This is a genomic window from Polyangiaceae bacterium, from assembly GCA_015075635.1.
In the GTDB taxonomy this organism is placed as follows: Bacteria; Myxococcota_A; Polyangia; order Polyangiales; family Polyangiaceae; genus JADJKB01.
Map to the genome: position 1 here is coordinate 1,483,270 of JABTUA010000003.1, position 905,105 is coordinate 2,388,374.

A 905,105-nucleotide genomic window follows, 5' to 3' on the forward strand; every position below is an offset into this window, starting at 1 on the left:
GACCGTGGACTTCGAGAATCCGAGCCACGACACCTTCTTCTACGCGTACTTCCCCGAGATGAAGTGCGACCCGGGTTCGAGTTGCGCGAACTACGCCAACCCGCAGCAGATCTGCGACGGATGTGCCCAGAAGGGAATGCCTTGCAGCAACGGCCTCGAGTGCTGCTGGGGCAACGAGTTCCACCCGAGCCCGGAGGTCGGGCTTCCCCTGGACAAGTGGGTCTGTCTGGAGATGACCATGAAGGCCAACGACGTCGGCCAGAAGAACGGCGAGATGGCCTACTTCATCGACGGCAAGCCGGTGCACCAGGTCACGGGGCTTCGCTTCCGGGACGTCGCCACGCTGAAGCTCAACGGCGTGCGCTTGCAGCACTACGTCACCACGGAGGACGCCGGCGGCCACAGCAACCGCATCTGGTTCGACGACGTGGTGGTCAGCACGCAGCCGATCGGCTGCATGTGAGTCACTGGGATGTACACGTGGTGCCAGTCCTTGAAGGGGTTGTCGTCCCGGCTGTGGTCGTAGATGCCGACGGCCTTGGACTCGTCGGCGACCCACGGCTCGGCGGTCGCCGTCTCTTCGAACAGCCTGGCGTCGGGGAAGCAAGTCACGGCGTTCCAGCATGCGCCACCGCCGCGGAACTCGACCACGACCCGGTTGACCTTCCCGGGGCGCACCCAGAACTTGTAGGCGTCGCCACGCGCGCAGGTCGTCTGACCGCCGGGGGCGATCTCGTTCCAGCCGGCAGGCAGCTCCGTGATGGGCCCCTCGGCGGGCGGCCCGCCCGAGGTGCCGCCACTGCCCGCCGCCGCGCCGAGAACCAAGAACGATGCGAGACCGAGCTTCATGGCGGACAGACTGGCTCGATGCCGAGCCCCGTGACAGCGGCCGGCGGAGCGTGTACTCGGTCGGTCATGCGCCGATACGCCCTTGCGGCCCTCGCCCTCTTCGCGCTGCTCGCCTGCAAGATGTTCAAGAAGGAGGAGCCGGCGCCGAGCGCCTTGCCTCCGCCAGAGCCTCCGCCGGCCGAGACGGCGGCCGCGACGCCAACGGAGCCGAGCGCCGCGGAGCCCACGCCGGACACGCCGACGCCGACCGGGACCGTTGCCCCCAAGAAGACGGACGCTGGCGCGAAAGACGCCGGCGCGAAGGACGCAAGTGCGTCCGCGGATGCCGCCACGCCGAGCGACGCGGGCGGAGGCAAGAGCGCGGCCTGCGCCTCCAAGTGTCAGGGCGTCCTGCAGGCCTGTCTGACGCCCGGCAAGACGGAGGCCGGGATGCCGACCTTCGCTGACCCGGCCAAATGTCAGGCCGCCTTCGACGAGTGCGCGAAGGCCTGCAAGTAGCAACCGCGGGTTGGCGGGCAGCGTTGGCGATCCGCGCCGTGGCCGAGCGCCCGGGCGTGAAATGCTGCGGAACATCTGCGCTCGGCCGCTGGCACGTCCACTGCATGTAGGCGAGCTTGCGCGCGGAGAGAGCGCACACGAAGGAGACCGGAGATGCGGCAGGCAGCGCCAACGGTGGCAGGGGCGACGTGGGAGGTGGACGATGCGGCGCCGACCTGGGTGAAGTCCGATCCGCTGCCCAGCGACATGGAGGCGACGCGCGTCTGGCGCGAAGAGCCGAGCGGCATGCGCGCCACCGAGATCCGAGACTTCTCCCAACCGGAGCTCGAGCCGACGCTGGTGTTCCCGCTGGAGCGGCGCGTGCGGCCGACCGGGCAAGGGGATCTCGGCATCGCATTCGCCTCGTTCGCGGTCACCGTCGCGCTCTTCGCGCTGGCGCTGCCCTGGGTTCTCTCTCACTTGCCGTGAGCGACGCCGCGCTCACAGGCCGACGAAGCCGGCGATGAAGTGGAAGTACAGGCCGCCGAGCGCCCAGAGCGGGAAGGTCACGAAGCTCGTGTGGCCGTGGTCGATCTTCCAGTGGTTGTAGGTCCAGAGCCCGCGCTCGAAGAACAGGCTCATTCCCCGCCCGTAGGTGTACTCGGTGAGGAAGCCGACCAGCGCGAACGCGGCCATCAGGAGCAAGTAGTGCGGGCTCACCAGCGCGGCGAGCCCCGCTCCCGTGAACGCGATGGGGATGCAGAACACCGCAAACGCGCGCTTGGTGAAGCGACGCTCCCTGGCGCTGGTCAGCCTGCTGAGCGGCCACGCTACGAGGACTCCCGCCGCGAGCGCGGCGGCGCACACCCAGAGCGGGCGGTCGAGCGCGAGCCCGGCCGGCGGTGCGCCGCCGAGCACGCGCCGCGTCTCGCAGAACAAGAGCGCGCCGACGGCCCAGGGTAGGAAGTTCAGCGTGCTGGTGTAGCCGGCCAGCACCGAGCGGTAGCTGTAGGTCCAGATCGGCTCGGCGAAGAAGCGCCGCCAGACCACCGAGACGATCAGCTCGCCCACGATGCCCAGGAGGCCTGCCGCCACGAACAGCGCCAGGTAGCGTGGGCTGATCAGGAGCGCCAACGACACGAAGGCCAGCGGGACCCAGCCCATGAGCACGTAGAACTTGGTGAGCGAGAAGCGCTGGTCGGTGAGCCAGTCCCCGTGGCGGAGCGCGAGCACCACCAGCACGAAGCTGTAGACGTTCGACGCGGTGCCGAAGAGCAGGAGCGGGCGGTAGGCCGGGTCGAAGATCAGCGCCGCCATCTCCGTCACCTCTACCACTGCTCGGGCTTGGCGTGGCGACCGCCCAGGGCGTACTCTCGGGCATGCGCGCGCCAATATCCCTGCTGCTGTTCGCCTTTACGCCTACCTGACGAGCAGCGGCTTCTACTCGATCAGCGTGGGCGGCACCAAGCTCTCGGCTTGGATGGCGGCGCACCTCGCGGGCAGCCCCAGCCACGTCGCGCCCTGAGCGCTCGGCCCGCGCTCGAGTCACCTCTCGTCGTCGTCTCGGCCGAGCTCCGCTTCGGCGGCGGCGAGCGCGCGGTCTCGCCAGGCGTACAGCTCACGCTCGTCGACGCCGTGGCGCCGCGCCAGCACCCCGGGCGGAACCCCGCGCAGCATCTCCAGCACGATTCGGCGTCGCAGGGCTCCCGGTCCCTCGGGCAGCGCCAGGCCGAGCCGCCGGCGCGCGCTCGCCGGGAGCTCGGCGAGCTCGGGTGCCCGGAGGGCGAGCGCCTGCTCGCAGAGCTCGCGGAGGTGCGCCGGGCAGGGCAGCGGCGCCCGGAGCCAGAGCAGGAGGCGCGTGAACCTTCGCTCGGGATCGTCGAATGCGCTGCGACCGTGGAGCATGCGACGGTTGTCCACCACGAGGAGCTCGCCGCTCTCGGGGCGTACGCGCTCGAGGGCGGCGCGCTCGAGGTGCGCCCGGAGCCGCTCGGCGATCGGATCGCCGGCGGTAGGCATCGGCGAGTGCGTGAACGCCAGGGCTCCCCGTCGCAGCGAGACGGTCGGCCCGACCACGTCGCCGAACACGAAGGGAATACGGCGGTTCGCGTGAAACAGCAGGCGAAAGAGCTCCGGCTCGGCGCGCTCGATGGCATCGAGCAACGACCAGGTGTCGAGCAGCGTGGTCTCGCCGCCGCGGCTGGCCGCGCGCTCGCAGAACATGAGCTGGAGGTCTGGCGGAGCCCCCGCGTAGAGCTGACTGTCCGAGTGCAGCGGCGTGTCGCCGGAGGTCGAGGCGAAGGAGCGACCCCAGGGCACCGGCGCGATGGGCTGACGTTCCACCAACTCCGGCGGCTCCCCCCAGAACAGCGTCGCTGTCTCCCACGGGTCGCGGGCGGCGAGCTCCGAGGGCAACCGCGCCGGATCCGGCCGGAGCAGCGCGAAGCCACGCTGCTCGAGCAGGGCGCGCACGCGCGCGCGGCTCGCAGCGTCGCCAGACCACGCCACGACCTGGGTCACGCAAAGCTCCAGTCCACCCGCTCGAAGCCGGCATCGAGCAATTGGCGTGGGACCGGGATGAAGCGCGCGAGCGGAGCTCCGGCCTTCACCACCACGCGCCGCCCGGGGAAGCCCAGGCGAAACACCGCGGGCAAGGCGTGGAACCGATCCGTGGCGACTACCCCGCGCAGGACCTCGTAGCCCGGGCCGGGCAGCCCTTCCACCAGCGTGGACCAGCCCGGCGAGGTGCGGAGCAGAGCCGGCGGCTTCACGAAGAACAGGGGCTCACCCGCCTGGTGCGGCGTGACGTATTTGGTGAAATACCAGAGCGCGCCGCGGTGTCGCTCGAGCGTCTCCGCGTCGAAGACCTTGGCCCAGGCGGCGCGCGTGCTCCGAGCGAGCTCTTCGAGCGCGCGCCGCTCGGGCTCGACCTGGGTGTCGTGGCCGTCGAAGCGGGCCTCGAACGCCACGGCGTTCTCGAAGACCAGGTGCGGTACCGGCGCTCGCACCGCGGCGACCGAGCTCGGTCCTGCCGTCACCGTCAAGAGCTCGCCGTCGGCGGCGGGCCGCTGGTCCGTCTCCCGCGAGAGCAGGCGCTTGTACTTCTTGGTGGCGCCGCGCTTCTTCTGCTCGAAGTACTTCTGGTCGTAGAAGGCGAAGTGCGCGCGCCCGAGCTCCTCGGCGTCGCCGAGCTCTGCCCGCCCGAGGCGCACGCGGGGCGAGAGCGGCATCAACGAAGCAAGCTCGCCGTGCAAGCTCAACGGGAAGCGTGCCTCTCCGCCCAGCTCGAGGCAGAGCACGACGGGCTCGAAGCGCGTGACGTCGGTCAGCCAGCGCTCTTCGACGTCGAACAGCACGTTCTTCCTGTTCCCGGCGTGCCCCAGCCTGAGCACGATGCCCGGCCGCGGGCGCACGAACAACCCAGTGAAGAGCGACACGCGGGAGCTCTGGCCCTCGCGCCAAACCAGGCCTCGCCCGAGGCGCTTCGCCAGCGCCCCCTGTGGCGGCAGGAGCCCCTCGACCGTGAGCCTGGGCACGCTGCCCCGCAGCAATCGAACCAAGCGCTCGGGCGGCTCGCGGAGCGTGACCCTGCCGAGGGTCTTGGCGAGCTCCAGGCGCTGGCCGAGCTCGAGCTGGAAGCCCGCGCGGTTGCCTTCCAGGAACGGAGTGCAGGCCTGCGCCGCGCGCAGCGGGATGGAGCCGTCGAGCGTGGGGCTCGCCCGGGTGAGCGTGAACAACCCGCCCAGCGTGTCGAGCACCTCGAAGCAGGGGCTAGCTGCAGCCACCGCCGCCGCCGCAGCCACCGCCGCCGCCGCAACCGCCGCCGCCGCCGCAGCTGGACGACGAGCAGCTGGACGACGAGCAGCTCGACGAGCTGCCCGACGAAGAGAACGACGAGGCCACCCACTTGCCTGCGCCGGTCGTCCCAGTCGCGATGTCGCCCGGCGAGAGCAGGCGCTCGCCCAGGATGGCGGGCTGGAGCGCGGCGAAGACCGGCACCGCAGCCAGCGCGGCCGCGCCGCCGACCGCAACCGCGAGGCCGACGTCGGCTGCCCCGTAGCGCCGGCCGCCGCTCACGTCCGCGCGCAGCGAGAGCGTCGCGTCATCGAGCCAGGACAGGTAAGGCGCCGCCAGCGTGCTCTTCTTGCGGCCGATCAGCGACAGGACGAAGCCGACCGCGAAGACCACCACCATGGCGACGAACAGGTTGCCGAAGGGGCGATCGATCTCCATCAGCCAGCCGATGCGCAGAGCCGCCACCAGCACCAGGAAAGCGACCGGCACCAGCATCAGCAGCACGTACGCGCCGATGCGACCTGCCGTGCGGATCAGGCCCGCGCGAGCCAGCACGTCCTGGAGCGCGCGTTCCTGCGAGGCGGCGACGGCCTCGGAGGTCTGACTCAGCGTGGAGGACGTGAGCTGGCTGCCGGGCGCGCCGAGCGCCCGCAAGAAGGCCTGCCCGAGCGGCGTGCTGGGCGCCGCAGCGGCGTTGACGACGTACACGGTCTGCGGCGTCCCGGTCGCGTCGGGGATCGGAGTACCGGTCGCGAGCCAGCCTTCACCCAGAGCCTGCGTCACCAAGAGGTTCGCAACACCCGGCACGCCGCGCCGGAGGTAAGCCACCGCGGCCAGCTCGTCGCCTTGCGGTACGAAGCCCTTGGCCAGGCCCCGCACCGCCGCCATCGGCTCGGCCGGCAGCGGCGCCTGCATGCGATACGGTGAGCCGGCGGCCTGCGCCCACATCACGGGCGACGTCCGCGGCGTGGCCAGCGGCGGCGCCGCGTCGAGCAACACGCGGGCGGCGATGGCGCGCACGATCAGCGCGCCCGCGAAGGTCAGGAAGGCCAGGACCAGGTAGAAGTCCAGGAACGGTCCGCCCGGTGGCAAGTTGAACGGGAAGAAGTCGAGGAGATCTTGCATCGCCTAGCTCTCCATCCGATCGACCTCTTGGATCGCTCGGTCCAAGAGCTGTTGCAGGGCGTCGTGCGCCGCTTCGGGGTCCTTGCGCACGTTCGAGAGCGCCGAGGTGTCCACGCCGTAGACCTCGGCGGCCTTCTCGAGCAGCACCGGCAACGTGTCGCTCGCTGCCGGAGTCCGGCGCAGCCCGAGCAGGGCGTGGAGCGGACCACGGAGCTGTTTGACCTTGCGCTCGACGGCGCCCGCCAGCTGTGCGGGAGCGCCCAGGCCGTCCACCACGGCGCGGCGCAGTCGGATCTGCTCTTCTCGCATCTCCTGCTCGATGCGCAGGCGGCGGAACTGGTCCGAGATGGAGAGCCCTGCGAAGGGATCCTTGCCGGCGAGCACGACGTGGCAGCTCTGGATGTCGTCGTAGAACAGCGGGAAGACGTCCGCTGCCCGCGGGATCTCTTCTGCCCCCAAGATCACCGCTTCGAAGCGGAACGCCGTGCGCGCGACGGTCAGCGTGTTGGCGATGGAGAGCAGCGCCTCGCGCTTCGGGTCCTTCAGCACCAGCACGAGATCGACGTCGCTCGTGCCTTCGCGCCAGCCGCCGCGCACCGCGCTGCCGAACACGAGGAGCGCCGCCAGGTTGTCGCCGAGCTGGGCGCCGAGCGTGGTCGCCAGCTCGCTCAGGCGCGCCCGCACCGGCTCCGGGAGCGCTTCGAGGTTCTTCGCAGGGGTCTCACTCATGGTTGGGCTCGGGTCCTTTCGAGGGTTCGCACGCGGGCGCGGGAGCCGGGGCCTTTGAAGGCCCAGACTCGGCTGCCGTCGCCCAGCGTCTCGCGTCCCACGAACGGGGCGCGGCGGGGCTCGAGCAGCGAGGTCCTGTCGTCGCGGGTGAAGCGCGAGCGGAAGAGCAGGCAGTCGCGCCGCGCGTCGTCCGCGAGCGCCGGCACCGCGAGCGCGCGCTCCGCGATCTGCCAGGCGTCCGAGATCGCAGAGAGCCGCGGCAAACGAGGCGTACTCTCGACCACGGTGCGGGCGAGCGCCTCGAGCTCGGGCTTGCGCCGCGAGAGCGAGCTCAACAGGGGCAGCGCCTCGTCCACGCGCTTGCGCTTCAGGATGGAGCGCGAGCGCGCGAGCGGCTCGGCGCCGAAAAGCGCCAACCCCTCGGCCGGCGGCTCGTCGAGGTCGGTCAGATATCGCGCGACGGCTGCTTCCATTTGCGCCAGCTGTGAGCGCGTCGCTTCGTCGACCGAGCCCGTGGGCTCCGGCTCGCCCGGCTCGCAGCGAGCATGCCCGACCGCGCGCTGCGCGCTCCGGCAGCGGGCGAGCTCGCGCTCGAGCTCGCCGAACTCCGGGAACAGCGCGTCGCGCTCGATCAGGATGGGCACCTGCCCGATCTCCGAGAGCACCTGGTCGAGCAGCTCGAAGACCGGCTCCGGAACCGCGTGCGCGTGGTCGTCGAAGTAGAAGCCGTGCTCGAGGACGCCTCCGGCGAGGTGGAGCATCCCGACCCGGTCCAGCGGGTAACGGCGGGCGAATGCCCAGGGATCCTCGCCGGAGTTGACGGCGTTGGCGTAGACGTTCCCGACGTCGAAGAGCAGAGGGCAGCCCGTGCGCCGGGCGATCTCCGTGTAGAAATCGCCTTCGTGCATCTCCTGATCGGGCCACTCGAACGACCACGCCACGTTCTCGAGCAGCAAGGGCAAGTCGGGGAGCAGCCTCCTGGCACGAGCCACGTTCCCGACCACGACGTCTAGCGCGGCCCGCGTGTGGGGCAGGGCGGTCAGGTGCCCGATCTCGCGGTCGGCGCTGCGCACGAAGGCGACGTGCTCGCTGACGAGCGGCGCGCCGAGCTCGCGCGCGAGGGCACCCAAGGCCCGGGCGCGCTCCGGGTCGATGCCCTCCGCGGAGCCGAGCGAGAGCTTCACGCCGTGCGGCACCACGGGCCAGAGCGCGGTCAGCGCCAGGGCCTCGCGCCGGGCGGCGGGCTGCACGAAGCAGGTTTCGGCGACCACCTCGACGAAGTCCACGACTCCGGGCGCGCGCAGCAAGTCCGCTGCGAGCTCGGGACGAAAGCCGAGCCCGACGCCACCTGACCCCAACATCGGCCGCGAACGCTAGCCGTTCGCAGACGACGCTGCAACGAGCCTGTCCCGCGTGGGAACATTCCTCCTCCGTCGCGGGTTCTCGCGCTCGTGCGGCGGCTCTTGCTCGAGGCCCCGCTGCCCCATGCTCCCTTCACGGCGATGCGACTGACGCAGAAGATCACCCTCTCCATCACCGGCGCCATCGTGCTGCTGATGGCGGCGCACGCCTGGCTTCGCATCGAGCGCGAGGCGAGCTTGTTCGAGCGGGACATCCGCCACGACACGCGCATCTTGGCGGCGTCGGTCGCCCGCGTCGCCGCCAAGACCTGGCGGGTGGACGGAGAGGCCGAAGCCGTGCAGCTCGTGCAGGACGCCAACGAACGGGAGGCGCACGTCGGGATCCGCTGGGTGTGGCTGGACGCCCCGGCGGTCAGCCGGGACCAGGCCGCGCTCGGTCGCGACGAGCAAGCGGCCCTCGACGCCGGGCGCACGGTGACGATTCGAGGGCGACCGCTCGGTCACGCGGTGGATGCCATCTACAGCTATTCTCGGATCCCGGGGCCGCGCCCAGCGGCCGTCGAGGTTCGTGAGTCGCTGGACGAGGAGGTCGCTTACGTGCGGCAGACCGCCTGGCGTGCCTCGATCGAGGCCGCGAGCCTGGTCCTCCTTTGCGGCGCGCTGGTGTTGGGGTTCGGCGCGGTCTTCGTGGGGCGGCCGGCGCAGAAGCTCGCCGCGCAGGCGCGTCGCATCGCGGACGGCGAGCTCTCCGCTCGCTCCGAGCTCGATCAGCGCGACGAGATGGGGGAGCTCGGCCGAGAGCTCGACCGGATGGCGGAGCGCCTCGCCGCCGCGCGCGACTTCGCGGACGAGCAGGTCCGCGCGCGAATCGCGGCGGTGGAGCAGCTGCAGCACGCCGAGCGGTTGACCACGGTGGGCAAGCTGGCGGCCGGCGTCGCGCACGAGATAGGCACTCCGCTCAACGTGATCACCGGTCACGCCCAGCTCATCACCGGCGATTTTCCGCCCGAGAGCGCCGCGCACAAGAGCGCGGGCATCATCGCGGCGCAGGCCCAGCGGGTCGCCGCCATCGTCCGACAGCTCCTCGACTTCGCGCGCCGCAGGGCCCCCAGCCGGGCGCAGCACGACCTGGTCGCGCTGGTGCGGCAGACCGCAGGTGTGCTCACCGCGCTGGCCAAGAAGCAGAGCGTCGAGATCGAGCTCGCGCTGCCCGACGCGCTGCCGGCCCAGGTGGACGCCGTGCAGATCCAGCAGGTCTTGACCAACCTCGCCGTGAACGCCATCCACGCCATGCCGAACGGCGGGAAGCTCACGATCGGCGCGGAGCGCTGCGAGGCGGAACCCCCGCCGGGCCAGGACGGGGCCCGGGGAGAGCTCGCGCGGATCTCGGTGCGCGACCAAGGGACCGGGATCCCTGCGGAGGCACTCGAGCACATCTTCGAGCCCTTCTTCACGACCAAGGACGTCGGCGCGGGCACCGGCCTCGGGCTCTCGGTGGCCCACGGCATCGTGAAGGAGCACCAGGGCTGGATCAGCGTGGAGACCCGGCCCGGTGAGGGCAGCTGTTTCCAGGTATACCTGCCGCTGGAGGCAGCATGACGACCGCGCGCATCCTGATCGCCGACGACGACGCCAGCATGTGCTCCATGTTGAGCGCTCACCTGACCAAGCGAGGATTCGAAGTGGAGACGTTCACTTCCGCGCAGGCCGCCTTCGACGCTCATCGCAGCCGAGACTTCGACGTCGTCGTCACGGATCTGAACATGGCCGGCATGGACGGGCTCGAGCTCTGCGAGCGCGTGGTCCAGAACTCTCCGCAGACGCCGGTGGTGTTGATCACGGCCTTCGGGAGCCTGGAGACCGCCATCGGGGCCATCCGGGCGGGGGCCTACGACTTCGTCCCGAAGCCCTTCGAGATCGAGACCTTCCTGCTGGCCATCGAGCGCGCCGCGCGCCACAGAGAGCTCCAAGCCGAGGTCACCCGGCTACGCAGCGTCGTCGCCGGGGCGTCGCGCTTCGACGACATGCTCGGCGAGAGCGCGGCCATGCGCCGCGTCTTCGAGCTGATCGAGCGCGTCGCGGACTCCGACACCTCGGTGCTGGTGACGGGTGAGAGCGGCACCGGCAAGGAGCTGGTCGCTCGGGCGCTGCACCGCCGGAGCGCGCGCCGGGACGGTCCCTTCGTCCCCGTCAACTGCGCGGCCGTGCCCGAAGCGTTGCTCGAGAGCGAGCTCTTCGGTCACACCCGCGGCGCCTTCACGGACGCCCGCACGGCCCGATCCGGGTTGTTCGTCGAGGCGTCGGGGGGAACGCTGTTCCTGGACGAGCTCGGCGAGATGCCGCTGGGGCTCCAGCCAAAGCTCCTGAGGGCGCTCGAGGAGCGTGTCGTGCGGCCGATCGGCGCGAGCGCCGAGGTCCCCTTCGACGTTAGGCTCGTGGCAGCGACCAACACCGACCTGGAGTCCGCCGTCGAGGAAGGACGCTTTCGCGCGGACCTCTTCTATCGGATCAACGTGCTCCAGATCGATCTCCCGCCGCTCCGCCGCCGCGACAACGACACGCTGCTCTTGGCGCAACGTTTCGTGGAGCAGTGCGCGGAGCGCAGCGGGAAGCGCGTCACGGGGCTCTCGGCGCCGGCCGCGCAGAAGCTCCTGGCGTACGCCTGGCCCGGGAACGTCCGGGAGCTGAAGAACGCCATCGAGCGCGCGGTGACGCTGGCTAGGTACGCCGAGGTCGTGGTCGAGGACCTGCCGGAGAAGATTCAGGACTACCGGCGTTCCCGTAGCGATGGCGACGAGCCCCTGCTTCCCATGGCGGAGGTGGAGCGCCGCCATGTCGGGCGCGTGCTCGAGGCGACGGGGGGTAACAAGGCCGAGGCGGCGCGGATCCTGGGCTTCGACCGCACCACGCTCTACCGCAAGCTCCAGCGCTACGACCTGTAGCGCGGCCCAACGCGGCGTTGCAGATCGCGACACGCGAGCGCATCGCTCCTGCGATATCGGCGCCTTCGAGCACCCGGCACGCGGATTGCAGCACCGGCGCGCGATGACCAAGAAACCCACCCCTGGCCGCGGCACACCCTTGTTCGAGCTGCACGTGGCGGAGTCCCGGCCGCGCGTCCTCTTGGCCGAGGACGACGACGAGATGAGAGCGCTGCTCGTCGCCGGTCTCCGGAGCGACGGCTTCGATGTAATCGAAGCCAAGGACGGCGCCGAGCTCCTCGAGCGTCTCGGAGACCTGTTCAGCGAGGCCGGCGGGGACGAGGGCGTGGACCTCGTGATCTCGGACATCAAGATGCCGTTCTTCGACGGGCTCAGCGTGCTGGCGGGGCTCCGTAGGAACAGCGTCAAGACTCCAGTGATCCTGATCACCGCGTTTGGTGACCAAGAAACGCACGACAAGGCTCGCTCGCTCGGGGCCAGCGCCGTGTTCGACAAGCCCTTCGACCTGAACGACCTCCGGACCTCGGCCTTGCACTTCGCTCGGGTGCGCGCCGCGTGAAGCGTTCGGTCATCCGCGCGTCGGCAGCAGCGGGCCGCGAACTAGGAGCTCCCACGCGAGCGGCGCGAGCAAGGCGACCGCGACCAACCTGGCCTCCGTGCGCAGGACCGAGCTGAGCCCGCAGGTCACGAGGGCTGCGACGAGGATCGAAAGAGCTGCTTCGTGCCGGCCCGAAGTGGTATGCGGTGAAACCCCAGGAGGAGCGGGATGAAGGAAGGGGCAGAAATCAGGAGCGTCCTGCCGGCCCGGCCGATCGAGAAGCTCGTCGGACCCATCGAGCGCTTCCTGCACGTGCAATCGGCGAGCGGGCTGGTGCTGATGGCGTGCACCGTCGTGGCACTCGTGCTGGCAAACTCGCGCTTCGCCCCAGCGGTCCAGGCGTTCTGGGACCAGCGACTGGTCGTCTCCGTCGGCAGCATCGGGCTCGATTACCCGCTCTGGTACTGGGTCAACGACGGCCTGATGACGCTGTTCTTCTTCGTCATCGGGCTGGAGATCAAGCGAGAGATGGTGGCGGGAGAGCTCAGCGAGGCGAAGAACCTCGTGCTCCCGGTCGCCGCCGCCATCGGCGGGGCGCTCGTGCCGGTGCTGGTCTTCCTCTTGTTCCTCCGCGGCGGTCCGGGTGCCCGGGCCTGGGCCGTACCCATGGCCACCGACATCGCCTTCGTCGTGGGGTGCCTGTCGCTCCTCGGTGATCGCGTGCCGCGCGGCCTCAAGGTCTTCGTGCTCTCGCTGGCCATCGTGGACGACATCCTGGCGGTCCTCGTCATCGCGGCGTTCTACTCGTCCGGCCTGAAGCTCCTCGCGCTCGTCGGCGCGGGAGTCGGGCTCGGCGTGGTCGTCGCGCTGAACCGCCTGGGTGTCCGCGCGATCTCGGTCTACGTGTTCGTCGGCGCCATCTCCTGGCTGTTCATGTTGAAGTCCGGCATCCACCCGACGGTCGCCGGCGTGGCGCTCGGCCTCCTCACTCCGGCCTCCGCGTGGACCCCGGATGGCTCGCTTCAGCGAGTGCTGTCGGCGGCGGCGGACGCCGTCGAGGCCGAGAGCGACGCGGCCCGCAAGCAGACGCTCCAGACCGCGCGCTTCGCGGTGCGCGAGGCGGTGTCGCCCCTCGACCGCCTCGAGGCGGGGCTCCACGGGTGGGTGGCCTTCTTGATCATGCCCGTGTTCGCCCTCGCCAACGCCGGCGTCGCCTTCCGGGCCGAGACCTTGGCCTCGCCGCTCGCGCTGGCGGTGGCAGCGGGGCTCGTGCTGGGGAAGCCGATCGGGATCGTGGCCGGCACGCTCCTGGTCGTGAAGGCCGGCTGGTCCAGTCTCCCCGAGGGCACCAGCGCTCGCGCGCTGGTCGCTGCCGGCGCGCTCGCCGGGATCGGCTTCACCATGTCGTTGTTCGTCGCGTCGCTCGGCCTCGAAGGGCAGCTGCTCCAGGAGGTGAAGGGCGGCGTGTTGGTCGGCTCCGCGGTGAGCATGGCCGTCGGCCTGGGTTTGCTCTACCTGTTCCTGCCCAAGGCTCCGGCGAGCTCGGCCTGAGGTCACGCCAGCCGCGCGTCGCGCCTGCGCACGACGAGCTTCCGGAGCTCCTCGACCCAGAGCACCAGGCTCGCCACGGCGCCGATCGCGAACGCTTGCCAGATGCTGATTGTCACTGTGTGGAAGACGTCGCCGAGCGGACGGAAATAGATCACGCTCGCGTGCAGCAGGTTTCCGAGCACGAGGCCGCCGATCAACCAGGGGTTCTTCAGCAGACTGGACCCGAGCGCCGAGCGCTTCTCCGAGCGGCAGCTCAGCACGTTGAACCACTGGCAAACGGCGAGGACCGTGAACGTCTCGGTCTGGGCCACCGCAAAAGGCACGCCGTTCGACAGGCGGTAGGCGAACCAGCCCAGGGTCGAGATGGCGATTGCGGGCACCATGAACGCCATCCGGGAGAGCAGCGCTCGGGTGAGCAGCGGCTCGGTCGGGCTGATGGGCGGCTGATTCATCTCGTCGCCCTCGGCAGGATCCATGATCAGCGTGGCAGTGAGCACGCCGTCGGTGACCAGGTTGATCCACAAGATCTGCACCGCGGCGAGCGGCGGTGGGTACCCGAGCACGAGCGCTGCGAGCAGGAGCAGCACCTCCGCCATGGACGTCGAGAAGAGATAGAGGATCAGCTTCTTGATGTTGCGGTAGACGACGCGCCCTTCCTCCACCGCCGAGACGATGGTGGCGAAGTTGTCGTCGCCGATCACCACCTTGGCCGCCTCCTTGGCCACCTCGGTGCCGGAGAGCCCCATGGCCACGCCCGCGTCTGCTTTGACCAGCGCCGGGGCGTCGTTCACGCCGTCGCCGGTCATCGCGACGACGGCGCCGCGGCTCTGGTAGGCCGAGACGATGCGGAGCTTCTGCGCGGGGTGCACTCGGGCGAAGACCGAGACGCTGTCGATCCGACGCCCGAGCTCGGCATCCGACATCGCCTCGAGCTCGCGTCCGTCGACGGCGATGTCCCCTTCCCGTGCGATGCCGAGCTCCAGCGCGATGGCGTGGCCCGTGACCTTGTGGTCTCCGGTCACCATGACCGGGCGGATGCCCGCCGCTCGACACTGCGCCACCGCCTGCTTGACCTCGAGGCGTGGCGGGTCGATTTGCCCGACCAGTCCCAAGAGCGTGCAGCGGCCCCGGAACCCGGCGAACCCGAGGCGCCCGTCCACCGTGCCCTCGGCGACGGCGACCGCGAGCACGCGCAGCGCGCGGGCGGCCATGTCGTCCACCGCGCGGTGGAACGCCAGGCGTTCCTCGTCGCCGAGCTCGCCCCCGCCCTCTGCGGAGCGGCACAGCTCCAGCACTGCCTCGGGGGCTCCCTTGATGAAGACCCGCGGCCCCTCGGGGGTGTCGTGTTGGGTGGCCATCAACTTGGCGGCGGAGTCGAACGGGATCTCCGCGCGCCGAGGGAGCCGCTCTCGGAGCTGGCTCGGGATGACCCCGGCCTTGAGCGCCAGCACGATCAGCGCGACCTCCGTGGGATCACCGAGCGGCTTCCAGCGTGGCTCGGAGTCCTCGGGACCGATGAGCTCCGCGTCGTTGCACAGGGCCACTGCCTCGACGAGGGCCCGGAGCTCGGGCTCGGCCGCGAGCTCGAGCTCACGCTCGCCGTCCAAGAGCTGGCCTTCGGGCTCGTAGCCGACGCCCGTGACCGCGACCTCCCGCCCGTCCGGGAAGCAGAGGCGGGTGACGGTCATCTCGTTGCGGGTCAGCGTGCCGGTCTTGTCGCTACAGATGACCGTCGTCGAGCCCAGCGTCTCGATGGCGGCCAGGCGTCTGACTACGGCGCGGCGGCGCGCCATGCGCTGGACGCCCACCGCGAGCGCGACGGTGACGGCCACCGGCAAGCCCTCGGGGATCATCGACACGACTTGACTGATGCCCACCATCACGATCTGAGCGAAGGACAAGCCGCGCAGGAGGCCGACGGCGAGGATCAACACGAAGATCCCGGCAGCCGCCAACATGATGTAGCGCCCGAACTGCGCGATGCGGCGCTCGAGCGGCGTCTCGAGCTCCTCGGCGCCCTCGGCCAGCGTCGCGATGTGTCCGATCTCGGTGGCCAGGCCCGTAGCGACGACCACTGCCCGCGCACGGCCGGCGGTGACGTGAGTCCCGGCGTAGGCCATGTTTCGCCGATCGGCGAGCGGCGTGTCGGGAGCCAGCGGCTGGAGCGCCTTGGTCACCGGCACCGACTCGCCGGTCAGCGCGGCCTCGGCGATCTGCAGGGCCGTCCCGTCGAGCAGCCTGGCGTCGGCCGGGACGGCGTCGCCCGCCTCGAGCACCACGATGTCGCCCGGGACCACGCTCCGGACGTCGGTCTTGGTCTCTCGGCCGTCGCGCACGACCCGCGCCTCGTGCGTCGCGAGCTTCCGCAGGGCCTGGAGGGAGCGCTCCGCCCGACCTTCCTGAAACGAGCCGACGAGCGCGTTGAGCAGGACCACGGCCAGGATGACGGCCGAATCGCTGGTGTGGCCCAGCAGGAACGCGACGCCGGCCGCCACGAAGAGCAGGTAGATGAGCGGGCTCTTGAACTGATCGACGAACACGGCGAGCACGGAGCGCTGCTTCGGCTCCGGCAAGGCGTTCGGGCCGAAGTGAGCGAGCCGGCGACGGGCCTCCGCTTCGCTCAGGCCGACGACGGCGTCCGCGTCCGCGGCTGCCAGGGCTTCTTCATCGTGCAGCGCGTGCCAATGGCGGTGCTCGGTCTCGCCTCTGGGCTCTGCGCTCACGGCATTGATCCCTGGCATGACACCGCTCGCTTTCGTTCGCGCATGGTCCTCAGCAGGTTCCGTGCCACTCGTCACTGCGCGTGTGCGTGCACACCGCGCCGGCGCGGACGCAGGCTTTGCGTTCGGGTGCGTGGGTTCGGCAGGCACTGCGGTGCGCGCCCTGGCACGCCGGATGCTAGGTGACGGGCATGCGAGAGACGAAGGCCGCCCGTCCTTTGAGCAGGGTGCTCGTGCCCGTGGACTTCTCCAAGAACGCGGAGCACGCGCTCCGCCGAGCGCTGCTCATGCCGCTCGCCCCGCGCGCAACGCTGTCCGTCTTGCACGTGATCCCGCCAGGCCTGCCGGCGAAGCTCCGCGCGCGAGCCTGGAGCGACGCCGATCGCGCGCTCACCGAGCTCGTGGCGCGGGTGAGCGCGAGACATGCGGAGCAGCACGTCACTTTGACCCCGGAGCTCTTGACCGGCGAGCCCTTCGTCGAAATCATCCGCCGCGCTCGGCAGTTGCGCGCGGAGCTCATCGTGCTGGGGCGACGTGGTGCCCGATCGATACGCGGCATGGTCCTCGGGACGACGGCCGAACGCATCGTCCGCAAGGGGGATGTCCCGGTGCTCGTGGTGAGCTCGAAGCCCATCCAGCGCTATCGAAGGCCGCTGATCGCGACGGATCTCGAGGACGCCGCGCCGCGGACCTTCGACCTCGCGCTCCGGGTGTTGGGGTCAGAGGTGCCGACTGTCCACGTCGTGCACGCCTACCACGTGCCCTTCGAGGGGCTAGTGACGCCGACCTTGACGATCCGGGAGGTGAGCGGGTACCGGCGGTCGTTCCACGCCAAGGCCAAGGCCGGGCTCGAGTCGATGCTGGCAGAGCGCCAGGGCACCGGACAGCGCTGGAGCGGTGAGGTCGCCGCGGGCGACGCCCGCGGCGTCATCCTCGCTGCGGCCGCGCGCCGGCGCGCGGATCTGATCGCGCTGGGCACGCACGGCCGGAGCGGGCTGGCGCGTGCGCTGGTAGGCAGCGTCGCAGAGTATGTGATCCACGCTGCGCGCTGCGACGTGCTGGTCTCGCGCCCGGTACGCTTCTCCTTCGCGCTGCCTTGAGGTGCCGCCCACCGACCGGCGTGGTGTAGCAACTTGCATCGCAGGTGGGACAATGCCTCGCAACCCTGGTCGTTGCGCGTGCTCCGGCCGACGACGCGGAAGGTCGGGCCTTGGCACGGCGAGTGCAATTCGTCGGCTCGAAAGGAGTCGCCATGGCCCATCCTCATCACGACGACATCCGTCGTCCGCCCCCGCTGTGGCCGACGTGGACCACTTGGGTCTACATGGCCTTCGCACTCGCCGTGGCCGTCGGCACCGTCGTCGGCTTCTGGTACTGGTCGCAGCTGCATTGACTCGCGCTCACGTCATGTCGTGGCTCTCCTCGGTTCGCCGCCCGCGGGACTCCGGCGCGGGCGGCGGCGCGGCAGGCACTTCGTGGTCCATCACGTCGAGGTGGTGGCTCGTGCGCCAGAAGTGATACGCGAGGCGATCGACCCAGCGCAGCGCCTCGAGCAGGTTCTCTGCCGCCGCCGGGGAGAGCGCGCCTTCCGCGGTGCGGGTCAGGAGCAGTGGACGGGCGTCGCGCCGCAGCTGGGCGATCTCCCTCGAGGCCGCCTCGAGATCGGGCTCTTCGGCCCCCGGCGCTCGGAGCCACGCCGTCAGGTCGTCCAGGCAGCCGCGCAGCCGCTCGGTGGCGTCACCGCACTCCTCGGACTCGAGCGCGCGGCGGGCGTTGCGAGTCTCGGCGAACGCCTCCACCAGCCGGTGCAGGTGATCGACGGCGTGCAGCACCGCGACGTGTTGGCGGCGCTCGTGGGCTGCGACGGGATCGGATTGGAGCGATGTGAGGCGCTCCCGAACTGCTCCGAGCGCCATCCCGACCGCCTCCGTTCGTGCGGTCACGTCGCGAGTCGCGCCGACGGAGACCAGCTCCCGCGCGGCCGTCGCTGCCTCCAGCGTGATGTCCCGCAGCGTGAGCCGGGCCGCCTCCAGCAGCACGGTCGGTTGAGACGTCTGCCCCACCGCCAGGTGTCGGGTCAGCGCCTCGCCTCGCTCGGGCACGCGGCGCTCGATGAAACGTCCCAGCGGGTCGGCCAGGGGAGCGAAGATCAGCACGCCCAGCAGGTTGAATGCCGTGTGAAATGCCGCGAGCTGCATGGCAGCGTCCAGCTCCTCGGTCGCGGACCTCACCAGCCAGACGAACAACGGCAGCATCAGCAGCGCCACGACCGCGGTCAGCAGGTTGAAGGCGACGTGCGCGAGCGCGGTGCGCTTCGCCGCCGCCGAGCCGCCGAGGGAGCCCACCACGGCGGTGACCGTCGTCCCGACGTTCTGGCCGATCACCAGCGCCGCCGCGTGATCGAGCGTGATGCTGCCTGACGCGATCGCCGCCAGGGTGGTGGCGACGGCGGCGCTCGACGACTGCATGATCACGGTCATCACGATGCCGATCAGTACGAGCAGCGCGTAGCCGAGCACGCCGACGTTGGCGAAGCGCGCCGGGTCGAAGCGGGTGGTCAGGCCCTGCATGCCGAGTTGGAGCACGTCGATGCCGACGAACACGAGACCGAAGCCCGCGAGCGCGGTCCCGATGGGAACGAGCTTGCCCCTGCCGAACAGCCTGCTCAGCGCGCCGAGTCCCACCATCGGCAGCGCGAAGACGTTCATCTGCACCTTCAGCCCGATGCCTGCGACGATCCACGCCGTGGTCGTCGTCCCCAGGTTGGCGCCGAACACGATCCCCAGGGACTGGCGAAAGGTGAGGAGCCCCGCGCCGACGAAGCCGATGACGGCGAGCGTGGTGGCGCTCGACGACTGCACCAGTCCGGTCACGGCCGCTCCTGTTCCGATGGCCGACAAGCGCGTCCGCGTGTAGCGGCGGAGCGCGGATCGCAAGCCGTCGCCGGCCAGGGCCTGAAGCCCCTCGGTGAGCAGGAGCATTCCCAGGAGGAAGAGCCCCACCCCGCCCAGCAGCGTTCCGAGCATCTGGGGGGACTCTAAGACACTGCCGCAGCGGAGGCTCTCACTCGTTTCCCGCCGTTCGCTCCAGAGCCGAGCAGGAAGCGCCGGGCGAGAGGTCCAACCTGACGCGGGAGTGCGCCGGCCGCGCCGGTATTCGCGTGGGCCTTGCCCTCCGTGGCGGCTCGCGATCCGCTTGCGTGAGGCCGCGAACGTCGAGTCAGAAGCTGAACGCGAAGGACTTCGTCTCTGGCGGGCCCTTGCCCCACGGATGCTCGGAGCTGCGGACCACCGCGCACCCGGCGAAACAGGGGTATGGCCTGGGGCTCACGCTGACGCTCGACGCCTGACCAATCTCGTTCAGCTTGACGGTGATGGTCGCCGAGTAGCTACCGGCGTCCGGCTTCGCGCCTTCGTTGCCCTTCCAGCACTGGTTGATCTTGTCCTTGTACCAGGACAGCTTGTAGTCGCGGGTCGGGTAGTCGGAGACGTCCTTCATCGCGATCGCCGTGGAGGAAGGCGCCGGAGTCGCGCTCGGCGCAGCGGTGGCGGTGGCGGTGGCGGTGGCGCTAGCCGCGCCCGGGGCAGCCGGCGCCGTCGGGCTCTGCGCGGTCACCTTCTTCGCGCCGGTCGTGCTGCCTTGCTCGGCCGCTGCGGTCGCCGCGACGCCGGGCGCCTCGTCAGGGGCCGCTGCGGTCGGGCCGGCGTTGCCAGACGGCGCGATCGCCGCGGGTTTTGCATCGCCCTCCATCGTGTAGAAGTAGCCGAACGCGACGGCGGCGACGGCCACGACCGCGACGCCGCCGACGAGCAGGAGCCCGAGCCCCGCGAGCACCCAGCGCAGCGCCTTGCCGCCCTGGGCCGGCCGAGCGACCGCTCCGGTGTGCAGCGTGGAAGCGGGGGCGGTGGCGCTGAACGCAGCCGGCACCGACGGCGTCGCGCTCGGAAGAGTCGCTGCGGCGGCGCCTGCACCCGCAGAGGGCAGGGTCAGCGTGGGCGAGAGGGGGTTCAGCACCGGGTGCAGCGCGGCCAGGACGGCAGTCGCGTCCGCGAAACGATGCGCGGGCTCGCGCACGACCGTCCGCCCGAACCAATCGTCGAAGCCCGGAGGGAGCAGCCCGGCTGCGCCCAGCTCCGATGCGCGCGCCGAGGCCGGCGCCAGCGGGTCGAACATGACCTCCTTGAGCAGGCCTTGCAGCGTCGCGTCCGGGGCGCTCGCGCTCCGCCAGTAGTGGCGGGCGGTGAGGCAATGGAACACCACGAGGCCCAGCGCCCAGACGTCGGCGGGCGGACCCACGCCGGCCGCAGACGCCTGCTCGGGCGCCATCCACAGCGGCGAGCCGATGGCGCCAGTGGCGCCGCCCTGGCCGCGCACGTCCTCGGTCAGCTTGGCGATGCCAAAGTCGAGGATCTTGAGCGTGAAGGGGATTCCTTCGCGCCGCGGTGCCGCCAGGTAGATGTTCTCCGGCTTGATGTCTCGGTGGACCAGGCCCGTGGCGTGCGCGGCGCCGAGCGCGTGACAGAGCTGGCGCAGGACCTCGAGCACCTCGGCTGGGCGCATGGGTCCGGTGCGCGCCAGGCGATCGGCCAGCGTCTCGCCTTCGAGCAGCTCCATCGCAAGCCACGGGGCGCCGGAGGCGGCGTCCACGCCGGCCGCCACCACCTCGACCACGTGATCGCTCTGGATGCGCGAGGCCACACGGGCTTCCTGCTCGAAGCGCTCGCGAGACTTCTCGTTCTGGAGCAGGGACGGCAGGAGCAGCTTCAGCGCGCGCTTGCGGCCAGTGCTGAGCTGCTCCACCACGTACACCGCGCCCATGCCGCCCATGGCGAGGGCGCGCTCGATGCGAAAGTCGCCACCGAAGACGTCGCCCGGCTGGAGGCCATGGGGGTGAAACACGACCGGCTCAGTCTAGCCCCAGCGGCGGGCGCTGACGAGGCTCAGAGCCGCGTCGCGACTCCCGCCCCCCACCAGGAGTTGCTGGTGGTCTTGAGCAGCGTGGTCGCGCCCGTCTTGATGTCGATCTCGAGCACCGCGCCGGAGGCGTCGAAGCCGAACACTTTTCCCTGCCAGCCCGCCAGGCCGTAGAGGCTGCTGTAGCCGGTGACCGTGCCGACCTCTCCAGTGACCTTGCCGGTCATGGGATCGACCGACACGATCACGTCCGACGCCGAGCCGGTCTTGTCCACCGAACCGTAGGTGCCGACGCCTTCGATCGAGAAGGCGTCTCCGCTCGAAGAGTAGCCTGCGCCGTAGCTGCCGAGCGAGGTGAGCTGCGCGGTGCCGCTGCCCGAGAGCGTGACCTTGTACCAGGCGCCGCTGTTGGCGATGGCCACCAACGTGTCGAGATACGGGTGGTGCGTGCCGGGCGGCAACATGGTCAGCCCGTTGAAGCTCTGCGGAAGTGTCGCGAGCGGGTAGCAGGTCGCGGTGTCGGCGTCGCAGGTGTAGAGGTCCGTGAAGGTGACGCCGTAGAGCACGCCCCATTGATCGACCGCCAGGTCGGTCATCGAGCCCGAGTAGCCCGAGCCCTTGAAATTCCCGATCTCCGTGATGGCGTAGCTCGTGACGTCCATCGTGAAGAGCTTGCTCGAGGTGTGCGGGTAGACCACGTTCGCCATCGCGATCTTCGGCTTGGTGGCGTCGTTGGGGAAGGGGTCGGCCACGTCCGGCACGCCGTCTTTGTCCGAGTCCACGAGCTCGCAGCTCACGGCGACGTTGGTCACGTCGGCGGTACCCACGGTCCCGCTTCCGTTCTGCACCGTGCAGCTCTGCGCGGGGTTGGTCGGTTGCGCGGAGACGCTGACCGCGTAGGGATTGCCGGTGTTGACCTGCGTCGGAAAAGTGAACGGGCCGCTCTTGGCCACGGCGATCTCGTCGGTGCCGTTGTTCTGGAGCTTGAGCCCGGTCCCGAACAGGCCGACCACCGCGCCGCCGATGGTGTGCGGTCCGCTGGTGCCGCCTCCCGAGCCGCCGGTACCCGAGCCGCCGGTACCCGCGCCGCCGGTGCCCGAGCCGCCGGTGCCCGCCGCGCCGCCGCTGCCGGCCGCGCCGCCGCTCCCGCTGGCGCCGCCAGCGCCCGCCGCGCCACCCACGCTCGAGCCGCCGCTGCCTGATGCCCCACCGCTGCCGCTCGTGGCGCCGGTGCCCGAGCCACCGCCGCCGCCAGTCCCCGGCTTCGAGCCGCCGTCGTCGCTGGTGCTCCCGCACGCGAAGACTCCGAGAGAAAGCAGCGTTCCGCAGAGTGCAAAGCCCAGTCGCGCCATGCCCGTGCACCTACTCGGGACCGCCAGGGCGGGCAAGGCGCAGCGCGGCAATTTCAGGAGCTTTCAGCCCCCAAGGTGCATCAGCCCGCGCAGGCCCACGAAGTACACCTGCGTCGCCCGCGCGTCGTAGCCAAAAAACTTCTGCACGTAGCCCGCTTCCACCGAGAGGTGTTCGCTGACGAGGAAGTACGGCAGGAGCGCCACGGCGAAACGGGCAGCCCGGATGCGGTCCCGAGACTGCTCCGGTGTGCCACCTGGCTGAGGCAGCACGGCCGGGCTGTAGGCCCGGTCGTAGCGTTCGTCGAAGCGCTCGTGGATGTCACCTTCGACGTACGGGCCGAGCTTCACCCCAGCCTTCCACGGCAACAGCCAGCGTCGGGTCTTGAAGTCGAACAGGCTCGAGAGCGCAGCGGCGCCGTTCTGCTCCTTGCCGAAGGGCCGCGTTCCGGAGCCCAAGTAGAACGTGGTCTCGAAGCCGAGCCACGTCTGGAGCTCGACGCCGACGTTGAAGCCTCCCGCGATGTAGTCGATGCGGGGGTTCTCGAACTTCTCCAGGTCCATGCCGAAGGGCACGCTGCCCTTCAGGAAGAAGCCCAGGGCGAACTTGGGATCGTGGATCACGGCGAACGAGATCGTCGCGCTGGCGATGGTGCCGCGGTCCTCCGGGTAGAATTCGCACACGCCGCCGCCCAGGTACCTCGCGCCTGCGGCGCACTCGGAGCCAATCGTTCCCGGTGGGGACGAGCCCGGCGGGCCGACCTGCCACTCGTCCGGATCGTTCCTCTCCGCAGGGGTCTGAAAGTGGGTCGCCTCCAGGCGCGCCGAGAAGAACTCGAGCGGCCCCACGTCGCCGAAGGTGTAGCCCACGCCGAGCTTGTACTCGTACCAGCCCCGGGTCTTCATGAACGACGCCTGGTTCTCGTTCGGCTCGGTCTTGCCGCGCTCGGCGGTGACCACCGCGTTCAGGTCGAGCTCACCTGGATGCCCGCCGACGGGTGTGCCGACGAAGGCGGAGGCGTTCGACGGGCTTTGTGCCCAGGCGACGATCCCGAGTGCCAGCAGCTTTCGCATCCCGCCCTTTACGCCGCGGAGCACTCGCGGGTTACGGCACCGGGACGACGCGACGCAGCAAGCCTTGACTCCCGCGCCGGCATGGGTGACCGAAGGGACCCTTTACGCATGCCCAAGCACCCGCCGATCGTTCCGAGAGCTCCCGCCAGCCCGAGTCCGCTCGACCTGGGGCGCGTGCTCTCGGGCCGCCGGCTGGTGGTGGTCGGCGGCACGGGCTTTCTGGGCAAGGTCTGGTGGACGTTCCTGCTCTACCACTACCCGGCGCTCGAGCGGATCCACCTGGTGGTGCGGCCGCGCGGCAACCAGACGGCGGAGCAGCGCTTCTGGAAGGACGTCGTCGGCAGCGAGCTGATGGCCCCGCTCCGGGAGCGCCACGGCCCGGGCTTCGACGCCTTCATCCGCGAGAAGGTCGTGCCCGTCGGCGGCGACGTGGTGCAGCCGTTCTGCGGCCTCGACGCCTCGCTGCGCGACGAGCTGCGTGGCTCCGTGGACGCCGTGGTGAACGCCAGCGGTGTCGTGGACTTCGACCCGCCGCTGGACGAGGCGCTCGAGGTCAACGCCTTCGGCGTGCAGAACCTGGTGGCGCTGGCTCGGGACCTCGGCTCCGTGCCGTTCCTGCACACCAGCACCTGCTTCGTCGCCGGCGCGCGCACAGGCTTCATCGAGGAGCTCGATCCGCGCGAGCACCCGTTCCCCCGGGCCGGCGAGCTGGAGCGAGCGCACTGGGAGCCGGACCGGGAGATCGCCGAGTGCCTCGACGTGATCGAGCAGGCGCGGCATCGCTCGAGCGACGCCTTCCGGCAGAGCCGCTTCCTGGACGAGGCCAAGAAGAACTTGGCGAGCCGCGGAGAGCCCGCGCGCGGCAGCTCGCTGGAGGCCGAGATCGAGCGCGTAAAGCGCAAGTTCGTCGAGGCGCGGCTGGCCGAGATGGGCATGGAGCGCGCGAACTTCTGGGGCTTCCCCAACACGTACACGTACACCAAGGCCATCGGCGAGCAGATCGTCGCGTCCTCCGCGCTGCCCCACACCATCGTGCGTCCCGCCATCGTCGAGAGCACGGTGAAGTTCCCGTTTCCCGGCTGGAACGAGGGCATCAACACCAGCGCGCCGCTGATCTATGCGCTGCGCGAGGGGCAGACCCAGATCCCGGGCGGCGACAACTACCTGGACATCATCCCCTGCGACATGGTCGCCGGCGGCATGACGCTCGCGCTCGGCGAGCTGCTCGAAGGCACGCAACCCCCCGTCTACCAGCTTGCCTCGAGCGACACGAACCCGATGACCATGCGCCGGGCCTTCGAGCTGTCGGGCCTCTACAAGCGCAAGTACTACCAGCGCACGGGGCGTGGCGGGCCCATCCTGAGCGCGCTCCAGGCGCACTTCGAGGGCGCCTTGCTCGACGACAAGCAGTTCGACGCCTACGGCCCGAAGAAGATCGCGGAGGGCGTGAGCCTCGCCGCGCGCTTGTTGAAGAAGGCGGCCATCGGACCGGCGGCGCCGCTGCTGACTCCCACGGCAAAGGCGCTCGAGAGCTTCGCCGACGGGCAGCGCAAGGTCGGCGACGTGCTCGGTGCCTTCGTGCCGTTCACCGCCGTCTACGACTACGTGTTCCGCTGCGACAATACGCGGGCGGCCTACGCGCGCCTCTCGGACGGCGACCGCGCGAAGATCTTCTGGGAGCCCGAGAGCATCGACTGGCGCAGCTGGTTCCTGGACGTCCACATCCCCGCCCTCGAAAGATGGGTGTTCCCGCAGATCGACGACCGACTCAAGCGCCCGCGCCGGGCGCCCGAGCCGCACGCCACGCTGACCGCCCTGCTCGACGAGATGGCCGATCGCTTCGAGCTGGCGGTGGCCCTGCAACGCACGGAGTCCGCGGGCCTGTCGCGCATCAGCTTCCGCGACTGGCAGGAGCGCGCCCTCGCCTGCGCCGCCCGTCTGCGCGAGGAGGGCGTGGCGCCGGGCGATCGCGTGCTGCTCGCCGGGTCGAACCACCCGGCGTGGCCGATCGCGTTCTTCGGCGTCCTGTACGCCGGCGCGACCGTGGTGCCGCTCGAGGCCGGCGTCGAGGCGGACGTCGTCGAGAACCTGCGCCAGGCCTCCGGCGCCAAGCTGTTTCTGGCCGATCACGCCGTGACCGAGCGCGTGCGCCCGCTCGCGTCGCGGGACCTCGCCTGGATGGACCTTTGGCAGGCATCGAGGCCGGGTGAGCCGCTCGCCGAGCCCGCGGAGCCCCGCTCGGATCAGGTCGCGGCGTTGATCTACACCAGCGGCACCACCGGCGTGCCCAAGGGCGTGATGCTGTCGCACGCGAACCTCACGGCGTTGGTCGCGTCGCTGGCGCCGCTCTTCCCGCTCGGCAAGGGCGATCGTGTGCTCTCGGTGCTGCCGCTGCACCACACCTTCGAGCTGACCTGCGGCATGCTGCTGCCGCTCTCGCGCGGCGCGCGCATCGTCTACCTCGACGAGCTCACCGCAGAGCGCCTGGAGCTGGGCCTGAAGAGCGGGCGCATCACCGCCATGATCGGCGTGCCTGCGCTGTGGGACATGCTGGAGCGACGCGTGAGCGCCAAGGTCGCCGAGCGCGGGCGCTTCGCGTCGCAGGTCTTCGACGTCGCGGTGGAGCTGAACCGCTCGCTCGGCAAGTCCCTGGGCATCGACGCCGGCAAGCTGCTGTTCGGCCCGGTGCACGAGGGCCTGGGCGGTCACCTGCGCTACCTGGTCAGCGGCGGCGCCGCGCTGCCCGAGAAGACGCACCACCTGTTCGCGGGCCTCGGCCTACACCTGGCCGAGGGCTACGGGCTCACCGAGGCTTCCCCGGTGCTGACGGTGGCGTCCGGCGGTCCCAAGGCGCGCGCCGGCCACGTCGGCAAGCCGATCCCCGGCGTCGAGATCCGCATCCACGAGCCCAACAACCAGGGCGTGGGCGAGGTGCTCGCCCGCGGCCCGAACGTGATGCTCGGTTACTCCGACGACGAAGAGAGCACGCGCCGCGTGATCGACGCGGACGGTTGGCTCCACACCGGCGACCTGGGCAAGCTCGACAAACACGGGCAGCTGGTCATCGTCGGCCGCGCCAAGGACGTGATCGTCGCGTCGAACGGCGAGAACGTGTACCCGGACGACGTCGAGGCGCGTCTCGGCAGCGTCGAGCACGTGGCGGAGCTCGCCATCCTGGGCATCGACGACCCGCGGGGCGGCGAGCGCGTGGCCTGCGTGGCGGTGCCGGCGGAGGACGACGGCGTCCCCCGGGCGGAGCGGCACCAGCTCGCCAAGAGGTCGCTGGACAAGGCCCTGGCGAAGCTCCCGGCCTCACAGCGACCCGCCCTGGTCACTCTGCTCGACGCCAAGCTGCCGCGCACCACCACACGCAAGGTGAAGCGCAACGAGGTGCGGCGACTGATCGAGCGTGTGGCGCCGCTGTCGGAGCGACCGCCACGGCTGCGCGACGCGAGCCACCTGGACGGCCCCGCTCAGAGCGTGCGCGCGGCCGTGGCGGCCATCACCCGGCGCGAGCCGGGCACGCTCGACCCCGGCATGGGCCTCCGCGCCGATCTCGGCTTCGACTCGCTCATGCTGCTCGAGCTCCTGGTGGCGCTCGAGGCGCAGCTGGGGGGCTCGGTGGACGCCGAGCGCCTGAACGCCTGCGTCACCATCGGCGACGCCGAGGCGCTGGTGCGCGAGACTCGGGCGGGCCGTCGCGCCTCGCGCACCGCGAGCATCGAGTCGCTGGACGAAGAGCCGCTCACGCTGCCGCCGCCGATGCGCGAGGCCGCCATGCACTGGCTCGGCCGCGCGCAGATGGGCTTCTACGACCGCGTGCTGCACACCGAGGTCACCGGCCGCGCCTTCATCCCCCACAACCGCAACGTGCTAGTGGCGGCGAACCACGCGAGCCACCTGGACATGGGCCTGGCAAAATACGCGCTGGGCAGCTACGGCGACGGGCTGGTCTCGCTCGCGGCACAGGACTACTTCTTCGAGGGCAACCGCTGGCGCAAGGCCTACTTCGAGAACCTGACGAACCTGGTGCCGATGTCGCGCAGCGGCTCGTTGCGCCAGAGCTTGCGCCAGGCCGCGGAGCTGCTCGAGCAAGGCAAGACGCTGCTGATCTTCCCGGAGGGGACGCGCAGCCCCGACGGCGAGGTGAAGGAGTTCAAGAGCGCGGTTGGCTACCTCGCGCTTCAGAACCGCGTGGACATCTTGCCGCTCTACCTGGGTGGGACCTTTGCTGCGCTGCCCAAGGGCGTCACGCTCCTGCGCCGACGTGACGTCTCGGCCCGCATCGGCCCGCCGCTCGAGAGCCACGACCTCGAACGACTGACCCGCGGCAAGGGCGCGAGCGAAGCCTCCCGCGTGGTCGCCGACCTCGCGAGGCGAGCCGTGACCGCGCTGTCGCGCGGGGAGATCTTCGACATCTCGAAGGTCGATTCGCTCGACGCGCTGCCCGAGTCGGAGCACGACGACTCGCTGGCTCCGGTGTTCGGCGAGCTCGAGCGGCGCTTCGTGCCGAACGCCGTGGAGGAGCCGGTGAGCTTCTATTTCTCGCTGGGCGAGAGCGAGCGCTGGACGCTGCGCATCGAGCCCGAGCGCTGCCAGGTGACCCCGGGCAAGGCCGTCGAGAGCGCCGACTGCGTGCTCAAGACCACGCCGGGGATGTTCCGGCGCATCGTGCGCGAGGCCTACACGCCGAGCCCCCAGGAGTTCATCTCGGGCGCCGTGAAGAGCAACAACATCGAGCTCCTGATGGTGTTCCAGCGCGCCTTCCGGCTCGACAGCCCCAGCGACGAGCTCCGAGGTGAGGCGTGAGCCGGAGCAACGGCAACGGCCGGCGCTCGACGCCGCCGAGCGCGCGCGCCGTGGAGCAAGCGGGGCGCCGCTTCTGGGTGGGCGGCGCCACCGGCTTTCTGGGCTCGCACCTCGCGCACTTGCTCCGCGCCCGCGGCCACGAGGTCGTCGCGATCTCGCGCCGGGGCGGAGAAGGCGTGACGGCCCTGGACGTCGGCGACGCGAGCGCAGTCGCCGCGAGCGCTCGCGGGTGCGACGGCGCGTTCCTCTGCACCGGCAAGGTCTCACGGGACCCGGCGGATGCCGAGGAGCTCTTCCGGCAAAACGTCGTCGCCACGCGGGCGGCGCTCGCCGGGCTCGAGCAGGCTGGCGTGCGGCGCGTGGTCTACGCCAGCACCAGCGGCACCATCGCCGTCGGCGAAGACTCGACGCGCATCGCCGACGAGGAAGACTCGGCTCCGATGGATCTCATCGCGCGCTGGCCGTATTACCGATCGAAGTACTACGCCGAGCGTGAAGCGCTCGCTGCGAATTCCCCGCCCGGCTTCGAGGTCGTGGTGGTGAACCCGAGCCTGCTCCTCGGCCCCGGCGATCTCCACGAGTCCTCCACCGGGGACGTGGTGCGCTTCCTGGAGCGCGCCGTCCCAGCCGTTCCCGCGGGAGGCCTGGCCTTCGTGGACGCGCGCGACGCGGCGCTCGGCATGCTGCTCGCTTTCGAGCACGGGCGCGCCGGCGAGCGTTACCTGCTCAACGCGCAGAACCTCACGCTCGCGGCGTTCTTCCAGCGCCTGTCGCGCCTCACCGGCGTGAGCGCGCCGCGCTTGCGCTTGCCCAGCTCGCGCCCGCTGGCCCTGGGCCTGAACGGCCTGTTCTCGCGCGCGGTCAGGGCCATCGGCGGCGAGCCGCCCGTGGACGAGACCAGCGTCGAGATGGCGCAGTACTTCTGGTACTGCTCCAGCGAGAAGGCGGAGCGAGAGCTCGGCTGGGTCGCCCGCGACCCCGGCGAGACCTTGCGAGACACGGTGGCCGACCTCGTCGAACGCGGCGTGGCGTCGCCGAAGACCTCGCTTTCATTGTGATACTTCGCGTTGCAGGCGGTGCTGAAGTACTGTAGTTTTGTTCAGTGCCGCCATGCCTGCGCGGATCTGCTGCCTCGACCTGGACACCTTCTTCGTGTCCGTGGAGCGCCTGTTCGATCCCAGCCTCGAGGGCAAGCCCGTCGTGGTCGGCGGCGCACGCGGCTCCCGCGGGGTGGTGACGGCCGCGAGCTACGAAGTGAGGAGCTTCGGCGTGCGCTCGGGCATGTCGATGCGCGACGCCAGCCGGCTCGCGCCGCCGGACGCGGTGTTCCTGCCGACGCGCCACGGCGTGTACGGCGAATACCAGAAGCGTGTGCGCGCGGTGATCGAGCGCTTCTGTCCCGAGGTGCGCACCGCCAGCATCGACGAGTTCTACCTGGACTTCACCGGTTGCGATCGGCTCTACCAGCGCGCGCCCGACGAGGACGGCGACCACGCCATCGAGCGCACCGTGCGCCAGATGTGCCGGTCCATCCGCGACGAGATCGGCCTGCCTGCCAGCGCCGGCATCGGCGGCACCCGCGTCATCGCCAAGGTCGCGAGCGGGCGCGCGAAGCCCGCCGGCGTGCTGCTGGTTCCGGTCGGCACCGAGCGCGAGTTCTTGCTGCCGCTGCCCGTGCGCAAGCTGCCCGGCATCGGACCCAAGGCCGAGGTGCGCCTGGCCGCCGACGGCATCCTCACATTGGGCGATCTGGCAAGCCTGCCCGCCGGTCCGACTCGGGAGCGCTACGCGCGCGTGCGCGGCTCGCTCCTCCGCGAGATCGAGGGCGCAGGGAGCCGCGCGCCGCTCGCCCGCGAGCGCCCGGCGTTCACCGAGCACGATCCAGTAGGCCTTCGCGTCGGCAGCATCTCCAACGAGCGCACCTTCTTCGACACGCTGCGCGACGACACGAAGGTGCTGGCGCAGCTCCTCTGGCTCTCGGAGCGGGTGTGCTGGCGCGCGCGGAAACGCGAAATCCGCGCCCGCACCATCACGCTGAAGCTGCGTTATTCGGACTTTCACACCATCACGCGCTCGCGCAGCGTCGAACCGACCGCCGACGAAGCGCTCGTGCTGCGGACCGTGACCGAGCTCTTCCGTGAGGGCAGGACGCGCAAGCTGCCGATCCGCCTGCTCGGCGTCGCCCTGTCCGGCCTGGTGGGTCCCGAAGACCCGGAGCAGCTGCGCCTGCCGTTCGAGCGGCCGCGACCGGTCGGCGAGCTGATGGACCAGGTCCGCACCAAGTTCGGCTACGACTCGGTGCACCTGGCGGGAGCGGTGCGACGCTCGCGCGTCAAGCGACCACCCGTGGCAGACTGAGCCCGCATGGCGAGCAAGGGCCGTCCCTACCGCAGCGTCGAGATCGACGGCTATCAGGTGCTGATCGGGCGCGGCGAGGAAGAGAACGACGAGCTCACCTTCCGCATCGCCGAGCCGCACGATCTGTGGCTGCACGTCGGCGGTGGAACGCCCGGCAGCCACGTCGTGATCAAGAACCCGGCGCGCCGCGAGGTGCCCCGCGAGGTGATCGAGAAGGCTGCGGCCGTGGCGGCTTGGTACTCCAAGGCCCGGAACGCCAGCCGAGTGGAGGTTCACGTGTGCCGCGCGTCCGACGTGTCCAAGCCGCGAGGTGCTCCCGCTGGTTTGGTGCAGATCCAGCGCGAGAAGCGCCTGAAGGTGTGTCCCGAGAAGCTCTAGCGCTTGCGCCGCACCACGCCGTCGGGATCGGGTCGGCGCTCCGACGGCGGGCTTGCCACCGGCGCCGCGGTCGGTGCTGCCGCGGCGACCGCAGGCGCCGCGCTCCCGCTCTCGGCGGGAGGTTCGGGTGGCGCCTCCGGCAACCCGAGCTTCTTGCGCAACACGTCGCCCAGGCTGCCGAGGGAAGCTCCGCCTCCACCGGCGAAGTCGCGGTAGTTCTTGCGCTCCTCGACGCGAGCCACGCCGACCGCGGAGAAGCGCAGCCGACCCCGCGCGGCGTCGCGCTGCACGACCACGACCTTGAGCGCACGCCCGGCGGGGAAAGCGCGGCGATGATCCGAGCCCGGCGGCAGCCCCAGCTCGCTCATCGGTACCATGCCTTCGCCCTTGGCCGTGCTGACGATGACGCCGCCGCCGGTGGTCTTGACGACCACCGCGTCGAGCACCTCGTCCACCTGAATCACCGGGGCCTCCGGGGCGTCCGCCCGCGCCTTCATGCTCAACCGCACGCGCAGGCCCTTGTCGCCTTGCTCCACCGCGAGCACGCGCACGGCCACGCGATCGCCGACGTTGACCACGTCCTCGGCGCGATCCACCCGTCGGTGAGCCAGCTCCGAGAGGTGGACGAAGCCGTCGATGCCGCCGATGTCCACGATGGCGCCGTGGCGGGAGGTCGAGCTGACCGTCCCCTCCATGTCCATGCCGACCACCAAGGTCTCGCGCAGCGCGTCTTCGCGCTGGCGCCGCTCGACCTCGAGCAGTGCCCTGCGGGAGAGCACGACGGAGCGCCCGCCGTCCTTGAGCTCGAGCACCTTGAACTCGAAGGTCTGACCTTCGTAGGGCGCGAGATCCGCCGTGTAGCCCAGCTCGACCTGCGACGCCGGGCAGAACGCGCGCACGCCGCCCACGTCCACCTCGAGCCCGCCCTTGACCGCCTTCGTGACCTTGCCGGCGACGGGCGTCCCGGTTTCGAGGGCGGTCTGGAGCTGGCCGAGGTCGATGCCCGTGCGCCCGAGGGCAGTGGCCAAGAGCGGTGTGTCGGCGCTCAGATCGATCACGGTGGCGCGCAGCTTGTCGCCGACCTTCACGCGCACGTTGCCCTCTCGGTCCTCGAGTTCGCTGCGTGGGACTCGCGCTTCCTTGGTGGCGCCGACGTCCACGAAGACACTGTCGCCGCTGATCTGGACGACGGTGCCTTCCACGACCTCCCCGGTCTTCAGCCGGCGGCCGGTGCCGCGCCCGGCCTTGACCGAAGCCTCCATCAAGGAAGCGAAGTCCTCTTTGCTCATGGGGCGCGGAGCATGCCACCCCGGCCAGGGCCTGCAAAGCCGTGGGTTTCCCCGGCGAGCACCCCGCCCGAACGCCGCGAACTTGCGCGGATCGGGGCGCGCGGCGCATGGTTTCTCCGATGCAGCTCTCGGTCTTCGGTGTCCTCGCAGCGGTCGCGCTGCCGCTCTACTTCGGTTCGGGGCCGACCGCACCGGAGCGTGAGCCGGCGCCGCTCGCGGACGCCGGTCCGGACGCCGCCAAGCCGCCGCCGCCGGTGCCCCCCTGCGTCAAGGTCCAGAGCCAGGCGATCTTCTCCGGCAGCGGCTACGACCACGTCGTCAGCATCGAGAACGGCTGCGAACGAGAAGCCGACTGTACGGTCAGCACCGACGTCAGCGAGGAGACGCTCGAGGTGAGCGTCCCCGCCGGCGAGAGCCGCGACGTCGTGACCTACCGCGGCTCGCCGGCCTCAGAGTTCAAGGCCACGGTGAAGTGCACGTTGAAGAAGTAGCCCTCTCGTGAGAAGACTCCGCGGTGGACTCGAACGCCGAGCTGCCCCGCATGTCCGCCGAGCTCGAGCGCCTGGCGCTCCGGGCCGTGCGTGACGCTTGGGAGGACCTGAACGCGACGTTCTTCCGGCGCCAGCTGCGCCGCCCGGTGCTGTCGTTCTTGGACGGCCTCGGCCAGCTCGGGCGCTGGTCCTCGCCGGAGCGCACGCTGTGGCTCTCGCGAGACCTGCTCGCGCGCCACGGCTGGGGGGTGGTCGTCGAGGTGCTCAAGCACGAGATGGCGCACCAGTTCGTGGACGAGGTCCTGGGCTCGAGCCTCGAAGCGGCGCACGGCCCGGCTTTCCGCCAGGTCTGCGCCGAGCGCGGGATCGACGCGAGCGCGGCGGGCGTGCCAAGCGCCGCGCCTTCCCGAGCCGCCGACCACCGTATGCTCGAGCGCGTCGCGAAGCTCCTGGCCCTGGCGGAGAGCCCGAACGAGCACGAGGCGCAGGCCGCCATGGCGGCTGCGCAGCGCTTGATGCTCAAGCACAACATCGAGAACGTCACGCGGCGGAACGGGGTGGTCTACTCGTACCGCCACCTCGGCAAGCCCAGCGGGCGCGTGGCAGAGCACGAGCGCATCCTGGCGGCGATCATCGGCGACCACTTCTTCGTCGAGGTCATCTGGGTGCCGGTGTGGCGGGCGCTGGAGGGCAAGCGCGGCAGCGTGCTCGAGATCTGCGGCACGCTGGAGAACCTGGAGCTCGCGGAGTACGTGCACGGCTTCCTGCTCCAGACCTCGGAGCGCATGTGGCGAGACTACCGGCGGGCGCGCCGCCTGGGCGCGAACGCAGAGCGCCGCACCTTCATCGCCGGGGTGATGGCCGGGTTCCGCGACAAGCTCGCCCGCGAGAGCAAGAAGCACCGAGCAGAGGGCCTCGTCTGGGTCGGCGACGGGGATCTGGAGCGCTTCTTCCGGCACCGTCACCCGCGAATCCGTTGGACCCGCTACTCGTGTGGGCAGCGCTCCGACGCCTACTCACACGGCCGCGAGGCCGGCGGGCAGATCGTGTTGCACCGCGGGGTCAAGAGCGGTCCAGGTAGCAGCACGAAATTGCTGCCTTCCGCCCGGCGGAGCTAGCCCGGATCTGACCGCTCGACGCGCGCCTCTGGGCTCGCCACAATGCCTCGGGACCCGCGTGGAAGACTTCTCGGAGGCAGCGTTTGGGCAGCACCCTGCGTGAAGGCGCGGCGCCGGACGTCGTGAAGGGTGGAGCCGCCGCCGGCAGCACGTCGGAGGAGCGTTCGCTCGTCGGCGAGCTGCTCGCCGGGCGCTACCGCATCGACAAGGAGCTGGGTCAGGGCGGCATGGGCGCGGTGTACCTCGCCGAGCACGTGCACATGCGCAAGGTGGTGGCGGTCAAGGTGCTGCACCGCGAGATGACCTACCTGCCGGAGGTGGTCGCCCGCTTCGAGCGGGAGGCGGTCGCGGCGGCGCGCATCGAGCATCCCCACGTCGCTGCCGCCACCGATTTTGGCCGACTCGAGGACGGCGCGTTCTACCTGGTGCTCGAGTACGTCGAAGGCAAGAGCCTGCGCCAGCTGCTCGACGAGGGCGGCCCGCTCCGTCCCGACATCGCCGTGCACGTAGCAGGGCAGATCGCCGACGCGCTCTCGGCAGCGCACGCGGCGGGCATCGTTCACCGCGATCTGAAGCCCGACAACGTGATGTTGATCCAGCGCGACAGCGACGCCTACTTCGTGAAGGTCCTGGATTTCGGCATCGCGAAGGTGGAGCTCGGCGACGCACAGAGCCAGCTCACTCAGATGGGCAGCGTCTTCGGCACACCGGAGTACATGGCGCCGGAGCAGGCCGCGGGGACGCCGGTGGATGCGCGCGCCGATCTCTACACGCTCGGCGTCATTCTCTACGAGATGCTCACCGGCCGGACGCCGTTCGCCGACGACGACATGGTGGTGGTGCTCACCCGTCAGATGACCGCGGACCCGCCGCTCCTGCCTCCGGAGATCGACCCCAATGTCGCGTCGCTGGTGATGCAGCTCCTGGCGAAGGATCCCGACCAGCGCCCGCAGACCGCTGCGGAAGTCCTGGCGCGGGTCGAGGCGTGCGTCGCCGTGGCCATCGGCTCGTCTCCGCTCAGCGCCATGGCGCCGGTCACGCCGTCGCCGACCAGCGCGAGCGTGGCGACCTCGGCTCAGAGCGGCGACGTTGCGTACGGCGAGACGGTGCTGAGCCTGAGCGGGGAAGACATGGCGCGGCTCTCCGCGGCGAAGGCGGAAGCCGTCGCGAAGCGCCCGAGCCCGATCAGCCAGCTCTTGGGCCCGCTGTTCGCGAAGGCGCCAGTGCTGAAGAAGCCGGTGAACCTTGGCGGCCAGCCGGTCCCGCTCTGGGCGCTCGCCGGCGTCGGCGTGGCGCTCACGGGGTTCCTGTTCTTCGTGGTGTTCGGGCTCTTGGTCGCGAGCGGGGTCTCCGCGTCGGGGTCGAGCCCGGCGGCGTCGGGCAGCGCGCGCACGGCGGCGGTGCCGCGGGACGACACGGACGTGCTGATCCAGCGCGCCTCGGCGGGGGACCGCGAGGCCATCAGCAAGCTCCAGGAGCGCCCGGACTCCGGTCGTTCGGCAGCGGAGTGGAAGGCCCTGGCGCGAGGCCACTCCGTCGTCGGCAACGTCAAGCCCAGCCTTGGCGCGTACAAGAAGGCGCTGGCCTTGGAGCCCGCGCTGGCCAAAGAGCCAGAGCTGCTCCGCGACGTGCGCCGCGCAGCCCTGAGCTCGGCGACGACCGGGGAGGCGCTCGAGCTGGCGCTCGCGCACCTGGGCTCACGCGGTGCGGATCTGGCGTACGACGTCTGGAGCTCCACGCGCGGCAACAAGGACCAGGCGGAGGTGACGCGCATCGCCAAGGGCGTGCTGGACGGGCCGGCGATTCGGGCCAAAGCGTCGCCGGCGCTGCTCGTCGCGCTCGACCTCTCGAAGGCCAAGACCTGCCCCAACCTGAAGGAGCTCTTGCCGCGAGCGAAGCAGTCCGCCGACGCGCGCTCGCTCGGCAAGTTGAAGAGCCTCTCGGGGAGGAGCGGCTGCGGCTTCCTGGGCCTCGGCGATTGCTTCGCCTGCCTGCGCACCGGCACTGGCCTCGCGGAGGCGACCAAGGCCGCCGAGAGCCGACCGGCGCCGAGCTTCGAATGACCGAGGTCCGGCTCGATCTGCACTCTGCGTTCTCGACCGCGGCGGTTACCGGCACCAACGGCAAGACCACCACGACCAGCATGATCGAGGCCATCGTGGCCACGAGCGGGGAGCCGCACGCCCGAGTGACGACGCTCGGCGCCTGGGTCTCGGGCGAGCCGGTGGTGGAGGGGCCGACGCTGGAGGCCTTCGCGCGCGCGATCGAGCTCGGCGCCGCGGCAGGCATCCGCACGCTGGCGCTCGAGACCACGTCGCGGGCGCTGGCGGAGGGCTTCGCGCACCGCTGGCCCGCGAGGGTCGCGGTGTTCACCAACTTGTCGCGGGATCACCTCGACTACCACGGCGATCCGGAGCACTACCTCGCCGCCAAGGCGCAGCTCTTCATGCTCCTGCCCCCGGACGGCTGCGCCGTGCTCAACGCCTGCGATCCGGCGAGCGCGCTGCTCGACGAGGTCACGCCGAAAGGCGTCCGGCGGCTCGCCTACGCCGGGCAGCGCTCGCGAATCGTCCCGGAGTGTTCAGCGCTTCCGCTCGCGCTCGCGGCGGCGCGGGTCGAGGTGACACGTGCCGGCACCCGCGCCGTGCTCGAGCCCGGTGAGCTGGCGGGCGCGCTGGGCGGGGAGCTGTCGCTCGCGGTGGTCGGCGAGCACAACGTCGACAACGCGCTGGCGGCGGCGCTGGCGGCCCACGCCCTCGGCTACGAGGCGCCAGTCATCGCCCGGGGCTTGGCGAGCTTCGCCGGCGTGCGCGGGCGCTTCGAACGGGTGTTCGGCGATCCGGCAGTGGTGGTCGACTACGCACACACCCCCGACGCCCTTGACCGCACGCTCGAGCTGGCGCGGCGGCTGGCCGGAGCAGGGCGTGTGGTCTGCGTGTTCGGCTGCGGCGGGGGCAGCGACCCGGGAAAACGCGCGGAGATGGGCCGGGTGGCAGCGCACTGGTGCGACGACGTCATCGTCACCAGCGACAATCCCCGGGACGAGGACCCGGCGGAGATCGCCCGAGCCATCGTCGCCGGGGCGGCCGGGGAAGGAGGCGCGGCCCGAGGCCGTAGACAGGTAGATAGAGAGGTTTGCTTGACGACCGAGCTCGACCGAGGCCTGGCGATCCGCCGGGCGATCGAGATTGCCGAGCTGGGTCGGGGTGATATCGTCGTGATCGCGGGAAAGGGTCACGAGACGACGCAGTGGATCGGGCAGAGCACTTTCCCGTTCGATGACGCGGAAGTCGCGCGTGTCGCGTGTCGTGACCGCTTCGAAAGGCAGGATGGGTGATGAAGATCGATCGTGAGAGGTTCTTGGCCGCCGCGATGCTGACCGGCCTGGTCGGCGCTGCGGGCTGCTATGTCGAGAGCGGACCGCCGCGCAACCAGCAACCACCGCCGGGGCAGCCGCCGCCGGGCGCGCCGCCACCGGCAGCGCAGCCCGCGCCGCAACCCGGGGCGCCGCAGGCCGGTCCCCCTGCGCAGCCTGGCGCGCAGCCCGGCGCGCCCGCTGCGCAGCCGAGTGCCGGAGCGCCGTTCCCGTTCCCGCCCGGGTTCCAGCCGCCTCCGGGCTGGCAGCCTCCCCCCGGCTGGACCCCGCCTGCCGGAGGGTGGACGCCGCCGGCCGGCGAGGGCGGGACGCCGCCGCCGCCCCCTGCGGGCGAGAAGTAGCCGGGAAAGCCCGCCAGAAGGCAGCCCGGAGGCCGCAAGCCTCCGGGCTTTTCTGCGCCCGCGGCTTGACCCGAGGCCCAATATCCGGTCATCCTGATAGACGGATATGCCATCCGTCGACTCGACCGTCGAGCTCCTGCACCTGTTCGGGGACGTTACCCGGGTGCGGCTGCTCGCGCTCTTGAGCGACGAGGAGCTGAGCGTGGCGGAGCTGACCCAGATCACCGAGCTGCCGCAGTCCCGGGTCTCCACCCACCTCGGGCGCCTGCGCGAGGCCGGCTTGCTCCGCGATCGCAGGGTCGGCGCGTCCACGAAGTACGTGCTGAACGACGCCTCCATGCCGGGCGAGGCCCGCCGGGTATGGGAGCTCGTGCGCTCGGATCTCGACGACACGCTGCTCGAGACGGACCGCGCGCGTCGCGAGCGCCTGCGCGCGTCGGGCGCGTCGTCCTGGCCGGACTCCATCGCCGGCGAGATGGAGCGACACTACTCACCCGGACGAACCTGGGAAGCGACCGCGCGCAGCTTGCTCGGCTTCGTGCGCCTTGGCGACGTGCTCGACGTCGGGTCGGGAGATGGCGCCATCGCGGAGGTCCTGGCTCCCCGGGCCAAGAGCGTGACCTGCGTCGATCGTAGCGAGCGGGTGGTGGAGGCCGCGCGCGCGCGACTGCGCCGTCACCAGAACGTGCGCGTCGTCGCCGGCGACATGCACGCGCTCGGCCTGACTGACCAGAGCTTCGACCAAGTGCTGCTGTTCAACACGCTCACCTACGCCGAGCACCCGGCGCGGGTGCTGGCGGAGGCGGCGCGCGTGCTCCGCTCCGGCGGCACCCTCGCGCTGGTCACCCTGGCCGCCCACTCCCATCGCGACGTCACCGCCGCCTACGGCCACGTCCAGGCCGGGTTCGACGTGGTCGAGCTCCGGCGCTGGCTCCGCCAGGCAGGGCTCTTCGTCAGTGAGTGCGGCGTCACCTCCCGGGAGCGCACGCGACCGTATTTCGAAGTCATCACCGCGTTTGCGGAGAAGAGACCCGTTCAATGACCGACACGTCCAGTCTGATTCGGAAGCTCGCGAGCGAGCGCATCTTGGTCCTCGACGGCGCCATGGGCACCGCCATCCAGGGCTACCAGCTCACCGAGGCCGACTTTCGCGGCCGGCGCTTCGAGCGCCACGGAAAAGAGCTCAAGGGCAACAACGACCTGGTGGTGCTGACGCGGCCGGACGTGGTTGCCGCCATCCACGATCGCTACCTGGAGGCCGGCGCCGACATCATCGAGACCAACACCTTCAGCGCGCAGGCCATCTCGCAAGCGGACTACGACCTGGAGAGCGTCGTGTACGACCTGAACGTCGAGGCGGCGATGCTGGCCAAGCGCGCCGCGCAGAAGTTCAGCGACAAGACCCCGGATCGGCCGCGCTTCGTCGCGGGCGCCCTTGGTCCCACGACGCGCTCGCTCAGCCTCTCTCCGCGGGTCAACGAGCCGGCGTTTCGTGCCGTCAGCTTCGATCAGGTCAAGGCCGCGTACGCCGAGCAGGTGCGAGCTCTGCTCGACGGCGGCGTGGACCTGCTCTTGATCGAGACCATCTTCGACACGCTGAACGCGAAGGCGGCGATCTTCGCCATCGAGGACGTGTTCGAGGAGCGGGGGCTACGCGTCCCGATCATGCTCAGCGTGACCATCACCGACAAGAGCGGGCGCACCCTCAGCGGCCAGACGGTGGAGGCCTTCTGGACCAGCGTCGCGCACGCCGATCCCATCTCCGTGGGCGTGAACTGCGCGCTCGGTGCCCGCGAGATGCGCCCCTACATGGCGGAGCTCGCGCGCTCGGCGCCGGTGCTCGCCAGCTGCTACCCGAACGCCGGGCTGCCGAACGCCTTCGGCGAGTACGACGAGAAGCCGGCGGACACCGGCGGGCTGCTCGGCGAGTTCGCCAGGGACGGCCTCCTCAACATCGTCGGCGGCTGCTGCGGCACCACCCCCGAGCACATCCGCGCCATCGCGGAGCAGGTGAAGGGCGTTGCCCCGCGGGTCGTGCCGAGCGTGACGCAGGCGACCCGCTATGCCGGGCTCGAGGTCCTGACCATCGACGCCTCGTCGAACTTCATCATGGTGGGGGAGCGCACGAACGTCACCGGCAGCAAGAAGTTCGCGAACCTGATCAAGGCGGGGGACTACCAGAAGGCGCTCGAGGTGGCGGTGGAACAGGTGCGGAACGGCGCCAACGTCATCGACATCAACATGGACGAGGGCATGCTCGACTCCGAAGCGGCCATGACCACGTTCCTGAACCTGGTGGCCAGCGAGCCCGAGATCTGTCGCGTCCCGATCATGGTGGACAGCTCCAAGTGGAGCGTGATCGAGGCCGGCCTCAAGTGCATCCAGGGAAAGTCCATCGTGAACTCCATCAGCATGAAGGAGGGCGAGACCGACTTCCTGGAGAAGGCCAAGCTGGTCCGACGCTACGGCGCCGGCGTGGTGGTCATGGCCTTCGACGAGGAGGGGCAAGCCGAGACCACGGAGCGCAAGTTCTCGATTTGCAGGCGCGCCTACCAGCTCCTGACGGAGAAGGCCGGCTTCGACCCCCACGACATCGTGTTCGACCCGAACATCTTCGCGGTGGCGACCGGCATCGAGGGCCACAACCAGTTCGCCATGGCCTTCATCGAGGCCACGCGCCGGATCAAGCGCGAGCTGCCCGGCGCGAAGGTGAGCGGCGGTGTCTCGAACCTCAGCTTCTCGTTCCGCGGCAACGACCCGGTGCGCGAGGCGTTCCACGCCGCGTTCCTCTACCACGCCATCGCCGCCGGCATGGACATGGGCATCGTCAACGCCGGCCAGCTCTCGGTGTACGCGGACATCGAGAAGAACCTGCTCGAGCGCGTCGAGGACGTGCTGTTCGACCGCCGGCCCGACGCGACCGAGCGCATGGTCGAGATCGCCGAGACCGTGAAGGGCACGGTCAAGAAGAAGGAGCAGGACCAGGCCTGGCGCGCGCTCTCCGTCGAGGAGCGCATCAGCCACGCGCTGGTCCACGGCATCGTCGATCACATCGAGGCGGACGTGGAGGAGGCCCGCCAGAAGCTCGCGCGCCCGCTCGACGTGATCGAGGGTCCGATGATGGCGGGCATGGCCACCGTCGGGGACCTGTTCGGTGCCGGCAAGATGTTCCTGCCCCAGGTGGTGAAGAGCGCGCGCGTGATGAAGCGCGGCGTCGCTCACCTGGAGCCCTACATGGAGGCCGAAAAGCTCGCGAGCGGCGTCGCCAGCACGCCCCACGCCAAGGTGGTGATGGCGACGGTGAAGGGCGACGTCCACGACATCGGCAAGAACATCGTGGGGGTGGTACTCGGCTGCAACAACTACCAGGTCGTCGACCTGGGCGTGATGGTCCCCGCCGACAAGATCCTGGACGCCGCCGTGAGCGAGAAGGCCGATCTGATCGGTCTATCGGGCCTGATCACGCCCAGCCTGGACGAGATGGTCAACGTAGCGCGCGAGATGGAGCGGCGCGGCATGAAGCTACCGCTCCTGATCGGCGGCGCGACCACCAGTCGCCAGCACACGGCGGTGAAGATCGCGCCGGCCTACTCCGGCGAGGTGGTCCACGTGCTCGACGCCTCCCGGGCGGTGAACGTGGTGGCGTCGGTGATGGAGCCGAACGCGCGCGAGGCTTTTGCCGTCAAGAACCGCGCCGACCAGGAGCAGCTCCGGCGCATCCACCAGAGCAAGCTCCAGCGCCCGCTACTCTCGCTCTCGGACGCGCGGGCGCGGCGGCCGAAGATCGAGCACGAGAAGGCGGGCGTGCCGCGACCGGCTTTCACCGGAACGCGCGTACTGATGGACCAACCGCTGCTCGACATCGCCCAGTACATCGACTGGACGTTCTTCTTCACCGCCTGGGAGCTGCCCGGCAAGTTCCCCTCGGTGCTCAGCGATCCCCAATACGGCGCCGCGGCGCGCGATCTCTACGAGAACGCCCAGAGCCTGCTCAAGCGCATCACGGCCGGGAAGCTCTTGCGCGCCAACGCCGTGTACGGGTTCTGGCCCGCGGCCAGCGACGGTGACGACATCGTGCTGTTCCGCGACGACGCGCGGCGCCAGGAGCTGTGCCGGTTCTCGATGCTGCGCCAGCAGCTCAAGCACGACGCCGGGCCGTGTCGCTCGCTGGCGGACTTCGTCGCACCGATGGGCAGCGGCGTGGAGGACTGGGTCGGCGCCTTCGCCGTGACCGCCGGCATCGGCGAGCCGGAGCTCGCCGCGCACTTCGCGAAGTTGCTCGACGACTACGACGCCATCATGGTCAAGGCCCTGGCCGACCGCCTGGCGGAGGCCTTCGCCGAGTACCTGCACGAGCGCGTGCGGCGCGAGTGGGGCTACGGCAAGGGCGAGCATTTCACGGCCAAGGACCTGATCGACGAGCGCTACCGCGGCATTCGCCCCGCCTTCGGCTACCCGGCGTGCCCGGACCACAGCGAGAAGGTCAAGCTGTTCTCCCTGCTCGAGCCCGGCCGCGCCGGCATTACGCTCACCGAGGGCTTCGCGATGTTGCCCGCGGCCAGCGTCAGCGGTCTGTACCTGGCGCACCCGGAGGCCCGCTACTTCAACGTCGGGCGCATCGGTCGCGATCAGGTCGAGGACTACGCTCGGCGCAAGGGTGTGAGCGTGGCGCAGATCGAGGAGTGGCTGCACCCGGCTCTGTCCTACGAGCCGAGCGAGCTGGCCTCGAGCGCCCCGATGCCGGCGCTCAGCTCTCCAGGAACTGCTCAGGGTCCTGCTTGAAGCGCGTGACGCACCCTTCGCAACAGAAGTGATACGTCTTGCCCGCGTGCTCGGTCTTCGGCGAGTCGGTCTTCACCACGAACACCGAGTTGGTGACCGGGCAACGCGTGCGGTCGCCGAGCTTCGCCTCGGTGATGGGCACCACGGGCTTGTCGGCGCTGCCCGTGTCGTGACCCGCGCAGCCGCAGCCGCCCGGCGCGGCCGCCTTGGCCATGGAGCCACAGCCGCCGCCTTGCTCCTTCTGCGCCTCCTCCGGCGAGCCGCAAGCGCCGGCTTGGGGGTTCGCGGCGGCGGCCACGGGAGCCGCCGCTGCGGGCGCCTGCTTTGCGGCCGGCGCCGGCTTCACCGGCTCGGCCTTGGGTGCGTCGTTCTCGCAGGCGAGCACGGCGCAAGCGGACAGCATGATGGCGACGAGGGCCGGAAAGCGCGACGAACGGGCCATGGGAAGCGGTTTCCTAGCACCGCTCCCCGGGGCTTTCGAGCCCCGCTGCCCTGGGCTCAGGGAACTGTCGGGGATTGCGGCAGTTTTGCCTTGGGGTGGTTGAACCCCCAGCCCAGCTCGAAGGCCGCGAGGAAGGCCGGCGCCGAGGGCCGATCGAAGTCCTTCTCCTCGCCGGTGGTGCAGGTTCCAGCGTTGCAGATCCCGGTGACGCGCCCGCCGAACGCGCGCCCGATGTCGATCTCGAAGCCGAAGCGCGCGCCGTCGTCGGTGACCCACTCGAAGGGCATCGCCAGGGTCAGCCGGGGCGAGGACGGGGACGACCAGGGCCAAGGCCAGCGCGGATCGGGCCAGAGCGAACATGCGCCGAGGATACCCTCTCGGGACGGGCGGCCGGGCAGCGGTGATCCGCCGGAAAAACCCCTCCCCCGACTGTCAGGATGAAATGACAGAGATGTGGCCGCACCCTGACGGCGCATTTCCTATCAAGGTCGGATGGCAGTTGCTGGAGATGGGTACACCCGCGGTCCCGACGAGCAGATCAGCTGGGTCAAGTCGCTCCCCTTCATTCTGATGCACGTGATGCCCCTCGGCATCATCTGGACCGGCTTCGGCTGGAAGGAGGCGACGCTGGCCGTCGCCCTGTACCTGGTGCGGATGTTCTTCATCACCGCCGGCTACCACCGCTACTTCGCGCACCGCGCCTTCAAGACCGGCCGCGTGATGCAGTTCATCTTCGCCTTCGGCGGCGGCACCGCCGCGCAGAAGGGCATGCTCTGGTGGTCCGGCCACCACCGCCACCACCACAAGCACTCCGACACCCCCGTGGACATCCACTCGCCCAAGCGCGGCTTCTGGTGGAGCCACATGGGCTGGATCGTCTGCGAGAAGTACGAAGAGACGCCCACCCAGAGCATCAAGGACTTCGCGAAGTACCCGGAGCTGGTCTGGCTCGACAAGCACCACCTGGTGCCGCCCGTGGCGCTCGGCCTCGCCTGCTACCTGCTCGGCGGCTGGAGCGCGCTCTTCGGCGGCTTCTTCCTCTCCACCGCGGTGCTCTACCACGGCACCTTCGTGATCAACTCGGTGACGCACGTGTTCGGTCGTCGCCGCTACGCCACCAGCGACACCAGCAAGAACTCGCTCTTGCTCGCCCTGATCACCCTGGGCGAGGGCTGGCACAACAACCACCACTACTACCAGTCCACGGCCAACCAGGGCTTCTTCTGGTGGGAGATCGACGTCAGCTACTACGTGCTGAAGGTCATGTCGTGGTTCGGTCTGGTCTGGGACCTGCGCACGCCTTCCAAGAAGATCTTGCAGTCGAACCTGGAGAAGCCTGCCGCTCCCGCGAGCGAGCCGGTGCCGGTGGCAGCGCGCGTCTCCGAGCGTCCGGCCACGGCGTAGGGCTGCCTCGAGCCGAAGGCCGCGCGCCAACGGGCCCGGAGCGAAGTGTGAGTGCGAGGCCCCCGCTCGGAGGCAGGCGCCTACCACCCCGCGCTCGCGAAGACTGCCATTCCGTAGGTTGACTTCGGAAGGAGCTCGATTTCGGGGTGCGTCACGCGGCTGCGGCCGGGCTCAGTCCGGGAGCAACGTCCGGCTCTCGACGCTCGCGGCCTTTACCTCCTCCGCCCGGAAGCGGAGCGGGTGGAACGCCCCTTCCACCCAGTCCTCGGTCTTCCCTGCATTCGCGGCGGGCACGGCGAAGGTGGCTCGAGGAGTGCCGTCGTCGTCGAAGCCGTAGACCACGCGATACACTGCGCCCGCGGTGGAGCGACAGTGCTCGCCGATTCCGCCCTTGTCCCAGCACCGACTCTGCGCGACGTTGAGCGTGCTGTCGTCGCCATCGGTGGCGATCAGCGTCTCGCCGACGTCCGGCTTCTTGAACACGGCGCGGTGCAGGTCGCCCCAGGTGAAGCTCGCGTCGGTGCCCTTCTTCTTGGTGGTCTCGGCGAGGGCGTCGGAGAGCGCGGTCACCAGGATCAGGTCGCCCCGGCCCTGGAGGATGGGTTGGAGGTCGAGCGTGTGGACCAAGAGGGCCATCTTCTGGATGGTCACCGGCTGCGCCTCGTCGACGCCGTCGAAGAGGAACGCGAGGCTCGGCTCCAGCGTCGCTTTGCTGGCGAAGGCGAGCAGTACGCGAAACAGCGCGGCTTCACTGGAGCTCCGCGTCATGCGGCCGTCCCACGCGGAGAGCTCGGCCGCGGCGGCGGCGAGCTCGGGGCGGCCGACGAAGGGCGCGAGCAGCGGATCCTTGCCGATGGCCGCGACGGCTGCCGCGATGCGCGGCACCCAGTCCGCAGCCAGCGTGCTCGCGACGTCCATCTGCAGCTCGTGCATGCGCGCGCGACCGAGCGCGCCCTGCGCCGTCTCGTCGGCGAGCACATCCATCAGGCGCCGCGCGCGGAACCCCGGAGCGAAGAAGCTCCCGTAGTAGAACTCGTCGTTCAACGGATCGTTGTCCGCCGTGTGTCCCCATGGGTCGTTGTTGGCGGTCACGATGAACGAACGCGCGCCGTCGAGCCGAGGCAATCGCTCTGCCGGCAGGAACGCTCCGCCCCAGAGGTTCTCGGGAGCGGCGCCGTCCATGATGCGGTTCGCCTTCGGACGACCCTCCGCGGCGCCGCGATCCGGCACCAGTCCGTGGACCTGGAGGCGAATGTCGTCGCGGCTGGCCGAGAGCCAGTTCTGCATCCCGGTGCGACCGAGGCCGACGGCCGCCTCGAGCTCGTCGAGGTTCTTCGCTCGGTTCATGCCGAAGAACATCGCGAGCTCGTCGGTGCCCTCGAAGCCGGGCCATCCGAGCAGGAGATCGCGGCTCGAGATCAGCGCCTTCGGCACCGGCAGGACCTCGGCGGGCAAGAGCACGCCGTGTCCGGGAACCTCCCGCACGTCGAAGGGCAGCTCCGACATGCTGCCGTCCGCGTTCCTCAGCCGGATCACCTCCGAGCGCGTCGCGAGCGTCACGCTCGCTCCGCCGAGCGAGACGCTCTCCCCGTCCACGTCCACCTCCCAGAGGTCGGTGGCGTCTGCGAAGCTGGTGGTCGCGCCCCAGGCCACGAAGGAGTTGTGACCGACGTGGACGCCGGGCAGGCCCAGGAACGAGAACCCGACCGCGTCGATGGTCCCTTGCTCCGCCGAGACGTGGCAGACGTGCATGCGGTTCGGATCGGTGAAGCCCGCATGCGAGTCGTTGGCCAGGTACGGGCGCCCGTTGTCCGTGTGCGCACCGGCGACGGCCCAGCTGTTGCTGCCCTCGCCCATTCCGTGGCGCAGGTAGAGCAGCGTCATCGCGTCGAACAGCTGCCGGGCCTGGGTCTCCGAAACGACGCCCGCCAGGGGCGCGGGGGTAGCGCCCGGCAGGACCCACTTCGCCTGCTTCGGCGGCCCCATGATGAAAGCGTCCCCGTAGGTCTTGAAAACTGGCAGCGTCGCCGCGTTCTTCACCAGGCGTTCCACCAGCGTGTAGAGCAGGTCGAAGGAGAGCGTGCTCGAGAACCCGAGCTGGATCCGGATGCCGATCGCTAGGGCGTCGGCGGGTGTCCACGGCTCGAGCTCGAGCGCGTAGCTCGCGAGCTCGGCAGGCGCCGGCTGCTCCCCGGCTTCGACTTCGGCGATGCGGCGGTTGATACCTGCCACATAGGCCACGAGCAGGTTGTGGTCCGCCGGGTGCTTCTCGCGCATCAGCTTGCGCGACGCTTCGCCGAGTCGCGAGAAGCCGAAGGTGCGAGCTTGCCGGTCGCCCTGCAGCGCCGACTCGCCCAGCACCTCCGCCAACGTCCCGCGCGCGCTCCGGCGCGTGACCTCCAGCATGAAGAGCGCGTCGGTCGCCTGCTGGTAGCCCTGCGCGTAGATGGCATCGAGATCGGTCTGGGCGAGCAGATGGGGCACTCGTTGCTCGTCGAGGCGCACCTCGACGGGTGCCGCGAGGGCGTAGTCGTCGATGGGAGCCACTGTTCCCCCTGCTCGAAGCTCTTCGTCGTCTCCGCAGCCCGCACACGCGAGCGCGAGCAGCATCACCATACGTCGACCGGTCATCGCCCACTCCTTCCTCGTCGCCGCCCCGCCCGCGCCGGACCAGCCTCGAGCAGCGCGAAGGCGCGCTCGCCGAGGCCCACCAGCTCGACCCGCCCGTTGGCCTCGAACCAGGCGCCGAGGGCGGCGCGGATCACGCCGAGGACCGCGCCGGCAAGGATGCGTGCGTCGAGCTTCGGCAAGTCCTTGGCCAGGACCTGCTCGATGGCAGCGAGCCAGCCGCGATCGAGGTCCAGCTCGTAGGCCGTGAGCGCCGGCGAGCGCCGAACGATGCGCTGCTGCCGGAGCAACGCCGACGCCTCGCGGTCGTAGCCCTTGGCCACCTCGAGACAGGCCCGCCGCACCGCCCTGAACGCGCTGCCGTCCTCCGGAAGAGGCCTCGCCAGCTCGCGGAAGCGCGCCAGGCGCTCCGCGTAGCCTTCGAAGACGACGGCCTCTTTGGTGGCGAAGTAGCGGAAGAAGGTGCGGCGCGATATCCCCGCTTCGGCTGCGATGGCATCCACCGTCGTGGCTTCGAAGCCGTGCCGTTCGAAGCGCGCGAGCGCCACCGTGTTGAGCTCACCCCGGAGCTCGCGCTTCTTGCGCTCGCGTAGGGACAGCGCGGCGGGCTCCGTCCGTAGTCGGGGCATGCGGCGAAGATGAGTCCATTTGGCACCGAGTGTCAATATGGCACTTAATGCCAATCCTGGAGTGGGCGGGTGCTGACTCGGCTGCTTCGCGGCGCGAACGTCGCGGTCGAGCGCCAGCTGGTCGTCGGGGACTCGTGCTTCGCGGTACCCTCGGCGAGCGTCATCGAAGTCGATGAGGCGTGGCACGTCGCCCGAGGCGGGGCCGATGCGCCAGCCGTCGCGCTGGCGATCGTGCGGGAGGCGCTCGGGCGAGCGCGCCTCAATCCAGCTTCGCGCCCGCCTTGGCCAGGAGCTCCTTGAACGACTGCTTGTCGTTCGACTTCATGTAGGCCTCCTTCGGCTCCACGAGCCCGTTCTTCACGTGCTGGAGCAGGTGGTCGTTCATGGTCTGCATGCCCAGGGCGCGGCCGGTCTGGAGCAGGCTGGCGATCTGGTAGGTCTTGCCCTCGCGGATCAGGTTCGACACCGCGGGCGTGGTGATCAGGATCTCGTAGGCGGCGACGCGGCCGCCGCCCTTCTTCTTGCACAGGACCTGCGCGATGACGCCGCGCAGCGACTCGCTCAGCATGGTGCGGATCTGAGCCTGCTGCTCCGGCGGGAACTGGTCGATGATGCGGTCGATGGTGCTGGTGGCGCTGGTGGTGTGCAGCGTGCCGAAGACCAGGTGGCCCGTCTCCGCAGTCTCGACCGCGATGGAGATCGTCTCCAGGTCGCGCATCTCGCCCACCAGCACGATGTCCGGGTCCTCGCGCAGCGCCGCGCGCAAGGCGGCCTTGAAGGTCTTGGTGTGCACCCCGACCTCGCGCTGGTTCACCAGACAGCGTTTGTTCGGGTGCACGAACTCGATGGGATCTTCGATGGTGATGATGTGGTCGGCGCGGTTCTGGTTGATGTAGTCCACCAGCGTGGCGAGCGTGGTGCTCTTGCCGCTGCCGGTGGGGCCGGTGACCAGCACCAGGCCCTTGGTCAGCCAGCACAGGTCGAGGACCTTGGGCGGCAGGCCGAGCTTCTCGACCGGGACGATGTCGAAGGGGATCTGGCGGAAGACGGCGCCGGGGCCGTTCTGGTCCATGAAGTAGTTGGCGCGGAAGCGCGCCACCCCCTGGATGGCGTGCGCGAAGTCGGAGTCCCAGTCCTGCTCGAACTCGGGCCGGTTGCGCGCGGGCAGGATCTCGTAGAGCAGCGCGCGGAGCTCCTCGGCGCCGAGCTTGCCGTGGCGCTCGAGCGTGGTCATGGCGCCGCTCAGCCGCACCATGGGCTCGACGCCGGTGGTCAGGTGCAGGTCGCTGGCCCCGAGCCGCACCATCTCGCGAAGCAGCAGGTTGATGCGCGGCTCGCCGGGGGTCGCCTGGACCTGGGGCGGGGCGATGGACGCGCGGATCTGCGGCACGCGCGGCATGGGCGGCTCGAGCAGAGGCGGGCGGGGGGCGGCGGCGAGCGCGGCCTCGTCGCCGCGCTTGGGGATCAGGCGGATGCGCCACTTGTCCGCGCGCTCCGTCTCGATCTCCACGTCCACCTGCACGCCCTCCGAGTCGTGGGTGAAGCGGACCTTGCCTTGCTGCTTGAGCGCCTGCACCTGGTCGGTGCTCATGCACTCCTGGAGCATCGCGAGCAGCTGCTTGTGATCGACCCGGTTCGTGGTCAGGCGCTCGCCGGTCTCGAACAGGAAACGCGCGACCTGGTCGCTCTGGAGCTCCAGCGCCTGAGCGCCGTGGCGCAGGAGGTGGCGGACGTAGACGTCGATCTGCATGTCAGCGGGTGACTATCGCGGTCTTCGTCCCGGCCGGCAACTTGATCCAGAGCGTCCCGCCCTCGAACGCCCAGCCGCTCGGCGCGGCGTCGAGCGCGGCGGCGCTGCCCGCGTCGGCGAGCGGCGAGCCGCCTTCGGTCACGCTCTTTGGCGCGTCACCTAGGCCGAGGATCTCGAACACCACGCCGTATTTCAGCTCGCTGCCGTCCTGCTTCGAGAGCTCGAAGCTCGCGCCCAGGTCCTTCTGCGCGAGCTCCGCGCCGTCGAAGAGCTTGAACGTGCTCGCCGGCCCAGGGGCGACGCGCGCCCAGAGCACGCCGGGGGTGGTGGCGTAGGAGTCCACCGAGGGATCGGTGGTGGGGCTCATCGTGTCGATGGTCGGGCGCAGCATCGGCACGATGCCGCCCACCCGGAGGAACAGCGGCAACGTGTCGAGGGGCGCGCTCACGCTGACGGTCTTGCCGCCGGTGTGGAGCTTCCCCGTCCACCAGTCGAGCCAGTCGCCCTCCGGGAGCAGCACGTCGCGCGAGGTCTTCCCGCGCTCGACCACCGGTGCGGCCAGGAGGTGGTCGCCGAGCAGGAAGGTGTCGTCCGGGTGCTCTCCGAGCTCCGGATGGGCGAGTCCGAGCGCGCGCTGAATGGGGCGACCGTCCGTCTTCAGGCGCTTGGCGTAGGTCCAGATGTAGGGGAAGAGCCGGAGGTGGAGCCGAGTGTACGTCCGGTACCAACTCAGCATCTCCTGGTCGAAGCCGTTCTCGGCGGTCGGCTCCCAGGCCACGTCGTTCGTGCTGGTGCCGATCTGCATCACCGGCGAGAGCGCGGTGATCTGGAACCAGCGCGTGAACAGCTCCTTGTCCGGTGGCGAGTGCCGGTAGCCGCCGGTGTCGGAGCCGAAGAAGGGGAAGCCCGAGGGCCCGAGGGAGAGGCCGGCGATCAGGGCAGCCGGCAGGCCGCCGACGGCGGAGTAGGTCTCGCCCTTCTCGGTGACCTTCTCGCCGTGCCGGGCGAAGCTCGCGTCCAGGTCGCCCGGCCAGATCACCGAGACGTTGACCTGATCGCCGTAGGTGCCGCGGCGGCAGAGCAGGAAGTTGCCCTCGTCCTCCAGGAGCTCGGCGTAGACGGAGTGATAGAAGAGCGTGTAGCGCGCGTGCATGGTGCGCTCGTCGCTGCCGTCGGCGAACTTCCAGACGTTTCGCGCCCCGAGCAGGCCCGGCACCACGTCCTCGCCGTAGTCGAGCTTGAAGCCCTCGATGCCCATGTCCACGTACTTCTGGATCAGGGCCTGCCACCAGGCGTAGGCGTCGGGGTTCGTCAGGTCGATGAGCGGCCCCCACTTGTTGAGCATCAGCCCGCGCTCCTTCGGGTAATAGCCCTTGGCCGTGGCCTCGTCGCGCAGGCTCTCGGTGCTCGGATCCTTCTCGTCCAGGTAGGGGGTGTGCCAGAGCGACATGCGGAAGCCCAGGGCGTGGGCCTTGTCGATCATCGCCTTCGGATCGGGGAATTTCTTCGGGTCGAAGTCGAAGGTGTTGACCCCGGTGGCGTAAGGGCGGTCGATCCAGACGGCGCTGGTCGCGAGATCCAGGCTGCGCATGGCGTCGAGATCCGCCTCGACCTGCGCCTGGTCGTCGTTCTCGTCGCGCCAGACCAGAGGGCCCAGGCCCCAGCGCCCCGGCAGCCGCGGGTAGCCCGTGACGTCGTAATAGTGGCGGGTCACGTCGAGCGGGTGCGCCGCCGCGAACAGGTGGAAGTCGAGCCCTTGCTCGCTGGCGAGCCCCGTGCCGAAGGTCGCGGCGATGCGCTCCGGATCGGCCTTCGCCACGTCGAACGCCGCAGGGTAGGGGTTCTCGACGAAGAAGCCGAAGCCCCGCGTGCCGGTCACGAACGGAATGGGGACGTGCGCCTCGTTGTTGCTGCTCTCGATGGCGCTCGAGACCTCGAGCTGCATCGCGCGCAGCTTGCCCCGGTGGTTGACGCTGTCGAAGTACTCGCCGAGCCCGTAGAACGCCTCGTCGGCGCCGACCTTGGGCGCGAGGCCCAGGTACGCGAGCCGGGTGGCGTCGGCCGGCGTGAGCTTGCCAGTGAGGCGATCGTCCGCCGCGACGCCGAGCTCGACGGTCGAGACGAAGCCGCCGTCGTGGCTCACGCGGAGCGTGACGGCGGTGTCCGTGCTCTTCACGATCGAGAAGCTCTTGCCGGCGTTCCAGGCCAGGCCCTCCGGCTCCTTCGCGATGGGCTCGCCGGCGAGCAGCGGCGCCGGGTCGTAGTTCGCCTCGTCGGTCACCTCCGCCACGCTGCCGAGCACGAAGGCGTCCGCGGGCAGCGTCAGGACCAGGCTGTCGCCGCGCCGGAGCTCGAGGACACCCTGCTTCGCGTCCGCGACCAGGCTAGTCTCACCCGCGATCAGCGTCGCGCTCTCGGGACCAGGGCTGCCGCTGCCCTCTTCTCCGTCCGAGCAGCCGAGGAACGCCAGAGGGACGAGGGGGTAGAGGAGCCGGGCGCGCATCGAGAGCGAGCTTATCCGAACTCAGGCGATGCGGTGGAACGCGCGGGCGTTTCCGCCCAGGATCGCGGCGAGCTGGGCGTCACCCAGCCCGCGCGCCGCGATGCGCCGGAGCTCGCGGTCCCAGGCGAAGGGCAGGCTGGGGAAGTCGGTGCCGTAGAGCACGCGATCCGGCCGGCGCTCGACCAGCTCCCAGGGATCCGCGACCGGGAAGTAGCCAGCCAGCGACATGGTGGTGTCCAGCCAGAGGTTGTCGTGCTCTTCGAGCAAGCGCGCGTGGGCCTCGAACTCGTCGGCGCCCAGGTGCGGCACGCACACGCGCAGCTTCGGGTAGGAGCGGAGCAGCGCGCGGGTGTGATCGGCCGAGCAGAGCCGGTGCGGGTCACAGCGGTAGGCGGGGCTCTTGGGCTCGCGGCCGGCATGGATCACTAGGGGCAGGTCCCGCGCCTCGAGCGCTCGATAGACCTCCTCGAGCTCCGGCGCGTCCGCGGAGAAGCACTGCACGTGGCAGTGGAGCTTCACCCCCCGGAGCCCCAGCGCGAACGCCTCTTCGACGATCTCCCGGGCGCCGGGCTCGCCCGGGAACACCGTCGCGAGGCCGGTGAGCCGCGGCTCGCCGGCGCACAGCTCCGCCATGAAGGCGTTCATCGCCCGCGCGATGCCGGGTTTGTGCGCGTAATGCAGCGCGACCAGGTGCTCCACGCCGCGCGAGAGCTGGAAATCGATCACCTGTCGGGCGTGCAACCGATAGCGCACCGGCCAAGCGTGCGCTTCGAACCAGCGCCAGATGGCCTCGAACATGCGGTCCGGAAACAGGTGCACGTGGGCGTCGATCACCGGCGGCAGCGACGCCGGCACGCGCGCGCCTTCGGCGTCACCGAGCGCCGGCAGCGTTTCGGAGAGGAAGCCTCCGTGCTGGCAAGGCGCGAGCATGGCTCAGGCTCGACCTTCGCAGTCTCGGCACGAGCAGATGCAGCGAACGCGGGGCATGAGGTGAAACCCGAGTCAGATCGCGCCGAGGAACGCCGTGAGCGCCCGGGTGAAGGCCTCCGGGCTCTCGATGCAGGAGATGTGGCCGGCGCCCGGGATGGTCACGAGCCTCGCGTTCGGCACGCCAGCGGCGAGCTTGTCGGCCTCGGCGGTTGGGGTCAGCGTGTCCTCCTCGCCTACCAGCACCAGCGTGGGGCAACTGATGCTGGCGAGGGTGGGGAACGAGTCCGGCCGGCGCGCCATGCCCCGCTGCGCGGCGGCGACACCCTCCACCGTGCCCTCCCCGATCAGCGAGCGCAGCTCTGCCACCGCTGCGGGATCGGGCACGGGCTTGAGCAGCTTCGGCACGAGCTGGTCCGCTACCCAAGAGAGGCCCCGCTCCAGGGCGTCTCTCGCGAACTGCTCGCGACCTGTCTTGCCTTCCTCCGTGTCTGCACCCGCCCTCGTATCGGCCAGCACGAGACCGCGGAACAGCGCCGGCGCTTGCCGGTAGAGCTCGAGGGCCAGGTACCCACCCATGGACAAACCGACCACCGCCGCGCGTTCCACGCCCAGGTGTGCGAGCAGCGCGAGCATGTCCCGAGCGAGCAGGTCCATGCTGGACGCGTCGGTCACGCCGCGACTCTTGCCGAGCCCGCGGTAGTCCGGCGCGATCACCCGCTGGTCCTTGGCGAGCTCCGGGAGCTGCCGCGACCACATGCCGGAGTGCAGCGGAAATGCGTGCAGGAGCAGCACGACGCGCTCGCCGCGCCCCGTGTCCAGGTAGTGCAGATCTGCGCCGTTCAGGCTCACGCTGGGCATGGCCGGAGGCTTCAACGTCGCCCCGCCGGGGTCAATCGTCGGCGACGCGCGGCGGCAGGCGCCCGCGGAAGCGATCGACGCCCCGCGCCACGACCCACAGCAAGACGAACAGCTCGAGCAAGGCCGCGACACCGAACAAGCCCGCCACCACCAGCGGCGGCCACGCGCGTTCGACGCGGAACTTCGGCGCGAACTCGGCCGCGTAGTCCGGGTCGATGCGCAGCGGGACGTTCTGCGGCGGGGTAGCGGCGTCGTAGAAGGCCTCGTTCACGTCGAAATCGTCCTCGAAGCCCTTGAACTGCACGGCCACCTTGAAGCTCGTGCTGTCGTCGCCCTCGACCAGCCACTTCCTGGCCAGGACGCCGGTGGCGTCGGTGCCGACGGTGTCGAGGTAGTGGACCCGAAGGTCCTGGGCGCTGATGATCAGCGCAGCGGCCGCGATGCCCGCGCCGACGGCCACCGCCCAGTCCTTCAGATCCCAGCCGCCGCGACCGAGCTTCAACAGCGCGAGCACCCCGAGCGCGAGCGCGAGCGGCGCGACCTGGCCCATGGCCAGGAGGACGAACCAAGAGATCGGGCCCGCGCCGTCCACGGATCTAAGCGCGCTCCGGGGCCAGCTCTCTCAGCACCGCCCGCATCTGCCGCGCGACCAGCTCGCGGATCTCCTTGGACACCTCGGGCGCCGGTGAGGCCTGACACAGCGAGAGCGCGCGCCTGAGCGAGTCGCACCGGGCGCCGCAGCGCGGACAACCGGCGACGTGTTGCTCCATCTCCCGGCACACCTCCGGGCTCACGTCGTCCTCCAGGTGGCGAGACAAGAGCTCGACCACGTCGGGACAGCCAGCGTGGGGCGCCGGCGGCTCCGGCGCCAAGAGCGGCGAGATGCGCTCGCGCACCTGGGCGCGGGCGCGGTGGAGGCGGCTCTTCACCGCCTCGACGCTGAGCTCGAGGACCTTGCCCACCTCCGGGGCGGTCAGGCCCTCCACGTCGCGCAGGATCAGCACCTCGCGGTACATCGGCTCGAGCTCGTCGATGGCGCGCTCGAGCGCGGCCTCGATCTCGCGCGAGGCCGCCTGCTCGTCGGGGGCGCGCGCGTCCACCAGCTCCGGAACCCCCTCGGCGCGGAGCTCGTGGAGCGGCTCGTGGACGCTGGGCTCGCCGACGTTCCGGCGCCGGCGCTTGATGCAGTAGCTGCGCGCGATGGTGTAGAGCCAGGTGGAGAGCGAGCTCTGGCCGCGGAAGTCCCGCAGGTTCCGCGCCGCTGCCAGGAGCGTGTCTTGCACGATCTCCTGGGCGTCCTGCTCGTGGCGGCACATCTTCATGCCGAAGCGGTAGATGCTGGGCGAGTAGCGGTTGATCAGCTCCGTGAGGGCGTCGTCGTCTCCGCGCTGCGCCGCCTCGAGCAGCGCTCGCTCGTCCATCTGGGCAGCCATGGGCGGGAAGCGTGCCAGCTTGACAGCCTCCGCGGAAGGGCGACGATGGGGCACCCGAGCCCGAGCCCGTCATGCGCCTGGTCAAAGTCGCCGCCGCCACGCTGAATCAGACGCCGCTCGACTGGGAGGGGAACCGGCGCAACATCGTCTCGGCCGTCGACGCGGCCCGCGCTTCGGGCGTCGGCATCCTGTGCCTGCCGGAGCTCTGCATCTCGGGCTACGGGTGCGAGGACATGTTCCTGTCGCCGAGCGTGCTCGCGACCTGCCAGGACGTGCTGGCGGAGGTCATGCCGCACACGCGCGGCCTGGTGGTGAGCCTGGGCCTGCCGATCCGGCACAACAAGGCCGTCTTCAACTGCTGTGCGTTGGTCGCCGACGGGCACCTGCTCGGCTTCGTCGCCAAGCGCGCGCTGGCCGGAGACGGCATCCACTACGAGCCTCGCTGGTTCAAGCCCTGGCCGCGCGGCAAGCGCGGAGTCACGGGGGTGGCGGGCGCCAGCGTCCCCATTGGCGACATCCACTTCGACTGCGGAGGCATCAAGATCGGCTTCGAGATCTGCGAGGACGCCTGGATCGCCCACCGACCGGGAGCGGAGCTGTCGCTCGACGCGGTGGACGTGATCTTGAACCCTTCGGCGAGCCACTTCGCGTTCGGAAAGAAGGAGGTGCGGCGCCGGCTGGTGCTGGAGGGCTCCCGGGCGTTCGGCGTCACCTACGTCTACTCGAACCTGGTGGGCAACGAGGCCGGGCGGGCCATCTACGATGGCGACGCGCTGATCGGCTCCGGCGGCCAGCTCCTCGCGTCGTCGCCGCGCTTCTCGTTTGCCGACTTCTCGCTGGTCACCGCAACGGTGGACGTGGACCTCACCCGCAGCCGACACGGTTGGCTGTCGAGCTTCCAGCCGCAGGTGGACGCCGAAACGGGGGAGTGCGTGAGCGTGGCGCACCAGTACCCGGAGGCCCACATCGAACCAGTCGGTCTGTCCGAGGCGGCATGGGAGTCGAGCCCGGAGCTCAAGGAGGAGGAGTTCGCGCGCAGCGTGTCCTTGGCGCTGTTCGACTACCTGCGCAAGAGCCGCTCTCAGGGCTTCGTCATCTCGCTCTCCGGCGGCGCGGACTCGAGCGCGGTCGCGTGTCTGGTCGCCATGGCGGTGCGCTTCGCGGTCCGCGAGCTCGGGCTGCCGCGGGTGGCGGAGAAGCTCGCGCACGTGAAGGGCGCGGCAGACTGCAAGGACGAGCGCGCGCTGGTGGGGCTCCTGCTCACCACGGCCTACCAGCCCACCAAGAACAGCGGCAGCGTGACCCGAGACGCCGCCCAGGCGGTGGCCGACGCGCTCGGCGCGCGGCACCTCACGCTCGACGTGGACGCCCTGGTCGAGGGCTACGTGAAGCTGGGCGAACGCGCGGTGAGCCGGCCGCTCTCGTGGGAGCGCGACGACATCGCGCTCCAGAACATCCAGGCCCGGGTGCGGGCACCGAGCGTCTGGCTCTTGGCCAACATCCTGAACGCGCTCTTGCTCTCGACCAGCAACCGCTCCGAGGCCGCGGTCGGCTACGCCACCATGGACGGCGACACGGCGGGCGGCCTCAGCCCCATCGCCGGCATCGACAAGGCCTACCTCCGGCGCTGGCTGGTCTGGCTCGAGAAGGAAGGCCCTGCTGGGCTCGGGCCCATCCCTGCGCTCGAGGCGGTCAACGTGCAACAGCCCACGGCCGAGCTCCGCCCGGCGGCATCGCACCAGACGGACGAGGGCGATCTCATGCCCTACGTATTGCTCGACGCCATCGAGCGCGCGGCGATCCGCGACAAGCGCTCACCGCTCGAGGTCTGGCAGCTGATGCGGGCCGAGTTCCCGGACTACGGCGACGAGCAGCTCGTCACCTGGATCGAGCGCTTCTTCCGCCTCTTCAGCCGCAACCAGTGGAAGCGCGAGCGCTACGCGCCGAGCTTCCACGTCGACGACGAGAGCCTGGACCCGAAGACCTGGTGCCGCTTCCCGATCCTGAGCGGGGGCTTCGAGCGCGAGCTCGCCGAGCTCAGAGCGCGGGTCGGGAAGGGGTCGTGAGCGAGTACCCCAGGCCGATGTTCGCGGCCGACGTCGTGGCGCTGGGCTTCGACGGGGCAGAGCTCCGGGTGCTGCTCATCCAGCGCGGACACGAGCCGTTCGCCGGCCGCTGGGCGCTGCCGGGCGGCTTCGTCGAGCCGACGGAGAGCGCGGAGCAGGCCGCCGTGCGCGAGCTCCGGGAGGAGACCGGGCTCGAGGGCGTCGCGGTCGAGCAGCTCCACACCTTCAGCCAGCCCGGGCGAGATCCGCGCGGCTGGGTGGTGAGCGTCGCGCACCTGGCGCTCCTGCGCCTGCCGGAGCACACACCGGCCGCGGGGGACGACGCGCGACGCGCGGAGTGGCTGCCGGTGAGGAAGGCCAAGGACTTGGCCTTCGATCACGACGAGGCGCTGCGGCTGGCGTTGGCGCGCGTGCGCGCGCGCGCGGAGCGCTACCCGTTCGGCGCGGAGCTCCTGCCTCCACGCTTCACGCTGCGGGAGCTCCTGGCGCTCCACAGCGCCGTCGTCGGCGAGGGGCTCGACAAGCGCAACTTCCAGCGCAAGGTCCTCGCCTGGCCGGCGCTGGTGCCGCTCGACGAGCGCGAGAGCGGCGTCCGCCACCGCCGCGCGCGCTACTACCGCTTCGACGGCCGGCGCATGCGCCCCTTCGCGCGGGCGGAGACCGGGGAGAGCTCGTGAGCGCCGAGGCGCTCGCCGAGCGCGAGCTGCCGGGACTCTTGGCCGAAGCTCGCGCCGCCCTCGGCGACGATCCCGGGCACGACCTGCAGCATGCCTTGCGCGTGGCGAGCTGGACCTTGCGCTTGGGCGAGGGCGCCATTCCGCCGCGCCTGGCGTTGGCGGCGGCGCTCCTGCACGACGTGGTCAACCTGCCCAAGGACTCACCGGAGCGCGCGTTGGCCAGCACGCGCTCCGCGGACGTCGCCCGCGAGACGCTGCCGCGGCACGGGTTCTCGGCCGAGGAGGTCGAGCTCGTGGCGGAGGCCATTCGCGACCACAGCTTCAGCCGCGGCGTGACGCCGAAGAGCCTGCTCGGCCAGGCGTTGCAGGACGCCGATCGCCTGGAAGCGCTCGGAGCGCTGGGCCTCATGCGCTGCATCTCCACCGGCGCGCGAATGGGAGCGCGCTACTTCCACCCCCAAGACGTGTGGGCAGAAACGCGCCCGCTCGACGACAAGCGCTACTCCGTCGACCACTTCTTCACCAAGCTCCTCGCACTGCCGGCCAGCATGACCACCGAAGCGGGGAGGCGCGAGGCGGAACGGCGCGCGGAGTTTCTGCGGGCTTTCCTGCGAGCGCTGGCCAGCGAGCTCGACGAGCCGCTGCCGGACGGGCGGCGGTAGAACGGGGAGCGCATCGACCGCGCTCAGTGCAGACGCAGCGACCAATGGCACTGGCGGCTGAGCAACGGCTCGAGCTCGCGCCCCTCCTTCGCGTCCACGGTCCGCGCCGTGCTCGGCCAGTTGAACGTGCGGCCGAGCGTTGCGTTCCGCATGCACGCGCACATCCAGTCACCGCCCGGGCCGTCGCGCGTGCACGCGACCTCGCGCCGGTGACCATCCGAGCACGCGTCCAGCGAGAGAGTGCCGGGGATCTGGCCCGTCAGCGTGGCACAGCGCGGGTCCGGGTCGCTGCAGGCAAGCAAGGCCGCGATGACCGCGAGCCCAGCCAGCACGACGGAAGCGCGACGCGAGGACACGCGCGTACAATAGACGAGCTCGGGCGCGATGCGCTGCGGGTTCGGAGGTCGAGCCCGCCGCCTGGTATGCTCCGGGCGTGTTCACCTGCCCGGTCTGCGCGCGGGTCTACGCCAAGCCAGGCAGGGAGTCCCCCGACGACTGCTGAGGGTCAGAGCGCGTCCACCTCGAAGCAATCGAGGCCGAGCTCGACCGCTTCGAACGTGTCTTCGTCCTCGTCGTCTGGGACCGGCAGCACCAGCCCGGGCTCGTCGTCGGCTTCGAAGCGGAGGGCCTGGGTGGGAGGTCGTCGGGTCACACTGCACCTCGCCTCACCGGCATGCCTCGACTCGGCGCGATGGGCCAAGAAATCGACGTTCCGGCGCCGGCGCCGGCCCCGGTGTATCATTGCGGAGTGGTGCGGGCGCTGCTCGGATTCGTTCTCTTCGCGCTGTTCTGCGCCTGCTCGGCCACCGAGGAGCAGGCCGAGCCGGGAGAGCCCACGGACGGCGGCAAGTCGGACGCGGGGGATGGCGGCTCGACGTGTACACCGAGCTGCAAGGACAAGGCGTGCGGGCCGGACGGCTGCGGCAACCTGTGCGGCACCTGCTGGGGCGACGCGTTCTGCGCGGCGGACGGCACCGTGTGTCAGCCCACCTGCGCCGGGTCGTGCGCGGGCAAGCAGTGCGGCGACAACGGCTGCGGGAGCTCCTGCGGTACCTGCCCGAAGTTCTGCGCGCTGGGCGCTTGCGTGGACGTCTGTTTGCCGAGCTGTACCGGCAAGCAGTGTGGCGACGACGGCTGCGGCGGAAGCTGCGGCAGCTGTCCCAGCGGGCAGGCGTGCGTCAACGGCCAGTGCAACTCCACCTGCGCCCCCAAGTGCAGCGGCAAGACCTGCGGGCCGGACGGCTGCGGGGGCAGCTGCGGGACCTGTTCCAGCGGCCAGGTCTGCAACACCAGCACGGGCGTGTGCGGCGCGAGCTGCACGCCGTCGTGCTCGGGGAAGGTCTGCGGGTCCGACGGCTGCGGCGGCCTGTGCGGCACCTGTCCCTCCGGGCAGGGGTGTAGCGGCGGGGCCTGCCTCTGCGATCCGCAGTGCGGCACCAAGAAGTGCGGGCCCGATGCCTGCGGCGGCTCGTGTGGCTCGTGCGCGTCGGGACAGACGTGCACCAGCGGCACCTGCACCTGCGTACCCCAGTGCAGCGGCAAGCAGTGTGGGTCGGATGGCTGCGGAGGCTCCTGCGGCAGTTGCTCGGCGACCCAGGCCTGTTCGAACGGCACCTGCGTCTGCGCGCCGCAGTGCAGCGGCAAGGAGTGCGGCTCGGACGGCTGCGGCGGGTCGTGCGGCAGCTGCCCCAGCGGCAAGACCTGTAGCGGCAGCAGCTGTGTGTGCAGCGCAACGCTCCAGGCGGGCCAGTCGCTCGGGGCGGGCCAAACGCTGACGAACTGCAAGGGCAACGTGACCCTGGCGATGCAGGGCGACGGGAACCTGGTCGTCTACGGTCCGCCCGGCGCGCTCTGGTCGTCGAACACCGCGGGCACGCCCGCCAACGTCGCCGTCATGCAGGGGGACGGCAACTTCGTGCTGTACTCCGGGAGCACGCCGTATTGGTCGTCCAACACCGCCGGCTATTCGGGTGCGTACCTGGTCGTGCAGGACGACGGCAACGTGGTCATCTACGCCGGCAGCACCGCGGTCTGGTCCACCGGCACCTGCTGTTACTGAATCGGCGCCCGCGGAACCGATTGCCCGGTACGAGCCGCTCGGCGGTCAGCCGAGCCCCAGGACTAGTGAGCAGTCTTGCCATGATCAGATCGCGATCCGCCGCTGAGACCGGAGTGTGAGAACCGGCCGGGACCGGCGCCGGCCGTTCTGACAGAGTGGAAGTGTCGCGTGGCGGTTGCTGTCGTCAACGGAGTGAGAACTAGTTGTGCACCACGAACGTGGTCGCGGGCTCCACGTTCGGCCGCCAGCGCACCCCGTGCCAGCCCTCCGGGATCGGGGGCTCGGTGAACTCGAACAGCCATTTGCCGTCGATGGGCGAGACGTTCACGCAGCCACCGCTCTTGCGGTCGCCCCAGTCGTCGTGCCAGTAGGCGCCGTGCAGCGCGTGGGGGCCGCTGAAGTTCTGCGCCCAGGGCACGTCGGAGTGGACGAACTCGCCGGGCGCCACCATGGTGGCGGTGGCGAACTTGCCGGTGATGGGGAAGGTGCCGACCGGCGTCGCGGCCGTGTCGATGGGATCGACGCCCTTCTGCGGCGTGCCGCCGCGGCCCGGCGCGATCAGCGTCGCGAAGACCGGGCGCGTGCCCTCGTAGGCGATCATCCAGCCTTCCCACACGCTCGACTCGATCCAGGTCCGGCGCCCGGCCGGGCCTTCCTTCGTGTCCTCGCCGTTCACCGGCGCGCCCCAGGGCGTCTTCTCCTGGGGGGTCGGCACCACGGCGTCGGACTTCTTCACCCAGATCCCCGGCTGGCGGGTCTCGAGGAAGACGGCGCCGTCTTGGCTGCGCTCGGCGGCCGTGAGCTCGACGAAGCTCAGGCGCTCGAAGCGCTCGGCCGTCTCGACCAAACGACCGCCCTCTTCCTTGAACTTGCCGCGGTCCTTGCTCCTGAAGAACGCTAGCGGCAGCTTCGCGTCCCTTCCCAGCTGCACGCCGCGGAAGGTGACCTGCTTGTAAGGGACGACGCGATCCTTCGGCACCCACAGGAGATCTGCGCTGAGCAGCCAAGTGCGATCTTCGCCGGCGACCTCGGCGCTGTACGCGACGGTGGAGAGCGGCGTCAGGCGCTTGCGCGGCTCGTGCACGGTGGACGGCAGCTTGCCCAGCGTGAAGGCGGGGCTGGTCGCGGGGGTCAGATCGACGCCGACCAGCGACTCGTGGCGCGCTTCGCCGCGCTTGGCCGCTTCGACCCGCGACAAGTGGTCGGCCAGATCCCACTCGCGCAGGCGCTGCTCGGCGTGCTTCGGGATCTCGGCGTAGCGAAACACGCCCCGCGATTCGGCGTAGCGGTGGGGCCAGGGGCTCGACACGTCCGGGGCATAGGGGCGCATGGCCCGGAGCTCCGGGTCGTTCGGGTCGAGCGTTGCGCGCACGCCGTCGGCGCACACGTAGCCGCGGGGCTCGATGGCGTACCACTTGGTGCAGCCCGAGCCGGCCTTGGGCTCCGGGTCCTTGAGCTTCGCGGAGCCGCCGAACCAGAGGAACCCGGTCCAGCCGACCCCGTTGGGCTCCGGGTGGATCCAGACGAAGCGGGTCTTGGCGTAGACCCGCGGCTCGTCGGCGACGGCTGGCGGCGACGGCGCCGGGGACGCGCTCGGGTCGGGCGCTGCGCTCGCGGGAGCCGGCGGGGGCTCGACGGGCTTCGCCGGGGCTTGCCCTTCCGGTTCGCGGCTGGCGCAGGCGAGCGCGGCGGCGAAGAGGAGCGGCGACAAACCCGGGCGCATGGCGGTTCCACGGGATATCGTCGAAGCGCGCGCAGCGCAACCAAGCGGCAGCCCGTGGTGATTTCGCGTCCCGTCCCCCGCACCGAGGCGGACCTCCTGACCCGGGCCCGCGCCCTTGCGGGCCGTTCGGTCGGAGAGCTCGCCGCTGAGCTCGGGGCCGCCTGTCCGCCCGACCTCCGGCGGGCGAAGGGCTTCGTCGGGGGCCTGGTCGAGCGCGCCCTGGGGGCCGATGCAGGCTCCCGCGCCCTGCCGGACTTCTCGGGGCTCGGGGTCGAGCTCAAGACCCTGCCGGTGGATGCTCGAGGTCGCCCCGTCGAGTCCACCTTCGTCTGCACCATTCCACTCACCGAGGTCGCGAGCCTCGAATGGGAGGACTCACCCGTGTTTCGCAAGCTGCGCCGGGTGCTCTGGGTCCCCGTACAGGGCGAGCGCTCGCTGGCACCGGCGCTGCGTCGCTTCGGTGAGCCGCTGCTCTGGAGCCCCAGCCCCGCCGAGGAGGCGGAGCTCCGTTTCGATTGGGAGGAGCTCGCTGGGCTGATCGGGCGGGGTGACGTCGAGAGCATCACCGGGCACCTGGGCCAGAGCCTTCAGATCCGGCCGAAGGCGGCGGATTCCCACGCCCGGCGCCGAGGCACCGATCGCGACGGCGCGGTCTTCGCCGCGATGCCCAAGGGGTTCTACTTGCGGGCGAGCTTCACCGCGCGCCTCTTGAGCGAGCACTTCGTGCTGCCCGCGGCGTCAGCCCCGTGACACGTGCACGGGCCGGGATTTCTGGGGGAATCGCCCCTCCAGAGCCTGCGCATACAGCCGGCACACGTCCGTGAGCGTGAGGATGCCGGCGAGCTGGCCGCGGTGATCCACCACCACCGCTGAGGAGAGCTGGCGGTCTGCCATCTCGAGGAGCACGACGTCCAGCGGGTCCGCCGCGTCGGCCACGTAGGCCGGCATGTGGCAGACCTCCCTCACGAGCAGCGCCCCGTCGCGCTCCGGAGGAGCCAGCGATCCGGCCACTTGGATGTCGCGGACCGTGATGACTCCTGCGATCTTTCCGCTGCTCGTCACCGGCAGGTGGTGCACCCCGTGCTCTTCCATCAACACCCGGGCGGTGACCACGTCCTCGCCTATGTCGATGGAGTGCGGCAGCGGCGTCATGACGGTCCCGATCGTCGGCATGGCGCTCATGGGGAATCGCCCCGTGCACAGGCCGTACCAGGTGAGATCTTGGCGATCGTTGCAGAGCGCGGCAGGACCTGAACGCACGCCCTGCGCCAGTCCGCCGAATTCGCGAAAGAGTTGCGACCGCGCGTCTATGACGCAGCCGGACGTGCGCGCTTGGCCGCCGGTCTGTGCCCAGCGGGCCGCGTCGGCGCGTGCTTCGGTTTGGCCTTGGCCCTGGCCGGTTTCGTCTCGGGCTTGGCCGGCGGTGGGGCCTCCTCCGGCCAGGGCTCCACCGTGGGCTCGCCGTCGTCGGGCGCGGGCGCTGGCTCGGGCGCGAGCGCTGGCTCGGGCGCGGGTGCTGGCTTGGGCGCCGGCTTGGGCGCGCTCTTCGGCTTGGGCCTGGCCGGCTTCGGAGGCTTGGCAGGCTCGGCCTTCGGCGCGTCCACCGGCGCGATGGCCAGGTGGAAGTGGTTGTGGTGGTCCGCGTCGTAGTCCGGAGTGAGCAGCTCCTTGAACAGGTGCGTCGCGCGCAGGCGGCAGCCGAGCTGGTTCAGGAGCGGGCTCTGGGCGGCGCAGCCGTCCGGCAGCCCGCGAGCAAAGTCGCGCTCGACGGACTGCCAGCTCGTGCCGAACTGGACCTCGTGGACGTCCAGCGCGAGCCCGTGGGCGTGCAGGCTCAGGCGCCCCACCCGGCTCATGCGATACGAGTAGGCGCCGGAGAAGCGCACCGTGGTCACGCCCAAATCCGAGAGCACCGGCGCCACGCGGTGGAGCGCGAGCACCAGCCGGCAATCCGCCAGCATGTACGTCGAGGTGCCGGACTGGTAGCGGATGCCGTTGATCTTGCCGACGACCTCCACCGGCGTCGCGATCCCGCGCTTCTCGTCGAGGCGGCTGAACCCGACGCCGAGGCGAGTGAGCTCGGCGACGCAGGCATCTCCGCTGGGGAGCTCCGAGCTCTGGAACGTGGGCACGTCGGGGCGAGAGGCGGCAGGCGCGGGAGCCGAGGCCGGGGTGAACGCGGCGGGTGGTGGCGGTGCGAGCGACGCGTAGTGTGGCCCGCTGGGCATCGCTGGCGCGACCCAGCCGTAGGCCGTGACCGGGTGCGCGTACGCCGGCGCGTGCTCCGGTCGAGTCTCGCGCACGCAGCCGGGCGCCCCAGAGAGGGCCAGCACGGTGAGGCAGAGCGCGCGCTTCACGCGCCCATGTGTTCCATGAGCCGCGGGATTCGCCCAAGCAATCGTCGAAATTTCCTGGCTGACCACTGCACGTCTGGCTCTTCGGGCTGGGCGCACCGTGGATCCAGCACTACTCTTGTTCAGCATGCTCGCCCGACCGAGCTTCACGAGCGTGATGGTGCTCGGGGCGATCGCTGGCACCGCTCTCGTGGGCTTCGTCGCCGAGCGCGCCTACGACGCGCGGGAGGCGCGCGCCGAGATGCTCGCGGACGCGGATCGGAGCGCTCGCGACGAGCTCTTGGCGCTGGGGTTCACCCCGGCGGGTTCGGCGCGCGCGCGACGCCTGAACGTCGAGCGGGGTGTGGAGCTGATGACCGCCGCTCGAGGCTTCGAGCTGCCCCTCGGGAACGACCCGGTTGCGGGGCGCCCGCCCGCCGCCGCGCCGCGCGCGCGGGCCGAGGTGATCGTGAGCGAAGAGCTCGACCGCTACCCGCGCGAGCTCCTTTCTCGCGCGCGCCTCTACCGGGTGCTCCTCTGCGAAGGGCTCAGCGAGGCCGGAAGGCCCATCCCGTCGCTGCCGAACTTCCAGCGCACGCTGCTCCTCGACGTGGACGCGGAGCCCGGGTTCCTGCGCCGGCTGGTGCACCACGAGCTGTTCCACTTCGCCGACTACGCCGACGACGAGCAGGTGCTCAGGGATCCGGAGTGGGCGGCGCTCTCCGGCAGCGACTTCGTCTACGGCTCCGGCGGACGCTTCTTGCGCGACCCCAAGAGCTCGCTGCCCGGCTCGGCCCCGCCGGGGTTCGTCACGCGCTACGCCACCTCGGCGCTCGAGGAGGACAAGGCGGAGACCTTCGCTTTCATGATGACGGCGCCTGGCACCCTGTCCGAGCGAGCCCGGACGGACCCGGTGCTGGCGGCCAAGATCGCGCGCATCGAGCGGCAGCTCTTCAGCCTGTTCCCCGAGCTCGACCGCGAGCTCCTGCGCCCCGATGGAGCGCGCTGACCCGATGGCCAACCTCGGCTACATCCAGGTCGTCCGCCACTGCAACCACTTCTGCGGCTTCTGCTCGAACCCCAGCACGCCCTTCGTGCACACCTTCGAGACCATGCGGGTCCTGGTGGACGATCTCGCGCGGCGCAATTACTTCGGCGTGATCCTCACCGGCGGCGAGCCCACGCTGCACCCGGAGCTGCCGCGCATCGCGGCCTACGCCCGAGAAAAGGGCCTGCACGTCCGCATGATCACCAATGGGTCGCGGCTCGCCGAGCCCGACTTCGCCCGAGCGCTGGCCGAGGCCGGCGTCGAGCTGGTGCACGTCTCGGTCTACAGCGTGCGTCCCGAGGTCGAGGAGGGACTGCGTGGCGTGCCCGGCACCCTGGGGCGGGCGTTCTCGGCCCTCGAGGCGGCGCACGCCGCCGGCATCGAGCTGAACGTCAACTGCGTGATCAACCGCGACAACGCCGATCACCTCGACGAGAACGTGCGCTACTTCGTCGAGCACCACCCGTACGTGCGCCACTTCGTCTGGAACAACCTCGATCCATCCATGGGCAGGGCCGAGCACGACAAGGCGCGGTTCACGCCGCGCCTCGCCGACTTCGAGCTGTCGCTCCACCGCGCGCTCACGTTCTTGCAGCGCTCCGGGCGCACGTTTCGCGTCGAGAAGGTCCCGCTCTGCTACATGGCGGATTTCGCCTGGGCCAGCACCGAGACCCGCAAGATCGTCAAGGCGGAGGAGCGCATCGTTCACTTCTTGGACGAAAAGCAGACGGTGCGGCAGACCGAGTGGGAGCACGTCTACAGCTCGGCCTGCGAGCCCTGCGCGCTGCGCTCCATCTGCGGTGGCCTCTTCGACCGCGGCAACGGCTACGACCCGGCGGAGCTCCACCCCGTGTTCCTGTCGAAGCAGGCCATCGTGCGCAGGATCCTGGAGGACCCGGACGATCCGAGCGTCTCGGGCAGCGTGGAGCCGGACGAGGCGCCGCTGATTCCGGTCGGGCGGGTCACCGCCGAGAGCGCGAAGAAGCACGCCGCGCTCGAGCGGGCGGAGGCCCGCCGCAAAGCGGCTCGGGAGCGCGGCTGATCAAGCGGGCGACAGCTTGCGCACCAGATCGGCCGCCTCGTCGCGATCGATCTCGAGGGCTTCGGCCGTGTCCAGGATCAGCTCGCGCTCGCTGGTGCGGATGATGCCGTCCGCCGCCGCCACCTGGATGGCCAGCGACAGGGCGACCTTGCGCGCGCCGGCCTCCGGGAGCCGCTCCTTGACCGCGGCCAGGCGCGCCTCGCGGCCGTGGGTGTCGAGGTCGGTCTTTGCCCGCTCGAGCAGCGCGTCGAGCTCCGCCGGGTCCAGGCGCGTGCTGGTCAAGGACTCCAGGCTCTTCTTGAAGTGAGTCTGCTCTTCGTCGCTGAACTCGCCGTCGGCGGACGCGGCCAGGAACATCATCTCGACCAACGCCTCCAGCTTGGGCTGCGGCAGGTCGTGGGCGGCGGTCATGTCGAAGCGGCTCATGGGGAGGGGGAGCTTATCCCGGGCCCGGCGCCATGCCAACGGAGGGAGGCGCCTCCCTCGGCGCGAAGAAGGGCGTGCGAGTCAGCTCGCGGCAGAGCTCCGTCGCGTAGGAGCCGGCCGGCAGGAAGAACGACAGCTCGAGCTCCCCGGGCGCGGGCGCCGAGACGCTCAGGTCGCTCGGGAACACCACGAGATCGCGGCGAGCCCCGTCCACGAAGCGGCCTAGTTTCTCCAACAGCCCCGCGTCGATGCCAGCCTCGCGCGCCGCGCGCTCTTCGAGCTCGAGCGCGTGCCCGCTCGGGCGGCGCATCTTCGGTCCGGGCATCGGCCCCGTCAGGTGGATGTCGTGCTGGTCGAGCCGCGGCTGCTCGCGCGCGGGGTCTTCCACCACGAAGACCGAGCCGGTGCCGTCGAGCCGCACCACCTCGCCGGCGATCAGCCGCCCGAGGCCCTCCGCGCCGCGGAGCTCGAGGTAGTGGTTGAAGATCTCCGACTGGATCACGCTCGGGTAGAGCTTGGTGTAGAAGCGCCCGCGCTTCCGGTCGCCTCGAGCGCCGGACTCGAGCCACGAGATGGCGCGCCCCAGGTTGGCGCCGCCGATGCCGAAGCGCTGCGCGCCGAAGTGATTGGGCAGCCCTCGCTCGCGGATCTGGGCGACGATGGCAGACGCGCGCTCGGCGCCGCCGTCCGGCACCGACACCAAGCGGATCGTGAAGCGGTTGCCAGCGAGCTGCCCGGTGCGGAGCTTCTTCTGGTGCCGCGTGGCCTCGAGCACGACCAGGCCCTCGGGGAGCTGCCAGGTCTCCGGCGCGCTGGCGTTCCCCGGCAAGGAGAGCCACTGCGAGGTGATCGCGTGCTTGTCCTTCATGCCGGCGCTGCCGATGTCGCGACCCCGCACCCCGGCGGCCCTCGCGATGATCTCGATGGCGTCCTGGGTGTTGAGCAGGCGCTTCTGCACCCGCACCCAAAGGTGCTCGCCCGTGCCCGTGAGCGGCCAGTCGAGCACCTCCTCGACCCGGAAGTGTTCCGGCTCACGCCCGATGGCGCCGCCGGCTCCGGGCAGATCGGCGGTGCAGAACCCGGGCTCGTGCACCCGATGGCCTTCCGGTTCCATGCTCACTTTCGGATCAGGCGGGCCAGCACCTCGCCGAGCTCGTCCACGTCCACGTTCACGATCTCGTCCAGCGGGATCTCCTCGATGCCCAGGAGCAAGAGCTCCGGCTCCGACGAGCGGTGCTCGGGTGAGATGTCGATGCTCGAGCGATCGTAGACCGGCACCGCGGCCCGACGCGGGCCGTGGCAGTCGATGACCACGACGGAGACGTTGTCCGGCGCGCCCTCGGCCTTGGCCAGGTCGATCAGCGCCACCACGGTCTCCGCCGGGGGATCGCGGCGGGCGAGCGTTTCGGCGATGGTCTCCGGCGTCACCTCGCCGGTGAGGCCGTCGCTGCACAGGAGGAAGCGATCCCCGTCCACCACCTGGTGTGACGTCATCGGGATCCGCAGCTTGTCTTCCATGCCCAGCGCTCGGGTCACCGCGTGCTGCGGCAGGCTAGACAAGACGTCGTCGTCCAGATCCGGACGCTGCTCGATGACGTCGTTGATCATCGAGTGGTCCACCGTGAGCTGCTCCAGGTTGCCGGCGCGAAGGCGATAGCAGCGGCTGTCGCCGGCGTGCGCCACGTGTACCAGCGACGAGCGGTGCGAGAACAACAGCGCGACGGCGGTGGTGCCCATGCCGCGCTTGCTCCGCGCCGCCTTGGCGATGTCCACCACGCTCTTGTTGGCGCGGTGCAGCGCCGCCGCCAGCCGGCGCCCGTCCACCGCGATGCCGAACGGGTCGAGATCGGGCTTGGCCCGAGCCTCCGCCTCGGTCTCGGCCACGTGCTTCTGCACCATGCGGGCCGCCGCCAGCGCCGCCACGTCTCCCGCCTCGTGGCCCCCCGCGCCGTCGAACACTCCGTAGAGCCCCAGGTCGTCGCGCAGCACGATGACGTCCTCGTTCGCCTTGCGCACGAAGCCGACGTCCGTGAGCCCGAACGCCGTGAGCGTGAGCGTCGCTTGGGTCGAGGGCCCGAGGGTCATGACCCGATCATAGATCAGGCGGCTCCGCGTCAGGGGAGTCGAGGAAAGGCGGCGCGTCCGCGGGCATACGGACCGCCAGCTCCACCGCGGCGGCCAGGCGCGGGCCGTGGCTCGCGGAGTAGCCGACCTGGTAGTCCACGAGGTAGCCGTTTCGGCCGATCACCGCCACGACCGGCACGGTCTGGAGCGGATCGTAGGCGAGCGCGAAGCGCGGGAAGCTCGTGCCGCGCACCACCGGCTTGGGCAGCCGATGGCGGCGCAAGAAATCCGGCACCGCGTCCCAGGTGTCGGCGTCGTCCAGCGAGACCAGGAGCACGGGCAGCTCCGCGTGCGGACCGATCGCTTGGGCCACGAGCGGCAGCTTCATGTCGCACACGCGGCACCAGGTGGCGAAGAACACGACCACGAACGGCTGCTTCCCGATCCACTCCTTCGACGGGAAGCTCCGGCCGTCCGTGGAGGAGACGCGGAAGTCGGGGACGCGCTCCTTCGGTGCCAGCACCCGGAACGGCACCGACTCTGGCTCGGGCTCCGGCGCCGGGGCTTCGCTCGGCGCGGGCGCGGCGCGCGGCTCCGCCGGCTGCGCGGCGCAGCCCGACAGCAGTGCGAGCCAGAGGGCGGCGGGCCGCAGCATCTGCTACAGGTTAGGACGTCCGCCCGCGATCACCATGACGAACTGGCTTCGACGCTCGCTCGTGCTGCTCCTCGGCCTTGGCGCCGGCGCGCTGCTGCTGCCGGTGGAGGCGGGCTGCGGCGGTTGCCACGAAGGCGCCTGCGAGTGCGCGGACGGCACGAAGATCCGCGTGAAGGCGGCGCCCTGCGAGTGTAGGAGCGCCTGCGCCTCCCACGGCGGCGAGTGCAGCGACGACTACGCGGGCTGCCCAATCGACGGTGGCGACGCCGGGGACGACTGACGCCCACCGCGGGCGCCTCGATCGCGGATATCTTGCTCGCCTCGGGCGATTCCGCGAGATTGGGCGGGCATGCCTGCCCGCAAGAGGACCCCCGGGATCGTGCTCTCCGGTGGCGGCATGCGCGGGGCGTACGAGGCGGGGGTCGTGGCGGGCGTGATGCAGGTGCTCGGGCGCAAGGCCGACGACGCGCCGCTGTTTCGGGTCATGGCGGGCACCTCGGTCGGCGCCATCAACGCGGCGTTCCTGGCCTCGAGGTCCGAGCGGGGCGACCACGGCGCGGAGGAGCTCCTGGAGTTCTGGCGCAGCCTGCGCCTGGAGACCCACGCCAAGCTGCGCTTGCTCGGGCTCATGCGCCTGCCGAAGGTCGTCACTGGGCTCTTCCGCTCGGGGACGCCCAGCGTCCCGCCGGGGGTGAGCCTGCTCGACACCCGCGAGCTCGAGAAGCTGGTGGCGAAGGCGGTGGACTTCGAGCGGATCCGCGACAACGTGCGCGAAGGCCGGGTGAACGCGCTCTTGATCGCCGCGCTCCACGTGGTGTCCGGTCAGACCACCGTGTTCGCGGAGATCGCGCCGGGCGCGCGCTACGTGCCCTCGACCTCCGGCATGCGCGTGGCGCGGGTCGAGCCCATCAGCATCGATCACGTGCTGGCGTCCGCGGCGATCCCGCTCCTGTTCCCCACCCGCAGGGTGGGGGAGCGCTTCTACTGCGACGGCGGCCTGCGCTTCAACACGCCCATCGCGCCGGCGATCCGCGCGGGGGCCGATCCGCTGCTGGTGATCTCGGTCAGCCATCGCGCCAGCGCCGACGAGCTTCAGGTGCTCGAGCGCGAGCATGACGAGGCGGAGGGCATGGAGCTCGGCCCGATGTTCCTGGTGGGCAAGCTCCTGAACGCGCTCCTGCTCGATCCGGTGAAGCACGACTTGCAGGTCCTGGCGCGGCTGAACGACCTGGTCGAGGTGCTGGAGAACACGCTGACCGAGGAGGAGTACGAGCGAGTTCAGGAGGTCCTGGTCCGCACCCGCGGCACCGGCTACCGTCGCCTCCAGACGCTGGTGTTCTCGCCCTCCGAGGACATCGGTCGCCTGGCGGGGGAGCACCTCCGGACGGTGCAGCGCGCCGACGAGCTGAACCCGGTGCTGGAGCGCTTCCTCGCCCGGGCCTCGGTCGAGGGCATGAGCCAGGAGGCGGACTGGGCCTCGTACCTGCTGTTCGACGGGGGCTTCGCCGAGCGGCTGATCGATCTCGGCCGGCGCGACGCGCTCCGGCGGGCCGACGAAATTACTGCGGTGTTCGCCGAACGGTGAGGGCTCCCGAGCCTCACGGATGCGTCGGCGCCGGCGATCTCGAGTGCCTCTGCCCGGTCGGAGCTCAAAGAGCTTCGCGCCTGATGCCTTGGATGGTGTCGAAGCCCTGATCGAAGGTCGCGATGCGCTCGATGCCTGCGTTCAGCATCACCGCGGCGTGCAGAGCGTCGCGGGCCGACACAGCGGTCGCGCCGCACAGGATGTCTCTCGCGCGGTCAGTGTCGGCGAGCGTGACCGGAAGCACGACGGGGCAGATGTGGACGAACAACTCGTAGACCTGGCGAGCCATGTCCAGGCGGCGGAGGCTCGCGTAGCGATAGAGGATTTCTTGCAGCACCTCGACGCTGGTGCACGCCTCCACCTCACCCGTGCGAACGCGCTCGAGGAAGCGCCGGGAAGGTGCGCGATTGGGATGCTCGCGCCCCGCGACGTACATCGGAATGTTCGAGTCCACGAAGACGGTCACGTCCGCCCTGCCTCGATCTCCGAGAGCATTTCGTCGATGTTGGCGGTCGGGGCCCCGAGCGCCGCGAGTTGCTCGACCGGATCGCTGGGCTGCCGGGGTTCGGCGAGCGCCCGTTCGAGAGCGCGGCGTACCCACTCACCCTTGGACATCCGGCTGCGCTGAGCTGCCTTCGTGATGCGGGCGTCGAGCTTCTCCGGTACCAGGACCTGGAGTCGATGACTCATATGAGCATGCTAACATGAGCTGAACCCTGGGGCCGGCGGGCGGACGAAATTGCTGCGGTGTTCGCCGAGGCCTGACCGCTTCAAAACGGCTGCTACCGGTGGTAACCCGGGCGCATGCGGATCAGCGCCACCCTCCTCACGCTCGCTCTCCTCAGCGCCGCTCGCGTCGCGACGGCGCAGCCCGATCCTCCCCCACCGCCCCCGCCCCCAGCGGGCGAGCCCGCTCCGGCTCCCGCCCCGCCCCCGCCGCCGCCGCCCGAGGCGGCGCCGCAACCGGCACCGCCGCCGCAGGGCGCGCCGCCGCCGCAGGGCGCGCCGCCCCCGCAAGGTGCCTACGGCTACGGCGGGCCGCCACCCGCAGGGCAGGCCCCTCCGCCCGCGGCGCCTCCGCCTGATCCGGGCGTCCACACTCACGACGGCTTCTACTTGCGCATGGGCCTCGGCGTCGGCTCCCTGAGCGGCACCGTGGAGCAGGACGCCGGGATCGGCACCGTCGACATCGACGCCAGCGGCATCGGGCCGGCGGTCGAGCTCGCGCTCGGCGGCACCGTGGCGCCCGGCATCGTGATCGGCGGCGGCATCTACGGCACCAGCATCGCGAAGGTGAAGTACGAGTACCAGAACCAGTCGTCGGACGGCGGTCAGGGCGTGGCCAGCATGATCGGTCCGTTCATCGACTACTACTTCGACCCGAACGGCGGCTTCCACGCGCAGGCGGCCATCGGCATCACCGCGATCACCTCGCAGAAGTCCGACGACCTGGCCTCGGATCCCTATCCGTCGGAGGACTCGTCGGGCACCGGCTCCGGCCTGATGCTCGGCGTCGGCTACGAGGCCTGGGTCGGGGAGCAGTGGGGCATCGGCGGGCTGGCCCGCCTGCAGTACTTCTCCGGCGAGGTCGAGGGCGACGACTCCGGCGACAAGGCCGACGTGAGCGGCACGGTCATCGCGGTGTTGTTCACCGCGACGCTGCACTGAGGCTCACTGCGGCAAGATCAGCGTGCAGATGTCGTTGATGCACTTGAGCTTCGGATCGCAGCAATCCGCGCTCGTCGTGCACTTGTCGAACTCTTTGCTGCACTGGTTCTGCTTCTGGCCGCAGGTCAGGGCGCCGGTCTGGGGATCCTGCTGGCAGTAGCCGCCGCAGCACTCGTCACCGCTCGAGCAGGTGCTGCCGTCGGGCTTGCACGGGTCCATCACCCAGTAGCCGCGGGCGTTGCCGGCCAGGAGCTCCTGCCCCGGTAGGTAGAACGCCGGGTAGCTGGGATCCGTACCCGGCTGCGCCGACAGGTTGATGGCGGCGACCCAGAGCTTCTTGGTCGTGACGTTCTGGAACAGGTCGTGCTCGCGCGGATCGCTCCACCACGGATCGATGGTCGCGACGTTGCCGTACATGCGCCGGCTCAGGAACACGACCCAGGCGTAGCCGCCGGACGCCACGGGGCCGACAGTGGGCTCGTAGTTGAGCAGCGTGTCGTCGGCGTGGTTGCCCGGGCCCACCGGCAGGTAGGAGACGCCGTTCTCCTTGCCGTTCGCGCGGTCGAGCTTGACCGCGGTGCCGGTGGCGACGTCCGTCCACCAGAGCTCGCCCTGCGCGCCGTAGCGGGTCGCGAAGAACTCCCCGGACGAGTTGGCCTTGACCTCGGTCTGGAACACCAGCGCGTCGCCGCTCGGCAAGAACCAGGGCCAGCCGGGCCGGTGCGCCCCGCTGTAGACGAGCTTCGGGTTACTGAAGGTCTTGGTCGTGGCGTCGAAGTCCATGGTCACGAGCTTCTTGCCGTCGCCGGGGCCCACCGTCGCGTCGCCGGCGCCGGTCTGGAACAGGAACGCCACGCGCTTGGTGTCGTGGGAGAACGCGGGCATGCCCGCGTGCGTCACGAAGCTCGACAGGCCCGTGGTCGCGATGGGGCTGCCGTTCGTCATGTCGTAGAGCGCGGTCGTGGCGCCGGTGTTCGCGGCGCCCGGCAGCGGCACGGCGTTGCCCAGACCCAGGCTGCCGTCCGGTGACAGGCCAATCCAGCCGAGCTTGGTGTTGGTGCTCGCGGCGTAGGCGGTTTCGGCGTAGCCGGCGTTCAGCGCGTAGCTCGAGCTCGCCTGGTAGTTGTTGCCGTGCTGCGCGATCATGCGCGCGCCGTCGCTGGCCACGGTGTGGCAGACGCGGCACGCGGTGCTGTTGCCGTTGCCGCCGGCGACCAGCGTCGGATCGGTGGCGCCGGGCTTGATGGCGAGCGTGGCGCCACCGAACATGCCGTCGCCGCCGATGGCGCCGGGGTAGTTCTTGGCGAGCTTCGTGCCGTAGGACTGGTAATAGACGGTGCCCTTGAGCTGGCCCTTGGCGACGGTCCAGGTCTCGGTCATCGGGCCGTAGGCCACGCCGCCTTTGGCGACCACGATGTTCAGGCTGAGCTGCCCGCCCGCCGCCGACAGCGTCGCCGCGTCCCATGCCGCCTGCGGAATCGGATGGCGCACGAAGGGCGCGCCGGGCGCCAGCGGCTTCGGCCGCGCGAAGAAGCCCTTGTAGTCGTAGTTCGGCGCGGTCAGGTGGATGTACACCCCGTCCGCCACGGCCATGGATCCCGCGGCCCACTGCATCAGCGGCGCCAGCAGGCCGAGCGGCCACACGGTCTTGTCGTAGGGGTAGAGCATCTTCAGGCTCGCGTCGGCCGTCGGCGTGCCGAGCAAGATGGCCTTCAGCGCCGCGTCCACCACGCCGCCCTCGCCCTCGCCGCCCACTCCCCCGACGCCGCCGCCGGTGGTGCCGCCGTCGCTCTCGGTGCCGCCGTTCTGCTCGCACTCGAGCTTCACGGTGACGGTGGTGGTGGCCTTCTGCAGGCCGACCGTGGCCTCCACCGTGGCGACGCCGCCTGCCTTGCCGGAGGCGGTGAAGAGCCCGCTCTTGTCGATGGTGCCGATCTCCGCCTTGTCCACCAGCCAGAGCGCGTTCGCTTTCGTGCCTCCGTCGAAGGCATCGAGCTGCACCGTGGGCGCCGCCTCGCCGCACTTCGCGGTCAAGACCGGGTTCTGCGGAGAGATCGACACCGAGGAGCTCGTGTCCGTGTTCACGTCGAGGTAGAGCCCGCCGCTGCCGCTCGAGGCGCCGGTGCCACTCGACGCGCCGGTGCCGCTGGAGGCGCCGGTGCTCGAGCCGCCGTTGTCAGCGGTCCCACCATCGCTGCCGCCGCAGGCGCCGGCGACGGCGCTGGCTACGGCCACGATCCCCAAGCCCAGAGCCCAACGTCGTGTCGCCCGCATGGCCGACATTCTAGTCGATTGGCGAGGCCGCCGCACGGGCGGGGTACGCTTCGCGCGTGGTTCGAGCCTGTCCGCTCCTGCTCGCTGCCGGAGCGCTCTCGTGCGGCTCCCGTGACCAGGCGGGTGCACCTGATTCGTCCAGCTCCGGCGTCGAGGTGCAGGCCGGCTGGTATTCGTCTTTCGACGAGCCCATCCGCCTGCTCGAGAACGGCGGCTCGTTGCCCCTGCCAGACTTCGTCGATGTCGACGTCTGGTGGGGCCGGCTCGAAAAGCGAAGCTGGTGTTCCGAGCGCAGCTTGGCTATGCCGCGCGCTCCATGAAAGCTCCCCTCCCCATCGGTCTTGGTCTGGCGATGCTCGGCTGCAACGCGAGCTCCGCGCCGCCTCCCGCCGGGGCGGGGCCGGGGAAGGTCTGCACGGAGATGGGCTGCCAGAGCGGGCTCGACATCGAGCTCGTGCGCCCCACCGGCTGGCCGCCGGGCAGCTACCGCATCACGCTCAGGGTCGACGGCAAGTCGGCGAGCTGCGAGGGCAAGCTCCCGCTCGAGCCTTGCGAGCGCGGGCCGACGTTTCACTGCAACGACGCCTCACTCAGCATCGCCGAGAGCGGCTGCGCGCTGGCGGCGGACCAGCACGCCATCGGCGGCCTGACCTCGACCGTCACCGAAGCGTCGAAAGCCTCCCTCGTCATCGAGCACCAGGGCGCGCTCCAAGCCACGGCGCAGCTCACGCCAGCGTTCCAGACCGTGCAGCCCAACGGGCCGGGCTGCGAGCCGGTGTGCCAGAGCGCGTCGATGCGGCTCACGCTGCGCTGAGGCCGCTCACGTGATATCGGGTCAGCGTCATGCCGCTGCCCTTCTCCGTGACCGCGACCGACCCCGGCTCGCGCGCGCGGCGCGGCTTCCTCGACACCGCCCACGGACGCGTGGAGACCCCGGTGTTCATGACGGTGGGCACTCGGGCCACCGTGACCGGCCTCGACCCGGCCGACCTGGCGGCGGTCGGGGCGCAGGTGCTGCTGGGCAACACCTACCATTTGATGCTGCGTCCGGGGCCCGAGCTGTTCCGACGGGTCGGCGGCATCCACCGCTTCATGGGCTGGTCGGGCCCGGTGCTCACCGACTCCGGCGGTTACCAGATCTTCTCGCTGCCTGCCGAGCGTACGATCAGCGAGCGCGGCGCGCGCTTTCGCAGCTACGTCGACCGGCGCGAGCACTTGCTGTCGCCGGAGCGCTCGATCGAGGTCCAGACCGCCATCGGCGCCGACATCATGATGGTGCTCGACGAGTGCGTGGACGGGCGGTCCGACGCCAGCGTCACGCGGGCAGCGATGGAGCGGACCCATCGTTGGGCGTTGCGCAGCCTGGCGGCGCGAACCAACCCCGCGCAGGCCCTGTTCGCCATCGTGCAGGGCGGTGTGGTCCCCGCGCTGCGCCGGGAGTCGGCCGCCTTCCTCACGGAGCAGCCCTTCGACGGCTTCGCGATAGGCGGGCTCGCGGTCGGCGACCGCCGCTCCGAGCGTGAAGACATGACGGCGCTGTCGGCGGAGCTCTTGCCAGCGAATCGGCCGCGTTACCTGATGGGCGTGGGGACTCCGCCCGATCTCCTCCAAGCCATGCTGGCGGGCGTGGACATGTTCGACTGCGTCTTGCCCACGCACCTCGGCTGGCAGGGCACCGCGTTCACCTCCACCGGGCGGGTGAAGCTGACCCGTGCGGCCCACGCGCACGCGGATCGCTCGCTCGACGAAGCCTGCGGATGTGCCACCTGCCGGGGCTTCTCCCGGGCCTATTTGCACCACCTCTTCAAGTGCGGCGAGCCGCTCGGCCCGCGCCTGATCTCGAGGCACAACCTGCACCACTACCTGACGCTGATGGGCGAGGCCCGCGCCGCCATCGAGCGCGGGGAGTACGCCGCCTACGCGAAGGACAAGCTCGACGCCATCGACCGCCACGAGCACAGCGAGCGCCGAATCGGCGAGGAGGCGCCGGCGTGAGCGAGAAGGCCTCCGGCTGCGAGGTGGTGGTCACCCGGAGCGGCGCCCGGGCGATGCGCGACCGCGCCACGGGTGAGCTGATGCACCCGGTGGTGGGTCCGCTGGTCGAGGCCGAGCGGCTCTACGTGACTCCGTCGCGGCTCGAGGCGCGGCTCGGCGAGCCCCGAGCGGATCCGTTGGTGCTCCTCGACGTGGGCCTCGGCGCGGGCTCGAACGCCATCGCAGCCTGGCAGCTATCCGAGGCGCTACCGGCCACGGCGCGGCGTCTCGAGCTCGTCAGCTTCGACCGCGAGCTCTCCGCGCTCGAGCTGGCGCTTCACCGGTCGCACGCAGCGGCGTTCGGGCTCGAAGGAGGCGCGGGCGCGGCGGCCCGACGGCTTCTCGCCGAGGGGCGCCACGAGAGCGTGCGCGGCGTCTGGCGGCTATGTCTGGGAGACCTGCCGGGTTCGTTCGCTCAGGTCAGAGAGGGCGCTGCCGACATCGTGTTCTGGGACCCCTTCTCGCCTCGTGCCAACCCCGCGCTCTGGACGCTGGCCGCGTTCGCCGCGGTCCATCGGCTCTGCCGCCGTGGGGCGACGCTCCACACCTACAGCGCCGCGACCGCGACGCGCTCGGCGCTTCTGCTGGCGGGATTCGCAGTGGGTGTCGGCGCGGCGGCGGGCACCGACAGGCAGACCACCCAGGCGGCGCTCGCGGCCGAAGACCTCGCGCAGCCGCTCGAGCGAAGCTTCCTCGAGCGCCTCGCACGCTCGTCGGCGCCTTTCCCGGCGGACGCACCTGCGGACGCGCTCGACCGCCTCGCCGCGTTTCCGCAGTTCGTCTGACCCGCGAGGGAGAGCCGCCGCCGTGTCGTCGCTGTTCGCCCCTGCCTGCTCGATCACCCGGACCAAGCGCGGTCGCTTCTTCTGGGCCGCGTGGTGGAGCGCTCCGCCGAAACAGGTGCCGTTCCGCAAGCCGGATGCGGAGGGCGGGGCCGCGGCCACCCGCGAGGAGGCGCTCGCCGCGGCGGAGAAGAAGGCGGGCATGCGACTCGCCGAAATCGACGCGCTCTGGGCCAGGGCGTGGATGCGCATCCTGCGTGGCCAAGAGCCTTGGCCGAGCCGAGCGAGCCGTGAGCCGCGCTCCCCGCGCGCCGAAAAGCCGCAGGCGGAGGGCTCGATCTGGTCGGTGCTGGGCGTCTCCCCGAGCGTCACTGAGGCGGAGCTCCGGACCGCGTATCGAAAGCAAGCGCTAGAGACCCATCCCGATCGCGGCGGCGACGCCGCGGCGTTCCGCCGTGTGGTCGCCGCCTACGCGGAGGCGCGCAGGCGGCTCCGCCGGCCGAAGCGGCGAAAGCCGAGCTAGCTGGTCCGCCCTCAGCGCACCCGCGCTATCCGCAGGCGCGGCTTCGCCCCGGTCGCCGCGCTCACGCCGAGCGCGATCTCCGCCTGCCCGGACGTCGCCTCGAGCAGCAGGAGCTCGACCCCGCCGGAGCGCAGCTGGCCGTCCGCCGAAGCCACCGGCTGGAGCTTGGGCCCGAGCATCTGCTGGCCGTGGAACTTGGCGAACAGGTTCGCGCCGCGCTGGCGCGTCGTGACCGGATCCGCTGCCGTGGGCAGGTACGAGAAGCACGGGTTCTTGGCCGCCGCGCCGCCGTCGTCCTCGCGGTTGCTCATCGCCAGCGTGGTCCAGAAGTCCATCGCCAGCGCCTCGAGCGAGGTCCCGGCCTCGCTGGGCAGCACGGCGGAGATCGGCTCGGGGGCGTCCAGCACCGTGCGCAGGAGCGAGGGGCCGCCCAGGTTCTCGATGCTGCCGTCCGGCTTCGCGACGTCGCCGCCCGCGCGGTCGTAGAACCAGCGAACGAACAGGTACGAGCCGCCTCGCAGCGCTCCGTCGCGGCTCAGATCGTACTGCACGCCATCGGCCACGGTGTCGGCCAAGCTGTAGTCGTCGATCTCGTCGAGCCCCGCCTTGGTCACGTACAGGTTGCCGGACTGGTAGCCGAGGACGTCCTGCGCGATGGCGCCGATGCCCTCGTGCATGTAAGCGCTCTCGTTCGAGCCGCCGATGCCGTTCTTCAGCACCTTCCGGTTGTAGTGGATCATGTGCGACAGCTCGTGCGCCAGGATCTCCTTGATGGCGTTCGGCGTGTTGTACGGCGGCGGAATGGCGTTGGGCGGGGTCAGGTACAGGTACTCACCCTGATTGCCCGCCGGGCAGCCGAAGCCCGGGTTCAGGTCGCAGCTGGTGAAGAACGCGACCGCGGTGTCGTAGACCAGCGGGCTGAAGATCAGCGCGATGTGGCCGTCGTTGTCCAGATCCGACTCGACGCCGAAGATGCTGCGCGCCCGCGGCAGGATGGTCTTCTCGAAGTCGGTGAGGAACTCCTGCACCACCGCGGGGTCGATCAGCGCCGGGTGCGCGGCGGTAGTGTCGGCCCAGACCACTGCCTTTTCGCCGACCGCCAACGCCTTCACGGTGATGGTCTCCTTGCCGGTCTTGGTGGAGACGTCGACGCTGCGCTCCGCGCCGACGGCCGGACCGCTTCCGCTGGGCGGCGTCTCGGCGGGCAGGGACAGCGCCTTCCATTTGTCCGGCGTGAGCGAGCAGGTGGTCAGGACGTTCGCTGCGCTGTCCGTGAACGTCCCGCCCAAGGACACCGAGTAGTCGTGGAGCCCGCTCGAGTCGTCGAGCTGGTTCGAGGCGAGCACGAGCACGAATTGCTCGTCGCCGGCCGGTGTCGAGAGGTGCAGGTTGCCGTTGCCGTCGGCGAGCGTGACCTCGGCGGCCTCACCCGCCGCGAGGAGGAGCGCGCCGCCGGCGCCGGCCGCGCCAGCCGCGCCGCCCGTGCCGCCCGCTCCGCCACCACCGGTACCAGCGGCGCCGCCCGTGGCCGCTACCTTGGAGTCGTCGGAGCCGCAGCCGCTCGACAAGGCGAGGCAGAGCGCGAGAGCAGCCGTATGCAGTCGTTGGGTCATTTGCAGAGCTCCTGGCCTCAGGGCGTGAACGTCGCCGTGTACGTGAACTTCGTCATCGGCGCGCTCTTCGAGTCGGCGAGCGTCGCGCCCGGATCGACCGCGACGACCAGGTCGGCGACCTGCCCCGCCGCGAGCGTGAGCGCGATGGCCCCGCTGCTCGGGTCGTGCGCGCTAACCTTGGCGCTCGCAGGCAGAGCGGGATCGAGCACGACGCTGTGGACGACGAGCTTCGCCAGCTCCGTCGAGGTCAAGGTCACGCTCAGCGACCCGGCGCCGGGCGAGAAGCGCAGCATGCGGGCGCCGAACGCCACCGCGTCGAGCTCGTGGGGATTGCCGTCGCTCATGGCGGCGGTCTCCGAGCCGAGCGCGCCCAGGTCGACGGACTCGAAGCCGTAGCGACCGTCGCCGATGCCGGGTTGGTCCAGGAGCGTGGCGACCATCAGCTCGCCGAACAGGCTCCTGAACGTGACGCCGCTCGGCAGGTGCGCCTCGATGGCCTGCCGGCCGTCCTTCGGATCCTGGAGCACGTCCCGGAGGAAGCTCGAGCCGAAGCGGTCCAGGACGTAGGTGCCGAAGGCGAAGGTCGCGCCGTAGTCCGAGTAGCTCTTCACGCAGAGCGGGGTCGACGCGGTCTTCTTGGCATACGCCTTGGCGGCGGGGAGATCCGTCATGTAGCCAGCGACGACCATGGCGGCCTCGGCCATCGCCTCCTCCAGCCAGCCCTCTTCTTGCGGGTCGTACTTCCAGGCGATGAGGTGGACGAGCTCGTGCGCCGCGACGCCGAGCATGTACTCCGATGCCGGTGCCTGGCCGCCCTTGGCGTTCATGTGCAGCATCTCGGCCAGGTTCGACTTGTCGCCCGCGGTCTGGTCGTCGGCGCGGAAGAAGCCGTCGAAGCTGTAGCCCTGATAGCCCTTCATCGGCGCGTAGAACAAGACGACGTGTGGGTCGCCGTCCACGTCGGGCGGTGCGCCGAAGGTCTCCACGTTCGTCTGGTAGATGCCGCGGGCCGGATCGGCCGGGGTGCTGGACGCGAACGCTGCGGCGATGGTGTCCACCGCCGTCTGGTCCATGTCCACGTTCCACGACTCGTCCGCCACGTAGATGTAGCCGTTCGCGGTCTCGCCACGACAGGTCGACGGCACCTGGATGTCCGCCGGTGGCATCACGCCGAGATCCCAGGTCCAGAACGAACGCGGCGGGGCGGAGCACGCGCTCGCGCCGCCGCTGCCCGCCGCGCCGCCCGTGCCGGCCGCGCCGCCGAGCCCCCCGCTGCCCCCGCTCCCACCGACGGCGCCACTGCCGCCGCTGCCGCCGTTGCCGTCGTCGGACGAGCTGCAGCCGACGACCATCGGCAGGAGCGCGGCCAGGCCCGCCGCCCAGAGCTTGCCCATCGCTTTGCTTCGCTCTCTCATCCGCGCCTCACCTGGCGCGGCCCGTACCGCAACCCGGCACGGCGCGCAAACGGGCCTCCGCCGCCGATCTCAGCCCGCGAAGTACAGCCAGTTCGTCTCGCCTTCGCCCAGCATCTCGTTGAGGAAGCTCACCGGCTCGACCTCGACGCGAGCGAACACGGCGCGGAGCGCCGCCTCGAGCTCGGGGCTCGCGGCGAAGGACCAGACACCGAGCCAGCCCCGCGGCGCGAGATGCCGAGCTGCGGCCCGAAGCCCCGCCTCGGTGTAGAACGGCGCGCTGGTCTCGCTGAGCCGCCGGTCGGGCGAGGTGTCCACGTCCAGCAGGATGGCGTCGTAGCGGGTCGTCGGCTCTTCGAGCAACCGGCGGTACACGTCACCTAACACGACGTTCAGGCGACGATCGGCGGACAGCTCGGTGGCGAGCGGGATCAGCCCGCGCTCGAGCCAGCCGATCACTTGTGGCAGGAGCTCGACCACCTCGACGCGAGCGACGCTCGGCGCTGCGAGCGCCGCGTGCGCCGTGTAGCCCAGGCCCAGACCACCTATCAGTACGCTCAGCGCTCGGCCGCCGTGGCGCGCGACGGCGCGCTCGGCGAGGGCGCGCTCCGAGGCGGTGACCAGGCTGCTCATCAAGAACTGGTGATCGACCGTGATCTCGAAGGCGCTCTGGCCGCGGCTGTCCCGGCGCCGCAGGCAGATCATGCCGATGGGGCTGTCTTCGGCGGCGAGCACCTCGAAGTCCATGGGCGCGAAGCTATCACGCGCCGGCGCTTGCTCGCGCGACCGTCCGCCGACATCCTTGGGACACCCAAGCTCCGTCGAGCGGGGGACGTCGGAGGGTCGATGAGCAAGTCGTGGTTGTTTCGTGTGGGCTCGCTGAGCTTGGCGCTCGGGTTCCTGGGGTTCTCCATGCTGCGGGCCGGTACCGGCTGCACCAAGTCGGACGCGCCCATCACGCCGGAGGCGCCGCCGCAGAACCCCGCCGCCGCGCCAGCTGCGCCGGCTGAGCCAGCCGCGGCTCCCGCGGCGTCCGAGGCGCCAACGGCAGCGCCGAGCGCCGAGCCCTCGGCGGCGCCGGCCGCCAAGCCCGCCGGTCCTCCCCCTGGCTACTTCCCAGGCACCAAGGCGGCGCCCATGCACTTCGATCCGCCCCCGCAGCAGCAAGCGGCGCCGAAGCAATGACGCGGCTCCTGTTCGACGCAGCCGCAGGCTTCTTGTCCTTGGCCGTGGTGTTCGGCGCGCTCGAGCGCGCCTTCCCCGCGCGCCGAGGCCAGCGCTTTTTGCGCCCGGCCTTCGGCACCGACGTGCTGTTCTTCGCTGGGCAGTACCTGGCCTTCGCCGGCCTCACCACCAGCGCGCTCGCGCTGCTCGAGCGCGCGCTCGCCTCGGGAGGGCTCTCGCTCTCCGCGTGGTCGCTGGGGGAGCCGCTCTGGCTCCGGGTGCTCGTGGCGCTGATGCTGGGCGACGTGCTGGTCTACTGGTTCCACCGCGCCTGCCACCACTTCGAGTTGCTCTGGCGCTTTCACGCCGTACACCACAGCGTGGAGCACCTGGACTGGCTGGCCGCCCACCGCGAGCACCCGCTCGACGGTTTGGCGACCCAGCTCTGCCTCAACCTGCCGGGCATCCTCCTCGGCCTGCCGTTCGAGGCGCTCGGCGCGCTGATCGTGCTGCGCGGCACCTGGGCCATCTTCATCCACTCCAACGTGCGCCTGCCGCTCGGCCCGTTGCGCTACCTGCTCGGCGCGCCGGAGCTTCATCACTGGCATCACGCGCGCGTCGAGCGCACCGCCCACAACTTCGCCAACGTGGCGCCCTGGGTGGACCTGCTGTTCGGGACCTACCACTGCCCCGAGGGTGAGGAGACCTACCCGCTCGGTCTCGTCGAGCGCTGGCCGCAGGGATACTTCGCGCAGCTCGTCAGGCCCTTCGGCATCGTTGCGCCATGCGCAACGAAGGCTTCGGATCCTTCTAATGGCGCTAACGTGAGCCAGGCCCCAGAATCTCTCTCGTGGCGCCCGTAGCGGCCCGAGGAGGAGCAGATGGTTCGAGAGCTTTCAGTCGTGGTGGTTGCAGCGGTCCTGGCGGCGTGCGGTGGCAAGGCGAGCCACGACGCGGAGGAGCCGGGCACCGGCGGCACCGCGAGCGGCGGCAGCTCGGCGATCGGTGGAGCGAGCGCCGGCGGCAGCGCAGGCGTGGGCGGCGGCGTGGCCAGCGGTGGCAGCGTGGCGGTCGGGGGCTCCGGCGGCAGCGGCGGCGAGTGCATCCCGGAGGGTGACGGCTGGAACAGCGACACCGACCCGACCTGCGAGGACCTCTCGGTGCTGGCGGTGCACGATCCCGTGGTCGCGGACGGCGGCGGCGACGGAGCCGTCTCACCCGGCGAGGCGTTCGAGCTGAAGGTCGCGCTCAGCGAGGTCGCCGGTCTCGGCTTCGGCTGGTACCCCGGCGTGAAGTTCGAGAGCGACCACCCCGGCGTGACGATCCAGGAGAACGACTGGTTCTACGGCATCTTCGCCTGCACCAGCTACGACGTGGGCGCGGCCGGTAAGGTCGACTCGAGCGTGGCACCGGGCACCGTGGTCACGCTCACGGCGCGCGCCGCCATGTTGAACACCGAGTGTCCGAGCGCGCCCGCGCTGAAGGTCCAGCTGACGGTGAAGTGAGCTACATGCAGTCCATGCCGTCGACGCGGTCTTGCGCCGTGGCACACAGGCCCGTCATCTCGGCGCCGTAGCTCGCGCACTCAGCGTGCGCGGCGCTCACGCTGCCGGCTTCGAGCAGGCGGTCGTGGTGGATCGCCATGGCCGCCCTCATGTTCGCGACGTCTTGCTTCATGCCCCCGCTCGAGTGCTTGGCCGGCATGTCACCCATCGCGCCGTCCATGCGTGCGAACAGGTCGTCCATCACGTCTTCGTGGCGAGCCAGCTCGTTGCTCAGGGATTCCGGGGCCGTCGCAGCTCGGCAGAGCTGGTCGTGCTTCTGGGCCTCGGCGCGGGCTTCTTGCACGGCAGAGGACATCTCCTCGTGATCTCCCTGCATGTAGCAGCTGGTGAGCAGCAAGATCGCAAACGATGGCAGTAGGGCTCGGCGCATGCTGGGAACCTCCAGGGCGCTGTCGCTTGCAGGAACGGTGCCTGGGCTAGTTGGGCGTCCGCGCCTCGAATTGCGCAGCCCGTGCGCAGGCCGCCGGCGCATCGCGCAGCCCCTGCGGCAGGCCCGAGCCCCCGCCCTGGCGAGCCCGCCGACCGGCGACTTGGATTCGAAGTATCCTCGGCCCGCCATGACCGACTGGAACGCCGTCCGCTTCGACCCCAAGAAGAGCGAAGACCACGTCGAGAGCTATTTCCTCAAGCTGAACGAGCCCGGCGGCAAGCGCGCGCTCTGGCTCAAGGGCACCATCCTGTCCGGGGCCGGGAAGGGCGCAGTGGCCGAGGCCTGGAGCATCGCCTTCGACCGCGAAGCCGGCCACGTCGGCGTCAAGCGGGTGGTTCCCTTCGCGGACGCGAGCTTCTCCCGCGAGGGCCTCGACGTGCGCGTCGCCGACATCGAGATTGCTCGCGGCAAGACCCGCGGGAGCATCGTCCAGGGCAGCGACCGCATCGAGTGGGAGCTCGACTTCGACGCGAGCGGCGAGCCGCTCGTGCCGTACCCGCTGCCGAAGATGTACGAGGGCCCGTTCCCGAGCCAGAAGATGGTCACGCCGTTTCCCGACACGCGCTACTCGGGGAGCTACCGCGTGAACGGCCGCGAGGTGCGCGTGGAAGGCTGGAAGGGCATGCAGGGCCACAACTGGGGCAAGCGCCACACCGAGCTCTACGCCTGGGGTCACGTGAACCAGTGGAACGACGTCGACGACCTCCTGCTCGAGGGCGCGTCCGGTCGCATCAAGCTCGGCCCGATCTTGGCGCCCCCGCTCACGCTGCTCTGCGTGTGGCACGCGGGGCGGAAGTACCAATTCAACGACGTGCGCACGCTGCTCCGCAACAAAGGCGTGATCACGCTGCGCTCCTGGCGCTTCGAAGCCGAGAGCGCCGAGGCGCGGATCCACGGCGAGCTCGCGGCGGACACGGACGAGATGGTCGGCCTGCACTACGAGAACCCGAACGGCGAGATGACCTACTGCCTGAACTCGAAGATCTCGTGGGGGCTGCTCGTGCTCGAGCCCAAGGGTGGGCCCCGGGTGCACGCCACCACCAGCTCGGCAGCCCTCGAAATTGGCACAAAAGACCCGAGTCACGGCGTGCGCATGCTGGCGTGATATCCATTGAGGCATGCGCAGGCTCGCCCTCCTCTGGTCCTTGGCGCTCGGGCTCTCGGCTTGTGGAGGGGAAGAGGCGCAGAGCTCCGGCACCGAGCCGGGCTGCTCCAGCGCGCCTCAGTGCGGCAGCTGCGAGACCTGCTACGAGACCTGCGTCTGCAACGGCAACTCGACCGCGACCTGCGTGAGCGAGTGCTCCACGGCGAGCGGCGGGGCCGGCGGCAGCGGAGGCAGCCCGAGCGGCGGAGCCGGCGGAGCGCCGCCGGCGACCCAGACGGTGACCATCGAGACCTCCCCGCGCAGCATCGGTCCCGGCGAGGAGGCGTTCTTCTGCCAGACCTTCGCGAACCCCTTCGGCGGATCCGTGGACGTGCTCCAGAGCGAGTCGTTCATGACGCCGGGCTCCCACCACATGTTCGTGTTCTACGAGGAGGGGGCCACGGACGGTTCGGTCCACGACTGCAGCGGGCTCGAGTACAAGCGTACGCTGCACACCGCGCAGACTCCGCAACTCCTCACCAAGTACCCGCCCGGGGTGGGGCGGCACGTCGAGCCGAGCTTCGGTCTCAAGGTCATGGCGCACTACCTGAACACCGGCAAGGCAGCCATCGACGCAAAGATCACCGTGGTGTTCCAGGTGGCGCCGGCGGGCAGCGTGGGGCAGCAGGCCGCGGCGCTCTTCTACAACAACATGAACATCGCGCTGCCGCCCATGGCCCCGGGCACGGCTCAGGCGACCTGCACCTTGCCCTACGACGTGAAGATCATCGACGTCGTCAGCCACATGCACAAGTGGGGCGTGAAGTTCGAAGCCAAGACCGAAACCGGCGTCGTCGTTTACCAGGGCGCGGACTGGAACGAGCCGAAGCCGACGCTCTACGATCCCCCGCTCGAGCTGCCGAAGGGCACGCAGATCACCTACACGTGCAGCTACCAGAACACGACGACGAGCACGCTGACCTTCGGCGAGTCGGCGGGCGCAAACGAGATGTGCATCCTGAGCGGCACCTATTTCCCGGCGCCGAACGGCAAGAGCATCATCTGCATGTGAGGCGGCGTCAGCCGCGGGCCAGGTGCTCCACGGTCCTGTCCACAGCGCCCAAGAAGGCGCGGATCGACTTGTCCAGGTGGGGCAGGGGCGTGTCCTCGATGCGCGTGTGCGAGATACCCGGCGAGGACTGCGCGAAGACCATGGCCGTCGGCACGACGCCGGCCATCTCCGAGGCGTCGTGGAGCGGGCCAGACGGGAGCTCGGGCGCGCTGCCGGCGACGGCCTTCACCGACTGCCGGACGAACCCGAGCAGCGTTTCGTCGAAGAGGCGTGGCGTGATGGTGAGCAGCGGGCGCGAGCTCACGCTCACGCGGTGCTTCTTGGCGGCGGCCTTGGCGGCCTTCTGGGCGCCGGCCAGCATCTTCCCGAGCACCTTGGCGTCGAGCGCTCGCATGTCGATGCTCACCTCCGCCGCGCCGGGGACGGCGGTGACGAAGTTCGGCTCGACCTTGACCACGCCGCAGGTGGCGACGACGCGCGTGCGCGGCGTCTTGCCCGAGAGCGACACGGCCAGCGCCTGAGCCGCCAGCGCGAACTCGGCCGCGGCCAGGAAGGCGTCCTTGCGCAGGTGCAGCGGCGCCGCGCCGGAGTGCGCGGCCTGACCCACGAAGCGCAGGTGGTGTCGCTCCACACCCATACTGCCGAGCACCACGCCCACCGGCTTCTTCAGCGACTCGAGCACTGGGCCCTGCTCGATGTGCAGCTCCAGGTAGGCCGCGGGGCGGAGCGCCTGGAACTCCCGCTTCGCCTTCAGCATGGCGTCCAGGCTGACGCCGTTCTCCTTCAAGGCGTCCGGCAGCGCCACGCCCGCGCGGTCGGTCAGGTGCGCGAGCTCCTTCCGCGGGTTCAGCGTCCCGGCGGACGCCGCCGAGCCGGTCAGGCTGCGGCCGAAGCGCGCGCCCTCCTCGTCGGCCCAGTCCACCAGGTGCAGCGTCACCGGAGGAGGCTCGCCCAGGGCTCGGTAGCGCCGCATCACCTCGAGGCCGCCCAGCACGCCCAGGCAGCCGTCGAGCCAGCCGCCGCCCGGCACCGAGTCGAGGTGGCTGCCTACCACGACGCTCTGCTTGGAGCGCCCCGGGAGCGTGGCCCAGAGGTTGGCGGCGCCGTCGCGCCGGACCTCGACCCCGAGCTCCTGCTCCACCTTCTTCACGTACCAGCTGCGCGCCTTGCGCCAGACCGGCCCCCAGGCGACGCGCTGCGCGCCGCGCTCGTCCTCGGTCAGGGTGCGCAGCTGTTTCAGATCGGCGATGACACGCTTCGACGAAGCGGGCGGGAGTCGGGACATGTTCCGTCTCAGCTGCCGCAGACGCTGGCCTTGTTGGAGCAGCAGTCACCGAAGGTGGCGCACTCGGAGTCGCAGTAGCAGGTCTTGCCGGTGCCGACGTCCTTGCTGCTGGTGGTGGTGCCGCAGAGCGCCGCCGTGCAGCCCGGGAAGGCGCCGCCGGACGAGCCTCCCGTGCCCGAGGCGCCGCCCGTGCCCGACGCACCGCCGCTGCCGGCGTCAGCCTCGCCGCCGCAGGCCGCCTGGAGGTCGGCGCAGCAGTCGCCGTACTTGGCGCAGTCCTTGTCGCACCAGCAGCCCCCGGAGGCTTGCTTGCCGCAGTTGTCCACGCAGCTGTTCGGCCCGCCGGCGGTGCCACCGTCGGTGGAGGTGCCGCCGCCCGTGCCGCCGCTGCCGCCGCTGCCCGCGTCCGGCTGCGGCTTCGCGCAGGTCGCCTTGTCGTTGGCGCACTTGGCCAGCATCTTGACCTTCGAGTAGCTGACGAACGGGTTGTCGTCGTCACCGCCCAGGTCATCGGCGCTCTCGCCGTAGCCGTCGTTGCGCACCGCCATCCAGAAGAAGTCCGGATGGAGCTTCTTGCTGTCCTCGCCCCAGGTGGTGGAAGGATCCTGGCTCCACTCGCCACCGAGGATGGTGCCGGCGTCGTTCAGCTCCAGCACGTAGTTGAGGGTCGTCTCGTGGGGCGCGGTGCCGCGCAGGTAGGCGTTCTTCAGCATCTCGCCGTCCGGCACGCCGTCCGACACCATCCAGTACCTGAGCTTGACGCGCACGAACTTGGTCGCGTCCTGGTTCCAGACGTATTCGCGTGCCGCGGCCGCCACCAGCTTGGCGGCGTCTTCCTTGCTCAGCTCCTGCTGCTCGGTGACCTCGAACTTCACCAGCGGGAAGTTCCAGACCTCCCAGTCCCAGTTGTGGTCGATGACGAAGGCCGGCTTGCCCGGGCGGTTGTCGTTCAGGTAGTAGGCGCCTCGCGAGAGCAGCCCGGTCACGCCGATGTGGAACGAGCCCGGGTTCAGGTCCCGGCACTCGCTCTGCTTGGGCCGGCCGTACTCGTCACGCTCGATCTTGTCCGGGTCCACGTTGCAGCGGCGTCCGGCGAAGGTCGCCTTGTCGCTGAAGTAGAGCTCGGTGAACAGGGCCTCGATGTCGCCCATGCGGAACAGCGTGCAGCCGGTCTCGCCGGGGTCGCACTCGTAGATCTTCCCGCTCGGATCGAGCTTCACGACGATGTCTCGGGCCGGCGCCGGCTCCGGCTCGAGCGTCGCGTAGGACGCCCAGCCGTTGCAGTGGCCCCACCACGAGTCGGGGTGCGCGAAGGTCTGGTACAGGCCGTGGTTCTCGAGCTCCCACTTGGTGGCGGGGCCGGCCACGGTGACCGCTTCGTGCTTGTGCTTCGCGCCGCGCTCGGCCTCGGGCTTGTTCAGCTCGCGGGCCTCCCAGTGCTCGACCGCGGCGACCTGCTTCTGCTGGCCGGGGTGGAAGAGCACGTCGTACTTCTCCACCGGAGAGAGGTTCTCGGTGTCGTTGATCTTGTTGCGGTCCTGCTCGCCGCCGGTCCAGCGCTTGGCGATGCCGTCCTTCGACTGCGCCCACCAGCTCGAGGGGAAGACCTTGAAGTCCGTCTCGCCCTGCGTGATGGCTGGGTCGTACTTCTGGTACTCCGCCTCGCCGAGCTTCGGGTGCAGGCGGCTCGGCTTGTTCGCGTCGTCGATCTTGTCGGCCTTGTCGCGATCGACGAGCACCATGACCTCGTGGGCACCGCCGGTGAGGCTGCGGCTCGCGACTTTGTCCACGCCGAGCACGTAGCGGTACACGCCGAGCTCCTGGGGCAGCGTGCCCTGGGGTCCGGTCCCACCGACTTTCCCGGAGTCATCCGTGGCGCTGCAGGCGACCGCCGCGAGGAGGCAGACGGACAGGGGCGAGAAGGAGAGCCAGCTGCGGAGCTTCATGGTGGGGTCCATATATCACATTGTGAACTACTTCAATACATGAACGCACAATGTAGGTTTTTGTGCTCTAACCGGGGGCTGCTCGGAAATTCCGAGTAATTCCGCACAAAAAGCCAAAGCCCGGGGGGCCCGGGCTTTAGGGGCTGGGGCTCGGGCTCAGGGCTCGAAGTCGGCCATCGCCGTCTTGGGAGCCGCCGCGCGCGCGCGCTGGGGCTGGGGCTTGGCCTTGGCCTTCTTGGCCGGCTCCTCGCTCTTGGCCTTCTTCTCGGGCGCCGCCGCCTTCGGCGCTTCCGCCTTCGCCGGGGCGGCCTTCACCTCGGCCTGCGCCACGGCGCTCGCCTCTGGCTGCGCGGGCTCGGCGAGCTCCGCGGCCGCCGCCTGCTCGAGCTTCGCGACCATCAGCTCGGCCTTCTTGCTGACGTCATTGGCGCGGGTCTCCATCAGCTCGATCAGCGCCTTGGCGTCGGCGAGGTTCTTCTTCACCTCGCTCTGCTTGGCGCGCGACTTCCGGAAGGTCACGTCGGCGTTGGACTCGAGCGCAGCGCCCAGGGTGGCGAGCTTCTCGAGCTTCTTCTTGGCGGTCTGCATCTTGGCGACCAGCTCGAGCTCACCCTGCGCCGTCTCCTCCACCAACTTGGCGAGCTTCACCCCATCGGCGCTCTCGCCGCTGGTCAGCATCTTGGTCTTGGCTTCCTTCGCGTCCACGATGGTCAGCTTCATTTCGAAGTCGAGCTTCTTGGCGCGCGTCTTGACCGCCTTGGCCACCAAGCTGGCGCTCGGCGCCTTGGGCGCCTTCTTCACCGGCGTGGCTGTGGGCTTCGCCGGCGCGGGCTCCGGCGACTGCGTGGAGGCGCCGCCGAACAGGGCCTTGAACTGACCCACGGTCTGCTTGGCCTGGTCCACCTGCGCGGAGACTGCGTTGACCGTGGAGGCACCCGGGATGGCGTTGATGGCGCTCTGCTTGAGCTGCGCCTCGTAGGCGTCGGTCGGCGACGGTGCTGCCGGCGTGCCATCCATGTTCGTGGGAGCGGGTGTGCTCGCCGCGACCGGCGCTGCCGGCTCGTCGTCCTCTTCTGGCTCCACGCCGAGCTCCTTGGCCAGGGCCAGACGCAGCTGGCTCTCGGCCTTGGGCGCCGCCGACAGCTGGACCGACAGCTCGTGGACCTGACGGAAGAACTCGTCGTAGGTGGGGTCCCCGGACTCGTAGCGCTGCCCTTGGGCGACGCTGGAGACGCCGGCGCCTCCGCACCCGCCGAGGGCCGGCGCGAGCGAGAGGAGCAGGGGCAAGGCCGTGATCGTGATGGCTTTCTTCAGCAGTTTCGTGGTGTTCATGGTTTCCCCGTACACGGGCGAGCGGGCCGCGGGGGCCGCCCATGCGTCCGTGTGCGGCCTTGTACGCCTCGCTCTCCGCTATCTTCCTCGGCCGCGATGGGACGAGGCCGGCGCGCGCGCCAGCGGAGAAACCGCAAGCAGCGACGGGCCGCGCTGAAGGGTCACGCCCGGCGGCTCGAGGTCTCGATCGACGAGCTCGAGCTGGCTCGCGCGCACGACGGCCCGTTCCGCGGGCGCGTGGAGCCCCGGCTCCTGATCGGGGCCTACCACGTCCGCGGCGGGCGCGCGGCGCTGGTCGGCAGGGCGCTCTGCCCGATCGAAGTGACCGGCGCTGCTCCGCTCCGGGTGAAAGTCGAACGGGACTTGTTGCGCGCCACCGTGATCGCGTCGAGCAGCGCGCCTGCGGACGGGATGTTCGTGGTGCTGGTGCTCGCGCTGGAGGAAGACTCCGGGCGCGACGTGCAAGTGCTGTATGCCGCCCTCGAGCAGCCCGCGCTCTGGGCAGTCTGGGAGGCCGAACGACCGGTGCCGGAGCCGCGCTTGCTGCACGAGCTGGCTCAGCTCGAGCCCAGCGCGGCGCCCGTCGCCGAGCGCGTGCAGGTCTTGTTCGGCGAGAGCCACCTCCCGGCGAGCAGCGACGAGCTGATCGGGACGCTGATGGTCCGCGTCGCCGAAGGTCCGGTGGGGCGGCCGAGCGAGTGGCGCTTCCACTTCCAGTCTCCCGACGGGAAGAACGACTGGACGGCCGTGTTGAGGATCCGGGTTACGGGACGCTGAGCGTGCGCCGCTACATGCACATCGCTCCGCCGCGCGGGGCGCACCTGCGGCCGACTCGCGCACCGATTGCGAGCGCGCAGCGCGGGGCTCGTGCTGCAGAGGATTTCTGCGCGAAAATCTGAGGCGTTGCGCGAGCTGCGCCGCCGCTGGTTTGCGCCGCCGAGGGTAGGGGCTAGGCTTGCGCTCTTACTTGTTGTGATGGTCGCGCCCAGCCTTGCTCGGCGGAGGCGAGGAGGGGACGCGGCAACTCGCTGGCGCCATGGGTGACCCCCGCTCCATCGTTCGCGGCAGCTCGGGCCTGGGATGGCTCGTGTCGCCGGAGCGCGACCGCTGGATGATCTGGCTCCGCGATGGCGAGCACGCGCTGCTCAGCGTCGAGCGCGGCGCCGACGGCACGCGCTTCTGCGTCGATCTGGTGCGGCCCGGCCTGGGGCCCTTCGTGCAGGTCAGCCTGCCGGCTGACTCGCCGGACGCCGAAGCCGCGCTGCTGGAGGAAGTGGTGGAAGCGGCGGTCGGCGGCGACCTGCCGTTCCGCGCGGCCTACCGCTCCGCTTGGGCCATCGCGGTGCGCTCGACCGCGCAGGAGCTTCGCTCGCGCCGACGCTAGCGCGCGGTGGCCCCAGAGAGGCCTCGGCTACTTCTTCTTGTCCTTCAGGAAGGCCGCGCCCTGGGCCGCTTGCTTCTGGGCCTGCGCGCTCTTGTTCTGCGCCTTCTGCGCGGTCTTCTGGCTGCTGTGTTTCTGCTTCGCCTTGGGGGACTTGTCGCCCATGAGGGCCTCCGTTCGACGGCGGTCGCCGCACCGCAGAGCAGGCGCCGCCTCTGGCCGGAAAGCAAGCAACCCCGGCTCAGTGCGGGTTCGGCGGTGGCGGCATGCCCGGGCCGCCCGGGCCGCCGGGGCCACCGGGCGGCATGGGACGACCGCCCATGGGGCGACCGGCGCCCATGGCTCCGCCCTGCTCCTGCATCATCTTCAGCTGCGCGATGACCGCAGGGTAGTTGTCCAACATGGAGCGGCAATTCTCCGGGGCCAGACGCTCGGTCTTCTCCGTGACCATCTTGCAGGTGTCCGTCTCTTTGCCGAGCTCGGTGCAGAGCTTGGTGACCAGCTCAGTGCAGGACTCCCGCGCGGCCTTCAGGCGCGCCAGCGTGCTCGGCACCTCTTCGAGCGCCATCCCGCACGCCGAGTTCGGGATCAGCTCCGCGGCCGAGCGGGCCTGAGCGCATCCCGCCGACGTTTCGCCGGATTCGCCACAGATCTTGTCCTGCCAGGTCTTGCACTCGCCGCTGACCCCGCTCGACGCCGGCGCTGCCGCGCGCTTGAAGGGCGCACGCCCCTTGGCCTGAGCGTCGCGCAGGAACCAGCCGCCGGCGGCGCCGATCGCGATCCCGATGACCGCCAGGAGGATGCCGCGGGACATCGGCGAGCTCGCCGGTGCCGGGGCTGCGACTCGCGCGGGCGCGCCGGCCGGCCTGCGTGCCTTCGGCTTCGCCGCGCTCGTTCGAGCCGCGGCGGGCGCAGCCTTCTTCGGCTTTGCCTCGACGGCTCGCTGCTTGACCTCCGTCGCAGGCTTCTCGTCGTCGTCGTCGTCGTCGTCGTCGTCGTCGTCGTCGTCGTCGTCGTCGTCGTCGTCGCTCCCCTTGGCGCGAGCATCATCGTCGTCGTCGTCGTCGTCGTCGTCGTCGCGGGCTGGCTTGGACTTCACGTCCTTCTCCGGCTGCTCGCCGCTCTCGTCGTCGTCCTCGGAGTCGTCCCGCTTGTCGTCGTCTTCGGTCTTCACGGGCGGCACCCTACGAGCAGAGGTGCTTCCCCGCCAGCGATTTGGTGGGCGGGGGCGGGGACGCGGGCGAAGGCGGCGACGGCGAGCACGGACTCCACCGGGAAAATGCGCCTTCCCCCCGAGACGTCGAGCGCCTCGGGGGGAATTCACCGCGTCTCGCGACGCCGTCAGCGCCGGCTTCCGCTCACTGGCAGTTTCCCGCCCAGCCCACCGACGCCATGTACCGAGCCAGGATGTAGTTGCGGAGGTCGATCGTGTCGTTGGTGGTTCCGGCGTCCGGTCCGTCGCCGATGTCCGCGTTGAAGACGATCACGATGCCCGCATCTCGGCTGGGGTTGCCGCACATGTAGGTACGGGCGCGACCACCGTGGCTGCCGCTGTGGACGAAGGCGTTGTCGTTGGCCTCCGTGATGTTCGCGTTGAAGTCCGCGAACACGCCGAAGCCGACGTTGCCGTTCTGGACCTGCAACATGCGGTTCACGGCGGAGGCCGGCAGACGCTGCACGCCGCTCGAGTCCCGGCCCTGGTTGAGCGCCAGGATCATCATCTCCGCGTAGTCCATCGGCGCCGAGTAGACGCCACCGGCGAAGGTCAACGGGTAGACCGTGCGCGTGGCCCTGGGACCGTTCGAGTCGTGCTGCCAGGCCGCGCGGCTCGACAGCGTGGACGAGGTGTATCCGCTGATGTTCGAGAGCCCCATGGGAGTGAAGAAGTAGTCTTTCATCAGCTGCCACGCCGGCTTCCCCGTGACGTCTTCGGCCACCGCCTGCGGCACCAGGAAGTTGACGCTGTCGTAGTTGGAAGCGACCGGGCCGGCTCCGCCTGCGGTCCAGGCGAAGTTCACTCCGTTGTAGCCGCAGCCGTTGGTGCAGTCGTAGCCGAGGAGGAGCTTCAGCGTGGTCGCGCCGAACAGACCCTGAGAGCCCAGGTTGAAGCTGGGGGAGCCTCCGGACGGGACGAAGTCACTCTGGTGGCGCATGAAGTGCGCCACGCTCAGCTGCGACGAGATGTCCACGTTCGCGAAGCCGTACGTGCCGGGGTCGTCCTCGCCTTCGGTCTTCCACGCCTCGATGATGCCGCCAGGCTTCGCGCTGTTCATCACGGAGTTGTCGATGTCGAAGTTGTACGCACCATCGCTGTCGAGCTTCATCATGGTGAGCGCGCCGATGAATTTCGAGAGCGAGGCCATGTCGAACGGAGTGGTCGCGAGCACGTGGGCGTCCTCGCCCTGCTTGAGCACGCCGTAGCCGCGCGCGTAGGCGACCTGGTTGTTCTCGATGATCGCGATGCTCACGCCGGGTACGCCGATGGCGCTCATGCGCTCCCACAGGTTCTGTCCGCCGGGCGCGCCGTATTCGATGGACTCCATCGCATTCCCGGGGGTGGCTGACACGGTGCCGTGGCTGTAGAGGACGAAGCCGTCGCCTGGGCCCAGCATCAGCTTCGACATGTGGGCTTGGGCCCGCGCCGCTGCCGCCAGGGAGCCCCGGATGATCGGCGCCACGTCGGCGACCGCCGCCTCCTGGTCCGCGATCACGACCCAGCCGCCGTCGAGCCCGATCTCGACCTGCTCGATGCGACGCCTGGACTTGATGCGATCCGCCAGGAAAGCGCTGAGCTGCGCGCCGGTGTTCGCGTACGAGACCAGCGTTCCCTGCCCGAGGATCACATAACCGTTCGTGCTGACCTCGACGTCCCGAATCGCCCAGCCGTTGGCGAAGTACTGCGCGATCTTGTCCTTCGCGAGCTGGTTCACCTCGCCTCCGGTCTTGTACATCGTGTCGCCGATGATCACCCAGCCGCCCTGGGTGTTGATGTCGACCGCGCGAATGGTCTGGCCCTTGCTCTTCAGGAAGCTGAGCCAGAAGGCCATGTTCCCGGGCAGTGTGCCGCCCGTGTAGTACGTGCTCGCCGTGGTGATCACCCAGGCGCCGTCGGCGCTCGACGTCATGTCCAAGATCGGAGTGTTGGCGGCGTCCAGGGCCGCCAGTCGCTCCTGCAGCTTGGCGGAGTCCTGGAACGGCGCGGTGCGCTGCCAGCGTGTCTTGCTCGAGGTGTTCACGCTCAGCTCCTCGGCGGCGCTGGCGACGCTCTCCGACTCGCACCCGGAGGACGACGCGTCCTCGCGGCAGGCCCCGACCTCGCGTTCGGCCGGGTCATCCGGGGCGCCCACACAGCCGGTGCCGAGGGCGGTCAAGGCCAGCAGCGAAAGGGTCTTCAGGCCGAGCTTGGTGCGAAAAACACGCTGATTCATTCATCCTCCAGGAAGTGGGATCGGGGCCGAAGCCCACCGAGGCTCGCTCCCGCCCACGAAGGTCAAGTGACGACCGCCCCGGTTCGGTTCACGTCTTTCTTCTTCCCGGCAGGGCTCGTGCAGATTGCGTGCAGCTCTCGGGGAGAATCGCGGCTCCGCCCAAGACCGGGAATTCTCCGGGGTCTCCGCCTCGTTCGCCGGAGCGACAGCGGGAGGTACAGAGACGTGCGACGACTACTTGCCATCGGTCTGATTTGGCTCGGCTGCTCCTTGGCCTGGTTGGTCCTGGGCTCGACGCTCTTGGTCCGCTCCGACGAGACGTTCTCTCGGCTGGGCGACGGGGTGTTCGCGCTCTGGGGTCCTCCCATGCGGCAGCTGCCGCCGCGCGCCGTCGCGCTCGAGCCGCGCGACCCGGCGGCGGCTCCGGCGACCGCCGCCGCCGCGCGCGACGTGCCGCTCGCCGGCTCCGACATCGAGGTGACGCTCGATCTCGAGCACCGCAAGAAGGGACTGGTCTGGTTTCCGACCTACGGCGTGGACTTCCGCGCGCGCTACAGCTTCGAGAACCCCGACGCGGCGAGCCGCGACGTGACCCTCGAGCTGCCGCTCGAGAGCGAGCACGCGCTCTACGACGGGTTCGACGTGACCGAGGACGACAAGAGCGTCGGCGCGGAGGTGAAGCAGGGCGTCGCGCGCTGGACGACCCGGCTCGCGCCGCACCAGAAGAAGAGCTACGAGGTGCGCTATCGCTCCCGCGGCACCAGCCGCTGGCAATACGACCTGACCTCCGGCACCGGCAACGTGCGGGACTTTCGCCTCGCGCTCAGCACGGACTTCGAGGAGGTCAACTTCCTGCCCGGGACGCTCTCCCCCTCGAAGCACGAGACCGGGGCAGGGGGCTGGCGCGGCAGCTGGGAGTTCAAGACCCTGGTCGCCAGCTCACCCATCGGTCTCGCGCTGCCGGAGCGCATCAACCCGGGGCCGCTGGCCTCGAAGATCACCTTCTTCGCGCCGGTGAGCCTGCTGTTCTTCTTCTTCGTGGTGGCGATCCTGGCGCACGCGCAGAAGAAGCTGCTCCACCCTCTCCACTATCTGTTCCTGGGCTGCGCGTTCTTCGCCTTCCACCTGCTCTTCGCCTACCTGGTGGACCACGTCTCGATCGCGCCGTCGTTCGCCATCGCGGCGGCCGTCTCGACCGCGCTGGTGGTGAGCTACGCGCGCCTGTTCGTGGGTTGGCGCTTCGCGCTCCGGGAGATCGGCGTCTCTCAGCTCTTGTACCTGGTGCTGTTCTCGTTCACGTTCTTCTGGACCGGGTTCACCGGGCTCGCGATCACGGTCGGCGCCATCCTCACGCTGTTCGTGTTGATGCAGATCACCGGGCGCCGGGACCTGTCCGAGGGGGAGTCGAGCCTCGAGCCCCACGCAGCCTGCGCCACGCCCTATCGTTGTGCCGTGGCGCGGGACGCGCGCGAGAGCGGCGTCACTTGACGCCGAGCGCGGTGCCCCAGAGCTCGTAGCCCTTGTCGCCCTTGACCAGCTGGAACGAGGCGGCCTTGTCTCCGGCCACGGCGATGACGCCTTGCCCGGCTTCCTTGCCGGCCGCCGAGACCCGCAGCGCGTCGCCCAGCGGAGCCAGATCGGCGCCCAGGATCTGCACGCGCACGACCCGCTCCCCGGCGCCGCCTTCGGTCCACTGCAGCAGCCAGCGGCCATCGGGCAGGCCCGCCGCCACCGGGGCGATGGCGTCGCCGCCGGGGCCGCCGGACGGGAGCGTGAAGCTCTTCGACGCCGTCGGCAGCTCGCCGTGCTTGGCGCTCGCGAGCTGCACGTTCCACGGCGAGTCGTCGCCGCTCTTCGCCGCGAACGCGACCAAGATCCCCTGGTCGCCCGCGGCGACGGTCGGTGTGCCCGCCCGGCCTTCGGTCTCCACGCTGCCGAGCTCGCTCTTCTTGCTGCCGTTCGGCTTGAGCCAGCCCACGCGGACCTTGCCGGCGTTGCGGAAGGTCACCGCGTGGCCGACACCGTCGACGGAAGCCACGCGCGCTTCCGTGGCCTTGTCGTTGGTAACGTCGGACCAGAGCTCCTCGGCCGCGCCTCCCTTGGGTTGGCGCGCGTAGCCCTTGCCGGAGAAGCCGAGGGTGAACGCCGGATCTGCGTCCACGCTGTGCGGCAGTCCGAGCGCACCCCCCTCGCGATCGACCAGGAAGCGCTCCTTCTCGGAGGCCACCGGCACCACGCCGATCACCTTCTTGCCGGCGGGCGCGCTGAAGGCCTGCTCGACCTCGAGGCTGCCGAGATCGACCGCGAGGCCGAGTGCTGCGACCTCGCTCGCGGCGAAGCCCACCAGGACCTTGCCTCCGCTGACCGACAGGTACGGCGGCACGCTGAGCTGGATGGCCGGCGAGAGCCGCGTGGCTTCCTTCGTGATCGTGACGACCGGGGCCGCCGCGACGGGCGCCGGGGCTGCGGAGGTCGCCTGGGTCGCCGAGGGCTTCGCCGTCGGTGCCGCGACGCTCTCCCAGGGCTTGAAGTAGATGAGCGCGCCGGCACCCAGGGCGCCGACCAGGCCGAGCAGACCGAGCCCGCCGATGATCAGCGGCAGCGCGCCCTTCTTCTTGGGCGGGGCGTAGGAGGGGTACTGCGCCGCTTGCGGAGCGTAGCCGGGTGCCACCGCCGCCGGCGCGGGCGTCTGCCACGCCGCGGGCTCGGGCGGCGCCGGCAGCGGCACGGCCTCTTCGATGGCGTAGGCCGGCAGCGGCGGCGCGTCCGGGCGCAGGGCAGCCGGGTGGATCTGCGTGGGCGCTTCGTTGTCGGGGTCCGACACCGGGATGATGGCGTCGGCGAGCTGGGTCGGACCCTCGCTCACCGGCTCCTCGAGCGGGACGATCACCGGGGCCAGCGGCGTTGCAGCCGGGACTGGCGCCGCCGGCTTGGAGATGGCGATCATGGGCGCGGGCCTGGGCTTCTTGGCCTCGACCATCGCTGCCAGACCGTCGAGGGATGGCAGCGACGCCGGCGGCTTCTCCACCTTCGCCTTCGTCGCGGCCCCAGCCGCGGCATCGACGATCTGGATCTCGTCGTCGGCCAGCATTCCGGTCACCGGCTCGTGGTGTGGGCTCGAGTCGACGGGCACGATCGGCTCCAGACCCTTGGGCTTGGAGAGATCGGTGATGGTCGGCTCGGCCGCGGTCACCTGGGTGGGCGAAGCTACCTCGACCCAGCTCGCCTGGGGTGGAGAGGCCTTGTCCGGGCTCGAGGCCTTGGGCGCGGAGGACGCAGGCCGCGGCGGCAGCGCCGCGCCGCGACGCGAAGGAGCCGGCGGCGCGCTCGCCCGCGACGGGGGAGGCGGCTTGACCGGCTCGAGGTCGGAGCCGGTGAGCTCGACCTCCTGCATCACCAGCGTGCCGGGCCGGTCGTTCACCGGGCTCGACGCTACCGGGACGATGGGCTCCAGCGCCCCGACCCGCACGGGCACCGGCGGGGGATAGGTGCGATCGGGATCGGCCTTGGGGGTGATGATCGTTCCCCGAGCGAAGGCCGGCACCGCGCTCGACAGCTCGGCGACCTGCCCGGCAGCCAGCCACTCCGCCCAGCCCTGCCGCCAGACCAAGCTCTGGCCCGTGAGCGCACCCTGCTGCAGGTTCGCCAAGAGCTCCTGCCGCTCCACGGTCTTGAGCGACCCGTCGGCGTTCGCGCAAAACCAGAAATCGGATCCGTCGTCTGACAAGTCAGCGTCTCCCGTCGGCTCTCGGTCGGGCGCTCTACCATCGTTTGTGCCGGTCTGCGACGGCCAGCGGAGGGTGCGCGCGGGTTCCAGGGAAGAGGTAGGGCTCGAGTGCATGGTCGTGTTCCGTCCCGGCCCTGTTACGCCGCTCCGCTCACGAGTCTTCCCGGCGCGCCCAGAGGCCGGCTCGGCCCCCGCTCTCCACGCTGGCGAGCGTCCGGAGGCCCGGCACGCCCGCGGAAAGCTCGCCCTTCTTCAGGCGGAATCGCGGGCTCGGGTGCGCCTCCGGCCAGTCCTCGGTGAAGGTGGAGACCACCAGGCTGCCGCCTGGACCGACCCGGCTCGGGAGCTCGGCGAACACGCCGCGGTCCAGGAAATCCACCACGACCAGCAGGTCCGGCGCGTCGAGCTCGGGCCAGCGGTCGCAGAGATCGACGGCGCGCGTCTCGACGCCGAGCCCGCTTGCTCGAGCCCGCTCCGCGAGCACCTCGAGAGCGACCGGGCTCACGTCCCACGCCTCGGTTGCCCAGCCCAGCTGCGCCAAGAGCAGCGCGTGGCGGCCGGTGCCACACGCGAGGTCGAGCGCTCGCCGGCCGGCTCCGGGGCCGAGAGCGTGGAGCACCTCCACCACGAATCCGTCCGGGGCTCGGGCCGGCCGAGCGCGCTCGACACGATGTCGCTCGTCCCAGCGCTCGCGATCGGTCTTCACCCGGCAGGCTTGCCCGAAGTGACGAGCTGGCGCAACTCCTGCTGCTTCTGCTGGCGTTGCGCCGCCGTCGCGCCGGTTGAGGCGGACCGCCAGACCGAGTACGCCCCTCTCCGACACGCGGAGGAAATCGCATGCAACAGATGGAGCCGGTATCGGCCGGTCCGCCGATGGGACAAGCGCCACCCGGCGTCGGAGCCGGCGTCGCCCACGAGATCACGCACGGGCCGTCGTTCGCGATGCTGCGCGTCGATCTGGCTCCCGGTCAGACCTTGGTCGCGGAGGCCGGCGCCATGGTGGCGAGGAACCAGCACGTGCAGATGGCGGTCAAGCTGAACGCCTCCCCGTCGGCGGGCTTCCTCGCCACGCTGAAGGCGCTGCTGATCGCCCTCATCCGCAAGTTCATCGGCGGCGAGACCTTCATCGTGAACCACTTCAGCGCGGCGCAGGCCGGCCGCGTCTGGCTCGCGCCCGCCATGTCGGGGCACGTCGCCCACCGGCGCATGAACGGCGAGAAGCTGATCCTCTCGACCGGGGCGTACCTGGCGCACGTCGGTGACATCGACATCAAGATGAAGTTCGGCGGGCTGAAGGGCATCCTGGCCAAGGAAGGCGCGTTCTGGCTCGAGGTGAGCGGCGTGGGCGATCTCTGGTTCACCAGCTACGGCGGAATCGAGGCCATCGACATCCGGGAGCCGTTCATGATCGATAACGGCCACATCGTCGGCTACGAGGGCAACCTGAACATGACCGTCAAGCGGCCCGGCGGCGGCATGATGGGCCTGTTCGCCTCCGGCGAGGGGCTGGTGTGCGAGTTCACCGGCCAGGGGCGCGTGTACTTGCAGAGTCGCAACCTGGGCTCGCTGGTCAGCTGGCTCTCCCCCTTGCTGCCCTGAAAGGATCGGTCCCGATGCACTTCGACATCCAGTATCGGCCGGCTCACTCCCTGGCCAAGGTCAGCCTCGACCCGAACGAGTCGGTCGTCGCCGAGAGCGGCGCCATGGTGGGCAAAAGCACCAATGTGCAAATGCAGACCCAGAGCGGCGGCCTGATGAGCGGGCTCAAGCGCATGTTCGGCGGGGAGAGCTTCTTCCGTAACACGTTCACCGCCGCGAACGGCCCCGGCGAGGTGCTGCTGGCGCACTCGCTGTGCGGAGACATGGTCGTGCTCGACATGACCGCGCCGGGCTACTTCATCCAGAGCTCGAGCTTCATCGCTTCGACGCCCAACGTGAGCATCGAGACCAAGGTCGGCGGCTTCAAGAGCTTCTTCGCCGGCGAAGGGGTGTTCGTGCTCCAGGCCACCTGTCAGGGCCCTGGCCAGGTGCTGGTCGGCGCCTTCGGCGGCATCCAGGAGATGCAGTGCGACGGCAGCCTGGTCATCGACACCGGTCACCTGGTCGCTTGGGACTCGACGCTCAGCTACAGCGTGGGCAAGAGCGGCAGCGGCTGGATCGCGTCGTACCTGTCGGGCGAGGGTTTGGTGTGTCACTTCCAGGGGCAAGGACGCATCTGGATCCAGACGCGCAACCCCGCCAGCTATGGGCAGGCCATCGGCTCGCTGTTGCCGCCGCGGTCGGGCTGAGAGGACGGAGCCATGCAGTACGAGATCTTGGAGAAGCCGGACTTCAGCCTGGTGCGCGTGAATTTCCACCAGGCCGGCGAGCAGCTGTTGGTCGAGAGCGCCGCCATGGTCGCCAAGTCGAGCGCGATGGAGATGCGGACGCAGATGCAGGGTGGCCTCCTCGGAGCTGCCAAGCGCAAGCTGCTCGGTGGCGAGAGCGTGTTCCAGAACACCTTCACCGCGACCGCGCCGGGTCAGGAGCTGTGGTTCGCGCCGGGGCCCGAAGGCGATCTGGAAGTGGTCGAGATGGACGGTCGCACGCCGATCTTCCTGTCTTCGGGCGCGTTCCTGGCGAGCGCGCCCACCGTGCAGCTCGACACCAAGTGGGGCGGCGCGAAGGGCTTCTTCAGCGGCACCGGCATGTTCTTGTTGGTCGCCCAGGGCACGGGACCGCTGTTCTTCTGCGCCTACGGCGGCATTCACGCCGTGGACGTCGGACCCGCGGGCTACGTCTGTGACACGTCGCACATCGTCGGCTTCACCGGTGGGCTTCAGTACACCGTGAACAAGGTCGGCGGCATGAAGAGCTTGTTCTTCAGCGGCGAGGGCCTGGTGTGCAACTTCCAAGGACAGGGGCGGCTCTGGATCAGCACGCGCAACCCTTCCGGACTGGTCAGCTTCATTCACCCGTTCCGCAGGGTGCAGAGCGGTTAGTACCCGAAGCATTCTTGGGAGACGATGTGCGCGGCTTGCGTACACACGAGTGTGTGATCTCCGTACAGACGAAATTATGACTTGCCCGAGCCGCGTTCGCAGCTAGCTTTCTCGGCGCCGGGCGCGTTGCGCGAGTCTCTCGTGTCGATGCGTCGCGGTGGGATACCGATGAAATCGACTCATGAGCTTGGCTTGAACGGCGACGGCGCCGACCACTCACGAAGCATCGAACACCTGGCGGTCTCAGCGCACCACACGCTCGGCTGACACGACCTTTCCATCCGCGTCGCTTCTTGCCGACGCCAACGGTCGTGGGGCTTTTCACGGACGCGGCAGCTGCCGCGGCCCCGAGCGCGAAGGACCGTGCCCAGCTCTCGGAAACCCAAGAGGAGAAGCATCGAAATGAAGCAACGCTCACCCAGAAAACTCGACAAATTCGCCTTCCTTGCCGCGCTCTCGGCCGTCGCTTGCGGCGGCGGCGCGGGCCAGCCGAAGAAGGCTTGTCGGGACGGGGTGGCGAGTCAGGCCTCCGCGCTGGCGACGTCGTCACGCCTGTTCCTGACGGCAAGTGTGGTCACGCGCTTGCAGGCCCGCGCTGCGGCGAGCGACCCTGCTTGGGTCGCGCTGAAGAAGGTCTGCGACGGCTACACCACGGGCAGCGTGTACCCGCCGAACGGCAACGCCTACCCCGGCTCGACGAGCGTGGGTTCGGGCTACCAGGGCGACGGATACCTGGATGCAATTCAGACCATCGCGCTCTGCTACCGAACGGTGAAGGGCGTGGACGAAGCGCTCGCCACCAAGTACGGAACGACCGGCGCCAAGGTGCTGGAGGCGATGTCCACGCCGGTAGCGTCCGGCGGCGCGAAGCCCTCCACCGACAGCGGCTACGGCATCCGCAATTACGGCGTGGGCATGGCGCTGGGCTACGACTGGCTCCTGCCCGCCCTCGACGCCACGCTGAAGACACGCGTCGTCACCGCGCTGAACACCTGGGTGGACTGGTACGACCAGAGCGGCTTCACGAAGAACGATCCGATCGCGAACTACTTCGTCGGCTACCTGCTCGCGAAGACCTACACCGCGATCGCGACCGAGCAGGACAACCCCAAAGCGGGTGCGTACTGGAGCGATGTCGAGAACCACCTCTGGGGTCAGCTGGTCAAGCCGACCTACTCCGCGTGGATGAAGGGCGGCGGCTGGCCCGAGGGCTGGGGCTACGGGCCGCGCGCGGTGCGCGGGGTGGCCGAGTTCCTCTGGGGCGTGAAGACCGCGAAGAACCTGGACTGGAACGCGCAGCTGCCGCAGGCGCGGGAGCAGGCGGCCTACCTCCGCTACTTCGCCTGGCCTTCGCTCACTCGCATGGACGACCAGGGCACCGTTCGCTCCGGCATCGACCTCGAGCCGTCGCCCTCGCTGTACACGTCGCTCGCGACGATCTTGGCGGAGCTCGGTGACCCGCAGGCGCCCGCTGCCGCGAGCTTCGCGGCGGACGTCGTGGCCAAGGGGGCGGACGACCGCGCGCCCTGGCAGAAGTTCCTGTACTGGGACCCCGCGCTGAAGAAGGCGAGCTACCAGACCGACGGCCTGTCGTACCTGGCAGAGGGTCCCGGACACGTGGCGATGCGTTCGAGCTGGGACGCGACCGCCAGCTGGGCGGCGCTCAGCGCGGGGCGCTACACCAACGCGCAGGACTCCGGAGAGCAGATGTTCAACGCCGGCGGCGTCAGCGTGGTCGCCGGTGGTGCACCCGTGCTGGTCAACGCCACCGGTTGGATCCCGTCGACGGCCGGCACGGCCGGTGAGGACTTCGTATACACCGACAGCTGGAGCGGCGGCGGGCGTCGGCTCTACAACACGTTCTTCGTGGTGGACCCCGGCAGCCCCTACTCGCCGGGACAGAACTCCGCGAGCCCGTCGAAGTCCAAGGCGCACCTCGAGCTCTACGACGACGGCGGGGGCTACGTCCGCGCTCGCGCCCACGGCCTCGAGGACCAGTACGGCGTCAGCGCGAAGCCCGTGCTCACCTACACCCGTGACCTGGTCTACCTGCGTGCGGGGACGGTGGTCTTGTTCGACAAGACCACGGTGGCGCAGCCGAGCACCGACCGCTGGATGGCCTTCCACACGCCCAGCGCGCCCACACTGGTGGCGACCAGCGACGCCACGCAGCACCGCTACGACGTGAAATCGGGCGGCGCCACCACGGGCAGCCTGCGCCTGCTCTTGCCCAAGAGCTCGCAGACCAAGACCGTCGCGCTGCCGGGTGGGACCACGCGCATCGAGGCGCACTCGATCGGAGCGGCCAGCCAGGAGTGGCTGAGCGTGGTGACCGCATCGGGCAGCGTGCCGGAGCAGACTCGTCTGTCGGCGAGCGACGGCAACGTGACGAGCGGTGCCGCGGTCGGCGTGGAGATCCACTCGGCCCGAGAGCAGATCGTGCTCTTCCCGTCGCTCACCGCGATGAGCCTGTCGAGCGTGAGCTACGTCGTGGACGCCGGGTTCGACGCGGACCACGTCCTGGTGGACGTGGCGCCGTCCGCGACCGGCTACTCCATCTCGACCCAGGCCGGCTCGGGCGGGCTCGTCGTCAGCGTCAAGCCGGGCGGCACGTTCAAGCCGTCGGCGGCGGGTGTGCTCGCCTTCAGTGTGACGAAGTCCGGCACGGTCGGCGCTCCGACGGGCGGCGGCAGCGGCGGGACCGGCGGGACTGGCGGGACCGGCGGCAGCGGCGGCGCGACCGGCGGCAGCGGCGGCGCGACCGGCGGCAGCGGTGGAACCAGCGGCAGCGGCGGCGCAACCGGCGGCTCCGGCGGGACTGCCGCGGGCGGCGCCGGTGGAACCGCCAGCGGCGGTGCGGGTAGCGGCGGTGCGGCCGGCTCGGCGAGCACCGGCGGCGCGGCCGGCGCGGCGAACACCGGTGGCGCGGCCGGCACGGCGAGCGCCGGCGGTGCGGCGAGCACTGGCGGGGGCGGCGCCGGCGGCGTGGGCTCCGGCGGGGCTGGCTCCGAGCCGGGCACGGCTGGCAGCGGCGGCACGGGCGTTGGCATCCCGGCCTGCACCGATCCGGCGACGTGCGCCGAGCTTCCGCCGTGTGAGTGAGGCGCCGGGCCCCGCGGGCTCCGCTCGTCTGCTACTCTCGTGCCTTCTTTGGCACGCTGGGTGGTGACGGATGAGCGGAGCTCTGGCTTGGATTGGACTCGGACTCTTGGCGCTCGGTGTGGGTGTGGCCTGCAGCTCGGGGAGCGACGACGGTAAGCTGTGCGAGCTCGGGGCGACCCGGAGTTGCCTCGGTCCCGGCGACTGCAAGGGCACACAGTCCTGCGTCAAGAACGGGCTCGCCTTCGGCCCCTGCAACTGCAACGCGAACACCGGCGGTGCGGCGGGCTCGGGCGGCGCCTCTGGGGGCGCGGGCGTCGGCGGCATCGGCGGCAGCTCCACCGGAGGAACCGGCGCGGTCCCCGCCTGCGCGCCGACCGGCACCGACGCCGACGGTGACTGTTTCGGCGAGGGCGACGGCGACTGCGACGACAACAACCCCGGGGTGAACCCCGGCGCCATCGACTACGCCGGCAACGGGGTCGATGAGGACTGCTCCGGCACCGCCGACGACCTGACCGCCTGCGATTCCACCATCACCAGCAGCGGCGACGCCGATCCGCTGAACGGCGCCCGGGCCCTGGGCCTGTGCCAGATGACGACCAAGGACGAGAAGAAGTGGGGCGTGATCCAGGCCAAGTGGGTGATGGCGGACGGCAAGACCGGCATGAACGACAAGTCCCACGGCCTCTTGCCGAGCTTCGGCGCGAACACGCTGCCGCGCGAGGGCTCGCGCATCCTGGCGCTCTCGAGCGGCACGGCGCGCGAGCCGGGCGACGCCGATTATCAATCGGTGACCGGCGCGGACATGGGCACCGACGGCCTGGCGCCGGCGGGGTTCCCCATCGACTCGCCGTCGTGCAAGGTCATCACGGAGAAGGACAAGGCCACGCACGATCCGGCCGCGCTCGAGATCGCGGTGCGCGTGCCGAGCAACGCCAAGAGCTTCCTCGTCGACTTCAACTACTTCACGTTCGAGTTCCCGCAGTACGTGTGCACGAAGTACAACGACTTCTTCGTGATGCTCCAGTTCCCGGCGCCGAAGAACGCGCAGTCCGGCAACATCGCCTTCGACGGCGAGGGTAACCCGGTCAGCGTGAACAACGCCTATCTGCGCGCCTGCTCGCCGCAGACCGCCGGCGGCAAGCAGTTCGACTGCCCGCTCGGGACTGGGCTGCTCGACAAGACCGGGTTCGAGGACCGCGCGGCTACGGGCTGGCTGGTCACGCAATCGCCGGTCACGCCGCGGGGCGTGATCACCCTGCGCTTCGCGATCTGGGACATGGGGGACTCGGTGCTCGACTCCACTGTGCTCCTGGACAACCTGCGCTTCGTGCCGGACGAGGTCCCACAGGCCGTGACCAACCCCGCCCCCTGAGGCCAGAGCCCCGGTATTACACGGAATTTCCTGTGTACTTGCATCTATGTGAATGAAGGAATACATATCCCGGGCGCATGCAGTCCTTGCCCGGCAGCGAAACCCGCTGGCAGCTCTACCGGCTGCTCAGCGACCCCGTGCGGCTGAAGCTCTTGGCGCTCGCCGCCGAGGAGGAGCTCTCGGTCGGGGAGCTGGCCGAGCTGCTCGGCGAGGCGCAGCCGAACGTGTCCCGGCACGCCGCCCCGCTCCGGCAAGCCGGGCTGCTCTCCGATCGGCGCCAGGGCACACGCACGCTGATGCGCCTGTCGGACGAAGCCGAGCGAGATCCGGTCGTCGGCGATGCGCTCGGCGCCGGGCGCCGCCTGTGCGAGGCGGAGGGCAGCCTGGCCAAGGTCGCCGAGGTGGTCGCCTCACGTGACCAGAAGACGCGGGAGTTCTTCGCCCAGCCCGTCGTCTCGGAGGTCCAGGTCTCGGCGGAGCTTCCCGTCTATCTGTCGGCCTTCGCCGGCCTGATCGAGCAACGTGGTCTGGCCGTGGACGCGGGGACGGGAGACGGCGTGCTGCTCGACCTGCTCGCTCCCGTCTACGACCGCGTCGTCGGCATCGACCGCAGCACGGCGCAGCTCGAGCGAGCTCGGCAGCGCGTGCGGGCTCACGGCTACCAGAACGTCACGCTGATCGAGGACCAGATCGGCGGTGAGAAGGTCCGAGCCGCCGTGGGTCGAGGCGCCGATCTGGTGCTGGCGGTGCGCGTGCTCCACCACGCGCCGCGGCCCAAGGCAGCGCTCAGGGACCTGGGCGAGCTGGCGCGTCCCGGCGGCAAGATCCTGGTCATCGACTACGCTCGGCACGACGACGAGCGCATGAGCGAGCAGCAAGCCGACGTCTGGCTGGGCTTCTCGGAGGAAGAGCTCCGGGTCTTCGCCGACGCGGCGGGGCTCGAGCATGCCCAGGTCAGCCGCGTGCCGGCGAGCTTCGCGCGCGTGGGCGTGGACGCTCACCTGCCTTGCCTGACGCTGCTCTGCAGCCGCCCAAAGTCCGTGGCGAGCGCGGGATCGCGCCGCCAGTCGCAACCGATCACCGATTGAAAGAAGCAGGAGACACCATGACTCAGAGCGTATCGGTCACCACCACCGGCAAGACCACCGGCAAGGACTACGTCGTCAAGGACATTGGGCTGGCCGACTGGGGCCGCAAAGAGATCACCGTCGCCGAGCACGAGATGCCCGGCCTGATGGCGACCCGCGAGAAGTACGGGCCACAGAAGCCGTTGAAGGGCGCCCGCGTCTCCGGCTCGCTCCACATGACCATCCAGACCGCGGTCTTGATCGAGACGCTGAAGGACCTCGGCGCCGACGTGCGCTGGGCTTCCTGCAACATCTTCTCGACCCAGGATCACGCCGCCGCCGCCATCGCTGCGGTGGGAACTCCGGTCTTCGCCTTCAAGGGCGAGAGCTTGGAGGAGTACTGGGACTTCACCTATCGGGCGCTGACCTGGCCGGACGGCAAGGGACCGCAGCTCATCGTGGACGACGGCGGCGACGCCACCCTGCTCATCCACCGCGGCTACGCCGCCGAGAAGAACCCGGCGCTGCTCGACGAGCCGACCGACAACCACGAGCTCCAGATCATCAACAAGCTCTTGAAGCGCGTGGCCAAGGAGGACCCCAAGCACTGGCACAAGGTGGTCGCCGACTGGATCGGCGTCTCCGAGGAGACGACGACGGGCGTGCATCGCCTCTATCAGATGCAGGAGAAGGGTGAGCTGCTCGTCCCGGCCATCAACGTCAACGACTCCGTCACGAAGAGCAAGTTCGACAACGTGTACGGCTGCCGCGAGTCACTCGTGGACGGCATCAAGCGCGCGACGGACGTGATGGTGGCCGGGAAGGTCGCGATGGTGTGCGGGTTCGGTGACGTGGGCAAAGGCTGCGCCGAGGCGCTGCGCGGTCACCGCGCTCAGGTCTGGGTCAGCGAGATCGACCCGATCTGCGCCCTCCAGGCCTGCATGGCCGGTTACAAGGTCGCGCCGGTGGAGGACTCCCTCGCCCACGTGGACATCTTCGTCACCGCGACCGGCTGCTGCGACATCATCACCGCCGAGCACATGGCGAAGATGAAGGACCAGGCCATCGTCTGCAACATCGGCCACTTCGACGACGAGATCCAGGTCGCGAAGCTGCTCGAGTACCCCGGCGTGAAGCGCACCACGATCAAGCCGCAGGTGGACATGTTCACTTTCCCGGACGGTCACTCGATCTACCTCCTGGCGGAGGGCCGCCTGGTCAACCTCGGCTGCGCCACCGGTCACCCGAGCTTCGTGATGAGCAACTCGTTCACGAACCAGACGCTGGCGCAGATCGACCTCTGGACGAACAAGCGCAAGGTGGGCGTCTACACGTTGCCCAAGAAGCTCGACGAAGAGGTGGCGCGCCTGCACCTCGACAAGCTCGGCGCGAAGCTGACCACCCTGAGCGCGAAGCAGTCCGAGTACCTCGGGATCCCGGCGGAAGGGCCGTTCAAGTCCGACCTGTATCGGTACTGAAGAGCCGCACCCGCACCCCCACCCGCACCCGAATCTGAATCCGAACGCTCACGGCCAAGGTCCGGAGTGCGGGTGCGTGTGCGGGTGCGCCCGCGCGACCCCCGTTCCCAGGAGCGGGGGTCGCGGGTTCTCCTGGGGCCGTTACTGGCGCGCGAAGCGCAGGGTGTGGCCCGCCAGGATGATCACGTCGCCGTCGTAGATCACCTTGCGCTCGACGCGGCGCCCCTGGAACTGGATGCCGTTCGTCGAGCCCATGTCGACGATGTGGTAGTGGCCGCGGAGCCACTCCACGGCGGCGTGCTGGCGCGACACGTTCGAGTCGTTGATCGCGAAATCCGAGGCGTTGCGGCTGCGACCGATGATGAAGCGCGGCTGCATGATCTGAGCGCGCTCGCCCTCGCAGTAGAGGTAGATGGGGTAGGAGGGCGGACCGTCGCTCATTGGCTGCGGTCCGCCTTGGGTCGGGGGCGGCGCCGGTGATGCTGGAAACGGAGGCGGTGCTGGCTGCGCGCCGTAGGGACGGCCGTAACCACCCGGCGCGGGCGGCGTGACGGTCGAAGGTTGCATCGGTGGCATCGGCGGCGGCGCGCCGTAGCCCGGCGGCGGCAGCGGCGTCCCGCCGTACTGCGGCATCGGCGGTGGCGGTGGCGGTGGCGGTGGCGCGTGGATGGCTGGTGGCGGCGGCGCGTGGTGCGCCGGCGGGGGAGCCACGGAGGGCGGTCGCATCGGCGGCGGCGGCGGTCCCGGGAAGTGGCCCGGCGCCTGACCCGCGACCAGCGTCGGGGGGAACGGTGGCGGGTGCGGCGGCGGCGGCGGCGCGGCGGTCTGCGCGCCTTGCATGAAGCGTCGCAGCGCCTCGTTCACCACGTCGTCGACGGGACGCCCGCTCTGCCAAGCCATGCGCTCGCAGGCGGCCCACAGGTCGTCGGGGCAGACGAAAGATCGAGGGCGTCCACCGGCCATCGCGCGCCGGCATCATACCGCCGGAAGCGAGGGTCTGGGCAATCTCGGGACACAATGGACGCAGATGCCGCCACGGCGAGCCCTCAGTGGCAGGTCTGCACGGTCCGCTGCTCCTGGCTGGGCTCGCAGGAGAGCGTGGAGATTTCGCACTCCGCGAGCCAGCGACCCTGCTCGCCGCAGCCGGGGCTCGCGCCCTTCCAGCCGGCGTCGGCCCAGCACTTGGTGGGGATCCCCAGGATCGTGCTCGAGCGGCAGCCTCCGGAGCTGAGCTCCTCCTTCTTGCTGGCCTTGCCGTCGCAGTCGAAGTCGAAGCTGCCGTCCCCGCGGTGTTGCTCGTAGTAGCGGGTCTGTCCCGGATGGGCTTCGGGGTTCTGGTCGTAGCAGTCGAGCGCGTTGGCGACGTAACCGGGCGGCTGCTTGCTCGCGCGCGCGCTGACACCACGGTCGCCGTAGCCGTCGCGGTCGAGATCTCGATACCAGACCGGGTCGGCGCAGGGCAGCGCGTTGTCGTTGGCCAGCTCGGTCAGACGTTCATGGACCGGCGAGAGCACGTCCACCAACGCGCTCCGAAAGCTGTTGTCCGGGCTCGAGCCGGTGAGCACCGTCGCGGCGAGGCTCCGGTTGGCGCACAGGCTGTTGTTCGGCTTGGCGAGCGCGAGCTGCCGCGCCGCGCCCTCGATTGCCTCGATGCTCTGCACCAGGGTGCTGCGTTCGTTCTCGCTGAAGGCGCCGTTGGTGCGCTCGGCGGTCGAGCGCAGCGGCGCGGCGAGCTTGGGAATGTCTTCGAGGGCCCGTCCCGAGAGCGTGCGCAGGCCGATGTCCCGGAGCCCAGACAGCACCTCGCGCCGCGCGAGCGTGGCTCGAGCCCTGAGGCAGGTGCCTGCGCTCTCGAACGCCGCGCCCGCCGGCTCGACCAGGGCCGCGATGTTGAGCTTCTCCTTCGCGCGCAGCGTGAGCGTCGACCTCGTGGACTTCTTCTCGTCGAGCTCGAAGCCCGTGGCCGCCTGGCTGATCGAGAGGCTCCGCGCTCGCTCGCTCTTGCTGGTCAGCGTGATGACGGGAACCGCGGCCAGGACCTTCGCCGTGTAGACCAGCTTCTCGCGCCCCGAACACACGCTGCCGATGCAGGCCTCGAGGCTCTGACCGCGAGGCGAGCCCTCGGGAGCGGCGGCGAGCTCCTGCCCCAGGATCTCGGCGACGCTGGGCAAGACGCGCATTTCTGCGTCTTCGAGCACCACCTCCACGTCGAGCTCGGTCGCGTCGCTCGCGCCCACCCGGAGCTTTGGCGCCCAGGGCCCCAAGAACCCCAGGTCGAGCCCGCCGCTCCTCGCGAGCTTCTGCCGGGAGGCGTGACGGAAGCCGAGGTCGCCCACCGGACGCACGTTCATCCGCAGCCGCGTCGCCGCGTCGCCCTCGCCGGCGAAGCAGGCGTTCACGAAGTCGCTGCGCTCCGGGTTCTCCTCTGGACCGAAGAAGCCGGTGACCAGGAAGTTCGGCACCGAAAGGCAGCGAAGGCCGCGCGTCTCCTTGCCGGTCAAGACGGCGTCCACGGCGGAGCACCAACCCGGCGCGGGCTCGGGTGGTGGCGCACCGGGGCGCGGAGCCGGACCGTTCGCGCCGGTCGCGCACGCGCTGACCGCGATCAAGATCCCGAGAATGCGGCGAGGCATCGGCACCACCGAAGGCTCGTCACGATGAGCCGCGGCGCGCGCCTCGTCAAGCCGGCGCTTGCTGCCGCCCGCGCCCTCTTCTAGGTTTGGCGCACCATGGCAGAGCAAGTTCGCGCTTCACACATCCTCCTCATGTACGCGGGCTCCGCCCGCTCGACCGCGACGCGCACGCAGGACGAGGCGCAGACGCAGATCCAAGCCATCAAGACCCAACTCGACGGCGGCGCGGACTTCGCCGAGCTGGCGCGGCAGCATTCGGACTGCCCCTCCGGCAAGTCCGGCGGCGATCTGGGCAGCTTCGGCCGCGGCCAGATGGTCGCCCCGTTCGAGCAGGCGGCGTTCGGTCTGTCGGTCGGCGGGACCAGCGGCGTGGTCGAGACCCAGTTCGGCTACCACGTCATCCGTCGCACCGGCTGAAGCACCGTCAGGTGGCGCGCCGCTGGTGCGCGTCGCGGAGGGCCTTCACCAGCTCGGCGCGGGCGCCGGGCGCCGACGCGCGCGCGGAGTCCAGCGGGATGAGCGTGGCGTTCACCGTGCGCGCGAGCGCGACGAACTCCGCGGGGTCGAAGTCGAGGATCTCGCTCGGCACGACCAACGCGAACGGGCGCAGCTCGGCGGCGCGCGTGGTCACCGATGCCATGTCGCAGGTCTCGAGCCGCGCTCCAGCCGCGAGCGCGGCGCTCTGACGGCAGAGCGGCTCCAGGCTCGAATCGATGCCGACGAGCAGCACACACGGCAGCACGCGGTGCGGGGTGGTGGGTCCGAGGGGAGGCTTGCGCACGGGGCGCCGGAGCTTACAACGTCGAGGTGTGCAGGCGAAACGATTGCCGGACGCCGATCCGGCGTGGGTGTAGAGTGGGGAGGATGCGGCTTCGCCTCTTCGCCCTGGTGGGTCTGCTCCTCGCGGCGCTCGGCACGTCCGCGTGCGGCGGTGCGCGCGGCACGCCGCGGGACGCCACCGAGCTCGCGCGTCAGGAAGTCGAGCGGCGCATCGCGGGCAGCTGGGTCCTCGTCTCTTATCAGCCCGAGACGCCGCTCGAGCCCATGTTCGCCGGCCTCTTGGCCGCGCAGATGGGCACGCTGGTCGCCCACTTCGACGGACAACAGATGGTCATCGCCGGTACCGGCGTGAACACGACCCGGCGCTACCGCGTCACCCAGGGCAGCGGCGACCGCCTGGCTGTGGTGACCTACGACGAGAGCGGGATCCCCTACGACGCGGTGGGCGAGTTCAAGGGCGACGAGCTCTGGTTCGCGTCGCTGACCATCCCGTGGCGTGGCCGCGGCGTGCTGCGGCGCGTGCGCTGACGCGAGAGCGCCCTCCGAGTCGTGGCGCCTCTCACCGCTGCAGATTCGCGATGCCGGCCTCCGCCAGGCCGGCCAGCGCCTTCTCCAGCTCGGCGACGGGCTCGTCGAAGTCGATGGCCACGCGGTGCGGCCAGATCCCGTCCGGATCCTCGCGGTTCTGCTCGACGCGCACCACGCGGCCGGTGACCCTCTTCTCCGCCGTCCCTTCGGGGGGAAGCTGGACGACGATGTGGACCTGCGCGCCCACCTCCAGCGTGGTCGCCGTCACCAGCAACATGCCGCGGCCGCTCGCGTTGTGGCTGACCGCCACGCCTTCCTCCAGCTCCTCGATCCGGACGGGCAGCCAGACCGTATACCGCGGGGCTCGACGCTCCACAGGCCGAGCGTACCCCATCTCCGGGTCCGGGCCCAGGACGCTCAGACCTCGCTGTCGTGCGGCAGGCTGACCCGCGGCGCGCGCAGGTACACGTACGGTGTGTACGCCAGGAAGTTCGAGACGCGGGAGGTGTAGGCGTCCGCGTAGCGCTCGAGCTGCCGAGCCAGGTAGCTCTTGTCGAGCCCGGCTCGCATCAACAGGCCCCAGCGCTCGTTGAACAGGCTTCCGGCTTCCTCGGCGAGCGGCGCGATCCGCGCGTCCAGCGTGCCCAATCGGGACTTGGCCTCGTGCAACCGCTCGCGCAGGCGTGCCGGATCGGCCCCCGAGTCCTGGTGTTCGAGTCGTTCCAGCGCGAGCCGTAGCGTCGAGTACAGGTGCTCGACGCGCTCCTTCTCCGCCATCAGACGGCTCAGCTCGCTCTGCTTCGGGCGGAAGGCCTCCACCGCCAGGATCTCCTGCTCGATGTCCCGCACCACCAGCGTGGTGCGCCAGCGTAGGAGGTCCTTGGTCACGTGGACGTCCGAGTACAGGTGATCGCCCACGTACAGGATCTCCTCCGGAGACAAGCCGAGGTGCGCCTCGAGCATCCGCGCGTTGCCGCCCAGGTAGGCGCGGCCCTGCTGCATGCCTTCGCTCACCGGGCGCAGCAGGCCGGTCTCGTCCACGACCTCGAACATCGGGCTCTGCGCGGTGAAGAAGTCCGGCTTTCGCGCCATGACCACCGTGACGTCGAACAACTCGCGCCAGCTCGTGCCCTTGGGCAGGAAGGGGTCGAGCGCGTAGCGCATCATCGAAGTGGTGTAGCTCCACTCGGAGTTGGTCACGAGCAACAGCTTCTTGCCGGACTGCTTCAGGTCCAGCAGGCAACGCCCGAGCTCGGGGTCGAGCTCCACGAAGCCGTCCGGCGCTCTGGCGATCTCCGCCTTCAGATCACCCTCGGCGTGGATGCGATCGACCGCGGCGCGCACGACCTTGTAGAGCTCGGCGTAACCCATGCCCGGCTCGAGCGCGCCCTGATCCAAGAGATCCACGCACTGCGCGTAGAGCAAGGCCTCCGAGAGCGAGAACAGCGTGTTCAGGAACACCCAGCGCGGCTCTCTGAGCTCGACCGAGACGCGCGAATACAGCTCGCGCTGCCGCTCGAAATCGATGGGAGTGGTGCCGTGTTGCGCGCGCATCACGTAGCCAAACCGGCTCGCCTTCACCAGGTTGCCGAGCTCGAGGTCCAAGATCAGTCCCAGGATCACGAAGCTCGGGTCGAACTGGAGGTTGCCCACGGGCCAGCCCCGTTCGAGCAGGCGCGCTCGGGCCCGTTCCCAGGCACGCCGCTCCCACACCTCGGTCTTGTAGTGCACCAAGGTGTAGTCCATGTCGAACCCGACCGCGCGAATCGAGCGCAGGTTCAGCGTGCGGTTGCAGAAGATCCGGCGCTCCGGAGCCGGGGCGGCGACGTCGTCGGGAACGCTCATCCCGCCGAGCGTACTACGAAGACGAATTCACGAGCGCACGCGCTCGGCGGCTCGCGCCAGGAAGGTGCCAAAGACGGTGCGGGCGTGATGGGTCGGGCGCTGCAGGTAGTTGTAGGGCCGTGGGATGCCGTTCTTGAACAAGCACAGCACGGCCTCCTCGTAGGCGCTCGCCCGCTCGTCCGCGGAGGTCTTGGTCAGGGGCGGCGCAGTGAGCTCGCCCAGGGCTTCGGTCAACTGCGCGCACTCGCCGGGAGTCGACGGCAGGTTCGGCGCGGGCGTGCCGCTCGGGCAGCAGGCAGCGCGGATCAGCGCAGACGCCGCCAGCTCGAACCATCCGAACGCGGACCACTCGCGCATGCCGGGCGTGACCTTGCCTCGACCGGAAACCACCAGACGCCGGTGGACTTGCGAGTTGATGCCGCGGAAGTCCTTGTCCTCGCACAAGAACCCGAAGTCTTCGGTGCCTGCCAGCGTCCCGGCTTCGAAGTGCGATGCCACGCAGCGCGCGCGCTCTTCGGGTGTGACGGCGGGGGCAGGTGGTGGGGCAGAGGCCGCTGCGGCAACAGGGCTCGGGCTGCGCGCTGCGACCGTGGGCGCCGGCGCCGCGCTCGCAGGCGGCGCCGAGGCGACGCGGGCCGGCGCGCTCGCGGGGGGCGCGGGCGGAGCCTCCGTGATCACGCCCCGGTAGTTCAAGAACAGGAGCACTCCGACGCCGATGGCGACCAACACCACGATGCCGATCAACACGAGGATGGGTCGCCGGCTGGCGCGGCGGATCTGCTCTTCGTCGTCGAGCGTGCCGGGAGGCAGCGCGATGCCGGTCGGTGGCGGACCGGGAATCGAGGGCGGGAACGCCGAGATGGGCGGCGGGAACGCCGACCCTGGGGCCGGGAAGCCGGCAGCGGGACCGCCGTACATCGGCTGGGGAGGGGCCGCGGCAGGCGGCGCTGCGGGAAGCGGGGCCGACGGCGGCGGCGGAGTCGCGTCGAAGGGGCTCGCCGGGATCTGGGGTGCCGCGCGCGGTGGCGGGGCCTTGGGCGGGACCACGGGCAGGTCGAGCGCTGGAGGCTCGCTCGGCGCCGCCAGGGCGCTGCGGATGTCGTCGATGGGAGGGCGTCCCATCACGGTGGTCTGATCGTTCTCGTCGTCGAAAGGACTGCCGGCGTCGGCCACGGGGAACGCCAGCGGGGCCGCTGGTGCAGGCGCGGGCTCGGGCTCGGGCTCGGGCTCCGCTTCCACGGGTACCGGCGGGATGCTGAGCATTGGCGCCGGCGCAGGCGCGGGCTCGTAGCGCATCGCCGCCGCCATGTCCTCGGTGCTGGAGGCGACCACGGTTGCGACGTCCTCCCACTCGGACGCCGCTTCGCTCCGGGGCTCCCAGCGCTCCAGAGCTTCGACGAGCTGGTCCGCGGCGGTGCGTCGCCGCGCGGTGTTCGCGACCAACCCGGACGCGAGCAGCTCTTGCAGTCCCTCGTCGTTCAGACCGAAGTCCTTGAGCCGCTGGAGCTGTCCGCTCGCGATGCTCTTCAGCAGCTGGTCCTTGGTGTCGCCGCGGAACGGCGGACTTCCGGTCAACGCGGAGAACAGCACCGCGTGCAACGCCCAGGTGTCGTCGGCCGAGCTCGGCCCTCGGCCCTGCAAGCGCTCAGGTGCGCAATAGGCACCGCTCGTCGGCGACAGCAGCTGCGTGAGGATCGGTCCCTGGCGATCGACGCTCGGCTCGACCACGATGCAGCGGGGCGAGATGGCGCCGTGCGCGCCGCCGCTGGCGTGGAGCGCCGCCACGCCCTGACAGAGGCGGATCCAGAGCGTGACGGCCTCCGCTGGCGTGAGCCGCGCGGCTTTCAGCGCCTGGTGCAGCGTCTTGCCCGGGACGTACTCTGCGACGACCACGGCGCCCCCCGCCGGCGCTCCTTCGGGAAGGGCGTCGGGCTCCGGGCTGTCCACCACCGCAACGATCCCCGCCAGGTGCGCGTGCTTCAGCCCGACGACGCCCATCAACGCGGCGACGCGCGCGGTGGGCAGCGCCGAGGCGACCACCTCGTTGCCGCTCTGCTCGTCCGTCGCGAGCCAGGTCGGGGCCTTCGTCCCGGCGTCGAGCTTGGCCTTGAAGCGGTAGCGTCCGCTGAGGAGTGCGGTCGGAGCCGACATGCTTTCGCGCTCACTCTATATCAGGCCCGGAAGGTTGCCCCAATTTGCCCCTGGTCCGGGCGCGCTGGTGCACTTAGCGAAGCGACACGAAGCTCACAAGGGCACCCCTCGCGATTCTCGACCCGGTATCCGGGCACGCGCCTCTACCAGCGACTCCTCGCTGAGGGCCGACTCACGGCTGAGCGCTCACGAAACCACGATCGGGGTCGCCCGACTTCCTCCCTCGATCGATCGCCCGAAGCGCTGCGGGTGTCGCTTCTGCGAGGCGCGTTCGATCTCGAAGACGCCCTACGCCGAGCTGTCGTTCCAGACCTGCCGCTCGACGTGGTACAGCACCGCCTGGTGGCGAAGAAGGTCGTCGCCGGGGTGCCGCGTTTCCGCACATTGCCCGACGTAGGCGCCTCGTTTCCGACTCCCGAGACACGGCCCCGGCATTTGCCTTGGATCGCCCGAACCTTCGGCTGCGGCCTCCAGGCCGGCACTGAGCGGAAATACACCGGGGTCTTGCCCTGTGCTGGAACTGAGAGGAAAATCACGAGTTGCGGTCGAAAGAATGAGCTCCCAAGGTGTACAGCGCGGGTCGGGCGCCGGCAGCGACGACCCGCCGTCCGGGGTCACGACCGTCGCAGGTCCGTACCGTCCCGGTGAAATCATCGACGAGAAATACATCCTGATCCGCAAGATCGGCGAGGGCGGCATGGGGGCCGTCTGGATAGCGCACAACAGCGTGCTGGACGTGCACTGCGCCGTGAAGTTGATCGAAGCGGGCTCGAAGCAGGTCGCCGAGCGCTTGCTGGACGAGGCTCGTGCCGCCGCGCGCCTGGGCCACTCGGCCATCGTCCGCGTGCTCGACTACGGCGAGACCGGCCGGGGCGACCCCTTCATCGCGATGGAGCTCCTGGATGGTGAGGATCTGGCCCAGCTGATGGAGCGGCAGGGCCGCCTGCCCGCCGTCGAGGCGGTGCAGATGCTCCTGCCCATCGGCCACGCGCTGGCCGCGGCCCACGCCAAGGGCATCGTGCACCGGGACGTCAAGCCCGAGAACATCTTCCTGGCGCGGGACGAGGTGGCGTCCACCCAACCGAAGCTCCTCGACTTCGGCATCGTGCGCGTGGAGCACAGCAACCGCCGCTTGACCATCGACGGCTCCGTGCTCGGTACCCCGGACTACATGTCGCCGGAGCAGGCTCGTGGCGAGGAAATCAACGGGCAGACCGACCTCTGGAGCTTCGGCGTGGTGCTCTACGAGCTGATCTGCGGGCGCCGGCCCTTCGACGGGGACAACTACAACGCGCTGATGTACGCCATCATCAACGCCGAGCCGCAGAGTCTGACCGAGCGCGGCGTCGCCGACGAGGAGCTGTCGGCGATCGTTCAGCGCGCCCTGCGCAAGAGTCAGGAGGAGCGCTGGCCGAGCATGCGCGATCTGGGCGAAGAGCTCGCGCTGTGGCTCGAGAGCAAGGGCGTGACGGAGGACATCACCGGCACCTCGCTGCGCCGCAGTTGGTTGGCGGACACGGAGAGCAAGCGTATCGAGCTGCCGCCCTACGTGCGCGACTCGCTGCGCTCGGCGGCTGGTGAACGCGTCACGCAGTCCGCACCGCGTTCTTCCCGAGATTTCTCCACGGAAGAGGCGCACACGCTGAGCGGTGGCAAACACGTCAGCGAGCAGAGCCTGGCGGCCATCGCCGAGCTTCACGCCGAGGGTGACCCTGAGGAGCTCTTGCGTCGTGCCGCCCGGCGGCGCAGCGTCGCCGTGGTGCTCGGACTGGTCGTGGTGGTGGTCGGCGGCGTGCTCGGCGTGCTGATCGGCACGGGGATCCTCGTGCCGTAGCTCGGAGTCAGCCTCGGGTTTCGATGCGCCCCCGGGCTTGCCGCCGCGCGCTGCGTTCGTCGAGGTTGTCGTCGAGGCGCACTCGGAAAGCGCCGGGCGGAGACAGCGAAGGTCGACTCAGACCGCCTGCTCCTTGGTCTTCGCGAAGTGCACGTCGGGCCAGTCCTTTTGAGTGGTCTCGAGGTGCCAGCTGTTGCGCGCCAGGAACACCGGGTGGCCGGTGTGGTCCTCGGCCATGGCCGCGCGGTTAGTCTCCGTGAAGCGCTTCATGAGCTGAGGATCTGCCGCATCCACCCAGCGCGCGGTGAAGAGCTGCGTGCCCTCGAAGTGCACCGGAATGTCGTACTCGGTGCGGATTCGATCGGAGAGCACGTCGAACTGCAGCGAGCCCACCACGCCGACGATGAAATTCGAGCCGAAGTGAGGCTTGAACACGCGAGCGGCGCCCTCTTCGGCCAGCTGCTCGAGGGCACGATTCAAGTGCTTGGCCCGCATCGGGTCGGCGGGGCGCACCGACTGGAGCAGCTCCGGCGCGAAGCTCGGGATGCCCGTGAACTGCAGCGGCTCGCCTTCGGTCAGCGCGTCGCCGATGCGCAGGGTCCCGTGGTTCGGGATGCCGATGATGTCGCCGGCGAAGGCCTCCTCGGCGAGCTCGCGATCGCGGGCCAGGAACAGCACCGGGTTGTGCAAGGTCATCTGCTTGCCGCTGCGAACGTGCTGGAGCTTCATGCCACGCTGGAAGTGGCCCGAGCAGAGCCTGAGGAACGCGATGCGATCGCGGTGCTTCGGGTCCATGTTCGCCTGGATCTTGAAGACGAAGCCGGAGACCTGGTCCTCCGTCGGTTCGACCAACCGGGTGGTCGTCTTCTGCGGGCGCGGAGCGGGGGCGAGGCGGAGCAGCCCCTCGATCAGCTCGCGCACGCCGAAGTTGTTCAGCGCGCTGCCGAAGAAGACCGGCGTCATGTGCCCGCCCCGATAGGCCTCGAGGTCGAAGCGCGGGCAGAGCCCGCGGGCCATCTCGACCTCCTCGCGCAGCGCCTTCACGGCGTGCTCCGGTAGCTCGCGATCGAGCAGCGGGTCGTCGAGGCCGCGGCACTCGCGCACGTCGCCGCCGGCGCGCTCCGAGCCCTTCTCGACCAGGAGCAGGCGCTCCTGGAAGAGGTCGTAACAGCCCAAGAAGTCCCGCCCCATGCCGATGGGCCAGCTGGCCGGGGTGACGTCGAGGGCCAGCCGCTCCTCGATCTCGCTCATCAGCTCGAATGGATCGCGGGCGTCGCGGTCGAGCTTGTTGATGAAGGTGATGATGGGGACGTCGCGCAGGCGGCACACCTCGAACAGCTTCAGCGTCTGCGCTTCGATGCCCTTGGCGGCGTCGATGACCATCACAGCCGAGTCGACCGCGGTCAGGGTGCGGTAGGTGTCCTCGCTGAAATCCTGGTGGCCCGGGGTGTCCAGCAGGTTGAAGGTGCCCGTCCGGTACTCGAACGTCATGGCGGACACGGTCACCGAGATTCCGCGTTCCTGCTCGACCTTCATCCAGTCCGAGTGTGCGCGGCGCTGTTCGCCGCGGGCCTTCACCGCGCCCGCCAGCTGAATCGCTCCGCCGAAGAGCAGGAGCTTCTCCGTCAACGTGGTCTTGCCGGCGTCCGGATGAGAGATGATGGCGAAGGTGCGTCGCCGGGAGACTTCGGTCTTGAGGTCGGCCATTTTCGCGGTTTCGGGCCGCGCACTATGACGGAGAACGGCCGCTCCTGCCAGCCGGGCGACTTCACACTACTTCACGCTTCGGATCGAACGCCCGCAACAGTCTGGCTCCAAGCTGACCTCTCGAAGGAGGTTTCGATGTTCGGATTTCTGCTGGGAACGGCCTGTCTGGTCGGGCTGATCTGGGTCCTCCGGGGGCCCGCGCGCTTCGGCGGCTGCCGCCGCTGGGACTCTCATCGCCACCGCGACCCGGGCGAACGGCGGGGCTTCGGCGGGCGTGCCTTCCAGCGCTGGCTGTTCGAGCGGCTGGACACCACGCCGGGGCAGGAGCGGGTGATTCGAGCGGCGGTCGACGATCTGATCGACAGCGCCCACGCCGCGCGCCGGGACCTGGACGCCTCCCGCAAGGACGTGGCGCGCGCCTTCCGTGGCGACTCGTTCGACGCCGAGGCGATGGGTGAAGCGTTCGCCAAGCACGACTCCGCCATGGCGGCTCTGCGCCGGACCGCAATCGAGAGCCTGGCCCGGGCTCACGAGGCCCTCGACGAGGGCCAGCGCCAGCGGCTCGCCGAGCTGATCGAGTCGGGCATGGGCCGGCGCTGGCAGGGGCCGTATCGCAGCTACGCCTGAGAGGAGACGTGCCATGAAACGCAAAGTCCTGATCGTGCTTCTGAGCCTGGGAACGCTGCTCGGCTACGCCGGCTGCGCCGCCCGGGTCGCCCACCACCGCGCCGAGCGCGGGCCATGGGTCCAGCGTCGCGCCAAGTTCGAGCAGCACGTCGCGCAGATCTGCGCGGATGCGGCGCTCCGAGCCCGGGCCGACGACCCCCCGCGCGGGATCCGCTGATATGCTGGAGGCCAGACTCGACTCGAGCAGTCTTGCCATGATCAGACCGCGATCGTCATGAGCGGCGAAAACCCACGAAAACTACCGGCGTGGCCGGCAGATGCCTCCTGGTCCCATGGGATGGGTCGCGACGCTCTTGCAGGTCGCGCTTCGCGGGTAACCTCGAAGCAGCGCTTCCGCATCGGGTTCTTCGCGGCGCGAAAGTGCGCAAGTCGAGACTAGAAATGTCGCTCCGAGTCCTGCTCATCGACGACGACGCGCGTCTCTCGGACCTACTGGCCGGCTACCTGGCTCAGCACGGCGTGTCGCTGAGCCACGCGCGTGACGGCGCCTTGGGGCTCTCCAAGCTCGAGGCTGACAGCTTCGACGCCGTGCTCCTGGACGTGATGATGCCTGGCATCGACGGCCTGGAGGTGCTGAAGAGGCTCCGGCAGAAGACCAAGCTGCCGGTGATCATGCTGACCGCTCGCGGCGACGAGTCGGATCGTGTGGTCGGCCTCGAGCTCGGGGCCGACGACTACATTCCGAAGCCCTTCAGTCCGCGCGAGCTGCTCGCGCGGCTGCGCGCGGTGCTGAGGCGCGCGCAGCCCGACGCCATCGGCGAGCGGGTCGGCGCGCAGGGCATCGTCGCCGAGGTCGAGGCGCGACGCGCCACGGTGGATGGCCGTGAGGTGGAGCTCACCGGGATCGAGTTCGACATCTTGGTCGCGCTCTTGCGGCGTGCCGGTCGCGTCGTGCCGCGTGGCGCGCTGCTCGGGGAAGCAGGTCGGGGTGACGTGGCGGTGGGGGAGCGCACGGTAGACGTGCACATCTCCCGCTTGCGCAAGAAGATCGGGGACGACCCCAAGAGCCCCCAGCGCATCAAGACGGTTCGGGGCATCGGCTACGTGTTGCCGCGCGAGGTGCCGTGAGAGGCGTCCGGCACTACGTCCGGTCCCGCCTGCACCGGCGACTGTTCCTTTGGTTCGGCGCTTCCATCTTCGTGACCGGGCTGGTGGTCGCGGCGGCGGCGCACCTCTTGCTCGGCGGGGCGGACGGCGGTTGGCGCCGCACCGTCGAGCGCGGTCGGAGCTTCATCGGCAATCAGCTGGCCGAGAGCTGGGACGATCCGGCGCGCCGCGACGCTCTGGCCCGCTCGGTCGTGCGCGACCTGGGCATGAGCATCGTGCTCTTGGACGCCCGCGGCGAGCTGATCGGGGCGTATGGCGAGCCTTGCCCGCGGCCCGACGTCGAGGCGCCTGTGCGCCGGCAAGAGCGCCTGCTCGGCAACGCCAAGCTGTGCTTCGCCAAGCGCGAACGGCGCGCCGGGCTGCCGTTCTTCTTGCTCCTCGGCCTGGCGGCGCTCTCGCTCTGGGGCGCATCCGGCATGATCGCGCGCCGCCTCGTGCGCCCGCTCGGGGAGCTGGTGCGGGTGGCGGACGAGATCGGCCGCGGCAACCTGGGAGCCCGCGTCGTCCTGCGCCGGAACAAGGTCGGCGAGATCGGCGATCTGGCGGATGCCATCAACGAGATGGCGAGCCGCATCGAGCGGCAGATGGCCGATCAGCGCGAGCTGCTTGCGGGGGTGAGCCACGAGATCCGCTCGCCCCTCGCGCGCCTCAGGGTTCTGTCGGAGCTCGCCCGGGAGCAGCAGGGCAAGGTCGGCGAGGACATCGAGCGCGAGGTGCTGGAGATCGACTCGCTGGTCGGTCAGCTCCTCGCGAGCTCCCGCCTCGACTTCGGCGCGCTGGAGCGACGCGACCTCGACGCGCGCGAGCTCGCGGAGAGGTGCCTCGAGCGAGCGGGCCTCTCCGCGGGCGTGCTGGACTTCCGGTCCGAGGAGACAGCCCTCTCCGGCGACCCCACGCTGCTGGCGCGCGCGTTGACCAACCTGCTCGAGAACGCCAAGGAGCACGCTGGGGGCGTCGCCACCCTGGTCGTCTCGCGGCAGGCGGATGCTTGGGTGTTCTCCGTCGAAGACGGCGGTCCCGGCTTCGCGGAGCAGGATCTGGTCCGCGCCTTCGACAAGTTCGTCCGAGGCGAGAAGAGCGCGGGCTCGTCGCTCGGGCTCGGGCTGTCGCTGGTGCGGCGCATCGCCGAGGCACACGGGGGGCGCGCCTGGGCCGAGAACCGCCGCGGGGGCGGTGCACGGGTGGCCTTCAGCGTGCCGCTCCGCGCGCCCGCCTCACTCGGGTAGAGGCATCGCGGCGTCGAAGGCCTGCACCCAGTCGAGGAGCTTCTTGCGGGTCGCACCCAGATCGTCGGTAGCGCCCAGCTTCGTCCCACCGATCTCGCCGGCCAGGCGTTCCAGCGCTGCGTCGCCCTTGGCTCGACCGAGCAGCGCGCTCGCTTTGGCCAGGTGCCCCTCGGCCAGGCCGAAGTTGCGCTCTTCGAGGGCCAAGAGCGCCAGGTGCAGCCGGCGGCGGGCTTCCAAGCGGATGGCCCGATCGCGCTGAGCGTCGAACTCCGCGGTAGCGCGCTTCTTCTCGGCCTCCCTCTCGCTGGCCTGCTTCTCGGCGGCGTCCGTGGTCAGCTTGCCCTGGTAGCGTCCGGTTCCGTAGGCCGCTCCGAGCGCGACCACGGCCGCGCCGACTGCGATCAGCACGCGCCGGCCGGTCGAGCTCTCGGCCTCCTCGGGTTTCGCGGGTGGCTCCGGCTTCGGCTCGTCGGGCGAGGTCATGGCCCGCCTGATTGTCTCTGCGGCGCGTCGGGCGCAAGCCGGCGTGGATCGGGTAGGGTCTTTCCGCTTCGCTCTTACTTCGCCAACATGCGTCGGACACGCGAGGCTCCTCGCGCTCGCCGCGAGCGGGGCTGGGGCCCCGCGAGCCATGTGAATGGTCACCGAGATCCAGGCGTCCGTCGCGCTTCTGGTGCCATTTCAGGCAGGACGGGTGCGCTCGGTGGGGCGCCCTGGGTCAGAGTGCCCCACAGGTCCTTGGGTTGCGGGCAAAGCCCGCGCTAAGCTCCTCGGGCGCTGGCGCAGCATGAAGCCGAAGGACGATTCGGATACCGAGATCACGCACGTCAAGGAGACGCGCGACGCTCCGGCTCAGCCAGGCGTCGCGGCTCCTCCGCGCCCAGCCAGCATCCCACCGCGTCCGGTCGCGCTGCCGCCGCGCCCGGCGGTTGCGCCGAGCATCCCGCGGCCGCCCCCGGTTCCGGGTGCGACGCCACCGCCACCTAGCGTGAGGCCCCCGCCGCCGGCGAGCTCCCCCATGGCTGCGCCGTCGAGCCCCCGGCCACAGCCGCTGCCCGCGAGCTCCCCGCACGCCGCGCCGTCGAGCGTGCGACCTCCGCCGCCGAGCCTCCGGCCTCCGCCGCCGAGCTTCCGGCCCCCGTCGCCCGCGAGCTCACCCCGGGCAGTGCCCCCCAGCATGCGACCGCCGCCACCGCCGGTCAGGACGTCGGCTCCGCCGGCCGCGGACGCGGCCGCGCTGGCCGCCGAGCTCGAGCAGACCAAGCGCGTGCTCGCGACCAAGCTGGCCGACCTGCGCGGCTTTCAGACCGAGCGCGAGACGCTGCTCGCCCGCATCGCCGAGCGCGACGCGCGCATCCAGCGGCTGGAGGCCGGGAGCACCGCCGACGTTCCGCGCCTCCGGACTCAGATCGGCGACCTCGAGGCCGAGCTCAGCGTGGCCAAAGCGGAGGCGTCGCGTGCCGCTCAGCTGGATGCGGAGCTGTCTGCGCTCCGCGCCCACTCCCGTCGGCTCGACGCGTCGCTCTCCGAGCTCGAGGCCCGCGTCCGCGAGCTCGACGCGGCGCTCGAGCTCGAGCGCGGCAAGCTGGCAGAGCGCGACGCGCGCGTCCGCGCGCTGGAAGCAGAGGCCGAGAGCCTCGCTTGGGCGCCGGCGCTCGCCGATGACCTCACCCGCATCAAGGGCATCGGCCCGAAGTTTCGCGATGCGCTCGCAGCGGCGGGAGTGAAGAGCTACTCGCAGATCGCCGGCTGGGGTGAGGCGGAAATCGCCGAAATCGCGGCGAAGCTGCGGATCCAGCCGAATCGCATCCAGCGCGAGGGCTGGGTCGAGGCCGCGAAGGCGCTCGCCTCTCAAGGGCAGCGCGTCGGCTGACCCCCGGCGTCATCCAGGTAGAGCACGACCTGCCCGAGCTGCACGTCTGGCTCGGTGACGAAGTCCTCGACGAGCAAGCCCTTGCACAAGAGCTCGCGCCGCCCACCGTCGGCCGGCTTCACTCCGGTCTTGTGGGCGAGCCGGGCTGCGCCCTGGCCGGGCACCGAGTGCTGCACGGTCACGTCGAGGCCGTCTTTGACGAGGGCGACGTAATCGACGCGCAGGCTCTTGGCCGTCACGCCGGCGTCGAGCGTCTCCGCGAGCGGCATGCACACGGGTGCTCCGGACCTGCCGCTGATCGAGACGCAGACCTCCGCCGTCCGATAGGTGGCGAAGAACGAGTCGCCATCGACGCGGCCGAGCCGGAGCGCGTACACCTCCGACGCTTCGAGGGGGGCGTCGCAGCCCTCTTCGCCGCAGCTCCGACCCGACGGGCACGCTGGGCAGGGATCCAGCGCCGCCGCCGACTCGGGCGCGGCTTCGCTGGTCGCGCCCTCGGGCGCGGCGTCCTCGGGCACCGGTCCGGCGTCCGCGGGCTGCTTCGCCGCGCGGGCGCTCGGGACCGAGGCGCTCGCGCTCCGAGCCGGGGCTGGCGCCTCGACGCTCGCCTTCATCGCGATGGCCACGCCGATGGCGACGGCGACCAAGAGCGTGAAGACGACGAGCACCTTGGAGCCCTGAGGCGCTGGCGGAGCGGCCTTCGCTGGCGCGATGGCGACCGTTGGGGCCTGGGCGGGCGCTGCTTGCTCCGCCAATGCGGTCGGCTCGAGCATCGCCTGGGGTGTGGCCACCGCCGTCGCCTCCGGTGCTCCGTCCCGAGACGGCCGCACGACGACGCTGTCCGGTGGCCGGCTGGCGATGGTGTCGAGCACGGCCCCTGCGTTCGGCAGACGCTCGGCCGGGTTCGGCGCCAGGCAGCGGGTGAGCACGCCGCGCCAGGGTTCGTCGAGCGTGCCGACCGGGAAGTCACGACCGGGCAAGAGCGTCGCGCGGTAGGTCCGCGTGTACTCGACGGCGTTGGAATTCGCCGGCAAGCCGCTCGGGTGTTGCCCCGAGAGCAGGAGCCAGCCCATCACGCCGAAGGCGAATACGTCCACTCGCGGCGAGCTCTGCTCGCCCTCGAAGGTCGCGGGATCGAGGAGCTCCGGCGCCAGATACGCCAGCGTGCCCACGACCGTGCCCTCCTGCGTGAGCTCGCGGTCCGAGCCGGAGACGGCGGCGATGCCGAGATCGACCACCTTCACGCCGTCGGATCGGCTCGGGTCGTCCCAGAAGCTCTCCCGCACCAGCACGTTGTCGAGCTTCACGTCTCGGTGCACGACGCCGCTCTTGTGCAGGTAGTCCAGCGCCCGAGCCACGTGCTCGAGCACCAGGCTCTTCTCTTCGGCGCCCAGCCGCCCTTCGCGCGCGAGCTGCTTGAGCGAGGTGCCTTTCACCAGCTCCATCGCGATGCCCAGCACGCCGAGCTTGAGATCCTCGAACAGGCCGCTGGAGCGGACCAGCGAGGGGTGCTCCAGCTGGGCCAACGCCCGCGCTTCGCGCCGAGCGCGCTCCAGGTCGTTCGGGCGACCGAGCACCACCGGCACCAACTTGAGCGCGCACGGCGCATCGGGCGCCAGGGGATCCTGCGCCTTCCAGACCGCGCCCTGGCCGCCCTCTCCGAGCGGCTCGATCAGGACGTAGCGGTCGATGCGTTGTCCGGCGCGGAGCTCCACGCGGTCAGCGCCTGCCCTTGAAGCCCATCATCTGCTGGACGACGGCCTCGCTCTGCTCTGCGACCTCTTCGGACTCCCGCACCTCGTCGGCGCAGCTCTCGCAGAGCTTCTTGGTCTTGCCCGCGACCTTCAAGGTCACGAGCTCGTCGGCGTCGTCGCCACATCCCTTGCAGGTCGGCATCTGGCAGCTCCTTCTCGGAAATCGCCCTTCTCGCTACTCCAACGCCCGGGCCTACTCAACGATTTCGAGGCGGCGGTCTACGCCCGGCCGGCACGGAGGTTGCCGGCGCTGCTCGAGGAAACTAACCTTCCGGGCCTCATGGTGGCGCGCCAGTGGGCGGCCGGTGACGTGCTCGCCGAAAAGTACCGACTCGTCCGGGAGCTGGGTCGCGGTGGCATGGGCGCGGTGTGGAGCGCCGAGCACCTGGTGCTGCGCTCCCCCGTCGCGGTGAAGCTGGTGCTGTCCAAGGTGGCCGACTCGGAGCCGCTGCGCGCTCGCTTCTTGCGGGAGGCGCAGGCGGCCGCCGCGCTGCGCAGCCCCCACGTGGTGCAAATCCTCGACTACGGTGTGCACGAGGACACGCCGTTCATGGTGATGGAGCTGCTCGAAGGCGAGAGCCTCAGGCAGCGCCTCGCGCGGACAGGCGTGCTCGGCGCCCAGGAGACGGCGCGTCTCCTGATCCACGTGGCCCGGGCCCTGCAAAAGGCGCAGGAAGCCGGCATCGTGCACCGCGACCTCAAGCCCGACAACGTCTTCCTGGTGCACAACGCCGACGAGGACATCGCCAAGGTGCTCGACTTCGGGATCGCCAAGGCGCTGAACGAGACCGAGGCGGGCGCCGGCGCAGCCACGCACACCGGGACGGTGCTGGGCACGCCCCACTACATGAGCCCGGAGCAGGCGCGCGGCACCCGCGCCGTCGATCATCGCTCGGATCTCTGGGCGCTCGGCGTCATCACCTTCGAGTGCCTGACCGGGCGGCGTCCGTTCGACAGCGCCGTGCTCGGAGATCTCCTGGTCAAGATCTGCACCGAGCCGCTGCCGGTGCCCTCGGCCGTTGCGCCGGTGCCCCCTGGCTTCGACGCCTGGTTCTCCCGCGCGCTCGAGCGCGATCCCGAGCGCCGCTTCGGCTCGGCGCTGGAGATGGCCGAGGCCTTCCGTGCGCTGGTCGGCGCCGGGCAACCTTCGCTCGCTCCGCCGCCCGCGCAGACCACCAGCGCCATCGGCCCGGCCCAGACGGCGCCGCTCTCGGGGCCGTTCTCGGTGCCCGCGCCCGCCGTCACCCAAGGGCCGCACAGCTTCACGCCCGCGCCGAGCAAGAAGGGCTCGCCCCTGGTGGTGCCGCTGGTTGCGCTCTTGGGACTCGGCGCCGTCGCGACGCTGGGCACGGCCGGCTACCTCTACTCTCAGCGCTCGGGCGCGAGCACGCAGCCGAGCGCCTCCACTCTCGACGCACCCATCGCCGCCCGCGGCGCCGAGCTGCTCGACGTCGTCGATGCGGGCGACGCTGCAGCGGGGCCGGCGCGGCCCGGCGTGCGCGCGGCCGCCTCCCCGTCGTCGGCGCCACCCGCCGGGGACGCGGGCTCGGACTGGCTGAACGACGTCAAGAAGGCTCAGTCCGACGCGCAGAAGGCCCAGTCCGACGCGCAGAAGGCCAGGGAAGACGCCGAGAAGGCCCGGCAGGCCGCGGAAGCCCTCAAGCAGAAGTACGGGGGCGCGAAGTGAGCGACTCGGGCCCGGACGGTCCGTCGCGAGACGTCACCGTCGCTTTGCTCGGCCGCAGCCGTCTCGTCTCCGAGCACCGCCCGGAGGTCAGCTATGCGGTCGAGCGCACCATCGGCCGAGGCGGCTTCGCCCACGCCGTGCTCGCCGTGCGTCACGCGCCGGAGGGGAGCATCCCCGTCGTGCTCAAGATCATGCGACCGGAGACCGTGATGCACAACGGCGACATGGTCACGCGCTTGTTCAAGAAGGAGGTCGTCGCGCTCGGCCGTCTGAACGAGCGCGTGCCACCGACACCGTTCGTGGTGCGGCTCCTCGACACGGGCGTGGCATCGGTGATCGTCGACGGTCGGCAGCTCGAGCTACCCTGGCTGGCCATCGAGCACGTGCACGGGGGAGTGGAGGGCGAGACGCTCTCCAAGCGCGTGCGCTACGCGCTCAAGAACACGGGCTTTGCCTTCGACCCGGAGCGGGCGCAGAGCCTCTTGCGCCAGCTCACGGCGGCGCTCTCGGAGATCCACGCCGCCGAGGTGATCCACCGCGATCTGAAGCCCAGCAACGTGTTGTGCTGCGGCTTCGGTCCGTCGGAGGTGGTGAAGGTGTCGGACTTCGGCATCGCGCGGCCGACCGGCATGGTCTCGACCTTCGGCGAGCTCGCGCTGGGGTCGCCGGGCTACGTCGCGCCGGAGCAGGTCCACCTGCGCAACGAGATCGGTCCCGCCACCGACGTGTTCAGCTTCGCGGCCGTGATCTTCTTCATGCTGACCGGCGAGAAGTACTTCGAGGTGAAGTCCGCGCTCGACGGCGTGATGGCCGCGACCCGACCCGAGCGGCGCAGCATCCGCTCCGCCAAGGCGCTCTCACCCGAGCTCGCAGCGCGGCGCGATGCATGCCAGGCCATCGACGCCGCGCTCGCCCACGCCACCGCGGCCGATCCTCGGCAGCGGCCCCAGAGCGCGGCCGAGCTCGCCGCCTGGATCTCGCCGTGGCTCGCTGCGGGCCCGGGCAGCGGACAGCCGAGCAAGCGTCTGGTGACCAGCGTGCTCTCGGCGCGGACCGAGCGAGCGGCGCAGCGCGACCCCGGGCGCTGGACGTGGGTGGCACGTCAGAACCCGGGCGCGGCCCGGGTGATCGTGGACGTGGCGTGGGAGAGTGATGGCCACTGTCTGGCCGCGACACCCGCGGGGCTGAGCTTCTGGGACGGCGGGGAGTGGACGGAGCTCTCACCGCCTCCGGTCTGGCCCATCCACATGGTGCGCCGCCTCGGCGCCGGACGTTTCCTCCTCTCCACGGAGGCGGGCCGGCTGCACGCCTTCGCAGCGGACGAGACCGCGGAGATCTTGGCGTGCCCCGAGCCGGAGCGGACGATCAGCGCGTTCTCCGGCGACCTGGACGATCTCGCCGTGATGGTCGGCGTACGGACCGGCATGGCGCCGGCGCTCTTCGGTTACTGCGGCCGCCACTGGCTGCGGCCGCTCCTGGTCGAAGAGGCTGCCAGCATCCCGGGGCTCGCGCGCCTCGATCGCGAGTGCTGGCTGGTCAGCGGGCGCACTCGCGCGGGTGGAGCGTTCGCTGCCAAGTACCGCCCGCTCGAGTGGCGCATCGAGCCGGTGGCGAGCCCGAGCGCGCCCGCGCTGGTGTGCTGCGCCAGCCAGCCCGAGCGCGGAGTGGCAATCGCGGCCGGCGGCCATCACGTGGTGCGCGTCGCGCCGAGCGGCAAGAGCGAGGTCGTGCTGGGCAGCGCTTCCCACGGGTCCGCCTGCGCCGTGGACGTGCTCGGTGGCGAGTGGGTCGCCGGTGCCGGGAGCATCTGGTTTTCGGCCGGCGAAGGCGCGAGCTGGAAGGAGGTCTGGAAGGACGGCTCCTGGACCGCGCCGTTCGTCAGCATTCACGCCGACGCCGATCACGTGGTCTTGGTCACGGCGGACGGCGGGGTGCTAGAAGGTCGGGTGAGCTAGCGCCATGGCCTCCGACCGAACCGTCCCCATCGAGCAGACCGGGCGTCTCGTGCGCACGCTGCGCGTCGAGGTCGTGACCGGACCCGATGCCGGGAGGAAGCTCGTATCGGGGTCCGACTCGATCAGCGTGGGCGGAGCCGACGGCAACGACCTGGTGGTGACGGACAAGACCGTCAGCCGCTTTCACCTCGAGCTCCGCCGCCGCGCCGGCCGCATCCTGGCGGTAGACCTGGGCTCGACCAACGGCACCCGCATCGGCGGCGTCGTGCTGCAAGCCGGGAGCGCGGTCGTCGACCCGACGACCGTGCTGTCCCTGGGCGCGACCAGCCTGCGCGTGGACGACGGCGACATCGTGGACGTGGGCGAGACGCCGGCGCGCTTCGGCGAGCTGTTCGGCGACAGCGCGCCGATGCGCCGGCTGATGGCCCAGGCGAGCCGGGTCGCCGCGAGCGACGTGTCCGTGCTGCTGCTCGGCGAGTCGGGTACCGGCAAGGAGCTCATCGCACGCGCGCTCCACGACACCAGCCAGCGAGCCGCCGAGCCGTTCGTGACCGTGGACTGCGGCGCGATCACGCCGACGCTGTTCTCGAGCGAGCTGTTCGGGCACGAGCGGGGCGCGTTCACCGGCGCCGAACGCCAGCACATCGGTGCGTTCGAGCGCGCCCACGGGGGCACCTTGTTTCTGGACGAGATCGGCGAGCTGCCGCCGGAGCTCCAGTCGGCGCTGCTCGGCGCGCTGGAACGCAGGCGCATTCGCCGGGTCGGCGGCAAGGACGACGTCGCCGTCGACGTGCGCTTGGTCTCGGCCACGCACCGGGACCTCAGGGCCCAGGTCAACTCGGCGACGTTCCGGCTCGATCTGTTCTATCGGGTCGCCGTCGTCACGCTCTCGGTGCCGCCGCTCCGCGAGCGTACGGAGGACATCCCCGGTCTGGTCGAGCACTTCCTGCGCGAAGCGGGTCATCGCGGCCCGCTGAGGGAGGTGTTCCCGACCGACGAGCTACGGAGGCTCGGGGCGCACCCGTGGCCGGGCAACGTCCGCGAGCTGCGGAACTTCGTGCTCGGCACGCTGGCCTTGGGCGAGCCCGCCCAGCTCCAGGCGCCGGCGCTCGGAGCCGGCGAGGAGGCGCGCGATCCCTTCGCTGGCGTGATGGGGCTACCGTACCGCGACGCGAAGCGCGTGGTGATGGACGACTTCGAGCGGCGCTACGTCGAGCAGCTCTTGCAGAAGAGCGGGGGCAACGTGCGCCAGGCAGCCCGGGACGGGCAGATGGACCGCTCGTACCTGATGGAGCTCGTCAAGCGGCACCGCTTGCGCTGACCCGCGCGCTTCACCACATGGAGAAGCGCGCGGAGAGCTGCGCGCGAGGCCCTCGCATCTCGTCGACGGCGTCGAACGGGAAGTGGTAGCCGCCCTCCGCGTTGAGCACCAGGTGATGGTGCCAGAAGAGGTGCAGGCCGCCGAACGGGTAGGCGAAGGCCGTGTTCGGCAGCTCTTCGTGGATGGTCCCGCCGAGAGTTGCGCCGAAGTAGGGGATGAGGAAGCGGCGGCTCGAGTTCCTCTCCAGCGAGAGCGAGAAGCCGACGTCGTAGAGCGCCAGCGACGAGCCCGAGCTCTTCGAGTCCAGGATCGACGCCTGCATGAACACCGCGCCCTGACTGGGGCCGAAGCGATCGTTGTTGTGCGACCAGTGCAGCGGCGCGAGCTGTGCGCCCCCGCCGATGAAGGGATCGCCGGCGCCACGAGGCGCGAAGAACACCCCCTGCACCCCCGGCATGAGGAAGATCTCGCGCTCCACGCACTCCTCTCGTCGCTCGTCGACGCCTCCGCAGGGTGAGGCGAGCGCGAGCGAGGAGCAGCCGAAGGTGAACGCTGCCATGAGACCGGCGAGCGGACTCTTGCGCTTCATGCCGCGGCAACCACAGCAACTGCCGTTCCAGCCCCCTCGGCACCAGCCGTCGCCGAGTTGCGACACCTCTCGCGAACCCGGCTTCGCGGCAGACCAGGGCGCACGCTTCGCTGCCGCGTCGCGCCCTTCGTAGGAGAGTCTTTCAGTCCTCGATGCGGGAGCCGCCGCGCAGCTCGTAACGTTGCAGCAGGCGGTAGAGGTACATGCGGTCCATCTTGGCCTTGCGTGCCGCCTTGCTCACGTTGCCGCCCGACCAGTCGAGGAGCGCCTTGAGGTAGGCCCGCTCGAACTCGGTGATCACGGCCTCCTTCGCGCTCTTGAACGGCACCGTGATGTCCGTGTTGGCGGGCGGGCCGCCCAGTCCCGGCGCGGTCGCCGCCTCCTCCGGTGCGAAGCTCTGGCCGCTCCGCCGCTCGCTGGCCGGGGGAGCGTGGTCGAGCACCACGGCGCGTTCGACGTAGTTGCGGAGCTCGCGCACGTTGCCGGGCCAGTCGTAGCGCGACATGTCGTCGATGACCTCGGGCGTGAACAGGTGGAGCGCGTCCTCGGCGTTCAGCGAGCGCAGGATCACCTGCACCAGCATCGGGATGTCCTGCAGGCGCTTCCGGAGCGGCGGCATGCGCACCGTGACCACCCCCAGCCGGAAGTACAGGTCCTCGCGGAACCTACCGGCATTGATCTCGCGCTCGAGCCGGCGGTTGGTCGCGGCGATGACTCGCACGTCGATCTTGCGGGCCTCGTTCTCCCCGGTTCGGCGGATCTCCCGCGCCTCCAGCGCTCGCAGCAGCTTTGGCTGCATCTCCAGCGGCATCTCGCCGATCTCGTCCAAGAAGATGGTGCCGCCGTTGGCGGCCTCGAACGCCCCGACGCGGTTCTTGTCCGCGCCGGTGAAGGCGCCGCGGGCGTGACCGAACAGCTCGCTCTCGATCAGGTTGGGAGAGATGGAGCTGCAGTCCACGATGATGAACGGGCCGCTCGAGCGGGGGCCACGCCGGGCGATTTCCATCGCGGCCAGCTCCTTGCCCGTCCCGCTCTCACCCTCGATCAGCACCGTGGACTCGCTCTTCGCGACCCGATCGAGCACGGCGAACAGCTGGCGCATCGCCATCGACTCGCCGTACAGGTCGCCGAACGAGGACCAGGTCGGGATCTCCTCGATGGCCTCCGGGCCGAGCTCTTGCAGGCGGAGCACCGAGTCTCCCAGCTCGATGCGGCAGCCGGGGCGCGGCAGGTCGGCGTCCCGGACGCGCACTCCGTTGACCGTGGTGCCATTCAGCGACCCGCTGTCGGACACGAGCCAGCCCTGGTCGCTGCGCGTGAGCTGGAAGTGAAAGCGCGAGACCGCACGGTCGTCGAGCACGACGTCGTTGCTGGGGTGCGAGCCGACGCGCAGGACGTCGCCCTCGAGCACCGACGTGCGCGCGACGTCGCGGCCGGCCTCGCGCTCGACCCAGAGCTCGAGCCTTGGAATGGCCACCGCCGCGGCGAGCTGCTGAACGGTGGGCAAATGCATCCCGGCGAGCGTCGGGCGGTCGTCGATCTCCGTCACGGGACCGAGAGCCTAGCCTGGATCGGGCGCTTTCCGACTGAGGGCTGTGGGCAGCAGGTTGCGGTCCGCGCGCTGCGCGCGGGCGACCTCAGGCGCTGGCGGAGTTTTCGTGAATCCGCGCGGTTACGTGCTGGAACGGGTCTTGTATGGGCGCGGGAGAGATGCAGCGCTTCCTGGTCGGTCTGGTCACCGCGATGTTCTTCCTGAGCGCGCTCCCGGCGGGCGCCGCCGAAGCTCCGGTCTTGCGCACCGCAGCATCGTCGGTGGCGCAGCTGGTGGCCGAGGTCGCCCAGAGCCACTCGCGGCGCGCCGAGCCAGCGCCGAGCACGCGCATCGATAAACCGGTCCGCGTGGTGCGGGGTCGCAAAATCGTGAACGTGCCCCAGCTCTGCCGTGACGCTCGGGGTCGCTACGACGTGGTCGTCCACTTCCACGGGGCGCCGGAGATGATCGAGCCGGTCTTCCAGCGCGCCGCTCTCGACGCGGTCTTCGTCGTCGTGAACTTGGGCATCGGTTCGGGCCCTTACGAGGACGCCTTCCTCCAGGATGGCTCGCTCGGGCGCCTACTCGACGAGATCGACCAGGTGGTGGACAAGACCTGTCCGCACCCGACCGGCTCCCGCGGTCGCGTCGCGCTGAGCGCGTGGAGCGCGGGCTACGGGGCCACCTATCGCGTGCTCGCCAGCAAGAACGATCGCGAGCTGGTCGATGCCATCTTGCTCGCCGACGGGCTGCACGCGGGGTTCCTCGACAAGTTTCGCCAGAAGATCAACGAGCAGCAGATGGCGCCGTTCGCCGACTTCGCCGAGCGCGCCGCTCGCGGCGAGAAGCTCTTCGGCATCACGCACACCTCCATCGTCACGCCGAGCTACGCCAGCACCAGCGAGACGGCGCGCTACCTGACCGGCAAGTTGGGCATCGAGACCCAGCAGGTCAGCGAGGATGGTCCGCGTGCGTCCATGACGCTCGGCGTCCGCGCCGACCGCGGGGACTTCCACGTTCGCGGCTACGGGGGCAAGGACACGGACGCCCACTGCGATCACCTGTACGCCATGGGCGACACGCTCTATCCGATGCTGCGAGAGCGCTGGGCCCGCTGAATTTTCGCCACGGCGTCGCCGGAATGATTCGAGTATGATGCGGCGCCGATGACCGAGCTCGCATTCCCGGCGCCTGAAACCGGCGATCCGGAAGACGTCGCGTGGAACCTGCAGACCGGTGGGACGATGTGGGGTCGCGGCGACCACCACGAGGCCGTGCGCTGGCTCCGGCGCGCGGCAGAGGCTGCCAGCGACGCGGGCAGTGACATGCGGGCCGTGGCGCTGGCGCGCGCTGCCGCGGATCTGACCGTGGCGCTCGAGCTGCCGCCGTCGATCTTGCCGCCTCCCGCGTCCTCGGGACCAGCCACTGAGACGACGCCGGTTCCGGTCACGCCGCGGCCGATGCCGCCGCCGGTGAGCCCGCTGCCGCCGGACGAGGCCACCACGCCGCGCCCGATGCCGGTGAGCCGCCCGAAGGCTCCGCCGCTCTCGCCACCGGACGAGGCCACGGTGCACGACTACTCCATTCCCGCGGGCGTCGAGGCCATGGAGCGCCGGCAGCCCCCACCCTCGCGGCGGCCGCCGCCGCCGTCGCGCTCTTCGCCCAGCGCTGCGCCGCCGCCGCCGCTCCGGTCGTCACCGAGCGCCGCGCCCGCTTCGTCGCGCTCTTCGCCCAGCGCCGCGCCGCCGCACTCGTCTCCGAGCTCTGCCCCGCACTCCTCGCCGCACACGTCGCGTTCGTCGCCCGTCTCGTCCAGCGGCGGGGTCACCTACCGCCCGCGGCAAGCGCTGCGCGTAGCGGTGACTCCGTCGGCCGACGACAAGACCCTGATGCTGGTGCGGGCGCTCGCCGACGACGAGCCCCTGCCGCCCGGGGCGCACGAGGCGCTGCTCACGGCACTCGAGTCCGGCGTGCACCTGACGAGCAAGAAGCGCTGAATTGGGGATGTCCCCTAGGCTCGCCCGCCCATGCTGCGAGCGATCACCGCCTCGCGCTCCGAGATGATGGCGCCGGCCCTGGCGCGCACGAACTCGGCCAGGGCCCTGTCGTCCACCGGCGGTCCGGAGTAGGCGACCCACTCCTCGAGCGCGGCTTTCAGGCGCAGCGCCGAGGGGTAGCGGTGGGCCGGCTCCATGGCCATTGCGCGGCGCAAGATGCGCTCGAGCTGCTGCGGGTAGTCCGGGACGAGCTCGCTGGGCAACGGGAAGTCGCCCTTGAGCAAGCGCTCGATGGTCGCCTCGCGGTTTCCGGTGGCGAAGGGCCGGGCGGCGGTCGAGATCTCGTACAGACACACGCCCAGCGTGAACACGTCCGAGAGCCGGCTCAGGCGCTTCCCGGCGGCGTGCTCCGGCGCCATGTAGGCCGCCTTGCCGTCGAGCTGCGGAAATTCGGCGAGCTTGCCGTTCGCCACCGAGCGCGCGACGCCGAAGTCGACGAGCTTCGCGCGGCCCGTGGTGGTCAGCATCAGGTTCTGCGGCGACACGTCGGCGTGGACGATGCGCACCAAGCTGCCGTCCTCGGCTCGCACCTCGTGGGCGGCGTGCAGCGCGTCGGCGCACTCGGCGATGATCTTCGCGGCGAAGCGCGGCTCGACCGGCTGCGGCGTGTCGCCACGGTTCGGCTTGAGCACGCGCGCCAGGCTCTCGCCAATCACCCACTCCATGGCGATGTAGAGCACGCCGCGCTCCTCGCCGGAGGCGAGCACCTGGCACACGTTCGGGTGCTTCACTGCCGCCGCGAAGCGCGCTTCGTCGGTGAACAGCTTCTGGTAGACGCGATTGCCCGCCAGCTCCGGGCGGATCGTCTTGACCGCGACCACGCGGTTCGTCGGCACGTGCCGCGCAGCCCAGACTCGGGCCATGCCGCCCTGGGCCACGGCCACCAGGAGCTGGTACGGCCCGAGCTTGCTGCCTTCCTGGAGCTCTTCGTAGGCGGACGTGGCGCTCATGCGACTCGGGCGGGGCGCATGGTCGCCCCGCCGTCCGCCGTCGTCAAATCGGCTTTTCAGTCGTGCCGCACGTACTCGAACTCGACCGGCTTGCCCTTGATGCCCTTCTTGGGCGCCGCGATCCAGTGCGCCATCTTGCCGGGCTCGAACACGGGCCGCGTCATGATGCTGGCCAGGTATTCGCGGTCCTTGTCGCTGGGGAGCCAGGCGGCCTTCTGCTCCTGCCACTCCGCCTCGCTGAGCGGACGCCCGTCCGGCGCGAAGTGCAGGCCCGCGTAGATGCCGACCTGCCGATTGAAGCGCGAGCTCGGGAGCGTGAGCTCGAACGGGACACCGCTCTCGGCGATGGTCTTGTTCCACTTGTCGACACCGCGCTGGCAGTCCTCGATGTACGACGCGCGCAGTACCTCGTTCATCGCCGTCCGCATCGGCACCGACTCGCGGACCAACGCGCCGTCCTTGGGCACGTCCATCTCGACGCTCGTGGTGAGCGCCACGTGATCCTCGTAGCGCTCCTCGTGCGCCCGGCCCTTGAGCCCGGAGGCGAAGTACTGCGCGGCGTTGCTGGAGATCTCGCCGCCGAACAGGTCGAGCGAGATCGAGAACCAGTAGTTCACGAAGCGCTGGACGGTCGGCAGGTCGATCAGGCCCTGCGAGCGCGGGTCCACGTCCTTGTTGTCGCGCATGAACTCGGCCGTGCGCTCCACGACGCGCTGGACGCCAGTCTCTCCCACGAACATGTGGTGAGCCTCCTCGGTGAGCATGAAGCGCGTGGTGCGCGAGAGCGGATCGAAGGCGCTCTCCGCCAGGGCCAGGAGCTGGTACTTGCCGTCGCGGTCGGTGAAGTAGGTGAACATGAAGAACGACAGCCAATCCAACATCGGGGCGTTGAAGGCGCCCAAGATCCGGGGATTGTCCGCGTTGCCGCTGCGGCGCTCGAGCAAGGCCTCCGCCTCCTCGCGACCGTCGCGGCCGAAGTACGAGTGGAGCAGGTAGACCATCGCCCAGAGGTGGCGGCCTTCCTCCACGTTGACCTGGAACAGGTTGCGCAGGTCGTACAGGCTGGGGCAGGTCTCGCCCAGGTGGCGCTGCTGCTCCACGCTGGCCGGCTCGGTGTCGCCCTGGGTGACGATCAGCCGGCGCAGAGCGTTGCGGTGCTCACCTGGGACCTCCTGCCAGGCCGGCTTGCCCATGTCGTCGCCGAAGCCGATGGTGCGGTCCTTGACCGGATCCGCCAGGAAGATACCCCAGCGGTAGTCCGGCATCTTGACGTAGTCGAAGTGTGCCCAGCCGTCGCTGTCAGCGCTGATGGCGGTGCGCAGCCACACGTCGTGCTGCTGGAAGCCCGCGGGCCCCATCTCGACCCACCACTTGATGAAGTTGGGCTGCCACTCCTCGAGCGCGCGCTGCAGGCGCCGGTCGGAGGCGAGGTTGACGTTGTTGGGGATCTTCTCGTTGGTCGCGATGGACGTCATGCTGGTCTGTTTCTCCGAGGCGCCGCTCATGTGCGCCGGTAGTCGAAAACTGCTCGCTCGGGCGAGCCGTAGACGGTGAGCGCGCCCTTCTGGCCCACGGCGTTCGGGCGCTGGAAGATCCAGTTCTGCCAGGCGCTCAGCCGGCCGAAGATCTTGGTCTCCATCGTCTCCGGCCCGGCGAAGCGCAGGCTGGCCTCCATGCCGGTGAGCGCGTCAGGTGAGAACGCAGCGCGCTCCTCGATGGCGATGCGCACCTCGTCGTCCCAGTCGATGTCGTCGGGAGCGAAGGTCACCAGGCCGAGCTCTGCGGCGTCCTCCGTAGAGATCGAGCCTTCGCGCGCCCTGAGCTCGTTCACCCGCTCTGGCGTGGCCAGAAAGCGCGTCTCGAGCCGGGTGAGGCCGTTGGACATGGGCAGACCGGCGAAGTTCAGCGGCGAGAGCTGAACGGTCGGCCCGCCGTCCGCGTCAAGCATGTAGGAGCGGTCCGCGGAGAGCGCCAGCTCGAACAGCGAGCCGGCGAAGCACGAGCCCGGTCGGATGATGGCGAAGGAGCTCTTCGCGGAGAGATCCAGGCGCTTGAGCACGCGCTTCTGGTGCAACAGCACCTCTTTGGCGAACCAGTCGCTCTTGGCCAGCTCGGCGATGACGCGGTCGCTCTCGACCACCGCTGCCGGGTCACCCTCGGTCTCGAGGACGATCAGCCCGACCTCCAGCTGGTTGAAGCGCAGCTCGAGCAGGGCGTCGTCGAGCTCCCGGAAGGCGCGGAGCGCCCACAGGTCCGCGCCTGCACGGCGCAGCTCGTCCGCGCTCTTCGGCATGGGACCCGAGGGTCCGCGGACGGTCAAGGTCGCGACGCGTTTCTCGGAGTCGAGCGACAAAGTGACGTGCCGGTACTTGGTCAGGTTGCCGGCGCGCTCCGGCGCGAGCTTCGGCAGCGTCACTCCAGCACCCTTGCGCTCGGCGGACTTGGCGGCAAAGCGCTCGGCGGCAGCCTTCACCGCAGCCTCGAACTTGCTTCGCGGCGCGCTCTCGTCGATCAGGCGCCACTCGACGGCACGCTTGCCGCGCACGCCCTCCGCCACGGTGCTGAACGCGTCCGCCAGATCTCGACGCACCTTGCGCTTGTCGACGAGCCGGGTCAGGCCTCCGGTTCCCGGCAGCACGCCGAGGAGCGGCACCTCCGGTAGGCTGACGGCGCTGTTCCCGTCGTCTTGCAGGATGATGTAGTCGCAGGCCATGGCCAGCTCGTAGCCGCCGCCGCTGGCGGTCCCGTTGAGCGCCGCGATGGTGGGGATGCCGCTCTCGCTCGCCATGTCCTCCAGGTACAGGCGGGTCTCGTTGGTGAACTTGCAGAAGTTCACCTTGAAGGCGTGCGTCGAGCTGCCGAGCATGTAGATGTTGGCGCCCGAGCAGAAGATGCGGTCCTTCAGGCTGGTGACCACCAAGCTGCGCACTTCCGGGTGCTCGAAGCGAATGCGCTGGATGGCGTCCGCCAGCTCGATGTCGACCCCGAGGTCGTAGCTGTTCAGCTTCAGCACGTAGTCGCCGGCGACGGCGGCGTCTTCGGGCACGTCCATGGCCAGGGTCGCGATGGGGCCGTCGATGCTCAGGCGGAAGCGACGGTACTCGTTGGGGTGGGTCTCGAAGCGGATCGGGTCCATGGGCTGCCCAGGGTGTAGCGAAATGATTTCCGTCAATCAAGCAATATCTTGCATCTTCGGTGCAAGCTGATATGAACTTTATCGCATAGGCCCATGACAACCTCCCGAAAAGACGTGCTCCACGCCCTGGGCCGAAGCGTCCGCGCGCGTCGCCACGAGCGCGGCCTGACCCTGGCCGGCCTGAGCGAAATGGCTGGGGTGAGCCCCCGTTTCCTGGCCGCGCTCGAGGCCGGGGACGGCAACATCTCGGTCGCCCGCCTGTGCGACGTGGCGCACGCCCTGGGAGTGACCGCCGCCGATCTGCTCGCAGGGGTCGAGTCCGCCGAGCACCGCGGCCGCACGGTCGCGCTCTTGGGCCTGCGCGGCGCCGGCAAGAGCACCATCGGTCCCAAGCTCGCGGAGCGCCTCTGCTTGCCGTTCTTGGAGATCGATCGACTGGTCGAGCGCGCCGCCGGCATGTCACTCGGCGAGGTGTTCGAGCTCCATGGCGAGGCCTTCTACCGCAAGCTCGAGCGCGAGACGCTGCGCGGGCTCTTGACCGAGACGACCGGCGCGGTCATCGCCACCGGCGGCAGCGTGGTCAGCGACAGCGAGTCCTTCGACCTCTTGCGCAAGAGCGCGACCACGGTGTGGCTGAAGGCTCGGCCGGAGGACCACATGTCGCGGGTCATCGCCCAAGGTGACGAGCGCCCGATGAAGAACCGGACGGACGCCATGGCCGAGCTGCGAGCGCTGTTCGTGACCCGCGCTGCGCTCTACGCCCAGGCCGACCACGTCGTGGACACCAGCCTGCTCGGCGTCGAAGGCAGCGTCACCGCCCTGGCCCAAGCACTCTCCAGCTGAGCCATCCCGTGGCGGGGCGGCGTCACCACTTCACGGTGACCGTCGGCGGTTGCACTTCCGCCTCGGCCTCTGCAACCTCCACCACGACCTTCACGCTGATCGAGCCGTGCGTCTTCAGGTCGATGCCCTCGATCTTGGTGAGGTCGATGCGCGGGACCACCTGCTCGGCGCGCAGGGCGCGCACGACCTCTGGCGGGCCGATCACGCTGACGTCCACCTGGCGCGGTGTGACCACGGCGTTCGGAACCCCGACCACCTCGATGGAACGCTTGGGGAAGCGCGCCTCGGAGACGCGCCGGGCGATGGTGGCGGTGACCGTGGCGGAGCGCGGCCCGATGTAGCTGACCCGGTTGGGCGGGGCGTCGATGGCGATGGGTCGGCGGTAGGTGCCCTCGGTCAACCCCGAGACGTCGAAGGCCGCGAGGCGCACGTACTGGATCACCTCCACCAGGCCGACCGGTCCGCGCACGGTCATCTCCTTGGGATCGACCTCGGGCTCGCCCTTCAGGATGTAGCCGTCGGCGGGCTTGCCGGTGATGGACGCCTGAAGCGGGATCTGGCGCGTGACCACGTCTTGCCACTCGAGATCGATGCTGGGCGGATCGATGATGGTGATCTCGATGTCCGGCGGCAGCGTGAACATCCGCGTCTCGAAGACGACGCTCCCGCGCTGTCCGTCGCGGAGGTCGATCTCCACCGGCGCTACTCCCGCCTGCAAGAGCTGGTCGATGGCGCGCGTAGACCCCTTCAAGGTGACGTGGATACTGGCGGGGATGGGCGTCATCAGCTCGCGCTTGGCGTTCTCCGTGGGCAGCCGCATGACCACCCCCACCGGCACGGTGCGCTGCTGTTGGTCTTGCTGACCCTTCTGGTAGACGAACAACCCGAGCGCGAAGGCGAGCGACAGCGCCTTCAGCCCCAGGTTCTGGGTGAGAGCAGCCCTCAGCCACGCGCTGATGGCGCCCAAGAGGTCGCCGGTCACGAGCCGCCCCCTTTCGGCTCCGAGGCGTCTTCGTCACTCGGAGGGCCGTCGTCCTCGGTCGGCGTCGGGCGGGGTTCACCCGTTCGGGGCATGCCGACGCGCGGCAGCGGAGTGTGCAGGGGCGTCGCCCTCGGCATCTTCACCGACTGCGCGCCGGAGTCCTCGACGGGCAGCGCTCGCGGGCGCAGCGGCGGCGGCGGCTCGCTGTCGCGCTCGCGGACCGGCTCCTCCGCGCGCAGGCTCCTCGACGGGCGCTCCACCTCGGCTGCGGGCTCGGCCTCGGCGATCCGCACCGCGGGCGGCGGGCGGGTGCGCTCGCTCGGCGCCGCGGCGCTCGACGCGGGCGGTTCTGCCTCGCTGCGTCGAGCCTTTTTCTTCTTGGCGCGGACCTTCGGGCTGAAGATCGCCTCGAGCATGGTACGCAGCTTGGGCCCGTCCAGGTTCGACGCGATGTTGCCGTTGAAGCAGAAGCTGATGGTGCCGCGCTCCTCGCTCACCACGACCACGACGGCGTCCGTCTCCTCCGTGATGCCGAGCGCCGCGCGGTGGCGAGAGCCGAAGCTCTCGTCGAGCACGCGCCCCTCCGGCATGGGGAAGAACACGCCCGCCTTCGCGATGCGGTAGTTGCGGATCACGACCGAGCCGTCGTGGAGCTTGTTCACTCCTTCGGGCACGAACAACGACACCAACAGCTCGCGCGACACCGCCGCGTCGACGACGTGTCCTTTGTGGACGCCGACGAACTCGTCCAGGTTGGCGTCTTGCTCGAAGGTGATGATGGCGCCGATGCGATGCCGGGCCAGCTCGGTGGCTGCCTCGACGACCTCGTCGATGACCTTGCTCTCCTGCGCCCGACCGATGGCTCCGAACAGCGCTCGGCTACCGACGCGCTGAAGGCCACGACGGATGTCGTTCTGGAACACGACCACGATCACCAGGATGATGCTCGAGATGAGCGCGCCCAGCACCGACACCACGGTGGCGAGCTGGAGCAGCTTCGCCGCGATGTAGAGCAGGAACACCATGCCGAGGCCCATGCCCACCTGCATGGCCCGGGTCCCGCGCAAGACCAGGAGCGCGCGGTAGAACACGTAGTAGACGATGACGACGTCCAGGACGTCGCGGGCCAACTGCGCGCCGCTGCGCTCGGCGAAGTAGCGCACCACGCTATCCAGCATGGGCCACCTCGCTGGCATCTCGAGCGGCGCGCGCCACCGAGAGCGCCTGGCGCACCGCGCGCACGTCATGCACCCTGAGCACCCGGGCACCGCGGTCGGCGGCGTGGAGACATGCGGCGATGGTGCCGCCGAGCCGTTCCGCGGCCGGGACGTCGTCAACGGCTCGGATGAACGACTTGCGGCTCGGGCCCACGACCACCGGCACGCCCTCGCTCGTCAGCTCGATCAGGCGCCCGAGCAGCTCGAAAGACTGACGCGCGTTCTTCGCGAAACCGATCCCTGGGTCGAGCCAGACGTCCTCGGCGCGCATGCCCGCGGCCACCGCGCGGTCGCGGGCGCGACGCCACTCGGCGAGCACGTCCGAGACGACGTCGGAGTAGGCCGAGTCCGGATACTCGGAAAAGCCGCTGAGCTCGCTCATCGGCTCGCGGCTGTGCATCAGGATCAGCACGCCGCCGTGGCGCGCGGTGACGCGGGCGAGCGCGTCGTCCGCGAGGCACGAGACGTCGTTCACGATCCGCGCGCCGAGCGCCAGCGCGCGCTCGGCGACCTCCGGGCTCGTCGTGTCCACGGAGACCACCGCGCCGCGCTCCACCGCGTGCGCGAGCGCCGGCTCGATGCGGGCGAGCTGCTCGCGCGCGGCGACCGGTACGCAGCCGGGGCGCGACGACTCGCCGCCCACGTCGATCAGGTCGGCGCCTTCCTCGAGCAGGGCGTCGACGTGCGCGCGGGCCTGGGCTGGACCGGCGTGGCGCCCGCCGTCGTAGAAGGAGTCCGGCGTGACGTTCAGCACGCCCATGAGCCACGCACCGCGCGCCGGCGGGAGTGTCGACAGCAGGTTCTCCGACGGCCCCACATATATCGGGTAGCAAGAGCCGGGCCCACGCGCAAGATATTGTTTTTGGTGCAGAATCCGACAAACCTGCGGCGGCGTCCCGGGACGCGTCGGGTGCACCCAGGCGCCGCGGGCCCGGGGGGAGGTCGAGCGCTCGGACTTCGCGATTGTCGCCGGTTTGAACTAGCTTTGTGCCTCGGGCTCCCCCGGGCCCCCAATCACGATGCTCCGCACGCGCGTCAGAGCCGGGCCGATCGCGGGCCTCGTGATGAGCGTCCTCTTCGCGCTCGTCCTGACCTCCGTGCAGGTCGCGGACCACTACGTCCGGAGCTGGGCTCCCCAAATGGGCCGGGCCGCGGCGGTCTCCGTCCGCGTCCCCTACGGCCCGAGGGTCGTCCGCGACCGCGACACCGGCCGCTCCGAGCTCCACTATGAGCACCAACGCATCGTGGTGCCTCGGGGCACCGTGCTCCAGCCGGGCAGCGACAGTCACTGGACCGCCTTCAGCTACGACAAGCGTCACCGGCCACCGGAGACGCCCCGGCTCGTGGCGGTGTTCGCGATCTTCTTCACGCTCACCATGGGGCTCACGGCGTACCTGCGCCGCTTCGGCCACCAGCGCTTGCGCCTGCTCCGCGTGCAGGCAGGGTTGCTCGCGGCGATGGGGCTCCTGGCTGCGCTGTCCAAGGCGCTGCTTCTGTTCACGGCGCTCTCCGAGTTCTGGCTGCCGATCGCGGCGGTACCGCTCTGGATCGCGACCAGCTTCGACCGCCGCACGGCCTTCGTCGTCACCGTGGTGTTGGCGTTCGCCGTCGCCTCGTTCCTGGACTTCGACCTGATCTTCCTGTGCGTCTTGCTCGCTCGCGGCATGGCCGCGACGCTCCTGTACCTCGACCGCAAACGCTCGCGGCAGATGATCCTGGCCGGCGCGCTGGCAGGGATCAGCGCCGTGGCGCTGTACGTCGCCATCATGGTGACGTTCGAGGGGACGTTCGACTGGCGGGCGGACTTGTCTCAGCAGATGGGCTCTCAGCTCATCGCTTGCTTCGGCGGGGGGCTCTCCGCGGGGCTGCTCTCCGCGCTGCTCCGCGCGCCGGCCTCGCGTTTGCTCGGCCACGTGCCGCGGGAGCGGCTGCTGGATCTGTCCGACCTCGAGCAGCCGCTGCTCATGCAGCTGGCGCACGAGGCACCGGGGACCTTCGAGCACTCGCGGGCCATGGCGAATCTGGCGGAGCAGGCTGCCAGCGCCATCGGCGCGGACGCCCTGCTCACGCGCGTCGGCGCCTACTATCACGACATAGGCAAGTCGACGCAGCCCAAGTACTTCGTCGAGAACCTGAGCCCCGACGAGCGCTCGCCCCACGACGAGCTCGACCCCGACGTGAGCGCAGACGCCATCATGGCCCACGTGGTGCTCGGCACGAAGATCCTGCGTGAGGGTGGCGTTCCGGAGCCCGTGACGGAGTTCGCCTACACCCATCACGGCACGCAGTTGGTCGAGTACTTCTGGACGAAGTGCCAGCAAGCGGGCAACCCCAAAGGGCTGGACGCGAGCGCGTTCCGCTACCCGGGCATGCGCCCGCAGACGCGAGAGACGGCCATCGTGATGCTGGTCGACTCGATCGAGGCGGCGTCGCGGACCATCGATCCGCCCGAACGCGAGGCGTTCGAGACGATGATCCAGCGCATCGTGTTCACCAAGCTCAAGGACGGGCAGCTCGACGACTGCGGGCTCGGTATGAACGAGCTGAACGTGATCGTGAATCGCATGGCGGACGCGCTGGTGAACATGCACCACCACCGCATCAAGTATCAGTGGCAGGCCAAGCGCGCGCAGGAGTTCGGTGTGCCCTCCACGGCGGTGAGCGACGACCCGAGGCACACGGCAGAGCGCGAGCGCCCGGGCAGCCAGAGCACGGAGCCGCCCGCTGCCGAGCTGCCGCCCGTGGAGCCCGTCCCCGCGTCGGCGCCGGCCTTGGAGGTCGGTGTCGCCTCGGTGGCGCCGGGCGACGTCTCGGCTTCGCTCTTGCAGCCGCCACCGGCGACCACGCGCTCCGTCTCGGGCCCGCCGGGCCCCGCGCGCGCCGACGAGAGCCCGCCGCCTCGTGCGGAGAGCGGCGCCAGGCCGGCGCTCTCCCTCGGCGAGAAGAAGACGAGTAGCGCGTCGTGAGCGTCCGCGAGCAGAGCTTCTGCAGGGCACTGTTTTTCGGCGTGGTCGCCGAGGACCTGATCTTTCCGTTCCCGCAGCTGGGCGACGAGGCGCTGGGGACGACCCACGAGCTCTGCGCGCAGGTGCGGCGCTTCGCCGACGGCGAGGTGGACTCGGCGGCCATCGATCGCGACGGGAGCCTCGAGCCTCGTTACCTCGGGCGCCTGCGCGAGCTCGGTCTGTTCGGCCTCTCGGCGCCGAAGGAGCTCGGCGGCAGCGGCTTACCGCGCCTGGCGGCCGCGCGAGTCCAGAGCGAGCTCTCGGCCGCCGACGCGTCGCTGGGCCTGGTGGCGTTGACGCAGGAGGCCATCGGCCTGCGCGCGATCCTGTCCTTCGGGAGCGAGGCGCAGAAGCAGGCCTACGTCCCCGCGCTGGCCAAGGGCGAGAAGCTGGTGGCGTTCGCGCTCGCGGAGGAGTCGTCGGGCACGGACGCCGGGACCACGCGCACGAACGCGCAGCGCACGCCGGAGGGCTGGGTGCTCTCCGGCGAGAAACCCTGGGTGACCAACGGCGAGCTGGCGGACGTCTTCGTGGTGTTCGCGCGCACCAGCCGCCTCGACGAAGGCCAGAAGCCACGGCTCACGCCCTTCATCGTGGAGCGTGGCCCGGGCGTCACGGTGGGCGCACGTAGGGAGATGCTCGGTCTCCGGGGCGCTCTGGTGGCCCAGGTCTCGTTCCGCGACGTGAAGCTCCCGCCCGACGCGGTGTTGGGCGAGGTGGGTCGGGGCTTCCGCGTCGCGATGGAGGTGATGACGGACGCCCGCGTCGCGCTCTCGGCCTGGCTGTTCGGGCAGCTGCGCTCGCTGGTCAGCTGGACCGTGGCGCGCGTGCAGAAGCGCCGCAGCTTCGGCCGTGCCATCGGCGAGTTCCCGATCCTGAAGAACAAGATCGCCAAGATGCTGGCGGACGCGTACGCCGTGGAGTCGATGACCTTTCTGACTGCCGGGTTGGTCGACCGTCGGGTGGACGACACCTCGCTGGAGAGCGCGCTCACGCGCGTCGCCGCCTCCGAAGCGCTCTGGCGCACGGCGAACGAAGCCATGCAGATCGCCGGCGGCAGCGGCTACGTCACCACGCTGCCGCTGGAGCGGCGCCTGCGCGACGCGCGCGGCGGGCTGGTGGTGGACGGCACCAACGAGACGCTGCGCTGTTTCATCGCGCTCTCAGGGCTGCGGGGTCCCGGCGAGCATCTGGGCGGGGTGGAGCGCGCGATGTACGAGCCCGTCAAGGGGTTCGGTTTGCTCCGGGACTTCGCGCTGCGCAAGGTGAGGGAAGCCATGCGGCGCGAGCGCCTGGCCCGCGCCCATCCGCTGCTCAGCCGCGAGGCGGTGCTGTTCGAGGAGGGTACCGACGCCCTGCACCGCGCCGCTCAGCGTGCCCTCGCGGACCACGGGCGCGAGATCGCCGAGATGCAGCAGACCCAGGTGCGGATCGCCAACGTCGTCATCGATCTGTACGCGCTGGCGGCCTGCATCTCGCGGGCGACGCTGGCCATCGAGCAGCGCGGCGAGAGCGGGGCTCGGCGCGAGATCGACCTCACCAGCATGTTCGCGTCCGCGGCCCGCGGCCGCATGCACGCGAACCTCGGGCGGCTCGAGCACGCCGACGACGCCCTGCGCAAGGCGATCGCGTCGCGGACCTACACCGACGGCGGCTACCCGTTCGACGTGATTTGACGCCGAGGACGAGATGGACCCCAAGGACCCCAACTGGCGCGAGCGGGCCGATCAGATCTTCTCCCGGGCCAACTTCGTTCGCGAGCTCGGGATCCGGCTCTGCGACCTGGGCCCAGGTTGGGTCGAGACCGAGCTCGCGGTCGAGCCTCGCCACATGCAGCAAGACGGAGTCGTCCACGCGGGCGTGTTGGCCACGCTGGCGGACCACAGCGCCGGCGCCGCCGCCGGGACCTTGGCGCCGGACGGGCACGCCACGCTGAGCGTCGAGTTCAAGATCCAGCTCTTGCGTCCCGCTCTGAGCGAGCGCCTGCGCTGTCGGGCCGAGGTGATCCGCCCGGGTCGCAGCATCGTCGCGACCGAAGCTCGGGTCTGGGCGGTCGCCGCCGGCGGCGAGGAGAAGCTGGTCTCGCTGCTCACGGCGACGATGACGTACGTGCGGCTGTGACTGGTCTCGAGAGAGCAGGGTGCGACCATCGGGGCGAAGATGGGGGCGCTCGGCCTGGACTCGTCTCGCTCCGCGGACCATCCACCGCGCCTCGCGACTCTTCCTACGTGACAAACGGCAAGCGCCCGGCCTCGCCGGGCCTTCTCACTCTCCTCTCTTTGGCGGATCGTGATCTGATCGTGCCAAGACCGATCGACGACTTCAGGGAACGATCTCTGCCCGGGTGATCGAGTCGAGCCCGGGGAACTCACGGTCCAGGTAGGCGTTTCCTTCGCGCTGGATCTTGGCCTGGTCCGGCTTCTGCCCGTGCGCGGAGCTCAGCGCCAGGACCACGTCGAGGCCCTCGACCACCTCGGCGAAGGGCGCGAAGCCCATGGCGTCGAGGCGCGCGTTGTCGCCCAGGTTCACGAACACCTGCGTGGTGCGGGAGGCCGGGCCGGCCATGGCGAAGGAGAGCCGGCCGCGAGCGTTGGACTCCTTGACCGGATCGTCCGGAAACTTCGCGTTGCGCCAGCGACCCATCACCGGCTCGCCGTCGGCGTGGATCCCCCACTGCGCGACGAAACCGGGCACGACGCGGAAGAAGCGCGAGCCGTCGTAGAAGCCCAGCTTGACCAGGTTGTAGAAGCGGGCCGCGCCGTTCGGTGACCAGTCGCGCACCACGCGCACCACGAACGCGCCGCGGCTGGTGGTGAAGCGGACCTTGTACTCGGCCGGCGCCTCGAGCGTGGCCTGCTCGGGTCCGGGGAACGGCTTCTTGGTGGAGCTGCCCTGCGACTGGCAGGCGAGCGCGAGCGCGACGAGGCTGGCGGACAAGAACGACCGACGCATGCCGGCACGCGTACACCGGGACGCCGCTCGGGGGGAAGCGCTCAGCGCGGCTCGACGGGGCCGAGCCGCGCCGCCGCCTCCGCTGCGCGCTTCGCCGTCGCGTCCGAGCCCGTCGCCAGAGCGAGCAGCACGCCGCGTTCTGCTGAAACCTCCAGCGTGTCCAGCGCCGCTTCGCGGTCGGGACCCGAGCGGGCCAGGTCGAAGAGCCGCTTGCGCAGCACCACGCGGGTGAGTGAGCGCGGGCCGGCGTCGTACTGGACATTGCCAAAGTGCGCAGCCAGGCTGCGGAGCGCGAAGTCGACGGGCGCCTGGCCGCGCACGAGGGAGGTCAGCGCGCGGGCGTTGCGGACGAAGCGGAACAGGCGTCCACTCTCGAGATCGCCTTCGCGCGTGACGTCGAGGCTCTGGGAGTAGTCCTCCCGGAGCTGAGCGAGCTCGGTGTCGCTGCTGAAGGGCTCTGCCGCGCGCCGAGCGGCCTCGACGCTTCCGCCCAGGAGCAACGCGACGGCGGCCGCCGGTCGAGTCTCGGCGCTCCCGAGCCTGCCGAGCAGCGCCTGCTCCGCGGCGCCGTCGAGGCCCGCGTACCCGAGCGCTCGAGCCGCGGCCATGCGGAAGGACGGCTCGCTTCCGGCGTCCGTCAGCTCCAGGAGCGCCGGCGTCGCCTTTGCCACCGAACGGAGTCGCAGCGCCTCCAGCAGGCACGCGACGCGCCTCTGGGCGCCCTTGCTCTTGCTCGCCCTCCACTTGGCGAGCCGCTTGGTGAGCTCGGGCTCGTGCTTGGCGTCCAGGGTGGCCCCGAGCGCCCGACACGCCTCGTCTTGGCTCCCCTCGTTCTGCTTGTCGTCGTCGATGTGGCGGAGCAGAAGCGGGACGGCGCGTGCATCCCCCCACTCCGCGAAGCCGCTCGCCGCCCCGATGCCGAGCGCTCGGACCGTCATCCCCACCAGCGCGAGGCCGCCGTTCATGATGCTGTCCATCGTCAGGTCGAGGGCCGCCGGTCGGCGCGCGAGCTGCTTGTCCAAGATCGACCAGGCCTTCGGATCCCTGAGCGCGCCGGTGTAGCGGAGCGCGGACTGCGCGATCAGCCATTTGTCTTCGAAGGGCGGCATGGCTCCGGGTTTGGGCAGCGCCCCCGGGGGGTCGGCCCAAGCCAGCAGCTGCTGGCGAGTCGCCCCGTCCTGGACTTGCATCCGCGCGAGGGCCCTGAGGCCGTTGGCGTGCGGCTGAGGGCCGTCCTCCAGCCACTTTCGCACGGCCTGCTGGGCCTCTCTGCGGATCCGCTCGTGCTCTGCCGGGTGGAGCACGGCGAGGTCGGCGATCAGGCGCGCAGCGATCACGCGCTCTTCGTCGCTCCGCCGGAGCCCCGCCTGGTTCGGATCGTCGTCGCGGTAGACGGTCAGTGGGTCGAGGCCGAGGCGCGCCGCCAGGACCGGCAGCGCGCGCAGATCGCCGAGCTCCGCCAGCGCGAACGCGGCCTGGGTGCGCCGGTGCACCCGCTCCGGATCGGTGGGCCAACCTCTCGGCTCCGCGACGTAGGTCGCGAGCGTGTCGGCTCCGCGCGGGTCGGAGAGCGCGCGGATGGCGGCGAGGATGCGTCGGGTCTCGTGCCAGCGCTGCGTGGGCTCGGCGGTGCGCTCGGCCTGCTCGAGCTCCCGGACCAGCTCCCGCGTTCCCGGCGCGGTCGCCTCGCTCGGCGCGAGCGGAGCTGGGCTCGCGGTGGTCGGCTGGGGTGGCAGGGCAACGCTACGCGGGCGAGACTCCGGCGCGGGCTGCGCGCCGGCGCAGGCGCCGAGCCACAGCGCCAGCCCAGCAGCGATCCCAGCGATTCGACCCATGGGTGGTCAGCCTAGCAGAGATGATCTACACGTCGCCGATGCGTCGCCTCGCCGTGCTGGCGTGTCTGGTCCAGACCGCGGCGTGTGCCTCGGGCCCGAGCCCGGCGCCTGCGACGCCCGCGGAGCCCGCTCCAGCAACGCTCGCGCCGGCAGCGGCTCAGCCGGCCGAGCCCGCCCCGGAAGAGCGTCGCTGTGAGAGCAGCCCGCGTGAGCCTTCGGACAACCTGAACGTCGTCATCGACGACGCGGACGGTGAGCTCGGCAGCGCGCTCGCGCGAGCACCCGCGGACGCCGCCGGGCAGTGGGCCGAGGTACTGCGGAGGCTCTCGAAGGACTGCGCCGGCAGCGTCATCGAGCACGCGTTGCCCTCGGCGCGGGTGGTGCTGAGAGCCCCGGCGGACTGCCGTGCCGGCGGCCCCCAGAACGAGCTCACGTTCGACTTCGTGCCTCGCGGCGAGGGCAGCTCGGTCCGAGCTCGGGGTAATCTCGTGGCTCAGGGTCGCGCGCTCGGGGTGGAGGCCCGGCTCACCCCCGGCGCAGACGGCAGGGCGCTCTGCGCGGCGGGAAGGGTCGTCGCGGGCGCGACCAACGAGACGACCGCTGGCCCCAGACCCGCCGAGCCCGGCGCTCGCGAGGCGGCGGTGGCCCGGCAGCGCTGGCTGGTCGTGCCGTTCCAGCTGGTGGGTGGAGTGCTCGGTCTCTTGCCGGTCAAGCGCTGAGCTCGATCCCGACCACCCAGGCGCGAGCCGCCCAGTCACTGAACCAGCTCGTGAGCTCGGCTTCGATGGCGGCGGCTTCTGCGGGAACCTCGTCCATGGCGCTCTGGCACGCCGGGACCAGGGCGACGCCTCGACTCAGCGCCGAGAGCAGCGCGAACGCCCCGCGGCTCACCGACTGGTGACGCAGGTTGCGGGACGTGTCGCGGTAGATCACCAGCTGCTGCGGCTCGGGCTCGGGCAGTCGGACCTGCTCCTTCTCGCGAATGGCGCGCCGGAGCGCCGCTACCGGGTAGCCCACCGCGACCAGGCGCAACGCCGGGTTCAAGAGCAAGCGCGCGCTCTCCCACGCGCTCTCCGGGACGGCGGCGAGCTTCGCTGGCTCGAGGGGCGCCGCGTCGGCGGCGTCGAAGACCTCGATGTAGGCCCACTCGACCCGGGCCATGTCCACGCACAAAGTGTGGTTCGGCAACCACGACGACTGCTCGACGAACGCCGGCAACCGCTCGCCCAGATCGCGCAGATTGTACGAGCGCGGCGGGTGCGCCGCGAGGTAGTCCTCGATCAGGCGCTCCCAGTCGGCCTGGCCCAGGACTCCGCCCAGCCCCTCGAAGTCCTCGACCAGGGAGCTGGTGTGGCGGAGCCAGAACTGCTCTCGGTAGATCTCGAGCTGTTCCGCGGGCGACAGTCGGTCGTTGCCGGTGGCGATCCGAGCCGACTGCTCGCGCACCGTCGGATCAGTGTCGATGGCGCGGCGCCGTTGGAGCAGCTCCGCGAGCTCGGCCTGAAGCTCGGCGACTCCGCTCACGATGCGTCTCCTTCGCTCGCTTCGTGCTCCCGCGGTCCGCCCTGTGCCCAGCCGCGGCGCTCGGCGAGCGCCGATGGTGCGATCCTGGGCGGCCCCTCGGGATGCACGCGCCCGGGCACGGACTGGCCGGCGAGGCGCGCGGCGCGGGTCGCGAGCGCAGCGTCCCGCACGCCCCGGGCCTTGTCAGCCTCCGCCTGCAACACGGAGAACTCCGGGATCTGGTCGTCCCACTCGATCAACGTCGAGACCGAGCCGGCCAGCTCGATGGTCTCCCGGTAGAGATCCCAGACCGGGTCGATGACGTGACCCGAGTGGGTGTCGATCACGTATTTCCCGAGGTTCGTGTGCCCCGCCAGGTGGATCTGCACGATGCGCTCGTGCGGCACGTTCCCGACGAACTCGTAGGGATCGAAGCCGTGGTTGTACGCGGAGACGTACACGTTGTTCACGTCGAACATCAGCCCGATGTCGGCGGCCTCGACGATGCGCGAGACGAACTCCCACTCCGGCATCGTGCTCGAGGTGTAGCTCATGTAGCTCGAGGTGTTCTCGAGGGCGAGGCGCACGCCCAGGTAGTCCTGCACGCGCTTCGCCCGCTCGCTGACCAGACGCACGACCTCCTCGGTGTACGGCAGCGGCAACAGGTCGTGCAGGTTCGCTCCGGGGACGCCGCACCAGCAGAAGTGATCGCTCAGCCAGGGTGTCTGCGTCTCGTCCACCAGCCCCTTGAGCGAGCGCAGGTAGTCTTGGTCGGGCGCGGTGGGGCCGCCGATGCTCATCGAGACACCGTGCTGCACGACCCGGTAGCTCTCGCGCACGGCGGACAGGTGGTAGCGAGGCTTGCCGCCCGCGACCATGAAGTTCTCGCTGATGACCTCGAAGAAGTCCATGCGCGGGCGCTGCGCGAGGATGTGCCGGTAGTGCGGCACGCGCAGTCCCACTCCGACACCGAGGTCCGGCAGGCCGAGGCGGGCAGGCATGGCTGACACTATACGGCCCGCGCGAGGTCTCCCTCACGCGGGCCGATTGTTTCGCTCGAAGAGGAGGGAACGCTCACTTCGGGCAGTGAGCGTTGCAGCCGCCCTGACCCTTGCACTCGTTCTTGCCGGCGCAGTCGTTCTTGCCCTCGACCTTGCAGCCGCCCTTCCCCGCGCACTCGTGCTGACCCTTGCAGCAGGCCTTGGCGCCCGCTGCCGCTCCCGCGGGATCTCCGGCACCACCCGGCGCCTTCGCGTCCGGCTGGTTGCCGCCACAGGCCACGGCCCCGAGCATGAGCCCCGCCGATGCCGCTGATGCAATGGTCTTCGAAAGGTTGAACGCCATCCCTTGTCTCCTGTTCGCTATTTGCTGCCCGTCACGCCGGGCGAATCCTCCCACTACGAAGGTCGCAGTGTTCCGGTTTCGCTCAGAGCAGACCGGCGAGTCTATACGGAGAGACTGCCCGATGTCCCTTTTCGGCTCAGCCGTTCGGGGGTACGACCGTCAAGCTCGCCAGGATCGTAGGGTTTTGTCATGTGGCCCCGCCCAAGCTCCCCCGCCGCCTTTGCCGCTCGCCGCCAGCGCCTCCAAGCCCGGCTGAAATCCCCCGCGCTCGTGGTCTCCGGCTACGCCCGCTCTAGGAATTTCCCAGCCAACCGCTACCCCTACCGGGCAGAGAGCCACTTCTTGTACCTGGTGGGCGCGCCCCTAGAAGGCGCCGCGCTCCTCGTCACGCCGGAGCGCGCGGTCCTCTTCGCCGAGCCCCCCGATCCGGAGGAGGCGCTCTGGAGCGGCGCGCAGCCCAGTCTGGAGCAGCTCGGGAGCGATCTCGGCATCGAGGTCCGCCCCATCGACGAGCTCCGGCTCACCGAGCCCGTCGCGCTCTTGCCGCCGCAGGATCGGGAGACGGCAAACTGGGTCGAGTCGATCGCACATCGGCCCGTCGACTCCGGCGGGGGCAACGAGCTCGAAGGCGCCGACGCAGCCCTGGCCGACGCGTTCATCGAGCTCCGACTGCGCCATGACGCCGCAGCCGTCGATCAGCTCAGGGAAGCGGCGCGCGTCACCGCGCTGGCGCACCGCGAGGGGATGCGTGCGACGCGTGCAGGTGTGCGCGAGTGCGTGGTCCGTGCGGCGATGGAGGCGGCCATCATCGCCAGCGGGATGACCACGAGCTACGGCTCGATCGTCACCGTCCACGGGGAGGTGCTGCACAACGAGCGCCACGACGGGCTGCTCGCCGCGGGAGATCTGCTGCTGGCCGACGTCGGCGCGGAGACGCCGGAGGGTTGGGCGGGGGACGTGACGCGCACCTGGCCGGTGTCGGGCAAGCTCAGCCCGTCGCAGCGCGACGTGTACGAGGTCGTGCTCGCGGCTCAGGCCGCCGCCATCGCGGCGGTGCGTCCCGGCGAGAGCTACCGCGAGATCCACCGGATCGCCGGGCGCACGCTGGTGCGCGGCCTGACGGACCTCGGGCTGCTGCGCGGAGATCCCCACGACCTCTACGAGCGCGGCGCGGCGGCGCTGTTCTTCCCCCACGGCATCGGGCACCTGCTCGGCCTCGACGTGCACGACATGGAGGATCTGGGAGACCGCGCGGGCTATGCCCCGGGCCGCACGCGCTCGGCTTCCAGGGGCGATCGCTACCTGCGGCTCGATCGCGAGCTCGAGCCGGGCATGTGCGTGACCATCGAGCCGGGCTTCTACCGGATCCCGTTCATCCTGGACGACCCGAAGGAAGTCGGCGACCTCGCGGACGCGCTCGATCGCGACGTGCTCGCGCGCCTGGCGGACGTGCGGGGCATCCGCATCGAAGACGACGTGCTGGTGACCGAGACCGGCGCCGAGGTCCTGACCGCCGAGATCCCCAAGGCCGCGAGCGACGTCGAGGCGCTGGTGGGAGCCGGCGGAAGAGCAGGCTGACGCTCCCCGCTCACGCGCGCGCGCGCTGCACGCGGGCCTCGGCCTCGAGCACGGCGGCCTTCCAGCTCGCGTCCACCGGCGAGATCAGCTGCGCCACGTCGCTCGGATTGGCGCCGCCGGTGATGGCCTCGCGGGCCTCTCCGGAGCCGGTCAGCAGATCGAAGGCCGGCACGTCCGCCTCGAACTCGTAGGTCTTGGTGCGGAAAGCGAAGGCCTCCGGGGCCTGCAGGCGGCAGAGCGTGATGATGGCGAGGTAGGCCGCCACCGGCCGGAACAGCGCCGGATCGGTCACCTGGAGCAGCACGCCGCTGCACACCTCGCCGGCGTGCTTCTCGAACGAGGGGCGGAAGCGCGCCGCGCGCACCTGCGCGCCGGGGATGCGCTGCTCGTCGAGGGCGCGAGCCAGTCGCGGGCCGTCCAGGTACGGCGCGCCGACCAGCTGGAAGGGCAGCGTGGTGCCGCGCCCCTCCGAGAGGTTCGTGCCCTCGACCAGGCAGCCACCCGGGTAGACCAGCGCCGTCTCCAGCGTCGGCATGTTGGGCGAAGGCGGCGAGAACGGGCGGCCCCAAGCCGCTGCCGTGTGAAAGCGCTCCCAGCCCAGCGTGGGCACGATCGACAGCGCGCCGTCCGGGCCGAGGCTCAGCCCGTCGCGCTCGGCGAACAGCGCGACGATCTCACCCAGCGTGAGCGCGTGACGGATGGGCAGCGGCTCGAGGCCGACGAAGGACAGGAAGCCCTCCATCTGCGGCGCGCCCTCCAGGGTCGCCGGATCGCCGGAGATGGGGTTCGGGCGATCCAGGATCACGACGTGTACGCCGGCCTGAGCCGCGGCGCGCGCGCTGAGCAGCGCCGACCAGACGTAGGTGTAGTAGCGGCTGCCCACGTCCACGAGGTCGATGACCAAGAGGTCGAGCTGGGCGAGCTGCTCCGGGGTCGGCGCCAGACTCTCCTTGGTCGTGCCATACAGGCTGATCACCCCGGGCCCTTCGGCGGCCTCGCTGCTCGCGACCGCTTCCTCCGCCTGGGCGACGCCGTCGAGCCCGTGCTCCGGAGAGAAGACCAGGGACGGGCTCGCCCCGAGCTCTTCGAGCACCATCAGGAGGTTGCGTCCCCGGCGATCGACGGCGGCGGCGTGGGTCAGGGCGCCGACGCGGGCGTCCCGCAGGCGGCGGCGGAGGTTGGAGAGCTGGCCACTGAAGAGCTGATCGGCGCCGGTGAGCATGGCGACAGGTCTACGCCCGAAACCGCGTGAAATCAGCAGGGAACTTCCAGGGTACGCAACCAGTTGCTAGATGGTCCGGGCTTAGCTAGCATTTTTTGCACAGTGCGCAGAGTTCTAGTGGTCGACGACGAGGAGAACCTCCGGCTGGTCCTCCGCACCTTGCTCCGGCGCAACGGCTACGAGGTCGAGACCGCCGGCAGCGGCGAGGACGCGCTCGGGCTCGTGGACTCCTTCGGCCCCGACTTCGTCATCACCGACGTGCGCATGCCCAAGATGGGCGGCCTGGACCTGCTCGCGACGCTCAAGGCGAAGGGCAACGACGCGACCGTGATCGTGATGAGCGCCTATGGCAACACCGATCTCGCCCTGGAGGCGATGAAGGGCGGCGCCTACGACTACATCCAGAAGCCGTTCAAGCCCGACGAGGTCGTGCTCACGCTGCGCAAGGCCGAAGAGCGCGAGCTCTTGCGGCGCGAGAACCGCGCGCTGCGCGAGGAGATCAGGAAAGAGCACAAGTACGAAGACATCCTGGCGAAGAGCCCGAACATGCAGGCCATCTTCCGCACCATCTCGAAGATCGCCGAGTACAAGACCACCGTGCTCATCACCGGTGAGAGCGGGTCGGGCAAGGAGCTCGTCGCGCGAGCCATTCACCGGCGCAGCAGCCGTCGCGGAGGTCCGTTCGTTCCGGTCAACTGCGGCGCCATTCCGGAGAATTTGCTGGAGAGCGAGCTCTTCGGGCACAAGAAGGGCGCGTTCACCGACGCCATTGCCGACCGGCGGGGCCTGTTCGAAGAGGCGGACGGCGGCACCTTGTTCCTGGACGAGATCGGCGAGCTGCCGCTGGGGCTGCAGGTCAAGCTGCTCAGAGTGCTCGAGGACGAGAAGATCCGGCGCCTGGGCGAGGCGCGCGACATCAAGGTCAACGTGCGCATCATCACGGCGACGCACCGCGACTTGAACGCCGAGACCCGTGCCGGGCGCTTCCGCGAAGACCTGTACTACCGCTTGAACGTGCTGCCCATCCACGTGCCTCCGCTGCGCGAGCGGCGCGAGGACATCCCGCTCTTGATCGAGCACTTCATCACCCGCAACAACGCGCGACTCGGGACCAACATCCGTGGCATGGACAGCGAGGCGCGCCGCTTGCTCTACGAGTACGCCTGGCCGGGGAACGTGCGCGAGCTCGAGAACACCATCGAGCGGGCCATGGTGCTGGCGGAGGGCGACCAGCTGGTCGCCGCCGACCTGCCCGAGCGCGTCCGCGAGGCCCGGGACCCGGTCCAGATGCAGCTCGCGAGCGGCGAGCTCAGCGTGAAGAAGACCATGCGGGTGATCGAGGAGCTCCTGATCCGACGGGCGCTCCAGAAGACCAAGGGCAACCGGACCCGTGCCGCGGAAGTCCTGGAAATCAGCCACCGCGCCCTGCTCTACAAGATCAAGGACTACCAGATCACGGACCTCTGACCGCCAAGGGCCAACCGGCCCGGGTGTCGAACGGGGCGAAAGTCCGCTCCGTGCGCGACCGATGTTGGCTCGACCCGGGGTCTGGATCTAGGATCCCCGCCATGAAACGCGCCTTTCTCGTGGTCCTCTCCGTGACGTACTTCGCTTGCGGCGGTCCCAGCAGCGAAGGGCAGGGTGTCAAGACACCGGACGATCTCCTGGCCGAGCAGGAGAGGCTGGCGGAGGAACAGGAACGGGAACGGGAGAAACACGGCTCCTCGGGCAGCTCCGAGGAGAGCGACCTGGAGAAGAAGGCGAAGTTCGACAAGCGCCAGGCCGACCTGGAGATGAAGCGTGCCGCCCGCTCCGCCGAGACGTGCCCCGGATCGGTGCCGGAGGACAGCCCGGCGGGCAGCGCGAAGGTCACCGTGACCTTCGGCAACGACGGGCACGCCAAGAGCGCCACCATCACTTCCCCGTACGACGAGAACGCCGTGGGCAAGTGCGCGATCAACGCCTTCAACAGCGTCATCGTTCCACCCTTCGAGGGCGCCGAGGAGACGATGGAGTGGGAGGTGAACTTCCCCGAGAAGGAGAAGAAGGAAGAGAAGAAGGACCCCAAGAAGAAGGGGAAGTGACGACGGGACCGCTCCTCATCCCCTCGATCCCGCCGCGTGCGAGCGCGTTAATCCGCCGAAATCTCCTTCAAATCGAACCCGGCGCGCGTCCGTCTTACAATGGGTAACGGCCCTGGTGCCGCCCCCCCTGTCCGATGAACTGCGCGGTCTGCAACCAAGACAACCCCGACGGCGCGCGCTTCTGCCAGTCCTGCGGCGCGCCGATGGCCCGCCCGTCCGAGGACCCGTCGAGCCTGGTGGGGCAGATCGTGGGCGGCCGCTACCTGGTCACCCGCATCATCGGCGAGGGCGGGATGGGGGTCGTCTACGAGGCCGAGCAGAAGATGGGCGCCCACACCAGGAAGGTCGCCATCAAGACGCTCCTGCCCTCGCTGAGCTCCGACCACACCGTGGTCTCGCGCTTCTACCGCGAGTGCGGGGTCGTCGCGCAGCTCGAGCACCCGAACACCATCCGCTTCTACGACTTCGGCGAGACGCCCGACAAGCGGCTGTACATCGCCATGGAATACGTCAAGGGCGAGCCGCTCACGGCGCTGATCGCCCGAGGCCCGATCGCGCTCGAGCGGACGCAGCGCATCCTGAAGCAGGTGTGCGGGGCGCTGGCCGAGGCCCACAGCTTGGGCATCGTCCACCGGGACCTGAAGCCCGACAACATCATCCTGACCCGGCGCGCCGGCGAGGAAGACTTCGTCAAGGTGCTGGACTTCGGCATCGCGAAGACCTCCGGGCCCGCCGACAAGCAGACCAAGCTGACCCAGCAGGGCATCGTGCTCGGGACCCCGCCGTACATGAGCCCCGAGCAGCTCGCAGGCAAGGAGCTCGATCTGCGCAGCGACATCTACTCGCTCGGGATCATCGCCTACGAGATGATCACCGGGGGCTTGCCGTTCGAGGGCGAGACGCCCTGGCAGTGGGCCACGCAGCACATGACCGTTCCGCCGCCGCCCATGCAGACGCGGACCAGCGCGCCGATCCCGGCGGGCTTCGAGCGCGCCGTGATGCACGCTCTGGCGAAGACTCCCGCCGAACGACCGACCACGATGCTCGACTGGGTGACCGAGCTCGGCGGCGAGCAGCCCGCGCGGGCCGTCACAGCTCCAGACTTCGCGCCGGTGGTGCACACCTCGCCGATGGAGCCCGGGCGGGGCCAAACTCAACCCGGAGGCGCGCAGCCGCCGCTCGTGCCCGCCTACCGCACGGACATCGCGGTCGCGGCGCCGATCCCGCCGCCGCCGCCGCCCCGGCCACGCTCCGGCGGGCCTTGGGGTTGGGTGCTCGGCGGGGCTGCGCTGCTGCTCGGGAGCGCCTTCGCCGCGGTCTTCGCCTGGCAGTACTACGGGACCTCGGAGCCCGGGACCGAGCCGCTCCCCATCGCCCCGCCGGTCACGGCGAGCGGCCCGGTGGTGGTCGAGCCGGAGACCCCGCCGGTCACCCCGCCCGTCGCGCCTCCGACCACGCCCGAGCCGCCCCGGACCACCGTGAAGCCTCCCGTCAAGCCCCCCCCGAGCTCGACCGGCCCGCTGCCACCGCCGCCGCCGGCGTCCACGCAGCCCCCGCCGCCGCCGCCGCCGCCGCCGGCGTCTACGCAACCGCCGCCGCCGCCGAGCGGACCTCAAGGGGACGCGGCTTGCGCGGCATCCCAGCAGCAAGCTGCGAGCTGGAACATCGAGGGCGCCGTGGCGCTGTTCCGCAAGTGCGAGCAGACCGGCGGCACGGCGGCCGGCCTCACCAACGCGCGAGTGCGCATTCGTCTGTCCTCGCCCAAGGCGGTGCGAGACCGCGCGTTCCTCGGCAACTGCAAGGGCGCCAAGTCCGCCCGGGACGCGGCGGCCTCCATCGGCGAAGGCGCGGGTGCGGCCGCCGCCTACGCGCAGTCGAGCTGCGCGGGGCAGTGAGCTCGGCTCACCAGAACCACAGGCCGACGACGATCAAGAGCGAGGCGAAGGCGACGGCGCCCATCGCCGCGATCTCCCAGGGCCCGGTGCGCCGGTCGGCGAAGCGCAGCTCGATGGACGCGAAGCGACTGGCCTCGCGCCGCTGCTGACCACCGAGCGCCAAGTTGGCCGCCCGAAGCGCCGAGTCCAGCTGCTGCTCTGCCTCGTACATCGGTCAGAGCTTTTGCCATCCATCCCCGCCGCCTGTCGAGACGTGCTCAGGAAAAGCGAGCCTTTCCGGTAGCTTCCCACCACTCACGGTAGGCGCGCTGGGCGCGCTCGCGCTCCTTCGGGGGCAGGTCCTCGTAGTAGCCGAAGTACTCCTTGGTCAGGCTCTTCAGCTCCTCGCCGGCGGCGCGCCGGACCTCCAGGCTCTGACCCAAGAGCGCGTCGATCAGCCACTCGACGCGGTGTCGCGTGGAGTTCGCCTGCCACCACGCCGTCCACAGCTTGCCCTCCCGGCCGAAGTCCTGACGCGCCAGCGTGACGAGCGCCCAGTGTACCGAGCGCACCACGGCGGAGTTGTCGGTGCCGAGCAGCGGGATCAGGCGCGGGACGGCCCGCGGATCCCGGAGGTCGGCCAGCGCCTCGATGCTGCTGTGGCGGATCTCCGGGGGCTGCGAGGGCTCCGCCGCCAAGGTCGCGAGGCCGTCTCGAAGGGCGGTGCGGGCCTCGGCGCTCTGCTGCATCATCCGCCCCGACGCCAGCGCGGCGCGCCGGACCTCGGCGTCGGCGTCGCTGAAGCGCCGCACGATGGCGCGAGCCGACTCCGATGCCGGCAGCTCGCCCAGGAGCCAGGTCGCCCAGCGCCGCACCACGGGATCGCCATCGGCGGTCCGGACCACCAGAAAGGGAATCGCCACCGGCCCCACCCGGGCGATGGTGCGCAGCACCGGCCCGCACTCGGAGGCCTTTGCTCCGGGGTCGGCGAAGCGGCGTGCCCGATCCGGGTGAATGGGGCCGGGGAACTCCGCGACGAGCATGCTCACCGCGGGATCGCCGATCTCGAGCAGCCGATCGCCGGCGGACTCGTCGCCCTCGAGCAGCCGCTGGAGGAGCGCTCGGCAGTCGGAGTCCACGTCCACGATCACCGAGGGCAAGAGCCGGTCTTTGGCGTCCTGGCGTGGAAACGGCGCGCGCGGTCCGAGCGCGAGCTGCCGCGAGGCCGGCGCGAGCGGGGCCTCGTGGCCGACATCGCTCCTGGCCTCGAGCTCCAGCTCGCTGAAGGGACCCGGGGAGAGCCGGGCGTCGGCCTCCAAGTCCCAGGCCGCGTCGATGGCCGCTGCGTTCTCGCTGGAGGGAGGCTCGGCGTCGCCAACCAAGGGACGGCCGCTCGGCGTGCGGCGGGTCAGCGGGAAGGGTTGGTCCTGCGACGCCTCGTGGGATCCGGGCGTGCCCTGCGGTGGAGTATCGCGGCGTCCCGGTGCGCCGACCGCCATGACCGGCACCGGAACGGAGGCGGTGCTGGGCCGCCCCTTCGCTTGCGGCGACTCGGCGGGGGTGGGGGGAACGGCGCTCACTGCCGGCTGCTTCTCGAAGCCTCGAGCCTGCGGCGACTCGTCCGCCGTGGTCGGGCCCGAGAGCGCGTTCGGGGAGGCGGCGACCGTCTCCGGTCCAGAAGGACCGATGCCTTTCGCCGCCGGCGTCGCGTGCACCGTGGTCGGCGGGCTGCTCGGGGAGGCCGTCGAGTCGAGGGCCCGCGCGAGCGCTTCGACGCGTTGCTCGACGCCGGGCAAGCGGTGGCGGCGGCGCTTGCGCACCTCCGCGACCGGCAGCGGCGTCGCGCTCATCTCGCCGGAGCCGGCGCGCGCGCCGCGCTTCTTCTTCATGATCACGCGCTCGAGGGCGGCGGCGACCAGCGGCGCGAAGGCGATGACGTCGCCGACCTCGGAGAGCGTCACGTCTGCGTCGCCGTGGTCGCCGTACAGGAGGAGGACCGAGCGGCCCCGCACCACCAAGGGCAAGAGCAGCACCACCCGCGAGCTAGGTCGCTGCAGATCCTTGGCCAGGCTGGCGTCGAGCCCGTCTTGCTCCAGCGTGAGCAAGCGGAAGGTCTTCGCGTTCTTCGCGCTCGACAGCGAGCTCGGCAGATCCAGCGGCACGCCGATGCCACGGATGCGCGCTCGGTCGGCGCCGGGGCCGTGGGCGTCGCGGCCTTCGGCGACGTCGCCCTGCACCGCGAACAGCGCCGAATACTCGAAGTACTGTGACGCGAAGTCGAAGAAGGCGCCGACCACGTCGTCGCGCGACTCGGCCTCCATCAAGTCCTGCTCGGCGTGCGCCGCAGTGTAGGGACCGCGGTGGCGCTTGCGCCCGCGCTCGCGGCCCGGCGTCCCCACCAGCCAGCGCGGCGGCTCGGCGGTCTCGGGCGGGACCTTCTCCGACGGATGGCGGGGGGTGATCAGCGTCGCCACCTGCGCCGGCGGCGGAGTCGCGGAGCGCGGCGCCGCCGGGGGAGCGGCCGGCGCGAGCGCGGGCGCCGAGGCTCCCGGGTAGCCGATGGGCGGGACGCTGGCGGGCCGCGGCAGCGTCGGAAAGCCGACGTAGCCGTCGCGGAGCGGAGCGGGCATCGAGCTCGGGCTGGGGTCGGCGCGCCCCTCGAGCTTGGCGACCAGCCGCAGCATGCGTCGATCGAGCGGTAGGCCATAGTCGCGGCAGAGCGCCTGGCGGATCCGCACCAGCGGCGCCACCCGCTGGTCGATGCGCACGCCGAGCGAGAACGAGAGATCTCCTTCCACCTCGGCCGGGAGTGGCTCGCTCACGGCGACGGTCAGGATCCCGGCTTCTTCCGCCAGCGGGTAGAACGAGTGGCGCTGGGCGAGCTCGCCCGGCACCAGCGCCATCAGCGCCGCCGGCGCCTGCCCGAGCTCGCCGATGGGGGCCGCCGGCAGGTCGTAGCTCTCCGCGAGCAAGGGCGTGAGCAGGTGCTCGCTGACCAGCGCCAGCTCGAGCAGGTTGGTGACGAGATCACCGCCGTAGATGACTTGGCGCGCGAGGGCCTCCTCGACTTCGCGCATCGACGCGACGTGGGCCTTGACGATCGCCGAGCTCAGGGTGGCCATGGTCTCGCCGGGGCCCGCCCCCCGGTGGCCGGAATTTCTGCGTTAGGTCACGCAAAGTCAATGTTTTCCGGGCGTTTCTTCAGTGCACGGCGATCTGAGCCACCCCCGCCAGCATCAGCTGGGCCAGGCTCAGGTAGATGACGATGCCCAGGACGTCGACCAGCGTCGCGATGAAAGGGGTCGAGCTGGTCGCCGGGTCCACGCCCATGCGGTGCAGGAACAAGGGCATCATGCCCCCCACCACGCAGCCCATCACCACGATGGAGACCAGGGTCGCCGCCACCAGGGCGATCATGCCCGGCGGATCCCCGGCCAGCATCACGCGCAGCATGCCGAAGGTCGCGAGCATGCCGCCGAGCACGAGGCCTTGGGCCAGCTCCCGCCACAGTACCCGGAGCCAATCCCGGGCGGTGATGTCTCCGACCGCCAGGCCGCGGATCACCAGCGTGGACGACTGCGAGCCGGAGTTGCCGCCCGCGGCGATCAGGAGGGGCACGTAGAAGGCCAGCTGGGCCACGCTCCCGAGCACGTGGTTGAACGTGCGCATCGCCGTGGTGGTGAAGAAGCCACCCACGAACAGGATGGCCAGCCAGGGCGCGCGCTTGCGGATGTACTCGAGGAACGAGGCGTCGAAGTATCCCTCACGGATCGGCTCGACGGCGCCCATCTTGTGGACGTCTTCGGCCTGCTCCTCGTTCATGACGTCGAGGATGTCGTCGGAGGTGATCAGGCCCAGGAGCTCGCCCTTGCCGCTGACCACGGGCATCGCGTGCAGATCGTACTTGGCGAGGACCTTCGCGACGTCTTCCTGATCCATCTCCGGCGGCACGGAGATGACGTTCTCGCGCATCACGTCGCCGACCCGCTCGGCAGGCTCTGCCAGCAAGAGATCGCGCAGGCGCAGGAAACCCAGCAACCGGTCGCGCGCTCCGGTCACGTAGACCGTGTCGAGGGTCTCCGCTTCACGGGCCCGCTTGCGCAGCTCGTCGATGGCGCCGGAGATCACGACGTCGGGGCCCACGGCGATGAGCTCGGTGGTCATCAGCGCGCCGGCCGTGCGCTCGGGCCACTGGCGCAGCTCCTCGACCTCCTCGGCGGCCTCGGGGTCGACCCGCTCCAGGCTCTCGAGCACCGGGTCGGCGACGGCCGGTGGCATCACGCTGAAGAAGTCGGCGCGCTCGTCGGCGCCCATCTCGGCGGCGATGAGCGCGGTGGAGTCGGCGCCCATCGACTGCGTGATCGCCTCCTGGTCTTCCTCGTCCAGGCGCTCGAAGACCTCGGCGGCGTATTCGGCGGGCAGGCCCTTGAGCAGGTCGCCGGCGTGCTTGGCCTCGAGCTCGGCGACGATGTCGGCGAGATCCTCGGGGTGGATCTCGTCGAGCAGCTCGCGGACCTCCTCCGGGTTCTCGCGCAGCAGCGCTTCGAGCTCCGGTCCGATCAGCCGCGCCAGCCGCATGGCGGGGCCTTATCACAAACCGTGCGCTCGAGCGCAGAGACTGGCTCTAGCATGGGGCGGCCATGACCGTCCGGACCGAGCTCAGCGCGCCCATCCTGACCCTCACGCTCGACCGCCCGAAGGCGAACGCCTTCGACCAAGCGCAGCTCGACGCGCTGTCCAGCGCCATCGCGGAGGCCGAGGCCGTCGAGGGCGCGCGCGTCCTGATCATCGGGGGCGCCGGCGAGCGCGCGTTCTCGGCCGGAGCGGACCTCACCGGCATTGGTCCCTTCGGCGAGCCGGACGGCTTCGCGCGCTGGACGCGGCAGGCGCACGCCGTGCTCGATCGCATCGCGGCCTTCCCCGTGCCGGTGATCGCGGCCTTGCAGCGGCCCGCGGTGGGCGGGGGCTTCGAGCTCGCGCTGGCCTGTCACCTCCGTGTCCTGGGACGCAGCGCGCACGTCGGCTTGCCGGAGATCCGCCGCGGCTACCTGCCGAGCTGGGCCGGTCTCGAGCGCCTCGTCCCGCTGGTCGGGCTGGGCTTTGCCACCGAGCTGGTGCTCACCGGTCGAACCGTCTCCGCCGAGGAGGCCTTGGCTCGGGGCCTCGTGCACCAGATCGCCGACGACGCCGACCTGGCGGCCCGGGAGCTCGGTGAGACCCTGGCTGCTCTGCCCCCGCTGGCCCTGCGGGCCGCCCTGGGTCAGCTCGCAGGGCTCACCCGGGGCGACGACCGGGCGGCGGTCCGCGCCCGAGAGATCTCCGACCTCGAGCGGCTGGTCCGCACCGAGGACACCGTCGAAGGCGTGCTGGCGTTCCTGGAGAAGCGCGCGCCGGTCTTCAAGGGGCGCTGAGCGCCCGTCTTCGAAGGGCGCCCAGCGTCCGGGCGCTCAGGGGCAGTCCCCGTTGATCTTGAACGCGGCTGCGGCGAAGTCGCCCTCGAGCTTGTAGGCGTCCTTGCAGGTCGCGTCCGCTGCGGCGTTGGTCTTGGAGCACCAGTCGCCCTCCGGCGTGGCACCGCCCGTCCACTTGGTGGAGCTCTTGCAGTCCTTGTTCGGGCCCTTCCAGTCCTGCCCGGCCAGGAGCACGCAGAGCGTGGCGCCGAGCTCGTCGATCATCACCTGGTCCGCCTCTTCGATGGTGATGTAGCCCTTGAGCGAGCCGCCGGGAGTCCAGGAACGCTGCGGCGGGATGGCCTTGGTGTCCGGCGCGCAGCTGTTGACTGGATCGAGCTCGTCGCCGTTGAACTTGCCGGAGCAATTGTGGGAGTCGTCGTTGAACGTCGCCTGGATCTCCACCTTGTGGAGCGGCAGGATGATCGGATTGCTGGTGTCCGTCGGGCTCAGGAAGATGGGCACGGTTGACGTCCAGATCCTTGGCGCTGAAGGTGTTGGCGGTCAGCGTCACGTCCACCTCGATGGGCGCTATGGGCAACGAGGCCCCGGGCATCTTCACGAAGCAGCCGCCCGCGACGGGATCGGTCACCGGCAGGCTACCGCCCGTCTTCATCTTGTTGGTCGTCGAGTCGATCTCGAACAGCCACGAGAAGGTGCCGTCGCCGTTCTCGAAGCAGCTCGGCTGCTTGAGCGAGATGCCCTTGTCGATGACCTGCTCCTGCACGAAGGCGCCGGCCAAGGCGGGCGGCGCCTTGACCAGAATGCTGGTCAGCCGGCCCTGGTACTTGGTCTGCCCGGTGTTGTCGGCCTTGGCCAGGCACTCGGCGCCCGGACCCGTGGGTCCCGCCGCGTAGCACTCCGCCGCTTGCGGGACGCAGCCCGCGTTGCCGCCGCCCCCGCTGCCGCCGTCGCCTTCGTCCCCGCCGCACGCCGCGACCAGACACACCGCCGAGCCAGCCATCACCGAAAGCAAGAATCCACGCATTCGCCGTCCTCCGAGGGGCGAAACCATAGCATCGAATCGCGCGCGCCGCGTGCCGATCGGGTAGAACGAGGACGGCATGACCGCGCGGGCCGAGGTGTCGATCTGGTGGTACGCCTTCGGCTACTTCGCCTGCTACGTACCCTACAGCGCGTTGGCCAAGGCGCTGAGCGGCGGTCTGTTGCCCGGGATGACGCGGGGCTTCTCCGGGTTCTCGCTCTTGCCCATCACGAACATCGCCTCGCTCCTGGGCATGTTCGCGTTCATCAGCGCCATGCGCTGGTGGCGCTACGCCGGACGCCGCCAGCTCCTCGGGGTCAGTGTGCCGCTCCCGGGCATCTGGACCTTTTTGTCCGGGCTCTGCACCGCCGCCATCATCGCCACCACCACGCTCGCGTACACCTTCGACGGCGTCTCCATCGTGTTCATGATGCTCCTGATGCGCGGCGGGGTGCTGGTCATCGCGCCCATCACCGACTTCGCCAGCGGGCGCAAGGTGCGCTGGTTCTCGTGGCTGGCGCTCGGGCTCTCCATGGGGGCGCTCCTGGTGGCTTTCTTCGGCGGCAGCAAGAGCAGCTTGGCCATGACCTGGATCGCAGGCGTGGACGTCGCGTTCTACCTGCTCGGCTACTTCGTGCGCCTGCGCTTCATGAGCCGATTGGCCAAGAGCAGCGACCCCGACCTGACCAAGCGCTACTTCGTGGAGGAGCAGATGACCGCGACGCCGCTGGTGGTGCTGGTACTGGTGGTGTGCGCGCTGATCGGCCACGGCCAGATGATGCTGGAGATCCGCAAGGGCTTCACCGAGCTCTGGTCGAGCGGGTACGCCGCGACCATCCTCTTCGTCGGCGTGCTGTCGCAAGGCACCGGCGTGTTCGGCGGGCTCATCTTGCTCGACCGGCGCGAGAACAGCTTCTGCGTGCCGGTCAACCGCGCCTCCAGCGTGCTGGCAGGCCTGCTCGCGAGCCTCTTGCTCTCGGTGCTGCTCGGGCTGAAGATGCCGGGCGCCGCCGAGCTCGTGGGGGCGGCGCTGGTGGTGGGCGCCATCGTGGCCTTGTCGCTGCCGACGCTCTTGCCGAAGCGGGCGGGGGGCTGACAGCGGCCCGAAGATCCGAAGCGAGCCCACGCGAGCATGCACCCCGCGTGGGCCCGCGCCGGAGCGGGTGGGTCAGAAGCCCACCGCGCCGTCGAGCGCCTGCACCGGCTCGGTGTCCGAGAGCCACGAGCCGTCGCCGGGCTCGCTGGACGAGCGCCGGCTGCCCAGCAGGTGCAGATCCCGCGCCGTGATCTCGGTGTGCCAGCGCCGCACGCCGTCCTTCTCGTAGCTCGTGGTGCGCAGCGTGCCCTCTACCATCACCCGCGAGCCCTTGCTCAGGATCCGCGACAGTGGCTCGGCGCGGTTGCCCCACATCACCACGTCGTGCCACTCGGTGCGGGTCTGCCGCTCCTTGTTCTTGTCGAGGTAGCTCTCGTTGGTGGCCATGCGGAACTTCAAGAGGTTCGCGCCCGAGGGCAGCGTCCGGAGCTCCGGCTCGGAGCCGAGATTCCCCATCAAGAAGACCTGATTGATTCCATCGCTCATGATTTCGTTCCTTTCCATTTCGTTGTCGTGACCGCGGGTCGGCTCATGCCGCCCGTTTCTGTGTGCGCGCCGCCCAGCCGGGCAGGCGCTCGTAGGTGGCGAGCTGGAGCGTGCCGAAGAGCTCGGGGCTGCCGAGCAGCGCCTCCCGCGCCCGCTCGCGCCCGTTGCCGATGCTCTTGCCGCCGAGCATCAGGTGGTTGCCGTTCCGCTCCAGCGCGCCCAGGCGCAGCGCGCTGTCGAGCAGATCCGTGGCCGTGTCGATGCCGACGCCCCAGCGCACGTCGAGCTCCGCTTCGGAGAACGGCGGCGCGACCTTGTTCTTCACCACGCGCACCCGGGTGCGGTTTCCCACCACCGCGTCCGCCGCCTCGACCTTGCCGATGCGGCGCACGTCGAGGCGCACGCTGGAGTAGAACTTCAGCGCGGTGCCGCCGGGCGTCGTCTCCGGGCTGCCGAAGACCACGCCGATCTTCATGCGCAGCTGGTTGATGAAGATCAGCGTGGTGCCGCTCTTGTGGCTGATGGCCGTGAGCTTGCGCAGCGCCTGGCTCATCAGCCGCGCTTGCAGGCCCATGTGGTTCTGCCCCATGTCGCCCTCGATCTCCGCGCGCGGCGTGAGCGCGGCGACGGAATCGACCACCACCAGGTCCAGCGCGCCGGAGCGGGTGAGCGCCTCGGCGATGTCCAGAGCCTGCTCGCCGGAGTCCGGCTGCGCGACCAAGAGCTTGCCCAGGTCGATGCCGATGGCCTTGGCGTAGCGCATGTCGAAGGCGTGCTCGGCGTCGATGAACGCCGCGACCCCGCCCAGCTTCTGCACCTCCGCGATGGCGTGCAGCGTGAGCGTGGTCTTGCCGCTCGACTCCGGGCCGAAGATCTCGACGATGCGGCCCCGCGGGTAGCCGCCCACGCCCAGCGCCTGGTCGAGCGCCAAGGCGCCGCTCGGGATGACCGGTATGGGGGTGGTGCCGGCGTCGGCGCCCAGGCGCATCACCGCGCCCTTGCCGTGGGCCTTCTCGATCTGCTCGACCACCTCGCGCACGACGTGGTCACGGTTTCGGCTCTTGTCGTTCATGATGTCCTCGTTCTCCTTCTCGTTCAGCCCGACAATTCGTTGTCGACGAGGCGCCCCTGGATGGCTTCGGCCACGTGGGGAGCGCGCACGTCGCGGCTGTCTTCCAGATCGGCCACGCTCAGCGCGACGCGGCGGATGCGCGTGAAGGCGCGAGCGCTCAGGCCCAGATCGTTCACTGCCCGCGCGATGAAGCCCCGGCCCTCGGCGTCGAGCCGCACCACGCGGTCGAGCTCGGCGTCGGTGAGCGCGGCGTTCAGCGGCGAGCTCAGGCCGAGCTCCTGTGCCCGAACGCGCGCCCGCTCCCGGGCCGCGAGGACCCGCGCGCGGACGCTCGAGCTCGACTCCGAGCGCTCCGGCGAGCCGAGCGCGCTCGGATCGACCGGGGGCACCGCCACGTGCAGGTCGATGCGATCGAGCAGCGGCCCGGAGAGCCGAGCCAGGTAGCGCGCGGCCTGCGCCGGCGAGCAGCGGCAGTCGCGGCGCGCGTGCCCCTTGTAGCCGCACGGACAGGGGTTCACCGCCGCGACCAGCATGGGCCGCGCGGGAAACCAGGCGGACGCCCGCGCCCGCGAGATGCACACCACGCCGTCTTCGAGCGGCTGGCGCAGCGCCTCGAGCGCGCTGCGCCGGAACTCGGCGAGCTCGTCCAGGAAGAGCACGCCGTTGTGCGCCAGGCTGACCTCGCCGGGGCGCGGGTGGTCGCCGCCGCCGACCAAGCCCGCGTCGCTCACCGAGTGGTGTGGCGCGCGGAACGGCCGAGTCTGCACGACGCCGAGCTCCGGATCGATCAACCCGGCGACGCTGTGGATGGCCGTGGTCTGGATGGCCTCCGGGAACGAGAGCGGCGGCAGGATGCTGGGCAGGAGCCGGGCCAGGAGCGTCTTGCCACCACCCGGGGGACCGAGCATGAGCAGGTTGTGGCCGCCGGCGGCCGCGATCTCGAGGGCGCGCCGGGCGTTGGCCTGGCCGCGCACCTGGCTGAGATCGCTCGCGCCCGGCAGTGCCCGGTGCGGTGGCAGCTCCGTCGTCCCCACGCGCTCGAGCGACAGCTGCCCGGTGAAGTGGTGCACCACGCTCTCGAGCTCGCTCGCGACGAAGACCTCCAGTCCGCGCACCAGCCCGGCCTCTCGGGCGTTGCCGGACGGCACGATGGCTTGGCGCACGCCGCGCGCCCGCGCTCCTTCGAGCTGTGGCAGGACACCGCGCACGGGGCGCACTCCGCCTTCGAGCGACAGCTCGCCCAGGACCAGCACGCCGTCGAGGGAGGCGCCCGGCAGCCGCCCCAGCGCGCCGAGCAGCGCGACCGCGATGGCGACGTCGAGCCCGGTGCCGCGCTTGCGCAGGTCCGCCGGCGCGAGGTTCACCGTGACCGCGTGCTCGTCGAGCAAGACGCCGAGGCGCGCCAGCGCCGTGGCGACCCGCACGCGAGCCTCCCGCACCGCCGCCTCGGCCAGGCCCACGAGCTGGAAGAACGCGGGCCCGCGCGAGGCCGTGACCTCGACCGCGATGGGGTGAGGGTCGAGCCCGACGAGCACGCTGGTGTGCGCGATCGCGGTCGCGAGCGGACGGTCCGGGAGGGTGAGCGGATTGTCGAAGGCGAGGGCCACGTCCCGCCCCAGAGCAGCGAGCGTGCCAAGGGAGAAACGCCGGAATTCAGCGCGGAAGCAGCGGCGGCGGAGTGGCGATCGCCGCGGCGGAAGGTGGCGATCGCCAGGCTGCGCGACTAAGACGCATGCCATGACGACGCACACGGTCGTGCTCATTCCTGGTGACGGCATCGGGCCGGAGGTCAGCGCGGCGGTGAAGCGCGTGCTCACGGCGGCGAACGCTCCGGTGGCGTTCGTGGAGCGACACGCGGGCGAGGCGGCGCTCGAGCGCGGGCTCGAGGACGTCTTGCCCAGCGAGACGGTCGCGGCCATCCGCGAGCACCACGTCGCGCTCAAGGGCCCCTGCACCACACCGGTGGGGCGGGGCTTCTCCTCGGTGAACGTCGCGCTCCGTAAGAAGCTGAACCTGTACGCCGCGGTGCGCCCGTTCCGCAGCCTGGCCGGAGTGAAGACCCGCTACGACGACGTGGACCTGATCGTGATCCGCGAGAACACCGAGGGGCTCTACAGCGGCATCGAGAACCTGATCACCGACGGCGTCGTGGTCAGCATGAAGGTGGCGACCCGGGGAGCCTGCCACCGCATCGCCCACTGGGCATTCCGCTACGCCACGCACCGCCGGCGCCAGAAGATCACGGTCTTCCACAAGGCCAACATCATGAAGATGTCCGACGGCATGCTGCTCGACGAGGCCCGCAAGGTGCACGAGCGCGACTACCCGAACATCGACTACGGCGAGGTGATCGTGGACGCCGGGCACATGCGCATCGTGCAGAACCCGAAGCAGTTCGACATCATCTTGTGCGAGAACCTCTACGGCGACATCGTCTCGGATCTGTGCGCGGGCCTGGTGGGCGGCCTCGGTGTGTCGCCGGGCGCGAACATCGGCGAGGAGGACGCGGTGTTCGAGGCGGTGCACGGCTCGGCGCCGGACATCGCGGGGCAAGGCGTGGCGAACCCGCTGGCGCTCCTGATGAGCGCGGTCATGATGCTGAACCACCTCGGCGAGACGCGCCACGACGAGGCCTGCCGTAAGGCCGCGGAGCGCATCAAGCTCGCCTACGATCGCGCGCTCGAGGAGAACCAGAAGACCCGGGACCTCGGCGGGGAGCTGGGCACGCTCGGCTTCGCCGAGGCGGTGATCGCGCGGCTGCCGGGCTGACGAGGCCGCGCGTCGGCGGTGGAAAAGTATTCAGACTTGAATTATTCTTCCCTGCAGAATGCAGTTCCTGAATCGAACCGCGGAGCTCGGGCGCCTGGCAGCGCTGAGCCGCCGCCGGGAGGGCGGTCTGGCGGTCGTGTTTGGCCGCCGGCGCATCGGCAAGACCCGGCTGCTCCTGGAATGGGTCGCGCGCCACGGGGGCCTCTACACCGTGGCAGACCTGTCGGCGCCAGCGATTCAGCGGCACACGACGGCGCTGGCGGTTGCCGAGCGCCTTCCCGGCTTCGCCGAGGTCGAATACCCCGATTGGCTCTCGCTGCTGAGGCGACTCGCCAGCGAGGCAGAGCGCGCGAAGTGGCGGGGGCCCTTCGTGCTGGACGAGCTGCCGTACCTCGTGCTGGCCTCGCCCGAGCTGCCGAGCGTGTTGCAGCGTTGGCTCGATCACGAGGCCAAGCGCGCGAGGCTGGTCGTCGCCGTCGCCGGCTCGAGCCAGCGCATGATGCAAGGGCTCGTGCTGGCGCGCGAGGCTCCGCTCTACGGGCGCGCCGCGGTGGTCCTCGACCTCCGGCCCATGGCCATCGCGCACCTGCCCGAAGCGCTGGGGCCCGCGTCGCCGCGGGAGACCGCCGAGCGCTGGGCGGCGTGGGGCGGCGTGCCTCGGTACTGGGAGCTCGCGGCCGGTGAGCGTGGCTCGACGCGCTCGCGGATCGACCGACTGGTCCTCGACCCGACCGGCCCACTGCACACCGAGCCGGACCGCCTGCTGCTCGAAGAAGTGGTCCCTGCCACCGAGGTGAGGCCGCTGCTCGATGCCATCGGAGCCGGAGCCCATCGCGTGTCCGAGATCGCCGGGCGCATGGGACGCGCCGCCACCTCCCTGTCGAGGCCCCTGGACCGACTCGTCGGGATGGGGCTCGTGCGCCGAGAGCACCCGTTCGGTGAGCCCGAACGCGGCGGCAAGCGCAGCCTGTATCGCATCGACGACCCCTTCTTCAGGCTCTGGTTCCGCGTCGTGTCGGCGCAGCGGGCACTGCTCGCCGGCGCCGGGCCGAAGGCTCGCCGTGCGCTCCTCGATCGACACTGGCCGGCGCTGCTCTCTGCGGCCTGGGAGGATCTGGTGCGAGTGAACGGCCCCGGCGGGCTCGGGGCCGGTAGTTGGGGAGTCGCACGGCGCTGGTGGTCTGGCGGGGCGGCCGAGTGGGACCTGGTCGCGGAATCGACGAATGGACGGCGCCTGCTCCTGGGAGAGGCAGAGTGGAGCCAGCGCCCGCTGTCTGCCGTCGCGCTGGAGCGCGCGTGCCGCGAGCTCGAGCATCGACCCGCGCCCGCTCTGGGCGCGCGATACGAGTCTCACGAGCGAATGCGCGCCTTGTTCGTGGTCGACCTCGAGCGTGGGGTGAGGCCGAGCACGGGTGGAGTTCGCGTCGTGACAGCGGAGCAGATCGTCGCCGATTCGAGCTAATCGTCGCTGCCCCCGTCGCCTTCGTCGCCCGCCGGCTCGCCGAGCCAGGCGGCGTGGTAAGCGGCCATGCGGCGCGCCGCGGCGCCCGGGCGCTCGGCGTAGACGTGGTGGCCGCGGGCCAGGGCGCTCTGCCGGAGCTCCTCGCGGCGCTCCTGGATCAGCGCGAGCACCCGAGCCGTCGGGTCGCGGAGCTCGTCGCTGGGCGCGTGCTCCAGCAACGCCAAACGCAGGTCGTCCAGATCGTGCTCGGCGCCGAGGTCTTCCGTCAGCTCCTCCAGCGTCTTCGCGAGGGCCTTCATGGGCTGGGGCCAGAGCCGCTCGAGCAAGCGCACGTGATACCAGTAGTGCTTGGCGAACTTGCGCCACTCGTGGAAATGCTCGGTGGTCGGCTCCGCCTGCGCGCGCTGCATCGCGCGCCGGCCGCGGGCGTAGCTCTTCTGGAAGCCACGCTCGAGCATCCCCCAGCCCTCGGTGCGGAGCGGCCAGGCTTCGAGGCGCTCGAGCGAGGCGCCGAGGCTCGCGGCTACCTCGCGCGCGTGGCTCTCCCCGTGCATGGCGGCGACCAGGCGATCGCGCTCCGCGACCAGCCGACCCCGCAAGACCTCGTGAGCCGCGCCCGCGGCGGCGTCCGGAAAGCGTGCCATCAGCGCGTCGAAGGCGTCCACGGTGGCGGCGGCCCGGCGCGGGCCGGCCAGCAGCCGTCCGGCGTCGCGGTAAGCGTGGTTCTCCCGCGTGAAGACCTCGCGACCGAGCTCGCCCTGGAGGAGGCGCAAGAGTCCGCGCAGCTTCTTCAGCCGCTTGCGGACGCCGTGCACCGCTCGGTCGACGTCGTCCGTCGAGCCCAGCTCCGCGATCGCTCGTTCGAGCTGCTCGCGAGCGATGCGTCGAGCCGCCTCTGCGCTGCTCTCGTCGCGTCGGAATGAGTAGTCCATGCGTCTCGCCTTGCGGGCCGAGCGTCGAGGTGGGACAAATACAGGAGCCGCTTCGGTTTGAGAAGCGCCGGGAGCCGTCACATGGTCGTCACACGAGCTGACCTCGAGCGGCACATCGCCCAACTCCGCGAGCAAATCGGCGATCCGCGCGCGGGCATCTACGGTCCGGACAGCGTCTCGTGGCGAGTGGACAAGGAGTCCGCGCTGTTTCTGGGTGGCGGGAAGGCCGCGCTCTTGCAGCTCGCGCACCCGTACGTGGCGCACGCGGTGGATCAGCACTCGGCGACGCGGACCGATCCGCTCGGGCGCTTCCAGCGCACCTTCGACAACGTGTTCGCGATGGTCTTCGGCGACTGGGAGACGGCGCTGCGCTGCTCCCGGCGGGTGCACGCCATCCACACGCGCATCCGGGGAGAAATCACTGAAGACGTCGGCGCGTTCCGCAAGGGCGCGCGCTACGACGCCAACGACGAGGGCGCGCTGCTCTGGGTGCACGCCACGCTGCTCGACAGCGCCGTCGAAGCCTACGAGCTCGTGCTCGGGCCGCTCGCGGCGCGAGACAAGGAGCGCTACTACGACGAGAGCAAGCGCTTCGCGCGCTTGTTCGGCATCTCCGACGCGGTGTTGCCGGCGAGCTGGTCGGCGTTCTCCGAGTACTACCGCGACATGCTCGCCTCGGACGTGATCCGGGTCGGCGCGCCGGCGAAGGAGATCGCTTCGTTCTTGTTCAAGAGCCCGAGCCCGGCGTTCCGGCCGCTCTTTGCCTGGCTCCGCACGCTCACGGCAGGGCTCTTGCCGCCGCGCCAGCGCGCGGAGTTCGGCTTGCCCTGGACTCGGACCGATCGCGCGCTCTACCACGCCTCGATCGCGACGCTCCGGCGGACCTACCCGCGCTTGCCGCGGCGCCTGCGCTACGTGCCCGCCTACGTCCGCGCGCAGCGTCGCTTGCGCGGCGTCGAGGGTCCCGATCGAGTCGGCGATCTGCTCGAGCGCCTCGTCACCGTGCCGCTGGCGCGGGCGAAGTGATCAGGGTCAGAACTGCCCGTACACGCCCACGTGCTTGGGCCCGACGTAGGGCGTCACCCGACGGGCTTCCGTCTTGCCCTCGACCTTGCCCTTGCCGCCGGTCAAGAGCAGCACGGTGCCCACGCCCAGGCCCACGGCGCCCACGATGAAGCCCGCGGTGGAGATGTTCGCCTGGGTTTTTCCCTTGTCGTAGAGATCGCGCTGGTCCTCGCCGCACACGCCGTTCTGGCACTTGGCGTCGATGTCGCTCTTGGTGCTCTTGGCCTGGAGGCCCATGAACGCGCCCACACCCACGCCCACCACTCCGACGCCGAGCGCGACGTAGGCCAGCGTGTTGCTCCCTCCGCTCTTCTTCGGCTCGGCCTTCTCCGCCGGAGCCTCCGCTGGCTCTTCGCTCGGTAGCTCGGTCATCAACACGGAGAGGTGCTTCTTGTCCTTCTCCGCGAGCTCGATGCTCTCTTTGTAGGGCTTCATGCCTTCGGCCTCGGCGCGCACCTCGTGCTTGCCCGGGTTCGCGGGGACCGGCGCGCCGAGCTCGCCCGCGGAGAGCTCGCGGTCGTCGAGCTTCACCGTGCCGCCGAAGCCCTTCGGCAGATCGAAGCTGATGGTGGGGATGCGCTTCTCCAGCGACTTGAGCTGGTTCTTGGCCTTGGCGCGTTGCGCGAACGAGAGCTTCTTGCTCTCGAGCGCCTGCTTCAGCTGAGCGGCGGCCTCGACCAGGTTGCCGAGCTTCTCTTCGACACCCGCGAGCCGGATGCGCGTGCCCGGATTGTCGTCGAGCTCGAGCGCCTTCTCGTAGGCGCTCTTGGCCTCGTCCCACTTCTGTTGCTTCTCGGCCTTCTGACCGTCCTTGTCCGCCTGCTTCGCGCTCGGCGCACCCTTCGCCAGGACGAGCCCCGGTGACGTCACGACCCCCGACGCGAGCACACAACACAGGACCACTCGACGCAGCATGGTCCCCCGAGTGTCACCGTTTTCGGGTCGCTCGGGAACCGGTGAATACGGGCGTTCAGCTGCGCGGACGTTCGGGCCTCCCGGATGCACAGTGATTTTCTGTTCACTTCGGAGATCAGCGGTGGTACGGGGTGGTCCGCCGCTTTCCGTGGGGAAGCGAGAAGGAAAGACGCTGTGAGATCGAAGAAGCGCGGCTCCCGCTCGGTCGGGAAGCCGACGAGCGCCCGTCGGCGCACGCTGAACGTTTCATCCTCCCGGGCCAAGAAGAAGCCAGCGACGGCCAAGCGGCCCGCGAAGGCGAAGGCGAAGCGGCCCGCGAAGGCGCAGGCGAAGCGCGTCGGGACGACGAAGGCGAAGCAGCCCGCGAAGGCGAAGGCGAAGGCGAAGCGCGTCGCGAAGACGAAGCCGCCGGCGAGACGAGTCGCGAAGGCCAAGCAGCCGGTGAAGGTGAAGCGAGTCGCGACGGCGAAGCCGCCGGTGAAGCGAGTCGCGAAGGCGAAGCCGCCGGTGAAGCGAGTCGCGAAGGCGAAGCGGCTCGCGAAGACGACGGCGCCGGCGAGGCGAGTCGTGAAGGCGAAGCCGCCGGTGAAGCGAGTCGTGAAGGCGAAGCCGCCGGTGAAGCGAGTCGCGAAGGCGAAGCCGCCGGTGAAGCGAGTCGCGAAGGCGAAGCCGCCGGTGAAGCGAGTCGCGAAGGCGAAGGCGCCGGCGCGTGCGGCAGCGAAGACGCTGCGCGCGAAGCCCGCCTTGCGCAGGGCGCCGGTCGTCGCGCCGGCACGTGCCAAGCTCGTCGCCAGGCCCGCGTTCGCCGCGGCGGCTCCTGCGCCTGCGCCCGCGCCCGCACCCACTCCGGTGCTCCGCGTCGCGGACGTGGCCGCCCCTGCTCCGCCGCTCGCCGTGCGCGTGGGCCGCTTGCCCCCGCGCGGTGACGGCGCGCAGCCGCCCGAGCCTCCTCGCGGCGTCCCGGCGGCCGAGCCCGCGCCGCGCGTCACGCCGACGGCTCCGCGCCCGGCCTTCGAGCACGAGACTTGGCAGCGCGTCGAAGCCGTGGCCCGTGAGCTCGAGCTGCCGGAGCTCACCAGCGACCAGCGCAAGGCCATCCGGGCCGCGCTCGAGGGGCGCGACGCGCTGGTGAGCCTGCCGCCGGGCCTCGCTCGCACGGCGTGTTTCGCCGTCCCGTCGCGGCTGCTCGGCCAGCCGGTGCTGGTGGTGGGTCCGCGTCCCGCGTTGATGCGCGAGCTGCACGACCGCCTCTTGCAGCGCCGCGTGCCCGTCGTGCGCTTCGACGCGAGCCTCACCGAGGTCGGCAAGCGTCAAGCGCTGGAGCGCATCGCGAAGGGCGGCGTGCTGGTGGTGCTCACCACGGCGGCCGCGTTGCACCTCGACGAGCTGCCGCGCGCGCTCGCGGAGTGTGGCGTGTCCCTGGTGGCGGTGAGCGACGCACAAACCGCTACTGCCGCCACGGACGAGGTCAGCCCCGCCGCGCTGGAGCTCGGTCGGGCGCTCGAGCGGCTGGGCAGGCCGCCGGTCCTGGCGCTGCTCGGCGCCGCCACGCCGCTCGCGCGCCACGAGGTCGTGGACGCGCTCGGGCTGCGCTCGCCGGTCCACGTCGAGGCGCCGCTCGTCGGCAAGAACATCGCGCTCGACGTGCTAGAAGTGCGCGGCGAAGCGCGCCAGCGCGCGCTGGTGCAGCTCGTGCTCCAGCTCCGGCGGCCGGGCGTGATCTTCGCGCCCACAGCCCGCGAGGTGGACTCCATCTACGGCGCGCTCTCCGCGCTGCGGCTGCCGGTGCACCGCTACCACGCGCACATGCCCCCCGGCGATCGCGTGGGCGAGCAGCTCAACTTCATGCTGCCCGGGCGGCGCTCGATCATGGTGGCGACCAGCGCGTTCGGCTCGCCCTCGGGGGTGGTCGGCGTCGGCGAAGCCGCCCTGCTGGACAAGGCCCCAGCCGATTTCGGGCTCTGCCTGGAGAAGAAGGACCTGCGCTTCGTGCTGCACTGGTCCGCGCCGGCGAGCCTGGAGCAGTACCTGCGGGAGATCGCCCTCGCCGGGCGGGACGGCGACGAGAGCACCTGCGTGCTCTTCCACGACGGCAGCGACCGCGCGCGACACGAAGCCTCGCTCGCGCAGGCCCGCATCCCTTCGCGGCACCTGACCCACCTGGCCAAGGCGCTCGAGCCCGCTGCCATCGACGCTCGCCCGCGCACGCTGGAGTCGTTGGCGCTCGCGAGCGGGTTGAGCCGCAAGCTCACCGAGACCCTGGCGGCGATCCTGGACGACGCGGGCCTGGTCGACGTGTCGCAGGGCTGGCTGCGGGTCACGGCCAGCGCGCCGGCGCTCAGCTCGGGCGCGCAACGTCTCGCGGCGCGCCTCGATCGGCTGCGCGCGCAGGACGGCCGGCGTCTCGGTGGCGTCAGCGCCTACGCGGAGGTCAGCGGCTGTCGGCTCGCGGCCCTCGCGCGCTACTTCGGCGAGACCGGCGTCGAGGCGTGCGGGCGCTGCGGGGGCTGCCGCGGCAGCCTGCTCCCGGCGTTCGCGGATGACGCGGGCTCGTCCATCGAGCCGGCTCACGGCCGGCGCCCGGCGGTCGAGACCTTCACCCTCGGCCAGCCGGAGAGCTTCGGCATCGGTGTCGGCGCGCCCGCCCGCGTCGCGCGCCCGCTCACCGTCAAGCTGTCGGATTTCCAGCGCGGGCGCTGACCTCGCGTCGAGGAGGTGCGGGTCAGGGCAGGGCGAGACGCCGATCCTTCGTTAGGGTCCCCAGATCGGCGAGCGCCAGAGTCGAGATCCGTTCGGCCAGCGGATGACTGCTCGTGCCGGGGTGCACGACCCAGAGGTGCGTCAAGTCGAGGTCGTCCAGCGCGACGCGCATCGACTTGGTGACGGCAGGAGCATCGCCGTGCTTCAGCTCGAAGCCGAACCTGCGCCCGCGGCGCTCGACGAGCAGGTCGAGCTCGGCGCCGGCGTGCGTGCGGTAGAAGAAGACCTCGCGCTCGGCGCGCAGGCATTGCACGATCTGCTCGGCCGCGAAGCCCTCCCACGAGGCGCCCAGCTTGGGGTGGGAGAACAGCTCCAGGCGGCTCCGGATGCCGAGCAGATAGTGCAGGATCCCGGAGTCTCGCAGGTAGAGCTTGGGGGCCTTCACCAGGCGCTTGCCGACGTTCGAGAACCACGGCGGGAGCTGCCGCACCATGAAGCTCCCCGTCAGGATGTCGAGGTAGTGCCGGACGGCGTTCTCACCGGTTCCCATCGACCGGGCGAGCTCGGCGTGGTTCAGCGTCTGCCCGTGGTAGTGCGCCAGCATGGTCCAGAACCGCCGGAGCGCCGCCGCGGGAACGCGCACTCCCAGCAGCGGCACGTCGCGCTCGACGAACGTGCTGGCGAAGTCGCCACGCCACGCGAAGCTCTCGCCGTCGCTTCGCGCCAGGACCGAGCGAGGAAACCCGCCCCGCCGCCAGAGCAGCTCCTGCCGCGCGGCACCGACCTCCGTGATCCCCAGCCCGCCCATCTCGTGCATCGACACACGACCCGCGAGCGACTCGGAGATCCCCCGGACCAGCGCAGGGGACGCGCTGCCCAGGATCAGAAAGCGCGCCCGGGTTGGTCGGCGGTCTGCGAGCACGCGCAAGAGCTCGAAGAGCTCGGGCTTTCGCTGCGCCTCGTCGATCACGACCAGACCGCGGAGCGGACCGAGGACTTGCTTTGCGGTGTCCGTGCGCAGGGGTGATTCGGGATCCTCCAGGTCGAAGTAGGTGCTCGGCCGCCGAGCGGCGAGGGCGCGCGCGAGGGTGGTCTTCCCGCACTGCCGGGGGCCGACCAGCAGCGTCACCGGCGCGCGGGCGAGGCTCTTCTGCACCAAAGCCAGCAAATCGGGGCGCGGGACGGTCCGGCTCACTCCTTGAAAATACACCCACTATGAGAGGATTTTCAAGGATCCAACCCGGGTCGGATCCGCCCGTGTGGGCCTGCGCTCACCGCTCGCCCGCCTCGATCACCGCGCCGTACCCCTCACGGTAGGTCGGGTAGCGGAGCGCGTAGCCCGCGGCTCTGAGCCGTGCGTTCGAGCAGCGCTTGTGGCTGCCCCCGCGGCGCGCGCTCGCCTCCGGTCGTGGCACCGCCTTCGGCTCGGGTGCGCCGAGCCGCGCGGCGATCCACTGCATGACCTCGCGGCGGGGGGCAGGCTCGTCGTCCACTCCCAGGTACACCGACTCGGGACGTGGCAGGTCGAGCAGGAACGCGAGGGCGCCGGCGCAGTCGTCGCGGTGGAAGCGGTTCACGAAGTGGTCGTCGCCCTCCGGGTAGGTCGCCTCGCCGCGCCGGATGGCCGCCACCATGCTGGCGCGGCCGGGCCCGTAGATGCCGCCGAGCCGGAGCACCACGGCGTCGGGGCGTCGCTCGAAGAGGAGCGCCTCGGCCTCGCGCAGCGTGGCGCCCGAGAAGTGGGTGGCCGCTGCCGGCGAGGTCTCGTCCACCCAGCTCCCGTCGGTCTGGGCATACACGGCGGTGCTCGAGACGAACAGCACGCGTGCTGCGCGCCCGCCGAGCGCGTCGAGCGTGCTCGCCAGGGCGTCGACGTAGGTCTGCCGGTAGGCCTCGGCGTTGCTCTCGCTCGGGCCGGCGCAGAACACCAGGGCGTCGAAGACGCCGCTGATCCGAGCGAGCGCGCTCCGATCGGCGAGATCGAGCGCCACCCCGGTCACGCCGGGCGGGAGGCCGCTGGGCGCGCGGCGGACGCCCAGCACGTCGTCCCCCTGCGCGACCAGGAGCTCGCCCAGGCGGGCGCCGACGTAGCCCGCGCCGGCGATCAGGATCCGTCGCGTCATTGCAGCCATCCTTTCGGCTGGGCTGCGGTGTATGCTCGACGCCGCTCGCGCATGCGCCTCCCCGTCTCGCCCGAAGTCCAGGAACGCCTGAGCCGGCTCGAGCTCCCGTTCAACGAAGACGGCTTGGATCCATACGGCATCGATCGACAGCGCCTGGGGTTCATGTTCACGGCCTTCGGCCTGTTCTACAAACAATACTTCCGCTGCCGGGCCCACGGCGTCGAGAACATCCCGAAGCGCGGGCGCGCCATGCTGGTGGGCAACCACTCCGGCGGGGTGGCGCTCGACGGCATGATGGTGATCGCGTCGGCCTTCTTCGAGCTCGACCCGCCGCGCTTGGCCCAGGGCATGGCGGAGAAGTTCCTGAACAAGCTGCCGTTCGCGTCCGAGTGGTCGAGCAAGACTGGGCAGTTCACCGGCCTGCCGGAGCACGCTGTGCGGCTCTTGAACGAGGACCGCTTGCTGATGGTGTTTCCCGAAGGCGCGCGCGGCACCGCCAAGCTGTTCGTGGAGCGCTACAGCCTGGTGCGCTTCGGTACCGGCTTCATGCGCCTGGCGCTCCAGACCAAGACGCCCATCGTGCCGTTCGGCTTCCTGGGCGGCGGAGAGGCGCTGCCCACGGTGGCGAACCTCGAGAAGGTCGGGCGCCTGATCGGCGCGCCCTACCTGCCGGTCACCCCCTACCTGTTCCCGGTACCGCTGCCGGTGCGCATGGAGGTGCACTACGGCGAGCCCATGTTGCCATCCGGCACCGGCAACGAGGACGACCACGTGATCCTGGACAAGGTGAACGCTGTGAAAGCGAGCATCGCGCACCTGATCGAGCGCGGGCGAAGGAGCTACGAGGCCACATGAAGGTCCTGGTCACCGGCATCTCCGGCAAGGTCGGCCAGCTCGTGTGTCATGAGCTGTTGGCGGCGGGTCATGAGGTCGCGGGCATCGACCGCCGGCCCTGGGCGGGCGCGCCGGAGGGCGTGGTGGTCCACGAGAGCGACATTCGCAAGCGCGCCGCCGAAGACGCCTTCCGCACCGAGCGCCCCGACGCGGTGATCCACATGGCCACGGTCACCCACCTGACCGCGCAGAGCGAGGACCGCTACCGCATCAACCTGGGCGGGACCAAGTCCATCTTCGACTGCTGCCAGCGCTACGGCGTGAAGCAGGCGCTCTTCGTCGGTCGCCACACTTATTACGGTGCCGCCGCGGACTCGCCGCTCTACCACACCGAGGACGAGCCACCGCTCGGGCTCGAGACCTTCCCGGAGCTCGCCGATCTGGTGGCCGCGGATCTCTACGCGGGCACGGCGCTCTGGCGCTTCCCGGAGATCGATACCGCGGTCTTGCGCGTGGTCTACACCCTCGGCCCCTCCCGCTCCGGTACGCTGTCGTCGTTCTTGCGCGGTCCCCGCGTGCCGTTGATCCTCGGCTACGATCCGCTGTTCCACTTCATGCACGAGGAAGACGTGGCCCGGGCCATCGTCGCCGCCCTCGACAAGAAGCTGCGCGGCGTGTTCAACGTGGCGGGGCCGCAGCCGCTGCCGCTTTCGGTCATCATCGGCCAGGCCGGCCTCGAGCCACTCCTGGTGCCGGAGCCGCTGTTCCGTTCCCTGCTCGGCCGCTTCGGACTGCCCCGCCTGCCGCGCGGCGCGCTCAATCACATCAAGTACCCGGTGGTGATCGACGGCAGCTCGTTCCGCGACAAGACCGGCTTCCGGCACCAGCACGACGAGCACGCGACCATCGCGGCCTTCCGGCGCGCGGCGCGCCTCTAGGGGTGCAGCGTGCGGATCAGCCCCATCACCCGGCGCATGCGCCAGATCAGATCGCCCTCGGCCTTGGTGATGGGCGCGCTGCCCGGGAAGGGCCCGGCGGAGGCCGCCGCGACGCGTTCGGCGAACTTGACCAGGAGCTCCGAGAACTGGGTCGCCTCCGTCGGATCGCAGCGCTTCTTCAGCACCTCGCCGACGTCGCGCAGGTGGGCGTCGAGCTCCGCCTCGCTCATGGTGGTCGCGCCGTGGGCCTGGGCCACCGTGGGCTTCGCCGCGCCCTCGAACACGCTGCGCATCCAGGAGCCCGACGGGCACTGCGCGGCGCACTTCTGGAGCCAGGCCCCGAACGCCAGCTCCTCCGCGTCGAAGGAGTCGACCGCGACGTCCACGGCGAGCATCGCCAGGTAGATGTCCAGCGGCAGCTCGGTCAGGAGCTCCCACTCGTCGTTGCTGAAGCCGTGGTGCTCGGCCACGCTTCGATGATCGAAGAAGGCGGGGGGCGCGTCGAGCGAGAACTTTGCCGGCTCAGGCTGCCAGGCGTCCGAGCTCGATGCGCTCCGCCACGCGGGTGGCCAGCGCCATGATGGTGATCTGCGGGTTTACGCCGATCGCGGTCGGGAACAGGCTGGCGTCCGCCACGTAGAGGCCCGGCAGGTCCCAGACCCGCCCCGACAGATCCACGACGGAGGCCTCCGGTCGGGCACCCATGCGCGCCGTCCCCATCAGGTGCGGCGTGAAGAGCTCGAGCGTGCTCGGGTCCTGCTGAAGGTCGTCGATCTTGCGAAGGTCGTCCGGGCTCTGGGCCAGGTGCTGGTTGAAGAACGGCAGCACCACCATTTCGGCGCCCATGGCGAAGTGCATCTCGGCGAGCAGCTTCACCCCGCGCCGGAAGCGGCTGTGATCGAGCGGGGTGATGTCGTAGCGCGGGATGGGCGCCCCGAAGATGCTGCGCGACACCGAGCCAGACGACGAGTCCTCCACCAGCACGCCGGACACGACCATCTGGTTGTAGCGCTGCATGATCTCCCAGGCGCGGTCGCCCTGGAACGGCATGTAGGCGCCGAGCACGCTGGGGGTGACGAAGTTCTCCGCCATCAGGATGCCATCCTCGTGAAAATGGCGGATCTGCGAGGCCTGGCTGACGCCGCGCCAGCCGCGAACGTCGTGCGGGTAGATCGCGACGACCTTGGCGTTGGGGTGGCAGAGGAAGTTCTTGCCGAGCTGCCGGCTGGGGCGCCCGAGCTTGTGCTGCAACAGCAGGAACGGCGTCTGCACGGCGCCGCAGGCGACCACGACGGCGCGGGCGCGCACCGTGACCTCCGGCCCCGGGCGGCGGGTGCGCGGATCGACGGCGCGGGCGACCACCCCGACGGCGCGCCCGCCTTCGATCAGCAGGCGCTGCACCCGGAGCTCGGTCAGGCAGCGGGCCCCGGCGGCCATCGCGCGCGGCATGTAGCTCACCAGCGTGGACTGCTTGGCGCCGGTGGGGCAGCCGAGCCCGCAGTTGTTGGCGCCGACGCAGGCCTCCTGGTTGCGCTGGTTCACCGTGTACGACCAGCCCATCTTCTTCGCGCCCTCGCGCATGATGCGGTTGTCGTCCCCCAGGCTCTCCGGCAGCTGGGGGTTCACGCGCACGCGCCGCTCCACCCGCTCGAACAGCGGCTCGAGCGCCCGCGGCCCGAGCTCCGGGCTGATCTCGGCCCAATCGTCCAGCACGCGCTCCGGCGGGCGGTAGGCCATGCCGCCGTTGATGGTGGTGCTGCCGCCGACGCAGCGCCCCTCCACGTAGGGGATGGGTGGATTGCCGAAGATCACCGTGGCCGCGGCGTCGCGGTACAGGCGCGGGATGGTCTCGGTGCTGTAGGGGTTGAAGGCGTCCGTGGCGATCCAGCTGCCCTCCTCGACGAACAGCACGTCGCGGCCGCTCTCCGCCAGCTCGGTGCCGACCACGGCGCCGCCCGCGCCCGTGCCCACCACCAGCACGTCCGCGGAGAAGCTGCGCTGCTTTTCGTAGTCCGGGTAGGAGAGGATCATCGGACGCCTCCTGCTCGTGCCGGCTCGGGGGCGAGCAAGAGCAGGCGCCGTCGCTCGACCTGCTCCTTCAGGAACGGCAGCGGCGCGTAGCCGATGGCCTGGTGTACCTCGTCCTGGTCGAAGTACGCGCTCAGCACCAGCCCGCGCACCGCCACCACCAGCGTGCGCAAGAACGCGAAGCGCCCGCTGACCATGTCCGCCAGGAGGCGCGAGGCGCGCGCTCGGCTCAGGGCGTGGAGGCGCTTCACGCTGACGAACAGGAAGCGCGGAGCCCAGTCGAGCAAGAGCAAGCACAGGCCGAAGCCCCAGGCCGCGAGCGGGTGCATGTAGCGCAGGAAGTGGCGGACGTGCAGCTCGACCCGGTCGAAGAGCTCCGGCGAGCTGGGCGCGGGGGCGGCTGGGCAGAGCGTGACGATCAGCGCGCGCAGCGAGCGGCGCTTGGCGGCGCCGAGAGGATAGGGCTCCGCGAGCTTCCAGCCGTCGTCCGGGTGGCGAGCGAGAGGCGCTCGTGCGGGACGGACCTGGGGTCGCTTGGTGCGGACATGGCTATCCTCGAATACGCCGCGCTCTTCCGTCATCTCTCTCTCCGCTTCTTGCGAGGTTCCGGGCTGTCTTGCGAAGTGGCGCGCCCGCCCAGCGCGCTCTGCATGGCCTTGGTGAAGTTCTGGTCCACGCGCCGGTAGTAGACGCGCGTGACGTCGATGGCGCGCTCCTCGTTGCCGGCGTCGAGCGCGGCGATGAAGTCCCGGAGGTGCTGCGGGAAGCTCGGCTCGAGCACCCACAGGGCCGGGAAGCGGTCGAGGATGTCTCGGTACGCCTCGAGGAACGGGTTCGCGACCCAGCGAATGGCGATGGAGTGCCCGGCGTCGATCAGGGCGTCGAGCCAGCGCTGGAAGCCGTGCGCGATGACCACCTGATCGCCGCGCTCGAAGGCCGGGATGAGCAGCTCCGTGATGTCGCGCAGGCGCTCGATGTCGCTCTTGTTGGCGCGTCGCACGGCGAGCCGCGCCGCAAACTCGAGCACCATCAGGCGCGCCGGCAGGATGTCCTCCAGGATGTGGAAGGTCTCCGTCGGGTCCGAGGCCGCCTCGAGGAAGGCGGGCAGGAGCTCCATGGTCCCGGTGCGCCGGAAGTCCGCAACGGTCACGCCCTGGCCGTGCCGCACCGTGACCAGCCGCGCTTGCTCGAGTCGCCGGACGGCTTCGCGCAGCGTGTTGCGGTTGGTGTGGTACTTGGCCGCGAGCTCGCGTTCGCCGGGCAGTCGTTCGCCGGGGCTCAGCTCACCGTTCAAGATCTGGCGGCGCAGATCCACGTAGACGGTGCTCTCGATCTTGGAAGCGGGCTCGGACATGGGGGATCGCCTTCGGGCAGGGGTCCCGGAGAGCGACTGGTTGAACCAATAATAGCTGGTTCAACCAGTTAGTCAAGCCCTGCCGGGAGCTGTGGTTGAACCCATTTCGCCCGGCGGACACGGGTTGCCAAGCGCCCCTCGGGAACGCCGGCAAACCCCCGAGTTTTGGGGTTTCGCGCTCTCGGGCCCCACGTTGGGCGCGGCGCCGGTCTCGCTTCCGGAGCCCTTGTCGACGTGCCTCGATTAAGCGCTGACGGCGGGCGTACGCCGGCCCCGCCGGCGCGATCTGCTGCTGTCGAGACGGTCCCCTTCAGCGGGGGACCGAATACAGGTCGGAGAAGGTCTGAAGGATCTGGATGTAGTTGGCGCGCTCGTAGGCGCGCGGATCCGGGCAGCGCAGGAGGCTCATGCTGCCGTGCATCTGCGACACCGACTCGTAGTCGTGCTCTTCGAGCCAGGTCGAGAAGGTGCTGAGCATGGTGGCGAAGTGGCCGGGGCCCTGGCGCAGGATGGCGCTCACGGTCTGCACCGCGTTCGCGCCGGCCATCACCGCCTTGATGGCGTCCGCCGCGTCTTGCACGCCGCCGGTGACCGCCAGCGACCTCGCGCAGCGACCGTGCAGGATGGCGAGCCAGCGCAGGCGCAGGAGCAGCTCCGACGAGGTCGAGAGCTGGAGGCGATGCCGGATCTCGAGCTCCTCGATGTCGATGTCGGGCTGATAGAAGCGGTTGAACACCACCAGGCCCGCTGCGCCCGCTTCGGTCAGGCGCTTCGCGAAGTGCGGCAACGCGGTGTGGAACGGCGACAGCTTGACCGCCAGCGGGATGCGCATGCTCTTCACCACCTCGGCCACCATGGCCAAGGTGCGCGCCTCGACGAGCTCCGCGCTCTCGTCGGGATCGGCGGCGAGCTGGTAGACGTTGAGCTCGAGCGCGTCCGCCCCCGCCTCCTCGATCAACCGGGCGTAGCGCAGCCAGCCGCGCGCCGTGACGCCGTTCAGCGAGCCGATGACCGGCACGTCGAGCGCCCGCTTCAACTTGGCGATCTGCTCCAGGTACTCCGCCGGTCCGAGCGCGTAGCCGACCGGGTTCGGCAGCCAGCTGTCGGCCTCCGCGAACTCGCCGACCCCGGGCGCCGCGTGGCGATCGTGGGCCAGCTCCTCGGCAGTGAGCTGCTCCTCGAACAGCGAGTGCAGGATCACCGCGGCGGCGCCGGCGTCCACCGCACGGCGGAGCGCGTCGGCGTCGTGACCCAGCGGCGAGGCGCCGAGCACGAGCGGGTTCTTCAGCCGTAGACCCAGGTATTGCGTGGAGAGGTCCATGTCATTTCTCCGTGGGCAGGGCGAAGCGGGCCAGCTCTCCATACAGCACCAGCCGGCGTTTGGCGTCGTTCTCCGCCTCCTTCATCAGGTGCGCGAAGCGCTCGGGGTTGGCGCGCTCGACCATGCGGAAGCGCGCCTCGTTGCGTGCGTATTCGAGCATGTTGCCCTTGGGCGCGCCGGAGTCGAGCTGGAGCGGAGGCTCGCCTCGCGCGGTGCGCTCGGGATCGTAGCGGAACAGGTTCCAGACGCCGGACTCCACCGCCAGCTTCTGCTGCCGGGGGCCGTGGACCAGGTCGTAGCCGTGAGCGATGCAGTGGCTGTAGGCGATGATCAGCGAGGGGCCCGGGTACGCCTCCGCCTCCACGAACGCCCGCACGGTCTGCGCGTCCTTGGCGCCGAACGCCACGCGGGCCACGTAGACGTGGCCGTAGCTCATGGCAATGAGCCCGAGGTCCTTCTTGGCGGTGCCCTTGCCGCTCGAGGCGAACTTCGCCGAGGCTCCGCGCGGGGTGGCCTTGGACTGCTGGCCGCCGGTGTTGGAGTAGACCTCGGTGTCGAGCACCAGCACGTTGACGTTCCGGTCGGAGGCCAGCACGTGGTCCAGGCCGCCGAAGCCGATGTCGTAGGCCCAGCCGTCGCCGCCGACGATCCAGACGCTCTTCTTCACCAGGTAATCGGCGATCTCGCTCAGCTGGCGCGCGGCCGGCGTGGCGGAGCGCTGGAGTCGCTCTCGGAGCACGCGCACCCGGTCGCGCTGCGCGGCGATGCCGCCCTCGTTCGACTGGTCGGCGCCGAGCAGCGCGTGACCGAGCTGGTCGCCGATCTCGCTCTCGAGCTCCTTCACCAAGCCCTGGGCGCGGTCCCTGAGGTAGTCCACGGACAGCCGGAAGCCGAAGCCGAACTCCGCGTTGTCCTCGAACAGGGAGTTCGACCAGGCCGGGCCGCGGCCGTCCTTGTTGGTGGTGTACGGCGTTGTCGGCAGGTTGCCGCCGTAGATGGAGGAGCAGCCGGTGGCGTTCGCCATCAGCAAGCGATCGCCGAACAGCTGGGTCAGGAGCTTGACGTAGGGCGTCTCGCCGCAACCGGAGCAGGCTCCGGAGTACTCGAAGAGCGGCTCGAGCAGCTGCGTCTCCTTCACGTCCAGCTTGATGTGCTTGCGGTTCGGCTCCGGCAGGCTCAGGAAGAAGGCGTAGCTCTCGCGCTCCTGGTCCCGGAGCGGCGCCTGCGGCGTCATGTCGATGGCCTTGTGCCGCGGATTGCTCTTGTCCTTGGCGGGGCAGACCGCCACGCACACCGAGCAGCCGGTGCAGTCCTCCGGCGCGACCTGGATGGTGTAGCGGTGGCCCTGCAGCTCGCCGCTCTTCCACTCGGTGCTCTTGAAGGCCTTGGGGGCGCCGGCCAGGTTGGAGTCGTCGTACACCTTGGCGCGGATCGCGGCGTGCGGGCAGACCAGCGCGCACTTGTTGCACTGGATGCACAAGCCCGCGTCCCACACCGGGATCTCGTGTGCCAGATTCCGCTTCTCGAAGCGCGAGGTCCCCACGGGCCAGGTGCCGTCCACCGGGAAGGCGCTGACCGGGAGCAGGTCGCCCTTGCCGGCCAGGATCATCGCCGACACGCGCTGTACGAAGTCGGGAGCCTCCGCCGGCACCACCGCCGGGCGCGGTTTGCCGCTGGGCGCCGTCGCCGGCGGCGTGAAGGGGACCAGGCGATCGACCGCCGTGCGCGCCGCGAGCACGTTGCGGTGCACGAGCTCGTCGCCGCGGGCGCCGTAGCTCTTCTTGATCGAGGCCTCGATGCGGGTCAGCGCCTCCTCGCGCGGCAACGCGCCGGAGAGCACGAAGAACGCCGCCTGCATCACCGTGTTGATGCGCCCGCCCAGGCCGTGCTCGCGGGCCAGACCGTGGGCGTCCACCACGTAGCAGGTGAGCTTCTTGTCCTGGATGGTCGCCTGCACCTCCCGCGGCAGCGACTGCCACAGCGCCTCGCCGGTGGTCGGGGCGTTGAGCAGGAAGATCGAGCCCCCTTTCGCCGTCGCCAGCACGTCGTAGCGCTCGAGCAGCTCGAATTGATGGCAGGCCACGAGCTCTGCCTCCTCGATCAGGTACGGCGCGCGGATGGGGTTCGGGCCGAAGCGCAGGTGCGAGACGGTGACGGCGCCGGACTTCTTGGAGTCGTAGACGAAGTAGCCCTGCGCGTGCCCGTCGGTCTCCTCGGCGATGATCTTGATCGAGCTCTTGTTGGCGCCGACGGTGCCGTCCGAACCGAGGCCCCAGAACACGGCGCTGTAGGTCTTGCTCTCCGGGACGCGGAAGCTCGGGTCGACGTCCAACGAGAGCTTCGTCACGTCGTCCACGATGCCGACGCTGAAGCTCCGCTTCGGGCTCGTCGCGTCGAGCTCCGCGAACACGGCCTTCACCATCGCAGGGGTGAACTCCTTGCTCGACAGGCCGTAGCGGCCGCCGAGGATGCGCGGCACGGGTCGCTCGCCGTCCCGGCAGGCGGCGACGACGTCGAGGTAGAGCGGCTCGCCGGGCGCGCCGGGCTCCTTGGTCCGGTCGAGCACGGCGATGCTCTTCACGCTCTTGGGCAGCGCGACGAGGAAGTGCCGCAGCGAAAAGGGGCGGAATAGCCGCACTTTGAGCACGCCGACGCGCTCGCCGCGCGCGACCAGCGCGTCCACGGTGGCGTGCGCGGTCTCGGCGCCGGAGCCCATCATCACCACCACCCGCTCCGCCTCGGGGTGACCGTGGTAGTCGAAGAGCCGATAGCGGCGGCCGGTCAGCTCGGCGAAGCGGGCCATCGTCTCTTCCACCACGTCGGGACAAGCGTCGTAGAAGCCGTTGATGGCCTCTCGGGCCTGGAAGAACGTGTCGGGGTTCTGAGCCGTACCGCGCAGGACGGGCCTGTCCGGGGTCAGCGCGCGCGCGCGGTGCGCGCTGATCTGGTCCTCCGGCATCAGCTCCGCGAGCTCCGCGTCGTCCACCGGGACGATCTTCGCGATCTCGTGCGACACCCGGAAGCCGTCGAAGAAATGCAGGAACGGCAGGCGGCTTCGCAACGTGGCGACGTGGGCGATGCACGCGAGATCCTGCGCCTCCTGCACGGAGCCCGAGCAGAGCATCGCGAACCCGGTGCTGCGGCAGGCCATGACGTCGGAGTGGTCGCCGAAGATGCTCAGGGCGTGGGTAGCGATGGTGCGGGCCGCTACGTGCAGCACGAACGGCGTGAGCTCGCCGGCGATCTTGAACATGTTGGGGATCATGAGCAGGAGCCCCTGGGACGACGTGAACGTGGTGGCCAGGCTTCCGGCCTGGAGCGCGCCGTGCACCGCGCCCGCTGCGCCGCCTTCGGACTGCATCTCCATCACGCTGGGGACTCGGCCCCACAGGTTCTTGTCACCGTGCGCCGCCCAGGCGTCGGCCAGCTCGCCCATGGCCGAGGCCGGGGTGATGGGATAGATGGCGATCACCTCGCTCGCGCGATAGGCCACGGATGCGACGGCTTCGTTGCCGTCCACGGCAATGTGCTTGGCTGAGCTCATCTTGGCTCCAGAGTGTCTCGGGGATGGAGGAGGAGGCTACGCCCGCTTCGAGCGCGAGCGAAGCGCGGGTTCTGCGGGGGAACGCAGCGTGAGGACCGGACAGGGCGCCGAGTCCAGTACGCGCCGTGTCACGCTGCCCACGCGGCTCGGATTTCCGCCCGCCCCGGCGGCCCCCATCACGATCAGATCGAAGCGCTCGCTGGCGGCCAGGGTCACGATGACCTCGTGGGGCACGCCGACCTCCACGCGCGGCGCGGGGCCCGCATGCCCGCCGTCGTAGATGAAGTGGCGCAATCTTCGCGCGGCTTCGTGGCGAGCGAGGTCGCTCAGCGTCTTACCGCCGGGGTGCGACTTCGTCTTGAGCGGCATGCCGTGCGGGGGCTGCCAAACGTAGATCACCTCCAGCTGGGCGGAGGTCCCCTTGGCGATGGATCGGGCTCCCTCCAGCGCGGTTCGTGCGTCGTTCGAGAAGTCGGTGGCGACGAGGATCCTGTGGACTCGGGACATCCGCCCCGCTCAGCTCTCTCCAGCTCGTTGGTCCGGCCCTTTGCGCGACGCGCCGTATTCGTGGAGCTTGTACTGGATCTTCCGCACGCTGATGCCGAGCACGCGGGCCGCGCGTGACGTGCTGCCGCCCTGCGCCGCAAGGGTCTGAAGGATCGCGTAACGCTCGATCTCTTCGAGCCGAGCACCGGGGATCGCAGGTCGCTGCCGCTCGCTGCGCGCGGGGATGCTCAGGTGCTCCGCGCGGATCACGCTGGAGTCGCTGCGGCTCTGGGCTTGGGTGAGGATCTGGCGCAGCTCGGGCAGGTTGTTCGGCCAGTCGTGGCGCCGGAGGCGATTCACCACCTCGGCGCTGAGCCCGGGGCAGCGCGGGCCCATCAGCGAGCGAGCCAGCGGGATCAGATCTTCCGGGCGCTCCCGCAGCGACGGCACGCGGAGCTCGACCACGGAAAGCAGACGGCCCAGGTCTTCGCGGAACGCCGTGGCAGCCAGGTGACGCAGCTCGAAGACACCCGAAGAAACCACCCGAACCTGCGCCTCGCCGCTCGCGGGCGACGGTAGCGCGTCGAGCAAGGCCCCTTGGGTCTCGAACGGGAGCTCCGCGACGTCAGCGAGGTAGAGCGTGCCCCCGCGAGCCTCGGCGGCGGCGTTGCGCACCTCATCGCGGGAGAGATCCAGCGCGCCGAGCGCGCGCTCGGCGACGTCCCGGCAGCGCAACACCACGAACGGGCCGTCCGAGCGCCGGGAGAGGGAGTGCAGCGCCCGAGCCAGCCGCGTTCGGCCCGTGCCGGGCTCGCCGCGCAGAAAGACGTTCGCGCGAGTGGGCGCCAAGCGGACCAGGCGCCGCACGACCTCGCGCATCTCGTGCGACTGGGCGACGATGCCCGGGACCTCCGGCTCCACCGGCTCCGCGATCGACTCGCCGTTCTTGCGACCGTGCTCCAGAGCCTGCGCGATGACGGCCAGGAGTCGATCGGTGTCCAGCGGCTTCACCACGAAGTCGAACGCACCCTCGCGCATCGAGTCGAGGGCGATGTCCACTCCGCCGAACGCCGTCATCACCACGACCGGCGCGGTGATGTCCGCGCGGCGCAGCCGGCGGATGAGCTCGAGGCCGTCCATGCTCGGCATGCGCAGATCCGTCAGGACCAGGTCCGGACGCACCTCTTCGGCTCGGGCCACGGCCTTGAAGCCGTCTCCTGCGGTGTCGGCGAGGTAGCCCTCGTCGCGCAACAGCTCGGCGAGGGCCATGCGAGCAGGTCCTTCGTCATCGACCACCAGGATTCGCGCCGGTCGTTCCATTTCCGTCCCTTTCCGGAACAGGGCCAATGCACGCCTCGTGCCGCCGGGTTTTTCAGCGAAAGTCGGGCAGCCGGGGCCTGATGCACGCGGTCCCTGCGGCACTTTGGGTGCCCCGGCGAAAGTTCTGCGCACGAGCCTGGCGGGGTCAGGCCGGCGCGCCCAGGGCGGGGAAGCGGAGGGTGAAGCAGGTCCGGCCGGCTCGGGACTCGAACTGAATCGTCCCGCCGTGCTCGTGCACGATGCGGTGCACGATGGCCAGGCCGAGGCCGGTGCCGGCCTCCTTGGTCGTGTAAAAGGCGTCGAAGATCGGCGCGTCCTCCGCGATGCCTGGGCCGGTGTCCTCGACCAGCGCCTCGACGAACCCTTCGCTGTCGCCTCGCACGCCCACCGTCAGGACACCGCCCGTGGCCGCCATCGCCTCGACGGCGTTTCGCATCAGGTTGATCAGCACCTGCCGCAAGCGCTCCCGATCCCCCTCGATCAGGCCCCGGTCGCCGTCCAAGCGGGACTCGACGCGGACGCCCGCGGCCTGAACCTCCGGGCGGAGCTGCGCCAGGACGGACTGAGCGAGCTCGGCGAGCTCCATCGGGCTCAGGGTGAGGGGGTTGGGGCGCGCGAAGGCGAGGAAGTCCGAGACCAGGCGATCGAGCCTCCGGATCTCGTCGTGCACGATTTCGACCACGGGCAGCAGCTTCTCGGGGGTGTTCTGCCCGCGTTCCAGGCGCCGCCGGAGGACCTGGAGCTGGAGCGTGGCCGAGTTGAGGGGGTTGCGCACTTCGTGCGCCAGGCCGGCGGCCAGCGTGCCCACGGCCGCCAGGCGCTCCGCCACCGCGGTGCGTCGCTGCATGGCGCGCTCCGCGGTCACGTCGATGCCCACCGCGAACGTCATCGCGGCGCCGCGCGGCGCCGGGACCTGGGCCAGCTGCCAGCGGATCAGGCGGTGTCCCCCCGACTTCAGCGCGAGCCTGCGCTCGCCGCCGGAGCCCACCATCTCGCGTCCGGATCTGCCCAGCATCTCCTCCCGGTAGAAGCCCGTGACCTCCTCCAGGCGACGATTCCAGAGCTGGATCTCGCCACCTGGACCCAGCGCCGTCACGAACGCCGGGACCGCCTCCACTACCTCGCGGTAGCGCTGCTCCGACTCCTCCAGCCGCGAGCGCAGCGTCTCCCGCTCGCGGACCAGCGCGTAGCGGGTCAGCGCGGTCTGAACCTTGGCCAAGAGCTCTGCGGGCTCGAACGGCTTCAAGAGGTAGGCCGACACGCCCTGGCCCACCGCGGCGGCGACGCTCTCGACCTTGGCGTCGCCGGTGATGATGATGGCCTCCGCGTTCGGGCAGTGTCGCCTGAGCTTCGACACCAGGTCGAGACCATCGGCATCCGGCAACCTGCGATCCACCAGCAGCAGCTCGAGCGCGTCGCCGAGCTCTCCAGCGAGCCCCTCGGCTTCGGCGCCGCTCCGCGCGATCCGGCACGTGACCTTGGCGTCGTCGTCGCCGCTCAGGATTTCGGCGACGTTCTCCGCCAGATCGGCGTTGTCATCGACGATCAGGACTGGGCTCTTCGTGCGCATCGAGATCGGCTCAGCGAAGCCCGGCAGCGACCTGCACGCGGTGGATCAGCTCGCCGAGGTCGCAGGGCTTCTCGATGCAGGGCTCGCGCGGGTCGAGTCCCGGCACGGCCTCGGCGAGCGCTCGCACCTGCTCCAGGTGGCCTTCGGCGAAGCCGGTGATGAACAGCACGCGGACTCCGGGGTCGCGGGCGGCCAGGCGCCGGGCCACCTCGAGCCCGCTGGCGTCGGGCAGGCAGATGTCGAGCACGGCCACGCGGGGCAAGCCGTGTTGAGCCAGGGCTTCCTCCGCGGAGTGTGCGACGATGGCGTCGAGGCCCAGCTCGTGGAGCGCGGTGGCGACGTTGTCCGCCAGCTCGCGCGAGTCCTCCACCACCAGCACCTGAACGCGGGTGCGCGCGAAGGTGTCGAGCAGATCGCGGAGGCGGTCGATCCGGAGCGGCTTGGCCAGGACCTCGAGGGCGCCGGCCTCCTCGGCGGACAGCTCCGTCTGCGGGTCGACGTAGCCGCTCAGCAGCACGACCGGGGTGTGCACGCCCTGCTGGCGCATCTCGCGAATCAGCTCGACCCCCGCGCGGCCGGGCAGGCGCTGGTCGGTGATGATCCCCGCGTAGCTCCGCGCGGCCAGGCACTCGAGCGCGCGCTCGGCGCTCGCCGCAACGTCGGCCTCCGCACCGAGCTCCGCCAGCACCTCGACGAGGTTCTCGGCCATCTCGGGCTCGTCTTCGACGATGAGCAAGCGAGCGAGCGACGCCACGACCCGGGCTACGTAGTCGCGAGCGCCGGGTGGCGCAAGCAGGCCTTCAAGAGGACCCGGGTTCCTCGGCCGGGAGCGGAATGTCCGGGAACCACACCCGAAAGCAGGCTCCGCGGTCGGATGGCACCAGCTCGAGCTCCCCCCCGTGGGCGCGCACGATGCGGTTGCACAGGGCCAGGCCGAGGCCGGTGCCACGGGCCTTGGTGGTGAAGAGCGCGTCGAAGATTCGGTCGCGGATCTCGGGTGACACGCCGGGCCCGTAGTCCTGGACGAAGAGCTCCGTGCCCCCCTGACGTCTGCCCGCCCGGATGCTGACCGCGCCAGCGCCGTCCATCGCCTCGCTGGCGTTTCCGATCAGGTTGCCGAGCACGTGCCCCAAGTCGTCGGCGTCCACGTCGATCTGGAGCTCGGCGTCCACGTCGAGCTCGATCGTGGTGCCGGAAGCGTGCTCCTCCAGAGTCCTCTCGACCAGCGGGCGGAGCAGCTGCGTGCGCCGGCGTGGCGGGCGGTCGCGGGCCAAGTCCATCAGGTTCTTGATGATGGCGCTGCACTGCGTGACCTGCTTCTGCATCCGCTGCACGTGCTTCTCCAGCGGAGCGTCGTCGATGGCTAGTTTCGTCACGCGCTGGCGCGCCAAGAACAGAGACGATTCGATGATTCCGAGCGGGTTCCTGAGCTCGTGGCCCACGCTGGCGGCGAGCTGACCGATGGTCGCGAGGCGCTCGTTCGAGCGGATACTGCTCGACAGGTAGTCGTGGTACGAGTCCAGCATCACGGCGAGCTCGAGGTCGAGGAGCTGGTGCACGGCCAGCTCGGCAGCGGCGCGGCGCTCCGTATCGGCGGCGTAGACACGCTGGACGGAGCGAACGAGCCCGGTGCGGACGCGATTCATGGCCGTCAGCATGAAGCGCTGCTGGAGCCCCACCCGCACGTGAACCAGGCCGATGCGCCGGCGGGCCGCCATCCACTCGAGGTCGTGCGGGCCGCGCAGCGAGCTCGCCAGCCACTCCTCCAGGGTGCACTTGAGGCGATCGATCTGCTCGCGTCCGCCCGTGATGACGCGGTAGGCGTCCGGGTCGCGCACGATGGCCGCGTAGAAATCGTCGATCAGCGGCGGGATGTCCGCGGCCACGAGTGGTGCCAGCTCGCCGAGGAGCGCGCTCGCGCGGTCGTCGAAGCCGACGTAGCGCTTGACCCCGTCGAACTGCGCCGGGTCCATCAGCCTCGACCTTCGCCGTCTTGGCACGAGCAGATCGCGATCCGCCACCGAGACCAAGACCCAGGAGAACACTGGCGAGGCCGGCGCACTCCCTCCGTCAAGTGGGAGTTACGCCTGGCGTTTCCCGAGTGCATCTCGACGACAACCTCGACGATGGCAGGGCGTGGCGGCAAACACGGGCACGAAAGCAACCGCCGCCCTAGCGTTCGCCTTCGGCGGTCCGCACCGTGAGGACCGGGCGTGTGGAGCGGCGCACGACCTTCTCCGCGACGCTGCCGAGGAGCAGGTGAGCGAAGCCGCTGCGACCGTGGGTGCCCATGGCCACCAGGTCGTAGCCCTCGCGCTCGGCCAAGGTCACGATGGTGTGAGCGGGGTCACCCTGCTCCACCCGGGTGTTGGCGATCTCGATGCCGTCCTCGCGAGCCTGGGCGGCGAACTCGCGCATCGCAGCCTGGGCCTGGTCACTGGCGAGTTGCGCCAGCGTCTGCGTCGTGCCCGCGGCGCCGACCATGGCCTCCGGCGCGACGAACGCCGGCGCCTCCCAGACGTACAAGAGGTCGATGCTGGCGTTGAAGCTCTTCGCCAACATGGCCGCGTGCTCCAGCGCGGCCCGCGAGCACGCGGAGTAATCGACTGGAACCAGGATTCGACGCAGGTAGTTCATCTCGACGCTCCTTTGGACCCGACCGGACTCTCTTCGGCGCCCGACGCGTGCTCTGCCATCGGTACCACCAGCACGGGGCAGGGGGCGAGCCTGACCACGCGTTCCGCCACGCTGCCCAGCACGACGCGGCGCGCGCCCGTTCGGCCGTGCGTGCCCATCACCACCAGATCGGCGTGCTTCTGTCTGGCCCGCTCCACGATGGTGGTCGCGGCGTCGCCCACCTCGAGCGACACTTCGACCAGAGCGCGGTCCTCGGCCGACAGGCTGGCCAAGAAGCGTTCCACTTCCGTCTTGGCCTGCTCCTCCGCGAGCTCCCAGAGCGGACGCGGGCCGACTGCCGCCCAAACCAGCACGCTGGGCTGGACGTAGGCGGGGACGTGGTAGACGTGGAGCAGCTCGACCGTCGAGCCGAAGCGCCGCCCGAGGGAGAGCGCCGTCACGAGCGCCAGCCGAGAGCACTCGGAGGCGTCGACGGGGCAGAGGATTCGGCGGTATTCGGTCACGTTGGGCCCTCAGGGTCGCAATTGTCGTGCCGCTGTCAATGCCGGGGGGTTGGCACCGTGTACCCCTCGCGCAACGCCAACCAGCGCAGCACGTCGAGCGCGCTCAGGATCCCCACGACCTTGCCGTTCGGGGCTACGACCGGCACGCGGTGTACTCCCTCCAGGGCCATCAACGCCGAGGCGCGCGCTATCGAGGCCGACTCCGGCAACGTGAACGCGAGCGGGGTCATCACGTCCCGCACCGTGGCGTCGCGCAGCTCCTGGACGTGCATGCCGCGGTCGAGCTGGGCGCGAATGCCTCCGCTCTGGAGCTCCGGCTTTCCGACCTCGCCGGTCTCACCGCGGTCGGCGTAGTCCCGGAGGACGTCCGTCTTGGACACGATCCCGAGGGTGCGACCGCTGGAGTCGACCACCGGCGCGCCACTGATGCCGCGCTCCAGGAACAGATCGGTCAAGGCTTCGATGCCCAGGTCCGGCGGCACGCACACGACGTGCTTGGTCATCACCTCGCCGACCGGAGTGGTCTCTGCTGGGCCCGCAGGTTCACCGCCCGAGCGATGTGGCCCGATGGCGGCGTGAGTGGATTCTCTGTTGGAGCTCATGGTGACTCACCTCTCGCGCACTGCCTGCGCCGGTTGGGGTTCTTGCGCACGCATTGCGCAGGTCGGGTCCGACGTCGTCGGCGAACAACGGGTTTGCAAGTGTCGAACCAGGGGCATGCACGTTGCATCGCGTCAGGGCAGGAAGATAGCGCGAAAGCGAGGAGCTCGAGCAATGGTTGTCGAAGACGTCATGACCGAGGCCCCGATCACCGTGTCGTCCAGCACTTCCATTCGGAAGGTCATCATGACGCTCTTCGAGAGTGACTTCCGGCACCTACCCATCGTCGATGGCGGTCAGCTCGTCGGCATCGTCAGCGATCGCGACCTGCGCGCGTTCATGACACCGAGCATGATCGAGCTCGAGAAGCCCGAGGAGGTCCAGCGCCGTCTGGCCCAGCCCGTGTCGACCGTGATGAACGCCGACGTCGTCAGCGTGACTCCCGAGACCGACCTCGCCGACGTGATTGAGATGATGCTCGATCAGAAGGTCGGCGCCATTCCGGTGGTTCGTCCCGACACCCAGGAGCTGGTCGGCATCGTCAGCTACGTGGACGTGCTGCGAGCCGCACAAGAGCTCTTCGAGGATTGAGTAGCGCGCGCCTCTACTCCGCCGGCCAGGCGATGCGGTGCTTCGGCTCGTAGCCCAGGCGCTCGCGCGCGCGCCGGCCGTCGAGCACCGCGCTGAAATGGAAGCGCCGGTGGTTCAGATCGTAGCGGAAGTCCATCCCGAGCGCGCTCGCGCGCAGGCGGTAGAGCGGGGCCAGGAGCGGTCCGGGGACCGGAACGCCGACTCGACCCCAGAGCTCGATGGCCCGCGAGAGGGGGAGCACGTCGGCGCCCGGAATGTTGAACACACCGCTGTCCTGGCTGTCGATGGCGAGCACCAGCGCGCGGGTCAGGTCTTCGAGCGACAGGAGGTGCAGCATCGGATCGAAGCCGAGGGGCCGGAGGCACAGGCTCGACGAGAGGTAGTCGTGGAGCTGGCTCCCGATGTCAGCCGTCAGGATCTCCGAGCAACGCAAGACCACGATCTGGAGGCGTGACATGCCCATGCGCGTGCATACGGTCAGATCTGCCTCGACCCGGTCCCGAACTTTCTGCGGTGCATCCGGCGAGAGCTCGAGCGGGTCGTCCTCGGAGAGCAAGGTCGAGCGACCAGGATCGAGGTGGTAGACGGCGCTCGCGCTGCGGAAGACGAAGCGCCGGATGGTAGGGTGGCGTTCACACAGCGAGAGCAGCTCGCGCGTGCTCTCGACGTTCAGCGCGTGGACGCGAGGCCCCTCGTCGTGGGCGCGGCGGTGAAGCGCGTTGTGCACCACTACCTCGACGCCCAGCTCGCGGGCGTCGGCGAAGAGCAGGTCGTGCAGCTCTCGGCCTCGGGTCAGGTCCACTTGCCGGTAGCGATAACGGTCCGGCTCGTGCGCACCGAGCGGGATGGGGTCGGCCTCTGCACCGACGGCCAGCACGAGCCCCGTGCTCGGTTCGCCGAGCAGCGCCTCGACCAGCGCGCGCCCGATGGGCGTCGTCGCGCCGATGACGAGCACACGCCTCATCGAAACAGCCCCTTTCGCTCCGAGAGGCCCCGCGCGATCAGTGCCTCGACGGCCTCCTTCACCGCGTGGGCGGCGTCGCGGACCGCCGAGGGGTCGTCCGGATCGGCGAAGCGGTCGTGAAGCTGGAGCGGCTCGCCGTAGTACACGTGGAAGCGCACCGGCAGGGGCAGCGGGGTGGCGGGGATGGGCAGGAATGGAGCTCCAAAGACGTGGAACGAGTCGATGCGACCGAGCTCCGGCCAGGCCTCCTCCGCTCCCACCACGGCTACGGGGATCACGGCGACGCGGTGTCGAAGCGCGAGCTCGGCGTGCCCCACCCGCCAATCCTGGAGCTGGTAGCGCTTGTCCCAGCCCTTGCCGATGCCCGGCGCGCCCTCGGGAAAGACCAACACCAGCTCGCCCGTCTCGAGCAGGTGGCGGAAGTTGCCCTGACTGCCCGCGACGACCCCGATGCGGCTGAAAACCGTGCCCACCCAGGGCATGAGGGGGATGAACACGTCCCCGATCACCCGCGCCACCCGCGGCGGCGAGGTGTGACGCACCACGTCCGCGACGATCATGGCGCCGTCGATGGGGAGCAGCCCGCTGTGGTTGGACGCGAGGATGGCCGCGCCGGAGCGCGGCAGGTGCTCCGCGCCGTGGCTCTCGACGCGGAAGTAGCGATCGTAGGCGAAGCGACACACGCCCATCGCAACGGCGAATGCCTCCGGTTGGAACCCCAGCACGTCGAAGCCGTGGCCCGCGTCGCGAAACGCGAGCTGACGCGCCACCTCGCGCTCGGCCGGACCGAGGAGCGCGTCGGCGAGTGAGCGCACGATGCGACGCCTGAGAGACATGAGCCTCAGGTTGGCCCGGCAGGGCTGGTCAGGAGGAGGGAGCAGGTGGCCGCGCGCAACAGCCGCTCCGCGGTTCCGCCGAGGAAGACCCGGCGCAGACCACCCAGCCCTGCGCGTCCCATCACCAAGAGATCGCTCTTCTCCTGGCGCGCGATGCGGTCGAGGACCTCGTGCGGTCGTCCCCACTCGTAGCGCACGGTCGGCCCGAGCTCCGGAGTGACGAAGTCGAGCAGCGCTGCCTTGGCGCGCGCCGCGTGCTCGGACAGCTCCCCGGCGCTGGTATCGGCACCCGCCACGAAGTCCGGGTGCTCGAGCACGTGAGCGATGGTCAGGGTGCCCGCGCAGAGGTCGCACAGCGCTCTCGCGAACGACAGCGCCTCGCGCGACGCCGGCGAGCAATCCACGGCTGCGAGCACCCGCGCGAGGCCGGGCTCGCTCCGCGGGCGGCTGATCCAGACCGGCTGCCGCGCGAAGCGCGCGACGGTCTCCGCCGTTGCCCCGGTGTCGTGGGCGCGGTCGCCGGCGCCGAGCACGATCACGCTGGAGTCCAGCGCTTCGGCGGTGTGGAGCACGGCCTCGGCCGCGCTGCCCCGGGTCGAGCGCTCTTCTCCGAGGCGTGCGCCGTCTGCGAGCAGGGCCTCACGGCACTCCGCCAGGTGCTCTCGGGTGCGGGCGTCGCGCGCGGCTTCGCTGGCCCGGGTCCTGGGCTCGGACGCGTGCACGTGAACGACGTCCACGGGAACTTGGTACAGACGAGAGAGCAACGCCGCATCCGCGCGTGCCAAGGCGGCGGCCCGTCCGAAGTCGGTCGCGAGCAGGATGCGAAGTAGACCGGCCATTTCCCCGCTGTCGAAGCAAGGCGTGCGCCACGAAGGCCAAACCGGAATCCTGCCCGGGTCCGAGGCGTGCTGCGCACGGATTGCCGCAGCAGCCGGCGGTCGCCGCAAAAGTTTCCGCCGGAGCGGGCGCGAGCCCCTGCTTGGGCGGTGAGCAAGCACTCCGCGGGTGGCACGTCTCTCGCAACGGATTCGGCTGTCCCACCGGGCGATCCGGCGGACGCTGCGGAGGCTCACATGTCGAAGTGGATTCGGGTTTCTCTGGTGCTCTGGTCGGTCGCCGTCGCTGCTCTCGTGTCGGGGTGTGACAAGGGTGGAGGTGCTGCCGCGAGCAAGTGCGTGCAGAACGGCACGCAAGTCGAGCTGAGCGGCAACCACGGGCACGCCGTGGACATCCCCGCCGATCACGTGAAGCGCGGAATGGGTGGAGGCTACGCCGTGAAAGGCGGGGATCACGAGCACGCGATCGTGCTCAAGGACGAGGAGATGAAGAAGCTGCAGGCGGGGGAGAGCGTGACCACCCGGACCAGTAGCGTGAACGGTCACCTGCACGAGGCGAGCATCAGCTGCAAGTAGGCGCGCTTCAGCTCTTCCCCATGACGCTCGCGGCGACGAAGGCTTGTCCCACCGAGACGCCGCCGTCGTTCACCGGGACGAGCTCGGGCGAGAGCACGCGAAACCCACGGCCCTCGAGCAGCGCGCGGGCGCCGTCGGCGAGCAGCCGATTCTGGAAGCAGCCGCCGGCGAGCACCACGTCCTTCAGGGCCACGCGCTCCGCGACGAGCGCGGTGACCCCGACCAGCGTCGCGTGGAAGCGCGCCGCTGCCAGGTGTGGATCGCCTTCGCCGAGCACGGCGCGCACTGCGGGTTCCCAGTCGATGACTGCCGGTGACGCGTCGCCGAGCGGGATTGGATAAGGCGCCTCGGGCGCAGCGCGCTCCGCTGCCAGCTCGAGCTCGAGCGCGGCCTGCCCCTCGAAGCTCGAGCGCTCCGAGAGCCCGAGCAGGGCGGAGACCGCGTCGAACAGCCGGCCCAGGCTGCTGGTAGGGCGGGAGTGGTCGGCGCTCTCCAGCATGCCGAGCAGCACCTTGGCGTGGGCCGCCGGGTACCAGCGGTTCGCGTAGCGCTCCGCCAGCGCGGGATCGATCGCGTGCAGCACCCCGAGCGCCGCGCGCCGCGGGTCGCGCGCTGCCGCGTCGCCACCCGGCAGGCGGAACGGCCGGAGGTGAGCCACGCGCTCGGCGTGGGCGCCGTCGGCCACCAGCGCCTCGCCACCCCAGATGGTGCCGTCGGTGCCGAGGCCGCTGCCGTCCCAGGCGAAGCCGAGCACTCGGTGCCCGACGTCGTGCTCGGCCAGGGCCGAGGCGACGTGCGCGTGATGGTGTTGCACCCGCAAGAGCGGCACGCCGAGCTCCTGCGCCAGGCGCGCGGCCAGCTCGCTCGAGGCATAGTCGGGGTGAAGATCGCAGCACACCACGTCGGGCTTGGCGTCGAAGAAGCGACACAGGTCGCCGACGGTGCGCTCGAGCCCAGCGATGGCCGCGCTGCTCTCCAGATCGCCCAGGTGGTGGCTGGGGACGAGCTGGCCGCGGTGGAGCAGCGTGACCGTGCTCTTCAGGTTCGCGCCCAGCGCCAGCACGGTGAGCGCCGTGTCCAGGCTGGCCACCGGGCGTGGCGCGAAGCCTCGCGCGCGCCGCACGAGGCACAGGCCGCTCGGACCGACTCGCGCCACGGAGTCGTCGACGGGCCGCACGATCTCGCGGTTGTGCACCAGGAGCTCGTCCGCGATTTCCCCGAGCTCCTTCACCGCGTCCGCGACGGCAGTGCACATCGGCTCCTCGGCGCGGTTCCCGCTGGTGCAGACCAGCGGGCGGCCCACGGCCTTGGCCAGGATGCGGTGGAGCGGCGTGTACGGCAGCATCGCGCCGAGCCTGGAGTTGCCCGGGGCCACCGAGCCGCCGACGTTCGACTCTGCGCGCCGCTGCACGAGCAATATTGGGGCCTCAGCGCTGGTGAGCCAGCGCTCCTCCCGATCCGAGAGCTCCGCGTGCGAGCGGAGGCTCGCGAGCGACTCGAACAGCACTGCCAAGGGCTTCTCCTCGCGATGCTTGCGCGAGCGCAGGCGGCGCACCGCCTCGTCGTCCGTGGCGTCGGTCAGGAGCTGAAAGCCGCCGAGCCCGCGCAGCGCGAGGATGCCCCCTTGCCGGAGCAACGCGGCGGCACGCTGCAGCGCCTCTCTTCTCGTGTCGCGAGGCGCTTGCCGCCAGAGTCCAGGAGCTCGAGGACAGGGCCGCAGGCGGGGCAAGCCATCGCCTCGGCGTGGAAGCGGCGGTCTCCCTCCGTGCCATACTCGGCCGAGCAGTCCGCGCACAGCTCGAAGCGCTTCATGCTGGTGCGGCCGCGATCGTAGGGCAGCGCCTCGACGATGCTGAAGCGCGGGCCGCAGCGCGTGCAGTTGGTGAAAGGGTAGCGGAAGCGGCGGGCCTTCGCGTCCTCGATCTCGGCCGCGCACTCCGCGCAGGTGGCGAGGTCGGCGGGGAGCGCAGCCTCCACGGCGGCGCTGGCGTCGCTCTGGGCGATGACGAAGTCAGACTCCGCGCGCTCCGCCAGCGTCTCCTGCTCCAGCTTCTCGACCCGGATCGGGGGCGGCAGCGCGCGCAGGGCATCGGCCAACTCGAGCGCGCGCTCGCCTTGCACCTCGATGCGCACCGAGCCGCGCTCGTTCCTCACGAAGCCGCTCAGGCCGAGCGCGTGGGCGAGCCGCGCCACGCTCGGCCGAAAGCCGACGCCCTGCACGACTCCCCGCACCGTGAGCCCAATGCGCACGAGGCCTACTTTCGCACAATTACTCGACGTCCAGGCTGTCGATTCGAAGGCCCGGTGTGCCCATGACGTCGGCGTCCGTGCTGCCGCAGGCCGGGCAGAGCGTGAGGTGGTGCTCCGGACGGTAGCTGGTCGCGCAGGCCCGGCAGCGAGCCTCCAAGTGTGTCAACGCCAGCTCGAGCGCCGCGTCTTCGGCCGCGGTACCGCGGGCGTGGGCCGCGAAGTGGAAGCCGATGGCGTCCGCGTGGAGGTGCTCGGTCTCGGCCAGCTCGCCGACGACCCGGCGCACGCGCCTGGCGCCTCGCTCCTGGGCGAGCTGGAGCACGGCTTCGAGCAGGCCGCGGGCCAGGGCGGATTCGTGCATGTCTTCCTCACTTGGCGAGCAGCTCGCGGACCTTCGCCGCCGCGACGGGCACCGCCGCGGCGACCGGTCCAGACAGCTCCGTGCCATGGGCGGTCGGCGGCTCGATGGCTACGGCCAAGAGCAGAACCTCGGGCAGCGCCCCGCCCGCGAGCACCCGGGCCAGCTCCAAGGCCTGCCTGACGCTGATGCCGTGGGTCGAGACCGGTGAGAGCGGCGCCTCCGCGAGCTCGGAGAGCCCGAGCGCGAGCACGCCCCCTGCTGGCCCCGCACCGACCGCCGCATCCACAAGCACCACGCGCTCGGCGCCCTGGAGCAGCTCCACCAGCCGGGCGGGATCCGCTACCTGGTGGAGCTCCGCGCCGTTTGGAGGGTTCGCCGCCAGCGCGTCGAGCACGCAGAGGCCCACGCCGTCGTCGCCAGCTGCGCGCTGGCCGAGCCCGATCACCCGGACCGCCACTCAGTCCTCCTGCTCCAGACGGAGCCGGAGGAAGTGGGTGGAGCACGAGATGCAGGGGTCGTAGTTGCGCACGGTCTGCTCGGCGAGCCGGGTCGCCTCCTCGTGGGGCAGCTCCGCGAGCCGAGTCGCGATCGAGAACAGATCGTCCTCGATGGACTTCTGGTTCTGGGACGTAGGTGGGGTGATCTTGGCCTCCTCGATCAGGCCTTCGGCGTCGACGCGATAGCGATGGTAGAGCGTCCCTCGCGGCGCCTCGGTGGCGGCCCGGCCCACTCCGGCGCGGCTGGGCACCGGGACGCGCGAGCGCGCGGGCGGTTGGTAGGCCTCGATCAGCGCGATGGCCTCGTCCAGCGCTTGCAGCGTCTCGACGCCGCGCACCAGCAGCGTCTTGAACGGATTGAGCAGCGGTGGCCGGAGGCCCAACGACTCCGCGACTTCCCGGGCGAAGGGCCGTAGCTCGGTGAAGCACAGGTTGAAGCGTGCCAGCGGGCCAACCACGTACGGGCCGTGTCCGACGCGCACCGAGTGCAAGGCCGTCGAGTGGGCGACGTGCTGCTCCTCGAAGTGCGCCTCGTAGTCGTGGACGTCGATGTCCAGCCCCCGGCTCGAGACGATGCGGCCCTCGCAGAACGGGTACTCGTCGGGGTGCTTCAGGCTGACCAACTCGACCGGGCGCTCGAAGTCCGGGAACGGCAGCCCGGCGAGGGTGGGCATCGCCGCCGCCAGCGCCTGCTTCGACCAACTGAGCTCGGGATGGAGCGCGCGGAGCTCGGCCACGGTCGGTGCGCGGTAGAAGCCGCCCACGCAGACGTTGATGGGGTGGATCTCGCGCCCACCCAGCACGTTCACGATGGCGTTGCCGGCCTTCTTCATGCGCAGCGACGCCTTGACCAGCTCGCCGTGGTCCTTGGCCATGTGGATGGCGTCGGGGTAGCCGAGGAAGTCCGGGGCGTGCAGCATGAACATGTGGAGGACGTGGCTCTCGATCCACTCCCCGCAGTAGAGCAGGCGCCGGAGCGCGCGGAGCTCTGGCCCGAGCTCCACACCGGCCGCATCCTCGATGGCGTGGCAGGCGCTCATCTGGTAGGCGACGGGGCAAATGCCGCAGATGCGCGCGGTGACGTCCGGCGCCTCGAGCTGAGAACGGCCGCGCAGAAACCCTTCGAAGAAGCGCGGCGGCTCGAAGATGCGGAGCTCGACACTCTTGGGCTCCTTGCCCTTGAAGCGGATGGTCAGGGCGCCTTCGCCCTCGACGCGGGTCAAGAAGTCGACCTTGATGGTGCGGGTGTTCGTGCTCACGGCCCGCGCTCCTTCTCGCCTGCGAGCTGAAGGTGCTCTGCCGCGAACTTCGGTGCGGCGGCGTTGAAAGTCGCGTACAGCCGCGCGACCTCCGGGCCCGTGAGGCCGAGCTTCGCGAGCGCCGGTCTCAGCCCTTCGGGGTTGGCGCTCTCCGCCGGGCCGAAGCAGGCGAAGCAGCCCCGCGTGTAGCTCGGGCAGAGGGCGTTGCAGCCGCTGTGGGTCACCGGCCCGAGACAGGGTGTGCCCTGCGCCACCATGACGCACACGGTGCCGCGTCGCTTGCAGTCGAGGCACACCGAGTGGTTGCCGATGCGGGGCGGACGGGCGTTGAGGAAGGCGTTCAGCACCTCGAGCAGCTGCCGCTTGTCGATCGGGCAGCCCCTGAGCTCGAAGTCCACCGGTACGTGCTCCGCCACGGCCGTCGACCTGGCCAGCGTCCGGATGTACTCGGGCCTCGCGTACACGACCCGGAGGTAGTCGTTCACGTCGGCGTAGTTCCTCAGCGCCTGGATGCCGCCGGCGGTCGCGCAGGCGCCGATGGTCACGAGCTTCTTGCTGAGTTTGCGGATTTCGCGCAGACGCTCCGCGTCGTGTTCGGTGGTGACGGAGCCCTCGACCAGCGTCAGGTCGTAGGGGCCCTTCACGATGCGGCTGGATGCCTCCAGGAAGTAGGCGATCTCCACGGCGCCGGCCACCGCCAGGAGCTCGTCTTCGCAGTCCAGCAAGCTGAGCTGGCAGCCGTCGCAGGAGGCCAGCTTGAACACCGCGAGCTTGGGCTTCTTGGGCGCTTTCACGGCTAGAGCTCCTTGACGCTCATGAGCGGCGCCATCTTCGTCAGCGGGTAGACCGGGCCGTCCTTGCAGATGAAGGTCGGGCCCAGCTGGCAGTGCCCGCAGGAGCCGACCGCGCACTTCATGTTCCGCTCCATGGACAGGTAGACGCGGCTCGCCGGCACGCCCAGGCCCTCGAGCTCGCGCGACGCGAAGCGCATCATCACCTCCGGTCCGCACAGCATGGCCACGGTGCTCTCGGGCGCGAGGTCGAAGCGCCGAAGCAGCTTGGTGACCACGCCGGTATGCCCGCGCCAGTCGGGGTCGCCACGGTCCACGGTGACCTCCAGATCCACGTCGATGCGGCCCCGCCACTTCTCGAGCTCCTTCACGAACAGGAGCTCGGCGGGCGTGCGCGCGCCGTAGGCGATGTGGACCTTGCCGAACACCTTGCGACGCGAGAGCACGCTGTAGATGGTGGGTCGCAGCGGGGCCAGGCCGATGCCGCCGGCCACGAGCATCACGTCCTTGCCCTGCGCCTCGTCCACCGGCCAGGGCGTGCCGAACGGACCGCGCACCCCGACGCTGTCTCCTTTGCGGAGCTTCTCCAGCGCCCGCGTGGTGGGACCCACGGCGCGGATGGTGTGGGTCAAGACGGCAGGCCTCAGCGGGTCACCGCTGATCGAGATGGGCACCTCGCCGAGACCGAAGGCGTAGAGCATGTTGAACTGTCCCGGAGCGAAGCGAAAGCCGCCGCGCGGGCGGGCGTCCAGATCGAAGCTGAACGTGTCGTCCGTCTCGCGCCGGACGCGCAGCACCTCCATCGGCTCGGGGAACAGCGGATCGCTCATCGAAGCTCCGCTTTGTAGACGTCCAGCTGCTGCAAACGCGCCTGCATCAGGCGCTGGGAGGCTGCCGCCAAGAGGCGCAGCGTGAAGGCGTAGCCGAAGCCGTGGTCGGCCTGCACCTTGCCGCGGACGCAGTTGGCATCGAGGGCGAACGCCAACGTCGGCTCGAGAGCGCGCGCGTCCAGGTGCCAGCGGAACGGCGGCAAGAGCACGGACCAGCCCAGAATGTCCCCTGGGTTCAGCGTGTCCACCTTGACCGAGCCCTTGCCGGGGACGTAGCTCTCGACCGCGATGCGCCCGCTGCGGATCAAGAACAGGGCGTCCGCGAGGGAGCCCTCGCGGACCACGTAGTCTCCGGCCTCGAAGCGCGCGTTCCGGGCGCAGCCCGCCAGGAACTCGACCTGGGCCTGGGTGAGCTCCTTGCAGAAGGGCTGATCAGCGAGCGAACGTGCGAGCGATTCGACTTCCATGGGGCTCACTCCGATTTGCGGGCGCCTTTGCCCGTGCTGCCGACGGCAGCGGCTTCTTCGGTGATGTCGATGCCTACCGGGCACCAGGTGATGCAGCGGCCGCAGCCGACGCAGCCGGACGAGCCGAACTGTTCGTGCCAGGTCGAGAGCTTGTGGGTGATCCACTGCCGGTAGCGCGCGGCCGTGCTCGGCCGCACCGCGCCGCCGTGGATGTAGGAGAAGTCGCTGGTGAAGCACGAGTCCCAGCGCCGGCGGCGCTCGGCACTGCTCCCGTCGAGCTCGGTGAAGTCCTCGATGGTGGTGCAGAAGCAGGTCGGACACACCAACGTGCAGTTGGCACAGGCGAGGCAGCGCTCGGCGACCTGGGCGAAGCGCGGGTGGTCGGGGTTGTCGGCCAGGCGCTCGCGCAGGCCCACCGTCTCCAGGCGGCGGGTGATGCGCTCCGCCGAGCTCACCGGCACCTTCGCGGCGCGCACCCGGTCGAGCACGCTCGCCGGCCGGAGCCCGAGCTCGCGCACGAGCGTCACGCCGATGGCGCTACCCGTCTCGACGATGAAGCGGTGATCGCCCTCCAGGAGCTCGGTCAGCGCCAGATCCCACGGGCCTGCTGCGCGCGGCCCCGTGCCCATGGACGTGCAGAAGCAGCTCGCCGAAGGCGCGCCACAGTGCACGGCGACCACGATCACGTCGGAGCGCCGGGCGGCGTAGCGCTCGTCGTGGTACCGGTCGTGCTTCAGCACCCGATCCTGGATCGCGAGCGCGGCCAGGTCACAGCCGCGCGCGCCGAGCAGCGCCAGCTTCTTCTTCTCGACCGGCTCGGGGGTGAAGCGCAGCGACTTGCCCTCGCGGTGGACTCGATACAGGCGCTCCTCCGGCACGTGGAACTGCTGCTTGAAGGAGCCCGCGCCCACCGCGAAGCCGAACACGGCCTGGTCCTGTCTCTGCTCGACGCGGTAGCGCCCGGGCTCCTGGGCGTCGGTGAGGCCGATGGGCAGCTCGGCGTCGCTCTGGATGGAGTCGTAGACGATGGCGCCTTCCCGGAGCGTGGGCCCGATCACGTCGTAGCCCTGGGCGCCGAGCGCGCTCAGCAGCTCACCGAGCCGTTGCCGGGGCAGGAGCCAGGCGTCCATCAGGTGTCCCCCATCGCCCCCGCAAGATAGCTCACCGCGCCGTCGAGACTGAAGAGCTTCGGGTAATCAGCCTCCGGGATGTCGACGCCCAGGTCCTTGTGTAGGGCGGTGACGAAGCTCAAGAAGTCCATCGAGTCGATGTCGAGCTCCTCGCGCAGGTCGGCGTCGGGCGCGAGGCCAGCGGTGTCGGCCTCCGGGGCGACGCGATGGAGCGCGCGGAGCACGCTGTCACGGAGCTGACTTCGGTCCGGCATGCGCCAGGGGATTGCAGAACACGTGCCAGCGCGTTCCGCGCATGCGAAGCCCGATCCATTCCGCCTGGGTTGCGCTTCGAAGCGAGACGCGCGCAACACCTGCGCGAAGCGTGCGCCCGTCCCGAGCGCTCGCGCGGGCACCGCTCTTGCTTCGGCGCTAGGGCACGAAAGGCAGGTGCCCATGCTTCGCCAGGTCGTCTCGACGGTCGCGGTGCTCTCGTTCTTCTTCGCGGCGTGCAGCAGCAGCGGTGGCGACGGCGGAGGGAGCGGCAGCTGCGACTCCATCGCCGGGCAGTACAGCATCAGCGGCAACTGTTCGGACTCGAGCTGCTACATCTCGCAGCAAGGATGCCAGATCGCGCTGAGCTGCGACGTGACCGGCTCGCTCTCCGGGAGCATCAGCGGCAACAAGCTGAGCTTCGGCGACTCCGAGACGCACTGCAGCGGCACCTTCAGCGGGAAGACCGGCAGCGGCAGCTGTTCGTACTCCGGCGGTTCGTGCACCTTCAGCGCGGCCTGCGTGAGTGGCGCGTGCCTCGAGGCGGGCTTCGGCGGCTCGGGCGGCGGATCGGGAGGCTCCGGGGGATACGGCGCGACCGGCGGCGGCGGCTCCGGCGGTAGCGGCGGCGCGAGCTGCGGCGTGGAGCTCTCGGGAATGAGCGCTGCCTGCAACAGCTGCGCCGCGCAGAACTGCTGCAGCCTGCTCGAGTCGTGCTGGCTCGGGAGCAACGACTGCGTCGCTTTCGACACCTGCTTGGCGGAGAACGACGCCGCGTCCTCGGCCTGCTTCCAGGGTGGCTCGAGCGAGCTGAAGGCCTGCCTGAAGGCCATCTGTCCGGTCAACGACGTGGCCTATTCGCTCTGGTACTCCGCGCTCATGTGCGTCGTCGACAAGTGCCCGAACCAGTGCAGCTGAGCGCGGTCCCGTGTAGGCTCCCGGGGATGAGCGTAGCGGAGGCGCTTTCCCTGGAGCCCTGGGTGGTCGCGACACCGGGCCTGCGCGCGCGGCTCGCGGAGCGGCCGCTCGGGTTCGCGCGCGAGTCGTTGCGTTGGTACGACCCGACGCGACTGTCCAGCAAGGACCTGCTCGACCGGCTCGAGCGGCTGGACGAGCTCACCTTCGGTCCCCACGGCCTGCGCATGCCGCGCTGGGCGTTCTACGACTGCGCGGAGCTGCCCGGAGCCCTGTTCGGCTTCGGCGGGTCGCCGCGGCGTTTCCCGGCGAGCGTGCGCGCCGCGCTGCCGGACGACGACGAGTTCACGCCGCTCAGCATGTGCATGGCAACCCCGATGGTGCAGCCGGGAGAGTGGCTCGTGTTCTCGATCTCGTCCCTGCTCGCCCTCGAGCCCGGGCCCGACGACCTGCACCTCTGCGTCGAGACACTGGCGTTCAGCCTAGCGGCGCTCGCGCCCCGCCGGGTGCACGGCACCATGCAGTGGTCCTCTCCGAGCCTGGCGGTCCACGCCTGCTTCGCGCCGCTCGAGGTGCGGGCTGCCTGGGTTCCGGCGCACACCCACGCAGCCACCTGCGTGTTCGCCCTCGACGCGGCGCCGGAGCGGCTCGAGCGCGCGCTCCGCCAGCCGCTCGCGACGAAAGGGCCTGGCGTCGTGGTCGCGCCTGAGGACGAACCCGCGTTGCGTGCCATGCAGCAACGCATCGAGGCGGGTGAGAAGTTGCGGTTGGTGGGCGCGACCGACACCACGCACGACGCCCGCGCCCGCGTCCGATGGGGGGCGGAATGAGGCAGCTCGAGCCGAAGAACCGGGCGCTGCTCGCGCGCCTGCGCCCGTTCGTGGTCGCCATCACCGAGCACCAGTCCGCCTTCGACTGCGCGGCCTTCGGTCTCGAGATCCAGGAGCGCGACCGCATGGATCCGCTGCGGGTCGCCTCGGCGCCATTTCTGGAGCTGCTCCGGCGCCTGGACGCGGCGACGTTCGGGCCGGAGGGCATGCCCATGCCGCGCTGGGTGTTCTTCGACGGCGCCGAGTTGCCGGGTGGCATCGTCGGCTTCGGCGCCGACGTCGCCGAGCTCCAGCCGAACACGCGCGAGCTGCTGCGCGTGGAAGCGGGCTACCACGGCCTGGTCCCGCTCTCGATGTTCATCGCCATTCCGACGCACGAGCGCGGCGTCTGGATGGCGCACAACCTGGCCAGCATGGCGCCGCAGGTCCCGAGCGAAGGGCTCGACGGTTTGGGCGGCTTGACCAAGGCCTACGGTCTGGGCGTCTACCGCGCCGCACGTCAGATCGGCGCGACGCAGTGGAACTCGAGCGCGCTGAGCATCCACACGCGTCTCGGTCCGCTCGAGCTCCTGAGCGCCTGGACTCCGGCGCACAGCGAACCCTGGACCTTGACCTACGGCGTGGACGTCGCCGAAGCGCGGCTCTTGAACCTCGCCCGCGACCCCGCGGGTGCGGTGGAGACGCCACCGCCCGACCTGTGGGTGGACTCGGAGGACCACGCGCTCCAGCGCGAGCTTCAGGCGCGCATCGAGGCTGGCGAGCGCTTCCAGATCGTGGGCAAGCCGGAGGTGGCCGGGCACGAGCGCCTGCGCGTGCCGGTCGCGAAGCTCCGCGCCGACGCTTGACTCACTGCCAGAGCTTCGCGACGTAGAGATCGCGCCCGTCCTGCTCCGTCATCGACGATCCCGGACCGGTGCCGAGGTCGTACTCGATGCTCGGGCCAGAGATGTGAAGAGGGTCTCGGCCACCAAGGCGTCGAGCTCACGGGGCGGCGGCTTCCCCGCCTGGAGGTATGGCTTCACTCCGCCGAGCGGCGCGTCGAGGAGGGCATAACGCACGCGCACCATCGCGTTGGCGTCTGCGCGCCCGAGCGCGCGCCGCGCGAAGGCCCGCAACGCCTCGCCGAGGGCGGGCTCGAGCGCCGCCGCGCGCGCCACCAGGCTCGGCGGCCAGGCTCCGGGCACGAAGTCTTGCCGGCGGTGGAGCAGGAGGAGCCTCGCTTCGCGCACGTGGCGGCGGGTCCAGTCCAGTGTTCTCCGCACGGCCGCGATCGCACCCTGCGCGTCGTCTGCCCGGGCGAGCGCCGCGATGAAGTCGCTCTGGAAGCCCTCGACGGTCTGCATCCACAGCTCCGCCAGGATCTGCTCTCGGCCGTCGAAGCGGTGGTAAATGCTCCCGGTGGGGGCTCCCAGCTCTGCGGCCAACGACGCAATCGTCAGCGCGTGGGGCCCGGCGTCCGCCGCCAGCTCGAGCGCCGCGCGCAGCATGTCGTGACGGCTGAACTTCGGGCTCCGCCCCATGCTTCAGCCCCGCGCCGTTGCGCGCCGCCGGAGCCGCCGGAAGCCGAGGGCCCAGATGGCGCGAAAGCGCTTCTCCAGATACAGGCGCTCGGCCAAGGGAGCGAGCAGGCCGAGCCCTCGGGGCCGGATGCGCTCGTAACCGTCGACGACCACGCCGTCGCCTTTCGGCTCCAGCTCGACCTCCCCTTCACCCTCCCAGAAGCCACGGAAGCTCCAGCGCACGCGCTGGTTCGGTTGGTCGAGGGTGATCTTGGCGACGAGGGGGAAGGGGAAGCCTCTCAGGCGCACGACGCGCCACCCATCGTCGAGCGCTTCGACATCTCCGAACGCGCCGTAGAGCCGCACCCAATCCTCCGGTGTGCGGAAGTAGGCGTACACGTCCGCCGCGGACAGCGGGAGCTCCTCGTGGAATCGCAGCAGCATGGCGGCGTCAGATATTGGAATAGTAGTTCTAATATCGGAGGCGGTCAAGCTGATAGGCTCCGTCGCGGCATGCGCCTCGCCCTCGGGCTCGTCGTCATCGCGCTCGGCTGCGGGCCGAAGCAGCGCGCTGGCTCACCCGGCCAGGCCGACGATCTGCCGGTGCGCGCGGTGTCCGTCCCCATGCCCGCGCCGGAGGAGGACTCCGGCGGCCCGGCCGGCGAGACCGTTCCGGATGCCGCCGCGGAGGACACCGGCGACGCGGGGCCGCTTGGTCTGGGCGCCGCGCCGGAACCGAAGCTCTCGCCGCCGCTGCCGGTGAAGTTCGGCGCGGTGTTTCGGGATCCGGGGGACCCGGTGTTCGGGGCGGAGATCGTCTTGTTCAGCCGCCGCGTCAGCTGCACCGACGCGGCTCGACCGGACCATCCCGACCGCGTGTTCAAGCTGACCGCCGACTGGGCCGTGCCTTTCAACAGCGTCAACATGGTCGTCTCCCTCACGAACGGCCAGATGACCAGCTACCGCGCGAAGGTCGAGGTGCTCTCCGCGCCACCGCGCGTCGGTGCGCTGGGCAAGATCGAGCTGGCGCAGGGCGCGGAGTACAACGTCGGCGGAGGCGTCGTCGACGTTGTCGTTTGCAGGTAGGCATCAGAGCTTTCCAGGCTCGGAGAGGAGCTTCTCCAGCTTCGCCAGGAACAGCGCGCCGCGGTGCCCGTCGCTCGCGCGGTGATCGCCGGCGAGCGTCATGTGCAAGACCGGGCGCGGGACGACCTGACCGTCCACGACCCAGGGTCGGGGCGCCGGCGTGCCGAAGCCCAAGATGGCGGTCTGGGGCGGGTAGATCACGCCGGCCACGCTCTCGACCCCGCGCTCGCCCAGGCTGGTCACGGTGATGGTCCCGAGCGACAGCTCGCTCGAGCGCAGCTGCCCGCGGCGCGCGCGCTCGACCAGATCTCGGAGGCGCTGCATCAGTGCGTCGAGCGAGAGCTGGTCGGCGTCCACGATCGCCGGGATCACCAGCCCGCCTTCCCGGAGCGAGATGGCCATGCCGATGTGGATCGCGGGGCTCACGACCAGCGCGTCGTTCTCCCACCTGGCGTTCAGCTCGGGGAAATCGTGCAGGCAGAGCGCGATCGCGCGCAGCAAGAGGACGCCGTAGACGAGCCGCTCCGGCGGGGGGCGCTCGGCGTTCACGCGCTCCAAGAACCCCAGCGCCGCCCCGAAGCTCATGCTGTGGCTGACGTAGTAGTGGGGGATCTCACGGTTCGAGCGCGCCATGGCCCGGGCGATGGCCTGACGCATGCGCGCGCGGGCGTCGTCGGCCGGCGCGGCGGGCGCGGCCCCCGGGGGCTCCGTCGCTGCCCGCTTCACGTCTTCGCGGTTGATGGCGCCGCCGGGGCCGGTGCCGGTGAGCCGGCTAGGGTCCACGCCGAGCTCGCGCGCCAGCCGGCGCGCGGAGGGCGAGATGCGCAGGCGCGGCGGCGCGACGGCGAGCGGCGTGTGCAGCGAGCGCGGAGCGGCGACCGGTGGCGCGGCGACCGGCGGAGCGGCGACCGGCGGTGGCGCGGGCGGCGCTGCTGGCGCGCCGTCCTCCGCGATCAGCGCCAGCGGCGTCCCCACCGGGACCTTGGCGCCTTCGCTCACCAGGAGCTTCTCGACCCGGCCGCTCGTGAACACCTCGACCTCGATCACGCCCTTGTCCGTGTCCACCTCCGCGACGATGTCGCCACGCTGCACGAGCTGCCCGGGTTCGACGCGCCAGAGCACCAGCGTGCCCGCCGTCATGTCGGAGCCCAGGGAGGGCATCACGAACTCAGCCATGACCCAGGAGCTCCTTGGCGGCGGCGGCGATGGTCTCCGCTCGCGGCAGCGCCGCGTCTTCCAGGTGCTTGGCGTAGGGCATGGGAACCTCGGCGCTGCACACGCGAGCGATGGGCGCGTCGAGCTCGTAGAAGATGCGCTCCGCGCACACCGCCGCGAGCTCGGCGGCGAAGCTGCCGGTCTTCCAGCCTTCGTCCACGAAGACGACGCGATGGGTCTTCGCCACGCTCGCGCACACGGCGTCCACGTCGAGGGGGCGCAGGGTCCGGAGGTCCAGCACCTCCGCGTTGACGCCCGCGGATTCCAGCTCCTTGGCGGCGTCCAGGGCCTTGAACAGCGAGCCTCCGTAGGTGACGAGGCTCACGTCCGTGCCGGGCCTCCGCACCTCCGCGACGCCGATCTTCGCGGGCGGGGCGCCGAGGTCCACTTCGCCCTCGCTCGCGTACAGGAGCTGGTGCTCGAAGATGAACACCGGATCGGGGTCGGCCAGGGCTGCGGGCAGCATGTCGTGGGCGTCCTGCGCCGTCGCTGGGGTCAGCACCTTGATGCCGGGGACGTGGGCGTACCAGCCCTCCAGGCTGTGGGAGTGCTGGGCGGCGAGCTGGCGCCCGCCACCGGTGGCCATGCGCACCACCAGCGGCACGCTGAGCTGACCGCCCGACATGTGGCGCAGCGTGGCCGCGTTGTTCACCACCTGATCCAGCGCCAGCAGGCTGAAGTTGACCGTCATGATCTCGACGATGGGGCGCATGCCGCCGAGCGCCGCGCCGATGCCCATGCCCAGAAACCCGCTCTCCGACAGCGGCGTGTCTCGGATGCGCTCGGGGCCGAACTCCTCGAGCAGACCCTTGCTGACGGCGTAGGCGCCGCCGTAGCGGCCCACGTCCTCGCCCATCAGGAACACTCGTGGATCGGCCCGCAGCGCGTCGCGCAGGGCAGCGCGGATCGCCTCGCGGTAGCTCAGCGTGGTCATCGCGCCTCCGGCGTGTACACGTCGCGCGTCAGATCGGCGACGGGCTCGAGCGGTCCGGCTTCGGCGGCTTCGCAGGCCAGAGCCACCTCGGCAGCGACGCGCGCTTCGATGTCCGCGTGCGCCGCATCGTCGAGCCAGCTCCGTCCTCGAAGCTCTGCCCCCGCCAGCTCGATCGGATCGTGCTTTCCCGCCCACTCGTTCACCTCGTCGCGGGTCCGGTAGGCCTCCGCGTCGTACATCGAGTGCGCGCGGAAGCGGTAGGTCCTGGCCTCGAGGAAGAACGGGCTCCGGTGCCGGCGGACCTCGCTCACGGCGTGGCGCATCGCCGCCTCCACCGCGAACAGATCCATGCCGTCGACGTTCTCGGCGGGGATGCCGTAGGCGCGGGGCTTGACGCACAAATCGGTGACCGATTCGTGCCGCTCGAGCGCAGTGCCCATGGCGTACAGGTTGTTCTCGCACACGAACAGCACCGGCACGCGCCAGAGCGCCGCCAGGTTCATCGACTCGTGGAACTCGCCCTCGTCCACCGCGCCGTCGCCGAAGAAGCACGCGGTGACGCGCTCTTCGCCCAGCATCGAAGCGGCCAGGGCGAGTCCCACGGCCACCGGCAGCCCTGCGCCGACGATGGCGTGGCCACCGTAGAAGCGGTGAGGGAGAGAGAACAGGTGCATGGAGCCGCCGCGCCCCCGGCTGCAGCCGTTCGTCTTGCCGAACATCTCCGCCATGACCGAGCTCGCCGAGAGCCCTCGGCAGAGCGCGTGCCCGTGCTCGCGGTAGGTGGCGACGACGTTGTCGTCGGGCGAGAGCGCGGCCATCCCCCCGACCGCCACGGCCTCTTCGCCGATGTACAGGTGCAAGAAGCCGCGGATCTTCCCGGCGCTGTAGACCTCCGCGCACTTCTCCTCGAAGCGCCGGATCAGGAGCATCTGCTCGAACAGCTCGAGCGCTCGCTCGCGCGTCTCGATCACGACTCGCTCCTCTCCAACGTGGACAAATCGCCTTCGGGCAGGCCGAGCTCGCGCGCCTTGAGCAAGCGCCGCATGATCTTGCCGCTCTTCGTCTTGGGCAGATCGGCCGTGCAGGCGAGCTCCTTGGGCGCCACCGCCGGACCCAAGCGCTTGCGGGCGTGACCCAGGATCCCGAGCGACAGCTCTTCGCTCCAGGTGAAGCCCGGCCGCAGCGAGACGAACGCCTTGATGATCTCCCCAGCGACCGGATCGGGCTTGCCGATCACCCCAGCCTCCGCCACCGCCGGGTGCTCTACCAGCACGCTCTCGACCTCGAACGGGCCGATTAGGTGCCCCGCCGTCTTGATCACGTCGTCCGCCCGCCCCACGAACCAGAAGTAGCCGTCGGGGTCCTGCTTCGCCAGATCACCGGTCAGGTACCAACCGCCCGCGAAGCACTTCTCGTAGCGCTCCGGCGCGTTCAGGTAGGCGCGGAACATGCTGGGCCAGCCGGGCCGGAGCGCGAGCTCGCCCTGCTCACCTGGGGTCTCCACGACCTCCACGCCGTTGGCGGTTCTGCGCACGATGGCAGCCTCCACGCCCGGCAGCGGCCGCCCCATCGAGCCCGGGCGGATGTCCATCGAGGCGAAGTTCGAGATCATGATCCCGCCCGTCTCGGTCTGCCACCAGTTGTCGTGGAACGGCAGGCCGAGCGTGTCGGCGCCCCAGAGCACGGCCTCGGGATTCAGCGGCTCGCCCACGCTCGCCGCCAGGCGCACGCGGGACAAATCGTACTTCTTCGGCAGCTCGCTGCCGGCCTTCATCAACATGCGGATCGCGGTGGGCGCCGTGTACCAGACGGTCACCCGCTGCTCCTCCAGCGTGCGGTACCAGCGCTCGGCTTCGAACTCCGCCTCGTCCACCAGCATCGTCACGCCGTTGGTGAGCGGCGCGATGATGCCGTAGGACGTCCCGGTGACCCAGCCGGGATCTGCGGTACACCAGAACACGTCGTCGTCGTGCAGGTCGAGCGCGAGGCGCCCGGTCACGTGGTGCATGAGCACAGCCTTGTGCACGTGCAGCGCGCCCTTCGGCGTCCCGGTGGTTCCGCTGGTGAAGTGCAGGAGCGCCGGCGCCTCGGCGCTGGTCGGCTCGATCTCGTAGCGGGCGCTGGAGCTGTCCACCAGCTCGTGGAAGCCGAGCGTTCCTTCCGGCGGCAGGCCCTCGTCGGTCACGATGATCACGTGCTCGAGGGACGGCAACGCCGCGCGGATGCTCGCGACCTTCTTCTTGTAGAGCGACGTGGTCGTCACCAGCACTCGGGCGCCTCCCAGCTCGAGACGCTGCCGGATCGGCTCGGGGCCGAAGGCCGAGAACATCGGGCAGAAGACCGCGCGGTGCTTGAGCGTGCCGAGCGCCGTCACGTACAGCTCCGGAATGCGGCCGAGCAGCGCGAAGACGCGATCTCCCGGCGCGACGCCGAGCTTGGCGAGGGCATTCGCGAAGCGGTTCGTGCGCCGATGGAGGTCTTCGTAGCTGAGCTCGACGGGCTCGCCGTGCTTGGGCAACCACCGCAGCGCGACGTGGCCGCCGCGGCCGCGGACGACGTGACGGTCGATCGCCTCGTACGCCATGTTGAGCCCGCGCCCGCCGGGCAATCCGTCCAAGAGCGAGCGCGCCTTGTCCCAACGGAAGACCGATCGGGCTCGCTCGTAATCATCGAGGTTGGGCCGCGCCCCGCGCGCGGGCCTCGGTTTGACGATCACCCGTGGGCTCATGCGTCGGATCCGAGGCAATTGGCGTACCGGTCGCCGACACCGCGGGTCGGCCGCGCTCCCCCTCCGACCTCACGCACGGGTTGCCGCGGGCGCATGCCTGCCCGCAGTCCTTGCGTACTCGAGCTCCAGCTGGCCACCGGAATCAGCGGGCTATCTTGCTGGAACGGAGCTTGCCCGTTTCATCGAAATCGCCATGACCACTACAGAAAACCTCAAGCGGAATCTCAACCAGGATCTCACCGAGCTCCTGCGCTTGCGCGACGAGATTCGGGTCAAAGTCCACCTGGCGGGGCTCGACGCGAAGAGCGCGTGGAAGGCGCTCGAGCCGCGCCTCGACCAGCTCGAGCGCGAGGCGCGTGAGGACGGCGTGCTCGTCAAAGATGCCAGCGTCGCGCTGGCGAAGGATCTCAAGAAGGCCCTCGAGCAGTTCCGCGCTCGCCTGGTGTGAGGCGAGAAGGGAGCGCGTCATGCCAAGAACGGTCAAGGAGATCATGAACGGCGAGCTCTTCAGCTTGCGCACTCACGACGGAACCGACGACGCGCTCGGGTACATCCTCGGGCTCGGCATCACGGCTGCGCCCGTCTTGGACGAGGCGAAGAAGCCCATCGGGCTGGCGTCCTTCCGTGACCTCTTGCGCGCGCCATCGCCCGCCACGGTGGCGGAGCGGATGACGGTGCCGGCCGTCACCGTGCGCTCCGACGCCAGCGTCGAGGAGGCCGCCCGGGTGATCGCGGACAAGGGCGTTCACCGCGCCGTGGTGGTGGACGCCGAGGGACGCGCGGTGGGCGTGGCCTCGTCGATCGACGTGATCCGGGGGCTCCTCGGCCTACCGGCGGCGCATCCGTCGGCGTTCCCGCACTGGGACAGGGCCCGCGGAGTCTCCTGGACCGACGACACGCTGCTCGACCTCGAGCGGCTGGACGTGGCGCCGGACGAGGCGGGCGTGCTCGCGCTCATCCGGGGCGGCAAGGATCTGGAGGAGCGGGTGGTGTGGGCGGAGTCCGCTCACAACGTGCGCACGCGCCTCTACGACATCTTGTCCCGCCCGCAGGACGAGCAGCCGATGCTGAAGCGCATCCTCGCCAGCTACTCCGGGCTGCGCTTCAGGGCGGCGGCCATCCACATGGCCGACCAGCGCGAGGCCGTGTCCGAGTCCCTGATGGCCGAAGCACTCTCGGCGCTCGCCCCCGCCAGCGCCGAGTGATGGAGGAGGAGACGCATGGCGACAGGACTGACCCCCGTTCGCGAGATCATGAGCAAGGCAGTGCTGGGCGTGGAGCCGGGCATGCGCGTCGCGGACGCGCTGGACTTCGCCCGCGAGCACGCCATCACCCACCTGCCCGTCGTGGTAGCTGGGCGCGCGGTGGGGGTCGTCTGCACCTGCGACCTGGAGGATGCGAAGCTCGACAGCGACGTGTCGTCCATCATGCACGCGCCGCCGGTCAGCATCGGCAGCGAGTGTCTGATGGCCGAGGCGGCGGCGACGATGGCCGAGAAGGGCGTGGGCTCGGTGCTGGTCCTGACCGGTGGGCGACTGACCGGCATCGTGACCCGCTCGGACTTCGAGCGGGTCGGTATGGCGGAGGCTGCGTTCGGCGACCAACGCTGCTCGGTGTGCAAGAGCTACCAGCACGTGCACATCGATCCGCGCTGCGGCTACCTCCTGTGCGCCGCTTGCCGCGCCGGCGCGCGCTGCGCCAAGGAGGGCTCCGAGCTGGGGGGCGGCGACTGAGGGGTGTCCCTAGTCGAAGCCATTCAGGTGCACCAGGTACCACTCGCCGCGCCAGGAGATCAGGCTGGTGAGCTCCAGTGACGCCGGCTTGCCCTGGGCGGTCTCGTAGCGCAGGCGATTGCGCGTGACTCGGTAGTAGCCGAGCTTGTTGCCCTCGCTCCTCGGCTTCATCCACTTCAAGCGCTCCTTGGCCAGCTCGACGCCGACGAAGCGGGCGCTCTTGGCGTCCGGGCCCAGGCGCTCGTGGTAGTCGTGGACGTCTCGGCGGAAGTTCGCCATCAGGCGCCGCTCCCAGTCGCGCTTCGGGTCCTTCACGTCCTTGACTTGCTCGTAGGCGACGAGGGGGAAGAAGAAGCCCTCCGCCATCGACGGGTCGTCGGCCTGGATGGCCCGGAACAGCGCGCGCGCGCCGGCCTCGAACCAGGGCGAGCTGGAGCTGGGCTCGGCCTCGGTCTGCGGCAGGGGCGTGCCGTCCGCGTCGCGCAGCTCGGGCGGCGTGAGAGCAGTCGGACCGGCGTCCCTCGCTGGCGCCGCCTCACCAGCGTCGCTCGGTGCCGGGCTGGCATCCGGCGGCGCCGCGGCGTCCGCGCGCGCCAGCTCCCGATTGGGCTTCGATGAGCGGCGCTCTCGCTGCGGCGAGCTCTGGGCCGAGTTGACGGACGACGGCGACGTGGGCGGCTCGGCTCGGTCGCAAGCCGCCCCGCACAAGGCGAGGGCGACCAAGGCACGGTACGACATGGCGCGACGAGGTTAGTACGCCTGCTATCATCCGGCGCGATGAAGATCGCGCTGGGAGCGGACGAAGACACGCACTTGGTGGGGAGCATCCGTGGCTGGCTGGAGCAGCAGGGACACGAGGTGGTGCCTCACGGTGCCGCCGTGGGCGTGAGCGAGCCCTGGGCCAAGACCGCCCTCGACGTGGCCGAGGGGGTGGCCGCCAGGCGCTTCGACCTTGGCGTGGTTTGTTGCTGGACCGGCACCGGCGTCTCCATCGCGGCCAACAAGGTGCCCGGTGTCCGCGCCGCCCTCTGCGCCGACGCCGAGACGGCGCGCGGGGCCCGCAAGTGGAACGACGCCAACGTGCTCGCGCTCAGCCTGCGCAGCACGAGCGAGCAGGTGGCGAGGGAGATCCTCGCAGCCTTCGTCGCGGAACCCTATGCAGGGACCGAAGACGCGAGCCTCGGCGCCATCCGCGAGCGCGAAGCCTGACCTTCACTTGGCGTCGCGGCCCAGCGCGTGGTCGAGCTTGACGCGCGCGATGCGCACGCCCACTCGCGCGTTGATCACCTCGAGCCGAGCACGGAGCAGGTCGGCCTCCGCGTCGGTCAGCTCGACGCTGCTGGCGCGGCCGAGCCGGTACTGCTCCGCGCGGGCGCGGTAGGCCTCTTCGGCCGCCGTGGCGCCCCGCTCCGCAGTCTTGACCCCAACGCTCGCTTCGCGCAGCGCCTGCGAGGCGTCGAAGACCTCGGTGCGCAGCGCGTCGCGGAGCTGCTCGCGTTGGGCCTCCAGCTTCGCCCGCTGCGCCTCCAGGCCGGCGGAGGTGGCGTTCGACGTGAGCACGTCGTTGGGCGTCCAGCTCACCTGGAGCCCGACGTCCCAGGTCGCCTTCCACTCCTTGGTCTGGGGTACGTAGCGCTGGTTCGGGTTCGCGTAGTAGGCGTTGCCGAAGGCGTCCAGGCGCGGGTAGCTCACGCTCTTCACGGCGCGCCGCTGCTCGGAGAGGGAGAGCCCGGCCTTCTCCAGCGCGCGGAGCTCGAGGCGCTGGCGCTGCGCCTCGGCGTACAGGGGCGCGAAGTCGAGGCGCTCGCCTTGGCCGGGCGCTGGGCCCAGCAGATCCTCACCAATTTCGTAGCGCGTCCCCGGCGGATCCCTGAGCACGGTGCGCAGGCGGTCCTGCGCCAGCTCGGTCAGGTTCGAGGAGCGCTCGACCAGCAGCTCGGCGCCGGCAACGGCCGACTCGGCGCGGAGCACGTCGGCCTTGGCCGCGCGGTCCACCTCGAACAGGATCTTCGCCGCCTCGTGGTGCGACTTGGCCTGGACGAGGCTCTGCTTGGCGACCTCGTGGGAGAGCTTCGCTCGCGCCCAGCCGTAGTAGACGAGCTTGGCGTCAGCGGCCGCGCTCAGCTTGGCGGCGCGATGGGTGAGATCGGCGGCGCCCTTGCCGTGCTGCGCGGCGGTGTGTGACTGGCTGATGCGCAGGAAATAGTCGCTCACGGGCAACAGCAGCCCCGCCTGGAGCGCGTACTGGTCGAGCACGACCGGGAACGACAGCGCCGAGCCGGGAATGGCGACGAGCGGCGGGTTCGGCGGCAGCGGACCGGCGGGGGCTGGGGTCGCGACCAGGTTGGCGTTCCCGGGCCCGAAGCTCGGGGTGTCGATGGGGGAGAGGCGCGTGTAGCGCGCCGTCAGCGTCAGCTTGGGGAACCAGCCGGCGAAGGCCTTGTCCACCTCGGCGCTGGCGGCCGCGATCTCCGCCTGCTTCGCGCGCACGTCCTGGCTGTTCTTCACGGCGCGCCGGCCGACGTCGGCGGAGGTGAGCCCGGCCGGTCGCGCCATCATCGAACGCAGCCGCGCCGACAGATCGTCGGCGGCCGTGGGTGCGGCCTTCTCCTCGATGGGCGGAGGCGGGGCGGGCTCCTGGGCCGAGCCGAGGCTGGCGGAGAAGACACAGGCGCTGAAGGCGGCGAACGAGAGCTTGCGAAGGGACTTCATCGGTTTTTCTCCGGGAGCTTGGCGATGCCGTGGAGCAGCACGTCCACGAGCTGATTGGCGAAGGCCGGGCCGGCCGGCAGATCCAGCCAGCTCATGCGCTCGGCGGCGATGCGGCGGATCATCTGCGGAGCGATCCCCAGCGCGAACGTGGACATAACCATCACCGCCGGGTGGAAGCGGAGATCGAGCTCTCCGGCGCCGAGCCCGTCGGCGGCTGCCTTGAGCATCAGGCCGATGTGGCCGCGCTTGAAGCGCTCGATCAGGCGCTCGAGGCGATCGGAAGACACCATCGCTTCGCGCACGACCAGACGCAGCACGTCCACCTCGTCGTGACCCAGGTCACCGATGCGCGCGTAGATGGCCCGGACCCGTGCTTCGAACGTGCTCTCTTGCGCGATGGCTTCCTCCATCTGCGCCAGCAGCTTGGCGTAGATCTCCTCGACCACCGCCAGGAACAGATCGTCCTTGCTGGGGAAGTAGTAGTAGATCATGCCGATGCTGGTGCCGGCGTCGCGGGCTATGTTGCGCAGAGAGGCGCCGTCCACGCCGTCCTCCAGGAAGCGCTGGCGCGCGGCGTGCACGATGCGGGGTTCGATGTCGCTCTTGGGACGTGCCATGTTCAGGCCAGTTTCTTGGTGAAGCGCAGCGAAGCCACGGTGACCAGCGCCGCCAGGATGACGGTCATCGCCAGGAGCTCCGCCGCGAGGTCGGAGAAGCTCGCGCCGCGCAGTGTGATCCCCCGGACGATGCGCAAGAAGTGGGTGAGGGGCAGCGCCTGCGACAGCCACTGAGCCGGCTCCGGCATGGCCTCGAACGGGAACATGAAGCCCGAGAGCAGGATGTTCGGCAGCATGAAGAAGAAGGACATCTGCATGGCCTGCTGCTGCGTCTTGGCCAGGGTCGAGAAGAACAGGCCGAGCGCCAGGTTCGCGGCGATGAACACGAACGCCAGCGCGTAGAGCATGCCCAACGAGCCGACCAGCGGGACGTCGAACACCACGCGTCCGGCGCCCAGGATCAGCGTCATCTGCACGTAGCCGATGGCGATGTACGGCACGATCTTGCCGACCACCAGCTCGAGCTTCTTCACGGGCGAGACGATCAGCTGCTCGAGCGTGCCGCGCTCGCGCTCGCGCGCGATGGCCATCGCCGTGAGCATCACCATGGTCATGGTCAGAATCACCCCGACCAGGCCAGGCACGATGTACACCGCCGTGCGAAGATCGGGGTTGTACCAGGTGTTGGGCTCGAGCTCGATGGGCATCACGGCAGCGGTGCCACCCTGGCGGGTCACGCGCTTCACCATCAGCTGACTCGAGCGCGCCGCCACCAGCGAGGCCGCGGTGTTGGTGGCGCTGGCCACGGTCTGCGGATCCGAGCCGTCGATGATCAGCTGCACCGACGTCGGCTGCCCCCGGGTGAGGTCGCTCGAGTAGCGCGTCGGGATGACCAGCGCCACGCGGGCGCGGCCGGCCCGCAGGGCGTGCTCGATCTCGGCATAGTCGCGGGCTTCGCCCACCAGATCGTAGAAACCCGTGGCGCGCAAGCTCTGGGCGAGATCCCGGGACGCCGCGCTCTTGTCCTGGTCGTAGACGACCGTGGGGATGTGCCGCACGTCGGTGTTGATGGCGTACCCGAACAACAAGAGCTGCATCACGGGCAGGATCAGCATCATCGCCATGGTCAGGCGGTCTCGCCGCAGCTGGAGCAGCTCCTTCTTGGCGATGACCCAGGGTCGGAGGTTCACGCCGCGCTCCTCTGGTCGGCGCGCTCGGCCTCGTCCCGGACCATGCTGACGAAGGCGTCCTCGACCGTGACGCGCGCCGGTCGCGCCTTGGCGATGACCAGATCGATGGCGCCGAGCACTTGCTCGGCGAGGGCGACCGGGTCGGCGCCGTTCTTGGTCGCGAGCCGGAGCAGGTGACCGTAGTGCGCCACCTCGTCCACGTCTTCGTGCTCGCGCAGCGCCGCTGCCGCCGTGCGCGCGTGCTGCTCGACCTCGAGCTCGGCGACGCGAAGCTGGCGGCGGTCCACCACCTCGTCCGGAGTGCCCGTGTCGAGCACCTCACCGCCGAAGATGAAGGCCAAGCGGTGGCAGCGCTCCGCCTCGTCCATGTAGTGCGTGGTCAGGAGCACCGTGGTGCCTTCGTGGGCGATACGGTGGATCTGCTCCCAAAACTCGCGCCGGCTCACCGGGTCCACGCCGGCGGTTGGCTCGTCCAGGAAGAGCAGCGGCGGCTGGTGGATGGTGGCGCTGGCCAACGCCACGCGCTGCTTCCAGCCGCCCGACAGCGTGCCAGCCAGTTGCTTCCTGCGGCCCAGGAGCCCGGAGGTCTCGAGCACCTCGTGGATGCGCTCCCGGCGGCGCCGCAGCCCCACGCCGTAGATGCCGGCGTAGAAGGCCAGGTTCTCCTCGACGCTCAGGTCTTCGTACAGGCTGAAGCGCTGAGTCATGTAGCCGATGCGTTCTTTGATGCGCTCGGCTTCCTTGCGGATGTCGAGGCCGACGACGCTGCCTTCACCACCGCTCGGGTCCAGGATGCCGCACAACATGCGGATGGTGGTGCTCTTGCCGGCGCCGTTCGGCCCGAGCACGCCGAAGATCTCGCCGCTCTCGACCTCCAGGTTCAGGTCCTTGACCGCGACCAGCGAGCCGAAGTGACGGGAGAGGTGCCGAGTCTGGATGATGGGCATGGGCGTTCCTTTCTCTAGCCTCGACTTGCGGCGCGCTCTTGTGCCGCCAAGAGCGCGCTACGGAGGCGGTTCTTGCAGGTCACCTTCCGAGGGTGACCTGCAAGAAAGTCGCGACTCATCCCGAGGCACGAGGATGCATCCGCCGGCCTCGCCGGCAGTTTCCGTGGGTTTTCGTCGCTCATGATGATCGTGGTCTGATCATGGCAAGACAGCTCGAGTCGGGCCTAGCGGGCGAACTTGGCGAAGGCCGGTACCCCGGCATGCAGGCGCTGCTCCGGGTCCTCGATGCGCAGGCGCACGCGGATCACCAGGTTGGGTCGCTCGCGCTCGCTGAACAGGTAGCGCGGTGTGAACTCGGTAGCGCGGGCGATGTGCTCCACCTTCGCGGGGAACGCAGCGCTGGTCGAGTCGACGCGCACCGCCGCCGCAGTGCCGAGCTTGATGCCGTCGAGCTTGCCGATGGGCACGAACACGTCCGCGTAAGGGTGGCTCGTGTCACCCAGCGTCACGACCGGTGCCCCGGGGGCTACGACCTCCCCCGGCTCGACGTGGACGTCGAGCACCACCGCCTCCTTGGGAGCCTTGAGCACGTGACGATCCACGCGCTCGGCCTGGACGCTGAGGGTCTTGTCAGCCGCTTGCGCGCGCGAGGTGGCCCCGGCGATCTCCTGGGAGCGGGCGCCGCGCTTCAGCGCCTTGAGCTGCTGCTCGAGGGCCTGGCGGTCCGCGATGGTCGCGCCGAGCTTCGTCTCGATCTCGTCGATCGCCGCGCGTGAGCTGACGCCGCGCTTTTCGAGCTCGCGCTCGCGAGCGAGGTTCTTCGTGAGCAGCGCCTCCGTGGTCTTGACGGCGCGGATCCGGGCGTCCATCGCGCGGATCTCCTCCGGGCGCGCGCCGGCCTTGAGCAGCGCCACCTGCGCCTTGGCGGCGTCCACCTCCGCTGCGCGGGCCTCTGCCGCCGTCTTCTCCAAGCTCGAGTCGAGGGCTGCGAGCTGCGCGGAACCCTTCACCGCGTCACCGCGCCGGACCTCGACGCGCTCCACGCGCCCGCCCACTTCGAAGCCGAGCACCCGCTCGTCGAGCTCGATCACCCCCTGATAGGCCTCGTCGGGCTCGGCGGTCGCGTGATTGCAGCCGCCCCCGAAGAGCGGCGCGACGAGCAGCGCCAGTCGCAGGCAATTCTTTATCATACGACCAGTAATAATCCCATGTGGTCGGAGCGCAAGCGATTTTTTTGCCGGCGGCCCGCTCCCGAGGAAAAGGCCTGGGGTCGCGCGAGACTTCGCAGGGGTAGGCTGGGGAGGTGACGGCACTCCTGCGCCTGCTCGAGCTGGTCCGCCGCGATCTCGGCGCGGAGGACGCCCGCGCCGAGATCGGTGGCGCCGAGCCCGCCGACCCGCGCCTGGTGTCTGCCCCGCACCGCGGCGGCTTCCGCGTCGTCGCGGTGTTCGCGGAGGCGCCGGCCGAGCCGGAGCGTGTGCGTGCACGGCTCTGCGAGCTCCTCGACTCGTTCGCCGGCGTGACTGCCGATGTCGAGCTCGGGGAGGTACGCGTCGATGTGTCCATCGCACGGCGCCTGGATTCGGAGCTCGAGCTCTTGGCCGAGCGCATCCCCGCTGCCCGAGCGTTCGTGGTGGACAAGGACTCGCCCGTGATCTGGGGCAGCTCGGGCAAGCGTCAGCTGGACGAAGGTGTCGATGTGATCGTGCGCCTGACGGACGTGCTCTTTCGCGCCCGGAGGGCCGGCCTCGACGCCGAGGCACTGAGCGCGCTCGAAGCCGAGTCGGCGGAGCGTTCGCTCGCCGCGCGCGGCCTCGACCCGTGGAGCGCGCGCTTCCTGGCCAAGGAGCTCGCGCGCTGCCGCGACACCGGGGAATTTCGCCGCGAGCTCGCTGCCAGCATGGCGCTCGCTCGGCTGCGAGCGGATTGGCCGTCGCGAGCAGTGTTCCGCGAAGGCAGCTTCGGCGCGCTCACCCGGGGCTTCGCCGGGATCTACGCGCTCGTGCTGGCCTTCGACGGCACGTTCTCGGAGCTCCACGCCGAAGGCCTGATGCTCCGCGCGCTGCCGCTCATCGAGCGCTTGGTGCTGTCGCTGCCGCCCGTCGAGCCGCCGGACAAACCCGGCAAGGTCGTGCGCCTGCGCGCTCCGCGCTGAGGTTCACGGCTTCGTCGGGTAGGCGTCGAGCAGGTTCCACATTTCGTCAAAGGCGTTGTCAGGCTGCCTCAGCGGGTTGAGCAGCTCGAAGGCGTCGGCGAAGCGCGCCTTGGTCGGCGCTCGGAGCGCGGCGACGTAGGCCTGTGCGGCCAGGTACTCTTCCAGCGCAGTGCTCTGCATGTTCAAGAAGTCGGCGGCCTTCGAGACCTCGGTGACGCTGCCGATCGACTGATCCGAGGGCTTGACCCAGCTGGTCGTGACCGAGAGCGGGTAGGAGGTGCCGTACTTGGTCATGGCTTGGTCGGCGCAGCTCTGCACCTGGAACAGGAAACTCAGCGTCGCCCCTGGCGCCATCGCTCGGGGGTCCGCGTCCCCCTGCGGCGGGCCCGCGGTGCTGCCGTCGTCCAAGAGCTTCAAGAACCAGGGCAAATCCAGCGTGACCTGCACCGCGTCGTAGAGCACGCCGAAGACCTCGTCGAAGCGCGCCTTCAGCATCGCTTCGGCCTCGCTCGGGGAGTCGATGTACACGTAGCTGCCCCGGCCAGCCTGAGCAGCTCGATACAGAAGGGCGTCGCCGATCACGTAGCTCCCGCCCACGCCCACGCTCCCGAGCCGGATCCCCGCGGACGTCGCGGCGGCGATGTCGTCCAACGGCAGCATGTCGGGATCCCCCTGCCCGTCGCTGATCAGGACGACGCGATTCCACTGCTCGGTGCCCAGCAGGCTGGACGCCTTCTCCAGCGCGGTCTGGACGGGAACGCGGAGCGTCGTGTCGGCCCCGATGGCGAGCTGGAGCTCGAGATCCTTGGTGTTCGCGAGGGGATCCACCAGCGCCTGATCGAACAGCAGCTCGTGCTGGGTCGTCATCACCACCAGGTGGTCGTTCGGGGCGAGGGCGTCGGCCAGCGCGCGCAGCGACTTCTTCGCGCGCTCGAGCGGCTCGCCGGCCATCGACGGCGTAGTGTCCACCAGCACGGTGAGGGCGACGGGAGGACGCGCCGAGATCGGGCCGGCTTCCAGGCCCACGAAGAGCTGGTAGCGCAAGGGGACGACGGTCCCGCCGATCTGCAGCGGCCTGAGGATCACGGTCGGCACCAGCGCGTCCGCCGGCGCCACCCCGGCGCCGATGCGGTAGTAGCTCAGGTGGTCCTCGGTGCGCAGGCTGACCGAGATCGGCGCCTGCTTGCGCATGAGCATCTCTCTGGAGCGGGTGGCGGAGGCGCGGCTCTGAGCCGGGATCGGGAAGACCTCCACCTTCTCGATGGAGGTGGTGTCCAGCGACCCGCAGATCGTGTTGACGGGTGCGGCGGCCGCCGAGGCTTGCGTTCCGAGCCCAGCCTCGCTCTCGGAGGCGTAGCCGAACTCGTTCAGCGACTCCACCGGGACTCCGCCGCTGCCGCCACCTCCCCCGCTGCCGGGGATCCCTCCGCCCGGGCCGCGGTCCTCCGCATCGGACGACGACGAACCGCAGGCGACCGCGGCCAGCGCGGAGAGCGTGACGGCCAGGAGCGCGGCGTGCCTCATCGCGTTCAGTCCTTGGGGAAGCCCGGGTGCTTCGCCAGCAGGGCGAGCAGCTCGGGGCCGGGGCTGGCGTTGGCCGAGAGCTGGGCCTTGGCCTCGGCGAAGCGGGTCGCCTCGGGGTACTTCAGCGCGTCGACGAACGAGCGAATGGCCGCCAGCTTGTCGAGACCGGGGTGGGCGGTCAGCGCGAGGTACTTCTTCACGGGCAGCGCTCCGAGCTTCAGCTCCGGCGCCGCCGTCGTCCCGTCTGCGAGCGTCGAGGTCACCGTCGCGGTGAGCGGCTCCGGCCCGGTGGTGCCGTCGTGGATGGCCTCCCCGCTGCAGACGGTGACGTGGAACACGAAGTGAGCCCACTCCCCTGGGGCCAGATACTTGTCGCGCGGCGCGCCGTTGCCGCCGACCGGCTCGGGATCGATCGCGTGCATGTAGCTCGGGAGATCGACGCGGATGCGCACCTTGTCCCGCGCGAGGCCGAACACCTCGTCGAAGCGGGCTGCGAACACCGCCGCCGGCTCGCTGACGCTGTCCATGTACAGGTAGCGTCCGCGTCCCTGACGAGCCAAGCGGTGGAGGCCGGCGTCGCCGTAGCCGCCCTGACCGCTCACGCCCAGGACGGTGAGGAAGATGCTGGCGTTTGCAGCCTCCGACTCGATCCGCGAGTAGTCCACCTCGTCCACGCTCTCTTCGCCGTCGCCGATCACGACGACCCGGTTCCAGCTCCCGGGCGGGTAGGACTTGGCTCTGTCGTAGGCCGCCGGCAGCCGAGCGCCGACCGTGCCGCCGGAGCCGAGCGTGAGCTGACTCGCCAGCTGGGCGAGCTCGGCGGCGGGCTCCTTGGTCTCGAGCAAGGGGACGCTCGGATCGGCGGACATCAGCGTGACGTGGTCGCCGGACTTCAGCGCGCTGGCCAGCGCCTCGAGCGTCGCCTTGGTGCGCGCGAGTGCTTCCGTCGATTGGCTCGAGTCGATGACCACCGTCAGCGCGACGGGCGGCCGACTCACCTTGCCCGCGACGACACCGACGTACAGCTCGAACTGGTTCGGGATCTCCACGCCGGCGACCTTGCGCGGCCGGAGCTCGAGCGAGCCGCCCAGCTGGCCGTCGGCCACGTTCGCAGGCGGAGCCCAGCCGAAGTAGTTGACGAAGTCGGCGGGCCGCACGAAGCCGGGCACCGGCGTCTCGCCTCGCAACAGCACCTCGCGAGCGCGGGTCGCGGCCGCGAGGTTGCCCGGATCGACCGCGCTCGCGGTCAGCGTGTGGGAGTACGCACCGGTGGAGTAGCCAGGGCAGAGCGTTCCCAGCGGGTCGGCCGCTTGCGCGCCGCCGGCGCCACCGAAGCTGCCAGGACCGCTTCCTGCAGCGCCGCCGCTGCCGAGGGACTTGGCGGAGCCCTCCTCGGTCGTCGCGAAGACGTTGTCGGGATCGCCGTGGAGCCAGGGTGGCTCGGTGTCTGGCTTGTTGCCGGGGCCTCCTGAATCGGACGCCGCCGACGACCCGCAGCCCGCCGTCCAACCGAGCGCTGCCAACACGACCCAGGGGAGACCGATCCACGTCCGCATCTCGTCGCCTCCGACACCCGCGCCCAGACAAACCTCCGGGAGCGTGCCCTCAGGCTAGCACGCTTCGTGCCGGACCCCCGCTCCACGAATCGGCGGGAATTCGCCGCCCCGGTGTGCTGCCCCTGGCACAGCTGTGCCAGGGGGACCGCATCAATTGCAGGCCGCGACCCCGCAGCTCGGGTGCTGGATGACCTGCTTCACGCAGGTCGCGTCCCACTCCACGCAGCAGCAGAAGGGGTCCGCCGCGCAGATCTGGGACAGACAGTTCGGATCGACCTGCTTGCAGCTCGATATGTCCTGCTCGAGCAGCGCGGGGCCCGGGACGCATTCGTCGTGGCAGACCGTGCTGCTCGCGCAGGCCGCCGTGCACACCCCGCCGACGCAGATCCCCGAGCAGCAGTCGCCGCTGCCCTCGACCTCGCAATAGATCTGCGCACACGCGCACTTGGGGCCCTCGGGGCCGAGCTCGCACTTTCCACTACAGCAGTCACCATTGTCGGCGCAGACCGTGCCTACCGGCTCGCACGGCGGCTTGCACTCGCCGTTGCGACAGGTGAGCGGCACGCCGGTGTCCTGGCAGCACGGGGTCTTGGTGCAGTCGTACCCCTTGGGCATGCAGACCTCGTTCGGCTGGCACAGTCCGTCCCAGAGCTCCGAGGTCGGGTGCTTGTTGATCGCGGGCAGGCAGGTCAGGCCCTGGCAACACTGCGTCTGTGTGATGTCGCAGGGCGCGCGGACGGTGCGGCACTCCTCCGGGAAACCGCACACGCCCGTGGTGGCCAGACATTGGGCCCCGTCGCAGCACTTGTCGCTCGGCGAGCAAGGCGTGGCGAGCGGCAGGCACTGCTCTTCGGAGCACTTGCCCCCGTCGCAGCGCTGCGAGCAGCACTGAAGATCGTCGGTACAGTCCGAGCTCTCAGGGCGGCACACGTTCTGGCCGCAGGCCTTGATCTTCGGGTTGTAGACGCCCGAGCAGCAGCTCGACGGATCCGAAGTCTGAACGCCGTCGGGGCGGCAGCAACGCTTCGCCGCGATCGGACCGGCGTCGGGATCGGAGGCCGCGCCGACCGGCGCCTGACAGCGCGCCCTGCCGGACAGGAAGTCGCAGCACTGCTCCTCGCGGTCGCAGGGCTCATGGGGCGCGTTGCAGACCGGGGCCATGGTCAGGCACTTGCGGCTCTTGGCGCAGTTCGCCAGGCAGTCCTTGGTCGGGATGGCGGCGAGCCACTCGGAGCGCGCGTCCGCGGAGGCGCCGTCGAGCTTCGGGCCGATGTGGCTCTCGCAGGCCGAGAAGTCGTAGCACTTCTGCGCCAGATCGCAGAGGTCGTCGGTCGAGTCGGTGTAGTCGTCCAGGCCGAAGAGCGAGCTGCAGCTGGGCAGCAGCGCCAAGCCGGCGCCGAGCGCGAGCAGCGTGCCCCGGCGAGCGATGCGGAGGAGGAGCGCCGTCATGGCGCCCCCGCGCAAACGGTGTTCCCCGCGGTGGTTTGGCAGCACTCCGAGCAATCGCCGTCCTCGCACTCTTCGTCGGCGTCCTTGCACACCGGGCGCGCAGCGAACATCGTATTCCAGCAGGTGTTGTCGTTGCAGCTCTCGCGGCAGGCCTGGTCGAACGTCTTCATCCAGGCGGCCCGCGTCGCGGGGGGAGCGATATCGAGCCGGTGCGTCACGTACTCTTTGCAGGACACCTCGTCGATCGTCGGCCGGGCGCCGTTACAGCCGCAGACCGTCTGCACGACGTCCTCCTGCTCGTCGTCGATGCCCAAGAGACCCGAGCAGCCGAGCGCGGCGAAGGCGCCGAGGGTCGCAGCAGCCCGCGGGGCCAGCATCACATGGCCCCCGACAGCACGAGCCCGCCGCCGCCAGGTCCGACGTAGGGCGCGAGCGCCGCGCGCGGGCGCGCCGGGCGGGCGCGCGCCGCGGGCCTGCCCGCCGTCTCGGGAGCGGATGGGGCCGTCAGGATCAGCGTCGCGCCGACGGCCGTGAACAGCACTCCGCCGATGCCCACCCACTGGCCGATGGTGGCGTAGCTCTTGGCGCTGTCGATGGTCTCGAACCCGTTCGGGCTGCAGTAGCCGTTCAGGCACTGATCGGGCTCGTCGGCCTGCGACTTCTTGTTCAGCGCCACGTACTCGAGCACGCCCGCCGTCAGCAACGCGGCCACGCCCACGCCGCCGACGACGTAGCCGATGGTCTTCTGGCTGCTCGAAGGAGGAGGCGGCGGTGGCGGCGGTGCGGCGGTCGGAGGCGGGGCCGCCGTTGCCGTGGGTACTGGAGGTGGCTTCTCCTCCGGGAACTCCTGATCGATGGCGGCGAGATCCAGGCTCACGCTGGAGGTCTCGGCCTCCTTCGCCGTCACCGTCTCGGTCTTCAGCACCTGCTCGCCGCGGCGTACCGTGACCGTCACCTCGCCGGGATCGACCGGCAACCCGACGCCGAAGCTGCCCGGCTCGAGCTTCACGTCGCCGCGGTACACACCCAGCGTCGCCACCGGGTTCGACACCTCGACCTTCACCTTCGGCAGCTTGGGCTCGAGCTTGTCGCGGCGGCCGGCGGCGAACTTCTCGCGCTCGTCCTTGTCCCGGCGCGCGAGATCCGCCGCCTCGTTCCACTGCGCCCAGGCCGTCGCGATCTTGCCAATGCGCTCGTTGCAGTCCGCCAGGTTGACCAGCGTGCCGAGGCCCTTGTCGAGCTTGTAGCTGGCGTCGAACTTCGGGCAGGCCTCGGTGTACTTGCCCTTCTTCGCCAGGGCCTTGCCTTCCTTGTAGAGCTGCTCGGCAGCCGCCGCGTCGCCCTGGGCGAGCGCCGAGCTCGCCGCGAGGGAGACGAGCAGGAGGGCGATCGTTGCGCCCCGACGGGGCCCGGTCACTCGGTTCGATCGGGTCATTTACGTCCCATGTCCAAGGGGTCTTTGGCGCCGCCGGTGGAGGTCGTCGTGGGGGGGGGCTTCGGTCCGCTCCCAACGACTGGCTTCACGGGTGGCTTCGAGCTCTGCGTGGGCGCGACGCTGGCGGTGGGGAGCACCTCGGGGCTCGTGGTGGGCTCGACCTGGGGCTTCGTCGCGCTCGGCTCCGCCGGCGCCGAGACGGTCGGCTCCCGGGTGGCCGCCGGCGCCGGGCCCGCCGCTTCGCCCTTGGCTCCCGTGCCTTGGACGAGCATCCAGATCCCACCGAGGACCAAGCCCGCGAGCAGCGCGCCGCCCGCGACGACCAGCTTGTTCGGGCCCTTCTTGGTGGTGACCTGCGCCGAGAGTGTGTCGGAGCCGATGGCGGAGTGCGCGCCCGCGACCGCGGTGGCGGCGAAGGCGTCCTTCGTGGAGCCGCGCCGGGAGCTGATGCGCGGCGCGGAGGTGCCGAGGTCCGCCCCGGAGCTCACCATTGGCGCCTCTTCTCCCAGCGCCAGAGCTAGCGCGCTGACTGCCTCGGACGCGGTCGCGAAGCGGTCCTCGGGTCGCCGTGCGCAGCAGCGCGCGAACCAGCGATCGAACTCGCCGCCGAGGCGGGAGCCGCGCTCGCTCGGTACCGGCAGCGGCTCGTAGGCGATCTGCGCGACCAAGTGCGGCAGCGTCTCCGCCGTCCAGGGCTCGATCCCGACGAGCATGCGGTGCGCCATGATGCCCAGCGCCCAGATGTCGGTCTGCGCGCAGATCTTCTCGGGCTGACCGAGGATCTGCTCCGGCGCCATGTACAGCGGCGTGCCGAAGATGGCGCCGGTCGCCGTCTTGGAGGCGACGCTCTCGGAGCCTTGAGTCAGCTTGGCGATGCCGAAGTCGAGGAGCTTCACGCAGGGCGTGCCGTCTTCGCGCCGCGTCAGGATCAGGTTCTCCGGCTTGATGTCGCGATGGACGATGCCGAGGCTCGCCGCCTTGTCGAGAGCGCGCGCCATCTGCTGGAGGTAGAGCAGCGCCTCGACCTGGGGCATGCGGTGCTCGAGGAGCTGATCGAAGCTCTGCCCGCGCAGGAGCTCCATGACCAGGAACGGCACGCCGCCCAGCTCCGGCGCGACGTCCGCGTCGGTCACCTGCACCACGTGGTCGCTCTGGATGCGGGCAGGCGCCCGGGCCTCGCGCCGGAAGCGCTCGAGGGCGATCTGGTCACGGACCATCTTCGGGTTCAGGACCTTCAGCGCCAGCTCTTGGCCCGTGTGGACGTGCTCGACCGCGTAGACGGAGCCCATTCCGCCCTCGCCCAGGCGGTGTTGGACGCGGTAGCGCCCCGCCACCACCGTGCCCAGGGGGATGCCATCCGTCTCTTTCATCGCGAAGCCAAGACGAGCCAGAGCTTGGCAAAGGCTAACACGCCGCTCCGAGACCGGGCCAGGCAGCGGCCTCGAACGTCAGCCCGCAATTATTACTCGGCGGGTGCTACTCGGCCGAAGGGGTTCGTTCCGCGGCGGCGGCCGGCGGCTCGTCGCTCGGGGCAGAGGCGTCCGGTGGAGCCTTCGCCGCCGGTTCGGCCTTGGGCGGTGCGTCCGCCGGCTCGGGCTCCGCCGTTTCGGCGGCGCTCGGCTCGGCTGGCTCGGCGGCGATGGGCTCCTCGGCGGGAGGCGTTCGTCCTCCCGGGTCCGGCTCCGCCGTCCCACTCGCGGGGGCGACGCCACCGCCGGCGAGCGCACCGGCGGGCACCAGCTGGCGCACCAGGTCGAAGTCCTTCGCGATCGTCACCAGGAGCAGCGCCGCCGTGCCCAGGATGATCAGCGCGCTCGAGTAATAGAAGTGCAGACCCAGATCCTTCTCGATGGCGACGAAGTACTGCGCGGCGCAAAGACCGAGCAGCGTGATCCAGAGGCCCGCGTCGGCGGGCTTCATCGGCCAGAGCTCGCCGCCCTTCTTGGTGTCCTGGAGCTCCGCCGCCAGCATCGGCAACACGAAGATGAAGTGGATGTAGTAGTTCGCCGGGTGGAACGCGATGGGGATCATCAGCGTGCCCAAGGTGGCGGCGAACGCCAGGTTCTTGCGCCGGGCGCCGAGCGCGACCATCACCGAGAACATGGCGATGCCCGCGGCGTACAGGTTGGTGCGCGCGACCAGCACTCGGGTGTGGATGCCGTCCGGACCGCCGATCAACGCGCGCAAGCTCACGTGGTTCACGTGGGGGTCGCGCTGAAGCATCGAGACCTTGTGCAACCACTCCGACCAGGAGTGGAAGCCGAACAAGAGCGAAGACGCCAGGAAGAGCACCAGGCCGGTGACGGTGGCGCCCAGCGCCACTTTCAGGATCGGCATCTGCTCCTGCTTGATCAGCGCCAGGGACGGCAGGCGGCGGTTCTCGCGTACGTGGTCGATCAGCCACCAGATGGCGGGCAGCGCGGCGCCGACCAGCGCGAAGAACGGGAAGGCGCGGATCAGCCCGGACAGCATCAGGAGCGCGCCCGCCCAGGTCCAGCGCTCGAGCTTGAGCAGCGCGATGCCCATCGCGAGGTAGGCGAGCCAGTCGTGTCTGAGCGTCGCGCCCGCCCAGCAGGTGCCGAACATGTAGAAATCGTTGGCGCCGAAGACGATGGCCGACACCAGCGCCGTGCGCACGCCGAAGGCGCGCCATATCATGGCCAGCGCGATGACCAGCAGGATGGGGTCGAGCATCGCGGTGATGGTCAGCGTCTGGTTCGACGCCCACGCGTTCTTGAACATCGCGTGCCCGAACAGGAACCACACCGGCGTGGCGTTGCCCCCGTGGTCGCTCATGCTCCCCAGGTAGTCGCGCACCCCCATGTTCTCGCGGAAGTAGCGCATGTCGCGCTTGAAGTCCTCCCAGCGTTGGGGCGAGAAACGGCTCTGCACTTCCTTGATGTCGGCCATGGAGTCGCCGACGCTCTGCATGCGGTGGGTCCTGAGGCTCCGCAGCTGTTGGCTGCGTAGCGACTCGAGCGTGACGCTCTTGTCGTCATCGACATACGCCGCCACGCTGCCCAGGTACAAACCGTCGAAGCGCAGCTCCTTGAAGTACTTCGCGATGGGGAAGTACACCCGCATGTCGAAGTTGTGCACGAAGCCGGGGCGGCCGTTCTTGTAGTCGTGGAACTGCGGGTGCCCCAGGTTGTAGAAGGCCGCGATGGCCAGGCCCGCGCACACGCCGAACACGCCGACGGTCACGCGCCGGTTCGCCAAGAGCTTCGCGGGAGCGAACACCTCGCGCACGACGATCAGGGCGCCGACGGCGGCCACCACCCCGCGAACCAGGGCCACCTCCCGCGTGCTGGGGGGCCAGGCCACGGACAGCGCGCGCCAGGCGTCGAAGGCGGCAGCGCAGGGCACCAGCAGCACCAGCAGCGTCCACCAGAAGGGAGCGCCCTTCCAGGTGAAGATGACCAGGATCGACAAGGCCAGGCCGAACGCCAGGATCTTGTTGCGGAACACCTCGTCCGGCGGGATGGCGTCCTTCACCACGGGCTTGGGCGGCCAGGTCCCGGGCTTCTGCGAGAAGACCTGGATCTCCGAGAGCGCGAAGGAGCCGTCGCCCCCCGACGCGGTCACCCGCACGTAGCGAGCATTTCCGCCGAGCCCGTCGGCGGAGCGGGGTTGCAGCCCTCCGCCGCCCACCGGTCGTCCCTCCCAGAGCGGACGAAAATCCTTCCCGTCATCGGAGACGGTCACCGTGTAGGTGTCGTTGTCGTCCCCCTGCAAGTAGATCGCGGTGATCGGGGTCGGTGCGCCGAGATCCCACTCCGCGAACGACTCCGCGGACGAGAAGATGGTGGTCAGCTCGCTCTTCCAGAAGTCGCCCCGCGGCGCGATCACGTTGTCGGTGAGGCGCACCTCACGCCGCAGCCCGGAGTGCTTCGACGGGAGCTTGCCGTGGATCAGACTCTCGCTCGCGCCGCCGAACCCGAACGTGCTGGCCGCGCGCGAGCACGCCGGGAGCACCGCCGCGGCGAGGACCAGCAGCAGGCCCAAGAGCAAGATCGCCTTCTTCTTCACGTCGAGATTCCCGTCCGTTGGCTGCCTCGGGGGCGCCCCGCCCGCGTCGAGGACGCGGGAGGATAGCAGCGACCCCGGTCCCGCCAAGCTTTACCGGCAGGCCAGACCACGTGGGCCCAAGCCCGGCGGTTTGTCGCGGATTTGCCTCAGTCCGCGTAGCTGCCGCCGGGGATCTTCGCGCCCTTGTGGACCAGGACGCCGTTGACCAACGGGAAGCTCGCGATGCTGCCGCCGCCGAGCCACACGCCGCCCTTCGGGTCGATCCACACCGAGTGGAAGTCCGCGAACACGTCGAAGCCGAGCGGCTCGTCCACCCAGACGCCGTCCTTGCGCCGCATCACGCTGCCGCCGGTGCCGGCGGCGTAGCCGTCGTCGCCGGCGGTACGAATGCCGATCATGGCGTGCGTCGGCGGAGCGGGGCTGACGTCCTTCCAAGTGCCGCCGACGTCCTCGAGGATCACCGCCTGGCTCATGCCGCCGACGGCGGTGTAGCGACCGCCGGGCTCGGCGAACAGGGTGAGCAAGCGGCGATCGGTGGGCGACGCGATCTGCTCGAAGCCCTTACCGTCGAAGTGGACGATGGCGCCGTCCATTCCGACGAAGCGCACGTCGTCCGCCGCGCGCCCCCAGACCTTGAACCAGGCGGCGACGGGCACGCTCGGGAAGCCCTGAGCCGCGCTCCAGGTGCTGCCGTCGAAGCGCCACACGAACGCCGTGCCCGACTTGGCCGGGTCGCCGCCGACTGCCCAGAGCTGGTCCGGCGTCGCGCCCCAGATGCCGAACACCGTGGCGCTGCCGGGCGTCGGCAGCTTCTCGAAGCTCTGGTTCTGGTAACGCAGGATGGTGCCGCCGCTGCCGCCGAAGAAGACGGGGCCGCCGGCGAAGGCGTGAACCCACCACAGATCCACCTGGTGGCCGGTGAGCTTGCGCGTCCACTGCCCGTCGAAGTGCAGCACGAACGCGCCGCTGCCGTCGCCCGGGTTGCCCCCGACCGCCCACACGTCCTCCTCGCTCGTTCCCGAAACCCCGATCAGCGCGCCCGGCAGGCCGTCGAAGGTCTGCACGTAGGCGTTCGGATCGTGGGGGTCGTCGCTGTAGTCGTCGCCGCCGCAGGCGGGGAGCGCGAGCGCGGCAAACACCAGGATCGACCAAACGTGCGATGAATCGCGCTTCACGCCCGACCTCGAAGCGAAAGCGCGGCCTCGAGACCCAGGGGTGGCTCACGCATGGCCGTGACGTTAGCTCCGGCGATCGCCCGAGTCGACCCGCGCACACTCGGCCTCCCTGCCGCGCACCACGCGCTTCCCCGCGAGTGGACCGCGGTGCTCGGTGACCACCGTGCACTGCCCTTCGTGGCCGTCCTGCTCGAAGTACAGGATCACCCAATCGCGCGTCGTCCCGAGCTCGTGGGCGCGGGCGGTGTTGGAGTAGAGCGCGGTGAAGTGCCAGCCGTCGCGGTCGGTGTGGAGGATGGGCAGCCAGGCCGCGCCTTCGGGGTTGAAGCGCCGCGGCGCGATCTTCGGCAGCTCGTCCGCGGCCGCACGCGCTCGATACTCGGCGTCAACCCCGAGGAGCACGTCCACGCTGGGCGCGGCGGCTGGTTGGTCGGTCGCGGGCACGAGCCGAGCTCGGCGGCGGGTCGAGCGCGAGAGCCGGACGTCGAGCAGATCCCGCAGCGCCTGCGCTCTGCGCCGGCCGAAGCCCGGCAGGCCCTCGAGCCGGCCGTCGTGGGCCGCGAGCTCGAGCTCCTCCAGCGTCTCGACCCCGAGCTCCCGGTGCAGGCGCGTGGCCAAGGCCTCTCCGATGCCCGGCAACGTGGTGAACAGATCCTCCGGCGAGACCTGGCCCCGCAGGCGCTCGAGCAGCGGGACGCGCCCGCTGTGACAGAGCTCGGAGATCAGCGCGGCGATGCTCTTGCCGATCGCGGGTAGCTCGGCGAGCGCGGCGACGCCTCCCTCTCGGTCGAGCTCCGCGAGCGCGCGCGGGCACTTGCGGACGGAGTCGCCTGCCGCGCGATAGGCGCGCACTCGAAACGCGTCGCCATCCTGCGCCGCGAGCAGATCGGCGATCTGCTCCAGCGCGTCGGCGATGTCGCGGTTGTCCGGCGCCGTCACTTGCCGCGACGGGCGCGGGCCTTGGGCGAGGTGGCCTTGCGCGTCTGGCGCTGCTTCAGGTTCGAGTCGGGCTTGGCGCGATTCGAGCTGCCTCGAGTGGACTTGCGCGAGGGCCGACCGGAGGCCGAGTCCTCGAGCTTGAAAGCTGCCTTCTTGTCTGCCCGCGCCGCCGCGTTACGGGGCTCGGTGTGCCCTTGCCCCTTCTTCTTGTCGGAGGCGCTCACACCGGGGAGCGCAGTGTCGACGCTGGCGAGCTTTGGCTTTTCGGTCTTGCCCGTCTTGGCTTTGGGGCGAACGGCGTCACGGTGGAACTTGGCGGCCTTCCTCAGCATGCGGCCAGCGTAGACCGGCCGGCGCGAGCCCGGAAGTGTGGACGCAGGTTTTTCGCTGGGCGGGCGGGGTCAGTTCGGACGAGCGTCGTCGTGTGCGGCGAGCCGTAGCGTGAACTCCGCGCCTCCGCTGTCGAGGGCGCGCGCCAGAAGGCGCCCGCCGTGCTGGCGCGCGATCTGCTGGGAGATGGCCAGGCCCATGCCGGTGCCGCTGGTCTTGGTGGTGTAGCCTGGTGCAAAGATGGCGACCGGGTCGGCGATACCCGGGCCCGTGTCGCGCACCGACAGCTCGTAGTCACCGTCGCGCCGCCGGATCGACAGCGTCGCAACCCTGATTTCCGCGCTCGCCATGGCCTCGATGGCGTTGCCGATCAGGTTGTGGACGAGCTGCTTGAGCTTGTCGGGGTGGCCGAGCACGATGGCCGGCTCCGGGCCGAGCTCGTCCACCAGGTGAATGCCTCGGTCCGCCATGCTCGCCGCGTGCGTGCGAGCGACGCTGGCGACCACCTCGTTCAGGTCCAAAGGCCTCACCTCGAGCGCGCCCGACTTCGGGCTCATCGACAGGTACTCGTTGGCCAGGCTCGTCAGCCGAGCGAGCTCGCTCTTGACCACCTGCACCGAAGACGCGACGCGCTCCAGGTCGGACGGCGCCAAGGGCAGCTTCGCGACGCGACGCTCGAGCAGCTGGAGCTCGAGGCCCAGGCTGTTCAGGGGGTTCTTGATCTCATGGGCCAACAGGCGGCCGAAGGCGCCGAGCGTGCTCCACTGCTCGGCGAAGCGCAGGCGCGCTTCGAGCTGCACGCGAGCGAGGGCGCTGGCCGCCACCGGCGCGAGCGCTTCGGCCGCCTGGACGTCCTGGGTCGAGAACTCGCCGCTCGCCCGAGCCAGGTGCAAGGCGCCGATCAGGGTCTCGTCCACCTTGAGCGGCACGGCGAGCTGCGCGCCGGCGCAGCGCTGGGCGAGCGCCGGGCAGCCCGCGGCGGAGTCCTTCGGGATGGCCGTGACCTCGGCGGGGGTCACCCCGTCGCAGAGCGCCGGCAGGCGCTCCAGACGGCTCTCGTGCACCGCCCACATGTCCTCCACGCGCAGCGTGGAGTCGAACAGCTCGAGCACCGCGGCGTCGTGAGGGACGAGCTGGCGGAGGCTCTCGCCGAGCTCGGCGGCGTCCGGGCGGCTGGACAAGCCGCCCAGCGCGATGGCCAATCGTCCCTGGGTGGTCTTCTCGGCCAGCAGGCGATCGGCCAGGCAGGCGATGGCGAAGACCTGGGACAAGGTGTCGAGCAAGACCTCGTCGGAGGCGGGCCGCTCCTTGGCCGATCCGCCCAGCCGCAGCGTGCCGAGCTGTTTGCCGCCCCACTCGAGCTGCTTGTTGCGCCAAGCGTCCGGGGCGCCGTGCTCCAGCGCGAGCTCGGCGCGCTCGTGGCCGGTGGCCCGGGCGACCTCGGCCAGGGCCCTGTCCAGCGACCCGTCCCCCGCGATCCACGCGCTGAGCGAGTCGGCGACGCTGTGGGTGGCGAGTTGCTGCAGTTGCAGCTCTTCGGCTCGGCGCGCCTCCGCATCGCGGCGCTTGCGCTCCGCGGCGATGCCGCGGCCGAGGGCGCCGGCCAGGGCGTCGAGCTCGTCCGTCCCGCGGATCTCGGCGCTCAGGCCGCGTTCGTCCGCTGCTCCGACCAGCGCGCTGAGCTTGCGGATGCGCCCGAAGACCTGCCAGACGCCGATGGCTACCAGCCCGACCAAGAGCATCGACGCGGCGCTGGCCCAGAATCCGAGGTTGGCGTTCTTCTCCGTGCGGGATTGGATCGCGCGCGCCGCGGCTCGGACCGTGATGTCGAGCTCGTTCACCTCGAGCAGGACGTCGCTCGTCAAGGCATCGGTGCGCCCGTCGCTCCTGGCCAAGGCGGAACGGAATCGCGGCTCGAGCTCCGAGTCCCAACGCGTGAGGTGAGTGCGCAACCGCGAGCAGACCTCGTCGGTGGGGCAGGGCGCCAGGCGCGCGGCTGGATCTCCGGACACGGCGGCGCGGAGCACGTCCCGCTGCTCGTGCATCAGCACCTCGACCCGCTGGCGCGTGCCTTCGTCGCGCTGCGCGCGCGGCAGCTCGAGGTGGATCTGGAGCAAGCGAAAGCGCAACGAGCCCGCCTCTTGGAGCGCCACCGCGAAGCCGTCGGTGCTCCGGCGCAGCTCCTCGGTCACGATCCAGGGCGCGAGCATCAGCGCGGTGAGGCCGGCCAGGAGCAGGTAGAAGCGGGCGCGCAGTGACGGCAGGGCACGCTCCGCCCAGGCCGCGGGCCTCCTCCTCGACTCTGCCTGGGCCATCTCGGCACAGCGTTGCGCGCCCGCGGCGCCAAGGGCATGACGGGTGTCAAATGGGAGCGCCGCTCGGACCGCAGCTCGGCCGGCTGGCGGACGCCCTGGGCGCCCGCGCGCCGAGGCAGTTCTCCCGCCGGAGTTGGCTGGCGCGGGCCGCAGTCGCGGTGGTTCTCCGAGAGCAGGCCGACGGGGTGGAGTTGCTGCTCGGGCGGCGGGCCCACGCAGCGGGCGACCGCTGGTCCGGGCACCTGGCGTTCCCCGGTGGGTTGGAGCAACCCGGCGACGCGGATGCCCGGGCGACCGCGGTCCGGGAGACGTTGGAGGAGGCCGGACTCGACCTCGGCCGGCATGCCCAGCACCTCGGCGCGCTGTCGCAGCTGATCACGGCCCGGCACGGCTCGGTCGCGCCGCTGGTGGTCGCGCCGCAGGTGTTCGCGTTGGTCGACCCGGTCGAGCCGACTTTGGGCCCGGAGCTGGTTTCCGCCAGCTGGATCCCGCTGGACGCCCTGCGCCGGTGTCGCGCCGCGCGGTCGCGGCTCGGCCGAGCCCTCGGCTGGTTCTCCCGGGCACATGGGGAGCGCCTCGGCGAGACCTCCCTCTGGGGGCTGACCCTGGCGTTCGTGGACGAGCTGGTGGAGGTGTGACTCGGGCTCGGGACCGCGCGGCTCGAGAGCAATAAGTCGGACTTTTCCCTTGACCCAGCAATAAGTAAGACTTAATGGGATCGCGTGAGCCCGCCCAGCGCGCGCAAGGCCGACGAGGTCGCCGACGATCTGCTCCGACGCATCGTCTCCGGCGACATCGCCGTCGGCTCGCTCTTGCCCCGGGAGAGTGACCTGGCGGAGAGCTACGGCGTCGGTCGCAGCGTGGTGCGCGAGGCCAACAAGCTGCTCGAGGTGCACCGGCTGGTGCGCCCGACCCGCCGCCGCGGCACTGAGGTGCTCGACCCGCTGTGCTCGGTGACGCCTGCGGTGCTGCGCGCGATGCTCCTCGACGCCGAAGGCCGGGTGGACCGCGCCATGCTCGCCGAGTTCCTGGAGATCCGCGCGGAGCTCGACGAGAAGATGACGCGGCTCGCGGCCGAGCGGCGCACCCGCAGCGACCTGGTGGCCATCGAGCACGCCATCTTGCGCATCGAGCAGAGCCCGCCGGGCTCCGCAGAGCGTTCCGCCGCCTCGAGCGACCTGGGCACCGCGCTGGCGCGGGCCACGAAGAACCGCATCTACGTGATGCTGGCTCACTGGCACGCCGAGATCGCCGAGGACCTCGAGCCCTTGCTCGTCAAGGTGCGCGAGCCGGTGGCCGAGGCGCGCGGGCAGCGCTTGTTGCTAGACGCCATCACGGCGCGCGACTCGGATCTTGCCGGCCGCCTGGTGGCCGAGTTCCACCGCTGGGCGAACCAGCGCCTGTTGGACGCTGCGCGAAACCAGCACCGCCACAGCCAGAGACACCGAACCGAGAGCTGACCCATGCAGACCGACACCCTGACCTCGACCCGAGCCCAGAGCCGCGCCGCTTCGCGTCCGGCCTACGAGACCCACGCCGGCCTCCACGTCTTGCGCCTGTCCGGCGACGACTACGAGATGGGTTACCAGCACGGGCGCCTGCTCGGCGAGGCCGTGCACCGCGGGCCCATTCCCTACTTCGAGCGCTACGTGGAGAGCATGCTCGGCGCTGGCCTGGGCCCCCGCGCGGGTCGCCTGATCGGCGCGGCGCTGCGTCACACCGTGGGGCGCAAGATCGCCCGCGGCTTTCCGGCGCACGTCCGCGCCGCGCTCGACGGTCTCGCGGACGGCTCGGGCATCGACCGCCGGCGCCTGCTCGGCGCGGTCACCATGCCCGAGACGTACCTGTGGGTGCTCGGCCGCGTGCTGGCGGTCCGGCGACCGCGCCTCGCGCCCCGCTCCGGCGTGCCGCTGCTCGGCTGCACCAGCGCGCTGGCTTGGGGTGACGCGACGCGGGACGGCCGCCTGCTGCACGGGCGCAACTTCGACTACCAGGGCGTGGGCGCCTGGGACACGGAGCAAGCCGTGGTCTTCCACCGTCCCAAGGACGGCCAGCCGTACGTCTCGGTGTCGAGCGCCGGTGTGCTCTTCGGCGGCTTCACCGCCATGAACGCCTCGGGGCTGTCGCTGGTCGTCCACCAGCACATGGCCAGTGACGCGCTCGAGATCGGCGGGGTCCCCATCGGCGTGGCGGGCGACGAGATCATGCGCCACGCCAAGACGCTGGACGACGCGCGCCGCATCCTGGATCGGGACGTGCCGAACGGCTGCTGGACGTACCTGATCGCGTCGGGCCGCGAGCAGGCGGTGCTCTGCTACGAGACGACGCCCAAGGCCCGCGCGCACCGAATCGCCAGTGACGGCGGCATCTTCGCCTACGCCAACGTGTTCCTGGACCGCGAGCTCGGCCGCACCGAGCGCCACCTGTACCCCTCTCACTGGCGCAACAACCTGTCGCGGCTGTCGCGGGCGGACGCGCTGCTCTCCGCGCAGAAGGGGCGCATCGACGGCGACGTCATCGCCGGCATCCTGGGCGATCCGGGCGCTGACGGCTGCCGCTTCGAGAGCGCGATCTCGATGCTGCTCACGGTCGGCTCGGTGGTGTTCCGCCCCGAGGACGGCCTGGTCTGGGTCGCCACCGAGCGCGCGCCGGTGTCGAACCGCGACTACGTCGCCTTCGAGCTCGCGTCCGAGGGCCCGCGCGAGGATCTGCCGCCGCTCACCGGCGGCCGCCAGCGCGACGCGGCGGCGGTGCTGGCGTTCGACGCCTACCGCGAGGCGTATTCGGCGTACTTCGACCGCGGGGACGTGAGCGAGGCGCGCCGGCAGCTCGTCCGGGCCATCGAGGCCAAGCCGAACGAGGCGCTCTATCACTTCGTCGCGGCGCTCCTGGCGCTGCTCGCAGGGGACGCGGCGCTGGCCGAGTCCGAGCTCGACCGGGCTCTGGCCATCGGTCACGCCTCGGGCGCCCGCCGAGCCAGCTTCCACCTCTGGCGCGGCCGGGCGCGGGACGTGAGCGGCAAGCGCAGCCAAGCCGTGGCCGACTATCGCGCCGCGCGCGACGGTGACGAATACGTCCGCGCCGCCGCCGACAAGGGCGTGAGCCGCGCTTGGAAGCAGCGTCGCTTCGGCGTGGAGTTCGCCCTGGCCGACGCGCCCCTCCCGTGACGAGAAGGCCGAGAGCCGCGCTCCAGTGCCCGGATCAGTCGCCGAAAGTGGCCACGCCCACGTAGTGCAGCGTGCGCGTGCAGTAGCCCGAGCCCAGCGTGCCGCGGCAGGAGTCTTCGCCCTCGAAGCGGGTCTCCCCGCCCCGGAGCGCGCGCATCACCGGCTCGGTGATGTCGTGCCCGCCGTCTCGACAGCTGGAGTCGCCGCAGGAGAGGAGGAACATGGCCGGAGCGCTCTCGACGGGGATCCTGCGGATGTGGGACGAGGCGGCGACGCCGGACGCCGAGGTGCGCTCGTCGATCTCCAGGCGCAGGCTCGTCAGCTTGGGCAAGACCGCTTGAATGCGAGGGGCAGAGTCCTCTCGGACGCGTCGCTCGGCGGCGCGTTGCGCGGCCTCGCTCATCGGACGGTTCATTCTTCGGGCGGCCAATCGGACTCCTATGTCATCGCGCTCAGAGCACGAAATCGAGCATTTGCAGCCGCGTGAGGTGGTCTTCGACGGCGCGGTTGTAGTCGTCTATTAGCATGTCCAGGCGGATGTGCATGCCGTCGTCGTCGCTCCCGTCGACGGTGCCGCTCACGGCGATCTCGCGCTCCGGCAAGAGCAACACGCCGCTCCAGAACGCGCCGTGCTTGGGCGTCCCCGCGTTCGAGGGCAGGTGCAGCCAGTCTTTGCTCATCGCGTGCACCGGCACGACGCTGCCGTCGTCGAGGCGCACCGAGGTGGGCAGCGCCTCCGCCGGCTCCACCAGGTAGTGCCCCTTCTTGTTCTGCTCGATCAAGACCTCGAGCTCTTCGTACAGCTGCTTGTTGAGCGGAGTGTCCTCGCCCTCGAGCAGGGCGTCGCGCATGCGTTTCATGGCCTTCTGAGTGGTCATGAGGTTCTTGCGCATCTCCTCGGTGCGCCGCGTGTCGCGCCGGATCTTGTCGGCGACGACGCGGATCAGGTTGTAGTGGAAGGGGAAGGCCACATCGCCGTGGTCTTCGAAGAACTGCATCAGGTCCTTCACGGAGATCTCGAGCACCTCGGCCGCTGTGGCGGACACCGCCGTGGTGCGGCGCTCGAGCTTGGCGAGCGCGCCGAGCTCGCCCACGGGCGCGATCGGCTTCAGTCGAAAGCTCTCCTCTGCGCCTTCGCGCAGCGAGATCTCGCCCTCCGTCAAGATCAAGAAGTGATCGGAGACGGACCCCGCCTCGAACAGCACCGTGCCGCTCGGGACCTTTCGCAGCTTGCAGGCCGCGACGAGCTGGCCCAGGTGCTCGTCCGTGATGTTGGCGAACAGGGGGATCTTGCGCAGCGCGGACGGGGCGACGGACATGCTGACCTCTCGGAGCCGACGGGAAACGGGGCCGGAGTCTACATGAGATCCTCGGTCCTGCGAGATAAGGAGCTGGCGCCCGAACGCTGCTCGGATATTCTAGCTGCGAGGTGCGCACATGACTGGGCGATGGATTGCTTTGTCTTTGGCCGTGGCTTGCCTGAGCGGCTGCGGTGGGTCGGACGACGACGCCAACATGCCGCAGAGCGGCGGCTCGGGCGGCGGTGGTGGCTCGAGCGGCAGCGGCGGCTCGAGCAGCGGCGGCTCGAGCAGCGGCGGAGCGAGCTCCGGCGGAGCGAGCTCCGGCGGCAGCTCCTCCGGCGGTTCCGCGGGCATGGCGAGCGGCGGGTCCGCGGGCACGGCGAGCGGCGGGTCCGCGGGCATGGCGAGCGGCGGTGGCGGCGGCAGCGGCGGCTCCGGGACTGGTGGCGCGGGGACCGGCGGCGCGGGGACCGGCGGCTCCGGGACCGGCGGCGCGGGAACCGGCGGGTCCGGAACCGGTGGCACGAGCTCCGGCGCTTGCTCCAACATCACGACCGGCCTGCCGCCGGCCTGCGACACCTGCATGAAGGGGGCGTGCTGCTCGCAGATGCAGGCCTGTCAGGCCAGCACGGCGTGCACGAACCTGGTCACGTGCTTGCAGCAGAAGTGCGCCAACGCGCCGAACCTCACGACCTGCGCGTTGCAGAACTGCGGCTCGTTCCTGAGCGGCGCCAGCCTGGCCACGCCGATCCAGACCTGCCAGCAGCAGAACTGCGCGACCCAGTGCCAGTGAGCTGGGGTGTTCACGAGCTCAGCGAGAGCTGATTGAGACTCGGTAGCGAGCCCGACTATCCTGGCGGGATGTCCGTTTCGAGGATGCACATCCTGGGGCTCGCTGCGCTCGTCATCGTGGCACTGCTGGCGTGTCGTCAGAGCTCGAACAAGAGTGGCGCGAGCGCGAGCGCGAGCGCTCCGCCGGCAGCTGCCGACCCCGTGGACGCTGCTGCCACGCCTCCCACCGATCTCGGCGAAGCGAACGCTGAAGGCCGCGCCCCCGAAGCCGACGCTGGACGGCTTCGTGAACTCGCCCAATGCCGCCCTGGCGAGCCTAGAACAGCTCGCCGAGCTGCGTGTAGACAAGCAACTGCCGTCGTTCGTCACCACCTCGCTCAGCTGGTGCGGCGCGTGGATTAGCGGCAAGAAGGCGAGCATCGACGAGCGGTACATTCGAGAGTGCGACGGATTCAGGTACGTGGTGGTGCTGCGCTTTTCGCGCCTGATCAAGCCGAAGATGACCGGCGCCTCGACGTATCGACCGGGCAACTGCGCCGGTGATGCGACCGTGTTCGACATCGAGACAGGCGAGCGGCTCGGTTCGGTCCCGTTTTCGGCGGCGAACGCCGGCGAGCTCGAGGCGATGCAGGGCGTGGAGCAGGGGCGCGTCGAGAGCGATCTCAATCGACGCTGCGCGTGGGCCGCACAGGTCGAAATCGACGAGATCTTCGGCGATCCGACGCCCAAGTGACGCTTCACATGCCGCGCGCTCGCGCGCTCACGGGTCGATCAGCTCGCCGTACACCATGTCCTTCGTGAAGGCGTCGTCCAGGCCGCACTCGTCCTTGATTTGGTCCGCAGACACCGTCGCGAGGGTCTCACCGAAGCCGCTGGCAAATCCATACGACGTGAGCTTGGTCGCGACGGGCAGCACGCACGGCGTGCCGGTCAGGTCCTTGGTTTGGAAGAATGTGGCGTCGTGGAGCAACACCATGCTGCCCCAGCCGCTGAGCTTGTCGCCGGTGGCGCACGAAGCGGAGAAGTGCTGGTCCCGCACGAGGCCGGTGTCATGGTCCGAAGAGAGCTTCCAGGGTGTGCCGTCCTCGCCGACCACGTAGCCCTCCCACTTGTTCCAGTCGGAAGCGACCAGGAAGGCCGTTCCGGCGGACACCTCGGGAAACGTGCTGCTGAAGTGCCAGGCACCCGGCCCCATCGACTCCCCGACGCGGATGTCCTGCTTCAGCGTACCGACGCAGTAGCTGCTGAACGCCTCGAGGCCCCCGGTCCGAAAGGACTCGCCCGAGTCGGAGCCGGAACACCCCGAGATGATGGTCGATAGTGCAAGCGCGCCGAGACACGCCGAGGGACGCATGCTCCTGATACGCGGGGAAAGCACAGCTCCTCCCCGAGCGGCCGCGCGCAACGGACGAGCTCGGTCAGCGTGCGCCCGGCCCGAGAGCGTGCGGATGTGCGGCAGTCCGACCGCCGCTACCGGGTAAGGCGCGCCCTCGGCGGGCTCGGCATCGCACGCAACTCGATCGCGGTGGCGGCGGCTTGCCGAACAGTTTTCGCGAGTTGCTGCCGGGAAGGGGCCAGGACGGTGGCACAGCGGATGCAGCACTCGGGCGTCCCCAAGAGGAGGCCTCTAGTGCCATCACGCATCGCCCTCGCATCGTCCTTCGCGCTCGTGTTCGTCGTCGCCTGCAAGGAGGAGCGGCCTGCGCCCGCAACGACCGCCCCACCGGCGCCGAGCGCCGCGCCCGCCGCGGCCGAGGTCACGCTCGAGCCCGCGCAGCTCGGTATGTTCGCGCCGCTGCCAAAGGAGATGCCCTCTCCCCTCAACGCCATCACCGAGGCCAAGGTCACACTCGGACGCATGCTGTACTTCGAGAAGCGGATCTCGAAGAACCAGGACATCTCGTGCAACAGCTGCCACGACCTGGCGAATTTCGGCGTCGACGGGCACGCGTTCTCGGACGGGCACAAGAAGCAGAAGGGCGGCCGCAACTCACCGTCCGTCTACAACGCAGCCGGTCACGTGGCGCAGTTCTGGGACGGGCGCGCGGCGGACGTGGAGAAGCAGGCCCAAGGCCCGGTGCTCAATCCGGTCGAGATGGCCATGCCGAACGAGAAGCAAGTGCTCGCGGTGCTCGAGTCTATGCCGGAGTACGTCGATGCCTTCGAGAAGGCGTTCCCGGGCGAGAAGCAGCCGATCACCTACGACAACTTCGGCAAGGCGATCGGGGCGTTCGAGCGCAAGCTCGTGACACTGGCCCGCTGGGACAAATTCCTGGGCGGCGACAAGTCGGCGCTGACGCCCGCCGAGAAGAAGGGTGTCTCGCTGTTCGTCAGCACGGGCTGCACCGCCTGTCACAGCGGAGCGTACGTGGGCGGCGCCTCGTTCCAGAAGGTGGGTGCGGTGAAGCCCTGGCCGAACCAGAAAGACCTGGGGCGCTTCGACGTCACCAAGCAGGAGGCCGACAAGCTCAGCTTCAAGGTCGCCTCCTTGCGCAACGTCGCGAAGACGGCGCCCTATTTCCACGATGCCTCGGCCAATACGCTGCCGGAGGCGGTGAGCTCGATGGCCGAGCATCAGCTCGGCAAGAAGCTGTCGGCCGAGGACGTGGCGTCGATCGTGACGTTCCTGGAGGCGCTCACCGGAGAGGTCCCGGAGGACTACATCAGGCCGCCGGAGCTGCCCAAGAGCACCGCGCGCACGCCCAAGCCCGACCCGAGCTGAACCCGCACGGGCGAGCGGATTCGAACCGCTCCTCGTTCCGGACGTCAGGGGGTGGCGCCGCAACCGCTCGCCCGTCACTGATACTGGAACGTCGCGTCGTACGAGGGTGCGGTCCAGGCTCCGTTCACCAGCGCTCGAACGCGCCAGCGATAGGTGGTCTGGTGAAGCTGGGGGTAGAACGTGCGCGAGGGGCCGGTGGTCGTGTACTTCACGTAGGGTGCCCAGCTGCCGGACTTCGAGGTCTCGATCGTGAACTCGTAGCTCGAGGCGCTCGTCACGGCAGCGCAGCTCAGGGTCACCGACGGGCTCGAGTGCGTCGTGCCGTTGGGTGACAGGGTGCCGAAGTCGCCGCCGCCGGTGGGCGGCGGTGGAGGCGGCGGCTGCTCCGGCGTCCCGGACGGGGGCGCCGTGATCGACTTGCCGAATTCGAACACGGAGTAACCCGACCAGGCGCCCCAGCCGTGGACATTCTGGGCGCGGGCGCGGAAGCGATAGAAGCGGTTCTCGAGCTGCGGCGTCACCTTCTGGAAGCCGTCCACTCGGGTCCACGTGTAGTACGGCTTGAACGCCGCTCCGTCCCAGCTCTCGAGCGCGAGCTGATACTGCGTCGCATGTGGGACGAGCCCCGTCATCAGCTTGACGTAGTCGAGCGAGACCCGTGAGCCGTCAGCGGGGTAGAGCCCGGTCGGAGCTGGCGGCGGCTGCGACGGCGCAGGCGGCAGGCTGCGATCGACCACGGTGGGCTCGGTCACCACCTGCATCGTGTCCTTGTCGACGCCCACGCTGCAGAGCACCTCTTCGGCCCACTGCTTGGCGACGGGCTCGGTCCAGCCCCCGAAGCTCTCCGTCGACCAGTGCGAGAGCTCCTTCTTGAGGTTGTAGTGGGCGTACCAGAGCGGGAGCGTCGCGAACTGGGTCGTGTCCGCCATCTCACCGGTCCAGAAGCCGCGTCCGGTGTAGATGCCGCACTCGGCGCCTGCCTCGGCCAGACACGCGTCCGCCGCAGCCTTCACCCGGATCGCGAGCTCCGTCGCGCCGAGCCCACCCGGATCCTGCTCCACGTCGAGCCACATGCGGCCGATGGGGAAGCCCGCCGTGCGCTTGAACGCCTCCTTCACCTGCCCGGCGATGTCGTCGGTCCAGTAGAGGTAGACGTAGGCGTCTACGGTCATGCCACGGCTGACGGCCATCGCGAGCTGCTGGCGCGTGACCTCCTCGACCTGGGTCCCGGAGACGACGTGACGCACCCCCGAGTCCCAGAAGCAGTCCATCTCGGCCTGCGCCATCGGACCTTCCCAGTGCGAGATGTCCACGCCGAAGACGGCATCGTGGGCGGGATCCCCGTAGAAGGGCGGCGATGCCTTGATGGGCTCGACGACCTCGCCGCCCTCGAGTGGGGGATCGAGGGCGCCGCTCGCGGGCGCACCACAGGACGAGAGGGCGAGCAGACCGGCGCAGGAGAGCGCCTCGACGACGCGGAGCTTCATCTGAGAGGGCTCCCTCGAGTCAGCGGGTCAACCGGCGGCGAGCGACCAGCGCGGCCGCGGCGGCGAGAGCGACGGCTCCCATGCCGAGAGACACGTCGGCCGGCAGGCTGCTCACGCTGCAGCCGCCGCCCTGGTTGCAGGCGGGGTTGTCCACGCACTCGGGCCAGGGGGTTTCCGCGAAAGCGCTCGCGCTGCCGAGTCCGAGGGTCACCAGGGTCGCCGCGAAGACCAGAGATTTCTGCGTCATTTGCCGAACCTCCACGGTCTTCATCCTGCCTTTCGGGGGCCCCTCCGATCAGTGACCGCTCCGGCCAATCCGATGGACGAATCGGCCAATCGGGCGCGAGGTCGCCAGGCGCTCGGCGTCGGGCTCATGCGATCTCTTCGCCGAAGCTCAGCGCCGATGTTTGGCGAAGAAATCGAAGAGCTCTCTGGTGGCGTCGAAATCACGGCAGACGCCGCCGATGACGCCGCGGGGTAGATACTGAGCTCCCCCGGGCCAGGTGTGGCCCCCACCCTCGACTCGATAGAGCACCACCGCACTGCCCTCGCTGCAGCCTTCGTGAGCCTCGACGTGGACGCGAGCCCCGTCGTCCGGATCGGCGTCGGGGAGCGTGCGGACCACCGCCGGGAGGGTGCAGCCGTTGACCTTTCGCCACCACTTCACGGTGTCGTCGGTGGACAGCACCTCTCCACGATCGCGCCCCAAGACCCTGACCTGACCGCCGCCGTAGGGCACCAGCGGATCGTCCGTGCCGTTGACGATCATCACGGACACCGGGCGCTCCGGCTTCTCGCGCTCGTGCGCCTTCTGCAGGCTCGCCGTCACCGGGCCCACCGCAGCGATGCGGTCGGCCAGATCGATGGCGAGCCGATACGACATGAACCCGCCGTTGGAGATGCCCATCGCGTACACGCGGGCTCGGTCGACGCCTTGCTCGGCGTCCACGCGTTCTATGAGCTTGGAGAGAAAGTCCACGTCGTCCACGCCGGCGCGAAGCCGGTCGGCACGCGCTAGCGGAGGGCGCCCATCGTTCCATCCCTTCTCGACGCCCTCGGGAAAGACCACGAGCCACCCCCGCGCGTCGGCCTCTCGCACGACCTGGCCATTGGTGGACCAGTCGAACTTCTCGCCCGTGCCGCCCCCACCATGCAGCGCGATCACGAGAGGCGCAGGCCTGTTGCGAGCGTGGCCCTTGGGCACGTGCAGGTGATAGACGCGATTCAACCCGTTGTGCTCGAACGCATGGGTCGAGAGCGCCGGCGCGGCGCGCCGGCAGCCCGTGCCCGAAGCACAGCCGAGTGCCAGCAAGAGTGCCAGCCATCGCAGGGAGCGCGAGCCCGGGCTTGCCAGCGATGTCACGAGCTCAGGTTAGCCGGGCCCGCGCCAGCAGGCACTCGACTCCCCAACAGGGTGCGCGGTCTCGCAGGCAGGCCAGCCCCCGCGTGGTTCTCTGCGCCCCGCAGGGCCAGTGAGCTACCCGCGCTTCTTCGCCTTGGCCCCTGTGCGCTTCGCCGGCGCCTTGGCGGGCTTGCGTGGCTCCGCCGCGGGCGCTTTGCCCTTGCCCAGGAACGCGAACGCCTCGCGTACCTGCCCGTCCGTCATCGAGTGGCCGACCTTGGCCCGGCCCACCACCAGGCTCTTCCAGCCCATGGCCTTGAGCGCGCGGCCGAGCCGTGCGGGATCTTTGCGCGCGCGGTCCTTGTGGCCGTAGCCGACGTAGATGGGCGGCTTGGGCTGGGTGCCCTTCGCCCAGCGCTCGACGCCCTTTGGCGCGCCTCCGCCGGCGAAGATGCCGTAGCCCGCGACGGACAGACGACCACGCAGTGCCAGCGACGCCGCGTAGTAGGCGCCTGCCGAGAAGCCCCACACGTAGACTCGCGCGAACGGGCGCCCGTTGCGCTTCTCGAGTTCCTGCTGCGCGGCCTTCCACTCCGCCAGGACCTCCGCTTCGAGCTCCTTCTGACCCTCGGCGGACGACGGCCAGTTCCAGTGGTCCGCGTACTTCTTCGAGCCGGCCCCGAGCCGGCCCCGCGGAGTGATCACCTCGAAGCCGTGCGCCTTCGCCGCCCGCGCCAGGCCGCGCTGCCCGTTCCACTGCCAGGTGGTGCCGAGCTTGGTCAGCCCGTGCAGGAAGATCACCAGCGTGTCCGGCGCGCGTTCGGGCGGCGCTGGCGAGTAGTGGCAGACCGTCGGCGTGAGCGCCTCGATGCCCTCGCCCTGGAAGCACCACGGTTGGTCCGGCGCGCTCGCGTCGGCCGGGCCCTGCTCGGGGTCGATGAGCTCGTCGGGCGAGGGGTCGCTCTCCTCCGAGTCCGCCCGCGGAGCGGCGGCCTGACCCTGCGCCGAGGCTGCCAGGCCCAGCGCGCAGAGCAGGAGCGGGGCCGTTAGCCAAGGGCGCATCGAGACCGTGCGGTCTCTAACATGTGCCGGCGGAAGGCGCTCATTTCGGGCGGATTTCCTGGTGAAGAGGCGAGCTCACCGGCCGAGCCGATACCCGAGCGCCAGCGTGCCGCCGTAGGGCACCGCCCCCGACAGGCGGTGCGTCGCGCCGACGTTGGCGAACACCTGAAGCGACACCGAGAGTCGGCCCGGAGTGAAGCTCGCCCAGGCGAAGGGTGTCGTCACGAACCCGAAGACCGTCGGCTCCTCCGCGTCTGCCGTGCAATTCGGGTCGCAGGCGGCGAGCTCCGTCGCGCTCTGAAATACCGGGTACCCTTGGAGCAGCGCTCCTGCCGCCACCGAGAGCATGGGACCCACCCGGACGCCGGGGGATAGTCCGCCTCGGAGCTGGAAGTAGTCGAGGCGCTTCGACCCCTCGCCCTCGAGCGCGAAAGGATCGCCGTTGACCGATTCGCTGGCGCGCTCGTGGTAGGGCAGCATCCAGAGCGACAGCTCGGTGATGCCGACCAGGAAGAACACCTCGTCTTCCGTGAACACGCCGCGCACGCTCAAGGCCGTCCCCCAGTAGAGGGAGTCGTCCAAGCGATCCGACGGCGTGTCGCTGGCGAGGCGCTTCCCCGAGCCGGTGTGCGCGAACATCAATGCCCCGCCGAGCTCCAGCCCCGGCGTCACCCCGTGGTGGTAGCCCGCGTGGAACATCGCGCGAGAGACGACGTTGGCGGGCGCGTCATCGTCGATGCTCTGGTCGAGGGCCTCGACGCGCGCCGTGGTGGCGCCGAGCTGAAGGGTCCCCGAGCCCTTGCTCGCGATGGGACCCACCGCTCGGGGCCCGTCGGGTGGTGGGGACGCGCCGACGCGTTCGTAGCGGCGCCGGATCTGGTCGCCCTGCCCGCCGCAGGCCAGGAGCGCTGCCAGGAGCAACGCGAGCGTGGTGAGTCCGCGTCCTGCCAATCGCCGTTCCTCAGTCTGGAGCGATGCCAGGACCGAGCGAGTCCAGGCGAACCCGGATGATCGTCACCGCGTCGTCGAGGAACTGCGCGTGCGCGAAGACCTCGTCGCAGTTGACGCCCAGCACGCCCGAGAGCCGGAAGCCGGTCGAGAGGGGCGGCGCGTCGTAGATCCACGAGACGCCGTCGCTGAGGCGAACGACCATCAGATCCTGCGAGGCGGCCGCCCCGGCGCCGGCGTTCTCCCAGTAGACCCGGGCAGCGTAGCCGCACCCGACCACGAACCAGTCGAGGCCGATCTGACCCGGATCCGAGCGCAGGCGCTTGGCGGTCTGCTTCACCGCCTCCGGATCGGTGGTGAACGGAGCGGTCATCACCGAGCGGGTGGGATACTCCGAGTCGTCCGGCGCCTTGGCCTCGCCGTGGGTCCACACCATGTGGGCGCCGTCCGTCCCGAAGTTGCCCGCGCCTTGCGTGTAGTCGCCCAGGTAGCGCACGAGCGAGCGCCCGCCCGCCGATTGGGTCCACGACATGATCCCGTGATACTTCAGGTTGCCGACCTCCCAGAACAGCGAGTCACCGGCGCCGCGCGGGCCGTAGGCCGAATAGCCCTCGGGATCCATGCTCGGCGTTTGCACCGTGAGCTCGGCGGCGGAGCCCCACGGGCGCCCAAAGAGGCCGGCTCGCCATCGTACGAGCCAGCCAGCGGTTACTCGCCAGGTTGTGTGGAGCGAACCAACGGGCAATGTGAGAACTGTATCCACTGGACTCCCAACCTTACCTGCGATGACGCCTTCGGTCTGATTGGGACCTGGATCGACATACGGACCGACCCAGTAGGCATAGCGCCCATCGGTGAAGGCTTCGGTCATTAGTCCACAAGCCAGAGAGTCCTCATAGAACGCACTGAGGACAGGACCATCCGCTTCGGCGATCAGGCGGTAGCGAGTCTTACTCGTCGGGTCGTCGTTGAGACCGTTACGGCCAAACATCAGGTACGACTTGCCCGCGTCGGAGTCGAACCAGAACCGGTTGCCCACCGGCATCGCGCCCATGAGCTTGCTCCAGGGCGTGCGCATGCGCCGACAGGACGGGTTGCTCGGCGCAGGAGCAGGGCAGGGCTCCCACTCCACCGGCTCGGGCATCTTGCCCTTCGCTCCGGGGTAGTAGACCGCGCACTCGCAGTAGCCGGGGAACCGTTCCCAGTCCGGTGGTGCCTCCGGCGGCGCCGGTCCCGGGCACCCGCCGGAGCCAGCGTCGCCACCGGCTCCACCGCCGCCAGAGCCCGAGCCGCCCCCCGCGGTCGAGCCCCCGCCGCCCCACACCAGTCCGCCCGAGCCACCTGCCGGCGAGCCGCTGTCGCCGCCGGTCGCGCCGGTGCTCTCTCCCGGGTCGTCCTCGCCGCCGCACCCGTGAGCGGAGGCAGCGGCAAGTCCGACCAGCACCGCCAAGGCGCAGACAGAGCGCTTGCGACTCACCAGCACTGCGCGACCTTGTCGAGCCAGCCGGTCTTCAGCAGGGGCAGCGACTCGAGCCGCTCGACGTCGAGCTTCTTGCTCCCCTTGCGCGTGATCAGCCAGTAGCCGTCCATGTCCACCACCGGCGGGTGGGCGAGCGCCTGCGCGCGCTGGACGAAGCCGGTGGCGCTCAGGCCGCCCGCCGTCTCGAAACGGAGGATGGCGTGGTGGTTCTGCTTGGTGCCCGACGCGAAGACCAGGAGCGTCCCGTCCCGGTCGGCGCGCAGATAGTGTGCCTCGTAAGCCCCGGTCCGCGGCCACTGTCCCCGCACGACCACCTTTCCGCTCTCCGGCTCGATCGACGTCAACCTCGCGGCCGTTCCCTTCGCCGCGCCCACCTCGTCCAGCACCCAGAGCAGCTTGTCGTGGTGGTTGTACGTGGCCGCCAAGACCTTGCCGAGCAGATGGATGCCAGTCGGAACCGGTTGCCAGACTGCTCCCGTGCCGAGCGGTCGCCACACGATCTCAGCTGCTGGACCCCCGCTCGATGGCGTACCGCCCACCAGGAAGAGCCGAGCGAGCGAGCGGCTGTAGACTGGTACGAACCCGGTTCGGATCGCTGCGGAGCTCAGCGACTGGGCCGCCGCCGGAGCGACGTCGCTCGGGCCCGGCGATCGCGCGAGGTCGGCGCGACCCAGCAGCTTCCCGCCCGACGAGAAGACCTCCTCGATGAGCTCGCCATCGGGGGCGACGCCGACCGCCAGCGGCGACACGAGCCCCTTGCCGAAATAGGCCGAGGCCTCTGCCTCATCGACCCAGATCAAGTCCTGCGACACGCTCTGCTCGAGCGCGGTCCCGAGGCTGGTCCTCAGCGGCGCGAGCGCCCCGGTGCGGGACGCCACGCCGAGCCGGCCGTCCCCGTTCTTCACGACGACCCGCGAGACTGGTGACGGCAGCTCCGCCATCGCTTCGACCGTGCAGTGCGGGCAGTCCTCCTGAACGGCCTCGAGCGCGCTGCCGCACCAGTAGCACTCGCGGTCGATGAAGATCTCTTGGACGCCGATGGCCTGGTAGAAGACGTACTTGGTGAACGGCGCGAGCGGCTCGTAGTGGTTCGAGAGGCTGTCCGCGGGGCCCGTCGCCGGCGGCGCCAGGTTGTGGACGCCGGTGTTCGCCGAGAGGTCGGTCGTGCCGACTGGCGTGGCCGCGTGGACCCAGAATCGACCGGAGAACCCGAAGAACAGGTCCGCGCTCTGCTGCGCCCCGAAGACGTCGGGGACCCACCCGCCCCAGCTGGTGCTGCGCCAGTACGCGAAGTCGAAGGGGTACAGCCATTTGCGCGAGAACTCGTTGGTGTCGGCGTACGTCCGCGGCGCGTCGGCAACGCCGATGCCCACGTTCTGAATCGCGACGCGATGCCACCAAGACGAGGTGTCCTCGGCTTCCCGCGTCGCCGCGATAGTCAACCAAGCGTCGTCGATTGCCGGGTCCTTGAGACAGTCGATTCCGTGGGCAGCACTGCTGACGCAGTACCGATACTCCGTCCCCAAGACCAAGATCGGAACCTCCGTCTCCTGCTCAGCGTTGCGATCGTGCGCGCCGATGGGGTCGATGCTGAGCGAGTCCAGCGACTGCTGCACCTTCACGTCGGTGTAGAGCGGCCCCTTGAGCTCGCCGGCGAGCTTGGCGCTCATGATCGGCGTGAAGAGCGGACACGGAACCGGGTCGCAAGCATCCCCGAGGATCTCGGCCTCGCGCGCCACCTCGGCCTCGAGGTTGCAGTTCTTCTGGTCCGGGTTCGCGATCGTCGGGCAGTTGTCTCCGGACCCGTAGCAGGTGTGCGTGCAGATCCCGTCCTCGTCCGGATCCGGATCGGCACCAGGGTCGCAGTCGCAGAAGTCGCAGGCGTCGCCGAGCCCGTCGCCGTCGCTGTCTACCTGCCCGGGGTTGGCCACGGTGGGACAGTTGTCGTCCAGCTGGCCGACGCCGTCGCCGTCCGTGTCGATGGCGAAGTCGAAGGCAATCTGGTGTACCCGGGGAGAGAAGGTCGTCGGGCAGAACAGGGAACTTGGTGAACGGCATTCGTCGAGCGCGGGGTGGTAAGTGCACGGGAGGGGGTCTCCTCCCAGGCAGGTCACGCAGCGGTCCAATCCACCCGGCCCTTGGCTGGACGCTGGCACGGATCCGGCCGGACACGCGTTGGGTTTGACCGCCGTTACCGGATAGCTCCGCGGCATCGCCGGGGGCACCGACGTGAAATCCGCGATGCGGGTCAACGAGGCTGGGACGTCGTGGAAGCGAACGCGCTGGAGGCATGCCGCGTTGGCGAGGGGATTGCACCCGGGGCCGGGCGCCGGAGCGTTGAACGGCGAGTTCGCCCCACCAGGGTAGGTGAAATACGGCAGGACCGCGTCGCCCAGGGCGTTCTCGGCATTCGCGCGGAGAATCGCGTTCAGCTGTTTCACCGCGTTCTTGTTCGCGATGTCGTCGCAGTCGACGACTCCCGACTTGCAGGCCTTCTTGATGATGCCGGAGCACTTGTCGTAGTTGACGTATGCCTCGATCCCGACGTCGCCGTTGAAGTTGAACACCGGGTTGAAGTGCTCCACCAGCGCGTGAACCGCGACGGATGGCCGCACGGTCAGGCAGCCCTGCCAGTAGCGCCTGCCGTTGGGGAGGTTCTGCATCCAATCCAGGTCATCCCGAAACGCGAGTGGCGCGCAGCCTGGGGTCGTCGAGGGGATCAGCCCGAGCCACAGGTGCAGACGATTGAGCTGGACTATCACGTCGACGCGGTTGCAGTAGAAGTCCGAGCCGAAGGTCCAGTCCTTGACCCACCCGACCTTCTCCGAAATCCCCGAGTTGACGCTCGACAGGATCTTCGTGCACTGCGAAATCCCGAGCGAGCCGTCCGCGCTGAGCCCTTTGGCTTCGCACCAAGCGGTCAGCCAGCCACCGTCGGCGCTGACGGTGCTGACGGTGATCGGCATCCAAATGCCGGCGTCCCCGTTTCGGGACTCGATCTTCGTTTGTTCGGGGTGGAACCTCACCTCGAGTCGGTAGTTCTGTTTCTGGACGAGGTGGCCGATCTGGTCGAATGCGCTGTCCGGGACCACAGAGCCGCTTTGGGTGAGCTCGCTCAGATCGATGCCAGCGAGCTGGATGAATCCTGCCGTGAACTGGCTTCCGCCGCCGGGTAGGTCCACGCGGTTCGGATCGAACGGGAAGACGACGTTGTTGACGAAGATCGGCCCGACCATGCAGGCGTGCCCGAGGCCCGCAGTGCAGCTCGCAGGGACCGCATCGGCCGTTGGGTTGACGATGATGACCGTGTTCGGCGCGCCGCCGCCGAGGTCCAGCATGTCGATGAGGTTCGCTCGAAGCGACGCCAAGCCAGCGTCGTCGAACACCGCCACCGACTTCTTCCCGCCGGGGACCGTTGGATCCAGCTGCACCAACGTCGCGCTCACGACACCCGGGCCATGATGAGCGTCAGTGACCGCCAGCTGGTTCTCGGTGCAGCCGCTCACCGCAGCGACGAGAAGTGCGATCGTTGGCCCGATTGTTGCGCGTGCGTGCGTGCGTGCGTCCCATCATCGCCTCCGGAGTGAAGCCCCGCATCATCCTAACATGCGGGCGCAACGCGGTTGCACGGAGCACCTGCGCGGTCGTCACTTCGGTGGGTGCGTGTCGGACAACAAGTGTGTCGCAGCGTCAGCTTCAGTCGCAGCTCCACGTCACTTCTCGAGACCGGCCAACTTGGCGTTCAGAACCTGAGCGAAGACCTCGTAGATGATGCTGCGGCGCTCGGCGAAGATGCACTGAATGGTCCGGCGCCCGGCATAGCTGAAGACGACCCGATAGCCGCCCACACGGAGGCGGCAGTAGCCCTCGAGCGGGCCCTCGAGCGCCTTGATGTCCCCCTTGCCCAGCCCGAGCGCCCGCAGCGCCTGACGGAGCTGGCGTCGGCCCTCGGGAGGCTGGGAGCGCACGAATTCGGCAACTTGGAGCGAAACCTCGACCTTCATGCGTCGCGGTCGAGCTTCGACAAGGGCACGAACTTCGTCTTCTTTGCGCGGTGCTCGCGGATGGCGCGCATGGCGGCCGGGTTGGCCAAGATCTCCATGGTCTCCACGATGGCCTCCATTCGCTCTTGCGACAGAATGTAGGCGACCGGCTGGTTGTGCCGCCGGATGCAGACTGCGTCGCCCTGCTCGGCGCTCTTGAGAAGGCGGGGTAGCGCGCTCTGCGCCTCGCTCACGCTGTACGTAGACTTCATTGAAGGTCTATGTAGATTAGACCAGGCGCTGCGTCAAAGCCGAGTCGCCGGGTCGGGTGTTCCACCCAGCCCCGTGCGCCCCGTGCGGTCCGGACGTGTGGGGCCCGTCCGAACCCCGGCTCGCCGGCACGCGGCTTGCTGATGCCTCCCCGTGGATCCGCGAGGATCCGGAAAGCTGCCACGAAAATGCGACCCTCCCTCGAAATCGACCCTGGCCTCTTCGCCCCGTCGTCCTCGCGCTCTGGCACAGGTCGGCACACGCTGCCGGACGCGCCGGCGCCGCTGCTCGAGGCCGGCGACCGCATCTCGCTCGGGGGCATGGCCGACGAGTTCTTCAGCGCCGGCGACGCCGTCGAATATCCGGCGGAACCGGAGCCCGAGCTCGAGCTCGCCGAGCCCGTGAAGGTCGTCCTCCGCACGCCGGAGATGGACGCGCGGCGGGCGCGGCTGGTGCGCGTGGTCGCGACCGTGGTGGGCTGCTTCGCCGGCGTGCTGGCGCTGGGCGTGGTGCGCGCCAGCGCATCGGAGAAGGCCGAGAGTGCCGTGAGCGCTCCCGCGCCCGCGCGTCCGGTGGCCACCGCGCCCGCGGCCCAGGTGATGGCGCCGAAGCCCGCGCCCGAGCCGGTGGCCGCGCCTGAGCCGGTGGCCGCGCCCGAGCCGGTGGCTCAGCCCGCGCCCGAGCCGGTGGCAACGCCGGCACCGACCCCGGCGCCTGCGCCGGCCCTTGCCGCGCGTCGCCGCGCGTCCCGCCGCTCCGCCCGCGCCCGCCCTCGCGCCGCCGCCGCGCGTCGTCGCGCCCAGCCCCGCGACCACGCTGCCCAGCGTGGTGAACTTCGCGGCGCGCGCCGGCGATCCGACCCAGACGGCGACCAAGGTGCCCACCGCGTCGTTCGCGCCTGCGCGCTGAGCGAAGATTTGGCATGCTGCCCCGCGTGGGCCGGATCCTCCTCGCGTTAATCGCCACGACCTTCCTCGGCTGTGGCTCCTCGTCGAGCGAAGAGCCCCAGGGCTCCGGCGGCGCGGCCGGCGCGAGCTCGCTGCCGCCGGTGTCGAGCTACGACTGCACCGTCGCGGGCAAGCCGCCCGAACGCAAGAGCGCCGTCCCGATCGGCTGCGCCACGGATCGGAGCTGCAAGGAGCGCCTGGTCTCGGGCCACCGCAGCGCCGGCGGCGAGCTCGGCGTGCTCGCGCCGGAGAACACGCTCTCCGCGATCCGCGCGGCCGTCTTGATCGGCGCCGACTACATCGAGACCGATCCGCGCCCGACCAAGGACGGAGTCCTGGTCAACCTGCACGACCCAGAGGTCGATCGCACCACCAGCGGCACGGGCAACGCCGCGGACCTGACCCTGGCGGAGATCCAGGCACTCGAGCTCGACACCACCAAGTTCGCGGGGGACTACGCCTGCGAGCGGGTGCCGACCATCGAGGAGGTGCTGGCGCTCGCCAAGGGCAGGATCCACGTGCTGCTCGACGCCAACAAGACGAATCGCGTGGACCTGTTGGTCAAGGCCGTGCACGACACCGACACGCTGGACTGGGCCATCTTCGACACCGACGACACCGCCAAGATCCAGGAGGCGCTGGCGCTCGAGCCCAAGCTCCACACCATGATCCGGGTGAGCGACGCCGCCGAGATCGACGCCGAGCTCGCGCTGTTCGCGGCGCACCCGCCGGTGATCGTCGAGCTCCACGACGGCGCCGATCCGAAGCTGCTGGCGCCGAAGCTGCACGCCGCCGGGCACCGGGTGCTGCTCGACACCTTCGGCGTGGACCTCGCCGCCAAGTTCTCCAACGACCCGAACGCCTACGCCGACGTGTTCGCGAACGGCGTGGACATCGCGCAGACCGACCGGCCCGAGCTGGTGGCGCAATTTCTGGGGCGCTGAGGCCCCCCTTGATGGCGGGATTTTTGCGCTGGGGCAGGGCGCAACACGAGGTTAGGGTTCGCGCTCACGGAGGAAAGCCATGAAGAAGCTCGCCAAAGAGATCTGGATCGTCGCCGCGAAACGCACGCCCTTCGGCGCCCTGTCCGGCGGGCTCAAGGACGTGAGCGCGATCGATCTCGCGGTCCACGCCGGCAAGGCGGCCATCGCTCAGAGCGGCGCCCAGGCCAAGGACTTCGACCACGTGATCCTGGGCAACGTCCAGCAGACGAGCGCCGACGCCATTTACGGCGCGCGCCACGTCGGGCTCAAGGCCGGCCTGCCCATCGAGACTCCCGGGCTCACGGTGAACCGCCTCTGCGGCTCCGGCTTCCAGGCGGTGGTGAACGCCGCCGAGCAGATCCTGCTCGGCGAGGCCAAGTGCGTGCTGGCGGGTGGCAGCGAGAACATGAGCCAGGCGCCCCACGTGATGTGGGGGCTCCGCGACGGCGCCAAGTTCGGCAAGCCGCCCAAGCTGGTGGACTCGCTCTGGGAGGCGCTGACGGACAGCTACTGCCAGACGCCCATGGCGGTGACCGCGGAGAACCTGGCGGTGAAATACGGCATCACCCGCGAGATGGCCGATGCGTGCGCGCTCCGCTCGCAGAAGAACTGGGCCGCGGCCCAGGAGTCGGGAGCCTTCGCGGACGAGCTCGTCACGTTGGAGATCGCGCAGGGGCGAAAGACCGTCACGGTGGACAAGGACGAGCACGCGCGCCCGCAGACGACGCTGGAGACGCTGGCCAAGCTGCCGGCGGTGTTCAAGAAGGACGGCGTGGTGACGGCCGGCAACGCCAGCGGCATCTGCGACGGCGCGGCCATGCTCGTGGTGGCCGACGCGGAGTGGGCCAAGACCCAAGGCATGAAGCCCCTCGCCAAGCTCCTTCAGTGGGGCGTGGCCGGCGTCGAGCCCACGCTCATGGGCATCGGCCCGGCGCCTGCGATCCGGGGCGCGCTCGAGCGAGCCGGGCTCGGCATCGGCGACGTGGATCTGTTCGACGTGAACGAGGCCTTCGCGCCGCAATTCTTGGCGGTGCAGAAGGAGCTCGGCCTGCCGGAAGAGAAGACCAACGTGAACGGCGGCGCCATCGCCCTCGGTCACCCGCTCGGGGCGTCCGGCGCGCGCATCACCACCAACCTGATCTACACGCTGAAGAAGCGGGGCAAGCGCCTGGGCGTCGGCTCCGCCTGCATCGGCGGCGGCCAGGGCATCGCCGTGGTGCTCGAGTCGGCGTGACCGCTCACGCCGCGCCGGGATCCGCGTGGTGGGTCACGGCGCGGCGGATGCGCGGGCTCGCCCAGAGCGCGCCCAACGCCAGCACGAGCAAGAGCGCGCTGGCGTAATACGGCAGGTCGTCCCGCAGCGTGTAGAGGCTGGTGCCGACCACCGGCCCGAGCACGCGTCCCAAGCCGTGGGCGGAGTGGTTGAGCCCGGCCGCGGCGCCCTGCTCGTGCTCGCCGACCGTGAGGGACGACGCGGCGGTCACGCCTGGCAGCGCCAGACCCTGCCCCAGTCCCTGGACCGCGAGCGCCGCGGTGAGCGGGCCGAAGCGATGCGCGAAGATCAGGCCCACGAAGCCCGCGAGCGCGATGGGCACGCCGGCGTTGAGCAGCACGTGAGGCGGCCACTTGAAGCGCCGCACCAGGAAGCCCTGCACGAACACGGCGACGATCCCGTAGAAGACCAGCGCGAGCCCCACGGTGCGCGCCGTCTGGTGCTCCGACAGGTGAAGCCGGTCCTGGAAGTAGAAGGCCACCGTCTGCTCCATCGCCACGCTGGACAGGCTGATCACGAAGCCCAGCGCGAGCACCGGCCACATGCGCACGATCAGGGCGGTGGGGTGCCCCTCCGACGGCACGGCGACGTGTTTCTTCGGCTCCGGCAGCTTGAGCCACACGAACAGCGCGTTCAGGAGCGCGAAGCCGGCCGAGAAATACACCGGTGCCAGCAGGCTCAGCGTGGAGAGCGCCGCGCCGATGGCCGGCCCGATGACGACGCCCAGGCCGAAGGCCGCGCCGATCATCGCCATGCCCGCGGTGCGATCGGCGCGATCGGTGGTGTCGGCGATGTAGGCCTGCGCGGTCGGCAAGGTGGCGGACGAGAACGCTCCGCCGGCCAGGCGTGACGCGAGCAGGAGCCCGAAGGTCGTCCAGTGACCGAACACGCCGTTCTTCCCCAGCTGCGCGATCACGGCGAAGGCGAAGAACGACAGCGCAAAGCCCAGGATGCCGGTCAGGAGCACCGGCCTGCGCCCGACCCGCTCGCTCCGCCGCCCCCAGTACGGGCTCATCAGGAACTGCATCAGCGCGTAGCTGGTCGAGAGCGAACCGACCTGGAGCTCCGTGAAGCCGAGCCAACGCCCCAGCGGCGCGAGGATGGGGAACAGCACCGAGAGCCCGAGGATGCTGTTGAACAGCGTGATGAACAGCAGCCCGCGCGGGTTCACGGGGGGTACTGTACTCGAAGGGACCACGGCGCCTAGGCCGGATGCACCAGGGACATCCGCGCGCTCTCCGGGCCGCCCTCGTCGGTGTGCCGCTTCATTTCCTCGACCAGCTCGTCCACCCGCGCTTTCGGCACGCCCGCCGCCTCCGCGATGCCGTCGATGACGGCGCGCTCCTCGGCCGAGAGCCCTTCGCTCGCGAACGCGATGGCGAGCGCGACCCGGAGGCCCGGCTCGACGGCGTCGCAGTCCTGGAGGATGGCCGCCACCAGGCGCGAGCGCGGGCCGGCGCCCGCGGCGATCGTCACCTCCACGCTGGCGGTGATCAGCACGTCCACGACCTCGGGCGTGAGCTGGGTCTCGAGCAGCGCCTGGAATACCTCGCTCAAGAGCTCCCGCTCGCGCTCGCTGACGTGGCCGTCCGCGTTCGCGACCAGCACGCCCAGATCGACGAGCGGCGTCGGGTTGTAGCCGCCGCGTTCGAACGCGGCGCACAGGTCCTCGATGGCCGGGGCGATGATCGCGTGCATGCTGCCTCCTTCAAGCCACCGGGTGGATAGAGGCCCGGCGCTTCTCGAGCCCCAGCACCATCTGAGCGCGCAAGGCGCGCAGCCCCGCGACGACCTCGCTCGAAGCTCCGGTCGCCTCGGCGCGGCGCAAGGTGGCGTCGAGGGTGGCGATGCGCGCGTTCTGCATGGCCCGAAGCGAGAACGTCATCTGCAGGAAGGTCTCGAACAGATCCTCCAGCTCGTCGCCACGACGCAGGCGCTCGTCCACCACCAGCCGTCCGGTGCTGACCCGCCGGAGCAGGCGCTTCAGCTTGTGCACGGGGCCGACCACGCGGTGGGTGATCACGATGCCCATCAGGCTGAGCAGCAACAGCAGCGCGACCCCGGCCCCCACCAGCAGGAGCTGGAGGCTCTGCTTGTCCCTGCCGATGTCCTGCTGGAGCCGGCGCACCTCCGCCAGGTTCTTCTCCTGCTCCGCGTCGACCTCGCGCAGCTGCTCGTTCATCACGCCGGCCAGGGTCGCGTTGTCCGGCGCCGCCAGCTCCACCGCGCCTCGGGCCAGCTGGTTGTTGACCTTGGATTCCTTGAAGGCCTTCTCGGCCTGGGTCACCGCGATGTTCGCGGTCTCCGAGGTGCGGCTCGCCATCCGGGCGATGAGCACGCCCAGCGAGGCCATCACGGCGAGCACCACGACGACCAGGTAGCCGGTCCACTTGAGCTGGAAGCGCGGGTCGAGGAGGTAGTGCTTGGTTCGACGCGAGCGGGCCATTTCGGGAACTTACATCACAGTCCATCCGTTCCGGCTAGTCTCGGGGCGTGCGCGTCTCCGGTCTCGTCGTCTACCCGATCAAGTCCTGCGGCGGCGTGGAGCTCGGCCGCGCTCGGGTCGAGCGGCGTGGGCTCGAGCGCGACCGGCGCTTCATGCTGGTGGACGAGCAAGGGAGCTTCGTCACGCAGCGCGAGGAAGGACGCCTGGCGCTGTCCCGGCTCGGCGTGGCGGAGGGTGTCGTCCGGGTGACTGCGGAAGGGCAGCCGCCGCTCGCGCTGTCGGCAGAGCCGACGGCGGGAGAGCGCATCCGCGTGCGGGTCTGGGACGACGACACCGAGGGCCTGGTGCAGCCCGAAGCGAGCGCTTGGTTCAGCCGGTTCCTCGGCCGGCCGGTGCGGCTGGTCTACATGCCGCCCGACGTGCGACGGCCGGTCGATCCGCGCTACGGCCAGGCCGAGGACGAGGTGGGGTTCGCCGATGGCTTCCCGCTGCTCCTGATCTCGGAAGGCTCGCTCGAGGAGCTCGCGCGGCGCCTCGGGCGACCCGTCGAGATGCGGCGCTTCCGTCCGAACCTGGTGGTGACCGGGGCCTCGCCGCACGCGGAGGACGGCTGGCGGCGCCTTCGTGTGGGGGCGATGACGTTCCGCGCCGTGAAGCCCTGCTCGCGCTGTCTGATCACCACGCGCGATCCGGATACCGGCGAGCTCGGCAAGGAGCCGCTCGCCACGCTCGCGAGCTACCGCAAGCAGGACGGCAAGGTGATGTTCGGGGTGAACGTGATCCCGGACGGCCCGGGGCAGCTCGCGGTCGGCGATGCGGTCGAGCCGCTCAGCGAGATCTGAGGCTCTGCTCGAGGGCCCGCGCGCAGGGCGAGCTCGCGTCGCGCTCGCGTTCGAGCGCGAGCTGACGCGCGACCACGTCGCGCTGGCCGCGCAACATGCCGAGGGCGCCCAGCCGCTCGCAGGCCCGGCCCGCGAGCTTCTGCTCGGCCACCACCCTCGGCAGCTCCACGGCCTTCTGGTAGTGGCCGAGCGCGGCAGCGGGATCGCCGCGGGCTTCTTCGAGCAGACCCAGGTTGACCCGGGCCGCGAGCAGGTTCGGATCGAGCTCGACCGCCTTCTGTAGGGCCAGCCGCGCGTCGGCAATGCGCTCCTTGCGCAAGAGCGCGCTGCCCAGGTTCTGCTGGGCGCGCGCAGAGCGCGGCGCGCTCTCGGTCGCGGCGCTGAAGAGGGCCACGTCGTCCCGGAAGCGCAACATGTTTGCAGAGGTGAGCGCGAAGAACGCGAGGCCGGTGCCCAGCATCGCCGGGCGCGACAGCGCGTCCGGCACGCGCTCGGCGATGAGCCACGCGAGGGTGAGCGCGGCGCCGACCGCCGGCAGGTACAGGTAGCGGTCGGCGAGCGGGTTCAAGAGCAGCGTTGGCACGGCGATCGGCACGCTGGCGGCGAAGAACCAGGCGATGCCGAGGGCGACGCGGCCGCGCGCGCGCAGGTCGCGCCAGAGCGCAGCCGCGAGCAGGGCGAGCGCGAGCGTGCCGAGCAGGCGGGCCCACGGAGTACGGAAGGGCGCGAGGTCGTACTCCGGCGCCGTGGGCCAGGGCACCACCAGCTGCCAGGCGCGGAACGCCTGGAGCGCCGGCGCATCGGCGAGCGCGATCTCGCCCTGCGGGCGGCGCCGCGCGCCGGGCTCGGGCGCTCGGGGTTCGCTCGCCGGGGGCGCTTGCCAAGCCACCAGCGTCCGGAGCGGCAGCACGACCGCGGCGCGCTCGAGCCCGGTCCCGCCCGCGGCGGGCAGGAGCGACGGATAGCCGAGCCGCAGCTGGAACGCGGCCCAACCCGCCGTGACCAGGCCGAAGGCCAAGCCCAGCGCGAGCCAAGCTCGGCGCGGCCGCTCGCGGGGCCGGAACCGCGGCGAGCACAGCGCCAGCGTGAGACACAAGAGCGGGATCGCGAGCGCGCTCTCCTTCGACAGCAGCGCCGCGGCGAACAGAACGGCCACGAGCCCGAGCGCGCCGAGCTTGCCGGCGAAGACTTGGCGCGTTGCCAGAAGGGCGGACAGTCCGAAGAACGCGGCCAGCACGTCTTCGCGGTTGCTGATGCCGGCGACCGCCTCGACCAGCGCCGGGTGCAGCCCGAACAGCACGCCGGCGAGCCCCGCCGTGCGCAACGCGAAGCCGAGCGAGCGGCCGAGCGCGAACACCAACCCCGCCGTGGCTGCGTGCCAGAGCGCGCTCTGCAAGTGGCACACCGCCGAGCTGCCGCCGAGCCATCGATCGAGGAAGTGCGTGAGCACCAGCACCGGTCGCGCTTGGTCGGGGAATTCCTGGTCGAAGAAGCGCCAGGGCAAGAGCCGGGAGAGGTTCCCGAGATCCTGGACGAAGGGGTTTCGGACGAAGTGGTGGTGATCGTCGTAGGTGAACTCGAAGTCGAGGGAACGCAGGTACACCGCCAGCGAGATGCCGACCACGATCGCCGCGACCGTCGAGGTGCGGGCCTTCTGTTCGCGGGGACGTTTCATCGCGGTCGGAGCAGACCTTCGTCACGGTACCAGGCCACCGTGCGCGACACGCCGTCGGAGAAGCGGACGCGGGGGGCGAAGCCCAGGCGCCGGGTCTCCGAGGTGTCGAGGGCCGAGTCCGCGGTCAGGGTCCGGAGGCGCGCGCGGCTGAGCGGCGGGTCCTTGCCGGCGAGCCCGAACGCGCCCTCGGCGACGAGCCCGAGCGCCTGCGCCACGGGCAGCGGGAAGGGCAGCGGCGAGAGCGAGCGCCCGAGGGCCCAGGCCAGCGTCTCGACCAGCTGCCGGAACGACAGCACCGGATCGTCGGCGACGTGCACGACGCCGCGGACGGGCTTGGTCTCGAGGGCCCAGGCACAGGCGTCCGCCAGGTTCCCGACCCAGCAAGTGCTCATGCGGTTGTCGCCGCGCCCGGGCACCGCGAATACCCCGCTGTCCACGGCGCGCGTCAGCGCCAGGAAGTTCCGGCGTTCGCCGGGGCCGTACACCGTCGGCGGGCGCAGGATCACGCTGCGCAGCGCGCCGAGCGACGCGGCGGCGAGCGCGCGCTCGGCGGCGAGCTTGCTCTTGCCGTAAACGGTGGTCGGCGCGCAGGGCGAGTCGGGCCCGAGCAAGCCGGCGCCGGGATGGTAGCCGATGGCGGCTTGCGTCGAGACGTACACGAAGGCGCGGGCGCCGGCCGCCGCAGCGGCCTGGGCCAGCTCGAGCGTGGCCAGGTGGTTCACGCGCTCGGCGGCCTCCGGATCCGTGATGGGGTCGAGCAGCGCGGCGGCGTGCACGATCCCGGCGCAGCCGGCGACGACCTCCCCGAGGTCGCTCGGGCGAGCGAGGTCCCGAGCCACGCTCTCGACCCCCGGCGGCAGCTCCCGGCTCTGGTGCACGAGCGCCCGCACGGAGTAGCCGCGGGCTTGCAGCACGCCGACCACGTGGCGTCCGACGAAGCCGGTCGCGCCGGTCACGAGCACGCGGTCCGTGGCCATTCTCGCGCTCAGTGGAGGGCGCTGCCCACGAAGTGGTAGAGCACTTCGGGCAGCGCGCGGGGGTTCATCAGCGTGTTGCTGTAGGCGACGTTCGAGGTCTCGCAGTGGCAGCGCTCGGCGCGGATCTTCGCCCGGGCCTGCTCGGCCTGCCGCGAGCGCCAGAGCGCGCGGAAGTCGAGGTCGAAGTCGCGCAGATCGCCCATGGGATCGGCGCGCTGGGTGTTGGACCAGACCTGCCCGTGCGCCGTCACCGAGCAAGTGGCGAAGGCGGAGTAACACTCGTGCCCGACGGGGCTTCGAAGCTCGCGTTTCACGTCGGCGTAGTACTTCTGCCGGAACGCCTCGACCAGGCGCGAGACGCCGCGCCGGGCGTGCTTCTCCGACTTGGCGAGGAACGAGTCGATGGCGCGCGAGGCCAGGACCGGATCTGGGGCGATGACGTCGTCCTGGTTGTGATACTCGGGACGGATCTGCGCGAGCTCGACCACGTACGAGTCGGGGCGCACCACGCCCAGCACGTAGTCGAAGAGCTCGTCGGCGTGCTCGATGTTGAAGCGAGAGAGCACTGTGTTGACCCCGAGGGTCAGGCGCGGGTCGTCGAGGGCACGGAGCTCGGCCAAGGTGCGCTCGGCCAGGGCGAAGTTGCCGTCGAAGCCCCGCACTCGGTCGTGCTCCTCGCCGACCCCGTCCAGCGAGACGTTCACCACCAGGCGGGTCTCCCCGAGGCGGCCGAGGATCTTCTCCACCCCGCGGGTAGTTCCGCGCACCAGCGTGGCGTTGGTCGGGATGTTGATCACGGCCGGGCGCACCAGCTCGGCGAGCCGCGCGACGATCTCGGGGAAGTCGGCGCGCATGAAGGGCTCGCCGCCGCTGAAGGTGACCCACATCGGGCGAGCCAGGCTGGAGAACACGCGCGTGTACTCCTCCAGCGTCAGCTCGCCCTCGGCGACGCTGGGGTCCTCGATGAAGCGCCGGCCGATGTTGCAGGTCTTGCACAGCGAGTTGCAGCGATCGGTGACCACGAAGCTCATGGCCAGAGGCGGCAGCCGCGGCTCGCCGTAGCGGCGGAACGCGCGGTAAAGCGGGATCTTCGCGGCGACGAGCGCGCCCCTGGCGGACAGCGGCAACTTCACGCCCGGAGGCTAGCGCGAATCCCGGTGCCCGTGCGAAAGTCGGAGCACATGGCGGGAGGAACATGAGCTCGAGTCCGGCGCACTGTCCTCGTTGCGGAGGGATCCTCTGGGGCCGCGCGTTGCCCGCCGGTGCGGGGCACGCCTGCGGGAGTTGCGGGGGCGTCTGGCTCGATCACGCCGCGGCCACGCGCATGACGCAAGTGCTCTGCTCGGACACCCTCGGTCACGCCGAGGTCGGGGCACGCACCGCGAGCGCCGTGGACACGCGCGGTGGCCTGGTTTGCCCGACCTGCAAGAGCGCGCTCGCGCGCACGGTCGTCGGCCAGACCGGGGTCGAGATCGACTACTGCTCGGCCCACGGCACCTGGTTCGACAAGGACGAGCTCCGCCGCGTCGCGGAGGCCTACGCGACGGCCCGCGCGTACGGACGCCACGGCAGCGGAGTCGGCGGCGCCGCCGTCGCGGGGGCAGCCGTCGCCGGCACCGCGGTCGCCGGCGCAGCCATGATGGCTTCGCAAGAGAGCCAGGTCGAACGCTACGCGCAGAACCTCGACGCCGAAGACGTCGCGGACATCGCCATCGAAGGCGGCAGCGCGGCGTTCGAGGCGGGCGCCGCCATCGGTGACGCCGCGGACGCGGCCGATCTCGCGGGCGGAGCCGCCGAGGTCGCCGGCGGCGTGTTCGAGATCCTGGGCGGGATATTCGAGGGACTGGGCTGACCTGAGCTCAGTTGCCCTGGCAGGTGTCCGACGAAGAGCTGCAGTACTGCCCGCCGGAGCAGTGCGAGCTGCTCAGGCACTGCACGCACATGCTGATGCCGGTCTCGCAGTGCGGGGTCGAGGGCGTACCGGTGCAGTCGGCGCTCGACGTGCACTTGGGCAGGCACTTGCGCTGAACCGAGTGGCACGAATGCGTCGTGGGGCACTGTGAGCTCGAGGTGCACTGCACACAGGTGCTGTTGCTGCAGTAGGGCGTCGATCCACCGCAGTGGGAGCTCTGGGTGCACTGCACGCAGTTGTTGTTGCTGTTGCAGTGAGGCGCCGAGGTGGAGGTGCAGTTCGAGCTGGTCAGGCACTGTACGCAGTTGTGGTCCGAGCTGCGGCAATAAGGCGCCGACGAGCTCTTGCAATCCGAGTTGGTGACGCAGTCCTCGCAGCTGGTCTGGTTGTAGCAAACCGGGTTGTTGCTGGGGCAGTCCGCGTTGCTCAGACACTCGACGCAGGTCAGCGTGCTGGGCTTGCAGATGTCGTTCGTGCCCGAGCAGGGCGGATTGCAGGTCGCGCCGCCGCCGCCGCTGGGTGCACCGCCGCCGCTGGGTGCACCGCCGCCGCCGGGTGCACCGCCGCCGCTGGGTGCACCGCCGCCGCTGGGTGCACCGCCGCCGCTGGGTGAGCCGCCGCCGCCGGGTGAGCCGCCGCCGCCGGGTGAGCCGCCGCCGCCGGGTGAGCCGCCGTTCCCCGCGGCGCCTCCTCCTCCGGACACGCCTCCCGCGGCTGATGCTCCAGCTCCAGAGGCGCCGCCGGTCGCGCCGCTGGCACCGCCAGCGCTGCTGCCTGCCGCCGCCCCTGTGCCCGACTCGTACTGATCGAGATCGCGGACGGCGGTGCACGCCGCGAGCGCGACCAGCGTCGCTTGGACTACCAAGAGTGAATGGGAGCGAGGCTTTGCCAACCCCTGCAAGACTAACGGGGCGCCGGCGCCACGGCAACGATCTCTCTGGCTCGACGCGCCGCGTTCAGTGGGTGACCATCCGGGCCATGCGACGTGGGCTTCTACTCGGGGCCGTGATCTCGGCCTGTGCTGCGTCACCGGCTCGGGCGCCCGCGGGCGTCGCCTCCGTCCTGGACGAGCTCCACGCAAATGCCGCGGCGGCCGACGAAGAGCGTTACTTCGCGTTGTTCGCCGAGGACGCCGTGTTCCTAGGCACCGATGCCAGAGAGCGCTGGACCAAGGCAGCGTTTCGTCGCTACGCGAAGCCGCACTTCGCCAAGGGCAAGGCCTGGACCTTCCGTGCCGTGAAGCGCGCCGTGGCGTTCGCACCCGACGGTGTCACGGCTTGGTTCGACGAGGAGCTCTGGACCGAGAGGCTCGGGCCTGCCCGCGGCAGCGGCGTGCTGGCGCTGCGCGACGGATGCTGGTTGATCGTGCAATACAACCTGTCCCTCACCATTCCCAACGAGCGATTCCCGCTCGTCCGAAGCGTGCTCGGCTCCGAGCGCGCGGACGCCCCCGTGACGGATGCCCTGGCAGGGCTCGGCTGGTTGGCGGGCGCCTGGCAAACGAAGCGCGCGGATGGCACGCGTGTGGAGGAGGTGTGGAGTGCCCCCGACGGTGCGAGCTTGATCGGCTCGGGTCGCAGCGTGCGTGACGGCAAGACCACGTTCTTCGAGCTGTTGCGCATCGAGGCGAGGCCGGACGGGGTCTTCTACGTGGCGCAGCCGATGGGCGGGGTGGCGACGGAGTTTCGCCGCGTGCCTGGCCCCGACGACGCGTTCGTGTTCGAGAACCCGGACCACGACTTTCCCAAGCGCGTGAGCTATCGCAAGGTGCCGGGGGGCGTGCAGGTGCGGATCGAAGGCGCCGCGGGCCAGCGCGTCGAGGAGTGGACGTACACGCGGGCGCTGCTCGGATTGGACCGCGAGTGACTCCCGCCGACGCGATCTGGATCGCGCTGGGGATCGCCGCTGCCAGCGCCGCTTTCAACCTGTATTCGGCCGTGCGCGGCCTCGGCGCCATGGTGAAGCTGCCCGAGAGCGTTCCGCCGCGCGAGAGTTGGCCGCGGGTGAGCCTGATCGTCGCCGCCTGCAACGAGGCCGAGAGCATCGAAGAGGCCACGCTCGCCAAGCTCACCAGCGACTATCCGAACCTGGAGGTCGTGCTGGTGGACGACCGCTCGAGCGACGGCACCTCCGAGATCGCCGATCGACTGGCCGCGAGCGACGCTCGGCTCCGGGTCGTCCACGTGAAGGAGCTGCCTGCCGGTTGGCTCGGCAAGGTGCACGCGCTCGAGATGGGCCGCCGTCACGCCACGGGTGAGTGGCTCCTGTTCAGCGACGCGGACGTGCATTTCGACGCCGACCTCTTGCGCAAGGTCTTGTCCGAGGTGCTGCGCCGAGAGCTCGAGTTCGTGACCATCGCGCCGAAGCTCCTGTCCTCGTCCTTCGCGCTCGACGCGATCCTGGCGTGCTTCATGCGGATGCTGGTGGTGGGGGGACGCCTGTACAAGATCTCGGATCCGAAGTCGCGCGTGGCAGTCGGCGGTGGCGTGTTCAACCTGGCCAAGCTGAGCGCGTTCGATCGCTCACCGGGCTTCGAGTGGCTGCGCATGGAGATCGCCGACGACGTCGCCTTGGGCCAGATGATGAAACGCTCCGGCGCGCGCTCGGCGATCTTCGACGGAGCGCACGGTGTGAGGTTGCACTTCTACCGCTCCGTGGGCGAGATGATGCGGGGCCTGGAGAAGAACGGCTACGCCGTGTTCGGCGGTCTGAATCCGCTGCGGCTGCTCCTGACCGTCGGCCTGCTCCTCGGCCTGGAGGTCGGACCGCTCCTGATGCTGTGCTGGCCCTCGCTCCCGGTGAGGCTCGGCGCTCTCGCCGTGCTCGCCGCCACGACGCTGAGCCAGGTCCTGGTCGCGCGCGCCGGTAAGCGCGATGTCCCGAGCGCGCTGCTTCCGTGGGTCGGCGCGCTGGCGCTGGTGGCCTTCTCGGTCCGCTCGGCGATCCTGACCCACTGGCGGGGTGGCGTGGTCTGGCGCGGGACCCTGTACCCACTGGCGGAGCTGCGCGCGGGCCGGCGCCTGGAGCTGTTCTAGGGGGTGTCCCTAGTTCGGCGGGCGAAATAGCAGCTCGATACGAGCCGCTCGGCGGTCAGCCGAGCCCCGGGATCACTCGAGCGGTCTGGCCATGATCAGATCACGGTCCGCCACTGAGAGGCGAGTGCGAATGCCGGCCGGACGCGCTGCGCGATACCCGACGGGCCGACGGGGTGGACCGGCGCCCGCCGTTTCGACCGAACGGAAGCGTCGCGTGGCGTTAGCGACCGCCAGCGGAGCGCGAATCAGGGACACCTCCCTAGGCCTTGCGCGCGGCGTTGCGCGTCTCCGCGGAGCGCCGCGTCGAGCGCGCCGCCGGCTTGTCGCCGCCGCTGTCGTTGTGCAGGCAGAACGCCGTGTGCGGCGTGTAGCGGACGCCCTGGCCGCGCTCGGTCCAGGCTCGTGCGCGCGACTCGAGCACGTCCCGGAGCGCGCTCGGCTCGAACGGGAGCTCGACGTCGGCCAAGGCGGCGCGGGTCGCGGCGAAGCACGAGGCGTGTGGCGCGGCGATGCGTCGCGCCACGTCCCAGTAGTAGTCGTCGGCAGCGGTGCCCGAGCCATCCCCCGCATACAGCGAGGCTCCACTCTCGTTCACCAGCCTGGGCGAGACGGCGACGGTGCCCGGATAGGCGAGCTCCCCGAGGAGACACTCGAGCCAGTCGTCGTGCAGGGCCTCGAGCGTGGGCTCGACCCAGACCAGCCAGCGCGCCTCAGGCTCGAGCGAGCGGAGGTCTGCCGGGCTCCGGAGCGAGACGATCTCGACTCCCGGCCTCTTGGTGTGACGGCGGAGCGAGCGCAGCGCCCGCTCCAGCGAGCGGCGAGAGGCAGACTCCGGAACCACGACCAGCGTGTTGCCCTCTGGTACCGGGCAGCGGACGCGGAGGGAGCCTGGCGAGACACCCGGCTCCACGCTGGCGTCGACGCGCCGCCGGAACAGCGCGTCGCGAGCGGCGGCGAGCTCCGCGGCGTGCCGGCGGCGGGTCCTTTCCACCAGCTCCGCTTCGGAGAGGGGGCGCTCCCAAACCTGACAAACCACGTGCGGAACGTGCACCACCTTGCTCGCGCGTTCGCTCGCGCGAAGCGCACAGTCGTAGAGCAGCGCGTCGACGGGCCAGTCCCGCGCGTGCTCTGGCGACAGCGCGAAGACCTGCCCGGAGTACAACACCGCCGGGCCCAGGTAAGGGCGGCAGAGCAAGAGGTCCGGAGAGAAACCCGGCTTCTCGCGCGCGGGTGCCGGGACGCCGCTCGCTCCGACGATGCGCTCCCGTCCGTACACCACGTCGGCGCTCTCCGCCCGTGCCGTGCTGACCAGCTCCGCCAGGGCATCGGGGCGCAGCAGCGTGCCGGCTCCGAGCAGCAGCACGTGGTCGGCGTTGCGCAGCCTGCGGTGCTCGCCGAGGTCCACCCGGTCCGCTCGCACCAGCTCGGCTCGCCGCGTGCCCAGTCGCACCGTCGCGGCCTCGAGCAGCGCCTCGAGCGGCTGGTCGAGCGCACCCAGGCTGGCGACGACGAGCTTCCAGCCCTCCAGGTACTGGAGCTCCAGCTGTTTGAGCGTCCAGTCGAGCACGTGCAGCTCGGTGGAGGCGTCCACCAAGAGCGCGATCGCGACCTCCGGGCGTGGAGCCAGCGCGGCGAGGCGCTCGCGCCACTGGAACGCCGCCAGGCGCGGCGCTTCGAGCGGCGGCGCCTCGAGCGCGTCCGCCTCGGCGCCGAGCTCGCTGGTCTCGACCAGGCCCAGCCGATTGGCGACGCGCTCCGCCCCATGGCGCAGCTTGCGCAGGCCCAGGCGGCCCGCCTTGCCCAGCGTGGCACCTGCGCCGTGCTGCCGGAGCTCGCTGCGCACCAGCGTCGCTTGTTTTCTGGCCGCCACCGCGAGACCCGGGCGCCAGTCGAGCGCCACCCGGTGCTCGAGATCCGGTGGGCGCGTCGGGGCGCTGGCCCAGGCGGTGAGCGGCTCGAGCTGGCGCTCGGCCCGGCATACCTCATGGGCGAATTCCCGCCCTCGCTCGCCGCGGGTGCGCGCCGCGGCGGGATCTCGGCAGAGCTCGAGCAAGCCCTCGGCCAGGCCGCGGGCGTCGCCGCACTCCGCCAGGATGGCCGCGCCGGCGCGCTCGACGTCCAGGCTGATCTCCGACAGACGCGTGCTCACGATGGGCAGCCCGGCAGCGAGCCAGTCGAGCATTCGCGTGCGGGCGCCCAAGGTGCCCTCGTACGAGAAGCGGTCCACCAGGATCGCCGCGTGTGCTCCCGCGTAATACGCGGGCAGCTCGGCGGTCTGGACCCAGCCCGCGAGCTCGTAGCGCTTCTTGTGACGCGAGCGGGCCACACGCGTCTCGAAGCGCTGGTAGGCGTCGATGTGGTGCCCGGCGATGCCACCGCCGGTCGAGACGAAACGAAGCTCCGGGGCGTCGTCCATCGCGAGCTCCAGGGCCTCGAACAAGACGTCCGGCTCCGTCCAGGTATTGTAGCCGCCGCTCCAGAGCACGGTGAAGGGCTCGCCGGGACTTCGCGGGACGCGCGGCAGCCGACCCAGGAGCTCCAGCTCCTCGTCGTCGATCGAGTTCGGGATGGCGCTCACGAAGTCGTAGCCGTCGTTCTTGGCGGTGAGCCGGCCCAGCATGCCGAGCTGCGCGATCAGCGCGTGGCGCTGGGCGCGCGAGCAGGTGGAGAAGCGATCCGCGCGCGCCAGCACCGGCACCAGCGTCCGGTACCACTCGTTGATGTTCCAGTCGGCGCCGAGGCTCGCGGCCTTGACCTGTGCCTCCGCCATCGGGTCGCCGTTGATGTCCGCCCAAAACGGCCTCTGCTCGGCGAAGTTGACGGCGATGGCGGCGGGGTCGCGGTTCACGCCGACCAGGCAGTCCGGGGCGAAGGCGTCGATGCGCTCCCGAATGAAGTCGCCGCGCTCGTGACACAGGTGCTCGGACACCGACCAGACGCAGACCCGCCCGCGCTGCACGCGCGCGACCTTGTCGTGCGGCCAGCCCTCGAAGGCGTGCCCGCGAATGGCGAAGAGCAACACGTCGTGCCCGCCGCGGGCCAGGATGCTGGCGAAGTGCCAGGTCCGGAGCGCGAGCGCGAACAGGCGATTGCTGGTCTCCCAGCGCATCGGGCCGTGCCCGAAGACGACGACGCGACTCACGCTCGGTCCTTTCGGAAGCTGTCCGACACGACGTCGCCAGCCATTGGAGTGCCGCGGCGCCCGTCCCAGGCCGTGCGCCAGGCCCCGACGTAGGCTCGCGCGCAGATGCGCCGCTCGGCGGGCGGGCAGTGGCGGTAGAGCCAGCCGAGCTCGGCGGGAACGAAGCGCCGGACGAGCTCGGCCCTCGAGTAGTTCCTGAGCACGAAGCGCACGCGGCTCTCGTGGAAGCGCTCCAGGTACTTGCGCGTCGCTGCGGAGCCGCTCGCCACGCCTTCGTGGTGGTAGGCGACTGCGCTCGGGGCGTACACGACCCGAAAGCCCGCCTTGCGCGCCCGCACGCAGAGCTCGGTCTCCTCGTAATAGGCGGGGAAGTAGGCCGGTGACAGGAACCCGACGCGCTCGATCACGGCGCGGCTGAGCGCGATGGCGGCGCCGCACACGTACTCCACGTCGCGCTGCCGATCCCACTGGCCCAGATCGGTCTCGCCGCGCCCGAAGTGGCTGCTCAGGGCATTCGGGTGGAGCACGCCGCCCGCGTGCTGAAGGACCTCGGTGCCCGGGTGCAGGAGCTTCGAGCCCACGATCCCCACGCTCGGCTCGGCGAGCGGAGCCAGCACGGCGCCGAGCCAGCCGGGGGTGGGGACGGCGTCGGGGTTCAGCAGGGCGACGTGCTGGCCGCGGGCGTGCTCGAGACCGAGAGCGTTGCCCCCGGCGAAGCCCAGGTTCCGGCGCGAGGTCAGGAAGCGCACGTTGGGGAACCCGGCGGCCAGGTCGGCGACCGGAGTGGGCGACGCGTTGTCCACCACGAGCACCTCGAACGCGTCGCGCGGAAGTCGGCTGTGCTCCAGGGCGGTCAGGCAAGCGGGCAGAAACCGCCTGGTCGCGTACTCGACGATGATGACCGAGGCCAGCAAGAGAGCTTCTCGCCATCGTCGTTCCACGGGGCCGAGAGGTCAAGCCAGGCTCCCGCCAGATTGGGGTTTTCCCGCGCCGCTCGCGGGAGTATGGGAACCGCGCCGTGACCTGCGGAGCCAAAGCAGTCCTGATCGTGACGCGCAGCGTGACGGGGACGACCACCAACGTGGCGCAGAGTCGCACCGAGCTCCGCTGCGACAAGCCCGAACGTCACGACGGGGCGCACGCCGACTCGGCGCACGGCGAGGAGTGGACCGCCGAGCCCGGCAAAGTTGCCACGCTGCTGCGTCACGAAGGCTGAGCGCCCAGCTCGTCTCTGAGCCGCGCCAGCGTCTGTTCGTCGGTGCGCAGGCGCACGCTGACGCCGTCTTCGCCGTAGCGCTCCTCGAGCACGCGCCCCGAGTCGTGCATCTCGGACACCAGCCGCTGTTTGCCCCACGGCACGAACAGCTCGGCCTCCAGGTAGCTCGCCTCGAAGAAGGCGATGATCTGGTCGCGCAGCTGGGCGACGTCGGCCGGAGCGTGGGCCGACACGAACCAAGCGTCCGGCAGGCGCGCCCGGAGCTCGGCCAGCTCCTCGGTCGCGAGCTTGTCGATCTTGTTCATGACCAGGCGCGCGGGCAGACCCTCCGCGCCGATCTCCGCCAGCACGCTCCGCGTCACCTCGAGCTGGCTCTCCCAGCTCGGATCCGCGGCGTCCACGACGTGGAGCAGGAGCGACGCCTCCAGGGCTTCGTCGAGCGTGGACTTGAAGCTGGCAACCAGGTCGTGGGGCAGCTTCTTGATGAAGCCGACGGTGTCGCTGACCAAGATGCGCGGCTTCGCCTCCGGCTGGAGGGCCCGCACCGTCGTGTCGAGCGTCGCGAAGAGCTTGTCCTCGACGTAGACTTGGCTCGCGGTGAGCGCGCGCATCAGCGAGCTCTTGCCGGCGTTGGTGTAGCCGACGAGGGCAACGCGCCGCGCTTCACGGCGGTGAGCGCGTCGCACGCCCTGCTCCCGCTGGATCGAGGCGAGCTCCGTCCTGAGCTCGGCGATGCGGTCGCGGATCTTGCGCCGGTCCAGCTCCAGGGCGGCCTCGCCGGCGCCGCGCCCGGCCTGGCGCTCCTTGCCACCCGGTGACTCGCGCAGGCGCGGCGCCGTGTACGTCAGGCGCGCGATCTCCACCTGCAGGCGCGCCTCCCGGCTCTTGGCGTGGCGATGGAAGATCTCGATGATCACCCCGGTGCGATCGAGCACGGTCGTGCCGGTCGCGCGCTCCAGATTGCGGGCTTGGCTGGGCGAGATGTCGTGATCGACCGCGACCAGGTCGATCGCGGCCTCCGAGGGCTCTTCCTCGCCCTCTGGCTCGGCCGCCTCGTCTCCCTGCTCCCAGCCCCGTCGCGCCTTGCTCTTCTTCTTGATCGGCAGGGGTAGGCTGCTCTTGCCGCTGCCGCCCGTGAGCTCGGCCAGCTCGGCGAGCTTGCCCTCGCCGAGCACGGCGGCGGGAGCGAGATTGTCGCGCGTCTGCGTCACGCGATCGATGACGTCGTAGCCCAGCGTCTTGACCAGCCGTCTGAGCTCGGAGAGGCTCGCGTCGAGCTCCGCCTCGCTCACGTCGGGGAGCTTGACCGCAATCAGGACCGCGGTGGGACGCTTGCCCGACGCCATCTGGCTAGCGGTTTTCGCGCAACACGTCGCGCAGCGCCCGCACCAGGTCGAGCGCGGTGACGATGCCCACGACGGCGCCGTGCTCGGTGACCACGATGCGGTGGATGCGGCCGCGCACCATGGTGTCCGCCGCCTCGTCCACCGGCGTGTCGGCCGCGGCCTGGAAGACCACCGGGGTCATCACGTCACCCACCACCTGGGTCGGTCCGCCTTCGACCATCAGCGTGCGCAGCTCCTCTTCGCCCAGGGGTCGGTCGAGCGAGGTGGCGAAGTATCCGCCCTCGGTGGTCTCGCTCGTGTCCTCGGAGCGCAAGACGTCGGTGGCAGAGACCACGCCCACCAGCTTGCCGGTCTGATCGACCACGGGGGCCCCGCTGATGCCGTGCTCGAGCAGGAACGTCTTCAGCTCCGCCAGCGTCCAGTCGGCTCCCGCCGTCAACACCTTGCGCGTCATCACTTCTCGGACCAGCACCGCGTACCTCGTTCTCTTCGGGCCCGGTGGCCCGTTCAGGGGGCGGGAGCATACTCATCGGCAGGCGATGTGCGAGGGGAATGCTCGGCTGGCCGTCAGAACGGGCGTTCGCCGACAAAAGGGCTGCCGCCGTGCTATTTTCCGGAGCGTGACGCGCGCGCGGGGCCTCGCTCTTCTCTGTCTGTGGCTCGCACCCACGGCGTGCAGCTCGGAGGACGCCGCCTCGAGCGCGATCCCGGACGCCGGCAGTGACGCCTCGCCGGACGTCGCCACCGAGGCGACGACCGACGCGGCCGACGCGGGCGAAGAGGCAGCGAGCGAAGCCAGCACGCCCAAGGTGATGCTGCCGAAGACCGGGCTCTCCGCGGCAGAGCTCGGCGTGCTCGTCAACGACGCCGACCCTCAGTCCAAGGAGGTCGCCGACTACTACGTCGCCGCCCGCAAGATCCCGGCGGCAAACGTGGTGAAGCTGACGTTCCCGGTGAACGACGTGATGAGCGAGGCCGATTTCGCCACGGCGAGGGCCTCGGTGGACGCGGCGCTGGGACCCAAGATCCAGGGGTTGGTCGTGACCTGGACCAAGCCGTACCGAGTCGCCTGTATGAGCACGACCAGTGCGTTCGCGCTCGGCTTTCGACAACAAGTACTGCAACACCACCGGCGGCGCCTGCGGACCCACGGCCAGCGTGGCCAGCCACGACTCCGACACCACGGCCCCCTTCACCGACCACGGCATTCGGCCGACGATGATGCTGGTCGGCAAGGACGCCGCGACGGCCAAGGCGCTGGTCGACCGCGGAGTCGCCGCGGACGATACCTTCCCGACCGGCGAGGGCTGGCTGATCAGGACCACCGACACGGCGCGCAGCGTACGCTGGCCGGCCTTCGTGACGCTCACCTCGGAGTGGACCGATCCGAGCGTGATGAAGCTCACGTACGTGGACAACTCGAAGGGCACCGGCTCCAACGAGATCGAGAGCCAGAAGGACGTGCTCTTCTACTTCACCGGCCTGGCCAGCGTGCCGAAGATCGAGACCAACGGTTATCGCCCGGGCGCCATCGCCGATCACCTGACGAGCTACGGCGGGCAGGTGCCGACCAGCGGGCAGATGAGCATCGCGAAGTGGATCGAGGTCGGAGTCACCGGCAGCTTCGGCACCGTGGTCGAGCCCTGCAACTACCAGAGCAAGTTCCCGGATCCCCGCGTCGTCGTGCCGCGCTACTACCGCGGGGAGACGCTGCTCGAGGCCTACTGGAAGAGCGTCGCCGCGCCCGGCGAGGGCCTGTTCGTCGGCGAGCCCTTGGCGCGACCTTGGGGGGCGGAGATCGTCAGCTACGCCGGCGGCACCCTGAGCATCCAGACCACGCACCTCGATCCGGCGAAGAGCTACCAGATCGAGCGCGCGGACGCCGAGAGCGGCCCGTTCACGCTGGTGCAAGGCGGCATCACGGTGCCGAACCACCAGCGCGTCACGCTCACCGTCGCGCCGGCGGACGCGCCCGTCTATCGACTGTCCGTCGAGTGATCACCATCGCCCGGCGTGTACGACGGCGTACTCGATGTCGAGCTCGGGAGCGGGAGGCGCCGGCGTCGTGTCGGCCTCGGCGCGTGCCGGTAGGACTTGGGACGAGCGGCGCTCCTCGGCCTCCAAGGTGAGCGCCCACTCGGCGGCGAGCCGCTCGAGCAGCTGCGCCGCACGCCGCACGCCGCAGGGCAGGGAGACCGCCGCCACGCCGACCAGGCCCGCGGGGGATTGGATCGGCACGACCAGGAGCTCGTGGCAGCCGAACGCCAGGGCCAGCTTGGGTGGAGTGGGGCGCACCACCATGGCGTCCACTTCCTGGAGCCAGGCCATCAGCACGGCTTCCTTCACGTCGCCGAGCTCGACCGGAGAGCCCGCGACGGCCAGCTTGGCGACCTTGCCGGTCAGGTCGAGGACTGCGCCGACCTCGCTGCCGACCGTGTACCGGGCCCGCTCGGCGAGGGCGAGCAGGCCGGACTCGGCCGCGCTCGGGTAAACGCCGCTGTCGAGCTCCGGCTCGAAGTAGAAGTTCTGTTCGTCCATGGGACGCCCCGCGCGACAAAAAGCCGAGATCGCCGGGCCGGGCCAAGGTTCGGACGAAAAAGACTGGGTGGGTGTGGGAGGCCATCCCACAGCGCGGCTAGGACAGACCGCGCAGCGCCTCGCCGATGCGCGGCAGCGCGTCCTGGATGTCGCGCAGCGACGCGGCGCCCACGCTGAGCCGGAACCAGCCGTCGTCGTCCGGGTAGCCGAATGCCTGGAACGGCACCACGCCGACGCCCGCACGGTCGAGCAGGAGCTTGCGCACGTCCTCGTTGCTGCCGACGAGCTTGCCGTCCGTCGTCTTCTTGCCGAACGGGGCCACGCGCACCGTGAGGTAGATGGCTCCTTCCGGCGACAAGCTGTCCACCGGCAGGCCCTGGGCCTTCAGGGCTTGGAAGCCTTCGTGCAGCGCCGAGAGTCGGCTGACGATGCCGCGCTTGAGCTCGCCCACGTAGGCGTGGATGCCGGCCGAGTCATCCAGGAGCTTGGCCGTCGCGACCTGCTCGGCGCGCGGCGCCCAGGCCCCGACGTGCCCCAGGATGGAGCTCATGCGGTCGATGACGTCCACCGGGCCCACCGCCCAGCCCACGCGCACGCCGGTAGCGGCGAAGGCCTTGCTGATGCCGTCCACGAAGATGGTGTAGCGGGCCATCTCCGGCAGGATGCCCGGCGGCGAGACGTGGCTCGTGCCGTCCGCGGTGAGCATCCAGTAAATCTGGTCGTACATCAGGAAGACGGGACGCTTCCCGCTCCGCTCGCGCGCGTGGTTCTCGGTCAAAATCGCCTCGGAGATGCCGGCGAGCATCTCGTGGCTCATCGCGGTGCCGGTGGGGTTCAGCGGCGAGTTGAGGCACAGCAAGCGCGCCTCGCCCAGGCTCGCCAGGATGCTCTCGCGGGTCGGCAGGAAGCGCGTCTCCGGACCGCACTTCACCGGCACGCCACGGGCGCCGGCCATGTGGATGTAGTGGTTGTTGTTCCAGCTCGGCAGCGGGAACACGACCACGTCCCCGGGATCGACCAGCGTGCGGTACACGCCGTAGATGACGGGGCGCGCTCCGCCGCAGATCAGGATCGACTCGACGGGCACCTTCAGCCCGAGCTCGCGCTCGTAGAAGCGCTGCACGGCGGCGCGCAGCTCGGGCATGCCGTTCGACGGCGGGTAGTTGGTCTCGTGCGCGTCGTAGGCGGCGACGATGCCCTTCTGGAGCGCCTCTGGGATCTGGAACTGCTTCGGATCGAAGTCGCCGACGGTCAGGTTGCAGATCTTCTGCCCCTTGGCCACGAGGGCGCGGATGTCGGCCGCGATCTTCAGGATCTCCGACCCGACGATGCCCGCGGCCATGCTGGAGACACGCGGCGCGCCTTCGACGGGACGGACGAACTGAGTGAGGTCGGTCGTCATTTTCGGGAGACTGCCACGGGTCCGGTCCGACGCACGTGACAAAGCGCATCTCGCGGTGCGTCAGGGACGACGCGCGCGCAGCGCGTGCGCGGTCCGGATTGCGGCGCTCGGTGGGCTGACGGATGATGGTCGCCGATGCGGCTCCGTGCGGCGTTCCTGTGTGTGGTCCTGGCGAGCGCCTGCGGTCAGAGCTCGGACCCCGACAGCACGCCAGGCGGTGGCGGTGGAGGAGGAGCGGCTGCGGTGGGCGGCGGCGCAGGGGGTAGCGCGGGCGCAGGTGGCGGCGCTGGCGCAAGTGGCAGCGCCGGGGCGGGGGGCAGCGCTGGCGCAAGTGGCAGCGGCGGGGCGGGTGGCAGCGCGGGCGCCGGTGGCAGCGCGGGCGCGGGTGGCAGCGCGGGCGCGGGCGCCACGGACGCCGGTGACGCGGGCACGCTGCCGCTGCCCGGCTTCGGCAGCATCCTCGGCGACTGCGGCCCGGTCGACGCCACGGAGATCCTCTCCGCAAGCGCGTTCAGCTTCGACAATTCGCTCGACTTCGGCACCGCCACCTTCGACGACACCGCGCTCTCACCCGGAGGGAAGAAGATCTTCGACGCCGGCAACCTCGGCGGCAGCTCGCTCCACTCCGAGATCTTCAGTTACGAGGTGCTGTACCGCTGCGAGCTCGCCACCTTGCTCAAGACCGAGGCGGAGGTCGAGTACGTGGACACGGGTGGCAAGAAGACGGACCTCTTGGTCGAGATCGACGGCTACAAGCTCGGCGTCAGCGTCACCCGTGCGTTCATCTATCCGCCCGGCACGCCGTACACGGTGAGCGTTGCCCAGGACCTGCTCGACAAGAAGCTCGGCGACATCCTGCTCAGCAACCAGAACGTGAAGCCGATCGACGCCTGGAAGAAGCAGATCCTGCACATTCTGGCCTGGGACAAGCAGCACCGGGACGCCCTGGCGCAGGCCTACCCGCTCGTTCCGGCGTCCACCCGGGCCGACACCATCGTGATGGTCACGGTCACCGAGGGCAACGACGCCTTCGTGTATTAGGCTGACAAAAGGGCGCGCCGCCTGCCGATGCCCGAGCACTCTTCGCAGATCCTGCGCGCTCGGCCGCTGCAAACTCCCGGCTTTCGCGGCGTGGCACGCGCGATGCGTCAGCACCCGTCATGGCCCGCATCACCCTCGCCGCGCTCCTGGTCGCCGCGGGCGCCGTGGCGACGCTGCCCGGCGCGGCAGCTCCGCCCTGCGGCTCGTGGGAGATCGAGTACGCCCTGCGCGCGAACCTGAAGCTGACCGACACCCCGCTCGGTCAGGGTGACGGGGTCGTACGGATAGGCCCCGGACGTACGGTCCTGCGCTTCGGGGACCGCGGCGGGAGCCCCGGCGGCGCGGTCCAGATGCGACGCTACGAGATGCGCGATCACTTCACGGTCAAGACGCGCACGCTGTTCTGGAACACCGTGGTCGAGAACGACACCAAGACTCGCGCCACACCGGACGACAAAGGTGTCGCTGCCTCCGGGGTGATGAACAACCAGGAGCTCGTCTGGAGCACACCCGTGCGCGGCTACCGTGTGGACGGCAAGATCACCTGCACCGGCTCCCTGTGCGGCAAGTTCGGCGCGCCTCCGGCCGGCACCACGGAGATCCACATCGGTCCGAACCCGGTGCAGTTCAGCTCCTTCGGCTTCAGCCCGGACCTGAAGCGGCTGACCATGCCCTTCACCTTCGTCACCAAGACCAAGATGCCCAAGCAGACCTCGTACGTGGAGCTCAAGGGCAACGAGGTGCGTCGGACCTGTCTGCCTCCGTAGCCCTCAACGTGCTCGCGCCGAAACCAGCCAGCTGCTCGAGCGTCCGAACACGCCGTCCGGGCGCGCGAGCGGTGCCAGCACTTCTCTCAGGGCCTGCTCCACCTCCGGCCGGCGACGCTCGCCTTCCGCGCCTGCGAGCCGCAGGATCTCGCCGGCGGGACCCAGGGCCATGGCGAACTCGAGGGCGTGGTCCAGGTCCTTGCCGATCGAGATCTCGGAGTCGAAGCGCTCGAACGTCATGCGATCGAAGCCCGCCGCCTCGAGCTCGGCGCTGACGACGTTCGGCTCCGCCATCGAGAACGGACCCGGACCGCAGGTGACCTGATCGCCCTTGTCGGGGTGCGGGATGAGCTCGAGCAAACGCTGCTCGACGTCGTAGAAGAAGGGGTTGTCCACCTTGCGCCGCCAGACCACCATGCTGAGCAGCCCGCCGGGGGCGAGCGAACGCCGGATGTTGCGGAACGCCGCCACGGGGCTGGCGAAGAACATCGTGCCGAAGCGCGCGAACGCCTGATCGTAGGGGCCGCCCAGATCGGATGCCTGCACGTCCGCCACCAGGAAGCGCGCGTTCTTCACGCCCGCGCCCTCCGCCTCTTTCCGCGCGCCCTCGATGAAGCGCTCGGCGGCGTCCACACCCACGGCTTCGCCGCTCGGGCCGACTTGCCGCGCGATGACCTGCGTCGTGTCGCCGAAGCCGCAGCCGACGTCCAGCACCCGCGAGCCGACCCGCGGCGGATGGCGCTCGAGCACGGCGTCTCCGTGGGACCCGAGCCCCCGGGTCAAGAGCTCGCGGAAGCGCACGAACTTGTCGAACAGCACGGTATTCCATGCCTCGACGGCCTCCAGGTTCTCCTGATCCACGTTGACGGCCATGCTGCCCCTCTGGGCGGAGCATAACGAAGGAGAGCCGCCAAGCGAAGCGGCTAGCGCGCGATCTGCGCACGCCGGGGCGCGAAGCTCACCCGCCGGGTCTCCTTGATGCGGCTGCCGTCGAGCTCGCCTTCGACGATCTCGTAGCCGAGCAGGGCGAACAGGCGACCCTTGAAGAACAGCGGGCGCGCGTTGCCGTACCAGTCCACGCAGGAGGCGCGGCAGCCGTCGTCGGCGCTGCCTTCGGGCCGAGCGCCCAGCGTGCCGAGCTCGGTGAACCGCAAGAGGTCGTTGCGTAGGAACAGCACCGACGCCGAATTCTGGAACAGGTGCTCGTAGCCGGGGCGGCCGGCCTCGGCCACGGGCAGGCCGATCAGCCCCGATTTTTCGTCGAGCGGCTTGTAGAAGAAGCCGTGGCTCCGGAGCTCGCCCTGTGAGGCGTTCTTGCGCGTGTAGCGCTGGGCCACGCTCGGGCGCTGGCCGAGGGCGATGGGTGAGAAGTGCAGGTCCTTGCCGTCGGTGCCGACGACCAGCGCGTCGGCGCCCAGCGCCTCGATGCGATCGACGCCGTGGGTGAGCGGGAGCTTCGCGGGCTCGGCGCCGCCGGAGTAGCGGTAGGCGACCAGACCGCCGCGCTCCTTCTCCTCGGGCGCGCCCCAGCCGCTGCCCGTGCCGTAGAGCACGTATTTGCCGACGAAGCGGTTCTGGAAGGTGTAGCCGGCGGGCTTGGGCAGCTGGCGGTAGTGCGAGGCGGGGACTTTGTCCGCGCCGTCGGAGAAGCTCGTGAGGCGCACGCGCATCAAGGCGATGTCGCCGCCGCTGACCTCCGCGTTCCACATGCCGTCGCCCGCAGCCTCGGCGCGTACCAGCACGTTCAGAAAACCCTCGGTGTCTTCCAAGAACGAGAACTGATCGACCGGGCTACCCGCGGTCTGGAGCGCCGACGGGCTCGAGCCGTCGAGCGGCATTCGGTACACGAACGAGCGCGGCAGTGAGCGGTCGTCGAGCTGTTCGTAGTCGGTGACCCAGACGAACACCGAGCCGGGGGACACGTAGAACACGCGCCCCGCCGGGCCGAGCACCGCCGTGGCGTCGCACGAGAGCTCGCGTTTGCCGAGATCGCAGACCGTGACGGTGTGCAGCGTGAGCGACGAAGCCTTCTGGATCGGCCGGTAGATGCGCGTCGCCGAGGCGATGCGCTGGAAGTCGGTGTCCTTCACCCCCTTCTTCCACTTGCGCAGGGCAGGGAAGGAGCGGAACGGATCCTCGTCGCCGACGGACAAGTAGAGCGGGGTGTAGAAGATCAGCTTGTCGCCGATCAGGCGGCTCGCGTAGTTGCGCGAGGAGTAATAGTCGTTCGAGCGCAGGTGATAGGTTGCGCGATACTTCAGCCGCCCGGAGTCGCTGATGTCGAACAGACCGAGCTCCGTTCCGCCGCGGTCGTAGCTGTAGCCGACCACCACGACGGTGTTCGCGCCGATCAGCATCTCGTCGTACCAGGTGCCGCCTGGGTCGATGTCCGGCGCGAAGGCGTCCACCGCCGAGACCGGCGTCAGGTCCGAAGTGCGGACCGTGAACAGCCGGCCGCGCCGCAGCACCACCAGGTGATCGCCGTGCAGCTTCACGATGCCGCCCTCGTCCACCCCGGCGTGCTGGGTGTTCGTGACCGACTCGTCGCTCTTGGCAGACGACGCGGTGTCTGCCGCGGCGCTGGGCTCGGGTGCGGGGGCCGCTTGCGCGGCGGGGGCCTCGGCTTCGGCGCCGGCGTAGGCGGAGCCCGGCTGCGCGGTGTGGGCCTGCGCCTTTCGCGCCTTGGCCATGTCCTTCAAGAACTTGGACAGCTCCGCCTCGGAGCCGAAGGCCGTCAGGGTCTTCCTCGAGTGGTGCTGGATGACCTTCGCGAGCGGGTCGCCATCGGTGGACTTGCGGCAGGCCGGCCCGAGGGCGGCGCCGAGGCCGAGGGTGGCGACGGCCAGGATTTTCGGGAGCTTGGCGGAGAAGCGGGCGAACGGCATGGGAGGTCCTCGCCGGGTCGAACGGCCGGCGAGGGAGGCCCCTTACACGGCGTTTCTCTTTGACCAGCCCAGTAGGTCGGGGGGACGCTCGATTGGCAAGGATGAACCGCGCTTTCGTGCTCGTGCTCGCCCTCCTGACGCTGTGCTCCGCGTGCACGCCGGAGATGCGGGGCAAGCGTTTGCTCGGCAAGTACGAGAAGGTCTTCGCCACCTGCCGCAAGCTCACCGAGGAGGCCAAGCTCCTGCCCGGCCAGCACTCGTGCACGAAGGTGGCGAGCCTGGCAGTCGAGAGCTCGCTGCGCGACACCGGCCTGGAAGAGGCCAAGTGGCGAACCATGCTCACGGCCTGGCTCAGCGAAACGGGCTTCACCCCCTACTACGTGAGCTCGTCCGAGGCAGCTGCCGACTCCGCGCTCGCCGTGCTGCCGGCCGCGGCCGCTGCGCCCGCCGAGTCTGCCGCGCCGACCAGCACGCCGCGGACGCAGCGCGCGCCCGAGAAGCTCGACGCGGGTCTCCTGGCCAAGCCAGCGGACGCCGGCGGAGGGAAGCCGATGGAGGCAGCGAGCGGCGACTCGGCCGACGCCGGCGCGAGCCCGAAGAAGAAGCCCGCCTACGGGGTCGGCAGCAAGGTGCAGGTGCTCTGGGGCGCCAAGTGGTGGCCCGCCACCGTGCTTCAGGTGAAGGACGACAAGTACCTGATCCACTACGACGGCTGGGCCAGCTCTTGGGACGAGTGGGTGACCACGGCCAGGATGAGACGTTGACGCCGAACCGCCGCGCGACCACTGGCGTGACGGATTCCTGACACGAGTGCGAAGCAACGTTCGCGCGCTCGGCCTGGCGCGGGAGTTGCTCCCGCCGGAGCGAGCCTAGACGAACTCGCCGCCGTCGCGTTTTTGCGCTAGGGGGTGAGCTTCGTCGATGAACTCCGCCACCCTGACCCAGACCGGAGACCTGGCGAGCGAGCTCTTAGCGCTCTTGCGCGAGACGGATCCCGCGCTGCTCACGGACACGGTGACCGAGCGCGCGAGGGAACGCTGGTCGCGCATCCGTGCCAGCGTCGAGGAGCTGGCGGACGAACCCGCCGCTCCGCCGCCCATCACCGAGTCCTTGGCGACGCTGCGCGAGCTGATGCAGGAGGCGGAGGCGCCGAGCAGCGAGTCGGCCAGCTACTGGCTGTCGTTGCGCCCGCACTTGATGGCGACCTACGAGCGCCTGGCGGGTGAGCTCCGGCGCCGCTCGGTGCGCGCGCCCACGCTGCGTCCGACCAACTGGGCCCGCATCGGCTTCCACGTCAGCTCGGCGCTCGGCGCGCTGCTCCTGCTCGAGGTGTTCCTGAGTCGTACCGGTACGCTCTGGGCGACAGGGGCCTTCGCCGCCTACTGCTGGGTGATGGAGACCGGGCGCGCCTTCAGCAAGCGCTGGAACGACCGGCTGATGCGCGTGCGCTTCTTCCAGCTCATCATCCATCCGCACGAGCACCACCACGTCAATTCGGCGACCTGGTACGGGACCGCGCTGGTCATCCTGGCGGTGGTGAGCCCACCGTTCGCTTCGGCCGCGGCCCTGGCGGTGCTCGGCATCGGCGATCCTGCCGCGGGCCTGGTCGGCCGGCGCTGGGGCCGCCGGCCGCTGGCGGGGGGGCGCACCGTGGAGGGCACCTTGGCCTTCGCCGCGTTCGGCACGCTGGCGTCCTTCGCCGTGCTCTCGCTCTGGCACGGCGCGGCGGCGTGGCCGCTGCTCTTGCTGATTTCGGCAGCCGCGGGCGCCGCCGGCGCCGTCGCGGAGGCCGTCAGCGTCCGCATCGACGACAACCTGTCCGTGCCGCTCGCGGCCGCCCTCGCGGCTGGCCTCGCCGGGCTGGCGCTGGGTGTTCAGATCTGATCTGGGCGAGCATCACTGCTCGAAGCAGTACAGATGGCGGAATACGGCACAGTCCTGCGCGCCGGGCAGCGCCGACCACTTGAAGCCGTAGGCCGTGATCTCGCCGACGGTGGCCTGGCCGTCGCCGGACCAGTCGTTGCAGTCGTCGCCCGTCGCGGTGCCGTCGGCCGCCGTGCCGGTCCAGGCAGTGAGGCCGATCGTCGTCTGCTCCGAGTACTCGTCGTAGTCCAGGTTCGCCTTCAGTGAGCCCGAGGTCAGCCCGGTCCAGCCCGCGGCGATCACCGTGCCACTCACCGAGACGTAGTTGCCTTCGGCCCGCGTGAAGCGCGTGCTCGGTGAGGACGTGGAGTCGCTGAGCCACGCCATGTAGCTGCCCGAGAGGCCCGCCTCCGCCGCGCGCGTCGCGCACTGGGCGTCGGCCTTGGCGACGGAGCCGAAGTCCGAGGTGTATTCGGTGGAGGTCACGAAGGCGATCTTGGGCTTGGGCGCCGCTGCGTCGCCGCCGCTGCCGCCGATGCCTCCGTCGCCCACCACCGTTGCCGGAGGGCCGCTGCCGTCGCCGCCGCCGCAGCCCTGCAAGAGCCAGGCGAAGCAGAGCCAACCGAGGCGCATCGGTCTCAGTTTCCCGCCCGAGCCGGCTCGGTGCAAGCCTTCACCACGGAAAAGGCTGGCCGTCGTAGTTCAGGAAGCTGCCGCTCTCGGACACGCTGAGCTCGTCGAGGATGCGCAGCAAGCGCGCCGCGGACTCCTCCACGGGCATGGTCGCGCCGGACCCGCCCATGTCAGTCTTCACCCAGCCGGGGTTGACGGCCACGCAGGCGAAGCCCTCCGACCCGAGCGCGATCGCCAGGTTGCGCGTCGCCATGTTGAGGGCGGCCTTGGCCATGCGGTAGCCCCAGGCTCCGCCGCTGCCGTTGTCCGCGAGCGACGCCATCCCGGTCGAGACGTTCATGATCCGCTTGACCGAGCTCTGGCGAAGGCGTGGCAACAGCGCCCGTGTCACCCTCAGCGGGCCTAGAGCGTCAGTGGCGTAGGCGCTCTGCATGTCGTCGAAATCGAGTTCTTCGAGGGGTCGCAGCTTGCCGACCACGCCGGCGTTGTTGATCAAGGCGTCGATGGCGCCTGGGGCGACGCGTCGCTCCAGCCCGGCGACACTCTCGGCGCTGGCGACGTCGAGCTCGACGACCTCGACTCGGTCGGGGTGAGCGCTCCGTAGCGCTCCGAGCTTGGTCGATGTGTCGGGCGCGCGCGCCGACGCGACGACCTGGTCGCCGCGCTCGGCGAGCTGGCGTGCCAGCTCGAGGCCGATGCCTCGGCTCGTTCCGGTGACGAAGACCCGCATGGGCGGAGTCTCGCCGCGGGGCGCCGCCCGCGCAATTGCGTGCGCACCCGGGTCGGTCTGACCTTCGTGACACGGTGGGTGTGACCGGACACCCACGCGCGCGCCGGTCTCGCCCCCGAGAAACGCGGGGAAATCCCTGGGGCACGCTCCGGCACGGGCCGTGCTTCTACCACTCGGTGAGGCCATCCCCATGACCCCGCGTCGTACCCCGTCGAAGACCCCCTGGCTGGCTGCGCTCTCGGCCGCCGAGCTCAGAGCCGTGTTCGCCAGGGCCCGCGAGCGCGCCGGCAAGGCACGTCCGCGCCGCGCGAGCTCGGCAGAGCTCGCCCTCAAGTCGAACCGAGCGTGAGCAGTCGCGCGCGCGACGCACGCTTGGCGGAGCGCTCGACTCCGATGGCGTCGAGACCGTGCGCGTTGGCGACTGCCAGCATTGTGCCGATGCCGCAGAAGGGATCGACGACGGTGGTGCAGCTGGTGCTCGCGCGCAGGAAGCGGCACACCGCCGCGCAGGCCTCGACGCCCATGGCGCGCGGCCAGGGCATCTCGCCCAGGCGCGGCAGCACGTCGGCGCTGGAGCTCTTGGGGTCGAGGCGGAGGGTCTTCGAGAAGCAGGAAAGGTGCGCGTAGGCCGGGCGCCCGAAGGTGGTGGTGCCGGCGGGCGCGCGGCACACGATCTTGTGCCAGAGCAGCTCCACCTCCGCCAGCTCCGCGCCGCGCGCCACCAGGTAGCCTTTGTCCACCCAGACGCCCTCGCGCTTCACGTCGGTCTGGAAGAACACCGCCACCGAGTCGTCGGCGACCTGCCGCATCACCAGCGCCGCGGTCTCCACGAACCAGGCTCGCCAGCCCGCAAACCCCAGGCTCGGCAGCTCCGAGCTGTCGGGCATCGAGGTGACCACGGCGTGCGTCGCTGGGAGCCGCTCGCGGCGGAGCCACTCCACCCCGTCGCCATGAATCACGCCGCGCGCGGGCATCTCTCACCTCGACACGGGAAGGCGCGCGCGGAGTCGCATCGGGATGCCGTGCTTGGGCCTGAGGGTGATCGACGGCAGGAGCTCGAGCGGCGCGCCGGACGCGAGCTCCAGGTGGAAGCGCTGTGCGAACACCGCCAGAGTGAGCACGGCCTCCAGCATGGCGAAGTGATTGCCGATGCAGATGCGCGGACCGCCGCCGAAGGGGAAGTAGGCGAAGCGCGGCAGGCTCTTGGCACCGGCCTCGAGCCAACGCTCCGGATCGAACGCCTCCGGATCCGGGAACCAGCGAGCGTCGTGGTGTACCAGCCACTGGCAGAGCGCGAGCTGCGAGCCCTTCGGCAGGAGAAAACCTCGAAGCTCCAGATCCTCGAGCAGTTGGCGGCCGATGGCCCAGACCGGCGGCAGGAGCCGCATCGTCTCCTTCACGATGCGCGCGGTGAGCTCCAGCGCTTCGACGTCCGCGTAGGTGGGCGAGCGCCCGCCGAGCACGCGCTCGAGCTCGGCGTGCAGGCGTGCCTCGACCTCCGGGTGCTTCGAGAGCAAGTAGAAGGCGAACGAGAGCGCGATGGCGGTGGTCTCGTGCCCTGCCAGGAACAGCGTCACGCACTCGTCGCGGAGCTCGCGGTCGCTCATGCCGCCGCCCTGCTCGTCGCGCGCGCGGAGCAGCGTCGCCAGCACGTCGTCCCCGCCGCCGCTCGAGCCGCGGCGCGCGGCGATGATGCGGTATAGCACCTCGTCGATGCGCGCGATGGCCCGTCCCGCGCGCCGAGAGCCCGGCGTCGGCAACCAAGTCGGCAAGAGCAGCCCGGCCTCGAGGCTGGCGCCGAAGTCGCTCAGCACCTGCATCGCTTCGCCCACCACGCGGGCGTCGGCGCGCACGTCGGCGTCGAACAGGGTCTTGGCCACGACGTCCAGGGTGAGCCGCGTCATCTCCTCGTGGATGTCGAGCACCTGACCGTCGGACAGGGCGCGCGCCGCCTCGCCGGCGACCTCCGCCATGGTGTCGGCGTAGCCGCGGATCTTGGCCGGGGTGAAGGCGTGCGAGACCAGCTTGCGCTGCTTCTTCCAGTGCTCGCCCTCGCTGGTCACCAGGCCGTTGCCCAGGATCTTGCTCAGGTCCTGGGTGAACAGGTCCTTGTGCATGACCGCGTGATCGCGGACCAACACGCGCTCGATGTCGTCGGGGTGCACCACGATGTGGAGGTCGCGGCCGAGGATCTTCACTCTGAACAGGTCGCCGTGAAGCGCCGCCTGACGTTGCAGAAAGCCGAGCGTGTCCCGCGAGAATTCGATGGCGGAGCCGACGAACGGCAGGCCTCTGGCTCGGGGGACTCGGCGCACGGCCAGGAGGCTGCTCGAACGATTCGCAGGCAACAACACCGCGCAGCTGCTCGGCCGAAATCCTGCTGGATGCAGGCCGAAGTGCGGAACGCGGCGGCGCGGCGCGGCGCGCGATCGGCTATCCTCTGACCGCCCCCCGATGCTCGTCGTCTCTTGCTCGCGCTGCGGCGCACCGACGCCCGTGCGCCTGGCGGAGCCAACGGCCCTCGCTTGTCTACACTGCGGATACTCCGGCGCGCCAGCCGGTGTCGCGCGCGACGCGATCGACGCGGCAGCGGAGATCTTCCGTCATCGAGACGCCACCGAGCGGCAGCTCTCCGCGCGACAGCAGAGAGCGCTGTCCCGCTCTCGCCCGGTGCAGCTTTCTCTGGTCGCCGTCCTAATGGGCACGCTCTGCCTCGGCGGGGCCTCGGTCGTCGTCTACGCCGTCGATGCCGCGACCCGCTGGCGGTTGGGGTCCGAAGTCCGAAACACGGCCTGGGTCGTCTCGTTGCTGCTCCTGGTCGCGCCGACCTTGATCGCCATCGTCGTCGCCTGGCGTGCCCACCTGCGCCTGGAGGCCCGCTGCGCGGCCATTGCCCCCGCCGCGCCAGGCGAGCCGGCGGAGTGCCGGGTGTGCGGCGCCCCGTTGCCGGCGTCGCCTGGTCGGCTCGTAGTGCGCTGTACCTACTGCCGCGCGGACAACGTCGTCTCGTCCGCTGCCATGTCGAAGCTCGTCGAACACCTGCACCGAGCGGCTTCCAGCCTGGACGAGCACATTCGGCGAGAGACCCGCGCCGCTCGCTCCCCGACACGCTGGATACTCCTGAGCCTCTTGCCCCTCGGCTTCGGCGCGCCTGCAATCTCGTTGACAGTCGTCTGGTTGCTCGTCGACCACGCCAAGTCGATCCCCGCCGAGTATGTGTCCCTCACCACTCAGAAGGGACAGTGCTTCTTCCGCGTGCACCACTCGATGCTCGGCGCCGAGTACTTCGGCAAGGACGGGGCCCGGATCTGGCGGGAAATGACGCCAGCTCGCCCAGGCGTCGAGCGCTTCCTCGCAAGCGCGTTGGTGGGGCGCGAGGTCTACGGCGAAGGCGGCAGTGTAGGCAAGGTGGAGCGAGCGAAGCCGAGCCCGTACCCGGACATGGGGTTCTACTTGGACGTACGCCACGGCGATCGCGTCGTCCCCATCGCCGCGACCGAAACCTGCCTGGTTCGATCTCCGGGGCCGAAGCTTCTCGCGCTGTTGGTCGATGACGACTCGGCGGTGGACGCGGCGGTCATGATCCTGGCTACGTCTCACGTCATCGTGGGGTTGGGGCGTTCGCTCGTCGTCGCTCCGAAGCACGGCGGCGCTTGGGTGCGGCTGCAGCTGTCGGGCGGCAGCGTCCAGGGTTTGGCGCTGCAAGGCCCCGATCTCTGGGTGGAGAGCCGCTCGCACCGGACGAAGATCCCGGGCTGGCTCGACGTGGTCTCCCGTGCGCAGCCGGGCACGACCGTTCCCGCGCCGACGACGTCCATCGAGTCGGTCGCGAGCGGAGAGCGCCGCTCGTTCGTCGAAGCCAGAGAGCGGGCCAGCTGGAGCGCGCGTCTGCCCCCGATCCCCATGCACGACAGCCTTCAGGGAGTCGCCGCGGACGAGAACGCGGCGTACTGGGTCGTGCGCACGCCTCGGAACAGCATCGGGTTTCCGCCGAGCGCGCTGCTGATCATGCGACGGGAGGACTAGATAACGGTGCCGCTAGCCCAGCCTCCGGCCGGTGCGGACGTCGAACTCGACGCGGTGGTTGGAGAAGTTCTCGAGGGCTCGGAGCCTGCTGCTGTCTTCTGCGAAGCTCACCGCCCGGAGAGCGTTGAGCCCGGCGTGCTCCTCGAGCGGCACCATCCGCCCCGTTCGGAGCTCGAACAAGCGCAGCAGCCCCGAGCCGCCGTAGTCTTCGAGGTCGTTGTCGGCGAACGCGACGAAACGCCCGCACGGGCTGACGACCGGTTCCATCGCGCGGTTCTTCTCGTAGCTGCTCCCAACGAACGGGCCGTAATCCTGCCGGCTCGACAGGTCCGTGACCATCACTGAGTGCAGGCTCGCGACGGCGCGGTACGGCGCGTCGCAGATCACGTCGGACGCCAGCCGAAACGCCGCATCCAGCCCCAGCCGCAGGCGGCGGAGGTCCGCCGCGAGCTCGCTCGGGAGGAAGCTCTCGTCACTCGGTCGCGCCCACGCCAAGGCACCGCCGCGCTCGAGCTCCAGGGGGTGTTTTGCCTCCAGCACGGCCGAGTGACGCTCCGGCGCTGCCGGCAGCGCGGCATCGCCCCTGAGCCAAGCGACGAGCTCCGTCGAGTAGGCGTCGAGGTAGGAGAGCTCCGTCAACACTCGCAAGCCCTTCGTCGCTTCGGGCCGCGGCGGTGGACGCGTCGTGACCAGATCGCCCTTCGTCAACCAGCGCCAGCGCTGCGCCAGCGCCCGCTGGTGGGCGATCGCGTCCAACCGTTGCGCGACCTCCACGACGCCGAGCTGCCCCAGCCATGGCGAGAGCCGAGCCAGCGCCTGCTCGGCGGAGGCCGTACCCGGGCGGGCGGACTCTCGGGCCTCGGCCAGGAGGGTCCTGAGCTCGTCCAAGCTCAATCCCTCCGCAGCATCGAACACCCTCCGCGCGCCAGCGAGCTCGAGCTCGTCTCCGCGCGCGATGCGCTCGAAGCGGAGGGCGTAGTCTCGGGGAACGCCCTCGGCTTGCACGAGCACTGCGAGCCGAGCCCGGAGCGCGGCCAAAGCCAACCACTCGTAGCGCTCGACGACCGAGAACAGGTCGCCGCCCGCCGACCAGCTCCGTGTGCTCTCGCTCTGGAGCGCCTCCAAGAGCTCGCGAGCGCCCAGGACCTCCGCTTCCTTTCCGGCGGACAACGTCTCGTGCCGAGCTCGGAGCTCCGCCGCGTCTGTCTCGTCGCGAACCGGGCGCAGGCCGATGGCCCCCAGCTTCGTTCCCGACGGATCGAAGTACAGGGCGGCGGGGGCCGAGCAGGCGTTGGGATCACCGCGATACGTGAACCCGGCGACTTCTCCGGCCGCGTCTCGACGAACCGTGACCATGGCGAAGGGTCCCTGGCACTCGGCGTCCGTCGCGACGGACGCCAGTGCGGCTCGAAGCTCGGGAGTCATCCCTTCGGTACTCTCTGCTCGAACGCCGCGCCTGCGCAAGCGTCGCATTTGCCGGAGCGGCCCCTCAGTCCGGCTCGAAGCACTCTGGGTAGGTGGACGGGAGCAGCGTGAAGCCGTCGTCGTCCTCCGGGGGCTCCAGATGGACGAGAGCCAGACCTGCGAGTCGCTCCTCCACGCGCTGCGCCCGCACGAAAGCGTCTTCGTCGACGCCGTACCCGCTGGACACCTCCAGACGAACTCGGTCCTCGAGGCGCTCCAGCCGAGGCGGGCCACCGGGGACGTCGCGGAGCTCCTGCATCAGGGAGCGGCGGAGCGCTTCCCATTGCGCCTCGTCACGACACTCGAGCGCGAGCACGAAATACTCGCGCTCGTCCGAGCGAGGGTGGGGCGGCTCTCGCCGCAGACGGAACCATCGCAGGCCCCGGGCCCAGCGCCGGTAGGTCGGACCCGCGAACGGGTGTGTTTGCCCGGCGCGCAGCAGCCGCAGGCGAACGCGGACCGCGGCCGCATGACGCTCTCCGACGGGAGCGCCGAGCACGGTCTCGGGAGCCGTGCCAGGCGCACTGGGGCCACCCGACGTGGCTTCGGCGGGAGCGCCGTCCAGCGCGCGCCGGCCTGCGTCGATCTCCGCGGCGAGCGCTCCGAGCAGGCGGGAGAGCTCGGCCGAGTAGGCCGCACGCGCCGCGTGATCGACGCGGGCCACGCGCTCGGGCTCCTCCTGCGCCTCGGTCCGCAGCTGGACCGCGAGCTCTTGCGCGGTCCGTTCGGCGTCGAGCATGCCGGACGCGAGCTCGTCGAGCAGGTCACGCGCGACGTCCGGGTCGCCAGATCCTCGCAGCTGCCGCGCGGTTCCGATCCAGGACTCGATGGCGCGATACCAGCCGTAGGCTCGGGGCGCCTCGCGAATGCGCTCCCGCGTGGACTCGCGCTCGGAAGACATCGTCGTTGGCGCATCGAACGCGCGAGGACGAGCCTACTCCGGTCCGTGCTAGCGTCCACTCCGTGCGCGTGAGTCTGCTCTTGTGCTCGCTGCTGCTCGTGTCCTGCGAGCCTGCGAGTCGCTCGAGGCCCCCAGCGCCGTCACCCTGGGCCGGCGGACCCGGCCCCGCGGGATGGCCCGCGGCGGCGCCGGTGCCGGCGCCGTCCAGCGGCGGAGCCAGCCCATGCGCCCCCGGGCGCGCAACGCTCGATCGCCCGGATGACAGCGCCGAGTTTCAGATCAAGGTCTTCTACGTGTTGCCCCGCGACGGCAGCGACCGTGGGCTCGACACGAACGGTACCATCGCGCGCTCGGTCTCCGCCTTCGATCGCTGGCTGCGCAGCCAGACGGGCGGAGCGGGTCTTCGCTTCGATCGCTGCGCCGGTCGGCTGGACGTCGGCTTCGCGGTCCTTGCCAAGAGCGACTCCGAAATCGCGGCCCGCGGCGCGTTCGTTCGAGAAGAGATCCAGGCAGGCCTGTCCGCGCTGGGCTTCCACCATCCGCGCAAGCTGTACCTGGCGTACTACGATGGCAGCAGTCGGCTCAGCTGTGGCGGAGGAGCGTGGCCACCCACGCTGGTCGGGCACACGGCAGCCCTCTACCTCCGGGGAGCTCCGCCGAACGCGAGGCCCTGCGCGGACAACCCGCTGGGCGCGTCGGAGTCTCAGCCCGGGTACCTGGACTTCTCCGCACTCCACGAGGCGCTGCACACCCTAGGCTACGTCGGCAGCTGTGCACCGCACCACACCCAGGCAGGCCACGTCTCCGACGACCCGCGCGACTTGATGTACGCCGGGGCCGCCGCCTGGACGCCCGAGCTCCTCGACGTGGGGCGTGACGACTACTTCGCGCATGGTCGCCCCAACTGTCCAGACCTGGCGCGCAGCGCGTTTCTGGAACCGCTGCCGGCTTCCCCGCTGGTCCCGAGTGGGTGGTAGCTCACTGCTCTGCCATCTCGAAGCGAAGCTCGCGGGCCCCGGCGAGCTCGGCGTGGGTCACGGTCCGGGTCTCGAGCGCGACGCCATCGATCGTGACGCGCTTCGGCGCGAGCCCGCGCCGAGGCGCCGGCGACGCGAGCAGGGTGAGGTCGCCGCCCGGTCGCCTCAGCACCACCTTCGGGTAGCGCGGCGCGGACACGATGTAGCGATCGGTGCCCGGGAGCGGGTAGAGCCCCGTCGCCGCGAACAGCAGCCAGGCGCTCATCGTGCCGCCGTCGTCGTTGCCCGGGATGCCGTCCACGCCGACGCCGTAGAGCTCGGTGACCGCCCAGTCCACGAACTCCCAGCTCTCGCCCGGTGAGCCCCAGGCCGCGAACAGCCACGGCGCGCCGATGTCGGGCTCGTTCGACGGCCAGTAGTGCGAGCGCACGCCCAGGATCGGCACGTCCTCGAGGCTCGCCGCGTAGAACTCTCGCAGGCGCTCGAGCGCGGCCTGCTCGCCGCCCATGACCTCTGCCAGGCCCTCCGGATCGTGCGGCACCATCCACAGGTAGTGCCAGGCGTTACCCTCGACGTAGTGGTCGTCCATCGCCGTCGGATCGCCGAACGGCACCCAGCTGCCGTCGCTCTTCTTGGCGCGGAAGAAGCCCACGCCAGGGTCGTATACGTTCGCGTAGTTCTTGCCGTGTTTGCCCAGCACGCTCTGGTCGCTCGTGCGGCCGAGCTTCTCGGCCCAGAGCGCGAGGGCGCCGTCCGCCACGGCGTACTCCTGCGTCTTGGAGACGGAGCCGCTCGACACGTCCGAGGGAACGTAGCCCTTCGCCAGGTAGTCGGGCAGATCGGCGTCGCGCCCGCCGACCGGACCGGGCGAGGGCCCGAACGCCGACACCCGGGCCAGATCGTAGGCGGCGGCCTCGTCGTCGAACGGCACGCCCTTCAGCGCGGACTCTGCCAGCACGATCTCTCCAGGTGAGCCCACCATGGTGCGCGAGTCGCCGTGAGCGATGCCCCAGACCGGCACCGCGCCCCCCTCCTTGGCCATGGCGACCAGGGACGCCGCGAAGTCGGCGTTGCGCTCGTCCTCGCTCAGGAGCAGCCAAGGGTGCGTGGTGCGATAGGTGTCCCAGAGCGAGAAGTCGTTGTAGCGGGGCCGCGAGCCCTGGGCGATCTGGCCTTGTACGTTCACGTGGCGACCATCCACGTCGCTCATCAGCGTGGGCATCAGCATCGCGTGGTAGAGCGCGGTGCCCATCACGGTGGTGTCGTAGCTCGACGCACCCCAGAGCTCGAGGCGCTCCGTCGCGGCTCGCCAGGTCTCCTCTGCGTGCCCGCGCATCGCCTCGAAGTCGAAGCTCGGAGCCTCGGCCTCCAGGTTCTTCTTCGCACCTGCTGCGTCCACGAAGCTCACCGCCAGGCGCAGCGTGGCCGTGGCGGTCCCCTCCGGAAGCTCGAGCCAGGCGCCGAGCGGGACCCCGCTCGCCGAGGTCTGCCCGGCCTTCAGGCCCGTGCCGTCGAAGGTGCCGACTGCGCTCGGCGTGACGTCCAACACGCCGCGCGCGTAGAGGTCGTACCCGCCCGCGCCCCCCGACATGTTGCCGAAGTGGCGCACGTGGGCGTCGAATCCCGCTCCGTCGAGCGTGACGTCGGCCGCCTTGATCTCGCCCTCCAGCCGGTGGTCGAGATCCAGGAGCAACACGGGCTTGCCCTGGGCGGGGAAGCTGAAGCGGAAGATCGCCGCGCGCAGGCTGGAGGTGATCTCGACGCGGATGCCGTCGGCGAGCGTGACCGCGTAGTAGCCGGGCTTGGTCAGCTCGGTGGCCTTGTCGAAGCCGATCATGTGTCCGGTCTGAGCGCGCTTCGCGTCGCTCATGCCCAGGGTCGGCAAGAGGCCGATGGCGCCGTAGTCGGGCACGCCGGTGCCTTCGAAGTGGACCAGTGAAAAAGCGCTGATCAGCGGATCGTGCGCGTAGTACCCCGCGCAGTGGTAGAAGCTCGCCGCCCCCTTCTCGCCGCGCGTGTCGGGGCTCGGGTGGATCATCGCGAAGGGCAGCGCGGGGCCCGGGTAGGTCGAGCCCACGCCGAAGCCCACGCCAGCGGTGCCGATCCGCGGGTCGATGGCGGCGAAGAGGTCGGCCCGCTCGAGCGCCGGCTCGACGCCTTCTTCGCCGTCGTAGCATCCCGCCAGAGCCGGCAGCGAGCAAAGGGCCAGGAAGTGGAAGGCTCGGCGCACGCAGCTCCGAGCGTACCACGCCGGCCTGGCATTCGGACCGCGGGGCGTGGGATGATGACCGCTCGACCAACGAGGCCGACCGTGAGTGAGAGCCAGCAGCGTTATCACGTGATCGAGCGCATCGCCGCCGGCGGCATGGCCGAGGTGTTCCGGGGCGAGAGCGCGGGAATCGAGGGCTTCCGCAAGAAAGTCGCGATCAAGCGCGTGCTGCCCAAGCTCAGCGCCAACCGCGAGTTCATCCAGATGTTCCTCGACGAAGCGCGGCTGTGCGCCTACCTGAGCCACAGCAAGTGCGTGCAGGTCTTCGACATCGGCCAGGGCAGCGGCGCGCACTTCATCGTGATGGAGTACGTGGACGGGGCGGATCTGAAGGAGGTCCTCGACTACCTCAGCGCCCACCAGATGCAGATGCGGGTGGAGGTGGCCTGTCGGGTCGCGATGGACGTGTGCGAGGGCCTCGCCTACGCGCACGCCGCCTGCGATCACCAGGGACGCTCTCTGGAGATCGTGCACCGCGACATCTCGCCGCACAACGTGCTCATCACGCGCTTCGGCGAGGTCAAGCTGGTGGATTTCGGCCTGGCCAAGGCCAGCTCCCACCTGACCGCCGAGGACGAGGACATCGTCAAAGGCAAGTTCGGCTACCTCGCGCCGGAGGTGACGATGGGGCAGAGGGCCGACCGGCGCGTGGACATCTTCGCCGCCGGCATCCTGCTCTGGGAGATGCTGGCCGGTCGCCGCCTGTTCCTGGGCGAGAGCGACGTCGAGACCTTCAAGCTGGTGCGCGCCGCCGAGATCCCCGACCCGCGCCAGTTCCGCCCGGACATTCCGGAGGCGGTGCTGCGCGTCCTCGGCAAGGCGCTCGCCAAGGACCCGGCCCAGCGCTACCAGACCGGCGACGAATACGCCCGGGACCTGGGCCTGGTGCTCAGGGGGCTCGCGAGCCCGGTCACCTACCTGGACATCGCGGAGATCGTGCGCCTGGCCGCGGACGAGCGCGCGCGTCGCCGCAAGGCGGAGGGCAAGAGTCAGGCAGGCGCCATCGGTGACGTCATCATCGACGCGCTGCACGAGTTCTCGGGATCGCCGGGCAGCCTGGCCGCGGAGGCCATGCAGGCCACGCTCGGGACGCCGGGCATCGAGGCCGGCGGAGGCAGCTTCGAGGATCCGAGCTCCTGGGGACTGGATGCGGTGTTCGAGGAGGCCGCCAAGTCGGCGCGTCAGCCAGCGCCCGCGCCCGCCGCACCGGCCGCGCCGGCTGCGCCCGCCGCACCGACTGCCGCGCCGCGTCCGCCGCCGCCCCGCGCCGCTGCGCCGCCGCCCGCCGCTGCGGGAGCGGCCCAGGCTCCTCCGCCACCGCCCCGCGAGCGCGTGAAGGAAGAGCCCAAGAAGGACGGTCCGTTCTGGCGGCGCTGGTTCGGCAGCTGACGCGTTCCGCCGGGCTGGCGCTCTGCTTCGCCGTCGCGTGCGGCGAGCGCGGGCCCCGGCAGTACCGCTACCCGCCGCCGCAGCCGCTCGCACCCACGCCGGTGGCGCAGCCCGCGCCGCCGCCGAGCGCCAGCGCTCCGCTCCCGGAGGCGCCGCGCCCGACCCCGAGCAGCGTGACCTTCAGCGTCGGGCAGCCCATCCAGTTTCGCGGCGGGCCAGCGTTGAAGCTCGCGCCCATCGCCAAGCAGACGGCGATTCACGCGCTCTCGCCGGACGCCAAGAGTTGGGTCATCGACGGGCCGGACAACACGGTGAAGCTGGTGACCCCGGCTTTCCCCCAGGGCGTGTCCCATCCCGTATGGGTGCCGAGCGCGCTGTTCTCCGACGACGGGAGCAAGGTCCTGATCTGGAGCACCAGCGATCTGGCCGTGATGGACGTGCAGAGCGGCCGGCTCCTGGGCAAGCGCGAAGGCTCCATCTGCGCTGCGCGCTTCTCGGGCGACAACGAGGTCGTCTTCCACGAGTCGAGCAAAGAGCCCAGCGCGCGCTTCTGGCGCTGGACGCTGGGAACGCCTGCCGCGCTGCCCCTGGGGCCGGGGCGCGAGGCCGACTACTGCTACGCCTCGCGCGACGGCACGAGCTGGCTCGTCGAGAGCTACGACAAGCGCTGGTACCTGGACGGCAAGAGCGGCGGCGCGCGCCCGATCAGCCCACCCGCGCAGGGTGGCGCGCTGTCCCTCGCGGGCAACCGGGCCTGCGTCGGCGACGACAACGGGTTTTCGTGCGTCCGCTACCCGGACGAGCGCACCGAGCGGGTCTGGTCCAAGCCGAGCAGCGACTACGTCGTCTTCGACAGCGCCGGCGCGCACGCGATGATCGTGTACGCCGAGGGCGCCGACGGCGTGCGCCAGAGCTACGCGCTGGTGGACTTCGGCGCGCTCACGGTGCGGCCGCTCCGAGGGGTGAAGGCCACGAGCGGCAGCATGTTCACGCTCTCACCTGGGGCGACGCTCTTGACCATCGGCAGCGGCCGCGGGCTCTTCGTCTACGACGTCGAGCGCGCCCAGACGCGCTTCGCCGCCCACCGCCCGCTCTACGGCAACCACGTGTTTCCGCACCACCCGCGCCGCGTCGTCGCCGGCACCGACGAGCCGATGGACCTGTTCCTAGTCGAGGTGCCGTAGCCGCAGCCGTCGGTCGGTGGGGCGTCGGCCAACACAGGGACTTGCCGGGGCAGGGAAGCTCCAATCAAGTCGCGCCGTAAGGTCTACCCGACACGGTGCGACCTTCGGCCTTTGGGCTTGGGGGGCGCGGCTTGCAGCTGATCCGCTGGCTACTCAGCCTGCCGCCGAGCCGTCATGATCTTTGGTGTCAGCGCCATGACCGTTCGCGAGCTCGAGCGTCCCCGGTCCGGTCGTTCGTGGGCCATCAGCCTGGCGTTCGCCCTCGCAGCGGGAGCTCTGCTGGCGGGTGCCCGCCGGTGGGGGTGGTCCCCAGCGCTGGTACGATGGTACGTGGCGGCCCCTTTCGCTATCGCTGCCGCGTCGGCCCTACTTTGGAGCCATCCGGCGAGGCGGTGGGGACCGCTGGCAGCGCTGGTAGTGACCTTTGCGGCGAGTCTGATCATCGCGATCGAGTGGTCTCTGCCGAGCCCGACTCGGGAAGCCTGGTGTCAGGGTCCTCACGCCCGTTGCCCAGACCGCCTCGTGACGCTGGCGCTGCTCGTGAGCGCGCTTGCCGCCGCGGGCCTGGGCGCTCTCTTGACCTGGCTCGTGGCCAAGCTCCGCCGGCGCCTCTCCTCGCCTCGGGACTAGGGGTGGTGTCCCCATGCACACGCCGGGCACGAAGCGCCCGACCGTGACCCAGCCCCGCTCGGTAACCGGACAGAGGGTGAGAAGCGACGCGTTCTCGGAGAGTTGAGGACGGTCACGGGCAGGGCTCTCGAGCAGGCGCAGATTCGCAATTGAGGTCAGGACGGGCCGGCGCTGGAGCGGAGGGTGTGGCTATTCGGGGGCGCTGGTGAAGCATCCGCTTGGAAGAGCGCGATCTCGGCCGCGACCACGCGGCGAGAGGTGACCAAGAGCCAAACCGCGTCGGAGTAGTGCTATGATGCGTGCTCCAGCGAGAGGGAGAAGCAATGCGGGGCTTTGGCGTAGTTGTGCTCTTGGGCGCCGGTGTACTCTCAGCAAGCGCGGGTGCACCCCGTGTGATGGCCCAGACGGTCCCAGCGGCTCCGCCGCTTGCTCCCGACCTAGCCGTGACCGGTCTGAAGCTGAACGGCGAGTTCAATCCCGGGGGCCGCGTCCAGCTCGAGGCGACCGTCACTGCCCTGGGGCACTTTCCCGGCAAGTCGCATCAGCTCGAGTACGCTTTCCAGTTCTGTCGCGAGAAAGTCTGCACCGGGGTCGTGAAGGGTTTGGCCACGTTCACGCCGGGCGCGACGACGCTGATTCAGACGGACTGGATCTCCGTCGACCCTTGGGTCGGGAAGAGCTTCGCTGGGGAAGTCGTGAAATACACTCAGTTGATGGTCTTCGTGAAGGACCCGAAGGTGCAGGAGAACTTCGCCAACAACGAGCAGTCCGTCCCCGTGAGCGCGGGAGAGCTCCCCAAAGCGCCTTACGCATACGTGAAGTTCAGCGATCGAGAGATCGACAAGCAGAACGCCGCAAAGCTGAAGGGTGTCAGCCGTGACGCGTGTTTGCTGGCCTGCTCGGCGGATCGACTGTGCAAGAGCGTGGACTACGCCCCGAAGACCGATACCTGCTACACGCAACACGTGCACCGCCAACAGGTGGGCAAGGCTTACAAGAAGTCCGCGAAGTACGATCACTACGCGCGGCCATGTCAGCTCGACGACAGCCCGAAGAAGTGCAGCACCTGAGCGTCCCGAACAGAGTGTCTTTTCGCCCCGTGCGGACGATCCGGCGAGCCGACGAGCCCGGCCGAGCACCGTGGTCTTCGACAGCGCCGCTCAATCGGTAGATGCGTCGCCGGTCGAACCGCCGCTGCCACCGGTCGAACCGCCGCTGCCGCCGGTCGCGCCGCCGCTGCCGCCGGTCGCGCCGCCGCTGCCGCCGGTCGAGCCGCCGCTGCCGCCGGTCGAGCTGCCGCTGCCGCCGGTCGAGCCGCCGCTGCCGCCGGTCGAGCCGCCGCTGCCGCCGGTCGAGCCGCCGCTGCCGCCGGTCGAGCCGCCGCTGCCGCCGGCCCCGCCGCTCGAGGCGTCGCTGCCGCCGTCTGGCTTTGAGCCGCCAGTGCCGCTCGAGCCGCCGGTGCTCGCGCCGCCGCCGCTCGTGGTGCCTCCGGCGCCGCCGCTCGGGTAGCCGCCGGAGCCGCCGAGCTGCGTGTAGCCGTCGGGGCAGACCTTCCCGGTCTCGCACACGCCGGAGACGATCTCGCCCTGGGCGTTCTCGCACAGGATGTTCGGGCAGGGGCCCATGCCGGCCACGCCGCCTCCAGCGCCGCCGCCGGCGCTCGACCCACCGCCGCCGCCGTCGCCACCCTTGGGGTTGGCGTCGCCGATCTCACCCGGGCCGCACGACGACGCCACCAGCGCGAGAGCGACCCAGAGCGATCTGTCCATCCAGCTCTCGAGTCTATCAGCCAAAGAGCGGAAGGTCCTCCCCGGGCAACGGGAACGCCTTCTCGGCCTGGCTCCCGGCGACCTGGGCCTTGATGCGCAGCGCGCGGTGGATGTGCTCGGGGCGCAGGCGCACACCGGCGTCGCCGTCCACCACGTTCAAGCTGGTCGGGTCGATGTTCTTCGGCTTCTGCGAGGCCTCCAGCGTGCCGCCGATCACGCGGTTGCCGGCGATGCCGGGGCCCATGGCCAGGAAGCTGGTGATCGACCAGTGGTCCTTGCCGCTCGCGGCGTTGGTGCCGTTGTAGTGGGGCCCGCGACCGAAGTCGCTGGCCGAGAGCACCACGACCTTGTTGGCGAGGCCGTTGGCCGAGATCTCGTCCATGATGAACGACAGCCCGAACAAGAGCTTTGCCAGCTGGCGTCGCTGGTTCGTGTCGTGGTTGCCGTGGGTGTCGAAGCCACCGATGCTGACGTTGGCGGCGACGGCGAGGCCGGACTTGAACGCGGCGATGGCGAGCTGCGCCTGCTGGAGCATGCGCTCGAGATCGCTCAGCGCGTTGCCCGGCAGGTCCACCAGCGTCGCGGGGATTTGCAGGTCCGCGAGCTCGTTCTCGGCGACCCGCGCCAGGAACAGTCCGTCCATCGAGCGCTGGATGGTGGGCAGGCGCTGGCCGCCCTGGAGGCGCGCGATGCGCTCGGCCTGCGCCTTGGCGATGCGGCTGAAGGTGTCGGTGGTGTGGTACTTGTCGCCGGCCAGATTGTTCGGGTCCACGTTGTTGGGGAACGCGATCTTCTTCAGCGTGGCCACGCTGTTCACGCGGGTGAGCGGCACGATGTTCTGCGTCGCGTCGTAGCCGCCGCTCGAGATGAAAGCCATCGGCTTCTCCGGCGCGCGGACTCCGGCGATGAGCGCGCCGAGCGCCGGGTATCCCTCGGAGATGCGACCGCACCACATGGTTCGATTGCCGGCGTCGTGATTGTTGGTGGAGGTGTCCACGCCGTTCAGCACGCAGAGCTGGGCGCCGTGCTTGTTCAGGAACGCCTCGTTGTCCATCAGGTAGCTCTCGTACCCGGTGGTGGTGTCGAGCCCCATCGCGGCGAGATCCAGCGGGATCGGCGCGTAGGGGATGTTCCCGACCTTCTTGATCTCGGTGTAGAGCCGGTTGTGGTCTTTGTTCAGCGTCGGGTTGAACATGAAGTTCGGATCCCAACCGCCGCCGGCGTTGACCATGATGTAGAAGGGGCCGCCGTAGGGGGTCGCGGCGCCTGCGTCTCGGGTGAAGACGGGAGCCGTGACGGCGAGACCAGCGAGCGCTGCGGCTTTCAGGAAGCTTCGTCGTTCCATGGCGGTCTCCTCACTCGTACAGGAAGTGGAAATCGGACATGAGGTAGGTGACCACGGCCATCCACGCGCGCACGGTGTAGTCCGGGTCCTTCTCGAGGCGCTCGGCGGTGGGTAGATCCTGGTCGGTGTAGGGGTTCTTGCGAGCCCGGCACGAGTAGACGATGTCCGCCGTCAGGGTCTTCGCGGCGATGGCCGCCTTGCCCTCGTTCCAGGTGTCCACGAAGAGCTGGTAGGTCTTGTCGAGCTCCGGGTCGCCGAGCGGCAGCGCCTCGCCCAGCACGTGGGCGTGCAGATACTGGATGTTCTTCTTGATGGCTGCCGCGCTGGTGTCCGGCGTGTCCGCGACCTCCACGTAGGGGAACAAGAAGCGCGCGGCCGGATCGTCCACGGAGAGGTCCCAGGCCGTGGTCTGGCAGGCGACCTCGTTGGCCATGCGCCAGCCCACGTTGGCCATCACGCCGTTCGGCGCGGACAGGCGCTTGGTCACGTCGTCCGAGTCGATGCCGCCGTAGAGGATGCGGTAGTCCGAGCTCAGGTAGTCGGTCTTGTAGTAGCCGACGCCCTTGCCCCAGGGGAGCCCAGTGACCGCGCGGATCTTGCGGCCCAGCACCTCGGGGATGATCAGCCGTCCGGTGCCGACGCCGGCGAGCTCGGCCGCGCGTCCTTCGCTGAGGGCCGCCTTGGTGTTCTTCCCGCGGAAGTAGGGCGAGAGCACGATGTCGCGCACGACCAGCTTCAGGTTCTGGCCTTCCTTCACGAAGGTGTCGGCGATGCGCCGGAACATCGCGTCCTGCGCCGTCCAGGCGGCGAGCTCCTCTTTGAGCGTGGGCGAGTCGGCGCTCCGCGGGTACTCGAGGGGCTCCTGCCCCGTCAGCGCCGTGTACATCGTGTACACGACCGAGAGCGAGAAGCGCGGATCCGCGACGATGCGCGCGCCCAGCCAGGGCAGCGCGGCGTCGTAGTCCTTGTTCTCCATGACCTCGCCGCCGAAGCCGGAGAGCACCATGTCGTTGTGCCAGGTGTTCTTCGGCTCGAACTTCTCCTGGTCGTTGTCGTCGTACTTCTGGAACGCGCCGGCGATGGGGTCGATCATGCGGTGGCAGACGCTACAGCTCTGATCGTTCATGGTCGGGTTCTGCACCGCCGTCGCCGCCGTCGGATCCAGCGGCCGCTCCGCGACCTTCAGGATGTCGGTGGCCAGGAAGAACTTGAAGATCATGCGCGACCGGTGCCGGTTCCGGTTGGTCGGCGTGGTCGGGAAGCGGTTCAGCCAGACCGGGCTGGACAAGACGCCGGCGTGCGGGATGGTGCCCTCGCCCAGCGCCACGATCTTCCGCTCCTGGAAGTCGGTCTCGTCCGTCTGGGAGAGGCCGTTCAGATCCGCGTTGTAGATCTTGGCGGAGAAGTAGTTCATCACCGTGTAGTCGGCGGTGACCACCTCCGAGAAGGGCTTGTCGTTCTTCACGATGTGCGCGACGAGCTCGAGCGGCTCGCGAGCGAGCGCCCGATTGACCTTGGTCTGATCCGCGGTCGGCAGCGTCTCGAACCAGGCATCCCCCGCGTTGGGGAACTGCGTCTTGTTGAGCAGATTCGCGGCGTAGCTCGAGTAGCCCAGGTAGCGGTCGGTCAGGTAGACGTCGTTGAAGATCTCCTTGATTCGGTCGAAGAAGGCGTCTTCCTTCATCATCTCGAGCAGCACGGCGGAGAGGGCGGCCTCGCCTTCGGTGACGACCTTCTCGATCTCTGCCGGCTTGGGCAGCCGGCCCAAGAGGGTGATGCTGGCCTTGCGCAGGGTGCTCAGGGCGTCGAGCTGCACCACGTCGTCGAAGGACATCGCCGAGCTGCCGCCGGCGCAGGCCTCCGTGGCCGGCAGGTTCTTCACGAACGACTCGAGCGCTTGGTGCTCGGGGCTGCCCGCCTCGAACACCACGCCGCCGCCGTGATCGATGTCGCCCAGGGGCTTGAACAGCAGGTAGCTCTTGCCGTCGTACTGCGTCTTCGCGAACTTCTTCGCCATCTCCAGGTTCGCGTCGAGGAAGCCCGGGTACGACGCGGGCAGGAGCTGAAACTTGGCGCCCTCCATCACGGCCTCGCCGTCCGGCGCGTGGCACTTGAGGCAGTGCTCGGCCATCACCGGCGCCCAAACCTTTTCCGCGAAGTACTCGCGGGTGCTCAGGCACTGGCCGGTCTGGCCGGTGCCGCCGGAGCCACCGCTCTTGCCCGGATCCGAGTCGCTGCTGCAGCCGAAGCCCGTGAGCCCCGCGGCCGCGGCCGCGCCCAAGAGGCCCGCCAGCCAGCCGGGGTTCCGCCGAAGAGGTTCTCGCATCTGATTCCTCCGGTTGGGCGGGCTCTCGGCAACAAGAGCCCGCCAGACTAGATAACGCTACGGAACCAGAGAGATGACGTCAATCAAGTCCGACAACGTCGGCTGATGTGCGCGTGATCTCTAGCGACGCGGCGCATTACGCCGGCGAACGCGCGCGCCGAGCGCGAGCGCGACGCCGAGCGCGAGCAGGAGGGCGTGTCCGTCGAGGGCGCCGCTTGGCTCGACGCGCGCGCCGCAGCCGTACTCCGGGCCGCACAGATCGCCGGCGCCGGCGACGTTCGGATCGCGGCCCGCCGCGAGCTCGGCGATGTCGTCCATGCCGTCGCCGTCGCTGTCTTTCGGCGCCGCCTTCAGCTTGGCTGCCGCGGACTTCACCAGCGACTCGTCTTCGCCGTCGAGCCCTTCTTCGATCATCGCGTCCGCGAAGGGTTTCACCGCCGTCCCGGCGCCGCCGTTCATGGTCAGGTGGCAGACCGTACAGGGCGGGGGGCAAGGCGCGCCCGTCGCGGTGCGAAGCGCCGCCGGGTATTCGTCGGAGGCCACCGCGGGCGCGGCCCAAGCGAAGAGGGCGAAGGTGCCGACGCAGAGACCGAGGATTCGCTTCGAGGTCATGGCGATCACAGGAACACATGGAGCTGACTGAGCAGCGTGAACGCGCTCTCTTGCCGCACGATGGCGTCCACGCGGAGCTCGCAGTGCGGCAGGAAGAACCAGTCGACGGTGAGCCAGCCGCCGAAGCGCGGCTTGCCGGCGCCGACCTGGCGCGGCAGGTCGATGCCCAGGTTGCCGCTCGGCTGTTGCTGGTAGCCGATGTCCAGCGCCTCGCCCGTGGCTCCGAGGTGCAGCCCCTGCGTGAGCTCGTAGTCGAGCTGCGCGAAGCCCACGTAGCCGAGATCCCGGCGCGACATGTGCAGGGCGTCCGCTTCGACCAGGACCGCCAGGGCCCCGGCGGGCGCGAACCGCGCGAAGGCTCCGTGCGCCCCGCGCGCGGTGCTCTCCTGCTCCAGCGTCATGCGGTCGGCCTTGGCGAAGGTGAGCAGGCTGCTGGCGCCCGCCGCGACGGACTTCGAGGCCAGCGCCTCGACGTACAGGCTGTAGCCGCGCTCGCGGTATTTGTCCGGGCCGAGCTGGTAGTTGCCGGCGATGGCCATGACCTCCGCGCGCAGGTTCATGCCGCTGTAGGCCAGGGCGGCGCCGTGCTGCTGGTCCGACTCGCGATCGGTGCGCGTGGCCTCGCGCACCCACATCACGTGCTCGCTCATGCGGATGCCGAACGGCAGGTTGAGGCGTCCGGCGCGGAGCAAGAGATCGCCTCGGCTGCCCAGGTCGAGGCCCAACCAGTGCGTGCGCGAGATCAGGTTCAGCTCGTCGCCCTGATTGGTGGTCACCTGCGCGGCGCGCGCGTGCGGCGAGCCCTCCTTGACCTTCGCGGCGCCGATGCTGCCGCCCAGCTTGACCGGCCCGAACGCGAGCTGGCCGTAGAGGTCCGCCTGCATCGGGAAGTAGCGGAAGTCACCGCCCGAGAGCAGGCCCACCGTGCGCAGGCTGCCGCCGAGCAGCATGAAGTCCGGCGGCTCGAACAGGCCCCACAAGAAGCCCGAGGAGCTGCTCGGGCCGGTCTCCTCGGCGGCCTCCGGCTCGGGCTTCGGCGCGGGCTTCTTCGGCTTGGGCGCGTCGCCCGCGAGGTCCTCGTCGAAGGAGTCGAAGGAGTCGTCCTTGGGCGCGCTGGTCTCGCTCGCCCCCGCGGAGACGCTGTCCTCTCCGTAGCGCATGCGGAGCAGCAGATCGCTCTGCGCGCGCCCGTAGCGGGTGAGTGTCTCGCCTCCGGACGGGTCGGCGTGGCACGTCGTGCAGCCGCCGTAGCCGTGCCGGATCATCCACGCGTACGCGGAAGCGGGACGGCTCCACGAAAAGAGCGCCGCGAAGGTCAGCGCGGCCAGCGCCACGCGCAAGAGAAGTCGCATGAGCTCCGGTGTCTTCGCAGAGGCCACGGGTCGCGTCAAATCTCACTCGCCCGAGCCGTCCAGCCGGTACGAGACGCCGCCCCAGCCGCCGTAATACTGGTCGAGCGCGCCGCCGGCGACGTTCGCGTCCCCGGGCTTCGGGTTCATGTCGAACGCGTAGCGGCGGAAGTCGAAGCCGGCCATCACCTCGAGCCCGCTCACGAGCTCGAAGCCCGCGCGGACTCCGGCGTCGAAGCCGCTGGCGGTGGCGTGCGGGAACCAGGTGCGGGACGCGACCTCCCCGGCGTCGAGCACGAAGCGGTGGCCCAGCTCGGCGCTGATCGACACCCGGGACACGCGCACTCGTCCGTCGATGCCGACGCGCAGGTATTCGTAGCCGGTATTGGGCACCAGGGGGTTCGTCGGGTCGTCGTCCACGCGGAAGCTGTGCTTGCCGTAGGTGACCTGGACGCCGGCTTCGTGCACGTCGAAGGGCACGCGCCCGCGCAAGCCGGCGTACCACTCGGTCATGCTGGTGTCGTAGCTCTCGCCGCTCGAGTCCTCGCTCTTCAGGCCGAAGCCTTGCTCGTAGCCGGCGGCGAGCCCGACGTGCGCGGGGATGCCGCTGGTGAAGTGAGCGCCCGGGTACCAGCGCAGCCAGAGCATGGCCGCCGGCGCGGCGCCCAGCTTGTACGCGCGCAGGGTGCCGAACAGGTCGTCGGTGTAGCGGTAGTTGCGCGCGAAGGCGCGCATGCCGAGCCCGACCTCCAACGCCGAGGGCAGCGCCCCCGGGCGGCTCCGGGGCTCGGCGGGCGACTCCGCCTCTGCTTCGCCGTCTTCTGCCGGCTCGGCGTCGCCTTCGCCGCTGCCCTCCGCGGGAGCTGCGCCGCCGAGCTGTTCCTCCGGCAGGGGAGGTAGCTGAGCCTCCCCGAGCGGGCCCGCGAGCTTCTTGCCGAGCTCGTTCTGGATGGTGCGATTCAAGCCCTGAAGCCCCGCTCCCTTGAGCGTGGCCTCGGTCATCAGCTCTCCGTCGCCGCCGTTGTAGAGCTTCACGTCGAGGCTGGCGGCCTGCCCGGTGATCTTCACCTCGCCGCCGACGAACGCAGACGCGCGCAGCACCTCGGCGGCCGCCGCGAGGTCCTTCGCGCCGGCGTCCTTGGGCGGGAGCTGTCCTTTGGTGTCGCGCTCGGACATCACCTTGACGCCCTTCTGGCGGTTCACGGCTTTGACCACGTAGCCGCGCACCACGGCGGCCTTCGGACCCGTGAGCCCGAGGACCACCACACGCTTGCTCGAGCCCCCGGGGACCTTGGCGTCCGCCAGGGAGCCGCCGATCTGTTTCCAGGCTTTCTCGCCGACCCTCTGGGCAAGCTCCGCGGCGCTGGTGGCCCGGAACTGGTGGCTCTCGGCGATGTCGCCGTCGCTCGTCGCGCGCACGCGCAGCGCCACCGACCAGTCCTTGCCCTGGCCCTTCACCTCCGCGTCCACGATGGCGGCGAGACCCAGGCTGGTGCCGAGCGCGACGGCGCCGCGCGGGTCGCCCAGGTTCGCGCCGAGCTTGTCCGCGCTCTTCTTCACGTGCGCGAGGCTCACCACGCGGACCTCCGCGTGGCTCATCAGCGCCTTGACGATGGCTTCGCGGATCAGCTCGCCGCTCGGGCCCCGAGCGTCGTTCACCACCACGAGCCGTGGGTCCGCTGCCTGCGCGCGCTTCGCGAAGGCGAAGCACGCGAGCAGCAGCAACAGGAGCGACGCGCGCCGACCGAGGAGCGTCACCCGCCGCCTCCAGAGTCGGTCGCTCCGCCGCTGCCCGCGGCGCCGGCGGAGCCCGCGGCGCCGGAGTCGGTGCCGCTCCCGACCAGGCTGTAGACCCACTGCCTCACGCACTCGATCTCGGAGGCCGTCGCCTTGGTCAGGGTGTCGGGCATCTGATCGCCGCACTGCGGGCTCTTGCTGGTCAGCTTCTCGATCAAGAAGCTCTGCTCCGGGGTCGCCGGGTCGATGAGCAAGCGCGTCGCGCAGTCGCCGTCGCTCGAAGCCACGCCGATCAGCCGCGAGGCGGGATTCGCCGACTTCAGGTCGAGCGCTCCGTCCGGGTCGCTGTCGTCGTGGCACAAGTCGACGCACTTCTTGGCGAACAGATCCGAGGGCACGTCGTAGCCGGTCGGGCAGGTGGCGCTGCCTCCGCCCATGCCGCCGTCGAGAAATCGCTCGGGATCCTCCAGCGAGCCCGGCGGGCAGCCTGCGACCCCGGCGCCGAGGACGAGGGAAATTCCAAATGCCAGCCGATAGCTCGCTCGAAACGACACCGAACGGGCATAGTAATGGCGGAAGGGCACCGAGTGCGCGAAATTGGCACAACCAACCCGAGCTCGAGCGCGCTCGTCCTGCTCGTCGGGCTCGTCGCCTGCGAATCGAGCGCCCCCGCGCGCCGGCCGCCTCCTTATTACTATCCGCCCCCGGGACCCGGACCAACGGCAGCACCTGGGCCGCCCGCAGGCAACCTGCCGGATCGTCGCCCCGAGGACATCTCCCGAGGGGTCGAGGCGAGCACGCCGCGCTTCACCGACTGCTACCAAAGGAGCGAGTCGTTCATGCTGGGCAAGAGCGGCACGGTCACCATCTTCTTCGACATCGCTCCGGCGGGGCAGGTGACGCGGGCCACCGACGTCGCGCCTCCCGGCATTGCGCTGCCCGGCGCGCCGCTCGCGGATCCGAAGCTGGCCGAGTGCCTGTCGCAGGGGCTGCTGGCGGTCCGGTTCGATCCGGCGCGGGACTCGACCGCGGCCAGCTGGACCTTCCAGTTCAGCCGCTGATCACGCTCTTGAGCTTGCTGACCAGGAGCTCGATGGCGACGCTGTTCTTTCCCCCCTCGGGGACGATCACGTCGGCCCAGCGCTTGCTCGGCTCGACGAACTGAAGGTGCATGGGGCGCACGGTTCGGTAGTACTGATCGCGCACCGACTGGAAGGTGCGCCCGCGCTGCTCGAGGTCGCGACGGATGCGGCGGAACACGCGGATGTCGGCGTCGGTGTCCACGAACACCTTGAGATCGAAGCGCTGCCGCAGGCGCTCGTCGGCGAAGACCAGGATGCCCTCCACGGCGATGACGGGAGCGGGCGCGACCCTGTGCCGCTCTTCCCGGCGGCGGTGCGTGGAGAAGTCGTAGCTCGGAACGTCCACGCTCTCGCCCCGCCGAAGCGCGTCCAGGTGCTCGACCAAGAGCTCCGTCTCCAGCGAGTCCGGGTGGTCGAAGTTCAGCTCCGAGCGCTCCTCGTAGCTGATGTCGGGACGATCCCTGTAGTAGCTGTCGTGCTCCAGTAGGGTCGCGGTGCCCTGGGGCAAAGCGGATGCGATGGAGCGGGCGACGGTGGTCTTGCCCGAGCCAGTGCCGCCGGCGACTCCGACGATGTACGGTCGCGTCACGGCGCTGTTTCTAGACGCGGACGCGGCGCCTGTCTCGTCAAAGCGCTGAGGCTTGCGGTCGGGGGTGTTTCGGCCGTAAAAGCTCCGGCTCGCCCCGGAGGGGGGCGCACCGATGCGAGCTTTCGTCTCCTCTTTGCTCTGCGCTTGCGGGTCCGTCGCCTGCGCCGCCCCACCACCGGCGGTGGAGGCTCCCCCACCCGAGCCAGCCTCGAGCTCGACCGAGCCCCAGAGCGCGGAGTGGCTGTACGCGACGGACGGTGTGCCCGGCGGGCGCAAGGCCGAGTGCCGCGCGCTGGTGACGAGCCTGGAGAGCGAGGCGAAGTGCACGGGGGCGCTGTGCTCCCACGCCGCGTCCCTCGCCGAGGACTGGCTGCGCGTCTGCAAGAAGCTGACGCCGGAGCTCTCCGGTGACGTCGAGCGCCGGGTCGAAGAGCTTCGGAAGAAGGCGCGCACGGCGCCGGTGGCCTGCGAGCAAGAGGTCGAGCGCCTACTGAAGAACGGGTGCGGCAAGCGGGAGGACTGCGCGGGGGACGCGCAGAGCTGGGCCACCCGCTGCGCGGACTTCAGCACGCCGCTGGTGCTGCGCATGCTCGAGGTCGCGATCGAGCGCGGCGGCGGGGGGCGCTCGCAGCTGGACGCGCGGGCTTGCCCGGCGCTCCTGACGGACGTGCAGAAGGCGGGCGCCTGCACGCAGCAGTTCGCGTGTCAGGACGGCTTCGCCGCCATCGACACGTACCGCGCGCGCTGCGTCTCGTCCGTGCGCCCCATCTCGCAGACCGCGGCGGTGCTGGAGCTGGCGGTGCGCTCGGGGGCCTCTGCAAAGGTCGAGCCGCTCGCGTTCGCCGGCGGCTCCAAGCTGGATCCGGCGCTGCTGCCGCTGATCTTCGAGGACGGCAGCGGAGCAGTGCTCATGACCTGCGGCAAGCGCGCGACCAGCGTGGACGCCTACCTCGAGCTCCGCAAGCCGTGTACCGACGGCGAGCTCGTGCTGGCGCGGCGCTTCGACGGGCCAGAGGGTCCGCTCCTGCGCGTCGGGCGCCTGCCTCATCTGGGCGACGTGGCGTTTCTCGCCGCCTTCCCCACGCTGCGCGTGGAAGGTGAGCCCAAGGCGCGTTATCGGGCTGCGCTGCCGGCGTTCCTGTCGTCGGTGGATCTGGCGGCGAAGACCGCTGCCGACTCCAAGCAGAGCACGGAGGCGCTGCGCATCCTGATCGCGGCGATCGAGGGCAACATCGACGCGGTCCGCAACTCGGCAGATCTGGAGACGGCGCTCCGGGCCAAGGACGACGCCTTGACGCCGCTGTTCGCCGCGCTGGGGGAGGCCAAGAAGAAGGCGCTCCACGCCGATCTCTCGTCGACGAAGTTGGTCCCCGCGATGCTTCGCGGAAAGTCGCATGAGCTTGCGGACGTCGACGTCGAAGGGCGCGTTCGCCTCGGCGCGGTGACCCAGGCCGCGTCCGTCGAGATGGTTGACTTCCTGCCCAAGGCCGTCGCGGCGTACCAGGCGGCGCTCGCCGGCCGCTGGAAGCTCGTGGAGAAGAAGAAGCTCGGCAAGCGAGACACCGAGAAGCTCGGCCTCGCGGCGGACGGTGAAGCCGCGCGCTGCGGACAGGCCATGAAGGGCGTGGACGCCGCCGAGAAGATCCTGATTGCCTGCGCCTTCGGCCTCGAGACCTGCGACGAAGCCAAGGTCGTCGCGGCGGTGCAGAAGGCCGGCGAGTCGCGGCGCGCGGCCGAGTCGAGCTGGCCCAGGTCGGTGCTCGCCCTGGCCAGCTTGCCGCGCGAACAGCGCGCCGGAGCGGAGAAGGCCGCCGAGCTCGCCGGCTGTCGCGAGCCTTGGTGGTGAGCGGCTACCAGGGCTTGGCCGGGCGGCACAGGCCGCCGTCGCACTTCATGGTCCCGGTCGGGGCGCAGTCGCCGTCGCCGGTGCAGGTGGCGTGGCAGATCTTCTCGCCCGCGGACGCGCCGTCGGCGCAGGTGAGCCCCGCCTCACACTCCGGCTCGCCGCCGCTTCCGGCGCACATGTCGCTGCCCGTCCGGCAGGGCATGTAGGCCTTGCCGCAGGTCCCGAGGGACGACGCCTGCCAGCCGAGCGCGCCGTGGTCGGCGTAGCGGCAGAGCTCGCCCTCCGCCGCCGACCCGAGCGGGACGGTCGCGGCGAGAGTCTCCGGCGTCTGCTCGCCGGGGCAGGGATCGGTCACGATGTTCACCGGCAGGTCGGCGCCGCCCTTGGCCTTCACCTCGAAGGACCAGTCGTAGATGCAGACGCCGCAGGCCGCGAGCAGACAGCCCGGGTTTGCCAGCCGGAGCTCGAGGCCGCCGTCGACCTCCTTCGCTTGACCCTTCCACTCGGCACCGCACGCGCCCTCGAAGTTCAAGAGGTCGATCTTCACGGTGTCGGCGTCCACGCTCTTCCAGCGCACGCACTGGAGCCCCGCGTAGGCCTCTTCTGCGGTGAGCGCGCTGGAATTGCCCTCCTTCTTGCACGCGCTGCCCTTGAAGCTCACCAAGCTGCCGCCGCTCGACGACGACGAGGAGTCGTCGGAGCCACAAGCAGCGACCAAGCAGAAGCTGAGAGTCAGGGTCAACGCCGACAGGGTCTTCATGCGGGACATCAGGGCACCTCGTCTTTCTTCTAGCACTCGGCTCCGGAACGCTCTCGTGCAAGCATTGCGGGTCATTGGGGGAAACAATCGAAGCGCGCCAGCTGCGCGTGGGCCTGGCCGCCGGCGTTCGCTTGCGCCGTCCATGCCACGAGCAGCGCGCGCGGCTCGGCCAGGGTGATCGCGGCGTAGGCGGTGCCGGTGGTCAGGCTGGTGGTCGGTAGCTCGAGCTCTTGAAGCTGGTGCCCCGCCTTCGAGAGCTGGCGCAAGCGCAAGCGCGAGTGCCCCACCTGGTTGGGTGGGAGCGTCTGGTCCACGCGCTCGCCCCAGACGAGCAGCAGACCTTGATCGGAAGCCAGGAGCTCGGCGCCGGCGTCGGGGTGGGCGTCGGTCTGCCAGCTGCTCGTGAGCACGAGGCCGTCGGGGCTGAAGCCGGCGAGCCTCAGCGTGCTCGGCGGGTCGTCGCCCGGCTTCGCATCCGCCGGCTGCTCTCGCCAGGCCACCCAGGTCGCGCCGGTGTGCGAGCGCACGAGCGGCGTGCGGGCGCGTTTACCCACCATCCCGCCCACGATCGATGCGGGGACGAGCTTCGCCGCGGGACCGACGCCGGGCTCGAGGCGCGCGATCTCCACGCGGTTCGCGCACTCCGGTCCGCTGCCCTCGCAGGGCTTTGGGTTAGCGGCCACCAGGTAGTGTTGACCGTTCCAGGCGATGGTCGCGCCGACGCCGGGATAGGCGCTCGGCGGCGCTACCTCCACGGGCCCTGCCACGACGTTGCCCGCGGTGTCCGTCACCGCCGCTCGCGCCGAGACCACGTAGTTGCCGGCGTCGCCGCTGGTGGCGGAGCGCCAGGTGACGCCGTAGCCGAGTCCGCCCCAGCCCATGCCCTTGCCGAGCGCCGGACCCGCGGCGATGGAGTAGGCGTAGCCGCCGAGCTGCTCGATGAACACCTCGTCGAAGGGCTTCCACGCGCTGGTGTCGAAGCGCCGGAACTTCACCCCGGGGATCACGTTCGGGCTGGCTTCGTCCGCGTGGTAGTAGAGCAACGCCAGCTCCGAGCCGCCGCCCGCCGCCGTGATCAGCTGCCCGGGCGCGTGCGCGTCGATGCCGTAGAGCAGCATGCCGTGCGTCACGCTCACGCCCTCCGGCCACGCAGGTCCGACGCTGAGCTCGGCGACGCGGAGCTCCGGGTGCCAGAAGTGCTCGTGGATGAGGCCCACGGCGATGCGTCCCGGCACGCCGGGCGCTGCGGCGGCGATGGTCGCCAGCGAGGGCGTGTGCACGCCCTCGCCGTAGGTGAAGATCACGACGGGCTCGCCGTGCTGCACGTAGACACAGTCCGGCAGGGGCGGGGGCGAGTCGGGACCGGCATCCCCGACCCCGGCGCCGCCGCCAGCGCTCGAGCCGCCGCTCGAGACAGCCCCGCTGCCTCCGCTGGCCGTGGGGGCTCCACCGGCGGCCTGCTCGCTGCCCAGCATGAGCCCGCTCTTCGAGCCGCACGCGGCCGCCACGGCAGCCGCCGAGAGCAAGAGCCAGGCACGTCCGGACGTCACACGGCGCCACGTTTGCACTGGCCATGCCAGCGAGCAACGAGCACGCTTGGAAGGCAGGCGCCGGAGCCCGGACCGACTCTGTTGCCCGGGCTTGTGCCAAGCCAGAGGTTGGCACAGTGTCACCGCACGGCGCTCCACGGCATGACCCAGGAACCCTACAAGCCGAACGTCGAGCTGGCGCAGGGGCCGCTCGGCACCCTCGCGGTGGCCCAGGGAGCCGAGCGCGCGGTCTTGCTCCGGACCGTCCGTCAATCCACCGGTTGGAAGGCGGCGACCCTCGACGCTTGGGCCGCGTCGAGCACCCGAGCCCAGGCGTTGCACCACCCGAGCCTGCTCGCGGTCATCGACGTGAGTCGCACGGCAGACGCGCTCGTCATCGCCACCGAATACGTCCAAGGCGTCCCTCTCTCCGTGCTGATCGCGCGCGCCCGAGCGAAACACCGCGCCATTCCCCCTGAGCTGGCCGAACGCGTGGTGCTGGACCTGGCGAGGTCGGTCGCGAGCACGCAAGAGCTCCTGGCCAAGCAGGGTGACCCGCGCCCGCTCGGATGGGTGCACCCCGAGAGCGTGCTGGTCACGAGCGGGGATGACGCGTTGATCGCCGACGTCGGTCTGCTCGGGCTCGACGTCGTGGCGGAGCACGCCGACCTCCTGACCTTCCGCGCTCCGGAGCTGCTCGACGGACGCGGGGTGACGCCCAACTCTGCGGTTTACTCGCTCGGCCTCTTGCTCTGGGAGCTGCTCGCCGGCCGCAACGCCCTGGGCGAAGGGACCACGGCGTCGAGCGCCGCGGAGGTGCGGCGCCGCGCGCTGGCCGGTGCCATTCCGCGCCTCGATCTGGTCGCTCCCAGCGCTCCGGCGCTCCTGGTGGGCATCGCGAGCCAGGCCATCCACCGCGATCCCGCCGAGCGCTTCCCCGACATCGCAGCGTTCGTCGAGACGCTCTCCGTGCGGAAGCGCCCAGGGCCCGGCGCGCTCGTCCGCTTCATGAACGAGCTGTGCGGCGATCTGGTCGAGGCCCAGCGTGGCGCTGTGGTGCGACCGCAGGCGGCCGCCGCGTCCTGGCGTCCCACGTTTCACCCCGGCGACGAAGCGCCCGAAGTCTCGATCCCGCGCGCTCCGAGGGCCATCGGGCTCGCCGCGTTCCGCGAGCCGGTCGCGGCACCCGCCGTGGTGATCGCCGACAAGCCGGAGCCTGAGCCGAAGCCCACGCCCGCAGCGGAAGCCCCGCCGATCGAGCTGCCGCCCGCGCCCCCGGCGCACGCCCCGCAAGCCACGCTGCCGCTCATCTTGGTGAAGAAGGTCTCGACTCCGCCGCCCGCGATCACCGCGCCGATCGCCGCAGTCGAAGACGACGACGAAGCGCTCCCGCCGGTGCGCTCGAGCCGCCGCGGCGCGTTCATGGTCCTCGTCGCGCTGATCGTGGCAGGAGCTGGCGCGCTGGCCTACGTCGCCTACCAGAAACAGCAGCAGGGCGAGGTCGCGGAGCCCGCTCTGACGCCGCCGGCGCCGAGCCCGGCGAGCGCCAGCCCTTCGGTGGCCGCACCCGCCGAGAGCGCCAGCGCGGCACCCAGCGCGAGCAGCGCTCCGCCGGAGCGCGAGTCGAAGGCAGAGCGTCGCGCGCGCGAAGCCCGCGAGGAGCGCGAAGCCCGCGACGAGAGGCGGAAGCGGCGTGACGCCGGGGCTGCCCCGTCCAGAGACTGGGGCAAGGTGGACGAAGAGGAGCCGGCCAACCCCAAGAGCGACAACCCTTACGCGGACCCTCCCGCACCGGCGCCAGCGCCGGCACCCGCGGCGAGCTCGAAGTTCGGGTACTGAGATTCAGCCGTGGGTGGCTGGGACGTCATCGTGGTCGGAGTCGGCGGGATGGGCTCCGTCGCCTGTCTCGAGCTCGCTCGCCGGGGCGCGCGGGTGCTCGGCATCGAGCAGCACGCGCTCGGTCACGCGCTGGGCAGCTCCCACGGCGAGACGCGCCTGTACCGCCGCGCTTACTTCGAAGCTCCGGACTACGTGCCGCTGATGGATCGCGCGCTCGCGCTCTGGCGCGAGCTCGAGCGAGAGTCCGGCGAGGAGCTGGCCGTCCAGACCGGGCTCGCGCTGTTCGGCCCGCCCCGCGGCGGGCTGCTCGAGCGGGCCGAGGCCCACGGCGCGGCGCACGGCATCCGCTTCGAGCGGCTCGCTCTCACCGAGGCCGAGCGCCGCTTCCCGGACTTGTCCGCCATGCCGGACGCCGAAGCGATGTTCGAGCCGGAGGCGGGCTTCTTGCGCGTCGAGCGTTGCGTGGAGGTAGCGGCGCGTCTGGCGCTCGCGCGCGGCGCGCGCATCGAGTCGAACCTGCGGGTGACGTCGCTCACGAGCGACGGAGGGGGCGTACGCGTCGAGACGGAGCGCGGCAGCTTCGCGGCGGCGAGCGTGGTGCTCGCTGCCGGCCCCTGGTCGGCCCCGCTGCTCGGCGGTCTCGGCGCTCGACTGGCGGTGCAGCGCCAAGTGCTGCTCTGGCTCGCGTGCGAGCCCGACGCCTACCGCCTCGACTCGGGGACGCCAGCCTTCGGGTTCGACACGCCGGCGGGTTTCTTCTACGGCTTCCCGTCGCTGGAGCCCGGCGCGCTCAAAGTCGCCCGGCACATGCTGGGAGAGCGTGTCCCGAGCCCGGCGGAGCTCGATCGCGAGCTTCGCCCCGAGGACGCGCGCCCAGTGCAGGAATTCGCCGCCCGACACCTGCCGAAAGCGCACTCCCGCGTGCTCCGCCATCACGTCTGCATGTACACGATGACGCCCGACGAGCATTTCATCGTCGATCGCCACCCGGAGGAGCCGCGCCTGGTCGTCGCGGCGGGCTTCAGCGGGCACGGCTTCAAGTTCGCGTCGGCCATCGGGCGCGCCGTCGCGGATCTCGCGCTCGACGGGATGACCCGCGAGCCGATCGGGTTCTTGAGCGCGCGGCGCTTCGCTCACTTCGGCGCGGTCTGATCGAACTCGTAAGTCGGCGCCGGCGCGCCGTGCGGCCACTTCACCGTCAGCACCCGCTTGCCCCACTGGGTCCACTCGAAGGTCCAGTCGGCGTCGATGCCGGGCCTCACCCGCGTGACGATGCTGGCCACGCCCTTCTTCATGAAGGGCGGGATGCCACCGGAGTCGTTGCCGCGAGTGAGCTTCACGGTCTGGATCTGATTCGCCGAATTGTCGCTGGTCCGACAGGACACGCGCAGCCACTCGCGGACGAGCTTGGTCTCGCAGTTCAGGGGTGTGCTGTGGCGCACGGTGATTTCTCCGACGGCGCCCCACTCCGCGACCGTCGGCGGCTTGGAGGTACCGCTGGTCGGGATGCCGGTCTTGGACTCGCTGCCGCCCGAGGGCGGGGCGGACTCCGCCGGCGCTGGCGTCGGGGTCGCCTCCGGGGTCGGAGCAGCGGCCGCGGTGACCGTCGGCGGCGGAGGCGCGATCTCCTCTTTCTTCGCTTCCTGCTTGCACGCCAGGAGCACCACCGTGATCAGCATGCCCGCTCCGATCGTCGTTCGCTTCATGGCCATCCTCCAGAGAAGCCCGAGCATGCTCGCGCCGTGCGCTGGGATGCAAGGCGGCTGTCGAACTGGCAATCGCCGGCTGCCGCGCCCGCCAGGCTGGCAGCGTCGCCGCGATTGTTCGGGCGATTCTCGCTGGAACGGCGCGTGCAAAGTCGCTTGGCCATGACCCAAGCCTTCGCTGGAGCTCTGCTCGGAACCGCCGCCGGTGACGCCCTCGGCCTGCCGTTCGAGGGGATGACTCGCGCACGCGTGCGGCGCTTCCTGAGACACCGGCCGCTCACTCACCGCATCGGCCTCGTCTCCGACGACACCGAGCACGCCTGTCTCGTCGGTCAGGCGTTGCTCGAGGCCGGCGACGACCCGGACCGCTTCGCGCGCGCGCTCGCCTGGCGCCTGCGCTGGTGGCTGGCGGCGCTGCCCGCCGCAGTCGGCTTCGCCACGCTGCGCGGCATCGCGAAGCTCTGGCTGGGGTTTCATCCCGGGAACAGCGGCGTGCGCTCGGCGGGCAACGGCGCGGCGATGCGCGCGCCGCTGATCGGCGTGTGGGCCGCGGGCGACGCCGAGCTCAGGCGTGCCTTGGTGCGCGCCTCGACCCGGATCACGCACGTGGATCCGCGCGCCGAAGAGGGCGCCCAAGTGGTGGCCGCGGGCGCGGCGCTCGCTCTCGGTCCGCCGCGCCCGGCAGAGGAGGTCGTCGAGCTGCTGCTCCATGAGGTGCGCGACGACGCCCTCGGGCGCGCGCTCGAGGCGGCGGCGACGGATGAGCCCCTCGAGGACTACGCCGAGCGCCTGGGGCAAGGGTGCGGCGTCACCGGCTTCGTCGGTCACACCGTCCCGATCGCCGTGGCCGCGTGGCTCCGGCATCCGCTCTCGTTTCGCGACGCGATCGAGGACACCGTGCGGCTCGGCGGCGATACCGACACCACCGCGGCCATCGTCGGAGCGCTCGTGGGTGCCAACACCGGACCGAGCGGGATCCCCGAGGAGTGGCTCGGCGGGCTCCGCGAGCGGCCGCGCTCCGTCGAGTGGATGCGCGCGCTCGCCGAGCGCCTGGCTACGCGCGGCCCGCCGCTGCGGCTCTCCTGGCCGCTGATCCCGCTCCGAAACCTGGCGTTCCTCGTCGTGGTGCTCGGAATGGCGGGGCGGCGGGCGTTGCCGCCGTATTGAGTGGTACCCTCCTCCCGCCATGAAGCAACTGCTCTCCTGGTTGGTCCTGCTGATCGCGGTGGTGGGCTGCGGAGCGGCGAAGAGCGGCGACGCCGCCAGCAGCGGAGGGGCCGCCTATCCCGGGGCGCCGATGGCGGACTCCGTCCAGACCGTCAGCGAAGGCGAGATGATGGAGGCGGACGAAGCGCCACCAGCGCCTCCCGAGCCGGGTCCGGCGCCCGAAGGCGCGATGGTGGCGGGGCGTGCCTCCGCGGGCAGCACCGGCGGTGCACCGCCGCCGGCGCAGGCGCCGATGCCCGCGGCGAAGGCGGCGCCAGCCAGGCAGCCCGATCTCGCAGCGAGGGACAACCGCGACAAGGCCGAGAGCCCGAGCGGAGCGCCGGTGGCGAGTGGTGCCCAGAAGGCGGCGGTCGCCTCCCAGATGCTGGTCTACACCGCGGACATCCGGCTGCGCGTGCAGGAGGTGCCGAAGGCCATCGACGCGGTGGAGAAGCTCGCGAAGGAGATGGGCGGCTACCTGGTCGTGCGCCAGGACAACCGCATCACCGTGCGCGTGCCCAGCGCCAAGTTCGACGCCTCCCTCGACGAGCTGGTGAAGCTCGGCGAGCTCACGCACCGCAACGTGAGCATCGAGGACGTCACCGATCTCTACTTCGACATGCAGACCCGCATGAAGAACCTGGAGGTGGTGAAGAAGCGACTGGAAGAGCTGCTGGAGAAGGCCAAGACCGTCGAGGAGTCGCTGGCGGTGCAGCGCCAGCTCGAGCGCGTGACCATCGAGCTCGAGCGCCTGCGCGGCAAGCTGAAGCTCCTGGCGGAGCTGGTGATGTTCTCGACCATCACCGTGATGCTCGAGCCGAAGAGCACCGAGCACATCGACTCGAAGGTGCGGCTGCCGTTCCCGTGGATGGACCGGCTCGGGTTGGGCGAGCTACTCCGGCTGTGACGCGAAGCGCCGGACGTACTCTATCCGGTCGTGACCCCAGAACAGCTCGTCGCCGGCGGCGAAGGTCGGCACCCCGAACACGCCCCGGGCGGCGGCGGCCTCGGTGCGGGTCTTGAGCTCGGTCTTGGCCCAAGGGTCGTCGAGCGCCTCGGCCACCTGGGCGAGGCCGACCTCCCGAGCCAGCTCGGCGACGACCGCCTTGTTGGAGACGTCTCGCGCCTCCGCCCAGGCGGCGCGGAACAGCGCGGAGTGGAGCCGGGCGAGGACGCCGTCGCGTTCGGCCAGGAGCGCCGCGCGTAGCGCGTAGAGGCCGTTGATGGGGAAGACCGGCGGCGGGGTGAAGCGCACGCCCTCGTGCTCCGTGCAGCGCACCAGATCGCGGGCGATGTACTGGAGCTTCGCCGCCGTGTAGGGCATGCCCTGGGCGAAGGTCTCGAGCCCGCGCAGGTAGACCGGGCAAAACGCGACGTCGATCCCCGAGAGCCTCGCCGGCAGGAGCTCGTTCGCGAGGTAGGCCCAGGGGCTCGCGTAGTCGAAGTAGAAGAGCACGCGCTGCATGAGCCCTGCTCTAGCGCGGGACGGGCGCCCGCGGCCAACGCTTTGGCCGCTCGGGTCAGTGCGGTCGGCGGCGGCGCGGGGTACACTGGCCCCATGGTGCGCGGGTCGTTGCTGCTGCTGTTCTGCGTGGTTTGCTCGGTCGGGTGCGGGGGCACCTCCGACGCGGGCGTGCCCGACGAGGGCAGCGGCGGCACCGCGGCGGGCGGCGTGGCGGGCGTGGCCGGCACGACCTGGGGCAGCGGGGGCGCGGCTCAGGGTGGCAGCTCGTCCGGCGGCGCCTCCTCCGGCGGTGGCACGACCGGCGTGGGCGGAGGCACCACGAAGCCGTACTACCTGCACTCCGGGCGCACCTACGATCACGAGAAGGACTACGTGGAATGGGACGGTCAGGTCTCGTTCGTGATGCTGAAGCACAAGGACCAGACCGCGCTGCCGGCGGACGAGGGCGGCGCGAGCTGCTCCGGTGGCTGCGACGAGCAGGTCACTCGCATCGAGGCGGGGAGCTCGGTTTGGGGGCGCTTCAAGGGTATCACCGGCATCAACGTTCAGTTGGCCTCGACCAGCGAAGCGGGCGTGGGGCAGGGCGTCTTCAGCGTGTGCAAGACGGATCTGCCGGCGTTCGACCTCGGCGCGGCCTCTACCGGGCTGCCGGGCTTCAACAACCTGCCGTCGCCAGCGCACGGCGTCGCGGCCAGCGACGACTGCGAGTGGCGGGTGAAGGCCGTGGGCGGCTTCGTGTATTTCCGCGCCGTCACGGTCACCTCGCCGGCGGGGAGCGGCGGCAGCGGCGGCACCGGCGGCGCTTCGAGCGGCGGCACGGGCGGCGGCCCGTCGTGAGCGGTCCGTGCGCCGGCCCGTCGTGAGCGGCCCGCACGCCGGCTGAATCTGTGGCATCATCCCGCTCCCGTGCGGCTCCTCTATATCGCGCCAGAAGTGGCGCCGTTCGCCAAGACGGGGGGGCTCGCAGACGTGCTTGGCGCGTTGCCGCGGCAGATGCAGCGGCTCGGGCACGACGTGCGCGTCTTCCTGCCGGCCTACGCGCAGATCGATCGGAAGAAGTACCGGCTGCGCCCGGTGCTCGGGCCGGTGCAGATCCAGCTCGGCGGCCGGCGCTTCGGCGTCGGCATCGCCAGCGCGCTCCTACCGGGCAGCGACCTGGAGATCCACTTCGTCCACTCGCCGGAGCTCTTCGCGCGTTCCTCCATCTACACCGCGGACGCCGACGAGCACCTGCGCTTCCTGGTGCTCTCCTACGGCGCCCTCGAGGCCTGCCGTCGCTTGGGCTTTTCGCCGGACGTCGTTCACTGCCACGACTGGCAGACGGCGCTCGTGCCTTTGGCGCTGAAGACGTTGTACGCCCGTGATCCCGTGCTCCGGCGCGCGCGCTCGCTGCTCACCATCCACAACCTGCACTACCAGGGCTATTTCCCGGCCAGCGTGCTGCCGGAGACCGGCCTCGCCCGTGCGGCGCACCTCTTCCACCAGGACTACTTGAAGGAAGGCCGCCTCAACTTCCTCCTGCACGGCGTGCTCTACGCCGACGGCATCACGACCGTGAGCCCGAGCTATTCGCGCGAGATCCAGGGCCCCGACCACGGCGCTGGCCTCGACCCGTTCTTGCGCACGCGTGCCTCCACCGTGGTCGGGATCTTGAACGGCGTGGACTACGAGGAGTGGAGCCCGGAGCACGATCCGTTCATTCCGCACCCTTACGGCGCCACGGATCTCTCCGGCAAGGAGAAGAACAAAGCCGTGCTGCTCGGCAAGCTCGGGCTCGAGTACCTGCCCGGAACGCCGGTGGTCGGCGCCGTCAGCCGCATGGTGGGGCAGAAGGGCCTCGACCTGCTCGCCGGCGTGCTCGGTCGCGCGCTCCGCCGCCACCGCTTCCAGTTCGTGCTGCTCGGCAGCGGCGAGCACCAGCTGGAGGAGATGTACGCCGCGCTCCAGCGGACGTTCCCGCGCCAGGTCTGCTTCTACCGCGGCTACAGCAACGAGCTGGCGCACCTGATCGAGGCCGGCGCCGACATGTTCGTGATGCCGTCGCGCTACGAGCCCTGCGGCCTGAACCAGCTCTACAGCCTGCGCTACGGCACCGTGCCCATCGTGCACAAGACCGGAGGGCTCGCCGACACCGTGCAGCTCTTCAACCCGAAGACGGGTCGCGGCACCGGCTTCCCGTTCGAACAGCACGACGCGCAGGGGCTGACCTGGGCCCTCGAGACGGCGCTGAAGCTCTATCGCGACCCCTCGGTCTGGCGGAAGATCATGCTAAATGGCATGGCTCAGAACTTCTCCTGGGCCGTGCAGGCCAAGCAGTACGAGCTGCTCTACGAGCGCCTGCTGCGGAACTGAGACAGGAACCCTCATGCACGTCGTCTTCATCGAGCCGCGCTTCCCCGCCAACCAGAAGCTCTTCGTCCGCGCGCTCGCCGAAGTGGGCGCGAAGGTCACCGCCATCGGCGAAGGCAGCAAAGACTCCCTCGACGACGAGCTCAAGCGCTGGCTCCTGCACTACGAGGAGGTCAAGAACGTCTGCGACGAGGGCGCCGTGCTCCGCGCCCTGCGCTTCATCCAGGGCCGCGCCCACGTCGATCGGCTGGAGGCCGTGGTGGAGGCCCACATCATGCCGACCGCCAAAGTGAGGGAGGCCGCCGGGATCCCCGGCACCAGCGTGCGCACGGCCTTCTTGTGCCGCGACAAGCCGGCCATGAAGGAGGTGCTGCGGGAGGGCGGGATCCCCTGCGCCCAGTCCACCGGCGCGTCCACCGCGGAGGAGGTGCGGGCGTTCGTGGAGCGCGTCGGCTTCCCGGTCATCTTGAAGCCGCGGGACGGCGCCGGCGCCTCCGGCGCGGTGCGCGCCGACAGCCTGGCCGATCTCGGCAAGGTGCTCGGCTCGTTCGGGCTGGGCCACCCCGGCCGCTCCATCGCGGTGGAGGAGTTCATCGAGGGCCACGAGGGCTTCTACGACACCATCAGCATCAAGGGCGAGGTGGTGCACGAGTTCGCCACGCACTACTACCCGAACGTGCTCGAGGCCATGCGCAAGCGCTGGATCTCGCCGCAGTTCGTCGCCACCAACCGCATCGACAGCGCACCCGGCTACGACGAGGTGAAGCTGCTCGGGCGCAAGGTGGTGAAGCTGCTCGGCATCGAGACCTCGGCGACCCACATGGAGTGGTTCGCCGGCCCCAAGGGCCTGAAGTTCTCCGAGATCGGCTGCCGCCCGCCGGGCGTGCGCGCCTGGGATCTCTACAACGTCGGCAACGACATGGACCTGTATCGCGAGTGGGCCATGGCCGTCTGCGCCGGCCGGCCCAGCCAGCGCGCGTCGCGACGGCTCTCCGCCGGCATCATCGCCCTGCGTCCCAGCCAGGACGGACGCATCAGCGGCTACGACGGGCTCGAGGCCGTCGGCAAGTCGTTCGGGCAGTACATCATCGACGCACACACGCCGCCCATCGGTACACCCACCCAGCCGGTCGAGGCGGGCTACATGGCCAACGCCTGGATCCGGATGAAACACGAGAACTACGACGAGCTCCGGCGCATGCTGGACGTGGTCGGTCAGACCGTGAAAGTGTGGGCCCACTGACGGTACCTGCCGTCGTCCTCCTCGGCCCGCAGCAGCCGCAGCCGGACGTCGGCGCGGCGCTCTCCGACTTGGGCGTCAAGGGCCAGGTGGCGCTGATCACCGCGGGCTGGCAGGAGCGCGAGCGCGAGGACGCGACGCTGATCGCGACGCTCGGCGTGAAGGCCGTGAACCTGAAGCTCCACGCGCGCTCGGAGAAGGTCTTCGCGGCGGACAAGGAGCTGTCCCAGGCCGCCAAGGCGCGACAGGCGCGGCTCAAGGCGGTCAACGACTTCTACCGCATCCGGCTGGACCACGCCTTCGAGGCCGCTCACGCCATCTCGGTGCGCCACGTCGATCCCGAGCTCCTGGCGGAGGAGCAGCACGAGTCGGTCGAGGCGCTGAAGCAGCTCGACGGCGATCACCTGGAGCGCTGCCAGGCCTCCCACGACCAGTTCGTGCAGAAGTGGGCCCCGAACGAGCGACCGGCGGTGGCCAAGCACCGCCACGAGCTCCACGCCATCATCGACGACTCCGAGGCGATCGTGGTGATGGGTGGTCACGTCGTCTCGCTCCTGAACCGCATGAAGCTGTTCGACGTGGTTGGCCTGACCAAGACCCAGCGCTGGTTCGCCGCGGCCGCCGGCGCCATGGTGCTCACCGAGCGCATCTACCTGTTCCACGACTTCCCGCCCCACGGCACCGGCATCGCGGAGGTGCTCGACTGGGGCTTCGGCTTGGTGCGCGACCTGGTCGTGCTGCCCGATCCCAGCCACCGCATCCGCCTGGACGACCGGGCGGGCATCGCGCGCTTCGTGCAGCGCATCGCTCCGGCCAGCTGTCTGGCCATGGATCGCGGCGCCCGCGTCTACGCCGAGCACGGGCACGTGCGCGGAGGGTTCTGCCATCGCCTGTGCGCCGACGGGCAGGTCGAGGAAGGCTGGACCGGATGAGCCGCAAGAAGGCCATCGAGGAGCTTCAGGCGGGCCCGCGCACCCCGGAGGACGTCGCCGCCTTCTTCGAAGGACGCAGCTTCCCAATCGTCGAGGGCTCGACCATCACCTTCGTGTACCGCGGAGACGCGGAGGCCATTCACCTCAAGCACTGGGTGTTCGGCCTGCCGTCGTCGCAGCAGCTCACGCGCATCGAGGGCACCGACGTCTGGTTCCTCACGCTGGAGCTGCCGCCGGGCTCCCGCGTCGAATACAAGCTCGAGGTCGTGCGCGGTGGGCGCGGCGAGTGGATGGAGGATCGCCTCAACCCGAACCGCGCGCGGGATCCCTTCGGCGCGAACTCGGTGGCGCACGGCGAGGGTTACTCCATCCCGAGCTGGATCCACCCCGACAAGGAGTCGAAGCCCGGCAAGATCGACGAGCTGGTCCTGGACAGCAAGGTGTTCGGCGGCCGACGCAGCGTCGAGATCTACCTGCCGGCCCGCTTCCGTCGCACGCGCCGCTATCCGCTGCTCGTGGTCCACGACGGCCACGACTACCTGCGCTACGCGGCCCTGGGCACCATCCTCGACAACCTGACCCACCGCCTCGAGATCCCGGACATGATCGTGGCCATGACCAGCTCGCCGGATCGCCTGGTCGAATACGCGAACGACGAGCGTCACGCGCGCTTCCTCACCGACGAGCTGGTGCCGCAGCTCGAGCGCGCGCTGCCGGTGGACGCCCGGCCCCAGGCACGCTGCCTGATGGGCGCGAGCTTCGGTGCCGTGGCGGCGCTCTCGACCGCCTGGCGGCGCCCCGGCTACTTCGGACGCTTGCTGCTCCAGTCCGGCTCCTTCGCCTTCACCGACATCGGCGACCGCAACCACCGCGGCCCCCTCTTCGATCCGGTGGTCGCCTTCATGAACAAGCTGCGCGCCCGTCCCGTCGCCATGTCCGAGCGCGTGTTCGTCAGCTGCGGCATGTACGAGTCCTTGATCTACGAGAACCGCTCGCTGGTGCCCATGCTCCAGGGCACCGGCATGGACGTGCGCTTCGTCGAGGCCCGCGACGGCCACAACTGGGAGAACTGGCGCGACCGCCTGCGCGAGGGCCTCTCCTGGCTGTTCCCGGGGCCGTTGCTCTTCGTGTACGAGTAGTCGAATCGCCTCACGGGCTGGCAGCCCCGAAGGCCTCGTGCGACGCTAGGCCTCGTGACTCGGCCCGAAGCAGAGACCCCCCCGAGCTTCGAGGTCGCGCTCGCCGAGCTCCCGCTCTTTCCGTTGCAGCAGGTGGTGCTCTTCCCCGGCGCCAAGCTCCCGCTCCACGTCTTCGAGCCCCGCTATCGGAAAATGCTCGCGGACTGCCTCGGGTCGCACCGGACGATGGCCGTGGTCCTGGTGCCCAGCCCGCACCCGGTCGATCGCCACGGGCACCCGCCCATCGCGCCCGTCGCGGGCGCCGGGTTCGTCGTCGAGCACCAGGCGCTGCCGGACGGCCGCTCGAACATCTTGCTCGTGGGCAAGGCGCGGGTGTCGCTCGAGGAGCTGCCCTTCGAGGCGCCCTACCGTCGCGCCCGGGCGAAGCTGCTCCACGACGTGCCGACCGAGGTCTCTTCGGCCGACTTCTCGGCCCTGGCGCAGACGGCCACGGCGTTCGCCCACGAGGTCAGGAAGCGCGAGCAGCGTTTCTCGTTCCACCTGCCGCCGGCGGCCACGCCCGCAGAGCTCGCCGACGCCTGCGCGCAGCACTTGGTGATCGACGCCGACGCGCGCCAGCGAGCGCTGGAGACCCTCGACGTGCGCGAGCGCGTTCAACTCGTCACACACGAGCTGGTGTCGCAGACCGCCGCTTTGTCCGAGGCGCGCTCGGAGATCTTGAACTGAGCGAAGGGGCGACCGCGGTGCAGGCCTCCGCGATCGAGGATAGAGTCCCCTCATGACGACACCGTCCGCCGAGCTCGACCGGGTCGTGCGCCTCGTTCGCGCGAAGCCCGGCACGCCCGCCGCCGAGCACCTCGACCCGCTCACGGGTGGCGATCCCGCCGCCGTCCTCGACGCGCTCGTGGCGCTGAACGACGTCGCCGCCGCCGCGGGGGACGGCGAGCTGTATCACGCGGTGCTCTTCGCGTTCTTCGCGTTCGACGACGATCGCGCGTGGGCCTCCCCGAGGGCCTGGCTCGACGCCTGGCGCGCCGCGGGCGCGCCGGACAACCCCGGGAGCCCGCTTCGTCAAGGCGTCGAGGCGATGTTTCGGACGGGGCCCGCTGCGCGAGCTCTCGCGACGCTCGGACCGCACGTCGCCGACTTCCGAGACGGGAAGGGCCCGCGTCCGATCGCGGCCCGCGCGCTCGAGGAGGCGTATCTCTTCGCGCGACGCGGCGGGGCGCTCGATCCCGGATGGTTCGAGCTCGCGAGCTCCATGCTCGATGCTCACCCGGACCTCGCGCTGTCGCTCCGGCACATCGTCGCGCTCACCGATCACCCGCGGCGGCTCGACTTCCTGCTCGAGCGCGTCGAGCGAGGCGATGCGTGGCCTGGCGCCTACGAGGGCCTCGGTCGCATCGCGGACGAGCGCGCCGAGGAGGTCGTCCTGAGGGTGCTCGCCGAGGGTGCGGACGCCGACGCGCTCGAGGCGGCGCGTGGGCTCGCCCAGCGCGGCGCGAAGTCGCGCGCGCCGCTGGTGGTCGAGGCGGTGTGCCGGGTCATTCCGAACGCCGGTAAGGTCCGCGTCAACCTGAACCAGCTCCGCGACGCGCTCTTGCCCCTCGCCACGCCCGAGGACGCGCCGAAGCTCCGCGCGGCGGCGAAGCTCGCGCGCAAGGCCGAGGGCTTCGTCAGCGCGAAGGAGCGAACGGAATTCGCGCGCGACGTCGACGGGCTCGCGAAGCTGATCGCGGAGCGCGGGTGACCGGCGCGTGGCGGTGGTCGACCACGCCGCAGCGGCCCGCAGGTTGGCGGAGGCCCTCGACACGGCCTTTGGAGGGGCGCGCACCTGGCACGTCACGCGAGGCGCGCTCGACACCGTGATCGCGCTCGAGCAGGGCGCGCACCGTCGCCCGTTGGCCTACGTGCGCGACGCCGGAGGTCAGCTCGAAGTGTTGACCCCCGGCAGCTCCGACGGGCCCCGACGCTTCGTGCTCGACGACGACGTCGCCGAAGTCGTCGTCGCCGTCGTCGCAGCAGCGGCGACGCTCACGCTGTGGGATCTCGTGCCCGGGCGACGCTTCCGCCTGCTCACGCCGTTTCGCGGCCTCTCCGCCGGCGAGGAGCTCGCGCTGGTGTCGATCGAGGAGGTGAAGCCTTCGGGGCGCGACCTGTACCGCTTCGTCCGCAGCGCGGGCTCCCTCGATCTGTATTGCGATCGTCCGGAAGACGCCGCAGTGCTCGACTGCATCGACGAGCTCCTCGTGCCGATCGACTGATGGCCGCGCCGGGCCCGGAGGGCGAAGACTTGGAGCGCGAGGCGTGGAGCCTGTTCGAGAACCGAGCCGAGCTCGAGGAGCAGATGACAGCCGAGGTGAGGGCACGCCTGTATGAGGCGCACGGCGTCTTGGTCAAGCCGGCCTGACGCCGCCTCACTCCACCGTGACGCTCCGCTGCGCCACGCTCTGGTTCCCCGCCTGATCCGTGGCCGTGACGACCAGCGGGTGCGCTCCGGGCAGGAGCTCGGCGGTGTTCACGCTCAGCACCTGCTTGCCGCCGCCGAGGCTGCCGAGCGGGGTGCCACCGAGCGAGACGTCGACCCACACCGGGCCGCCGCCCGCGTCGCTCGACTCGATGATGATCGTCGCCACTCCAGCGAGCGCCGCGCCTTCGGCGGGTGAGACGATGGACACCAGGGGCGCGGTGGCGTCGATGTCCAGCGTGAACGACTCGGTCTTGGTGTTGCCGGCGGCGTCCGTCGCGACGAGCTTGGCCGCTCCCTTCTGCGCCGGTAGGCCCGCCATCGGGAACTTCACCAGGGAGTAGTCCCAGGTCTTGCCCAGCGTCTCGGGCCAGCCGGGCTCGAATACGTGGCTGAGCACCTGGCCACCGACCTCGAGGCGCACCTGCCCGAGGATCCAGGCGTCGCCGACCCAGAGCTCGAGCTCACCTTGGCTCGACACGACGGTCTGGCCCAGGACGATCTTCGGCGGCGTGAGGTCCACGAGCACGTTCGAGACGGTACGCGTCGACGACTTCCCGGTGGCGTCCCAGAGCATCACCGTGAGCACGCCGTAGCCCTCGCCCAGCTCTGGGCCGCCGATCTCCAGCGTGGCGAGCGAGCCCGACACGCTGCGCATCACCGGCTTCTGGAAGCTCACGTGAACCGAGGAGAGGTCGCCGTCGATGTCGGAGACCTTCACCGTCACCACGCCGCTCGGGCCGACGGGCGGGAATTTCGGGACCTGGATGTCGCCGATTACCGGTACGTGCTGCGGGTTCGCGGGAGGTGTCTGGGCGGGCTGCCAGGGCTCCCCTCGGTAGCTGACGTCCATCTCGAAGCAGCTCGCGGAACCCAGCGACAGCGCGGCGAGCACGGCGACGGTGGCCGGGCGGCTCATGGCGCGGCCCCCAGGGCGTGGACGCCGAGCAGCTTCGGCGGCAGCTCCGCCGTGGAGTAGATCAGGATCCCGCGGTCGGCGTCGCCCACGTAGAGGCGCGTGCCGTCGGCGGCGACGGAGGTCGCGACTCCGGTGAACGACTCGGTGTGGAGCAAGACCGCCGACGTCTTGGTGAGCGAGACCGTCAAAAGCGCGCTCTGGTAGACGCCGCGATCGGCCGTGACCACGAAGAGCGCGTCGCCGTGCGCCACCGCGTCCACGTAGGTGCCCGCCGGCAGCGCGAGCTTGGGCTCGTCGGCGGTGCCGGTGTGCAGAGTCAGCCCCGCGCGGGCACCGAGCGAGGCGATCTCCACCACGCCGTGCGCGGAGTCCGCGAGCAAGCGTCGCGGTAGGCCTTCGCGCCACAGGTTGGCGTCGAAGATCTCCGCGGCACCGAACACGCCGTTCGGCGGCAGATCCTCGGCCTTGCCGGCGGGGCCGATGCGCAGCGCGCGCTCCCACTCGGGCGCTGCCAGGAACACGCCGTCGCCCTTGGCGACGACCGCCGGCGGCAGCTCCGCGGGCCGGGGCGCCGGCAGAGTTGTCTCGACGCCCGCGGGATCGACGAAGCGCACTCCCTGCGGCAGAGCGATCACGACGTCGGAGTCGCGGGCGGACAGGCCGTGGGCGAAGAGCTTCGCGGCCACGAATTTCGGGGCGGCGAGCTCGACCCGGAGCTCCGTCTCGGTGGAGAAGGCCCAGCGCCCGTCCGCGAGCATGACGGCGGAGATGCCGTCCTTCACCTTCTCGGGCTCGCTCTCCAGCGCGAGCTGCCCGCTCGGGCTCGCGCTGAACACGCCGCCGCCTTCGCCGACCGCGATCACCCGCCCGCCGCCCGCGGCCAGATCGACGACCAGCCGCGGCTCGTCGTAGCGCCCGAGCTGGAGCAGATCGCTGCTCGCGCGCACGTCCACGGCGCGGGTGCCGATGCGCCGCGCGTCGCCGAACGCGTACACGACGTCGCCCGCCGGGAGCGTCTGCACGGGATCCTTCGAGGGCGGAGGCGGCGTCCAGAGATCGTGCCAGGGCAGAAGCTGCCACGGCGGCTTGGTGCTGCACGCATCGTCTCCGCTCGGCGTCGCCGGCATCACTGGCCAGAGCCACTTCGCGCAGGTGGGCGCGGTCGCGACGTCGAGGGCGCGCACGCCCCACTCGCCGGCTGCGGCGAACAGCCGATTGCCCTGCACTCGCACGCCGCTGACGTAGAAGGAGAGATCGAACGGCTCGGTGCACTCGCCCCGGAGCTCGGGGGCCGCCGGCTTCGAGACGTCCAGCTCGACCACGCCGTGGCGGCCCGCCGCGACGAACGCCGTGTCGCCCAGGAGCGCGACGTCGCGAGCCGGTGCGGTCAGGATCTCGGCCTCGTCGTAGGCGTCGAGCCAGCTCTGGCCGACGAGCTCGCCGGTTTGGAGGTGAACCACGGCGAAGGTGTCGCAGGCCGCCACGAACGCCTGCGAGGTCCGGGTCGCTACGCCCACCGCGAAGCCCGGCGTCGGCACCACGGTTAGCAGTTTCGGCGCCCCCGCGGGGACCGCCAACGTCGGCGCGAGATCGATCACGGCCAGGCCGGCCTTGCCCATTGCCACGACCGCGCGGTCACCTTCGATGAACACGTCGAGCGCCGGCCCCGGCAAGGGCAAGGCGGCGAACGGCGCCGGCACGCCGGGGAGCTTGGGCTCGAGCATCACCAGGCCCGCCTCGCCGCTCGCGATGACCAGCCTCCCGCCGTGGTTCGCGATGGCGACCGGGTGGCCGAGCCCCGCCACGACACCCAGCCGCTTGGGCTCGACTTGCTTCACGTCGAGCACCCAGAGCCGGGTCGCGTCCACCACGTAGAGCGTGTCGTCGATCAGGGTGCCGTCGCGGAACATCGGCGAGCGGAGCGCGTCGAGGTAGCCCGGGTCGTCGGTGTCCGCGCACATCTCGTCCACCAGCACCCACGCGAGCGTGCTGCGCCCGCAGTCGCCGGTCACCTCGATGCCCTTCCACTTGCTGCCCGTCGGTGCGGGCGTCGTCGGCGGCGAGGTCGGCACCCCCGGATCGGGCGGGCCACTTCCTCCGCCCATGTCGGCGCTCCCGCAGCCGCCCATCACCACGAAACCCACAGCCGCGCACACCTTCGCGCGCGCGCCCCAAGCGTGAGATCGAGCCATGATCCCTCCGTGCGCTCCCGCTGGCGCAGATGAAGAAAGCCCGAAGCGTCGCCAGCAATTCGCGTGCCTCGATCTCGCGCACGAGGCAGGTCACCGAGATCTGAAGCGATTGCGATCCCGGCACGTCGAACCATGTCCCCCGCGGCGTGACATCGCTGTCAGGGGCGGTAGAGTCCGACTGCGTGCGCGACACCAACCCGAAGGCTGAGGCCCGCTACTACGAGCTGCTCCGGCAGAGGTCCGCGGCCGAGCGGCTCGAGATGGCCTCGGCGCTCACGAACGCGGCCCGCGAGCTCGCGCTTGCCGGGATCCGCGAGCGCTCCCCGAACCTGACGGAACGGCAGCTTCGGGCCAAGCTCGCCGAGCGTCTGTACGGCCGAGAGGTGGCCACTCGGCTGTTCGGTGGCGAGAGCGGACGGTGAGCGCGACGCCTCACGATGATGCCATCTCGGTGGCGCTCCGCGTCGCTGCCGCGGTGGAGGCGGCGGGCGGCACCTACTTCGTCGGCGGAAGTTTGGCGAGCTCGCTGGACGGTGAACCGCGCTCCACGAACGAGATCGACTTCGTCATCGACCTTCCCGTCGGGAGAGTGGCGGCGCTGGCCGCCGCACTTGGACCTGACTTCGAGGTCGACGAAGCGATGCTGCGAGATGCCCTGCTGCACGGCACATGCGCCAGTGTCTTCTATCTGCCGTGGGTGCTGAAGGTGGATTTCTTCGGGAACGCTCATGGGGACTTCGACGAGTCGGAGTTTTCGCGTCGCCGGCGGGTCGAAGTACGCAGCGGCGCGAGCCTCTACGTGAAGAGCCCCGAAGACACGGTGCTGCGCAAGCTCGCCTGGTACCAGGCCGGTGGCGAGGTCTCCGAGCGCCAGTGGCGGGACGTTCAGGGCGTCCTCCGCGCGCACGCCGACGACCTCGACCAGAGCTACCTGGACGCGTGGTCGCGACGCCTGGGGGTCGAAGACCTGCTCGCGAAAGCCCGGCGCGAGGCTCTGGGCTGAATCCGCCGCGTTTTCCCGTGGCGCCGCGCCGGTTTTGGGCATAGGGAGGGGCCCGCCCATGGCCCAAGTCACCCGCAACATCGGCCTCTCTCTCGGCGCCGACATCTGCTGGCCCATCTGTTACGAGGAGATCGTCAAGAAGCTCGACTTGGCCATCGACTGGCAGGGCGACACGGTGGGGGTCGCGGTCGATCGCGTGACCATCGAGCCCTACGACCTCCGCCAGCCGTGCCGCTACGACGTCGTGCTCGATCGGCTGACGCACTGGTATTACACGAGCCGCGAGTGGATCAAGAAGGCCATCCTCATGGACGGCCTGTACGTGCTCAACAACCCCTGGGCCGTGCAGTCCATGGAGAAGCAGACGACGTACTGCGCCATGATGCACCTGGGCATGCCCATCCCCGACACGTGGATGGTCCCGCCGAAGAGCTACGAGCCGCTGCCCGACCTGAAGCCGACCTTGCAGAGCTACGCCAAGCTCTTCGACTTGGGCAAGGTCGGCCAAGCGCTCGGCTACCCCATGTTCATGAAGCCGTACGACGGCGGCGGCTGGAAGAGCGTGAGCCGCATCCCGGACGAGGCCACGCTGCGCGCCCGCTACGAGGAGAGCGGCAAGCTGGTGATGCACCTCCAGAAGGCCGTCGAGCCCTTCGACCGCTTCGTGCGCTGCGTGGGGCTCGGACCTCAGACCCGCATCGTGCGTTACGACCCGAGCGTGCCGCTGCACGATCGCTACACGATGGACCCGGAGTCGAAGTTCCTGTCGGCGGAGGACGCGAGCATCCTCCGGGACATCACCCTGACCATCAACGCGTTCTTCGGCTGGGACTTCAACTCGTGCGAGTCGCTCAGCAAAGAGGGCGTCTGGTACCCCATCGACTTCGCGAACCCGTGCCCGGACTCGCAGGTGACCAGCCTGCACTACCACTTCCCCTGGCTGGTCAAATCGAAGATCCGCTGGAGCGTGTTCTGCGCGGTGACCAAGCGGCCGTTCCGCATGAACCTCGACTGGGCGCCGTTCTACGCCATCGCCGCCGAAGCGGACATGCCCTACCGGGACAAGCTCCGCGCCTACGCGCGCATCGCCTCCGAGCGCTTCGAGACCGCGCGCTTCGAGGAGTTCTGCGCCAAGCACCTGTCGCACCTGGACGCCGTGGCCTGGGAGTTCTTCGGCACGCCCGCCGCCAAGGAGGCGTTCCGCAAGAAGACCGCGGCGCTCTACCCCGCCCACGAGGTCGAGCAGTTCACGGAGCTGTTCTGGCAGCGCGTGCAGAAGTGGCGCCAGGACGAGGAGGCGGCGAAGTGAAGGCCGTCGAACGCTGGCGCTCGCCCTGTGTGGAGCGCGAGGTCACCCTGGCGCGCTGGGGCACCTTCGGTCAGCCCGTGCTGCTCTTCCCGACCGCCGGCGGCGACGCCGAAGAGATCGAGCGCTTCCACATGATCGACGTGCTCCGGCCGTTGATCGACGCGGGCAAGATCAAGATCTACTCCTGCGACAGCGTGGCGGGTCAGGCGCTGCTCGGTCGCGAGGGCTCGGCCCGCCACCAGATGTGGCTCCAGAACCAGTTCCACTACTACATCAAGACGGAGGTCGTGCCGGCCATCCGCAAGGACTGCAAGAGCCCGGAGATCGAGGTCTGGGCCGCCGGCGCCTCCATCGGCGCGCTGCACTCGGTGGCGATGGTGTGCCGCTTCCCGCACCTGTTCACCCGCGCCATCGCCATGAGCGGCACCTACGACATCCGCCGCTTCTACGACGCCCGCCCCGACGAGTTCACGGACGAGTTCTGGGTCTCGTCGCCCATCCACTTCGTGCCCACGCTGGCCGGCCGGCACCTGGACGTGCTCCGGACCCGCTTCATCCTGATGCCGTCGGGCGAGGGCAAGGCGGAGGACATCGGCGAGTCCTGGGCCATGGCCAGCACTCTGGGCCGCATGGGCATCCCGAACCGCGTGGATCCCTGGGGCAGGGACTGGCACCACGACTGGGTGACTTGGCGCAAGATGATGCCGCAGTATCTTGGCGAGTGGACGAAGTGAGGCGGGGCAGGGGATGAGCAGCACGACGCGACCCCACAAAGACGTGGCCGAGAGCGACGCGCAGAAGCGCCGCGAGTTCATGCACGCCATCCTGGCGGATCTGCGCGCGCTCGAGCGCATGCTGAAGGAGGGCCTGTTCGAGTCCGGCGTGCGCCGCATCGGCGCCGAGCAGGAGATGTTCCTGATCGACCAGACCTGGGCACCGGCGCCCGGCGCGCTGGAGATCCTGAAGCGCCTGAACGACGAGCACTTCACCACCGAGCTCGGCATGTTCCAGCTCGAGGCCAACTGCGATCCGCAGCCACTGGGAGGCGACGGCCTGTCGCGCATGGAGAAGCAGCTCGACGAGCTGATGGAGAAGGCGCGCAAGGCCGCCGACGAGGTCGCGATGCAGCCGGTCTTGATGGGCATCTTGCCGACCATGCGCAAGAGCGACCTCGGCATGCACAACATGGTGCCGAGCCCGCGTTACCTGGCCCTCAGCAAGGTGATGCACGACCTGCGCGACGGAAAGTTCGAGTTCTCCATCAAGGGGCTCGACGAGCTGATCATCGAGCACGACTCGGTGATGGTCGAGGCGTGCAACTCGAGCTTCCAGGTCCACTTCCAGGTGGACGCGGACGAGTTCGCGCGGGTCTACAACGTGGCGCAGCTGCTGGCGGGGCCGATGATGGCCGTGTCCGCCAACTCGCCGCTCTTCCTCGGGCGCCGGCTCTGGGCCGAGACGCGCATCGCGCTCTTCCGCCAGGCGGTGGACACCCGCAGCCACACCTCCCACTTGCGCGAGAGCGAGGCCCGCGTCAGCTTCGGCACGCGCTGGGTCAAACAGAGCATCGTCGAGATCTTCCAGGAGGACATCGCCCGCTTCCGCGCGCTGGTCGGCACGGATCTGGACGAAGATCCGATGGCCGTCCTCGACCGCGGTGAGGTGCCGCTGCTCAAGGCGCTGCGCTTGCACAACGGCACCATCTACCGCTGGACCCGGCCTTGCTACGGCATCGCGGGCGGCAAGGCGCACTTGCGCATCGAGAATCGCATCATGCCGGCGGGCCCCAGCGTGGTGGACGAGGTCGCGAACGGCGCGCTCTGGTTCGGCCTGATGGCGGAGCTCGCCGCGCGGGGGCTCGAGGTGCACAAGCGCCTGGAGTTCGACCTGGCCGGCGCGAACTTCTACACCGCCGCTCGCGAGGGCCTCGGCGCCAGCTTCAACTGGCTGGGTGGCAAGGACGTCGCGGCCGTCCCGCTCATCCTCGACAAGCTCCTGCCCGTGGCGGAGGCCGGGCTCCGGCGCCACCACGTGGACGAGAAGGACATCAAGCGCTACCTGGGCGTCATCGACGCCCGCGTCCGCACCACCCGCACCGGCGCGCGCTGGCAGCTCTCGTCCTGGAACGCCCTGAAAGACAAGGGAACTCCCGGAGAAAAGGCCAACGCCCTGGTCGCGGCGACGGTCAAGCGGCAGCTCACGCGCCGGCCGGTGGCGGAGTGGGAGCGCGCCCGGCTCGACGAAGCCGCCGCTTCGCTTCACAACTACCTCAAGGTGGACCAGTACATGACCACCGATCTGTTCACGGTGCACGCGGACGATCCGGTGGAGATGGTGGTCATCTTGATGGACTGGGAGCGGCTCCGGCACATTCCGGTCGAGGACAAGGATCACAGGCTGCTCGGCCTGGTGAGCTATCGTTCGCTGATGAAGTTCCTGGCCGGCGGCGGCTCGACCAAGGACACCCCGGTCTCGAAGATCATGCGCCGCGACGTGAAGACGGTGACGCCGGAGACGGACACACTGGAGGCGCTTCGGGTGATGCAGCGCTTCCGCATCGGCTGCGTGCCGGTGGTGCAGGGCGATCGCCTGGTCGGTATCGTCAACACCGAGGATTTCATGCCCATCGCCCACAAGCTCATCGAGCAGAAGTTGGGCATCGGACCCGTACGCGAGCCGGAGCTCAAGAGCTTCGTGGACGTCAGCAGCCTGCTCGCCCCCACCCAGGAGGACGACCTGTGACCCCGCGACAGATCAACCGCATCGCCGGCAGCGAGCCCGGTCCCACGCTGATCATCATCGGTGGCCTGCACGGCAACGAGCCCGCGGGCATGGAAGCCGCGCGCATCGTGCTCTCGCGCCTGCGCCACGACAAGACGCCGCTCCGGGGCGAAGTCGTCGCGCTGGCCGGGAACCTGCGTGCGCTGGTGGCGCGGCGCCGCTATCTGGATCGCGATCTCAACCGCCAGTGGACCGAGGAGCGCGTGGCCGAGGCCCGTCGCGCCGTGGCAGGCGCCGGCGTGGACGGCGTCGAGGCGGAGCTGCACGAGACGGTGGAGCTCGCGGACGCCATCGACGCCATCATCGCCCGCGCCCGCGGGCCGGTGTTCGTGCTCGATCTGCACACCACCTCTTCGGAGGGCACGCCCTTCGGGGTGGTGGGTCCGACGCCGGAGCACCGGGCGTTCGCGGCGCACTTCGCGCTGCCCTGCATGGTCGGCCTCGAGGGCCAGCTCCCTGGAGTCTTGACCAGCTACATGGGTCGTCGCGGCTGCGTGACCTTCGCGGTGGAGGGCGGCCAGCACGACAGCGCCAAGGCGCGCGATCACCTGGTCTCGGCGGTCATCGTCGCGCTGGTGGCGAGCGGCGTGTTCGCCCGCGCGGACATGCCCGACTACGACGCCTCGAACGCAGTGCTGGAGAACGCCCGCGGCCAGCTGCCGAAGCTGATCGAGGTGCTCTCCCGCCATGCGGTGGCGCCGGATCACGACTTCCGGATGGAGCCGGGGTTTTCCACCATCCACCCGACCCTGGCGGGCACGCTGATCGCGCGGGACCGCCAGGGCGAGATCCGCGCGCCGAACGACTGCATCGTGCTCCTGCCGCTCTATCAGGCGCAGGGAGCGGACGGCTTCTTCGTGGGCCGCGCGCTGGACTAGCAGCATGCGGGGGTGGCTCCTGGTCGCTGCGCTCGGCGCGGGCTGCGCGGGCACTGAGCCGCCGCCCGAGCCCAAGGCGGCGCCGGCCAAGGTCGAGATCCCAGCGGCAACCGACAAGAGCGAGCCGTCGCCGCCGCTCGTCGACGAGGTGCCGGTGCTCCCGGAGGTGCGCGAGCCGGCGGACGTCGCTTGTCGCATCGTCGAGCCGGGCTGGAGCTACCCCACGCTGCGCCTGAAGGACGGCGGCGCGGTGTTCGCCAAGATAACGAGCGCCCCGACGAGCCTCGCCTTCGCTTCGGGAGAGCCCCGGGCAGCGATCGCGGTGTTCGACGACAAGAACGTGCTCTTGCGGGGTGTGGTCGCGCACAAGGACATCCGCATCTACACGCGAGCGGCGACCGCGCTGCGCGGGTTTCTGATCCCGAAGCGGCACACGGTGCTCGACTGGATCGGGGGCGGCGGCGGCAAGCTCCGGGTGGGCGTGGACGCGAAGGACGATCTGGTGCCGCCCACGCTGGTGGACGAAGAGCTCGGCTGCGACAAGCTCGGCCTGAACGTGCAGGATTTCGAGGCGAGAGATCAGGTGACCAAGCAGGCAAAGCTCCCGGAGCGGGAGATCGCCCGCGAGGGCGCCGAGCTCGCCCAAACTCGCGGCGGTGACGCGGTGGCTCGGCTCCGAGACGGGGTCCGAGTCGAGCTCGTGCAAGCTCAAGGCAAGCACTCTAAGATCCTCCGCGACGACTCCCGGTACGTCTGGTTCGGCTGGGTCGCGTCCGCCGACCTCCGCCCGCCACAGCTCGGCGCGGGGTACGGCACCGGTCACGGTCGCCTCGGCGGCCGGTACGTCAGCAAGCGCGGCGGTCGCAAGTGCGCGCGCGACCTCACGCTGATCGCGGAGGTGGGCAGCGAGCGCGCGGTAGTCGGCGTGTTGCGTCAGGGCGCGCCGTTCCTGGCCGAGAGCCTGCCCAAGGAGCAGCCCGAGAGCGCCGGTCCGCCCCCGCGCTCGAAGCGCCGGGAGCTCAGCTTCGTGCCCATTTCGCTGCCCCTGACCCGCTGGCTCGAGCCGGTGGAGGGGGCGCGCGTGCTGGTCCTCGAGGAGGAATTCAAGCAGTGCGATCCCCCGCCCGCGCCGCCGGCTCCCTGAGTAGACTGGGGGTGCATGTCGCGGCGCATCGGGGCGGTGGTGGCCATCGTGGTCGTGCTGGTGGCGATCGGCATCGGCGCCTTCGTCTTCATGGGCAAGCGCGCAGCGCGCGCCGCCAGCGTCGCCGCCGCGTCGCTTTCCCACTGCCTGCTCGGCGGCCCGCTCGCTGCCGGCGAAGATCCGGAGCTCCGCTTGCACCGCATCGCGCTCGGTGGTCCGCCCGCGGACTGGCCCAAGCGCTGCGAGCGCTACGCGACGGAGCTCGCCGACGCGCTCGACCGCGCCGGCAGGAAGAGCGACGCCGCCGACGTTCGCTCGCGCTGGAGCAACGGCTTCGAGCTCACGCGCATCGAGCTCGAGCCGGAGTCGTTCGTCATCCCCGCGCTCGACCCGAGCGTGGAGCCCGCGCCCGACGTGCCTGCCGCGCCGCCGCCCGCGAGCGCGCCCGACGATGGCGCGGCGCTCCTCGCGGAGAAGACCGCGCTCGCGGGCTCGACTAGCGATCCGGTGCCGGGAGCCGGGCTCAACGTGGTCTTGGGCAAGAGCCGCCTCTGCCGCTTCGCCAAGGACCTGGACACCGCCAGCTGCGCGCCGCTCGGGAAGAACGCGCCGACCGGAGCGCAGGGCTTCTTGCTCTGGCCGCCGGGGGAGGTCGGCGGCTCGGTCTGGGTCACCGACCACCTGCTCCCGGACAACCGCGTGCAGCGCTTCTTCCGCGCCGACACCGGCACGCTGTTCGACGCGCGTAAGCCCGATCGCGCCGTGTACGCCCACGCCTACGGCGAAGATCGCTTCGTCACCCTCGGCCCGTCGGACGAGCCCGCGGGAGGCTGGAAGCTCATGTCGTGGACCGGTGCCAAGCACGGCGAGCCGAAGGAGCTCGATCTCTCGTTCAAGCGCCTCGGCCTGTTCTCCGACCGTTTGCTCTGGATCGCGCGCGCCGACGACGATCTCGATCACCTGATGTCGGCGACGCTGACTCCGGAGCCCCTCGCGCTGGGCAAGCCGGTCGATCACGGCGCGCTCGAGGTCACGCCGGACGCCATCGAGGGCTGCCGCACCAAGGACTCGCTGGCGGTGGTGCTCTCTCGCGGCTCGGATGCGCGGGTCATGTTCTTCGCGGCCGAGGGCGTCTCCCCCCAGCACCGAGCCAAGCTCCGCGCGGACGCCCAGGCCGGCGCCCGGGTGCTCGCCTGCGGCAGCGACGACGTCACGCTGACCCGCGTCGTGTCCGTGGCGCGACGGCGCACGGACCGCGACGCGACTGGCTACTTGGTGCAGCACGCGCGCTGCACCAAGGCGGGTTGCGATGCCACGGAGGTCGAGCTGGACGCGATGCTCGGCAGCGCAACCGACGTGCTGCGCCCGACGGGCACGCGCACCGGCGACGTGGTGGCCGCGGGTCTGGGCGGCAAGCTGCTGGTGGTCTGGCGCTCCGCCACCCGCGGCGTGCGCGCGCGCCTGGCCGAGCCTCAGGCGCTCACGAGCGCGCCCGACATCCTTCTCTTCGACGACGGGGTCACCGCTGGTCGCCGGGTGGTCGCCGGCAGCGTCTTCGCCATGAGCCTATTTCCCCGGTACGAGGCCGCCGCGCTGCTCTTGGAGCTGACGGCCGAGCGCGGCGTCGTCGGCCTGCGCGTCGGCGCCGACGGAAAAGTGCAGGTCATCGCGCCGAAGGGCTGATATTTTCCGAGCTTGACCAGGTGACCGGGTCGAACACATTCGAGTGGCTGTGCGCCGAGCTGGAGGTGCGCACCGCTCTGTCGAAGCTCGAGGCTCGCGGTACGGTGCGCCTGGTGCTCAAGGACGTCGGTCTCGACCCGGCCACCGTCAGCCCGCACCAGATGCACGTCGTGCTCTTGCGCCTGCTGGCCCCCGCGCTCGCGAAGCGAAAGGTGGAGGACGCAGACGCCCTCTGCAAGGCGCTGGCCGAGGAGGTCGAGGCCATCGGCCAGCACCACACCGAGCCCGACGAGGACACGGCCTACGCCGTGTTCGATCGGCTCGAGTCCGACACCACGCGGAGGGGGCGCAAGTGAGCCTGCTCAGCGTCGGTGGCGTCGTGCTCTTCATGCTCACCTCTCTGGTGATCGGCAGCCGCGTCCTCGCGCTCTGGTGGCGGCGCAAGAACCTGCCGGAGCTGCTCCTGGCCATCGCCCTCCTGTGCGTCGGCTTCATCGCCTACGCCGTGGGCACCGCGGGCAAGCTCCTGGTCGAGGGCACGCAGGAACAGCGGCAGGTCTTCACCTTGGTCGGCCTGAGCATCGAGTGCGTCGGTCACGGCGCCTTGGTCGCCTTCTCGTGGCGGGTGTTTCATCCGCGCGACACCTGGGCCGGCGCCCTGGCGGGCACCCTCGCGGCGCTCATCGGCGTGGCGCTCTCGGGCGAGGTGCTCTCCGGCGAATACCTGCGCTACTCCGACATGCGCCCCATTTCCGGGCCCTGGTTGCTCTTCGGCCTGGCCGCGCGGGGCGCGGCGCCCACCTGGATGGCCTTCGAGTGCTTCCGCTTTCACCACAAGCTCAGGCTGCGGGCGAAGATCGGCCTGGCGGAGCCGCTGGTGGTGAACCGCGTGCTGCTCTGGGGCATCGCCATCGGCTGCTCGGCGCTCGGTTTCGGCATGAGCATCGTGCACCGCCTGGTCTACGGCACGGGCTTGCGTGCACACGTTTGGGCGCTGACTACGGTGTCGGCGCTGGCCACGGTGTCGGCCCTCTGCCTGGGCCTGGCCTTCTTCCCGCCCAAGGCGTACCGTCGCTGGTTGGAGGAGCGCCCGGGCCCCGCGCCGCGGGCGTGAGGAGAACATGCCGCGCTCGCTCGTCGCTGCCCTGTTCGTCGCCGCCGCGTGCTCGCCCGCGCCCGAGCCAAAGGCTTCGTCGGCAGAGCCGGCGCCGAAAGCGAAGCCCGAGCCGGCGGCGAGCAGCACGCCCAGCGAGCCGGACGACCCCGAGACGGCCGACGCGTCCGCTCCCGACGCCGAGGCAGCCGCGGAGCCCGTCTACAAAGAGCCCCCGCCGGTGGTCGTGCGGCGTCACCACGTCTTCACGAAGCTCGAGGCGCGCGCCGGCAAGCGCGTCACGCTGACCTCGCTCTTGACCACCGCCAGCGACGACCACCCGGATCTCGAGGTCGGCACCGAGGCGACGTTGCAGCACAAGCCCAAGGGCAAGACGGAGTGGGCGGATCTCGGTCAGGTGAGGGTCGTCTCGCTGAAGACCAAGACCGGGCGCTTCGGCACCGGCGAGCAGGCCATCGCGGTCGAGCTCCAGAGCGAGGTGGCAGGCAGTCCGAAGGGCGCCTACGTCCGCGGCGCTCAGCTCCGGCTCCAGGTGGATCGTCCCGAGCAGCCAGCAAAGTAGCCGGATCTCCTGGACTTGCGCCGACGGGTCGTATTTGGTTGACGATGTAGGATAACAGGAGCAAAGGTGCGCTGGTGTCGTGCTGAGTACCACTCAGACCTACCCAGGGAGCTCCCCATGCTGAAGCGTACCGCCTTCGCTCTGATCCTGCCGTCGATCGTGCTTGGGGGCTGCGCGAGCCACGATCCCGGTGACGGCTCCGAGCCCGGGACGGCGAACGAAGATCGCAAGCCGCTCGGCAAGGCCGACTCGAGCGGGTCCTGCGAGGCGGACGGGCAGAGCTACTGCGGCGGGAAGTCCGCCGGGAGCTGCTGGTGTGACGAGGGCTGCGCGAAGTACGGCGACTGCTGCGCCGACGTCGGGAGCGCCTGCGCGCTGTCGAGCGGACCGAGCATCAGCTTCGCCTCGGACTGGTCCGAGACGGTGAACGGCGAGCTGACCAAAGGCGCCGAGGTGACCATCGCGTACGATCCGGAGCGGCTGACCAAGTGTCGCGGCACCCAGGGCGGCTACCAGCAGTGGGCCATCACCGCGCAGTATCGCGTGGACGGCGGACCCATCGAGAACGTGGTGGTGGCGGGCAACGGCGCTTCAGCCGAGCCGCGCATCACGCTGTCTCACCGCGGCGACCTGGAGCTCTGGTTCCAGAACACGAACCGCTGGGGCTGCGTCGCCTACGACTCGAATTTGGGCGCAAACTACCACTTCGACGTCAACTGATCACTCTGCCCAGAGCGTGACCTCCGTGGCCGCGGCCGCGGCCATCCGGTAGGTCGTGTCCCAGTCTGGGTGGCGCAGCATGATGTGCCCGTCCGAGATCAGCGTGTGCTTCCAGTTCCGGCGCGGCGTGCCGGGCCGGAGCAGGCGCTCCTCGACCACGTGCTCGCCGTACTTGCGCATGAACTCCACCAGGCCCTCGATTCGGGTGATCCGGCCGCGCCCCTTGGCTCGCTTGAAGATGATCGCGGCGTTGTACTTGCGCTGCGTGGGCGCCTCGAACTTGCCCCAGCACACCGCCCGGGCCCACTCCCGGAACAGATCGATGTCGCAGGTGTAGTTCATTTGATCGACCAGGCAGGCTCCGCCCGGGCGGCAGCCGATCTCGCCGAAGACCACCTCGCCGTCGGGCTTACGGAACCACTCCATGTGCGTGAAACCGTCGCCCATGCCCAGCGCGCCCAGCACCTGCTTCCCCAGCGCCACGCCGGCGGCGAGCTTCGGCTGATCCATTTCGCGCACCGTGATGATGACCGGGCTCACCCACTCCTCGCTGCGCGCGATGAGCGGCGGCGGCAGGTATTGCGCCACGTTCATGAACACTGGCTTGCCGCCGATGCACACCGTGTCGAAAGTGAACTCCTCGCCGGTGATGAACTCCTCGCAGCTCGCGACTTGGACGTGCTGCATCAGGCCCAGCGCGCTCTCGAGCTCGGCGTCGCTCGTGACCTTGTAGGTGTCCGCGCTGCCGGCGCCGGAGATCGGCTTCAAGATCAGCGGGTAGCCGATGCGCTCCGCGGCGGCGCGCACCTCGCTCACGGTGCGCACGCGCTCGGAGTGTGGGGTCCGGAGCCCGGCGCGCCGCACGCGCTCCTTCATCAGCTGCTTGTCGCGAAACCCCTCGACCGTGTCCACGCTCATTCCCGGCAGGCCGAAGCGCTCGCGCAGCTTCGCCGCCGTGAGCACCATGACCTCCCAGTTGGCCAGCACGCGATCGACCTCTCGGCCGCGCATCCAAGACGTCACCCGCGCCACCACGTCGTCGTCGTCCAGGATGCGCGGCACCTCCAGGTAGTCCGTCAGGTGACGCTTCAACGAGGCGGGCAGGGCCGAGCGCGGCGTGTCGCCGACGCCGTAGACCTCCGCGCCGACCTCGGCGAGCCCCCGCGTGTACTGCTGCATCTCGGGCGGGTACGCGGGAGCGAGGAAGACGACCTTCATGGGGGGATGGTACAAGGCAATCCATGCGAAATGTGGCGTTCGTCGCGCCGTTTCCCCTGGAGACCACCCTGCGCTTCGCCCGCGCCGCGGCGCGCCTCGAAGGCGTGCGGCTGCTCGGCATCGGCCAGGAGCTGCCGTCCGGCAAGGACGGCGCATTGTTTGCGGACAAGGTCCAGGTCGCCGATGGGCTCGACACGCGCCAGCTCGTCGAGGCCGCGCGCCTGCTCGAGCGCCGCCACGGCAAGCTGCACCGCGTGCTCGGCATCCTGGAGCCGCTCCAGGTGCAGCTCGGCGAGGTGCGCCGCGCCCTGGGTATCCCCGGCACCGATCCGGAGACCGCCGACCTGTTCCGCGACAAGGCGCGCATGAAGGACGAGCTCCGCCGTCACGGCCTGCCCTGCGCGCGTCACGCGCTGATCCAGAGCTGGGCCGACGCCGAGGCGTTCGTCGCCGAGGTCGGCTTGCCCGTCGTGCTCAAGCCCCCGGCGGGTATGGGCTGCAAGGCCACCTGGCGCGTGCGCACGGCCGACGAGCTGCGCGCCGCGCTCGCTGCCATCCACGCTTCGCCCGAGCGCCCCGCGCTGGCGGAGGAGCTGCTCAGCGGTCGCGAGCACAGCTACGAGACCATCACCGTCGGCGGGCGGGTGCGCTTCGAGTCGATCTCCCGCTACTACCCAACGCCCCTCGAGGTGATGGAGACGCCCTGGATCCAGTGGGTGGTGGTGCTGCCGCGGGTGATCGACGGCCCCGAGCTCGCCGACGCCCGCGCGCTCGGCGTGCGCGCCATCGAGGCGCTGGGCCTCGACACCGGTTTCACGCACATGGAGTGGTTCCGCAAGGCCGACGGCTCGCTGGCCATCGGCGAGATCGCCGCGCGCCCCCCCGGCGCGCACATCGTGCTGGCCAACAGCTACGCCCACGACGCGGACATGTACCGCGCCTGGGCCCGGGCGGTGGTGGACGACGCCTTCGACGGCCCCTACGACCGCCGCTACGCCGTCGGCATCGCCTACCTGCGCGGCGTCGGCCGCGGCCGAGTGGTGCGGGTCACCGGCGTCGATCGCGCCAACGCCGCCGTCGGCAAGCTGGTGGTCGAGAGCCGCCTGCCGAGCCCGGGCACCCCACGCTCCGACAGCTACGAGGGCGACGGCTACGTCATCGTCCGCGACCCCGACACGGAGGTGGTGAAGGCAGCGATGAAGACGGTGATCGAGACCATCCAGGTGCAGTACGCCTGATGCCGTGCGCGCGCCCGCGCGCGCCGAGCGTCCGGGTACAGCGTGCGGTTGCCGGGGTTGCGGCTGAACCTCGGCGTGCGGTTGGGCCCGCAGCCCGGGCGTGCGGGGGGCCCGGCGCGAGCGAAGTGTGCGGTTGAGCGTGCGGTTCGGCGTGCGGTTGAGCGTGCGGTTGAGCGTGCGGTTGAGCGTGCGGTTGAGCGTGCGGTTGGGCGTGCGGTTGAGCGTGCGGTTGAGCGTGCGGTTGGGCGTGCGGTTGAGCGTGCGGTTGAGCGTGCGGTTGAGCGTGCGGTTGAGCGTGCGGTTCGGCGCGCGGGGGACCCCTCTCATGGGTCTAGGAGAGGACCTCGCTGGTGCCGCGTCGAAGACGGCCGGGCCGTGGGCGCCGCGGCCCAGCTCACGCGCATCACTCACACAGATCGAACTCGTCGATGCTGGTCTCGAGCCGGAAGCTCGACCCCGACGTGTGTCGCTCCGCGAAGAACAGGTGGAACGAGTACACCTGCCCGACCACGATGCCGAGCTCGGCGGCCTTCGCGTCCAGTGACACGGTCTGGCTCGTGGTGCCGTGCACGCCGCCCAGGTCGATGGCGAGCCGGCGGTTGATGAACACCCAGAGGTCGTCGTCGCCGGTGAAGGTGAACAGCTCGCCGCCCAGGTAGCGGAACTGACTCTTCACCTCGAAGGTGAAGTGGAAATTGTGCGGGTTGCCCTCGTTGCCGAAGAGCTGCCCGTCGATGGGGAAGAACGTGCCGTCGGCGTAGGAGAGCTCTTTGCCCGACTGAGTCAGGGCCAGGGTGAGGCTCGTCGAGAGGTTCACCCCCGGCACGTCGCGGTACCATTGATCGAACGCAGCCTTCCCGTGGGTCGTTTGTGTGAGCCCGGCGTACACCGGCTTGTCGTCGGCTCCGAGCAGCGGCTCCACGATGCCCGGATCGTCACCGAGGGCACTCTCCATGTCCGGGTGCGTCGAGCGGAAGTCGCGCACCACTCCCGTGAGCACGGGCGCCTTCGGTCGCGGCGCGGTGCAGCCCTGCCAGTAGCCGTTCACGCACACCTCGACGCCCTGCCCGCACACCGAGAAGCACGCGCGCTCCGCCCCGGCGTCGCCACACGGGTCGAGGCTCGTGGCGGTGAGCCCGGTCCTGGAGCCACACCCGAGCCCCGGGATCAGTAGCAGCAGAGCAACACCTCGGTGGTGTATCGACGACACTCGCGGGCCTCGGACCATCATGCGCGTGGCCCTTGCAGGAGTCGAGCCAGGCGGCGTCGCGACGGCCCTCGCGCGCCCGCAGCGTTCGTGGGAGGTTCGGTCCGTGCCCTCCCGTCAGATCCACTCCGCCTTCCTGCTGGTGGCTGCGCTCGCCCTCGCGGGCTGCGGCGATGGGGAGGAGGCGCCGCCGGAGCAGGCCTTCGGTTGCAGGACGCTGGGTGCCAAGACGGTGGCTTGCGGCAGCCAGGGCTACGCCTGGCGGGGTCTCGCGCCGGGTCCCGCGGAGCCGCTCTTCGACGCCGAGCTCGAGGCGCACGCCACGCGGCTCGAGCGGCAGTTCCACGGCCTGAACGCCCACGGCACGCAGGTGACGGCAGATTTGACGATAGCGACCACACGAACCGAGGAGCGAGAGCTGATCGCGGACTTCGTGGCGAGCGACTCCTGGGACTTCGAGGCCTTCGCCGGCCGCTCGGTGCCCAGCGTGATCGACGGCTTCGGCAAGACCGCTGGGATGTACGCGGGCGCGGGCATCGCGGCGGACGCCTTCCGCTACGCCACGCTGCGGGACCAAGGAGCGGACTGTGCCGAGGTCGAGCAGGCGCGGAAGTTCCTGGAAGCGGATCTGGACGTGCTGCACCTGGTAACCGCCATCACGGGCATCCCCGGCGGCGTGGCCCGGGGCTTCGCGCAGAAGGACCTGCCGGGGGCGGGTCAGGAGCCGACCACGCCGCTCTTCGACGCGAGCGGCGCGCCGCTGCCCGCCGAGAAGAACAACGGCACCTGGCGCGACGACAACTCCGGCGGCTCGTACCCGAACGTCATCTGGGAGGACTCCTGTAGTCGGGACATGTTCTCCGGTTGGGTGCTCGGCTACGCGTCGGCCTGGGAGGCCATCGCGAACGATCCGGCTTTCGCGGAGGAGAAGAAGCAGCGCCTCCAGGCCGACGCGCGGGCCATCGGGCACTCGCTGATGCAGGTGGGCGCCGAAGGCTACGACTTGGAGATCAAGGATCCCGACGGGCGCCGCACCTACCACGGGATCCTGAACGAGAGCTCCATCGACCGCGCCTACCTGGATGGCGTCCAGAATGGCTTCAACGGCATGCTGGCGCTCGGCATCGTGGCGGCGCTCGCCTACGTCTCCGAAGACCCGGCGCTGAACGCCTACCTGAAGAAGTCCCTGATCGCCGAGCGCGGGCTGCACCTCATGGCCCGGGACAGCATGATCGGCGTCGATCTCGGGGTGAAGTCGAACTACTCGTCCTACAACATGGCGTTCCTCGGCGGCTGGCTCGCCGTCCGCTACCTGTGCGACGAAGCGGCGCGCTCCGTGGCCCGCGAGGCCGTACAGGTCGCCCTGTACGACCGCCCCGGCCAGACGCGCCAGCCGCTCGAGCAGAAGCAGAGCTACTTCGACCTCACCTACGTGGCGGCCCGCTCGGGCAGCAGCGCCTTCGCGCCGCCGAGCGCAGACGTCGACGAGCCCGCCCTCGCCCGCGCGCTCGAGACCCTCTCGGAGTTCGAGCCACCGCCCTACTACGCTCCGGTGCGCCTCAACTGCGACGCCGCCGAGATCGCGTCGGGACAGTGCGTGGCCGAAGACGGCACGGCGCTCGAGCTCCTGGGCTACGTGGGTCGCGGGGACGAGCTGGTCGCCGCCGCGCCGCTGCCCATGCGGACCCGCCCGTCGAGCAACTACCACTGGCGCAGCAACCCCTACGCCGTGGACTCACCCTCGGACGGCTCGGCGCTGCTCTCCGGAGCGGACTTCCGAGTGGCGTACTGGATGGCGCGCTTCATGCGGCGTTGAGGCTTCACGGCCCGAGGCGCCGGCCTCGAGAGTGGCAGCCGTGTGCGAGAGAACATGTCGGTCGCGCCGACGCCCGTCCGCTCAGGCGAGGGCCTCCGGCAAGGCCGCCAGGGCGGAGCTCAGCTGCCCGCGATCGAGCAGCACGAACTGCTTTTCGAGGTGCCAGAGGCGCACGTCGTCGGGCAGGCGACGGTAGACGCCGCGCACCACGCTGGCCGTGCGCTGCGGGTCGTGGGGCCAGCGGGCGAGGGCAGCGATCTCGGCCAGCCCGCCTGCGTGGCGCCCAGCGCGCTCGACCCAAGCCGCCACGTGGCCCGCGTCCGCCAAAAAGTCGCTCTTGTGGCGGTTGCAAGCGTCGTGCGCCACGACCAGGTTCGCGATGCCGTCGTCGGGATGTCGCGCCCAGGGCAGGAAGTGATCGACCTGGGGTTGGGCTCGGATCGTGCCGGCGCAATAGAAGCACCTCCCGTCTTGCAGCTCGAGCAGCGGCGAGCAGACGGGACGGAGCGCGGTCCGGTCGACGCCGAACAGAAACTTCTCGAGCGCTGACTCCGGCAAGTGATTGAGGTGAGTGACGTGTGTGATCCAGTGACGGTGAACCAGCGGGCGAAGCACGCCCGCCAGATCGACGAGACTCCGCGACGCGCCCGGGCGGAACAAGATGCGGTTGTCGAACTCGCTCGAGTTGAAGGCCCGCCGCTTGATCTGGTCGTCCCACGCGAGCTCGTAGATGAACGGGTCGAGCTCACGCCCCACGCGCTGGAGCTTCGGCAGCGGCATCTCGACCAGCTTCCACTCCACGTCCCGCACCAGCTCCTCGAACCGGTCCGGGTCGTGGAGCCGGGCCCGGAAGAGCGTGGCGCTCGGATCGGGAGCGTGCCGCTCGCGGAAGCGGGTGATGAGCGTCAGGATCTCCGCCTGGCCACCGCGATTCTGGAGCGGGATGCGGTCCCCCAGCGGCTCGAACTTCTGGGTCTGGTGCCAGTACAGCTCGACGACCTTCTGCGCCAGCTGCGCCGTGGTCAGCATGGACGGCGGCGACCCGTCGCGTTCGCTCTTCTCGAAGCACAGGTCCATCAGCCCGAGCAGCACGGCGTATTTGTAGGTGGCGGTGAACCCGCCCTGGTCGAGCAGGACGATGACCTTCTCCGCGAAGCGAATGACGTCCGGCGTCGCCACCCTCAGTACCTTTGCTTGTCGGGGATGACGCCTCGCACGCCGCCCCGAGGATCCGCCATGTCCCCGCGGAACCGCGGGATCACGTGGACGTGCAGGTGCATCACGGTCTGTCCGGCTGCCTCGCCGGCGTTGAAGCCGACGTTGTACCCGTCGGGTCGAAGCTCGCGGTCCAGGTCGCGCTTGACCACCTCGACCGCTCGCCAGATTTCGGCCTGCTCCTCCGCGGAAGCATCGAAGTACGTGACCGCGTGCCGGCGCGGGATGATCAGCGTGTGCCCGTTGCTGACCGGGAAGCGATCGCGGAAGGCGACGACCCGCTCCGACTCGTAGACGAGCGGAGTACCGGCGAGGGAGCAGAAGGGGCAGGGCACCGCGGGCGAGTCTCGCAAAGCGCTCACCCCGACGCCAGCGTCGCGAAGCGCTCGAAGAGGCCCGCGGGCAGGGGATGCTCGAGACGCCAGGTGATCGCGATGGGACGGTCACCCGCGTGCTCCACGTAGGACACGGGGCCGACGAAGGCGTAGGGCGCCTTCGGATCCGTGCGCACGAAGAGGTAGAAAGACCAGCCGTTGTCGGGGCTCTCCAAGTAGCGGCGCCCGGACTCCGCCGAGACGCTGGCGATGCCCTGAGTTTCCCAGTGGAAGAGCTCGCGGCTGATGGCGTAGTCGCGGTAGCGCGTGGTCGGGCTGAAGTCGCGACCGGACTTGTCGAGCGTCACGAAGAGCAGCTCGCGGCGCTCTTCGGGCAGCTTCAAGATGCCACCCTGTGGCGTGCGGCCTTTCTCCCCCGGGCTCACGTACCCGACGGCGGCGAGGATTTCGCGCCGGCGGTAGTGACGGTGGAGCGCCAAGGTCCAAGCGGGAACGGGGAAGACGTCGTTCGCGGTGGGGACGCGATCGGAGAGCACCTCGGCGAGCTGGACGAGCTCGTCGCGCACCGCCGCGCTCCGCGTGATGTACTCCGTCAGCGCTTCCGCGGTGCGCAACACGCCGCGGTGGTGGAGCTGGAACTCGGTCATGAGCAGGCGGCGCCGGTCCGCGGACGTCAGCGGGTCGTTCGCGCCGTGGGTCAACGCCTGGGTCAGCGAGCGAAGTCGCGTGGGCTCGTCGATGTGGACGAGCCAGCCTAGTCGACGGCTCAGGTCTTCCACTTGGTCGTCGCGCTCGGCGCTGAGCCCCGCGAGGCGACACAGCGTCGCGAAGCCGCCGGCCTCGTACACCTCTTCGATCTCGCGCCCCGTCGCTTCGAGCAGCTCGCCGAGGGTCGGCTTCCGCTTCCACTCCGCGGCGAGCTCGGCCAGGTCGCGGGCCAGGTGCTTCGCGCCACTCGCGGCGGCGACCAGGTCCAGCACCTGTTCGCGCGCCACGCGATCGAGCTGGAGCACGCATCCGCTTGGCAGGTACGGAAACCCTTCGGCCACGGCTCGCCGAATCGCCGCGCGGGGCAAGCCCGCCAAGCTCGCCAAGAGCGCGTCGTAACGGAACTCGGCGCGATGGCGCCCGACGAAGTCGAGCACCAGACAGCTCTCCTTGCCGCTGTGATGGCGGAGGCCGCGGCCGAGCTGCTGGAGGAAAAGCGGCACGCTGGCGGTCGGGCGCAAGAGCAGCAGCGTGTCCGCGAAGGGCAGATCCACGCCCTCGTTGTAGAGATCGCACGTGCAGAGCACGTTGACCTCCCGCTCCCGGAGCCGTCGTGGCGCGTCGTCGCGCACTTCGTCGGAGCTCTTTCCGTGCACGGCCAGGGCCGGGAGCCCGCGCGCTGTCAGGCGCTGGGCCACGAACTCGGCGTGCTCGATCGAGACGCAGAACGCGAGCGCGCGAACGCGGCGGACGTCGGACACTCGCTTGTCGAGCTGCGACAAGATTAGGTCGAGACGCGCCTCGTTGCCGGTGTAGAGCTTTGACAGCGCCGCCAAGTCGTAGCCCGACCGGCTCCAGCGCAGGTGGCGCAAGTCGGTGTTGTCGGACACGCCGTAGTACTCGAACGGCACGAGCAGCTGGCGGTCGAGCGCTTGGCGCAGTCGGAGCTCCGCCGCGACGTGCCCGTCGAAGTCCGGCAAGAGGCTCTTGCCGTCCATGCGCTCGGGCGTGGCTGTCAGCCCGAGCAAGATCTCCGGCCTGAGCGCCGGCACGAGCGCCTGGTACGAGTCGGCGGGCGTGTGATGGCACTCGTCCACCACGACGTAGCGGAAGTGGTCGGCACCGAAGCGCCCGAGCAGGTCTCGCGACACCGCGCTCTGCACCGAAGCGAACACGTGCTCCCAGCGCGACGGCTCGTGGCCGTCAACGAACAGCTCGCCGAACGCCCCGTCTTTGAGCGCGTTCCGGAACGTCGCGCGCGCCTGCTCGAGCAGCTCGCGCCGGTGGGCCAGCACCAAGAGGCGGGGCGCGACGCCCAGCCGCTCCGCCTGCCGGCGGTAGTCGAAGGCGGCGATCACGGTCTTGCCCGTGCCAGTCGCCGCGACGAGCAAGTTGCGCCAGCGCGAGTGGAGGCGCCGCTCGGCCTCGAGCCGGTCCAAGATCTCCTCCTGGAACGGCAGCGCGCGCAGGTCGAAGAGCACGCGCGTGGCCTCGTCGTCGCTGACGCGCTCCCGCCCGAGCGCCTCGCGCAACCGCCGCCGGTGCCCCTCGTCCGCCGGGTCGAAGTTCTCGAGCTCGGAGTCGTTCCAGAGGCTCTCGAACGTGCCCGCGAACTTGTCCACGACGTGGCCGAGATCGGCGGCGCAGACCTTCACCATCCACTCTTGTCCGCTGCCGAGCGCGGTGGCGGTCAGGTTCGCCGAGCCGATGTACGCGGTATGGAGCCCCGTCGCTCGTCGGAACAGCCAGGCCTTCGCGTGCAGCCGCGTCCGCCGCGTGTCGAACGAGATCTTCACTTTGGCGCCCGGCAGCCGAGCGAGCCACTCCACGGCTTCGACCTCGGTCGTGCCGCTGAACACGCTGGTCAGGAGCCGGAGCCGCCCACCTCGGCGCGCGAGCTCCTCGAGCGGATCCCGCACCGCCCTGACGCCGCCGACCGTCACGAAGGCGATGAGCGCGTCGACCTCGTCCGACGACGCGATCTCGCGCGCCAACTCTCGCCCCAAGCTCGGCTCCGCCGGCCCGCGCGTGAGCAGCGTGCTCGAGGCCAGCGGCGTGCTCGGCCGAGCCGGCCGGGCGGTCCGGTACAACCCGATCAGCTGTCGGCCCGGCGGCTGCACCGTGTCCTCGGCGCTCGAACGCGCGAGCGCAGGCACGAGCTCGAGCAGCCGGCTCAGCACCGCATTCGCAACCTCGACCTGCCGCGCCGGGCGCTCGTCCGCCGGGATGGCACCGAGCGCGCGCTCCACCTCTCGCCCCACGTGCCGGGCCAGCGCCACGTGAGCGTCGGCCCGGTCGAGCTCACGGAGGTCGCGCGAGATCGCCGGCTCGAGCCCGTCCAGGCTCTCCTCCAGCGCCCGAGTCACCACGTGCTCGTAGAGACCCTCCGGAAGCGCGCGCGGCACGAGAACACGATACTCGGCGACGATTGCCGAGTCAGCTGCCCATCCAGCGCTGGCGGTCGCGCGGCGAGTCGCCCAGCGAGCCGAGCCGCGCTAGCCGCGCGGATGACGCCCGCTCCGGGCTTGCTGAGCTCGCTCGAGAGTGACCTCGCCGACCTTCGAGCCGTGGTCGAGGATGACCCGCAGCGACGCATCGACTTGCTGGAGCCCGCCGGTCTCTAGGCGCACGCCGCGGCGAGGAACGAGGCAGCGCGGGACAGAGAATGTCACACGTCACAGGTTGGCAGCGCGGGCCCTGCGACCGTTCGTGACGCACGAGCGGCTCGGACCCGATGCCGTCGGTGCCAACGAGGAGGGCGTTCGACAGCTCCCGACACGCGGCGCTCGGGGAGCGCGGTGGTCCGAGGGGGGACCAATGCGGCAGCCATGGTTCGTGCTGGACTAGGCCCTCTCGACGATCACGCCGTGGGAGTGAGCTGCGAGCGCACGAAGGTCTCTGACGTCGGACGTCAGGACGACCCCGTCTGGCTCGGCCGACGCGACGACGAGCGCGTCGACCGCCGAGCCTCGGCGCGCGGCGAAGCGCAACGCAGCCGCCCGACGCGCGAGGACCTCGGAGACGCGCTCCTCGACGTTGCACGTCCGGAGCAGGCGGTTCACGTTGGCGTCGCGACCGGAGTGGCCGGTCAGGCATTCGATGAGCACTGGGCCTGGCACGAGCGGAGGCCAAAGCTCCTCGCGACGGAGAGCCGCCAGCAGGGCGCTCGTCCGTTGTGAGCGCTCGGCCAGGCGGCTCAGGCCGCCCGAATCCAAGACGAAGATCGGCATGGCAGGCGTCAGCTCGCGCGCCGCGCCGTGCGACGAGGACGGGTCATCCGGTGGACGATCGCGTCGGCGCGCGCCTTGTCTGCGCGGGCCGGCTTGCCGACCTCCTGCTCCAGCTCTCCGAGGTACTCGTCGAGCAGAGCGATCTGCTGCCGCCGACGTAGCTCGGAGCGCACGGCCTCCTGGAGGAGCTCGGACGGCGAGAGGCCGGTGCGTTTGACCTCGCGATGAAGGTCGTCGGGCAGGTAGACCTGAATGCGCGGCATACGCCTATTGTACACACACGCGTCACGCCTCGCCATGGCCTGTTCTCACTGTCGAAGAGGTCGCCGACCTCATGCGCGTAGACCGCGAGACCGCCTACGCCGCGATCGCCGACGGGGGCGTCCCGGGCGTTCGGCGACTGGGGCGATGCATTCGCGTTTCGCCCGACGTGTTCGTTCGCTGGCTCGAGGAAGGCGACACGAAGGCGCGGGCCCGATGAGCGTCCGGCGTAGGAAGTGGGTCGATCGTCAAGGCGTCTCGCACGAGGCATGGGCGATTGACGTTCAGGTCGTTCGTCGCCCAGCCCCTCGCGTCGTTCGTCGTACCAGGCTGCCGCGTCGTCGAGCTCGTCCTCGGCTTCAGCGAGGAGAACGAGCTTCACGGCGGGCTTTCAGGCGAGCGGTGATGCGTTCTCGCGCATCTTCCCAGTCCACGAGCCTCGCGCTTCCGTCGGCGACGGCCTGAGCGCGACGATCGAGCTCGGCGACCCAAGCCGCGGCGGCGTCGGGGTCGGCCTCCTCGTGTAGGCTCTCGAGCAGAACCCGAGCCAGATCGGCCCGAGCATCCGCCGGCAGGGCCAGGGCTTCAGCGCGCAGTTTGTCCGCGTTCACGGGAGTCATCATAGCGCCAAACATGGTCTTGGCACGACGTCTGGGTCCGCCCAGACCCGGATCCCCGGCACGGCGGTTGGCCAAGGGGGCAGCGCAACATGGAGCCGGTCGATGCGCTGATCACGCATCAACCAAGCTCCCTGTCCGGTGGAGGCGCCGGGAATCGAACCCGGGTCCGGGGGATCATGGGGAGGCGGTCGTGATGCTAGTTCAGCATCAACTCGGCTCGATTCGCGTTTGGCTGGACCCGTTTGGTTCCACGGAGATCCCGGAAATGGCGCGAGGTCGCGGGACATGGGCGTGACATGACTTCGGCGTTCGTTGTCGGCGCAATTCAGGTCTTGCCCGCCTGGGGGAACTCGCTGGACGCCGCGATGTCTGCCTGCCCATGACTGATGTTCCAGCGCAGCCCCGATTTGTACTTCGCAGAGTGGTGAGGGGAGAAACCGTCCCTGCAGTCGGCGAGGAGGTCAACCTGAACCACCTGCCTGCCGTGGGCGATGAATTCGAGGAGCTGCGTCTTGCCCGGGACCAAGCTGCCCTCGTTCAGGACGACGAGCCGGACGGGAACACCATCGTTGTTTGCGACGCGACGACGGGGCGCCGAGTCGGGTAGTGCGCGGTCGAGCTTTCCCCCCCCAGGCAGGACGGCTTCCTGGCTGCGGCCAGCCCTCCAGGCAAGCCGTACGGGAGCGCGGCCTTGGAGTGGTGTCGACCAGTCATGTTCCGGGGCTGAGCTTTTCGCCTCGGCAGGAACTGCGCGGGGCAGGGTGCCCGGCCCGCGTGCCCACGGCCTGACCAAGGTCAACGCACAGTAGGGCGACCCGCGGTAGGATGCCGAGCTCAGGGAGGAGTCATGGCGAGACAGATTCTCACGGCCGCAGCGGTTGCCGTGGGCGGCGCGCGCGCGGCGGCTCTTGCCTTCGCCACCCTGGCGCTTGCGTGTGGGGGTGTGGCACCCGCGTCGGACTTGGCCAAGCCGCCGGAGTACAAGCCTGCTGGGGAGGCGAAGTGCAAGGTCACGAAGAGCCAGGGCAAGCCACTCGTCGTGGAGTGGCCGTCCGGCGACCGGGCTGAGCTCGAGGCGCGCACACGGGATGGCGTTGTGGTGGTTCGATATTCAGGCTGCGAGTTGCGGATCCTCCCGGAGTGTTCGGCAAAGGGCGCGTACGCGTACATGCCGGTCACGCCCAAGTCGGACCTCGTGACCATTCGCGACGAAGACGAGCTGTACGCGAACATCCCGGTTGGCGCGGCGGGCTTGGAGGGCACGCTCAAGAAGACCGGCCAGCTCAACGTGTCCACCACGACCGTTGGGCGTTACGTGGCGTATCCTTCTGCTGCCTACCGCGACGAACTCCGGGGTGCTTGCGCTGGGGCCACCCACATCATCTCCGGATTCACCGTGGGTGCATTCGAGTTCTTCGCTGGCGCCGACGCTTCGGTGGCTGGCGGCGCCTCGGTTCTCGGTGCCGGTGTGGGTGCGTCGAGCAAGGCTCAGAGGAGCACCCTCTCGTCAGATGGCGACGCCCGGGCGTGTCGCGGTGCTCCCTCGGGTCCCAACGCTCCACCCACGGACTGTGGGGCACTCATCCGACTGGAAACCGCTGAAATCCTCACGCCCGGCCAGACGCGGGCGACTCACAGCAGCAAGTCGCGCATCGGGACCTGGGTGGCTGCGGGGAAGATGTGCAATGGGATTGGAGTGCAGACCCAGGGGCTGCGGCAAACCCTGGTCGTGAGCGAAACCGAGATCACCGCGACCATGAGCACCAAAGACTGCACTGTGACCAACGCGCACGTCCCCATCCGGGGCGACGACGCGCTGGTGGGGGCTGGGAAGATCAGCTGTGCGCCGCACCCGTGCACGATCTCGTACAAGGTCAGCGCTAACGACGGGTCGTCCTTCGATTTCAGCAAGGTCTGCCCGGACGAGTTGCCGATCGTGATGCCGGTCATGCTCGGTGGTGGGGGAGACCTGCTCTTCCTAACCACGGGAGACGCGAAGATCGCCTGCCTCGAGACTTTCGTTCGGCAGGGCGCGGCCCCCGAGATCCCTGCCACGGCTGGTTCGGAAGACGACGCCCCCGCCAGACGAGAACCGAAGGCGGCGCCCCGGGAACGGCGGGCGCCCGCGATTCCGCGGAGCGCAGGCCAATCGCATGCGGCGAGCTACGTGCTTGGTGGCATCGGAGTCACAGGATTGACGGTGGGTCTCTTGACGGGCGGGATGGCGCTCGGCAAGAAGAATACAGTGGACAGCGAATGCGACGCGGCCAGCCGTACCTGCACGCCGGAGGGCCTCGACGCAGCGAAGTCGGGGCGAACCTTGAGCACCGTTAGCAACGTGAGTTTCGGGGTTGGGATCATCGCGTTGGGCGCCGCGATCTACTTGATGCTCGATTCTGATGAGGCTCCCAACGCGGCGGTCCTGCGCGGTCCTGGACCGCAGGGGCCCGCTGCCGTGTTCAACGGGGTCCGGTGGTGACCAGGGTCCGAAGCGAACTTTTCGGTGTCGCGTCCGCGGCTCTTTGGATCGCAGCGTGTGCCGATATCCTCGGCGCCGACTTTGGAGATTATGGGCCTGCGACCTCCGGTGGCGGCATTGGCGGGGCTGACGCATCCAGTGGCGGTGGCGTGGGCGGCATCGGAGGCGCGGGCGGCGCATCCGGCGCGAGTGGCGGGACCAATCCTGGCGGCGGCAGCGGCGGGGCAGGAGGGAGTGGGGGTGGCGGCGGGACGAGCCTCGGCGGCAGTGGTGGCGCGATCGGCGGCACCGGCGGCGCGATCGGCGGCAGTGGTGGCGCGACCGGCGGCACCGGCGGCGCGACCGGCGGCACCGGCGGCGCGACCGGCGGCAGTGGTGGCGCGACCGGCGGCACCGGCGGTGCTGATGCCAGCGACGGCGCCGGCGACGTGAACACTGACAGTGGAACGGACGTGAGCACGGACGCACCTGACGCGACGGTCGGTTGCCCCACGCTGCCCGGGCCAGTGCTGCGGCAGGTTCCCGCTCCCGGTGGGGGTTCCTATTGTATCGACAGCACCGAGGTCTCGAAGACGCATTATGCCGCCTTTCTCGCGACGAACCCGACCACGGCAAACCAACCGGCGCACTGCGCGTGGAACGTGTCGTTGCTTCCGACGAAGGAATGGCCGGCTGCGACGGGCACCGGCGACCGCCCTGCGGTTTGGCTGGACTGGTGCGATGCGCGTGCTTACTGCGCGGCCGTCGGGAAACGATTGTGCGGCAAGATCGGTGGGGGGAGCACGGACTTCGGCTCGTGGAACGTTGCCGCGCATAGCCAGTGGTTCAATGCGTGTTCGTCAGCTGCGACAGTCGGCTCCCCGCTCGCGTATCCGTACGGGAATAGCTACCTTCCGACTGCGTGCAACGGCAACGACAACGGCGCATCGTTCGACATGCTCGATGTGGGCAGCCAACCGGGTTGCCAGTCGGCCCAGAGCGGGTTCTCCGGCGTGTTCGATCTCAGTGGCAACGCATTCGAATGGGAGGACGCTTGCAGTGGTGCCAACGGGCCGGCAGACAAGTGTCGACTCCGGGGCGGCGGCACGAACGAGAGCGCCTTGGGGTTGCGCTGCGACTACGACCTCGGGATCTTTGCTCGAGACTTCACAAACGACTTGGTTGGGTTTCGATGCTGCTACCCGTGAAGGGAGCCGCCAGGGTCAGGAATTCAGCAGCCTCCGGAACGCCGGGACGTAGGACGGAAGAACCAGCGGAACGCGATCGTAGAGTGTCTGCACCACGCTTGAGAATCCAGGAAAGAGCGTCGATGCCGTAACGCCATGCTCGTCGAGAAGCTGGAGTAGCTCCGGTGCTCGTCCTATCGGCAGGCAGATCTTCACGAGCCCTGGGCTGTAGTCGCGCACATCACGGAGGAGCGGGTCGCTCGCAGTCTGATGCGCTTGCGCGATGGCTTCATCCAGTGCTGGTGGCGTATATCGCATCGCGGACGATGGCCCGGTATAACGGTCGATCGTGAAGACCCCCGACTGCGCATGCACGCGCGGATTTGATGCGCTTGGCGTCTGGATCAGAGCGAAGCGCTTGGAGAAGCCGAAGAGGCGCGCATAGAACGGTTTGTTGAGGCACCAGACGGCGAGGTGAGTCGGCGGCGCAGACGGGCGAGCGCGAGTCGTCGTCGTAGAGGCACGGCCGTCGCGAGGACCGGTATTCGCTGCCTCGGTGATGGCGTCGTGCGCCGCGAAGTACGCTGCCGAGAGGGGGTTGCGGCTCCAGTCGAGCAGGCGTGTGGGAAGGCCGAAATGTTGGGCCAGTGCGAACGCTTCGAGGAGGTGATCCGGGGGCCACCACTCGCCGTCTTCGACGCTCCGGTCCATGGGTTTCCAGAGCGCCTCGTCCGCGCCGTCCAGGTCGCGGATGGCGTTTGACGTCCCCGGCACATGCAGGCCGACACGGTTCGCTTCGGAGACGAAGTCCCGTATCGCAAGTACCTCGAGACGCAGGGTGTCGCTGCGCGTGCGCGTTCGCCAAGCGTCGAATTCATCGTGGTGCGGCAGTGCTTTTCGGAAAATACTTGGAAGCAGCTCCCACCGCGCGTCGCCGTGGCCGCGGAAGTACCACGATCGTGGAGAGCTTTTCCCTTTCTTGTACCACCGCGCAGTGCCCGGCATGAGCGTGCGCAAGAACTCGACGGGGCGCTCGAAGTGATATTCCCCGATCGGCTGCGGCTTGGCCATGCGCACACGGTAGTCCACCTGCTGCTCAACGCCATTCGCTGCGGCTCCGGAGCTGTGCCCGTGGCATGCTGCCCGCGGCTCAAGGCGAACCGGAGTTCGGGAAACGCTTGATGGATACCTGCGCGGCGACCGAAACAAGCCGCGTCAGATCGAGTTCATACGGGCGCCCCACGGGTGCGGGTAGGCGGCTCGGCATCGGGCTCTACGCCTGCCTCCGATCCTGGCATGATGCCCAGGTGTCGGACCCGCTCAGCATCGGATTGGCGTCGCGCGCGTGGTACCATGACACACTCGACCGCTTCCGTGCGACGCTCCCCGATGCGATCCTCGGTCGCCTCGTTGCGAACAGCGCATTTGCTGTGCTGGAGAACCAGCGCGACGCGTGGCGCGCTGAGATCGCGTTTCTCCAAGACAGCCTGGCCGGTCTGAGCGGATCGCTCTTCCTCGAATTCAGCATCCCTCGCATGGGTAGGAGGATCGACGCCGTCCTGCTGATCGGCCCCGTCGTCTTCGTCGTCGAGTTCAAAGTAGGCGCGACGAACTTCGACGCTGCGGCGATTGATCAAGTGTGGGACTACGCGCTCGATCTCAAGAACTTCCATGGTGCGAGCCACCCACTTCCGATCGTACCGATCCTGGTCGCGACCGAGGCGTCAACCGTCTCGGTTCCGCCGCCGCGAACCGACGCCGACGGCGTCTACCGGCCAATCGCCGTCGACCGCTCCGCATTCCGCGCCGCGATCGATCTCGTGTTCGAGGGTTCGAGCGGTGAGCCCGTCGACGCGCAGCAGTGGCTCGCCGCTCCCTACCTCCCGACTCCGACGATCGTCGAGGCTGCGCGCGCACTATACGCGCAGCATTCAGTCGAAGCGATCGCCCGGCACGACGCCGGTGCGGAGAACCTGCGAGTCACCTCGCAGCACATTGAGGAACTGATTGCCGAAGCCAAAAGAGCGAAGCGCAAGGTCGTTTGCTTCGTCACCGGCGTCCCCGGCGCGGGGAAGACCCTGGTCGGCCTCAACGTCGCTACACGTCGCCGCGACGCAGACGCGGCCGCGCCAGCCGTCTATCTATCAGGCAATGGCCCCCTCGTTGCCGTCCTCCGCGCGGCGCTTACCCGTGACGAGATCGCGCGCCAGAAGGCCCTCGGCAACCAGGTGCGGAGAGGCAAAGTCGGGGAAAGCGTGAAGGCATTCATCCAGAACGTGCACCATTTCCGCGACGAAGCGATCATCGATAGCGGCCCACCCGCCGAACACGTCGCCATCTTCGACGAGGCCCAGCGCGCTTGGACGCTCAAGCAAACGGCTTACTTCATGCGCCGCAAGAAGAACCTGCCGGACTTCTCGCAGTCCGAGCCCGAGTTTCTGGTTTCGTACATGGACCGCCATGCCGACTGGTCGGTTGTCGTCTGCCTCGTCGGCGGTGGGCAGGAGATCAACATCGGTGAGGCGGGCATAGATTCGTGGCTTCAGGCTATTCAGTCCAAGTTTCCCGGCTGGCGAATGCACATTTCCTCGCGACTGACGGACGCCGAGTACGCCGCCGGTCATGCTCTCGACACCGTGCGGAGTCGGCCGGACACGTTCTTCGACGATTGCCTACACCTTTCGGTCTCGATGCGCTCCTTTCGCGCCGAAAACGTCTCTGCGTTTGTGAAGGCGCTGCTCGACCGCGACGTGCGGACCGCGGCAGCGACGTATGAACAGTTCGCCGACCGCTACCCGATCGCCATCACCCGCGACATCGAGGCTGCGAAGGCGTGGGTTCGGCGCCGTGCGCGCGGCTCTGAGCGATACGGCCTGGTCGCATCGTCAAAAGCGATGAGGCTGAAGCCGCACGCGATTGACGTGCGCGTGGATGTTGACCCGGTGCACTGGTTTCTGAACGACAAGGACGACACGCGCTCAAGCTACTATCTCGAGGATGCGGCCACGGAATTCCAGGTGCAAGGACTGGAACTGGACTGGAGTTGCGTGACGTGGGACGCAGACCTCCGATTTCATGATGACCGCTGGGGCTTCCATGACTTTCGCGGAAGCAAGTGGACGAACGTGAAGCATGCCGACAACCAGCGCTACTTGCTGAACGCTTACCGTGTCCTCCTCACCCGCGCACGCCAGGGCATGGTGATCTTTGTTCCTCCCGGCAACACCGCCGACCATACCCGCCCGCGCGAGTACTATGATGCGACGTTCGGGTATCTCGCCAAGGTAGGGTTGCCGACCGTGGCGTGACGGGATTTTAGCTCCGGGCCGCGACACGCTCGCCCACGTGGCGCCGGCCGAGTAGGAGCGCACCAAACGCACCATGTGCACTCGTTGCAGACGTGGCTCGCTCGGCATCCAGCGGATTCACTTCTGCTCGTATTCTTTGGCGCTCGCGCCGTCGCTGCCCGCGGGCGCAGGGTTCGCGCCGACTCCGCCGACCGACCCACCCGCGCTCTTCACGCCCGCGGTGCCTGCCGTGAGTGTGACCGTGCCGACCTTCGTCGGAGCGGTTCCATTCCAGACGAGCGCGTAGCTCGCGCCACCGGTTCCACCAGAGCCGGACCCGCCGTCGCCGCCAGTGCCCCCAGATGCGCCATCTCCTCCCTTGCCGACGCCGGTGGTGTTTGGCCCGCCAGTTGCTCCAGCCCCTCCGTTGCCACCGCCACCACCATTTCCCCCCTTGCCGCCGTCGCCGGCCTTCTGCGAAACCAACTCGACGTTGTCGAGCGTGGCGGAGCTCTGCCACACGAGGATCGCCACGCTCGCCCCGCCTCCTCCGCCACCGGTCGCCTTCTTGCCCCCGCAACCGCCCATGCCGCCTGCTCCGCCCGAGGCGCCGATACATGTGGGAAGACCAGTAGCCGCGCTCGCTCCGCCTCCACCGCCGCCCTGGCCCGGGAAGCCGTCGCCGGTGCCGTCGCCGCCGCTTGCTGGCGTGAAGCCGGCAGCGACAAAAGTACCGGCCGCGGGGGCCGCGGCGCCGGGCGATGCGGAATTCCCATTCGAACCCGGCTGGCCGGGGCTGCCGTTGGCCGGCGGGATACCTGACCCAGCGCCCTTGTTGTCCACGCCGGCGGGCGTGACGTTGTTGAGCGGCGTGCCCGGCGTCCCGTTGCCGCCCGCGGCAGTCTTCTTCGCATCGCCGCCGGCGCCTCCAAGAGACCCGCAAGCGCTCGCTGCTGGCCATGCGCCGCCCACCTGCGTTGCCGGTGCACTCGTGCATGTCGCCGCCGTGCCTTGCTGCGCAGAGCCAGGCGCGGCACCCGGAGCGCCGTTCGCCCCGTCTGTGCCTGGAGCGCCGTTCGCGCCTTTTCCAGCTGTGGCCTTCACGCGGCGCAGGGCGACGTTCGTGCTCGAGGCCACGAAGACCCCGAAGCTCGAGGCACCTGCTCCGCTCGCGTCTGCGGCGGTGATCTCGAGATCCTCCACTGTGAGGCTAGTCGCCACCGAGTTGATGCGCACTGCGGTGCTCGCGCCTACGAGCTTGGCCTTCGCCGTGGTCGAATAGGTCCACGCAGTACAGTCGAATCCCCCGTACAGCCCGGAGCCGTTCAGGGCGGAGAGATCGAGTGTCGTGGTGTCGGAGTACCCGGTGCCGTCGTCGCACGCATACACGCGCTTCTTTGCGCCGGCGGCGGCGCCGATGGCCTTGCTCAGGGTCTTGTAGGGCTTCGTCTTGGTGCCATCTCCCGTTGTGTCGTCGCCCTTGGGCGAGACGAAGACTCCGTACTGATCGTCGATGACGCAGGCCTCTTCGCTCGGGCTCTTCGTGGTGTCGCAGGTTCCCGAGTCGCCACCGGTGCCACCGGTGCCGCCCGTTCCACCTGTTCCCGAAGTCCCGCTGGTCCCGCCCGTTCCACCACCGCCACCGACTCCGCCCGTCGCCCCGCTTCCGCCAGTTCCGCCCCCGCCGCCGGTGCCCGCGCTGCCGCCGGTGTACGCGCCGCACGAGTCCGTGTCCTCGCACGAGCTCGACCCACATCCGGTGACGAGCGACCCGATGGCGACAGAGCTGCTCAACGCAGCGAGGCCCACGACGAAGAAGCTACGCATCTCGAATTCCCCTTAGAATCTTCCCTGAAGATGAAGCGACGTGCCGCGCGCGGTGACGCTCGGGACGATCATGGTGCCGCTGGACGAATCGGAAGAGCGCGGCCAGAGCAAAAACGTGAGCACTCCCCCCGCGGCCGCGACGCCGAAGCCCACGTAGCCGAAGGTCCGAAACTGCTTCGCGTCGTCGGAGAGCGAGGTGACTTCGGCGCACTTTTCCGCGGCGATGGTTCCGGGCCCGCACTTGTTCGTTCCCGGGATCTCGTCGAGGAGAGCGTCCTTGTCGCTCTCCTTGCCGGAGGCAGCGACGAGGAACCCAATTCCGGCGCCGAGGCCGACGATGCCCGCACCCAGCGCGATGTACGCGGGGACGGCGCTCTGCGGCTTTCCGCCGGTATCCGCCGCGGCACCCGTTGGGCCGGACTTCGAGCCGTTGCCGCCCGGCGGGGGAGTACTCGCAGGGCGAGCTGTGCCCGCCGGTCCCGCTGCAGCGTTCGCCTCGAGAGCGACGCGCACTGTCTTGCTTTCGCCTTTGGCCACCGTGAACGATCCGACATAGGTTTCGTGGCCGGCCTTCGTAACCCGGATCTTGCGCTCACCGGCCTCGACGAACGTGTCGTCGGCGATCGGCGACGTTCCGATCGTGGTTCCGTCGATCACCACCGACGCGCCGGCGGGCTGCACGTCCAGGCGCACCGTGGCGATCTCCTTCTTCGCCTTCTCGAAGCCTTCCGTCAGCCGCGCCTTCTGGTCCTGGGTCGTTCCCGCGAGCAAGTGCCGAAGCGCGAAGTCGAAGTGCTCGGCGGCGTCGCGATACTTGTTCAACGCGAGCTCGCAGGCGGCGAGGTTCGCGGCGATGTCGGGGCTCCGGTGGAGGGTCCACGCTTGCGTGTACAGGTCTCGCGCCTGGTCGAGCTTGCCACTCCCGTGCAGAGCCTTGGCCTTCTTGAAGAGCTCCGCCGCGCGGTCGAGCTCGACCGCGGTCGGCTTCGCCGGCTCCGCGTGCGTTACCGACGGTGCGGCGAGGGTCAGCGCCACGACGAGCGCGAGTCTAGTAGATCGGGCCATGCGCGCTGCTCGGTGGGGCTGAAGTGGAGGGCGCCGTAGCCGAGCTCGGCGGGCCTGCGGTGATCGGCTTCTTGATGGGGCGCGTGAGCTCCGCCGATGCCGGAGGTGAGGGGGCGCTCGACGGTGCGGCGAGCGCGGGCTGCGATTCGGTGACCGCTGGCGTCGCAGTTGCCGGCGGCACTTCGGGTGGTTGTGACGTTGCCGTCGCGGGTGGGTTGACAGCCGCCGCGATCGGCGCGGGCGTACGAAGCAGGCGCCAGCCGGCGAACAACGCGAGCGCAACGAGGGCAATGAGCGCGAGGGGCAACCAGCGCGTCGAGCTCGATGTTGGATGTGCTGCCTCGTGTTCCGCGGGGCCTTCGAGCGTTGCGCCGCCTTCGGTGGCCTTCGGCTCGGGCGGACTGGGCGCTGCCGGGGTCCCGGGAGCTCGACCGAATTGCCGGAACCACCCCGACGGTGGGCGGCGCCAGAGCTGGGGCGGAACCGTGAACTCCTCTTGCCGGAGTCTGCGTTCCTCCTCCGGCGTCGGCGGGGAAGCGGAGTCCGGATCCATCGGATCACCGACGCCACGAAGCGTGTCGCGGCGCTCGGCCGGGGCGACGTCGATGGGCACGCCGGGCGGGAGCCGCGGCTCTTTCGAGTCCGCGCTCATGAGGCCACCGCCAGAGGAACGCACCACGACCCGCACGGGCGGTGATTCGTACCGTCCATGGAGCATTCGGCCAAGTCCTGGGAGGGCTCCGAGCTCGGCGCCGGCAGGCAGCATTGACCGGCCATATCGGCAATGCGGTGAACGAGTTGCGGGGATTTTTCGAGCAACATCGGTCAGAGTCCCGATCCAGGGAGTTTTTGGGCGCCGGGGTCGCTGCGTCGGGCGGGCTTCGGTGCTGCGGGCGACGGGCCGGATGTCGTGGGCTCGGTGCGGGGCGGCGGGGACGCGGGGACCGCCGGGACCGCGGGCGGCACGGATGGGGAGGCGACCGGAGCGGGCGGAGCCGGTTCCTCGGGTGCGGCGCTGGCGGACGGCGCCGCGGGTTGCGGAGGGGAGGGGGCCGCGGTGGCCGGTGCGGTCGCTGTCGATGCTTGCGCTGGCGTCCGCGCTCGTAGAGCAACGCCGATGGCCAAGACCAGGCTGGCGGAGACAGCGGCGATCGCGATCACCAAACCCATTCGCACCGGCGGCGCGGGAGGCGCGGCGGCGACGGGCGGCGACGGTCGCGGCGTGGTGATCCCAGATGGCGTCGGCGTTTGCGCCATCCGCGGCGATGCAGGGATTGCCAGCGGCGGTGCGGGCACTGGAGGAGCGGGTGGCGGCTCCGAGTCCTGGAGTGACGCAGCGCTCAGCACGAATGCTGCGAGCTCCGAACGCGCGAGCTCCGAGTCTTCGGGTGCACCGAGCAAAAGAGCGAGGAGCGCTCCGCGCGGTGCGGGGTGCATGGCGACGGGCGTGCGCCCGAACGCCACCAAGATCGACAGGGCGAAGCTCTGCACGTCGGCATCGGCCGCGCCGAGCTTGAACAGCGCGGTCTCCGCCGCATCCGAACGATTGCGCGGGTCGAGCAGGAGCGCTGCGCCGAGCGCGACGTCGGTGTGCGAAGGGGCGGATTTGGCGCGTGCTCGCTGCGCGAGCAATGACCGCAGGCGCTCGATGAGGCGGACGCGGGACTCGGCTTGCTCGGTGCCGATGCGAGCGACTGCGGCGCGGAGCGGCGCTCGGGAGCGATCGTCGCACTCGGCCGAGGCTAGCGAAAGGTCGCGACAAATCGTCGGATCACCTGGCGCGGCTGCGACGGCGCGAAGTCCCTGCTCCACGTCGGTGGCCTCCGGAGACGCGCCGGCGAAGCGGACTGCTCCGCACATCAAGGCCGCATCGATGCCCGCGGGTTTGCGCGCGGGCGCAGGCCTGGGTTGGGCTGGAGCGCTGAACGGGACGGCGGTCTCTTCGGTGGTGGTCGCGGACGATTCCGGCTCGAGCGCGGGTGCACGCTTGGGCCGCTCGATCTTCCCTGCCGCGCGACATCGAGCGAGCGCGGACTGGAGCTCCGCGGCGAGCTCACGCATCGTTTGTTGCCGGTGCCGCGGGTCCTTGGCCAGGGCGCGTATCACCAGGCGGTCGATGTTGGCTGGCAGACCTGGCACGTGCTCCGAGAGCGGTGTTGGCGGCGCGTAGATTTGGCGCATCCCGAGCTCGATCGCGTCGGGCAGGTCGAGCGGACCGGGCCCTTCGCTCCAGCAATGCCGTCCCGCGATCATCTCGTAGAGGATGTGCCCGAGGGCATAGATGTCGGCGCGGGCGTCGGTGCGCTCGGCCTTCAGCCGCTCGGGCGGCATGTAGGCCTGAGTCCCGATCAGGCGGAAGCGGTCCGTGGTTTTGAGCGCGCCCGAGCGGCGCAGCTTGTTCGTGATCTTGCTCGTACCGAAGTCGAGCACCTTGATGGTGTCGTCTTTCAGCACGAACACGTTCTCGGGCTTGAGGTCGCGGTGGATGACCTCTTGTTCGTGCGCGGACGCGACGCCTTCGGCGACCTGAATGCCGAAGCGCAGGGCGCGTTCGACGTCGATGACCACTCCCTTGTTCAGGAGCTCTCGCAGAGACGAACCCTGGAGGAGCTCCATCGTGAACCAGACCACGCCGTCGGCGACGCCGCCGTCGGTGATCTGCACGATGTTGGGATGGCGCATCTCCGCGAGCGTTCGCGCCTCGGCTTGCATGCGCTCGGGGTGGTCGCCGGCGCGATTGTGCAGCGCCTTGAGCGCGACCTTGAGGCCCGTGAAGCTGTGCTCCGCCTCGTAGACGACGCCGACCCCGCCCGCGCTGAGCCGCCGGATGATGCGGTATCGCCCCTCGACGGTCTGGCCCGCCACGAACGGGTCGTCGCCGCTGTCGATTTCCCTCCGGGTCCCCATGGCTCGCTCGGGCTCCTGAGAATACTCCCCGCGTGGGCGCGGACAATCACCGCGTCAGCGAGGGGAGTATTCTTGCGGTGAGCGCAGCGCCCGCGATGCTCGCGGCGAGCACTGCCGCGAGCGCGGCGAACGAGCGGACGTCTACGACCCACATGCCGAGCGCCGAAACCGCGACGGCGACCAGCGCCGCGCCGACGTAAGCGACGGTGGGGTTGTCGCGCCTGGCCGCGATCGGCGTGGCGGGTGCGGGCGGTGCCTGCGCGGGGGCCTGTGCGGTACGAGTGGGCAGGCCGGCACCGTCGTGCGGGGCGGACTCCTTGTGCTCGATGACCTCGGTGCGTGTGGGCACGCGACGCGTTGGAGCCGTCGTGCTCTCGGCGTGGAGGCGCTGTTCGAGGTTCGCGTCTGGCGAAGTGTGGTCGGGATCGACTGAGGTCTGTTTGGGTGGGTTGCTGGGAGTGGTCTCGAGCCAACCGATGGGCGCAGTGAGCCGGCCGGCGATCCTCTCGAGCGCGGCGGAGAACTCGGCGGCAGTCTGGAAGCGGTCGGCTGGGTTCTTGCGGATCGCCTGGAGAATGGCCGCGTCCAGATCGTGAGGGAGCGACTGGCGCGACACGTCGGAGGGCGCTGGCGGATCGTCGCCCAGATGCGCGATGAAGAAGTCCTCTTGCTTTCGCACGTCGTCGAACGGGCCCCGCCCGCACACGAGCGTGAAGAGCACGAGGCCGGCGGCATAGATGTCGGCCCGGTGATCGATGCCCTTGCCCATCACCTGCTCGGGGCTCACGTAGCGCGGCGTGCCCACGATGGCGCCGTCGGCCGTCGGTAGCGACGGCGGCGCGGGAGCGCGGGCGTTGCGGCCGGACAGGACTTTCGCGATGCCGAAGTCGAGGAGCTTCGCCACTCGCTGGCCGGACGCGGTCTGGTGCAGGAAGACGTTGTCGAGCTTGATGTCCCGGTGGACCAGGCCGAGCTCGTGGGCGGCGGCGAGCCCGGCCAGGATCTGCCGGACTACGTCGATGGCCTCGTTCACCGGGAAGGCGCCGCGGCTCCGGAACTCCTCCCCGAGCGTCCGTCCGTCGAGCTGTTCCATCACGTAGAACGGGCGGCCGTCCGCCGTCCGCGCGAAGTCGGTGACGCTCACGATGTTCGGGTGGGAGAGCGCCGCGAGCGCCTGCGCTTCGACGCGCATTCGATCGGCGATGGCCGTGTCGTGGGCGAGCTCGGCGCGCAGCACCTTCGCGACCATGAGCCGGCCGACGATCTCGTGCTCGACCTCGTAGACCTCCCCCATCCCGCCGGCCCCGAGCTGGCGCAGCGCGCGATACTGGGTCCCTCGAAAAGGGTCCGCGGTACTCGGACCGTGAGCTTGCGCCATTCGCCTCACAGCCTATCCGACCTCGGCCAGGGTGTTCACCTTAGCCGGGTGCATCGCAGTGAGCCGCGGATGCGGCTCCGGAAGTGCACGCATGAGCACCCATCGGCTCGCCGCCGCGCTGGTTGATGAAATTCTTGCGAGCCTGCGCAACTCCTTCAGTCTTGTGCCCGATGCCTGGAGTGCCATGACGAGCGAGATCACGGGGGGCCGGGCGAAGCGCTACGCCCTTTTCTGGTGCACCACACCCGATGGTGACGAGGACTGGTTCGTGGTGGCACCCTCCGCTCGCGCCGCGCGTGCCTTCCACGAGAGAGCGGAGGGATACGACCGGGGAAGCGCAGCGGCGGAGCGAGTCGTCGCGCTGCCGCCGGCGTTGGTCGAGGCTGGCGGGTGGTCCGATCCAGAAACGGGCGAGCGGTCGTCCGGCGCGGGCTGGCCCAGCGACGCCGTGCTCAGGGCTTGCGGAGGGGAAGTAGCGCCGCTGGAAGATGACGAGCTACGCGGCGCCCTCGGCGTCGTCTGCAAGCTTGTGCGGTTCGGCGCTCGGGTCTTTCGGCCCGGAGACATCGTCTCGAACCGCGAGCGCCGGAGTGCCGGGGCACGGCGTCCGCGTCTCGGCGTGTTTCGAGGCGGTGGTTGATCCAAGGCGGGACCGAGAAGGCAGATGCCTGTGGATGTGCCGCGGCTGGGGACGAGCCGTCGCTGGGCGGCGCGGTGCGGCTCGCTCGCCCCCAGCCGCTTGGACAAGCCTTCGGCTTGCCCACACACCCACAGGCCCGACGACGACGACGGATGAACTCGATCAATCCCCTTCGGACTGGCGCTTCACCCATTCGCCTGCGGGAATGGCGCCGCGCGTGATGCGCTCGATCTCTACCGCGAGATCTAGGCTGGGTTTGCGAGCGCCGCGGCACAGCATGTCGAGGTAGTTGCGGTTGACGCCGAGCTTCGTGGCGAAGGCTTCGCGTGTCGTGCCGGCCGCGTCGATCCAGCGTGAGAGCTTCGTCTCACGTTTCCGCGGCCTGCCGCGGGAGCGCTTTGCGGGTGCAGGCACGCGCTCAGTTTTCGTGGTCGAAGACGAGCAGTCAACGCTTGCGTTTAAAGTCTAACAGATTTATATTACCGGCTATGGATGTCGGTCCCGCTTTTGATGCTCTGCCCCCCGTTCTCACCGTCGAAGAAGTCGCCGACCTCATGCGGGTCGACCGGAAGACGGCGTACGCCGCGATCGCCGATGGCGGAGTCCCCGGTGTCCGGCGGCTCGGCCGCTGCATTCGGGTTTCCCGCGACGTCTTCCTGCGCTGGCTCGCCGAGGGTGAGGGCCGATGAGCATTCGGCGCCGGAAGTGGGTCGACCGGCAGGGCGTCGCGCACGAGGCATGGTCGATCGACGTGCAGGCGGTCGGAAAGGACGGCAGGCTCCGCCGCGTCCAGCGCGTGGCTCCGGTGCAGAATCGCCGGGCGGCGGAGCGGCTCGAGCACGACGTGCGGAACGAGCTCCTGGAGGCGGACGACCGCGTAGCCAGCGAGTCGGTGGAGTCGCCGACTCTCAGGGAGTTCGCCGAGCGGTTCTTGGGGACGTATGCGGTCACCAACAACAAGCCCAGCGAGGTCGAGTCGAAGAGGATGATCCTGCGTGTCCACCTGGTTCCCGAGCTCGGGGAGCTGCGGCTCGACCGCATCGGACCGCCGGAGATCGAGGTGTACAAGGCCAAGAAGGTGAACGCGAAGCTCTCGCGCAAGACGATCAACAACCACCTGACCGTGCTGCGGAAGCTGCTCGCGACCGCCGTGGAGTGGCGCGAGCTGGCCGTCTTGCCCGCGATCAAATGGATGAAGCCACCGCCGCCGGATTTCGACTTCCTGACCTTCGAGGACGCCGACCGGCTGATTGCCGCGGCGGACCCGGGCTGGCGGACCATGATCCTGGTCGCGTGCCGGACGGGGCTTCGTCTCGGCGAGCTTCTGGCGTTGCGCTGGGTGGACGTCGATGTGGACAGCGGGCGGCTGGTTGTCCGGCGAGCGGTCTCACGGGGCGTCGTCGGCACGCCGAAGAACGGTCGGACTCGTGAGGTGGGGCTGAGCAAGCAGGCGGCAGGCGCACTGCGCGAGCATCCACGCCGAGGTCCGCTGGTGTTCTCGGCGACCGGCGGGTCGATGCTGACGAAGGGCGCAACGAAGTGGCCGCTCTGGAGCGCCGCGAAGGCGGCGGGGATTCGGCGGATCGGATGGCATGTGCTGAGGCACACGTTCGCGAGCCACCTGGTGATGCGCGGTGCGCCGATCAAGACCGTGCAGGAGCTGATGGGTCACAGCACGATCGAGATGACGATGCGCTACGCGCACCTGAGCCCGGATGCGCGGAGGGAGGCGGTCGAGTTGTTGGACGTCCGGGAAGCGGTCCGGCTGTGCTGGATCACCGCCACGGGAAGGGTGGTTCGGTGGGCCGAGAGGCGGCCCGATGCGGCGCAGGCCGCCTAGCGCCCGCGGCCTCCTCGACGACGGATTCGCTGAAGGCGCTCATGACTTCTTGCGTTCCCTGCTAGTGCGAGGTTTTTCGGGCTTCTTCTTCTCTTCGAGTTGCCTGGTTTCGGCGACGACGCGGTCGAAGTCGCTCTCGAACAGTCGGTCCTGCACGATGCGGTACTTCTCGAACTCGCTCTCCGCGTGGGCTCTGGCGATCTCTGCGGTCACCTTGCCAGCGTCCGAGAGCACCTCGCGATCGGTCACGGCGAGGAAGCGGTTCAGCCGCGTCTCCCAGTCTTGCATGGTCATGGGAATTCTGCGGAGCGCCATATCCTCGGCGACGTCCAGGTAGGCGTTCACCAATCGCGAGAGCTGCAAGAGCTCGTGCTCGGTCAGGTAGTTCTTGGCCACGACCACATCGAACTTCTGGATCTTCCCCAAGGGCGCGTCGGCCCAAGAGTTGAGGCCCATGTGCTCCTTGGCCGCATCGGCGCGATCGTAGATGACCTCTGCGGCGGTCTGCCCGTGGATGGCCCAGTGCAGCTTGTTCTGCACCGTGGCGAAGAAGCGCTTGGTAGCCTGCGCCGTCACGTCGTAGTCGACGGCCGTGGCGTAGATGTCGGTGATCTTCTGGTAGAACTTGCGCTCCGACAGCCGAATCTCACGGACCCGTTGGAGCTGTTCTTCAAAGTACCGCTCGCTCAGGATGGAGCCGCCGCGCTCGAGGCGCTCGTCGTCCATCGCGAAGCCCTTGATGGTGAACTCCTCGACGACGCGCGTCGCCCACTTGCGGAACTGCACAGCGCGCTCGGAGTTGACCTTGTACCCGACGGCGATGATGGCCGAGAGGTTGTAGTGCTTGGTGTCGTAAGTCTTGCCGTCGGCGGCAGTTATTCGAAAAGTTCGAATAACTGAGTCCTCTTCCAACTCGCTGTCCTCGAACACCTTTTTCAGGTGGTAGTTGATGGTCGGGATCTCCACGTCGTAGAGCTGCGCCATCATCTTCTGGCTGAGCCACACGTTCTCGTCGGCGTACGCCGCTTCGACACCGCCCCCGCCGCTGGCCGCCACGAAGGTCAGGTACTCAGCCGCCGAGGAACGAACGATGGAGGCGGAGGGCGGGGACTTCTTGCGCGTCACGCGGCGCCCTCGTCTGCTTCCTCGTGCACGGCGTCATCTTACCGCACGCGGTCTTGGCACGACGCCTTGGGTCCGCCATGACCCGGGTCCCCGGCACGGCGGTTGGCCAAGGGGGACTTTCAAACAGTCCCCCTGCTGCAAGCGCCGTGCGGGGGGCCCGAGGAACGGACTTCACCGGACGGCGGGCTCACGCAACACCAGCGCAACACGACGCTTGGCGATGCGCCGATCGCGCATCAACCAAGCTCGTTCTGTTGTGGAGGCGCCGGGAATCGAACCCGGGTCCGCGAGGCGTCCAGCTGACCTTCGTTCACGTGCGTAGTCCCAATTGACCCCGGGACCGGGCTTCGTGGATTCGGCCACGACCTATCCTTCACTTTTTCTCGGTCACCCTATCGAAGGCACCCTCGGGTGACCCAGCCCTAGTACTGACGCCCTTCCGCTAGCAGGACTATCTCACGGTTGGACGGCTTCACGGTTTTTCAGGCCGCGAGAGCGATTGCGTTGTCGTTCGCAATTAGCACGGCTCGGTTTTGAACTGGGCCGAGTGCCAGCACACGCAGATCAACCTTCTGTCCCCACGTCGAAACCGATCGCCCCCGAATGGTGGTGGGGGTGTGGGTTGCCCGGCAAGCTAGCCGCCCGGCCGGAAAGGTCAAGGGAGGCCGCTTCACGGCGCCGCGCGGGTCCGCTAGTTCAAGGGCCATGCGCCTGGGATTCCTCTTCGCTCTCGGTTGCCTCGCAGCTTGCGGCGGGGCGTCGCCGTCGCCGTCGCCGTCGCCGGTGACTGGGGCTCGGTCGTCCAATGCGGACTCGGAGCCGGGTGTCGCGGTAGCCGGGGAGCCTCAGGGCAATCTCGTGGCTGCGGGCGGCGAGAGCTCGAGCGGCGGCGGCGGGGGAGGCGGGAGCGGCGGCTGCGCGAACCCGCAGGAGGACTACGACGGTTTCATGGACGACGACGGCTGCGCCGATCCCGACAACGACCAGGATGGCGTGCTGGACGTGAACGACATGTGCCCGAACGTGCCGGAGGACCGGGACGGCGATCAGGACGAGGACGGGTGTCCCGAGGGTGGGGGTGGGGATCGCGATGGGGATGGCATCCTCGACACGACCGACAAGTGCCCGGACGATCCGGAGGACCGGGACGGGTTCGAGGACGCGGATGGGTGCCCCGATCCCGACAACGACCGAGACGGGGTGCTCGACGCGAGCGACATGTGCCCGAACGACCCCGAAGACAAAGACGGGTTCGAGGACGCGGATGGCTGTCCGGATCCGGACAACGACAAGGATCGGATCCTGGACGTGTCGGACAAGTGCCCGAACCAGCCCGAGACGTACAACGGCAAGCAGGACGACGACGGCTGCCCGGACAAGTGAGATGACCTCGACCAAACGTAGTGGGCCGCTCGCGACCGTCGCGAAGATCGCCTTCGCGGCGCCGTTCCTGGTGGGCGGGGCGGTGGCGTTCGTGGCGGGGCTGCGCGACGTTCTGGGCGGAAACCTTCGTTCCTGGTTCGCGTTCCCGTTCGGGGCGCTGTTCTTCGGCGCGGGGGCGTTCGTGGTGCGACAGGCGCTTCAGGGCACGCGCTCCGCGGAGGCCGTGGCCGCGGAGAAGAGCGCGGCGCCGGCGGCCGCGGCGGCGGCGGCGGCGGCGTCCGACGTCATGCCCGTCGTGAAGGTGGCGGCCGACTACCGCAGCCCCGCGGGAACCGCGCGAAGCGCGCGCGAGGTGTACGGGGCCGCGTTGGGCGCGCTGCCCGTGCAGAAGCTCGAGCTGCGCCCGGGGCAGGTGCTCGCGGCCGAAGTCTCGTTCCACGCCCCGCAGGGCAGCTTCGTGGAGATCTTCGTGGCGCTGCTCTGGAACGGGTTCGTGTGGCCGTTCCTCTTCGTGGCGGTGGGTGCGCGCAGCATCCTGGGGTCGCTGGTCTCTGTCTTGTTCTGCGGCGTGGGCCTGTTCATCCTCGTGGCGACGGTACGGAAGATCTTGGGGCGGCAGCGGCTGCCGCGGGTGGAGGTGAGCGCGGAGCCGGCGTACCTGGGCGACGAGCTCCGGCTGCACGTGGATCAGATGGGACCGGCGCGCATCACGCGCTACGTGGTGGGCGTTCGCTGCGAGGAGATCGTGAAGTACACCGTCGGGACGAACACCCGCACCGAACGGCACGAGGTCTGGGACACCACGCTCTTCGACGAGCCAGGCACCCACGTGCGGCTCGGAGAGCACTGGACCCACGATCTTCGGGTGCAGTTGCCGGCGGAGGCGCCGGCGTCGTTCGAGTCGGCGAACAACCAGGTGCTCTGGACGGTGCGGGTTCACGCCGAGATCGCCGGTTGGCCCGACTACGACGAGGGGTTCGCCTTCCGAGCCCTGCCGAGGCCTGCGGCATGAGCATCGAGATCCAGCTCGAGCGGAGCGAGCACGAGCCCGGCGGCGTGGTGCGCGGCAAGGTGGTGTCGACCCCGCCGGTCGGCCAGGAGGACCGCAAGGTCGAGCTGAGCGTGTTGTGGCAGACGGAGGGCAAAGGCGACACCGACCTGGGCGTACCCCTCCACCGCGAGCTCGAGCGGCCCGGCACCCACGACTTCGAGGTCAGGCTGCCGCTCCTGCCGGTCAGCTACTCCGGCACCCTGCTGAAGATCCGCTGGCTGGTGCGCGTGCGTCGCCATGCCCCGTTCGCCGACGACGAGGTCGAGGAGAAGGAGTTCGTCGTCAGGTGGCCGGGGTGAGCCTCACGGGTGCGGCGCACAATCCGTTCGCGGCGGCGCGCTTCGCGCCGGGCGCGCTGCCGTGGCTCGGCGACGACGTGGACGGGATGCTTGCGCGCGTCTGCGTGTCCGGCTCGCGCCATCAGATCCTGGGTCCCCGCGGCAGCGGCAAGAGCACGCTCCTCTGCGAGCTCGAGCGTCGCGCGCGGCGGGCGGGCTGGCGCGTGGCGCGCGTGCGTGGCTCGCGCGGGCTCGCAGGGCTGGAAGGTGGCGAGCTCTGGCTGGTGGACGAGTACGAGGAGCTGTCGCGCTGGGAACGGTGGTGGGTGGCGCAGCGGCCTCGGCTGCCGGCGAGCGGCGGGCGGGCGGCGCTGGTGGTGACGGCGCATCGCGACGCGGGCTTTCCGACGCTGTGCGAGCGAGCAGTCAGCGCGGAGGTCGCTCGGGGGGTGGTGGAGCGGCTCCTGGCGGGGCAGGGGGACTTTGCCGCTCCGTCGGAGGCCGACCTCGCTCTGGCGCTATGGCGCCACTCGGGCAACTTGCGCGAGGTCTTGTTCGAGCTCTACGACCAGGTGGAGCGGATTGCCGCGGGCAGAAGGCCCGCCGTTGATGCTGGGGGGTAGCCGTGGCATTGAGGAGGGCGATGAGCCTTCCGACAGTGGACTTGAGTCAGTTCGGCGCCGACCGCGTGCGTGCTGCGGTTCAAGCGGCGGTCGAGCACGCCTCCGCGGGAGCCTTGCCCAGCAAGGCCTTGCTCCACCACGGCGCCGAGGCGACGCTGCGGAGCGAGGACCCGGAAGCGAGCACGTACTTCGTCTCCATCCTGGAGCTGGCGTACCTGGTGGCGTCGGCGGACGGGCTCGCGGACGAGGAGCGCCACACGCTCGCCGACTTGCTGGAGCGCCTCACCGGCAAGGCCGTCGAGCACGAAGCGCTCGACCTGCACTTCCGGGATCTGGCCGAGGCCGTCGAGATGCTGGGCCGTCGCGAGCGACTGCGACGCGCCGCGGAGGACTTCGGCGACTCGACTCGCCAGCACGAGGCGCTGGGCTTCGCGGCCGTGGTGGCGCTGGCGGACGGCAGGCTGGCCGAGCCGGAGAACGCCGCCCTGTCGGAGCTCGGCGGGCACTTCGGGTTCTCACCCGACGAGACCGCGAACGTGGTGGGAGCCATCGTGGAGCGCGTGCGCGCCGAGCTCGGAGCCAAGTCATGAGCTTCATCAACCACATGACCAAGGAGATCAACTGCAAGGTCGTGTATTACGGCCCGGGTCTCTGCGGGAAGACGGCGAACCTCCAGTACATCTTCGAGAAGACGAATCCTGCCAGCAAGGGCAAGATGATCTCGCTCGCCACCGAGACCGAGCGCACGCTCTTCTTCGACTTCATGCCCATCGATCTGGGCACGGTGCGCGGCTTCAAGATTCGGTTCCACCTCTACACGGTGCCGGGCCAGGTGTTCTACGACGCCAGCCGGAAGCTCATCCTGAAGGGCGCGGACGGCGTGATCTTCGTGGCCGATTCCCAGGCCGAGCGGCTCGAGGCGAACCAGGAGAGCCTGGACAACCTGCACCACAACCTGGCCGAGTACGGCCTGCGCACGGACACGGTTCCCTACATCGTGCAGTACAACAAGCGCGACCTGCCCAACGCGGTCGAGCTCGAGGAGCTGCGGCGCCTCTTGAACCCGACCAGCGTCCCGGACTTCGAGGCCTGCGCCCGAACGGGCATGGGAGTTTTCGAGACGCTCAAGGGCGTGTCGCGCGGCATCTTGGGCAAGCTGGCCGGGCAGACCGGCGCCAGCTGAGTCCCTCCCTCCCTCCCTCCCGCTCGGCGGGCCGCTCGTGTTAGGCTCGCTGGCCGGGCGGTGCTGACATGAAAAGGAACAAGGCAGTTCTCGCGTTGGCGGTCGTGACTTTGAGCGCCTGGCTGTCGCCGGCCTGCGGCGGCGAGTCCGAGAGCGAAGAGAAGAAGACGGTGACCGGTGGCGCGGGCGGCGCGGGCGGCGCGGGCGGCGGCATCATCGGCGGCGCGGGTGGCAGCGACGGCGGTGGCACCGGTGGCAGCGGCGGTAGCGCCGAGGGCGGCAAGTGTGTGGCCGCGGACTGCCCCGGCTTCGGCAACTTCGTGCAAGGCTGCTGCCTGCCGAACGACGAGTGCGGCTACGACGGCAGTGCGCTCGGGATGGGCTGCGTCTCGCAGGACGACATCGGCAAGCTGCTCGAGGGCGGGCTCGACGTGAACGTCCCGCCGGACGCCTCCGATCCCAACTGCGACGACTACCAGGTCGGCGGCTTCAAGCTCGAGGGTTGCTGTCCGTCCACGGGCTTCTGCGGCGTGTACGCGCCGATCATCAACCAGTGCTACGACTGGAACGCCTTGCCGAGCCAGGTGCCGAAGCCCGACAACATCGTGCCGAAGCCCTGCGGCCCAGGCGCCGGCGACGCGGCCACCGACGTCTCCGCTGAAGCGGCGACGGATGCCGGCGCGGGTTGAGCGGGCCCCCCGCTGACTGCGCCGCTCGGCGGCAGAATTTCCGGAGTCGGACCGCGGCGCGGCGGGGCGGGGTGCGTGGCGCGGCGAGCGGGGCGGGGCACGCGGCGCGCGGCGCCCGGAGCGGCGAGCGGGGCTGGGCGCGAGGGGGCCGCGTCAGCGCGGGACTTGGCCGCAGGCGACGCCCTTGTACAGGGCGGCGTTGTTCTGCTCCCAGCACTCCTTGCTCTGGGACTTCGGGTCGACCTTGACGAACACGTCGATGGTCTTGCCGCCGAGCTCGGCCTGGCACGAAACGACCAGACACTCGCCCACGCCGAGCGCGATGGGGATGGGCGCAGTGCAGAGCTCCTTGCCGGTCTCCGAGCCTTCGAAGAACGCGACCTCGGTGCCGCTGACCATGGGCAGCGTGCCGCGGTTGCAGACCTTGGCCTCGATGGTGGCGAGGGTGCCGTTGCACTTGACCGCGCCGACATCGCCGCCGGCGGTGAGATCCGGCTCGCCCAGCGCGTCGAGGCCGCCCTGCACGTTCTGGCGGAAGTTGTTCAGCTTGGCGTCCTTCCAGTTGATGGCCACGGAGCTGGTCTTGGGAGTCTCGCCGTGGTCACCGACGTGGGTGACCGCGTAGGCGTGCTGGTTCCAGACTGGGCGGGAGGCGGCCCAGCGATCCTGCTCGTCGCGCAGGATGACGATGCCGTGGTTCACCGAGAACTGCGCGGAGGGGAAGAGCGGATCGGTGGCGGGGCAGCCGAGGCTTCCGGCGTAGTCGTTCACGGCGGAGACGATCTCCGTGCGGTAGTCGCCGTCCACGTCGGCGATGACGGGGTTCTCGTAGGTGGTGCCGCTGGAGCGGGCGGCGCTGTAGAGGACCTTGCCGGTGGCGCCTTCGTACACGCGCACGAAGCACTCGTCCGCGTAGACCGCCTCCGCGGAGCCGTTGGCGTCGAAGTCGAAGACGCTGGAGCCGGTGACGTTGGAGCTCTGGTCCTGCGAGGGCTGCTGCCAGAGCACGCCGCTGGTCTTGGCCTGGCCCCCGCAGCCCGCCGCGCTGCCGCCGGCGAGGCAGTCGAAGTCGAAGACCACGTACTGCGCGCCGCCCGCGCTGGCGAACTCGCGCCGGCCGTCGCCGTCGAAGTCGGCGATGGTGGGGGGGCCGCCGGTGCCGCCGCCGGGGATGGCGACGGGGCCGAAGATGACGGTGCCCTCGAGGGTTTGGACGCGCACGCTGCCCGCGGCGACCACGACGATCTCGGCGCGGTCTTGGTTGCCGAACGCGGCGAGGGGGAAGTTGCCGAGATCGGCCACCGCGACCTGGCCCGCGGTCTTGCCGGTGGCGTTGAAGTAGGTCTCGGCCTTCCAGGCATTGGCGGTGGCGTCCCACTCGTGGATGGCGTTGCCCTGAACGAGCTCCATCTTCCCGTCTTCGTCCACGTCGGCGATGACGGGCACGTAGCCCTGGCTGTAGGCGGGGAAGCCGAGGGCGCTGGTCACGATGCAGCCTTCGTTGTCGTAGACCGTGGCGCCGTAGACGATCTCGGGTTTACCGTCGTCGTTCAGGTCGTGGATGCTGGGGCCGCTCCACTTCGCGGGGCCCGTCACGTCGGGCGCGGTGGGCGGGCCCTTGCCGCCGGTGCAGGTGCCGGAGCGCCACAGGCGCTTGAACGTCTTGGTCGCGGTGTCGAACTTGAACGCGAGCATGCCGCCGCCGTGGGCGGGGGCGATGATCTCGGCGCGGGCGTCGCCGTCGAGGTCGGCGACCGCGACGGACGAGGGCGCCATCACCTCGTCGCCGGGGCTGTTCATGCTGTGCTGCTGCGAGCAGTCCGAGCCGCTGACCACGCGCAGGATGCCGGGCTGCCCGTAGCTGCCGGAGGTGGGGAAGGTCGGGAAGACGATGGACGGGGAGAGCGTCTTCGGATCGCTGTCGAGATCGAAGTCGACCACCACCGGCGTGGCCATGACGTGGAAGTGGTTGGGGAAGGCATCGCCGGCGGGAGGCGCGGTCCAGCGGCACTGCACCGAGGGCACGATCTTGTCGATGCTGATGGCGACCTTGCACGTCTCGTCCTTGGTCTTCTCCTTGGGGACGCCGTAGGGGATGCACTGCCCGTTCAGGCAGTAGCTGTCGAACCAGCAGTCGTCGTTGCCGCTGCACGGGTCCTGTTCGACGGCGCAGTCGGTGCCGAGCGCGCAGAACTGGCCGGTGCCGCAGCACACTGCGCCGCACTGCTTGGCCGCCGGGCAGGCGTTGCCGTCGGTGAGCAGGCCGCCCGTGCCGCCGGCGGCGCCCCCGCCGCCGCTGCCGCCCTGGCCCGAGTCGCCGAGGGTGGTGCACTTGCCGTTGAGGCAGGTCTGTCCGGTGGGACAACCTCCGCCGCAGTCGCCGGCGACCGCTCCGCCGTCGCTGTCACCACCGCACGCGAACGCGATGGCGCTCGCCACCGCCGCCAAGACCAGCCCGGGGAGAACCTTGCGCCGCATGCCCCGAGGCTAGCTCGGAAGGCTCATCCCGTCAGCCCTGGCACTTGTGCTCTTGCACGTCGCAGGTCTGCCCCTGGTCGCAGTGCGTGTCGTTCGTGCACTCGACGCAGCGTCCGTTCTGCGGGTTGCAGGCTGGATCCCCGCCGCCGCCGCAATTTTCGTCGGTCAGGCACTCGACGCACTCCTTTGCTTCGACGTTGCAGTACGGGCGGTCGCCGCCGCACTGCGCGTTGCTGGAGCAGGAGGTCGAGATGCAGTGATGGTCGCTGCAGGTCGGGGTGGCGCTGGGGCAGTCGGAGTTTTGCATACACTGCCGGCACTCGCCGTCGAGGATGTCGCAGATGGGCGAAGCCGCGCCGCAGTCGTTGTCGGACTTGCACTCGACGCAGCGATCGATGGCGGCGTTACAGAACGGATCGCCCCCGCTGCAGTCGGCGTCGCCTTGGCAGCGCACGCATACGCCGCGCTTGTCCGAGCAGATGGGGTTGTCGCCGCTGCACTGCGCGGCCGAGGTGCAGGTCGCCTTGCACTGCCCGGTGACGCCGTCACACACGGTGCCGGCATCGGTGCAGTCCGTGTTGCTGGAGCACTCGACGCAGCGCCCTTCCAGACAATACGGTTCGTTGTTGCCCTTGCAGTCGGCGCTCACCTTGCACTCGGCCTGGTTGCCGAGCCCGAGGCCGCCGTCGTCGTCGTCACTGCCACACGCGAAAGCGAACGTGAGCGCCAGGAAGGTGGCGCCGACGCCGCGCAAGCCAGACCAAGTCTTCAGGGAATGCATGGGTCTCCTTGGAGCGCCGCATGGGCTCCTTGGGGGGGTAGTAACCGGAGCGGAGGAGCGGCAGGCAGGAGCGAATCGGCGGCAAGCGCCCGCGTTCGCGCTATGCTTCGGGCCAGATGCGCTGGCTCGTCCTCGCGACCTTCCTCGCGGCCTGCGGCAGCGACCAGGAGCTGGCGCTCCTGCCGGCGAGCGGGGACGCGGGGGCCACGGGGGGCAGCGGTGGAGCCACGGGAAGTGGCGGCGCGACGGGCGGGTGCACGAGCTCCGCCCAGTGCTCGGGGGACAAGCTGTTCTGCAACGTGGCGCTCGGCCGCTGCGTGGCCTGCCTGGTTCCGGAGAACTGCAAGGAGGCCGGCAAGGCCTGTGATCCCGGCGGCGAGTGCCGCGAGGCCTGCACGGGCGAGGCCGAGTGCACGCCGCTCGGCAAACACTGCGATCTGCCCACGGGGACCTGCGTCGAGTGCGGCAACGACGCGCACTGCTCGAGCGGTGACGAGCCACTCTGTGTGCTCGGCAAGTGCAGGCAGTGCAAGGGCGACCCGGACTGCGCTTCGAGAGCCGACAAGCAGTTCTGCTCGCAGGAGAGCGAGTGCGTCGAGTGCCTCAGCGACGGGCACTGCGAGTCGGGCCAGACGTGCGATCTGGCCGAGCACCACTGCGAGTGAAGCGTCGCACTTGCGGTTGACGTGAGGCATCCTGCACGAAGCGAGTGGGCCGCGAGCGTCACTGCGAGTGAAGGGTCTCACTTGCCGGAGGGCTCGATCGCCACACCGCGGGCTTCGTCACGGGCCGCGCCGCTCTGGTTGTCCAGCAAGTAGCGGCGAGCCTCGCGCGCGGCTTCGGCGTGCTGGCCCAGGCGCTTGAGCGTGCGGAAGCGCTCGACGCGGGCCTCGGGCGCGAGCGGGCTCTGGGGGTACTGCGCGAGCAGCTGGTTCAGGTGAGCGAGCGCCGTGCGGTCGTCGCCGCTGCGGCGCGCGGCGGCGGCGGCGGCAAACAGGCGGTTCTGCTCCGCGAGCGCCGAGGCGTCGTTCGCGGCGTGCTTGACCGACGGCTTGGCTGCTGCGTGCTTGTCCGGTGCAGTCGGAGCGGAGGCAGGTGCAGGCGCAGGTGTGGGCTCGGGGGCGGCGGCCTTCTCCTCCTTCGGCTGCGAGCTCCAACTCTGGCCCGGAGCCAGGAAGACCTCGGAGCCGCCCTGCTCCACGGAGACCCGGCCTTCGCTCACGCTCACCTCGGTGAAGGTGCCGGCGCCGTCGTGGCGCTTCGTGACGCGCACGACGAAGGCCGTGCCGTGCACGGTCACCCGCGCGTCGGGCGTCAGTACACGGAAGCTGCCGCGCTCGCCCAGCGGCGGGACGCGCAGCGCGACCTCGCCGATGCCGAGCTCGAGCTGCTCGCTGCCCGCCGCTACGCTCGACAGGGTGACGCGCGTGCTCGGCGCGACGCTCGCCTCAGCGCCGCTGCCCAGGCGGAGCGTCGCGCGGGCGTCGGCCACGGTGCTGACGACGTCGCCGGCGCCCAGCGCCCGATCGGCGTTCACCGCCGGAACGTGGGACTCCGCGCCGCGACTGACCAGCACGCCCGGCGTGCTCGGTCGCAGGCTGGCGCTCGGGGTGGCGCTCCGCGCGCCAACGCCGCGCCAGAGACCACCGACCAGGAGCGCGACGACCGCTGCCATGGCCACGACCGCCGCGATGCGGCCGCTCCGCTGCTTGCGCTCGCGCTCGAGCTTCGACTCGCGGATGGTGCGCGCGAGCTGGCTCACCACACGCGCCCGCCGCTCTTCGCCGTCCTGGCTCTCTTCCACCGGGATCGGCGCGCGAGCCCAGCTGCGGAGCAGGTCCGGCGTGGAGGGACGATCGGTCACGAGCGACCTGCCTTCCCGGTCCCCATGCGATCCATCAGCTCGTGACGCCCGCGCACGAGGCGCGACTGCGCGGCAGCGATGCTGACACCGGTGAGGGCGGCGATCTCGGCCAGGTCGTGGCCGAGGACGTCGTGCAAGAGCAGCGCCTCTGCGCGGGCGGGGCTCATCTCGGCGAGCTGGGCCCGGACCCGATCGAGCTCGCGGCGCAGCGTGGCCTCGCGCTCGGGGTTGTCGATGCCCGCCGTCGACTCCGGCGCGTCCACCTCCGAGCGGTCGAACACACCCCGCTCGCGACGCCGAGAGCGCAGGGCGTTCAAGCCGACGTGGGTCGCCACGCTCGAGGCCCAGGTGCGCAAGCTGCAAGCGCCGGCGAAGCGCCGGTTGGCCAGCGTCTTGACGATCTGCTCGAACGCCGACTGCACTAGATCTTCGTGATCCGACTCACGGCGCCCGAGCACGCGGTAGAGCGTCTGATCCACCGTGGTCACCAGCCGGTCGTAGAGCTCCCCGGACACCGCTCCATCGCCGCAGACCACCGCCTCGATGATCTCTGCGTCGCCCAGGGGCGCCCGCGCGGGGGCGCTCGCCGGCGCGTCGGGCACCGGGCGAAGCCACGGCTTGTTGCGCCGAGCGGGGCTCATCGTGGATAGGGTAACCGGCGCGGCGGCCGGCAGGCAGGGTCAGAACAGCCGCAGCCGGGCGCCGAGCGATAGCGCCCATGTGAGCGGAGGTGCGCGGCCGACCGCCTGGTTCTCCAGCGTGATCAGCGTTCCTTGGCTGATCGCGCTGATTTCGGCCGCGGCGACGAGCACGCCCCAGTCGCCCAGGGTCGGGCCGGCGCCGAGCACCAGGCGCATCCCGGGGTACCAACGACCCGCGTCGTCGCGCCGCGCCCCGCCGACCGAGGCCTCGATCCGCTCGAGCACGGCTTCGCCCCGACCTTCCAGCCTGAGCCACGGGATCGGCCGATAGTGCAGGCCGAGCCCCAGCGACACGCCGAGCCAGCGAGCCTCGACGTCGCGGTCGTCGGCGGCGCGGGCGACATAGCGCGCGGCGATCGAGCCCAGCACCGGGAAATCGGGGACGTCGTAGATCGCGAGGGCCCCGGCTCCCAATCGCCAGATCCCGTCGTCGAGGGCCGGACCCGCGATGGCATCGACGCCGAGCCACAGGCGGGTAGCGTCGCGGGTCGGCTCCGGTGCGGGTGGCCTCGTTGGCGGCGAGGGCGCTGGCGCCGGTGTCGGGTTGGGCGCCGGCTTCGCTGGCGGCGGCGTCGAGGGCTTCTCTTGCTCCGCTTCGCGCTCGGCCTCACCCACCAGCGCGCCGACCACCAAGCCCACCGCGCGCCAGCGCTCGGGCTCCGGATCCGATGCTTTGAACTCGAGGCGCCGGCTGACCCAGCGGTCTCTTCCCGCCCGGGTCGTGCCGATCTCGACGCGGGCCTGACGCCGCTCCGGGTCCCATGACACGATCACGACCGCGCGGGCGCCCGCCTCGGTGGTGACTCCGGCGCGGCACTCGCCGTCGGCCACCGCTTCGGTGCAGGCACGCACGAGAGCGGCTGCGTGGGGTGAGGCCGAGTCGGCCGGGCCGAGCTCGATGACGACGGGAGGGAGCGGCATGCCTGCGAAAGTCTGGCTCGGTTACCACCCCAGGGCGCCGAACTCTAACCAAAGGGGCACCAATGATCGCTCGCGGCTTCGCCTTCGCATCGCTTCTGGGGGTTTTCGCTTTCGCCGCGTGCGGCGGCGACGACGGATCGACGTCCACCGGCTCCGGGGGATCCGGAGGCTCCGGTACCGGCGGCGCGGGCAGCGGTGGAACGGCGGGCGACGCGTCGGCGACCGGAGGCACCGGCACCGGAGGCACTGGCACCGGAGGCACCGCCGGCACGGGTACCGGCGGCACCGGCACGGGCGGGGCGGGCACGGGTGGCACGGGCACCGGCAACTGCGGGCTCTGTCCTGGCGGGTTGCCCTTCTGCGACCCGGCCACGAACCTCTGCGTCGAGTGCGCGAACGACGGCCACTGCGCAGGCAACGGCGTGTGCGATCAAGCGACCAAGCAGTGCGTCGAGTGCAGCGCCGACAAGGACTGTCCGACGGGGCAGAAGTGCGCGCCTTCGAAGCCGTGCAACAACGCCTGTGGAGACGGCGGCGCCACCTGCGGCGGCGGCAACCCGGTGTGTGACAACGGTGTTTGCGTCGAGTGCAGCAGTGACACCCAGTGCGCCAACACCGGCAACCCGTTCTGCAACACCACCACCAAGTCGTGTGTGGACTGCAAGACGAACACCGACTGCACGCAGGCCGGGCAGTCGCAGTGCACCTCGACCGGCCAGTGCGTGCAGTGCGTGAGCGACGCCAACTGCCAGAACGGGCAGAAGTGCAACACGGTCACCAACGACTGCGTGGAGTGTCTGACCAACGCCAACTGCCCGACCGGGCAGTCTTGTTCGCCCGGCGGTGAGTGTCAGCCCACCTGCACCTCCAACGCCAACTGCACCCAAGGCGGGCAGCCGGTGTGCAACACCCAGGCGGGGATCTGCGTGGAGTGCGTCTCCAACACCGACTGCACGGACCAGGGTACTCCGGCGTGCGTCGCCGCGACGGGTCGCTGCGAGGAGTGCACCGCCGACACCGACTGCAAGGACACGCAGAAGCCGCACTGCCTGACGGGCGAGTACAAGTGCTCGGAGTGCAACGCGAGCTCGCAGTGCCCGACCGGCGAGGTCTGCATCGACGGAGAGTGTCAGGGCAACTAGGCCGACCAGATCTAGAGCTGCTTCTTCCTCACGTAGAAGAAGTCTCGCTCGGCGACGTCGGCCACGTAGCTCCTCTTGGTGTGGACGAGCTTCGGGACCAGCGTGCTCTTGACCTCGAGCTTGCCGTCGTCGTTCTTCGCGTAGAAGTTGAAGCGCGTGTAGCTCCAGTTGATGTCGAGCTGCGCAGCCGTGGTGGCGCCGGCGGCGCGCATCGCCAGCTCGAGATCCTTGGGCTCGACCCACTCGCCCAGCCCGAAGAACATCACGCGGCCGCTCGGGTCGATGCCCAGCGCGGTGCGCCGGATCTCGAACTTGCCCTCGGCGGACAGTCCCCACTTCTTGTGATCGCTGCGCACGGCCGCGTGCGGCTCGCCTTTGTGGAGCAGGCAGGGCGGCGTCTGGCGGTAGGCGGAGAGCTCGGCGACGCTCGGCGCGAGCTCCTCCCAGGGCGCGACCTTCACCGCCCCGCTCTTGGTGATGGCGATGGTGCAGGCGCCCTCCCGCGGAGGCAGGAACTCGGCCCCGTCGAGCATGGCGCCGAACTTGCCGTGCTTGGTCATGAAGCCGCCGTTGAACGCGGCCAGCAGCCGCGCATGATCCGCGGAGGGCACCAGGCCGTGGCGCTTGTCCGCGGGCGCGGTCTTGCTCTCCGGTTCCCGAGCGCCGGCGACCCAGACCAGCTCGCTGCGCGCGAGGTCGAAGGCGATCACCACGACCTCGACGTCCTTGCGGATGGGATGCGGGTGAAGCGTGGTCTTGAGCGCGAGGGCCTCGCCTTCGGACTCGCCGACCTCGGGCACGGGCTTCCACTCGCCGTCGCCGGGCCGTGCGGAGCGCTTGTGGGGCGGGGCCACGCTGGCGAGGGTGAACGGCTTCCTCGCAGGCGCTGGGTCGGCGGGTCGTGCCGTCGCCTCGGAGGGCGCGGGCTCGGCCGCGGCGCTCGCGGGGCTCGGAGCCGGTGCGGGGGCGCTCGGCGCCGGGGTCATCGGCTCGGGCTGGGCAGCGGGGCCGCAGGAGCTCGCGGCGAAGAGGGCCAGGGCGGGGAGCAGGGCACGCATGCGCTCCGCGAACGGTACGGCGAGTCGCGCTTTTCGGCCAATTTGGTCGGAGCGAGGCTGCCGAATAGACTCGGCCCGTGACGAACCGCGACGTTTACCTGATGTCCCCGCCCGACGGTCGCTGGGCGCTGCGCGGGCGCGCGAACTTCCGCAGCCAGGCCGCCGCGCCCGTGGCGCCGCTGCGGGCGCGCAAGGAGTGGCTCGCTCTGGCCGAGGCCATCGAGGCGGCGGGCGCGACGGTGGTGGTCCTACCCCCCGGCGACGAGACCCTGACCGGGTTGCCCTACGCGGCGGAGGCCGGCCACGTGCTGCCGCCCAAGGCCCCGGGCGAGAGGCCGCGCTTCCTCCTGCCGCGCATGTTCGCGCCGCACCGCGCGCGCGAGCGCGAGCACTGGGAGCCCTTCGCGCGCTCGCTCGGCTTCGAGGTCATCGATCCGGGCGCTGGGACCTGGGAGGGGCAGGGGGACGTCGCGTCGTTCGACGGCGCCACGCTGCTCTTCTACGGTGGCCGCACCGATCGCGCCGGGCTCACCGCCGCCCTCCAGCACTTCGACGGCGAGGTGCTGGTGCTCGAGCTCCGCCAGCCGGCCTTCCACGGCAACATGGCGGTCTTGCCGCTGCCCGCGGCCGACAAGATGTTGGTCTGCCAGGAGGTGCTGGTGGGCGACGGGCTCGAGCGCCTGGTCGAGCGCTTCGGGGGCGCGCGCCTCGAGCCGGTGAGCGAGGACGAGATCCGTTGCTACGCCACCAACGGCCTGCCCATCGGAAAGCGCTGGCTCGCGCCCAGCGTGGTCCCGAAGCGGGTGAAGGACCGCGTCGCGGCCCTGGGCATGCAGGTGATCGAGCTCGGCATGGGCGAGCTGTGCGAGAAGGCCGGCGGGGCCTCGCGCTGCCTCGTCTGCCACGCGCCCGGAGTGCGGGATCTGCTGCGCATCCCCGAGGACAGCAGGCTCGCGGCCGTCCGCGCCGACATCCTCGGAGAGCCCGACGATGGATGAGCTGGCCCGAGACTTCTTCGCGCGCCACACCGAGGTGAAGCTGGCCGCGCTGGGCTCGCAGGCGAACCGAGACTCCCTCGACCTCACGCCCGCTGGCTGTCCTGCGACCTTCTACGCCGCCGAGCAGCACCCCACCTTGGTCGAGCGCTACCGCGACGCGAACGCGCTGGCGTTTCCCGGTGATCTCACCCTGCCGGGCTGGGTGCTCTCCGACCTCTACCTCCTGCCCGGCGCCATCGGGCTCCTGGTCTGCCCCGGTCGCTTCCTGGACGTGCCGACGCGCAAGCGCCTGAACCTTCAGCCCGACGACGTGGCGATCGCCGCTGCCTACTACGCCGCCCCGACCGTGGAGCCCGGCACCTTCATCGGGGTCTCCCTGCTCAGCCTGGTACCGAAGATCCTGGCCGGCGCCTGGGTCAAGGCGCTCACGCTGAAGATCATGCGCGCAGAGCGGCTACGCGGCGTCGCGCAGTGGGCGAGCCCGGCCGTGCGCGTCCACACGCGCATGGGACCGCTACGCGTCGTCTCGTCCGTGCCGGGCACCCACGAGTTTCGCGCCAAGAGCTTCGTGTACGAGAGCGATCTCACCGACGCCGCGGCCTGGACTGGCGCGATGGCCCGCCGTCCCGCGGGACCCTTCTCCGAGAAGATCCCGGCCACCGACGCCGAGCGCCTCGCCACCTTGTGCGCGCGCGCCGAGGCCGGCGAGCGCATCTTCGTGGTCCCGCCGGGGCTCGACGCCTCGGGGAACGTGCTGATCCGGTACGAGAGCTGAGCCGCGGCCCGGCGGACGCGAGCCACCGCTGTGCCGTTTCCGTGCGCTCGGTCCCTACGATCGCCGCCCGCACAATCTGCGATTGCGCCGCGAAGCCCCTGCGGCGGATTGTCGCGACGCTGGGTGTGAAGGAGGAGGCGATGCGTGTATTCGTGACGGGGGCGAACGGGCACATCGGTAGCCACGTGGTGCGGGCGGTGCACGAGGCTGGCGCTTCCGCCATTGCGTTCGTGCGCCCGGGCTCGGACCGCCGCGCGCTCGACGGAGTCCCGTGCGAGGTACGGGAGGGGGACTTGCTCGACGCCGCGTCCGTCGAGCGCGCCATGCAGGGCGCCGAAGCCGTGATCCACGTCGGCGCCGTGCATCGCAACATGACCCCGGATCCCGAGGACATCGTGCGCCCTGCCGTCGAGGGCACGCGCGCGGTGCTCGACGCCGCCGACAAGCACGGCGTCCGGCGTGTGGTGCTCACCAGCAGCGGCGCCACCGTCGGCTTTGCCAAGGACCCCGTGAAGCCACTGGACGAGAGCGCTCGTCAGGAGCGCACCGAGAGCCCCTACATTCGCGGCAAGGTGGAGCAGGAGCGGCTGGCGCTCGAGCGCGCCGCCCGCGGCGGCCCGGAGGTCGTCGTGCTCAACCCGAGCGGCGTGTTTGGCCCGCGCGACTACCGTCTCACCCCTGCCACGCGCGCGCTGGTGGGGCTGCTCTCGGGGGACCCGGCGTTCCTCGGCGTGTGTTTCACGGACGTCCGCGACGTGGCGCGCGCCCACGTGATCGCCCTCGAGAAGGGCCGTCCAGGCGAGCGCTACCTGATCACGGGCGAGCTCGCGACGCCCCAACAGGTGGCCGCGCTCTTCGACGAGGTCGGCGGCGTGCGCCCCTCGGTGTTCCGCCCGCCGGGGTTCCTGCTGCGGTTCATCGCAGGAAGGGCCGAAAAGAAAGCCGCGCGCGAGGGCTCCGACCCGCCGGTCACTCGCGCAGCCCTCGCCGACCTGGACGGAGGTCACCTGCTCTACGACTCCGCGCGCTCCAAGTCGGAGCTCGGCATGACCTACCGCGGCGCCAAGGACGTGCTCACTGACTCGTTCCGCTGGCTGCTCTTCGTGGACGCGCTGAAGCCGAAGGTCGCCGCGAAGGTGCGCGCGAAGCTGGGTCCCGCCGCGGCGCCGGATCCCGACTGGAGGCAGTAGAGGATCCGGGCGGCGCCCGAGCGCGCCAGGGAGCTGCTTCCTGGGTTGCAGCTTGGCCGCTGGGCGCTGCTGGCGTAGTTTTCTTGGCGTGAAGACCCTCGCGCTCCTCGTGGCGGCGTCCCTGTCGCTCTCGTTCGGTGTGGCCTGCGGCAGCGGCGGCTCCAGCGAGAGCTCGACCGACGCCGGGCAGGGCGGCGCCGGAGCGGGCGGCACGTCCGGGACCGGCGGCTCGAGCGCCAGCGGCGGCAGCGGCGGCAGCGGCGGCAGCGGCGGCAGCGGCGGCAGCGGCGGCAGCGTCGCATGCCCGAACTGCCAACAAGCTGGCGCCGAGTGCGGGTTCTTCACCAACGCCTGCGACGAGACGCGAAACTGCGGGGACTGCCCCAACGGCGAGACCTGCGGTGGCGACGGCGTCCCCAACAAGTGCTCGTGTACGCCCAAGACTTGCGCGGCGCTGGGCGCCGAGTGCGGGAATCCCAGCGACGGCTGCTCGGGGACCGCGACCTGCGGTGGGTGTCAGGCGCCCGAGACCTGCGGCGGCGCGGGCACACCGTTCAAGTGCGGTTGCACGCCGAAGAGCTGCTCCCAGCTCGGCAAGGACTGCGGCACCACCGACGACGGCTGCGGCGGCAGCATCTCCTGCGGCACCTGCGTGGCGCCCGCGAGCTGCGGCGGCGGCGGGACCCCCAACGTCTGCGGTTGCACGCCGACGACGTGCGCGGCCGTGGGGGTGCAGTGTGGCAGCTACCCGGACGGCTGCGGCGGAACGCTGACCTGCGCCGGCTGCACCGGCACCAACTGGTGCGGCGGGAGCGGGACCCCCAACCAGTGCGGCTGCACCAGCAGCGCGACCGCAGGCCCGAGCAGCCCGAAGCTCGGCGCGGCCAACGCCAGCATCGGCACGCGCCAATGGAGCAACCCGGGCAACATCGTCGCCGCCGACAGCAGCGTCGCGCAGATCTCCGCCATGGTCGGCGGCGAGATCAGCCAGTACCTGGTCGCCAGCAACTTCGGGTTTCAGATCCCGTCCTTCGCGACCATCACCGGCATCCAGGTGGAGTGGCGGCGCGGAGCGTTGAGCGGAGTCGGACTGAAGGACCACGCCATCCGCATCGTCAAGGGATCGACCATCTTGGCGACCGACAAGAGCGCCGCCGGTACCTGGGGCACCGCGCTGAGCTACGCGAGCTACGGCGGCCCCGGCGATCTCTGGGGCTCCACCTGGACGGCGGCGGACGTCAACAGCGCGGACTTCGGTGCCGCGCTCAGCGTACGCTACGACACCGCGGGCAACGACTGGCCCCGGGTCGACCACGCGCGTGTCACCGTCTACTTCACGGTGGCGTGCCAGTAGGCTCCGACCTCCGTTCCTCGCGCCGCCGCCCCCGGTCCGCGACGTGGTGAGGGGTGCGTCGCCGCAAAAGTGTGCGGTCGGGCGTTCGGGAGGGCACGCGACCCGATGCAGCTCGAAGCTCGAAGGAGGGGTGTCCCACGCGAGCGAAGTGTGCGGTTGGGCGTGCGGTTGGGCGTGCGGGGAAGGACGCGAGTCGATGAGGCTCGACAGAGGGAGGGGGTCCCACGCGAGCGAAGTGTGCGGTTGGGCGTGCGGTTGGGCGTGCGGTTGGGCGTGCGGGGAAGGACGCGCGACTCGATGAGGCTCCGACAGAGGGAGGGGGTCGTCCCGCGCGCGCGAAGTGTGCGGTTGGGCGTGCGGTTGGGGGTGCGGTTGGGCGTGCGGGGAAGGACGCGAGTCGATGAGGCTCGACGGGCTCGGTGGGCGCGCACGGGCTCGACGGTCGCGACGGAGGCGACAGGCTCGATGGGCGCGACGGGCGCGACGGGCGCGACTGGCGCGCACGGGCGCGACGGGCTCGGTGGGCGCGCACGGGCTCGACGGTCGCGACGGAGGCGACAGGCTCGATGGGCGCGACCGGCTCGGTGGGCGCGCACGGGCGCGACGGGCAGAGTGGGCACTTTGCTGGGCCGCGACGCGCTACGCGCCCGTGATCAGTGGTGCGAGATCAGCGATAAGCCTGGCCGAGCTCGTCGAGCTTCCAGGATTCGCGCAAGAAGTCGAGCAGGGTCTGCTCGCGTCCCTGGATGCAGTCGGCCTGCGCGACGCCGAGCACGAGCCCGTAGATGCGTTCGCGCGCGTCGGGGCTCCGGATGGTGGCGGCGGCATCGCGGATGGCCGCCTCGTCCGGGAGCTGCCGGCCCGCTTCGTCCACGAGCTGCCAGAAGGTCTTCTCGCCGAAGTCCGAGGCGAGCTCTTCCAGGGCCTCCTGCTCTTCGTCGGAGAACTTGCCGTCCAGGCGCACGAGCATGCGCAGGAGCCCGGCCAAGACGAGCTGCTCGTTCGCGGCGAGGCTGCGCGCGCCGCTCGTGTCGTTCACGCCGCTCACGCGGTCACCGCCCAGATCGCCGGCACCGCCGTCACGCGCCCGGCGGCCAGAGGTTCTGCACGACGTCGGCGAGCTTCTGCACCGTCTTCGGCTTCATGCCGGCGGCCGGGTGCGGCCAGGCGAAGGTCTTCGCCGCCACCTGGTTGCACGAGAACGAGATCAAGACGTCGTTCGACGGGCCACCCGAGGAGAACGCCAGGCCCATCTCCGCGTACATGCAGGCCGCGTGGTTGTTGTCGAAGTTGCTGTCGTTGCCCAGGATCTTGCCGAGCTCTTCCTTCAGATCCTCGTCGATGACCTGGGTCTGGCTCAGGATGCGGAAGCCGTGGAAGCGCGGCGTGGTGTCCTGAACCGGGGCCGGCGCGACGGCGCCCTGCTGGGGGTTCAGCATGCCCGGCGGGAGCAGGCCCGGCGGGATGAGCGCTTGCAGACCCTGCGCGCCTTGCTGCACCCAGGTGCTGATCTCGGGCGGCAGGCCCGGCAGCATGCCCGGCGCCGCCGGCGCCGCCGCGGCGGCGGCCGGAGGCTCGTAGTTCTGGAGCCGGAAGGCGGTCAGGTTGGCGGTCTTGAGGGTGTCGAAGGGAGGTGCCGGCTTGCCCGCGCAGCCCATGGTGGCGGACGCGGCGAGCACTGCGACACCCAGCAACGAAGCCTTGGTCATGGCCGTTTTCGTAGACTCGATTTGAAGCCCCGTCCAGCTACGCGGGCAAAACCCCGGCCAAAAGAAGTGGTACACCGGGACTCGTGGCGAAAAAACGCATCCTCGTCACGGGGGCGACCGGGTTCATCGGTTCGGCGCTGGTGCGCTTCCTCTCCGCGGAGGGGGCGCAGGTCACCGTGGTGGTGCGCAAGCCGGAGCAGCTCGCGGGCTTCGAGAGCGCCGTCCGCCCCGTGCTCTGGGACGCGCTCGGGTCGGTCATTTCCGAGGCGGACGCGGTGGTGCACCTGACCGGCGAGCAAGCCGTGGGCGTGCGTTGGACCGAGAGCACCAAGCAGCGCATCTTGCAGAGCCGAGTCGAGACCACGGCACGCGTGGTCTCGGCGCTGAAGGCCGCAGAGCCGCGGCCGCGCGTGCTCGTGTCGGCGTCGGCGGTCGGTTACTACGGCGCGCGAGCGGGCGACGAGCGCGTGGACGAGACTGCCGGTGCGGGGACGGACTTCTTGGCCGAGGTCTGCGCGCGTTGGGAGGCCGCGGCGCGGGAGGCGGAGGCGCTGGGCGTGCGGGTGGTCTTGGCGCGGCTCGGCATCGTCCTCGACGCCGGGGGTGGCGCGCTCGCGGAGATGGCCAAGCCGTTTCGCTTGTTCGCCGGCGGCCCCATCGGCAGCGGCGAGCAGGTCGTGTCCTGGGTCCACCGCGCCGACGCGGTCACCATGCTCGCGCGCGCGGTCGACGACGAGGGCCTGTCCGGTCCGGTGAACGTCGTGGCGCCCGAGGCGCTGACGCAGGCGGAGCTGGCGCGGGAGCTCGGCCGCGCCTTGGGCCGGCCGTCTTGGCTGCGGGTGCCGGCCGCCGCGCTGCGCGCGCGCTTCGGCGAGGGGGCGGACCCGCTCCTGACCGGGCAGCGCGTGGTCCCGGCGAAGATGAAGGCGGCCGGGTACGTGTGGCAACATCCGGACATCCAGGGCGCGCTTCGCGCTGCGCTCGGCTGACATGGCGCCCGTCGTCGATCCCTCCGTCAAGCGGGTGCTGTCGGCGATCCTGCTCTTGAACCTGGTGATCGTCGCTGGCGGAACGGTCGTCTGGTCGCTCGGCGGCGGGACCTGGAGCTTCTGGGACACCGTCTACTACGCGGTCTACACCGTATCCACCGTCGGCTTCTCGGAGCTGCCCGGCACCGAGTCCCACACCGGCGTGCGCCTCGCGACCGGCGTGCTGATCATGTGCGGCCTCGGCGCCATCGCCTTCTTTCAGTCCACGCTCACGGCGCTGCTCATCGAAGGCGTCATTGGGCGAGCGTTTCGGAGACGACGCATGCAGAAGAAGATCCAGGCATTGCGCGATCATTTCGTGGTGGCGGGCTGCGGCCGCACCGGAAAATACGTGGTCGAGGAGCTGGCGAGCACCAAGCGCCCTTTCGTCGCCGCCGATCGCGACGAGACGGCGCTGGCGCGCCTGAACGGCGAGCTCGGCGGCGGGCTGCTCTACATCGTGGGGGACGCCACCGAGGACCACACGCTGGTGGACGCGGGCGTGAAGCGCGCGGCGGGTGTCTGCTCGACGCTGGCGGACGACCGCGACAACTTGTTCATCACGCTGTCGGTGCGGACGCTGAACCCCGACGCGCGCATCATCTCCAAAGCGGTCGAGATCGAGAACGAGGTGAAGCTGGTGCGCGCGGGGGCGGACTCGACGGTGAGCCCGAACCGGGTCGGCGCCCACCGGCTCGTGAGCGAGCTGGTGCGACCGGAGGCTACGGCCTTCCTGGATCACCTGCGGGTGGACAAGGACTTGAACTTCGAGTTCGTGGAGATGCCCGAGGAGTCCCGCTGGGCCGGCAAGACCCTGCGCACCATCCCGATCCGGCAGCGCACGAACCTCTTGGTCCTGGCGCTGCACGAGGAGGACGGCACTTACGTCTACAACCCCGAGCCCGATCAAGTGGTGAAGGCCGGTTCGCGCTTCATCGTGATCGGCGAGCACAAGAACGTGGACAAGCTGCGGGAGCTGCTCGAGCAGAAGTAGCGGGCGACTCGAGCTTCGCTCCTTCGCGCCAAGCGCTTGCGGCCGCGCCCTGCCTGCTTCGCGGTACTCGTCGAGACCCGCCCAGGAAGCGCTCGGCGAATACCTCCACCTGACGACGGAGTGCGCCGGCCCACCCCTCCGGGTATCCCCCTCCGGGGACTTCCAAGGGTCGTCGCGAAGCGCGTTCGCCGGCATTCTCGTGGGTCTCGATCTCAGTGGTAGATCGCGACACCCGAGGGTGCTTCCTTCGGTCGTCTGCTCATGTCGAGACGGCGAGAGTCGAGTCAGAGCGAGAGCCCCCGCGCGCGGAGCACGTCCGATAACGTCGCCTTGAGCTCGCGGGAGGCGTCCGGGAAGGCGGCGCGCGCCACCTCGACGAAGCGGTTGCCACGTCCGGCCTTGAGCGCGTCGGCCACGACCTGCCGCTCCTCCGGCCCGCCGTGCTCGAGCACGCCGAGGACCAGCTCCGCTGCCTCGAGCGCGTCGATGCGCGCGATGGAGCGCAGCGCCGCCAGCCGCGCGTCCAGCCGAGTAGAGCTGCGGTAGATGCGGGAGAGCGGATCGAAGGCGTGGTCGAAGCGCAGGCGCTCCAGGGCCGCGACCGCTTCTTTCACCACCCCGGGATCCGGATCGACGAGCGCGCGCTCCAGCGTGATGAAGGTGCGCTTGTAGTAATAGCGGGAGAGCGCGCGCACCGCGGCGAGCCGGACGCCGGGCAGGTCGCTGCCGTAGAGCGTCTCGAGGGGCGAGAGCACGCCGTAGAGGCCGATGGGCGCCAGCTGCTCGGCGACGATGCTCTGGGCCTTGGCGGCCTGGCCGGGGGGCGCGTTCTCGGCGCCGAGGGCCGCGAGGCGGGCGACCAGGGCGGTGCGCCGGGTGATGCGGTCGCTGTCCTCGGAGGGGTCGAGCAGCACGTCGGCGCAGGCCTCGCTGGCGCTGCCGCGGGCCTCCCACTCGAGCAGGTCCACGTGCCAGACGTCGGGCGGGCCCACGTGCTCGCCCAGGCGCTCGTCGCGCAGGCTGGCGTCGATGGGCGTGTCGCGCGCGTCGGTGTAGCGCTTCGCGGCCCGGGCGTAGTGCTCGCGGCGCGAGGACTCGACGTCCAACGCGGCGAGCTGGGAGTAGATCTGCCCGACCTTGGTGTACTGCCCGGCCTCGGCCTGGGCGAGCAGGCCGGCCACCAGCGCGTTCTCCACCAGGTTCGTCGGGCCCTGGCGCTTCGCGGTCTGCTCCGCGACGCTCGCCCACAGCTCGGCCTGCGTCAGCGTGCCCCGCGACGCCACCCGGTGCAGGCCCTGGCGGCGCGCGTAGTCGGTCATCTCGCGGCACAACGTCGCTGCCGCGGAGTGCTCGCCGGCGAAGCTCGCGAGCTTGATCGCGTGCTCGTAGAGCCGGAGCGCGTGGTAGCGCAGGTTGTCCTCGGTCAGGACGCGGATGGCGTTCACGCAGCCTTCCAGCACGTGCTCGAAGGTGTCCGTGGCGGAGCCGATCTCGATCAGCACGTGGTAGCAGTCGAACGCGCGCTCCCGCTGCCCCATCGACTCGAAGCGGTCGGCGGCCTCCTCCAGCCGGTGTACCGCCGCCATGGTCGCCTCGCGTGCGCCGCGGGCGTCGTTCGCCAGCCGGCACATGCGCGCCAGGTTGAAGCGGCAGAGGCCGGCGGCGTAGCGGTCGGAGCGCGCGCTGTCGACGAGCTGCGCGAGCCGCGACCAGAGCGCGCGGGCGGCGTTCACGTCGTTCGCCCGCTCGTTGCACACCGCGGCGCGCGCCAGCTGGCCCGCCTGCTCCAGCTCGCCCGCCGCGCGCTTGAAGTGTTTGGCCCGCTGAGAGGCGTCGGCTTCGGCCCAGGACATGAACGTGCGTGCGCGGTCCACGGCCGGCACGCGCTCGAGCAGCTTGGTCTGGTGCGAGACGTCGCCGGTGTACCAGGCCGCGCTGAGCGCGGCGCGGTGCTCTCCCGCCCGCTCCAAGGCGTCCGTCAGCAGCATCACCGCGGCGGAGTAGCTCTGCTCGCGCGCGTGGCTGACCAGGAGCGAGGCCAGCAGCGTCTCGAGGGCGTCGCCCCAGCGGCCGCGCTCGGCCTGCTGGCGCGCCTTCGAATAGGCGTCCTCGATGGAGCCCGGCGCCGAGAGCTTCTCGAACAGCCGGATCACGCCGTCGCCTCGCGCTTCGGGCCGTCGCTGCCCAGGATGCGCCGCGCCTCCTTGGCGCGGGCCGAGCGGCTGGCGAGCGCCGAGTGATCCACCACCCAGTGCGCGTCGAGCAGGTCGAGGTAGTCGAGGTCGAGCTCACCCGCCGAGGGCAGCATGAACAGCCCGCTCACCTTGGCGCGCCGGCCGATGGCGGCCATGACGTCTCGCGGCACGTAGAGCGCGCCGTGCGTGAAGATGTGTACCACCGGCTCACGGGGATCGCGCGTGGAGGCCAGGGCCAGCGTGCGCTCCACCTCCGCGAACACCCGCGACGGATTGCGGCCCCGCTCCCCGCGAAACGAGAGCAGGTAGGCCACCGGCAGCTGACCGGCGCGGGCGGCGTGGGGCTCGTACAGCCGCGAGTCGAAGAAGCGGAAGGTCACGTCTTCGCCCGAGAGGAGCAGCTTCTTCGCCGAGGCGATGGCCATGCCCCGCGCGAAGGTGGCGCGCTCGCCGCGCATGCTCGCGGAGGCGTCGATCAAGAAGTGGTGGATGCGGCGCGCCTCGTCGTGGGCCTGCTCGCGGGCGTAGTAGAGCACCTCGTCGTCGGCCATGCGGCGCATCAGCTCGTCTTGGTCCCAGGCCAGCTCCGTGAGCACGAGCCCGTCGATGCTGCCCTTGCGTGCCAGGCCCGAGTAACCGAAGGCTGCGTGGGTGCTGGCGCCGGGCCGCGCCTTCGACTCCAGCACGCTGGGCAGGATCTCGAGGGAGAAGTCCACCACGTCGTTGGCCTCCGGCGCGCCGAGCACGCCGAGCAGATCCACCTGCGCGAGCGCGCCCTGGCCTGCGTCCCCGCCCAACATGCCGAAGAGCTGGAGCGTGTCCAGGTCCAGGGCGTCCACCAGCGTCAGCACGTAGAGCCGCGCCTCGGTGAGCCGCGTCAAAGCGTCCACGTCGAAGCCGCGGCTCACCGCCCGGAGCAGCGCCGGCAGCTGCGGGTCGATGCCGTCGAGCAGCGAGGCCTCGAGGGGCACCGAGACGGGATACGGCGGCGCGATGCGGATGCGCTGGGCCACGGTGCCGAGGATCCGGGCCAGGAGCACCGCCATGATGTCGTCGGTCATGCGCAGCGAGCGCGCGCGCCGCGCCGTCTCGCTCCCGGCGATCTCCTCGATCATCTGCCGGTAGCCGACGAAGAGCGCGGGCGGGGCGCCGGTCACCTCGACCGCGACCTCCGGCTGGGCCCGGGGTCCGAGCTCGAGCTGCTCGTTGGGGCAGGCGAGCACGAGGCCCACGTCGTGCACCACTGCCAGGGGGACGCGCACACCGAGCCGCTCGAGGTCCCGCTGCCAGCGCAGCGCGCGCAGCGCCAGAGTCGGCGTGTGCGGGCGCACCACCGAGAAGCCGAGGGAGCCCAGGGGACCCGCCACCGCGGGGTCGTTCGCCAGCTCGCGCGGGACGGCCATGTGGCGCCACTCTAATACAGCTCAGCCACCCGAGCGCGGGGGCTCGTCGCTGGCGAGCGCCTTGGGCTCGGCGTGCCCGGCGATCACCGGCAAGAGATCCCACGACCGCTCGCCGGTGATGAGCCGCGCGCCGCGCTTGTAGGTCACGTAGTTCCAGAGCCAGTTGGCCAGCACGCTGACGCGGTTGCGGAAGCCGATCAAGAACCAGATGTGGATGAAGAGCCAGGCGCACCAGGCGAGAAAACCGCTCATCCGGAGCGAGCCGTTCATGGCCTGGGCCACCGCGCGGGAGCGCCCGATGGTGGCCATCACGCCCTTGTCCACGTAGCGGAAGGGTTTGCCGCGCTTGCCGCCGCCGGCGATCAGCTTGCCGACGTAGCGGCCTTGTTGCAGCGCCACCGGGGCCAGGCCCGGCAATGGCGCTGCGTCCCCCTCCTGCACCAGGTGAGCGATGTCGCCGATGGCGAACACGTTCGGGTGCTCGGGCACCGAGCAGTCGGTCCCCACGATGACGCGGCCAGCCCGGTCGAGCTCGGTGCCCAGGGTGCGCGCGACGCCGCGGGCCTTGACGCCCGCGGTCCAGAGCACCGTCGCGGCGTCGATGCGCTCGCCGCCCGCCACGCTCACGCCGCGCCCGTCGATGGCCTCGACGGAGGTGCCGACGCGCACCTCCACCCCGAGCTCCACCAGCTGGCGCAGCGCCCGCTTGCTGAGCTTCGGATCGAAGCCGCCGGAGAGCAGCCGGTCGCTGCGCTCCACCAGCACGATGCGCGCGATGCTCGGGTCGATGGTGCGGAAATCGTCGGCCAGGACGGTGCGCGACAGATCGCTGAGGGCGCCCGCCACCTCGACCCCGGTGGGCCCGCCGCCGATCACCACGAAGGTGAGCAGGCGCTGGCGGGCCACCGGCTCCGCTTCGCGCTCCGCGGCCTCGAAGGCGAGCAGCACGCGACGCCGGATCTCCAGCGCCTCGTCCAGATCCTTCAGTCCGAGGGCGTGGGGCTTCCACTCGCGCTCCTTGTCGAAGTAGTTGGTGCGGGCGCCGGCCGCGATCACCAGGTAGTCGAAGGGGAGTGCGCTGCCGTCGTCGAGCACGCAGCGCTTCCCCGCGAGGTCGATGCGCGTGACCTCGCCAAGCAGCACCCGGGCGTTGTCCTGGTGCCGGAGCACCGTGCGGATGGGGTAGGCGATGTCCGCTGGCGACAGGCCCGCCGTGGCCACCTGGTAGAGCAGCGGCTGGAACAGGTGGTGGTTCGAGCGATCGACCAGCGTCACCTCCGCGCTCGCGCCGGCGAGGGCGCGGGCCGCAGCGAGCCCGCCGAAGCCGCCGCCGACGATCACCACCTTGTCAGGGCTTTTGTCCGCCATCCGCCGCCTTGGCCTCGTACCCCAGGCAGCGGAGCACGGGAAGCGGCGGGTATTTGGGGTACTTCGGCTCCGAGCGGGAGCGCTCGCACAGCCAGAAGGCGCTCTTTCTCGAGCTTTGCACGAGGCGCGCGTGGCGGCAGCTCGCGCACAGCCCCGGCTCCGCCATCAGCCCTGCTTCCAGAAGAAGCCGCGCTCGATGCGGTCCTGGCGGAAGCGACCGAGGCGCTCGAAGTCGAGCTCGAAGGCGCTGGCTCCGGCCGCCGCGATGGGCTGGAAGAAGCGCTCCGGATCGAGCTCGGTCGGATCGGCGAGGCCGCCGACCCCGCTTGTGAAGAGCATCGGCAGCTCCGAGGGGTGACCCCAGTCGCTGACCCCGACGAAGGTGCCCATCTCGTAGGCCCGGGCGATGGCCAGGTGACGCCACAGCGCTCGGGAGTAGTCCGGAGTCGGCTTGCGACTGACCGAGAGGGCCGGCACCAGGACCACGTCGGGCAGGTGCTCGGCCTGGTGGAACAGATCCGAGAACCAGAAGTCGGCGCAGATCAGCACCATGAAGCGCCGGCCCGCGATGCAGAATTCGCCCGGGCGGGCGCCGCCGCGGACCGTGGCGCGCTCGCTCGCGTACGGGCGGACCTTCTCGTATTCGCCGAGCAATGCCCCGTCCGGCCCGACTGCGATGCCGGTGTTCACCTGCTCCCCGTTCCGCTCCTCGTGGTGGGAGCCGCCCACCACCGAGCAGCCGAGCTCGGCCGCGATCCGGCGGACCGCGTCGGTGTACTCGCGTCGAGAGTGCGTGAGCGTGACGCGCTCCGGCAAGAGCAGCACGTCGCTGGGCCCGGGCGTGAGCCCCGCGGCGCCGAGCGCCGCCCGAACCGCGCCGAGGTTGTCTGCGCCCTCGACGTGTCGCAGCTGAGGCTGCACCAGAATGAGTCGCATCGGGAGGACTCTAACTCCCCTCGCGTTGCGCGCTCTCGACGCCTCGAAGAAGCCGCTGCGGCAGCGTTCCTTCGAGGGTACCCGCGAAGCGTGACCTGCGAGAAGGTCGCGACTCGTCCCACGGACGAGGAGGCATCCGCCGGCCTACCCCTCCGGGTATCGCGAGGCGCGTTCGCCGGCTATCTCCACGGGTCTTGGCCACTCCTGAGGATCGTGATCTGATCATGGCAAGACTGCCCAAGTCGAGCCTGGCACGCCGCCCTCTCATCGTTTACCCTTCCGCTCATCACCGCGGGAGGGAGCCAGCATGGTTCCATTGGAAAAGCTCGTCTTCAATCGCTTGGGCTTGGGCATCGCGTGCGCCGGACTCTTTGTCGCCGTGGCCTGCGGCGGCAGCAGCTCGGAGGACAAACCTTCGTCGGGCGGCTCGGGCGGCGCCGCCGGCGGCGGCGGCGCGAGCGGCTCCGGTGCCGTGAGCAGCGGCGGCTCGGGTGGCACCACCTCGAGCGGCGGAAGCGCCGGAAGCGCGAGCGGCGGCGCCGCGGGCACGAGCGGCGTCTGCTACCCGGGCGTGTACGACGGCCTGGTCTACGTGAACTACGAGCAGTTCAGCCCCAAGCTGAACGGCTCCTGCGCCGGCACGAACCATCAGGACATCCAGAACCCCGAGAAGCTGGTGTTCCTCGGCGACTCGATCACCGTCGGCACCTTCCCCACGCCCGCGAACCAGGTCTACCGCACGCTCTTGACCAACCTGGCGAAGGCGCAGTGGCCGAGCATCGAGGTCGCGAGCTGCGCGGTCAACGGCGCCCAGACCGACGACTTCTTCGCGGGCGACAACCAGATCCCCAAGTGCTTCCCCGCCGCCGAGCAGAAGAAGACGCTGGTGGTCATCACCATGGGCGGCAACGACATCGCCGCCATGGCCAAGGACAAGCTCTCCGCCAGCGCGGCTTCCGTCGAGGCGGACAAGGTGCTCGCGAACATGAAGCAGGCCGTGGAGTGGCTGAAGGATCCGACGAACTTCCCCAACGGCTCCTGGGTGGTGTTCGCCAACATCTACGAATACACGGATCTGACGGCGGATCTGGGCTCTTGCCCCACCGGCAACCTGATCGGCCTGACCGGCGAGTGGATCGCCGGCACCGCGATGCTGGTCAAGCTGCGCGAGGGCTACATGAAGATCGCCGTCGACGCTCAGGCCGACATGATCTTCCTGGGCGAGCACTTCTGCGGCCACGGCTACAAGTTCGCCGACACCAAACAGCAGTGTTACATCCCGAACTCCAGCAACTGGTTCGACTTGACCTGCATTCACCCGACCCCCGAGGGTCACAAGCAGGTGGCGGACCTGTTCTGGAAGACTATCGCGGAGTGAGCGGCTTCCTGAAGTAGTACTCGACGGTGCCGCTCTTGTCGTTCAGATCGCGGGTGGTCGGCCCGCGCACCCAGCCGCGCCGCGCGTAGAAGGCGTGGGCGGTCACGAAGCGCGTGTCGCTCCAGAGGTCGATGAAGGCTGCGCCGCGCTCGCGCGCCCGGGCCTCGACGAGCTCGACCAGGCGCGCGCCGAGGCCATGCTCGCGTGCGCTCGCGTGCACGTAGAGCTTCTTCAGCTCGACACCGCTGGGATCGGTCGCGGGTGAGTAGCCGATGCAGCCGACGACGGTGCCGCCGAGCTCCGCCACCCAGAACTCGCCGGCGTGCTCGCGGAAGTAGCTGGCGATGCGCCGGAGCTCCGGCAGCTCGCCGTCCACGTCCATCACGCAGCCGGGGTACTCGGCGAAGACACCGCCGATCAGCGCGATGAGCCCGTCGGCATCGTCGTCACGGGCTTCGCGGAGCAAAGGGAGCGAGGTCAAGGAAGCTGGGAAGGAAGGTCGCTCTCGATAAGCAGCGCACCCGGGGGTGCGCGAAAAATCGCGAATCAGCCCAGCGCCGGCATCGGCAGGCGGAGGCGGGCGAGGAGCTCGAGGAGGCGTCGCATGGCTTTGGATCCCGTCCGGCTCGTTCAGGTGAGCCAATGTGCGCGGCCCTCGTACAAGAGCCCCCCGGGATTTGCAAGTTTCTCGCGACCCTGCCGGCTAAGTGCTTGGAACTTGGTGGGCGTGGCGCTACGCCCCGGGGTATGGCGGAAGCGACCGGACCGCGCCTCTTGGTGGTGGGCTGCGGCGCCATCGGCGGGGTGGTGGCGGGGCACCTGCTCGAGGTCGGGCACGACGTCTCCCTGCTCACCAAGAACCCCGAGATCGCCCGGGCGCTCCGGGAGCGGGGGGTGCGCGTGACCGGCGACGAGCCCCCGGCGCCCTGCCGAGCGAGCGCCGTCTTCGAGACCATCCCGGCGGACACGGCGCGCTTCGACTACGTGCTGCTCGCGACCCAACCGCCTCAGGTCGAGGCCGCGGCCCAGAGCGCCGCCGCCTTCCTGGCGGACGACGGCCGCATGGTGTGCTTTCAGAACGGCCTGTGCGAAGAGCGCGTCGCCAAGCTGGTGGGGCCCGACCGCGTCGTCGGGGCCGTGGTGGCCTGGGGAGCGTCGATGGTCGAGCCGGGGCTCTACGATCGCACCAGCGCCGGCGGCTTCAGCATCGGGCGGCTCGACGGCTCGAGTGACGCGCGCCTCGAGGAGCTGGCTCGGGTGCTCGAGGCGGTGGGGCCGGTCAGCATCACGACGAACCTGCTCGGCGCGCGCTGGAGCAAGCTCGCCATCAACTGCAACATCTCGACCCTGGGCACCATCGGCGGCGACCGCCTGGGCGTGCTGATGCGGCAGCGCCACGTGCGCCGGCTGGCGCTGGAGGTGATGACGGAGGTCGTGGCCGTGGCGCGAGCCGAACGCGTGAAGCTCGAGAAGGTGAGCGGGACCCTCGATCTCGACTGGATCGCGCTGACCGAGGCCGAGCGCACGGCCGCCGGCTCGACCGGGCTCCTGGCCAAGCACACGCTGCTCCTGGCGGTGGGAGCGCGCTACCGGCGCCTGCGCTCCAGCATGCTGGCAGCCATCGAGCGCGGGCGCCCGCCGGCGGTCGAGTTCCTGAACGGCGAGGTGATCACCCGGGCCGAGAAGCACGGCATCGAAGTGCCAGTGAACCGCGCGGCCCGGGACTGGGTCTGGGACATCGCGCACGGGAAGCGGAAAGCCTCGCACGCCACGCTGCGTGAGCTATACGAGCGGACGCGGTGAGACTCCTGAGCGCGATTCTACTGGCCCTCGCCCTCTTCGCCTGCGATCGCGGCGAGGAGCCGAAGGTGCTCTACCCGGCCGGGCAGTTCTCGCTGACCGATCAGAGCGGAGCGCGCTTCGGCACCGAAGAGCTCCGCGGCAAGACCTGGATCGCCGCGTTCTTCTTCACGCGCTGCCCCACGGTGTGTCCGAAGATCACCAAGCGCATGAAAGAGCTCCAGGCCACCGCCAAGGCCAAGCGCGTCCCCGTGCACTTCGTCAGCATCAGCGTGGATCCGGAGAACGACACGCCGCCGGTCTTGACCGAGTACGCGCAGAAGAACCAGCTCGACACCGGCTCCTGGACCCTGCTCACCGGCGACTACGACACGGTGAAGAAGACGGTGCTCGAGGGCTTCAAGGTGGCGCTGGAGGGCAAGGCCGACTCGAGCGCCGAGGACTACGGCATCATGCACGGCTCGCACCTGCTCTTGGTGGACAAGAACGGGCAGATCCGCGGCTACTACAAGACCAGCGAGGACCACGACATGAAGATGATCCTCGTGCACGCCCGGGCCATCGGGAAGTAACGCTCCGCGACTCTCCCGTTCTGTCGAAATAGCCGGCGCCGGCCCACCTCGTCGGCCCGTCGGGTATCCCTCCGGAGCCGCTGCGGAACACCCGGAGGGCCCGTCAGGTGTCGCGAAGCGGTCCGGCCGGGGTTCACACTCGTCTCACTCTCGCGGACCGAGATCTGCCGCGGCAAGACCCGAGAGCTCGTCGCACGGCTCGGCTGACCGCCGAGCGGCAGCCGGACGGGTCTTGGCAAGCACCCGAAACGCCGAAACGCCGCGGCTCTCGCGAAGAGAGCGCGCGGCGTTCGGTCGCGTGGGCGCGAGGTTCAGTAGTAGCCGAGGATGCCCACGGCGAGGCCGTAGGAGGTGACCTTGACGTCGGTCTCGCTGCTGGTGCCGCCGGCCGGCTCGTCCTTCGCCGTGCCGGAGAGGCCGAAGTCCACGTAGGGACCGACCAGGATGGCGAAGTTCTCGATGGGCGAGATGCCGACCGGCACCTCGAGCGTCAGGTCCAGGCCGCTGATGGTCAAGGTGTCGGTGCCGGCGGTGCTCTGTTGCTCGGTCTTGGAGCTGAAGTACGTGATGCCCGCCCGCGGCCAGATCGAGAAGGTCTCGTCGAAGGCCATGGCGTAGCCGACTCGCGGCGCGATGGCGAACGTGGTCGTGGTCGGTCCGTCGTTCGACCCCGCGCTCGTCTCCTGCTCGGTGGACTGCGAGAAGTAGAGCAGCGACCCGCCGACGCTGATGCTCTCGACCGGGAAGAAGTCGAGGCTGAGGCGCGGGATCATCAGGCTCGGAGCCTCGCTGCCGCCGCCGGGATTGCCGAACAGCGCGACGTTGGTGGCCTTCAGGGTGACGTCGCCGCCGGTGTCCGGCGAGACCACCGCGCGGTCGAACGAGATGCCCATGATGCGATCGACGCCGAAGGTGATCTGCTGCTCCTCCCCGATGTTGTCGAGGCCGCTGGAGCGGGGCATGGGAGCCGGCGAGTAGCTGCCCTGGTAGCCGCCGCCGTACTGCTGCTGAGCCGCGGCCAGGCCGCTGACCAGGAAGATGCCCAAGCCACACAATGAAGTGATCGCCGTCTTCATGATTTCCTCCGTGAAGCGGGCAAGGTCTTATCCCAGCCCGCCGGCGCTGTCCCGACAAAAGCGGAGGCGCGACCCGGGCCCAGCGGCCGTTTTTTCGGCAAATCCCGCGCGTCAGTCGCAGACCAGCAGCTCGCGCGCCCGCGCGATCTTCACCTCGAGCTCTTCGGGGGAGCCGGCGCGCAAGGTCAGGTGCCCCACCTTGCGGCGCGCGCGCGGCGCCTTGCCGTAGTCGTGCAAGTGCGCGTCGGGGATCTCGAGCAGCATCGCGGCGGGTGGCACGTGCCCGATGAAGTTCAGCATCGCCGTCGGGCCGAGGGCCGAGGCGTCGCCGAGCGGCAGCCCGCAGATCGCGCGCAGGTGGTTCTCGAACTGGCTGGTGCGCGCGCCCTCGATGGTCCAGTGGCCGGAGTTGTGGACCCGCGGCGCGATCTCGTTGGCGAAGAGCGTGCCCTTCACGTCGAACAGCTCCAGCGCCATCACGCCCACGTAGTCGAGCCGGTCGAGCAGGCGCTGGGCGTGAGACTCCGCCCGCGCCTGAAGCTCCGGCTCCAGGTCGCGCGCCGGCGCGCGGCTCAGGCGCAGGATGCCCTCGGCGTGCTCGTTCTCGACCAGCGGGTAGAAGCGCGTGTCCCCCGAGCGGTTGCGCACCGCCAGCAGGCTGAGCTCGCGGCTGAAGGGCACGAAGTCCTCCAGGATGAGCGGCTCGCCGCCCAGCGCGCGCCAGGCGTCGGGCGCCTCAGCCGCGCTTCGGATGACGTACTGGCCCTTGCCGTCGTAGCCGAAGCGGCGGGTCTTGAGCACCGCCGGCGCGCCGATCTCGGCCAGGGCCTCGCCGAGCCCCGCCTCGTCGTGCACCGCCGCGAACTTCGACGTCGGGATGCCCAGCTCCTGAAAGGCCGTCTTCTCGTGGAGCCGATCTTGCGCCACGCCGAGCGCCGTGGGGCCGGGACACACCCGCGTCCGCGTCGTCAGCACCTCGACCGTCTCGACCGGCACGTTCTCGAACTCGAAGGTGACGACGTTGCACTCGGACAGCTGGGTCAAGGCGTGGGCGTCGTGCCAGTCCGCCACCAGCTGCTCGGCCAGCGCGGCCGCCGGCGAGTCCGGCGTGGGATCCAGGAAGCAGAAGCGCAGGCCGAGCGGGTAGCCGGCGAGCGCGAGCATGCGACCGAGCTGCCCTGCGCCGAGCACGCCGACCCGCACGCTCAGCTTCCTTCGCGCGGGTCGGGGTTGTCGAGCACCTTGGCGGTCTGCTTCTCGCGGTACGCGCGGTAAGCGTCGCGGATGACCGGGTGCTTGGCGCCGAGCATCGCCGCTGCGAGCAGCGCCGCGTTCACCGCGCCGGCCCGACCGATGGCCAGCGTGCCCACCGGGATCCCCGCCGGCATCTGCACGATGGAGAGCAGCGAGTCCACGCCCTTGAGCGCCTTGCTCTCGACCGGCACGCCGAGCACCGGCAGGACCGTCTTGCTGGCGGCCATGCCCGGCAGGTGCGCGGCCCCACCGGCGCCGGCGATCAGGAGCTCGAGCCCCCGGCTCTCTGCGCTGCCTGCGTACTCGAACAGCAGGTCCGGGGTGCGGTGGGCGCTCACCACCCGCACCTCGTTGGGCACGCCCAGCTCGTCCAGGGTCTCCACCGCGTGCCGCATCGTCTCCCAGTCGCTCTGGGAGCCCATGATCACGCCGACGAGGGGAGCGGGTCTCTTCGCCAAAGGGTCGCCAATCTACCTCAGCGTCCGAAATGGTAGAAGTCCTCGATGCGAGCTCCCGCCGTGCTGGGTTTGTGGCTCTCGGTGGCCTGTGCGGCGCCGACCCCGGCGCCGAAGCCCGCGCCCAACACACCGGCGCCGGCGGACGACGCCCCGAGCTCGGCGCTCGCGCCGCTGACCGAGCGAGAGCGCGCCATCGCCGCCGAGCTCCGGAGTGACGTGGCGGAGCTCGCCGGCAAGATCGGCGAGCGCAACGCCGACAAGAAGTGGGAGCTTGCGAGCGCCGCAGACTGGCTGGTCGAAGCGCTGGAGAAGAGCGGCTACGCGGTGGTGCGGGACGGCCACGAGATCGACGGCGTCGCCGTCCAGAACCTGGCCGTCGAGGTGCGCGGCGGACGCGCGGCGCACGAGCTGGTGCTGGTGGGCGCGCACTACGACAGCGCCGCGGGCAGCCCCGGCGCCAACGACAACGCCAGCGGGGTGGCCGCGGTGCTGGCGCTGGCCCGGCGCTACAAGGGCGCCTCCCCGGAGCGCACGCTGCGCTTCGTGCTGTTCGCCAACGAAGAGCCGCCCTACTTCCAGACCGAGCAGATGGGCAGCGTGCTCTACGCCAAGGGCGTCGCGGCCCGAGGCGAGAAGGTCGTGGCCATGCTCAGCGTGGAGAGCATCGGCTGCTACAGCGACGCCGCCGGCAGCCAGCGCACCCCGAAGGGGCTCGAGGGCCGCTACCCCAAGAGCGGGAACTTCGCCGCGGTGGTCGGCAACCTGGCGTCGAAGCCCCTGGTGGATCTGGTCGCCGAGGGGCTCGCCGCGCGCAGCAGCCTGCCGGCCGTCGGCGCGGCCCTGCCCGACTCCGTGCCCGAGGCCGGCTGGTCCGATCACTGGTCGTTCTGGAAGCTCGGCGTGCCGGCGGTGATGGTCACGGACACGGCGGCGTTCCGCGACGTGCACTACCACAAGGCGAGCGACACTCCGGGGCGGCTCGACTACGAGCGCGCCGCGCGCCTGGTGGTGGGGCTGGAGAGCGTGATCGCCGAGCTCACCGGCGACACTTTTGCGCTCGCCCCGGACAGATAGACCGTCCGGCCGAGCCGGAGGAGCTCCGTCGGCGGGTGCCCACGGTCGCGAGTGCCCAGCTGGACGGAGGACGCTGAGCGTGAGTGAAGTCGAAGGACATGCTCTTGCCCTGAGCGCGGTCTGGGTGCGACCCTGCCAGCCGTGCGCGCTGATCGCCGGAGCTTCCTCGGCTGGTTCTCGCTGGCCAGCGTCGCCATCGGCGGCGGCATAGCGCTGGTGCGCGGCGGCAACTATCAGGTGCCACGGGACCTCGAGCTCGGCAGTCTCGCGCCCTGGCAGTGGGCGGTGTTCGAGGCGGTGGGCTCGAGAATCCTGGCGCCGGAGAGCGCGGCGGTCGGGCTATTCGCCGACGGCTACGTGGCGGGTCTGGCGGAGCGCGATCGCGACGATCTGATGGGCCTCCTGGCCTACGTCGAGCACCTCGCCCCCATCGCCGCCGGCTTCGGCCCGCGCTTCACCCAGCTCGCGCCGGCCGAGCAAGATCGCGTGCTCACGCTGCTCGAAGCGAGCTCCATCGGCCTGCTCCGCGGCGGCTTCCAGGCGCTGAAGGCGCTCTGCCTGATGGCCCACTACCGGAGCGACGCGGCCTTCGCCGCCCTCGGCTACGGCGGCCCCGCCGTGCGCTGGAGCGGGCGATGATCGAGCTCGGGCGCAGGCTCGGCAAGGCCGCCCGCTGGAGCGCCGACGTGGTGATCGTCGGCACCGGCGCCGGCGGCGGCATGGCGGCGAGCGAGCTCGCGCGGCGCGGCGCGCGGGTCATCGCCCTGGAAGAGGGCCCCGCGCTCTCCGCCCGCGACATGAGCCAGCGGGAGGACGAGATGATGCCGCTGCTCTACCAGGAGCGCGGCGGGCGCAGCACGGCAGATCTCTCCATCCGTGTCATCGGCGGGCGCACCGTCGGCGGCAGCACCGTGCACAACATCAACCTGTGCAAGCGGCTGCCGCCCGAGGTGCTGGAGCTCTGGGCGCGCGAGCACCAGGTGAGCGGGCTCTCGGAGGCGGAGCTGCGTCCGGTGTTCGAGAGCGTGGAGCGCGATCTCTCCGTGAGCGAGATCGAGCCCGAGCGCCGCAACGCCAACAACCGCGTGCTCGAGCGCGCCGTGGCCGCCCTGGGCTGGAAGGGCGGACCGCTCCAGCACAACCGCCTGGGCTGTCAGGGCTCGGGCTTCTGCGAGATCGGCTGCCCCTACGACGCCAAGCAGAACGCCGCGAAGGTGCTGCTCCCAGACGCCGTCGATCGCGGCGCGCGCGTGGTGGCCGACGTGCGCGTCACCCGCATCCTGCACGACGGCCGGCGCGCCCGCGGCGTGGTCGGCGTGGCGCTGGGCGAAGACGGGCGTCCGGTCGCCGACGTCCGCGTGGACGCGAGCGCGGTGGTGCTGGCCGGCAGCGCCATCGGCAGCGCGGCGCTCGGCGTGGCGAGCAGCCTGCCGGATCCCCACGCGCGGCTCGGCCGCGGCCTGCGCATGCACCCCGGCGTGGCGGTGGCGGGCCTGTTCGACGAACGCATCGAGGGCTGGAAGGGGATCCCGCAGAGCTACGAGTGCACGGAGCTCCTCGACCTCTCGCCCGGCAGCGACAAACGCGTCTGGATCACCACGGCCTTCGCCCACCCCATCGGCGCCGCCATCATGCTGCCCGGATTCGGCGCGAAGCACCGCGCCTGGATGCTGCGCTACCCGCACATCGCCGTGCTGACGGCCATGCTCCACGACGAGAGCGAGGGCCGGGTCTCCGTCGCGCGGGACGGACGGGCGCGCATCGACTACGTGCTCTCACCGGCGGACTCCGAGCAGCTCGCGCGGGGCGTGCGCGCTTGCGCGCGGCTCCTGTTCGCCGGCGGCGCCCGCAAGGTGCTGGTGCCGAGCGTGCCGCCCCTCGAGCTCGATCGCCCCGACCAGATCGAGTCCATCCCCGGCTCCGTCGCGCGCCCGCACGGCATGGCCATGGCCGCGGTCCACCCCATGGGCACGCTCTGCCTGGGCGACGATCCGCGGCGCGCGGTGGTGAAAAGCAGCGGCGAGCACCACCAGGTCGAGGCGCTCTTCGTGCTGGACGGGTCGCTCTTCCCCACCAGCATCGGCGGGCCGCCGCAGATCGGGATCTACACGCTGTCGCGCCACCTGAGCCGGCACGTGGCGGCGCGGCTGGGGTGAGCGCGAGGCGCGCGCGCCTTGCTGCAGGCGCGTGAAACAGCTAGCCTGGCTAGATGAAAAAGACCTGGGCGCTCCAAGACGCCAAGAACCGCCTCAGCGAGCTCGTGGCGGAGGCCGAGCGAAGCGGCCCGCAGGTGATCACTCGTCGCGGGCAAGAGACGGCCGTCGTCCTCTCGTTCGACGAGTGGAAGCGCCTGTCCCGTCGCCGCGGCAGGCTGATCGAGGTGCTCCGACGCGCGCCTCGGTTCGAGGGCGGTCTCGACACTCGCCGGTCGAAGGACCCGGGCCGCGAAGTCGAGCTGTGAGACGCGCATGGCCTACTTGATCGACACCTGCGCGCTGTCCGAATTCACCAAGCCGAAACCCTCGGCGAGCGTGGACGAGTGGTTCGCCTCGATGCCGGATGGCGCCGACTTCGTCAGCGTACTCTCCCTGGGTGAGCTCGAGAAGGGGATCAAGAAGCTGGCGGCCGGCCGCCGGCGCGGCCAGCTCGAGCGCTGGTTTGGCGAGCTTCGCGATCGCCTCGAAGGGCGAATCCTCGGCATCGACGAGCCCGTGGCGCTCGAGTGGGGTCGCATCGCGGCGCGCGCGGAGCGGTCGGGTGCGCCCATCCCGGTGGTCGACGCGCTGCTGGGCGCCACTGCCATCGTCCACGGGCTGTCGGTCGTCACTCGAAATGCGTCCGACATCGCGCGGACGGGTGCGTCCATCATCGATCCTTGGTCGTAGCGAGTGCAGAGCGCAGTAGGCAGCGGGAGCGGGTCGGGGAGAGCTGGAAGAGCAGGCGCGTGGAACGCCCCGTCCTTCCCCGCACGCCCAAGCGCCCGCCCAAGCGCCCGCCCAAGCGCCCGCCCAAGCGCCCGCCCAACCGCACGCCCAAGCGCCCGCCCAAGCGCACGCCCAAGCGCACGCCCAAGCGCCCGCCCAAGCGCACGCCCAACCGCACGCCCAAGCGCACGCCCAAGCGCACGCCCAAGCGCCCGCCCAAGCGCCCGCCCAAGCGCACGCCCAACCGCACGCCCAAGCGCACGCCCAAGCGCCCGCCCGAGCGCACGCCCAAGCGCACGCCCAAGCGCCCGCCCAAGCGCCCGCCCAAGCGCCCGCCCAACCGCACACTTCGCTCGCGTGGGCCCCCCCTCCCTCTGTCGAGCCTCATCTCCCCGCTCTCCGCCCCCGCTCCCTGCTCGAGCCCCCGCCCCGCGCTGCCCCTGCCCCTGCTCCTGCCCACTGCCCGCCGCGCCCGCGCCCGCGCATCCGCACGGTTCCGCGCGCGCATGCGCGGCCGAGCGCCGCCCCTCGCCGCACCGCGTGGGCGCTCCGCCGCCCCTCGCCGCGCTGCGCGCCCGGTTCAGTGGTGCGAAAATTCAACCGCCGGCCATCATCACACAGGCCCCGCACCAGCTGAACGTCCACATCACGATCAAGAGCGCGATCACCCCGAGCACGATCCACACCCAGGAGTAGCTGCGCGTGGCCGGGTGGGGCGCGGGCGCGGCCATCACGCCGGGCATGTACGGCGACGGCATCGTCGGTTGCGGCGTGGCGAGCGGCGCTCCGACGTGCGCGGGGCCGAAGGGACCCGCCGGCGTCGCGCTGTACGGATTCGGCGAGTACGGCGTGGCGTAGCTCGGGTGCGCCACGCTGGGCAAGGCGGCGGGGCGCGCTCCGCTCGCGTCGCCGAGCGGCGCGAAGCTCTCCGGCGGCAGGTAGGGCAGGCACTGCTCGATGGCCGCCTTGAAGTCGTAGGCGGACTGGTAGCGATACGCCGGGTCCTTCTGAAGCGCGTGGAGCAGCACCGTCTCGAGCGCCGGCGGGATGTCGGGCCGGAGCAGGCTGGGCGCCGGCGGCATCTGCTCCACGTGGGCCTTGAGCAGCTCGTACAACGTCTGCGCGGGGAAGGGGCGCTGGCCGGTGGCGCCCTCGAACAGGATCACCCCGGCGGCGTAGAGATCCGCGCGCTGATCGACGTGCTGGCCCATGGCCTGCTCCGGCGACATGTACTGCGGAGTGCCGAGCAGCGAGCCGGTGCGCGTGGCGTCGCTGACGCCGCCCTGATCGGGCCGGAGCTTGGCGATGCCGAAGTCGAGGATCTTGACGCGCCCGCTCTCGAGCACGAACACGTTGTCCGGCTTCAGATCGCGGTGCACGATCTGCTGTTGGTGCGCGGCGCCCAGGCCGTCGAGGACCTCCATGACCACGCGGCAGAGCGAGCCCAGCGGCAGCCCGCCGAAGCGCTTCATGTAGGCCGAGAGCGGCAGCCCGTCGAGCAGCTCCATCACGATGTACGGGCGCCTGTCGGCTGTCTCCGCCAGATCGGAGACGCTCACGATGTTGTCGTGTCGGATCAGGTTGACGGCCTTCGCTTCGGCGAAGAAGCGCTCGACCAGGGCCGGGTGCTGGCTGCACTCCTGCGACAGGAACTTGATGGCCACCCGGCTGCCGATGCCGGGGTGGACGCCCTTGTACACCGAGCCCATGCCGCCCTTGCCGAGCAGCCGGGTGATGCGATAGCTGCCCACCATCTGCCCGAGCAGCGGGTCGGCGGCGGCGTCGGCGAGCGTGCCGCCGTCCTCGGTGCAGAACCCCGCAGCGGGGAACGAGCGGCCGCACTCGGAGCACACGAACATGGGCGGCTCGGAGCATCGCAGAGCCCCGAGGCTTCGTCCACCTCACTCGCCGTACAAACCGAGCTCGCGGCAGATGATCTGCTGCTGGATCTCGTTCGTGCCTTCCCAGATCGGGCCGACGCGCGCGTCGCGGAAGTAGCGCTCCACCGGCAGGTCTTCGACGTAGCCGTACGCGCCGTGGATCTGCACCGCGTCGGAGGTGATGGCCACCGCCGCTTCGGTGCAGAAGAGCTTGGCTTCGCTGACCTGTCGCGCCGCGCGCGCGCCCTGGTCCACGAGCTCCGAGGTGCGCTGCAAGAGCGCGCGGGCCGCGTCGAGGGTGGTGGCCATGCGCGCCAGCTTGAAGCCCGTCGCCTGGTGCTGCGCGATGGGCTTGCCGAAGGCGGTGCGCTCCTTGGCGTAGGAGAGCGAGGCCTCGAAGGCGGCCTGCGCCACGCCCAGGGAGAGCGCGGAGATGAACAAGCGGTTCACGTCCAGGAGCTCCATCATCTGGCGGAAGCCGCGCCCCGCGCCGCTGCCGCCGCCCAGGCCCCCGGCGGGCGCGAAGGCGTCGTCGAAGAAGACCTCGCTGGTCTCGCTCGAGCGCATGCCGAGCTTCTTCATCGGAGCGCCGACGCTGAGGCCGGGCGTGCCCTTGAGGATCACGTGCACCCCGATGCCTTGGACGCGTTCCTCGCGGGGTTTGTCGGCGTGGTCTGCGCGCACCGCAGCCACCAGGAAGGCGTCGGCGGTGGGGCCGTTGGAGATGAAGGTCTTCTGACCAGAGAGGAGCACGCCGCCTTCGGTCTTGGTCGCGGTGGTGAGCATGCCCGCGAGATCCGAGCCGCCGCGGGGCTCGGTGAAGGCGAGGGCCGGCAGGATCTGTCCTGCCATCAGCGGCTCGAGCAGCGCGCGGTTCGGCGACTCGCCTTGCAGCCGAACCAGGATGGCCGGCGCCAGGACGCTGGCCATGGCGCCGATGGCGAAGCCGCCGGAGACGCGCGCGATCTCCTCGCCCACGACGCACAGGAGCAGCGCGCCGCCGCCGCTGCCGCCAAGGCTCTCCGGCACGCCGATGGAGAGCAGGCCGAGCTCGGCGAGGCGCGGCAGGATGGCCTCTCGCGGGAAACGTCCGCTGGCCTCGGCCGCGGCGACCAGCGGCGCGAGCTCGCGCTGGGCGAAGTCGCGGACGGTGCGCTGAACGGCAGCTTCCTCGTCGCTCAGGCGGTAGCTCATGGCGGAAGCCTCGCTCCGCCCCGAGGTCGCGTAAAGCGCTGCCCATTGACGCGCGCCGCGCGCCGAGCGACCGAGCCCGGGATGCGCGCCTGGGTGCTGTGCCTCGCTCTGCTCACGGGATGCGGGAGCTCGGACGACTCGAGCCCGGGAGGAGGTGGCAGCGGCGCGGTCGGCGGCGCTGGTGGCGCGGGCGGCATCGCTGGCAGCGGTGGCAGTGCTGGCAGCGGTGGCAGCGCAGGCGCGGGCGGCTCCTCGGCCTGCGCGCTGCTCGCCCAGAAGCTCCAGGCCGCCCTCGACGGGGCGCGGACCAAGACCGGTAGCCGCGACGCTGCCCTCGCCGTGACGACGCCGGAGTGCGGCACGAATAGCTACGTCAGCGGCGACTCCGGTCTGACCGGCGCCGAGCTGTTCCGCATCGGCAGCGTGACCAAGACCTACGTGGCGGCGGTGATTCTGCGCCTGGCCGGCGCCGGGAAGCTGTCGCTCGACGATCACCTCGACAAGTGGGTGAGCGGCGTGCCGAACGGCGACACGATCAGCGTTCGCATGCTCTTGAACCACACCAGCGGCATCTTCAACTACACCGAGGACGCGGGCTTCCTCGGCGACCTCCAGAAGAAGTGGACGCCGGACGAACTCGTGGCGCTGGCCGCGGCGCACGGCGCGGTGAACCCTCCGGGCACGACCTGGAAATACTCGAACACCAACTACGTGACCTTGGCGGCGCTCCAGACGTTGTTCCCGTGATCACCGCGCGAGCCAGCGCGCGCTGAGCCCCGCCAGGGCCCCGGCGAGCACGTCGTCGGCCATGATGCCGACGCCCTTGGGCTCGAGGTGCTGCACGCCGTCCACCGGTCCCGGCTTCCAGATGTCGAAGACGCGGAACAGCGCCACCGCCAGGAGCTCGCCCTTCCAGCCCGTGCCGCGGGCGATGAGCAGCGCCAGGAGCACGCCCGCCACCTCGTCCACCACCACGCTCTGCGGATCGTCCTCTCCCAGACGTTCGGCCTCGCGCTCCGCCGCCCAGGTCCCGGCGGCGGTGATGGCGATCACGGCAGCGGCGTAGGGGAGCGGGCCGAGCGCGCGCAGCGCCAGGTGCAGCGGCAGCGCGCCGAGCGTGCCCACCGTCCCGGGCGCCACCGGCGAGCGACCGCAGCCGAACCAGGTGGCGAGCAGGCGCGCGACGAGGGCCGAGTCCATGCGCTCGCCACCATAGGCCGCAATCCCCGTAGGATCGACCACTTCCCGCCCGTGCAGGCTTTCCCGTTGTGGCGCCGCCGCGGCTGCTCTTACGCTCCCTGACACTGAACATGGCTCGACTCGACCTCCGCTTCATCGCCCCCGTTCTCCCGCTCGTCGCCCTGGGCGCGCTTGCCTGCAACAAGCTCAAGCCCACGGGTGGTGAGACCTCCGCCAGCGCGGTGCCCGTCGCCTCCGCGACGCCCGCACCCGCCGCCAGCGAGGACTTGCGGCCGCAGGATCCCGGGGCCACCTGCACCGCTGGCGAGCGCAAGGTGCTCGCGAAGTGGGCGAACCGGCGCACGGGCATCACCCCGGTGCAGATGGGGGACAAGCTCGCGCTCGGCGTCGCCGTCGGGAACAAGCCGCGGGTCGTCGTCCTGGACAAGCAGGGTAAAGGCGAGGTGGTCAACGTCGCGCTCGCCGACGGCTCGGAGCTCGCCAACGACATCCCCAAGAAGGAGGGCAAGCGCGACATGCAGCGGGTCACGCCGTTCAAGGCCGCGGACGGCAAGATCACGGCCTACGCCGACTACCGCGACAAGTGGGAGAGCAAGCGCCGCCGCATCGCCTGCGAGCTCGTCGCGAACAAGCAGGTCGTGCTCGCCTTCGACGGCAAGCCGCTCTTGGATCCGGAGGCCAAGAAGGACGAGAAGAAGGAGCCCGCCAAGGAGGCGGCCAAGGCGCCCGAGGCGGCCGCGCCCGCCGCGACGGCGCCTGCCCTGGCCGGCAGCGCGGCGGTGGCTTCGGCCGCCAAGGCGCTCGGCGCGATGCGCCGGCTGCGCGCCCCTGGCGCGAAGGCCGACGCGCCGAAGGCCGACGCCCCGCAGCCCGAGGCGGCGAAGCCCGAGGCGGCGCCGGCAGCGCCGGAGGCAAAGGCGGAGGGCGACAAGAAGGAAGAGAAGAAGAAGGCGCTGCGCGAGATCCGCGACTGCCGCACCTTCGTGGACAACGACGGCGACGTGTGGGGGCTCGGCACCGAGCTTCACGGCGAGCCGCAGACGGACGACAGCGTGAAGTGGAGCATGCGCCTGTTCGTGCAGCCGAACGCCAGCGGTGGCTACTACCTGCTCGACTCGGTGCCGTTGCCGAAGGAGCCCAAGGAGCTCCACACCTGGGAGGCGCCCTCCGCCGCCGAGCGCGACGACGGCTCCATCGCGCTCACCGCGCGCTACCGCGGCACGCTGGTCAGCTTCCTGCTCAACAAAGATCACAAGCCCACCGGCAAGGTGAAGAGCTACCGCGGCGGTTGGCCCGGCATGGTCGAGCTCACTCCGGACGGCTCGAACCTGCTCCTGCTCACCTCGTTCAAGGTCTCGGGTGACACCCATGAGCTGCGCATCGGCAAGCTGGGCGCGGGCCTGCCCGCGACCATCGACAAGCCGGTCATCGACGGCGTGGACGCCTCGCTCTCCGAGCCGAGCCTGGCCATCGCCGGCGGTCAGCGCTGGCTGATGATGCACGCGGGCAAACGCCGCGAGGCGCGCCTGGTGGTGCTGCCGGTGGACGAGAGCATGAAGGCCACGGGCAAGCCCTACGACGTGGTGGGCACGGCCGGCGGCGTCGCCGAGTCGCGCCTGTTCCCGCTCGACGGCGGCAAGATCCTGGCGGTCTTCATCCAGGGCACCAAAGAAGGCGACGAGCTGGTGAGCCAGGAGCTGACCTGCGCCGCCAAGAGCTGATCGGGAGCGCCGTGCCGCACCGCCGCATCCCGCTGGTGAAGGACGTGATGACGCCCTTCCCGCACTTCATCGACGTCGGGCAGAGCATGTCCGCGGCACGCGAGCTCATGCTCGAGCACCGGGTGCGCCATCTGCCCGTGAAGGAGGGCGGCGAGCTCACGGGCGTGGTCTCCGAGCGGGATCTGGAGGTCGTCGCGGTCGTCAGCAAGGCGGCCGGCGCCGAGCGCGACGTCCCGCTCCGCGAGCTGTGCGAGAAGCAGCTCTACGTCGTCGATCTGCACGCCCCCATGGACGAGGTCGTGCGCCAGATGGGCGAGCGCCGCGTGGGCACCGCGCTGGTGGTCCGCGACGGGCGCCTGGCGGGCATCATCACCGTGAGCGACGTGTGCCGGCTGTACGGCGAGCTGCTCACGAAGCTCGCGCCGCCGGACGACGAGCCGGCGTAGGGTCGCACCGCGGATACGGGCGCGCAGCGCGGCGAGGTGCGGCGGGCGGCGACCGAGGGGCGGCGAGGGGCGGCGAGAGTAACGCGCATGCGCGCGCGGAACAGAGCTCGAGCGCCGGAGCGGGAGCGGGAGCGGGAGCGGGAGCGGGAGCGGGAGCGGGAGCGGGAGCAGGAGCGGGAGCGGGAGCAGGAGCGGGAGCGGGAGCAGGAGCGGGAGCGGGAGCGGGAGCGGGAGCGGGAGCAGGAGCGGGAGCGGGAGCAGCGGCGGGACCTACATGGTGAGCGGTGCATGGCGCCCACGCTTGTGCGGGAGATCACGACCGGGACCGAGGCCCTACAAGGGGTGTCCCACGCGAGCGAAGTGTGCGGTTGGGCGTGCGGTTGGGCGTGCGGTTGGGCGTGCGGGACACCAGGCGACTCGATGCAGCTCGAAGCCTGACGGACGGAGAGGTGTCCCACGCGAGCGAAGTGTGCGGTTGGGCGTGCGGTTGGGCGTGCGGTTGGACAGTGCCCGCTGACGCTGGCACTGGCGCGTGCAGCGCTCTGGAGTTCTTCCTCGGCCCATGGAGGACCACGCAGCTCGGGTGGGTCGTCCGGGCCCCAACCTTCTCTCCCACACCACCGCTTGCTCGCCTGGCACCTCGCCGCGGAGCTCGTGCGGCTCGTGAACGACATCCGCATCAGCGACGCCGAGGACCGGCGCGAGGCGCGGCGGGCCGCCAAGAGCTGCGCGCGCAACGTCGCCGAGGGCGCTGGCCGCACGTCGCGCGCCGACAAGGCTCGGGTCTACGCCATCGCCCGCGGCGAGTGCGGCGAGTGCGTCGCAAGCGTCGAGCTCGCGGGCGCGACATCCTCGCCGCCTCCCGTACCTCCACCCCCGCAGCTCTGCTCGCACCCAGCGTCGCTCTTGGGTGAGGCCGCGGTTTCATCGCCGCCGCAGCCCGGAGTCAGGCCCACGGAAATGCAAATGAGCGCCGCTCGCTTCACAGCTCGATCCCTCGTGCATCGGCGAATGCGGCGAGCGCGATCTCGAGCTCGAGCGCCTGCCGGAGCGCTTCGACGCCCGCAGCTTCGGTCTGCGGTTTGAGGAGCGCCCTGGCGACCTGCTTGAACGCGAGGATCTGCGCAAGATCGCCCGCCTCGATCCGGTCCTCGGCGAGCTCTTCGAGAGCGATCGCTCGATCGAGCGCCGTCACCAGGGGACGGGTGATGATGATGCCGGCCGGCAACAAGGTTAGCGCCTTCCCGCAAGTCGCGGTCCCCGTCGCGAACGTCGGGCGGCAGTAGGAGAGCTGAGCGGACACTCGAGCACTGGCTGGCCCTGCCACCAGCAGAAGCGCAAAGGCCGCCGGCACCGCGCATGCGCCGAAGCTTGCACGCGCAACCAGACCCGGGGCCCCAACCCGCCAGCCCGCCATGAGTCGCATGATGAACGCGACCACGCCGGTTGCGCAATCCCCGCCTCACGCGCGGAGCATTCGTGTCCGCGCGTGTGCGAGTCGGTCCAAGATCACGCAACGTCAGCTTCGCGTTTTCTGCGCCAGATTCGGCGGCCGAGCTCGGAAGCCGGCTCTCCGCGATGCTGTACCGGTTGAGCTAGACCCGGTCAGGCAGGCGGGTGCAGCTCGGGTGTTGGGCGGAGCCGGAGCGGGAGCGGGAGCGGGAGCGGGAGCAGGAGCAGGAGCGGGAGCGGGAGCGGGAGCGGGAGCGGGAGCGGGAGCGGGAGCACCGAGCTGACGCTGGCACTGGCGCGTGCAGCGCTCTCGGGATTTGTCCTCGGCTCGTGGAGGACCACGCAGCTCGGGTGGGTCGTCCGGGCTGCGTGGTTTTCGAGCCCTTCACCGGATGAAAGGACTCGAAAACGACACGCGAGCGGGGACGCGTGTTTTCGGCGGCCAAAAAGGGAAGCCATCAGAGCTTCGGTGTGGTCTCTCGTCGGCCGTCCCAAACGTGGAGCACGCGGATCATCTGCTTGCGCTCGTCGATTTCGAAATGGATGTGGCACCGGGACTTCGGCATCAGCAACCGCTTCAAGCCTGGGCGCTTCTCCGTCGGAAATGGCGTTCCAGGCGTGTCGACAGAGCCAAGGAAATCGATCGCCTCGAGCAGCTCCTGCGCAAAAGTGCTGGGGAAGTCAGCGTGCTTGCTCCAGCGCGCGTTGATGCGCGCGGCAGCCCGCCCGGCTCGCGTGGAGATGAAAACGTTCACGGCCTGGCCGCAAGGCGCAGGGCAAACTCGCGTGCATCTTCGAAGTCACCGCGCTCGAAATCCTCCGCGCCTTCTTCGACGGCGCGCTCGAGCTCAGCTCGCTCCTCGGCAGTCATCCGATCTGTCACCGGAAAAACGAGCAGCTCCGCTCCCTCGACAAAGTCCGCCGGCTCGTCGAGCACGATCTGCCCGTTCTTCACGTGCGCCTTCAGGGCGTTCATACGGCCAAAGATAGCACCGCCCCGCGCAGACACCGAGGCCCGCGTGGGGGGTCCGGGGTCCCACGCGGGCGGAGTCCGGTGTTTCGCACCGCCTGCGGGCTCGGTAACGCTGCGTTGGCCTGCGGCGGTGCGCTTCAGCGCCGCACTTCGGGCGCGCGCGCTCAGAGGCGCGCTCGCCGCCGTCTGCCCCAACGGCTGGGTGACCGAGCCGAGTGACGCAAGAGCGCCGCCCTTCACTCGGCGTCGCCGGAGGACTTCGGCAGTTCGCCGCCGGGTGCGTCGCCGAGTGGATCGCCTTCAGCTTTCGGATCGACCATCGCGTGCCGGAAGGGTGTGGCACGCCCCGCACATTCCGAGCTCCGCCGCCCGCACGGTGCGGTTCAGGCGCGAGCCCCCTTCGACTCAGAGCGCCTTCGTCTCCAGCTCCTCCCAACGCGCCATCAGTGCGCTCGCTTCGACCTTCGCCGCATCCAGCTCGCCGAGCGTGCGCTTGACCTGGTCGGGCTCGGAGCGGAAGAACGCCGGATCCGCGATGCGCTCCTCGAGGCTGCGCACCAGGGCGTCGGCGGTCTCGATGCGCTCCGGCAGCTTCTCGAGCTCCAGGCGCTCGGCGTAGGTCAGCCCCTTGGGTTTGTCCGGCTTCTGGCTCGGGCGCGCGGCGGCCTTTTTCTCGGGCTCGGCGGGAGGCGGGGCGGACTGCGCGGCGCCCTTCAGGCGCCGGTAGGTCTCGTAGTTGCCGGGGTAGCGCACGACGCGGCCGTCGCCTTCGAACACCAGCAGCGAGGTCGCGACCCGATCGAGGAACCAGCGGTCGTGGGTGACCACCAGGGCCGCGCCGCCGAAGCCGAGCAGCATCTCCTCGAGCGCGCCGAGCGTCGCCACGTCCAGGTCGTTCGTGGGCTCGTCGAGCAGCACCAGGTTGGTCGCCGCGCGCAGCACCTTGGCCAGCGCGACGCGGGCGCGCTCGCCGCCGGAGAGCGCCGCCACGCGCTTGCGCTGCTCGTGGCTGTCGAACAAGAAGCGCTCGAGGTAGCTCCGCGTGTCGAGCACCTGCCCGTCGAGCTCGAAGCGGCCCTGGTCGCCGATGTTGTCGAAGATGCTCTTGTCGAGGTCGAGGCCCGAGCGCTCCTGATCGAAGTACGCGAGCTTGGTGTTCTGCCCGAGCGTCAGCCGGCCGGAGCTGGGGGCGAGCTCGCCGGCGATGGCCCGGAGCAAGGTGGTCTTGCCGGTGCCGTTCGCGCCGACGATGCCCACGCGCTCGCCCTGCGGCAGGTACAGCGTCAGGTCTCGGACCAGCGTGCGCCCGGCGATTTCCAGGGACAGGTGCTCGAGCTCGAGCACGGTCTTGCCGCTGCGGGCCTCCTCCAAGGAGAGAGCCACGCGCTCCTCGGCCACCGGCGCTTGAATGGCGCGGGCAGCCTCGGCGCGCTCGATACGCGCCTTCTGCTTGGTGGTGCGCGCCTTCGGCTGCCGCGACAGCCACTCCAGCTCCCGGCGCAGGAAGTTCTGCCGGTTCGCCTCGGTGCGCTCTTCGTGGGCGAGCCGCGTGGCCTTCGCTTCCAGGTACTCCTCGTAGCCGCCGTCGTAGCTCTGGAGCGTGCCGCGCTCGAGCTCGAGCGTGCGCGTGCAGACGCGATCGAGCAGGTAGCGGTCGTGAGTCACGAGCAAGACCGCGCCCGGGTGCTCCTCGAGCAGGTAGCGCTCGAGCCAGTCGATGGTCTCGACGTCCAGGTGGTTCGTGGGCTCGTCGAGGATGGCGAGCGCCGGGCGGGCGATCAGGATCTGGGCCAGCGCGACGCGGCGCTTCTCGCCGCCGCTCATGCTGCCGATGGGCTGGTCGCGCCGCGCGATGCCGAGGTGCATGAGCATGGCGTCCACCTCGTGGTCGCGCTGCCAGCCGCCGTGGTGCTCGATCTCGTGCCCGAGCTCGGCGTGCTCGGCGAGCAGCTCGGGACTCGCGTCCTTCGCCAGGAGCTCCCCGAGCTCGTCGTAGCGCGCCTTGGCCCGCGCCCACGTCGCCAGGCCCTCGGTCACGATCTCGCGCGGCGTGAGCGCGGGGTCGAAGCTGGGCGCCTGCGCCAGGTAGCGAACCTCCGCGCCGCGGCGCAGCATGAGCTCGCCGGCGTCGGGCGGCTCGAGCCCGGCGAGCACGCGGGCGAGCGTGCTCTTTCCGGTCCCGTTGCGCCCGACCAAGCCAACCCGCTCGCCGGAGACGAGGGTGAGGGTGGCGTCCCGGAACAGCGGGCGTTCGCCGAAGGACTTCTCTAGACGCTGTGCGTTGAGGACCGGCAAGGAGGCGCCAAGGCTAGCAGCGCAACGGTTTCGCTGCGTGCTGGAAGCGGAAATCAGCGAATGGGTTGCTCACGTCCCGGTCCCGAGGCAGGCTCCCCCGACGCGTCGCTGTCCGACGCGGGGAGCGAGCGCATGGTTCGATATCGTTGGCTTACCTCCGGAGTGCTGAGCTTGGGTGTCGTCGCGTGCGGCAGCGACGACTCGGGCGGTGGCGGTAATCAGGGTCCCCCGGACATCATCGACATCGTCGCAGACACCAGCCGTGACGGCCTCGTCGTCGCCGAAGATCCCAAGGATCAAGAGCGCGAGGACGAGTGGGACGCGACCGTCGGCGCGTCGTTCATCGCCAACCTCGACGACGACGACAACGACGGCAAGCGCGACTGCGAGGACGAGATCGTCAACGGTCCGAACGACCTCCTCGATCTCGCCCCGTTCAAGGTCACCGCCTGGCCCACGGCGCCGAAGGACGGCGAGGGCGTCGTACGCATCGATCCGGAGGCGGCGGAGAACGTGCGCATCTTCCGCGAGAACCCCGACGGCTCGACCCAGCTCGTGATGGGCAGCATGGGTCCCTGCACGTCCGCCACGGATTGCAGCTACACCCTCGAGTACCGCTTCCCGAACGCCGACGTGGTCGCCGGCGTCAGCTTCCGGGTCGAGGGCCGGCGCTTCAAGGGTCTGCCCATGGCCAGCCTGGAGCCGCAGGACGACGTCAAAAAGTTACTATGGAGCGGCCTGCTCGATCTGTCCTACGCCGTGGAGAAGGTCGGGACCGGGGAGCGCTACGCCACCAAGGAAGTCCCCGACGGCTTCGACAAGGTCCGGATGCGCGTCGCGCCCTGGATGATGTTCGGCAGCCTGGGGCTCCACGACACGCTCTACTCGTCGGAGTACTACTCGCCGTTGGTGGAGGGCAACACGGCGGCGGCGCAGGCCGCGAACGTCGGCTACACGCCCTACCCGGACACGGCGAGCCAGCCCGGTGGCTGGACGGACATCTGGACGGAGGACTTCTTCCAGACCGGCTGGACCGGTTTCCCCGGCCCGAACGGCACCGTCCAGGGCATGCGCATCTACAACCCGCGCCCCTGGGGCCGCCCGCCGCAGAACGCGACGCCAGAGGTGGTCAAGGACTACCACCCGACGCGCTGGATCTGGGGCAACCCGGAGAAGGACCGCCCGGCCTCAGGCCTCGGTCCGGACAAGGGCGCTGCCGAGTTCTACAACCCCAAGCAGTTCCAGACCGGCAACACGCAGGACTCGCACGGCAACCACGACCTGGTCCCGCCCCACAAGGACTACAAGATGGGGCGCATCTACGTGGGCAACAAGGCCCTGGCGAGCACCATGGACTTCTACACGGCGCAGGGAGTCCAGGGACCGCCCATCGTCGCGGACACCACCTGGCTCGCCGTCGAGCACGTGGACGAGTACTTCCACTTCGTGCCGGCCAAGAACGCGCTCGGCTGGAAGCTCCTGGTCGCGTCGCCGGCGCTGATGACCAAGATGCTCGAAGATCTGAAGGCCAAGGGCCACGGCGCGGCGGTCCTGCACCAGGGCCTGCCGTCCGGCGGCGGTGACTTCGAGAAGTCGGTGGACGAGACGCTGGCCGACACGCAGCTCTCGCAGTGGAGCCAGGTGGCAGACACCAAGATCCAGGGTCACATCGACCAGATGAAGGCGGAGACGGGACTAACCGACGCCGACATCATCGAGCTCCCGACCTGGTTCGAGGATCTCGCGGTGAACGAGAAGGTGGCGTGGAACGTCGGCACCGTGAACATGCGCATGCTGGGCAACGTCGCGGACATCGCCAAGCCCTTTGGGCCCGACATCGGCGGCAGCGATCCCTTCGAGGACTACATTCGCCAGCAGCTCGAGGGGCCGACGAACCAACTCGGCTCCGATGGCCAGGGGCTGAAAGTCTTCTTCACCGACAACTGGGTCTATCACGTGTCCTTGGGTGAGGTTCACTGCGCCACGAACGCGAGCGCCCCCGCTCCGTTCGTGGATGGTTTCTGGTGGGAGAGTGGCAAATGAGCGCGCTGCGTAAACTGTTGGTTTCTTCGATCCTCGGGAGCGCGCTCTTGGTCGCCCCGACGGCCCTCGCCGACGGCATCAGCCTCGCCACCTCGGCCCTGCCGAACGAGGCGCGGGCGAAGCTCGAGAACGAGATCGCCGCGGCCAAGGCGGCGCAGCCGAAGGTCTTCCAGGCCGTGAAGAACGTGAAGGGGCACCGCCCCGAGGTCTACGGCAAGTTCCGCAACCCGTACCCCACGGTGTCGCGCGAGCTCCGCGGTCTCGGCAAGCCGGCCCTGCTGCCCATGCTGGAGGCGTTGGCCTTCCAGGCGCCGGAGCGCGGCAGCCTCACGGACACGGAGTGGGACGCGCTGGCCATCGGTTTGCTCGAGGCGGTGGGCGTGATCCGCGACGCGCGCGCGAGCGCGGTCGTGGGTGCCATCTTCGAGTCGAGCGCCATCCGACCGGCGGTGCGTCTGGCGGCGGCTCGCGCTGCCGGTCGTATGGGCGGGGACGCGGAGCTCAAGCTCCTCACCGGCCACGCCAAGAGCGGCGATCCGCTGGAGCTGGCGGCCATCCACGGCCTGGGCCAGATGATGCGCCTCGAGGCCGCGAAGCACGTGGCGCAGATCCTCTCGACCACCAAGGACGCCGCCGTGGCGGAAGCCGCGGCGACCGCCCTGGGCACCATCGGCTCGAGCTGGGCCTGGAAGTCCCTCGGTCCGAAGGCCGCCGCGACGGGCCTCGAGGTGCGCAAGGTGTGTGCGGACGCTCTGGTGCCGCGCTACACGCGCGCCAAGGGGAACCTGCGCAACGCCGCCGCCGAGTCCGTGATGCTGGTCGATCACCCCGAGACGACGACTCTGCTCGAGGCCCAGCGCTCGGTGTCGGGCGCCGACGTCAAGGCGGTGAACGACCTCATCGCCAAGGTCGAGCGGCAGCGCAAGCGCTTCGCGAGGTGAACGGCGGTTTGAAGGGGTGCGGGACCACTGCGCCCCCTCAATGTTCTGCGCCGCACTTCCCGAGGTAGTTGCACGCGCCGGTCCCCGCGGCTTTTTTGACAGCCTCTGCCTCGCCGCCTTATGCGTTCGAGGTTGGACGCTCGGGCTTCGAGGCGTGGGGGACCGTAGATGGTCCCGTTCCTGGGTGCGATCCCCCTCGCGGCCGTGCTCCTGTGCCTGAGCTACGCGGCGCTGGTCGCTGTGGGGTCGGCCTTGGCGTTCGGGCTGTCGAGCGCCTTCGGGGGAGGGCCCTGGGCCGGCGCGCTCGGCAGCGTGCTGCTCTCGGCGCTCGGAGTCGCGGTCGTGGAGCTGGGCCTCCGGGCCCGCGCGGCCCGCCGGGATCCGCGCTGGCTCAGCGACATCCAGACCCTGGCCGCGAGCCGCCGCGTCGAGCTCGAGCGGATCGGCGGCGAGGCCCAGGCGCTGGCGCGCGCGATGGCTCTGGGAGTTCCGATCCCGGACACGCTGGTCTTGACCGCGGAGCTCACCGAGGCGTGGCTGCGCGAGAGCCGCGGGGCGCGACGCGGGGTGGAGCCCACGAGCCTCTTGCCGAAGGGCGCGCTCGCGCCCCTCGCTCGGTTCCTCCACGGCTGCGAAGGCGGCAAGCTCGTCGTCCGGCCGTCGTTCCGCGGTCCCGATCCCGCGGCGACCTACCCGGGCGTCTTCACCAGCGTCGGCGACGTCGACCCTGCGAACCTCCACGGGCTCTTGACCGCCATCGGGCGCGTGGTCGAGTCCGGCGACGCGCCCGCGGTGCTCGACTACCGGCGGCGCATGCGTCAGGTCACGACGCTGCACCGCTCGGTGGTGCTCCAGCGGCAGATCGACGCCGACGTCTCCGGCGTCGCGCAGTCTCGGGGTCTCGACGGGAGAGCCGACTCCATCCTGATCGACTTCGCCAAGCGTCGCGCGCCGACAATGACCGTGAGCTACGATCTGATCGACGGGACCGTGCTCGCGGTGGCTCCGGACACGCCCCTCGACGCCACCCCGACTTGGATGAACCGCCTCGCGGCGCTGGTGGTCGCGCTCGACAGCGAGCTCGGTGGGACGGTCTTGGTTCAGTTCGCCGTGGAGGCGGGGCAGCTCTGGGTGCAGTCGGTGCGACGCGTGAAGACCGAGGAGCGCACCACCTGGGTCAGCGCCGGCGGCCCCCTGGAGGCGCTGTTCCCGCGCCTGCCGCGCTTCGTGTGCGAGAGCTTCGGCGACGAGAGCGTGCTGGTCGAGGGCGCCAACGACGCCCTCGGGAAGCTGGCGGTCACCACCCGCGCCGACGTGCGCTTCGAGGAGGGCGTGCGTTACCTGAACGTCGAGGTGCTCCGGCGCGCGCTCGGGCGCCTGGGCGTGGAGCTCTTGCTGTCCGAGCCGATCTGGCGGCTGTTTTCCCTGTCGCGCCGGGTGCCGCGCCGCCCCTTCGCGAAGCTGCCCGAGGTCGGGCAGGACGTGCGCGCCAGCCTGGCCAAGGCGCGGGCCTGGCGGGCGCGGGTGCTCCTGCCGCTCGCGCGGGAGCACGTCGCCCTGGGGCTCTGGCGCTGGCTCATCGAGTCCGCGATCGGGATGCTCTCCGACGGCGCGACGGGTGAGCCCGTGCCGCGGGTGCACGCGCAGCTGAAGAAGGTCCTCGGGCGGGGCGCCGCGGCTTGCTCCGCGGAGTCCGAGCGCGCCAAGCGCCACCTGGAGGAGAGCGAGAAGGCTTTGCGCGACTTCGCCGCGCAGGTCGTCGCCCGCGGCGCCACCGACTGGAGCGGCGTGTTCGTCGGCGAGCGCCACCTGTACGCCGGGCTCGAAGAGATGCAGCGCTGGGTGAGCGCGCCGGCCGAGCGAGAAGCGCTCGGCGCGGCCTGGGACGAGGAGCGCCTCGGCTTCGAGGCGCGGCACTTGATGGAGACCCCGGAGCGCATCGTCGAGCCGGCGCCGCCGGACACGATGCTGTCGCTCGCCGACTCGGCGCGCGCCGTAGTGGGGCTCGTGACGGGCAGCGCCGAGGGCAAGGCCGCGGCGCCCACCGAGTCCCGCGGCGAGATCCCCGCGGGCTCCGTCGTGGTGCTCCCGGACGGTCGCCCCGATTTCGCGTGGTTCGTCCTGAGCGCGAAGGCGCTGGTCCTGACCGGAGGCGGCGCCCTCTCGCCCATGGCGCAGCTCGCCCGCGAGCTCGGGATCCCGACCGTGGTCACCGTGCAGCGCTTGCCGGTGACGAACCTGCCGCTCGGCCAGGCCGTCAAGGTGGACGGCGCCCTGGGCGCGCTGGAGGTGCGCTGATGGCGGGCTGGCTCGTCGCCGGGAGCGTGCTCGGATCCGCGCTCGCGCTCGGCCTGCTCTTGCTCGTGGCGCGCCGCCTATCGGACCGCTTCGGCTCCGACGAGCCCCCGCTCTGGCGTTTGCTGGTCTGGCTCGCGGTGGCGCTCGCCGGGCTCGTCGGCCTCGCCTTCGTCCGGAACGAGTGGCTGCTCGGTGCGGGCGCGGTGGGCATCACGGCCTGGGCGCTGGTCGGCGCGGGGCTCGAGGCGCGCGCCGGCTCGGCGCGCCGTCGCTTGGTGGTGCTGGAGCTCTACGTCGTGCTGTTCGCCGCGACGTACCTCTACGCCCGCGCCCGGGGCATGGTCGACGGGCTCCGCGCTTCGACCGCGGCGAGCGCCGCGCTGCACGAACAGCTCACCGCGTTCGCGCTGCCGCTCAGCGAGCTCGCGCTGTCGTTCTCCAATGCGGCGCAGCCGGCGTGGTCGATCGGCGTCCTGGCGAGCGCGCTCTCTCGGAACCTGGCGCTCTGGCTCGCCCTGTCGAGCTTCGCTTGCGCCGTGTACGCGGCGGCGTACCTGTCGCGGCGCCCGCTGCCGCTGCCGGGCGCCGCTCTCTTCCCGTATCCGAGGGCCGCGGACCTCGCCTTCGTCGCGCTCGCGCTCGCGTCGGAGCTCTTGCCGGTCAACCATCCCGCGAACCTCGCAACCCTCGCGCTCTGCCCGCTCTTCGTCGCGGACGGCGGCGCGCTGCTCTTCCGCTGGCTCTCGCGCTTTCGCGCTCGCGGCTTCTTGCTCGCGCTCCTGGGCGCCGTCGCGCTCTTCTCACCCGTGCCACTGGTGCTGCTCGCGGCGCTCGGGGTCGTCGCGCAGCTCTCGGGGCTCCGCGAGCTCCTCCCGTTCGTCGCGCTCGACGAGACCCCGCTCCGGCGGCCGCGCCTTTGGTCGATGCTGCTCGTCCTGGGGCTGGGTGCGCTCTGCATGGCGGCCACGACGGCGGTGGCAGCGCGCTCGCTGCGCAGGGCGTCGCCTCGACTGGGCGTGGCGACGGAGGCCTGCGGCGCCACCGAGCCGAGCGTGGACTGGGCCGGGCGCACCGCGACGTTCGAGATGCCCGGCGCGCGCTTCAGCATGGACCTGGACGAGACGCCGCTCGCGGCGGCCGCGCCTGCCGAGCAGTGCGAGAGTGCTGGCAAGCGGCTGTGCACGTCCGACGAGTGGTACCTGGCGTGTGCGTGCACCTATCCGCTGGAGGTCGAGGCCGGCACCAAGAGCTCGACGCTGTACGCCTTCGTGGCCCGCGCGGAGCGCGAGCGGCAGGCGGGCGCGCCGGGGCCCGCCGAGCCCACGGCGGCCGCGGACAAGCGCAGCGAGCTCCGGGGCCTGCTCACGGGTCGCAGCGAGATCGTCGCGCCGGCCAGCGGCAAGGGCCTGCTCCTGGCAGGCCCGAACGACACGCTGCGCGATCCCTGGACGGTGGACTGCCGGCATCGCGCGTTCCTGACGCCGGCCGGGCTCGGCGCGATGTCGGGGCTGGCGGCGGTGCGGTGCTGCCGCTGAAGCAGACCTCCGCGCTAAGGCAGAAGGACGCGTAGACCCAGGCCGCGTGCCGCGGCCGCCTGTTGTCGGTCAGTGGTGAGCAGGACCGCGATCTCCAAGACCTGCATCGCCGCCAAGTGGAGGCGATCGAGGGTGCGGCAGTGGACGGTCCCTCGCTCCCGAACCTGGGCTATGGCAGCGTCGAATACGTCGCCCCCGAGGGGGACCGGCTCGAACGGGGCCTGGCCCATCAGGACGTCGAGTCGCTCGGTCGAAGCTCGATACTGCGAAGGTCGCATGGCGCCGCCCCGGCGCAGGGCGGAGAGCTGCGAGCGCGCTTCCAGCTCGGCGAGGGACGACACGATGAGCCTCTTTTGCTCGGTGACCAGCTCGGCCACCGCGCCACTCTCCGGCTCTGGCAGGAGCAACTTCAGGAGGCAGCTCGTGTCGATGTAGCCGGAGTCAGTCATCAGCACGTTCGCGGTCGAGCGAAGCGTCCACCACGCTTCTGCGGCGAGGGCCAAAGGTACTGCGGAGCCACGCGAGGTGCTTCTCGACTGAGAAGCGCTCGCGACGATCCGTCGTCGCCTCGATGCGGACGAGGCGCGCCACTTTGACCCCGTCCCGCGTGATGAAGAGCTCTCCCTCGCGGCGCAGCGCCGCCTCGACTTCGGGCCAGCTCTGGCGCAGCTGCCGCACGGGCACCGTCTTCATGTGCGTAGCATGAAACATGTTTCACACGACGTCAAACGTGTCAGCGCTTGCCGCGCCTGCCGGCTCCTCGCGCGAGTTCCGCGGCTCGGGTGCCGGCCCAGCGCTTCTGCCATCGGGCATGTGCTCTGCTCGCGCCAAGCCTGGTAGTGTCCCGCCCATGCCCATCTACGAAGACAACTCCCGATCCATCGGGCGCACGCCGCTCGTGCGCGTGAGCCGCATCACCGCCGGCGCGCCGGCCACGGTGCTCGCCAAGATCGAAGGGCGGAACCCCGCGTATTCGGTGAAGTGCCGCATCGGCGCCGCCATGATCTGGGACGCCGAGAAGCAGGGGCTGCTCGGTCCCGGCAAGGCCATCGTCGAGGCGACCAGCGGCAACACCGGCATCGCGCTGGCGTTCGCCGCGGCGTCGCGGGGCATCGAGTGCGTGCTGACCATGCCGGAGACGATGAGCCTCGAGCGTCGCAAGGTGCTGGTGGCGTTCGGCGCCAAGCTGGTGCTCACCCCGGGCGCGCAGGGCATGAAGGGCGCCATCGCCCGGGCCGAGGAGCTGGCGAGCAGCGAGCCGAATCGATACGTGCTCATGCGCCAGTTCGAGAACCCCGCCAACCCCGGCATCCACGAGACCACGACGGGTCCCGAGATCTGGGAGGACACCGGCGGCAACACCGATGTGCTCGTGGCCGGCGTCGGCACCGGCGGCACCCTCACCGGCGTGAGCCGCTTCTTCGAGAAGGTGAAGGGCAAAGCGCTCCACTCCGTCGCCGTCGAGCCGGTGGCCTCGCCGGTCATCTCACAGACGCTGGCGGGACAGGCCCCCGCGCCGTCGCCGCACAAGATCCAGGGCATCGGCGCCGGCTTCGTGCCGAAGAACCTGGACCTGTCGTTCGTCGATCAGGTCGAGCAGGTCACGAACGAGGAGGCCATCGAGATGGCGCGCCGGCTGGCGAAGGACGAGGGCATTCTGGCCGGGATCTCCTGCGGTGCCGCCATGACGGTCGCGCTGCGCCTGGCCAACGATCCGCGCTTCGCCGGCAAGACCATCGTGGTCGTGCTGCCCGACTCCGGCGAGCGCTACCTCACGGGGGCCCTGTACGAAGGCCTGTTCGACGAGGTGGTCGCGGCCAAGGGGAGCTGACGCAGCTGCCTCAGTTTCGGATTTCGCTCGCCGTGTTTGTCGCCGCGCCCTGCCTTCGTCGAGGTTGTTGTCGAGATGCTCTCGGGAAACGCCAGGCGAAACTTCCCACCTGACGGGGGGAGTGCGCCGGCCCACCCCTCCGGGTATCCCCCTCCGGGGACTTCCAAGGGTCGTCGCGAAGCGCGTTCGCCGGTGTTCTCGTGGGTCTTGGCCCGAGTGGCGGGTCGCGACACCCAAGGGTGCTTCCTTCGGTCGTCTGCTCATGCCAAGACAGCGGAAGTCGAGTCAGTGCAGGAGCGCCGTGAACAGCACCTGATAGCTCATCGCCGCGTTGTCGAACGAGGCGTCGTTGCGCGTGTGCTCGGTGCTGGCGGCGACGACGCGTCCCTCCAGGCCCAGCGACCACTGGTCGCCGATCCAGAAGTCGTAACCCCCGAAGAGCGAGCCGCCGAGGCCGGTGGAGGACTGCCCGTCGTCGTCCTGCAAGCCGACCTCCGCGGGACCGATCATCACGCCGACGTGAGCGCCCCCCTTCGGATCCGGATACCAGTCGATGAAGGGACCGATGGTCAGGATGCCGAGGGACTGATCCTCGACCGTGCCGCTCACGTTGACGCTGCGGCTCTCGACCTCCAGATCGGGCTCGCTCACGTCTTGACCCACGAAGCCGCCGCCGAGCACGAAGCCGCTGCCCAGGGTGCCGCCGAGGAGCAGCTCGAAGGCGGGACCCCAGCCCTTGTAGGTGGCCTTCACGTCGTTCGAGCCCGCACCTTCGGCGACGACGCGGCCGTAGCCCGGCCCCATGCCCATGCGCAGGTAGAAGCCGTCGTGGTTCCGCTTCGAGGTGTCCGGCTTCTTCGGCGCCGGCGGCTGCTCGCCGGGCGGCGGGTAGGCTGATCCCGGCGGGTACGCGTAGCCCGGCTGTGGGTAGTAATAGCCGGGCGGGGGAGGGTACTGGCCCGGGGGATGGCTGCCCGGCGGATACGCGCCGGGGGGATAGCTGCCCGGCGGATAGCTGCCCGGCGGATAGCTGCCTGGCGGATACGCGCCGGGTGGGTAGCTGCCCGGCGGATACGCGCCGGGTGGGTAGCTGCCCGGCGGATACGGCTGCCCGGGCGGCGGCTGCGCGCCCGGTGGCGGCGGAGGCGGCCCGGGTGGAGGCGGCGGGGGCTGCTCGCTCGGCGGAGGTGGAGGCGGTGGCGTTGGCTCGGGGGGCGGCGCTGGCGCGTCCGGCGCGACGGGCGCGACGGGCGCGATGGGCGTGCCCGGCGGCGCGGCCGTCTGAGCGAGGGCGTTGGTTGCCGAGAGACCGATCAGCGACGCCAGAGCGATCCCGCGCATGGCATCACTCCGGGCTGAGCGAGCAGCTGACCGGACGCGCGACCATGGCGGCGCCTTCCTGGACCCATGCCTGCCCCGGGGACCAGCGCACCTTCACGTTCTCGACGCGGCCCACGAACTTGAGCTCGCAGTCGGTGACGAAGCGCGAGAGCTTCTTCTGATCCACGCCGGCGGAGGGCTCGCGGTGCAGGCGCAGCGCCATGTTCGGCTCCGCCCACAGGCCCGCGATCAAGATGAGCTTGTTGTCCGGCCAGGTGCGGTACGGCTGGACCAGGTTGGTACCGTTGTCATCCAACGGGGCGCTCGGATCTTTCGCGTGGGCCTCGGTGTCGCTCTTGTGCGAGCAGCGCGCGCCGTCGAAGGTGTCCGGGTGGTTGCAGCCGAGCAGCTCGTAGTCCGCGGTGATCAGCGTGACCTTGGCCTTGCCCGTGCTCCCGACCTGCCAGCCGGCGGTGTCCGTGACGTCCTTCTCCGGCGGGCTGATCCAGTTCGCGATGGGCGAGAACGGCAGCACGATCATCGCGCCCAGCATCGCGGCCGCGATCAGGAAGTGGCCGCTGGCCACCGGGATGGGCTCCTTCGGGCGTCGGCGGCGGACCGTCGTGGTGGCCATGGGGGGCGTTTTCTAGCTGCAATTTCCCGCACCGTCCATCCGTCTTCGCTTCCGCGCTAATCTCCCCGCGTGTCCGCGTCCAAGCCGGGCTTTTGGCAGTGGCTGCGCGCCGGCTGGGATCGCCGGAGCCTGGTCGCGCTCGGCCTCCTGATCGGAGTCGGGGCCCTGGTCGGCTATCGCTGGAGCGATCTCATCGACCCGAGCGGCGGCATGGATTGGCTGTTGCTCGGCACCTGGCTCTGGATGGCGGCGATGCTCACCTGGAGCGTCTCCGCGCGCCGCGACCTGGTGTTCCTCGCCGTGGGCCTGGTGGGCGGCGGCGTGATCGAGTGGTGGGGCACCTACAGCCGGATCTGGTCGTATTTCACCCTGGAGCGCCCGCCGCTCTGGATCCTGCCGGCCTGGCCCATCGCCACGCTGGCCATCGATCGCATGGCGCGCATGCTCGACCGCGGTCTTCCGCGCAACGTGCCGGTCTCGTGGTTCTGGATCGCCTACTGGGTGTTCGTCCCCTCCTTCGTCGTCAGCATGATCGCCTTCGCGCGCCACACCGTCGGGATCACCGCGACGCAGGTGGTGATCGCCCTCATGGTCGGAGTGACGCTCGCGTGCCGGGAGCCGCGCCGCGACTTCACGCTCTTCGCCGCCGGCTCGCTGCTCGGGATCTTCCTCGAGTACTGGGGCACCAGCCGCCAGTGCTGGACGTATTACACCGGGCAGATCCCGCCGCCGGTGGCCGCCGTCGCCCACGGTTTCGCCGCCATCGCCTTCGCGCGCGGGGCCGACGCGCTGAACCGCGTGCTCGACTCCGCGCTCGTGGGCCGCGATCAGCGCTTCGCGTAGCGCTCGCGCCCGTCCACCCAGGTCGCCAAGGTCTCGGTGCGCCAGAGGTCGCTCGGGGCGGTCTCGAGCGGATCTCGGTCCACGACGCAGAGGTCCGCGCGGGCGCCGGGCCGGAGCCGCGGGTCGTCCTGGAGCACGGCGCTCGCCGCGCCGCACACGAACGCCTCCAGCGCCTCCGGCACGCTCAGGCACTGCTCGGCGAGCCAGCCGCGCTCCGGCGCGCCCTGCCGGTCCTGTCGGGTCACCGCGGCGTGCAGGCCGAACCAGGGGTTTTCGTGCTCGATGGGCGCGTCCGAGCCGAACGCCAGCCGCGCCCCGCTCCGCGCCAGGCTGCGCCAGGCGTAGGCGCCGAGCAGGCGCTCGCGGCCCAGGCGCGCTTCGGCCCAGGGCATGTCGCTGGTCGCGTGGGTCGGCTGCATGCTCGCGGTCACGCCGAGCTCGCGGAAGCGCGGCAGGTCTTCCGGCGCGAGGATCTGCGCGTGCTCGACGCGGTGCCGGCGCGAGCGATCGCTGCCTTGCGCCGCAGCGATGGCGTCGAGGGCGCGTCGATTGGCGAGATCGCCGATGGCGTGGATGGCGATCTGAAGGCCCGCTTCGTGGATGCGGCGGGCCGCTTCGGTGAGCTCGTGGGGCTCCATCAGCGCGAGCCCGCGCTCTGACGGGCGGTCGCAGTACGGACACGAGAGGAGCGCGCCATGAGAGCCGAGGGCGCCGTCGGCGAACAGCTTCACGCCGACCTCGCGGTACAGGCCCACCCGGGTCGGGCTGGCCATCCGCTCGGCGATGGCCTCCGGTTTGCCGTACAGGTGCGCGAACACGCGCACGCCGAGCGCCCCGTCGGCGGCGAGCTCGGCCAGCACCTCCGCCATCTCGGGCGTCGTGCCCATGTCGTGAACGCTGCCGAGGCCCGCGCGCGCCAGCGCCTCGACCCCCGCGAGCAGCTCGGCCCGGAGCTCCGCCCGAGAAGGCGCCGGGATCTTTTCCTCCACCAGCTCCATGGCCGTGTCCACCAGGAGCCCCGTCGGCTCCCCGCGCGCGTCGCGCACGATGCTGCCGCCGGCCGGATCCGCCGTGTCGCGGCGGATCCCCGCGAGCTCGAGCGCGCGAGAGCTGGCCCAGAGCGCGTGCCCGTCGATGCGCGTGAGCGCAACGGGACGTCCGGGCGCCGCCCGGTCGAGGGCGTCCCGGGTCGGGTATTCGGCGCCTGGCCAGCGGTTCTGGTCCCAGCCGCGGCCGAGCAGCCAGGCGCCGGCGTGAAGCTCGGCGTGCCGCGCCCCGACCGCAACCGCCGCGTCCTCGGAGCTCTGACAGCCCCGGAGGTCGAGCTGTCGCGCGCGGGCGCCGATGCCCTGGATGTGCAGGTGCGCGTCCGAGAGCCCCGGGAGCACGACCGCGCCGCCGAGATCCCGCACCTCGCCGTCGAGCCCGCGGGCGTCGTCTGCGACGTGCGTGACGCGCCCGCCCTCGAAGCGCAGCACGCGCGCTCGGGGGCGCTCGGGGTCGAGCGTGAGCACGCGCGCGTTCACGAGCAGGGTGGCCATCAGCGACAGCTCGCGAACACCTGCTCGTACAGCGCGGCGCCGAGCTTCTCGTGACCGGGCGGGCCGAAGTGCAGACCGTCGCGCAGGCTCCCGGCGTAGTCGGGGCAGATCTTTTCGGGGTCCCCGCAGGAGAGCAGCGCGAAGGCGTCCACCACGTGATGGACCTTGCCCTCCTTTGCCTGGCTCTGGATCCAAGCGTTCAGCTCGCGGGTCGAGGCGGCGCGCTTTTCGTTGTAGTACTTCGTGAAGCCGCCCCAGGGCGCGACGGTGAGCGCGACGACCTTCCAGCCGCGCGCGCGGGCCGCGTCGTAGATGGCGGTCAGATCCGTCGCGACCTTCTTCGGCGTGCGCCCGGCGGTCAGATCGCTGTAGAGATCGTTCACGCCGCCGAACACCACCAGGTGGGTGTAGTCGGTGCCGCTCGAGAGCACGTCGCGCTCGAAGCGCCGGCGGATCTGGTTGACCATGTCGCCGCCCTTGCCGAAGTTGTCGAAGCGGCTCTCCGGGCAGCGCTTGGCCAGATAGTCGAGGTACTTGCCGCCGCCCGACTTGGCGTCGGTGAGCGAGTCGCCGAGGGCGGCCACCACGACCTTCTGCTTTGGAGCGGGCGCGGTGGGTTCGGCGCTCGGCGGCGGTGACGGCGGCTCCACTGGCGGCGCGCTCTGGGCCGGGACGACCGGCGACGGAGCCGGCGCGGCGGGCGGCGGCGCGGGGGCGGCCCCGCAGCGCACGAACCCCACCGCCAGCGCGGCGACGCCCGCGGCGCACAGGGTGGTGAACGACGGCCTCTCGAAGCGCATGTCTCGCAATCTTCGCCCACGTTGGCGATTTTCGCTATGAACCTCGGCGTGGGTGCCATCGAGGTCTACAAGAAGACGCGGAAGCGTCCAGACCTGTTCTGGAACACCTACGTGGCGCGCCCGCCCGCGGCCGCGGTGGTCGCCCTGCTCGCCGGGACCCGGGTCACCCCCGACCAGGTGACCCTGTTCGCCTTCGTGGTGGCCATGGCGGCGGCGGCGTGCGTCATCGCGCTGCCGGGGTACTGGGGGTTCCTGATCGCCATCGTGGTGTTCGAGCTGTCCTACGTGCTCGACTGCGTGGACGGCATGCTGGCGCGCTGGCGCGGCACGGCGTCTGCCACCGGGCACCTGCTCGACTTCCTGATGGACGAGATCAAGGCGTTCGTGCTCCTGGGCGCGATCTCGGTCCGCCTGTTCCGCGAGCATCACGACACGCTCTACCTCCTGATCGGCGTCGGCGGGCTGGTGGCGCTGGCCACCGGCATCGCCATCACCACCTTCCAGCGCCGGCCGGAGGTCTCCGGCAGGCCAGCCGACGCGAAGGACACTCCTGGCAGTGGGAAGCGCTCGCTCGTCTCGCTGATCGCTTCAGCGCCGCTCGGCGTGGCCAAGTGGCTGGTGCACTACCCGTCGTACATCCTGTACGTCGCCATCGCCGGTCGCCCGGAGCTCTACTTGTATCCCTACGTCGCGGTGAACGCGCTGTACGCGCTGAAGAGCTTGGCGTGGCTGGCGTTGCGGTTCGGGCGGGGGGCGCGGGCGTAGCTGACCGAGCGCGGGGATTGTGCACACCGGTTGCGCCGCCGCGTAACGAACGCGAGTTCTCCCGAGTCCCGGGCCTCGCGGTCGAGAACTGGGCGAAGTGAACGTCTTTGCAGCCCAGCCGTTCGTGACGTAGCCGGGTGTCGGCAACGCGGGGAGGAGCGGAGGATGCTAGGAAGCGTGGAGAGCACGACTGGCGGACCGCCGCCGGACTTGGCCACGCGCTTCAGCGTCTGGGCGTCGAAGTAGTAGAGGTACTGCGCGTCCATTGCGAGCACACTGACTTGGCTCTCTGTGGTCAGGAGGTCGGATGCCGTGCTGGAGGCCAAGTCGACGCGGCGAAGCCCCCCGTGCCAATAACGCATGAGACACCTTCTTCCGGTCGCGTGACAAGGCGGTCCGACATCACGCAACGTCAGGTTCTGCTGCCGAGCCTAGTGCGGCATCTCCCGCCCGAGCTCCTCGACCACGCTCTGGTCGTCGAGCGTCGCGGGCCGTCCGGGTCGCTTCGCCCGGAGGTCCTTGGGCATGTAGGAGAGCTCGGCCACCGTGGTGCCGGAGAGCCAGGCGCGCGCGGCCGCGAAGTCGAGCTCGCCGGGCGCGCGGACGAAGCCCAGCACGAAGCCCCAGTCGCCGAGGGAAGGCACCGCCGCGTGGTAGGGATGCGGCTCGAGCTCCGCGGCCCGGAGCGTCGCCACGATGGAGTCGAAGCTGGTCGGCGCCGTGAATGGCGACAGGGCCTGCACCACGCACACGCCGTCCGGCGTCAGCCGCTCGCGCAGCTTGCGGTAGAAGTAGCGCGTGAAGTTCTTGCCCTCGACGTGGCCGTCGGGATCCGGCAGATCCACCACGGCCACGTCGAAGCGTTCGCTGCCCTCCGCGAGCCAAAGGATGGGCTCCCGCTCGATCACGCGCAGGCGCGGTGACGTGAGCGCGCCCTCGGCGCGGCGGGCGAGCCAGCGCTGCGTCCGCGCGATGTCCACGAGCGCGCGATCCACCACCACCACGGTCACCGACTCGACGTCCGGGTGACGCAGGATCTCGCGCTCCGCCGGGCCCGCGCCGCCGCCGAGCAGGAGCACTCGCCCGCGGGCCTTCGCCACGCCGAGCGCCGGGTGGACCAGCGCCTCGAAGTAGCGGCGCTCGTCCAGGGTCGAGACCTTCAGGTGGCCGTCCACCCAGAGCTCGTAGCCCTCCTGCCCGGAGGTCACCTCGTAGCGGCCGCGCTCCGACTCGCGGTGGAACACCACCGGGTTGGGGTGGGAGCCGAGGATCGCCGTGGGCACGACGAGCTCGCACGCGAAGAAGAGCCCGAGCCAGAGCAGCACCGCCGAGAACGAGGCGAGACGCGCGAGCGCTGCGCCGGGGCTCGGGCGGCGCTCCAGGAACCAGCGCAAGGTCGGCGCCCAGGCGCCGAGGGCTGCCAGCAGCATGGCCAGGGAGAGGGACGCGCGAAGCGGACCCACCACCGAGGCGATGCCGGCGCCGGTGCCGCACAGCACCGCGAGCGCGAGCAGCCGGAACGGGTTGGCGAGCCGCCAGGGCGCGTCGAGCCGGACGAGCGTGCGGCCGAGCGCGCCGAGCCCGAGGGCGGTGCTCGCGCCGAGCGCGGCGCCGGTCACCAGGGCGGTGCAGAGGCTCGTGGCGACGAGGGGCGCTCCCGTGGCGAAGGCGAAGTAGGCGACGCCCGCGGAGGTCCCGACCGAGAGCGAGGCGAACGCGAGCATCCACGGCAGCGCGCCGAAGGCGTCGGCCCAGCGCTGGCGCGCGGCGAAGATCCCGAACGCGGCGGCGCCTAGGCCGGTGACGCCGATCAGCGGGCGAAAGGCCGCGTTTTCCGCGTCCACGTAGAGCGCGGGCTGGACCACGAAGACCTCGTGGGCCGCGCCGACGAGCGCCGCCGCGCCCAGCACGGCGAAGTAGAACGGCGGCCCGCCGATGTCCGTGGCCGCCGGCTCACTTGCCGCCGCTGTAGACGCCGGACCCGCTTCGGACGCCACTGCTCCCGCTGCTGCTGCTACCGCTGCTCCCGCTGCCGTCGCCGATGCACGCGCCGCACGAGCCGAGCGCGCAGATCAGCAGGATCAGCAGGATCACGATGATGATCACCGTGGTCGAGGCGCAGCCGCCGCTGCCTCCGGAGGAGCCGCCGCCTGCCGCGATGCCCTGCGCCCCCGCGCCGTCCACTGGCAGCCCGAAGGCGTTGGCGATCACCGCCCAGGGCATGGGCGCGGAGTAGCTCCAGTTGGCCTCCCCGCCGCCCGCCTCGCGGGAGAGCACGTCGTTGCCGCTGATGAAGTCGGTGACCTGCGTCTCCTCGCCGATCTCTGCCTTCCAGTAGATCTCGCCGAGCACGTAGTCCACGCGGGCCACGTTCTGGTTGCGGCGCGAGAAGCTGCGGCCGCCCCAGCCGACCTGGTTGGGCATGCCGTAGAGCTCGAGCTCGGCCAGGTTCACCGACGTGACCCAGCTCCACCCCGTCTCCGGGTCCTTGACCAGCCAGCGGTAGCCGACGGGCTGCGACCAGAGCAGGAACTCCTCCCAGGTGTAGCGCTCGCCTTCGAAGTCGCTGGAGCGCTTCATGTAGGCGATGCAGATGTACTCGACGCCGTCCAGCGTGCCGCGGCCCCCGATGGGGATGTCCGGCAGCTGCATGGCGCGCTCCTGCTGCGCCACCACCTGCTGGAGGGCCACGTCGCTGACCGCGCCGCAATACGGGCAGCCCACGCGCTCGGCGCGATCCCCGGCGAGCTTCGGGATGTCGCCGCCGCACTGCGGGCACTTGATCATCGCCGACTTGATCTTCTGAGCGCTGCGCGGACCGAGCTGGGTCACCTGCATCTGCGGCTCGTCGAACACCCAGCCGGTGAAGACCTCGTAGGAGCCGCGATTGTCGTGGTAATCGAGGGTCGCGAAGGCGTTGTTGACGCCGTAGCAGTCGGCGTAGTGGCGGACGAATCCGCGCGGGAAGGCGGCGGGCAGCTCGCCCTCCGCGCTGACGATGGTGCCGGTCTTGATCTCGGCGACGCGGAAGTTCCCGGCCGCGCCGAGCGGCACGTCCATCTCGACGTAGAGCGCGGTGTAGGGCGGGATCGCCAGCCCCGGCGTCTGGCTGGTGACGTACCACTTGCCCTGCGCGTACGCGAGCCAGCCCCAGGCCTGTCCGTAGTCGAAGGCGACGTAGTACTCGTCCCAGGGTCCCTTGCCGTGGTCGAGCTGGACGCGGCCGAGCACCTCGAAGGGCCGCCCCGAGAGCGTGCCCTGGTCACCGACGGCGATCAGCGACGGTGTGTTCGCGATGTCGGCGACCTTGCCCAGGTTCTCCAGGCCGCGGTCCGAGCGCACCACCGTGGCGCGGCAGTACTCGCAAACCTTGGCGATGGACGAGCCCACTCCGAACTCGATCGACGCCCCACAGCTCGGGCAGCTCCCCTGCGCGACGGCCATTCAGTAACTCGGGACGGACTCTAGCATCATCGCCGGACTCTTTGACACGATCCGAACGCGAGGCCCGCGCCCGACGAAAACTGGCCAAAAACACCTGAGAAGGCCGGGCTTCTCGATTCACCTTGCCCGCACCGAAGTAACGAGCGCGCTGTCCTTCGGAGCACGGCGCGGCGCCCGCGCGGGGCGGCACGGGGCGGCGCTCAGCCGCGCATGCGCGCGCGGAACAGAGCTCGGGAGCCGGAGCGGGTGCGGGAGCAGGAGCAGAAGCCGGAGCAGGAGCCGGAGCAGGAGCAGAAGCAGGAGCAGGAGCCGGAGCAGGAGCCGGAGCAGGAGCAGAAGCCGGAGCAGAAGCCGGAGCAGGAGCAGGAGCAGGAGCAGGAGCAGGAGCAGGAGCAGGAGCAGGAGCAGGAGCAGGAGCAGGAGCAGGAGCAGGAGCAGGAGCGGGAGCAGGAGCGGGAGCAGGAGCGGGAGCCGGAGCGGGTGCGGGTGGTACTGGTGGTACCGGGTGGTACCGGAGGTACCGGACAGGACATCGCTGACAGCTGGGGTCCTTCCGGGCCGCGTGGCTTGCACGCGCGTGCCAGCTGACGCTGGCACTGGCGCGTGCAGCGCTCTCGGGATTTGTCCTCGGCCCGTGGAGGACCACGCAGCTCAGGTGGGTCGATCCGGCTGCCTGGTTTTCGAGTCCTTCACCGGGGGTGAAAGGACTCGAAAACCATGCCCCAGCCTTCTCTCCCACACCATCGACTGCTCGCCTGGCATCTCGCCGCGGAGCTCGTGCGGCTCGTGAACGACATCCGCATCAGCGACGCCGAGGACCGGCGCGAGGCGCGGCGGGCCGCCAAGAGCTGCGCGCGCAACGTCGCCGAAGGCGCGGGCCGCACCTCGCGCGCCGACAAGGCCCGCGTCTACGCCATCGCCCGCGGCGAGTGCGGCGAGTGCGTCGCCAGCGTCGAGCTCGCAGGCGCGACGGGCGCCTGCGCAGCCGGTGACGTCGCTCGGGTGACCGAGCTCGGGAGCCGGCTGTCCGCGATGCTGTACCGGTTGAGCTAGCCTTCGGCCTGAGATTCGACTCGGGCTCGTCGAGCGCGGTCTCGCCGGCGCGGATGGTCGTGCGATCCCGGTCGAAGATGCGGCCCAGCTCGGAGAAGCTGAAGCTGCGAGCGGGGTCATGTCGCAAGAGGTACCAGACCTCCTGGCAAGCGGCCACGGCGGCCTGCGAGCGTCCGCGACCGCAGACTTCGTCGAGCAGGACGCCGCGGCGCTCGCAGACGCTCAGGACGAGCGGCAAGAGGCTGCGTGCGGGAGAGCACGCGACTCGATGCAGCTCTAAGCCTGCCGGAGGGGTGTCCCACGCGAGCGAAGTGTGCGGTTGGGGGTGCGGTTGGGCGTGCGGTTGGGCGTGCGGTTGGGCGTGCGGTTGAGCGTGAGGGAGAGCACGCGACTCGATGCAGCTCGAAGCCTCATGGAGGGGTGTCCCACGCGAGCGAAGTGTGCGGTTGGGGGTGCGGTTGGGCGTGCGGTTGGGCGTGCGGTTGGGCGTGCGGTTGAGCGTGAGGAGAGCACGCGACTCGATGCAGCTCGAAGCCTCATGGAGGGGTGTCCCACGCGAGCGAAGTGTGCGGTTGGGGTGCGGTTGGGCGTGCGGTTGGGCGTGCGGTTGGGCGTGCGGTTGGGCGTGCGGGAGAGCACGCGACTGGATGCAGCTCGAAGCCTCATGGAGGGGTGTCCCACGCGAGCGAAGTGTGCGGTTGGGCGTGCGGTTGGGCGTGCGGTTGGGCGTGCGGCAGAGCACGCGACTCGATGCGGCTCGAAGCCTGACGGACGGAGGGGTGTCCCACGCGAGCGAAGTGTGCGGTTGGGCGTGCGGTTGGGCGTGCGGTTGGGCGTGCGGCAGAGCACGCGACTCGATGCGGCTCGAAGCCTGACGGACGGAGGGGTGTCCCACGCGAGCGAAGTGTGCGGTTGGGCGTGCGGTTGGGCGTGCGGTTGGGCGTGCGGTTGGGCGTGCGGTTGGGCGTGCGGTTGGGCGTGCGGTTGGGCGTGCGGTTGGGCGTGCGGTTGGGCGTGCGGTTGGGCGTGCGGTTGGGCGTGCGGTTGGGCGTGCGGTTGAGCGTGCGGGAGAGCACGCGGCTTCGGCCCGTGTGTGGAGGACCACGCAGCTCGGGTGGGTCGTCCGGGCTGCATGGTCTTCGAGTCGTTCAACGGGGGTGAAAGGTCGCCACGCGTGTGGGGAGTCCGCGGAGCGAGAGGAAATCCCCGCTCACTTCGCTTCGGCCCGCGTCTCCCGCAGGGCCTCGTCTACCAGTGAGGCCAGCTCGTCCGTGGCGCGATCCTTCTTCGCCGCCTTCTTCGGCTGCGGCGCCGTCTGAAGCATCGCCTCGAGCTCGGCCAGGGACAGGTCGTCGTCGTGCTTCTTCATGCCGAACAGGCCGCCGAACAAGGGCTTGTCCTTGGCCAGGTCGAAGTCGCCTTCGGCCAGGCGCTCGGGCGATTCCTTCAGGGCGCGCAGGAGGGCGCTGTTCCTCTCGAGGAGGGCCCGCGCGTCGTCGAACGCCTCGCGCTGCGTGGGCGGCAGCTCCTTGGCCAGGGCGCGCGCGGAGTGCTCGCCGCGGGCCGTGAACAGCACGCAAGCGATGGACAGCTCCGCCGGTCCGAGGGCGGTCAGCTTGGCCACGCTGGGGCCGCCGCAGCTCTTGGAGTAGATGTGCGAGCCCTCCAGCATCAGCTCGCCGAACCCCAGCGCCACCGCCGTGAGGTCCACGCTGAGCTCCAGCGGCTCGTCGATGGAGTCGCCCTCGTTCTTGGTCTCCATCAGGAAGACGTAGGCGAGCGCGCGCGCCACCGTGGCGGTCAGCGCGACCGGGTGCCGGAGCTCGGCCTCCTGGAGCTGGAGCCGCCAGCCGTCGCCGTCGTCCACCAACCGAGTGGGCGACTCGGTGTTCGCACCCTTGGGCACGGCGCAGCCCCCGGTGCCGCAGCCCCCGCCACCGTGCGCGTGCTCTTCGCCCTCGGCGTCGATCAGCACGGGCTTGACCGGGATGTCCGCCATGCCGGCGTGCTCCTGCATCCGCTTGACCAGACGCCGCAGCGACTTCGCGTCGGCCTTGAACGTGTCTGGAAAGAACTTCTCGGTGGGCAGGACGAGCGGGCGCTCACCCAGCTCGGGGCCCAGGCGCTGGATGAGGCGGGCGTAGCGCTGCACGACGGCCCGCACGACGGGCTCGGGAAGCTGTTCCATGGGCCAATGGTGACAGACCCCGGGGCGTCAGTCCACGGAGCGCGGCGCGCGGAGCCCGGGGCGTCAGTCCACGGAGCGCGGCGCGCGGAGCCCGGGGCGTCAGTCCACGGCACGCGGCGCGCGGAGCCCGGGGCGTCAGTCCACGGCACGCGGCGCGCGGAGCCCGGGGCGTCAGTCCACGGCACGCGGCGCGCGGACCCCGGAGCGAGAGAGGTCGCCGCGGCGGATGCGCTCGAGCTCGGCGAGCCGGATCACCACGCCCCGAGCCACGATGTCGAGCACGTGCTCGATGACCTGGCGCCGCTTGCGCGGATCACCGGAGAAGGTCAGGTGGCTCTTGGCGGCCTGGCCCCGCGGCAGCCTGCCCACGGCGGTGCAGCGCACGCGCAGCACGTCCCCGTCGTCCTGGATCGAGAGCTCCGAGATGGTGAAGCGATACTGGATCACGTTGTTGCGGCCCGCGCCCCACTTGGCGCGCCGGGACTCGCGGAGCAGGCGCTTCTTCAGGTACTTGGTGTAGCCCTTGGCGTTGGCGACGTCGGGCGGAAGCTCGACCTTGACGATCTTGATGGTCGGCCGCCCGTTGGGCGTGATCAGCGCGAGGCGCGCGTCCTTCTTCTCGCTCGGCTTGCCCTTGGCCGAGGCCGGGACCGCCGCGAGGAGAAGCGCACCGCACAGGGCCAGCCGGGAAAGGCCTCTCATATCGTCCCGGACGCTACGCCGCGGCGGTTGGCCGGCCAAAATTTCCGGGGTCTCGGCCCGCGAACCTGCTAATTCCGTGCCCGCCATGCCCGTTCAGGCTGCCTCCGACCGACCCGACGTGGACGTCGTCGTCATCGGCGGTGGAGTCAATGGTAGCGGCGTGGCGCGCGACGCCGCGCTCAGGGGGCTCTCGGTCGCGCTGTTCGAGCGCAACGACATCGCCTTCGGCGCCAGCGGCAACTCCAGCGGCATGATCCACGGCGGGCCGCGCTACCTCACCTACGACCCCGACGTGACGTACACGTCGTGCCTGGACTCGGGGCACATCCAGCGCATCGCGCCGCACCTGCTGTTCCGCATCCCGTTCCTGGTTCCCATCCAGGCCGGCCGCTACCCGGCCAGCGTCGCGCTCACGGGCTACGACGCGTTCTTCGACCTCTACGACAAGTACCAGGAGCTGAAGAGCGGCAAACCCCACGTCCGGCTGAGCGTGGACGAGATGCGCCAGCTGGAGCCGGGCCTGAAGGGCGATGCCGTCGGCGGCGTGACGTTCGACGAATGGGGCATCGACGGCGCGAGGCTCTGCATCGGCAACGTGGTGGACGCCATCGAGCACGGCGCGGAGGTGTACGTCCACACCACCGTCACCGAGGTGACCCGCCGCGAGGACGGCAGCGTGAGCGGCGTGCGTTATCGCAACCGAGTGACCGGAGAGAGCGGCGCGCGCACGGCGCGCGTGGTGGTCAACGCGACCGGAGCTTGGGCGCCGCTCACCGGCACCTTGGCCGGCCTCGAGCCCAAGGCCGCGCGCATCCGTCCTGGCAAGGGCATCCACGTCTTCCTGGATCGCCGGCTCACGAACTACGCGGTCGTCGCCACGGCCATCGACGGCCGGCAGGTGTTCCTCTTGCCCTGGCAGAACATGTCGGTGCTGGGCACGACCGACGACGACTACTACGGCGATCTGGACGAGGTCGTCGCCAACGGAGACGAGGTCCGCTACCTGACGCAGGCGGTGGAGCGGGTGTTCCCCGCCGTGAAGAGCGCCCGCGCCATCGGCACCTGGGGCGGTGTGCGCCCCACGCTCTACGCTTGGGGCCCGAACGAAGACAAGCTGAGCCGCGAGCACGAGATCGTCGATCACGCCGCGCACGGCGCCGACGGCTTGTATTCGATGATCGGCGGCAAGCTGGCCAGCTACCGGATCTTCGCCGAGGAGATGACGGACGTCGTCGCCAAGCGTCTCGGCAATGAGACGCCGGTCAAGACCCACGTCTCGCCGCTGCCGGGCGGGGACGAGGTCATCGATCCCTTCGTGCTCAGCGACGACGGCCTGATGGACCCGGTGGCCGCGCTCCGGTTGGAGTACCGCCACGGCAGCCGCGCGCTCAGGGTGATGGAGCGTATCGCCAGAGAGCCACGCGAGGCGCGCGTGACCTGCGAGTGCGAGCCCGTGCTCGAGGCCGAGGTGCGCTACGTCGTCGAGCACGAGCTGGCGACCAGCGTGGAGGACGTGTCGCGCCGGACCCGGCTCGGGCTCGGCTCCTGCGGGGGCATGCGCTGCGCCGCGCGCTGCGGCGCCATCGTCGCACAGATGAAGGAGCGCTCGCCGGAGTCGGGGCGCCGGGACGCGCTGCGCTTCCTCGAGCGGGCGCGGCGGCGCAGGCTCGCGGCGGTGGGGCCCGCGCAGGCGCAGCAGGAGGCGCTGGCGCTGGCCCACCTGCGCGCTCAAGTCGGCCGGGAGCCGGGCGAGGACGAGGCATGAAGGTGCTGGTGATCGGCGCCGGTGTGGCGGGGACCGCCGCCGCGTGGGCCGCGGCGCGCGCGAGCGCGGAGGTGGTCGTCGTCCACGATCGCGCTGGGGCCTCGGCGCTCGGCAGCGGCGCGGCCGACTTCGATCCCTGGGAGCGAGCGAGGGCGCCCCACGAGCTCGGCGCCGAAGAGGCCGAGCACCTCCGGGCCCTGGGCTACGTCGCTGGATCGGAGCCGTGCCTGCTCGCGACCTCGGCGGGACTGCTGCGCCCCGCGCGCGCGCGGGACGGCGCCCTCTTGGATCTGGCGGAGCTCGGCGGGCGGCGGATTGCCGTCGCCGAGCTGGTTCGCGACGACTGGGACGCGCCGCTCTTGGCGCACGCGCTCAGCGAGACGGCCTGGGCGAAGCGGACGGGCACGCGCTTCGAACCTCGCGCGCTCGAGCTCGACGCGGAGCGCGCTCTGCCGGCGTACGACTTCGCCGCGCGCTTCGAGGACGAGGCCGAGCTCGAGAAGCTCGGTGCAGAGCTCGCGAAGGCGGGCGGCGGGGCGGACGCCTGGCTGCTCGGACCGTGGCTCGGCACGAAGCCCGGCGTGGCGGAGGCGCTGCGCAAGCGCGTCGAGCTGCCGCTCGGCGAGGCGCTCTCGCTCCCCGGCGGCGCGGCGGGGGCGCGCTTCGAGGCGGCGCGCGACGCGCTTTTGTCCGAGCGCTCGATTCAGGTTCGCCGCGCACGCGTCGAGCGCGTCTCGGCTTCGACGGCGGTGTTGGAGGGGGGCGAGGAGCTCGCCGTGGACCGAGTCGTGCTCGCCCTCGGCGGCGTGCTCGCCGGGGGCATCGTGCTCGACCCCGCGCGTCCCGATCACCCGGGAGGCGCGGGGCTTCGGCCTTCGCTGGACGCTCCCGTGGTCTTGGAGCTGGACGGCTTGCCCGTGGATGCCGTCTCCACGCTCCACGGCGTGGATCTCGCGAGCCACGGCGTCGAGCTGCTCGAGCGCGTTGGCATCGCGGTGAGCGGCGCAGCGGCCCGGGGAGCGCCGGGGATCTTCGTGGCGGGCGACGCCGTCGCCGATCGGCCGCGCACCTGGCTTCGCGCCTTGGCGTCGGGGCTCGCGGCGGGTCGGGCGGCGGCGACCTGAGCGCGGGTCTCGAGACCCGGCCCGCGCGCTCCGTGATAACGTCTCGGTGTGGTGCGTCGGCGGGTGAGCACGGCCGCAGCGATGGCGTTGGCGGTGACGACGGGGACCTGCGTCAACCCCACCGACATCTGCACGCCCCAGGAGGCTGATCTCGGCTTCTTCTCCAAGGGCGACTGCGTCATGACCCGGTCGTCCTTCTTTCAAGGTCACGAGTGGCTCACGTCCTTCGCCAACGACGCGCTTCCGCCCGACGACCGCTTCACCCGCGAGGAGGTTCACGCCATCGCGGAGGGGAATCGGCGCGTGGACTGGCCGAAGGAGCTCTTGGTGCACCTCAACGCGGGAGTCTACTCGTACGTGCGCGCGCTCACCGAGTACACCGATCGGAACGAGGTGCAGCGAATGCACTTCCTGTTGACCGACACCAACCAAAGCGCCGAGGCGGCGCGGGACGCCAACGAGACGGTGCGCGCGCTCACCCGGGCGGCGGCTCGGGACTGGATCCCAGCGCGCGCGCGCGCGCTGTCGGAGCTGGGCAAAGCCAGTCACGTTATCCAGGACTCGTTCTCCGATGCCCACACGTTCCGCGATCGTGACCACGCGAGCCGGCCTTGGTGCATTCAGCGGGTGAAGGCGTTCCGCCCCCGCAAGGCCGGGTACGAACGTTACACCGACGGTGCGGAGGTGCTGTTCCACGGCGGCAGCACCGACGCGCACGGCAACAGCCTCTCCGAAGACAGCATCGGCCACACCACCACCAAAGACTCGATCTATCGCCCGGGGCGCGACTGCAACGATCCCACCACGCCGGGCGCCGTCGAGGCGTGCCTGAACGACTTCGCGAAGCGCGCCCGCGACGCGACGCGCGACTACCTCTCCCTGGCGCGACGCGTGGTCCGAACACCCGCCAGCGGTGCCGATCTCGACGCCGTCGTCGATCAGGAGATCGACGCCTTCATCACGGAGCACCTGTCGCTGTGTCCCGACGCGCCGCAGTGATCGCCCTCGCGGGCTGGCTGGTCGGATGCGCAGACTCCGACGCGCCGGCTGCATGCCATCGCGTCGCCGGCGGTGCGCTCTCGGCGGACGGGCTCTCGCTTCGACTCGGGAGCCGCGTCGCCGGGGCGTCGCTCCACCCGGGTCCGGTCGGTCGCTGCGACGCGGGACCCGCGCCCGCCGCCGCGTTTCTCGATGCTCACGCGGCCTTGCTGGCGCTGCCCCCCGAGCTCCGCCCGCGCCAGGTCGACGTGCACTGGATGATCGCCAGGGGCGCGGCGCGGCGCATCGAGGTCCACGCGGAGTCCCGGTCGGTGCTGCTCGCCGGCGGCAATGAGCCGCTCTCGCGTACCGTGTGGCTCCACGAGCTCGGCCACGTGTGGGCGGCGGGGGCCCGTCCCCCGGGTCGCCTCGGGCGAAGCGTGCTGGCGGCCGTCGACGAAGGGTTCGCCGACTACTATGCCGCGCTCGTGAATCGCTCCCCGCGCGTCGGTGGACGCGACGAGCTTCGCGACCTCGAACGGCCCCCGCCACCTGCTGCCGCGGCTTGGGCCGAGCTGGCCCTGGCGCCGGAGGGGTTCGACCCGCACCGGCTCGGCCACGGCCTCGCGGCGAGCCTCTGGGCGCTCGAGCCCGCGAACACCGGGCTGCTCCTCGACCTGCACACGGGCCTCGCCTCCGACGCCACGTACACCGGCGTGCCCGACACTCCGGGTGCGGTGATCGAAGAGCTCGCGCGGCGCATCCCGAACCGCAGCCGCGCACGCTTCGAGCAGGCCGTGGCCGCCTGGGCTCCGGCCGAGGTGCTCGGCGGGCTCGCCAGCGTCGACTCCGCGCGGGCAGCGCCTGGTAAGATGCGTGGCGCTCATGGCCCGTGATCTCTCAGGCCTTTGCCTCGCGGGCCTCGCCGTCGTCGTGCTCTCGGCCTGCACGGTGCACCACAGCCGCCAGGCGGTGTGGACGCCGCACCACGAACCGCCGGGGCCCGAGTCCACCTTCGTGACGGAAGAGGACAGCGGGCTGATGCTGCTCGGCCTGCTCCAGCTCAGTGAGCCGGACCACTACGCGGTGCTGCTCGAACGCGCGCGCCGACGGCACGCGTGCGACGAGATGCACCACGCGCAGCTCGACTTCTACACCGACCACTGGCTGCTGGTGGCCTTTCCCATCGCGCGCATGACGCTCGTCTGCGAGAAGCGTGCGCCTCGCGCAGCGCCGCCGGCACCCCACTCACCGGCGGCGCCAGCGTCGCCGACGAGCACGCCCGAGCCTCCGATCGCGCTGCCGGCCCTTCCCCCCGCAGTCGACGACGCCGGTGCGGGGGGGAAGTCCGAGGCGCCGTGATGCCTTGGGCGCGCGTGACCGGCCGGGCCCTCGCCGCCAGCCTGGTGCTCCGCGCCGCCGCCGTCGCGGCCGCGCCCGCGACGGAGGTCCCGCGCGATCACGGCGTCGTCGGCCCCGTGCTCCCGGAGCGCTGGGAGGTGGAGCCGCGGCGGCACTGGGTGGTGGGCATCACCACCGAATCCGCGGCCCAGCGCGTCGCGTCCGACGAGGTCATCAGCGCGCTCTTCGTCGGCCTGTCGGCGGGGCTGCGCTGGGAGTGGGCGAACCCGCACCTGCGCCTGATGGCCGGCGATCGCGGCGTGAACGCGCGCTACTTCGCCGGGCTCGGGTTCCGGACGTTCTTCGGAACGCTCTGGGGAACGGAGTGGTCCTGCGGTGTCGGCACCCACTTCGACGCGCGGCTCGCTCGGCACTACTGGCTCGTCGGCGTGACGCCGCTCGAGCTGGGCGTGACCCTGTTCGACCAGCGCTCGTGGAGCATCCAGATGTTCTGGGGCGCGCGCGCGGCAGTCGCGGGACGGCTCCTGAACTCCTACCTGATCGACCCGAACGGGTTCCACAACGCGGCGGCGCAGGACGAGCTGGAGGATGCCCGGGATCACCGCCCCTGGGAGGGGTTCGTCTCAGTGGTCTTCGGGAGGAAGGTCGAGTGAGAGCACTCGCGGCGCGCGCCGCCGTGGCGCTCGCGTTGGTCGCGCCCGCGGCGCGGGCGAAGGACGTCGGCTTCCGTTCACCCGGCGGCCGGGCCTTGTGCGGTCCGCACGAGCGGTTCGGGACCGTCGTCGATCAGAACCGGCGATTTTTGGTGGTGGAGGTCGCCACCGGCCTGGCACCAGAGGGCAACTTGGCGATGTTGCTCGGCGTGCTCAACCTGCCGGTCCACGGCCTCGAGTGGTATCTCGGCTACGGCGTCGAGCTGAACCCTGCCGTTCATTACTCGGCGAGCGTGCGCTTCTTCCCCGAGCTGGGTGAGTTCCGCCCGTACCTGGGCGCCGGCTATCTGTACAAGGACACGTACGCCATCGGCGTCTCCTCGCACAACGTGTTCGTCGAGATCGGTCACAAGTGGATCATGCACCGCACCTACCACTTCAGCGTGGGCGTGGGCGTGCGCCGGCTGCTGGCGCTGAGCATCGACCGCGACTCGATCCTGAATGACCCCGACGTCGATCGTGCGCTGCTCGACGAGCAGATCGACGAGGAGCTACCGCGCTGGCTGCCCACCGTGGCCCTGCGCTTCAGCCGGGCGTTCTGAGCCCTTTGCCCCCGCACACCCGGCCGCGCTCGGGGGCTTTGGCGTCGGGCGGAGCCGCCGCGAGCTCGAGCAGGTCGCCCTGCTTGCAGCCCGCGTCGCGCAGCACCAGCGCGACCAAGCCCGGCGTGTCCTCGACCAGCCAGTAGCTCTTCGGTAGCCGGCGCGAGCATGCCCTCGGCGTCGGCGGGCGAGTGAGCGACCTCGACCACCAGGTTGCGTCCGAGCTCCGGCAGCTGGAGCAGCGCGATCTTCCTCCACAAGCCGTCCACGAAGGCCAGCGCCTGCACGAACTGCCCGTTCTCTCGGAACACGCCGTGGTAGGTCTCGCGCCCTTTCTCGCTCACGGTGGCGATGCGGAGCTTCTCCGGGAAGAGCGCCTCTGCGACTGCGAAGGGGATGATGATGAGGCAGACGGGGCTGTGACCGCAGCCTCCGCCGCCCCCCTTGGGCGCGGCGCGCTTCTCGACCTTCACCACGACGTCGGGCGGGTCGTCGAGCTCCCCGACGGCCGCGAGCTCCGTGGGGACGCTCACGAAGGACTCGAACTCGACCTTGGAAGCGCAGCGAGCGCAGCCGCCGAGCCACAGCGCGAGCAGGCCGAGGAGGACCCGGCGGATCATGTCGCGCAGGGTACCAGCCCAGCACCCCGGCTCACTCGACTTCTGCTAGCGTCCGCGAGGCTCATGGGGTCGTTCGCAGCATCTTCGGCCGTGCCGCGCCGCGGGGTGACTCGCGTGCTCGCCGCGGGCGTGCGCTTCGGCAACTCCTGGGTGCGGCGGCGCGCGGAGCTGGGAATGGCCCCTGCCGCGTTCGCGCGCGCGCTGCTCTCCGCCGCCCGGCCCCACTTCTTCGTGCTGCCCGCTGCGGCCTGCCTCGCCGGCGCGGCCGCTTCGCCCGGTGTGGCGCGCGGTCCGGGCGTGGCTGTCGCGGCCGTCGCCGTGGGCGTGGCCTGGAGCGTCGGGCAGCTGCTCAACGACCTGGTGGATCTGGAGGCCGACGCCGTGGACGCGCCGGAGCGGCCGGCCGTGAGGGGACTCCTGCCCGAAGGGCCGACCGCGCTGGCGGCCTCGCTGCTCGGCCTGCTGGTCGCGCTCGCGCTCGCGCTCACGCACCGGCTGGGCTGGCTGATGGCTCTGGCGAGCGCGCTCTTGATGCTGGCGTATTCCCCCGCCAAGGCGCTGCCGTTCCTGGGCAACCTGGCCCACGCCGCGCTGATGGCCTGGCTCGCGTTCATCGGCGCGGCAGCGGCCGCCCCGGACGCGCCGCTGCTCGAGGTGGCGGCCCACACCTGGCGCATGCTGCTCGCCGTCGGCGCGCTCGCCGCGCTCTACCTGCAGGGCAACTACGAGAAGGATCGCGCCGGGGACACGCGGGCGGGCTACCGCACGTTGGCGCACTGGCTCGGCGTGCGCGGGAGCGCGCTCCTGCGCGCGGGCTCGGGTGGGCTGCTCTATTGGGCGGGTCATCGCGCCGGCTTGGTCTCCGCGGGCGCGCGCTGGCTCTGGCTGCTCTCCGCCGCGCTGCTGGCGCTGTCCGTGGCTCGCTCGCTGCTCGAGGGCGGGCGGCGGGGTGCGCTCGCGGGCTACCGCTTCACGGTCCACTCGACCGTGACGGCGCTCACTGCGCTCGCGTGGCCGCTGATCGGCTCGGCGGGCGCGCTCGGCCTGTTGGCGGCAGCCACGCTGTTGGTGGAGCTCGCCTTCGCGCGCAGCGAAAACCCCTGAGGCGCGGGCCTCACGGCTCGAGCGTCGAGTTGTTGATCTCGATCTTGGTGTCGTCGTGCATCGAGATGCCGGGCTGGGCGTACCACGAGCCGCCGCTGTTCTTGCGGATGGTGGAGTCGTTGATCACGATGTTGCCCGAGTGGTCGTTGGTCACGAAGAAGATGGCGCTGCCGTGGGCGTTGACCTGGTTCTGCTCGATCAAGGTGCCGCACAGGGAGAGCGTCATGGTGTTGCCGTCGTTGTAGATGCCGCCGCCGCTGCCGCCGCCGGGGGTGCCGGCCTTCGCGGGGTTGGCGCCGTTGCCCACCGCCTTGTTGTAGCTGAACAGGCTGTTCACGATGGTCCACGAGACGCCGATGCTGCTGACCCCGCCGCCGTTCGAGCAGGCGTTGCCGAAGCCGCTCGGATCCCCGCCGAAGGTGCTGTTGACGACGTAGACGGGTTTGTCCTCGGACTGGTCGAACACCCGCACCGCGGCGCCGCCGACGTCGGGCCCGGTGTCGTCGCACACGTTGTTGAAGAACCGGCTGTTGACGATCTTGATGCGCCCGCCGCGGGCGAAGATGGCGCCGCCGCCTTCCTCCACGCTCTTGGCGTTCCCGTCGGAGAAGGTCAGGTTCTGGATGCTGAGCCGCGGGTGGTCCTGGTCGTTGCAGTGCGACGTGGTCCACTTCTGGTCTTGGTCGCAGGTGTTCATGTAGAGGATGCGGTTCTTGCCGTCACCGCTCAGGACGACCTTGCCGCCGCCGTCGATCACGATGCTCGGGCCCGTGTCGTTGACGATTTTGGCCGTCTCGGTGAGCTTGATCACGACTGGGTCGGGGCCACAGTCGAAGGTGATGACGCCGCCCTTGGCGATGGTCTGCACCACGAGATCGGAGGTACAGCTCGCCGGCGTGCCGTCGCCGATGACGTGATCGGGATTCGTGACGTCCTCGGGCAAGGCCTCTGCCGGCAGGCCCAGGCTGCACTTGCCCTCCGACCAACCCGCCGGCGGACCCGACTCGGGATTGGCGAGCGGGTTGTGGATGGTTCCCGGGTTGGTGCCGCCGGCGGAGCCGCCGCTGCCGCTCGAGCCGCCGCCGGAGCCACCGCCGCCGCCGGAGCTGCTGCCGCCGGTGCTCGCGCTGCCGCCGCCGTCGTCACCACCGCAGCCTTGCGTGCCCAAGACCAGAGCCAACAGAAGCAAGCTCGAACGCATCACCGACCTCCGCCGCCCAGTATACGCCAACTGTGCCGGCTGGGCCCTCGGAGCACGCTTCGCGAAACGCGTGCGCGTCACGCGAGGGCCTCGCGAAGCATCTGCGAGATTTGCGAGCGAAACCCGCTCCGTCGTCGGTTGACCCTGCTCGGCCGGGGGCTACTCTCCAATTGAGACACGAGCAACATTTGATCGGAAGGAGTCACCGATGGCACACCTGGCAACGCACATGACTCTGGACGTCTTGGTCGCCACCGTCGCCGATCTGGAGGCGCGGGTGATCGAGCTGAAGCGAGCGGCCAACACCCTGGCCGACATGTACTCGCTCCAGCTGCCCTACATGGATGTGGGGGTGATCGCCTCCACCCCCATGCGCCGCACCGACGAGTCCGAGTCCGCGGACTCTCAGGACTGAGCGTCGCCTTCTTCGGCGTCGCGGGAGCAGCGGCCGCCGCTGCACGCGCCGCAGCGCCCTCGGTTGGGGCAGCCGGAGGCGCGGTCTACGAGCACCCATACGGCGCACGCTGCGGCGAGACCGAGGATGGCGAAGAGCTCGTACATCGATTTGTCCTCAAGCGTTGGAGAACAGGCCCGCGAAGCCCATGAAGGCCAGGGAGAGGATCCCCGCGATGAGGAAGCTCATGGCGGTGCCCTTCACGACGTCGGGGGCGCCGTTGACCTGGGTCTCCTCGCGGATCCCCGCCATGATCACCAGCGCCAGGGTCAGGCCCAGGCCGCTGCCGAGCGCGAAGACCAGGCCCTGGACCAGGCCGTACCCGCGGCTGGTCTGGAACAGAGCCAGCGCGAGGATGGCGCAGTTGGTGGTGATCAGCGGCAGGTAGATGCCGAGCGCTCGGAACAGCGCCGGGCTCAGCTTCTTGATCACCATCTCGACGAACTGAACGGTGCTGGCGATGACCACGATGTAGCTGATCAGCGCGAGGTACGGCGTCTTGACGACCACATAGGTGTTGAGCACCCAGGTCGCGAGCGAGGTGATCAACATCACGAAGACGTTGGCGACGCCCAGGCGGACCGCGGTCTCCACCTTGTTGGTCACCCCCATGAAGGGACACAGGCCCAGGAAGTAGCTGAACGTGAAGTTGTTGATCACGCAGGCCGACGCGAAGATGAACACCAGGTTGCCGATGTCGCCCATCACACAGCCTCCCGTTCGGCCACGCCGGTGGGCGCGGCACGCTCGGCGCGCCGCTTCCTGACGTACCCGAACAGCGTGAGCAGCGCGCCCAGCGTGAGGAACCCACCGGGCGGAAGCACCATGATGGCCCAGGGCTCGAAGCTCGAGCCGAGAACCTGGGCTCCGAGCAACGTACCGCTCCCGAGCAGTTCGCGGATGGCGCCGATCATGGCCACCACCAGCGTGAAACCGATGGACATGCCGGTGGCGTCCGCGAGCGAGAGCCACACCCGGTTCCTGGCGGCGAACGCCTCGGCGCGTCCTAAGATGATGCAGTTCACGACGATCAGGGCGATGAATGCGCCGAGCTGCTTGTGCGCCGCCGGGAGCAGCGCCGCCAGCGTGAAATCGATGACGGTGACGAAAGTCGCGATGATGATGATGTAGGCCGAAATGCGCACCTGGCTCGGGATGATCTTGCGCATCGCGGAGACCATCGCGCTCGAGCCGATCAGGACGAAGGTCGTGGCCGCGCCCATCACCAGCGCGTTCTCGAGCGAGTTGGTGACGGCCATGGTGGGGCACAGCCCAAGCACCGCGACGAGCACCGGATTCTCCTTCCAGATCCCCCGGGTGAGCTCCGGCCAGGCGGGTCGAGAGTCCTTGTCCGCCATGCTCACTTCACCTCCGAGCTCGCCGTCTTGGGCCCGTCGGCCCCGAGCTTGGGCAGCCAGGTGGCGTTGCTCTTGTTCATGATGGTGACCACGGCCCGCGACGAGATGGTCGCCCCGGTGATCGCGTCCACCTGGTTCGGCGCCGTCTTCTCGCCTTTCTTCACCAGCTCGATCGTCGGGTCGACCTTCAGCTCGACGAAGTTCGCCTTGAAGTGGGGATCGAAGATGATCTTGTCGCCGAGCCCTGGCGTCTCCCGGCTCTCCAGCACCTCCATGCCGATCACCGCGCGGCGCTTGGGATCGTAGCCGTACAGGATCTTGACCGCGTCCTGGAAGCCCGGGCCCTCGGCTGGCACGGCGTAGCCGATCAGCCCGCCGGACTCGTCGAGCCCGCGGTAGACGAGCGGTTTCTGGCTGGGCGCGCCCACCTTGCCCTTGAACGGCACGAGCGTTCCACCCTCGAGGGCGAAGGGCTCGATCTTCTTGGTGCCGGGCAGCACTTTGTAGACGGCCTCTTGCAGGGCAGCGGCGCGGTTGTCCTGAATGCGCTCGAGCGTGCCCAGGTAGACGAGGACGATCGTCAGTCCGGACAAGAGCCCGGCGACCGCGAGCGTGCCCGCCAGCCGGATCGAGGAGGGCTCGGCCGCTTCGCTCATCGCTTGCCTCCGAAGGTGCGGGGCTGGGTCTTCTTGTCGAGCAGCGGTGTGACCGCGTTCATCAGCAGGATGCCGTACATCACGCCCTCCGGCAGCCCACCGAAGAGGCGGATCAACACCACCAGGACGCCCACCCCGAGCCCGAAGATCCAGGCGCCGCGGGGGGTCAGCGGCGTGGTGACGGGATCGGTGACCATGAAAACCGCGCCGAAGAGCAGGCCGCCAGAGAGCAGCATGAAGATCGGCGTCGGGTAGGACGCCGGCTTCCACAGGTGCAGCACGCCGCTCAGCGCCGCCACCGAGAGCAGCGTCGAGACCGGCAGGCGCCAGTCGAACACGCGGCGCAGGCCGAGCCACAGCCCGACGACGATCAGCACGATCGCGGCGGTTTCGCCCAACGAGCCCGCGGTGTTCCCGGAGAGCAGCAGACCGAGCTCCGTCGGCTTGTGCTGGAACTTGGACAGACCGAGCGGCGACGCGGAGCTGATCACGTCCACCTTGGCCTTCATCAGCGGCAGCGCGAAGCTGCTCGGGTCCAGGTGCAGCAAACCCCGGCCTGGTGCGACCCAGGTCGTCAGCGTGATGGGGAACGCGGCCTGAAGGAACGCGCGCCCGACCAACGCCGGGTTGAAGATGTTCTTGCCCAAGCCTCCCCACATCAGCTTGCCGAGCGCGATGGAGACGATGCCGCCGAGGGTGGCCATCCAGAGCGGGATCGCCGGCGGCAAGGTCAGGGCGAGCAAGATCCCGGTGAGCAAGCCGGAGCCGTCGCGGAGGGTGGACCATCCCTTGCGCTCGGACAGCAGCCACTCGGTGCCGACGGCGCCCGTCACGGCCGCCGTCACCAGGAGCAGCGCGGTGATACCGAAGTAGTAGGTGGCGGCGGCGATCACCGGCACCGTCGCGCCCACCACCTCGAGCATCACGCTCCGGGTGGTCTGCCCTCGGTGCACGAACGGCGAGGTGCTGATCTGGAGCAGCTCCAGGCTCTGGCTCATGAGGCGTCCTTCTGCCGGACCAGGCCCTTGCCGACGCGGATCAGCTGCACCAGCGGGATGTGCGACGGGCACGAGAACGAGCAGCTCGCGCACTCGAAGCAGTCGAGCACGTGCTGCTCCTTCAGCTCGTCGGTGAGCTCGGCGCGGGAGAGCTGCGCCAGCCGCGACGGGTTCAGGAACATCGGGCAGGCCTCCAGGCAGCGCCCGCAGCGGATGCAGGGCTCCTCCGGGGCCGTCTTCGCCAGGCGGGTCAGGACCAGGATGCCGGAGGTGCCCTTGGTCACCGGCACGTCCAGGCTCTTCTGGGCGTTGCCCATCATGGGACCGCCGAGGATCACCTGCTTGGCCTCGGGCAGGAGCCCGCCGCAGTGCTCGATGACCTCCTTCACCGGCGTGCCGATGGGGACCATCACGTTCGCGGGCCGGCGCACGCCAGGGCCGGTCACCGTCACCGCGCGCTCGATCAGCGGCTGCCCGCGGTCGAACAGATCGGCCAGCGCCGCCGCGGTGCCCACGTTCTGCACCACGATCTCGAGATCCAGCGGCAAGCCGCCGGCGGGCACCTCCTTCTTCAGGATGGCCTCGATCATCATCTTCTCGGCGCCCTGCGGGTACTTCACCTGGAGGCCCACCACGGCGACGCGCTCGCGATCGACCTCCTTCTCGAGCGCGGCGATCGCGTCTGGCTTGTTGCGCTCGATGCCGATGTAGGCGCGCTCCGCGCCCGTGACCTGCATGATCAGATCGAGCCCGCGCTTCACGTCGGCGGCCCGCTCGGACATCACCCGGTGGTCGCAGGTGAGGTAGGGCTCGCACTCGCAGCCGTTCAGCATCACGAACTGCACGCGCTTGCCCTTCGGGACCTTCAGCTTGACGTGGGTCGGGAACGCCGCGCCGCCCAAGCCGACCAGGCCGCCGCGCTGGATGGCCGAGATCAGGGCTTCGGCGTCGGCCTTGGCCGGATCCGGGACGTCGAGCGGGGTGACCTTCTGGGTCGCGTAGGCGTCGGCCGCGATGACGACGGTCTCGACGCGCTTGCCGCTGGGCGCCAGCCGGAGCTCGATGGCCTTCACCGTGCCGGTGACCGGCGCGTGCAGGTGCGTCGAGACGAAGCCCGCGCTCTCGGCGATGACCTGGCCCCGCTCGACCTTCTGGCCCGCGCGGACCAGCGGCTTGCTGGGCGCCCCGATGTGCTGAGACAGGGGCAGGAGGTACTCGTCCACGAACGGCATGCGCTCGATGGCCGAGGCACACGTCGCCTCCTTGTTCTCGTCCGGGTGCACGCCGTGGCGAAAGGTGCGCCCCTGGAGAAAGAAGGCGAGCCCCGTCATGAGCTCTCGTCTCCCGACTTGGCCGCGCCGCCGCGGTAGCCCGCCAGCGTGAGGAGGCGCGCGCCGAGCCGCTCTGTGGCCTCCTGGAGCTTCTGCTGGGACAGCGCTGCGAGCCGCTGCTCGTAGTCGGCGGCGAGACGCGCGAGCTCGGCCTGATGTGCCGCCGCGAGCTCGTCCCGAGCCGCGGCGCGCACCTGCTCGGTGAACGGCGTGGAGACGCCCGCGAGCTCCTGCAAGGTACGCCAAGTGTCGAGGCGCTCGACCACGACGCGTGCGAGCTCGGCGTCGAGCGCGCGGGGGCCGTCCGCGCCGTCGAGCTCCGGTGTGGCCTGCGCGCGCGCCGCGGGGTCGCCGAGCGCCCACTGGGCCACCGCTTGGGTCGAGCCGGTCGGCTCGACGAAGTGCGCGGCGAAGCGGGTCTCGCCCGCGGCGAAATGCGCGGGGGTCAGCGGCTGCCCGCTCGCATCGCTGGCCCAGGGCTCGCCGGGCGCGGGGTTGCCGGCCAGAGACAGGCGCGCGCCGAAGACGCCGCCTGCCGCGGGGTCCCAGCGCAGCAGCGGGTGGACTCGGCACTCCACGGCGAGCCGCGCCCGCTCGACGGTGAAGGCCTGGTCGAACCCGTGGCGCACCGGGCTCGGCGCGTAGAGGTGGATCAACGCGGGCCCGGTCGCCTCGAGCGCGGCGTACAGGCCGTCGAACAGGTGTTCCTGGTGAGCCAGCGTCGAGGAGAGCACGAAGGCGCGGCGCTCCGCCACGAACGGCAAGAGCGTCTCGCCGGAGCGGAGCAGTCGCTCGCGGCCGTCGAGCACGAGCACCTTGATGGGCAAGCGCGAAGCGAGCGCGCGCGCGAGGCCGGCGCGGGTCTCGGCGCCGAGCGCCTCCGGGCCGCACAGCACCAGGAGCGGTGGGCAGTCCGCGCGCTCCGCGGGGCCGAGCCCCGCGAAGTCGAGGCTCTCGAGGGCACGCTCCTTCAGCACCAAGTCCGAGGGCGCGGCCAGCAGGAGCTCGCCCAGGCGCACCAAGCGCGCCTCGGCGACGTGGCTCGCCGCCAGGCTCTCGGCGAGCCCGAGCGCCAGGTCCAGCGCTCCCGGCGACAGATCGACGACCACGGGTGCGGCGAACGGGTTGCGCGGGAACTCGGCTGCCCACTCCGCCAGGGACGGGCTGGCGACGACCAGACCGAAGCGCGCGCGCCCGAGGCCGTCGGCGCCTTCGGCGATGCGCTGGCGCAGCTCGTCGAGCTGCTTCGCCGTCCGCACCAGGCGGCGCGCGCGGTCGCCGTCCACGCTGGCGCGTTCGCCCAGCGCCTCCAGCCGGGTGATCAGCGCGGCGGTGCTGGCGCCGCGATCCGGCAGGTCGTCGAGCGCGCGATCGAGCGCCGTCAGGTCGTCGCTTGGAATCGACGCGGCCAGCGTGCGCCTGACCGCGTCGTGCAGCTCGCCGATCAGCTTGTCCAGACGGCCGAGCTGCTGAGCGAGGGCGCGCTGCTGCCGGTACTCCGCCACGGCCACGCCGAGCCGCGCGCCGAGCCGCGAGCCGGAGCCGGGCTCGTGGCCGCCGCCGCCGGTCACGCTGAGCAGCGTGTGCCGGCTGGCGAGGATCGCCGCGAGCATCCCGGTTCGACCGGCTGCACGCGCCAGGCTCTCGCCGCTCGGATCGGGCAGGCGTTCCCAGACCTCGAAGCCCGCCGCGGCCGCCGCGACCGTTGCCTCGGTGCGGCCTCCGACCTGCACCGCCTGCTCCGCGCACACCGCCGAGCAGCCGCCACAGCCCTGACAGGCAGCGGGGTTCACCGCCAGCCCGAGCAGCTCTCCGCTGCCCTTCTGCTGCGCGTGCGCCTCGTGGAACAGCACCTCCGTGGCCGCGAAGGGCAACGCCGCGATCGGGCCGAGGGTGGCCTCGAACGCCCGCTCGAAGGCCGGCCGGTCGGCGTCGGCGATCTTCATCTGCTCGACGAGCCAGGCGAAGCTCTCCCGGAGCAGCTCCGGCGTGAGCCGCCGGCCCTTCTGCTTCGCCAGCGTGCCGTCGATGCGGGCCGCTAGCTGCTTGTGAGCTCGCTTGAGCTTGTCGGCGGCGGGATCTCGCTCCGCGCTCGGCTCGGCGGCGAGCTCCGCGGCCCGATCGAGCAAGGCCTCGGTCCGGATCAGGGCAGGGGCGAACGCGGAGTCGGGGCAGGCGCTCCAGCACGCCCCGCAGCCGACGCAGCGCTCGGCGTCCACCAGCGGCAAGCGGTTCTGATGAGTGGCCACGTGGAAGAGGCCGCTCGTGGAGGGGGGCAGCGCGGCGAGCGAGAGGTAAGGATCCGGCGCCGGCTCGGCGGCGCCCTTCTCGATGCGCGGCGCCGCGAGCTCCCCCCAGAAGCGCGGCAGGTTGTCGTACTCCGCGCGGCTCTTGGCGAAGCGCCGGACCGCGAGCGGCGGTGTCTCGTCCGCTGCTCTGCCAGTCGGCTCTCCATAGCTCTGCCAGTCGAGCTTCTCCGGAGTCCCGCTCGTAGTGGTGATGGCGGCCTCCTTGGCGAGCAACCACGGCGCGTGCTCGACGAGCTCTCGGGCCCGAGCGTTCAGCACCCAGACCGTGAGCTCGCGCTCGCGGATCTCCGCGCGCCATGACGCGGGAAGATCTCGCCACAACGCCTCCGGCGGCAGCGGGCTCGAGAGCAGCGCGACCCCGCCGCGCACCACCTGGCGGAGCGGATTGACGTCGTGGGGCAGCTCCGGCGCCGCGACGATGGCCGCGTCGTGCCAGACCACGGCGCCCGGCTCGACGAGGGGCTCGGGGCAGGCCGTGACCTGGGCCGCGAAGGTTCCTTGTTCGGCGCTCGAGCGGCGGCTCCGCACGTGCGCTCCGACCGCGGCGGCCGCGCGCTCGGCCAGGCGCTCCAGCACTTCTTCCGGGGACTCGCTCTTGCGCGCCCACAGGCCCACGGTGCGCGCGGTCTTGGGCCGGAGGTCGAGCGGGGCGTCGACGCCGAGGCTCGATCGCAGGAGCTCCGGGTACGCTGCGCGCACCTTCTGATTCAGGACCTCGCGGCGCGGGTGCTCCGACCGCGCCTCCGGGAAGGAGACGCCGAGGGTCAGGTAGGGGCGCGCGGCCTCGCCGATCTTCATGTTCTCGAACGCGCCGAGCAGATCGGCGTTGGACAGCGGCTGCCCGCCGAGCCCGTAGCTGGCGGAGAGAACGCGTGGCGAGCGCTCGCCCAGGGCCGCTTCGATCTCGCGCCTGAGCGGGCCCGGGGCACCCGTGGCGTCACCCGTGCGCTCGAGCACGGTGACGACCTCGACGTCCGCGAGCGCCTTCCGAATCTGTTCCACGGCGAGCGGCCTGAGCCACTCGATCCCGAGCACGCCGACCTTCTCTCCGCGCTCCCGGCGCAAGTAGGTCGCCACCGCTTCGGCCGACTCGATGGCCACGCCCTGGGCGACGAAAGCGTACCGCGCGTCCTCGATGCGGTGAGTGGAGACGAGCGAGAGCTTGCGCCCCGTGAGCCGCGCCAGCCGCTCACACGATTCCGTCAAGACCTGCTCCAGGTCGCGCGCGAAGAACTCCTGCCGGCCGGCGAGCGAGACGGAGAGATCTTGCCCCGAGAGCTCTGCGCCATGCGCCGCGGGCCGATCGAGATCGAACCAGCGCGGCACGCGCCGGCGCTCCGCGCCCAGGAGCATCGTCTGCGCGGCACCCGTCGCGGGAACGCCGGCCTCCGGGGGACCGAGCAGCTCGCGCACGCTGGCGGCCTTGGGGAGCTCCACGCTGGCGGGTGCCCAGGCCGTCTCCGGCCCGTCCTGCACGACCACGGCCGGGACGAGCGCGAGCTCGGCGGCGCGCCGGACTATCAGGGTCATGTCCACGGCGTGCTGGGCGTTCCGGGCGAGCCCCAGGATCAGGCCCGTATCCGCCAGCGCGTGATACGGCCCGTGGCCTTCGGCGCCCAGCGTCGGCGCCGAGGCCGTGTCCGCCGAGACGACGGCGTGGATCACGAGCGGCGCACGTCGCGAAGCGACCGCGTGCAGCGCGCCGTGGCACTCCACGATACGGCCTTCCGGGATCAGCACGGCGGCGCGCGCGCCGCCCAGCGCGCGGCCTTCCGCGAGGGCGATGGCGCCCTTCGGGTCCTCGCTCACGGTCTCGGACACGAGCTGTCCGAACGCGTTCGGACCCGCGGTGAGCTCCTCCGAGCCCAGGGTCTCGCTCTCGGATGCCACGCGACAGACGCGCTGGCTCGCCAGCACCTCCGTCGCCAGCACCGCGGCGGCGCCGGTGGAGACGCTGCGCTCTCCTTCGGCCGGCTTCACGCCCTCCGCCTCCGGGCGCACCAAGCGCGTGAACCAACGGGCCGTTGCCTTCGCCCAGCTCATGATGCCACCTCGAGCCTTCTTCGCTGAAATTGGTTGCCGACTACTTCCTTGATGGCGCCGGTCGGGCAGCGCAGCGTGCACTTGATGTCGAGCCGTGCCGAGTCCTGGAGCACGGGCAGGCCCCGCTTCATGACGATGGCGTCTCGCGGCGCGTCCAGCGCGCAGCGACCACAGCCGTCACACGCAACCGCGCAAGCGTTGGTGGCCTGCGCCCCGGTCAGCGGGCTGTTGCACTGGAGGACGATGGGGTGGTCGAGCGGCTCGATGCTGAACAGGTTGACCGGGCAGGCCGTCACGCAGTCGCCGCAGGCCGTACACTTGTCAACGTCCACCACCGGCAGCGCCTCGGCGTTCATCTGAATCGCCGCGAACGTGCAGGCACGGTCGCAGTCGCCCAAGCCCAAGCAGCCCCAGGAGCAAGCCCGTCCACCCCCGTTGACCACGAAGGCGGCGCGACAGGAGGGAATGCCCTGGTAGTCCGCCAGTTGCCGCACGCTGGACTTGCCACCGGCGCAGTGCAGCCGCGCGACGCGCTTCTGTCGCTCGCCCGCCGCCACGCCCAGGTAGGCGGCGATGGCCGCGATGCCTTCGGCGTTGCTGACGGTGCAGCCGCTGGGCTGAGACTGTCCGTTCACGACGGTCTCGGCGAACGCGCGGCAACCGGGCTTGCCACAGGCGCCGCAGTTGCTGCCCGGCAAGAGCTTCTCGACGTCGTCGATCCGCGGGTCCTCCCAGACCTTCAGCTTCCGGTTCGCAATGGCCAAGATCACGCCGAACGTGAGAGCCACGCCGAACATGATCCCTCCTGCCGTTGCGATCTCGTTCAGGGGCACTGCCGCTAGCCTCCGTCAGTTGAAGCGCGCGGCTCTCGCCACCAGATCTTCGGTGACGGTTTTGTCGTCCGCGCGCGGCGCGCCGGGATGGATGCAGGCCGCGGGGCACTTCTCCGCGGCCGTCACCAGCTGCAGGTACGTCCCGGCCTTGGCGTCGGCCAGGATCGCCTGCTTGTCGCCGTTGTACTTGAACATCAGTCCGTTCAGGTTCACGCACTCGTTGCACGAGGTGCAGAGCGGCGTGTCGATGTACGGGTCGGTGAACGAGACCGCTTCTTCCTCGGCGGCGGGAGCGGCAGCGGCCGGCGTCGGTGCGACGGGCTCCGGAGCAGGCGCGCTCGCGGGGCTCGGGGCGGCGCGGGCGGTAGCGGGCGCCGTCGGTGTGGCGAGCAGAGCGCCCGGGTCGAGCAGCGCCTGGGCCAGCCGGCTCAGCGCCTCAGCGGCCTCTTCGGTGCGGACTCGCTCGAGCTCCCTGGAGTGAGCGGCCTCGAGCTCGCCGAGCCGAGCCGCGGCTTCGGCCTCGGCTTCGCGGCGCGCCCGCTCGGCGGCGCGCCGGGCGTGCTCGTTGGCCGAGCCGCCGAGCTCCTGGACGACGTGCCAGATGCGCAGGCGCTCGCGGCACGCGAAGGCGAGCTCCCGCGAGACGACGGCGCGCGCCAGCCGCCCGTCGTCGCCGAGGACCCAGATGAACGGCAGGCGCTGTAGCGCCTCCGCGGGCGGGATCGACACGTAGCGCCCGAGCTCCACCTGATCGTCGCTCCAGGCCTCGGCAGGGATGGGCCAGAAGTGCGCGCGGAGGTTCACGTCGAGCGCAGCGGCATCGGCGAAGGTGAAGGCCAGCTCGAGGCTCTCGGGCTTGCCGTCTGCGCCGTCCACCTCCAGCTTCCGCGTCGGCCAGGGCTCCTCGGGCGCGGGGTTGTCGCGGATGTCGAAGCACTCCGCCCAGGACGCGCCCGCGTCGGGATCGTAGGAGAACGCCGGCAGCGCGCGGCCTTCGAGCGCGGCGCCTTGCGCGAGCCACGCGGGGATCGGGCCCGAGGCAGGTCTCGGCGCGACGACGACCACCGCCGGCCGGAGCGACCGGGCGGTGCGCGAGAAGCCCTCGGCCAGGTGCAGCGGGCGGGCGAGGCTGCCCTGCACCACCAGCGCCTCGCGGTGAGCGACCAGCACGTAGCCCAAGCCGGGCTGACCGGACAGCGACGCGCTCTCCTCGATCAACGCGTGGATCGGGCGCCCCGAGCGCAAGAGGCGCGAGAGCGCGTCGAGGGACGAGCGCCAGACGCGCTCGGCGCTCTCGACCACCACCACGGGGGGCACCAAGAGGAGCTCCTCCTGGCTGAAGCCGCGCCACTCGAGGGATTCGAGGCCCTCGTCGTGGACGGCCGGGTCGTAGGCTCCGTCGAGCTCGAGGCGCCCGACGCGCATCGCCCGGAAGACCTCCGCCAAACGCTTCGCCAGGCCGTCGAACAGCCCGGCGGCGACCTCGAAGCAGTCGGTATGGCGTACGCGCTCGACTCGGCCGAGATCGAGCTCGTCGGGGACGCTGCCCGAGTGAACGATGGTCAGCTTCGCGGACTTGGGGGCGTCGTTCAAGAAGCGCTGGAGCAGGCCGAGTGCGGCTTGCATGCGCCGCCTGCGCGCCTCGGCCAGCGGCTGCGGCCCGCGGGCTTTCGGCAAGGCTTTGGCCAGGGCCGCAGGGTCCACGAAGCTCACCCCTTCACCGAGCACCGCGCTCAGGCCCTCCGCGGAGCGCGCGGCCGGGGAGCGTGACGCCTCCAGGCGCAGGCGCTCGGCCAGGCCCGACGCCACCGATTCGACCTCGCGCAGGAAGCCCGCCGCGCGTCGCTCGCGCTCGGCCAAGACCACGCTGGCGTAGAGCCGGAGGTGCGTGTGCGACGACAGGCCGAGCAGCGTCCCCGACTTGGGCAGCGCCTGACGGAACGCCGCGAGCTCCGCGTCGAAGCTCTTCTTGGCGGCGGCGCTCAGCTCGAACTCGGCGGCGAAGCGCGCGAGCCCGCGCTCGAGCGCGGCGCTCACGGGTGCCGCGCCGCCGGCCTCAGCCAGCTCCGCTGCCACGTCACTCACGAGGCGGGCGAGGTGCTCGGCGACGACGCCGCGCTCGCCGCCCAGCGCCGCCTCCAGACGCGCGTCGAGCGGGGTCACCAGCTGCTCCGCGCCTTCGTCCACGAGCAGCAGCGTCTCGCGGGCCGGGGCCCCTGCGAGCCAGGCCGAGACCGCGGCGGGCGCCAGCGGCAAGAGCGCCGTCGGACCCGCAGCGCCTTGGCCGGTCACGTGGAAGCGCCGGAGCCCGGCGCGCCAGCGCGCGTCCGGTTTGTCGGCCTTCGCGGGGAGCACGGGCCGCTCGGGGAGTTGCCTCGGCGCGTGCGCAGCGACCGACGGAGTCGGCTCGACGCGCTGCAAGACGGGCTCGCCCGCGAGGGCGGAGATGCGCCGCTCGTCCAGACCCAGTCGCTCGGACAGGCCCGGCGCGGCGCTCTCGAGCAGCGCCCGCTCCAGCGTGAGCCACGCGGCTCGCGGCAAGTCGGCCTCGGAAGCGCGACTCTTGGCCGAGTCGAGCCAGAGCACGCGGACGCCGAGCCCCCGAAGAGCTTCGCGCTGCACGGCGCTGAGCTCGCCCCACACGGCATCCGGCGTCGCCGCCGTCGAGGCGATGACCAAGCTGCCGCCGCGCGCCAGGCGCTCGGCCAGCTTCGAGGCGGAGAGCAGCACCGGATCGGCGACGAACAGCAGGTCCGCGGCGATTGCCGGACGCGAGCTCACTCGGCTCCCGCCGATGGCGAGCAGCGAGACCGCCTCGCCCGAGCCCTCCGGCTCGGCGATCGAGATCTGCCCGACCTCCGCGAGGCGGGCCGCCAGATCCCCGAGCAGCGCCTCGGAGCGCGGCCCGGCCGGCGCCACACCGATCACGAAGCGCGGCGGCTCCGGCCTGAGCGAGTCGGCCGGCGCGTGCCCGAGCCCCAGCGTCGCGCGGAGCGTCGCCCGGAGGTTCGGCGCGAACGGGTCGATGACCGGCAGCGGCGCGCCGTCGCTGGCGAGCGCGCTCCGGACGGCGTTCTCCAAGCGGCCGCGGGCCCAGCTCGGCTCGAGCACGACCACGCGCTTGCCACGTGCTGCCTCCGCGACGGCAGCGGCGGGGAACGGTCGAAGCTGCGCGATCGCGATGGCCGCGCACTTGCCCAGCGCGTGCGCGGCCTCCGCGGCCAGGTCGCGGGCGTCCGCCGTGGTGATCAGCACCATTTCGGCGTCACCGCTCTGCTCCACCGAGAGCGAGGCGACGGCGCGGCCGAGCCCCTCGGATGCCTTCGCGAACGCTGCCCCGAGCTCGCGCGCGACCCCCTCGTCGTCCACGACCAAGTGCTCGCCGTCCGCCGCTTCTTCCAAGAGCGGCGCGGTGACGGCGGCATCCAGCGGCTCGAAGAGCTGGAGCCGCTGAGAAAACCCGGGATCCACCAGGAGATCGCCGCAGAGACCGGTCAGGTGCGCGACCAAGCACTGATCGACGGCCTCGCGGGCGCTGCCGGCCACCAGCTCGAACGCGCCGAAGGCGCCACCGCGCCCGCGCTGCGAGGTGGTGCGGTGAAGCACCCAGGGCACCGCGGCGCCGGCCTGGTTGCCCGGCCGCGCGTCCTCGTCGGCGAGCAGCCGAGCGGCCCGCACTCCGGAGAGCGCCAGGCCCTCGGCCGCCGCGGCCGTGAGCACCGCGCCCGGGCCGCACAGCGTCTTCTCCGTCAGTTCCAAGGCCACGCCCCCGCGGCACGCGCGCTGGCTCTTTTTCCTGTCACCCACCGGAGCTGCTCCTTCCCGACGTCCCCCCCTCTCGAGTCGAGTTTGTTCCAACATGACTTCCCTTACCTAGACGAGGAAGCGATCGATCTCGTGTTGCACGGCGCCGAGCTTCTTCTCGACGCTGGTGCCGATGCCCTGCTGGGCGATCTTGTCGTAACGCTCCGCGTTCTCGTTGCGGTAGAGGAGCCCGATCGGGATGGGCATGTCCGAGGCCGCGTAGTCGCGGGCGGCCTTGAGATCGCTCGGGTCGTGCTCGACGCGATTGGTGAAGATGCGCGTCAGGCTCTGGTCGACGGGGATGCCCTTGTCGTGGGTGAGCAGGAGCAGCTTGCTCGGATCCTGCTGCACGTCGTCCCAGACGTGGTCCATGTAGTGCGGGCAGCGCTGAAGGATGCGCACGAAGGAGAGCCCCTCGTGCTCGTAGGCCTGCTTGAGAGTCGCCGTGACGTGCACCGGGTTCCAGTCCACGGTCTGGGCCAGGAACGAGGCGTTGCGGATGCCCAGGATCACCGACAGCGGGTTGATCGGGCTGAGCGTCGCCCCGCCCGGGTGGGTGTTCGACTGCTGGGCGAGCCGGCTGGTCGGCGAGGTCTGCTTCTTGGTCAGGCCGTAGATGTTGTTGTCGAGCAACATCACGGTCATCTTCATGTTGTAGCGGATGGCGTGGATCCAGTGCGCCGTGCCGATGGCGCAGCAGTCGCCGTCACCCGTGGCCACGAACACGTGCAGATCCGGCCGGCGGCTGCGCACGCCGCAGGCCACCGGCAGCGCGCGGCCGTGCAGGCCGTGGAAGCCGTAGGTCTTCATGTAGTGCGGGAAGCGGCTCGAGCAGCCGATGCCCGAGACCACTGCGATCTTCTCCGGCGGCAGCTGGTAGTCGCGCACCAGCTTCTGCACCGCGGTCAGGACCGAGTGGTCGCCGCAGCCCGGGCACCAGCGTGGGGTCGCACCTTCGTAGTCTTCGAGCACGAAGTGGCGCGGGGGGATCTCGCAAACCCAGTCGAGCTTGAGTCCGTACATGCGCTGTTCCTTCCTTGTCCTTCCTCGATCCACTTCACTGAACGTTGAGCCTGCGGCGGAGCTCCCGCTCGATCTCGCCGGGCGGCAGGGGGATGCCGGGGACGCGCGACCAGCAGTCGATGTCCACCAGGGTGCTCGCCCGGAGGTGCCAGGCGAGCTGCGAGTAGCGGCGGTTCTCCGCGGTGATGCCGGGAGCGTCCACCGGATCGCTGTAGTTGATCTCGACCGTCATCACGCGCTTGAAGCGCTTGAAGATCTCCGCGAGCCCCGGCTCGAGCGGCGACAGGAAGCGCAGCGTCAGCGAGCTCACCTTGCCGCCGTCGCCCCGGATGCGGTCCACGGCCTCTTCGATGGCGCCGCGGGTGGAGCCCCAGCCCACCACCAAGAGGTCACCCGACTGGTCGCCGTAGACCTGCGGGGGCTTCAGGCTCTTCTGGAGCGTGGCCAGCTTCGCGCTGCGGCGCTGCATCGCCCGCTCGTTGATCGCCGACTCGTACGCGACCTTGCTGCGCTCGTCGTGGGCCAGGCCCGTGAGCACGTATTCGCCGCCCTTCTGTCCGGGGACGGGCCGCGTGGAGAGGCCCGTCTGATCGTCCCAGGCATAGGCGGGAACGCCCGCCTCCCAGTCGCTCTGGTCGATGGGAGGCGCGAGCCACTCCTCCTGCGCCACCGGCCGCTTGAACGGCTGCTGCCCGGTCGCCAGGTTCGCGTCGGTCAGGACGATCACCGGCCCGCGGAAGGCCTCCGCCAGCTTGCGAGCCGTGACCATGAAGTGGAAGCACTCGGGGATCGTGGACGGCGCCAGGACGATCTTGGGCGCGTCACCCGGCGCCGCGAAGAGGGCCGCCAAGAGGTCGCCCTGCTCGACCCGCGTGGGCAGGCCGGTGGACGGCCCTCCGCGCTGGACGTTGACGATGACCAGCGGGAGCTCCGCCATCACCGCGAGCCCGATGAACTCGGTCTTGAGCGCCAGCCCCGGGCCCGACGTGACCGTGACCGGGGTCTTGCCCGCGTACGAGGCGCCGAGCGCGAAGCCGATGGCGGCGATCTCGTCCTCCGCCTGGTGAATGAAGCCGCCGATCTTGTGGATCGCGCCCGCCAGGTAGTGCGTCACCGAGGTCGCAGGAGTGATCGGGTACATCGAGCAGAGCTCGATGCCCGCTGCCAGGATGCCGAGCGCGGCGGCCTGGTTGCCGTTCATCACCACCAGCTCCTCGGTGGTCTCGCGCTCCGGGATCCGGAAGCGAATCTCCAGGTTCCGCTCGGCCCAGGCGTAGCCCGTCTCGACCAGCGCGGCGTTGGTCGCCTGGAGCTTCTCGCCCTTCTTGGCGAACTTGGAGCGGACCTCCGCCAGCACCCGCGCCTTGTCGTGGCCGTAGAGCGCGCACATCAGGCCGAGCGCGAACATGTTCTTGCCGCGCCGCGCGTCCGGCACGATCTTCAGGCACTCCTCCTCCATCTCGATCTCTCGGACGACGTAGCCGCGAGCCAAGAAGTCGGCCTTGGCCTCGGCGTAGGCCGCGCGAATGCTGGGCTGCGGGTCCTTCGCCCACTTGCTCTCCAGGAAGACGATGGTGCCGGGTCGGAGCGCGCCGACGTCGATGCGGCTGTAGAGCACCTGCTCGTTGAAAGAGATCACTACGTCGGCGGCGTCGCCCATGTTCGTGACCTCGCCAGAGCCGACGCGGATGCGATTGCCGCTGGCGCCGGAGCGGGAGCGAACCGGCGGCTCGATCTCGGCCGGGATGATCTCGACCGTCCAGACCCCGTTGCCCATCTTCGCGCAAATCGTGCCGAAGAGCTGGCCTGCGGTCTGCGCTCCCTCACCGGAGTCGCAGACCACCTCCACCACGTGCTGGCTGACCGTCTCGACGCTGACGTTGGGGGTCGCCGCGTCGCCCTGGGAGCCGTTCGTCTTCTGGATGGTCGCTGAGCTGGTCATCGGGCCTCTGGGTCCTCTCTTCGAGCGGGTTGGAACAGCCGCAATGGTTGCGTCGAGTCCGCCTTGCCCGCGCCGTGAACGCAAGGAGTGCGGAAGGATCGTGAGCAAGTGCCCCGTCGGGGTACGTTGCGGGGCTCGGATGCGAAATCTGCGCCAGCGGGATGGTCGGAACCGGAGCAGCCAAGAAGGTGGTGCGCGCGAGCGGTGCTGGTCGATCCGCTCGCGCTCGGCGCGGGCTCAGTCTCCGCCGCCGAGGTCATCCCAGAATGCATTGAAGATCAGCTCGTTCTCCTCGGCCTCGTGGCGCCGCAGGGTGGCAACGGCGCGGCGCGTCCGAGTGGCCAGGCGTGAAGCCGCGGCCATGTCGCTGCCGTCGAGCGCCGCCGCCTGCTCCGCCACCTGGCGGAACTCGTTCAGGATCTCGGCGTGCTCGGAGGTCAGTCCCGTGAGCTTGCCGATCAGGTGGGGCGCCTGTCTCGCCACGTCCGCGAAGAAGGTGCCCTCGGCGTCGCCGCTGAAGTGCTGCTTCAGGTGCTCCGTCACGGTCGCTGCTTTGCGTCCGAGCTCGGGTCCCCAACCGGCTCCAGCGGCCCCGGCTGCGATGTCGTCCAGCTCGCTGACGTGCCGCACCAGCTCCCGGTGCTCTTCCAGCACCAGACCGCGCTGATCCTCGGAAACCTCGCGTTTTGCCATGGGCGCCTCCCTGCTCGAGCGACTCGGATCGCTTAACACGTTTGGAAGCGGTCGGAGTGCGCGTTTCCTGCGGGGTCGGCTCGTCGTTCACGCGCGGGCGCCGCCCGCGCGTGCGCTACGCTGAGCCGACCGCCATGACGCGCTTCAACGCCAACGAAGTCCTCGAGCTCGCCCTCTCCATCGAGCGCACCGGCGAAGCCTTCTACCGCCGCGCTGAGCAGAGCGTCAGCGACCAAAAGGTGCGCGACACGTTCCGCACCCTGGCCCTCGAAGAGGTGGACCACGAGCGGGTTTTCCGGCGCATGCTCGAGCGCATCGGTCGCTTCGATCCGGGAGACGGCGCCTCCGAGGACTACTACGCGTACCTCCGAGCCTACGTCGATAACGTGGTTTTCTCCCAGGAACGGGCCTCGGAGCTGCTCGACACCGCTCGCGACACCGAGGCCGCGCTGCGCTTCGCCATGCAGCGCGAGCAAGACGCGATCCTGTTCTACCTGGAGCTGAAGAACCTGGTGCCGGTCGAAGAGCACGAGGTCATCGATCGCATCTTGACCGAGGAGCGCGGGCACTTCACGAAGCTAGCCGGGCTGCTCGGCGAAGGGGCGCGTGAGCCGGCCTGACTACCGGCAATTCTTACGACCCCCGCTGCCGGAAAAGTCGATTAAGATATCGGCGTTGGGGGCGTGGAGTGTCACTGAATGCATGCCGACTTGATCCGCCACACGCGGGTACTGGGAATCGTCGGGGACATCCTCAAAGTTCGCGCCACTGACGTCGGCTTCGGCGATCTGGCGGTGGTCGACAACGGCGAGGGCGCGAAGAGCCTGGCCCAGGTCATCCGCCTCGACAAGGACGAGGTCAGCCTTCAGGTCTTCGCCGGCAGCAAGGGCCTCTCCACCGACGCCAGCGTGCAGTTCCTCGGGCATCCGATGCGGGTGCCCTACTCCCCGAACATCTTGGGGCGCATCTTCGACGGCTCCGGCCAGCCCATCGACGACGGGCCGTCCCTAGCCGTGGACCCGCTCATCGACATCGGCGGACCGAGCGTGAACCCGACCACGCGCCTCGTGCCCGACAAGATGATCATGACGAACGTCCCCATGATCGACGTCTTCAACTGCCTGGTGGAGAGCCAGAAGATCCCGATCTTCTCCATCGCGGGCGAGCCGTACAACCAGCTCCTGGCGCGCATCGGCATCCAGGCCGACGCCGACATCGTCATCTTCGCCGGGCTCGGGCTGATCTTCGACGACTTCCACTTCTTCCGCAGCATGTTCGAGGACCAGGGTGTGTTCCAGCGCACCATCATGTTCGTGAACCTGGCCTCCGATCCCATCGTGGAGCGCCTGCTCGTGCCCGACATGGCGCTGAAGGTGGCGGAGCGCTTCGCCGTGGAGGAGTCCAAGCGCGTCCTCGTGCTGATGACCGACATGACGGCGTTCGCCGACGCGCTGAAGGAGATCGGCATCGCGATGGAGAAGATCCCCTCCAACCGCGGCTACACCGGCGACCTCTACACGCAGCTGGCCCAGCGCTACGAGCGCGCCTGCGACTACAAGGGGGCCGGTTCGGTCACCATCTTGACCGTGACGACGATGCCCGGCGACGACGTGACGCACCCGGTGCCCGACAACACCGGCTACATCACCGAGGGCCAGTTCTACCTGCACGACGGCGTGCTCGATCCCTTCGGCTCGCTCAGCCGCCTCAAGCAGCAGGTGATCGGGAAGGTCACTCGCGAGGATCACTCGCAGATCATGAACACCATGATCCGCTTCTATTCGGCGGGGAAGGACGCGGAGAAGAAGAAGGCGATGGCCTTCGAGCTCTCCCCCGTGGACGTGAAGTGCCTGAAGTTCTCCGAGGCGTTCGAGAAACGCTTCATGGACATCGAGGTGTCCCTGCCCCTGAACGACGCTCTCGATTTGTGTTGGCAAACCCTGGCGGAGTGCTTCGAGCCGGAGGAGCTCCTGATGAAGGAGGCCCTGGTCGAGCGCTTCTTCCCCAAGAAGTCGGAGGTCGCCGCTGCCGAGCCAGCGGTGACCCCTGCGGAGTGAATGGCTGCATCGCATGGCCCGGCTCGCGCTCAACAAGAGCTCGCTCAAGCGGCAGCGAGACCAGCTGAAGACGTACCGGCGATTTCTCCCGTCCCTCGACCTCAAGCGGCAGCAGCTGATGCTGGAGCTGCGCGACGCACAGCGCGAGCGCGATGCCCTGGCGTCGGAGGCTCTACAGGCCGAGACCGGGCTCCGGCCCCTGTGCGAGCTGGTCGGGGCCTATCGCGTCGATCTCACCGGGCTGTTCCGGGTCGGCCGGATCCGCATGGCGGAGGAGAACGCCGTCGGTGTCCGGTTGCCGGTGCTCCAGAGCATCGACTTCGAAGTCGCGTTGTATTCGATGCTGGCCAAGCCGTTCTGGGTCGACTTCCTGGTGGACGCGGGCAAGCGCTTGGTGGAGCTCCGGCTTCGCTCGCAGGTGGCGGAGGAGCGGGCGCGGCTGCTCGCCGAGGCGGTGCGCACGGTCACCCAGCGCGTGAACCTGTTCGAGAAGGTGCTGATTCCGACGGCGGAGGAGAACATCCGGAAGATCAACATCTTCTTGGCGGATGCTCAGCGCGTCAGCGTGGTCCGCTCCAAGATCGCCAAGGCCAAGACCGTGGCGAGGGCGAGCAAAGGGTGAGGTGAAGGCGAGGTCACATGGCCATCGTTCCAATGCTGAAAGCCACGGTCCTCGGGCTCTTGCCCGAGAAGCAGGAGGTCATCGAGAAGCTCCAGGAGCTCGGCTTCATGCACGTGGTCAGCCTGCGGGACCAGCCGGCCGCCCGCGCCGAGCTCCCGGAGGTCGCGGTCGAGGCGCACGAGGCGCTGAAGTACCTGAAGAGCTGTCCCATCCAGCGGCCCGCGGCGAAGCGCAGCGCGGACTTCGACCTTCAGAAGTTGGCGCGCGAGGTGATGCAACTCGAGCGACGCCAGCGCGAGCTGTCCGACGAGCGCGACCACCTGGCGAAGTCGGTACAGAGCGTGCGCCCTTGGGGCGAGTTCCGCGTTCCAGCGCCCGAGCGCCTCGCCGGCCTACGGCTCTGGTTCTACCTGGTCCCCAGGGAAGAGGCAGAGCGCCTCTCCAGTGTGGAAGACCCTTGGCAGGTCGTCGGGCAGAGCGAGGGCAAGGACCACGTCGTGGTCGTGAGCGCGGAGGAGCCGCGCGGCGTACCCGGGCAGCTGGTCGAGCTCGACCCGAGGCCGCTGTCGGAGCTCGAAGAGCGCATCGGGAAGGTCGACCTGGAGCTCGAGGAGATCCAGCTCGCGCGCGCCCGCGCCACCCGCTTCATCCCGCGCATCGAGCAACGGCTGGACGAGGCCGACGACCAGGCCAGCCTGCGCCACGCGATGCAGCAGACCCTCGACGAGCAGGCCGTGTTCGCCGTGCAAGGCTGGGTGCCGAGCGCCAAAGTCGATGAGCTCCGGTCCTTCGCGAAGAAGCGCGGCCTGGGGCTCCAGGTCGAGGAGCCCGCGGAGACCGACTCGCCACCGACGCTGCTCGAGAACCCCGAGCTGCTCTCCGGCGGCGAGTCCACGGTCACCTTCTACATGACACCGGGGTATCGGAGCTGGGATCCGTCGCTCCTGGTGATGTTCGCGTTCGCCACATTCTTCGCGATGATCTTCGCCGACGCGGGCTACTCGCTCGTGCTCGCGCTCCTGCTCGGCAGCGTCTGGCGGCGGATGAGCCGGACGCGCTCGGGCGTGCGCCTGCGCAACCTGTTCGTGCTGATCGTGCTGTTCTCGCTGCTGTACGGCGTCAGCATCGGCAGCTACTTCGGCGTGCCGGCCGCGCGGGTCCCGGGTGTGGGCGGGGCGCTCGACGCGCTCAGGGTGCGTTGGCTCGACACCAACAACAACGACCAGATGATGCTGATTAGCATCCTGATCGGCGTGTTCCACTTGGTCTTGGCCAACCTGGTGGTCGCCTGGAGGACCCGCAGGTCGCTCGCCGGTCTGGTCAACCTCGCCTGGGCGAACAACTTCGTCGGCGGGCTGCTCATGGGCCTCTCGTCGTACGAGGTGATCGGCGCGCGGCACTTCCAGCTCGGCATGTGGATGCTGATCGGCGGCGCCGCCACCGTGCTGTTCTTCTCGAGCAGCCGGCCGCTGCCGCCGCGCTCCCTGGGCGACGCGCTCTTGCGCTTCGTGGACGGCCTCCTGGCGCTGACCAAGGCCTCCGCGGCCTTCGCCGACGTGCTGAGCTACCTCCGGCTCTTCGCGCTGGGCCTCGCTTCGGCCCAGCTGGCCGGCACCTTCAACCAGTTGGCGAGCGACGCGGGGGCGAGCCTGGGCAGCATCGGCATTCTGGCCACGGCGCTGGTGTTCCTGCTGGGCCACACCCTCAATTTCGCGCTGGGAATCATGAGCGGAGTCGTGCACGGGCTCCGCCTGAACTGCATCGAGTTCTTCAACTGGAGCGGCCTGGAAGAGGGCCATCCGTTTCGAGCTTTCTCGAAGAAGGCAAGGACCTAATGGACGATGGGCTGTTGCGACTGTTGGGATGGGTCGGGATCTTCGCCCCACCGGCGCTGGGTGCCGTGGGCAGCACGATCGGCTGCACGCGCGGCGGTCAGGCGGCCTGCGGGGCGATGCTCGACCAGGAAGGCGGTTACGGCCGCTTCGTCGGCGTCTCCGCGATGCCGGCGTCGCAGACCATCTACGGCATCGTCGTCATGTTCACCCTCAACCGCCCGGTCACGGCCGAGACCGCGCCGGCGCTGTTCGGGATCGGGCTCTTGTGCGGTCTGGCGCTGATGGCCAGCGCCATCGGGCAGGGCGCTTGTTGTGCTGCCGCGATCAGCTCCTTCAAAGCCAAGCCAGAGATCTTCGGCCTGTCGATCGCGCCCGCCGCGGTGGTGGAAGGCTTCGCGATCCTGGCGTTCGTGTTCGCCATCGTTCTGTCGGGCCGGATCCCGGCCCCAGCGGCGCCTGCTGCGGGCGCGCCGCCCGCCGTGTTGGCTCACTGACCGGAGTCGAGCGAGATGGCAGCCAAGGACTCCTCCAGCGGTGTGAAGAAGCTCATCGAGCGCCTGCGCGAGCAGGGCGTCGAGGAGGGTGAGAAGCAGAAGGAGCGGCTGCTCCAAGAAGCCAGCGCCAAGGCCGCCGAGATGTTGGCGGACGCCGAGCGAGAAGCCGCCGAGCTACGCCAGAAGGCCCAAGCCGACGCGGACCGAGTCCGCGCCGCCAGCGAAGCTGCGCTCCAGCTCGCCGTGCGAGACGCTGCGATGAAGCTGCGCGAGGAGATCGCCGAGCGGGTGGCGGGCGAGCTCCGGCAGCTGGTAGCGCGCCAGATGTCGGACGGGGAGCTGCTCCGGCAGGTGTTGCTCGAGGTCGCGCGCCAGGCCGCCCCCGACCCGGCCCAAGGGAAGTTCCGCGTGCTCTTGCCCAAGGTGCCGCTCGGAGTCGACGAGCTGCGCGACCAGGCCAAGGAGACCGAGCAGTCGGCGCTGACCGCCCTGGCGGCGGGTCTCGGTCGCGAGGCGCTCGCGCGTGGCATCGAGGTGGTGCCCGGACCGGACGACCGCCCGGGCATCCGCATCCACCTCGTGGACCAGGACGTGCTCATCGACCTGACCGACGAAGCCGTGACGCAGCTCTTGCTCAAGCACCTGATGCCGCGCTTCCGCGCGCTCCTGGCCGGGCTCGTCTCGTGACCCTCCTCGACCCGCCCAGCCGCAAGTACTACCAGTTGATGGCGAGCCTGCCGCCGATGCCGGCACACTTCGAGGTGAGCCGCCTGCCCATCAGCGGCCCGCGGCTCGAGCAGCGGTTGCGGCTGCTGGACGAGCGCGATCTCGCCACCCTCGAGCGCATGCGGGGTCGGGTCTTCTGGGAGCGGCTCCGGCTGGAGCTCCCGGAACAGCAGCTGGTCCGGGAGCTCGAGGCGCTCCTGGCGGAGGAGACGAACGCCATCGTTCGCGAGGTGGCGTCGTCGCGGATGGATACCCGCACCATCGTGGCCGCCCTGCGGCGCAAGCGCCTGGGCCTCGGGCCGCCGCCGGCGATGGGCAGGTGGGTGGATCACATCGCGCGCCACTGGTCCGAGCCCCACTTCGGCCTCGACCACCGCTATCCCTGGATCCCGCCGCTCGAGCGGGCGATGGCGGCCGGCGACGTCGCCGAGGCCGACCACATCATGATCGGCATTCCCTGGCGTCACTTCACCCGACTCGCGCAGCAGCACCTCTTCGACTTCGAGGCCGTCGTGCTCTACGTGGCGCGGTGGGCCGTACTCAACCGCTGGGTCAGCCGCGACGAAGCGGCGGGTCGACAGCGCGTCGAACAACTGTTCTCGGAGGCCATCGGTGAGCAAGCACGACTTTTCTGAGGCCAAGGTCACGGGCGTCAACGGCAACATCGTCTCGGTCGAGATCTCCAGCGGCAAGGTGACCAAGAACGAGATCGGCTACGTCTGCGTCGGCGACGAGCGGCTGAAGGCCGAGGTCCTGCGCATCGAGGGCAAGTCGGCCGACCTTCAGGTGTTCGAAGAGACGAACGGCGTCCGGGTCGGAGACGAGGTCGAGCTGACCGGGCGGCTCCTGTCCGTGCGGCTGGGCCCGGGGCTGCTCGGCACCGTCTACGACGGCCTGCAGAACCCGCTGCACCTCCTGGCGGCCCGCGACGGCTTCTTCCTCAAGCGCGGGCGCTACGTGGACCCCCTCGACCGAGAGACCCGCTGGCAGTTCACGCCCAAGTGCAAGCTGGGCGATCGCTTGCGCGCGGGCGACGTGCTCGGCAGCGTGCAGGAGCACCGCTTCACCCACAAGATCGTGGTGCCGTTCGACACCGCCGGCGTCGTCGAGATCGTCGCCGTGCAGGAGGGAAACCTCACCGTGGACGAGCCGGTGGCGCGGGTCCGTGACCAGAGCGGCCGCGAGCGGACCCTGAGCATGACCCAGGAGTGGCCGGTCCGCCGCGCCCTGCCGGCGAACATGCTGAAGGAGCGACGGGTGGAGCGCCGCTATCCGAACGAGCCGGTGACCACCACCATCCGGCTCATCGACACCTTCTTCCCCATCGCTCTCGGCGGCACGGCCTGCATCCCGGGGCCCTTCGGCGCCGGGAAGACCGTGCTCCAGAGCCTGATCTCGCGCTACTCGTCCGTGGACGTCGTGATCGTGGTCGCCTGCGGCGAGCGCGCCGGCGAGGTGGTCGAGACGCTCGACGAGTTCGGTCGCATGCAGGATCCGAAGGGCGGCGGGCCGCTGATGAACCGGTCGATCATCATCTGCAACACCTCCAGCATGCCCGTGGCCGCGCGCGAGGCGAGCATCTACACCGGGATCGCGCTCGGCGAGTATTACCGTCACATGGGGCTCAACGTGCTGCTCCTGGCGGACTCCACCTCGCGCTGGGCGCAGGCCATGCGCGAGACCTCGGGGCGGCTGGAGGAGATCCCGGGCGAGGAGGCGTTCCCGGCGTACCTCGACTCCGCGATCAAGAGCGCCTACGAGCGCGCGGGCGTGTACGCCGCGGCGGACGGGTCGGTGGGAAGTCTGACCATGATCGGCACCGTCTCTCCGGCGGGAGGCAATTTCGACGAGCCGGTCACGCAGTCGACGCTCGGCACGGTCAAGACGTTCCTCGCGCTCTCGTACGACCGCGCGTACAAGCGCTTCTACCCGGCGGTGGATCCGCTGATCTCCTGGTCGCGATACCTGGGGCAGCTCGCGCCCTACTACGAGAAGCACGCTCACCCGGGCTGGGCGGCGGCCGTCGCGCGCACGCAGGACCTCTTGCGACGGGGCGACGGCATCGGTCAGATGATGCAGGTCACCGGCGAAGAAGGCATCTCCGTGGACGACTTCGTGGTCTACGAGAAGGCACGCCTGGTGGACATGGTCTACCTACAGCAGGACGCCTTCGACAAGGTGGACGTGTCCATGTCCCTCGAGCGCCAGAAGGAGACCTTCCTCCTCCTCTTGGACCTGGTGGAGCGGGAGTATCGCTTCGCGGACAAGGAGCGCGCTCGGGGCTACTTCACGCGCTTGACCGGCCTGTTCAAGAACCTGAACTACTCCGAGCACCGCTCGCGCGAGTACGAGCGCTTCCTCGGCGAGATCCGCGCGCTCACCCAGGAGCACGCCCTCGACGTGCTCGGCGAGCAGGCGAGGGCGGGGGCGGGGGCGGAGGCCTAGGCGGCGCGAGCGGGAGTCCGCGGAGGGCCTGATAGCGGCCGCTGACACCAGGAGTCAGCGCAACGGGTTCTTCCACCTGAGCCCGGGGAATCGCGCGAAGTCGGCGTCGTTCGAGTGGAGCTCGGCCTGATGCTCGATGGCGAGCGCAGCGAGATGCGTATCTGTCGTCAGCCCCGCGGCGACACCGGTCGCGGCGAACAGCCCTTCCACGATCGTCAGGTGGCGATACCCCGGCTCGATGACGGCGACCGAGCTCTGCTCAGCCCACCCGCGCACGTACGCAAGCGCCTCCAACGCGGAGAGCGGCTCCGCGAGCACAGAGGGGTGGGTGACGAGCCGGATGAAGCCAAACGCGACGGCCCAAGGCAAGCCGATCGGCTGCTCAGCGTTGACCAGATCTTCCCACCATTGCCGGGCGGGGGCGTGCAGAGGTGCAGCGGCGTTGTGTGCGTACACGAGCAGGTTCACATCGGGGATGATCATCGCCCGCCGAGACCCTCCCGGATCTCGAGCTCGTCCACGAGTTGGTTCAGCTTCACCGGGTCCACGCCCGCGCGAAACGCGCTGTGGAACGGCTCGATCCGGAAGGCCTTACGTCGGCGATGTGGGGGCTCTTGCGCCGAGAGTCCGCGTCGGATCGCCTGGTTGACCACGGCCTTGAGGCTGGTGCCCTGTTTTTCCGCGAGCCGGCGCAGCTTCTCGGTCAAATCGTGGTCGAGGTCGATGGTCGTCCGCACATCCGCATACTGATGCGTCGCACAGATGATGTCAATGTGCGGTCCACAGTCGAGCTCAGGGCGCCGGCTCGATCTCCAGGTAGGCGAAGAAGGTGTAGGCAAAGTCCCCGGTGGACGCCGACTTCCCGCCGACGACGATGGACAAGCTGCCGTCGCTGACGTCCACGGTGGTCGTCTTCTCGAGCGTCGGCGCGGCGTCGGTCGTCACCGCGTCGTCCACGACCTTGACGCCCTCGATGCTCACGTTGTGGGGATCGCCCGGGTAGCCCTTGGCGGGGCGGCCGACTCCCACGGTCACGTTGTATTTGCCGGGATCCAGCGCGAACTCGAACAGGTTCGGACGCCCGTAGTCGTCGTAGACGTACGACTTCTGGACCTCGGAGTAGGCGCCGGCGTCGTCGTAGCCAAAGAGTGCGATGGCGGGGTTGTCGATGTTCTCGCCGCTCCAGCCGTAGCCCTTCTTGGCGTCGTAAGCGTCCCAGCCGACCTTGATGTAGGTCTTTCCTGCGACCACCAGCGGTTCCACGCTGGGCGAGCCCTGCGGATCCTGGAAGTTCACGTAGTACTTCCCCTTCGGGTGCACGCTGCCCGAGACCTCGAGCACCGGCAGGGTGCTTCGCGAGCCCTCGATGTAGCGGCCGAGCTCGTAGCGCAGGGCCATCAGCGCATCGGGATCCTTGAGCCAGCTGGTCATGCTCGCGGCCACGCTCTTGACCGTCGGGTCCGCGATCTCGGCGCTGTCCACCTTGGGGTGGGCACCGGCGTTGGCGAGCCAGAGGTATTCGTAGTCCTCGAAGCCCTCGCGCAAGAGCTCGGCGCGCACGTTGGGCGCGCCGCCGGGGAAGAAGCGCGCGCCGTCGTAGTAGGCCCAACCGCGGATCCGGTGCGTCCACGCCGCCCAGGGGATGATCCGCTCGTGCATGCCCTGAGTCTCGACCTTGGTCGGGTTGAAGTAGGGGTCCGGATCCTGATCCAGGCTGTAGAACCAGACCTGCTCGGAGTGGTCCTTCTGGCGCTTCCAGGCGTAGGCCTCTTGGTAGGCCTGGATGTGAGCGATCCAGATGTCGTAGCCACACGCGCCTTTCGCGTCCTCGGCGACCTCGGGCTTCGGCTCTTCACTCACCGCGATGCGCAAGTTGGGCGCCGCCTTCTTGGTCAGGCGGCACAGGTGTGCGGCCAGCGCCGCGTCGGCCGCGTCTTGGGGCTCGTTCTGCACGTAGTAGTAGGTCCGACCGGCCAAGCCGTTCTTGACCAGGTAGGCGTCGAGCGCCGACAGCCACTCGCTCCACTCGGCGTTGTAGGCGCTGGTGCCGTAGTGATCGCCGCCGCGGTCGATGCCGCAGAAGGTCTGGGGGCGCGGCGTCGAGTTGTCGACGAACTGGAAGATCTCCGCGTCGGGATAGCCGGCGCCGTTCCAGCCCTGTCCTAGCAGGTACTTCTTGCTCAGGTGCTGGATCGAGTAGTCCGCTCCTTCGTCGGGCTCGTCGAAGAAGGCGCTGCACTTGGTGGGAGAGGCGTCGTTGTCCCAGGTGATGTTCCACTTGAAGCCGCTCGGCCAGGTCGGGCTCGCCGGTGTCAGGCGATGGTCGTAGAGCACCGTGTGTGCCGCCTGGGCCGTCGCGCCTAGGCCTTGCACGCCGATGTTCAGCTGCGAAGAAAAATGGATCTCCTTGGGCAGCGCGAAGTCGAACACGTGCAGCTCGACCGGCACCGAGACCGCGGTGCCGCCGGAGGGAGTGAGCGTCAGCGTGGTCGTGTGATCGCCTGCTGGAGCGTTCTCCGGCACGTACACGGTCAGCCAGATGGGCGTGGGCGCGCTGCCGCTCAGCGTGACAGTGCCTCCGGACGCCAGCTTCGTCAGCGTCTCGCTCCACTCACCGGCGAAGCCGACCTGAGCCAGCTCGACGCTGGCCCCCGGCAGGGTGCTGAACGGCGCCACCGCCACGGTCACGGCTCCGCTCGTGGGGCTCACCACGAGCTGCGCGGGCTCCCACTCGTTCTTGGCCGCCGCCAGCTTCAGCCCAGACCGCTTCACCGTGGGGGCGGCGTCGCTGGTCTTCACCTTGCGCGTGGCGGGGGTGGTCCAGAGAGAGAGAGCCGCGGTGCTCTCTTCGAGCGCGTATGTGAAGTCGCTCGGGTCGAGCGGAACTGGCTCGACCGGCTTGCCGCCGGTGCCACCGGTGCCGCCGCCGGTGCCGCCGGCCCCTCCCGAGCCGCCGTCGCCGCCATCGTCCCCGCAGCCGCCAGCCAAGAAGAGCGCCGCCGCGAGCACGACACCCAATTTTCGAGTGGGCATGGCCGACATTCTAGGGCCTTTCGCCGTCGAGGGGACGGTCAGCCTCCATCAGCGGTGCTCACCGCCGAGCCGCTGCCCGAGCCAGCCGAGCGCGTCGGAGGAGTCGAGCTCCGTGGCGAGCTCCGCGGACTGCTTCAGGTGGCTCGCCCACTCGGGGTAGCGCTCTTCGTAGCTCGAGGTGGCGAGCGCGAGCAGGAGCGGGCGCCCTGCGGCGAGCGACGCGACGTGGGGAACGTCCGCGACGTTCAGGATGTGGCTCACGTGGAAGCTGAGGCGCATGCCGATGCCGAAGCGGTCGAGGAAGGTGCTGGTGAGCGGCCCGACCGCCACCGCGTCGAAGGGCTGCCAGACCGCCTGGGCGAACAGCCCGGGCAGGGCCGCCTCGTCCACGGCCAAGAGGCCGATCGGCACGCCGCTGCCGACCAGGCTGCGGGCGACGCGCGCCGCCTGCAAGAGCTCGTGGGCGCGCTGTCCCGCGATGGGATCCCCGAGCAGCACTCCGTCCGTGAAGGTCGGCCAGCCGTACCACCAGGTCTCGCCGGTGCCGCGGGGAGAGACGTAGAGCGCGTTGAGCCCCGCGGCGTCGGCTGCTCGCAACAGCTCGAGGCCCGCGAGGACCGCGGCCGAGCCGTCGCTCAGCACCACGATGGGTGCGCCGGGGTGCGAGAGCCGTGCGTGAGCCGGCACGGAGACTCCGGGCTCGACCTCGATCTCGATCCGGGTCGCGCCGAGGCCGTCCACGACGACCTCGCCGAGCACATGGTGTGCGACCGGCACGTCGGGCTGCCAGCGCAAGAGCGCCCCGAGCTCGCTCCGCGTCTTCTCGGGCTCGAGCTCGGTGGGGCTCGGCAGCGCCGACGCCGCGGCCTCTGCCCACTGCTTCGCGAGCTCCTTCACGGTCGGGCTCGTCGCCGGCACCTGACCGCCCTCGAAGCACTGGAACACCGAGGCAGGCAGCTCGTCGAGCTCCGGCTCGGGCAGCGGCTCGTCTGCGCCCGCCAGCAGGTGGTGGTCGAGGAAGCCGTAGATCGCCTCCCGCATGGGCTTCGGCAAGCCGTGATCGCCCGGGAAGCTCTGGAGCCTGAGCGCGTCGCCTGCGCCGAACAGCTCGTAGACGGTGCGCGCCTGCCCTTCGGCCTTCAGCGCGCCCTGGGTCGGGAACATCGGATCGTCGAGCGCATCGAGGAGCAGCTGCGGGCGCGGCGCGAACAGCGCGGCGATCTCACCCATGTCCGTGAACGAGGCGACCGCCGGGACGTGCGAGCAAGAGCAGTGGGTGGCTCCCGTCGCCAGGAAGTCCTCGTACTGAGTGACGTAGACCGCCGGCGCCGAGACGTGGACGCGGGGATCGGCGACCGAGGTGAACAAGGAGTTCAGCCCGCCGCCGGACGCCCCCGTCAGCGCGATCCGAGCGCCGTCGGCGTCGCTGCGCGTGAGCACGTAGTCCAACGCGCGCATGCTGTCCCAGACCATGAGGCTGAGGTTCGAGTGGCCGCTGAGGTTCAGGCCCGGCGACTCGTCGTGGGAGTTGCCGGGAACCTTGCGCTCGCCCTGCCCGAACGGATCGTAAGTGAGGGTGAGGAAGCCCAGGCTCGCCAGCGCGCGGCCTCGCGCCGTGACGACGGGGTGGCTCTTGCCCGCCGTCCAGTGGCCCACCGGCGAGATCACCACCGGGAACGGGCCTGCGCCGTCGGGCACGTAGACGTTCGCCGTGACGACGAACCCCGGGCGGCTCTCGAAGGTGACGCGCTCGATGCGGTAGCCTTCGAGTTGGGTGTGTCCGAGCACGTTCGCCTGGAGCGGGGTCTTCTGAGGCAGAGGGTCGAGCCTCAGCGCTTGCAGCACGTCCTGGCGCAGCCCCTTGGCGCGCTCCGTCCACTGTGCCTCCGAGCTCGGCGTCGGGATGGCGGCGGCGTAGCTCTGAGCGCGCGCTACGATGTCGTCCAGCACCATGCCGGCGGCGAAGCCCTGATCCAGGACCAGCCAGCGGGACTCGTCCAGCGCCGGGTCGTACTCCGGATCGGTCGCCAACACGATCGCATCGGCCACCTCGTAGTAGCTGCCGGCATCCGCCAGGGTGAGCTCGACCGGTCCCGCCGGCAGCGTGACCTCGCCGGCTCGCTGCCAGCTGAAGTCGTTCAGGTTCGATGAAGCGTGCGTCGGCGCGAGGAACGTACCGCCGACGCCGATCTGCCAGCGCCGATCCTCCCCGCTGCCCTCCCAGCCACGGGCCCAGACCGAGTACTTTCCTGCCACCGGGATGTCGGCGACGGCCGTCATGACGTCGCTCGACGCCTTTCCGAGCAGCCCCGAGACGCCGAAGCCGGTGCCCGAGTGCCGGGGCAGATGAGCCTGCCGGGTCCACGTGCCTTCGAAGTCCTCGCACTCGAGTCGCAGCACGTGGTGGGTCACCTCGGGCTTCGCAGGCGGGCGCTCCTCCTCGGGAGTCGTGAGCGCGGGGCCGTCCGACTCGCCCCACTGCCCGCAGCCGGACGCGAGCAAGATCGACAACCGGGCCGCGACTTCGGCGAGCCGCCGGTCCAATGGTCGCCCTCGCACCAACATCGCGAAGAGCATAGCGGATCGGGCGGGCAGCGGCCGCTCGGCTGCCTCACCCGGCGCGTCCACGCGAGCTCAGGGTCCCCAGTCCACGCAACCGAGCATGTCCATGACCGCTGGCTTGGGGGGCGCTAGGCCGGAGTCCGGCGGCAGCGGGCACGGACCATCGAACACGTTGAGCTTCAGGGTGGCGGCGCTACCGCTGACGACGATCTTGGACGAGTCGTCGATGCACCAGTCCTTGGCGGAGCCGCCTGCCGGTGCTGGGGCGCGGAACGAACCGGACAGCGAGTCCCCTTGCGCGGCGCTCGTCCAGGAGAAGTCGATGGCGCCGTCGGGGCTCAGGGCCGCCGAGAGGGAGCTCGCCGAAGCCGTGACGGCTGCGAGCGGATAGAGGGTCGTGTGGATCTTCGGGTCGTTCGGAAAGTAGAGCCGGCCGGAAACCCCGAACGTCCCCGGCGTGCAGCTGGGTTGCTCCAGCACCCCGCTGACTCCGCCAAGACCCCCGCCGCCGCCGCTGCCGGAGCCCCCGCCTCCGCCGTCACCCGAGCAGCCCGCTACGATCACCGCCCAGACGAGGGCGAACGACATGCGCAACGGCATGGCAACCAAGCTACACGAAAACCGCGCTCCACGCGCGCTGCCAGTGTCGGGGAGATTCCGAGGGGTTCGCCGTATGCTGTGGCACATGACCCGAGCCCTGGCCTTCCCCGCCCGCGCCACCGCCGCCCTGATGCTCGCTCTCGGCGTGCTCGGCGCGGGGTGCAGCGAGGACGAGCCGAGCGCGGAGGAGAAGTTCTGGAAACGGTACGGCGAGATCTACTGCTCCAAGGTCGTCTCGTGCTGTCAAGCGGAGGGGCGAGCGCACGACGTCGGTGCGTGCGAGCAGGCGACCTCGGTGTTGGGCGTGCTGTTCGGCAAGGGTGAGTTCAGCCAGGCCCGGGCGGACCTCTGTTTGTCCGAGCTCCAGGCCTGGGACTGCAGCGAGGGTGACGGGCCCGACTCCTGCGACCGGGTCTTCCAGGGCAAGGTGGGCCCGGGCGGCGCCTGCGACACCTCGATGGACTGCGCGCGCCCCGCGGAGGGCGACGTGACCTGCTACTACACGTTCGCGGAGGGGAGCGAGAACGGCGCGGGGGTGTGCAAGACGACGCCGAAGCCCGCCGCCGGTCAACCCTGCGGCTCGAGCTACTCGACGGCCACGGAGTACTTCACTTGCGAAGACGACCCGAGCCTGTACTGCGACTGGCAGACCGAGGTCTGCAAGACGCGCCTCCCCATCGGGTCGCCCTGCGAGCTCGACGAGTGCGCGGTCGCCGCGACTTGCTCCTTCGACGACGCTGGCGGCAAGAGCTGCGTCGCGAGCACCCCCATCGGTGGCGATTGCTCGAACGTGTCCTGCGTCGAGGACGCCTACTGCGACCAAACGAGCCAGAAGTGCGTGAAGCTCAAGGGAGCCGGTGAGCCTTGCTCGTCGTTCTTCGAGTGCGACGGCTTCTGCGACAGCGACACCGGCAAGTGCGAGGGTAGCTCGTCCTTCGGCGTGTCCTGCGTGACGCGAGGCTGACCCGAGCGCCGTCGAGCCCTCACGGCTCGAACAGGTCCAGCGCCCGCCGATCGGCGGACGCGCGCCGCGCGCGGGTCTCGGCCCAGCGCCGCAGGGCCTGCACGCGCTCCTCGTAGAGCACGGCCAGCGGGATGATCTCCGCCGCGGCGGCGTCGAGGTCGGCCTGGGTGAGCTCCCGCGAGCCGGCGAAGGCACGGAACAGCGCGCTGGACACCACCTGCTCGATCTCGGCGCCGGAGAAGCGGTCGAGCCGGCGTGCGAGCTCGGTGACGCTGAACTGGCTCGGGTCGCGCCCGCGGCGCCGGAGGTGAACGGTCAGGATCTCTTCACGGTCCTTGGACGACGGGAGATCGACGAAGAAGATCTCGTCGAAGCGCCCGCGCCGCGCGAGCTCGGGCGGGAGGCGGTCGACCTCGTTGGCCGTCGCTGCCACGAAGACGGGCGCGCGTCGTTCTTGCAGCCAGGTCAAGAAGGAGCCGAAGGTGCGGCCGAGGCGCGCGTCGCCCGGATCGCCGGCCAGGCCTTTCTCGATCTCGTCCACCCAGAGCACGACCGGCGCCACCGCCTCGACGGCCGACAGACCGTCGCGCAGCGCCAGCTCCGGGGACCCCGAAGAGAACACCGACGCGAAGTCCAGCCGTACCAGCGGCAGACCGAGGACCGCCGCCGCGGCCTTGCTCACCAGCGACTTGCCGCAGCCCTGTACACCGCACACCAGCATGCCGCGCGGCTCGTCGAGCCCGTAGCTGCGGGCTCGGTCGGAGAACGCCAGCACGCGCTCGCCGAGCCACACCTTCAGTACGCCGAGCCCGCCCACGTCGTTCAAGCTCACCTCGGCTTCGACGAGCTCGAGCGTGGCGCGGCTGCGGAGCACGCGGCGCTTCTCGTGCCCGATGCGCGCGGCGGCCTCCGCGGGGGATCCTGCCGTGGCCGCGTCGCGGAACGCCCGCTCCGCCTCGAGCAGCGTCATGCCTCGCGCGGCCTGGAGCAGCGGGCCCCGCTCGCCGAGCACGGGCGTCGGCTGCTCCTGCACCACGTCGTCGAGCGCGGCGGACAGCTCGCTCACGCTCGGCAGCGGCAGAGGCAGCACCGCGACGTCGCGCTCGAGCTCGGTGGGCAGGTCGAGCGCCGGCGCCAGGAGCACCAGAGGTGGCGCCGGCGGCGCGAAGCCGGCGACGAAGTCGCGGAGCGCTCGGGCGACGCGCGCGTCGCCGATCCAGCGGTGCACGTCGAGCAACACTCGCACGCGCGTCGGGTCGTCCAGCGCCTCGAGGATCACGCGCACCAGATCGCCCGCGGCGTCCGCGGAGCGCGTGGCCGTCCAGCGCTCGAGCTCTCGGCCCCCGAAGGCACGTCCGAGCAGCTCGAGGGCACGCGCCTCCTCGCGCGTCTCGAGGGCGACGAGCGGGAAGCCCGCGGCCAGGCGGCGGGACAGCTCGACTTCGACGTCGTTCGACACGCTCATGCCTCCGTCGTCACCCGCAGCACCTCGGCGAAGGTCGTGACGCCGCGGGCGAGCTTCTTGATCGCGGCCTCGCGCAGCGTCATCAGGCCGTCGTCCCGCGCCTGCCGCATCATCTCCTTGGCCCCAGCGCGCCCGACGATCATGCGCCGGAGCTTGTCGTCGATCTCCATGACCTCGAACACCCCCGTGCGCCCGTAGAGCCCGGTGTTGCGGCAGCGCACGCAGCCCTCGCCCTCGGGGACCATGACCTCGCGGAACTCCCCGCCCGCGTCCAGCGCGTCCACGTCCACGCCGAGCATCGCCATCTGGTCGCGCAACAGGAACGTCTCCACGCGGCAGTTCGAGCACACCAACCGCACCAGGCGCTGCGCGGCCACGCAGACCAGCGTGGAGGCGAGCACGAACGGATCCACGCCGAGCTCGAGCAGCCGCGTCACGCCGGTCGGCGCGTCGTTGGTGTGCAGCGTGGCCACGACCAGGTGCCCGGTGAGCGCCGCCTGCGCGGCGATGGTGGCGGTCTCCGGGTCGCGGATCTCGCCCACCATGATCACGTCCGGGTCCTGGCGCAGCACGGTGCGCAGACCCTCCGGGAAGGTCAGCCCGATCTTCGGCTGGACCGCGATCTGGTTCAGCTCCTCGAGCACGATCTCGATGGGGTCCTCCAGGGTCACCACGTTGATCTCCGGGCTCGCGACCGCGCGGAGCGTGGCGTAGAGCGTGGACGTCTTGCCGCTGCCGGTCGGGCCCGTGACCAGGATCAGGCCGTTCTGCCGCGCGATGGCGCGCTCGACCACCGCGAGCTGCTCGGGGAAGAGCCCGATGTCCGGGAGGTCGCGGACCATCACCTCGGGGTCGAACACGCGCAGCACCAGCTTCTCGCCGAAGGCGACGCTCACGGTCGAGACGCGCAGCTCCACCTCGCGCTCGCCGCGCGCCATCTTGATGCGTCCGTCCTGGGCCCTGCGCTTCTCGGCGATGTCCAGGCGTGCCAGGGTCTTGATGCGGCTGACCACCGCGGAGTGCACCACCTTGGGCAGGCTGTGCACGCGGTGCAGCACGCCGTCGATGCGCATGCGGACCACGCTCTGTTCGCGGTGCGGCTCGAAGTGTACGTCACTGGCGCGCTGGTCCAGGGCGTAGTTGAGCAGGTACTCCACCGCCGCGACGACGTGGCTGTCGGCGGCGTCGATCTCGTCGACCCGCTTGAGCTGCACGTAGCGCTCGAGGTTGCCGATGTCCACGCCCGGAGACGCGATCTCCTTGGCTGCCGCGGTGACTGCGCCGCGGAAGCCGTAGAACTCGGTGATGAGCCGGTAGATCTCGCTGGGCGTGGACAGCACCATGCGCGGCTCGCGCTTGACGTAGGTGCGGATGTCGTCCGCGAGCTGAGCGTCCAGCGGGTCGGTCACCGCCACCGTCACCGTCGTCGGATCGGCCGCGATGACCAGCGCGCCGTGCTTGCGGGCGAAGGGCCGCGACAGGTACTGGGGCGCGAGCTTCGCGTCGAGCTTGAGCGGATCGAGATCGACGAAGGGCAAGCCCACCTCCGTCGCGAGCGCCTGCATGATGACGCGCTCCGTGAGGGCGTAGCGCTCGTCGCCGCCCACGCCGAAGCCCATGGCCACCAGCACCTCCGCCGGGTGCACGGGCTCGTCGCCGCCCGGCCGGCGGCCGCGGGTCACACCCGTCTTTGCGCGCAGCACGCGGGCGCGCTCCTTGTCCTGGCGCACCACCGCGTCGCGGTGCTGCTCCGGCGTGATGATGCGCGCGGCCTCGAGCACGCGGCACAACATCTCGACGGTGAGCGCGCGGGGGCGGGCGGGAGCGCGGGGGTTCGTCACCAGGGGGCCCAGCGTACGCGCGCGCGCGGCGGCGGTCCATGTCGCCTGTCCGTGCGGGGCCGGAACGCGTGGTGTCCTCGAAGGTACGAAGAGCTCACAGTCCGCGCAGCAGCCAGGCCAAGGCGGAGAGCAGCCGCTCGCCGTTCTCGTAGCTGAATACGTCCTCGGCGATGGCGGAGCCGAGACCTTGGTCCGACACGCTGCGGGCGAGGTACTCCCGGTCCGCGGAAGACAGCCTGCCCGAGGGGGTAGGAGGTGCGGCAGCTGCCACCCTGCGCGCTCGCGGCAGTGCTTACTCGTCGCGACGAGTACGTGCTCGACGGTCAGAATCGTGCTCGTCAGCTGCGTCCGCGCGTAGTGCTCCGCGAGCGTGCGCTCCACGTCGCCTCGCCCCAGCGCCTTCGCGGCGTAGGCGAACGCGCGCGGGTCCGACCCATCGCGTCGCCCGATCCGCCCGCGCGCCCTCGCGGTGGTGACTAGATGAAGCGCTTGAGCTCGGCCCAGACGACCCGAGCGGGACGCTTCCAGCCGCGGCACGAGTAGATACGCAGCCCCCGCTCGTACGGCATCGCGTATTCGGCGTCGTGCTCACCGACGAGCTCGACCCGCTCGAACAGCGCGTTCGGATCGAGACGTGCGTCCTTGGCCAAGACCAGGAGCACCGGTCCGTCCTCCCGAGGTGTTCCCCAGCCGTGATAGGAATTGTGTGGGCTGAGCGCGCGTGGCAGCCCGAGCGCGGGACCGAATCGATCGACGGCCCCGGCTTCGCCGTAGTTGGTCACGATGACCTGCACGCTGGCGCGGTCGCCCTCCGGGAGCGCGTCGCGGGCGCGTGCGACAGCTCTCACGAGCTCGGGCCAGCCGAACATGTCGGCGAAGTGTTGCGGCAGGGCTCCCAGCTCGGCGCGTTCGGCCTTGGGCGGCGCCAGGCCGAGTCGCCGACCCCAGGCGACGGTGCGCTGGACCTCTAGGATCGGCAGCGCGAGCGGCGTGGTGGCCGCGCCCAGGCCCACAGCGACGACCCCCGCCATCTGGGGCAAGCGCCGGAGCGCGCGCCGCGCCGCCCAGCGCTCGAGGCTCGCGCCGCCGCCGGCGAAGAGCACCGGGTAGAACGGCAGGAGGTAATACGCCTTGGCGCCCAGCACGACCAAGAGCCCCAGCAGCACCAGATAGGAGAGCCCCAGCGCCCGCGCCGCAGGATCGTCTCGGACCAGCGTGAGGCCCACCAGGCCGGACAGCCAAAGCGGGAGGTTTCCTGGACCGGCAAGCGTGATCTGCGCGACGACGAACCCGAGTGGGGACATCCGCACCATCTTCTGAGACTGCGCGTTCGCGTAGAACTCCAGCGCCGGCAGCCCATGGTGGAGCTGCCAGACCAGGTGCGGTAGGACCAGCACGAACCCCAAACCCAGCGTCAGCGCGAAGCCCCGGGTGAAGAGCGAGCGACCTCGCCCCGCCAGGACCCAAGCGACGACCGACGCGAACGCCAAGAACGCCATGCTGTGCTTGGTCAAGAGCCCGAGGCCGAGCGCGAGCCCCAGGAGCGCGTGCCGACCGAAGGTGGGCGCGCGCCCCACCTCCAGGAGCAGGCAGCAAAACGCCGTCCACAACAGCGGCTCGAGGGAATTCATGGAAAGCGTGTGGAAGACGAAGAGGAAGGTGGGCGAGAGGGACACGCCGGCGGCCGTCAAGACCAAGCCGACCGAGCGGGCGCCGAGGCGATGGGCCAAGAGCACCGAGCAGAGCGTGGTGACCGCTCCGAGCAGCACCGCCGGCGCGCGCAGCGCGGACAGCGAGTCGCCGAGCCAGCGAGAGGCGAAAGCCGCCAACGCAGCCACAGCCGGCGGATGATCGACGTAGCCCCAGGCCAGATGCTTCCCGCAGGCGAAGTAGTAGAGCTCGTCACGAAACCAGCCGAATTGGTCGATGCACGCGACGTGCAAGCCGGCGACCCCGAGGCAAACGCCAGCGACAATGCTCCACGCCAGGCGGGGGCTCACAACACATGCTCCACGTCCACGTACACACCGGGGACGGCACCCGTCTCGCGCGCCAGCGGCGCGTAGGCGAAGTCTGCCCGAACGAGCAGCGAGTCCCCCCAGCGAAATCGCGGACCACCGCCGAACCCCGGATGGAAGGTCCAGCCCGATCCATCGAGCGGGCTCACCGACCGGAAGCTGCCGGCGTAGACCCTGCCGGCGTCGGCGAACGCCGCGGCCCCCAGCGTGAAGCGCTCCTGCGCGCTCTGAAAGTGCCAGAACATCGAGCGAGCTTCGAGGTTGCCGATGAGCTTGGTACGGCCGATGAGCCGCCCATCCGGCAGCCCGCGGACACCCATGCCACCGCCGGGGCCGCGCCCGGTCTCGAAGCCGCCATGACGTCCGAGCTCCAAGAGTGGAGCCCGACGGCTCAGCACGTCCCCGATCAGGCGCGCGCCGATCACGAGCCGCTCGCCCGTGACGGGAAACCAGCTGCGCAGGTGGAGCGTCGCGCCCAGATACGGCTCCGAGGCAAACACCCCCGGACTCTGACGGAACGCCAACTGCAGGTGCTGGCCCGAAGTCGGAACGGTCTCGTGATCTCGCGTGTCGACCGCCAGCCCGACCCCGAAGACGATGCCGGTGTAGTCCCCGACGCCGTGGAGGCGGTGGGCCTCCTGCTCGAGCAGGCTCCCCGGATACACCTCGATGCTCGTTCTCTCGAGGCGCACGCTGGAGAGCGTGCGCAAGAAGGGCAGTGGCGCGCCGACGACCGCGGCGCCGGTGCGCAGCGTGGTGCCGTCGAACTGATAGAATCGCCGCGCCGCGACGTAGGCGTCGCTGCCTTCGGGCAGACCGGCCCACTTCTGCTCGGCGTGGCTGGCGTTTCCCACTCCGTAGTAGCCGCGGTTCGTCGTGCGCAGGTAGGCGACGTCGAAGGACGGCCGGAGCAGCGGCGCGGCGGCGGCGGGCCAGTCCAGGCGGGCCGCAGCCTCGCGATAGGGAAACTCCGTGCCCGTGGCCTCCTTCTTGATGCTGGTGACTGCCAGGACCTGGGCACGCCACGCATACGGACGCACGCCGTCGCGGAACCGGGCCAGTTGCCCGAAGGCGCCGAGCTTGAACCCTACGTCCGTGTCGCCCGCCATCACCGGGAGCACCCCAGGCTCGAAGCGGTCGCGCGCAGGGGCGGGATCGGCAGCCGCGGCCCGGGTCGAGATCGACATCGCGATCAGTACGGCTGGAAGGGGAAGCCGCATCGGTCCGTGGCGGCGTATCACATGCAGGGAACGACGTCCGGAGCCCGCTCGACGCGGCGGCGCAACGGCTGCGCGCGACGACCCGCTGGGGTCACTGGACCGGGTGACGACTTCGACGGCCGCACGGTGGGCGTGGACGGGTAGCGTTCAGAGCGTGAGCACGTGGATGCCGCGCTCGCGGCAGTGCTCGTCGAGCTGGCGAATTGCTCGGGAAATGTCCGGGCGCATGACCCCGTCGCGGGCGCTCTTCGACTCGGAGCCCTCGAACTCGAGCTTCTTCAGCGCGCTGCGAGCCACTCTCCTCTCCTTCACCCTACACGCGGCACGGTCGATCTTCGCCCAGGCGGCGATGCCTGCTCCGGATCGCGCGCGGCCACCGGCGCGGCTGGAGCCGTGGCCTCGACCTTCCGCTTCCGCGCCGCTCGCGCCGGCGGCCAGCCGCTGCCGCGCCGCCTCGACCTCGGCTCGGCTCACGGCAGCGCGCCTTCCGGCAGAAGTCCTCGACCTGCTTCAGGCGGTCGGCGCCGAGCGTGGCGAGCGCGCTGGATTTCGCTCGCTCGGCGTGCGGCATGTGGCGTGGGCGACGATCCACCAGGCGTCCGCCGTGCAGGTGCACGTGCGAGAAGAAGAGCCGCTGCCCTTCGAACGCCGCGCGGACGCTCGTGTGCTGGATGCGCCGGTGCCGCGGCGTGCTCGCGGGGGGACCTGACGCCGCTCCCGTCATTCACCGCGCCGACGTTTGCGACCATTCGTCGCCTCGGCCGCGCTCGGCAGGAGCGGTAGCTTTTTGGTCGACATTCGGCGCGCGTCCGCGGGCGTCACGCCGAGGCTGCGCAACACGAGCTGGGCTGCCTCCGAGCCGGCGTCCTGCCAGTTCTTGTACCCGCTCAGCATCGAGAACATCGCCGCGAGCGTGGTGCCCGTGATGAGAGCCACGACCGAGGCGATGTGCTCGGGCGCGAAATCGTAGCGGTGCTTCGATAATCCGAGCACGAGATCGGCCATCGGCGCCGCGTTCCACATCGTTTGCAGAAAGTGGTTGCTGAACGAGAAGCGAACCAGGAAACGACCCCAGTTCGGCTCCTCGTGCGCGCGACGGACGAAGCACCGAATCCCCGTCGCCAGGCGCTCGGCCGGATCGTCGAGGGTCGGCAGGATCGTTGCCAACCGCTCGTGCATCTCGGTTGCGAGACTGGCGGCGATCTCGTCGAACAAAGCGTCCGGTGCCTCGACGTTGTTGTAGACGGTGCCTCGCGCGATCCCGGCTTCCTCCGCCAACTCGCTCACCGTGATCGCGGCGCTGCCCTTCTGGGCGAAGAGGCGGAGCGCCGCTTCGCGAATTCGCTCCTCATTCGTGCTCATCGACCTCGCTCCCGAAGCGAAACTGAACATGGGTGTTTAATATGTGAATTCTGCTGGCCAAATGCAATATAAAATATGGCTGTGTACCCGACTTGACAGATTGAACACGCGTGTTCAACTTGGAGTCATGAAGCTCGCAGTGCCGGCAAAGCCTCTTTCCTCCGAAGCCACCGTGGAGGTGCGCCCATGAACACCGCACTCTGGGTCGCGCAAGCGCTTCTCGCGGCCATCATGATCGCCGCGGGCGCGCCCAAACTGTTGCTGCCACGCGCCTTACTCGTCCAAAAGATGACCTGGACGAAAGACGCGCGCGCAGCGCTGGTCCGGCTGCTGGGACTCGCGGAGGTGTTGGGCGGTCTAGGTTTGATCCTTCCGCCCCTCCTCGGAATTGCTCCAATTCTCACACCGATCGCAGCCGCGTGTCTGTCGTTGATCTTGGTTGGTGCACTCGTGACGAAGCTGCGCAGTCGCGAATCGCCCGTGCTGCCTGCCGTCGCCATGCTGCTCGCGGGCTTCATCGTCGTCGGGCGGGTGCTCCCGCCGAATCGCAGCGCGCCGATGGTGGAGCGCGGAAAGGACGCCAATGGACAACTATCAGAATGAAATCGTCGGTGCGCTGAGGGCTCGCTGGTGGGCACTGCTCGTGCGAGGGATTGCCGCCATCCTGCTCGGGATCCTCGCGCTCGTCCTGCCCGGTCCGGGCTTGCTCGCGCTGGTGTTCGTCTGGGGCTCGTATGCGGTGATCGATGGCGTGTTCGAGCTCGCCGTCGCGGCGAAGCGAGGACGCCGAGGCGCGCGCTGGGGCTGGTACTTCTTCGAAGGGCTCGTCAGCATCGGCGCGGGAGTCCTCGCGTTCGTCTGGCCCGGCATCACGGCGCTCGTCCTGGCCATGATGGTGGGCGCGTGGGCCCTCTTGACCGGTGTCGCCGAGATCGCCGCGGCAATCGGCCTGCGCAAGGTCATGAGCGGGGGAGGGTTGCTGGTCGCGAGTGGGATCTTGTCCATAGTGTTCGGGCTCGTCGTATTCGCGTTTCCGATCGCCGGCGCGCTCTCGATGGTCTGGCTGTTCGGCATCTGCGCCATCGCATTTGGAGCGCTGCTCGTCGCGCTTTCGTATCGCGTGAAGCATTGGAGCCAGCAGCCGCAAAAGCCGGCGACGCAACCTTCGCATCGAGTCTTGCGGGTTTCACTCGAGGGGAGGCTGTGATGGGCAACCCAGGTGCCGCCCCAGCTCGCGCAGGGTCGGATCGCGGAACAGCTCGGGGACCCGCACGATCTTGCTGGCGCCGATGCCGTCCAGGGCGGTCTGGGCGAAGAGCGCGTCGACGCCCAGCTCGGCGTCCTCCGTGAGGGCGTGCGCCAGGGGACTCGGAAGGGCAACTTGGCGACGGGACGACCACGAACAGTGACGTCGCCACTCCGGTGCTGAACGCGGCCAACGTCACCTCGGTGCGCGCAGGCGCTCTACACTCAACGTGGAAGCGATCTCCGAAATGCGCGGCGCTTCGACCCGAACCACATGTGGTCGGCGAGGCCACGAAACACGCGCGACTCGCACGCTTGGCAACGCGATCGAAAGGCTGCGGATCGCCGTGATCGCTTCCATCCACACCACTGGGCCGACGTGCCCGAGCCGCTGGAGGCGCTCACGGCTGGGTTGATGGCGCGCGACGCCTCCCGACGGCCGGACATCGCCGAAGCAGTCGTTGCGCTCGCGGCGGTCCGCGCGGCAGCAGGCTACGAATAGCGCGGGCCCCCGCGCTTCGGGTCGGTGGCGCACGAGTTCACGCAACTCGGAGATCAGGACACCGAAGCAATCCAGATCCGCTACAACGGACGGAGCCATGACCCTGGAAACCCGTGCCTGGATCCTGAAGCAGCGACCGAGCCCCGAGATCACCGATCAGACGCTCGTGCTCGAGCGCCGGCCGCTCGCGGAGCCCGGTGACGGCGAGGTGCTGGTCCGAAACCTGTACCTCTCTCTCGACCCGACCAACCGCGGCTGGATGAACGAAGAACCCACGTACCTTCCCCCGCTGCCCCTGGGCGCAACCATGCGCGGGCTCACGGTCGGTCGCGTCGAGCGCTCGCGCTCCGAGTCGCTGGCGGTGGGGGAGCTCGTGCAAGGGATGGGCGGCTTTGCCGACTACGCCGTGGCACCGGCGCGTGCCTGGACGAAGCTCCCTCCTGGGCTCGATCCCACCCAGGCCCTGGGCGTCCTCGGCCACATCGGGCTCACCGCGTACTTCGGGCTGATCGACGTCGGCAAGGCGAAGACTGGTGAAACCGTCCTCGTCTCTGCGGCGGCCGGCGCCACCGGCTCGCTAGTGTGCCAGATCGCCAAGCAGCTCGGCTGCCGCGTGGTGGGCATCGCGGGAGGCAGCCAGAAGTGCCAGTGGCTGGTCGATGCGCTCGGAGTCGACGCGGCGATCGACTACAAGAACACCCAGAACCTGGCGCGCGCGGTTGCGGCCGAGTGTCCGAACGGTGCCGACGTGTTCTTCGACAACGTGGGCGGCACGATCCTGGACGCGGCGCTGGCCAACCTCGCCATGCGAGGACGCGTCGTCTTGTGCGGAGCGATCTCTCAGTACAATCGCGCCGAGGTCGTCGGCCCCAAGAACTACCTGGCGCTCCTGGTTCGCCGCGGGAGGATGGAGGGGTTCATCGTGCTCGACTACCTACCACGTGCGCTCGAGGCGATCGGAGTGCTCTTGCCGTGGGTGCAGCAGGGCAAGCTCCGGCTGCGCCTCGACGTGGTCGATGGGCTCGAGCATGCGTCCACTTCCCTGCGCAGGCTTTTCAGCGGCGAGAACCAGGGCAAGCTCCTGATCAAGATCGCGGACTGACGGCTCACGTCGCCAGTCCAAGCGTCATCCGATCCACCTCGCGGGAACACCCGGTCACGACCAAGAACCCCGTGGCCCACTCACCAAGGGAACCACTCGCGGGGGATCTTCTGCCATCTTCCTGCCCCAACTCCTGGAGGGGGAGATGTCAAGAATGGTTCTTCGCGTGGCCAGGGCCCACGACGCAATTTGCGCGTCGGGCGGTTGGCTAGCAGTCACGGAGTAGCGCTCGGGGCTAGCGCCTTTCCAGGTACGCGAGTCTGGCGGCGCTGATCGAGACGGCGTGTCGCGGTGCGGAGACGATGAGCTGCTGATGGCGTTCTGAAAGTAGATGTCCGTGCCTGTCCGATTAGGGCGGCACGATCCTCCTGGAAGGGCCTCTTGGGTCCATGGCTTCAGTAGATGCTCCGAGGACGCACAACCTCGCATGGGGACCTCCGCTGCGCGTACAGGGGGCCAGTTGGGGCATGGGTGCTTGTCCTCGAAGTTTTTGGGAGCCGCCGGCGAGCATTCGCTCCATCTGCACCGAGAGCGCGAGTGGCGAGCAGCTACTTCGCGTCTGTCGTGCAGTGCTTGGCCGGGTCGTACTCCTCCTTTTTCTTCCAGATCGCCAGGGTGGCCGAAGCGATGCGACGTGCAATCGTCAGGCGGGCGAGCGGTGGCTTGGAGTTCTGCAGCAGCCGGTCGTAGTCGCGGCGCAGCGGGTGATCGGTCTGGGCGATGACGCTGAGCGCCGCGCCTTTGAATATGGCCTTCAGCAGGGGATTGCGGTTGCGGTTGAGGCCGCGGGTGTGGGCGACCTGACGGCGCACCCAGCGCTGGCTCCGCTCGTCGCGCTCGTAGTCCGACGAGCTGCGCGTGACGATGCCGAGGCCGCAGTACCCGAAGAAGTCGCGCTTCGTGGAAAAGCGGAACGGCGTGACGACGATCGCGACGATGTACGCTGCGCGCACCGGGCCGATACCTGGCAGCGTCGTCAGCCGGCGCACCTCCGCATGCTCCCGTGCTTGCTCGAGCAGCCATATCTCCGCCTGTTCGCGGACTTCGCACAGACCGTCGAGCTCGGTCGACAGCAGCTGAGCCATGCGCGCTCGGGCCGGCGGCAGCTTCGGCAGCCACTGATCTCGGGTATCCGGGTCGTAGATCTCGTTGCCCATGCCGTGGATGCCCCGAGAGCGATACAGCGCATTGAGCCTGAGCTTCGTGCGGACCACGTCGGCAGTAGTGACCCGATGAGCTCGCACCGCCTCGCGCAGCTGCGTGAAGCGGCCGCGCGCCTTGAAAACGACGTTCTCGAGGTCGCCCTTGCGGAGCTTCGAGGCGAGATTCCAGGCATCGATGGAGTCGTTCTTCGCTCCGGCATGCTTGTCGGGCTGGACCACCACGAGCTCCGCCACGTGCGGCTCCAGGACCTCGCAGAGCCATTCGCTGAGGGTGCCCTCCTCCATGCACAGGCGACGCTGTCCGGGAATGGTGCGAACGAAGTCGATCAGCACTTTCGCGTTCGTCTCGAGCGTTTGCTCGCGTAGCTGACGGCCTGCCGAGCCCATCACCGCGAACGTGCAGGTTTGCGAATGCGCGTCGAGTCCTATATAGCGATCCATCGGTGTCCTCCTTGGTGGCTGTTTCGGTTTGCACTTGAGGCAGTACCACCACCGGAGGACGCCGGTCGCAGAGCACGCGTTCCAGGCGATGGGCGCTCAGCCACACAGTCAGCGCGAGCACTCTGAGAACAGCTGAACCGAGCGTTCCAACCGCCACCCCCGTCTTATGCCTCGCCGCCGCTTCGCGGCGTCGGTCTTCCCCAAATTCGGGCTTACGCCCGAATGGGGAAGACGGGTCGTCCCGCGCCCGTCGCTGCGCGCGGTGTTTCGTAGCTGGCACGTCGTCGCTCGCTGCTGCGAGCGGCCCGGTGTCCTCGGCCCGGCGCGGCGGTCGGGCTCCGCTCGTCGGCCCACGCTCTGCGCCACGCCGCGCGGTGGACTGTCGCGCCACGCCGCTCTCGCATGCGCGTGCGCGACCGAGAGCGCCTGGGGCGGCGTGTCACAGATCGTGCGCCCTGGGTCGCGAAGCCTGCCCACCACGCCGGGCCTCGGAGGAACCATGTCCGCTCACCCCATCGCTCAGCTTCGTCGCCAGCAAGTCCTCGCGGACCGCGCCGCCGCCATGCGGGCGCAGCCCACTCGCTCGGAAGCCGCCCTGTGGCAGCACCTTCGCGCGTCGCGGCTGGGCGTTTCGGTGCGCCGTCAGGTGGTCATCGATCGGTACGTGGTCGAGTTCCTGCTGCCTGCGTGCAGGCTCGTCATCGAGGTCGACGGTGGCTGGCATCGTGAGCGCCGCGGCGCCGACGCGCGGCGAGACCGCCGGCTTAGCAGGCTCGGCTATCGGGTGCTGCGGCTCGAAGACGAGCTCGTGCTCGGCGATCTCGCCGAGGCCTTGCGCCGGATCCGAGCGGCGCTCGACGAGCCCGGCTGACTACCCGCGCACCAGCGCCGACCCCGCGAGCTCCCCCGCGAGCGCCACCAAGATCTCGCGTGGGTCGCTGGTCTTCAGCGCTGGCAACAGAGCGAGAAATCCATGTACGCTCGGCGGTCGAGGCGGAACCCATGGGAGGCGAGGCACCGAGCGAGCTCGAGTCAGAGATCCGCCGTCGTTTCGACCTCGGAGATCTGGCGGGTGCGGCAACGGCGGGGTTGCGCGGATACGGGCCCGAGCTGTTCGGGTTCTTGATGGCGTTCCATCGCGACGAGACCATGGCATCGGAGGTCTTCTCGGAGGCCAGCGAGCGCCTCTGGCGGGGGCTGCCGGGCTTCGCGTGGCAGTCGTCCTTCAGAACCTGGGCCTACGCCGTGGTGCGGCGGGCCGCGATGGCATACCAGCGCGATACCAGGCGGCGCGCGCGGAGACAGGAGGCGCTCCCCGAGGGGTCGGCGCTCACCGCGGTCGCGGAGCAAGTGCGCAGCGCGACGCTCGAGCACCTGAAGACCGAGACGAAGACGCGGGCGGCGGCCCTGCGCGAGTCGCTGCCGCGTGAGGACCAGGAGCTGCTCATTCTGCGCCTCGACAAGGGCCTTTCGTGGAACGAGCTCGCACAGGTGCTGAACGAGGGCGAGAGCGAGCTCGGGGCCGACGCTCTGAAGCGCGAAGCAGCGCGGCTGCGCAAGCGTTTCCAGCTCGCGAAAGAGAAGCTGCTCGCGCTGGCGCGCCGAGAAGGTCTGGTGCGGGAGAAGGAGCCAGAGTCGTGACGAAGAGCTCGGTTGGGGCGCAGGCCACCGCCGACTCCGGGCTCGGATCTGACGAGCCGGACTCGGACAGCGACGACGCCTTCCTGCGCGCGGCCGTGCGGGTCGAAGAGGTCGCTCCGCCGACGGAAGAGCCGGATCGCGTAGGCACGGAGCTCGGTCGCTTCCAAATCGACGCCGAGCTCGGTCGCGGGGGAATGGGCATCGTGTACGCCGCGACGGACAGCCGCCTCGGCCGGCGCGTGGCGCTCAAGGTCCTGCCGCTGCGGGTCGCAGAGGACTCGGAAAGGAGGAGTCGTCTGCTGCGCGAGGCGCGTGCGGCGTCCGCCGTCAGCCACCCGAACATCGCCGCCGTGTACGAAGCGGGTGAGGCAGGGGGCAGTGTCTTCATCGCCATGGAATACGTGGACGGGCAGACCGTCAGGCACGTGCTGGAAGGCGGTCCGCTGCGAAGTGGGGAGGCCGTGCGCATCGCTCGCGAGATCGCGCGGGCGCTCGTCAAGGCCCACGCAGCCGGCATCGTCCACCGCGATCTGAAGCCCGACAACGTGATGGTGGGCGCGGATGGCGCCGTGAAGATCCTCGACTTCGGTCTGGCCAAACCCATCGGTTCGCGCGGCCCGGCCATCGAGTCTGCGACGGTCCTCTCCACCGTGGAAGGCCGGATCCTCGGCACGCCCAGCTACATGTCGCCGGAGCAGGCGAAGGGCGGGCAAGTCGACGCGCGGAGCGACCTGTTCTCGCTCGGGGTGTTGCTCTACGAGATGCTGACCGGACGGCGTCCCTTCAACGGCGAGGGCGCGATGGAAATCCTGATCGCGGTGGATCGCGACGAGCCCGCCAGATTGGACGGCGTCGCGCGACCGCTCGAACAAGTCGTGCTCCGATGCTTGGCCAAAGATCCCGCCTCCCGATTCCCGAGCGCGGAGGAGGTCATCGCCGCGCTGGACGCGGCAGGCCAGCCGGAGCGCCGTCGCTGGCCGCTCGTGGCCATTGCTGCCGGTGGCGCGGCGGCGTTTGGGTTCGTCCTCTGGCGTTCGAGCGGCTCGACGCCTGCGGCAGCGCCGAGCGCGCAGGTCGCGCCGGAACCGCCTCGTTCCGGGCCGACGGCGGTCCCTACGCTTCCGCCGAGCACGCCAGAAACGGTGCTGCCGCCCGCTTCGGCCGCTGCCACGGCGCCGAAAGCCGTTCGCAGGCAGATGCCGGCTCCAGTCAAGAGCGCAAGCCCGGCGAGCAAGCGGGATCCGTGGAGCGAGCAGAAGTAGTCAGTGCTCCGCGCGTTCGACGCACACGGGCGTTCCGTGCGGCCCGAATTCGCACTCGCCCACACAGTAGGTGTCACCGCACGGGGTGAGTGAAGGCGCCGTGCACTGCGAAGCTCTCGACGGCGGGACGAGTAGGTAGCTGCCAGCGAAGACCGCGCACGCTTCAGCGTCCTCTTGCGCCGCCAGCAGCCAGTGTCCGTCGCGGGCCGGCCTGAGTCCCATGGTGCAGCCCCCGCAGCGCGCACGCTCGCCGCCCTGCTCGTCATCCGGAAGTGCCTCGCAGAAGAACTCATCCATCGCGGCGATCCGGCCGTCGGCTTCGGTCGTGACGCACACGGTTTCGCGCGCAGACTGTGAGAAAGAGGTTCGCAGCACTCCGGTGTTCACGCCTGCCGATCCGGTCCGGTCCCGAGCGGCTGGGGTAGCGGCGTCGGCGTTCGAGTCTTCGCCGTCGACGGTCCAGGGCTGCCGCTCCTCGCGCTCGGCGACGCCTCCGCAAGCGGCGCAGGCAAGGACGGAGATCGCGATGAACAGATGGGTACTGGCCATTTTCTGTACTCCTCGAGGAGACAGAAGCCGACGCGACGGAGTGTGAAAGCCGACCTCCCGCGCAGCCCTCCTCAGTGTGCGGCGCAGGTCCCTGCCGACGGCGCCGTTTCTGGAGAGGTGCAAGTCGCCACGCACAGTCCCACCTCAGGCGCCCACGGAAAGCCGCCCAGCATGCACTTGCCGCTGCAGTCGGTGTCCGAGCAGCAGTAGCGGCGGCAGGTCCCCGTCGACTTCGTCGGCTGGCCGCTCGCATCCACACAGGTGAGTCCTGGTGCGCAGAATTTCGGATAGTCACCTTTGTAGCCGCTGCCGTAGTACTTGCACGGTTCACACTCGCCTTGGGGATTCGGACCGCCCCAACAGACGAAGGCCTGGTCGGGCCACGCCACGTCACAGGCGGCGCCGGCCCAGGTGGCACAAGGTTTTCCAGTCACCGGATTGCACGCCACGCGCTGGTCCGCGGTGCAGTTCGCCACCTCTTGCGTGCAGCTCAACTCGAGGCACTTCGCACACTCGGACGATGCCTGGAGCCCTTGGAACGGACAACCCAAGCACGGGCTTGCGCACTTGCTCGAGCAGCAGGTTTGAAGCTCCTGCGCTACGTCGGCGGTCGCCGCCGAAATGTCCAAGCAGGGTGGGACAGTGCACGTTCCCGAGTGCACGGATTGGAGCAAGCTACCGCAGTTCACGAAGCAGACGCCGGGCGGCGGCGTGCAGGCGACACTCGACAGAGTCCCGTCCGGTCCGCCGTCGTCCCCACCCTCGGACGTAGCGTCTTGGCCTTCGCCGCCGCTGTCGGAGACGCCGGCCTCGGCATCGGTTCCGCCAGCGTCCGCGTCGGCGCCGTCGGCACCCCCGTCGGGCTTCGCTCCGGCCTCGCCGGACTCTCCGTTCCCGCACGCCACGAGACACGACGCCAAGGCGATCCAACTGATTCGCGTGAAAACGATCATCCTGAGGGCTCCTTTTGCGGAGAGAAGCCGCAGCGCCAGGTTGTGAAGGCCGCCAGGTGCCTTTCACAAGCGTCCGTCACGGATTCCACCCAACAGGAGCACCGCGAGCACCGCTCATGTCCGAAACAGGAGGGACTGGCTCAACGCACGCCACGCAGTCTATCGTTCGCGGGAGGATGGCTCGCGCGGGGGTGGTCTGCACGTTCGCGTTCGCGCTTGCGGTGCACGCGAATGCGGCTCCGACCCCCGAGGACAGCGCGCTCGCGACCGAGCTCTTCAAGCAAGGACGCGAGCTGATGGCCGCCGGCAAACCGCAGGAGGCGTGCCCGAAGCTCGCGGAGAGCCACCGCCTCGACCCCGGCGGCGGAACGGTCATGAACTTGGGCCTCTGTTACGAGGCGATCGGCAAGCTTGCCAGCGCGTACAGCGCTTTCAACGACGCGCTGGCGATGGGCCGGCGTGACGATCGGGAAGACCGTGTGACGATCGCCACCGAGCACATCGCTCACATCGAGCCGCGGCTCTCGCGCGTGGTGATCCTGGTTCCGCCGGCCGCGGACATCCCGGGCCTGGCGATCACTCGCGAGGGCTCCGAGGTGGCACGCGCGGCGTGGGGCTCGGCCATGCCCGTCGACGGAGGCTCGCACGAAGTGGTCGTGATGGCCGCCGGACACCAAACCTGGCGCAGGACGATCACGGTGCAGAACGAGGGCGACAAGCAGACGGTCGTCGTCCCTCGGCTCGAGCGCCTGCCGGAGCCAGACCCGGTTGCACCACCGCCAAAGCCGACTCCCGTAGTGCGTGCGGTGCACCGTCGCCCTCCTGTGGAGGACGGCAACGGTCGGGTTCAACGCACCTGGGGCTTCATCGTCGGCGGCGCAGGAGTGCTGGGCGTCGGCGCCGGCAGTTACTTCGGTCTTCGCGCACTGTCGAAGCGTGATGACAGCGAAGCGTCGTGCCGGAACGGCTGCACGGTGCGGGGCTCGGAGCTGTCCAACGAGGCGACGACCAACGCCGATGTTTCCACGGCGAGCTTCGTCATCGGAGCTGCCGCGCTCGGGCTTGGGGCCTACCTGGTGCTCAGCGCCGAGACCGACGGGGCGAGCGTAGGGCTCGTGGTCGCGCCGAGCAGCGCCGCGGTTCGAGGGAGGTTCTGACGTGGTGCGCTGGGCCATGCTCGCCGCTCTGGCGGTGTCGGCGTGTGCGGACGGCGGTTCGCCTGCGAGCGCTGCTTGTCCCGGGATCACCGCGCGCTGCGGCGGAATCTGCGTCGATCTCTCCACGGATCGCGATCACTGTGGCGAATGCGGCCACGCCTGCACCGAGCTCGGCAAGGGGTGCTTCGCTGGGCAGTGCACGAGCCCGGCGCCGATGGGTCGTCCCCGTGCGCTGCACGCCGTGGCAGTCGCCTCCGACGGGAGGATGTACGCCATCGGCGGGCACGACGACACGTTCGCGCCCACGACCAGGGTGGAGGCCTACGATCCGGCAACCAACCGTTGGAGCGAGGTCAAACCGATGACCGTCCCGCGCACGGTGCTGTCGGCGGTGGCGCAGGGTGACCGCGTGCTGGCCATCGGAGGGACCCAGTTCGGCGATCTGGCCGTCGATCGCGTCGACGCATACGACCCGAACGACAACGGATGGTCCTCCCCGCCGAAGCTCCAGGTGGCCCGAGCCGACGCGGCGGCGGTGACGGATCTGGCAGGCGTCACGCATGTGCTCTGGGGCTGGAACGTATGGGTCGCCAAGAACTCGGACGAGGACGACGGCGGGCCGGCGTGGTCGCTCGCGAGCATGGAATCGCTCGAGCAAGGTGGCGACTGGATGCTGGAGGGGACCGTCGACGGTCCACCCCCGCGCTGGGGGGCTCGGCCCGTGCTCGGGCCGAACGGTAAGATCCATCTGCTCGGCGGCTACCGCAGCCATTGGGTCCCGCTGGGATCGACCACGGACGACGTGAGCATCTACGACGGCGCCACGTGGACTCACGGAGCTTCGATGCCGTTGCGTCGGGCGCTCGGCGCGGCGGTGGCTGGACCAGACGGCCTCATCTACTACTTCGGAGGCATCGGCGATCGCGGCGGAATACCCCCTTCCAGCGATGTGCAGGTGTACGACCCGGTTGGGGACCGCTGGGCGCTCGCGCCAGCGCCGCTGCCACTCCCGCAGCGGGACATGGCCGCCGCGACCCTCTCCGACGGCCGCATCTACGTCGTCGGCGGCCTGGTCTACCTCCCGGACGGCATCACCAGCGGCGTCGTGGTCTACGACCCCAAGCGAGGCGAATGGTACTGGTGAGGTCGCTTTTCGCTGCGCTCCTGCTCGCGCTGGCGTGCGAAAACACGCAGCAGGAGCGATCGGCACCGAACCGCCTCGCGGAGATCCGCACCGCATGCACCGAGCTCGCGGCCGCTTGGTGCGAGGCCGGTGGGCGCTGCCTCTCAGAGACATTCCGAGCGTCCTACGGCGACGTGGCGACTTGCGTCGCGCGCCGAGCCGAGCTCTGCGAGCGCACGCGTTTCGGCGCGGGCTCGTCGGACTCGCCAAGAGGTGTCCGCGAATGCGCCCAGGCTTGGGGTGACTCGAGCAAGGACTGCAGCGGTTGGCTCAGAGCTGAGGTCGGTCGCAATCCGCCGAAAGCGTGCACCACGAAAGGGAAGCTACTTGCCGATGAGCCGTGCCTCGAAGACAGCCAATGCCAGAGCGGCTCATGTGCGCGCGCGCGCGGCGCTTGTGGCACTTGCTCCACGCCAAGGGAGTTTGGCGCGAGCTGCTTCGACGACGAGGACTGCGCGGCGACGCTGGTGTGCCGCCAGGGAATGTGCACCACGTTCAGCGAGCTGAACCAGGAGTGCGGGCCGGGCGTCGCCTGCTCGCCCGAGCTCGCCTGCGTGGGCGGCAAGTGCTCGAAGCGGCTGGGCGAGAGTGCGCCGTGCACCAGCGGAGAGGAGGACCCCTGCGAGCTGTGGCCCAGGCAGCTGGTGTGTCGTGAAGGCACGCAGAAGGGGGTAGGCGTTTGTGTTCCGTACGAGTGGCGCTCGCTGCACGACGCCTGCGGTCCTTCGCCGATTGGCGCGCAGTGCCTCCCCGGCCTCGTCTGTCAGACGCGCTCGGACGGTCTCCCCGACTCGCCGGTTACGCAAACCTGCGTGCCAGTCGTCGAGGATCGCCTCGCCTGCGGCGTGAGAGAGGTGCGCCACCCGAGCGGGGGACCGTGCCGTGCGCCAGCCGTGTGCTTCCAGAATCGATGTCAGATCCCGGACACGGCCGCGTGCTCGGAGGCAGTGCCATGAATGTCAGGCTGGTCCTCGGGCTCTTCGCCGCCGGGTTTCTCGGGGCGAGCTGCCGCCAGCTCGCGGACATCGAGGAGCGTGCGCCGTGCGAGGGCGGGGCGACCAGCGCCTGTGCCGCCTGCCAGCGGGCCCATTGCTGCGATGCTCTCGCCGCGTGTCGCGGCGATGCCGGCTGCGCGAGCGCAGCGGCGTGCCTGGCCGCGGCCGACAGCGATGAAGATCGTTCGGACTGCAGACAGAGCTACTTGACCGGGTTCCGTGACTCCCTCGCGGACCTGGCTGCGTGCAGCGCCAGCGCCTGCGCGGAGGCGTGTACCCCCGAGTGGGGGCTCCCAATGCCGAGCGCAGGCTGCGGGGGGTGCGCGGAGAAGTGTGCCGACGCGCAAGTGGCCTGCGCCCGCAGCTCGGAGTGTATCGCGCTCGCGTACTGCTCTTGGCCCTGTGGCGATGCCCACTGCCGGGGGGATTGCGAGCGGCTGCATCCGGAAGGCATCGACGCGGCGAGAGCGTTGGGCGGCTGCCTCGCGGACGAGTGCAAGCAAGAGTGCGCCTACCCGGAGCGTCCGGACTGGTCGTGTCTCGACGAGCCCCCGCAGGAGGTCGGGGAAGGACCACCTGTCGTGGTCACTCTCGAGCTCAAGCTCTTCGGAATGAGCGCGAAGCCGGCCGGCAAGAAAATTCGCGCTTGCGAGCCCAACATGGGGATCGACGAGTGCAAGGCGAGCGTCCCGGACCCGGGCGCCAGCAGCGGTGGGAAGCTCGACCTCCAAGTCCCGTACGGGTTCGAGGGCTATTTCTTCACCGAGGACTCCCCCGACGCTTACGGCAGCATCCGTTACGTCGAGCGGCCCATCACCAAGACCGGCATGTACCCGGTGACGTTGATCCCGAAGAATACGACGAAGGAGCTCCCGCTCGTGGGAACCATAGACTTGGACTTCGGCATGATGTGGTTCATGGCATACGACTGCTCACGCGCCCAACCCGCCGGGGTGTCACTAGCGTTGAAGCCGTGGGGCCCGGAAACCAAAGCCTTCTACGGCAACGTGGGTCAAGTCGACGGTACCACGACCACAGCAGCGACGTCCGTGGACGAAACGGGTGGAGGCTTCATGAACGTCCCAGCGGGCTTCGTCGAGGTCGAGGCGGTCCGCCGCGATACGATGGGTTGCATCGCGAGGAAGAAGGTTCTCTCGCACCCTGGTGTGCTCACCGGCGTTCAGCTGCGAGCTGCAGGCAAGTGCCCGTAGCTCACTCGCAACGCCCGAGGTTGCCGAGCTGGGGATCGAACGCATGGCACTCACCGGCGGTGCAGTCCGCGTTCGAGCAACACAGCTTCTTGCAGGTCCCGGTGAGCTCGTCCCCGGCTTCCGTGGCTTGGCAGTGCAGGCCCTTTCCGCACCGCGCTTCCGTGTACCCTTGAACGGGGTTACAGGAGTCGCCCTCCGCCAGCGCGTGCAAACCCCCCATGCAGAGCAGGCCCCCGGGATGCAGCTTGCACTTCTCTTCGGGCGCGCATCCCTCGTTGGTCACCGGATTGCAGAGCGCAAGGACCCACGGGCTGGTCACGCATCCGGCTGGCAGCAGCACCCTGGAAGCGCAGAAGGTCTCGAAGTCCTCGCAGCAGTCGCGGCGATGCTCGCACTGCCCGTCGCACCAGCAGCCGCCCTTCGCCTGACCCAGGCACGCACCGGCACAGCTCCCGGTCAGCGCCGGCTTCGTCGCCGTCCCTCCGCTGCCGAATAGACTCGCGTCACTCCCGGCTACGCCACCGCTGTTCACTGGGCGCGAGCGGAGCTCGCCTTCGCAGCCCCCGAGCATCAGCGAGGCCAGGGCGATCACCGACCAATTGTCCTCGCGGCGCAAGATTCGCGTCCCCAGCATCGGCACCCTATCACGGGTGCCGCAGGATCTTGTGAAGAGAAGCCGCGGTCCCGCGATGTGAAGCCAGCAACCCGCAATGAAACAGCGCGGGCAAGGTCACGCCGGCGATCGACTTCGCCTCCGATGAACCCGCTGGCGCTGCCCTCGGCACGTACGTCTTCTGCTACGCACGCCGCGAAACGTCGAGTGCGTGGACGAGACCGTCGTGCGCAACGAGGCCCACTCGATCACTGCGGCAAGGCGGGGCGGGAAGCGCGTCGAAGTGGAAACGATCCTGGATTTGCGCCGCGTTCTGATCACAGTCGCAGGACCGATAACTCCACGGAACTAGCCGCGTTCCGTCGAGCCTCGTCGCGTCCGAGAGGCCGCGCTTTCGCGCGATCGTCTCCACTCGAAGCTGCCCGGCTGCCTACCCGCGCACGAGCGCCGACCCCCCGAGCTCACCCGCCAGCGCGATCAGGATCTCGCGCGGGTCGCTGGTCTCGAGGGTGGGCAGCGCGGCGAGCGGGGTCTTGGCCGGCAGCACGCCGCGGAGCGCGGCGACGGCGGCGCGGGTCTGGGCCTCGCGGGCCGCGTATTCGTCGCGGTAGGCCGTGATCGCCTCGCCGAGCTCGGGCACGTCGCGGCCTTCGAGCGCGCCGACCCACGCCGGCGCGGCGCCGACGGCGCGGTTCAGGAGCACCGCGGAGGCCGAGAGCGAGCGCTCGCGGAGCTCGCCCACCAGGTACTCGGCGTCGTCCAGGGAGCTGCCGCTCGGGCCGGTCACGATCACGTAGCGCGTGCTGGGCAGGGCGATGCGCCGTTCGACGTTCTTCACCAGGTGGAGCCACTTCTCGCGGACGGGGAGGAACTCGGCGAAGAGCGCGGCGATGTCGCGGACGGCGACGACGCCGACCAGGTTCGAGACCAGGTGGCCGACGCGCTTCTTGCCCCAGGCGAGCAGGCCGCGATCGTCGGGGCGCTCGTCCAGGGTCGAGCCGGCGAGCCTGGCCAGGCCCACCATCCACTCGAGCGTCTTGGCCTCCAGCATGCGGCCGAGGCGCCCGGGGTAGTCCAGGAACTCGAGGGCGTGGCGCGAGGGGGCGGTGTCCAGCACGACCTCGTCGTAGCGGCCGGACTCGAGCTCGTGCAGGGTTGCCTCCCCTCGCGTCGCTTCGCTCCGCGGTCCCCTCCTTAGCCGGTGAGCGCGAGCGGCAGCGTCTCACCAAGACCCTTGGCGTCGTGCCGATGCTCGCGCTCACGCGGCTGGAGGGGACGCGTCGTTTCGAGTCTGCGCTGCCTCGACCGTTTGGTGGCAGGTTGTGCCGACAGGAGGCATACTGCGGGCATGCCGATGGAGATTGTACCGGGCATCACGGCTGAGTCGACGGTCATGTTCGGCAAGCCCGTGATTGCCGGCACGCGCATTCCCGCGGCGGTGATTCTCGCCCAGCTCGGTGCGGGTGTGTCCGAGAGCGAGATCGTTCTCGAGTACGACCTGACGCCGGATCAGATCAGAGCTGCAGTCCGATACGGGGCGTGGCTCGCCGAACAGGACGAGGCTAGGGCTGTCGGTTGACCGATGGCGACCTTCCTGGTGGACGAGTCGCTGCCTCGGGCGATCACCCGTGCGTTGTCCGCATCTGGACGACGTAGCGGATGTTCGCGACGCGGGCTTGCGGGGCGCCGCAGACAGCGCGGTGGCCGCGCGAGCGGCTTCGGAGTCGCGGGTGCTCGTCGCGGGTGACACGGATTTCGCGAACTCGCTGCGCTTCCCGCCCGGCCGGCACCCGGGGATTCTCGTGTTGCGCCTGCCCAACGCGTGGTCGCCGGAACAACGGGCAACGCGCCTCATCGAGGCACTCGACCGTGCTCTGCTGGATCGCCTCGCCGGCTGCATCGTCATCGTCGAGCCCGCTCGCGTGCGCATCCTGACGCCGCGCTGAGCTCACTCTGCCTACCCGCGCACGAGCGCCGACCCCCCGAGCTCACCCGCCAGCGCGATCAGGATCTCGCGCGGGTCGCTGGTCTTCAGGGTGGGCAGCGCGGCGAGCGGGGTCTTGGCCGGCAGCATGCCGCGGAGCGCGGCGACGGCGGCGCGGGTCTGGGCCTCGCGGGCCGCGTATTCGTCGCGGTAGGCCGTGATCGCCTCGCCGAGCTCGGGCACGTCGCGGCCTTCGAGCGCGCCGACCCACGCCGGCGCGGCGCCGACGGCGCGGTTCAGGAGCACCGCGGAGGCCGAGAGCGAGCGCTCGCGGAGCTCGCCCACCAGGTACTCGGCGTCGTCCAGGGAGCTGCCGCTCGGGCCGGTCACGATCACGTAGCGCGTGCTGGGCAGGGCGATGCGCCGCTCGACGTTCTTCACCAGGTGGAGCCACTTCTCGCGGACGGGGAGGAACTCGGCGAAGAGCGCGGCGATGTCGCGGACGGCGACGACGCCGACCAGGTTCGAGACCAGGTGGCCGACGCGCTTCTTGCCCCAGGCGAGCAGGCCGCGATCGTCGGGGCGCTCGTCCAGGGTCGAGCCGGCGAGCCTGGCCAGGCCCACCATCCACTCGAGCGTCTTGGCCTCCAGCATGCGGCCGAGGCGCCCGGGGTAGTCCAGGAACTCGAGGGCGTGGCGCGAGGGGGCGGTGTCCAGCACGACCTCGTCGTAGCGGCCGGACTCGAGCTCGTGATCGATGAAGGCGACGCTGATCAGCTCGTGGACCCCGGCGAGGGCGTTGGACAGCTCCTTGTACATCCCGTTCTCGAACACGCGGGCGCGGGCGGCCGGGTCATCGAACAGCCAGCTCACGAACAGATCGACCGACTTGTGCGCGTCGGGCATGCGCGCGCAGAGCTCGGTGCCGTCGATGCGGATGGGGCAGCTCTCGATGCCGATCTGCACGCCGAGCGCGTCCGCGAGGCGGCGCGCGGGATCGACGGTGACCACGAGGGTGCGGCGGCCCTGGCGGGCGAGGGCGAGGGCGAGCGCGGCCGAGGTCGTCGTCTTGCCGACGCCGCCGCCACCCACCACCACCGTCAGCGCCGCGCTCATACCTCAGTCCTCGGGCTCGAGCTCCTCGAGCAGAGATACGTCGACCAGATCCTTCTTGCGCCCGGCAGCACGCTTGTTCGCCAGGAGCTCGGCGCGCCCGATCACGTACAGGGTGATGCCGTGGAAGTCGACCTGTTCGCGGCCTTGCCAGGCCTGGTCGAAGCTGACCCCGTCGATCCCCGTGAGGATGTCGATCCGCCACGGCTTGACGCCGAGCATGAAGACGCGGTCGGGAACGGCCAGCTCGCCCTCGTCCGCGATGCTGCCGCCGAAGCCGAAGCGCTCGAGCGCGCGGAGCACGCGCTCGGCGTTCTCGGGAGTCGGCTCGACGAAGACGTCGAGGTCCTCAGTGAGCCTCGCCTCGACGTGGTAGGCGAGGGCGTGCGCGCCAATCAGAAGAAATTTTGTGTTCTCCGAGAGAAGCGCGGACAAGAACTCTTTCCAGTCGCGGGGGATCGTCGTCATAGCCGAAATAGAGCCGCCTCAGCTCCTCCATCGCTTCGAACCGGGCCTGGCAGCTGCTCCGCTGGGCATCTTCGAGATCCGCGCGATCGGCATCTGCCAGGCGGGCGATGCGCACTACCTTGTCCACGGACGGGAGCCTAACACGAGCCCGCGGTCACGAGACTGCGCCCAGTGCCGGTCACGAGACTGCGCCCAGGTGCCGCCCCAGCTCCCGCGGGGTCGGATCGCGGAACAGCTCGGGGACCTGCACGATCTTGCCGGCGCCGATGCCGTCCAGGGCGGTCAGGGCCAGGAGCGCGTCGGCGCCCAGCTCGGCGTCCTCCGTGAGGGCGTGCGCCAGGGGCGCGAAGGCCGGATCGCGGGTGGCCGCGTGCTTCGCGTGCTCGAGCTCCGCCGGCGTGGGCCTGCGGGGCACGCGGTTCAGGACCAGGAGATCCGGCGCGCGCCCGAGCTCGTGGCTCAGGCGGAACACCAGCTCGCGGGTCTCCGACGCCACGACCGGCTCCGCCGTCGAGACCACGACCAGCGCGCTCTGCTCCGCGGCGAGCACCTCTTGCTGGATGGTCCGGCACATCTTGGCGGCGGGCCCGACCTTGAGGAAGCGCTCGGCGGCGGCGGGCACGCGCAGCCAGTCCACCGCGTGGCCCGTGGCCGGCAGATCGACGAACAGGCGAGCGCTCGGCTGCTCCGCGTGGAGCTGGCGCACGCGGTCGAGCGCCACCAGCTCGCGCACGGCGGGCACGGCCTGCACGACCTTCTTCAGCGTGCGCTGCTTGACCATCAGCTTGCCGAGCAGCCGGCTGCCCAGCATGGACGCGATGGCGCCGGCGAGCGCGTCCATGTACTCGACCACTTCGGTCGTCACGCCGTCGGTCTCGGGGCGGAGCGCCCGCGTGGCGCCGGCTGCGCCCTCGAACTCGACCAGGATGGCGCGTCCGCCGCGATCGGCCTCGGCGCGCGCCAGTGCCGCGGCCACGCTGCTCTTGCCCACGCCGCCCTTGCCGGTGACGAAGACGACGGGTTGTCGAGGGAGCCGCACGGCGCTCCCTTAACACGAAGGCCGGTGCCGGCGTGCGCGGGCCAACAGGAGCGCGAGCGCGAGGGCGCCGAACCCGGAGCTCTCGCTCCGCGGCAGCGTGCAGCCGCAGCCGCCGTCGTCGTCCGACTCGCCTTTGGTCGCGCCACCCGAGCCCGCCGCGCCGGCCGTGCCGGCGGCGCCGCCGCCCGCCGCGCCGGCGCCGCCGCTGCCGCCGCTGCCGCCGCTCCCCGCGCTGCCGCCGGTCCCGCCGCTCGACCCGCCCTGGAGCGGGTGCGGATACGGCGGCTCCGTGTAGTGCTTCTGCCACTTGCCCGCGGCGTCGCAGGCGTAGAGCACCCTCTCCGCCGTGTGGAAGAAGCCGTCGTGGGGCTTGCAGCTCGCCGGCAGCGCCGTGCCGACGGGGACGTCGTCGAAGTAGTCGCGGCCCGGCTCGAGCTGCGACACGTCTTCCCCGAAGTCCACGTCACAGCCGTTGCAGCCGCTCGAGCCCTCGCCGCCCTTGCGCGTGTTGCCCCACTCGTACCAGGGCGCGCGCTGCATCTGGGTGCCGAAGCCGGGCTGCATGTAGCAGGGGTAGCCGTCCGCAGCCGGGCCGTCCAAGTAGCCGTTGCACGTCTCACTGCTCGGGCAGTCGCCGTCGGCCGCGCAGAGCTCGAGCTTCGAGACCGAGCAGGTCTTCCACTTGCAGGTCGTGCCGGCGCCGATCTCGTCCACGCAGTCCTGATCGCTCTTGCAGTTGTAGGGGAAGTTGCCGCTTTGCAGGCTCCAGTCCTTGCCGATGTTGGAGCACATTCGGTACTGAGAGCCGTCGCAGGGCTGCCAGTGCTCGTTGCCTCCGGCGTCGGTCGGCGTGCGGTAAATGGCCAGATCGATGTGTGCGGCGCCGATCCAGATGTCGCCGCCGATGGTCCAGTCGTTGTCGTACAGGATGCCGGTGCCGCCGCGGAAATGCGCCAGGCGGCCCCAGGTCTTCGAGCTCCAGGCGGGGGCGTCGTCGTCCAACACGAACGAGTTCGAGTAGGCGATGACGCTGAAGATGCTCGCGCCGAAGCCCGAGTCGAGGCCGTGGCTGCCGAGCATCTGATTTCTGATCTTGTTCTTGCGCACGACCATGCGGCCGCCGTTCTCTCCGTCGAACGGGCGCCCCTCCCACGAGCCCGTGAAGGCGATGTCCGAGTCCTCGACGTAGACCGCCGCGAGGCCGCCGAGATCGAGCGGGCGCTTCCAGGCGGGGAATCCTTCGTCGTCCACGGTGACGAACTCGCTGGGGGTCGAGCCGGTGACGGTGACGTGATCGATGAGCCCGAAGGTCTGGCCGTAGGTGCGGAACAGCCGCGTGAACACGCCGGTCGTCTCGAAGCGCAGGTGGTGGAAGCGCCACTGGTCGCCGCCGCCCACGCCGATGATCGAGTCGCAAGTTCCCGTGCAGGTGGCGTCCGAGAGCTGGAGTTGGGAGATGGTGAGCCTCGTGCCGGGCTTGCCCGCGACGTCGAAGGCCTGCTCGCTCACGCGGATGCGCGTCGTGTCCTGGCTCTGGCCGACGATGTCGAGGGGAGCCAGGGTGCCGTCGACCTGCACCGCCTTCGACCACTGGCACGGAGCACCCGCCGGGTCCGGGATCTTCACCGTGCCGCCGTTCTGCGCGAGCGCCGCGTCCACCGCGGCTTGCACGGCGGCCTGCTCGCAGCTGTCGGCCTGGTAGCAGTCCTGCCCGCAGCTCACCGTGGCCGCGGCGGGCCGGCAGACCAGCAGGGCAGCGATGGCCGGGGCGAGCGCTCGACTCGGGTTCATGGCCAGCCATGCTAACCGAGTCGAGCCCGCGCCGGGAGCGCTCACGCCCCGGTGATGCCCCAGCGCACGCGCACCTCGACCGCGACGCTGCCGGTGCCGCGCTCGATGGGCATCCGCGCCACGTCGGCGCTCTCCAGTGGCATGGTAGGGACGGACTGGCTCACCGCGACCTCCTCGACCGTGATGGGCCTGCCCAGGCGGATCCCGGACAGGCGCGCCAGCTCGTCCGCGCGGCGCCGTGCGTCGGCCACCGCGCGCTCGCGGGCGTCGTCGCGGAGCTTCGCCGGATCGTCGAAGCCGAAGCGAATCCCCTGGACGCGCGTCGCGTTGCCGCCCGCGCTGGTGGCCGCGTCGATCAGCTGACCCACCGAGTCCAGATTGCGCGCCTTGACCGTGACGCTGGTCGTCACCGTGTAGCCGGCGATCCGCTCGCGGCCCGCGACGTGGTCGTAGCGCGGCGAAATGCTGAGGCTCGAGGTCTGTAGATCCTTCGCGTCCACGCCGTTCTGCTTCAGCGCGCCGAGCACCCGCTCAGCCGCTTTGGCCGCGCCGCTCCGCGCGGCGGCCACGTTCGCGGCGTCCACCTCGACGCCGACGTCGAAGTACGCGACGTCCGGCGCGGCGCTGGCCTCGCCGCGACCGGTCACGCTGACCCCCGCCTGATCGGGTGCGGCGAGCACCACCTGCGGAGACTGCGCGGGGGCCTGGGGGGCGGCGGTCTGCGTGCAGCCGGAGAGCGCGGCCAGGGAGACGACGAGCGAGCAAGCGAGCAAGCATTTGTTCATCACGAGTTCCTCCAGTTGGAAAGCTGCTCGGTGAGACGCCCCTCGAGCGTGGAAGATCTGCGGCGCGAACGCGGGCGGAGCCGGCTCTCCCGAGTGCGCAGAGCTCCGCGAGGGCTGAACGCGCGGCGGCTCCGCGCGCTTACGCCGGGCTCTCAAAAAACTCCGCGGAGCGACCGGTGCTTCGACTATGCTGTCGCCCTTCGGAGGGAAACATCGAATGGTACGTTCGTCTCGAATGACTGTTGGGCTCGGAATGGCTGTGGTCGTGGTCGCGCTCCTCGCGTGCAAGAAGAAGGAGGAGTCGTCGACCTCCGGGTCCACCAGCTCGGCGGCGAGCGGGGATTCCATCGGTGTGCCCGAGTGCGACGAGTACCTGACCAAGTACGAGGCGTGCTTGAAGGAGAAGGTGCCCGCCGTCGCGCGCCCGGCCCTGGAGGACGCGATGAAGAAGACGCGGGAGACCTACAAGAACCTCGCCGCGAACCCCACCACCAAGGCCGGCCTGCCCGCCTCGTGCAAGCAGGCGCTGGATGCCACCAAGACCGCGATGAGCAGCTACGGCTGCACCTGGTGAGTCAAGAGCTGTCGAAGAAACGACAGCTCTTTCACTTTGTCAGTCGGGGAGGCACGCGCCTCCCCGCCCCAACGAAGTGAATTCGTTGGGGCCCCACCCCACGCGAGCCGGCTTCGCCGGCTTTCGCGCAGACCTTCAACGCTCCTGCGGGAGCCAGCGGTAGTTGCGCTCCGAGCCGGTCACCTTTCCGATCGGCTCGAAGCGCAGCGACGCGTCGCCGCCGAGGGCGGCGTGCAGGCCGGCGGTGACCAGGATCTCGCCGGCCTTGGCGGTGTCCTCGCCGAGCTTGGCCGCCGCGTTGACCTCCTGGCCCCACACGTCTTCGTCGCCGATGCGCAGCACGCGCCCGAAGCCGATGCCGACGCAGAGCAGGATCTGATCCTCGGGCTTGCGGCGCTGGTTCACCTGCGCGCAGGCGCGTTGCATCGCGAGCGCGCAGTCCAGGGCGCGGTGCGGGCTGCGGAACAGCAGCATCAGGCTGTCGCCCTCGGTCTTGAGCAAGAGACCGTCGTGGTCGGCGATGACCGGCGCGAGCAGCTCTTGGTGCTCCCAGATCACCTGGAGGAAGTGGAGGATGCCGAACTCCTCCACGTTGCGGGAGAAGCCGGCGAGATCCGTGAACATCACCGCCCACTCCTCGCCGAACAGATCCCAGATCCGCTCGTCGATGCGCTCGACGTCGGCGCCCGTTCGTGCGCGTTCGGCGATCAGCTTCCAGAGGCGGGTGGCGCTCCGGCCGAGGTCCTTCTGGTCCATCGACCCGAGGGTAATCCCGACACGGCGCGCCCGTCGACGCCGCCGGCGATCCGCGCTTACCTTGCGGTCATGTCGTTCTCGCGCATCGGGTCTCTCGGCCTCGTCCTCGCCGTGCTCGTGTCCTGCCTGCTGCCGCTCCGCGACGCGAGCGCTTGCGGGATGTTCGTGCCGAACCTCAAGGTCAAGGCGCCGCCGAGCATGGAAGAGGAGCGCACGCTCATCCTGTGGGACGCCTCGACGCGCCGGCAGCACTTCGTGCGCGAGGTGCGCTTCACCAACACCGGCGAGCTGCCCTTCGGCTTCATCGTCCCGACGCCTGCGCGCCCCGAGGTGAACGACGTGAAGAACCCGCCGTTCGACGCGCTCGAGGCGCGCTTTCCGCATACGCTGCTCGACACGCCTGCCGACGGCCTGGGCGCTCCGGGGAGCAAGGGCGGGGGTGAGGGTTTCGGGCGCGGCATCGCGGCGGGCGGGGCGCCGCCGGTTCAGGTGCTGGAGAAGAAGCGCATCGGCGACTTCCAGAGCTTCGTGCTCTCGGCGACGGACGCGAAGGCGCTGGGGGACTGGCTGAAGAAGAACCAGTTCAAGGCCAGCGCCGCCGGTCAGAAGTGGATCGAGCGCTACGTGAAGCTCGGCTTCTTCTTCGTGGCGCTGCGCTACGAGGGCAAGAAGCAGAAGGTGGACGAAGGTCGAGCGCTGGTCAGTCGGGCCGTGCGCTTCTCCTTCGACAGCCCCTTGCCGTATTACCCCTACGAAGAGCCCGAAGACGCGCCCGAGCAGCGCGGGCGCGAGCTCCAGGTCTGGCTGGTGACGCAGGGTTTCCACGTGCCGCTCGCGCCGGTGGCCGGGAACATCCGGCGGCCCTGGAGCGAGGGGGTGCGCTACGAAGGCGAGATCGCGAGCGCGCTGGGGGAGGAGCTCGGCGCGCTCGTGCCGGCGGGCGCTCGTCTCTCGACCTTCGGTGACTGGAAAGAGCACCGGCGCGGCTTCGGCGATCTGGTGCTGGTGCCCGCCGAGGCCGAAGGCTGCGACGCGGCGTGCGTCAGCGCCCGGCGTCCGTTGATGGCGCTCCTCGACCCGACGCTCGGCAGCGCCCCGAGCATGGACGCGGCGGCGCTGTTGGTGCCGCCCCCCGCGCCACGCGCGCCGCGGAAGAGCGCGCCTCGAAGCCAGACCCCCGCCATCGCCACGGGCTCGCCGTTCGGGAACAGCCTGACGCTCGGCTCCGGCATCGGCTGCGGTCTCGGCCGGGGCGGCGCGGATCCGGCGTTTCTGCTCGTCGCGCTCGCCGCCCTCGGCGTGGCGCGCCGTACGCGCCGGCGCTCGGTCACTCTGCTCGCCCTCGGCTCGAGCGTCGCCTTCGGCTTCGCCTGCGCGTCGCCGCCGCCCCCGCCGCCGCCCCCGCCGCCGCCCGCGACGGCCAGCGCGGTGGCCACCGGCAGCCCGAGCGTCGTCGCCGAGCCGGCGCCGGAGCTGGTGCTCCCGGGCAAGCTCGAAGAGTACGCGCTGCCGGCGGACGCGGCCGAGCGCCAGAAAGCGGTGATGCGCCTGCTCGCGGGTCACCACGACGACAAGCTGATCCCGGTCTGGTCCACTCCCGGCGAGCGCGGAATCGGCCACGCCCGGCACACGGCGTCGAACGCGCTCGGTGACCCCGGCGAGATCGAGCAACGCTGCGCCGCCGACCCGCGCGTGGAGGGTACGCTGAGCTACGTCGTGGACAGCGACGAGACCGGCGCGACGCGGGCCTTGGTCAAGGGCCCGCTGCCCGCGCCCGTCTTGGCCTGCGTGGAGTCGATGCTCGTGAGCGCGGGACCCCGCATCGGGCGCGGCGTCGATCGAGGTTTCCTGTCGCTCGGCGCGCTCGGCCCCGACGTCGTGTCGCTGCGCCACCGCATCAAGGATGCGAGGCTGGTCTCGGTCCGACCCCAGTCAGGTTTCAGCGTGAAGCGCGTGGCCTCGACGGTGACCGCGGGGTTGCCGCCTGCGGTGGTGGAGCGAGTCCTGCGCGCGAACTTCGGGCGCTTCCGCTTCTGCTACGAGCGCGACCAGCACCCCGCGCCGAAGGGCTCCGTGACCTTGAAGTTCGGCATCGGCGCGGGCGGCAACGTGACCAGCATGGCCGCCACCACCGCCGACGTCGCCAGCACCACCGGGATCTGCATCGGCAACGCGGTCCGCGGGATCGGGTTCCCGGCGCCGGAGGGCGGCAGGAGCGTCAGCGTCAGCTACACCATGGGCTTCGAGCGAGTGAAGTGAAGAGAGGCGAGGGGCGACCCCGGCCGTGATACTGTTCCAGTGTGGACGCGCTGGACGACGCGCTGCGCGTGATCGCGAGCCTGAACTCTGCGGGCGTCGACTACGTCGTCGTCGACGGCGTCGCCATGAACGTGCACGGACTGGTGCGCGCCACCGAAGATCTGGACGTCTTCATCCGACCCGACGGCGAGAACGTCGAGCGGCTCAAGCAGGCGCTGAGAGCGCTGTGGACCGACCCCAGCATCGACGAGATCACCGCCGCCGACCTGTGCGGTGAGTACCCCGTGGTCCGTTACGGTCCGCCCGAAGGGTCGCTGTACCTCGACATCATCGCGCGCCTCGGGGAGGTCACGAGCTTCGCGGATCTCGAGGCCGAGGAGCATCGGATCGAGACCGTGAGCGTCCGTGTCGCGACGCCACGCACGCTCTACCGGATGAAGAGAGGAACCGTCCGTCCCATCGACCACGCGGATGCCGCCGCGCTCCGCGCCGCGTTCGACCTCGAGGACGAGGAGAAGGAGCCATGCCGGTCTTCAAGTACCGCTCCGCCGAAGAAGTACCCCGCCCCGGGGTTGTCGACCGCGAGAACCTCGCGGCGCGGATCCGAGCTTTGTGGACGCGCTCGTTCCTCTTCGCGCGACCGACCTTTTCCCGCGGCGTGGAGCGCTTCCGCAGCATCGAAGACGCGAACGCCGCACGCACGCGGGCAACTGTGACGCGGGTGCGTCGCTTGCGCGCGGATGGATCCTGAGTCCGGGTCCGACCGCGCGCCTCGGCGGCGTCACAAGAGGCCCAAGACGTCCAGGTGTGCGCCCACGCTGGCCCGCGTCACCGCGGTCATGAAGCCAAAGTCGAGCAGGCTCGGCACGTCGTCGCCGGCGGAGCAGTGATACTGCGCGTAGCGGAAGTTGCTGGTGTCCGTGACCATCAGCGCCGGATAGCCCTGCTGCCAGAAGGCGGCGTGATCCGAGCGGCTCAGATCCGAGAGCAGCGGGCTCGCGGCCTGCGCCTGGGTCAGCATCAGGGTCACGGCAGGCGGCCCGGCGGCGGCGGCGCGCGCACCGAACGCCTTGGCCAGCGGCGCCGCGCTGTCGATGCTGACGATGGCGACGAAGTCGGCTCTGAGATCGTTGGCCTCGATCTTGGCGTATTCGTCGGCGAAGAGCAGGTCGAAGCCGGCGGGGACGGACTGCGTGTTGGGCGCGTCGCTCTTGTAGCCGATCATCTCGAGCGAGGTCATGCCGACGATGGTGTCGCCCTGGGACTTGGCGCGGGCGGCGTAGGCCTTGGCGCCGATCAGGCCGTCCTCCTCCTCGTCCCAGCAGGCGAGCACCAGCGTGCGGGCGAGCTTGGCCTTCTCGAGCACGCGTGCGGTCTCGAGCACGGCGGCCACTCCTGTCGCGTTGTCGTCGGCCCCCGGGCAGTCCGCGATGTGGTCGTAGTGCGCCGAGACGATGACCTGCTCGGCAGGCTGGCTCAGGCCGGCGCGTTTGCCGATCACGTTGACGCCGGTCGCGTACTTCTGGCGCTCGACCTCGAAGCCGTATTGCTCGAAACGACTCGCGCAGAGATCTTGCACCGCCTGCCAGTGACCGCTCTTCGGGGGACGCGGGGCGGCGATGAAGGTCACGTCCGCCTGCAGCCGGGATTGGTCCACGCAGGCCATCGCCGCGTCGGCGCTCGCGCCGCACGAAGAGCCGCCGGAGCCGCCGGAGCCGCCGGTGCCGGTCGCGCCCCCGCTGGCGGTGCTCTTGGCGCTCTCTTCGGAGCCGCAGGCCGCAGCGTTCGCGACGACGAGGCAGAAGAGCCAGCAGGTCAGGAGGCGCACGCGCATGAGGAAGAAGGTACCACGCCGCGCTCAGACCGCGTCGAGCGCTTGCGACAGATCCGCGATCAAGTCCTCCGGGTGCTCCACCCCGATGCTCAAGCGCACCATGTTCTCGCCGATGCCCATGCGAGCGCGCTCGTCGGGGGGGATGTCGGAGTGGGTCATGCTGGCGGGGTGCTCGGCCAGGGACTCGGTGCCGCCGAGGCTGACCGCCAGGCTGAAGAGCTGGAGCGCGTTCAAGAAGCGGAACGCCTCGGCCTCCCCACCGTACACGGAGAAGCTCACCATTCCGCCCGGCGCGACGCACTGGCGCTTGTAGATGGCGTGGTCCGGATCGTTTTCGCCCAGGTGGCCGAGGAAGTGGACCTTCTCGACCTTGGGGTGGTCGGCGAGGAAGTCCGCGACGTAGCGCGCGTTCTTCATCTGGCTGGTCATGCGGAGCTTCAGGGTCTCCAGGCTTCGCAGCAAGAGCCAGCCGGTCCAGGGCCCGCTCATCGTGCCGAGGAACGTGCGCATCGCGCGGACCTCTTGCATCAGCGTCTTTTCGCCCAGGCACACCCCGGCGATCACGTCGCTGTGACCGCCGATGTACTTGGTGGCCGAGTACAGCACCAGATCCGCGCCGTGCTTGAGCGGGTGCTGCCAGAGCGGTCCCAGGAACGTGTTGTCCACCGCGACCAAGACCCGCCGCGACTCGTTCGAGTGCGCCCGGGCGATGGCCGCGCAGGCGGCGATGTCCACCAGCGCGTTGGTGGGGTTCGCCGGCGTCTCGACGTAGATCATGCGCAACTTCTCGGCGCGGCCGCTGGCCGCGAGCTGGCTCTCGATCTCCTGCGTGGTGCAGCCGGCTCGGAAGCCCAGCGCCTGGATGCCGAACTTCGAGAGCACGTGCTTGAACAGGTAGTCCGTGCCCCCGTAGAGCGGCTCGCTGTGCAAGATCACGTCACCCGGGGCGAGGAGCGCGAACAGCGAGGTGCTGATGGCGGCCATCCCCGACTCGAAGACCGCCGCGCTCTCCGCGTCGTCCCAGAGCGTCAGGCGATCCTCCAGGATCTCCAGGTCCGGGTTGTTCAGCCGCGAGTAGATCAGGCCCAGGCTCTCGTTGCCCCGCGGCGCGCGCAGCCCGTACGCCAGCTCGAAGAAGCTCTTGCCCTCCTCCGCGCTCTTGAACACGAAAGTGCTGGTCTGGAAGATGGGACACTTGAGCGAGCCCTCGCTGAGCTTCGGATCGTAGCCGTAGCTCGACATCAGGCTCTCGGGGCGCAGCGCCTTGCCTTGGATGAACGCCTCGGGCTTCTTCGCGGAGGTCATGCCTCGACGCGTGCCACGGCGTCCGAGCGGGCGCCATGACGAGGGCGCGACGCTCCGCGCAGGACCTGCGGGCGGTCACTTCTTGCCGAGCTGGCGGGTGAGCGCGGCGACGTCGGTCAAGGACCAGACCTCCGCGATCTTGCCGCCCTCCAGCCGGTACACCGCGAAGTTGGCCGCCTTCACCGTGCGCCCCGTGGGCTTGATGCCGGCGAACTCCCCCTTGTGCGTCCCTTCGATGGTCACGCGGGCGGCGAGGCGGTCTTTGTCCTGCACGACCTCGTCCACCGTCAGCTTCACGTCGGGGAACGCGGCGATCAGGTTCTTCGCCAGATCTTTCAGGTAAGCGGTCCCTTCACCGCCCTCGGCGTCCGGCGCCACGCTGTGGATCTTCACGCTGGGCGAGAAGAACTGGTCGATCGCCTCCGGGTCGTGCTTGTTGTAGACGGCCTCGATGTACGCTCGGTAGTCGAAGCTCTGCGCCGATTTCTCTTCGGACGCCGACTGCCCGTCCGACACCTGCGGCAGCGGCTTGCACCCCCCGAGCAACGAGAGCGATAGGCCCACGAGCAGTCCGGCACGCGTCATCGTGGCCTCGACGCTCGCACGAACGCTGGGGCCACGGCAAGGTCGCGCCCTAGCGTGGGGTTGTCGAGCGCCCCCGCTCTCGGGCACCATGCGGCTCGATGCGCCGCGGACCGCTCCTGGCTCTCCTCTTCGGGCTCACCTCGGCGGCTTGCGACAAGCCCACGACCAGCGCGCCGGAGGCCGGGCCGAGCGCCACCGCGTCGCTCGGCCTGCCTAGCCCTGCGGCCGCCACTGGACGCTTGGTGTTCGAGGCGAACTGCGTGGCCTGTCACACCGTCGGGGAGGGAGACCGCACGGGCCCCGATCTCAAGGACGTAGGCAAGCGACGGCAGCGCGATTGGCTGGTGCGCTGGATCAAGAACCCGGCGCAGATGGGCGAGGCCGATCACATCGGCCGCGCGCTCTCGAAGAAGTATGGCGACGTGATCATGCCGACGATCGAGCTCACCGACGAGCAGATCGACCAGGTGCTCGCGTTCTTCGACGACGCCAGCGTGCGCGGCTACCGCATCCCCGAGCGTCCCGCGAAGCAGCTCGAGGGTCCCGAGCTCGAGAAGGCGCAGAGCATCTTCTTCGACCGTTGCGCCGGCTGCCACGGCTCGCTGCGCCAAGGCGGCTCGGCGCCGGCCATCACCCCGGAGCGCGCGAAGCAGATCGGTGGAGCGGGTCTGGCTGCGACGCTGAACCACGGACGCCCCGGCGGCATGCCGGCGTGGGGCGAGCTCGGCATCTTGTCCACGCAGGACGTCGAGCTGCTCGCGAACTACCTCCAGCTGCCGCCGGCGACGCGTCCGGAGCTCCCGCTCGACGCAGCGAAGAAGGCCTGGAACCTGGTCACCAAGCCAGCGGAGCGCCCGAAGAAGGCGGCCCACACCCGCAAGAGCCAGAACTTCTTCGCCGTCGTGCTCCGGAACCAGGGCTACGTCGCCATCCTGGACGGGGACACCCGCGAGCGGCTGGTTCAGGTGGACGTGGGCTTCGCCGTGGAGCTGGTGCGGGCCTCGGCCTCGGGCCGCTACCTGTACGCCATGGGGCGAGACGGGCGCATCACGCTGATCGACCTCTTCACCAACCCGCCCAGCATCGCGGCGCAGGCGCGCGGCTGCTTCGACGCGCGGACGCTGGAGGTGAGCCGAGCCAAGCCCGACAAGCTCTTGATCCAGGGCTGCTATTGGCCGCCGCAATACGTGGTCTTCGACGGCGAGTCGCTCGAGCCGCTCCACGTCGAGAGCCTCGCGGGCGGTGAAGACGCCGGCACCACCGTCGCGGAGGCGCGCGTCGGCACCATCGTCTCGCCCCGGGGCAAGCCGTTCTGGGCGCTCGGGCTGATGGACTCGGGTGACGTCGCGCTGGTGGACTACGGCAAGCCCGGCTACGCCATCTCCTCGCGCGTCCCCGCGGAGCGCGACCTGATCGGCGGCGGGCTCGACCCGAGCGGACGCTTCTTCTCCGTGCCCGCGCCGACCAAGAGTCAGCTCCTGGTCATCGACCTCGAGGAGAAGAAGCAGGCCGCGAAGATCGCGACGGGCAAGGGGCCGCGGCCCGATCCGGGCGCGCGTTGGGAGGATCCGGAGCACGGCCTGGTCGCGGCCATCCCCCACCTCTCCGAGGAGAAGCTCCTGGTCTACGGCGTCGATCCCAAGAAGGAGGACAAGCTCTGGAAGGTGGTGCGCGAGATCGGCGGCATCCCCGCCGGTGCGCTGAACGTGCGGACCCACCCGAAGTCGCCTTGGGTGTGGATCGACTCGCCGGCGAACCCCAAGGCCGAGCTGTCGCGACAGATTTGCGTCATCTCGAAGAAGGAGGCCAAGGTCCACAAGTGCTGGTCGCCGCGCCCCACCGGGCGAGCGATGCACTTCGAGTACAACCAGGCCGGCACCGAGGTCTGGGTCTCCGGTTGGGACAAAAAGGGCGCGCTGATCATCTACGAGGACGCCACGCTCCAGGAAGTGCAGCGCATCGAGGCGGACTGGGTCGTGAACCCGATGAACAAGTACAACGTGTTCAACACGGCGAACGACGTGTATTGAGCTGGGTCGCGGGAGGTCTTGCAGCGCCTGGTCCGTCGCGGTACTCGGCCCGCCATGTCCCGATCGCGCGACTCCTTCTCCACCAGGACCGACCTCGAAATCAGCGGCAAGAAGCTGGCCTATTTCTCCTTGCCCAAGCTCGGGCAGAAGACGGGCAAAGACGTCGCGAGGCTGCCGTTCTCGCTGCGCATCCTGCTCGAGAACCTGCTCCGGCACGAGGACGGCAAGGTCGTCAGCGAGAAGGACGTCGAGGGGCTGCTCGCCTGGGATGCCAAGGCCGAGCCCGACAAGGAGATCGCCTTCCACCCGGCCCGTGTCGTGTTGCAGGACTTCACCGGCGTGCCCGCCGTGGTGGACCTGGCGGCCATGCGCGACGCCATCGCCGAGCTCGGCGGCGATCCGAACAAGATCAACCCGCTCTTCCCCAGCGAGCTGGTCATCGACCACTCCGTGCAGGTGGACAACTACGGCTCCGCCGACGCACTGGTGCGCAACACGGAGCTCGAGTACGGGCGCAACCAGGAGCGCTACGCGCTGTTGCGCTGGGCGCAGAAGGCCTTCGAGAACTTCAAGGTGGTGCCGCCCTCCACCGGCATCGTGCACCAGGTGAACGTGGAGTACCTGGCGCGCGTGGTGTTCGACAGCGAGGGTCTCGCCTACCCGGACACCCTGGTCGGCACCGACAGCCACACCACCATGGTCAACGGCATGGGCGTGCTCGGCTGGGGCGTGGGTGGCATCGAGGCAGAGGCCGCCATGCTCGGGCAGCCCATCAACCTGCTCGTGCCCCAGGTGATCGGCTTCAAGCTCCACGGCACGCTGCCTGAGGGCGCCACCGCCACCGATCTGGTGCTGACCATCACGCGGATGCTGCGCGACAAGGGCGTGGTCGGGAAGTTCGTCGAGTTCTACGGCTCGGGACTCGACAACTTGCCGCTCGCGAACCGCGCCACCATTGGCAACATGAGCCCGGAGTTCGGCTCGACCTGCGGCATCTTCCCCATCGACGACGAGACGCTGCGCTACCTCAGGCTCACCGGGCGCAGCGAAGCGCAAGTGAAGCTGGTCGAGGCCTATGCGAAGGCGCAGGGCATGTTCCGCACCAAGGACACGCCCGACCCCGTCTACACCGACAGTCTGGCGCTCGATCTGGGCAGCGTGGAGCCGACGCTGGCGGGACCGCGCCGCCCCCACGACAAGGTGCTGATGAAGGACATGAAGCCGGCGTTCCAGAAGGTGCTCGGCGAGATGATCGCCCAGGGCAAGGCCAAGAAGGGCGGCGGCGTCGCCACGCCGGAGGAAGTGGCCAAGAGGGTGAAGACCTCGCTGGGCGGCAGTGACTTCGAGCTCGCGCACGGCTCGGTGGTGATCGCCGCCATCACCAGCTGCACGAACACGTCGAACCCGTACGTGATGCTGGGCGCGGGCCTCCTGGCTCGGAACGCCGTCAGGCGCGGGCTCAGCGTGAAGCCCTGGGTCAAGACCAGCCTGGCGCCGGGCTCGAAGGTCGTGACGCAATACCTGAAGAGCGCCGGCGTGCTCAGCGACCTCGAGGCGCTGCACTTCAACGTGGTCGGTTACGGCTGCACCACCTGCATCGGCAACAGCGGTCCCTTGCCGGAGAGCATCAGCAAGGGAGTGAAGGACGGCGATCTGGTCGCCGCCGCGGTGCTCAGCGGAAACCGCAACTTCGAGGGACGCATCCACGCCGACGTGCGCGCCAACTACCTGGCCAGCCCGCCCCTGGTGGTGGCGTATGCCCTGGCCGGTCGCGTGGACATCGACTTCGCCGCCGAGCCCATCGGCAAGGACCAGGGCGGTAAGGACGTGTTCCTGAAGGACATCTGGCCGTCACCCAAGGAGGTGGCCGAGGTTGTCGAGAAGCACGTCACGAGTGAGGCCTACAGCCGGGAGTACGCCGAGGTGTTCGCCGGCGACGAGCGCTGGCGCGCCTTGCCGGTGCCCGAGGGCAGCCGCTTCGACTGGGATCCGAAGAGCACCTACGTGCGCAAGCCGAGCTTCTTCGAGAACCTGCCGAAGCAGCCGAAGCCCCTCACGGACATCGCCGCTGCGCGCGTCCTCGCCGTGCTCGGCGACTCGATCACCACCGACCACATCTCCCCGGCCGGGAACATCGCCAAGGACTCCGCCGCGGCGAAGTACCTGACCGACAACGGCGTCAAACCGGCGGACTTCAACCAATACGGCGCGCGCCGCGGCAACCACGAGGTGATGATGCGCGGCACCTTCGCCAACGTGCGCCTCCGCAACGCGCTGGTGCCCGGCGTCGAAGGCGGAGTCACGCGCCACCTGCCGACGAACCAGCAGATGAGCATCTACGACGCCTCGATGAAGTACCAGGCGGACGGCGTGCCGCTGATGATCCTCGCCGGCAAGGAGTACGGCTCCGGCTCGTCCCGCGACTGGGCGGGCAAGGGCACCTTCATGCTGGGCATCAAGGCCGTCGTCGCCGAGAGCTACGAGCGCATCCACCGCTCCAATCTGATCGGCATGGGCGTGCTGCCGCTCCAGTTCCTCGATGGCCAGAGCCGCGAGAGCCTGGGCCTCAGTGGCGAGGAGACCTTCTCCATCTCCGGCGTCGCCAAGGATCTCGCCCCCGGCAAGCTGCTCACGCTGGAGGCCGTGGCCGCGGACGGGAGCATGAAGAGCTTCCAGGCCAAGACCCGCATCGATACCGTGGTCGAGCTCGAGTACTACCGGCACGGCGGCATCCTGCAGTACGTGCTCCGGCAGCTGCTCGGGAGCTGACCCCGGCCCTCAGGTCGCCAGCTCGACCCCCAGCATCTCGAAGTCCCGGTCGAAGGCCAAGGCCACGCGGATCTTCTTCGCGCGCATGGCCGCCGCGGACGCGCAGTCGCAGAGCGACAGCTCGTGATCCGCGTACTTCTCGAAGCTGCGCGTGGCATCGGTCATGGCTGTCGCGCTCGTAGAGCCCGCGCCGGAAACGTGAGAGACTCGTTCACGGGCGGAGGGCAGGCGAGATGAGCTTCCCGCGGAAGGCAGCGAACCGGCGGTCCACTTCGGGGGGCGTGGCGCCGCTTCGGGCGCGCTTCGGCTTGGGAATGACTCTGGCCGCGGTCGTCGGGTGCGGGGATGCCGGTTCACCCACGCCAGCCTTGGGCGATCACCGGCACGAGCTGACGTCCGGCAAGGGCTTTCAGAGCTCCTCGACCAAGTTCACCGGCCCACACAGCTACGCACAGCTCGGTGTGTCTCTCGCTGGACTAGGCGACGTGAACGGCGACGGTTTCGAGGACCTCGCTGTCGGGGCGCCCTTCTACGATCCGTTCAACCAGGCGCTCAACTACGGGCGTTTCTACCTCTACTTCGGCTCCGCGGCTGGCCTGAGCGCCACCAAAGCTCAGATCGTCGACGGAGATCAGCAGGACCAGTATCGCGGGAACGTCGTCCGCGCTGGAGACGTCAACGGGGATGGGTACGCCGACGCCTTCGTTCAAGGGGAGCTCAACACCAGCACCTTGAGTCCTCCCAAAGGGGAGAAGGGCGTCGAGTTGCTCCTCGGGGGGCCGTCCGGCCTCACGCTCTCGAGCTGGAAGATCCCTTTGTACCCAACGATGCCCCGAGCGCTGGGTGGCGTGGGGGACGTCAACGGCGACGGTCGGGGCGACGTGCTGATCCACACGCGCGAGTTCGTGACCAGCTGGACACAATACTTCTCCGTGTACGCGGGCACCGCGACGGGCCTCAGCGCGACGCCGCTCTGGGTGTATTCCGACACCACGTCGATCACTGGTGCGGGCGTCGGCGACGTGACCGGAGACGGATTCAACGACCTGGTGATCGGAGCGGCGTCCTGCGGTTCACCTAACCTGAAGGGGTTCTGGGGGAGTGCCGCGGGCTTCCCCTCGAGCCCGAGCTGGATCTATTCGGATCCGGACTGCGGCCCCTTCGTCGGTGTCGGTGCCGAGATCGAGCGCTTGGGCGACATCGACGGAGACGGGTACGCCGACTGGGCCGCCTCTTCGAATTGGTACGCGAAATTCGACTTCAACGGTCTGCTCAAGGTGTTCAGAGGGGGAGCGACGCCATCCACCACACCCGCCTGGGCCAAGCAATTCCCCGACAACGTCTCCGGCCAGCTCGATGTGGCGGGTGTGGGAGACGCCTACGGAGACGGCTACGCGGATCTCCTGGTGGGTCTGAGCTACTTCTTCAACCCCCACAACGGGAGCTGGGACCCAATGCCACCGCTGGGCCGCGCTCGCGTGTACTTCGGCAGCGCCAGCGGGCTCGGAGCCACGGAGTCTTGGTGGGCGTACGACGAGTCGCTCAACGCCAACATGTTCGCCAGCCGAGCCGTCGGTGCGGGCGACCTGACGGGGGACGGATTCCCGGAGATCGCCATCGGTGACCGTTTCGCGGAGTTGGACGAGACGAAGAAGTCGCAGGGCTTCGCCTACGTCTACTACGGCGCCGGCGGCCCCGAACCCGTGGGGAAGGTGCTCTGGAACCTCACGGCGCACGAACCTGGAGCGACGAAGCCGCTCGCTGCCGGCGAGCGGCTCGAGAACCCCAGCAGCTTCGACGTTCGCGCCGTCGGCCTCGGAACCGAGGGGCGCTCTCGCATCGCGCTCGAGGTCGAGGTCAAGCCCGATGCCGCCGCTTTCGACGGGACCAACCTGGCGAAGAGCGCCGCTTGGTCCGACAGCGGCATCGCGGGGACGCCGCTCGAGTGCAAACTGACCGGGCTGAAGAGCAACACGACCTACAAGTTTCGAGCCCGAGTCGTGCACCGCCCTGACACAGCCGTGATCGCGCGCCACTCTCGCTGGTTTTCTGGGATCACACTGGTCACGGACTGCTCCGCGGCGGATCCCGACATCGACGGCGACGGAGAGTGCGACGACAAAGACGCGGACGACGACGACGATTCGTACCTCGACGCTGCAGACTGCCTGCCCAAGGACCCCAGCGCTCATCCGGGCGCAACGGAGGTTCTGGACGACGGCATCGACCAGGACTGCAGCGGCAAGGACTCGGTGACCTGTCTCAGCGACGTGGATGGAGACGGGTTCGGCTCCGCAGTCCCCGCCGTCGGACACGGCGGCTGCTCGGCACCCGGCGTGACGGCGGTACCGGGTGACTGCGACGACGCTGTCGCGCAGGTTCACCCCGGAGCGGCGGACGGCCCGGGTGATGGAGTCGACCAGGACTGTGACGGTGAGGACACGACCGACTGCTACACGGACGCCGACGGCGACGGATTCGGGGTGAAGGGCAAGATCGTCCCGGCCAGCGCGTGCGCGGGAGCTGGCCAGAGCAAGGTCGGAGGCGACTGCAGCGACGGCGACGAGAACATCTTTCCAGGAGCTGTCGAAATCCCGGGCGACGGCGTCGATCAAGACTGTACCGGGTTCGACGGCATCGTCTGTTACTTCGATGCCGACGCTGACGGATTCGGTGCGACCGAAGCTGGCGCATTCGACGGCGATTGCCCGTTCGTGGGCATGAGCTCCAGCGCGGGAGACTGCAACGACGACGATCCCCAGATCTTCCCAGGCTCGACGGAATTGGCAGGCGACGGCATCGATCAAGACTGCGACGGCGAAGATGCCCCTGGGCAAGGCGACGCGGCGCCCGAGGCCGGCGCCCCGTTCGTGGACGGCGGGAGCGACGCGGGCGACATGCCCGGTCGTCCCGAGGGCGCCGGCGGGTGCGGGTGCGACCTGGCGCAGACACGGAGCCCTGGCTGGAAGTTCCTGGTGCTCGCGCTCGCGCTGCTCATCGCTCGTCGACGGTCGCGACGCTCCAGCACGAGGCAGGATGGCCGGCCGCGCTATCGTCCACCCGCGCTCGCTCTTGCGCTGCCATTCGTCGGGGCGCTCTCTCTCCAGCTCCTCGGCTGCACGCCGCGCCCGAGCGCGGGCGAGGCGGCACCCAAGGTCGAGCTCACGCGGGCGGGCAAGACACAGAGCCTGGACGCCGCCGCCACCCGGGCGCTGATCGTCCGCGTCGAGAAGGCGCTCGCCGTCTGCAACTTCAGATCGGACCAGCACGCGAACGTGTTCGGGGCGGCGGATCCGACCGCGCTCTGGAAAGAGCGTGAGGGTCGCGCGCACCTCCGGCTGAGCTACGCCACCGACAGGAGCGTGGAGGCCGTGGCGGGCAGGCTCGTCTTCCGCGAGGTGCTCCTCTCCGTGGACGAGCCGAACGGCCCGGAGCCCGCGCTGGTCAGGGGGGACGCGACGGGGATCCTGGGTTTGAAGAAGTGCGGCTACGACGATCGGCTGCTCGGCTGCGCGCCGGAGCTCGCCGCGCACTTCCCGCGTCCCGCCGCGTGTCCGCCGGGGTACTGAGGCGGCCGTGCACCTAGCCTTCATCGGAGGGACGCGCTTCATCGGCCAGGCCGCCGCTCGGCGCGCGCTCGAGGTCGGGCACGCGGTGAGCGTGCTGCACCGGGGCGAGCACGCCTCCGACGTCGCCGGCGCCCGCGACGTGCTGGTCGAGCGCCGCGACCCCTCGGCGCTGTGTCGCGAGCTCGCCCGGCTCGCGCCGGACGCCATCGTGGACACCCGCGCGATGACCCGCGCCGACGCGCAGGTGACGGCGCTCGGCGCGCGCATCCTGGGCGTGCCGGCCGTCGTGCTCTCGAGCATGGACGTGTACGCGCAGTTCGGGCGGCTGAACGGGTTGCCCGCCCCGGAGCCGGAGGCCGTGGTCACCGAGAGCTCACCCCTCACCGTGCCGTATCCGTTCCGCGGCGTCGCGACCGATCTGCCGCCGGAGTACGACAAGAAGGACGTCGAAGAGGAGCTCGAGCGTGCCGTGGGCGAGGGCGTCCCGGGCGTGCTGGTGCTGCGGCTGCCGGGCGTGTACGGCCAGGGCGACTACCGGCGGCGCTTCGGCCCGCTCGTCGATCGCCTGGACGCCGGTGAGCGCGTGCTCCCGTGCTCCGGCGGCGCCGCGTGGCGTTTGGCCCACGCCCACGTGCGTGACGTCGCCCACGCCATCGTGAGCGGTGCGGAGCAGTGGAAGGCGGGCTTCCGGGTGCTCAACGTCGCCGAGCGCGAGACGCCCAGCATGCGCGAGCGCGCCGAGGCGCTGGCGGCCGAGATGGGCGTGGCCCTCGAATGGACGGAAGCCGAAACGGTCCCCGAAGACCTCGCCTTCCTCGGGCGTATGCCGAACGACCTGGTGGTGAGCTCCGCGGCGCTGCGCGAGCGGCTGGGCTTCGCCGAGCTGACGACGCCCGAGGAGCGCGTGCGCGATCTGGTGGCCTGGCTCCGGGTCAGCCGTCGAACCTGAGCTTCAGCACGTAGGCCTCCCAGCGCTTCTGGAAGCCCTTCATGTCGCGCTCTCCCAGGGTCTTCGCCAGCGTGTGGTAGCCGCTCGGATCGCTCGCGTGGGCGGCCACGAAGTCGCGGTAGTAGCGGCGCAGGAGCTCGCGCTCCTGCAAGTAGTGGAGCAGGTAGCGCGAGGCGGCGTAGTGGACGCCGCTCTCGTCCGCGTAGAACTCGGAGCTGCTGGTGCCCAAGAGGGCCTCGAGCGCAGGCACGCGTCCGGCGCGAATGGCGCGCTGCAGCCCACCGAGCCGCCAGTTCGTGAGCCCGACGATGTGTCCGTCGCGCTCGGCGCTCTGCTCGTACAGGGACCCGAGCCCCTCGTTGAACCAGGCGGGGCACGCCGGGAAATTCGCCTCGATGTACGGGTGGACGATCTCGTGGACGAGCGTGCCGCCGCCCGTCGCGATGTTCATGACCAGCGCGCCGTGCTGGCGAGTGTAGAAGCCGTAGGGTGTGCCGGGGGCATCCCCGGTGATGGCGCGCGCGGTCTTCTCGTAGCTCTCGGCGTCGCCGAGCAGCCACACGTTCAGGATCCGCGCCGGGGGCCTGTCGAAATAGTCCTGCGAGAGCAGCTTCACCGCCCAGCGCACGGTCTGCTCCGCGCTCCGACGCACGTTCCCGAGGCCGCCGTTGCCCACCACCACGAAGGGCGGCTCGACCACCACGGCCATCTCGCGCGAGAGCCGCTCCCTGAGCTTCATCACGTGCTGAGCGAACTCGGCGGCGCGAAAGCCCGGGCCGCGCTCCGGCAGCTCGACCTTGCCGGGCTCGAGCCGGAGCCGGATCAGGGTCCAGCGCTCGGCCTCGTAGCGCAGCGGCCAGAGCGACAAGAACCGCGCTCGGGGCATGCGCCGGTAGGCGCCCGCGTCCTCCGCCGGCTCGTGATAGACGATCTCGTCCTTGTCGGCGTCGTAGCCCAGCACCAGCCGGAAGTGCTCGGTGGTGTCGGGCCGCTCGTCGTAGCGCGTGCAGACGATGCTCGGCACGCCGCGGCCGAGGTCGGCGTGGAGCGCCGCGAGCTCGGCGGCGAGCTCCCGCGCGGCAGCGGCGGCGTCGATCTGGTGCCAGACTCGCCCCGGGCGGAAGCCGAGGCGGAGGAGCGCGGCCTCGAGCTCCCGCGTCGTCACCCCCATGCCGCGTGCCGGGTCCATGCCGGAGGCGTCGAACACGGCGTCCTGGTCGGCGCGCTTCCCCAGCGCCCCGAGCCAGCTCGCGGTGACCGCCTCGCCGCAGAAGTCCGGCTTCTGCCGCACGTGGGGCACGTTCTCGATGAGCACGCTCGGAAGCGCCGCCTTGGGCGGAACGGGCACCGGGCCAGGCTCGGGTCCGGCGCCCCGTGCCGGCGCGCGCCGGTCGCAGCCCGAGAGCGCCAGGGCGGAGAGGGCAGCTTGGACGAAGGCTCGGCGGGGGATGCTCATCGTGGGGGTTGGACGCCGGGGGCCGCGCGGCCTTGGCGAACGGCATCGCGCTCAGCCGAGCGAGTGTGACACGGGCTCAAGAATCGAGGGAAGCGCGCAAGAACCAGGCGTGCTTCTCGAACTCCGTCACGATGCCGGTCAGGAGATCCACCGTGTCCGTGTCCCCGAGCTTCTCCCCGACGCCCCGTGAGGCGCGGACGCCCTCCAGGTATTTCTCGATGCGCTCGGCCAGGAGCTTCACGTGCTCCAGGTCCCGGCTGGTCTCCTGGGGGTAGTCCGGGATGCTGGAGGCCTTCGCGACGTGGCGGGCGGTGCCGTAGGCCCTGCCGCCCAGCGTCACGGCCCGCTCGGCGAGAGAGTCGTTGTGGTTGGCCAGGCTCACCGCGAAGATCTCGAACAGGGGGTGCAGGGCGGCGAAGCCCGGCCCCTTGATGTTCCAGTGCGCGACCTTGATCTGGCTGTGCAGATCCAGGCCGTCCGCCAGGCGCTCGTTCAGCGTGGCGGCGATCTCGACGCGGGCGTTCTCCGGCAGCGGGCTCGGGCTCTTGTACATGGGGTCTTCCTCTTTCCTGAGCTCAACCTAGGCGCTCGGCGCTGACTCCTCCAATACAACTTTGCGGCGGATATGATAGTCCTGGGCTATGAAGCTCGGTCCCCACGCCTTCAGCCTGCGGCAGCTCCAGTACGCCGTTGCCGTCGCCGACGAGCTGTCGTTCCGCCGCGCCGCGGAGCGCTGCCTGGTCTCGCAGCCGTCGCTCAGCGCGCAGCTCGCCGAGCTCGAGGGTGCCCTCGGGGTGCGCCTCTTCGAGCGCGATCGCCGGCGCGTGCTGGTCACCGCGGCGGGGCGCGAGGTAGTCGAGCGCGCGCGGCGCGTGCTCGTCGGCGTGGACAACCTCGGCGAGGCGGCGAAGCGCTCGGCCGATCCGCTCTCCGGCACGTTGCGGATCGGGGTGATCCCCACCATCTCCCCCTACCTGCTGCCGCTGGCGGCGCGCGCGCTCCGGAAGAAGCTGCCGAAGCTCACGCTAGTCTGGGTCGAGGACAAGACGGACAGCCTGCTCGCGAGCCTGGACGCCGGAGAGCTCGACGCGGCGCTCTTGGCTCTCGAGGCGGAGCTAGGGGACGTCGAGCACGAGATCATCGTCGAAGATCCCTTCGTGCTCGCCGCGCCGCCGGGGCACCCGCTGGCCGCGAAGACGACGCCCATCGGCAGAGCGGAGCTCGCGGGCCACGCGGTGCTCCTGCTCACCGAGGGTCACTGTCTACGGGAGCAAGCGCTGACGTACTGCAGCAGCGCGCGGGCGGAGGAGCTGGAGTTTCGCGCCACCAGCCTCTCGACGCTGGTGCAGATGGTCGCAGCGGGCGCCGGGGTCACGTTGCTGCCCGAAATGAGCCTGCCGACCGAGGCCGCGCGCGCCAAGCTCGTGCTCCGTCGCTTCAAGGCGCCGGTCCCGCAACGCACGGTCGCGCTGGTCTGGCGCAAGCGCTCGGCGCTCGCGCCCGCGCTGTCGCAGGTCGCCACGGTCGTGAGATCTACGCACGCCTGACCGGCCGGCCCGCGGTTCGAAGCGTCGAGGTAAGGCAATTGCACACACTTCACGAGTTGCCTCGCCCGCTCGGGGTGGGGCTACTATCGAGGGCGATGAGGCACTTCCACTCCCGCATCCTGCTCCCGCTCGCCGCCTTCAGCGTGGCGCTGGCGCTCCCCGCGTTCGCCAGCGCGCAGATCAAGCAGCCCGGCGCCCACCCCAAGTACTCCGTCGAGCTCGAGCCGCACCTGGTGCTCGACTGGGGCGGTCACGACGGGCCGGGCGACGACGAGGCCATCGGGCTCGGCTTGCGCGCCACCATCCCGTTCCTCGACAACGGCCCGATCAGCAAGATCAACAACAACATGGGCATCGGCTTCGGCCTGGATTGGGCCCACAACGGCGACGCCTGCGACGGTTGGCGCTGGGGCAATCGCTACTGGGACGACGACTGCACCGTCGACATCTTCATGCTCCCCGTCGTCGTACAGTGGAATTTCTGGCTCACCCCGATCATCAGCGTCTTCGGCGAAGCTGGGCTCCAGATCGAGCGCGTGCACTGGGAGTGGGACAACTGCCCCTGGGGCAACAACTGCGACGACACGGATACGGACCTCGAGCCGGTCTTCTGGGGCGGTGGCCGCTTCCTGTTCGGCCGGGGCAGCAGCGTGGGCGGCGTGGTCCGCCTGGGCTGGCCCTACGTGTCGCTCGGTGTGGGGATCTTGCTCTAGGTCTGAATACATCCCCCCAGGTCCGCACCTAGTGTTCCCGAGCTGACGGGAACGCCGCGCGAGGTGCCGCGCGGCGCGATTCGCTCGGGGTGTTCCATGAAGAACGGGCTGTCGGGGCTCTTGGTAGCCTCATTGGTGTCGTGTGTCCTCGGCTGCTCATCCGGCGACGCCGGAGGAGCGAACGGCACCGGAGGTGCGGGCGCTGGCGGCGCGTCGGGCAGCGGCGCGTTCGCCGGCAGCGGCGCGTTCGCCGGCAGCGGCGCGTCGGCCGGCAGCGGCGCGTCGGCTGGCAGCGGCGGGGCAACCGCCGGCGGAGCAGCGGGAGCTGGCGGCGACATGGGGGGCTCCGGCGGCGCACCTGGCGGCAGCGGCGGTACGAGCGCGTGCGCCCACGACGTTTGCACCATCGGCGCGCCGCTCTCCGCGGGCTGCGACCCTTGCGTGGGCAAGGTCTGCGGCGCCGATCCGTACTGCTGCCAGGCGGCCTGGGACGACATGTGCGTCGGGGAGGCCTCGCAGTTCTGCAACGGCATCTGCGGCAGCGGCGGCTTCGGCGGCGGCGGCGGCGGCGGGTTTGGCGGCGGCGGCTTCGGCGGCAGCGGGGGCGGCTCGGGATGCGGCTACGACACCTGCCAGGACTCGAGCGGCAAGTGCGTGAAGAACACCAACACCGCGTGCGGCAAGATGGGCGCGCCCTGCGTGGACTGCACCAAGATGGGGAGCGTCTGCAGCACCGGCTACGGCTGCGCGGAGTGCAAGGCGCAGTGCAGCGGCAAGAAGTGCGGCGACTCCGACGGCTGCGGCGGCGTGTGCAAGGTGGACTGCGGTGCCGGACAGTTCTGCAGCACGAGCGGCTCGCTGAAGCCGGGCTGCTACACCTGCGGTCCCAGCACCTGTCCCGGGGGCTGCTGCACGCCGGACGGGCAATGCGTGACCGGAACCAAGCGCAACGAGTGCGGCAGCGGCGGGGTGGCGTGCTCCGACTGCGGCGCGCAGGCCTGCGTGGCGAGCAAGACGAGCTGGCCGACGAAGTTCGCCTGTGGGCCTTGCGGCTCCGGCTGCTCGCCGAGCTACCCCGGCATGCCGCCCACCTGCCAAGCGGACGGCTGCGGCAACCTCTGCCCCGGCGCCGCCTGCGATCCGCAATACGGCGGCGGCACCTGTCAGGCTACCGGTGACTCCACCGCGCAGTGCTCCTCGGGCAGCGGCTTCTGCGATCCGTACTCGTGCGCCAGCGGTTGTTGCGACTATTCCGGCGGTTGGTTCAGCTCGAAGTGCGTGACCGGCAACCTGCCGAGCCAGTGCGGCTCGGGCGCCGTCACCTGCGTGGACTGCGTCGCCCAGGGCGGCAGCTGCGACACCAAGACCAAGTCTTGTACCAATTGCACGCCCAAGTGCGACGCCGCCTACTCCTGCGGGCAGGCCGACGGCTGCGGTGGCAAGTGCACCGGGAAGAACGGCGGCAAATGCCAGGGCACCGGCGCCGTCTGCGGCGGCGACGGCGTGTGCGGCTGCGGCATGAGCGGCAAGGCCCTGTGCTTCGACTCGACCAACACCACGCAAGCGTGCATCGACGTGCTCGCCGACGCGAACAACTGCGGGGGCTGCGGGGTCAAGTGCCCGAGCGGGGTGGCGTGTAACGGCGGGATCTGCGACTGCGGACCGGGCTCGCTGTTCTGCAAGTCGAACGACCCCAAGCTGCCGGGGGTGTGCACGAACCTGGCGACCGACGCCAAGCACTGCGGCAGCTGCTCCATCGCCTGCCCCGGCACCGCCTGCACCGACGGCAAGTGCGGCGCCTGCGCCGCCGGCACCACCCAGTGCGGCTACCCGACTCCGGTGTGCGCCGATCTCCAGACCGACGGCAAGCACTGTGGCCAGTGCTACAACGCCTGCCCGAGCGGAGTGGCGTGCGTCGGCGGCAAGTGCCAGTGCCCCTCCGGCCAGACCTCCTGCTCTGCCAAGTGCACGGACGTCACCAGCGACGCGAACAACTGCGGGGGCTGCGGGGTCAAGTGCCCGACCGGGGTCGCGTGCAGCGCGGGGCAGTGTCAGTGTCCGAGCGGGACGACCTTCTGCTCGAGCACGAGCACCTGCACCAACCTGACCGTCGATCCCAAGAACTGCGGCAAGTGCGGCACCACGTGCCCCAGCAACGTCTGCTCGAGTGGAAAGTGCCTGTGAGCTAAGGCGGCGGGCCCCTGGGCCATTTCCTCGCGAAATCCTTTCGCCCCGCTTGCGAGCACGGTGTTTTGCACAACAAAACCCGTGCTCGCGGCACATTTCGCGCTCGCGTCCGGGCCCGTCCATGGAGTAACTATTCGGCCGCGAACCGCCGAGGTCGCCTCCCTTCCGGGTGCGGCTCCGGTGCTTGCCAGTGAGCGAAGCTCGAAGGGTCGAGCCTCGAAGAATCATGCCCATGGCCAAAGCGATCACGCTCCACGACACGACGATCGGCAAGAAGGTCGTCATGGCGGTGACGGGCCTCATGCTCTACGGCTTCGTCATCGCCCACATGGTGGGCAACCTCCAGGTCTTCATGGGCCCGGAGCAGCTCAACGGGTACGCGAAGAAGCTGCACGATCTCGGCCCGCTGCTCTGGGCCATGCGCGGCGGCCTACTCGTCGCGTTCGTGCTGCACGTGGTGATGGTGCTTCAGCTCTACGCGCGCACCACGGCCGCGCGCCCCATCGGCTACCGGCAGAAGAAGAACCTGACCACTTCGTATGCCGCGCTGACCATGAAGTTCGGCGGCGTTGCGCTGCTCCTGTTCGTGCTCTACCACCTGGCGCACTTCACCTTCCCGGGCGTGTCGATGACCGCGGGCTACCAGCACAGCCCGACCGACGTCTACGCCAACGTCGTGGCCGGCTTCAAGGTGCCCTGGGTCACCGCCATCTACGTGGTCGCGCAGGTGTTCCTGGGCATGCACCTCTACCACGGGGCCTTCAGCCTGTTCCAGACGCTGGGCCTGAACCACCCGCGGTACAACGAGAAGATCAAGTTCGTCGCGCAGACCATCGGAGTCGCGGTGGCCGCAGCCAACATCGCCATGCCCGTCGCCGTCGTGGCGGGCGTCGTGAAATGACGGAGAGAGCGATGGCCATCAAGCTCGAGAGCAAAGCACCCACCGGTCCCATCGAGACGCGCTGGGATCGTCACCGCTTCGAGATGAAGCTGGTGAACCCAGCCAATCGCCGGAAGTACAAGGTCATCGTGGTCGGCACCGGCCTCGCCGGTGGCGCCGGCGCCGCCTCGCTCGGCGAGATGGGCTACAACGTGCTGTCGTTCTGCTACCAGGACAGCCCGCGCCGCGCCCACAGCATCGCCGCTCAGGGCGGGATCAACGCTGCCAAGAACTACAAAAACGACGGCGACAGCATCTACCGTCTGTTCTACGACACGGTAAAGGGCGGAGACTTCCGCGCGCGCGAGAGCAACGTGCACCGGCTGGCGCAGCTGTCGGTGAACATCATCGACCAGTGCGTCGCCCAGGGCGTGCCCTTCGCCCGGGAATACGGCGGCCTGCTCGACAACCGCTCCTTCGGCGGCGCGCAGGTGTCGCGCACCTTCTACGCCCGCGGTCAGACCGGGCAGCAGCTCCTGCTCGGCGCCTACCAGGCGCTGGCGCGGCAGATCGAGGCGGGCACGGTCAAGAGCTTCCCGCGCACCGAGATGCTCGACCTGATCGTGGTGGACGGCGTGGCCCGCGGCATCGTCACCCGCGACATGGTCACGGGCAAGGTCGAGGCGCACGTGGCCGACGCCGTGGTGCTCGCCACCGGCGGCTACGGCAACGTCTTCTACCTCTCGACCAATGCCCGGGGCTGCAACACCACCGCCACCTGGCGCGCCCACAAGAAAGGCGCGTTCTTCGCCAACCCCTGCTTCACGCAGATCCACCCGACGTGCATCCCGGCGGGGGGCGACTACCAGTCGAAGCTCACGCTGATGAGCGAGAGCCTGCGCAACGACGGCCGGGTCTGGGTGCCGAAGAGCGCCGACGACTGCGCCAAGGATCCTGCGGAGATCGCCGAGAAGGACCGCGACTACTACCTGGAGCGCCTGTACCCGAGCTTCGGCAACCTGGTGCCTCGCGACATCGCCAGCCGGCGCGCCAAGATGGTGTGCGACGAGGGACGCGGCGTCGGCACGGAGCTCGAGGGCGTGCGCCGCGGCGTCTACCTTGACTTCCGCGACGCCATCAAGCGTCTGGGGGAGGCGAAGATCCGCGAGCGCTACGGCAACCTGTTCGACATGTACGAGCGCATCACCGGCGAGAACCCGTACAAGGTGCCGATGCGCATCTACCCGGCGTCCCACTACGCGATGGGCGGCCTCTGGGTGGACTACAACCTGATGACCACCATCCCGGGCTGCTTCGCCGCCGGCGAGGCGAACTTCAGCGACCACGGCGCGAACCGGCTGGGCGCCAGCGCGCTGATGCAGGGTCTTGCGGACGGCTACTTCGTGCTGCCCTACGTGGTGGGCAACTACCTGGCCAGCACCAAGGCCGAGAAGATCGACGAGAGCCACATCGAGGTGAAGAAGGCCGTGGCCGACGTCGAGGAGCGCATCGAGAAGCTGCTCGGCATCGGCGGCGAGCGCACGCCGGACTCCTTCCACCGCGAGCTCGGCACGCTGATCTGGAACAACGCCGGGATGGCCCGCAACGCCAAGGGCCTCGAGGCCGCCCTGGCGCGCATCCCCGCCCTGCGCGAGGAGTTCTGGCAGAACCTGAAGGTCACCGGCAGCGGCGACAGCCTGAACCAGACCCTGGAGCAGGCCGGCCGGGTGGCGGACTTCATGGAGTTCGGGGAGCTCCTGTGCCGCGACGCGCTCGCGCGGGACGAGAGCTGCGGCTGCCACTTCCGCGAGGAGCACGTGACCGAGGAGGGCGAGGCAGCGCGCAACGACGCGGAGTATCAGTACGTCGCGGCCTGGGAGTACACCGGGGACCTGTCCAAGCCGAACCTGCACAAGGAAGCGCTAGAGTTCGAGTACGTGAAGCCGGTGGCGCGCAGCTACAAGTGAGGAAAGCGAAGAAGCTCACATGTCGAAGACGATGAATCTCACGCTGCACGTCTGGCGCCAGAAGGGTCAGACCGACCGAGGGGACTTCGAGACCTACAAGGCCCCGGACATCGACGAGCACATGTCCTTCCTGGAGATGCTCGACGTGGTGAACGAGCGCCTGCTGGCGGACGGCAAGGAGCCCATCGCGTTCGACAGCGATTGTCGCGAGGGGATCTGCGGCATGTGTGGCCTCGTGATCAACGGCGTGCCCCACGGCCCCAACGCCGCCACCACCACCTGCCAGCTGCACATGCGGCACTTCAACGACGGCGACGAGATCACCATCGAGCCCTGGCGCGCTCACGCCTTCCCGGTCCTGCGCGACCTGATCGTGGATCGCGGCGCCTTCGACCGCATCATCCAGGCCGGCGGCTACATCAGCGTGAACTCGGGGGCCGCCCCGGAGGCCAACGGCCTGCCGGTGCCCAAGCCAGACGCCGAAAAGTCGATGGACGCCGCAGCGTGCATCGGTTGCGGCGCCTGCGTGGCGGCCTGCCCGAACGCCAGCGCCATGCTGTTCGTAGCGGCCAAGGCGGCGCACCTGGGTCTCCTGCCGCAGGGCCAGGCGGAGCGCTACGAGCGCGTGAAGAAGATGGTGGCGCAGATGGACGCCGAGGGTTTCGGCCACTGCAGCAACCACTACGAGTGCATGGCGGCCTGCCCCAAGGAGATCAACGTCGAGTTCATCGCGCGCTTGAACCGCGACCTGATGCGGGCCACCGTGGTCGAGAAGGAGCACGAAGAGAAGACGGGCGGGGCGGGCTAGAAAGCCCAGCTCGCGCTCCAGACGAACGCGCGCTCGCCGAGAAGCGCGCCCTCGAAGCGCAAGTCGAGGCCGCCGCCCGCGTCGGTGCCGGCGCCGACGCCGAGGGCGTAGTGGTGTCGGTCTCCGCCAGTGCGCGCCTCGCCGGCGCGGCGGAACTGCACCGGCCCGCCGAACACCCGGGCCAGAGCGAACGGCCGCAGGCGCTCGAACAGCGTCACGCCGAGCTCCGTCCCGAGCCGGAGGTCCGACGCCGACAAGGCTTCGTCTTCCTTCGAAGCGGCGTGCTCGACGTGAGTACGCGAGAAGCCCATCGTGAGCGTCACGACGCCGAAGAGCTCGCCGTCGCCGCCGCCGAGCAGACGATAGCCACCGGTCGCCGCAGCGAGCCAACCGGTGCCCACGGAGTAGCGCCGGCCCTCGCCATCGAAGTCACCGCCGCCGATCATCCCGCCGGAGAGCACCACGCTGGTGCGGTCGCCCAGTCGCCGCCCGACGCTCAGGACGTACGAGCTCTGGCGCAGGGTGTAGTCGGTGTCGTCGTCGAAGCGGAGCTCGGAGGTGAAGCTCGCCGCCGCGGCGCCGACGATCCACAGGCGCTCTCTGCTGTCCGCCGTCGCGTTGCAGCCCGTCGGACCGACGGGCGCCGCCAGGCCTCAGGCCTCGGCGCGAGTCGGGAAGAGCGCCACGGACAAGGCGACGGCAGGGAAGACTGGCCAGAGGCGCGGCATTCGGCCGAGCGTGGGGGTCGCGCGTTCAATCGTCAACTGGAACCCTCCCTCGGTCTTGCTGTCGGAGCTTCGTGCCGCGCGCATCGCTCTTGCTCGCCTGCCTTCCTCTAGCAGGCTGTGCCGGCCCGGCCGAAGGTACCCCCAGCGGAGGCAGCCTGGACGACGTGCCCAGCTTCGCCGAGCCGCGGCCGGAGGCTCCTGACTGGGTGCGGAACCACGCTCCCGCTTTCTGGAACGACTTCGGCACCGTCGATGCCGCTCGGGGCGCGCCCTTCGCGCGCGCGGCCCTCGAGCTGGAGCTACCGGCCACCCACTGCGACGAGCCGCCGTGCCGACTCCGGGCGCGCTCGTACGTGCGATTCGAGCCTGCCGGCGACGCGATCTCCCTGATGCCCCACTGCTCAGTCGTAGCGGAGGACTCGGAGTTGCTCCATAGCGCGAGCAGCTTCGGGCCTTGGCGGCTCGCGAGCGGCGCGCCCGCCCGCATCCTGCGCGTCCTGCACGATGCCGCTCCGCCGGTCTCGGGGGATCGCGGCGCGAGTCCGGTGTCGCCCGCATGGCGCACGTCCCCAAACCAAATTTCGATACCCGCCGGAACGCCCCGATTTGGCCGCGGAGCGACCCAATCGTGGAGCTCGGTTGCTCCAGCGCCTGGTTCTGTCCGCGGAAAGGCCAAACCTGGCCCACCCGGCTCTGCCGAGAGCAGGGAAGCCCGCTTCTGGCCGCCCAGCGGACAAAGCGCGACCGCCGGGGCGCGCGAGCCCGCGTTCCAGACCAGAAGCGGCCAGTTCGAGCCATTGCGGCGACCCTCGATTTTCGAAGCCAGAGACCCCATCGCCGTTGGCGAGGATGAGGGTGGCGAGCGGGCCCTGGGTCAGGGCGACGAGCGGGCTTCGGGCGAAGGCGACGAGCGAGGCTTGGGCCGTGGCGACGAGCGAGGCTCCGGCCAAACCGACGCGGACGCGCGGGGTCCCGGCGAAGGCGACGCGCGGGGTTTCGGCGAAGGCGGCGAGCGAGGTCCCGGCGACCTCGACTCCTTCGCCGGGGAGCCTGTCGAGCTGATCGGTGAAGGTGGCGCGCGGCTCCGGATCCGCGTCGAGCGCTGGTGGGAGCCGAGCGCACCGCCGCTGGCCGCGTGGTCGGCGTGGCTCTACACGCGCTCGCTCGTGCGCGAGCGCGCTCGTTCCTTCGGCATCGAGCTTGGCCTGTTCGGGGGCGAGGATTGCGAAGAGCACGCCTCTCTGCCCCAGGTCCACGACGTCTGCTGGTCGTCGAGCGGTGGCCCGCTCTCGGTGCTGATGGATCCGACCGTGCCGCGCTACCTCGACGAGAGCGTGCCGTTCTACCTGCCGTCGGAAGCGGAGTGGGTGCGGCGCCGGGTGGTCTCGCCGGCCTCGGCCGGCCACTGGCAGCTCTTCTGCGGTCGCCTCGACTGGGACCAGCTGCGCCTCTCCTGCGACGTGGTCGAGCGGCGCGTGCGACCCTTCGCCGACGAGCTCGCCGCGAACGGCGTGAACCTGACGCGATTCTTCGCCGGTGCCGCGCTGGTCTTCGGAGGGCGCTACTACCCACAGCTGTCGCTCGACGCGCTCGCTACGGTGGCTGACTGCCTCGGGGAGGGTGACGAGCTGGGGCGCGAGCTCGGGCGCATCGCCGCCGAGCCGGGGCTCGACTTCCCGAACCGCTTCCGGGTCGAGTACGTGCGAGCACGCCTGACGGGTCGCGAGCTCGGGGTCGCCGAGCTCCGAGCCTGGGTGCCGGGCCCCGCCACCGACGCCGACGACGAGACGCGCCTGGAGATCGACGCTGCCGATGCCGCCTGCGTCCAGGGTCTGACCGGACCGATGTCGCTCCGCTCGGCGGGCTGAGCCTCCGCACAGGCGCCCGCTCAGAGCGGCTCGACCTCGGCTTCCGCGGCGATGTAGGGGATGTAACGGAAGTCGCGGATCGAACTGACGCGCCCGTTCTCCCATTCGAGCAAGATGAAGTAGGCGGGGGCTTCGGAGCCGGCGACGTGAGCCGAGAGCGCCAGCTCGCCGTCAAGGCGAACGACCCCGAGCGACACGTCCGCCTTCGCGTACTGGCTGAAGTACACCCCGACTTCCCTCCCGCGTCGCTGGGACTTCGAGACCAGGTCGAGGCGGCAGTCCTCGCCGACGAGCGCTCGAACCCCGTCCCAGTCCCGGGCGTTGAACAGGCTCGCGTAGCGCTCGAGGGCGGTACGTGCGGTCGCGTCGCCCGCCGCGCTGGACGGTTCGGCTTCGCGGAGCTTCGCGCGCCCGCGGACGAGTGCTGCTTTCACTGCCAAAACGCTCGTTCCCATGGTCTCGGCGGTCTCGTCGAGCGAGTGGCCGAGCACGTCCTTCAGGATGACCGCGCTCCGCTGCCCGACCGGCAAGGCGACGAACCGCCGGAGCGCAGCGCGGATGGCGGCGGGGTCCGGCGCTTCGTCGAAGCCGGCGATGTCGGTCAGGTCGGCGCGCGGCTCGGTGTACTTGCGCCCGTGGCTCTTCAGGAAGTCGAGCGCCGCGTTGTGAGCGATCTTGAACAGCCACGGTCGGAGCGGCGGCGTCTCGGGGCTCATGCTCAAGGTGTAAAACGCGCGCGCCAGGCACTCCTGCACGATGTCCTCGCCTTCGATGACCGAACCCGTGAGCCTGGAACAGTAGCGGTGCAACTCGGGCCGGATCCCCTCCACCACCAGCAGGAACTCGTCCCGCGCCTTGGCCACGCTGTCTTGCAGCGAGTGCGTCATGGAGCTGGAGCGTAGACCCGTCAGGGTGAGAAGCGGTAGGAGCCGATCGGCTCGACCGCGGTGGCCACGGGCGGCGATTCGCAGCGCTCCTTGACCGCGGACGTGAAGGCCCGGAACGCCTCCAGCGCCGAGAGTGGGTTGGAGCCGTCGGCCGATTCGATCTGCGCCAGGTGCAGGAAGCTGACACCGTCGGCGAGTCGGAAGGCCGCGTAGCGAACTCCGTCGGGCCGTTCCCGCTCGAGCGCGGCGAAGACCGCGCGGATCGCCGCCACGTTCTCCTCGTCACGCCCCGGCTTCACCTCGTAGCGAACCAAGATCGTCTGCATCACGCCTTCACTTTCCTTTCTGACGAGCGCGAATCCGATTGTTCTTCGGGTTGTGCTCCAGCTCGGCGAGGCCCAGCGCCTCGACCACCGGGGGCACGTACACGCCGAAGCGTCCGCGCAGCCCCTTCTTCAGCCCATACCAGCCCTTCACCGGGTTGTCGCTGGCGCGGGCCCAGGCCTCGACCGTGCCCTCCGCCGCCGGCTTCTGCTCGTCCGCGGCACCGAGGGGCATCCAGTCCCCGTGCCGCTTCAACATCGCGGCCAGGTCTTCGATGGCCCGCAAGTGATACCGGAGCTGGGTCTTCCCCACCTGGACGACCAAGGCGGGCGGGTCGGCTGCTTCGTCACGGTAAGCCTCGTACTCGGCGGTGCCGGGCGGCGTCTTCAGCTTCCAAGGGCTCGCCTTCGTTCCTTGGCCACGGCTGCTCACGACGTGCGCTCCGAGTGCGCGTTTCTACGGTTCATTGGAGTCCTCCGTCTCGACGACGAGCCACGCGGGCAAAAGGATGCGGGCGACCATAAGAAAGGGACCGAGCCGGCAAATGGTTGCGCAGGTGGTCCGCGCCGTGGAACGACTGCCGGAGGAGTCCGCGCGTGGGAAGGAAGGACCAATGACACGACTACTTCGGGTAGGGCTCATCCTCCTGCCGATCGCCGCCTGCGAGGCCCCGCCGCCTCCCAGCCCGCCGAGCGGGGAGCCGGCGCCGGCTCCGGCCTCGGCGGTCCCCACGACCTCACCGGCCAGTGTCCTCGACCAGATGGACAAGCGGACCCCGGTGCCGCTCCTGCCGATGATGGCGAACCACCAGAAGGCCAATATGCGCGACCATCTCCTGGCGGTTCAAGAGATCGTCGTCGCGCTCGCGACCGACGACTTCGCCGCGGTGGAGAAGGCAGCCGGGCGCATCGGCTACTCCGAGCAGATGGGCCAGATGTGCAACCACATGGGCATGGGCGCTCCGGGCTTCAGCGACAAGGCCGTCGGGTTTCACCGGGCCGCAGACAAGATCACGGCCGCGGCGCGGGACCGGGACAAGGGCCGGGTGCTCACCGAGCTCGGGACGACGCTCGGCACCTGCACCTCTTGCCACGCCACCTGGAAGCAGCAGGTGGTGGACGAGGCCAGCTGGACGAAGGCCACCTCGGCGCCCGTGCCCTCGCCGGCGATGCATCACTGAACCGGGGCGTTGCGTCGGCGCCCCCGCCGTGCGGAAGTCCGGCGCATGCCGAAGCCGCCCCCCGCGAAAGTCGTCGAGCTCGCCGAGAAGGCCCGCAATGGGCTCCGCGCCCTGGAGCGCAAGCTCGCGCCTCCCGAGCTCGGCCTCTTGGGCTTCATCAGCGACCTGTGGGGGTTTCAGATCGTGTACACGCTGGCGGAGCTCCGCGTGGTGGACGCGCTGAAGGACGGCCCGCGCGCGGCGGACGCGGTGGCGAAGGAGCTCGGCGTGGACGCCGACCACCTGTACCGCCTGCTCCGGGCGGCCACGCACTTCGACATCGTGCGGGAGGAGCCGGAGCGCCGCTTCTCGCTCCTGCCGCTGGGCTCGGCGCTGTGTCAGGCCGAAAACGAGAGCTTTCGCGACTTCATCATCCTTCAGGGCAAGGTGGGGTGGCGCTTCTGGGGGCACCTCGCGGACTCGGTGCGTCAGGGGCGGTCGGCCATCGAGATCGAGACCGGCAAGAAACCCTTCGAGTACTTCGTGGGCGACGAGAACGCGCGGCACGTCTTCAACCGCGCCATGACGGCGGTGAGCGCCGTCTCGGCCGAGGCCTTCGTCGCTGCCTACGACCTGTCCGGCTTCGCTCACATCGTCGACGTGGGAGGTGGCCACGGTCGCCTGCTCTCGGCCGTCCTGCACCAGGCCAAGTCGGCCAAAGGCGTGCTGTTCGACCTGCCCGAGGTGGTGGCGGACGCGCCCGCCGTGCTCGAGGCGCTCGGCGTGCGTTCGCGCGTCGAGGTGGTGGGTGGCAGCTTCTTCGAGTCCGTGCCCGCCGGCGGCGACCTGTACATGATGAAGTCGATCATCCACGACTGGCAGGACGCCGAAGCGCTCGCCATCCTGGAGAGCATCCGCAAGGCCGCCAAGCCCAGCTCCAAGCTCGTGCTCTACGAGACGGTGGTGACGCCCCCCGGCGAGAAGCACTTCGCCAAGCTGCTCGACATCGAGATGATCGTGCACGCCGGCGGGCGCGAGCGGACCCGGGACGAATACGCCGATCTGTTCCGGCGCGCAGGCTTCCGCCTGACGAGGGTCTTGCCCAGCGCCGGCCCGGCCAGCGTGATCGAGGCCGTGCCGGGCTAGCGCGTCCGCCCGCCGGCCTTGATGGCGGCGACCGGGTAGGTGCCGACCACGTTGCGGAGCTGCTGGAGCTGCGTCGCAGGGATCTCGCCCTTTGTCACCACCAGGCGAGCGCGCCGATCCTCCACCACGACCTTGAAGCGAGCCGAGCGAAGGCGCGGCCGGCGCACCACGTCGGCCAAGTCGTCCAGCAGCCGCTGCGGGAGCCGGCCCCGCACCGCGCGCGGCACACCGTCCTCGACCGCGATCACGAACAGCTCGTTGGAGCGGGAAATCGCGATCCAGAGGGGCGTGGCGAGGACCACGAGGATCAACAGGCCGAGCCAGGCGCTCACGCGCGGATCCGTAACACGGTTGTCGCACGACCGGCGGTCGGGCGATACTCCGCGGCATGAGCGACGACGCGCGGAAGGCCATCCTGGCGCGACGCGCGCGCTTCGTCGCGGCGGCGCTGGCCGGCGCGAGCCTGGGCGCGGCGTGCGCGAAGGACCGGGGTCCGGAGCCGGTGATGTGCCTATCGCCGCCGATCGAGCACCAGGAGGACGGCGGTCCGCCGCCGATGCCCTGCCTGGAGCCACCGCCACCCCAGGTGTGCCTGGACCCGCCTCCTCCCGAGGTGTGCCTGTCGCCGCCGCCGCCGCCGGACGAGACCGATCCGTCGGGCGACTACGCCAAACCGCCGCCGGGCAAGTCGTAGCTCACCACTCGGCCAGGAAACGGATCAGCGCGCGCGTGCGAGCGAGCAGCGTCGGCGCCTCGATGAGCTCGTCGTGGGTGTGGAAGCCGCGCCCGCGCGGACCCAGGCCGTCGATGACCGGGACGTCGAGTGCGGCCACGTCGTTGGCGTCCGAGCCGCCGCCGAGCAGCGGGCTCTCCGCGTGGCCGAGCCCCTCGGCCGCGGCGCAGGCGGCGTAGCGCTGGCAGAGCGCCGCCGAGCCCTCGCTCCGCTCGAGCGGCGGCCGGCGGACGCCGCCGTCGAGCTCGAAGCTGGCGCGCGTCTCCTCGGCGATGCGCCGCGCAGCGGCTCGAAGCTCGGTCATGACGCGCTCGCCGTCGGCGCGCTTCAGCAGGCGGAAGTCCAGCAGACACTCGGCGCTCTCCGGCACCGTGTTCTTGCTGCTGCCGCCGGCGATGGTGCCCACGTTCACCGTCACGCCGCGCTCGTAGTCGGTTAGGGACTGCGCGGCGTCCACGAAGCGCGCGAGTGCCCAGATGGCGTTGACGCCGTCGGCGTGGGCGTTGCCGGCGTGGGCGGCCTTGCCGCGCACGCGCACGCTGACGCTGCCGGTGCCCTTGCGCTGGGTGATGATCGCGTCCGTGGGGCGTCCGGCCTCGAACACCAGCGCGGCGCTCGCGCCCCGGGCCCACTCGGCCAAGAACGGACGTGAGTCGGGCGATCCCACCTCCTCGTCGGCGACGGACACGAACGCCAAGGGCAGGGCCTCCAGCAGTCCCGTCGCCGAGAGCGCGGCCAGGGCCGAGTGAACGGTCGCGATGCCGCCCTTCATGTCGAGCACGCCAGGGCCGCGCACGCGCTCGCCGTCCTCGTGCCAGCCGGAGAACGTGCCGGGCGGGAACACCGTGTCGTGGTGGCCGACCAGGAGCACGCGGCGGGCAGGCTCCCGGTCCCAGGCTGCGGTGCGAAAGCACAGGTGGTCCCCGAAGCCTTGCCCCTTACGGGTCTCGAGCGCGAGCTCGGGCAGCGCGAAGGCGTCGGTGACCAGCGCCCCCATCGCGTTCACGTCGGCGACGGCGCCCGTGTAGGAATCCTGCTCGACCCAGCGCCGCAGGAGCGAGAGCGCGCTCGCGCTGCGGCCGTCGGCGAAGGCCAGGGCGGACTCCAGAGAGGACACGCGCCCGGGATGATACACGGGATCTTGAGAGCGGCGAGGGACGGTGCGAGAGTCGCGTCCATGGCGAAGTCGAGACTCGGTCGGGAGGTTCCGCTGTTCGTGGCCACGCTCGGGCTGGCGCTCTTGGCCTGCAAAAAGGACAAGTCCGACGGCCCCAAGATCGAGATCAACGCCACGCCGGACGGCGGCTCGGTCACCATCGGCGGCGACAAGGGGCAGATCGAGGTTCAGGGCGGCGGCGACGGTGGCAGCGTCACCCTGGGCAACGACAAGACCAAGATCGAGGTCGGCAACACCGGCGGCGACTGCAAGGCCGGCGACACCTGCGCCTGCGGCGGCATGGGCAACTGCACGAAGACCTGCGCCGGACCGGGCTGCGAGTTCTCCGCGAACGGCATGGGCAACGCGACCTTCAAATGCCCCGACGGCAAGTGCACGCTGAAGAGCCAGGCCATCGGCAACGTTACCCTGGACTGCAAGGGCGGCGGCTGCACGCTCGAGTGCTCCGGCACCGGCAACTGCTCGCTCACGGGCTGCAGCTCGGGCTGCTCGGTGAAGTGCAAGGGCGTCGGGACCTGTAACTGCCAGAGCGGCTGCTGATCACTTCACGCGGTGCAGGCGCTCGAAGGGGGCGGGCCGCGTACTCTTGACCCCGCTCTTCTCGAGCGGATCCGCCGCAGGGGCCGAGAAGCGCACGGCCACGTCGATGTGCGTCCCCGCCAGGAGATCGCTCAGCGAGCCGACCAGCGAGAGGAGCTTGTCCTGGGCCTCCGGCGTCGCGCACGCGGCGATCAGGAGCTCGGAGCCGGAGTCCGGGGCCATGTGCGAGACCACGTCGCGAGAGAGCATGCGCCGGGAGTCGAAGTAGGGATTGTCCGCGCCGGTTCCGATCAGCACTACCGCCCGCCGCACGCGCTTGCCCTCGCGCGTGAGCCGAGCGAGCACCCGGCGCACGCGGAAGGAAAGATCCGACTCGGGCCCGTCGTCCGCCGCATCTTCCCCCGAGATCACCACTCGGTCACCTTCTGGCGAGTGGTTCAGCCACTCCGGCCAGACACTGCCTGATTCGCGGACAACGAGCTCGATCGATTGCGGCATGACACCTCCCCAGGGGGCAGACCAACGCTGCATCGTTCGTGCCTTCCGCCGCGCAAAAGGATTCGCGCACCAGAACGAATCATCAGCCCCGAGGCCGCCCTCGCGGCGCGCAAGAATTCCCAGCGACGACCGCGCGGCGCAGCTCCTGCGCGATTTTCCGCGGCGGCCCCGCTGTACCCAGCTCAGACGGCTGCGACGAGACCTGGCGGACGCGTCGCAGAAAACGACGCCCGCTCGGCGATGGTCGCGTGCCACTCGGCCAGGGTTGGGCGCTGCTCGCGCCAGGCGTGCGGGTTGCGGAAATCCACGTAGTCCAGCGCCGAGCCGAGCGCGATGTCCGCAACGCTGAAGCGCTCGCCGACCAGATAGTCGCCGCGGATGCGCGCGTTCGCATAGTCCATCGCGCGCGCGACCTTGCCGGCCTGGTGGCTGAGCGCGGTCTTGGACTGGTGCTCCGGCGCGCGGCGCGTCTCGGTCATCAAGAGCACGCTCGCGTCCATCATGCCATCCGCCAGGGCTTGCCAGAGCAGCACCTGCCAGCGCTCCTCTCCGTCGGCGGGGATCAAGCCCGGGCTCTTCGAGCGGTCGAGCCACTCCAAGATGAGCGGCGAGTCGAACAGCACCGAGCCGTCGTCTCGGACCAGCACCGGGACCTTCCCCAGCGGGTTCAGCGCCGGGATCGGGCTGTCCTTCGCGTTGGGGACGGCCTCCTCGAAGTCACAGGCGATGCCCTTCTCGGCCAGCAGGATGCGGATCTTGCGGGCGTAGGGTGAGGTCAGGGAGGCGAGGAGCTTCATCGCCCGGAGGATAGACCCGAGGGCGGCGCCGCGCGTAGATCCCCTCCAATGACCCTCCGATCGGCCCGCGCCGTGCTGCTGCTCTCCGCCCTGCTCCTCGTGGCCGCCTGCCGCAAGACCCAGCCTGCCGGCGCCGACGCCGGCGGGGCGCCGGATGCGGAGGCGCCGAAGGTGGTCGAGGCGGCCACCCGCGACAAGATCCAGGCGTTCGCCTCCGGCGCCGAGCTCGACGGCTTCCTGAAGGAGCTGCTCGAAGCGCAGAAGCGCGATCGCAGCAACGTCGAGCGACGCGCCAAGGGCGAGGCTTCTCCGCCGCCCGCCGCTGCGCCGGCGGAGGCGGCCAAGGCCGACTCGAAAGAAGCGGAGTCGGTCACCAACGTGCAGCACGCGGGCGTGGACGAGGGCGGCATCGTCAAGCTGCACGGCGACTACCTGATCGTCCTGCGCCGCGGTCGGCTCTTCAGCGTGAAGGTCAGCGCAGACGCGCTGACGCCGGTGTCGGTGAGCGACGCCTTCGGGCCCGACGTCGATCCGCGGGGCGCCTGGTACGACGAGATGCTGCTCTCCGGCAACACCATCGTGGTGATCGGCTACAGCTACCAGCGCGGTGGCACCGAGATCGCGCTGTTCGAGCTCGGCACCGACGGGCGCATCAGCTACCGCTCGACGCACCACCTACGCTCGAACGACTACTACTCGTCCCGCAACTACGCCAGCCGCCTGATCGGCAAGAAGCTGGTGTTCTACACCCCGCTCCACCTGCGCCTGAGCGACGCCGACCTGTACGGCTCGTTCCCGGCGGTGCGACGCTGGAGCAAGGGCGCGACCGCGGCCGATTTCAAGCGCATCGTCGAGCCGACGCGGGTGTACCGCCCGCTGGTCAGCTCGACCTCGCTCACCCTACACACGGTGACGAGCTGCGATCTGTCGCAGGCCGACCTCGCGTGCAGCTCCACGGCCGTGATGGGGCCGAGCGGCCGGGTGTTCTACGTCTCGCCGGGCGCCGTGTACGTCTGGATGACCGACTACCAGCGGCGCGGGGCGACAGGCGTGCCGCGGTCCATCGTCTACCGCATGCCGCTCGACGGCAGCGCCCCGACCGCGGTCCGCACCGTCGGCGGACCGATCGATCAGTTCTCGTTCCTGGAGGGCAGCGACGGTCAGCTCAACGTCGTGGTCCGCGCCGACGGGGCAGGGGACGGCATGTGGCGCGCCGAGGTCACGCAGGGCGACGTCGCGCTCCTGCGCCTGCCGCTCGCGATGTTCACCAGCGACGCGCAAGAGGCCGACCGCTCGCGCTACGCGGGCCTGCCGCGGCCGAGCGGCTACACCTTCCAGAACCGCTTCGTCGGCGACCACCTGCTCTACGGCAGCGGGTCGGGTTGGGGGCGGGCGCAGCCCGGCACGGGCAAGCTCTACGCCTATCGCTACGCCGGCGGCAGCGAGCCCGTCACGCTCGAGCTGGGCCACGGCGTGGATCGCATCGAGGCGCTCGGTCGCGACGCGCTGGTGGTGGGCACCGACGGACGCGACCTGCACTTCTCGCCGGTCGCGCTCTCGCAGAAGCCCACGCTGGCGCCGCGCTACACGCGAACCGGCGCCTCCCAGGGCGAGCTCCGGAGTCATGGCTTCTTCTACAAGCCCGACTCCCCGACCGGCGGCCTCTTGGGCCTGCCGGTGCGTTCGCCGGGTCGTCCCGGCGCCGTTCACCTGCGCGAGGGCTCCGCGTCGATCTTGTTCCTGCGGAACGAGGCGCTGCGCCTGAGCGAGCTGGGCGATCTGGCGGCGCGCGCCGAGGGCGTCGTCCTGGACAACTGCCGCGCATCTTGCGTGGACTGGTACGGCAACGCACGCCCGCTGTTCTTCCAGGGACGGGTGATCGCGCTGCTCGGCTACGAGCTGGTGGAAGGCGAGGTCGGTGCAGGGGGCATCCGCGAGAAGCGGCGGGTGAGCTTTGCGCCGAGCGGCGCGGCCCTGCAGATCGCGCAGTGACAGAATTGCCGGAAGCGCAAGATATGCAGGCGTGACGCGAACCCCCGTGGCCCGGCCGCGGCTCTCCATCAACGGAGAGCCAGCGCATGGCCACTAGCTTGAACCGGCGGACCTTTCTCGCGATTTCTGCGACGACCGTGATGGGCGGGGTGGCGGGCACGGCAGGGCTGGCCGCGCTCGCGCCGAAGGCCCAGGCGAACGACCGGAGCGTGAAGCCGGATCGGGTGGTCCCGACCTTCTGCGAGCTCTGCTTCTGGAAATGCGGAGTGCTCGCCTACGTGAAGGACGAGAAGGTCGTGAAGCTCGAGGGCAACCCCAAGCACCCGCTCTCGAACGGCAAGCTGTGCCCGCGCGGGACGGGCGGCATCGGCGCCCTGTACGACAGCGACCGACTGAAGCGGCCGCTGATCCGCACCCGGCTGAACGGCGAGGAGAAGTGGCGCGAGGTCAGCTGGGAGGAGGCCCTCGCCTTCACCGCCCAGCGCCTCTCCGAGGTGAAGGCGAAATACGGCGCGAAGAGCATCGCGCTCTACTCCCACGGCCACGGCGGCGCCTTCTTCAAGACGCTGCTCAAGGGCCTGGGCAGCACGAACATCGTCGCGCCCTCCAACGATCAGTGCCGGGGTCCCCGCGAGTCGGGCTTCGAGCTCACCTACGGAGTGGGGGTCGGCTCGGTCGAGACCATCGACACGCCCCACGCGCGCTGCATCGCGTTCATCGGCTCGCACCTGGGCGAGAACATGCACAACACGGCGGTGCAGGACATGTCCGCCGCGAGCGCCCGCGGCGCCAGCTTCATCACCGTCGACCCGCGCTTCTCCATCATGGCCGGCAAGAGCAAATACTGGCTGCCGATCAAGCCGGGCACCGACACCGCGCTGCTCCTCGCCTGGGCCAACGTTCTGATCGAGGAGGGCCTCTACCAGAAGGACTTCGTCGCGAACAACGTGGAGGGCTTCGAGCAGTTCAAGGCGCACGTGAAGGACAAGACGCCGGAGTGGGCGTACATCGAGACCGGAATCGAGCCCACGGTCATCCGCGAGACGGCGCGCGAGCTCGCGCGGAACGCGCCGGCCGCGTTCGTGCACCCGGGCCGCCACGTGGTCTGGTACGGCAACGACACGCAGCGCTCTCGCGCCATCGCCATCGTCAACGCGCTGCTCGGGAACTGGGGCAAGAAGGGCGGCTTCTACCTGCCGCAGACGCTGAACGTCCCGGGTTACCCCACGCCGCCCCTGCCCAAGGGTGAGGGCTATCAGCCCCGGCAGACCTTCCCGCTCGCCGCTGCGCCGTGCGCCTACGACGTCTGCGATGCCTCGGCGAAGCAGGGGGACGACGCTCCGCGGGTCCACGCCTGGATCGTCTACGGCTGCAACGTGCCGCTCACCTTGCCGAACACCGCGCGGACCATCGAGGCGATGAACGCCCTCGATTTCGTCGTGGTCGTGGACACCATGCCGGCTGAGGTCACCGGCTACGCCGACGTCGTCTTGCCCGAGAACACCTACCTCGAGCGCTACGACGACCTGGACACCACGCCGTACCGGGTCCCCTTCGTCGCGCTCCGGCAGCCGGTGGTGCAGTCGCTGCACGACACCAAGCCCGGCTGGTGGATCGCCAAGCAGCTGGGAGAGAAGCTCGGGCTAGGCGCCTTCTTCCCCTGGCAAGACGCGGAGGACTACCTGTCCACCCGCCTCGCGAAGGCGAACCTCTCGTTTTCGGATCTCCGCCGCGACGGCGTCATCGTCGGAAAGGCCGAGCCCATCTACGACGACTCGCCCACGCAGACCTTCAAGACGCCGAGCAAGAAGATCGAGCTCTTCAGCAAGACCATGGCGGACGCCGGCCTGCCCCCGATGCCGGAGTACGAGGCGCCGGAGGAGCCGCCGCCCGGCTACTTCCGCCTGCTCTTCGGCCGCTCGCCAGTGCACACGTTCTCGCGCACCACGAACAATCCGGCGCTGCTCGAGGTCGTCCCGGAGAACGAGCTCTGGCTCAACGCCGAGATGGCCCGCGTGCTGGGGCTCGAAGCCGGCACCAAGGTCATGCTCGAGAACCAGGACTCGGTGAAGACCGGGCCCATCACGCTGAAGGTCACCGAGCGTATCCGGCAGGACTGCGTGTACATGGTCCACGGCTTCGGTCGCGAGGACCGGCGGCTGACCCGCGGCTACAAGCGCGGCGCGTCGGACGCGCGCCTCACGACCCGCGTCAAGCGCGACCCGGTCATGGGCGGGACGGGCATGAACGTCAACTTCGTCACCCTCTACCGCTGGAAGGAGGCGTGACGTGACCCGCTACGCCATGACGGTGGACGAGAAGCTGTGCGTGACCTGCAACGCCTGCGTCATCGCCTGCAAGAACGAGAACGACGTGCCGGAGGGCGCCGCCCGCTGCTGGACCGTCCAGGTCGAGCGCGGAACCTTTCCGCTCCTGTCCATCGAGACGCGCAGCGAGCGCTGCAACCACTGCGAGAACGCACCCTGCGTCACCGCCTGCCCGACCGGCGCCAGCCACTACGAGGAGGGCGGCATCGTCGTGGTCAACCCCGACAAGTGCGTCGGCTGCAAGGCCTGCATCGTCGCCTGCCCCTACGAGGTTCGCTACATGCACCCCGAGGGTTACGTGGACAAATGCACGTTCTGCATCCACCGCGTGCGCGAGGGCCTGCAGCCGGCCTGCGTGACCGTGTGTCCGACCAAGGCGCTGACCTTCGGCGATCTGGACGACCCGCGCTCCGAGGTGCACCAGCAACTTCAAACCCGGCAGCACAAGGTGCTGAAGCCGGAAGAGGACACGCGCCCGCGCCTGTTCTTCTTGACCTGACGGGAGCACGGAAATGACCGTCTCTACCCTCTCATTCATCGACAAGGACGGGCTCCGGAGCCTCACGGACGTGCTCTTGGTGCGTGAAGGCGACGCGCCGCACCAGGCCCGTGGCAAGCGTCTGCTGCAGTTTCTGCTCGCCGTCGCGCTGGCGGGCGCGTTCGCGGCGCTGATCGCCCTCGCCAAGGGGCACCACGTCATGGGCACGACCTCGGAGATCTCCTGGGGGGTCTTGATCGCGACCTACGTGTTCTTCGTGGTGTCGAGCACGGGCCTGTGCCTGGTCAGCTCGCTCGGTCACGTGTTCGGATTCAAGGTGTTCGAGCCCATCGCGAAGAAGGCCATCTTCCTGGCGCTGGTGACGCTGCTCGTGGGTTTCACCGTCATCGCCACAGAGCTGGAGCGCCCGTTCCTGTTGATGAAGCTCGCGCTCCTGTCGCCGAATCCGACGGCGCCGATCTGGTGGATGGGCACGCTCTACGGCGTCTACATGCTGCTCATCGGCACCGAGCTCTGGTTCCTCTTCGCCGAAGACCACAAAAAGGCGCGCATCGCCGGGCTCGCCAGCGTCATCGCGGCCGTCGCCGCGCACTCCAACCTGGGCGCAGTGTTCGGCCTCGCGCACAGCCGCCCCTACTGGTACGGCCCGCTCCTGCCGGTCTACTTCATCGCCTCGGCGCTGGTCTGCGGCGCCGCGCTCTTGATCCTGATCGTGACCCTCGGCGACTACTTCGGCAACGCGCGGAAGCTCCGCCCCGAGAACGCGCCGCTTCTGGACGCGCTCCGTCAGCTGCTCGCGTTGTTCATCGCAGTCATCGCCTTCTTCACCGTCTGGAAGACGATCACCGGCGTGGCCGGCCAGCACTACCACAAGCTGGAGGTGACCCTGGCTTCGCTCACCGGGCCGCTGTTCGTCAGCTTCTGGGTGTTCGAGATCCTGCTCGGCATGCTGGTGCCGCTGGTGCTCCTGCTCGGACCGTGGCGCCGCTCCTGGCAGGCCGTCGCGCTCGGCGCGTTCCTGCCGATGCTGAGCGTGTTCGTGATGCGCTACAACTTCGTGGTCTCCGGGCAGATGTTCTCGCTCAAGCCCGTGGTCGGCCACGCCGGCGAGCGGCTGACGTATTCGCCGCCCTTCAAGGGCAACGTCGCCGGTTTCCTGCCGTACACGCCGTCGTGGGTGGAGGTGCTGGTGGTCGCGGGCGCCGTCGCAGCGGCCACGTTGCTCTTCGTCGCAGGCCTCCGGGCCCTGCGTCTCGAAAAGGAGGCCTGACGTGGACAACACGCCTCAGCCCTACTGGAACTCGTACAAGGCCGGCGTGGTGCTCGGCCTGGTCCTACTCGCCGCGTTCCTGCTCACCGGTCGCGGGCTGGGCGCCTCCGGCGCGGTGACGCGCATGGCGGCGTATTCGACGCAGAAGATCGAGGCCTCCATCCAGGGCGGCACCGCCGCCGAGGCGAGCACCTTCGCCAAGCACAACGCCTACACCGGGCAGTACCTGAAGGGCCCGGAGGATCCCCTCGACGACTTCCTGGTCTACATGTTCGTGGGCGTGGTCGTGGGCGGCTTCGCGAGCGGCGTGCTCGCGCGCCGAGCGAAGCTCGACGTGACCTTCGGCCCGCACACCACGGTGGCGCGCCGGCTGACGCTGGCCGCGGCCGGCGGCTTCATCTCGGCGTTCGGCACGCGCCTGGCGCGGGGCTGCACCTCCGGGCAAGCGCTGACCGGAGGTGCCACGCTCGCCCTCGGCTCCTGGGTGTTCATGCTCGCGGTGTTCGCGGGCGGCTACGCCCTGGCCTACTTCCTCCGAAAGGAGTGGCTGTGATGGACCCCGTCGCCCCTGTCTCGAAGCTCGCGGAGTGGGGCCCGAACACGCTGGTCGCGACCTCGGCGCTGCTCGGCGTCGGGTTCGGCTTCGTGCTGGAGCGTGCCGGCTTCGGCAACGCCAAGACGCTGGCCGGGCAGTGGTACGGCTACAACTTCGCGGTGCTGCGCGTGATGTTCACCGCCATCGTGACGGCGATGGTCGGGCTCTTCGGCCTCTATTACCTGGGCGTCGTCGATCTGTCGCAGGTCTACGTCAACGAGACGTTCATCTGGCCGCAGCTCGTGGGCGGGCTGATCTTCGGCATGGGTTTCGTGATCGGCCAGTACTGCCCGGGCACCGCCGTGGTGGCGTGCGCGACCGGGAAGATCGACGCCATGGTCTACATGCTGGGCTTCGCGCTCGGCCTGATGGCCTTCTTCGTGGCGTACCCGAAGCTCGAGGCCTTCTACCTGTCGTCGGAGAAGGGCCGAGTGCTCCTGCCCGAGACGCTGCACGTCTCGACTGGAGTCGTCGTGCTGGGCGTGGTGGTGATGGCGCTCGGCGCGTTCGCGCTGACGCACGTTCTGGACAAGCGGTTCGCCAAGGACCCAGCGGAGTAGGTGTCGCCATGTGGAGCAAACGCGCCATCGCCTTTTCAGCGGTCCTCCTGATCTCCGGCGCCGCCGTGGCCGGGCTCTCCGCCCGCGGCGAGCCCAAACGCCGCCTGCACTACGAGGTGACGAAGAGCGCCCAGGTGGTCACCGCGCCGGAGCTGGCGAAGTGGATCATCGAGGGGCGGCGGGACTTCGCCGTGGTGGATCTGCGCGCCGCGCCCGCGTTCCAGGCCGGGCACGTGAAGGACGCGGTGCACTGCGGCAAGTGCCACGAAAACGCCGCCGAAGGGCGCAAGGCCCTGGCCGAGAGCGTGTTCGTCGATCTGTCGAAGAAGCTGGTGCTCTACACCGAGACGGGCAGCGAGCCCGTCGAGCTGCCGAAGCTCCTGGCGAAGAACCCGCGGCTCTACCTGCTCCGGGGCGGCTACCAGGCCTGGAAGGCCGAGGTGCTCGCGCCGGTGGTCTTCGGCGGCGAGACCGACGCGGAGCAGCTCCGGGCGAAGCAGCAGAAGGAGGCCGTGCGGGCCTACTTCGCCGGCGAGCGCCCGCAGAGCGGAAAGGCTGCGGTGCTCCCGGTGACGCCCATCCGGCGCGACAACGCGCACAAGCCGGCGGGCGCGCACGAGGGGTGTTAGGGCGGCAGACCCCGAGCTGGGGGAGCTCTTTCCTTCCGGGTCGCAGAAGTAAAGATTCCTTTACTTACTGGCACCCCTTAGGCAAGATTCCTTTCCGGGGACGCCGCAATGCCAAGGATCACAGGCAGGTACTAGCGAACACGGGTAGGCGGCGAGGAGGTCGCCGCTTTCATCCCCGAGCCGCTGCCGCCGCACGACCCAGCGCTGAGCCTGGACGGCGAAGTCGCCTCGCTACTCGTGCGCGCCGACGCCGCGCTCGGCCGGCTCGACCTTGCAAGCGCCATGGTGCCGTCGGTCGGATGGTTGCTCTACTCCTTCGTGCGCAAAGAGGCCGTCATCTCGTCGCAGATCGAGGGGACCCAAGCCACTCTCATGGACCTGTTCGCCTTCGAGGCCACAGGCAACGCCGAGTCGTCCCGAACCGATGACGTGCAGAAGGTGTGCAACTACCTGAACGCTGTCGCCCACGCGCAGAAGCGGCTCAGATCGCCCGTGGGGCTGCCGCTCTCCGTGCGACTGCTCTGCGAGACTCACCGCCAGCTCATGAAGGGGTTGCGCGGTGCCGAGAAGAGCCCGGGCGAGATCCGCCACAGCCAGAACTGGATCGGCGGGACCCGTCCCGGCAACGCGGCCTACGTCCCAGCACCGCCGCACGCGGTGGGTGAGGTTCTAGCCGAGCTCGAGCGCTTCATCCACGCCGAAAGCGACCTGCCCGCGCTGATCAGGGTCGGGCTTTGCCACGCGCAGTTCGAGACCATCCACCCATTCCTGGACGGCAACGGGCGCATCGGCCGCCTGCTCATCGCGCTCCTGCTCGAGCACTGGAAGCTGCTCCGCGAACCGCTCCTATACCTGAGCCTCTTCTTCAAGCAGCACCGCGCCGAGTACTACCGGCGTCTCGATGGCGTCCGCGCCCAGGGCGACTTCGAGGGATGGCTCGCCTTCTTCCTCGAAGGCACGGCCGTAGTCGCCGAGGAGGCAGTCGCCACGATTCAAGACCTGTTCGGCCTGGTCAGCGCGGATCGAGCCAAGGTGCTCGCCGCGAAAACTACGTCCGTCACGGCCGCGCGTCTCTTCGAGCTCCTGCCGGAGCACCCGATCGTGACCATCGGTCGAGTGGTCGATCTTCTCTCGACCACCAAGCCCACGGCGAACAAGGCCGTGAGCGCGCTCGTCGATGCCGGGGTGCTCGTCGAGACCACGGGCCGCCGGCGCGACCGCACCTTCGGCTACGCCGCCTACCTGGACCGGCTGCAGGCCGGTACAGAGGTCTAGGGCCAGCCATCGCGCCGTGACGTTCAGGGGTGGGGACTGGCCTCGCGCGGGATCTTGCACGTGGCCGCGAGCCGCGCCCGACTCTGCTTCCAGTCGCGGTAGAGCGCGGGCTGCTGTTCGGGATCGTGGCAGCCGAAGCAGGCGCCGACGTCGAGCACGCGCTCTTGCTCGGCGCGACCGAGCGAGCGCTGTCCGAGGCGCGTGGTCTTGCCGGACGCGTCGGACAGAAAGCCGATCCAGGCGTCGAGCGGCAGTCCGTCGAAGGGGGACGCCGGCCACTTGGGCTCGAAGCGCCAGCCGTTCGCCTCGGCGCGCAGCGTGCCTTCACCGTAGCCGAGCGCGATCGAGTCCAGGTGACACGAGCGACACGAGCGGCCACCCCGCGTGATCGTGTGCGGCACGGCGAAGGCGTAGGCCCGCACGAAGCGAGTGGACGGTCCGTAGAGCTCCGGGGCCGTCTTGGGCAGCGGGCTCGGGCCGGGAGCGCTGTTCAGCGTGAGCACCATGCCCGGGGTGAAGGGCTCGATGCGCTCGGCGCCGTCGCGGGAGACCACGCCCAGCGTCGGCGGCGCGACTTGCGGCTCGGCGTCGTATTCGACCCAGGTGCCCTGGTCGTTCTGGGTGTGACAGCTCACGCAGCGGTGGGCCCAGCTCGCGTGGCAGCTCTGGCACGCCAGGCGCTCGTGCCCCATGCCGGAGCACGCCGTCGCCGGCGGTTTGGCCAGGTGGCGGGTGCCGCTGAGCTTGCCGATGAGCTCGACGCTGCCGTCGGCGAGCGGGCGCGCGTTGGTCAAGGCTTCGCCGCTCCGGTCCTCGAGCAGGTACTCGGGAAGTGGGTTGCCGCGCAGTCGCACCGCCGTCGCCGCCCGGGCGTCCAGCGCCCCGAGCGGCAGCGAGCGCGGGGGCGCGGTGCGGTGACAGGTCGTGCAGCGCACGCGGGTGGCCTGCTCTTCGTGCGCGTGATCCTGCCCGTCGCCCATCGTCTCGCCGGCGGTGTGGCAGTCGATGCACGCCAGGCCCTTCTCGTGGTGGACGTCGGGCGTCTCGCGCACGGCCGCGCGTCCGTCGAGGAGCTGGCGCCGCTTCTCCGGCGGCGCGGTCGACGCGTCGAAGGTCTCGCGCCAGCCGGCGTAGGTGAGCGAGATGCGCGCGGAGCGGCTGTGGCAGCCGAAGCAGCTCGCGTCGCTCACGCGGAGCGAGACCCCGGGGTGGACGAACGCCCGCGGGTCGGCCGCAGCCGGGGTCCGGGGCGGGTCGTCGCCGAGGTGACAGGCGGTGCAGCCGCCTCCTCGGCTGAGCTCGTTCGTCGCGGCGGGTTTGTCCTTGGGCTTGCCGAGGTGACAGCTGGCGCAGAGCTGCCGCAAGTGGGTGTCCGCCGGCGAGTGGCCGATGGCGGTGATGGGGGTGTCGCCGTCGGGAGTCGGCCGCTCGCCGAACACGAAGCGGTTCACGGCGACGATGCCGTTGGCGCGGGCCATCAGCGAGCCGCGCACCCGCACGCCGATCTCGGCGTGGCAGCGCCCGCAAGTGCGATCGACGCCGTCCAGGTTGCCGGGGACGAGCAGCAGACCGTCGTGCGCGCCGGCGGCATCGGGACGGAAGGGATTGCCCAGGTGACAGGGCGAGCAGCCGACGGCGCGCGGGTCGTGGGAAGGGCCGAGCCCGCGCACCTCGGCGTGGCAGCCGAGGCAGCCCTCGCGCCGGCCGAGGATCCGCGGCACGTCTGGCGACACCGCGCCGAGCGACAGGGGCAGGAGGCGACTTCGGACGCGTTGGCTGGCAAACGGAGCGTCGAGCGCGAGCGCGCGGCGCACCAGCCTTCCTTGGGGCTCGACGGGATCTTCGAGGCCCGGTGGCGCGAGCCAGCCCAGCACCGAGGCCGCGCCGAGCACGAGAGCCAGGCTCCGCCACGACGGGCGCGCGCGGCGGAACGCCTGCCAGCCGAGCACGGCGAGCGGCAACGCCATTACGACGTGGAGGACGAGCAGGAGGACGAGGCTTTGGGCGGCGCTCTGCGCCGCGGGCCAGTGTCGCCCGAGCGCGAGCGTCCAGGCGTCGCCACGCAGGAGCACGCCCGTCAGCGCGGCCGCTGCGACCAGCGGAAGTGCGAGCGCGCCGCGCCGGCTGCGTCCCGCGTGCAGGCCGCCGAACACCACGAGGCACAGCGTGCTCGCGGCGTGGAGCGCTCGGAGCGCGCGCCCGCTCGGGCTGCCGAGCTCGAGGCGCCCGAGCGAGTCGAGCCCCGCGCCCGGCTCGTACCAGAGCGCGAGCAAGAGCCCGCTCGCCAGCGCGAGCCCGAGCGACGCGAGCGCGAGCCCCCGAACGTTCCACGCTGCGCGGGGCGGGTCCGGCGGGGTCATGGGGCCGGAGTCTAGGCGGGATCTGCGCGGCGTCTCAGCGAAGCGCGCAAGGCCTGCGCGGAACGCAAACTTTGAACCTCCGGCGCAGGTCTTCGCTCTCACCCAGCGTCATGGACGCATCCCGCCTGCGGCAGCTGGCCATCAGCGACTCCGGCTTCGTGTTCGACCCGACGACCGGGCACACCTTCACCGTCAACCCCACCGGTGCGCTGGTCATCGCGGCGCTGAAGGACGGCCACGGCCCCGACGAGATCGCTCGCCGCTTGCGGGACGCGTTCGAGCTCGACGGCACGGAGGACCTCTCCCGCGAGGTGGAGGACTTCATGGCGCGCCTGGCCGAGAACGGACTCGTGGGGTGAGCCATGGACGCCTCGGCGCCAGCAGTCGGCATCACGGGCATGAACGCCACCGACAACCCTGCGCCGGGCGTGGCGGTGGCGCGCTCGCTCCGCGACGCCGACGAGTTCGGCGGACGACTGATCGGGCTCGGCTACGACGCGCTCGATCCCGGTTTCTACGCCCGCGGTCTGCTCGACGCGGCGGCCATCTTGCCGTTCCCTTCGGCCGGCCGTGAGGCCGTGCTGGCCAAGCTCGCGGAGGTGAAGGCCCGCCTCGGGCTCGACGTGTTGATCCCGACGCTCGACTCGGAGCTGCGCGCGCTGGCCGCGCTCGCCCCCGAGCTCGAGCGCATCGGCATCGCGACCTTCTCTCCCCGCGCGGACTCGCTGGAGGCCGCGTCGAAGGCCGAGCTGCCGGAGCTGGCGCGCCGCGCCGGCTTCCGTGTGCCGGAGTCGGAGGCGCTGAACAGCGTGGACGCGCTGCCACGAGTCGTCCGGCGCCTGGGGCTGCCCATCGTGATCAAGGGCGTGTTCTACGGCGCCAGCATCGCCCACACCGAGGCCGACGCCGTCAGCGCGTTCCACCACTTCGTGGCGACCTGGGGCCTGCCGGTGATCGCGCAGAAATACGTGCGCGGGGAGGAGTACAACGTCGCCGCGCTCGGCGACGGCAAGGGCGGCACGGTCGGCGCCGTGGCCATGCGCAAGATGGCGCTCACCGACAAGGGCAAGGGTTGGGCGGGCGTCACCATCGACGACCCGGAGCTGCTCAGCGTCAGCGAGTCGTTGATCGACGCCCTCGGCTGGCGCGGCGGGCTCGAGGTCGAGTTCTTGAAGGACTCGGACTCCGGGATCCCCTACGTCGCCGAGGTCAACCCGCGCTTCCCCGCCTGGGTGTACCTGGCCACGGGGGCGGGGCAGAACCTGCCCTGGGCCAACGTGCGTCTGGCCCTCGGGCTGCCAGCTCCGCGCCTCGCGGGCTACCGCGTGGGCACGCTCTTCGTCCGCATCTCGCTCGATCAAATCGCCGAGCTCTCGCGCTTTGGCGAGCTGGCCTCGCTCGGCCTGGCCGACCTCCGGGAGAAGCAGTCATGAAGCCCCGCTACGAGCGACCCGTCATCGTGCGCCACGCGCTGGGCGGGCGCAGCAAGTTCGGCGCCGTCACCGCGCCGCGCGTCGTGGACGCGATCGAAGGCGTGCGCGTGTCGGAGCTGGTCGAGACCCACGACTCGCCGCTGTTCGTGTTTTCCGAGCGCATTCTGCGGGAACGCATCCGCGAGCTGTCCGAGCAGATGGCCCGGCGCTTCTCCAGCTTCACGCTCGCCTGGTCCTACAAGACCAACTACCTGGACGCGGTGTGCAAGGTGTTTCACTCCGAGGGCGCCTGGGCGGAGGTGGTGTCGGGCATGGAGCTCGAGAAGGCGCTGCACGCAGGGATCCCGGGGCACCAGATCGCGTTCAACGGTCCGGGCAAGAGCGAGAAGGACCTGGAGCGCGCGTTCCGCGAGGGCGTGCGCGTACACCTCGACCACCTGGACGAGCTGGTGCTGGCCGAGCGCGTCGCCGAGCGCCTGGGGATCCAGCCCAGCGTGGGCATGCGCGTGAACATCTCGGAGCTGCCGGTCCCGAGCTGGGATCGCTTCGGCTTCAACATCGAGAACGGCGCGGCGCTCTCCGCCGCGCGCCGGCTGGAACGCGGCGGCCAGCTGCGCCTGGACGCGCTTCACTGCCACATCGGTACCTTCATCCTGGATCCGGACGCCTATCGCCTGGAAGCGCGCGCGCTGGCCCGCTTTGCGCGGCAGCTCGAGGCCGAGCTCGGTACGCGCATCGAGACCCTGGACCTGGGGGGCGGCTTCGCCTCGCACAACACCCTCCATCAGCAGTACCTGCCCGGCGAGGAGATCACGCCGTCGTTCGGGCAATACGTGGAGAAGATCGCTGCCGGGCTCGACGAGGGGCTGGACGGCGCTCGCGTGCCGCGCATCGTGCTGGAGACGGGCCGCGCCCTGGTGGACGACGCAGCCGTGCTGATCTCGACCGTGCTCGGCACGAAGCGTCTGGTGGACGGCCGCCGCGCGGTGATCTTGGACGCCGGCGTGAACATCCTGCCGACCGCGTGGTGGTACCGCCACGACGTGTACCCCGCGCAGGCGTCCCGCGGCGCCCCGGAGCCAGCGGTCTTCTTCGGGCCCTTGTGCATGAACATCGACGTGGTGCGGGACGGCATCTCGTTCCCGCCGCTGGTGGCCGGAGACCGCGTCGTGATCGGTCACGTCGGCGCCTACAACGTCACGCAGTGGATGCAGTTCATCACTGCGCGTCCGAACGTCGTCTTGATCTCGACGCGGGCCGAGCACGCGGTGATCCGGCGTGCGGAGACGGTACAGACCCTGCTGGATCAGGAGGCGGTGCCGGCGTGGCTCCAGCACTGAGCGAGCGGGACGGCCTGCGCGCGGCGCTCGAGGCCCTGCTCCGGCCTTACGGGCAGATCGTGTTCTCACGGGATCTGCGCTCCGGGGCGCTGGTGCTCCTCGGGCTCGGCGCGTTCCCGCGGCTGGCCGCCGTCACGCTGCTCGCGGTGGTCACCGCGCAGGCGACCTCGCTCTTGTTCGGGCTGGGTGTGGCCTCCGTCCGCAACGCTGGCGCCGCGACGAGCGCGGTGCTGGCCACGCTGGCCCTCGCGGCCTTCGCGCCCGGGGGCGGGCATCCGCTCGTGGTCGTGGTCATCGCGTCGGTCCTGGCGGTGCTGCTCTCGGCCTCGTTCGAGGCGGTGTTCGCGCCGGTCGCGCTGCCGACGCACTCGCTGCCGTTCGTCGCCGCCGCGTGGATCGCCGCGCTGGCGGCGCGGGTGCTGCCGGCCGCGCCCGTGGAGATCGACTGGCTGGCTCCGGCGAGCTTCCTCCCGCAGAGCTGGTTCGCTCCGTCCTGGCTCGACGTGCCCGCTGCCATCGTGTTCACCCACGGCAGCGTCACGGGCGTGCTGTTGCTGGCCGCGATTGGCCTGCACAGCCGGATCAGCTTGCTGCTGACGCTGATCGGCGGCGCCGTCGCCATCGGGATGCGCCACGCGCTTCGGGCCGAGGTGCCCTGGTCCGGAGTAGACACCATCGCTTCGTTCAACGCCGTCTTGACGGCGATGGCGCTGGGCGGCGTCTGGTTCGTGCCCCAGCCGTCGTCGCTGCTCCTGGCCGCTCTGGGCTCCGCCGTCTCGGTGGTGATCGCTCACGCGGCCGGCCCCATCCTCGGCCTGGCCTTCCTGCCGGTGCTCTCGCTGCCCTTCGTGATCACCACCCACCTGGTGCTGACGGCGGCGCGCCGGCGGGAGGCGGACCGGCGGCCGCGCTCGACCATCCCCGCGGACCGTCCGGAGGAAGCGCTGGCTCGGCACCTGGCGCGGGTCCGGCGCTTCGGTGACATGGCCTGGCTGCCGTTCCGGCTGCCGTTCCGAGGCCAGTGGTGGGTGAGCCAGGGCTACGACGGCCCGCACACGCACAAGGGACTGTGGCGACACGGCCTCGACTTCGAGGTGCAGGACAAGGACGGCAAGGTCTTTCGTCGCGAGGGCCAGGCGCTCTCCGACTACCACGCCTACGGCTTGCCGGTGCTCGCCGCGGGCCTCGGCACGGTCGCGTCGGTGGTGGACGGCGTGCCCGACAACCCTCCGGGCGAGGTGAACACCCTCGACAACTGGGGGAACGCGGTGGTCATCGCCCACGGCGCGGGCCTGTGCTCCGTGTACGCCCACCTGCAACCCAACAGCGTGCGTGTGCGCGCCGGCGAGGTGGTGGCGGCGGGAGCGGAGATTGCCCGCTGCGGCAACTCCGGACGCTCTCCCGTGCCACACCTGCACTTCCAGGTGCAGCGCCTGCCGCTGCTCGGCAGTCCCACGCTGGGGGTGGACTTCGGTGACGTGGTCACCCAGGACGGCGAGCGCTCCCGCGTGAGCGGTCGGGTCGTGCCCGCGGAGGGCGAGCTGGTGCGGCCAGTGCTGAGGGACGACTCGCTCGCCCGCGCGCTCGCCTTCGTGCCCGGCTCGAGCTGGGAGCTCTCCGCGGACGACGGCCGGCGCGAGCCGGGACGCGTGGAGCTCGACCTCCTGGGGCGCCGCATCTTGAAGACGCGCTTGGGACAGCTGGTGCTCGACCCCTACGAGTCGGGCCTGGTGATCGTGGACTTCGCCGGGAGCCCGCGCTCGCTCCTCGGCTGGGTGCTCCTGGCGCTCGGGCGGGTGCCCTTCGACCAGGCCGGGAGCCTCGTCTGGGAAGAGCGTCTGCCCAAGCGCCTGCTCTTGACCGGGATCCCGCGGGCGGTGGCCGACTTCTTCGCGGTCTTCGCGCCCGACGCCGGAAACCTCGAGGTGCGCTTCTCGAGTCGTCGCGACGGCGGCGCCGTGGTGGTCGAGAGCGAGCACGAGCGGGGAACCGCGAGCGCGCGCTTGTCTCTGGGCAACGAGCCCCACCGCATCGCGATCGCCCACGACGGTCGAAAGCTCCAGATCGAGCTCAGGCCGACGAACGGCCGCGACGAGAAGGAGCAAGGACGATGATCGAGATCCTGGCCGCCGTCGCCATCGCAGTCGCGCAGCTGCCTTCGGACGCGCAGGCGGAGCAGCGCGTCGGGGCGTGGGACCGCTCGGTGGAGCTCGAGCGTGCCGGCGACCTGCGCGGCGCGCGCGCGCTCCTGCTCGCAGCCTGGGGCTCCGCTCCGGAGAGCTACGAGGTCAGCGTGCGGCTGGCCTGGCTCACGCTCGAGCTGGGCCGGCCCAGCGAGGCCATCCCGCTCTATCGCCGCGCGCGCGCGCTTCCGGGGGCCGGGCCCGAGGCGACGCGGGGGCTCGCCTCGGCGCTGGTCCGCGACGGCTTCGCCGCCGTCGAGGCGGGCGACCGGGCACTCGCGCGGCGGCGCTTCGAGGAGGCGCTCCGGCTCTTCCCGGATGACGCCGATGCGGCGCGGGGTCTCGAGCTCGCGAAGGACCGGCCCTTTTCCGCGGAGCTCTGGCTGGGCGGTCTCGGGCTGACGAGCTCGGCCCCCGCGCTCTACGGCGGGTTCGCTTTCGCGCAGGCGCGCGTGTCGCCGACCGAGTCGCTGCGCCTGCGCGCGGCGTATCGCTTCACGCTCAGCTGGCAGGAGCGGAGCTCGGCCGGCATGGGGCCAGGGAGTCGGCGGAACGCCGGACGCAGCGTCACCCGGACGCGGCACGAGGGCTGGGCGGGGGTGGGCCTCGAGCAGCGGACCTGGCGTGCCGAAGCGCTCGGCTTCGGGGTGTTCGCCAGCGGGGCGCCGGCCGTTCCGGGCCAAGCCGCGCGCCTCTCGGTCGGCACCCGCGTGGGCGCGCTGCTCGACGAGAGTGCGCTCTTCTACCGGACCGGAACCGAGCTCCAGCTCCGGCCCCTGCTGTTCGCGTGGCCCACGACCTCGCTCGGAGCGGCGGCGGGTGCGCGCGTGACTCGGGGCGCCGACAGCACGTTGGTCGCAGGCGAGCTCGGTCTGAGCTGGGTCGGGCCGAGCGTCGAGCTCCACGCGAGCGGCCTCTGGGGCAAGGCCAGAAGGCCGGTGTTCCTCGACGTCCCGATGCTCGTGGACGTCGAGGGAGAGCTCTGGGCCGGCGGCACGCTCAGCGTCTTGATCCCGGTCAGCCCAGCGCTCGCGCTCGGCCTCGCCGGCGAGCTGCACGCTCTCGACGACGACGGCGATTCGATCACCTACGGCAGCCTGGCCGCGGGGCTCAGGTGGTCACCCAGGTACTGAAAGGAGAATCCAGATGTCTTCCCACCTCCGCAATTGGCTCGCGTTGAGCTTGGCGCTCGGCGCTCTGCTCTTGCCGGCGTCGGGCCGCTCCGACGCGGCGAGCGACGTGGCGGATCTGTATCGCGCCTCTTACGCGGCAGAAGCGAAGGGCCAGCCCGCGGTGGCGCTGGAGAGCATGCAGAAGGTCGGGGCCAAGGCCGGCCGCAGCTACTTCGTCGAGGTGCGGAGCGGCTGGCTCGCGTACCTGGCCGGGCGTCATGCGGACTCGGAGAAGGCGTACCGGGAGGCCATCGCCAAGAATGCCGACTCCGTCGAGGCCCGGCTCGGGCTCACGCTGCCGCTCCTGGCTCAGAAGAAATGGCGCGAGCTGGAGAAGGCCTGTCGCGAGGTGCTGAAGAAGGACGCCGGCAACGCCGTGGCGCGGGCGCGCTTGGCCCACGCCTACTACTCGCTCGGCAACTACCCGGATGCTGCCACGCAGTATCGCAGCTTGGTCAAGGAGTATCCCGGCGAGCTCGACCATCAAACCGGCCTCGGGTGGGCGCTCGCACGCATGGGGCGCGTCGCAGAAGGGAAGAAACTCTTCAAGCAGGTGCTCGACGTGTCGCCGGACAACGCCAACGCGCAGGCGGGCATGGCGCTCAAAGACGCGCCCTGACGGCCGATGAGCTATCGTCGCGCTGGTCATGACGAGCGTCCGCCGCATCTCGCTGTCCCTCGGTCTCTTGGCGCTCGGTTGCGGTAGCGACGAAGACGCCGGCGCGGGAGCAAAGGTCTGCGCCGGCAAGCTCGAGCTCGACGTCGCCGGGGTCGTGCTCAGCGACGACTGCAAGAGCCGATTCACCCTCGGGCCGCGAGTGAAGAGCGCGGGCGCCTGGCAAGGGCCGAGCGGCGACTGCGCGCTCGAGGGCGGCGCGCTGACCTGCCCGATGGGCGCGCTCGGGAGCGCGCGCGTCACGCTCGACGGCTCGGTCGTGAAGCTCGGATTCACGGCCAGCGCGGCCGGCGTCTTCCAGGGCCTCGAGCTCGGCGGCACCGGCGAGCTGCCGGGCGCCAATGCCTGGCTCTCCAACGGCTTCCAGTCCTGGTCGCAGAGCGGCGTGATCGCGCTCGGTCCGTCCCCCGCCGACGCGGAGCTCGAACAGGCGCTCGGCGCCCGCGGAGACGGCGAAGTGGCGCGGGAGGGCTCGGAGCTCTCGTGGACGTTCACCTTCGCCGGCGGTGGGGACTCGAGCCTGTTCGCAGGCGCGCTCGCCGAGAAGCGCTTTCGTGCCTGGGCGGCGCTGCACCAGGCCGGCGACGGCTTGCACCTCAGGTTGGTCAGCGGCGCCTCCGGCGAGGCGGTCCCGCTCGGGGCGAACGAGAGCCTCGAGGCCGAGCCCTGGCAGCTCGAGCTCGGCAGCGACCTGACCGGCGCGGCGACGCGCTGGGCGGACGCGATCCCGTCCCGCGCTCGGAGCACGCCGCGCCCGGCGTCGGCGGGCTGGAACTCCTGGTACGAGCTCTGGGACGACGTCGACGAGACGGCAGTGCGGGACAATGCCCCGCTCGCGCGCGACGTCTTGACCCCGCATCTGCCCTCCGGGACGCCGCTGCGCATCGTGGTGGACGACGGTTGGCAGAAGGCCTGGGGTGACTGGGAGCCGAACGCGAAGTTCCCCTCGGGTCTGTCCGGGCTGGCGAAGGACCTGAAGGCGCAGGGCTTCCAGACCGGGGTCTGGCTCGCTCCGCTGCTCGTGGACGAGGACAGCGCGACGGCGACGGCGCACCCGGAGTGGATGGTGGGCGGCGCCAGCTTCAAGCACAGCAAGAACGGCAACATGCGCGTGCTCGACGTCACGCATCCGGAGGCCGCGAAACATCTGGGGCAGGTGATCACGCAGATCGTCGGCTGGGGCTACGATCTCCTGAAGATCGACTTCTTGTTCGCCGGCACCTTCGAGGGCCAGCGCGCCGAGCCGGTGCAGCCGATGGAAGCGTACGCGCGCGCGCTCCAGATCATCCGTGACGCGGCCGGTGAGGACACCCTGCTCCTCGCCGTAGGGTCGCCGGGCCTCGCCAGCCTGCCCTTCGTGGACGGCTGGCGGGTGGGTGGCGACATCGCCTTCCAGGTCTCCGACGTGGCCTGGGCGTTCCTGCCCAGCCAGGCCCGCAGCGTCGCCGCGCGCTGGCCGCTGTGTCGCGCCACGGCCTGCGATGCCGACCCCGTCATGCTGCGCAAGCTCGAGCCTCACGAGGTGGACGCCGGCGGCTACATCGCCGCGTTCGCCGGCGGGGCGTTGTTCCTCTCGGACGACCTCCGAGCGCTACCGGTCGAGCGTCGGGCTCTCGGCCTGGACGCAGAGCGCGCCGCCTGGGCGCTGTCGAAGCGGCCGGCGGTCCCGCAGGATCCGTTCCCCGAGACGCCGCCGGAGACGCTCGCCAACGTGATCGTGGACCTGATCTCGAAGCAGACCTCCCACGTGGTGCCCAGCGTCTGGAAGAGCGAGGACGGCACGGAGATCTTGCTCAACGTCTCGGACGAGGCCCGGAGCATCCGCGGCGTCGAGGTCGGCGCGCACTCTGCACGGGTGCGCTAGCGCGCTCCCGATGCCCCATACATCACCAGCCCCAGCACCGCGACCACGTCCACCTCGAGCAGCAGCGACGTGGCGCTCACGCCTTCGTCGTCGAAGGTTCCGTCGAAGCGCAGGCCGACGCGGAAATCGTAGAGGTAGGCCGGCACCGTGAGCTCGGTGAGAGCTCCGAGCAGCAGCCGGCGCGCGTCGTCGTTGCCTTCGGCGCTGCCCCGCTGGGCCACCAGGCCGCCGACCCGGAGATCGAAGATGTCGAAGCTCGCAACGGGCACGCTGCCGATCCCGCCGAGCGACCACATGGCGTGGGTCTTGGCGTCGATCAGGTACTCGCCGAAGAAGCCGAGGCCCGGGCCGTGCCCCGCGTGAGACGGATACGCGATGAGCGCGGGCCTGAAGCCCCAGGTGAACCCGTGCATCTCCTCGCGGCCGAAGGTGCTGCCGAACGGCATTGAGACGTTGAGGCGCACGGGCCAGGCCGGCGGTGCCTGCTCTGCCTGCGCCGAGTGCGTGACGAGGCCGAGCGCCAAGAGCGAGAGGACGAACGCGGCTCTTCTCATGAACAGGCGGAGCCTCCAGCTCCCGCCCCTCGTATCAGCTCTTCCACGGTGCTTTTCAGCACCCCGAAGGAGAAGTTCCCGTACAGCATCGCGCGCCCGCCATCGAACACGAAGGTGGGTGAGCCCTGGAGCTTGAGCCGCTCCTTCTCGCTGAAGTCGTCCCAGACCAGCGCGAGCGCCCGTCCGTCGTCGAGGAGCTCTTCCACCGGGGCTCGGGCGATGCGCAGCTCTTCGAGCAGGTCGAGCTGCACGGAGCGGCGCGAGACGTTCTGTTCCTGGACGAAGAAGCGCTCGCGCAAGCGCAGCTGGAAGAGCGCGCCGCTGCCCGGCTCGGCGAGCCCCGCGCGCTCGACGGCGAAGACCGACCGGATGGCTGCGCCCGCCGACCACGACGACGCCGGGCAGTCTCGCTCCCAGCAGCGACCGCTCACCTCGCCGCGCCCGTGATCGGCGGCGATGCGCCGGGTCGCGGCCACCCGCCCTGCGACGCCGTCCGCCCGCCAAGGCCCGCTGGCGAAGCGCGAGGGAACGCTGCCGAACACCGGGATCACGCGGTAGTCCACCGTCAGGTGCTCGCCGAACTCCGCCAGCACACGCTCGAGCTTCTCCTGCGCGACGAAGGCCCAGATGCACAGGGGGTCCGACCAGTAGCCGAACTCGACGTGCGCGGTCATTCCGCGGCAAAGTTAGCACGAAACGCCGGCGGCGCTTGCCAAGCACGGGGCGTTTCGGCAGCCTGCCCCGCAGAGGTCACGGATGCTGGGTTCTCCTGCGATGCAGCTGTACGCGCTCTTCTCGACGGTGGTGGCGATTCACCTGCTCGTGCTCGCGTCCTGGACAGGCACGGTCCGCTTCATGCGCAAGGCCTACGTGAATCCAGAGGACGCGAAGCTCAACAAGGGCGAGCAGGTCGAGCAGGACCATCCGGACGTCATGCGTGTGAAGCGCGCACACCAGAACGCGATCGAAAACGCCATCCCGTTCTTCGCCGTCGGGTTCCTGTACGCGGCGGTCGCACCCAGCAAGAACGCGGCGTTGATCTACTTCGCTACCTTCACCGGAGCGCGCGTGTTGCACTCGCTGTTCTACCTGTGGGGCCGCCAGCCCTTCCGCTCGATGATGTTCGCGGTCGGCGCCCTCGCCACCCTGGGCATGGCCGTACACGTGATCCGTACGGCGATTTGACCCCGACTTGATCTGGATCAACGCGCGGCGAGCGCTCATCCGGCACCTAGAAACGAGGTGCCATGAGCGGAGCCGAGCACGACGTGATCATCATCGGCGGGGGGCACCACGGCCTGACCTGCGCGGCCTACCTGGCCCGGGCCGGCGTGGACGTGTGCGTGCTCGAAGGGCGGCACGAGTGGGGCGGAGCCGTCTACACGGCGGAGGTCACCGCTCCGGGCTTCTGCCACAACATCCACGCGAACTTCATGGAGTTCCTGCACATCATGCCGTTCTTCGAGGACTTCGATCTGCCGAGCCTCGGCGCGCGCACGATCTACCCCGAGGTTCAGGCAGGCATCGCGTTTCGGGACGGCCGCCCTCCGGTGCTGATCTACAAGAACGACATGGTCGAGGAGACGGCGAAGAGCTTCGCCGCCTACTCGAAGCGCGACGCCGAGACCTGGCGCGAGCTCAAGACCAAGGCGAACATGTTCGAGCTCGTGATGGCGGCGGCTCTCTACACGCCGCCGGCCAAATGGAACCCGAGCGAGAACCTGCCGAACCCGCTCCTGGCGGCCTCGAGCTCCTTCAGCATGTTCGGGCTCGACGAGGAGATGGCCTTCAAGACGGTGCGCGACTGCATCGACGAGTACTTCGAGGCCGACGAGGTGCGCGCGCTCCTCTACCGCGTGGCCATCGAGTTCGCGGCGCCGAGCCTGGAGTGGCCGGGGTCGGGGTACTTCTTCCTGTTCGCGTGCCTGTTCATGCCCGGCTGCTGGCGCATGATGGTCGGCGGCACGCACCGCCTGAACGGCGCCATGGTCACCGCCTGCATCAAGGAGGGCGTGACGATGCGCGAGTCGAGCCGCGTCCGGCGCATCTTGCTCGACGGCGGCCGGGCCTCGGGCGTGGAGCTCGTGGACGGCAAGCGCCTGTTCGCACGCAAGGCCGTGGTCAGCGCCGTGGGGCTCAAGGACACGTTCCTGGACATGGTCGGTGAGGAGAACCTGACGCCCTACACGCGCCGGCGCGTGAAGCACTTCAAGGAGGGGCCGGACCAGGTGCTCGGCTCGGTGGCGATGGCCCTGCACGAGCCGCCCCGCTACAAGAGCGCGCGCTGGGACCCCGGGATCGATCGCGCCTGGTATCAGGTCGTCGGCTACGACAGCGCCAAGGACGTCCTGGACTACTGCCGCGCCGGACACTGCGACCGGGTGCCGGAGCTGCCGGCCGCCGGCGTTTGGGTCAACTCGCTCTGGGACGCGACGCAGGCGCCACCCGGCAAACACAACTTGACCGGCTGGTACTTCTTTCCCAAGGCCAGCGCGCTCAGCGAGGCGGAGTGGGAGTCGGTGCGCGCCGGCTACAACGCGGAGTTCTTGCGCCTGTACGCCGAGTTCGCGCCGAACATGACCCGCGACAACGTGATCGCCGACTACCTGCACACGCCCCTCGACCAGGAGCGGGGCATGCGCATGCGCGAGGGGGATTTCGGTCACGGCGCCATGAGCCTGGACCAGTTGATGGGGCTCCGGCCGTTCGCGGGAGCAGCGCACCACGGCACCGAGATCCCCGGCCTGTACCTGGCGGGCAGCTGCATGCACCCCGGCGGCGGCGTCACCGCCGCCTGCGGCTACAACGCCTTCAAGGTGCTGTGTCAGGACCTCGACTTGCCACCGGTGTGGCAGAAGCCCACGCGGTTCTACTGAGGCGCGCCATGGGGATGTTCGACCAAGGCTTCGACGCGATCATCATCGGTGCCGGGCACAACGGAATGGCGCTGGGCGCGTACCTGGCCAAGTCCGGCTGGTCCGTGGGCGTGCTCGAGCGTCGCAGCGAGGAGGGCGGGGGCCTGTGCACCGAAGAGGTGACCGAGCCCAACTTCCTGCACAACCTCCACTCGAACTACCACTCGCTGGTGGGCATCTGTCCCGTCTACGACGACCTCGAGCTCACGGACAACGGCGTCGAATACGCGCACCCCGACGTGCAGATGGGCAGCATCTTCGCCGACGGCACCGCGCTCACCATCCACACCGACATGGCAAAGACGGCCGCGAGCTTCGCGCGCTTCTCACGGAAGGACGCCGACACCTGGCTTCGCCTGTGGAACGAGGTGAGCGGTTACATGGACCTGATGGTGCGCACGCTGATGTACGCACCGCCCATCGCCTTGAACGACATCACCCGTGCTCTTGCCTCATGGGGGGTGGAGGACAAGAGCGAGTTCCTGAGCGCGCGCCTGCGCTCGATGACGGTGGCGGAGTTTCTGGACAAACACTTCGAGAACGAGCGCATCAAGGCGATGCTGGCGTTTCACGCGGCGATCTGCGCCTACCAGCCCCACGTGAAGGGGCTCGCCGTGAGCTACCCGGTGCTGCTCGGCAAGATCGCCAACTGGCACGTGTGCAAGGGCGGCAGTCATCGACTGGCCCACGCGCTCCTCAGGGTGATCGTCAAGGCCGGCGGGCGCGTGTTCCCGCAGGTCCCGGTGCACAAGATCGTGGTCGAGGACGGCCGCGCCATCGGCGTCGAGACGCCCGACGGCTTCGTGCGGGCACACAAGCTGGTGGCCTCCAGCATCGACGTGAACCAGACCTTCGAGAGCCTGCTCGACGCCGAATGGGTGCCGGAGCGCACGCGGAAGGACGTCGCCGAGGTGAAGTACCAGGACGCGACGCTCTTCAACGTGCACGCGGCTCTGAACGGCACGCCCAGGTACAAGGCGGCCAGCTTCGATCCCGACATCGATCGCGCCTGGATCCTGAACATCGGCTTCGAGACGCTGGCCGACTTCGAAGAGGAGTTCTCCCGCGTGCGCGCCGGCCGCCTGCCCGAGCGGCCGCGGCTGAACGTCGCCGTCAACTCGCTCTACGATCCGACCGACGCTCCGGAGGGCAAGGCCACGGGACTCTTGCGGGTGTTCGCGCCGTTCTCGCTCGAAGACGGCGGACCCGAGGCCTGGAGCCGCGTCGGCCCGGGCTACGGAGCGGCCTGCCTCAAGCGCTGGCGCGAGGCGATGATCGAAGAAGACGCTCGTGCGCTCGTGCGCCGCTTCGCCACCGAGTCGCCGCTCCAGATCAGCCAGAAGATGCTCAACTACCGCTTCGGTGACTGGATGGTCGGGCGCATCCACCCGAAGAGCCTGCTGGAGCACCGCCCCACCGACGAGCTGGCGCAGTACCGGACTCCCATCGCCGGCCTCTACATGTGCGGCGCGTCTCAGCACCCGCACGGCTACATCACCTTCGCTCCTGGCTACAACGCGCTCGGCGTCATCGCCGAAGACATGGGGATCGAGAAGTGGTGGGACCGGGTGTGAGCGAGCGACCGCGGGTCGAGCTCTTGGGCGCCGACAGCGCGAGCGGCCTGGCCGACCTGCTCTTCCAGTTCCTGGAGCAGACGCTGGACGCTTCGGTGGAGAAGGCGGCGGAGGCCCGCGCGTTGCGCGGCGACCTGGTGGTGCGCGCCGCCGAGGACGAGGGCATCGCCGTCCGCATCGCCTTCCTGGGCGACCGTATCGAGCTCAGCGACCTGGGCGCGGCAATCGCCGACGACGCCCCGAGCATCCAGGGTGATTTCCTGTCGGTCGCCCACGTCACCAGCGGCCAGGCGAGCCCGCTGGCCCTCTTGTTGCGGCGCCAGCTGCGGGTCCGATTCGACCTCGCTCAGCTGCCGTTCCTGTGGCGGGTGCTCGGCTTCATGCGCATCGAGGACCGAGCGCCCGCTCGGCAACGCCTCGTCGTGCTGGCGCTGACGTTCCTGCTGATTCTCGCGCTGGTGCTCTTTTTCTGGCTTCGCACGCCAGGCTAGGAGGTCTCCCGATGTCCACCATCTACTCGGACGCCTGGTACGAAGACATGAAGCTCCTGATCAACGGCTCGACCGAGTTCAGGCGGCTCGCTCCGACCGAGCGCATGGTCATGACGCTCGAGGTGATCGGCGACGACACCAGCCCTTACGTTCCGAGCGGCAGCGCCGTTCACTACCTGGTGGTCTTGGACCACGGCGAGGTCACCGAGTACCGGCGTCTGGCCGAGAAGCACGACGGCAAGGGCCTCGGCTTCCGCTTCACCGCGCCGGCCACGGTGTGGGAGACCATCGCCGCCGGGCAGATCGACCCCATCACCAGCGGCTTGCGCGGCCAGATCAAGATCCGCGGCGACATGCGCTTCCTGATGCAGAACGCCGACGCGGTGAAGATCCTGGTCGATCTCTACGGCCGGCAGGTCACGACCGAGTGGCCACTCGGCAAACCGCCCTACGCTGGCGCGCGCTGAGCGTCCGGGGCACCCCGCCAAAGCTCCGAGATCGCGTGCTTCGGCTTGTCGCGTACCGTGCTCCGGAGCATGAACGCCAGCGATGACGGACCCGGCACCCGCCCAGGCCCTCGGGGGGTCTGCGATCGGGGGCATCTCCGAGCGCAAGCTGCTGGTCGTCCTGGCGCTAGTGCAGTTCGTGAACGTCCTCGACTTCATGATGGTCATGCCGCTCGGCCCGGACTTCGTCGAGGCGCTGGGCATTTCCAGCTCGCGCCTGGGGCTCATCGCCGGCAGCTACACCGGCGCGGCGGCGGTCTCGGGCCTGGTGGGCATGTTGTTCCTCGATCGCTTCGACCGGCGCGTGGCGCTCCTGGTCGCGCTCGCGGGGCTCGTCCTCGGCACCGCCGGCGGCGGGCTCGCGACGGGACTCGGCTCGCTGATGCTCGCCCGCGTCGTGGCGGGGCTGTTCGGCGGACCGGCCGCGGCGCTGGCGCTGGCCATCATCGCCGACGTGGTCCCGCCGGAGCGACGCGGTCAGGCGCTCGGCGCCGTGATGGGAGCGTTCTCCATCGCCTCCGTGCTTGGAGTCCCGGCGGGGCTGGAGCTCGCGCACCTGGGAGGGTGGCGCTTGCCGTTCTTCGCGGTGGCAGTGCTGGGCGCCGTGGTAGCGCTCGGCGCGGCCTGGCTCTTGCCCGCGCTGACGCTCCACTTGCGCGCTGCCGAGGCCGCGCCGCCGGTCGGGACGCTGGACGTGGTGCGCCGTCCGGTGGTGCTGATCGCCATGGCGATGAACCTGACGACGATGCTCAGCGTCTTCGTGATCGTCCCCAACATCGCCACCTACCTCCAGTTCAACCTGGACTACCCCCGGGCGAAGCTCGGGCTGCTCTACCTGGTCGGGGGTGTGTTCAGCTTCTTCAGCATGCGCGTGGCCGGACGCCTCGCCGATCGATTCGGCGTCAGCGTCGTCGCGGGGCTCGGGACCTTGTTGTTCATCGTGGCGGTGGTGACCGGCTTCTTCTTCGAGCGCTCGCTCTTGCCCGTGATGGCCGTCTTCGTCGCCTTCATGGTCGCCGGCGCCTTCCGCATGGTGCCGATGAACGCCTTGGCCACGCGCGTCCCGCGCTCGGTGGAGCGCGCGCGCTACATGAGCGTGCAGTCCACGGTGCAGCACGTGGGAGCCGCGCTCGGAGCCGCCGGCGCCACCGCGATCCTGGTCGAGCAGCCCGGCGGGCGACTCCTGCACATGCGGGAGGTAGCCCTGCTCTCGGTCGCGCTGGCCGTCCTGCTGCCCTTCCTGCTCTGGGCGGTGGAATCCCGCGTGCGGGCCGCCGAACGGGGGCCGTAGACGGGGATCATTTCCAGCTCGGTCCGGCACGGGTACGGGGATCGGAGCTGGGGGTGTGCATCGCACCGTCCCCCGAGGAGGCAGCGGTGAACGACCACGTGAAGTACACGCTCGACGAGTCCGAAATCCCGAAGGCTTGGTACAACATTGCGGCGGACTTGCCGGTGCCGCTCTCGCCACCGTTGCATCCGGGCACCGGTCAACCCATCGGCCCCGACGATCTGGCGCCGCTCTTCCCGATGTCGCTGATCCAGCAAGAGGTCAGCGCCGAACGCTGGATCGAGATCCCGGAGCCCGTCCGCGACGTGTATCGCCAGTGGCGGGTGACGCCGCTGTATCGCGCGCGTCGTCTGGAGAAGGCGCTGGGGACCCCGGCGAAGATCTACTACAAGTACGAAGGCACGAGCCCGAGCGGCAGCCACAAGCCGAACACCGCCGTGCCGCAGGCCTTCTACAACCGCGAGGCGGGCATCCGGCGCATCAGCACCGAGACGGGCGCCGGGCAGTGGGGGTCGTCGCTGGCGTTCGCCGGCGCGCTCTTCGGCATCGCAGTGAAGGTCTACATGGTCAAGGTGAGCTTCGACCAGAAGCCGTACCGCAAGGCCTTGATGCAGGCCTACGGCGCCGAGTGCGTCGCGAGCCCCAGCAACGAGACGGAGTCTGGCCGCGCCATCCTGGCGGCGCACCCGAACAGCCCCGGCAGCTTGGGGATCGCCATCAGCGAGGCCGTGGAGGTCGCGGCCAAGAACGACGACACCAAGTACGCGCTCGGCAGCGTGCTGAACCACGTGCTCCTGCACCAGACCGTCATCGGCCTGGAGGCGCTGAAGCAGCTGGAAATGGCCGGCGACTTCCCGGATTTCGTCATCGGCTGCGCGGGGGGTGGCTCCAACTTCGCAGGCATCGCCTTCCCGTTCCTGGGCGAGCAGCTGCGCGGGGGCAAGAAGGTGCGCGTCGTCGCCTGCGAGCCCGCGGCCTGCCCCACGCTGACCCGGGGCAAATACGCCTACGACTTCGGCGACACCGGGAAGCTCACGCCGCTGGTGAAGATGCACACCCTGGGCTCGAGCTTCATTCCCCCGGCCTTCCACGCCGGCGGTCTGCGCTACCACGGCATGGCCCCGCTGGTGAGCCACGTCCAGGAGCTCGGGCTGATCGAGTCCCGCGCCTTCCACCAGAAGCCGTGCTTCGAGGCCGCCCTGCAGTTTGCCCGCGCGGAGGGCATCATCCCGGCGCCGGAGTCGAGCCACGCGGTCCGTGCGGCCCTGGACGAGGCGCTGCGCTGTCGCGAAGAGGGCGTCTCTCGCGTCATCCTCTTCAACCTGTCGGGCCACGGGCACTTCGACATGGGCGCCTACACGGACTTCCTGAGCGGCAAGCTCGAGGATCGCGACTACGACGAGAAGGAGCTGTCGGCCGCGCTGGGACAGCTTCCGCAGGTCGCGCTCAGCTGAGCGTCGGCCGGATTGGCCGGGAGTGGGGGAGCTGTCGAGTTCTTCCGACGGCTCTCCACTCAGAAGTCGTAGCGCACGGGCGGATTCGGCACAGCCCCGCCGCGGGCGGGACGCTGTTCGCCGCCACCGCGGCGGCGCCGACTACTTCGCCAGCACGACCTGGCAGCGCCCCGCGTTGCACAGGGCCGTCGCGTTCGGCGGGTACTGGATCATGCACTTGGAGCACGCGGAGTTGGGCTCGCACATGGCCTGCTTCAGCGCGGCCTCGCTGTCGGTGCGCACGGCGACCAGCTGCTCCGCGATGGGGCCGCAACCTTCGCAGCAGCCCAGCCCGTCGCGCAGGCGGCAGTCCGAGTCCAGCTTGCACCCGGCGTAGTCCTCGCGCAGTCGCACGTCCCATGCCGCGCACTGCCCGCTCTCGCAGCTCGCGGCGAGGTTCGGGTTCATCATCATGGCGCAGTCGCAGATGGGTCCCTGGCAATTGCACTGGCCGGCGGACGCCTGGTTCATCGCCACGTAGTCCGTGAGCTCGGGCACTCCGCACAGGCAGCAGTCCGAGGTCGCCAGCACGCACTGACCCGGGCCATTGCAGGTCTTGAGCGTCGGATCGTGACAAGCGTCGCCGCCGCCGCTGCCACCGAGGGCGCCACCCGAACCGCTCACGGCGCCCGTGCCCGAGCTGCCGCCCACTCCACCGCTCGAACCGCCGCCGCCGCCGGAGCCACCGGGTCCCGTGCCCGCGCTGCCCCCCGATCCGTCGTTCGACGATTGTCCGCCACAGGCTCCGAGGACGAGAGCCAAGCCCACCGCGATCAGGTGCTTCATGCACACCTGCACTGCAGGGCTCGTGCCAGGCGAAAGCCGCGGATTTCTTCGCAACTGGCGCGGCGTGCCACGACCGACGGTTGGCACAAACCCGGGCGCCGCCGCCATCAAGCGCCGTCGGGTCGAGGGACGACGTCTTCGGCTCGGAGCGGGCCCTCGCGCACGAGCGCCCAGAAGTCGTTCAGCGGCACGAGCAGGCCGCCGAGGTTGAACACCTCCCAGCCCAGGAGCAGGTCGCTCCGGCCCGGGTTCACGCTCACGAGTGGGCAGTAGCCGGTGCGCGCTGGGAAGTCTCCGAAGCGGTTGCCCGCATCCCGGTAGTCCAGGTAGTGCTCGCCCTTCCAGCCGCGCGGGAAGCGGAGCCCGGTGGCGGAGCGCACCTCGTAGTGTCCGAAGGTGAGGGGCTTGCCGGCGCGGTCGCGCTTGGGTGCCGGCGCGCTGCCCCAGCCGGTCTGCTCGACCTTGACGTTCCAACCGCGCAGGCGGCCGCTGACCGGGTCACGATGGAAGGTCTTGCGAAAGGACTTCCAGAACAGGCGGTGGAACAGCGCCGGCATCGACAGGTCCACGCCCGGGTAGGTCGTGTCGGCGAGCGCCTCGAGATCGAGTGGCAGGGCGCGTTCGACGATCGCGAAGCGCTCGGCGTTCGACATCGACAAGAGATCTTCGAGCGTCGTGAGCATGGCGGCGCGGGAGTGTACCTCGAGCGTTCCTCGCTCGCGCGCCCCGCACTGAGGGCCTGCACCGTTCTCGTGGCCCCCAGCACCCGACGCAAGCGTTGCGCAGGATGCTCGCCGCCCGCACTGCGAGCGCCGGGCACGCGCCTTGCTCCGCTTCTCGGTACAGGAAGGAAGCGCCATGGCAGAGTTGATTGGAGTCGAGAGCCCGGAACCGCTCCCGCCAAGGGCCCAGCGGCAGCGCACGAACTGGCGCCACAGGCTCGGGGTCGCCGTGCTCGTGCTCGTGGCAGGCTCCGTGCTCCTGTTCGTCATGCGCTCACCACCGGCGCCGAACCTCGATCGCTTGCCTGCGTCCACGCGGGGCGCGCTCTACCAGCGCGTGCTCGCCGACCTGGAGCTGTGCGCGACGCCGGCGGGTGGAGACTTCGGCGACCACTGTCGCCACCAGGCGGAGCTCGCGCAGCATTTCCCCGAGTGCGACGCCGTCTGCCGGGAGCTCGCTTCCCGCTGGGTCGGGCAGCCGACCCGCTGAGCCCTTACGCAATCCTTGCTCCGGCGCCGAGCAAGTTGTCGCCGGGCTTGCTTGGCCGAAGCTAGCTTTCACTCGCTCGTCTTCTCCAAGGGTCACTCCCATGCCGGACCTCGTCTACCTCGGACTCACCGCGATCCTGTTCGCGCTCACGCTCGGGCTCATCCGAGTGTGCGAGCGGGTGAAGGAGTAGCTCGCATGTCCACTCTCTACTGGATCGGTGCGGTCGTGTCGGCGCTCCTGTTCGTCTACCTGGTGGTCGCAATGCTGAAGCCGGAGTCCCTGCAATGAGCTGGCAGTCCTGGGCGCAGATCCTGCTGTTCTTCGCGGTGCTGCTCGCCGCCGTGAAGCCCCTGGGCAGCTACATGGCGCGCGTCTACGAGGGCGAGCCGGTGCTGCTCGAGAAGGTTTTCGGGTCCATCGAACGGTTGATCTACCGCCTCGCCGGAGTCGAACGCGACGCGGACGATCACTGGAAGAGCTACGCGGTAGGCATGCTGGTCTTCAACATCTCCGGGCTGGTCGTGGTCTACCTGCTCCAGCGCCTGCAGGGCTCCCTGCCGCTGAACCCGCAGGCCCTCCCGGCGGTGACCCCGGACAGCTCCTGGAACACGGCCACGAGCTTCGCCACCAACACGAACTGGCAAGGCTACGCCGGGGAAGCGACGCTGTCGTACCTGACGCAGATGCTCGGCCTGACGGTGCAGAACTTCGTGTCCGCAGCGACTGGAATGGCGGTGCTCGTCGCCCTCATCCGAGGGCTCGCGCGGAGGAGCGCCACCGGCATCGGCAGCTTCTGGGTCGATGTCACTCGCGGCACGCTCTACGTGCTCTTGCCGCTCTCGTTCGTGGTCGCGCTGGGCCTGGTCTCCCAAGGCGTGGTGCAGACGTTCTCGAGCTACCAGACCGTCCCGCTGGTGGAAGGGCTGAAGGACGCCGACGGCAAGGCGGTCGTCGGTCAGGTGCTGGCGCTCGGCCCGGCCGCCTCGCAGATCGCCATCAAGCAGCTCGGCACGAACGGTGGCGGCTTCTTCAGTGTCAACTCCGCTCATCCGTTCGAGAACCCGACGGGCCTCGCGAACATGATCGAGCTGCTCTCGATCCTGATCATCGCCGCCGCGCTCTGTCACACCTTCGGCAAGATGGTGAAGGACACCCGGCAGGGCTGGGCCGTCTTGGCCGCCATGTTGGCGATCTTCGTCCCGCTCTTCCTGCTCTGCCTGTGGCAGGAGCAGGCGGGAAACCCGGCGCTCGCGGCGCTGGGCGCCGACCAGGCTCCGAACGCGCTCCACGCGGGCGGCAACATGGAAGGCAAGGAGGCGCGCTTCGGCATCGGTGCCTCCACGCTCTGGGCGACGGCGACCACCGCGGCTTCGAACGGCTCCGTCAACTCCATGCACGACTCGTTCACGCCGCTCGGCGGGCTGGCCCCACTCTGGCTGATGCAGCTCGGCGAGATCATCTTCGGCGGCGTCGGCTCGGGCCTCTACGGCATGCTGATGTTCGCCATCGTCGCGGTGTTCGTGGCGGGGCTCATGGTCGGCCGCACGCCAGAGTATCTGGGCAAGAAGATCGAGGCCTACGAGATGAAGATGGCCTCGATCACCATCCTGGTACCCCCGGCAATCGTGCTCTCTGGAACCGCGGTCGCGGTCGTCTCGGCCGGCGGCCTGGAGACCGTGTACAACCCCGGCGCCCACGGCTTCAGCGAAGTTCTGTACGCGTTCTCGTCGGCGGGGAACAACAACGGCAGCGCGTTCGCCGGCCTCGGCGCCAACACGCCGTTTTACAACACGGCCCTCGGCCTCGCGATGTTCTTCGCCCGCTACTGGCTGGCGATCCCCGTGCTCGCCGTCGCCGGCTCGCTGGCGCAGAAGAAGACCGTCCCGCAGGGCGCGGGCACCCTCCCCACCCATACCCCGCTGTTCGTCGTGATGCTCGTGGCCACCATCGTCGTAGTCGGTGCGCTCACGTTCATCCCTTCACTCGCGCTCGGCCCGATCGTCGAGCAGCTGATGCTGCACTCCGCAGTCTGAGGACGCGAGCATGGCCACCCCGGACACCCACCACCGCCCGCGCGGAGCTGCTCGCCCGCTGTTCGATCCTCCGATCGTGCGGCGAGCCGTTCTCGACGCCTTCAAGAAGCTCGACCCCCGTCACCAGGTTCGGAACCCGGTGATGCTGGTGGTGGAGGTGTGCAGCGTGCTCACCACGGCACTCTTCGTACAGGCCTTGGTCGGAGTGGGGGAGGCGCCGGCGAGCTTCATCGGCGGCATCTCGGCCTGGCTCTGGTTCACCGTGCTGTTCGCGAACTTCGCCGAGGCGATGGCCGAAGGGCGCGGCAAGGCGCAGGCCGACACGCTGCGGAAGGCGCGGCAGGACATCCAGGCCAAACAGCTCCACAAGCCGAGGCGCGACGCCACGCAGACGCTGGTGTCGGCGGCGACGCTCAGGAAGGGCGATCACGTGCTGGTCGAAGCTGGGGACTTCGTGCCGGGTGACGGCGAGATCGTCGACGGTATCGCGTCGGTGGACGAGAGCGCGATCACCGGCGAGAGCGCGCCTGTGATCCGCGAGAGCGGCGGCGACCGCAGCGCCGTCACCGGCGGCACACGCGTCCTGTCGGATTGGATCGTGGTGAGGATCACCAGCAACCCTGGCGAGACCTTCCTCGATCGCATGATCAGCCTGGTCGAGGGAGCGAAGCGCCAGAAGACGCCGAACGAGATCGCGCTCGACATCCTCCTGGCGGCGCTCACCATCATCTTCCTGCTGGCGACGGTGACGCTCTTGCCGTACTCGCTCTACAGCGTCCAGGCCGCAGGCAAGGGGAGCGTGGTCACGGTCACGGTGCTGGTGGCGCTGCTCGTGTGCCTGATCCCGACCACCATCGGCGGCCTGCTCTCGGCCATCGGCATCGCGGGCATGGATCGCATGATCCAGGCGAACATCATCGCCACCAGCGGGCGCGCCGTGGAGGCCGCCGGTGACGTGGACGTGCTCCTGCTCGACAAGACCGGGACCATCACCCTCGGCAATCGCCAGGCCACCGCGTTCTTGCCGGCTCAGGGTGTGCGGGAGTCGGAGCTGGCGGACGCTGCTCAGCTCTCCTCGCTCGCGGACGAGACCCCGGAGGGCCGCAGCATCGTCGTCTTGGCCAAGGAGAAACACGGCTTCCGCGAGCGCGACGTGCACGAGCTCGGTGCGCGCTTCGTGCCATTCTCGGCCCACACGCGCATGAGCGGCGTCGATCTCGACGGCCGCGAGATCCGCAAGGGAGCGACGGACGCCATCGAGGCTTACGTGCGCGAGAAGGGCGGCAGCATGCCGGCCGACGTCAAACGCAGCGTGGAGGAGATCTCCCACCAAGGCGGGACGCCGCTCGTGGTCGCCGAGGGAAGCAGGGTGCTCGGCGTGATCCAGCTCAAGGACATCGTGAAGGGTGGGATCAAGGAGCGTTTCGCCGAGCTCCGCAAGATGGGCATCAAGACCGTGATGATCACCGGCGACAACCCCCTGACCGCCGCTGCCATCGCCGCCGAGGCTGGCGTGGACGACTTCCTGGCGGAGGCGACGCCGCAGGCCAAGCTCGATCTGATCCGCGACCATCAGAAGGGCGGACGCCTGGTCGCCATGACCGGAGACGGCACCAACGACGCGCCCGCGCTCGCTCAGGCCGACGTCGCGGTCGCGATGAACACCGGCACGCAGGCCGCCAAGGAGGCCGGCAACATGGTGGACCTGGACTCGAACCCGACCAAGCTGATCGAGGTCGTCGAGATCGGTAAGCAGCTACTGATGACCCGCGGCGCGCTGACCACCTTCAGCATCGCCAACGACGTCGCCAAGTACTTCGCCATCATCCCCGCCGCGTTCGCCACGACCTATCCTGCTCTCGGCGCCCTCAACGTCATGCGCCTGGCGACTCCGGAGAGCGCCATCCTGTCGGCGGTGATCTTCAACGCCATCGTGATCATCTTCTTGATCCCGCTGGCGCTGCGCGGCATCGGCTACAAGCCGATCAGCGCCTCCGAGCTGCTCTCCAGGCACCTGTTCGTGTACGGGCTCGGCGGGCTGGTCGTACCGTTCGTCGGAATCAAGCTGATCGACCTCTTGCTCGTGGTGCTCGGTCTTGCGTGAAGGAGCCAAGGATCATGTGGAAAGAACTGAGACCCGCCCTGGTCGTTCTGGGCGCCATGACTCTGCTGACCGGTGTCGCCTATCCCCTGCTGGTCACCGGCGTGGCGCAGGCCGCTTTTCCCCGTCAGGCGAACGGCAGTGTGATCGTGAAAGACGGGAAACCCGTCGGCTCCGAGCTCATCGGCCAGCAGTTCAGCGAGCCGAAGTACTTCTGGGGGCGCCTGTCGGCCACGGGCCCGGTGCCCTACAACGCCGGCGTCTCGTCGGGCTCGAACTACGGTCCACTGAACCCCGCCCTCCACGAAGCCGCCAAGGCGCGCGTCGCGGCGCTGCGCGCAGCCGATCCGCAGGCGACCGGCGCGATCCCGGTGGATCTGGTCACCGCCTCCGGCAGCGGCCTCGACCCTCACATCTCGCCGGCCGCCGCCGAGTTTCAGCTGCGGCGTGTGGCCAAGGCGCGCGGGTTGGACGAGGCGCGGGTGCGGGCGCTGGTGACCCAGCACACGTCGCCGCGCCAGCTGGGCGTCCTGGGCGAGCCAGTGGTGAACGTGCTCGGCTTGAACCTGGCCCTCGACGGGCACGGGAGGTGAGTGAAGCGAGATGAACGACGGGCGCCCCGATCCTGAGCGGCTCTTGCTCCGAGCGGAAGCGGAGGAGGCGGAGGAGCGCAAGAAGCTGCGCGGGCGCCTGACCATCTTCTTCGGCGCGGCGCCGGGAGTCGGCAAGACCTACGCGATGCTCCAGGAGGCCAGCTTCGAGCGCGACGTCGAGGACCGCGACGTGGTCGTGGGCGTGGTGGAGACCCACGGCCGGTTCGAGACCACGACCCTGCTCGCCGGGTTCGAGCGGCTCCCGCGGCGCGAGGTCGAATACCGCGGGACGACCCTGGACGAGTTCGACCTCGACGCGGCGCTGGCGCGCAAGCCCAGTCTCTTGCTCGTGGACGAGCTGGCGCACACCAACGCCGAAGGCTCGCGGCACCCGAAGCGTTGGCAGGACGTGGAGGAGCTGCTCGAGGCGGGCATCGACGTGATGACCACGCTCAACGTGCAGCACGTCGAGAGCCTGAACGACCTGGTGGCGCGCGTCACCGGCGTGGTCGTGCGCGAGACCGTGCCGGATTCGGTGATCGACAGCGCCGACGAGATCAAGCTGATCGACTTGCCGCCGGAGGAGCTGCTCGAGCGTTTGCGCGAGGGCAAGGTGTACGTGCCGGCACAGGCCGAGCGCGCGATGGAGAACTTCTTTCGGAAGGGAAACCTGATCGCGCTGCGCGAGCTGGCGCTGCGCACCACGGCCGAGCGCGTGGACGCCGACATGCAGGCCTGGCGCCGCGCACAGGGCATCGAGAAGACCTGGGGCATCAGCGAGCGCATTTTGGTCTGCATCAGCCCGAGCCCGCACTCGGCCCCGCTGTTGCGCGCCGGCCGGCGCATCGCCGCCAGGCTCCACGCCGACTGGTTCGCGGTGAACGTGGAGACGCCGGCGACCCAGTCCCTGCCGGCGACCGAGCGCGCGCGCTTGTCGGCGCACCTGCGGCTGGCCGAGAGCCTCGGCGCAGCGACAGTCACTCTCAGCGGCCAGCGCGCCGCCGAAGAGTTGCTGAAGTTCGCGCGAGAGCACGGCGTCACCAAGATCGTCGTCGGCAAGCAGCGCGTCTTGCGCTGGCGCGACCGTCTTCGGACCTCGTTCGTGGACGAGTTGATCCTGGGCAGCGGGGACATCGACGTCTACGTGACCGCCGGCGAGCAGGAGGACGCGGAGCCCAAGGAGCGGCCTGCGGCGCGCCTCGCGCCGGCGCCGGGAAGCGGCGCGCTGCGAGAGTACGCGATGGGTGCTGCGGTGGTGGCGGCGACGACCCTGGTTGCCTATGCCGTCTTCGGTCGAGACCCGCTGGCCGACGTGGTCATGACCTACCTGCTCGGCATCGTGCTGGTGTCGATGCGGTTTCGCTTTCGAGTGGCGCTCGCCAGCGCGGTGCTGAGCGTGCTGGCGTTCGACGTCTTCTTCATTCCCCCGTACCTCACCTTCTCCGTGGCGGACCTGCGCCACGTCGTCACCTTCGCCGTCATGTTGCTGGTCGCGGTGGTGATCGCCGGGCTCACCCAGCGCGTGAAGGACCAGGCCCAGTTCGCCAAGACCAGCGAGCGCCGCACGGCCGTGCTCTACGCCCTGAGTCGCGACCTGGGCGAGTCGATCGACGAGGGCAACCAGGCGCGGATCGCCTGCCGCCACCTCGAGGACGTGTTCGACGCGACGGTCGCGGTGTTCACCCGGAGCGCGACCGGTGACACCGAGCTCTTGCAGGCGAGCGCTGGGCTGAGCGCGCCGCTCGACAAGGAAGTAGGCGTCGTGCGCTGGGTGGCGAACCAAGCCAAGGACGCGGGGATCGGCACCGACAACGTGCCGGGAGCGCAGGGGCTCTACGTGCCACTCGCGGCGGCGAGCGGCGAGGTGCTCGGCGTGCTCGGCCTGTATCCGAAGAACCCGGAGCGCTTGTCGGATCCGGAGCAGCGCCGGCTCGTCCAGAGCCTCGCGCTCCAGATAGCCTCTGCGATGGAACGCGCGCGCCTCGCCGGCGAAGCGCAACGCGCGCGCGTGCGCATGGAGACCGAGCAGCTCAGGAGCAGCCTGCTCTCGTCCGTTTCTCACGACCTCCGGACACCGCTCGCCGTGATGAAGGGAGCCGCCAGCTCCATCGTGGACGACGACGCGGCGCTACCCCCGGAGACGCGCAGGGACCTGGCCCAGACCCTGCTCGAGGAGACGGAGCGACTGGAGCGCCTGGTGGCCAACTTGCTCGACATGACGCGGCTCGAGTCGGGCGCCGTGCGCGTGGAGAAGGAGTGGCAGTCGGTCGAGGAGATCGTCGGAGGCGCTCTGGCTCGTACGGAGCGCCAACTCGCGCGCCACCCCGTCGAGGTGAGCGTTCCCCCGGACCTGCTCTTGCCGTGCGACGGCGTTCTGGTCGAGCAAGCGCTGGTGAACCTGCTCGAGAACGCTGCGAAGCACACGCCCGAAGGCACCGCGGTGGAGATCTCCGCCGCGCGAGCCGAGCACGACGTGACGCTCTGCGTGGCTGACCGCGGCCCGGGTCTCGCCCCTGGAGAGGAGCGACAGGTATTCGAGAAGTTCCATCGCGGCCCCTCCGAGCAGGCGACGCCGGGCTTCGGTCTGGGGCTGGCCATCTGCCGCGCCATCGCCCTCGCTCACGGCGGTCGCATCCACGCTCGGAACCGCAGCGAGGGCGGTGCGGCGTTCGAGCTCACCCTGCCGGTGGAGGGCGAGCCGCCGAGCGCCCCGCCGCCCGAGATCCCGGACAAGTCCGGCAGCGTCGAGGCCGGATGAACCCGACGAGCCCCCTGATCCTGGTCGTCGAGGACGAGCCGCAGATGCGCCGGTTCTTGCGCGGCTCACTCGGCACGCACGGCTATCGCATCCTGGAGGCGGTCAACGGCGAGGAGGGACTGGCTCGGGCCGCCGCGCACAGCCCCGACGTGGTCCTGCTGGACCTCGGCTTGCCGGACCTCGATGGTCTGGAGGTGACGAGGCGGCTCAGGCAGTGGACATCGCTGCCGGTGATCGTGATCTCGGCGCGCGGCCGGGACGAGGACAAGGTGCGCGCGCTCGACGCAGGAGCCGACGACTACCTCACCAAGCCATTCAGCGTCGCCGAGCTGCTCGCGCGCATTCGCGTCGCGCTTCGTCATGCCGGTCGCGGCAAGCGCGATCAAGAGGAGTCGACCTTCCGCGTCGGCGACCTACGCATCGAGTTCGCCAGACGCCAGGTGTTCGCCGGTGAGGCCGAGGTGCACCTGACGCCCACCGAATACAAGCTGCTCAGCGTTCTGGCGCGTCACGCGGGGCGCGTGCTGACCCACCGCCAGCTCCTCAGAGAAGTGTGGGGGCCGGAGCACGTGGGGCACACGGAGTACCTGCGCGTGTTCGTCGGACAGCTCCGCCACAAGCTCGAGGCCACGCCGGCGCGGCCTCGCTACCTGGTGAACGAGCCGGCCGTGGGGTATCTCTTGAAGGTGGACTGAGCATCGCGCGAGCCGCGCGTCCGCGCCCCTTGTCGCCGCTACGCGGTGGGGGCGCCGCGCAAAGACCCCGGGGCCGGGAATTTGCGCCGAATCGGGTCGTATCAGAGGGCATGCGACTGCGCCTCCTTGCCCTGCCGCTCCTCGCCCTCTGGGGCGGCATCGCCTGCTCGTCCGGGGGAGACGACTCCGGCAGCTCGAGCAGCGAGTTTGCCGCTCGATACTGCGCGCTGTTCAAGCCGTGCTGCGCGAAGGCCGGGATGCCGACCACGCAGAACCTCTGCCACCTGATGTTCGGGGCAGCGGTCGCGAAGGATCAGCAGGCCGCCGAGGAGTGCATCTCCCAATACGAGGCCTGGGCTCAGGAAGCCGACTGGTGCGAGACCTTCGGGTCCAAGCCGCGCCCCGCCAGCTGCGTCAAGGCCTACCCGGAGGATCCGTCCAAACCCAGCGGCTCCAAGAAGCCCGGCGAGTCGTGCAACGTGTCGAGCGATTGCGCGCTGAGCGCCAAGGGCGAGGTGGACTGCTACCACGACTTCGACGCCGACTCCGACTACTGTCGTGTTCGCGTCCTGGCCCCCGTTGGAGCGGCCTGCACGGGCACGAAGCTCGGCAACGTGACGGTCTTCGAGGGGCAGTCGCAGTCCGGCGCGACGGAGGTCAGCGTGTGCCACGTCGACGCGGGCGCCTATTGCGACAACGGCACGTGCGCGGCCCGGGTCGCGGTGGGCGGAGCTTGCGGCGGCTACGCGAGCTGCGCCGGCACCGACACCTACTGCGCGGGGACGTGCAAGACGAAGGTACCGGCCGGCTCGAGCTGCGCCGACAGCTCGGAGGCCTGCCAGGACGACGCCTACTGCCCGTTCCCGGAGGACGTCTGCAAGCCGAGGGCGACCGACGGCGCGGCCTGCTCGAGCAACGAGGAGTGCCTGAGCTCGTATTGTGACGGGACCTGCAAGGCCCACCCGGGCTTTGGCGGGCTGGCGCTGGGCATGTTCTGCGCCTGAGCCCGTTGCTTTGCCTTCTGGCGGATTTGCGCTATTTCGCCAAGCTCCTCGTGCCGACCATCAGCTTCACTCGACCCCACTGCCTGAGCCCGCGGGACGCGCGGGAGACGGCCGAGTCCATCGCGCGCCGCTTCGAGGAGCGCCTGGAGGTGTCGTGGCGCTGGGAGGGTGACGCGCTCCACCTCACCGCAGACCGCGGCAAGGCGCGGGGCGCGTCCGGGAGCGTGCTCGTCGGAGAACGCTTCATCGACGTGAGCCTGCACCTGCCGCTGCACCTCAGGCCGATGCGGGCTTTCTTGAAGGCCGAGTTGGCGCGCCGGCTCGAGCTGTTGCTGGGTCCCGCGCCGGGGTACTGACGCCGCGAGCCAACGGGGTGCCGCCCGGCGACACCGTGCTACGGTCGCCTCCTCATGACCCATGCCGAGGCCGACGTGCTCCGCGCGGAGGTGGAGCGGCTACATGCCCGCGTCGCCGAGCTGGAGCGCTCCTCGGCGCGTCAGCCGGCAGTGTTCCTCGAAGCGCTGCTCAGCGCCCTGCCCGCAGTCGTCATCCTGTTCGACCACGACATCAGAATTCGCTTCATCAGTCGCATGGTGCCGGGTCTCGCCGAAGAGCGCGTGATCGGCGCACCGGCCCTCGACTTCATCCCGCCGGAAGACCACGAGCGCGCCCGCGCCGCCATCGACACCGCGCTGCGTTCCGGACGGCCCGGCGGCTACGAGACCGTCGGGCCGGGTCCACACGGCGAGCACCGCCACTATCAGGTATTCGTCGCGCCGGTGCTGGAACCCGATGGCACGCTGGGGGGCTGCTTCGTGGCAATCGACACCTCGCACCTGCGCGAGCGGGAACGCGCGCTGGCGGAGAGCGAGCAGAAGCTGCGAATCGCGCTCGCGTCGACCAAGCTCGGGCTGTGGAGCTGGGACTTGCGGAGCGGCGAGCTGCTCTGGGACGACCGCATGAGGCAACTCTTGGGCCTGACCGAGTCACTCGCGCTGCCCGACTACGTCGAGCAGGCCGTGCATCCCGACGACCGCGACGCCGTCCGGCGGTCGGGCGAGCGGGCCCTGGCGACCGGCCGCTTCGAAAGCGTCACTCATCGTGTCGTGCGCCCGGACGGGGAGGTTCGCTGGATGCTCACCGTCGGGGAGGTCGAATGCGACGCGAACGGCCGCCCTTTGCGCCTGACGGGAGGCAATCTCGACATCACGGAGCAGCGCGCGCTGGAGGAGCAGCTGCGTCGCGCGCAGAAGATGGAGGCCGTGGGGCGCCTGACGGCAGGCGTCGCCCACAACTTCAACAACATGCTCATGGCCATCCTGCCCAGCCTGGAGCTGCTGCGGCGCGTGGCCCCGGTCTCTCATGTCGCGCTCCTCGACGATGCCGCCGCGGCATCCGAGCGCGCCGCGGACATGGTGCGCAAGCTGATGACGTTCGCCGGTCAGCGCCGCCCGGTCGACCCGCGACCCTGCGACGCAGTCGCCCTCACACGCCACATCGCGGACATGTGCGAGCGTACCTTCGACCGGCGCATCGAGCTCCGCTGTGACATTCCTGCCCAGCCGCTTCACGTCAGGGCGGACGCTGCGGACCTGGAGCAGGTCCTGATGAACTTGCTCTTGAACGCCCGCGACGCCGTCACCGACGCGGGTCGCGACCGACCGCGCATCGAGGTCATCGCGTCGCTGGAAGCGCCGGATCCGAGGCTGCCGAGCGCGGGCGCGCTCGTCGCGCTCCGCGTGCGGGACAACGGTTCCGGGATGAGCGAGGACGCCAAGCAGCATGCCTTCGAGCCGTTCTTCACCAGCAAAGAAGTCGGGCGTGGAACCGGGCTCGGGCTGGCGACCAGCTACGCGTTGGTCCGCGACCTCGGCGGGCTCATCGAGATCGACTCTCGAGAAGGGATCGGAACGACGGTGTCCGTGCTCCTGCCCGCGACCGCTCCAGTGGCGGCAGAGACTGCGGTCCCCGGCCGTGCCCCGGGCCTGACCGACGCGAGAGTCCTCGTGGTCGACGACGAACCGCTGATCCGAAGACTGGTCCAGCAGGTGCTCGAGTCCGCGGGTTGCCGCGTGCGGACCGCGCATGATGGCGATGCGGCGCTGGCGGAGGTCGCGCGCGAGCCTGCCGACGTGATCTTGCTGGATCGGTCCATGCCGGGTACGGCCGGAGTATCGCTGCTCGGCGCGCTACGCGCGCGCGCCCCGAACGCGAAGATCGTCTACTTCACCGGTCAAGAGGTCGCGCCGGAGGAGTACGCGAACGTCGATGCGGTGATCCAGAAGCCGGTGCGAATCGACGCGCTCGAGCGCGTGGTGGCCGAGCTGGTCGGGCTCGCTCGGGGTGACTCCCTCGGCAGCGAATAGGCGCCGGGCGGGCGCAGGGGGAGGGGGCCCGGCGGGACGAAACTTGCCCGCCGTGCGAGAGCGGTGAGATGTGGGACGACGAGCGTGCAATTCGTCCCCACCGATAGCGAGTTCTGGGTGGCGCAAGGGATCGCCCTGGTGTGCGGCGGGTTGGTCGGGCTGGAACGCCAGCTTCGAGGCAAACCCGCTGGCATGCGCACGAGCATGCTGATCTGCGCGGGGACCTGCCTGTTCGTGCGCATCGGCGCCCAGCTCGGCGCCGGCATCGGCTCGAACACCGACGCTGCGCGCGTCGTCGGCCAGGTCGTCACCGGCGTGGGCTTCCTGGGCGCAGGGGTGATCCTGACCCGCGACGGCCTGGTCAAAGGCATGACCAGCGCGGCGGTGGTCTGGATCCTCGCGGCCATCGGCAGCTTGATCGGCGTGGGCCGCGGCGGCGAGGCGCTGGCCGCGACCGGCGTGACGCTCGCCGTCCTGGTCGGCGTGAACCGACTCGAGCGTGCCTATCGCGGCCTGCGCACCGGGGTCCACGCGGACGACTCGATGGAAGAGCCGATGAGCGGGCTGCCGCCGCCGGTGCAACCGCGCAAGTAGCCAGGGCATGGAGGCGGCACGCTCGAAAGCGCAGGGCCTACTCGCAGTGAGCGATCAGCCAGCCGCCGGCGACGTCTTTGTGGTCGAGTGACCCGATCAGCCAGGCGAAGGCCACCCGGCCGCGCGCCGCGGCGACACCGTAGCCGTATCCGTCGAAGCCAAAGTCGGTCCCTTCGATCACGGTCTCGAAGACGGCCGACGTCGCCTGATCGAAGCGCGGAGCAGCGCTCGCCCCCGGGATGCGGACGAAGCCCAGGGCACTGTCCCGACCATGGGCGACATACAGGTCGTCGCCGTCCACCGCCAGGCTCAGCGAGTAGGCCTCGGCGTCCGGAAGCTCCGTCGAAGCCACGTCTTCGATGCCGCCGTCGCCGAGCTCGAAGATTCGGACGAACAGCCCGGAGGGGGTCCTTGCTCCCACCGCCACGCGGGTTCCCCAGGCGATCAGGTCCCCATCGTACGCAAGGGGCAACGCGGGCAACGGCGCAACGGCGAGGTCGAGGTTGTCTCCGAGCAGCGGACCCATGAGCAGGACCAGATGGCCCGGCGCGCTGGTCTGCGTGTCTTCCGCCGAGAGCATGCCGATGACCTCGTTGCTGGTGGCGACGCCGGCGCCTCGCCACTGGCTCTCTCCGAACGGGTGCTCGACCGGCACACTCCCCTTGAGCGCGGAGCCGGCCAGCACTGCACGTTCCGGGACCGCCGCCTGCGTGTAGACGAGCTCCCACTCACCGATCGCCTTGCCAGGAGCGAGCGATCGGCGCGAGGTGCCGAAGCCGAAAGAGGTGGCGTCGTTGGCCACGCCCGCGGGACCGGGCTTCGCGTCGCTGTCGAACGGAAGGAAGGTCATGCCCGCGCCGCTGGCGCAGATCGGCAGCCCTGTCACCGCCATGCCCTGGCCCGCCCGGTACGCGAGGCCCAGACCGTTGGACTGCGCGTACGCACAACCCCCGAGGTCGAGCTCCTCCGGAGCGCCCGTCAGGCCGTCATCGCTCAGCGCGAGCAGGTGGACGCGGTGGGGCTCGCCGCCGAGGTCACCTTGGCTCCGGTAGCCGATGACGAAGCCGGACTCGGTTGCGATTACCGCGGGGCTGTCGGTGTGCATCGAAGCCGTTGCCTTTGGCAGTGAGCCCCGCGACTGAACCACGCACCCGACGTGTGGAGCGCCGGCGCCACCGCCCATCCCCCCGCCGCCTGCCGCGCCGCTGCCGCCGCCTCCGCCGCTCGCGGCGCCCCCAGCGTGCGGCGCCGCCCTCTCGCTCTGCCCGCCGCAGGCGCCGATCGCGAGAGTCAGCGCGAGCACAGGCAGCTGACGGCGCAGCGGCGGGACCGCGCCAGAGGTGGTCCGCTCGCGAGTCCCCATCAGCTGAGGGTAGCACCCTCGGATCGGAAGGCGCGCCTCAGCCCAGCTTCTGCAGCAGCGCCATCGCGGTGGACTCCGCGTGGCTCGGACCTTCTCTGGCCAGGCTCCGCCGGCGCGTGCAGCTAGCCTGGGGCCGTCTTGCGCGTGCTGTTCTTCTCCGACACCCACCTGGGCCTCGACGGGCCGTCGCGCCCCCGCGTCGCGCGCCGACGCCAGGGTGACGATTTCTTCGCGAACACGGAGCGCGCCGTCACGCGCGCCCTGGCGGGTGACGTCGATCTCGTGGTGCACGGCGGCGACGTATTCCACCGGAGCGACGTGCCGCTCTCGCTCGCCGAGCGCGCGTACGCGCTGCTGCGCAGGGTCGCCGATCATGGCGTGCCGTTGGTGCTCGTACCAGGGAACCACGAGCGAGCGGCGCTGCCTTTCCCGTTGCTGTTGCGCCACCCGGCCGTCTTCGTGTTCGACCGCCCGAAGACGCTGGAGCTCAGGCTCGCCGGGCTTCGCGTCGCCATCGGCGGTTTCCCGTACCTCCGTCACGCGCGGGCGAGATTCACGGCGGCGCTCGCGGCGGCGGAGCTTTCGAGCGCGCCGGCAGACCTCCGCTTGCTGTGCATGCACCACTGCTTCGAGGGAGCGCAGGTGGGCCCGCACGACTGGACCTTTCGCGACGCCGACGACGTCGTGCGCGCGGCAGACCTCCCGGAGGGGCTCTCGGCCGTGCTCTCGGGTCACATCCACCGCCATCAGGTGCTCAGGCACGATCTGCGCGGCGCGCCGCTCCGCGCGCCCGTCCTCTACCCAGGGTCGGTCGAGCGGACGAGCAGCGCCGAGCGCGGCGAGACGAAGGGGTACCTGACGCTCGACTTCGACGCCGGCGGGCTCGCCGCCTGGCAACTCCACGAGCTCCCGACGCGACCGCTCGCGGTTTGCACGCTCCGAGCGGGGGAGCTCCGAGCCGAGCTCGAGCGCCTGGCCAGCACGCTGCCCGAGGACGCGGTGCTCGTTCTGCGCGTCGAAGGCAAGGCCACGGAGGCTGAATCGATGCTCCTCAGTGCCGCGGCGCTTCGCGAGCGCTTCGGGCCTCGGGTCAACGTGCGCGTGAGCGCGCCGCGCGATCGCTAGTCGCTGGCACGGCATCGACCACGACCGCTGCGGCGGCCCGCGTGCGCAGGCAGCGGCGGTGAGGCGCGGCTCAGCCCACCTTCAGCACCAGCGCCATCGCGGTGTCACCCGCTGCGCAGCCGCTGAACAGGCCGTAACCACCGCCGCCTGCGACGAGCTCCTCGACGAGCTCGATGCCGAGGCGCATTCCGGTCGGGCCTTGGGGGTGCCCGTAGACCAGCGGCGAGCCGAAGTTGTTGATGGCCTCGAGCTCGAGACCCATCTCCTTGCAGAAGAAGAGGTCGTTCACCGCGAAGGGGTTGTGAGTCTTGATGGCCTTCACGTCGTTGATCCCGATGCCGGCCTTGGCGAGCGCGGCGCGGGCCGCGGGCACCACGGCCTTGGGCATGAAGCCCTTCTCGACGCGGGCCTCGGCGGCGGCGACCACGCGGATGCGCAGCTCGGGCCTCGCGGAGAGCTCGCGGGCGCGGCCCTCGGTCGTGAGCACGAGCCCCGCGTTGCCGTCGGCGGGGTGGGTCTGGGAGCCGAAGCTGACCGTGCCGCCTTCCTTGACCGGCGCGAGCTTCTGCAGGCCTTCCTTCGTGGTCGGGTGGATGCCTTCGTCGGCCTCGACCTTGCCGACCTCCTTCTTGCCACGGCGCAGCGTGACTGGAGCCATGTAGCGCCTCTGGAAGGCGCGGTCGTCGGCCAGAGCGGCCTGGTACTGCGCGTAGCGGAGCAGGGCGACGTCGTCCTGCTGCTCCTTGCTGAAGCCGGCTTCCTTCGCGACGTTCTCGGCCGTCTCGATCATGGCGTTTTTCGCCCAGGGATCGCGGTTGAAGGCGTCGAGCACCGCGTTTTCGCTGGCGCCCGTGCCGCCGGGAGCGGTCGGGTCGGGGTAGTACAGGTGAGGCCCGTTGCTGGTGCGATCGCAGGTCACGGCGAGCACCGCAGCGCTCTGACCGAGCTCGACCTCGGCCGCGGCCGAGGCGATCACGCGCGCGCTGGTGGCGCAGGCCTGGCCGAAGGTCGGGCCGGTGGCGCCCGTCGCGCCGACGAGCGCAGCGAGCCAGGGCGCTCCGTAGAACGAGGAGCGCTGGATCACCGTCATGCCCAGCATCACCGAGTCGAACACCTTGGGGTCGACCTTCTTCGCGGCGAGCACTTCGCTCGCGACTTGCGCGGCGAGCTCCAGCGAGTGCGCGTTCGCGAGCGTGCCCTGCCAGCGGCAGAACGGACTGGACCAGTAGAGACCGTAGGGGACGAAAACCTTCTCGAATGCCATGATCTCAACCCTTCTTCTTGTTCTTCAGCGCCATCACGATCTTCTCTGGAGTGATGGGCAGGTCGTGGATGCGGACGCCCACGGCATCCCAGATGGCGTTGGCCAGGGCTGGCGCCGTCGGCACGAGGCCGGGCTCGCCCACGCCCTTGGCGCCGAAGGGGCCGGCGGGATCGTCGGTCTCGGCGAAGAAGACGTCCACCGGGAAGGCCATCTCGTGCGCGGTGGGGATCTTGTAGTCGGTGAAGCTCGGGTTCAGCACACGGCCCTCGTGGGTCTTCACTTCCTCGTACAAGGCGTAGCCGATGCCCTGCGCCAGACCGCCCTGCACCTGACCGCGCAGCGTCTGCTGGTTCAAGACGCGCCCGACGTCGTGGGCGGAGACCGCCTTCAGGATCTTCACGTCGCCGGTTTCGGTGTCCACCTCGACCTCGAACGCCTGCACGCCGTAGGCGTAGCTCGCGCTCATGTTGCCGACACCCTTCGACCAATCCGGCAGCGTGCTGGGCGGCTCGTAGAACGCCTCCTCGACGATCATCTGGCCATCCCGGCCGCGGAAGTGCAGCGCACGCAGGAGCTTGCCGATCTCGAGCCGGAGCCAGGGCTCGTTCGGCGCGTCCTTGGCGAACAAGAAGCCGTCCACCAGCTCCAGGTTGTCCGCGCGGGAAGCGGCGGCGAAGTCGTAGGCGGGGGGCTGGTAGGCCGGGTTCTTCTTCTGGTACGCCGAGAGGTTCTTCTTCACCTCAGCGGCGTAGACCTCGGAGGCGAGCGCGAAGAGCTTCTTCCGAGCCTTGTCGGCGGCGCGGATGGCCGCGTTCAGCGCGATGAAGGCGCCGCGGCTGGCGTGGGTGCCGACGTCCCAGGGGCAGGTCGCGGTGTCGGTCTGGTTGATGCTGACCTTCTCCGGCAAGACCCCGAGCGCCTCGGCCACGCCCAAGGTCAGCGCCGCGTGCAGGCCCTGGCCCATCTCCACGCCGCCGTAGGAGACGTTGACGTTGCCGAAGTCGTCGAGCTTCAGGATCACGCCGCCGCCGTCGGAGCGGTAGATGCGACCGGAGCCGCCGACGTGGACCAGCGAGGCGACGCCGACGCCGCGGGCCTTGTCCCGCTGCTTGCCGCGCTTCTTGTCCCAGTCGAGGCTCTGCTTGGCGAACGTGAGGCACTCCCCCAGGCCGCAGGTGGTGATGTCGAGGCCCATCGGCGTCTTCTCGCCGGGCGTGTTCTTGTTGATCAGGCGCAGCTCCAGCGGGTCGATGCCGACCTTCTCGGCGAGCTCGTCGAGCAGGCACTCGATGGGCCAGGTCACCTCCGGGTTGCCATAGCCGCGCATGGCCTGGGCGTAGGTGTTGTTGGTGTAGACGAGCTTCGCGTCGAACCAGACGTTCGCCACCTTGTAGAGCGAGGTCGCCGGGATCAGCATCACCGTCGGGTAGGTCGCGCCCCAGGAGGTGTAGGCGCCGTTGTCCTGCAGCACCTCGACCCGGCGGAAGGTGAGGCGACCGCTGGCGTCGCAGCCCTGCACCACCTTCGTGCGCGCGCTCTGGCGCGGCGAGAGGTTCGCGAACTCCTCGCGCCGGTCGTACACGATCTTCACCGGCCTCCCGGTCCTGTGCGCGAGCAAGATGGCGATGTACTCGTAGGCGTGGGTGTCGAGCCCGGTGCCGAAGGCGCCGCCCAGGGTCGGCACGATGACGCGGGCGTTGCGGCCGCCGAGGCCCATGGCCTCGAGGGCGCGCACGAAGTCCTTCTGGGCCAGGAACGGGATCTGGGTCTTGGCCCACATCGTCAGGTTGCCGCGCGTGTCCATCTCCGCGATGCAGCCGGCGGTGCCCAGGCACGCTTGCTGGATCAGCGGCGTGGAGAACTCGCCTTCCACGATGTACTTCGAGGCGCGCTCGCCGGCGGCGAGATCCCCGGACTCGTGGTGCACCTGCACCGGCAAGAGGTTGGAGGTCACCGGGCGCCCGTCGGCGTCCCGGTCGTGCACCAGGGGTGCGCCTTCGGCCAGCGCCTCTTCCGGCGTGAACACCGCGGGCAGCGGCTCGTATTCCACGCGGATCAGCTCGATGGCCTCCGCGGCGATGTCCGGATCGATGGCGGCCACCGCCGCGACCTCGTCGCGGAACTGGCGCACGCGGTCCTTCTTGAGCGCGAAGTTGTCGCGCAGAAACCCGATGCGGAGCTCCGGCGTGTCGTAAGCCGTGATCACCGCGCGCACGCCCGGCAGGGCCAGGGCCCGCGAGGTGTCGATGTGCGCGATGCGCGCGCTCGCGTGCTCGGCGAACTTGATCTTGCCGTAGAGCATGCCCGGGCGGCTGAGGTCGTGGATGTAGTAGGCGCGTCCGGCGGCCTTGTCGGCGGCGTCGGGGCGCGCCGTGTCGGTGCCCACGTGGCGGAGCTCACGCATGTTCGGCTCCCTTCTTCCCACGCTTCGCCGAGGCAGCGAGCTGCACCGACTCGACGATCTGAGCGTAGCCGGTGCAGCGGCAGAGGTTTCCGGTCAGGGCGTCACGGACCTCTGCGTCGCTGGGGCTCTGGTTCCTCTCGAGCAGGGCGTGGGCGCTCAAGATCATGCCCGGCGAGCAGAAGCCGCACTGGATGCCGCCTTTGTCCACGAAGGCCTGCTGCACCTCGGAGAGCTGGCCGCCGGGGCCGACCAGGCCCTCGATGGTCGTGACTCGCTTGCCCTCGACCTCGAGGGCCGGCAAGAGACAGGAGCAAACAGGGCGCCCGTCCACCAGCACGGTGCAGGCGCCGCACTCGCCGTTGCTGCAGCCTTCCTTGGTGCCGACCAGCCCGAGCGGGCCGCGCAGCACGTCCACCAGCCGCGCGTGGGGCTCGACCGAGAGGCGCGCGGGCTCGCCGTTGACCTCGAAGCTGAGAGTGACGCTCATGGCATTGCTCCGTTCATCAAGCGGCGGATCCCGCGCTCGAGCAGCGCCCCTGCCAGGTGGCGCCGGTAGTCGGCGCCGGCTCGCACGTCGCTGATCGGGCGGACCTCGTTCTCGGCGGCCTCACGCGCGCGGCGGATCGTCGCGTCGTCGAGCGGGTGGCCGCTGAGGATGCTCTCGGTCTCGCCCAGGCGCAGCGGGCAGGGCCCGAGGGAGCCCGCGGCGACGCGCGCCCTCACGCACTGCCGTCCTTCCGTCTCGAGGAGCACCGCGACGCTGGCGAGCGCGATGTCCATGCGCACGCGACCCTTCTTCAGGAACACCGCCCGGGCGTTGGGCGCCGGCGCGTCCACGACCACGGCCGAGAGAATCTCGCCGGGTCCCAGCACGCTGGCGCGCGGGCCGACGAAGAAGCTCGCGAGCGGCAGCTCGCGCGTTCCCATGGCCGAGGCGATGCGCACGCGGGCCTCGTGTACCAGAAGTGGCGGTGCCAGATCCGCGCAGGGCGAGGCGTTGCACAGGTTGCCACCCAGCGTCGCGACGTTGCGGATCTGCACGCTGCCGAGCAGCGCCGCGGCTTGGCCCAGGACCGGGAGCGCCCGCGCGAGCCCGGCGTGGCTCTCGAGCTCCGCCACGCGCAGGCCGGCGCCGAGCACGAGGGGCGGGCCGAGCTCGACCTGCGCGAGCTCGGCGATGCCAGAGAGCGAGACCAGCGAGCTCGGCGCGAGCTTGCCCTCGCGGATCCGCACCATCACGTCGGTGCCACCGGCGACGAAGCGGGCTTCCGCGTCGGCGTCGGACAGGCGCCAGGCTTCTTGGAGGGTTTTCGGGCGGTGGTAGTCGAAGGTCATGAGCGATCACCAGTGAGCAGTTCGGGGACTGACTCGTGAATCCCGCCCGAGGCGGTGCGGGACCGGGGTCGGGGTCGGGGTCGGGGTCGGGGTCGGGCAGAGGAAGAAAAGAGGCAACTTGCCGCGTCTCGCTGCCGATGAGATTGCGTGTCCTTCGACCACGAGAAGCTGGACGTCTATCAGGCTGCGATTGCGTTCCTGACCCTGGCAACTGGAATCACGGCTCGGTGGGCGCGCGGGCGCGGGTACCTTCGGGACCAGTTGAACCGAGCCGCGCTGTCCATCGTCACCAACATCGCCGAAGGCGCGGGCGAGGTGATGCCGGCCGAAAAGGCGCGCTTCTATCGGATGGCCTGTCGCTCCGCGACGGAGTGCGCAGCGATCTGCGATGCCTGCCGCGCGCTTGGTGTCAGCGATCCGTCGCTCCTCGAAGAAGGCCGTCGCATCCTGCTCCGCATCGTACCGATGCTCACAGTACTGGCGAAGCGCAACCAGCGCCTGACCTGAGCGGATTCTGCGTCTGCTTCTGCTTCCTACCGACCCCGACCCCGACCCCGACCCCGACCCCGTGTCCGTGGTCCGGTCACCGGAGGACCGGCGACTCGGGCTTGGGCCGAGCTTTCGGGCGGACCTCACGCGACCACCCCGCGCTCTCTCAACGCAGCGACCTCGTCCGCAGGAACGCCCACTTCGCCGAGGACGCCGTCCGTGTGCTCCCCGTAGGCCGGCGCGAAGCGAAGCTCACGATCCCGTGACTCCAAGAACTCCGTGCTCACCGCGGGCGGGGGCAGCCGGATGCTCTTGCCGTCGGGCGCCTGGGTCCGGAGCAGCGCGTCCTTCAGGAACTCCTGGTCCATCACGCGCTCGATGGGCGTGATGGGCGCATGCGGGATCTGAGCCGCGCGCAGGCTCAGGGCGACCTCGGCTGCGGTGAGCTTGGAAGTGAGCGCGCCGATGGCGGCGTGCAGCGCCGTCTTGTCTCGGCGCCGCCCCTCGTTCGTCGCCAGATCCGGGCGATCGAGGGAGCGGAAGGGCGCTTCGGCGACCAGGCGCTGCCACTGCACGTCGCTGCCCACCGCCAGGTAGATGAAGCCGTCGGCGGTGGGGTAGGCGTTGGTCGGGATGAACTGCCGGTGCTCGTTGCCCGAACGCTTGAGCTCCTCCGGCGGGCTGCCCATGTCGAGCATGGGCAGGAAGGTGAGCAGCCAGCTCGTGGCGACCTGCGCCATGGACACGTCGATGGCGCGCCCGGCGCCGGTGCGATGGCGTTCGAGCATGGCCCACAGCACCTGCGCGAAGGCCTCGTCGCCGGCCTTCAGATCGATCAGCGGCGGGCCGTTCTGCATCGGCGGCCCGTCGGGGTAGCCGGTGACGTCCATGTAGCCGCACTGCGCTTGCAGCACCGGGTCGTAGCCGGGCACGTTCGGGTAGGCGAGGCCCATGGCCGAGATGCAGCACCAGACCAGCTCGGGACGCAGCTTCGAGAGCGAGGCGTAGTCGATGCCCAGGCTCGCGTGCCGCGCCGGCATGGTGTTGGTGCAGAACACGTCCGCCCGGAGCTCGCGGATCAGCCTCGCGAGCAGCGCCTGGCCGTCGGGCTCCTTCAGGTTCAGCGTGATGGCTTCCTTGCCGCAGTTCGGGCCGACGAAGTAGCTGTGGCGGTCGCCCTCGGCGACCTTGCGGCCGATGTGGCGATTGGGATCGCCCCGGGTCCTCTGGCCCGGCGACGGCGTCGGCTCGATGCGGATCACCCGCCACCCGAGGTGCGCGAAGCGCAAGGTAGCGTACGACATGCTGAGCGCTTGCTCGACGCTCAGGACCACGGGGCGCCGTTCGGTCATCGGAGCGTTTCCAATGCGGCTGAACCCTTGCGCGTCGCGAAACCAAGCGAGCAAGGCGAGCGCCGCGGTGAGCGAAGCGAGTCGCGTTGGGGGTCCGGGGGTTTACCCCCGGGGAGGACTACGGTGGGGGTGGGTGGGTGGGAATTCATCAGAACCTCACCGGCTCCTGGTAGGTGCCGAACACCTGCTTCAGCGCCCCGCAGATTTCCCCGACGGTGGCGTACGCCTTCACGGCCGCGATCACCGGCGGCATCACGTTTCTACCGTCGCGGGCGGCGGAGCGCACGCCATCGAGCAGCCGCTCGACCTGGGCGCCGTCGCGCTCGGCGCGTACCTTGTTCAGGCGCGCCACCTGCTTGTCGGCCTCCTCGCGCCGGTAGGGATGGAACTCGACGTCGGGTCCGGGCTCCTCGTCCACGAAGCAGTTCACGCCGACCTTCTTGAGCTCGCCGCTCTCGACCCGCTTCTTGTGCTCGTAGGCCTGGCGGCTCACGTCGGCCTGCACGCGGCCCTCGGCGATGGCCTTCACGACACCGCCCTCGGCGTCCAGGCGGTCCATCAGCTGGACGATGCGCCGCTCCATCTCGTCGGTGGTGGACTCGACGAAATACGAGCCGGCCAGCGGATCGACGGTGTCGCAGGCGCCGATCTCGGTCATCAGGATCTGCATGGTGCGGAGCGAGAGCTTCGCCGCCTGCTCGCTCGGGATGGTGTAGGCCTCGTCGTAGGAGCAGAGCGCCATGGTCTGCGTGCCGCTGAGCGCGCTGGCCAGGGCGTAGTAGGCGCTGCGCACCAGGTTGTTCAGCGGCTGCTCCACGGTCAGGCCGGCGCCGCCGCCCCCGGCGATCATGCGGAGCTGCATCGCGCGGGGGTTCGTCGCGCCGTAGCGCTCTTTCATGATCTTGGCCCAGAGCCGGCGCCCCGCGCGGAACTTGGCGACCTGCTCCCAGAGGTTTCCGTAGATGTCGAAGTTGAAGCTGATGCCCTGTGCGAACTCGTCCACATCCAGGCCGCGCGCGCGCACGTGGTCGACGTAGGCGCGGGCGATGGCGAGCCCGTAGGCCATCTCCTGGGCCGGCGTCGCGCCGCTCTCGCGGATGTGATACCCGCACACGCTGACCGGGCTGTAGTGCGGGACCTCGCGCGCGCAGAACTCGATGGTGTCGCCGACCAGGCGCACGCTGGGCTCCACGGGGAAGATCCAGGTGCCGCGCCCGACGAACTCCTTGAGGATGTCGTTCTGAGCGGTGCCACGCAGCTCGTTCAGCAAGAAACCGCGTTTGTCCGCCATCGCGAAGTACATGCCCATGATGGCCACGGCCGAGCCGTTGATGGTCAAGGACACGCTGATCTGGTTCAAATCGATGTCGGCGAAGGCCTCTTCCATGTCGGCCAGGGTGTCGACGGCCATGCCCACGCGCCCGACCTCGCCCTCGGCCATCGGGTCGTCGGAGTCGAGGCCACACTGGGTCGGCAGATCGAAGGCCACGTTCAGGCCGGTGTTGCCGTTCTTGATCAGGAACAGGAAGCGTTCGTGGGTCTCGGCGGCGGTGCCGAAGCCGGAGTACTGGCGCATGGTCCAGGGTCGCTGCCGGTACATCAGCGGGTGGATGCCGCGGGTGTAGGGATACTCGCCGGGCCTCTCGGCGCCCTCGGGGGCGTAGACCGGGTCGATCTCGATGCCGCTGTCCCAGCGCACGGGCTTCGGTCCTTTGTCGCTCCGGTTCATGACTGCCTCCGCGCGTTGTCGCGCACCCAGCCGACGATCTGGTCGAGCGCCGCGTCCACGCCGAACACCGCCGCGACACCGAGCTGCTCGAGCTTTTCGCGATCGCGATTCGGGATCACGCCGCCGACCACCAGCTTCGCGCGTCCGGCACCGGCTTCCTTCAAGCTCGCCGCCACCTTCTCGCTGAGCGGCAGGTGCGCGCCGGACATGATCGAGAGGCCCACCACGTCGGCGTCGAGCTCGCGGGCAGCCTGGGCGATGGCCTCCGGCGACTGCCGGAGCCCGGTGTAGACGACCTGCATGCCGGCCTCCATCAAGGCGCGGCACACGACCTTCGCCCCGACGTCGTGTCCGTCGACGCCGGGCTTGGCCACCAGAACGCGGATGGGTGTGTCCGTCATGAATCCCTCGCGATGTTGACGCGCAAGATCTCCGAGGTTCCGCCGCCGATCAGCACGAAGCGAGCGTCCCGCAGGTAGCGCTGGATCGGGCTCTCGGCGGCGAAGCCGTAGCTCGCGGTGACGCGCGCGGCGCGATCGCAGATGCGGTGCGCCGCCTCCGAGGCGAAGAGCTTGGCCATGCTGGCCTCGCGGGCGTTGGGCAGCTTCTGATCGCTGCGCCAGGCGGCCCACTGGGTCAGGCGCCGCGCGGCTTCTAGGTCCGTGGCCATCTCGGCCAGGTGCTCCTGCACCAGCTCGAAGCGCTCGATGGGTCTTCCGAACTGCTGGCGCTCGGAGGCGTAGCGCTTCGCCTCCTCGTAGGCCGCGCGCCCGACGCCCAGCGCCAGGGCCGCGGTCACCACGCGGATCTCCGCCAGGATCTCCCTGAGGTACTTGGTGCCGCTCTCCGGATCGCCGAGCACCGCGCTCGCGGGCACGTCCGAGAGGTGGACCTCGGAGGTGAGGGAAGAGCGCACGCCGAGCTTCTCGATGGGCCGCCCGAGCTCCAGGCCGGGAGCCCCGCGCTCGACCAGGAACACGCCCAGGCTCTCCTTGCCCGTGCGCGCGAACACCGTGAAGAAGTCCGCCACCGGCGCCGAGGTGACCCAGGTCTTGTTGCCGCTGAGCAGCCAGCGCTCGCCGCTCTGCTTCGCGCTGGTGGTCATGGAGAACAGATCGCTGCCCGCGTTCGGCTCGGTCATGCAGATGGCGCCGATCTTCTTGCCGGCGAAGGCAGGGCGGAGCAGGCGCTCGTGGTGATCGGCGCTGCCGAAGCGAAACACGAACCAGGTACCCATCAAGGACTGCATCGTGCAGGCCGCAGCGACCGAGAGGCTGCCCCAGGCGAGCTCCTCGACGGCGAGCGCGCAGGAAACGATGTCCGCGCCGCTGCCGTGCGGCTCCGGGTAGCGCATGCCGAAGAAGCCGAGCTCGCCCACGCGCTCGAACAACGCCCGCGGGAACTCTGGCTGCTCGTCCAGAGCCCGAGCGCGCGGGCGGATCTCTTTGTCCGCGAAGTCGTGGAAAGTCTTCTGGATCGCGGCCTGCTCGCTCGACAGGGAGAAGTCCATCAGCTCCTCCCGCGCAAGCGCGCCGTCTCGGCCTGGTCCACTTGCCAGGTCTTGGGATCCACCGCGACGCCGTAGCGCTCGCTCGCCGCCGCGAGGCTCACGATGCCGTCCCGCACCTCGCGCGCGACTTGGTCGGCCGGGCGCTCGTGCGGCGAGCCGTGGCCGCCGCCGCCGCCGGCCTGCTGCACGTAGAGCGTGCCGGCGGGCACGCCGCGCACGTGGTCTTTGGTGGTGGCGCGGTAGCGCGTGCCGTCCGGGTACTCGAGGTCGATGAAGTTCAGCGTCCCGCTCTCGCCGCCGTCGAGGCCGAACGCCGGCTCCACGTCGCCGTCGCCGAAGGTCACGATCTGCGTGTCGGCGCCACCCACCAGGTAGCGCGTCTCGACACCGAGACCGCCACGCTGCCGGCCTGGGCCCGCCGAGTCGCACAGGTACTCGTGGGAGATGAGCCGGTGCGGAGTGATCTGCTCGAACATCTCGTAGTCCTGGTCCAGTACGCCACCGGAGGCGTCGATCATGCCGATGTGGTCGTAGCCGTCGGCGTCCGGCAGCGCACCGGAGCCGCCCTTCAGGCCCATGAACAGGATGTCGACGTAGGTCTCCTTGGTGTCCTGACCCTTTCGCGTGTCGCGCCCCGTGGAGAGCGAGCACAAGAGCTGGTTCCAGCCCGCCGTGACGCGCTCCGGGATCACCGGCGCGAGCGCCCGCATGATGGCGTCCGCGTTGTTCGGGCACAGGTGGTTGCCGAAGGTGGTCGCGGCCGGGTACGCGGCGTTGAGCAGCGTGCCCTCCGGGATGACGATCTCGATGGGCTCGATCATGCCTTGGTTGTGCGGGATGCGCGGGTCCACCATCTGAAGGAACGTGAGCACCGTGGCCGAGGCGCTGGAGGTGAACGTGCCGTTGACGAAGCCCGTGGTCTGCGGATCCGTCTCCGAGTAGTCGAAGCGGATGTGCCCGCCCTGAACCGTGATGGTGACCCGCACCTGGTGCTTGGAGCCGGGGTGGTGGCCGTCGAAGTGGGAGGTAGCCTCGCCCTTGTAGACGCCGTCGGGGATCTTCTGGATCTCCGCCTCCATCAGCTTGCGGGTGGACTCGAACAACGCCTGCTTGTGCGCCGCGAAGCTCTCGAGCCCGTATTTCTCCACCAGCGCCTTGAGCCGGCGCTCGCCCACGGTGCAGCTGCCGATCTCGGCGCGCATGTCCTCCTGCACGATGGGCAGGCGGATGTTGGCGAAGATGAGATCCCAGACGTCGCGGCGGAGCTTGCCCCGCTCGTAGACCTTCACCGCGGGGATGCGCAGCGCCTCCTGCCAGACCTCGGTGGCGGCCGGGTTGTAGCCGCCGCGCACCGCGCCGCCGATGTCCGCCTGGTGCCCCTTGCAGGCGGCCCAGCCGATCAGCTCGTCACCCAGGAAGATGGGCTTGAAGGCCGCGACGTCGTTGTTCTGGTTGCCGAACGAGAACACGTCGTTGTGGAAGAAGACGTCGCCCGGGTAGACGTTGCCGGCGAACTTCTCGGCGATGTGGCGGCACACGGGCGAGAGCGAGAAGCTCAGGATGGGCAGGTTCTCGGTCTGCTCCAGCATGTTGCCTTCGGCGTCGTAGAGCCCGGTCACGAAGTCTCGTGCCTCGCACAGGATGGGCGAGCGGCTGCTCCGCTCCATGCTGATGCTCATCTCGTCGGTGATGGCGCGCAGGGCTCGGCCAAGGATGCTCACCAGGACCTTGTCGACGGCGACCTTGCTCATGATGCCCTCCGCTCTACGACGGCGGTGCCGTAGTCGTCGAAACGCGCGTCGTAGGCGGCGCTGACGAAGATGGTGGTGTCGGTGCGCTCGATCAGAGCGGGGCCGGAGATGCGGTTCCCGGCCCGCAGGGCGTGCCCGTCGAACACCGAGAGCTCCTCGAACTGGTCGCGCTCCGGCACGTAGGCGCGGCGGGATTTCTTCCTCGCGTGGCTCGCGTCGGCGGTCCCCGCCGGCAGGCGTGGCAGCGCGGGTTTGTCCACTCGGCCGACGCTCTTCACGCGCACGTTGATCAGCTCCACGGGCGTACCCTCCGCGCTGAGCTCGTAGCCGTAGAGCCGGTCGTGCTCGCGGTGGAAGGCGGCGATCATGCTGGACCAGTCACCCCGCTCGATCGCGTCCAGAGACACGGGCACCGTGACCTCGTGGTACTGCTTCAGGTAGCGCAGATCGAGGGCCACGCGCTGCTCGATGCGGTCCGCCGGGACGTCGGCGCGCCGGAGCTGCGCCTCGCCGTGACGGGTGAGCTCCCCGACCACGCCTTGCAGGCGCTCCTTGGGCAGCTTCTCGAGCTCGGAGATGCAGGAGCGCACGAAGTCGTGCTGCTGGTCGGTGAGCAGCATGCCCGCCGCGCAGAGCACCGAGGCCACCGGTGGCACCAGCACCACCGGGATGTCGAGCTCGCTGGCGATGGCCGTGCCGTGGAGGGAGCCGGCGCCACCCGCGACGACCATCGGGAACTCGCGCGGGTCGAGCCCACGCTTCACCGTGATCTCGCGCACGCCGTGGGCCATGTTCGAGTTGATCACGCGGTACATACCGACGGCCGCGCGCTCCACGTCGAGGCCCAGGGGCTCGGCCACGTGCCGGGCGATGGCGGTGCGGGAGGCGTCGGCGTCGAGTCTCAGCTCGCCGCCGGCGAAGTAGCTCGGGTCGAGGTATCCGAGCACCACGTTGGCGTCGGTGCAAGTCGGCAGCTGCCCGCCGCGGCCGTAGCAGGCGGGGCCGGGATCGGCGCCCGCCGACTCGGGGCCCATGCGCAAGAGGCCGCCGGCGTCCACGCGCCCGATGCTGCCGCCGCCGGCGCCGATGGTGACGATGTCGAGCATCGGCAGCGCGATGCGAAGGCGCGCGATCTCGCCCTCCGCCTTGAGCTCCACCGAGCCGCCGCGCACCAGCGAGGCGTCGAAGCTGGTGCCCCCCATGTCCACCACCAGGCAGTCCTCGAAGCCCGACGGGCCCGCCCAGGCCGCCGCGGCGCGCGGGGCGGCGGCGGGACCCGAGAGCAGCGTCGCGGCCGGCTTCTTCGCGGTCGCGTCTGGCAGGGCCACGCCGCCGCTCGACTGCATGATCAAGAGCGAGCCGCGGAAGCCGGCCTCTGCCAGGCGTCCCGTCAGCGCGCGCAGGTAGTCGCGCAGCACCGGGCCCACGAAGGCGTCCAGGGTGGTGGTCGAGACGCGGTTGTAGAAGCGCACCGCGGGCAGGACCTCGCTCGACACGCTGACGAACGCCTCGGGCAGCTCGCGGCGCAGCGCCTCGGCGGCGGCCTGCTCGTGCTCCGGGCTGACGAAGGCGTTCATGAAGCACACGGCCACGCTGGTCACGCCCTCCTGGCGGAACAGCTCTGCGGCCTCCTTCACGTCGTCGAGGCAGAGCGGCTCGAGCTCTCGGCCGGCGTAGTCCAGGCGGCCTCGCACCGGGCGCCGCAGGTAGCGCGGCACCAGCGGCAGGACGTTGCCGAGGCGGTTGTCGTACTGGTCCTCGCGGATGCCGCGGCGCATCTCCAGGGCGTCGCGCACGCCCAGGGTGGTGACGAGGCCGGTCTTCGCGCCCCGACGCGTGAGCGTGGCGTTCGTGGTGACCGTGGTCCCGTGCACGATCGCGGTCAGTCGCTCCGCGAAGTCCCGCTGCGAGAGCCCCATCGCCTTGGCGACGCTGCTCACGCCGTCGAGCACGCCGATGCTCGGGTCCTTCGGGGTGGAGAGCACTTTGAAGCTCCGGGTCTCGCCGGCGCTCGTCCACAAGAACAGATCCGTGAACGTCCCGCCGACGTCGATGCCGAGCTTGTAGGTCTGGTCGTTCGCCATCACACCCTAGCCTCCCTGGCAGAGCCTCGCTCGGCGCGCACCGCGTCGCGTCCGAGCAAAAATGCCTTCGCGTTGGCCTCCGCGAATTTCTTCCCGCAGCGCGTCGCGATGGCGTCGAGCAGCGACGCCTCGCCGACCGGCAGGAGCCCGAGGCCCGCGGCGGCGCCCAGCATCAGCACGTTGAGCGTGCGAGTCTCGCCCGCGGCGCCGACCAACGCCGGCGCGTCGATCACGTGGGTCTCCCCGGCGACGTCGCGGAGCGCGGCGACGATCTGCTCGGCGTCGGGCACGAGCGCGTCGTCGAGCACCGCCTGGAACGGCAAGACGACGTGGCGATTCGTCACCACGCGCGTGCGCGGGCCCATGGAAGGCACGGCCCTGAGCGCCTCGAGCGGCTCGAAGGCGACCACCACGTCCATCTCGTCGCCGGCGGCGTGGGAGCTCTCGGCCTCGCCGAAGATGGCCGTGCAACTCACGCTGCCGCCGCGCTGGCTCATGCCGTGGAGCTGGCCCACGACGACCGGCTTTCCTTCCGCGTGGGCCGCCATGCCGAGGATCTGAGCGGCGGCGAGCACGCCCTGACCGCCCATGCCGACCAACAGGACCTGGTGGCGCTTCACGGACATGGAGCCCCCGCGGGTGAGAGCGCGCGGTTCGAGCAGACGTCCGCACAAACGCCGCAGCCGATGCACCAGACCGGGTCCACGACCACGTGCTCGCGGCTCGGGTCCATGCCGATGGCGGGGCAGCCGAGCGCCTCGATGCAGGCGCGGCAGTTGCCGCACAGGCCGCACTGCAAGCAGCGCCGGGCTTCCTCGCGGGCGTCCGCCGCCGAGAGCCCTCGCACCACCTCGCCCATGCCGCGGAGGCGAGCGTCCAGCTCCAGCTCCGCTGGGAAGCGGCGCGGGCGTACGGGCGCGCGCGCGCTGACCAACGCGCGCTTCTTCGGCAGCTCAGGCGGGGGCCGCCGATCCGCCACCTCCGCTCCCGACAGCTCGCGGTCGATGGCCCAGGCTGCGCGCAGGCCCCAGCCGATGGCGTTGGTGACGGTGCGCTCCCCGAACACCACGTCGCCGCCGGCGAACACGCCGGGCAGCGAGGTGTGGCCCGTGAGCGCATCCACCCGAACGAGGCCGTTCGGATCGCGCTCCAGCTGGCTCGTCTCGAGCGCCGCCGGATCGGGCTCCTGCCCGATGGCGACGATCACCAGATCGCAGGCCAGTCGCTGCTCGGCGCCGTCCGCGAGCCGCGCGACCACCAGCGCGCTCGGCTCCACGCGCACGGGCCGCACGGTGGTGAAGAGGACCACCCCTTCGTGCTCTGCCGCGGTGATCTCGTCGCAGAGGGCCGGCATGGCGCTCGGCTTCTCCAGGCAGGCGATGCTGACCGAGCTCGCCCCCTTGCGCAGGGCGCTCCGCGCCGCGTCGATGGCCGCGTTACCGCCGCCGATGACCACCACGCACGAGCCGGCGGGCACGTTCAGGCCGAGCCGCACTGCGCGCAAGTAGCGCAGGGCTTCGATGGTCTCCGGGGCCGCGGGGTCGCTCGCGCCCGGAAGCTCGAGCGTCTTGCCGCGGTGAGCGCCGATGGCCAGGAACACCGCGCGGTAGCGCGCGCGAAGCTCGTCGAGCCGGAGCTCCACACCCAAGCGCTGCCCGCCGACGAAGCTCACCCCGAGGCCGAGCACTCGCTCGATGTCGCGCGACACACTGTGCTCCGGCAGGCGGTACTCGGGGATGCCGTGGGTCAAGAGCCCGCCCGGGCGCGCTTCGGCGTCGAACAGCGTCACCGCGTAGCCGCGCACCGCCAGGTCGTGCGCCGCGGCGAGCCCCGCGGCCCCCGCGCCCACCACCGCGACCTCGAGGCCGTTCGAGGGCTGCCTTTCCACGTCGAGGAGCTCCGGTCGCTCCGCCTCGGCCCAGTCCACCAGGTAGCGCTTCAGATCATTGATGGCGACCGGCTCGTCGAGGCCGTGCCGAACGCAGCCGTCTTCGCACGGGCGATCGCACACCCGGCACACCGAGTGAGGCAGCGGCGTTCGGGCCATCACGTGCCGCAGCGCTTCGACGTGCTCGCCCGCGGCGAGGTGGCCGGCGTAGCCTTGGATGCACAGCGAGAGCGGGCAGCGCTCGGCGCAAGGAGCCACGTCGGACTCGAGCCGGAGGTGGCCCTTCTGCGAAGCCACGCGCGCCAAGTTCCGCTCGAAGCCCTCGGTGATGGGGACGTCGCAACGGAGCTTCAGCTCGGCCCGACCGCAGGTCCGGCAGCGCTCGGTCTCCGCCACGTAAGCCGGCTTCTTCTGGGCGCTGCCGTTCTCGCGCGCGGCGTTGACCGGGCAGGGGCGGCGCACGACGACCACGCTCGTGCCCGGCGCGCCCCTTGCCCGGCGGAACGCGGCGCTCGAGGCCTCGAGCTCATAGGGATCGATGGTCTCGACGTGTCGCGCGCCGAGCGCTCGCGCGACGTCCTCGATGCGCTGCTCGCGGGTCGGGCTCTCCTGGAAGCCGGTCATCGCCGTGATCTCGTTGTCCAGCACCACCGCCACGACGTTCGCGTTCTCCTTGATGGAGTCGAGCAGCGCCGGCATGCCGGCGTGGAAGAACGTCGAGTCCCCCATGAAGCCGACGGTGCGCTTGCCGGTGACCTTGGCCACCCCAGCTGCCAGCGTGAAGCCGGCGCCCATGCACAAGAGGGCGTCGGCGGTGCTGAGCGGCGGCGCGTAGCCCAGCGTGTAGCAGCCGATGTCGCTCATGTAGATCTGGTCCTCGTCGAACGCGGCGCGCGCGGCGACGAAGGCCGCGCGGTGCGGGCAGCCAGGGCACAAGGACGGCGCTCGGGGCGGAACCACGGGCAGGGCTGGCTTCTTGCGGGGCGGCTGCCCCACACCGAACGCGTCGTGGAGCGCGCGCTGGACGACGTCGGCGCCGTATTCGAACTCCTCCGGCAGGTGGCCGGAGTGCTTGCCGAGCACCGTGAGCGAGAGGCCGTGGCGAGCGCTCAGCGCGAACAGCGCGTTCTCCAGGAACGGGGACAGCTCCTCCACCACCAGGAGGCGCTCGACCCCGCGAAGCGCCTCGACGATCTGGGCCTCCGGCAGCGGGTAGACCGTGCCGAGGCGCCACAGCGCCACGCGCTCGGAGGCGCCCGCGAGGGCTAGCAGATCCGCCGCGGTCGCGGCGGGCGCGCCGCTGGCGAGCACGACGTGCTTGCCCCGTCCGTGCTGCTGGAAGAAGCCGGAGCGCGCCATCCAGGCCCGGGCGACCTCCACGCGCTCCTTGAGCTCGAGGCGCATGCGCCGCGCGTTGGCTGGAACGGGTACATGTCGGGCGGGGTCTCGCACGAAGCCGGTGACGCGCTTCGGGCGGAGCTCGCCGAGGCGAACTGCTCCGCGCGAGTGAGCGACACGCGTCGTGGTTCGGAGCAGCACGGGCAGCCGGCACTCTTCCGAGAGCTCGAACGCGGCACGGGTCATCGCGTGCGCCTCCGCAGGGGTGCTCGGATCTAGGATCGGCAAGTGCAACATCGGGCCGAGGTGCCGCTGATCGGCCTCGTTCGGGCTGGTGTGGCATGAAGGATCGCCCGCGCTGACGACCACCATGCCGGCCTCGACGCCGACGTAGGGAATGGTCGAGATCGGGTCACCGGCGACCATCAGCCCGAGGTGCTTCATCGCCGTGAGCGAGCGGGCGCCGGCGAGCGCCGCGGCGAAGGCCAGCTCGAGCGCGACCTTCTCGTTGACCGAGTACTCGAACGCGATGTCTCTCGAGCGCGCGATGCGCGAGAAACCATCGGTGATCTCCGACGACGGCGTGCCGGGGTAGCCCGCGACGAACGCCACTCCCGCCTCGAGCGCGCCGCGCACGATGGCGTCGTTGCCGAGCAGGTGCGCGGTGCTGCCGACTCGGTCCTCGACGAGCGGCTCTCCGGAGCTCGGGTGAGACCGCCTCCCCTGTGTGCTCTCCCGGTCCACCTGCTTGTCGTTCCACGCCTCGCGAGACGCCTACATGACCCCGATCATGTTTCAAATGCCGCGTCGCGTCGTCGTCGCGGAATCGGCCGCACGCGGCACCTTCGGGATTGGCCTATGATCCGTCGTCGGGTGGCGAAGTGGCTTCAGTCTACCTGAGCGGCATCCTGACCGCCTGGTGCGTGACCCAGCTCGCCCTGGGGGTCTTCTTCGCGCTGGCGCACCTGGTCGCCCGCCGCGAGCGCGACCTGCTCATCTACGGCGGCATGTGCCTGGCGCTCGCGTACCACAGCGCGAGCAGCGCCCAGGCTCACGTCGCGCACACGATCGCCGAACGGCTGCAAGCGGTCACCGGCGTGATGCAGGCTGCGCTCCTCGCCGCCGCGCTGAACCTGCACTTCGTGACGGCCTTCACCGGCATGCCCAATCGGCAGCGCTGGCTCTGGGCGCTCTACCTGGCGGCTCTGGTCCTCGAGGTGGCGGCGTTCTCCGGCCATTGGTGGCAGCTCGACACGGCGGTGCTCTCGCCGGCGAGCGTGTTCGGTTGGGACCTCCGCCACTGGCGGGCCGAGCCGACGCTCGTGGCCCGCCTCGGATTCGCCTGGGTGGGCGCGCAGCTGCTCTTGGCGCAAATCGGTTTGTATCGTGCTGCGCGAAGCGGCAAGCGAGAAGCCTACTTCGCCTTTGGCGGCGGCCTCGTCCTGGTCGCCGCAGCGGCCAACGACATGCTGCTCAGCACCGGCAAGGTGACCCACACGCTCTACTTCGTGCCGCACGCCTTCATGCTCTACGCCTTCAGCGTGGCCAGCACGCTGGTGTTCCGCTATCGCCGGACCATCGCCGAGCTGACGCGCACCGAGCGCGAGCTGCGCACCACCACCGCGCAGCTGTCCGCGTCTCACGCCGAGCTCCACGAGGTACAGACGGAGCTGACCCGCAAGGAACAGCTCGCGGCGGTGGGTGAGCTCGCCGCCGCGATCGCCCACGAGGTCCGAAACCCGCTAGCCATCATCGGCAACGCAGTCGCGGGCCTCAAGCGCGCGGGCGCGCGGGACGAGGACCGCGAAATCCTGCTCGGTATCGTGACCGAGGAGGCCGACCGGCTGAACAACCTGGTGACCGATCTCCTGCGCTTCGCGCGTCCCACGTCGCTCAATCGGACGCGCATCGACCTGGTCGAGCTCATCCAGCACACCCAGGTGCCGCTCGGCGAGGGTCATGGCATCGAAGCCCGAGCCGAGGACGGCGCGCGCTTCGTCGAGGCCGACGCCAACCTGCTGCGCGCGGCGCTGGACAACGTGATTCAGAACGCGGCGCAAGCGATGCCCAGCGGAGGCACCATTTCGGCCGAGATCAGCGCTCGCGACGAAGACGGGCGCCAGGGCGTGTTGGTGGAGCTCAGCGACAGCGGCTCCGGCATGGACTCGGCGACGCTGTCCCGAGCGCTCGACCCGTTCTTCACCACGCGCCCGAGCGGGACGGGGCTCGGCTTGCCGATCGTGCAGCGTGTCGTGCAGGCGCACGGGGGACGCGTCGAGCTCCGGAGCCAGAGCGGACGAGGGACGACCGTGGAGATCTGGCTGCCGCGTGCGCCCGAGCCGGAGCCGCGGGCACCGGAGCCTCCCGAGCCGGCGGCCGATCACGCCTGACTCGAGTTGGGCAGGATCGCGGCGGGTTGACGCGCCGGAGCGGGCGGAGGACGGTCGCTCGAGCGCATGCTCGGACCCAAGCTGGCCCGCCTCTCTGCCGACGACTTCGCCCGCCGCGCGGTGTCGTGCTGGGCCAAGAGCCTAGCGATGGGCGCGGAGCTCGCGCCAGAAGAGCGGGCGCTCGCGGTCGAGATGGAGGCCGTGTTCGAGGTGATGTACCTGATGGCCGCCGCGGACGGCGAGCTCGGCAAGGACGAGCTCTTGCTCCTGTCGCAGAGCCTCGAGGCCATCATCACGGCCAGCGAGAGCGCCGGCGGGTCGCGCTTCGAGCTCGGGCTCCCGCTGCTCAAGCTGGGGGAGATCCTCGGGCGGTTCGGCAGTGCGCTCTCCGCAGACGGCCTGAAGGCGCGCGTCGCGAGCGTCGCCGAGCGGCTAGGGTCCGAGTCGTCGCGCCGCCTCGCGCTCTCCCTGGCGGCGGGGGTCGCATTCGTCGACGACTTCGTCGCCGACGGCGAGATGCGCGCGCTGGACCGACTGGCCAGCGCTCTGGGCTTCGACCACGAGGATGCGCTGCGCGTGTTGCGCGAAGCCCACGAGGCACTGAGCTAGCTCAGGCCCGCAGGATCGCTTCGTTCGTGCCCTCTTCGCCGAAGCCGATGTCGGAGGCGGAGAGGCTGCGCTGCTCGGCATCCGGCACGTCGTAGGCGGCGCGGCCGACTTGCGTGGTGCCGAGCGAGGGGAAGAACGGCGCCAGGAAGTACTGCTGGAAGAAGTACCACCACATGCTCTTGTGCATCAGGCGCGGGTCGATTTGGTCCACGTACTTGGCGTGGATCTCCGGCAGCTTCGTCCAGTGCGCCCCGGCGTTCTCGTGGTGCGCCCCGTGCAGCCCGTTGTTGAACAGGAAGAAGTTCGTCCAGAAACCGACGAAGCTGCGCGAGTGGTTGTGGTCCGACCAGGGGTCGGTGTGGATGTGCTGCACGTAGTTGAAGACCATGATGGTCCAGAGCGCGAACAGCGCCGGGATCAGGCAGACCAAGGACCAGAGCACGAGCCCCTGCCGCGCGCCATGAAGCCAGATGGCCAGGGCCAAGAGGGCCGCGTGGGAGCCCAGCCAGACGGCGTATTGGATCTGGATGCGCCGGTAGAGCTTCGGGTTCTTGACCTTGGCCTGGCGGATGAACGACGCGGTGGGCTCGGACTGGTAGTACGCCGAGATGATCGGGTAGGTCACCAGGACGAGCAGGGTGTTCTTTTTGGAGTGCCGCCAGGTGATGGTGGCGTCGCCCGCGCGGTTGACGAACTTGTGGTGGTTCAGGTTGTGGGTCGGGATCCACGCGAAGGTCGGGTAGCCGTAGAAGATCGAGATCACGTGCCCGAAGAGCTCGTTCATGCGCTTGCTCTTGAAGGTCGGGCAGTGGTTGTGGTTGTGGGCGATCACCCCGCAGGCGAGCGCGAAGTAGGCGCTCAGCCAGAACAGGTACGGGGCGTAGTCGGGGCGAGCGAACTGGAAAGCGACCAGTGCGATCGTGAGACAGACCCAGAGCAGCGTGCGGACGTCGGCGGCGAAGCGGAGACCCATCGGCGACCCTTTCGGTGGCGGAACCTCGCACAGCTTCGGCCCTCGGTCCAGCTCGGTGACGGGTTCCCGTGCTCCGTCTGGGCACAGGTGCGCTCGGCCGAGGCGCGGTCGCGCGCTCGGTGCGACCGCGCTGCGAACCAGGTTTCGCGGGGGTTTCTCGCGCCGGAACGCGGCGCGCGGTGAGCCCCGCTATTCTGAGCTGCCCCATGTCCGACGAGGACTACCCCGCGAACAACGCGCTCCTCGTGGCCGAGCTCGAGGCGGCGAAGCTCGAGGGCAAGCCCGACGACGAGGTCTACGTCCTGGTGCGGGATCTGCTGGACCTGCGCCTCGACGCGCGTGTGGCGGCCGAGGCTCGCGCGGCGCTCACGGAGCTCGAGGCCGTGGTCGACCGCGACGACCCCGGTGGCCAGATGCTGCTCGAATACTACGCGGGGCGTGTGCTGCTACTGGAGGACGACGCTGTGGGCGCCGTGGCCGCGGGAGAACGCGCAGCCGCGCTCGCCCGCGAGCACGAGTTCACGGAGGACCAGGCGCCCCTGCTCTGCCAGCTGGCCGACGCGCTCGACGCGGCAGGGCGCCCCGACGACGCCCGAAAGAACCGCGAGGAGGGGGCGATGCTGTACGAGGCGGAGGGCAACTTCGCTCAGGCGGGGCTGGCGGTACGCAAGCTGGCGCTCACGGCGCGTGCCGAAGACGCGCTCGCGCTGCACCGGCGCGCCGTGGCCTTGATCGAGAAGAGCGACGTCCCTTCGCTGATGGTCGTCGTGCTCCACTCGCTGGGAGCCTGGCACGCGGAGCGAGACGAGTACCTGCCGGCCCGCCACGCCCTGGAGCGGGGGCTCAAGCTCGCCCGCGAGGCGTCGGACTCGACGGGGGAGGCCTACTGTCTCGAGCAGCTGGCGTGGCTCGAGGCCGACGCGTTCCACCACCAGGCAGCCATCGAACTGGCGGGCGAAGCCCACGCTGCGGCGAAAGACGACTGGCAGCGCGGTCGCGCGTTGGATGCACGGGGGAACGCCCGCCACCGACTGCACGATCACCTGAGCGCCCGCGCAGACTTGCTGGAGGCGGCGCGCGCCTTCGAGGCCGCCGGGGAGCCCGAGTGGGCAAAGGACTGCCGGCGGCGCGCCGACGGAGACCGCCTGCTCCACTACCTGCACTACCTTCCGAGCTGGGTGTTCCGGCACAAGGACATGAGCACGCGCGAGTCGGCGTTCAAGCGCCAGTTTCAGCCCTTCTGGCTGTGGCTCATCGGCCTGTCCGCGACCTGGACCGCGGTCTGGACCGTGGCCGCGAAGCTCGAGCCCGACAAGCGCCTGCGGGGGATCTTGGTCACGGTCGCCGTGGTGCCGATTAGCGTCATGATCGCGCTGAGCACGCTGCTCGTGGTTCTCCTCTTGGTCCAGCGCTTCCGTGCGAAACGAGCGGAGTGACGGTCCGTCACTTGGCGACGAGGATGCGCGCGCTCCGCGCCGGCACGCTCACCGACGGGCCCGACACCTGCGTGCTCGTCAGCAGGTCGTCGTAGTTTCCGTTCGGGATGCCCCCGACCGTCTGCGGCCCGTCGCCGCGATTGATCAGCACGAAGACGCTGTCCGCGTTGTGCTGCATCCTGTAGGCGAGCGTGTCAGCGGTCGCGACCAGAGACGTGCGCGAGCCGCGGCGCAGCGCCGGGTGGGCGGCCCGGATGGCGGTGAGCTTCTTCACGTGCCCGAGCAGGGCGCTCTGCCCGGCCGAGAGCCCGCTCCACTGCATGGGGCGACGGTTGTCCGGGTCCCCGCCGCCGGCCATGCCGATCTCGTCGCCGTAGTAGAGGAGCGGCACGCCGCGCAGAGTGAAGATCAAGGTGTAGGCGTTGGCCAGCCGCTCGAACGCGCTCTGCCCCGAAGGCAAGGTGGGTAGCCCGCTCCAAGCCTTGTCCTTGCCGTCCGCCCACTCGTTGCTCCAGACCGGCGAGTCGGCGGCGAAGTGGATGGAGCGCGGCACGTCGTGGTTGCCGATGAACGTGCTCATGATCCCAGCGCCGTAGAAGCCGTCGTTCGACGCCAGGAAGCCGTCCAGGTCGGTCAGCGGCGCGCTCCTCGTGAGCAAGCCGGCCACCGCTTTGGCGCGCAGCGGGAAGTCGAACTGCCCGTCCAACATGGTGTTCGGGTCGACGTAGTACTTGATGGCGTTGCGGTCGCCGGTGAACGTCTCGCCCACCATGTAGAAGTGCTCGCCGGTCGTGACCTCGATCTCCGACTTCACGCGGGCGCGGAGCTCGGTGACCCAGGCGTCTTCGATGTGCTTCACCGCGTCCAGGCGGAAGCCGTCGATGCCGGTGTCCTTGATCCACTGAATGGCGTTGTCGATGCTGAACTTGCGCGCCGCGGGCTTGGTGAAGTCGAAGTCGGGCAGGTAGTCGCGGAACCAGCAGCGCTTGGCGTCGGGCCCTTCCCAGCCGCAGCCCTCGCCGCAGACGCACTTCTTGCCCGCGAAATCCAGCGGCCAGAACCACTCGGGGTGCTGCGCGAACACTGGCGCGGAGCTGTGTACGTGGTTCATCGCGTAGTCGAGGATGACGCGCAGGTCCTTGGCGTGAGCCTCGGAGACCAGCGCCTTCAGGTCGGCGAGCGACCCGAAGTGCTCTTCGGTCTTGTCCAGGTTCTGCGGCCAGTAGCCGTGGTACGCGCTGTACTGGTGACCGTCGGTGCCCCAGCCGGCCTGGTTCGGGTTGTCCATCGGCGCGGTGAGCCAGAGGACGTTCACTCCGAGGTCGGTGAAATAGCCTTCCTGGATCTTCTTCCGCACGCCCGCCCAGTCGCCGCCCTGGTACGCGGCCGGCGTGTCTACGCCGCCGATGGGGCTGCCGTTGTTCGCCGGGTCGCCGTCCAGGAAGCGATCGACGAACACGAAGTAGAGTACCGCGTCGCGCCAGTCGAACGTGCCGGTCACGGGCGGCACGCAGCTGAAGACCGCACACTTGGGCGCAGCCACGACCGAGTTCTCGCCCCCCATGCCGTCGGAGACCTTGGTCGGGTTCGTGGGGTCGGTCACCCACTTCGTGCCGTCGACCAAGTATTTGTACTGAACCTCGGCACCCCAGGGGACCTCGACGTCGGCCTTCCACTGGCTCCCGGACTTGGCCAGCGGCACACCGACGTCCCAGCCGTCGGCCGCGAACGTGCCGCGCAACTCGACGCTGGCCTCGCTCCCGGCCGGGTAGGTGAACTGGTGCTGGCAGCGCTTGAAGGCGTCGTCGCACGCGGCGGTGCCGCCGCCCGAGCCCGCCGCACCCGCCGCGCCGCCGACGCACGCCCCCGAGCTCGCGCCGGCGCCGCTCGACGCGCCGTTGCCCGCCGACGCGCCGTTGCCGGCGGAAGCTCCGTTGCCGACGCAGCCGCCCGCACCGCCGGCGTCGAGGTTGCTCCCGCCGCTTCCTGCGCTGCCGCCCGCTCCCGGGAACTGCTTACGGGGTTCTTCGGCGGTGGCGCACGCCACCAGACCGATTGCGAGCGAGATCCCGACCCAGAGCTTCACGCGGCGAGGCCTAGCGTCAGCCGAGTGCTGCGGCAAGTGTCGCGAGCTCGCCGAGCTGATATCCTGCCGCCGATGGGCGACCGGAGCAGGGCTTACTTCGACGAGGCCAACCGTCTCGGAGGTCTGGTCGCCAAGATGCGACTCGCCTCGATGGCGCAGCTGACTTCCACGGAGGCGGCGACGGTCGAGGACACGCCGGAGCTGATCACGCGGCTGGATCAGGCGATCGAGCGCTTGCGCCAGGAGTTCCCCGGCAGCTCGACCTCGCGCCACGAAGTCGCGCCCGGCATGATCTCTCAGCCACGAGCCAGCGTCGACGAGACGCGTGCCCTCAGGCGCCACCTCTCCACCTACGTCGAGCTGATGACCCAGCGCAGCTTGTTCGTCGGCGATGTGGACGCGACCGTGCGCCGCATCAACGAGGCGGCGTCCACCACGCTGGACATCGATCGCGTCAGCGTGTGGTTCCTCGATCCCGAGCGAACCAAGATCACCTGCGCCGATCTGTTCGAGCGCTCGACGGGACAGCACAGCGCGGGCGTCGTGCTCTTCGCCACCGACTACGCCCCCTACTTCAAGGCGCTGGAGACCGAGCGGACCATCGCCGCCAACGACGCGCACCGGGATCCGCGTACCTCGTGCTTCTCTGCTTTCTACCTCACCCCGCTCTCGATTTCGTCGATGCTCGACGTTCCGATCTGGGTCAACGGCAAGATGGTGGGTGTGGTGTGCCACGAGCACGTCGGCCCGCCGCGGGTGTGGAACAGCGACGAAGAGACCTTCGCCTACCTGATGTCGAGCTTCGTCGCGCTGGCGCTCGAGCGACGCGGCCGCACGTGACGGAGGACGCCCTCGGCTCCCTGGCCCGCCGGTACCGGCTGCTCGAGCGTCTGGGGCAAGGAGCGATGGGTACCGTCTGGCACGCGGAGCGCATCGCCGACGGTCATCGCGTCGCGCTGAAGCTGCTCAAGCGCGAGCTCGTCGGCGACCAGAAGTCGCTGCACCGCTTCAAACGCGAGGCGAGGCTCAGCTCGAAGCTCCAGCATCCCAACGTGGTCGCGACCCTCGACGCTGGCGTGGACGAGGCGACGGGTCAGCCTTGGATGGCTCTGGAGCTGGTGCCCGGTCCGACACTCGCGGCGTGGGTGCAGGAGCAGGGAGCACCGCCCATGCAAGCGGCTGGGGCGCTGCTCCGAGACGTGTTCGGCGCGGTGCGGCGCGCGCACGAGCTCGCCATCGTGCACCGGGACCTGAAGCCCGAGAACGTCTTGCTCGAGCTCGGAGACGGACCGGTGCCGAGGGCCAAGGTCTCCGATTTCGGCATCGCCAAGGGCCTCCAGGAGAAGAGCTGGGCATCGACGGAGGCCGGGCTCGGCACGCCGCTCTGGACGGCGCCCGAGCAGGGGCGGGACGGCTTCGTCCCCTCGCCGCGCGTGGACGTCTGGGCGCTGGGGTTGATCGCCTACTTCGTCTTGACCGGGAAGCCGTACTGGCGCCACGCGAGCGGGCGCTCGAGCGTCGTGGATCTGGTGCTCGAGCTGGAGCGCGCGTCGCTCGTGGCGCCCAGCGAGCGGGCGCGCGAAGCAGGCTTGGGCGAGCGCATCCCGCCGGGCTTCGATGCTTGGTTCGCGCGCGCGGTGAACCGCCGTGCCGAAGAGCGCTTCGCCGACGCCGGCGAGAGCTGGCGCGCGCTCGCCCCGATCCTGGGTGTGGCGGAGCGCGGCAGCTCGGCACGGCGCCTGGCCTGGATGGGCGTGGCGCTGGTGCTGCTCTTGCTCGGCGTTCTGGTGGTGGTCTTGCGCTAGACTGCGCCGCGATGGACGAAACGACGCTCCTGGCTCACCTCGACGACCTGTTCAAGGAGCTCGACGAGCTGCTCAAGCGCCCGGAGGCGGCGGAGGCGTTCGCGGCGCGCGGCGTGAACACCAGCATCGCGCTCGTCGCCGCGCACGGGCTGCTGGCGTACCTGCAAGGGGACAGGGAGCGAGCGGCGGAGGACCTCGGGACCGCTGCCGAGGAAGTAGAGAGCCGCCTCGAAGCATCGCGACGGCTGAAGGCAGACTCGAACTGATCAGAACGGCTTGAACACCATCAGGTAGAGGATCACGAGGATCCCCAGCGTCTCGATCCACGCCAGCCACAGGCCTCGGGTCGAGCGCAGCAAGCGCTCGAGCTCGACCTGATCCGGCGGCTCGCGCTCCGCGGCCCGGCGCATCGCTTTGAAGTACGGCACGGCCAGCGGGAACGCGGCTGCGAACAGCACGATGAGCAGCACCAGGGAGGTCCAGATCCAGCCGCTCGACCACCACTTCCCGTGGAAACCCGCGCCGATGCCGCCCAGCAGGAGCAGGGTGAAGGAGCCGTGCATCACGCCGCGGGTCGAGCGCGACAGATCCAGGTAGGCCCGCACCCGGGCCGGGTCCCTCTCCTTGCGCAGCTTGAAAGTGATGGCAGCCGTGGCGCCGTGGGCCGCGACGAAGCCGAACGCGCCGAGCAGGTGGACGAACCGTTCGATCAAATAGGCGTTCATCGCGCGCCCGGAGCCTAGGGCACGGGGTGGGCCACCGGAAGTCCACGCGGCTCTCGATCTGTGGTAGTCCGGCGCCGCCATGCACGAGACCGAATCCGACGAGCTGACCCAGTGTGAGGAGTGCGGCGCCGAGGTCGCGCCGGCCCGGGACCGCGCCTTCGTCTACAGCGACGAGAATGTGCTCTGTTACGGGTGCTCGGTGAAGCGCGGCGGCGTTTGGGAGGCGCTGCACGAGCGCTGGGAGAAAGCCCCCGACCTGACCGGGCTTCCGGACGCGCGCCGGCCCCATCCCTGACTCGGGGAAGGTAGGCTCGGGTACGGCGTATTACGGCCGTGAATCCGGGAAATGCTTGGGTCTTGGGCGGTTCGGTGCTGGTCGCTGCGCTGGTCGGCGGGCTCACGGCGAGCTGGGTGCCGGACGTGGGCGCGGGGATTTCCGCGGCGCTCCTGAGCGGCCTCACCGCTCTCATGCTGGGTGGCTGGCTGAGCACCCACCGCGCCGTCGCGCGCTGAGCAGGTCAAGGTGGGGGCGGCGGGGGCGGCGGGGGCGGCGGGGCCTCGAGGCGCTCGCGCTCCTCTTTGTCGAGGCGCTCGACCCGCACCAAGGGTGATCCGTCCAGCATCACCTGGCCGTCGGACTCATCGAGCTCGAGCTCGAGTCCCCAGATCACACCGGCCCTGTCCCGCGAGACCAAGAACACGTCGTCCACGCGATAGCCGAGGACGCGGCCATGGCGCGCGGCCAGCGCCTCCGCGCTCCGCAGCTGCTCGAGCTTGGGTCGCTCGTCCATCAAGCGCCGGTAGAGGAAGTCGTCGCCGAGCACCGGTCGCTCGGCCTCGCCGACCAACAGCTGACCGATGCCGCCGCCGCGCAGGGCGGCGAGCACCTCGTTGCCGAAGCGCTCGACGCCGGACAGCCACGGCGGCAAAGGACGGTGGCTGCGAGGGCTGCGCGCCTCGAGCTTCGCGACCTTGAGGCCGGTGCGGCTGAGGAAGGCGATCAGCTCGATGCTGCCGTCCTCGGGATCGTCCGCCGAAGTGCTCGAGGGCTCGCGGAGCACCAAGGTGATCTCCATCGCGAACGCGAACACGTCCAGCTCTCGGCTCGGCGGGGGCGGCTTGTCCGACCGCACCCTGCGACTCGGGTCGCGGCTGGGCTCGACAGGGATCGCCCCTTGGGGCAGGGGCCGCCCGTCGAGGGCAGCGAGCGCGATGTCGCGAACGCCGCCGGCGAATTCGGTCAGCGGGGACGCCGCGAAGGCGCCGCTCGGCGAGCCGGGCGGCCCGCTCAGGGTCGGCCCGGCCGCGAGGGTCGCGGCGGGCGGGGCGGCCTGGGTTCCGCTCGCCGGCGGAGCGGGCGCCGGGGCGAGGGCGGGAGCGCAGGCGAGGCAGGCGAGGAGGGCGAGGGGAGGGGTCCGGCGCATGCGCCGAGCTTACGCGAGCCCGGCGTCGTATGCTCTCGGTCCCATGCGGCGTCTGGCTTGGCTCGGTGGCGTCTCGGTGTTGGTGGTTCAGCTCGTCCTCGCCTGCGGCGGCTCGTCGGACGACGACGGCGGCTCGGGTGGCAAGTCGAGCGGCGGGGCCGCTGGCAGCGGCGGTGGCGGCACGTCCGGCAGCGGCGGGGCTTCCGGCAGCGGCGGCTCCGGCGGCGCGAGCGGCAGCGGCGGCGTAGCGGGCTCCGACGCCAGCGTAGGCGGGAGCGACGCCGGCGCCGACGCGGCGCCCGACGTCTCGGTGGACGCGCTGGTGGACGCGCCCATCGACGTGGTGCCCGACGCCGCGTCCAGCGAGATCGACTTCGACCCCACGACGATCCCCGAGAGCAAGACCTCGTTCCCCTCCGGGATCCAGTCCGGCGACGTGACCTGGGGCGGCGCGATGGTCTGGACCTACTACGGCGGGACGAGCCCGCTGCTCTTGCGCGTCTACAGGCCCAGCACGGCCGGTAAGGTGTCGCTCTACCACGAGAGCGTGGTGACGCCGTCCGCCGACGGCTACGTGCACGTGGACGTGCCAGCGCTGCCGCCTCACACCGAGCTCTTCTACGTGTTCCTCGAGGGGTCCTCACCGAGCTTCAGCGGACGCAGCGCCGTGGGACGTTTCGTCACCGCGCCCTTGCCGGGCCAGAAGCCGGCGGTGCGCTTCGGCGGAACCTCCTGCACCGACAACGGCAAGGCGCCGTTCCCCCCGCTCTCGCACGCGGGCGCCGAGAAGCTCGACTTCTTCATCCTGGCGGGCGACACCACCTACAACGACTCGGCGAACACGCTCAGCCAGTACCGCGCCAAGTGGCTTGGCCAGATGGGCCAGGCCACCTATCAGGCGCTGCTGACCAGCACCGGTCACTACGCCACCTGGGACGACCACGAGGTGGACAACGACTGGAATCCGGAGACCATCGACAAGACGCGGCTTGCCAACGCGACCCAGGCGTTCTTCGAGCACCTGCCGATTCGGCGTGACAACTCGAGCCCCAATCGCATCTGGCGCAGCTTCAAGTGGGGCGAGACGCTCGAGGTGTTCGTGCTCGACTCGCGCAGCGAACGAAAGCCGAGCACCGCATCGGGACCGAACGCGCAGTACCTGTCGCCGGCGCAGATGACCTGGCTGAAGAACGGGCTCTCGACCAGCAGCGCGACCTTCAAGGTGATCGTGACCTCGGTGCCCATCACCAACATGCCCACGCTCTGGGACCTTTACGCGGTCGACCGCTGGGAGGGTTACCCGGCGCAGCGCAAGGAGCTCCTCGACCACATCACCGGCACCGGCATCAAGGGTACGCTGTTCGTGGCCGGCGACTTCCACCTGGGCGCCTCCGCGCAGGTCGAGCCGAGCGGCGCGGGTGCCGCGCTGCGCGAGGTCTTCGTGGGTCCGGGCGGACAGAGTGGCAATCCGCTCACCGCGACGTTGGGCGCGCCGCAGTTCGAGTTCAAGACCGGCACCAACAACTACGTGACGTTCCTGGCGGATCCCAACACCACCCCGCCCACGGTGAAGGTCACGTTCATCGACGGCGCGGGGGCCAAGCTGTTCGAGAAGACGTACTCGTTCTGACTCGACTTTCGGGGTCTTGACATGAGCAGATCGCGATCTGCCACTGAGACCTAGACCTACGAGAACACCGGCGAACGCGCTTCGCGATACCCGGAGGGGTGGGCCGGCGCACTCCCCCCGTCAGGTGGGAACTTCCGCCTGGCGTTCTCCGAGTGCGTCTCGATGACGACATCGACGAAGGCAGGGCGCGTCGGCAATCACGGGGCGCAAAAGAGCGAAACCCGAGTCTGACCTGAGCTCAGCGCAACGGTCGGCCGTCGGAGTCGGTGGAGTCGGTGGCCAGGATCATGATGCCGTCGATCATCGGCCAGAGCAGCACGAACGCGCTCAGCCCGCAGGTGAACCAGGAGAACACCCACACGCCCAGGATGCAGGCGACGAGCTGCCCCACCGCCATCCCGGTGTGACCCGTGTAGAAGCGCCCCACGCCGAACTTGCCCAGGAAGATTTGCAGGATCCCGGCGATGATCTTCTGCTTGTCCGAGAACGGGCGGCCCGTCTTCGGATCGACCCCCCACGGCGCGTGGGCGTTGTAGCCCCCGTAGGCCACGGGCGGCGCCGCGAACGGGCGAAAGCCGGTGGGGCCCGGCGGCGGACCGTAGCCGCCGTAGCCCGGCGGTTGGGGAGGCGGACCGTAGCCTCCGGGGGGATAGCCTTGCACCGGTCGAGTGTAGGAGATTTTGGGCGCGATGGCTGCCGGACTTCACCTGGCCCGACTGCGCTGCACCGGTTGCGGCGAATGCTGCCGAGGTCCGCGTGTGCCGGTGACCTTCGCGGACCTCTGCCGGCTCACGCGGGCGACAGGCCTCTCCGCCGAAGAGCTCGTGGACTGGGGCGCCCCGGAGCTGCTGGCGGGGGAGCCGAGCAGCGTCGTGCTCCTACCCAGCGGCCGAGCGATCATGCTGCTCGGGTGGAATGACGGCGGCTGCCGTTTCCTAGACGGAGCAGTGTGCGGCGTGCACGCCTCGAGGCCCGCCGCTTGCCGAGCCTATCCGCTGCACGCGACCTTCGGCGAGCGAGGCGGGCTCAAGCGCCTGCGCGTGCTGCGCGAGCTCGACTGCCCCTACGAGCTGGACGGCACCGACACGCTCGCGGCAGTTCGCCGCGACCACGCGATGCTGCGCAGCGAGCTCGGCGAACATCACGCCGCGCTGCGCGAGTGGAACCGCGCACAGGAGCGTCGGAGACGCCTGGGTAAGCGCCTCGCTCCGGCGAGTGAGCTGTTTCAGCGCTACGTCCGGGCGTGAGTCAGCCGCAGTTGCACGTCCGGGAGTGTAGGTGGATGTCAGCGCTGTCGGCCCGCCCGGGTCCCGTGGCAGCCTCCCGGGATGTCGAGCGACGCGGTCCTGGCCTTCATCCAACGGGAGCGCGCCATCGCCATCCTGCGCTGCGCCGACGAGACGCGGGTGGCGCCAGCGCTGGGCGCAGCGGTGCGGGGCGGCTTCCGCTGCTTGGAGGTGACGCTCAACACCCCGGGAGCCCTCGACGCCATCGCTCGGCTGGCGGAGAGCCAGGAGCTCTGCGTCGGCGCGGGGACCGTCCTCACTTCGGATGACGCCCGGCGCGCCGTCGAACACGGCGCCCGCTTTCTGGTGTCGCCGGTCGTCGATCCGGAGGTGATCCGCGTCGGTGGCGAGCTCGGCGCCGTGGTGATCCCGGGCGCGTTCACGCCCACCGAGCTGCTGTCCGCACACCGCGCCGGCGCCCCGCTCCAGAAGCTCTTTCCCGCGCCGCCGGACGGCCCGGACTACGTGCGCGCATGCCTCGGCCCGCTGCCGTTCCTGCGCATCGTGCCGACGAGCGGAGTGCGCCTGGACAACGCCGCCGACTTCTTGTCCGCCGGCGCGTTTGCGCTGGGCTTCGTGCGCTCGCTGTTCGAGCCTGAAGATCTGGCGGGCGGCGCGTTCGACCGGATCGAAGAGCGCGCTCGGGCGATCGTCGGTCGGGTGCGCCAGCACGCCGATGTCAGGCGAAATCAGCCGGCGTAGGTGGTGCCGTGGGGCGCCCGAACGGAGACTCGGGGTCGAGAGAGGTCGGCCATGCAGATCCCCGTCGCGCTCAAGCTCGGCTTGTTGTTCTCGCTAACGGCGTGCGCGTCGCCGGTGGGGCTCGAGGAGGAGCCCTCGCTCGGCGGCTCTGGCGGCGGCGTCGGTGGCACCAAGCCGAGCGCCGGCGGAAGCTCGGCGGCAAGCGGCGGCGCCGCGGCGGGCACGGGCGGCGCGCTGGGCAGCGGCGGCGCGAGCAGCAGCGGCGGCGCGAGCAGCGGCGGCGCGAGCGGCGGCGCTGGCGGCAGCGTCAGCTGTACTCCGCCGGTTCCCGGTGGCCTGTGCGACACGTTCGCGCAGTGCGGCTGCGGGCCGAGTCAGAACTGCGACGTCGCCGGTCCGAGCGGGTTCACGTCGTGCTTCCCTGCGGGCCCCAAGCTCGCCAACCAGACCTGCTACACCCAGACCGAGTGTGGCAAGGGCACGAGCTGCGTGTCCTACGCGTGCAAGCCGTTCTGCAAGCTCGACGCCGACTGTGCGCTCCCCGCGTCGCGCTGCGTCCAGGTCTACATGGGCTCGGCCGTGCCCGGCTGGAAGTCGTGCACGTCGGGCTGCGATCTCGCCAACCCGAGCGGCGTCTGCGGCGCCGGCGCGAGCTGCCTCGTCGTGCTTCCCGACATCAGCGACTGCGTGGGCGGTGCGGGCACCGGAGTCGGACCGGGCACCTGCACGCCCGGCAACGACCTCGCGTGCGCGCCCGGCCACGGCTGTCGTCCTGACGGAGCTTGCGCCAAGTGGTGTCGCTTGGGGCAGAGCGACTGCCCGGCCGGCAGCACGTGCTCGGCCACGCCCCTCGGAACGCAGGCAAGCGGCGTCGCCTACGGCACCTGCTCCTGACGCCGAGTTGTCGATATACTCCCCCCGGTGAGCGCCGCGACGGACCGAGCCCGCTCCCGTGTGGGCAGCACGGTGCGCGGCAAGTGGACGCTGGACCGGCTCCTGGGCGTTGGCGGCATGGCTTGGGTCTACGCGGCCACGCACCGCAACCAGAGCCGCGCCGCGTTGAAGATCCTGGCGCCGGATCTGGCCGGGGACGAGGAGATCCGCCGGCGCTTTCTGCGCGAAGGCTACGCTGCCAACACCATCGGTCACCCCGGGGCCGTCTTGGTCTACGACGACGACGAGGACAGCGACGGGACCGCGTACCTGGTGATGGAGCTCCTGGAAGGCGGGACGCTCAACGATCTGCGCCGGGCCGCCGGCGGGAAGCTGCCGGTCGGCGCCGTGCTCTCGGCGGCGGACCAAGCCCTCGACGTCCTGGCCGCCGCTCACGAGCGCGGTGTGGTGCATCGCGACCTGAAACCCACGAACCTGTTCGCGCTGCGCGACGGTCGCCTGAAGGTCCTCGATTTCGGCATCGCGCGCGTCCGCGGCACCACCAGCGAGGACGAGGACGAGGGCATGCAGCTCGGCTCCTTCGCGTACATGGCGCCCGAGCAAGCCCGCTCCGAGTGGGACCGCGTCGATGGGCGTGCCGATCTGTTCAGCGTAGGGGCGACGGTGTTTCGGTTGCTCTCCGGGCAGTACGTCCACGCCGCGAAGGACGACCTCGAGCTTCAGAGCATGGCGCAGTACCAGCCAGCGCGGTCGCTGGCGAGTGTGGCCCCCGAGTTGCCCCCTGCATTGTCAGCCGAGATCGACCGCGCACTGGCGTTCGAGGCGGCCGAGCGACACCCGGACGCGCGGACCTTCCAGCGTGGGCTGGCGAAGGTGGCCCGCGAAATGGGCGATGCCAGCGGTCCGAGCCTGGGGCAGCTGGCACTCGAGCTTCCGGCGGAGCTTCCCTCCCACAGCGTGCCTCCGCCCGCCGGACCCACGGGCAGCGCCACCATCGCCGCGTCGCCGCGGGCCGCGGCCCGCCCGCCGGCGCTCACCATGTCGCGGCACGACGCGCTGGAGCGCCTCGCGCTGTTCGGCATTCGCGGTCAGGACGTGTACTTCATCGACACCATCCCGCTGCTCGAGATGATCTGGGCGGACGGCGTGGTCCAGCCGGAGGAGGTCCGGCTCCTCGAGTCGTTCCTGCGGGCTCACGTCAAGAACCTCAACGCGCTCGCCGGTCACGAGGTCGTGACCTTCGAAGAAGCGCGGGCGTTCGTGCAGCAGTTCCTCGAGCGCCGCCCGGACCCGGAGCTGCTCGGCCTGCTCCGCCGAATGCTGCCGGACACCGGCATCGCCGGCGACGAGCCCCACAGCATCCAGCGCCGCCGCGCCATCCTGAGCTTCTGCTTGGACATCGGCGCCGCCTGCGTCGCGGCCTACCCGGACGGCGACCGCGATCGCTTCTGTAGCGAAGAGCAACAGGCGTTCGAGCAGATCTTCCGCACGCTGGGCGGGGGCTAGTCTCGACTTGGGTTGTCTTGCGACGATCAGACGGCCGCAGGAAGCACGTTAGTTCGTCGATCTACTGCTTCTTCTTCAGCACCCCGCGCACGATCTGGTAGCCGATGCTCAGCGCCAGATCGGCGCCGCCCGTCGGATCGTTGGCCACGTCGCGGGTGACGCCGAGGTGCGTGCCAGGGCCGCCGTCGCCCGTGCCGGCGTCGGCGGCGGGTGGACCGGCGTCGGCGGGCGGGGCGCTGCCGGGCGCGCCTTCGGCCGGCAGGTGGTTCTCCAGATCCGACTCGCGCACGACGCCGAAGGTCTTGTCGGCGACGTAGGCGGCCTCGACAAGCACGTCGGGCCGGATGCCCTGGGCCTGGATCGCGCGTCCGCTGGGTGTGTAGTAGCGCATCGTCGTCAGGCGCAGCCCGGCTCGGCCCGGCAGGTCGATCAGGGTCTGGACCGAGCCTTTGCCGAACGTCTTGGCTCCCACCACCGTGCCGCGCCGCTGGTCCTGGAGCGCCCCGGCCACGAGCTCCGCGGCGCTCGCGCTGTACTCGTTGACCAGCACCACCAGCGGGCCTCGGCGCAGCACTCCGCCGCGCCCCGCCTTGGCCTCGTCGATCACCTTGTCCCGGTGCCGAGTCGTGTAGATCACTCCGCCGATCAGGAACTCGTCGGCGACCGACGCCGCCTCGTCCACCAGGCCGCCGGGGTTGTTGCGGAGATCGAGGATGACCCCGCCGAGCTCGCCGCCGTTTGCCTTGCGCAGCTTGGCGGCGGCCTCCAGGAGCTCGTCGTGCGTGCCGTTCTGGAACTGCTTCACGCGCACGTAGCCGATGCTGCCGTCGAGCAGCTTGTGCGCGACGCTCGCTACGACGATGACCTCACGCGTCAGGGTGAAGTGCAGGAGATCCTCCTTGCCCGCGCGCTTCACCGAGAGGATGACCTTGGTGCCCGGCGCGCCGCGCATCGAGCGGATCAGGTCGTCCGGGCTCTTGTCGCGCACGCTCTTGTTGTCGATGGCGACGATGTGATCGCCGGAGCGCACCCCGGCGCGCTCGGCGGGGGAGCCCTCGATGGGCGCGATCACCATCACGTATTCGTCGCGGAAGTCGACCTCCACGCCGACTCCGCCGAACTTGCCCTCGGTGTCCGACTGGAAGATCGCCCAGTCCTGCGGTGGCAAGTAGCCGGAGTGCGGGTCCAGCTCGGCGACCATGCCCTTGATGGCGCCCTCGACCAGGCGCCGGCGATCCACCGGCTCCACGTATTCGTTCTCGATCAGGACCAGGACCCGTCCGAGCTGCTCGAGCATCTCGTAGGGGCTCTCTCGGGCGGGAGTGGCGGTGGCCAGGTGGGCGGAGAGCGCGCCACCGGCGAAGGCGGCGGCCGTGGTCAGCGCGAGCCGGAGCGAGGAGCGGTGAAAGGGCATGGCGCCGAGGATACCCGGACCCGCTCCGAGCGCCGGGTCGGAGCTCGGGAGCGACAAAAAGACGGGGCTCTGCTCCTACTCGTTCAAGTTCGTTGATTTTATTGGGCTGTGGGTGCTACTCCCCTAATGGGGCGCTTCTGGTGACACTCCCTTACAGGGCACCCGGCTCCCCGAAACGAACTTTCCCTACGAGGTCCGAGCGTGGCTGACGAGAACAAAGGCGGCAGCGACAAGCGCAAACAAAGCCTCTATTTCCCCGAGGCGATGCTGCAGGAGATCAAGGACGAGGCGGCGCGGCTCGACCGCTCGCTCTCCTGGGTCGTTCAGCGCGCTTGGAAGATGGCTCGCCTCGAGATCAAGAAGATCCCGAGCGTCAATGACATCGGGGACGACGAAGACGGCGACGCCGGCTGAGACTCCCGTCACGGAGTCGGCCGCGCTGGGCTCCGACGGCACGCGCCTCTACGTGCGCCACCGGGCCGGCCCATCGGCGACCACCGTCCTCCTGTCGGACGGGATCTGCTGCGACGGCTTCATCTACAAGTACCTGTGGGACGACCTCGCCCGCGCGGCGTCCGTGGCCCACTGGAACTACCGAGGGCATGGGCGTAGCGGCAACCCCGTCGATCCCGAGCAGCTCGGGGTCGAAGCCCATGTCTCCGACCTCGACGCCGTGCGCCGCCACCTGGGCGACCCCCCGGTGGTGCTGGTGGGACACTCATTCGGCACGCAGGTCTCCCTCGAAGCCTACCGGCTGCGCCCCGACAACGTGCGGGGCATCGTGCTGCTCTGCGGCAGCTACGGGCGGGTGACGCACACCTTCAAGAACAGCGAGGTCCTGGCCAACGTGCTGCCGAAGCTGACGGAGCTCGCGACGAAGCACCCGCGCCTCACGCGCGCGCTGTGGTCGAGGGTGCCCTCGAAGACTGCGCTCAGGGTCGCGCTGTTCACCGGCGAGGTCGATCCACGCACCGTGAACCCCGCGGACATCGAGCCCTACTTCCAGCACGTGGCTCACGTGGATTTCCCGATGTTCGTGCGCATGCTCGCCGCCGCCGGGGAGCACTCGGCGGAGGACCTGTTGCCCAGCGTGAACGTGCCGGTGCTGATCATCGCCGGAGACCGCGACTCGTTCACGCCGCCGGATCTGTCGCGCCACATGCAGGAGACGCTGCCGAACGCGGAGCTGGTGATGCTCTCGGGCGGCACCCACGTGGCGCCGCTGGAGCAGCACGAGCTGGTGGGGATGCGCATCGAGAAGTTCCTGTCGGAGCACGGGCTCACATGAAGCGACTGGGCTGGGCGTGCTGGCTGGCCCTCGGGGCTCCGGTCGCCTGCAAGGAGCCAGCCCCGACGTCCGACGCGGCCACGAGCGTGGCGGTTCCGTCGGCGGCTCCGTCCGCCAGCGTCGCGGCAGCGCCGGCCCCGAGCACGGTGCCGGCCCCGAGCGCCGGGGCGCCTCAGCCCAAGCTCTCGGCAGTGCTCGAGGACGGCAAGCTCGGGAAGCTCTCGTTCGAGCGAGGGGCCTGGCTGGGCGAGCTCGAGCGCACGCCGCCGGCACGGGTCCTGGTGACGCTCGCCACCAAGGACCAGCCCCTCGGGCCGCGAGCCCGCACCGCCCACTTCCGCATCGCCGAGCTCGTCGCGCCAGGAGTGGTCGCGCCGACCGCGCTCCGCGCCCTCAGCGTCGCCGAGCTCAGCCATGCGGCGGACTCGCCCACGCGCAAGCGCCTGGAGAAACAAGCTCGCGTGCTGGGCAACGGCAGCGTGGAAGTCGCGCTGACCCTGGCGCCGGCGCCGACCCTCACCCGGGTGGAGCTGACCCGGCTCGGGGAAGACGCGCCGGCGCAGGGCTGGGAGACGCTGCTCGGCGCGCGGGAGCCGATCCCCGAAGCGCAACAGCTCGGGCTCGCGCAGTACCAGGCGCTCCTGGTGATCGACTACGTGTCCGGCAACGCAGCGCGGATCAGCGTCTACCGTCACGCCAAGACCGGCCGCCTGACGGCAACGGAGGGCAACGAGGCCTTCTCGCCGGTGCCGAAGGAGGGCGCGCAGAACGACGCGCTCACGCGGCTGTCGCGCCACATGACCTACTCGAAGTCCTTGGAAGAACGCCTGGGCAAGCTGGAGCGCGAGGCGCTCGAGCGCGCTCTCGGCTGGGGCGAGCCGCCGGCGCTGCTGGTGACGCCCAAGCAAGTCGAAGAGTGCCTCGAGCGCGCGCGTAGCGTGCGCCGGCTGATCGCCGAGCGGGTGAAGCAGCGTGGGGCGGACAAGGCCCTCGCCCTTCCCTAGGCGCACATCAGGTGGCAGTCGTGCCCTTGCAGCGAGCAGCCGGCTTCCGGCTGGTCCGCGCAGTAGGGCGGCGGCGGCGTGCAGGGATCCATCTCGCAGCATCCCGCTGGATCGGAGCAGCTGCCCATCTGACAGCCCTCGTGGAAGCCCGAGGGGCAACTGCCGCCTTCGGGTTTCGGTTGGCAGATGGGCGGGGCTCCCCCGCAGCACGGATGGATGCAGAACTGGTTTGCGCTGCAGGTGCTCGCCCCGCAGGCGAACGGGCCGTCCGCCGGCGGCACGCCGCCGCTGCCGCTCGTTCCGCCACTCGCGCCAGCTCCGCCGCTGCCTCCAGCGCCTCCCCCTCCCGATGAGCTGGAGCTGTCGCTGCCGCATGCCGACAGCGCGATTACGAAGAGAAACGGGAGCCCGCGAGTCATGGGGGGAGTGTAGCGCTCACGGCTGCACGATCACCACCGCGTCGGGATCGCGGTGCAGGATCTTCCCGGTCTCGCCCGGGCAGCCCCAGCAGGTGCTGAAGTGCAGGCGCGGCCGGATGTAGCCGCTGTAGGCCAGCGCCACCGGGCCCGGCTCGTTCTTCATCACGAAGCTGGACGCCAGCCGGTATTCGTCCTTGCCGGCCGCGTGGAAGGCCACCACGAACGAGGTGTTGTCCCCGGAGCGCGCCGCGACGAGCAGGTATTGGGCTCCCGCGACCGGGTTCCAGAGCAGCGGCGCAACCGTGAACGAGAAGCCCTTCTTGTCGCCGGGGCCGCGCTCGATCACGGTATTGGCGGCCTCCGGGTCGCGAAAGAACTTCACGTCCTTGGCGAGCATCGCGGTGCGCGGGTCTGCCGCCAGGATCTTCTCCAGCTCGGCGGCGTTGATCTTGGCGCGCTCGAAGGTCTGCCCCAAGGTCGGCTCCTTGACCACCGCCGCGTTCGGAGGGCCGTGGCAGCAGCGGAAGCCCAGGTCGTCGCTCTTGGTATCGGCGTCGATGCCGTTGCGGGCGGCGCAGCGGTGGTCCTGGGCAGGTGCCTTGGCCGCCGCGCCGCGGATGGCCGCGCGCCGCGGCGCGTCCTTGTCCGTCGGCACCACGTCGCTGGCGGTCCACTCGCGGAGCGCGGCTCCCATCCCGAGCACCTCGAAGCCGGAGGCGCAGCTCCGCGGCTCGTCGGCGCAGCGCGGGTCCCAGGCGTCGCCGGTCGGAAAGACTTCGTTGGAGGGGCCCTTGCAGGCGCGCTCCCACTCCAACTCCGTACACAGGCGCGCGCCTTTCTCCGCGCATCGGCGCTTGGCGTCGTCGCGGCTCACACCCGTGAGCGGGGGGCGGCCGGGGTCGTTGGGGAACGGCAGCCGATCGATGGAATAGGGGCCGAGCTCCACGCTGTGCTCCGCGGGCTCGAGCTCGGGCCTCCGCCCGGGATCGCCGGGGCGGCTGCCGACGCGCACCGCGCCCGCAGGAATTTCCGCGCGCGCGTCGGCCTTGGCCGCTTCCTTGGGCGGCCGCGCCGACGCGACGGGCGGCGAGGCGCTCGGAGAGGCGCTCGCGGTCGGCCCCGCGGCCGTGCCCTCCGCGCGCTTTCCGCAGCCGAGGCCGACCGCGATCGCCAGAGCAGAGCTGGCGGCGAGTCGCGTGGGAGGGTAGATCCACATGACCAAGTGCCGGCGACCTTGACGAAGGATGCCTGCATCTGCAACCCCTTTGCGCGGGGACACCATGACACATCCACTGGCCAGCCGTCTGGCACCGCTCATGAACCGTGACATCGACGAGCTCCACGCCATCGTGGCGGAGTGGGTGGTGGGCGAGCGCGACGATCACGAGCGGGCGCGCTACCGAGTGTTCGGCGCCGAGCTCGGCGCGGTGAAGCGTCGCATCTCGGCGCGCAGCGCGCCGCCCAGCCACGAGGAGATCGAGATCGCCCTCACCGCGGTCCTGGCGCTATCCGGACGCAAGGTTCGGGGCCGAGCTTGAGCTCGTTCGCGGAGCGCGCCCTCGGCGAGCTACCGTCGGATCTCGTCATCCAGCGCTCCCCGGCACCCGCCGCTGGCGGCGGGTCCGTCGTCGAGCTGTGCCGCGGCGCGCTGGCGGCTCCCGTGGGCAGCCCGCCGCTCGCGGAGCTCGCCCGCGAGGCGCGTCGCATCGCCGTGGTCGTCAGCGACGAGTCGCGGGACGAGCCGCGGGCTGAGATGCTGGCGGTGCTGCGCGAAGCACTGCCCTGGGAGCGCGTCACGCTGGTGGTGGCCTCCGGCACGCACCTGGCGACCGAGCGCGCGGTGCCCGCTGCGTTTCGCGATCGCCCGTTGGTCGTGCACGGCCCGCGCTCGCGACTGGTGGATCTCGGGGCCACCCCGCGCGGCACGCGGATCCGGATCGTGGCTGAGGTCGCCGAGGCGGAGCTGGTGGTCGCGACCGGGCGCATCCGCCCCCACTACTTCGCGGGCTTCTCCGCCGGCGCGAAGGCGGTATTTCCGGGCTGTGCGCTGGCCGAGGACGCCCTCGACAACCACCGCCTCAAGGCCGATCCGAGCGCCCGCCTGGGCCGCGTCGAGGACAACCTGTGCCGGCTCGACATGGAAGCGGCCGCTCGGGCGCTGCCCGGCCGAGCCTTCCTGCTCAACGTGCTGTGTGACGTCGAGGGCACGCCCGTGGCCGCCGCAGCAGGGGATCTGGTGGCAGCGCACCGAGCGCTCCTGCCGCGGGCGCGCGAGCTGTTCACGGTGCGCGCGCCGCGCGCCGCCGTGGTCGTCGTCGCCGACCGCCCGCCGGTCTCGGAGAGCCTCTACCAGGCCTCGAAGCTCGTGCCTCCAGCCGGCGCGCTGCTCGAAGACGACGGCGTGGTGATCGTCGTCGCGGATCTGGCGCTCGGGACCGGGCCGCTCGAGCGGGTCAATCGCGGCATCTACGAGCTGGGGCTCCGCCCGCAGCTGCCGCCGCGCCATCGCGTGCTCCTGGTGAGCCAGCTGCCGGAAGAGATTGCGCGCGCGACCTACGCTGAGCCCCGAGCGAGCCTCCGAGGCGCGCTCGAGGAAGCGCTCGCGAGCACCGGAGCGGCGCGGGCAGTGGCGCTCTGGCGGGCCGGCGAGCTGATCGCCGTGCCGGAATGACGCGGCGCAGAAGCGGAGCCCGGCCATTCGGCCATGACGTGACGGCGCATTCGGGCTAGGTTCCTCGTCCCCGCCCGGGAGGCGCCGTCGATGAGTGAGCAAAACGTCCGGATCAGCGGACGAATTCTGTACCTGACCGAAGACCCAGACCTACTTCGTCGGCAGCTCGCAGGGGAGAGCGTCGCCTACGATTCGAGCCGGAAGCTCATCGACAACATCTCGACCGACGAGATCACGCCCGGCTGGGTCTGCTACTACTTCGACGAGACGCTGGCGCGCTTCAGCCTGGTCGGGCTGCGGGGCGGCGTCGTCGAGAAGGACTCGATCAAGAACGGCGGCTTCGGCGTGATCGTGAGCGGCCGCAGCAAGGGTTGCGGCTCCTCCCGCGAGACGGCTCCGTACTCCGAGCTGAAGGCCGGCGTGCAGCTGGTGATCGCCGAGAACATCGAGAAGATCTACCGGCAGAACGCCCAGAACATCGGGCTCCTGACCTCCACGGACTTCTCGCTCATCGAGCGCATCGAGCGCGGCGAGGCGATCCCGATCGCCGAGTTCACCCGCGGCCTCGACCCGATCAGCGCGCAGATCGTCGAGTGCGGGGGCCTGTTCGCCTACAACCGCAAGCGCATGGCGGGGGAGATCGCGCCGCCGCCGGTGGACACGCCGCTCCGGCCGATGAACCTCTGCGAGAAGATCATCGCGGCACGCGCCATCGCCGACGCGCGCTCCGGCGCCCTCGGTACCGCCGCGGTCAAGCCCGGCGACGCGCTCTTCGTGCGCACGGACGTGCGCTTCAGCCACGAGTACGTCACGCCCATGGCCGACTCGCTGTTCCGGGCCGGCTTCGGCGACGGCGCGAAGGTGAGCGAGCCGGAGAGCGTGTTCGCCTTCCGTGACCACTTGACCTTCCTCGACCTGGTGATGCCGGAGGCCCACAAGAAGATGGGCCTGGACGCCCAGGCTGCCTCGCTGGCGACCGTGCAGGACAGCTTCAGCAAGCGCCACGGCATCCGCCTCTACGGGGAGGTGACCCGCGAGGGCCGCACCGTCGGCAGCGAGGCCATCTGCCACAACAAGGTGATCGAGGAGCTGGCCCTGCCCGGACAGGTCGTCGCCGGCACGGATTCGCACACCTGCATGGCGGGCGCCCTCGGCTGCTTCGCCTTCGGCGTCGGCAGCACCGACATGGCCAACGCCTGGTTCACGCGGGACGTGCGCGTGAAGGTGCCCGAGACGGTGCGCTTCGTGCTCCGCGGCGAGCTCCGCCCCGGCGTCGCCGCGAAGGACGTGATGCTCCACATCCTCTCGCTCGACCACTTCAAGACCGGCAAGGGCATCGGTCAGGTGCTGGAGTTCTCGGGCGACGGCGTGAAGAAGCTCTCGCTCGACGAGCGGGCGACGCTCACCAACATGGCGGTGGAAGCCGGGAGCTTCACCGGCATCATCGAGGCGGACGAGGTCGTGGTGGCCTATTTGGCCGAGATGCGCGGGCTCTCGCCCGAGCAGCTGCGCCAGATGATCGTGCGCGCCGACCCCGACGCCGAGTACGCGGCGACCTTCGAGATCGACCTGGGCAAGGTGGTGGCGATGGTGGCGACGCCCGGCGACCCGAGGAACGGAGTGCCGCTCAGCGCCGCGGGCGACGTGAAGATCGACATCGCCTACGGCGGCTCCTGCACGGGTGGCAAGAAGGCCGACATGGACATGTACGCCTCCGTGCTGCGCCGGGCCGCCGACAAGGGGCAGAAGGTCGCGGACGGCGTGAAGCTGTACATCCAGTTCGGCTCTCAGCACATCCGCGACTACGCGGAGAAGATGGGCTACATCGAGCTGTTCCAGCGCGTCGGGGCGAACCTCGTCGATCCGTCTTGCGGCGCCTGCATCCGCGCCGGCCCGGGGGTCTCGTTCGGTCCCGACGAGGTCACGGTCAGCGCCATCAACCGTAACTTCCCGGGCCGGAGCGGTCCGGGCAAGGTGTACCTCGCAAGTCCGCTCGTCGTCGCCGCCAGCGCCATCGCGGGCAAGATCGTGGCACCGGACCAGATTTGAGCTCGGACCACGCCTACCAAGTCGGACCCGAAGTCGTCGTGACCCTCACCTACGAGGTGTACGACGCCGAGGGTGAGCACGTCGGGGGCAGTGATGGTCCGCGCCAGATCGTGTTCGGCTTCGGCGAGCTGCTCGCTCCGGTCGAGCGCGCGCTCGAGGGAGCGCTGCCGGGACAGGAGCGGACGGTACGGGTCAAGGCCAAAGACGCCTTCGGTGAGCGCGACCCGAGGGCCGTGCTGGAGATCGACCCAGCGGATTTCCCTGCCGACGTCGCTCCGGGCGACAGCTTCGAGGCCGAGGGCGGCGCGGGCGAGGTGATCGTGCTTCGGGTGCTCGACGTGACGCCTGACGCCGTGGTCGTGGACCAGAACCACCCCCTTGCCGGGCAGACGCTACGGGTCGAGGTTCGCGTGCTCGAGACGCGGCCGGCCACGGCGGCGGAGCTCGAAGCCGCGGCCCAGGCGCTGAACCAGCCGGCGAGGAGGCCCGAGTCGCAGCTCATTTCCGCCGAGCGCTTGCTTCGCGGGCCCTCCCAGCGCTAGGAACCGGGGCGATGACCGACCTCGACCTCTTCAAGTACGACGTTCGCATCCGCGAGCGAATGATCCGCCGCGGGCTCCTCTCGGAGACCGACGTGACGCGCCACCTGGACGGCCTCTCCGACGCCGAGGCGAAGTGCGATCCGGTGCCACAGCACCAGCCGGCGCTCGGGCTCGGCGAGGCCCCGGACCTCGACGACGACGAGGACGACGAGGACGACGAGGAGGAACCTTCGTGAGCGCAGACGGGGTGGACGGGCCGAGCAGTGGTCAGCAGCGAGACGCCCAGGAGGCGTTCGACGCTGCGAACGAAGAGCGGGCGCGCGAGCGACTCCCGCCCGTGGACTTCGTGACCTTCGTGCTGTCGCTCTACCACTCCGCCCGCGTCCACCTCGGGGACGCCCCGAACCCGGAGGGGGGGGCCACTCAGCTGGAACTACCCCTGGCACGGCAGACCATCGACCTGATCGGCCTCTTGCAGGACAAGACGCGCGGGAATTTGACTGGGGAAGAGGAGCGCATCGTCGAACAAGCGCTATACGATCTGCGCATGCGCTACGTGGAGGTTGCTAAGTCGAAGTGAGGCCGTTTGCTGTCGTCCTGTTCGCAGCACTGGCGCTGACCGCCTGCCGGCGCTCCACCCCGAGCGGGGTCGACGCGGGCGCGCCGTCCGCGTCGGGGACCCCGGTCGTCGCGCCACCGACCGCGCCGCTCGCGCCGGCCCCGCCCGCTGACACGCCGAAGAGCTTCGCCGATCTGGCTGAGAAGGCCGATCCCGCCGTGGGCTTCGTGAAGACGCTGCAGGAGCAGCGCGGTAGGACGGGCCGGCGGCGCGTGATCGGGGAGGGGCTCGGAAGCGCCTTCGTCTACGACGCGTCCGGCCTGGTCTTGACCAACAACCACGTGATCAAGGACGCGACCGACATCACGGTCATCATCCGCAAGAAGGAGCTGAAGGCCACCGTCGTCGGGCGCGATGCGCCCACCGACGTCGCCGTGCTGCGCGTGGATTCCAAGGAGCTCGCGCACCTACCGCTCGGCGACTCCGACGCCACCCGCGTCGGCGACTGGGTGGTCGCCATCGGCAACCCCTTCGGCCTCTCCCACACCGTATCGGCCGGAATCGTCTCTGCCAAGGGTCGCACCGGAACGGACGTCAAGGGCCTGGGCGACGGCACGGGGTACTACAACTTCATCCAGACTGACGCGAGCATCAACCCCGGCAACAGCGGTGGGCCGCTGCTCGACATGGCAGGGCGGGTCGTCGGCATCAACACCGCGATTCGAGCCAACGCGAACAGCATCGGCTTCGCCATCCCCATCAACATGGTCAAGGAGCTCCTGCCGCGTCTGATCAAGGACGGCAAGGTGATCCGCAGCGCCATCGGCATTCGGGTGTCGTCGTTGCTCGACGAAGACGCCACTCGCTTGGGCCTGGGCGACGCCTCCGGCGCGCTGGTGCGCTCCGTGCTGCCCGGGGGACCCGCCGACAAGGCCGGCGTTCAGGTCGACGACGTGATCACGGCGTTCGAGGGCGACGCCATCCCGGGCCCGGAGAAGCTTCGCTGGGCGGCCAGCCTGGCCGGCGTGGGCAAGTCGGTCAGCCTGCGGATTACCCGCGGCAAGCGCAGCTTCGACCTCAAGGTCGCCCTGGGCGAGCTGCCCGACCAGCCGGAAACCCCCGAAGCCGAGCCGGACGAGCCCCCGGCGCTCCCTCCGGGCCACCCGTGAGCTCCCGTTTCAACGGGGGCACCACGCTTGCAGAGGGCGTAGAGTGAACCGTGATGGCCCAAGGCTCCCGGCCCGAAGCAGCCGCGCCCCCCGCCCGGGCCGTAAGCCCGAGTATCGGGCCGCGTTCCGCTCCCATGAAGGGCAACGGCGCCCCGGCCCTGGCGGAGGCGAGCCCCGCGGAGGGGGATGACACTGCTGTCGCGGGGGCCGTGAATAGCGCTGCGCGGGGGGCGTCCAACCGGTTGGTAAGACAGGCAGAAGCCGAGGAAGACCGTGCCCTCATCGACCGCGCCCGATCGGGCGACAAGCGAGCCTTCCGTGAGCTGGTGGAGCGGCACCAGCGACGGGCGTTCGCCATCGCCCTCGGGCTGGTCCGGGACGAGAACGACGCTCGCGAGGTCGTCCAGGAGGCCTTCCTGCGGGTCTTCCGCGGGATCGACTCGTTCCACGGGGGCTCGAGCTTCTTCACCTGGCTCTACCGGATCGTCACGAACCTGGCCATCGACCTCATGCGCAAGCCCGCGCGTCGTGACCAGGAGCTGGACGAGACCCGCGAGATCAAGGACGAGCTCGACATCCCGCTGCTCGCGCGCATCGACGGAGCGGACCCCGCGGACGTCGTGCGTCGCGGCGAGATCCGAGCACGCATCCAGAGCGCGCTGGACGCGCTCCCTCCCTACCACCGAGGCGTCATCCTCATGCGGGAGGTCGAGGGCATGAGCTACGAGGAGATGGCGCAGGCGATGGGCGTCTCGAAAGGCACGATCATGAGCCGCTTGTTCCACGCGCGGCAGAAGCTGCAGCGGGCGCTCGCCGACTGCTACGCAGAACAGATTGGTGGCCATCCGAAGGCCGCGGAGGAAGCATGAGCAGGCACCTCGACCTGATGCGCCTTCATGATGGGGAGCTCTCGCCCGAAGAGGCCGCGGAGCTCGAGCGGAGCCTGTCGGAGGAGGACCGCGCGGTGCTCGGCGGCCTCGAGCAGCTCGGCGACGTGGTCAGGGCCTCGGAGCGCGAAGAGGTCGCTCGGTTCGCGGGCGTCGCCGACGCCGTGATGGCCGCCCTCGAGCAGGAGGAGGAGCCGGCGAAGGTCGTGCCGCTTCGCCCGCGGGTCGAGGCCGACCCGGAGCTGCCGGTGTCGCGCCACCGGAAGGGCCGGAGCACCCCGGTGGTGATCGCCGGGCTGGCCCTGGCGGCCGCGGCCGCGGCCGCGCTCTGGCTCAGCACGCCCCCGCCGGAGCCGAGCGCGCCGCTACCGGTCGCCGCACCGGTCAAGCCCTCCTTGCCCGCCGAAGCGACCAGCGCGACGCCGGCACCGGTCGCGGAGCTGACCGACGAAGACGTCGATCCCGCCGCGACCATCGAGGCCGTCGATTTCGGCAACCGGGGCGGCTCGATCTTCATGGTCCCGGCTGGCGCGGAGAGCACGCCGGTCGTTTGGTTGGTGGACGAGCCGGCGGGCGCTAGAGTGGAGCCGTTATGAGGGCCCGCTCTCTCTTGTTGGTCGTGCCCGCCCTGCTGCTCGCGGTCCCGGCGGTCGCCGAGGACAAACCCGGCAAGGCACCGGCTCAGAAGCCGGACAAGCCCAAGGACCCGAAGGCGAAGGACGAGAAGAAGCCCGTGGAGGCCGAGCTCGGGACCGAGGTGATGGTCCTGCACGCGACCAACTCCGGCAAGGGCATCGACTCGCGCATCGGCAACATGCCGGAGCTCCAGAAGCCGCCGTTCTCTTCCTACGACAGCTACGCGCTGCTCTCGAAGACGCGCCTGCCGCTCTCGAAGGACGACCAGACCATGAGCCTGCCCAACGGGCGGGTGCTCAAGACCAAGCTCCTGGAGGTGATGCCCGACAAGGAGCACCTGCGCATCAGCGCCAGCATCAACCAGCCGCGGGGAAAGACCTTCCTCCCGCTGCTCGAGGTGAAGGCCAAGGTGGGGCAGGCCTTCATCGTCGCCGGACAGAGCTACAAGGGTGGGATCCTGGTGCTCGTGATCCGCGTCGTGAAGTAGGTATTCAGTCGCTGGATGGCGGACGGGTCGAGGCGCGGCGCTGGGCCGTCGGCAGCTCCAGCGTGAACGTCGTCCCTTCGTCGAGGGTGCTGGTCACCGCCACGCTGCCGCCGTGGGCCGTGACGATGTCGCGGACGATCGACAGCCCGAGGCCGGTGCCGCGTCCCTCGGTCTTGGTGGTGAAGAACGGCTCGAACACGCGGTCCAGGTGGGCCGGATCGATCCCAGCCCCGTCGTCGTCGATCGTCACGTTGATGCGCTCGGATGCCGAGCCGATCGAGGTGGTGATGGTCAGCCTGCCGCCGCGCCCGGCCATGGCATGGGAGGCGTTCGTGAACAGGTTGACGAACACCTGGGTCAGCTGGCCGCTGATGCCCAACACCAGCGGCGCCTCGAGCTGCCAGCGCCGCTCGACTTGGACGCCGGACTTTTCCAGCTCGTGCTCGCAGAACACCAGCGCCTTGTCGATGACCTCGTGCAGCGGTACCGCCCCCGGAACGTCGGCGCTGGGGCGCGCGTACGCGACCAGATCGCGGGAGAAGCGCAGGATTCGCTGGGCCGCCTCGCCGATGCGGCGTGCCCGCTCGACGTCGTCGTGCGCGTCCTCTCGACTCTCGAGCCGGCGCTTCAAATAGTCCGCGTAGGCCACGATGGACGTGAGCGGGTTGTTGAGCTCGTGGACGACACCCGCCACGATCTGCCCCAAGGAGGCGAGCTTCTCGGTCTGGATGATCTGTGCTTGCAGGCGTTTGAGCGCGGCCGTGCTCTGCGCCTTGCGCTCCAGCGTGCGCGCCCGGCGCACGCCCTGCTCCAAGAGCGGCAGCGCGCGATCGAGCACGGCCTGGGCCGCTTGGCTCGGCCCGGCCGCGTCGCCCGTGCCGACGTGGAAGGTGGAGCCGGCGAGCGGGTCGGAGAAGCGCTGGACCTGCTCGCGCCGGAGCCCCGGGAAGAGGCGGCTCGGGTCGTGGCCGGTGCCGGCTTCGACCCCCTCCGGCAAGCGCATGTCCACGAGCTGCTCGCCGAGGGAAGCGTCCACGATGCAGACGCCCAGCGCCAGCTCGGGCAGAAGCGCCGACATGCGGTCGAGGCACGTACGAACTACCGCGTGCGTCCCTTCGTCGACGGGCAGCTCCACCGCGAGATCGAGCAGGCGCTCGAGCGTCGCTGGATCGACCGGCGCGCGCACTCCCGAAGGGACGGGGCCGAGCTCCCGCGTGTCCGAGACCTCGGCGCCCGGTCGCTCGGTCGGCAGGTGGTCCTTGCGCGAGGTCATCGGCCAGCCCTGTCGCTGCTGGGTCCTTCCGTAGCCTTCTCGAGATCCAGGATCTTCGCGCCGCCCACGTAGCTCTTGGTCTCGTACTTGGTGATCTTGCCGATCTTTCGCACGATCTCCGCCATGCGCTCGGCTTCGGAGATGATGACCTCGGTCGCTTTGCCCAAGCTCGAGCCCGGCTCGAGCCCCCGCCGCAAGAGCTCGGCGTAGCCGATCACGCTGGTCAGCGGCTGGTTCAGCTCGTGCGCCGCGGCGCCGGCAAGCTCCGCGACGACCGACATCTTCTCTCTCGCTCGCAGCTCTTCCTGGGCGCGGCTCAGGCGGGCCTCCATGCGCAGGCGGTCCCGGATGTCGGTGAAGACGCCGACCGAGCCCACGGGTTTGCCGTTCTCCAGGATGAGCGCCGCCGAGAGCGTGACCGGGATCAGCTCCCCCGTGGCGCTGATCATGTCTACCCGGCAGTCCTCCAGACGCCCCGGTCCGCTCATGTTCGGGTCGCGGATCTTGCGCATGATCTCCCGCGCCACGCCCGGGGGGTAGAGCGATTCCACGCTGCGCTTGCCGACGACTTCGTCCGCGGCGTAGCCGAAGATGCGGGACGCCGCTCGGTTGAAGAGCAGCAAGTTCCCGCGCATGTCGGAGCTGACGATGCCGTCCACCGAGCTCTCGATCACCCGCTCCAGAAACTCCTTGGTCTGCTTCAGCTCGACGGCGGTGTGACGCTCCTCGGTCACGTCGCGGAACGAGAACAGCACGGAGTCGTCCTCGTGCAGGACCGAGCTGAAGCTCATGCTGGCGGTGATGGCCCGGCCGCTCGCGGTCCCGAGCCGAACGTCGATGCTCTGGGGGAATCGCCCTTCGGCGAAGCCGTCCATCAGGCGATCGGCGCGGCTCGGATCCTCGGCGAAGAGGTCGCGGAAAGCGCGCTTCATCAGCTCGGTCTCGTCGTAGCCCAAGATGGTGCGGGCCCGCGGATTCGCGAACAAGACGCGGCCTACGCGATCGATCACCACCATGCCGTCGGCCGCGCTCTCGAAGATGTCCGCGTAGCGCTGGAACAGGCGCACGCGTCGTTCGGCCTCGACGCGGGCGAACGCGCTCTGCATCGACTCGTCGCGCAACAGCTTCAGGATGCGGGCGTTGCGCAGCGCGATGGCCGTGGCGTTGGCCACGGTGTGGACCAGGTCGATCTCGTGAGGGGCGAAGGCGGCGCTGCCGCGCGAGCGGAGGAAGATCACCCCCATCGGTCGCTGCTCGTGGGAAATCGGCACCAAGGCCAGCGAGGTGAACCCGAGGCCGGTCTCGGCCTGGCGCACGGCGTCGAGCAAGGGGTGGCGCGTGGCGTCGCGAATCACCAGCGTGCTGCCCGTGCGCAGCACCTCGCGGATCTCCGGGTACTTCGCCAGGTCGATGGTCAGGTCGCGCATGTCGGCGTCGTCGCTGGAGGCCACGACGTGTCCGGTGTGCTCGTTCTCCGAAACCAGCACGATGCTGCAGCGGTCCACGTTGGCCACGTCCGCGACGCGTTGGACGACCGTGAACAGGATGTGCCTGATGTTCAGCGTCGAGGCCAGCGCCTGCGTGAGCTCGAGCACCGTCTGGGAATCGCGCTCGCGGCGGCTCAAACGCTCCACGTATTCGCGCATCCGCAGCTGCCCGCGGATGCGTGCCACCAGCTCCGCGGGTCGGAACGGCTTGTGGACGTAGTCGTCGGCGCCGGAGGCGAACACGGCTCGGATTTCGTCGTCGGAGTCCAGCGCCGTGAGCACCAGCACCGGCGTGTCGGCGATGCCCGGGTTGTCCCGGATCACCTTGAGCACCTGGAAACCGTCGGGCTCCGGCATGACCAGATCCAAGAGGACCAGTGCCGGGGCGTGGCCCTCCAGCCAGGCCAGCGCCTCTCGGCCCGAGGCCACGGCGTGGCTCGGCAAGCCCGAGGTGCTCAGTGTCTCGGTGAGGACACGGCGGCTCACCGCGTCGTCGTCCACCACCAAGATCGGACTCAGCTCCGGCACTTCGCCGAGAATGTACCATGCGCGCGCGGGCCCTTTCGGAAAAGCGGCCGTCTTTCGCTATAGTGGGATACGAGATGCCCCCCTCCGACGCCGACGACGAGCTCCTGCCGGAGATCGACGACGACGCGATCGTCGCGCAGCAAGCCGAGCCGCACGCGCCGGCTCCCCGCGTCCAGGTGATCGAGGAGGCTCGCACCATCGTCGTGGCGCCGGCGCGCGGTCGGAACGACCCCACGATGGTGGTCCGGGCGGTCCGGCACCCGCTTCCGTACCTGCCCGGACCCGTGGCGCCGCCTGCACCGAGCGGCACTCCGGGCTGGGTGCCGTGGCTCGTGTGGGGCGTCGCCGGGCTCATCGCGCTGCTGCTCGGCGGGGCCCTGGCGCTCATCGCCGACCGAAGCGCCACGCCTCGGTCGGTCGAGCCGAGCCGTGCGCCACCGCCGGCCCCGAGCGCGATCAGCGAGTGAGCTCGGCGCCGGCTTCGCTGACGCTGAAGCCCGCCGCTTCTAGCGCGGGCCTGAGGGCCGCCAGGTCGCCCGCAATCACCACCACCAACCGAGTCTCGTCGATGCGCGTGGCCTCCTTCGCGACCTCCGCGGTGGTGCGGGCGCCGAGGAGCTTCGAGAGCTCGCTGTGATAGCTGGGCGGTAGCCCCAACACGAAGCCGGTGCCGACGTCGGTCGCGACCCGATCGACCTCGAGCAGACGGGCGCCGAGCGAGCTCGCGAGATCCGCGCGGGCGCGGGCCACTTCTTCGTCCGCGATGGGCGCGCCGCGGCTCGGATCCCTGGCTCGACCCAGCTCTCCGATCAGCTCCGTGAGCGCCGGCGCGGTCACGCCCGCCTCCACTCGGGTCGAGACCACGAGCGCGCCCGAGTCGCGCGTCGCGATCGCGTCGGAGCGAGCGCCGTAGGTGAAGGCGTTCTTCTCGCGCAGGTTCTGGTTGATGCGCGAGGTGAACAGGCCGCCCAAGAGCGAGCTCAGGAGCTGGCGGGCCTCGTGCCCGGGCTCGGAGCGCTTGGGGAACGGTTGGGCCACGAAGAGCGCGCTCTGCACCGCGCCGGGGCGGTTCACCACCACCACGCGCGTCTTGTCGGGGGCCGGCGGCGCGGCGCTCTTTGGCGCGGGCGGCGCCGGCCCTGGCTTCCAAGCGCCGAAGGCCTTCTGGGCCGACGCGCGCAGCGCCCCGAAATCCAGCTCGCCGACCACCACCAACGCGCTCTCGCCCGGCACGAAGCGCTCGGAGTGGAACTTGGCCAGGTCCTTTGCCGTGAGCTTCTGCACGTCCGGAATGCTGCCGCCGACCGGAGCCCCCCGGGGCTCTCCCCAGAGCAGGCGGAGCCCCGCGAGCGACGCCAGCCGATCCGGCGCCTGGCGCTCGGCCGTGAGCCCGTCGATCCACTCGCGCTTGACCCGCTCGAGCTCCTTCGGGGAAAAGGCGGGCCTCTGCACGACCTCGGCCAGGAGCTCGAGGCCCGCCTCGACGTCGGCGCTGAGCGTGGTGATGCCCACCGTCGAGTAGTCCCGTCCGGCGTCGTGATCCAGGGTCGAGCCCAACGACTCCGCCGCCTCGGCCAGCGCCAGCGCGGAGCGAGCGGTCGTCCCCTCGGTGAGCAGACGCGCGGTCAAGGCCGCGAGCCCGCTCTTGCCCTTCGGCACCGCGCTCGCGCCGTGCCGCACGACGACCGACAGCGAGGCTACCTGTGCCGGCCGCTTCACGAACAGCAGGGTCAGCCCGTTGTCGAGCTTCGCGCTTTCGGGGACGGGATAGCTCAGGTCGACTCGGGGGCCCGCTGGCGGTACGGCGGCCCGCCAGCTCTCGGGCGCGGCGCTCGGCGAGGCGGACGGCTGGGGGGCGGTCGGCGCGGGCGTCGGGCGCACGGGACCTTGGGCTGCGCAGGCCGCGAGCGCGAGCGCGAGCACGAGCAGACAGAACCAGCGGAGCTTCACGGCTTCTTCTCCACCGGCTTCGGCAGCGTGGTCACCACGACTCGGCGCGACGGATCCAGATGCTGCTTCACGACCCGAGCCACGTCCTCTGGCGTCACACCTTCGAGGCTCGCGTGGTACTGCTTCAGGTAACCCGGGTCGCCCAGGTAGTGGTTGAAGCGCTGGAGCAGGCCGGCGCGCCCCGACTCGCCGTCGCGACCGTTCAAGAGCTGGACCTGCGCCATCAGGTCCACCAGGAGGCGGCGCCGAGCGCGAGCGAGCTCGGCGTTGCTCGGCCCCTTGTCACCGAGGTCTTTCAGCACCGCGTCGAGCGCTGCTTCGACGTCCTTCGGAGCCTTGCCCGACGCCGCCACCGCGCTCACCGAGAAGATGCCGGCGAGCGCGTTGGGATCCAGATCGGCATCGACCTCCGCGGCCAGCTTCTTCTCGACCACCAGCTTCTTGTAGAGCGACGTCGCCTTGCCGCCCGCGAGCACCGCGGCGGCCACCTCGAGCGCGGCGGCGTCCTTCGAATAGGCCGGCGGCGTGATCCAACCCATGCTCACCTTGGCGAGCTCGACGGGCTCGGTGACCTCCTTCCGGACGCTGTCGCGGAGGGGGGCCGTCGGCGCCCGGCTGACCTTCGGCTTGGGCTTCTTCGGCAGCGTGCCGAAGTAGCGCGCGATCCAGCGCTTGGCCTGCGCCGGCTCGAAGTCGCCGGCGAGGGTCAAGGTCGCGTTGGAGGGCGCGTAGTAAGCTCGGAAGAAGCTCTCCGCGTCACCGAGCTTGGCCGCGTCCAGGTCCGCCATCGAGCCGATCACCGCGCCGTGGTACGGGTGACCCTTGGGGAACAGCGTGTCGAGCAGCGTCAGGCTGCTGGGCCCGTAGGGCGCGTCTTCGTAGGACTGGCGTCGTTCGTTCTTGACCACACCGCGCTGCACCTCGAGGCGGTCGGCGGACAGGGTGTCCAGGAAGAAGCCCATGCGATCGCTCTCCAGCCAGAGGCAGAGCTCGAGCTGCTCGCGGGGCACCGTCTCGAAGTAGTTCGTTCGGTCCCAGCTGGTCGTGCCGTTGACGTTCGTGGCGCCCGCGCCCTCGAGCAACGTGTCGAAGCGGTTCCCGACGTGCTTCGAGCCGGTGAACATCAGGTGCTCGAACAGGTGCGCGAAGCCCGAGCGCCCCACGGGCTCGTTCACCGGACCCACGTGGTACCAGAGGCTCACCGCCACCAGCGGCAGCGACGAGTCGCGGTGCAGAATCACCTCGAGACCGTTGTCGAGGGCGTACTTCTCGAAGGGGATCTCGGGCACCTTGGCCGCCGGCGCGGCGCGCTCGGCGCGCGCGCCGGACGGCGCCAGCGACAGGCCGAACAGGACGAGCAGCACAGCTCTCGGGCTCATGCCGCGCACGCTACGCCGGTCCCTGCCGTTCCGGAATGGGCCATGAGCTCGCGCAGTTCGCCTGGCGCCTGGTGCGCCCAACTTGCCCTGTCCGCGCAAATCGCTACTCTCGCGCACGAAACCGCCGGCGGGCGGGCTCAGTGCTCTCGGGGAGGAGGCTCGACATGTCGACTCGGAAGGCTGTCTGGATCTTGATCCTGGCCAACGCGGCCCTGGCACCGGCGCTCGGCGTGGGCACGTTCGTCGAGGCCGCGGAGGCGGCTCCCGGCGCGCGCTATCGCGTCGGCATGCGCGTGCGCGCCAAGCGCACCTGCACCGTGCAAGGTTTCGAGGTCAAGAAGGGCGTGGTGCTGGCCGTGGCCGCCGTGCAGAGCGACGACAAGGGCAAGGTCCTGTCGGTCGATCTCGTCGTGAGCGGGATGACGATCAGCAACGTGCCCGTGCAGGTCGTGGACGCGTCGTTCTCACCGGCCTAGGGACCTGGCTTCGGCAGCGGCGAACCCGTCGGCACCGGCTCCTGCCCGCCCAGCTCGCGCCACACCGCGTCGGCCCAGCGCCAGCCTGCGCTCCAGCTCGGGTGCCGGCCGTCCTCCATGCGCGGCAAGTCGAGCTTCGCCGAGTCGAGGTAGCGACAGTGTCCGAGGTTCTGCCGGAGCACCGCGATGAAGCCGGTGTCCGGCTTCCACAGCGGCGGCCCGATCCAGAGGCAGGGCCGACCGCGCGTGTCCGCCACGATCTGCTTCACCGCCGGGCCGCGGCGCTCGGGCTTGGGGTCGAACAGCTCGTTCGAGCCCAACGAGATCAGCACCAGCTCCGGGTCGTACTTGTACATCGCGTCCTGAAGCAGGCGCTTCTGGGCCCAGTCGAGCGTGCTGGTGGAGACCGTGCTCTCGATCCAGTAGTTCCTGCCGCTCTTCGTGAAGATGGGCCGCAGGTAGTTGCCGACGAGCGGCGCCATCGAGTCGCCGACGTGCAGCACGCGCGACGCCTGCGCCGCGGGCACGACTCCGGCGTCGCTCTTCAAGCTCAGAGCTTCGAACGCCGGCGAGGCGTCGGGTCGGGGTGGTGGCTCGTGCGGGGTCGCCGACGGCGTCACGGGCGCCTCCGCGGCGCGCGCCGTCGCGCCCGGGGTGGTGTCCGGGGAGCAGGCCGGGAGTAGGCACAGCGGGAGCAGCCAGACCGAGCGCACGACCCGCCCATTGTCCCCCGAACCGCCGGCCGTGGGGCAAGCTCCCCGCCACCGATTCCGCTATGGTCGCGGCGTGGAGCTCAGCAAGCTGCCCAAGGTGGACAAGGTCGTCGATGCCCCCGAGCTCGGTCAGGTGCGGGGAGCGCTGGGCAGGAAGGCCGTGACGGTGCTCGCGCGGGGCGTGATCGCTCAGCTTCGAGCGGAGGTGCTGGGAGGGAGCGCGGCCCCGAGCTTCGAAGCGGTGGTCGCCCAGGTCCAGGCCCGCGCCGCGGCCCGGCTGCGCGCCGGGCTCAGGCCCGTGATCAACGCAACCGGCGTGATCTTGCACACGAATCTAGGCCGGGCGCCGCTGCCCCAGGCGAGCCTCCGGCGCATCACCGAGACCGCCGGCTGCTACTCGACGCTGGAGCTCGACGCCGAGACGGGGGTGCGGACCCGGCGCGGCGTGCAAGTGGAGCTGGCGCTGGCCGAGCTGATCGGGGCCGAAGACGCGCTGCTCGTGAACAACAACGCCGCCGCGGTGCTGCTCGCGCTGAGCTCGCTCGCTGCCGGGCGCGAGGTCGTCGTCTCCCGGGGCGAGCTGGTCGAGATCGGCGGCGGGTTTCGCATCCCGGAGGTGCTGGCGCGCTCCGGCGCGCGCCTCGTCGAGGTCGGCACCACGAACCGCACGCGCGCTTCGGACTACGCCCGCGCCATCGGCACCGAGACCGCTTGCTTGCTCCGCGTCCATCCCAGCAACTTCAAGATCTCGGGCTTCGCCGAGCGACCCCTGCTCTCGGAGCTCGTCGCCGTCGCCCGGGAGCGCGGCATCCCGCTGGTCAAGGATCTCGGCGGCGGGCTCGTCGTCGAGCTGCCGGCTTCGATAGCCGGGTCGGATCTCGAGCGGGAGCCGAGCGTGCAGGCGTGTCTCCGTGCCGGGGCGGATCTGGTCTGCTTCAGCCTCGACAAGCTCTTCGGCGGGCCGCAGGGCGGGGTCATCGCGGGACGCGCTGCCCTGGTGCGAGAGTTACGCGACGATCCGCTGGCGCGTGCGCTTCGGCTGGACAAGCTGGCGCTGGCGGCGCTCGACGGCGTGCTCGACGCCTACCAGCGGGGCGCGCTGGGGGAGATCCCCGTTCATGCGTTGCTCGCGACCTCCACCGCCGAGCTAGCGGCGCGCGTGGACGTCTGGATCGCGGCGCTGGGCCAGGGGATCGTCGCGGACCGGGTCGAGTGCCAGAGCGCCATCGGCGGCGGCACCCTTGCGGAAGCTCCGGTAGCTTCGGTGGCCCTGCGTCTCTCGACCCCGGACCCCGAGGCGCTCGCGCAACGCCTGCGATCCGGTGCCGTCCCGGTTCTCGGCCGTGTCGTGGAAGGTGCGCTCCTGCTCGACGCGCGCACGGTTTTCCCCGAGCAAGACGGCGAAGTCGTCGCCGCCTTGAAGAGAGCCTGCTCGACCTGACGGCCGAGGCTCGAACCGGGGGTGGACCCGTAGTAAGCTCGTGCTGTGGTGCGGCGCATACTCGTCCTTCTGGGTCTCGTCCTGATGCTCCTGCCCGCCTTCGGAGGCTGTGGCGTCACCGAAGAGGGAGGGCTGGAGCCGGACTCGGGCGTCGGGGGCACCGGCAACGACGGCGGTGGAGGTATCGGTGGGGGACAGTGCTTCCCCGGGGACAAGCTCTGCCCGGATCCGAAGGACCCGCTCGAGACCCTGTGCGTGAAGGCCGACGTACCCGCGAACGGCTGCAGCGCGTCACCGGCCTGCGCTGCCTGCGCCGTGCCGCACGCGACGGCGGCCTGCGCGGGGGGCAACTGCGCGGTCGGGCAGTGCGACCCGGGCTGGGCCGACTGCAACAACAACCCGATCGACGGCTGCGAGTCCGATCTGAACGGCGACAAGAACCACTGCGGCAACTGCGCCACGGACTGCATCACCTCCAAGGGCCCGGGCTGGATCTGCAAGGCCGGCGTGTGTGAGGTCAATCAGTGCTGCCCCAACGGGGAGCCGGCGTGTGCGACGAAGGACGACTGCGACGGCGACAAGACCAACGGCTGCGAGGTCGACAAGGCCATCGACCCCAACAACTGCAAGACCTGCGGCAACGTCTGCTCGCTCGCCAACGCGTCGTCGGGCTGCTCGCAAGAGGTGTGCGTGGTCACGAGCTGCAACGGCGGCTGGGCGAACTGCAATTCGAACGACGTGGACGGCTGCGAGACCAACATCAACTCTGGCAACAAGGCCAACTGCGGCGCGTGCGGAAAGGCGTGCAACGAGACCAACGCCAGCGCGACCTGTATCGGCGGCACCTGCGTGCTGGCGTGCGCGGCTGGCTGGGGCAATTGCGACAACAACCCGGACAATGGCTGCGAGACGAACCTGAACACCAGCCCGCTGCACTGCAATGGCTGCAACAAGCCGTGCAACCCGCAGAACGCCAACGCGGCGGTCTGCAACAACGGGGTCTGCGACTACACCACCTGCAAGAACGGGTACGCCGACTGCGACAACAACAGGGTGAACGGCTGCGAGATCAACATGCTCCAGAACGTGAACCACTGCGGCGGGTGCGGCAACGTGTGCCAAGCGCCGTCCGGCGGTACCGTGCTGTGCAGCAACGGGACCTGCGCGCAGAACTGCGGGAGCGGCCTCACCAACTGCAGCGGGGTGTGCGTGCCGCTGCAGACCGACATCAACAACTGCGGCACCTGCGGCACCAAGTGCACCGCCCCAGCGAACGGGACGGCTACTTGCAACGGCACATGTGGCTTCAATTGCTTGAACGGCTTTCACAAGTGCGGCAACGAGTGCAAGTCGAACACCGACGCCACGGCCTGCGGCACGAATTGCACGAATTGCCCGGCGCCTCCGAGCGGCAACGGCAGCCCGGTCTGCAACTCGGGGAGCTGCTCGGTCAACTGCAACACTGGCTTCCACAGGTGCGGCGCCGACTGCAAGTCGAACACCGATCCGACGGCATGCGGCACGACGTGCACGAACTGCCCGGGCCCGAGCGGGGGCAACGGCAGCCCAGTCTGTAGCACCGGGACGTGCTCGATCTCGTGCAACACGGGCTATCACCTGTGCAGCGGCCAGTGCAAGTCGAACAACGACGTCGGGAGCTGCGGGACGAGCTGCTCGCCCTGTCCGAACCCGAGCGCCGGCACGGGCACCCCAACCTGCGACGGGACTTCGTGCGGCATCAGCTGCAGCTCCCCGACGCCGGACAAGTGCGGAACGGCCTGCGTCGACCTTCAGACGAGCGAGCAGCACTGCGTGACCTGCGGCACCCCTTGTGGTGCTGGCCTGACCTGCTGCGGCAGCGGGAAAGGGTGCGTCGACACCAAGACCGACGACAACAACTGCGGCAGCTGCGGAAACAAGTGCGCGACCAACGAGACCTGCAAGAACTCGGCGTGCTGCCCGAACGGCGGTCCCGACGGCGGCGCCGACGGCGGTTGCTGAGCAAGCCGGGAGCGTGAGGACATGAGCCGCTTCGAGCGCCTCTCGGCTCTGGACTGCGCGTTCCTCTACGCGGAGAGCCCTACCGCCCACATGCACGTGGGCTCGCTGCTGTTCTTCGAGGACAACGGCCTCACCGAGGCCGACATCTTCGAGCACATCCGGAGCCGGCTGCACCACGTGCCGCGCTTCCGCAAGAAGGTGCGCTTCGTGCCGGGCGGGCTGCACCGCCCGGTGTGGATCGACGATCCGCACTTCGATCTGCGCTTCCACGTGCGCTGGACCGGCCTTCCGCGCCCCCGCGGCGAAAGCGAAGCCTTGGCCCTCATGGGCCGGCTGATGAGCCACCACCTCGATCGGCGCAAGCCCCTCTGGGAGATGTGGGTGTTCGACCTGGAGGACGGTCGCCGGGGCGTGATCCAGAAGACCCACCACTGCCTGATCGACGGGGCCAGCGGCGTCGACCTCGGCACCGTGATGCTCGACTTCTCGGCGGACGCCCCGCACGTCGCCCCGGAGCCGTGGACGCCCGAGGCGGAGCCGACGGACGCCGAGCTGACGCGGGACGCGCTCCTCGATCTGCGCGAGCGCCCGCGGCAGCTCCGCGACGTGGCGCGGCGCGTGTGGGAGGACCTCGAGTCACGCGAGCACCTGGCCGACAAGGCGCGCGAGGTGCTGGATGGGCTCAAGTCATTCGGGCGCGCCGCGACCGAGCTGATGCCCAAGACCAGCCTGAACGCGCCGATCGGCGCGCACCGGCGCTATCAGATCGTGCGCGTCCCGCTGGCGGAGGTGAAGGGCGTCAAGGCTCGTTTCGGCTGCACCGTCAACGACGTGGTGCTCGCGCTGGTGACCGGCGCCTTGCGAAAGCTCCTCGTGTCTCGCCACGAGAGCGTGGAGGGTCTGGTCATGAAGGCCATGGTCCCGGTCAGCGTCCGCGACGCCTCGCAAGCGCGAACCTGGGGCAACAAGGTCAGCATGATGGCGGCAGAGCTGCCGGTGGGGGAGGCGGAGCCGCACGCCCGTATCGTCCGCCTGCGCGATCGCATGGCCGACCTCAAGGCCTCGCGCCAGGCGGTCGGGGCGGACTTCTGGGTGCAGCTCGGTGAATACGCGCCGCCGACCCTGCTCTCGCTGGTGGGGCGCGCCGTGGCGCTCCAGCGCATGGTGAACCTGGTCGTCACCAACGTTCCGGGGCCGCAGTTCCCGCTCTATCTGCGCGGCGCGCGCATGCTCGAGGCCTTCCCCTACGTGCCCGTGTTCGCGCACAACCCGCTCAGCGTTGCCGTCTTGTCCTACGACGGCAGCCTGGGCTTCGGCCTGACGGGGGACTGGGATCGCGTGCCGGATCTCGAGGTGTTCGCGGCAGGGATCCGCGAGGCTCTCGCGGAGCTCGGCCCGCCCGCCGAAGAGAAGCCCAAGGCGAAGCGCGCGCGCAAACGCAAGCCTGGTGTCGCGCAGCGGGCGAGCTGACTCAGGCCCGGAGTGCGTCCTCGACGAAGTCCAGTCGGTCCTTGCCGAAGAACAGCTCGTCGCCGACGGCGCACACCGGTGCGCCGAAGATGCCGCGGGCTCGCGCCGCCTCCGTCGCGGCGCGAAGCGCGTCCTTCACCTCGGGCGCCCGGCTGCGCTCCAGCACCGCGCCCGCATCTTGCCCCAGGCCGCTGAGCAGCTCGGCAAGCACGGCCTCGTCGGAGATGTCACGGTCGTCGACCCAGTAGGCGCGGAACACCGCTTCGGCCCACGCGCGCGGAGACAGTCCGAGCTCGTCGCACAAAAGAGAGACGCGCAGCGCGCCCAGCGTGTTCATGGGAAAACGCGAGGGGAAGCGGAAGGGCACCTGGTGCTTCTTGCTCCAGCGCTCCAGGTCCTTCAGGCTCGCGGCGGCCTTCTCCGGGCTCGACATGCCGGGCGTCTGCGGCGCCCCGAGCAGCTTGAACAGCCCACCCAGGAAGAACGGGCGGTACTCGACGCGCGCGCCGGCGCGCTCGGCGAGCGCCGGCAACATCATCGCGGCGAAGTAGGCATTGGGGCTCGAGAAGTCGTAGTGGAATTCGACCGTCTTCTGCATCGGGATCACCTCAGGAGCTCGCGGGCTGCCGTCAGGATTTCGGTTTCGTCGACCAGTACCAGGTTCGCGGCGTCTCCGAGCGGGATGTAGCTGTCGGCGCTGGTGACCCGCGCGAATCGCACGCCGCCGCCAGCGTCGAGCAGCGCCGCCGCCAGAGCCTCCGAGAGGTTGCCCGTCTTCCGGCACTCGTCCACCACCAGGAGCTTGCCGCACTCCCGGGCGTGCTCGACCACGTCGCGCTCCGGCAGCGGCGCGAGCCAGCGCAGATCGAGCACGCGGGCCTTGGCGCCCGTCTCCTGCTCCAGGCGCCGAGCGGCGCGCAGGCTCATCCACAGGCCGTTGCCGTAGCTGGCGATGACCAGGTCCCGGGCCTCGGGGTGGTACACGCGCGCGCGACCGAAGGGCGCTGCGGCCGGCGGTGGGAGCGCCGCCCACTCGCCATCGCCCTCCGCGTGCAGATCACGCGTGTGGTATAGCGCGATGGGCTCGATCATCACGACCACGCGCCGGGCCTGCTTCGCCAGGGCGAAGGCGGTTCGGTAGAGCTCCAGGGCGTCGTCTCCGCGCGCCGGCACCGCCACCACCACGCCGGGGATGTCCCGCAGCACCGCCACGGAGTTGTCGTTGTGAAAGTGCCCGCCGAAGCCCTTCTGGTAGGCGAGCCCCGCGATGCGCAAGAGCATCGGGTTGTCGTAGGCACGATCGGAGAAGAACTGCATGCTCGCGGCCTCACCGCGCAGCTGATCCTCCGCGTTGTGCAGGTACGCCAGGTACTGGATCTCCGGCACCGGCAACAGGCCCTGCATCGCCGTCCCGAGGGCGAGGCCCAAGATGGTCTGCTCGTCGAGTAGCGTGTTGAACACCCGCAGCGGCCCGAACTTGGCGAAGAGACCCTTCGTCACGCCGTAGACGCCGCCCTTCTTGGCGACGTCCTCGCCGAACAGGATGGCCTCGGGGTAGTGGGCCAGCGCTTCCGAGAGGGCGCCGTTGATCCCCTGGGCCAGCGTGAGCGCCTGGGCGGGCAGGACGCTCGCCAGCGTCGCCGCTTCGGTCTCCACCGCCGGCCCGACGGGGCTCGTCAGCGCCGCCGTCACTTGCGTGCGAGTCTCGAGCCGCGGCCGTGTCACCGCCCGGACCGCGGCCTCGCCAACCCGGGCCGCGCAGCGCTTCTCGAGCGCGAGGACCTCGCGTGCGTCGAGCGCGCCGGCGTCGATCAAGTCGAGCGCGGCGCACAGCACTGGGTCGCGTGCCTCCGCAGCTTCGATCTCCGCGGGTGAGCGATAGGTCGTGTCCACGTCGCTCCCCGCGTGACCGAGCAGGCGGACCGCGCCCAGGTGGAGCACCGCGGCGCGCCGTGTCTTCCGGCAATACTCGACGGCCGCGCGGGCGCTCCTGTAGGTCGCCGCGAGATCCCAGCCGTCCGCGCGAAAGTAGGCGAGGTGCGGCAGGGCCCGGAGGCGCGTCTCCACCCAGCCCTCGGGCGTGCGCACGCTGATGCCGAGCCCGTTGTCTTCGCACACGAGCAACAGGGGCAGAGGCAAGTTCTGGTGCAACGTCCAGCTCGCGGCGTTGAGCGCACCGAGCGCTGTCGAGTGATTCAAGCTGGCGTCGCCGAAGCTCGCGAGCGCGAGCGCCGACTTCGCGTCGGGCAGCTCGACGCCCAGTCGCGGCGCGCGCTCCAGGGCGAAGGCCAGGCCGAGGGCGCGGGGCAGGTGAGAGGCGATGGTGCTGGTGTTGGGGATGATCCCCAGCGGCTTGCTGCCGAAGACCTTGTGACGGCCGCCGCTGATCGGCTCCTCGCTCGAGGCGACCAGCGAGAGCACGATGTCTTCCACCGCGTCGATCTCCGGCACGTGCCGGGCTCGCTCCAGCTGGAACGCGGCGCTGCGATAGTGGACGATGGCCGGGTCGGTTGGTCCGGTCAGGCGGCCGAGCACGACGTTGGCCTCGTGGCCCGTGCTGCAGATGGTGTAGTGGCCGAGGCCTTTGGCGCGGAGCTCGTGGGCGCAAAGATCGAGCTGGCGAGCGAGCAGCATCGACTCCAGCAGCTCGCGGCCGAGCGCTGCGGGCAGGTCCCAGTCGGGGCGGGGGGCCTTGGCGGCGTGGCTCGTGAGCCGGTCGGCGAAGCGCTCGACCAGGTGGCGCACTCTCTCGAGCGACATGGGGCGGCGAGCGTAGGCCCAAGCCTGGTTCGTCCGCAATTCCGCTCGGCGCGCCCGCGCCGCTTTGCACGAGGTCGTGCCTCGGCGCTAGGCTCCGGAGTTGGGACGATGCCCTCCGACCATCCCGACACTCCGGAGGATGCAGCGCCGCCGCCCCGCGTGACGGCGCCGGACGAGCCCACGCAGCTAGACGTTCGGCCCAAGCGCGAGCCGGAGGTCATCGAGCCGAGCGCCGCGGGGCAGGAGCCCGAGCCAACCGAGCCCAGCGCGACGACCGGAGGCAGCTCGGCGCGCACCGAGAGCGGCGTCACCGGCGTCACGGGCCTCGCGCTCACCCGCGGCGGAGCGGCCAGCGGCGTCACGACCGCGTCGTCGCTGATCTTGCGCAGCGAGGAGCAGGCCAGGGCCGTAGCGCTCTTCCGTCTGGTCATCATCGCGGGCCTGGCCGGCATCGTCGCGGTCTGGCTTCCCGAGCGCGTCTCGCCCGGCCGTTGGCCCGCCACCCTGTCCAGCGGCTTCACGGTGGCCGTGAGCGCATGGCTGCTGTTCGAGTTCAAGGAACCGGAGCGATTCAGCGCGCAGAAGCTCCTGTTCCAGGGGCTGTGCTGCGTGGGGACGATCCTGTTCTTCGTCTACTACGTGGGCATCTTCTCGCCGGTCATCATCGCGATGTACATCGGCATCTATTTCTTCGGGGTCGGCGACTCGCCGCGATCGGGTTGGGCCATCTACTTGACCGGAGCCACCGGGTACCTGGCGCTGAACGTGGGCGCCATGCTGGGCCTTCTGCCCACGGACCAGTCGGTGATGGCGCTCTCGACGCCGGAGCTCTCGAGCATGTTCGCGGTCACCGCGGTGTGCCAGGTGCTGTTCGTGGCGACCTTCTGGATGGCGCGGCGGAGCCGGCAGGCCACGCTGGCCGCGTTCGAGCGCCTGGAGCGCGCGGCTCGCCAGATCCGCAAGCGAGAGGCGCTGCTGAACGAGGCGCGGGCCGAGCTGGATCAGGAGCGCGCCGCGAAGGAAGGCCGCTTCACCGATCAGCAAGTGGGAAAATACCTGGTCGGCGAGGTGATCGGCCGGGGCGCGATGGGCGAGGTCTACCGCGCCTGGGAGCAAGGCGCCGAGCGGGCCGTCGCGATCAAGTTCCTGGCCGCGGCCATGATCGAGGACAGCGCGGCGCTCGAGCGCTTCTTCCGCGAGTCCGAGATCGCCACCCGCGTGCGCTCGAAGCACATCGTCGACGTCCTCGATCGCGGCGTGGCGGAGGGCGGCTCGCCGTTCCTGGTGATGGAGCTGCTCGAAGGCGCGGATCTGGCCCAGATCCTCCGCGAGCATCGCCGCCTGGGCATGGCGGAGGCGCTGGAGCTCGTGCAGCAGGTCGGCGAGGCGCTGGCCGCCGCCGACGAGAGCGGCATCGTGCACCGCGACCTGAAGCCGCAGAACCTGTTCCGCACCCAGAGCGGCGGCAAGACCCAGTGGAAGGTGCTCGACTTCGGGGTCTCGAAGGTGAAGGACGCTGCCAAGGACCTGACGCTGGGCGCCGCGGTGGGAACGCCGAGCTACATGTCGCCGGAGCAGGCGCGTGGCGCGCCGGTGGACCACCGCGCCGACGTGTTCGCCCTTGGCATCGTGGCCTACCGCGTGCTGACCGGAAAGCCGGCGTTCACGGGACCCGACAGCGCGAGCACGCTGTACAACGTCGCGCACGTTCAACCTGCGCGCCCCTCGGATCTGGCGCGCCTCGGCCAGGACGTCGATCGCGCGCTGGCGCTGGCGCTGGCCAAGGAGACGGACCGGCGCTTCTCTTCCTCGAGCATGTTCGCGACCGCGCTGGCGGAGGCCGCCAAGAACCGGCTGGACGAGCGCCTGCGGCGTGACGCCGACGCGCTGCTCGAGGCCATGCCGTGGGGCAGCGACGTGTTGCAGGTGCTCACCGCCGAGAACAAGCGCTGGCGCCGCACGGATTCGGCCAAGCCCCGCGCGAGCTTGCGGCCCCCGGGTCGCGCCGCGGGGAGCTGAGCTGGTTCAGCCCTTCTTGCCGGGCACGCGGTCGTCACCTTGGCGGCGCGTCGTGCCCTCGCGGTCGAGCTGCTCGAGCAGCGGGATCGCCTGCTTGCGCGAGACCCCGGCCAGGTCCTTGAACTCGGGCACGCTCATCACGGAGTGCTCGGTGAAGAAGGTCACGACTTTGCCGCGCAGCGCTTCCAGTGGCCGCTCGGCGAACCAGAGCCCGGTCAGGCGTCGCGCCTCGGTCTCGCTCGACAGCCGGCTGAGCGCGCTCTTCACGCGCTCGGGGCGCTCGTCGGGCAGCCGTGCCAAGAGCGCGGCGTCGCTCACCCCTTCGAGCCCCGCCGCTTCCAGCACCTCCAGCACCCGTGCCCGCGTCCGCGCGGCCTCGGGTCCGGCCGTGTCCGCGAAGGAAGCCAGACAGACGACGCCGGCGGTGAGGCGCACCCGCCCGCTCTTCGCCACGCGCTCGAGGGCGAGGTCGGACACCTCGCGTCCGGCGCGCCCGACCAACTTCGCGCGCAGCGTCTCGAGCGACATGCCAGGCTGGTCCGGGTGCTCGCGGTGGTAGCGCTCGAGCCGCGCGCAGATGTCGTCTGCCAAGGCCTCCAGGTTCGACGGGAGCGTGTAGGCCTCGCCGGGCAGGGCCAGCGCGTCCGCCGGGCCCTTGCGCTTCTTGCCCGTGAGCCAGCGGGCGAGGTCGCCGGGCTCGAGCCCGAAGCGCCGCTCGATCTCGGATCCGAAGATCGGCCGGGGCGCCGCCAGCTCCATCAGGCCACCCAGCGCCGCCGCCCAGTCTCCTTGCGCCACCAGCGCCAGCGTCGCCGCGCGGCGCTCACGGCCGGCGGAGTCGCGGCGCTTCGGCAAGGGGCCAGCCAGCGCGTCGAGCACGCGTCCTCCGGCGAGCACCGCGCCGTGCTCGCGGGTGGTGTGAAAGCCGCGCAGCACCACGCCCACGCCGCCCTGGCACGGCACCGGCTCGTCCAAGGCGAGCTGGAACAGGCTCTCGCCGATGCGTGCCACCCGAGCGCCCACCCGCGTCGTGCCGAGGTGCACGATCACCGGGCTCCCGTCGGCGAGATCGCGGTCCGTCCCGGGCAGCGCGCTCAGCAACGCGTCGAAGCGGCGGGTGACCGACAAGGACGGCTCCAGCGTGAGCACGTCCCCGCGCGCCACGTCCGAGACCTCCAGCCGCGCCAGGTTCACCGCCACGCGGCTCGGCGCGGCCACCGCGCGCACCGAGCGGCCGTGCACCTCGAGGCCGCGGCAAGCGCTCTCGACGATCCCGCGCGAGCTCGCGACCCAGATCGTCTCGCCCAGCGCGAGCGTGCCCCGGGTCAGCGTGCCGGTGACGACTGTGCCCGCGCCCTTCACGCTGAACACGCGATCGACCGGCAACCACAGGCGGCGGCTGTCCCCGCGTGGCGGCGTGGCCTGGGCCAGTGCCCCGAGCGCCGCCCGGAGCTCGGGCAGCCCTTGCCCGCTCGGGATGGCGGTCGGGACCACAGCCGCTGCCTCCAGCCCCAGCGCCTCCAAGGTCGATCGGATGTCGGCCTCGGCGAGCTCCAGCATCTCGGCGTCCACCAGATCGGCCTTCGTCAGCGCCACCACCACGCGACGGATCCCCAGCAGCTTGCAGATGTGCAGGTGCTCTCGGGTCTGCGGCATGACGCCGTCGTCGGCGGCCACCGCGCACAGCACGCCGTCCACGCCACCCACGCCGGCGATCATCGCGTGCACGAGCTTCTTGTGCCCGGGCACGTCGATGAAGCTGATGCCGGCCTCCGGCAGCTCCGCGAAGCCGAGCTCGATGCTGATGCCGCGCCGCTTCTCGTCGGGCAAGCGGTCGGTGTCCGTGCCGGTGAGCGCGCGGATCAGCGACGTCTTCCCGTGGTCCACGTGGCCCGCCGTGGCGAGCACCACGCGGCGGCGGCTTTCGGCAGGCTCCGGCACCGGGAGAAGGTAGCAACGCTCGCGCCGAGCTGGTAAGCCTTCCGGCGGAAGCGCTTGGTACGCTGGCGCGGCCCTCGGTCTTCAAAACCGATGGGGCCTCGGTGAACCCGGGGTCCGGTGGGTTCGATTCCCATGCGCTTCCGCCAGGCGCTGCCGCCTCAGGGCTTCTCGATCCAGATCTCGACGTTGCGATCCTCGGGCTGCCCGGGACCGGAGCCGCCGGTCCAGCCCGCCACGAAGTCGAGCGTGCCGAGCGTGCGCCCCTCGAGCGCGACAGGGTCACCCATGACCGAGAAGTCCACGTTGGTGGTGCGCAGCATCAGCCAGCCGTTGTCCTGATCGAACACCTCGACGATGCGGATCTGGTGGGGGAAGTCGGCCAGGGCGCTGGTCATCACCTCCCAGTAGGCGTGGCCCGAGGTCGGCGCGATCCACTTCACGCGGTTCTCGTGGGAGTGCCCCACCATGCTGAAGACCACGTTCGGGTAGGTGCCGAGCAGGTCCACCCAGGCCTGCTCCGTGACGGCGTCGGGTTGCTGCTTGCCGCCGAGGCCGGTGCCGTCGCCGAGCGAGCTCACGGCGTGGTGGGAGGCGAGCGCGACCCACTTCCCTTCGGCCTGGGCCTTGTCCAGCGCGGGCTTGATCACGCCGTCGATGTCGCCTTGCCGGAGCAGCCCTTCGGAGCCGCCGGTCTCGGCGGCGGTGTCGAGCACCAGGAAGCGCAGCGGCGTGCCCGGCACGTCGAAGGTGTAGATGGCCTTGCCGCTCTTGGTCTGTTCGCTCCCGACGCCGTGCCCGTCCGCGTCGGCGGCGATGCGCGCCATGATCTCGGTGCGCATCAGCGGCAAGCGCGCGTCGTCGGGCACGATCTCGGTCTTGATCAGCGGGCCGCCGGGTTGCGACCAGTCCCGAGTGCCGCCGGCCGACTCCGTCCCGGTCGCTTCGGCCAGCTTGAGCGCGGAGACGGGCAGGTTTCCCTGGATCAAGATGTCGTGGTTGCCGGTGACCCAGTACCAGGGCATGGCCAGCCCCGGCGCGGCGAACGGATCCTTGCCGTCGTTCTTGGCGCCCTTCTTCGGGTCGTCGTCCTTGCCGGAGTCGCACTCGATGGAGTCCTTGCCGCTCAAGAGGCCGAGCACCCAGTCGATCTCGTTCTGCTGCGCGCTGTCGGCGTTGTCGCCGCCGAGCAGGAGGAAGTCGATCGGATCGGCCTCGTGCAGCTCGTTCACGCTCTGCACCGCGGCGTTGACCATGTGGCAGATGTTCACGTCCTGCGGGCGGTAGGCGCCTGCGGTGGCACCCGGCGAGTCGAACGAGGCCAGCCGCGTCGGCGACTCGTCGTCCGCGAGCTGTAGGTCCGGCATGTGGACGAAGCGCGCCACTCGCTTCGCTCCCGCGCCGGCCGCGGGAGGCGTCTTGCCCGGGGGCGTGCGGGTGCCGTGGGCCTCGCCGCCGGCCTCGACCAGCTTGCCGAAGCCCTCCTTCAGCATCTCGGCGCGGCTGTCCGGATCGCTCGGCTTGCGCCCATCCGGGGGAGACATGGGCGCGAGCTCCGTCAGCAGCGTCACCTCGGTGGTCAAGCGCACCGGCTCCTTCGGGATGCCGCCGCCGCCGCCGCCGCCGTCGTCGTCGGAGCCGCACGCGCACAGGCCGAGGGTCAGGAGCAGCGGAAGCGTCGAACGCGGGAAGAGCATGACGACAGTGTACGCTGTCGATGACGATTCGGCGACGCTCAGTGGAGAGCAGCCATTTCGGCCAGCAGTTCCCGCGGGGGCTCCGGCATGGCCCCGCGGTGACTGGCCACGAAGCTGGCGTAGCGGTTCGCCCGCGCGACCAGGCGCTCGAGCGGCGTGCCGCGGCAGAGCTCCAGGCATAGCGCGGCCGTGAAGGCGTCCCCCGCGCCGACCGCGTCGCCACCCGGCAGAGCCGCGAAGCCCGGGTGGCTCGCCGAGGCGTTGCGGGTGTGGAGCACCGCCCCGCGCGCGCCGCGGGTCACCGCCACCACGGAGATCCCGCGCGCGAAGAGCGCGGCGACGGGGTCGTCGCAGCCGAGCGCCTCCCCGACGCGCTCGGCTTCTTGCTCGTTCAGCTTCACGACGCTGGCGCGGTCGAGGGCGAGGCCCAAGGCCTCATTGCTCACGTGGGGCGGGCGCACGTTCAGATCCGCGATCCGGAGGCAGCTCGGCGCCAGGCTCGCGAGCGCCCGGCCGAGGGCTCCCGAGCCGAGCGACGTGCGCTGCGCCAGCGTGCCGAACACGAAGGCGTCCGCGCCCGCGAGCTCGCGCTCGAGCTCCGGCGAGACCTCGATGCGATCCCACGCGGCCTGCTCGCCGATGCTGAAGCGCGGCTCGCCGTCGGTGAGCTCGACGTGCACGCTGCCCGTCGGGCGCTCGGGGTCCACCCCGACGAAGCGCACGTCCACTCCGTGCCGCTCGAGCTCCGCGCGGGCGCGCCGCCCGAGCGGGTCGTCGCCGACGCGGCTGACCAAGAGCGCGCGGGCGCCCAGCGCCGCCGCGTGAAAGGCCATGTTGGCCGCCGCGCCGCCCAGGCGCGGACCGTCCGGGAACAGGTCGAAGAGCAGCTCTCCGAAGGCCACGATGCGCGGGCTCCGCTCCACGTCCGGGAGCCTCTCACAGACCGCGGCGGTTTGCTCGACGCGCCCCGCCGTGCTTGGCTCCGGCGCCGGATGACCCGCTCCGCCGTCCTCCTGGTCGCGTTCACCGCGCTCGGCTGCGGGGCGCCCGAGCCTCCCGAATCGACAGGCGGGACGAGCGTGCCGTCCGGGCCCTGCGGGCGCGGCGTCGCCGTGGCGCACCAGGACGAAGGCTACGCCTCCTCGAACGTCTCGCTGCTGGACTGGAAGGGCAAGGTCCTCTCCTCGTCGTTCATCTCCAGCGCCACCAGCGGCGCGAAGCTCTCGGCGAAGCTGACGGGTGACGTCGTGCTGCCGACCGCGCCGACCACGGGCGAGCGCCTGGTGCTCTTGGACCGCTACCCGGCCGCGGTCATCACCTGGGTGGACGTCGAGTCGGCCGAGGTCTCGGCCCAGCTCAGCGTGCGCTCGGGGTTCGCCGCGAACCCGCACGACTACTTGGAGCTGTCCGCGACCCGCGGGTTGGTGACGCGATTCAATCGAAACCCCGATCCCGAAGCTCAGCCGCTCGATCGAGGGGACGACGTGCTGGTCCTGGATCCGAGTGCGCCCGAGCCGGTCGGGCGCATCGATCTCTCGCCGGCGCTGGCGGGTTCCGGCGGCGGCTACAAGGCCAGCCCGCACCGCATGATCGCCGCCGCTGGGCGCGTCGTGGTCTCGCTCTTGGCGCACAGCACCGACTACTCGGACGCCTTGCCGTCCCGCCTCGCCGTCATCGACCCGAGCACGGAGTCGCTCGGGCAGGTGCTCGTGCTCGACGGACTCTACGAGTGCAACGGCCTGGCGCTCTCGCCGGACGGCCAGCGGCTGGCGGTGTCTTGCACGGGGCGCTTTCAGGGCGACTCGGAGCCCGCGCCCGGCGAGTCGGCCATCGCGGTGGTGACGGTCGGCGACGCGCTGGAAGAGGTCGCTCGCTTCCCAGCGGATCCGCAGGCGCCGTTCGGCTTCAGCGTGTCGTGGGCCAGCGAGCACACGCTCGTCGCCAACACCTTCGGGCGCGAGACGGCGCCGACCCGTCCCGATACTCTGGTGGAGCTCGACATCGACACCGGCGCGCGCCGAGTCCTGCTCGAGTCGAGCGACCGGCCTTTCACCCTCGGCGACGTGCGCTGCGCCGCCGCATGCGGCACCTGCTTCGCGACCGACGCCGGGCGCGCCGTCGTACACGCCTTCGGGGTGGACGCTGGCGGCCGCCTCGGCGCCCCGAGCCCAATCCACGTCAACGACGCCATCGGGCTGCCACCCCGCTGGCTCGGTCAGTTCTGAGCCCGCCGTGCTGTTCGACGTCCTCACCCTGGTGCTCGGGATCTGGCTGACCATCCGCAAGCTGGACGTGCGGCGGCGGGAGGCGAGCGAGCACCCCGGCGTCGATGCCGCGGAGTTCGGGCGCTGGAAGGAGCTGGCGCTCGGCGCCTACGGCCTGGGCAGCCTGGGCTGCTTCGCGAAGCTCGCCCTGGACTACCTGGTGCAGCTCGGCGGCCCCCGGCTCGGCGTGCCCTGGCCGGCGATCCGGGTCGCGGGGCTCCTGCTCTTCGTCGCCTGGGTCGGCGTGCTCGTCACGGTCTGGGTGCGGGCCAACCGGGCCAGGAAACTCCAGGAAAAGCTGGGTCTGACCTTCGGCCCCCGCCCCCCTCCGGACGCGGCCTCGGACTGAGGGCGCCCTGGCTCCGCCGCCGGAGGAAGGACTGCCCCTGAGCAGGCGTAAAGAGGGGCGTCCATGACTGAACGCGAGCGCCTCTCCACCACGCTGGGCATCCTGCTGGCGGGCCTCCTCCAGGCGGAGGAGGAAGAGGCGGAGAGCCAGCGCCGCCCCCGGATCCGCTCGGAGAGCGGCGTGTTCCGGGTGGGGGAAGAGGGTCTGGGACCCCTGGACCCGCCCTTCGACCCCGGCGACGCCCGGCTCTAGGGGGTGTCCCTGATTCGCGCTCCGCTGGTGGCAGCAAACGCCACGCGACGCTTCCATTCGGTCGAAACGGCGGTCCCGGCCGGTTCTCGCCCTCGAGTCTCGATGGCGAAACGTGATCTGATCATGGCAAGACTGCTCGAGTGATCCCGGGGCTCGGCTGCGCGCCGAGCGGCGGGCATAGCGCATCGGCGCGCACCTGCGCCGAACCATGGACTCCCTCTAGCCGACCACGCCCATCGCCCGGCCGACCTTGGTGAACGCCGCGATGGCCTGGTCCACGTGCGCCGGCTCGTGCTGCGCGGAGAGCTGGACGCGGATGCGGGCCTCGCCCTTGGGGACGACCGGGTACGAGAAGCCGATCACGTAGATGCCCTCTTCCAGCAAGCGGGCCGCCATGTCCTGGGCGAGCTTCGCGTCCCCGATCATGACCGGGACGATGGGGTGGATGCCCTCCTTGATCTGGAAGCCCGCGGCCAGCATGCCCTTGCGGAAGCGAGCGGCGTTGCCCATCACTCGCTCGCGCAGCTCCGCGCTCTGGTCGAGCAGGTCGAACACCGCGAGGCTCGCCCCGGCCACCGCCGGCGCCAGCGTGTTCGAGAACAGGTACGGGCGCGAGCGCTGGCGCAACAGCTCCACGATCTCTTGCCTGCCGGTGGTGAAGCCTCCGCTGGCTCCGCCCAGCGCCTTGCCCAGCGTGCTGGTCAGCACGTCCACCCGGGACAGCACGCCGAAGTGTTCCGGGGTGCCGCGGCCGGTCGGCCCGATGAAGCCGGTGGCGTGAGAGTCGTCCACCATCACCAGCGCGTCGTAGCGCTCAGCCAGATCGCAGATCCGGTCCAGCTTCGCCAGGTAGCCGTCCATGCTGAACACGCCGTCCGTCGCGATCATGCGTAGTCGCCTACCGGCGGCTTGCTTCAGCGCCTCCTCCAGCGCGGCCATGTCGCCGTTCGGGTAGCGCAGGCGCTCGGCCTTGCAGAGTCGGATGCCGTCGATGATGCTGGCGTGGTTGAGCGCGTCGCTGATGATGGCGTCCTCGGCGCCGAGCAGCACCTCGAACAGGCCGCCGTTCGCGTCGAAGCACGAAGAGTACAGGATGGCGTCTTCGCTGCCGAAGAACCTGGCGATGCGGGCCTCGAGAGCCTTGTGCAGATCCTGGGTGCCGCAGATGAAGCGCACGCTCGACATGCCGAAGCCGTGGGTGTCGAGGGCTCGCTTCGCGCCGGCGATGACCGCCGGGTGGCTCGAGAGGCCGAGGTAGTTGTTGGCGCAGAAGTTCAGCACCTCCTTGCCGGCGGACGAGATGCGGGCGCCCTGCGGCGTGGTGATCACGCGCTCGCTCTTGAACAGCCCTGCTTCGCGGATGCCGGCGAGCTCGGCGGCGTAGATGGCCTTCGCGCGGTCGTACATCGCAGTCTGCGATCTGCCATGCCAAGACGGCGAAAGTCCAGTCAGAACTCGAGCACGACCTTGGGGAAGGTCTTGATGCGCTCCTCGAAGGAGTCCTTCTCGTATTTGTCGAATTTCACGATGGGGCCGTCGCCGCGGTTCAGGATCACGTCGTAGATCAGGTCGTGGATGTTCGGGTCCCGCGACTCGAGCAGGTGGCGCGTGATGTGCCAGGTCTCCCAGATCCGGCGCCCGATCACGCTGTGCAGCGCGATACCGTCCACGATCAGGCGATCGAAGCTCTCGATCACGGCGTCGCCGCTCTTGAGACCGAACAGGATCACGTCGCCGCCACGCCGCGCGCAGTGGATGGCGTTGTTCACGCTGGAATTCAGCCCGCTCATCTCCAGCGCCACGTCCACCCCGACGCCGTCGGTCAGCTTGCGCACCTCGGCGACCAGCGACTTGTCGTGCGCGTAGTCGTCGGGTCCCGTGTTGCCCGGCGAGAGCACGTGGTCCGCCCCCAGCTTCCGCGCCATGGCCGCATGGTTCGCCACGGGCTCGATGCCGATGATGGTCTGGGCGCCCAGGGCCCGTGCGATGGCCACCGCGAACAGGCCGATGGTGCCGCAGCCCACGATGGCCACGCGCTTGCCGCGCAGGTTGACCTTGGTGCAGGCGTGGACCGCGTTGCCGAACGGCTCCTGGATGGCGGCGACCTCCGGCCGGATCTTCTTGGTGTCGGTGCGCCAGATGACCTGCGCGGGCAGCTTCACGTAGTCCGCGAAGGCGCCGTCGTAGCTGATGCCGATGATCAGATCGTCGGCGCAGACGTGGGCGTCGCCGTTGCGGCACTGGTAGCAGACACCGCAGAAGATGTGGCTCTCGGCCGCGACCATGTCGCCGACCTCCAGGCCGTGGGTGCGCTTGGCGTCGCTGCCGACGGCGACGATCTCGCCGAACAGCTCGTGGCCGATCACACGCTGGTCCCTCGAGCGGTGCAGGGCCTTCGCCTCCTTGTCCAGCGAGCCGACGATCATGTCTTTGAAGGCGCGCCGGAACCAGATGCCGCGGTCGCTGCCGCAGAAGCCGACGAAGCGCGGCTTGATCAACACCCGGGAGCGGTCCTGATAGTCGTTCTTCTCGTCGAGCTCGGCCTTGGGCACGTCTTCCAGGCGCAGGCCCCGGCTCTCTTCCCAGGGGTCCTTCGCGCGATCGTACACCAGGGCCCGCATCGACTCGGTCATGCTCGGCTCCTCATACGACCGACGCTGTCCGCGGTCGAGAGGCTGGCGGGTGCGGGCCCGGCAAACGCACAATCGCCGCGGCGCGTCAGCACGGGCCGCGGCGACGTGCTTGCCGGCTCGGCTATTGCGTCGGCTTCAGCAACCCCGGCGGGATCTTCAGGCGTCCGGCGTCGGGCTTGGCCGGCGGCGCCGTCGCGGCGTCCGGGGTCGGGGTGGCGGCCGCGTCCGGCTTGTCGGTGGTCGTCGCGGCGTCCGGCGTCGCGGCGGCCGCGTCGGGCACGGGCACGGAGGCGTCGACGGCGACTACCACGCCGGCGTCCTGGTTCTTCACCTTCTCGAGGTCGATCTTCAGGACCTTGTCGTCCAGGTGCTTGGTGACGATCCAGCCCGGCGAGAGCTGACCCACACCGCTCGGCCAGTCCACCAGCATCCAGTTGCTGTAGCGGGCCTTGCGGTTGACCAACGTGCCCTTCGACAGCGTCGCGATGTGCGAGGTGCTGTCGTCGGCCTCCTTGTAAACCTTGGCGTTGGGGAGGAGCACCACCACGGTGCCGCTCTCGTCCTTCTCCTTGTCGCCGTAGCGCTTGACCTCGTCCTTCTTCTCTTCCTTGGGAGGCTCGGCGCTGGCCGTCGGAGTCGGGGCCGGCGGCGGGGTCGGAGCGGGCGGCGGCGGCTCTTCCTTCTTCTTGCAGGCGAGCAGCGCCCCGATGAGCAGGGCAGCTGAAGCCGTGATCGTCCACTTGTCGAGCTTGCGCATCCGTTCCTCCTCCGTGCGAGGGGCGACGGTAGCAAACAAGCTCGGACAGCGTCGAGCCCAGAAAAGCTGGGCGCTTTGCCTCACTTTTTCGGCGGCGGTGTCGTTTCCGACACGGGCGGGCGCCCCGCGAGGCACTTCTTGATGCCTTCGGTCAGGCTCTGGGGCGCCTCCTTCGGCAGTCGGGGCTGCCCCATCACGTTCACCAGGAGGCGATCCCAGGTGATGCCGCCGTCGGAGCCGAAGCTCATCCAGACGAAGAGCGCGCGACCCTTCACGTTGGCGAACGGCACGCCGGCTCCGCGCCCCCCGAACCAAGCCCGCGAGTCGCTGGAGTTGTTGCGGTTGTCGCCGAGCACCCAGACCTCGCCGGGCTGCACCTGGTAGGGCCCCTGGCGCCCGTCGAAGCGATCGTCCTCGAACAGGGTCAGGTAGCTGTACTCGCCGAGGAACTCCACGAACAGATCGCCCCGCTTGGTGCTGGAGTCCTCGCCCTCCCGGAACTCGTAGGCGCCGACGAAGCAGCTGGGTACGCGCCAACCGTTGATGATCGGGTGCCCCGCCTCGACGCTCAGCACGTCCCCCGGCAGCGCGATGACGCGCTTGATGAAGTCTTGCCGCGGGTTCGCCGGGTTCGGGTCGGGGAACTCGAACACCATCACGTCGCCGTACTTGGGCGGGAGGTCGGGCAAGACCCGGCTCTTCGTGAACGGGATGGTCGGTCCGTACGAGAACTTGTTGACGAAGATGTGGTCCTGGATCTGCAGGGTAGGGAGCATGGACCCGCTGGGGATCTTGAAGGCCTCGACCACGAACGCCCGGAGCAGGAGCGCCACGCCCACGGCGACGCCGATGGACTCGGCGTACTCTCTGAGCTCGCCCTTGCGCCAGCGCCCGAGGTGACGCTCCACGGCCTTGGCCGCCGCGTCGTGGGCCGCCGCGAAGGCGTCGGCGTCGAAGCGCTCGGTTTCCATGGTGTCGCGCAGCTCTTCCAAGCTCTCATCGAGCTTGTCGCGGGCGCTCCGGGGGACGTTGCGCTCGATGGCCTTCTCGTTCTTGTCCCGGATGCGCTCGACCTCGTCGAGCAGGTGCGCGGCCTGCTCGTAACCCCGCCGGAGCTCGGGCGGCACGTCGGGGCGCCCGCCCAAGCCCACGTGGGCGGCGAAGGGCAGGTAGTACCGGAAGTGGTAGAGCAGCATCTCGTACAGCGTGAACAGCACGATGCCGCTCGGGACGGGCTGGTCCTGGACGATGAAGCGCAGCTTGCCGAAGCCGGAGGCGGCCAGCTCTCCGGCCCCGGGCTTGAGCGCCCACACCGTGAGCGCCGCGAGCGCGAGCGGGACCAGGACGAACCAGACGGCCCAGAACAGTGTGCGCGGGAGCTTCGGTGATGACACGGGATGGGCCGACGCCCGACTTCTACTCGTAGGTCCAGAGCGGGGCAAGCAGATGGGCTCTCAGGGCCTCTCGCCCGACTGGACGACGTAGTCGATCTTCGCCGCGCGATCATCGCCGGCCTGGGCCGGCGGGGCGGTGCGACCGACCTGAGCCGAGTGGTCGATGACCAAGTAGTAGACGCCCTTCCGCGCCGGGACGAAGCGCTTCCAGACTTGCCCGGCGACGAGCGCCTCGTCCAGGAGCGGCGCCTGCGGCAAGGCGGCCGCGCCGGGGTGCTTCACGTATTGCTCGATCATCTGATCGCCCAGAAATTTCGGGATCAGGAAGGCGTCCACGCCGGGCGCGCCGTCGATGCTCGCGGTCAGGTAGAGCGCCTGATCGTCGTCGGTGAGCTCGAAGCCGCCGATGAAGTCCATCTGCCCGGTGTGGACCTCCGTGCGGTCGTTCACCAGCGTCACCTTGTCTTCGCTCGAGACCACGAACGGCTTGAAGGGTTTCCTGCCCTTCGGCACGTAGCCCAGGGCGAAGTCGGTCTCGCCCTTGTCGTTGTAGCGGATCACGGTGAAGCCGCGCTGCAGCTGGCCATCGACGATCTGGCGCCCGATCTGGTCCGGCTTCACGTTCAGGATGCTCATGCCCCCGCGGGCCAAGTTGCTCTCGACCATCAGCGTCGTGAAGTTGGTCGAGTCGACTTTGCGGGGCCGGAAGTAGATGTACATCGACCCGTCGTCGTGGAGCTGGAAGTCTGGCGCGTACTCGACCAGCCCGGCGGTGGTGAAGCCGATGCGCCCCGTCAGGTTGGTCCAGCCGTAGCCCTTGCCGGTGTACTGCACGATGATGCTCTTCCGGTGGTCGTCGTCGAGCACCGTCTGGCTACAGGTGTCGGCGAAGAAGCGGCCGGCGACGGGCTGGTCGTCGGAGAGCTTCAGGGGGGCGCCGCGACGGGTCATCTCGAAGCAGAAGCGCTCCAGGCCGAACTTCAGGATGTCGAAGCGCAGCGACTTGTTCTTGGGGTTGTTGATCACCCCCGGGCCGAGCACGGACATCGACGCGGCTCCCAGGGTCTCCTTCTTGGGACAGCCGGAGGTTCCGAACAGGACGAAGCCGAGGGCGATGGCGAGCCAGGCGCGGCGCATGGCCCGCAGCATAGCGTGATTCGTCCGCGCCCCAAGCTGGGCTATACCGGGGCTCTGCCATGGCGAATGCGAGCCACGTCGCGGTCATCGGGGCCGGAGCCTGGGGGACGGCTCTGTCGCTGCTCTTGGCCCAGAAGGGCGACCGCGTCGCGCTCTGGACTTGGCAGGCGGAGCATCGCGACGCGATGCGCGCCGAGCGGGAGAACCGCGCATTCTTCCCCGGCTTCCCGCTGCCGGACGGCGTCGTGCCCACGTCCGACCTCTCCGAAGCGCTCAGCGGCGCGGACCTCGTGGTGCTGGTCGTGCCGTCCGATGCGTTCCGGCGGACCCTCGAGCGCATGCGCCCGCACGTGCCCGAGGGCGTACCGCTGGTCAGCGCGACCAAGGGCATCGAGAACGACACCTTGATGCTGATGAGCGAGATCATCGTGGACGTGCTCGGCCCCGAGGCGAAGGCGCGCTCCACGTTCCTGTCCGGACCGAGCTTCGCCAAGGAGGTCGCGCAGGGCAGCCCGACGAACGTCGTGGTCGCGGGCTTCGAGCACGAGCTCTCCATGGCGGTACAGCACCGCTTCGCCACCGATCGCTTCCGTGTCTACTCGAGCGACGACCCGGTGGGCGTGGAGGTCGGCGGCGCCCTCAAGAACGTCATCGCCATCGCCGCCGGCGCGTGCGACGGCCTCGGCTTCGGGCACAACACCCGCGCCGCGCTGATCACCCGAGGGCTGGCCGAGATCGCGCGCATCGCCATCGCCAAGAGCGGGAACGTGCTGACGCTGGCGGGGCTGGCGGGCATGGGCGACTTGGTGCTCACCTGCACCGGCGAGCTCAGCCGCAACCGCACCGTCGGCTTCGAGATGGGGCGCGGGCGCTCGCTCACGGAGGTGCTGGCGGGCCTCGGGCACGTGGCGGAGGGCGTGAAGACCGCGAAGAGCGCCTATCAGCTGGCGCAGGCCCTCGACGTGGAGTTGCCGATCTGCAACGAGGTGTACCGCGTGCTGTACGAGGGCAAGCAGCCCCTCGAGGCGGTGCGGGACGTATTGACGCGACCGCTGAAGCGGGAGTGGGGTTGATGCCGGGCTGATTTCGCGCCCACTGCCGCCCCCAGCACCCCTCACCCGTTCTGGCGTGGCAGGCCCGTCACGTTGAACATCGCGCCCATGTCGTGGACGTGTCGGAAGCCCGCGCCCTCCAGCAGGTGTTTGGCGTTGGCACTGCGGGCGCCGGAGCGGCAGTAGATGACGATCGGACGCTCCCTCGGTCCGAGCTCGTCGAGGCGTGAGGAGAGCTCCTGAACCGGGACGTTCAGCGCGCCGATGACGTGGTCGTCCGCGAATTCCTGGGGGGTTCGCACGTCCAGCAACAGCGCGCCCTTCGCCACCAGCTCCCCGGCGTTGGGCAGAGAGGTCTTTTGGTCACCCAATAGGAATCGCAGCATCCGGCAATTCTCCTGTCTTTGCGTAGGAGCCGGGGCCCACGCAAAGGATTCGCGTGGTAGATTCCGTCCGAGGCAGGGGCGGCGATGGTCAACGATCCGGAGCAGCTCAACGTGCTCGTCATCGACGATGACGAAGACGTGCGCCGTCTGCTCGCCGACGTGGTCACCGGCCGCGGTCACCAGGCCCTACCGGCGGCCTCCGCGGAGGAGGGCATGGCCCTCCTGCCCATCTGGACCTTCCAGGTTGCCTTTCTCGACCAGGGCTTGCCCGGCATGGAGGGACTCGTGCTCGGGGAGTTCCTGCGCAAGAACAACCCCGACATGACCATCGCCCTGGTCACCGGGGAGGACGAGCCGCGGGTGGAGCGTCTGGCGAGGCACCTGGCCATCACCTTCATTGCCAAGCCCTTCGACGTGAAGCAGATCCAAGCAGTGCTCGACGAGGCCGTGGCAGACGCCCACGTCCGTAGCGTCCGGCGCCATCGTCAAGAGGACACGGACTTCTCCCCGCCCATCGCGCGCTTCGCCGGCGAGATCGAGCAGAGCTTCGAGATGCCCCACCTGCCGGAGCGCATCGCCGAGCGCCTGACCACCACCATCAAGCGCAAGCTCAGTGACTTGCGCTCGGTCGGCCGCTACACCGAACGTGACCGCGTGCTGGCGCTCTCCGGCCTCTTGGCGGCGCGCGTGCTCGGCGTGGACCTGCCCAAGACGCACGCGGGGCACACGCTGTACGAAGAGTACGACGAGATAATGCGGCAGCAGGGGCGACGCACGGAGTTCGAAGACAAGTAGCCGAGGCGTCGGCCGCACACCGAGCCGGCTGCTGGACCGTACCAGCGTGGAGCCGCCAACCCCAGACGCGCGGGTGAACCGGAGGCCGGCTTCGGGCTCGTGTCAGCCGGCGAAGCCGCTCCCAGCCACCAGCGTCGGCGCGAACCCGGGCGTCGCCGACCACGACGGACGCGGCCGAACCACCCAGACTTGACCCTGCCACCCCTATCGGCTGAGCTTTACCCCGTGAGAGCGCAATCGAAGCTTGGAGCTCTAACCGTCGCGCTCTGCGTCGGGCTGGGCGCGGAGCGCGCGGAGGCGCAGTACCCGCAGCCCGCGCCGTACGGTCAGCCACCGGGCTACGGCCAGCCGCCGCCTTACGGTGGGCAGCCGGGGTACGGCCAGCCGCCGCCATACGGAGCGCAGCCGGGCTACGGTCAGCCGCCGGGCTACGGTCAGCCGGGCTACGGTCAGCCGCCGGGCTACGGTCAGCCGCCGGGCCCCGCGCAGCGCTCGAACAAGCGCGGCGACGTCGAGATCGGGTTGCTCTACGCGACCGCCGCACTCTACGGCGTGGGCACCGGGACCTGGCTCTCGACCGAGATCGGCATCGAGGACCCGGGCATCTTCTTGATCCCGCCGGCGCTGCTCGGTGTCGCTGCGCCCGCCGGCGTGTACTTCCTCGACGATCCGGAGATGGATCGCGGCATGCCCGCGGCGATCGCGTCGGGGATGGTGATCGGTGCGGGTGAAGGCATCGGCATCTGGAGCTACCAGTTCGTCACGGCAGACGAAGACGAGGCCTGGGGCTTCAAGGGTCTCGCGCGCGCCACCACGCTCGGCGCGACGATCGGTGGCGTGGCGGGCTTCGCGACCGGGTACTACCTCGAGCCCTCGCCGAAGAGCTCGCTGCTCACCTCGAGCGCAGTGGTCTGGGGCGCGGCCATCGGCACCATGTTCGGCTACGGCGGCTCGGAGGCGGGCGTGGGCTACGGCATCGCCAACGACAGCGCCTCGCTCGGCGGCTTGATTGGCTACAATCTCATGCTCGCGGGCGGGGCAGCGGCCAGCGCCATCTACATCCCGAGCTACGAGCAGGTCGGGTGGATGTGGGCGGGCGCCGGCATCGGTGTGGCCGCCTCGCTGCCGGTGTTCCTGTTCTACGCGGGCGACGACGGCCCGCCGGCCAAGCGCGGCTTCTTGTTCATGGGCACGGCGACGACGCTGGGCATCGCCGCAGGCGCCATCTTCGCCTCGGGCGAGATCGACGAATACGAGATCGGCAAGCGCGACGACGCGCCGCTCGGAAACCGCTTCGCCAGCATCACGACCGTCGGTCCCATGGCCCTTCCGGGCGGTGCAGGGGTGGCCGTGGGCGGGCTCCTGTACTGACGTAGTAAAACCGCCGCGCCTCGACTAACCTGTCAGAAAAGTATGGCTCTGGTCCGCTACTACCCGTCCGACGGCGCGCCGGTCCTGACGCCGCTCCACAAGCCGGTCACGACCATCGGCCGGGCGCTGGACAACGACGTGCGGCTGCCGGACCCGAGCGCGGCGGAGCACCACGCACAGATCGTGTTCGACGGGCGGGACTTCCAGCTGGAGGAGATCGACCGCAACGCCGAGATCCTGATCAACGGCAAGAAGAAGCGCCGGGCACGCCTGGTCAACGGCGACCGCCTGACGCTCGGTCGCGCTCAGCTCGGCTTCAGCATGTTCAGCGAGCCCGGGGCGCCGGCGGAGGAGCGGCCGGACGCCAGCGGCGGAGCGTCGAACGAGCTGATGGGCCTCAGGCGCCTGCAGTCCTTCAGCGAGCGCCTGATGACGTCGAGCTCGGTGGACGACCTGCTCGAGACCCTGCTCGACGACGTGATCGAGCTGACCGGCGCCTCTCGCGGCGTCGTCCTCTTGGTCGAGCCGGGCGAGGGGGACGACCGCCACCCCAGCGTCCGCGCCAGCCGCAACGTGCAGCGCGAGGCGATTCAAGATCCTTCCGGCGCCATCAGCGACAGCATCGTGCGCCAGGTGATCGAGAGCAAGCGCCCGGTCATCGTCAGCGACGCGCTCACGGACACGACGTTCAGCAAGAGCGAGAGCGTGATCGCGCTGAGGCTCTCGAGCGTGATGTGCGTGCCGCTCCTGGCCCAGGGCGAGGTGATCGGCGCGCTCTACGTCGGCAACGACGAGATCAAGCACCTGTTCGACCGGCGCGAGCTGGATCTCCTGAACGTGTTCGGCGCGCAGGCCTCGCTGATCCTCCAGAACGCGATGCTGGTGAGCGCCCTCCGCGCGGACAAGGAGAAGCTCAAGACCGAGCTCCACGACAAACGCTTCGGCGAAATCATCGGCAGCTGCGCCAGCATGCTGGAGGTGTTCCGCAAGCTGCAGAAGGTGGCCGCGACCGACATCAGCGTGATGATCACCGGCGAGACGGGCACGGGCAAAGAGCTGATCGCCCGCGAGCTCCACCGCCGGAGCAACCGCGAGAAGGGGCCCTTCGTCACCGTCAACTGCGGCGCCATCCCCGAGAACCTGATGGAGAGCGAGATGTTCGGCCACGTGAAGGGCGCCTTCACCGGCGCCATCGCGAGCCGTCCCGGCAAGTTCCAGCAGGCCGACGGCGGCACGCTGTTCCTGGACGAGGTGGGCGAGCTCACCCCGCAGCTCCAGGTCAAGCTCCTGCGCGCCATCCAGGAGCGCGTGGTCTACCGCGTCGGGGACAGCCGGCCGGAGAAGTGCGACATCCGCATCATCGCCGCGACCAACCGCAACCTGGAGGAGATGATCAAGACCGGCGAGTTCCGCGAGGACCTCTACTACCGGTTGAACGTCGTCAACATCTGGCTGCCGCCGCTCCGGGAGCGGGCGGACGACATCTTCATCATCGCCAAGGCGCTGCTCAGCAAATACGCCGACGAGCTCGGGAGTCAGGTGCGGGGCTACTCGCCCCAGGCGCTGGCGGCCATCAAGCGCTACACCTGGCCGGGCAACATCCGGCAGCTCGAGAACCGCATCAAGAAGGCGCTCGTGCTGTGCGACAAGTCCCTGCTCGGTCCAGAGGACATGGACCTCGGGCCCGAGGCCATGGAGCCCATCGTTCCGCTCGAGAAGGCGAAGGAAGACTTCCAGCGGCGCTACGTGCTCGAGGTGCTCGAGCGCAACAACGGCAACCGCACGCAGACCGCGCGGGATCTCGGCGTCGATCCGCGGACCATCTTCCGCTACCTGGAGAAGGAGCAGAACCCGATGCCCAGCGGCGCGGGTGGGACGGCCGTCGAGAAGGAGTGAGCGCCATGTTCGCCAAAGCTGGTCTCACGCTGCTCTCGTCCTTTTTGGTCGCGGGCGGATGCCACGGCACGAACGCGCCGCCCCAGTCGGCGCCGCAGCCTCACTCGGCTCCGACCGCGAGCGCGCCACTCACGCCGACCGCCGAACCCCTGCCGCCCGTCGCCCCGGTCTCGCGGGAGGGAAGGATCGAGGACGAGCGCAATACCATCGACGTGTTCCACCGCGTCGCGCCGAGCACGGTCTTCGTGACCCAGAAGCAAGTCGTCGTGGACTGGCTGCAGGGCAAGGCGATGGAGGTCCCGTCCGGCGCGGGCACCGGCTTCCTCTGGGACGACAAGGGCCACGTGGTGACGAACTACCACGTGGTGCGCGACGCGCGCGTCTTGACCGTGACGCTCCAGGATCAGAAGGTCTACCCGGCCAAGCTCGTCGGCAGCGAGCCGCGCAAGGACATCGCGGTGCTGAAGATCGACGCGCCCCGGGACGCGCTCCGCCCGATCACGTTGCCGCCGGCCGCAGACAAGCTGGAGGTGGGGCAGAAGGTCATCGCCATCGGCAACCCCTTCGGGCTCGATCACACGTTGACCACCGGGGTCGTGAGCGCGCTCGGTCGCTCGATGGAAGGCGTGGGAGGCGTCAGCATCCGCGACATGATCCAGACGGACGCCGCCATCAACCCCGGCAACTCCGGGGGACCGCTGCTCGACAGCCGGGGCCACTTGATCGGCATGAACACCATGATCTTCTCCAAGAGCGGCGCCTGGGCGGGGATCGGCTTCGCGGTGCCGGTCGAGACCATCCGCCGCATCGTCCCGGAGCTGGTCAGCAAAGGGCGCGTCGATCAGGTGGGCTTCGGCATCCGCATCGATCCGATGCAGCGCCTGGAGCGGCGCTTCCGCATCGCCGGCGTGGTGGTGCTCGAGGTGCTCCCGGGTACGCCGGCCGAGAAGTCTGGGATTCGCGGGATCACTCAGAGTGAAGAGGGCGTGACCCTGGGCGACGTCATCGTCAAAGTCGCCGACGCGCGCGTCAAGAGCTACGACGACCTGTACAACGCGCTGGACGGCAAGAAACCCGGACAGAAGGTCCGGGTGCGGATCGTGCGTGGCACGGACGAGCTGGAGCTGGTGCTCGAGCTCACGCTCGTGCAGTGAGCCGAGCGCGGACGGACTTGACGCGCCGCGGGCGCGGAGGTCCCTTCCCGTCCATGCCCATCTTGGACTCGGTACTGGACGCGGTGGGCGGGACGCCGCTCGTGCGGCTCTCGCGCATCGGACGTGATCTGCCCTGCGAGCTCTGCGCCAAGCTCGAGTTCATGAACCCCGGCGGCTCGGTCAAGGACCGCATCGGGGTGCGGATGCTGCTCGAGGCCGAGCAGGCCGGACGCATCAAGCCGGGCGACACGCTGATCGAGCCCACCAGCGGCAACACCGGCATCGGGCTGGCGATGGCGGCGGCGGTGAAGGGCTACCGCATGATCATCACGATGCCGGAGAAGATGAGCCGCGAGAAGCAGGTGGTGCTCGAGGCGCTGGGCGCCGAGATCATCCGCACGCCCACCGAGGCGGCTTGGGACGCACCGGACTCCCACATCGGCGTGGCCAAGCGCCTGAAGGAGGTCATCCCGAGCTCGCACATCCTCGACCAATACGGCAACCCGGACAACCCGCTGGCCCACGAGCTCGGGACCGGTCGCGAGATCCTCGACCAGTGCGGCGGCAAGCTCGACGCGGTGGTGATGACGGCGGGAACCGGCGGCACCATCAGTGGCGTGGCCAAGGTGGTGAAGCGCGAGGTCCCGGGCTGCCAGATCATCGGCGTCGATCCGGAGGGTTCCATCTTGGCCGGCCCGGGCGAGATCAAGAGCTACAAGGTCGAGGGCATCGGCTACGACTTCATCCCGGACGTGCTCGACAGGAAGCTGGTGGATCGCTGGGTGAAGAGCAACGACCGTGACAGCTTCCGCATGGCGCGGCAGCTGATCCGCCAGGAGGGCCTCTTGGTGGGCGGTTCGAGCGGGGCGGCGGTCTGGGCGGCGATGCAGGTCGCCAAGGATTTCCCCAAGGGCTCCCGCATCGTCGTGCTCTTGCCGGACTCGATCCGCAACTACCTGTCGAAGTTCGTCGACGACTCCTGGATGCGCCAGCACGGGTTCTTCGACCTGGACTGGGAGATGGGCACCATCGGCGACATCGTGCGGGCGCTCCCGGCGAAGCAGATCATCTGCATCGAGGACGACCGCACCCTGGCCGACGCGGTGGACACGCTGAAGAACCACGGCATCTCGCAGCTGCCGTGCACGAGCCAGGGCCGGCTCTCGGGCATCATCACCGAGACGGACGTGCTCGGCCTCCTCGTCCAAGGGCGCGATCGGAACACGCCGCTGGCGGAGGTCATGGTGCGCAAGATCTCCACCGTCGCCCCCCACGAGGGCGCGGGCGCGCTGCCTCAGATCTTCGAGCGCGGCGAGGTCGCGCTGGTGGTGGACGACGAGCGCCACGTGCAGGCGCTGGTCACCAAGATGGATCTCATCGACTACCTGGCCGCGCGCTCCAAGCTCGGGCCGGCGCGGCCCGGAGCCAAGGCCTGAGGCTCAGGCGTCGTCGGCGGCTAGAGGCTGCGGGCCGGGGACGATCCCAGCCAGATCCGGGTCTTCTCCGGCGGCTTCCGCCGCGCGGGTCTGGGTCTCTTTCTCCGCCTTGCGCTCGCGGCGGCGCTCGGCCTTGTCACGCTGATGCTCTTGTCGCGAGAGCTCTTTCTGTCGCTTCTTGACGCTCGGATTGCCAGCCATTCCGTCCTCCGTGTTTCGTCACTCGTCTCCGTCGGGTGCGGTTCGCGACAGCCACCTCGCTCGGGCAACGACGTAGGCGCGTCGTGCCATGGTCTCGCGGTCGGGCTCCACGCCGCGCGTCGCGGTGCGCGTGCAGCCGCTGACGCGGGCGCGCGCTTCACTCATCGTTCCAGGCCAACCACCGGCGATGGGGCGGCCTTCTCTCTTCAGTGCATCGATGCGGGCTTCCGCCCAAGCTTGCCCGATGGCCTCGACCTCGCGGTCGAGCGCGTCGCGCTGCCGTGAGGCCGTGGCCTTCGAGCTGCTTTCGGCCGCGCCGGGCGGCGCGGCACCGGCCGCACCGCCGCGATCGCGGACGTCTGACATCAGGAGCGGCCCCAGCCGCCGCCGCCACCGCCGAAGCCGCGGCCACCGCCGCCGCCTCCGCCGCCGCCGCTACGCGGACGGCGCTCTTCCGCCTCGTTCACCTTCAGCGCGCGGCCGTCGAGGTCGGCGCCGTTCAGCTGCGCGATGGCGCGCTGGGCGTCGTCCGACGACGCCATGGTGACGAAGCCGAAGCCGCGCGAGCGGCCCGACTCGCGGTCGATGATCAGTTTGGCTTCGGTGACCGAGCCGACCTTCGCGAACACGTCCATCAGGACGTCCTCGGTGGTGTGGAATGCCAGGTTGCCTACGTACAGTCGGTTGCTCATGTGCTTGCTCTCTCGAACCTCGGTTTGATGCGGGCCGACGCATCAGGAACCGAGAACCCAACACGCCGGAGGCAGCTAGTGCTGCCACCACAGGATCGCTGTCGGGGAGTCGACTTTCCGCGATCTCGAGCGAGAGGCAGGCAGGCGGGACCGAAAACGCTGTGACGGACGGGACCCTAGCTCGCATCGCCCGGCAGCGCAACGCGAGTGGCGTTTGTCAGCCGAAACCGCCACCCTTCGGGCACGCGGCGGTCGGCCACACGAGCGTCGGAGTCCACTCCTGGACGAACGCTCTGACGACCAGAGTCAGGTCGGTCGGCTGCGGCGAATTCGAGCCGACCTGCTCCACGGGGACGGGGTCATGGACCACCAGCGAGAGGCACGGGTGACCGGGAGGCAGTCGCGGAGGCGGGAACGGCTCGGCTGTCGAGGCATGCGTGACCGGGAGGCGGTCGCGGAGGCGGGAACGGCTCGGCTGTCGAGGCACCTGTGACCGCAAGAGCAGTCCCGAGAGCAGGAGCAGGCCCAAAAGCAGGACCTGGTGCAGGCCGGCGAGGCCGCAGGCCGAGCCCGGAATCACATTCTGGGTCTTGGCAAGATCAGATCACGGTTGGCCACAGAGAGCTGAGTGTGAAGACCGGCCGGGACCGGCGCTGGCCGTTTGTCTGGTGGGAATGGTCGCGAGGCGTGAGGGCGGTCGGCGGAGCGAGATCAAATCCGCGGAGCGAGATCAAATCCGCGGAGCGTGACTCTCCCCAGATTCAGCCCTAAACGGAAATCGCGTCCTTCCTGAAATCACTCGAAGCGATCTTCACGTTCACGCAGGCCGGGACGCCGGCGGCGAAGGCTGCGTCGAGCGCGGGGCCGAGCTCTTCCGTCCGCTCGACCCAGAAGCCCTTGCCGCCCAGGGCCTCCACGACCTTCTCGTAGTGGGTGTAGTCGAGCTTGGTCGCGATCGCTCGCTCCTCGCCGTACATCATCACCTGGCCGCGGCGGATTTGCGTCCAGCCGGCGTCGTTGCCGATCACGGCGACCACCGGCAGCTTCTGCCGTGCCATCGCCTCGAACTCCATCGCATTCAGGCCGAACGAGCCGTCGCCGTACATGATCACCGTGCGTGACTCGGGCCGCGCGAGGGCAGCGGCCATGGCGTATCCAGGACCGATGCCCAGCGTGCCGAGCGGGCCCGGATCCATCCAGAGCTGCGGCCACTCCAGCGGGATCACGTAGGCCGCGGTGGCGACGAAGTCCCCGCCGTCGCCGATCACGATGTCGCTCTTGCCCAGGCGCTTGCCGACCTCGTGGCACACCCGGAGCGGGTTCGGCGGGTTGCCGTCGCTCTCGATCTCGGCCTTCATCTTGCCGCGCCGCTTGTCCTCCGCGGCGCGCAGCGTCGAAAGCCAGGTCGGCGCCTCCTTGGTCCCCACCGCGTCGAGCAGCTGTCGGAGCACCAGCCCGCTGTCGCCGTGGATGCCCACGTCGATGGCGCGGTTCCTGCCGAGCTCGCCGCCGTCGAGATCGACCTGCACGATCTTGGCGCTGGGGTTCCAGGTGCCCGGGCGGCCGTAGTCCACGCGGAAGTCGAACGGCGTGCCGAACACGAAGATCACGTCGCTCTCCGCCAGGGCCTGCTTGCGCGAGCGCGTGTACAGGCACTCGTGAGCGTAGGGCAGGGCGCCACGGGCCATGCCGTTCAGGAAGAACGGCGCGCGCACCTTCTCGGCGAAGCGGCGCACGATGTCGCGGTCCTCGGACCAGCGCAGCTGCGCGCCGATGACGAAGCTCGGCCGCTCGGCCTGCTTCAGGAGCGCCGCGGCGCGCTCGATGCTGGCCGGATCGCCGCTCGGACGCGGCGGCGGCATCGGGGCCGTGAGCGGCTCTTCGTCCTCGTGCCAGTTCATCAACAGGTCGAGCGGCATCTCCAGGTAGACCGGCCCGGGCAGGTTCGACTGCGCGATGCGGAAAGCGCTGTCGATGTACTCCTTGACCCGGCGGATCTCCGGGATCTGCACGCTCCATTTGCTGATGGGTCGCATCAGCGTGACGGAGTCCATGTCCTGAAGCGAGCCCATGTCGCAGAGCGTCTTCGGGCCAGCGCCGCCGATGCAGATCAGGGGCACGCCCGCGCGCTGCGCGTTGGCGACGGCGGTCACCACGTCGGTGATGCCCGGACCTGCCGTGACCAGGCACACACCCGGCTTGCCCGTCACGCGCGCGTAGCCGTCGGCGCAGTGGCCGGAGGTCTGCTCGTGGCGGGTGTCCACCACGCGGATGCCTTCGTCCAGGCAGCCGTCGTAGATGGCCTGGATGTGGCCGCCGCAGAGCGTGAAGACGTGATCGATGCCGTGCCGCTTGAGCGCCTGGGCGACGAGGCGCCCGCCGTGGACCATGGTCATGGGCCGATGAGCTACAACGCCGTGGCGCCGCCGTCATGCACCGGCGCGGAGCCCCTGCAAGAACGCGGAAATCTCCGTCGTCACGGCCTCGGGCTCTTCGACCGTGGACGAGTGCCCGGCGCGGGGGATGGTCACGAGCTTCGAGCCGGCGATGCCACGCTGGATGCGCTCGGACTGCTCCCGCGGCGTGGCTACGTCCTCGTCGCCGACCAAGATCAGCGTGGGGCAGCGGATGCGCCCGAGCTCTGGGGTCACGTTCTCGCGCTCGAGCACGCCGTTGACCGCGCGCCACACCGATCTCGGCAGCGCCTGGAGGTGGGCGCGCCAGCGCGCGCGCACGGCGGCCTTGTCCGGGTCGGCGAGGAAGCTCCTGCCGAACATGATCGGCATCAGACGGTCCACCAGCATGCGTGCCCCCAGGTAGCGAGCGGTCAGGTTCATCGCGGTGTACTTGGGCACGTTCGCCGCGGGCTCGGGTCCCGCGCTGGTGTCGAGCAGGGTCAAGCTCTTGACCAGCTTCCGTCGCCGCGCCGCGAGGCGCATCCCCACGAAGCCGCCCATGCTCAGGCCGACGAAGTGCACCGGCCCCAGCTCCAGCTTCTCGATCAACAGGGTGGCGTCTCCCGTCAGCGTGCCCATGTCGATTGAGCGCAGATCGCTCGGCGCGCTCTGCCCCTGGCCACGGTGGTCGTAGGCGATGCAGCGGTAGCGTTCGCGCAGCGCCTCGACCTGCGCGGCGAACATCTCGTGACTCATCAGCAGGCCGTGGCTGAAGAGCAGCGTCTCGCCGGAGCTGGCGGTGCCAGTATCGAGGTAGTGGAGCTCGGTGTCGTCGAGTGCGATGCGGGGCATGCGCCCGCGTAGCGCGAGGCTCGCCCCGCAACAATCGTCAGTGCACCGAGCCGACCAACCACGCGAAGGCGGGCACCAGCACCTCTTCTGGAGAGGCGCCGCCGGAGTGGGCGGCGCTGGTGCCGCCGCCGACCGGATCGAGGGTGAAGCCGTGATCGCCGAAGACCAGGGCCAGCGTCCGCGGCGGCAGCTTGAGCAGGTGGCCGGCCAGCGCCTCGGCGGCCTCGTCCGCCAGGTCGTCGAGGCGCTCGGCGAGCGGGCCGCCGGGTACGCTCATGGCGCTCTCGACCAGGTCGAGCTTGAGCACCTCGCGCTGCCCAGCGCGGATGCGCCGGAGCGTGGTGGCCGCCCGTCCGCGGGCGACGGGGATCTCGCTGTCGGTCTCTCCGGTGACCTCCTTCAGGCCCTGCGCTCCCCGCCCGATCAGCTCGAGCTGCATCGCCGTCGTGCTCGGCAGCGCCGACCAGAGCAGGAGCCGCTCGGTCAGCGCGGCGTGCTGGCCGAGCAACGGACGCAGCCGTTCGTTGACGCGCAGGCCGAGGTCGAAGCGCATGCCGTCGACCAGGATCAGCTGCGCCGAGCGCGCGCCGTGCAGGCGCCCGATGCGCAGCGCCAGATCCGGCACGTCGAGCACCATGGTGGGGCGCTTGCCGCGCACGCGGAGGGCGTCGAAGGCCTCGCTGTAGCTGCGCTCGAAGCTCTTGGCCCAAGCCAGGGCGACGGGAGCCGCTTCTTCGCCCGCCACGCCCCGCGCCAGGGCGTCCGAGAGCGGCACGTAGGCGGAGACGAACGTGCGCTCGATCACCGCCAGCGGCTTCGGGCCGCGCGTGCTCTCGAGCTCCTGCACCCAGCGGCGCCACTCCAGGGCCGCGTTGGGGTCGAGGGGTGGATGGCTCTTCTTCGCGGCGGGTTCCGGCTCCGGCTCCGGCTCCGGCGCAGCCGTCGAGGGTTCGACCTCGATGGCTTCCGGAGTGGGCGGCGAGCAGAAGGGCTCGACGGGAGGGGGCGCCATGGACCCGACGTCCTCGCTCGGGGCCTCGGTGGCGAACGCCTCGATCGGATCGACGCTCTCTGCCGGCTCGGCGGGCGCGGCGTCCACAGCGAAGACTCCGGGCGCCTCTTCGGTCACGCTCGGGACGCCCTCCGACGGAGTGCTCTCGTCGGCGAAGATGGCCGCCATGGCCTGCATCAGCGCCTCGGCGTCGTTGACCGGCGCGCAGGTGACGGGCGCGGGGGACGGGGTCGGCTCGCGTTCCTCGCGCACCACGATACGCGCGGCGATCTCGGCCACGGAAGGCGGCACCTCCGAGAGCTCCATGGTCGCCGTGCTGTGCCGCACCTCTGGGGCTGCATTGGGGGAGCTCTGCTCCAAGGAGACGCATCGGTCCCCACCGAGCAGTGACGCGAGCGCGACGGGCTCGCCGTACACCCCTACGGACCGATCGGCGTCCGCGAGGTACAGGTGGACGGGGCGCTCGTGAGTCGCCGCGACCCACCAGCGGAGCACCGCGCTGTCTTCGGCGTCGATGGCACCGGCCAGGTTCGCGATGCCTTCCACGGTGTGCAGCGAGATGGCCAGGCCCTGGCTCCCGACCAAACGCGCGCGGTAGAGCTGGTCGCTCAGCGAGGCGTCGAGGTCGCTCGAGGCGCCGACTCCCGGGGGCGGTGCGCCGCGCCGCTCCAGCTGCTCCTCGACCGCGGACTCGATCAACAGTGCCAGGCGCCCACGCAAGGCCGGCCGCGGCGGCTCGATGGGAACGAGCAGCAGGCCCGAGCTGGTGGCCATCGCCTCGAGCTCGGCCCGCTCGCCGCCGCCCACGAAGCGCACCTCGCCGCGCGAGACGGACGGCTGGTCATTGGTCGGAGTCGCCCACGTCATGCGGGCAGGCATGACCCATGTGCGCTCGATCGGCCCAGTTTCCGGCGGGTCCGCGCGCGGCTAGCCGTTTGTCAAGCGGCATCATCGGAGAATCTGCAGAATTTCCCGAGGAAAATGCCCCGATCCGCGGTTGACGAAGGGGGATCCGATAAATACTCTGAGAGCGGTTCCCTCTGCGGAGCACGAGAGGAGCGCAGTAACGAACTCCTGACAAGCATACGAACCCGGGACGCGATTTCGCGGGTGGAGTGCAGGCCCGGACCTTCTCACCGGGAAGCCGGAAGCCCCGACGAGCGTCCCACCTAGCGGTGCTAGGGGTTCGGGCTACGCAACCAAACTCACGGCTCACGCGGTAAGGAACCCATGAACGGGCTGGCTGAAAAGCTAGCCCGTTCGCCATTTCTAGAGCCCTTCCGTCCGGCCGGGGCCTCGACTACCGTCGGCCCCGATGATTTCCAAGGTCGGGCGGGCTGCCCTGGTCCTGGGGCTCGGTCTGGCGGTGCTCGGCTCTGCCGGGGTCGCCGAGGCCGCGAAGGTCAAAGGCAAGGTGACGGGCTTCCGCGGCCTGGTCAATCCGGTCTGGGACGAGGCGCGCGATCCCAAGAAGCGCGGTTACTCGTTCCGCGAGATCGTGCCGACGGTCAAGCCGGAGTTCCGCCACCTGTTCCCGCACATCCCGAAGGAGCTGTGCATCGTCGCGCTCGCGGAGAGCAAGCAGGCTCCGCAGAAGACGGCGATCTTGATCCGCGTCGGTGGTGGACGGACGACGCCAGTGACCATCGTGGTTCCGCCGGGGCAGCAGCTGCAGTTCCACAACACGGACCCGTTCAAGCACCGGCTGTACGGCGTCGGGGTCTCGACGTTCCAGCCCGGCGACACGATCAAAGGTGCTCGCCGTGATTGGACTGCCTCCACCGCCGGGTCCTTCGAGATCCGCGACGAAGCAGCGCCCAGCCTGCGCATGTGGGTGATCGCCGAGCCCAACGTCGCCGCCATCGCCTACCCGAACCTCAAGGGCGAGTTCGCGCTGACCCTCCCCACCGAAGGCAAGTACACCGTGCAGGCGTACTTCGCGGGCAAGAAGGTCGGACCTGCCGTCGCGGTGGAGGTCAAGGGCGGGGACATCGACATGAAGGAGCCGCTGAAGGTCGCCGAGGAGAAGAAGGCGGAGAAGAAAGCGGACGACAAGGACAAAGAAGCCAAGGACAAAGGCAAGTAATGCTGCTGTCTCGCTTTTGGTACGTGGTTCTGGGGCTTTTGCTCGGCGTCGCAGCGTTCGTGCTGTTCCTGGCCGCGGGCATGTACAACCGCGTCGGTGCCCGGGCGATGGGCGAGGCGCTGTCGTCGGACGCTCAGGTCGTGTCCTGGTACCTCGGCAACGACGCTCGCCAGCGCTCCGCGCAGCTCATCGCGTTCGCGCTGGAGCCGGATGTCGGGAAATTCCTGCAAAAATCCAGCGATTCCGACGCCAAGGTTCCGGACGAAGCTCGGGACAAGGTTGGGGCTGCCCTGCGCGCAGTGAACGCCAAGATCCCGCCGGAGTTCGCCTTCGATGCCGTGTTCGCCGTGGACACTCACGGGCGCGTGGTCGCGCACGTGGGCTACGAGCAGGCGGCGGGCATGGAGGACTTCGAGCTCGGCGGCTATCCGGTGGTCGCCGACGCGCTCCACGGCTTCATCCGTGACGACACCCTGGTGCTCGACCGCATCTACCGCGTGGTGACCCGCCCGGTGGAGGTCGAGGCCGGCTCGATGCCGGCCGGAGCCATCGTCGGAGCGCGCATCATCGACGACAAGTTCGCGCGCGAGCTGTCGAGCCGCACCGGCGCCGCCGTCGCGTTCTACACCAAGGGTCAGCGCGTCGCTGCCGGGGCGCCCGAGGACTTCGACAAGGCGCAACTCGACCAGATCGTGAGCGACCTGGCGAACATCGAGGGAGACGCGGACTACGCGGAGAAGGGGCGCAGCGGCATCCGCACCATCGGCGGGTTGGGTCTCGGCGTGCAGTACACCCGCCTGCCCGGCGAGGCGTGGGAGCTCGGCGCGGGGTACGCGGTGGGTCGGCTCCCAGCGCGCGTGGACGGACCCTTGGGCTTCTTCAAGCAGGCGGACGACAAGGACAAGAAGGGCGTCCCGGTGCCGCTCGTCGCGGGCATCGTGCTCGGGGCCATGGCGTTGGGCCTGATCTTCTCGATCTTCGAGCACAGCCGGCCGCTCGGCATCTTCCGCCGCGAGGCGGCGAAGATGGCCAAGGGCGAGGTGGATCAGCTGGCTCCGAGCAAGTTCCGCGGAATCTACCGCAAGATCGCCTCCGACCTGAACGACGGCGTCGACAAGGTGGCGGCCAAGGGCGGCGTGCCGCGGCGCGCTGCGGATCTGCAGCAGGTGCTCGGCGACCTGCCCGCGGAGCCCCAGATGAGCGCGTTCTCCTTCCCCGGTGACCCCGCGGCGGCGCCGCCGAGTGGGCCGGGCTCCGGACCGATCAGCCTCGAGCCCGAGCCGGTGCTCGCCTCACAGCCGTCGTCGCCGCGGCTGCCCAAGCCACCGCCTCGGCCGGGGGGGGCGCCGCCGCCGCCCCGGGCTGCAACGCCAGCTGCCGTACCGGCAGCGATGGAGACCACGCTGCCGTCGAACGTGGAGATCGCCGCGTCGGCAGGCGCCGGCGAGGCGGCGGAGTGGCGCGCGGTCTACCAGGACTTCGTGGCCCTGAAGCAGCAGTGTGGCGAGAACATCGAAGGCTTCACCTACGAGAAGTTCGAGCAGACGCTGAAGAAGAACCGCGATGCCCTGGTGCAACGCCACGGCGCAGCGAAGGTGAAGTTCAGCGTCTATGTGAAGGACGGCAAAGCCGCGCTCAAGGCGAGCCCGATCAAGGCATGAGGAAGCTCCGGCGAGGGTTGGCCGCTCTGGTTGCGCTCGTTGCGCTGTCGGCGGGCCGTCCGGCTCGCGCCACCGACGTCCAGGAGTTTCCGGAGATCGGCACCGAGCCCCTCGGCCGCGGCGGCGCCTGGGTGGCGCGGGCTTCGAACCCCCTCGCGACCTTCCTGAACCCCGCCGGGCTCGCGGGGCAGGAGAGCGGCGCGCTCGCCAACGTGCACCTGATCTTCAACAAGGTGTGCTTCGAGCGACAAGGTGACGGCGCGAAGATCCGCACCGGCGGCGGCCTCGACTACCCCGAGGTGTGCAACGAGAACACCGGCGCGCCGACGCCGCTGCCGGCTCTGGGAGGCGTGTTCCGCGCCACGGAGAGGCTCGGCATCGGTCTGTCGGTGGCGACGCCCAACGTCTACGGCACGCTGCGCTTCCCCGAGACGGTCGCGATCAAGAACAACGTGGGCGTCACGCAGGAGCTACCGTCACCGCAGCGGTACATGCTCCTGGAACAGGACGGCATCGCGCTCAACATCACGCTGGGCGCGGGCTACGAGGTCCTTCGGGGCCTGCGCATCGGCGCCGGCTTCGTCTGGGGCCTCGCGAAGTACAACCTGTCCAACGCCAACATGAGCATCAACCCGGATCCCGAGGCCGACGGGAGCTGGCTCGATCCGGACACAGCCGACGTGCGGGCGAAGCTCGTCGTGGCCGACTGGTTCATGCCCGGGGCCACGTTCGGCGTCCTCTACTCGCCGCTCAGCACGCTCGACGTCGGCCTGAACGTCATCGTGCAGGATGCCTTCGACGCCCACGGTGATCTGGAGACGAAGGCCAACTACTGGACGAACAACGGCGTCTCGGACAACCCGGTGGTGAGCAACTCCGCCGACGTCGAGGAGGGGCTCGGGCATTTTCGGCTGGCGAACCCGCTCGAAGCACGCATCGGCGCGCGCTTCCACCTGCCGCGGCGCGACGGCGCGGTCCCCGGGGCCGTGCGGGATCCGCTCGTCGACGACGTGTTCGACGTCGAGCTCGACGTCTCTTACACACGGAACAGCGCGTACGACCGCGCCATGCTGCGCTTCCCGGCGTCCCCCGCAGTCCCGGTGCAGGGAACGCCCGGCGCCGTGCCGCAGAACAACGACATCGACTTCAAGGTGAAGGGCGACACCATCGGCCTCCGGCTGGGCGGCGACTTCGTGGTGCTCCCGGGGCAGCTCGCTGCGCGAGCCGGCGCCTTCTTCGAGCCCGACGCCCAGAACGAGCAGTACGCCAACGTCTCGTTCCTGGCCAGCCAGCGCATCGGCTTGGCCCTCGGCGGGACCTACCGCGTCGCGATGATCGACATCGAGGCGGCGTACATGCACATCTTCGTCACCGAGATCGACAACGGAGACCGGGGCAAGCTCTTGGTCGTGAGCGGTGACGCCAAGGGCGGGGCGTTTCGTTCGCCCTACGGCATCAACAGCGGGCGCTTCCGGCAGAGCGCGAACGTGTTCTCGGTCGGGGCGACGGCCAGGTTCTAGTCTCGGAGATTTGCGCAACGACGCCACGGCGCCACGACGCCACGTAGAGAAGAGAATTGATTTTGCCCGGGCTGACGGCGCGAGCGTGAGATGACGGCCGACTTCCTTTGGACCTGCCGCGCGGGGTTCGAGAGCGACCTGGCCGAGGAGGTTTCGGGGAAGGTGCTCGCGCCGGCGCTGGCGCGGGGGAGGGCGCCAAGGGACCGATTGCCGACCTTCGGGCGGCAAGGGCTGCCGATCCAGGCGGAGGTCGCGCCGACGGCCGAGGACTGCCTTCCGATCGTGAAGCAGCGGCTGGGAGAAGGGGCCTTCGGGTTTCACGTCTGGGTGCCCGACAGCGACGCTGGGAACGCGCTCACCGGGCTCGCCGACCAGCTCGGGCGTGAGCTGCGTGCCGGGCTCGGTGACGCCGGCGCGCGCGAGCGCCGCGCGGACCAGCTGGCCGCATCGGATCCGCTCGTGCAGATCGCGGTCACGAGTCGGGAACGGGCGTTCATCGGCGCGCTGCCCGTGAGCGAAGTGGCCTCGACCTGGCCCGGCGGGCGCGCCCGCATGAAGCTGCCGGCGGGTGCGCCGTCCCGGGCCACCGCGAAGCTCTTGGAGGCGCTCTCGTGGATCGGCATCGCTCCGGGGCCGGGAGAGGTGTGCGTCGATCTCGGCGCGGCGCCCGGCGGCTGGACCTTCGTGCTGCTCGCGAAGAGGGCGCGGGTCATCGCCGTCGATCGCGCCGCCATGGCGCCAGCCATCGCCCGAGACCGGCGCCTGCGTCACGTGCGCGACAACGCCTTCGAGTTCCGGCCGGACGAGCCGGTGGATTGGCTGTTCTGCGACATGGTGCACAAGCCCACGGAGGTCGCGCGGCTGATCGCGCGCTGGGGACGCGAAGGGCTCGCGCGCCTGGTCGTCTCGAACCTGAAGCTGCCGATGAAGAAGCGCGTGCCGGTCGTCGCGGAAGCCCGTCGCATCGTCCAGGCCGGCGGCTGGAAAGACCTGCGGACGCGGCAGCTCTACCACGATCGCGACGAGATCACGCTGTTTGCCCACGCCTGACTCAGCCCTTGGGCCCGGCGCGGTGCTTTGCTAGGACTCTGAGCCCCATGCCCGAACCGCGTCTCCACAACGTCATGATCATCGGCTCCGGCCCCGCCGGCCTCACCGCGTCCATCTACGCCGCGCGCGCGAACCTGAAGCCGTATTGCGTCGAAGGCTTCAACGCCGGCGGCTTGATCCCCGGCGGGCAGCTCATGTTCACCACGGACGTCGAGAACTACCCGGGCTTCCCCCACGGCGTGACCGGGCAAGAGATGATGGCGAAGTTCCGCGAGCAGGCGGAGCGCCAGGGCACCGAGATCGAGACAGCCGACGTACAGAAGGTCGACTTCTCCGAGCGGCCCTTCAAGGTCTGGGTCGGGGAGGACGAGAACGTGCTTCACCTGGCCAAGACGGTGATCATCGCTACCGGTGCTCGCGCCAACTACGTTGGCCTCCCTAACGAAGAGAAGCTCAAGAACAAGGGCGTGAGCGCGTGCGCGGTGTGCGACGGCGCGCTCTTCCGCAACCAGGACGTGGCCGTGGTGGGCGGGGGCGACACCGCGATGGAGGAGGCGAGCTACCTTGCCGGCCTGTGCTCGCGTGTGACGCTGATCCACCGGCGCGACGAGTTCCGTGCCTCCAAGGCCATGCAGCAGCGCGTGACCGCGAATCCGAAGATCGAGATCCTCTACAGCCACGTCGTGGAAGACGTGCTCGACGTCTCGCAGGACAAGGTCACAGGAATTCGGGTCAAGAACCTGAAAGACGGCGCGAGCCGCACCGTGGACGTCGGCGCTCTGTTCGTCGCCATCGGCCACACCCCGCTCACGGACCTGTTCAAGGGACAGCTGGAGCTGCACCCGAACGGCTACCTGAAGGTCGAGCCGGGCAGCACGCGGACCAGCACGCCGGGCGTCTTCGCAGCCGGTGACGTGGCGGACTGGGTGTATCGGCAGGCCGTGACGGCGGCCGGGACGGGCTGCATGGCGGCGCTGGACGCCGAGCGGTTCCTGCAAGCGAACGACCATTGAGCGTCCCCTCCGACGACCCCCGCGAGGAGCTGCGCGCGCTGACCCAAGCGCTCCGGGCTCACGCCGAGTGGCAAGCGGTCACCGGTGCCACGGGCCTGCCGGCGGCGACCCCGGAGCTCGACGCCGAGCGACGGCCGCCGGACCCGGGCCCGGTCGTACCCTCGCTCGCACCCGAGCTCGGAGCTCCTGCGCCCGCCTCCGAGCCTCGGCGGCAGCCGTCGGCAGCCGCGGTCGCGCTGCCGGCACCGGTCACGGATCCCGCCGAGCGCAAGCGGCAGCTCGAGCTGATCGCTTCGGAGGTGCGCGAGTGCGTCGCTTGCGGCTTGCACAGCGCGCGCACGCAGACCGTGTTCGCGCGGGGTACGGGCAGTGCGGGCCTCTGCTTCGTGGGAGAGGGGCCGGGCGCCGACGAGGACGCGCAGGGTGAGCCCTTCGTCGGCGCGGCGGGGCAGCTGCTCGACAAAATGATCGAAGCGATGGGGTTGTCGCGAGACGAGGTCTACGTGGCCAACATCGTCAAGTGTCGGCCCCCGAAGAACCGCAAGCCCGAGCCGGACGAGATGGCGCAGTGTCTGCCGTACCTCGAACGCCAGCTCGCCATCTTGAGCCCGGAGGTGATCGTGGCGCTCGGCGCGACGGCCGTGCAGGGACTGCTCGGCACCAGCGAGGGCATCACGCGCCTGCGCGGCAAGTGGAAGCTCTACAAGGGCCGCATCGCGGTCATGCCCACGTTCCACCCGGCCTACCTCCTGCGCACGCCTTCGGCGAAGCGCGAGGTGTGGGCCGACCTGCAAGCGGTGCTACGCCAGATGGGGCGACAGCCTCCGCCGCCGAAGAAGGCGTGAGTTGGCGTCGCTCGTCGAGCGCCTCCCGGGCAAGACGCTGGGCCGCGTGGTCCGAGCCGTCCTCGTCGTGATCGGCCTCGCGCCCCTCGCAACGCCCTTTCTCGAACAGCTCCCGCTGCTGCGCTACCTGGCGATCCCCTTCAACGCCTGGTTCGAGTTTCAGTGCCACCGCGAGCTCGGGCGCTCCTTCGAGATTCTCGGGCACACGCTCCCGGTGTGCTCGCGCTGCTTCGGCATCTACGCCGGCCTGGGCCTGGGCGCGCTGGTCCTGCGCCCGCGCCTGGACGTGTGGCCGCTGCGCATCTGGGTCGGCGTGGCGGCCGTCGCGATGATCCTGGACGTCGTCACGGAGAACCTGGGCATGCGCCCGCCCTCCGGCTGGGTCCGCTTCGTGACCGGGACGTTGCTCGCCTACCCGGTCGGCGCGGCGCTGGTGCTCACCGCGCGCGGCGACGCCGACGCTACGTCTTGAAGGTCGATGCGTCCACCAGCACGGGACGCGCGTCCGCGGCCAGCGGGTTCGGCAGACCGATGCACCAGAAGTCGACGGCGCTGCCGTCGGCGCGCACGCGCAGCCGAAGAAAATGCTTGAAGCCCGGGTGGTCGAGGGCCGTGAAGGCCTGGGTGTGCTCGAAGCCGAGGCGAGTCAGGAGCGCCAGGTAGGCGCCGAAGACGAAAGCGCCGCCGAACACCGCCCCGAGCAAGCTGCCCGAGATCAGGAGCGTCCGCGACACGGGCAGCTCGGCCAGCGCCGCCAGCGTCCTGAGCAGCTGCGCTGCGCCCACGGGCAGGAGCGCCGTGGCGGAGCCGGCCAGCAACGCCGGCAGGAGCACTCGCGAGCCGTGACGGCGCAGCCCGCCGATCAGCGCATAGACCAGCGTCGTGACCAGCACCACGACGGCCGGCGCGACCCAGCGCGTACCGAGCCAGGTGAACGCGGCGATGCCCAGGCCGAACGCCGGCGCGAACAACGCGAGCAGGATCAGGTGCGGCAAGAACCCGGACCGTCCGACGGCGATCTTCCAGGGGACCTGCCAGAGCAGCGCCGCGCTCTGGCGTGCGTCGGGCCACTCGACATCCGGCGTGATGCGAGCCCGCTTGTCGATGGGGGCGGGGTGCAGGAACGCGCCGCCGCCCCCGGCGATGACGTGCAGAGCCTGCCCCTGCTGGAAACGCTCGTAGTGGTGAACGTCGCCGGAGAGCAAGAACGCCGGCTTGGCCTCCGTGTCGAGGCCCAGGGCGCGGATCATCGCCGTGCCGGTGCGGCTCGGCGTTCCGAAGTGGTAGACTGGGTCCGGCAGCGCGACCCAGGGCGTGACCTGCGCGTTCTGCCCGAGCCAGCCGGTGAGGAAGCGCGTCTGTCGCCCGTCGAGGTCACGCAGCTGACGATCGACCCCGAGCAGGTGAAGCGTCGGCGTGAGCGGCAGCACGAAGTAGCTCGCGCCCTGGATGGCGGTGTAGCCCTTCAGCACCAGACTCTTCGGTTTCTCCACCTTCCCGCCGCGCAGGAACTCCTTGGCCCACTCGGCGTAGTGCTCCAGCATGCGCTGCGAGATGCCGAGCATGCTCGGGCGCGTGTCGTCGTCTTCGGCGTGGCGGCGGAACAGGCGCGCGAAGCCGTCGAGCCCGTCGTACCAGTCGTGGTTGCCCGGAATGCCGAGCAGCACGCGGGACCGGTCGTCGTCCAGGTCGTCGAGCACTTGGTTGAAGGGCACCAGCACGCGATTGGCGATTTCGGTGGCGGTGGCCACCGGATAGGCGGTGTCGCCGCCGAAGATCAGCACGTCACCGCGCGGGCCCTCCAAGTGCTCGCCGGGGTGCTCGGGGTCCGGGAGCTCGTAGTCGCTGAACACCAGGCGCGCCATCGCGCGGCTCACCGAGACGTCGTCGCCAGTGTCCGCCAAGTAGTCGATCCAGACGTCCCGGCCCAGGGTCTCACACAGGGAAGCGCCGGTTGGCGTGGCACCGAGCGCGAGGGCCGCCCGGTCCGCCAGCGCAAACGGCGGGTCGGGCGTCATCCAGTCCCGCGAGTCGATGTCCTCGGTGGCGATGGCGCTGGAGACGAAGTGGCGGAGGTGCCCCCAGAACGAGCGCACCCCGAACCAGACCACGCCCCGGGGGCGCTCGTGCCCGCGCACGAAGCGGGTGATCGGCCGAGCGAGCTCGAAGCGCTCAGGGCGGAGGAGGGTCTCTGCCACGCCCCTCTTCACTCCGGCTTCGGGTGACTCACCGCCGAGGCGTCGTACATCAGGCGGATCTGGCTCGCGTAGCGCTCGCGGATGCGCTCGCGGCGCGGCTTGAGCGTCTCGGTCAGCTCGCCGTCGGCGACGCTGAGCTCGCGCTCCAAAATGGCGAATTTCCGCACCTGTTCGAAGCGCGACAGACGCCGGTTGACGTCGTCGACGTCGAGCTGGATCAGCGCTCTGAGCTCTGGGTCGCGGGAGAGCGACGCGGGATCGGTGCCGCGACGGTGATCCGCTGCCCAGCGCTTCACCGTGCTCATGTCCAGGGTCAAGAGCGCCACCAAGTAGCGCTCTCGGTCCCCGAGCACGACCGCCTGGCTGAGCCACGGAGACTGGCAGAGCAGACGCTCCAGGGCCTGCGGCGCCACGTTCGAGCCGCCAGCAGTCACGATTAGGTCCTTCTTGCGATCGACGATGCTGAGGAAGCCGTCGGCGTCGAGCCTGCCGATGTCCCCGGTGTGCAACCAGCCGTCGGCGTCGATGACCTCCGCCGTCGCCTCGGGTTGTCCGAAGAAGCCGCGCATCAAGGTCGGCCCGCGGAGCAAGACTTCGCCGTCCTTCTCGACGCGGGTCTCGACGCCGTCGAGCGGCACTCCGACCGTGCCGAAGCGATAGCGGTCGAGGCGGTTCACGTGGCTACAGCCGGAGGCTTCGGTCAGGCCGTAGCCTTCGAGCACCAGGATGCCCATGGCGTGGAACCACTCGGCCAGCTCCTTGGAGAGCGGCGCGCCCCCGCTCACCGCGAAGGCCAAGCGCCCTCCGAAGCGCTCGCGAACCTTGGAGAGCGCGATCTTGTCGGCGTAGCGCAGGCGCGCGGCCAGGAGGCCCGAAGGCGTATCGCCGCGCTGCCTGAGGCGCGAGGTCTGAAGCCCGATGCCCACGGCCCAGCGCCAGAGCCGCTCCTTCACCGCGCCCTCTGCGCCGGCATTCTCGGTCGCGACCGTGAACACCTTCTCGAACAGGCGCGGCACGGAGGCGAAGAAGGTCGGTCGCACCTCCATGAAGCTCTCGATCACCCGGTGCATGCCCTCGGCGAAGGCGGTGCGCGCACCGGCCGCGACACAGCCAAAGAGCACGATGCGCGCCAGTATGTGTGCCAACGGCAGGAACAGGAGCTGCTCGTCGCCCGGGCCCACCGCCACGGCCCGGAGCAGACCCTGCACCTCGGCCAAGAGGGCGCCGTGCGTGAGCATCGCGCCCCGCGGCACGCCGGTCGTGCCGGAGGTGTAGACGATCGTGGCCAGGTCGTCCGGGCCCAGCGCCGCACGCCGCTCGTCGAAGCGCCGGCTCGGCTCGGTCTCGCTCCCGAGCGCGGTGGCGTCGCGCAGGGCGTCGAGCCAGCGGCGCACCGGCAGCGGCGCCGCACTCTTGCGTTCGATGGGCTCGAAGGGGGCGGCCGTATCGAGCACCACCACGCCCTCGAGCGTGACGTTCGTCAGGGCCGCCCGGGAGAGCGCTTCGAGCCCGGCGGCGGTTTCGACGAATGCGCGCCGGGCTCCGCTGTTCTCGAGAATCAGCGCGATCTGCTCGGCGGTCGCCGTCGGGTACACGGGGACCGTGACGGCGCCGGCTCCCAGGACGCCGAAGTCGATGATGCCCCACTCTTCGCGCGTGCTCGACATGAGGAGCACGCGATCCCCTCTCTGGACGCCGCTCTCGATCAGGCTGATGGAGAGCGCTCGGCTCGCGTCTCGCCACTCGCGCCAGCTCTCACCGCTCCAGCGCCCGGCCTTCTTGCTCCTGAGCGCTAGGGCATCGCCGCTCTCTGCCGCGCGATGCTCGAGCAGGTCTTGCAGGTGTCTGGCGGCCATGCCCGCCGGTTCACAGCCCGAAGACGTAACCCAGGCTCGGCTCGATGACCTGACCGCTGGTCGGCAGCATCTGCATGATGTTCAGGTTGAGCTGGAATCCGCTGTTCGGGCTCAACGCGTAGACGATGCCGCCGTTCAGGCCGACGAAGCTCTGGCCGAGCTTCTTGAAAGCGTCGAGGTTGCGGGCCTGCCCCTGGGCGTTGGGCTGGTTCTGCATGCACTGGGCGTAGCTCGGGTTCGTGGACGGGTTCTTGCAGTCGCGGATCGTCACGGGGAGCTTGGCGTCCACTTGGGCCACGCCGCCGCCGGCGCCGATGTACGGCCGGAGGCCCTTCTTGGCGAAGACGTCCTTGCCGAGCCAATACTGGACGCGGAGCTCGCCGTGCCATGGCAAGAACTTCACGTTCTTGTCCTTGCCCGCAGCGGGGCCCCCGTTGAAGGCGAAGCCGGCGCGAGCGCCCAGCGTGATGTTGGTTCCGAGCACGCGGTCGAAGGAGACCAGCAAGCGCGCAGTGGCGGGCGCCATGCCGGTGCTGATCTTGTTGGCGACGCCGGGCTGCGGGTCGTCGCTGTACTGATTCTCCGTGCCCTCCTCGAAGCAGGCGAAGCCCTCGTCGGCCTGGCTGGTCTTCGAGCACACGTCGTCACCGCCCACGATGGCCAGGTCGTAGGCCGCGTGGAAGCCGAGCCAGTTCTTCTTGAACGGCCCGCTCGGCCCGCTCGAGTCGCACTTGCCGCCGGAGCACTTGGCGCCGCTCGGGCAGTCGGCATCGAGGTCGCAGGTCTGCCCCTGCTCGCAGGTGCCGTTCGTGCAGGACAGGCCCGACTGGCACTCGTCCGAGGAGGCGCAGCTCGAGCCCCAGCCCTTGGTACCGCCGCCGCCCTTCTTGCAACCGGGGAAGTCGGGGGGGCACTCTTCCTGCTCCGCGCAGCGCGCCGGCGGATCCTTGTCTGGGAAAGCGGGCGCGTCCTGATCGGTCTGCGCGACTACGGCGAGCTCGACCGGCTTGCCCTTGCTGCCGTAGGTGTCGACGGTCTCACCCGAGGCGTCCTGCGCGCGGATGTAGAAGCGGAGGGTGCCCGCGAGCTGCGTGGCGGAGCAGGGGATCTCCGCCTGGAAAGCGTCGCCCTTCTTGCTCATCTTGAGCGTCTTCCACTGGTCGCCGCCGAACTCCTTGTACTTGACCTCGGCCTTGGTGGCCTCCTCCTCGGTCGTACAAGAAATGGGGATGGCGCGCCGGGTCTGCACCTCGGTGATCTTCGGCTCGCACTCCATCTCGCCGACGGCGCCTTCGCCCTTGGGAGGCTTCTTGCCACCCTCGCCGCCTTCGCCCTTGCCAGCCTCGCCGCCGCTGCCGCCCGTCCCCGCCGCCGCGCCGCCGCCTTGCACCTCGGTGAAGGCCTTCTTCGTCTCGGGAGTGGCGAGCGCTTCGTCCAGCGTGACCTTGGCGTCTGCGGCGACCGCCTTCTGGAAAGCCTCCTTGGCGCCCTTCAGGTCGTTCTTGCCGCTGCCGCGCACGATGCCGACGTACATCCAGGCCTTGGCGATGACCGCTGGGCTGCACTTGTCGCCGCAGGCGTTGATGGTGCCCGTCAGCGTGGCCTCGGCCTTGTCGAACTCCGTTGCCAGGTAGTGGGTGTTGATCGCCTCGTCGATCTTCTTCGTCGCTGCCGCGTCCCGCGGTGCCGCGGAGGCGGTGGCTGCGGCGAACGCCACGAGGGCTGCGGTGAGGAGCTTCAGGAGCGGTCGGCGATACACGGGGCTGTTCTCTCCGTAAGGGTGGTCGTGGGTCGTTCGAAGCTTTCGGCCGTCGGGGGCCACCCCCGGAGGTTCGCCGACGCCCCGATCAGCTCAATCAATTCCCCTGGGTCTTCGGGCAGCCTTCCTTGGCTCCCTCGGTGCGTACGAACTGAACGCGGCGGTTCAGCGCCATGTTCTGCTCGGAGTTGTTCGGGACCAGGGGGCGCTCGAAGCCGTAGCCGTGCGAAGTCAGGCGGCTGGCCGGGGTGCCGTGCGACACCAGGTACTTCATGACGCTCGCCGCGCGCTTGTCGCTCAGGGTCTTGTTGTACTTCGCGCTGCCACGGTTGTCGGTGTGACCTTGGACCTCGATCTTGATGTCGGGGTTCTTGTTCAGCACGTCGACGACGGCATCGAGGACTCCGAAGCTCTCCTTGCGGATCACGGCCTTGTTGTACTCGAAGTGGATCTGCTGGGTGATCTTCACCTCGCAGTCCGTGACGACCACCAACGCCGGTTTCGCCGGGCAGCCGAGCGGCTCCTGAGTCGCCGAGCCGATCTCGTTCGGGCACTGGTCTTTCAGATCGAGGACGGTGTCCTTGTCGTTGTCCGGATCCGGGCAGCCGTCCTCGTCCTCGTAGCCGTCGGGATCCTCCGGCTCGTTGGGGCACTTGTCCTTAGCGTCGAGGATGCCGTCGAGGTCGTTGTCCACATCCGGGCAGCCGTCGTCGTCGAGGTACTGGTCCTTGTCCTCTGGCTCGAGCACGCAGGAGTCGATGGAGTCCGTCAGCCCGTCGCCGTCCGTGTCCGGATCGTCGGGGCAGCCGTCTTCGTCCTTGAATCCGTTGAAATTCTCTGGCTCGTCCGGGCAGGCATCCTCCGGATCGAGGAAGCCGTCGCCGTCGCGGTCACCCGGCGCGGGCTTGGGCTTCGCCTTCATCTCGACGAAGCCGCGTTCCGCGCAATACTGCGGCGGCGAGAGGAACACCGCCGCGTGGGCGTTCGGCTCGGCGATCCACAGGTGCCGCTTGGCGTTGGAGATGAAGCCCTGATCGAGCTCCATGGCGGCGAACTTCAGGTGGCTCTGCGCCGTCGCCAGCTCGCGCGGAGCACAGCGGACGGCGCCGTTGCGCTCCGCCTGTTCGGCGACCTTGCTCAAGCCCTCGATTTGTCCGCGGAGCTTCGGTCCGTTGGCGCAGGCCGCGAACGAGAGCGCCGGCACCAAGACGACGAGCGCCCAGGCGAGAACGCGCTTCATCGGCCACCTCCGCGGTGCGCGTCGCGCGACAGGCGGACGGCTTTGTCCGCGTACTCTTCTGCGATCTCGGCGAGGTTGGATGCGTCGCTGTAGTCCGCCGACGCCGCTTCCTCCTGCGCCTTCTCCAGGTGCTGCTGGGCGTAGAAGTACTCGTACGGCGCGAGCTTCTCCGCGCCGAGCTCGCGCGCTTCTTCGAGTCGGCTCGCCGCGGAGTTCGCCTGGAACACGTAGAGCGTGTGCCCGCAGCCGCCGAGCGCGAAGCCGAGCCCCATCACCGTGAGCGCGAATGGAACACGAAGGATCCCTCGCGCGCTGCCCCGACCGAAGCTCAGTTCCCTGGTCATCCGTTGCCCTCGGCTCGACAGCCGAAATTCGCTACGGGGACGCTACCAACCGACGGATTCCCCCGTCAATAAGCCCCTGCGTCCGAGCCTCGATCGCGCTGCCTCGCGCTGATTGCCGAAACCTTCCAGCTGCCCCTCGCGGTACGGCAATTGCCGTCTCCCGGCGGGGGAGCGGGCGTGCGCGAGCCCAGGATGCCCTCGCCGCGACGCAGGCGCTCCCGCGCGGAGAAACGGGCCAGCCGAAGTGGGCGGACGGGGCGCCGACCGAGCCGAGCCGACCCGGCTCCGGCCCGGTCTCAGATCTTACGAAACACGCCGATGACCTTGCCGAGCAGCATGGTCGGCTTGAAATCGCTGGCGCGGACCAGAATCGGAGCCATCTGGGCGTTCGCGGGCTGGAAGCGGACGTAGTCGCGCTCCGGGTAGTAGTACTTCACCGTGGCTTCGTCGCCGATGAGCGCGACCACGATCTCTCCCCGGTCGGCCGTGGCCTGCTTCTTCACGAAGATGTAGTCGCCGCTGAAGATGCCCGCGTCGATCATGCTGTCGCCGGCCACTTTCAGGCCGAAAACGTCCTTTCCGCCGCGCACCAGCATCTTGTCGATGCGCACGTTGTCGATGACGTTCTCCTCGGCCAAGAGCGGGGCGCCCGCAGCGACCCGGCCGACGACGGGGACATCCACCATGTCGTCGGAGGCAGACGGCACGCTCTTGAGCTTCGGGTCCTCGACCAGCTTGAGCGCCCGGCTCTTCATGTCCTCGCGGCGCAAGTATCCCTTGCGCTCGAGGGCACGGAGGTGATCGTTGACCCCGTTGGTCGACTTGATCCCCATGTGCTCCCCGATCTCGCGGAGGGTCGGCGGATATCCGCGCTCGTTGATCGAGTGGCGGATGAAGGCCAACGTCTGCTCTTGGCGCTTCGTGAGTCCTTGCATGATGAGCCAAGGCTACTGAACGGCCGTGCGGGCGTCAAATGTCCTACACAGTTTTCCCACATGGGCTCGAAAACCCAAGGATTTCTTGGCAGGGCAGGGGGGTCCCTCGGGTCGCGGATGAACGGTGCAGGCTGCGCGCCCGGCACCGAGCGGGCGCGCAGGGCACTCCGGATGTCGCTGCGCGTGTGCTCAGACTCGATTTTCGGCGCACTCCCGCGCCCCGCGTTCGCAGCCGTGCCCTGGCGTCGTCGTGGTCGTCATCGAGAAGCACTCCGGCGACGCCACGCGAAAGCTCCCACCTGACGGGGGGAATGCGCCGGCCTCGCCTGCCTTCTCGTGGGTCTCGGTCTCAGCGGCGGATTGCGATCTGCTCGTGCCAAGGCACGAAAGTCTCCCTAGAACTTCCCGCTCACCGACAGGAAGGTGAGCTTGTCCGTGGTCTCCCTCAGCCGACTGACCAGCATGCGGACGACGCTCCACAGGACCTCGTAGGCCAGATCCTTGTGCAAAAAGAGCAGGTCGTCGAAGCCGTCCTTGGGGATGGCCAGGAGCCGGCAGCGCTCGTGGACGCGGGCGTCCGCCGAGCGGGGCGACTCGTCGAGCAGCGCCATCTCACCGAATACCTCGCCGGGTCCGAGCACGGCGAGCGCTTCCTCGCCCATGCCTGGCACCTCGCGGCTGATGCGCACCTTGCCCTCGAGGATCAGGTACAGCTTGTCGCCGGCGTCCCCGTGCTGGAAGATCTTGGTGCCCGAGTTGTGGCGTTCTTCGGTCGCCACCTTCGCGATCAGCTCCAGCGCCTGGGGCTTCAGGCCGGAAAATAGCGCCACTTTGCGCAATTGCTCGACCCGCTCGACGCTCACGAGCCTCGCACTCTAAATCAACGCCCCGAGACCGGCCACTTCGGCGAGGGGGCCTCAGCGCGTGAACCGGACCGGGAACGGGCTGGTGGTCTTCACCACCGGCTGCCCTTCCTTGTCGACCCCGACGTTGTATTGCATGCGCATCGCGCAGCTCTTCGCGAGGCGACCGAAGCCGTGCCCGGGGTCGGACAGTACGTTGACGCTCTTGGCCCGGCCGTCGGTGCCCACCGTGACGCTGATCATCACGGTGGCGTAGTCGATTTGATCGAAGTCGGCCTCGGGAGGGAACCCGCAGTTCCAGCTGCGGCTCGTCGGGGTGGCGGCGCGTGACGCATCTTTTGCCCCGGCGCCCGTGCCCGCCGGGGCCGCGCCGGGCTTCTGACCCTTGCCGCCTTCGGTGCCGCTGGGGCGAGCCTTGGGATCCTTCACCGCAGTCTTCGAGGTACCCGCCGCTGCGGTCGTGCCCCCGGCGAAGCGGTCGCTGGTGCCGCTGATGAACCCCTCGCCGGTCAGATCGACGGGCTCGTCGGGATCGGGCTCCTGCGTCAGCACCTTGCCGGCCTCCGCGGCCGCCGGCGGCGGCTCGCCCGCCTTCGCCTCGGGCGCCGCCTCCTGCTTGACCTCCGGCGCCTTCTCGACGGGCTCCTCCTTCTCGGGCTCGGCGGTGGGCGCCGGCGGGGTCGGCGGCTCGGGCGGCTCCGGCAGCTCGATGTCGTAGGAAGCCTGACTGCGCTCGAGCACGAGCATGCGTACGTTCTCCGCGAAGGCCCCGACCTCGAACAGCGCCGTCGCCATCTGGACCACGACCAGGGCGTGCACGAGCGCCGCTCCGACCAAGCCCACCGCGATGCCCAGCGGGAGCTCGCGGTCACCCAGCTCGAGCACGCGCGAGAGCGGGTCTCGGGTCTCGCGCGCGAACACCGGGGAGCCAGGCTGGGCGATGGCGCTCATGGGGTCATTTCGGCTTCGTGGTGTCGACCGGTACCCCCTCGCCTGACGGTGACACTGCGAAAGCGATCTTGGCCACGCCTGCTCGCTTCAGCAAGTCCAGTACGTGGATGACGCGTCCGTGCTCGACCTTCTTGTCGGCGCGGATCACGGTGCGAAGGTCCTTGTTCTTGGCCTTCGCCTCCTTGGCGAGGCGCGAGATGTCCTCGTCGCTGCCCACCGCTTTGGAGTCCACCACGGTCTTGCCGTCGGCGGAGAGCTCCACGCTGAACACCATCTGGATGTCCTCGCCGCTGGCCGCTTTGGGCAAGTCCATCGGCATGCCCTGAGACACGATGATCTTCGCGGTCACCATGAAGATGATCAGCAATACCAGCGTGACGTCCACCAGAGGCGTCACGTTGATCCCGCTAATCAAGCCGTCGTCGTCGTCACCACCACCAGCAGCGCCCATCGCTCACTCCTCGTCGCTGTCGCGGCTCTGGCTCTTGTCCTTGCCCCTGGCAGGGGGATCGGAGCGCCGTGTGGCGATCGCCGGGGCGAACCCGGCCTCGACCGCCGAGAGGTGCGAGAGCAAGACCCGGGTCAGCGCGTCGGTGTTGGCCAGGATGGCCTTGGAGTGGCGCTGGAAGACGTTGAACATCACCACGGCGGGGATCGCGACGGCGAGGCCGACGGCCGTGGCGACCAGCGCCTCGGCGATGGCGTACATGACCTCCTGCGGCGCCATCGCGCCGGTGGTCTGGGCCGTCACGTTCTGGCGGCTCAGCGCTTCGAAGGCCTGCACCACGCCGATGACCGTGCCGAACAGCCCGATGAAGGGCGCGTTGTTGCCGAGCGTGCCCAAGAACGCGAGGCGCCGCTCGAGCTTGATGCGCTGAAGCGCCTGCGCTCCTTGCATCGCCTGCTCTGCCGCGGTCGCGCCGCGGTCTGCCTCGAGCAGGCCGGCGGACACCACCGCCGCTTCGGCGCTGGGCGACGACTCCATGCGCTTCTTGGCGCCGTCCAGATCGTTCGCGCGCAGGCGCTCCCGGAGGTCGTGGGCCAGCTTCGCGAGATCGTCGCGGAGCGACCAATAGAACCAGGCGCGCTCCAGCATGACGGCGACCGAGAGCACGCTCAGCACGACGAGGAGCCACATGACCCACCCCGCACCGAAGTTGGTCATCAGCCGTTGTAGCCACGAGACGAGATTCATAGCGATTGTCCTTGGACGCGCGTTCGACGCGAGAAGAAGGCGATATCTTTAGTGCCGATCCGCGGTCGGGCCATAGCCAAAGGTGAGACTGGCCGCGAATTTGGCAGTCTTGCCATGATCGGATCACGGTCATCAAGAGCGGCGAAAACCCACGGAAACCGCCGGCGGGGCCGGCGGATGCCTCTTCACGCCAGGGGATGAGTCGCGACTTTCTGGCAGGTCACCCCTTTGGAGGGAACCTCCGGGCCAGGTTCTCGCGGCGGGTTCTTCGCGGCGTGAAGGTGCTCGAGGCAAAACTAGCAGCTTTGATGCCAGTTCCGCCAGCTCGGCTCACCAGAGCTGGACCTCGGCGAGCCCGCCGCCCACGCCTTGCCAAGTCTCGACGCTGACGCGCACCCGGTCCACGACGACTCCCGACAGCGAGACGCCCGCGTTCTGCTGCGTGAAGGTCAGCTCGCGGCTCTCCACGAGCTGACCCTCACGGAAGCTCTCGACCCGCACCTGCCGCGAGCCGAAGTCGCCGTGCGGGGGGTTCGTGGCGTTGACGAGCACGACGTGGCGCACACTCAGTGGTTTCTCCGGACGAACGTCGAGCCAGCCCTTGGTTCCCGGCGGCGCGAGCCACTCCGTTTCGAGGCGACCGTCCACGGCGTTCTCGGGGCGATACCAGTCGTTCTGCCCGCGCTCCGCGTAGTCGGAGGCGCCGGCGGCGAGGGCCAGCTTGGGACGCTCCGGCGGGAGGCGAGGGCCCGGGCGCGCCGCCCGAGCGTAGCAGGCGACGGCGCAGGCGGCGCCCGCCGCGAGCGCCAGCGCGCGCCGGCGGCCGTCGCGCACGCGGAGCAGCACGGCGACACCCGCGAGCCCGCATAGCGAGCCGAGGGTGCCCCAGGGCAGCGACGCGGGGGCGTAACGCACCACCACGCGGTGCGTGCCCGGCGGCAGCTCCACGGCCAGGCGCCCCGCGTCCACGGCGACGTCCCCCAGCGACGCGCGCCAGCCGGGAGCGTAGGTCTGGTTGAACACGACCCGCCCGCCGATCGGGAGCACCACCTCCGCGAAGGCCGCGCGCGTGCTGCGACCTTCGGTGACCACGCTGCCCAGCGGGGCGACACGGGCTTGATCCACGTCGCCGGCCCAGAGCCCTGGGGCGGGCTCGTAGCCCATGCCCGTGTAGCACCAGCCGCTGCCGATCTCGTCGGTCGGCGCCTGCGCCCGCGGGGGGTAGGGGCTCGGCGTCTTCGGCGGCGCGACGTCGCGCAGGTGGTAGTGGCCGCCGGTGCCGGCGAGCAGCGGCGCGAACTCCCAGTGGCCGTCGAGCACCGCGCGGTGCTGCAAGACCACCGGCGCGCCCAGCGCGGCGGCCAGCAGCCAGGGCGCGAGGGCGGCGTGTTCGCGCAGGCGCTGGAGCCAGCCCCTCTCCGCGGCACGCGCCTCGAGCCAGTCGAGCCCGGCGCCGGCGAGCAGCGCCAGGAAGAACGTCACCGCGAACAGGAAGCGCGACGGCACCTGGAGCGAGCCGAACACGGGCAAGCGCCGGAGCAGCGGCCACGGCGCGAAGCTCGCGAAGTCGCCGAGCGCGAGGCTGGTGAAGAGCAGCAGCGGGACGAGCAGTCGAAGCCGAGTGCGCTCCGCGGTGAGCGCGCCCACGAGCGCCAGGAGAACGACCCCGGCGCCGACGTAGGCCCCGTATTCGACGCGCGCGTAGGGGTGCCCGGGCTCCTGGACCAGATCCGCCGCCCGGTCGAAGTGGGTGAGGAACCCCCAGAGCTCGCGCAGCGAGATCGCGTCGAGCTGAGGTCGGTGGCGTGGATACCAGAGCAGGTGCTCGATGATCGGCACCAGCCGGAACGCCGAGAGCAGGAGCGCGAGCAGCGCCGAGACGCCGAGCGCGGTGGCGAGCTTTCGTGGCTCGACTCGCCGGGCGAGAGCGAGCAGCGCGTCGAGGCCGAGCAAGAGACCGAAGTACGGGAAGGCGTAGACTCCGCCGGCGAACAACGCCAAGGCGAACACCAGCGCGCAGAGCGCCGTCCAGCGCGGGTCGCGGAGCGCTCGCCGGAAGCCGAGCAGGAGCCAGGGCGTCAGGTAGAACGCGACGAAGCCGCCGTGCCCGGAGCCGACGTGCCAGGCGAAGAAGCCCGAGCCCGTGAAGACCAGGGCCGCGAGGGCCGCCGCGGCGGGACCGAGCCCCTCCTCGCTTCGGGCGAAGCGATACATGCCGGCCAGCCCCGCCGCGGCGTGGAGCAGGATGAAGAGCTTCAGCGCGAGGGTCGAGCCGAAGACGAAGGTCAGAAAGTAGATGGGGTGGAAGAGCTGCGACTGCGGATCGCCCCACTCCGGGATGCCGCCGCACTGATAGGGGTTCCAGAGCGGCAGCTCCCCGTAGCGAGACAGCGCGACCTGACCGAGCTCCCAGGAGTGATGGAAGAACTGGTAGTCGCCGAAGCCGGTGGCGAACGGCCGCTCGAACAGCTCGCTGAACAGCCCGAGCAAGAGGCCGAGCGCCGCCGCGCCCTGGGCGAGCAGGCGGAGGCGACTCGGCGCGGCCATCGAGCGGCGAAGCTACACCGGGTTCGGACTCGGCGGGAGTATGCCGCGAAACCCGAATCAGAGCTCGTGCGGCATCAGATCGTGCGGCGAGCGGAAGAACTGAGCCGGCGAGTACGCGAGCAAGCTCGAGACCCGGCGCATGTAGATGTCCGCGTAGGTGGCGACCTGGAGGCCGAAGCCGCTCATCTCGTTCTCCTCCTTGAGCAGCGAGCCCCAGTAAGGGTGGAAGGTGCGATCGACGCGCTCGTGCAGGAGCGCGTGCTCCGAGTCGATGCGGCGGAGCTCCGCTCGCAGCCGGTCGATGGCGCGCTTGACCCGCGCCCGGTCGGCGACCCGATCCGCGCCGTCGCCGTTCGTCGCCTTTCCCAGCTCCTTGAACTGAGTCTGGTAGAAGCGCAGCTCGTCCTCGATCTTCTCGCGCTGCTCGTACAGCTCGCGGATGCGCGAGAGCTCGGTGGCGCAGCTCTCCAGCGCGGCGATCTCTGCGTCCAGCTCCTGGATGATCATCGCGGTGCGCCACGACGTCTCCTTCTTGGAGCGCAGGATGTCGCCGTAGATGTGATCGCCGACGTAGAGCACGCTCGAGCCGCGCACGCCCACGAGCCGCTCGAAGTCCTCCAGGTTGCCGTTCTCGTAGATGCGGCCGCGCTCCAGGCCACCCTTGACCGGGCGGGTCGTCTCGCCGTCGCGCTCGACGAACGGCCTGCCCTCCTGGAACCAAGACGGCTTCTGCGCCGCGCAGATCACCACGTCGAAGTAGTGGTGCCAGCTCGGGTACTCGGCCATGCCGCTGCCGAGCAAGTAGGTCATCACCGCTTCGGTGTAGGCGTGCGGCGAGTTGGTCAGCAAGAACAGCTTCTTCCCCGCGGAGCGGAACTTGTGCAGCGTGCGGGCCAGCTCGGGATCGCGCCAGATGTAGCGCGGGAAGTCCGCGGTCACGTGGGCGTAGACCGAGCCGTCGCGGTGCGCGTCGTCGATGGACAGGCGCACGTCGCTGAACAGCGTGGCGTAGTCCACGTGCTCGCCGCGCCGCTCGAGCACGTCCACGATGGCCGAATACGCCGTGACCTCCGAGAGCGCGAACAGCGTGTCGATCCAGTGGTAGCGCGGCGTCTGGGGGCGGATGCGCTTGTGGTGGTAGAGCTCGTCGAGCTCGTCCCGCGCGAGCAGGCGGAGGCCGTGGTAGCCCTTCAGCACGCCCTTGTGGCGGTCCATCTTCAGCACGTGGCCGAGCTTCTTGTCGACCAGCAAGCCCCGGATGGGGAAGCGGGCGTCGTAGCTCAGGTGCTTGAGGTAAGCCGGGTAGCCGCGGCGCACCAGGCGCTCTGCCGTGAGATCGATGCTGATCGCATCCATCTGCTCCTGGTTGTAGATGGCCAGCGTGTAGTCCATGTCGAAGCCCACCCACTCGATGCCCGAGAGGCGCAGGTTGCGGTTGACGAACACGCGATCGGCGCGCGGGATGCCGACGCCTCGGCCGTTCTCGGTGACCACCCCGGGCAAGGGCAGCAGCAGCTGTTTCGGGTGGGGGGGCAACTCGGTCGAACCCTAACAGTATCTCAAGTCCTGCTCACGCCGTGCCCAGCCTGGATCGCCGCCAGGGAGAGCCGGGGTCCGCGCTGCTCGTAGCCCCCGGCGAGGGGACGGCTCGCCATGAACAGCGGGGTGTCCAGATCCACGAAGGAGAAGCCGCCGAGGCCCGCGGCGAAGCAGGCGGAGGTGGTCATGCAGAGCTCGGTCTCGACCATGCCGCCGACCATCAGGCCGAGGCCCGCGGCGCGCGCGGCCGCGACCATGTCGAGGGCCTCGGCGAGGCCGCTCTTCATCAGCTTGACGTTGACCACGTCCGCCGCGCGCTCGCGGGCCAAGACGGCCACGGCCCGCGCGTTCTTCGCGCTCTCGTCCGCGGCGACCGGGATCCGTCCCTGCTCGCGCACGCGACGCAGGCCGTCCAGGTCGCCGGCGGCCGTGGGCTGCTCGAACAGCACCACGCGCGAGCTGCGCGGGCCGAGCCCTGCGACCAGCGCGAGCGCGTCATCGGCCGAGAGCGCCGCGTTCGCGTCAAGGATCAGCCGCGCGCGCGGCGCGGCGTCCAGGATGGCGTCCAGCCGCGCGAGATCGACGTCGAGCGTGGCGGCGCCGATCTTGGCCTTGAGCGTGGCAAATCCGTCGCGGTCGGCGCGCTCCGCCGCCAGCCGCGCTTCGTCGACGCTGCCGGTGACCAGCGTGAGGTCGGTGACCAGCGTCGTCTCCGCGCCGCCGAAGAAGGTCCAGAGCGAGAGCCCGCCGCGGCGGCAGAGCGCGTCGAGCAGCGCCGTCTCCACCGCGCAGCGCGCCGCCGGCGCCCCCGGCGCGAGCTCGGCGAGCTGCGCCGCGACCCGGCGCCAGCGCCGCGCGTCCTGCCCGACCACCACCGCGCGCATGCTGTCCAGGGTCGCGAGCGTCTGCTCCTGGGTCTCGCCGCTCACCGCGGGGAACGGCGCGGCTTCGCCCAGCCCCCGGGTGCCGTCCTCGAGCTCCAGGCTGACCAGCACGTTCTTCGCCGTCTCCTGCACGCCGCCGGCGATGCCGAAGGGCGTCGTGAGCCCGACGTCGAGGGCCTCGGCTCGAAGCTGGGTGATGGCGAGCATGTCTGGCTAGCGTACCGCATCACGCGGCCGAGCCGTGTCAGTTCAGCGGTTGCCCGAGGGTGTCGAGCTTCGCCAGTTCCAGCCTGACGATGCGCTTGGAGACCCACGGGTCCGTGTTGCTGGCCTCTTTCTCGGTCACGTAGAGGTGGGTCTCCGTGAGCGTCCAACCGTCCGAGTGCAGCGCGAACCCCGGCCGCGGATCGACGCGCCAGAGCTTCTGAGTGGACGGTCGCATCACGAAGAGCGAGACGTTGGTCACCACGCCCGGGGCCGAGAGCTCGCCGAGCTGGACGGCGGCGTGATCACCCCATGCCCGGATGAAGCTGCCCGTGCGGCTGAAGAAGAGGCCGGGGAAGGGCGGGCCCTCCACGGGCTTCACCCCGGAGGCCGAGTAGACTCTCGGTGCCGTCCAGAACCAGCTCTTGGGCGCGCCGGAGCTGCCCTCACATCCGCCGTTGCCCGCCATGGCGTGGCCCACGATGGTGGTCGAGGTGAGCGCGACCGTACACGTCTCGAAGGGGACGGGGTCCAGGAGCGTGCGCACGCCCTTGCCGTCGGGCGCCCAGCCGCGCAGGCGCTCGGAGGTGCTGGTCGGGTAGTCCGTCCAGGCCGCGAGGTTGCCTTCGCCGCTCCCGCGGCGGGCGTTCGAGGGCGCCTCGAGGGTCGTCCACTCGTTTTTCTTTGGGTCGAGGAGCGCCCAGACTCCGCCCTTGCCGGTGTCGAACACCGCGCCCGGCGGTTCGTCAACGTCCCACTCCACGAGGCCCGCGGGGAGCTCACTCCTGAAGCGAGCGGGAAGGGACCACGTCCACTCACCTGGGCCGAGCGGAGCCGTCGCAGTCAAGATGCGACTCGGGGTTCCCCCGAAGAAGACGTTGGACCGCGCGCTCTCTCTCCCGTTGCCGAAGCCACACGACGTCTTCTTCACGTCGCTGATACGGCGCTGGACAGCGGCGACAGAAGCGCCGCTCGTCAAGTCGAGCAGGCGGCGAACGGAGTAGGCGTGGGTGCCTTTCACGCCTTGATCGATCGCCAAGAGCGCCCGCGTCTCCCCCTGCACCCTATGCGTGCTCCCCACGCCGTACCACGCGCCCTCGCCGAGCCCCTGGACCAGGTCGGCCACGGAGCACCCGTCGCCGCAGCCCTGCCAGTCGAGAGTCGGGAAGGCGAGCTTGTCCCCGGCCGCCTCGAAGACCTTGCAGTAGGGATGGGTAAACTCCGTGCCCGGCACCGGGCTCCAGATGTTCGGATCCGCGAGCCAGGCGTGCTCCGGCGCCAGGGCGGGATCGCCGCCAGCGCCGGCAGCACCGCCGCCGGAGGTCCCGCCGGAGCCCCCGCCCCCGCCCAGCCCGCCCGAGCCACCCCAGACGAGGACGTCCGCGGCGTCCGCACCGCCGGTCGCGGCGTCCGGCCGGGTCGCCTCCGAGGGGCCATCGCCGCACGCGCCGAACGCCAGCGCGAGCGTGAGCGCTCCCGCACCGCCACTCGCGACGACGGTTCGTAGGCTCATCACAGCGAGCATGGGGAGTGGCCGTGGAACAGGTCCGGCGAGAGCGTTCGATACGAGAGCTTGCCCTTCCACTCGACGGCGACGATCGGCGCGTCGTCGCCCATGACGGGTTGACCCAGCACGCGCCCCGGCGCCGCGAGGACGCCGTCGAAGGAGGCTCCGGAGGCGGCTGGTCGGAGTCGCCAGGCCGTGAAGGCCTTGGGCTTCCGCGCGACGAGCAGCAGCGAGCCGTCTCCCGAGGCCACCAGCCACACGCGCTCGTGAAGGCCCGCGTACGGCCAGCTCGCGAGCTCGGCGGACAGACCCGAGCGCACGTCGTAGCGCACCAGCCGCGCGCGCGGCGGCTTCGAGGGATTCACGTCCAGCACGTAGAGCGCCCCGACCGCCTGGTCGTACGCGGCCGCCAGGGTCGATCCGGAGGGCTGGTGGCCCGCGTATGGCGTGACCAGATGCCACGAGCGCTCGGTGACGAGGTACCGCCAGATCGTCCCGGTGGCGTCACCGTCCTCCGCGACACCGCCGACCATGTAGACCGCGTCCTCGAGGCCCGAGTACAGCGCGGCGAAGCCCGTGCGTGCGCGCGGTGCGCTCGGCGGCTCCGTCTCCTCGTTCGCCAACGCCAGCGCCGGCCCGGTCCGGGTGCCGCCGATCAGGCCGGTGGGCGTGGTCAGGACGGGGGAGATCGGGCTGAGCGGCGTGAACGCTCTTGGAAACCCGACGGCTTGCACTCCGCGCCGACCGGCGGCGAGGCGCACCCGCCGCGCCGGCTCAACCGGCGAGAGCCAGAGCTGGCTTTCGTCCCGGATGAGCTCGGCCACGCCGCCGGCGACGTCGGCGGACAGGTCGTACGCGGTGCCGGGTCCCACGATGAGCCCGACGGAGCCCGGCTGGTCCGAGCTGAGGAGCGCGGGCGCGACGAAGCCGTCCGCGAACTCGAAGAGCTCCGGGTCGTGAAGGTAGAGCTTGGGGTTCAGCCAGCGCAGGCAGTCCGTCAGCTCGCAGACGGGAATGACGAGGGGGATGTGCGGCTTGATCGTCACCGCCGGCGTCTTCACGAGCTGGAAGACGTCGCGCAGCTTCGCGCTAGCGTCCCGGGCGCTCGCGATCGGACCGAGCGTCGTCGTGAAGAACGCGCCGTGCGTGCGGCAGGAGAGCGGGTCGAGCGTGCACGCGGCGGCGGCGCCGGACACCTTCCCAGAGATGAGGTCGGCGCGCCAGCGCCAGACGGCGTTCAGGGGGCTCCCGGTGGCCGGACTGAAGGGGAAGCTGAACGGGGTCGCTCCGCTGGCATCGAGCAAGGGGAAGCCCGCGGTGCTGGTGAGCGTGGGGATCCGCCACTCGGAGAAGGTGGGGGAAGCGGGGTCGTCCCAGCGGCAAATCCCGCCTTGAGCGACGCAATCTTGGAGCTGCAGCTCGGCCTCTCCGGCCACCGTTTGATCGATACAGCTGCAATGCCGGTACGCCACCCGCTCGCTGACCGGCGGTGGGGTCGAGCCATCTTCGTTCCGCCCGAGCCAGCGCTCGCCCGGGAGGACCACGACGTTGTCGGGACCAACGCCGTCGGTCGTGTCCAGAGGTCCGCTGATGACCTCCGGCGTCTGTGGCGGCAGCCGCACCACCGGCGTCGCGTCGCAGTCGTCGGCGCGCGACTCGAGAACCTGCAGGCCCACCTTCTCCCGGTCCTCGGCGCGGTCGTTGGAGTTCAGTGACGACTGATTCGGGAAGGCGCAGGTGTCGCAGGCGTCGGGGATCTCGTCGTCGTCCTGATCCGCCGGCTCGCTACAGCGCGCCGGCACCGCGCCGCCGTTCCCGGGGATGCAGAACCCGGCGAACCCTGCCTGGCAGTCCGCGTCCGTCGAGCAGCTCGGGTTCTCGTTCGGCAGCGGGCAGAAGTCGCAGCCGTCCCCGACGCCGTCGTGGTCCTGATCGCCGACCGACGGTCCGTTCGGGCAGAGATCGCAGGTGTCGCCGTGCCCGTCGCCGTCGGCGTCTTCTTGCCCGGGATTCCGGCAGTGGACCTTCGGCGTGCTCGGCGGCAAGGCCGCGCAGGTCGATGGCGGGCAGTTGTCGCAGACGTCCCCGACCTCGTCATGGTCGTCGTCGGTCTGGTCCGGGTTCTTCACCGTCGGGCAGTTGTCGACCGCCGAGGGCCACCCGTCCTCGTCCGGATCGCCTCCGAGCGCGTCCAGCAGGAACTGATGGTTGGCGGCCTTTGGCCCGATGTCTCCCGCGGGCGCCCATCTGTCCGGCTCGAAGCCGTGCGTGACGCCGACGAGGACACTCTGGTTGGTCCAGTCGGAGAGGTACAGCGGGCCTCCGGAGTCACCTCTGTTGACCTTGGCGAGCGCCTGAAGTGCAGGGGACACCCAAACCGGCATCTCGCCCCACCCTGGTTGCAAGTGCGGCTTCGACGCGCCAAATCGGCGCGTGCCTATCCCGGCCCCCGGGACCGTGTAGCCCCAGCCGACCACCAGGCCTTTCGACGAGAGCTTGCCGGTGTCCTGCGCCTCCTTCAGCGAGCCGAGGAACAGCCTCGGCAAGCGTTCGACGACGGACACGGGAACGTCCTGCGCAAGGGTTCCGACCGCCAGGTCGATGGAGTCACGATTGACGTCGCTGCAAGTCCACTTCGGGTGCAGAGCAACATCGATGAAATTGGTGACGAAGCCTCCGCCCTGGCCGCTCGGCAAGAAGAACTCGACCAACGTCCAAGGCACCCCAGTGTTTGGCGCGTCGCAGTAGCAGTGCGCGGCGGTCAACACCTTATTGCGCGCGATCAACGTCCCTGAGCAAAAGACCTGGCCGCCCCCCCGAAGGGCGCCGACGGGGCTGCGGTCGGTGCCCGTCGAGTTCATGTCCACCGAGGTGGGTCCACCGAGCTCTTCGCTGGACGCCGAGGTCATGCTCTCACGCGGCGTGCGCGACTCGTTGCCGCAGGCGATTGCAGACAGCGCCGCCACGAGCGTCAGGCGTGCTGCGTGCTGCGTGCTGCGTGCTGCGTGCTGCGTGCTGCGTGCTGCGTGCTGCGTGCTGCGTGCTGCGTGCTGCGTGCTGCGTGCTGCGTGCTGCGTGCTGCGTGCTGCGTGCTGCGTGCTGCGTGCTGCGTGCTGCGTGCTGCGTGCTGCGTGCTGCGTGCTGCGTGCTGCGTGCTGCGTGCGCATGGTCACACCTCCCCGAGCTTCGGATGAATGATACCGAGCATCAGCTGGGCCCGCAAGCAGCAGCTCGCCTCGAGTCCGTGCTCATGTGCCGGAACGCGGCTAGAGTACACCACACCCATGCGCCCGCTCGGCATCCTGCTCACCGGCGATCCCGTTCCGCGGGCGCGCGCGCTGCGTGGCAGCTTCGCCGACATGATCCGGACCACGGCGGGCGACGCCTGGACCGGACGGTGGCTCGAGCTCGACGCGCGGAGCGCGGTGCCCTGGCCGGAGCTCGCGGCGCTGATCGTGACCGGGTCGAGCGCCAGCGTGACCGAGCGCGCGCCCTGGATGCTGGAGGCCGAGGCGCGCCTGCGCGCGCTAGTGACCGCGGGCACGCCGGTGTTCGGCATCTGTTTCGGTCACCAGCTGCTCGGTCAGGCGCTCGGCGGTCGTGTCGCCGTGAACCCGCGCGGCCGTCAGATCGGCACCGTCGAGGCGGAGCTCCTGGGCGAGGACGCGTTGCTCGACGCCGGCCGCCGCCCGTTCCGCGTGAACACCTCGCACCGTGACGTGGTCTCGGAGCTGCCGCCCGGCGCGCGCGTGCTCGGCCGGACGCCGCGCGACCCGCACGCGTTCCTGCGCTTCGGCGAACGGGTGTTCGGCGTGCAGAGTCACCCCGAGTTCGACGCGGTCACCATGCGCGCCTACATCGAGGAACGCCGGGAGATCCTCGGCGCCGAGGGTTTCGACGTGGAAGCATTGCTCGCGGGCGTCGACGACGCTGTGCCCGGAGCGAGCATCTTGAAGCGGTTCGTAGCGAGCGTCGCGCGCGCGCCGGCGATGGGATAGAGTCGCCTCCGGCATGCTTCGACGTTGGGGGCTCGCTACACTCGCACTACCGCTGCTGGTCGCCTGCAAGGGGGAGCCGAAGGTGCTCGAGCCCCGCTCACCGCCACCGCGCTCGCCGCCGCCAGTGGCGTTGCCCGCACAGCCCACCCCGGCTGGCATGGGGCGCGTGGTCCTTCACGGTACCGACGGCCCGCTGCGCGTCAGCGCTCGCGCCGACGTGGCCTTCGTGCCGCCGGGCATGAGCGTGCCGCCGACTCGGACGGGCGAGCTGTGCGTGACGCCCTGCGTGGTGGATCTGCCGCACGGGCACTACCGCCTGTTCATGTCCAGCGCCGACGGAACCTACGAGCAGAGTGACACCGACGACATGGTCGTGCGGGACGGCGTGAACTACCACGTGCGCGCGCCGGGCAAGTTCGTGCCGCCGACCTGGATCCCCGTCTTGCCGACGGTGATGATGGTCGCCGCGACCGCTGCGGTGCTGGGTGGGGCTTCCTTGATGAGCGGGGACGACGACTCCCAGAAGACCACGGGCGGCGTGCTGATCGGCGTGGGTCTCGCGGTCGGTATCGGCGGTGGCCTGCTCTACTACGACGCCTCGAGGGGCGCGCGCCAAGACGGCGCGACGACCCAGTGGAACGTACCTGCGCAATAGAGGAGACGGAAAATGGAGATCGCGAGAGTCGTCAGGCTGGTGTTCGGGGGCTCGCTGCTCTTCCTGCTGAGCTGTGCCACCAATTTCACGGGGAGCCCGCACGTCGAGGGCGGTCGCGCCGGCTGCGAGAAGAAGTGCAAGGCGCAGGGAATGGAGGTCGCCGGCATGGTCTACATGGGCGAGTACTCCGACGCCTGCGTGTGCTCGGTGCCGGGCCAGACCGCGGGGCACCACAAGAAGCTGGTGGCAGCGGTGGCCGGGGCTGGCGCCGGCGCGGCCGGGGTGGTCTTGCAGATGCGGCGCAGCGACGACAACAACCGCGCCGTCATGCTGCACTGAGAGTAGAGGCAGCTCTCTCTACACGTTCGCGCTGAAGCTCGGCAGCTCCGCGTAGCGCGCGACGTGATACGCATCGTCGCCGAACAGCGTGGCCAGGATGTGCATGCGCTTGAAGTACAGGCCCACGTCGTGCTCGTCGGTGACGCCGATGCCGCCGTGGAGCTGAATGCCCTGGCGCGTGACGAAGGCACCGCTCTCGATCACGCTGGCCTTGGCGGCGCTGATGGCGCGGCGGCGCTCGTTCGGATCCGGGTCCTCCGCCTTGATCATTGCCAGCATGGCCACGCTCTTGGTGAGCTCGGTCTCGACGAACATGTCCACGGTGCGGTGCTGCAAGGCCTGGAAGCTGCCGATGGGCACGCCGAACTGCTTTCGCTCCATCAGGTAGTTGCGCGTCATCCAGAGCACGGTCTGTAAGATGCCGCTCGCCTCGCACACGGTGGCGGCGGCGCCGAGGTCCATCAGCGCGTCGAGCAGCGGACCGGCCTTGCCGGCCTCGCCCAGCAGGCGATCCTTGCCGACCTCGACGTCGGCGAGCTCGATGAAGGCGCCCTTCTGCCCGTCCATCATCTGCACGCGCTGGAGCTTCACGCCGGGCAGGCTCTGATCGATCACGAAGAGTGAGATGCCGTCGGCGCTGCCCGCGTCGCCGCTCGTGCGCGCGGTCACCACGATGTGGTCGGCGGCGTGGCCGTTCAGCACCCAGCGCTTCTTGCCGCGCAGCTTGAACCCGGCGCCTGCCGCGTGGGCGTGGGTGCGGATGCACGAGGCGTCATGCCGGCTCTGCTCCTCGTTCCAGGCCAAGGCCAGGCTCTCCGCGCCGCCCAGGCTCGGGGTCAGGAAGCGCTCGATCTGCTCCGGCGTACCGGCCTTGGCAATGGCGCTGCCCGCGACGAGCAGCGGGATCACCGGCTCGGGCACCAGCGTGGTGCCGAGCTCCTGCAAGATGAGCCCGGCCTCCACGAAGCTCATGCCCATGCCGCCGGCGCTCTCCGGGAACATCACGCCCAGCCAGCCGAGCTCGCCCATCTTCTGCCAGACGGCCTTTTCCCAGCCCAGGTCGCTGTCGCGCAGCTTGCGCATGCGCTCGACGGGGGATTCTTTCTTCACGAACTCGCGGACGGTGTCCACGAGCATCGACTGATCTTCGGTGAGCTGGAAATCCATGGGGTCACCAGGTTCTGGGGTTCAGGCGGCAGGCCAGGGTTCAGGGTTCAGAGACAGTGGCCCAGGCGGGGAGGGGCACAGGCCCCGGGCCTCAGGCAATCAGGATTCAGCAATCAGGACTGGGTTCAGGAATCAGGAGTCAGGAATCACGTTTCAGGTCGCAGGCCACAGGCTCGGCTGGGCTTTGCAGAGCGTCTCGGCCGCAGGCCGAGCCCGCCACGACTTCATCGGTCTTGTCAGGAGCAGATCACGGAGAGCCAGAGTGAGGAGAGTGAGAAAACCGGCCCGGACCGGCGCCGGCTGTTCGGCCGGTGGGGAGAGTGGCGAGGCGTTGAAGTGGTCATCGGAGAGAGAAGAAGCAGACTCGGATGCGGAGCCACTCGATCCGACCTAGCCAGGCATCCCGAGAATCATCTTCGCAATGATGTTCTTCTGAATCTCGTTCGACCCGGCGTAGATGGTCGCGGCGCGCAGGTAGTTGAACGCGGGCCCGACCCAGTGCTCGCGCGGCGGCACGGTCCCAGGCTCGTTGTACCAAGTCAGCGAGTTGTGCCCCATCAGGAACATGAGGAGATCCATGCAGCCTTGCTGGATCTCGGTGCCGCGGAGCTTGAGGATGCTCGACTCCGGTCCGGGCGCGTGGCCGAGCTTCGCGCCGGCCAGGGCGCGGTAGTTCGCCATGCGCAGCGCCTCGAGGCGGATCTCCAGGGTGGCGATGCGCGCGCGGATGGTCGGGTCGTCGAGCAGCGGCTTGCCGCCGCTCTGCGTGTCCCGGGCGATGCGTTTGGCGCGGAGCAGCGCGCGGGCGCTGATGCCGATGCCGGCGACCAGCGTGCGCTCGTGGCCGAGCAGCGCCTTGGCGTAGGTCCAGCCCTGGTTCAGCTCGCCGACCAGGTTCTCCTTGGGGACCTTCACGTTCTCGAACCAGGTCTCGCAGAACGCCGGCGTGCCGCCGGTGGTCAGGAAGGGCTTGGCGGTGACGCCCGGGCTCTTCATGTCGCACAGGATGAAGCTGATGCCCTCCTGCTTCTTCTTGGCCTCGGCGTTGGTGCGCGCGAGCAGGAAGATCCAGTCCGCGTACTGCGCGTAGGTGGTCCAGGTCTTCTGCCCGTTCAGGATGAAGTGGTCGCCCTTGTCCTCGGCGCGCAGGGTGAGCGACGCCAGATCGCTGCCCGCGTTCGGCTCGGAGTAGCCCTGGCACCAGACCTCCTCACCGCTCAGGATCTTGGGCAAGTAGCGCTTCTTCTGGGCGTCGTTGCCGAACTGGATCATCAGCGGGCCCACCATGGCCAGGCCGAACGGCGACAGACGCGGCGTGCCGGCGAGCTCGAGCTCCTCGCTGAACAAGAAACGGCGCGCGGCGTCCCAGCCGGTACCGCCGTGCTCCTTCGGCCAGTGGGGCGCGGCCCAGCCCTTCGCGGCGAGGATCTTGTGCCACTCCATCACGTCGGCGTGGCTGGGCTCCGCGTCCATCTCGGCCTTGGCTTTGAGGTGGGGCGGCAGGGCGCTCTGAATCCAGGCACGCACCTCATCGCGGAACGCGAGCTCTTCGGGGCTGAAGGTCAGGTCCATGGCGGGCGGGCTCATAACACAGCGCGGCAAAGCCGTCCTCGACTCGCCGGATGGCTTGAGCTAAAGCCCTCGCCCCCATGGGTTTTTCCTGCGGCATCGTCGGGCTGCCGAACGTCGGCAAGAGCACGCTCTTCAACTCGCTGTCCAGCGCCAAGGCGGACGCCGCGAACTTCCCGTTCTGCACCATCGAGCCGAACGTCGGGGTGGTCTCGGTGCCCGATCCGCGGCTCGACGCCCTGGCCAAGGTCGTGAAGCCGGAGAAGATCATCCCCACCACCATCCGCTTCGTGGACATCGCCGGGCTGGTGAAGGGCGCGTCCAAAGGTGAAGGCCTGGGCAACAAGTTCTTGGCGCACATCCGCGAGGTGGACGCCATCGCCCACGTGGTGCGCTGCTTCGTCGACACCAACGTCGTTCACGTCGACGGCAAGGTCGATCCCATCGCGGACGTCGCGACCATCGGCACCGAGCTCTGCTTGAAGGATCTGGACACGGTGCAGGCGCGCCTGGAGCGCGCGCGCAAGCAGTCGAAGGGCGGCGACCCGGTCGAGAAGCTCGCCATCGGCGTGTGCGAGAAGCTCGCCGCGCACCTCGACGCCGGAAAGCCGGCGCGCAGCGCGCGCTTCGAGGACGACAAGGAGAGCGCCATCGTGCGCGAGATGCAGCTCCTGACCGCCAAGCCCACGTTCTACGTGGCCAACGTGGACGAAGCTTCGCTCACGAACCTGGAAGGGAACGAGCACTATCGAGCGCTCGCAGCTCTGGCCAAAGAAGAGGGCGCGCCGGTGGTGCCGATCTGCGCGTCGCTCGAGGCGCAGATCGCCGAGCTCGAACCCGCCGATCGCCCGGAGTTCCTGGCCAGCGTGGGCCTCAGCGAGCCGGGCCTGAACCACGTGATCCGCGCTGGCTACGACATGCTGGGCCTGATCACCTACCTCACGGCCGGTGAGAAGGAAGTGCGCGCCTGGACCATCCAGCGCGGCTGGACCGCGCCCCAGGCAGCCGGCGTCATCCACACCGACTTCGAGCGTGGCTTCATCAAGGCCGAGGTCATGTGGTGGGAGGATCTGGTGAACCTGGGCAGCGAGGCCAAGTGCCGCGAGGCCGGCAAGCTGCGCATCGAAGGCCGCGACTACGTCGTGAAAGACGGCGACGTGATGCACTTCCGCTTCAACGTCTGAGTCGTCACCGCGGCCGGCAGCCCGACTCGTCCGGCAGTGCAGCCGCCAGCTCACCGGGCAGCGGGTGGTCGACCCAGGAGCAGAGCGCTCCAGCGGTCCACACACGCACGTCGAGCGCGGGGTACTCCGTGTCGCGGATCTCGGGCTGCCCGTCGGCGAGGAAGTGACCCGCGGCGAAGGGGCGCGTCAGGGCTCCGAGCGCTTGCGTCGCTTCGATGATGCGTGAGGTCGCAACCACGAGCGCGCAGTCCCGCACGAGGTCGTGGCGATCTCGCCGTTCGCCCTCCTCGCGCCAGAGCTGACGAGTGGTCTCGAGCAGGGCGGGGGCTGTGGCGGCGCGGAGACCGCGGAACCCCTTCCCGGCGCGGTACCAGGCGAGCAGCCAGTCCGCGTCGCGTTCGACGGCGACGAGCGCCGACTCGCAGCGGAAGCTCGGCACTACGCTGGCTCGCGCCGCGCCCGAGACGATGGAGACCTCTCGGTCCCCCAACACCGTGACGCCGTCGCCGCGCAGCACGCAGTCCTCAGGATCGCCTGCGAAGCGCAAACGCCCGCCCGAGTCGCTCACTCCGCGGACCCACACCCTGGGCAAGCGCGCCTTGTGCGTCGGGCCGGCGAGAGGGTCGAACCAGCCGCACCAGAGCGTCACCCCCGGTGCAGGGAGGTCGCCCGGCCCGACGACCGTGAGGACCGGCTCGGCCTGGGCAACTTCCGGCCTGAGCGCGGCGGCGGCGGCCACCAGTGCGATGGACAGCCCGACCCCGGCTGCGATTGGAACGTGTCGGTGCATCGAGCTCGCGTGGTCGCCTAGATCTGAAAGGCGGCGACGGCAATCTGGCCCGAACGGAGACAGTGCAGTTGCGCGAAGCCCATCGCTGAGCTAGCTGTCGGGGCATGCACCTGGGGCGGAGCAAGCTCTTTCACGCCGTGATTCTCGCGGGAATGTCCCTCGGCTCCGGCGCGTGCGGCGGTGAGAGCACGGACTCCGGCGCAGGAGGCGCCGCGGGCGCAGGCAGCGGCGGGGTGTCCGCAGGCGGTACAGCGGGCGCCGCGTCGGGAGGGGGCGGCGCGGCGGGGAACGCGGGCAGCGGTGGCGCGAGCGGCGCGGCGGGTGGCGCGGGCGCGCCCGGCGACGCCGGCGCCGACGCTCACGACCTCGACGCGGGCGCCGACGGCGACGCCGGCTGGCCCATCACGAAATGAAGATCCGCGCCGACGGCCGTTGGGGAGGGAAGCTCACGAGCCGCGAGCTCCTGAGCGGTGACCCGAGCGTGGACGCGCTGGGGGACTCCGAACGCGCCGAGCTCGCGCGCGTGTGGCTGGCCCGCTCGGCGACGGAGTACCGCGTCGCCAGCTCCTTCGAGGTGATCCGCGACGCGTTGTCCGCGCTCCGCGCCGACTCGGCCTTGGTCGCGATGGCCCACCGCGCCATCGACGACGAGCACCGCCACGCGGAGATCTGCCGCTTCACGGCGTCGTGCTTCGCGGCCCGCGAGCTGGATCTCCCCGAGGCGCTGCCGTTCGACTACCCGAAGCACGCGCGCGCCTCCGAGGAGCTGCGCCGAGCGCTGTGGGTCGTCGGGCAGTGCTGCTTCAACGAGACGCTGGCTGCGGGGTTCTTGGAGACGGCCTCCGGGGCAGCGAGCGGGCCCATGGCTCAGCGCGCGCTCAAGGAGCTGCTCAGCGACGAGGTGGACCACGCGCGCCTCGGCTGGGCGTTCTTGGCGAGCCTTCCGCCGGGCGCACGCGCGGACATCGGCCCCTGGCTGCCGGCGCTTGCCCGGGCGAACCTGAGGATGTGGCGTGAGGCGCCGCGCGACTACCCGGCCACGGCGACCTTCGTGGGGCAGGGCGCCCCGAGCGGCGAGCTGATCGAGGAGGCGCTCCAGACGGCGCTCCGCGACCTGATCTTGCCGGGTCTCGAGACGTTGAGCCTGCCGGTCGCGCCCCTCGCGGCGTGGCTGGCCGAGGGCGCACCGACCGCGAGCTCATGAGGAAGACATGCGAAACCCGAAGTTGACGATGGTGATTGGCCTGCTGCTCGCGACGGCGTGCGGCTCGGACGACGGCGAGAGCGGCTCGACGGGCGGCGCCCTCTCGGCGCCCGTGCTCGAGATGGTGATGCCGATGGCGCCCGCCGGCCTGCATGTCACCTGGAAGAACATCCAGGCGGACTGCGACAGCGTGGAGGGCGAGCGCAAGACCGCGAGCGCCGACTACGCCGTGGCGTTCAGCGTGCCTGGCTCGGTGGACAACGAGCACGACGGCACGGCGACGGACAAGGTCGAGTACAGCTACCGCCTGCGCTGCAAGAAGGGCGGCGAGTACTCGCCGTACTCGAACGAGATGTCGGCCACGCCATGAGCGGGCGCGGCGCCTTCTGCCTGGCGCTCTTGCTCGCGGGCTGCGGCGACGGCGAAGACCGCGCGGCGCCGGACGCTGTGCCGCTCCCGTCGTTGCCGGCGCTCGAGGACGCAAGCCCGGACCCGGACGTGCTCGAGGTCACGCTGCGCGCGCACCCTGCGCAGAAGACCTATCCAGGCTCGGAGCCCAGCGAGGTCTGGACCTACGCGGGGACGGTGCCCGGACCGCTGCTCGAAGCGAAGGTCGGCGATCAGCTGGTGGTTCACTTCCAGAACGACCTGCCGGAGCCGACCAGCGTGCACTGGCACGGCGTGCGTCTGCCGGCGGCGATGGACGGCAGCATGGCGATGCAGTCGCCGGTCCAGCCCGGCCAGGGCTTCGAGTACTCGTTCACGCTGAAGGACGCGGGCCTGTTCTGGTTCCACCCCCACGTCCGCTCCGACGTCCAGGTGGAGAAGGGCCTGTACGGGGTCTTGCGCGTGCGTGGCCCGGACGAGCCGACGGTCGATGCCGAAACGGTGTTGGTGCTCGACGACGTCCGCGTGAACGCGGACGGGACGTTCCCGGAGTACTTGGACGACGCGTCGAAGATGATGGGGCGCGAGGGCAACGTGGTCCTGGTCAACGGCGCCGTGCGGCCGGCTGTGGCCGTGCAGCGCGGCGCGCTCGTGCGCTTTCGAATCGTCAACGTCGCCAACGGGCGCTTCTTCAACCTGCGGCTGGAAGGCCACACCTTCCGCGTCATCGGCACGGATGGGGGTCTCGTCCCCGTGCCCTGGGACGCCGACACCCTGCTCCTCGCGCCAGGGGAGCGCTACGACGTGGTGCTGATCCCGAACGGCACCGCGGGCGCGCGGCTCACGCTGTGGAACGAGCCCTACGCCCGCGGGCACGACTCGGGGAGCGCGGAGCCCGCGCCGCTGGCCAGCGTCGTGCTCGGCGCAGGGCCGGCGCTCGAGGGCCGGCAGCTGCCGAGCGCGTTCCCGGTCATCGAGGAGCTCCCCAGCGCCCCCGCGGACATCCCCATCGCGCTCGCGGAGGCCTTCGACGATCAGGGCGAGCTCACCTTCACCGTCAACGGCAAGACCTATCCGGAAGTGCCACCGCTCATGGTAGCGAACGGCAGCGTCCATGTGCTCGGAGTGCAGAACGAGAGCGACATGGATCACCCGTTCCACTTGCACGGCTTCTTCTTCCAGGAGCTCGGCGCCGCGAGGCTCGCGAACAAGGACACCATCATCGTGAAGGCGCACGCGTCGCTGAACCTGGTGTCGCGGTTCGACGAGCCGGGGATGTGGATGTACCACTGCCACATCCTCGAGCACGCCGAGGGTGGCATGGCCGGCGAGCTGCACGTGGAGTGACGGGACGCCGGTTCGCTACCGCCAGCCCGAAAACGTCTGGACCGGCACCGGACCGCCGAACGCCCCGAAGAAGCGCGCGAGCCACACGCCGATGAGCAACACGAACGCCACCAGCGCGAACGCCGTGATGGCCTTCGTCAAGCGGCTGTTCGGGATCTTCTCGATGCCGCCACGCACGTAGCCCCACGCCACGCTGCCGATCATGCCGAAGTACAAAGGCGTGGCCAGGAACACGAGCGGGTGGAAGTGGAGCGCCGCGCGGAGCTCTCCGCGCAGCAGCGCGAGCGTCGCGCGGGTGAGCCCGCAGCCGGGGCAGGGGATGCCGAAGATGGCCGCCGTCGGGCAGCTCGGCACGTCCACCAGCACCACCGCGAAGAGCGGAGACATGACGAGCGCGACGATCAGAAGGCGCTTGGGCCACCCGGGTCGAAACCCGAGCGGCCCAGCGGGATCGGCAGTGACGGCAGCGCCATTCATCTTAGGGTCATAGTAGCAGCGAGGCCGCAGGCCGAGCCCGCCGCTACTTTTCGAGTCTTGGCTCGGTCAGATCACGGTTGGCCAGAGTGAGGAGAGTGAGAACACCGGCCGGGACCGGCGCCGGCCCTTTCGCCCGTGGGAAGTGTCGCGAGGCGTGGCGGCGAGCATCGGAGAGAGAAGATCTCTATCTCCCGCCGCCTGCCGCCTGCCAGATCTCGTTCAGGTCGGCCGTCAGGAAATACGGCCACAGGAACAAGTACAGGATCGGGTGAGGCACCTGCGCGTTCGGCACGCCGGCCATCTGCTTGGCCTCGAGCACCTTCTCCGGCAGACCCCAGAACAAGATCAAGTTCAGGATCGGCACGAAGAACATGATCGGGTTGATGTCGTCCTTGCCGCGGAAGGACTTGAGCTCGTTGATCTCCACCCACATCACGTAGAGCAGGTAGAAGCCGCAGATGCAGCCGATGACCAGCTGCATGATCGGATTGCGCGTCTGCCCGATGGGACCGAAGCCACCCGCCGGGGCGCCGCCGCCGTAGCCGCCCATCATGGGCGCCGCACCGGCAACCTGCATGGCGCCACCCGGGGAGCCGAAGCCTGCAGGCGCACCCGGCGCGGGGCCGAATCCCTGCGGCGCAGGCGGTGGGCCGTACGGAGATTGAGGAGCACCGGGAGGACCGCCCATCGGGCCGCCGGGCGGCGGACCACCCATGGGACCACCGGGAGGCGGTCCGCCCATGGGGCCACCGGGAGGCGGACCACCCATGGGGCCACCGGGAGGCGGACCACCCATGGGGCCACCGGGAGGCGGACCACCCATGGGGCCACCGGGAGGCGGTCCACCCATCGGCGGACCACCGGGAGGCGGACCACCGAAGCCGGGGGGCGGTCCACCGGGCGGGGGACCGCCGAAGCCGGGAGGCGGACCCGCGTCGGGCGGGGGAGCACCGGGCGGCGGGAAGCCCGGTGCCGGACCGCCGGGCGGCGCGACCATGGTGCCGCCGAGCGGATCCGCCGGGCCGCCGAGGCCGGCGGGAGCCGGAGCCGGCGGCGGCGCTGGGGCCGGAGCTGGCGCGGGGCCCGGAGGCTGCGGCGCCGAGCCCATGGAGGGCGGGGCCACGCCGAGCATCGTTCCCTTCAGCTGCGGCTTGGGTGCCGAAGGCACCGGCGCAGCTGGTGCGCCGGGTGCTGCTGGCGCGCCCGGGCGCGGAGCGGCCGGCGCTCCGGGCTGCGGGTTCATCATCAGCATCGTCCCCTTGAACTTAGGGGCGGCGGCGCCTTTCAAGTTGAACCCACACTTCGTACAAGTGCTGGCCGTATCCGGATTCTGCGTCCCACAGTTCGGGCAAAACACGCGTCACCTCCGCCTCGGGAGTTACCGCCGAGCGGCGCCAGCCTACATGCGGTCGAGGGCGGTTCTCAAGTCAGAAGGATTGAAATTTCGAGGGCCCACACCCGCCTTGACACCGCGCTTTGGCGCTCATTAGGGTGCGCTCGCCCGACGCCCCGGGTCGGCACGGCCCGCTCGAAATGCCCGGCGCCGCGCCCACTCGGGACCCCGGGTCGGGGCCCTCGGCCTCGCGCGGGGGGACGCCCCAACCGCCACACGGAATCCCGAACATGGCTTTTTCTCTCAGCGGGGAGCAGGAGCGCGAGCTCGAACGCATCCTCGCGCGCTACCCGAACAAGATGGCGGCGACCATTCCGGTCCTGCACCTCTGTCAGGAGGCCAACCAGAACTGGGTCAGCGAAGAGGTGATCCAGTTCGTGGCCGACAAGCTCGAGGTCGGCACCGCCCACGTGAAGGGCGTCGTCACCTTCTACACCCTGTTCAACCAGTCGCCGCCCGGCAAGCACCAGGTCTGGGTGTGCCGCACCCTGTCGTGTGCGCTCAGGGGCGCCGACCAGATCCTGCACCAGTGTGAGAAGCGCCTGAAGATCCACGCCGGTGAGACCACCGCGGACGGCAAGGTCACGCTGCGCACCGCGGAGTGCCTGGCTTCGTGCGGCACCGCGCCGATGATGCAGGTCGACAAGACCTACCACGAGAACCTGACCCCCGAGCAGGTGGACAAGCTGCTCGACCAGCTCACCTCGGAGTGATGGTCCCATGTTCAAGACGACCACCTATCTGTCTCACTCCTACGCCAAGCCGGACGGCCACACGCTCGCGGCGTACGAGGCCCAGGGCGGCTACAGGAACGCGAGGAAGGCTCTGGGGATGAGCCGCGACGCTGTCGTGGAGGAGGTCAAGAAGGCCAAGATCCGCGGGCGTGGCGGCGCCGGCTTCGACTGCGGCACGAAGTGGACCTTCATGCCGAAGGAGAGCAAGAAGCCCTGCTACCTGGTGGTGAACGCCGACGAAGGCGAGCCCGGGACCTTCAAGGACCGGACGATCATGGAGAAGAACCCGCACTCCGTGATCGAGGGCTGCATCATCGGCTGCTTCGGCATCGGCGCGCACGCAGCCTACATCTACGTGCGCGACGAGCTGCACCTGTCGAAGGAGCGCCTGTGGGGTGCGATCGAGGAGGCAAAGAAGAAGGGCTACCTCGGCGCCAAGCCGTTCGGTCTCGACTACCCCGTCGAGGTCTACGTGCAGACCGGCGCGGGCGCCTACATCTGCGGTGAGGAGACGGCGCTCCTGAACTCGCTCGAAGGTCGCCGGGGCGAGCCGCGCTTCAAGCCGCCGTTCCCTGCCCAATACGGCGCGTTCGGCTGCCCGACCACGGTCAACAACCTGGAGACCATCGCCATCGTGCCGACGGTCATCGGCATGGGGGGCGAGGCGTTCGGGAAGCTGTCCGAGCTGTACGCGTTCAACGACGGCGGCGCGCGCCTGTTCGGGGTCAGCGGCCACGTGAAGAACCCCGGCGTCTTCGAGTGCACGGTCGGGCTCACGCTGCGCGAGCTGATCTACGACCTGGGCGGCGGCATCTTGGGCGACAAGAAGCTCTTGGCGGTGATCCCCGGCGGCTCGTCGTGTCCGGTCATGCTGCCGGACGAGCTGGTGAAGGTTCCGGGGGATCCGCGCTTCGACCCCTACAACGGCAAGAGCATCCTGGACCTGCCGATGGGCGTGGAGACGTTCCGCGCGGTGGGCGGCATGCTCGGCACCTGCTGCGCCATCGTGCTGTCCGAGGACGCCGACCCGGTGCTGGCGCTGCACAATCTGATGCGCTTCTACCGGCACGAGTCGTGCGGGCAGTGCACGCCCTGCCGCGAGGGCTGCGGCTGGATCGAGCGCATCCTGGACAAGATCGTGGAGGGGCGCGCCACCATGGACGAGCTCGACCAAATCCACCGCATCGCGTCGGACATCACCGGCAACACCATCTGTGCCTTCGGCGACGGCGCGGCCCAACCCGCGCTGTCGTTCGTGCGCAAGTTCCGCAAACAGTTCGAGGACTACGTCCTGACCGGCGGCAAGTCCCAGACCAAGAAGCTCGTAGCATGAGCGTCGGATCCCTCTTCTTCAGCGTGTGCGCGCTGGTCGCGCTGGTGGGCGCGGTGAGCACGGTCGCAGCCAAGAACCCGATCCGCGGCGCGGTGGGTCTCCTGGCGACGATCGTGGGCATCGCCGCGCTGTTCTTGAAGCTGGCAGCGCAGTTCCTGGCTGCGATACAGCTGATCGTCTACGCCGGGGCGGTCGTCGTCCTGTTCGTGTTCGTGATCATGCTGCTCGGCCCGGACGCGAACCTCGGCGACAAACCGGCGAAGCTCCGGCTCTCGCGCTGGGGTGCCGCGATCTTGCTGCTCCTGCTCGGCGCCGGCGCGTTCTTCGGCCTGCGCGGCGGCTGGGGCGACCCGGTGCCGCTCGGCCCGGTGCGCGCGGACTTCGGCTCCACCGAAGCCGTGGGCGGCCTGCTCTTCCGCCAGGGCCTGGTGCCGTTCGAGATCGCCACCGCGCTCTTGATCGTGGCGGTGGTCGGCGCCATCGCCGTGGCCCGCAGCAAGCCCCACGCCAAGAAGGCGCGGCCCACCGGGCACGAGACCAAGCGCCTGTTCGCCGGACCCCTGCACCCGCGGGACGCCGAGCGCCCCTTGTCGAAGGAGGCCGGCCGATGATGGGTCAGCTCGTGCAGCACTACGTGCTCCTCGCCGGGGTCATCTTCGTGATCGGCGCGGTGGGCTTCCTGGTGCGCCGGAACGTCTTGGTTCAGCTGATGAGCATCGAGCTGATGCTGAACGCGGTGAACCTGATGCTGGTCGCCTACAACCGGCAGCACGGCGACAGCATGAACGGGCACATGTTCGCCTTCTTCATCATCGCCGTCGCGGCGGCGGAGGCCGCGGTGGGCCTCGCCATCGTGCTGTCGTTCTACCGGCTCAAGGCCTCCGTCAACAGCGACGAGGCGGACACGCTGAAGCACTGAAGGAGCGACGATGGACGGGCTTCAGAAAATCTTCCCCCCCGGCGAGTTCGCGCTGCTCGCGGTGATCCTGGCGCTGCCGCTGATCGGCGCCATCGTGAACGGCATCTTCGGCAAGCGCCTGGGCAAGCAGGCGGTCACCATGATGGCGCTCGTCGCCGTCGGGGGCTCCTTCCTGGCGAGCCTGGTCTCCTTCCTGCTGCTCCGGAACGCGCAGGCCGCGGCCCACGCCAAGGGCGCCGAGGGCGCGGTGCGCTTCATCTGGCAGGGCTGGGAGTGGGTCCGAGTCTCGGGCCGCCACGACATGGCGCAGGTGCCCCTCGAGGTCGCCTTCTCCTTCGACGCGCTGAACGGCGTGATGAGCTTGGTCGTCACCGGGGTCGGTTTCCTGATCCACCTGTACTCGACCAAGTACATGGAGCAGGACGCCGGCTATCACCGCTTCTTCGCCTATCTGAACCTGTTCGTCTTCTCGATGCTGGTGCTCATCCTGGGCAACAGCCTGCCGGTCCTGTTCGTCGGCTGGGAGGGCGTGGGCCTGTGCAGCTACCTGCTCATCGGCTTCTGGTTCGAGGGCGAGCAGAACGCGGCGGCCGGCAAGAAGGCCTTCATCACCAACCGCATCGGCGACTTCGGCCTGATCGTCGCGATGGCGCTCATCCTCTACTACGTCGGGTCGCTCGACTGGTCGGGCATCGAGGGCGGGCGCATGAACCTGCTCACCAAGGTGCAGATGTGGCCCATCGGCAACCAGGTGCCGGGCACGGGCCTGATCCAGAACAGCCTGCCGTCCGTCGCCGAGTGGCTGAACCGCCCGCGCTTCGTCACCGCTGCCACGCTGGTCGGCCTGGCGCTCTTCCTGGGCTGCGCCGGCAAGAGCGCCCAGTTCCCGCTGTACGTCTGGCTGCCGGACGCGATGGCGGGCCCGACCCCGGTCAGCGCGTTGATCCACGCCGCCACCATGGTGACCGCCGGCGTCTACCTGGTCTGCCGCATGGCGGGCGTGTTCGTGCTGTCGCCGGCCGCGATGTTCACCATCGCCCTGGTGGGCGCCTTCACCGCGCTGCTCGCGGCCAGCATCGCCTTCGTCCAGAACGACATCAAGAAGGTGCTGGCCTACTCCACGGTCAGTCAGCTCGGCTACATGTTCCTGGGCGTCGGCGTGGGCGCCTTCACCGCCGGCTTCTTCCACGTGGTCACCCACGCCTTCTTCAAGGCCTGTCTGTTCCTCGCCGCTGGCTCCGTCATCTACGCCATGCACAAGCGCATCCACGACACGGATGCGTCGCAGGACATGCGCAACATGGGCGGCATGAAGAAGTACATGCCGTTCACCTTCGCCGCCTTCGTGATGGCGTGGGTCGCCATCATCGGCGTGCCGGGTACGAGCGGCTTCTTCTCCAAGGACGAGATCCTGTTCAAGGCCTACACGTCCAGCGTCGCGTTCCCGATCCCCGACGGCAAGATGATCGACCCGCGCACCGGCAAGGTGGCGCTTCAGATGTTCGGCTGGCCCAGCTGGGGCCCCACCGTGCTCTACGCCATGGGCGTGATCGGCGCGGTGATGACCGCGTTCTACATGTCGCGGCTCGTGTTCGGCATCTTCTGGGGCGATTTCAAGGGCTGGAAGGTCGTGAAGGGCTGGAAGGAGCCCGAGCACGAGGAGCACCACGACGAGCACCACGGCCACCACGGCGAGGCGCTCGAGGGCCCGAAGCCCAAGGAGAGCCCGTGGCAGATCACGGCCCCGATCCTGATCCTGGGTGGGCTCAGCGTCGTGGCGGGCTTCTTGAACGCGCATCCGCTGCACATCGCGCCCCTCGAGCACTTCCTGGAGCCGGTCTTCTCCTTCGCCAACGGCACCAAGGAGGTGGTCGCCGCGGGCACCAAGGGACCCGGCGTCGTGCTCCACCCCAACTCACAGTCGCTGATGTGGCCGCTGATGGCGCCGGGTCTCCTGGCGCTGGTCGCCGGAGCCGGCGGCGCCTTCTACGTCTACATGCAGCAGGCGGGCGGACCGGCGAAGATGCTGGCCGAGAAGTTCCCGGGCCTGCACGCGCTGGTCTACGACAAGTGGCGCGTCGACGAGCTCTACGAAGAGACCATCATCGGCGCAGTGGACTCGCTGGCGGAGTTCGCCGTGGTGTTCGACAAGGTGGTCGTGGACGGCATCGTCGCCCGCCTCACGTCGTTCGTCGTGGCGGCGGCGGGCACGGGCCTGCGCTTCGTCCAGACCGGCCACGCGCAGGCCTACGCCGCCGTGATGGTGGTCGGGGCCGGCGGCCTCGGCTGGTTCTTCATCGCGCCTCACGCCAGCGTGACCGTGAAGCCCGACGAGGCGGGCGGCACCTACGAGGTGAGCGCGGCGCCGGGGCTCGGCTACCAGTATCGCTGGGACAGCGACGGCGACGGCAAGCCCGACTCCGAGCGGTTCTCGTCGCAGGCGACGCTGCCGGTCCCGCTCGAGCGCGGCAAGAGCAAGAAGGTCGTGCTCGAGGTGAAGAACGCCTTCGAGCGCGTGTCGAAGCGCGAGATCGTGCTCAGCCGCCCGAAGCTCGACGCCTCACGGGGACCGGGACCCGGCGTGATTCAGGTGGAGCAAGGGCCGGACGGGCAGCTCCGCGGCGTGCTCCCCGGCCAGAATCGGCCCGTGCCGCTGCGCCCGCAAGGCGGCCTGCCCCAACCGGGCGCGGAGCCCGGCCAGCCGCCGCCAGGAGGCATGCCGATGCGCATGCCGCCGCCGGGGCGCCCGAACCCCGCTGAGCCGCCCCACCAGCACCAACCTGGAGACGTGCATTGAGCCCCGGAATGAAACTGGCCTTCGAGGCCTGGCCGTACCTGGCGGCGTTCATCGCGGGCTTGCTCATCCCGCGCCGCCAAGGTCTGTTCGAGCGCATCGCCATCGGCGTCGTCGCCGCGCTGTCGGTGCTCCTGGTGATGGGCCTCTGGCCCGCCAAGGAGGTCGCGGCGGACGCGGCGACGCCCAAGGAGTGGCCGAACCTGCTGAACGTGATCGTCTTCCTGCCCATCTTCGGCTCGATCTCGATCCTGTTCTTGCCGCGACAATCGCCGAAGCTCCTGCGCCGCTTCACCATGCTGGTGCTGGGGCTGGACTTCCTGGCGTCGCTCTGGCTGCTCGGCGTGCCGATGACCGCCGGCTGGCACTTCCAGTACATCCGCGACTGGCTGCCGACCTTCGGCATCCGCTACCACGTGGCCGTCGACGGCGTCTCGACCTGGCTGGTGCTGCTCTCCACCTTCACCACGCCGATCGCCGCGTACGTGTCGTTTGGCAGCATCAAAGCCCGCACCAAGGACTTGTGCTTCTCGCTGCTCTTGTTGCACGGCGCCATGCTGGGCGCCTTCGTCTCCCTCGACCTGTTCCTGTTCTACGTGTTCTGGGAGCTGATGCTGGTGCCGATGGTCATCCTGATCGGCATCTGGGGCGGGGTCGAGAAGATCAAGGCTGCCTACAAGTTCTTCCTCTACACCATGGCCGGTAGCGTGCTGATGCTCGCGGCCATCCTCTACATGGTGTGGTCGCACAACTCGATCGCCGGCTTCGTCACCTTCGACTACCTGGCGCTGAAGAACCTGGTGTTGCCGAAGACCGCGGCGCTGCTCTGCTTCGGCGCGTTCCTCCTGGCGTTCATCATCAAGGTGCCGATGTTCCCGTTCCACACCTGGTTGCCGGACGCCCACGTCCAGGCGCCGACGGGTGGCTCGATCATCCTGGCGGCGGTGCTGCTGAAGCTCGGCACCTACGGCTACATCCGCTTCTGCATGGGCATGTTCGCCGGCCCGGCCTGGTCGGCCGCAGCGAACCTGGCGGGCCTGGCCGTCGGCGGCGGCATCCTGTACGGCGCGCTCGTCGCCTGGAAGCAGGACGACGTGAAGCGCCTGGTCGCCTACTCGTCGGTCGCCCACATGGGCTTCGTGATGCTCGGCCTGTTCGCGGCGACGCGCGCCGGCGTCGAGGGCGCGCTCCTGCAAATGGTCAACCACGGCATCTCGACCGGCGCGCTGTTCCTCTTGGTCGGCGTGATCTACGACCGGCGCCACACCCGCGAGATCCGCGAGTTCGGCGGCCTGGCCAAGGTGATGCCGATCTACACGGCGGTGTTCGTGATCGTGACCATGTCCAGCATCGGCGTGCCGGGCACCAACGGCTTCGTCGGCGAGTTCCTGGTGATCATGGGCACCTTCGTCTCGCTGCCGCTCGGCTCCCACGGCATGCTCCAGGCCACGCTGGCCACGGCGGGCGTGATCCTGGCCGCGGTCTACATGCTGTCGTTGGTTCAGAAGATGTTCTTCGGGCCGCTCTCGAACCCCAAGAACAAGGGCTTGCCCGATCTGAACGTACGCGAGACGCTGGCGCTCGCGCCGCTGATCGCGCTGATCTTCGTGATCGGCTTCTTCCCGAACGTGTTCCTGGACCGCGCGCGGGACTCGGTGGGCACGGTCATCGAGGGCTATCAGGACGGGCGCAAGGCCTACATGGACATGGAGCCCGGTGCCACGAAGGCTCGCCTCCGCCCGCGCAAAGGCGGGGTGCTCGAGACCGGCTACCCGGAGCCGCCCAAGCCCGAGGGCGCGGACGGCAAGCAGGACGAGACCAAGACCGCCGCGGTCGACGCGCCGAGTCCCCAGCCGTCGCCGGGAGGTGCGCAATGACGCTCTGGTTCGGGCTTTCGCCCATCCTCTCGGTCGGCTTCGGCACGCTCTTGCTCATGCTGGCGGAGGCCTTCGGCAAGCCGCCGGCGGACGCCGACAACCCCACCGACGCGGGCTCGGGTCGCTCCGGCGAGCTGGCGCTGGTCGCGGCCGTGGTGCTGATCGCCGGCGCTGCCTTCAGCATCGGCGTCTGGTCGGTGGGCCCGGAGAACCTACCGGGCCTCGAGGCCACGCGCCCCTACCTGGTGATGGACCGGTTCACGGTCTTCTTCTGCTTCGTGCTGTGCATCGGCGGCACCTTCGCGGCGCTCCTCGCCGGCGGTTACCTGCCGGAGCACGGCATCGATCGCGGAGAGTTCTTCCCGCTGCTCCTGCTCAGCACCGTGGGCGCCATGACGTTGGCAGCGGCTGGGGATCTGCTCAGCTTGTTCGTCGCGCTGGAGACCATGTCGCTCGGCGTCTATTGCATGGTCGGCCTCCGGCGCAGCCCGCGGGCGGCGGAGGCCGCGCTGAAGTACTTCCTGCTCGGGAGCTTTGCCGCGGCGCTGATGCTGCTGGGCGCCGCGCTGCTCTACGGCGCGACCGGCCACACCGATCTGGTCGGCATCGGCCAGGCCATCAAGAGCATCGGGCAGCAGGGGAGCGTGGTCCCGGTGGCGCCGGTGCTCCTGGCGCTGGTGCTGACGCTGGTCGGGCTCGCCTTCAAGGTGAGCGCGGTGCCGTTCCACATGTGGACGCCGGACGCCTACGAGGGCGCACCGACCCCCGCGACCAGCTTCATGGCCGTCGCGGTCAAGGCGGCGGCGTTCGCGGTGCTGCTCCGCGTCCTGGTCGTGGCCTTCGGCGACGAGCGCCTGATGAGCTGGGGCACCGGCTGGCCGCCGGCTTTGGCCACGCTCGCGGTCCTCAGCATGACGGTGGCCAACGTGGTGGCCGGCCGCCAGAGCTCGGTGAAGCGCATGCTCGCCTACTCGTCCATCGCCCACGCTGGCTACGCGCTGGTCGGCGTCGTCGCGACCATGCGCTCGGCGGACGGTCAGCCGAGCGTGCTCTTCTACCTCTTGACCTACACCGTCTCGACCGCTGGCGCGTTCGGCGCGCTGATCCTTTGCGGCAGCAAGGGCGCCGAGGCGACCAGCTACGAAGATCTCGCCGGCCTCGCCAAGCGCCACCCGGCCTCGGCGCTGGCCTTCAGCGTGTTCTTGCTCTCGCTCGCCGGGCTCCCGCCGACCGCGGGCTTCTTCGGCAAGCTCTACGTGTTCCGCGCGGCCATCGACGCGGAGCTCTACGTGCTCGCGGTGGTCGGCCTCTTGAACAGCCTGGTGGGCGCCTACTACTACCTGCGCGTGATGGTCTTCATGTACATGCGCGAGCCGGCGCCGGGCGCGCAGCTGGCCGTCCCGATGCGCTCCGCGTTCGTGTCGAGCGCGCTGGTGCTCGCTGCGGTCCTGGTCTTCGCGCTCGGTATCGCGCCGGGCTGGTCGTTGGACATGGCGAGCGCGGCGAAGCTGGTGGTGAACTAGGGGGTGTCCCAAATTCGCGCTCCGCTGGCGGCAGCAAGCGCTACGCGACCCTGGCGTTCGGTGGAAACGGCCGGCGCCGGCCCCGGCCGGTCCTCGCACTCACGCCTCATTGGCGGCTCGAGATCTGATCATGACCAGACTGTTCAAGTGATTCCGGGGCTCGGCTGACCGCCGAGCGGCGCGAATCGGGCCGCCCGGTCCCGAACCGAACTAGGGACACCCCCTAGACCCACGGGTGACCGCGAAGACGCCAAGTTCGCCAAGTCGGAGATTTCTGAAGCTCAGAAGTCCTGAATTGAATTCTTCCTGGCGAACTTGGTCTTCTTCTTGGCGTCTTGGCGGTTCTCTCCCGACCGAACCCTGGACAAAATGAAACGGGGCGCCGTCGCCAGCGCCCCGTCGGGATTCGAGCCGGTCTCTCCGTCAGCGGCCCAGGTCGAACTTCACTTCTTGCTTCACCGTGCTGATGATGAACGGGTTGTAGGTCAGCTTCAGGCTGCTGGCCTTCTGCGGCACCTCGAAGGTGATCCAGCCCTTGGCCTTCTCGCCCTTGGTGATGCGCACGCTCTTGAGCTCCGGATCGCAGCCGCCGAAGGTACTGGTGTACGAGTACCCGTCGCCGTCGGTGACCTTCGCGTAGAACGGGTTCACCGGCACGTCCTTGTCGGCGCTGCCCTCGAGCTGCACCTCGACGCCCAGCTTGATGTTCCCCTTCTTGGGCTTGAAGTAGTACGGGACCTTGCACTCCTTGACGTTTTCGATGGTCATCGAGAAGTCGGGCGCCTTGGCCGTCTCGCCGACCTTGTAGAGCTTGGTCGAGTCGAAGCTCGGCGTGGTCGTGCCCGTTCCCGTTCCGGTGCCCGTCCCGGTTCCCGTTCCCGTGCCGGTGCCCGTGCCGGTGCCCGTGCCGGTGCCCGGATCGGTGGTGGGGGGCGGAGTCTTCTTCTTGCACGCCAACAGAGCCCCCGCGATGAGCGCGGTGGCGGCAAAGACGGTGAAGGAGCGGGAGCGAGTCTGCATCGACGATTCCTTGTCTCTTGCGCCCGAATCGGGGGCGTCGGGACGTTACACAGCTTATTGCGGGTCCACAAACATCCCGGAAGGGTCGGCCCCGAGATTGCAACCGGCCGTGGTACGTGCCCCGACCGGAATTCTTCCTCGCCGCCGTTGCTCAGAAAAAAGTTTTGGAATTCGTTGGGTTATCGCGCTACCAGAGCATCTTCGGAGTCCCCTTGAGCTGCGTTCGCCCCCTCCTCGGTGCCACCTCGGTTGCCATCGCCGCCATCTCCGTCGGCGCCTGCGGGCGCTCCGGAGGGCCGTCCGCCGACGCGGGCGCCCAGCCCAGCTCGAGCGCCGCGCCCAGCGCGTCCGCGCCGTTCGTGATGAACGCGACGCCGTTCTCCGAGGACAGCGTGCGCCAGCAGGTGAACCCGAAGAACGAGCAACCCTACAGCGGACCCACCGGCACGGTGCGCGGTGTCGTGAGCATCAAGGGCGACCCGCCGCCGGTGTTGGCGGAGGTCGTCGAGAAGATCCCCGACAAGTGCAAGCCGGCGCGCGCCGTCTACGGGCGCCTGTTTCGCGAAGGCATGGTGCGAAGCCTGGCCGACGTCCTGGTCACCGTGACCGAGTACCAAGGGTTCGTCCCGGCCAAGGGGCAGACCGTGATCTTGAACACCGAAGGCTGCGCGTTTCCGGGCCGCACCATCGCGTTGACCTACGGACAGCGCATCGACGTCCTCAGCAAGGACGGCGAGCCCTACGTGCCCAAGTTGATGGGCGGGCAGATGCGCGCGGACATGATCGCCGTTCCGGGCGGCTCGGCCGTGAAGCTCTACCCGCACGTGCCCGGACGCTACACGCTGATCGACCAGATGCACCTGTTCATGACCGCGGACGTCTTCGTGCTGAAGTACGCCACGTTCGACGTGACGGGTCTGGACGGGAAGTTCGAGATCAGCGGTGTGCCCGTGGGGGAGGTGAGCGTCAACGCGCTCCTACCCTCGATCATGGCGACCACGCAGCAGAAGGTGAAGGTCGAGGAGGGCAAGACCGTCGAGCTGAACCTGGAGCTAGAGTTCGACGCGAAGAAGCTCGAGAAGCCGAAGAAGCCGCCCAAGGTGAAGATTCACTGATTCGGTGTTCCCGCGCGCTGCTCGACGGCGGCTTCCAGGCGATCCGTGGCCGCCGGCAACGCCCAGATCGAGCGCCAGATCTCCGCGGCCTCGGACCCCGCGCGGCGCCCGAGCAGCTCGCCGAGCAGGCGCACGCCGAGCGGGCTGGGCGCGAGGGGCTCCGGCCCGAGCGCGGAGAGCGCCGTCTCGTAGGCAGGCTGATCCCCGGCGAGCGTCGCGGCCACGAGCAGCGCGATCAGCGCGTCGCTGTCGTCCGGATCGGCGGCCAGCACCCGCTCGGCCTCGGTCTTGGCGAGCGCGGCGTCGCCCAGGGCCGCGGCGCGGAGCGCGAGGGCGGAGGGACCTAGTCCCATGCTCTTGGCCGCGCGTCGCGCGGCCGCGGTGTCGCCGAAACGGAGGGCACGGTCCACGTCCTCCACGCTCGCGCGGCGTTCGCCCGGGCCTCGCGCGCCGAGCGGGTCGGAGCGCCGAGCGGGGGTCGGCTCGGTGGGATGCAACCGGAGGCGAGCCGGCTTGGAGGTCGGATCCCAGAGTGCGAGCGCGAGCAGCCAGCGCCGGGCGTCCGCGGGGCGCCCGAGCTTCTCCAGCGCCCGGGCCACCAGGAGCGAAGCGGCCGGGTCGAGGGGGTCGAGCGCCACCGCGCGCTCCGCCAGCGGGAGCGCGCGCGCCGCGTCGTTGCGATCGACCGCGCAGCGCGCCCGCTCGCGCCAGAGCGGCGAAAAATCGGGATCCAGGGACTCGGCCCTCTGGAAGGCCCGGGTCGGGTCCTTGCCGAGGCGGCACTGGACGGCTGCCACGCGGGTCCAGAGGTCGGGGCTCGAGTCGTCGTCGGCGAGCGCCGCCTCGTACTCGCGCAAGGCCTTGGCGAAGTTCCCTTGGCTCTCGTCGAGCACGCCTTGCGCGTAGTGGGCGTAGGCCTCCGGCGTGATGTAGGGCCCGGGGACCTCTCGCCCCGAGTAGACGCGGATCACGTTGCCGCCGCCCAAGGTGCAACCGCTGGCGAGCGCGAAGAGCAGCGGAGCGAGCGCGCGCCTCACGTCACCTCGGCCAGAGCCCGCAAGAAAGCGTCGTTCTCCTCGCGCGTGCCGACCGTGACGCGGAGCTGCGAGCCCAGCCGCCCGCCGCGAGCATGGAAGCTGCGCACCAGGATCTTCCGCTGGCAGAGCGCGTCGAACACCTCGCCGGCGGGTCGCTCCGTCTTCACCCAGACGAAGTTGGCTTGGCTCGGCGTCAGGGTCACGCGCGGCAGGGCCTCGAGCGCGGCCGAGAGGCGAGAGCGTTCCTCCTTCACGCTCCGAGCGAGCGCCGCGACCTCGTCGCCGAGCTCGGTGAGCACGGTGGTGGCGAGGGCCTGGGAGACGCTCGGCAGGTTGTACGGACAGCGCGCCTTGTCGAGCTCGCGCACGAGCTCGGGTCGAGCGACCAGCCAGCCCACGCGCAGCGCCGCGAAGCCGACCTTGGACAAGGTGCGCAAGATCGCGACGTTGTCGTACTTTCGATACAGGTCCAGGTGGTCGCCGCTCGAGTAGTCCACGTAGGCCTCGTCCACCACGCAGAGCGCGCCCTGGGCAGCCTGAATCAGCCGCTCCAGGCGATCGCGGCTCATCAGATTGCCGGTCGGGTTGTTCGGCGTGGCGATGAACACCACGTTCGGCGGCGTCATCTCGAGCGCGCGGGCGAGGGAGGCGTCGGCCAGATCCCAGCCGGCGTCGAGGGGCACCTCCATCACGTTCATGCCGCGCACCCGAGCGCTCTGCCGGTACATCACGAAGGTCGGCGTGGTGGTCAGGATGGTGGGGACGCCGCTCTTGTCGCGGGGACGCGCCAAGACCGTGAGCAGCGTGGTGATCACCTCGTCGCTGCCGACTCCCGCCAGCACCTCGTCGGGGCTCACGCCCATCTTGGCGGCGATGGCCTGCTTGAGGTGCTCGCAGCGCGCGTCCGGGTAGCGCTCCCAGGCCGTGTCCGCGGCGACCTCCGCCAGGCGCGCTCGGGCCCGCGACGAGAGCAGCGGCGGAGCCTCGTTGGCGTCGAGGCGGACACTGAAGTCGCCCGCCAGCGGCGCGTACGCAGAGAGCTCCGCCAGCTCGGGGCGGAGCAGGTCCGAAATGGAACCTTGGGGCGGGGCCATCAGCGCACTCCTTTGATCTTCGTCAGCTGTCGTCCGGCTTCTTCGAGGGTGATGAGGCCGAGCTCGGCCATCGCGGCTGCGACGCGCTCCACCTGGTCGCCGACGGCTCCGGCGGCCGTCGCCACCGCGCGCGCGTGCAGCGACATGTGCCCGCGTTGGATGCCCTCCGTCGCCAGCGCGCGAAGCGCCGCCAGGTTCGACGCCAGGCCGGCGCAGGCCGCGACGTGCTGAAGCTCCGCGGCCGTCGTGACGTCCAGCATGCGCAGCGAGAGCCGTGCGACGGGGTGCACCCGCAGGGTGCCGCCGACGATGCCGAGGGAGAGCGGCAGCTCCAGGCTCCCGACCAAATCGGCGCCGTCGCGATGCCAAGTGGCCAGCGGGCGGTAGCGGCCCGACTGCGCCGCGTAGGCGTGGGCGCCGGCCTCCACGGCGCGGAAGTCGTTGCCCGTGGCGAGCACCACGGCGTCCACGCCGTTCATGATTCCCTTGTTGTGGGTCGCCGCCCGGTAGGGATCGAGCTCCGCGAAGCGCGAGGCCTCCACGATCAGGTCCACGATTTCCCCGCCGCTCGGCCGCGGCGGCTCCGAGCCGGAGCCCTCGGGCAGGGCGAGATCCTTCGCGTGCACGCGGCAGGTGGCGCGCACGCGCCGGCGATCGCACAGGTTCGTCAGGATGCGCAGCCCCAGCTTGCCCGCGCTGAGCTCGGCAACCCGCGGGCCGATGGCTTCGGCGATGGAGTTCACCAGGTTGGCTCCCATCGCGTCCCGGCAGTCCACGTGGACGTGGACGACCAGGCTCGCCTGACCCAGGTCGCGCACGTCGATGGAGCGGGGGCCGCCGCCGCGCTCGACCAGGTTCGGGACTGCGCGGCTGCCGACCTCCAGCAGCTCCGCCGCGTGCGCTTCCAGGCGCGCGATGGCGCGGGCAGGGTCTTTCACCCCATACACCTGCACCTGCGTGGTCATCAGCGACTCGACCATCTCCGCGGAGAAGCCGCCTGCGGCGCGCACCATCTTCGCTGCGTTGGAGGCCGCGGCGATCACGCTCGGCTCCTCGACCACCATCGGCACCAGTCGATCCCGGCCGTTGACGCGGAAGTTCAGCGCCACGCCGAAGGGCAGGGCGTAGGTGCCGAGCACGTTCTCGACCAGCTTGTCCGCGGTGCTCGGGTCGAGCCCGCCGGCGTCCACCGCCGCGCGGATCTCGGCCGCGTCGATGCCCGTGCGGGCGCTGATCTCCTGCACGCGCTCCGAGATGTCGAGCTTGTAGAAGCCGGGCAGGCGCGAGCCGGACGCTTCGGCGTCCAGCGAGGGATCATGGGTCGAGCTCATCGAGGGAGCCCGGGTCTTATCACGGGCCGTCCCACACATGCACGCCGCGCGCCTCCAAGGAGAGCTCGAGTCGCTGGTGTCCGAGCTCTTCCCTCAGCGCCACCAGAGGACCAGACGGTGGCTCGGAGCCCACGAAGAGCGCGACGTCGCCGCCACCAGCCCCGGACGGGATCACCACCGCGCCCTCGCGCTCGGCGAGCGCTCCGAGCGACTCGACCTCGCTCGTCACGATCGGGATGCCCGCGGCGAGGCCGAGCCCAGCCAGGCCCTGCCGCTGGCCCGCGAGGTGCGCGAGCAGGCGCCTTGCATCTCCTTCGCGAACAGCCTGTGCCGCGCCCTCCGCGTGCAGGCGGAGCGCGTCGAGCTCGGCGGAGAAGGTCCCGGGATCGCGCGCCGCGAGCGCGGCGACCTCGGCAACGAACGAGGCCGTCGACGTTGGCTGACCGCCGGCCCACACCTCCCAGACCAGACCGGGCGGCAAGCCGACGCGCTCGGTCCGTAGCGTCTCACCTTCGCGCCAGGCGAGCAGCGTGCCGCCATGGGCGCTGCTCGCGACGTCCACGCCGCTGCCGCCGCCTTGCGCGGCGCGGTGCGCGGCGAGCGCTCGCTCGAGCACGGCGCGCGCCAGTGAGCCGTCGTCGCTCGCGCCCCCGGCGGCGAGCTCGAGGGCCGCCAGGGAGGCGACCAAGATGGCCGCGCTCGAGCCGAGGCCGAGCTTGCCGCGAGGGCCCCTGAGCTCGGAGGCGTCGAACCAAGGCGCCGGAGCCGGACCGATGGCTGCCTGGACCTCGGGCGTGACGAGCTCGGCTGCTCGCGCCGTGTCCGCGACGGCGTAGCGACTCACTGCGCTGACGACGGCGGTCGCGCCATAGAGCACCGCGTACGCGCCCGAGATCACCAGCTTGCCCGGGGCGCGGGCCTTCACGCGAGACTCCGCGGATCTTCGTCGGTGAGCGCGGCGTCCGGGCCCGCGCCGGTCACGATGCTGCGCTCCACGCCGGGCACGGCTTCGACGGCCTGCACCACCCGCGCGGCGTGCTCGGGCAGCGTCAGCACCTTGACGTGGGGCCCGGCGTCCATCGTGTAATACGCCGGCGTTCCCGCCTGCCGCAGCTCGCGCACCGCCGTCATGACGGCCAGCGTGGTGGGCTGGAAGTAGATCACTGCCGGGCTCGCGGCGAGCATCGAAGCGTGCATCATCAGCGCGCTCTGCTCCATCGCCGCGCCGAGGCGCTCGATGTCCCGACCGAGCACGCCCTGGCGCACCTCTTCGAACAGCGCCGGCGCGTGCGCGACCCAGGGCGGGTAATAGGGGCTGGTCGCCGCGGTGTGCTGCATGCCTTCGGTGGAGCCGACGGACTTCGGTCCCTTCGCCGTGAGCGTGACCACCATCGAGAGCGGGAAGTGAGCGACCGCCGCGACGCGTTCGGCGCGCTCGGCGCCGGCGGGGAGCGCGGCGAAGCCGCCGAACAGCGAGCGCGCCGCCGAGGCGCTCGACGCGCGCGCCACGGCGCTCAGCTCCTCCAGCGAGAGCTCGAGCCCGTAGGCGCGCGATGCGGCGAGGGCGAGGGCCGCGAAGCCCGAGGCGCTCGAGGCCAGCCCCGCCGCCGTTGGGAAGTCGTTCTTGCTCACCACGCGCGCGCGGGTCGAGACGCCGGCGCGCTGGCGCAGGCGCTCGAGCAGCTCGACCACGCGGGCGAGCGGGCGCCCCGCGAGCGGCGCGTCGCCGAGGGTGCCCTCGTCCGCGCCGAGGCTCGGGTCGAGCTCGACCTCGGTGAGCGTGCGCAGGCCGGCCAGCGTGAGCGAGAGGCTGGGCGTGGCGGGCAGGTTCCGGGCGACGTCTGCCTTCCCCCAATACTTGGCGAGGGCGATGTTCGAGCACGCGACGGCGCGAACCGGCTTCATGTGCCACCAACCCTCGCCGCGACGCGGGTGCTGAAGCAGGTGAGACCCTGGCGCCGCCAGGCGTCCAGCACTGGCTCGGGATCGGCCTCGCAGAGCGCGATCACCGCGCCGCCCCCGCCCGCCCCGGTCAGCTTCGCGCCGAGCGCCCCGGCCTCTCGCGCGACGCGACAGGCGGTCTCGATCTCCTCCGTCGACACCATCAGGCCGGAGAGCAACATCTGGTTCAAGTCGAGCAAGCGACCGAGCCCCGTCACGTCACCGGCCTCGAGCGCCAGGCGAGCGTTCTTCACCAGCGACTCGATGCCCGCCAGCGACTTCCGGAACACCTCGGGGCGGCGCTCCCCGAGCCGCGCCACCGACTCGACCATGGCCTTGGTGCTCGCCGGCGGGCCCGCCACGGCGATGGCCAGCGTGAGCGTCGAGCCGAGCGCCAGCGGCTCGGTGCCGCCCTGCTTGGTGTACCAGATGCAGCCTCCGTGGGCCGCAGCTGCCGTGTCGATCCCCGACGGGTTGCCGTGGAACACGCGCTCCCAGGCCGACGCGGCGGCGAGCACGCGCGCTTCCGGTCCGCCACCCCCGAGCTCGAGCACGGCGCGAGCGATGGCGACCCCGAGCGCCGCCGAGGAGCCCAGACCCGCGCCGACCGGCAGCTCAGAGGTCGCTCGCACCACGGCGGGCGCGGCCCCGAGCTCGCGCACGAGCGCGGCGAACGCGCGACCGAGGTCGCTGTCGTCGGCTGCACTGATGCGTGCTTCGCCGAGCCAGAGCAGAGAGACCTCCGCGTGCTGGGCGCTGGCCTCGGCGCCGCGTTCGATGCCCGCTGCGATGGCCGGCACCCCGTACACCACCGCGTGCTCGCCGAGCAGGATGACCTTGCCGCAGGCCCTGGCCATCAGTTTCGCCTGAGGGTGAGCACGCGAGCGGCACCCTCGAGCAGCAGGGCCCCGCTGGGCGGCAGGCGGCCAGCTTGGAGCGCCTCGAGCGCGGAGGCGGTGAGCTCTTCGATCCGCTTCTCGACGAGCTCTCGGGCACCGCTGCGTTCGATGACGTCCACGGCCTGCTCGAGCTCCGCCTTCGTGGCCCTCGCGTTGCCGATCACCGCCTTGAGCAGGCGATGGTCCCGGCCGCGAGCGCGCTTGAGCGCCGTGAGCAGCACGACGGTGTTCTTGCCGGCGCGCAGATCGCTGCCGAAAGGCTTGCCGGTCGCCTTCGGATCGCCGAAGACTCCCAGAAGGTCGTCGCGCAGCTGATAGGCGATGCCGACGGGGAGCGCGAAGCGATCCAGCGCCGTCAAGAGGCGCGCGCTGCCCCCCGCCATCAGCGCGCCCATGCGCAACGGTCCGCGGATGGTGTAGCTGCCGGTCTTGAGCTCGTAGACCTTCTCGACGTCGGCAGCGTTGGCCAACAGATCGAGCTGCTGCCCGGTAACCGCCGCCAATTGCATCTCCGCGAAGCAGCCGAGCACGCGGCCCATGCGCTCGGGGGCGACGTCCACGCGCGCCAGCGCGTCCGCGGCCAGCGCGACCGCGTAGTCTCCGGCCAAGATCGCCGAGGCCTCGCCCTTTTCCCGCGACCGCAGCCGGCGCGCCAGCGCCGCGTGGACGCTCGGTCCGCCACGCCGGGTCTCGTCGTGATCCATCCAGTCGTCGTGCACCAGGAAGTAGGCGTGCAGGAGCTCGAGCGCGACCCCGGCATCCAGCGCGGGCTCGAGGCTGGCGCCCGTGCTCGCGGCACGGTAGCCAGCCACCAAGAGGGCCGCCCGCGCGCGCTTGCCGCCGCGCAGGGTGAGATCGCGCAGCGCGGACACCATCTCGGTGACTCCGGGCCCGAAGGCCTTGGCGGCTGCCAGGTGCTCGTCGAGGTAACCCGCCAGGCGCGAGTCCACGTCTCGCTTCACCGCGGTCAGGAGGGAGGTGAAGGGGTTCATGGCGATGGCCTTCGCCTTCGCCTTCGGCGGGCGCCGGCGAGCCCCACCCCTCGTGGAAGTCCTCGACCTCTTAGGCATTTTCCGAGGAAGCCTAGGAAGCGCGCCGGGGCCTGTCAATGCCCGGCGCCCGCCGTCTCGGACTTCTCTTTTGCCGGCATGTGTGGCCCGCTCGCGATCGATGAGCGAGATCGGCAAGCGCAAGGACGACCACCTCGACCTCGCGGCCACCGGCGACGTCGGCTTCCACCGCACCACCACCCTGTTCGAGGCCATCCGCTTCGTGCACGACGCGCTGCCCGAGCTCTCGATGGACGAGATCGACACCTCGGTCAGCGTGCTGGGCAAGACGCTCCGCGCGCCGATCTTGATCGCCGGGATGACCGGCGGCACCGAGCGCGCAGAGCGCATCAACCGCGAGCTGGGAGCGCTGGCCGAGGCTCGCGGCTACGCCTTCGGCCTGGGCAGCCAGCGCGCGATGCACAAGGACCCGTCGGTCGCGCCGACCTACGCCGTGCGGGAGGTCGCGCCGAACGTGCTGCTCCTCGGAAACGTCGGCTTGGTTCAGGCCACCCGCATGTCCACCGACGAGGTCGCCGAGCTCGTCCGAGCCGTCGGCGCCGACGCCCTGTGCTTGCACCTGAACCCCGCCCAAGAAGCCGTGCAACCCGGCGGAGATCGCGATTTTCGCGGTGGCCTCGAGACCATCGCGCGCCTGGTGGCGGAGCTGCCCGTGCCCGTGGTGGTGAAGGAGACCGGCTGCGGCATCTCGGCGGGCGTGGCGCGGAGGCTCCGTGCCGCGGGGGCGCTGCACGTGGATGTCTCCGGGGCCGGCGGAACGAGCTGGGTTGCCGTCGAGACCCAACGCTCCGACCCAACCCGCCGCGCGCTCGGCGAGACCTTCTGGGAGTGGGGCATTCCGACCGCAGCCAGTCTCGGGCTGTGCAGCGGGTTTGGCTTCCAGACCGTGTTCGCGACCGGCGGCGTCGCGACCGGGCTCGACGTCGCCAAGGCGGTGGCGCTCGGTGCCAGCGCCGCGGGTCTGGCGAGACCCGTGCTGAAGGCGCTCGAGAGCGGCGGCGCGGAGGGCGCGAGCGCGTTCTTCGAGCGCATCGAGGCGGAGCTCCGCACCGCCATGCTGCTGGTCGGGGCGAAGTCGCTCGGCTTGCTCCGTCGCGCGCCGCGCGTCGTCTCGCCGGAGCTCTCGGCTTGGCTCACCCAAGCCGGTTGACCTCACACCTCGACGTGCACCGCGATCAGGCGACCGTCGAGCGCTTCGCCGTGGAGGGTGAAGGTCAGGTAGCCGGGTACGTCGGGCACCTCCAGCGCCACGCTGAGCGAGTCCGGGCTGGCGTCGAGCAGCCGATACGTCGAGTCGCGTCCGCGGTCGAGGGAGGCCAGGACTTGCCGGCGGCCCTGGCACAACGTGCCGTCGGCCAACCGGAGCAAGATGGCCTCGTGCAAGACCGAGGCGCGCTGCTCGCGTGTGCCCGTCACCAGCACCGCCAGCAAGCGCGCGACGAACATCGCATCAGCGTAGCATGGTTCACTCGAGGAGCCCGCGCAGCCGCGGCGTGATCTCGGCCACTGCACCTTCGCCTTTGATCGAACCCTCGATGCGTCGCTCCGAGCAGCGACCCTCGGGGCTCGGTCGCGCGAACAGCGGGATCAGGCGCGAGAGACAGCCGGCCTTGCCGAGCTCGGCCTCGTCGCGGTCGCGATCGAACTCGAGCAAGCGCAGCTCGGGAAAGGTCTGGTCGAGACGACCCGCAGCCGCAGCGTCGTGGAAGCGCACGCAGGGCTCGCACCACGGCGCGCCGACATACACGACCAGCTTCTTGCCGTCGCGCTGGGCGCGGGCGGCCTCGCGCGCGATCGTCGCCAGGGCGTCGGCTCCGGCGCTTGCCTGGACGAGCTCGACCCTGCCCGGAGGCGGCTGACGCGGCTCCGGCTTCGGCGGCGGGTCGTCACAAGCCGAGGACGCGAGCAGGACCAGAATTCCCGCGAAGGTCTGCCTCTCGAGGAACACGCCGGCGGAGCCTACCACCTCCGCCGCGTGTTAGCTTCGGGCGCCATGAAGCGGGAGCTCAGGCGTTCGGTGCGCGCGATCCTGGTGCTCGCGCTGCTCGGACCCGGCTGCGACTTCATGTGCGGCAAGAAGAAGCCCGCGACGACCGCCGGCGCCGGCGCCGACGAGACGCCGGCGGGGGTCGAGGTGATGAGCGCCGGCGCCGAGCCCCGGGTCAAGCTGGAGATCGGACGCTGGGCAGGCCTTCACTACGAGCTCGAGACGGAGAGTGACGGCTCCTTCGGCAAGAGCGGCGAGGCTCCAGCGAAGGCGCCGACCTCGGTCTTGAAGCTCTCCGTGGAGGTGCAGCGCGGCACCGCCGACCCGCTGGTCGTGGAGAAGGACGGGAGGAAGCTGCGACTGGTGGAGGAGCGCGCGACCCTCGAGCGCATCGAGATACGAAACCCGGCGGCGCCCGCCGACTTCATGGCGAAGCTGAACGCGGCGTTCGGGCTGCTCCGGGGCCTGACCACCCGCTCGCTGATCGCCGAGAGTGGCGAGCTGGTCGAGGTGACCACCGAGCACGTCGGCGGCGTCGTGCCTCCGCCGGAGATCAAGCAGATCTTGGACGAAGCGCTGAGCGGCCAGCGCTTCTTCCCGTTCCGATTGCCGCCCACGCCGGTGGGGCTCGGGGCGCGCTGGCGCTTCAGCGCGCCGCTCGAGGCGCGCGGCGTCAAATCGCTTCAGGTCGCGGATCTGACGCTGGTCGAGCTCGGCGCCAAGACCGCCCGAATCGGTGTCCGCGTGCGCCACCAGGCGCCGCGCCAGGAGGTGCCGCATCCCACCGAGCCAGGCCTGACCGCGACGCTGGTCAACCTGCGGGGCGACGCGGACGGAGAGGTCACCATCGACCGGCTGACGGCCTGCATCATCGCCGCTCGCTTCAGCTCGACCTCGCACCTGACGATGACCTGGATGGACGCAGACGGGCACGACCAGACTGCGACCTTCCTTCAGGCCAACGTCCAGCGCATGCGCGGTCGGGTCGGACCGCCTGACGACGCGGGCACGGACGGCGGCGAGGCCCGGGTGGACGCGGAGCCGGAGGCCGCGGCAGTCGAGCCGGCGGACGACGACGAGGACGAGTGAAGTCAGCCGAACGGCGGGACGACGAACTCGCCGCCGACCTCTGGCATGAACGCCCGGCGCATGCGGCCGTTCTCCAGCAAGAGGAACACCCGGTTCGGGTCGTCGAGGCTGCTCTCGAAGCGATAGCGCACGCGCTTCGGTGCCCAGCCCTCCACTTCGAGCACGGTGACGTCGAGCCCCGGGAGCGTCGCGCGATCGCCCGGACGGAAAGGCAGCGTGGGCCGCCGGAACATCTGCGAGGTCGGATCTTCGAACATGTGCCCGTGCTCGACGCTCAGCTCGAGCGTGTCGTCGGAGACCCTGAGGGCGCGCTGCGGCGAATTCGCGATGCCGAGCACGCGCCAGCGCTTGGGCAGCGGGGAGCCGTGGAAGTGGCGCACCCAGGGCGGGTAGATCAGCGCGGCGATCTCGCCGGCCGCGTTGATCAGCACCAGCTCCTGGCCGGCGACCTGCTGGTCGTCGATCTCGGCGGCCAGGTGCTTGGCGCGGATTGTGCCCACGATGTTCTTCCAGAAGTAGGCGTGGTCGTGGGTGAAGCGAGCCGAGAACCCCAGGTGCACGATGGCGACGGGGATCGTGGCGAGCCCGCGGAGCCAGGCGCCCGCGCGGCGCTCGGCGCTCACGAGCAGGAGCAGCCCGGAGTCCCAGATGGCCGCGCCGAGCAGCGCGCTGCCGCCGAAGCTGGTGATGAGCAGCAGGCGCACCGAAGGGATCGTGCCGACGAGCGGCAGCATGCCGAGCAGCATGCCGAGCCCCGCGGTGGCGAGGCGTCGGCGGTTCTGGGCGTCGGCGCGCCGCCACGTTCCGGCCACCAGGGCGAGCACCAAGGCGATGGGCACGAGCGCGCCCAGCGCTTCCGGCGAGCGCGAGAGCAGCTTCCCGTAGAACTGCTCGCCCGGAGTCAAGAGCACCTCGGTGGCGATCATGGCGGGGACGCGCAGCGCGACTTCGCTCAGGAACTGCCCTGGGCTGTCGAACGGGCCGATGTACACCACCGAGCCCTTGGCGCCGTAGCCGAGCGCGAGATGGACCGCCAGGTAGAGCGCCGCCGGGATCGCCGCCAAGGAGAGCCCGCGGAGCCGCTCGCGAAGCGGCTCTCCCCGGCTGCAGAGCTCGAAGGCGAGCACGTAGGCGAGGGCGCAGATGGCGTACTCGCCCCCGGCGAGCGCCAGCCCGAAGCCCAAGAGGGCGAGCGGCGCGCCGGGGCGCCAGCGCTCCTCGCGGAAGCGCAGGTACGCCCACAGGCCGAGCGCGCCGAAGGTGGCGCTGATCAACGCGGTGCGGTTGCAGATCCAGGCGATGGGCGCGACCAACGCCGAGTCGAAGGCCAAGATCGCCGTGGCGATCAGCGCCGCGCCCTCGGGCAGCAGGCGCCGCGCCAGCAGGAAGTAGGCGAACACCAGGCCGACCAGCCAGAGCAGGGAGTGGACGTGCTGGCCCCGGGGACCGAGCGCGAGGGCGCGGTGGTCGAGCCAGAGCAGCGCGCTCGACAGGGGCCTGAGCAAGCTGAGCTTCAGATCCGGGTGGCTCCACCAGGGGGCGATGCCGCCGTCTTGGAGCGGGGCGAGCTCCCCCGGCCGCCTGAGGAACGAGTACAGATCGAGGGGCATCCGCGCCACCGGGTACTCGCCGTCGAGCATGGCCCGGTTCAGGAAATCGTCCGCGGCCAGGCCCGCGTCGAGCGACGGCCAGTGGAGCCACAAGGCGACCGCGGCGAGCAGCGCCACGACGACGAGGCTCTTCCCGGTGGTGCTCGGCATCGGCTCGCGAGCATTGCCGATTTCCAATGCGCTGTAAGCTCAATTAGCTTGGTCACTCGATGTCGGCCGCGCTGCGCATCCTGCTCGACGTCGTCGTCTTCCGGCTGCGCCGGCTCGAGATGGCGAACCTGGCGGGGGCCGTGTCGGTCATGGTCGCGCTCAGGTTGCCCATCGCCGACGTGGCGGTCCGCACGGGCTTCGCGCTCTTGCTCAACCTGCTGGCGTACCTGACCAACGACTACTGCGATCTGGAGCGCGACCTCGAGACGGGCCGCGCCGAGGCGAAGACGCGCTTCCTAGCGGAGCACCGGCGCGCCGCGCTCGGCGTGCAGATCGGGCTCGGCGCGCTGCTCTCTGTGCTCGCGCTCGCTTGGAGCCCCGGTCTGCTCCTGGCTCTGGTCCTGGGCGAGGGGCTGTGCTGGCTCTACTCGGCGAAGGTCAAGCGCGTGGCGTACGCGGACGTCTTGGTGATGGCGGTGTGCGGCGGCGCGATGGCGCTCTGCGCCGTGCCCCTCGACCGCCCGCTGGGCTGGCTCCTGGTCGCCGAGCTCGGCCTGTTCTCGGGAGCGTTCGAGCTGATCCAGGTGCTGCGGGACCGGCGCGAGGACGCCGACATCGGCGTCGTGACCACGGCGGTGAAGCTGGGGGAGCGCACGACGCTCGCGCTGCTCCGGGTCTGGATGCTCCTGACCGCTGCGTTCGCCACGCTCTTCTTGCACCGTTACGTGGGTCCCGCGCTGGCGCTCGCGGTCCTGGTTCCCTACGGGCAGAGCGGCGCGAAGACCTACTGGAATCGGGTGCGTCTGGTCTTCGGCCTGGTGTGGCTCGGCATCATCGCGACGACGACGCTCGAAGGTCGAAGCGACGGGCTCCTGACTCAGGTCGCCGTGGTAGCCTCGCGATCGCTGCCATGACCTTCCTGCCGGCTAGCGGCGAGGTATTCGCCGGTCGATACCGCATCGACGGTCGGCTGGGGCAGGGGGGCCACGGCGCGGTGTTCCGGGCCGCCGATCTCGAGGGTGGTGGTGTGGTCGCGCTGAAGCTGCTCTTGCCCGAGCAGCTCGACGGCGTCGGGCGCGATCGCTTCCGCCGCGAAGCCGAGCTGGGGGAACGTCTCGCCAATCCGCACAGCGTCCGCCTGCACGATTGGGGCGAGGACGCACATGGGCTGCCCTACATCGCGTTCGAGCTCCTGGAAGGGCGCTCGCTCGGGCGCTTCCTGGAGGAGCGGGGCCCGCAGCCGGCCGAGGTCGTTGCGCGTGTGGCCCGCGCGATGCTCGAGGCGCTCGCCGACGCGCACGAGCTCGGGATGATTCACCGCGACATCAAGCCCGCCAACGTCTTCTTGTGCGACTACGCCGGCAGTCACGACTTCGTGAAGGTCCTGGACTTCGGCATCGCGAAGCGCTCCGGGCGCGACGCGACCCAGCTCACCGCCACCGACGTCGTGGTCGGGACGGCGCGCTACATGGCCCCCGAGCAGCTTCGGGGTGAGGAGGTGACGCCGGCCACCGACCTCTACTCGGTCGGCCTGGTCATGGCGGAGATGCTCGCCGGGGCGCCGGTGTTCCGCGGCTCCACCATCGAGGTGTGCCTCGCGCAAGTGTCCTCCGACCCAGTCCCGCTCTCGGAGCGAGTGCTGAGCTCGTCCCTCGGGCCGGCCATCGTCCGCGCGACCGACAAGCACCCCGGGCGACGTTTCGCGACGGCGCGCGCCATGCTGGAGGCGTTGCCGTCGGCGACACCGCGCACGCTGATCGACGATCCGGACGGCGAGACCGCCGTGATGGGTCCGCCTCCGGCGCTGGCGGCAGTCCCGACTTCGACCCCGGCGTTCCAAGCGCCGCTCGGCTCCTCACCGGTGTTCGCCGCGGTGCCGACATCGGCGCCGGTCTACCCGTCGGTGCCCCCGGGCTCCTCGCCCGTCTTCGCCGCGGTGCCGACGTCGGCACCGGTCTACCCGTCGCTGCCGCCGGGCTCGCTGGCGCCCCAGCGCAGCAGCGCATCGGGTCCGTGGGCCTTGGGGCTGGTGGCCGCGTTCCTGCTGCTCGCCGCGCTGATCGCGGCCGGGGCCTGGCTCGTCGCGTCGCCGACCACCCCCGAAGAGCCGCCGCCGATGCCTTCCGCGCGTCAGCGCGGGCGCTGAACCGAGCGGAGCACGTCACGCTCGCCCGCGATCAGCGCGAACAGCGCCAAGTCGGCGGGCCGACCGCGGCGCTGGCCGACCGCGCGCAGCACCCCCTCGAACCGGAAACCGAGGCGCTCCGCGACGCGATTGCTGCGCTCGTTGTGGGGCTCGGTGCGGATCTCCACGCGCGGCGCGTCGAGGTCGTCGAAGGCGTGCTCTGCCAGGCGGCGGGCTGCTTCCGTTGCGTAGCCCTGCCCGAGAGCGTGGGGCCCGAGCCAGTAGCTCACGTCCACGTACAACCAGCTGCTGCCCGGCTCCAGGCTCCGTGCTCGAAGGCCTGCCGCCCCCAAGAGCTCGTTTCGGTCTTTGGTGAACACTCCCAGGCGGTTGCTCTCGCTACCGTCGTACGGGCGGGCGGCCCACGCTTCGACCGCCTCGAGCGAGCTCATGCGTCCCGGCCAGAGCAGCCAGGGGTCGAGGTGGGCGCGGCTCGCCTGGACGAGCTCGAAGAGCGCGGGAGCGTCGCCGGGCTCGAACGCGCGCAGCACGAGGCGCTCGGTCTCGAGCCGCTGGGCCAGGCGATCGAGGCGCAAGTTCATGGTTTCGCAGCCTCGCACACCAGCTGCTCGACGTCACCGTGCGTCAAGGCGGCGGCCGAGCGCGCGCGAGGCGGAGCATGAGCGCCGCGCCCGCGACGGCGCCGAGCCCGCCGCCGAACACGAGCGCGTACGGCGAGAGCGGGTCCTGCATGCGAAAGGCGCCGATCGCGAGCCCGACGCCGCCGTACAGTGCGATGCCCAAGAGGAGGCCGAGCGGGGCGCCCATCCAGATCAGCGAGAACATCCCGATGTTCGCGGCCCAGCTCGGTCGCTCCCGGATGCGCTCGAGCGCGTCTAGCTCCTTCTCGAGCGGACCAGGCTCGAGGCCGAAGCCTCGGCGCAGCGCGGCCGCCGCCCGAAGGTGCACCGTCCGCCCGGGGAAGGACTGCCGGCTGAGCTCCTGCCGCTTTCCGCTCGCGGAGACCAAGATCAGCCGGCCCACGGGGCGGGTGGCGCCCGCCTTGGATTTCCAGACGTCGCGCTCGTCACTCTGCTCGACGACGACCTCATCCACGTCGAACAGCTCGAAGGCCGTGCTGCGACCGGGGATGCCGAGCACGCGGCGCTGGACCGAGAGCCGGCGCTCCGACGGCTCGACGTCGAGGATCAGCCGGCCCGCGCCGCGGAACGCAGAACGGAGCACGGCGAGCCCGCCCGAGAGCATGGCCAGGCCGAACACCAGGAGCCAGGGTGACTGGCGTAGCTTCACCCCGATGGCGGTGCCCGATGCTCGCGCGCGCTCGACCTCGGCGGCGATCTCCCGCGCGCGCTCGGCGTCCACCTCTCGCAGGCGGTAACCACGACCTCCGACCGCGAGCACCGGGCGCCCGTACTCCGTCGTGTTGCCCTTGCCGCCCCAGCGTGACTCGACGCTGACGCCGGTGAGCTCGCGTCGCGGAAAGCGCGCTACCGGCTGTGGCTCGAACACGCCTTCGGAGACCACGCACCAGGAGTCCGGCGCTCCCCCACACGAGAGCTCTTGGCGCTGCAGCCCGAGCATCAGCAACAGCGACGCGACCAGCGTGAAGCCGGCGCCGGCCAGGATGCGGCCGAGGCGCAGCGGGAACGGCCCGTGCACGACGCGAAACGGCGGCAGCGCCGGCGGTCCCTGGCGATACGCCGACGTCACGGTGCGGCTCCGAGCTGGCGCTTCTCCCCCGCGCGCGGCGGGGCGAACGGGACGAAGCGCGCGCCGTCCCAGCCGACGAACCGGAGCTTCTCGCTGCCGAGCGGCCAGTTGAAGCGGAAGGTCACCGCCAGCGGCTCGCCGCGCTCGCTGACCTCGGTGACCAGCGCTTCGAGCGGGCCGGTGTAGACGCTCTCGCCGGCGCGGAACGGCTGGCTGCGGCCGCGGAAAAGCCGGTTGAACGGGTGCTCCAGGTAGCCCCCGGGAACGCGCAGCGCGAGCGCGTTGTCGTCCACGCGCTCGACCTCGACCTTGCCGGGGCCGGCCGCCAGGCACACCACCGGCGGCGCGGGACCGCGCTCGACGTGGCGGCGCAGCGGGCGCAGGAGCGAGCAGTAGTAGTAGTCGGGCGCGTTCAGCGCGATCACCAGCTCGTCAGCGGAGATGACGCTGGCGTAGGCGCCGGAGACGCCCGCCACGACGCGGTCGTGATAGCGGCTCATGGTGAGCGAGCGCCAGGGCAGGAGCACCGGCGCCACGACCAGGTGCAGCGCGCCGAACGGTACGGCGAGCAGCCGAATCCCGAGCGACGCCTGCTCGACGGCGCGCGACAGGAGCGTCCCGAAGCACAGCGCCGCGCCCAGGCCTGGCAGGAACAGCGTGCGATCGCTGGGTGAGGTCGCTGCCAGAGGGACGAGCGAGAGCAACATGCCCGCGAGACCGAAGCGGAGCTCCGGCGCCGACAAGCTGCCGGCCAGGCCGAGGACGAGCAGCGAAAGCAGCGCCGCGCCGCCCAGGGCGAGCCCGAGGTGCGCGCGATCGCCGAGCGCGACCCAGGCGTCCGCGCTCGGGTAGCCGAGCAGGCCCGCGAACAGCGCGCCGAGCCGGCCGGGGAGCTCAGTCAGGAACGGGAGCGGGGCGCGCAGGGGATCCAGGTAGATCCCGGAGCCGACCGCGCCGTGACCCAGCCCGAGGTAGAGCCCCGCCCAGCCGAGCGCGACCGCCCCCGCCGGCAGGAGCGCGAGCGCGCGCCCGGATCCGCGATCGAGGAACAGCGCGTAGGCGGCGAGGTACCCGAGCACGCCGAGCCCGAGCTCGCTCGAGCCCAGCGCGAGCGCCACGAACGCCGGGGCCAGCCACGCGCCGGGACGCCAGCCCTCGCGCCGGAGGCGATCGTGGGCCGACAGCGCCGCCACGGCGAACACCGACGCGAGCAGCGCGTTGCGGTTCGCGAGCCAGCCGACGGCGTGGCCATGGGCGTCGTCCACGGCGTAGAGCAGTGCGGCGAGCCCGGCAATCCAGGGTGTGGGCATCAGGCGGCGGAAGAGCCGTGCCGCCAAGGCCACCAGCGCCGCGTAGAGCGCGATGCTCTCGAGGTGCATCAGCCAAACGGCGTCGCCGAGCACTCGGTAGTCGAAGAGTGCCCACAGCGACGAGACCGGGCGAAAGAACGAGAGGCGAAGATCCGGTGACGCGAGCCAGGGCAAGACGCCCGCCGCCTGCGCCGCCTGCACGTCCGCGGCGCTCGAGAGCGCCGAGTAGAGGTTGACTCCGGCGCGCGACTCGAGGGCGTTGTCGCGGAGCACCCAGTCCTCCGTGCAGAGGCCAGCTCCCAGCGACGGAGTGACCAGCAGGCAGGCGGCGAGCGCGAGCCAGAGGAGCGCTCGCGGGCTCGCGAGCCAGCCGCGCCAGCCGCTCGACGTCATCACGCCTCGGAGCGTACCAAGACCGCGACGGCCGGCACGAGCAGGACGTAGAGCGCGGCGGCCACTGAGAGCAGCGTCGTGAGGCCGTAGGACAAGGCGAGCAAGATGGCCAGGCTCGACGACAGCACGCTGCCGACGCCGTTGATGCCCCAGAACCAGGGCGTCTCGCTCTGGTGGCTCTTCTTCACCAGGCGCATCCCCGCCGGGAAGGCGGAGCCCAGCGCGATGCCGAGGACGCCGCAGATCGCGATCGCGAAGCCGATGCGCGCGGGCGTGGACGCGGCGGCGACGCCCCCGACGAGCTGCTCCCAGCCGAGCGCGACCGCGCCGAGCAGGAGCGCCAGGACCACCGGGTACAGGTAGCACCAGGGCTTCTCGTCGAGGGGTAGGCGGTCGCTGATGAACGAGCCGACGCCCATGGCGCTGACCAAGCTGGCCAGGACCACCATCAGGCTGTAGCTCGGGTGGCCCAGCACCAGCGACAGGCGCTGGAGCAGCGCGATTTCCGCGAGCATGAAGCCGACGCCGATCAGCGCGAAGTAGCAGAGCGCCGCCACCAGGCGCCGATCGACGCGGCCCTCCGGGCGGGCGCGACTTCGGAGCGGCAGCGCGATGGCGACGACCACCAGGACCAGTGACGCGAAGAGCGCGAGACCGAGCGTGCGCGTCGCGAGCAGGTTGCCCTCGATCAGGCCCAAGAGCTCCGGCGACAGCGCCTGCGTCATCGCCGCGACCCGCACCACGTTGAAGAAGAACGGGCGATCGTCGGTGGTCGGGCGCACGTCCAGCGCTCGGGTCAGCGTGCGGCGGTCGAGATCGGCGCGGCTGACGGCGCCGAGGATGTGCTCCACCGGCTTCTGCACCGCCTCGCGATCGGGCAGCGCCGCAACGAGGAACCCCTTCTCGCCCGCCAACGCTCCGAGCTTCGTGATGTCGTCCGCGGTGAGGGGATCGCGCCCCACGAGCAGGGTCGCCACCGGGCCTGCGCCGAGCAGCGCGATGTGCTCTCGGGGGTTCGGCACGCCGCGTTCGTAGAGCGCGGCGACCGCCAGCGCGACCATGCGCGGCGTCTCGATGCTGGCCCAGCGCGAGACGGTGAGCACGCCCCCGGGCTCCAGGCGCTCGAGGAAGAGCCGGAACGCCTCGACGGTGTAGAGCCCGTTCTCCCCCAGCGCGTGCGCGCCGGCGCCGGTCGCGGCCCAGGTGTCGATGAGCGAGGCCTGGATTACGCGGTACCGCTCCGGGTGCCGCGCCAGTTGACTGCGCGCCTCGTCGTGGATCAGGCGCACCTCGGGCCGTGACGCGATGCCGGTGTCCCTGCCCAGATCGCTCTTCAGGAGATCGAGCAGCGCTCGGTTCAGCTCGATGCCCACGACCGGCGCGTGTCCCGCGAGCAGCGCAGCCTGGATGTCCCGCGAGCCCCCCACACCGATGATGGCGATGGCGCCGTCCGGTCGGATGCGGTGCACGGCGTTGGTCACGTCGCACTCGATGAAGCGCAGGGCCTCGAGGTCGTTGCCCACCAAGTAGAGCGGGGTCGCCGCGTGGGCGTCGATCTCCACACCTCGCTGGAGCACGACGCGCGGGCCGCAGCGCTCCCCCTTGCCCCAGAGCGCGGCCGGGAGCTCCACCGCCCGCGTCACCATCACCCGCGAGTGGCTGTTCCAGCGCTCGAGCACGATGTCGTCCCGGGCTTCGGCCCGCCCCTTGACCCAGAGCGGGACCAGCCCCCGGGTGGTGGCGGCGTTGCCGGCGCTGAGGGCCACGCTTCCGGCCAGCACGATCAGGGCCGTGCGGGCTGCCCGCGAGTCGTCCGCGGCCCGCGCGAAGCAGTAGCTGCCGAGCGCCGCCAGGGCGCCCACCGCGAGGATCGCGCTGCCGCCGCCCAGGCGCTCGAGCAGGAGCGGGCACAGCGGAGCGCCGAGGGCCGCTCCCAGCAGATCGACCGCGTAGACCCGCCCGACCGGCAGCGGCGAGCGGGTGAGCGCGGCGGCCACCACCTTGCCCGCGGGGTAGAACGGCAGCGCGATGGCGCCCGCGAAGAACACGAACAGCGGCACGACCGTCGCCACGCTCTCGGCGCGCAGCGGCACGATCAAGAGCAGCACGTAGCTCGCCGGCACCGCCAGCGACATCCACAAGGCGTCCTTGGCCAGCGAGCTCGCCAGCCGATCGGGGTCGTAGTCCGCGCTCCTGAGGTAGACCGACACGGCGCCCGCGGTGAGCCCGAACAGGCCCATGGCGATGACCAGGAACGCCAGCGAGTACCAGGTCAGGACCGAGAGCAGGCGCGTATCGAGGACCTCGAGCGCGAGCACCGAGGCGCTCACCACGAACAGTCCCCACAAGAACGGCCGAGCGCGCAGCCGCTCGGAGCTCACTCCTCGTCCTTTGGGTCCGTGGGCCGCACCGGCGGCGGCGGGTGCGAGTGCGAGACGCTGGACTGCCGGTGCTGGTACGCGCGGCTCGAGGCCTCTTGGTACAGAGCCTTGCCCCCGGCCACGTCCGGGTGCTGCCGCATCAGCTGGATCAGCTTCTGCATCGCCAAGGGCGGCGGCACCGACTCGTCGTACAGCGAGAGCTTGATGCGCAGGACCTCGACGGGTGGGCTCGACCCGGCCTCGTCGAGCTCGCTCCTGGCAGCGTCGTAGTCGCCCGCCTCCAGCATTTCGTCGATGGCTCGAAGGTGGTCGGGGATGTCGGACATGGGGCCGCTCGGGGCAGTCTACGGAAGCTCGGCGACGCGAGTAAAGCTCTCGACCAGAGGCCGTGGTGGAGCCGGCAGCGGCGTGATACGGTCTCCGGGCGCCGGAGCGGTCCGAGACGCGCGAATTTCGAGGCGATGGTGAACGACAAGAAAGGCCGGAGGGGCGGATCGAGCGATTCTCCGCCGCCCGATCTGAAGCGCGAGCGCGACGAGCTGCTTCACAGCATCTCCAAGGGCACGCGCATCACCGAGGAGTTCACCCGCGAGCACGAGCGCCTGGAAGCCCGGCTCCGGGAGCTGGAGAGCGAGAACGCCAGCCTGCGCGCCAAGGTCGAGGCCGACTCGGCGGTCCGCGAGCTGCTCGAGAAAATCCAACAGCTCGAGACCGACAAGCGCGAGCTTCTGTCCCGGTTCCATGCAGCCGAGGCGGCTTCGACCGAGGTCAGCGCCCGCGTCCAGGAGATCGAGGCGGAGTTCGCCAACCTGGCGAACCTGTTCGTGGCCAGCAACCAGCTCCACGGCAGCCTGTCTCCGCGTGGGGTCATGCGTCGCATCAAGGAGGTGCTGGCCCAGCTGGTCGGCGCCGAGCGCTACTGCCTGTACCTGTCGAGCGCGGACAAGAACGAGCTGGTCCCCATCGCCTTCGAGGGTGTGTCGGGCGAGAAGGTCGCTCCGGTCAGCGTCGAGCGGGGCCCGCTCGGGGAGGTGTTTCGGAGCGGGGAGGCCGCGGTGGACGAGGAGCGCGACCCGAGCCAGGGCAGCCACGAAGCCCCGGCCGCCGTCATCCCGCTCACCGTGGACGACCAGCGTGTCGGAGTGATCGCGATCTTCAGCACGCTCTCGCAGAAGAAGCGCTTCGACACCATCGACTTCGAGCTGTTCAAGCTCCTGGGCCAGCACGCGGCGGCGGCGCTCGTCAGCGCCAGCTTGTTCGCCCAGGCGGATCGCAAGTTCCCGGGCCTCGAGTCCTTCATCGACCTCAGCGTGTGAAAATGGCGGAATACTCCTGCTTGATTGTCGAAGACTCGCCGATGATGCGGCAGCTTCTGGTGTTCGCGCTCGCCCGCGTGAAGAACCTCCGTGTGACGGAGGCGGACGACGGTGTCGACGGCCTACGCAAGCTCGCGTCTGCTCGCTACGACATCATCGTGACCGACATCAACATGCCCATCATGGACGGGCTGAAGCTGGTCAAGCGGGTGCGCAGCGATCCGGTTCACAAGGACACCCCCATCGTCATCATCACGACGGAGGGCTCGCACGAGGACCGGCAGCGGGCGCTCCAGCTCGGCGCGAACGCCTACATCACCAAGCCCATCCAGGCTCCGCAGGTGATCGCGACGGTGAAAGAGCTCCTGAAGATCGAGTGAGCGTCTGGGTCAAGATCTGCGGCATCACCCGCGTCGAGGACGCCGAGCTGGCCGTCGATGCCGGCGCCGACGCCATCGGTCTGAACTTCGTGCCGGGCTCGCCGCGACGGGTCGAGCGCGCTCTGGCCGAGGCCCTCGTCGCCTGCTGCCGGGGGCGAGTCGAGATCGTCGGCGTGATCGCCGACCTGGGGCTCGAGGAAGCGCGCCGTCTGCGCGACGAGCTCGGCCTCGATGCGCTCCAGCTCCACGGCGACGAGCCCCCGGGGCTGCTGGCGGCGCTCCTGCCGGCGGCGTTCAAGGCGGTTCGGGTCGGCAGCGCGCTGGACGCCGAGGACGCGGCGCGCTTCGGGGGCGAGCGCCTGCTCCTGGACGCAAAGGTCGCGGGGCAGCTCGGCGGCACCGGGCAGCGCGTGGACCCCGGATGGGTCCGCGGGCTCGCGCGCCGCCGGCGAGTGATCCTGGCCGGGGGCCTCACTCCGGGCAACGTCGCGGCCGCCGTCCGGGCCGTGGCACCTTGGGGCGTGGACGTGGCGAGCGGGGTGGAGCGCTCGGCCGGGGTGAAGGCCGAAGCTCTGGTCCGCGCCTTCGTGGCAGAGGCGCGTCGGGCGGGGGAGAGCTAGAGTCCCCGCCCATGCGCGTCCCGTTGCTCTTCGCGCTCGCCGCCGTCGCTTGCGGCGCCCCCGCGCTCCGAGGCGGCGAGACCGCGCCACCGGGTCGCGAGCCGCCGGGGCGTTGCGTCGCGAGCTACCGCACCGCGGCGTGCATCGACAGGGACGGGGGGAAGCTCGACCACCCGGTCCGCGTTTACCTGGTGGAAGACGCCTCCAGGAAGCGCATGCTGGTGGTCGCACGACCGAGCTACGACTCCCTCGTGATCCGAGCGCCAGCCGCCGAGGGTACGGAGCGCGTCTTCCAGGTGATCGTGGAGGGCGGCGACGGGGGACGAGTGCTCCACGACTTTCGCCTGCCCGCGAGCGGCCGCGGCGACGGGCGCATGGCGGTGTCCACCGAGTTCAGCGAGGCGCCCACCGAGCCCACCAAGGTCAGCGCCAAGGTCACGCGCGTCGCCATCGCGTGTCGGCTCACTCCGGACGAGGCCGCGCAGTGAGCGGCATGCAGCCCGGCTATTTCGGCGAGTTCGGCGGGCGTTTCGTCGCAGAGACGTTGGTGCCGGCGCTGCTCGAGCTCGAGCGGGCCTTCCACGAAATCGTGCTCGGTGAGCCCTTTCAGCGCGAGTGGCGCGAGCTCCTCCGCTCCTACGTTGGGCGCCCTACGCCGCTCTGGCGCGCAGAGCGGCTGACCCGCGCCATCGACGCGAGCGGGACCGAGCTCGGCGAGCTGTGGCTCAAGCGCGAGGATCTCTGTCACACCGGCGCCCACAAGATCAACAACGCCCTCGGCCAGGTGCTCCTGGCGAAGCAGCTCGGAAAGACGCGCATCATCGCGGAGACCGGCGCGGGCCAGCACGGGGTCGCGACCGCGACGGCCGCCGCGGTGATGGGCTTGCCTTGCGACGTGTACATGGGCGCGGTGGACGTCGCCCGGCAGGCGCCCAACGTCGCGCGCATGAAGATGCTCGGCGCCCGCGTGCTCAGCGTCGAGAGCGGCTCGCGCACGCTGAAGGACGCGATGAACGAAGCGCTGCGCGACTGGGTGACCAACGTCGCCGGTACGCACTACTGCGTCGGCTCCGCGGCGGGGCCGCACCCGTACCCCACGCTGGTGGCCGAGCTGCAGCGGGTGATCGGCGACGAGGCCCGCAGTCAGTGGGCCGAAGGCCCCGGCGGGTTGCCGGACGCCGTCGTGGCCTGCGTCGGCGGCGGCTCGAACGCCATCGGCATGTTCCGCGCCTTCATCCACGACGAGGTGGCGCTCTACGGCGTGGAGGCCGCGGGTGAAGGCGTCGAGACGGGGCGGCACGCGGCGACCTTGACCCAGGGGCGGGTCGGCGTGCTGCACGGCGCACGCACGCTGGTGCTCTCGGACGAGCACGGTCAGATCCTGGAAGCCCACTCGATCAGCGCGGGCCTCGATTACCCGGGCGTGGGTCCGGAGCACGCCGCGCTGATGCGTTCGGGCCGCGCGCGTTACTCGGCCGTCACCGACTCGCAGGCCGTGGCCGCCGCGCACTTGGTGGCGCGGACGGAGGGCATCCTGATCGCGCTCGAGACGGCGCACGCCTTCGCCGCTCTGCCCGAGATCGCGCGTGCCGAGCGCAAGCGCTTGGGTCGCGCGGCGCGTTTCGCGCTCTGCCTGTCCGGGCGCGGCGACAAGGATCTGGGTACGCTCGAGGAGGCGACCCGGTGAGCGTGGCGCGCCTCGACGAGTGCTTCGCGGCGTGCCGAGGTGCGGGCCGTCCCGCGCTGGTCATCTACCTGACCGTCGGCGATCCCAGCCTGGAGGACTCGCTCGGCTGCGCGCGCGCGGCGCTCGAAGCCGGAGCGGACGTGCTCGAGCTCGGCGTGCCGTTCAGCGATCCCAGCGCAGATGGCCCAGTGATCGCCGCGGCGAGCCAGCGCGCCATCCGGGCCGGCGGCTCGCTCTCGGCGGCGCTCGAGCTGGCGACGCGCTTGCGCGAACGGAGCAGCGCGCCGCTGGTCTTGTTCACCTATCTCAACCCGCTGATCGCCTTCGGCGAAGCGCGCCTGCCGGGTGCGCTCGCTGCCGCCGGGGTGGACGCGCTCCTGGTGGTCGACTTGCCTGCGGAAGAAGGCGCGGAGCTCCGAGCGGGGCTCGGCCGCGAGGACATCGCCGTCGTGCCGCTGATCGCGCCCACCACCAGCGAGGAGCGCGAGGCGAGCGTGCTCTCCGGCGCTCGGGGCTTCGTCTATTACGTGTCGGCGACCGGCGTGACCGGGCTCGGGGACGCGCCGCTCGAGCGCGCTGCCGAGCGAGCGCGCGCCGTCTCGGCCCGGTCGGGGCTGCCGGTGGTGGTGGGCTTCGGCGTGGATTCTCCGGAGAAGGCCCGGCTCCTCGCGCGCGCGGGGGTGGACGGGGTGGTGGTGGGGAGCACGGTCGTGAAGGCGATCGCCGCTGCCTCCGACGGCGCCGCCCGCGTTCGCGTCGTGTCCGAGCTGGTGAAGAGCCTGCGGGCCGCTGTAGGTCGGGGTGCGCAGGCCTAGACCCTTTGCGGAAACCCGCAGAGTGGGCTGAAATGGTGGTGATGTGGAAGGCCCTCGGAGCGTTCGTGGCGTGCGCGACCCTCGCCGTCGCCTGCGCCGGTAGCACCGAGGACGGAGGGTCCACTCCGAGCGGTGGCAGCGGCGGCGCGAGCGGTGGCACCGGCGGAGCGACCGGCGGCAGCGGCGGGACGCAAGTGTTCCCGAGCTGCAACGACGGCGCGAAGGGTGAGACGGAGACCGACGTGGACTGCGGCGGCACTTGCCCGCCCTGCGCCGACAAGAAGGCGTGCAAGGCCATCGAGGACTGCCTGTCGAAGATCTGCACGGATGGGGTTTGCGGTGGTTGCACGGCGACCTCGCCGTGTCCGAACGCGTTGGCCTGCGTCGCGGGCATCTGCCAGCCCTGCACCGGCAACGCGGACTGCGCAGCAGGTCAGGCGTGCACCTCGGGCAAGTGCGGCGATTGTGGCGGCGCGGGCGCCTGCGCGACCGGACAGGCGTGCGTGAACGGCAAGTGCGGGCCCTGCGACAGCAGCGCGGACTGCGGCGGCGGCCAGGTCTGCGACAACGGCAGCTGCAAGCCCTGCGAGAGCGCCGGGCAGTGCGCGCCCGGGCAGATCTGCCAGGCCGGAGCCTGCGGACCGTGCGCGAAGACCAGCGATTGCCCCGCAGGCCAGGCGTGTGTCGGCGGTGCTTGTGGCAACTGCACCGCCAACTCCGACTGCGAGCCAGGCCAGGCGTGTGTCGGCGGCGTGTGCGGGCCGTGCAGCAGCGCCAGTCAGTGCACCTCGGGCCAAGCCTGCGTGGGCGGAAAGTGCGGCGCGTGCTCGACCACGGACGACTGCCCCAAGGGGCAAGCCTGCGTCGGCGGCACCTGCGGAGCCTGCACGCTCGCGAGCCAGTGCAGCGGCACGGACGCCTGCGTGAACGGGGCCTGCACGGCCTGCACGGTGAGCTCCCAGTGCGGTAGCGGCAAGGTCTGCGATTTCGGGCGCTGCCTCGCGGGCAAAGAGGTGCAGATGTACCAGTGCCCGCCGTCGCAGAGCCTTGGCGGCGGGTCTTGGGGTTTCTACGGCTGCCAAGGTCACGTGGCGAGCACACCCACTTGCACCATCATCGAGTACCCGAGCTCGCAGAGCTTCAACTGCACGCCGCTCGGCAAGCTGGCGCTGGTCACGGCGACCGCGCCGGCCGCACCGGGGACGACGCAGGTCAGCATGTACCAGTGCCCGCCGTCGCAGAGCCTCGGCGGAGGGTCGTGGGGCTTCTACGGCTGCCAGAACCAGCTCGCGAGCACGCCGACCTGCACCATCATCGAAGCGCCGACCACGCAGGCGTTCAACTGCACGGCGGCCGGCAAGATCTCCCTGGCCGCCTCGCCGCCGACCGCTCCGCCCGGGGGCAAGGTCGTGCCCATGTACCAGTGTCCGCCCCAGCAGAGCCTGGGTGGGGGGTCCTGGGGCTTCTATGGGTGCCAGGGCCAGCTGGCGAGCACGCCGACCTGCAACATCACGGAGTACCCGAGCTCGCAGAACTTCACCTGCACACCAGTCGGCTCCATGGTCCTCGGCCCGTAGTAGAGTCGGCCCATGGATCCCAGGCAGGTGGACCTCGCCGCAAAGCTGAAGTCTCTCGAGAAGCTCCTGGGCGCCGGCGCGGACGGGGCCAAGCTCTTCGAGGCCGCCGAAGCGACGGCGCTGGCGCTCGAGTTTCGCGACACGGACGCCATGATCGGCCTCGAGCCGGTCTCGGGTGAGACCTTGGAGCGAGCCCGAGCGCTGGTGCAGAAGGCGCGCGAGCAGGCGGTGAGCGCCGGCGTGCCGGAGGCTTGCCTGGCGGCAGCGGAGGCCATCTGGCTCGGGCGCGACGAGAGCCGAGCCAAGCGAGCGGTGGAGCTAGCGAGCCGTGCGGAGAAGGAACCCCGGGCGCAGCACCTGCTCGGGCTCTTCGCGTTCCATGGCTTCGGTCAGAAGAAGAACTTGGAGCACAGCCTCGAGCTCCAGCGCAAGGCTGCAGAGCGCGGACACGCCGACGCGATGTTCGAGGTCTACGCGATGGTCTCGCAGGGGCTCGGCTGCAAAGCGGATCCCGCAGCAGCGCTCGAGTGGTGCGAGCGCGCGGCGAAGGCCGGCAACGTGCGCGCGATGTCGAACCTCGGTGGCCTCTACGCCACGGGCGGCGGCGGGCAGCCCGCGGATCCCGAGCAAGCGGTGTACTGGTACAACAAAGCCGCCCGGGCGGGGCACGGCCGCGCGGCAGCGACCCTCGGCGTGATGTACGCGCTCGGGGCGGGTGCGCCGCGCTCGGTGGTGGACGCCACACGCTACTTCGCCATGGCCGACGAGATGGGCTTCGACTGGCGGGCCTTCGCCGAGGCCGCGGGCGTCGATCTGGGCGACTTGTTGCGCGTCACGCTGGCGCCAAGCGCCCGAAAGCCGGGTGGAAACGGCAAGCTGCCGCCGATCCCCAAGCTGCCCGGGGCGCCAAGGACGCCGAGCTTCGGTCCCGCCGAGCCGGCTGCGCTGGAGGTGGTGGACGACGGCTGGGACGTGCCGGCGGAGACCACGCGCAAGCCGAGGGCCCCGGCGAAGGAGAAAGCTGCGCCGAAGGAGAAGGCTCCCGCGAAGGAGAAGCCTGCCGCGAAGGAGAAGGCTCCCGCGAAGGAGAAGCCTGCCGCGAAGGAGAAGCCTGCCGCGAAGGAGAAGCCTGCCGCGAAGGAGAAGCCTGCCGCGAAGGAGAAGGCTCCCGCGAAGGAGAAGCCTCCCGCGAAGGAGAAGCCTCCCGCGAAGGAGAAGCCCCCGGCGAAGGAGAAGCCTGCCGCGAAGGAGAAGGCCCCGGCGAAGGAGAAGCCCGCCGCCAAGGAGAAGGCCCCGGCGAAGGCGAAGCCTGCCGCGAAGCAGAAGGCGCCGGTGAAGAAGAAGGCCCCGGTGAAGAAGAAGGCCCCGGTGAAGAAGAAGGCCCCGGTGAAGAAGAAGGCCCCGGTGAAGAAGAAGGCCCCGGTGAAGAAGAAGGCCCCGGCGAAGAAGAAGGCCCCGGCGAAGAAGAAGGCCCCGGCGAAGAAGAAGGCCCCGGCGAAGAAGAAGCGGAAGTAGCTCACCCATGACGGAAGACTTCGCGGCGGTCATCAACTCGTCCTTGGGGGGGTGGAATCGCGCGATGGGGCTCTCGTTCACCCGCGCCACGGCGGAGGAGGTGAGCGCAGAGCTCTCGGTCGGTCCGGAGCACTTGCAGCCCTACGGCATCATCCATGGCGGCGTGTACGCGGGCATCATCGAGACCGTGTGCTCGACGGGCGCCGCGCTGGCCGCGGCTCGGAACGGCCAGGTCGTCGTCGGCGTGGAGAATCACTCGACGTTTCTGCGCGCCACGCGCGCGGGCAAGCTCACGGTGAGCGCGAAGCCGCTCACGCGCGGGCGGCGTACGCAGGTCTGGGACGGTCGGGTGACCGACGAAACGGGGACCCTGATCGCGACGGGCCGCGTCCGCTTGATCTGCATGGACGGCGGCAGCGAGCTCGCCGGCGAGCGAGTCAGCGTCAGGGGATGAGGGCCGATGCAGGGCGCTGACGTGCTCGCGTTGCGTCGGGCCGTCTTGCCAGAATGCAAAATTAAGTTTGCATTTGAAGCTTAAAGCGATACTTTATCGCCTATGCCGAAGCGAACGCCCGCTGTGTTCCCCAGCGCCGCGCGGCAGCTGGTCGCGCTGGGCGAACGCCTGGCTGCTGCGCGCAAGCGACGGCGAATGACCCAGCAGACGCTGGCCGTCCGAGCCGGGATCTCCGTTCCTACGCTCCGGAAGCTCGAGACAGGCGATGCCGGCGTCAGCCTGGCAGCGGTGCTCCGGATCTTGCAGGTGCTCGGGTTGGCGAGCGACATCGACAACCTGGCCTTTGAAGATCATCTGGGCCGGCGCCTCCAGGACCTCCAGCAGAAGGGTGCGCCCCGTGGCCGGCGGGCGAAGTCCACATGATGACCGATGCGGTCGATGTGGTTCTGGATGACCCGCGGCTGACCGCGCCGCCCCACGTCGGCGTTCTGTCGCGGGAACGAAGTGGCAGCGCGGAGGTCGTGCGCTTCTCGTACTCGAGCGCCTGGCTCGGCGCCGCGCGCGAGGGCTTCGCGCTCGAACCTGAGCTCCCGCCCTTCTCAGGAGAGTTCTTCTCCAGCGCGTCCGGCGGGCTATTTCGCATCTTCCGGGACACGTCCCCCGATCGGTGGGGGCGCGTTCTGATGGAACGCCGGGAAGCCCTGGTCGCTCGTGCGGAAGGTCGCAAACCCCGCCGGCTTGGCGAGTGGGACTTCCTGCTTGGAGTCTCGGACGCCACGCGAGTCGGGGCTCTCCGGTTCCGTGAAGCGGGCGCGGACGAGAAGTTCTTGGACGGGCAGACGCTTGGTGTGCCGCCGTCCGCGCGCCTGCGGGAGCTTCAAGCGATTGCGCTTCTGCTGGACGAGCCGGACAGCGAGGGGCGACCCGAGTACGAGAGCTGGCTGCGACAGCTGCTCGCCCCGGGCAGTAGCCTGGGCGGCGCTCGGCCCAAGGCGACGTTCACGGCGGGTGACGACACCTGGTGGATCGCCAAGTTCCCGGCACGGCAGGACCGTCACGACGTGGGCGCTTGGGAGTTCTTGGCGCACCAGCTGGCCGTGCGGGCTGGGATTCAGGTGCCGGATGCGCAGCGCTTGAAGCTCGGGGGCGAGCATCACACCTTCGCGGTCAAGAGGTTCGATCGTGAGGGTAGAGGTCGCCGCCTCTACGCATCGGCCATGACCTTGGCCCAGCGCAATGACGGGGAAGCCGCCAGCTACCTCGACATCGCGCAAGCGATCCAGGACAGCGGCGATCCAGAAGCGCTGAATCACGATCTCGCAGAGCTGTATCGCCGGGCCGTCTTCAACGTGCTGATCGGCAACCGCGACGACCACCTGAGGAATCACGGGTTCCTGCGTGGCCCGCGGGGATGGCGATTGGCCCCTGCGTTCGACGTGAACCCCAACCCCGACAAGGACGAGCACACTTTGGCCTTGGGCGAATCCGGGGGCCATCCGTCGGTCGCCGACCTCCGTGCGACGCGCGAGCTGTACCGGCTCACCGGCTCCGATGCGGAGCGAATCGAGCGCGAGGTACGTGACGCCTTTCGGGACTGGGCGACCGTTGCAAAAGCGTGCGGAGTCAGGCGCCCAGGACTCCAGCGCTTGTCGGCCGTGATCGACCCGACGCTCGAGTAGGCGGCGGGCACAAAACGAAGACGGGGCCGACTTCAGTCGACCCCGTCTCGTAAGAGAGCTCGGGCTCACTCCGCCGGCTCGGGCTCCGGCTTCTTGGTCGGCGCGGGCTCCCCACCGGAGTGGATGCGCATGCCGTAGAAGCTCCGGTAGACGAAGAACAGCATGATGGCGAAGAACACCACGGCGAGCACCGCGCTGGTCTGACGACCGAGCATCAGGCCCATCTCGACTGCCAGGAGGCCGAAGAGGGTGGTGAACTTGATGATCGGGTTCATGGCCACGCTGGAGGTGTCCTTGAAGGGATCGCCCACCGTGTCGCCGACGACGCAGGCGTCGTGCAGGGGCGTGCCCTTCTCCTTCAGATCGACCTCGACCACCTTCTTGGCGTTGTCCCAGGCTCCGCCCGCGTTGGCGAGGAAGAGCGCCTGGTGCAGGCCGAAGAGCGCGATGCTGATCAGGTAGCCGATGAAGAAGAACGGCTCCACGCAGGCGTAGGCCAGGGTGGCGAAGAACACGACCAGGAAGATGTTGAACATGCCCTTCTGCGCGTAGGTCGTGCAGATCTCGACGACCTTCTTGCTGTCGGTGATGCTCGCCTTGGTCACGCCTTCGAGCTTGATGTTGGCCTTGATGAACTCCACCGCGCGGTACGCGCCCGTGCTCACTGCCTGGGTCGAGGCGCCGGTGAACCAGTAGATGATGCCGCCGCCCGCGATCAGGCCGAGCAGGAAGGGCGGGTGGATGAGCGAGAGCTTCTCCAGGTTCTCCTTGAGACCGTTGGTCAGCATCACCATGATCGAGAAGATCATGGTGGTGGAGCCCACGACGGCGGTGCCGATCAGCACCGGCTTGGCCGTGGCCTTGAAGGTGTTGCCGGCCCCGTCGTTCTCTTCGAGCATGTGCTTGGCCTTCTCGAAGTTGACCTTGATCTTGAAGTCCTTCTCGAGCTCTTCCTCGATGCCCTCGATGCTCTCGATGGTCGAGAGCTCGTACACGCTCTGGGCGTTGTCGGTCACCGGACCGTAGCTGTCCACGGCGATGGTCACGGGGCCCATGCCCAAGAAGCCGAAGGCCACCAGGCCGAAGGCGAACACGGCCGGCGCCATCATGATGGTCTCGAGGCCCATGGTGCTCACGTAGTAGCTGGCGCCCATCAGCCCGAGCAGCACGATGCCCATCCAGAACGAGCTGTAGTTGCCCGCGGTCATGCCGGACAGGATGTTGAGCGACGCGCCGCCTTCACGGCTGGCAGTCACGACCTCGTCCACGTGCCGGCTCTCGGTGCTGGTGAACACCTTGATCAGCTCGGGGATGATGGCGCCGGCCAGCGTGCCGCAGCTGATGATGATGCTGAGCTTCCACCACAGGCTGGGGTCGCCTCCCAGGCTCGGGATCAAGAGGTAGGAGACGAGGAAGGTCAAGCCGACGCTGACCAGAGAGGTCAGCCACACCAGCACGGTGAGCGGCATCTCGAAGTTGAACTTGTCCTTCGGGCCGAGCGTCGCCTTCTGGTAGCCCTCGTTGGCCAAGTACGAGAGCGCGCTGGCGATGACCATCATCACGCGCATGGCGAAGATCCAGACCAAGAGCTGGACCTGAAGCAGCTCCTGCGGCACCGCCAGCAGAATGAAGGTGATGAGCGCGACGCCGGTCACGCCGTAGGTCTCGAAGCCGTCCGCCGAGGGACCGACCGAGTCGCCGGCGTTGTCGCCGGTGCAGTCGGCGATCACGCCCGGGTTGCGCGCGTCGTCTTCCTTGATCTTGAAGACGATCTTCATCAGGTCGGAGCCGATGTCGGCGATCTTGGTGAAGATGCCGCCGGCGATGCGCAGCGCCGAGGCGCCCAGCGACTCGCCGATGGCGAAGCCGATGAAGCACGGGCCCGCGTACTCGCGCGGGATGAACAGCAGGATCGCGAGCATGATCAGGAGCTCGACGCTGATCAGCGCCATGCCGATGCTCATGCCGGCCTTGAGGGGGATGGCGTAGATGGGGAAGGGCTTGCCGCCGAGGGCTGCGAACGCGGTGCGGCTGTTCGCGTAGGTGTTGATGCGGATGCCGTACCAGGCGACGCCGTAGCTACCGGCGATGCCGACCAAGCTGAAGAACAGGATGATCAAGACGCGCTCGATCGGGAACTTCAGCAGGACGCCGAAGTAGACGACGATGATCGCGCCGATGAAGATCTCCAGGATCAGGATGAACTTGCCCTGGGTGATCAGGTACGTCTTGCAGGTCTCCCAGATCAGCTCGCTGATCTCCAACATCGACTTGTGGACGGGGAGCTTCTCGACCTGCTTCAGGGTGATGAAGGCGAAGACCAGGCCGAGGACGCAGACGGCCAGACCGCCGTAGAGCAGCCCCTTGCCGCTCATGCCCAGCATCTGGACCTTCTCGAGGTCGGGCAGCACCAGGTTGGCCTCGCCGCCGCCTTGGTGCGGCGTGCCTTCGGTGGCCCAGGCCGTGCCGCTCACGAAGAAGGTGGCGAGCAGCGTCATGAATGCAGTGAGAGCGAACGTGGCTTTGTGCAGTGCGCCACGGGCAGACCAAATAGACATCTCGTTCAACCTCCGCTTTCGCGGAGGCGAGCTTCCACGTCCGGGCGACGGACCGAGCACCAATCGGGCAGCTCGGGTCGTCGATCGAAGCGCTTGGCCTCGCCTCGCCCCCCCTACAGCAGGGGGAGAAACTGGGCGCGCTTTAGCAGAGTCCGGGCACGCAGCCAATGGCCACCGAGCACCCCGGCACAAGGTAGGTAAATGTACGCAATTCCACGCGGGCCGGCCCCGGGCCTCGTCTAGTGAGGCTGAACGGCCAGCGCGATCAGAAACGCCGCATAGGCGCTGACCAGGAGCGCGCCCTCGGCGCGCTGGATGCGCCGAGCGGTGCGCATGCTGACCGCGGTGAGGAGCGTCAAACCGCCCATTACCAAGAGATCGAGGCGCATCGTCGCGAGCTGGCCGTCCACCGGGTGCGCCAATGCAGTGGCACCCAGGATCAGCAGCACGTTGAAGATGTTGGAGCCGAGCACGTTGCCGACGGCGATCTCCGAGTGCCCCCGCAGGGCGGCGACGACGGAGGCGGCGAGCTCCGGCAGGCTGGTGCCGATGGCCACGACCGTCAGACCGACGAGCCGCTCGCTCATGCCGAAGGTGCGCGCGATCCCGACGGCGCCGTCCACGAAGAGCTTGCCTCCACCGAGCAGGAGCACCAGGCCGAGCAGCACGAAGGCGGCCAGGGCCAGCCGACCCTGCTTCGGGGGCGGCTCGATGTCGGTGTGCGCGGCTGCGCCCGCGGGGGTGACTGCTCGCAAGGTGATGCGCGTGAACCAGAGCGCGCCCAGCAGGAGCAGCGCGCCTTCGACGCGACCGATGCGGCCGTCCCAGAGCAACACGGGCACGGCAGCCGCGGACAGGAACACCGCCGGCAGCTCGCGGCGCATCAGGCCGTGCTGCACGTTGGGCGGGGCGATGAGGGTCGTGATCCCCAGGATCAAGCCGAAGTTCGCGATGTTCGAGCCGATCACGTTGCCGAGCGCGAGCGCGCTCTTCCCCTGGACTGCCGAGACCAAGCTCACCATGAGCTCCGGCATGCTGGTGCCGTAGGCCACCACGGTGAGCCCCACCGCCAACGGCGAGACGCCCATGGCGCGGGCCAGGCCCGACGCGCCTTTCACCAGCCACTCCGCGCCGAAATAGAGCCCGACGGAGCCGAGAGCCAAGAGCAGCAGATCCGTAGCCACGCCGGAATCAAGACTGGCGGGCCGGCGGATGCAAGCGTTTGACGGCAACCTTCGCCGGGCGCAGCCTTCGCGGCGTGTCGCCTCACTCCGTACGAGCCCTGGCCATGTTCCCGGTGCTGGTGCTCGGTGCCTGCATCTCGACGCGGCAGGCGCTGACTCCGGAGGCCTCCAAGGTTCACTACGTCGAGGGCAAGCTGGAGCCCGCCTGTGACATGATCGAAGAGATCAGCGTCGGGCGCGAGTTCTTCGTGACCGACGAACGCCAGCCCGCGGTGAGCAACGACGACGTGGTCGTGCGCATGCGGCGGCTGGCGGCGAAGCGCGGCGGCAACCTGGTCGTCATCCTCGAGAACGAGCCGCCCAACAACCAGTGCACGGGGTACAACGGCATGGGACGCGTGTATCGCTGCAGCGCGGAGGCGCTGGCTCAGCTGCCGCCGTCCGGCAGCAAGCTCGCGGCCAAGGAGTAGCTCAGCGCTTCGCGCTCTGGGTACGTGACTTCGACCCAGTCGCGGTGTCGAACGTCAGCCCCACGGTCGCCACGACGCCGACCCGCTGCCCGCCCAGCAAACGTTCACCGGTCGTGGTCGTCGGTCCGAACAGGCCACCGGTCGTCGAATACTCCACGCGCTGCCGCTCCAGGTCCCTGCCGTAGAAGCCCTCGAACCCCAGCTCGAGGTGGGTCTTGCCACGCGCCCAGAACACGTGCGAGGCGCCGGCGTGGACGGCGGCGTAGGGCAACGTGGCGGAAGCGCCGCCGCGCTGGCAGAAGAGATCGCAACCGACGCCGGAGTAACTGTCGCTGCCGACCACGCCTCGCAATGTGAAGCGCGGACCGAGCTCGCTCTGCACGACCGCGCCGAGCGACATGCCGAGCGCGGCGTAGGAGCCCCCGAACAGCTTGGTGCCGAAGTTGCCGACGATGGCGGGCTCGAAGTAGCCGTAGCGATAGCCGAGCGTCAGCGAGTGTGCGACGACGTTGCCCAGGACCTCGTCTCGCGCCCAGCCGGGACCGGCGTTGAAATGGAAGTCCTGGTTGGCCGAGCCGTGCCGCTGGTCTGGTCGTTCGGGCTGGCCCGCGTCCCTTGCAGGCTCGGCCGCGAGCGCGGACGTGGCGGCGAAGAAGGTCAGTGCGAAGGCTACCGTGCGCAACATGCTGGTGGGCCTACGCATCGCTCGTGCCAAGACGCTGCGGACCGAGCTTCGCGGCCGAAACCCCGAGCTTTTCGCTCCGTCTGACAGCGCTGTCAGGGCCGAGCGGTGTTGCGCCGCGTTCACATGGCGCCGACGCAACACTCGCCGCGAGGCGTCAGTCCAAGGGCACGGTCAGCAGCCTGGCCTGGTGCCCGATGGAGCTGGTCTCGACCAGGGCCGCGCTCGCGAACGCGCCTGCCGGGTTCTCGCCGACGCTACCCACACCCACGATGTGCACGTCGGGCAAGTACCGCTCGAACGCCACGTGGCTGCCCCCACACACGATGATGTCGGCCATGTCGTCCCCGACCAGCGCGTTCATCTCGTCGTCGCTCATCTCCGGAGAGAACGGCTCGGTGGGATCCACTGGGCAGCCGTGTATGGCCAGGAGCTCGTCGGCGTTCTCGAGGGGAATGCGCGCCATGATCGGGAGCTTCGAGACGCGGGCGAGGATCAGCTCGCCGAGCTCCTTGTGCACCTGGCGCAGGCGCGCGATGCGCTGGCGCTCGGTGTCGGTGGTGCCGAGGAGCTTGTCGGGGTCGACCCGCGTGAGCGCCCGATCGCCGATGCCCTGGACGCAGACCGCCTTGTGCTCCGTGAGCAGCTTCCAGACTTCCAGCGGCTCGGGTCCCGGAAACAAGAGGTCGCCGCAGGCGACGAGCTGATCGAAGCCCAGGCCGCCCGCGTATTCGAGCACGGCTCGGAGGGCCTTGGCGTGGCCGTGGATGTCGGAGACGCACAGGAAGCGCATGGCGCGCCTGGGGCTTTAGCAGACCCCGCTCGGGTTGGCGATTCATGCTACTTCCGCGGCGTGTCGTCCGAGAGCCTGCTCGCCCGCGCCCGGGGCATCGACCCCGACCGCGCAAAGAGCTCGGAGCGCGAGCTCGGCTCCGAGCGCGCCGTCGCGGTGCTGCTCACCACGGCCTTTCCGCCGCTCCGACCGGCGCTCGGCTGGCAGGTGGACGCGCTCGACGAGATCGCCCGAGCGGGCTGGCGCGGCCGCCGGCAGCGGGCAGACCTGTTGGCGCGCCTGCTCGCGGCAGTCGGCGACCTTCGCGACGCCGACGCGGTGCTGAGAGAGCTCAGGCGCGCGGTCTGGACGGAGAAGGCGCGCATCGCGCTGCGCGAGCTCCTGCCGGCGAGCCTCGGCGGCGCCAGCATCGACGTGACCGCGGCGGAGCTGTCCGACTTGGCCGAGGCCGCCCTGGAGGTCGCGCTGGCCGAGGCGCTGGAGCACGTCACCGCGCGCTTCGGTGAGCCGCGCCTGGAGACGGGTGAGCGCTCCGGCATCGTCTGCCTGGGCATGGGCAAGCTCGGGGGCAGGGAGCTGAACGCCGGCTCCGACGTCGATCTGATCTTCGTCTACGACAGCGACGAAGGCGCCGCCGGCGAGATTTCGCTGCACGACTTCTGGACGCGCGTGGTGCGGAGAGCGGTGGCGACCATCGAGGCGCCGACGGCGGACGGCCTGGTCTGGCGCGTGGATCTGCGCCTGCGCCCCGAAGGCTCCCAGGGCCCCATCGTGAACAGCGTGGACGCCGCCGAGCGCTACTACGAGACCTGGGGCCGGCTCTGGGAGCGCGCGGCCATGCTGCGCGCGCGTCCGGTGGCGGGGGACGCCGCGCTGGGCAAGCTGGTGGAGCGCGAGCTGATCGCGCCCTTCGTGTTCCGTCGCGAGCTCGATCCCGCCATCGCCGGCGCGCTGTCGTCGCTGGTGGAGCAGTCGCGCGCGGAGCTCTCCGAGAGCCCCGCGCGCGACGTGAAGCTCGGACCGGGGGGCATCCGCGAGGCGGAGTTCTTCGTCCAGAGCCTTCAGCTGTTCTGGGGCGGCCGCGAGCCCAGCCTGCGCGTGACCGGGACGCTGTCGGCCCTGAACCGCCTGCGCGCGCGCGGTCTGGTCACCGACCGCGAGATGCGCAGCGTCGCGGGTGCGTATCGCATGCTGCGGCGAATCGAGCACCGCATCCAGTGGATGACCGGCGTCCAGACCCATGACCTGCCCGAAGACGGCGCCGAGCTCGACGTGCTGGCTCGCACGCTGGAGCATCCCGACGGCGCTGCGCTCCTGGAGGAGCTCGATTCGGCGCGCGCACGCGTCGGCAAGCTCTTCCGGTCGCTCTCGCCGGCAGGGCCGGCCCCGCTCGCGCGACATCACGTGCTGCTTCAGAAGCTCGACCTCGGCGACGCATCGCTCCCGGAGGTCGTGGAGCAGACCCTGGGCAATCCGGACGTCGCCGAGCACCTGCGCGCCCTCGCGCGCCGCCCCGACGGCTTGCTCGGCGCGCTCACGCGCGAGCGTCATCCGGAGGCGGCCGACCAGGTCCTCGACGGCATCGCCGAGTCTCCGGATCCCGAGCAAGCGGCGCGCACGCTGCGGGCGCTGGTCGGGCGTTTCACGAGCCCCGGCCCCTACGTCACCCTCCTGCTCGAGGAGCCACGCGCGCTCGCTCGCCTGCTGTGGGTGGTCGGCGCCAGCGCCTTCGTGGGAGACGCGGTGGTCAGCCGACCCGAGCTGGCGGACGTCGTGCTCTTCGGGCGGGACGGCGTGCCCGAGCCCCGCCAGGTCGTCGCCGCTGAGCTCGGCGCCGCCGAGGTCGCCGGCGGCGAAGATCCCTTCGAGCTGCGCGATCGGTTCGTGCTGGCCACGCGGCGGGCGAAACGCCGCGTGATGGTCGAGGTCGCGGTGGCCGACCTCGCCGGAGTCCTCTCCACGCGCGACGCCACGCGGCTGCTCTCCGAGCTCGCGGACGAGACGGTGGACCGGGCCGTGCGCTTCGAGATGGGGGGCTCGCCGCAGGGGCTCGCCGTCATCGCCGTCGGCAAGCTCGGGGGGCGCGAGATCGGCTACGGCTCCGACCTCGACGTGCTGTTCGTGTACGACCCGTCGGCGGCGCCTCCGGACAAGGACGCAGGCGAGCACTTCGTGCGGGTGGCCCACCGGATCATCCGTTTGCTGAGCGAGGCCCACCCGGCGGGACCCGGCTACGAGCTCGACACGCGGCTGCGCCCGTCGGGCTCCCACGGCATGCTGGTGACCTCGCTCGCGTCCTTCGCGCGCTACCACGGCGTCGCGCTCGGCGCGGAGGACGCGGGCCCGGCCGTGCAGTCCTCCGGGGCGGCCTGGGAGCGCCAGGCGTTGATCCGGGCCCGCGGCGCGGCCGGGGATCCGCTGCTCGTGGACGCGGTGATGCGCGTCGCCACGCGCGCGGCCTACGAGGCCGGCGCACCCCCCATCGAGGAGATGCACCGGCTGCGCTCACGCATGGAGGTCGAGCTCGGTCGGGAGCGGCCTGGGCGCTACGACCTCAAGACCGGGCGCGGCGGGCTCTTGGACATCGAGTTCCTCACGCAGTGGCTGCAGATGAAGCACGGCAAGGACCCGCGCATTCGCACGCCGGACACCGGGGAGGGGCTGGAGGCGCTCGCGAGCGTCGGTTACCTGCCGCGGCCGGAGTACGAGACGCTGCGCGAGGCGTACACCTTCTTGCGCCGGCTCGAGCAGCGCATCCACGTCCTGCACGCGACCAGCGCGACCGTCATCGACGTGCGCGCTCCGGGGCTCGGGCAGCTCGCGAGGCGCATGGGCATCTACGACAGCGCTCGTCGCGGCGGTGTGGACGAGCTGCTCGAACGCTACCGGGACGTGACCGAGGCGGTGCGCGCCGCGTACCAGCGCGTGCTGTCGGTCAGCGGTTGAGCGCGAGCGCGCGCAGCATCGCGGTCGCCGTCAGCACGCCGATCAGACGACCGCCCTCGTCGATCACCACGCCCAGCGGACGCTCGTCGTTTGTCAGCATTCGGGCCGCGATCTTCAACGACGTAGTCGCCGGGATGAACGCGCCGCCGCTGGTCGCGGCGTCGAGCGCCGTCGCGCGCGCGAGCTCGGCCTTCGAGCGGCGTCGCACGCAGCGCAGCACGTGGGCGGCGGTGACGACGCCGAGCGGTCGGTCGTCGTCATCGACGACCACCACCACGGTCGCCGCGGTGTCCCCCAGCTCGCGGGCGACGAGGTCGAGCGGGGCGTCAGCTCGCGCCACGGGTGGCCGCCGCGCCAGCGCACCGGCCTCCGCCGTGCCTGCTTCGTCCGGATGTGGGCTGACGCCGGGCCAGGTGTCGCCGAGCCACCACGACGTCGCCTGCACCTCTCCTCGAAACTGATCGGGAACGGACGGCATGCTTCCGATTCGACCCACGTTGAACCTCCTAGAGCGCGGGCAACAGCCCGTCATCGTCCGGAGTCATCGGCTCCGGACCGGGTTTCTCGTCGCCGGGCGACGGCTGCGGCAGGAACGACAAGAGGAGCAGGACCGGGATGGCGGTCACGACCACCAGCAGCACCAGCGCGGAGAGTGCGAGTAGCAGCGGGCTCAGCAGCACCAGCATCGCGAACAAGAGCAGCCAGTCGCTCGGTCGCGCGGATGTCTCCGGTCGCAAGGTGTCCACGGGTCGTCTCCTCTGGGCTCGTGGCTGCAAGGCTCGGGCCAAGCCGAACCCGCGGAGAACCCAGCGACGACGCGAGGAAATCGGCCGAGGGCGCCAGCGTGGCATTCGGCGACAGCGCCTCACTTTGCCCCACGCTCAGCGCGTTTCCTCGCGCGTCGTGACTGTGAGCTTCGCCAGCGCCTGCTCCAGCTCGGCATCTTCTTCTAGAGTGGCCAGCAGGAGCTCTCGTGCTCGCGGCTCGGCGGCGACGTCAGCGGCGATCCGGATGCGCTCCGCGGCGCCTTTCGCGCTTCGGCGCAGGCGTCGCGGGCCTGCTCCAGGCGGGCGAGCGCCCGCTCGAGGTCTTCTCGTGCGCAGCCGATGGTCCACAAGAGCAGCTGCTCCGCGCCGAGCTCGAGCTTGATACCGGACCCCGGGGCGCGTCGGCGGGCGCGCCGCTCGCGGCGAGCTCTGCGCCCGCACCGTCGGCGACCGCGTGCGTCGCTCTCGAAGGGTGAGTGGACCGCCGACCCGCCAGAAGCGAGGTGAGCTCGTGCGCGCGGGCTACTTCACGCTGCAGGTCGAGACCCCGGCGCCGACCACGGTCTTGGCGATGCTGCCCACGACCGTGGTGCTGCCGTCCGCCGGGCTGTAGCGAGTGATCTTGGTGGGACCGCCGGACGGGGACGTGAACACGTAGAAATCGCCGCCCCAATGCGCGAAGGCGAAGGCGTGATCGTTCCCCGCGGCGACGGGCGTCACCGCGAGGACCTCGGCCGTGTGCTTGTCGATGTGGGCCACGTAGCCGCCGTTGCCGGCGGGGTCGAGGATGTAGCCCCAGAGCTTTCCGTCGTCGGAGCTCGTGAGCTCGATGCGGTTGCCCGGGTTCTGGGAGAATGGCCCGACCGGCGTGAGCACGAAGGAGCCGAGGTCGATGGAGGCGAGCCCGAGCGAGTCCGCCCCGGGCTTGCCGCTCTCGGCGACGTACAGCGTCTCGCCCTGACCGTCGTCGTTCAGCGCGAAGCCCATGCCGAAGAGCTTGAAGCCGTGCTGGTTGGGCTCGAAGCTGGTCTTGGCGCAGGCAGCGTTCTCCACGTTCACCATGAAGAGCTTGCCGGGCGGCGTCGCGCCGAGGCCGTTCGGTCGATACACCACGTAAGCGACGCCGAGTCGGCTCACGCCCATCGAGAACGGGTTGCCGTCGACGGGGCAGTCGAGCGCGCCCACCAGCTTGACCTCGCCGCTCGCCGGGTCGTAGCGATAGAAGTCCTTCTCGCTCGTGACCAGGTAGACGAACAGGTCCTCCGGGTCGCAGGGCGCCAGGCCGTCGACCAGGAGGTCGGGGAACGCGTCCGACGGCGAGTCGGGCGTTACGTCCTCCGAGACGTCCGCCGTTGCGTCCTGGTCGGCGCTGGCGTCTTCGGGTCCCGCGTCCGACGCCGCGTCCGGAGGCGCGGGGGCGAGGCCGCTGCGCGCGCCGCATGCCGCGGCGATGGAGAGCGGGAGCAGGATCGTGAGCCAGCGCGCGCCGAGTCGCATGCGCGGAATCTACACCGCTTTGGCGGGGCTGAAGCTCACAGAGAGCAGGCGAGCTCCATGGCGCCGGAGTCGCAGGCCTTGGCGAGCGTGAATTTCTTGCCGAGGTTCTTGCCGAAGGTGCACTCGCAGCTGGTGCCCGGAGCCGCGCAGCTCGCGGCCCAGTCGCCGCAGCCCTCCGTGCACTCGCCGCTCGGCATCCCGGAGCTGAAGCACTTCGTGTGGGGGCAGCTGTCCCGAATGGCCTCGCAGCTCGGCTCCAGGACGATGCCCGTCGTCGAGTCGCACTGAACGCCCTTGGCCAGGTAACACTCCAGCGCTTTCCAGTGGTACTCGCCGCAATCCGAGCCCCACACCCGCATGCTCTGCTCGCACTCTGCGAGGCTGAGTCCGCCGCAGCTGAGCGCCGCCTTGCAGAAGTCGCGCACGACGTCGGAGCCCGTCGCGGAGGCGTTGCACGCGGCCGGGCAGGGCGTCGCGAGGCACGCCTTGTAGGCGTCCGCCGCCTTGCCAGCGTCGGGGAACGCGCCGCCGCAGATCGTGGCGCAGTTGCTGGAGGTGCCGGAGCAAAGCTCGATGCAGTCCGCCCAGCCGGTGAAGTCCTTGGCCAACGTGATGGCCTTGGCCGCGGCGCAGCAGTTGTTCTTGCCGCAGTAGCTGCACAGGCTCTCACCGGGCGTGTGCTCGCAGACCGTGCAGGCGGCCTCCGCCTGCCGCTCCGCGTCGCAGCCGCCGAGCTGTGGGGTTTCGAACGGACAAGTGAAACAGCCGGCGTTCGCCGCGCAGTCGACCACCGCCTGCGACTCCTTGGCGCAGGCCGGGTACTTGGCGAGCTGTTTCTCGCAGCGGAGCTTGCAGACCGCGGGGTCCAAGACCTCGCAGATCCCCTGCGGCGCGGCTGCGAGGCTCTTGGCGCACGACTTCTCGCAGGGTGTCCCGCCTCCGCCCACGGGCCCGCACACGCCGCCGTCCCCGGCTACCGTGCCTCCTGCTCCGGCGGCCCCGCCGCCGGCGAACCCACCGCTGCCGCCGCTCCCCGCGGAGCCGTCGCCGGCTGCGCCCCCGGAACCTCCTGCGGCAGCATCGGAGCCCCCGGTGCCGCCGGTGCCGGCGCTCCCGCCCGCCGCGGGCCCGCCGCTGGGGTCATCCGAGCCGCATGCTGCCGTGACGAGCACGATCCCGAGTCCCAGTGCGCCCAATCCCGCCAGCGCGCTCCGCATGTCTCCTCCTGAGGCTTCCCCCTTGATACGGAGCGCGCCTTCGGCTCCTCCCTACTTCACGCACAGCGTGGCACCCGGGTGCGGGCTCTCCTTGCAGAAGCCAGCCGGACGGCTCGGGAAGAAGCAGCAGAACGCGGCGGTCGAACCGCACTCGCTGCCCGTCCAGCAGGTGCGCTGCTCGCCGCTCAGGCACTCGGCGCGACACTTGGAGGGCGTGGATCCGAAGGTGGTGTCCGCGCAGCAGAGCTGTCCCTCGCCGCAGTCCTCGCCCGCGTCGCACATGCGCTCCAGGGCGTTCAATCCGCAGGCGATCTCCAGCGGGATGCACTGGAACGCGGGCGGGTTGCCGCTGCCTTCGCCGGTGATGCAGCAGTGCTGGAGCGGCGCCTGACAGGCGGCGCCCGGACAAGTGATGCTCGGACCATTGGACCCCGGACCGACCGGGAGAGCTCCGCCATCATCGCTCGCCCCGGCAGCGCCGCTCTGGCCCCCGGCTCCGCTGACGCCGCCGGCCTGGCCGCCGCTGCCTCCGCTGATCGACGCTTCCTCCCACCCCGCAGGTGCTCCGCCCGACGCCGCCGCGCCGGCAGCGCCGCCCGGCTCGCCGAGCGCTCCGCCAGACGCCGAGCATGCCGCCAGCGTGAGGGCGACCACGGGAAGCGCGCCGCGCATCACTTCACCGGCGGGAGCGCGATGCGCTCCAGGTTCGAGCCGCCGGGGTACTGGTAGCTCGTGTAGCTGCCGTAGCCCATGACCTGGATGCCCACCGGCTCGCTCGCGTCGAGCACGTGCGCGCCGCCGTTGCCGGGTCCGAGCTTCACCCGCGCCACACCGTACTCGCCGCCGATGGCGCTCGGCGTGATGGCGAGCATCTCGCCGTCGAGCTCGAGCTTCGCGTCGAGCGGCATCACCACGTCCAGGTACGACACGTCGTAGTCGTCCGGCGCCAGGAACACGTAGGTCTTGCGGAACTGCTCGACCGGGATCATGAAGCTGAGCGAGGGGTCGCCGCGGTAGTCCTCGTCACCGGCGAATTCGGGCGGATCCTGGAGCGCACCACCCAGCATGAACGAGCCGACTCCGAAGGGAGCCGAGCCGACGATCTCGAAGTCGCTCTTCACGTTCTCGAGGTCCACCACCTGGCCCGCGCCGATCACGGTCGGCGCGCCGGGCGGCGCACCGCTCGGGTAACTGAGCTTGGTCTGGTCCACGTTGCCGTAGACGCGAACGCGGTGCCCCGGCACCTTGCCCAGCGGCGAGGTGGGTGCGGTCACGAAGTAGCGCGTGCCGAGCGTCTCGGCGGGGAGCAGGGTCTCCTCGAGGTGATCGCACGCCGGGGTGCCGGCGGGCTCCTCGGTGCAGCGCACGCCCGACAGTACCTGCACGGGGTGGTTCGAGGTCACCAGGCTCCCGGAGAAATCCGAGCCGACCTCGCCCACCAGCTGGACGACATCCCCGCCGTTCATGTCGAGGCTGACGAGCCCACCCGGTCCGGTCTCCGGAGTCGCGCTGCCGGCGATCACCTTCGCGCTGGCGGCGAGCTTCACCTCGACCTTGGTGCCGTCGGTCGCAGCGGTGATGCTGACGAAGCTCCCCGACTTGTGGTTCTTCTGCCCCATCACGCGGTAGGTGCCGGTCCAGGCGTTGCTCGGGAGGAGCAGCGAGGCGTCGTTCGTGAACGAGAAGCAGCCCACCGGCTGGTTCCCGTTGGTGACGCAAGGCTCGAGGCCGGGGCAAGCGCTCCAGTCTTTGCCCGTCGGACCTCCCTTGCTCGCGTACTCGAGCGGGTTGAACTGGTAGACGGAGACCGCCGACGTGCTGGTCAGATGGTAAGCGCCGTCCTCGACCTCGGGGGAGTCGAGCGCCGGCCCCAGTGTTCCGCACACGTTGCCCTGCCCGCCCTTGAGCTCGGGAACCCAGGGCAGGTGGAACTTCGCGAGCCCGCGGGGCTGGACGGTTCCGGTGGCCACCGGGACGCCGGCGCGGTCGATGCTGATGCTGGCCGGAGCGTCGCCCGCGTTGGCCACGACGACGGCGAAGTCGAAGACGTCCCACACTCCGTTGCTCGTCACGGTGGGCCAGAACTCGCAGCCCACGTACGAGGTGTTCGGCTGCGCCGGATCGCACGGGTCGCTGCTCGCGCCCCCGGAGCCCGCGTCGATGTTCAGACCGCCTCCCGAGCCGCCGGAGGTGCTCGGTGCTCCCCCGCTCCCGAGGCCCGCGCCGCTGCCGGCGCTGCCCGCATCGGGGTCGCCGATGGCGACCACGTCCCGGCCTCCTCCCGGCACCGCGCTGCAAGCGAGCCCCAACGCACAGCTCATCGAGACGACCCAACGGCGCATGCTCACGACCTCCGCTCTGCAGTGTGGCGGCTGGGAGCGATGCCGAACTGAAAGCTCGCTGAAAGATCGGTTTCAGCGTTCTTTCAGCCCACACCGTCCGCGCGCGTGGCCTCCTCCGGCCATGGAAACGCTGCGTATGGGGCTCGTCGTGCCACTGCTGATCTTGGGTTGCTCTGCCGCGGGCTCGGGGCCCGCGGGCGGCGCTGAGAGCGGAACAGCCGAGAGCACGGGCGGGGCCAGCGGGAGCACCTCCCCGGGCGGTAGCGCCTCGGTGGGCCAAGCTGGCCAGGCCGGGGAGGGAGGCGACACGGGCGCGGGAACGCCCCCGCTCGACGCAGGCCCGAAGACGCCGAGCCCTCCGGCGCCCGGCGAGTGGATCAGCGTCAACCAGGGCAGCTACCTCGCCGGCGCGGCGCCGGACGACACCTGCAACACCTCCGTGAACCAGGTAGAGCACCCGGTGACCCTGACCCACGACTTCGAGCTGAGCGCGACGGAGGTGACCTTCGCACAGTACGAGCTCGCGATGGGCGCGCCGCACCCGAGCGCGGGCAGCTGCCCGAGCTGTCCGGCCAACCTGCTGAGCTGGCACGCGGCCGCGGCGCTCTGCAACGCGTACTCGACGAGCGCAGGGCTCGTGCCCTGCTACGCGTGCGACGGCGCGGTGTGCGAGGAGGCGATCGCCCCCCACGCCTGTCACGGCTATCGTCTGCCCACCGAGGCCGAGTGGGAGTTCGCCCACCGCGCGGGCACCAGCGCGCCGACCTACGCCGGCGCCATCACGGTCTGCGGTGGGCTCGATCCCGGCCTGGATGGGATCGCGTGGTTCCTCTACAACTCGTCGGGCGGCGCCCATCCCGTCGGGACCAAGCAGGCAAACGCCTGGGGGTTCTTCGACATGAGCGGGAACGTCTGGGAGTGGACCCACGACGGCTACGTCTCGGACCGTTCGACGCTGCCCCAGCTGGACCCTGTCGGCCCTGCGAGCGATCTGCGCGTGATGCGCGGCGGCTCCTACAACTGCGTCCCGAGCGAGATCCGCGCGGCGCATCGCTCGGGGCTCCCGGCCACGATAGCGGGCCTGAACGTCGGGGTTCGCTGCGCGCGCACGCTGGACTGACGGCGGGGTAGACTCGCGAGTCGTTGGCTCGCGCCCCCACGAACTTGCGCCCCGATCCTTCGTCCTTCGTCGGTCGGGACGCCGATCTCGCTCGCGTGAAAGCGGCGCTCGAGAGCGCGAGCCTGGTGTCGCTGACGGGGCCGCCCGGGGTCGGAAAGTCGCGGCTGGCCAAGGAGCTCGCGCTGACCGCCGGCCACCCCGCGTGGTTCTGCGACCTGTCCGTCGCCGAGAGCGCCGAGGGCATCGCAGCCCGCGTCGCCAGCGTGCTCGATCTGCCGCTCGCCGAAGGCCGTTCGGCGAAGGACGCGGTCGCGCAGATCGCCCGGGCGCTCTCGCGCCGAGGCGCAGTGACGCTGCTCCTCGACGACTTCGACCACCTGGTCCCGCACGCCGAGGGCACGCTGGGGATCTGGCGCAGCGCGGCGCCGCGCGCCCGCTTCGTCGTGACCACGCGCCAGCGGCTCGGTCTGGCCGGGGAGAGCGTGATCGAGCTTCACCCCTTGGGCGCCGAGGCCGTCGAGCTCTTCGTCGAGCGGGCACGCGCGGTGCGCCGGAGCTTCGAGCCCACGAAGGCCGAGCTCGCCCTCATCGGTCGGCTCGTGGAGCGGCTCGACGGGCTGCCGCTGGCGATCGAGCTCGCGGCGGCCCGCGCCGGCGTGCTCGGCGTGCGCCAGCTGCTCGAGCGCCTGGAGGGCTCGCTCTCGGCGCTGGATCGGGGCGAGCGGAGCGACCGCTCGACGCTGCGCGGCGCCCTCCGGTGGTCGTGGGAGCTGTCGAGCGAGCGCGAGCGACAGGTGCTCGAGGCGGTCTCCGCCTGCGTGGGCGGCTTCGACGCGCGCGCCGCCGAGGCCCTCACCGAGCTCGAGGGGGCATCGGTGCTCGACGCGCTCGAGGCGCTCGTCGGCCGCTCGCTGCTCTTGGCGGAGAGCGACGGCGAAGAGATCCGCTTCCGCATGCTGGCGACCGTGCGCGAGTTCGCGCACGACGAGCTGGCGCAAGGCGGGCTCATCGAAACCGTGCACCGACGCCACGCCGCCCACTACCTGGAGCTCGGCACTCGGGCTGCGGAGGGGATCGACGGCCCGCGCGCCGCGGAGCTCTTCGCTCGGCTGAAGGTCGAGCGGGACAACCTGCTGGCGGTCGCGCGGCGCGAGCTGGCGCGCTCACCGCTCTCCGCCGCCGGCATCGAGCGCGCGCTGGGCGCCGTGTTGGCGCTCGAGCGGCTCTGCATCATTCGTGATCCGGTCGAGGGCTACCTGACGCTCCTGGAGCGGGCGCTGGAGCACGCGCTGGGGCTCGGGGTCGATCGCCGCCTGGTGACCGAGGCGCTGCGCATGCGAGGCGCGCTCTACTTGTTCTTGGGCCGACCGAGCGACACGGAGCGGGACAACCGCGCCGCGCTGGCGCTCGCGCGCGAGCTGGGCGACGTCGCGCTGGAGGCCCGGCTGCTCGCGGCGCTCGCGCTGACGGGGCTCAGGCGAGTCCCGGTGGCGCCCGAGGAGATGCCGAAGCGCCGCGTGGACGCGCGTCACGCCATGGAGGAGGCGCTCGAGCTCTACCCGCACCGAGACGCGCGGCGCGGCATCATCCTGAACAACCTCGGCGTGATCCTCGAGGGGCTGGGCGATTGGGAAGAGGCCGAGCGGCGCTACGATGAGGCCGTCGCCTGCTACCGCAACGTCCCGTGCCAGAGCGCGGGCGTCGCGCTCGCCAGCCGTGGCGCGCTCCACTACGCGAGCGGGCGCCTGCCCGAAGCGCAGGCCGACCTGCGACGCGCGCTCGAGATGCTGGGCGCGTTCGGCGACCGGCGTTCGGGCGCGTACGTCCACGCCGAGCTCGGCGCGCTCTACGCCGAGCAAGGGCTCGCCCGCGAGGCACGCGTCGAGCTCGAGGCGTGCCTGGTCTGCCACGCGGAGGCTGGCCTGTCGTGGTACGAGGGCCCCGCGCTGGCCACGCTCGGCGACCTGGAGCTGGGCTTGGGCGACGCATCGAGCGCGAGAGCGAGCTACGCCGCGGCGCTCGAGGCCGCCCGCTCGGGTGGTGACGGCGCGCTTCAGGTGCGCGCGCTCGCGGGTCTCGCCTGCGCGCTCGCGGCGGAGAGCTCCCGCGGCGACGCACGCGACACGCTCGGGGCGGCCGCGTCGCTCGCCGAAGAGCCGGTGCCGCGTGCGTGCGTCGACGCGGCCCGCGGCTACCTGGCGCTCGTCGAAGCCCGCGCGCTGCCGACCCCGACCGAGGCGCGAGACGCGATGGATGACACGCGCGCGGTTCTCCGGGACCTCGCCGCCGTGGCGCGAACGGAGCGCTCGGCCGTCGTGCGCGCGCGCTCTCTGTGGCTCGAACGGTCCTTGGAAGCGGAGGCCGAACGCCGCGCCGGCGCGGTCGCCGCCGCCGCGCTACGGGTGACGGCCGACGGCAAGTGGTTTCGTCTGCCCGGTGGCGAAGGAGTGTCCCTCCACCGCCGTCCGGCGCTCGCGCTCGTGCTCGCGCACCTCGTCCGCTCACGCATCGACGCGCCCGGCGAGGGTGCGGCGCTCGAGGCGTTGTTCGCCGCGGGCTGGCCCGGAGAGCGCATCGACCCGCACTCGGCGGCGATGCGCGTCCACCAGGCCGTCGCGACTCTGCGCAAGCTGGGCCTCCGAGCTGCGCTCCTGCGCAAGCAGGACGGTTACCTGCTCGACCCGAGCCTGCCGGTCACGCGCGTCGCGAAGCCGGATGCGTGACGGACTGCTACGACTCGCGTTGCTGGCCGCTCGAGGTCGCGAAGCAGCGGGGTTCGGGCAGGGCAGGTAGGTGAGGGGTCGGCTAGCCAGTGACCTCACCTTTGGCGGAGGTGCGCCCCCGCCCTTCTACAGTTCAGATGTCCTACGCGCCGACGTCGATGTTCGTGGCCGCTCGGCCCCATGGGGCTGCAAACTGGCAGGCAAGCCGCGCTCCGAGCTGCCTCATGCGGTGATGCGCCCGATACGGGTATCGCGCAACACGCTTCAGTGGGCGCGGGGGGCGACATCGAACGCCAGGGCCAGCCCGACGTGCGCTCTCGGCGAACGCGGGTCGAAGCCCAACTGAAGCCTCATCGGCTGCCCCGGACGCGTTCGGTTGTGCTCATTGACGAGGTCGAGCAGTTCCGAGCGCCCGGGCTTCAGGAGGATCCCGCCGACGATCCCGAGCGTCGCAACGCCCAAGCCTGCGCCGACGAACGCGAGCCCTTCGTCGGTCTCGCCTTCCCACTCCTCCATCTTCTGATCGTCGCAGCGGTCGCGCTCGGTGGACCCGATGGGCAACTTGTCGCACTCGCTCTGGTCGAGCCCGGTAGCCATCTTGCTGAATCCCCAGATGGCCAGACCGGTCCCGATGCCGATGCCGCTCCAGATGACGATGTTGCCGAGCGTGCGCTGGTCCTCGATCTCGCCGAGCTTCGGACTCAACGCGGCGTAGACCCGAGGTTCCGACGCGCGCAGCGTGTCGAGGTACTTGCGGAATCCGTCCCAGTCCGCCGTGTAGTACTGGTCCCCGACCGTGAGGCTGCTCGGCGGTACGGCGCGCGAGAGCATCACGTGGGAAGGGGGAGCCGGAGGCACCTGAGCGGACAGGGTGCTCGTCGCAAGTAGTACGGCCGACACCGCGCCAATCGGCCCCCGCCTTCCCCTCATGCGAGGCACCCTAGCACGGCATGCCCGTCGATGACCTCACCAGCACGGGCGGGCGCGGGAGAGCGTTCGGGCGACACGCGAGGGCGAGCCTATCGTCCGAAGGCCCGTGAGCAAGCGGTGCCGGGGGTTTCCCCGATGTGACGCCGCGCTAAGCGACCCGAGTCAGCGAGGCCCTGTGAGCCCCATCCACGGCGAGCGTCAGAGCCTCGCCCGTGGTCTGCACCGGGCTCTCGTCCAGGGCGGGCTTGTGCTCGTCCCACCAGGCCTCCGCCTGGGCCGCGTCCCACGGCTCGACGACACACGTCTGGAGGCGGCGGCGGAGCTCGGCGGAGCTCTGCGGGCGGTGCGCGGGATCCTTGCTGAGACAGGCGAGCACCAGGGCGTCGAGCTCGGGCGGGACGGCGACACCCCGCGCCTTCAGCGACTCGGGTGGCGCGTGGAGGTGCTTCCCGCAGATCTCCAGCACCGACTTGCCCTGAAACACATCGACCCCTGCGAGCAAGTAGTAGGCGACCGCGCCCAGAGCGTAGATGTCGATGCGCGCGTCGACCGAGTCGGGATCGAGGATGGACTCGGGCGCCATGTACTGCGGGGTGCCGATCAGCGCGCTCGCCGCGGTCAGCTTGACCTCGTCATCGACCTCGAACTCCTTGACCAGCCCGAAGTCGAGGAGCTTCACGACGTCGAGCTCGCCGCCCTGGGCGCACAACATGATGTTGGCCGGCTTGATGTCGCGGTGAATCAAGCCGATCGCGTGGGCCTCGTTCAGCGCCCCGCAGAGCATCGTGAGGATGCGGACCACCCGGCCCGGCGGCTGCAGGCCGCCGACGTGGACGATGTGCTCCAGCGTCGCGCCGTCCAGGAGCTCCATGGCGTAGTAGAAGACGCCGTCGTCGGTTCGCCCGTAGTCGTAGATAGTGATCGTATTGGGGTGGGTCAGGCGCGCCGTCAGCTGCACCTCGCGCTCGAACCGCTCGAGGCTGCTCGCGCCCGCCCGATCGACCCGCAAGAGCTTGATCGCCGACGGGCGCCGCATCATCCCGTGGCGTGCCCGGTAGACCTCCCCCATACCGCCTTCGCCGAGCTTCTTCTCGAGGACGTACTGGCCGAGGCGGCGTGCCTCCTGGACCTGGACGCGGAGGCCGTAGATGACCCACGAGATGACCGTGCACGTCGCGACGGCGAATCCCCACATCATGACCATGGTCGAGGGCAGCCACGGAAACACGCCCGAGTCGAGCGAGCGCCAGGCCAGCCCACCCTCGCCGGTCGGCACCACGAGCACGGTGATGGCGATCATCGGCACGCCGCCGATCGCCGTGACCAGGGCGGTGCGACGCGCCGACGAGGGGACCAGCGCCGCGCGGATGGCCGCCTGCATGGCCATGCCGGCCAACGGGACCATCGACAAGTAGCCGTCGGCCATGGTGGTGCCCTCGATGGTCACGAGCGCGCGCTCGCGGCAGAAGGCTTCGAGGACGAAGCGACCGATGAAGCCGCCGATGGTGAAGGAGGTGACGAAGCCGGCGGCCTCCACGACGCGGAGGAACCGCACGGACCGCTGCCCACGTCTGGTGAGGAGCCAGAGGCTCCCCGACAGCGTGGCGCTGCTCGCCGTGAGGATCACGTCCACGCCAGGGGCGACGACCGCCCCCATCACGCCCAGCCCTACGCTGAACGCGATGATGAAGAACATGATCTTCCAGAAGAGCGCGACCCGGGCCTGGAGGAAGGCCCGACCCTCCTCGCCGCCGTCGGCGATCGGCGATGCGTTCTCTACCGCCACGGGTGGTCCACGCCGAGCTCGATGAATGTCACGCGTCGCTGAGTATCACGATCTCGCCGCTCGCGCTCGCTGCGCGGTCGAGTGACCAGTCTCGATCGGTTCTCCTCGAGTCGAGCTGCGTCGCCACCACCGGCGGGGAAGTGGTGACCCGGGGACGGGGCGGTGGAGAGGTACTGGGCCGCACAGGAGCAAGCCAAGACCCAGCGCAAGAATCACTCGCCTGACGGGACCCACCAGCCCGCGGCCTGAAAGCTGCGCTGCGCCAGGGGCAATTCGCAGTGCTGATCGTCTTCGCGTCGCGCACAGGCTACCGTCGTGTCTCTGGAACGGGGGCGACGATGCGACTCTCTTTGAATGGCACCGAGATCTTCTTCGATGTCGATGGGGCGAAGCTCGCCATCGACGCTGGCGGAAGCGTTCGCGAGCGCCCGACCGTGGTCGTGCTCCCCGGTGGGCCGGGCTTCGACCATGTCTATCTGCGCGCCGGGCTCTCTCCGCTCGCGGCGGACGCCCAGCTCGTCTTCGTCGATCCGCGCGGCTGCGGTCGGTCGGGTCGTCCCCCGCTCGAGACGTGGACGCTCGACCAGGTCGCCGCGGACGTCGTCGGGCTGTGCGAGCGGCTCGGAATCGAGCGCCCGTTCGTGTTCGGCCACTCAGCGGGCGGGTTCGTCGCGCTGACCATGGCGTGGAAGCACCCGGACCTCGTGCGCGGGCTCCTGCTCTGCGACACCGTTCCCGCGCTCCGCCCCCACACCGACGCTCATCCGCCGCCCGCTTCGCTCGAGCAGCGCGCGCCGGCGGAGGTCGCCGCGATCAAGGATCGCTTCTTCGGTGGCGACATGTCGGACGAGTCGATGGCTCTCTTCGCGAGCGAGGTCGTTCCTTACTACGCCGGGCCGGCGCACATGGAAGCGGCACGCGCTGTCGGGGCTAGCGGCGGGATGGAGGTTTCGGTGGCGAAACACTTCTTCGGCACCCAGGCGCGTGCGTACGACATGCACCCCGTCTTGGGCGACATCCGCGTCCCGACGCTCGTGATGGTCGGTGCCCACGACTGGGTCTGCTCGCCCGCCGCGAGCCGCGCGATCGCCGCGAAGATCCCCGGCGCCGAGCTCGTCGTCTTCGAGACCGCCGGCCACTTCGGGTTCGCCGAGGTGCCGGCGGAGTTTCAGGGCGCCGTGCGCGCGTTCCTCGCGCGCGTCGCAGTCTGAATGGGAGGGAAGCGTGGGCTGCAACCTACCGGTGTGCGTGAAGTCGTGCCCGAGCCCGAGGAACTTGCTGACGGCGGGGCCGCTGGGGATGGGTGCGCGGAGTAGCTCTCGGACGCATCGTCGCACTCGCGCTCGGCGCGGCGTGCTCCGAGCAAGGCGACGCCCAGCGCCGGTAGCGCGGGCCCCCGCGCTGGGAGACCTTACGGGCGCCCCGTGCCGCCGCTCCGGCCGCGGGCAACGGCGGCCTCCAGCGCGCCGTCGGCGCGCAGTGCGGAGAGGTCGTCGTCGGCGAGCAGGGCCGGGTCTGCGAGTGCGTTTGCCGAACGGCGGGTCCGCCTTGTGACCGGGTGGCGGGAAGCCGTCCACCTCCCGGAGACGGTGTTACTGGCAGGTGTGCCCGGTGGCCCACATGAGGTTCAGACTGCAATCCGTCGCTTTGAAGGTGGTGCCTGCCTTGGGTCCCATGTCGCAGGCGCAGTCGACGGGCCCGTTCGGATCCGGCCCCTGACAGGTCGAGCTCAGTTGGGGGCACTTGATCGTGCAGGTCACGACCTCGGGCGAGCCGCTGCCGACTCCGACCGCGCACATTCCGCTCAGCTTGGTCCAGCACTCGCCGAACGCGACCCGCAGCTCGCCGCAGCTCTCATCGACCGTGGGGAACGACGGCCCATCGTAGCTCGTGCAGCCGATCGGTTTCGACACTGCGCAGCTCAGGTAAGCGTCCAGCTGAGTCCGGCAGCCTTCCTGAGTCGCTCGGGACTGGTCCTCCTGGAGCTCTTCGGCGCAGGCTTGTTCGTCTTCGACGGTGTCGCACTTCGCCGACGCCACCTTCCGACATAGGTCGGTGATCATCGCCTCGGTGCTCGGGACCGGCTCTTCGTCGGAGCTTCCGGCGCAGGCGAGCGCGACGAACAGCGGCATCGCGAGACCAAGGCGGCGAGCCATCACCCAAGCATGCCACAGCGTCAGGACCTGCGCCATCGCCGCCGTAGTTGCGTGCGCCGGTGCACGATGTCGAGATCGTTCGTGGTCATCGGTAATCCATGGATCACCGCGGCTTCGCCGCCAACGACGATGAGCTCGACCCCGGCGTCGCACAGCTTCGCGAGCTGCGCCGGGAGATCAGCTGCGCTGGGATGTCGCCGCATCGCGCGCCAAACCAAGTGTTGACGCTCTGGGGTTGGACGCTCGGGCCGCCCTGGAGCTCCGCGCGCTGGCGCGCGCTGGTCTCATTGCCGATGTCACCCGCGCTGCAGCTGGCGATGCCCCCGGCAAGCGAGGCGAGTGCGAGTGCACGTCGCAGTGTGGAGGTCGCGCGCACCACCCTTCGCCGCTCGGACGCCATCACCCACCTCCTGGTCGAAGTGTGCCCGGGATCTCTTTCGTCAAGCGCCAAACGCTGAGCGCGCACGCACGTGGTTCAGCAGATCGGCTGGAGCGCTCCACGCGGCCGTGTCACCAGGCTTCGTGGTGCGGCTACCGGCGGAGTCGGCGCCGGCGCAGCGCGAAGGCGGTCGTGCACGTGCGCGAGCCGTTGGCGCCCGCGTGCCTCCTGACCTACGCCCTCTTCAAGAGCCTCGCCGCCTCGATCGCCCCATAGGTGAATTTTCCTGCCTCCCCCGGTCGTTGCTGTGCGTCAAGAAGCTCTGTCCTGGAGGATGCCATGTAGAAGCCAATACAAAGCTGAAACCAGGTGAGTGACCCAGCGGGTTCGAATCCCGCCCAGCCAAGGGTGCGCCGCCATCTGGAAGCGAGCCTTGCGTGGCAACTCCAACCGAACAGGGAGGCTTGCTGCGAAGCGTAGGCAGCGAGGGTGCAGGCCGTGTGATTGGGCTGCGAAATTTGGGAAGTGGTGGGAGCCGACGGGACAGCACACCCCGGAAGGCAACATCGGTGAGGCAAGAGTCAGGGGCAACGCCCCGACGGCGCGTCCTCATCGGCCTGCCGCGGTCGGAGAGCACGGCATGTACAGCGAGGGTCACCAGGGAACTTGAGAGGTCCTGTTTGCTCCGGGCGACCGGAACCGCCAAGCGAGCGCAAGTGAGCAAGGTGGGGCAGCGGGAAGTCGGAGCACCGCCATAGTAGCGACGAAGCCGGGGAAGCCGCCCAAGCGACCCGGCGGAGCGAAGGGCGGTGTCGGGAAAGCGTTTCACGGAACCGAGCGAGGGCAAGATGACCGAGACACCGAGCTTGACCACCATCTCAACGAAACTCGAGCGGATAGCAAAGCAGGCGCAGCAAGCGCCCGACATGGCATTCACGACGCTGGCGCATCACATCGACCTGGAGTGGCTGCGCGAGGCATACCGACGGACTCGCAAGGATGGGGCCGTGGGCGTCGATGGGCAGAGCGCGAAAGAGTATGCGGAAAACCTGGAGGGAAACCTCCGATCGCTGCTCGACCGCGCGAAGTCCGGAGCGTACCGCGCGCCGCCAGTGCGACGCGTGCACATCCCGAAGGGGGACGGGAAGGAAACGCGTCCGCTGGGGATCCCGACTTTCGAGGACAAGGTTTTGCAACGCGCCGTCGCGATGGTGCTCGAAGCGATCTACGAGCAGGACTTCCTGAACTGCTCATTCGGGTTCCGTCCTGGGCGCTCCGCGCGCCAGGCGCTCGAAGAGCTTTGGACACCGGCGGTGAAGATGGCTGGCGGTTGGGTCGTGGAGCTCGACATACGAAAGTATTTCGACACTCTCGACCACGAACGTCTGCGGGAAGTGCTGCGCCGCAGGGTGCGAGACGGAGTCATTCTGCGTCTCATCGGAAAGTGGCTGAACGCGGGCGTGCTGGAGGACGGAGAGCTGAGCTACCCCGATGCCGGCACGCCACAAGGCGGGGTGATTTCGCCGATTTTGGCGAACATCTACCTGCACGAAGTGCTCGACGTGTGGTTTGAGCGAGAGGTCCGACCCCGACTTCGAGGGCGGGCACACCTCGTTCGATACGCGGACGATGCCGCGATGCTGTTCGAATACGAGGACGACGCGCGGCGCGTGCTCGACGTGCTTCCAAAAAGGTTTGGGAAGTACGGGCTCGCGCTCCACCCGGACAAGACGCGCCTGGTGCCGTTCAAGCGGCCCGATCGCATCCGACCTGGTTCGCGCGGCGACGGCCGGGGACCCAGCGGGCCCGGGACCTTCAGCTTCCTCGGCTTCACCTTCCACTGGGGCAAGAGCCTCGCTGGCAAGTGGGTGGTGAGGATGCGAACAGCGAAGGACCGCCATCGCAGGGCGCTGGGTGCAATCACCCAGTGGTGTCGGCTACACCGGCACGAGCCCATCCGCGAGCAGCAACGTGTGCTGGCGGCGAAGCTCGCTGGACACTACGGCTACTACGGCCGTACAGGGAACTTTGGCCGTCTCTGGTGCTTCTACTGGCACGTGACCTGCCTGTGGCGGCGGTGGCTGTCGCGCCGCTCCGACAAGGCGTATTTGGACTGGGCGGCGATGAACAGGCTTCTGGAGCGCTACCCGCTCCCGAAGCCGTCGGTCGTGCGCGCACGTCTCGTAGCGAATCCGTGACCGAGGAGCCGGATGCGGGAAATCCGCACGTCCGGATCTGTGGGAGGCCCCGGCAGGTAACTGCCGGGGCCCACCCGACCGCCGCGCTTCGCGCGGCTGCGCGCCGCCTGCCCCCTCCTTATCCGTGCTCGCGCCGGCGTTCCAGGAAGCGAGCAGCACGTCTCGTCGCACCGCGCACACCGAGCGGACGCCCGCCGCGCCGGCGCTGCGCGCGGATGGAGGGGGCGCGTCATTCCGAGCCTGGTACCGCATGCGCGGAGCGGAGGCCGGGCAAGACCAGGCGTGCGCCATCGCTGCGCATAGCGCCAGAGCTTGCGGCAAGAACCGGCCGCTCACGTAGGCATCACCGCACGACGACAGGCTGACTGCGGGCGGGTTTCGATGCCCGCTCGGCCCTGCCCGGCAGCGCGTCCGGGCTCTGCCCTGATGGCGCACGGGCCGCGCCAGGCGCGTCGGAGTCGAGCGTTCCTCGCGCGATGTCGCGGAGCGAAGGTTACGCCGCAAAGTCCTGATCCGCGCCTGTCACGCCCCCTGCGCCGTGCTCGGGCAAAGCCCGGCCGCGCTGCCGGGCCAGGAGGACCTCATGCATCGAAACCACACCCGCCGTCAGCTCCTCGAAGCTCGGGCTTCTGCGATGCGCAGCGCTCCCACCTGGAGCGAGCAGGCTTTCTTCAACCTCGTGCGCGGCGGTCGCCTGGGCGTCGCGGTCCGCAGGCAGGTGGTCATCGGGGAATTCGTGGCGGACTTCGCCGTGCCGAGCGCGAAATTGATCGTCGAAATCGATGGCAGCAGCCACGCGCACAGAGTTGCGGCCGATACCCGCCGGGACGAGAAGCTCGCGCGGCTCGGGTGGCGGGTGCTCCGGCTCGAAGCCGAGCTCGTGCTCCGGCAGCCGGAGGTCGCACTTTCCCGGGTGCGCCGGGCGCTCGGGCGCTGAGCCCGGGCGCCTGGCTCGAGGCCTCGAGCGGATACGGCGGAGAACACGCAGGGTCGCGCAACGAGCGCAACGCGAATTCGGCACAACTCGGGAACCGCGACGACGTCAGGAGCCGCGAGCGGGTTCCCCGCGGCACCGTCAACCGCAGCTTGGCGTCAGTCCGCGAATCGCGGAACGAATTGCTGACGGCGAGTCGATCAGGGCCCTGGCCCCAGCCAGTTCAAGCTCCTCCCGACTGCCGTAGCCCCAGAGTGCGCCAAGACCGACCACGTTGCTCGCGCGCGCCCCCCCTATGTCATGTCTGCGGTCGCCGATCATGCACGCGGTTAGGGGCTCGACATGCTCTTCGCGCAAAACGTGCCTCAGTAACTCTGCCTTTTTTGAGCGCTCTCCCGACAACTCCGAACCGTAGACGCCTGCGAAGAACTCCCGCAGCTGGAAATGCTCGATGATGCGGTCTGCGTAGATCTGCGGCTTCGACGTGACAACCCAGAGACGAATGCCCATCGAGCGGAGCTCGCCCAATGTCTCGCGTATTCCCGAATAGACGACATTCTCGTACAATCCCTGCGTCCCGTACCGCTCCCGATAGGCGCGAATAGCCCGCTCGTTCAGCTCCGGATCTTCCGTTTGAAGGAGGGTCTCGAAGACCTCACGAAAAGGGGGGCCGATGAACTGTTGCAGCTCGATGTCCGTCCACGAAGGGCCGCACACCGCCCGCAGCGCATGCTGGAACGAGCGAACTATCCCCACCACTGGATCCGTCAGCGTACCGTCGAGATCAAAAAGCACATTGCGCATGTGACCGCCCCGCCAACGCTATCCCACTGAACACCCGGCTGCTGCGTCTCCGATAGGTGGGACCGATCTCGAGGAACCGCCGCGATTCGATCGGCGTCGTCCCTGCTCTGCGCCGCGGAGCTCCCGCCCGAACGCGCCTACCCCTTCTTCAACAACCTCGCCGCCTCGATCGCCCCGTACGTGAAGATGATGTCCGCCCCCGCGCGGCGCAGGCACAATAGGCTCTCGAGCAAGCAGCGATCGAAGTCGAGCCAGCCGTTCGCGGCCGCGGCCTTCAGTGCCGCGTATTCGCCGCTCACGTGATAGACGGCGACCGGCAGCGCGCTGATCTCGCTGACGGCGCGCACCACGTCGGCGTAGGGCAGGCCGGGCTTGACCATCAGCCAGTCGGCGCCCTCGGCCTCGTCCAGGCGAACTTCGCGCAGGCACTCGCGCACGTTGGCGGGGTCCATCTGGTAGGTCTTCTTGTCGCCGGCGCGGGGCGCGGAGTCGAGGGCGTCGCGGAAGGGGCCGTAGAAGCCCGAGGCGTATTTGACGCAGTAGCTGCAGATGAGCACGTCGGGGTGGCCCGCTTCGTCGAGGGCCTCGCGGATGGCGCCGACGCGGCCGTCCATCATGTCGCTCGGGGCGACGACGTCGGCGCCGGCGGCGGCCTGCGCCACGGCCATCTTGGCCAGTAGCGGCACCGTCACGTCGTTGTCGATGCGGCCGTCGATCACCACGCCGTCGTGGCCGTCGGACGAATACGGGTCCAGCGCGACGTCGGTGATCACCACCAGCTCCGGGAGCGCCGACTTGAGGGCGCGCACGGCGCGCTGGAGCAAGCCGGAAGCGTTCAGGCTCTCGGTGCCGTGCTGGTTCTTCAGCTCGTCGCCGAGGGCGGGGAAGAGCGCGACCGCCGGCACGCCCAGCTCGAAGGCTTCGCGGGACTTCGCCACCAGGAGCTCGATGTCGAGGCGCGCGTGGCCCGGCATGCTCTTGATGGGAAAGGCGCCGGGTCCTTCGTGGACGAACAGCGGCAAGACCAGGTGCTCGGGCCCGAGGTGGGTCTCGCGGACGAGGCCGCGGACGCCTGCGCTGACTCGATTGCGGCGGGGACGGATGGTCGGCATGGGCGAGATCTATGCAGTTCCGCCGCGGTTCTCAACAGTCGCGAGGGAGGAGGGCCGGTGGTACCATCCAGCGCATGGCGGGGATGGCGCTACTCAGGCTCGGTTCTCGACTCTTCTTGGGTGGTGCGTTGTCGCTCGTCGCGCTGCACTGCTCCGCGGGTGGTGACGGCGGGGGCGGCAGCGCCGCGAACGGCGGTGGCGGCACCGGAGCCAACGGCGGGGGAGGGACCGGGACCGGCACCGGCGGCGACTCCGGCCTGATCATCACGACGGACGGCGAGGCGCCGGACTACTCGGTGGACGCGTTCTTCGCCGTCGACCCGCCGCCGCCCGACTGCAGCGACGCCGGCGCGCAACCCATCAAGCCCGGCGGCACGCCGGAGTGCCCCGACGACAAGAACCTCCAGGGTTGCCCGTGCACGAGCGCGGGGGCGACGGCGCCGTGCTGGCCCGGCAAGCGCAAGCACCGAAACCGTGGCGCGTGCAAGGACGGCGTCACCACCTGCCAGCAAAGCTCGGAGTTCAAGCTCGCCTGGGGAGAGTGCCAGGGCTACACCGGCATCACGCCGCCGACCTTCGAGCCGGATCCGAACGCGACGGGCAAGGCCGCCTGCACCTGCTTCAGCGGCGGCTACTGGGACGTCAAGAACACCAGCCCGTGCTTCTACACGGACGGCACGGGCAAGGTGATCGGCGGGGTCTCGACGATCTTGGAGGCGAACGGGCCGCGCTGCCCGACGCAGGCGGAGATGGACTTCGCCACGAGCAAGCCCCCGACTCAGCCCTTCAGCCCGAACACCCTGAAGGTGGACTGCAACGGCTACTTCAAGCTCTGCTTCAAGCTCCAGGCGCTGTCGGCGAAGGGCGCCGCGAAGAGCGCGGGCGACTGCCAGGTGATGGAGGTCTGCACCGAGGGGCACTACGGCCTGGCCGGCAAGGGTCCGAACGGCACCGACGGCGAGCTGCCGATGCCCGACTTGAAGTCGTGGATCACCAAGCCCGGCGCGGAGACGACCTGCGCGGGGCTCTTCTACGCCAACGGCGGCTACGGCAGCTTCAGCGTGAAGGGCATCAGCGACGAGTGTGATCAGGTGGACAAGACCTTCCTGACCTTCGACTACTGCCCCATCTACTGCAACGACCCCGCCAACAAGAGCAAGCCGGAGTGCGTCAACTGCACCACCGGCAGCGGCGGGCCATTCTGAGCTAGAATCTCGGTCGTGGGCATCCTCTACCTGGCAGCGCTGATCGTCGGCTTCGGCACCATCGCCTTGCAGCTCGTGATGGGCGGCGAGGGCGACGCCGACGCCGACACCGACGCTGGAGCCGACGCCGACGCTGGGGACGCCGGCGAAGCGGAGGCGGATCACCATGGCGATCACGGTCACGCCGACGGTGGGTTCTTGCCCATCTTCCTCTCGCTCCGCTTCTGGACGTTCACCTTCCTGGCGTTCGGCCTGAGCGGCTCGCTGATCCACTACCTCGATCTCGCCAACTCGGTGGTGGCGCTGGTCGTGGCCGTCGCTCTCGGCCTGGGAGCCGGCGTGCTCGCGTCGCTGACCTTCCGCGCGCTGGCCAAGAGCGAGGCGAACTCCGGTGCCACCGATCGCGACGCCGTGGGACAGGTCGGCAAGGTGATGATCCCGCTCGGCAAGGGCGCGCGCGGCAAGGTCCGCATCGAGCTGAAGGGGCAGACCGTCGACTACGTCGCGAGCACGGACGAAGCCGAGCTGGAGGCCGGACAGCTGGTCATGATCGAGGAAATGCGCGACACCACTGCGCACGTGTCGCGCGTGCCGGCGGAGCTGCTTCCGCCGAAACGCGAGCCGTAGCTTCCGCTCACCGGCTGGCCTATGCTCGGCCGCCATGCAACCTCAACTGCCGCCGGAGCTGGGGCTGGATCCGGAGTCGACGCTGGTGCTGCTCGTAGCAGGCGGCATCGTCCTCGCGGTCGCGTTCCTGATCTTCGTGCTGTCGCGCTTCCTGGTGATCTGCCGCCCGAACGAGATCGTCGTGATCAGCGGGCGCAAGCACCAGCTCGCCGACGGATCGACCATCGGGTACAAGGTGCTGCACGGCGGGCGGGGCTTCCGCATACCGCTGCTCGAGCAGGTCAGTCGCATGGACATGCGCCTTATCCCGGTGCAGGTCGAGGTGCACAACGCCTATTCGCGGGGCGGCATCCCGCTCAGCGTGCACGCCATCGCCAACATCAAGATCGGCAGTCACCCCGCGCTCGCGCGCAACGCCATCGAGCGCTCGCTGTCGATGACGCCCAGGCAGATCGGCGCCGTCGCCCAGCAGACGCTGGAAGGCGTGCTCCGCGAGGTGGTGGCCGAGCTGACCCCGGAGGAGGTGAACGAGGACCGGCTGAAGTTCGCCGGCACGTTGATCCGGCACGCCAAGGACGACTTCGACAAGCTGGGCATCGAGCTCGACGTGCTGAAGGTGCAGAGCGTGAGCGACGAGCAGGGTTATCTGGCGAACCTCGGGCGCGCGCGCATCGCGAGGATGATCCGCGACGCGCAGAACGCGGAGAACAGCGCGAACCAAGCCATCGCGGAGGCGCAGGCCGGGGCGCGCCAGCGCGCCGAGAGCGCGCAGAAGCAAGCCGAGGCGTCGGTGCTCACCAAGCGCAACGAGCTCCGCGCCGAGCTGGCCCAGATGGAGGCCCAGGCGAAGTCCATCGAGAACGAGGCCGAGGTCGCCGCCCAGACCGCGCGCTCCGAGGCCGAGCAGGAGCTCCAGAAGCTGCGCGCGGAGCTCGAGCGTTTGCGGCTGGAGTGCGACGTGTTCCTGCCCGCCGAGGCAGAGCGCCTCTCGTCCGAGGCCGAGGCCCGCGGCCGCGCCGCGCCAGTGATCGAGAGCGGCAAGGCTTCGGCGGAGGCCCTGCGGTTGGTCGCGGCGGAGTGGCAGGCCGCCGGCAGCGACGGTCGCGATCTCTACGTGCTCCAGCACCTGCGCTCTTTCGTCGAGTCGGCCATCGCTCGGGTGACGCGGGCCAAGATCGAGGAGCTCAGCGTGGTGGACGGCGGTGACGGGCAGAGCTTCACCGGCACCGTCGCCAGCTTCCCGGCCGCGGTCTCCCAGGTGTTGCAGGAGACGGGTCGCGCCGTGGGTGTGGACATGAAAGCCCTGCTCGAGGGCAAGAAGGGAGGTGCGCGATGACCGGCCTGTTGCTCGTCGGCGTGGTCACGGTCTTCGTCGTCGTGGTCGCGCTCTACATGATGGTCAAGCGTCTGCTCTGGGTCTCCACGCCCAACGAGGCGCTGATCTTCAGCGGCACCACGCGCCAGCTGGGCGAGGGGCGCCGCGTCGCGTACCGCTTCGTGCGCGGCGGCCGCGCGCTCCGGCGCCCGCTGGTCGAGAAGGTGGACGTGCTCGACCTCAGCATGTTCACCGTCGCCGTGAACGTGAGCGGAGCCTTCTCCAAGGGCGGTATCCCCCTGACCATCCAGGGTGTCGCGAACGTGAAGCTCCCGGGCGAAGATCCGCTGCTGTCCAACGCCGTCGAGCGCTTCCTCGGTCGCTCGCGCGAGGAGATCTACTACATCGCCAAGGAGACGCTGGAGGGCAACCTGCGTGGCGTGCTCGCGAGCCTCACGCCGGAGGAGCTCAACGAGGACAAGCAGGCCTTCGCCAGCAAGCTCCTCGACGAGGCCGAGCACGACATGAGCCGGATGGGCCTCGTCCTCGACACGCTCAAGATCCAGAACGTGACCGACGACGTGAACTACCTGGCCAGCATCGGCCGCATCCGCGGCGCCGGATTGAACCAGGTCCAGGCCATCGCCGAAGCGGAGGCCCGCGCCGACGCCTCCGTGCAGCAGGCCTCGAACTGGGCGGCGTCGGAGACGGCCAAGGTGGACGCCGACGTGCAGATCGCGCGGCAGGAGACGGCGAAGCGGATCGCGGAGGCGACCAGCCGTCGCGAGGCGCTGATCCAGGAGGCCAAGGGCCAGGTCCTGGCGCAGGTCGCGCAGGTGCGCGCCGAGATCGAGCGCCAGAAGGCGCGCGCGCTTCAGGAGAAGCGGCGGCTCGACGCGGACGTGGTGCAGCCGGCCATCGCGCGGCAACGCGCCGCCGAGGAAGCGGCGAAGGGCGACGCGGCCTCGACCATCGAGCGCGGTCGCGCCGAGGCGGGCTCGCTCAAGGTGCTGGTGGAGTCCTACCGGCAGGGTGGCGCGGCGTCGCGGGACGTCTTGGCGCTTCAGAACCTGATGCCGCTCCTGCCGCACGTCTCCGGCGCGCACCACTCGCTGACCATCAGCAAGTTCAGCGTGCTGCCCTCCCGAGAGGTGGAGGGGGGCGAAGTGGCGCGCAAGGCCATCGGCGCGGCGGAGCAGATCAAGGCCGCGACCGGCGTGGACCTGGCCGGGGTCGCCAAGAAGCTCGGGGGCTGAGGGCGGTCAGCCGGGTGCTGGCGCCGCCGGACCGGGCGGCGCATAATCGGAGCGCTTTGGCCAAGCTTGCTTCTCGGTGGATCCCGGGTTGGGCGCGCCGCGCGGCCGCGCTCGCCGCCCTCGGGCTCGCGTTCGGGCTCGCGTTCGCGGCCTGCGATCTGAACCCGCAGCCGGAGGTGCCGAGCGGCGCCGGCACGGGGGGCGCTGGCGCGACGAGCGGAGCCGGCGGTGCCTCCATGGGCGGCGGCGGCGGCTTGGGTGGCTCGGGCGGCGGCATCAACGTCGGCGGGGCCGCGGGCGGCAGCGGTGACGCCGGCAACACGAAGTGCACCAGCGGCTGCGCGTCGGGTCAGCTCTGCAACGCTGGCGAGTGCGTGGACGATCCCTGCGCCGAGAACTCGTCGTGCACCGCGGAGCAGGCCTGCAAGCCCAACGCGGACTTCACGGCGTCCAGCTGCCTGCCGTCCTGCGCGAACGTCACCTGCAACGCCGGGGAAGCGTGCAGCGACGGCACCTGCAAGCCGACCGGCTGCGGCACGGCCTGCCAGAGCGGCGAGGTCTGCGCGCCGAGCGGCGACGGCGGTTACGCCTGCGTCCCGGATCAGTGCGCCGGCGACGCGGCAGGTCCTTGTGGGCTCGGCGAGGCGTGCGAGCCGGCGAGCGGCGCCTGCCAGCCGGATCCGTGCACCGGCGTGAAGTGCCCCGCGGGCCAGGAGTGCCTGGCCGGCGAGTGCGAGTGGTCCGGCGACGCGGGGCCGATGGACGCCAGCGCGGACTAGGGGGTGTCCCTAGTTCGGTGTGCGACCGGGCGGCGAGCCCCGGAATCACTCGAGCAGTCTTGCCATGATCAGATCGCGTTCCGCCAATGAGGCGTGAGTGCGAAGACCGGCCGGGCCCGGCGCCGGCCGTTTCGACCGAACGGAAGCGTCGCGTGGCGTTTGCGGCCGCCAGCGGAGCGCGAATCGGGAACACCCCCTAGCGGAAGATCGCCATCGTCGCGTCCAGCGCCCACCACAGGTAGACGAAGCACGCGGTGGCCACGAGCGCGGGCTCGACGGCGCCGTCGTAGAACCGCGACGCGCGCCGCAAGGCCGGGCGCTTCGCGAGCCGCGCCTCGCGCCCGAGCACCACGCGGGCGCGCCCACCGATGCGGCGTGCGACGTCGCCGTCGACGTCTGCCGTGGGCAGCGAGCCGAGTCGTGACGCGAGCTCTTCTTCGGTGCTCATGATCGTATCCTCTCTGCTCGGCCGATGTGCTCGGCAAGCGTACTCCGAGCCCGCGACAAACGCTGCCGCACGGCCTCCGGTTTCAGCCCCAACACCTCCGCGGCCTCGCTCGGCTCCATCCGCTCGACGGCGCACAGGAGCAGGACCTCGCGTTGAGCCAGCGGGAGCGCAGCGAGCCCCGCCTCGAGCGCGCGCTCCGTCTCGGTCGCCGCGGCGAGCTCGAAGGGCGTCTCGCTCGCGCGGCCCGGCCAGAGGCCGAGCTCGCGCAGGCGGTCCGCGTCGAGCAGCGCCCAGCGCCGGTAGCTCACGAACGCGTTGCGCGCGACCGTGAAGAGCCAAGGCCGGAGCGCGGTGTCCGGTGGCAGCTCCACCGCGTGCTTGGCCAACCGGAGCCAGGTGTCCTGAAGCAGATCTTCGGCCAGCCAGCGCCGCCCGCTGAGGCGCACCAGGAAGGAAAAGAGCGGAGCGCGGTAGCGGGCGTAGAGCGCGTCGAACGCGGCGGTGTCCGCGGCCCGGAGGCCGGAGAGCAGCTCGCTGTCGCTCGGCTCCGCCACGCTCGGATCAACGCGCGGGGTGGGGCGGCGTGACAATTCATTTTTCCTGTCACGCCCGCCCGGGCCGAGCGTCGTAGGGCCGAGAGCACGGCGCGAGGCCGGGCCGGAAGAAGGAGAGGAAGATGCTGGATTTCATGCGTGCGGGTGGTGTCGGGATGTGGTTCGTGCTGCTCTTCGGGCTGATTTCGCTGGGCGCGGCGCTGCGCTTCGCGCTCTCGCCGGATCCCCGCCGCGTCGATGCCGTTCGGGACCTGACCCGCGCCACGCTGTTCAGCGTGGCCGCCGCGGTGGTCTCGGGCTTCGCTGCGGTGGGCTCCAAGGTCCCGGCCAACCCCGAGTGGGCCATGAGCCCCAAGATCCACCTCATCGTCATGGAGGGCATCAGTGAGTCGCTGGCCGGTGGCATCCTGGGCTTCTGCCTGCTCTCGCTCACCTGGATGGTGATGGCGGTAGGGCACCGGCGGCTCGGCCGAGAGCTCCCGGTGTCCTGAGCAGCGACCCGGCTCGGGTCTGGCCGCGGCGGGCGTCCCGTCGCGGCCGGCGCACTTTTTGTGTCCCTGGGAGACTACGTGGCCGCCGCGATGTGCCAGAATGGCTCTCCAGCATGTCGCTGAAGATTGACCAGGATCACTCGCGCTTCCGCAACATCGTGCGCGGCAAGATCCGGCAGAACCTGCGACGGTACATCTCGCAAGGCGAGATGATCGGCCGCAAAGGCAAGGACCTGGTCAGCATCCCGATCCCGCAGATCGACATCCCGCGCTTCACCTTCGGGGACAAGCAGCAAGGCGGCGTGGGCCAGGGCGACGGAGAGCCCGGCGATCCGCTCTCCGAGAGCGAGGAGGAAGGAGAAGGCGGGCAGGGCAAGGCCGGGAAAGACTCCGCCGAGCACTCCCTGGAGGTGGACGTCACCCTGGACGAGCTGGCGGAGATCCTGGGAGAAGAGCTGGAGCTGCCGGCGATCGAGAACAAGGGCAAGAGCCGCATCGTCTCCGCCAAGGACCGCTACACCGGCATCCGCAGCGTCGGCCCGGAGAGCCTGCGTCATTTCCGTCGGACCTACCGCGAGGCGCTCAAGCGGTCCATCGCCAGCGGCATCTACAACCCCGCGATGCCCGTCATCGTGCCGCAGCGCGAGGACAAGCGCTTCCGCTCCTGGAACGAGGAGACCGAGCCGGTCGCCAACGCGGTCATCATCTACATGATGGACGTGTCCGGCTCGATGGGTGACGAGCAGAAGGAGATCGTCCGCATCGAGAGCTTCTGGATCGATACCTGGCTCCAGAAGCAGTACAAGGGCATCGAGAGCCGCTACATCATCCACGACGCGGTGGCGCGCGAGGTGGACAAGGACACCTTCTTCCGCACGCGGGAGTCCGGCGGCACGATGATCTCCAGCGCGTACAAGCTGTGCGCCAATTTGATCGAGGCGCACTATCCGCCCACGGAGTGGAACATCTACCCGTTCCACTTCTCCGACGGGGACAACTGGAGCATGGACGACACGCTCACCTGCATCGAGATTCTGAAGAAGGACATCCTGCCGAAGGTGAACGTGTTCTCGTACGGGCAGGTCGAGAGCCCCTACGGCTCGGGGCAGTTCATCAAGGACCTGCGCGAGCACTACGCCAGCGACGACCGGGTCATCGTCAGCGAGATCCGCGATCGAGACGCCATCGTGGGCAGCATCAAGGACTTCCTGGGGAAGGGGAAGTAGATGACGCAGTTCGCGATCAAGACGGGCTTGCCGCGCTACCTGCGGGTCGAGCAGGAGAAGATCGAGAAGATCGCTCGGGAATACGGCCTGGACTTCTTCCCGACCGTGTTCGAGATGCTCACCTACGACCAGATGAACGAGATCGCGGCCTACGGCGGCTTCCCCAACCGCTACCCGCACTGGCGCTACGGCATGGAGTACGAGCGCCTGAGCAAGTCCTACGAGTACGGCCTCTCGAAGATCTACGAGATGGTCATCAACAACAACCCGTCGTTTGCCTACCTGCTCGAGGGCAACAGCTTCACCGACCAGAAGCTGGTGATGTGCCACGTGTTCGGTCACGTGGACTTCTTCAAGAACAACTTCGCCTTCCGCCCCACGGATCTGGACTCGAGCGGCGACAAAACCGACCCCATCCGCCGAGCGGCGGGGGAGTACAACCCGAACCGCAAGTGGATGGACAAGATGGCGAACCACGCCACGGCCGTCCGCCGGGTGGTGGATCGCTTCGGCATCGCGCGGGTCGAGGAGTTCATCGACGTCTGCCTCTCGCTCGAGAACCTGATCGACGCCTACTCCCGCTTCATGGTGCGGGAGCGCAGCATCGAGGTCCAGGACGAGCCCAGCGAGGTCGAGGTCCCGCGCTTGCGCTCCAAAGACTACATGGAGGACTTCATCAACCCCGAGGAGTTCCTCGAGGAGCAGAAGAAGAAGATCGAGGCGGATCGCGAGAAGCTGAAGAAGTACCCGCCGGAGCCGGTGCAGGACATCCTGGCTTTCCTGCTCGAGAACGCGCCGCTCGAGAAGTGGGAGCGGCTGATCCTGTCCATCATCCGCGAGGAGGCTTACTACTTCGTGCCGCAGATGCAGACGAAGGTCTTGAATGAAGGCTGGGCCTGCGTGGCACCGGACTCGCTGGTGTACACGGAGCGGGGGCTGGTACCGATGGAGCGCGTGGTGGCCGGCGACGCCAGCCTGGTCTACGACGGTGGCGAGCGCCTGCAGGAGATCTACGACCGCAACATCATCAGGAACCATCCGACGATTACGCTGCGCACCCGGCGTGGGCTGGAGCTCACCGGCTCGAACAACCACCGGGTACTGATGGCGGATGGCGAGACCTGGAAACGCCTCGACGAGCTCAGGCCGGGTGAGCGGGTCGCGATCGCCGGAGCGCATGGCTTCGGCCCGGAGCAGCAAGTACCCATCGCATGGCAACCGAAGACCCGCATCTCGCTCCACGACGTCGCGGCCGACGCCGGGGTCTCGGTGTGGACGGTGCTGCGCCACCGGGCGGGGCGATCGACCCGGAGCGCTGCCGCCGTCGCCGCCGCGCTCGAGAGCTACGAGACGACGGAGAATCTCGGCGGTCGCCACCGCAATCGACGCCCCGTGCGTTTCCCCGAAAAGCTCGACGCGAAGCTCGGGGCCTTCTTGGGCTACCTGATCGGTGACGGGCACATCAGCCGCGTCAAGCATCACCTCGGCCTGACGACCGGGGACGAGACGCAGGCCGTCGAGTTCGCGTTCCTCGCTGGCGAGCTGTTCGGGGTCTTCCCGGTGATGAAGTGGGACGACGGGCGCTGGCGGGTGCTGGTCCACTCCGAAACGGTCAGCGACTTCCTGACCGAGTTCGCCGGCCTCGCCACGGGACCGAGCGCCAGGGTGAAGCGCATTCCCGACGTGATCCTGCGCTCGCCCGAGCATGTCGTGCGCGCGTTCCTCGCGGCGTACTTCGACTGCGACGCCTACGCGGGCCCAGCTGGCGTCATCCTCTCGAGCGCCAGCCGCGCGCTCGTCGGTCAGACGCAGCTCTTGCTGCTGAACTTCGGTGTGCTCAGCCGAATCCGCGCGAACAAGGACGGGACCCACCATCTCCACATCACCGGTCAGAGCGCCGAGCGCTTCCACGAGCGCGTTGGCTTCACCCTCGACCGTAAGACTCGCGCGCTCGAGGCCTACCTGGCCGACCACAAGTGGTTCCTGAAGGAAGACTGGACTGACGAGGTCGTCGCGCTCGACCCGGGCGTGTCCGACGTCTACGACATCTCGGTCACCGAGACGCACCGCTACGTGGCGCAGGGCTTCGTGAACCACAACTCGTTCTGGCACTCCCGCCTGATGACCGAGCGCGTCGCCGACCCCAGCGACATCATCGACTACGCCGAGAACAACGCCGGCGTGATGGCCACCAGCGGCGGTCGCCTGAACCCGTACAAGCTGGGCGTCGAGCTGTTGCGACACATCGAGGAGCGCTGGAACAAGGGCCAGTTCGGCCGCGAGTGGGACGAGTGCGACGACCTCGACCAGAAGCGGAGCTGGGACCTGCGCCTGGGGCTCGGTACCAAGAAGATCTTCGAGGTGCGCCAGCTCTACACCGACGTGACCTTCATCGACGAGTTCCTGACGCCGGAGTTCGTCATCGAGCAGAAGCTCTTCAGCTTCGGCTGGTCGAACCGCAACGAGCGCTTCGAGATCGACACCCGGGAGTTCAAGGCGGTCAAGGAGAAGCTCCTCTTCCAGCTCACCAACTTCGGCAACCCCTACATCTACGTGGTGGACGCCAACTTCGAGAACAAGGGCGAGCTGCTCCTCCAGCACGATCACCGCGGCGTGGATCTGCGCTCGGACTACGCCAAGGAGACCTTGCAGGCGCTGGTGCGCATCTGGAAGCGCCCGGTGGTGCTCGCCACCGTGCTCGACAACAAGCCCGCGCTCCTGCGCTTCGACGGCAAGGAGCACAGCGTCAGGAACGACGCCACGCCGTGAGACCCTGGCTCGCCGCCGGCCTGGTTTGCCTCGCGTGCGGCAGCGAGCAGCCCCCGGCTCGGGCGCCGTCAGCCCAGCCGCCGCTGCCACCTCCGCCGGGGCTCTACTCCGAGAATCACACGCCCACGCCCCTCGGCACGGCGCCGGCCTGCGCGCCCGGTGCGCCCTGCACGCCGCCCGTCGCGCCGACGGCGAGCGCGAGCGCGAAGGCGCCGGAGCCACCTCCGCCCGAGCCGCCCAAGGCCGGCAAGATGCCCGGCGGCCTCTCCCGCGGGACCGGCGACGCGCTCGACGCCGCGCTCTTCGAGGGCGACAAGGCCTACGCGGCGGACCAGCTGAAGAGCGCGAAGCAGCACTACGAGAAGGCGAAGAAGCTCGCCCCGAAGGATCCGGCGCCGGAGATCGGGCTCGTCCGGGTGGCGCTGGCCGAGTCGGGGGTGGCGACGGACTTCTCCGCCGCGCCGAAGGACAAGAAGATCCTGGCGCTGGAGAAGCGCGTCGCTGCGGTGATCAAGACGCACGCTGGCTACGGTCCAGCGCGCGTCGAGCGCGGGCGCTTGCTCCTGATCCTGGGTGAGGCGGACAAGGCGCTGGCGGAGCTCGAGAAGGGGGTCGCGCTCGAGCCGACCGATCCGGAGTCGCACTCGGCGCTCGGGGTGGCGCTGCTCGCGACCGGCAAGGCCGAGCAGGCGCTGTCGCGCTTCCGCCGCGCCGCGGAGCTCGACCGCGACAACCCGGCGCGCCTGGCCAACCTCGGCACGGCGTACATGATGCGCGGCCAGGTCGAGGAGGCCATCAAGGCCTACGAGCGGGCAGTGGCGCTGGCGCCGAACGATCCGCGCGCGCGGGGCGATCTGGGCACCGCGTACCTGGCGGCGAACAAGGCCGACCAGGCGCTGCCGCACCTGGAGCAGGCGGTGAAGCTCGCGCCCGACCGCGCCACCTTCCTGTCGAACCTGGGCTACGCGCAGCAGCAGCGCGGCGAGCTCGACAAGGCCATCGCCACCTACCAGCTGGCCCTCAAGAAGGACGACAAGCTCGGCTCGGCCTGGATCAACCTGGGCACCGCGCTGGCGCAGAAGGGGAAGCTCGACGAGGCCGAGAGCGCCTTCAAGAAGGCGCAAGCCCTGGATCCGAGCGACCCCCGGGTGAAGGCGAACCTGGAGGAGCTCGCCGAGCTGCGCAAGAAGAAGGGCAAGCCCTGAGAACAGTGTCGGCGAACGCCTGCTCGGGCCCAAGTCGCTGACTTCATTGGCCGCTCGCCGATCCGGCTGTTCGGGCGCTGAGCCTCGTTTCGCCAAGCTTCGCGCACTTGGCTGTGGCACGCGCCTTGAAGAGCGACCGGGGATGCAGCGCGTGTTGGGTCTGGGAGTGCTGGTGTGCGTCGTCGGTTGCAGCGCCGGCGAGGCGCCCCGGGATCACGCGGCCGACGACGAGCTCCTGCGCGAGGTCGGCGAGGCCGTGACCTGTGGGGCGAGCCTCCTGCGCTACCCCGTGGCCGGTCCGCACAACGGTGGCTACGACAAGAACGCGCTGACCTACACCTGCCCGGCGCATCCGTCGCACGCGCCGGACAACTCGGACTTCATCGGCGGCGACCACTACGGCAACGACATCTTCGGCGCGAAGGGCACGCCCATCGTCGCGCCGGTGAACGGCACCGTGGTCAAGGCGGGCTGGAACAGCGTGGGGGGCAACCGGGTCACGGTGCAGGACGGCTGCGGCTGGAGCTACTACCACGCCCACCTCGACAGCATCGCGGTCAGCGTCGGGCAGAAAGTGAGCGCGGGCCAGACCATCGGCACCCTGGGCAACACCGGCAACGCCCAGGGCACGTCGCCGCACCTGCACTTCTCCGTCTATCCCGGCGTGTACGAGCAGGGCATCGACCCGTTCCCGCTGCTGGCCGCGGTGGACGGCACCTCGTGCCAGGGGCAGTGCAAGGCGCACTGCGAGGGCAGCAAGATCCACGGCGCCGACTGCGGGGTCGGCGACTGCGGCGTGTACGGCGCGACTTGCGTGGACGACGCGAAGGGCGTGCGCTGCGCGAGCGTGTTCTGCCCGGCAGTCGGGCAGAAGAAGGTCTGCGTCAACGAGAAGCTGATCGGTGACTGCAACGACGGCGCCATCTCCACGGGTGACTGCTCGGCCTACGCCGCCCACTGCGTGGACGACGCGAAGGGCGCGCGCTGCGTCAGTGTGTTCTGCGACGCCAAGCTCGGCGTGGCCCACGACGTGTGCTTGCCCAACGGGCAGCTCGCGCACTGCACGGCGCTCGGTGGGATCAGCGCCGAGGACTGCGCGGCGGGCAAGCAGTGCAAGGACTCGGGCGCTGGCGCGAAGTGTGTCGCGCCGGGCGCGGGGGGCAGCGGGGGTTCGGGCGGCAGTGGGGGCTCGGGTGGCAGTGGGGGCTCGGGTGGCAGTGGCGGCTCGGGTGCCGCGGAGGCGGGAGCGGGCGGAGCAGCGGGCGCGGCGGGAGCGGCGGGCGCGAGCGGCGAGCCGATCGCTCCGCGGGACGGGACGACGCCCCTCGACGAGGGCTGCACCCTCGGCGCCGGAAGGGCGCGCGCGTCGCGCGGGTTCTGGCTCGCGCTCTTGGCGCTGGGTTTCGCGCTGAGAAACCGGCGGCGTCGAGCCTAACGAGCCGGGGCGCGCGCGAAGGCCACGGCCTGCTCCATCGACTCGAACAACCGGCTCGTGCTCGGGGCGTAGAGGCCGGCCAGGCTGTCGTACTGAAGGCGCTGCGTCGTGGAGCGGACCAGCACCCCCACCGGTTTCTTCGCGGCCTCGGCGCCACGGAACAACGTCTCGAGGGCGTCTCGGGTCTTCGGTCCGAAGACGTCCGGCGCGTCCCTCACGTCGAGCACCAGCCCTCGGAAGCGCGCGTCGGGCGCGAACACCTCGCGGGTCACCGTCTCCACGAGGCGGCGTGCGATCTCGGCGCCTTCCTCCGCGCCCACATCGGAGCGGTTCTCCACCGTCGCGCGCGCCACGCCGTCCAGCGCCGTCACCGTGATGAGCGGTGTGTCCAAGAGAACGTCGTCGTTCATACCCGTCCCGCCTCGGGGCCGAGTCTACCCAGAACCCGCCGTCTGCGGTCGAAAAGATCCGGTGTGAACGCTCACAGACACTTGCCGGGCATGTCCATCTGATCGCAGTCGGCGCCGCAGGGGCACACGCTGGCCCCGACGCAGCTCTGCCCTGCCGGGCACTCGTCGTCCTTCCAGCAGGCCCCGAGCACGGGGACCTTGCACACGCCGTTCACGCACGGCGCGTAGGTCTCGTCGCCGCACGCCATGTCGTTCGTGCAACAGGGGGCTGGGGCGGGCGTGGGCGCCATGCAGTTGCCGAGCTGATCGGCCTGGTGGCAGTCGTAGCCGCAGGGGCAGACCGAGGCGCCCATACACATCCCGTAGGGACAGTCGGAGTCCTGCCAGCACTTGAAGCTCGGCGGCACCAGCTTGCAGACACCCTCCACGCACTCGACCGGCGCAGGCGGGCCGTCGTCGGCATCTCCGGCGCTGCCGCAGTCGGCGTCGGTGCCGCAACATACCGGTCCGCCGCCGGTGCCGCCCGTCGAGCCACCGAAGCCGCCGGAGCCGCCGCTGCCCGCGGAGGCTCCGGTCCCGGCGGAGCCGCCGCTCTGTCCGTCCTTCGACACCGAACCGCCGCACCCCAAGACCGAGAGTCCCACCAGCAGCAGGCAGACACGCAGCATGCGCGGCGAGTTTGCAGCCGCCGTGCCAGGCGCATTCGCGCTGCTTTCTGCGGATCGCCCGGGTGCTGTGCCAGGCCTGGCACAGCAGGGCCGGATCCACCGATCCCCCTTGACCCTCCCGCCGCCCGGAGCAAATACTTCGCACGCGAAATAATTCGCGAAGGACCGGATCGTGCGCGCCGCCCCGAAGACCGCCCTGGCCGAGCAGCCCGAGCTCGACTCCATCGTCGAGGCGATCCTCTACCTCTACACGGAGAGCCGGCGCATCACCAAGGACCTGGCCGCGCGCCACGGCGTGACCGGGCCGCAGCTCGCGGTGGTCAAGATGCTCGAGCCGGTGGGCAAGCTCTCGCTCTCGGAACTGTCCTGGAAGATCCGGGCGCGCAACAGCACCGTGACCGGGATCATCGACCGCATGGAGCGCGAGGGCCTGGTCGAGCGCCGGCGCTCGGAGGACGACCGGCGCGTCATCCACATCACGCTGACCCGGAAGGGGCAGCGGCTCGCCACGGAGATCCCGGTGGAGCCCGTGCAGATCTTCCGACAGATCCTCTCCGAGCTCAGCGCGCGTGACGCGGCCGAGCTCAGCCGCATCCTGACCCGTTTGGCCCGCCGCGTACGCGAGCTGGTGGAAGAGAAAGGTGAACCCGAATGAGCGCCAAGAACGAGCCCACCCGTGATCCGGACGTCTGCGTGGTGACCTGCGCGTTGACCGGAGTGCTCGCCAATCGCAGCCAGTGCCCGGGCATCCCGTATACGCCGGCGGAGATCGGCGAGGAGGCACGACGCGCCTACGAGGCCGGCGCGGCGGTGGTGCACATCCACGCCCGCAACGACGACGGCTCGCCCACCTTCAGCCCGGCGGTGTTCGCCAAGATCCGCGAGGAGGTCCGGGCGCGGAGCCCGATCATCCTGAACTACTCGACCGGGACCATGAGCGACGACGTGACCGAGCAGAGCACGTACATCCGCGAGACGCGCCCCGAGATCGCCGCGCTCAACATGGGCACGATGAACTACTCGAAGTACTCCGGGAAGCGGAAGGACTTCGTCTTCGACATGGTGTTCCCGAACACCTACAGCAAGATCATCTCCCTGCTGAAGGCCATGAACGAGGCTGGCGTGAAGCCCGAGCTCGAGTGCTTCGACAGCGGGCACACCCACGGCGTCTGGCCGTTGGTGGACATGGGCGTCTTGAAGCCGCCGCTCCAGTACTCGTTCATCGTGAACGTGCTCGGCGGCATCCCGCCGTTGGTGGAGTCGCTCCAGCTCCAGAGCAAGCTGGCCGTTCCGGGCAGCGAGTGGGAGGTCATCGGCATCAGCCACGGTCACTGGAAGATGCTGGCGACGGCGCTGGTGCTCGGCGGCAACATCCGCACCGGCCTCGAGGACCACCTGTACTTGCCGAACGGCGAGATGGCGAAGTCGAACGGCGACATGGTCGAGACCGCGGTGGGACTGGTGCGCACCGTGGGCCGCCGTCCGGCGACGGTGGAGGAGGCGCGCCAGATCCTGAGCCTGCCGCGGGTGTCGTGATGGAGACGCGGGACTACAAGGTTCTGCTGGTCACGAGCGAAAGCGGCGTCGCGAAGCTGGTCTTGAACCGGCCCGAGCGGCGCAACGCCATCGGCACCCAGATGGTGAACGAGCTCTGTTGGGCCCTGGACGACGCGCGGGACGACGCCGCCGTGCGCAGCGTCGTGATCACCGGTGCGGGCAATTCGTTCTGCGCGGGCGGCGACTTCCAGCAAATGACCGCCGGCGCCGAGGCTGGCGAGCTGCCGTTCAAGGGCGACTACAAGGATCTGCTGCTCCGGCTCTGGCGCAGCCCCAAGCCGGTGATCGCCCGGGTGAACGGTCACGCCATGGGTGGTGGGCTCGGGCTGGTCGCCGCCTGCACCTTCGCCGTCGCCGCCAGCGACGCGAAGCTCGGCACGCCGGAGGTCAAGGTGGGCCTGTTCCCGTTCATGATCCTGGCCGTGCTCGAGCGCGTCATGGGGCGGCGCGCGCTCACGGAGATGATGCTCTCGGGAAGACACCTGAGCGGCGACGAAGCGGCGCGGCTCGGGCTCGTGAACAAAGCCGTGCCGGCGGACTCGCTGGACGCCGCGGTGGCGGAGTACACCGAGATGATCGCGGCGAAGAGCCCGAGCACCGTGCGCCTGGGGCTCGCGGCGCTGGCCGACACGGAGGACCTCGGGCTGGACGAGAAGCTGCCGATCCTGGAGCAGCGCCTGCACGACTGCCTGGCCACGGACGACGCTCGGGAGGGCCTGATGGCATTTCTGGAGAAGCGGCAGCCGGTCTGGACCGGGCGCTGACGAGAGAGGGGAGATCTCGGCCGCGCTTCTGGTATGAGGCGACGCATGTCGAGATTCGGCCTGTCCCTCGTGGCTCTCATCGCCGTCGGCTGCGGCCCCGCGGCGCGCCCGACGGCTCAGGCGCCGGCCTTCGAGCCGGCGGGTCAGAGCAAGTGTCGCGTCAAGAAGAGCTCCGACCGGCCGCTGATCATCGAGTGGCCGTCGTCGGATCGTGCGGCGCTCGAGTCCACGGCGAAGCGCGGGCTGGTCGTGGTGCGCTACGAGAGCTGCGAGATGGAGGTCCTGCCGCGCTGCCAGCTCGGGGGGTCGTATCGCTACACGGCGACCACGCGCAAGCTGGAGAAGGTGTCCATCCGCGACGCGGACGAGCTCTACGCGCAGGTGCCGGTCGGCGCGGCCAAGCTGGAGGGCAAGCTGGAGAAGGCCGGCGAGCTGAACGTCGCCATGCACGTGGTCGGTCGCTTCGACGCCGTCGAGCCGGACAAACCCGAGCTCGAAGGCGCCTGCGACGGCGCGACGCACGTCGTGACGGCGATGACCTCCGGCGCGTTCGAGTTCTTCGCCGGCGCCGAGGCCGAAGCCGGCGGGGGCGCCTCGGTGCTCGGGGCAGGCGCCGGCGCCAAGAGCTCGACGCGGAACGAGCTCCTGAGCAAGGACGGCGACGCGGAGGCCTGCGCCGCGGCGACGCCGGACGCGAGCGGACCGCCGACGGGCTGCGGCGCCATCTTGCGCCTCGAGGTCTCGGAGCTCGGCAGCTTGGCCAAGCTGGCGAAGGCCGCTCCGCCGCCGGAGACCCCCAGCGTGGGTGGTCTGGGCGTGGCGACCCCGAACAGCGGCGCGCTGATCCGCTCCGGTCCGGGGGTCGTGAAGCTCCACATCGAGAGCCCGGATCCGAGCGTGCAGCTCCACGGCTTGGGCGCGCAGCGCCTGGACCAAGTCGCCGGTGGGTACGTCGGCCAGGGGGCGAGCACGCTCCTGTGCCGCGCGCCCTGCGACGCCGTGATCGACGCGCGCCTCGGCCAGCCGCTGAAGATCGCCGGCCCCGACATCCCGGACTCAGCCCCGTTCACCGTCTACGACAAGGAGGGCGAGGTCACCGCCCGCGTGCGACCAGGCAACAGCGGGAAGCTGACCTGGTCGGCGATCACCGGCTCGACCGGGATCCTGGCGGTGATCACCGGAGGCAGCCTGCTCCTGACCGGTGCGCTCATCAACTCGACCGACTCCGCCTCGACCAGCGGCGACGGTCTGGTCAAGTGGGGCGCCATCACCCTGGGGGGCGGCGTCGCGCTGACCACCGCGGGCGTGATCCTCTGGAACAGCGGCACCACCGACGTCACCCTCGAGGGCGGCGGCGGAAAGCCCTGAGCCCGCAAGCGCACGTTTCAGCGTCCGCGGGCGACATACCAGGAGTGTTCCGACCGGCCACTCTGGGGTTCATCCTCGCGACCGTCCTGGCCGGGTGCGAGCCCGAGACCGAGCCTGCCGGTGTGGGTGACCCCTGCGTTCCCGAGGAGGAGCACCAGCCCACCTTCGGCGGGTTCGACTACATGGAGGTCAGCGTCGAGACCGGGTCCGTCCAGTGCCGCACGCGCGTCTGCCTGGTGAACCAATTCCAGGGCCGGGTGAGCTGCCCCTACGGCCAGACCGAGGCCGACCTCGAGCTGCCAGCCACCGATCCGCGGCGCTGCCGTCTGCCCGGCACGAGCGATCCGGTCACCGTGCGGGTGCCGCCGCAGCTCGTGAGGCGCACCGCGGCGGCGTCGCCCCCGCGCCACCCGGAGTACGCGAAGGACGCGGTGTACTGCTCGTGTCGCTGCGACGGTCCGGATCCGAACGCCCGCTACTGCCGGTGCCCGAGCGGCTTCCACTGCGAGAAGCTCATCGAGGATCTGGGCCTCGGATCCGCCGAGCTCGCCGGGAGCTACTGCGTCAAGAACGGAACCGAGTGGTCCGGGGCGAGCGCCCTGGAGTGCAACGCCGCGCTGACGAGCTGCGGCAATGAGGGGAAGAACCCGTAGCGCTGCGAGCGGGGCTCCCCGGTGCCTCGTGTGCTACAGTGCCATTATGCGGCCCGGTCGGACGAAGACCACGAGCTTGTCTCTCGACGAAGCCACCTTGAAGAACTTGAAGGCGCTCGCGAAGAGGCGCCACAAGGGAAACGTGTCCGCCCTGATCACGGAGCTCGCGGCTCGAGAGGCGAAGCTCGCGGCGGCCGAGGCCTTCTTCGTCAAGTACGGCGCCCCACCGCTCAGCTCGAAAGACATCGAGCGCATCGAGGCCGAGTGGCGGGGCGAGGCGCCGCGCAAGAAGGCCCGACGCCCAGCGGCATGACCTTCACGTTCGACACCGGGATGCTGATCGCGCTCGAGCGGCGAAAGCTGCGCGCGGTGCAGGCGTTTCAGGCCATCGTGCGTCGCGGCATCCTGCCGGTGGTGCCTGCGGTCGTCTACGCCGAGTGGTGGCGGGGCAGGAGCGACATCCGCGAGGAAATCCTGGCGGCTGTGCTGGTCGAAGACATGCCGCCGCCCTTGTGTCGCGCCGCAGGCGAAGCGCTCGGGGCCGTGAGGGGAGCCACGCTCACCGACGCGGTGGTCATGGCCTCCGCCGCCCTCCGGGGGGGCGGCGTCGTGTACACCGGTGATGTCGCCGATCTGGAGCGCCTGAGCGCTCACTTCCCGACGGTCCGCGTGCTGCCGGCGTGAGCGGTTGCCCTCGCACGTGCGCCGAGCGCGACTACGGGACGTCGCGGCCCACGGCGTGCCGCAGCCGGACGTCCGCGATGCGGAGCTCGATGCGCGCGTTGATCTCGGAGAGGCGCGCCGCGAGCAGGTCCGTCTCCGCCTCGATGACCTCCGTCGTCGTGGCCTTGCCCACGCGGTAGAGGTCCACCGCGACGCGGTACGCTTCCTCCGAGGCCGCCACGCCGCGCCGCGCGCTGGTCAGCGCGCCTTCGGACTTCTGGCGTGACAGGTAGTGGGCGGCCACCTCCTGCCGGATGCCGTCCGACAGCGCGTTGCGCTGCGACTCCAGCGAGCGCGCCGTGGCGTCCAGCTGACTCGACTGCGAGCCCACGATGAACACGTCGGTGACGTTCCAGGTCGCGACCAGCCCTGCCGACCAGGTGGCCTTCCACTTCTCTTCCTGGGGGAAGAAGCGCTGGTTCGGGTTGGCGTAGGTCACGTCCCCGAAGGCGTCGAGCCGCGGGTAAGCGCCCACCTTGAGCGCCTTGGCGGCGAGGCGCGTCGCACGGCTCGCCTCGGTGAGCGCCCGGAGCTCGAGCCGCTTCGACAGCGCTTCGTCGGTAAGGTCGTCGAGCTCGCCGGGGATGGGCCGGCGCGGCGCGTTGACGTCCTCGCCGACCTGGAACGTTTTGGTCTTCTTGTCGCCCATCAGGATGGCCATCTGGCGCTCCGCGAGATCGCGGAAGGTCTTGGCCTCGAGCGCCACCTGCTCGGTGCTCACCGCCAGCGCCTCGAGCCGCATCAGATCCGCCTTGGTGATCACGCCGAGCTGGTAGGCGGGCTTGGCGTCCTTGACCCGAGCGCGGGTCCGCTCCAGGGACTTCTCGGCGACGGCGACCCGCGCCTTGGCGCGCAGCCAGTCGTAGTAGAGCGCCTGCGCGTCGGAGCGCACCTTGAGCTTCTCGGCCTTCACCGCCAGCTCCGCGGCCCGCCGGTTCGCCGACGCGCCGGCCGAGGCGTTGGACAGCCGGAGCACGTAGTCCGAGATCGGAACGGTGAGGGACGCGCTCAGCGCGTACATGTTCTGCAAGCTCGGAAACGAGAAGCTCGCCGCGCCGACCGGGACGCCGCCCGAGTCGAGCACGCACTGCGCCGCCGGGTTTCCCGGGCACGGGCCCACCCCGAGCGGGCCGGGGTTCTGCGCGCCGACCAGCGCGCCGCCGAGGCCGCTCTCGACCTTGGAGAGGCGGGTGTAGGAGGCCTTGCCGGTGAGGCGCGGGAAGAACTGCGCCGTGGTCTCGTTCAGCCGGGCTCGGGAGGCGTCGAGCTCGGCGAGCTTCGCGCGAACGGTGTGGCTGCTGGCCACCGTGCGCTCCGCGAACGTGTCGGCAGTTAGCCCTCCGGGAGCGGGGGCGAGCACGGCGGCCGCCTCGTCCACCTTCGGGGCCGCGTCGACCTCGGCCGACGCGGGGGGCTGCGGAGCCGCGGCGGGCGCCGGCGCCTCGGGCTGGGCGAAGGCCCAGGTCGTGAGCAGGGACGAATACGCGACGAGAGAGGCGACCGTTCGACGTTTCACTGGTTCTCGCTTTCGTTGATGTGTGCGCCGGGGCGACTGGAGGGGGCGTCGGGCGCGAGCACCAGCCTCGAGAGCCAGCGCACCGGGCGGCTGCGACCGAGCCCGTCCATGAAGGTGTAGACGACGGGTACGACCACCAGGGTCAGGGCCGTCGAGGTGATCAGGCCGCCGATGACGCACACGGCCATGGGGGCGCGGATCTCCCCGCCCTCCGACAGCGCCAGCGCCACGGGCATCATCCCGAAGATCATCGCAGCGGTGGTCATGACGATGGGCCGGAGGCGGATCACGCCGGCCTGCACCAGCGCCTCCCGGAGCTCCACGCCCTCGGCGCGCAGGTGATTGGCGAAGTCCACCAGCAAGATGGCGTTCTTCGTCACCAGACCCATCAGCATGATCACGCCGATCATCGAGAAGATGTTCAGCGTCATGCCGCTCACGAACAGCGCGCCGAACGCCCCGACCACCGAGAGCGGCAAGGACAGCATGATGGTGACGGGCTGGACGAAGCTGTCGAACTGCGCGGCGAGGATCATGTAGACCAGGAGCACCGCGAGGATCAGCGCGATGCCCATGTAGCCGAAGGACTCGCCCATGATGTCGGCCATGCCCGCGTAGTCCGTGGTCAGGTGCTCCGGGACGACGCGCTTCGCAGCTTCGTCCACCGCCTTCTTGGCCTCGCCCAGCGGCAGGCCCTGCGTCGCGGCCAGCACGGTGATCTGGCGCTGCCGCGCCTGGCGCTCGATCTGGCTCGGGCCCAGGCCTCGGTCGAGCTTGACCACGTTGGCCACCTCCACGAGCTGCCCGTTCACCGCCCGGACGCGCACGTTCGAGAGCGCCTCGATGTTCTGCCGCTGGTCCTCCGGCAACTGAACGACGATGTCGTAGGCGTCCACGCCGTCCTTGAGCTCGCTGACGGCGTCCTCGCTGACCAAGGAGCGGATCGTGGAGGCCACCGCGATCACCGGCACGCCGAAGCTGGCGGCGCGGTCGCGATCGATCTGCACCTCGAGCTCGGGCCGGCCGCCGCGGTAGGTGGTGTCCAGGTCCACGAGCCCCTTCACCTTGCCCAGCTCGGCCTTGAGCGCGTCGGTGACGCGCACCAGCTCGAGCATGTCGTTGCCGCGCACGTTGAACTGGATCGGCTGCTGGCGGAAGCCGCCGCCGCCGACCGCGTTGACGGGCTGGGCGCTGATCTTGACGTCGCGCAGGCTCCCGTAGCGCTCGCGGGCCCAGGCCATCAGGTCCTCCTGGTGGAAGTTGCGCGTGGAGCGCGGCTGCATCACCACCTGGATCGAGGCCTGGTTGGCCTGCCCCTGCGCGCCGCCGGCCACCGTGGTGAAGGTGTTCTTCACGCCGGCGGCGTGCCGGCGCAGGTCGCCGGCCACCGCCTCGGCGATCTTGCTGGTGGCGGCGAGCGACGAGCCGCTCGGCAGCTCCACGCTGAGCTCGAACTGAGCGCGGTCTTCCGGCGGAATGAACTCGGCCTTCACCCGGCTGACCAGGGCGAACGAGCCGATCAGCGTCAGGGTCGCCAGGCCCAGGGTGGCCAGCCGGTGCCCGAGCGCCCAGCGCACGATCGTGCCGTAGCTCCGGTCGGCCCAGTCCAGCACCCGCTCGATGCCGCGGAATACGAGGTTCTGCCGCTTGCCGTGGCTCGGCAAGAGGAAGCGCGACGAGAGCATGGGCGTGAGCGTGAAGCTCACCAGCATCGACACCGCCACGGCCACGCTCACCGTGATGCCGAACTGGAAGAAGAACCTGCCGATGATGCCCTTCATGAAGGCGACCGGGACGAACACGGCGAGGATCGACGAGGTGGTCGCGAGCACGGCCAGGAAGATCTCCGCCGTGGCCTTCGAGGCCGCCTGTTTCGGCTTCTCACCCAGCTCCAGGTGCCGGTGGATGTTCTCGATCACCACGATGGCGTCGTCGATCAGGATGCCGATCGAGAGCGACAGCCCCAGCATCGTCATGTTGTTGAAGGTGAAGCCCAGCCACTGCATGAAGGCGAAGGTCGCGATGACGCTGGTGGGGATGGCGACCGCGCTGATGAGGGTCGCGCGGAAATCCCTGAGAAAGAGCAGGATGATGACGACCGCGAGGAAACCGCCGAACACCAGGTCGAACTGCACGTCGGCGATGGAGTGCTCGATGTAGGTCGAGTTGTCGGTGGGGATGGTGAACGCGGCGCCGGCCTTCTCGACCCGCGGTCTGAGCGCTTCCAGCTCCTGGCGCACGCGCTCGGCGACGGCCACGGTGTTCGCGCCCGACTGCTTGCGCACGACCAGGGACACCGCCGACTTGCCGTCGAGGTACGAGGCGCTGCGAGCGTCGGCCATGCCGTCCACCACCCGGGCCACGTCCCGCACCCGGACCAGGGTCCCGGCCGGGTTGGGGATCAGGATCTGCTCCAGCTCCTTGGCGTTCTTCACCTCGCCCTTGGTCTTGACCGAGAGCTCGCGCGCGCCGCGCTCCACGCTGCCCGCCGGCAGGTCCAGGTTCTGGGCGCGGATGGCGCCGCCGACGTCGTCCACCGAGAGGCCGAGGCCCGCGAGCTTGGCGGGATCCACCAGCACCTTGATCTGACGCTCGCGCCCGCCCACCAGATCGACGCCGCCGACCCCGGGGATGCGCTGCACCCGCTCCTTGACCACGTCGTCGGCCAGCTGGGTCAGCGTGCGCGGGCTCAGCTCACCGAAGAGCGCGATGGCCATCACCGGCGTCGCGCCCACGTCGAACTTCTGCACCACCGGCGGGTCGATGCCGGCGGGGAGCTCGCGGCCCAGGGCCGAGATCTTGTCCCGGATCTCCTGCATGGCCTGATCGACCTGCACGTCGAGCTCGAACTGCACCACCACCTGCGTGACGCTCTCCAGGTTCACCGAGCGCAGCACCTTGATGCCGCTCAGCGTGTTGATGCGCTCCTCGATGGGGTCGGCGACCTTGGTCTCCATCGTCTCCGGATCGGCGCCCGGGTAGACCACCGTCACCGTGACCACGGGGAACTCGACGTTCGGGAACAGATCCACGCCCATGCGCGGATAGGCCAGCGCCCCGAACACCAGCATCGCGGCGATGAGCATCACCGCGAACACCGGGCGGCGGATCGAGACGTCGGCGAGCTTCACCGGTCGCGCTCCGGCCCGGCGTCGGAGGCGCCCGCGTCGGGCTCGCCGAACTCGACCTCCGCGAGCATCCCGGGCTTGAGCACGCCGTCTGCGTTGTCGAGCTCCGCCACCACCTCGACCGTCCGCGTCAGCACGTCGATCGCGGGGTTGATGCGCTTGATCTGGGTCGTGCGCTCCACACCGATGGCCGGCAGGCGCATGCGAATCGCGCTCCCGGGCGCGAGCGTGGCCAGGGCCCGCTCGGGCAGGCGCGCCCGGAGCTCGATCACGGTCACGTCCTGCACCACCAAGACCACGGTGGGCGGCATCATGGTGACCGTTTCGCCCACGCTCTTCAGCTTGGCCGTCACCACCCCGTCGATGGGCGAGCGCACGGCCGAGTCGCCGCTGGCCTTCTGCGCCATGCTGACCGCGACCTTCGCCTGCGCCACGCTGTTCTTCGCGGCGTCGTAGCGCGCCTGCACCTGGTCGAAGGTCGCCGGCGCGACGGAGCCGCGATCGAAGAGCTCCTTGGTGCGCTTGTAGTCCGTCTCCGCGGAGCGCAGCCCCACCTCGGCGGCCTCGAGCAGCGTCTTGGCCTGGCGCACGGACAGATCGGCCTGCGACGAGTCCAGCCGGAACAAGAGCTGCCCCTTCTTGACCTTGTCACCCTCCTTGACCGCGACCGACGCCAGTGTGCCCGAGCCCTTCGGGCCGAGCTGGGCCTCGGCGCGCGCGTAGAGCGTGCCCGTGCCCGTGAGCGCGCCGCTCGCGGGTGCTTCGCCCGCGCCGGCCTCGGACTCCGGCCCCTCGACGGGGGGGATGGCCGGCGCAGCGACGCCGCTGCCCGCAGCGGGGGGCAGATCGGCCTTTCCCGAGGCGTTCTTGCAGCCCGCCGGCGCGAGCGCTGCCAGCAACATCGGGACCAAGATTCGACGGCTCATCGCGCGCTGGCTCCTTCGAAGAAGAAACTCAAGAGGGGCTCCGCTCGAGAGCTGAGCGGATAGCTGCGTCCGGCCTTGAGCCACGTCAGCAGCGTGCCCCGCAGCGCTCCCTCGAACATGGCGGCCAGGTGCACGGGCTCGATGTCGGCGCGGATCTGGCCGCCGGCGATCGCGTCGGCGACCACGCCCTCGACGATGCGGATGATCTCGTGGGTCGTGCGGTCGTCGCCCGCGCGCATCTCCGGTGACAGCTGCACCTGCTCCAGCGGCCCGAGCTCGGAGAGCACCGCGAACACCGCGTTCTGTCGCTCGACGTGGGCAAAGAGCTCCACCACCATCGAGCGCAGGCGCTCCGTCGGGTTCGGCAGCTCGGCGGAGCGCCGCAACAGCTCGAGCGCCTCCTCGCGTCCGCGCGCCGCGAGCGCCTCGAAGAGCGCGTCCTTGCTCGGGAAGTGCTTGTACAAGGTGCCGACCGCGACGCCGGCCTCCTTGGCGACGTCGATCATGCGCGTGGCGTGGTAGCCGTCGCGCAGGAACAGCCGCTCGGACGCGGCCAGGATCGCCTCGCTGTACGCGGCCCGCGCGTGGGTCTGGATGGTGTGTCGGAGCGGGCCGACCGCGCGCGCCTTCATGACGCCCGACAGCTAGCGTTTAGATTCTAGGTTCGCAAGTGTGAATTCATGTTCACTAAGCAAAATCAGCTGTCCGAGCGTCCAGCCGGCCCACGCCGGGGCCGCGCGGAAGACGCCGCTGGATCCCCCGCTCCGGACGGGTGCAGAACAGCCGACCATGAGCATGAGGGAACGGGTCGCTGAGCTCGAGGCACGGCGCGCGAAGATCCGCGAGATGGGCGGGGCCGAGCGGGTCGCGCGGCAACACGAGCGCGGCAAGCTGACGGCGCGCGAGCGGATGGCGGCGCTGTTCGACGCCGGCGAGTGGTTCGAGGTCGGCATGCACGGCCGGCAGATGGGACCCGCGGGGGAGCGCAGCGACACCCCAGCCGACGGCGTGCTCTGCGGCTTCGGCAAGGTCGAAGGCCGCATGGTGTGCGCCGCGGCCTACGACTTCACGGTGAAGGGCGGCAGCATCGGTCAGACCGGCGAAGAGAAGGTGACGCGCCTGCGCAAAATGGCGCTCACCGGCCGCTGGCCCATGGTCTGGCTGATCGACTCCGCTGGGGCGCGCATCGACCCGTCGAGCGGGCACCACCCGGACGAGCTCAGCCTGTTCGCCGGCTCGGGGCACCTGTTCCGCGAGCAGGTGATCATGAGCGGCGTGGTGCCGCAGGTCGCGGCCATGGTCGGGCCCGGCGCCGCCGGCACCGCGTACATCCCCGGGCTCGCCGACTTCGTGCCGATGGTGAAGGACATCGGCTCCATGGCGCTTGGCGGGCCGCCGCTGGTCAAGGCGGTGACCGGACAGGACATCGACGAGCAGACCCTGGGCGGCAGCAAGGTGCACAGCGAGGTCAGCGGGGTCGGCGACGCCGAGGTCAAGGACGACCACGAGTGCATCGCGCTGGTGAAGAAGTACCTGTCGTTCATGCCGTCGAGCGCCGACGAGGCGCCGCCCGTCGTGCCCTGCCACGACCCGGTGGACCGCCGGGACGACGCCTTGCTGGATCTCCTGCCGGAGAGCACGCGCCAGGCCTGGGACATGTACGCGCTGATCAAGCTCCTGGTCGACCACGGCGAGTACCTGGACATCAAGAAGAAGTTCGGGCGCAGCATCATCACCTGCCTCGGACGCATCGGCGGCAAGAGCGTGGGCATCGTCGCCAACCAGCCCAAGCACCTGGGCGGCATCCTGGAGAACGACAGCGCCGACAAGGCCGCGCGCTTCATCCAGATCTGCGACGCCTTCAACATCCCGCTGGTGTTCTTGCAAGACGTGCCGGGCTTCATGGTGGGCTCGAAGGTCGAGCACGCCGGCATCATCCGGCACGGCGCCAAGATGCTGCACGCGATGAGCGCGGCGACGGTGCCGAAGATCACCGTCATCGTGCGCAAGGCCTACGGCGCCGGCTACTACGTGATGTGCGGTCGCGCCTACGAGCCCGACCTGATCGTGAGCTGGCCCACCGGCGAGGTGAGCGTGATGGGCGCCGAGGGCATGGTGGGCATCGCCGGCAAGAAGCTGTTCGGCGGCGGCGAGCCCGATCCGGAGGTGAAGGCGCAGCTCGTGGGCCTAATCCAGAAGAACATCGACATCTACAAGGTCGCCGGCTGGGGCCTGGTGGACGACGTCATCGACCCGCGGGACACGCGGCGCGCCATCGCCTGGGGGCTCGAGCTCGCGCAGCACAAACGCGTGGAGCGGCCGGCGAAGAAGCGCGGCGTGATGCCGGTCTAAAGGATTGTGCGCGGACCGGTAAGGGTACCGGTACGATGCAGCGCGTTCCCCAGGTCGTTGGGCTCTTCCTGTGTGTTTTCACGCTCCTTGGCGCCTGCGCCGGGGCGGACGACGGCGCTCCGGAGGCCGAGAGCGGGGGCGCGGCCGGGGTGGCCGGGGCGGCCGGTGCGGCCGGCGAGCCTGGGGCGAGCGGAGGTGAGGGCGGGGCCTGGCCGGACTCGGGTTGGGCCACGGGCGGCGCCGCCGGGGAGCCCGCGGATGACGCCGGCACGGAGCCCGACGCGGAGCCCGAGGTGGCGGACGCAGCCGTGGACGCGCCCGCCGAGGCGGACTCCGGTCCCGAGCCGCCGCCCGACCCCTGCGCGAGCAAGGCGGACGGTGCGTACTGCGGCACGGCGCTCGGGGTCGCGGCGTCGTCGCTGGTCACCTGCGCCGCCGGCGAGACGGCGTCCAAGAAGACCTGTGCGAACGGCTGCCTCGCGACCAGCATCGGCTCCGACGCCTGCAAGTCCGCCTGCTGTTTGGCCAAGCCGCCGGGCAGCTTCGTGCGCGGGTTCAACGCGTGCTCGGCGTATTCGGGTGGGAACGAGCACTACGGCATCGACTACTCGAGCCCGCTCGGCACCAAGATCCCGGCCGGCATGGACGGCACGGTGGTCAAGGTCGTGACCGGTTACGGCAACTGTTGGGGCAGCGGCTCCGGCAGCATCGCGTGCTCGAGCACCTGCATGTCCCACTACAACCTGATCCGCATCAAGAGCGCCTGCGGCGACCCCGACAACCCCAAGAAGGACTTCTACATCGAGTACGCGCACGTGCAGAAGCTGGCGACGGGCATCAAGGTCGGCAGCGTGGTCAAGAAGGGTCAGACCATCGCCTACGTCGGCAAGAGCGGCTGCGCCTCGGGTCCCCACATCCACTTCGAGACGATGAGCGTGGCCAAGGGCGCCACTCCCACCGTACACACCTGCGCCTCGGTGAACCCGACCACGCGCTATTGCCCGTGAGGGCCTCAGGGTCCGCGCTGCGTACGCCGTGGCGTCCCTGGCTCACACCTTCGAGGTCGACGCCGACCGGCGAAATCCGCGTCAGGCACGTGTCCACTTCGGCCGCGAGGTGGCCCCTGGCCGGGTGGCGAGACAAGCGCGTCCGCCGCCCCAGCCCCGCTCGGTAGTCGACGCAGGGTCATCGGCATGCTCGTCAAACGCTTCGGCGACGCGCGCCTCGACGAGGTCCGCGACCCCCGCGATCCGCGCGGACGTCGCTGGCAGCTCGGCAGGTTGCTCGCCAGCGCGCTGCTCGGGATGGTGGCCGGAAGCAGGAGCCTGCGCGAAGTCGAGCAGCTGACTGATGAGCTCACGCCGCCAATCCGGGCGAAGCTCGGCATCCCACGTCGTGTTCCGGACACCACGCTGCGGGACGCGCTCGCGGCGCTCGAGCCCGACGACGTCCGCCCGGCCCTGCACGCAGCGACGCGCGCCGCCCAGCGCCGCAAGGCGCTCGAGCCCGACGGCTTGCCCTTCGGCGTGGTCTCGCTCGACGGCAAGGCGACCAGCGTGCCTGCCGCTGACGACTTCTTCGCCCACGTCAGACGGCGACGGCCGAAGCGCGCCTGCTCGGCCTGGTCAGGACCGTCACGGCCACGCTGACCAGCTCCACCGCACGACCCGTCATCGATGTCGTCCCGATCCCAGCCAGCACCAACGAGATGGGCATGTTTCATCGCTGTCTCGGCGCCTTGATGCGGACCTACGGACGCAGCGACCTGTTTCGCCTCGTCACCTACGACGCCGGCGCGTGCTCCAGAGAGAACGCTCGGGCGGTGCGTGACCTCGGCCTTCACTACCTGTTTGCCGGCAAGAGCACCCAACCCTCCCTCCACACCGAGGCCGTGCGCTGGCTCTACCGCCCCGTCCCGGGTCACCATTGCCCAGCCGGTGGTGGCGACCCAGCTCGACTCGGGGAGAACCGATCGAGACTGTCCGCCGCCCCTGAGACGGTTCCATCCGGCGCCGCGTGTGGCATCATCGCCGGCCAAGTCCGGAGGTTCTGATGGCCGTCTCACGCAAGAAGCTCATGAAGTTGCTCGAGGAGTCCGAGGTCGAGGGCCAGGACTTCAGCGGCTCGGACTTCAGCGGCGCAGAGATCCAGGGCGGCGACTTCAGCGAGTCGGATCTGAGCGGGGTGAACCTCGCCGGCGCGAACGTGAGCCAGGCCGAGTTCATCGGCGTGAACTTCTCGGGCGCCCGGCTGGACGGCGCACGGTTCTCTCAGTGCGAGTTCACCGACGCGGTCCTAGCGGGAGTCAGCGTGCAAGGCGCCGTCTTCGAGCAGTGCGAGTTCTCAGTCGGGGTGAGGCGTACGCTCACGGGCGCCACGTTCAAGATGTGCGACTTCGGGGGCGACGACGACAGCGACGGCGGCGCGATGACCGCGGCCGATGCGGGGGCCGCCCCCGGGCAGCCGGACAGCGCCTGGAAGGTCTACTTCCGTGGCTTCCCGGACTGGGAGGCCGACGAGCGCAGGTACCAGGCCGTCGAGGCGCTCTTCGGCTCGTTCGCCCAGAGCTTGCCTGGCTCGCAGGTCTTCCGGCGCGTCAACGACCGAAAGGTCGAGATGCGCGGCACCTACGCGAGCTTCCCGTTTCGGGTGGAGCTCGATCTCGGCGGCACGTCGATGTTCTCGATGGCAGCCCAGATGCGCCCGCACGTCGTCGCGTCGTTCTGCTACGAGCCGGATTTCGTCCCGGAGCCGCAGGTGCACGCATGGCAGCACGGTGAAACGGTGCGCGTGTTCTTCGGCAAGGGGGTGTTCCTGGAGGGGCACGCGGGCACGACCTACGTCGCGGCGAAATCCCGTCGGCGGGCAACATCGACGAGATGACGGCCCTCTGCTCGCGGCTGCCTCCGGGGAGCCTGCAAGGCATCGCCCAGCTGATGACGAGCGAGAACCTCATGTGGTTGAACGTCGGCCCCGGCTCGGTCGAGGCCAGCCCGCGCTCCGAGATCCACCAGATCTACGACCCAATGGTCACGATTGGGCGGGTCATCCACGGCATGTCGCAGTGCATCCAAGCCTTTCAGGCTGCGACCGCCAACGACCCGGCTCAGGTCCTCGCGGTCGACATCGGACAGATCTCGCTCCGCTGTCGCTACTGCAACGCGCTGCACGTCCTGACCGCCACGGCGCGTTGCCCGCACTGCGGCGCGCCCAGCGGAAGCTGAGCCTCGGCGCGCGGGCTGCTGCTGCTCCGCTAGCCGCGCTCTTGCCGGGCGAAGGCCGCGCGCAGCATGTCCTCCATGAGCAGCTCGCGGATGCGGCTGTCCGTCAGCACGTTCATCTTGTCGCCGCCGAGCGCCCGCGAGTAGCGATCGAGGTAGACCAGCTGCTTGGAGATCAGCACCAGGTCGCGGGGCAAGCCCAGCTGGTGTCGGTTCGCCAGGCGCATCAGGTTCGGCACCAGATCGGCGATGCGGAAGGCCCCGCTGGGGTCGAACATCGGCGAGTAGAGCTCCTCCAGATCCCGGGTGAAGGCCGTGCGGTCCACCTGGGCGCGGGCCGCGCCGATGGCGATCATGGCGTCTCCCAGCCGGCCGAAGTCCCGCGACTGGAAGGCGAGGACGTACTCCAGCACGCCGGCCTGCCGCTCCACCGGCAGCGTGCCGACGATGCCGAAGTCGAGGAAGCCGATGCGGCCGTCGTCGAGCAGCATGAAGTTGCCGCCGTGGACGTCGCCGTGGAAGAAGTCCGCGACCAGCAGGCACTGGAACCAGGCGCGGATGCCGGTGCGCAGGCGCTCCTGGCCGTCGAAGCCGCTCCGCTTCACGGCTGCCGTGTCGGCCACGCTCACGCCGCGAAAGCGCTCCATGGTGAGCACGCGCGGCCCGGAGAGCTCGCGCACCACCTCGGGGGCCGCCACCGAGTCCGTGCCCATCAGCCGCATGACCTGGTTGAACTCCGTCATGCGCCGGGCTTCGTTCCTGAAGTCGAGCTCCTCCGCGAGGTTCTGCGCGAAGTCGTCCACGATGCCCTCGGGGTGGCTCTGGCGCGCGCGCGCCGAGACCCAGGCGGAGAGCCTGGCGATGAGACGCATCAGCACCACGTCCGTGCTGACCAGCTCGAGCAGGCGCGGGCGCTGCACCTTGATCACGACCTCGCGGCCGTCATCGAGCGTCGCGGCGTGTACCTGCGCGATGCTGGCCGCGGCCATCGGCTCGCTGTCGATGGCCCGGAAGCGATCCACGCCCTTGCCCAGCTCGTGCTCGAGCGTGGCCCGGACCTCGGTGAACGGGAAGGGCGGCACGCGGTCCAGGCACCTCTGGAACTCGCTGGAGTAACGCGGGGGAAACAGCGCCTCGCCCGAGGCGACCAGCTGACCGAGCTTCACGTAGGTCGGTCCCAGGCGCTCGAACGCGAGCCGCAGCGCGACCGGGAGCGTCACGCGCTGGTAGCTCTCGCGCTGGCCCCTCGCGAGGTGCCAGAGCCAGCGCAGGCCGACCAAGTCCAGGAGCCAGACCGCCGCGAAGAACCAGGCCACGGCCTGGACCACCAGCAAGCGCCAGAGCACCTGCGACAGGCGCGGGCGCGGCAGCGCGTGGGTCGTCGAGAGTGCGGCTGTGGCAACGGCCGCGGGGATCGCCAGGCTCTGCGCCATTGGCGCGACAGAGTGCGGCGCGGATCTCGAGTGTCAAGGGTCGATCAGTTCTGGCGCTCGAAGGGGTGGAGCCTCGGCTCGGGGGGACGCTCCGAGGTGTGGAGCGACGGCAGCGGCAGATACTCCGGCGGGTCCGCCAGCCGCACCATCGCGTCCGAAGTCACCAAGTGGGCCACGCCGTCCACGAGCACGAAGGCCTTCGCCCAGAAGGCGTCCACGCGTTTCTCCCCGGCATGCAAGGCGACGTAACCCGCTCGAGTGTGGAGCAGCGTGAGCGACGAGCCGGGCACGCGTGTGATCTGGGTCTCCCGACGCCGCTCGCCCAGGCCGTCGCTCTGGCTGTCCATGCCCTGCCAGTCGGGTGTGCGCTCGAAATCCCGAACCTCGCGGTGCGGCGGATTGGGCAGCGCAGCGTGGAGCGGAGCGCTGACACAAGCCTCGACGCGCCACGCCCCGCAGGTCGCGATCTGTTCCAGGCTCTCGCTCTTGGCGAGGAAGAGCTCCGCGCGCGCGTGGGTCGAGCTCTTGCAGACGCCCGCTTCGGCCACGAGCCAGAACGTCGCTTCGAGCTCGAGGTCCGGCAGCGCTCGAAAGCCGAGGAGGCGCCGCTCCTCGGGCGATCGGTCGAAGCAGGATGCGTCCGGAACGAGCGCCGCCTTGGCGCTGACGACGACGGGACGAACGTGCGCGCTCGGAGGCGGCACGGCTTCCGCAGCGGCTGGCCGGGCTTTGGCGACCTCGACGTGGGCGGGCTTGTTCGTGCTCGGCGGGGGAGCGCAGGCAGCGAAGAGCAACAGCGCCGGCACGACCCACCTCATCACCGCGCAGCCTATCAGCACTTCGTTCCCGCCCAGCGCTCCAGCTCGCCGAAGGGATCGAGCACGCCGGTGAGCAGACCGCGCCAGGTGCGGTCGCCGATGCCCCGCGCGAGCCGCCAGCCCTGGTAGCGGGCCTCGCCGAGCACGAGCCCCGCGGCTGGCGTGTACCAGAGATCGAGGGCGCTCGGGCGCACGCCGTTCGCTTCGAAGCCGTACTCCCAGACGGTGCTGCCGATGGCCGTGAAGGCCAGGGCGGGCAGGACGCCGTGGTGACAGGTGCGCGCGCGCAGGTAGAGCTCGCTGCCGAAGAGCGCGTGGCCGATCGAGTTGACCCACCAGGGGTCGCCGTCCCACTCGAAGGCGCGCCGCGACGAGTCCCACTTCGGCGGTTGCGTGTACGCAGCCTCGTAGCTCCGGCCCATACGCGCGAGATCGGTGTCGGCGAAGGGCTCGGGCCAGATCACCGCCTCGCCGAGGCGCATCGTGGACATGAGCCCCAGGGCGTGCAGCGAGGGGATGGTCCAGGACTGCTCGTCGGCCACGGCTGCCGGTGCCTCCACCGGGCCCGAGAGGAGCAACACCCAGAGCGCCGGGCTCACGCGGCCACCGCGATGAGCTCCGCGCGGGCGCGCTCGCCGTCGGTCTCCAGACACACGTGGTAGCGGAGCTCCTGCTCGATGCGGGGCACGCGCGCCGCGTTGACGTAGAGCACTCCGTCGGACTCGAGCAGCCACTTGCGCTCGCCGCCGCCCTTCAAGCGGTGGTGCATGTGCCCGGCGGCGACCGCGAGCACGCGTTTGCCGGCGCGCCTGGCGTGCTCGATGGCGGCGCGCAGATCGGCGTCGCCGAAGTCGCCCTCCTGGCGCCGGAAGTCGCAGCCCCAGATGTCGTGGCGCCGCGCGCCGAGGCCGCTCGGGCCGTTGTGGGCCACGAAGATCAGGCGCTCGTGCGGCGCCTCGTCCACCAGCCGGCAGAGCCGGTCCGCCGAAGCCGTGAGCGAGCGCACGCCGTACACCTCTTCGAGGTAGCTCGCGAAGGCGAAGAAGTCGCCGCCCTGCGAGTGGGGGCGCCCGGTGATGACGCTCAGCGCGAGGGTCTCGCGCCGGACCTCGTGCAGGCTGTAGCCCGCGAGCGGCACGGGCGCGAGCGCCTGACGCAGATCGCGGCAGCGGCGGCGCTGGCCGCGCCCGAGCACGGCCGCGAGTCGCCGGCGTTCGAAGGTCTCGGCGGCCAGGTGCGGCAGGCTCACGCCGTCGTGATTGCCGGGGATGACGAAGGCTGGTGTCCTGAGACGAGCGATGCTCGTGGCTACTCCGAGGGCATTTTGCCGGTAGCCCGCCAGATCACCGACGAACGCCACCAGATCGTAGTCCGCCGCGTCCAGGAGCTCCACGTCGCGGTCGTCCCAGCGCAGGTGGACGTCCCCGACGACGGCGATGCGGATGGCGGACCGTGGTACTTTCGCGCTTGCCATGGCCGCTTCGAAGAACGAGATCGTCATCTACCACAACCCGCGCTGCTCCAAGAGCCGGCAGGCCCTGGAGCTCTTGCGCGAGCGCGGCAAGGAGCCGAAGGTGGTCGAGTACCTGAAGGACGCGCCGAGCGCCGCCCGGATCAAGGAGCTCATCGATCTGCTCGGCGTTCCGCCCCACGAGCTCTTGCGCAAGGGCGAGGCCCCCTACAAGGAGCTCGGCCTGTCGAAGGAGTCCAGCCGTGCCGAGGTCGCGAAGGCCATCGCCGAGTTTCCCATCTTGCTCGAGCGACCGGTGGTGGTCGCCGGCAAGCGCGCGGTCATCGCGCGTCCGCCGGAGCGAGCGCTGGAGCTACTCTGACGGGCTCGACGACACCGGCTGCTTCAGCTTGCCGCTGCACAGCCACTCGCAGCCGCAGACCATGAACTTGTGCCCGCTCTCGGAGCAGGCGTCCTGATAGGCGGCGCTGGTCTCGGGAGGTGTGCAGTCCTTCTGCTCCGGGGCGCAGGACTTCTCGCGGTTTTGGGCGTCGTAGCCCTTCTTACCGCTGGTCACGTTGCCCGTGCACACCGTGCTGCACCCGCACTGCATCACGCGGAAACCGGCGAGCTTGCACTTGTCCTTGAACTCGATGGGGACGTCGCTCGGGGCGCAGCTCTTCTCCGGCGGCGTGCAGGTGAGCTGCTTCCCGCTCACGTCGTACACGCTCTGTCCCGCCATGCGATCCTTCGGCACCTCGAGCGGCGCAGGATTTGCCGGGGGTGTGCTGGCACCGGGACTGCCGCCGCCACCGCCGCAGGCGACGAGCGCGAAAGCGAAGAGCAGAGTCGGGCGCGGGTGGCGAGGAGACATGTCCCTTCGCTACTATCCCGTCGCCGGTGCGCCGTCATCCCCTCTCGTTCGCGCTCGTCGGTGCCTCGCTCGTGTGTAGCGCTCCCACTCGTGGCGACGAGACGCCGTCCCTCGCCCTGAGTCCCGCGCCCGCGGGCGAGCCGACGCTCTTCACCGAGCCGGCCCAGGTCCGAGGCGACGCGCACCTGCGCGCGCGGCTGCTCGGGGTCTTCGCCAGCCAGCCGCTCGTGCTCCAGAACCAGGACCAGGAATTCGACCGCGTCGTCGAGCGCCAGCTCTGGCTGCACACGCTGGTGTCGTTTGCCTTCCGGCACCGCTACCAGCTCTCCCTCGACGTGCCCTTGCTGCTCTCGCAGGCGACGGGCGCCGCGCCGCCGCACGGCAACACCGCCGCCCGCCCGCTGGAAGAGACGCTGCTCGGCGACGTCCGCTTCGGAGCGCGCGCCAAGCTCCTGGGTCCGGCCGGGGAAGGTGAGCACCTGGCGCTCGCGGCGGCGGTGGCGCTGCCCACAGGCAAGGACTACGCGGGGGACGGCGGCCTCGGCGGACGCCTGGCGCTGCTCGCGGACGGCCAGTACTCGCGCTGGCTTTGGGCCGCCGACGCCGGCTTCCGCCTCCGGCCAGGGACGCGGCTGCCGGGCATCGTGCCGACGCGGGTCGGCAGCGAGCTCACGGCCAGCGTCGCGCAGAGCACCTTCGTGGACGAGGGAAAGACCGTCGCGCTCGGCAGCGAGCTCGCCGCGTTCTTCACCGTGGGCGAGGGCGCCAAGCTCCTCGACCCACACGCCACGCGCGCGCACTTCCTGATCCAGGCGCGCTATCGACCCCTCACCGAGCTCGAGCTCGGCGCCGGCGTCGGACCTGATCTGGGCCAGGCGGCGGGCGCGGCGGACTTCCGCGCGCTCGCCTTCGTGGGCTTCTCGCCGGAGCAGGCTCCACCGCCGCCGGATCGCGACGACGATCGCGTCCCCGATCGCGTCGATGCCTGCATCGACCTGCCCGGGGTCCCCTCGCAGGATCCGCTGATGAACGGCTGCCCGGAGGTGCCGCCGGACTTCGACGCCGACGAGATCCCCGATCAGTTCGACGCCTGCCCGAAGGAGCCTGGGATCCCGACCGGCGATCGCCGAACGCACGGCTGCCCGAAGCTCGTGGACAGCGACGGCGACGGCATCGTCGATCGCGTGGACGCCTGCCCCGAGGACAAGGGCGTCCCGAGCGCGGACAAGAAGAGGCACGGCTGTCCTCCGCCGCCTCCGCCGCCCCCGCCGGTCGCACACGTCGAAGCAGAGCAGGTCGTGATCTCCGAGCAGGTGCAGTTCGAGCACGGCACGGCGGTGCTCCGACCCGAGAGCGACGGCATCCTGAGCGAGGTAGCGAAGGTCCTGGCCGAGCACCCCGAGCTCGAGCTGATCGAGGTCGCGGGCCACACCGACGACACCGGCACGCCGGCCATCAACGACAAGCTGAGCGCCGAGCGCGCCGAGAGCGTGGTGAAGTGGCTGGTGGATCACGGCACGGCCGCCGCGCGCCTCAGCGCCAAGGGCTACGGGCAGACCGCGCCCATCGCCGACAACGGGAGCGAAGAGGGCCGCGCAAAGAACCGGCGCGTCGAGTTCCGGATCCTGAAGCGCGCGCCGAAGGAGCCGGCACCTTGAGGCGCTCGGTCCTCGCGCTCATCGCGCTGCTGGTCTCCGCGGAGCTCCGCGCCGAGCCCGGCACGAGCGAGCTCGGCCCCGGGGTGCTGAAGCTCCCGGTGCTGGAGCGCAAGGCGGAGCAAGGGATCCTGACCCCGGTGCCGATCACGGTGGCGCTGCCGGCGGAGCTCGCCGCGCGGGCGGCCCGCGTCCTGGTCCACTACCGGGTCTGGGGCGATCCCGACTGGACGACGCTCGCGCTCTCGCGTCGCGGCAAGGCCTGGACCGGCGCCATCCCTTGCCTGGAGGTGAGCACCGTCACCGGCGACGTCCGCTACTACGTCCGGGTTCACGACGCGGAAGGGAGCGTCCTCGCCAGCGCCGGCTCCCGCGTGAGGCCCTTCAAGGTCACGGTGCTCCACGACACGATGCTCGGCCGCGGCGCGCAGAAGAAGGCGCGCTGCCCCGACCCCTCGGACTGTCCGCGGGGGCTCCCGGGTTGTCCCAGCGAAGCCGTCAAGGAGATCCCCTGCAAGTCGGATCGGGACTGCGAGGGCGCCTCGACCTGCAGCTGGCGCGGCTTCTGCGAGCTGGTCCCGCGCAAGCGGAGCTGGCTCTCCCTCGGCGTGGAGCAAGATCTCGGCTTGGTCTCCACCACCGGCGCGTGCTCGATCCAGGCCCAGGAGAACGAGGGCACCGCGTGCTTCCGGGAGTCGGACGGCGCCAACTACACGAGCTACCCGGTCTACACCAACGAGCCGCTGGGCCCGGCGCGAGGCCCGACCCGGCTGCTGATCGGCTACGAGCGCCTGGTCTACTACGACACGAGCTTCGGCCTGCGCGCGGGCATGGCCATCGCGGGCGAGGGGCCCACGCTGCGCGGGGCCGCGGCGTTCGTGCCCTGGTCGCTCGCGCTCCGCGCCACACGCTGGTTCGGCGAAGACCCCTTCGCCCGCGCCGGCTGGCGCCCGTATGCGTTCCTCACCGCGGGCTACGCGCAGTTCGATCTGGTCACCAGCGTCAGCGTGCGCGAGGACCCGACCCGCTTCTCGTACCAGGGTGACAACGACCTCGAGCAGGATCTCGAGCTCTGGAAGCGCGCCGGCGACGGCTTCGCCGGCATCGGCGCGGGCGTCGCCTTCGCGCCCACTGGCGACACGATGCTCGGCGCCGAGCTCGCCTTGGTGCAGGTGTTTCCCTTCAGCGCCACGGTGATCACGCCGACGCTGTCTTGTGCAGTGGGGTTCTGACGATGACGAAGCTGAAAGCCCGACCCGCGGCCCTGGCCATTCTCCTGGCGGGTGCCTGCGCGAGCCCGCGTGCGCCGGACGCGAAGCCAGCACCCGCGGAGCTGCCACCAGCTGCGGCCGCGACGCTCGACGCGCCCGCGCCGGAGCCTGCACCCCCCGCGGCCGTCGCGCCCAAACCGAAGCCCGTGCAGCTGGCGCTCGGCGAGGACCACTCCTGCCTGGTGTACGCCGACGGTGGGGTCGCCTGCTGGGGGCTGAATCGCTCGAACGCTACGGGCGCTGGCGGCGACGTCGAGCTCGTGCCGGCGCCGACGCGTGTGCCTGGGGTCGAGAGCGCGGCGCAGGTCAGCGTGGGCTTCGAGCACAGCTGCGCGGCGCTGCGGGACGGACGGCTTCAGTGCTGGGGCGCGGCGCACCACCTGGTCGGCGACGATCCCGATCCGACGGATCGACCCGTGATCGCCCAGAAGCAGAGCGGCATCGTGCAGCTGTCCGGCAGCCTGGGGGAGCTGGTGGCCCGGCTCGGGGACGGACGCGTGCGAATGTGGGAGTCGATGACCAGCAGGCTCTACTTCATGGGCCCCGGGCGCAGCCCGCCGGAGAGCTTCTGCGACGGCTGCGAGCTCGGCGGTCTCGGTGACGTGACCAGCGTCGCCTCGGGCTACAACACTCACTGCGCCGTGCGGAAGGCAGGGACCATCGGCTGTTGGGGGGGCAACGAATACGGCCAGCACGGGGTGGGCAAGGTCGAGGCGATCCCGGACGGCACGCTCCCGCCGCGCTCGCCGGTGAAGGTGAAGGGCATCTCGAACGCCACCGACGTCGCGGTCTCCTCCCACGCCTGCGCGCGCCTCGCCGACGGTCGCGTGGCGTGCTGGGGCAACAACGACCACGGCCAGGTCGGCGACGGGACGACCAAGCTCCGGAGCTCGCCGGTCACGCTCGCGGGGCTCGACCAGGTGACCCGGGTCGCGGTCGCCGCCGACTCGAGCTGCGCGCTCCGGGCGGACGGCTCGGTCTGGTGCTGGGGTGCCAACGACGAGGGTCAGCTCGGCGACGGCACGACCACCGACCGAGCGGTGCCAGTGCCCGTGTCGGGCATCTCCGGTGCGGTGTCGCTCTCCGTCGGACATTGGCGCGCCTGCGTCATCCGGAACGACGGCGACGTGTGGTGCTGGGGTTGGTGGGACTTCGCGCGCAAGACCCCGAAAGAGCGCGACGAGGCCTCGCGACGTCCGCAGCAGACGGCCTGGTGAGGGCGGGGGTCAGTGATACGTCGCGCCGATCAGCAGTGACGGCACGAACATGCGCAGCGTCGCCTTGCCGCCGCTGTCGTCGCCCTCGATGGCGTCGTTGTAGAACGCCAGGCGCAACAGCGGGCCGATGCTCCACTCGTGCCCGATCCAGACCTCGTACCCGCCGCCGATCATGGCGCCGAAGCCGAAGCCCGTCGCGGACTCCAGCTGGTCCTTCTGCTGGACGTAGATGCCGCTCAAGAGCAGCGCCGCTTGGACGTGGGCGCCCTGGCGCGGGTCGAAGTAGTAGTCGACGAACGGCCCGATGCCGGACACGTGGTGCGTGCCGACGTCCACGTCGCCGCCGCCTTCGGGCGAGTAGGTCGGAGAGGGCACCACCATCGAGAAGCTGCCGCCGCCGATCACCAGCCCAGGAGCCAGCGTGCCGCCGAAGGCGAGCTCGGTCGAGAGCGCGAGACCCGAGACGTCGGCCTTGCCGCTGCCCCGCTCGGGCTCGTTGGTGCCGAGCACGTAGCCCGGACCGACGCCCAGGCGGGCGTAGAAGCCGTCGTGGACGTAGACGGGGATGCCATTGGCCGCAGCGGGGCCGCTGGACGTGAGGCCGAAGACGACGATCGCGAGCCGCCAGAGCGAGCGCATGGCGGCGATACTGGGCGTTGCCTCGTGCCGGGTCAATTGCCGACGGCATCTGGGCTATCGTGACGCCGTGGGGACGCTCCTTCCGCCGGGACCGAAGCTGCCGACGGCGGTGCAGACGCTGATCTGGATCCGGCGGCCCATCGAGTTCATGCGCTTCTGCCGGGCGCGCTACGGCGACACCTACGCCATGCGCATCGCCGGCACGGGCACCGTGGTGCTGCTGAGCGATCCGGAGAGCATCAAGCGTGTCTTCACCGGCGACCCGAGCGACCTCTGCGCGGGTGAGGTCAACGCCGTGCTCGAGCCCATCGTGGGCCAAAACTCGGTGCTCTTGCTGGACGGGGCGCGTCACCTGCGCCACCGGCGCTTGCTCCTGCCGCCGTTCCACGGCGAGCGCATGCGGCTCTACGCGGCCCAGATGCAGGAGGCCACCCAGCGCAGCCTGGAGCGCTGGCCGCGGGGCGAGCCCTTCTCGCTCCGGCCCCACACCCAGGACATCACTCTCGACGTCATCCTGCGCACCGTCTTCGGCGTGGACCAACGCGACGAGGTCGGCGAGCTCCGCCTGCGGCTCGAGCGGCTGCTCTCGATCGCCGACTCGCCGCTCTCGGTTTTGGCCATGATCCCGAGCTTGCGCCGCGATCTGCCGCTGACGCCCTGGCGGCGCTTCGTGCGCGATCGCGAGGCAGCGGACCGGGAGATCTTCGCGGTCATCGCCCGGCGCCGGCGCGCCGGAACCGGCGGGCGGGACGACGTCCTCGGCATGCTGCTCGAAGCCGTGGACGTGGACGGCGAGCGCCTGAGCGACGTCGAGCTCCGAGACGAGCTGATGACCTTGCTGGTGGCCGGGCACGAGACCACGGCCACGGCCCTGTGCTGGGCGTTCGAGCGCCTGCTCGGGACGCCGCGCGTGCTCGAGCGCCTGCAACGCGAGATCGACGACGTGACCGGCGGCCGGCTCGAGCCCGAGCACCTGGGGCGGATGCCTTATCTCGACGCCACCATCGCCGAGGTGCTGCGCGTGCGGCCCGTGATCCCCATGGTGGGCCGGCGCCTGCACGCGCCGCTCACTCTCGAGCGCTACCAGATCCCGACGGGTTGGGTCGTGTCGCCGTCGATCTACCTGACCCACATGAACCCTGCCGTGTACGACGATCCGGAGGAGCTCCGGCCCGAGCGCTTCCTGGAAAAACGCCCCGACCCCTATGCGTGGCTGCCGTTCGGCGGCGGGATCCGGCGCTGTCTCGGCGCCGCTTTCGCTCACTACGAGATGAAGGTCGTGATGGCGACCATCCTGTCGCGCACCGAGCTCGAGCTCGCGCAGCGCCCGCCCGTGCCGACGGTGCGGCGTGCCATCACCTTCTCGCCCCGCGAGGGCACGCTGGTGCGCGCGCGGCCCAGGGGCTAACGCCCCTCAGAAGCGGTACTTCTGGTGGCAGCTCGTGCAGCCCTCGAGCACGGTGCCGAGCTGCTTCGTGGCGCCGGGGAGATCGTTCCGCTTCGAGGCCTGGAGGAGCTTCACCAGCTCGTCGTGGAACGCCTCGTCCTCTCGCTTGAAAGCTTCGAGATCGGAGCCGGCCTTCGGGGGTTTGTACTCGCCCTTCTCGAGCGCCTTCTCGGTGACCATTCGGGCGGAGTGGACCTTGGAGATGCCGGGGGGAATGCTGGCGAGCTCGTTCTGCGCAACGGCCGTGACCCAGTCGCGGGTGGCCTCGTGCAGCGCGCGCATCTCCGCTTGCACGGGGTTCGCGGGCGGGGGCAGCGCGCTCTTCGCGGCCGTAGCCGCGGGCTCGTCGTGCGCGTGCGATTCGGCGTGTTTGGTCTCGCACGACAGGCCGAGCAGGGGCAGTGCGGTGAGCAGGACGATGGCTGATTTCATGCGCGTTCCTTCGAAGATTGGGGTTGTTTGCAGGCCAAGACGGCGATCAGCGTCCAGAGCGCCGTCCTCACGGCCATCGCGACGACGGTCCTGCCTTCGAACGCGCCGCCGAGCGCGACGTGGACGCCGAAGGCGGCGTAGGTGAGGGCGGTCAGCCCGGCGAGCGTCACCGAGAGCCAAGCGCTCCAGGCGCGTCCGAGCCAGAGCCCGGCGCCCGCGGCGACGTAGGCGAAGCCAGCGACGAAGTTGAACCAGAGCACGAACGGAACGTAGGCGCCGGCCTCGGCGCGCGCGGCGCCCACGCCGAGCAAGACTCGTCCGCCGGAGACGACGCTGGCGATCCCGAACAGGATCGCCACCGCGGCCGCCACGCGGAGCGTGGAGGAACTAGCGGGGGCTCTTTCTTGGGACATGGGCTCTGGTTCCGATCGGTCTTGGTGCGGCGCCCAGCAAGCGCTCGAGCGCTTGCCACGCCTTCTGGGCCCCGATGCGAGGGGCCCGCCCGAGCGCGCTCGCGGGCCGGCTCACGCCGGCAGTGCCGTGCAGCACGCCGGTGAAGCTCCAGACCAACACCTCGACGGGCACGTCGTCGCGCACCAGCCCGTCGCGCTGGGCGCGGGTCAGCTGCTCGCGGACGAAGCCGACGGATCGCTCGACCACGCCGCGTACCCGCGCCGCTCCCTCCTGGCCCGCCACGTCCGCCAGCCGATCGCTCAGCGCCAACCGGAACAGCTCCGGACGCCGGCGCGCCAGCTCGAAGCGCCGCGCGAACAGCTGCGAAAGCGCCTCCATGGGCTCGGCGCTGGGCTCGGGGAAGGTCTCCGCCATCAGCGCCTCGAAGGCGTCGATGGCGGCGGCGGCGATGGCCTCCTTGCTGGCGAAGTGCCGGAACAGCGAGCCGTCCTGCACGCCGACCCGAGCGGCGATCTCCCGCGAGGTCAGCCCCCTGACCCCGCGCGAGGCGAGGATGTCCAGCGCGGCCTCCGCGATCTGGCGGCGGCGCTCGGGGGCGGGCAGGCGGCGGCGGGCTTTAGCTAGCAAGTGCTCACTAGCTTAGCGGGGCCGCCCGAGCCGTCAAGTCCACAGCGTGGCGACGACGCCCGAGCGGTGTCCGACCCAGCTCGCGGACGACGGTCTCCTGAGCGTGGCCGCGCTGCGCTCCGCGGACGGGAAGCGCGCGTCGCTCTTGATCGCGAACCTGGCGAGGGAACCGCGGCGGCTGAGCGTCACCCTCCGTGGCCTCGAGCGCGCAGCAGCGGAGGGAGTGGTGCTCGACGGGCGCGCAGATCTAGCGCCCCGCCGGCTCGCGGTGCCGATCCCAGCGCTGGCGCTCGAGCTCGAGGTGGCGCCGCTCAGCTCCGCGTGGGTCGTGCTGGGCTGAGCGCGCGTGGTAGATTTCGAGCGTGGACTGGTCACGCCTGGCAGGTCTGGCGTTCGCTTTTGCGCTCGGCGGTTGCGCGTCGGACGCCGCGGAGGCTCCCGAGCCCACGCTGCGGACCCCCGGGGCGTTCGTGGCCCAGGAGGTTCACGCCCAGGAGCTCCATCTGTTTCGCGTGCTCGGCGCGCTGAGCCTCGAGAACGGCCAGACCATGCTCTTGATGCGCCGCTTCGAGCCGCGCCCGACCAGCTTCGAGGCCGCTCGCGAGCTGGCGAAGGAGCCCGACCTTCCCATCGACCTGGCCCTCACCTACGCCGTCGAGTCGGAGTTCGTCGCGGTTCCTTACCAGGTGGTCTGGTTCCGCACGCTCAACGAGCAGGATCGCAATGCGCTCCACTGACCGGACCGCGATGCGCCGCCTCGTTCTCGCCGGCGTGCTCTTCGGCCTGCCGGCGCTCTTCGCCCAAGCCTGCCAGCGCCAGGCCGATCTGGTGGACGAGCCGGATGCCACCGTGCTCACGAAGCCGACGCCGGAATACGACGGCGATCTGCCCATGCTCGACGCGGACTTCGCGTCGGACGCGTTCGCCGCCTGCGAAGAGCGCCCCTTCGGGACCTGCATGGGGCCGAACGACTTCGTCTGCGGCTTCGCCGAGTGGGTGCGCGCTCTGGCCCGCGAGTGCCAGAAGCAGACCGGCTGCAAGACCAACGGCTGGCTCACGGTGAAGATGGGCGACGACGGCTGCGTCAGCGAGATCGGCATGGATCGGCCGAACCCCGAGATCGTGGCCTGCCTGCTCGAGAAGCTCGGCGCCGAGCGCTGCCCGTGCCCCGCCATCGAGACCACGTACTACTTCGGCGAAGGCAACAGCGGGAAGTGCCCCGACGCCGGGCCGAAGGGCTGACCCGGGCGCACCTGCGCCCCACGAGCGCGTTCTAACCGGCGTCGAGTTGCGCTAGAGGGCCGACCGGCCGGAGGTGCGTCCGGCGCAAGGGAGGCACTCATGTCGAAGAACCTCGTGCGGCGCTCGCTCGCCGCTCTCGCCATCCTCGGCTCCACCGCCCTCATGGGCTGCTCGGAAGAACGCGACCCCATCAACCGCGTACAGCCGAACGCCCTGGCGAAGAGCTTCTTCGTCGGCGACCTCGCGAGCCCCGACGACGACCCCGAGTTCTACATGCGGGTCACCGTGGTGGACGTGGACTCCGGCGCGGGCTCCGACGGCCTGTTCACCAACAGCGACGCCCAGCCCACGATGCGCGTGCGCTGGGAGATCACCGAGAAGCTCCTGATCGCGCGCCTGACCTACGAGCGCATCGAAGACACCGACGGCAAAGGCGTCCGGCGCACCCCGGACGGCCAGGCCGTCGCGGCCTACGAGATCGACAGCCACTTCGACATCAAGCGCTCCTACAACGAGACCACCGGCGAAGAGCTGAACGTGGTCGAAGAGAACGACGAGGATCGCCCCTGGTTCAAACGCAGCCACTTCCGGGTGAACTGGTCGAAGAACCTGATCACCAGCGCCTACGAGCTCGATACGCTGTCGCAGCTCGGGATCTACTACGGCGTCCAGGTCGAGCCCGTCGCGTATTACGTGAACGACCCGTCGCACCCCGACCTGCCGGTCTTCGACGCGAAGCGCGGCTACTTCGACGTGACCCACAAGGTCTGGGCCAAGCCCCAGATCATCAAGGACGAGGTGTGGGGCGATTTCCCGGCGTGCTGGCTCTACGGCAGCTTCCCCAGCGTCAACTGCAATCCCAGCGAGGTCACGCTCCGCCAGGCCTACCTCAAGATCGAGGACACCGACTACGAGCCGCTCGAGTACGACGGCACGAAGATGGACATGTTCGGCCTCTTCACCGTCGATCGCTTCGGCTACGACCGCAGCTACGGCGTGGTGGACGATCGCTGGCACCGCTTCGCGGCGCGCTGGAACCTGTGGCAACGCTCCCACGTCGAGCCGGTGGTGCAGTGCAACACCCCGGACACGACGCCGGTCGGCGCCGATCCGCACCGCGACGACGACGCGAGCGGCACCGAGGACGAGTGCGAGAGCGTCGGGCGCGGCAGCCGCTGCGACGCCGTCAGCGGCGAGTGCACGCTGCCGCTCCGCGATCGCCAGCTCCGCACCATCGCCTGGCACGTGAACCCGGGCTTCCCGGCGGATCTGTTCGCGTCGACTCGAGAGATGCTCTCCGCGTGGAACGACGCCCTGCGGCTCGCCGTCCTGGCCGGCAGGCTCGCGGAGTGCCGGCGGACCGGCGAGCAGGGCTGCGAGGCCACCTTCGGCTGGCCCGCGCGTTGGTCGGACGACTTCGTGCCGCCCGTCGGCAGCGCCACGGCCGCAGAGGTGCCGAACATCTTCGTGCTCTGCCACAACCCGGTGTCGAGCGAGTTGGGTGACGACCCGGCCTGCGGCGCGGACGGCACGGCGCCCCGCATCGGCGATCTGCGCTACAACATCCTGGCGGTGGTGCAGGACCCGCAGATCATGGCGCCGTGGGGCATCATGATGGACGCGGAGGATCCGCTGACCGGCGAGAAGATCGCGGGCTCGGTGGCGGAGTGGGGCTCGGTGCTGGACCGTGCGGCGTCCACGCTGGCCGATCTGGTGGGGCTGATCAACGGCCAGATCGAGCCCGACGAGTACATCAAAGGCCAGAACGTCAGCGACTGGGTAGCGGCGAATCAGCCCAAAGGCCCCGCGACGAAGCCTTCTGCGCTGCCCAAGGACGAGCTCTCCTCGCGCCGCGAGGCCTTCGACCCGAAGGTGCTCGCCAAGTACCTGGACGGCGCGCCGGCGACCAAGCCGCACCGGCACCCGATCGCCAAGCGCGCAGCCCGCGCCAAGTTCCTGCTCGACTCCGGCCGCCTCGGTCCCGGCAATGCGGCGCTGTCCGCGCGTCTCTCGGCGCTGCGCGGCAGCTCGGTGGAGGCGAGCCTGGTCTCGCCGCAGATGCTCCAAGCCTCGGGCGTGGATCCGAGTGGTCCGCTCACCGCCGACGCCATCCGGCGCGCTTCGCCCCTCGATCGGCGCATGAACCCGACCCTCAGGGCCGCCGATCGCCGGGCGCGCTCGCTCGGAAACGCCAAGCGTCACGCCTGCCGCTACGACGCGCTCGAGCCCGACAACCTGATCGGGCTGGCGCAGAGCGTGGCCAAGCGCTTCCCGGCGCCGGATCCCAAGGACAAGGCGGCGGTGAACGCGCACCGAAAGCAGGTCGTGGACTGGGCGCGCGCCGAGCTGAACCGCGGGGTGCTCGCCCACGAGCTCGGGCACTCGGTGGGCCTCCGGCACAACTTCGGCGCCTCCTTCGACTCACTCAACTACGCGCCGGAGTACTGGCAGCTCCGCACCGGCGACGGCAAGATCACCGCTGCCTGCGCCGACGGCACCACGGACGGCTCGGGCTGCATCGGGCCGCGCTGGCGCGACCCCATCAGCGACAAGGAGATCGACGGCGAGATCCAGCGCTACTCGACCTCGAGCGTGATGGACTACCCCGGCGAGCACAGCCAGGACATGCTCCTGCCCGGCAGCTACGACCGCGCCGCCGTGCGCTTCGCCTACGGCAACGTGGTGGACGTCTGGTCGAAGCCCGGTGTGAGCGTGACCGGCAGCGGCGCCGGGCAGGCCGAGGCCTACAAGCTCACGGCCTTCACCACCAGCCCGGGGCTGTTCGGCGTGCAGTACTTCCCACCGGTGAGCGTGAACGACCCCTACGAGTTCATCCACTACAGCCAGTACCAGCAAGAGTTCGGGCTGATCGCCGAGTGCGCGGCGGACTCGGGCAGCGCCCTCGGCACCAAGTGCAAGGGGCCCGAGATGGACGTGGTGGAGTACCGCGACATGCAGGACTTCGCGGCCGATCCCGACTACGCCTCGTTCGCGTGGGCGGTGCAGCCCCGCGCCGTGGACGGCGACGGGCGGGTGCGCCGCGGCTACCTGTTCTCCAGTGACGAATACGCCGACACCGGCAACGTGCCCTCGTTCAGCATGGACTCCGGGGCCGACGCCTACGAGCAGGTGCGCTTCCTGGAGCAGGGCTACGAGAACCGCTACATCCTGGACGCCTTCCGGCGCGATCGCGTCGACTTCAACTCGTTCGACGTGACGGCGCGCATCCAGTACCGCTACCTCGACAAGATCCAGCAGATCAGCAAGGCATTCGCCTTTGGCGCGGTGCTCGACGGGGATCCGACCAAGCCCTCGACGGAGCTGCTCGTGGACGGCAACTACGGCCCGCTGGCTCTGGCGGCGACGGTCGGGCTCGACCTGTTCGCGCGCATCCTGACCCGGCCGGAGCCCGGCTACTACTGCCCCGCGGACGTCTGCGGCAGTGGGCAGCCCCCGGGCGTGGCCACGGAGCTCTTCGCGGCGGACTCCGTCGCGCTGCCGAACGTGTACGTCTACGACTACCGCGTCGCGCTCGGCGACGGGCGCTACCTGCACAACGACTTCGACTACGGGCAGGGCTACTTCTGGGGCGACTACCAGACGCAAGTCGGCAGCTACTACGAGAAGATCTGGGCCACGTATTACCTGACGGAGGCCTTCGACACCTTCGTGTCCAACTCGAAGGAGGACTTCTACGACTCGCGCTACAAGAACGTGAGCTTCGCCACGGTCTACCCGGAGCAGGTGCGGCGGCTCTACTCGGCGCTCTTGACCGGCGATCTGGACACGTTCGCGCCCTGGGTACTGGTGAAGAACGACCCGAACGACACGCCCCTGGGCAAGCTCGTGTACCCGAATTGGCACGACGCGCTGGACGTGGGCACGCGCCCGGCCGCCGCGAAGCTCGCGGATCCGAACTACGGCTGGAACCCGCAGCTCTACGCCATGGTCTGGGGCAGCATCTACTTCCCGACCAACTGGTCGAGCTCGTGGGTGCACGACGCGCGCATCGCCGTCCTGCCGAGCGAGCTGCCGGACTGGCCGGCGGACGAGGTGATCAAGTTCAGCTACCCCGTCACCGGGCTCACCTACCGCGCGCACCGCACCGGCACGGAGAGCATGCTGGGGCAGACGCGCGAGAAGGGCATCGGTGCGCGAATGCTGGCCTGGGCGAACCACCTGATGTCGCTCGCCTACAAGACCCAGGTCGACGGCAGCGGCAAGCCGCTGTTCAACCCGGACGGCACCCCGGTGCTCGAGCTCGACCTGAACGGCAAGCCGCAGAAGAACGACGCCAACCCGGGCGCTGCCGCCGCGCTCCAGAAGTACGTCGACAGCATCGACCTCTTCCGGCAGCTCACCGCGAAATTCGAGCTGCCGCTCGGCGACGACAGCCTGCCGGCTCCGTGAACGGAAGGGGGCTCGTCAGCAGGTGGGGCAGCCGCAGGTCACGCCCTTCACGCCGGACAGGTCGTTGCACTGGTTGAAGATGCCGACGCACACGCTCGGGCCGAAGCAGCCGCAGCTGGCGTCGGCGCCGCAGATCTGCGGCACGTCCACGCAGTGGCGGACGGGCGCCGGCTTCGCGACGTTGGTGACGCAAGCGTATTTCGCGTCGCAGTCGGCGCAGGACGCCACGCTGGCGCACTCGCCCGCCGGCACGCAGTCGCCGGCCCAGCAGGCGCCCTTCACCCGCGGCACCTCGCCTGCCGAGCACTTCGGCGGCATGCCCAGGCACACCACCTTCGAAGAGTCGCACTCGTAGCCCTTCACGCAGCGGCCGGCGACGCAGCTGACCTCCGTGGAGGACACGCCCATCGCCGCGCACTTCTTGGTGGTGCAGGCCATCTTGCAGATGCCGGGGTTCGCGCTGTTCGGCACGCCCTCGCAGGAGCAGCAGTCTTCGAAGACCTTGCAGTCGCTGGCCTCCTTGCACTCCGGCGAGGCCACGCCGCCGGTGCCACCGGCGCCGCCGCCACCCGTGCCGCCGGTCGTGGTGCCCCCGGTGCCTCCAGTAGCGCCGCCAATGCCGCCGGCGCCCCCGGTCGTGGAGCCGCCGCTGCCAGCGGCGCCTCCGCTGGTGCCGCCGCCGCTACCGGCTGCGCCTCCGGTCATGGAGCCGCCGCTGCCCGCCGCGCCGCCGCTGCCCGCTGCGCCGCCGCTGCCGCTCGCGCCGCCGCTGTTCCCGCCGCCGCAGGCGCCCGCGCCGGACGGGCACTCGCCGCCGGTGCCGCCGCTGCTCCCGCCGCCGTCTTCGGACTCACCGCCGCACGACAGCGCCAACGTCGAAGCCAGGATCAGGGAAGCAAAGCCACGCATCGCGAACCTCCGAAATCGGAGCGTACACCATTCTCCCCCGAGCGCCCTAAGCTCCGCGTATGCCGGACCAAGTGCTCTGGGGAGCCGAGACCAAGAAGGCCATCGCGCGCACGCCCATCTCGGGTGAGCCCATTCCCGCCCCGGTCATCCACTGGCTCGGGCGCATCAAGGCCGCGGCGGCGCGCGTGCACGCCGAGCTCGGGGTGCTCGACTCCGAGCGCGCGCGGCGCATCGCCGCGGCGGCGGATCGCGTGGCGAGCGGCGAGCTGGACGACCAGTTCCCCGTGGACGTGTTCCAGACCGGCTCCGGGACCTCGTCCAACATGAACGCGAACGAGGTCATCGCCGCGCTCGCGGGCGCCGACGTGCACCCGAACGACCACGTCAACCTCGGCCAGTCGTCCAACGACGTGTTTCCGTCGGCGGTGCACCTGGCAGCGCTCGAGCGCCTTGAGCGCGGCCTGTTGCCGGCGCTCGAGCGGCTAGCGGCTTCGCTCGGCGCGCAGGCCGAGCGGCACGCGGACGTGGTGAAGGCCGGCCGCACGCACCTGATGGACGCCGTGCCGATGACCCTCGGCCAGGAGCTCGGGGGCTACGCCGCGCAGGTGCGCGAGAGCGTGCGTCGCGTCCGCGCGGTCTTGCCCGGCCTCGCGCAGATCCCGCTCGGCGGCACCGCGGTCGGCACCGGGATGAACGCCCACCCCGAGCTCGGCCAGCGCGTGCGCGCGCGCTTGAGCCACGACTCGGGTCTGGAGGTTCGCGGTCCGGCGAATGCGTTCGAGGCTCAGGGCGCCCGCGACGGGTTGGTCGAGGCGTCGGGGGCGCTGCGCTCGGTGGCCGTCTCGCTCGGCAAGGTCGCCAACGACCTCAGGCTGCTCGGGTCCGGTCCACGCACGGGGCTCGGGGAGATCCGGCTGCCCGAGCTTCAGAAGGGAAGCTCGGTGATGCCGGGCAAGGTGAACCCCGTCGTCGTCGAGATCGTGACGCAGGTCGCGGCGCAGGTCATCGGCAACGACCAGGTCGTCGCGGTCGCGGGGCTCCAGGGTCAGCTCGAGCTCAACGCCTTCGTGCCGGTGATGGCGCGAAACCTGCTCCAGTCCATCGAGCTCCTGACCCGCGCCGCCAGCACCTTCGCCGCAGACTGCGTGGACGGGCTGGAAGTGGACGTCGAGCGCTGCACGGCCAACGCCGAGCTGACGCTCGCGACGGCAGCGGCATTGAATCCGGTCGTCGGCTACGAGCGCGCGGAGGCCATCGTGCGCGAAGCCTCCCGGAGCGGGCGAACGCTCCGGGAGGTGGCGCTTCAGATGGGGGTGCCCGAAGAGGCGGTGGAGCGGGCGCTCGGACCGCGAGGTTAGAGCTTCACGCCGCGCAGGCGGAGCGCGTTGCCGATCACCGAGACGGAGCTCAGCGCCATCGCTGCGCTGGCGATCATCGGAGAGAGCAGCAGGCCGAAGAGCGGGTACGCGATGCCGGCTGCGATGGGCACTCCGAGCACGTTGTAGACGAAAGCGAAGAACAGGTTCTGCCGGATGTTCTTCATCACGGCGCGAGAGAGGTTCCGCGCCCGGACGATGCCGGACAGGTCGCCCTTCACCAGCGTGACGCTGGCGCTCTCGATCGCGACGTCCGTGCCCGTGCCCATGGCGATGCCGACGTCGGCGCGCGCCAGGGCAGGGGCGTCGTTGGCGCCGTCTCCCGCCATGGCGACGACGCGTCCTTCTCGGCGCAGGAGCGCGATGACGTCGCCCTTCTGATCGGGCAGCACGCCGGCGAAGACCTCTCGGATCCCGAGCTCGTCGGCGACGGCCTGCGCGGTCGTGTGGGTGTCCCCCGTCAGCATCACGATGCGCAGGCCCGCGTCGGACAGCGCGCGCAGCGCTCCGGGGGTCGTCGGCTTGACTGGATCGTGGATCGAGAGGATGCCGGCCAGGGCTCCGCGGATGGCGACGAAGACCACGGTGTGCCCGGTCCGGGCCAGGCGTTCGGCGTCTGCGGCCAGCGGCCGGGTGTCCACGCCGAGCTCGTCGAGCAGGCCGCGATTGCCGACGACGACCTCCACGCCGCCCACGCGGCCGGTGATCCCCTTGCCGGTGACGGCGCGGAAGGCGCCCACGGCCGGCACCACGATGCCGCGCCGGGCCGCACCGGCCAGCACCGCCGCCGCGAGCGGGTGCTCGCTGGCCTTCTCCAGCGCGGCCGCCGCCCCGAGCAGTGTGTCCTCGTCCACGCCCCGAGCAGTCACCACGTGTGCCAGCGCCGGCTTGCCCTCGGTGAGCGTGCCGGTCTTGTCCAAGACCAGCGTGTCGACCTTCTCCAGACGCTCCAGCGCCTCGGCGTTCCGGATCAACACGCCCGCCTGCGCGCCGCGTCCGGTCCCGACCATCACCGACATCGGCGTCGCGAGCCCCAGCGCGCAGGGGCACGCGATGATCAGCACGGCGACGGCGTTCACCAGCGCGTAGGCCAGGCGGGGCTCCGGACCGACCGAGCCCCAGACGATGGCGGTGAAGGCCGCGATCAGGATCACGGCCGGCACGAACCAGGAGGAGACGAGATCGGCGAGTCGCTGGATCGGCGCGCGGCTGCGCTGCGCCTCGCTCACCATGGTCACGATGCGCGACAACAGCGTCTCGGCGCCGACGCGCTCCGCAGTCATCACGAACGAGCCGTTCGTGTTCAAGGTGCCGGCGGTGGCTGGCGAGCCGTCGGTCTTCTCCACCGGGATGGGCTCCCCCGTGATCATCGACTCGTCCACGCTGCTGTGGCCGAAGAGCACGCGGCCGTCCACCGGCACCTTCTCGCCGGGGCGTACCCGTAGTTGGTCGCCGACCTGAACGGACTCGAGCGGGATGTCGAGCTCGGTGCCGTCTTCGAGGATGCGCCGCGCGGTCTTCGGAGCGAGCCCCAGGAGCGCGCGGATGGCCCCGGAGGTCGCGCTGCGGGCCCGGAGCTCGAGCACCTGGCCGAGCAGGACCAGCGTCACGATGACCGAGGCGGCCTCGAAGTACACCGGCGGGCCGCCCCCGTGGGACATGGCGTGCGGCAGCAGGCCGGGGAAGAGCAGGGCGAACACGCTGAACCCGAACGCGGCGGCGGTGCCCAGCGCGATCAGGGTGAACATGTTCAGACGTCGGTTCACCAGCGAAGCCCAGCCCCGCTGGAAGAACGGCGCACCTCCCCACAGCACGGCCGGCGCGGAGAGGACGAGCTGGATCCACGCGCTGGTGTGGGGCGAGATCAGCATCGGCACGGGCAGGAGGTCCGACATGGCCAGCAAGAAGGTCGGCAGCGTGAGGGCGAAGCTGACCCAGAACCTCCTGCTCATCTCCCGGAGCTCGGGGCTGTCGTCCGGCGCCTCCCCGGAGAGCGGCGACTCGGGCTCGAGGTCCATGCCGCAGATCGGGCAGATCCCCGGCCCATCCTGACGGATCTCGGGGTCCATCGGGCAGACGTAGAGGACACCCGGAGCCCGGACGATGGGTCCGGACTCCGGCGCGTTTTCGAGCTCTGGGTAGTGGTGGGCGGTGTGCATGGACTGCTGACGCGCGCCCCTCCCGTGCATTACGCGGTCACGTCACCTCCAGCGTTCCGCGCAGCATGTTCATGCCGCAGGTGAACGGGTAGCTGCCCGGGGCGAGCTCCGGCAGCTCGATGGAGACCTCTTCCCCCTGCGGCAGCTCGGCCGAAAGTCCCAGGCTCGGGAACACCAGCTCGCGACTGCACGGCGACGCTTCCCGGCGCACGAAGCGCAAGCTGGCGCGCTGGCCGCTCCGGAGCTGGATGCGGTTCGGGTGGTAGCCGCGAGCGACGGTCACTTCGACGTCCTGGTTGGGGGTTGGGGTCGTGCTCTTGGCGATCCATTCACGAAGCTTGATCATCTCGAACCTCCTTTGGTCCGAGAGGGCTGACGGCGTTCTGGCCGGCGCATTACGCCACGCCTTCCGCAGCCGCACGCTTGGTGCTATGTGTGGTGCGTCCCGCTCACCCGGGACCTCAATGACCGCTCCTCGCTGAACCCGCCGTCCGAACGCCGAGCCCTGCCGGCGTTCCCGTGTTCTGCCTTGGAGGTCCCGCGTGCCAAGACTGTGCTGCGATCGACTGACGTTCGGTTTTTCCGAGACGTCACCCCTGTTCGAGAACGTCTCTTTCGTGTTGCCCGCCGGCCTGACCGGGCTCGTGGGTGAGAACGGCGCGGGCAAGACCAGCTTGCTCCGCCTGATGAGCGCAGAGCTCCGCCCCACGTCCGGCACGCTCAGGCTCGAGCCGCCGGGCGCCTGCGTGCGCGTCGTGCCGCAGGAGGTCGAGGAGCTCTCGGCAGAGGTGGACGCGTTTGCCCGGGACTCGGGCCGTGTGGCGGCACGGCTCAAGCAGCTCTTGGAGCTCGAGGAGCTCGAACGCTGGCCCACCCTGAGCCCCGGCGAGCGCAAGCGCTGGCAGGTGGGCGCCGCGCTCGCCGCCGAACCCGAGCTGCTCCTGCTCGACGAGCCCACCAACCACCTGGACGCCGACGCGCGGCGCTGGCTCGTGCGCGCGCTCCGGAGCTTCCGGGGCATCGGCCTGATCGTGTCGCACGACCGCGAGCTGCTCGACGCGCTCACGACGCGGACCTTGCGCCTCGCGCGGGGCGGCCTGGTGCTCTACCGGGGCGCCTACAGCGCGGCGCGGGAGCAGTGGGAGGCCGAGGCGCGGGCCTTCGCGGCGGAGCGCGAGGCCGGCAAGCTCCGGGTGCGACAGCTCGCCCGCGAGCTCGAGTCCGCGCGCAGCGCTCAGCGGGCGGCGTCGCGCGAGCGCAACGCGGGACGGCGCATGAAGAGCCGCCACGACTCGGACGCGCGTTCGGCGCTGGCGCAGACGCGCGCGGACTGGGGGGACAAGGCCCACGGCCGCCACGTCGAGGTCGCGCGAGCGGCGCTCGAGCGCGCGGAGGCCGGCGTCGGCTCCGGCGCGGCGCTCGCGACGCTGGGCGGGAGCGTCTTCGCCCGTTACGAGCGGGCTCCGAAGCCAGTCATCGCGGTGCGCGAGGCCGGTCCGCTTCGGGCGGGCGAACGGCTCTTGTGTGAGGTGCCGGCGCTGCTCCTGCGACGCGACGATCGTATCTGGATCTCCGGCTCGAACGGCGCGGGCAAGACCACGCTCCTCCGCGAGCTGGTCGCCGGGATGGACCCAAGGCGCGTGCTCTACCTGCCCCAAGAGCTCGGCGCGGACGCGGAGAGCGCCGCCCTCGCGGAGCTGCGCGCGTTGCCGCCGGAGCAGCGCGGGCGCGTGCTCTCGGTGGTCGGCGCGCTCGGCGTCGATCCGGAGCGCTTGCTCCGCTCCGAGCGCCCCTCGCCCGGAGAGGCGCGCAAGCTCCGCATCGCCACCGGTCTGGGTCGCCATGCCTGGGCGTTGGTCCTGGACGAGCCCACGAACCACCTGGACTTGCCGTCCATCGAGCGGCTGGAGGCGGCGCTCGCCGAGTTCCCCGGCGCGCTGCTCCTGGTCAGTCACGACGCCGCGCTCGCCGAGCGCACGACTCGAAGTTGCTGGCACCTCGCCGCCTCTCGGCTCAGCGTTCGTGACAGCGTGGCGCGATGACTCGGGGGGCCTCGGTCGCGCTCGCGGCGGCCTGCCGTCAGGGCCTCTGCGTGCCCGCCCTGTCCAACGCCTGCGGAGGCTGACGGCTGTCGAAAATTGACGCCGGCGAAGCCGGCCCGCGTGGGGTGGGGCCCCAACGAATTCACTTCGTTGGGTCGGGGAGGCGCGTGCCTCCCCGACGAAAGAGTGAAAGAGCTGTCGATTTTTCGACAGCTCTTGAGAAGCTTCGAACGTGCCCGCCCCCAGCGTCCAGCCTCTGGTGGTCATCCGCGACAACGACGCCGGGTTCGTGTCGGCGTTTCCGGCCTCGGCGCCCCGCTGGGTCGCCCACGCGGACGATCGCGACGGCGCGCTCGAGGAGCTGGTGCTCTTCTTGGGGGAGAAGCTCGCGAACCTGTCGAGCGACGCGCTGCGCCGGCACCTGCTCTCCGAGCCCGCCGAGCTCGGCGCGGTCGCCGTGACGCTCCCCCGCAAGGGCCCGCTGCGCCGCGCCGAGTCGATTCGTGTCGAGCTGCCGGTCGTCTTGCTGGAAGCCGCGGCCGCCGGCGCCGAGTGGGCGCTGCTCCCGGCGCTCGACCACGTGGTGTACGTGCCGGGCAAGCGTCCGCCCGAGCTCGCCGAGGTCGTGGGCCGCGAGGTCACTCGGCTGGTCGCCGCGCGAGATCCGACGGGTGCCGAGTGGCTGGATCTCCTCCCGCAGGGCGAGCTCGAGCTCGTGCGCCCGAGCATCGAGCTCACCCCGGACGACGACGAGGCGGGCGGCACGTCGGAGCGTGCGCTGAAGAAGAAGCGGAAGCGAGCGCAGAAGCTCTTGGAGAGCATCGGCCGCAGGCTCGAGCGCCCGCGCTTCCCTCTGGTGCATCGCGAGCTCGGTCCGCTCGTGGCGGCGCTCGGTGACGAGGAGCGCCAGAGCGCCGTGCTGATCGGCGAGCCGGGCGCCGGGAAGTCCGCGCTGTTTCGCGCGGCCGTCGCGGCGAGCGCCGCCACGGCCTACGCCACCTCCGGCGCGGAGATGGTCGCCGGGCAGAGCTTCGTCGGCCAGCTCGAACAGCGCGTGGCGGAGGTGATGGCGGCGGTCGAGCTCCTCGACGCGGTGCTGTACTTCGAGGAGCTGGACGACCTCTTCGCGGGGCGCCCGGGCGGCTACGAGGACATGGCGACCACCATGCTCCGCTACGTCGAGCGCGGACGCGTGCGCCTGTTCGGCGAGCTCACGCCGAGCCGGTACGACCAGCTCTCGCACCGCCAGGTCGGGTTCTTCGCTCACCTCGGGCGTTTTCAGGTCGCGGCGCTCGATCGCAAGCAGACGCTGGCGCTGCTCGTCGCGCGCGAGAGCCGCCTCGAGCCGGCGGCGGCCGAACAGATCGTCGAGCTCACCGAGCGCTACGAGCCCTCGCGGGCGCTGCCGGGCAAGGCAGTCGCGCTGCTCGACGAGATCTTGGCGGTCGAGCTCGGCGAGGAGCCCATCAGCCGCGACCGGGTGCTGGCCCGCTACTCCGCTCGCACCGGCGTCCCGGAGCTGCTCCTGCGCGACGAGCGGAGCCTGGCCTTGGAGGACGTCGAGCGCCGCTTCAAGGCGCAGCTCATCGGGCAGGAGCGCGCCATCCGCCGCGTGGCCGAGACGCTCGCCATGGTCAAGGCCGGGCTTCAGCCCCAGGGCCGCCCACTGGCGCAGTTCCTGTTCGTCGGCCCGACCGGCGTGGGCAAGACCGAGCTGGCGAAGGTGCTGGCGCAGCTCCTGTTCGGCTCGGCGGAGCGCCTGTGTCGCTTCGACATGAGCGAATACGCCGATCCCTTCGCGGCGGAGCGCCTGATCCGCGGGACCGATCGCGACGACGGCGTGCTGACGCGAAGGATCCGCGAGCAGCCCTTCAGCGTGCTCCTGTTCGACGAGATCGAGAAGGCGGATCCGGCGGTGTTCGACCTCTTGCTCCAGGTGTTGGGTGAAGGGCGCCTGAGCGACGCGCGCGGGCGCCTGGCTCACTTTGCCAACTCCATCATCATCATGACCAGCAACCTGGGCGCGCAGCACCAGCGTCCGCGTGTGGGCTTCGGCGACGCCGAGCAAGACGACGAGGCGCACTACACGGCGCGGGCTCGGGAGCACTTCCGTCCGGAGTTTCTGAATCGCCTGGACAAGATCGTCTGCTTCGCCTCCCTCGACCGCGAGCAGATGAGCCGGGTCGCCAAGGTGGCGCTCGAGCGCATCCGGGCGCGGGAAGGCTTCGAGGAGCGCGCGGTGCGCCTCGAGGTCTCCGAGCGCGCCCTCGACCGGCTGGCGACCGAAGGCTTCTCGAGCAGCTACGGCGCGCGCGGGCTCCGGCGCCACTTGGAGCAGTACCTGGTGGCGCCGGTGGCGGCGCTCTTGTCGGCGCACGGCTCGGCCGCGGATGGACAGCTCGTCCGCGTTCGCGACGCCGCCGAGTCGATGGAGGTCGAAGCGCTGCGGGTGCAGCTGAGAGAGCCCGGCCTGGGGCGCTTGCTCGGAGCCGAGGAGCGGGCGGGTCTCGCCTTCGAGCTCTGGGCTCGGCCGGCGCGCCGGCAGAGAGACGGCGCGAGCGGCGCGCTGCGGATCGCGTCCCTCCGGCGCGAGGCGGAGCGCTGGCTCGCGCTGCCACCCATCGCCGCGCTGAGCGAGCGATTGGCCGAGATCCAGGCGGAGCTCGGCCTGCTCTCGGGCGGCAAGCGACAGCGCCGGCGCGCGCCACGGGGAGCCGCGCTCGGCGAGCTCAGCGCCGAGCACGCCCGGCTCTCGGCGCTCTACGAGCCGCTCGGGACGCACGCCGGCGAGCTCCGCGACGTCGAAGCGCTGGCGGTCAGCTCCCTCGACGACGCCGCGCCGCCGGATCTCTTGGTGCCCGACGCCGAGCAGGCCCACGCCCGGCTGAAGCAGGCGCTCGGGCACGCGCTGATTCAAGCGAGCGACCAGCATGAAGTGACGCTGGGGCTGTACGAGCTCGGCGCGGAGCACGTGCTCACGCGCTTCCTCCTGCCGCTGGGGCGCTGGCTGGAGAAGCGCGGCTTCGAAGCCAGGCTCCACCTCGATCGCGGCGAGCGCAGCGACGTGGCGGACTGGCCGAGCGAGAAGGAGCGGCGCTTCGGCCCTCCGCGCAGCCTGGGCTTCTTCACCGAGCAGGGCGCAACCGCGGCGCGCGCGCTCCTTTCGCTGCGGGGCCAGGGCGCCGGTGCGCTGCTCGGCCTGGCCCGCGGTCGCTGGCGCTGGGAGCTCGAGGGCGGACCGGCCGATCTCTGGGTCAGGGTCATCTGTCCGCGCTTCACCCTCGGCACGGACGACTGGACCGCGGTCGGGCACGCCGTCGATCTCGAGGTCGGCCGCCGCACGCCGGTCCGGGTGGCCCTCCACGTCGCCGAGCGCCGGCTGGTCTTCGATGGAACCCACGGGCACGACGACGTGGATCCCGACGACCTCTTCGCGCGCTGGCCCGACATGGTCTTCGAGGAGCTGGTGGCGGAGGCGTCATGAGCGTGCAGGCTTCACTCAGCATCTACCAGGCCAAGCACGGCAACCTGATCCGGATGACGCCGGTGTGCCCGGGACTGTTCGAGTGGACCACGCTGTCGCGAGACGCCGGCAAGGCGAAGGAGCGCTGCGTCGAGCGCGCGCGTCGCGAGGCGGAGAGGCTCGAGCCGGCGTTGTTCTCGCGGCTCTCGGTGCCAGCGGGCCGCAAGCTCGAGCGCGTGTACGGCGAGCTGAAGCTCAGCCACGAGGGCGAGAAACGCCACTTGGCCGGCTGGTTCCCGGTGGTGACCGAGCTCCGCCGGAGCGGCGCCGACGCGGAGCTCCGGATCGCGTACCACCCGCTCTCGCCGCGGCACTGGTTCGCCGTCGATCCAGACGGCGACTTCGGCGCGCAGGTGCTCGAGGCCTACGCCCGGGTGCTCGACCCGAGCGCCGAGCTGGATCTCTTCAAGTCGAACGGCAGCGACAAGCTCGTCACCGCGCGCTTCGACGTGAGCCCGCAGAGCCTGCTCTCCCTGCTCGCGCCCAAGCCCGACCCGAACGAAGCGCTGGGCGTCGGCGCGTCGGCCCGCCTCGAGGAGCTCTTGCGCGTCAGCGTCAACCACACCGCCCGCGCCGCGGAGGGGCGCCTGCACACCGGCCTTCCGCGGAGCGGGCTGCGCCAGCGCCTGGCCGAGCTGCTCTCGGGCTCGTCACCGGCGCCGGTGCTCGTGGTGGGCCCGCCTGGCTCGGGCAAGTCCACGCTGATCGCGCAGGCCGTGGCCGACCTGCTCGAGGCCGACGACTTCCCGTTCCACCGGAACCTCGACCGCTGCCACGTGGTGATGGGGATCCGGGGCCGGCACCTGATCGCGGGCATGTCCTACGTCGGGCAGTGGGAAGCCCGAGCCGTGGCGCTGCTCGAGCGGGCCAAGAAGAAGCGCTGGATCTTGAACGTGGACGACGTGTGCGCCTGGGGCAACATCGGGCGCACCGTCGGCAGCGAGCGCTCGCTGGCGGACTTCTTCCGCGGCCCGCTGGCCCGGAGGGAGCTCGGCTTCGTCGGCGAGTGCACGCCGGCAGAGCTGAGCGTCCTGGAGCACGAGGCTCCGGGCTTCGCCAGCGTGTTCACCCGCGTGACGGTGGAGCCGGTCCCGGCCTCGGCGGCGCTCTCGATGCTGCTTCACGAGAGCCGGCGCCTGGAACGCCAGCACGAGCTCGAGATCGATCCCAGGGCGTACCGGCGCATCCTCGACCTGGGGCAGGCGCTGTCGAGCGGCAGCGAGCCCGGGCGCTCGTTGTCGGCGCTCTCGGGCCTGGTCAAGAGCTTCGCCGCTCGGGCCGGCGCCGACGAGTCGGAGGCGCCGCGCCAGATCTCGCCGGACGACGTCGTCGCCTGGTTCTCGCGCCAGACTGGCCTGCCCGACCTCCTCTTGAGCTCCGATCCGCCGCTCTCGGCGGAGACGCTCCGGCGCGAGCTCGGCCAGCAGATCATGGGCCAGCCGGTCGCGCTCGACGCCGCGGTCGATCTGGTGCTGTCGCTTCGGGCGGGCATCACCGCGCGCGGGCGACCCTACGGGGTCTACCTCTTCACCGGTCCGACCGGCACTGGCAAGACGGAGCTGGCGAAGTGCATCGCCGAGTACCTGTACGGCGACACGCGGCGCCTGTGTCGCTTCGACATGGGCGAGCATGGCGGGGCGGACGCCGTGAGCCGGCTCATCGGCGATCGCTTCTCGCCGGAGGGCACCTTGACCCGAGCGGTGCGCGCGCAGCCGTTCTCGGTGCTCCTGTTCGACGAGATCGAGAAGGCGCACCCGGCCGTCCTGAACCTGATGCTCCAGGTGTTCGACGACGGGCGCTTGACCGACGCGCGCGGCACGGTCGCGGACTTCTCCCACTCCGTCATCGTCTTGACCAGCAACCTGGGCTCCGGCAAGCGCAGCGTGCGCGGCTTCCTGGACGACCCGGGCGGCACCGCGACGGACGTGGCCCGCGCGGTGCGCGAGTTCTTCCCGCCCGAGCTGTTCAACCGCATCGATCGCGTCGTGCCCTTCGAGCCCCTCGATCGGGCCGCCGCCAAGGACATCGCGCGGAAGGAGCTGGCGAAGCTCGCGGCTCGGCCCGGCCTGTCCGAGCGCAACGTGTTCGTGCGCTACACCGACGCCGTCGTCGAGAGCGTGGTGAGCCAGGGTTACAGCGTCGAATACGGCGCTCGCTCGCTCAAGCGCCACATCGACCGCCACGTCGGCGACGAGCTCGGTCGAGCGGTGACGCGGGAGCGCTCCGCCGAGATGCGCCTGTTCTGGCTGTACCGGCAGGGCGGGAGCGTGAAGGTGCACGCAGAGGCGCTGCGCGAGGCGGACGCCGTGGAGCTCGCCCCGGGGCTCGTCGAGGGCCTGTTCGGCGCCGGCCCGAGCCAGCTCTCGGCGCGCCTGGTCGACGCGCTCCCGATGCTGCGCGAGCTACGGGGCTCGTCGCAGCTTGGGGAGATCCAGGCGGACATCAGCCGCGAGCTCGGGGAGCTCCGCCTCGGCGACGGGACGCGCGCCGATCAGGTGTTCAACCTGGACGCGCTCGCGGCCCACGTCTCGCGCCTCGTCAGCCGGCTCGAGCGCCGCACCTCCGCCGACGAGCACCTGCAGGCGCACGCGCGGCTGGACAAGCGGCGCGCCGGCGAGGAGCTGACGGGGGAGGACTACACCACGCTGGCCGACGCCTTCGGCAAGCTCCGGCAAGCGAGGAATCAGCGCGAGCGCCTGGCGCCCCGGCGAACGAGCCTCTCGAACCGGCAGAGCCGCCAGCTGCTCTCCGATCTCGCGGAGCTGGGCTTCTTGGAGCGCCTGATCGCGAGCCGCGGTCGCCCGGATCGCCACGCCGTGCGCCTCGATCTCACGCGGCTCGCCGCCCACCACGAGAGCCGGCGCTTCTCCCGCGGCAACCCGGGGCTGCTCGAGTGGCTCGCGCGGGCGTACGCGGGCGCGCGTGGCGAGCTCGAGAGCGCCGCCGCGCGCTACGAGGACGGGTCCGAGCGGGCCGCCGCCAGCCGACACGAGCTCCACGCGCTGCTCGAGTCCCGGCCGCGCCAGCTCTCGCTCCGCGTCGTCGGCCCGGGCGTGAGCGACTTCTTCGAAGGGGAGCGCGGCTGCCACGTGCGTCGCGCCGAGGGTGCTGGACCGGAGATCGTGCGCGTCTCCGTCGTCCCCGGGGGCGGCGCGCCGCGCGAGCTCTTGGCGGAGCACGCCGCTCGGGCCCGAGCCTTCGAGCGCGCGCTCGAAGGCGACGGACCGCTGCCGGAGAACCCGGAGTCGATCTTGCCGGTGGTGCGCAGCGTGCGCTGGTCGCCGGTCGAGGGCCGCCCGAGCGTGGCGACCGTGCTCGACTACCGGCTGGCCCACGTGGTGAGCGCGCGCGTGCGCGAGCTCGGGGACGCGCTCTCCGAGCTCTGGCTCCTGGGCATGGCGGTGAGCGAAGCATGAGCGGCCGCCGCTCCCTCCGGATCTGGCTCTCCCTGGATCGGAGCGGGCTCGTGTCCGCGCGCCTGATCCCTCGCGGATCGACCTTTCGAGCCTTCGTCGCCGCGGCCGAGCGCGAGGAGGGCGCCCTCGCCGAGCTCGAGCTCGGGCTCTCTCGTGCATTGGAAGAGGACGGTGACGTGCTCGAGCCGTTCTGGTGGACCGAAGAGCTCCGCACCGGGCAGGTGGTGGTCGAGGTGCGACCGCAGACGCTGGCGGGCAAGCGCCCGGTGATCGGCAAAGAGCGCATCCCGATCACCTTCGGCTATGCCTGGGCCGAGCTCGCCGGGGACGGCGCCGGCTACTTCGTGAGCGTGCCGCGCTTCGGCTGGTCCTTCGTGCTCGAGGACCTCGGCATGGCCGCCGAGGTGCTGCGCCAGACGCTCAGCGCCGATCTGGCCGGTGAGAGCGCGCGCTCCGTGTTCGAGTTCCGCGAGGTGAAGGACGAGCGCGTGCTCGAGTGGGCGCCGAAGAGGCTCGGCGGGAAGGGCCCGCCCAAGGATCCGCTGGCGGGCTACTTCGACACGCTTCGGGCCGTGGCCGAGGACTGGACGGCGCTCGCACGCGCCGGCAAGCTCGGGGCTCACTTCGGATCCGTGGCGAGCGCGAGCCTGGACGCGCTGCTCGGACGCGGAACGAAGCCCTCGTTGCTCCTGATCGGACCGGCAGGGGTCGGCAAGACGGCGTGGGTCAAGGAGCTCGCGCGCCGCATGCCACGCTCCGGCGACGCCCTCTCGGAGACCCGAGTCTGGTCCACCAGCGCCGACCGCATCATGGCCGGCATGCAGTACCTGGGCATGTGGGAGCAGCGCTGCCTCGATCTGATCGCCGAGCTCGCCGGGGAGGGGCACTTCCTGCACGTCGATCACCTGGTCGGTCTGACCCGCGTGCGCAGCAACGCTTCTTCCATCGCGGATCTGTTCGCGCCGGCGCTCGAGAGCGGGGAGATCGCGCTGGTCGCGGAGTGCAGCGAGAGCGAGCTGGGGGAGCTCTCGGCGACGGCGCCGCGCCTGCTCTCGTGCTTCCAGCTCGTGCACCTCGCCCCGCCCACCCCCGAGTGGATGGCGCGCACCATCCACGAGCGCGCGACGCGCACCGGCAGCCCCTGGCGCTTCGGCGACGAGGCGACCCGGCGCCTGCTCCGGCACCTGACCTTGTTCCGTCGCGACCACGCCTTTCCGGGCAAGGCCTTCGCGTTCCTGGACTGGCTCGATCGCGAGCGCCCGAGCGCTCCGAGAGAGCTCACGCTCCGGGACACGGATCGGCAGTTCTGCCGCTGGTCGGGCCTACCGGAGCGCATCGTGAGCGACGACGAGCGTGGCGACCCCGAGGCGCTGGCGGACGTGCTGCGGGAGCGCGTGGTGGGTCAGGACGCCGCCTGCGCGGCGGCTGCGCGTGTGCTCTCGCGGTTCAAGGCCGGCATCCAGGACCCGGACAAACCCATGGGCAGTCTGCTCTTCGTCGGGCCCACCGGCGTGGGCAAGACGGAGCTGGCAAAGGAGCTCGCGCGCTTCATGTTCGGCAGCCCGACGCGGATGGTGCGCCTGGACATGAGCGAGTATCTGCTCGCCCACTCGGTCACGCGGCTGCTCTCGGACCAGCGCGGCACCGACAGCCTGGCCCAGCGCATCAGTCGCGAGCCGCTCTCGCTGGTGCTGCTCGACGAGATCGAGAAGGCCCACCCGGCGGTCTTCGACGTGCTGCTCGGCGCGCTCGGCGAAGGCCGCCTCACCACCGAGAGCGGGCGCCTGGTCGATCTCAGCATGACCTTGATCGTGATGACGAGCAACCTGGGCGCGGACGCGGTCCACCTGGGCTTCGGCGCGAAGGAGGCGGACGCGGAGGACGCCCGGGCGGCCGTGCGCGCGCACTTCCGGCCGGAGCTGATCAATCGTCTGGACGAGATCGTCGCGTTCCAGGCCCTCTCACCCCAGGCGCTGCGTCGGATCGTGTCACTGGAGCTCGGGGCCGCGGCCGCGCGCGAGGGGCTCGTGCGCCGGAACCTCACGCTGTCCGTCGCGCCGGAGGTCGAAGCACACCTGGCGGAGCTGGGTTACGACCCGAAGTACGGCGCGCGCCCCCTGAAGCGCGTGATCGAGGAGCAGGTGATCACGCCCATCGCCGTCGAGATCGCGCGGCGCCCCAAGCTCGCGAACGCCCGGCTCCGGCTGGAGCTCCGCGGGGGGGCCATTCAGCTTCAGATAGGCTGACGAAGATTCACCAGCGCGAACGAATCCTCCGCACCACCAACCCCAGGACGCCCAGGAGCGCCCCGAGGCCCGCGTGCGACTCGCTCGAGCGCGGCGCGCGACAGCCGCAGCCGCCTTCCTCCGCGGGGACCAAGGTGGTGTTCTGCCCGCTCGAGCTGCCGCCTGCGCCGCCGCTCGCCGTGCCGATGCCGCCGTCGGACCAGCCCTCTTCGTCGATGCCGTCGGAGCCCGCCACACCGGCCGCACCGGCGCTCCCCGCCGCGCCAGCGGCACCGGCGCTGCCGCCGCTGCCGGCGTTCGCCTCCGCGTCGCCGGCGTCGTTGCTGCCCGCGTCGGTACCGCCGCTGCCGCCGCTGCCGCCGCTGCCGGTGGTCGGCGGCGGGCCATACAGCTCGTCGATGGCGTCGAGATCGCCGGTGGTCAACACCCACTCGTGGTCGATGCTGCCCCCGGCCTTGGTCAGGAGCACGGCCTTGCCGCCGACGCGACAGCTCGAGAGATCGCGATACGTTCGGTAGTGCATCACGCTCTTGGTGTTGTACTTCACGAGGGGCGCGCAGTCGGAGCACAGGGCGAACTGGTATTTGCAGTTGGCGGTGTTCACGATGTTGCCCGAGAGCACCTGGATGTAGCTCCCGCGATCCTTGCGCCGGTGCTCGTGCTCGAGCCCGAGCACGTGGCCGAGCTCGTGGCGCGTGACCGTCAGGTACTCCGGATCGCGCAGGTAGAGCTTGGAGACGGTGCCCGCCTTGTAGCCCACGAACTCCACGCGGGGGCTGCCCTCGCTGACCAGCACGTACGCCGTGTCGCTGCTGGTGGCGGGCTCGAAGCGCACGCGCTGGGCGGTCTTGGTCTGCCACTCCTTCATCGCCGACAGGAGTCGGCTCTTGGTGGTGGCGCCCACACTGGAGCCGATCTTGTAGGGCACGCGCCCCTTGGGCCAGATGCGGTGCTGCCGGTGCTGGTGAGCGGGCTGCCGAGGCCCAGCGGGCTCGAGCCGGGCAGCGCGCTCTCCTCGGCCTCCTCCATCACGCACGGCTCGTCGATGCGGTCGCAGTCCGGATCGTCCGCCGGACAGACCGCGCCCTGGTCGTCGGCCGCCGGCTCGGGCGCTTCCGCTGCGCACCCCGCCGCTGCCCAAGCGAGCCAGAGCAAGCAGAGGACCGAGCGTCGCATCTCGGAAATGTTACTTGCTTCCGGGCTTCCGGTCGACCGACTTCTCCTCGATCTGCACGGCGAGCGTGCAGGGTTTGGTGAGGAAGAGCTTGTGTTGCAGCTTGTGCTTGATGACGCAGATCGGCACGGTGCCCTGATCGCTGCCGTCCGGCGCGCTGATCTCGATGCGCCCGCCCGGCCTGAGCGTGGCCTGGAACTTCGCGGTCCCGCCCGGCACGTTGTCGCAGGCGCTGACCAGGTCGTTCATGGTCTGCTCGGCCTTCTTCCTCTCCAGCTTGGCCGGGCACTCGCCCAGCATCACCGAGCCCTCGACCACCGCCACCTTCGGCCCGGCCGCTTCCGGGGCCGGGCTCGCCGTGGGCGCCGCGGCGGGCTTCGGCTCGGCGCCGCGCGCACAGGCGAGCAAGGGAAGGGAGCAGAGGAGCGAAGCAACCGGGACGCGCAGCACGGAGCGGAGCATGCCACATCTGACGAGATGCTCGCGGAACTTCCGCGAGCCGGCGCTGTCCCGAGGCCTTCGGGTCGAAGGTTCGAACGCGGGAGAGTGCTCATGCTGCCCAGATCGGGTGAAGGCATTGGTTTGTCCGGCGAGGCCGGGTGCATCACCACGGCGATGCGCGCCGCTTCGCTCCGCGGGCCGCGCTGCCTGCGGGTCGCGCTGGCTCGCGCAGGCCGCATCGAGGAGGAACGCTTGTTCCGCGAGCGCGCCGAGGTCAGCGTCGGACTCGGTGAGGGCGCGACCTTCGTCATCGACGCGCCCGGGCTCGGGGCGCAGACACCGGTGTTCGTGCGTCGCAAACGCGGCTACGCGCTCCTGGACCCGGAGGCGAGGTCCAGAACGTGGTCACGTCGGCGTCCGGTACGCTGCCGCCCAGCGTGGCGGCGTGCGTCGCGGCGCGCACGCTCGACGTCTCCTTCCGCCCGCCGGCGGGGGGCGCCGCGGTGATCGTGGTTCCGGTGACGTTCGTCCTTCAGCGCTGATAGACTGCGGCGCATGCGCGCGCGCTCGGTCTTCTCGGTCACTTTGCTCATCCTCGGGGGATTCCTCGGCTGCTCGAGCGGAACGAGCCCCGGCCCGGGCTCATCGAGCCCCATCCCGCTGGAGGACTTCCCGAACGTCTACGCCGACGCGCTGTGCGACAACCTGGCGAGCTGCTGCACCCAGAGCGGTTACACCTACGACGCGAACGAGTGCAAGGCCACGGTGAAGGGCTTCGTCGGCTTGTTCGGCGGCTTGGTCGACAAAGGCACCGTGAAGTACGACGCCAGCGCGGCCGGCGCGTGTATGAGCCAAGTTCCGGCCTACGCCAAGGGCTGCCTGCAGGGCAGCCTCGCCTCGGCCGCTTGCGACAGCGTCTTCGTCGGCACCGTGCCCGAAGGCGGCGCCTGCACCCAGAGCTCGGAGTGCGTCGAGCCTCCCGGCGGGGGCGCGGACTGCGATCAAGGCAAGTGCGTTCCGGAGAAGCGCGGTGTCGCGGGCGACGCCTGCGGCTGGACCTGCACCGAGCAAGGCAGCTCGACCTCGTGCTCCGGCACCAGCGGCGACTCGAACACGCGCTGCTTCACCAACGACGGATTGTACTGCGAGTCGACCAGCAACACCTGCAAGCAGCGCATCGCGATCGGTGGCAGCGGGTGCGACTGGGAGGAGTCCTGCGTGGACGGAGCGTTCTGTCAGAGTCAGGTCTGCACGGCGCAGAAGGCGGTGGGTGAGGCGTGCGTCAACGACGACGAGTGCACGTCGAGCGCGTACTGCGACCAGACCTGCCTGACCAAGAAGCCGCTGGGCGCGAGCTGCACGGACGACTTCGCCGACGAGGAGTGCGCCGACGGCGCCTGCGAAGGCGGCAAGTGCGCGAAGGGCTCGAACGACTCCCTGGGCTTCTTCTGCGACGGCTCGGGCCCCTGAGGTCAGGGGGCCTTCTTCGAGACTCTCACCCGGTTGAGCGAGCGCTTTTGCAGGAAAGGGTGCTCGCCGGTGCGGATGCGCACGGTGGCGGGCGCGCGCGACACGACTCGGCCGACGAAGGAGTCGATGTTCCAATCGTCGCCGGTCTCCGTGGCGTCGTAGCGCGCGTGCACCAGGTAGAGCCCCGGGCTGCCGAACGTGCCGGTGGGGCAGAGCTCGACCAGGCGGCTCACCACCGAGATCGAGCCGCCCGGCCCCAGGCGCGTGAAGGCCTGGCGGTCCGGTGAGCGCGAGTCCGGCTGCGGATCGCAGGTGACGAGCCCGTCGGGGCGCATCACCTCGAAGCTGACGAGCTCGCGGCGGAAGTAGACGGTCTGGGCGTGCTTGCTGCGATTCTGAAGCGTGAGCTGCACCGTCGCGGAGCGCTCGGCTTGCGCGTCGGAGCCCTGGGCCATCTTGATCACCAGGGGGCTCTCTTCGCTCGCCTTCTTGTCGGCCTCGATCCGCGTGCGCGACCACTCCGCGTAGTCGCTCTTCAGCGCGAAGGGCTCACCCGCGAGCTCCTTCACGCCAGCTTCGTCGTCGGGCTTGGCCTTGCCCTTGGGCGGCGCCGGGAGCGCGGCGAAGGGCGCGTCCTGCTTCGGCGTCTCCTCGACGCGTTTGCCGCCTCGCCAGACCGTCTTCTTCTTTTCGGGCCAGCCGAACCGGGGCGTCACCACGGCCCCGGGCACCAGCTGCCACTGCCCGCCGGCGGAGAAGCAGTAGAGGCGGGGGTCGAAGTGCTGCTCGACCCCTTCGCCGGGCTCGAGCACGACCAACGTGCGCTTGTCCGGCTTGCTCGGGTAGAGCTCGTCCGGCAAGCGGCAGGTCTCCTTCTTCTTCTTGCTCGGGACCAGGACGTCGAGTCGGAGCAGACGCGGATCGGCGGCGAGCACCGCCGGCTCGCTGCCGGTGTTCGCGATGCTGAGCGACCACGGGCGGCCCGGCCCCCGCTCGCTGACCCTGAGCTCGAGCTTCGGTGGCGCGCTTGCTTCGGCCTTCTCCTCGGCCGCGGCGGCACCGGCGGAGAGGAGCGCGGCGGAGCACAGCCAGAGGGAGCGGCGGGACATCCCCATGGGTTACCAAAGCCAGGCCGCCACGCCAACCCGGGGCTATGCTGGGCGCTCATGCGCGGCCTGTACGCCATCGTGGACACCCAGAGCCTCGCGCGGCTGGGCCTTGGGGTGCTCGAGCTCGCGGACGCGGTGCTGGCCGCGCGCCCCGCGCTGCTCCAGCTCCGCGCCAAGGCGCTGGGCGCCCGCGACACGCTCGAGCTCTTGCGAGCCCTCGCCGGCCGCTGCCGCGCTCGCGGCGTGCCGCTCTTCGCCAACGACCGTCCCGATCTCGCGCTGCTCGCCGGCTGCGACGGCGTCCACGTGGGTCAGAGCGATCTCCTCGTCACGGACGTGCGTGCGTTCGCGCCATCACTGAAGGTCGGCGTCTCGTGTCACGACGCTGCCGAGCTCGAGGACGCGCTCGCGCTGGGGCCCGACTACGTGGCGTTCGGTCCGGTGTTCGCCACCGCGTCGAAGGAGAATCCGGATCCGGTGGTCGGTGTGGACGGGCTCGCGCGCGCGGCGGCGCGGGTGCGCGCCGCGGGGTTGCCCCTGGTGGCCATCGGCGGCATCGGGCTCGACACCGCTCGGGCGGTGGCTGCGCACGCGGAGCTGGGCGCGGTCATCGGCGCGCTCTTGCCGGGCCCCGGCCAGTCGCTCGCGGACGTGACGCTCAGGGCTCGAGAGCTGCACGCGCGCCTCGGGGGCGAGTCATGAGCTTGATCCTCACCGCGCTGCTGGTCGGTGGCGGCGCCGTGGTCGCGGGCCTCGCCACGCGCTACGCGGTGAAGCGCGGCGAGCGAGCCCCTGCTCCGCCGGCGCCGGTGCCGCCGCCACCGTCGCCGCTCGCTCGAGCGGGCTTCGAGCTCGAGCTCGGCGACGTGGTCGAGGTGCTCGGGCGCGAGCTGTGGCTGGAGGAGGCCTGGCTCCTCAGCGAGGGCGCCGACGCGGTCGCGGCGCTGTTCGCAGCCCGCGAGGCGACGCTGGTCGTGCTGCCTCCACCCGCCAGCACGCTCTACGTGCTCGACGAGATCGAGCTCGGCCTGCCGGAGGAGCCGCCGACCTGCCTCGAGTCGCGGGGCGTGCGCTTCGAGCGCCTGCGCCGGCTGCCGGTGTCCGTCCAGCCGGTGGGCAAGTCGGTGCCGCTGCCGTGGGACGAGGGCTTGCTCTCGGAGTACCGGGGCCTCGGCGGCGACGCGCTCTGGGTGCTCGGGCGCGGCAGCCGGAGCCGCGTCTGGCAGGGCCGCTCGGTCCACGCCTCGGACATCGTGCGCTGGGGCGGAGGCATGAAGACCCTCGAGTGAGCTCAGGCTCGCCTGAGGCGCGCGACCATCGCCTCGAGCGCCAGCGTGGGCTGCACGTTGCGCTCGATCTCGGCCAGCGTGCCCAGCACCACGGCGTGGCGGTGCGCGGCGCGCTCGGCAGCGTCGGGGTCGCCCTCGATGGCGCGCCTCGCGTCCTCGGCCAGTGCTTGGGCGAAGAAGCCGAGCTGCTCGCGGACGGCGTCGCGGCTCTCGCCGCGGCTCTGCCCCAGGGCGATGGCCTCCGCCAGATCCGGCGCGTCGAGGGCGGCGCGGGCGGCGGCCAGGAACTCGTCGCGCTCGCGCATCGCCTCGGGGTCGGCGAGATCGAAGGCGAGCTCCGCGCTGCCTTGAGCCAGCAGAGCGGCGCTCGCCGGCAAGCCGCGGGCCTGGCACAGCTCGGCGACGACCTCGTCGGGGAGCGGTCCGAAACGCAGCGCGAGCGTGCGTGAGCGCACGGTGTCGAGCAGGCGGCGCGGGCGGCTGGTGAGCAGCACGAAGTGCGTCCGCTCCGCTGGCTCCTCCAGCGTCTTCAACATCGCGTTGGCGGCCTGCTGCGTCAGCTCGTCCGCGTCCCGCACGATGAACACGATCGCGCGCCCTTCGTGAGGGCGGTAGCCGGCGCGCCCGAGCACGACCTTGCGGATCTGCTCGACGCTGATGCCCGTGGCTTCGCTCACCCCGCTGCCGAGCAGCGAGCCGTAGAGGCCGCGGCCGACCAGCACGACGTCCGGGTGGAGCGGCACTCGCGGCTCTTCTTCGGCCAAGGTCACCGCGCGGTGGCACGCCGAGCACTTGCCGCAGGCGAGCGGCGACGGCGCCTCGCACACCAGCGACTGCGCCAGCGCGAACGCCGCCAGCTCCTTGCCCACGCCGGGCGGGCCCTCGAAGCGATAGGCGTGGTGCACCTTGCCGGCGGCGAGCGCGCGGGTCAGCGTCTCGACCGCCGTGGGCTGGCCCAGGATGGCGGAGAACCCGCTCACTCGCCGTTGCCCCAGCTGAGCGCGCCGCTCTCGACGACCCCCGGCCAGGCGTCGACGTAGCGCGAGGGCTGACCCGGCTCCGAGACGTCGATCCAGACGGCGTGGCCCGTCCCCGGGGGGCGCACGTCCACGTGCAAGAACTTGTTGTTCGGGTAGAAGCCGCAGCCCACGTCCTTGAGCGTGCGGCACACGCGCATCACGGCCTCGTTCGCCACCCCCATGACGAACAGGTCCAGCGCGCGGCCCTTCTTGTGGAAGCTGCCGTGTCCGTCGCGCCGATAGCCGCTGATCACGTAGATGGGGCGACCGGGGAAGGCCTCGGACAAGCGCGCCACGACCCAGAGCAGGCGCGGATCGAGCAGGCGCACGTTCGGCACCCACTCGCCGAGCGCCTCGCTCTCGGCCAACGGCTCGAGCGGCAGCGGCAGCTCGGGGCGCTCCACTCCGGGGGGACGCGCCACCACGCTCAGGCGATCGAGCGCGTCGAGTGCGACCGATCCGTCGCACTCGAGCAAGTTGAAGCTGTCGTGCTCGCCGCCGTAGCGCGCCAAGCTCACGCTGTACGGCCGCTGCCAGGGCTGACAGCGCTGCGTGCGCGCCGCACTGACGAACACCGCGTCGGCGCTGGGCGGCTTTCCGAGCTGCCACGCGGGCAGGAGCTCGGCGCCGGGCAGCTCCGGCAGCGCGAGCTCGCGCACGGAATCGAGCTCGAGCTCGAGCCCGAGCGCCGCCGGCGCCTCCGGGCTCGGCTGCCAGGCGCTCAGGCTCCAGTCGAGCCGCGGCGGCGAGGTCCAGGTCGCTGGACCGAAGCGGCCGGAGTAGAACGCCCGCCACTCGCCCTGCCGCTCCACCCAGGGCTCGACGTAGCGCCGGAGCAAGCCGAGATCTTGCTGCGCGGTCATCCGCACCTCGACCAGCCCGGCCCATGGGCTGTCGCTCAAGACCGGACGGGGCGGCTTCGCCGGCCGGGGCAACGCCGCGGCGCTCAGCGCAAAGCAGAGCGCGCCGGCGAAGCTCGCGAGGCGGAGGGCCGTCACCGCCCGAAGATGCCCTGGACGGCCCCGGTTATCAAATTCCCTCAGCTCTTCTGAGCCTGGGTCTCCATCGCCTTCATCCCCAGGCGCAGGAGGTAGAGGAAGGTCTGGAAGGCCTCGTCGGCCTTGGCGCTCTCCTCGCCTTCGAGCTCCTGGGCCACCACCAGGCCGTTGAGCACCGCCAGGATCAGCACCGACAGCGGCTCCATGGGCGCGAAGTCCTTCGGGTCGATCTTGAGGACGTCGGCGACGCCCTCGCCGATCAGCTTCCGGGCGTCGTGCTGCAGGGTCGCGGCGCGCTTCTTCAGCTCGGGGTCCCGGCGGGCCGCGGCCCAGACCTCGATGTTGAGGCCCACCATCGTGCGGTTGTCCTGGATCGAGCCCCAGAGCGAGGTGAGCGCGCTGACCATCCGCTGCTTGGACCCGTCCTCGCTCGAGCCGAGAGACTCCTTCACCTTGTCCAGGTAGCGCTTCTGCGTGAAGCTCTGAACCTCGTGGATCAGCGCGTTCTTGCTGGCGAAATAGTAGTGGACGATGCTCTTGCGCAGGCCCAGCTCCTTGCCGATCTCGGCCAGCGTGGTCGCGCTGAAGCCCTTGCGGGCGAAGCACTTGGCCGCCGCGCTCAAGATGGCCGCGACGCGGGGGTTCTCCCAATCGACGGCGCGAGCCGCCGCTCCGTTGCCGCCGCCGTTCGTGGGTTCGGTGTGAGTCAGGATTTCTGCGGAAGTCATGCTGGTCTGGTGATCCGAGACTCGGGGACGCTAGGGGCGCCCGAGTCGGGACCACACCCTCCGACCGGCTTTTTGGCCAATGCGCCGCCCGGCGTCAAGGCCCGCGGGCCGAATCACGGAACTCCCGGCGGATCGAGTCAGCGCCGAGCCCCGTAGAGCCGCCGCAGGGTGGCCTGGAACTCCCAGGCCGGGGCGATCAGCAGGTCCGGGGCGTAGCCCAGGTGGGCCAAGGCGAGGGCCTTCGCGCCGGCCACGTGCTCGAAGGCGGTCTCGACGTCGCTGCCACGCTCGCACAAAAGCGCGGCGATCACGCTGACGCTCCGGCTCATGCCGGCAGCGCAGTGCACCAGCACGTTGCCGTGCTTCATGCGCCGGCGGATGAAGGGCAGGGCGACGCCGAGGGCGCCCTCGAACTCGTCCTGGCCGTTTCCCCCGTCCATGATCGGAAGGTGCAGCCACTCGGTCTCCTCGCGCTCCGGGCCCGCGATGTCGTGTCCGGGAAACAACGGCATGGGACACAGCGACACCACCCCGGCGAAAGGTGCCGGGCCTCCCTCGGGGTCGGTGGGGTGCTCGGCCCCGCTGAGCGCGTCGTACCCGGACTCGTGGTCACCCAGGAACAGGCGGTGATCGATACGCCACACGATCAGCGATCGTGCCACAGAATCGGACGCTGTAACAGGTCAGAGGCTCGGCAAGAGCAAGAGCCGGCCCACGGTCCCGCGCGCCTCGAGCCGTTCGTGGGCGAGGGCAGCGTCCGCGAGCGGCAGCAAGTCCGCGATCACCGGCCTCAAGCGTCCACGCTGTACCAAGTCGAGGCACTCCTCCAGATCGCGCCGGGTGTAGCTGCGAGCGCCGGAGATCTGGTGGCCGAAGAGGATCAGCGGGCCGAGCGCCAGGCTGACCTTGCCGACGTCGATGTTGCCGATCACGACCAGGCGGCCGCGCGGTCGCAGGCACTTCTGCGAGTCGCGAAACGTCGCGGCGCCGGTCAGCTCGAGGGCCACGTCCACGCCCCCGCGCGCGAGCGCCCGCACGTCGTCGGCGAACCCGCGCTCCGTCACCTCGACGACCTCGTCGGCGCCCCACGCCACGAGCGCGTCGCGCTTCGCGGCGCTCGTCGTCGTCGCGATCACTCGCGCACCGGCGAGCTTCGCCAGCTGCACGGCCTGGAGCCCCACGCCGCCGCTCGCGCCGGTGATCAGCACCGTCTCGCCGATCACGAGCCGCCCGACGTCCCGGAGCGCGCGCAGCGCCACCGCCGCCGTGCAGCCGAGCGACGCCGCCTCCTCGAAGCTCACCTCGTCGGGGAGCTTCACCAGCGCACGCTCCGGCGCGGCGACCAGCTCGGCGTAGCCGCCGTCGATGGTGTGCCCGAAGCTCTGCCACGCCCGTTCGCAATCCAGGGTGCGGCCCGCGACGCAGCTCGGGCAGTCCCCGCACCACGGTCGGTGCAAGTTGGCGACGCGGTCGCCCGGGGAAACCAGCGTCACGGCGCTGCCGACGCGCACCACCTCGCCCGCGAATTCGTGGCCGAGCACCGTCGGCAGCTTCATCATCGGGAAGCCGCCGCGCCGATCGATCAGGTCGCGCCCGCATACGCCGGCGGCGTGGACGCGCACCAGCGCTTCGTCGGGCTTGGGCTCGGGGTCGGGCCAGTCCCGTAGCCGAAGCTCGCTGGGCCCGCCCGCGCGCTCGAGCACGACGGCGCGCATGCTCGCTACTTCTTGGGCGCGGCTGGCGGAGCCGGCGGCGGCGTTGCCGGCGGTTTGGCGGGCGGCGTCGCGCCGGGTTTCGCACCGGGAGGAGGTGGAGGCGGCGGCGCTGCGCCGGGCTTGGGAGGCGGCGGCGCTGCGCCGGGCTTGGGAGGCGGCGGCGCTGCGCCGGGCTTGCCGGTCGGGGCGGGCGGCTTGCCGGTTGGCGCGGCACCGGGCTTGGCAGGCGGCGGCGGCTTCGCGGGAGGCGCTGCGCCGGGCTTCGGCTCTTCTGCGATCTGCTTGTCGGCCGCGCCGTCGTCGTCGCCCCCGTCGTCGTCCTTGTCGGCGGTCGCCGCTTGCTTGGTGCTCTTCGTGTCGTCGTCTTCTTCTTGCCGCAGTCCCTCTTCGGGGATGGGCTTGAACACCGGTGCGACGGGGGGAATGCTCGCTTCCTTTCCGCCGCCGCAGGCGATGGCGAGGAAGAGGACCGGCAGGGCTGACCAGCAGGGGTGACGCATGGCCGTGCAGCCTACAGGAGGCCGGCTCGAAGCGCGAGTCACGGCGTGAGCACGCGCTCTCCCAGCACCCGGGAGTTGCCATCGGCGTCCGTCGCGACGACCCGGAACAGGTGCGGGCAGGGCGAGAGCCCAGCCACCGAGACGTTACCCGCATAGCCCACGGCGGGACAGCCGTCGTACATCGGGTAAACGGCGCACACGTCGGGTCGCGCGACGTTCACTGGCAGCGTGGCGACGTCGCTGCCGTCGATCTGCGCCTTCACGCTGGCCACCTTCACCGTGTCGAGCACCCAGCCGGACACGGCAATGGACGAGCCAGCGAGCTTCACGTCGGTAGCGGGCGCGTCGATCACGCCGAAGGGTGCGCGCTTCTTCAACAGGCCTTGGAGCTCGCTCTGCACCGTGCCGAAAGCGCCGAGCGCCAGGTACGAGAGCCCGCGTACGGTGCCGCCGGCGGCGAGACCGAAGACCATCTCCGCCCGCACGTTGTGGAAGTAGGCCGAGGTCGGTCCACCGCGCCAGCCCTGGAACTTCTTCACGCCCTGATCCATCGCCAGGCCCACGCCGTAGGTCTTGTTCGAGCTCTGCCAGCTGACCCACGGACCGGGCGAGCTGAAGTTGTCGTAGAAGAAGCCGTCGTTGCCGGGCGTCGAGAGCGGCACGATAGTCCCCGCCGCGTCGAGCAAGAGCGGCAAGTCGGGACCGCCCTGACCGTTCGCCACGTACAGCGTCGGGAACTCCTGCGCCGTCGCCGGGTGGCTGATGCTCTCCTGGCTCGTGACCTGGGTCTCGACCTCGACCACGTGCTCGCTGACGAAGCGGAACCGGCTCGTGTACAGCACCTGCACCGGCAAGCCCGCGCCGCTGCACGCGCTCTGCTTGCAGTCCTTCGCCTCCCAGTCCGGGTTCCACTGCAGCGGCTGGATCACCACCTCCAGCGCGTCCCCGGATTTCCCCTGGGAAATCAGCTTCGCCCCGCGGTTGCACTCGTCCCCGCCTTGCACCGGGTTCCAGCCCAGGAACGTGATCGAGTTGCCGCAGCTCGCGCTCGACGACTGACACGAGGCGTTCCAGGCGCACGGTTGGCGCGAGCGCGTGGGATCGTAGATGGCGATCTGAAGCTCGCGCCCGGTGTCGTTGGCGTCGATGACGTTCGAGCCCGGGTTGGCGCTCAGGCCGAAGAACACCACCGTGCCGCCCCAGTCGAGTCGAGAGCCGATGCGCACGTAGTCCGTGGGGCTCTTCAGGAACACGTCGGTGTGGCCGCCGCTCTGCTTCGTCTCGATGCCGCCGAACCCGGCGCTCGGCAGGCGCATCGACCAGGGATCGACCTTCGGCGCCGCGACGACGACCGGGCAGCCGTCGATGCTCGCGTCGCTGGCACCGCCGGCTCCCGAGCTGCCCGCGTTGCCGCCGCTCGCTGTGGAGCCGGCGTCTCCGCCGGTCGCAGCGCTGCCACCGCTGGCGGAGCTGCCACCGCTGGCGGAGCTGCCACCGCTCGCGGAGCTGCCACCGGTCGCGGAGCTGCCACCGGTCGCGGAGCCCCCGCCGCTCGCGGAGCCCCCGCCGCTCGCGGAGCTGCCGCCGGAGCCCGAGGTGTCCGAGCACGCCAAGCACACCGCCAAGGTCGTGGAGCCGATGCTGCTCGCGAGTCGCATGCTCTCCCGCGCAGACTACCACGTCGCTCGCGGGTCGAATCTCGCGGCTGTGATACCCTCGAGTCGTGGTGCAGCCCGCCGCGCGCTCGGCTCGCTTCGAGGATCTCGTGGCCCTCGGCGACGACGTGCGCGCGGAAATCGTGGACGGGCAGGTGGTGACATCGCCGGCTCCCCTGCCGCGGCATTCGCGTGCTCAGCGGGCGTTGGGCCGCTTCATCGGCGGCCCCTTCGACGACGATGACGGCCGTGGCGGACCGGGCGGCTGGTGGATCTTCGTCGAGGTCGACGTGGAGCTCGCCGCGCACGACGTGGTTCGACCGGACCTGGCCGGCTGGCGGCGCGAGCGGCTGCCCCAACCGGGCCGCGCCCGGCCGATTCGCGTGGTGCCGGATTGGATCTGCGAGGTCGCCTCCGCGAGCACAGCTGCTCACGATCGCGTGACCAAGCGCGCCCTCTACGCCCGGCACGGAGTCAGGCACTATTGGCTGGTCGATCCCGAGGCACGGACGCTCGAGGCCCTCGAGCTCGCGGGCGACCGCTGGGTCGAGCTGGGCGCCTGGGACGAGTCGGCGCGCGTGCGTGTCGCGCCGTTTCAGGATGTCGAGCTCGAGATCGGTCGGCTGTTCCTACCCCGAGACGCCGACCCCGAACCGAGCGACAGCTGAGCGTCGCTTCAGCTCACCCGCTCTCCGCGAAGTGCTGCCGGAGCGCCGCGAGCTGCCGGCGCGTCACGCCGGGCACCGCGAGGATGGCCTCGTCGCTCGCCTCGCGCACCCCCTGGACGCTGCCGAGCTCGTCGAGCAGCGCCTTCTTGGTCTTGTCACCGATGCCCTTGACCCGATCCAGCTCGCTCTCGAAGCGCCGCTTCTTGCCGAGCTTCTTGCGCCCCCGATTCGAGAAGCGGTGCGCCTCGTCGCGGGCGCGGGCGAGCAGGAACAGCTCGGTGCTCTGCGGCCGGAGCGCGATGGGGTTCTTCTGACCCGGCAGGTAGACCCGGTCCACGAGTTTGTCGCCCAGCGGGCTCTCGCGCTCCTTGGCCAGCCCGACGACCGACAGCTCGTGCAGCCCCAGATCGCCGGCGGCGGCCTGGGCCACCGCCAGCTGCCCGCGGCCGCCGTCCACGACCAGGAGGTCGGGCAGCTCCCACTCGGCCTTGTCGTCGCCGTCTTCGGCGGCGCGCCCGCGGCGAAAGCGCCGCGCGAGCACCTCGTACATCGCGCCGTAGTCGTCGCCGTCGCTGACGCCCTTCACGTGGTAGGTGCGGTAGCGCTTCTTGTCGGGCAAGCCGTCCCTCAGCGCGACCACGGCGCCGACGGTGTCCTGTCCGCCCAGGTGCGAGATGTCCACGCACTCGATGCGGCGCGGCAACGCGGGCAAGCGCAGCCGCTCCTGGAGCTGGGCCAGGCGCACGTCCATGTCCTCCGCGGCGCGTTGCTTCTCCCCGAAGGCGTGGCGCGCGTTGTCCACCGCCAGCTCGAGCAGCTGGCGCTTGGGGCCGCGCTCGGGCGCCACGATCTCCACCTTGCGGGCGCGCCCGCCTTCTTCCCGCGCCAGCGCCTGGCGCCGCTCGCTCAGCCACTCCGCCACGCCGCCGGCGACCTCGGGCAGGGTTGGCACCAGCACCTCGTCGGGGATGAGCCCCGCCGACAGGCCCTCCACGCCGTAGTGCTCCCGCAGGAACGAGCCCACCAGCTCGTCGTCCGGCAGCTCCACCTTCTTGTGGCTGAAGCTCGACGCCTCGACCATGCGGCCGCCCCGCACGCTGAGCAGCGACAGCTCGACCAGATCGCCCTCGCGGTACAGGCCCAGGACGTCCTGATCGCGATCGCTCACCGCGACCACCCGCTGCGCCTCGCGCACCAGCCGGACCGCGTGGAGCTGATCGCGGTAGAGCGCCGCCAGCTCGTACTCCATGGCCTGAGCGGCCTCCGCCATGCGCGCCTCGAGCTCCCGGCTGAGCTCGTCGTGGCGTCCGTCCAGGAACAGGCTCACGGCGCGGATCTGCTGCGCGTAGCGCTCGCGGTCCACCTCGTACACGCAAGGCGCCGGGCAGCGCTTGATCTGATACTGAAGGCAAGGGCGCGAGCGGCTCGCGAGCTCGCGATCGGAGCAGGTGCGCAGCTGGAAGTGCTTCTCGATCAGGTTCAGCGTGCGCCGGGCGGCGGTGGCCGAGTGGTACGGCCCGAAGTAGCGCGCCTTGTCCGGCTCGGGGCGCCGCACCAGCTCGAGCCTGGGCCAGGCGTGCTCGAGCGAGAGCTTGAGCGTCAGGAACTCCTTGTCGTCCCGGAGCTTGACGTTGTAGCGGGGCCGGCTCTCCTTGATCAGGTTGTTCTCGAGGATCGCGGCTTCCTTCTCGGTGCCGGTCACCACGGTGTCGAAGTCGGCCAGGTGCTTCTGCAAGAGCGGGATGAAGCCGCGGGTGTCGCTGCCTCCGTCCTGGAAGTAGCTGCGCACGCGCGCGCGCAGGCTCTTCGCCTTGCCGATGTAGAGCGCCGCGCCCGCGCGGTCGCGGAACACGTAGCAGCCCGGGCGCGCAGGCAGCGCCTCGAGCTTGTCTTGGACTTTCTCCGGCAGATCCACGGCGTGCCTGGCTTTCGCGCCCGTGATATTAGCGCCGCGGGATGCCGTTCGGGCACAAGCTCTCGCTGAATCGCTCGCGCGGCGCGCTGATGCTGGTCGTCGCCGTGGCGGCGGGCCTCGGCATCGGCTTCCTGCTCGTCCCGCGCGCGCCCACCCCGGGGGATCCCAAGGAGCCCCCGCCGAAGGTGCTCTTGCTCGGCGAGGCGCTGACCCTGGACGACGAGGCGCCGAAGCGAGCCCTGGACCGGGTGCGCCGCTTCGCGGCGGGCAAGCTCAGCCTCGATCTGGGCGAAGGGCAGAAGCGCGAGCTTCAGATCGGCCGGCTCGGCGCCGAGATCGACAAGGTCCGCGTCTCGCAGCTGGTGCGCGACTGCCGCGACGCCACCAGCCCCCTGCGCATGTCCCGGCGCGGAGCGAGCGAGCAGGAGGTGGTCCTGCCGGTCCCGATCGTGCTCGACACGGACGCGGTGGTGGGCGTGCTCCTGCGCCTGAAGGACGAGGTCGATCGGCTGCCGGTGGACGCGCGCCTCGATCTCGAGAAGCGCACGCTCACGCCCGAGATCTCCGGGCGCCTCCTGGACGTGGACGCCACGCTGCTCGAGCTCAGGCGCGCCATCGCCTCCGGCGAGACCTCCGCGAAGGCGGTGTTCGAGCTGCGCCGGCCCAAGCGCGTGGCCGCCGAGCTCGGCGACGTGAAGTTCGACGCGGTGCTCGGCTGGTTCGAGACCAAGTACAACCGCGGCGACAAGTACCTGGCGCGCACCTTCAACCTGCGCCTGGCGGCGAGCAAGCTCGACGGCACCGTGCTCCTGCCCGGCGAGACCTTCGACTTCAACGAGGTCGTGGGCGCCCGCGACGAGGCGAACGGCTACAAGGTCGCGCCGGTGATCGCCGAGGGCGAGCTGGTGGACGGCATCGGCGGCGGCACCTGCCAGATCTCCGGCACGCTGCACGGCGCCACCTTCTTCGCCGGGCTCGACATGGTCGAGCGCTACCCGCACACGCGGCCGAGCTCTTACATCAAGATGGGCCTCGACGCGACGGTGGTGTACCCGACCATCAACTTCCGGGTGAAGAACGCCTTCGACTTCCCGGTGGTCCTGCACCAGACGGTGAAGAACGGTGTGGTGCGCGCCGAGGTCCTGGGCCCGCGCCGCGTGCGCACGGTGACCTTGATCCGGCGCATCGACGGCGCCATCCCCTACGAGCAAGTCGAGCGCGACGACCCGAACCTGCCGGAGGGCGTGCGCGTGCTCTCGCAGCGGGGCGTCGCCGGTTTCAAGCTGCACCGCTACCGCATCGTGCGCGAGGGCGAGCACGCGGTGCGCGAGCGCTGGAACGACCTCTACCCGCCGACCACGCAGATCGTGAAGGTGGGGCGCGGCGCGATGCCCCAGGACAGCGTCGCCAAGAAGCACGACGAGCACCCGGAGTACCTGGCGGACGAGCTCCTGGTGATGACCCAGGGCGTGGACGTGCGCGCGAACGACGGCGAGTCCACCGGGCGCGACATGTCCGAGAGCCGCGAGCCGGGCAAATACGGCGAGGCGCGCTGGACCGAGAAGGCGGGCATGCCCTACTTCGACGAGGCCGCGAGCAAGCCGGCGGACAAAGACGCCGACGAGCCCAAGGGCGAGAAGAAGCCGAAGGCGAAGAAGAAGCTGAACGCGAAGCAGTGACCTGTCGTGGCGGGCTGCGACCGTTCTTGACGCAGGTTCAAACGCAGCGGGAAGGTCGCAAGCCAGCAGTTCGGGCGCTAACCGTTAAGAACGCGTTGCGCGATCCGCGGGACTCGCATGGGGCGCTCCGGGCCGGCTAGAGTGCCGCCTGCAATGGCTGCATCCGAACGGCGATTGGCCCGGTTTGCCGTCCTGGAGGCCGCAGATCCTGCTGGCAGCGCAGCGGCGGCCGTGAAGGCGGTTGTCCAGGCGGGATCGCTTCATTGGATCTGGAAGGAATCCAGCGCGGGGCTCCCGCAGGCAGACGTCGTCTTCCTGGTGGACGCAGGAGGAGGAGAGTGGGCCCTGCGACGAGTTCGGGAGTTGCGTCGAGCCGGCTTCACCAAGGGAATTGTCGTGTTCGCCGAGCGGCAACCCGGGGCGCCTACCCCGGCGCCTACCCCTGTCCCATCGGCGCTGGGCTGTGACGAGTGGTTCGATTTCCCGCTGCAAGGGACTTCACCGCTCCAAGTTCGGCTAGCCGCTCTGGCGTATCGTTTGCGAGCGGACGCCGACGACGACGACGACCACCTTGTCGGGCTCGACCCGGAGCTGCTCGAGCTGCGGATCGGCACAGTGACGGTCCCAGTTCGAACCCAGACGCGGTTTCGGATTCTGACGGCGCTAGTGCCATGCCGTCCGACTTGGATACGAGGGCCGGACCTGGTGCGCCTCGCGTTCTCCACTCACCACGATGCTGACTCATCAGTGGTCCGCGTGCATGTGCATGGCATCCGGCAGATCATGAAGGCGGTGAGCTTCGAAAAACTCGGTCAAACGGGTTTGGAACACCTTCTGGAGAGCGAGACTGGCCTGGGATATCGGTTCAATCTGCGCGCGCCGGCTGCCAAAAGCGCGCTCGCGCGCGTGCGCGGCAGCGGGACGCGTCTCGCGGCGGCCAAGTCCTTGCTCCTCGTTGAAGACGATCCACTCGTGGTTCAAGCGTTCGTGCGCCGGCTCGCACGCAGGCACTTCGACGTGGTGCCGGTGCTGAACTGCAAGTGCGCGCGGGAGCAAGTCAGGCGCTTTCACCACGCGCTCATCGACAAGAGCCTCCCTGACGGAGACGGCATCGATTTGGGCGCCGAGTTGCTCCGGGCTGGGAGAGTGGAGTCCGTTACGTTCATGACGGCTCATCCAACGGCGGGCGATGTCTACCGATCATACGGAGTCGGTCCAGTAATCGACAAAGCGGATGGGTTTGAAGTGATCGCGGCGGCTTTGGCAACCGGTAATCCGGCGCGACACCCTGGGTAGAGATGCTGGGCAGTGACCCATCAGCGACACCGGGATGATTTCCGCGGACGCGGCCGCCAGGCTCGGCTGCGAAGCGGAGGTGGTCAGTGGCAGGTGGACGGAAGATCGAGGACGAGGCGGAGGCGCGGCGGTGCCTGGCCGCAGCGAAGCGGAAGGGCCTGAGCGCCGGAGAGTGGGCCCGGGCGCACGACATCGACGGGCGGTCTCTGAACGCGTGGCGGGTGAATCTCGGGCGGCGGGGAGCGAGCGCTCAACCGCGACGGCGAAAGTCGAAGGCGGCAGCGACGGCGCGCGCCTTGGTCGAGCTCGTTCCGGCTTCGCCGAGCGTCGCTGTGGCTGGCAAGGGCCGCTACGTTCTCGAGGTTGCCAAGGCACGGGTGGAGTTCGGCGACGACGTTTCGGTCGAGACGCTGCACCGGGTACTCGAGGCCTTGCGCTCGTGCTGAGCCTGCCTCCGGCGGTGCGCGTGTTCGTGGCGGTGGCCCCGCTCGACATGCGCGGCTCTTTCGACGCCCTCGCCGGCGCCGTGCGCCGCCTGGGGCTCGATCCAGTCGATGGCCACCTGTATCTCTTCCTCAACAAGCGCAGGCGGATCGCGAAGGCTCTGTGGTTCGACGGGTCGGGCTGGTGTGTTCTCGCCAAGCGCCTCGAGGCTGGGAGCTTTCAGCTTCCGCGGCTGCGCCGCCGCACTCATTCGGTACTACAAGAACCATCGGGACGCGCTCTTCCGCTTCGTCGACGACCCGCTGGTCCCCATCGACAACTCTCCAACCGAGCGCGAGTTCCAGAACGTCGCCAAGCTGCGCCTCAACATGCTCTTCGCCGGCAGCACAGAAGGCGCCCACCGCGCTTGCGTGCTCCTCGGCATCATCGCCACCCGTCGCGCTCAAGGTGTCCCCGCGCAGGCCTATCTCGCCTGGGCCTTCGAGCGCCTCGGGACCCACCGCGATGTCTTCGCGCTTCCGCTCGAGGCGCTGACCCCGGCCGCGTTCAAGAAGACCCTCGCCTGAGCCCCAGGCACGATTCCGCGAGCCGCGCACCCCGGCGTCGCTGATCGGTCACGCTGGGCAACACCTTCTTAACGCGCCGGAACGAACCTCCGATGGCAAGGTCGACCTGGCGTGCTGTTGGGGGCTTCCACAGCACGGTCGACACTTGTCGAAGCGAGACCCATTCGCGCATTCCAGTGAGAGAAAGAAGGAACAAATGAAGTCTAGTGTGATTCGCAAGTTCGTGTTCGCGCTTGCAGGATGCCTGTATGCCAGCTCCGCGAGCGCAGGGGTGGTGGTTCAAGCTGGAGCGGGCCATCCGCATCTGGGTTCTGGAACGTCTGGTTGGGCCAACGAATGGAGTGGCAGCGCGTGGCTGATCACGGACGGGAGATCGATTCTTCCAAACAACGCGAGTGCCTGGTCTCCTGCCTGGGACACGCCGATTCCAATCAGTGCGACGAACGCTACCTGGACCGTAATCGCGTACGCCGGTAGCTCTGGTTCGGGCCAATGGTCCTTCAGCAACCGCATCTGCACGTTCAGCAGTTCGGGCGCGTTCTACTCCTGCGGTTCGACTGTCGGCGCTGGGAGCACGTCCCAGGCTACTGTCCCCACCGACGGGAGCGCGTACAGTCAGTCCCTATGGAGCTGCGGGGGCGAGTTCTGCGCCGGCGGGGCGACTCTCTACCACATCAAAGCGTACTGAGTGTTTGAAGCGCGTGGAAGCGCGTGCCTGTTTCGCGGGGGACCTGCCCTGCGAAACAGGTGCGACGCGACATCGCGCCATGCGGACCCGTTCTCGTCTGCGGCGGCAGTCTCGGACATGGCGCGACCTCGATGGGACTAAAATTAGTTAAGCAGGCAGCAGATCGGGGCAGACGGCGCAGGGCCTTTCCCGCTGTGAATTGGTGACCGCGGAGGTGCTAAATGGGAGTGTTTGGCAAAGGTGCCTGGGCTTTGGCTGGTGCGGTCGTCGGCGTCGGTGTCGCCCTGACGCTGCTGGGTCCGAGAAATGCCCCAGGCAAAGTGGCGGGGCTGACCGAACTGCGCTCCTCACCCGAAAGACCGCCGGTAGTCGAAAGCGCTCCAGTGGCCCCCGCAGTGCCGGAAGTGGATCTGACTCCGGCTGAAGCGGTGCGAGTCTCTCCGACCCAATCGCAGCCAGACCAAGTCGTTGAGTTGGCGACGGCGCTGGAGGCCCAGTACACGGTTGACGAGCGACCCACCCGTGAAGCCAGTCGAAGAGAAACAGTGATCGAAGAGCTTTTCGCGCAACCGGAGCTACAAGGAAAGGCCGCTCTTGGCGAGGTTGATTGCCGCGAGAACATCTGCCGCGGAATGGTCACAATGTTCGATGAGCAAGCGGATGGCGAAGTGTTCGGACGGACCTTCTTGTCGCCCAAGTTTGCGAGCGCCATTCAACATGCGGTAACAGTCACGTCACGGAAGAAGATGCCCGACGGGACAGTGGTTGCCACCTTCTTCGTTCACCCACAGTCCGTCGCCGACATGATCCCTCCTCCCTGAGCGCGCGTGCCTTGAGCGCCGGCTGACGGCGCACTCGGTGCCTGCGGGCGGCTGCGGCTCCCCCAGGGGCGGCGAGACCGAGCGGCCCGGTGTTTCGGTTGGCGCCTCCGCCAACCCGGTTGGCTGGCCTGCCGGCCCCCGGGGCCGAAATCCCCGCGCACTCCGCCCGGTACGCGGCTTGCTCTCTGTCCTCTCGCGATGATCCGGGCTCGATCGCCGATGTTGGCCTGCTTCGCTGCCTCGCAGCGGAGACCGCGATTGACAGCAATCCTCCCGCGCACTTACGCTGCGGGTGCTGGCACTCGTGGTTGGCTGGCGGTCGGGCCCATGCGGAGGGTTCGCCCACCGGGCTGCCCCCAATCGGGGCGCCCCGGTCGTGAAGGAGCAATTCGATGAGTCTCAAAGGTACGAAGAAAGCTGACTCGCTGGTCAAGCGCGCCGTTCGCGCGGGCCTGGTGGGTTTGGGCCTGATCTCGGTGGCCTGCCTCGACCGGCCGGTGTCGCCGGCCTCGCCGAACACGACGAACGTGTTCGTGCAGGACATCCGCCAGACCACCATCGACAAGATCGACCTGCTCTTCATGATCGACAACTCGATCTCGATGGCAGACAAGCAGGTGCTCCTGGCCGACGCCGTGCCGCAGCTGCTCGGCCGGCTGATCACGCCCGCCAAGGATCCCATCACCGGCAAGGAAGAGTTCAAGGCGGTCGTGGACATCCACATCGGCATCGTGTCGTCCAGCTTGGGCGGCCACGGCGGCATCCAGTGCTCGGAGGGCGGCCCCGGGTCGAACCCCACGCAGTACGACAACGCCCACCTGATCGGCACGATTCGCCCCGGTCTGACCTCGTACAACAACATGGGCTTCCTCTGGTGGGACCCCAACGGTGACAAGGGCACCGCGGGCCCCGGCGAAGCCAACGCCGGTGCCTTGCAGACGAACTTCACCGCCCACGTGACCGCCACCGGCGAAAGCGGCTGCGGCTACGAGGCCCAGCTCGAGAGCTGGTACCGCTTCCTGGTCGATCCGGCGCCGCCCTCCAAGGTGATCGTGCAGGACAACATCGCCCAGATCGAGGGCGTGGACGAGGTGGTCATCCAGCAGCGCCGCGACTTCCTGCGGCCTGACTCGCTGGTCGCCGTCATCATGCTCACAGACGAGAACGACTGCTCGATCATCGACGGCGGCTTCAACTGGATCGCCGCCCATACCGTCCACCCGAACAACACCGCGTACCACCTGCCGCGCGGCACCTCCGCCTGCGCCACGGATCCGGACAGCCCCTGCTGCCGCTCCTGCCAGGCCGCCGAGGGCTCGCCCCCGGCGGGCTGCACGGCGATCGCAAGCGACTCGGAGTGCGCGAAAGGTCTCTGGGATGACCAGGGCGACGCCCCGAACCTGCGCTGCTGGCAGCAGAAGAAGCGCTTCGGGCTCGAGTTCCTGTACCCGACCCGTCGCTACGTGGAGGCGCTCAGCCAGCCGCGCATCTGCCCGAGCTGGGACGCGAACGGCCCGGTGGGCTGCCACTTCGACAACCCGGGCGCCCCCGGCTACCGCACCTGCAACCCGCTCTACTCCAAGAACGTCGGCTGCCCGCTGATCAAGGACGAGGGCAGCTGCGCCTCGGCAGGCGCCTGCGAGTGGAACGCGCAGGCGGGGACCTGCGACATCTCCTGCGAGACCGGCACCCGCGACCCGGCGCTGGTCTACATCGCCGGCATCGTGGGCGTGCCCTGGCAGGACATCGCCACCGAAGACACGCTCAACGACCCGACCCAGCTCAAGTACCTGACCTCCGGCCAGATCGCCTCAGGGGGACGCTGGGACTGGCTGGTGCCAGCGTGCAAGACGCCGCTCAGCGCCAGCACCGGCAACCCCGGCAACAAGCTGCCGCGCGCCACCCTCGACCCCTGCGACAAGTGGGATCTGGCGGATCAGCCGGACGACGCGCTCATGATCGAGTCGAGCACGCCGCGTACGGGCACGGCCCTCGCGATCCAGCAGCCGCTGGTAGATCCCAACGGTACGGAGGTGGGTACGCCGGGGTCGAACCCCATCAACGGTCACGAGTGGCTGACCGAGGACGCTGACCTCCAGTACGCCTGCATCTTCAAGCTGCCGACGCCCAAGGACTGCGGCGCCGCCGCCGGCGGATGTGATTGCGACGACTTGACCATCGGAACGGCCGCGTACACCGCCAACAACCCACTCTGCCAAGGCGGTGGGGGCTATTCCAAGATACAGCAGTACGCGAAGGGCTTCCCCGGCACGCGCGAGCTTCAGGTGCTGAAGGACTACGGTGAGAACAGCATCGTGGCCAGCATCTGCCCGAAGATCACGGACAACAAGGCCAGCCCAAGCTACGGCTACAACCCCGCCGTGGACGCCATCATCGAGCGCCTCAAGGAGGTGCTGAGCGGCCAGTGCGTGAACCGGCCCATCGCCTTCCCGCCGGGCCCCGACGGCAAGCCCGATCCCAACGCCATTCCGCAGTGCGCCATCGTCGAGGTGCAGCCGAACGCCGGCGGGTGCGCCCCCTGCGAGGCGAATCTGGGCCGCTCGGACGTCGATCCGGATCTGGTCAAGCCGGTGATCGCGCGGCTGAAGCAGACCGGGCAGTGCACGGGCAACGCCTGCAACCCGGCCAGCTACTGCATGTGCGAGATCGACTTCGTCAAGGACAAGGACACCTGCCTGAACACCGGCGCCCAGCCGGACAATTACGGCTGGTGCTACGTCGATCCGTCGCAGGGCATCGGCAACCCCGCGCTGGTCGAGGGCTGCGATCCGCCGCGGCAGATCATCTTCAGCGGCAACAGCACCCCGACCTCCGGCTCGACGGTGTTCATCGCCTGCCTCGGCGCGCCGATCTCCAGCGCCAACTGAACGAGCGGGGCGCGCTCTGCGGGGCGGTGACCGGCGAGGTTGCCGCCCCGTGGCGCATTTTGGGACGCGCCACGCGGAGCCGCGGGGGTAGGATGCCCCCCGGATGGAGGCCCGGAAGACCATCCTCGTCATCGAAGACGAGCCCAACATCCTGCTCGGCCTGAAGGACGCGCTGTCGTTCGAGGGCTACCGGGTGGTCACGGCGTCGTGCGGCAAGGACGGCCTGACGCAGGCTCGGGCGGAGCGCCCCCACGTGGTGCTGCTCGATCTGATGCTGCCGGACATGAACGGCTACCAGATCTGCGAGGAGCTCCGGCGGCAGGACGCCTTCATGCCCATCATCATGCTGACCGCCCGGAGCCAGGAGGCGGACAAGATCCGGGGGCTGGACGCCGGCGCCGACGACTACGTGACCAAACCCTTCAGCGTGGGCGAGCTGGTGGCGCGCATCCGCGCGCTGTTCCGCCGCACCGGGCGGCCCGTGGAGAACAGCACCTTCAAGATCGGCGACGTCACCGTCAACGTGGCGGCGCACACCGTGCAGCGCGGCACCAAGCAGGAGACCGAGCAGCTGAGCTTCTACGAGGTGGAGCTCTTGCGCCTGCTCCACGAGCGCTCGGGGCAGCCGGTGAGCCGCGAGGAGATCTTGAACAAGATCTGGGGCGTGGACGCGAACCCCACCAACCGCACCATCGACAACTTCATCGTGAAGCTCCGGAAGAAGCTCGAGAAGCGCCCGGACAAGCCGGAGCACATCCTGACGGTGTACGGGTACGGGTACAAGCTGGTGCCGTAGGGCCTCAGAGGTTGCGCCACGAACGCCACGACGCAACGACGCCACGACAGAGAAGAGTTTTGATTTTGGCGCGCGTCGGATGGTGAGAGCAGCTCGGTTGTCGCCGGGTGCGTGACTGCGTTGCGGTCAACGGAGTGGGAACAGGTCGGCTGAACCCGTCAGCGTGGCCGCGTTGCGGTCACCGGGGTGGGAACAGGTCGGCTGTACCCGTCAGCGTGGCCGCGTTGCGGTCAGCGGAGTGCGAACAGCTTGGCTGTACGCGCGTGCTTGACCGTTCCCGTGACACGTCCGCACCATCGGTGCGGTTTGGGACGACATGACCGTCGGGCGGAGGAGAGAACGGAGATCGTTGCGTCGTTGCGTCGTTGCGTCGTCGCGAAATAATCCCCGCTGCTACTCGGACGCGAGCGGCATCACGTTCCTGGGATCGCAGACCACGGTGCGGGCGTTCTTGGTGAGCTCGCCGGGGGCGAGGGAGGCGACGTTCACGCCCTCCCGGACCCGGCGCACCTCGAGGTGCAGGTGGACGTCGCCCGGGCTCCCGCTGTCGCCGACGAAGCCGATGAGCGAGCCCTCGCGCAGGTTCATGCCGCGGGACAGGCCCGGCGCCGGACCTTCGAGGTGACCGTAGACGATCACGTACTCGCGCAGCCGATCGCCTTCGCGCACCGAGTGGCGGGTGACCACCGAGTTGCCGAAGACCTCGCCGACGAACAGGACCTCGGCCTCGCCGGTCTGGTGCTCCAGAGCGACCAGGCGAACCTCGGCGCCGCGGCGCTGGCCCAGGTCGAGGCCGCCGTGGCCGACGGCCTTGATGTGGGTGCCGCGGCGCTGCTGGACGTCGGGGCGGTCGAGATCGTAGCCGCTGACCACCAGGTTCTGCCCGGGCAGCGGCGGCACCGGCCAGCGGTAGCGCCGGTAGTCGTTCGGGCGCTCCGGCCGGCGCGGGATCTGGTCGTAGAAGCGCCACGCTCCGCGCTTGTCGCGGTGCACGTTCTGCTCGGCCTCGAGCGCGGCGCCGCCGAGGGCGCCTTGCGGCACCGGGATGCAGACGCCTTGGTCGGGCAGCGTGCCCTGGGGGCAAGCGCTGGCGAAGGCGCGGGGCGGCGCCGCCGCGGCGCCGGGCACCGGGGGGCGGGCTGGGGGCGAGCTGACCAGCGGGCGTCCCTGCTCCGCGGCCTGCGAGAGCGCGGCCAGGGCGGCGCAGAGGGCGGTGGCCTGGGTCAGGGGCTGCACGGGGGGAGATTAACGCACGAAAAGCCCGCCGCTATTCCGGAACGTTTGCGTACACTGGCCCGGGTTTGATAGCGGATGAGCATGACGTTTCCTTCGGGCCAGATCAGCCCGGCCGACGCAGCAGTGATGGAGACCTTCGTGGTCCCTCGCTACTTGTCGTTTTTCGGCGACCTGGTGCTCGAGCTCCTGCTCGCCGGAGAGGGCGCGCGCATCGTGCACCTCGGGTGCCGCACCGGCTACCCGGACAAGCAGCTCTGCGATCTGGCCAGCGGCGCCGAGGTGGTGGGGCTCGACGCCTCCGCGCCGGCGCTCGATCTGGCGAAGAGCAAGCTCTCGGGCGACTTGCCCCCGCCCATCGAGTACCTCCTGGCGAGCGAGCTCCCGACGGGGCTCGAGGCGGGAGCCTTCAGCCACGCGCTCTGCCTGCACCCCATGGGCGACGCCCACGAGCGCGGGTTGCTCTATTCGGAGATGTACCGGCTCTTGTGCGAGAACGGCCAGGCGCTGATCGCGCTGCCGCTGCGCGGCTCGTTCCAGGAGGTCGGCGACCTGTTCCGCGAGTACGCGCTCAAGTACGACGACGGGGATCTCGGCAAGGTCGTCGAAGAGGCGATGGCGAGCCGGCACAGCATCGAGACCCTCTCCGAAGAGATCGAGGCCTCGGGCCTCGACGACGTGGACGTCGAGATCCGCACCACCAGCCTCACCTTCGACAGCGGTCGCGCCTTCATGGAGGACCCGGTCTCGCGCCTGCTCATCCTGCCCGAGCTCACGATGTCCCTGGGCGGATTGGATCTCGACAAACCCCTGGCCTACGCCCGTGACGCCATCGACAAGTACTGGTCCGAGGGCAAGTTCGAGCTGACCCTGAACGTGGGTTGCGCCAGCGCGCGGCGCTGCTGAGCAGCGGCGCGTCAACCCGACCTGGAGAGCCGCTCCAACTCCCGCACGCGATCGAGCCCTGCATTTTCCGCCGCGGACAGCCCACAGCGGTCTGCGACGCGTGCGTTGTCCGTGAGGTGGCCAACAGGCGCGTCGGAGCGGTCTGCGACGCGTGCGTTGTCCGTGAGGTGGCCAACAGGCGCGTCGGAGCGGGCTGCGACGCGTGCGTTGTCCGTGAGGTGGCCAACAGGCGCGTCGGAGCGGTCTGCGACGCGTGCGTTGTCCGTGAGGTGGCCAACAGGCGCGTCGGAGCGGGCTGCGGCGCGTGCGTTGTCCGTGAGGTGGCCAACAGGCGCGTCGGAGGGTCTGCGACGCGTGCGTTGTCCGTGAGGTGGCCAACAGGCGCGTCGGAGCGGTCTGCGACGCGTGCGTTGTCCGTGAGGTGGCCAACAGGCGCGCCGGAGCGGTCTGCGACGCGTGCGTTGGCCGTGAGGTGGCCAGAAGCCAGAAGGTGCGCCGCAGCCGGCTGCGACGCGTGCGTTGGCCGTGAGGTGGCCAGCAGGTGCGCCGCAGCCGGCTGCGGCGCGTGCGTTGGCCGTGAGGTGGCCAACAGGCGCGTCGGAGCGGGCTGCGACGCGTGCGTTGGCCGGGACGCAATCAGGGCGCGCGTCGGAGCGGCGGCCTCACGCCAGCCTCCGCTCCAGCTCGAGCAGGCGCGCGTGCTCCGGCACGTTCTCCAGGAAGCAGCGGATGAGCCGCGGGTCAGCGAGCTTGTCGGCGCGCTCCGTGAGCTTCTGGACGGCGAGCCGAGCGGCGGTCCGCGCCTCGTCGCTGAGGCCCGAGGCGACCAGCGCCTCGACGAAGGCGGCGCGAACGCGGCCCTCGGTCTCGTCGCTGCCGCCATGCTCCTCGAGCAGCGCCATGCCGGTGCGCGCCCGCTCGAGCGCGCGTTCCGTCTTGCCCTGCGCGAGCAGCGCCGCGGACTCCGCCGCCAGGCCCTGCGCGCGCAAGATGGGCACCGCGGGCGCCGCGGTCTGGGCGACGAGGGCTTCGGCCTCGGCCAGCGCGGGCTCGCCGGCCAAGAGCAATATCAGCGCCAGGTACAGGTGCGAGCCGGCGATCAGCAGCGTCTCCTTCCGCGTCTCGGCCTCGTGGATGGCGCGACGTTCGAGGTCGAGGGCCTCTTCGATGCGCCCGCGGTAGGCCAGCACGAGCCCCAGGTTGTGCATCACGTAGTGTCCGATGCCAGCCAGGCCCAGGCGCTCGGTGTGGGACATCGCCTCGGTCAGGAGCTGTTCGGCGCGGTCGAGGTCGCCGATCGAGAGCGCCGCGTAGCCGAGGTTGGCGCGGGCATTGCCACCGGTGCGCCAGTCCCCGATGGCGTCGAAGCCCTCGAGCGCCGCCTCCACCTCTTTGACGAAGCGGCCGACGTCGCCGTCGTAGTAGGCGCGGGCGCTCTTGCCGTGGTGCACCCAGGCGTCGCCCATGGCGCGGAGCTTTTGGAGCCCGCGGGCCTGGTCCTCCGCGGCGGCGATGAGCGAGTCCGCCATCTGGTTCATGCCGAGCTTCAGGTGGTTGTGGGAGGCGCGGATCAACGCGACGATCTGCGTCGCGCGAGCCTCTTCGTCCAGCGGCTCTTGGGCGCTCGCCCGCGCCGCCCAGACGATCAGCTCCTGGTCCTTGCCCAAGGTGCCGGCGGAGCTGCAGAGCGCGCCGACCGAGACGTACCAGCGCGCGGTGCCTGGGGTGATGAGGTCGAGGGCGGCTCGTGCGTGGTGCTCCGCCTCGACGTATTCACCGCGCCAGAAGTGGGCGTCCGCCGCCAGGTAGTGCAGCTCGCCTCGGGTGACGTCGTCCGGATCCAGCTCGAGCGCGCGGCGGACTCGGCCGAGCACGGCCTCGAGATCCGCGCCTTCCAGGGCTTGCTCCGTGGCGGACAGGTAGAAGCGCGCGGCGCGCTCGGGCTGGGAGCCCCGGCGGAAGTGCTCCGCCAGCGCCAACGAGTCCGACACCCCGGCCTGCTCGAGCCACTCACCGGCCAGCCGGTGACCCAGCTCGCGGTCTTCGGGCGTGAGCGAGGCGTACACGGCCTCGCTCAGCGTGGCGTGTCGGAAGACGTGCTCCGCCTCGCCTTCGAGGCTCGACTGCGGCCGCCTGGAGATCAACTCCTTCTTCCCGAGCTCGTCGAGCTCCGCCGCGACGAAGCCGGGATCCGCGTCGCTGCCGAGCAGGGCCCGCACGCCACCGCTCCAGAAATGGACGCCGAACACCGAGGCCGCGCGCAGGATGCGTCGCGGCTCCGGGCCCAGGGCTTCGAGCCTGGCCTGCAACATGCCGAGCACCGTGTCCGGGAGCTCGCGCTGTCCCTCCGCCAGCGCGCGGAGCAGCTCCTCCAGGAAGAAGGCGTTGCCGTCCGCGAGCTCCACCGCGCGCTCGATCGCCGCCGCGTCCACCCGGTCGCCGAGCACCTCCCGCCCGAGCGCCAGGGCGGCCTGGCGCCGCAGCGGCCCGAGCCGGAGCTCTTGCGGCTCGCGCTTCTGCCAGAGCTTCGGCAGGACGTCGTGCACCTCCGGACGCCCGAGGCCCAAGACGAAGAGCGGCGCGTCCACCAGCGAGGCGAGCGCCGCGTCCACCAGCGTGACCGTGGGCAAGTCGCCCCAGTGCAGATCTTCGAGCACCAGGAGCACCGGGTGCGCGGCGCACTCGTCGGCCAGGAAGTCGAGCCACGCGCCACGCATCGCGTCGCCGAGCAGCGTCGGGTTCTGGCGCACCGCCAGGAGCGACGGAAAGGCGTCGTCGGCGAAGGCCACGTCGGCGAGCTCGCCGAGAAACACCGTGGTCTGCTCGACGGGGCTCTTGGCCCTGGCGTGCCGCCGCACCCGCGCCGCGAGCTTGGCGCGGCTCTGCTCGGCGGGCTCTCCGTCCAGTACGCCCGCGGACTCGCGGAGCGCGCCGCGCAGGAGCGCGAAGGGAGAGCCCGCGCTCACGCTCTCCGCGCGACCGAGCAAGAGCTCCGCGCCCGGATGGCGCTCCAGCGCTCGGCGCAAGAGCTCGTAGCGCAGACGCGACTTGCCCACGCCCGCCGGCGAGATGACCAGCGCCACCCGCGCTACCGGCTCCTCGAAGCACTCGTCCACCAGCGCTTCGAGCGTGGCCAGCTCGCGCTCGCGACCCACGCAGGTGGTCGGGCGCCCGAGCAGCTTGCGCGTGCCGTCGCCGTCGCTCTTCGAGCCCAGGATGGCGTTGCCGCGCGCGTCGCGCTCGAGCTGGTAGGCCCCGGCCACGAGGCGAGCCGTGGCGTCGTCGATGGCGACCCGGCCCGGCACCGCGCGAGCGAGCAGGCGCACGCCGCGATCGATGGCGTCGCCGACCGGCGCGCGACCGCCCACGACCCCGAGCCCGGACGCGAGCGCCACGGGGCGCTCCGGGAAGAGCTCGCGCATCAGCTCGGCTACGCGCACCGCGCCGAGCGCCTGGTCACGCGGCGTGCCGCTGCCGACGAAGCTGCCCACGCGCGTGCCGTTCGCCAGCGTGTCGAAGCGGCCACCGGCCGAGCTGACCCGGGCGGAGAGCTGCGACTCGGGACCGACGCTGAGCTCGGTCTCGGTGATCTGGACGGTCTCGGTGTCGTTGGTCGGCTGCCCGCCGAGCAACGCGACCCAGACCACGCGCTGCTCTCGCCCGGTGATCCCCGCCGTGGCCCGGGTCTCCGGCGTGGCCGCGCCGAGCTCCTGGCAGGCGCTCAGCACGGCGCCGGCGTCGCGCGGGCGGCTCTCCGGCGCCTTGGCGAGCATGCGGCTCACCAGCTCGTCGAACGCGTGGGGCACGTCGCTCGCGAGCTCCCCGAGGGGGCTCGGCTCGTCGAGCAGCACCTTGGCCAGGACCGCGGTGGAGTCGCCGCCACCGAAGGGTGTGTCGCCGGTCAGGCACTTGTAGACGACGCTGCCCAGCGAGAACACGTCGGACGCCGGCTCGATCTGCGCGGCGCCCCGCGCCTGCTCCGGGGACATGTACGCGAGCGTCCCGATCAAGAGGCCTCGCTCGGTGATGCGCGGGTCGAAGCGCCGGCGCGCGATGCCGAAGTCGATGAGCTTGGCCTGTGCCAGCGCGCCGTCCGGCACCAGGATGTTGGCGGGCTTCAGATCGCGGTGCACGACGCCCAGCTGGTGCGCGATCGCGAGCCCGGCGCACACCCTCCTGAGCAGCGTCAGGCACTCCGGGAAGGCCAGCCGCCGGTTGGCGATCAGGCTGGAGAGGCTGGTCGCTTCCAGCCACTCCATGGCCAGGTAGACCTGGCCCTTCGAGGTGACGCCGTGGGCCACGTAGCGCACCACCGCGGGGTGCGACAGCTCGGCGAGCACCGCGGCCTCGCGCAGGAAGCGGTCCGGACGCTGGTCTTGGTGCAGCACCTTCACCGCGACGACGTCGCCGCTCGTCCGATCTCGCGCGCGGTAGACGACGCCCATCCCGCCCGCGCCCGCGCGGTTCAGGACTTCGAAGCGATCGCCGACGAGCTCACCTGGACGCAATCTCGCCTGAGCGTACTACGAGCCTGGCACGACACTAGTACCGATACTGCCAGAGCAGATCGAGCCCGGTGCCCAGCGTTCCGACCTCGGTGCGCAAGGACCAGTTCCTCCTGAAGCGCCAGTCCACGGTGCCGCTCACGTCCACGGGCTCGGTGCCGGCGGTGCTCTGCTGTTGCTCGAGTCGATTGCGGTACGTTCCTTCGAACCAGACGCTCTCGCTCAGGCGCACCGCGGCGGTGTAGCTGGCCTTGTTCTCGTCGGTCCCGGTGCGAAGCTCGACGGTCCCGACCAAGGCGTCGGCGAACAGCGTGTTGAAAGCCGTGGCGATGCCGCCGGCGGCCGCCGTCTCGCGCGTGCGGGCGCTCGATGACTCGTCGCCGCCGCCGCTCGAAGCGCCACCGAACAGGAGCGCCATGATCTCCGGCTCGGGTCGCGCCGGATCGCTGGTCAGCTTGAGCTTCGCGTCCTTGAGGGTGCCCCGCACGTCCACGTACACCAGGGTGCCGTCGGGCGCGCGCCAGCTTGCGGTCGCGAACAGGTGCGGGTCGCTCGGCTCCGGGGTGTCGAACACCACCCGCCCCGCCTCGATCACCCAGGTCTTGCCCCAGGACTGGAAGCGGCCGCCGGGCTCGAGCTCGATGTGCCCGCCCACGACGGTCTTCTGTCCCAGGTCGATGACGGGCTGGCCGACCAGCGGCAGATCCAGATCCGAGCGCGTCAGCCGCACGCCGCGGCGCAGGTTCACCACCAGGTGCCAGGGCAAGATGCTGCCGGTGCGTTCGACGGTGGGCTCCTTCAAGGCCTGGGCGATCTGGATGGCAGGGTTGTCCGCGAGCTCGACCACCGCGCGGCCCGAGGCCTGGGGCAGCCGCGCGGTGAGGTTCGGGATCTCGACGGTCACGAGCATGCGCTCTTCTTCGCGCTCCAGCTGGAGCGTCGCGAAGCCGCTGGCCGTTGCCTGCGACACCCCCTGGAACAGCACCGGGACCTCGGTCACGCTGACCGAGGCGTTGCCGCGGGCGAGGCGCACGCCGTCGAAGTAGAGGTTGGAGAGCGCGCGGAGGTTCACCTTCTCGGAGCGAGCCTTGCCTTCCACGCCTTGGATCCGCACCAGCGTGTAGATGCCGGCTCGCTTGGCCGTGGCGCCGAAGGTGACGTCGCGGAACTCGATGCCCATCGGCGCGATGTTCACCACGCCGCTCCTCACCGTTGCGCTGCCGTCCACCTCCACGTCGAAGTCTCCGCTGGGCTTTCCGCCGGCGGCCATGCGGGGCTCGAGCGTGGCGCTGAGCTTTCCGTCCACCTTTCCGGTCAGGCGCGAGAAGACGTCGCGCAGGAACGGAGACAGCACGACCGCGTCGTAGCCCTTCGACTCCACCGAGAGCAGCACGCGCCGGGCGCGGTCGATGTCCGGCGTGACCTTCTCCCAATCGAGCCCGAATCGGGCGTCGGCGCTCAGCGTGCCCTGGCCGTCGTCGAGCTCGGCCTGCGCTCGCAGCTGCTTGCCGTCGGAGCGGACCAAGATGTTCCCGCGTCCCACGCTCACGCCGTCCACGCTGGCGCCGCCCAGGTCGATGTTCGCCGACAGCTGCGGCGGGTCCTCCGCCTTCGGCCGCTGCAAGGCCACGTTGCCCTGCAGTGCGCCCGCGACTTTTGCCTCCGCGAGGGCCGGCACCACCCCGAGCGGGACCCCCTCCAGCGCCAGGTGCGCGCCGCCCGTCCAGGTGCCTTCGAACACGTTGGCGTTGCCCTTGGCCGCCAGGTGCGCGACCCGTTGCCCGCCCACGATGAGCTCCGTGTTGCTGCCGAAGCGCCCGCTGCCGGGCTCCCATTCACCGCTCGCGCGCACGTCGACCGCCAGCGCGCGGAAGCTCGTCGCCGACTGCACGCGGCGCGCGTCGATGTTGACCGACAGCTTCGGCTCGCTGGCGGGGCCCGAGATCAGCACGCGCGCGCCGGCGGAGCCGAGCAGACCCTCCGGGCGGAAGGGCGCGGGGAACTGCGAGAACGGTCGCTCGTGGATCGTGAGCATCGCCATCACTGGCGCTTCGAGCGCGTACGTCAGCCACTCTTCCGGCGTGGCGAGGAGCTTCTTCCAGTCCAGGCGCACCGAGCCGCTGGTGGTGATCAGCGCGCCGTCCGAGTCGTAGAGCTGCGTGGTCCCGCTGGCGTCGCCCTTCTCGCCGTTCACGCCGCCCGTCGCCTGCAGCTCGATGCCCACGAAGCGGAGCGGCGCTTCGCCCTTCTTGGCGGGCGCCTGCACGACCTCGAGCTTGCGCGTGCCGGCGATCTCGACCCGGAGGTTGGGCAGCTCCTTCGGCGAGAGGCGCTCGATCCTGACGCGGGCGTAGGCGGTGCCGTCGATCTTGTCGATGCGGGCCGACTTGGGCAGGACGTGCTTCAAGAGTGCGAGCTGCACCTCGCTGAGCTGGATCTCACCGTCCCCCGTCATGCCGCGCCAAGAGGCCGCCTCGGCCGGGTTGCCGTCGAGCTCGCTCTGCCAGGCGGCGCCGAAGTTGCCGATGTCGGCAACCGCGCCGCTCGCCTTGCCCTCGATGTGCTCGCCGTCGAGCGTCGCGTCCAGCGAGAGGGAGATGCCGCCCACCGACGCGATGGAGCCGTTGCCGAGCGCCAGCCGCACGTGGCCCCCGGACTGCTCCTTGCTGGCGACGACGTCGGCGTCCACGGTGAGCTTGCCTCCCAGCACTCCGCGCGGCAGCCCGATGGCCCGGGAGATCAAGTCGAGATCGAGCTCCTGGCCCTTGGCCTTGACCTCGATGCGGCCCTTCGAGATGCGCACCTTGCCGCCCAGCTCGCCGCCCGCGCCGGTCAGCTTGAGGTTTTCCACGACGACGTCGCGGGTGTCGAGGCCGAGCTCGGAGATGCGACCGCCGAGCACGGCTGTACCGCGCTTCACCTGGATGTCCAGGTTCTTCACGCTCGGCTTGGCCTTTGCCTCCAGGACGGCGCT

General features: G+C 70.2%; 808 protein-coding genes, 1 tRNA gene, 2 other RNA genes and 17 pseudogenes (2 of these 828 only partly in view). 408 read left to right on the plus strand and 420 right to left on the minus strand.

Going from position 1 to position 905,105, the window contains the following annotated elements; all coding sequences use genetic code 11:
• Nucleotides 1–463, plus strand: partial view of a hypothetical protein gene (locus HS104_37240; GenBank protein MBE7485603.1) — the 3' portion only. 605 nt of this gene lie to the left of the window's left edge; 463 of the gene's 1,068 nt are visible here — the last part of the coding sequence; its start codon lies off the left edge, out of view; its stop codon occupies nt 461–463.
• Here the strand turns inward: HS104_37240 and HS104_37245 are convergent.
• Nucleotides 373–849 (minus strand): hypothetical protein, encoded by a 477-nt coding sequence (locus HS104_37245; GenBank protein ID MBE7485604.1) that lies wholly within the window; start codon nt 847–849, stop codon nt 373–375. The genes HS104_37240 and HS104_37245 overlap by 91 nt on opposite strands.
• A gap of 66 nt (nt 850–915) precedes the next feature.
• Between HS104_37245 and HS104_37250 the strand changes: the two genes are divergently transcribed.
• A complete protein-coding gene (locus HS104_37250; GenBank protein MBE7485605.1) occupies nt 916–1,347 on the plus strand; it encodes a hypothetical protein in 432 nt (143 codons plus the stop codon).
• Nucleotides 1,348–1,500: 153 nt separating this feature from the next.
• Entirely contained in the window at nt 1,501–1,815 is a 315-nt protein-coding gene (locus HS104_37255) for a hypothetical protein (protein ID MBE7485606.1), read from the plus strand.
• Nucleotides 1,816–1,827: 12 nt separating this feature from the next.
• Here HS104_37255 and HS104_37260 read toward each other — a convergent pair whose 3' ends face one another.
• The 6 genes from HS104_37260 to HS104_37285 form a co-directional block, all read right to left on the minus strand.
• Nucleotides 1,828–2,643, minus strand: coding sequence for a hypothetical protein (locus HS104_37260; GenBank protein MBE7485607.1), 816 nt, complete (start codon nt 2,641–2,643; stop codon nt 1,828–1,830).
• A 228-nt stretch (nt 2,644–2,871) separates the two neighbouring features.
• Nucleotides 2,872–3,846, minus strand: coding sequence for a TauD/TfdA family dioxygenase (locus tag HS104_37265; GenBank protein MBE7485608.1), 975 nt, complete (start codon nt 3,844–3,846; stop codon nt 2,872–2,874).
• A complete protein-coding gene (locus tag HS104_37270) occupies nt 3,843–5,129 on the minus strand; it encodes a hypothetical protein (GenBank protein ID MBE7485609.1) in 1,287 nt (428 codons plus the stop codon). Before HS104_37270 ends, HS104_37265 begins: the two co-directional genes overlap by 4 nt.
• Complete coding sequence (locus HS104_37275; GenBank protein MBE7485610.1) at nt 5,098–6,246, minus strand: TIGR04222 domain-containing membrane protein; 1,149 nt, start codon at nt 6,244–6,246, stop codon at nt 5,098–5,100. Before HS104_37275 ends, HS104_37270 begins: the two co-directional genes overlap by 32 nt.
• A 3-nt stretch (nt 6,247–6,249) precedes the next feature.
• Nucleotides 6,250–6,975 carry a nucleotidyltransferase domain-containing protein gene (locus HS104_37280; protein MBE7485611.1) on the minus strand — a complete coding sequence of 242 codons (726 nt, stop codon included), beginning with the start codon at nt 6,973–6,975 and terminating at the stop codon, nt 6,250–6,252.
• Nucleotides 6,972–8,336: a DUF692 domain-containing protein gene (locus HS104_37285; GenBank protein ID MBE7485612.1), complete on the minus strand. Its 1,365-nt coding sequence runs from the start codon at nt 8,334–8,336 to the stop codon at nt 6,972–6,974. The genes HS104_37280 and HS104_37285 overlap by 4 nt, the downstream gene beginning before the upstream one ends.
• Nucleotides 8,337–8,426: 90 nt before the next feature.
• Between HS104_37285 and HS104_37290 the strand changes: the two genes are divergently transcribed.
• The 4 genes from HS104_37290 to nhaA all read left to right on the plus strand — a co-directional run bounded on the left by HS104_37290 (nt 8,427) and on the right by nhaA (nt 13,367).
• A complete protein-coding gene (locus HS104_37290) occupies nt 8,427–9,935 on the plus strand; it encodes a HAMP domain-containing protein (protein MBE7485613.1) in 1,509 nt (502 codons plus the stop codon).
• A complete protein-coding gene (locus HS104_37295; protein ID MBE7485614.1) occupies nt 9,932–11,278 on the plus strand; it encodes a sigma-54-dependent Fis family transcriptional regulator in 1,347 nt (448 codons plus the stop codon). Before HS104_37290 ends, HS104_37295 begins: the two co-directional genes overlap by 4 nt.
• 103 nt (nt 11,279–11,381) lie before the next feature.
• Nucleotides 11,382–11,837, plus strand: a complete 456-nt coding sequence (locus HS104_37300) for a response regulator (GenBank protein ID MBE7485615.1) — start codon at nt 11,382–11,384, stop codon at nt 11,835–11,837.
• 207 nt (nt 11,838–12,044) lie between these two features.
• Nucleotides 12,045–13,367, plus strand: coding sequence for a Na+/H+ antiporter NhaA (gene nhaA / locus HS104_37305; GenBank protein ID MBE7485616.1), 1,323 nt, complete (start codon nt 12,045–12,047; stop codon nt 13,365–13,367).
• A 2-nt stretch (nt 13,368–13,369) separates the two neighbouring features.
• Here nhaA and HS104_37310 read toward each other — a convergent pair whose 3' ends face one another.
• On the minus strand, nt 13,370–16,108 hold the full coding sequence (locus tag HS104_37310) for an HAD-IC family P-type ATPase (GenBank protein MBE7485617.1): 2,739 nt from the start codon (nt 16,106–16,108) through the stop codon (nt 13,370–13,372).
• Between the two features lie 170 nt (nt 16,109–16,278).
• On the opposite strand from HS104_37310, the gene HS104_37315 reads away from it, so the two are divergent.
• Nucleotides 16,279–17,187, plus strand: a complete 909-nt coding sequence (locus HS104_37315; GenBank protein ID MBE7485618.1) for a universal stress protein — start codon at nt 16,279–16,281, stop codon at nt 17,185–17,187.
• A 152-nt stretch (nt 17,188–17,339) separates the two neighbouring features.
• Nucleotides 17,340–17,480, plus strand: a complete 141-nt coding sequence (locus HS104_37320; protein MBE7485619.1) for a hypothetical protein — start codon at nt 17,340–17,342, stop codon at nt 17,478–17,480.
• Nucleotides 17,481–17,487: 7 nt separating this feature from the next.
• Here the strand turns inward: HS104_37320 and HS104_37325 are convergent, their stop codons facing one another.
• The 4 genes and pseudogenes from HS104_37325 to HS104_37340 form a co-directional block, all read right to left on the minus strand.
• Nucleotides 17,488–19,113, minus strand: a complete 1,626-nt coding sequence (locus tag HS104_37325; protein MBE7485620.1) for a Na/Pi cotransporter family protein — start codon at nt 19,111–19,113, stop codon at nt 17,488–17,490.
• Between the two features lie 193 nt (nt 19,114–19,306).
• On the minus strand, nt 19,307–20,986 hold the full coding sequence (locus HS104_37330) for a serine/threonine protein kinase (protein ID MBE7485621.1): 1,680 nt from the start codon (nt 20,984–20,986) through the stop codon (nt 19,307–19,309).
• A gap of 1,070 nt (nt 20,987–22,056) precedes the next feature.
• A pseudogene (locus HS104_37335) lies at nt 22,057–22,260 on the minus strand (endoglucanase).
• A gap of 156 nt (nt 22,261–22,416) precedes the next feature.
• Entirely contained in the window at nt 22,417–23,424 is a 1,008-nt protein-coding gene (locus HS104_37340; GenBank protein ID MBE7485622.1) for a hypothetical protein, read from the minus strand.
• Between the two features lie 108 nt (nt 23,425–23,532).
• Here HS104_37340 and HS104_37345 point away from each other — a divergent pair, with 108 nt between their 5' ends.
• From HS104_37345 to HS104_37360, 4 genes are read left to right on the plus strand one after another with little or no spacing between them, the layout of a single operon-like run.
• Nucleotides 23,533–28,233, plus strand: a complete 4,701-nt coding sequence (locus tag HS104_37345) for an AMP-binding protein (GenBank protein ID MBE7485623.1) — start codon at nt 23,533–23,535, stop codon at nt 28,231–28,233.
• Nucleotides 28,234–28,283: 50 nt separating this feature from the next.
• Entirely contained in the window at nt 28,284–29,291 is a 1,008-nt protein-coding gene (locus tag HS104_37350) for an NAD-dependent epimerase/dehydratase family protein (GenBank protein MBE7485624.1), read from the plus strand.
• A gap of 52 nt (nt 29,292–29,343) precedes the next feature.
• A complete protein-coding gene (locus HS104_37355; GenBank protein MBE7485625.1) occupies nt 29,344–30,591 on the plus strand; it encodes a DNA polymerase IV in 1,248 nt (415 codons plus the stop codon).
• Between the two features lie 6 nt (nt 30,592–30,597).
• A complete protein-coding gene (locus HS104_37360) occupies nt 30,598–30,969 on the plus strand; it encodes a DUF814 domain-containing protein (protein MBE7485626.1) in 372 nt (123 codons plus the stop codon).
• On the opposite strand, the gene HS104_37365 is transcribed toward HS104_37360, so the two are convergent.
• Nucleotides 30,966–32,258: a S1 RNA-binding domain-containing protein gene (locus HS104_37365; protein ID MBE7485627.1), complete on the minus strand. Its 1,293-nt coding sequence runs from the start codon at nt 32,256–32,258 to the stop codon at nt 30,966–30,968. The two genes, HS104_37360 and HS104_37365, sit on opposite strands and share 4 nt — an antisense overlap.
• Nucleotides 32,259–32,377: 119 nt before the next feature.
• On the opposite strand from HS104_37365, the gene HS104_37370 reads away from it, so the two are divergent.
• From HS104_37370 to metH, 7 genes are all read left to right on the plus strand, one after another.
• A complete protein-coding gene (locus HS104_37370; protein ID MBE7485628.1) occupies nt 32,378–32,749 on the plus strand; it encodes a hypothetical protein in 372 nt (123 codons plus the stop codon).
• A gap of 50 nt (nt 32,750–32,799) precedes the next feature.
• Entirely contained in the window at nt 32,800–33,867 is a 1,068-nt protein-coding gene (locus HS104_37375) for a DUF2786 domain-containing protein (protein ID MBE7485629.1), read from the plus strand.
• A gap of 83 nt (nt 33,868–33,950) precedes the next feature.
• Nucleotides 33,951–35,930 carry a serine/threonine protein kinase gene (locus HS104_37380; GenBank protein MBE7485630.1) on the plus strand — a complete coding sequence of 660 codons (1,980 nt, stop codon included), beginning with the start codon at nt 33,951–33,953 and terminating at the stop codon, nt 35,928–35,930.
• Nucleotides 35,927–37,204, plus strand: a complete 1,278-nt coding sequence (gene murE, locus HS104_37385; protein ID MBE7485631.1) for a UDP-N-acetylmuramyl-tripeptide synthetase — start codon at nt 35,927–35,929, stop codon at nt 37,202–37,204. The genes HS104_37380 and murE overlap by 4 nt, the downstream gene beginning before the upstream one ends.
• Nucleotides 37,204–37,584: a hypothetical protein gene (locus tag HS104_37390; GenBank protein MBE7485632.1), complete on the plus strand. Its 381-nt coding sequence runs from the start codon at nt 37,204–37,206 to the stop codon at nt 37,582–37,584. Before murE ends, HS104_37390 begins: the two co-directional genes overlap by 1 nt.
• A 106-nt stretch (nt 37,585–37,690) precedes the next feature.
• Complete coding sequence (locus tag HS104_37395; protein MBE7485633.1) at nt 37,691–38,626, plus strand: metalloregulator ArsR/SmtB family transcription factor; 936 nt, start codon at nt 37,691–37,693, stop codon at nt 38,624–38,626.
• Entirely contained in the window at nt 38,623–42,366 is a 3,744-nt protein-coding gene (gene metH, locus HS104_37400; GenBank protein ID MBE7485634.1) for a methionine synthase, read from the plus strand. The genes HS104_37395 and metH overlap by 4 nt, the downstream gene beginning before the upstream one ends.
• Here metH and HS104_37405 read toward each other — a convergent pair.
• Both HS104_37405 and HS104_37410 read right to left on the minus strand, forming a co-directional pair.
• Complete coding sequence (locus HS104_37405; protein MBE7485635.1) at nt 42,332–42,808, minus strand: YHS domain-containing protein; 477 nt, start codon at nt 42,806–42,808, stop codon at nt 42,332–42,334. The genes metH and HS104_37405 overlap by 35 nt on opposite strands.
• Before the next feature lie 56 nt (nt 42,809–42,864).
• Nucleotides 42,865–43,095: a hypothetical protein gene (locus tag HS104_37410; protein ID MBE7485636.1), complete on the minus strand. Its 231-nt coding sequence runs from the start codon at nt 43,093–43,095 to the stop codon at nt 42,865–42,867.
• Between the two features lie 205 nt (nt 43,096–43,300).
• Here HS104_37410 and HS104_37415 point away from each other — a divergent pair, with 205 nt between their 5' ends.
• Nucleotides 43,301–44,212: an acyl-CoA desaturase gene (locus tag HS104_37415; GenBank protein ID MBE7485637.1), complete on the plus strand. Its 912-nt coding sequence runs from the start codon at nt 43,301–43,303 to the stop codon at nt 44,210–44,212.
• 171 nt (nt 44,213–44,383) lie between these two features.
• On the opposite strand, the gene HS104_37420 is transcribed toward HS104_37415, so the two are convergent.
• The 8 genes from HS104_37420 to HS104_37455 form a co-directional block, all read right to left on the minus strand.
• Nucleotides 44,384–46,843: a penicillin acylase family protein gene (locus tag HS104_37420; GenBank protein ID MBE7485638.1), complete on the minus strand. Its 2,460-nt coding sequence runs from the start codon at nt 46,841–46,843 to the stop codon at nt 44,384–44,386.
• Nucleotides 46,840–47,469: a TetR family transcriptional regulator gene (locus tag HS104_37425; protein MBE7485639.1), complete on the minus strand. Its 630-nt coding sequence runs from the start codon at nt 47,467–47,469 to the stop codon at nt 46,840–46,842. Before HS104_37425 ends, HS104_37420 begins: the two co-directional genes overlap by 4 nt.
• Nucleotides 47,470–47,728: 259 nt before the next feature.
• The gene (locus tag HS104_37430; protein ID MBE7485640.1) at nt 47,729–48,868 is read right to left on the minus strand and encodes a type IV pilus twitching motility protein PilT; all 1,140 of its coding nucleotides are present in this window, start codon (nt 48,866–48,868) and stop codon (nt 47,729–47,731) included.
• Between the two features lie 352 nt (nt 48,869–49,220).
• A complete protein-coding gene (locus tag HS104_37435; protein MBE7485641.1) occupies nt 49,221–51,722 on the minus strand; it encodes a glycoside hydrolase family 31 protein in 2,502 nt (833 codons plus the stop codon).
• Between the two features lie 21 nt (nt 51,723–51,743).
• The gene (locus HS104_37440) at nt 51,744–52,652 is read right to left on the minus strand and encodes an amidohydrolase (protein ID MBE7485642.1); all 909 of its coding nucleotides are present in this window, start codon (nt 52,650–52,652) and stop codon (nt 51,744–51,746) included.
• Between the two features lie 72 nt (nt 52,653–52,724).
• Entirely contained in the window at nt 52,725–53,510 is a 786-nt protein-coding gene (locus HS104_37445) for an alpha/beta fold hydrolase (GenBank protein ID MBE7485643.1), read from the minus strand.
• A 31-nt stretch (nt 53,511–53,541) separates the two neighbouring features.
• Nucleotides 53,542–54,102: a hypothetical protein gene (locus HS104_37450; GenBank protein ID MBE7485644.1), complete on the minus strand. Its 561-nt coding sequence runs from the start codon at nt 54,100–54,102 to the stop codon at nt 53,542–53,544.
• 4 nt (nt 54,103–54,106) lie between these two features.
• Nucleotides 54,107–54,931 (minus strand): sigma-70 family RNA polymerase sigma factor, encoded by an 825-nt coding sequence (locus HS104_37455; GenBank protein ID MBE7485645.1) that lies wholly within the window; start codon nt 54,929–54,931, stop codon nt 54,107–54,109.
• Between the two features lie 83 nt (nt 54,932–55,014).
• On the opposite strand from HS104_37455, the gene nadE reads away from it, so the two are divergent.
• Nucleotides 55,015–57,009 carry an NAD(+) synthase gene (nadE, locus tag HS104_37460; GenBank protein ID MBE7485646.1) on the plus strand — a complete coding sequence of 665 codons (1,995 nt, stop codon included), beginning with the start codon at nt 55,015–55,017 and terminating at the stop codon, nt 57,007–57,009.
• A 550-nt stretch (nt 57,010–57,559) separates the two neighbouring features.
• The gene (locus HS104_37465) at nt 57,560–58,348 is read left to right on the plus strand and encodes an HD domain-containing protein (GenBank protein ID MBE7485647.1); all 789 of its coding nucleotides are present in this window, start codon (nt 57,560–57,562) and stop codon (nt 58,346–58,348) included.
• A gap of 23 nt (nt 58,349–58,371) precedes the next feature.
• Here the strand turns inward: HS104_37465 and HS104_37470 are convergent, their stop codons facing one another.
• Both HS104_37470 and HS104_37475 read right to left on the minus strand, forming a co-directional pair.
• Nucleotides 58,372–58,704 (minus strand): hypothetical protein, encoded by a 333-nt coding sequence (locus HS104_37470; protein MBE7485648.1) that lies wholly within the window; start codon nt 58,702–58,704, stop codon nt 58,372–58,374.
• 149 nt (nt 58,705–58,853) lie between these two features.
• The gene (locus HS104_37475) at nt 58,854–59,000 is read right to left on the minus strand and encodes a hypothetical protein (protein ID MBE7485649.1); all 147 of its coding nucleotides are present in this window, start codon (nt 58,998–59,000) and stop codon (nt 58,854–58,856) included.
• A gap of 1,068 nt (nt 59,001–60,068) precedes the next feature.
• Between HS104_37475 and HS104_37480 the strand changes: the two genes are divergently transcribed.
• Nucleotides 60,069–60,407 (plus strand): lectin, encoded by a 339-nt coding sequence (locus HS104_37480; protein ID MBE7485650.1) that lies wholly within the window; start codon nt 60,069–60,071, stop codon nt 60,405–60,407.
• A gap of 199 nt (nt 60,408–60,606) precedes the next feature.
• On the opposite strand, the gene HS104_37485 is transcribed toward HS104_37480, so the two are convergent.
• Nucleotides 60,607–62,130, minus strand: coding sequence for a L,D-transpeptidase (locus tag HS104_37485; protein ID MBE7485651.1), 1,524 nt, complete (start codon nt 62,128–62,130; stop codon nt 60,607–60,609).
• A 54-nt stretch (nt 62,131–62,184) separates the two neighbouring features.
• Here HS104_37485 and mutH point away from each other — a divergent pair, with 54 nt between their 5' ends.
• Nucleotides 62,185–62,880: a DNA mismatch repair endonuclease MutH gene (gene mutH / locus HS104_37490; GenBank protein ID MBE7485652.1), complete on the plus strand. Its 696-nt coding sequence runs from the start codon at nt 62,185–62,187 to the stop codon at nt 62,878–62,880.
• On the opposite strand, the gene HS104_37495 is transcribed toward mutH, so the two are convergent.
• Together HS104_37495 and HS104_37500 are read right to left on the minus strand one after the other, a co-directional pair.
• Nucleotides 62,869–63,303, minus strand: a complete 435-nt coding sequence (locus tag HS104_37495; GenBank protein MBE7485653.1) for a CBS domain-containing protein — start codon at nt 63,301–63,303, stop codon at nt 62,869–62,871. The genes mutH and HS104_37495 overlap by 12 nt on opposite strands.
• Before the next feature lie 134 nt (nt 63,304–63,437).
• The gene (locus tag HS104_37500; GenBank protein ID MBE7485654.1) at nt 63,438–64,487 is read right to left on the minus strand and encodes an extensin family protein; all 1,050 of its coding nucleotides are present in this window, start codon (nt 64,485–64,487) and stop codon (nt 63,438–63,440) included.
• Nucleotides 64,488–64,611: 124 nt separating this feature from the next.
• On the opposite strand from HS104_37500, the gene HS104_37505 reads away from it, so the two are divergent.
• Nucleotides 64,612–65,472, plus strand: a complete 861-nt coding sequence (locus HS104_37505; GenBank protein ID MBE7485655.1) for a hypothetical protein — start codon at nt 64,612–64,614, stop codon at nt 65,470–65,472.
• Entirely contained in the window at nt 65,459–66,553 is a 1,095-nt protein-coding gene (locus HS104_37510; GenBank protein ID MBE7485656.1) for a radical SAM protein, read from the plus strand. Before HS104_37505 ends, HS104_37510 begins: the two co-directional genes overlap by 14 nt.
• On the opposite strand, the gene HS104_37515 is transcribed toward HS104_37510, so the two are convergent.
• From HS104_37515 to HS104_37530, 4 genes are read right to left on the minus strand one after another with little or no spacing between them, the layout of a single operon-like run.
• Nucleotides 66,554–66,979, minus strand: a complete 426-nt coding sequence (locus tag HS104_37515) for a tellurite resistance TerB family protein (protein ID MBE7485657.1) — start codon at nt 66,977–66,979, stop codon at nt 66,554–66,556.
• 13 nt (nt 66,980–66,992) lie between these two features.
• Nucleotides 66,993–68,093 (minus strand): tRNA pseudouridine(13) synthase TruD, encoded by a 1,101-nt coding sequence (locus tag HS104_37520; GenBank protein ID MBE7485658.1) that lies wholly within the window; start codon nt 68,091–68,093, stop codon nt 66,993–66,995.
• Between the two features lie 2 nt (nt 68,094–68,095).
• Nucleotides 68,096–69,064: a serine/threonine-protein phosphatase gene (locus tag HS104_37525; GenBank protein MBE7485659.1), complete on the minus strand. Its 969-nt coding sequence runs from the start codon at nt 69,062–69,064 to the stop codon at nt 68,096–68,098.
• 7 nt (nt 69,065–69,071) lie between these two features.
• Complete coding sequence (locus tag HS104_37530) at nt 69,072–69,698, minus strand: TlpA family protein disulfide reductase (protein MBE7485660.1); 627 nt, start codon at nt 69,696–69,698, stop codon at nt 69,072–69,074.
• Nucleotides 69,699–69,732: 34 nt separating this feature from the next.
• On the opposite strand from HS104_37530, the gene HS104_37535 reads away from it, so the two are divergent.
• Both HS104_37535 and HS104_37540 read left to right on the plus strand, forming a co-directional pair.
• Nucleotides 69,733–69,978: a hypothetical protein gene (locus tag HS104_37535; GenBank protein ID MBE7485661.1), complete on the plus strand. Its 246-nt coding sequence runs from the start codon at nt 69,733–69,735 to the stop codon at nt 69,976–69,978.
• A 69-nt stretch (nt 69,979–70,047) separates the two neighbouring features.
• Nucleotides 70,048–71,283 (plus strand): patatin-like phospholipase family protein, encoded by a 1,236-nt coding sequence (locus HS104_37540; protein ID MBE7485662.1) that lies wholly within the window; start codon nt 70,048–70,050, stop codon nt 71,281–71,283.
• A 64-nt stretch (nt 71,284–71,347) separates the two neighbouring features.
• Here the strand turns inward: HS104_37540 and HS104_37545 are convergent, their stop codons facing one another.
• Nucleotides 71,348–71,749, minus strand: coding sequence for a type II toxin-antitoxin system VapC family toxin (locus HS104_37545; GenBank protein ID MBE7485663.1), 402 nt, complete (start codon nt 71,747–71,749; stop codon nt 71,348–71,350).
• A complete protein-coding gene (locus HS104_37550; GenBank protein MBE7485664.1) occupies nt 71,746–71,973 on the minus strand; it encodes a ribbon-helix-helix protein, CopG family in 228 nt (75 codons plus the stop codon). Before HS104_37550 ends, HS104_37545 begins: the two co-directional genes overlap by 4 nt.
• A 114-nt stretch (nt 71,974–72,087) precedes the next feature.
• Between HS104_37550 and HS104_37555 the strand changes: the two genes are divergently transcribed.
• Nucleotides 72,088–72,951, plus strand: coding sequence for a hypothetical protein (locus HS104_37555; protein ID MBE7485665.1), 864 nt, complete (start codon nt 72,088–72,090; stop codon nt 72,949–72,951).
• A gap of 3 nt (nt 72,952–72,954) precedes the next feature.
• On the opposite strand, the gene HS104_37560 is transcribed toward HS104_37555, so the two are convergent.
• Entirely contained in the window at nt 72,955–75,225 is a 2,271-nt protein-coding gene (locus HS104_37560; GenBank protein MBE7485666.1) for a hypothetical protein, read from the minus strand.
• A gap of 316 nt (nt 75,226–75,541) precedes the next feature.
• Between HS104_37560 and HS104_37565 the strand changes: the two genes are divergently transcribed.
• The 3 genes and pseudogenes from HS104_37565 to HS104_37575 all read left to right on the plus strand — a co-directional run bounded on the left by HS104_37565 (nt 75,542) and on the right by HS104_37575 (nt 78,564).
• Nucleotides 75,542–76,039 (plus strand): hypothetical protein, encoded by a 498-nt coding sequence (locus tag HS104_37565; protein ID MBE7485667.1) that lies wholly within the window; start codon nt 75,542–75,544, stop codon nt 76,037–76,039.
• A 29-nt stretch (nt 76,040–76,068) separates the two neighbouring features.
• Nucleotides 76,069–78,044, plus strand: a pseudogene (gene tgt / locus HS104_37570) (tRNA guanosine(34) transglycosylase Tgt).
• Between the two features lie 241 nt (nt 78,045–78,285).
• Nucleotides 78,286–78,564 carry a J domain-containing protein gene (locus HS104_37575; GenBank protein ID MBE7485668.1) on the plus strand — a complete coding sequence of 93 codons (279 nt, stop codon included), beginning with the start codon at nt 78,286–78,288 and terminating at the stop codon, nt 78,562–78,564.
• 11 nt (nt 78,565–78,575) lie between these two features.
• Here the strand turns inward: HS104_37575 and HS104_37580 are convergent, their stop codons facing one another.
• The 3 genes from HS104_37580 to HS104_37590 form a co-directional block, all read right to left on the minus strand.
• Nucleotides 78,576–80,177 carry a hypothetical protein gene (locus HS104_37580; protein ID MBE7485669.1) on the minus strand — a complete coding sequence of 534 codons (1,602 nt, stop codon included), beginning with the start codon at nt 80,175–80,177 and terminating at the stop codon, nt 78,576–78,578.
• 17 nt (nt 80,178–80,194) lie between these two features.
• Nucleotides 80,195–81,592 carry a hypothetical protein gene (locus HS104_37585; protein ID MBE7485670.1) on the minus strand — a complete coding sequence of 466 codons (1,398 nt, stop codon included), beginning with the start codon at nt 81,590–81,592 and terminating at the stop codon, nt 80,195–80,197.
• 69 nt (nt 81,593–81,661) lie between these two features.
• Nucleotides 81,662–82,336 (minus strand): hypothetical protein, encoded by a 675-nt coding sequence (locus HS104_37590; protein ID MBE7485671.1) that lies wholly within the window; start codon nt 82,334–82,336, stop codon nt 81,662–81,664.
• A 99-nt stretch (nt 82,337–82,435) separates the two neighbouring features.
• Between HS104_37590 and HS104_37595 the strand changes: the two genes are divergently transcribed.
• From HS104_37595 to HS104_37605, 3 genes are read left to right on the plus strand one after another with little or no spacing between them, the layout of a single operon-like run.
• Entirely contained in the window at nt 82,436–82,774 is a 339-nt protein-coding gene (locus HS104_37595) for a hypothetical protein (protein ID MBE7485672.1), read from the plus strand.
• Nucleotides 82,771–83,616 (plus strand): sterol desaturase family protein, encoded by an 846-nt coding sequence (locus HS104_37600; GenBank protein ID MBE7485673.1) that lies wholly within the window; start codon nt 82,771–82,773, stop codon nt 83,614–83,616. The genes HS104_37595 and HS104_37600 overlap by 4 nt, the downstream gene beginning before the upstream one ends.
• An 18-nt stretch (nt 83,617–83,634) precedes the next feature.
• On the plus strand, nt 83,635–84,258 hold the full coding sequence (locus tag HS104_37605) for a hypothetical protein (GenBank protein MBE7485674.1): 624 nt from the start codon (nt 83,635–83,637) through the stop codon (nt 84,256–84,258).
• A gap of 1 nt (nt 84,259) precedes the next feature.
• Here the strand turns inward: HS104_37605 and HS104_37610 are convergent, their stop codons facing one another.
• Nucleotides 84,260–84,688 (minus strand): hypothetical protein, encoded by a 429-nt coding sequence (locus tag HS104_37610; GenBank protein ID MBE7485675.1) that lies wholly within the window; start codon nt 84,686–84,688, stop codon nt 84,260–84,262.
• 187 nt (nt 84,689–84,875) lie between these two features.
• Between HS104_37610 and HS104_37615 the strand changes: the two genes are divergently transcribed.
• Together HS104_37615 and HS104_37620 are read left to right on the plus strand one after the other, a co-directional pair.
• The gene (locus HS104_37615) at nt 84,876–85,853 is read left to right on the plus strand and encodes a hypothetical protein (GenBank protein ID MBE7485676.1); all 978 of its coding nucleotides are present in this window, start codon (nt 84,876–84,878) and stop codon (nt 85,851–85,853) included.
• Nucleotides 85,854–85,866: 13 nt separating this feature from the next.
• Nucleotides 85,867–86,904 (plus strand): hypothetical protein, encoded by a 1,038-nt coding sequence (locus HS104_37620; GenBank protein MBE7485677.1) that lies wholly within the window; start codon nt 85,867–85,869, stop codon nt 86,902–86,904.
• Between the two features lie 7 nt (nt 86,905–86,911).
• On the opposite strand, the gene HS104_37625 is transcribed toward HS104_37620, so the two are convergent.
• The 3 genes from HS104_37625 to HS104_37635 all read right to left on the minus strand — a co-directional run bounded on the left by HS104_37625 (nt 86,912) and on the right by HS104_37635 (nt 91,467).
• On the minus strand, nt 86,912–88,189 hold the full coding sequence (locus tag HS104_37625; protein ID MBE7485678.1) for a Zn-dependent hydrolase: 1,278 nt from the start codon (nt 88,187–88,189) through the stop codon (nt 86,912–86,914).
• Between the two features lie 8 nt (nt 88,190–88,197).
• Nucleotides 88,198–90,135, minus strand: coding sequence for a hypothetical protein (locus tag HS104_37630; GenBank protein MBE7485679.1), 1,938 nt, complete (start codon nt 90,133–90,135; stop codon nt 88,198–88,200).
• A 156-nt stretch (nt 90,136–90,291) separates the two neighbouring features.
• Entirely contained in the window at nt 90,292–91,467 is a 1,176-nt protein-coding gene (locus tag HS104_37635; GenBank protein ID MBE7485680.1) for a hypothetical protein, read from the minus strand.
• Nucleotides 91,468–91,563: 96 nt separating this feature from the next.
• On the opposite strand from HS104_37635, the gene HS104_37640 reads away from it, so the two are divergent.
• Together HS104_37640 and HS104_37645 are read left to right on the plus strand one after the other, a co-directional pair.
• Nucleotides 91,564–92,244, plus strand: a complete 681-nt coding sequence (locus tag HS104_37640) for a hypothetical protein (protein ID MBE7485681.1) — start codon at nt 91,564–91,566, stop codon at nt 92,242–92,244.
• Nucleotides 92,245–92,503: 259 nt separating this feature from the next.
• Nucleotides 92,504–92,851, plus strand: a complete 348-nt coding sequence (locus tag HS104_37645; protein ID MBE7485682.1) for a hypothetical protein — start codon at nt 92,504–92,506, stop codon at nt 92,849–92,851.
• A 238-nt stretch (nt 92,852–93,089) separates the two neighbouring features.
• Here the strand turns inward: HS104_37645 and HS104_37650 are convergent, their stop codons facing one another.
• Together HS104_37650 and HS104_37655 are read right to left on the minus strand one after the other, a co-directional pair.
• On the minus strand, nt 93,090–94,022 hold the full coding sequence (locus HS104_37650) for a hypothetical protein (protein ID MBE7485683.1): 933 nt from the start codon (nt 94,020–94,022) through the stop codon (nt 93,090–93,092).
• 184 nt (nt 94,023–94,206) lie between these two features.
• Nucleotides 94,207–96,276: a serine hydrolase gene (locus tag HS104_37655; protein ID MBE7485684.1), complete on the minus strand. Its 2,070-nt coding sequence runs from the start codon at nt 96,274–96,276 to the stop codon at nt 94,207–94,209.
• A gap of 225 nt (nt 96,277–96,501) precedes the next feature.
• On the opposite strand from HS104_37655, the gene HS104_37660 reads away from it, so the two are divergent.
• Nucleotides 96,502–97,764: an inner membrane CreD family protein gene (locus HS104_37660; protein ID MBE7485685.1), complete on the plus strand. Its 1,263-nt coding sequence runs from the start codon at nt 96,502–96,504 to the stop codon at nt 97,762–97,764.
• Here HS104_37660 and HS104_37665 read toward each other — a convergent pair.
• Together HS104_37665 and HS104_37670 are read right to left on the minus strand one after the other, a co-directional pair.
• Complete coding sequence (locus HS104_37665) at nt 97,757–100,003, minus strand: DUF4339 domain-containing protein (protein MBE7485686.1); 2,247 nt, start codon at nt 100,001–100,003, stop codon at nt 97,757–97,759. The genes HS104_37660 and HS104_37665 overlap by 8 nt on opposite strands.
• Before the next feature lie 151 nt (nt 100,004–100,154).
• Nucleotides 100,155–100,709: a methyltransferase domain-containing protein gene (locus tag HS104_37670; GenBank protein ID MBE7485687.1), complete on the minus strand. Its 555-nt coding sequence runs from the start codon at nt 100,707–100,709 to the stop codon at nt 100,155–100,157.
• A 167-nt stretch (nt 100,710–100,876) separates the two neighbouring features.
• Between HS104_37670 and HS104_37675 the strand changes: the two genes are divergently transcribed.
• The 7 genes from HS104_37675 to HS104_37705 all read left to right on the plus strand — a co-directional run bounded on the left by HS104_37675 (nt 100,877) and on the right by HS104_37705 (nt 110,006).
• A complete protein-coding gene (locus HS104_37675) occupies nt 100,877–101,602 on the plus strand; it encodes a TIGR00266 family protein (GenBank protein MBE7485688.1) in 726 nt (241 codons plus the stop codon).
• Between the two features lie 14 nt (nt 101,603–101,616).
• Nucleotides 101,617–102,291 (plus strand): TIGR00266 family protein, encoded by a 675-nt coding sequence (locus HS104_37680; GenBank protein MBE7485689.1) that lies wholly within the window; start codon nt 101,617–101,619, stop codon nt 102,289–102,291.
• A 12-nt stretch (nt 102,292–102,303) separates the two neighbouring features.
• Nucleotides 102,304–102,984, plus strand: a complete 681-nt coding sequence (locus tag HS104_37685; protein ID MBE7485690.1) for a TIGR00266 family protein — start codon at nt 102,304–102,306, stop codon at nt 102,982–102,984.
• Nucleotides 102,985–103,386: 402 nt separating this feature from the next.
• Nucleotides 103,387–106,086, plus strand: a complete 2,700-nt coding sequence (locus HS104_37690) for a hypothetical protein (protein MBE7485691.1) — start codon at nt 103,387–103,389, stop codon at nt 106,084–106,086.
• A gap of 70 nt (nt 106,087–106,156) precedes the next feature.
• Nucleotides 106,157–107,461: a hypothetical protein gene (locus HS104_37695; GenBank protein MBE7485692.1), complete on the plus strand. Its 1,305-nt coding sequence runs from the start codon at nt 106,157–106,159 to the stop codon at nt 107,459–107,461.
• A gap of 77 nt (nt 107,462–107,538) precedes the next feature.
• A complete protein-coding gene (locus tag HS104_37700) occupies nt 107,539–108,549 on the plus strand; it encodes a metalloregulator ArsR/SmtB family transcription factor (protein MBE7485693.1) in 1,011 nt (336 codons plus the stop codon).
• Nucleotides 108,550–108,566: 17 nt separating this feature from the next.
• Nucleotides 108,567–110,006, plus strand: a complete 1,440-nt coding sequence (locus HS104_37705; protein ID MBE7485694.1) for an adenosylhomocysteinase — start codon at nt 108,567–108,569, stop codon at nt 110,004–110,006.
• Nucleotides 110,007–110,147: 141 nt separating this feature from the next.
• On the opposite strand, the gene HS104_37710 is transcribed toward HS104_37705, so the two are convergent.
• A complete protein-coding gene (locus HS104_37710) occupies nt 110,148–110,969 on the minus strand; it encodes an FHA domain-containing protein (GenBank protein ID MBE7485695.1) in 822 nt (273 codons plus the stop codon).
• A gap of 83 nt (nt 110,970–111,052) precedes the next feature.
• Nucleotides 111,053–112,639 carry a hypothetical protein gene (locus HS104_37715; GenBank protein MBE7485696.1) on the minus strand — a complete coding sequence of 529 codons (1,587 nt, stop codon included), beginning with the start codon at nt 112,637–112,639 and terminating at the stop codon, nt 111,053–111,055.
• Nucleotides 112,640–112,735: 96 nt separating this feature from the next.
• Here HS104_37715 and HS104_37720 point away from each other — a divergent pair, with 96 nt between their 5' ends.
• Nucleotides 112,736–113,056 (plus strand): peptidyl-prolyl cis-trans isomerase, encoded by a 321-nt coding sequence (locus tag HS104_37720; GenBank protein MBE7485697.1) that lies wholly within the window; start codon nt 112,736–112,738, stop codon nt 113,054–113,056.
• 7 nt (nt 113,057–113,063) lie between these two features.
• Here HS104_37720 and HS104_37725 read toward each other — a convergent pair whose 3' ends face one another.
• Nucleotides 113,064–113,420 carry a hypothetical protein gene (locus HS104_37725; GenBank protein MBE7485698.1) on the minus strand — a complete coding sequence of 119 codons (357 nt, stop codon included), beginning with the start codon at nt 113,418–113,420 and terminating at the stop codon, nt 113,064–113,066.
• Nucleotides 113,421–113,503: 83 nt separating this feature from the next.
• Between HS104_37725 and HS104_37730 the strand changes: the two genes are divergently transcribed.
• The gene (locus HS104_37730; GenBank protein ID MBE7485699.1) at nt 113,504–113,947 is read left to right on the plus strand and encodes a hypothetical protein; all 444 of its coding nucleotides are present in this window, start codon (nt 113,504–113,506) and stop codon (nt 113,945–113,947) included.
• Nucleotides 113,948–113,978: 31 nt separating this feature from the next.
• Here the strand turns inward: HS104_37730 and HS104_37735 are convergent, their stop codons facing one another.
• From HS104_37735 to HS104_37745, 3 genes are read right to left on the minus strand one after another with little or no spacing between them, the layout of a single operon-like run.
• Entirely contained in the window at nt 113,979–114,323 is a 345-nt protein-coding gene (locus HS104_37735) for a PilZ domain-containing protein (GenBank protein MBE7485700.1), read from the minus strand.
• A 41-nt stretch (nt 114,324–114,364) separates the two neighbouring features.
• Nucleotides 114,365–115,792, minus strand: coding sequence for an HAD-IG family 5'-nucleotidase (locus HS104_37740; GenBank protein ID MBE7485701.1), 1,428 nt, complete (start codon nt 115,790–115,792; stop codon nt 114,365–114,367).
• A 27-nt stretch (nt 115,793–115,819) separates the two neighbouring features.
• A complete protein-coding gene (locus tag HS104_37745; GenBank protein ID MBE7485702.1) occupies nt 115,820–117,943 on the minus strand; it encodes a hypothetical protein in 2,124 nt (707 codons plus the stop codon).
• A 553-nt stretch (nt 117,944–118,496) separates the two neighbouring features.
• Here HS104_37745 and HS104_37750 point away from each other — a divergent pair.
• On the plus strand, nt 118,497–119,777 hold the full coding sequence (locus tag HS104_37750) for a serine/threonine protein kinase (protein MBE7485703.1): 1,281 nt from the start codon (nt 118,497–118,499) through the stop codon (nt 119,775–119,777).
• A 117-nt stretch (nt 119,778–119,894) separates the two neighbouring features.
• On the opposite strand, the gene HS104_37755 is transcribed toward HS104_37750, so the two are convergent.
• Nucleotides 119,895–121,484: a peptide chain release factor 3 gene (locus tag HS104_37755; GenBank protein ID MBE7485704.1), complete on the minus strand. Its 1,590-nt coding sequence runs from the start codon at nt 121,482–121,484 to the stop codon at nt 119,895–119,897.
• A gap of 135 nt (nt 121,485–121,619) precedes the next feature.
• Between HS104_37755 and HS104_37760 the strand changes: the two genes are divergently transcribed.
• The 4 genes from HS104_37760 to HS104_37775 all read left to right on the plus strand — a co-directional run bounded on the left by HS104_37760 (nt 121,620) and on the right by HS104_37775 (nt 124,504).
• Nucleotides 121,620–122,111, plus strand: coding sequence for a periplasmic heavy metal sensor (locus tag HS104_37760; protein ID MBE7485705.1), 492 nt, complete (start codon nt 121,620–121,622; stop codon nt 122,109–122,111).
• Nucleotides 122,112–122,124: 13 nt separating this feature from the next.
• Nucleotides 122,125–122,328, plus strand: coding sequence for a hypothetical protein (locus HS104_37765; protein MBE7485706.1), 204 nt, complete (start codon nt 122,125–122,127; stop codon nt 122,326–122,328).
• 224 nt (nt 122,329–122,552) lie between these two features.
• Nucleotides 122,553–123,239: a response regulator transcription factor gene (locus tag HS104_37770; GenBank protein MBE7485707.1), complete on the plus strand. Its 687-nt coding sequence runs from the start codon at nt 122,553–122,555 to the stop codon at nt 123,237–123,239.
• On the plus strand, nt 123,236–124,504 hold the full coding sequence (locus HS104_37775; protein ID MBE7485708.1) for a HAMP domain-containing histidine kinase: 1,269 nt from the start codon (nt 123,236–123,238) through the stop codon (nt 124,502–124,504). Before HS104_37770 ends, HS104_37775 begins: the two co-directional genes overlap by 4 nt.
• On the opposite strand, the gene HS104_37780 is transcribed toward HS104_37775, so the two are convergent.
• Together HS104_37780 and HS104_37785 are read right to left on the minus strand one after the other, a co-directional pair.
• Complete coding sequence (locus HS104_37780) at nt 124,493–124,987, minus strand: hypothetical protein (GenBank protein ID MBE7485709.1); 495 nt, start codon at nt 124,985–124,987, stop codon at nt 124,493–124,495. The two genes, HS104_37775 and HS104_37780, sit on opposite strands and share 12 nt — an antisense overlap.
• A 369-nt stretch (nt 124,988–125,356) precedes the next feature.
• Nucleotides 125,357–125,683, minus strand: coding sequence for a hypothetical protein (locus tag HS104_37785; GenBank protein ID MBE7485710.1), 327 nt, complete (start codon nt 125,681–125,683; stop codon nt 125,357–125,359).
• Between HS104_37785 and HS104_37790 the strand changes: the two genes are divergently transcribed.
• Entirely contained in the window at nt 125,682–126,377 is a 696-nt protein-coding gene (locus HS104_37790; protein ID MBE7485711.1) for a hypothetical protein, read from the plus strand. The genes HS104_37785 and HS104_37790 overlap by 2 nt on opposite strands.
• On the opposite strand, the gene HS104_37795 is transcribed toward HS104_37790, so the two are convergent.
• Nucleotides 126,356–128,092 carry a serine/threonine protein kinase gene (locus tag HS104_37795; GenBank protein MBE7485712.1) on the minus strand — a complete coding sequence of 579 codons (1,737 nt, stop codon included), beginning with the start codon at nt 128,090–128,092 and terminating at the stop codon, nt 126,356–126,358. The genes HS104_37790 and HS104_37795 overlap by 22 nt on opposite strands.
• A 4-nt stretch (nt 128,093–128,096) precedes the next feature.
• Nucleotides 128,097–128,273, minus strand: coding sequence for a hypothetical protein (locus HS104_37800; GenBank protein MBE7485713.1), 177 nt, complete (start codon nt 128,271–128,273; stop codon nt 128,097–128,099).
• A 138-nt stretch (nt 128,274–128,411) separates the two neighbouring features.
• On the opposite strand from HS104_37800, the gene HS104_37805 reads away from it, so the two are divergent.
• From HS104_37805 to HS104_37815, 3 genes are read left to right on the plus strand one after another with little or no spacing between them, the layout of a single operon-like run.
• Nucleotides 128,412–129,818: a serine/threonine protein kinase gene (locus HS104_37805; GenBank protein MBE7485714.1), complete on the plus strand. Its 1,407-nt coding sequence runs from the start codon at nt 128,412–128,414 to the stop codon at nt 129,816–129,818.
• Nucleotides 129,815–131,773 carry a serine/threonine protein kinase gene (locus tag HS104_37810; GenBank protein ID MBE7485715.1) on the plus strand — a complete coding sequence of 653 codons (1,959 nt, stop codon included), beginning with the start codon at nt 129,815–129,817 and terminating at the stop codon, nt 131,771–131,773. The genes HS104_37805 and HS104_37810 overlap by 4 nt, the downstream gene beginning before the upstream one ends.
• Nucleotides 131,774–131,777: 4 nt before the next feature.
• On the plus strand, nt 131,778–133,094 hold the full coding sequence (locus HS104_37815; protein ID MBE7485716.1) for a sigma 54-dependent Fis family transcriptional regulator: 1,317 nt from the start codon (nt 131,778–131,780) through the stop codon (nt 133,092–133,094).
• A gap of 10 nt (nt 133,095–133,104) precedes the next feature.
• Here the strand turns inward: HS104_37815 and HS104_37820 are convergent, their stop codons facing one another.
• Together HS104_37820 and HS104_37825 are read right to left on the minus strand one after the other, a co-directional pair.
• Nucleotides 133,105–133,683 (minus strand): hypothetical protein, encoded by a 579-nt coding sequence (locus HS104_37820; GenBank protein MBE7485717.1) that lies wholly within the window; start codon nt 133,681–133,683, stop codon nt 133,105–133,107.
• A 142-nt stretch (nt 133,684–133,825) separates the two neighbouring features.
• Nucleotides 133,826–135,196: a sigma 54-interacting transcriptional regulator gene (locus tag HS104_37825; protein ID MBE7485718.1), complete on the minus strand. Its 1,371-nt coding sequence runs from the start codon at nt 135,194–135,196 to the stop codon at nt 133,826–133,828.
• Nucleotides 135,197–135,393: 197 nt separating this feature from the next.
• Between HS104_37825 and HS104_37830 the strand changes: the two genes are divergently transcribed.
• Both HS104_37830 and HS104_37835 read left to right on the plus strand, forming a co-directional pair.
• Nucleotides 135,394–136,332: a hypothetical protein gene (locus HS104_37830; GenBank protein ID MBE7485719.1), complete on the plus strand. Its 939-nt coding sequence runs from the start codon at nt 135,394–135,396 to the stop codon at nt 136,330–136,332.
• 48 nt (nt 136,333–136,380) lie between these two features.
• Nucleotides 136,381–137,211 carry a hypothetical protein gene (locus HS104_37835; GenBank protein MBE7485720.1) on the plus strand — a complete coding sequence of 277 codons (831 nt, stop codon included), beginning with the start codon at nt 136,381–136,383 and terminating at the stop codon, nt 137,209–137,211.
• A 14-nt stretch (nt 137,212–137,225) separates the two neighbouring features.
• Here HS104_37835 and HS104_37840 read toward each other — a convergent pair whose 3' ends face one another.
• Genes HS104_37840 through HS104_37850 form a run of 3 tightly spaced genes read right to left on the minus strand, consistent with a single transcriptional unit; the run spans nt 137,226 to nt 141,357 of the window.
• On the minus strand, nt 137,226–138,221 hold the full coding sequence (locus HS104_37840) for a serine/threonine protein kinase (protein ID MBE7485721.1): 996 nt from the start codon (nt 138,219–138,221) through the stop codon (nt 137,226–137,228).
• 56 nt (nt 138,222–138,277) lie between these two features.
• Nucleotides 138,278–139,696, minus strand: coding sequence for a benzoyl-CoA 2,3-epoxidase subunit BoxB (gene boxB, locus HS104_37845; GenBank protein ID MBE7485722.1), 1,419 nt, complete (start codon nt 139,694–139,696; stop codon nt 138,278–138,280).
• Between the two features lie 26 nt (nt 139,697–139,722).
• Nucleotides 139,723–141,357 carry a benzoyl-CoA-dihydrodiol lyase gene (locus tag HS104_37850; GenBank protein ID MBE7485723.1) on the minus strand — a complete coding sequence of 545 codons (1,635 nt, stop codon included), beginning with the start codon at nt 141,355–141,357 and terminating at the stop codon, nt 139,723–139,725.
• 93 nt (nt 141,358–141,450) lie between these two features.
• On the opposite strand from HS104_37850, the gene HS104_37855 reads away from it, so the two are divergent.
• Complete coding sequence (locus HS104_37855) at nt 141,451–142,200, plus strand: helix-turn-helix domain-containing protein (protein ID MBE7485724.1); 750 nt, start codon at nt 141,451–141,453, stop codon at nt 142,198–142,200.
• 22 nt (nt 142,201–142,222) lie between these two features.
• On the opposite strand, the gene HS104_37860 is transcribed toward HS104_37855, so the two are convergent.
• From HS104_37860 to folP, 3 genes are read right to left on the minus strand one after another with little or no spacing between them, the layout of a single operon-like run.
• Complete coding sequence (locus HS104_37860) at nt 142,223–143,182, minus strand: hypothetical protein (GenBank protein MBE7485725.1); 960 nt, start codon at nt 143,180–143,182, stop codon at nt 142,223–142,225.
• Nucleotides 143,179–144,360 (minus strand): TIGR00159 family protein, encoded by a 1,182-nt coding sequence (locus tag HS104_37865; protein MBE7485726.1) that lies wholly within the window; start codon nt 144,358–144,360, stop codon nt 143,179–143,181. Before HS104_37865 ends, HS104_37860 begins: the two co-directional genes overlap by 4 nt.
• Nucleotides 144,350–145,159, minus strand: coding sequence for a dihydropteroate synthase (gene folP / locus HS104_37870; GenBank protein ID MBE7485727.1), 810 nt, complete (start codon nt 145,157–145,159; stop codon nt 144,350–144,352). The genes HS104_37865 and folP overlap by 11 nt, the downstream gene beginning before the upstream one ends.
• 259 nt (nt 145,160–145,418) lie before the next feature.
• On the opposite strand from folP, the gene HS104_37875 reads away from it, so the two are divergent.
• The 3 genes from HS104_37875 to HS104_37885 are packed head-to-tail and all read left to right on the plus strand — an operon-like array spanning nt 145,419 to nt 149,525.
• On the plus strand, nt 145,419–147,365 hold the full coding sequence (locus HS104_37875) for an HDIG domain-containing protein (protein ID MBE7485728.1): 1,947 nt from the start codon (nt 145,419–145,421) through the stop codon (nt 147,363–147,365).
• Entirely contained in the window at nt 147,362–149,080 is a 1,719-nt protein-coding gene (locus HS104_37880; GenBank protein ID MBE7485729.1) for an acyl-CoA dehydrogenase family protein, read from the plus strand. The genes HS104_37875 and HS104_37880 overlap by 4 nt, the downstream gene beginning before the upstream one ends.
• 13 nt (nt 149,081–149,093) lie before the next feature.
• Entirely contained in the window at nt 149,094–149,525 is a 432-nt protein-coding gene (locus tag HS104_37885; GenBank protein MBE7485730.1) for a PaaI family thioesterase, read from the plus strand.
• A 201-nt stretch (nt 149,526–149,726) separates the two neighbouring features.
• Here the strand turns inward: HS104_37885 and HS104_37890 are convergent, their stop codons facing one another.
• Nucleotides 149,727–150,356: a peptidylprolyl isomerase gene (locus HS104_37890; GenBank protein MBE7485731.1), complete on the minus strand. Its 630-nt coding sequence runs from the start codon at nt 150,354–150,356 to the stop codon at nt 149,727–149,729.
• 41 nt (nt 150,357–150,397) lie between these two features.
• On the minus strand, nt 150,398–152,191 hold the full coding sequence (locus tag HS104_37895; GenBank protein MBE7485732.1) for a hypothetical protein: 1,794 nt from the start codon (nt 152,189–152,191) through the stop codon (nt 150,398–150,400).
• Nucleotides 152,192–152,229: 38 nt separating this feature from the next.
• Between HS104_37895 and HS104_37900 the strand changes: the two genes are divergently transcribed.
• Nucleotides 152,230–152,910: a hypothetical protein gene (locus HS104_37900; protein MBE7485733.1), complete on the plus strand. Its 681-nt coding sequence runs from the start codon at nt 152,230–152,232 to the stop codon at nt 152,908–152,910.
• Here HS104_37900 and HS104_37905 read toward each other — a convergent pair.
• From HS104_37905 to HS104_37915, 3 genes are all read right to left on the minus strand, one after another.
• On the minus strand, nt 152,900–153,715 hold the full coding sequence (locus tag HS104_37905) for a putative DNA-binding domain-containing protein (GenBank protein MBE7485734.1): 816 nt from the start codon (nt 153,713–153,715) through the stop codon (nt 152,900–152,902). The genes HS104_37900 and HS104_37905 overlap by 11 nt on opposite strands.
• On the minus strand, nt 153,712–154,695 hold the full coding sequence (locus HS104_37910; protein ID MBE7485735.1) for a DUF692 domain-containing protein: 984 nt from the start codon (nt 154,693–154,695) through the stop codon (nt 153,712–153,714). Before HS104_37910 ends, HS104_37905 begins: the two co-directional genes overlap by 4 nt.
• 73 nt (nt 154,696–154,768) lie before the next feature.
• On the minus strand, nt 154,769–155,038 hold the full coding sequence (locus tag HS104_37915; GenBank protein ID MBE7485736.1) for a hypothetical protein: 270 nt from the start codon (nt 155,036–155,038) through the stop codon (nt 154,769–154,771).
• 189 nt (nt 155,039–155,227) lie between these two features.
• Here HS104_37915 and HS104_37920 point away from each other — a divergent pair, with 189 nt between their 5' ends.
• The gene (locus HS104_37920; protein ID MBE7485737.1) at nt 155,228–156,616 is read left to right on the plus strand and encodes an aminopeptidase P N-terminal domain-containing protein; all 1,389 of its coding nucleotides are present in this window, start codon (nt 155,228–155,230) and stop codon (nt 156,614–156,616) included.
• Nucleotides 156,617–156,626: 10 nt separating this feature from the next.
• Here HS104_37920 and HS104_37925 read toward each other — a convergent pair whose 3' ends face one another.
• Nucleotides 156,627–157,838 (minus strand): DUF1343 domain-containing protein, encoded by a 1,212-nt coding sequence (locus tag HS104_37925; protein ID MBE7485738.1) that lies wholly within the window; start codon nt 157,836–157,838, stop codon nt 156,627–156,629.
• A gap of 102 nt (nt 157,839–157,940) precedes the next feature.
• Between HS104_37925 and HS104_37930 the strand changes: the two genes are divergently transcribed.
• From HS104_37930 to HS104_37940, 3 genes are all read left to right on the plus strand, one after another.
• Entirely contained in the window at nt 157,941–159,305 is a 1,365-nt protein-coding gene (locus tag HS104_37930) for a sigma-54-dependent Fis family transcriptional regulator (protein MBE7485739.1), read from the plus strand.
• Nucleotides 159,306–159,406: 101 nt separating this feature from the next.
• Nucleotides 159,407–159,922: a hypothetical protein gene (locus tag HS104_37935; protein ID MBE7485740.1), complete on the plus strand. Its 516-nt coding sequence runs from the start codon at nt 159,407–159,409 to the stop codon at nt 159,920–159,922.
• A gap of 134 nt (nt 159,923–160,056) precedes the next feature.
• On the plus strand, nt 160,057–161,817 hold the full coding sequence (locus HS104_37940) for a protein kinase (protein MBE7485741.1): 1,761 nt from the start codon (nt 160,057–160,059) through the stop codon (nt 161,815–161,817).
• 7 nt (nt 161,818–161,824) lie between these two features.
• Here HS104_37940 and HS104_37945 read toward each other — a convergent pair whose 3' ends face one another.
• From HS104_37945 to mgtE, 3 genes are all read right to left on the minus strand, one after another.
• Nucleotides 161,825–162,028, minus strand: a complete 204-nt coding sequence (locus HS104_37945; protein MBE7485742.1) for a hypothetical protein — start codon at nt 162,026–162,028, stop codon at nt 161,825–161,827.
• Between the two features lie 46 nt (nt 162,029–162,074).
• A complete protein-coding gene (locus HS104_37950) occupies nt 162,075–164,918 on the minus strand; it encodes a HEAT repeat domain-containing protein (GenBank protein ID MBE7485743.1) in 2,844 nt (947 codons plus the stop codon).
• A 79-nt stretch (nt 164,919–164,997) separates the two neighbouring features.
• A complete protein-coding gene (mgtE, locus tag HS104_37955) occupies nt 164,998–166,374 on the minus strand; it encodes a magnesium transporter (GenBank protein MBE7485744.1) in 1,377 nt (458 codons plus the stop codon).
• Nucleotides 166,375–166,436: 62 nt separating this feature from the next.
• Here mgtE and HS104_37960 point away from each other — a divergent pair, with 62 nt between their 5' ends.
• Nucleotides 166,437–167,207 (plus strand): enoyl-CoA hydratase/isomerase family protein, encoded by a 771-nt coding sequence (locus HS104_37960; GenBank protein ID MBE7485745.1) that lies wholly within the window; start codon nt 166,437–166,439, stop codon nt 167,205–167,207.
• Between the two features lie 36 nt (nt 167,208–167,243).
• Here the strand turns inward: HS104_37960 and HS104_37965 are convergent, their stop codons facing one another.
• Nucleotides 167,244–167,711, minus strand: a complete 468-nt coding sequence (locus HS104_37965; protein MBE7485746.1) for a hypothetical protein — start codon at nt 167,709–167,711, stop codon at nt 167,244–167,246.
• 2 nt (nt 167,712–167,713) lie between these two features.
• On the opposite strand from HS104_37965, the gene HS104_37970 reads away from it, so the two are divergent.
• Nucleotides 167,714–168,103, plus strand: a complete 390-nt coding sequence (locus HS104_37970; protein MBE7485747.1) for a hypothetical protein — start codon at nt 167,714–167,716, stop codon at nt 168,101–168,103.
• 207 nt (nt 168,104–168,310) lie between these two features.
• Nucleotides 168,311–169,327 carry a hypothetical protein gene (locus HS104_37975; protein MBE7485748.1) on the plus strand — a complete coding sequence of 339 codons (1,017 nt, stop codon included), beginning with the start codon at nt 168,311–168,313 and terminating at the stop codon, nt 169,325–169,327.
• A 72-nt stretch (nt 169,328–169,399) separates the two neighbouring features.
• Here HS104_37975 and HS104_37980 read toward each other — a convergent pair whose 3' ends face one another.
• The 3 genes from HS104_37980 to HS104_37990 are packed head-to-tail and all read right to left on the minus strand — an operon-like array spanning nt 169,400 to nt 172,624.
• The gene (locus HS104_37980; GenBank protein ID MBE7485749.1) at nt 169,400–169,813 is read right to left on the minus strand and encodes a single-stranded DNA-binding protein; all 414 of its coding nucleotides are present in this window, start codon (nt 169,811–169,813) and stop codon (nt 169,400–169,402) included.
• A gap of 43 nt (nt 169,814–169,856) precedes the next feature.
• Complete coding sequence (gene recA, locus HS104_37985; protein MBE7485750.1) at nt 169,857–170,885, minus strand: recombinase RecA; 1,029 nt, start codon at nt 170,883–170,885, stop codon at nt 169,857–169,859.
• Between the two features lie 23 nt (nt 170,886–170,908).
• On the minus strand, nt 170,909–172,624 hold the full coding sequence (locus tag HS104_37990) for a YifB family Mg chelatase-like AAA ATPase (protein MBE7485751.1): 1,716 nt from the start codon (nt 172,622–172,624) through the stop codon (nt 170,909–170,911).
• Here HS104_37990 and HS104_37995 point away from each other — a divergent pair.
• Both HS104_37995 and HS104_38000 read left to right on the plus strand, forming a co-directional pair.
• Nucleotides 172,623–173,654 carry an isocitrate/isopropylmalate dehydrogenase family protein gene (locus tag HS104_37995; GenBank protein ID MBE7485752.1) on the plus strand — a complete coding sequence of 344 codons (1,032 nt, stop codon included), beginning with the start codon at nt 172,623–172,625 and terminating at the stop codon, nt 173,652–173,654. The two genes, HS104_37990 and HS104_37995, sit on opposite strands and share 2 nt — an antisense overlap.
• A gap of 58 nt (nt 173,655–173,712) precedes the next feature.
• Nucleotides 173,713–175,116, plus strand: a complete 1,404-nt coding sequence (locus HS104_38000; GenBank protein ID MBE7485753.1) for an ATP-binding protein — start codon at nt 173,713–173,715, stop codon at nt 175,114–175,116.
• Here the strand turns inward: HS104_38000 and HS104_38005 are convergent.
• Nucleotides 175,113–176,048 (minus strand): CHAD domain-containing protein, encoded by a 936-nt coding sequence (locus HS104_38005; protein ID MBE7485754.1) that lies wholly within the window; start codon nt 176,046–176,048, stop codon nt 175,113–175,115. The two genes, HS104_38000 and HS104_38005, sit on opposite strands and share 4 nt — an antisense overlap.
• An 81-nt stretch (nt 176,049–176,129) precedes the next feature.
• Between HS104_38005 and HS104_38010 the strand changes: the two genes are divergently transcribed.
• Entirely contained in the window at nt 176,130–177,074 is a 945-nt protein-coding gene (locus tag HS104_38010) for a DUF2236 domain-containing protein (protein ID MBE7485755.1), read from the plus strand.
• A gap of 6 nt (nt 177,075–177,080) precedes the next feature.
• Here the strand turns inward: HS104_38010 and HS104_38015 are convergent, their stop codons facing one another.
• Nucleotides 177,081–178,028, minus strand: a complete 948-nt coding sequence (locus tag HS104_38015; GenBank protein MBE7485756.1) for a tetratricopeptide repeat protein — start codon at nt 178,026–178,028, stop codon at nt 177,081–177,083.
• 174 nt (nt 178,029–178,202) lie between these two features.
• On the opposite strand from HS104_38015, the gene HS104_38020 reads away from it, so the two are divergent.
• Nucleotides 178,203–180,728: a RecQ family zinc-binding domain-containing protein gene (locus tag HS104_38020; protein MBE7485757.1), complete on the plus strand. Its 2,526-nt coding sequence runs from the start codon at nt 178,203–178,205 to the stop codon at nt 180,726–180,728.
• A gap of 22 nt (nt 180,729–180,750) precedes the next feature.
• Here HS104_38020 and HS104_38025 read toward each other — a convergent pair whose 3' ends face one another.
• Nucleotides 180,751–181,857 (minus strand): ATP-binding protein, encoded by a 1,107-nt coding sequence (locus tag HS104_38025; GenBank protein ID MBE7485758.1) that lies wholly within the window; start codon nt 181,855–181,857, stop codon nt 180,751–180,753.
• Nucleotides 181,858–181,999: 142 nt separating this feature from the next.
• Nucleotides 182,000–182,851, minus strand: coding sequence for an SDR family oxidoreductase (locus HS104_38030; GenBank protein ID MBE7485759.1), 852 nt, complete (start codon nt 182,849–182,851; stop codon nt 182,000–182,002).
• Nucleotides 182,852–182,902: 51 nt separating this feature from the next.
• On the opposite strand from HS104_38030, the gene HS104_38035 reads away from it, so the two are divergent.
• Both HS104_38035 and HS104_38040 read left to right on the plus strand, forming a co-directional pair.
• Complete coding sequence (locus tag HS104_38035; protein ID MBE7485760.1) at nt 182,903–183,706, plus strand: acyltransferase family protein; 804 nt, start codon at nt 182,903–182,905, stop codon at nt 183,704–183,706.
• Complete coding sequence (locus HS104_38040) at nt 183,703–184,623, plus strand: SDR family oxidoreductase (GenBank protein MBE7485761.1); 921 nt, start codon at nt 183,703–183,705, stop codon at nt 184,621–184,623. The genes HS104_38035 and HS104_38040 overlap by 4 nt, the downstream gene beginning before the upstream one ends.
• Here the strand turns inward: HS104_38040 and HS104_38045 are convergent.
• The 14 genes from HS104_38045 to HS104_38110 form a co-directional block, all read right to left on the minus strand.
• The gene (locus HS104_38045) at nt 184,620–185,093 is read right to left on the minus strand and encodes a hypothetical protein (protein ID MBE7485762.1); all 474 of its coding nucleotides are present in this window, start codon (nt 185,091–185,093) and stop codon (nt 184,620–184,622) included. The genes HS104_38040 and HS104_38045 overlap by 4 nt on opposite strands.
• Before the next feature lie 52 nt (nt 185,094–185,145).
• Nucleotides 185,146–186,654 carry a GMC family oxidoreductase gene (locus tag HS104_38050; protein ID MBE7485763.1) on the minus strand — a complete coding sequence of 503 codons (1,509 nt, stop codon included), beginning with the start codon at nt 186,652–186,654 and terminating at the stop codon, nt 185,146–185,148.
• On the minus strand, nt 186,651–187,232 hold the full coding sequence (locus HS104_38055) for a hypothetical protein (protein MBE7485764.1): 582 nt from the start codon (nt 187,230–187,232) through the stop codon (nt 186,651–186,653). The genes HS104_38050 and HS104_38055 overlap by 4 nt, the downstream gene beginning before the upstream one ends.
• Nucleotides 187,229–188,005 (minus strand): FadR family transcriptional regulator, encoded by a 777-nt coding sequence (locus HS104_38060; GenBank protein ID MBE7485765.1) that lies wholly within the window; start codon nt 188,003–188,005, stop codon nt 187,229–187,231. The genes HS104_38055 and HS104_38060 overlap by 4 nt, the downstream gene beginning before the upstream one ends.
• 310 nt (nt 188,006–188,315) lie before the next feature.
• Nucleotides 188,316–189,326: a dihydroorotate dehydrogenase-like protein gene (locus HS104_38065; GenBank protein ID MBE7485766.1), complete on the minus strand. Its 1,011-nt coding sequence runs from the start codon at nt 189,324–189,326 to the stop codon at nt 188,316–188,318.
• A 1-nt stretch (nt 189,327) separates the two neighbouring features.
• Nucleotides 189,328–192,870, minus strand: coding sequence for a pyruvate:ferredoxin (flavodoxin) oxidoreductase (gene nifJ, locus HS104_38070; protein ID MBE7485767.1), 3,543 nt, complete (start codon nt 192,868–192,870; stop codon nt 189,328–189,330).
• Nucleotides 192,871–192,906: 36 nt separating this feature from the next.
• Nucleotides 192,907–193,377 (minus strand): universal stress protein, encoded by a 471-nt coding sequence (locus HS104_38075; protein MBE7485768.1) that lies wholly within the window; start codon nt 193,375–193,377, stop codon nt 192,907–192,909.
• A gap of 9 nt (nt 193,378–193,386) precedes the next feature.
• Entirely contained in the window at nt 193,387–194,676 is a 1,290-nt protein-coding gene (locus tag HS104_38080; GenBank protein MBE7485769.1) for a sigma-54-dependent Fis family transcriptional regulator, read from the minus strand.
• A gap of 145 nt (nt 194,677–194,821) precedes the next feature.
• The gene (locus HS104_38085) at nt 194,822–196,246 is read right to left on the minus strand and encodes a response regulator (protein ID MBE7485770.1); all 1,425 of its coding nucleotides are present in this window, start codon (nt 196,244–196,246) and stop codon (nt 194,822–194,824) included.
• 10 nt (nt 196,247–196,256) lie between these two features.
• On the minus strand, nt 196,257–197,000 hold the full coding sequence (locus HS104_38090) for a response regulator (GenBank protein MBE7485771.1): 744 nt from the start codon (nt 196,998–197,000) through the stop codon (nt 196,257–196,259).
• Nucleotides 197,001–197,046: 46 nt separating this feature from the next.
• Nucleotides 197,047–198,219, minus strand: coding sequence for a histidine kinase (locus HS104_38095; GenBank protein MBE7485772.1), 1,173 nt, complete (start codon nt 198,217–198,219; stop codon nt 197,047–197,049).
• 199 nt (nt 198,220–198,418) lie between these two features.
• The gene (locus HS104_38100) at nt 198,419–198,883 is read right to left on the minus strand and encodes a universal stress protein (GenBank protein MBE7485773.1); all 465 of its coding nucleotides are present in this window, start codon (nt 198,881–198,883) and stop codon (nt 198,419–198,421) included.
• Entirely contained in the window at nt 198,880–199,386 is a 507-nt protein-coding gene (locus tag HS104_38105) for a universal stress protein (GenBank protein ID MBE7485774.1), read from the minus strand. The genes HS104_38100 and HS104_38105 overlap by 4 nt, the downstream gene beginning before the upstream one ends.
• A 35-nt stretch (nt 199,387–199,421) precedes the next feature.
• Nucleotides 199,422–199,988: a CBS domain-containing protein gene (locus tag HS104_38110; protein MBE7485775.1), complete on the minus strand. Its 567-nt coding sequence runs from the start codon at nt 199,986–199,988 to the stop codon at nt 199,422–199,424.
• A gap of 172 nt (nt 199,989–200,160) precedes the next feature.
• Between HS104_38110 and HS104_38115 the strand changes: the two genes are divergently transcribed.
• The gene (locus HS104_38115) at nt 200,161–200,577 is read left to right on the plus strand and encodes a CBS domain-containing protein (GenBank protein MBE7485776.1); all 417 of its coding nucleotides are present in this window, start codon (nt 200,161–200,163) and stop codon (nt 200,575–200,577) included.
• 13 nt (nt 200,578–200,590) lie between these two features.
• Here HS104_38115 and HS104_38120 read toward each other — a convergent pair whose 3' ends face one another.
• From HS104_38120 to HS104_38130, 3 genes are read right to left on the minus strand one after another with little or no spacing between them, the layout of a single operon-like run.
• On the minus strand, nt 200,591–201,541 hold the full coding sequence (locus HS104_38120; GenBank protein MBE7485777.1) for an NAD-dependent epimerase/dehydratase family protein: 951 nt from the start codon (nt 201,539–201,541) through the stop codon (nt 200,591–200,593).
• Complete coding sequence (locus HS104_38125) at nt 201,538–202,377, minus strand: acyltransferase family protein (protein MBE7485778.1); 840 nt, start codon at nt 202,375–202,377, stop codon at nt 201,538–201,540. Before HS104_38125 ends, HS104_38120 begins: the two co-directional genes overlap by 4 nt.
• Before the next feature lie 5 nt (nt 202,378–202,382).
• Entirely contained in the window at nt 202,383–203,216 is an 834-nt protein-coding gene (locus HS104_38130) for a universal stress protein (GenBank protein MBE7485779.1), read from the minus strand.
• Between the two features lie 234 nt (nt 203,217–203,450).
• On the opposite strand from HS104_38130, the gene HS104_38135 reads away from it, so the two are divergent.
• A complete protein-coding gene (locus HS104_38135) occupies nt 203,451–203,789 on the plus strand; it encodes a hypothetical protein (GenBank protein MBE7485780.1) in 339 nt (112 codons plus the stop codon).
• Between the two features lie 7 nt (nt 203,790–203,796).
• Here HS104_38135 and hypF read toward each other — a convergent pair whose 3' ends face one another.
• Genes hypF through HS104_38185 form a run of 10 tightly spaced genes read right to left on the minus strand, consistent with a single transcriptional unit; the run spans nt 203,797 to nt 211,628 of the window.
• Nucleotides 203,797–205,425, minus strand: coding sequence for a carbamoyltransferase HypF (hypF, locus tag HS104_38140; protein MBE7485781.1), 1,629 nt, complete (start codon nt 205,423–205,425; stop codon nt 203,797–203,799).
• The gene (locus tag HS104_38145) at nt 205,368–206,039 is read right to left on the minus strand and encodes an acylphosphatase (protein MBE7485782.1); all 672 of its coding nucleotides are present in this window, start codon (nt 206,037–206,039) and stop codon (nt 205,368–205,370) included. The genes hypF and HS104_38145 overlap by 58 nt, the downstream gene beginning before the upstream one ends.
• Before the next feature lie 19 nt (nt 206,040–206,058).
• A complete protein-coding gene (locus tag HS104_38150; protein MBE7485783.1) occupies nt 206,059–206,400 on the minus strand; it encodes a hydrogenase maturation nickel metallochaperone HypA in 342 nt (113 codons plus the stop codon).
• A gap of 7 nt (nt 206,401–206,407) precedes the next feature.
• Nucleotides 206,408–206,857, minus strand: coding sequence for a hydrogenase maturation protease (locus HS104_38155; protein ID MBE7485784.1), 450 nt, complete (start codon nt 206,855–206,857; stop codon nt 206,408–206,410).
• Nucleotides 206,858–208,156 carry a Ni/Fe hydrogenase subunit alpha gene (locus HS104_38160; protein ID MBE7485785.1) on the minus strand — a complete coding sequence of 433 codons (1,299 nt, stop codon included), beginning with the start codon at nt 208,154–208,156 and terminating at the stop codon, nt 206,858–206,860.
• A complete protein-coding gene (locus tag HS104_38165) occupies nt 208,153–208,950 on the minus strand; it encodes an oxidoreductase (GenBank protein MBE7485786.1) in 798 nt (265 codons plus the stop codon). The genes HS104_38160 and HS104_38165 overlap by 4 nt, the downstream gene beginning before the upstream one ends.
• A gap of 2 nt (nt 208,951–208,952) precedes the next feature.
• Complete coding sequence (locus HS104_38170) at nt 208,953–209,777, minus strand: FAD/NAD(P)-binding protein (GenBank protein MBE7485787.1); 825 nt, start codon at nt 209,775–209,777, stop codon at nt 208,953–208,955.
• Nucleotides 209,774–210,244 (minus strand): cyclic nucleotide-binding domain-containing protein, encoded by a 471-nt coding sequence (locus tag HS104_38175; GenBank protein MBE7485788.1) that lies wholly within the window; start codon nt 210,242–210,244, stop codon nt 209,774–209,776. The genes HS104_38170 and HS104_38175 overlap by 4 nt, the downstream gene beginning before the upstream one ends.
• A gap of 5 nt (nt 210,245–210,249) precedes the next feature.
• Nucleotides 210,250–211,374, minus strand: coding sequence for a 4Fe-4S dicluster domain-containing protein (locus tag HS104_38180; protein ID MBE7485789.1), 1,125 nt, complete (start codon nt 211,372–211,374; stop codon nt 210,250–210,252).
• Nucleotides 211,374–211,628, minus strand: a complete 255-nt coding sequence (locus HS104_38185) for an acyl carrier protein (GenBank protein MBE7485790.1) — start codon at nt 211,626–211,628, stop codon at nt 211,374–211,376. The genes HS104_38180 and HS104_38185 overlap by 1 nt, the downstream gene beginning before the upstream one ends.
• 544 nt (nt 211,629–212,172) lie before the next feature.
• Between HS104_38185 and HS104_38190 the strand changes: the two are divergent.
• From HS104_38190 to HS104_38200, 3 genes and pseudogenes are all read left to right on the plus strand, one after another.
• Nucleotides 212,173–212,259: pseudogene (locus HS104_38190) on the plus strand (TPM domain-containing protein).
• A gap of 311 nt (nt 212,260–212,570) precedes the next feature.
• The gene (locus HS104_38195; protein ID MBE7485791.1) at nt 212,571–213,371 is read left to right on the plus strand and encodes a hypothetical protein; all 801 of its coding nucleotides are present in this window, start codon (nt 212,571–212,573) and stop codon (nt 213,369–213,371) included.
• On the plus strand, nt 213,368–214,216 hold the full coding sequence (locus HS104_38200) for a hypothetical protein (protein ID MBE7485792.1): 849 nt from the start codon (nt 213,368–213,370) through the stop codon (nt 214,214–214,216). Before HS104_38195 ends, HS104_38200 begins: the two co-directional genes overlap by 4 nt.
• A 48-nt stretch (nt 214,217–214,264) precedes the next feature.
• On the opposite strand, the gene HS104_38205 is transcribed toward HS104_38200, so the two are convergent.
• Entirely contained in the window at nt 214,265–214,891 is a 627-nt protein-coding gene (locus tag HS104_38205) for a TetR/AcrR family transcriptional regulator (protein MBE7485793.1), read from the minus strand.
• 3 nt (nt 214,892–214,894) lie between these two features.
• Nucleotides 214,895–215,314: an SRPBCC family protein gene (locus tag HS104_38210; protein MBE7485794.1), complete on the minus strand. Its 420-nt coding sequence runs from the start codon at nt 215,312–215,314 to the stop codon at nt 214,895–214,897.
• A gap of 69 nt (nt 215,315–215,383) precedes the next feature.
• Between HS104_38210 and HS104_38215 the strand changes: the two genes are divergently transcribed.
• A complete protein-coding gene (locus HS104_38215; GenBank protein MBE7485795.1) occupies nt 215,384–215,956 on the plus strand; it encodes a hypothetical protein in 573 nt (190 codons plus the stop codon).
• A 3-nt stretch (nt 215,957–215,959) separates the two neighbouring features.
• Here HS104_38215 and HS104_38220 read toward each other — a convergent pair whose 3' ends face one another.
• The 4 genes from HS104_38220 to acsA are packed head-to-tail and all read right to left on the minus strand — an operon-like array spanning nt 215,960 to nt 220,833.
• Complete coding sequence (locus HS104_38220) at nt 215,960–217,132, minus strand: 2-oxo acid dehydrogenase subunit E2 (GenBank protein MBE7485796.1); 1,173 nt, start codon at nt 217,130–217,132, stop codon at nt 215,960–215,962.
• The gene (locus tag HS104_38225) at nt 217,125–218,105 is read right to left on the minus strand and encodes an alpha-ketoacid dehydrogenase subunit beta (GenBank protein ID MBE7485797.1); all 981 of its coding nucleotides are present in this window, start codon (nt 218,103–218,105) and stop codon (nt 217,125–217,127) included. Before HS104_38225 ends, HS104_38220 begins: the two co-directional genes overlap by 8 nt.
• Nucleotides 218,102–219,034, minus strand: coding sequence for a pyruvate dehydrogenase (acetyl-transferring) E1 component subunit alpha (pdhA, locus tag HS104_38230; GenBank protein ID MBE7485798.1), 933 nt, complete (start codon nt 219,032–219,034; stop codon nt 218,102–218,104). Before pdhA ends, HS104_38225 begins: the two co-directional genes overlap by 4 nt.
• A 38-nt stretch (nt 219,035–219,072) precedes the next feature.
• Nucleotides 219,073–220,833, minus strand: a complete 1,761-nt coding sequence (gene acsA, locus HS104_38235) for an acetate--CoA ligase (GenBank protein MBE7485799.1) — start codon at nt 220,831–220,833, stop codon at nt 219,073–219,075.
• A gap of 193 nt (nt 220,834–221,026) precedes the next feature.
• Between acsA and HS104_38240 the strand changes: the two genes are divergently transcribed.
• From HS104_38240 to HS104_38250, 3 genes are read left to right on the plus strand one after another with little or no spacing between them, the layout of a single operon-like run.
• The gene (locus tag HS104_38240; protein ID MBE7485800.1) at nt 221,027–221,281 is read left to right on the plus strand and encodes a hypothetical protein; all 255 of its coding nucleotides are present in this window, start codon (nt 221,027–221,029) and stop codon (nt 221,279–221,281) included.
• A 19-nt stretch (nt 221,282–221,300) separates the two neighbouring features.
• Nucleotides 221,301–222,038 carry a CBS domain-containing protein gene (locus tag HS104_38245; protein MBE7485801.1) on the plus strand — a complete coding sequence of 246 codons (738 nt, stop codon included), beginning with the start codon at nt 221,301–221,303 and terminating at the stop codon, nt 222,036–222,038.
• A gap of 15 nt (nt 222,039–222,053) precedes the next feature.
• Nucleotides 222,054–222,566, plus strand: coding sequence for a CBS domain-containing protein (locus HS104_38250; protein MBE7485802.1), 513 nt, complete (start codon nt 222,054–222,056; stop codon nt 222,564–222,566).
• 9 nt (nt 222,567–222,575) lie between these two features.
• On the opposite strand, the gene HS104_38255 is transcribed toward HS104_38250, so the two are convergent.
• Complete coding sequence (locus HS104_38255; GenBank protein ID MBE7485803.1) at nt 222,576–223,304, minus strand: hypothetical protein; 729 nt, start codon at nt 223,302–223,304, stop codon at nt 222,576–222,578.
• A gap of 39 nt (nt 223,305–223,343) precedes the next feature.
• On the opposite strand from HS104_38255, the gene HS104_38260 reads away from it, so the two are divergent.
• The gene (locus HS104_38260; protein MBE7485804.1) at nt 223,344–223,775 is read left to right on the plus strand and encodes an RpiB/LacA/LacB family sugar-phosphate isomerase; all 432 of its coding nucleotides are present in this window, start codon (nt 223,344–223,346) and stop codon (nt 223,773–223,775) included.
• Nucleotides 223,776–223,778: 3 nt separating this feature from the next.
• Here the strand turns inward: HS104_38260 and HS104_38265 are convergent, their stop codons facing one another.
• The 5 genes from HS104_38265 to HS104_38285 all read right to left on the minus strand — a co-directional run bounded on the left by HS104_38265 (nt 223,779) and on the right by HS104_38285 (nt 229,162).
• Nucleotides 223,779–225,278: a TolC family protein gene (locus HS104_38265; GenBank protein ID MBE7485805.1), complete on the minus strand. Its 1,500-nt coding sequence runs from the start codon at nt 225,276–225,278 to the stop codon at nt 223,779–223,781.
• Entirely contained in the window at nt 225,275–225,895 is a 621-nt protein-coding gene (locus tag HS104_38270; protein ID MBE7485806.1) for a TetR/AcrR family transcriptional regulator, read from the minus strand. Before HS104_38270 ends, HS104_38265 begins: the two co-directional genes overlap by 4 nt.
• A 2-nt stretch (nt 225,896–225,897) precedes the next feature.
• Complete coding sequence (locus tag HS104_38275; protein MBE7485807.1) at nt 225,898–227,004, minus strand: ABC transporter permease; 1,107 nt, start codon at nt 227,002–227,004, stop codon at nt 225,898–225,900.
• A gap of 17 nt (nt 227,005–227,021) precedes the next feature.
• On the minus strand, nt 227,022–227,972 hold the full coding sequence (locus HS104_38280) for an ABC transporter ATP-binding protein (GenBank protein ID MBE7485808.1): 951 nt from the start codon (nt 227,970–227,972) through the stop codon (nt 227,022–227,024).
• Nucleotides 227,973–228,196: 224 nt separating this feature from the next.
• Nucleotides 228,197–229,162: an HlyD family efflux transporter periplasmic adaptor subunit gene (locus HS104_38285; protein ID MBE7485809.1), complete on the minus strand. Its 966-nt coding sequence runs from the start codon at nt 229,160–229,162 to the stop codon at nt 228,197–228,199.
• Between the two features lie 113 nt (nt 229,163–229,275).
• Between HS104_38285 and HS104_38290 the strand changes: the two genes are divergently transcribed.
• The gene (locus HS104_38290) at nt 229,276–230,127 is read left to right on the plus strand and encodes a hypothetical protein (protein MBE7485810.1); all 852 of its coding nucleotides are present in this window, start codon (nt 229,276–229,278) and stop codon (nt 230,125–230,127) included.
• Nucleotides 230,128–230,130: 3 nt separating this feature from the next.
• Here the strand turns inward: HS104_38290 and HS104_38295 are convergent, their stop codons facing one another.
• The 11 genes from HS104_38295 to HS104_38345 form a co-directional block, all read right to left on the minus strand.
• The gene (locus HS104_38295) at nt 230,131–231,651 is read right to left on the minus strand and encodes a hypothetical protein (GenBank protein MBE7485811.1); all 1,521 of its coding nucleotides are present in this window, start codon (nt 231,649–231,651) and stop codon (nt 230,131–230,133) included.
• 5 nt (nt 231,652–231,656) lie between these two features.
• A complete protein-coding gene (locus tag HS104_38300; GenBank protein ID MBE7485812.1) occupies nt 231,657–233,207 on the minus strand; it encodes a hypothetical protein in 1,551 nt (516 codons plus the stop codon).
• 150 nt (nt 233,208–233,357) lie between these two features.
• Nucleotides 233,358–234,656, minus strand: a complete 1,299-nt coding sequence (locus HS104_38305) for a hypothetical protein (protein MBE7485813.1) — start codon at nt 234,654–234,656, stop codon at nt 233,358–233,360.
• Nucleotides 234,653–235,033, minus strand: coding sequence for a hypothetical protein (locus HS104_38310; GenBank protein ID MBE7485814.1), 381 nt, complete (start codon nt 235,031–235,033; stop codon nt 234,653–234,655). The genes HS104_38305 and HS104_38310 overlap by 4 nt, the downstream gene beginning before the upstream one ends.
• A complete protein-coding gene (locus HS104_38315) occupies nt 235,033–236,073 on the minus strand; it encodes a hypothetical protein (GenBank protein MBE7485815.1) in 1,041 nt (346 codons plus the stop codon). Before HS104_38315 ends, HS104_38310 begins: the two co-directional genes overlap by 1 nt.
• Before the next feature lie 14 nt (nt 236,074–236,087).
• Nucleotides 236,088–237,461 carry a serine/threonine protein kinase gene (locus tag HS104_38320; protein ID MBE7485816.1) on the minus strand — a complete coding sequence of 458 codons (1,374 nt, stop codon included), beginning with the start codon at nt 237,459–237,461 and terminating at the stop codon, nt 236,088–236,090.
• Nucleotides 237,462–237,567: 106 nt separating this feature from the next.
• On the minus strand, nt 237,568–240,120 hold the full coding sequence (locus HS104_38325; GenBank protein ID MBE7485817.1) for a hypothetical protein: 2,553 nt from the start codon (nt 240,118–240,120) through the stop codon (nt 237,568–237,570).
• Nucleotides 240,121–240,266: 146 nt separating this feature from the next.
• Nucleotides 240,267–241,295: a hypothetical protein gene (locus tag HS104_38330; GenBank protein MBE7485818.1), complete on the minus strand. Its 1,029-nt coding sequence runs from the start codon at nt 241,293–241,295 to the stop codon at nt 240,267–240,269.
• Nucleotides 241,296–241,358: 63 nt separating this feature from the next.
• Nucleotides 241,359–242,234, minus strand: a complete 876-nt coding sequence (locus HS104_38335; protein ID MBE7485819.1) for a DNA-binding protein — start codon at nt 242,232–242,234, stop codon at nt 241,359–241,361.
• The gene (locus tag HS104_38340) at nt 242,231–242,566 is read right to left on the minus strand and encodes a hypothetical protein (protein ID MBE7485820.1); all 336 of its coding nucleotides are present in this window, start codon (nt 242,564–242,566) and stop codon (nt 242,231–242,233) included. Before HS104_38340 ends, HS104_38335 begins: the two co-directional genes overlap by 4 nt.
• 69 nt (nt 242,567–242,635) lie before the next feature.
• Nucleotides 242,636–244,879 (minus strand): hypothetical protein, encoded by a 2,244-nt coding sequence (locus HS104_38345; GenBank protein MBE7485821.1) that lies wholly within the window; start codon nt 244,877–244,879, stop codon nt 242,636–242,638.
• A 50-nt stretch (nt 244,880–244,929) separates the two neighbouring features.
• Between HS104_38345 and HS104_38350 the strand changes: the two genes are divergently transcribed.
• From HS104_38350 to HS104_38360, 3 genes are all read left to right on the plus strand, one after another.
• Nucleotides 244,930–245,517 (plus strand): CoA pyrophosphatase, encoded by a 588-nt coding sequence (locus HS104_38350; GenBank protein MBE7485822.1) that lies wholly within the window; start codon nt 244,930–244,932, stop codon nt 245,515–245,517.
• An 84-nt stretch (nt 245,518–245,601) separates the two neighbouring features.
• Nucleotides 245,602–246,339 (plus strand): FadR family transcriptional regulator, encoded by a 738-nt coding sequence (locus HS104_38355; GenBank protein MBE7485823.1) that lies wholly within the window; start codon nt 245,602–245,604, stop codon nt 246,337–246,339.
• 3 nt (nt 246,340–246,342) lie between these two features.
• Nucleotides 246,343–248,046: a hypothetical protein gene (locus tag HS104_38360; protein ID MBE7485824.1), complete on the plus strand. Its 1,704-nt coding sequence runs from the start codon at nt 246,343–246,345 to the stop codon at nt 248,044–248,046.
• 34 nt (nt 248,047–248,080) lie between these two features.
• On the opposite strand, the gene HS104_38365 is transcribed toward HS104_38360, so the two are convergent.
• Both HS104_38365 and HS104_38370 read right to left on the minus strand, forming a co-directional pair.
• Nucleotides 248,081–248,449, minus strand: a complete 369-nt coding sequence (locus HS104_38365; protein MBE7485825.1) for a hypothetical protein — start codon at nt 248,447–248,449, stop codon at nt 248,081–248,083.
• Between the two features lie 49 nt (nt 248,450–248,498).
• A complete protein-coding gene (locus tag HS104_38370) occupies nt 248,499–249,365 on the minus strand; it encodes a Crp/Fnr family transcriptional regulator (GenBank protein MBE7485826.1) in 867 nt (288 codons plus the stop codon).
• Between the two features lie 151 nt (nt 249,366–249,516).
• Between HS104_38370 and HS104_38375 the strand changes: the two genes are divergently transcribed.
• Entirely contained in the window at nt 249,517–250,140 is a 624-nt protein-coding gene (locus HS104_38375; protein MBE7485827.1) for a hypothetical protein, read from the plus strand.
• Between the two features lie 285 nt (nt 250,141–250,425).
• Nucleotides 250,426–250,872 (plus strand): hypothetical protein, encoded by a 447-nt coding sequence (locus HS104_38380; protein ID MBE7485828.1) that lies wholly within the window; start codon nt 250,426–250,428, stop codon nt 250,870–250,872.
• A gap of 27 nt (nt 250,873–250,899) precedes the next feature.
• Here the strand turns inward: HS104_38380 and HS104_38385 are convergent, their stop codons facing one another.
• Nucleotides 250,900–251,493 carry a hypothetical protein gene (locus HS104_38385; protein ID MBE7485829.1) on the minus strand — a complete coding sequence of 198 codons (594 nt, stop codon included), beginning with the start codon at nt 251,491–251,493 and terminating at the stop codon, nt 250,900–250,902.
• Nucleotides 251,494–251,733: 240 nt separating this feature from the next.
• On the opposite strand from HS104_38385, the gene HS104_38390 reads away from it, so the two are divergent.
• Nucleotides 251,734–252,861, plus strand: a complete 1,128-nt coding sequence (locus HS104_38390) for a c-type cytochrome (protein MBE7485830.1) — start codon at nt 251,734–251,736, stop codon at nt 252,859–252,861.
• A 74-nt stretch (nt 252,862–252,935) separates the two neighbouring features.
• On the opposite strand, the gene HS104_38395 is transcribed toward HS104_38390, so the two are convergent.
• The 9 genes and pseudogenes from HS104_38395 to HS104_38435 form a co-directional block, all read right to left on the minus strand.
• Entirely contained in the window at nt 252,936–254,348 is a 1,413-nt protein-coding gene (locus tag HS104_38395) for a hypothetical protein (GenBank protein ID MBE7485831.1), read from the minus strand.
• Nucleotides 254,349–254,367: 19 nt separating this feature from the next.
• Nucleotides 254,368–254,595 carry a hypothetical protein gene (locus HS104_38400; protein ID MBE7485832.1) on the minus strand — a complete coding sequence of 76 codons (228 nt, stop codon included), beginning with the start codon at nt 254,593–254,595 and terminating at the stop codon, nt 254,368–254,370.
• A 147-nt stretch (nt 254,596–254,742) separates the two neighbouring features.
• Complete coding sequence (locus HS104_38405) at nt 254,743–255,711, minus strand: esterase (protein MBE7485833.1); 969 nt, start codon at nt 255,709–255,711, stop codon at nt 254,743–254,745.
• Between the two features lie 114 nt (nt 255,712–255,825).
• The gene (locus tag HS104_38410) at nt 255,826–256,752 is read right to left on the minus strand and encodes an alpha/beta fold hydrolase (GenBank protein ID MBE7485834.1); all 927 of its coding nucleotides are present in this window, start codon (nt 256,750–256,752) and stop codon (nt 255,826–255,828) included.
• A gap of 75 nt (nt 256,753–256,827) precedes the next feature.
• Nucleotides 256,828–257,703: a hypothetical protein gene (locus HS104_38415; GenBank protein MBE7485835.1), complete on the minus strand. Its 876-nt coding sequence runs from the start codon at nt 257,701–257,703 to the stop codon at nt 256,828–256,830.
• Nucleotides 257,704–257,713: 10 nt separating this feature from the next.
• Entirely contained in the window at nt 257,714–259,183 is a 1,470-nt protein-coding gene (locus HS104_38420) for a hypothetical protein (protein MBE7485836.1), read from the minus strand.
• Nucleotides 259,184–261,054: 1,871 nt separating this feature from the next.
• Nucleotides 261,055–261,159 (minus strand): annotated as a pseudogene (locus HS104_38425) (thrombospondin type 3 repeat-containing protein).
• A 1,734-nt stretch (nt 261,160–262,893) separates the two neighbouring features.
• Nucleotides 262,894–263,184 (minus strand): hypothetical protein, encoded by a 291-nt coding sequence (locus tag HS104_38430; protein MBE7485837.1) that lies wholly within the window; start codon nt 263,182–263,184, stop codon nt 262,894–262,896.
• A complete protein-coding gene (locus tag HS104_38435) occupies nt 263,181–263,435 on the minus strand; it encodes a type II toxin-antitoxin system Phd/YefM family antitoxin (GenBank protein MBE7485838.1) in 255 nt (84 codons plus the stop codon). The genes HS104_38430 and HS104_38435 overlap by 4 nt, the downstream gene beginning before the upstream one ends.
• A 186-nt stretch (nt 263,436–263,621) precedes the next feature.
• On the opposite strand from HS104_38435, the gene HS104_38440 reads away from it, so the two are divergent.
• The 3 genes from HS104_38440 to HS104_38450 all read left to right on the plus strand — a co-directional run bounded on the left by HS104_38440 (nt 263,622) and on the right by HS104_38450 (nt 266,597).
• The gene (locus HS104_38440) at nt 263,622–264,392 is read left to right on the plus strand and encodes a hypothetical protein (protein ID MBE7485839.1); all 771 of its coding nucleotides are present in this window, start codon (nt 263,622–263,624) and stop codon (nt 264,390–264,392) included.
• Complete coding sequence (locus tag HS104_38445; protein ID MBE7485840.1) at nt 264,356–265,324, plus strand: glycerophosphodiester phosphodiesterase family protein; 969 nt, start codon at nt 264,356–264,358, stop codon at nt 265,322–265,324. Before HS104_38440 ends, HS104_38445 begins: the two co-directional genes overlap by 37 nt.
• Before the next feature lie 79 nt (nt 265,325–265,403).
• Nucleotides 265,404–266,597, plus strand: a complete 1,194-nt coding sequence (locus HS104_38450) for an acetyl-CoA C-acetyltransferase (GenBank protein MBE7485841.1) — start codon at nt 265,404–265,406, stop codon at nt 266,595–266,597.
• Between the two features lie 4 nt (nt 266,598–266,601).
• Here the strand turns inward: HS104_38450 and HS104_38455 are convergent, their stop codons facing one another.
• The 3 genes from HS104_38455 to HS104_38465 are packed head-to-tail and all read right to left on the minus strand — an operon-like array spanning nt 266,602 to nt 269,082.
• The gene (locus HS104_38455) at nt 266,602–267,807 is read right to left on the minus strand and encodes an MFS transporter (protein MBE7485842.1); all 1,206 of its coding nucleotides are present in this window, start codon (nt 267,805–267,807) and stop codon (nt 266,602–266,604) included.
• A gap of 32 nt (nt 267,808–267,839) precedes the next feature.
• Entirely contained in the window at nt 267,840–268,334 is a 495-nt protein-coding gene (locus tag HS104_38460; protein ID MBE7485843.1) for a TerB family tellurite resistance protein, read from the minus strand.
• 10 nt (nt 268,335–268,344) lie between these two features.
• Nucleotides 268,345–269,082, minus strand: coding sequence for a HAMP domain-containing protein (locus HS104_38465; protein ID MBE7485844.1), 738 nt, complete (start codon nt 269,080–269,082; stop codon nt 268,345–268,347).
• 47 nt (nt 269,083–269,129) lie between these two features.
• On the opposite strand from HS104_38465, the gene HS104_38470 reads away from it, so the two are divergent.
• Nucleotides 269,130–269,924, plus strand: a complete 795-nt coding sequence (locus HS104_38470) for an MOSC domain-containing protein (GenBank protein MBE7485845.1) — start codon at nt 269,130–269,132, stop codon at nt 269,922–269,924.
• Here HS104_38470 and HS104_38475 read toward each other — a convergent pair.
• The 3 genes from HS104_38475 to HS104_38485 are packed head-to-tail and all read right to left on the minus strand — an operon-like array spanning nt 269,911 to nt 273,709.
• Nucleotides 269,911–271,599: a hypothetical protein gene (locus HS104_38475; GenBank protein MBE7485846.1), complete on the minus strand. Its 1,689-nt coding sequence runs from the start codon at nt 271,597–271,599 to the stop codon at nt 269,911–269,913. The two genes, HS104_38470 and HS104_38475, sit on opposite strands and share 14 nt — an antisense overlap.
• Nucleotides 271,596–272,576 (minus strand): NAD-dependent epimerase/dehydratase family protein, encoded by a 981-nt coding sequence (locus HS104_38480; protein MBE7485847.1) that lies wholly within the window; start codon nt 272,574–272,576, stop codon nt 271,596–271,598. Before HS104_38480 ends, HS104_38475 begins: the two co-directional genes overlap by 4 nt.
• An 8-nt stretch (nt 272,577–272,584) precedes the next feature.
• Nucleotides 272,585–273,709 carry a radical SAM protein gene (locus HS104_38485; protein ID MBE7485848.1) on the minus strand — a complete coding sequence of 375 codons (1,125 nt, stop codon included), beginning with the start codon at nt 273,707–273,709 and terminating at the stop codon, nt 272,585–272,587.
• A 62-nt stretch (nt 273,710–273,771) separates the two neighbouring features.
• Between HS104_38485 and HS104_38490 the strand changes: the two genes are divergently transcribed.
• Nucleotides 273,772–274,428, plus strand: a complete 657-nt coding sequence (locus tag HS104_38490; GenBank protein MBE7485849.1) for a zf-TFIIB domain-containing protein — start codon at nt 273,772–273,774, stop codon at nt 274,426–274,428.
• A 7-nt stretch (nt 274,429–274,435) separates the two neighbouring features.
• Here HS104_38490 and HS104_38495 read toward each other — a convergent pair whose 3' ends face one another.
• Nucleotides 274,436–275,353: a hypothetical protein gene (locus HS104_38495; GenBank protein ID MBE7485850.1), complete on the minus strand. Its 918-nt coding sequence runs from the start codon at nt 275,351–275,353 to the stop codon at nt 274,436–274,438.
• A 113-nt stretch (nt 275,354–275,466) separates the two neighbouring features.
• Here HS104_38495 and HS104_38500 point away from each other — a divergent pair, with 113 nt between their 5' ends.
• Both HS104_38500 and HS104_38505 read left to right on the plus strand, forming a co-directional pair.
• Nucleotides 275,467–276,354: a nuclear transport factor 2 family protein gene (locus tag HS104_38500; protein MBE7485851.1), complete on the plus strand. Its 888-nt coding sequence runs from the start codon at nt 275,467–275,469 to the stop codon at nt 276,352–276,354.
• A complete protein-coding gene (locus HS104_38505; protein ID MBE7485852.1) occupies nt 276,351–277,523 on the plus strand; it encodes a glycosyltransferase in 1,173 nt (390 codons plus the stop codon). Before HS104_38500 ends, HS104_38505 begins: the two co-directional genes overlap by 4 nt.
• A 259-nt stretch (nt 277,524–277,782) precedes the next feature.
• Here the strand turns inward: HS104_38505 and HS104_38510 are convergent, their stop codons facing one another.
• Together HS104_38510 and HS104_38515 are read right to left on the minus strand one after the other, a co-directional pair.
• Nucleotides 277,783–280,665, minus strand: coding sequence for a glycosyltransferase (locus tag HS104_38510; protein MBE7485853.1), 2,883 nt, complete (start codon nt 280,663–280,665; stop codon nt 277,783–277,785).
• Nucleotides 280,662–281,606: a glycosyltransferase family 2 protein gene (locus tag HS104_38515; GenBank protein MBE7485854.1), complete on the minus strand. Its 945-nt coding sequence runs from the start codon at nt 281,604–281,606 to the stop codon at nt 280,662–280,664. The genes HS104_38510 and HS104_38515 overlap by 4 nt, the downstream gene beginning before the upstream one ends.
• 77 nt (nt 281,607–281,683) lie before the next feature.
• On the opposite strand from HS104_38515, the gene HS104_38520 reads away from it, so the two are divergent.
• On the plus strand, nt 281,684–281,881 hold the full coding sequence (locus HS104_38520; protein ID MBE7485855.1) for a hypothetical protein: 198 nt from the start codon (nt 281,684–281,686) through the stop codon (nt 281,879–281,881).
• On the opposite strand, the gene hflX is transcribed toward HS104_38520, so the two are convergent.
• From hflX to HS104_38535, 3 genes are all read right to left on the minus strand, one after another.
• Nucleotides 281,869–283,227, minus strand: coding sequence for a GTPase HflX (hflX, locus tag HS104_38525; GenBank protein ID MBE7485856.1), 1,359 nt, complete (start codon nt 283,225–283,227; stop codon nt 281,869–281,871). The two genes, HS104_38520 and hflX, sit on opposite strands and share 13 nt — an antisense overlap.
• A gap of 4 nt (nt 283,228–283,231) precedes the next feature.
• Nucleotides 283,232–283,681, minus strand: a complete 450-nt coding sequence (locus HS104_38530; GenBank protein MBE7485857.1) for a CBS domain-containing protein — start codon at nt 283,679–283,681, stop codon at nt 283,232–283,234.
• Nucleotides 283,682–284,125: 444 nt separating this feature from the next.
• Entirely contained in the window at nt 284,126–284,308 is a 183-nt protein-coding gene (locus tag HS104_38535; GenBank protein MBE7485858.1) for a hypothetical protein, read from the minus strand.
• 5 nt (nt 284,309–284,313) lie between these two features.
• Between HS104_38535 and HS104_38540 the strand changes: the two genes are divergently transcribed.
• Nucleotides 284,314–285,225 carry a TIGR03790 family protein gene (locus HS104_38540; GenBank protein ID MBE7485859.1) on the plus strand — a complete coding sequence of 304 codons (912 nt, stop codon included), beginning with the start codon at nt 284,314–284,316 and terminating at the stop codon, nt 285,223–285,225.
• On the opposite strand, the gene HS104_38545 is transcribed toward HS104_38540, so the two are convergent.
• Together HS104_38545 and HS104_38550 are read right to left on the minus strand one after the other, a co-directional pair.
• Nucleotides 285,226–285,765, minus strand: a complete 540-nt coding sequence (locus HS104_38545; GenBank protein ID MBE7485860.1) for a hypothetical protein — start codon at nt 285,763–285,765, stop codon at nt 285,226–285,228.
• A gap of 97 nt (nt 285,766–285,862) precedes the next feature.
• Nucleotides 285,863–287,107: an aminotransferase class I/II-fold pyridoxal phosphate-dependent enzyme gene (locus HS104_38550; protein ID MBE7485861.1), complete on the minus strand. Its 1,245-nt coding sequence runs from the start codon at nt 287,105–287,107 to the stop codon at nt 285,863–285,865.
• 273 nt (nt 287,108–287,380) lie between these two features.
• Between HS104_38550 and HS104_38555 the strand changes: the two are divergent.
• Together HS104_38555 and HS104_38560 are read left to right on the plus strand one after the other, a co-directional pair.
• Nucleotides 287,381–287,572 (plus strand): annotated as a pseudogene (locus tag HS104_38555) (peptidoglycan-binding protein).
• A 755-nt stretch (nt 287,573–288,327) separates the two neighbouring features.
• Nucleotides 288,328–288,975, plus strand: coding sequence for a hypothetical protein (locus tag HS104_38560; GenBank protein ID MBE7485862.1), 648 nt, complete (start codon nt 288,328–288,330; stop codon nt 288,973–288,975).
• A gap of 3 nt (nt 288,976–288,978) precedes the next feature.
• Here the strand turns inward: HS104_38560 and HS104_38565 are convergent, their stop codons facing one another.
• Together HS104_38565 and HS104_38570 are read right to left on the minus strand one after the other, a co-directional pair.
• Nucleotides 288,979–289,848, minus strand: a complete 870-nt coding sequence (locus HS104_38565) for a class I SAM-dependent methyltransferase (GenBank protein MBE7485863.1) — start codon at nt 289,846–289,848, stop codon at nt 288,979–288,981.
• Between the two features lie 50 nt (nt 289,849–289,898).
• A complete protein-coding gene (locus tag HS104_38570) occupies nt 289,899–291,860 on the minus strand; it encodes a beta-propeller domain-containing protein (GenBank protein MBE7485864.1) in 1,962 nt (653 codons plus the stop codon).
• 101 nt (nt 291,861–291,961) lie between these two features.
• On the opposite strand from HS104_38570, the gene HS104_38575 reads away from it, so the two are divergent.
• Nucleotides 291,962–292,624: a hypothetical protein gene (locus HS104_38575; protein ID MBE7485865.1), complete on the plus strand. Its 663-nt coding sequence runs from the start codon at nt 291,962–291,964 to the stop codon at nt 292,622–292,624.
• A gap of 157 nt (nt 292,625–292,781) precedes the next feature.
• Entirely contained in the window at nt 292,782–293,744 is a 963-nt protein-coding gene (locus HS104_38580) for a hypothetical protein (GenBank protein MBE7485866.1), read from the plus strand.
• Between the two features lie 12 nt (nt 293,745–293,756).
• Here the strand turns inward: HS104_38580 and HS104_38585 are convergent, their stop codons facing one another.
• Both HS104_38585 and HS104_38590 read right to left on the minus strand, forming a co-directional pair.
• Nucleotides 293,757–294,356 (minus strand): hypothetical protein, encoded by a 600-nt coding sequence (locus tag HS104_38585; GenBank protein ID MBE7485867.1) that lies wholly within the window; start codon nt 294,354–294,356, stop codon nt 293,757–293,759.
• A 40-nt stretch (nt 294,357–294,396) separates the two neighbouring features.
• Nucleotides 294,397–295,086 carry an SDR family oxidoreductase gene (locus tag HS104_38590; protein MBE7485868.1) on the minus strand — a complete coding sequence of 230 codons (690 nt, stop codon included), beginning with the start codon at nt 295,084–295,086 and terminating at the stop codon, nt 294,397–294,399.
• Nucleotides 295,087–295,276: 190 nt separating this feature from the next.
• Between HS104_38590 and HS104_38595 the strand changes: the two genes are divergently transcribed.
• On the plus strand, nt 295,277–295,435 hold the full coding sequence (locus HS104_38595) for a hypothetical protein (GenBank protein ID MBE7485869.1): 159 nt from the start codon (nt 295,277–295,279) through the stop codon (nt 295,433–295,435).
• Here the strand turns inward: HS104_38595 and HS104_38600 are convergent.
• Both HS104_38600 and HS104_38605 read right to left on the minus strand, forming a co-directional pair.
• Entirely contained in the window at nt 295,416–296,060 is a 645-nt protein-coding gene (locus HS104_38600) for an SAM-dependent methyltransferase (GenBank protein ID MBE7485870.1), read from the minus strand. The two genes, HS104_38595 and HS104_38600, sit on opposite strands and share 20 nt — an antisense overlap.
• A 3-nt stretch (nt 296,061–296,063) precedes the next feature.
• Nucleotides 296,064–297,401 carry a cytochrome P450 gene (locus tag HS104_38605; GenBank protein MBE7485871.1) on the minus strand — a complete coding sequence of 446 codons (1,338 nt, stop codon included), beginning with the start codon at nt 297,399–297,401 and terminating at the stop codon, nt 296,064–296,066.
• Nucleotides 297,402–297,540: 139 nt separating this feature from the next.
• Between HS104_38605 and HS104_38610 the strand changes: the two genes are divergently transcribed.
• Nucleotides 297,541–299,112, plus strand: coding sequence for a hypothetical protein (locus tag HS104_38610; protein ID MBE7485872.1), 1,572 nt, complete (start codon nt 297,541–297,543; stop codon nt 299,110–299,112).
• A gap of 12 nt (nt 299,113–299,124) precedes the next feature.
• Here HS104_38610 and HS104_38615 read toward each other — a convergent pair whose 3' ends face one another.
• Both HS104_38615 and HS104_38620 read right to left on the minus strand, forming a co-directional pair.
• Nucleotides 299,125–300,537, minus strand: a complete 1,413-nt coding sequence (locus HS104_38615) for a hypothetical protein (protein ID MBE7485873.1) — start codon at nt 300,535–300,537, stop codon at nt 299,125–299,127.
• Between the two features lie 64 nt (nt 300,538–300,601).
• Entirely contained in the window at nt 300,602–301,477 is an 876-nt protein-coding gene (locus HS104_38620; GenBank protein MBE7485874.1) for a hypothetical protein, read from the minus strand.
• Between the two features lie 62 nt (nt 301,478–301,539).
• On the opposite strand from HS104_38620, the gene HS104_38625 reads away from it, so the two are divergent.
• Complete coding sequence (locus tag HS104_38625) at nt 301,540–302,454, plus strand: hypothetical protein (protein MBE7485875.1); 915 nt, start codon at nt 301,540–301,542, stop codon at nt 302,452–302,454.
• Nucleotide 302,455: 1 nt separating this feature from the next.
• Here HS104_38625 and HS104_38630 read toward each other — a convergent pair whose 3' ends face one another.
• Entirely contained in the window at nt 302,456–304,684 is a 2,229-nt protein-coding gene (locus HS104_38630; GenBank protein MBE7485876.1) for a glycoside hydrolase family 92 protein, read from the minus strand.
• Nucleotides 304,685–304,765: 81 nt separating this feature from the next.
• Here HS104_38630 and HS104_38635 point away from each other — a divergent pair, with 81 nt between their 5' ends.
• A complete protein-coding gene (locus tag HS104_38635; GenBank protein ID MBE7485877.1) occupies nt 304,766–306,112 on the plus strand; it encodes a serine/threonine protein kinase in 1,347 nt (448 codons plus the stop codon).
• Between the two features lie 67 nt (nt 306,113–306,179).
• Here the strand turns inward: HS104_38635 and HS104_38640 are convergent, their stop codons facing one another.
• Nucleotides 306,180–306,350, minus strand: coding sequence for a hypothetical protein (locus HS104_38640; GenBank protein ID MBE7485878.1), 171 nt, complete (start codon nt 306,348–306,350; stop codon nt 306,180–306,182).
• On the opposite strand from HS104_38640, the gene HS104_38645 reads away from it, so the two are divergent.
• Nucleotides 306,334–307,296 carry a WD40 repeat domain-containing protein gene (locus HS104_38645; GenBank protein MBE7485879.1) on the plus strand — a complete coding sequence of 321 codons (963 nt, stop codon included), beginning with the start codon at nt 306,334–306,336 and terminating at the stop codon, nt 307,294–307,296. The two genes, HS104_38640 and HS104_38645, sit on opposite strands and share 17 nt — an antisense overlap.
• Nucleotides 307,297–308,369: 1,073 nt before the next feature.
• Complete coding sequence (locus tag HS104_38650; GenBank protein ID MBE7485880.1) at nt 308,370–308,996, plus strand: hypothetical protein; 627 nt, start codon at nt 308,370–308,372, stop codon at nt 308,994–308,996.
• Between the two features lie 90 nt (nt 308,997–309,086).
• Here HS104_38650 and HS104_38655 read toward each other — a convergent pair whose 3' ends face one another.
• From HS104_38655 to HS104_38685, 7 genes are all read right to left on the minus strand, one after another.
• Nucleotides 309,087–309,695 carry a hypothetical protein gene (locus HS104_38655; protein MBE7485881.1) on the minus strand — a complete coding sequence of 203 codons (609 nt, stop codon included), beginning with the start codon at nt 309,693–309,695 and terminating at the stop codon, nt 309,087–309,089.
• Between the two features lie 16 nt (nt 309,696–309,711).
• Nucleotides 309,712–311,040 (minus strand): DUF1501 domain-containing protein, encoded by a 1,329-nt coding sequence (locus HS104_38660; GenBank protein MBE7485882.1) that lies wholly within the window; start codon nt 311,038–311,040, stop codon nt 309,712–309,714.
• A 10-nt stretch (nt 311,041–311,050) separates the two neighbouring features.
• A complete protein-coding gene (locus HS104_38665; GenBank protein ID MBE7485883.1) occupies nt 311,051–313,366 on the minus strand; it encodes a DUF1592 domain-containing protein in 2,316 nt (771 codons plus the stop codon).
• A gap of 120 nt (nt 313,367–313,486) precedes the next feature.
• A complete protein-coding gene (locus HS104_38670; protein ID MBE7485884.1) occupies nt 313,487–313,978 on the minus strand; it encodes a hypothetical protein in 492 nt (163 codons plus the stop codon).
• A 5-nt stretch (nt 313,979–313,983) separates the two neighbouring features.
• A complete protein-coding gene (locus tag HS104_38675) occupies nt 313,984–315,357 on the minus strand; it encodes a hypothetical protein (protein ID MBE7485885.1) in 1,374 nt (457 codons plus the stop codon).
• Nucleotides 315,358–315,372: 15 nt separating this feature from the next.
• Nucleotides 315,373–317,085, minus strand: a complete 1,713-nt coding sequence (locus tag HS104_38680; protein MBE7485886.1) for a hypothetical protein — start codon at nt 317,083–317,085, stop codon at nt 315,373–315,375.
• A complete protein-coding gene (locus HS104_38685) occupies nt 317,082–317,618 on the minus strand; it encodes a hypothetical protein (protein MBE7485887.1) in 537 nt (178 codons plus the stop codon). Before HS104_38685 ends, HS104_38680 begins: the two co-directional genes overlap by 4 nt.
• 33 nt (nt 317,619–317,651) lie before the next feature.
• Between HS104_38685 and HS104_38690 the strand changes: the two genes are divergently transcribed.
• Complete coding sequence (locus HS104_38690) at nt 317,652–318,125, plus strand: hypothetical protein (protein MBE7485888.1); 474 nt, start codon at nt 317,652–317,654, stop codon at nt 318,123–318,125.
• On the opposite strand, the gene udk is transcribed toward HS104_38690, so the two are convergent.
• A complete protein-coding gene (gene udk / locus HS104_38695; protein ID MBE7485889.1) occupies nt 318,115–319,323 on the minus strand; it encodes a uridine kinase in 1,209 nt (402 codons plus the stop codon). The genes HS104_38690 and udk overlap by 11 nt on opposite strands.
• On the opposite strand from udk, the gene HS104_38700 reads away from it, so the two are divergent.
• Nucleotides 319,322–320,581, plus strand: coding sequence for a hypothetical protein (locus HS104_38700; GenBank protein ID MBE7485890.1), 1,260 nt, complete (start codon nt 319,322–319,324; stop codon nt 320,579–320,581). The two genes, udk and HS104_38700, sit on opposite strands and share 2 nt — an antisense overlap.
• A 4-nt stretch (nt 320,582–320,585) precedes the next feature.
• Here the strand turns inward: HS104_38700 and HS104_38705 are convergent, their stop codons facing one another.
• Nucleotides 320,586–321,350 carry a hypothetical protein gene (locus tag HS104_38705; GenBank protein ID MBE7485891.1) on the minus strand — a complete coding sequence of 255 codons (765 nt, stop codon included), beginning with the start codon at nt 321,348–321,350 and terminating at the stop codon, nt 320,586–320,588.
• Between the two features lie 62 nt (nt 321,351–321,412).
• Nucleotides 321,413–322,891, minus strand: a complete 1,479-nt coding sequence (locus HS104_38710; GenBank protein ID MBE7485892.1) for a hypothetical protein — start codon at nt 322,889–322,891, stop codon at nt 321,413–321,415.
• A gap of 141 nt (nt 322,892–323,032) precedes the next feature.
• On the opposite strand from HS104_38710, the gene HS104_38715 reads away from it, so the two are divergent.
• Nucleotides 323,033–324,709: a protein kinase gene (locus HS104_38715; GenBank protein MBE7485893.1), complete on the plus strand. Its 1,677-nt coding sequence runs from the start codon at nt 323,033–323,035 to the stop codon at nt 324,707–324,709.
• Nucleotides 324,710–324,718: 9 nt separating this feature from the next.
• Nucleotides 324,719–325,861, plus strand: coding sequence for an N-methyl-L-tryptophan oxidase (solA, locus tag HS104_38720; GenBank protein ID MBE7485894.1), 1,143 nt, complete (start codon nt 324,719–324,721; stop codon nt 325,859–325,861).
• Here solA and HS104_38725 read toward each other — a convergent pair.
• Nucleotides 325,843–326,415 carry a hypothetical protein gene (locus tag HS104_38725; GenBank protein ID MBE7485895.1) on the minus strand — a complete coding sequence of 191 codons (573 nt, stop codon included), beginning with the start codon at nt 326,413–326,415 and terminating at the stop codon, nt 325,843–325,845. The two genes, solA and HS104_38725, sit on opposite strands and share 19 nt — an antisense overlap.
• A gap of 162 nt (nt 326,416–326,577) precedes the next feature.
• Here HS104_38725 and HS104_38730 point away from each other — a divergent pair, with 162 nt between their 5' ends.
• Together HS104_38730 and HS104_38735 are read left to right on the plus strand one after the other, a co-directional pair.
• Nucleotides 326,578–327,582, plus strand: coding sequence for an ADP-ribosylglycohydrolase family protein (locus HS104_38730; protein ID MBE7485896.1), 1,005 nt, complete (start codon nt 326,578–326,580; stop codon nt 327,580–327,582).
• Between the two features lie 19 nt (nt 327,583–327,601).
• Nucleotides 327,602–328,528 carry a DUF4349 domain-containing protein gene (locus tag HS104_38735; protein ID MBE7485897.1) on the plus strand — a complete coding sequence of 309 codons (927 nt, stop codon included), beginning with the start codon at nt 327,602–327,604 and terminating at the stop codon, nt 328,526–328,528.
• On the opposite strand, the gene HS104_38740 is transcribed toward HS104_38735, so the two are convergent.
• Nucleotides 328,514–329,086, minus strand: a complete 573-nt coding sequence (locus HS104_38740) for a 2-hydroxychromene-2-carboxylate isomerase (GenBank protein ID MBE7485898.1) — start codon at nt 329,084–329,086, stop codon at nt 328,514–328,516. The genes HS104_38735 and HS104_38740 overlap by 15 nt on opposite strands.
• Before the next feature lie 93 nt (nt 329,087–329,179).
• Here HS104_38740 and HS104_38745 point away from each other — a divergent pair, with 93 nt between their 5' ends.
• From HS104_38745 to HS104_38785, 9 genes are all read left to right on the plus strand, one after another.
• Nucleotides 329,180–329,923 carry a hypothetical protein gene (locus tag HS104_38745; protein ID MBE7485899.1) on the plus strand — a complete coding sequence of 248 codons (744 nt, stop codon included), beginning with the start codon at nt 329,180–329,182 and terminating at the stop codon, nt 329,921–329,923.
• A gap of 69 nt (nt 329,924–329,992) precedes the next feature.
• The gene (locus tag HS104_38750) at nt 329,993–331,438 is read left to right on the plus strand and encodes a glycogen synthase (protein MBE7485900.1); all 1,446 of its coding nucleotides are present in this window, start codon (nt 329,993–329,995) and stop codon (nt 331,436–331,438) included.
• 13 nt (nt 331,439–331,451) lie between these two features.
• Nucleotides 331,452–332,678: an ATPase gene (locus tag HS104_38755; GenBank protein MBE7485901.1), complete on the plus strand. Its 1,227-nt coding sequence runs from the start codon at nt 331,452–331,454 to the stop codon at nt 332,676–332,678.
• Nucleotides 332,666–333,607: a hypothetical protein gene (locus tag HS104_38760; GenBank protein MBE7485902.1), complete on the plus strand. Its 942-nt coding sequence runs from the start codon at nt 332,666–332,668 to the stop codon at nt 333,605–333,607. Before HS104_38755 ends, HS104_38760 begins: the two co-directional genes overlap by 13 nt.
• On the plus strand, nt 333,604–334,746 hold the full coding sequence (locus HS104_38765; protein ID MBE7485903.1) for an enterochelin esterase: 1,143 nt from the start codon (nt 333,604–333,606) through the stop codon (nt 334,744–334,746). The genes HS104_38760 and HS104_38765 overlap by 4 nt, the downstream gene beginning before the upstream one ends.
• Before the next feature lie 54 nt (nt 334,747–334,800).
• Nucleotides 334,801–335,472 carry an LON peptidase substrate-binding domain-containing protein gene (locus HS104_38770; GenBank protein MBE7485904.1) on the plus strand — a complete coding sequence of 224 codons (672 nt, stop codon included), beginning with the start codon at nt 334,801–334,803 and terminating at the stop codon, nt 335,470–335,472.
• A gap of 52 nt (nt 335,473–335,524) precedes the next feature.
• Nucleotides 335,525–336,496, plus strand: a complete 972-nt coding sequence (locus tag HS104_38775) for a hypothetical protein (GenBank protein MBE7485905.1) — start codon at nt 335,525–335,527, stop codon at nt 336,494–336,496.
• Between the two features lie 7 nt (nt 336,497–336,503).
• Nucleotides 336,504–337,010: a hypothetical protein gene (locus HS104_38780; protein ID MBE7485906.1), complete on the plus strand. Its 507-nt coding sequence runs from the start codon at nt 336,504–336,506 to the stop codon at nt 337,008–337,010.
• Nucleotides 337,010–337,156, plus strand: coding sequence for a hypothetical protein (locus HS104_38785; GenBank protein MBE7485907.1), 147 nt, complete (start codon nt 337,010–337,012; stop codon nt 337,154–337,156). The genes HS104_38780 and HS104_38785 overlap by 1 nt, the downstream gene beginning before the upstream one ends.
• A 7-nt stretch (nt 337,157–337,163) precedes the next feature.
• Here the strand turns inward: HS104_38785 and HS104_38790 are convergent, their stop codons facing one another.
• Nucleotides 337,164–338,132 carry a hypothetical protein gene (locus HS104_38790; GenBank protein ID MBE7485908.1) on the minus strand — a complete coding sequence of 323 codons (969 nt, stop codon included), beginning with the start codon at nt 338,130–338,132 and terminating at the stop codon, nt 337,164–337,166.
• Nucleotides 338,129–340,324, minus strand: coding sequence for a hypothetical protein (locus tag HS104_38795; GenBank protein ID MBE7485909.1), 2,196 nt, complete (start codon nt 340,322–340,324; stop codon nt 338,129–338,131). The genes HS104_38790 and HS104_38795 overlap by 4 nt, the downstream gene beginning before the upstream one ends.
• Nucleotides 340,325–340,506: 182 nt before the next feature.
• Here HS104_38795 and HS104_38800 point away from each other — a divergent pair, with 182 nt between their 5' ends.
• The 12 genes from HS104_38800 to HS104_38855 all read left to right on the plus strand — a co-directional run bounded on the left by HS104_38800 (nt 340,507) and on the right by HS104_38855 (nt 351,518).
• Entirely contained in the window at nt 340,507–340,746 is a 240-nt protein-coding gene (locus tag HS104_38800) for a hypothetical protein (GenBank protein ID MBE7485910.1), read from the plus strand.
• Nucleotides 340,743–341,327, plus strand: coding sequence for a hypothetical protein (locus tag HS104_38805; protein ID MBE7485911.1), 585 nt, complete (start codon nt 340,743–340,745; stop codon nt 341,325–341,327). The genes HS104_38800 and HS104_38805 overlap by 4 nt, the downstream gene beginning before the upstream one ends.
• Before the next feature lie 58 nt (nt 341,328–341,385).
• Entirely contained in the window at nt 341,386–342,636 is a 1,251-nt protein-coding gene (locus HS104_38810) for a hypothetical protein (protein ID MBE7485912.1), read from the plus strand.
• Nucleotides 342,633–343,370 (plus strand): hypothetical protein, encoded by a 738-nt coding sequence (locus HS104_38815; protein ID MBE7485913.1) that lies wholly within the window; start codon nt 342,633–342,635, stop codon nt 343,368–343,370. Before HS104_38810 ends, HS104_38815 begins: the two co-directional genes overlap by 4 nt.
• A gap of 13 nt (nt 343,371–343,383) precedes the next feature.
• Entirely contained in the window at nt 343,384–345,378 is a 1,995-nt protein-coding gene (locus tag HS104_38820; protein ID MBE7485914.1) for a CBS domain-containing protein, read from the plus strand.
• Nucleotides 345,375–346,295: a succinylglutamate desuccinylase/aspartoacylase family protein gene (locus tag HS104_38825; protein ID MBE7485915.1), complete on the plus strand. Its 921-nt coding sequence runs from the start codon at nt 345,375–345,377 to the stop codon at nt 346,293–346,295. The genes HS104_38820 and HS104_38825 overlap by 4 nt, the downstream gene beginning before the upstream one ends.
• A gap of 4 nt (nt 346,296–346,299) precedes the next feature.
• Nucleotides 346,300–347,439 carry a hypothetical protein gene (locus HS104_38830; GenBank protein ID MBE7485916.1) on the plus strand — a complete coding sequence of 380 codons (1,140 nt, stop codon included), beginning with the start codon at nt 346,300–346,302 and terminating at the stop codon, nt 347,437–347,439.
• Between the two features lie 15 nt (nt 347,440–347,454).
• A complete protein-coding gene (locus HS104_38835) occupies nt 347,455–349,122 on the plus strand; it encodes a hypothetical protein (protein ID MBE7485917.1) in 1,668 nt (555 codons plus the stop codon).
• Nucleotides 349,123–349,142: 20 nt separating this feature from the next.
• Complete coding sequence (locus tag HS104_38840; GenBank protein MBE7485918.1) at nt 349,143–349,478, plus strand: hypothetical protein; 336 nt, start codon at nt 349,143–349,145, stop codon at nt 349,476–349,478.
• Nucleotides 349,475–350,236 carry a hypothetical protein gene (locus HS104_38845; protein ID MBE7485919.1) on the plus strand — a complete coding sequence of 254 codons (762 nt, stop codon included), beginning with the start codon at nt 349,475–349,477 and terminating at the stop codon, nt 350,234–350,236. The genes HS104_38840 and HS104_38845 overlap by 4 nt, the downstream gene beginning before the upstream one ends.
• 7 nt (nt 350,237–350,243) lie before the next feature.
• Nucleotides 350,244–350,798, plus strand: coding sequence for a hypothetical protein (locus tag HS104_38850; protein MBE7485920.1), 555 nt, complete (start codon nt 350,244–350,246; stop codon nt 350,796–350,798).
• 117 nt (nt 350,799–350,915) lie between these two features.
• Nucleotides 350,916–351,518, plus strand: a complete 603-nt coding sequence (locus tag HS104_38855) for a hypothetical protein (protein ID MBE7485921.1) — start codon at nt 350,916–350,918, stop codon at nt 351,516–351,518.
• Here HS104_38855 and HS104_38860 read toward each other — a convergent pair whose 3' ends face one another.
• Entirely contained in the window at nt 351,519–352,736 is a 1,218-nt protein-coding gene (locus HS104_38860) for an ATP-grasp domain-containing protein (protein MBE7485922.1), read from the minus strand.
• Between the two features lie 23 nt (nt 352,737–352,759).
• Between HS104_38860 and HS104_38865 the strand changes: the two genes are divergently transcribed.
• On the plus strand, nt 352,760–353,974 hold the full coding sequence (locus HS104_38865; GenBank protein ID MBE7485923.1) for an ATP-grasp domain-containing protein: 1,215 nt from the start codon (nt 352,760–352,762) through the stop codon (nt 353,972–353,974).
• Between the two features lie 403 nt (nt 353,975–354,377).
• On the opposite strand, the gene HS104_38870 is transcribed toward HS104_38865, so the two are convergent.
• Nucleotides 354,378–355,184, minus strand: a complete 807-nt coding sequence (locus tag HS104_38870; protein ID MBE7485924.1) for a fibro-slime domain-containing protein — start codon at nt 355,182–355,184, stop codon at nt 354,378–354,380.
• 103 nt (nt 355,185–355,287) lie between these two features.
• Here HS104_38870 and HS104_38875 point away from each other — a divergent pair, with 103 nt between their 5' ends.
• On the plus strand, nt 355,288–356,997 hold the full coding sequence (locus HS104_38875) for a hypothetical protein (protein MBE7485925.1): 1,710 nt from the start codon (nt 355,288–355,290) through the stop codon (nt 356,995–356,997).
• Nucleotides 356,998–357,078: 81 nt separating this feature from the next.
• Here HS104_38875 and HS104_38880 read toward each other — a convergent pair whose 3' ends face one another.
• The 5 genes from HS104_38880 to HS104_38900 form a co-directional block, all read right to left on the minus strand.
• A complete protein-coding gene (locus HS104_38880; protein MBE7485926.1) occupies nt 357,079–358,176 on the minus strand; it encodes an HNH endonuclease in 1,098 nt (365 codons plus the stop codon).
• A gap of 2 nt (nt 358,177–358,178) precedes the next feature.
• Nucleotides 358,179–358,547 (minus strand): HIT family protein, encoded by a 369-nt coding sequence (locus HS104_38885; protein MBE7485927.1) that lies wholly within the window; start codon nt 358,545–358,547, stop codon nt 358,179–358,181.
• Nucleotides 358,548–358,570: 23 nt separating this feature from the next.
• On the minus strand, nt 358,571–361,660 hold the full coding sequence (locus tag HS104_38890; protein ID MBE7485928.1) for a DUF3427 domain-containing protein: 3,090 nt from the start codon (nt 361,658–361,660) through the stop codon (nt 358,571–358,573).
• A gap of 438 nt (nt 361,661–362,098) precedes the next feature.
• Nucleotides 362,099–362,485, minus strand: a complete 387-nt coding sequence (locus HS104_38895; GenBank protein ID MBE7485929.1) for a hypothetical protein — start codon at nt 362,483–362,485, stop codon at nt 362,099–362,101.
• 8 nt (nt 362,486–362,493) lie between these two features.
• Complete coding sequence (locus HS104_38900; protein ID MBE7485930.1) at nt 362,494–362,748, minus strand: hypothetical protein; 255 nt, start codon at nt 362,746–362,748, stop codon at nt 362,494–362,496.
• A gap of 71 nt (nt 362,749–362,819) precedes the next feature.
• Here HS104_38900 and HS104_38905 point away from each other — a divergent pair, with 71 nt between their 5' ends.
• A complete protein-coding gene (locus HS104_38905) occupies nt 362,820–362,966 on the plus strand; it encodes a helix-turn-helix domain-containing protein (protein MBE7485931.1) in 147 nt (48 codons plus the stop codon).
• A gap of 139 nt (nt 362,967–363,105) precedes the next feature.
• Here HS104_38905 and HS104_38910 read toward each other — a convergent pair whose 3' ends face one another.
• Together HS104_38910 and HS104_38915 are read right to left on the minus strand one after the other, a co-directional pair.
• Entirely contained in the window at nt 363,106–363,357 is a 252-nt protein-coding gene (locus HS104_38910; GenBank protein ID MBE7485932.1) for an addiction module protein, read from the minus strand.
• A 334-nt stretch (nt 363,358–363,691) separates the two neighbouring features.
• A complete protein-coding gene (locus HS104_38915; protein MBE7485933.1) occupies nt 363,692–363,892 on the minus strand; it encodes a hypothetical protein in 201 nt (66 codons plus the stop codon).
• A 321-nt stretch (nt 363,893–364,213) separates the two neighbouring features.
• Here HS104_38915 and HS104_38920 point away from each other — a divergent pair, with 321 nt between their 5' ends.
• Both HS104_38920 and HS104_38925 read left to right on the plus strand, forming a co-directional pair.
• Nucleotides 364,214–365,845, plus strand: a complete 1,632-nt coding sequence (locus tag HS104_38920) for a hypothetical protein (protein ID MBE7485934.1) — start codon at nt 364,214–364,216, stop codon at nt 365,843–365,845.
• 149 nt (nt 365,846–365,994) lie between these two features.
• Entirely contained in the window at nt 365,995–367,032 is a 1,038-nt protein-coding gene (locus HS104_38925) for an SUMF1/EgtB/PvdO family nonheme iron enzyme (protein MBE7485935.1), read from the plus strand.
• A 15-nt stretch (nt 367,033–367,047) separates the two neighbouring features.
• Here the strand turns inward: HS104_38925 and HS104_38930 are convergent, their stop codons facing one another.
• Nucleotides 367,048–368,082, minus strand: coding sequence for an FRG domain-containing protein (locus tag HS104_38930; GenBank protein MBE7485936.1), 1,035 nt, complete (start codon nt 368,080–368,082; stop codon nt 367,048–367,050).
• Between the two features lie 110 nt (nt 368,083–368,192).
• Here HS104_38930 and HS104_38935 point away from each other — a divergent pair, with 110 nt between their 5' ends.
• Nucleotides 368,193–370,319, plus strand: a complete 2,127-nt coding sequence (locus HS104_38935) for a DUF2075 domain-containing protein (protein MBE7485937.1) — start codon at nt 368,193–368,195, stop codon at nt 370,317–370,319.
• A gap of 117 nt (nt 370,320–370,436) precedes the next feature.
• Here the strand turns inward: HS104_38935 and HS104_38940 are convergent, their stop codons facing one another.
• From HS104_38940 to HS104_38955, 4 genes are all read right to left on the minus strand, one after another.
• Nucleotides 370,437–372,125 carry a hypothetical protein gene (locus HS104_38940; GenBank protein MBE7485938.1) on the minus strand — a complete coding sequence of 563 codons (1,689 nt, stop codon included), beginning with the start codon at nt 372,123–372,125 and terminating at the stop codon, nt 370,437–370,439.
• Between the two features lie 12 nt (nt 372,126–372,137).
• On the minus strand, nt 372,138–373,160 hold the full coding sequence (locus HS104_38945) for a PEGA domain-containing protein (protein MBE7485939.1): 1,023 nt from the start codon (nt 373,158–373,160) through the stop codon (nt 372,138–372,140).
• A gap of 855 nt (nt 373,161–374,015) precedes the next feature.
• A complete protein-coding gene (locus HS104_38950) occupies nt 374,016–376,097 on the minus strand; it encodes a serine/threonine protein kinase (GenBank protein ID MBE7485940.1) in 2,082 nt (693 codons plus the stop codon).
• Between the two features lie 46 nt (nt 376,098–376,143).
• Nucleotides 376,144–377,475, minus strand: a complete 1,332-nt coding sequence (locus HS104_38955) for a serine/threonine protein kinase (GenBank protein MBE7485941.1) — start codon at nt 377,473–377,475, stop codon at nt 376,144–376,146.
• A 91-nt stretch (nt 377,476–377,566) separates the two neighbouring features.
• Between HS104_38955 and HS104_38960 the strand changes: the two genes are divergently transcribed.
• A complete protein-coding gene (locus HS104_38960; GenBank protein MBE7485942.1) occupies nt 377,567–378,115 on the plus strand; it encodes a hypothetical protein in 549 nt (182 codons plus the stop codon).
• A gap of 162 nt (nt 378,116–378,277) precedes the next feature.
• On the opposite strand, the gene HS104_38965 is transcribed toward HS104_38960, so the two are convergent.
• Nucleotides 378,278–378,529 carry a helix-turn-helix transcriptional regulator gene (locus HS104_38965; GenBank protein MBE7485943.1) on the minus strand — a complete coding sequence of 84 codons (252 nt, stop codon included), beginning with the start codon at nt 378,527–378,529 and terminating at the stop codon, nt 378,278–378,280.
• A gap of 74 nt (nt 378,530–378,603) precedes the next feature.
• Here HS104_38965 and HS104_38970 point away from each other — a divergent pair, with 74 nt between their 5' ends.
• Together HS104_38970 and HS104_38975 are read left to right on the plus strand one after the other, a co-directional pair.
• A complete protein-coding gene (locus HS104_38970) occupies nt 378,604–378,804 on the plus strand; it encodes a helix-turn-helix domain-containing protein (GenBank protein MBE7485944.1) in 201 nt (66 codons plus the stop codon).
• Entirely contained in the window at nt 378,801–379,955 is a 1,155-nt protein-coding gene (locus tag HS104_38975; GenBank protein ID MBE7485945.1) for a site-specific integrase, read from the plus strand. The genes HS104_38970 and HS104_38975 overlap by 4 nt, the downstream gene beginning before the upstream one ends.
• A gap of 39 nt (nt 379,956–379,994) precedes the next feature.
• On the opposite strand, the gene HS104_38980 is transcribed toward HS104_38975, so the two are convergent.
• Nucleotides 379,995–381,080 carry a virulence RhuM family protein gene (locus tag HS104_38980; GenBank protein ID MBE7485946.1) on the minus strand — a complete coding sequence of 362 codons (1,086 nt, stop codon included), beginning with the start codon at nt 381,078–381,080 and terminating at the stop codon, nt 379,995–379,997.
• A 254-nt stretch (nt 381,081–381,334) separates the two neighbouring features.
• Nucleotides 381,335–381,681: a transfer-messenger RNA gene (gene ssrA, locus HS104_38985) on the minus strand.
• A gap of 359 nt (nt 381,682–382,040) precedes the next feature.
• Between ssrA and HS104_38990 the strand changes: the two are divergent.
• The 7 genes and pseudogenes from HS104_38990 (at nt 382,041) to HS104_39020 (ending at nt 386,287) form a co-directional block, all read left to right on the plus strand.
• A pseudogene (locus HS104_38990) lies at nt 382,041–382,460 on the plus strand (thrombospondin type 3 repeat-containing protein).
• A 4-nt stretch (nt 382,461–382,464) separates the two neighbouring features.
• Nucleotides 382,465–383,475, plus strand: coding sequence for a hypothetical protein (locus tag HS104_38995; GenBank protein MBE7485947.1), 1,011 nt, complete (start codon nt 382,465–382,467; stop codon nt 383,473–383,475).
• Nucleotides 383,472–383,813, plus strand: a complete 342-nt coding sequence (locus HS104_39000; protein MBE7485948.1) for a hypothetical protein — start codon at nt 383,472–383,474, stop codon at nt 383,811–383,813. Before HS104_38995 ends, HS104_39000 begins: the two co-directional genes overlap by 4 nt.
• Nucleotides 383,801–384,415: a hypothetical protein gene (locus HS104_39005; GenBank protein ID MBE7485949.1), complete on the plus strand. Its 615-nt coding sequence runs from the start codon at nt 383,801–383,803 to the stop codon at nt 384,413–384,415. Before HS104_39000 ends, HS104_39005 begins: the two co-directional genes overlap by 13 nt.
• A 20-nt stretch (nt 384,416–384,435) precedes the next feature.
• Entirely contained in the window at nt 384,436–385,005 is a 570-nt protein-coding gene (locus HS104_39010) for a TerB family tellurite resistance protein (GenBank protein MBE7485950.1), read from the plus strand.
• Complete coding sequence (locus tag HS104_39015) at nt 385,002–385,598, plus strand: GTPase domain-containing protein (GenBank protein MBE7485951.1); 597 nt, start codon at nt 385,002–385,004, stop codon at nt 385,596–385,598. Before HS104_39010 ends, HS104_39015 begins: the two co-directional genes overlap by 4 nt.
• A 68-nt stretch (nt 385,599–385,666) precedes the next feature.
• A complete protein-coding gene (locus HS104_39020) occupies nt 385,667–386,287 on the plus strand; it encodes a hypothetical protein (GenBank protein ID MBE7485952.1) in 621 nt (206 codons plus the stop codon).
• 153 nt (nt 386,288–386,440) lie between these two features.
• Here the strand turns inward: HS104_39020 and HS104_39025 are convergent, their stop codons facing one another.
• Together HS104_39025 and HS104_39030 are read right to left on the minus strand one after the other, a co-directional pair.
• Nucleotides 386,441–388,765: a VCBS repeat-containing protein gene (locus tag HS104_39025; GenBank protein ID MBE7485953.1), complete on the minus strand. Its 2,325-nt coding sequence runs from the start codon at nt 388,763–388,765 to the stop codon at nt 386,441–386,443.
• A gap of 31 nt (nt 388,766–388,796) precedes the next feature.
• Nucleotides 388,797–389,546: a hypothetical protein gene (locus HS104_39030; GenBank protein MBE7485954.1), complete on the minus strand. Its 750-nt coding sequence runs from the start codon at nt 389,544–389,546 to the stop codon at nt 388,797–388,799.
• Nucleotides 389,547–389,662: 116 nt separating this feature from the next.
• On the opposite strand from HS104_39030, the gene HS104_39035 reads away from it, so the two are divergent.
• Nucleotides 389,663–390,211, plus strand: coding sequence for a hypothetical protein (locus tag HS104_39035; GenBank protein MBE7485955.1), 549 nt, complete (start codon nt 389,663–389,665; stop codon nt 390,209–390,211).
• A gap of 77 nt (nt 390,212–390,288) precedes the next feature.
• On the opposite strand, the gene HS104_39040 is transcribed toward HS104_39035, so the two are convergent.
• Genes HS104_39040 through HS104_39050 form a run of 3 tightly spaced genes read right to left on the minus strand, consistent with a single transcriptional unit; the run spans nt 390,289 to nt 393,032 of the window.
• Complete coding sequence (locus HS104_39040) at nt 390,289–391,410, minus strand: FecR domain-containing protein (GenBank protein MBE7485956.1); 1,122 nt, start codon at nt 391,408–391,410, stop codon at nt 390,289–390,291.
• Entirely contained in the window at nt 391,407–392,051 is a 645-nt protein-coding gene (locus tag HS104_39045; GenBank protein MBE7485957.1) for an RNA polymerase sigma factor, read from the minus strand. The genes HS104_39040 and HS104_39045 overlap by 4 nt, the downstream gene beginning before the upstream one ends.
• A gap of 39 nt (nt 392,052–392,090) precedes the next feature.
• Nucleotides 392,091–393,032, minus strand: a complete 942-nt coding sequence (locus tag HS104_39050) for a hypothetical protein (GenBank protein MBE7485958.1) — start codon at nt 393,030–393,032, stop codon at nt 392,091–392,093.
• Between the two features lie 62 nt (nt 393,033–393,094).
• Between HS104_39050 and HS104_39055 the strand changes: the two genes are divergently transcribed.
• Nucleotides 393,095–394,174 (plus strand): hypothetical protein, encoded by a 1,080-nt coding sequence (locus HS104_39055; protein ID MBE7485959.1) that lies wholly within the window; start codon nt 393,095–393,097, stop codon nt 394,172–394,174.
• An 11-nt stretch (nt 394,175–394,185) separates the two neighbouring features.
• Here the strand turns inward: HS104_39055 and HS104_39060 are convergent, their stop codons facing one another.
• Nucleotides 394,186–395,232 (minus strand): hypothetical protein, encoded by a 1,047-nt coding sequence (locus HS104_39060; GenBank protein ID MBE7485960.1) that lies wholly within the window; start codon nt 395,230–395,232, stop codon nt 394,186–394,188.
• A 101-nt stretch (nt 395,233–395,333) separates the two neighbouring features.
• Between HS104_39060 and HS104_39065 the strand changes: the two genes are divergently transcribed.
• The 4 genes from HS104_39065 (at nt 395,334) to HS104_39080 (ending at nt 399,549) form a co-directional block, all read left to right on the plus strand.
• Complete coding sequence (locus HS104_39065; GenBank protein ID MBE7485961.1) at nt 395,334–396,230, plus strand: amidinotransferase; 897 nt, start codon at nt 395,334–395,336, stop codon at nt 396,228–396,230.
• Nucleotides 396,223–397,005: a hypothetical protein gene (locus tag HS104_39070; protein ID MBE7485962.1), complete on the plus strand. Its 783-nt coding sequence runs from the start codon at nt 396,223–396,225 to the stop codon at nt 397,003–397,005. The genes HS104_39065 and HS104_39070 overlap by 8 nt, the downstream gene beginning before the upstream one ends.
• Before the next feature lie 140 nt (nt 397,006–397,145).
• Nucleotides 397,146–398,195, plus strand: a complete 1,050-nt coding sequence (locus HS104_39075) for an NAD-dependent epimerase/dehydratase family protein (GenBank protein MBE7485963.1) — start codon at nt 397,146–397,148, stop codon at nt 398,193–398,195.
• Nucleotides 398,196–398,283: 88 nt separating this feature from the next.
• Nucleotides 398,284–399,549: a hypothetical protein gene (locus tag HS104_39080; GenBank protein ID MBE7485964.1), complete on the plus strand. Its 1,266-nt coding sequence runs from the start codon at nt 398,284–398,286 to the stop codon at nt 399,547–399,549.
• Between the two features lie 667 nt (nt 399,550–400,216).
• On the opposite strand, the gene HS104_39085 is transcribed toward HS104_39080, so the two are convergent.
• Nucleotides 400,217–400,588 carry a hypothetical protein gene (locus HS104_39085; protein MBE7485965.1) on the minus strand — a complete coding sequence of 124 codons (372 nt, stop codon included), beginning with the start codon at nt 400,586–400,588 and terminating at the stop codon, nt 400,217–400,219.
• 40 nt (nt 400,589–400,628) lie between these two features.
• Complete coding sequence (locus HS104_39090; GenBank protein MBE7485966.1) at nt 400,629–401,258, minus strand: hypothetical protein; 630 nt, start codon at nt 401,256–401,258, stop codon at nt 400,629–400,631.
• Nucleotides 401,259–401,341: 83 nt separating this feature from the next.
• Between HS104_39090 and HS104_39095 the strand changes: the two genes are divergently transcribed.
• Entirely contained in the window at nt 401,342–402,247 is a 906-nt protein-coding gene (locus HS104_39095; GenBank protein ID MBE7485967.1) for a TIGR01777 family protein, read from the plus strand.
• Nucleotide 402,248: 1 nt separating this feature from the next.
• Nucleotides 402,249–403,280, plus strand: coding sequence for a potassium channel protein (locus HS104_39100; protein MBE7485968.1), 1,032 nt, complete (start codon nt 402,249–402,251; stop codon nt 403,278–403,280).
• A gap of 284 nt (nt 403,281–403,564) precedes the next feature.
• On the opposite strand, the gene HS104_39105 is transcribed toward HS104_39100, so the two are convergent.
• The 4 genes from HS104_39105 to HS104_39120 all read right to left on the minus strand — a co-directional run bounded on the left by HS104_39105 (nt 403,565) and on the right by HS104_39120 (nt 409,182).
• The gene (locus HS104_39105; protein ID MBE7485969.1) at nt 403,565–405,433 is read right to left on the minus strand and encodes a HEAT repeat domain-containing protein; all 1,869 of its coding nucleotides are present in this window, start codon (nt 405,431–405,433) and stop codon (nt 403,565–403,567) included.
• Entirely contained in the window at nt 405,430–406,878 is a 1,449-nt protein-coding gene (locus HS104_39110; protein MBE7485970.1) for a hypothetical protein, read from the minus strand. The genes HS104_39105 and HS104_39110 overlap by 4 nt, the downstream gene beginning before the upstream one ends.
• Nucleotides 406,879–406,899: 21 nt before the next feature.
• Complete coding sequence (locus HS104_39115; GenBank protein MBE7485971.1) at nt 406,900–408,246, minus strand: NAD(P)/FAD-dependent oxidoreductase; 1,347 nt, start codon at nt 408,244–408,246, stop codon at nt 406,900–406,902.
• Nucleotides 408,247–408,411: 165 nt separating this feature from the next.
• Nucleotides 408,412–409,182, minus strand: a complete 771-nt coding sequence (locus HS104_39120) for a carbon-nitrogen hydrolase family protein (protein MBE7485972.1) — start codon at nt 409,180–409,182, stop codon at nt 408,412–408,414.
• A gap of 307 nt (nt 409,183–409,489) precedes the next feature.
• Here HS104_39120 and HS104_39125 point away from each other — a divergent pair, with 307 nt between their 5' ends.
• Nucleotides 409,490–410,560, plus strand: a complete 1,071-nt coding sequence (locus HS104_39125) for an SGNH/GDSL hydrolase family protein (GenBank protein MBE7485973.1) — start codon at nt 409,490–409,492, stop codon at nt 410,558–410,560.
• Here HS104_39125 and HS104_39130 read toward each other — a convergent pair.
• Nucleotides 410,547–411,041: a GNAT family N-acetyltransferase gene (locus tag HS104_39130; GenBank protein MBE7485974.1), complete on the minus strand. Its 495-nt coding sequence runs from the start codon at nt 411,039–411,041 to the stop codon at nt 410,547–410,549. The genes HS104_39125 and HS104_39130 overlap by 14 nt on opposite strands.
• 266 nt (nt 411,042–411,307) lie before the next feature.
• Between HS104_39130 and HS104_39135 the strand changes: the two genes are divergently transcribed.
• Together HS104_39135 and HS104_39140 are read left to right on the plus strand one after the other, a co-directional pair.
• Nucleotides 411,308–412,363, plus strand: a complete 1,056-nt coding sequence (locus HS104_39135; protein MBE7485975.1) for a 2-dehydropantoate 2-reductase — start codon at nt 411,308–411,310, stop codon at nt 412,361–412,363.
• Nucleotides 412,360–412,932: an SCO family protein gene (locus tag HS104_39140; GenBank protein ID MBE7485976.1), complete on the plus strand. Its 573-nt coding sequence runs from the start codon at nt 412,360–412,362 to the stop codon at nt 412,930–412,932. Before HS104_39135 ends, HS104_39140 begins: the two co-directional genes overlap by 4 nt.
• A 311-nt stretch (nt 412,933–413,243) precedes the next feature.
• Here HS104_39140 and HS104_39145 read toward each other — a convergent pair whose 3' ends face one another.
• The 3 genes from HS104_39145 to purE all read right to left on the minus strand — a co-directional run bounded on the left by HS104_39145 (nt 413,244) and on the right by purE (nt 415,684).
• A complete protein-coding gene (locus HS104_39145; protein MBE7485977.1) occupies nt 413,244–414,008 on the minus strand; it encodes a hypothetical protein in 765 nt (254 codons plus the stop codon).
• A gap of 111 nt (nt 414,009–414,119) precedes the next feature.
• On the minus strand, nt 414,120–415,211 hold the full coding sequence (locus tag HS104_39150) for a 5-(carboxyamino)imidazole ribonucleotide synthase (protein ID MBE7485978.1): 1,092 nt from the start codon (nt 415,209–415,211) through the stop codon (nt 414,120–414,122).
• Between the two features lie 2 nt (nt 415,212–415,213).
• Nucleotides 415,214–415,684 carry a 5-(carboxyamino)imidazole ribonucleotide mutase gene (purE, locus tag HS104_39155; GenBank protein ID MBE7485979.1) on the minus strand — a complete coding sequence of 157 codons (471 nt, stop codon included), beginning with the start codon at nt 415,682–415,684 and terminating at the stop codon, nt 415,214–415,216.
• Between the two features lie 81 nt (nt 415,685–415,765).
• Between purE and HS104_39160 the strand changes: the two genes are divergently transcribed.
• The 6 genes from HS104_39160 (at nt 415,766) to HS104_39185 (ending at nt 420,414) form a co-directional block, all read left to right on the plus strand.
• Nucleotides 415,766–416,794 (plus strand): M20/M25/M40 family metallo-hydrolase, encoded by a 1,029-nt coding sequence (locus HS104_39160; protein ID MBE7485980.1) that lies wholly within the window; start codon nt 415,766–415,768, stop codon nt 416,792–416,794.
• Between the two features lie 141 nt (nt 416,795–416,935).
• Nucleotides 416,936–417,433, plus strand: a complete 498-nt coding sequence (locus HS104_39165) for a hypothetical protein (protein ID MBE7485981.1) — start codon at nt 416,936–416,938, stop codon at nt 417,431–417,433.
• Nucleotides 417,430–418,950: a GMC family oxidoreductase gene (locus HS104_39170; GenBank protein MBE7485982.1), complete on the plus strand. Its 1,521-nt coding sequence runs from the start codon at nt 417,430–417,432 to the stop codon at nt 418,948–418,950. Before HS104_39165 ends, HS104_39170 begins: the two co-directional genes overlap by 4 nt.
• A gap of 53 nt (nt 418,951–419,003) precedes the next feature.
• Nucleotides 419,004–419,255: a type II toxin-antitoxin system Phd/YefM family antitoxin gene (locus HS104_39175; protein MBE7485983.1), complete on the plus strand. Its 252-nt coding sequence runs from the start codon at nt 419,004–419,006 to the stop codon at nt 419,253–419,255.
• 7 nt (nt 419,256–419,262) lie between these two features.
• Nucleotides 419,263–419,679 carry a type II toxin-antitoxin system VapC family toxin gene (locus HS104_39180; GenBank protein ID MBE7485984.1) on the plus strand — a complete coding sequence of 139 codons (417 nt, stop codon included), beginning with the start codon at nt 419,263–419,265 and terminating at the stop codon, nt 419,677–419,679.
• A 3-nt stretch (nt 419,680–419,682) separates the two neighbouring features.
• Nucleotides 419,683–420,414, plus strand: coding sequence for a PT domain-containing protein (locus HS104_39185; protein ID MBE7485985.1), 732 nt, complete (start codon nt 419,683–419,685; stop codon nt 420,412–420,414).
• Here HS104_39185 and HS104_39190 read toward each other — a convergent pair.
• Both HS104_39190 and HS104_39195 read right to left on the minus strand, forming a co-directional pair.
• Nucleotides 420,315–421,577, minus strand: a complete 1,263-nt coding sequence (locus HS104_39190) for a protein kinase (protein MBE7485986.1) — start codon at nt 421,575–421,577, stop codon at nt 420,315–420,317. The two genes, HS104_39185 and HS104_39190, sit on opposite strands and share 100 nt — an antisense overlap.
• A gap of 42 nt (nt 421,578–421,619) precedes the next feature.
• The gene (locus HS104_39195; protein MBE7485987.1) at nt 421,620–422,792 is read right to left on the minus strand and encodes an acyl-CoA dehydrogenase family protein; all 1,173 of its coding nucleotides are present in this window, start codon (nt 422,790–422,792) and stop codon (nt 421,620–421,622) included.
• A gap of 195 nt (nt 422,793–422,987) precedes the next feature.
• Between HS104_39195 and HS104_39200 the strand changes: the two genes are divergently transcribed.
• On the plus strand, nt 422,988–423,539 hold the full coding sequence (locus HS104_39200; protein MBE7485988.1) for a beta-lactamase family protein: 552 nt from the start codon (nt 422,988–422,990) through the stop codon (nt 423,537–423,539).
• Here the strand turns inward: HS104_39200 and HS104_39205 are convergent, their stop codons facing one another.
• Nucleotides 423,540–423,992 carry a phosphatidylglycerophosphatase A gene (locus HS104_39205; GenBank protein ID MBE7485989.1) on the minus strand — a complete coding sequence of 151 codons (453 nt, stop codon included), beginning with the start codon at nt 423,990–423,992 and terminating at the stop codon, nt 423,540–423,542.
• Between the two features lie 110 nt (nt 423,993–424,102).
• On the opposite strand from HS104_39205, the gene HS104_39210 reads away from it, so the two are divergent.
• Nucleotides 424,103–425,713 carry a hypothetical protein gene (locus HS104_39210; protein MBE7485990.1) on the plus strand — a complete coding sequence of 537 codons (1,611 nt, stop codon included), beginning with the start codon at nt 424,103–424,105 and terminating at the stop codon, nt 425,711–425,713.
• A gap of 11 nt (nt 425,714–425,724) precedes the next feature.
• Complete coding sequence (locus HS104_39215) at nt 425,725–426,159, plus strand: CBS domain-containing protein (protein ID MBE7485991.1); 435 nt, start codon at nt 425,725–425,727, stop codon at nt 426,157–426,159.
• 118 nt (nt 426,160–426,277) lie between these two features.
• Here HS104_39215 and HS104_39220 read toward each other — a convergent pair.
• Nucleotides 426,278–426,430 (minus strand): annotated as a pseudogene (locus HS104_39220) (lipoprotein Hlp).
• A gap of 353 nt (nt 426,431–426,783) precedes the next feature.
• On the opposite strand from HS104_39220, the gene HS104_39225 reads away from it, so the two are divergent.
• On the plus strand, nt 426,784–427,245 hold the full coding sequence (locus tag HS104_39225; GenBank protein ID MBE7485992.1) for a four helix bundle protein: 462 nt from the start codon (nt 426,784–426,786) through the stop codon (nt 427,243–427,245).
• On the opposite strand, the gene HS104_39230 is transcribed toward HS104_39225, so the two are convergent.
• The 4 genes from HS104_39230 to HS104_39245 all read right to left on the minus strand — a co-directional run bounded on the left by HS104_39230 (nt 427,142) and on the right by HS104_39245 (nt 430,879).
• On the minus strand, nt 427,142–427,600 hold the full coding sequence (locus HS104_39230) for a hypothetical protein (protein MBE7485993.1): 459 nt from the start codon (nt 427,598–427,600) through the stop codon (nt 427,142–427,144). The genes HS104_39225 and HS104_39230 overlap by 104 nt on opposite strands.
• A gap of 469 nt (nt 427,601–428,069) precedes the next feature.
• On the minus strand, nt 428,070–428,366 hold the full coding sequence (locus HS104_39235) for a hypothetical protein (GenBank protein MBE7485994.1): 297 nt from the start codon (nt 428,364–428,366) through the stop codon (nt 428,070–428,072).
• The gene (locus HS104_39240; protein ID MBE7485995.1) at nt 428,363–428,587 is read right to left on the minus strand and encodes a hypothetical protein; all 225 of its coding nucleotides are present in this window, start codon (nt 428,585–428,587) and stop codon (nt 428,363–428,365) included. Before HS104_39240 ends, HS104_39235 begins: the two co-directional genes overlap by 4 nt.
• A 402-nt stretch (nt 428,588–428,989) precedes the next feature.
• On the minus strand, nt 428,990–430,879 hold the full coding sequence (locus HS104_39245; GenBank protein ID MBE7485996.1) for an ABC-F family ATP-binding cassette domain-containing protein: 1,890 nt from the start codon (nt 430,877–430,879) through the stop codon (nt 428,990–428,992).
• A gap of 162 nt (nt 430,880–431,041) precedes the next feature.
• Here HS104_39245 and HS104_39250 point away from each other — a divergent pair, with 162 nt between their 5' ends.
• From HS104_39250 to HS104_39265, 4 genes are all read left to right on the plus strand, one after another.
• A complete protein-coding gene (locus HS104_39250; protein ID MBE7485997.1) occupies nt 431,042–432,922 on the plus strand; it encodes a hypothetical protein in 1,881 nt (626 codons plus the stop codon).
• Nucleotides 432,919–433,863, plus strand: a complete 945-nt coding sequence (locus tag HS104_39255; GenBank protein MBE7485998.1) for a hypothetical protein — start codon at nt 432,919–432,921, stop codon at nt 433,861–433,863. The genes HS104_39250 and HS104_39255 overlap by 4 nt, the downstream gene beginning before the upstream one ends.
• 168 nt (nt 433,864–434,031) lie before the next feature.
• Nucleotides 434,032–436,161: a hypothetical protein gene (locus HS104_39260; GenBank protein MBE7485999.1), complete on the plus strand. Its 2,130-nt coding sequence runs from the start codon at nt 434,032–434,034 to the stop codon at nt 436,159–436,161.
• On the plus strand, nt 436,161–437,696 hold the full coding sequence (locus HS104_39265; protein ID MBE7486000.1) for a hypothetical protein: 1,536 nt from the start codon (nt 436,161–436,163) through the stop codon (nt 437,694–437,696). The genes HS104_39260 and HS104_39265 overlap by 1 nt, the downstream gene beginning before the upstream one ends.
• 14 nt (nt 437,697–437,710) lie before the next feature.
• On the opposite strand, the gene HS104_39270 is transcribed toward HS104_39265, so the two are convergent.
• Nucleotides 437,711–438,145, minus strand: coding sequence for a type II toxin-antitoxin system VapC family toxin (locus HS104_39270; GenBank protein MBE7486001.1), 435 nt, complete (start codon nt 438,143–438,145; stop codon nt 437,711–437,713).
• Nucleotides 438,138–438,374, minus strand: coding sequence for a hypothetical protein (locus HS104_39275; GenBank protein ID MBE7486002.1), 237 nt, complete (start codon nt 438,372–438,374; stop codon nt 438,138–438,140). The genes HS104_39270 and HS104_39275 overlap by 8 nt, the downstream gene beginning before the upstream one ends.
• A gap of 172 nt (nt 438,375–438,546) precedes the next feature.
• On the opposite strand from HS104_39275, the gene cysK reads away from it, so the two are divergent.
• Nucleotides 438,547–439,527 (plus strand): cysteine synthase A, encoded by a 981-nt coding sequence (gene cysK, locus HS104_39280; protein MBE7486003.1) that lies wholly within the window; start codon nt 438,547–438,549, stop codon nt 439,525–439,527.
• A gap of 912 nt (nt 439,528–440,439) precedes the next feature.
• On the opposite strand, the pseudogene HS104_39285 reads toward cysK, so the two are convergent.
• Both HS104_39285 and HS104_39290 read right to left on the minus strand, forming a co-directional pair.
• A pseudogene (locus HS104_39285) lies at nt 440,440–440,691 on the minus strand (hypothetical protein).
• 181 nt (nt 440,692–440,872) lie between these two features.
• Complete coding sequence (locus HS104_39290; protein ID MBE7486004.1) at nt 440,873–441,481, minus strand: hypothetical protein; 609 nt, start codon at nt 441,479–441,481, stop codon at nt 440,873–440,875.
• Between the two features lie 69 nt (nt 441,482–441,550).
• Here HS104_39290 and HS104_39295 point away from each other — a divergent pair, with 69 nt between their 5' ends.
• Nucleotides 441,551–442,324 carry a hypothetical protein gene (locus HS104_39295; GenBank protein MBE7486005.1) on the plus strand — a complete coding sequence of 258 codons (774 nt, stop codon included), beginning with the start codon at nt 441,551–441,553 and terminating at the stop codon, nt 442,322–442,324.
• Here the strand turns inward: HS104_39295 and HS104_39300 are convergent.
• Together HS104_39300 and HS104_39305 are read right to left on the minus strand one after the other, a co-directional pair.
• Nucleotides 442,309–443,865, minus strand: coding sequence for an amidohydrolase (locus tag HS104_39300; protein ID MBE7486006.1), 1,557 nt, complete (start codon nt 443,863–443,865; stop codon nt 442,309–442,311). The genes HS104_39295 and HS104_39300 overlap by 16 nt on opposite strands.
• Entirely contained in the window at nt 443,865–444,665 is an 801-nt protein-coding gene (locus HS104_39305; protein ID MBE7486007.1) for an SGNH/GDSL hydrolase family protein, read from the minus strand. Before HS104_39305 ends, HS104_39300 begins: the two co-directional genes overlap by 1 nt.
• 21 nt (nt 444,666–444,686) lie before the next feature.
• On the opposite strand from HS104_39305, the gene HS104_39310 reads away from it, so the two are divergent.
• Nucleotides 444,687–445,430, plus strand: coding sequence for a CDP-alcohol phosphatidyltransferase family protein (locus HS104_39310; protein MBE7486008.1), 744 nt, complete (start codon nt 444,687–444,689; stop codon nt 445,428–445,430).
• 431 nt (nt 445,431–445,861) lie between these two features.
• On the opposite strand, the gene HS104_39315 is transcribed toward HS104_39310, so the two are convergent.
• The 3 genes and pseudogenes from HS104_39315 to HS104_39325 all read right to left on the minus strand — a co-directional run bounded on the left by HS104_39315 (nt 445,862) and on the right by HS104_39325 (nt 449,340).
• Entirely contained in the window at nt 445,862–447,427 is a 1,566-nt protein-coding gene (locus tag HS104_39315; protein MBE7486009.1) for a hypothetical protein, read from the minus strand.
• Nucleotides 447,384–448,874 carry a DUF4178 domain-containing protein gene (locus HS104_39320; GenBank protein MBE7486010.1) on the minus strand — a complete coding sequence of 497 codons (1,491 nt, stop codon included), beginning with the start codon at nt 448,872–448,874 and terminating at the stop codon, nt 447,384–447,386. The genes HS104_39315 and HS104_39320 overlap by 44 nt, the downstream gene beginning before the upstream one ends.
• 346 nt (nt 448,875–449,220) lie before the next feature.
• Nucleotides 449,221–449,340: pseudogene (locus HS104_39325) on the minus strand (SH3 domain-containing protein).
• A gap of 251 nt (nt 449,341–449,591) precedes the next feature.
• Between HS104_39325 and HS104_39330 the strand changes: the two are divergent.
• On the plus strand, nt 449,592–449,927 hold the full coding sequence (locus HS104_39330) for a four helix bundle protein (GenBank protein MBE7486011.1): 336 nt from the start codon (nt 449,592–449,594) through the stop codon (nt 449,925–449,927).
• A gap of 907 nt (nt 449,928–450,834) precedes the next feature.
• Here HS104_39330 and HS104_39335 read toward each other — a convergent pair.
• The 3 genes and pseudogenes from HS104_39335 to HS104_39345 form a co-directional block, all read right to left on the minus strand.
• A pseudogene (locus tag HS104_39335) lies at nt 450,835–451,131 on the minus strand (PT domain-containing protein).
• 6 nt (nt 451,132–451,137) lie between these two features.
• Nucleotides 451,138–452,115 carry a hypothetical protein gene (locus HS104_39340; GenBank protein MBE7486012.1) on the minus strand — a complete coding sequence of 326 codons (978 nt, stop codon included), beginning with the start codon at nt 452,113–452,115 and terminating at the stop codon, nt 451,138–451,140.
• Nucleotides 452,116–452,286: 171 nt separating this feature from the next.
• On the minus strand, nt 452,287–452,817 hold the full coding sequence (locus HS104_39345; protein ID MBE7486013.1) for a hypothetical protein: 531 nt from the start codon (nt 452,815–452,817) through the stop codon (nt 452,287–452,289).
• A gap of 85 nt (nt 452,818–452,902) precedes the next feature.
• Between HS104_39345 and HS104_39350 the strand changes: the two genes are divergently transcribed.
• The 8 genes from HS104_39350 (at nt 452,903) to HS104_39385 (ending at nt 461,025) form a co-directional block, all read left to right on the plus strand.
• Entirely contained in the window at nt 452,903–454,582 is a 1,680-nt protein-coding gene (locus HS104_39350; protein MBE7486014.1) for a glycerol-3-phosphate dehydrogenase/oxidase, read from the plus strand.
• Entirely contained in the window at nt 454,579–455,706 is a 1,128-nt protein-coding gene (locus HS104_39355; protein ID MBE7486015.1) for an FAD-dependent oxidoreductase, read from the plus strand. The genes HS104_39350 and HS104_39355 overlap by 4 nt, the downstream gene beginning before the upstream one ends.
• Nucleotides 455,707–455,757: 51 nt before the next feature.
• Nucleotides 455,758–456,705 (plus strand): hypothetical protein, encoded by a 948-nt coding sequence (locus HS104_39360; protein ID MBE7486016.1) that lies wholly within the window; start codon nt 455,758–455,760, stop codon nt 456,703–456,705.
• Nucleotides 456,684–457,580 carry a hypothetical protein gene (locus HS104_39365; protein ID MBE7486017.1) on the plus strand — a complete coding sequence of 299 codons (897 nt, stop codon included), beginning with the start codon at nt 456,684–456,686 and terminating at the stop codon, nt 457,578–457,580. The genes HS104_39360 and HS104_39365 overlap by 22 nt, the downstream gene beginning before the upstream one ends.
• Nucleotides 457,570–458,046, plus strand: a complete 477-nt coding sequence (locus HS104_39370; protein ID MBE7486018.1) for a hypothetical protein — start codon at nt 457,570–457,572, stop codon at nt 458,044–458,046. The genes HS104_39365 and HS104_39370 overlap by 11 nt, the downstream gene beginning before the upstream one ends.
• The gene (locus tag HS104_39375; GenBank protein ID MBE7486019.1) at nt 458,046–458,699 is read left to right on the plus strand and encodes a hypothetical protein; all 654 of its coding nucleotides are present in this window, start codon (nt 458,046–458,048) and stop codon (nt 458,697–458,699) included. Before HS104_39370 ends, HS104_39375 begins: the two co-directional genes overlap by 1 nt.
• On the plus strand, nt 458,696–459,301 hold the full coding sequence (locus tag HS104_39380) for a hypothetical protein (protein MBE7486020.1): 606 nt from the start codon (nt 458,696–458,698) through the stop codon (nt 459,299–459,301). Before HS104_39375 ends, HS104_39380 begins: the two co-directional genes overlap by 4 nt.
• A gap of 710 nt (nt 459,302–460,011) precedes the next feature.
• Nucleotides 460,012–461,025: a UbiA family prenyltransferase gene (locus HS104_39385; protein ID MBE7486021.1), complete on the plus strand. Its 1,014-nt coding sequence runs from the start codon at nt 460,012–460,014 to the stop codon at nt 461,023–461,025.
• Between the two features lie 10 nt (nt 461,026–461,035).
• Here HS104_39385 and HS104_39390 read toward each other — a convergent pair whose 3' ends face one another.
• The gene (locus HS104_39390; GenBank protein ID MBE7486022.1) at nt 461,036–462,226 is read right to left on the minus strand and encodes a hypothetical protein; all 1,191 of its coding nucleotides are present in this window, start codon (nt 462,224–462,226) and stop codon (nt 461,036–461,038) included.
• 208 nt (nt 462,227–462,434) lie between these two features.
• Here HS104_39390 and HS104_39395 point away from each other — a divergent pair, with 208 nt between their 5' ends.
• The gene (locus HS104_39395) at nt 462,435–462,641 is read left to right on the plus strand and encodes a hypothetical protein (GenBank protein MBE7486023.1); all 207 of its coding nucleotides are present in this window, start codon (nt 462,435–462,437) and stop codon (nt 462,639–462,641) included.
• Here the strand turns inward: HS104_39395 and HS104_39400 are convergent.
• The 12 genes from HS104_39400 to HS104_39455 form a co-directional block, all read right to left on the minus strand.
• Nucleotides 462,632–462,787: a hypothetical protein gene (locus HS104_39400; protein ID MBE7486024.1), complete on the minus strand. Its 156-nt coding sequence runs from the start codon at nt 462,785–462,787 to the stop codon at nt 462,632–462,634. The genes HS104_39395 and HS104_39400 overlap by 10 nt on opposite strands.
• 10 nt (nt 462,788–462,797) lie before the next feature.
• On the minus strand, nt 462,798–463,385 hold the full coding sequence (locus tag HS104_39405) for an electron transport complex subunit RsxA (GenBank protein ID MBE7486025.1): 588 nt from the start codon (nt 463,383–463,385) through the stop codon (nt 462,798–462,800).
• Nucleotides 463,385–464,038 (minus strand): electron transport complex subunit E, encoded by a 654-nt coding sequence (locus tag HS104_39410; protein MBE7486026.1) that lies wholly within the window; start codon nt 464,036–464,038, stop codon nt 463,385–463,387. Before HS104_39410 ends, HS104_39405 begins: the two co-directional genes overlap by 1 nt.
• A gap of 2 nt (nt 464,039–464,040) precedes the next feature.
• Nucleotides 464,041–464,694 (minus strand): FMN-binding protein, encoded by a 654-nt coding sequence (locus HS104_39415; protein ID MBE7486027.1) that lies wholly within the window; start codon nt 464,692–464,694, stop codon nt 464,041–464,043.
• On the minus strand, nt 464,691–465,692 hold the full coding sequence (locus tag HS104_39420) for an RnfABCDGE type electron transport complex subunit D (protein ID MBE7486028.1): 1,002 nt from the start codon (nt 465,690–465,692) through the stop codon (nt 464,691–464,693). Before HS104_39420 ends, HS104_39415 begins: the two co-directional genes overlap by 4 nt.
• Complete coding sequence (gene rsxC / locus HS104_39425; GenBank protein MBE7486029.1) at nt 465,689–467,023, minus strand: electron transport complex subunit RsxC; 1,335 nt, start codon at nt 467,021–467,023, stop codon at nt 465,689–465,691. The genes HS104_39420 and rsxC overlap by 4 nt, the downstream gene beginning before the upstream one ends.
• Nucleotides 467,020–471,375: a 4Fe-4S binding protein gene (locus tag HS104_39430; protein ID MBE7486030.1), complete on the minus strand. Its 4,356-nt coding sequence runs from the start codon at nt 471,373–471,375 to the stop codon at nt 467,020–467,022. Before HS104_39430 ends, rsxC begins: the two co-directional genes overlap by 4 nt.
• Entirely contained in the window at nt 471,372–472,163 is a 792-nt protein-coding gene (locus HS104_39435; protein MBE7486031.1) for a 4Fe-4S binding protein, read from the minus strand. Before HS104_39435 ends, HS104_39430 begins: the two co-directional genes overlap by 4 nt.
• Nucleotides 472,164–472,223: 60 nt before the next feature.
• A complete protein-coding gene (locus HS104_39440) occupies nt 472,224–476,015 on the minus strand; it encodes a ferredoxin (protein MBE7486032.1) in 3,792 nt (1,263 codons plus the stop codon).
• Between the two features lie 66 nt (nt 476,016–476,081).
• On the minus strand, nt 476,082–477,035 hold the full coding sequence (locus HS104_39445; GenBank protein MBE7486033.1) for a 2-oxoglutarate oxidoreductase: 954 nt from the start codon (nt 477,033–477,035) through the stop codon (nt 476,082–476,084).
• 34 nt (nt 477,036–477,069) lie between these two features.
• Entirely contained in the window at nt 477,070–478,977 is a 1,908-nt protein-coding gene (locus HS104_39450; GenBank protein MBE7486034.1) for a 2-oxoacid:acceptor oxidoreductase subunit alpha, read from the minus strand.
• Between the two features lie 237 nt (nt 478,978–479,214).
• On the minus strand, nt 479,215–479,670 hold the full coding sequence (locus tag HS104_39455; protein MBE7486035.1) for a hemerythrin domain-containing protein: 456 nt from the start codon (nt 479,668–479,670) through the stop codon (nt 479,215–479,217).
• 134 nt (nt 479,671–479,804) lie between these two features.
• On the opposite strand from HS104_39455, the gene HS104_39460 reads away from it, so the two are divergent.
• The 8 genes from HS104_39460 to HS104_39495 all read left to right on the plus strand — a co-directional run bounded on the left by HS104_39460 (nt 479,805) and on the right by HS104_39495 (nt 487,849).
• Nucleotides 479,805–480,290, plus strand: coding sequence for a ferritin family protein (locus HS104_39460; GenBank protein ID MBE7486036.1), 486 nt, complete (start codon nt 479,805–479,807; stop codon nt 480,288–480,290).
• 78 nt (nt 480,291–480,368) lie between these two features.
• Entirely contained in the window at nt 480,369–481,727 is a 1,359-nt protein-coding gene (locus HS104_39465; protein ID MBE7486037.1) for a V-type ATP synthase subunit B, read from the plus strand.
• Nucleotides 481,728–481,740: 13 nt separating this feature from the next.
• Nucleotides 481,741–482,349 (plus strand): V-type ATP synthase subunit D, encoded by a 609-nt coding sequence (locus tag HS104_39470; GenBank protein ID MBE7486038.1) that lies wholly within the window; start codon nt 481,741–481,743, stop codon nt 482,347–482,349.
• A 17-nt stretch (nt 482,350–482,366) separates the two neighbouring features.
• The gene (locus HS104_39475) at nt 482,367–484,184 is read left to right on the plus strand and encodes a V-type ATP synthase subunit I (protein ID MBE7486039.1); all 1,818 of its coding nucleotides are present in this window, start codon (nt 482,367–482,369) and stop codon (nt 484,182–484,184) included.
• A complete protein-coding gene (locus HS104_39480; protein MBE7486040.1) occupies nt 484,184–484,678 on the plus strand; it encodes an ATP synthase subunit C in 495 nt (164 codons plus the stop codon). Before HS104_39475 ends, HS104_39480 begins: the two co-directional genes overlap by 1 nt.
• Before the next feature lie 15 nt (nt 484,679–484,693).
• On the plus strand, nt 484,694–485,365 hold the full coding sequence (locus HS104_39485) for a hypothetical protein (protein ID MBE7486041.1): 672 nt from the start codon (nt 484,694–484,696) through the stop codon (nt 485,363–485,365).
• A complete protein-coding gene (locus tag HS104_39490) occupies nt 485,362–486,039 on the plus strand; it encodes a DUF2764 family protein (GenBank protein ID MBE7486042.1) in 678 nt (225 codons plus the stop codon). The genes HS104_39485 and HS104_39490 overlap by 4 nt, the downstream gene beginning before the upstream one ends.
• Nucleotides 486,017–487,849, plus strand: coding sequence for a V-type ATP synthase subunit A (locus HS104_39495; GenBank protein ID MBE7486043.1), 1,833 nt, complete (start codon nt 486,017–486,019; stop codon nt 487,847–487,849). The genes HS104_39490 and HS104_39495 overlap by 23 nt, the downstream gene beginning before the upstream one ends.
• A 54-nt stretch (nt 487,850–487,903) precedes the next feature.
• On the opposite strand, the gene HS104_39500 is transcribed toward HS104_39495, so the two are convergent.
• The 5 genes from HS104_39500 to HS104_39520 all read right to left on the minus strand — a co-directional run bounded on the left by HS104_39500 (nt 487,904) and on the right by HS104_39520 (nt 494,044).
• Complete coding sequence (locus HS104_39500; GenBank protein ID MBE7486044.1) at nt 487,904–488,332, minus strand: type II toxin-antitoxin system VapC family toxin; 429 nt, start codon at nt 488,330–488,332, stop codon at nt 487,904–487,906.
• Entirely contained in the window at nt 488,329–488,586 is a 258-nt protein-coding gene (locus HS104_39505) for a ribbon-helix-helix protein, CopG family (GenBank protein ID MBE7486045.1), read from the minus strand. The genes HS104_39500 and HS104_39505 overlap by 4 nt, the downstream gene beginning before the upstream one ends.
• Nucleotides 488,587–488,641: 55 nt before the next feature.
• Complete coding sequence (locus HS104_39510; protein ID MBE7486046.1) at nt 488,642–490,882, minus strand: hypothetical protein; 2,241 nt, start codon at nt 490,880–490,882, stop codon at nt 488,642–488,644.
• A gap of 48 nt (nt 490,883–490,930) precedes the next feature.
• Nucleotides 490,931–493,447 carry an acetylxylan esterase gene (locus HS104_39515; protein ID MBE7486047.1) on the minus strand — a complete coding sequence of 839 codons (2,517 nt, stop codon included), beginning with the start codon at nt 493,445–493,447 and terminating at the stop codon, nt 490,931–490,933.
• A 69-nt stretch (nt 493,448–493,516) separates the two neighbouring features.
• Nucleotides 493,517–494,044, minus strand: coding sequence for a hypothetical protein (locus tag HS104_39520; protein ID MBE7486048.1), 528 nt, complete (start codon nt 494,042–494,044; stop codon nt 493,517–493,519).
• An 85-nt stretch (nt 494,045–494,129) separates the two neighbouring features.
• On the opposite strand from HS104_39520, the gene HS104_39525 reads away from it, so the two are divergent.
• A complete protein-coding gene (locus HS104_39525; GenBank protein MBE7486049.1) occupies nt 494,130–495,008 on the plus strand; it encodes a hypothetical protein in 879 nt (292 codons plus the stop codon).
• Between the two features lie 19 nt (nt 495,009–495,027).
• Here the strand turns inward: HS104_39525 and HS104_39530 are convergent, their stop codons facing one another.
• The 6 genes from HS104_39530 to HS104_39555 form a co-directional block, all read right to left on the minus strand.
• A complete protein-coding gene (locus tag HS104_39530; GenBank protein MBE7486050.1) occupies nt 495,028–496,473 on the minus strand; it encodes an AAA family ATPase in 1,446 nt (481 codons plus the stop codon).
• The gene (locus HS104_39535) at nt 496,470–498,314 is read right to left on the minus strand and encodes a type II/IV secretion system protein (GenBank protein MBE7486051.1); all 1,845 of its coding nucleotides are present in this window, start codon (nt 498,312–498,314) and stop codon (nt 496,470–496,472) included. The genes HS104_39530 and HS104_39535 overlap by 4 nt, the downstream gene beginning before the upstream one ends.
• 476 nt (nt 498,315–498,790) lie before the next feature.
• On the minus strand, nt 498,791–500,314 hold the full coding sequence (locus tag HS104_39540; GenBank protein ID MBE7486052.1) for a glycosyltransferase family 39 protein: 1,524 nt from the start codon (nt 500,312–500,314) through the stop codon (nt 498,791–498,793).
• Nucleotides 500,311–501,519 (minus strand): BamA/TamA family outer membrane protein, encoded by a 1,209-nt coding sequence (locus HS104_39545; GenBank protein MBE7486053.1) that lies wholly within the window; start codon nt 501,517–501,519, stop codon nt 500,311–500,313. Before HS104_39545 ends, HS104_39540 begins: the two co-directional genes overlap by 4 nt.
• A gap of 180 nt (nt 501,520–501,699) precedes the next feature.
• Nucleotides 501,700–502,026 carry a hypothetical protein gene (locus tag HS104_39550; GenBank protein ID MBE7486054.1) on the minus strand — a complete coding sequence of 109 codons (327 nt, stop codon included), beginning with the start codon at nt 502,024–502,026 and terminating at the stop codon, nt 501,700–501,702.
• 246 nt (nt 502,027–502,272) lie between these two features.
• Nucleotides 502,273–502,914 carry a TetR/AcrR family transcriptional regulator gene (locus HS104_39555; GenBank protein ID MBE7486055.1) on the minus strand — a complete coding sequence of 214 codons (642 nt, stop codon included), beginning with the start codon at nt 502,912–502,914 and terminating at the stop codon, nt 502,273–502,275.
• A gap of 186 nt (nt 502,915–503,100) precedes the next feature.
• On the opposite strand from HS104_39555, the gene HS104_39560 reads away from it, so the two are divergent.
• The 3 genes from HS104_39560 to HS104_39570 all read left to right on the plus strand — a co-directional run bounded on the left by HS104_39560 (nt 503,101) and on the right by HS104_39570 (nt 505,763).
• Nucleotides 503,101–503,517, plus strand: a complete 417-nt coding sequence (locus tag HS104_39560; GenBank protein ID MBE7486056.1) for a DoxX family protein — start codon at nt 503,101–503,103, stop codon at nt 503,515–503,517.
• Complete coding sequence (locus HS104_39565; GenBank protein MBE7486057.1) at nt 503,498–504,121, plus strand: HdeD family acid-resistance protein; 624 nt, start codon at nt 503,498–503,500, stop codon at nt 504,119–504,121. The genes HS104_39560 and HS104_39565 overlap by 20 nt, the downstream gene beginning before the upstream one ends.
• 637 nt (nt 504,122–504,758) lie before the next feature.
• Nucleotides 504,759–505,763 carry an NADP-dependent oxidoreductase gene (locus tag HS104_39570; protein ID MBE7486058.1) on the plus strand — a complete coding sequence of 335 codons (1,005 nt, stop codon included), beginning with the start codon at nt 504,759–504,761 and terminating at the stop codon, nt 505,761–505,763.
• Between the two features lie 548 nt (nt 505,764–506,311).
• On the opposite strand, the gene HS104_39575 is transcribed toward HS104_39570, so the two are convergent.
• Nucleotides 506,312–507,316, minus strand: coding sequence for a transposase (locus HS104_39575; protein ID MBE7486059.1), 1,005 nt, complete (start codon nt 507,314–507,316; stop codon nt 506,312–506,314).
• A 613-nt stretch (nt 507,317–507,929) separates the two neighbouring features.
• Between HS104_39575 and HS104_39580 the strand changes: the two genes are divergently transcribed.
• The 3 genes from HS104_39580 to HS104_39590 all read left to right on the plus strand — a co-directional run bounded on the left by HS104_39580 (nt 507,930) and on the right by HS104_39590 (nt 510,270).
• Entirely contained in the window at nt 507,930–508,238 is a 309-nt protein-coding gene (locus HS104_39580; protein ID MBE7486060.1) for a DUF559 domain-containing protein, read from the plus strand.
• A gap of 131 nt (nt 508,239–508,369) precedes the next feature.
• Nucleotides 508,370–509,008, plus strand: a complete 639-nt coding sequence (locus tag HS104_39585; protein MBE7486061.1) for a sigma-70 family RNA polymerase sigma factor — start codon at nt 508,370–508,372, stop codon at nt 509,006–509,008.
• Nucleotides 509,005–510,270 carry a serine/threonine protein kinase gene (locus HS104_39590; GenBank protein MBE7486062.1) on the plus strand — a complete coding sequence of 422 codons (1,266 nt, stop codon included), beginning with the start codon at nt 509,005–509,007 and terminating at the stop codon, nt 510,268–510,270. The genes HS104_39585 and HS104_39590 overlap by 4 nt, the downstream gene beginning before the upstream one ends.
• On the opposite strand, the gene HS104_39595 is transcribed toward HS104_39590, so the two are convergent.
• Both HS104_39595 and HS104_39600 read right to left on the minus strand, forming a co-directional pair.
• Nucleotides 510,271–510,819 (minus strand): hypothetical protein, encoded by a 549-nt coding sequence (locus HS104_39595; protein ID MBE7486063.1) that lies wholly within the window; start codon nt 510,817–510,819, stop codon nt 510,271–510,273. It abuts the gene before it with no gap.
• A gap of 71 nt (nt 510,820–510,890) precedes the next feature.
• Nucleotides 510,891–511,772 (minus strand): hypothetical protein, encoded by an 882-nt coding sequence (locus HS104_39600; protein ID MBE7486064.1) that lies wholly within the window; start codon nt 511,770–511,772, stop codon nt 510,891–510,893.
• 176 nt (nt 511,773–511,948) lie between these two features.
• On the opposite strand from HS104_39600, the gene HS104_39605 reads away from it, so the two are divergent.
• From HS104_39605 to HS104_39620, 4 genes are read left to right on the plus strand one after another with little or no spacing between them, the layout of a single operon-like run.
• A complete protein-coding gene (locus HS104_39605; GenBank protein MBE7486065.1) occupies nt 511,949–512,929 on the plus strand; it encodes a tetratricopeptide repeat protein in 981 nt (326 codons plus the stop codon).
• A gap of 1 nt (nt 512,930) precedes the next feature.
• A complete protein-coding gene (locus HS104_39610; GenBank protein ID MBE7486066.1) occupies nt 512,931–514,073 on the plus strand; it encodes a hypothetical protein in 1,143 nt (380 codons plus the stop codon).
• Nucleotides 514,070–515,068, plus strand: coding sequence for a hypothetical protein (locus HS104_39615; GenBank protein MBE7486067.1), 999 nt, complete (start codon nt 514,070–514,072; stop codon nt 515,066–515,068). The genes HS104_39610 and HS104_39615 overlap by 4 nt, the downstream gene beginning before the upstream one ends.
• Complete coding sequence (locus HS104_39620; GenBank protein MBE7486068.1) at nt 515,065–516,318, plus strand: hypothetical protein; 1,254 nt, start codon at nt 515,065–515,067, stop codon at nt 516,316–516,318. Before HS104_39615 ends, HS104_39620 begins: the two co-directional genes overlap by 4 nt.
• A 1-nt stretch (nt 516,319) precedes the next feature.
• Here the strand turns inward: HS104_39620 and HS104_39625 are convergent, their stop codons facing one another.
• The gene (locus tag HS104_39625; GenBank protein ID MBE7486069.1) at nt 516,320–516,952 is read right to left on the minus strand and encodes a hypothetical protein; all 633 of its coding nucleotides are present in this window, start codon (nt 516,950–516,952) and stop codon (nt 516,320–516,322) included.
• Nucleotides 516,953–517,361: 409 nt separating this feature from the next.
• Nucleotides 517,362–518,048, minus strand: coding sequence for a hypothetical protein (locus HS104_39630; GenBank protein MBE7486070.1), 687 nt, complete (start codon nt 518,046–518,048; stop codon nt 517,362–517,364).
• A 231-nt stretch (nt 518,049–518,279) separates the two neighbouring features.
• Here HS104_39630 and HS104_39635 point away from each other — a divergent pair, with 231 nt between their 5' ends.
• Entirely contained in the window at nt 518,280–518,510 is a 231-nt protein-coding gene (locus HS104_39635; GenBank protein ID MBE7486071.1) for a DUF433 domain-containing protein, read from the plus strand.
• Between the two features lie 97 nt (nt 518,511–518,607).
• Nucleotides 518,608–518,877, plus strand: a complete 270-nt coding sequence (locus tag HS104_39640) for a DUF5615 family PIN-like protein (protein MBE7486072.1) — start codon at nt 518,608–518,610, stop codon at nt 518,875–518,877.
• Nucleotides 518,878–518,888: 11 nt separating this feature from the next.
• Here the strand turns inward: HS104_39640 and HS104_39645 are convergent, their stop codons facing one another.
• The 5 genes from HS104_39645 to HS104_39665 all read right to left on the minus strand — a co-directional run bounded on the left by HS104_39645 (nt 518,889) and on the right by HS104_39665 (nt 524,051).
• A complete protein-coding gene (locus tag HS104_39645; GenBank protein MBE7486073.1) occupies nt 518,889–519,971 on the minus strand; it encodes an AAA family ATPase in 1,083 nt (360 codons plus the stop codon).
• 3 nt (nt 519,972–519,974) lie between these two features.
• Nucleotides 519,975–520,436, minus strand: coding sequence for a nucleotidyl transferase AbiEii/AbiGii toxin family protein (locus tag HS104_39650; protein MBE7486074.1), 462 nt, complete (start codon nt 520,434–520,436; stop codon nt 519,975–519,977).
• Nucleotides 520,437–520,614: 178 nt separating this feature from the next.
• Nucleotides 520,615–521,475: a hypothetical protein gene (locus HS104_39655; GenBank protein MBE7486075.1), complete on the minus strand. Its 861-nt coding sequence runs from the start codon at nt 521,473–521,475 to the stop codon at nt 520,615–520,617.
• Between the two features lie 9 nt (nt 521,476–521,484).
• Complete coding sequence (locus HS104_39660) at nt 521,485–523,266, minus strand: hypothetical protein (GenBank protein MBE7486076.1); 1,782 nt, start codon at nt 523,264–523,266, stop codon at nt 521,485–521,487.
• A gap of 41 nt (nt 523,267–523,307) precedes the next feature.
• Nucleotides 523,308–524,051: an SIMPL domain-containing protein gene (locus tag HS104_39665; GenBank protein ID MBE7486077.1), complete on the minus strand. Its 744-nt coding sequence runs from the start codon at nt 524,049–524,051 to the stop codon at nt 523,308–523,310.
• Between the two features lie 253 nt (nt 524,052–524,304).
• On the opposite strand from HS104_39665, the gene HS104_39670 reads away from it, so the two are divergent.
• Nucleotides 524,305–524,625 carry a hypothetical protein gene (locus tag HS104_39670; GenBank protein MBE7486078.1) on the plus strand — a complete coding sequence of 107 codons (321 nt, stop codon included), beginning with the start codon at nt 524,305–524,307 and terminating at the stop codon, nt 524,623–524,625.
• 135 nt (nt 524,626–524,760) lie between these two features.
• On the opposite strand, the gene HS104_39675 is transcribed toward HS104_39670, so the two are convergent.
• Nucleotides 524,761–525,381, minus strand: coding sequence for an adenylate/guanylate cyclase domain-containing protein (locus tag HS104_39675; GenBank protein ID MBE7486079.1), 621 nt, complete (start codon nt 525,379–525,381; stop codon nt 524,761–524,763).
• A gap of 69 nt (nt 525,382–525,450) precedes the next feature.
• On the opposite strand from HS104_39675, the gene HS104_39680 reads away from it, so the two are divergent.
• Both HS104_39680 and HS104_39685 read left to right on the plus strand, forming a co-directional pair.
• Complete coding sequence (locus HS104_39680) at nt 525,451–527,640, plus strand: DUF2330 domain-containing protein (GenBank protein MBE7486080.1); 2,190 nt, start codon at nt 525,451–525,453, stop codon at nt 527,638–527,640.
• A gap of 41 nt (nt 527,641–527,681) precedes the next feature.
• The gene (locus HS104_39685; GenBank protein MBE7486081.1) at nt 527,682–528,356 is read left to right on the plus strand and encodes a hypothetical protein; all 675 of its coding nucleotides are present in this window, start codon (nt 527,682–527,684) and stop codon (nt 528,354–528,356) included.
• A gap of 65 nt (nt 528,357–528,421) precedes the next feature.
• On the opposite strand, the gene HS104_39690 is transcribed toward HS104_39685, so the two are convergent.
• From HS104_39690 to HS104_39705, 4 genes and pseudogenes are all read right to left on the minus strand, one after another.
• Nucleotides 528,422–529,474, minus strand: coding sequence for a M20/M25/M40 family metallo-hydrolase (locus HS104_39690; protein ID MBE7486082.1), 1,053 nt, complete (start codon nt 529,472–529,474; stop codon nt 528,422–528,424).
• A gap of 24 nt (nt 529,475–529,498) precedes the next feature.
• Nucleotides 529,499–530,779: a cystathionine gamma-synthase family protein gene (locus HS104_39695; protein ID MBE7486083.1), complete on the minus strand. Its 1,281-nt coding sequence runs from the start codon at nt 530,777–530,779 to the stop codon at nt 529,499–529,501.
• Nucleotides 530,776–530,871: pseudogene (locus HS104_39700) on the minus strand (phage DNA packaging protein J). Before HS104_39700 ends, HS104_39695 begins: the two are co-directional and overlap by 4 nt.
• The gene (locus tag HS104_39705) at nt 530,855–531,364 is read right to left on the minus strand and encodes an ester cyclase (GenBank protein MBE7486084.1); all 510 of its coding nucleotides are present in this window, start codon (nt 531,362–531,364) and stop codon (nt 530,855–530,857) included. The pseudogene HS104_39700 and the gene HS104_39705 overlap by 17 nt, the downstream one beginning before the upstream one ends.
• Nucleotides 531,365–531,462: 98 nt before the next feature.
• Here HS104_39705 and HS104_39710 point away from each other — a divergent pair, with 98 nt between their 5' ends.
• Complete coding sequence (locus HS104_39710; protein ID MBE7486085.1) at nt 531,463–533,394, plus strand: c-type cytochrome; 1,932 nt, start codon at nt 531,463–531,465, stop codon at nt 533,392–533,394.
• Between the two features lie 54 nt (nt 533,395–533,448).
• Nucleotides 533,449–536,163 (plus strand): aconitate hydratase AcnA, encoded by a 2,715-nt coding sequence (gene acnA, locus HS104_39715; GenBank protein ID MBE7486086.1) that lies wholly within the window; start codon nt 533,449–533,451, stop codon nt 536,161–536,163.
• A gap of 9 nt (nt 536,164–536,172) precedes the next feature.
• Here the strand turns inward: acnA and HS104_39720 are convergent, their stop codons facing one another.
• Nucleotides 536,173–536,328 (minus strand): hypothetical protein, encoded by a 156-nt coding sequence (locus HS104_39720; GenBank protein MBE7486087.1) that lies wholly within the window; start codon nt 536,326–536,328, stop codon nt 536,173–536,175.
• Between the two features lie 149 nt (nt 536,329–536,477).
• Here HS104_39720 and HS104_39725 point away from each other — a divergent pair, with 149 nt between their 5' ends.
• Both HS104_39725 and HS104_39730 read left to right on the plus strand, forming a co-directional pair.
• Complete coding sequence (locus tag HS104_39725; GenBank protein ID MBE7486088.1) at nt 536,478–539,732, plus strand: FG-GAP repeat protein; 3,255 nt, start codon at nt 536,478–536,480, stop codon at nt 539,730–539,732.
• A gap of 7 nt (nt 539,733–539,739) precedes the next feature.
• The gene (locus HS104_39730) at nt 539,740–540,681 is read left to right on the plus strand and encodes an NAD-dependent epimerase/dehydratase family protein (protein MBE7486089.1); all 942 of its coding nucleotides are present in this window, start codon (nt 539,740–539,742) and stop codon (nt 540,679–540,681) included.
• On the opposite strand, the gene HS104_39735 is transcribed toward HS104_39730, so the two are convergent.
• Together HS104_39735 and dps are read right to left on the minus strand one after the other, a co-directional pair.
• Nucleotides 540,665–542,137 (minus strand): hypothetical protein, encoded by a 1,473-nt coding sequence (locus HS104_39735; GenBank protein MBE7486090.1) that lies wholly within the window; start codon nt 542,135–542,137, stop codon nt 540,665–540,667. The genes HS104_39730 and HS104_39735 overlap by 17 nt on opposite strands.
• 76 nt (nt 542,138–542,213) lie before the next feature.
• Nucleotides 542,214–542,690 carry a DNA starvation/stationary phase protection protein Dps gene (gene dps, locus HS104_39740; GenBank protein ID MBE7486091.1) on the minus strand — a complete coding sequence of 159 codons (477 nt, stop codon included), beginning with the start codon at nt 542,688–542,690 and terminating at the stop codon, nt 542,214–542,216.
• Nucleotides 542,691–542,778: 88 nt separating this feature from the next.
• On the opposite strand from dps, the gene HS104_39745 reads away from it, so the two are divergent.
• The 6 genes from HS104_39745 (at nt 542,779) to HS104_39770 (ending at nt 550,239) form a co-directional block, all read left to right on the plus strand.
• Complete coding sequence (locus HS104_39745; GenBank protein MBE7486092.1) at nt 542,779–543,684, plus strand: LysR family transcriptional regulator; 906 nt, start codon at nt 542,779–542,781, stop codon at nt 543,682–543,684.
• A 95-nt stretch (nt 543,685–543,779) separates the two neighbouring features.
• Nucleotides 543,780–544,397 carry a hypothetical protein gene (locus tag HS104_39750; GenBank protein ID MBE7486093.1) on the plus strand — a complete coding sequence of 206 codons (618 nt, stop codon included), beginning with the start codon at nt 543,780–543,782 and terminating at the stop codon, nt 544,395–544,397.
• A 96-nt stretch (nt 544,398–544,493) separates the two neighbouring features.
• Nucleotides 544,494–546,581 (plus strand): hypothetical protein, encoded by a 2,088-nt coding sequence (locus tag HS104_39755; protein MBE7486094.1) that lies wholly within the window; start codon nt 544,494–544,496, stop codon nt 546,579–546,581.
• Nucleotides 546,582–546,816: 235 nt separating this feature from the next.
• Complete coding sequence (locus tag HS104_39760) at nt 546,817–547,485, plus strand: succinate dehydrogenase cytochrome b subunit (GenBank protein MBE7486095.1); 669 nt, start codon at nt 546,817–546,819, stop codon at nt 547,483–547,485.
• A complete protein-coding gene (locus HS104_39765; protein MBE7486096.1) occupies nt 547,482–549,431 on the plus strand; it encodes a fumarate reductase/succinate dehydrogenase flavoprotein subunit in 1,950 nt (649 codons plus the stop codon). Before HS104_39760 ends, HS104_39765 begins: the two co-directional genes overlap by 4 nt.
• A 31-nt stretch (nt 549,432–549,462) precedes the next feature.
• Nucleotides 549,463–550,239: a succinate dehydrogenase/fumarate reductase iron-sulfur subunit gene (locus HS104_39770; protein ID MBE7486097.1), complete on the plus strand. Its 777-nt coding sequence runs from the start codon at nt 549,463–549,465 to the stop codon at nt 550,237–550,239.
• Here HS104_39770 and HS104_39775 read toward each other — a convergent pair.
• On the minus strand, nt 550,236–550,703 hold the full coding sequence (locus tag HS104_39775) for a hypothetical protein (protein ID MBE7486098.1): 468 nt from the start codon (nt 550,701–550,703) through the stop codon (nt 550,236–550,238). The two genes, HS104_39770 and HS104_39775, sit on opposite strands and share 4 nt — an antisense overlap.
• Before the next feature lie 1,181 nt (nt 550,704–551,884).
• Here HS104_39775 and HS104_39780 point away from each other — a divergent pair.
• A complete protein-coding gene (locus HS104_39780) occupies nt 551,885–552,835 on the plus strand; it encodes a hypothetical protein (GenBank protein MBE7486099.1) in 951 nt (316 codons plus the stop codon).
• A 20-nt stretch (nt 552,836–552,855) separates the two neighbouring features.
• Here HS104_39780 and HS104_39785 read toward each other — a convergent pair whose 3' ends face one another.
• The 3 genes from HS104_39785 to HS104_39795 are packed head-to-tail and all read right to left on the minus strand — an operon-like array spanning nt 552,856 to nt 554,478.
• Nucleotides 552,856–553,722, minus strand: coding sequence for a sigma-70 family RNA polymerase sigma factor (locus HS104_39785; GenBank protein ID MBE7486100.1), 867 nt, complete (start codon nt 553,720–553,722; stop codon nt 552,856–552,858).
• A 20-nt stretch (nt 553,723–553,742) separates the two neighbouring features.
• Nucleotides 553,743–554,048 (minus strand): hypothetical protein, encoded by a 306-nt coding sequence (locus tag HS104_39790; GenBank protein ID MBE7486101.1) that lies wholly within the window; start codon nt 554,046–554,048, stop codon nt 553,743–553,745.
• A gap of 7 nt (nt 554,049–554,055) precedes the next feature.
• Nucleotides 554,056–554,478 (minus strand): hypothetical protein, encoded by a 423-nt coding sequence (locus tag HS104_39795; protein MBE7486102.1) that lies wholly within the window; start codon nt 554,476–554,478, stop codon nt 554,056–554,058.
• A gap of 181 nt (nt 554,479–554,659) precedes the next feature.
• On the opposite strand from HS104_39795, the gene HS104_39800 reads away from it, so the two are divergent.
• Together HS104_39800 and HS104_39805 are read left to right on the plus strand one after the other, a co-directional pair.
• Nucleotides 554,660–555,226: a cytochrome c gene (locus HS104_39800; GenBank protein MBE7486103.1), complete on the plus strand. Its 567-nt coding sequence runs from the start codon at nt 554,660–554,662 to the stop codon at nt 555,224–555,226.
• A 45-nt stretch (nt 555,227–555,271) separates the two neighbouring features.
• Nucleotides 555,272–556,351, plus strand: coding sequence for a hypothetical protein (locus tag HS104_39805; protein MBE7486104.1), 1,080 nt, complete (start codon nt 555,272–555,274; stop codon nt 556,349–556,351).
• Here the strand turns inward: HS104_39805 and HS104_39810 are convergent.
• Nucleotides 556,348–556,683 (minus strand): DUF3634 family protein, encoded by a 336-nt coding sequence (locus HS104_39810; protein MBE7486105.1) that lies wholly within the window; start codon nt 556,681–556,683, stop codon nt 556,348–556,350. The two genes, HS104_39805 and HS104_39810, sit on opposite strands and share 4 nt — an antisense overlap.
• A 56-nt stretch (nt 556,684–556,739) precedes the next feature.
• Here HS104_39810 and HS104_39815 point away from each other — a divergent pair, with 56 nt between their 5' ends.
• Nucleotides 556,740–557,045, plus strand: coding sequence for a hypothetical protein (locus HS104_39815; protein MBE7486106.1), 306 nt, complete (start codon nt 556,740–556,742; stop codon nt 557,043–557,045).
• A gap of 1 nt (nt 557,046) precedes the next feature.
• On the opposite strand, the gene HS104_39820 is transcribed toward HS104_39815, so the two are convergent.
• Nucleotides 557,047–558,081: a M20/M25/M40 family metallo-hydrolase gene (locus HS104_39820; protein MBE7486107.1), complete on the minus strand. Its 1,035-nt coding sequence runs from the start codon at nt 558,079–558,081 to the stop codon at nt 557,047–557,049.
• Nucleotides 558,082–558,261: 180 nt separating this feature from the next.
• Here HS104_39820 and HS104_39825 point away from each other — a divergent pair, with 180 nt between their 5' ends.
• A complete protein-coding gene (locus HS104_39825; GenBank protein MBE7486108.1) occupies nt 558,262–558,801 on the plus strand; it encodes a hypothetical protein in 540 nt (179 codons plus the stop codon).
• Here HS104_39825 and HS104_39830 read toward each other — a convergent pair whose 3' ends face one another.
• Nucleotides 558,802–559,299 (minus strand): hypothetical protein, encoded by a 498-nt coding sequence (locus HS104_39830; GenBank protein ID MBE7486109.1) that lies wholly within the window; start codon nt 559,297–559,299, stop codon nt 558,802–558,804. It abuts the gene before it with no gap.
• Between the two features lie 182 nt (nt 559,300–559,481).
• The gene (locus tag HS104_39835) at nt 559,482–560,096 is read right to left on the minus strand and encodes a glutathione S-transferase N-terminal domain-containing protein (GenBank protein ID MBE7486110.1); all 615 of its coding nucleotides are present in this window, start codon (nt 560,094–560,096) and stop codon (nt 559,482–559,484) included.
• Nucleotides 560,097–560,144: 48 nt separating this feature from the next.
• On the opposite strand from HS104_39835, the gene HS104_39840 reads away from it, so the two are divergent.
• The 8 genes and pseudogenes from HS104_39840 to HS104_39875 all read left to right on the plus strand — a co-directional run bounded on the left by HS104_39840 (nt 560,145) and on the right by HS104_39875 (nt 569,243).
• Complete coding sequence (locus HS104_39840; protein ID MBE7486111.1) at nt 560,145–562,088, plus strand: beta-propeller domain-containing protein; 1,944 nt, start codon at nt 560,145–560,147, stop codon at nt 562,086–562,088.
• Nucleotides 562,089–562,174: 86 nt separating this feature from the next.
• The gene (locus HS104_39845; GenBank protein MBE7486112.1) at nt 562,175–564,376 is read left to right on the plus strand and encodes a molybdopterin-dependent oxidoreductase; all 2,202 of its coding nucleotides are present in this window, start codon (nt 562,175–562,177) and stop codon (nt 564,374–564,376) included.
• A gap of 1 nt (nt 564,377) precedes the next feature.
• Nucleotides 564,378–564,914 carry a 4Fe-4S dicluster domain-containing protein gene (locus HS104_39850; protein ID MBE7486113.1) on the plus strand — a complete coding sequence of 179 codons (537 nt, stop codon included), beginning with the start codon at nt 564,378–564,380 and terminating at the stop codon, nt 564,912–564,914.
• Nucleotides 564,915–564,927: 13 nt separating this feature from the next.
• The gene (nrfD, locus tag HS104_39855; protein ID MBE7486114.1) at nt 564,928–566,184 is read left to right on the plus strand and encodes a polysulfide reductase NrfD; all 1,257 of its coding nucleotides are present in this window, start codon (nt 564,928–564,930) and stop codon (nt 566,182–566,184) included.
• A gap of 1 nt (nt 566,185) precedes the next feature.
• Entirely contained in the window at nt 566,186–566,737 is a 552-nt protein-coding gene (locus HS104_39860) for a YeeE/YedE family protein (GenBank protein MBE7486115.1), read from the plus strand.
• Nucleotides 566,737–567,339, plus strand: a complete 603-nt coding sequence (locus HS104_39865) for a YeeE/YedE family protein (GenBank protein MBE7486116.1) — start codon at nt 566,737–566,739, stop codon at nt 567,337–567,339. The genes HS104_39860 and HS104_39865 overlap by 1 nt, the downstream gene beginning before the upstream one ends.
• Nucleotides 567,340–567,347: 8 nt before the next feature.
• Nucleotides 567,348–567,968: a hypothetical protein gene (locus tag HS104_39870; protein MBE7486117.1), complete on the plus strand. Its 621-nt coding sequence runs from the start codon at nt 567,348–567,350 to the stop codon at nt 567,966–567,968.
• A 108-nt stretch (nt 567,969–568,076) separates the two neighbouring features.
• A pseudogene (locus tag HS104_39875) lies at nt 568,077–569,243 on the plus strand (Fic family protein).
• A 23-nt stretch (nt 569,244–569,266) separates the two neighbouring features.
• Here the strand turns inward: HS104_39875 and HS104_39880 are convergent.
• Complete coding sequence (locus tag HS104_39880; protein MBE7486118.1) at nt 569,267–571,603, minus strand: hypothetical protein; 2,337 nt, start codon at nt 571,601–571,603, stop codon at nt 569,267–569,269.
• A gap of 110 nt (nt 571,604–571,713) precedes the next feature.
• Here HS104_39880 and HS104_39885 point away from each other — a divergent pair, with 110 nt between their 5' ends.
• Genes HS104_39885 through HS104_39915 form a run of 7 tightly spaced genes read left to right on the plus strand, consistent with a single transcriptional unit; the run spans nt 571,714 to nt 580,271 of the window.
• Nucleotides 571,714–571,962: an HPr-rel-A system PqqD family peptide chaperone gene (locus tag HS104_39885; protein ID MBE7486119.1), complete on the plus strand. Its 249-nt coding sequence runs from the start codon at nt 571,714–571,716 to the stop codon at nt 571,960–571,962.
• Between the two features lie 3 nt (nt 571,963–571,965).
• Nucleotides 571,966–573,036, plus strand: a complete 1,071-nt coding sequence (locus tag HS104_39890) for an ATP-grasp domain-containing protein (GenBank protein ID MBE7486120.1) — start codon at nt 571,966–571,968, stop codon at nt 573,034–573,036.
• Nucleotides 573,033–574,376: a diaminopimelate decarboxylase gene (locus tag HS104_39895; protein MBE7486121.1), complete on the plus strand. Its 1,344-nt coding sequence runs from the start codon at nt 573,033–573,035 to the stop codon at nt 574,374–574,376. Before HS104_39890 ends, HS104_39895 begins: the two co-directional genes overlap by 4 nt.
• The gene (locus HS104_39900; protein ID MBE7486122.1) at nt 574,361–576,490 is read left to right on the plus strand and encodes an urea transporter; all 2,130 of its coding nucleotides are present in this window, start codon (nt 574,361–574,363) and stop codon (nt 576,488–576,490) included. The genes HS104_39895 and HS104_39900 overlap by 16 nt, the downstream gene beginning before the upstream one ends.
• Nucleotides 576,487–577,692 carry a tetratricopeptide repeat protein gene (locus HS104_39905; protein MBE7486123.1) on the plus strand — a complete coding sequence of 402 codons (1,206 nt, stop codon included), beginning with the start codon at nt 576,487–576,489 and terminating at the stop codon, nt 577,690–577,692. Before HS104_39900 ends, HS104_39905 begins: the two co-directional genes overlap by 4 nt.
• 13 nt (nt 577,693–577,705) lie before the next feature.
• Nucleotides 577,706–578,350: a tetratricopeptide repeat protein gene (locus HS104_39910; GenBank protein MBE7486124.1), complete on the plus strand. Its 645-nt coding sequence runs from the start codon at nt 577,706–577,708 to the stop codon at nt 578,348–578,350.
• A gap of 28 nt (nt 578,351–578,378) precedes the next feature.
• Nucleotides 578,379–580,271, plus strand: coding sequence for an alpha-galactosidase (locus tag HS104_39915; protein ID MBE7486125.1), 1,893 nt, complete (start codon nt 578,379–578,381; stop codon nt 580,269–580,271).
• On the opposite strand, the gene HS104_39920 is transcribed toward HS104_39915, so the two are convergent.
• Nucleotides 580,268–580,825 (minus strand): hypothetical protein, encoded by a 558-nt coding sequence (locus HS104_39920; protein MBE7486126.1) that lies wholly within the window; start codon nt 580,823–580,825, stop codon nt 580,268–580,270. The two genes, HS104_39915 and HS104_39920, sit on opposite strands and share 4 nt — an antisense overlap.
• The gene (locus HS104_39925; protein MBE7486127.1) at nt 580,822–581,499 is read right to left on the minus strand and encodes a DsbA family protein; all 678 of its coding nucleotides are present in this window, start codon (nt 581,497–581,499) and stop codon (nt 580,822–580,824) included. The genes HS104_39920 and HS104_39925 overlap by 4 nt, the downstream gene beginning before the upstream one ends.
• 82 nt (nt 581,500–581,581) lie before the next feature.
• Between HS104_39925 and HS104_39930 the strand changes: the two genes are divergently transcribed.
• The 7 genes from HS104_39930 to HS104_39960 all read left to right on the plus strand — a co-directional run bounded on the left by HS104_39930 (nt 581,582) and on the right by HS104_39960 (nt 589,056).
• A complete protein-coding gene (locus HS104_39930) occupies nt 581,582–582,010 on the plus strand; it encodes an MAPEG family protein (GenBank protein ID MBE7486128.1) in 429 nt (142 codons plus the stop codon).
• Between the two features lie 62 nt (nt 582,011–582,072).
• Complete coding sequence (locus HS104_39935; protein MBE7486129.1) at nt 582,073–583,701, plus strand: NAD(P)/FAD-dependent oxidoreductase; 1,629 nt, start codon at nt 582,073–582,075, stop codon at nt 583,699–583,701.
• A gap of 8 nt (nt 583,702–583,709) precedes the next feature.
• Nucleotides 583,710–585,314: an NAD(P)/FAD-dependent oxidoreductase gene (locus HS104_39940; protein MBE7486130.1), complete on the plus strand. Its 1,605-nt coding sequence runs from the start codon at nt 583,710–583,712 to the stop codon at nt 585,312–585,314.
• Entirely contained in the window at nt 585,311–585,805 is a 495-nt protein-coding gene (locus HS104_39945; GenBank protein ID MBE7486131.1) for a hypothetical protein, read from the plus strand. The genes HS104_39940 and HS104_39945 overlap by 4 nt, the downstream gene beginning before the upstream one ends.
• 11 nt (nt 585,806–585,816) lie before the next feature.
• Nucleotides 585,817–586,272: an SCP2 sterol-binding domain-containing protein gene (locus HS104_39950; protein MBE7486132.1), complete on the plus strand. Its 456-nt coding sequence runs from the start codon at nt 585,817–585,819 to the stop codon at nt 586,270–586,272.
• An 82-nt stretch (nt 586,273–586,354) separates the two neighbouring features.
• Nucleotides 586,355–587,602, plus strand: coding sequence for an MFS transporter (locus HS104_39955; protein MBE7486133.1), 1,248 nt, complete (start codon nt 586,355–586,357; stop codon nt 587,600–587,602).
• Between the two features lie 86 nt (nt 587,603–587,688).
• The gene (locus HS104_39960; protein MBE7486134.1) at nt 587,689–589,056 is read left to right on the plus strand and encodes a TrpB-like pyridoxal phosphate-dependent enzyme; all 1,368 of its coding nucleotides are present in this window, start codon (nt 587,689–587,691) and stop codon (nt 589,054–589,056) included.
• A gap of 141 nt (nt 589,057–589,197) precedes the next feature.
• Here the strand turns inward: HS104_39960 and HS104_39965 are convergent, their stop codons facing one another.
• Both HS104_39965 and HS104_39970 read right to left on the minus strand, forming a co-directional pair.
• Complete coding sequence (locus HS104_39965) at nt 589,198–589,881, minus strand: hypothetical protein (protein ID MBE7486135.1); 684 nt, start codon at nt 589,879–589,881, stop codon at nt 589,198–589,200.
• Nucleotides 589,882–589,988: 107 nt separating this feature from the next.
• Entirely contained in the window at nt 589,989–590,564 is a 576-nt protein-coding gene (locus HS104_39970) for a hypothetical protein (protein ID MBE7486136.1), read from the minus strand.
• 175 nt (nt 590,565–590,739) lie between these two features.
• Here HS104_39970 and HS104_39975 point away from each other — a divergent pair, with 175 nt between their 5' ends.
• From HS104_39975 to HS104_40025, 11 genes are all read left to right on the plus strand, one after another.
• The gene (locus HS104_39975; protein ID MBE7486137.1) at nt 590,740–591,093 is read left to right on the plus strand and encodes a hypothetical protein; all 354 of its coding nucleotides are present in this window, start codon (nt 590,740–590,742) and stop codon (nt 591,091–591,093) included.
• A gap of 195 nt (nt 591,094–591,288) precedes the next feature.
• Nucleotides 591,289–591,381: a K(+)-transporting ATPase subunit F gene (kdpF, locus tag HS104_39980; protein ID MBE7486138.1), complete on the plus strand. Its 93-nt coding sequence runs from the start codon at nt 591,289–591,291 to the stop codon at nt 591,379–591,381.
• On the plus strand, nt 591,378–593,126 hold the full coding sequence (kdpA, locus tag HS104_39985; protein ID MBE7486139.1) for a potassium-transporting ATPase subunit KdpA: 1,749 nt from the start codon (nt 591,378–591,380) through the stop codon (nt 593,124–593,126). Before kdpF ends, kdpA begins: the two co-directional genes overlap by 4 nt.
• Before the next feature lie 10 nt (nt 593,127–593,136).
• On the plus strand, nt 593,137–595,230 hold the full coding sequence (gene kdpB / locus HS104_39990) for a potassium-transporting ATPase subunit KdpB (protein MBE7486140.1): 2,094 nt from the start codon (nt 593,137–593,139) through the stop codon (nt 595,228–595,230).
• Nucleotides 595,231–595,244: 14 nt separating this feature from the next.
• The gene (gene kdpC, locus HS104_39995; protein MBE7486141.1) at nt 595,245–595,820 is read left to right on the plus strand and encodes a potassium-transporting ATPase subunit KdpC; all 576 of its coding nucleotides are present in this window, start codon (nt 595,245–595,247) and stop codon (nt 595,818–595,820) included.
• A gap of 10 nt (nt 595,821–595,830) precedes the next feature.
• Complete coding sequence (locus tag HS104_40000; GenBank protein ID MBE7486142.1) at nt 595,831–598,578, plus strand: sensor histidine kinase KdpD; 2,748 nt, start codon at nt 595,831–595,833, stop codon at nt 598,576–598,578.
• Nucleotides 598,575–599,273 (plus strand): response regulator, encoded by a 699-nt coding sequence (locus tag HS104_40005; GenBank protein MBE7486143.1) that lies wholly within the window; start codon nt 598,575–598,577, stop codon nt 599,271–599,273. The genes HS104_40000 and HS104_40005 overlap by 4 nt, the downstream gene beginning before the upstream one ends.
• A 110-nt stretch (nt 599,274–599,383) precedes the next feature.
• Nucleotides 599,384–600,277, plus strand: a complete 894-nt coding sequence (locus HS104_40010; protein ID MBE7486144.1) for a hypothetical protein — start codon at nt 599,384–599,386, stop codon at nt 600,275–600,277.
• A gap of 5 nt (nt 600,278–600,282) precedes the next feature.
• On the plus strand, nt 600,283–600,633 hold the full coding sequence (locus tag HS104_40015) for a polyhydroxyalkanoic acid system family protein (protein MBE7486145.1): 351 nt from the start codon (nt 600,283–600,285) through the stop codon (nt 600,631–600,633).
• A 54-nt stretch (nt 600,634–600,687) separates the two neighbouring features.
• Nucleotides 600,688–602,643 (plus strand): PAS domain S-box protein, encoded by a 1,956-nt coding sequence (locus HS104_40020; protein MBE7486146.1) that lies wholly within the window; start codon nt 600,688–600,690, stop codon nt 602,641–602,643.
• Between the two features lie 84 nt (nt 602,644–602,727).
• The gene (locus tag HS104_40025; protein MBE7486147.1) at nt 602,728–603,237 is read left to right on the plus strand and encodes an MgtC/SapB family protein; all 510 of its coding nucleotides are present in this window, start codon (nt 602,728–602,730) and stop codon (nt 603,235–603,237) included.
• 37 nt (nt 603,238–603,274) lie between these two features.
• Here the strand turns inward: HS104_40025 and HS104_40030 are convergent, their stop codons facing one another.
• A complete protein-coding gene (locus HS104_40030) occupies nt 603,275–604,600 on the minus strand; it encodes a hypothetical protein (GenBank protein ID MBE7486148.1) in 1,326 nt (441 codons plus the stop codon).
• 138 nt (nt 604,601–604,738) lie between these two features.
• Here HS104_40030 and HS104_40035 point away from each other — a divergent pair, with 138 nt between their 5' ends.
• Nucleotides 604,739–605,725, plus strand: a complete 987-nt coding sequence (locus HS104_40035) for a metallophosphoesterase (protein MBE7486149.1) — start codon at nt 604,739–604,741, stop codon at nt 605,723–605,725.
• A gap of 70 nt (nt 605,726–605,795) precedes the next feature.
• On the opposite strand, the gene HS104_40040 is transcribed toward HS104_40035, so the two are convergent.
• Genes HS104_40040 through HS104_40055 form a run of 4 tightly spaced genes read right to left on the minus strand, consistent with a single transcriptional unit; the run spans nt 605,796 to nt 610,728 of the window.
• Complete coding sequence (locus HS104_40040) at nt 605,796–606,989, minus strand: thiolase family protein (GenBank protein ID MBE7486150.1); 1,194 nt, start codon at nt 606,987–606,989, stop codon at nt 605,796–605,798.
• A 4-nt stretch (nt 606,990–606,993) separates the two neighbouring features.
• Nucleotides 606,994–609,393: a xanthine dehydrogenase family protein molybdopterin-binding subunit gene (locus tag HS104_40045; protein MBE7486151.1), complete on the minus strand. Its 2,400-nt coding sequence runs from the start codon at nt 609,391–609,393 to the stop codon at nt 606,994–606,996.
• Nucleotides 609,386–609,880 (minus strand): (2Fe-2S)-binding protein, encoded by a 495-nt coding sequence (locus HS104_40050; protein MBE7486152.1) that lies wholly within the window; start codon nt 609,878–609,880, stop codon nt 609,386–609,388. Before HS104_40050 ends, HS104_40045 begins: the two co-directional genes overlap by 8 nt.
• Nucleotides 609,877–610,728 (minus strand): xanthine dehydrogenase family protein subunit M, encoded by an 852-nt coding sequence (locus HS104_40055; GenBank protein MBE7486153.1) that lies wholly within the window; start codon nt 610,726–610,728, stop codon nt 609,877–609,879. Before HS104_40055 ends, HS104_40050 begins: the two co-directional genes overlap by 4 nt.
• A gap of 147 nt (nt 610,729–610,875) precedes the next feature.
• On the opposite strand from HS104_40055, the gene HS104_40060 reads away from it, so the two are divergent.
• Entirely contained in the window at nt 610,876–611,235 is a 360-nt protein-coding gene (locus HS104_40060) for a four helix bundle protein (GenBank protein ID MBE7486154.1), read from the plus strand.
• A gap of 125 nt (nt 611,236–611,360) precedes the next feature.
• Here the strand turns inward: HS104_40060 and HS104_40065 are convergent, their stop codons facing one another.
• The 8 genes from HS104_40065 to HS104_40100 form a co-directional block, all read right to left on the minus strand.
• Nucleotides 611,361–612,569 (minus strand): CoA transferase, encoded by a 1,209-nt coding sequence (locus tag HS104_40065; GenBank protein MBE7486155.1) that lies wholly within the window; start codon nt 612,567–612,569, stop codon nt 611,361–611,363.
• Nucleotides 612,570–612,717: 148 nt separating this feature from the next.
• The gene (locus HS104_40070) at nt 612,718–614,298 is read right to left on the minus strand and encodes a methylmalonyl-CoA mutase (GenBank protein ID MBE7486156.1); all 1,581 of its coding nucleotides are present in this window, start codon (nt 614,296–614,298) and stop codon (nt 612,718–612,720) included.
• A complete protein-coding gene (locus HS104_40075; GenBank protein MBE7486157.1) occupies nt 614,295–614,699 on the minus strand; it encodes a cobalamin B12-binding domain-containing protein in 405 nt (134 codons plus the stop codon). The genes HS104_40070 and HS104_40075 overlap by 4 nt, the downstream gene beginning before the upstream one ends.
• A complete protein-coding gene (locus HS104_40080) occupies nt 614,696–615,808 on the minus strand; it encodes an acyl-CoA dehydrogenase family protein (protein MBE7486158.1) in 1,113 nt (370 codons plus the stop codon). Before HS104_40080 ends, HS104_40075 begins: the two co-directional genes overlap by 4 nt.
• Nucleotides 615,808–617,559: a hydantoinase B/oxoprolinase family protein gene (locus HS104_40085; protein MBE7486159.1), complete on the minus strand. Its 1,752-nt coding sequence runs from the start codon at nt 617,557–617,559 to the stop codon at nt 615,808–615,810. The genes HS104_40080 and HS104_40085 overlap by 1 nt, the downstream gene beginning before the upstream one ends.
• Nucleotides 617,556–619,643, minus strand: a complete 2,088-nt coding sequence (locus HS104_40090) for a hydantoinase/oxoprolinase family protein (GenBank protein ID MBE7486160.1) — start codon at nt 619,641–619,643, stop codon at nt 617,556–617,558. The genes HS104_40085 and HS104_40090 overlap by 4 nt, the downstream gene beginning before the upstream one ends.
• Nucleotides 619,643–620,269: a 2-oxoacid:acceptor oxidoreductase family protein gene (locus HS104_40095; GenBank protein ID MBE7486161.1), complete on the minus strand. Its 627-nt coding sequence runs from the start codon at nt 620,267–620,269 to the stop codon at nt 619,643–619,645. The genes HS104_40090 and HS104_40095 overlap by 1 nt, the downstream gene beginning before the upstream one ends.
• Nucleotides 620,260–623,613 (minus strand): FAD-dependent oxidoreductase, encoded by a 3,354-nt coding sequence (locus HS104_40100; protein MBE7486162.1) that lies wholly within the window; start codon nt 623,611–623,613, stop codon nt 620,260–620,262. The genes HS104_40095 and HS104_40100 overlap by 10 nt, the downstream gene beginning before the upstream one ends.
• Before the next feature lie 137 nt (nt 623,614–623,750).
• Here HS104_40100 and HS104_40105 point away from each other — a divergent pair, with 137 nt between their 5' ends.
• The gene (locus HS104_40105) at nt 623,751–625,259 is read left to right on the plus strand and encodes a hypothetical protein (protein ID MBE7486163.1); all 1,509 of its coding nucleotides are present in this window, start codon (nt 623,751–623,753) and stop codon (nt 625,257–625,259) included.
• A gap of 66 nt (nt 625,260–625,325) precedes the next feature.
• A complete protein-coding gene (locus HS104_40110) occupies nt 625,326–625,868 on the plus strand; it encodes a hypothetical protein (protein ID MBE7486164.1) in 543 nt (180 codons plus the stop codon).
• Between the two features lies 1 nt (nt 625,869).
• Here the strand turns inward: HS104_40110 and HS104_40115 are convergent, their stop codons facing one another.
• A complete protein-coding gene (locus tag HS104_40115; protein MBE7486165.1) occupies nt 625,870–626,841 on the minus strand; it encodes a fatty acid desaturase in 972 nt (323 codons plus the stop codon).
• Between the two features lie 206 nt (nt 626,842–627,047).
• Here HS104_40115 and HS104_40120 point away from each other — a divergent pair, with 206 nt between their 5' ends.
• Complete coding sequence (locus HS104_40120; GenBank protein MBE7486166.1) at nt 627,048–628,277, plus strand: hypothetical protein; 1,230 nt, start codon at nt 627,048–627,050, stop codon at nt 628,275–628,277.
• A gap of 7 nt (nt 628,278–628,284) precedes the next feature.
• On the opposite strand, the gene HS104_40125 is transcribed toward HS104_40120, so the two are convergent.
• Nucleotides 628,285–630,363, minus strand: coding sequence for a hypothetical protein (locus tag HS104_40125; protein MBE7486167.1), 2,079 nt, complete (start codon nt 630,361–630,363; stop codon nt 628,285–628,287).
• 72 nt (nt 630,364–630,435) lie between these two features.
• Between HS104_40125 and HS104_40130 the strand changes: the two genes are divergently transcribed.
• The 3 genes from HS104_40130 to HS104_40140 are packed head-to-tail and all read left to right on the plus strand — an operon-like array spanning nt 630,436 to nt 632,434.
• The gene (locus HS104_40130) at nt 630,436–631,203 is read left to right on the plus strand and encodes a GAF domain-containing protein (protein MBE7486168.1); all 768 of its coding nucleotides are present in this window, start codon (nt 630,436–630,438) and stop codon (nt 631,201–631,203) included.
• Nucleotides 631,200–632,168, plus strand: coding sequence for a serine/threonine protein kinase (locus HS104_40135; protein MBE7486169.1), 969 nt, complete (start codon nt 631,200–631,202; stop codon nt 632,166–632,168). Before HS104_40130 ends, HS104_40135 begins: the two co-directional genes overlap by 4 nt.
• 11 nt (nt 632,169–632,179) lie before the next feature.
• On the plus strand, nt 632,180–632,434 hold the full coding sequence (locus tag HS104_40140; GenBank protein ID MBE7486170.1) for a hypothetical protein: 255 nt from the start codon (nt 632,180–632,182) through the stop codon (nt 632,432–632,434).
• Here HS104_40140 and HS104_40145 read toward each other — a convergent pair whose 3' ends face one another.
• Nucleotides 632,435–632,893 carry a DUF2269 family protein gene (locus HS104_40145; protein MBE7486171.1) on the minus strand — a complete coding sequence of 153 codons (459 nt, stop codon included), beginning with the start codon at nt 632,891–632,893 and terminating at the stop codon, nt 632,435–632,437.
• Between the two features lie 79 nt (nt 632,894–632,972).
• Here HS104_40145 and HS104_40150 point away from each other — a divergent pair, with 79 nt between their 5' ends.
• Nucleotides 632,973–633,188, plus strand: a complete 216-nt coding sequence (locus HS104_40150; GenBank protein ID MBE7486172.1) for a hypothetical protein — start codon at nt 632,973–632,975, stop codon at nt 633,186–633,188.
• Between the two features lie 62 nt (nt 633,189–633,250).
• On the plus strand, nt 633,251–633,406 hold the full coding sequence (locus tag HS104_40155) for a hypothetical protein (protein MBE7486173.1): 156 nt from the start codon (nt 633,251–633,253) through the stop codon (nt 633,404–633,406).
• Between the two features lie 5 nt (nt 633,407–633,411).
• On the opposite strand, the gene HS104_40160 is transcribed toward HS104_40155, so the two are convergent.
• Nucleotides 633,412–634,317: a hypothetical protein gene (locus HS104_40160; GenBank protein MBE7486174.1), complete on the minus strand. Its 906-nt coding sequence runs from the start codon at nt 634,315–634,317 to the stop codon at nt 633,412–633,414.
• Between the two features lie 43 nt (nt 634,318–634,360).
• Between HS104_40160 and HS104_40165 the strand changes: the two genes are divergently transcribed.
• The gene (locus HS104_40165) at nt 634,361–635,947 is read left to right on the plus strand and encodes an alkaline phosphatase D family protein (protein ID MBE7486175.1); all 1,587 of its coding nucleotides are present in this window, start codon (nt 634,361–634,363) and stop codon (nt 635,945–635,947) included.
• A gap of 238 nt (nt 635,948–636,185) precedes the next feature.
• Here the strand turns inward: HS104_40165 and HS104_40170 are convergent, their stop codons facing one another.
• Nucleotides 636,186–636,638: a TM2 domain-containing protein gene (locus HS104_40170; protein ID MBE7486176.1), complete on the minus strand. Its 453-nt coding sequence runs from the start codon at nt 636,636–636,638 to the stop codon at nt 636,186–636,188.
• On the opposite strand from HS104_40170, the gene HS104_40175 reads away from it, so the two are divergent.
• The 4 genes and pseudogenes from HS104_40175 (at nt 636,637) to HS104_40190 (ending at nt 640,335) form a co-directional block, all read left to right on the plus strand.
• Nucleotides 636,637–637,194, plus strand: coding sequence for a YkgJ family cysteine cluster protein (locus tag HS104_40175; GenBank protein MBE7486177.1), 558 nt, complete (start codon nt 636,637–636,639; stop codon nt 637,192–637,194). The genes HS104_40170 and HS104_40175 overlap by 2 nt on opposite strands.
• Nucleotides 637,195–637,275: 81 nt before the next feature.
• A complete protein-coding gene (locus HS104_40180) occupies nt 637,276–637,935 on the plus strand; it encodes a bifunctional 4-hydroxy-2-oxoglutarate aldolase/2-dehydro-3-deoxy-phosphogluconate aldolase (protein MBE7486178.1) in 660 nt (219 codons plus the stop codon).
• A gap of 201 nt (nt 637,936–638,136) precedes the next feature.
• Nucleotides 638,137–638,229, plus strand: a pseudogene (locus HS104_40185) (peptidase).
• Nucleotides 638,230–638,856: 627 nt separating this feature from the next.
• Complete coding sequence (locus HS104_40190; protein MBE7486179.1) at nt 638,857–640,335, plus strand: protein kinase; 1,479 nt, start codon at nt 638,857–638,859, stop codon at nt 640,333–640,335.
• A gap of 61 nt (nt 640,336–640,396) precedes the next feature.
• Here HS104_40190 and HS104_40195 read toward each other — a convergent pair whose 3' ends face one another.
• Nucleotides 640,397–641,749 (minus strand): S41 family peptidase, encoded by a 1,353-nt coding sequence (locus HS104_40195; GenBank protein MBE7486180.1) that lies wholly within the window; start codon nt 641,747–641,749, stop codon nt 640,397–640,399.
• A gap of 264 nt (nt 641,750–642,013) precedes the next feature.
• On the opposite strand from HS104_40195, the gene HS104_40200 reads away from it, so the two are divergent.
• The 3 genes from HS104_40200 to HS104_40210 are packed head-to-tail and all read left to right on the plus strand — an operon-like array spanning nt 642,014 to nt 644,041.
• Nucleotides 642,014–642,163 carry a TIGR04563 family protein gene (locus tag HS104_40200; GenBank protein ID MBE7486181.1) on the plus strand — a complete coding sequence of 50 codons (150 nt, stop codon included), beginning with the start codon at nt 642,014–642,016 and terminating at the stop codon, nt 642,161–642,163.
• Nucleotides 642,126–643,037, plus strand: a complete 912-nt coding sequence (locus tag HS104_40205) for an alpha/beta hydrolase (GenBank protein MBE7486182.1) — start codon at nt 642,126–642,128, stop codon at nt 643,035–643,037. The genes HS104_40200 and HS104_40205 overlap by 38 nt, the downstream gene beginning before the upstream one ends.
• Nucleotides 643,034–644,041 carry a hypothetical protein gene (locus HS104_40210; protein MBE7486183.1) on the plus strand — a complete coding sequence of 336 codons (1,008 nt, stop codon included), beginning with the start codon at nt 643,034–643,036 and terminating at the stop codon, nt 644,039–644,041. Before HS104_40205 ends, HS104_40210 begins: the two co-directional genes overlap by 4 nt.
• Here the strand turns inward: HS104_40210 and HS104_40215 are convergent.
• Both HS104_40215 and HS104_40220 read right to left on the minus strand, forming a co-directional pair.
• Nucleotides 644,038–644,460, minus strand: coding sequence for a hypothetical protein (locus HS104_40215; protein ID MBE7486184.1), 423 nt, complete (start codon nt 644,458–644,460; stop codon nt 644,038–644,040). The two genes, HS104_40210 and HS104_40215, sit on opposite strands and share 4 nt — an antisense overlap.
• A gap of 16 nt (nt 644,461–644,476) precedes the next feature.
• Nucleotides 644,477–645,676, minus strand: coding sequence for an SUMF1/EgtB/PvdO family nonheme iron enzyme (locus HS104_40220; GenBank protein ID MBE7486185.1), 1,200 nt, complete (start codon nt 645,674–645,676; stop codon nt 644,477–644,479).
• A gap of 64 nt (nt 645,677–645,740) precedes the next feature.
• Between HS104_40220 and HS104_40225 the strand changes: the two genes are divergently transcribed.
• From HS104_40225 to HS104_40270, 10 genes are all read left to right on the plus strand, one after another.
• On the plus strand, nt 645,741–645,998 hold the full coding sequence (locus tag HS104_40225; GenBank protein MBE7486186.1) for a hypothetical protein: 258 nt from the start codon (nt 645,741–645,743) through the stop codon (nt 645,996–645,998).
• The gene (locus HS104_40230) at nt 645,995–647,131 is read left to right on the plus strand and encodes a DUF2088 domain-containing protein (protein ID MBE7486187.1); all 1,137 of its coding nucleotides are present in this window, start codon (nt 645,995–645,997) and stop codon (nt 647,129–647,131) included. Before HS104_40225 ends, HS104_40230 begins: the two co-directional genes overlap by 4 nt.
• A 90-nt stretch (nt 647,132–647,221) precedes the next feature.
• On the plus strand, nt 647,222–649,180 hold the full coding sequence (locus HS104_40235; GenBank protein ID MBE7486188.1) for a 3-isopropylmalate dehydratase: 1,959 nt from the start codon (nt 647,222–647,224) through the stop codon (nt 649,178–649,180).
• A complete protein-coding gene (locus HS104_40240) occupies nt 649,177–649,722 on the plus strand; it encodes a peptidylprolyl isomerase (GenBank protein ID MBE7486189.1) in 546 nt (181 codons plus the stop codon). The genes HS104_40235 and HS104_40240 overlap by 4 nt, the downstream gene beginning before the upstream one ends.
• Before the next feature lie 11 nt (nt 649,723–649,733).
• A complete protein-coding gene (locus HS104_40245) occupies nt 649,734–649,958 on the plus strand; it encodes a hypothetical protein (protein MBE7486190.1) in 225 nt (74 codons plus the stop codon).
• 11 nt (nt 649,959–649,969) lie between these two features.
• Nucleotides 649,970–650,302: a DUF1844 domain-containing protein gene (locus HS104_40250; GenBank protein MBE7486191.1), complete on the plus strand. Its 333-nt coding sequence runs from the start codon at nt 649,970–649,972 to the stop codon at nt 650,300–650,302.
• Nucleotides 650,299–651,450 (plus strand): trypsin-like peptidase domain-containing protein, encoded by a 1,152-nt coding sequence (locus tag HS104_40255; GenBank protein ID MBE7486192.1) that lies wholly within the window; start codon nt 650,299–650,301, stop codon nt 651,448–651,450. The genes HS104_40250 and HS104_40255 overlap by 4 nt, the downstream gene beginning before the upstream one ends.
• A 134-nt stretch (nt 651,451–651,584) precedes the next feature.
• The gene (locus HS104_40260; GenBank protein ID MBE7486193.1) at nt 651,585–652,319 is read left to right on the plus strand and encodes a sigma-70 family RNA polymerase sigma factor; all 735 of its coding nucleotides are present in this window, start codon (nt 651,585–651,587) and stop codon (nt 652,317–652,319) included.
• Nucleotides 652,316–652,933: a hypothetical protein gene (locus HS104_40265; protein MBE7486194.1), complete on the plus strand. Its 618-nt coding sequence runs from the start codon at nt 652,316–652,318 to the stop codon at nt 652,931–652,933. Before HS104_40260 ends, HS104_40265 begins: the two co-directional genes overlap by 4 nt.
• Nucleotides 652,930–653,460, plus strand: a complete 531-nt coding sequence (locus tag HS104_40270) for a hypothetical protein (GenBank protein MBE7486195.1) — start codon at nt 652,930–652,932, stop codon at nt 653,458–653,460. Before HS104_40265 ends, HS104_40270 begins: the two co-directional genes overlap by 4 nt.
• Nucleotides 653,461–653,464: 4 nt before the next feature.
• On the opposite strand, the gene HS104_40275 is transcribed toward HS104_40270, so the two are convergent.
• Nucleotides 653,465–654,733, minus strand: coding sequence for a two-component sensor histidine kinase (locus HS104_40275; protein ID MBE7486196.1), 1,269 nt, complete (start codon nt 654,731–654,733; stop codon nt 653,465–653,467).
• Complete coding sequence (locus tag HS104_40280) at nt 654,730–656,730, minus strand: PAS domain S-box protein (GenBank protein ID MBE7486197.1); 2,001 nt, start codon at nt 656,728–656,730, stop codon at nt 654,730–654,732. Before HS104_40280 ends, HS104_40275 begins: the two co-directional genes overlap by 4 nt.
• Before the next feature lie 92 nt (nt 656,731–656,822).
• On the opposite strand from HS104_40280, the gene HS104_40285 reads away from it, so the two are divergent.
• Nucleotides 656,823–657,215, plus strand: coding sequence for a hypothetical protein (locus HS104_40285; protein ID MBE7486198.1), 393 nt, complete (start codon nt 656,823–656,825; stop codon nt 657,213–657,215).
• Here the strand turns inward: HS104_40285 and HS104_40290 are convergent.
• Entirely contained in the window at nt 657,205–658,698 is a 1,494-nt protein-coding gene (locus HS104_40290; GenBank protein ID MBE7486199.1) for an insulinase family protein, read from the minus strand. The two genes, HS104_40285 and HS104_40290, sit on opposite strands and share 11 nt — an antisense overlap.
• Entirely contained in the window at nt 658,695–660,077 is a 1,383-nt protein-coding gene (locus HS104_40295; GenBank protein MBE7486200.1) for an insulinase family protein, read from the minus strand. The genes HS104_40290 and HS104_40295 overlap by 4 nt, the downstream gene beginning before the upstream one ends.
• Before the next feature lie 164 nt (nt 660,078–660,241).
• Here HS104_40295 and HS104_40300 point away from each other — a divergent pair, with 164 nt between their 5' ends.
• Nucleotides 660,242–660,553 (plus strand): hypothetical protein, encoded by a 312-nt coding sequence (locus HS104_40300; GenBank protein ID MBE7486201.1) that lies wholly within the window; start codon nt 660,242–660,244, stop codon nt 660,551–660,553.
• Here the strand turns inward: HS104_40300 and HS104_40305 are convergent.
• Nucleotides 660,550–661,266, minus strand: a complete 717-nt coding sequence (locus HS104_40305; GenBank protein ID MBE7486202.1) for a hypothetical protein — start codon at nt 661,264–661,266, stop codon at nt 660,550–660,552. The genes HS104_40300 and HS104_40305 overlap by 4 nt on opposite strands.
• 31 nt (nt 661,267–661,297) lie before the next feature.
• Here HS104_40305 and HS104_40310 point away from each other — a divergent pair, with 31 nt between their 5' ends.
• Genes HS104_40310 through HS104_40320 form a run of 3 tightly spaced genes read left to right on the plus strand, consistent with a single transcriptional unit; the run spans nt 661,298 to nt 666,178 of the window.
• Entirely contained in the window at nt 661,298–662,707 is a 1,410-nt protein-coding gene (locus HS104_40310; protein MBE7486203.1) for an L-seryl-tRNA(Sec) selenium transferase, read from the plus strand.
• A gap of 48 nt (nt 662,708–662,755) precedes the next feature.
• The gene (locus HS104_40315; GenBank protein ID MBE7486204.1) at nt 662,756–664,708 is read left to right on the plus strand and encodes a hypothetical protein; all 1,953 of its coding nucleotides are present in this window, start codon (nt 662,756–662,758) and stop codon (nt 664,706–664,708) included.
• Between the two features lie 21 nt (nt 664,709–664,729).
• Nucleotides 664,730–666,178, plus strand: a complete 1,449-nt coding sequence (locus HS104_40320) for a wax ester/triacylglycerol synthase family O-acyltransferase (protein MBE7486205.1) — start codon at nt 664,730–664,732, stop codon at nt 666,176–666,178.
• Between the two features lies 1 nt (nt 666,179).
• On the opposite strand, the gene HS104_40325 is transcribed toward HS104_40320, so the two are convergent.
• Both HS104_40325 and HS104_40330 read right to left on the minus strand, forming a co-directional pair.
• Nucleotides 666,180–666,776 (minus strand): 2-hydroxychromene-2-carboxylate isomerase, encoded by a 597-nt coding sequence (locus tag HS104_40325; GenBank protein MBE7486206.1) that lies wholly within the window; start codon nt 666,774–666,776, stop codon nt 666,180–666,182.
• Nucleotides 666,777–666,781: 5 nt separating this feature from the next.
• Nucleotides 666,782–668,938, minus strand: coding sequence for an MFS transporter (locus tag HS104_40330; GenBank protein MBE7486207.1), 2,157 nt, complete (start codon nt 668,936–668,938; stop codon nt 666,782–666,784).
• A 108-nt stretch (nt 668,939–669,046) separates the two neighbouring features.
• Here HS104_40330 and HS104_40335 point away from each other — a divergent pair, with 108 nt between their 5' ends.
• Nucleotides 669,047–670,957: a protein kinase gene (locus tag HS104_40335; protein MBE7486208.1), complete on the plus strand. Its 1,911-nt coding sequence runs from the start codon at nt 669,047–669,049 to the stop codon at nt 670,955–670,957.
• 6 nt (nt 670,958–670,963) lie between these two features.
• On the opposite strand, the gene selB is transcribed toward HS104_40335, so the two are convergent.
• Nucleotides 670,964–672,898, minus strand: a complete 1,935-nt coding sequence (gene selB, locus HS104_40340; protein MBE7486209.1) for a selenocysteine-specific translation elongation factor — start codon at nt 672,896–672,898, stop codon at nt 670,964–670,966.
• A 46-nt stretch (nt 672,899–672,944) separates the two neighbouring features.
• Between selB and HS104_40345 the strand changes: the two genes are divergently transcribed.
• A tRNA-Sec gene (locus tag HS104_40345) sits at nt 672,945–673,044 on the plus strand.
• A 12-nt stretch (nt 673,045–673,056) separates the two neighbouring features.
• Here the strand turns inward: HS104_40345 and HS104_40350 are convergent.
• Both HS104_40350 and HS104_40355 read right to left on the minus strand, forming a co-directional pair.
• Nucleotides 673,057–674,592 carry a metallophosphoesterase gene (locus tag HS104_40350; GenBank protein MBE7486210.1) on the minus strand — a complete coding sequence of 512 codons (1,536 nt, stop codon included), beginning with the start codon at nt 674,590–674,592 and terminating at the stop codon, nt 673,057–673,059.
• A 38-nt stretch (nt 674,593–674,630) separates the two neighbouring features.
• Complete coding sequence (locus tag HS104_40355; GenBank protein MBE7486211.1) at nt 674,631–675,515, minus strand: carbohydrate kinase; 885 nt, start codon at nt 675,513–675,515, stop codon at nt 674,631–674,633.
• A 69-nt stretch (nt 675,516–675,584) separates the two neighbouring features.
• Here HS104_40355 and HS104_40360 point away from each other — a divergent pair, with 69 nt between their 5' ends.
• The 3 genes from HS104_40360 (at nt 675,585) to HS104_40370 (ending at nt 677,457) form a co-directional block, all read left to right on the plus strand.
• Complete coding sequence (locus HS104_40360) at nt 675,585–676,817, plus strand: hypothetical protein (protein ID MBE7486212.1); 1,233 nt, start codon at nt 675,585–675,587, stop codon at nt 676,815–676,817.
• Nucleotides 676,818–676,824: 7 nt separating this feature from the next.
• A complete protein-coding gene (locus HS104_40365; protein MBE7486213.1) occupies nt 676,825–677,205 on the plus strand; it encodes a hypothetical protein in 381 nt (126 codons plus the stop codon).
• A gap of 63 nt (nt 677,206–677,268) precedes the next feature.
• A complete protein-coding gene (locus HS104_40370) occupies nt 677,269–677,457 on the plus strand; it encodes a hypothetical protein (GenBank protein MBE7486214.1) in 189 nt (62 codons plus the stop codon).
• A 219-nt stretch (nt 677,458–677,676) separates the two neighbouring features.
• Here HS104_40370 and kbl read toward each other — a convergent pair whose 3' ends face one another.
• The 5 genes from kbl to HS104_40395 form a co-directional block, all read right to left on the minus strand.
• Nucleotides 677,677–678,864: a glycine C-acetyltransferase gene (gene kbl / locus HS104_40375; GenBank protein MBE7486215.1), complete on the minus strand. Its 1,188-nt coding sequence runs from the start codon at nt 678,862–678,864 to the stop codon at nt 677,677–677,679.
• 41 nt (nt 678,865–678,905) lie between these two features.
• Entirely contained in the window at nt 678,906–680,090 is a 1,185-nt protein-coding gene (locus HS104_40380) for a zinc-binding dehydrogenase (protein ID MBE7486216.1), read from the minus strand.
• A 121-nt stretch (nt 680,091–680,211) separates the two neighbouring features.
• The gene (locus HS104_40385; GenBank protein MBE7486217.1) at nt 680,212–680,847 is read right to left on the minus strand and encodes a hypothetical protein; all 636 of its coding nucleotides are present in this window, start codon (nt 680,845–680,847) and stop codon (nt 680,212–680,214) included.
• Nucleotides 680,848–680,927: 80 nt separating this feature from the next.
• Nucleotides 680,928–682,241, minus strand: coding sequence for a signal peptidase I (gene lepB, locus HS104_40390; GenBank protein ID MBE7486218.1), 1,314 nt, complete (start codon nt 682,239–682,241; stop codon nt 680,928–680,930).
• Nucleotides 682,242–682,301: 60 nt separating this feature from the next.
• On the minus strand, nt 682,302–683,378 hold the full coding sequence (locus HS104_40395; protein MBE7486219.1) for a hypothetical protein: 1,077 nt from the start codon (nt 683,376–683,378) through the stop codon (nt 682,302–682,304).
• A gap of 59 nt (nt 683,379–683,437) precedes the next feature.
• On the opposite strand from HS104_40395, the gene HS104_40400 reads away from it, so the two are divergent.
• Nucleotides 683,438–684,451 carry an NAD(P)-dependent glycerol-3-phosphate dehydrogenase gene (locus tag HS104_40400; protein MBE7486220.1) on the plus strand — a complete coding sequence of 338 codons (1,014 nt, stop codon included), beginning with the start codon at nt 683,438–683,440 and terminating at the stop codon, nt 684,449–684,451.
• Between the two features lie 41 nt (nt 684,452–684,492).
• On the opposite strand, the gene HS104_40405 is transcribed toward HS104_40400, so the two are convergent.
• Nucleotides 684,493–684,816, minus strand: coding sequence for a rhodanese-like domain-containing protein (locus HS104_40405; protein MBE7486221.1), 324 nt, complete (start codon nt 684,814–684,816; stop codon nt 684,493–684,495).
• 84 nt (nt 684,817–684,900) lie between these two features.
• On the opposite strand from HS104_40405, the gene HS104_40410 reads away from it, so the two are divergent.
• The 5 genes and pseudogenes from HS104_40410 (at nt 684,901) to HS104_40430 (ending at nt 691,468) form a co-directional block, all read left to right on the plus strand.
• Nucleotides 684,901–685,611 carry a response regulator gene (locus HS104_40410; protein ID MBE7486222.1) on the plus strand — a complete coding sequence of 237 codons (711 nt, stop codon included), beginning with the start codon at nt 684,901–684,903 and terminating at the stop codon, nt 685,609–685,611.
• A 276-nt stretch (nt 685,612–685,887) separates the two neighbouring features.
• Nucleotides 685,888–686,085, plus strand: a pseudogene (locus tag HS104_40415) (hypothetical protein).
• Between the two features lie 939 nt (nt 686,086–687,024).
• On the plus strand, nt 687,025–688,878 hold the full coding sequence (locus HS104_40420) for a sigma 54-interacting transcriptional regulator (GenBank protein MBE7486223.1): 1,854 nt from the start codon (nt 687,025–687,027) through the stop codon (nt 688,876–688,878).
• A 5-nt stretch (nt 688,879–688,883) separates the two neighbouring features.
• On the plus strand, nt 688,884–690,032 hold the full coding sequence (locus tag HS104_40425; protein ID MBE7486224.1) for a trypsin-like peptidase domain-containing protein: 1,149 nt from the start codon (nt 688,884–688,886) through the stop codon (nt 690,030–690,032).
• 53 nt (nt 690,033–690,085) lie between these two features.
• Complete coding sequence (locus HS104_40430) at nt 690,086–691,468, plus strand: cystathionine beta-synthase (protein ID MBE7486225.1); 1,383 nt, start codon at nt 690,086–690,088, stop codon at nt 691,466–691,468.
• 3 nt (nt 691,469–691,471) lie between these two features.
• Here the strand turns inward: HS104_40430 and HS104_40435 are convergent, their stop codons facing one another.
• From HS104_40435 to HS104_40460, 6 genes are all read right to left on the minus strand, one after another.
• Complete coding sequence (locus tag HS104_40435; GenBank protein ID MBE7486226.1) at nt 691,472–691,669, minus strand: hypothetical protein; 198 nt, start codon at nt 691,667–691,669, stop codon at nt 691,472–691,474.
• A gap of 18 nt (nt 691,670–691,687) precedes the next feature.
• Entirely contained in the window at nt 691,688–692,035 is a 348-nt protein-coding gene (locus HS104_40440; GenBank protein MBE7486227.1) for a hypothetical protein, read from the minus strand.
• Nucleotides 692,035–692,361 (minus strand): RNA-binding protein, encoded by a 327-nt coding sequence (locus tag HS104_40445; protein ID MBE7486228.1) that lies wholly within the window; start codon nt 692,359–692,361, stop codon nt 692,035–692,037. Before HS104_40445 ends, HS104_40440 begins: the two co-directional genes overlap by 1 nt.
• Before the next feature lie 767 nt (nt 692,362–693,128).
• Nucleotides 693,129–694,757: an acetolactate synthase gene (locus tag HS104_40450; protein MBE7486229.1), complete on the minus strand. Its 1,629-nt coding sequence runs from the start codon at nt 694,755–694,757 to the stop codon at nt 693,129–693,131.
• Between the two features lie 33 nt (nt 694,758–694,790).
• Nucleotides 694,791–695,609: an alpha/beta fold hydrolase gene (locus HS104_40455; GenBank protein MBE7486230.1), complete on the minus strand. Its 819-nt coding sequence runs from the start codon at nt 695,607–695,609 to the stop codon at nt 694,791–694,793.
• Nucleotides 695,610–695,646: 37 nt separating this feature from the next.
• On the minus strand, nt 695,647–697,488 hold the full coding sequence (locus HS104_40460; protein ID MBE7486231.1) for a hypothetical protein: 1,842 nt from the start codon (nt 697,486–697,488) through the stop codon (nt 695,647–695,649).
• Between the two features lie 167 nt (nt 697,489–697,655).
• Between HS104_40460 and ssrS the strand changes: the two genes are divergently transcribed.
• From ssrS to HS104_40500, 8 genes are all read left to right on the plus strand, one after another.
• Nucleotides 697,656–697,848, plus strand: a non-coding RNA gene (gene ssrS, locus HS104_40465) — 6S RNA.
• Between the two features lie 88 nt (nt 697,849–697,936).
• A complete protein-coding gene (locus HS104_40470) occupies nt 697,937–698,707 on the plus strand; it encodes a hypothetical protein (GenBank protein MBE7486232.1) in 771 nt (256 codons plus the stop codon).
• Nucleotides 698,707–700,368, plus strand: a complete 1,662-nt coding sequence (locus tag HS104_40475; protein ID MBE7486233.1) for a hypothetical protein — start codon at nt 698,707–698,709, stop codon at nt 700,366–700,368. Before HS104_40470 ends, HS104_40475 begins: the two co-directional genes overlap by 1 nt.
• 17 nt (nt 700,369–700,385) lie before the next feature.
• A complete protein-coding gene (locus HS104_40480) occupies nt 700,386–701,888 on the plus strand; it encodes an outer membrane protein transport protein (protein MBE7486234.1) in 1,503 nt (500 codons plus the stop codon).
• 90 nt (nt 701,889–701,978) lie between these two features.
• Nucleotides 701,979–702,938, plus strand: coding sequence for a 23S rRNA (cytidine(2498)-2'-O)-methyltransferase RlmM (gene rlmM / locus HS104_40485; protein ID MBE7486235.1), 960 nt, complete (start codon nt 701,979–701,981; stop codon nt 702,936–702,938).
• A 47-nt stretch (nt 702,939–702,985) separates the two neighbouring features.
• Nucleotides 702,986–703,951 carry a thioredoxin-disulfide reductase gene (gene trxB / locus HS104_40490; GenBank protein MBE7486236.1) on the plus strand — a complete coding sequence of 322 codons (966 nt, stop codon included), beginning with the start codon at nt 702,986–702,988 and terminating at the stop codon, nt 703,949–703,951.
• Complete coding sequence (locus tag HS104_40495) at nt 703,948–704,796, plus strand: uracil-DNA glycosylase (GenBank protein ID MBE7486237.1); 849 nt, start codon at nt 703,948–703,950, stop codon at nt 704,794–704,796. Before trxB ends, HS104_40495 begins: the two co-directional genes overlap by 4 nt.
• 1 nt (nt 704,797) lies before the next feature.
• Nucleotides 704,798–705,268, plus strand: coding sequence for a DUF2085 domain-containing protein (locus HS104_40500; GenBank protein MBE7486238.1), 471 nt, complete (start codon nt 704,798–704,800; stop codon nt 705,266–705,268).
• Here the strand turns inward: HS104_40500 and HS104_40505 are convergent.
• The 16 genes and pseudogenes from HS104_40505 to HS104_40580 form a co-directional block, all read right to left on the minus strand.
• The gene (locus tag HS104_40505; GenBank protein MBE7486239.1) at nt 705,258–706,994 is read right to left on the minus strand and encodes a hypothetical protein; all 1,737 of its coding nucleotides are present in this window, start codon (nt 706,992–706,994) and stop codon (nt 705,258–705,260) included. The genes HS104_40500 and HS104_40505 overlap by 11 nt on opposite strands.
• 8 nt (nt 706,995–707,002) lie before the next feature.
• Nucleotides 707,003–708,850: a long-chain fatty acid--CoA ligase gene (locus HS104_40510; GenBank protein ID MBE7486240.1), complete on the minus strand. Its 1,848-nt coding sequence runs from the start codon at nt 708,848–708,850 to the stop codon at nt 707,003–707,005.
• 10 nt (nt 708,851–708,860) lie between these two features.
• On the minus strand, nt 708,861–710,609 hold the full coding sequence (locus HS104_40515; GenBank protein MBE7486241.1) for a hypothetical protein: 1,749 nt from the start codon (nt 710,607–710,609) through the stop codon (nt 708,861–708,863).
• A 97-nt stretch (nt 710,610–710,706) separates the two neighbouring features.
• On the minus strand, nt 710,707–711,849 hold the full coding sequence (locus HS104_40520; GenBank protein ID MBE7486242.1) for an OmpA family protein: 1,143 nt from the start codon (nt 711,847–711,849) through the stop codon (nt 710,707–710,709).
• Nucleotides 711,846–712,121, minus strand: coding sequence for a DUF4398 domain-containing protein (locus HS104_40525; GenBank protein MBE7486243.1), 276 nt, complete (start codon nt 712,119–712,121; stop codon nt 711,846–711,848). The genes HS104_40520 and HS104_40525 overlap by 4 nt, the downstream gene beginning before the upstream one ends.
• Before the next feature lie 368 nt (nt 712,122–712,489).
• Nucleotides 712,490–713,128, minus strand: coding sequence for a transcriptional repressor LexA (gene lexA / locus HS104_40530; GenBank protein MBE7486244.1), 639 nt, complete (start codon nt 713,126–713,128; stop codon nt 712,490–712,492).
• 395 nt (nt 713,129–713,523) lie between these two features.
• A complete protein-coding gene (locus HS104_40535; protein MBE7486245.1) occupies nt 713,524–713,991 on the minus strand; it encodes a cyclic nucleotide-binding domain-containing protein in 468 nt (155 codons plus the stop codon).
• Nucleotides 713,992–714,045: 54 nt separating this feature from the next.
• A complete protein-coding gene (locus tag HS104_40540; protein MBE7486246.1) occupies nt 714,046–714,942 on the minus strand; it encodes a hypothetical protein in 897 nt (298 codons plus the stop codon).
• A 4-nt stretch (nt 714,943–714,946) separates the two neighbouring features.
• Nucleotides 714,947–715,393, minus strand: coding sequence for a biopolymer transporter ExbD (locus HS104_40545; protein MBE7486247.1), 447 nt, complete (start codon nt 715,391–715,393; stop codon nt 714,947–714,949).
• 3 nt (nt 715,394–715,396) lie between these two features.
• Entirely contained in the window at nt 715,397–716,137 is a 741-nt protein-coding gene (locus HS104_40550) for a MotA/TolQ/ExbB proton channel family protein (protein ID MBE7486248.1), read from the minus strand.
• 330 nt (nt 716,138–716,467) lie between these two features.
• Nucleotides 716,468–718,684 carry a hypothetical protein gene (locus tag HS104_40555; protein ID MBE7486249.1) on the minus strand — a complete coding sequence of 739 codons (2,217 nt, stop codon included), beginning with the start codon at nt 718,682–718,684 and terminating at the stop codon, nt 716,468–716,470.
• A gap of 57 nt (nt 718,685–718,741) precedes the next feature.
• Nucleotides 718,742–720,199, minus strand: coding sequence for an HAD-IG family 5'-nucleotidase (locus HS104_40560; protein MBE7486250.1), 1,458 nt, complete (start codon nt 720,197–720,199; stop codon nt 718,742–718,744).
• Nucleotides 720,200–720,243: 44 nt separating this feature from the next.
• Complete coding sequence (locus tag HS104_40565; GenBank protein MBE7486251.1) at nt 720,244–721,314, minus strand: dipeptide epimerase; 1,071 nt, start codon at nt 721,312–721,314, stop codon at nt 720,244–720,246.
• A 37-nt stretch (nt 721,315–721,351) separates the two neighbouring features.
• Entirely contained in the window at nt 721,352–722,824 is a 1,473-nt protein-coding gene (locus HS104_40570) for a hypothetical protein (protein MBE7486252.1), read from the minus strand.
• Nucleotides 722,824–725,202: a thrombospondin type 3 repeat-containing protein gene (locus tag HS104_40575; protein ID MBE7486253.1), complete on the minus strand. Its 2,379-nt coding sequence runs from the start codon at nt 725,200–725,202 to the stop codon at nt 722,824–722,826. Before HS104_40575 ends, HS104_40570 begins: the two co-directional genes overlap by 1 nt.
• Nucleotides 725,083–725,727 (minus strand): annotated as a pseudogene (locus tag HS104_40580) (trypsin-like serine protease). The gene HS104_40575 and the pseudogene HS104_40580 overlap by 120 nt, the downstream one beginning before the upstream one ends.
• A gap of 375 nt (nt 725,728–726,102) precedes the next feature.
• On the opposite strand from HS104_40580, the gene HS104_40585 reads away from it, so the two are divergent.
• Genes HS104_40585 through HS104_40595 form a run of 3 tightly spaced genes read left to right on the plus strand, consistent with a single transcriptional unit; the run spans nt 726,103 to nt 727,810 of the window.
• Nucleotides 726,103–726,816, plus strand: a complete 714-nt coding sequence (locus tag HS104_40585; GenBank protein MBE7486254.1) for a gamma-glutamyl-gamma-aminobutyrate hydrolase family protein — start codon at nt 726,103–726,105, stop codon at nt 726,814–726,816.
• A gap of 13 nt (nt 726,817–726,829) precedes the next feature.
• Nucleotides 726,830–727,471: a hypothetical protein gene (locus HS104_40590; protein ID MBE7486255.1), complete on the plus strand. Its 642-nt coding sequence runs from the start codon at nt 726,830–726,832 to the stop codon at nt 727,469–727,471.
• A 12-nt stretch (nt 727,472–727,483) separates the two neighbouring features.
• Complete coding sequence (locus tag HS104_40595) at nt 727,484–727,810, plus strand: hypothetical protein (GenBank protein MBE7486256.1); 327 nt, start codon at nt 727,484–727,486, stop codon at nt 727,808–727,810.
• A gap of 18 nt (nt 727,811–727,828) precedes the next feature.
• On the opposite strand, the gene HS104_40600 is transcribed toward HS104_40595, so the two are convergent.
• Nucleotides 727,829–728,977, minus strand: coding sequence for an acyl-CoA dehydrogenase family protein (locus HS104_40600; GenBank protein MBE7486257.1), 1,149 nt, complete (start codon nt 728,975–728,977; stop codon nt 727,829–727,831).
• Between the two features lie 390 nt (nt 728,978–729,367).
• Nucleotides 729,368–730,549, minus strand: coding sequence for an acyl-CoA dehydrogenase family protein (locus HS104_40605; protein ID MBE7486258.1), 1,182 nt, complete (start codon nt 730,547–730,549; stop codon nt 729,368–729,370).
• A gap of 77 nt (nt 730,550–730,626) precedes the next feature.
• Between HS104_40605 and ychF the strand changes: the two genes are divergently transcribed.
• The gene (gene ychF, locus HS104_40610; GenBank protein MBE7486259.1) at nt 730,627–731,730 is read left to right on the plus strand and encodes a redox-regulated ATPase YchF; all 1,104 of its coding nucleotides are present in this window, start codon (nt 730,627–730,629) and stop codon (nt 731,728–731,730) included.
• Nucleotides 731,731–731,734: 4 nt separating this feature from the next.
• Here ychF and HS104_40615 read toward each other — a convergent pair whose 3' ends face one another.
• Nucleotides 731,735–732,520: a hypothetical protein gene (locus tag HS104_40615; GenBank protein ID MBE7486260.1), complete on the minus strand. Its 786-nt coding sequence runs from the start codon at nt 732,518–732,520 to the stop codon at nt 731,735–731,737.
• A gap of 104 nt (nt 732,521–732,624) precedes the next feature.
• On the opposite strand from HS104_40615, the gene HS104_40620 reads away from it, so the two are divergent.
• The 4 genes from HS104_40620 to HS104_40635 are packed head-to-tail and all read left to right on the plus strand — an operon-like array spanning nt 732,625 to nt 735,458.
• On the plus strand, nt 732,625–732,933 hold the full coding sequence (locus HS104_40620; GenBank protein MBE7486261.1) for a hypothetical protein: 309 nt from the start codon (nt 732,625–732,627) through the stop codon (nt 732,931–732,933).
• On the plus strand, nt 732,930–733,724 hold the full coding sequence (locus HS104_40625; GenBank protein MBE7486262.1) for a hypothetical protein: 795 nt from the start codon (nt 732,930–732,932) through the stop codon (nt 733,722–733,724). The genes HS104_40620 and HS104_40625 overlap by 4 nt, the downstream gene beginning before the upstream one ends.
• A gap of 7 nt (nt 733,725–733,731) precedes the next feature.
• On the plus strand, nt 733,732–734,094 hold the full coding sequence (locus HS104_40630; GenBank protein MBE7486263.1) for a hypothetical protein: 363 nt from the start codon (nt 733,732–733,734) through the stop codon (nt 734,092–734,094).
• Entirely contained in the window at nt 734,091–735,458 is a 1,368-nt protein-coding gene (locus tag HS104_40635) for a multicopper oxidase family protein (GenBank protein MBE7486264.1), read from the plus strand. Before HS104_40630 ends, HS104_40635 begins: the two co-directional genes overlap by 4 nt.
• 15 nt (nt 735,459–735,473) lie before the next feature.
• On the opposite strand, the gene HS104_40640 is transcribed toward HS104_40635, so the two are convergent.
• On the minus strand, nt 735,474–735,845 hold the full coding sequence (locus HS104_40640; GenBank protein ID MBE7486265.1) for a DUF2752 domain-containing protein: 372 nt from the start codon (nt 735,843–735,845) through the stop codon (nt 735,474–735,476).
• Between the two features lie 274 nt (nt 735,846–736,119).
• On the minus strand, nt 736,120–737,292 hold the full coding sequence (locus HS104_40645; protein MBE7486266.1) for a zinc ribbon domain-containing protein: 1,173 nt from the start codon (nt 737,290–737,292) through the stop codon (nt 736,120–736,122).
• A 266-nt stretch (nt 737,293–737,558) separates the two neighbouring features.
• On the opposite strand from HS104_40645, the gene HS104_40650 reads away from it, so the two are divergent.
• The 7 genes from HS104_40650 to HS104_40680 are packed head-to-tail and all read left to right on the plus strand — an operon-like array spanning nt 737,559 to nt 746,508.
• Complete coding sequence (locus HS104_40650) at nt 737,559–738,041, plus strand: NAD(P)H-dependent oxidoreductase subunit E (GenBank protein ID MBE7486267.1); 483 nt, start codon at nt 737,559–737,561, stop codon at nt 738,039–738,041.
• Between the two features lie 7 nt (nt 738,042–738,048).
• On the plus strand, nt 738,049–739,395 hold the full coding sequence (gene nuoF / locus HS104_40655) for an NADH-quinone oxidoreductase subunit NuoF (GenBank protein MBE7486268.1): 1,347 nt from the start codon (nt 738,049–738,051) through the stop codon (nt 739,393–739,395).
• Nucleotides 739,392–740,006 (plus strand): NADH-quinone oxidoreductase subunit J, encoded by a 615-nt coding sequence (locus HS104_40660; GenBank protein ID MBE7486269.1) that lies wholly within the window; start codon nt 739,392–739,394, stop codon nt 740,004–740,006. Before nuoF ends, HS104_40660 begins: the two co-directional genes overlap by 4 nt.
• Nucleotides 740,003–740,314, plus strand: a complete 312-nt coding sequence (gene nuoK, locus HS104_40665; GenBank protein ID MBE7486270.1) for an NADH-quinone oxidoreductase subunit NuoK — start codon at nt 740,003–740,005, stop codon at nt 740,312–740,314. The genes HS104_40660 and nuoK overlap by 4 nt, the downstream gene beginning before the upstream one ends.
• Nucleotides 740,315–740,324: 10 nt before the next feature.
• Nucleotides 740,325–743,111 (plus strand): NADH-quinone oxidoreductase subunit L, encoded by a 2,787-nt coding sequence (gene nuoL, locus HS104_40670; protein ID MBE7486271.1) that lies wholly within the window; start codon nt 740,325–740,327, stop codon nt 743,109–743,111.
• Nucleotides 743,112–743,119: 8 nt separating this feature from the next.
• Nucleotides 743,120–744,985, plus strand: a complete 1,866-nt coding sequence (locus HS104_40675) for an NADH-quinone oxidoreductase subunit M (protein MBE7486272.1) — start codon at nt 743,120–743,122, stop codon at nt 744,983–744,985.
• A complete protein-coding gene (locus HS104_40680; protein ID MBE7486273.1) occupies nt 744,982–746,508 on the plus strand; it encodes an NADH-quinone oxidoreductase subunit N in 1,527 nt (508 codons plus the stop codon). The genes HS104_40675 and HS104_40680 overlap by 4 nt, the downstream gene beginning before the upstream one ends.
• A gap of 423 nt (nt 746,509–746,931) precedes the next feature.
• Here HS104_40680 and HS104_40685 read toward each other — a convergent pair whose 3' ends face one another.
• The gene (locus HS104_40685; protein ID MBE7486274.1) at nt 746,932–747,528 is read right to left on the minus strand and encodes a DUF4352 domain-containing protein; all 597 of its coding nucleotides are present in this window, start codon (nt 747,526–747,528) and stop codon (nt 746,932–746,934) included.
• 212 nt (nt 747,529–747,740) lie between these two features.
• On the opposite strand from HS104_40685, the gene HS104_40690 reads away from it, so the two are divergent.
• On the plus strand, nt 747,741–748,643 hold the full coding sequence (locus HS104_40690; protein ID MBE7486275.1) for a hypothetical protein: 903 nt from the start codon (nt 747,741–747,743) through the stop codon (nt 748,641–748,643).
• Here the strand turns inward: HS104_40690 and HS104_40695 are convergent.
• From HS104_40695 to HS104_40725, 7 genes are read right to left on the minus strand one after another with little or no spacing between them, the layout of a single operon-like run.
• On the minus strand, nt 748,637–749,680 hold the full coding sequence (locus tag HS104_40695; GenBank protein MBE7486276.1) for a tetratricopeptide repeat protein: 1,044 nt from the start codon (nt 749,678–749,680) through the stop codon (nt 748,637–748,639). The genes HS104_40690 and HS104_40695 overlap by 7 nt on opposite strands.
• A complete protein-coding gene (hisC, locus tag HS104_40700) occupies nt 749,677–750,774 on the minus strand; it encodes a histidinol-phosphate transaminase (GenBank protein ID MBE7486277.1) in 1,098 nt (365 codons plus the stop codon). Before hisC ends, HS104_40695 begins: the two co-directional genes overlap by 4 nt.
• Nucleotides 750,774–752,105, minus strand: coding sequence for a hydroxymethylglutaryl-CoA reductase, degradative (locus HS104_40705; protein MBE7486278.1), 1,332 nt, complete (start codon nt 752,103–752,105; stop codon nt 750,774–750,776). The genes hisC and HS104_40705 overlap by 1 nt, the downstream gene beginning before the upstream one ends.
• Before the next feature lie 19 nt (nt 752,106–752,124).
• Complete coding sequence (locus tag HS104_40710) at nt 752,125–753,030, minus strand: hypothetical protein (protein MBE7486279.1); 906 nt, start codon at nt 753,028–753,030, stop codon at nt 752,125–752,127.
• Entirely contained in the window at nt 753,027–754,010 is a 984-nt protein-coding gene (mvaD, locus tag HS104_40715; protein MBE7486280.1) for a diphosphomevalonate decarboxylase, read from the minus strand. Before mvaD ends, HS104_40710 begins: the two co-directional genes overlap by 4 nt.
• On the minus strand, nt 754,007–754,903 hold the full coding sequence (mvk, locus tag HS104_40720; protein MBE7486281.1) for a mevalonate kinase: 897 nt from the start codon (nt 754,901–754,903) through the stop codon (nt 754,007–754,009). Before mvk ends, mvaD begins: the two co-directional genes overlap by 4 nt.
• A complete protein-coding gene (locus HS104_40725; protein ID MBE7486282.1) occupies nt 754,903–755,937 on the minus strand; it encodes a polyprenyl synthetase family protein in 1,035 nt (344 codons plus the stop codon). Before HS104_40725 ends, mvk begins: the two co-directional genes overlap by 1 nt.
• 178 nt (nt 755,938–756,115) lie before the next feature.
• On the opposite strand from HS104_40725, the gene HS104_40730 reads away from it, so the two are divergent.
• Entirely contained in the window at nt 756,116–757,165 is a 1,050-nt protein-coding gene (locus HS104_40730) for a type 2 isopentenyl-diphosphate Delta-isomerase (protein ID MBE7486283.1), read from the plus strand.
• A 2-nt stretch (nt 757,166–757,167) separates the two neighbouring features.
• On the opposite strand, the gene HS104_40735 is transcribed toward HS104_40730, so the two are convergent.
• Together HS104_40735 and HS104_40740 are read right to left on the minus strand one after the other, a co-directional pair.
• Nucleotides 757,168–757,461, minus strand: a complete 294-nt coding sequence (locus HS104_40735; GenBank protein ID MBE7486284.1) for a hypothetical protein — start codon at nt 757,459–757,461, stop codon at nt 757,168–757,170.
• A 19-nt stretch (nt 757,462–757,480) separates the two neighbouring features.
• Nucleotides 757,481–757,963 carry a thioredoxin gene (locus tag HS104_40740; protein MBE7486285.1) on the minus strand — a complete coding sequence of 161 codons (483 nt, stop codon included), beginning with the start codon at nt 757,961–757,963 and terminating at the stop codon, nt 757,481–757,483.
• A gap of 45 nt (nt 757,964–758,008) precedes the next feature.
• Between HS104_40740 and HS104_40745 the strand changes: the two genes are divergently transcribed.
• Nucleotides 758,009–759,091, plus strand: coding sequence for a hypothetical protein (locus HS104_40745; GenBank protein MBE7486286.1), 1,083 nt, complete (start codon nt 758,009–758,011; stop codon nt 759,089–759,091).
• 2 nt (nt 759,092–759,093) lie between these two features.
• Here HS104_40745 and HS104_40750 read toward each other — a convergent pair whose 3' ends face one another.
• Complete coding sequence (locus HS104_40750; GenBank protein ID MBE7486287.1) at nt 759,094–760,851, minus strand: hypothetical protein; 1,758 nt, start codon at nt 760,849–760,851, stop codon at nt 759,094–759,096.
• 59 nt (nt 760,852–760,910) lie between these two features.
• On the opposite strand from HS104_40750, the gene HS104_40755 reads away from it, so the two are divergent.
• Complete coding sequence (locus tag HS104_40755) at nt 760,911–761,765, plus strand: UbiA family prenyltransferase (protein MBE7486288.1); 855 nt, start codon at nt 760,911–760,913, stop codon at nt 761,763–761,765.
• Entirely contained in the window at nt 761,762–762,997 is a 1,236-nt protein-coding gene (locus tag HS104_40760) for a protein kinase (protein ID MBE7486289.1), read from the plus strand. The genes HS104_40755 and HS104_40760 overlap by 4 nt, the downstream gene beginning before the upstream one ends.
• Here the strand turns inward: HS104_40760 and HS104_40765 are convergent.
• From HS104_40765 to HS104_40785, 5 genes are read right to left on the minus strand one after another with little or no spacing between them, the layout of a single operon-like run.
• Nucleotides 762,982–763,578, minus strand: a complete 597-nt coding sequence (locus HS104_40765; GenBank protein MBE7486290.1) for a GNAT family N-acetyltransferase — start codon at nt 763,576–763,578, stop codon at nt 762,982–762,984. The two genes, HS104_40760 and HS104_40765, sit on opposite strands and share 16 nt — an antisense overlap.
• A gap of 43 nt (nt 763,579–763,621) precedes the next feature.
• The gene (locus HS104_40770; protein MBE7486291.1) at nt 763,622–764,707 is read right to left on the minus strand and encodes a hypothetical protein; all 1,086 of its coding nucleotides are present in this window, start codon (nt 764,705–764,707) and stop codon (nt 763,622–763,624) included.
• Nucleotides 764,704–766,410 (minus strand): hypothetical protein, encoded by a 1,707-nt coding sequence (locus tag HS104_40775; protein ID MBE7486292.1) that lies wholly within the window; start codon nt 766,408–766,410, stop codon nt 764,704–764,706. Before HS104_40775 ends, HS104_40770 begins: the two co-directional genes overlap by 4 nt.
• On the minus strand, nt 766,410–768,791 hold the full coding sequence (locus HS104_40780) for a hypothetical protein (protein MBE7486293.1): 2,382 nt from the start codon (nt 768,789–768,791) through the stop codon (nt 766,410–766,412). Before HS104_40780 ends, HS104_40775 begins: the two co-directional genes overlap by 1 nt.
• The gene (locus HS104_40785; GenBank protein MBE7486294.1) at nt 768,788–769,117 is read right to left on the minus strand and encodes a hypothetical protein; all 330 of its coding nucleotides are present in this window, start codon (nt 769,115–769,117) and stop codon (nt 768,788–768,790) included. Before HS104_40785 ends, HS104_40780 begins: the two co-directional genes overlap by 4 nt.
• Nucleotides 769,118–769,255: 138 nt before the next feature.
• On the opposite strand from HS104_40785, the gene HS104_40790 reads away from it, so the two are divergent.
• From HS104_40790 to HS104_40840, 11 genes are all read left to right on the plus strand, one after another.
• On the plus strand, nt 769,256–770,107 hold the full coding sequence (locus HS104_40790; protein ID MBE7486295.1) for a GAF domain-containing protein: 852 nt from the start codon (nt 769,256–769,258) through the stop codon (nt 770,105–770,107).
• Between the two features lie 2 nt (nt 770,108–770,109).
• Nucleotides 770,110–770,487, plus strand: coding sequence for a response regulator (locus HS104_40795; GenBank protein ID MBE7486296.1), 378 nt, complete (start codon nt 770,110–770,112; stop codon nt 770,485–770,487).
• A complete protein-coding gene (locus HS104_40800; protein ID MBE7486297.1) occupies nt 770,484–771,107 on the plus strand; it encodes a phosphoribosylanthranilate isomerase in 624 nt (207 codons plus the stop codon). Before HS104_40795 ends, HS104_40800 begins: the two co-directional genes overlap by 4 nt.
• 11 nt (nt 771,108–771,118) lie before the next feature.
• A complete protein-coding gene (locus HS104_40805; protein MBE7486298.1) occupies nt 771,119–771,595 on the plus strand; it encodes a hypothetical protein in 477 nt (158 codons plus the stop codon).
• Between the two features lie 5 nt (nt 771,596–771,600).
• Nucleotides 771,601–772,794: a tryptophan synthase subunit beta gene (gene trpB / locus HS104_40810; protein MBE7486299.1), complete on the plus strand. Its 1,194-nt coding sequence runs from the start codon at nt 771,601–771,603 to the stop codon at nt 772,792–772,794.
• Nucleotides 772,791–773,609, plus strand: a complete 819-nt coding sequence (locus HS104_40815) for a tryptophan synthase subunit alpha (protein ID MBE7486300.1) — start codon at nt 772,791–772,793, stop codon at nt 773,607–773,609. Before trpB ends, HS104_40815 begins: the two co-directional genes overlap by 4 nt.
• 41 nt (nt 773,610–773,650) lie before the next feature.
• Nucleotides 773,651–775,186 (plus strand): hypothetical protein, encoded by a 1,536-nt coding sequence (locus HS104_40820; protein ID MBE7486301.1) that lies wholly within the window; start codon nt 773,651–773,653, stop codon nt 775,184–775,186.
• A gap of 12 nt (nt 775,187–775,198) precedes the next feature.
• Nucleotides 775,199–776,701, plus strand: coding sequence for a sel1 repeat family protein (locus HS104_40825; protein MBE7486302.1), 1,503 nt, complete (start codon nt 775,199–775,201; stop codon nt 776,699–776,701).
• 7 nt (nt 776,702–776,708) lie between these two features.
• Nucleotides 776,709–777,155: a PaaI family thioesterase gene (locus HS104_40830; GenBank protein MBE7486303.1), complete on the plus strand. Its 447-nt coding sequence runs from the start codon at nt 776,709–776,711 to the stop codon at nt 777,153–777,155.
• A 102-nt stretch (nt 777,156–777,257) separates the two neighbouring features.
• Entirely contained in the window at nt 777,258–777,578 is a 321-nt protein-coding gene (locus tag HS104_40835) for a helix-turn-helix transcriptional regulator (protein ID MBE7486304.1), read from the plus strand.
• On the plus strand, nt 777,578–778,834 hold the full coding sequence (locus HS104_40840) for a type II toxin-antitoxin system HipA family toxin (GenBank protein ID MBE7486305.1): 1,257 nt from the start codon (nt 777,578–777,580) through the stop codon (nt 778,832–778,834). Before HS104_40835 ends, HS104_40840 begins: the two co-directional genes overlap by 1 nt.
• A gap of 65 nt (nt 778,835–778,899) precedes the next feature.
• On the opposite strand, the gene HS104_40845 is transcribed toward HS104_40840, so the two are convergent.
• A complete protein-coding gene (locus HS104_40845) occupies nt 778,900–781,332 on the minus strand; it encodes a sodium-translocating pyrophosphatase (GenBank protein ID MBE7486306.1) in 2,433 nt (810 codons plus the stop codon).
• A 299-nt stretch (nt 781,333–781,631) separates the two neighbouring features.
• Nucleotides 781,632–782,561: a calcium/sodium antiporter gene (locus HS104_40850; protein ID MBE7486307.1), complete on the minus strand. Its 930-nt coding sequence runs from the start codon at nt 782,559–782,561 to the stop codon at nt 781,632–781,634.
• Between the two features lie 119 nt (nt 782,562–782,680).
• Here HS104_40850 and HS104_40855 point away from each other — a divergent pair, with 119 nt between their 5' ends.
• Nucleotides 782,681–783,046, plus strand: coding sequence for a hypothetical protein (locus HS104_40855; GenBank protein MBE7486308.1), 366 nt, complete (start codon nt 782,681–782,683; stop codon nt 783,044–783,046).
• A 1-nt stretch (nt 783,047) separates the two neighbouring features.
• Here the strand turns inward: HS104_40855 and HS104_40860 are convergent, their stop codons facing one another.
• Both HS104_40860 and HS104_40865 read right to left on the minus strand, forming a co-directional pair.
• Nucleotides 783,048–783,731 (minus strand): hypothetical protein, encoded by a 684-nt coding sequence (locus HS104_40860; GenBank protein MBE7486309.1) that lies wholly within the window; start codon nt 783,729–783,731, stop codon nt 783,048–783,050.
• A gap of 154 nt (nt 783,732–783,885) precedes the next feature.
• A complete protein-coding gene (locus tag HS104_40865; protein ID MBE7486310.1) occupies nt 783,886–784,521 on the minus strand; it encodes a metallophosphoesterase family protein in 636 nt (211 codons plus the stop codon).
• A 60-nt stretch (nt 784,522–784,581) separates the two neighbouring features.
• Here HS104_40865 and glnE point away from each other — a divergent pair, with 60 nt between their 5' ends.
• Nucleotides 784,582–787,467 (plus strand): bifunctional [glutamate--ammonia ligase]-adenylyl-L-tyrosine phosphorylase/[glutamate--ammonia-ligase] adenylyltransferase, encoded by a 2,886-nt coding sequence (glnE, locus tag HS104_40870; protein ID MBE7486311.1) that lies wholly within the window; start codon nt 784,582–784,584, stop codon nt 787,465–787,467.
• Here glnE and HS104_40875 read toward each other — a convergent pair.
• The 6 genes from HS104_40875 to HS104_40900 all read right to left on the minus strand — a co-directional run bounded on the left by HS104_40875 (nt 787,457) and on the right by HS104_40900 (nt 793,290).
• Nucleotides 787,457–787,945, minus strand: coding sequence for a CBS domain-containing protein (locus tag HS104_40875; GenBank protein MBE7486312.1), 489 nt, complete (start codon nt 787,943–787,945; stop codon nt 787,457–787,459). The two genes, glnE and HS104_40875, sit on opposite strands and share 11 nt — an antisense overlap.
• Before the next feature lie 28 nt (nt 787,946–787,973).
• The gene (locus tag HS104_40880) at nt 787,974–788,213 is read right to left on the minus strand and encodes a hypothetical protein (GenBank protein ID MBE7486313.1); all 240 of its coding nucleotides are present in this window, start codon (nt 788,211–788,213) and stop codon (nt 787,974–787,976) included.
• Between the two features lie 543 nt (nt 788,214–788,756).
• Nucleotides 788,757–789,731, minus strand: coding sequence for a hypothetical protein (locus HS104_40885; protein ID MBE7486314.1), 975 nt, complete (start codon nt 789,729–789,731; stop codon nt 788,757–788,759).
• Between the two features lie 35 nt (nt 789,732–789,766).
• Nucleotides 789,767–790,948: a hypothetical protein gene (locus HS104_40890; GenBank protein MBE7486315.1), complete on the minus strand. Its 1,182-nt coding sequence runs from the start codon at nt 790,946–790,948 to the stop codon at nt 789,767–789,769.
• A 51-nt stretch (nt 790,949–790,999) separates the two neighbouring features.
• A complete protein-coding gene (locus tag HS104_40895) occupies nt 791,000–791,620 on the minus strand; it encodes a hypothetical protein (GenBank protein MBE7486316.1) in 621 nt (206 codons plus the stop codon).
• Nucleotides 791,620–793,290: an IgGFc-binding protein gene (locus HS104_40900; GenBank protein MBE7486317.1), complete on the minus strand. Its 1,671-nt coding sequence runs from the start codon at nt 793,288–793,290 to the stop codon at nt 791,620–791,622. The genes HS104_40895 and HS104_40900 overlap by 1 nt, the downstream gene beginning before the upstream one ends.
• A 376-nt stretch (nt 793,291–793,666) precedes the next feature.
• Between HS104_40900 and HS104_40905 the strand changes: the two genes are divergently transcribed.
• A complete protein-coding gene (locus tag HS104_40905; GenBank protein MBE7486318.1) occupies nt 793,667–794,410 on the plus strand; it encodes an SUMF1/EgtB/PvdO family nonheme iron enzyme in 744 nt (247 codons plus the stop codon).
• 23 nt (nt 794,411–794,433) lie between these two features.
• On the plus strand, nt 794,434–797,133 hold the full coding sequence (locus tag HS104_40910) for a tetratricopeptide repeat protein (GenBank protein MBE7486319.1): 2,700 nt from the start codon (nt 794,434–794,436) through the stop codon (nt 797,131–797,133).
• A 264-nt stretch (nt 797,134–797,397) separates the two neighbouring features.
• Here HS104_40910 and HS104_40915 read toward each other — a convergent pair whose 3' ends face one another.
• Both HS104_40915 and HS104_40920 read right to left on the minus strand, forming a co-directional pair.
• The gene (locus HS104_40915; protein MBE7486320.1) at nt 797,398–797,964 is read right to left on the minus strand and encodes a hypothetical protein; all 567 of its coding nucleotides are present in this window, start codon (nt 797,962–797,964) and stop codon (nt 797,398–797,400) included.
• Nucleotides 797,965–798,211: 247 nt separating this feature from the next.
• Nucleotides 798,212–799,849: a serine/threonine protein kinase gene (locus HS104_40920; GenBank protein ID MBE7486321.1), complete on the minus strand. Its 1,638-nt coding sequence runs from the start codon at nt 799,847–799,849 to the stop codon at nt 798,212–798,214.
• 338 nt (nt 799,850–800,187) lie between these two features.
• Here HS104_40920 and HS104_40925 point away from each other — a divergent pair, with 338 nt between their 5' ends.
• Nucleotides 800,188–801,060 (plus strand): alpha/beta hydrolase, encoded by an 873-nt coding sequence (locus tag HS104_40925; protein MBE7486322.1) that lies wholly within the window; start codon nt 800,188–800,190, stop codon nt 801,058–801,060.
• 381 nt (nt 801,061–801,441) lie between these two features.
• On the opposite strand, the gene HS104_40930 is transcribed toward HS104_40925, so the two are convergent.
• On the minus strand, nt 801,442–802,005 hold the full coding sequence (locus tag HS104_40930) for a hypothetical protein (GenBank protein MBE7486323.1): 564 nt from the start codon (nt 802,003–802,005) through the stop codon (nt 801,442–801,444).
• Nucleotides 802,006–803,310: 1,305 nt separating this feature from the next.
• Here HS104_40930 and ltrA point away from each other — a divergent pair.
• Both ltrA and HS104_40940 read left to right on the plus strand, forming a co-directional pair.
• Nucleotides 803,311–804,582, plus strand: coding sequence for a group II intron reverse transcriptase/maturase (gene ltrA / locus HS104_40935; protein MBE7486324.1), 1,272 nt, complete (start codon nt 803,311–803,313; stop codon nt 804,580–804,582).
• A gap of 583 nt (nt 804,583–805,165) precedes the next feature.
• Nucleotides 805,166–805,519, plus strand: a complete 354-nt coding sequence (locus HS104_40940; protein MBE7486325.1) for a DUF559 domain-containing protein — start codon at nt 805,166–805,168, stop codon at nt 805,517–805,519.
• Between the two features lie 138 nt (nt 805,520–805,657).
• Here HS104_40940 and HS104_40945 read toward each other — a convergent pair whose 3' ends face one another.
• Together HS104_40945 and hemB are read right to left on the minus strand one after the other, a co-directional pair.
• Nucleotides 805,658–806,320, minus strand: coding sequence for an HAD hydrolase-like protein (locus HS104_40945; protein MBE7486326.1), 663 nt, complete (start codon nt 806,318–806,320; stop codon nt 805,658–805,660).
• A 137-nt stretch (nt 806,321–806,457) separates the two neighbouring features.
• A complete protein-coding gene (gene hemB / locus HS104_40950) occupies nt 806,458–807,432 on the minus strand; it encodes a porphobilinogen synthase (protein ID MBE7486327.1) in 975 nt (324 codons plus the stop codon).
• Nucleotides 807,433–807,506: 74 nt separating this feature from the next.
• Between hemB and HS104_40955 the strand changes: the two genes are divergently transcribed.
• The 5 genes from HS104_40955 to HS104_40975 are packed head-to-tail and all read left to right on the plus strand — an operon-like array spanning nt 807,507 to nt 812,614.
• Nucleotides 807,507–808,637, plus strand: coding sequence for a hypothetical protein (locus HS104_40955; GenBank protein ID MBE7486328.1), 1,131 nt, complete (start codon nt 807,507–807,509; stop codon nt 808,635–808,637).
• A gap of 15 nt (nt 808,638–808,652) precedes the next feature.
• Nucleotides 808,653–809,264: an NfeD family protein gene (locus HS104_40960; GenBank protein ID MBE7486329.1), complete on the plus strand. Its 612-nt coding sequence runs from the start codon at nt 808,653–808,655 to the stop codon at nt 809,262–809,264.
• Nucleotides 809,265–809,298: 34 nt separating this feature from the next.
• Complete coding sequence (locus HS104_40965) at nt 809,299–810,600, plus strand: flotillin family protein (protein ID MBE7486330.1); 1,302 nt, start codon at nt 809,299–809,301, stop codon at nt 810,598–810,600.
• Nucleotides 810,597–811,835, plus strand: coding sequence for a flotillin family protein (locus HS104_40970; GenBank protein ID MBE7486331.1), 1,239 nt, complete (start codon nt 810,597–810,599; stop codon nt 811,833–811,835). The genes HS104_40965 and HS104_40970 overlap by 4 nt, the downstream gene beginning before the upstream one ends.
• A 56-nt stretch (nt 811,836–811,891) precedes the next feature.
• Complete coding sequence (locus HS104_40975) at nt 811,892–812,614, plus strand: hypothetical protein (GenBank protein MBE7486332.1); 723 nt, start codon at nt 811,892–811,894, stop codon at nt 812,612–812,614.
• 196 nt (nt 812,615–812,810) lie between these two features.
• Here HS104_40975 and HS104_40980 read toward each other — a convergent pair whose 3' ends face one another.
• Together HS104_40980 and HS104_40985 are read right to left on the minus strand one after the other, a co-directional pair.
• Nucleotides 812,811–813,062 (minus strand): hypothetical protein, encoded by a 252-nt coding sequence (locus tag HS104_40980; protein MBE7486333.1) that lies wholly within the window; start codon nt 813,060–813,062, stop codon nt 812,811–812,813.
• A complete protein-coding gene (locus tag HS104_40985) occupies nt 813,059–813,652 on the minus strand; it encodes an RNA polymerase sigma factor (protein ID MBE7486334.1) in 594 nt (197 codons plus the stop codon). Before HS104_40985 ends, HS104_40980 begins: the two co-directional genes overlap by 4 nt.
• 98 nt (nt 813,653–813,750) lie before the next feature.
• Between HS104_40985 and HS104_40990 the strand changes: the two genes are divergently transcribed.
• The 5 genes and pseudogenes from HS104_40990 to HS104_41010 all read left to right on the plus strand — a co-directional run bounded on the left by HS104_40990 (nt 813,751) and on the right by HS104_41010 (nt 819,962).
• Nucleotides 813,751–814,107, plus strand: coding sequence for a hypothetical protein (locus tag HS104_40990; protein MBE7486335.1), 357 nt, complete (start codon nt 813,751–813,753; stop codon nt 814,105–814,107).
• Between the two features lie 113 nt (nt 814,108–814,220).
• A complete protein-coding gene (locus HS104_40995) occupies nt 814,221–815,333 on the plus strand; it encodes a DUF444 family protein (protein MBE7486336.1) in 1,113 nt (370 codons plus the stop codon).
• A complete protein-coding gene (locus HS104_41000; GenBank protein MBE7486337.1) occupies nt 815,334–818,102 on the plus strand; it encodes a SpoVR family protein in 2,769 nt (922 codons plus the stop codon). It abuts the gene before it with no gap.
• A complete protein-coding gene (locus HS104_41005; protein MBE7486338.1) occupies nt 818,099–819,307 on the plus strand; it encodes a tetratricopeptide repeat protein in 1,209 nt (402 codons plus the stop codon). Before HS104_41000 ends, HS104_41005 begins: the two co-directional genes overlap by 4 nt.
• 142 nt (nt 819,308–819,449) lie before the next feature.
• Nucleotides 819,450–819,962: pseudogene (locus HS104_41010) on the plus strand (M23 family metallopeptidase).
• Nucleotides 819,963–820,738: 776 nt separating this feature from the next.
• Here HS104_41010 and HS104_41015 read toward each other — a convergent pair.
• Together HS104_41015 and HS104_41020 are read right to left on the minus strand one after the other, a co-directional pair.
• Nucleotides 820,739–821,152 (minus strand): hypothetical protein, encoded by a 414-nt coding sequence (locus tag HS104_41015; GenBank protein ID MBE7486339.1) that lies wholly within the window; start codon nt 821,150–821,152, stop codon nt 820,739–820,741.
• A 71-nt stretch (nt 821,153–821,223) separates the two neighbouring features.
• Nucleotides 821,224–821,820 (minus strand): hypothetical protein, encoded by a 597-nt coding sequence (locus HS104_41020; protein MBE7486340.1) that lies wholly within the window; start codon nt 821,818–821,820, stop codon nt 821,224–821,226.
• Between the two features lie 196 nt (nt 821,821–822,016).
• Here HS104_41020 and HS104_41025 point away from each other — a divergent pair, with 196 nt between their 5' ends.
• Genes HS104_41025 through HS104_41055 form a run of 7 tightly spaced genes read left to right on the plus strand, consistent with a single transcriptional unit; the run spans nt 822,017 to nt 826,846 of the window.
• Nucleotides 822,017–822,475 carry a MarR family transcriptional regulator gene (locus HS104_41025; GenBank protein ID MBE7486341.1) on the plus strand — a complete coding sequence of 153 codons (459 nt, stop codon included), beginning with the start codon at nt 822,017–822,019 and terminating at the stop codon, nt 822,473–822,475.
• On the plus strand, nt 822,472–823,356 hold the full coding sequence (locus HS104_41030; GenBank protein ID MBE7486342.1) for a 3-keto-5-aminohexanoate cleavage protein: 885 nt from the start codon (nt 822,472–822,474) through the stop codon (nt 823,354–823,356). Before HS104_41025 ends, HS104_41030 begins: the two co-directional genes overlap by 4 nt.
• Nucleotides 823,356–824,141, plus strand: coding sequence for an enoyl-CoA hydratase/isomerase family protein (locus HS104_41035; GenBank protein ID MBE7486343.1), 786 nt, complete (start codon nt 823,356–823,358; stop codon nt 824,139–824,141). The genes HS104_41030 and HS104_41035 overlap by 1 nt, the downstream gene beginning before the upstream one ends.
• Before the next feature lie 45 nt (nt 824,142–824,186).
• A complete protein-coding gene (locus HS104_41040; GenBank protein ID MBE7486344.1) occupies nt 824,187–825,509 on the plus strand; it encodes a hypothetical protein in 1,323 nt (440 codons plus the stop codon).
• A gap of 44 nt (nt 825,510–825,553) precedes the next feature.
• On the plus strand, nt 825,554–826,162 hold the full coding sequence (locus HS104_41045; GenBank protein MBE7486345.1) for a hypothetical protein: 609 nt from the start codon (nt 825,554–825,556) through the stop codon (nt 826,160–826,162).
• 46 nt (nt 826,163–826,208) lie between these two features.
• Nucleotides 826,209–826,475 (plus strand): hypothetical protein, encoded by a 267-nt coding sequence (locus HS104_41050; protein MBE7486346.1) that lies wholly within the window; start codon nt 826,209–826,211, stop codon nt 826,473–826,475.
• Nucleotides 826,472–826,846, plus strand: coding sequence for a hypothetical protein (locus HS104_41055; GenBank protein ID MBE7486347.1), 375 nt, complete (start codon nt 826,472–826,474; stop codon nt 826,844–826,846). The genes HS104_41050 and HS104_41055 overlap by 4 nt, the downstream gene beginning before the upstream one ends.
• A 31-nt stretch (nt 826,847–826,877) precedes the next feature.
• On the opposite strand, the gene HS104_41060 is transcribed toward HS104_41055, so the two are convergent.
• Genes HS104_41060 through HS104_41075 form a run of 4 tightly spaced genes read right to left on the minus strand, consistent with a single transcriptional unit; the run spans nt 826,878 to nt 833,087 of the window.
• A complete protein-coding gene (locus HS104_41060) occupies nt 826,878–828,401 on the minus strand; it encodes a TolC family protein (protein ID MBE7486348.1) in 1,524 nt (507 codons plus the stop codon).
• Entirely contained in the window at nt 828,398–831,487 is a 3,090-nt protein-coding gene (locus HS104_41065; protein MBE7486349.1) for an efflux RND transporter permease subunit, read from the minus strand. Before HS104_41065 ends, HS104_41060 begins: the two co-directional genes overlap by 4 nt.
• 41 nt (nt 831,488–831,528) lie before the next feature.
• Nucleotides 831,529–832,455 carry an efflux RND transporter periplasmic adaptor subunit gene (locus tag HS104_41070; GenBank protein MBE7486350.1) on the minus strand — a complete coding sequence of 309 codons (927 nt, stop codon included), beginning with the start codon at nt 832,453–832,455 and terminating at the stop codon, nt 831,529–831,531.
• On the minus strand, nt 832,452–833,087 hold the full coding sequence (locus HS104_41075; GenBank protein MBE7486351.1) for a TetR/AcrR family transcriptional regulator: 636 nt from the start codon (nt 833,085–833,087) through the stop codon (nt 832,452–832,454). Before HS104_41075 ends, HS104_41070 begins: the two co-directional genes overlap by 4 nt.
• 157 nt (nt 833,088–833,244) lie before the next feature.
• On the opposite strand from HS104_41075, the gene HS104_41080 reads away from it, so the two are divergent.
• The 6 genes from HS104_41080 to HS104_41105 all read left to right on the plus strand — a co-directional run bounded on the left by HS104_41080 (nt 833,245) and on the right by HS104_41105 (nt 838,031).
• Complete coding sequence (locus HS104_41080; GenBank protein MBE7486352.1) at nt 833,245–834,807, plus strand: acyl-CoA carboxylase subunit beta; 1,563 nt, start codon at nt 833,245–833,247, stop codon at nt 834,805–834,807.
• 35 nt (nt 834,808–834,842) lie between these two features.
• Nucleotides 834,843–835,814: a M23 family metallopeptidase gene (locus tag HS104_41085; GenBank protein MBE7486353.1), complete on the plus strand. Its 972-nt coding sequence runs from the start codon at nt 834,843–834,845 to the stop codon at nt 835,812–835,814.
• A 186-nt stretch (nt 835,815–836,000) separates the two neighbouring features.
• Nucleotides 836,001–836,456 carry a transposase family protein gene (locus HS104_41090; GenBank protein MBE7486354.1) on the plus strand — a complete coding sequence of 152 codons (456 nt, stop codon included), beginning with the start codon at nt 836,001–836,003 and terminating at the stop codon, nt 836,454–836,456.
• Nucleotides 836,457–836,521: 65 nt separating this feature from the next.
• Nucleotides 836,522–836,860, plus strand: a complete 339-nt coding sequence (locus HS104_41095; GenBank protein ID MBE7486355.1) for a hypothetical protein — start codon at nt 836,522–836,524, stop codon at nt 836,858–836,860.
• A complete protein-coding gene (locus tag HS104_41100; protein MBE7486356.1) occupies nt 836,860–837,690 on the plus strand; it encodes a pentapeptide repeat-containing protein in 831 nt (276 codons plus the stop codon). Before HS104_41095 ends, HS104_41100 begins: the two co-directional genes overlap by 1 nt.
• Nucleotides 837,687–838,031 (plus strand): hypothetical protein, encoded by a 345-nt coding sequence (locus HS104_41105; protein MBE7486357.1) that lies wholly within the window; start codon nt 837,687–837,689, stop codon nt 838,029–838,031. Before HS104_41100 ends, HS104_41105 begins: the two co-directional genes overlap by 4 nt.
• A gap of 29 nt (nt 838,032–838,060) precedes the next feature.
• Here the strand turns inward: HS104_41105 and HS104_41110 are convergent, their stop codons facing one another.
• Genes HS104_41110 through HS104_41125 form a run of 4 tightly spaced genes read right to left on the minus strand, consistent with a single transcriptional unit; the run spans nt 838,061 to nt 841,753 of the window.
• Complete coding sequence (locus HS104_41110; GenBank protein ID MBE7486358.1) at nt 838,061–839,461, minus strand: AarF/ABC1/UbiB kinase family protein; 1,401 nt, start codon at nt 839,459–839,461, stop codon at nt 838,061–838,063.
• A gap of 44 nt (nt 839,462–839,505) precedes the next feature.
• Complete coding sequence (locus HS104_41115) at nt 839,506–840,279, minus strand: hypothetical protein (protein MBE7486359.1); 774 nt, start codon at nt 840,277–840,279, stop codon at nt 839,506–839,508.
• Between the two features lie 14 nt (nt 840,280–840,293).
• Nucleotides 840,294–840,878 (minus strand): DUF3943 domain-containing protein, encoded by a 585-nt coding sequence (locus HS104_41120; protein MBE7486360.1) that lies wholly within the window; start codon nt 840,876–840,878, stop codon nt 840,294–840,296.
• Entirely contained in the window at nt 840,875–841,753 is an 879-nt protein-coding gene (locus tag HS104_41125; protein MBE7486361.1) for a metallophosphoesterase, read from the minus strand. The genes HS104_41120 and HS104_41125 overlap by 4 nt, the downstream gene beginning before the upstream one ends.
• On the opposite strand from HS104_41125, the gene arsC reads away from it, so the two are divergent.
• Nucleotides 841,752–842,111: an arsenate reductase (glutaredoxin) gene (gene arsC, locus HS104_41130; GenBank protein ID MBE7486362.1), complete on the plus strand. Its 360-nt coding sequence runs from the start codon at nt 841,752–841,754 to the stop codon at nt 842,109–842,111. The two genes, HS104_41125 and arsC, sit on opposite strands and share 2 nt — an antisense overlap.
• On the opposite strand, the gene HS104_41135 is transcribed toward arsC, so the two are convergent.
• Nucleotides 842,103–842,603, minus strand: a complete 501-nt coding sequence (locus tag HS104_41135; protein MBE7486363.1) for a hypothetical protein — start codon at nt 842,601–842,603, stop codon at nt 842,103–842,105. The two genes, arsC and HS104_41135, sit on opposite strands and share 9 nt — an antisense overlap.
• Nucleotides 842,604–842,629: 26 nt before the next feature.
• Between HS104_41135 and HS104_41140 the strand changes: the two genes are divergently transcribed.
• The 3 genes from HS104_41140 to HS104_41150 are packed head-to-tail and all read left to right on the plus strand — an operon-like array spanning nt 842,630 to nt 846,746.
• Complete coding sequence (locus HS104_41140) at nt 842,630–844,261, plus strand: OmpA family protein (GenBank protein MBE7486364.1); 1,632 nt, start codon at nt 842,630–842,632, stop codon at nt 844,259–844,261.
• Nucleotides 844,258–845,490 (plus strand): hypothetical protein, encoded by a 1,233-nt coding sequence (locus HS104_41145; GenBank protein ID MBE7486365.1) that lies wholly within the window; start codon nt 844,258–844,260, stop codon nt 845,488–845,490. The genes HS104_41140 and HS104_41145 overlap by 4 nt, the downstream gene beginning before the upstream one ends.
• A 2-nt stretch (nt 845,491–845,492) precedes the next feature.
• Nucleotides 845,493–846,746 (plus strand): hypothetical protein, encoded by a 1,254-nt coding sequence (locus tag HS104_41150; GenBank protein ID MBE7486366.1) that lies wholly within the window; start codon nt 845,493–845,495, stop codon nt 846,744–846,746.
• A 9-nt stretch (nt 846,747–846,755) separates the two neighbouring features.
• On the opposite strand, the gene HS104_41155 is transcribed toward HS104_41150, so the two are convergent.
• Nucleotides 846,756–847,385: a hypothetical protein gene (locus HS104_41155; GenBank protein MBE7486367.1), complete on the minus strand. Its 630-nt coding sequence runs from the start codon at nt 847,383–847,385 to the stop codon at nt 846,756–846,758.
• A 67-nt stretch (nt 847,386–847,452) separates the two neighbouring features.
• Between HS104_41155 and HS104_41160 the strand changes: the two genes are divergently transcribed.
• Nucleotides 847,453–848,793, plus strand: coding sequence for a cytochrome P450 (locus HS104_41160; GenBank protein ID MBE7486368.1), 1,341 nt, complete (start codon nt 847,453–847,455; stop codon nt 848,791–848,793).
• Nucleotides 848,794–848,799: 6 nt separating this feature from the next.
• Here HS104_41160 and HS104_41165 read toward each other — a convergent pair whose 3' ends face one another.
• Genes HS104_41165 through HS104_41175 form a run of 3 tightly spaced genes read right to left on the minus strand, consistent with a single transcriptional unit; the run spans nt 848,800 to nt 850,305 of the window.
• Entirely contained in the window at nt 848,800–849,264 is a 465-nt protein-coding gene (locus HS104_41165; GenBank protein ID MBE7486369.1) for a cytochrome c, read from the minus strand.
• Nucleotides 849,261–849,677 (minus strand): hypothetical protein, encoded by a 417-nt coding sequence (locus HS104_41170; GenBank protein ID MBE7486370.1) that lies wholly within the window; start codon nt 849,675–849,677, stop codon nt 849,261–849,263. The genes HS104_41165 and HS104_41170 overlap by 4 nt, the downstream gene beginning before the upstream one ends.
• A complete protein-coding gene (locus HS104_41175; protein MBE7486371.1) occupies nt 849,652–850,305 on the minus strand; it encodes a TetR/AcrR family transcriptional regulator in 654 nt (217 codons plus the stop codon). The genes HS104_41170 and HS104_41175 overlap by 26 nt, the downstream gene beginning before the upstream one ends.
• Before the next feature lie 46 nt (nt 850,306–850,351).
• On the opposite strand from HS104_41175, the gene HS104_41180 reads away from it, so the two are divergent.
• From HS104_41180 to HS104_41195, 4 genes are all read left to right on the plus strand, one after another.
• Nucleotides 850,352–850,645 (plus strand): hypothetical protein, encoded by a 294-nt coding sequence (locus tag HS104_41180; protein ID MBE7486372.1) that lies wholly within the window; start codon nt 850,352–850,354, stop codon nt 850,643–850,645.
• Nucleotides 850,646–850,667: 22 nt separating this feature from the next.
• Nucleotides 850,668–851,042 (plus strand): hypothetical protein, encoded by a 375-nt coding sequence (locus HS104_41185; GenBank protein MBE7486373.1) that lies wholly within the window; start codon nt 850,668–850,670, stop codon nt 851,040–851,042.
• Nucleotides 851,043–851,052: 10 nt separating this feature from the next.
• A complete protein-coding gene (locus HS104_41190; GenBank protein ID MBE7486374.1) occupies nt 851,053–851,547 on the plus strand; it encodes a hypothetical protein in 495 nt (164 codons plus the stop codon).
• Between the two features lie 99 nt (nt 851,548–851,646).
• Complete coding sequence (locus HS104_41195) at nt 851,647–855,957, plus strand: hypothetical protein (GenBank protein MBE7486375.1); 4,311 nt, start codon at nt 851,647–851,649, stop codon at nt 855,955–855,957.
• Between the two features lie 15 nt (nt 855,958–855,972).
• Here the strand turns inward: HS104_41195 and HS104_41200 are convergent, their stop codons facing one another.
• On the minus strand, nt 855,973–856,365 hold the full coding sequence (locus HS104_41200) for a hypothetical protein (GenBank protein MBE7486376.1): 393 nt from the start codon (nt 856,363–856,365) through the stop codon (nt 855,973–855,975).
• A gap of 112 nt (nt 856,366–856,477) precedes the next feature.
• Here HS104_41200 and HS104_41205 point away from each other — a divergent pair.
• Together HS104_41205 and HS104_41210 are read left to right on the plus strand one after the other, a co-directional pair.
• Nucleotides 856,478–856,816, plus strand: a pseudogene (locus HS104_41205) (3-hydroxyacyl-CoA dehydrogenase).
• Between the two features lie 109 nt (nt 856,817–856,925).
• The gene (locus HS104_41210) at nt 856,926–858,224 is read left to right on the plus strand and encodes a class II fumarate hydratase (protein MBE7486377.1); all 1,299 of its coding nucleotides are present in this window, start codon (nt 856,926–856,928) and stop codon (nt 858,222–858,224) included.
• On the opposite strand, the gene HS104_41215 is transcribed toward HS104_41210, so the two are convergent.
• The gene (locus HS104_41215; GenBank protein ID MBE7486378.1) at nt 858,221–860,431 is read right to left on the minus strand and encodes a copper-translocating P-type ATPase; all 2,211 of its coding nucleotides are present in this window, start codon (nt 860,429–860,431) and stop codon (nt 858,221–858,223) included. The genes HS104_41210 and HS104_41215 overlap by 4 nt on opposite strands.
• Nucleotides 860,432–860,438: 7 nt before the next feature.
• Nucleotides 860,439–860,747, minus strand: a complete 309-nt coding sequence (locus HS104_41220) for a cupredoxin domain-containing protein (protein MBE7486379.1) — start codon at nt 860,745–860,747, stop codon at nt 860,439–860,441.
• A gap of 196 nt (nt 860,748–860,943) precedes the next feature.
• On the opposite strand from HS104_41220, the gene HS104_41225 reads away from it, so the two are divergent.
• From HS104_41225 to HS104_41240, 4 genes are all read left to right on the plus strand, one after another.
• Nucleotides 860,944–862,443 (plus strand): ABC-F family ATP-binding cassette domain-containing protein, encoded by a 1,500-nt coding sequence (locus HS104_41225; protein ID MBE7486380.1) that lies wholly within the window; start codon nt 860,944–860,946, stop codon nt 862,441–862,443.
• Nucleotides 862,444–862,675: 232 nt separating this feature from the next.
• Nucleotides 862,676–865,927: an ATP-dependent Clp protease ATP-binding subunit gene (locus HS104_41230; protein MBE7486381.1), complete on the plus strand. Its 3,252-nt coding sequence runs from the start codon at nt 862,676–862,678 to the stop codon at nt 865,925–865,927.
• Nucleotides 865,924–869,382 carry an ATP-dependent Clp protease ATP-binding subunit gene (locus HS104_41235; GenBank protein ID MBE7486382.1) on the plus strand — a complete coding sequence of 1,153 codons (3,459 nt, stop codon included), beginning with the start codon at nt 865,924–865,926 and terminating at the stop codon, nt 869,380–869,382. Before HS104_41230 ends, HS104_41235 begins: the two co-directional genes overlap by 4 nt.
• Nucleotides 869,379–871,628, plus strand: coding sequence for an ATP-dependent Clp protease ATP-binding subunit (locus HS104_41240; protein MBE7486383.1), 2,250 nt, complete (start codon nt 869,379–869,381; stop codon nt 871,626–871,628). The genes HS104_41235 and HS104_41240 overlap by 4 nt, the downstream gene beginning before the upstream one ends.
• 7 nt (nt 871,629–871,635) lie before the next feature.
• Here the strand turns inward: HS104_41240 and HS104_41245 are convergent, their stop codons facing one another.
• Genes HS104_41245 through HS104_41255 form a run of 3 tightly spaced genes read right to left on the minus strand, consistent with a single transcriptional unit; the run spans nt 871,636 to nt 873,264 of the window.
• Nucleotides 871,636–872,556: a hypothetical protein gene (locus tag HS104_41245; GenBank protein MBE7486384.1), complete on the minus strand. Its 921-nt coding sequence runs from the start codon at nt 872,554–872,556 to the stop codon at nt 871,636–871,638.
• The gene (locus HS104_41250; GenBank protein ID MBE7486385.1) at nt 872,493–872,804 is read right to left on the minus strand and encodes a hypothetical protein; all 312 of its coding nucleotides are present in this window, start codon (nt 872,802–872,804) and stop codon (nt 872,493–872,495) included. The genes HS104_41245 and HS104_41250 overlap by 64 nt, the downstream gene beginning before the upstream one ends.
• A gap of 10 nt (nt 872,805–872,814) precedes the next feature.
• On the minus strand, nt 872,815–873,264 hold the full coding sequence (locus tag HS104_41255; GenBank protein MBE7486386.1) for a hypothetical protein: 450 nt from the start codon (nt 873,262–873,264) through the stop codon (nt 872,815–872,817).
• A gap of 380 nt (nt 873,265–873,644) precedes the next feature.
• Here HS104_41255 and HS104_41260 point away from each other — a divergent pair, with 380 nt between their 5' ends.
• Both HS104_41260 and HS104_41265 read left to right on the plus strand, forming a co-directional pair.
• Entirely contained in the window at nt 873,645–873,785 is a 141-nt protein-coding gene (locus tag HS104_41260) for a hypothetical protein (GenBank protein MBE7486387.1), read from the plus strand.
• Between the two features lie 13 nt (nt 873,786–873,798).
• Entirely contained in the window at nt 873,799–874,713 is a 915-nt protein-coding gene (locus HS104_41265; protein ID MBE7486388.1) for a hypothetical protein, read from the plus strand.
• A gap of 2 nt (nt 874,714–874,715) precedes the next feature.
• Here the strand turns inward: HS104_41265 and HS104_41270 are convergent, their stop codons facing one another.
• Nucleotides 874,716–875,822, minus strand: coding sequence for a hypothetical protein (locus HS104_41270; protein ID MBE7486389.1), 1,107 nt, complete (start codon nt 875,820–875,822; stop codon nt 874,716–874,718).
• Nucleotides 875,823–875,879: 57 nt separating this feature from the next.
• On the opposite strand from HS104_41270, the gene HS104_41275 reads away from it, so the two are divergent.
• Nucleotides 875,880–876,524: a thiamine phosphate synthase gene (locus tag HS104_41275; GenBank protein ID MBE7486390.1), complete on the plus strand. Its 645-nt coding sequence runs from the start codon at nt 875,880–875,882 to the stop codon at nt 876,522–876,524.
• A complete protein-coding gene (locus tag HS104_41280) occupies nt 876,521–877,111 on the plus strand; it encodes a hypothetical protein (GenBank protein MBE7486391.1) in 591 nt (196 codons plus the stop codon). The genes HS104_41275 and HS104_41280 overlap by 4 nt, the downstream gene beginning before the upstream one ends.
• Nucleotides 877,112–877,113: 2 nt before the next feature.
• On the opposite strand, the gene HS104_41285 is transcribed toward HS104_41280, so the two are convergent.
• From HS104_41285 to HS104_41315, 7 genes are all read right to left on the minus strand, one after another.
• Nucleotides 877,114–878,091, minus strand: coding sequence for a DNA polymerase III subunit delta' (locus HS104_41285; GenBank protein ID MBE7486392.1), 978 nt, complete (start codon nt 878,089–878,091; stop codon nt 877,114–877,116).
• The gene (locus tag HS104_41290) at nt 878,088–878,855 is read right to left on the minus strand and encodes a DUF882 domain-containing protein (GenBank protein ID MBE7486393.1); all 768 of its coding nucleotides are present in this window, start codon (nt 878,853–878,855) and stop codon (nt 878,088–878,090) included. Before HS104_41290 ends, HS104_41285 begins: the two co-directional genes overlap by 4 nt.
• 314 nt (nt 878,856–879,169) lie before the next feature.
• A complete protein-coding gene (locus HS104_41295; protein MBE7486394.1) occupies nt 879,170–879,856 on the minus strand; it encodes a TetR/AcrR family transcriptional regulator in 687 nt (228 codons plus the stop codon).
• 137 nt (nt 879,857–879,993) lie between these two features.
• Nucleotides 879,994–880,518, minus strand: a complete 525-nt coding sequence (locus HS104_41300; GenBank protein MBE7486395.1) for a dual specificity protein phosphatase family protein — start codon at nt 880,516–880,518, stop codon at nt 879,994–879,996.
• A gap of 21 nt (nt 880,519–880,539) precedes the next feature.
• The gene (locus tag HS104_41305; protein MBE7486396.1) at nt 880,540–881,571 is read right to left on the minus strand and encodes an alcohol dehydrogenase catalytic domain-containing protein; all 1,032 of its coding nucleotides are present in this window, start codon (nt 881,569–881,571) and stop codon (nt 880,540–880,542) included.
• Nucleotides 881,572–881,576: 5 nt separating this feature from the next.
• Nucleotides 881,577–882,071 (minus strand): hypothetical protein, encoded by a 495-nt coding sequence (locus HS104_41310; protein ID MBE7486397.1) that lies wholly within the window; start codon nt 882,069–882,071, stop codon nt 881,577–881,579.
• Between the two features lie 38 nt (nt 882,072–882,109).
• Complete coding sequence (locus HS104_41315; GenBank protein ID MBE7486398.1) at nt 882,110–883,729, minus strand: Ig-like domain-containing protein; 1,620 nt, start codon at nt 883,727–883,729, stop codon at nt 882,110–882,112.
• Nucleotides 883,730–883,794: 65 nt separating this feature from the next.
• Here HS104_41315 and HS104_41320 point away from each other — a divergent pair, with 65 nt between their 5' ends.
• Nucleotides 883,795–884,394 carry a Uma2 family endonuclease gene (locus HS104_41320; protein MBE7486399.1) on the plus strand — a complete coding sequence of 200 codons (600 nt, stop codon included), beginning with the start codon at nt 883,795–883,797 and terminating at the stop codon, nt 884,392–884,394.
• Between the two features lie 13 nt (nt 884,395–884,407).
• On the opposite strand, the gene uvrC is transcribed toward HS104_41320, so the two are convergent.
• Nucleotides 884,408–886,309, minus strand: a complete 1,902-nt coding sequence (uvrC, locus tag HS104_41325) for an excinuclease ABC subunit UvrC (protein MBE7486400.1) — start codon at nt 886,307–886,309, stop codon at nt 884,408–884,410.
• 41 nt (nt 886,310–886,350) lie between these two features.
• Here uvrC and HS104_41330 point away from each other — a divergent pair, with 41 nt between their 5' ends.
• From HS104_41330 to HS104_41355, 6 genes are all read left to right on the plus strand, one after another.
• Nucleotides 886,351–887,988: a VanW family protein gene (locus tag HS104_41330; GenBank protein ID MBE7486401.1), complete on the plus strand. Its 1,638-nt coding sequence runs from the start codon at nt 886,351–886,353 to the stop codon at nt 887,986–887,988.
• 153 nt (nt 887,989–888,141) lie between these two features.
• Entirely contained in the window at nt 888,142–889,284 is a 1,143-nt protein-coding gene (locus tag HS104_41335; GenBank protein MBE7486402.1) for a hypothetical protein, read from the plus strand.
• A gap of 460 nt (nt 889,285–889,744) precedes the next feature.
• Nucleotides 889,745–890,338: an IS66 family insertion sequence element accessory protein TnpB gene (gene tnpB / locus HS104_41340; GenBank protein ID MBE7486403.1), complete on the plus strand. Its 594-nt coding sequence runs from the start codon at nt 889,745–889,747 to the stop codon at nt 890,336–890,338.
• A gap of 865 nt (nt 890,339–891,203) precedes the next feature.
• On the plus strand, nt 891,204–891,803 hold the full coding sequence (locus HS104_41345; protein MBE7486404.1) for a hypothetical protein: 600 nt from the start codon (nt 891,204–891,206) through the stop codon (nt 891,801–891,803).
• 392 nt (nt 891,804–892,195) lie between these two features.
• Nucleotides 892,196–894,691 (plus strand): hypothetical protein, encoded by a 2,496-nt coding sequence (locus HS104_41350; GenBank protein MBE7486405.1) that lies wholly within the window; start codon nt 892,196–892,198, stop codon nt 894,689–894,691.
• 103 nt (nt 894,692–894,794) lie between these two features.
• Nucleotides 894,795–895,487 carry a response regulator transcription factor gene (locus HS104_41355; GenBank protein ID MBE7486406.1) on the plus strand — a complete coding sequence of 231 codons (693 nt, stop codon included), beginning with the start codon at nt 894,795–894,797 and terminating at the stop codon, nt 895,485–895,487.
• A 393-nt stretch (nt 895,488–895,880) separates the two neighbouring features.
• Here the strand turns inward: HS104_41355 and HS104_41360 are convergent, their stop codons facing one another.
• Nucleotides 895,881–896,723, minus strand: a complete 843-nt coding sequence (locus HS104_41360; protein ID MBE7486407.1) for a M23 family metallopeptidase — start codon at nt 896,721–896,723, stop codon at nt 895,881–895,883.
• Nucleotides 896,724–896,804: 81 nt separating this feature from the next.
• Here HS104_41360 and HS104_41365 point away from each other — a divergent pair, with 81 nt between their 5' ends.
• Nucleotides 896,805–897,626, plus strand: coding sequence for a methyltransferase domain-containing protein (locus tag HS104_41365; protein ID MBE7486408.1), 822 nt, complete (start codon nt 896,805–896,807; stop codon nt 897,624–897,626).
• A 662-nt stretch (nt 897,627–898,288) separates the two neighbouring features.
• Here HS104_41365 and HS104_41370 read toward each other — a convergent pair.
• Together HS104_41370 and HS104_41375 are read right to left on the minus strand one after the other, a co-directional pair.
• Entirely contained in the window at nt 898,289–902,134 is a 3,846-nt protein-coding gene (locus tag HS104_41370; protein ID MBE7486409.1) for a protein kinase, read from the minus strand.
• A 34-nt stretch (nt 902,135–902,168) separates the two neighbouring features.
• Nucleotides 902,169–905,105, minus strand: the 3' portion of a protein-coding gene (locus HS104_41375; protein ID MBE7486410.1) for a translocation/assembly module TamB domain-containing protein. It continues 1,710 nt past the right edge of the window; 2,937 of the gene's 4,647 nt are visible here — the last part of the coding sequence; its start codon lies beyond the right edge, outside the window — the gene reads right to left on this strand; its stop codon occupies nt 902,169–902,171.

Excerpts from the sequence above, each read along its gene's own strand:
- HS104_39405 (MBE7486025.1), bottom strand. The coding sequence starts at position 463,385 with ATGGGCGACATCGGCAACCTGGTGTTCATCTTCGCGTCGGCCTGCGTG.
- HS104_39650 (MBE7486074.1), bottom strand. The coding sequence starts at position 520,436 with ATGACGACGATCCCCCGCGACTGGAAAGAGTTCTTGTCCGCGCTTCTC.
- HS104_39820 (MBE7486107.1), bottom strand. The coding sequence starts at position 558,081 with ATGGGGGCGCTGGTCACCGACGCCTTCGCGCTGCCCGAGCTCGCGCTC.
- HS104_39445 (MBE7486033.1), bottom strand. The coding sequence starts at position 477,035 with ATGTACGGACTCAAGCTCGACTGGGTTTGCGAGATCCCCCCGCGCCAC.
- HS104_39125 (MBE7485973.1), top strand. The coding sequence starts at position 409,490 with ATGGTTCCATTGGAAAAGCTCGTCTTCAATCGCTTGGGCTTGGGCATC.
- HS104_37685 (MBE7485690.1), top strand. The coding sequence starts at position 102,304 with ATGCAGTACGAGATCTTGGAGAAGCCGGACTTCAGCCTGGTGCGCGTG.
- hemB (MBE7486327.1), bottom strand. The coding sequence starts at position 807,432 with ATGCCGACCATCCGTCCCCGCCGCAATCGAGTCAGCGCAGGCGTCCGC.
- HS104_40510 (MBE7486240.1), bottom strand. The coding sequence starts at position 708,850 with ATGGCCGCCAGACACCTGCAAGACCTGCTCGAGCATCGCGCGGCAGAG.
- HS104_40575 (MBE7486253.1), bottom strand. The coding sequence starts at position 725,202 with ATGCCGGTTTGGGTGTCCCCTGCACTTCAGGCGCTCGCCAAGGTCAAC.
- HS104_39765 (MBE7486096.1), top strand. The coding sequence starts at position 547,482 with ATGACGGAGAGAGCGATGGCCATCAAGCTCGAGAGCAAAGCACCCACC.
- HS104_39660 (MBE7486076.1), bottom strand. The coding sequence starts at position 523,266 with ATGAACCCGAGTCGAGCGCTCGCCCCGGCCATCGCTGCCCTGCTGGTC.
- HS104_39260 (MBE7485999.1), top strand. The coding sequence starts at position 434,032 with ATGGTCCCGTTCCTGGGTGCGATCCCCCTCGCGGCCGTGCTCCTGTGC.
- HS104_38035 (MBE7485760.1), top strand. The coding sequence starts at position 182,903 with ATGCGCCTCCCCGTCTCGCCCGAAGTCCAGGAACGCCTGAGCCGGCTC.
- HS104_38445 (MBE7485840.1), top strand. The coding sequence starts at position 264,356 with ATGCTGCCCCGCGTGGGCCGGATCCTCCTCGCGTTAATCGCCACGACC.
- HS104_41235 (MBE7486382.1), top strand. The coding sequence starts at position 865,924 with ATGAGCGTGCAGGCTTCACTCAGCATCTACCAGGCCAAGCACGGCAAC.
- HS104_41095 (MBE7486355.1), top strand. The coding sequence starts at position 836,522 with ATGTTTCATCGCTGTCTCGGCGCCTTGATGCGGACCTACGGACGCAGC.
- HS104_37390 (MBE7485632.1), top strand. The coding sequence starts at position 37,204 with ATGAAGATCGATCGTGAGAGGTTCTTGGCCGCCGCGATGCTGACCGGC.
- HS104_39015 (MBE7485951.1), top strand. The coding sequence starts at position 385,002 with ATGAGCTTCATCAACCACATGACCAAGGAGATCAACTGCAAGGTCGTG.
- HS104_39785 (MBE7486100.1), bottom strand. The coding sequence starts at position 553,722 with ATGACGCACTCGCTGCAAGACAGCGTGGCCAAGGCGCGGGACGAGTTC.
- HS104_37575 (MBE7485668.1), top strand. The coding sequence starts at position 78,286 with ATGCGCATCCTGCGTGGCCAAGAGCCTTGGCCGAGCCGAGCGAGCCGT.
- HS104_37830 (MBE7485719.1), top strand. The coding sequence starts at position 135,394 with ATGCAGCGCTTCCTGGTCGGTCTGGTCACCGCGATGTTCTTCCTGAGC.
- HS104_39110 (MBE7485970.1), bottom strand. The coding sequence starts at position 406,878 with ATGGCCGTCCCGCGCGAGCTGGCGAACGACCCCGCGGTGGCGGGTCCC.
- HS104_38240 (MBE7485800.1), top strand. The coding sequence starts at position 221,027 with ATGACCACTACAGAAAACCTCAAGCGGAATCTCAACCAGGATCTCACC.
- HS104_37950 (MBE7485743.1), bottom strand. The coding sequence starts at position 164,918 with ATGGCCACCCTGAGCTCGGCGATCGTCAAGGCCCACGTCGCGTCGATG.
- rsxC (MBE7486029.1), bottom strand. The coding sequence starts at position 467,023 with ATGACGGGGCTCGCCTTCTTTCTCCAGGGGCGCACCTTTCGCCACGGC.
- HS104_38500 (MBE7485851.1), top strand. The coding sequence starts at position 275,467 with ATGCGACGTGGGCTTCTACTCGGGGCCGTGATCTCGGCCTGTGCTGCG.
- HS104_39635 (MBE7486071.1), top strand. The coding sequence starts at position 518,280 with ATGCCGATGGAGATTGTACCGGGCATCACGGCTGAGTCGACGGTCATG.
- HS104_38735 (MBE7485897.1), top strand. The coding sequence starts at position 327,602 with ATGAAGCAACTGCTCTCCTGGTTGGTCCTGCTGATCGCGGTGGTGGGC.
- HS104_37645 (MBE7485682.1), top strand. The coding sequence starts at position 92,504 with ATGGGTGACCCCCGCTCCATCGTTCGCGGCAGCTCGGGCCTGGGATGG.
- HS104_37850 (MBE7485723.1), bottom strand. The coding sequence starts at position 141,357 with ATGGACCCGATCCGCTTCGAGACCCACCCCAACGAGTACCGTCGCTTC.
- HS104_39545 (MBE7486053.1), bottom strand. The coding sequence starts at position 501,519 with ATGTCGATCTCGACCCGGGCCGCGGCTGCCGATCCCGCCCCTGCGCGC.
- HS104_38900 (MBE7485930.1), bottom strand. The coding sequence starts at position 362,748 with ATGCCGCGCATTCAGGTCTACCTGCCCGACGACCTTCATCGCGAGGTC.
- hisC (MBE7486277.1), bottom strand. The coding sequence starts at position 750,774 with ATGGCCCCGCCCCAAGGTTCCATTTCGGACCTGCTCCGCCCCGAGCTG.
- HS104_40745 (MBE7486286.1), top strand. The coding sequence starts at position 758,009 with ATGAAGCGGGAGCTCAGGCGTTCGGTGCGCGCGATCCTGGTGCTCGCG.
- HS104_40595 (MBE7486256.1), top strand. The coding sequence starts at position 727,484 with ATGGAGATCGCGAGAGTCGTCAGGCTGGTGTTCGGGGGCTCGCTGCTC.
- HS104_37705 (MBE7485694.1), top strand. The coding sequence starts at position 108,567 with ATGACTCAGAGCGTATCGGTCACCACCACCGGCAAGACCACCGGCAAG.
- HS104_37445 (MBE7485643.1), bottom strand. The coding sequence starts at position 53,510 with ATGCCCAGCGTGAGCCTGAACGGCGCAGATCTGCACTACCTGGACACG.
- acnA (MBE7486086.1), top strand. The coding sequence starts at position 533,449 with ATGTCCCGATCGCGCGACTCCTTCTCCACCAGGACCGACCTCGAAATC.
- HS104_38570 (MBE7485864.1), bottom strand. The coding sequence starts at position 291,860 with ATGCCGTTCGCCCGCTTCTCCGCCAAGCTCCCGAAAATCCTGGCCGTC.
- HS104_39625 (MBE7486069.1), bottom strand. The coding sequence starts at position 516,952 with ATGCTGGGGACGCGAATCTTGCGCCGCGAGGACAATTGGTCGGTGATC.
- HS104_39925 (MBE7486127.1), bottom strand. The coding sequence starts at position 581,499 with ATGACCGCGCACGTCGAGTTCGGCTACTGGTCGGACCCCCTGTGCATC.
- ychF (MBE7486259.1), top strand. The coding sequence starts at position 730,627 with ATGGGTTTTTCCTGCGGCATCGTCGGGCTGCCGAACGTCGGCAAGAGC.
- HS104_40420 (MBE7486223.1), top strand. The coding sequence starts at position 687,025 with ATGGCTCTGGTCCGCTACTACCCGTCCGACGGCGCGCCGGTCCTGACG.
- HS104_41250 (MBE7486385.1), bottom strand. The coding sequence starts at position 872,804 with ATGCGACGCTCGGTCCTCTGCTTGCTCTGGCTCGCTTGGGCAGCGGCG.
- HS104_37700 (MBE7485693.1), top strand. The coding sequence starts at position 107,539 with ATGCAGTCCTTGCCCGGCAGCGAAACCCGCTGGCAGCTCTACCGGCTG.
- HS104_37565 (MBE7485667.1), top strand. The coding sequence starts at position 75,542 with ATGAAAGCTCCCCTCCCCATCGGTCTTGGTCTGGCGATGCTCGGCTGC.
- HS104_41275 (MBE7486390.1), top strand. The coding sequence starts at position 875,880 with ATGCGCGGCCTGTACGCCATCGTGGACACCCAGAGCCTCGCGCGGCTG.
- nuoF (MBE7486268.1), top strand. The coding sequence starts at position 738,049 with ATGTTCAAGACGACCACCTATCTGTCTCACTCCTACGCCAAGCCGGAC.
- HS104_39755 (MBE7486094.1), top strand. The coding sequence starts at position 544,494 with ATGAAGAACGGGCTGTCGGGGCTCTTGGTAGCCTCATTGGTGTCGTGT.
- HS104_41150 (MBE7486366.1), top strand. The coding sequence starts at position 845,493 with ATGACGAAGCTGAAAGCCCGACCCGCGGCCCTGGCCATTCTCCTGGCG.
- HS104_39010 (MBE7485950.1), top strand. The coding sequence starts at position 384,436 with ATGAGCCTTCCGACAGTGGACTTGAGTCAGTTCGGCGCCGACCGCGTG.
- HS104_38835 (MBE7485917.1), top strand. The coding sequence starts at position 347,455 with ATGTCGCGGCGCATCGGGGCGGTGGTGGCCATCGTGGTCGTGCTGGTG.
- HS104_39410 (MBE7486026.1), bottom strand. The coding sequence starts at position 464,038 with ATGGCGGACAAGGACTCTCGACCCGCCTGGCCGGAGCTCACCCGGGGG.
- HS104_38060 (MBE7485765.1), bottom strand. The coding sequence starts at position 188,005 with ATGTCCGAGCCCGCTTCCAAGATCGAGAGCACCGTCTACGTGGATCTG.
- HS104_41085 (MBE7486353.1), top strand. The coding sequence starts at position 834,843 with ATGCAGCGCGTTCCCCAGGTCGTTGGGCTCTTCCTGTGTGTTTTCACG.
- HS104_37605 (MBE7485674.1), top strand. The coding sequence starts at position 83,635 with ATGGTTCGAGAGCTTTCAGTCGTGGTGGTTGCAGCGGTCCTGGCGGCG.
- HS104_41155 (MBE7486367.1), bottom strand. The coding sequence starts at position 847,385 with ATGCGCTCGCTCTGGCGGCTCGCGATCGTCGTCTTCGGCCTCACGTCC.
- HS104_37875 (MBE7485728.1), top strand. The coding sequence starts at position 145,419 with ATGCTCCGCACGCGCGTCAGAGCCGGGCCGATCGCGGGCCTCGTGATG.
- HS104_38640 (MBE7485878.1), bottom strand. The coding sequence starts at position 306,350 with ATGGGCGCGAGCTTCAACGCTGGCCCGCCGCGAAACTGGATGGGCTGC.
- hflX (MBE7485856.1), bottom strand. The coding sequence starts at position 283,227 with ATGGCGTCGGGCAAGCGTCCCACCGCGGTCCTGATTGCGGTCAAGCTC.
- HS104_39800 (MBE7486103.1), top strand. The coding sequence starts at position 554,660 with ATGACACGACTACTTCGGGTAGGGCTCATCCTCCTGCCGATCGCCGCC.
- HS104_38205 (MBE7485793.1), bottom strand. The coding sequence starts at position 214,891 with ATGGGGCGGAGCCCGAAGTTCAGCCGTCACGACATGCTGCGCGCGGCG.
- HS104_39120 (MBE7485972.1), bottom strand. The coding sequence starts at position 409,182 with ATGCGACTCATTCTGGTGCAGCCTCAGCTGCGACACGTCGAGGGCGCA.
- trxB (MBE7486236.1), top strand. The coding sequence starts at position 702,986 with ATGCCCGAACCGCGTCTCCACAACGTCATGATCATCGGCTCCGGCCCC.
- HS104_37835 (MBE7485720.1), top strand. The coding sequence starts at position 136,381 with ATGACCGAGCTCGCATTCCCGGCGCCTGAAACCGGCGATCCGGAAGAC.
- HS104_40980 (MBE7486333.1), bottom strand. The coding sequence starts at position 813,062 with ATGAGCACCGAAGAAGAGCTCGCGTCACGACTCGGCTCGCTGCCCACG.
- HS104_40225 (MBE7486186.1), top strand. The coding sequence starts at position 645,741 with ATGACACATCCACTGGCCAGCCGTCTGGCACCGCTCATGAACCGTGAC.
- HS104_40875 (MBE7486312.1), bottom strand. The coding sequence starts at position 787,945 with ATGCCGTCCGTTCCCGATCAGTTTCGAGGAGAGGTGCAGGCGACGTCG.
- HS104_38790 (MBE7485908.1), bottom strand. The coding sequence starts at position 338,132 with ATGAGCCGCCCGGCCACCGTCGCCGTGCTCGCCGCGCTGTCGCTGGGT.
- HS104_38935 (MBE7485937.1), top strand. The coding sequence starts at position 368,193 with ATGGATACCTGCGCGGCGACCGAAACAAGCCGCGTCAGATCGAGTTCA.
- HS104_39035 (MBE7485955.1), top strand. The coding sequence starts at position 389,663 with ATGCGCTGGCTCGTCCTCGCGACCTTCCTCGCGGCCTGCGGCAGCGAC.
- HS104_38530 (MBE7485857.1), bottom strand. The coding sequence starts at position 283,681 with ATGACGCGCAAGGTGTTGACGGCGGGAGCCGACTGGACGCTGGCGGAG.
- HS104_37945 (MBE7485742.1), bottom strand. The coding sequence starts at position 162,028 with ATGTACGAGGCAGAGCAGCAGCTGGACTCGGCGCTTCGGGCGGCCAAC.
- HS104_38285 (MBE7485809.1), bottom strand. The coding sequence starts at position 229,162 with ATGATAAAGAATTGCCTGCGACTGGCGCTGCTCGTCGCGCCGCTCTTC.
- HS104_41355 (MBE7486406.1), top strand. The coding sequence starts at position 894,795 with ATGGAGGCCCGGAAGACCATCCTCGTCATCGAAGACGAGCCCAACATC.
- folP (MBE7485727.1), bottom strand. The coding sequence starts at position 145,159 with ATGGGCGTGCTGAACGTCACGCCGGACTCCTTCTACGACGGCGGGCGC.
- HS104_37360 (MBE7485626.1), top strand. The coding sequence starts at position 30,598 with ATGGCGAGCAAGGGCCGTCCCTACCGCAGCGTCGAGATCGACGGCTAT.
- HS104_40520 (MBE7486242.1), bottom strand. The coding sequence starts at position 711,849 with ATGAAGCGCGTTCTCGCCTGGGCGCTCGTCGTCTTGGTGCCGGCGCTC.
- HS104_40300 (MBE7486201.1), top strand. The coding sequence starts at position 660,242 with ATGTCGACTCGGAAGGCTGTCTGGATCTTGATCCTGGCCAACGCGGCC.
- HS104_40660 (MBE7486269.1), top strand. The coding sequence starts at position 739,392 with ATGAGCGTCGGATCCCTCTTCTTCAGCGTGTGCGCGCTGGTCGCGCTG.
- HS104_39940 (MBE7486130.1), top strand. The coding sequence starts at position 583,710 with ATGGGGATGTTCGACCAAGGCTTCGACGCGATCATCATCGGTGCCGGG.
- HS104_38310 (MBE7485814.1), bottom strand. The coding sequence starts at position 235,033 with ATGCTGGCCCCGCGGGCTGCTGCGACCCTCGGCGCCTTCGCCGCGCTC.
- HS104_37580 (MBE7485669.1), bottom strand. The coding sequence starts at position 80,177 with ATGACCCAACGACTGCATACGGCTGCTCTCGCGCTCTGCCTCGCCTTG.
- HS104_38830 (MBE7485916.1), top strand. The coding sequence starts at position 346,300 with ATGCGGGGGTGGCTCCTGGTCGCTGCGCTCGGCGCGGGCTGCGCGGGC.
- HS104_41365 (MBE7486408.1), top strand. The coding sequence starts at position 896,805 with ATGACGTTTCCTTCGGGCCAGATCAGCCCGGCCGACGCAGCAGTGATG.
- HS104_38700 (MBE7485890.1), top strand. The coding sequence starts at position 319,322 with ATGCTCGAGGTCGCGATCGAGCGCGGCGGCGGGGGGCGCTCGCAGCTG.
- HS104_37935 (MBE7485740.1), top strand. The coding sequence starts at position 159,407 with ATGAAACGCGCCTTTCTCGTGGTCCTCTCCGTGACGTACTTCGCTTGC.
- HS104_37520 (MBE7485658.1), bottom strand. The coding sequence starts at position 68,093 with ATGGAACCGGAAGGCCATCGGGTGCACGAGCCCGGGTTCTGCACCGCC.
- HS104_38490 (MBE7485849.1), top strand. The coding sequence starts at position 273,772 with ATGAGCTCGAGTCCGGCGCACTGTCCTCGTTGCGGAGGGATCCTCTGG.
- metH (MBE7485634.1), top strand. The coding sequence starts at position 38,623 with ATGACCGACACGTCCAGTCTGATTCGGAAGCTCGCGAGCGAGCGCATC.
- HS104_38565 (MBE7485863.1), bottom strand. The coding sequence starts at position 289,848 with ATGGCCGTCAACGTGGATCAGGAGAACCTGGAGGCCGTCGAGGCATGG.
- purE (MBE7485979.1), bottom strand. The coding sequence starts at position 415,684 with ATGGGCTCCCAGAGCGACTGGGAGACGATGCGGCACGCGGTGGAGACC.
- HS104_40110 (MBE7486164.1), top strand. The coding sequence starts at position 625,326 with ATGCTCGGACCCAAGCTGGCCCGCCTCTCTGCCGACGACTTCGCCCGC.
- HS104_40275 (MBE7486196.1), bottom strand. The coding sequence starts at position 654,733 with ATGACCTCGCGCAAGGACCACCTGCCGACCGAGCGACCGGGCGCCGAG.
- HS104_37540 (MBE7485662.1), top strand. The coding sequence starts at position 70,048 with ATGCCTGCCCGCAAGAGGACCCCCGGGATCGTGCTCTCCGGTGGCGGC.
- HS104_37250 (MBE7485605.1), top strand. The coding sequence starts at position 916 with ATGCGCCGATACGCCCTTGCGGCCCTCGCCCTCTTCGCGCTGCTCGCC.
- HS104_40970 (MBE7486331.1), top strand. The coding sequence starts at position 810,597 with ATGACCGGCCTGTTGCTCGTCGGCGTGGTCACGGTCTTCGTCGTCGTG.
- HS104_38015 (MBE7485756.1), bottom strand. The coding sequence starts at position 178,028 with ATGCTGCGTCGAGTGGTCCTGTGTTGTGTGCTCGCGTCGGGGGTCGTG.
- HS104_41335 (MBE7486402.1), top strand. The coding sequence starts at position 888,142 with ATGGCTGCATCCGAACGGCGATTGGCCCGGTTTGCCGTCCTGGAGGCC.
- HS104_37320 (MBE7485619.1), top strand. The coding sequence starts at position 17,340 with ATGGCCCATCCTCATCACGACGACATCCGTCGTCCGCCCCCGCTGTGG.
- HS104_39355 (MBE7486015.1), top strand. The coding sequence starts at position 454,579 with ATGAAGGTGCTGGTGATCGGCGCCGGTGTGGCGGGGACCGCCGCCGCG.
- HS104_40330 (MBE7486207.1), bottom strand. The coding sequence starts at position 668,938 with ATGTCGCTCGAGAGAGTGCGCCACCTGGTCGAGCGCTTCGCCGACCGG.
- HS104_40785 (MBE7486294.1), bottom strand. The coding sequence starts at position 769,117 with ATGTCCGACATCCCCGACCACCTTCGAGCCATCGACGAAATGCTGGAG.
- HS104_37635 (MBE7485680.1), bottom strand. The coding sequence starts at position 91,467 with ATGAACACCACGAAACTGCTGAAGAAAGCCATCACGATCACGGCCTTG.
- HS104_39115 (MBE7485971.1), bottom strand. The coding sequence starts at position 408,246 with ATGGCGGACAAAAGCCCTGACAAGGTGGTGATCGTCGGCGGCGGCTTC.
- lexA (MBE7486244.1), bottom strand. The coding sequence starts at position 713,128 with ATGCAAGGACTCACGAAGCGCCAAGAGCAGACGTTGGCCTTCATCCGC.
- kdpC (MBE7486141.1), top strand. The coding sequence starts at position 595,245 with ATGTGGAAAGAACTGAGACCCGCCCTGGTCGTTCTGGGCGCCATGACT.
- HS104_41135 (MBE7486363.1), bottom strand. The coding sequence starts at position 842,603 with ATGTCTCCTCGCCACCCGCGCCCGACTCTGCTCTTCGCTTTCGCGCTC.
- HS104_40245 (MBE7486190.1), top strand. The coding sequence starts at position 649,734 with ATGACCGACCTCGACCTCTTCAAGTACGACGTTCGCATCCGCGAGCGA.
- HS104_39705 (MBE7486084.1), bottom strand. The coding sequence starts at position 531,364 with ATGACGCGTGCCGGACTGCTCGTGGGCCTATCGCTCTCGTTGCTCGGG.
- HS104_37395 (MBE7485633.1), top strand. The coding sequence starts at position 37,691 with ATGCCATCCGTCGACTCGACCGTCGAGCTCCTGCACCTGTTCGGGGAC.
- HS104_38955 (MBE7485941.1), bottom strand. The coding sequence starts at position 377,475 with ATGGCGCAAGCTCACGGTCCGAGTACCGCGGACCCTTTTCGAGGGACC.
- HS104_40165 (MBE7486175.1), top strand. The coding sequence starts at position 634,361 with ATGCGGCGTCTGGCTTGGCTCGGTGGCGTCTCGGTGTTGGTGGTTCAG.
- HS104_37820 (MBE7485717.1), bottom strand. The coding sequence starts at position 133,683 with ATGAAGCGCAAGAGTCCGCTCGCCGGTCTCATGGCAGCGTTCACCTTC.
- HS104_37590 (MBE7485671.1), bottom strand. The coding sequence starts at position 82,336 with ATGGACTTCGAGGTGCTCGCCGCCGAAGACAGCCCCATCGGCATGATC.
- HS104_39240 (MBE7485995.1), bottom strand. The coding sequence starts at position 428,587 with ATGAACGCCCTGAAGGCGCACGTGAAGAACGGGCAGATCGTGCTCGAC.
- HS104_40635 (MBE7486264.1), top strand. The coding sequence starts at position 734,091 with ATGAGCGGGCGCGGCGCCTTCTGCCTGGCGCTCTTGCTCGCGGGCTGC.
- HS104_39350 (MBE7486014.1), top strand. The coding sequence starts at position 452,903 with ATGCCCGTTCAGGCTGCCTCCGACCGACCCGACGTGGACGTCGTCGTC.
- HS104_39895 (MBE7486121.1), top strand. The coding sequence starts at position 573,033 with ATGAAGCCCCGCTACGAGCGACCCGTCATCGTGCGCCACGCGCTGGGC.
- HS104_40130 (MBE7486168.1), top strand. The coding sequence starts at position 630,436 with ATGGGCGACCGGAGCAGGGCTTACTTCGACGAGGCCAACCGTCTCGGA.
- HS104_37865 (MBE7485726.1), bottom strand. The coding sequence starts at position 144,360 with ATGCTGGATAGCGTGGTGCGCTACTTCGCCGAGCGCAGCGGCGCGCAG.
- HS104_37600 (MBE7485673.1), top strand. The coding sequence starts at position 82,771 with ATGACGCGGCTCCTGTTCGACGCAGCCGCAGGCTTCTTGTCCTTGGCC.
- HS104_40705 (MBE7486278.1), bottom strand. The coding sequence starts at position 752,105 with ATGAGCTCGACCCATGATCCCTCGCTGGACGCCGAAGCGTCCGGCTCG.
- HS104_40855 (MBE7486308.1), top strand. The coding sequence starts at position 782,681 with ATGTTCCCGGTGCTGGTGCTCGGTGCCTGCATCTCGACGCGGCAGGCG.
- HS104_39190 (MBE7485986.1), bottom strand. The coding sequence starts at position 421,577 with ATGTTCGTGTGCTCCGAGTGCGGCCGCTCGTTCCCCGCTGCGGGGTTC.
- HS104_40410 (MBE7486222.1), top strand. The coding sequence starts at position 684,901 with ATGGTCAACGATCCGGAGCAGCTCAACGTGCTCGTCATCGACGATGAC.
- HS104_40685 (MBE7486274.1), bottom strand. The coding sequence starts at position 747,528 with ATGCAGACTCGCTCCCGCTCCTTCACCGTCTTTGCCGCCACCGCGCTC.
- HS104_37560 (MBE7485666.1), bottom strand. The coding sequence starts at position 75,225 with ATGCGGGCGACACGACGTTGGGCTCTGGGCTTGGGGATCGTGGCCGTA.
- HS104_39090 (MBE7485966.1), bottom strand. The coding sequence starts at position 401,258 with ATGACCAAGGCTTCGTTGCTGGGTGTCGCAGTGCTCGCCGCGTCCGCC.
- HS104_40915 (MBE7486320.1), bottom strand. The coding sequence starts at position 797,964 with ATGCTCTCGCGCGCCGTACCGCCGAGCAGCCTCACGGTCGGGGACCAG.
- HS104_39060 (MBE7485960.1), bottom strand. The coding sequence starts at position 395,232 with ATGCGTGCCCTGCTCCCCGCCCTGGCCCTCTTCGCCGCGAGCTCCTGC.
- HS104_40540 (MBE7486246.1), bottom strand. The coding sequence starts at position 714,942 with ATGAGCGCCATCGCCCAGCCTGGCTCCCCGGTGTTCGCGCGCGAGACC.
- HS104_40625 (MBE7486262.1), top strand. The coding sequence starts at position 732,930 with ATGAAGATCCGCGCCGACGGCCGTTGGGGAGGGAAGCTCACGAGCCGC.
- HS104_37310 (MBE7485617.1), bottom strand. The coding sequence starts at position 16,108 with ATGCCAGGGATCAATGCCGTGAGCGCAGAGCCCAGAGGCGAGACCGAG.
- HS104_37495 (MBE7485653.1), bottom strand. The coding sequence starts at position 63,303 with ATGCCGACGATCGGGACCGTCATGACGCCGCTGCCGCACTCCATCGAC.
- HS104_40000 (MBE7486142.1), top strand. The coding sequence starts at position 595,831 with ATGAACGACGGGCGCCCCGATCCTGAGCGGCTCTTGCTCCGAGCGGAA.
- HS104_37840 (MBE7485721.1), bottom strand. The coding sequence starts at position 138,221 with ATGAGCGCCACGTCCGCCTACGAAGAGCTCCAGGAAGGCAGCAAGCTC.
- HS104_40085 (MBE7486159.1), bottom strand. The coding sequence starts at position 617,559 with ATGAGCAAGGTCGCCGTCGACAAGGTCCTGGTGAGCATCCTTGGCCGA.
- HS104_41220 (MBE7486379.1), bottom strand. The coding sequence starts at position 860,747 with ATGATCAAGCTTCGTGAATGGATCGCCAAGAGCACGACCCCAACCCCC.
- HS104_41350 (MBE7486405.1), top strand. The coding sequence starts at position 892,196 with ATGAGTCTCAAAGGTACGAAGAAAGCTGACTCGCTGGTCAAGCGCGCC.
- HS104_37915 (MBE7485736.1), bottom strand. The coding sequence starts at position 155,038 with ATGGCGTTCAACCTTTCGAAGACCATTGCATCAGCGGCATCGGCGGGG.
- HS104_38480 (MBE7485847.1), bottom strand. The coding sequence starts at position 272,576 with ATGGCCACGGACCGCGTGCTCGTGACCGGCGCGACCGGCTTCGTCGGA.
- HS104_37690 (MBE7485691.1), top strand. The coding sequence starts at position 103,387 with ATGAAGCAACGCTCACCCAGAAAACTCGACAAATTCGCCTTCCTTGCC.
- HS104_37370 (MBE7485628.1), top strand. The coding sequence starts at position 32,378 with ATGCAGCTCTCGGTCTTCGGTGTCCTCGCAGCGGTCGCGCTGCCGCTC.
- mgtE (MBE7485744.1), bottom strand. The coding sequence starts at position 166,374 with ATGCGGCTGGCGCGGCTGATCGGACCGGAGCTCGAAGCGCTGCTGCGC.
- HS104_39145 (MBE7485977.1), bottom strand. The coding sequence starts at position 414,008 with ATGAAGACGGCGATCACTTCATTGTGTGGCTTGGGCATCTTCCTGGTC.
- HS104_38050 (MBE7485763.1), bottom strand. The coding sequence starts at position 186,654 with ATGATCCTCTCCTACCCGGACTACGAAAAGCAGCGCAGCTTCTCCGCG.
- HS104_39870 (MBE7486117.1), top strand. The coding sequence starts at position 567,348 with ATGTGGAGCAAACGCGCCATCGCCTTTTCAGCGGTCCTCCTGATCTCC.
- HS104_40220 (MBE7486185.1), bottom strand. The coding sequence starts at position 645,676 with ATGTGGATCTACCCTCCCACGCGACTCGCCGCCAGCTCTGCTCTGGCG.
- HS104_37655 (MBE7485684.1), bottom strand. The coding sequence starts at position 96,276 with ATGAATCAGCGTGTTTTTCGCACCAAGCTCGGCCTGAAGACCCTTTCG.
- HS104_40010 (MBE7486144.1), top strand. The coding sequence starts at position 599,384 with ATGCGACTGCGCCTCCTTGCCCTGCCGCTCCTCGCCCTCTGGGGCGGC.
- HS104_38265 (MBE7485805.1), bottom strand. The coding sequence starts at position 225,278 with ATGAAGTCCCTTCGCAAGCTCTCGTTCGCCGCCTTCAGCGCCTGTGTC.
- HS104_39160 (MBE7485980.1), top strand. The coding sequence starts at position 415,766 with ATGCGAGCTCCCGCCGTGCTGGGTTTGTGGCTCTCGGTGGCCTGTGCG.
- HS104_38360 (MBE7485824.1), top strand. The coding sequence starts at position 246,343 with ATGCAGACCGACACCCTGACCTCGACCCGAGCCCAGAGCCGCGCCGCT.
- HS104_41090 (MBE7486354.1), top strand. The coding sequence starts at position 836,001 with ATGCTCGTCAAACGCTTCGGCGACGCGCGCCTCGACGAGGTCCGCGAC.
- HS104_39720 (MBE7486087.1), bottom strand. The coding sequence starts at position 536,328 with ATGACCGATGCCACGCGCAGCTTCGAGAAGTACGCGGATCACGAGCTG.
- HS104_38950 (MBE7485940.1), bottom strand. The coding sequence starts at position 376,097 with ATGGGGACCCGGAGGGAAATCGACAGCGGCGACGACCCGTTCGTGGCG.
- HS104_37765 (MBE7485706.1), top strand. The coding sequence starts at position 122,125 with ATGAAACGCAAAGTCCTGATCGTGCTTCTGAGCCTGGGAACGCTGCTC.
- HS104_38755 (MBE7485901.1), top strand. The coding sequence starts at position 331,452 with ATGCACGTCGTCTTCATCGAGCCGCGCTTCCCCGCCAACCAGAAGCTC.
- HS104_39520 (MBE7486048.1), bottom strand. The coding sequence starts at position 494,044 with ATGCCGTTGCGCATGTCGTTCGCCCTCGTCTGGGCGGTGATCGTAGCG.
- HS104_38550 (MBE7485861.1), bottom strand. The coding sequence starts at position 287,107 with ATGGCCGCGGGCATCGTCGGGTCGGAGATCCTGAAGATCGCGGCCGAC.
- HS104_38610 (MBE7485872.1), top strand. The coding sequence starts at position 297,541 with ATGCTCGTCGTCTCTTGCTCGCGCTGCGGCGCACCGACGCCCGTGCGC.
- HS104_40320 (MBE7486205.1), top strand. The coding sequence starts at position 664,730 with ATGAGCCGCTTCGAGCGCCTCTCGGCTCTGGACTGCGCGTTCCTCTAC.
- HS104_37855 (MBE7485724.1), top strand. The coding sequence starts at position 141,451 with ATGACAACCTCCCGAAAAGACGTGCTCCACGCCCTGGGCCGAAGCGTC.
- HS104_39340 (MBE7486012.1), bottom strand. The coding sequence starts at position 452,115 with ATGGAACAGCTTCCCGAGCCCGTCGTGCGGGCCGTCGTGCAGCGCTAC.
- HS104_41075 (MBE7486351.1), bottom strand. The coding sequence starts at position 833,087 with ATGAAGGCGCGCGCGGTCGGCCCGCTCCGACACACCATCCAGACCCAC.
- HS104_41170 (MBE7486370.1), bottom strand. The coding sequence starts at position 849,677 with ATGTCCCAAGAAAGAGCCCCCGCTAGTTCCTCCACGCTCCGCGTGGCG.
- HS104_40675 (MBE7486272.1), top strand. The coding sequence starts at position 743,120 with ATGAAACTGGCCTTCGAGGCCTGGCCGTACCTGGCGGCGTTCATCGCG.
- HS104_40940 (MBE7486325.1), top strand. The coding sequence starts at position 805,166 with ATGCATCGAAACCACACCCGCCGTCAGCTCCTCGAAGCTCGGGCTTCT.
- HS104_39745 (MBE7486092.1), top strand. The coding sequence starts at position 542,779 with ATGAAGCTCGGTCCCCACGCCTTCAGCCTGCGGCAGCTCCAGTACGCC.
- HS104_38010 (MBE7485755.1), top strand. The coding sequence starts at position 176,130 with ATGGTCGTCACACGAGCTGACCTCGAGCGGCACATCGCCCAACTCCGC.
- HS104_39525 (MBE7486049.1), top strand. The coding sequence starts at position 494,130 with ATGACCCGAGCCCTGGCCTTCCCCGCCCGCGCCACCGCCGCCCTGATG.
- HS104_41305 (MBE7486396.1), bottom strand. The coding sequence starts at position 881,571 with ATGCGCGCCGTCGTGCTCGAGCGCGCGGGCGGGCCCAGCGAGCTTCGG.
- HS104_38545 (MBE7485860.1), bottom strand. The coding sequence starts at position 285,765 with ATGGACGAACAGAACTTCTACTTCGAGCCGGAGCTCGACAGCGGCGTT.
- HS104_38170 (MBE7485787.1), bottom strand. The coding sequence starts at position 209,777 with ATGAGCGATCCGCTGTTCCCCGAGCCGATGGAGGTGCTGCGCGTCCGG.
- HS104_40395 (MBE7486219.1), bottom strand. The coding sequence starts at position 683,378 with ATGCGCCGCGCCTGGCTCGCCATCGCCCTCGGCTTCGTCCTGTTCGGA.
- HS104_38175 (MBE7485788.1), bottom strand. The coding sequence starts at position 210,244 with ATGGAAGTCGAATCGCTCGCACGTTCGCTCGCTGATCAGCCCTTCTGC.
- dps (MBE7486091.1), bottom strand. The coding sequence starts at position 542,690 with ATGTACAAGAGCCCGAGCCCGCTGCCGGAGAACGCCCGCGTCGAGATC.
- HS104_37755 (MBE7485704.1), bottom strand. The coding sequence starts at position 121,484 with ATGGCCGACCTCAAGACCGAAGTCTCCCGGCGACGCACCTTCGCCATC.
- HS104_37435 (MBE7485641.1), bottom strand. The coding sequence starts at position 51,722 with ATGCGCGCCCGGCTCCTCTACCCCCTCGTCCCTCTGGCGTTCCTCGGC.
- HS104_39000 (MBE7485948.1), top strand. The coding sequence starts at position 383,472 with ATGAGCATCGAGATCCAGCTCGAGCGGAGCGAGCACGAGCCCGGCGGC.
- kdpF (MBE7486138.1), top strand. The coding sequence starts at position 591,289 with ATGTCCACTCTCTACTGGATCGGTGCGGTCGTGTCGGCGCTCCTGTTC.
- HS104_41055 (MBE7486347.1), top strand. The coding sequence starts at position 826,472 with ATGACCTTCACGTTCGACACCGGGATGCTGATCGCGCTCGAGCGGCGA.
- HS104_38390 (MBE7485830.1), top strand. The coding sequence starts at position 251,734 with ATGCAGCACTCGGGCGTCCCCAAGAGGAGGCCTCTAGTGCCATCACGC.
- HS104_38125 (MBE7485778.1), bottom strand. The coding sequence starts at position 202,377 with ATGTCTCTCAGGCGTCGCATCGTGCGCTCACTCGCCGACGCGCTCCTC.
- HS104_39885 (MBE7486119.1), top strand. The coding sequence starts at position 571,714 with ATGGACGCATCCCGCCTGCGGCAGCTGGCCATCAGCGACTCCGGCTTC.
- HS104_39450 (MBE7486034.1), bottom strand. The coding sequence starts at position 478,977 with ATGACCAGCTCAGCGACCATCCAGAAGACGAACGGCTCCCAGGGCGAC.
- HS104_41035 (MBE7486343.1), top strand. The coding sequence starts at position 823,356 with ATGGAGACGCGGGACTACAAGGTTCTGCTGGTCACGAGCGAAAGCGGC.
- HS104_40680 (MBE7486273.1), top strand. The coding sequence starts at position 744,982 with ATGACGCTCTGGTTCGGGCTTTCGCCCATCCTCTCGGTCGGCTTCGGC.
- HS104_39055 (MBE7485959.1), top strand. The coding sequence starts at position 393,095 with ATGATCGCTCGCGGCTTCGCCTTCGCATCGCTTCTGGGGGTTTTCGCT.
- HS104_39930 (MBE7486128.1), top strand. The coding sequence starts at position 581,582 with ATGCTGGGTTCTCCTGCGATGCAGCTGTACGCGCTCTTCTCGACGGTG.
- HS104_37260 (MBE7485607.1), bottom strand. The coding sequence starts at position 2,643 with ATGGCGGCGCTGATCTTCGACCCGGCCTACCGCCCGCTCCTGCTCTTC.
- HS104_41100 (MBE7486356.1), top strand. The coding sequence starts at position 836,860 with ATGGCCGTCTCACGCAAGAAGCTCATGAAGTTGCTCGAGGAGTCCGAG.
- HS104_39890 (MBE7486120.1), top strand. The coding sequence starts at position 571,966 with ATGGACGCCTCGGCGCCAGCAGTCGGCATCACGGGCATGAACGCCACC.
- HS104_40080 (MBE7486158.1), bottom strand. The coding sequence starts at position 615,808 with ATGGACTTCTCCCTGTCGAGCGAGCAGGCCGCGATCCAGAAGACTTTC.
- HS104_41280 (MBE7486391.1), top strand. The coding sequence starts at position 876,521 with ATGAGCTTGATCCTCACCGCGCTGCTGGTCGGTGGCGGCGCCGTGGTC.
- HS104_38775 (MBE7485905.1), top strand. The coding sequence starts at position 335,525 with ATGACGACACCGTCCGCCGAGCTCGACCGGGTCGTGCGCCTCGTTCGC.
- HS104_40605 (MBE7486258.1), bottom strand. The coding sequence starts at position 730,549 with ATGGACCTGACCTTCAGCCCCGAAGAGCTCGCGTTCCGCGATGAGGTG.
- HS104_40435 (MBE7486226.1), bottom strand. The coding sequence starts at position 691,669 with ATGGCTGGCAATCCGAGCGTCAAGAAGCGACAGAAAGAGCTCTCGCGA.
- HS104_40830 (MBE7486303.1), top strand. The coding sequence starts at position 776,709 with ATGACGGAAGACTTCGCGGCGGTCATCAACTCGTCCTTGGGGGGGTGG.
- HS104_39620 (MBE7486068.1), top strand. The coding sequence starts at position 515,065 with ATGAATGTCAGGCTGGTCCTCGGGCTCTTCGCCGCCGGGTTTCTCGGG.
- HS104_41030 (MBE7486342.1), top strand. The coding sequence starts at position 822,472 with ATGAGCGCCAAGAACGAGCCCACCCGTGATCCGGACGTCTGCGTGGTG.
- HS104_39050 (MBE7485958.1), bottom strand. The coding sequence starts at position 393,032 with ATGCCGCTCCCTCCCGTCGTCATCGAGCTCGGCCCGGCCGACTCGGCC.
- HS104_37510 (MBE7485656.1), top strand. The coding sequence starts at position 65,459 with ATGGAGCGCGCTGACCCGATGGCCAACCTCGGCTACATCCAGGTCGTC.
- HS104_38115 (MBE7485776.1), top strand. The coding sequence starts at position 200,161 with ATGGTTGTCGAAGACGTCATGACCGAGGCCCCGATCACCGTGTCGTCC.
- HS104_39565 (MBE7486057.1), top strand. The coding sequence starts at position 503,498 with ATGGACAACTATCAGAATGAAATCGTCGGTGCGCTGAGGGCTCGCTGG.
- HS104_40730 (MBE7486283.1), top strand. The coding sequence starts at position 756,116 with ATGAGCGAGATCGGCAAGCGCAAGGACGACCACCTCGACCTCGCGGCC.
- HS104_40860 (MBE7486309.1), bottom strand. The coding sequence starts at position 783,731 with ATGTTGCGCACGGTAGCCTTCGCACTGACCTTCTTCGCCGCCACGTCC.
- HS104_39400 (MBE7486024.1), bottom strand. The coding sequence starts at position 462,787 with ATGTACGAGCTCTTCGCCATCCTCGGTCTCGCCGCAGCGTGCGCCGTA.
- nrfD (MBE7486114.1), top strand. The coding sequence starts at position 564,928 with ATGACCGTCTCTACCCTCTCATTCATCGACAAGGACGGGCTCCGGAGC.
- HS104_40825 (MBE7486302.1), top strand. The coding sequence starts at position 775,199 with ATGGATCCCAGGCAGGTGGACCTCGCCGCAAAGCTGAAGTCTCTCGAG.
- HS104_37910 (MBE7485735.1), bottom strand. The coding sequence starts at position 154,695 with ATGCCTGCCCGCCTCGGCCTGCCGGACCTCGGTGTCGGAGTGGGACTG.
- HS104_40455 (MBE7486230.1), bottom strand. The coding sequence starts at position 695,609 with ATGCCCCGCATCGCACTCGACGACACCGAGCTCCACTACCTCGATACT.
- HS104_39330 (MBE7486011.1), top strand. The coding sequence starts at position 449,592 with ATGCCCCAGCCTTCTCTCCCACACCATCGACTGCTCGCCTGGCATCTC.
- HS104_39840 (MBE7486111.1), top strand. The coding sequence starts at position 560,145 with ATGACCCTCCGATCGGCCCGCGCCGTGCTGCTGCTCTCCGCCCTGCTC.
- HS104_39135 (MBE7485975.1), top strand. The coding sequence starts at position 411,308 with ATGGCGGAAGCGACCGGACCGCGCCTCTTGGTGGTGGGCTGCGGCGCC.
- HS104_40005 (MBE7486143.1), top strand. The coding sequence starts at position 598,575 with ATGAACCCGACGAGCCCCCTGATCCTGGTCGTCGAGGACGAGCCGCAG.
- HS104_38120 (MBE7485777.1), bottom strand. The coding sequence starts at position 201,541 with ATGAGGCGTGTGCTCGTCATCGGCGCGACGACGCCCATCGGGCGCGCG.
- HS104_38075 (MBE7485768.1), bottom strand. The coding sequence starts at position 193,377 with ATGTCCCGAGTCCACAGGATCCTCGTCGCCACCGACTTCTCGAACGAC.
- HS104_39905 (MBE7486123.1), top strand. The coding sequence starts at position 576,487 with ATGATCGAGATCCTGGCCGCCGTCGCCATCGCAGTCGCGCAGCTGCCT.
- HS104_37805 (MBE7485714.1), top strand. The coding sequence starts at position 128,412 with ATGGTGGCGCGCCAGTGGGCGGCCGGTGACGTGCTCGCCGAAAAGTAC.
- HS104_37340 (MBE7485622.1), bottom strand. The coding sequence starts at position 23,424 with ATGCGAAAGCTGCTGGCACTCGGGATCGTCGCCTGGGCACAAAGCCCG.
- HS104_40265 (MBE7486194.1), top strand. The coding sequence starts at position 652,316 with ATGAGCAGGCACCTCGACCTGATGCGCCTTCATGATGGGGAGCTCTCG.
- HS104_39645 (MBE7486073.1), bottom strand. The coding sequence starts at position 519,971 with ATGAGCGCGGCGCTGACGGTGGTGGTGGGTGGCGGCGGCGTCGGCAAG.
- HS104_38730 (MBE7485896.1), top strand. The coding sequence starts at position 326,578 with ATGACCCAAGCCTTCGCTGGAGCTCTGCTCGGAACCGCCGCCGGTGAC.
- HS104_41000 (MBE7486337.1), top strand. The coding sequence starts at position 815,334 with ATGACGCAGTTCGCGATCAAGACGGGCTTGCCGCGCTACCTGCGGGTC.
- HS104_37960 (MBE7485745.1), top strand. The coding sequence starts at position 166,437 with ATGACCGTCCGGACCGAGCTCAGCGCGCCCATCCTGACCCTCACGCTC.
- HS104_40285 (MBE7486198.1), top strand. The coding sequence starts at position 656,823 with ATGCCCCCCTCCGACGCCGACGACGAGCTCCTGCCGGAGATCGACGAC.
- HS104_38595 (MBE7485869.1), top strand. The coding sequence starts at position 295,277 with ATGACCCCGCGTCGTACCCCGTCGAAGACCCCCTGGCTGGCTGCGCTC.
- HS104_39265 (MBE7486000.1), top strand. The coding sequence starts at position 436,161 with ATGGCGGGCTGGCTCGTCGCCGGGAGCGTGCTCGGATCCGCGCTCGCG.
- HS104_37440 (MBE7485642.1), bottom strand. The coding sequence starts at position 52,652 with ATGCTCGCGCCTTGCCAGCACGGAGGCTTCCTCTCCGAAACGCTGCCG.
- HS104_40430 (MBE7486225.1), top strand. The coding sequence starts at position 690,086 with ATGCCCATCTTGGACTCGGTACTGGACGCGGTGGGCGGGACGCCGCTC.
- HS104_37485 (MBE7485651.1), bottom strand. The coding sequence starts at position 62,130 with ATGCGCCCGGGTTTGTCGCCGCTCCTCTTCGCCGCCGCGCTCGCCTGC.
- HS104_37995 (MBE7485752.1), top strand. The coding sequence starts at position 172,623 with ATGACGACGCACACGGTCGTGCTCATTCCTGGTGACGGCATCGGGCCG.
- HS104_39030 (MBE7485954.1), bottom strand. The coding sequence starts at position 389,546 with ATGCATTCCCTGAAGACTTGGTCTGGCTTGCGCGGCGTCGGCGCCACC.
- HS104_39815 (MBE7486106.1), top strand. The coding sequence starts at position 556,740 with ATGAGCGACGACGCGCGGAAGGCCATCCTGGCGCGACGCGCGCGCTTC.
- HS104_40145 (MBE7486171.1), bottom strand. The coding sequence starts at position 632,893 with ATGAACGCCTATTTGATCGAACGGTTCGTCCACCTGCTCGGCGCGTTC.
- HS104_37695 (MBE7485692.1), top strand. The coding sequence starts at position 106,157 with ATGAGCGGAGCTCTGGCTTGGATTGGACTCGGACTCTTGGCGCTCGGT.
- HS104_39950 (MBE7486132.1), top strand. The coding sequence starts at position 585,817 with ATGTCCACCATCTACTCGGACGCCTGGTACGAAGACATGAAGCTCCTG.
- HS104_40925 (MBE7486322.1), top strand. The coding sequence starts at position 800,188 with ATGCGACTCTCTTTGAATGGCACCGAGATCTTCTTCGATGTCGATGGG.
- HS104_37535 (MBE7485661.1), top strand. The coding sequence starts at position 69,733 with ATGACGAACTGGCTTCGACGCTCGCTCGTGCTGCTCCTCGGCCTTGGC.
- HS104_38095 (MBE7485772.1), bottom strand. The coding sequence starts at position 198,219 with ATGGACCCGGCGCAGTTCGACGGGGTCAAGCGCTACGTCGGCTTCGAC.
- HS104_40295 (MBE7486200.1), bottom strand. The coding sequence starts at position 660,077 with ATGAGCCCGAGAGCTGTGCTGCTCGTCCTGTTCGGCCTGTCGCTGGCG.
- HS104_39430 (MBE7486030.1), bottom strand. The coding sequence starts at position 471,375 with ATGAGCTGGGCGAAGGCAACGGCCCGTTGGTTCACGCGCTTGGTGCGC.
- HS104_39975 (MBE7486137.1), top strand. The coding sequence starts at position 590,740 with ATGGCAGAGTTGATTGGAGTCGAGAGCCCGGAACCGCTCCCGCCAAGG.
- HS104_40615 (MBE7486260.1), bottom strand. The coding sequence starts at position 732,520 with ATGCACCGACACGTTCCAATCGCAGCCGGGGTCGGGCTGTCCATCGCA.
- HS104_39370 (MBE7486018.1), top strand. The coding sequence starts at position 457,570 with ATGGCCCGTGATCTCTCAGGCCTTTGCCTCGCGGGCCTCGCCGTCGTC.
- HS104_40120 (MBE7486166.1), top strand. The coding sequence starts at position 627,048 with ATGTCCGACGAGGACTACCCCGCGAACAACGCGCTCCTCGTGGCCGAG.
- HS104_37625 (MBE7485678.1), bottom strand. The coding sequence starts at position 88,189 with ATGTCCCGACTCCCGCCCGCTTCGTCGAAGCGTGTCATCGCCGATCTG.
- HS104_40400 (MBE7486220.1), top strand. The coding sequence starts at position 683,438 with ATGGCGAATGCGAGCCACGTCGCGGTCATCGGGGCCGGAGCCTGGGGG.
- HS104_38795 (MBE7485909.1), bottom strand. The coding sequence starts at position 340,324 with ATGGCTCGATCTCACGCTTGGGGCGCGCGCGCGAAGGTGTGCGCGGCT.
- HS104_37815 (MBE7485716.1), top strand. The coding sequence starts at position 131,778 with ATGGCCTCCGACCGAACCGTCCCCATCGAGCAGACCGGGCGTCTCGTG.
- HS104_37415 (MBE7485637.1), top strand. The coding sequence starts at position 43,301 with ATGGCAGTTGCTGGAGATGGGTACACCCGCGGTCCCGACGAGCAGATC.
- HS104_40585 (MBE7486254.1), top strand. The coding sequence starts at position 726,103 with ATGCGCCCGCTCGGCATCCTGCTCACCGGCGATCCCGTTCCGCGGGCG.
- HS104_40630 (MBE7486263.1), top strand. The coding sequence starts at position 733,732 with ATGCGAAACCCGAAGTTGACGATGGTGATTGGCCTGCTGCTCGCGACG.
- HS104_38370 (MBE7485826.1), bottom strand. The coding sequence starts at position 249,365 with ATGTCCGTCGCCCCGTCCGCGCTGCGCAAGATCCCCCTGTTCGCCAAC.
- HS104_38920 (MBE7485934.1), top strand. The coding sequence starts at position 364,214 with ATGGCGAGACAGATTCTCACGGCCGCAGCGGTTGCCGTGGGCGGCGCG.
- HS104_39865 (MBE7486116.1), top strand. The coding sequence starts at position 566,737 with ATGGACCCCGTCGCCCCTGTCTCGAAGCTCGCGGAGTGGGGCCCGAAC.
- HS104_39375 (MBE7486019.1), top strand. The coding sequence starts at position 458,046 with ATGCCTTGGGCGCGCGTGACCGGCCGGGCCCTCGCCGCCAGCCTGGTG.
- HS104_37975 (MBE7485748.1), top strand. The coding sequence starts at position 168,311 with ATGACCGCGCGGGCCGAGGTGTCGATCTGGTGGTACGCCTTCGGCTAC.
- HS104_41215 (MBE7486378.1), bottom strand. The coding sequence starts at position 860,431 with ATGCACGGGAGGGGCGCGCGTCAGCAGTCCATGCACACCGCCCACCAC.
- HS104_41295 (MBE7486394.1), bottom strand. The coding sequence starts at position 879,856 with ATGACTTCCGCAGAAATCCTGACTCACACCGAACCCACGAACGGCGGC.
- HS104_38865 (MBE7485923.1), top strand. The coding sequence starts at position 352,760 with ATGCGAAATGTGGCGTTCGTCGCGCCGTTTCCCCTGGAGACCACCCTG.
- HS104_38400 (MBE7485832.1), bottom strand. The coding sequence starts at position 254,595 with ATGACGCAGAAATCTCTGGTCTTCGCGGCGACCCTGGTGACCCTCGGA.
- HS104_40405 (MBE7486221.1), bottom strand. The coding sequence starts at position 684,816 with ATGCTGCGATTCCTATTGGGTGACCAAAAGACCTCTCTGCCCAACGCC.
- HS104_40620 (MBE7486261.1), top strand. The coding sequence starts at position 732,625 with ATGCACCTGGGGCGGAGCAAGCTCTTTCACGCCGTGATTCTCGCGGGA.
- HS104_38130 (MBE7485779.1), bottom strand. The coding sequence starts at position 203,216 with ATGGCCGGTCTACTTCGCATCCTGCTCGCGACCGACTTCGGACGGGCC.
- boxB (MBE7485722.1), bottom strand. The coding sequence starts at position 139,696 with ATGACGTCCATCGCGACCAACGAGAAGATCCCCAACAACGTCAACCTC.
- HS104_38655 (MBE7485881.1), bottom strand. The coding sequence starts at position 309,695 with ATGGACAGATCGCTCTGGGTCGCTCTCGCGCTGGTGGCGTCGTCGTGC.
- HS104_38930 (MBE7485936.1), bottom strand. The coding sequence starts at position 368,082 with ATGGCCAAGCCGCAGCCGATCGGGGAATATCACTTCGAGCGCCCCGTC.
- HS104_38210 (MBE7485794.1), bottom strand. The coding sequence starts at position 215,314 with ATGCTGCTGCGATTCCACGAGGAGCTCCCGCTGTCCGCGGCGGACGTG.
- HS104_37885 (MBE7485730.1), top strand. The coding sequence starts at position 149,094 with ATGGACCCCAAGGACCCCAACTGGCGCGAGCGGGCCGATCAGATCTTC.
- HS104_37720 (MBE7485697.1), top strand. The coding sequence starts at position 112,736 with ATGGCAGAGCAAGTTCGCGCTTCACACATCCTCCTCATGTACGCGGGC.
- mvk (MBE7486281.1), bottom strand. The coding sequence starts at position 754,903 with ATGGCCAGGGCCTGCGGCAAGGTCATCCTGCTCGGCGAGCACGCGGTG.
- HS104_41200 (MBE7486376.1), bottom strand. The coding sequence starts at position 856,365 with ATGGGCGTGTCCTCCACGGAGGTCAGCTGCGTCGCCGGCCGCTGCGTG.
- HS104_37715 (MBE7485696.1), bottom strand. The coding sequence starts at position 112,639 with ATGCCTCGCCGCATTCTCGGGATCTTGATCGCGGTCAGCGCGTGCGCG.
- HS104_40475 (MBE7486233.1), top strand. The coding sequence starts at position 698,707 with ATGCTGCTGTCTCGCTTTTGGTACGTGGTTCTGGGGCTTTTGCTCGGC.
- HS104_39970 (MBE7486136.1), bottom strand. The coding sequence starts at position 590,564 with ATGCTCACGACGCTCGAAGATCTCTTGTCGATGTCGAACGCCGAGCGC.
- HS104_38220 (MBE7485796.1), bottom strand. The coding sequence starts at position 217,132 with ATGGCTGAGTTCGTGATGCCCTCCCTGGGCTCCGACATGACGGCGGGC.
- HS104_38975 (MBE7485945.1), top strand. The coding sequence starts at position 378,801 with ATGAGCATTCGGCGCCGGAAGTGGGTCGACCGGCAGGGCGTCGCGCAC.
- HS104_39255 (MBE7485998.1), top strand. The coding sequence starts at position 432,919 with ATGAGCGCGCTGCGTAAACTGTTGGTTTCTTCGATCCTCGGGAGCGCG.
- HS104_39175 (MBE7485983.1), top strand. The coding sequence starts at position 419,004 with ATGAAAAAGACCTGGGCGCTCCAAGACGCCAAGAACCGCCTCAGCGAG.
- HS104_37245 (MBE7485604.1), bottom strand. The coding sequence starts at position 849 with ATGAAGCTCGGTCTCGCATCGTTCTTGGTTCTCGGCGCGGCGGCGGGC.
- kbl (MBE7486215.1), bottom strand. The coding sequence starts at position 678,864 with ATGTACGACCGCGCGAAGGCCATCTACGCCGCCGAGCTCGCCGGCATC.
- HS104_39345 (MBE7486013.1), bottom strand. The coding sequence starts at position 452,817 with ATGAGAGGCCTTTCCCGGCTGGCCCTGTGCGGTGCGCTTCTCCTCGCG.
- HS104_41105 (MBE7486357.1), top strand. The coding sequence starts at position 837,687 with ATGACGGCCCTCTGCTCGCGGCTGCCTCCGGGGAGCCTGCAAGGCATC.
- HS104_39670 (MBE7486078.1), top strand. The coding sequence starts at position 524,305 with ATGGCTGTGGTCGTGGTCGCGCTCCTCGCGTGCAAGAAGAAGGAGGAG.
- HS104_40550 (MBE7486248.1), bottom strand. The coding sequence starts at position 716,137 with ATGAATCTCGTCTCGTGGCTACAACGGCTGATGACCAACTTCGGTGCG.
- HS104_37355 (MBE7485625.1), top strand. The coding sequence starts at position 29,344 with ATGCCTGCGCGGATCTGCTGCCTCGACCTGGACACCTTCTTCGTGTCC.
- HS104_37530 (MBE7485660.1), bottom strand. The coding sequence starts at position 69,698 with ATGCTGCGGCCCGCCGCCCTCTGGCTCGCACTGCTGTCGGGCTGCGCC.
- HS104_38600 (MBE7485870.1), bottom strand. The coding sequence starts at position 296,060 with ATGCCCGCGCGCGGCGTGATTCATGGCGACGGGGTGGAGTGGCTCCGC.
- HS104_38715 (MBE7485893.1), top strand. The coding sequence starts at position 323,033 with ATGACCCAGGAACCCTACAAGCCGAACGTCGAGCTGGCGCAGGGGCCG.
- HS104_38810 (MBE7485912.1), top strand. The coding sequence starts at position 341,386 with ATGGCCCAAGTCACCCGCAACATCGGCCTCTCTCTCGGCGCCGACATC.
- HS104_39470 (MBE7486038.1), top strand. The coding sequence starts at position 481,741 with ATGGCCCGGCTCGCGCTCAACAAGAGCTCGCTCAAGCGGCAGCGAGAC.
- HS104_39305 (MBE7486007.1), bottom strand. The coding sequence starts at position 444,665 with ATGCGCTTCGAGAGGCCGTCGTTCACCACCCTGTGCGCCGCGGGCGTC.
- HS104_40040 (MBE7486150.1), bottom strand. The coding sequence starts at position 606,989 with ATGGCATTCGAGAAGGTTTTCGTCCCCTACGGTCTCTACTGGTCCAGT.
- HS104_39065 (MBE7485961.1), top strand. The coding sequence starts at position 395,334 with ATGTCCCCGCCCGACGGTCGCTGGGCGCTGCGCGGGCGCGCGAACTTC.
- HS104_40600 (MBE7486257.1), bottom strand. The coding sequence starts at position 728,977 with ATGGATTTCCAGCTCACCGAAGATCAGTCGATGCTCGTGGACACCGTC.
- HS104_37630 (MBE7485679.1), bottom strand. The coding sequence starts at position 90,135 with ATGAAGCTCCGCAGCTGGCTCTCCTTCTCGCCCCTGTCCGTCTGCCTC.
- HS104_37420 (MBE7485638.1), bottom strand. The coding sequence starts at position 46,843 with ATGACCGGTCGACGTATGGTGATGCTGCTCGCGCTCGCGTGTGCGGGC.
- HS104_40965 (MBE7486330.1), top strand. The coding sequence starts at position 809,299 with ATGCAACCTCAACTGCCGCCGGAGCTGGGGCTGGATCCGGAGTCGACG.
- HS104_39955 (MBE7486133.1), top strand. The coding sequence starts at position 586,355 with ATGACGGACCCGGCACCCGCCCAGGCCCTCGGGGGGTCTGCGATCGGG.
- HS104_39600 (MBE7486064.1), bottom strand. The coding sequence starts at position 511,772 with ATGATCGTTTTCACGCGAATCAGTTGGATCGCCTTGGCGTCGTGTCTC.
- HS104_39710 (MBE7486085.1), top strand. The coding sequence starts at position 531,463 with ATGCGCCGCGGACCGCTCCTGGCTCTCCTCTTCGGGCTCACCTCGGCG.
- HS104_41015 (MBE7486339.1), bottom strand. The coding sequence starts at position 821,152 with ATGAACGACGACGTTCTCTTGGACACACCGCTCATCACGGTGACGGCG.
- HS104_38435 (MBE7485838.1), bottom strand. The coding sequence starts at position 263,435 with ATGAAGTCTACGTACAGCGTGAGCGAGGCGCAGAGCGCGCTACCCCGC.
- HS104_41050 (MBE7486346.1), top strand. The coding sequence starts at position 826,209 with ATGCGGCCCGGTCGGACGAAGACCACGAGCTTGTCTCTCGACGAAGCC.
- HS104_40235 (MBE7486188.1), top strand. The coding sequence starts at position 647,222 with ATGAGTGAGCAAAACGTCCGGATCAGCGGACGAATTCTGTACCTGACC.
- HS104_39690 (MBE7486082.1), bottom strand. The coding sequence starts at position 529,474 with ATGCGCGTGCGCCTCCTGACCTGCTGGCTCTTCTGCCTCGTCGTCGCG.
- HS104_40835 (MBE7486304.1), top strand. The coding sequence starts at position 777,258 with ATGCCGAAGCGAACGCCCGCTGTGTTCCCCAGCGCCGCGCGGCAGCTG.
- HS104_40370 (MBE7486214.1), top strand. The coding sequence starts at position 677,269 with ATGACTGAACGCGAGCGCCTCTCCACCACGCTGGGCATCCTGCTGGCG.
- HS104_38350 (MBE7485822.1), top strand. The coding sequence starts at position 244,930 with ATGGGAGCGCCGCTCGGACCGCAGCTCGGCCGGCTGGCGGACGCCCTG.
- HS104_39455 (MBE7486035.1), bottom strand. The coding sequence starts at position 479,670 with ATGGCAAAACGCGAGGTTTCCGAGGATCAGCGCGGTCTGGTGCTGGAA.
- HS104_38960 (MBE7485942.1), top strand. The coding sequence starts at position 377,567 with ATGAGCACCCATCGGCTCGCCGCCGCGCTGGTTGATGAAATTCTTGCG.
- HS104_39560 (MBE7486056.1), top strand. The coding sequence starts at position 503,101 with ATGAACACCGCACTCTGGGTCGCGCAAGCGCTTCTCGCGGCCATCATG.
- HS104_38345 (MBE7485821.1), bottom strand. The coding sequence starts at position 244,879 with ATGGCCCAGGCAGAGTCGAGGAGGAGGCCCGCGGCCTGGGCGGAGCGT.
- HS104_38005 (MBE7485754.1), bottom strand. The coding sequence starts at position 176,048 with ATGGACTACTCATTCCGACGCGACGAGAGCAGCGCAGAGGCGGCTCGA.
- HS104_38475 (MBE7485846.1), bottom strand. The coding sequence starts at position 271,599 with ATGAAACGTCCCCGCGAACAGAAGGCCCGCACCTCGACGGTCGCGGCG.
- HS104_40090 (MBE7486160.1), bottom strand. The coding sequence starts at position 619,643 with ATGGCGAACGACCAGACCTACAAGCTCGGCATCGACGTCGGCGGGACG.
- nadE (MBE7485646.1), top strand. The coding sequence starts at position 55,015 with ATGCGCCTGGTCAAAGTCGCCGCCGCCACGCTGAATCAGACGCCGCTC.
- HS104_39475 (MBE7486039.1), top strand. The coding sequence starts at position 482,367 with ATGGCCATCGTTCCAATGCTGAAAGCCACGGTCCTCGGGCTCTTGCCC.
- HS104_39530 (MBE7486050.1), bottom strand. The coding sequence starts at position 496,473 with ATGAGCGTGTCGAACGACGTCGAAGTCGAGCTGTCCCGCCGCCTGGCC.
- HS104_40470 (MBE7486232.1), top strand. The coding sequence starts at position 697,937 with ATGATTTCCAAGGTCGGGCGGGCTGCCCTGGTCCTGGGGCTCGGTCTG.
- HS104_37615 (MBE7485676.1), top strand. The coding sequence starts at position 84,876 with ATGACCGACTGGAACGCCGTCCGCTTCGACCCCAAGAAGAGCGAAGAC.
- HS104_39180 (MBE7485984.1), top strand. The coding sequence starts at position 419,263 with ATGGCCTACTTGATCGACACCTGCGCGCTGTCCGAATTCACCAAGCCG.
- HS104_41270 (MBE7486389.1), bottom strand. The coding sequence starts at position 875,822 with ATGTCCCGCCGCTCCCTCTGGCTGTGCTCCGCCGCGCTCCTCTCCGCC.
- acsA (MBE7485799.1), bottom strand. The coding sequence starts at position 220,833 with ATGAGCCCACGGGTGATCGTCAAACCGAGGCCCGCGCGCGGGGCGCGG.
- HS104_41110 (MBE7486358.1), bottom strand. The coding sequence starts at position 839,461 with ATGGCGCAGAGCCTGGCGATCCCCGCGGCCGTTGCCACAGCCGCACTC.
- nhaA (MBE7485616.1), top strand. The coding sequence starts at position 12,045 with ATGAAGGAAGGGGCAGAAATCAGGAGCGTCCTGCCGGCCCGGCCGATC.
- HS104_39965 (MBE7486135.1), bottom strand. The coding sequence starts at position 589,881 with ATGAAGCACCTGATCGCGGTGGGCTTGGCTCTCGTCCTCGGAGCCTGT.
- HS104_39735 (MBE7486090.1), bottom strand. The coding sequence starts at position 542,137 with ATGAGCATCCCCCGCCGAGCCTTCGTCCAAGCTGCCCTCTCCGCCCTG.
- HS104_38280 (MBE7485808.1), bottom strand. The coding sequence starts at position 227,972 with ATGCCCATCATCCAGACTCGGCACCTCTCCCGTCACTTCGGCTCGCTG.
- HS104_38055 (MBE7485764.1), bottom strand. The coding sequence starts at position 187,232 with ATGACGGAAGAGCGCGGCGTATTCGAGGATAGCCATGTCCGCACCAAG.
- HS104_37275 (MBE7485610.1), bottom strand. The coding sequence starts at position 6,246 with ATGCAAGATCTCCTCGACTTCTTCCCGTTCAACTTGCCACCGGGCGGA.
- HS104_38670 (MBE7485884.1), bottom strand. The coding sequence starts at position 313,978 with ATGACCTCGAAGCGAATCCTCGGTCTCTGCGTCGGCACCTTCGCCCTC.
- HS104_40270 (MBE7486195.1), top strand. The coding sequence starts at position 652,930 with ATGAGGGCCCGCTCTCTCTTGTTGGTCGTGCCCGCCCTGCTGCTCGCG.
- HS104_37800 (MBE7485713.1), bottom strand. The coding sequence starts at position 128,273 with ATGCCGACCTGCAAGGGATGTGGCGACGACGCCGACGAGCTCGTGACC.
- HS104_37550 (MBE7485664.1), bottom strand. The coding sequence starts at position 71,973 with ATGAGTCATCGACTCCAGGTCCTGGTACCGGAGAAGCTCGACGCCCGC.
- arsC (MBE7486362.1), top strand. The coding sequence starts at position 841,752 with ATGGCCGCTTCGAAGAACGAGATCGTCATCTACCACAACCCGCGCTGC.
- HS104_41330 (MBE7486401.1), top strand. The coding sequence starts at position 886,351 with ATGCCGTTCGGGCACAAGCTCTCGCTGAATCGCTCGCGCGGCGCGCTG.
- ltrA (MBE7486324.1), top strand. The coding sequence starts at position 803,311 with ATGGCATTCACGACGCTGGCGCATCACATCGACCTGGAGTGGCTGCGC.
- HS104_37365 (MBE7485627.1), bottom strand. The coding sequence starts at position 32,258 with ATGAGCAAAGAGGACTTCGCTTCCTTGATGGAGGCTTCGGTCAAGGCC.
- HS104_38850 (MBE7485920.1), top strand. The coding sequence starts at position 350,244 with ATGCCGCGCTCGCTCGTCGCTGCCCTGTTCGTCGCCGCCGCGTGCTCG.
- HS104_39460 (MBE7486036.1), top strand. The coding sequence starts at position 479,805 with ATGACGCGCTTCAACGCCAACGAAGTCCTCGAGCTCGCCCTCTCCATC.
- HS104_40210 (MBE7486183.1), top strand. The coding sequence starts at position 643,034 with ATGAAGCGACTGGGCTGGGCGTGCTGGCTGGCCCTCGGGGCTCCGGTC.
- HS104_38320 (MBE7485816.1), bottom strand. The coding sequence starts at position 237,461 with ATGAAAGAGACGGATGGCATCCCCCTGGGCACGGTGGTGGCGGGGCGC.
- HS104_40175 (MBE7486177.1), top strand. The coding sequence starts at position 636,637 with ATGGCTGCCGGACTTCACCTGGCCCGACTGCGCTGCACCGGTTGCGGC.
- HS104_37895 (MBE7485732.1), bottom strand. The coding sequence starts at position 152,191 with ATGGGTCGAATCGCTGGGATCGCTGCTGGGCTGGCGCTGTGGCTCGGC.
- HS104_39020 (MBE7485952.1), top strand. The coding sequence starts at position 385,667 with ATGAAAAGGAACAAGGCAGTTCTCGCGTTGGCGGTCGTGACTTTGAGC.
- HS104_37280 (MBE7485611.1), bottom strand. The coding sequence starts at position 6,975 with ATGAGTGAGACCCCTGCGAAGAACCTCGAAGCGCTCCCGGAGCCGGTG.
- HS104_40805 (MBE7486298.1), top strand. The coding sequence starts at position 771,119 with ATGCGCGTCCCGTTGCTCTTCGCGCTCGCCGCCGTCGCTTGCGGCGCC.
- HS104_40180 (MBE7486178.1), top strand. The coding sequence starts at position 637,276 with ATGTCGAGCGACGCGGTCCTGGCCTTCATCCAACGGGAGCGCGCCATC.
- HS104_39605 (MBE7486065.1), top strand. The coding sequence starts at position 511,949 with ATGGCTCGCGCGGGGGTGGTCTGCACGTTCGCGTTCGCGCTTGCGGTG.
- HS104_39485 (MBE7486041.1), top strand. The coding sequence starts at position 484,694 with ATGGCAGCCAAGGACTCCTCCAGCGGTGTGAAGAAGCTCATCGAGCGC.
- HS104_37740 (MBE7485701.1), bottom strand. The coding sequence starts at position 115,792 with ATGAGCGTTCCCGACGACGTCGCCGCCCCGGCTCCGGAGCGCCGGATC.
- HS104_40890 (MBE7486315.1), bottom strand. The coding sequence starts at position 790,948 with ATGCGGAGCGCGCTGGCGGGATTGGGCGCACTGGGACTCGGGATCGTG.
- HS104_39300 (MBE7486006.1), bottom strand. The coding sequence starts at position 443,865 with ATGGCCACCCTGCTCGTGAACGCGCGCGTGCTCACGCTCGACCCCGAG.
- HS104_38590 (MBE7485868.1), bottom strand. The coding sequence starts at position 295,086 with ATGCGGGTCTTCGTCACCGGAACGAGCCGAGGCATCGGCCTCGAGCTG.
- HS104_40900 (MBE7486317.1), bottom strand. The coding sequence starts at position 793,290 with ATGCGCCGTTGGGTCGTCTCGATGAGCTGTGCGTTGGGGCTCGCTTGC.
- mvaD (MBE7486280.1), bottom strand. The coding sequence starts at position 754,010 with ATGAAGCCGGTTCGCGCCGTCGCGTGCTCGAACATCGCCCTCGCCAAG.
- HS104_40945 (MBE7486326.1), bottom strand. The coding sequence starts at position 806,320 with ATGCGCAATGTGCTTTTTGATCTCGACGGTACGCTGACGGATCCAGTG.
- HS104_37325 (MBE7485620.1), bottom strand. The coding sequence starts at position 19,113 with ATGCTCGGAACGCTGCTGGGCGGGGTGGGGCTCTTCCTCCTGGGAATG.
- HS104_40075 (MBE7486157.1), bottom strand. The coding sequence starts at position 614,699 with ATGACGGACACACCCATCCGCGTTCTGGTGGCCAAGCCCGGCGTCGAC.
- HS104_39910 (MBE7486124.1), top strand. The coding sequence starts at position 577,706 with ATGTCTTCCCACCTCCGCAATTGGCTCGCGTTGAGCTTGGCGCTCGGC.
- HS104_37770 (MBE7485707.1), top strand. The coding sequence starts at position 122,553 with ATGTCGCTCCGAGTCCTGCTCATCGACGACGACGCGCGTCTCTCGGAC.
- HS104_39415 (MBE7486027.1), bottom strand. The coding sequence starts at position 464,694 with ATGAGCGAAGCGGCCGAGCCCTCCTCGATCCGGCTGGCGGGCACGCTC.
- HS104_40150 (MBE7486172.1), top strand. The coding sequence starts at position 632,973 with ATGCACGAGACCGAATCCGACGAGCTGACCCAGTGTGAGGAGTGCGGC.
- HS104_40820 (MBE7486301.1), top strand. The coding sequence starts at position 773,651 with ATGTGGAAGGCCCTCGGAGCGTTCGTGGCGTGCGCGACCCTCGCCGTC.
- HS104_39170 (MBE7485982.1), top strand. The coding sequence starts at position 417,430 with ATGATCGAGCTCGGGCGCAGGCTCGGCAAGGCCGCCCGCTGGAGCGCC.
- HS104_40385 (MBE7486217.1), bottom strand. The coding sequence starts at position 680,847 with ATGCGCAAGCTCGACAAGTGGACGATCACGGCTTCAGCTGCCCTGCTC.
- HS104_40885 (MBE7486314.1), bottom strand. The coding sequence starts at position 789,731 with ATGCGACTCGGCGCGCGCTGGCTCACGATCCTGCTCCCGCTCTCCATC.
- HS104_39390 (MBE7486022.1), bottom strand. The coding sequence starts at position 462,226 with ATGCGTTCGAGCTTGCTTCTGTTGGCTCTGGTCTTGGGCACGCAAGGC.
- HS104_39205 (MBE7485989.1), bottom strand. The coding sequence starts at position 423,992 with ATGGACTCGGCCCTCGTCGCGCGCCTGCTCGCCACCTGGTTCGGCTGC.
- HS104_39835 (MBE7486110.1), bottom strand. The coding sequence starts at position 560,096 with ATGAAGCTCCTCGCCTCCCTGACCTCACCCTACGCCCGCAAGATCCGC.
- kdpA (MBE7486139.1), top strand. The coding sequence starts at position 591,378 with ATGAGCTGGCAGTCCTGGGCGCAGATCCTGCTGTTCTTCGCGGTGCTG.
- nifJ (MBE7485767.1), bottom strand. The coding sequence starts at position 192,870 with ATGAGCTCAGCCAAGCACATTGCCGTGGACGGCAACGAAGCCGTCGCA.
- HS104_38110 (MBE7485775.1), bottom strand. The coding sequence starts at position 199,988 with ATGAGCTCCAACAGAGAATCCACTCACGCCGCCATCGGGCCACATCGC.
- HS104_40640 (MBE7486265.1), bottom strand. The coding sequence starts at position 735,845 with ATGTCTCCGCTCTTCGCGGTGGTGCTGGTGGACGTGCCGAGCTGCCCG.
- HS104_37890 (MBE7485731.1), bottom strand. The coding sequence starts at position 150,356 with ATGCGTCGGTCGTTCTTGTCCGCCAGCCTCGTCGCGCTCGCGCTCGCC.
- HS104_38785 (MBE7485907.1), top strand. The coding sequence starts at position 337,010 with ATGGCCGCGCCGGGCCCGGAGGGCGAAGACTTGGAGCGCGAGGCGTGG.
- HS104_39515 (MBE7486047.1), bottom strand. The coding sequence starts at position 493,447 with ATGTTGGTGCGAGGGCGACCATTGGACCGGCGGCTCGCCGAAGTCGCG.
- HS104_40525 (MBE7486243.1), bottom strand. The coding sequence starts at position 712,121 with ATGGGGCTCGGCTTCGCGCTCGGCGGCTGCGGGCACACGCTCTACGTG.
- HS104_39465 (MBE7486037.1), top strand. The coding sequence starts at position 480,369 with ATGCATGCCGACTTGATCCGCCACACGCGGGTACTGGGAATCGTCGGG.
- HS104_38215 (MBE7485795.1), top strand. The coding sequence starts at position 215,384 with ATGCGCCTCGCCCTCGGGCTCGTCGTCATCGCGCTCGGCTGCGGGCCG.
- HS104_37405 (MBE7485635.1), bottom strand. The coding sequence starts at position 42,808 with ATGGCCCGTTCGTCGCGCTTTCCGGCCCTCGTCGCCATCATGCTGTCC.
- HS104_38765 (MBE7485903.1), top strand. The coding sequence starts at position 333,604 with ATGAGCCGCAAGAAGGCCATCGAGGAGCTTCAGGCGGGCCCGCGCACC.
- HS104_41195 (MBE7486375.1), top strand. The coding sequence starts at position 851,647 with ATGTCGAAGAACCTCGTGCGGCGCTCGCTCGCCGCTCTCGCCATCCTC.
- HS104_37285 (MBE7485612.1), bottom strand. The coding sequence starts at position 8,336 with ATGTTGGGGTCAGGTGGCGTCGGGCTCGGCTTTCGTCCCGAGCTCGCA.
- HS104_38100 (MBE7485773.1), bottom strand. The coding sequence starts at position 198,883 with ATGAACTACCTGCGTCGAATCCTGGTTCCAGTCGATTACTCCGCGTGC.
- recA (MBE7485750.1), bottom strand. The coding sequence starts at position 170,885 with ATGAACGACAAGAGCCGAAACCGTGACCACGTCGTGCGCGAGGTGGTC.
- HS104_41070 (MBE7486350.1), bottom strand. The coding sequence starts at position 832,455 with ATGAGCCGTCGAATCTTGGTCCCGATGTTGCTGGCAGCGCTCGCGCCG.
- HS104_37620 (MBE7485677.1), top strand. The coding sequence starts at position 85,867 with ATGCGCAGGCTCGCCCTCCTCTGGTCCTTGGCGCTCGGGCTCTCGGCT.
- HS104_39580 (MBE7486060.1), top strand. The coding sequence starts at position 507,930 with ATGCGGGCGCAGCCCACTCGCTCGGAAGCCGCCCTGTGGCAGCACCTT.
- HS104_38410 (MBE7485834.1), bottom strand. The coding sequence starts at position 256,752 with ATGCGCCCTTGGCTAACGGCCCCGCTCCTGCTCTGCGCGCTGGGCCTG.
- HS104_39695 (MBE7486083.1), bottom strand. The coding sequence starts at position 530,779 with ATGACCTCCGCGAAGAAGCCCGAGGCGTTCATCCAAGGCAAGGCGCTG.
- HS104_40865 (MBE7486310.1), bottom strand. The coding sequence starts at position 784,521 with ATGCGCTTCCTGTGCGTCTCCGACATCCACGGCCACGCCAAGGCCCTC.
- HS104_38705 (MBE7485891.1), bottom strand. The coding sequence starts at position 321,350 with ATGTCCCGCATGAAGACCCTGTCGGCGTTGACCCTGACTCTCAGCTTC.
- HS104_40895 (MBE7486316.1), bottom strand. The coding sequence starts at position 791,620 with ATGCGCGGCGCGCTTCCCGTGGTCGCCCTCACGCTGGCGGCATGCTCG.
- HS104_39045 (MBE7485957.1), bottom strand. The coding sequence starts at position 392,051 with ATGAGCCCCGCTCGGCGCAACAAGCCGTGGCTTCGCCCGGTGCCCGAC.
- pdhA (MBE7485798.1), bottom strand. The coding sequence starts at position 219,034 with ATGCTCCTGATCCGGCGCTTCGAGGAGAAGTGCGCGGAGGTCTACAGC.
- HS104_37920 (MBE7485737.1), top strand. The coding sequence starts at position 155,228 with ATGTGGCCCCGCCCAAGCTCCCCCGCCGCCTTTGCCGCTCGCCGCCAG.
- HS104_39750 (MBE7486093.1), top strand. The coding sequence starts at position 543,780 with ATGAGGCACTTCCACTCCCGCATCCTGCTCCCGCTCGCCGCCTTCAGC.
- HS104_40030 (MBE7486148.1), bottom strand. The coding sequence starts at position 604,600 with ATGGGGACTCGCGAGCGGACCACCTCTGGCGCGGTCCCGCCGCTGCGC.
- HS104_37925 (MBE7485738.1), bottom strand. The coding sequence starts at position 157,838 with ATGCTCACCGGCGCCGATCAGCTCTTCAGTGGCCAGCTCTCCAACCTC.
- HS104_38575 (MBE7485865.1), top strand. The coding sequence starts at position 291,962 with ATGAACCGCGCTTTCGTGCTCGTGCTCGCCCTCCTGACGCTGTGCTCC.
- HS104_39675 (MBE7486079.1), bottom strand. The coding sequence starts at position 525,381 with ATGGACCAGAAGGACCTCGGCCGGAGCGCCACCCGCCTCTGGAAGCTG.
- HS104_37825 (MBE7485718.1), bottom strand. The coding sequence starts at position 135,196 with ATGCATTTGCCCACCGTTCAGCAGCTCGCCGCGGCGGTGGCCATTCCA.
- HS104_40065 (MBE7486155.1), bottom strand. The coding sequence starts at position 612,569 with ATGACCGAACGGCGCCCCGTGGTCCTGAGCGTCGAGCAAGCGCTCAGC.
- HS104_39595 (MBE7486063.1), bottom strand. The coding sequence starts at position 510,819 with ATGGCCAGTACCCATCTGTTCATCGCGATCTCCGTCCTTGCCTGCGCC.
- cysK (MBE7486003.1), top strand. The coding sequence starts at position 438,547 with ATGCCCATCTACGAAGACAACTCCCGATCCATCGGGCGCACGCCGCTC.
- HS104_39510 (MBE7486046.1), bottom strand. The coding sequence starts at position 490,882 with ATGCCCACTCGAAAATTGGGTGTCGTGCTCGCGGCGGCGCTCTTCTTG.
- HS104_40755 (MBE7486288.1), top strand. The coding sequence starts at position 760,911 with ATGTCGGCCGCGCTGCGCATCCTGCTCGACGTCGTCGTCTTCCGGCTG.
- HS104_37745 (MBE7485702.1), bottom strand. The coding sequence starts at position 117,943 with ATGTCGGCTCCGACCGCACTCCTCAGCGGACGCTACCGCTTCAAGGCC.
- HS104_38430 (MBE7485837.1), bottom strand. The coding sequence starts at position 263,184 with ATGAAGGTCGAGGTTTCGCTCCAAGTTGCCGAATTCGTGCGCTCCCAG.
- HS104_38660 (MBE7485882.1), bottom strand. The coding sequence starts at position 311,040 with ATGGAACGACGAAGCTTCCTGAAAGCCGCAGCGCTCGCTGGTCTCGCC.
- HS104_40115 (MBE7486165.1), bottom strand. The coding sequence starts at position 626,841 with ATGGGTCTCCGCTTCGCCGCCGACGTCCGCACGCTGCTCTGGGTCTGT.
- HS104_39210 (MBE7485990.1), top strand. The coding sequence starts at position 424,103 with ATGGCTCGACTCGACCTCCGCTTCATCGCCCCCGTTCTCCCGCTCGTC.
- HS104_39070 (MBE7485962.1), top strand. The coding sequence starts at position 396,223 with ATGGATGAGCTGGCCCGAGACTTCTTCGCGCGCCACACCGAGGTGAAG.
- HS104_41255 (MBE7486386.1), bottom strand. The coding sequence starts at position 873,264 with ATGCTCCGCTCCGTGCTGCGCGTCCCGGTTGCTTCGCTCCTCTGCTCC.
- HS104_40735 (MBE7486284.1), bottom strand. The coding sequence starts at position 757,461 with ATGTTCGTCGCGCGCTTGCTGGCGGTGCTGGTGACGGGCACACGCGAG.
- HS104_40995 (MBE7486336.1), top strand. The coding sequence starts at position 814,221 with ATGTCGCTGAAGATTGACCAGGATCACTCGCGCTTCCGCAACATCGTG.
- HS104_41315 (MBE7486398.1), bottom strand. The coding sequence starts at position 883,729 with ATGCGACTCGCGAGCAGCATCGGCTCCACGACCTTGGCGGTGTGCTTG.
- HS104_39725 (MBE7486088.1), top strand. The coding sequence starts at position 536,478 with ATGACTCTGGCCGCGGTCGTCGGGTGCGGGGATGCCGGTTCACCCACG.
- HS104_38180 (MBE7485789.1), bottom strand. The coding sequence starts at position 211,374 with ATGGACGCCTGGCTCCTGCCCCGGCAACGGCTCGGTGAGCTGCTGAGC.
- HS104_38740 (MBE7485898.1), bottom strand. The coding sequence starts at position 329,086 with ATGCAGCGCGTGCTCTTCTACTTCGACTACGCGAGCCCCTGGGCCTAC.
- HS104_41210 (MBE7486377.1), top strand. The coding sequence starts at position 856,926 with ATGCCGGACCAAGTGCTCTGGGGAGCCGAGACCAAGAAGGCCATCGCG.
- HS104_37295 (MBE7485614.1), top strand. The coding sequence starts at position 9,932 with ATGACGACCGCGCGCATCCTGATCGCCGACGACGACGCCAGCATGTGC.
- HS104_40775 (MBE7486292.1), bottom strand. The coding sequence starts at position 766,410 with ATGACGTCGAGCGGCTGGCGCGGCTGGCTCGCGAGCCCGCGAGCGCTC.
- HS104_40445 (MBE7486228.1), bottom strand. The coding sequence starts at position 692,361 with ATGAGCAACCGACTGTACGTAGGCAACCTGGCATTCCACACCACCGAG.
- HS104_37680 (MBE7485689.1), top strand. The coding sequence starts at position 101,617 with ATGCACTTCGACATCCAGTATCGGCCGGCTCACTCCCTGGCCAAGGTC.
- HS104_37430 (MBE7485640.1), bottom strand. The coding sequence starts at position 48,868 with ATGCCGCGCGTGCCGCAGATCCGCGCGTCCATCGCCCCGCCCCAGGTC.
- HS104_38905 (MBE7485931.1), top strand. The coding sequence starts at position 362,820 with ATGCGCGTAGACCGCGAGACCGCCTACGCCGCGATCGCCGACGGGGGC.
- HS104_40200 (MBE7486181.1), top strand. The coding sequence starts at position 642,014 with ATGCTGCAGGAGATCAAGGACGAGGCGGCGCGGCTCGACCGCTCGCTC.
- HS104_39075 (MBE7485963.1), top strand. The coding sequence starts at position 397,146 with ATGCGTGTATTCGTGACGGGGGCGAACGGGCACATCGGTAGCCACGTG.
- HS104_39195 (MBE7485987.1), bottom strand. The coding sequence starts at position 422,792 with ATGAGCTACCGCCTGAGCGACGAGGAAGCTGCCGTTCAGCGCACCGTC.
- HS104_38260 (MBE7485804.1), top strand. The coding sequence starts at position 223,344 with ATGAAGATCGCGCTGGGAGCGGACGAAGACACGCACTTGGTGGGGAGC.
- HS104_38995 (MBE7485947.1), top strand. The coding sequence starts at position 382,465 with ATGACCTCGACCAAACGTAGTGGGCCGCTCGCGACCGTCGCGAAGATC.
- HS104_37505 (MBE7485655.1), top strand. The coding sequence starts at position 64,612 with ATGCTCGCCCGACCGAGCTTCACGAGCGTGATGGTGCTCGGGGCGATC.
- HS104_38065 (MBE7485766.1), bottom strand. The coding sequence starts at position 189,326 with ATGGACCTCTCCACGCAATACCTGGGTCTACGGCTGAAGAACCCGCTC.
- HS104_39270 (MBE7486001.1), bottom strand. The coding sequence starts at position 438,145 with ATGACTGACTCCGGCTACATCGACACGAGCTGCCTCCTGAAGTTGCTC.
- HS104_40160 (MBE7486174.1), bottom strand. The coding sequence starts at position 634,317 with ATGCGCCGGACCCCTCCCCTCGCCCTCCTCGCCTGCCTCGCCTGCGCT.
- HS104_39555 (MBE7486055.1), bottom strand. The coding sequence starts at position 502,914 with ATGAGCACGAATGAGGAGCGAATTCGCGAAGCGGCGCTCCGCCTCTTC.
- HS104_40955 (MBE7486328.1), top strand. The coding sequence starts at position 807,507 with ATGGCGGGGATGGCGCTACTCAGGCTCGGTTCTCGACTCTTCTTGGGT.
- HS104_39680 (MBE7486080.1), top strand. The coding sequence starts at position 525,451 with ATGTCGTTCTCGCGCATCGGGTCTCTCGGCCTCGTCCTCGCCGTGCTC.
- HS104_39500 (MBE7486044.1), bottom strand. The coding sequence starts at position 488,332 with ATGATCATCCCCGATGTGAACCTGCTCGTGTACGCACACAACGCCGCT.
- HS104_41310 (MBE7486397.1), bottom strand. The coding sequence starts at position 882,071 with ATGCGTCACCCCTGCTGGTCAGCCCTGCCGGTCCTCTTCCTCGCCATC.
- HS104_38585 (MBE7485867.1), bottom strand. The coding sequence starts at position 294,356 with ATGCGCCTCGGTTGGCTCTGCTTCGCCTGGCTCTTGCAGGGCTGCGGC.
- HS104_40215 (MBE7486184.1), bottom strand. The coding sequence starts at position 644,460 with ATGACTCGCGGGCTCCCGTTTCTCTTCGTAATCGCGCTGTCGGCATGC.
- HS104_37790 (MBE7485711.1), top strand. The coding sequence starts at position 125,682 with ATGCGACCGCCGCCACCGCCGGTCAGGACGTCGGCTCCGCCGGCCGCG.
- HS104_37455 (MBE7485645.1), bottom strand. The coding sequence starts at position 54,931 with ATGGACGAGCGAGCGCTGCTCGAGGCGGCGCAGCGCGGAGACGACGAC.
- udk (MBE7485889.1), bottom strand. The coding sequence starts at position 319,323 with ATGCGCAGCACCAGCGGCGTGCTGAAGTCCGCGCAGCGGGTGGCCCAG.
- HS104_40990 (MBE7486335.1), top strand. The coding sequence starts at position 813,751 with ATGCGTGCGGGTGGTGTCGGGATGTGGTTCGTGCTGCTCTTCGGGCTG.
- HS104_38150 (MBE7485783.1), bottom strand. The coding sequence starts at position 206,400 with ATGCACGAATCCGCCCTGGCCCGCGGCCTGCTCGAAGCCGTGCTCCAG.
- HS104_40205 (MBE7486182.1), top strand. The coding sequence starts at position 642,126 with ATGACATCGGGGACGACGAAGACGGCGACGCCGGCTGAGACTCCCGTC.
- HS104_38395 (MBE7485831.1), bottom strand. The coding sequence starts at position 254,348 with ATGAAGCTCCGCGTCGTCGAGGCGCTCTCCTGCGCCGGTCTGCTCGCC.
- HS104_38860 (MBE7485922.1), bottom strand. The coding sequence starts at position 352,736 with ATGAAGGTCGTCTTCCTCGCTCCCGCGTACCCGCCCGAGATGCAGCAG.
- HS104_37300 (MBE7485615.1), top strand. The coding sequence starts at position 11,382 with ATGACCAAGAAACCCACCCCTGGCCGCGGCACACCCTTGTTCGAGCTG.
- kdpB (MBE7486140.1), top strand. The coding sequence starts at position 593,137 with ATGGCCACCCCGGACACCCACCACCGCCCGCGCGGAGCTGCTCGCCCG.
- HS104_38365 (MBE7485825.1), bottom strand. The coding sequence starts at position 248,449 with ATGAGCGAGGCCGCGCAACGCGCCGCCGAGCGACGCGTCCGAGAGGAC.
- HS104_40460 (MBE7486231.1), bottom strand. The coding sequence starts at position 697,488 with ATGACGTGGGCGACTCCGACCAATGACCAGCCGTCCGTCTCGCGCGGC.
- HS104_39320 (MBE7486010.1), bottom strand. The coding sequence starts at position 448,874 with ATGGCCGTCGCGCAGGGGAGCTGCCCGAGCTGTGGGGCGTCGATCGAG.
- HS104_37585 (MBE7485670.1), bottom strand. The coding sequence starts at position 81,592 with ATGAGAGAGCGAAGCAAAGCGATGGGCAAGCTCTGGGCGGCGGGCCTG.
- murE (MBE7485631.1), top strand. The coding sequence starts at position 35,927 with ATGACCGAGGTCCGGCTCGATCTGCACTCTGCGTTCTCGACCGCGGCG.
- HS104_40555 (MBE7486249.1), bottom strand. The coding sequence starts at position 718,684 with ATGGCCGCGCCGAGTCGCCTCCGCCTGCTCGCCCAGGGCGCGGCGGCG.
- rlmM (MBE7486235.1), top strand. The coding sequence starts at position 701,979 with ATGACGGCCGACTTCCTTTGGACCTGCCGCGCGGGGTTCGAGAGCGAC.
- HS104_37710 (MBE7485695.1), bottom strand. The coding sequence starts at position 110,969 with ATGGCCGGTGGACGCCCTCGATCTTTCGTCTGCCCCGACGACCTGTGG.
- HS104_37315 (MBE7485618.1), top strand. The coding sequence starts at position 16,279 with ATGCGAGAGACGAAGGCCGCCCGTCCTTTGAGCAGGGTGCTCGTGCCC.
- HS104_40930 (MBE7486323.1), bottom strand. The coding sequence starts at position 802,005 with ATGGCTCGCCGCCTTGGTCTCGCGATGCCGCTGTTCGTCGCGCTCGCC.
- HS104_38000 (MBE7485753.1), top strand. The coding sequence starts at position 173,713 with ATGCAGTTCCTGAATCGAACCGCGGAGCTCGGGCGCCTGGCAGCGCTG.
- HS104_39395 (MBE7486023.1), top strand. The coding sequence starts at position 462,435 with ATGGCACACCTGGCAACGCACATGACTCTGGACGTCTTGGTCGCCACC.
- HS104_37940 (MBE7485741.1), top strand. The coding sequence starts at position 160,057 with ATGAACTGCGCGGTCTGCAACCAAGACAACCCCGACGGCGCGCGCTTC.
- HS104_41345 (MBE7486404.1), top strand. The coding sequence starts at position 891,204 with ATGGGAGTGTTTGGCAAAGGTGCCTGGGCTTTGGCTGGTGCGGTCGTC.
- HS104_37675 (MBE7485688.1), top strand. The coding sequence starts at position 100,877 with ATGGGACAAGCGCCACCCGGCGTCGGAGCCGGCGTCGCCCACGAGATC.
- HS104_37375 (MBE7485629.1), top strand. The coding sequence starts at position 32,800 with ATGTCCGCCGAGCTCGAGCGCCTGGCGCTCCGGGCCGTGCGTGACGCT.
- HS104_40070 (MBE7486156.1), bottom strand. The coding sequence starts at position 614,298 with ATGAACCGGAGCGACAAAGGACCGAAGCCCGTGCGCTGGGACAGCGGC.
- HS104_38560 (MBE7485862.1), top strand. The coding sequence starts at position 288,328 with ATGGCCCGCATCACCCTCGCCGCGCTCCTGGTCGCCGCGGGCGCCGTG.
- HS104_39760 (MBE7486095.1), top strand. The coding sequence starts at position 546,817 with ATGGCCAAAGCGATCACGCTCCACGACACGACGATCGGCAAGAAGGTC.
- HS104_37730 (MBE7485699.1), top strand. The coding sequence starts at position 113,504 with ATGCGGCTTCGCCTCTTCGCCCTGGTGGGTCTGCTCCTCGCGGCGCTC.
- HS104_38040 (MBE7485761.1), top strand. The coding sequence starts at position 183,703 with ATGAAGGTCCTGGTCACCGGCATCTCCGGCAAGGTCGGCCAGCTCGTG.
- HS104_40440 (MBE7486227.1), bottom strand. The coding sequence starts at position 692,035 with ATGTCAGACGTCCGCGATCGCGGCGGTGCGGCCGGTGCCGCGCCGCCC.
- HS104_38080 (MBE7485769.1), bottom strand. The coding sequence starts at position 194,676 with ATGGAACGACCGGCGCGAATCCTGGTGGTCGATGACGAAGGACCTGCT.
- HS104_40260 (MBE7486193.1), top strand. The coding sequence starts at position 651,585 with ATGAAGGGCAACGGCGCCCCGGCCCTGGCGGAGGCGAGCCCCGCGGAG.
- HS104_40045 (MBE7486151.1), bottom strand. The coding sequence starts at position 609,393 with ATGCGTGAGCTCCGCCACGTGGGCACCGACACGGCGCGCCCCGACGCC.
- HS104_38895 (MBE7485929.1), bottom strand. The coding sequence starts at position 362,485 with ATGCCGATCTTCGTCTTGGATTCGGGCGGCCTGAGCCGCCTGGCCGAG.
- HS104_39290 (MBE7486004.1), bottom strand. The coding sequence starts at position 441,481 with ATGGCCACCACGACGGTCCGCCGCCGACGCCCGAAGGAGCCCATCCCG.
- HS104_38270 (MBE7485806.1), bottom strand. The coding sequence starts at position 225,895 with ATGGCACGTCCCAAGAGCGACATCGAACCCCGCATCGTGCACGCCGCG.
- HS104_41115 (MBE7486359.1), bottom strand. The coding sequence starts at position 840,279 with ATGAGGTGGGTCGTGCCGGCGCTGTTGCTCTTCGCTGCCTGCGCTCCC.
- HS104_41040 (MBE7486344.1), top strand. The coding sequence starts at position 824,187 with ATGTCGAGATTCGGCCTGTCCCTCGTGGCTCTCATCGCCGTCGGCTGC.
- HS104_38185 (MBE7485790.1), bottom strand. The coding sequence starts at position 211,628 with ATGCCGGACCGAAGTCAGCTCCGTGACAGCGTGCTCCGCGCGCTCCAT.
- HS104_38250 (MBE7485802.1), top strand. The coding sequence starts at position 222,054 with ATGGCGACAGGACTGACCCCCGTTCGCGAGATCATGAGCAAGGCAGTG.
- HS104_38085 (MBE7485770.1), bottom strand. The coding sequence starts at position 196,246 with ATGCGCACGAAGAGCCCAGTCCTGATCGTCGATGACAACGCCGATCTG.
- HS104_38450 (MBE7485841.1), top strand. The coding sequence starts at position 265,404 with ATGAAGAAGCTCGCCAAAGAGATCTGGATCGTCGCCGCGAAACGCACG.
- HS104_38855 (MBE7485921.1), top strand. The coding sequence starts at position 350,916 with ATGCTGAAGCGTACCGCCTTCGCTCTGATCCTGCCGTCGATCGTGCTT.
- HS104_39805 (MBE7486104.1), top strand. The coding sequence starts at position 555,272 with ATGCCGAAGCCGCCCCCCGCGAAAGTCGTCGAGCTCGCCGAGAAGGCC.
- HS104_37595 (MBE7485672.1), top strand. The coding sequence starts at position 82,436 with ATGAGCAAGTCGTGGTTGTTTCGTGTGGGCTCGCTGAGCTTGGCGCTC.
- HS104_40750 (MBE7486287.1), bottom strand. The coding sequence starts at position 760,851 with ATGCCGAGCACCACCGGGAAGAGCCTCGTCGTCGTGGCGCTGCTCGCC.
- HS104_39830 (MBE7486109.1), bottom strand. The coding sequence starts at position 559,299 with ATGCCGCAATCGATCGAGCTCGTTGTCCGCGAATCAGGCAGTGTCTGG.
- HS104_37990 (MBE7485751.1), bottom strand. The coding sequence starts at position 172,624 with ATGGCATGCGTCTTAGTCGCGCAGCCTGGCGATCGCCACCTTCCGCCG.
- HS104_41080 (MBE7486352.1), top strand. The coding sequence starts at position 833,245 with ATGAGCATGAGGGAACGGGTCGCTGAGCTCGAGGCACGGCGCGCGAAG.
- HS104_37555 (MBE7485665.1), top strand. The coding sequence starts at position 72,088 with ATGCGGATCAGCGCCACCCTCCTCACGCTCGCTCTCCTCAGCGCCGCT.
- HS104_38300 (MBE7485812.1), bottom strand. The coding sequence starts at position 233,207 with ATGCGGACGTGGATCGGTCTCCCCTGGGTCGTGTTGGCAGCGCTCGGT.
- HS104_38940 (MBE7485938.1), bottom strand. The coding sequence starts at position 372,125 with ATGCGTAGCTTCTTCGTCGTGGGCCTCGCTGCGTTGAGCAGCTCTGTC.
- HS104_40545 (MBE7486247.1), bottom strand. The coding sequence starts at position 715,393 with ATGGGCGCTGCTGGTGGTGGTGACGACGACGACGGCTTGATTAGCGGG.
- HS104_39570 (MBE7486058.1), top strand. The coding sequence starts at position 504,759 with ATGACCCTGGAAACCCGTGCCTGGATCCTGAAGCAGCGACCGAGCCCC.
- HS104_37610 (MBE7485675.1), bottom strand. The coding sequence starts at position 84,688 with ATGCGCCGAGCCCTACTGCCATCGTTTGCGATCTTGCTGCTCACCAGC.
- HS104_39480 (MBE7486040.1), top strand. The coding sequence starts at position 484,184 with ATGGACGATGGGCTGTTGCGACTGTTGGGATGGGTCGGGATCTTCGCC.
- HS104_40565 (MBE7486251.1), bottom strand. The coding sequence starts at position 721,314 with ATGCTCGCCATCACCCAGCTTCGAGCCGAGGCCCTCGACGTCGGGCTC.
- HS104_40450 (MBE7486229.1), bottom strand. The coding sequence starts at position 694,757 with ATGACCATGGTCCACGGCGGGCGCCTCGTCGCCCAGGCGCTCAAGCGG.
- HS104_40590 (MBE7486255.1), top strand. The coding sequence starts at position 726,830 with ATGCTTCGACGTTGGGGGCTCGCTACACTCGCACTACCGCTGCTGGTC.
- HS104_40425 (MBE7486224.1), top strand. The coding sequence starts at position 688,884 with ATGTTCGCCAAAGCTGGTCTCACGCTGCTCTCGTCCTTTTTGGTCGCG.
- nuoL (MBE7486271.1), top strand. The coding sequence starts at position 740,325 with ATGGACGGGCTTCAGAAAATCTTCCCCCCCGGCGAGTTCGCGCTGCTC.
- trpB (MBE7486299.1), top strand. The coding sequence starts at position 771,601 with ATGCAGCCCGGCTATTTCGGCGAGTTCGGCGGGCGTTTCGTCGCAGAG.
- HS104_37640 (MBE7485681.1), top strand. The coding sequence starts at position 91,564 with ATGGGACGAGGCCGGCGCGCGCGCCAGCGGAGAAACCGCAAGCAGCGA.
- HS104_40650 (MBE7486267.1), top strand. The coding sequence starts at position 737,559 with ATGGCTTTTTCTCTCAGCGGGGAGCAGGAGCGCGAGCTCGAACGCATC.
- HS104_38745 (MBE7485899.1), top strand. The coding sequence starts at position 329,180 with ATGGTGCGCGGGTCGTTGCTGCTGCTGTTCTGCGTGGTTTGCTCGGTC.
- HS104_40335 (MBE7486208.1), top strand. The coding sequence starts at position 669,047 with ATGCCCTCCGACCATCCCGACACTCCGGAGGATGCAGCGCCGCCGCCC.
- HS104_41125 (MBE7486361.1), bottom strand. The coding sequence starts at position 841,753 with ATGGCAAGCGCGAAAGTACCACGGTCCGCCATCCGCATCGCCGTCGTC.
- HS104_39025 (MBE7485953.1), bottom strand. The coding sequence starts at position 388,765 with ATGCGGCGCAAGGTTCTCCCCGGGCTGGTCTTGGCGGCGGTGGCGAGC.
- HS104_40095 (MBE7486161.1), bottom strand. The coding sequence starts at position 620,269 with ATGTCCGTGAAGCGCCACCAGGTCCTGTTGGTCGGCATGGGCGGTCAG.
- HS104_37515 (MBE7485657.1), bottom strand. The coding sequence starts at position 66,979 with ATGAGCCGCTTCGACATGACCGCCGCCCACGACCTGCCGCAGCCCAAG.
- HS104_40020 (MBE7486146.1), top strand. The coding sequence starts at position 600,688 with ATGACCCATGCCGAGGCCGACGTGCTCCGCGCGGAGGTGGAGCGGCTA.
- HS104_41165 (MBE7486369.1), bottom strand. The coding sequence starts at position 849,264 with ATGAAATCAGCCATCGTCCTGCTCACCGCACTGCCCCTGCTCGGCCTG.
- HS104_39880 (MBE7486118.1), bottom strand. The coding sequence starts at position 571,603 with ATGACCCCGCCGGACCCGCCCCGCGCAGCGTGGAACGTTCGGGGGCTC.
- HS104_38970 (MBE7485944.1), top strand. The coding sequence starts at position 378,604 with ATGGATGTCGGTCCCGCTTTTGATGCTCTGCCCCCCGTTCTCACCGTC.
- HS104_40725 (MBE7486282.1), bottom strand. The coding sequence starts at position 755,937 with ATGAACCCCTTCACCTCCCTCCTGACCGCGGTGAAGCGAGACGTGGAC.
- HS104_39420 (MBE7486028.1), bottom strand. The coding sequence starts at position 465,692 with ATGAGCCAGAGCCTGGAGCTGCTCCAGATCAGCACCTCGCCGTTCGTG.
- HS104_40840 (MBE7486305.1), top strand. The coding sequence starts at position 777,578 with ATGACCGATGCGGTCGATGTGGTTCTGGATGACCCGCGGCTGACCGCG.
- HS104_40380 (MBE7486216.1), bottom strand. The coding sequence starts at position 680,090 with ATGACCGAGTCGATGCGGGCCCTGGTGTACGATCGCGCGAAGGACCCC.
- HS104_38135 (MBE7485780.1), top strand. The coding sequence starts at position 203,451 with ATGTCGAAGTGGATTCGGGTTTCTCTGGTGCTCTGGTCGGTCGCCGTC.
- HS104_38460 (MBE7485843.1), bottom strand. The coding sequence starts at position 268,334 with ATGCACGCGATCATCGCCCCGGCCATCGAGGACCTGTGCGCCGCGTTC.
- HS104_41020 (MBE7486340.1), bottom strand. The coding sequence starts at position 821,820 with ATGCTGCGTGTCTGCCTGCTGCTGGTGGGACTCTCGGTCTTGGGGTGC.
- HS104_37425 (MBE7485639.1), bottom strand. The coding sequence starts at position 47,469 with ATGCCCCGACTACGGACGGAGCCCGCCGCGCTGTCCCTACGCGAGCGC.
- HS104_37785 (MBE7485710.1), bottom strand. The coding sequence starts at position 125,683 with ATGCTGGGGGGCACTGCCCGGGGTGAGCTCGCGGGCGACGGGGGCCGG.
- HS104_38580 (MBE7485866.1), top strand. The coding sequence starts at position 292,782 with ATGAACTCCGCCACCCTGACCCAGACCGGAGACCTGGCGAGCGAGCTC.
- HS104_37525 (MBE7485659.1), bottom strand. The coding sequence starts at position 69,064 with ATGACCCTCGGGCCCTCGACCCAAGCGACGCTCACGCTCACGGCGTTC.
- HS104_38255 (MBE7485803.1), bottom strand. The coding sequence starts at position 223,304 with ATGTCGTACCGTGCCTTGGTCGCCCTCGCCTTGTGCGGGGCGGCTTGC.
- HS104_40140 (MBE7486170.1), top strand. The coding sequence starts at position 632,180 with ATGGACGAAACGACGCTCCTGGCTCACCTCGACGACCTGTTCAAGGAG.
- HS104_40360 (MBE7486212.1), top strand. The coding sequence starts at position 675,585 with ATGACCCGCTCCGCCGTCCTCCTGGTCGCGTTCACCGCGCTCGGCTGC.
- HS104_38340 (MBE7485820.1), bottom strand. The coding sequence starts at position 242,566 with ATGCTGAGGAAGGCCGCCAAGTTCCACCGTGACGCCGTTCGCCCCAAA.
- HS104_37345 (MBE7485623.1), top strand. The coding sequence starts at position 23,533 with ATGCCCAAGCACCCGCCGATCGTTCCGAGAGCTCCCGCCAGCCCGAGT.
- HS104_40760 (MBE7486289.1), top strand. The coding sequence starts at position 761,762 with ATGACCTTCCTGCCGGCTAGCGGCGAGGTATTCGCCGGTCGATACCGC.
- HS104_38465 (MBE7485844.1), bottom strand. The coding sequence starts at position 269,082 with ATGGCCCGCTCGCGTCGAACCAAGCACTACCTCCTCGACCCGCGCTTC.
- HS104_39790 (MBE7486101.1), bottom strand. The coding sequence starts at position 554,048 with ATGCAGACGATCTTGGTTCGCTACGAGGTGAAGCCGGGGCGTGACGAG.
- HS104_40325 (MBE7486206.1), bottom strand. The coding sequence starts at position 666,776 with ATGCAGAAGACGGTCGAATTCCACTACGACTTCTCGAGCCCCAATGCC.
- nuoK (MBE7486270.1), top strand. The coding sequence starts at position 740,003 with ATGATGGGTCAGCTCGTGCAGCACTACGTGCTCCTCGCCGGGGTCATC.
- HS104_39920 (MBE7486126.1), bottom strand. The coding sequence starts at position 580,825 with ATGAGAAGAGCCGCGTTCGTCCTCTCGCTCTTGGCGCTCGGCCTCGTC.
- HS104_41265 (MBE7486388.1), top strand. The coding sequence starts at position 873,799 with ATGCGCGCGCGCTCGGTCTTCTCGGTCACTTTGCTCATCCTCGGGGGA.
- HS104_38820 (MBE7485914.1), top strand. The coding sequence starts at position 343,384 with ATGAGCAGCACGACGCGACCCCACAAAGACGTGGCCGAGAGCGACGCG.
- HS104_39665 (MBE7486077.1), bottom strand. The coding sequence starts at position 524,051 with ATGAACAAATGCTTGCTCGCTTGCTCGCTCGTCGTCTCCCTGGCCGCG.
- HS104_38030 (MBE7485759.1), bottom strand. The coding sequence starts at position 182,851 with ATGACGCGACGGATCCTGATCGCCGGCGCGGGCTACGTCGGCGCCCGC.
- HS104_37780 (MBE7485709.1), bottom strand. The coding sequence starts at position 124,987 with ATGACCTCGCCCGACGAGCCGAAGCCGGAGCCACCCGCGAAACCCGAG.
- HS104_41065 (MBE7486349.1), bottom strand. The coding sequence starts at position 831,487 with ATGCTCATCGCCGCGATGCTGGTGTTCGGGGCGCTGGCCTATCCGCGC.
- HS104_38245 (MBE7485801.1), top strand. The coding sequence starts at position 221,301 with ATGCCAAGAACGGTCAAGGAGATCATGAACGGCGAGCTCTTCAGCTTG.
- HS104_38620 (MBE7485874.1), bottom strand. The coding sequence starts at position 301,477 with ATGTCTTCCGAGCGCGAGTCCACGCGGGAGCGCATTCGCGAGGCGCCC.
- HS104_39845 (MBE7486112.1), top strand. The coding sequence starts at position 562,175 with ATGGCCACTAGCTTGAACCGGCGGACCTTTCTCGCGATTTCTGCGACG.
- HS104_40795 (MBE7486296.1), top strand. The coding sequence starts at position 770,110 with ATGGCGGAATACTCCTGCTTGATTGTCGAAGACTCGCCGATGATGCGG.
- HS104_39100 (MBE7485968.1), top strand. The coding sequence starts at position 402,249 with ATGGCGCCCGTCGTCGATCCCTCCGTCAAGCGGGTGCTGTCGGCGATC.
- HS104_38665 (MBE7485883.1), bottom strand. The coding sequence starts at position 313,366 with ATGCGAGAACCTCTTCGGCGGAACCCCGGCTGGCTGGCGGGCCTCTTG.
- HS104_39770 (MBE7486097.1), top strand. The coding sequence starts at position 549,463 with ATGAATCTCACGCTGCACGTCTGGCGCCAGAAGGGTCAGACCGACCGA.
- HS104_38295 (MBE7485811.1), bottom strand. The coding sequence starts at position 231,651 with ATGAGGCACGCCGCGCTCCTGGCCGTCACGCTCTCCGCGCTGGCCGCG.
- HS104_38200 (MBE7485792.1), top strand. The coding sequence starts at position 213,368 with ATGAGGCAGCTCGAGCCGAAGAACCGGGCGCTGCTCGCGCGCCTGCGC.
- HS104_40050 (MBE7486152.1), bottom strand. The coding sequence starts at position 609,880 with ATGAGCGTCACTCTCAGCTTCGAGGTCAACGGCGAGCCCGCGCGCCTC.
- HS104_37900 (MBE7485733.1), top strand. The coding sequence starts at position 152,230 with ATGCGTCGCCTCGCCGTGCTGGCGTGTCTGGTCCAGACCGCGGCGTGT.
- HS104_37410 (MBE7485636.1), bottom strand. The coding sequence starts at position 43,095 with ATGCCCTTCGAGTGGGTCACCGACGACGGCGCGCGCTTCGGCTTCGAG.
- HS104_37255 (MBE7485606.1), top strand. The coding sequence starts at position 1,501 with ATGCGGCAGGCAGCGCCAACGGTGGCAGGGGCGACGTGGGAGGTGGAC.
- HS104_38305 (MBE7485813.1), bottom strand. The coding sequence starts at position 234,656 with ATGACGGCGCTCCTCCTCCGCATCGCTCGCCGGGGCACGCTGCTCGCG.
- HS104_38615 (MBE7485873.1), bottom strand. The coding sequence starts at position 300,537 with ATGACTCCCGAGCTTCGAGCCGCACTGGCGTCCGTCGCGACGGACGCC.
- HS104_38195 (MBE7485791.1), top strand. The coding sequence starts at position 212,571 with ATGAGCGTAGCGGAGGCGCTTTCCCTGGAGCCCTGGGTGGTCGCGACA.
- HS104_38385 (MBE7485829.1), bottom strand. The coding sequence starts at position 251,493 with ATGCGTCCCTCGGCGTGTCTCGGCGCGCTTGCACTATCGACCATCATC.
- HS104_41240 (MBE7486383.1), top strand. The coding sequence starts at position 869,379 with ATGAGCGGCCGCCGCTCCCTCCGGATCTGGCTCTCCCTGGATCGGAGC.
- HS104_38225 (MBE7485797.1), bottom strand. The coding sequence starts at position 218,105 with ATGACCACGCTGAGCTACCGCGAGGCGATCCGCGCTGCCCTGCGCGAC.
- HS104_37760 (MBE7485705.1), top strand. The coding sequence starts at position 121,620 with ATGTTCGGATTTCTGCTGGGAACGGCCTGTCTGGTCGGGCTGATCTGG.
- HS104_37980 (MBE7485749.1), bottom strand. The coding sequence starts at position 169,813 with ATGAGCGATGGAATCAATCAGGTCTTCTTGATGGGGAATCTCGGCTCC.
- HS104_39935 (MBE7486129.1), top strand. The coding sequence starts at position 582,073 with ATGAGCGGAGCCGAGCACGACGTGATCATCATCGGCGGGGGGCACCAC.
- HS104_40845 (MBE7486306.1), bottom strand. The coding sequence starts at position 781,332 with ATGACGCTGCTCGCCACCTTCTTCGTGAGCGGCACGGCCTGGGCCACC.
- HS104_38440 (MBE7485839.1), top strand. The coding sequence starts at position 263,622 with ATGCGACCCTCCCTCGAAATCGACCCTGGCCTCTTCGCCCCGTCGTCC.
- HS104_39915 (MBE7486125.1), top strand. The coding sequence starts at position 578,379 with ATGACGAGCGTCCGCCGCATCTCGCTGTCCCTCGGTCTCTTGGCGCTC.
- HS104_40055 (MBE7486153.1), bottom strand. The coding sequence starts at position 610,728 with ATGACCTTCGACTACCACCGCCCGAAAACCCTCCAAGAAGCCTGGCGC.
- HS104_39585 (MBE7486061.1), top strand. The coding sequence starts at position 508,370 with ATGGGAGGCGAGGCACCGAGCGAGCTCGAGTCAGAGATCCGCCGTCGT.
- HS104_41190 (MBE7486374.1), top strand. The coding sequence starts at position 851,053 with ATGCGCCGCCTCGTTCTCGCCGGCGTGCTCTTCGGCCTGCCGGCGCTC.
- HS104_39825 (MBE7486108.1), top strand. The coding sequence starts at position 558,262 with ATGGCGAAGTCGAGACTCGGTCGGGAGGTTCCGCTGTTCGTGGCCACG.
- HS104_40195 (MBE7486180.1), bottom strand. The coding sequence starts at position 641,749 with ATGCCCTTTCACCGCTCCTCGCTCCGGCTCGCGCTGACCACGGCCGCC.
- HS104_40570 (MBE7486252.1), bottom strand. The coding sequence starts at position 722,824 with ATGAGCCTACGAACCGTCGTCGCGAGTGGCGGTGCGGGAGCGCTCACG.
- HS104_37750 (MBE7485703.1), top strand. The coding sequence starts at position 118,497 with ATGAGCTCCCAAGGTGTACAGCGCGGGTCGGGCGCCGGCAGCGACGAC.
- HS104_38725 (MBE7485895.1), bottom strand. The coding sequence starts at position 326,415 with ATGAAGCGAACGACGATCGGAGCGGGCATGCTGATCACGGTGGTGCTC.
- HS104_40765 (MBE7486290.1), bottom strand. The coding sequence starts at position 763,578 with ATGAACTTGCGCCTCGATCGCCTGGCCCAGCGGCTCGAGACCGAGCGC.
- HS104_40350 (MBE7486210.1), bottom strand. The coding sequence starts at position 674,592 with ATGCTCTTCCCGCGTTCGACGCTTCCGCTGCTCCTGACCCTCGGCCTG.